This is a genomic window from Mycobacteroides salmoniphilum, from assembly GCF_004924335.1.
Lineage (GTDB): Bacteria > Actinomycetota > Actinomycetes > Mycobacteriales > Mycobacteriaceae > Mycobacterium > Mycobacterium salmoniphilum.
Map to the genome: position 1 here is coordinate 2,848,384 of NZ_CP024633.1, position 922,746 is coordinate 3,771,129.

At 64.3% G+C, this 922,746-nt stretch carries 918 protein-coding genes, 8 tRNA genes, 1 other RNA gene, 13 pseudogenes and 1 riboswitch (2 of these 941 cut by a window edge); of the genes and pseudogenes, 345 read left to right on the forward strand and 595 right to left on the reverse strand.

Going from position 1 to position 922,746, the window contains the following annotated elements; all coding sequences use genetic code 11:
* The 4 genes from sthA to DSM43276_RS14115 form a co-directional block, all read left to right on the forward strand.
* Positions 1–117, forward strand: the final stretch of a protein-coding gene (gene sthA / locus DSM43276_RS14100) for a Si-specific NAD(P)(+) transhydrogenase (RefSeq protein WP_078330187.1). 1,332 nt of this gene lie to the left of the window's left edge; 117 of the gene's 1,449 nt are visible here — the last part of the coding sequence; its start codon lies beyond the left edge, outside the window; it ends in the stop codon at positions 115–117.
* A 146-nt stretch (positions 118–263) separates the two neighbouring features.
* On the forward strand, positions 264–1,247 hold the full coding sequence (locus DSM43276_RS14105) for a proteasome assembly chaperone family protein (protein ID WP_078330092.1): 984 nt from the start codon (positions 264–266) through the stop codon (positions 1,245–1,247).
* Positions 1,248–1,301: 54 nt separating this feature from the next.
* Complete coding sequence (locus DSM43276_RS14110; RefSeq protein ID WP_078330093.1) at positions 1,302–2,375, forward strand: alpha/beta fold hydrolase; 1,074 nt, start codon at positions 1,302–1,304, stop codon at positions 2,373–2,375.
* An 85-nt stretch (positions 2,376–2,460) separates the two neighbouring features.
* Positions 2,461–3,144 (forward strand): PhzF family phenazine biosynthesis protein, encoded by a 684-nt coding sequence (locus DSM43276_RS14115; protein WP_078330094.1) that lies wholly within the window; start codon positions 2,461–2,463, stop codon positions 3,142–3,144.
* A gap of 24 nt (positions 3,145–3,168) precedes the next feature.
* On the opposite strand, the gene nrdR is transcribed toward DSM43276_RS14115, so the two are convergent.
* Both nrdR and DSM43276_RS14125 read right to left on the reverse strand, forming a co-directional pair.
* Positions 3,169–3,633, reverse strand: a complete 465-nt coding sequence (nrdR, locus tag DSM43276_RS14120) for a transcriptional regulator NrdR (protein WP_078310959.1) — start codon at positions 3,631–3,633, stop codon at positions 3,169–3,171.
* Positions 3,634–3,763: 130 nt separating this feature from the next.
* The gene (locus DSM43276_RS14125) at positions 3,764–4,273 is read right to left on the reverse strand and encodes a LysM peptidoglycan-binding domain-containing protein (RefSeq protein WP_078330095.1); all 510 of its coding nucleotides are present in this window, start codon (positions 4,271–4,273) and stop codon (positions 3,764–3,766) included.
* A gap of 229 nt (positions 4,274–4,502) precedes the next feature.
* Here DSM43276_RS14125 and lexA point away from each other — a divergent pair, with 229 nt between their 5' ends.
* Positions 4,503–5,177, forward strand: coding sequence for a transcriptional repressor LexA (lexA, locus tag DSM43276_RS14130; protein ID WP_078326669.1), 675 nt, complete (start codon positions 4,503–4,505; stop codon positions 5,175–5,177).
* Here lexA and DSM43276_RS14135 read toward each other — a convergent pair.
* Together DSM43276_RS14135 and DSM43276_RS14140 are read right to left on the reverse strand one after the other, a co-directional pair.
* Complete coding sequence (locus tag DSM43276_RS14135) at positions 5,174–5,719, reverse strand: GNAT family N-acetyltransferase (protein WP_078330096.1); 546 nt, start codon at positions 5,717–5,719, stop codon at positions 5,174–5,176. The two genes, lexA and DSM43276_RS14135, sit on opposite strands and share 4 nt — an antisense overlap.
* Before the next feature lie 6 nt (positions 5,720–5,725).
* On the reverse strand, positions 5,726–6,880 hold the full coding sequence (locus tag DSM43276_RS14140; protein WP_078330188.1) for an acyl-CoA dehydrogenase family protein: 1,155 nt from the start codon (positions 6,878–6,880) through the stop codon (positions 5,726–5,728).
* A 110-nt stretch (positions 6,881–6,990) separates the two neighbouring features.
* Between DSM43276_RS14140 and DSM43276_RS14145 the strand changes: the two genes are divergently transcribed.
* Positions 6,991–9,282 carry a molybdopterin-dependent oxidoreductase gene (locus DSM43276_RS14145; RefSeq protein WP_412458672.1) on the forward strand — a complete coding sequence of 764 codons (2,292 nt, stop codon included), beginning with the start codon at positions 6,991–6,993 and terminating at the stop codon, positions 9,280–9,282.
* On the opposite strand, the gene hflX is transcribed toward DSM43276_RS14145, so the two are convergent.
* The 5 genes from hflX to DSM43276_RS23945 form a co-directional block, all read right to left on the reverse strand.
* Positions 9,279–10,676, reverse strand: coding sequence for a GTPase HflX (hflX, locus tag DSM43276_RS14150; protein ID WP_078330097.1), 1,398 nt, complete (start codon positions 10,674–10,676; stop codon positions 9,279–9,281). The two genes, DSM43276_RS14145 and hflX, sit on opposite strands and share 4 nt — an antisense overlap.
* A gap of 79 nt (positions 10,677–10,755) precedes the next feature.
* Positions 10,756–11,652, reverse strand: coding sequence for a diaminopimelate epimerase (gene dapF / locus DSM43276_RS14155; RefSeq protein ID WP_078330098.1), 897 nt, complete (start codon positions 11,650–11,652; stop codon positions 10,756–10,758).
* A complete protein-coding gene (gene miaA / locus DSM43276_RS14160) occupies positions 11,649–12,581 on the reverse strand; it encodes a tRNA (adenosine(37)-N6)-dimethylallyltransferase MiaA (protein WP_078330099.1) in 933 nt (310 codons plus the stop codon). Before miaA ends, dapF begins: the two co-directional genes overlap by 4 nt.
* Positions 12,578–13,249, reverse strand: a complete 672-nt coding sequence (locus DSM43276_RS14165; protein WP_078330100.1) for a class III extradiol ring-cleavage dioxygenase family protein — start codon at positions 13,247–13,249, stop codon at positions 12,578–12,580. Before DSM43276_RS14165 ends, miaA begins: the two co-directional genes overlap by 4 nt.
* A gap of 4 nt (positions 13,250–13,253) precedes the next feature.
* Entirely contained in the window at positions 13,254–13,388 is a 135-nt protein-coding gene (locus DSM43276_RS23945; RefSeq protein WP_267899826.1) for a hypothetical protein, read from the reverse strand.
* A 218-nt stretch (positions 13,389–13,606) separates the two neighbouring features.
* Here DSM43276_RS23945 and DSM43276_RS14170 point away from each other — a divergent pair, with 218 nt between their 5' ends.
* Positions 13,607–14,869, forward strand: a complete 1,263-nt coding sequence (locus tag DSM43276_RS14170) for a DUF349 domain-containing protein (protein WP_211196731.1) — start codon at positions 13,607–13,609, stop codon at positions 14,867–14,869.
* On the opposite strand, the gene DSM43276_RS14175 is transcribed toward DSM43276_RS14170, so the two are convergent.
* The 3 genes from DSM43276_RS14175 to DSM43276_RS24015 all read right to left on the reverse strand — a co-directional run bounded on the left by DSM43276_RS14175 (position 14,870) and on the right by DSM43276_RS24015 (position 17,557).
* Positions 14,870–15,484 (reverse strand): Rv2732c family membrane protein, encoded by a 615-nt coding sequence (locus DSM43276_RS14175; protein ID WP_078330101.1) that lies wholly within the window; start codon positions 15,482–15,484, stop codon positions 14,870–14,872. It lies immediately after the preceding gene.
* Complete coding sequence (miaB, locus tag DSM43276_RS14180; RefSeq protein ID WP_078330191.1) at positions 15,481–17,007, reverse strand: tRNA (N6-isopentenyl adenosine(37)-C2)-methylthiotransferase MiaB; 1,527 nt, start codon at positions 17,005–17,007, stop codon at positions 15,481–15,483. Before miaB ends, DSM43276_RS14175 begins: the two co-directional genes overlap by 4 nt.
* Before the next feature lie 79 nt (positions 17,008–17,086).
* Positions 17,087–17,557 carry a hypothetical protein gene (locus DSM43276_RS24015; RefSeq protein WP_078330102.1) on the reverse strand — a complete coding sequence of 157 codons (471 nt, stop codon included), beginning with the start codon at positions 17,555–17,557 and terminating at the stop codon, positions 17,087–17,089.
* Between the two features lie 182 nt (positions 17,558–17,739).
* On the opposite strand from DSM43276_RS24015, the gene gluA reads away from it, so the two are divergent.
* From gluA to DSM43276_RS14205, 4 genes are read left to right on the forward strand one after another with little or no spacing between them, the layout of a single operon-like run.
* Entirely contained in the window at positions 17,740–18,468 is a 729-nt protein-coding gene (gluA, locus tag DSM43276_RS14190; RefSeq protein ID WP_169053059.1) for a glutamate ABC transporter ATP-binding protein GluA, read from the forward strand.
* A complete protein-coding gene (locus tag DSM43276_RS14195; protein WP_078330104.1) occupies positions 18,468–19,487 on the forward strand; it encodes a glutamate ABC transporter substrate-binding protein in 1,020 nt (339 codons plus the stop codon). The genes gluA and DSM43276_RS14195 overlap by 1 nt, the downstream gene beginning before the upstream one ends.
* Positions 19,484–20,167, forward strand: a complete 684-nt coding sequence (locus DSM43276_RS14200; protein ID WP_078287692.1) for an amino acid ABC transporter permease — start codon at positions 19,484–19,486, stop codon at positions 20,165–20,167. Before DSM43276_RS14195 ends, DSM43276_RS14200 begins: the two co-directional genes overlap by 4 nt.
* Positions 20,164–21,105 (forward strand): amino acid ABC transporter permease, encoded by a 942-nt coding sequence (locus DSM43276_RS14205; RefSeq protein ID WP_078330105.1) that lies wholly within the window; start codon positions 20,164–20,166, stop codon positions 21,103–21,105. Before DSM43276_RS14200 ends, DSM43276_RS14205 begins: the two co-directional genes overlap by 4 nt.
* Here the strand turns inward: DSM43276_RS14205 and DSM43276_RS14210 are convergent, their stop codons facing one another.
* Genes DSM43276_RS14210 through DSM43276_RS14220 form a run of 3 tightly spaced genes read right to left on the reverse strand, consistent with a single transcriptional unit; the run spans position 21,106 to position 22,922 of the window.
* Positions 21,106–21,558: a nuclear transport factor 2 family protein gene (locus DSM43276_RS14210; protein WP_078330192.1), complete on the reverse strand. Its 453-nt coding sequence runs from the start codon at positions 21,556–21,558 to the stop codon at positions 21,106–21,108.
* A 13-nt stretch (positions 21,559–21,571) separates the two neighbouring features.
* The gene (locus tag DSM43276_RS14215) at positions 21,572–22,459 is read right to left on the reverse strand and encodes a pyridoxamine 5'-phosphate oxidase family protein (protein WP_078330106.1); all 888 of its coding nucleotides are present in this window, start codon (positions 22,457–22,459) and stop codon (positions 21,572–21,574) included.
* 1 nt (position 22,460) lies between these two features.
* Entirely contained in the window at positions 22,461–22,922 is a 462-nt protein-coding gene (locus DSM43276_RS14220; protein WP_078330107.1) for a VOC family protein, read from the reverse strand.
* A gap of 144 nt (positions 22,923–23,066) precedes the next feature.
* Between DSM43276_RS14220 and DSM43276_RS14225 the strand changes: the two genes are divergently transcribed.
* Entirely contained in the window at positions 23,067–23,585 is a 519-nt protein-coding gene (locus tag DSM43276_RS14225) for a CGNR zinc finger domain-containing protein (protein WP_078330108.1), read from the forward strand.
* A gap of 94 nt (positions 23,586–23,679) precedes the next feature.
* Positions 23,680–24,063, forward strand: coding sequence for a hypothetical protein (locus DSM43276_RS14230; protein ID WP_078330109.1), 384 nt, complete (start codon positions 23,680–23,682; stop codon positions 24,061–24,063).
* Between the two features lie 12 nt (positions 24,064–24,075).
* Here DSM43276_RS14230 and recX read toward each other — a convergent pair whose 3' ends face one another.
* From recX to DSM43276_RS14250, 4 genes are all read right to left on the reverse strand, one after another.
* Complete coding sequence (recX, locus tag DSM43276_RS14235) at positions 24,076–24,678, reverse strand: recombination regulator RecX (RefSeq protein WP_078330110.1); 603 nt, start codon at positions 24,676–24,678, stop codon at positions 24,076–24,078.
* Complete coding sequence (gene recA, locus DSM43276_RS14240) at positions 24,644–25,684, reverse strand: recombinase RecA (RefSeq protein WP_078326687.1); 1,041 nt, start codon at positions 25,682–25,684, stop codon at positions 24,644–24,646. The genes recX and recA overlap by 35 nt, the downstream gene beginning before the upstream one ends.
* 181 nt (positions 25,685–25,865) lie before the next feature.
* Complete coding sequence (locus DSM43276_RS14245) at positions 25,866–26,060, reverse strand: DUF3046 domain-containing protein (RefSeq protein ID WP_070940115.1); 195 nt, start codon at positions 26,058–26,060, stop codon at positions 25,866–25,868.
* A 4-nt stretch (positions 26,061–26,064) separates the two neighbouring features.
* Positions 26,065–27,222, reverse strand: a complete 1,158-nt coding sequence (locus DSM43276_RS14250; protein ID WP_078330111.1) for a glycosyltransferase — start codon at positions 27,220–27,222, stop codon at positions 26,065–26,067.
* Positions 27,223–27,263: 41 nt separating this feature from the next.
* On the opposite strand from DSM43276_RS14250, the gene DSM43276_RS14255 reads away from it, so the two are divergent.
* Together DSM43276_RS14255 and DSM43276_RS14260 are read left to right on the forward strand one after the other, a co-directional pair.
* Positions 27,264–27,707: a limonene-1,2-epoxide hydrolase family protein gene (locus DSM43276_RS14255; protein ID WP_078330112.1), complete on the forward strand. Its 444-nt coding sequence runs from the start codon at positions 27,264–27,266 to the stop codon at positions 27,705–27,707.
* 101 nt (positions 27,708–27,808) lie between these two features.
* Positions 27,809–28,243, forward strand: a complete 435-nt coding sequence (locus DSM43276_RS14260; RefSeq protein WP_078330113.1) for a limonene-1,2-epoxide hydrolase family protein — start codon at positions 27,809–27,811, stop codon at positions 28,241–28,243.
* 3 nt (positions 28,244–28,246) lie between these two features.
* Here the strand turns inward: DSM43276_RS14260 and DSM43276_RS14265 are convergent, their stop codons facing one another.
* From DSM43276_RS14265 to clgR, 4 genes are all read right to left on the reverse strand, one after another.
* Positions 28,247–28,414, reverse strand: coding sequence for a hypothetical protein (locus DSM43276_RS14265; protein WP_169053019.1), 168 nt, complete (start codon positions 28,412–28,414; stop codon positions 28,247–28,249).
* A gap of 102 nt (positions 28,415–28,516) precedes the next feature.
* Positions 28,517–29,344, reverse strand: coding sequence for a phage shock envelope stress response protein PspM (pspM, locus tag DSM43276_RS14270; protein ID WP_109556159.1), 828 nt, complete (start codon positions 29,342–29,344; stop codon positions 28,517–28,519).
* A gap of 110 nt (positions 29,345–29,454) precedes the next feature.
* Positions 29,455–30,264 (reverse strand): phage shock protein PspA, encoded by an 810-nt coding sequence (gene pspA, locus DSM43276_RS14275; RefSeq protein WP_078326692.1) that lies wholly within the window; start codon positions 30,262–30,264, stop codon positions 29,455–29,457.
* A 123-nt stretch (positions 30,265–30,387) separates the two neighbouring features.
* A complete protein-coding gene (gene clgR / locus DSM43276_RS14280) occupies positions 30,388–30,738 on the reverse strand; it encodes a transcriptional regulator ClgR (RefSeq protein ID WP_078330193.1) in 351 nt (116 codons plus the stop codon).
* A 224-nt stretch (positions 30,739–30,962) separates the two neighbouring features.
* On the opposite strand from clgR, the gene DSM43276_RS14285 reads away from it, so the two are divergent.
* Positions 30,963–31,391 carry a hypothetical protein gene (locus tag DSM43276_RS14285; protein WP_136629088.1) on the forward strand — a complete coding sequence of 143 codons (429 nt, stop codon included), beginning with the start codon at positions 30,963–30,965 and terminating at the stop codon, positions 31,389–31,391.
* Positions 31,392–31,404: 13 nt separating this feature from the next.
* On the forward strand, positions 31,405–31,677 hold the full coding sequence (locus DSM43276_RS14290; protein ID WP_078330116.1) for an FAD-dependent monooxygenase family protein: 273 nt from the start codon (positions 31,405–31,407) through the stop codon (positions 31,675–31,677).
* 357 nt (positions 31,678–32,034) lie between these two features.
* On the opposite strand, the gene pgsA is transcribed toward DSM43276_RS14290, so the two are convergent.
* Entirely contained in the window at positions 32,035–32,634 is a 600-nt protein-coding gene (pgsA, locus tag DSM43276_RS14295) for a CDP-diacylglycerol--glycerol-3-phosphate 3-phosphatidyltransferase (RefSeq protein ID WP_109556143.1), read from the reverse strand.
* 42 nt (positions 32,635–32,676) lie between these two features.
* Here pgsA and DSM43276_RS14300 point away from each other — a divergent pair, with 42 nt between their 5' ends.
* Together DSM43276_RS14300 and DSM43276_RS14305 are read left to right on the forward strand one after the other, a co-directional pair.
* Complete coding sequence (locus tag DSM43276_RS14300; RefSeq protein WP_109556144.1) at positions 32,677–33,222, forward strand: amino-acid N-acetyltransferase; 546 nt, start codon at positions 32,677–32,679, stop codon at positions 33,220–33,222.
* A 49-nt stretch (positions 33,223–33,271) separates the two neighbouring features.
* Positions 33,272–33,922 carry a carboxymuconolactone decarboxylase family protein gene (locus DSM43276_RS14305; protein ID WP_078330118.1) on the forward strand — a complete coding sequence of 217 codons (651 nt, stop codon included), beginning with the start codon at positions 33,272–33,274 and terminating at the stop codon, positions 33,920–33,922.
* A gap of 4 nt (positions 33,923–33,926) precedes the next feature.
* Here the strand turns inward: DSM43276_RS14305 and folE are convergent, their stop codons facing one another.
* The 8 genes from folE to DSM43276_RS14350 all read right to left on the reverse strand — a co-directional run bounded on the left by folE (position 33,927) and on the right by DSM43276_RS14350 (position 43,946).
* Positions 33,927–34,499 (reverse strand): GTP cyclohydrolase I, encoded by a 573-nt coding sequence (gene folE, locus DSM43276_RS14310; RefSeq protein ID WP_078330119.1) that lies wholly within the window; start codon positions 34,497–34,499, stop codon positions 33,927–33,929.
* Between the two features lie 22 nt (positions 34,500–34,521).
* Entirely contained in the window at positions 34,522–35,559 is a 1,038-nt protein-coding gene (idi, locus tag DSM43276_RS23870) for an isopentenyl-diphosphate Delta-isomerase (RefSeq protein ID WP_234803055.1), read from the reverse strand.
* On the reverse strand, positions 35,552–36,766 hold the full coding sequence (locus DSM43276_RS14325; RefSeq protein ID WP_078330120.1) for a cytochrome P450: 1,215 nt from the start codon (positions 36,764–36,766) through the stop codon (positions 35,552–35,554). Before DSM43276_RS14325 ends, idi begins: the two co-directional genes overlap by 8 nt.
* Positions 36,767–36,783: 17 nt before the next feature.
* Positions 36,784–37,737 carry a prenyltransferase gene (locus DSM43276_RS14330; protein ID WP_078330121.1) on the reverse strand — a complete coding sequence of 318 codons (954 nt, stop codon included), beginning with the start codon at positions 37,735–37,737 and terminating at the stop codon, positions 36,784–36,786.
* A 37-nt stretch (positions 37,738–37,774) separates the two neighbouring features.
* Complete coding sequence (locus tag DSM43276_RS14335; RefSeq protein ID WP_327084863.1) at positions 37,775–38,761, reverse strand: polyprenyl synthetase family protein; 987 nt, start codon at positions 38,759–38,761, stop codon at positions 37,775–37,777.
* Between the two features lie 13 nt (positions 38,762–38,774).
* On the reverse strand, positions 38,775–40,214 hold the full coding sequence (locus tag DSM43276_RS14340) for a cytochrome P450 (RefSeq protein ID WP_078330123.1): 1,440 nt from the start codon (positions 40,212–40,214) through the stop codon (positions 38,775–38,777).
* A gap of 571 nt (positions 40,215–40,785) precedes the next feature.
* Positions 40,786–43,275, reverse strand: a complete 2,490-nt coding sequence (locus DSM43276_RS14345; RefSeq protein ID WP_078330124.1) for an FtsK/SpoIIIE family DNA translocase — start codon at positions 43,273–43,275, stop codon at positions 40,786–40,788.
* Positions 43,276–43,403: 128 nt separating this feature from the next.
* A complete protein-coding gene (locus tag DSM43276_RS14350) occupies positions 43,404–43,946 on the reverse strand; it encodes a hypothetical protein (protein WP_078330125.1) in 543 nt (180 codons plus the stop codon).
* A gap of 147 nt (positions 43,947–44,093) precedes the next feature.
* On the opposite strand from DSM43276_RS14350, the gene DSM43276_RS14355 reads away from it, so the two are divergent.
* Positions 44,094–45,458: an oxygenase MpaB family protein gene (locus DSM43276_RS14355; protein WP_078330126.1), complete on the forward strand. Its 1,365-nt coding sequence runs from the start codon at positions 44,094–44,096 to the stop codon at positions 45,456–45,458.
* Here DSM43276_RS14355 and DSM43276_RS14360 read toward each other — a convergent pair.
* Positions 45,455–45,958 (reverse strand): hypothetical protein, encoded by a 504-nt coding sequence (locus DSM43276_RS14360; RefSeq protein WP_078330127.1) that lies wholly within the window; start codon positions 45,956–45,958, stop codon positions 45,455–45,457. The two genes, DSM43276_RS14355 and DSM43276_RS14360, sit on opposite strands and share 4 nt — an antisense overlap.
* Before the next feature lie 168 nt (positions 45,959–46,126).
* On the opposite strand from DSM43276_RS14360, the gene DSM43276_RS14365 reads away from it, so the two are divergent.
* Positions 46,127–46,693 (forward strand): TetR/AcrR family transcriptional regulator, encoded by a 567-nt coding sequence (locus tag DSM43276_RS14365; RefSeq protein ID WP_078330196.1) that lies wholly within the window; start codon positions 46,127–46,129, stop codon positions 46,691–46,693.
* Here the strand turns inward: DSM43276_RS14365 and DSM43276_RS14370 are convergent.
* Complete coding sequence (locus DSM43276_RS14370) at positions 46,653–47,234, reverse strand: hypothetical protein (RefSeq protein WP_078330128.1); 582 nt, start codon at positions 47,232–47,234, stop codon at positions 46,653–46,655. The two genes, DSM43276_RS14365 and DSM43276_RS14370, sit on opposite strands and share 41 nt — an antisense overlap.
* A 100-nt stretch (positions 47,235–47,334) precedes the next feature.
* On the opposite strand from DSM43276_RS14370, the gene DSM43276_RS14375 reads away from it, so the two are divergent.
* From DSM43276_RS14375 to DSM43276_RS14385, 3 genes are read left to right on the forward strand one after another with little or no spacing between them, the layout of a single operon-like run.
* Positions 47,335–47,646 carry a putative quinol monooxygenase gene (locus tag DSM43276_RS14375; protein WP_078330129.1) on the forward strand — a complete coding sequence of 104 codons (312 nt, stop codon included), beginning with the start codon at positions 47,335–47,337 and terminating at the stop codon, positions 47,644–47,646.
* A 1-nt stretch (position 47,647) separates the two neighbouring features.
* A complete protein-coding gene (locus DSM43276_RS14380; protein ID WP_078330130.1) occupies positions 47,648–48,466 on the forward strand; it encodes a mycofactocin-coupled SDR family oxidoreductase in 819 nt (272 codons plus the stop codon).
* Positions 48,467–48,468: 2 nt separating this feature from the next.
* Positions 48,469–49,344, forward strand: coding sequence for an SAM-dependent methyltransferase (locus tag DSM43276_RS14385; RefSeq protein ID WP_078330131.1), 876 nt, complete (start codon positions 48,469–48,471; stop codon positions 49,342–49,344).
* Here DSM43276_RS14385 and DSM43276_RS14390 read toward each other — a convergent pair.
* From DSM43276_RS14390 to thyX, 3 genes are all read right to left on the reverse strand, one after another.
* A complete protein-coding gene (locus tag DSM43276_RS14390) occupies positions 49,341–51,032 on the reverse strand; it encodes a ribonuclease J (RefSeq protein WP_078330132.1) in 1,692 nt (563 codons plus the stop codon). The genes DSM43276_RS14385 and DSM43276_RS14390 overlap by 4 nt on opposite strands.
* Positions 51,033–51,908 carry a 4-hydroxy-tetrahydrodipicolinate synthase gene (dapA, locus tag DSM43276_RS14395; RefSeq protein WP_078330133.1) on the reverse strand — a complete coding sequence of 292 codons (876 nt, stop codon included), beginning with the start codon at positions 51,906–51,908 and terminating at the stop codon, positions 51,033–51,035.
* Between the two features lie 69 nt (positions 51,909–51,977).
* On the reverse strand, positions 51,978–52,730 hold the full coding sequence (thyX, locus tag DSM43276_RS14400) for an FAD-dependent thymidylate synthase (protein ID WP_078330197.1): 753 nt from the start codon (positions 52,728–52,730) through the stop codon (positions 51,978–51,980).
* 100 nt (positions 52,731–52,830) lie between these two features.
* On the opposite strand from thyX, the gene DSM43276_RS14405 reads away from it, so the two are divergent.
* Positions 52,831–53,514 carry a DUF6891 domain-containing protein gene (locus tag DSM43276_RS14405; protein ID WP_078330134.1) on the forward strand — a complete coding sequence of 228 codons (684 nt, stop codon included), beginning with the start codon at positions 52,831–52,833 and terminating at the stop codon, positions 53,512–53,514.
* Between the two features lie 22 nt (positions 53,515–53,536).
* Entirely contained in the window at positions 53,537–54,079 is a 543-nt protein-coding gene (locus DSM43276_RS14410; RefSeq protein ID WP_078330135.1) for a YceI family protein, read from the forward strand.
* Here DSM43276_RS14410 and DSM43276_RS14415 read toward each other — a convergent pair.
* The 9 genes from DSM43276_RS14415 to dapB all read right to left on the reverse strand — a co-directional run bounded on the left by DSM43276_RS14415 (position 54,042) and on the right by dapB (position 60,863).
* Positions 54,042–55,265, reverse strand: a complete 1,224-nt coding sequence (locus tag DSM43276_RS14415; protein ID WP_109556145.1) for a winged helix-turn-helix domain-containing protein — start codon at positions 55,263–55,265, stop codon at positions 54,042–54,044. The genes DSM43276_RS14410 and DSM43276_RS14415 overlap by 38 nt on opposite strands.
* Positions 55,262–55,897, reverse strand: a complete 636-nt coding sequence (locus DSM43276_RS14420; RefSeq protein ID WP_078330198.1) for a DsbA family protein — start codon at positions 55,895–55,897, stop codon at positions 55,262–55,264. Before DSM43276_RS14420 ends, DSM43276_RS14415 begins: the two co-directional genes overlap by 4 nt.
* Before the next feature lie 26 nt (positions 55,898–55,923).
* Complete coding sequence (locus tag DSM43276_RS14425; RefSeq protein WP_078330137.1) at positions 55,924–56,415, reverse strand: dihydrofolate reductase; 492 nt, start codon at positions 56,413–56,415, stop codon at positions 55,924–55,926.
* Positions 56,412–57,212, reverse strand: coding sequence for a thymidylate synthase (locus tag DSM43276_RS14430; RefSeq protein WP_078326712.1), 801 nt, complete (start codon positions 57,210–57,212; stop codon positions 56,412–56,414). The genes DSM43276_RS14425 and DSM43276_RS14430 overlap by 4 nt, the downstream gene beginning before the upstream one ends.
* Before the next feature lie 74 nt (positions 57,213–57,286).
* Complete coding sequence (locus DSM43276_RS14435) at positions 57,287–58,582, reverse strand: phthiocerol/phthiodiolone dimycocerosyl transferase family protein (protein WP_412458673.1); 1,296 nt, start codon at positions 58,580–58,582, stop codon at positions 57,287–57,289.
* A 161-nt stretch (positions 58,583–58,743) separates the two neighbouring features.
* Positions 58,744–59,214, reverse strand: a complete 471-nt coding sequence (locus tag DSM43276_RS14440; RefSeq protein ID WP_078330138.1) for a hypothetical protein — start codon at positions 59,212–59,214, stop codon at positions 58,744–58,746.
* A gap of 10 nt (positions 59,215–59,224) precedes the next feature.
* Complete coding sequence (locus DSM43276_RS14445; RefSeq protein ID WP_078330139.1) at positions 59,225–59,677, reverse strand: flavodoxin family protein; 453 nt, start codon at positions 59,675–59,677, stop codon at positions 59,225–59,227.
* Entirely contained in the window at positions 59,674–60,135 is a 462-nt protein-coding gene (locus DSM43276_RS14450; protein WP_078330140.1) for a hypothetical protein, read from the reverse strand. Before DSM43276_RS14450 ends, DSM43276_RS14445 begins: the two co-directional genes overlap by 4 nt.
* Entirely contained in the window at positions 60,135–60,863 is a 729-nt protein-coding gene (gene dapB, locus DSM43276_RS14455) for a 4-hydroxy-tetrahydrodipicolinate reductase (RefSeq protein ID WP_169053112.1), read from the reverse strand. The genes DSM43276_RS14450 and dapB overlap by 1 nt, the downstream gene beginning before the upstream one ends.
* Positions 60,864–61,390: 527 nt before the next feature.
* Here dapB and DSM43276_RS23875 point away from each other — a divergent pair.
* Entirely contained in the window at positions 61,391–61,615 is a 225-nt protein-coding gene (locus DSM43276_RS23875) for a hypothetical protein (RefSeq protein ID WP_078330201.1), read from the forward strand.
* A 121-nt stretch (positions 61,616–61,736) separates the two neighbouring features.
* Positions 61,737–63,986, forward strand: a complete 2,250-nt coding sequence (locus DSM43276_RS14465; RefSeq protein WP_136629090.1) for a SulP family inorganic anion transporter — start codon at positions 61,737–61,739, stop codon at positions 63,984–63,986.
* 10 nt (positions 63,987–63,996) lie between these two features.
* Here the strand turns inward: DSM43276_RS14465 and aldR are convergent, their stop codons facing one another.
* Positions 63,997–64,512, reverse strand: coding sequence for an HTH-type transcriptional regulator AldR (gene aldR, locus DSM43276_RS14470; RefSeq protein ID WP_078330142.1), 516 nt, complete (start codon positions 64,510–64,512; stop codon positions 63,997–63,999).
* A gap of 97 nt (positions 64,513–64,609) precedes the next feature.
* On the opposite strand from aldR, the gene ald reads away from it, so the two are divergent.
* Positions 64,610–65,737, forward strand: coding sequence for an alanine dehydrogenase (gene ald / locus DSM43276_RS14475; protein WP_078330202.1), 1,128 nt, complete (start codon positions 64,610–64,612; stop codon positions 65,735–65,737).
* Positions 65,738–65,816: 79 nt separating this feature from the next.
* Here ald and DSM43276_RS14480 read toward each other — a convergent pair whose 3' ends face one another.
* The 6 genes from DSM43276_RS14480 to DSM43276_RS14505 all read right to left on the reverse strand — a co-directional run bounded on the left by DSM43276_RS14480 (position 65,817) and on the right by DSM43276_RS14505 (position 73,694).
* The gene (locus DSM43276_RS14480) at positions 65,817–66,842 is read right to left on the reverse strand and encodes a hypothetical protein (protein ID WP_078330143.1); all 1,026 of its coding nucleotides are present in this window, start codon (positions 66,840–66,842) and stop codon (positions 65,817–65,819) included.
* The gene (locus tag DSM43276_RS14485; protein WP_078330203.1) at positions 66,839–68,359 is read right to left on the reverse strand and encodes a flavin-containing monooxygenase; all 1,521 of its coding nucleotides are present in this window, start codon (positions 68,357–68,359) and stop codon (positions 66,839–66,841) included. Before DSM43276_RS14485 ends, DSM43276_RS14480 begins: the two co-directional genes overlap by 4 nt.
* Before the next feature lie 132 nt (positions 68,360–68,491).
* Positions 68,492–69,313 carry an SDR family oxidoreductase gene (locus DSM43276_RS14490; RefSeq protein ID WP_078330144.1) on the reverse strand — a complete coding sequence of 274 codons (822 nt, stop codon included), beginning with the start codon at positions 69,311–69,313 and terminating at the stop codon, positions 68,492–68,494.
* 10 nt (positions 69,314–69,323) lie between these two features.
* On the reverse strand, positions 69,324–70,100 hold the full coding sequence (locus DSM43276_RS14495; RefSeq protein ID WP_078330145.1) for a DUF2182 domain-containing protein: 777 nt from the start codon (positions 70,098–70,100) through the stop codon (positions 69,324–69,326).
* 29 nt (positions 70,101–70,129) lie between these two features.
* Positions 70,130–71,443, reverse strand: a complete 1,314-nt coding sequence (locus DSM43276_RS14500) for a M16 family metallopeptidase (RefSeq protein WP_169053060.1) — start codon at positions 71,441–71,443, stop codon at positions 70,130–70,132.
* Positions 71,427–73,694 carry a polyribonucleotide nucleotidyltransferase gene (locus tag DSM43276_RS14505; RefSeq protein WP_078330146.1) on the reverse strand — a complete coding sequence of 756 codons (2,268 nt, stop codon included), beginning with the start codon at positions 73,692–73,694 and terminating at the stop codon, positions 71,427–71,429. The genes DSM43276_RS14500 and DSM43276_RS14505 overlap by 17 nt, the downstream gene beginning before the upstream one ends.
* Before the next feature lie 58 nt (positions 73,695–73,752).
* On the opposite strand from DSM43276_RS14505, the gene DSM43276_RS24020 reads away from it, so the two are divergent.
* The gene (locus DSM43276_RS24020) at positions 73,753–73,932 is read left to right on the forward strand and encodes a hypothetical protein (protein ID WP_078326722.1); all 180 of its coding nucleotides are present in this window, start codon (positions 73,753–73,755) and stop codon (positions 73,930–73,932) included.
* Between the two features lie 48 nt (positions 73,933–73,980).
* On the opposite strand, the gene lppU is transcribed toward DSM43276_RS24020, so the two are convergent.
* The 3 genes from lppU to DSM43276_RS14525 all read right to left on the reverse strand — a co-directional run bounded on the left by lppU (position 73,981) and on the right by DSM43276_RS14525 (position 75,830).
* Entirely contained in the window at positions 73,981–74,487 is a 507-nt protein-coding gene (gene lppU / locus DSM43276_RS14515) for an LppU family putative lipoprotein (protein WP_078330205.1), read from the reverse strand.
* A 17-nt stretch (positions 74,488–74,504) separates the two neighbouring features.
* On the reverse strand, positions 74,505–74,774 hold the full coding sequence (gene rpsO, locus DSM43276_RS14520) for a 30S ribosomal protein S15 (protein ID WP_078287840.1): 270 nt from the start codon (positions 74,772–74,774) through the stop codon (positions 74,505–74,507).
* Between the two features lie 93 nt (positions 74,775–74,867).
* Complete coding sequence (locus tag DSM43276_RS14525) at positions 74,868–75,830, reverse strand: bifunctional riboflavin kinase/FAD synthetase (protein WP_078287642.1); 963 nt, start codon at positions 75,828–75,830, stop codon at positions 74,868–74,870.
* 77 nt (positions 75,831–75,907) lie between these two features.
* Here DSM43276_RS14525 and DSM43276_RS14530 point away from each other — a divergent pair, with 77 nt between their 5' ends.
* Positions 75,908–76,630, forward strand: coding sequence for a metal-dependent transcriptional regulator (locus DSM43276_RS14530; RefSeq protein WP_078326723.1), 723 nt, complete (start codon positions 75,908–75,910; stop codon positions 76,628–76,630).
* A gap of 1 nt (position 76,631) precedes the next feature.
* Positions 76,632–77,204, forward strand: a complete 573-nt coding sequence (locus tag DSM43276_RS14535; protein WP_078330147.1) for a DUF4262 domain-containing protein — start codon at positions 76,632–76,634, stop codon at positions 77,202–77,204.
* Between the two features lie 3 nt (positions 77,205–77,207).
* Here the strand turns inward: DSM43276_RS14535 and truB are convergent, their stop codons facing one another.
* From truB to DSM43276_RS14555, 4 genes are read right to left on the reverse strand one after another with little or no spacing between them, the layout of a single operon-like run.
* Positions 77,208–78,104: a tRNA pseudouridine(55) synthase TruB gene (truB, locus tag DSM43276_RS14540; protein WP_078330148.1), complete on the reverse strand. Its 897-nt coding sequence runs from the start codon at positions 78,102–78,104 to the stop codon at positions 77,208–77,210.
* A complete protein-coding gene (gene pptT, locus DSM43276_RS14545) occupies positions 78,101–78,742 on the reverse strand; it encodes a 4'-phosphopantetheinyl transferase PptT (protein ID WP_078330206.1) in 642 nt (213 codons plus the stop codon). Before pptT ends, truB begins: the two co-directional genes overlap by 4 nt.
* Positions 78,743–78,779: 37 nt before the next feature.
* A complete protein-coding gene (locus DSM43276_RS14550; protein WP_078330149.1) occupies positions 78,780–79,733 on the reverse strand; it encodes a metallophosphoesterase family protein in 954 nt (317 codons plus the stop codon).
* A 13-nt stretch (positions 79,734–79,746) separates the two neighbouring features.
* On the reverse strand, positions 79,747–80,223 hold the full coding sequence (locus tag DSM43276_RS14555) for a carboxymuconolactone decarboxylase family protein (RefSeq protein WP_078330150.1): 477 nt from the start codon (positions 80,221–80,223) through the stop codon (positions 79,747–79,749).
* 152 nt (positions 80,224–80,375) lie between these two features.
* Between DSM43276_RS14555 and DSM43276_RS14560 the strand changes: the two genes are divergently transcribed.
* On the forward strand, positions 80,376–80,933 hold the full coding sequence (locus DSM43276_RS14560) for a DUF3558 domain-containing protein (RefSeq protein ID WP_412458676.1): 558 nt from the start codon (positions 80,376–80,378) through the stop codon (positions 80,931–80,933).
* Between the two features lie 11 nt (positions 80,934–80,944).
* Here the strand turns inward: DSM43276_RS14560 and DSM43276_RS14565 are convergent, their stop codons facing one another.
* Positions 80,945–81,214 carry a DUF2277 domain-containing protein gene (locus tag DSM43276_RS14565; protein WP_078330152.1) on the reverse strand — a complete coding sequence of 90 codons (270 nt, stop codon included), beginning with the start codon at positions 81,212–81,214 and terminating at the stop codon, positions 80,945–80,947.
* 81 nt (positions 81,215–81,295) lie between these two features.
* On the opposite strand from DSM43276_RS14565, the gene DSM43276_RS14570 reads away from it, so the two are divergent.
* From DSM43276_RS14570 to DSM43276_RS14580, 3 genes are read left to right on the forward strand one after another with little or no spacing between them, the layout of a single operon-like run.
* Positions 81,296–82,537, forward strand: coding sequence for an acyl-CoA dehydrogenase family protein (locus DSM43276_RS14570; protein ID WP_109556147.1), 1,242 nt, complete (start codon positions 81,296–81,298; stop codon positions 82,535–82,537).
* The gene (locus tag DSM43276_RS14575; RefSeq protein ID WP_412458675.1) at positions 82,534–83,646 is read left to right on the forward strand and encodes an acyl-CoA dehydrogenase family protein; all 1,113 of its coding nucleotides are present in this window, start codon (positions 82,534–82,536) and stop codon (positions 83,644–83,646) included. Before DSM43276_RS14570 ends, DSM43276_RS14575 begins: the two co-directional genes overlap by 4 nt.
* Positions 83,643–84,401, forward strand: coding sequence for an enoyl-CoA hydratase (locus DSM43276_RS14580; protein WP_078330154.1), 759 nt, complete (start codon positions 83,643–83,645; stop codon positions 84,399–84,401). Before DSM43276_RS14575 ends, DSM43276_RS14580 begins: the two co-directional genes overlap by 4 nt.
* Before the next feature lie 41 nt (positions 84,402–84,442).
* On the opposite strand, the gene DSM43276_RS14585 is transcribed toward DSM43276_RS14580, so the two are convergent.
* The gene (locus DSM43276_RS14585) at positions 84,443–84,664 is read right to left on the reverse strand and encodes a hypothetical protein (protein WP_078287627.1); all 222 of its coding nucleotides are present in this window, start codon (positions 84,662–84,664) and stop codon (positions 84,443–84,445) included.
* A 120-nt stretch (positions 84,665–84,784) separates the two neighbouring features.
* On the opposite strand from DSM43276_RS14585, the gene DSM43276_RS14590 reads away from it, so the two are divergent.
* Entirely contained in the window at positions 84,785–85,135 is a 351-nt protein-coding gene (locus DSM43276_RS14590; RefSeq protein ID WP_078330155.1) for a hypothetical protein, read from the forward strand.
* Here the strand turns inward: DSM43276_RS14590 and DSM43276_RS14595 are convergent, their stop codons facing one another.
* The 10 genes and pseudogenes from DSM43276_RS14595 to rimP form a co-directional block, all read right to left on the reverse strand.
* Positions 85,136–86,443, reverse strand: coding sequence for an MATE family efflux transporter (locus DSM43276_RS14595; protein ID WP_078330156.1), 1,308 nt, complete (start codon positions 86,441–86,443; stop codon positions 85,136–85,138). It abuts the gene before it with no gap.
* Positions 86,444–86,462: 19 nt separating this feature from the next.
* Positions 86,463–87,459, reverse strand: a pseudogene (locus DSM43276_RS14600) (DHH family phosphoesterase).
* Positions 87,440–87,916 (reverse strand): 30S ribosome-binding factor RbfA, encoded by a 477-nt coding sequence (rbfA, locus tag DSM43276_RS14605; protein ID WP_078330158.1) that lies wholly within the window; start codon positions 87,914–87,916, stop codon positions 87,440–87,442. Before rbfA ends, DSM43276_RS14600 begins: the two are co-directional and overlap by 20 nt.
* A 1-nt stretch (position 87,917) precedes the next feature.
* A complete protein-coding gene (infB, locus tag DSM43276_RS14610) occupies positions 87,918–90,698 on the reverse strand; it encodes a translation initiation factor IF-2 (RefSeq protein ID WP_078330159.1) in 2,781 nt (926 codons plus the stop codon).
* A 214-nt stretch (positions 90,699–90,912) separates the two neighbouring features.
* Positions 90,913–91,104 (reverse strand): annotated as a pseudogene (locus DSM43276_RS24095) (DUF448 domain-containing protein); the annotation flags it as partial.
* Between the two features lie 76 nt (positions 91,105–91,180).
* The gene (locus tag DSM43276_RS14620) at positions 91,181–91,612 is read right to left on the reverse strand and encodes a hypothetical protein (protein ID WP_078330160.1); all 432 of its coding nucleotides are present in this window, start codon (positions 91,610–91,612) and stop codon (positions 91,181–91,183) included.
* Positions 91,609–92,799, reverse strand: coding sequence for a globin domain-containing protein (locus tag DSM43276_RS14625; RefSeq protein WP_078330161.1), 1,191 nt, complete (start codon positions 92,797–92,799; stop codon positions 91,609–91,611). Before DSM43276_RS14625 ends, DSM43276_RS14620 begins: the two co-directional genes overlap by 4 nt.
* Before the next feature lie 4 nt (positions 92,800–92,803).
* Positions 92,804–93,217 (reverse strand): RrF2 family transcriptional regulator, encoded by a 414-nt coding sequence (locus tag DSM43276_RS14630; protein WP_078330162.1) that lies wholly within the window; start codon positions 93,215–93,217, stop codon positions 92,804–92,806.
* Positions 93,218–93,286: 69 nt separating this feature from the next.
* Positions 93,287–94,282 (reverse strand): transcription termination factor NusA, encoded by a 996-nt coding sequence (gene nusA / locus DSM43276_RS14635; RefSeq protein WP_078326742.1) that lies wholly within the window; start codon positions 94,280–94,282, stop codon positions 93,287–93,289.
* Positions 94,279–94,806, reverse strand: coding sequence for a ribosome maturation factor RimP (rimP, locus tag DSM43276_RS14640; protein ID WP_078330163.1), 528 nt, complete (start codon positions 94,804–94,806; stop codon positions 94,279–94,281). The genes nusA and rimP overlap by 4 nt, the downstream gene beginning before the upstream one ends.
* 140 nt (positions 94,807–94,946) lie before the next feature.
* Between rimP and DSM43276_RS14645 the strand changes: the two genes are divergently transcribed.
* Together DSM43276_RS14645 and DSM43276_RS14650 are read left to right on the forward strand one after the other, a co-directional pair.
* Entirely contained in the window at positions 94,947–95,417 is a 471-nt protein-coding gene (locus tag DSM43276_RS14645) for a hypothetical protein (protein WP_078330164.1), read from the forward strand.
* Positions 95,414–95,884 (forward strand): ferritin-like domain-containing protein, encoded by a 471-nt coding sequence (locus DSM43276_RS14650; RefSeq protein WP_078330165.1) that lies wholly within the window; start codon positions 95,414–95,416, stop codon positions 95,882–95,884. Before DSM43276_RS14645 ends, DSM43276_RS14650 begins: the two co-directional genes overlap by 4 nt.
* Here DSM43276_RS14650 and DSM43276_RS14655 read toward each other — a convergent pair.
* Entirely contained in the window at positions 95,881–96,369 is a 489-nt protein-coding gene (locus DSM43276_RS14655; RefSeq protein WP_078330166.1) for an SRPBCC family protein, read from the reverse strand. The two genes, DSM43276_RS14650 and DSM43276_RS14655, sit on opposite strands and share 4 nt — an antisense overlap.
* A complete protein-coding gene (locus DSM43276_RS14660) occupies positions 96,366–98,123 on the reverse strand; it encodes a proline--tRNA ligase (protein ID WP_078330209.1) in 1,758 nt (585 codons plus the stop codon). The genes DSM43276_RS14655 and DSM43276_RS14660 overlap by 4 nt, the downstream gene beginning before the upstream one ends.
* Before the next feature lie 52 nt (positions 98,124–98,175).
* Here DSM43276_RS14660 and DSM43276_RS14665 point away from each other — a divergent pair, with 52 nt between their 5' ends.
* Entirely contained in the window at positions 98,176–98,535 is a 360-nt protein-coding gene (locus DSM43276_RS14665) for a hypothetical protein (RefSeq protein WP_078330167.1), read from the forward strand.
* On the opposite strand, the gene DSM43276_RS14670 is transcribed toward DSM43276_RS14665, so the two are convergent.
* Both DSM43276_RS14670 and cobA read right to left on the reverse strand, forming a co-directional pair.
* The gene (locus DSM43276_RS14670; protein ID WP_078330210.1) at positions 98,532–100,049 is read right to left on the reverse strand and encodes an MFS transporter; all 1,518 of its coding nucleotides are present in this window, start codon (positions 100,047–100,049) and stop codon (positions 98,532–98,534) included. The genes DSM43276_RS14665 and DSM43276_RS14670 overlap by 4 nt on opposite strands.
* Before the next feature lie 37 nt (positions 100,050–100,086).
* Complete coding sequence (gene cobA, locus DSM43276_RS14675; protein WP_078330168.1) at positions 100,087–101,286, reverse strand: uroporphyrinogen-III C-methyltransferase; 1,200 nt, start codon at positions 101,284–101,286, stop codon at positions 100,087–100,089.
* Between the two features lie 76 nt (positions 101,287–101,362).
* On the opposite strand from cobA, the gene DSM43276_RS14680 reads away from it, so the two are divergent.
* The 3 genes from DSM43276_RS14680 to DSM43276_RS14690 all read left to right on the forward strand — a co-directional run bounded on the left by DSM43276_RS14680 (position 101,363) and on the right by DSM43276_RS14690 (position 105,578).
* Positions 101,363–103,330 (forward strand): ABC transporter ATP-binding protein, encoded by a 1,968-nt coding sequence (locus tag DSM43276_RS14680; protein WP_078330169.1) that lies wholly within the window; start codon positions 101,363–101,365, stop codon positions 103,328–103,330.
* Positions 103,327–104,103, forward strand: coding sequence for an energy-coupling factor transporter transmembrane component T family protein (locus tag DSM43276_RS14685; RefSeq protein ID WP_078330170.1), 777 nt, complete (start codon positions 103,327–103,329; stop codon positions 104,101–104,103). Before DSM43276_RS14680 ends, DSM43276_RS14685 begins: the two co-directional genes overlap by 4 nt.
* A gap of 89 nt (positions 104,104–104,192) precedes the next feature.
* On the forward strand, positions 104,193–105,578 hold the full coding sequence (locus tag DSM43276_RS14690; RefSeq protein ID WP_136629092.1) for an HNH endonuclease signature motif containing protein: 1,386 nt from the start codon (positions 104,193–104,195) through the stop codon (positions 105,576–105,578).
* Here the strand turns inward: DSM43276_RS14690 and DSM43276_RS14695 are convergent.
* Genes DSM43276_RS14695 through pks2 form a run of 3 tightly spaced genes read right to left on the reverse strand, consistent with a single transcriptional unit; the run spans position 105,471 to position 113,868 of the window.
* Positions 105,471–106,157, reverse strand: coding sequence for a GAP family protein (locus tag DSM43276_RS14695; RefSeq protein WP_078331388.1), 687 nt, complete (start codon positions 106,155–106,157; stop codon positions 105,471–105,473). The two genes, DSM43276_RS14690 and DSM43276_RS14695, sit on opposite strands and share 108 nt — an antisense overlap.
* Positions 106,158–106,159: 2 nt before the next feature.
* On the reverse strand, positions 106,160–107,575 hold the full coding sequence (locus tag DSM43276_RS14700; protein WP_078331389.1) for a condensation domain-containing protein: 1,416 nt from the start codon (positions 107,573–107,575) through the stop codon (positions 106,160–106,162).
* 11 nt (positions 107,576–107,586) lie between these two features.
* The gene (pks2, locus tag DSM43276_RS14705; RefSeq protein WP_078331390.1) at positions 107,587–113,868 is read right to left on the reverse strand and encodes a sulfolipid-1 biosynthesis phthioceranic/hydroxyphthioceranic acid synthase; all 6,282 of its coding nucleotides are present in this window, start codon (positions 113,866–113,868) and stop codon (positions 107,587–107,589) included.
* An 847-nt stretch (positions 113,869–114,715) separates the two neighbouring features.
* On the opposite strand from pks2, the gene DSM43276_RS14710 reads away from it, so the two are divergent.
* From DSM43276_RS14710 to DSM43276_RS14720, 3 genes are read left to right on the forward strand one after another with little or no spacing between them, the layout of a single operon-like run.
* Complete coding sequence (locus DSM43276_RS14710; RefSeq protein ID WP_078331391.1) at positions 114,716–115,147, forward strand: MmpS family transport accessory protein; 432 nt, start codon at positions 114,716–114,718, stop codon at positions 115,145–115,147.
* The gene (locus tag DSM43276_RS14715) at positions 115,144–117,972 is read left to right on the forward strand and encodes an MMPL/RND family transporter (RefSeq protein WP_109556297.1); all 2,829 of its coding nucleotides are present in this window, start codon (positions 115,144–115,146) and stop codon (positions 117,970–117,972) included. Before DSM43276_RS14710 ends, DSM43276_RS14715 begins: the two co-directional genes overlap by 4 nt.
* Positions 117,969–118,607, forward strand: a complete 639-nt coding sequence (locus DSM43276_RS14720; protein WP_078331392.1) for a TetR/AcrR family transcriptional regulator — start codon at positions 117,969–117,971, stop codon at positions 118,605–118,607. Before DSM43276_RS14715 ends, DSM43276_RS14720 begins: the two co-directional genes overlap by 4 nt.
* Here the strand turns inward: DSM43276_RS14720 and DSM43276_RS14725 are convergent.
* Both DSM43276_RS14725 and DSM43276_RS14730 read right to left on the reverse strand, forming a co-directional pair.
* Entirely contained in the window at positions 118,587–120,785 is a 2,199-nt protein-coding gene (locus tag DSM43276_RS14725; RefSeq protein WP_078331393.1) for a heavy metal translocating P-type ATPase, read from the reverse strand. The two genes, DSM43276_RS14720 and DSM43276_RS14725, sit on opposite strands and share 21 nt — an antisense overlap.
* Positions 120,786–120,792: 7 nt before the next feature.
* Positions 120,793–121,077 (reverse strand): DUF1490 family protein, encoded by a 285-nt coding sequence (locus DSM43276_RS14730; protein ID WP_078287836.1) that lies wholly within the window; start codon positions 121,075–121,077, stop codon positions 120,793–120,795.
* Between the two features lie 1,050 nt (positions 121,078–122,127).
* Here DSM43276_RS14730 and DSM43276_RS14740 point away from each other — a divergent pair.
* From DSM43276_RS14740 to DSM43276_RS14750, 3 genes are all read left to right on the forward strand, one after another.
* On the forward strand, positions 122,128–122,874 hold the full coding sequence (locus tag DSM43276_RS14740) for a VC0807 family protein (protein ID WP_078331395.1): 747 nt from the start codon (positions 122,128–122,130) through the stop codon (positions 122,872–122,874).
* A gap of 352 nt (positions 122,875–123,226) precedes the next feature.
* Positions 123,227–123,931, forward strand: coding sequence for a response regulator transcription factor (locus DSM43276_RS14745; RefSeq protein WP_078331413.1), 705 nt, complete (start codon positions 123,227–123,229; stop codon positions 123,929–123,931).
* Between the two features lies 1 nt (position 123,932).
* Positions 123,933–125,456, forward strand: coding sequence for a sensor histidine kinase (locus DSM43276_RS14750; RefSeq protein WP_078331396.1), 1,524 nt, complete (start codon positions 123,933–123,935; stop codon positions 125,454–125,456).
* 245 nt (positions 125,457–125,701) lie between these two features.
* Here DSM43276_RS14750 and DSM43276_RS14755 read toward each other — a convergent pair whose 3' ends face one another.
* From DSM43276_RS14755 to mqo, 9 genes are all read right to left on the reverse strand, one after another.
* Positions 125,702–125,995, reverse strand: a complete 294-nt coding sequence (locus DSM43276_RS14755) for a hypothetical protein (protein ID WP_078331397.1) — start codon at positions 125,993–125,995, stop codon at positions 125,702–125,704.
* Positions 125,992–126,291, reverse strand: coding sequence for a hypothetical protein (locus tag DSM43276_RS14760; protein ID WP_078331415.1), 300 nt, complete (start codon positions 126,289–126,291; stop codon positions 125,992–125,994). The genes DSM43276_RS14755 and DSM43276_RS14760 overlap by 4 nt, the downstream gene beginning before the upstream one ends.
* A gap of 2 nt (positions 126,292–126,293) precedes the next feature.
* Entirely contained in the window at positions 126,294–126,932 is a 639-nt protein-coding gene (locus DSM43276_RS14765; RefSeq protein ID WP_078331414.1) for an MspA family porin, read from the reverse strand.
* A 236-nt stretch (positions 126,933–127,168) separates the two neighbouring features.
* On the reverse strand, positions 127,169–127,456 hold the full coding sequence (locus DSM43276_RS14770; protein ID WP_078331416.1) for a hypothetical protein: 288 nt from the start codon (positions 127,454–127,456) through the stop codon (positions 127,169–127,171).
* 201 nt (positions 127,457–127,657) lie between these two features.
* On the reverse strand, positions 127,658–128,989 hold the full coding sequence (locus DSM43276_RS14775) for a cobyrinic acid a,c-diamide synthase CobB (RefSeq protein ID WP_078331417.1): 1,332 nt from the start codon (positions 128,987–128,989) through the stop codon (positions 127,658–127,660).
* 38 nt (positions 128,990–129,027) lie between these two features.
* On the reverse strand, positions 129,028–129,642 hold the full coding sequence (gene cobO, locus DSM43276_RS14780) for a cob(I)yrinic acid a,c-diamide adenosyltransferase (protein WP_078311060.1): 615 nt from the start codon (positions 129,640–129,642) through the stop codon (positions 129,028–129,030).
* 18 nt (positions 129,643–129,660) lie between these two features.
* Positions 129,661–131,538 carry a magnesium chelatase subunit D family protein gene (locus DSM43276_RS14785; RefSeq protein WP_136629096.1) on the reverse strand — a complete coding sequence of 626 codons (1,878 nt, stop codon included), beginning with the start codon at positions 131,536–131,538 and terminating at the stop codon, positions 129,661–129,663.
* On the reverse strand, positions 131,535–131,978 hold the full coding sequence (locus tag DSM43276_RS14790; RefSeq protein ID WP_078331398.1) for a GNAT family N-acetyltransferase: 444 nt from the start codon (positions 131,976–131,978) through the stop codon (positions 131,535–131,537). The genes DSM43276_RS14785 and DSM43276_RS14790 overlap by 4 nt, the downstream gene beginning before the upstream one ends.
* Positions 131,975–133,459 (reverse strand): malate dehydrogenase (quinone), encoded by a 1,485-nt coding sequence (gene mqo, locus DSM43276_RS14795; protein WP_078331418.1) that lies wholly within the window; start codon positions 133,457–133,459, stop codon positions 131,975–131,977. The genes DSM43276_RS14790 and mqo overlap by 4 nt, the downstream gene beginning before the upstream one ends.
* A gap of 113 nt (positions 133,460–133,572) precedes the next feature.
* Here mqo and DSM43276_RS14800 point away from each other — a divergent pair, with 113 nt between their 5' ends.
* Positions 133,573–134,559 (forward strand): alpha/beta hydrolase, encoded by a 987-nt coding sequence (locus tag DSM43276_RS14800; protein WP_078331399.1) that lies wholly within the window; start codon positions 133,573–133,575, stop codon positions 134,557–134,559.
* A gap of 1 nt (position 134,560) precedes the next feature.
* Here the strand turns inward: DSM43276_RS14800 and DSM43276_RS14805 are convergent, their stop codons facing one another.
* The 5 genes from DSM43276_RS14805 to DSM43276_RS14825 form a co-directional block, all read right to left on the reverse strand.
* On the reverse strand, positions 134,561–135,187 hold the full coding sequence (locus DSM43276_RS14805) for an alpha/beta fold hydrolase (protein WP_078331400.1): 627 nt from the start codon (positions 135,185–135,187) through the stop codon (positions 134,561–134,563).
* Positions 135,188–135,296: 109 nt separating this feature from the next.
* Positions 135,297–135,926: a hypothetical protein gene (locus DSM43276_RS14810; protein WP_078331419.1), complete on the reverse strand. Its 630-nt coding sequence runs from the start codon at positions 135,924–135,926 to the stop codon at positions 135,297–135,299.
* Between the two features lie 54 nt (positions 135,927–135,980).
* On the reverse strand, positions 135,981–137,492 hold the full coding sequence (locus DSM43276_RS14815) for a cobyric acid synthase (protein ID WP_078331401.1): 1,512 nt from the start codon (positions 137,490–137,492) through the stop codon (positions 135,981–135,983).
* Positions 137,489–138,349, reverse strand: a complete 861-nt coding sequence (gene map / locus DSM43276_RS14820; RefSeq protein ID WP_078331402.1) for a type I methionyl aminopeptidase — start codon at positions 138,347–138,349, stop codon at positions 137,489–137,491. The genes DSM43276_RS14815 and map (DSM43276_RS14820) overlap by 4 nt, the downstream gene beginning before the upstream one ends.
* 31 nt (positions 138,350–138,380) lie before the next feature.
* A complete protein-coding gene (locus DSM43276_RS14825; protein ID WP_078331420.1) occupies positions 138,381–139,121 on the reverse strand; it encodes a L,D-transpeptidase in 741 nt (246 codons plus the stop codon).
* Positions 139,122–139,237: 116 nt separating this feature from the next.
* Here DSM43276_RS14825 and DSM43276_RS14830 point away from each other — a divergent pair, with 116 nt between their 5' ends.
* The gene (locus DSM43276_RS14830; protein WP_078331403.1) at positions 139,238–139,603 is read left to right on the forward strand and encodes a VOC family protein; all 366 of its coding nucleotides are present in this window, start codon (positions 139,238–139,240) and stop codon (positions 139,601–139,603) included.
* On the opposite strand, the gene DSM43276_RS14835 is transcribed toward DSM43276_RS14830, so the two are convergent.
* The 7 genes from DSM43276_RS14835 to DSM43276_RS14865 all read right to left on the reverse strand — a co-directional run bounded on the left by DSM43276_RS14835 (position 139,600) and on the right by DSM43276_RS14865 (position 147,247).
* Positions 139,600–141,417 carry a penicillin-binding transpeptidase domain-containing protein gene (locus tag DSM43276_RS14835; protein ID WP_078331404.1) on the reverse strand — a complete coding sequence of 606 codons (1,818 nt, stop codon included), beginning with the start codon at positions 141,415–141,417 and terminating at the stop codon, positions 139,600–139,602. The two genes, DSM43276_RS14830 and DSM43276_RS14835, sit on opposite strands and share 4 nt — an antisense overlap.
* Positions 141,418–141,477: 60 nt before the next feature.
* Positions 141,478–142,290: a GNAT family N-acetyltransferase gene (locus tag DSM43276_RS14840; RefSeq protein ID WP_078326780.1), complete on the reverse strand. Its 813-nt coding sequence runs from the start codon at positions 142,288–142,290 to the stop codon at positions 141,478–141,480.
* Positions 142,291–142,390: 100 nt separating this feature from the next.
* The gene (gene ispG / locus DSM43276_RS14845; RefSeq protein ID WP_078326781.1) at positions 142,391–143,554 is read right to left on the reverse strand and encodes a flavodoxin-dependent (E)-4-hydroxy-3-methylbut-2-enyl-diphosphate synthase; all 1,164 of its coding nucleotides are present in this window, start codon (positions 143,552–143,554) and stop codon (positions 142,391–142,393) included.
* A gap of 20 nt (positions 143,555–143,574) precedes the next feature.
* Positions 143,575–144,810, reverse strand: a complete 1,236-nt coding sequence (locus DSM43276_RS14850) for a M50 family metallopeptidase (protein ID WP_078331405.1) — start codon at positions 144,808–144,810, stop codon at positions 143,575–143,577.
* Positions 144,810–145,985, reverse strand: a complete 1,176-nt coding sequence (gene dxr, locus DSM43276_RS14855) for a 1-deoxy-D-xylulose-5-phosphate reductoisomerase (RefSeq protein ID WP_078331406.1) — start codon at positions 145,983–145,985, stop codon at positions 144,810–144,812. Before dxr ends, DSM43276_RS14850 begins: the two co-directional genes overlap by 1 nt.
* Before the next feature lie 21 nt (positions 145,986–146,006).
* Entirely contained in the window at positions 146,007–146,759 is a 753-nt protein-coding gene (locus tag DSM43276_RS14860; RefSeq protein ID WP_078331407.1) for a DUF4097 family beta strand repeat-containing protein, read from the reverse strand.
* Positions 146,760–146,776: 17 nt separating this feature from the next.
* Positions 146,777–147,247, reverse strand: coding sequence for a toxin-antitoxin system HicB family antitoxin (locus DSM43276_RS14865; RefSeq protein ID WP_078331408.1), 471 nt, complete (start codon positions 147,245–147,247; stop codon positions 146,777–146,779).
* 145 nt (positions 147,248–147,392) lie between these two features.
* Here DSM43276_RS14865 and DSM43276_RS14870 point away from each other — a divergent pair, with 145 nt between their 5' ends.
* The gene (locus DSM43276_RS14870; RefSeq protein ID WP_078287828.1) at positions 147,393–147,653 is read left to right on the forward strand and encodes a DUF2631 domain-containing protein; all 261 of its coding nucleotides are present in this window, start codon (positions 147,393–147,395) and stop codon (positions 147,651–147,653) included.
* Here DSM43276_RS14870 and rlmN read toward each other — a convergent pair whose 3' ends face one another.
* Both rlmN and DSM43276_RS14880 read right to left on the reverse strand, forming a co-directional pair.
* Positions 147,654–148,775 carry a dual-specificity RNA methyltransferase RlmN gene (gene rlmN, locus DSM43276_RS14875; protein ID WP_078331409.1) on the reverse strand — a complete coding sequence of 374 codons (1,122 nt, stop codon included), beginning with the start codon at positions 148,773–148,775 and terminating at the stop codon, positions 147,654–147,656.
* Between the two features lie 26 nt (positions 148,776–148,801).
* Positions 148,802–149,377, reverse strand: coding sequence for a helix-turn-helix domain-containing protein (locus DSM43276_RS14880; protein ID WP_176134248.1), 576 nt, complete (start codon positions 149,375–149,377; stop codon positions 148,802–148,804).
* A gap of 100 nt (positions 149,378–149,477) precedes the next feature.
* Between DSM43276_RS14880 and DSM43276_RS14885 the strand changes: the two genes are divergently transcribed.
* The gene (locus DSM43276_RS14885) at positions 149,478–150,428 is read left to right on the forward strand and encodes an NAD(P)/FAD-dependent oxidoreductase (protein ID WP_078331410.1); all 951 of its coding nucleotides are present in this window, start codon (positions 149,478–149,480) and stop codon (positions 150,426–150,428) included.
* Positions 150,421–151,074 (forward strand): class I SAM-dependent methyltransferase, encoded by a 654-nt coding sequence (locus tag DSM43276_RS14890; RefSeq protein ID WP_078326788.1) that lies wholly within the window; start codon positions 150,421–150,423, stop codon positions 151,072–151,074. The genes DSM43276_RS14885 and DSM43276_RS14890 overlap by 8 nt, the downstream gene beginning before the upstream one ends.
* On the opposite strand, the gene DSM43276_RS14895 is transcribed toward DSM43276_RS14890, so the two are convergent.
* The gene (locus DSM43276_RS14895; RefSeq protein WP_078331411.1) at positions 151,071–151,937 is read right to left on the reverse strand and encodes a LysR family transcriptional regulator; all 867 of its coding nucleotides are present in this window, start codon (positions 151,935–151,937) and stop codon (positions 151,071–151,073) included. The genes DSM43276_RS14890 and DSM43276_RS14895 overlap by 4 nt on opposite strands.
* 157 nt (positions 151,938–152,094) lie before the next feature.
* Between DSM43276_RS14895 and DSM43276_RS14900 the strand changes: the two genes are divergently transcribed.
* On the forward strand, positions 152,095–153,039 hold the full coding sequence (locus DSM43276_RS14900) for a DMT family transporter (protein WP_420359331.1): 945 nt from the start codon (positions 152,095–152,097) through the stop codon (positions 153,037–153,039).
* A gap of 9 nt (positions 153,040–153,048) precedes the next feature.
* Complete coding sequence (locus DSM43276_RS14905) at positions 153,049–153,753, forward strand: hypothetical protein (RefSeq protein WP_078331441.1); 705 nt, start codon at positions 153,049–153,051, stop codon at positions 153,751–153,753.
* Here DSM43276_RS14905 and DSM43276_RS14910 read toward each other — a convergent pair.
* Together DSM43276_RS14910 and DSM43276_RS14915 are read right to left on the reverse strand one after the other, a co-directional pair.
* The gene (locus tag DSM43276_RS14910) at positions 153,750–154,364 is read right to left on the reverse strand and encodes an ASCH domain-containing protein (RefSeq protein ID WP_078331422.1); all 615 of its coding nucleotides are present in this window, start codon (positions 154,362–154,364) and stop codon (positions 153,750–153,752) included. The two genes, DSM43276_RS14905 and DSM43276_RS14910, sit on opposite strands and share 4 nt — an antisense overlap.
* Positions 154,364–155,101, reverse strand: a complete 738-nt coding sequence (locus DSM43276_RS14915) for a dienelactone hydrolase family protein (RefSeq protein WP_078331423.1) — start codon at positions 155,099–155,101, stop codon at positions 154,364–154,366. The genes DSM43276_RS14910 and DSM43276_RS14915 overlap by 1 nt, the downstream gene beginning before the upstream one ends.
* Positions 155,102–155,172: 71 nt before the next feature.
* Between DSM43276_RS14915 and DSM43276_RS14920 the strand changes: the two genes are divergently transcribed.
* Complete coding sequence (locus tag DSM43276_RS14920; RefSeq protein ID WP_078331424.1) at positions 155,173–156,009, forward strand: DUF6159 family protein; 837 nt, start codon at positions 155,173–155,175, stop codon at positions 156,007–156,009.
* A 46-nt stretch (positions 156,010–156,055) separates the two neighbouring features.
* Here DSM43276_RS14920 and DSM43276_RS14925 read toward each other — a convergent pair whose 3' ends face one another.
* The 5 genes from DSM43276_RS14925 to pnuC all read right to left on the reverse strand — a co-directional run bounded on the left by DSM43276_RS14925 (position 156,056) and on the right by pnuC (position 161,325).
* Complete coding sequence (locus DSM43276_RS14925; RefSeq protein WP_078331425.1) at positions 156,056–156,925, reverse strand: phosphatidate cytidylyltransferase; 870 nt, start codon at positions 156,923–156,925, stop codon at positions 156,056–156,058.
* A gap of 20 nt (positions 156,926–156,945) precedes the next feature.
* The gene (frr, locus tag DSM43276_RS14930; RefSeq protein ID WP_078311086.1) at positions 156,946–157,503 is read right to left on the reverse strand and encodes a ribosome recycling factor; all 558 of its coding nucleotides are present in this window, start codon (positions 157,501–157,503) and stop codon (positions 156,946–156,948) included.
* Between the two features lie 13 nt (positions 157,504–157,516).
* Positions 157,517–158,242: a UMP kinase gene (gene pyrH, locus DSM43276_RS14935; protein ID WP_030094003.1), complete on the reverse strand. Its 726-nt coding sequence runs from the start codon at positions 158,240–158,242 to the stop codon at positions 157,517–157,519.
* A 121-nt stretch (positions 158,243–158,363) separates the two neighbouring features.
* Entirely contained in the window at positions 158,364–160,610 is a 2,247-nt protein-coding gene (gene helR, locus DSM43276_RS14940) for an RNA polymerase recycling motor ATPase HelR (RefSeq protein WP_078331426.1), read from the reverse strand.
* A gap of 136 nt (positions 160,611–160,746) precedes the next feature.
* Positions 160,747–161,325: a nicotinamide riboside transporter PnuC gene (gene pnuC / locus DSM43276_RS14945; RefSeq protein ID WP_078326796.1), complete on the reverse strand. Its 579-nt coding sequence runs from the start codon at positions 161,323–161,325 to the stop codon at positions 160,747–160,749.
* 36 nt (positions 161,326–161,361) lie between these two features.
* Between pnuC and DSM43276_RS14950 the strand changes: the two genes are divergently transcribed.
* Positions 161,362–161,976, forward strand: a complete 615-nt coding sequence (locus tag DSM43276_RS14950; protein ID WP_078331427.1) for a uridine kinase family protein — start codon at positions 161,362–161,364, stop codon at positions 161,974–161,976.
* On the opposite strand, the gene DSM43276_RS14955 is transcribed toward DSM43276_RS14950, so the two are convergent.
* The 4 genes from DSM43276_RS14955 to rpsB form a co-directional block, all read right to left on the reverse strand.
* A complete protein-coding gene (locus DSM43276_RS14955; RefSeq protein ID WP_078331428.1) occupies positions 161,973–163,358 on the reverse strand; it encodes a glycoside hydrolase family 1 protein in 1,386 nt (461 codons plus the stop codon). The genes DSM43276_RS14950 and DSM43276_RS14955 overlap by 4 nt on opposite strands.
* Before the next feature lie 24 nt (positions 163,359–163,382).
* Positions 163,383–163,964: a TetR/AcrR family transcriptional regulator gene (locus DSM43276_RS14960; protein ID WP_078331429.1), complete on the reverse strand. Its 582-nt coding sequence runs from the start codon at positions 163,962–163,964 to the stop codon at positions 163,383–163,385.
* Positions 163,965–164,040: 76 nt separating this feature from the next.
* On the reverse strand, positions 164,041–164,859 hold the full coding sequence (gene tsf, locus DSM43276_RS14965; RefSeq protein WP_078287566.1) for a translation elongation factor Ts: 819 nt from the start codon (positions 164,857–164,859) through the stop codon (positions 164,041–164,043).
* Positions 164,860–165,741 carry a 30S ribosomal protein S2 gene (gene rpsB, locus DSM43276_RS14970; RefSeq protein WP_078331430.1) on the reverse strand — a complete coding sequence of 294 codons (882 nt, stop codon included), beginning with the start codon at positions 165,739–165,741 and terminating at the stop codon, positions 164,860–164,862.
* Between the two features lie 337 nt (positions 165,742–166,078).
* On the opposite strand from rpsB, the gene DSM43276_RS14975 reads away from it, so the two are divergent.
* Positions 166,079–166,552: a M23 family metallopeptidase gene (locus DSM43276_RS14975; RefSeq protein ID WP_234803122.1), complete on the forward strand. Its 474-nt coding sequence runs from the start codon at positions 166,079–166,081 to the stop codon at positions 166,550–166,552.
* Here the strand turns inward: DSM43276_RS14975 and DSM43276_RS14980 are convergent.
* The gene (locus tag DSM43276_RS14980) at positions 166,540–166,785 is read right to left on the reverse strand and encodes a hypothetical protein (protein ID WP_078331432.1); all 246 of its coding nucleotides are present in this window, start codon (positions 166,783–166,785) and stop codon (positions 166,540–166,542) included. The two genes, DSM43276_RS14975 and DSM43276_RS14980, sit on opposite strands and share 13 nt — an antisense overlap.
* 14 nt (positions 166,786–166,799) lie before the next feature.
* On the reverse strand, positions 166,800–167,765 hold the full coding sequence (locus tag DSM43276_RS14985) for a TetR family transcriptional regulator (RefSeq protein WP_078331433.1): 966 nt from the start codon (positions 167,763–167,765) through the stop codon (positions 166,800–166,802).
* Between the two features lie 157 nt (positions 167,766–167,922).
* On the opposite strand from DSM43276_RS14985, the gene DSM43276_RS14990 reads away from it, so the two are divergent.
* The 3 genes from DSM43276_RS14990 (at position 167,923) to DSM43276_RS15000 (ending at position 171,623) form a co-directional block, all read left to right on the forward strand.
* Positions 167,923–168,330 carry an MmpS family transport accessory protein gene (locus DSM43276_RS14990; RefSeq protein WP_078331434.1) on the forward strand — a complete coding sequence of 136 codons (408 nt, stop codon included), beginning with the start codon at positions 167,923–167,925 and terminating at the stop codon, positions 168,328–168,330.
* Positions 168,331–168,368: 38 nt separating this feature from the next.
* The gene (locus tag DSM43276_RS14995) at positions 168,369–171,209 is read left to right on the forward strand and encodes an MMPL/RND family transporter (RefSeq protein WP_234803123.1); all 2,841 of its coding nucleotides are present in this window, start codon (positions 168,369–168,371) and stop codon (positions 171,207–171,209) included.
* Positions 171,210–171,374: 165 nt separating this feature from the next.
* Positions 171,375–171,623, forward strand: a complete 249-nt coding sequence (locus DSM43276_RS15000) for a hypothetical protein (RefSeq protein ID WP_078331436.1) — start codon at positions 171,375–171,377, stop codon at positions 171,621–171,623.
* 5 nt (positions 171,624–171,628) lie between these two features.
* Here the strand turns inward: DSM43276_RS15000 and DSM43276_RS15005 are convergent, their stop codons facing one another.
* The 3 genes from DSM43276_RS15005 to DSM43276_RS15015 form a co-directional block, all read right to left on the reverse strand.
* On the reverse strand, positions 171,629–172,543 hold the full coding sequence (locus DSM43276_RS15005; RefSeq protein WP_078331437.1) for a tyrosine recombinase XerC: 915 nt from the start codon (positions 172,541–172,543) through the stop codon (positions 171,629–171,631).
* Entirely contained in the window at positions 172,540–173,370 is an 831-nt protein-coding gene (locus DSM43276_RS15010) for a siderophore-interacting protein (RefSeq protein WP_078331438.1), read from the reverse strand. Before DSM43276_RS15010 ends, DSM43276_RS15005 begins: the two co-directional genes overlap by 4 nt.
* Before the next feature lie 75 nt (positions 173,371–173,445).
* A complete protein-coding gene (locus tag DSM43276_RS15015) occupies positions 173,446–174,033 on the reverse strand; it encodes a TetR/AcrR family transcriptional regulator (protein WP_078331442.1) in 588 nt (195 codons plus the stop codon).
* Between the two features lie 198 nt (positions 174,034–174,231).
* On the opposite strand from DSM43276_RS15015, the gene DSM43276_RS15020 reads away from it, so the two are divergent.
* Positions 174,232–174,597, forward strand: a complete 366-nt coding sequence (locus DSM43276_RS15020; protein WP_078331439.1) for a DoxX family protein — start codon at positions 174,232–174,234, stop codon at positions 174,595–174,597.
* Positions 174,598–174,656: 59 nt separating this feature from the next.
* Here the strand turns inward: DSM43276_RS15020 and DSM43276_RS23605 are convergent, their stop codons facing one another.
* The 3 genes from DSM43276_RS23605 to DSM43276_RS15030 form a co-directional block, all read right to left on the reverse strand.
* Positions 174,657–174,812 carry a hypothetical protein gene (locus tag DSM43276_RS23605; RefSeq protein ID WP_169053061.1) on the reverse strand — a complete coding sequence of 52 codons (156 nt, stop codon included), beginning with the start codon at positions 174,810–174,812 and terminating at the stop codon, positions 174,657–174,659.
* An 80-nt stretch (positions 174,813–174,892) separates the two neighbouring features.
* Positions 174,893–175,717 (reverse strand): YoaK family protein, encoded by an 825-nt coding sequence (locus tag DSM43276_RS15025; protein ID WP_078331440.1) that lies wholly within the window; start codon positions 175,715–175,717, stop codon positions 174,893–174,895.
* Between the two features lie 10 nt (positions 175,718–175,727).
* A complete protein-coding gene (locus tag DSM43276_RS15030; RefSeq protein WP_136629098.1) occupies positions 175,728–176,345 on the reverse strand; it encodes a carbonic anhydrase in 618 nt (205 codons plus the stop codon).
* Positions 176,346–177,099: 754 nt separating this feature from the next.
* Here DSM43276_RS15030 and DSM43276_RS15035 point away from each other — a divergent pair.
* A complete protein-coding gene (locus DSM43276_RS15035; RefSeq protein ID WP_078331599.1) occupies positions 177,100–178,515 on the forward strand; it encodes a cytochrome P450 in 1,416 nt (471 codons plus the stop codon).
* On the opposite strand, the gene dprA is transcribed toward DSM43276_RS15035, so the two are convergent.
* The 5 genes from dprA to DSM43276_RS15060 form a co-directional block, all read right to left on the reverse strand.
* Entirely contained in the window at positions 178,512–179,660 is a 1,149-nt protein-coding gene (dprA, locus tag DSM43276_RS15040) for a DNA-processing protein DprA (protein ID WP_078331598.1), read from the reverse strand. The two genes, DSM43276_RS15035 and dprA, sit on opposite strands and share 4 nt — an antisense overlap.
* Entirely contained in the window at positions 179,657–181,156 is a 1,500-nt protein-coding gene (locus DSM43276_RS15045) for a YifB family Mg chelatase-like AAA ATPase (protein WP_078331597.1), read from the reverse strand. The genes dprA and DSM43276_RS15045 overlap by 4 nt, the downstream gene beginning before the upstream one ends.
* Before the next feature lies 1 nt (position 181,157).
* Entirely contained in the window at positions 181,158–181,517 is a 360-nt protein-coding gene (locus DSM43276_RS15050) for a YraN family protein (protein WP_078331596.1), read from the reverse strand.
* A gap of 167 nt (positions 181,518–181,684) precedes the next feature.
* Complete coding sequence (locus DSM43276_RS15055) at positions 181,685–183,067, reverse strand: cytochrome P450 (RefSeq protein WP_078331595.1); 1,383 nt, start codon at positions 183,065–183,067, stop codon at positions 181,685–181,687.
* Entirely contained in the window at positions 183,064–183,945 is an 882-nt protein-coding gene (locus tag DSM43276_RS15060) for a hypothetical protein (protein ID WP_078331594.1), read from the reverse strand. Before DSM43276_RS15060 ends, DSM43276_RS15055 begins: the two co-directional genes overlap by 4 nt.
* An 83-nt stretch (positions 183,946–184,028) precedes the next feature.
* Between DSM43276_RS15060 and DSM43276_RS15065 the strand changes: the two genes are divergently transcribed.
* A complete protein-coding gene (locus tag DSM43276_RS15065; protein ID WP_078331593.1) occupies positions 184,029–184,664 on the forward strand; it encodes a TetR/AcrR family transcriptional regulator in 636 nt (211 codons plus the stop codon).
* A gap of 13 nt (positions 184,665–184,677) precedes the next feature.
* Here the strand turns inward: DSM43276_RS15065 and DSM43276_RS15070 are convergent, their stop codons facing one another.
* Complete coding sequence (locus DSM43276_RS15070) at positions 184,678–184,935, reverse strand: hypothetical protein (RefSeq protein ID WP_234803133.1); 258 nt, start codon at positions 184,933–184,935, stop codon at positions 184,678–184,680.
* A 128-nt stretch (positions 184,936–185,063) separates the two neighbouring features.
* Positions 185,064–185,816 carry a TetR/AcrR family transcriptional regulator gene (locus tag DSM43276_RS15075; RefSeq protein WP_078331592.1) on the reverse strand — a complete coding sequence of 251 codons (753 nt, stop codon included), beginning with the start codon at positions 185,814–185,816 and terminating at the stop codon, positions 185,064–185,066.
* Positions 185,817–186,003: 187 nt separating this feature from the next.
* Between DSM43276_RS15075 and mbp1 (DSM43276_RS15080) the strand changes: the two genes are divergently transcribed.
* The 4 genes from mbp1 (DSM43276_RS15080) to DSM43276_RS15095 are packed head-to-tail and all read left to right on the forward strand — an operon-like array spanning position 186,004 to position 187,368.
* Positions 186,004–186,246 carry a microaggregate-binding protein 1 gene (mbp1, locus tag DSM43276_RS15080; protein WP_078331591.1) on the forward strand — a complete coding sequence of 81 codons (243 nt, stop codon included), beginning with the start codon at positions 186,004–186,006 and terminating at the stop codon, positions 186,244–186,246.
* Between the two features lie 53 nt (positions 186,247–186,299).
* Entirely contained in the window at positions 186,300–186,605 is a 306-nt protein-coding gene (locus tag DSM43276_RS15085; protein WP_078331590.1) for a GlsB/YeaQ/YmgE family stress response membrane protein, read from the forward strand.
* Between the two features lie 41 nt (positions 186,606–186,646).
* A complete protein-coding gene (locus tag DSM43276_RS15090; protein ID WP_078331601.1) occupies positions 186,647–186,934 on the forward strand; it encodes a hypothetical protein in 288 nt (95 codons plus the stop codon).
* Positions 186,935–186,948: 14 nt separating this feature from the next.
* On the forward strand, positions 186,949–187,368 hold the full coding sequence (locus DSM43276_RS15095) for a hypothetical protein (protein WP_078331589.1): 420 nt from the start codon (positions 186,949–186,951) through the stop codon (positions 187,366–187,368).
* 33 nt (positions 187,369–187,401) lie between these two features.
* Here the strand turns inward: DSM43276_RS15095 and DSM43276_RS15100 are convergent, their stop codons facing one another.
* The 4 genes from DSM43276_RS15100 to rplS are packed head-to-tail and all read right to left on the reverse strand — an operon-like array spanning position 187,402 to position 189,636.
* Complete coding sequence (locus tag DSM43276_RS15100; RefSeq protein WP_005056986.1) at positions 187,402–187,707, reverse strand: DUF2469 domain-containing protein; 306 nt, start codon at positions 187,705–187,707, stop codon at positions 187,402–187,404.
* A 10-nt stretch (positions 187,708–187,717) separates the two neighbouring features.
* Positions 187,718–188,389 (reverse strand): ribonuclease HII, encoded by a 672-nt coding sequence (locus DSM43276_RS15105; RefSeq protein ID WP_078331588.1) that lies wholly within the window; start codon positions 188,387–188,389, stop codon positions 187,718–187,720.
* Between the two features lie 10 nt (positions 188,390–188,399).
* Positions 188,400–189,278 carry a signal peptidase I gene (lepB, locus tag DSM43276_RS15110; RefSeq protein WP_078331587.1) on the reverse strand — a complete coding sequence of 293 codons (879 nt, stop codon included), beginning with the start codon at positions 189,276–189,278 and terminating at the stop codon, positions 188,400–188,402.
* 16 nt (positions 189,279–189,294) lie between these two features.
* Positions 189,295–189,636, reverse strand: a complete 342-nt coding sequence (gene rplS, locus DSM43276_RS15115; RefSeq protein WP_078302788.1) for a 50S ribosomal protein L19 — start codon at positions 189,634–189,636, stop codon at positions 189,295–189,297.
* Between the two features lie 283 nt (positions 189,637–189,919).
* Between rplS and DSM43276_RS15120 the strand changes: the two genes are divergently transcribed.
* The gene (locus DSM43276_RS15120) at positions 189,920–190,825 is read left to right on the forward strand and encodes a serine hydrolase (protein ID WP_078331586.1); all 906 of its coding nucleotides are present in this window, start codon (positions 189,920–189,922) and stop codon (positions 190,823–190,825) included.
* On the opposite strand, the gene trmD is transcribed toward DSM43276_RS15120, so the two are convergent.
* From trmD to DSM43276_RS15145, 5 genes are all read right to left on the reverse strand, one after another.
* The gene (trmD, locus tag DSM43276_RS15125) at positions 190,772–191,491 is read right to left on the reverse strand and encodes a tRNA (guanosine(37)-N1)-methyltransferase TrmD (protein WP_078331585.1); all 720 of its coding nucleotides are present in this window, start codon (positions 191,489–191,491) and stop codon (positions 190,772–190,774) included. The genes DSM43276_RS15120 and trmD overlap by 54 nt on opposite strands.
* Positions 191,492–191,501: 10 nt before the next feature.
* Positions 191,502–192,032 carry a ribosome maturation factor RimM gene (gene rimM, locus DSM43276_RS15130; protein WP_078331584.1) on the reverse strand — a complete coding sequence of 177 codons (531 nt, stop codon included), beginning with the start codon at positions 192,030–192,032 and terminating at the stop codon, positions 191,502–191,504.
* A 5-nt stretch (positions 192,033–192,037) separates the two neighbouring features.
* Positions 192,038–192,280 (reverse strand): RNA-binding protein, encoded by a 243-nt coding sequence (locus DSM43276_RS15135; RefSeq protein ID WP_005081564.1) that lies wholly within the window; start codon positions 192,278–192,280, stop codon positions 192,038–192,040.
* Positions 192,281–192,288: 8 nt separating this feature from the next.
* Entirely contained in the window at positions 192,289–192,777 is a 489-nt protein-coding gene (gene rpsP, locus DSM43276_RS15140; RefSeq protein WP_078326824.1) for a 30S ribosomal protein S16, read from the reverse strand.
* Between the two features lie 199 nt (positions 192,778–192,976).
* Positions 192,977–193,423, reverse strand: a complete 447-nt coding sequence (locus DSM43276_RS15145) for a nuclear transport factor 2 family protein (RefSeq protein ID WP_078331583.1) — start codon at positions 193,421–193,423, stop codon at positions 192,977–192,979.
* 11 nt (positions 193,424–193,434) lie between these two features.
* Here DSM43276_RS15145 and DSM43276_RS15150 point away from each other — a divergent pair, with 11 nt between their 5' ends.
* Positions 193,435–193,842: a PaaI family thioesterase gene (locus DSM43276_RS15150; protein WP_078331582.1), complete on the forward strand. Its 408-nt coding sequence runs from the start codon at positions 193,435–193,437 to the stop codon at positions 193,840–193,842.
* On the opposite strand, the gene DSM43276_RS15155 is transcribed toward DSM43276_RS15150, so the two are convergent.
* Positions 193,839–194,858 (reverse strand): LLM class flavin-dependent oxidoreductase, encoded by a 1,020-nt coding sequence (locus DSM43276_RS15155; RefSeq protein ID WP_078331600.1) that lies wholly within the window; start codon positions 194,856–194,858, stop codon positions 193,839–193,841. The genes DSM43276_RS15150 and DSM43276_RS15155 overlap by 4 nt on opposite strands.
* 64 nt (positions 194,859–194,922) lie before the next feature.
* Here DSM43276_RS15155 and DSM43276_RS15160 point away from each other — a divergent pair, with 64 nt between their 5' ends.
* Positions 194,923–195,798 (forward strand): serine hydrolase, encoded by an 876-nt coding sequence (locus DSM43276_RS15160; RefSeq protein WP_134080614.1) that lies wholly within the window; start codon positions 194,923–194,925, stop codon positions 195,796–195,798.
* Here DSM43276_RS15160 and DSM43276_RS15165 read toward each other — a convergent pair.
* The 7 genes from DSM43276_RS15165 to ftsY all read right to left on the reverse strand — a co-directional run bounded on the left by DSM43276_RS15165 (position 195,795) and on the right by ftsY (position 204,376).
* A complete protein-coding gene (locus DSM43276_RS15165; protein ID WP_136629099.1) occupies positions 195,795–196,052 on the reverse strand; it encodes a hypothetical protein in 258 nt (85 codons plus the stop codon). The two genes, DSM43276_RS15160 and DSM43276_RS15165, sit on opposite strands and share 4 nt — an antisense overlap.
* 9 nt (positions 196,053–196,061) lie before the next feature.
* Positions 196,062–197,129, reverse strand: coding sequence for an amidohydrolase family protein (locus DSM43276_RS15170; RefSeq protein ID WP_136629100.1), 1,068 nt, complete (start codon positions 197,127–197,129; stop codon positions 196,062–196,064).
* Positions 197,130–197,133: 4 nt separating this feature from the next.
* Entirely contained in the window at positions 197,134–198,696 is a 1,563-nt protein-coding gene (gene ffh, locus DSM43276_RS15175) for a signal recognition particle protein (protein ID WP_078331579.1), read from the reverse strand.
* Between the two features lie 78 nt (positions 198,697–198,774).
* Positions 198,775–201,153 carry a [protein-PII] uridylyltransferase gene (locus DSM43276_RS15180; RefSeq protein ID WP_078331578.1) on the reverse strand — a complete coding sequence of 793 codons (2,379 nt, stop codon included), beginning with the start codon at positions 201,151–201,153 and terminating at the stop codon, positions 198,775–198,777.
* Positions 201,154–201,189: 36 nt separating this feature from the next.
* Positions 201,190–201,528: a P-II family nitrogen regulator gene (locus DSM43276_RS15185; RefSeq protein WP_078287524.1), complete on the reverse strand. Its 339-nt coding sequence runs from the start codon at positions 201,526–201,528 to the stop codon at positions 201,190–201,192.
* Between the two features lie 5 nt (positions 201,529–201,533).
* Positions 201,534–202,901: an ammonium transporter gene (locus DSM43276_RS15190; RefSeq protein WP_136629101.1), complete on the reverse strand. Its 1,368-nt coding sequence runs from the start codon at positions 202,899–202,901 to the stop codon at positions 201,534–201,536.
* Positions 202,902–203,065: 164 nt separating this feature from the next.
* Positions 203,066–204,376 (reverse strand): signal recognition particle-docking protein FtsY, encoded by a 1,311-nt coding sequence (gene ftsY, locus DSM43276_RS15195; RefSeq protein WP_078329797.1) that lies wholly within the window; start codon positions 204,374–204,376, stop codon positions 203,066–203,068.
* 70 nt (positions 204,377–204,446) lie between these two features.
* Between ftsY and fni the strand changes: the two genes are divergently transcribed.
* The 4 genes from fni (at position 204,447) to DSM43276_RS15215 (ending at position 207,843) form a co-directional block, all read left to right on the forward strand.
* Positions 204,447–205,415, forward strand: coding sequence for a type 2 isopentenyl-diphosphate Delta-isomerase (gene fni, locus DSM43276_RS15200; RefSeq protein WP_234803039.1), 969 nt, complete (start codon positions 204,447–204,449; stop codon positions 205,413–205,415).
* Positions 205,416–205,473: 58 nt separating this feature from the next.
* Complete coding sequence (locus DSM43276_RS15205) at positions 205,474–205,995, forward strand: protein disulfide oxidoreductase (RefSeq protein ID WP_078329795.1); 522 nt, start codon at positions 205,474–205,476, stop codon at positions 205,993–205,995.
* Positions 205,992–206,828: a cytochrome c biogenesis CcdA family protein gene (locus tag DSM43276_RS15210; RefSeq protein ID WP_211196774.1), complete on the forward strand. Its 837-nt coding sequence runs from the start codon at positions 205,992–205,994 to the stop codon at positions 206,826–206,828. Before DSM43276_RS15205 ends, DSM43276_RS15210 begins: the two co-directional genes overlap by 4 nt.
* Positions 206,829–207,006: 178 nt before the next feature.
* Entirely contained in the window at positions 207,007–207,843 is an 837-nt protein-coding gene (locus DSM43276_RS15215) for a TIGR03620 family F420-dependent LLM class oxidoreductase (RefSeq protein WP_109556111.1), read from the forward strand.
* On the opposite strand, the gene smc is transcribed toward DSM43276_RS15215, so the two are convergent.
* From smc to DSM43276_RS15230, 3 genes are read right to left on the reverse strand one after another with little or no spacing between them, the layout of a single operon-like run.
* The gene (gene smc, locus DSM43276_RS15220) at positions 207,811–211,410 is read right to left on the reverse strand and encodes a chromosome segregation protein SMC (RefSeq protein ID WP_078329793.1); all 3,600 of its coding nucleotides are present in this window, start codon (positions 211,408–211,410) and stop codon (positions 207,811–207,813) included. The genes DSM43276_RS15215 and smc overlap by 33 nt on opposite strands.
* Before the next feature lie 26 nt (positions 211,411–211,436).
* Complete coding sequence (locus DSM43276_RS15225; protein ID WP_078329792.1) at positions 211,437–211,712, reverse strand: acylphosphatase; 276 nt, start codon at positions 211,710–211,712, stop codon at positions 211,437–211,439.
* 3 nt (positions 211,713–211,715) lie between these two features.
* The gene (locus tag DSM43276_RS15230; protein ID WP_078329791.1) at positions 211,716–212,138 is read right to left on the reverse strand and encodes an OsmC family protein; all 423 of its coding nucleotides are present in this window, start codon (positions 212,136–212,138) and stop codon (positions 211,716–211,718) included.
* On the opposite strand from DSM43276_RS15230, the gene DSM43276_RS15235 reads away from it, so the two are divergent.
* Positions 212,129–212,560, forward strand: coding sequence for a hypothetical protein (locus DSM43276_RS15235; protein ID WP_078295868.1), 432 nt, complete (start codon positions 212,129–212,131; stop codon positions 212,558–212,560). The two genes, DSM43276_RS15230 and DSM43276_RS15235, sit on opposite strands and share 10 nt — an antisense overlap.
* Before the next feature lie 13 nt (positions 212,561–212,573).
* On the opposite strand, the gene DSM43276_RS15240 is transcribed toward DSM43276_RS15235, so the two are convergent.
* The 15 genes from DSM43276_RS15240 to DSM43276_RS15310 all read right to left on the reverse strand — a co-directional run bounded on the left by DSM43276_RS15240 (position 212,574) and on the right by DSM43276_RS15310 (position 227,114).
* Positions 212,574–213,248, reverse strand: a complete 675-nt coding sequence (locus DSM43276_RS15240) for a response regulator (RefSeq protein WP_078295869.1) — start codon at positions 213,246–213,248, stop codon at positions 212,574–212,576.
* Complete coding sequence (locus DSM43276_RS15245) at positions 213,245–215,740, reverse strand: sensor histidine kinase (RefSeq protein ID WP_078329790.1); 2,496 nt, start codon at positions 215,738–215,740, stop codon at positions 213,245–213,247. Before DSM43276_RS15245 ends, DSM43276_RS15240 begins: the two co-directional genes overlap by 4 nt.
* Before the next feature lie 10 nt (positions 215,741–215,750).
* Positions 215,751–216,347: a potassium-transporting ATPase subunit C gene (locus tag DSM43276_RS15250; RefSeq protein WP_078329800.1), complete on the reverse strand. Its 597-nt coding sequence runs from the start codon at positions 216,345–216,347 to the stop codon at positions 215,751–215,753.
* Positions 216,348–216,351: 4 nt separating this feature from the next.
* Positions 216,352–218,427, reverse strand: a complete 2,076-nt coding sequence (kdpB, locus tag DSM43276_RS15255) for a potassium-transporting ATPase subunit KdpB (protein WP_078329789.1) — start codon at positions 218,425–218,427, stop codon at positions 216,352–216,354.
* A complete protein-coding gene (kdpA, locus tag DSM43276_RS15260; protein ID WP_078329788.1) occupies positions 218,424–220,142 on the reverse strand; it encodes a potassium-transporting ATPase subunit KdpA in 1,719 nt (572 codons plus the stop codon). Before kdpA ends, kdpB begins: the two co-directional genes overlap by 4 nt.
* A gap of 2 nt (positions 220,143–220,144) precedes the next feature.
* Entirely contained in the window at positions 220,145–220,243 is a 99-nt protein-coding gene (gene kdpF, locus DSM43276_RS15265) for a K(+)-transporting ATPase subunit F (protein WP_078308960.1), read from the reverse strand.
* Positions 220,244–220,403: 160 nt separating this feature from the next.
* On the reverse strand, positions 220,404–221,258 hold the full coding sequence (mutM, locus tag DSM43276_RS15270; RefSeq protein WP_078329787.1) for a bifunctional DNA-formamidopyrimidine glycosylase/DNA-(apurinic or apyrimidinic site) lyase: 855 nt from the start codon (positions 221,256–221,258) through the stop codon (positions 220,404–220,406).
* Entirely contained in the window at positions 221,251–221,994 is a 744-nt protein-coding gene (rnc, locus tag DSM43276_RS15275) for a ribonuclease III (protein WP_078329786.1), read from the reverse strand. Before rnc ends, mutM begins: the two co-directional genes overlap by 8 nt.
* Positions 221,991–222,527 (reverse strand): YceD family protein, encoded by a 537-nt coding sequence (locus DSM43276_RS15280; RefSeq protein ID WP_109556110.1) that lies wholly within the window; start codon positions 222,525–222,527, stop codon positions 221,991–221,993. Before DSM43276_RS15280 ends, rnc begins: the two co-directional genes overlap by 4 nt.
* Before the next feature lie 10 nt (positions 222,528–222,537).
* Positions 222,538–223,275 (reverse strand): cell division protein SepIVA, encoded by a 738-nt coding sequence (sepIVA, locus tag DSM43276_RS15285; RefSeq protein WP_078329799.1) that lies wholly within the window; start codon positions 223,273–223,275, stop codon positions 222,538–222,540.
* Between the two features lie 106 nt (positions 223,276–223,381).
* Entirely contained in the window at positions 223,382–223,867 is a 486-nt protein-coding gene (gene coaD / locus DSM43276_RS15290; protein WP_136629102.1) for a pantetheine-phosphate adenylyltransferase, read from the reverse strand.
* Positions 223,864–224,424: an HdeD family acid-resistance protein gene (locus tag DSM43276_RS15295; protein WP_078329773.1), complete on the reverse strand. Its 561-nt coding sequence runs from the start codon at positions 224,422–224,424 to the stop codon at positions 223,864–223,866. Before DSM43276_RS15295 ends, coaD begins: the two co-directional genes overlap by 4 nt.
* A gap of 85 nt (positions 224,425–224,509) precedes the next feature.
* Complete coding sequence (locus DSM43276_RS15300; RefSeq protein WP_078329772.1) at positions 224,510–224,968, reverse strand: lipoprotein LpqH; 459 nt, start codon at positions 224,966–224,968, stop codon at positions 224,510–224,512.
* Between the two features lie 58 nt (positions 224,969–225,026).
* Complete coding sequence (locus DSM43276_RS15305; RefSeq protein ID WP_078329784.1) at positions 225,027–225,932, reverse strand: DUF4253 domain-containing protein; 906 nt, start codon at positions 225,930–225,932, stop codon at positions 225,027–225,029.
* A 108-nt stretch (positions 225,933–226,040) separates the two neighbouring features.
* Positions 226,041–227,114, reverse strand: a complete 1,074-nt coding sequence (locus DSM43276_RS15310) for an oxygenase MpaB family protein (RefSeq protein ID WP_078329783.1) — start codon at positions 227,112–227,114, stop codon at positions 226,041–226,043.
* Positions 227,115–227,336: 222 nt separating this feature from the next.
* Here DSM43276_RS15310 and DSM43276_RS23705 point away from each other — a divergent pair, with 222 nt between their 5' ends.
* Positions 227,337–227,489, forward strand: coding sequence for a hypothetical protein (locus tag DSM43276_RS23705; protein WP_157896039.1), 153 nt, complete (start codon positions 227,337–227,339; stop codon positions 227,487–227,489).
* A gap of 8 nt (positions 227,490–227,497) precedes the next feature.
* On the opposite strand, the gene DSM43276_RS15315 is transcribed toward DSM43276_RS23705, so the two are convergent.
* The 7 genes from DSM43276_RS15315 to DSM43276_RS15345 form a co-directional block, all read right to left on the reverse strand.
* On the reverse strand, positions 227,498–228,019 hold the full coding sequence (locus DSM43276_RS15315; RefSeq protein ID WP_078329782.1) for a hypothetical protein: 522 nt from the start codon (positions 228,017–228,019) through the stop codon (positions 227,498–227,500).
* A gap of 39 nt (positions 228,020–228,058) precedes the next feature.
* Positions 228,059–228,949: a dienelactone hydrolase family protein gene (locus tag DSM43276_RS15320; protein ID WP_078329771.1), complete on the reverse strand. Its 891-nt coding sequence runs from the start codon at positions 228,947–228,949 to the stop codon at positions 228,059–228,061.
* A gap of 53 nt (positions 228,950–229,002) precedes the next feature.
* Entirely contained in the window at positions 229,003–229,548 is a 546-nt protein-coding gene (rsmD, locus tag DSM43276_RS15325) for a 16S rRNA (guanine(966)-N(2))-methyltransferase RsmD (protein ID WP_078323997.1), read from the reverse strand.
* Entirely contained in the window at positions 229,545–232,931 is a 3,387-nt protein-coding gene (locus DSM43276_RS15330; RefSeq protein WP_078329770.1) for a pyruvate carboxylase, read from the reverse strand. Before DSM43276_RS15330 ends, rsmD begins: the two co-directional genes overlap by 4 nt.
* Positions 232,932–232,992: 61 nt before the next feature.
* Positions 232,993–233,562 carry a vitamin K epoxide reductase family protein gene (locus DSM43276_RS15335; RefSeq protein WP_078329769.1) on the reverse strand — a complete coding sequence of 190 codons (570 nt, stop codon included), beginning with the start codon at positions 233,560–233,562 and terminating at the stop codon, positions 232,993–232,995.
* Positions 233,559–234,332 carry a DsbA family protein gene (locus tag DSM43276_RS15340; RefSeq protein ID WP_078329781.1) on the reverse strand — a complete coding sequence of 258 codons (774 nt, stop codon included), beginning with the start codon at positions 234,330–234,332 and terminating at the stop codon, positions 233,559–233,561. Before DSM43276_RS15340 ends, DSM43276_RS15335 begins: the two co-directional genes overlap by 4 nt.
* A 23-nt stretch (positions 234,333–234,355) precedes the next feature.
* Entirely contained in the window at positions 234,356–235,402 is a 1,047-nt protein-coding gene (locus DSM43276_RS15345) for an alpha/beta hydrolase (RefSeq protein WP_078329768.1), read from the reverse strand.
* Positions 235,403–235,437: 35 nt separating this feature from the next.
* Here DSM43276_RS15345 and DSM43276_RS15350 point away from each other — a divergent pair, with 35 nt between their 5' ends.
* Positions 235,438–236,322 carry an LLM class flavin-dependent oxidoreductase gene (locus DSM43276_RS15350; protein WP_078329767.1) on the forward strand — a complete coding sequence of 295 codons (885 nt, stop codon included), beginning with the start codon at positions 235,438–235,440 and terminating at the stop codon, positions 236,320–236,322.
* 265 nt (positions 236,323–236,587) lie between these two features.
* Positions 236,588–237,823 (forward strand): alpha/beta hydrolase family protein, encoded by a 1,236-nt coding sequence (locus tag DSM43276_RS15355; protein WP_234803037.1) that lies wholly within the window; start codon positions 236,588–236,590, stop codon positions 237,821–237,823.
* 91 nt (positions 237,824–237,914) lie between these two features.
* Here the strand turns inward: DSM43276_RS15355 and DSM43276_RS15360 are convergent, their stop codons facing one another.
* From DSM43276_RS15360 to DSM43276_RS15370, 3 genes are all read right to left on the reverse strand, one after another.
* Positions 237,915–238,457, reverse strand: a complete 543-nt coding sequence (locus DSM43276_RS15360) for a TetR/AcrR family transcriptional regulator (protein ID WP_078329765.1) — start codon at positions 238,455–238,457, stop codon at positions 237,915–237,917.
* 197 nt (positions 238,458–238,654) lie between these two features.
* Positions 238,655–239,368: a cutinase family protein gene (locus DSM43276_RS15365; protein WP_078329764.1), complete on the reverse strand. Its 714-nt coding sequence runs from the start codon at positions 239,366–239,368 to the stop codon at positions 238,655–238,657.
* 289 nt (positions 239,369–239,657) lie between these two features.
* Entirely contained in the window at positions 239,658–240,284 is a 627-nt protein-coding gene (locus DSM43276_RS15370) for a TetR/AcrR family transcriptional regulator (RefSeq protein WP_078329763.1), read from the reverse strand.
* Between the two features lie 58 nt (positions 240,285–240,342).
* Here DSM43276_RS15370 and DSM43276_RS15375 point away from each other — a divergent pair, with 58 nt between their 5' ends.
* From DSM43276_RS15375 to DSM43276_RS15385, 3 genes are all read left to right on the forward strand, one after another.
* Positions 240,343–240,555 carry a ferredoxin gene (locus DSM43276_RS15375; protein WP_078329762.1) on the forward strand — a complete coding sequence of 71 codons (213 nt, stop codon included), beginning with the start codon at positions 240,343–240,345 and terminating at the stop codon, positions 240,553–240,555.
* A 227-nt stretch (positions 240,556–240,782) separates the two neighbouring features.
* Entirely contained in the window at positions 240,783–242,114 is a 1,332-nt protein-coding gene (locus DSM43276_RS15380) for a cytochrome P450 (RefSeq protein ID WP_268807873.1), read from the forward strand.
* Between the two features lie 36 nt (positions 242,115–242,150).
* The gene (locus tag DSM43276_RS15385; protein ID WP_078329761.1) at positions 242,151–242,906 is read left to right on the forward strand and encodes a nuclear transport factor 2 family protein; all 756 of its coding nucleotides are present in this window, start codon (positions 242,151–242,153) and stop codon (positions 242,904–242,906) included.
* 22 nt (positions 242,907–242,928) lie between these two features.
* On the opposite strand, the gene DSM43276_RS15390 is transcribed toward DSM43276_RS15385, so the two are convergent.
* From DSM43276_RS15390 to DSM43276_RS15400, 3 genes are read right to left on the reverse strand one after another with little or no spacing between them, the layout of a single operon-like run.
* On the reverse strand, positions 242,929–243,639 hold the full coding sequence (locus DSM43276_RS15390; RefSeq protein ID WP_078329760.1) for an HNH endonuclease family protein: 711 nt from the start codon (positions 243,637–243,639) through the stop codon (positions 242,929–242,931).
* On the reverse strand, positions 243,636–245,876 hold the full coding sequence (gene recG / locus DSM43276_RS15395) for an ATP-dependent DNA helicase RecG (RefSeq protein WP_078329759.1): 2,241 nt from the start codon (positions 245,874–245,876) through the stop codon (positions 243,636–243,638). Before recG ends, DSM43276_RS15390 begins: the two co-directional genes overlap by 4 nt.
* A gap of 20 nt (positions 245,877–245,896) precedes the next feature.
* A complete protein-coding gene (locus tag DSM43276_RS15400; RefSeq protein WP_078329758.1) occupies positions 245,897–247,558 on the reverse strand; it encodes a DAK2 domain-containing protein in 1,662 nt (553 codons plus the stop codon).
* Positions 247,559–247,777: 219 nt separating this feature from the next.
* Between DSM43276_RS15400 and rpmB the strand changes: the two genes are divergently transcribed.
* Entirely contained in the window at positions 247,778–247,975 is a 198-nt protein-coding gene (gene rpmB, locus DSM43276_RS15405) for a 50S ribosomal protein L28 (RefSeq protein ID WP_005056915.1), read from the forward strand.
* 15 nt (positions 247,976–247,990) lie between these two features.
* Positions 247,991–248,767 carry an enoyl-CoA hydratase/isomerase family protein gene (locus DSM43276_RS15410; RefSeq protein ID WP_078329757.1) on the forward strand — a complete coding sequence of 259 codons (777 nt, stop codon included), beginning with the start codon at positions 247,991–247,993 and terminating at the stop codon, positions 248,765–248,767.
* A gap of 26 nt (positions 248,768–248,793) precedes the next feature.
* On the opposite strand, the gene DSM43276_RS15415 is transcribed toward DSM43276_RS15410, so the two are convergent.
* From DSM43276_RS15415 to DSM43276_RS15425, 3 genes are read right to left on the reverse strand one after another with little or no spacing between them, the layout of a single operon-like run.
* Positions 248,794–250,044, reverse strand: a complete 1,251-nt coding sequence (locus DSM43276_RS15415; RefSeq protein ID WP_078329756.1) for a lipase family protein — start codon at positions 250,042–250,044, stop codon at positions 248,794–248,796.
* The gene (locus tag DSM43276_RS15420) at positions 250,044–250,724 is read right to left on the reverse strand and encodes a uracil-DNA glycosylase (protein ID WP_078329755.1); all 681 of its coding nucleotides are present in this window, start codon (positions 250,722–250,724) and stop codon (positions 250,044–250,046) included. The genes DSM43276_RS15415 and DSM43276_RS15420 overlap by 1 nt, the downstream gene beginning before the upstream one ends.
* A gap of 44 nt (positions 250,725–250,768) precedes the next feature.
* Positions 250,769–251,710, reverse strand: a complete 942-nt coding sequence (locus DSM43276_RS15425) for a thiamine-phosphate kinase (protein ID WP_078329754.1) — start codon at positions 251,708–251,710, stop codon at positions 250,769–250,771.
* A gap of 17 nt (positions 251,711–251,727) precedes the next feature.
* On the opposite strand from DSM43276_RS15425, the gene DSM43276_RS15430 reads away from it, so the two are divergent.
* Positions 251,728–252,270 carry a DUF3515 domain-containing protein gene (locus DSM43276_RS15430; RefSeq protein WP_078329753.1) on the forward strand — a complete coding sequence of 181 codons (543 nt, stop codon included), beginning with the start codon at positions 251,728–251,730 and terminating at the stop codon, positions 252,268–252,270.
* A 32-nt stretch (positions 252,271–252,302) separates the two neighbouring features.
* Here the strand turns inward: DSM43276_RS15430 and DSM43276_RS15435 are convergent, their stop codons facing one another.
* The 3 genes from DSM43276_RS15435 to DSM43276_RS15445 are packed head-to-tail and all read right to left on the reverse strand — an operon-like array spanning position 252,303 to position 255,514.
* The gene (locus DSM43276_RS15435; protein WP_078329752.1) at positions 252,303–253,412 is read right to left on the reverse strand and encodes a D-alanine--D-alanine ligase family protein; all 1,110 of its coding nucleotides are present in this window, start codon (positions 253,410–253,412) and stop codon (positions 252,303–252,305) included.
* Positions 253,413–253,416: 4 nt separating this feature from the next.
* Entirely contained in the window at positions 253,417–254,529 is a 1,113-nt protein-coding gene (locus DSM43276_RS15440; RefSeq protein ID WP_078329751.1) for a cystathionine gamma-lyase, read from the reverse strand.
* 4 nt (positions 254,530–254,533) lie between these two features.
* The gene (locus DSM43276_RS15445; protein ID WP_234802582.1) at positions 254,534–255,514 is read right to left on the reverse strand and encodes an NAD(P)H-dependent glycerol-3-phosphate dehydrogenase; all 981 of its coding nucleotides are present in this window, start codon (positions 255,512–255,514) and stop codon (positions 254,534–254,536) included.
* Positions 255,515–255,560: 46 nt separating this feature from the next.
* Between DSM43276_RS15445 and cofC the strand changes: the two genes are divergently transcribed.
* The 3 genes and pseudogenes from cofC to mutT1 all read left to right on the forward strand — a co-directional run bounded on the left by cofC (position 255,561) and on the right by mutT1 (position 259,307).
* The gene (cofC, locus tag DSM43276_RS15450) at positions 255,561–256,184 is read left to right on the forward strand and encodes a 2-phospho-L-lactate guanylyltransferase (RefSeq protein WP_078329779.1); all 624 of its coding nucleotides are present in this window, start codon (positions 255,561–255,563) and stop codon (positions 256,182–256,184) included.
* Positions 256,185–256,213: 29 nt separating this feature from the next.
* Positions 256,214–258,337, forward strand: a pseudogene (locus DSM43276_RS15455) (RNA degradosome polyphosphate kinase); the annotation flags it as partial.
* A 49-nt stretch (positions 258,338–258,386) separates the two neighbouring features.
* Positions 258,387–259,307 (forward strand): 8-oxo-(d)GTP phosphatase MutT1, encoded by a 921-nt coding sequence (gene mutT1 / locus DSM43276_RS15460; protein ID WP_078329749.1) that lies wholly within the window; start codon positions 258,387–258,389, stop codon positions 259,305–259,307.
* A gap of 159 nt (positions 259,308–259,466) precedes the next feature.
* On the opposite strand, the gene DSM43276_RS15465 is transcribed toward mutT1, so the two are convergent.
* The 3 genes from DSM43276_RS15465 to leuC all read right to left on the reverse strand — a co-directional run bounded on the left by DSM43276_RS15465 (position 259,467) and on the right by leuC (position 262,334).
* On the reverse strand, positions 259,467–260,099 hold the full coding sequence (locus tag DSM43276_RS15465; RefSeq protein WP_078309025.1) for an HU family DNA-binding protein: 633 nt from the start codon (positions 260,097–260,099) through the stop codon (positions 259,467–259,469).
* 172 nt (positions 260,100–260,271) lie between these two features.
* The gene (gene leuD, locus DSM43276_RS15470) at positions 260,272–260,871 is read right to left on the reverse strand and encodes a 3-isopropylmalate dehydratase small subunit (protein WP_078329748.1); all 600 of its coding nucleotides are present in this window, start codon (positions 260,869–260,871) and stop codon (positions 260,272–260,274) included.
* Between the two features lie 20 nt (positions 260,872–260,891).
* Positions 260,892–262,334, reverse strand: a complete 1,443-nt coding sequence (leuC, locus tag DSM43276_RS15475; RefSeq protein ID WP_078324137.1) for a 3-isopropylmalate dehydratase large subunit — start codon at positions 262,332–262,334, stop codon at positions 260,892–260,894.
* 52 nt (positions 262,335–262,386) lie between these two features.
* Here leuC and DSM43276_RS15480 point away from each other — a divergent pair, with 52 nt between their 5' ends.
* From DSM43276_RS15480 to DSM43276_RS15490, 3 genes are read left to right on the forward strand one after another with little or no spacing between them, the layout of a single operon-like run.
* On the forward strand, positions 262,387–263,088 hold the full coding sequence (locus DSM43276_RS15480; protein WP_078329747.1) for an IclR family transcriptional regulator: 702 nt from the start codon (positions 262,387–262,389) through the stop codon (positions 263,086–263,088).
* A gap of 9 nt (positions 263,089–263,097) precedes the next feature.
* On the forward strand, positions 263,098–263,595 hold the full coding sequence (locus DSM43276_RS15485) for a pyridoxamine 5'-phosphate oxidase family protein (RefSeq protein ID WP_078329746.1): 498 nt from the start codon (positions 263,098–263,100) through the stop codon (positions 263,593–263,595).
* Positions 263,596–263,603: 8 nt separating this feature from the next.
* On the forward strand, positions 263,604–263,906 hold the full coding sequence (locus DSM43276_RS15490; protein ID WP_078329745.1) for a hypothetical protein: 303 nt from the start codon (positions 263,604–263,606) through the stop codon (positions 263,904–263,906).
* 16 nt (positions 263,907–263,922) lie between these two features.
* On the opposite strand, the gene DSM43276_RS15495 is transcribed toward DSM43276_RS15490, so the two are convergent.
* The 5 genes from DSM43276_RS15495 to DSM43276_RS15515 form a co-directional block, all read right to left on the reverse strand.
* A tRNA-Glu gene (locus tag DSM43276_RS15495) sits at positions 263,923–263,998 on the reverse strand.
* Between the two features lie 96 nt (positions 263,999–264,094).
* A tRNA-Gln gene (locus DSM43276_RS15500) sits at positions 264,095–264,166 on the reverse strand.
* 78 nt (positions 264,167–264,244) lie between these two features.
* Entirely contained in the window at positions 264,245–265,747 is a 1,503-nt protein-coding gene (gene gltX / locus DSM43276_RS15505; protein WP_078329744.1) for a glutamate--tRNA ligase, read from the reverse strand.
* Positions 265,748–265,749: 2 nt separating this feature from the next.
* Positions 265,750–266,526 carry a fumarylacetoacetate hydrolase family protein gene (locus tag DSM43276_RS15510; RefSeq protein WP_078295909.1) on the reverse strand — a complete coding sequence of 259 codons (777 nt, stop codon included), beginning with the start codon at positions 266,524–266,526 and terminating at the stop codon, positions 265,750–265,752.
* 10 nt (positions 266,527–266,536) lie between these two features.
* Entirely contained in the window at positions 266,537–267,196 is a 660-nt protein-coding gene (locus tag DSM43276_RS15515; RefSeq protein ID WP_078329743.1) for a TetR/AcrR family transcriptional regulator, read from the reverse strand.
* Positions 267,197–267,311: 115 nt separating this feature from the next.
* Here DSM43276_RS15515 and DSM43276_RS15520 point away from each other — a divergent pair, with 115 nt between their 5' ends.
* Positions 267,312–268,529: an oxygenase MpaB family protein gene (locus DSM43276_RS15520; RefSeq protein WP_412458665.1), complete on the forward strand. Its 1,218-nt coding sequence runs from the start codon at positions 267,312–267,314 to the stop codon at positions 268,527–268,529.
* Positions 268,530–268,582: 53 nt separating this feature from the next.
* Positions 268,583–269,785 carry an MFS transporter gene (locus DSM43276_RS15525; protein WP_078329742.1) on the forward strand — a complete coding sequence of 401 codons (1,203 nt, stop codon included), beginning with the start codon at positions 268,583–268,585 and terminating at the stop codon, positions 269,783–269,785.
* Between the two features lie 66 nt (positions 269,786–269,851).
* On the opposite strand, the gene DSM43276_RS15530 is transcribed toward DSM43276_RS15525, so the two are convergent.
* Positions 269,852–270,865 (reverse strand): 3-isopropylmalate dehydrogenase, encoded by a 1,014-nt coding sequence (locus tag DSM43276_RS15530; protein WP_078329741.1) that lies wholly within the window; start codon positions 270,863–270,865, stop codon positions 269,852–269,854.
* Positions 270,862–272,433: a phosphoglycerate dehydrogenase gene (gene serA, locus DSM43276_RS15535; protein WP_234879384.1), complete on the reverse strand. Its 1,572-nt coding sequence runs from the start codon at positions 272,431–272,433 to the stop codon at positions 270,862–270,864. The genes DSM43276_RS15530 and serA overlap by 4 nt, the downstream gene beginning before the upstream one ends.
* A 141-nt stretch (positions 272,434–272,574) precedes the next feature.
* On the opposite strand from serA, the gene DSM43276_RS15540 reads away from it, so the two are divergent.
* Positions 272,575–273,264 carry a LysM peptidoglycan-binding domain-containing protein gene (locus DSM43276_RS15540; RefSeq protein ID WP_078329740.1) on the forward strand — a complete coding sequence of 230 codons (690 nt, stop codon included), beginning with the start codon at positions 272,575–272,577 and terminating at the stop codon, positions 273,262–273,264.
* Here the strand turns inward: DSM43276_RS15540 and DSM43276_RS15545 are convergent, their stop codons facing one another.
* Positions 273,265–274,617, reverse strand: a complete 1,353-nt coding sequence (locus tag DSM43276_RS15545) for an MFS transporter (protein ID WP_078329778.1) — start codon at positions 274,615–274,617, stop codon at positions 273,265–273,267.
* A 15-nt stretch (positions 274,618–274,632) separates the two neighbouring features.
* A complete protein-coding gene (locus DSM43276_RS15550; RefSeq protein WP_078329739.1) occupies positions 274,633–275,229 on the reverse strand; it encodes a TetR/AcrR family transcriptional regulator in 597 nt (198 codons plus the stop codon).
* 79 nt (positions 275,230–275,308) lie between these two features.
* On the opposite strand from DSM43276_RS15550, the gene DSM43276_RS15555 reads away from it, so the two are divergent.
* From DSM43276_RS15555 to DSM43276_RS15575, 5 genes are all read left to right on the forward strand, one after another.
* Positions 275,309–276,739, forward strand: coding sequence for an ABC1 kinase family protein (locus DSM43276_RS15555; protein ID WP_078329738.1), 1,431 nt, complete (start codon positions 275,309–275,311; stop codon positions 276,737–276,739).
* Entirely contained in the window at positions 276,736–278,169 is a 1,434-nt protein-coding gene (locus tag DSM43276_RS15560; protein ID WP_109556102.1) for an ABC1 kinase family protein, read from the forward strand. Before DSM43276_RS15555 ends, DSM43276_RS15560 begins: the two co-directional genes overlap by 4 nt.
* Positions 278,156–279,340 carry a cytochrome P450 gene (locus DSM43276_RS15565; RefSeq protein WP_078329736.1) on the forward strand — a complete coding sequence of 395 codons (1,185 nt, stop codon included), beginning with the start codon at positions 278,156–278,158 and terminating at the stop codon, positions 279,338–279,340. The genes DSM43276_RS15560 and DSM43276_RS15565 overlap by 14 nt, the downstream gene beginning before the upstream one ends.
* A gap of 113 nt (positions 279,341–279,453) precedes the next feature.
* The gene (locus DSM43276_RS15570; RefSeq protein ID WP_078329735.1) at positions 279,454–280,419 is read left to right on the forward strand and encodes an ArsR/SmtB family transcription factor; all 966 of its coding nucleotides are present in this window, start codon (positions 279,454–279,456) and stop codon (positions 280,417–280,419) included.
* A gap of 116 nt (positions 280,420–280,535) precedes the next feature.
* Entirely contained in the window at positions 280,536–281,582 is a 1,047-nt protein-coding gene (locus DSM43276_RS15575) for an oxygenase MpaB family protein (RefSeq protein WP_078329734.1), read from the forward strand.
* Positions 281,583–281,586: 4 nt separating this feature from the next.
* Here DSM43276_RS15575 and DSM43276_RS15580 read toward each other — a convergent pair whose 3' ends face one another.
* From DSM43276_RS15580 to DSM43276_RS15600, 5 genes are all read right to left on the reverse strand, one after another.
* Positions 281,587–282,018, reverse strand: a complete 432-nt coding sequence (locus tag DSM43276_RS15580) for a DUF2752 domain-containing protein (RefSeq protein ID WP_078329733.1) — start codon at positions 282,016–282,018, stop codon at positions 281,587–281,589.
* Positions 282,019–282,044: 26 nt separating this feature from the next.
* Positions 282,045–282,494, reverse strand: coding sequence for a hypothetical protein (locus DSM43276_RS15585; protein ID WP_078329732.1), 450 nt, complete (start codon positions 282,492–282,494; stop codon positions 282,045–282,047).
* Between the two features lie 132 nt (positions 282,495–282,626).
* The gene (gene ilvC / locus DSM43276_RS15590; protein WP_170914906.1) at positions 282,627–283,628 is read right to left on the reverse strand and encodes a ketol-acid reductoisomerase; all 1,002 of its coding nucleotides are present in this window, start codon (positions 283,626–283,628) and stop codon (positions 282,627–282,629) included.
* 57 nt (positions 283,629–283,685) lie between these two features.
* Positions 283,686–284,189, reverse strand: coding sequence for an acetolactate synthase small subunit (gene ilvN, locus DSM43276_RS15595; RefSeq protein ID WP_078323958.1), 504 nt, complete (start codon positions 284,187–284,189; stop codon positions 283,686–283,688).
* On the reverse strand, positions 284,186–286,015 hold the full coding sequence (locus DSM43276_RS15600; RefSeq protein WP_078329731.1) for an acetolactate synthase large subunit: 1,830 nt from the start codon (positions 286,013–286,015) through the stop codon (positions 284,186–284,188). The genes ilvN and DSM43276_RS15600 overlap by 4 nt, the downstream gene beginning before the upstream one ends.
* Positions 286,016–286,314: 299 nt before the next feature.
* On the opposite strand from DSM43276_RS15600, the gene DSM43276_RS15605 reads away from it, so the two are divergent.
* Positions 286,315–286,707, forward strand: a complete 393-nt coding sequence (locus DSM43276_RS15605; RefSeq protein ID WP_078323956.1) for a PH domain-containing protein — start codon at positions 286,315–286,317, stop codon at positions 286,705–286,707.
* Here the strand turns inward: DSM43276_RS15605 and DSM43276_RS15610 are convergent.
* From DSM43276_RS15610 to DSM43276_RS15620, 3 genes are read right to left on the reverse strand one after another with little or no spacing between them, the layout of a single operon-like run.
* Positions 286,704–287,930 (reverse strand): saccharopine dehydrogenase family protein, encoded by a 1,227-nt coding sequence (locus tag DSM43276_RS15610; protein ID WP_078329730.1) that lies wholly within the window; start codon positions 287,928–287,930, stop codon positions 286,704–286,706. The genes DSM43276_RS15605 and DSM43276_RS15610 overlap by 4 nt on opposite strands.
* A 2-nt stretch (positions 287,931–287,932) precedes the next feature.
* Positions 287,933–289,318 (reverse strand): aspartate aminotransferase family protein, encoded by a 1,386-nt coding sequence (locus tag DSM43276_RS15615; protein WP_078329729.1) that lies wholly within the window; start codon positions 289,316–289,318, stop codon positions 287,933–287,935.
* A complete protein-coding gene (locus DSM43276_RS15620; protein ID WP_078323953.1) occupies positions 289,315–289,821 on the reverse strand; it encodes an Lrp/AsnC family transcriptional regulator in 507 nt (168 codons plus the stop codon). Before DSM43276_RS15620 ends, DSM43276_RS15615 begins: the two co-directional genes overlap by 4 nt.
* A gap of 122 nt (positions 289,822–289,943) precedes the next feature.
* Between DSM43276_RS15620 and DSM43276_RS15625 the strand changes: the two genes are divergently transcribed.
* Complete coding sequence (locus tag DSM43276_RS15625; protein WP_109556106.1) at positions 289,944–291,419, forward strand: gamma-aminobutyraldehyde dehydrogenase; 1,476 nt, start codon at positions 289,944–289,946, stop codon at positions 291,417–291,419.
* Here DSM43276_RS15625 and DSM43276_RS15630 read toward each other — a convergent pair.
* Positions 291,416–291,886, reverse strand: a complete 471-nt coding sequence (locus tag DSM43276_RS15630; RefSeq protein ID WP_078323951.1) for a MarR family winged helix-turn-helix transcriptional regulator — start codon at positions 291,884–291,886, stop codon at positions 291,416–291,418. The genes DSM43276_RS15625 and DSM43276_RS15630 overlap by 4 nt on opposite strands.
* Before the next feature lie 78 nt (positions 291,887–291,964).
* On the opposite strand from DSM43276_RS15630, the gene DSM43276_RS15635 reads away from it, so the two are divergent.
* On the forward strand, positions 291,965–293,149 hold the full coding sequence (locus DSM43276_RS15635) for an FAD-dependent monooxygenase (protein WP_078329727.1): 1,185 nt from the start codon (positions 291,965–291,967) through the stop codon (positions 293,147–293,149).
* Here the strand turns inward: DSM43276_RS15635 and DSM43276_RS15640 are convergent.
* Both DSM43276_RS15640 and DSM43276_RS15645 read right to left on the reverse strand, forming a co-directional pair.
* A complete protein-coding gene (locus tag DSM43276_RS15640) occupies positions 293,136–294,830 on the reverse strand; it encodes an APC family permease (RefSeq protein ID WP_078329726.1) in 1,695 nt (564 codons plus the stop codon). The two genes, DSM43276_RS15635 and DSM43276_RS15640, sit on opposite strands and share 14 nt — an antisense overlap.
* A 221-nt stretch (positions 294,831–295,051) precedes the next feature.
* The gene (locus tag DSM43276_RS15645) at positions 295,052–295,858 is read right to left on the reverse strand and encodes a DoxX family membrane protein (RefSeq protein ID WP_078329725.1); all 807 of its coding nucleotides are present in this window, start codon (positions 295,856–295,858) and stop codon (positions 295,052–295,054) included.
* Positions 295,859–295,928: 70 nt separating this feature from the next.
* Between DSM43276_RS15645 and DSM43276_RS15650 the strand changes: the two genes are divergently transcribed.
* On the forward strand, positions 295,929–297,092 hold the full coding sequence (locus tag DSM43276_RS15650) for a PQQ-dependent sugar dehydrogenase (protein ID WP_078329724.1): 1,164 nt from the start codon (positions 295,929–295,931) through the stop codon (positions 297,090–297,092).
* On the opposite strand, the gene gatB is transcribed toward DSM43276_RS15650, so the two are convergent.
* Positions 297,093–298,592 (reverse strand): Asp-tRNA(Asn)/Glu-tRNA(Gln) amidotransferase subunit GatB, encoded by a 1,500-nt coding sequence (gatB, locus tag DSM43276_RS15655; RefSeq protein WP_078329723.1) that lies wholly within the window; start codon positions 298,590–298,592, stop codon positions 297,093–297,095.
* 106 nt (positions 298,593–298,698) lie between these two features.
* Between gatB and DSM43276_RS15660 the strand changes: the two genes are divergently transcribed.
* Positions 298,699–299,082 (forward strand): hypothetical protein, encoded by a 384-nt coding sequence (locus DSM43276_RS15660; protein ID WP_078329722.1) that lies wholly within the window; start codon positions 298,699–298,701, stop codon positions 299,080–299,082.
* Between the two features lie 31 nt (positions 299,083–299,113).
* Here DSM43276_RS15660 and DSM43276_RS15665 read toward each other — a convergent pair whose 3' ends face one another.
* The 5 genes from DSM43276_RS15665 to gatC all read right to left on the reverse strand — a co-directional run bounded on the left by DSM43276_RS15665 (position 299,114) and on the right by gatC (position 304,023).
* Positions 299,114–300,145, reverse strand: a complete 1,032-nt coding sequence (locus DSM43276_RS15665; RefSeq protein WP_078329721.1) for an ATP-dependent 6-phosphofructokinase — start codon at positions 300,143–300,145, stop codon at positions 299,114–299,116.
* Between the two features lie 37 nt (positions 300,146–300,182).
* Entirely contained in the window at positions 300,183–301,679 is a 1,497-nt protein-coding gene (locus DSM43276_RS15670; protein WP_078329720.1) for a carboxylesterase/lipase family protein, read from the reverse strand.
* A gap of 30 nt (positions 301,680–301,709) precedes the next feature.
* Complete coding sequence (locus tag DSM43276_RS15675; RefSeq protein WP_157896038.1) at positions 301,710–302,120, reverse strand: hypothetical protein; 411 nt, start codon at positions 302,118–302,120, stop codon at positions 301,710–301,712.
* Positions 302,121–302,239: 119 nt separating this feature from the next.
* Positions 302,240–303,718 carry an Asp-tRNA(Asn)/Glu-tRNA(Gln) amidotransferase subunit GatA gene (gatA, locus tag DSM43276_RS15685; protein ID WP_078323942.1) on the reverse strand — a complete coding sequence of 493 codons (1,479 nt, stop codon included), beginning with the start codon at positions 303,716–303,718 and terminating at the stop codon, positions 302,240–302,242.
* Positions 303,715–304,023, reverse strand: a complete 309-nt coding sequence (gene gatC / locus DSM43276_RS15690; RefSeq protein WP_078329718.1) for an Asp-tRNA(Asn)/Glu-tRNA(Gln) amidotransferase subunit GatC — start codon at positions 304,021–304,023, stop codon at positions 303,715–303,717. The genes gatA and gatC overlap by 4 nt, the downstream gene beginning before the upstream one ends.
* 52 nt (positions 304,024–304,075) lie before the next feature.
* Here gatC and DSM43276_RS15695 point away from each other — a divergent pair, with 52 nt between their 5' ends.
* On the forward strand, positions 304,076–304,732 hold the full coding sequence (locus DSM43276_RS15695) for an ACT domain-containing protein (RefSeq protein WP_099051404.1): 657 nt from the start codon (positions 304,076–304,078) through the stop codon (positions 304,730–304,732).
* 80 nt (positions 304,733–304,812) lie between these two features.
* Positions 304,813–306,681: an ArnT family glycosyltransferase gene (locus tag DSM43276_RS15700; protein ID WP_078329717.1), complete on the forward strand. Its 1,869-nt coding sequence runs from the start codon at positions 304,813–304,815 to the stop codon at positions 306,679–306,681.
* A gap of 96 nt (positions 306,682–306,777) precedes the next feature.
* Here DSM43276_RS15700 and ligA read toward each other — a convergent pair whose 3' ends face one another.
* Positions 306,778–308,835: an NAD-dependent DNA ligase LigA gene (gene ligA / locus DSM43276_RS15705; protein ID WP_078329716.1), complete on the reverse strand. Its 2,058-nt coding sequence runs from the start codon at positions 308,833–308,835 to the stop codon at positions 306,778–306,780.
* Between the two features lie 52 nt (positions 308,836–308,887).
* Here ligA and DSM43276_RS15710 point away from each other — a divergent pair, with 52 nt between their 5' ends.
* The 5 genes from DSM43276_RS15710 (at position 308,888) to DSM43276_RS15730 (ending at position 312,607) form a co-directional block, all read left to right on the forward strand.
* On the forward strand, positions 308,888–309,295 hold the full coding sequence (locus tag DSM43276_RS15710; RefSeq protein WP_078329715.1) for an MmcQ/YjbR family DNA-binding protein: 408 nt from the start codon (positions 308,888–308,890) through the stop codon (positions 309,293–309,295).
* Positions 309,296–309,364: 69 nt separating this feature from the next.
* Positions 309,365–310,117, forward strand: coding sequence for an Rv1815 family serine proteinase (locus tag DSM43276_RS15715; protein WP_078329777.1), 753 nt, complete (start codon positions 309,365–309,367; stop codon positions 310,115–310,117).
* Between the two features lie 91 nt (positions 310,118–310,208).
* Complete coding sequence (locus tag DSM43276_RS15720; RefSeq protein WP_078329714.1) at positions 310,209–311,048, forward strand: Rv1815 family serine proteinase; 840 nt, start codon at positions 310,209–310,211, stop codon at positions 311,046–311,048.
* A 5-nt stretch (positions 311,049–311,053) separates the two neighbouring features.
* Positions 311,054–311,734 (forward strand): Rv1815 family serine proteinase, encoded by a 681-nt coding sequence (locus DSM43276_RS15725; RefSeq protein WP_078323935.1) that lies wholly within the window; start codon positions 311,054–311,056, stop codon positions 311,732–311,734.
* 18 nt (positions 311,735–311,752) lie between these two features.
* The gene (locus DSM43276_RS15730; protein WP_078329713.1) at positions 311,753–312,607 is read left to right on the forward strand and encodes a crotonase/enoyl-CoA hydratase family protein; all 855 of its coding nucleotides are present in this window, start codon (positions 311,753–311,755) and stop codon (positions 312,605–312,607) included.
* Here the strand turns inward: DSM43276_RS15730 and bluB are convergent.
* Genes bluB through DSM43276_RS15745 form a run of 3 tightly spaced genes read right to left on the reverse strand, consistent with a single transcriptional unit; the run spans position 312,604 to position 315,696 of the window.
* A complete protein-coding gene (gene bluB / locus DSM43276_RS15735) occupies positions 312,604–313,227 on the reverse strand; it encodes a 5,6-dimethylbenzimidazole synthase (protein ID WP_078323933.1) in 624 nt (207 codons plus the stop codon). The genes DSM43276_RS15730 and bluB overlap by 4 nt on opposite strands.
* A complete protein-coding gene (locus tag DSM43276_RS15740; protein WP_078329712.1) occupies positions 313,227–314,237 on the reverse strand; it encodes a uroporphyrinogen decarboxylase/cobalamine-independent methonine synthase family protein in 1,011 nt (336 codons plus the stop codon). Before DSM43276_RS15740 ends, bluB begins: the two co-directional genes overlap by 1 nt.
* A 10-nt stretch (positions 314,238–314,247) precedes the next feature.
* Positions 314,248–315,696 (reverse strand): NCS2 family permease, encoded by a 1,449-nt coding sequence (locus DSM43276_RS15745; protein WP_078329711.1) that lies wholly within the window; start codon positions 315,694–315,696, stop codon positions 314,248–314,250.
* A 168-nt stretch (positions 315,697–315,864) separates the two neighbouring features.
* Here DSM43276_RS15745 and DSM43276_RS15750 point away from each other — a divergent pair, with 168 nt between their 5' ends.
* Together DSM43276_RS15750 and DSM43276_RS15755 are read left to right on the forward strand one after the other, a co-directional pair.
* A complete protein-coding gene (locus tag DSM43276_RS15750; protein ID WP_078329710.1) occupies positions 315,865–316,851 on the forward strand; it encodes an acyl-ACP desaturase in 987 nt (328 codons plus the stop codon).
* Between the two features lie 92 nt (positions 316,852–316,943).
* Positions 316,944–317,795, forward strand: a complete 852-nt coding sequence (locus DSM43276_RS15755; RefSeq protein WP_078329709.1) for an SGNH/GDSL hydrolase family protein — start codon at positions 316,944–316,946, stop codon at positions 317,793–317,795.
* Between the two features lie 5 nt (positions 317,796–317,800).
* Here DSM43276_RS15755 and mnmA read toward each other — a convergent pair whose 3' ends face one another.
* The 6 genes from mnmA to DSM43276_RS15785 all read right to left on the reverse strand — a co-directional run bounded on the left by mnmA (position 317,801) and on the right by DSM43276_RS15785 (position 323,156).
* A complete protein-coding gene (gene mnmA, locus DSM43276_RS15760; protein ID WP_078329708.1) occupies positions 317,801–318,871 on the reverse strand; it encodes a tRNA 2-thiouridine(34) synthase MnmA in 1,071 nt (356 codons plus the stop codon).
* Complete coding sequence (locus tag DSM43276_RS15765) at positions 318,868–320,091, reverse strand: cysteine desulfurase family protein (protein ID WP_078329707.1); 1,224 nt, start codon at positions 320,089–320,091, stop codon at positions 318,868–318,870. The genes mnmA and DSM43276_RS15765 overlap by 4 nt, the downstream gene beginning before the upstream one ends.
* Positions 320,092–320,137: 46 nt before the next feature.
* Positions 320,138–320,992, reverse strand: a complete 855-nt coding sequence (locus DSM43276_RS15770; RefSeq protein ID WP_078329706.1) for a lysophospholipid acyltransferase family protein — start codon at positions 320,990–320,992, stop codon at positions 320,138–320,140.
* A gap of 2 nt (positions 320,993–320,994) precedes the next feature.
* Positions 320,995–321,870 (reverse strand): GNAT family N-acetyltransferase, encoded by an 876-nt coding sequence (locus DSM43276_RS15775; protein ID WP_078329705.1) that lies wholly within the window; start codon positions 321,868–321,870, stop codon positions 320,995–320,997.
* 144 nt (positions 321,871–322,014) lie between these two features.
* Entirely contained in the window at positions 322,015–322,395 is a 381-nt protein-coding gene (locus tag DSM43276_RS15780) for a cupin domain-containing protein (protein WP_234803030.1), read from the reverse strand.
* A gap of 17 nt (positions 322,396–322,412) precedes the next feature.
* Complete coding sequence (locus DSM43276_RS15785; RefSeq protein WP_078329704.1) at positions 322,413–323,156, reverse strand: SDR family oxidoreductase; 744 nt, start codon at positions 323,154–323,156, stop codon at positions 322,413–322,415.
* Positions 323,157–323,362: 206 nt separating this feature from the next.
* On the opposite strand from DSM43276_RS15785, the gene DSM43276_RS15790 reads away from it, so the two are divergent.
* Positions 323,363–326,080, forward strand: coding sequence for an ATP-binding protein (locus DSM43276_RS15790; protein WP_234803035.1), 2,718 nt, complete (start codon positions 323,363–323,365; stop codon positions 326,078–326,080).
* Here DSM43276_RS15790 and DSM43276_RS15795 read toward each other — a convergent pair.
* From DSM43276_RS15795 to DSM43276_RS15805, 3 genes are read right to left on the reverse strand one after another with little or no spacing between them, the layout of a single operon-like run.
* Positions 326,077–326,853, reverse strand: a complete 777-nt coding sequence (locus tag DSM43276_RS15795) for a hypothetical protein (protein ID WP_136629104.1) — start codon at positions 326,851–326,853, stop codon at positions 326,077–326,079. The genes DSM43276_RS15790 and DSM43276_RS15795 overlap by 4 nt on opposite strands.
* Before the next feature lie 8 nt (positions 326,854–326,861).
* Positions 326,862–327,818: an electron transfer flavoprotein subunit alpha/FixB family protein gene (locus DSM43276_RS15800; protein WP_078287425.1), complete on the reverse strand. Its 957-nt coding sequence runs from the start codon at positions 327,816–327,818 to the stop codon at positions 326,862–326,864.
* A 47-nt stretch (positions 327,819–327,865) separates the two neighbouring features.
* Positions 327,866–328,657 (reverse strand): electron transfer flavoprotein subunit beta/FixA family protein, encoded by a 792-nt coding sequence (locus DSM43276_RS15805; RefSeq protein ID WP_078323923.1) that lies wholly within the window; start codon positions 328,655–328,657, stop codon positions 327,866–327,868.
* 237 nt (positions 328,658–328,894) lie between these two features.
* Between DSM43276_RS15805 and DSM43276_RS15810 the strand changes: the two genes are divergently transcribed.
* The 4 genes from DSM43276_RS15810 (at position 328,895) to car (ending at position 336,163) form a co-directional block, all read left to right on the forward strand.
* Positions 328,895–329,716: a class I SAM-dependent methyltransferase gene (locus tag DSM43276_RS15810; RefSeq protein WP_078329702.1), complete on the forward strand. Its 822-nt coding sequence runs from the start codon at positions 328,895–328,897 to the stop codon at positions 329,714–329,716.
* Between the two features lie 4 nt (positions 329,717–329,720).
* Positions 329,721–331,274: a 1,4-alpha-glucan branching protein domain-containing protein gene (locus DSM43276_RS15815; RefSeq protein ID WP_078329701.1), complete on the forward strand. Its 1,554-nt coding sequence runs from the start codon at positions 329,721–329,723 to the stop codon at positions 331,272–331,274.
* 55 nt (positions 331,275–331,329) lie between these two features.
* Positions 331,330–332,574: a glycosyltransferase family 4 protein gene (locus tag DSM43276_RS15820; protein ID WP_078329700.1), complete on the forward strand. Its 1,245-nt coding sequence runs from the start codon at positions 331,330–331,332 to the stop codon at positions 332,572–332,574.
* Between the two features lie 91 nt (positions 332,575–332,665).
* Positions 332,666–336,163, forward strand: a complete 3,498-nt coding sequence (gene car, locus DSM43276_RS15825) for a carboxylic acid reductase (protein WP_078329699.1) — start codon at positions 332,666–332,668, stop codon at positions 336,161–336,163.
* A 37-nt stretch (positions 336,164–336,200) separates the two neighbouring features.
* On the opposite strand, the pseudogene DSM43276_RS15830 reads toward car, so the two are convergent.
* The 3 genes and pseudogenes from DSM43276_RS15830 to DSM43276_RS15840 form a co-directional block, all read right to left on the reverse strand.
* Positions 336,201–336,437: pseudogene (locus DSM43276_RS15830) on the reverse strand (hypothetical protein); the annotation flags it as partial.
* Positions 336,438–336,467: 30 nt separating this feature from the next.
* Positions 336,468–336,788 (reverse strand): hypothetical protein, encoded by a 321-nt coding sequence (locus DSM43276_RS15835; RefSeq protein WP_078329698.1) that lies wholly within the window; start codon positions 336,786–336,788, stop codon positions 336,468–336,470.
* Positions 336,789–337,650: 862 nt separating this feature from the next.
* Positions 337,651–338,424, reverse strand: a complete 774-nt coding sequence (locus DSM43276_RS15840) for an MspA family porin (protein WP_234803029.1) — start codon at positions 338,422–338,424, stop codon at positions 337,651–337,653.
* 449 nt (positions 338,425–338,873) lie between these two features.
* Here DSM43276_RS15840 and DSM43276_RS15845 point away from each other — a divergent pair, with 449 nt between their 5' ends.
* Entirely contained in the window at positions 338,874–339,806 is a 933-nt protein-coding gene (locus tag DSM43276_RS15845; RefSeq protein WP_136629105.1) for a LysR family transcriptional regulator, read from the forward strand.
* Positions 339,807–339,847: 41 nt separating this feature from the next.
* Here the strand turns inward: DSM43276_RS15845 and DSM43276_RS15850 are convergent, their stop codons facing one another.
* Both DSM43276_RS15850 and DSM43276_RS15855 read right to left on the reverse strand, forming a co-directional pair.
* Positions 339,848–340,684 carry a metal-dependent hydrolase gene (locus DSM43276_RS15850; protein ID WP_078329774.1) on the reverse strand — a complete coding sequence of 279 codons (837 nt, stop codon included), beginning with the start codon at positions 340,682–340,684 and terminating at the stop codon, positions 339,848–339,850.
* A gap of 67 nt (positions 340,685–340,751) precedes the next feature.
* Positions 340,752–341,588, reverse strand: a complete 837-nt coding sequence (locus tag DSM43276_RS15855) for a metal-dependent hydrolase (RefSeq protein ID WP_078329696.1) — start codon at positions 341,586–341,588, stop codon at positions 340,752–340,754.
* 130 nt (positions 341,589–341,718) lie between these two features.
* Here DSM43276_RS15855 and DSM43276_RS15860 point away from each other — a divergent pair, with 130 nt between their 5' ends.
* From DSM43276_RS15860 to DSM43276_RS15870, 3 genes are read left to right on the forward strand one after another with little or no spacing between them, the layout of a single operon-like run.
* Positions 341,719–342,057 (forward strand): ArsR/SmtB family transcription factor, encoded by a 339-nt coding sequence (locus tag DSM43276_RS15860; RefSeq protein WP_078296023.1) that lies wholly within the window; start codon positions 341,719–341,721, stop codon positions 342,055–342,057.
* Positions 342,054–342,554, forward strand: a complete 501-nt coding sequence (locus tag DSM43276_RS15865; protein WP_078329695.1) for an SRPBCC family protein — start codon at positions 342,054–342,056, stop codon at positions 342,552–342,554. The genes DSM43276_RS15860 and DSM43276_RS15865 overlap by 4 nt, the downstream gene beginning before the upstream one ends.
* A gap of 33 nt (positions 342,555–342,587) precedes the next feature.
* On the forward strand, positions 342,588–343,034 hold the full coding sequence (locus DSM43276_RS15870) for a nitroreductase family deazaflavin-dependent oxidoreductase (protein WP_078329694.1): 447 nt from the start codon (positions 342,588–342,590) through the stop codon (positions 343,032–343,034).
* Here DSM43276_RS15870 and DSM43276_RS15875 read toward each other — a convergent pair.
* The gene (locus DSM43276_RS15875) at positions 343,018–343,767 is read right to left on the reverse strand and encodes an acyltransferase (protein ID WP_078294627.1); all 750 of its coding nucleotides are present in this window, start codon (positions 343,765–343,767) and stop codon (positions 343,018–343,020) included. The two genes, DSM43276_RS15870 and DSM43276_RS15875, sit on opposite strands and share 17 nt — an antisense overlap.
* Before the next feature lie 85 nt (positions 343,768–343,852).
* On the opposite strand from DSM43276_RS15875, the gene DSM43276_RS15880 reads away from it, so the two are divergent.
* Positions 343,853–345,145 (forward strand): outer membrane protein assembly factor BamB family protein, encoded by a 1,293-nt coding sequence (locus tag DSM43276_RS15880; protein WP_078329693.1) that lies wholly within the window; start codon positions 343,853–343,855, stop codon positions 345,143–345,145.
* Here the strand turns inward: DSM43276_RS15880 and DSM43276_RS15885 are convergent.
* From DSM43276_RS15885 to DSM43276_RS15905, 5 genes are read right to left on the reverse strand one after another with little or no spacing between them, the layout of a single operon-like run.
* On the reverse strand, positions 345,099–346,292 hold the full coding sequence (locus DSM43276_RS15885; protein ID WP_078329692.1) for a THUMP-like domain-containing protein: 1,194 nt from the start codon (positions 346,290–346,292) through the stop codon (positions 345,099–345,101). The genes DSM43276_RS15880 and DSM43276_RS15885 overlap by 47 nt on opposite strands.
* Before the next feature lie 18 nt (positions 346,293–346,310).
* Complete coding sequence (locus DSM43276_RS15890; RefSeq protein WP_078329691.1) at positions 346,311–347,276, reverse strand: class I SAM-dependent methyltransferase; 966 nt, start codon at positions 347,274–347,276, stop codon at positions 346,311–346,313.
* Positions 347,277–347,297: 21 nt separating this feature from the next.
* Positions 347,298–348,092 (reverse strand): enoyl-CoA hydratase, encoded by a 795-nt coding sequence (locus DSM43276_RS15895; protein ID WP_078329690.1) that lies wholly within the window; start codon positions 348,090–348,092, stop codon positions 347,298–347,300.
* Positions 348,089–348,922, reverse strand: coding sequence for an NUDIX hydrolase (locus tag DSM43276_RS15900; protein WP_078329689.1), 834 nt, complete (start codon positions 348,920–348,922; stop codon positions 348,089–348,091). The genes DSM43276_RS15895 and DSM43276_RS15900 overlap by 4 nt, the downstream gene beginning before the upstream one ends.
* Before the next feature lie 27 nt (positions 348,923–348,949).
* Positions 348,950–349,792 carry an ABC transporter ATP-binding protein gene (locus DSM43276_RS15905; protein ID WP_078324130.1) on the reverse strand — a complete coding sequence of 281 codons (843 nt, stop codon included), beginning with the start codon at positions 349,790–349,792 and terminating at the stop codon, positions 348,950–348,952.
* Between the two features lie 120 nt (positions 349,793–349,912).
* Between DSM43276_RS15905 and DSM43276_RS15910 the strand changes: the two genes are divergently transcribed.
* Positions 349,913–350,659 (forward strand): helix-turn-helix transcriptional regulator, encoded by a 747-nt coding sequence (locus DSM43276_RS15910; RefSeq protein WP_078329688.1) that lies wholly within the window; start codon positions 349,913–349,915, stop codon positions 350,657–350,659.
* Here DSM43276_RS15910 and yczE read toward each other — a convergent pair.
* Positions 350,641–351,330, reverse strand: a complete 690-nt coding sequence (gene yczE, locus DSM43276_RS15915) for a membrane protein YczE (protein ID WP_078329687.1) — start codon at positions 351,328–351,330, stop codon at positions 350,641–350,643. The two genes, DSM43276_RS15910 and yczE, sit on opposite strands and share 19 nt — an antisense overlap.
* Before the next feature lie 62 nt (positions 351,331–351,392).
* Here yczE and yczR point away from each other — a divergent pair, with 62 nt between their 5' ends.
* Positions 351,393–352,841, forward strand: a complete 1,449-nt coding sequence (gene yczR / locus DSM43276_RS15920) for a MocR-like transcription factor YczR (protein WP_078329686.1) — start codon at positions 351,393–351,395, stop codon at positions 352,839–352,841.
* Between the two features lie 12 nt (positions 352,842–352,853).
* Here yczR and serB read toward each other — a convergent pair whose 3' ends face one another.
* Entirely contained in the window at positions 352,854–354,113 is a 1,260-nt protein-coding gene (gene serB, locus DSM43276_RS15925; RefSeq protein ID WP_078329685.1) for a phosphoserine phosphatase SerB, read from the reverse strand.
* A gap of 3 nt (positions 354,114–354,116) precedes the next feature.
* Positions 354,117–355,814 carry an aa3-type cytochrome oxidase subunit I gene (gene ctaD / locus DSM43276_RS15930; protein ID WP_078293961.1) on the reverse strand — a complete coding sequence of 566 codons (1,698 nt, stop codon included), beginning with the start codon at positions 355,812–355,814 and terminating at the stop codon, positions 354,117–354,119.
* Between the two features lie 225 nt (positions 355,815–356,039).
* Between ctaD and DSM43276_RS15935 the strand changes: the two genes are divergently transcribed.
* From DSM43276_RS15935 to DSM43276_RS15950, 4 genes are all read left to right on the forward strand, one after another.
* The gene (locus DSM43276_RS15935) at positions 356,040–357,047 is read left to right on the forward strand and encodes an ABC transporter substrate-binding protein (RefSeq protein WP_234803033.1); all 1,008 of its coding nucleotides are present in this window, start codon (positions 356,040–356,042) and stop codon (positions 357,045–357,047) included.
* Positions 357,048–357,099: 52 nt separating this feature from the next.
* Entirely contained in the window at positions 357,100–357,378 is a 279-nt protein-coding gene (locus tag DSM43276_RS15940; protein ID WP_078329683.1) for a YciI family protein, read from the forward strand.
* Positions 357,375–357,887, forward strand: coding sequence for a nitroreductase/quinone reductase family protein (locus DSM43276_RS15945; protein ID WP_078329682.1), 513 nt, complete (start codon positions 357,375–357,377; stop codon positions 357,885–357,887). The genes DSM43276_RS15940 and DSM43276_RS15945 overlap by 4 nt, the downstream gene beginning before the upstream one ends.
* Before the next feature lie 135 nt (positions 357,888–358,022).
* Entirely contained in the window at positions 358,023–358,496 is a 474-nt protein-coding gene (locus DSM43276_RS15950; RefSeq protein ID WP_078329681.1) for an SRPBCC family protein, read from the forward strand.
* Positions 358,497–358,506: 10 nt separating this feature from the next.
* On the opposite strand, the gene DSM43276_RS15955 is transcribed toward DSM43276_RS15950, so the two are convergent.
* Positions 358,507–358,923 carry a hypothetical protein gene (locus tag DSM43276_RS15955; RefSeq protein WP_078329680.1) on the reverse strand — a complete coding sequence of 139 codons (417 nt, stop codon included), beginning with the start codon at positions 358,921–358,923 and terminating at the stop codon, positions 358,507–358,509.
* Positions 358,924–358,959: 36 nt separating this feature from the next.
* On the opposite strand from DSM43276_RS15955, the gene DSM43276_RS15960 reads away from it, so the two are divergent.
* The 6 genes from DSM43276_RS15960 (at position 358,960) to DSM43276_RS15985 (ending at position 365,560) form a co-directional block, all read left to right on the forward strand.
* Complete coding sequence (locus DSM43276_RS15960) at positions 358,960–359,532, forward strand: TetR/AcrR family transcriptional regulator (protein WP_078329679.1); 573 nt, start codon at positions 358,960–358,962, stop codon at positions 359,530–359,532.
* Positions 359,529–360,401 carry an EamA family transporter gene (locus tag DSM43276_RS15965; protein WP_078329678.1) on the forward strand — a complete coding sequence of 291 codons (873 nt, stop codon included), beginning with the start codon at positions 359,529–359,531 and terminating at the stop codon, positions 360,399–360,401. Before DSM43276_RS15960 ends, DSM43276_RS15965 begins: the two co-directional genes overlap by 4 nt.
* 131 nt (positions 360,402–360,532) lie before the next feature.
* Positions 360,533–362,404, forward strand: coding sequence for an ABC transporter ATP-binding protein/permease (locus tag DSM43276_RS15970; RefSeq protein WP_136629106.1), 1,872 nt, complete (start codon positions 360,533–360,535; stop codon positions 362,402–362,404).
* 70 nt (positions 362,405–362,474) lie between these two features.
* Entirely contained in the window at positions 362,475–363,518 is a 1,044-nt protein-coding gene (locus tag DSM43276_RS15975; RefSeq protein WP_078329663.1) for an NAD(P)-dependent alcohol dehydrogenase, read from the forward strand.
* 56 nt (positions 363,519–363,574) lie between these two features.
* Positions 363,575–365,026, forward strand: coding sequence for an LLM class flavin-dependent oxidoreductase (locus DSM43276_RS15980; RefSeq protein ID WP_078329662.1), 1,452 nt, complete (start codon positions 363,575–363,577; stop codon positions 365,024–365,026).
* 9 nt (positions 365,027–365,035) lie between these two features.
* Complete coding sequence (locus DSM43276_RS15985; protein ID WP_078329661.1) at positions 365,036–365,560, forward strand: hypothetical protein; 525 nt, start codon at positions 365,036–365,038, stop codon at positions 365,558–365,560.
* On the opposite strand, the gene DSM43276_RS15990 is transcribed toward DSM43276_RS15985, so the two are convergent.
* Both DSM43276_RS15990 and nrdF read right to left on the reverse strand, forming a co-directional pair.
* Positions 365,561–365,890, reverse strand: coding sequence for a DUF3349 domain-containing protein (locus tag DSM43276_RS15990; protein WP_078329660.1), 330 nt, complete (start codon positions 365,888–365,890; stop codon positions 365,561–365,563).
* Between the two features lie 157 nt (positions 365,891–366,047).
* On the reverse strand, positions 366,048–367,022 hold the full coding sequence (nrdF, locus tag DSM43276_RS15995; protein WP_078329659.1) for a class 1b ribonucleoside-diphosphate reductase subunit beta: 975 nt from the start codon (positions 367,020–367,022) through the stop codon (positions 366,048–366,050).
* Between the two features lie 174 nt (positions 367,023–367,196).
* Here nrdF and DSM43276_RS16000 point away from each other — a divergent pair, with 174 nt between their 5' ends.
* Genes DSM43276_RS16000 through DSM43276_RS16010 form a run of 3 tightly spaced genes read left to right on the forward strand, consistent with a single transcriptional unit; the run spans position 367,197 to position 369,961 of the window.
* Entirely contained in the window at positions 367,197–368,063 is an 867-nt protein-coding gene (locus DSM43276_RS16000) for an SDR family oxidoreductase (protein WP_078329658.1), read from the forward strand.
* Between the two features lie 29 nt (positions 368,064–368,092).
* Entirely contained in the window at positions 368,093–369,286 is a 1,194-nt protein-coding gene (locus tag DSM43276_RS16005) for an NAD(P)/FAD-dependent oxidoreductase (RefSeq protein ID WP_078329657.1), read from the forward strand.
* A 30-nt stretch (positions 369,287–369,316) separates the two neighbouring features.
* The gene (locus tag DSM43276_RS16010) at positions 369,317–369,961 is read left to right on the forward strand and encodes a YoaK family protein (RefSeq protein ID WP_078329677.1); all 645 of its coding nucleotides are present in this window, start codon (positions 369,317–369,319) and stop codon (positions 369,959–369,961) included.
* Here the strand turns inward: DSM43276_RS16010 and DSM43276_RS16015 are convergent.
* Positions 369,947–370,684 carry a maleylpyruvate isomerase family mycothiol-dependent enzyme gene (locus tag DSM43276_RS16015; RefSeq protein ID WP_078329656.1) on the reverse strand — a complete coding sequence of 246 codons (738 nt, stop codon included), beginning with the start codon at positions 370,682–370,684 and terminating at the stop codon, positions 369,947–369,949. The genes DSM43276_RS16010 and DSM43276_RS16015 overlap by 15 nt on opposite strands.
* A 160-nt stretch (positions 370,685–370,844) precedes the next feature.
* Positions 370,845–371,558: a LysR family substrate-binding domain-containing protein gene (locus DSM43276_RS16020; protein WP_078329655.1), complete on the reverse strand. Its 714-nt coding sequence runs from the start codon at positions 371,556–371,558 to the stop codon at positions 370,845–370,847.
* Positions 371,559–371,586: 28 nt separating this feature from the next.
* On the opposite strand from DSM43276_RS16020, the gene DSM43276_RS16025 reads away from it, so the two are divergent.
* The gene (locus DSM43276_RS16025; protein ID WP_078329654.1) at positions 371,587–371,967 is read left to right on the forward strand and encodes a DUF5997 family protein; all 381 of its coding nucleotides are present in this window, start codon (positions 371,587–371,589) and stop codon (positions 371,965–371,967) included.
* 46 nt (positions 371,968–372,013) lie between these two features.
* Here DSM43276_RS16025 and DSM43276_RS16030 read toward each other — a convergent pair whose 3' ends face one another.
* Genes DSM43276_RS16030 through DSM43276_RS16055 form a run of 6 tightly spaced genes read right to left on the reverse strand, consistent with a single transcriptional unit; the run spans position 372,014 to position 377,402 of the window.
* A complete protein-coding gene (locus DSM43276_RS16030; protein ID WP_109556098.1) occupies positions 372,014–372,721 on the reverse strand; it encodes an anti-sigma factor in 708 nt (235 codons plus the stop codon).
* Positions 372,718–373,299, reverse strand: coding sequence for a sigma-70 family RNA polymerase sigma factor (locus tag DSM43276_RS16035; RefSeq protein ID WP_211196732.1), 582 nt, complete (start codon positions 373,297–373,299; stop codon positions 372,718–372,720). The genes DSM43276_RS16030 and DSM43276_RS16035 overlap by 4 nt, the downstream gene beginning before the upstream one ends.
* Complete coding sequence (locus tag DSM43276_RS16040; protein WP_211196775.1) at positions 373,296–374,069, reverse strand: DUF1295 domain-containing protein; 774 nt, start codon at positions 374,067–374,069, stop codon at positions 373,296–373,298. The genes DSM43276_RS16035 and DSM43276_RS16040 overlap by 4 nt, the downstream gene beginning before the upstream one ends.
* Positions 374,070–374,077: 8 nt before the next feature.
* Positions 374,078–375,352 carry a class I SAM-dependent methyltransferase gene (locus DSM43276_RS16045; RefSeq protein ID WP_078329651.1) on the reverse strand — a complete coding sequence of 425 codons (1,275 nt, stop codon included), beginning with the start codon at positions 375,350–375,352 and terminating at the stop codon, positions 374,078–374,080.
* Positions 375,349–376,086, reverse strand: coding sequence for a DUF1365 domain-containing protein (locus tag DSM43276_RS16050; RefSeq protein ID WP_078329650.1), 738 nt, complete (start codon positions 376,084–376,086; stop codon positions 375,349–375,351). The genes DSM43276_RS16045 and DSM43276_RS16050 overlap by 4 nt, the downstream gene beginning before the upstream one ends.
* Complete coding sequence (locus DSM43276_RS16055; RefSeq protein ID WP_211196733.1) at positions 376,083–377,402, reverse strand: NAD(P)/FAD-dependent oxidoreductase; 1,320 nt, start codon at positions 377,400–377,402, stop codon at positions 376,083–376,085. Before DSM43276_RS16055 ends, DSM43276_RS16050 begins: the two co-directional genes overlap by 4 nt.
* A 228-nt stretch (positions 377,403–377,630) precedes the next feature.
* Here DSM43276_RS16055 and DSM43276_RS16060 point away from each other — a divergent pair, with 228 nt between their 5' ends.
* The 4 genes from DSM43276_RS16060 (at position 377,631) to DSM43276_RS16075 (ending at position 381,968) form a co-directional block, all read left to right on the forward strand.
* Positions 377,631–378,524 (forward strand): cyclopropane mycolic acid synthase family methyltransferase, encoded by an 894-nt coding sequence (locus tag DSM43276_RS16060; protein ID WP_078329675.1) that lies wholly within the window; start codon positions 377,631–377,633, stop codon positions 378,522–378,524.
* Between the two features lie 22 nt (positions 378,525–378,546).
* Positions 378,547–379,182 (forward strand): SOUL family heme-binding protein, encoded by a 636-nt coding sequence (locus DSM43276_RS16065; protein WP_078329648.1) that lies wholly within the window; start codon positions 378,547–378,549, stop codon positions 379,180–379,182.
* Positions 379,183–379,245: 63 nt separating this feature from the next.
* Complete coding sequence (locus DSM43276_RS16070; protein WP_078329647.1) at positions 379,246–380,604, forward strand: TIGR01777 family oxidoreductase; 1,359 nt, start codon at positions 379,246–379,248, stop codon at positions 380,602–380,604.
* Positions 380,601–381,968, forward strand: a complete 1,368-nt coding sequence (locus DSM43276_RS16075) for a cryptochrome/photolyase family protein (RefSeq protein WP_078329646.1) — start codon at positions 380,601–380,603, stop codon at positions 381,966–381,968. The genes DSM43276_RS16070 and DSM43276_RS16075 overlap by 4 nt, the downstream gene beginning before the upstream one ends.
* Here DSM43276_RS16075 and DSM43276_RS16080 read toward each other — a convergent pair.
* Positions 381,965–382,459, reverse strand: coding sequence for a TspO/MBR family protein (locus DSM43276_RS16080; protein ID WP_078329645.1), 495 nt, complete (start codon positions 382,457–382,459; stop codon positions 381,965–381,967). The two genes, DSM43276_RS16075 and DSM43276_RS16080, sit on opposite strands and share 4 nt — an antisense overlap.
* Positions 382,460–382,614: 155 nt before the next feature.
* On the opposite strand from DSM43276_RS16080, the gene DSM43276_RS23610 reads away from it, so the two are divergent.
* Positions 382,615–382,767, forward strand: a complete 153-nt coding sequence (locus DSM43276_RS23610) for a hypothetical protein (RefSeq protein ID WP_157896034.1) — start codon at positions 382,615–382,617, stop codon at positions 382,765–382,767.
* Between the two features lie 180 nt (positions 382,768–382,947).
* Here the strand turns inward: DSM43276_RS23610 and DSM43276_RS16085 are convergent, their stop codons facing one another.
* From DSM43276_RS16085 to DSM43276_RS16115, 7 genes are all read right to left on the reverse strand, one after another.
* Positions 382,948–383,193, reverse strand: coding sequence for a hypothetical protein (locus DSM43276_RS16085; RefSeq protein ID WP_136629107.1), 246 nt, complete (start codon positions 383,191–383,193; stop codon positions 382,948–382,950).
* Positions 383,194–383,401: 208 nt separating this feature from the next.
* Entirely contained in the window at positions 383,402–384,439 is a 1,038-nt protein-coding gene (locus tag DSM43276_RS16090) for a hypothetical protein (protein WP_078329644.1), read from the reverse strand.
* Between the two features lie 15 nt (positions 384,440–384,454).
* Positions 384,455–387,700 (reverse strand): hypothetical protein, encoded by a 3,246-nt coding sequence (locus DSM43276_RS16095; RefSeq protein WP_078329643.1) that lies wholly within the window; start codon positions 387,698–387,700, stop codon positions 384,455–384,457.
* A gap of 216 nt (positions 387,701–387,916) precedes the next feature.
* Positions 387,917–389,998, reverse strand: coding sequence for a class 1b ribonucleoside-diphosphate reductase subunit alpha (gene nrdE, locus DSM43276_RS16100; protein ID WP_234803028.1), 2,082 nt, complete (start codon positions 389,996–389,998; stop codon positions 387,917–387,919).
* A gap of 53 nt (positions 389,999–390,051) precedes the next feature.
* Positions 390,052–390,492, reverse strand: coding sequence for a class Ib ribonucleoside-diphosphate reductase assembly flavoprotein NrdI (gene nrdI / locus DSM43276_RS16105; protein ID WP_078329641.1), 441 nt, complete (start codon positions 390,490–390,492; stop codon positions 390,052–390,054).
* A gap of 28 nt (positions 390,493–390,520) precedes the next feature.
* On the reverse strand, positions 390,521–390,763 hold the full coding sequence (locus DSM43276_RS16110; RefSeq protein ID WP_078329640.1) for a redoxin NrdH: 243 nt from the start codon (positions 390,761–390,763) through the stop codon (positions 390,521–390,523).
* Between the two features lie 447 nt (positions 390,764–391,210).
* Entirely contained in the window at positions 391,211–392,011 is an 801-nt protein-coding gene (locus DSM43276_RS16115; RefSeq protein ID WP_169053064.1) for an NAD(P)H-binding protein, read from the reverse strand.
* 141 nt (positions 392,012–392,152) lie between these two features.
* On the opposite strand from DSM43276_RS16115, the gene DSM43276_RS16120 reads away from it, so the two are divergent.
* Positions 392,153–393,469 carry an MFS transporter gene (locus tag DSM43276_RS16120; protein WP_078329639.1) on the forward strand — a complete coding sequence of 439 codons (1,317 nt, stop codon included), beginning with the start codon at positions 392,153–392,155 and terminating at the stop codon, positions 393,467–393,469.
* Positions 393,470–393,525: 56 nt separating this feature from the next.
* Here the strand turns inward: DSM43276_RS16120 and DSM43276_RS16125 are convergent, their stop codons facing one another.
* Positions 393,526–394,086, reverse strand: a complete 561-nt coding sequence (locus DSM43276_RS16125; protein ID WP_078323876.1) for an NAD(P)H-dependent oxidoreductase — start codon at positions 394,084–394,086, stop codon at positions 393,526–393,528.
* A 116-nt stretch (positions 394,087–394,202) separates the two neighbouring features.
* Here DSM43276_RS16125 and DSM43276_RS16130 point away from each other — a divergent pair, with 116 nt between their 5' ends.
* Both DSM43276_RS16130 and nadE read left to right on the forward strand, forming a co-directional pair.
* Positions 394,203–394,817, forward strand: coding sequence for a TetR/AcrR family transcriptional regulator (locus DSM43276_RS16130; RefSeq protein ID WP_078329638.1), 615 nt, complete (start codon positions 394,203–394,205; stop codon positions 394,815–394,817).
* A 22-nt stretch (positions 394,818–394,839) separates the two neighbouring features.
* On the forward strand, positions 394,840–395,661 hold the full coding sequence (gene nadE, locus DSM43276_RS16135; protein WP_078329637.1) for an ammonia-dependent NAD(+) synthetase: 822 nt from the start codon (positions 394,840–394,842) through the stop codon (positions 395,659–395,661).
* Here the strand turns inward: nadE and DSM43276_RS16140 are convergent.
* Positions 395,658–396,542, reverse strand: a complete 885-nt coding sequence (locus DSM43276_RS16140) for an SDR family oxidoreductase (RefSeq protein ID WP_078329636.1) — start codon at positions 396,540–396,542, stop codon at positions 395,658–395,660. The two genes, nadE and DSM43276_RS16140, sit on opposite strands and share 4 nt — an antisense overlap.
* 137 nt (positions 396,543–396,679) lie before the next feature.
* On the opposite strand from DSM43276_RS16140, the gene DSM43276_RS16145 reads away from it, so the two are divergent.
* Positions 396,680–397,567: a DUF4349 domain-containing protein gene (locus DSM43276_RS16145; RefSeq protein ID WP_078329674.1), complete on the forward strand. Its 888-nt coding sequence runs from the start codon at positions 396,680–396,682 to the stop codon at positions 397,565–397,567.
* Here DSM43276_RS16145 and DSM43276_RS16150 read toward each other — a convergent pair.
* Positions 397,538–398,161 (reverse strand): TetR/AcrR family transcriptional regulator, encoded by a 624-nt coding sequence (locus tag DSM43276_RS16150; protein WP_078329673.1) that lies wholly within the window; start codon positions 398,159–398,161, stop codon positions 397,538–397,540. The genes DSM43276_RS16145 and DSM43276_RS16150 overlap by 30 nt on opposite strands.
* 116 nt (positions 398,162–398,277) lie before the next feature.
* On the opposite strand from DSM43276_RS16150, the gene DSM43276_RS16155 reads away from it, so the two are divergent.
* Positions 398,278–399,756: a cytochrome P450 gene (locus DSM43276_RS16155; RefSeq protein ID WP_078329635.1), complete on the forward strand. Its 1,479-nt coding sequence runs from the start codon at positions 398,278–398,280 to the stop codon at positions 399,754–399,756.
* 11 nt (positions 399,757–399,767) lie between these two features.
* On the opposite strand, the gene DSM43276_RS16160 is transcribed toward DSM43276_RS16155, so the two are convergent.
* Positions 399,768–400,235, reverse strand: a complete 468-nt coding sequence (locus DSM43276_RS16160; protein ID WP_078329672.1) for a 2-isopropylmalate synthase — start codon at positions 400,233–400,235, stop codon at positions 399,768–399,770.
* Between the two features lie 154 nt (positions 400,236–400,389).
* Positions 400,390–401,382, reverse strand: coding sequence for a CobW family GTP-binding protein (locus tag DSM43276_RS16165; protein ID WP_078329634.1), 993 nt, complete (start codon positions 401,380–401,382; stop codon positions 400,390–400,392).
* 140 nt (positions 401,383–401,522) lie between these two features.
* Here DSM43276_RS16165 and DSM43276_RS16170 point away from each other — a divergent pair, with 140 nt between their 5' ends.
* On the forward strand, positions 401,523–402,185 hold the full coding sequence (locus DSM43276_RS16170) for an SDR family oxidoreductase (RefSeq protein ID WP_078329633.1): 663 nt from the start codon (positions 401,523–401,525) through the stop codon (positions 402,183–402,185).
* On the opposite strand, the gene DSM43276_RS16175 is transcribed toward DSM43276_RS16170, so the two are convergent.
* Positions 402,182–403,198 carry an LLM class flavin-dependent oxidoreductase gene (locus DSM43276_RS16175; protein ID WP_078329671.1) on the reverse strand — a complete coding sequence of 339 codons (1,017 nt, stop codon included), beginning with the start codon at positions 403,196–403,198 and terminating at the stop codon, positions 402,182–402,184. The two genes, DSM43276_RS16170 and DSM43276_RS16175, sit on opposite strands and share 4 nt — an antisense overlap.
* Before the next feature lie 32 nt (positions 403,199–403,230).
* Between DSM43276_RS16175 and DSM43276_RS16180 the strand changes: the two genes are divergently transcribed.
* Positions 403,231–403,722 carry an SRPBCC family protein gene (locus DSM43276_RS16180; RefSeq protein WP_078329632.1) on the forward strand — a complete coding sequence of 164 codons (492 nt, stop codon included), beginning with the start codon at positions 403,231–403,233 and terminating at the stop codon, positions 403,720–403,722.
* Here DSM43276_RS16180 and sigC read toward each other — a convergent pair.
* A complete protein-coding gene (gene sigC / locus DSM43276_RS16185; protein WP_078329631.1) occupies positions 403,719–404,270 on the reverse strand; it encodes an RNA polymerase sigma factor SigC in 552 nt (183 codons plus the stop codon). The genes DSM43276_RS16180 and sigC overlap by 4 nt on opposite strands.
* A gap of 76 nt (positions 404,271–404,346) precedes the next feature.
* Here sigC and DSM43276_RS16190 point away from each other — a divergent pair, with 76 nt between their 5' ends.
* Positions 404,347–405,747: a PepSY-associated TM helix domain-containing protein gene (locus DSM43276_RS16190; protein WP_078329630.1), complete on the forward strand. Its 1,401-nt coding sequence runs from the start codon at positions 404,347–404,349 to the stop codon at positions 405,745–405,747.
* On the opposite strand, the gene DSM43276_RS16195 is transcribed toward DSM43276_RS16190, so the two are convergent.
* The 4 genes and pseudogenes from DSM43276_RS16195 to DSM43276_RS16210 form a co-directional block, all read right to left on the reverse strand.
* Complete coding sequence (locus tag DSM43276_RS16195; RefSeq protein WP_078329629.1) at positions 405,736–406,455, reverse strand: DUF2275 domain-containing protein; 720 nt, start codon at positions 406,453–406,455, stop codon at positions 405,736–405,738. The two genes, DSM43276_RS16190 and DSM43276_RS16195, sit on opposite strands and share 12 nt — an antisense overlap.
* Positions 406,456–406,514: 59 nt before the next feature.
* Positions 406,515–406,951, reverse strand: a pseudogene (locus DSM43276_RS16200) (cysteine hydrolase family protein); the annotation flags it as partial.
* Between the two features lie 2 nt (positions 406,952–406,953).
* Entirely contained in the window at positions 406,954–408,084 is a 1,131-nt protein-coding gene (locus DSM43276_RS16205; RefSeq protein WP_078329628.1) for a YeiH family protein, read from the reverse strand.
* A 4-nt stretch (positions 408,085–408,088) separates the two neighbouring features.
* Positions 408,089–408,244: a hypothetical protein gene (locus DSM43276_RS16210; protein ID WP_109556095.1), complete on the reverse strand. Its 156-nt coding sequence runs from the start codon at positions 408,242–408,244 to the stop codon at positions 408,089–408,091.
* 143 nt (positions 408,245–408,387) lie between these two features.
* Here DSM43276_RS16210 and DSM43276_RS16215 point away from each other — a divergent pair, with 143 nt between their 5' ends.
* The 4 genes and pseudogenes from DSM43276_RS16215 (at position 408,388) to DSM43276_RS16230 (ending at position 411,816) form a co-directional block, all read left to right on the forward strand.
* A complete protein-coding gene (locus DSM43276_RS16215) occupies positions 408,388–409,926 on the forward strand; it encodes an acyl-CoA synthetase (protein ID WP_078329627.1) in 1,539 nt (512 codons plus the stop codon).
* Between the two features lie 110 nt (positions 409,927–410,036).
* On the forward strand, positions 410,037–410,228 hold the full coding sequence (locus DSM43276_RS23615) for a PASTA domain-containing protein (protein ID WP_078329670.1): 192 nt from the start codon (positions 410,037–410,039) through the stop codon (positions 410,226–410,228).
* Positions 410,229–410,500: 272 nt separating this feature from the next.
* Positions 410,501–411,388, forward strand: coding sequence for an SDR family NAD(P)-dependent oxidoreductase (locus tag DSM43276_RS16225; RefSeq protein WP_078329626.1), 888 nt, complete (start codon positions 410,501–410,503; stop codon positions 411,386–411,388).
* Positions 411,389–411,412: 24 nt separating this feature from the next.
* A pseudogene (locus DSM43276_RS16230) lies at positions 411,413–411,816 on the forward strand (pyrimidine dimer DNA glycosylase/endonuclease V).
* Between the two features lie 24 nt (positions 411,817–411,840).
* Here the strand turns inward: DSM43276_RS16230 and DSM43276_RS16235 are convergent.
* The 5 genes from DSM43276_RS16235 to DSM43276_RS16255 form a co-directional block, all read right to left on the reverse strand.
* A complete protein-coding gene (locus tag DSM43276_RS16235) occupies positions 411,841–413,562 on the reverse strand; it encodes a glycoside hydrolase (protein WP_157896033.1) in 1,722 nt (573 codons plus the stop codon).
* Between the two features lie 187 nt (positions 413,563–413,749).
* Positions 413,750–416,401 (reverse strand): LuxR C-terminal-related transcriptional regulator, encoded by a 2,652-nt coding sequence (locus DSM43276_RS16240; protein WP_157896032.1) that lies wholly within the window; start codon positions 416,399–416,401, stop codon positions 413,750–413,752.
* A gap of 322 nt (positions 416,402–416,723) precedes the next feature.
* The gene (locus tag DSM43276_RS16245) at positions 416,724–422,489 is read right to left on the reverse strand and encodes a non-ribosomal peptide synthetase (RefSeq protein ID WP_078329623.1); all 5,766 of its coding nucleotides are present in this window, start codon (positions 422,487–422,489) and stop codon (positions 416,724–416,726) included.
* Positions 422,489–425,740, reverse strand: a complete 3,252-nt coding sequence (locus DSM43276_RS16250; protein WP_078329622.1) for a ferritin-like domain-containing protein — start codon at positions 425,738–425,740, stop codon at positions 422,489–422,491. Before DSM43276_RS16250 ends, DSM43276_RS16245 begins: the two co-directional genes overlap by 1 nt.
* Before the next feature lie 24 nt (positions 425,741–425,764).
* Positions 425,765–426,484, reverse strand: coding sequence for a class I SAM-dependent methyltransferase (locus DSM43276_RS16255; protein WP_078329621.1), 720 nt, complete (start codon positions 426,482–426,484; stop codon positions 425,765–425,767).
* A 184-nt stretch (positions 426,485–426,668) separates the two neighbouring features.
* On the opposite strand from DSM43276_RS16255, the gene DSM43276_RS16260 reads away from it, so the two are divergent.
* The gene (locus DSM43276_RS16260) at positions 426,669–428,315 is read left to right on the forward strand and encodes an FAD-dependent oxidoreductase (RefSeq protein WP_078329620.1); all 1,647 of its coding nucleotides are present in this window, start codon (positions 426,669–426,671) and stop codon (positions 428,313–428,315) included.
* Here DSM43276_RS16260 and DSM43276_RS23710 read toward each other — a convergent pair.
* From DSM43276_RS23710 to DSM43276_RS16305, 9 genes are all read right to left on the reverse strand, one after another.
* Complete coding sequence (locus DSM43276_RS23710) at positions 428,312–428,797, reverse strand: cytochrome P450 (protein WP_211196734.1); 486 nt, start codon at positions 428,795–428,797, stop codon at positions 428,312–428,314. The two genes, DSM43276_RS16260 and DSM43276_RS23710, sit on opposite strands and share 4 nt — an antisense overlap.
* Before the next feature lie 734 nt (positions 428,798–429,531).
* Positions 429,532–431,166, reverse strand: a complete 1,635-nt coding sequence (locus DSM43276_RS16270; RefSeq protein ID WP_078329619.1) for an FAD-dependent monooxygenase — start codon at positions 431,164–431,166, stop codon at positions 429,532–429,534.
* On the reverse strand, positions 431,163–432,749 hold the full coding sequence (locus DSM43276_RS16275) for a flavin monoamine oxidase family protein (protein ID WP_157896031.1): 1,587 nt from the start codon (positions 432,747–432,749) through the stop codon (positions 431,163–431,165). The genes DSM43276_RS16270 and DSM43276_RS16275 overlap by 4 nt, the downstream gene beginning before the upstream one ends.
* A gap of 116 nt (positions 432,750–432,865) precedes the next feature.
* Positions 432,866–434,404 carry a tryptophan halogenase family protein gene (locus DSM43276_RS16280; protein ID WP_211196735.1) on the reverse strand — a complete coding sequence of 513 codons (1,539 nt, stop codon included), beginning with the start codon at positions 434,402–434,404 and terminating at the stop codon, positions 432,866–432,868.
* An 11-nt stretch (positions 434,405–434,415) separates the two neighbouring features.
* A complete protein-coding gene (locus DSM43276_RS16285) occupies positions 434,416–435,651 on the reverse strand; it encodes an FAD-dependent oxidoreductase (RefSeq protein WP_078329617.1) in 1,236 nt (411 codons plus the stop codon).
* Between the two features lie 208 nt (positions 435,652–435,859).
* The gene (locus DSM43276_RS16290; RefSeq protein ID WP_078329616.1) at positions 435,860–436,777 is read right to left on the reverse strand and encodes an SDR family NAD(P)-dependent oxidoreductase; all 918 of its coding nucleotides are present in this window, start codon (positions 436,775–436,777) and stop codon (positions 435,860–435,862) included.
* Positions 436,778–436,818: 41 nt separating this feature from the next.
* Positions 436,819–437,007 (reverse strand): hypothetical protein, encoded by a 189-nt coding sequence (locus DSM43276_RS16295; RefSeq protein WP_136629108.1) that lies wholly within the window; start codon positions 437,005–437,007, stop codon positions 436,819–436,821.
* 148 nt (positions 437,008–437,155) lie between these two features.
* Positions 437,156–438,028 (reverse strand): P1 family peptidase, encoded by an 873-nt coding sequence (locus DSM43276_RS16300; protein ID WP_078329615.1) that lies wholly within the window; start codon positions 438,026–438,028, stop codon positions 437,156–437,158.
* A gap of 27 nt (positions 438,029–438,055) precedes the next feature.
* Positions 438,056–438,805: an SIR2 family NAD-dependent protein deacylase gene (locus DSM43276_RS16305; RefSeq protein WP_078329614.1), complete on the reverse strand. Its 750-nt coding sequence runs from the start codon at positions 438,803–438,805 to the stop codon at positions 438,056–438,058.
* 179 nt (positions 438,806–438,984) lie between these two features.
* Between DSM43276_RS16305 and DSM43276_RS16310 the strand changes: the two genes are divergently transcribed.
* The 3 genes from DSM43276_RS16310 to DSM43276_RS16320 all read left to right on the forward strand — a co-directional run bounded on the left by DSM43276_RS16310 (position 438,985) and on the right by DSM43276_RS16320 (position 441,066).
* On the forward strand, positions 438,985–439,899 hold the full coding sequence (locus tag DSM43276_RS16310) for an MBL fold metallo-hydrolase (RefSeq protein ID WP_078329613.1): 915 nt from the start codon (positions 438,985–438,987) through the stop codon (positions 439,897–439,899).
* Between the two features lie 115 nt (positions 439,900–440,014).
* A complete protein-coding gene (locus DSM43276_RS16315; protein ID WP_078329612.1) occupies positions 440,015–440,383 on the forward strand; it encodes a SpoIIAA family protein in 369 nt (122 codons plus the stop codon).
* Between the two features lie 158 nt (positions 440,384–440,541).
* The gene (locus tag DSM43276_RS16320) at positions 440,542–441,066 is read left to right on the forward strand and encodes a hypothetical protein (protein WP_078294309.1); all 525 of its coding nucleotides are present in this window, start codon (positions 440,542–440,544) and stop codon (positions 441,064–441,066) included.
* On the opposite strand, the gene DSM43276_RS16325 is transcribed toward DSM43276_RS16320, so the two are convergent.
* A complete protein-coding gene (locus DSM43276_RS16325; protein ID WP_234803026.1) occupies positions 441,067–441,537 on the reverse strand; it encodes a MarR family winged helix-turn-helix transcriptional regulator in 471 nt (156 codons plus the stop codon). It abuts the gene before it with no gap.
* Positions 441,538–441,620: 83 nt separating this feature from the next.
* Here DSM43276_RS16325 and DSM43276_RS16330 point away from each other — a divergent pair, with 83 nt between their 5' ends.
* Both DSM43276_RS16330 and DSM43276_RS16335 read left to right on the forward strand, forming a co-directional pair.
* Positions 441,621–442,277: an MspA family porin gene (locus DSM43276_RS16330; protein WP_234803025.1), complete on the forward strand. Its 657-nt coding sequence runs from the start codon at positions 441,621–441,623 to the stop codon at positions 442,275–442,277.
* A gap of 9 nt (positions 442,278–442,286) precedes the next feature.
* Positions 442,287–442,607: a hypothetical protein gene (locus tag DSM43276_RS16335; protein WP_136629109.1), complete on the forward strand. Its 321-nt coding sequence runs from the start codon at positions 442,287–442,289 to the stop codon at positions 442,605–442,607.
* A gap of 25 nt (positions 442,608–442,632) precedes the next feature.
* Here the strand turns inward: DSM43276_RS16335 and DSM43276_RS16340 are convergent, their stop codons facing one another.
* The 3 genes from DSM43276_RS16340 to DSM43276_RS16350 form a co-directional block, all read right to left on the reverse strand.
* Positions 442,633–443,457, reverse strand: coding sequence for an N-acetylmuramoyl-L-alanine amidase-like domain-containing protein (locus DSM43276_RS16340; protein ID WP_412458664.1), 825 nt, complete (start codon positions 443,455–443,457; stop codon positions 442,633–442,635).
* A gap of 168 nt (positions 443,458–443,625) precedes the next feature.
* Complete coding sequence (locus DSM43276_RS16345; RefSeq protein WP_078329609.1) at positions 443,626–444,672, reverse strand: hypothetical protein; 1,047 nt, start codon at positions 444,670–444,672, stop codon at positions 443,626–443,628.
* A 72-nt stretch (positions 444,673–444,744) separates the two neighbouring features.
* Positions 444,745–445,026, reverse strand: coding sequence for a hypothetical protein (locus DSM43276_RS16350; protein ID WP_136629110.1), 282 nt, complete (start codon positions 445,024–445,026; stop codon positions 444,745–444,747).
* A 322-nt stretch (positions 445,027–445,348) separates the two neighbouring features.
* Between DSM43276_RS16350 and DSM43276_RS16355 the strand changes: the two genes are divergently transcribed.
* Positions 445,349–445,810, forward strand: a complete 462-nt coding sequence (locus tag DSM43276_RS16355; protein WP_136629111.1) for a hypothetical protein — start codon at positions 445,349–445,351, stop codon at positions 445,808–445,810.
* A 252-nt stretch (positions 445,811–446,062) separates the two neighbouring features.
* Here the strand turns inward: DSM43276_RS16355 and DSM43276_RS16360 are convergent, their stop codons facing one another.
* From DSM43276_RS16360 to DSM43276_RS16390, 7 genes are all read right to left on the reverse strand, one after another.
* Entirely contained in the window at positions 446,063–446,380 is a 318-nt protein-coding gene (locus tag DSM43276_RS16360) for an anticodon-binding domain-containing protein (protein ID WP_234803024.1), read from the reverse strand.
* A gap of 359 nt (positions 446,381–446,739) precedes the next feature.
* Positions 446,740–446,812 (reverse strand) — tRNA-Ala (locus DSM43276_RS16365).
* A gap of 55 nt (positions 446,813–446,867) precedes the next feature.
* On the reverse strand, positions 446,868–448,133 hold the full coding sequence (locus DSM43276_RS16370; RefSeq protein WP_078329607.1) for an MFS transporter: 1,266 nt from the start codon (positions 448,131–448,133) through the stop codon (positions 446,868–446,870).
* Positions 448,130–449,761: a phosphoglucomutase (alpha-D-glucose-1,6-bisphosphate-dependent) gene (gene pgm, locus DSM43276_RS16375; protein WP_078329665.1), complete on the reverse strand. Its 1,632-nt coding sequence runs from the start codon at positions 449,759–449,761 to the stop codon at positions 448,130–448,132. The genes DSM43276_RS16370 and pgm overlap by 4 nt, the downstream gene beginning before the upstream one ends.
* 49 nt (positions 449,762–449,810) lie before the next feature.
* On the reverse strand, positions 449,811–450,134 hold the full coding sequence (locus DSM43276_RS16380) for a YbjQ family protein (RefSeq protein WP_030097012.1): 324 nt from the start codon (positions 450,132–450,134) through the stop codon (positions 449,811–449,813).
* Between the two features lie 26 nt (positions 450,135–450,160).
* Positions 450,161–451,666 (reverse strand): carboxylesterase/lipase family protein, encoded by a 1,506-nt coding sequence (locus DSM43276_RS16385; protein WP_078329606.1) that lies wholly within the window; start codon positions 451,664–451,666, stop codon positions 450,161–450,163.
* 44 nt (positions 451,667–451,710) lie between these two features.
* The gene (locus DSM43276_RS16390) at positions 451,711–453,231 is read right to left on the reverse strand and encodes a carboxylesterase/lipase family protein (protein WP_078329605.1); all 1,521 of its coding nucleotides are present in this window, start codon (positions 453,229–453,231) and stop codon (positions 451,711–451,713) included.
* Positions 453,232–453,492: 261 nt separating this feature from the next.
* Between DSM43276_RS16390 and DSM43276_RS16395 the strand changes: the two genes are divergently transcribed.
* Positions 453,493–454,956, forward strand: a complete 1,464-nt coding sequence (locus DSM43276_RS16395) for a DUF4185 domain-containing protein (RefSeq protein WP_136629112.1) — start codon at positions 453,493–453,495, stop codon at positions 454,954–454,956.
* A gap of 5 nt (positions 454,957–454,961) precedes the next feature.
* Here DSM43276_RS16395 and DSM43276_RS16400 read toward each other — a convergent pair whose 3' ends face one another.
* A complete protein-coding gene (locus DSM43276_RS16400) occupies positions 454,962–456,155 on the reverse strand; it encodes a thiolase family protein (RefSeq protein WP_078330960.1) in 1,194 nt (397 codons plus the stop codon).
* Between the two features lie 117 nt (positions 456,156–456,272).
* On the opposite strand from DSM43276_RS16400, the gene DSM43276_RS16405 reads away from it, so the two are divergent.
* Complete coding sequence (locus DSM43276_RS16405; protein ID WP_078330959.1) at positions 456,273–456,698, forward strand: winged helix-turn-helix transcriptional regulator; 426 nt, start codon at positions 456,273–456,275, stop codon at positions 456,696–456,698.
* On the forward strand, positions 456,695–457,210 hold the full coding sequence (locus tag DSM43276_RS16410; protein WP_078330958.1) for a DUF1990 family protein: 516 nt from the start codon (positions 456,695–456,697) through the stop codon (positions 457,208–457,210). The genes DSM43276_RS16405 and DSM43276_RS16410 overlap by 4 nt, the downstream gene beginning before the upstream one ends.
* Here the strand turns inward: DSM43276_RS16410 and DSM43276_RS16415 are convergent.
* Complete coding sequence (locus DSM43276_RS16415) at positions 457,207–458,115, reverse strand: LysR family transcriptional regulator (protein ID WP_078330957.1); 909 nt, start codon at positions 458,113–458,115, stop codon at positions 457,207–457,209. The genes DSM43276_RS16410 and DSM43276_RS16415 overlap by 4 nt on opposite strands.
* A gap of 64 nt (positions 458,116–458,179) precedes the next feature.
* On the opposite strand from DSM43276_RS16415, the gene DSM43276_RS16420 reads away from it, so the two are divergent.
* The gene (locus tag DSM43276_RS16420; protein ID WP_136629113.1) at positions 458,180–458,656 is read left to right on the forward strand and encodes a nucleoside deaminase; all 477 of its coding nucleotides are present in this window, start codon (positions 458,180–458,182) and stop codon (positions 458,654–458,656) included.
* A 5-nt stretch (positions 458,657–458,661) separates the two neighbouring features.
* Here DSM43276_RS16420 and DSM43276_RS16425 read toward each other — a convergent pair whose 3' ends face one another.
* From DSM43276_RS16425 to DSM43276_RS16435, 3 genes are all read right to left on the reverse strand, one after another.
* A complete protein-coding gene (locus DSM43276_RS16425; RefSeq protein WP_078330937.1) occupies positions 458,662–460,242 on the reverse strand; it encodes an LCP family protein in 1,581 nt (526 codons plus the stop codon).
* A 120-nt stretch (positions 460,243–460,362) separates the two neighbouring features.
* Positions 460,363–460,791: a nitroreductase family deazaflavin-dependent oxidoreductase gene (locus tag DSM43276_RS16430; protein ID WP_078330936.1), complete on the reverse strand. Its 429-nt coding sequence runs from the start codon at positions 460,789–460,791 to the stop codon at positions 460,363–460,365.
* 28 nt (positions 460,792–460,819) lie between these two features.
* Positions 460,820–461,437: a TetR/AcrR family transcriptional regulator gene (locus DSM43276_RS16435; protein WP_078330956.1), complete on the reverse strand. Its 618-nt coding sequence runs from the start codon at positions 461,435–461,437 to the stop codon at positions 460,820–460,822.
* A gap of 58 nt (positions 461,438–461,495) precedes the next feature.
* Between DSM43276_RS16435 and DSM43276_RS16440 the strand changes: the two genes are divergently transcribed.
* The 3 genes from DSM43276_RS16440 (at position 461,496) to DSM43276_RS16450 (ending at position 463,172) form a co-directional block, all read left to right on the forward strand.
* Positions 461,496–462,137: an O-methyltransferase gene (locus tag DSM43276_RS16440; protein WP_078330935.1), complete on the forward strand. Its 642-nt coding sequence runs from the start codon at positions 461,496–461,498 to the stop codon at positions 462,135–462,137.
* Positions 462,138–462,398: 261 nt separating this feature from the next.
* Positions 462,399–462,584, forward strand: a complete 186-nt coding sequence (locus DSM43276_RS23880; RefSeq protein ID WP_078330955.1) for a hypothetical protein — start codon at positions 462,399–462,401, stop codon at positions 462,582–462,584.
* 162 nt (positions 462,585–462,746) lie between these two features.
* Positions 462,747–463,172, forward strand: coding sequence for an NUDIX hydrolase (locus tag DSM43276_RS16450; protein ID WP_078330934.1), 426 nt, complete (start codon positions 462,747–462,749; stop codon positions 463,170–463,172).
* Between the two features lie 50 nt (positions 463,173–463,222).
* Here DSM43276_RS16450 and DSM43276_RS16455 read toward each other — a convergent pair whose 3' ends face one another.
* Positions 463,223–464,866 carry an acetolactate synthase large subunit gene (locus tag DSM43276_RS16455; protein ID WP_078330933.1) on the reverse strand — a complete coding sequence of 548 codons (1,644 nt, stop codon included), beginning with the start codon at positions 464,864–464,866 and terminating at the stop codon, positions 463,223–463,225.
* Positions 464,867–464,895: 29 nt separating this feature from the next.
* On the opposite strand from DSM43276_RS16455, the gene DSM43276_RS16460 reads away from it, so the two are divergent.
* Positions 464,896–466,269 (forward strand): NADP-dependent succinic semialdehyde dehydrogenase, encoded by a 1,374-nt coding sequence (locus DSM43276_RS16460; RefSeq protein WP_078330932.1) that lies wholly within the window; start codon positions 464,896–464,898, stop codon positions 466,267–466,269.
* A 62-nt stretch (positions 466,270–466,331) separates the two neighbouring features.
* Here the strand turns inward: DSM43276_RS16460 and ssrA are convergent.
* Positions 466,332–466,700, reverse strand: a transfer-messenger RNA (tmRNA) gene (gene ssrA, locus DSM43276_RS16465).
* A 123-nt stretch (positions 466,701–466,823) separates the two neighbouring features.
* Between ssrA and DSM43276_RS16470 the strand changes: the two genes are divergently transcribed.
* Positions 466,824–467,393 carry a hypothetical protein gene (locus DSM43276_RS16470; RefSeq protein WP_078330954.1) on the forward strand — a complete coding sequence of 190 codons (570 nt, stop codon included), beginning with the start codon at positions 466,824–466,826 and terminating at the stop codon, positions 467,391–467,393.
* 87 nt (positions 467,394–467,480) lie between these two features.
* Here the strand turns inward: DSM43276_RS16470 and DSM43276_RS16475 are convergent, their stop codons facing one another.
* Both DSM43276_RS16475 and DSM43276_RS23885 read right to left on the reverse strand, forming a co-directional pair.
* Entirely contained in the window at positions 467,481–469,043 is a 1,563-nt protein-coding gene (locus tag DSM43276_RS16475; RefSeq protein ID WP_078330931.1) for a phytoene desaturase family protein, read from the reverse strand.
* A 54-nt stretch (positions 469,044–469,097) separates the two neighbouring features.
* Entirely contained in the window at positions 469,098–469,703 is a 606-nt protein-coding gene (locus DSM43276_RS23885; RefSeq protein WP_078330930.1) for a TetR/AcrR family transcriptional regulator, read from the reverse strand.
* Positions 469,704–469,784: 81 nt separating this feature from the next.
* Here DSM43276_RS23885 and DSM43276_RS16485 point away from each other — a divergent pair, with 81 nt between their 5' ends.
* Positions 469,785–470,252, forward strand: a complete 468-nt coding sequence (locus DSM43276_RS16485; protein ID WP_078330929.1) for a DUF2834 domain-containing protein — start codon at positions 469,785–469,787, stop codon at positions 470,250–470,252.
* Between the two features lies 1 nt (position 470,253).
* Here the strand turns inward: DSM43276_RS16485 and smpB are convergent, their stop codons facing one another.
* From smpB to DSM43276_RS16520, 7 genes are read right to left on the reverse strand one after another with little or no spacing between them, the layout of a single operon-like run.
* Complete coding sequence (smpB, locus tag DSM43276_RS16490; protein WP_078296445.1) at positions 470,254–470,733, reverse strand: SsrA-binding protein SmpB; 480 nt, start codon at positions 470,731–470,733, stop codon at positions 470,254–470,256.
* A gap of 9 nt (positions 470,734–470,742) precedes the next feature.
* Positions 470,743–471,645, reverse strand: coding sequence for a permease-like cell division protein FtsX (ftsX, locus tag DSM43276_RS16495; RefSeq protein WP_078323822.1), 903 nt, complete (start codon positions 471,643–471,645; stop codon positions 470,743–470,745).
* Between the two features lie 12 nt (positions 471,646–471,657).
* On the reverse strand, positions 471,658–472,347 hold the full coding sequence (ftsE, locus tag DSM43276_RS16500) for a cell division ATP-binding protein FtsE (protein ID WP_046254400.1): 690 nt from the start codon (positions 472,345–472,347) through the stop codon (positions 471,658–471,660).
* Between the two features lie 46 nt (positions 472,348–472,393).
* Positions 472,394–472,858 (reverse strand): Rv3103c transmembrane domain-containing protein, encoded by a 465-nt coding sequence (locus tag DSM43276_RS23890; protein ID WP_099051393.1) that lies wholly within the window; start codon positions 472,856–472,858, stop codon positions 472,394–472,396.
* Complete coding sequence (locus tag DSM43276_RS16510; RefSeq protein ID WP_078330928.1) at positions 472,855–473,886, reverse strand: mechanosensitive ion channel family protein; 1,032 nt, start codon at positions 473,884–473,886, stop codon at positions 472,855–472,857. Before DSM43276_RS16510 ends, DSM43276_RS23890 begins: the two co-directional genes overlap by 4 nt.
* Positions 473,879–474,982 carry a peptide chain release factor 2 gene (gene prfB / locus DSM43276_RS16515; protein WP_078330927.1) on the reverse strand — a complete coding sequence of 368 codons (1,104 nt, stop codon included), beginning with the start codon at positions 474,980–474,982 and terminating at the stop codon, positions 473,879–473,881. Before prfB ends, DSM43276_RS16510 begins: the two co-directional genes overlap by 8 nt.
* Positions 474,983–475,038: 56 nt before the next feature.
* Positions 475,039–475,896 (reverse strand): IclR family transcriptional regulator, encoded by an 858-nt coding sequence (locus DSM43276_RS16520; RefSeq protein WP_078330926.1) that lies wholly within the window; start codon positions 475,894–475,896, stop codon positions 475,039–475,041.
* Between the two features lie 109 nt (positions 475,897–476,005).
* On the opposite strand from DSM43276_RS16520, the gene DSM43276_RS16525 reads away from it, so the two are divergent.
* From DSM43276_RS16525 to DSM43276_RS16540, 4 genes and pseudogenes are all read left to right on the forward strand, one after another.
* Positions 476,006–476,671, forward strand: coding sequence for an SDR family oxidoreductase (locus DSM43276_RS16525; protein WP_078330925.1), 666 nt, complete (start codon positions 476,006–476,008; stop codon positions 476,669–476,671).
* Positions 476,672–476,749: 78 nt separating this feature from the next.
* Positions 476,750–478,489 (forward strand): acyl-CoA dehydrogenase family protein, encoded by a 1,740-nt coding sequence (locus DSM43276_RS16530; RefSeq protein WP_078330924.1) that lies wholly within the window; start codon positions 476,750–476,752, stop codon positions 478,487–478,489.
* A 147-nt stretch (positions 478,490–478,636) separates the two neighbouring features.
* On the forward strand, positions 478,637–479,986 hold the full coding sequence (locus DSM43276_RS16535) for an FAD-dependent oxidoreductase (protein WP_078330923.1): 1,350 nt from the start codon (positions 478,637–478,639) through the stop codon (positions 479,984–479,986).
* A gap of 177 nt (positions 479,987–480,163) precedes the next feature.
* Positions 480,164–481,636, forward strand: a pseudogene (locus DSM43276_RS16540) (FAD-dependent monooxygenase).
* Here DSM43276_RS16540 and DSM43276_RS16545 read toward each other — a convergent pair.
* Complete coding sequence (locus DSM43276_RS16545) at positions 481,615–482,130, reverse strand: DUF3592 domain-containing protein (protein ID WP_109556249.1); 516 nt, start codon at positions 482,128–482,130, stop codon at positions 481,615–481,617. The pseudogene DSM43276_RS16540 and the gene DSM43276_RS16545 sit on opposite strands and share 22 nt — an antisense overlap.
* 23 nt (positions 482,131–482,153) lie before the next feature.
* Here DSM43276_RS16545 and hisN point away from each other — a divergent pair, with 23 nt between their 5' ends.
* The 5 genes from hisN to DSM43276_RS16570 all read left to right on the forward strand — a co-directional run bounded on the left by hisN (position 482,154) and on the right by DSM43276_RS16570 (position 486,963).
* Positions 482,154–482,945, forward strand: a complete 792-nt coding sequence (hisN, locus tag DSM43276_RS16550; protein WP_078330922.1) for a histidinol-phosphatase — start codon at positions 482,154–482,156, stop codon at positions 482,943–482,945.
* 232 nt (positions 482,946–483,177) lie between these two features.
* Positions 483,178–484,581 (forward strand): acyl-CoA dehydrogenase family protein, encoded by a 1,404-nt coding sequence (locus tag DSM43276_RS16555; RefSeq protein ID WP_078323811.1) that lies wholly within the window; start codon positions 483,178–483,180, stop codon positions 484,579–484,581.
* Between the two features lie 32 nt (positions 484,582–484,613).
* Positions 484,614–485,825 (forward strand): acyl-CoA dehydrogenase family protein, encoded by a 1,212-nt coding sequence (locus tag DSM43276_RS16560; protein WP_078292206.1) that lies wholly within the window; start codon positions 484,614–484,616, stop codon positions 485,823–485,825.
* A gap of 212 nt (positions 485,826–486,037) precedes the next feature.
* The gene (locus tag DSM43276_RS16565; protein ID WP_078330921.1) at positions 486,038–486,538 is read left to right on the forward strand and encodes a hypothetical protein; all 501 of its coding nucleotides are present in this window, start codon (positions 486,038–486,040) and stop codon (positions 486,536–486,538) included.
* 2 nt (positions 486,539–486,540) lie between these two features.
* Positions 486,541–486,963, forward strand: a complete 423-nt coding sequence (locus DSM43276_RS16570; protein WP_078330920.1) for a TIGR03668 family PPOX class F420-dependent oxidoreductase — start codon at positions 486,541–486,543, stop codon at positions 486,961–486,963.
* Here DSM43276_RS16570 and DSM43276_RS16575 read toward each other — a convergent pair whose 3' ends face one another.
* Together DSM43276_RS16575 and DSM43276_RS16580 are read right to left on the reverse strand one after the other, a co-directional pair.
* Positions 486,964–489,036, reverse strand: a complete 2,073-nt coding sequence (locus tag DSM43276_RS16575) for an AMP-binding protein (RefSeq protein ID WP_078330919.1) — start codon at positions 489,034–489,036, stop codon at positions 486,964–486,966.
* A 180-nt stretch (positions 489,037–489,216) separates the two neighbouring features.
* Entirely contained in the window at positions 489,217–489,513 is a 297-nt protein-coding gene (locus tag DSM43276_RS16580; protein WP_078330952.1) for a hypothetical protein, read from the reverse strand.
* 52 nt (positions 489,514–489,565) lie between these two features.
* Between DSM43276_RS16580 and DSM43276_RS16585 the strand changes: the two genes are divergently transcribed.
* Positions 489,566–490,012 carry a Clp protease N-terminal domain-containing protein gene (locus DSM43276_RS16585; protein WP_109556248.1) on the forward strand — a complete coding sequence of 149 codons (447 nt, stop codon included), beginning with the start codon at positions 489,566–489,568 and terminating at the stop codon, positions 490,010–490,012.
* Here the strand turns inward: DSM43276_RS16585 and DSM43276_RS16590 are convergent.
* Complete coding sequence (locus DSM43276_RS16590) at positions 490,009–490,788, reverse strand: hypothetical protein (protein WP_078330917.1); 780 nt, start codon at positions 490,786–490,788, stop codon at positions 490,009–490,011. The genes DSM43276_RS16585 and DSM43276_RS16590 overlap by 4 nt on opposite strands.
* 169 nt (positions 490,789–490,957) lie before the next feature.
* On the opposite strand from DSM43276_RS16590, the gene DSM43276_RS16595 reads away from it, so the two are divergent.
* Positions 490,958–491,317, forward strand: a complete 360-nt coding sequence (locus DSM43276_RS16595) for an MmpS family transport accessory protein (protein WP_078330916.1) — start codon at positions 490,958–490,960, stop codon at positions 491,315–491,317.
* A 23-nt stretch (positions 491,318–491,340) separates the two neighbouring features.
* Here DSM43276_RS16595 and DSM43276_RS16600 read toward each other — a convergent pair whose 3' ends face one another.
* Both DSM43276_RS16600 and DSM43276_RS24100 read right to left on the reverse strand, forming a co-directional pair.
* Positions 491,341–491,667 carry a cupin domain-containing protein gene (locus DSM43276_RS16600; RefSeq protein ID WP_078330951.1) on the reverse strand — a complete coding sequence of 109 codons (327 nt, stop codon included), beginning with the start codon at positions 491,665–491,667 and terminating at the stop codon, positions 491,341–491,343.
* A gap of 129 nt (positions 491,668–491,796) precedes the next feature.
* A pseudogene (locus tag DSM43276_RS24100) lies at positions 491,797–491,910 on the reverse strand (hypothetical protein); the annotation flags it as partial.
* A gap of 106 nt (positions 491,911–492,016) precedes the next feature.
* Between DSM43276_RS24100 and DSM43276_RS16610 the strand changes: the two are divergent.
* Positions 492,017–492,134 (forward strand): annotated as a pseudogene (locus DSM43276_RS16610) (TetR family transcriptional regulator); the annotation flags it as partial.
* Between the two features lie 84 nt (positions 492,135–492,218).
* Here the strand turns inward: DSM43276_RS16610 and DSM43276_RS16615 are convergent.
* Complete coding sequence (locus DSM43276_RS16615; protein WP_078330915.1) at positions 492,219–492,590, reverse strand: hypothetical protein; 372 nt, start codon at positions 492,588–492,590, stop codon at positions 492,219–492,221.
* 543 nt (positions 492,591–493,133) lie between these two features.
* On the opposite strand from DSM43276_RS16615, the gene DSM43276_RS16620 reads away from it, so the two are divergent.
* Positions 493,134–493,430 (forward strand): helix-turn-helix domain-containing protein, encoded by a 297-nt coding sequence (locus DSM43276_RS16620; protein ID WP_109556246.1) that lies wholly within the window; start codon positions 493,134–493,136, stop codon positions 493,428–493,430.
* Positions 493,431–493,531: 101 nt separating this feature from the next.
* On the opposite strand, the gene DSM43276_RS16625 is transcribed toward DSM43276_RS16620, so the two are convergent.
* The 4 genes from DSM43276_RS16625 to DSM43276_RS16640 form a co-directional block, all read right to left on the reverse strand.
* Complete coding sequence (locus tag DSM43276_RS16625; protein ID WP_078330913.1) at positions 493,532–493,948, reverse strand: STAS domain-containing protein; 417 nt, start codon at positions 493,946–493,948, stop codon at positions 493,532–493,534.
* 695 nt (positions 493,949–494,643) lie between these two features.
* Positions 494,644–494,717 (reverse strand) — tRNA-Met (locus tag DSM43276_RS16630).
* A 131-nt stretch (positions 494,718–494,848) separates the two neighbouring features.
* Positions 494,849–497,815 carry a UPF0182 family protein gene (locus DSM43276_RS16635; RefSeq protein ID WP_078330912.1) on the reverse strand — a complete coding sequence of 989 codons (2,967 nt, stop codon included), beginning with the start codon at positions 497,813–497,815 and terminating at the stop codon, positions 494,849–494,851.
* 117 nt (positions 497,816–497,932) lie between these two features.
* Positions 497,933–498,955 carry a YlbL family protein gene (locus DSM43276_RS16640; RefSeq protein ID WP_078330911.1) on the reverse strand — a complete coding sequence of 341 codons (1,023 nt, stop codon included), beginning with the start codon at positions 498,953–498,955 and terminating at the stop codon, positions 497,933–497,935.
* 61 nt (positions 498,956–499,016) lie between these two features.
* Here DSM43276_RS16640 and DSM43276_RS16645 point away from each other — a divergent pair, with 61 nt between their 5' ends.
* From DSM43276_RS16645 to DSM43276_RS16670, 6 genes are all read left to right on the forward strand, one after another.
* Complete coding sequence (locus DSM43276_RS16645; protein WP_078330910.1) at positions 499,017–499,433, forward strand: thiol-disulfide oxidoreductase DCC family protein; 417 nt, start codon at positions 499,017–499,019, stop codon at positions 499,431–499,433.
* A 70-nt stretch (positions 499,434–499,503) separates the two neighbouring features.
* A complete protein-coding gene (locus tag DSM43276_RS16650) occupies positions 499,504–500,880 on the forward strand; it encodes a zinc-dependent metalloprotease (RefSeq protein WP_078330909.1) in 1,377 nt (458 codons plus the stop codon).
* A gap of 90 nt (positions 500,881–500,970) precedes the next feature.
* Positions 500,971–501,849 carry a hypothetical protein gene (locus DSM43276_RS16655; RefSeq protein ID WP_078330908.1) on the forward strand — a complete coding sequence of 293 codons (879 nt, stop codon included), beginning with the start codon at positions 500,971–500,973 and terminating at the stop codon, positions 501,847–501,849.
* 49 nt (positions 501,850–501,898) lie between these two features.
* Positions 501,899–503,248, forward strand: a complete 1,350-nt coding sequence (locus tag DSM43276_RS16660; RefSeq protein WP_078330907.1) for an ABC1 kinase family protein — start codon at positions 501,899–501,901, stop codon at positions 503,246–503,248.
* 57 nt (positions 503,249–503,305) lie between these two features.
* Positions 503,306–504,637, forward strand: coding sequence for an ABC1 kinase family protein (locus DSM43276_RS16665; protein WP_078330906.1), 1,332 nt, complete (start codon positions 503,306–503,308; stop codon positions 504,635–504,637).
* A 63-nt stretch (positions 504,638–504,700) separates the two neighbouring features.
* Positions 504,701–506,050 (forward strand): ABC1 kinase family protein, encoded by a 1,350-nt coding sequence (locus tag DSM43276_RS16670; RefSeq protein ID WP_078330905.1) that lies wholly within the window; start codon positions 504,701–504,703, stop codon positions 506,048–506,050.
* A 75-nt stretch (positions 506,051–506,125) separates the two neighbouring features.
* Here DSM43276_RS16670 and DSM43276_RS16675 read toward each other — a convergent pair whose 3' ends face one another.
* From DSM43276_RS16675 to DSM43276_RS16690, 4 genes are all read right to left on the reverse strand, one after another.
* On the reverse strand, positions 506,126–506,410 hold the full coding sequence (locus DSM43276_RS16675) for a WhiB family transcriptional regulator (RefSeq protein WP_109556244.1): 285 nt from the start codon (positions 506,408–506,410) through the stop codon (positions 506,126–506,128).
* A gap of 168 nt (positions 506,411–506,578) precedes the next feature.
* Entirely contained in the window at positions 506,579–506,785 is a 207-nt protein-coding gene (locus DSM43276_RS16680) for a hypothetical protein (RefSeq protein WP_078330904.1), read from the reverse strand.
* A gap of 193 nt (positions 506,786–506,978) precedes the next feature.
* Positions 506,979–507,803 (reverse strand): dienelactone hydrolase family protein, encoded by an 825-nt coding sequence (locus tag DSM43276_RS16685; protein WP_078330903.1) that lies wholly within the window; start codon positions 507,801–507,803, stop codon positions 506,979–506,981.
* Between the two features lie 55 nt (positions 507,804–507,858).
* A complete protein-coding gene (locus DSM43276_RS16690; RefSeq protein ID WP_078330902.1) occupies positions 507,859–509,928 on the reverse strand; it encodes an ATP-dependent DNA helicase UvrD2 in 2,070 nt (689 codons plus the stop codon).
* Between the two features lie 98 nt (positions 509,929–510,026).
* Here DSM43276_RS16690 and DSM43276_RS16695 point away from each other — a divergent pair, with 98 nt between their 5' ends.
* Positions 510,027–510,299, forward strand: coding sequence for a mycoredoxin (locus DSM43276_RS16695; protein WP_078330901.1), 273 nt, complete (start codon positions 510,027–510,029; stop codon positions 510,297–510,299).
* 15 nt (positions 510,300–510,314) lie between these two features.
* Here DSM43276_RS16695 and nudC read toward each other — a convergent pair whose 3' ends face one another.
* The 4 genes from nudC to DSM43276_RS16715 form a co-directional block, all read right to left on the reverse strand.
* Positions 510,315–511,220, reverse strand: a complete 906-nt coding sequence (gene nudC / locus DSM43276_RS16700) for an NAD(+) diphosphatase (RefSeq protein ID WP_078330900.1) — start codon at positions 511,218–511,220, stop codon at positions 510,315–510,317.
* Position 511,221: 1 nt separating this feature from the next.
* On the reverse strand, positions 511,222–512,307 hold the full coding sequence (locus DSM43276_RS16705; RefSeq protein ID WP_078330899.1) for a potassium channel family protein: 1,086 nt from the start codon (positions 512,305–512,307) through the stop codon (positions 511,222–511,224).
* 104 nt (positions 512,308–512,411) lie between these two features.
* Complete coding sequence (locus DSM43276_RS16710) at positions 512,412–515,630, reverse strand: ATP-dependent helicase (RefSeq protein ID WP_078330949.1); 3,219 nt, start codon at positions 515,628–515,630, stop codon at positions 512,412–512,414.
* Positions 515,627–518,800: an ATP-dependent helicase gene (locus tag DSM43276_RS16715; protein ID WP_078330898.1), complete on the reverse strand. Its 3,174-nt coding sequence runs from the start codon at positions 518,798–518,800 to the stop codon at positions 515,627–515,629. Before DSM43276_RS16715 ends, DSM43276_RS16710 begins: the two co-directional genes overlap by 4 nt.
* A gap of 90 nt (positions 518,801–518,890) precedes the next feature.
* Between DSM43276_RS16715 and DSM43276_RS16720 the strand changes: the two genes are divergently transcribed.
* Both DSM43276_RS16720 and DSM43276_RS16725 read left to right on the forward strand, forming a co-directional pair.
* Entirely contained in the window at positions 518,891–519,673 is a 783-nt protein-coding gene (locus DSM43276_RS16720) for an alpha/beta fold hydrolase (RefSeq protein WP_078330897.1), read from the forward strand.
* Positions 519,674–519,675: 2 nt separating this feature from the next.
* Entirely contained in the window at positions 519,676–519,972 is a 297-nt protein-coding gene (locus DSM43276_RS16725; RefSeq protein ID WP_070938746.1) for an MGMT family protein, read from the forward strand.
* Here DSM43276_RS16725 and DSM43276_RS16730 read toward each other — a convergent pair.
* The 8 genes from DSM43276_RS16730 to DSM43276_RS16765 all read right to left on the reverse strand — a co-directional run bounded on the left by DSM43276_RS16730 (position 519,946) and on the right by DSM43276_RS16765 (position 529,649).
* The gene (locus tag DSM43276_RS16730) at positions 519,946–520,677 is read right to left on the reverse strand and encodes a sirohydrochlorin chelatase (RefSeq protein WP_078330948.1); all 732 of its coding nucleotides are present in this window, start codon (positions 520,675–520,677) and stop codon (positions 519,946–519,948) included. The two genes, DSM43276_RS16725 and DSM43276_RS16730, sit on opposite strands and share 27 nt — an antisense overlap.
* A complete protein-coding gene (locus tag DSM43276_RS16735; protein ID WP_078330896.1) occupies positions 520,670–521,824 on the reverse strand; it encodes a uroporphyrinogen-III synthase in 1,155 nt (384 codons plus the stop codon). Before DSM43276_RS16735 ends, DSM43276_RS16730 begins: the two co-directional genes overlap by 8 nt.
* Positions 521,814–522,167 (reverse strand): nitrite reductase small subunit NirD, encoded by a 354-nt coding sequence (gene nirD, locus DSM43276_RS16740; protein WP_070942004.1) that lies wholly within the window; start codon positions 522,165–522,167, stop codon positions 521,814–521,816. Before nirD ends, DSM43276_RS16735 begins: the two co-directional genes overlap by 11 nt.
* A 121-nt stretch (positions 522,168–522,288) precedes the next feature.
* Entirely contained in the window at positions 522,289–524,802 is a 2,514-nt protein-coding gene (nirB, locus tag DSM43276_RS16745) for a nitrite reductase large subunit NirB (protein WP_078330947.1), read from the reverse strand.
* A 5-nt stretch (positions 524,803–524,807) separates the two neighbouring features.
* Positions 524,808–526,253 (reverse strand): nitrate/nitrite transporter, encoded by a 1,446-nt coding sequence (locus DSM43276_RS16750; RefSeq protein ID WP_078330895.1) that lies wholly within the window; start codon positions 526,251–526,253, stop codon positions 524,808–524,810.
* A 136-nt stretch (positions 526,254–526,389) separates the two neighbouring features.
* Positions 526,390–527,244, reverse strand: a complete 855-nt coding sequence (locus DSM43276_RS16755) for a TIGR02569 family protein (RefSeq protein WP_078323782.1) — start codon at positions 527,242–527,244, stop codon at positions 526,390–526,392.
* Between the two features lie 110 nt (positions 527,245–527,354).
* Positions 527,355–528,521: an adenylyltransferase/sulfurtransferase MoeZ gene (gene moeZ / locus DSM43276_RS16760; RefSeq protein WP_191986699.1), complete on the reverse strand. Its 1,167-nt coding sequence runs from the start codon at positions 528,519–528,521 to the stop codon at positions 527,355–527,357.
* Positions 528,522–528,629: 108 nt separating this feature from the next.
* Positions 528,630–529,649: a DUF3152 domain-containing protein gene (locus DSM43276_RS16765; protein ID WP_078330894.1), complete on the reverse strand. Its 1,020-nt coding sequence runs from the start codon at positions 529,647–529,649 to the stop codon at positions 528,630–528,632.
* Positions 529,650–529,847: 198 nt separating this feature from the next.
* Here DSM43276_RS16765 and DSM43276_RS16770 point away from each other — a divergent pair, with 198 nt between their 5' ends.
* On the forward strand, positions 529,848–530,534 hold the full coding sequence (locus DSM43276_RS16770; RefSeq protein ID WP_078330946.1) for an HTH-type transcriptional activator FasR: 687 nt from the start codon (positions 529,848–529,850) through the stop codon (positions 530,532–530,534).
* Here DSM43276_RS16770 and DSM43276_RS16775 read toward each other — a convergent pair.
* Positions 530,531–530,755 carry a DUF3107 domain-containing protein gene (locus DSM43276_RS16775; RefSeq protein WP_078323778.1) on the reverse strand — a complete coding sequence of 75 codons (225 nt, stop codon included), beginning with the start codon at positions 530,753–530,755 and terminating at the stop codon, positions 530,531–530,533. The genes DSM43276_RS16770 and DSM43276_RS16775 overlap by 4 nt on opposite strands.
* 143 nt (positions 530,756–530,898) lie before the next feature.
* On the opposite strand from DSM43276_RS16775, the gene DSM43276_RS16780 reads away from it, so the two are divergent.
* The gene (locus DSM43276_RS16780) at positions 530,899–531,627 is read left to right on the forward strand and encodes an MmpS family transport accessory protein (protein ID WP_078330893.1); all 729 of its coding nucleotides are present in this window, start codon (positions 530,899–530,901) and stop codon (positions 531,625–531,627) included.
* Positions 531,628–531,647: 20 nt separating this feature from the next.
* On the opposite strand, the gene DSM43276_RS16785 is transcribed toward DSM43276_RS16780, so the two are convergent.
* Positions 531,648–532,301: a ferritin-like fold-containing protein gene (locus DSM43276_RS16785; RefSeq protein ID WP_078323776.1), complete on the reverse strand. Its 654-nt coding sequence runs from the start codon at positions 532,299–532,301 to the stop codon at positions 531,648–531,650.
* Between the two features lie 257 nt (positions 532,302–532,558).
* On the opposite strand from DSM43276_RS16785, the gene DSM43276_RS16790 reads away from it, so the two are divergent.
* Positions 532,559–534,016, forward strand: a complete 1,458-nt coding sequence (locus DSM43276_RS16790) for a DEAD/DEAH box helicase (protein WP_078330892.1) — start codon at positions 532,559–532,561, stop codon at positions 534,014–534,016.
* The gene (locus DSM43276_RS16795) at positions 534,013–535,233 is read left to right on the forward strand and encodes an Rv3212 family protein (protein WP_078330891.1); all 1,221 of its coding nucleotides are present in this window, start codon (positions 534,013–534,015) and stop codon (positions 535,231–535,233) included. Before DSM43276_RS16790 ends, DSM43276_RS16795 begins: the two co-directional genes overlap by 4 nt.
* An 82-nt stretch (positions 535,234–535,315) precedes the next feature.
* On the opposite strand, the gene DSM43276_RS16800 is transcribed toward DSM43276_RS16795, so the two are convergent.
* Entirely contained in the window at positions 535,316–536,113 is a 798-nt protein-coding gene (locus tag DSM43276_RS16800; protein ID WP_078330945.1) for a ParA family protein, read from the reverse strand.
* A 60-nt stretch (positions 536,114–536,173) separates the two neighbouring features.
* Here DSM43276_RS16800 and DSM43276_RS16805 point away from each other — a divergent pair, with 60 nt between their 5' ends.
* Genes DSM43276_RS16805 through DSM43276_RS16815 form a run of 3 tightly spaced genes read left to right on the forward strand, consistent with a single transcriptional unit; the run spans position 536,174 to position 538,374 of the window.
* On the forward strand, positions 536,174–536,785 hold the full coding sequence (locus DSM43276_RS16805) for an acid phosphatase (RefSeq protein ID WP_078330890.1): 612 nt from the start codon (positions 536,174–536,176) through the stop codon (positions 536,783–536,785).
* A 1-nt stretch (position 536,786) separates the two neighbouring features.
* On the forward strand, positions 536,787–537,896 hold the full coding sequence (locus DSM43276_RS16810) for an isochorismate synthase (protein ID WP_078330889.1): 1,110 nt from the start codon (positions 536,787–536,789) through the stop codon (positions 537,894–537,896).
* Positions 537,889–538,374, forward strand: a complete 486-nt coding sequence (locus DSM43276_RS16815) for a GNAT family N-acetyltransferase (RefSeq protein ID WP_078330888.1) — start codon at positions 537,889–537,891, stop codon at positions 538,372–538,374. Before DSM43276_RS16810 ends, DSM43276_RS16815 begins: the two co-directional genes overlap by 8 nt.
* Before the next feature lie 2 nt (positions 538,375–538,376).
* Here the strand turns inward: DSM43276_RS16815 and DSM43276_RS16820 are convergent, their stop codons facing one another.
* Positions 538,377–538,784 (reverse strand): hypothetical protein, encoded by a 408-nt coding sequence (locus tag DSM43276_RS16820; RefSeq protein ID WP_078323770.1) that lies wholly within the window; start codon positions 538,782–538,784, stop codon positions 538,377–538,379.
* A gap of 76 nt (positions 538,785–538,860) precedes the next feature.
* Between DSM43276_RS16820 and DSM43276_RS16825 the strand changes: the two genes are divergently transcribed.
* Positions 538,861–539,838, forward strand: a complete 978-nt coding sequence (locus tag DSM43276_RS16825) for a diacylglycerol/lipid kinase family protein (protein WP_078330887.1) — start codon at positions 538,861–538,863, stop codon at positions 539,836–539,838.
* A gap of 416 nt (positions 539,839–540,254) precedes the next feature.
* Complete coding sequence (locus DSM43276_RS16830) at positions 540,255–540,509, forward strand: WhiB family transcriptional regulator (protein ID WP_005056343.1); 255 nt, start codon at positions 540,255–540,257, stop codon at positions 540,507–540,509.
* Between the two features lie 82 nt (positions 540,510–540,591).
* Here the strand turns inward: DSM43276_RS16830 and DSM43276_RS16835 are convergent, their stop codons facing one another.
* On the reverse strand, positions 540,592–542,082 hold the full coding sequence (locus DSM43276_RS16835; RefSeq protein WP_078323768.1) for a sensor histidine kinase: 1,491 nt from the start codon (positions 542,080–542,082) through the stop codon (positions 540,592–540,594).
* 11 nt (positions 542,083–542,093) lie between these two features.
* Positions 542,094–542,312 carry a biotin/lipoyl-binding carrier protein gene (locus DSM43276_RS16840; RefSeq protein WP_005056341.1) on the reverse strand — a complete coding sequence of 73 codons (219 nt, stop codon included), beginning with the start codon at positions 542,310–542,312 and terminating at the stop codon, positions 542,094–542,096.
* A gap of 191 nt (positions 542,313–542,503) precedes the next feature.
* Here DSM43276_RS16840 and DSM43276_RS24105 point away from each other — a divergent pair, with 191 nt between their 5' ends.
* On the forward strand, positions 542,504–542,578 hold the full coding sequence (locus DSM43276_RS24105) for a 50S ribosomal protein bL37 (RefSeq protein WP_085988129.1): 75 nt from the start codon (positions 542,504–542,506) through the stop codon (positions 542,576–542,578).
* A gap of 2 nt (positions 542,579–542,580) precedes the next feature.
* On the opposite strand, the gene rsrA is transcribed toward DSM43276_RS24105, so the two are convergent.
* Both rsrA and DSM43276_RS16860 read right to left on the reverse strand, forming a co-directional pair.
* Positions 542,581–542,889, reverse strand: coding sequence for a mycothiol system anti-sigma-R factor (gene rsrA, locus DSM43276_RS16855; protein WP_078330885.1), 309 nt, complete (start codon positions 542,887–542,889; stop codon positions 542,581–542,583).
* Entirely contained in the window at positions 542,886–543,587 is a 702-nt protein-coding gene (locus tag DSM43276_RS16860) for a sigma-70 family RNA polymerase sigma factor (protein ID WP_078324113.1), read from the reverse strand. Before DSM43276_RS16860 ends, rsrA begins: the two co-directional genes overlap by 4 nt.
* Positions 543,588–543,769: 182 nt before the next feature.
* Here DSM43276_RS16860 and DSM43276_RS16865 point away from each other — a divergent pair, with 182 nt between their 5' ends.
* Positions 543,770–544,276: an aminoacyl-tRNA deacylase gene (locus DSM43276_RS16865; protein WP_078323765.1), complete on the forward strand. Its 507-nt coding sequence runs from the start codon at positions 543,770–543,772 to the stop codon at positions 544,274–544,276.
* Here DSM43276_RS16865 and DSM43276_RS16870 read toward each other — a convergent pair.
* Positions 544,263–545,033, reverse strand: coding sequence for an SOS response-associated peptidase (locus DSM43276_RS16870; protein ID WP_078330944.1), 771 nt, complete (start codon positions 545,031–545,033; stop codon positions 544,263–544,265). The genes DSM43276_RS16865 and DSM43276_RS16870 overlap by 14 nt on opposite strands.
* Before the next feature lie 58 nt (positions 545,034–545,091).
* On the opposite strand from DSM43276_RS16870, the gene aroA reads away from it, so the two are divergent.
* Positions 545,092–546,423: a 3-phosphoshikimate 1-carboxyvinyltransferase gene (gene aroA, locus DSM43276_RS16875; RefSeq protein ID WP_078330884.1), complete on the forward strand. Its 1,332-nt coding sequence runs from the start codon at positions 545,092–545,094 to the stop codon at positions 546,421–546,423.
* Positions 546,420–547,412: a ribosome small subunit-dependent GTPase A gene (rsgA, locus tag DSM43276_RS16880; RefSeq protein ID WP_078330883.1), complete on the forward strand. Its 993-nt coding sequence runs from the start codon at positions 546,420–546,422 to the stop codon at positions 547,410–547,412. Before aroA ends, rsgA begins: the two co-directional genes overlap by 4 nt.
* Positions 547,413–547,687: 275 nt before the next feature.
* Here rsgA and DSM43276_RS16885 read toward each other — a convergent pair whose 3' ends face one another.
* The 4 genes from DSM43276_RS16885 to DSM43276_RS16900 form a co-directional block, all read right to left on the reverse strand.
* On the reverse strand, positions 547,688–548,917 hold the full coding sequence (locus DSM43276_RS16885) for a fatty acid desaturase family protein (RefSeq protein WP_078330882.1): 1,230 nt from the start codon (positions 548,915–548,917) through the stop codon (positions 547,688–547,690).
* Positions 548,918–548,991: 74 nt separating this feature from the next.
* The gene (locus DSM43276_RS16890) at positions 548,992–550,131 is read right to left on the reverse strand and encodes a ferredoxin reductase (protein WP_078330881.1); all 1,140 of its coding nucleotides are present in this window, start codon (positions 550,129–550,131) and stop codon (positions 548,992–548,994) included.
* A gap of 102 nt (positions 550,132–550,233) precedes the next feature.
* Entirely contained in the window at positions 550,234–550,734 is a 501-nt protein-coding gene (locus tag DSM43276_RS16895; protein ID WP_078324111.1) for a DUF6912 family protein, read from the reverse strand.
* Between the two features lie 5 nt (positions 550,735–550,739).
* A complete protein-coding gene (locus DSM43276_RS16900; RefSeq protein WP_078330880.1) occupies positions 550,740–552,149 on the reverse strand; it encodes a WS/DGAT/MGAT family O-acyltransferase in 1,410 nt (469 codons plus the stop codon).
* Positions 552,150–552,323: 174 nt separating this feature from the next.
* Here DSM43276_RS16900 and DSM43276_RS16905 point away from each other — a divergent pair, with 174 nt between their 5' ends.
* On the forward strand, positions 552,324–552,794 hold the full coding sequence (locus DSM43276_RS16905; protein ID WP_078330879.1) for an Rv3235 family protein: 471 nt from the start codon (positions 552,324–552,326) through the stop codon (positions 552,792–552,794).
* A gap of 12 nt (positions 552,795–552,806) precedes the next feature.
* Here DSM43276_RS16905 and secA read toward each other — a convergent pair whose 3' ends face one another.
* The 4 genes from secA to DSM43276_RS16925 form a co-directional block, all read right to left on the reverse strand.
* On the reverse strand, positions 552,807–555,608 hold the full coding sequence (gene secA, locus DSM43276_RS16910) for a preprotein translocase subunit SecA (RefSeq protein WP_078330878.1): 2,802 nt from the start codon (positions 555,606–555,608) through the stop codon (positions 552,807–552,809).
* A gap of 85 nt (positions 555,609–555,693) precedes the next feature.
* Positions 555,694–556,053: a DUF2834 domain-containing protein gene (locus DSM43276_RS16915; RefSeq protein WP_078330877.1), complete on the reverse strand. Its 360-nt coding sequence runs from the start codon at positions 556,051–556,053 to the stop codon at positions 555,694–555,696.
* A gap of 80 nt (positions 556,054–556,133) precedes the next feature.
* Positions 556,134–556,805 (reverse strand): ribosome hibernation-promoting factor, HPF/YfiA family, encoded by a 672-nt coding sequence (gene hpf, locus DSM43276_RS16920; RefSeq protein WP_078330876.1) that lies wholly within the window; start codon positions 556,803–556,805, stop codon positions 556,134–556,136.
* Between the two features lie 306 nt (positions 556,806–557,111).
* A complete protein-coding gene (locus tag DSM43276_RS16925; RefSeq protein WP_078330875.1) occupies positions 557,112–557,735 on the reverse strand; it encodes a ComF family protein in 624 nt (207 codons plus the stop codon).
* Between the two features lie 86 nt (positions 557,736–557,821).
* On the opposite strand from DSM43276_RS16925, the gene DSM43276_RS16930 reads away from it, so the two are divergent.
* The gene (locus DSM43276_RS16930; protein ID WP_136629115.1) at positions 557,822–558,451 is read left to right on the forward strand and encodes a hypothetical protein; all 630 of its coding nucleotides are present in this window, start codon (positions 557,822–557,824) and stop codon (positions 558,449–558,451) included.
* Here the strand turns inward: DSM43276_RS16930 and DSM43276_RS16935 are convergent.
* On the reverse strand, positions 558,448–559,152 hold the full coding sequence (locus tag DSM43276_RS16935) for a TetR/AcrR family transcriptional regulator (protein ID WP_078330873.1): 705 nt from the start codon (positions 559,150–559,152) through the stop codon (positions 558,448–558,450). The genes DSM43276_RS16930 and DSM43276_RS16935 overlap by 4 nt on opposite strands.
* Before the next feature lie 3 nt (positions 559,153–559,155).
* Complete coding sequence (locus tag DSM43276_RS16940; protein WP_078330872.1) at positions 559,156–559,578, reverse strand: hypothetical protein; 423 nt, start codon at positions 559,576–559,578, stop codon at positions 559,156–559,158.
* Between the two features lie 127 nt (positions 559,579–559,705).
* Between DSM43276_RS16940 and DSM43276_RS16945 the strand changes: the two genes are divergently transcribed.
* Positions 559,706–561,655, forward strand: coding sequence for an acyl-CoA dehydrogenase family protein (locus DSM43276_RS16945; RefSeq protein ID WP_078330871.1), 1,950 nt, complete (start codon positions 559,706–559,708; stop codon positions 561,653–561,655).
* Here the strand turns inward: DSM43276_RS16945 and lpqB are convergent.
* From lpqB to DSM43276_RS16965, 4 genes are read right to left on the reverse strand one after another with little or no spacing between them, the layout of a single operon-like run.
* Positions 561,652–563,403, reverse strand: a complete 1,752-nt coding sequence (lpqB, locus tag DSM43276_RS16950; protein WP_078330870.1) for an MtrAB system accessory lipoprotein LpqB — start codon at positions 563,401–563,403, stop codon at positions 561,652–561,654. The genes DSM43276_RS16945 and lpqB overlap by 4 nt on opposite strands.
* Positions 563,403–565,130, reverse strand: coding sequence for an MtrAB system histidine kinase MtrB (mtrB, locus tag DSM43276_RS16955; protein WP_078330869.1), 1,728 nt, complete (start codon positions 565,128–565,130; stop codon positions 563,403–563,405). The genes lpqB and mtrB overlap by 1 nt, the downstream gene beginning before the upstream one ends.
* Positions 565,127–565,813, reverse strand: coding sequence for a two-component system response regulator MtrA (mtrA, locus tag DSM43276_RS16960; protein WP_078323749.1), 687 nt, complete (start codon positions 565,811–565,813; stop codon positions 565,127–565,129). Before mtrA ends, mtrB begins: the two co-directional genes overlap by 4 nt.
* Before the next feature lie 51 nt (positions 565,814–565,864).
* The gene (locus DSM43276_RS16965; RefSeq protein WP_078330943.1) at positions 565,865–567,412 is read right to left on the reverse strand and encodes an AMP-binding protein; all 1,548 of its coding nucleotides are present in this window, start codon (positions 567,410–567,412) and stop codon (positions 565,865–565,867) included.
* Positions 567,413–567,698: 286 nt separating this feature from the next.
* Here DSM43276_RS16965 and DSM43276_RS16970 point away from each other — a divergent pair, with 286 nt between their 5' ends.
* Positions 567,699–568,421, forward strand: a complete 723-nt coding sequence (locus DSM43276_RS16970; RefSeq protein ID WP_078323748.1) for an MgtC/SapB family protein — start codon at positions 567,699–567,701, stop codon at positions 568,419–568,421.
* A 57-nt stretch (positions 568,422–568,478) separates the two neighbouring features.
* Here DSM43276_RS16970 and DSM43276_RS16975 read toward each other — a convergent pair whose 3' ends face one another.
* The 12 genes from DSM43276_RS16975 to DSM43276_RS17030 form a co-directional block, all read right to left on the reverse strand.
* Entirely contained in the window at positions 568,479–569,117 is a 639-nt protein-coding gene (locus DSM43276_RS16975) for a dTMP kinase (protein ID WP_078330868.1), read from the reverse strand.
* A gap of 68 nt (positions 569,118–569,185) precedes the next feature.
* On the reverse strand, positions 569,186–570,646 hold the full coding sequence (gene ahcY / locus DSM43276_RS16980) for an adenosylhomocysteinase (protein WP_078330867.1): 1,461 nt from the start codon (positions 570,644–570,646) through the stop codon (positions 569,186–569,188).
* Between the two features lie 131 nt (positions 570,647–570,777).
* The gene (locus DSM43276_RS16985; protein ID WP_078330942.1) at positions 570,778–571,398 is read right to left on the reverse strand and encodes a TetR/AcrR family transcriptional regulator; all 621 of its coding nucleotides are present in this window, start codon (positions 571,396–571,398) and stop codon (positions 570,778–570,780) included.
* Positions 571,399–571,505: 107 nt separating this feature from the next.
* On the reverse strand, positions 571,506–571,694 hold the full coding sequence (locus DSM43276_RS16990; RefSeq protein WP_078292346.1) for a rubredoxin: 189 nt from the start codon (positions 571,692–571,694) through the stop codon (positions 571,506–571,508).
* Complete coding sequence (locus DSM43276_RS16995; protein ID WP_078296646.1) at positions 571,691–571,867, reverse strand: rubredoxin; 177 nt, start codon at positions 571,865–571,867, stop codon at positions 571,691–571,693. The genes DSM43276_RS16990 and DSM43276_RS16995 overlap by 4 nt, the downstream gene beginning before the upstream one ends.
* A gap of 13 nt (positions 571,868–571,880) precedes the next feature.
* A complete protein-coding gene (locus tag DSM43276_RS17000; RefSeq protein WP_078330866.1) occupies positions 571,881–573,110 on the reverse strand; it encodes an alkane 1-monooxygenase in 1,230 nt (409 codons plus the stop codon).
* 157 nt (positions 573,111–573,267) lie between these two features.
* Positions 573,268–574,743: an amino acid permease gene (locus tag DSM43276_RS17005; protein WP_078330865.1), complete on the reverse strand. Its 1,476-nt coding sequence runs from the start codon at positions 574,741–574,743 to the stop codon at positions 573,268–573,270.
* A 53-nt stretch (positions 574,744–574,796) separates the two neighbouring features.
* A complete protein-coding gene (locus DSM43276_RS17010; RefSeq protein WP_078330864.1) occupies positions 574,797–575,720 on the reverse strand; it encodes a cation diffusion facilitator family transporter in 924 nt (307 codons plus the stop codon).
* 40 nt (positions 575,721–575,760) lie between these two features.
* Positions 575,761–576,978 (reverse strand): mannose-6-phosphate isomerase, class I, encoded by a 1,218-nt coding sequence (gene manA, locus DSM43276_RS17015; protein ID WP_078330863.1) that lies wholly within the window; start codon positions 576,976–576,978, stop codon positions 575,761–575,763.
* A complete protein-coding gene (locus DSM43276_RS17020; RefSeq protein ID WP_078330862.1) occupies positions 576,975–578,042 on the reverse strand; it encodes a TobH protein in 1,068 nt (355 codons plus the stop codon). Before DSM43276_RS17020 ends, manA begins: the two co-directional genes overlap by 4 nt.
* The gene (locus DSM43276_RS17025) at positions 578,042–579,442 is read right to left on the reverse strand and encodes a phosphomannomutase/phosphoglucomutase (protein WP_078330861.1); all 1,401 of its coding nucleotides are present in this window, start codon (positions 579,440–579,442) and stop codon (positions 578,042–578,044) included. The genes DSM43276_RS17020 and DSM43276_RS17025 overlap by 1 nt, the downstream gene beginning before the upstream one ends.
* A 143-nt stretch (positions 579,443–579,585) precedes the next feature.
* Positions 579,586–579,996 (reverse strand): DUF3499 domain-containing protein, encoded by a 411-nt coding sequence (locus tag DSM43276_RS17030; RefSeq protein ID WP_078330860.1) that lies wholly within the window; start codon positions 579,994–579,996, stop codon positions 579,586–579,588.
* 151 nt (positions 579,997–580,147) lie between these two features.
* Between DSM43276_RS17030 and DSM43276_RS17035 the strand changes: the two genes are divergently transcribed.
* On the forward strand, positions 580,148–580,648 hold the full coding sequence (locus DSM43276_RS17035; protein ID WP_078323740.1) for a metallopeptidase family protein: 501 nt from the start codon (positions 580,148–580,150) through the stop codon (positions 580,646–580,648).
* Between the two features lie 28 nt (positions 580,649–580,676).
* Here DSM43276_RS17035 and DSM43276_RS17040 read toward each other — a convergent pair whose 3' ends face one another.
* On the reverse strand, positions 580,677–580,931 hold the full coding sequence (locus DSM43276_RS17040; protein WP_078324106.1) for a WhiB family transcriptional regulator: 255 nt from the start codon (positions 580,929–580,931) through the stop codon (positions 580,677–580,679).
* Between the two features lie 390 nt (positions 580,932–581,321).
* Here DSM43276_RS17040 and cofD point away from each other — a divergent pair, with 390 nt between their 5' ends.
* From cofD to DSM43276_RS17055, 3 genes are read left to right on the forward strand one after another with little or no spacing between them, the layout of a single operon-like run.
* On the forward strand, positions 581,322–582,290 hold the full coding sequence (gene cofD / locus DSM43276_RS17045; protein ID WP_078330941.1) for a 2-phospho-L-lactate transferase: 969 nt from the start codon (positions 581,322–581,324) through the stop codon (positions 582,288–582,290).
* Positions 582,287–583,663: a coenzyme F420-0:L-glutamate ligase gene (locus DSM43276_RS17050; protein WP_078330858.1), complete on the forward strand. Its 1,377-nt coding sequence runs from the start codon at positions 582,287–582,289 to the stop codon at positions 583,661–583,663. Before cofD ends, DSM43276_RS17050 begins: the two co-directional genes overlap by 4 nt.
* Positions 583,660–584,202 carry an NUDIX hydrolase gene (locus tag DSM43276_RS17055; RefSeq protein ID WP_234803089.1) on the forward strand — a complete coding sequence of 181 codons (543 nt, stop codon included), beginning with the start codon at positions 583,660–583,662 and terminating at the stop codon, positions 584,200–584,202. Before DSM43276_RS17050 ends, DSM43276_RS17055 begins: the two co-directional genes overlap by 4 nt.
* Positions 584,203–584,224: 22 nt before the next feature.
* Here the strand turns inward: DSM43276_RS17055 and manB are convergent, their stop codons facing one another.
* From manB to rfbD, 3 genes are all read right to left on the reverse strand, one after another.
* Positions 584,225–585,352, reverse strand: coding sequence for a mannose-1-phosphate guanylyltransferase (gene manB / locus DSM43276_RS17060; protein WP_078330856.1), 1,128 nt, complete (start codon positions 585,350–585,352; stop codon positions 584,225–584,227).
* Positions 585,345–586,217 carry a glycosyltransferase family 2 protein gene (locus DSM43276_RS17065; protein ID WP_078330855.1) on the reverse strand — a complete coding sequence of 291 codons (873 nt, stop codon included), beginning with the start codon at positions 586,215–586,217 and terminating at the stop codon, positions 585,345–585,347. The genes manB and DSM43276_RS17065 overlap by 8 nt, the downstream gene beginning before the upstream one ends.
* A gap of 75 nt (positions 586,218–586,292) precedes the next feature.
* Positions 586,293–587,141 (reverse strand): dTDP-4-dehydrorhamnose reductase, encoded by an 849-nt coding sequence (rfbD, locus tag DSM43276_RS17070; protein ID WP_078330854.1) that lies wholly within the window; start codon positions 587,139–587,141, stop codon positions 586,293–586,295.
* A 119-nt stretch (positions 587,142–587,260) separates the two neighbouring features.
* On the opposite strand from rfbD, the gene DSM43276_RS17075 reads away from it, so the two are divergent.
* Together DSM43276_RS17075 and DSM43276_RS17080 are read left to right on the forward strand one after the other, a co-directional pair.
* A complete protein-coding gene (locus DSM43276_RS17075; RefSeq protein ID WP_078330853.1) occupies positions 587,261–588,769 on the forward strand; it encodes an LCP family protein in 1,509 nt (502 codons plus the stop codon).
* Positions 588,770–589,453 (forward strand): TIGR03089 family protein, encoded by a 684-nt coding sequence (locus tag DSM43276_RS17080; protein ID WP_078330852.1) that lies wholly within the window; start codon positions 588,770–588,772, stop codon positions 589,451–589,453. It begins immediately after the preceding gene.
* Positions 589,454–589,459: 6 nt separating this feature from the next.
* Here the strand turns inward: DSM43276_RS17080 and DSM43276_RS17085 are convergent, their stop codons facing one another.
* Genes DSM43276_RS17085 through DSM43276_RS17095 form a run of 3 tightly spaced genes read right to left on the reverse strand, consistent with a single transcriptional unit; the run spans position 589,460 to position 592,392 of the window.
* Positions 589,460–590,623, reverse strand: a complete 1,164-nt coding sequence (locus DSM43276_RS17085) for an acyl-CoA dehydrogenase (protein ID WP_078330851.1) — start codon at positions 590,621–590,623, stop codon at positions 589,460–589,462.
* Between the two features lie 54 nt (positions 590,624–590,677).
* Positions 590,678–591,178: a 5-(carboxyamino)imidazole ribonucleotide mutase gene (gene purE, locus DSM43276_RS17090; RefSeq protein WP_099051438.1), complete on the reverse strand. Its 501-nt coding sequence runs from the start codon at positions 591,176–591,178 to the stop codon at positions 590,678–590,680.
* Positions 591,179–591,183: 5 nt separating this feature from the next.
* Entirely contained in the window at positions 591,184–592,392 is a 1,209-nt protein-coding gene (locus DSM43276_RS17095) for a 5-(carboxyamino)imidazole ribonucleotide synthase (protein ID WP_109556251.1), read from the reverse strand.
* 157 nt (positions 592,393–592,549) lie between these two features.
* Here DSM43276_RS17095 and DSM43276_RS17100 point away from each other — a divergent pair, with 157 nt between their 5' ends.
* On the forward strand, positions 592,550–593,290 hold the full coding sequence (locus DSM43276_RS17100; RefSeq protein WP_078330940.1) for a GtrA family protein: 741 nt from the start codon (positions 592,550–592,552) through the stop codon (positions 593,288–593,290).
* On the opposite strand, the gene DSM43276_RS17105 is transcribed toward DSM43276_RS17100, so the two are convergent.
* Genes DSM43276_RS17105 through DSM43276_RS17125 form a run of 5 tightly spaced genes read right to left on the reverse strand, consistent with a single transcriptional unit; the run spans position 593,206 to position 597,609 of the window.
* A complete protein-coding gene (locus DSM43276_RS17105; RefSeq protein ID WP_078330849.1) occupies positions 593,206–593,763 on the reverse strand; it encodes a PH domain-containing protein in 558 nt (185 codons plus the stop codon). The two genes, DSM43276_RS17100 and DSM43276_RS17105, sit on opposite strands and share 85 nt — an antisense overlap.
* Before the next feature lie 11 nt (positions 593,764–593,774).
* The gene (locus tag DSM43276_RS17110) at positions 593,775–594,569 is read right to left on the reverse strand and encodes a biotin--[acetyl-CoA-carboxylase] ligase (protein WP_078330848.1); all 795 of its coding nucleotides are present in this window, start codon (positions 594,567–594,569) and stop codon (positions 593,775–593,777) included.
* A 9-nt stretch (positions 594,570–594,578) separates the two neighbouring features.
* Complete coding sequence (locus DSM43276_RS17115) at positions 594,579–595,733, reverse strand: 3-ketosteroid-9-alpha-monooxygenase, oxygenase component (RefSeq protein ID WP_078330847.1); 1,155 nt, start codon at positions 595,731–595,733, stop codon at positions 594,579–594,581.
* Positions 595,734–595,774: 41 nt separating this feature from the next.
* Positions 595,775–597,457 carry a steroid-22-oyl-CoA synthetase gene (gene casI / locus DSM43276_RS17120; protein ID WP_078330846.1) on the reverse strand — a complete coding sequence of 561 codons (1,683 nt, stop codon included), beginning with the start codon at positions 597,455–597,457 and terminating at the stop codon, positions 595,775–595,777.
* Positions 597,454–597,609 carry a hypothetical protein gene (locus tag DSM43276_RS17125; protein ID WP_412458692.1) on the reverse strand — a complete coding sequence of 52 codons (156 nt, stop codon included), beginning with the start codon at positions 597,607–597,609 and terminating at the stop codon, positions 597,454–597,456. The genes casI and DSM43276_RS17125 overlap by 4 nt, the downstream gene beginning before the upstream one ends.
* A gap of 107 nt (positions 597,610–597,716) precedes the next feature.
* Between DSM43276_RS17125 and DSM43276_RS17130 the strand changes: the two genes are divergently transcribed.
* The 3 genes from DSM43276_RS17130 to DSM43276_RS17140 all read left to right on the forward strand — a co-directional run bounded on the left by DSM43276_RS17130 (position 597,717) and on the right by DSM43276_RS17140 (position 601,389).
* On the forward strand, positions 597,717–599,327 hold the full coding sequence (locus tag DSM43276_RS17130) for an acyl-CoA carboxylase subunit beta (protein WP_078330844.1): 1,611 nt from the start codon (positions 597,717–597,719) through the stop codon (positions 599,325–599,327).
* A gap of 64 nt (positions 599,328–599,391) precedes the next feature.
* Complete coding sequence (locus DSM43276_RS17135; RefSeq protein ID WP_078330939.1) at positions 599,392–599,673, forward strand: acyl-CoA carboxylase epsilon subunit; 282 nt, start codon at positions 599,392–599,394, stop codon at positions 599,671–599,673.
* 18 nt (positions 599,674–599,691) lie between these two features.
* Positions 599,692–601,389, forward strand: a complete 1,698-nt coding sequence (locus DSM43276_RS17140) for a Maf family protein (RefSeq protein WP_078330843.1) — start codon at positions 599,692–599,694, stop codon at positions 601,387–601,389.
* Here DSM43276_RS17140 and DSM43276_RS17145 read toward each other — a convergent pair.
* Positions 601,386–602,042, reverse strand: coding sequence for a TetR/AcrR family transcriptional regulator (locus DSM43276_RS17145; protein ID WP_078330842.1), 657 nt, complete (start codon positions 602,040–602,042; stop codon positions 601,386–601,388). The two genes, DSM43276_RS17140 and DSM43276_RS17145, sit on opposite strands and share 4 nt — an antisense overlap.
* Positions 602,043–602,114: 72 nt before the next feature.
* Here DSM43276_RS17145 and DSM43276_RS17150 point away from each other — a divergent pair, with 72 nt between their 5' ends.
* Both DSM43276_RS17150 and DSM43276_RS17155 read left to right on the forward strand, forming a co-directional pair.
* A complete protein-coding gene (locus tag DSM43276_RS17150; RefSeq protein ID WP_078330841.1) occupies positions 602,115–602,825 on the forward strand; it encodes a dienelactone hydrolase family protein in 711 nt (236 codons plus the stop codon).
* Entirely contained in the window at positions 602,822–603,574 is a 753-nt protein-coding gene (locus tag DSM43276_RS17155; RefSeq protein WP_078330840.1) for a class I SAM-dependent methyltransferase, read from the forward strand. Before DSM43276_RS17150 ends, DSM43276_RS17155 begins: the two co-directional genes overlap by 4 nt.
* Here the strand turns inward: DSM43276_RS17155 and DSM43276_RS17160 are convergent.
* Genes DSM43276_RS17160 through DSM43276_RS17180 form a run of 5 tightly spaced genes read right to left on the reverse strand, consistent with a single transcriptional unit; the run spans position 603,571 to position 608,033 of the window.
* Positions 603,571–604,959: a GntP family permease gene (locus DSM43276_RS17160; protein WP_078330839.1), complete on the reverse strand. Its 1,389-nt coding sequence runs from the start codon at positions 604,957–604,959 to the stop codon at positions 603,571–603,573. The genes DSM43276_RS17155 and DSM43276_RS17160 overlap by 4 nt on opposite strands.
* A complete protein-coding gene (locus DSM43276_RS17165; RefSeq protein WP_078330838.1) occupies positions 604,956–605,468 on the reverse strand; it encodes a gluconokinase in 513 nt (170 codons plus the stop codon). The genes DSM43276_RS17160 and DSM43276_RS17165 overlap by 4 nt, the downstream gene beginning before the upstream one ends.
* Entirely contained in the window at positions 605,468–606,730 is a 1,263-nt protein-coding gene (locus DSM43276_RS17170) for an acyl-CoA dehydrogenase family protein (RefSeq protein WP_078330837.1), read from the reverse strand. Before DSM43276_RS17170 ends, DSM43276_RS17165 begins: the two co-directional genes overlap by 1 nt.
* Before the next feature lie 17 nt (positions 606,731–606,747).
* The gene (locus tag DSM43276_RS17175; protein WP_078330836.1) at positions 606,748–607,779 is read right to left on the reverse strand and encodes a phosphotransferase family protein; all 1,032 of its coding nucleotides are present in this window, start codon (positions 607,777–607,779) and stop codon (positions 606,748–606,750) included.
* Positions 607,779–608,033, reverse strand: coding sequence for a hypothetical protein (locus DSM43276_RS17180; RefSeq protein ID WP_078330835.1), 255 nt, complete (start codon positions 608,031–608,033; stop codon positions 607,779–607,781). Before DSM43276_RS17180 ends, DSM43276_RS17175 begins: the two co-directional genes overlap by 1 nt.
* A 95-nt stretch (positions 608,034–608,128) precedes the next feature.
* Between DSM43276_RS17180 and DSM43276_RS17185 the strand changes: the two genes are divergently transcribed.
* Positions 608,129–609,136, forward strand: a complete 1,008-nt coding sequence (locus DSM43276_RS17185; RefSeq protein ID WP_078330938.1) for an LLM class flavin-dependent oxidoreductase — start codon at positions 608,129–608,131, stop codon at positions 609,134–609,136.
* Between the two features lie 66 nt (positions 609,137–609,202).
* On the forward strand, positions 609,203–610,477 hold the full coding sequence (locus DSM43276_RS17190; protein WP_136629116.1) for an HNH endonuclease signature motif containing protein: 1,275 nt from the start codon (positions 609,203–609,205) through the stop codon (positions 610,475–610,477).
* Positions 610,478–610,578: 101 nt separating this feature from the next.
* Here the strand turns inward: DSM43276_RS17190 and DSM43276_RS17195 are convergent, their stop codons facing one another.
* Positions 610,579–612,096: a hypothetical protein gene (locus DSM43276_RS17195; RefSeq protein ID WP_078327756.1), complete on the reverse strand. Its 1,518-nt coding sequence runs from the start codon at positions 612,094–612,096 to the stop codon at positions 610,579–610,581.
* Between the two features lie 99 nt (positions 612,097–612,195).
* Between DSM43276_RS17195 and DSM43276_RS17200 the strand changes: the two genes are divergently transcribed.
* The 5 genes from DSM43276_RS17200 to DSM43276_RS17220 all read left to right on the forward strand — a co-directional run bounded on the left by DSM43276_RS17200 (position 612,196) and on the right by DSM43276_RS17220 (position 616,472).
* Complete coding sequence (locus DSM43276_RS17200) at positions 612,196–613,092, forward strand: sulfurtransferase (protein ID WP_078327643.1); 897 nt, start codon at positions 612,196–612,198, stop codon at positions 613,090–613,092.
* Entirely contained in the window at positions 613,089–613,499 is a 411-nt protein-coding gene (locus tag DSM43276_RS17205; protein ID WP_078327644.1) for a SufE family protein, read from the forward strand. The genes DSM43276_RS17200 and DSM43276_RS17205 overlap by 4 nt, the downstream gene beginning before the upstream one ends.
* A 121-nt stretch (positions 613,500–613,620) precedes the next feature.
* Complete coding sequence (locus tag DSM43276_RS17210) at positions 613,621–615,420, forward strand: acetyl/propionyl/methylcrotonyl-CoA carboxylase subunit alpha (protein ID WP_078327645.1); 1,800 nt, start codon at positions 613,621–613,623, stop codon at positions 615,418–615,420.
* An 83-nt stretch (positions 615,421–615,503) separates the two neighbouring features.
* On the forward strand, positions 615,504–615,830 hold the full coding sequence (locus tag DSM43276_RS17215; protein WP_078327646.1) for a hypothetical protein: 327 nt from the start codon (positions 615,504–615,506) through the stop codon (positions 615,828–615,830).
* 51 nt (positions 615,831–615,881) lie between these two features.
* Positions 615,882–616,472 (forward strand): NADPH-dependent FMN reductase, encoded by a 591-nt coding sequence (locus DSM43276_RS17220; RefSeq protein ID WP_030096859.1) that lies wholly within the window; start codon positions 615,882–615,884, stop codon positions 616,470–616,472.
* Positions 616,473–616,482: 10 nt separating this feature from the next.
* Here the strand turns inward: DSM43276_RS17220 and lat are convergent, their stop codons facing one another.
* Entirely contained in the window at positions 616,483–617,787 is a 1,305-nt protein-coding gene (gene lat / locus DSM43276_RS17225; protein WP_211196776.1) for an L-lysine 6-transaminase, read from the reverse strand.
* A 124-nt stretch (positions 617,788–617,911) separates the two neighbouring features.
* Positions 617,912–618,388: an Lrp/AsnC family transcriptional regulator gene (locus DSM43276_RS17230; RefSeq protein ID WP_078327648.1), complete on the reverse strand. Its 477-nt coding sequence runs from the start codon at positions 618,386–618,388 to the stop codon at positions 617,912–617,914.
* Between the two features lie 78 nt (positions 618,389–618,466).
* Here DSM43276_RS17230 and hglS point away from each other — a divergent pair, with 78 nt between their 5' ends.
* Both hglS and amaB read left to right on the forward strand, forming a co-directional pair.
* Positions 618,467–619,774, forward strand: coding sequence for a 2-oxoadipate dioxygenase/decarboxylase (gene hglS / locus DSM43276_RS17235; RefSeq protein ID WP_078327649.1), 1,308 nt, complete (start codon positions 618,467–618,469; stop codon positions 619,772–619,774).
* Entirely contained in the window at positions 619,771–621,330 is a 1,560-nt protein-coding gene (gene amaB, locus DSM43276_RS17240) for an L-piperidine-6-carboxylate dehydrogenase (RefSeq protein ID WP_078327650.1), read from the forward strand. Before hglS ends, amaB begins: the two co-directional genes overlap by 4 nt.
* A gap of 35 nt (positions 621,331–621,365) precedes the next feature.
* Here the strand turns inward: amaB and DSM43276_RS17245 are convergent, their stop codons facing one another.
* The gene (locus DSM43276_RS17245; RefSeq protein ID WP_078327651.1) at positions 621,366–622,757 is read right to left on the reverse strand and encodes an SDR family NAD(P)-dependent oxidoreductase; all 1,392 of its coding nucleotides are present in this window, start codon (positions 622,755–622,757) and stop codon (positions 621,366–621,368) included.
* Between the two features lie 151 nt (positions 622,758–622,908).
* Between DSM43276_RS17245 and DSM43276_RS17250 the strand changes: the two genes are divergently transcribed.
* From DSM43276_RS17250 to DSM43276_RS17265, 4 genes are read left to right on the forward strand one after another with little or no spacing between them, the layout of a single operon-like run.
* On the forward strand, positions 622,909–623,589 hold the full coding sequence (locus DSM43276_RS17250; RefSeq protein WP_078288269.1) for a TetR/AcrR family transcriptional regulator: 681 nt from the start codon (positions 622,909–622,911) through the stop codon (positions 623,587–623,589).
* A 29-nt stretch (positions 623,590–623,618) separates the two neighbouring features.
* The gene (locus DSM43276_RS17255; protein WP_078327652.1) at positions 623,619–628,208 is read left to right on the forward strand and encodes an ATP-dependent helicase; all 4,590 of its coding nucleotides are present in this window, start codon (positions 623,619–623,621) and stop codon (positions 628,206–628,208) included.
* A gap of 36 nt (positions 628,209–628,244) precedes the next feature.
* Positions 628,245–628,658 carry a VOC family protein gene (locus DSM43276_RS17260; protein ID WP_109555838.1) on the forward strand — a complete coding sequence of 138 codons (414 nt, stop codon included), beginning with the start codon at positions 628,245–628,247 and terminating at the stop codon, positions 628,656–628,658.
* Positions 628,655–629,257 carry a pyridoxamine 5'-phosphate oxidase family protein gene (locus tag DSM43276_RS17265; RefSeq protein WP_078327653.1) on the forward strand — a complete coding sequence of 201 codons (603 nt, stop codon included), beginning with the start codon at positions 628,655–628,657 and terminating at the stop codon, positions 629,255–629,257. Before DSM43276_RS17260 ends, DSM43276_RS17265 begins: the two co-directional genes overlap by 4 nt.
* Positions 629,258–629,426: 169 nt before the next feature.
* Here DSM43276_RS17265 and DSM43276_RS17270 read toward each other — a convergent pair whose 3' ends face one another.
* The 3 genes from DSM43276_RS17270 to DSM43276_RS17280 all read right to left on the reverse strand — a co-directional run bounded on the left by DSM43276_RS17270 (position 629,427) and on the right by DSM43276_RS17280 (position 633,643).
* Positions 629,427–630,320: a pseudouridine synthase gene (locus DSM43276_RS17270; RefSeq protein WP_078327654.1), complete on the reverse strand. Its 894-nt coding sequence runs from the start codon at positions 630,318–630,320 to the stop codon at positions 629,427–629,429.
* 22 nt (positions 630,321–630,342) lie between these two features.
* Positions 630,343–632,112 carry a glycerol-3-phosphate dehydrogenase/oxidase gene (locus tag DSM43276_RS17275; RefSeq protein ID WP_078327655.1) on the reverse strand — a complete coding sequence of 590 codons (1,770 nt, stop codon included), beginning with the start codon at positions 632,110–632,112 and terminating at the stop codon, positions 630,343–630,345.
* Between the two features lie 115 nt (positions 632,113–632,227).
* Positions 632,228–633,643, reverse strand: a complete 1,416-nt coding sequence (locus DSM43276_RS17280) for an NAD(P)H-quinone dehydrogenase (protein ID WP_078327656.1) — start codon at positions 633,641–633,643, stop codon at positions 632,228–632,230.
* A 93-nt stretch (positions 633,644–633,736) separates the two neighbouring features.
* Between DSM43276_RS17280 and DSM43276_RS17285 the strand changes: the two genes are divergently transcribed.
* On the forward strand, positions 633,737–634,213 hold the full coding sequence (locus tag DSM43276_RS17285) for a gamma-glutamylcyclotransferase family protein (RefSeq protein WP_078323696.1): 477 nt from the start codon (positions 633,737–633,739) through the stop codon (positions 634,211–634,213).
* On the opposite strand, the gene DSM43276_RS17290 is transcribed toward DSM43276_RS17285, so the two are convergent.
* Positions 634,210–635,421, reverse strand: a complete 1,212-nt coding sequence (locus DSM43276_RS17290; protein WP_078327657.1) for a M20 family metallopeptidase — start codon at positions 635,419–635,421, stop codon at positions 634,210–634,212. The genes DSM43276_RS17285 and DSM43276_RS17290 overlap by 4 nt on opposite strands.
* Entirely contained in the window at positions 635,418–636,623 is a 1,206-nt protein-coding gene (locus DSM43276_RS17295) for a M20 family metallopeptidase (RefSeq protein ID WP_078327658.1), read from the reverse strand. Before DSM43276_RS17295 ends, DSM43276_RS17290 begins: the two co-directional genes overlap by 4 nt.
* A gap of 36 nt (positions 636,624–636,659) precedes the next feature.
* On the opposite strand from DSM43276_RS17295, the gene DSM43276_RS17300 reads away from it, so the two are divergent.
* Positions 636,660–637,499, forward strand: coding sequence for a purine-nucleoside phosphorylase (locus tag DSM43276_RS17300; RefSeq protein WP_078327659.1), 840 nt, complete (start codon positions 636,660–636,662; stop codon positions 637,497–637,499).
* The gene (locus tag DSM43276_RS17305; protein WP_078327660.1) at positions 637,496–639,118 is read left to right on the forward strand and encodes a phospho-sugar mutase; all 1,623 of its coding nucleotides are present in this window, start codon (positions 637,496–637,498) and stop codon (positions 639,116–639,118) included. The genes DSM43276_RS17300 and DSM43276_RS17305 overlap by 4 nt, the downstream gene beginning before the upstream one ends.
* Before the next feature lie 10 nt (positions 639,119–639,128).
* Here DSM43276_RS17305 and upp read toward each other — a convergent pair whose 3' ends face one another.
* On the reverse strand, positions 639,129–639,779 hold the full coding sequence (gene upp / locus DSM43276_RS17310) for a uracil phosphoribosyltransferase (protein ID WP_078323691.1): 651 nt from the start codon (positions 639,777–639,779) through the stop codon (positions 639,129–639,131).
* Between the two features lie 293 nt (positions 639,780–640,072).
* On the opposite strand from upp, the gene DSM43276_RS17315 reads away from it, so the two are divergent.
* From DSM43276_RS17315 to DSM43276_RS17330, 4 genes are read left to right on the forward strand one after another with little or no spacing between them, the layout of a single operon-like run.
* Complete coding sequence (locus DSM43276_RS17315) at positions 640,073–640,399, forward strand: hypothetical protein (protein WP_078327661.1); 327 nt, start codon at positions 640,073–640,075, stop codon at positions 640,397–640,399.
* Positions 640,400–640,401: 2 nt separating this feature from the next.
* Positions 640,402–641,751 carry a C40 family peptidase gene (locus DSM43276_RS17320; RefSeq protein ID WP_078327662.1) on the forward strand — a complete coding sequence of 450 codons (1,350 nt, stop codon included), beginning with the start codon at positions 640,402–640,404 and terminating at the stop codon, positions 641,749–641,751.
* A 7-nt stretch (positions 641,752–641,758) separates the two neighbouring features.
* On the forward strand, positions 641,759–642,079 hold the full coding sequence (locus tag DSM43276_RS17325) for a hypothetical protein (RefSeq protein ID WP_078323688.1): 321 nt from the start codon (positions 641,759–641,761) through the stop codon (positions 642,077–642,079).
* Positions 642,079–642,420: a YbaB/EbfC family nucleoid-associated protein gene (locus tag DSM43276_RS17330; RefSeq protein ID WP_078327663.1), complete on the forward strand. Its 342-nt coding sequence runs from the start codon at positions 642,079–642,081 to the stop codon at positions 642,418–642,420. The genes DSM43276_RS17325 and DSM43276_RS17330 overlap by 1 nt, the downstream gene beginning before the upstream one ends.
* A gap of 12 nt (positions 642,421–642,432) precedes the next feature.
* On the opposite strand, the gene DSM43276_RS17335 is transcribed toward DSM43276_RS17330, so the two are convergent.
* Entirely contained in the window at positions 642,433–643,176 is a 744-nt protein-coding gene (locus DSM43276_RS17335) for an FkbM family methyltransferase (RefSeq protein WP_078327664.1), read from the reverse strand.
* A 377-nt stretch (positions 643,177–643,553) separates the two neighbouring features.
* On the opposite strand from DSM43276_RS17335, the gene DSM43276_RS17340 reads away from it, so the two are divergent.
* The 3 genes from DSM43276_RS17340 to DSM43276_RS17350 all read left to right on the forward strand — a co-directional run bounded on the left by DSM43276_RS17340 (position 643,554) and on the right by DSM43276_RS17350 (position 647,004).
* Complete coding sequence (locus tag DSM43276_RS17340) at positions 643,554–644,543, forward strand: GAF domain-containing protein (RefSeq protein ID WP_078327665.1); 990 nt, start codon at positions 643,554–643,556, stop codon at positions 644,541–644,543.
* Between the two features lie 62 nt (positions 644,544–644,605).
* A complete protein-coding gene (locus DSM43276_RS17345; protein WP_078327666.1) occupies positions 644,606–645,604 on the forward strand; it encodes a GAF domain-containing protein in 999 nt (332 codons plus the stop codon).
* Positions 645,605–645,699: 95 nt separating this feature from the next.
* Positions 645,700–647,004: a primosomal protein gene (locus DSM43276_RS17350; RefSeq protein WP_078327667.1), complete on the forward strand. Its 1,305-nt coding sequence runs from the start codon at positions 645,700–645,702 to the stop codon at positions 647,002–647,004.
* A gap of 27 nt (positions 647,005–647,031) precedes the next feature.
* Here the strand turns inward: DSM43276_RS17350 and DSM43276_RS17355 are convergent, their stop codons facing one another.
* The 3 genes from DSM43276_RS17355 to DSM43276_RS17365 are packed head-to-tail and all read right to left on the reverse strand — an operon-like array spanning position 647,032 to position 649,816.
* Positions 647,032–648,120, reverse strand: a complete 1,089-nt coding sequence (locus DSM43276_RS17355; RefSeq protein WP_078288291.1) for an adenosine deaminase — start codon at positions 648,118–648,120, stop codon at positions 647,032–647,034.
* A complete protein-coding gene (locus DSM43276_RS17360) occupies positions 648,117–649,418 on the reverse strand; it encodes a thymidine phosphorylase (RefSeq protein WP_078327668.1) in 1,302 nt (433 codons plus the stop codon). Before DSM43276_RS17360 ends, DSM43276_RS17355 begins: the two co-directional genes overlap by 4 nt.
* Entirely contained in the window at positions 649,418–649,816 is a 399-nt protein-coding gene (locus tag DSM43276_RS17365) for a cytidine deaminase (RefSeq protein WP_078314356.1), read from the reverse strand. Before DSM43276_RS17365 ends, DSM43276_RS17360 begins: the two co-directional genes overlap by 1 nt.
* A gap of 343 nt (positions 649,817–650,159) precedes the next feature.
* Here DSM43276_RS17365 and sdhC point away from each other — a divergent pair, with 343 nt between their 5' ends.
* From sdhC to DSM43276_RS17390, 5 genes are read left to right on the forward strand one after another with little or no spacing between them, the layout of a single operon-like run.
* Positions 650,160–650,498 (forward strand): succinate dehydrogenase, cytochrome b556 subunit, encoded by a 339-nt coding sequence (sdhC, locus tag DSM43276_RS17370; protein WP_233146583.1) that lies wholly within the window; start codon positions 650,160–650,162, stop codon positions 650,496–650,498.
* 56 nt (positions 650,499–650,554) lie between these two features.
* The gene (locus DSM43276_RS17375; RefSeq protein WP_078288712.1) at positions 650,555–650,977 is read left to right on the forward strand and encodes a succinate dehydrogenase hydrophobic membrane anchor subunit; all 423 of its coding nucleotides are present in this window, start codon (positions 650,555–650,557) and stop codon (positions 650,975–650,977) included.
* A gap of 25 nt (positions 650,978–651,002) precedes the next feature.
* On the forward strand, positions 651,003–652,757 hold the full coding sequence (gene sdhA, locus DSM43276_RS17380; RefSeq protein WP_078327758.1) for a succinate dehydrogenase flavoprotein subunit: 1,755 nt from the start codon (positions 651,003–651,005) through the stop codon (positions 652,755–652,757).
* 1 nt (position 652,758) lies between these two features.
* A complete protein-coding gene (locus DSM43276_RS17385; protein ID WP_078288294.1) occupies positions 652,759–653,541 on the forward strand; it encodes a succinate dehydrogenase iron-sulfur subunit in 783 nt (260 codons plus the stop codon).
* Between the two features lie 60 nt (positions 653,542–653,601).
* Positions 653,602–654,213 carry a carboxymuconolactone decarboxylase family protein gene (locus DSM43276_RS17390; RefSeq protein ID WP_078327759.1) on the forward strand — a complete coding sequence of 204 codons (612 nt, stop codon included), beginning with the start codon at positions 653,602–653,604 and terminating at the stop codon, positions 654,211–654,213.
* On the opposite strand, the gene DSM43276_RS17395 is transcribed toward DSM43276_RS17390, so the two are convergent.
* Positions 654,210–655,118 carry a sigma-70 family RNA polymerase sigma factor gene (locus tag DSM43276_RS17395; RefSeq protein WP_078327669.1) on the reverse strand — a complete coding sequence of 303 codons (909 nt, stop codon included), beginning with the start codon at positions 655,116–655,118 and terminating at the stop codon, positions 654,210–654,212. The genes DSM43276_RS17390 and DSM43276_RS17395 overlap by 4 nt on opposite strands.
* Positions 655,119–655,151: 33 nt before the next feature.
* Here DSM43276_RS17395 and DSM43276_RS17400 point away from each other — a divergent pair, with 33 nt between their 5' ends.
* Both DSM43276_RS17400 and DSM43276_RS17405 read left to right on the forward strand, forming a co-directional pair.
* Positions 655,152–656,162 carry an SMP-30/gluconolactonase/LRE family protein gene (locus DSM43276_RS17400; RefSeq protein WP_078327670.1) on the forward strand — a complete coding sequence of 337 codons (1,011 nt, stop codon included), beginning with the start codon at positions 655,152–655,154 and terminating at the stop codon, positions 656,160–656,162.
* A 77-nt stretch (positions 656,163–656,239) separates the two neighbouring features.
* Positions 656,240–657,526 carry a D-alanyl-D-alanine carboxypeptidase family protein gene (locus DSM43276_RS17405; protein ID WP_078327760.1) on the forward strand — a complete coding sequence of 429 codons (1,287 nt, stop codon included), beginning with the start codon at positions 656,240–656,242 and terminating at the stop codon, positions 657,524–657,526.
* A 16-nt stretch (positions 657,527–657,542) separates the two neighbouring features.
* On the opposite strand, the gene yhjD is transcribed toward DSM43276_RS17405, so the two are convergent.
* The 3 genes from yhjD to DSM43276_RS17420 all read right to left on the reverse strand — a co-directional run bounded on the left by yhjD (position 657,543) and on the right by DSM43276_RS17420 (position 660,498).
* On the reverse strand, positions 657,543–658,571 hold the full coding sequence (yhjD, locus tag DSM43276_RS17410; protein WP_078327671.1) for an inner membrane protein YhjD: 1,029 nt from the start codon (positions 658,569–658,571) through the stop codon (positions 657,543–657,545).
* Positions 658,572–658,590: 19 nt separating this feature from the next.
* Positions 658,591–659,625 (reverse strand): tryptophan--tRNA ligase, encoded by a 1,035-nt coding sequence (gene trpS / locus DSM43276_RS17415; RefSeq protein ID WP_078327672.1) that lies wholly within the window; start codon positions 659,623–659,625, stop codon positions 658,591–658,593.
* Between the two features lie 63 nt (positions 659,626–659,688).
* Entirely contained in the window at positions 659,689–660,498 is an 810-nt protein-coding gene (locus tag DSM43276_RS17420) for an exodeoxyribonuclease III (RefSeq protein WP_078327673.1), read from the reverse strand.
* 145 nt (positions 660,499–660,643) lie between these two features.
* On the opposite strand from DSM43276_RS17420, the gene DSM43276_RS17425 reads away from it, so the two are divergent.
* Complete coding sequence (locus tag DSM43276_RS17425) at positions 660,644–661,522, forward strand: alpha/beta fold hydrolase (RefSeq protein WP_078327674.1); 879 nt, start codon at positions 660,644–660,646, stop codon at positions 661,520–661,522.
* Between the two features lie 75 nt (positions 661,523–661,597).
* Here the strand turns inward: DSM43276_RS17425 and DSM43276_RS17430 are convergent, their stop codons facing one another.
* Positions 661,598–663,835, reverse strand: a complete 2,238-nt coding sequence (locus DSM43276_RS17430) for an NADP-dependent isocitrate dehydrogenase (RefSeq protein WP_078327675.1) — start codon at positions 663,833–663,835, stop codon at positions 661,598–661,600.
* A 203-nt stretch (positions 663,836–664,038) separates the two neighbouring features.
* A riboswitch (SAM riboswitch) is annotated at positions 664,039–664,175 on the forward strand.
* Between the two features lie 142 nt (positions 664,176–664,317).
* On the opposite strand from DSM43276_RS17430, the gene DSM43276_RS17435 reads away from it, so the two are divergent.
* The 4 genes from DSM43276_RS17435 to DSM43276_RS17450 all read left to right on the forward strand — a co-directional run bounded on the left by DSM43276_RS17435 (position 664,318) and on the right by DSM43276_RS17450 (position 668,331).
* Positions 664,318–665,646 (forward strand): bifunctional o-acetylhomoserine/o-acetylserine sulfhydrylase, encoded by a 1,329-nt coding sequence (locus DSM43276_RS17435; protein ID WP_078327676.1) that lies wholly within the window; start codon positions 664,318–664,320, stop codon positions 665,644–665,646.
* Positions 665,643–666,830, forward strand: coding sequence for a homoserine O-acetyltransferase MetX (metX, locus tag DSM43276_RS17440; RefSeq protein ID WP_109555840.1), 1,188 nt, complete (start codon positions 665,643–665,645; stop codon positions 666,828–666,830). Before DSM43276_RS17435 ends, metX begins: the two co-directional genes overlap by 4 nt.
* 20 nt (positions 666,831–666,850) lie before the next feature.
* Positions 666,851–667,585, forward strand: a complete 735-nt coding sequence (locus DSM43276_RS17445) for a class I SAM-dependent methyltransferase (RefSeq protein ID WP_078297616.1) — start codon at positions 666,851–666,853, stop codon at positions 667,583–667,585.
* Between the two features lie 68 nt (positions 667,586–667,653).
* Positions 667,654–668,331 carry a hypothetical protein gene (locus DSM43276_RS17450; RefSeq protein ID WP_078327677.1) on the forward strand — a complete coding sequence of 226 codons (678 nt, stop codon included), beginning with the start codon at positions 667,654–667,656 and terminating at the stop codon, positions 668,329–668,331.
* Positions 668,332–668,335: 4 nt separating this feature from the next.
* On the opposite strand, the gene DSM43276_RS17455 is transcribed toward DSM43276_RS17450, so the two are convergent.
* The 3 genes from DSM43276_RS17455 to DSM43276_RS17465 are packed head-to-tail and all read right to left on the reverse strand — an operon-like array spanning position 668,336 to position 670,177.
* Positions 668,336–668,665 (reverse strand): DUF3017 domain-containing protein, encoded by a 330-nt coding sequence (locus tag DSM43276_RS17455; protein ID WP_078327678.1) that lies wholly within the window; start codon positions 668,663–668,665, stop codon positions 668,336–668,338.
* Entirely contained in the window at positions 668,662–669,507 is an 846-nt protein-coding gene (locus DSM43276_RS17460) for a bifunctional methylenetetrahydrofolate dehydrogenase/methenyltetrahydrofolate cyclohydrolase (RefSeq protein WP_078327679.1), read from the reverse strand. Before DSM43276_RS17460 ends, DSM43276_RS17455 begins: the two co-directional genes overlap by 4 nt.
* 19 nt (positions 669,508–669,526) lie before the next feature.
* A complete protein-coding gene (locus DSM43276_RS17465; RefSeq protein ID WP_078327680.1) occupies positions 669,527–670,177 on the reverse strand; it encodes a nitroreductase family protein in 651 nt (216 codons plus the stop codon).
* An 89-nt stretch (positions 670,178–670,266) separates the two neighbouring features.
* Here DSM43276_RS17465 and DSM43276_RS17470 point away from each other — a divergent pair, with 89 nt between their 5' ends.
* Both DSM43276_RS17470 and DSM43276_RS17475 read left to right on the forward strand, forming a co-directional pair.
* Positions 670,267–671,445, forward strand: a complete 1,179-nt coding sequence (locus tag DSM43276_RS17470; protein ID WP_078327681.1) for an NADH:flavin oxidoreductase — start codon at positions 670,267–670,269, stop codon at positions 671,443–671,445.
* A gap of 160 nt (positions 671,446–671,605) precedes the next feature.
* Positions 671,606–674,167 carry an ATP-binding cassette domain-containing protein gene (locus DSM43276_RS17475; RefSeq protein WP_078327682.1) on the forward strand — a complete coding sequence of 854 codons (2,562 nt, stop codon included), beginning with the start codon at positions 671,606–671,608 and terminating at the stop codon, positions 674,165–674,167.
* 5 nt (positions 674,168–674,172) lie between these two features.
* Here DSM43276_RS17475 and DSM43276_RS17480 read toward each other — a convergent pair whose 3' ends face one another.
* From DSM43276_RS17480 to DSM43276_RS17495, 4 genes are read right to left on the reverse strand one after another with little or no spacing between them, the layout of a single operon-like run.
* Complete coding sequence (locus DSM43276_RS17480; RefSeq protein ID WP_078327762.1) at positions 674,173–674,727, reverse strand: pentapeptide repeat-containing protein; 555 nt, start codon at positions 674,725–674,727, stop codon at positions 674,173–674,175.
* Positions 674,728–674,753: 26 nt separating this feature from the next.
* Positions 674,754–675,149, reverse strand: a complete 396-nt coding sequence (locus DSM43276_RS17485; protein ID WP_078327763.1) for a tautomerase family protein — start codon at positions 675,147–675,149, stop codon at positions 674,754–674,756.
* A 53-nt stretch (positions 675,150–675,202) separates the two neighbouring features.
* Complete coding sequence (locus DSM43276_RS17490) at positions 675,203–675,553, reverse strand: VOC family protein (protein ID WP_078327683.1); 351 nt, start codon at positions 675,551–675,553, stop codon at positions 675,203–675,205.
* Between the two features lie 25 nt (positions 675,554–675,578).
* Positions 675,579–676,553, reverse strand: coding sequence for an AraC family transcriptional regulator (locus DSM43276_RS17495; RefSeq protein WP_234802924.1), 975 nt, complete (start codon positions 676,551–676,553; stop codon positions 675,579–675,581).
* Positions 676,554–676,605: 52 nt separating this feature from the next.
* Here DSM43276_RS17495 and DSM43276_RS17500 point away from each other — a divergent pair, with 52 nt between their 5' ends.
* Positions 676,606–676,842, forward strand: coding sequence for a hypothetical protein (locus DSM43276_RS17500; protein ID WP_078327684.1), 237 nt, complete (start codon positions 676,606–676,608; stop codon positions 676,840–676,842).
* Positions 676,843–676,940: 98 nt separating this feature from the next.
* Positions 676,941–677,327, forward strand: a complete 387-nt coding sequence (locus DSM43276_RS17505) for a hypothetical protein (protein WP_078327685.1) — start codon at positions 676,941–676,943, stop codon at positions 677,325–677,327.
* Positions 677,328–677,418: 91 nt separating this feature from the next.
* On the opposite strand, the gene DSM43276_RS17510 is transcribed toward DSM43276_RS17505, so the two are convergent.
* On the reverse strand, positions 677,419–677,808 hold the full coding sequence (locus DSM43276_RS17510) for a GNAT family N-acetyltransferase (protein ID WP_234802927.1): 390 nt from the start codon (positions 677,806–677,808) through the stop codon (positions 677,419–677,421).
* Positions 677,809–677,943: 135 nt separating this feature from the next.
* Between DSM43276_RS17510 and DSM43276_RS17515 the strand changes: the two genes are divergently transcribed.
* A complete protein-coding gene (locus DSM43276_RS17515) occupies positions 677,944–678,405 on the forward strand; it encodes a tRNA (cytidine(34)-2'-O)-methyltransferase (protein ID WP_078327687.1) in 462 nt (153 codons plus the stop codon).
* Here the strand turns inward: DSM43276_RS17515 and DSM43276_RS17520 are convergent.
* Together DSM43276_RS17520 and DSM43276_RS17525 are read right to left on the reverse strand one after the other, a co-directional pair.
* Positions 678,402–681,683 carry an error-prone DNA polymerase gene (locus DSM43276_RS17520; protein WP_078327688.1) on the reverse strand — a complete coding sequence of 1,094 codons (3,282 nt, stop codon included), beginning with the start codon at positions 681,681–681,683 and terminating at the stop codon, positions 678,402–678,404. The genes DSM43276_RS17515 and DSM43276_RS17520 overlap by 4 nt on opposite strands.
* An 85-nt stretch (positions 681,684–681,768) precedes the next feature.
* Positions 681,769–682,779 (reverse strand): alcohol dehydrogenase catalytic domain-containing protein, encoded by a 1,011-nt coding sequence (locus DSM43276_RS17525; protein ID WP_078327765.1) that lies wholly within the window; start codon positions 682,777–682,779, stop codon positions 681,769–681,771.
* A gap of 281 nt (positions 682,780–683,060) precedes the next feature.
* On the opposite strand from DSM43276_RS17525, the gene DSM43276_RS17530 reads away from it, so the two are divergent.
* Positions 683,061–683,642 (forward strand): TetR/AcrR family transcriptional regulator, encoded by a 582-nt coding sequence (locus DSM43276_RS17530; RefSeq protein ID WP_078327689.1) that lies wholly within the window; start codon positions 683,061–683,063, stop codon positions 683,640–683,642.
* 6 nt (positions 683,643–683,648) lie between these two features.
* The gene (locus DSM43276_RS17535) at positions 683,649–684,398 is read left to right on the forward strand and encodes a nucleotidyltransferase domain-containing protein (protein WP_078327690.1); all 750 of its coding nucleotides are present in this window, start codon (positions 683,649–683,651) and stop codon (positions 684,396–684,398) included.
* 76 nt (positions 684,399–684,474) lie between these two features.
* Here the strand turns inward: DSM43276_RS17535 and DSM43276_RS17540 are convergent, their stop codons facing one another.
* Positions 684,475–684,993 carry a PH domain-containing protein gene (locus tag DSM43276_RS17540; protein ID WP_412458613.1) on the reverse strand — a complete coding sequence of 173 codons (519 nt, stop codon included), beginning with the start codon at positions 684,991–684,993 and terminating at the stop codon, positions 684,475–684,477.
* Between the two features lie 8 nt (positions 684,994–685,001).
* Positions 685,002–685,463: a hypothetical protein gene (locus tag DSM43276_RS17545; RefSeq protein WP_078327692.1), complete on the reverse strand. Its 462-nt coding sequence runs from the start codon at positions 685,461–685,463 to the stop codon at positions 685,002–685,004.
* 129 nt (positions 685,464–685,592) lie between these two features.
* On the opposite strand from DSM43276_RS17545, the gene DSM43276_RS17550 reads away from it, so the two are divergent.
* Both DSM43276_RS17550 and DSM43276_RS17555 read left to right on the forward strand, forming a co-directional pair.
* Positions 685,593–687,605, forward strand: coding sequence for an SDR family oxidoreductase (locus tag DSM43276_RS17550; protein ID WP_078327693.1), 2,013 nt, complete (start codon positions 685,593–685,595; stop codon positions 687,603–687,605).
* 68 nt (positions 687,606–687,673) lie between these two features.
* Entirely contained in the window at positions 687,674–688,705 is a 1,032-nt protein-coding gene (locus DSM43276_RS17555; protein WP_078327694.1) for a nucleoside hydrolase, read from the forward strand.
* A 14-nt stretch (positions 688,706–688,719) separates the two neighbouring features.
* Here DSM43276_RS17555 and DSM43276_RS17560 read toward each other — a convergent pair whose 3' ends face one another.
* The 4 genes from DSM43276_RS17560 to DSM43276_RS17575 all read right to left on the reverse strand — a co-directional run bounded on the left by DSM43276_RS17560 (position 688,720) and on the right by DSM43276_RS17575 (position 693,052).
* Positions 688,720–690,240: a DNA polymerase Y family protein gene (locus DSM43276_RS17560; RefSeq protein WP_234802925.1), complete on the reverse strand. Its 1,521-nt coding sequence runs from the start codon at positions 690,238–690,240 to the stop codon at positions 688,720–688,722.
* 70 nt (positions 690,241–690,310) lie between these two features.
* Positions 690,311–691,015 carry a hypothetical protein gene (locus DSM43276_RS17565; protein ID WP_078327766.1) on the reverse strand — a complete coding sequence of 235 codons (705 nt, stop codon included), beginning with the start codon at positions 691,013–691,015 and terminating at the stop codon, positions 690,311–690,313.
* A gap of 190 nt (positions 691,016–691,205) precedes the next feature.
* Complete coding sequence (locus DSM43276_RS17570; RefSeq protein ID WP_078327696.1) at positions 691,206–691,847, reverse strand: LuxR C-terminal-related transcriptional regulator; 642 nt, start codon at positions 691,845–691,847, stop codon at positions 691,206–691,208.
* A complete protein-coding gene (locus DSM43276_RS17575; protein ID WP_268807837.1) occupies positions 691,847–693,052 on the reverse strand; it encodes an ATP-binding protein in 1,206 nt (401 codons plus the stop codon). Before DSM43276_RS17575 ends, DSM43276_RS17570 begins: the two co-directional genes overlap by 1 nt.
* Before the next feature lie 163 nt (positions 693,053–693,215).
* On the opposite strand from DSM43276_RS17575, the gene DSM43276_RS17580 reads away from it, so the two are divergent.
* Positions 693,216–694,373 carry a PspC domain-containing protein gene (locus tag DSM43276_RS17580; RefSeq protein WP_078327698.1) on the forward strand — a complete coding sequence of 386 codons (1,158 nt, stop codon included), beginning with the start codon at positions 693,216–693,218 and terminating at the stop codon, positions 694,371–694,373.
* Positions 694,366–694,650 (forward strand): tetraspanin family protein, encoded by a 285-nt coding sequence (locus tag DSM43276_RS17585; protein WP_078327699.1) that lies wholly within the window; start codon positions 694,366–694,368, stop codon positions 694,648–694,650. The genes DSM43276_RS17580 and DSM43276_RS17585 overlap by 8 nt, the downstream gene beginning before the upstream one ends.
* 87 nt (positions 694,651–694,737) lie before the next feature.
* Here the strand turns inward: DSM43276_RS17585 and guaA are convergent, their stop codons facing one another.
* The 4 genes from guaA to guaB form a co-directional block, all read right to left on the reverse strand.
* On the reverse strand, positions 694,738–696,306 hold the full coding sequence (gene guaA / locus DSM43276_RS17590; protein WP_078327700.1) for a glutamine-hydrolyzing GMP synthase: 1,569 nt from the start codon (positions 696,304–696,306) through the stop codon (positions 694,738–694,740).
* Between the two features lie 80 nt (positions 696,307–696,386).
* Positions 696,387–698,132, reverse strand: a complete 1,746-nt coding sequence (locus DSM43276_RS17595; protein ID WP_078327701.1) for an FAD-dependent oxidoreductase — start codon at positions 698,130–698,132, stop codon at positions 696,387–696,389.
* A 93-nt stretch (positions 698,133–698,225) separates the two neighbouring features.
* Entirely contained in the window at positions 698,226–699,362 is a 1,137-nt protein-coding gene (locus DSM43276_RS17600) for a GuaB3 family IMP dehydrogenase-related protein (RefSeq protein ID WP_078323570.1), read from the reverse strand.
* Positions 699,363–699,388: 26 nt separating this feature from the next.
* Positions 699,389–700,924, reverse strand: a complete 1,536-nt coding sequence (gene guaB, locus DSM43276_RS17605) for an IMP dehydrogenase (protein WP_078327702.1) — start codon at positions 700,922–700,924, stop codon at positions 699,389–699,391.
* A gap of 163 nt (positions 700,925–701,087) precedes the next feature.
* Here guaB and DSM43276_RS17610 point away from each other — a divergent pair, with 163 nt between their 5' ends.
* A complete protein-coding gene (locus tag DSM43276_RS17610) occupies positions 701,088–701,492 on the forward strand; it encodes a DUF5319 domain-containing protein (protein ID WP_005056069.1) in 405 nt (134 codons plus the stop codon).
* Positions 701,493–701,509: 17 nt separating this feature from the next.
* On the opposite strand, the gene DSM43276_RS17615 is transcribed toward DSM43276_RS17610, so the two are convergent.
* The 3 genes from DSM43276_RS17615 to DSM43276_RS17625 all read right to left on the reverse strand — a co-directional run bounded on the left by DSM43276_RS17615 (position 701,510) and on the right by DSM43276_RS17625 (position 704,362).
* Positions 701,510–702,868, reverse strand: a complete 1,359-nt coding sequence (locus DSM43276_RS17615; RefSeq protein WP_078327767.1) for an anti-sigma-D factor RsdA — start codon at positions 702,866–702,868, stop codon at positions 701,510–701,512.
* Positions 702,861–703,439 carry a sigma-70 family RNA polymerase sigma factor gene (locus tag DSM43276_RS17620; RefSeq protein ID WP_078323568.1) on the reverse strand — a complete coding sequence of 193 codons (579 nt, stop codon included), beginning with the start codon at positions 703,437–703,439 and terminating at the stop codon, positions 702,861–702,863. The genes DSM43276_RS17615 and DSM43276_RS17620 overlap by 8 nt, the downstream gene beginning before the upstream one ends.
* Before the next feature lie 89 nt (positions 703,440–703,528).
* The gene (locus DSM43276_RS17625; protein WP_078327703.1) at positions 703,529–704,362 is read right to left on the reverse strand and encodes a hypothetical protein; all 834 of its coding nucleotides are present in this window, start codon (positions 704,360–704,362) and stop codon (positions 703,529–703,531) included.
* Positions 704,363–704,722: 360 nt separating this feature from the next.
* Between DSM43276_RS17625 and DSM43276_RS17630 the strand changes: the two genes are divergently transcribed.
* Positions 704,723–705,013, forward strand: coding sequence for a WhiB family transcriptional regulator (locus tag DSM43276_RS17630; RefSeq protein ID WP_030096777.1), 291 nt, complete (start codon positions 704,723–704,725; stop codon positions 705,011–705,013).
* 72 nt (positions 705,014–705,085) lie between these two features.
* Here DSM43276_RS17630 and DSM43276_RS17635 read toward each other — a convergent pair whose 3' ends face one another.
* From DSM43276_RS17635 to glmS, 14 genes are all read right to left on the reverse strand, one after another.
* On the reverse strand, positions 705,086–705,415 hold the full coding sequence (locus DSM43276_RS17635) for a DUF4333 domain-containing protein (RefSeq protein ID WP_078327768.1): 330 nt from the start codon (positions 705,413–705,415) through the stop codon (positions 705,086–705,088).
* Positions 705,416–705,505: 90 nt separating this feature from the next.
* A complete protein-coding gene (gene groL, locus DSM43276_RS17640; protein WP_078323566.1) occupies positions 705,506–707,125 on the reverse strand; it encodes a chaperonin GroEL in 1,620 nt (539 codons plus the stop codon).
* A 108-nt stretch (positions 707,126–707,233) separates the two neighbouring features.
* Positions 707,234–707,533 (reverse strand): co-chaperone GroES, encoded by a 300-nt coding sequence (gene groES / locus DSM43276_RS17645; protein ID WP_070952100.1) that lies wholly within the window; start codon positions 707,531–707,533, stop codon positions 707,234–707,236.
* 183 nt (positions 707,534–707,716) lie between these two features.
* A complete protein-coding gene (locus tag DSM43276_RS17650) occupies positions 707,717–708,172 on the reverse strand; it encodes a nuclear transport factor 2 family protein (protein WP_078327704.1) in 456 nt (151 codons plus the stop codon).
* Positions 708,172–709,206, reverse strand: coding sequence for a tRNA (adenosine(37)-N6)-threonylcarbamoyltransferase complex transferase subunit TsaD (tsaD, locus tag DSM43276_RS17655; RefSeq protein WP_078327705.1), 1,035 nt, complete (start codon positions 709,204–709,206; stop codon positions 708,172–708,174). Before tsaD ends, DSM43276_RS17650 begins: the two co-directional genes overlap by 1 nt.
* A gap of 12 nt (positions 709,207–709,218) precedes the next feature.
* On the reverse strand, positions 709,219–709,686 hold the full coding sequence (gene rimI / locus DSM43276_RS17660) for a ribosomal protein S18-alanine N-acetyltransferase (protein ID WP_078327706.1): 468 nt from the start codon (positions 709,684–709,686) through the stop codon (positions 709,219–709,221).
* Positions 709,683–710,306, reverse strand: coding sequence for a tRNA (adenosine(37)-N6)-threonylcarbamoyltransferase complex dimerization subunit type 1 TsaB (gene tsaB / locus DSM43276_RS17665; RefSeq protein WP_078327707.1), 624 nt, complete (start codon positions 710,304–710,306; stop codon positions 709,683–709,685). The genes rimI and tsaB overlap by 4 nt, the downstream gene beginning before the upstream one ends.
* Complete coding sequence (gene tsaE, locus DSM43276_RS17670; RefSeq protein ID WP_078327708.1) at positions 710,303–710,770, reverse strand: tRNA (adenosine(37)-N6)-threonylcarbamoyltransferase complex ATPase subunit type 1 TsaE; 468 nt, start codon at positions 710,768–710,770, stop codon at positions 710,303–710,305. The genes tsaB and tsaE overlap by 4 nt, the downstream gene beginning before the upstream one ends.
* Complete coding sequence (locus DSM43276_RS17675; RefSeq protein ID WP_078327709.1) at positions 710,767–711,858, reverse strand: alpha/beta fold hydrolase; 1,092 nt, start codon at positions 711,856–711,858, stop codon at positions 710,767–710,769. The genes tsaE and DSM43276_RS17675 overlap by 4 nt, the downstream gene beginning before the upstream one ends.
* Positions 711,848–713,062, reverse strand: a complete 1,215-nt coding sequence (gene alr, locus DSM43276_RS17680; RefSeq protein WP_234802926.1) for an alanine racemase — start codon at positions 713,060–713,062, stop codon at positions 711,848–711,850. Before alr ends, DSM43276_RS17675 begins: the two co-directional genes overlap by 11 nt.
* A gap of 60 nt (positions 713,063–713,122) precedes the next feature.
* Positions 713,123–714,553: a glutamate decarboxylase gene (gene gad, locus DSM43276_RS17685; protein WP_078327711.1), complete on the reverse strand. Its 1,431-nt coding sequence runs from the start codon at positions 714,551–714,553 to the stop codon at positions 713,123–713,125.
* A gap of 10 nt (positions 714,554–714,563) precedes the next feature.
* Positions 714,564–715,997: an NAD(P)H-hydrate dehydratase gene (locus DSM43276_RS17690; protein ID WP_078327712.1), complete on the reverse strand. Its 1,434-nt coding sequence runs from the start codon at positions 715,995–715,997 to the stop codon at positions 714,564–714,566.
* Complete coding sequence (locus DSM43276_RS17695) at positions 715,994–716,947, reverse strand: alpha/beta fold hydrolase (RefSeq protein ID WP_078327713.1); 954 nt, start codon at positions 716,945–716,947, stop codon at positions 715,994–715,996. Before DSM43276_RS17695 ends, DSM43276_RS17690 begins: the two co-directional genes overlap by 4 nt.
* A gap of 21 nt (positions 716,948–716,968) precedes the next feature.
* Positions 716,969–718,834 (reverse strand): glutamine--fructose-6-phosphate transaminase (isomerizing), encoded by a 1,866-nt coding sequence (gene glmS / locus DSM43276_RS17700; RefSeq protein WP_078323555.1) that lies wholly within the window; start codon positions 718,832–718,834, stop codon positions 716,969–716,971.
* A gap of 65 nt (positions 718,835–718,899) precedes the next feature.
* Between glmS and DSM43276_RS17705 the strand changes: the two genes are divergently transcribed.
* On the forward strand, positions 718,900–719,766 hold the full coding sequence (locus tag DSM43276_RS17705) for a dienelactone hydrolase family protein (protein ID WP_078327714.1): 867 nt from the start codon (positions 718,900–718,902) through the stop codon (positions 719,764–719,766).
* On the opposite strand, the gene DSM43276_RS17710 is transcribed toward DSM43276_RS17705, so the two are convergent.
* From DSM43276_RS17710 to DSM43276_RS17720, 3 genes are read right to left on the reverse strand one after another with little or no spacing between them, the layout of a single operon-like run.
* Positions 719,767–719,997: a hypothetical protein gene (locus tag DSM43276_RS17710; RefSeq protein ID WP_078327715.1), complete on the reverse strand. Its 231-nt coding sequence runs from the start codon at positions 719,995–719,997 to the stop codon at positions 719,767–719,769.
* Positions 719,994–721,556, reverse strand: coding sequence for a globin family protein (locus tag DSM43276_RS17715; RefSeq protein WP_078327716.1), 1,563 nt, complete (start codon positions 721,554–721,556; stop codon positions 719,994–719,996). The genes DSM43276_RS17710 and DSM43276_RS17715 overlap by 4 nt, the downstream gene beginning before the upstream one ends.
* Entirely contained in the window at positions 721,546–721,854 is a 309-nt protein-coding gene (locus tag DSM43276_RS17720; RefSeq protein ID WP_078327717.1) for a type VII secretion target, read from the reverse strand. Before DSM43276_RS17720 ends, DSM43276_RS17715 begins: the two co-directional genes overlap by 11 nt.
* A 103-nt stretch (positions 721,855–721,957) precedes the next feature.
* On the opposite strand from DSM43276_RS17720, the gene DSM43276_RS17725 reads away from it, so the two are divergent.
* Together DSM43276_RS17725 and DSM43276_RS17730 are read left to right on the forward strand one after the other, a co-directional pair.
* Positions 721,958–722,995 carry an LLM class F420-dependent oxidoreductase gene (locus DSM43276_RS17725; RefSeq protein WP_078327718.1) on the forward strand — a complete coding sequence of 346 codons (1,038 nt, stop codon included), beginning with the start codon at positions 721,958–721,960 and terminating at the stop codon, positions 722,993–722,995.
* A gap of 60 nt (positions 722,996–723,055) precedes the next feature.
* Positions 723,056–724,570 carry an alkaline phosphatase D family protein gene (locus DSM43276_RS17730; RefSeq protein ID WP_078327719.1) on the forward strand — a complete coding sequence of 505 codons (1,515 nt, stop codon included), beginning with the start codon at positions 723,056–723,058 and terminating at the stop codon, positions 724,568–724,570.
* Here the strand turns inward: DSM43276_RS17730 and glmM are convergent.
* From glmM to eccCa, 7 genes are all read right to left on the reverse strand, one after another.
* Positions 724,567–725,886 (reverse strand): phosphoglucosamine mutase, encoded by a 1,320-nt coding sequence (gene glmM / locus DSM43276_RS17735; protein WP_078327720.1) that lies wholly within the window; start codon positions 725,884–725,886, stop codon positions 724,567–724,569. The genes DSM43276_RS17730 and glmM overlap by 4 nt on opposite strands.
* A 102-nt stretch (positions 725,887–725,988) precedes the next feature.
* Positions 725,989–726,510 carry a 30S ribosomal protein S9 gene (gene rpsI, locus DSM43276_RS17740; protein ID WP_078327721.1) on the reverse strand — a complete coding sequence of 174 codons (522 nt, stop codon included), beginning with the start codon at positions 726,508–726,510 and terminating at the stop codon, positions 725,989–725,991.
* The gene (gene rplM / locus DSM43276_RS17745) at positions 726,507–726,950 is read right to left on the reverse strand and encodes a 50S ribosomal protein L13 (protein ID WP_078323547.1); all 444 of its coding nucleotides are present in this window, start codon (positions 726,948–726,950) and stop codon (positions 726,507–726,509) included. The genes rpsI and rplM overlap by 4 nt, the downstream gene beginning before the upstream one ends.
* Positions 726,951–727,239: 289 nt before the next feature.
* The gene (locus tag DSM43276_RS17750; RefSeq protein ID WP_078308596.1) at positions 727,240–727,527 is read right to left on the reverse strand and encodes a WXG100 family type VII secretion target; all 288 of its coding nucleotides are present in this window, start codon (positions 727,525–727,527) and stop codon (positions 727,240–727,242) included.
* Between the two features lie 49 nt (positions 727,528–727,576).
* Complete coding sequence (locus DSM43276_RS17755) at positions 727,577–727,855, reverse strand: WXG100 family type VII secretion target (RefSeq protein WP_078327722.1); 279 nt, start codon at positions 727,853–727,855, stop codon at positions 727,577–727,579.
* A gap of 141 nt (positions 727,856–727,996) precedes the next feature.
* Positions 727,997–729,379 carry a type VII secretion-associated protein gene (locus DSM43276_RS17760; protein ID WP_078327723.1) on the reverse strand — a complete coding sequence of 461 codons (1,383 nt, stop codon included), beginning with the start codon at positions 729,377–729,379 and terminating at the stop codon, positions 727,997–727,999.
* Positions 729,376–733,362, reverse strand: a complete 3,987-nt coding sequence (gene eccCa, locus DSM43276_RS17765; RefSeq protein ID WP_078327724.1) for a type VII secretion protein EccCa — start codon at positions 733,360–733,362, stop codon at positions 729,376–729,378. The genes DSM43276_RS17760 and eccCa overlap by 4 nt, the downstream gene beginning before the upstream one ends.
* Before the next feature lie 264 nt (positions 733,363–733,626).
* Here eccCa and eccD point away from each other — a divergent pair, with 264 nt between their 5' ends.
* Complete coding sequence (eccD, locus tag DSM43276_RS17770) at positions 733,627–735,162, forward strand: type VII secretion integral membrane protein EccD (protein WP_078327725.1); 1,536 nt, start codon at positions 733,627–733,629, stop codon at positions 735,160–735,162.
* Complete coding sequence (mycP, locus tag DSM43276_RS17775; RefSeq protein ID WP_078327726.1) at positions 735,159–736,601, forward strand: type VII secretion-associated serine protease mycosin; 1,443 nt, start codon at positions 735,159–735,161, stop codon at positions 736,599–736,601. Before eccD ends, mycP begins: the two co-directional genes overlap by 4 nt.
* Positions 736,602–736,617: 16 nt before the next feature.
* Here the strand turns inward: mycP and eccB are convergent, their stop codons facing one another.
* Positions 736,618–738,096: a type VII secretion protein EccB gene (gene eccB, locus DSM43276_RS17780; RefSeq protein WP_078327727.1), complete on the reverse strand. Its 1,479-nt coding sequence runs from the start codon at positions 738,094–738,096 to the stop codon at positions 736,618–736,620.
* A gap of 207 nt (positions 738,097–738,303) precedes the next feature.
* Here eccB and eccE point away from each other — a divergent pair, with 207 nt between their 5' ends.
* On the forward strand, positions 738,304–739,938 hold the full coding sequence (eccE, locus tag DSM43276_RS17785; RefSeq protein ID WP_078327728.1) for a type VII secretion protein EccE: 1,635 nt from the start codon (positions 738,304–738,306) through the stop codon (positions 739,936–739,938).
* Between the two features lie 13 nt (positions 739,939–739,951).
* Here the strand turns inward: eccE and DSM43276_RS17790 are convergent, their stop codons facing one another.
* Complete coding sequence (locus DSM43276_RS17790) at positions 739,952–740,506, reverse strand: CGNR zinc finger domain-containing protein (protein ID WP_078327729.1); 555 nt, start codon at positions 740,504–740,506, stop codon at positions 739,952–739,954.
* A gap of 72 nt (positions 740,507–740,578) precedes the next feature.
* Between DSM43276_RS17790 and DSM43276_RS17795 the strand changes: the two genes are divergently transcribed.
* The 5 genes from DSM43276_RS17795 (at position 740,579) to DSM43276_RS17815 (ending at position 744,742) form a co-directional block, all read left to right on the forward strand.
* Positions 740,579–741,631 carry an EamA family transporter gene (locus DSM43276_RS17795; protein WP_078327730.1) on the forward strand — a complete coding sequence of 351 codons (1,053 nt, stop codon included), beginning with the start codon at positions 740,579–740,581 and terminating at the stop codon, positions 741,629–741,631.
* A 1-nt stretch (position 741,632) separates the two neighbouring features.
* Positions 741,633–742,283, forward strand: a complete 651-nt coding sequence (locus DSM43276_RS17800) for a cutinase family protein (RefSeq protein ID WP_078323529.1) — start codon at positions 741,633–741,635, stop codon at positions 742,281–742,283.
* A 10-nt stretch (positions 742,284–742,293) separates the two neighbouring features.
* Positions 742,294–743,283: an alpha/beta fold hydrolase gene (locus tag DSM43276_RS17805; RefSeq protein WP_078327731.1), complete on the forward strand. Its 990-nt coding sequence runs from the start codon at positions 742,294–742,296 to the stop codon at positions 743,281–743,283.
* A gap of 132 nt (positions 743,284–743,415) precedes the next feature.
* Positions 743,416–743,967 (forward strand): cutinase family protein, encoded by a 552-nt coding sequence (locus DSM43276_RS17810; protein ID WP_078327732.1) that lies wholly within the window; start codon positions 743,416–743,418, stop codon positions 743,965–743,967.
* A gap of 58 nt (positions 743,968–744,025) precedes the next feature.
* Entirely contained in the window at positions 744,026–744,742 is a 717-nt protein-coding gene (locus tag DSM43276_RS17815; protein ID WP_078327733.1) for a cutinase family protein, read from the forward strand.
* Here the strand turns inward: DSM43276_RS17815 and truA are convergent, their stop codons facing one another.
* From truA to DSM43276_RS17860, 9 genes are all read right to left on the reverse strand, one after another.
* Positions 744,743–745,627 (reverse strand): tRNA pseudouridine(38-40) synthase TruA, encoded by an 885-nt coding sequence (gene truA / locus DSM43276_RS17820; protein WP_078327734.1) that lies wholly within the window; start codon positions 745,625–745,627, stop codon positions 744,743–744,745.
* A 4-nt stretch (positions 745,628–745,631) separates the two neighbouring features.
* Positions 745,632–746,207: a 50S ribosomal protein L17 gene (gene rplQ, locus DSM43276_RS17825; protein WP_078323524.1), complete on the reverse strand. Its 576-nt coding sequence runs from the start codon at positions 746,205–746,207 to the stop codon at positions 745,632–745,634.
* Between the two features lie 57 nt (positions 746,208–746,264).
* Complete coding sequence (locus DSM43276_RS17830; protein ID WP_070909418.1) at positions 746,265–747,317, reverse strand: DNA-directed RNA polymerase subunit alpha; 1,053 nt, start codon at positions 747,315–747,317, stop codon at positions 746,265–746,267.
* Between the two features lie 76 nt (positions 747,318–747,393).
* On the reverse strand, positions 747,394–747,999 hold the full coding sequence (gene rpsD, locus DSM43276_RS17835) for a 30S ribosomal protein S4 (protein WP_078297681.1): 606 nt from the start codon (positions 747,997–747,999) through the stop codon (positions 747,394–747,396).
* A gap of 16 nt (positions 748,000–748,015) precedes the next feature.
* On the reverse strand, positions 748,016–748,432 hold the full coding sequence (gene rpsK / locus DSM43276_RS17840; protein WP_078308581.1) for a 30S ribosomal protein S11: 417 nt from the start codon (positions 748,430–748,432) through the stop codon (positions 748,016–748,018).
* A gap of 4 nt (positions 748,433–748,436) precedes the next feature.
* Positions 748,437–748,811: a 30S ribosomal protein S13 gene (gene rpsM, locus DSM43276_RS17845; protein ID WP_030096736.1), complete on the reverse strand. Its 375-nt coding sequence runs from the start codon at positions 748,809–748,811 to the stop codon at positions 748,437–748,439.
* A 169-nt stretch (positions 748,812–748,980) separates the two neighbouring features.
* A complete protein-coding gene (rpmJ, locus tag DSM43276_RS17850) occupies positions 748,981–749,094 on the reverse strand; it encodes a 50S ribosomal protein L36 (protein WP_003886927.1) in 114 nt (37 codons plus the stop codon).
* 28 nt (positions 749,095–749,122) lie between these two features.
* On the reverse strand, positions 749,123–749,344 hold the full coding sequence (infA, locus tag DSM43276_RS17855) for a translation initiation factor IF-1 (RefSeq protein WP_003418601.1): 222 nt from the start codon (positions 749,342–749,344) through the stop codon (positions 749,123–749,125).
* A gap of 205 nt (positions 749,345–749,549) precedes the next feature.
* Entirely contained in the window at positions 749,550–750,833 is a 1,284-nt protein-coding gene (locus DSM43276_RS17860; protein WP_078327769.1) for an FAD-dependent oxidoreductase, read from the reverse strand.
* 130 nt (positions 750,834–750,963) lie between these two features.
* Between DSM43276_RS17860 and DSM43276_RS17865 the strand changes: the two genes are divergently transcribed.
* The 6 genes from DSM43276_RS17865 to DSM43276_RS17890 all read left to right on the forward strand — a co-directional run bounded on the left by DSM43276_RS17865 (position 750,964) and on the right by DSM43276_RS17890 (position 756,492).
* Positions 750,964–751,476 (forward strand): hypothetical protein, encoded by a 513-nt coding sequence (locus DSM43276_RS17865; protein ID WP_078327770.1) that lies wholly within the window; start codon positions 750,964–750,966, stop codon positions 751,474–751,476.
* A gap of 61 nt (positions 751,477–751,537) precedes the next feature.
* Positions 751,538–753,082, forward strand: coding sequence for a flotillin family protein (locus DSM43276_RS17870; protein ID WP_078327735.1), 1,545 nt, complete (start codon positions 751,538–751,540; stop codon positions 753,080–753,082).
* 29 nt (positions 753,083–753,111) lie between these two features.
* Positions 753,112–753,936, forward strand: coding sequence for an LLM class F420-dependent oxidoreductase (locus DSM43276_RS17875; RefSeq protein ID WP_078327736.1), 825 nt, complete (start codon positions 753,112–753,114; stop codon positions 753,934–753,936).
* A gap of 20 nt (positions 753,937–753,956) precedes the next feature.
* Positions 753,957–754,952, forward strand: a complete 996-nt coding sequence (gene rfbB, locus DSM43276_RS17880) for a dTDP-glucose 4,6-dehydratase (RefSeq protein ID WP_078327737.1) — start codon at positions 753,957–753,959, stop codon at positions 754,950–754,952.
* Position 754,953: 1 nt separating this feature from the next.
* Positions 754,954–755,571, forward strand: a complete 618-nt coding sequence (locus tag DSM43276_RS17885) for a dTDP-4-dehydrorhamnose 3,5-epimerase family protein (RefSeq protein WP_078327738.1) — start codon at positions 754,954–754,956, stop codon at positions 755,569–755,571.
* Between the two features lie 45 nt (positions 755,572–755,616).
* Entirely contained in the window at positions 755,617–756,492 is an 876-nt protein-coding gene (locus tag DSM43276_RS17890; RefSeq protein ID WP_136629117.1) for a DUF4190 domain-containing protein, read from the forward strand.
* A gap of 20 nt (positions 756,493–756,512) precedes the next feature.
* On the opposite strand, the gene map (DSM43276_RS17895) is transcribed toward DSM43276_RS17890, so the two are convergent.
* From map (DSM43276_RS17895) to DSM43276_RS17915, 5 genes are all read right to left on the reverse strand, one after another.
* Positions 756,513–757,307, reverse strand: a complete 795-nt coding sequence (gene map, locus DSM43276_RS17895) for a type I methionyl aminopeptidase (protein WP_078327740.1) — start codon at positions 757,305–757,307, stop codon at positions 756,513–756,515.
* A 14-nt stretch (positions 757,308–757,321) separates the two neighbouring features.
* Complete coding sequence (locus tag DSM43276_RS17900) at positions 757,322–757,867, reverse strand: adenylate kinase (protein ID WP_078327741.1); 546 nt, start codon at positions 757,865–757,867, stop codon at positions 757,322–757,324.
* Positions 757,864–759,192 (reverse strand): preprotein translocase subunit SecY, encoded by a 1,329-nt coding sequence (secY, locus tag DSM43276_RS17905; RefSeq protein WP_078323515.1) that lies wholly within the window; start codon positions 759,190–759,192, stop codon positions 757,864–757,866. Before secY ends, DSM43276_RS17900 begins: the two co-directional genes overlap by 4 nt.
* A gap of 129 nt (positions 759,193–759,321) precedes the next feature.
* On the reverse strand, positions 759,322–760,587 hold the full coding sequence (locus DSM43276_RS17910; RefSeq protein ID WP_078327742.1) for an HAD family hydrolase: 1,266 nt from the start codon (positions 760,585–760,587) through the stop codon (positions 759,322–759,324).
* Positions 760,584–761,450 (reverse strand): hypothetical protein, encoded by an 867-nt coding sequence (locus tag DSM43276_RS17915; RefSeq protein ID WP_078327771.1) that lies wholly within the window; start codon positions 761,448–761,450, stop codon positions 760,584–760,586. Before DSM43276_RS17915 ends, DSM43276_RS17910 begins: the two co-directional genes overlap by 4 nt.
* Before the next feature lie 164 nt (positions 761,451–761,614).
* Between DSM43276_RS17915 and DSM43276_RS17920 the strand changes: the two genes are divergently transcribed.
* Positions 761,615–762,532, forward strand: a complete 918-nt coding sequence (locus DSM43276_RS17920; RefSeq protein ID WP_078327743.1) for a class I SAM-dependent methyltransferase — start codon at positions 761,615–761,617, stop codon at positions 762,530–762,532.
* Here DSM43276_RS17920 and DSM43276_RS17925 read toward each other — a convergent pair.
* Together DSM43276_RS17925 and sppA are read right to left on the reverse strand one after the other, a co-directional pair.
* Positions 762,529–763,668 carry an AI-2E family transporter gene (locus tag DSM43276_RS17925; protein ID WP_078327772.1) on the reverse strand — a complete coding sequence of 380 codons (1,140 nt, stop codon included), beginning with the start codon at positions 763,666–763,668 and terminating at the stop codon, positions 762,529–762,531. The genes DSM43276_RS17920 and DSM43276_RS17925 overlap by 4 nt on opposite strands.
* A gap of 84 nt (positions 763,669–763,752) precedes the next feature.
* Positions 763,753–765,504 (reverse strand): signal peptide peptidase SppA, encoded by a 1,752-nt coding sequence (sppA, locus tag DSM43276_RS17930; RefSeq protein ID WP_078327744.1) that lies wholly within the window; start codon positions 765,502–765,504, stop codon positions 763,753–763,755.
* Positions 765,505–765,609: 105 nt separating this feature from the next.
* On the opposite strand from sppA, the gene DSM43276_RS17935 reads away from it, so the two are divergent.
* Genes DSM43276_RS17935 through DSM43276_RS17945 form a run of 3 tightly spaced genes read left to right on the forward strand, consistent with a single transcriptional unit; the run spans position 765,610 to position 768,953 of the window.
* Positions 765,610–767,196, forward strand: a complete 1,587-nt coding sequence (locus tag DSM43276_RS17935; protein ID WP_078327745.1) for a sensor domain-containing protein — start codon at positions 765,610–765,612, stop codon at positions 767,194–767,196.
* A 7-nt stretch (positions 767,197–767,203) separates the two neighbouring features.
* Positions 767,204–768,007: a hypothetical protein gene (locus DSM43276_RS17940; protein ID WP_078327746.1), complete on the forward strand. Its 804-nt coding sequence runs from the start codon at positions 767,204–767,206 to the stop codon at positions 768,005–768,007.
* Between the two features lie 19 nt (positions 768,008–768,026).
* Positions 768,027–768,953, forward strand: coding sequence for an LLM class flavin-dependent oxidoreductase (locus tag DSM43276_RS17945; protein ID WP_078327747.1), 927 nt, complete (start codon positions 768,027–768,029; stop codon positions 768,951–768,953).
* A gap of 114 nt (positions 768,954–769,067) precedes the next feature.
* Here the strand turns inward: DSM43276_RS17945 and rplO are convergent, their stop codons facing one another.
* From rplO to DSM43276_RS18035, 17 genes are all read right to left on the reverse strand, one after another.
* Entirely contained in the window at positions 769,068–769,508 is a 441-nt protein-coding gene (rplO, locus tag DSM43276_RS17950; RefSeq protein ID WP_078288379.1) for a 50S ribosomal protein L15, read from the reverse strand.
* Positions 769,509–769,691, reverse strand: coding sequence for a 50S ribosomal protein L30 (gene rpmD / locus DSM43276_RS17955; protein WP_078297698.1), 183 nt, complete (start codon positions 769,689–769,691; stop codon positions 769,509–769,511).
* Positions 769,684–770,349: a 30S ribosomal protein S5 gene (rpsE, locus tag DSM43276_RS17960; RefSeq protein ID WP_078323508.1), complete on the reverse strand. Its 666-nt coding sequence runs from the start codon at positions 770,347–770,349 to the stop codon at positions 769,684–769,686. The genes rpmD and rpsE overlap by 8 nt, the downstream gene beginning before the upstream one ends.
* Before the next feature lie 28 nt (positions 770,350–770,377).
* The gene (gene rplR / locus DSM43276_RS17965; protein ID WP_078323507.1) at positions 770,378–770,785 is read right to left on the reverse strand and encodes a 50S ribosomal protein L18; all 408 of its coding nucleotides are present in this window, start codon (positions 770,783–770,785) and stop codon (positions 770,378–770,380) included.
* 2 nt (positions 770,786–770,787) lie between these two features.
* A complete protein-coding gene (gene rplF, locus DSM43276_RS17970; RefSeq protein ID WP_078288381.1) occupies positions 770,788–771,327 on the reverse strand; it encodes a 50S ribosomal protein L6 in 540 nt (179 codons plus the stop codon).
* Positions 771,328–771,342: 15 nt separating this feature from the next.
* The gene (rpsH, locus tag DSM43276_RS17975) at positions 771,343–771,741 is read right to left on the reverse strand and encodes a 30S ribosomal protein S8 (protein ID WP_078288382.1); all 399 of its coding nucleotides are present in this window, start codon (positions 771,739–771,741) and stop codon (positions 771,343–771,345) included.
* Positions 771,742–772,005: 264 nt separating this feature from the next.
* Positions 772,006–772,497 (reverse strand): MBOE_33420 family protein, encoded by a 492-nt coding sequence (locus DSM43276_RS17985; RefSeq protein ID WP_078327773.1) that lies wholly within the window; start codon positions 772,495–772,497, stop codon positions 772,006–772,008.
* 56 nt (positions 772,498–772,553) lie between these two features.
* On the reverse strand, positions 772,554–773,906 hold the full coding sequence (gene gdhA / locus DSM43276_RS17990) for an NADP-specific glutamate dehydrogenase (RefSeq protein WP_078327748.1): 1,353 nt from the start codon (positions 773,904–773,906) through the stop codon (positions 772,554–772,556).
* A gap of 57 nt (positions 773,907–773,963) precedes the next feature.
* Complete coding sequence (locus tag DSM43276_RS17995; RefSeq protein ID WP_078327774.1) at positions 773,964–774,491, reverse strand: hypothetical protein; 528 nt, start codon at positions 774,489–774,491, stop codon at positions 773,964–773,966.
* A 412-nt stretch (positions 774,492–774,903) separates the two neighbouring features.
* Positions 774,904–776,922: an acyltransferase family protein gene (locus DSM43276_RS18000; protein WP_078327749.1), complete on the reverse strand. Its 2,019-nt coding sequence runs from the start codon at positions 776,920–776,922 to the stop codon at positions 774,904–774,906.
* A 48-nt stretch (positions 776,923–776,970) separates the two neighbouring features.
* Positions 776,971–778,503: a carboxylesterase/lipase family protein gene (locus tag DSM43276_RS18005; RefSeq protein WP_412458615.1), complete on the reverse strand. Its 1,533-nt coding sequence runs from the start codon at positions 778,501–778,503 to the stop codon at positions 776,971–776,973.
* A gap of 106 nt (positions 778,504–778,609) precedes the next feature.
* The gene (locus tag DSM43276_RS18010) at positions 778,610–778,795 is read right to left on the reverse strand and encodes a type Z 30S ribosomal protein S14 (RefSeq protein ID WP_078297704.1); all 186 of its coding nucleotides are present in this window, start codon (positions 778,793–778,795) and stop codon (positions 778,610–778,612) included.
* The gene (rplE, locus tag DSM43276_RS18015) at positions 778,796–779,377 is read right to left on the reverse strand and encodes a 50S ribosomal protein L5 (protein WP_078323502.1); all 582 of its coding nucleotides are present in this window, start codon (positions 779,375–779,377) and stop codon (positions 778,796–778,798) included.
* Entirely contained in the window at positions 779,377–779,694 is a 318-nt protein-coding gene (gene rplX, locus DSM43276_RS18020; protein WP_078323501.1) for a 50S ribosomal protein L24, read from the reverse strand. Before rplX ends, rplE begins: the two co-directional genes overlap by 1 nt.
* Positions 779,695–780,063 carry a 50S ribosomal protein L14 gene (gene rplN, locus DSM43276_RS18025; protein WP_078288388.1) on the reverse strand — a complete coding sequence of 123 codons (369 nt, stop codon included), beginning with the start codon at positions 780,061–780,063 and terminating at the stop codon, positions 779,695–779,697.
* 226 nt (positions 780,064–780,289) lie between these two features.
* A complete protein-coding gene (locus tag DSM43276_RS18030) occupies positions 780,290–781,636 on the reverse strand; it encodes an MFS transporter (protein WP_078327750.1) in 1,347 nt (448 codons plus the stop codon).
* Positions 781,637–781,642: 6 nt separating this feature from the next.
* The gene (locus DSM43276_RS18035; RefSeq protein ID WP_078327751.1) at positions 781,643–782,647 is read right to left on the reverse strand and encodes a cutinase family protein; all 1,005 of its coding nucleotides are present in this window, start codon (positions 782,645–782,647) and stop codon (positions 781,643–781,645) included.
* A 173-nt stretch (positions 782,648–782,820) separates the two neighbouring features.
* Between DSM43276_RS18035 and DSM43276_RS18040 the strand changes: the two genes are divergently transcribed.
* Positions 782,821–783,681: an alpha/beta fold hydrolase gene (locus tag DSM43276_RS18040; RefSeq protein ID WP_078327752.1), complete on the forward strand. Its 861-nt coding sequence runs from the start codon at positions 782,821–782,823 to the stop codon at positions 783,679–783,681.
* Between the two features lie 83 nt (positions 783,682–783,764).
* Here the strand turns inward: DSM43276_RS18040 and rpsQ are convergent, their stop codons facing one another.
* From rpsQ to rpsJ, 11 genes are read right to left on the reverse strand one after another with little or no spacing between them, the layout of a single operon-like run.
* Positions 783,765–784,070: a 30S ribosomal protein S17 gene (gene rpsQ, locus DSM43276_RS18045; protein ID WP_078288393.1), complete on the reverse strand. Its 306-nt coding sequence runs from the start codon at positions 784,068–784,070 to the stop codon at positions 783,765–783,767.
* On the reverse strand, positions 784,067–784,303 hold the full coding sequence (gene rpmC, locus DSM43276_RS18050; RefSeq protein ID WP_030096700.1) for a 50S ribosomal protein L29: 237 nt from the start codon (positions 784,301–784,303) through the stop codon (positions 784,067–784,069). Before rpmC ends, rpsQ begins: the two co-directional genes overlap by 4 nt.
* Complete coding sequence (gene rplP / locus DSM43276_RS18055; protein ID WP_030096699.1) at positions 784,303–784,719, reverse strand: 50S ribosomal protein L16; 417 nt, start codon at positions 784,717–784,719, stop codon at positions 784,303–784,305. The genes rpmC and rplP overlap by 1 nt, the downstream gene beginning before the upstream one ends.
* Before the next feature lie 2 nt (positions 784,720–784,721).
* On the reverse strand, positions 784,722–785,546 hold the full coding sequence (gene rpsC / locus DSM43276_RS18060; RefSeq protein ID WP_078323497.1) for a 30S ribosomal protein S3: 825 nt from the start codon (positions 785,544–785,546) through the stop codon (positions 784,722–784,724).
* Positions 785,546–786,019 (reverse strand): 50S ribosomal protein L22, encoded by a 474-nt coding sequence (gene rplV / locus DSM43276_RS18065; protein WP_078323496.1) that lies wholly within the window; start codon positions 786,017–786,019, stop codon positions 785,546–785,548. Before rplV ends, rpsC begins: the two co-directional genes overlap by 1 nt.
* Positions 786,019–786,300 carry a 30S ribosomal protein S19 gene (rpsS, locus tag DSM43276_RS18070; protein WP_030096696.1) on the reverse strand — a complete coding sequence of 94 codons (282 nt, stop codon included), beginning with the start codon at positions 786,298–786,300 and terminating at the stop codon, positions 786,019–786,021. The genes rplV and rpsS overlap by 1 nt, the downstream gene beginning before the upstream one ends.
* Before the next feature lie 9 nt (positions 786,301–786,309).
* Entirely contained in the window at positions 786,310–787,146 is an 837-nt protein-coding gene (gene rplB, locus DSM43276_RS18075) for a 50S ribosomal protein L2 (RefSeq protein ID WP_078327753.1), read from the reverse strand.
* 26 nt (positions 787,147–787,172) lie between these two features.
* A complete protein-coding gene (gene rplW / locus DSM43276_RS18080) occupies positions 787,173–787,475 on the reverse strand; it encodes a 50S ribosomal protein L23 (RefSeq protein WP_078297713.1) in 303 nt (100 codons plus the stop codon).
* Complete coding sequence (gene rplD / locus DSM43276_RS18085) at positions 787,475–788,116, reverse strand: 50S ribosomal protein L4 (protein WP_078324077.1); 642 nt, start codon at positions 788,114–788,116, stop codon at positions 787,475–787,477. The genes rplW and rplD overlap by 1 nt, the downstream gene beginning before the upstream one ends.
* 14 nt (positions 788,117–788,130) lie before the next feature.
* Entirely contained in the window at positions 788,131–788,784 is a 654-nt protein-coding gene (gene rplC, locus DSM43276_RS18090; protein WP_078288398.1) for a 50S ribosomal protein L3, read from the reverse strand.
* 14 nt (positions 788,785–788,798) lie between these two features.
* Positions 788,799–789,104 carry a 30S ribosomal protein S10 gene (rpsJ, locus tag DSM43276_RS18095; RefSeq protein WP_003883485.1) on the reverse strand — a complete coding sequence of 102 codons (306 nt, stop codon included), beginning with the start codon at positions 789,102–789,104 and terminating at the stop codon, positions 788,799–788,801.
* Positions 789,105–789,476: 372 nt separating this feature from the next.
* Between rpsJ and DSM43276_RS18100 the strand changes: the two genes are divergently transcribed.
* From DSM43276_RS18100 to DSM43276_RS18110, 3 genes are all read left to right on the forward strand, one after another.
* Positions 789,477–790,145 (forward strand): pyridoxine/pyridoxamine 5'-phosphate oxidase, encoded by a 669-nt coding sequence (locus tag DSM43276_RS18100; RefSeq protein ID WP_078327754.1) that lies wholly within the window; start codon positions 789,477–789,479, stop codon positions 790,143–790,145.
* A gap of 60 nt (positions 790,146–790,205) precedes the next feature.
* On the forward strand, positions 790,206–790,676 hold the full coding sequence (locus DSM43276_RS18105) for a hotdog fold domain-containing protein (protein ID WP_078288748.1): 471 nt from the start codon (positions 790,206–790,208) through the stop codon (positions 790,674–790,676).
* Between the two features lie 70 nt (positions 790,677–790,746).
* Positions 790,747–792,003 (forward strand): cytochrome P450, encoded by a 1,257-nt coding sequence (locus DSM43276_RS18110; RefSeq protein ID WP_136629118.1) that lies wholly within the window; start codon positions 790,747–790,749, stop codon positions 792,001–792,003.
* A 9-nt stretch (positions 792,004–792,012) separates the two neighbouring features.
* On the opposite strand, the gene DSM43276_RS18115 is transcribed toward DSM43276_RS18110, so the two are convergent.
* From DSM43276_RS18115 to mftA, 11 genes are all read right to left on the reverse strand, one after another.
* Positions 792,013–793,515 carry an acetyl-CoA acetyltransferase gene (locus tag DSM43276_RS18115; RefSeq protein WP_136629119.1) on the reverse strand — a complete coding sequence of 501 codons (1,503 nt, stop codon included), beginning with the start codon at positions 793,513–793,515 and terminating at the stop codon, positions 792,013–792,015.
* 47 nt (positions 793,516–793,562) lie between these two features.
* On the reverse strand, positions 793,563–794,348 hold the full coding sequence (eutC, locus tag DSM43276_RS18120) for an ethanolamine ammonia-lyase subunit EutC (protein WP_136629120.1): 786 nt from the start codon (positions 794,346–794,348) through the stop codon (positions 793,563–793,565).
* Positions 794,345–795,748 (reverse strand): ethanolamine ammonia-lyase subunit EutB, encoded by a 1,404-nt coding sequence (locus tag DSM43276_RS18125; protein WP_078327776.1) that lies wholly within the window; start codon positions 795,746–795,748, stop codon positions 794,345–794,347. Before DSM43276_RS18125 ends, eutC begins: the two co-directional genes overlap by 4 nt.
* A gap of 7 nt (positions 795,749–795,755) precedes the next feature.
* Positions 795,756–797,219, reverse strand: coding sequence for an ethanolamine permease (gene eat, locus DSM43276_RS18130; RefSeq protein ID WP_078327777.1), 1,464 nt, complete (start codon positions 797,217–797,219; stop codon positions 795,756–795,758).
* Positions 797,220–797,280: 61 nt separating this feature from the next.
* Positions 797,281–798,696: a mycofactocin dehydrogenase MftG gene (gene mftG / locus DSM43276_RS18135; RefSeq protein WP_459543347.1), complete on the reverse strand. Its 1,416-nt coding sequence runs from the start codon at positions 798,694–798,696 to the stop codon at positions 797,281–797,283.
* 8 nt (positions 798,697–798,704) lie between these two features.
* Positions 798,705–800,153 carry a mycofactocin biosynthesis glycosyltransferase MftF gene (gene mftF, locus DSM43276_RS18140; protein WP_078323488.1) on the reverse strand — a complete coding sequence of 483 codons (1,449 nt, stop codon included), beginning with the start codon at positions 800,151–800,153 and terminating at the stop codon, positions 798,705–798,707.
* Positions 800,150–800,896 (reverse strand): mycofactocin biosynthesis peptidyl-dipeptidase MftE, encoded by a 747-nt coding sequence (gene mftE, locus DSM43276_RS18145; RefSeq protein WP_078327779.1) that lies wholly within the window; start codon positions 800,894–800,896, stop codon positions 800,150–800,152. Before mftE ends, mftF begins: the two co-directional genes overlap by 4 nt.
* A gap of 157 nt (positions 800,897–801,053) precedes the next feature.
* Entirely contained in the window at positions 801,054–802,232 is a 1,179-nt protein-coding gene (mftD, locus tag DSM43276_RS18150) for a pre-mycofactocin synthase MftD (protein ID WP_078327780.1), read from the reverse strand.
* The gene (mftC, locus tag DSM43276_RS18155; protein ID WP_078327781.1) at positions 802,233–803,507 is read right to left on the reverse strand and encodes a mycofactocin radical SAM maturase; all 1,275 of its coding nucleotides are present in this window, start codon (positions 803,505–803,507) and stop codon (positions 802,233–802,235) included.
* Positions 803,507–803,809: a mycofactocin biosynthesis chaperone MftB gene (gene mftB / locus DSM43276_RS18160; protein WP_078327782.1), complete on the reverse strand. Its 303-nt coding sequence runs from the start codon at positions 803,807–803,809 to the stop codon at positions 803,507–803,509. Before mftB ends, mftC begins: the two co-directional genes overlap by 1 nt.
* A 14-nt stretch (positions 803,810–803,823) precedes the next feature.
* Entirely contained in the window at positions 803,824–803,928 is a 105-nt protein-coding gene (mftA, locus tag DSM43276_RS18165) for a mycofactocin precursor MftA (RefSeq protein WP_030096679.1), read from the reverse strand.
* Between the two features lie 103 nt (positions 803,929–804,031).
* Between mftA and mftR the strand changes: the two genes are divergently transcribed.
* Positions 804,032–804,628 carry a mycofactocin system transcriptional regulator gene (gene mftR, locus DSM43276_RS18170; RefSeq protein WP_078327783.1) on the forward strand — a complete coding sequence of 199 codons (597 nt, stop codon included), beginning with the start codon at positions 804,032–804,034 and terminating at the stop codon, positions 804,626–804,628.
* Positions 804,629–804,634: 6 nt separating this feature from the next.
* Here the strand turns inward: mftR and DSM43276_RS18175 are convergent, their stop codons facing one another.
* Together DSM43276_RS18175 and DSM43276_RS18180 are read right to left on the reverse strand one after the other, a co-directional pair.
* The gene (locus DSM43276_RS18175) at positions 804,635–805,840 is read right to left on the reverse strand and encodes an NAD(P)/FAD-dependent oxidoreductase (protein ID WP_078327784.1); all 1,206 of its coding nucleotides are present in this window, start codon (positions 805,838–805,840) and stop codon (positions 804,635–804,637) included.
* Positions 805,841–805,896: 56 nt separating this feature from the next.
* Positions 805,897–806,349, reverse strand: a complete 453-nt coding sequence (locus DSM43276_RS18180; protein WP_030096676.1) for an Rv2324 family transcriptional regulator — start codon at positions 806,347–806,349, stop codon at positions 805,897–805,899.
* Between the two features lie 135 nt (positions 806,350–806,484).
* Here DSM43276_RS18180 and ddaH point away from each other — a divergent pair, with 135 nt between their 5' ends.
* The 4 genes from ddaH to DSM43276_RS18200 are packed head-to-tail and all read left to right on the forward strand — an operon-like array spanning position 806,485 to position 811,051.
* Entirely contained in the window at positions 806,485–807,342 is an 858-nt protein-coding gene (ddaH, locus tag DSM43276_RS18185; RefSeq protein WP_109555851.1) for a dimethylargininase, read from the forward strand.
* A 56-nt stretch (positions 807,343–807,398) separates the two neighbouring features.
* Positions 807,399–808,619, forward strand: coding sequence for an ornithine--oxo-acid transaminase (gene rocD / locus DSM43276_RS18190; RefSeq protein ID WP_078327785.1), 1,221 nt, complete (start codon positions 807,399–807,401; stop codon positions 808,617–808,619).
* Positions 808,620–808,644: 25 nt separating this feature from the next.
* Positions 808,645–810,120: an APC family permease gene (locus DSM43276_RS18195; protein ID WP_078327786.1), complete on the forward strand. Its 1,476-nt coding sequence runs from the start codon at positions 808,645–808,647 to the stop codon at positions 810,118–810,120.
* 49 nt (positions 810,121–810,169) lie between these two features.
* Positions 810,170–811,051: a universal stress protein gene (locus DSM43276_RS18200; protein WP_078327787.1), complete on the forward strand. Its 882-nt coding sequence runs from the start codon at positions 810,170–810,172 to the stop codon at positions 811,049–811,051.
* Here DSM43276_RS18200 and DSM43276_RS18205 read toward each other — a convergent pair.
* Positions 811,048–811,881, reverse strand: coding sequence for a mycofactocin-coupled SDR family oxidoreductase (locus tag DSM43276_RS18205; RefSeq protein ID WP_078327788.1), 834 nt, complete (start codon positions 811,879–811,881; stop codon positions 811,048–811,050). The two genes, DSM43276_RS18200 and DSM43276_RS18205, sit on opposite strands and share 4 nt — an antisense overlap.
* 91 nt (positions 811,882–811,972) lie before the next feature.
* Entirely contained in the window at positions 811,973–812,773 is an 801-nt protein-coding gene (locus DSM43276_RS18210; RefSeq protein ID WP_109555869.1) for a hypothetical protein, read from the reverse strand.
* A 112-nt stretch (positions 812,774–812,885) separates the two neighbouring features.
* Between DSM43276_RS18210 and DSM43276_RS18215 the strand changes: the two genes are divergently transcribed.
* Positions 812,886–814,268 carry an oxygenase MpaB family protein gene (locus DSM43276_RS18215; RefSeq protein WP_078327789.1) on the forward strand — a complete coding sequence of 461 codons (1,383 nt, stop codon included), beginning with the start codon at positions 812,886–812,888 and terminating at the stop codon, positions 814,266–814,268.
* Positions 814,269–814,365: 97 nt separating this feature from the next.
* Positions 814,366–815,715, forward strand: a complete 1,350-nt coding sequence (locus DSM43276_RS18220) for an oxygenase MpaB family protein (RefSeq protein ID WP_078327790.1) — start codon at positions 814,366–814,368, stop codon at positions 815,713–815,715.
* 102 nt (positions 815,716–815,817) lie between these two features.
* Here the strand turns inward: DSM43276_RS18220 and tuf are convergent, their stop codons facing one another.
* The 5 genes from tuf to DSM43276_RS18245 all read right to left on the reverse strand — a co-directional run bounded on the left by tuf (position 815,818) and on the right by DSM43276_RS18245 (position 821,196).
* Positions 815,818–817,011, reverse strand: a complete 1,194-nt coding sequence (gene tuf / locus DSM43276_RS18225) for an elongation factor Tu (protein WP_078288431.1) — start codon at positions 817,009–817,011, stop codon at positions 815,818–815,820.
* Between the two features lie 110 nt (positions 817,012–817,121).
* Complete coding sequence (gene fusA, locus DSM43276_RS18230; protein ID WP_078297734.1) at positions 817,122–819,227, reverse strand: elongation factor G; 2,106 nt, start codon at positions 819,225–819,227, stop codon at positions 817,122–817,124.
* Positions 819,228–819,304: 77 nt separating this feature from the next.
* Positions 819,305–819,775 (reverse strand): 30S ribosomal protein S7, encoded by a 471-nt coding sequence (gene rpsG, locus DSM43276_RS18235; RefSeq protein ID WP_078297735.1) that lies wholly within the window; start codon positions 819,773–819,775, stop codon positions 819,305–819,307.
* On the reverse strand, positions 819,775–820,149 hold the full coding sequence (gene rpsL, locus DSM43276_RS18240; RefSeq protein WP_078323474.1) for a 30S ribosomal protein S12: 375 nt from the start codon (positions 820,147–820,149) through the stop codon (positions 819,775–819,777). Before rpsL ends, rpsG begins: the two co-directional genes overlap by 1 nt.
* 438 nt (positions 820,150–820,587) lie before the next feature.
* On the reverse strand, positions 820,588–821,196 hold the full coding sequence (locus DSM43276_RS18245; protein ID WP_078323473.1) for a TetR/AcrR family transcriptional regulator: 609 nt from the start codon (positions 821,194–821,196) through the stop codon (positions 820,588–820,590).
* 208 nt (positions 821,197–821,404) lie between these two features.
* Between DSM43276_RS18245 and DSM43276_RS18250 the strand changes: the two genes are divergently transcribed.
* Both DSM43276_RS18250 and DSM43276_RS18255 read left to right on the forward strand, forming a co-directional pair.
* Entirely contained in the window at positions 821,405–821,785 is a 381-nt protein-coding gene (locus DSM43276_RS18250; protein WP_078327996.1) for a DUF3060 domain-containing protein, read from the forward strand.
* 38 nt (positions 821,786–821,823) lie between these two features.
* The gene (locus DSM43276_RS18255) at positions 821,824–822,264 is read left to right on the forward strand and encodes a DUF3060 domain-containing protein (RefSeq protein WP_078327791.1); all 441 of its coding nucleotides are present in this window, start codon (positions 821,824–821,826) and stop codon (positions 822,262–822,264) included.
* A gap of 19 nt (positions 822,265–822,283) precedes the next feature.
* Here the strand turns inward: DSM43276_RS18255 and DSM43276_RS18260 are convergent, their stop codons facing one another.
* From DSM43276_RS18260 to DSM43276_RS18285, 6 genes are all read right to left on the reverse strand, one after another.
* Complete coding sequence (locus DSM43276_RS18260) at positions 822,284–822,829, reverse strand: DUF3558 domain-containing protein (RefSeq protein WP_078327792.1); 546 nt, start codon at positions 822,827–822,829, stop codon at positions 822,284–822,286.
* Positions 822,826–823,389 carry a DUF3558 family protein gene (locus DSM43276_RS18265; protein ID WP_078327793.1) on the reverse strand — a complete coding sequence of 188 codons (564 nt, stop codon included), beginning with the start codon at positions 823,387–823,389 and terminating at the stop codon, positions 822,826–822,828. The genes DSM43276_RS18260 and DSM43276_RS18265 overlap by 4 nt, the downstream gene beginning before the upstream one ends.
* Before the next feature lie 65 nt (positions 823,390–823,454).
* Entirely contained in the window at positions 823,455–824,222 is a 768-nt protein-coding gene (locus DSM43276_RS18270; RefSeq protein WP_078327997.1) for a crotonase/enoyl-CoA hydratase family protein, read from the reverse strand.
* Positions 824,223–824,230: 8 nt separating this feature from the next.
* On the reverse strand, positions 824,231–824,974 hold the full coding sequence (locus DSM43276_RS18275) for a PaaX family transcriptional regulator C-terminal domain-containing protein (RefSeq protein ID WP_078327794.1): 744 nt from the start codon (positions 824,972–824,974) through the stop codon (positions 824,231–824,233).
* Positions 824,975–824,976: 2 nt separating this feature from the next.
* A complete protein-coding gene (locus tag DSM43276_RS18280) occupies positions 824,977–825,864 on the reverse strand; it encodes a crotonase/enoyl-CoA hydratase family protein (RefSeq protein ID WP_078327998.1) in 888 nt (295 codons plus the stop codon).
* A gap of 21 nt (positions 825,865–825,885) precedes the next feature.
* On the reverse strand, positions 825,886–827,520 hold the full coding sequence (locus DSM43276_RS18285) for an acyl-CoA dehydrogenase family protein (RefSeq protein ID WP_078327795.1): 1,635 nt from the start codon (positions 827,518–827,520) through the stop codon (positions 825,886–825,888).
* A gap of 85 nt (positions 827,521–827,605) precedes the next feature.
* On the opposite strand from DSM43276_RS18285, the gene DSM43276_RS18290 reads away from it, so the two are divergent.
* The 4 genes from DSM43276_RS18290 to DSM43276_RS18305 all read left to right on the forward strand — a co-directional run bounded on the left by DSM43276_RS18290 (position 827,606) and on the right by DSM43276_RS18305 (position 829,569).
* Positions 827,606–828,310, forward strand: a complete 705-nt coding sequence (locus DSM43276_RS18290; RefSeq protein WP_078327999.1) for a hypothetical protein — start codon at positions 827,606–827,608, stop codon at positions 828,308–828,310.
* A 66-nt stretch (positions 828,311–828,376) separates the two neighbouring features.
* Positions 828,377–828,733 carry an ArsR/SmtB family transcription factor gene (locus DSM43276_RS18295; protein WP_078327796.1) on the forward strand — a complete coding sequence of 119 codons (357 nt, stop codon included), beginning with the start codon at positions 828,377–828,379 and terminating at the stop codon, positions 828,731–828,733.
* Between the two features lie 3 nt (positions 828,734–828,736).
* A complete protein-coding gene (locus DSM43276_RS18300; RefSeq protein ID WP_078327797.1) occupies positions 828,737–829,222 on the forward strand; it encodes an SRPBCC family protein in 486 nt (161 codons plus the stop codon).
* Positions 829,223–829,278: 56 nt separating this feature from the next.
* Entirely contained in the window at positions 829,279–829,569 is a 291-nt protein-coding gene (locus DSM43276_RS18305; protein WP_078328000.1) for a DUF1905 domain-containing protein, read from the forward strand.
* Here the strand turns inward: DSM43276_RS18305 and DSM43276_RS18310 are convergent.
* Positions 829,566–830,969 carry an amino acid permease gene (locus DSM43276_RS18310; RefSeq protein ID WP_078327798.1) on the reverse strand — a complete coding sequence of 468 codons (1,404 nt, stop codon included), beginning with the start codon at positions 830,967–830,969 and terminating at the stop codon, positions 829,566–829,568. The two genes, DSM43276_RS18305 and DSM43276_RS18310, sit on opposite strands and share 4 nt — an antisense overlap.
* Positions 830,970–831,123: 154 nt before the next feature.
* Here DSM43276_RS18310 and DSM43276_RS18315 point away from each other — a divergent pair, with 154 nt between their 5' ends.
* Complete coding sequence (locus DSM43276_RS18315; protein ID WP_234802930.1) at positions 831,124–831,600, forward strand: hypothetical protein; 477 nt, start codon at positions 831,124–831,126, stop codon at positions 831,598–831,600.
* A 121-nt stretch (positions 831,601–831,721) separates the two neighbouring features.
* On the opposite strand, the gene DSM43276_RS18320 is transcribed toward DSM43276_RS18315, so the two are convergent.
* From DSM43276_RS18320 to DSM43276_RS18355, 8 genes are all read right to left on the reverse strand, one after another.
* Positions 831,722–835,669 (reverse strand): DNA-directed RNA polymerase subunit beta', encoded by a 3,948-nt coding sequence (locus DSM43276_RS18320; protein ID WP_078327799.1) that lies wholly within the window; start codon positions 835,667–835,669, stop codon positions 831,722–831,724.
* Positions 835,670–835,704: 35 nt separating this feature from the next.
* The gene (gene rpoB, locus DSM43276_RS18325; protein ID WP_099051372.1) at positions 835,705–839,220 is read right to left on the reverse strand and encodes a DNA-directed RNA polymerase subunit beta; all 3,516 of its coding nucleotides are present in this window, start codon (positions 839,218–839,220) and stop codon (positions 835,705–835,707) included.
* A 537-nt stretch (positions 839,221–839,757) separates the two neighbouring features.
* Positions 839,758–841,938 carry a molybdopterin-dependent oxidoreductase gene (locus DSM43276_RS18330; protein WP_078327800.1) on the reverse strand — a complete coding sequence of 727 codons (2,181 nt, stop codon included), beginning with the start codon at positions 841,936–841,938 and terminating at the stop codon, positions 839,758–839,760.
* Positions 841,939–842,030: 92 nt separating this feature from the next.
* Complete coding sequence (locus DSM43276_RS18335) at positions 842,031–843,161, reverse strand: ABC transporter ATP-binding protein (RefSeq protein WP_078324070.1); 1,131 nt, start codon at positions 843,159–843,161, stop codon at positions 842,031–842,033.
* A gap of 203 nt (positions 843,162–843,364) precedes the next feature.
* Entirely contained in the window at positions 843,365–844,735 is a 1,371-nt protein-coding gene (locus DSM43276_RS18340) for an MFS transporter (protein ID WP_078327801.1), read from the reverse strand.
* A gap of 81 nt (positions 844,736–844,816) precedes the next feature.
* Positions 844,817–845,413 carry a DUF4126 domain-containing protein gene (locus DSM43276_RS18345; protein WP_078327802.1) on the reverse strand — a complete coding sequence of 199 codons (597 nt, stop codon included), beginning with the start codon at positions 845,411–845,413 and terminating at the stop codon, positions 844,817–844,819.
* Positions 845,414–845,464: 51 nt separating this feature from the next.
* On the reverse strand, positions 845,465–846,043 hold the full coding sequence (locus DSM43276_RS18350; protein WP_078323459.1) for a nitroreductase family deazaflavin-dependent oxidoreductase: 579 nt from the start codon (positions 846,041–846,043) through the stop codon (positions 845,465–845,467).
* Complete coding sequence (locus tag DSM43276_RS18355; protein ID WP_078328001.1) at positions 846,021–847,514, reverse strand: carotenoid oxygenase family protein; 1,494 nt, start codon at positions 847,512–847,514, stop codon at positions 846,021–846,023. Before DSM43276_RS18355 ends, DSM43276_RS18350 begins: the two co-directional genes overlap by 23 nt.
* Before the next feature lie 50 nt (positions 847,515–847,564).
* Between DSM43276_RS18355 and DSM43276_RS18360 the strand changes: the two genes are divergently transcribed.
* A complete protein-coding gene (locus DSM43276_RS18360; RefSeq protein WP_078323458.1) occupies positions 847,565–848,320 on the forward strand; it encodes a TetR/AcrR family transcriptional regulator in 756 nt (251 codons plus the stop codon).
* Positions 848,321–848,335: 15 nt separating this feature from the next.
* On the opposite strand, the gene DSM43276_RS18365 is transcribed toward DSM43276_RS18360, so the two are convergent.
* The 3 genes from DSM43276_RS18365 to rplJ all read right to left on the reverse strand — a co-directional run bounded on the left by DSM43276_RS18365 (position 848,336) and on the right by rplJ (position 849,696).
* A complete protein-coding gene (locus DSM43276_RS18365; protein ID WP_078327803.1) occupies positions 848,336–848,632 on the reverse strand; it encodes a hypothetical protein in 297 nt (98 codons plus the stop codon).
* Between the two features lie 85 nt (positions 848,633–848,717).
* Positions 848,718–849,104 (reverse strand): 50S ribosomal protein L7/L12, encoded by a 387-nt coding sequence (gene rplL / locus DSM43276_RS18370; RefSeq protein ID WP_070952067.1) that lies wholly within the window; start codon positions 849,102–849,104, stop codon positions 848,718–848,720.
* A gap of 64 nt (positions 849,105–849,168) precedes the next feature.
* Entirely contained in the window at positions 849,169–849,696 is a 528-nt protein-coding gene (rplJ, locus tag DSM43276_RS18375; RefSeq protein WP_078323456.1) for a 50S ribosomal protein L10, read from the reverse strand.
* A gap of 270 nt (positions 849,697–849,966) precedes the next feature.
* On the opposite strand from rplJ, the gene DSM43276_RS18385 reads away from it, so the two are divergent.
* From DSM43276_RS18385 to DSM43276_RS18400, 4 genes are all read left to right on the forward strand, one after another.
* The gene (locus tag DSM43276_RS18385) at positions 849,967–850,926 is read left to right on the forward strand and encodes an alpha/beta fold hydrolase (protein WP_078327804.1); all 960 of its coding nucleotides are present in this window, start codon (positions 849,967–849,969) and stop codon (positions 850,924–850,926) included.
* Positions 850,927–851,033: 107 nt separating this feature from the next.
* The gene (locus DSM43276_RS18390; protein ID WP_078327805.1) at positions 851,034–852,338 is read left to right on the forward strand and encodes an ABC1 kinase family protein; all 1,305 of its coding nucleotides are present in this window, start codon (positions 851,034–851,036) and stop codon (positions 852,336–852,338) included.
* Position 852,339: 1 nt separating this feature from the next.
* The gene (locus DSM43276_RS18395) at positions 852,340–853,284 is read left to right on the forward strand and encodes an alpha/beta fold hydrolase (protein WP_078327806.1); all 945 of its coding nucleotides are present in this window, start codon (positions 852,340–852,342) and stop codon (positions 853,282–853,284) included.
* A 179-nt stretch (positions 853,285–853,463) separates the two neighbouring features.
* The gene (locus DSM43276_RS18400; protein WP_078327807.1) at positions 853,464–854,324 is read left to right on the forward strand and encodes a cyclopropane mycolic acid synthase family methyltransferase; all 861 of its coding nucleotides are present in this window, start codon (positions 853,464–853,466) and stop codon (positions 854,322–854,324) included.
* On the opposite strand, the gene DSM43276_RS18405 is transcribed toward DSM43276_RS18400, so the two are convergent.
* Both DSM43276_RS18405 and DSM43276_RS18410 read right to left on the reverse strand, forming a co-directional pair.
* Positions 854,303–855,748 carry a glycerol-3-phosphate dehydrogenase/oxidase gene (locus DSM43276_RS18405; RefSeq protein WP_078327808.1) on the reverse strand — a complete coding sequence of 482 codons (1,446 nt, stop codon included), beginning with the start codon at positions 855,746–855,748 and terminating at the stop codon, positions 854,303–854,305. The genes DSM43276_RS18400 and DSM43276_RS18405 overlap by 22 nt on opposite strands.
* Before the next feature lie 20 nt (positions 855,749–855,768).
* Positions 855,769–856,368: a TetR/AcrR family transcriptional regulator gene (locus DSM43276_RS18410; protein ID WP_078327809.1), complete on the reverse strand. Its 600-nt coding sequence runs from the start codon at positions 856,366–856,368 to the stop codon at positions 855,769–855,771.
* 63 nt (positions 856,369–856,431) lie between these two features.
* Here DSM43276_RS18410 and DSM43276_RS18415 point away from each other — a divergent pair, with 63 nt between their 5' ends.
* Together DSM43276_RS18415 and DSM43276_RS18420 are read left to right on the forward strand one after the other, a co-directional pair.
* The gene (locus tag DSM43276_RS18415; RefSeq protein ID WP_078327810.1) at positions 856,432–858,024 is read left to right on the forward strand and encodes an FAD-binding oxidoreductase; all 1,593 of its coding nucleotides are present in this window, start codon (positions 856,432–856,434) and stop codon (positions 858,022–858,024) included.
* A 5-nt stretch (positions 858,025–858,029) separates the two neighbouring features.
* The gene (locus DSM43276_RS18420; protein ID WP_078327811.1) at positions 858,030–858,908 is read left to right on the forward strand and encodes a diacylglycerol kinase; all 879 of its coding nucleotides are present in this window, start codon (positions 858,030–858,032) and stop codon (positions 858,906–858,908) included.
* Here the strand turns inward: DSM43276_RS18420 and DSM43276_RS18425 are convergent.
* On the reverse strand, positions 858,905–859,849 hold the full coding sequence (locus tag DSM43276_RS18425) for a class I SAM-dependent methyltransferase (protein ID WP_078327812.1): 945 nt from the start codon (positions 859,847–859,849) through the stop codon (positions 858,905–858,907). The genes DSM43276_RS18420 and DSM43276_RS18425 overlap by 4 nt on opposite strands.
* Positions 859,850–859,977: 128 nt before the next feature.
* On the opposite strand from DSM43276_RS18425, the gene DSM43276_RS18430 reads away from it, so the two are divergent.
* The gene (locus tag DSM43276_RS18430) at positions 859,978–860,676 is read left to right on the forward strand and encodes a YciI family protein (protein WP_078327813.1); all 699 of its coding nucleotides are present in this window, start codon (positions 859,978–859,980) and stop codon (positions 860,674–860,676) included.
* 38 nt (positions 860,677–860,714) lie between these two features.
* Positions 860,715–861,932, forward strand: a complete 1,218-nt coding sequence (locus DSM43276_RS18435) for an RNA polymerase sigma factor (RefSeq protein ID WP_078327814.1) — start codon at positions 860,715–860,717, stop codon at positions 861,930–861,932.
* On the opposite strand, the gene DSM43276_RS18440 is transcribed toward DSM43276_RS18435, so the two are convergent.
* From DSM43276_RS18440 to DSM43276_RS18505, 14 genes are all read right to left on the reverse strand, one after another.
* Positions 861,929–863,632: a sensor histidine kinase gene (locus tag DSM43276_RS18440; protein ID WP_078327815.1), complete on the reverse strand. Its 1,704-nt coding sequence runs from the start codon at positions 863,630–863,632 to the stop codon at positions 861,929–861,931. The genes DSM43276_RS18435 and DSM43276_RS18440 overlap by 4 nt on opposite strands.
* A gap of 45 nt (positions 863,633–863,677) precedes the next feature.
* On the reverse strand, positions 863,678–864,328 hold the full coding sequence (locus tag DSM43276_RS18445) for a response regulator transcription factor (RefSeq protein ID WP_078324067.1): 651 nt from the start codon (positions 864,326–864,328) through the stop codon (positions 863,678–863,680).
* A gap of 65 nt (positions 864,329–864,393) precedes the next feature.
* Positions 864,394–864,591, reverse strand: a complete 198-nt coding sequence (locus DSM43276_RS18450; RefSeq protein ID WP_078327816.1) for a hypothetical protein — start codon at positions 864,589–864,591, stop codon at positions 864,394–864,396.
* Between the two features lie 152 nt (positions 864,592–864,743).
* On the reverse strand, positions 864,744–865,454 hold the full coding sequence (gene rplA / locus DSM43276_RS18455; RefSeq protein WP_078327817.1) for a 50S ribosomal protein L1: 711 nt from the start codon (positions 865,452–865,454) through the stop codon (positions 864,744–864,746).
* Between the two features lie 105 nt (positions 865,455–865,559).
* Entirely contained in the window at positions 865,560–865,991 is a 432-nt protein-coding gene (rplK, locus tag DSM43276_RS18460) for a 50S ribosomal protein L11 (protein WP_078323442.1), read from the reverse strand.
* A gap of 83 nt (positions 865,992–866,074) precedes the next feature.
* On the reverse strand, positions 866,075–866,860 hold the full coding sequence (gene nusG / locus DSM43276_RS18465; protein ID WP_078327818.1) for a transcription termination/antitermination protein NusG: 786 nt from the start codon (positions 866,858–866,860) through the stop codon (positions 866,075–866,077).
* 24 nt (positions 866,861–866,884) lie between these two features.
* Positions 866,885–867,283 (reverse strand): preprotein translocase subunit SecE, encoded by a 399-nt coding sequence (gene secE, locus DSM43276_RS18470; RefSeq protein ID WP_078327819.1) that lies wholly within the window; start codon positions 867,281–867,283, stop codon positions 866,885–866,887.
* A gap of 70 nt (positions 867,284–867,353) precedes the next feature.
* Positions 867,354–867,426, reverse strand: a tRNA-Trp gene (locus DSM43276_RS18475).
* A 167-nt stretch (positions 867,427–867,593) separates the two neighbouring features.
* Positions 867,594–868,064 (reverse strand): FAS1-like dehydratase domain-containing protein, encoded by a 471-nt coding sequence (locus tag DSM43276_RS18480; protein WP_078327820.1) that lies wholly within the window; start codon positions 868,062–868,064, stop codon positions 867,594–867,596.
* Positions 868,065–868,067: 3 nt separating this feature from the next.
* A complete protein-coding gene (gene hadB / locus DSM43276_RS18485) occupies positions 868,068–868,499 on the reverse strand; it encodes a (3R)-hydroxyacyl-ACP dehydratase subunit HadB (RefSeq protein ID WP_078323439.1) in 432 nt (143 codons plus the stop codon).
* Positions 868,499–868,969, reverse strand: coding sequence for a (3R)-hydroxyacyl-ACP dehydratase subunit HadA (hadA, locus tag DSM43276_RS18490; protein ID WP_078327821.1), 471 nt, complete (start codon positions 868,967–868,969; stop codon positions 868,499–868,501). Before hadA ends, hadB begins: the two co-directional genes overlap by 1 nt.
* A 97-nt stretch (positions 868,970–869,066) precedes the next feature.
* Positions 869,067–869,234 (reverse strand): 50S ribosomal protein L33, encoded by a 168-nt coding sequence (rpmG, locus tag DSM43276_RS18495; RefSeq protein ID WP_030096611.1) that lies wholly within the window; start codon positions 869,232–869,234, stop codon positions 869,067–869,069.
* 37 nt (positions 869,235–869,271) lie between these two features.
* Positions 869,272–869,348: transfer RNA gene (locus DSM43276_RS18500), tRNA-Met, on the reverse strand.
* A gap of 38 nt (positions 869,349–869,386) precedes the next feature.
* Positions 869,387–869,459, reverse strand: a tRNA-Thr gene (locus DSM43276_RS18505).
* A 127-nt stretch (positions 869,460–869,586) separates the two neighbouring features.
* Between DSM43276_RS18505 and DSM43276_RS23950 the strand changes: the two genes are divergently transcribed.
* A complete protein-coding gene (locus DSM43276_RS23950; protein ID WP_268807838.1) occupies positions 869,587–869,709 on the forward strand; it encodes a hypothetical protein in 123 nt (40 codons plus the stop codon).
* Positions 869,710–869,835: 126 nt separating this feature from the next.
* Here DSM43276_RS23950 and DSM43276_RS18510 read toward each other — a convergent pair whose 3' ends face one another.
* From DSM43276_RS18510 to DSM43276_RS23955, 9 genes are all read right to left on the reverse strand, one after another.
* Positions 869,836–870,093, reverse strand: a complete 258-nt coding sequence (locus DSM43276_RS18510; RefSeq protein WP_078328002.1) for a DUF7218 family protein — start codon at positions 870,091–870,093, stop codon at positions 869,836–869,838.
* Between the two features lie 182 nt (positions 870,094–870,275).
* A complete protein-coding gene (gene mbp1 / locus DSM43276_RS18515; RefSeq protein ID WP_078327822.1) occupies positions 870,276–870,521 on the reverse strand; it encodes a microaggregate-binding protein 1 in 246 nt (81 codons plus the stop codon).
* A gap of 152 nt (positions 870,522–870,673) precedes the next feature.
* Positions 870,674–871,231 (reverse strand): Dps family protein, encoded by a 558-nt coding sequence (locus tag DSM43276_RS18520; protein WP_078328003.1) that lies wholly within the window; start codon positions 871,229–871,231, stop codon positions 870,674–870,676.
* A gap of 81 nt (positions 871,232–871,312) precedes the next feature.
* Positions 871,313–871,948, reverse strand: a complete 636-nt coding sequence (locus DSM43276_RS18525) for an SAM-dependent methyltransferase (RefSeq protein ID WP_078327823.1) — start codon at positions 871,946–871,948, stop codon at positions 871,313–871,315.
* Positions 871,948–872,715 carry a PIG-L deacetylase family protein gene (locus DSM43276_RS18530; protein ID WP_078327824.1) on the reverse strand — a complete coding sequence of 256 codons (768 nt, stop codon included), beginning with the start codon at positions 872,713–872,715 and terminating at the stop codon, positions 871,948–871,950. Before DSM43276_RS18530 ends, DSM43276_RS18525 begins: the two co-directional genes overlap by 1 nt.
* Positions 872,712–873,653 carry an acyl-CoA dehydrogenase family protein gene (locus DSM43276_RS18535; protein WP_078327825.1) on the reverse strand — a complete coding sequence of 314 codons (942 nt, stop codon included), beginning with the start codon at positions 873,651–873,653 and terminating at the stop codon, positions 872,712–872,714. Before DSM43276_RS18535 ends, DSM43276_RS18530 begins: the two co-directional genes overlap by 4 nt.
* On the reverse strand, positions 873,650–874,414 hold the full coding sequence (locus DSM43276_RS18540) for a glycosyltransferase family 2 protein (protein WP_078327826.1): 765 nt from the start codon (positions 874,412–874,414) through the stop codon (positions 873,650–873,652). Before DSM43276_RS18540 ends, DSM43276_RS18535 begins: the two co-directional genes overlap by 4 nt.
* A gap of 245 nt (positions 874,415–874,659) precedes the next feature.
* On the reverse strand, positions 874,660–876,177 hold the full coding sequence (locus tag DSM43276_RS18545) for a bifunctional aminoglycoside phosphotransferase/ATP-binding protein (protein ID WP_211196737.1): 1,518 nt from the start codon (positions 876,175–876,177) through the stop codon (positions 874,660–874,662).
* 225 nt (positions 876,178–876,402) lie between these two features.
* The gene (locus tag DSM43276_RS23955) at positions 876,403–876,576 is read right to left on the reverse strand and encodes a hypothetical protein (protein WP_157896003.1); all 174 of its coding nucleotides are present in this window, start codon (positions 876,574–876,576) and stop codon (positions 876,403–876,405) included.
* Positions 876,577–876,599: 23 nt separating this feature from the next.
* Here DSM43276_RS23955 and DSM43276_RS24110 point away from each other — a divergent pair.
* From DSM43276_RS24110 to DSM43276_RS18555, 3 genes and pseudogenes are all read left to right on the forward strand, one after another.
* A pseudogene (locus tag DSM43276_RS24110) lies at positions 876,600–876,699 on the forward strand (universal stress protein); the annotation flags it as partial.
* Positions 876,700–876,852: 153 nt separating this feature from the next.
* Complete coding sequence (locus DSM43276_RS18550; RefSeq protein ID WP_412458619.1) at positions 876,853–877,284, forward strand: hypothetical protein; 432 nt, start codon at positions 876,853–876,855, stop codon at positions 877,282–877,284.
* A gap of 190 nt (positions 877,285–877,474) precedes the next feature.
* Complete coding sequence (locus tag DSM43276_RS18555; protein ID WP_136629121.1) at positions 877,475–877,720, forward strand: hypothetical protein; 246 nt, start codon at positions 877,475–877,477, stop codon at positions 877,718–877,720.
* 26 nt (positions 877,721–877,746) lie between these two features.
* Here the strand turns inward: DSM43276_RS18555 and DSM43276_RS18560 are convergent, their stop codons facing one another.
* The gene (locus DSM43276_RS18560) at positions 877,747–880,356 is read right to left on the reverse strand and encodes a LuxR C-terminal-related transcriptional regulator (RefSeq protein ID WP_078328004.1); all 2,610 of its coding nucleotides are present in this window, start codon (positions 880,354–880,356) and stop codon (positions 877,747–877,749) included.
* A 103-nt stretch (positions 880,357–880,459) separates the two neighbouring features.
* Entirely contained in the window at positions 880,460–881,584 is a 1,125-nt protein-coding gene (locus DSM43276_RS18565) for a catalase family protein (RefSeq protein WP_078328005.1), read from the reverse strand.
* Positions 881,585–881,831: 247 nt separating this feature from the next.
* Here DSM43276_RS18565 and DSM43276_RS18570 point away from each other — a divergent pair, with 247 nt between their 5' ends.
* The 5 genes from DSM43276_RS18570 to DSM43276_RS18590 all read left to right on the forward strand — a co-directional run bounded on the left by DSM43276_RS18570 (position 881,832) and on the right by DSM43276_RS18590 (position 887,894).
* Positions 881,832–883,637 (forward strand): peroxidase family protein, encoded by a 1,806-nt coding sequence (locus tag DSM43276_RS18570; protein WP_078327830.1) that lies wholly within the window; start codon positions 881,832–881,834, stop codon positions 883,635–883,637.
* A 131-nt stretch (positions 883,638–883,768) separates the two neighbouring features.
* Positions 883,769–885,244: a S8 family peptidase gene (locus tag DSM43276_RS18575; RefSeq protein WP_109555871.1), complete on the forward strand. Its 1,476-nt coding sequence runs from the start codon at positions 883,769–883,771 to the stop codon at positions 885,242–885,244.
* A 17-nt stretch (positions 885,245–885,261) separates the two neighbouring features.
* Positions 885,262–886,536: an alpha/beta hydrolase family protein gene (locus tag DSM43276_RS18580; protein WP_078327832.1), complete on the forward strand. Its 1,275-nt coding sequence runs from the start codon at positions 885,262–885,264 to the stop codon at positions 886,534–886,536.
* A 125-nt stretch (positions 886,537–886,661) separates the two neighbouring features.
* Positions 886,662–887,606, forward strand: coding sequence for a trypsin-like serine peptidase (locus tag DSM43276_RS18585; RefSeq protein WP_078327833.1), 945 nt, complete (start codon positions 886,662–886,664; stop codon positions 887,604–887,606).
* Between the two features lie 45 nt (positions 887,607–887,651).
* Positions 887,652–887,894: a peptidase associated/transthyretin-like domain-containing protein gene (locus tag DSM43276_RS18590; protein ID WP_078327834.1), complete on the forward strand. Its 243-nt coding sequence runs from the start codon at positions 887,652–887,654 to the stop codon at positions 887,892–887,894.
* A 15-nt stretch (positions 887,895–887,909) separates the two neighbouring features.
* On the opposite strand, the gene DSM43276_RS18595 is transcribed toward DSM43276_RS18590, so the two are convergent.
* The gene (locus DSM43276_RS18595; protein WP_078327835.1) at positions 887,910–888,158 is read right to left on the reverse strand and encodes a hypothetical protein; all 249 of its coding nucleotides are present in this window, start codon (positions 888,156–888,158) and stop codon (positions 887,910–887,912) included.
* A gap of 175 nt (positions 888,159–888,333) precedes the next feature.
* Here DSM43276_RS18595 and DSM43276_RS18600 point away from each other — a divergent pair, with 175 nt between their 5' ends.
* From DSM43276_RS18600 to DSM43276_RS18610, 3 genes and pseudogenes are all read left to right on the forward strand, one after another.
* On the forward strand, positions 888,334–888,798 hold the full coding sequence (locus DSM43276_RS18600) for a PadR family transcriptional regulator (protein WP_078327836.1): 465 nt from the start codon (positions 888,334–888,336) through the stop codon (positions 888,796–888,798).
* Positions 888,798–889,140 (forward strand): annotated as a pseudogene (locus DSM43276_RS18605) (2TM domain-containing protein); the annotation flags it as partial. The gene DSM43276_RS18600 and the pseudogene DSM43276_RS18605, both read left to right, overlap by 1 nt.
* Positions 889,141–889,171: 31 nt before the next feature.
* Positions 889,172–890,029: a metal-dependent hydrolase gene (locus tag DSM43276_RS18610; RefSeq protein ID WP_078327838.1), complete on the forward strand. Its 858-nt coding sequence runs from the start codon at positions 889,172–889,174 to the stop codon at positions 890,027–890,029.
* Between the two features lie 112 nt (positions 890,030–890,141).
* Here the strand turns inward: DSM43276_RS18610 and DSM43276_RS18615 are convergent.
* Positions 890,142–890,224: transfer RNA gene (locus DSM43276_RS18615), tRNA-Tyr, on the reverse strand.
* Positions 890,225–890,315: 91 nt separating this feature from the next.
* Here DSM43276_RS18615 and DSM43276_RS18620 point away from each other — a divergent pair.
* A complete protein-coding gene (locus DSM43276_RS18620; RefSeq protein ID WP_078327839.1) occupies positions 890,316–890,807 on the forward strand; it encodes a YajQ family cyclic di-GMP-binding protein in 492 nt (163 codons plus the stop codon).
* A 12-nt stretch (positions 890,808–890,819) separates the two neighbouring features.
* Entirely contained in the window at positions 890,820–891,458 is a 639-nt protein-coding gene (locus DSM43276_RS18625; protein WP_078327840.1) for a LysE family translocator, read from the forward strand.
* Here the strand turns inward: DSM43276_RS18625 and DSM43276_RS18630 are convergent.
* Positions 891,455–892,504, reverse strand: a complete 1,050-nt coding sequence (locus DSM43276_RS18630; RefSeq protein ID WP_078327841.1) for a TIGR03617 family F420-dependent LLM class oxidoreductase — start codon at positions 892,502–892,504, stop codon at positions 891,455–891,457. The genes DSM43276_RS18625 and DSM43276_RS18630 overlap by 4 nt on opposite strands.
* A gap of 34 nt (positions 892,505–892,538) precedes the next feature.
* Here DSM43276_RS18630 and DSM43276_RS18635 point away from each other — a divergent pair, with 34 nt between their 5' ends.
* On the forward strand, positions 892,539–893,561 hold the full coding sequence (locus DSM43276_RS18635; protein WP_078327842.1) for an NAD(P)H-dependent glycerol-3-phosphate dehydrogenase: 1,023 nt from the start codon (positions 892,539–892,541) through the stop codon (positions 893,559–893,561).
* Here DSM43276_RS18635 and DSM43276_RS18640 read toward each other — a convergent pair whose 3' ends face one another.
* From DSM43276_RS18640 to DSM43276_RS18670, 7 genes are all read right to left on the reverse strand, one after another.
* A complete protein-coding gene (locus tag DSM43276_RS18640) occupies positions 893,562–894,374 on the reverse strand; it encodes an RsiV family protein (RefSeq protein WP_078327843.1) in 813 nt (270 codons plus the stop codon).
* A gap of 20 nt (positions 894,375–894,394) precedes the next feature.
* Positions 894,395–894,886, reverse strand: coding sequence for a hypothetical protein (locus tag DSM43276_RS18645; protein WP_078288616.1), 492 nt, complete (start codon positions 894,884–894,886; stop codon positions 894,395–894,397).
* A 37-nt stretch (positions 894,887–894,923) separates the two neighbouring features.
* Positions 894,924–895,994, reverse strand: a complete 1,071-nt coding sequence (locus tag DSM43276_RS18650; RefSeq protein WP_078327844.1) for a ferredoxin--NADP reductase — start codon at positions 895,992–895,994, stop codon at positions 894,924–894,926.
* 10 nt (positions 895,995–896,004) lie between these two features.
* Positions 896,005–896,868, reverse strand: coding sequence for an SDR family NAD(P)-dependent oxidoreductase (locus tag DSM43276_RS18655; RefSeq protein WP_078327845.1), 864 nt, complete (start codon positions 896,866–896,868; stop codon positions 896,005–896,007).
* Positions 896,869–896,897: 29 nt separating this feature from the next.
* Positions 896,898–898,502 carry a flavin-containing monooxygenase gene (locus DSM43276_RS18660; RefSeq protein WP_078327846.1) on the reverse strand — a complete coding sequence of 535 codons (1,605 nt, stop codon included), beginning with the start codon at positions 898,500–898,502 and terminating at the stop codon, positions 896,898–896,900.
* A gap of 91 nt (positions 898,503–898,593) precedes the next feature.
* Complete coding sequence (locus tag DSM43276_RS18665) at positions 898,594–899,577, reverse strand: AurF N-oxygenase family protein (RefSeq protein ID WP_078327847.1); 984 nt, start codon at positions 899,575–899,577, stop codon at positions 898,594–898,596.
* 91 nt (positions 899,578–899,668) lie between these two features.
* Positions 899,669–900,652 carry a diiron oxygenase gene (locus DSM43276_RS18670; protein WP_078327848.1) on the reverse strand — a complete coding sequence of 328 codons (984 nt, stop codon included), beginning with the start codon at positions 900,650–900,652 and terminating at the stop codon, positions 899,669–899,671.
* Between the two features lie 136 nt (positions 900,653–900,788).
* On the opposite strand from DSM43276_RS18670, the gene DSM43276_RS18675 reads away from it, so the two are divergent.
* Positions 900,789–901,154, forward strand: a complete 366-nt coding sequence (locus DSM43276_RS18675) for a DUF4873 domain-containing protein (RefSeq protein ID WP_078327849.1) — start codon at positions 900,789–900,791, stop codon at positions 901,152–901,154.
* 12 nt (positions 901,155–901,166) lie between these two features.
* Here DSM43276_RS18675 and DSM43276_RS18680 read toward each other — a convergent pair.
* Positions 901,167–901,767: pseudogene (locus tag DSM43276_RS18680) on the reverse strand (TetR/AcrR family transcriptional regulator).
* 49 nt (positions 901,768–901,816) lie between these two features.
* On the opposite strand from DSM43276_RS18680, the gene DSM43276_RS18685 reads away from it, so the two are divergent.
* The gene (locus DSM43276_RS18685) at positions 901,817–902,257 is read left to right on the forward strand and encodes a PaaI family thioesterase (protein WP_078327850.1); all 441 of its coding nucleotides are present in this window, start codon (positions 901,817–901,819) and stop codon (positions 902,255–902,257) included.
* Entirely contained in the window at positions 902,257–902,790 is a 534-nt protein-coding gene (locus DSM43276_RS18690; protein ID WP_078327851.1) for a TIGR03086 family metal-binding protein, read from the forward strand. Before DSM43276_RS18685 ends, DSM43276_RS18690 begins: the two co-directional genes overlap by 1 nt.
* A 14-nt stretch (positions 902,791–902,804) precedes the next feature.
* On the opposite strand, the gene htpX is transcribed toward DSM43276_RS18690, so the two are convergent.
* Both htpX and DSM43276_RS18700 read right to left on the reverse strand, forming a co-directional pair.
* Positions 902,805–903,665 (reverse strand): zinc metalloprotease HtpX, encoded by an 861-nt coding sequence (htpX, locus tag DSM43276_RS18695; RefSeq protein WP_078323402.1) that lies wholly within the window; start codon positions 903,663–903,665, stop codon positions 902,805–902,807.
* A 77-nt stretch (positions 903,666–903,742) separates the two neighbouring features.
* A complete protein-coding gene (locus tag DSM43276_RS18700; RefSeq protein WP_078328008.1) occupies positions 903,743–904,729 on the reverse strand; it encodes a polyprenyl synthetase family protein in 987 nt (328 codons plus the stop codon).
* Positions 904,730–904,767: 38 nt separating this feature from the next.
* Between DSM43276_RS18700 and menJ the strand changes: the two genes are divergently transcribed.
* A complete protein-coding gene (menJ, locus tag DSM43276_RS18705; RefSeq protein ID WP_078328007.1) occupies positions 904,768–905,997 on the forward strand; it encodes a menaquinone reductase in 1,230 nt (409 codons plus the stop codon).
* 13 nt (positions 905,998–906,010) lie between these two features.
* On the opposite strand, the gene DSM43276_RS18710 is transcribed toward menJ, so the two are convergent.
* The 10 genes and pseudogenes from DSM43276_RS18710 to DSM43276_RS23905 all read right to left on the reverse strand — a co-directional run.
* Positions 906,011–906,694 carry a demethylmenaquinone methyltransferase gene (locus DSM43276_RS18710; RefSeq protein ID WP_078323401.1) on the reverse strand — a complete coding sequence of 228 codons (684 nt, stop codon included), beginning with the start codon at positions 906,692–906,694 and terminating at the stop codon, positions 906,011–906,013.
* 52 nt (positions 906,695–906,746) lie between these two features.
* On the reverse strand, positions 906,747–907,853 hold the full coding sequence (locus DSM43276_RS18715; RefSeq protein ID WP_412458621.1) for a sensor domain-containing diguanylate cyclase: 1,107 nt from the start codon (positions 907,851–907,853) through the stop codon (positions 906,747–906,749).
* A 602-nt stretch (positions 907,854–908,455) separates the two neighbouring features.
* Complete coding sequence (locus DSM43276_RS18720) at positions 908,456–909,598, reverse strand: glycosyltransferase family 4 protein (RefSeq protein ID WP_078327853.1); 1,143 nt, start codon at positions 909,596–909,598, stop codon at positions 908,456–908,458.
* Positions 909,599–909,659: 61 nt separating this feature from the next.
* A complete protein-coding gene (locus DSM43276_RS18725; RefSeq protein ID WP_078327854.1) occupies positions 909,660–910,100 on the reverse strand; it encodes a DUF3592 domain-containing protein in 441 nt (146 codons plus the stop codon).
* Positions 910,097–911,719, reverse strand: a complete 1,623-nt coding sequence (gene menD / locus DSM43276_RS18730; RefSeq protein WP_078327855.1) for a 2-succinyl-5-enolpyruvyl-6-hydroxy-3-cyclohexene-1-carboxylic-acid synthase — start codon at positions 911,717–911,719, stop codon at positions 910,097–910,099. The genes DSM43276_RS18725 and menD overlap by 4 nt, the downstream gene beginning before the upstream one ends.
* Before the next feature lie 12 nt (positions 911,720–911,731).
* A complete protein-coding gene (locus DSM43276_RS18735; protein ID WP_078327856.1) occupies positions 911,732–912,568 on the reverse strand; it encodes an alpha/beta fold hydrolase in 837 nt (278 codons plus the stop codon).
* An 11-nt stretch (positions 912,569–912,579) separates the two neighbouring features.
* Positions 912,580–913,548 carry an o-succinylbenzoate synthase gene (locus DSM43276_RS18740; RefSeq protein WP_078327857.1) on the reverse strand — a complete coding sequence of 323 codons (969 nt, stop codon included), beginning with the start codon at positions 913,546–913,548 and terminating at the stop codon, positions 912,580–912,582.
* Positions 913,549–914,669: 1,121 nt separating this feature from the next.
* Positions 914,670–917,492: an MMPL/RND family transporter gene (locus tag DSM43276_RS18745; protein WP_078327858.1), complete on the reverse strand. Its 2,823-nt coding sequence runs from the start codon at positions 917,490–917,492 to the stop codon at positions 914,670–914,672.
* Positions 917,493–917,504: 12 nt separating this feature from the next.
* Complete coding sequence (locus DSM43276_RS18750) at positions 917,505–917,954, reverse strand: MmpS family transport accessory protein (RefSeq protein WP_234802931.1); 450 nt, start codon at positions 917,952–917,954, stop codon at positions 917,505–917,507.
* A gap of 25 nt (positions 917,955–917,979) precedes the next feature.
* Positions 917,980–918,123 (reverse strand): annotated as a pseudogene (locus DSM43276_RS23905) (mammalian cell entry protein); the annotation flags it as partial.
* 300 nt (positions 918,124–918,423) lie between these two features.
* Here DSM43276_RS23905 and DSM43276_RS18755 point away from each other — a divergent pair.
* Both DSM43276_RS18755 and DSM43276_RS18760 read left to right on the forward strand, forming a co-directional pair.
* Positions 918,424–919,023: a TetR/AcrR family transcriptional regulator gene (locus DSM43276_RS18755; protein ID WP_157896005.1), complete on the forward strand. Its 600-nt coding sequence runs from the start codon at positions 918,424–918,426 to the stop codon at positions 919,021–919,023.
* The gene (locus tag DSM43276_RS18760) at positions 919,020–919,367 is read left to right on the forward strand and encodes a deazaflavin-dependent nitroreductase (RefSeq protein WP_078327862.1); all 348 of its coding nucleotides are present in this window, start codon (positions 919,020–919,022) and stop codon (positions 919,365–919,367) included. The genes DSM43276_RS18755 and DSM43276_RS18760 overlap by 4 nt, the downstream gene beginning before the upstream one ends.
* 13 nt (positions 919,368–919,380) lie before the next feature.
* On the opposite strand, the gene DSM43276_RS18765 is transcribed toward DSM43276_RS18760, so the two are convergent.
* Together DSM43276_RS18765 and DSM43276_RS18770 are read right to left on the reverse strand one after the other, a co-directional pair.
* Positions 919,381–920,553, reverse strand: coding sequence for a GGDEF domain-containing protein (locus DSM43276_RS18765; RefSeq protein ID WP_109555853.1), 1,173 nt, complete (start codon positions 920,551–920,553; stop codon positions 919,381–919,383).
* The gene (locus DSM43276_RS18770; protein WP_078328010.1) at positions 920,554–921,561 is read right to left on the reverse strand and encodes a pirin family protein; all 1,008 of its coding nucleotides are present in this window, start codon (positions 921,559–921,561) and stop codon (positions 920,554–920,556) included. It lies immediately after the preceding gene.
* 49 nt (positions 921,562–921,610) lie between these two features.
* Between DSM43276_RS18770 and DSM43276_RS18775 the strand changes: the two genes are divergently transcribed.
* The 3 genes from DSM43276_RS18775 to DSM43276_RS18785 form a co-directional block, all read left to right on the forward strand.
* Positions 921,611–921,961, forward strand: a complete 351-nt coding sequence (locus tag DSM43276_RS18775) for a GNAT family N-acetyltransferase (RefSeq protein ID WP_078327863.1) — start codon at positions 921,611–921,613, stop codon at positions 921,959–921,961.
* Entirely contained in the window at positions 921,958–922,416 is a 459-nt protein-coding gene (locus tag DSM43276_RS18780) for a carboxymuconolactone decarboxylase family protein (RefSeq protein WP_078327864.1), read from the forward strand. The genes DSM43276_RS18775 and DSM43276_RS18780 overlap by 4 nt, the downstream gene beginning before the upstream one ends.
* Positions 922,417–922,524: 108 nt before the next feature.
* On the forward strand, positions 922,525–922,746 hold the start of the coding sequence (locus DSM43276_RS18785) for a hypothetical protein (protein WP_078327865.1). It continues 477 nt past the right edge of the window; only the first 222 of its 699 coding nucleotides appear in the window; the start codon lies at positions 922,525–922,527; the stop codon falls past the right edge of the window.

Consider the following 922,746-nt stretch of genomic DNA (forward strand, 5'->3'; position numbering starts at 1 on the left):
ACCGTCGAGTACCTGGTCGACGCGGTTTTCAACTACCCCACGTTCTCCGAGGCGTACAAGGTCGCCGCGCTCGATGTGATGAACAAGATTCGCGCACTCAACCAGTTCAAGGCCTAAGAGATTTCGCGTTGGGCGAATACCGTCCGCCCTCCTGAAGAAACAGGAATTCGCATCCCGCCTGGGCCGTTGAGGCAGTAGGTACATTCGCCGTTTGCCTGCTGGTAAGGGACACTGGTGGGACGAGGGCGCGAAGGGAGGCGAACATGGCAAGCAGTAGTGACGGAGAGCCGCAGCCGTACAGACCGGATCAGAGCGGCATGTACGAGTTGGAATTTCCGGGGCCCCAGCTGGCGTCCGCCGACGGGCGCGGCCCGATTCTGGTGCACGCGTTGCAGGGCTTCTCCGACTCCGGCCATGCCGTGAAGCTGGCCGCGGCGCATCTGCGCGACACACTGGAGAGCGAGCTGGTTGCGTCGTTCGCCATCGACGATCTGCTCGACTACCGGTCGCGCCGGCCGGTGATGACGTTCAAGAGCGATCATTTCACGGAGTACGCCACCCCCGAGCTCAACCTGTACGCACTCAAGGACACCAAAGGCACGCCGTTTCTGTTACTGGCCGGCCTGGAGCCGGATCTGAAGTGGGAACGGTTCGTCACGGCGATCCGACTGCTGGCCGAGCAGCTCGGTGTACGCAAGACCATTGGGCTGGGCGCAATTCCGATGGCGGTTCCGCACACTCGCCCCATCACCCTCACCGCCCACGGCAACGACCGCAAGACGCTCGATGAGCATCCCGGCTGGATCGATGAGGTTCAGGTGCCGGGCAGTGCATCGAACCTGTTGGAGTACCGGCTGGCCCAACATGGCCACGAGGTCATCGGGTTCGCCGTCCACGTTCCGCATTACCTGGCACAGACCGACTACCCGGAGGCCTCACAACGCCTGCTGGAGGAAGTGGCCAGGACCGGCGAGCTGGATCTTCCGCTGCAGGAGCTCACCGAGGCTGCAGGCAAGGTGCGAAACCAGATCAACGAGCAGGTGGAAGGCAGCGAGGAAGTGGCCCAGGTGGTCCATGCGCTGGAACGCCAATACGACGCCTTTGTCTCGGCGCAGGAGAACCGCTCGTTGCTGGCACGAGACGAGGACTTGCCGAGCGGCGACGAGCTTGCCGGAGAATTCGAGAGATTCCTCGCCGAACAGGCCAAGTTCGGTGAGGATCCGTCCGCCGACGGCCCGATTCTCTAGTCCGGTTATGCGCTCGCCGCGCCAAATTTGCCGCGACGGGTCAAGATACTTCACATGAATCCACCACCGAGGCTCCTGCGTCCGGTGCCGGATACCGAGCACGCCGACGGTGACGACACGGTCCAACCCACTTCCGATACGACAACGCGACCCCGGATGGCGTTCCGCACCATCCACGGTTATCGGCGCGCCTTCAGAATTGCGGGATCGGGACCTGCGCTGCTGCTGATCCACGGGATCGGCGACAACTCGGCCACCTGGGACAGCGTGCATGCACAGCTCGCCGAGCATTTCACCGTGATCGCCCCGGACCTGCTGGGCCACGGGCAGTCCGACAAGCCGCGCGCCGACTACTCGGTGGCGGCCTACGCCAACGGGATGCGGGACCTGCTGGCCGTACTGGATATCGACAAGGTCACCGTGGTCGGGCATTCGCTGGGCGGCGGCGTCGCGATGCAATTCACCTACCAGTTCCCCCATCTGGTCGAGCGACTCATTCTGGTCTCGCCGGGCGGGGTGACCAAGGACGTCAACATCGTATTGCGTTGCGCATCATTGCCCTTCGTCGGAGATGCGCTCGGGCTACTCAGGCTACCGCTGGCGATGCCGATGATCCGGCTCAGCGGAGCGGTGGCCCGCGCGACGCTGGGGCGGGCGGGAATGGCCCGCGACATCCCCGATGTGCTGCGCGTTCTCGCAGATCTGCCCGAACCCCGGGCCTCGGCCGCCTTCACCCGGACACTGCGCGCCGTGGTTGATTGGCGCGGCCAGGTAGTAACCATGCTGGACCGATGTTATTTGACTGAATCTGTTCCTGTGCAGCTCATTTGGGGCAGCGATGATCTGGTAATCCCCGTCAGCCATGGCCATCTGGCCCACGCCGCGATGCCCGGCGCAACACTGGAGATCTTCGACCGCTCCGGACATTTCCCGTTCCACGACGACCCCGAGCGATTCATCGCCGTCGTTCGCCAATTCATCGCCTCCACCGAGCCCGCCGAATACGACGAGGATGAATTGCGCCGATTGTTGCGCACCGGGGTCACCGAAGGCACGATCAGCGGGGCCGCGCGTACCCGGATGGCGGTGCTCGATGCCATGGGCACAGACGAACGCAGCGCCACCTAGCCACGAGAGCTCAAGCGCTACCAGAGGTTTGCGCAATTCGCGGGGTACTTGAGTGCGCGGCGCGCGGGAGACGTAGAGTCGAAGAATGAGCGTTGATGTCGCGGTTGTTCGCGTATTCACCGACCAGACAGGCAACTTCGGCAATCCTCTGGGGATCGTCAACGGCACCGACGTCGCCGCGGCGGACCGCCAGGAGATCGCCACCCGGTTGGGTTTCAGTGAGACGGTTTTCGTCGATCTTCCCGCCGAGGGGTCCAACACCGCGCATCTGCGGATTTTCACCCCGGCGGCCGAACTGCCCTTCGCCGGACATCCGACGGTGGGATTGGCGTGGTGGCTGCGCGAACGCGGAACACCGGTCAACACCCTTCAAGTTCCCGCGGGCGTGCTCCAGGTCAACTACGACGACCGCACCTGGATCCGAGCCCGGTCCGAATGGGCCCCGGAGACCGATTTCCACGAGCTGGGCTCCCCCAGTGACGTGGATGCCGCCGATCCCGCCGACTACGCGGACGAACTGCTGCATTGCGTATGGGCGTGGCAGGACCGCACCGCGAATCTGGTGCGATCACGGGTGTTCGCCTTTGACCTGGGCGTCAACGAGGACGAAGCGACCGGATCTGTTGCGGCACGGATGACCGACTTGTTGAGCCGTGACCTGATCGTCCATCAGGGCAAGGGCTCGCAGATTCTTACGCAGTGGAGCCCAGAGGGCTGGGTGACGATCGGTGGCCATGTCGTTGCCGATCAGTCCTTGACCTTGAACTAGCAGCGCATCGACCTCGGCCGGGCGTCAGGATCCTGTCGGTGCGTCCCGGTGCGCGCGCAATGCGGCGATCTCACGTTCGAAGTCATCGGCGGAACTGAATCCGCGATACACCGAGGCGAAGCGCAGATATGCGACCTCGTCCAGATCGCGTAGCGGGCCGAGGATGGCCAGGCCCACCTCGTTACTGGGAATCTCCGGGGACCCGGCGGCTCGGACGGCATCTTCGACCTGCTGGGCAAGCAGATTCAGCGCATCATCGTCGACATCGCGGCCCTGACAGGCCCGGCGCACGCCCTTGATGACCTTGTCGCGACTGAACGGCTCGGTGACACCGCTGCGCTTCACAACGGCCAGCACCGCGGTCTCGACGGTGGTGAAACGACGGCCGCACTCCGGGCACGATCGCCGTCGACGTATTGCCTGACCCTCATCCGCTTCACGGGAATCGACAACACGCGAGTCTGGATGACGGCAGAACGGACAGTGCATTACTGCTCCTTCGCCGGTTCTGGACTCCAAGTCACTGGGCTGGGTGGGCTGACACACAGCGCAGCGCGCCCAGACCGGTCTCGAGGATACCCGTGCTCCCACACGTTCGAAGGTCACGCCCGTTCGCCGATCAGCCGACCGGAGAAACCAGCGTCTGACCGGCTTGTACTGTCGCCGAGCCGAGTTCATTGAGTTCACGGATCTTGGACACCACCGCCGAGCGCGGGGCATCCGGCGCGACACGCGAGGCCACGTCGGCCAGGGTCTCTCCGGGAGCCACCTGGACGACCGCCACGCGCTCCGGCACACCAACTCCCCCGACCCCGGCCGCACTGACCTGGCCGAGCATCAGCAGCCACATCGTCGCCACCGCAGCACCCACCGAGACAACAATCGTCGCCTTGAGACTCACCGGGCGACGACCATGCGCCCGATGCGGCACTGTCGAGACCCGGATCCCGGTGCCCCGGTACGCCGCCGGCCGGCCGGCGGGCCGGCGATAGGCGACGGTGCGCACCGGCAGCGCCCGACGCTGAGTCAGCGGATACTCCGCGCTGTAGGCACGTGCCTGCGGGGCGCCATCGCGTGACGCGTACTCGGCAGCGCGAGTACGCGGTGTGGTGAGAACGTTTGTGCTCATCTGTATGCCCTTCCTGTCCTGTCGATCGGGAGGCCCGTTCGCTCTTATGTTCGAATGTACTCGATCATGTGTTCGATGTCCGAACATGTGATCGATTTGTAGCATCCGTCACCGACAAGTGGTCTTGAGCTGCATAAACGCCACCCGCAACCGCCGCATCCGGCGCTATTCGCGACACGCATCGAACACATGTTTGATAAATACCGTCGACAGGTCTAGATTCGGGCCCATGAGCGACACACCCAGCAAGGGACCCGCCACCGGTTCACTGACCGAGCGCCAGCGGACCATCCTGGAGGTCATCCGCGCATCGGTGAATGAGCGGGGTTACCCCCCGAGCATCCGCGAAATCGGAGATGCCGTGGGACTTACCTCGACATCGTCGGTCGCCCATCAACTACGCACCCTCGAACAGAAGGGCTTCCTGCGGCGTGATCCGAATCGTCCACGCGCCGTTGACGTTCGAGGAATCGATGATTTCCGCAGTCCCTCGGCGACCACCGATGTGGCCGGTTCCGGCGACCTGCCCGAGCCGACTTTCGTGCCCGTCCTGGGCCGTATCGCCGCCGGTGGTCCCATCCTGGCCGAGGAGGCCGTAGAGGATGTGTTCCCGCTCCCCCGCGAGCTGGTGGGCGAGGGATCGCTGTTCCTGCTCAAGGTGGTCGGCGAATCAATGATTGACGCCGCGATATGCGATGGCGACTGGGTGGTGGTCCGCCAGCAGAATGTCGCCGACAACGGCGATATCGTGGCGGCGATGATCGACGGTGAGGCGACCGTCAAGACATTCAAGCGGACAACGGGTCAGGTCTGGCTGATGCCGCACAACCCACTGTTCGAGCCGATCCCCGGAAATGACGCCGCCATCCTCGGCAAGGTCGTCACTGTCCTGCGCAAGCTCTAGCCGTCACCCGGCGGCGGCCCGGGTGCGGAATCATCGTCTACACGGCCATCGAGGGATGGCAAAAACAGCTGGAAGTGCGCCACGTCGTGCCAGCTGCCCAACTTATAGCCGATCCGCCGGTAGCATGCGACCTGCTCGAATCCCATTGCCCCGTGCAGCTTTTCACTCGCCGCATTGGGTACCACGACAACGGCCAGCACTGTGCGATAGCCGAGGCAGCGCAGCCGGTCGAGCAGTGCCGTGTACAACTGGCGGCCCGTCCCGCGCTGCTGCCGGGTGCCGTCCACATACACACTGACCTCGCACGCCCACTGATAGGCGGTCCGTGATTTCCACGGCACCGCGTAGGCGTAGCCGACGATCTCACCGCCATCTTCGGCGACAAGCCAGGCATGCCGGTGGGCCGCCGTGCGGATACGTTCGGCAAGAACAGCATCCGACGGCGGCACCTCCTCGAACGAGATAGGCGTATCCGTGACATACGGCGCATAGATCGCCGCACAGGCGGCCGCGTCATCGGCAGCCGCGTCGCGAATGATCATGAGGCGCTAGAGCGAGCGCCCGATGATCTCCTTCATGATCTCGGTGGTTCCGCCGTAGATCGTCTGGATACGCGAGTCCATGTACGCCCGGGCAACCGGGTACTCGCGCATGAAGCCATATCCACCGTGCAGCTGCAGGCAGCGGTCGATCAGGTGGACCTGCTTTTCGGTGCTGTACCACTTGGCCATCGCGGCCTGCTCGACGCTCAGTTCCTTCTTGTTGAGCAGCGTGATGAACTCGTCGACCATGATCCGGATCATCGTGGCATCGGTGGCAAGCTCGGCCAGCACAAAGCGGCTGTTCTGGAAGCTCTTGATGGGCTTGCCGAACGCCTTACGCTCGGATGTGTACTGGATAGTCGCCTCAAGCATGGTTTCCATCGCCGCGGCCGCTACGACGGCAATGGACATGCGTTCCTGGGGCAGGTTCTGCATGAGGTAGATGAAGCCCTGGCCCTCGTCACCCAGCAGGTTGGCGGCGGGCACCCGGACATCGGTGAAGGACAGCTCGGCGGTGTCCTGTGCATCAAGGCCCATCTTGTCGAGCTTGCGGCCGCGCTCAAAGCCCTCCATGCCGCGTTCCACGACGATGAGGCTGAAGCCCAGCGCACCCTTCTCGGGATCGGTCTGTGCGACCACGATGACCAGGTCGGCGTTAATGCCGTTGGTGATGAAGGTCTTGGACCCATTGAGAATGTAATGATCGCCGTCCTTGACCGCGCGGGTCTTGATGCCCTGCAGGTCGCTTCCGGTGCCCGGCTCGGTCATGGCGATGGCGGTAATCAGCTCACCGGAACAGAAGCCCGGGAACCAGCGGGCCTTCTGCTCGTCGTTAGCCAGATCCCGGAAGTACGGACCCGCGACATCGTTGTGCAAAGTGAAACCAATACCCGACTGGCGAGCCTTGGTGATCTCTTCGCCGATGATGCCGTTGTAGCGGAAATCGACGAGTCCACCGCCGCCGAACTCCTCGGGCATGTCAGTGCCCAGGAAGCCCTGTTTGCCCGCCTCGACCCAGAGAGAGCGATCGACGATCTTGTTCTCGTCCCACTCCTCCCGGTACGGCTCGGCATGCCGTTCCAGGAAGGTCTTGAACGACTCGCGGAACAGTTCGTGCTCGGGTTCGAAAATGGTGCGTTTGAACTTGACGGCGCCGGCCATGATCACCTTCCGGTTTGGGTTTACGTACTCGGCAGAATGTATACCAACCCACTGGTCGGTTGGTACTCGCCTACCTGGTTTCGACGGACAGAAAGCCTAGGCTGACTGGGGTGACCAAGCTGGCACTTTCACATACTCACTGGGGTGCGTTTACCCCCGAGGTCCGCGACGGAGAAGTGATCGGGGTCACACCCATCCCGACTGATCTGGACCCCTCCCCGCTGCTGCAGAACATTCCCGGTTCAATCCGCCACCAGGCCCGAGTGACCGCGCCATCCGTACGCCGTGGCTGGCTGCGCGACGGGCCGGGCCCCAGCGCAGCGCGTGGCTCCGACGAGTACGTCGAGGTGTCCTGGGAGGAGCTCACCGAACTGCTGGCCGACGAACTGCGGCGGATCGTCGATACCCACGGCAATGAAGCCATTTACGGCGGCTCATACGGCTGGGCCAGCGCGGGACGGTTCCATCACGCTCAGAGCCAGGTACACCGGTTCTTGAAACTGCTTGGTGGGTACACCTTTTCACGTCATTCGTACAGTCTGGGCGCAACCGGCGTCATCATGCCGCACGTCGTAGGCACCCACGACGGGCTGTTCAAGAGGTCGACGTCGTGGGATGTCATCGTCGAGAACACCGATCTCCTGGTCTCATTCGGCGGTATCGCCCTGAAGAACACCGGCGTCAACCATGGCGGCACCACCGCGCATCCGGCTCGTGACGCCCTCGACAGGTTCCGCGCCCGCGGCGGGCGCATCGTCTCGTTCAGTCCGCTGCGCGACGACATAGACGGCGAATGCGAGTGGCACGCACCTGTTCCCGGGACGGACGTCGCGGTCATGCTCGCCCTGGCCCATGTGTTGGCCGTGGAAGGTCTGGCGAATCTGACCTTCCTTCGCACCTACTGCACCGGTTACGAACGATTCGAGCGCTACCTCCTGGGCATCGACGACGGTGTGCCCAAAAGTCCGGAATGGGCGGCGAGCATCAGCGCTCTGAACGCTGACGAGCTGCGCACACTGGCGCGGCGCATGGCGGCCGGGCGCACCCTGGTGACGGTCAGCTGGTCGCTGCAACGGGTGCGCCACGGCGAACAGGCCCCGTGGATGGGGCTCACCCTGGCCGCGATGCTCGGTCAGATCGGTCTTCCCGGAGGCGGTTTCGGCCACGGCTATGGCTCGATGAACGAGGCGGGACTGGCCCCGGTCAGCTGCCCACTGCCAACCTTCCCCCAGGGGCCCAACCCGGTGGAGACGTTCATCCCGGTGGCGGCCATCAGTGAGCTGCTGCTGCGGCCCGGCGAGACGCTGGCCTACAACGGCCAGACACTCACGCTGCCGGACATCAAATGCGTCTACTGGGCGGGCGGAAATCCGTTCCACCACCATCAGAACCTGCCGCGACTGCGCCGCGCGCTGGCATGCGTCGACACCGTCGTGGTGCACGATCCGGTGTGGACGGCGATGGCCAAGCACGCCGATATCGTGGTGCCCTCTACCACCAGCCTGGAGCGCGACGACTTTTCCGGAAGCCGCAACGACCCACTGCTGGTGGCGATGAAGGCCGCGGCACCGCCGTATGCCAACTCGCGCGATGACTACACGACATTCTCGGCGCTCGCCCAAAGGCTGGGGTTCGGCGAGCAGTTCTCCGAGGGGCGCACCGCCGCGCAGTGGCTCCGCCACATCTACACCGAATGGGCCGGGGCCCGCGATTTCGCGGTGCCAGACTTCGACGACTTCTGGGAGCAGGGCTACCTGCAGTTGCCGACCGATCCCGGTCTGACTCTGCTGTCGGACTTCCGCGACAACCCAGACGCGCACCCGCTGCACACTCCGAGCGGGCGCATCGAGATCTTCTCGGAAATCATCGACGGTTTCGGATACGCCGACTGCGGCGGCCACCCACAGTGGTACGAGCCCGCAGAGTGGCTGAACGGCGAACGTGCCCAAAGCTTCCCACTGCACCTGATTGCCAATCAGCCGCGGACCCGACTACACAGCCAGCTCGATTTCGGCGGCACCAGCCAGGCCTCGAAGGTTCAGGGACGCGAACCCATCCGCATGCATCCTGCCGACGCCGCCGAACGTGGCATCGCGGACGGCGACGTGGTGCGCGTGTTCAACGACCGCGGCGCCTGCCTGGCCGGGGCGGTTCTCGACGAAGGACTGCGGCGCCAGGTGGTGCAGCTGGCCACCGGTGCGTGGTACGACCCGATCGATCCGTCCGATCCAGATTCGCTCTGCGCACACGGCAATCCCAATGTCTTCACCGACGACTCGGGAACCTCGTCCTTGGCACAGGGTTGCACCGGTCAGCACGTACTAGTGCAGATCGAGCGGTTCGAGGGACCACTGCCTCCGGTGCGGGCGCACATCCCGCCGCGGCTCGTTCCGCGCGATTAGAGCCCGGCGAGGAGGGCGGCCAGCGCCCGCGGCACCCTGCCCACCACGCGCGTGCCCTCTGCCAGATGTTCGGTGGAGTGCACCTGACCCTCGGTATGGATTCGGGCCACCAGTTCACCGCGGTCGTAAGGGATGACCACGTCGACGGGCACATCTGCGCGGGGCACCGTCTCGGCGATGGCCGCGCGAAGCTTGGCGACCCCGTCACCGGTGTGCGCCGACACGAACAGCGCATGGGGCAGTGCGCGACGCAGCTGCGCCAAGGCAAGATCACCCGCTGCGTCGATCTTGTTGATCACCAACAGCTCCGGTGCCGCCGATGAGTCGTGGTCGGCGACGACGTCGCTGATCACCGCGCGCACCGCCTCGATCTGGGCCAGCGGCGCCAGATCGGAGCCATCCACCACGTGGACGAGCAGGTCCGCGTCGGCCACCTCTTCCAGGGTGGACCGGAAGGCCTCCACCAATTGGGTGGGCAGGTGCCGCACGAAACCGACGGTGTCGGTGATGACGAATTCGCGTCCGTCGTCAAATGTTCCACGTCGCGTTGTCGGTTCGAGTGTGGCGAACAACGCATCCTGAACCAGCACTCCGGCACCGGTGATCGCATTCAGCAGGCTCGACTTACCGGCGTTGGTGTAGCCGACGATGGCGATCGACGGAGCATCACTCTCGAGTCGACGGCTGCGCTTGGTGTCACGAACCGTCTTCATTTCACGGATCTCGCGACGCAGCTTGGACATGCGTTCGCGGATCCGGCGCCGGTCGGTCTCGATCTTCGTCTCACCGGGGCCACGGGTACCCACGCCGCCACCGGCGCCGCCAGCACGGCCACCGGCCTGGCGGGACATGGATTCACCCCAGCCACGCAGCCGCGGCAGCATGTACTCCATCTGCGCCAGGGACACCTGTGCCTTGCCTTCGCGGCTGGTGGCGTGTTGGGCGAAGATATCCAGAATCAGCGCGGTGCGGTCGATGACCTTGACCTTCACCGCCTTCTCCAGCGCTACCAGCTGTGCCGGGCTGAGTTCACCGTCGCAGATCACGGTGTCGGCACCAGTGGCCAACACGATCTCACGCAGCTCGATCGCCTTGCCAGATCCGATATATGTTGCCGGATCGGGTTTTTGACGGCGTTGAATCAACGCTTCGAGCACCTCGGACCCGGCGGTCTCGGCGAGCGCCGCGAGTTCAGCCATGCTGACGTCGGCCTCATGCGAGGTCCCGTCGGTCCAGACGCCTACCAGCACAACCCGTTCCAGGCGCAGCTGCCGGTACTCGACCTCGGTGACGTCCGCGAGTTCGGTGGAGAGCCCCGCCACACGTTTGAGTGCGGCGCGGTCTTCGAGGGCAAGTTCACCGTCTGTGGGTGTCGGAAAGGATGTCGAATTCATGTCTCTGCTGTCTGCTCTTCGCGCACGTCGCTCATCGCGCACCGATGCTCCCACCTGTGGCTCATCGATCGCATCCCAATTATCCGCAGGAACCAATGCCGCCCCACCATTCATCGGAGATTTCGCCGTCGGCCAACAGCATCGAAGGCCCGCGCAGGAAGCTGGACTCACCGGTGATCGTCACCCGGACCTGCCCACCGGGGATGTTGACCACAATCTCGCCGGCCGACCGTCCAAGGTGCCGCAGTGCCGCATAGGCGGCCGCCACGGTTCCTGTTCCGCAGGAACGCGTCTCACCAACACCGCGTTCATGGACCCGCATTTGCACCGCGCCGACGGCACCGTCGGGGCCGTTCACGGGGGCCGTCAGCACCTCGATGTTGACCCCGTCGGGAAATAGCGCTTGGCTAAATTCCACGTGAGCACCGACGTCGAGCATGCGCAGATCCTCGGCGGTCAGATCGGCGTCCACACAGGCCAGATGCGGATTTCCCACATCGATGGCCAGCCCGGAGAATCGCCGGCCGCCGACACTCGCCTCGCCGGCCCCGAACTCCTTAACCGGCCCCATGTCAACGGTCACGTCGGCCGCGAGCTGGCTCCAGGAATTGATAATCACCGGCCGCGGTCCGGCCAGTGATGCGACAACGAACTCGTCGCGGTGTTCCAGCCCCACCGACCGCAGATAGTGCGCGAACACCCGGACACCGTTCCCGCACATTTCGGCGATCGAACCGTCGGCGTTGCGGTAGTCCATGAACCAATCTTCACTGCTCACACCGGCCGGCTTCTCGGCCAGCACCTCGCCCTCGAGGGCAGCGCCCACGGTGGTCACGCGCAGCACACCGTCGGCACCAAGACCGCGTTGCCGGTCACACAACGCCTGGACGGCGGGAACCGTCAGATCCCGTTTGATGTGGATGTCCGGCAGCACCACGAAGTCGTTCTGGGTGCCGTGGCCCTTGGTGAACTTCACGTATTCGAGGATAGGCGCCACCGCGACTCGATTTCGCCGCAGAGTCCGGCTGCGTCGCCGTCGCTGCCTGCCAGCCACATGATGCGGTGATCGCGACCAAACCACGATCGCTGACGGCGTACATAGCGCCGGGTGCCGATGAAGGTCAGTTCACGCGCCTGCGCCAGCTCACCGGCGCCTCCCCCGGCATCCAGCGCCGCAATCACCTGGGCATATCCGATGGCCCTCGACGCGGTAACACCGTCACGCAGGCCGGCACCCAGCAGCTGCTCGACCTCCGTGACAAATCCTTGCTCGAACATCAGATCTGTGCGCCGCGCGATCCGTTCATCGAGTTTCTCCGTCTCCCAGTCCAATCCCACGATCAATGTGTCCCACCGTGGAGAGCCGATAGTCGGCGCCGACGCGGCGAACGGCTGCCCGGTAAGTTCGATCACCTCCAGCGCCCGCACCGTGCGACGCCCGTCGGTAGGCAGGATGACCGCGGCCGCCGCCGGGTCGCGCGTGGCGAGTTCGGCGTGTAACGCGGCGACTCCAATCTCCGCCAGCCGCTGCTCCCAGCGCGCCCGCACCTGCGCATCCGTCGCGGGAAACGTCCAATCATCAAGCAAGGATTGGATATACATCATCGATCCGCCGACGATCACGGGCACATGTCCTCGCGCCCGGAGGTCATCGATGGCCGCAACGGCCTCCTGTTGATAGGTCGCGACGGTGGCGGTCTCGGTCACCTCGAGCACATCGAGCATGTGGTGTGGAATGCCCCGGCGTTCAGCCTTCGGCACCTTGGCTGTGCCGATATCCATACCGCGGTACAGCTGCATCGCGTCGGCGTTGACGATCTCGCCATCCAGTCGCTCGGCGAGCTCCAAGGCGAGGGCCGATTTGCCGGTGGCGGTGGGGCCGATGACGGCGATGGGTCGCATCACGACACCTGCCAGGTGCCCGCGAAGTACCCAACCCCGTACGGAGATCCTTGGTAAAGGCACCGAGCCTGGACGGCGTCCGAACCCACCAATCCGGCAAGTGCCCGGTAGACGGCACCCCCGGTGATGACGTCGGACAGGCCGCGCAGTGACGCCACATCTCCCCGCGCGAGCGCGTCGACAAGTCTCTGCTGTGCGGCCGCGGCCTCGGGCCGATAACCCCCGGGCGCCTTGTCGGTGAGGGTGTTGGCACCGTCGGCGATGACGAGTACACCCGGGGGCATCGGCAACGCCTCGATCTCCTCACGCAATGCCCGCCCACAGGCGGCACCGTCTGCGCCGGAGACACCGACAAGTCGCACCTGTACCTCCGCGGCCGCCACACGTGCGCGTAACCAGCCGGCGATGAGCGCCGGCAGCGGCAGTTCGACGGCGCCGGCGGGCATCGGCGAGAGCGAAACACGCACGTCAACCCCGTACCCGGCGAATGTGCCCGACGCGTCGCTGCCATACCGGCCATCCCCCGCTCCGATCGCGATCCATCGGGTGGGCAGGCTTCGCACCGCCGTGATCGCGGCCTCACGCAGGTCAGCGGTTTCGTAGGCAACCTCACCGCCCAGCTCGGGCACCAGCAGCGGGGTCGACGGGCAGATCGCTATCGAAAGATCCACGACGCTAGGTCACCTTTGGGCTGGAGGGCGCAGTGTCCAGCGAGCCCAGCCCCAGCGCAGCGGCCTGGATGACGTCGCCAGATGCGACGCACCCGGCAGCTCCGACGGCGAGGGCCGACGCGATATCCGCCTTGGACATCGCGGCCTCCTCGCGGAATCATCTGGCATATGTTCGCCCGTGCGGCGATGACACCTGTTTGAATGAACGGTGTAGTGAGCTTAGGGCGCCGTGTTGCGCGGCAACAATTGTAGGAAGAGGTTTCGATGCCGGATCAGTCATCACAGCAAGAGAACGTTGCTCCCGCCCACCAGTCCGGAGCTGCCCCCGTCCCCCGGCCGGGGCCGAAACCTCATCCGATGCCGCGGCGTCCCGCGGCATCGGCGCCCGCTCCTGCGGCCCATCATGTTGATCCGCACAAGTTCGGCCGCGTGGATGACGACGGCAGCGTCTGGCTGATCACGTCCGCCGGTGAGCGTCAGATCGGGTCGTGGCAGGCCGGAGATGCCGACGCGGCGTACACGCATTTCGGCCGCCGATTCGAAGACCTCGAGACGGAGATCCAGCTGCTGGAATTGCGGCTCGGCTCTGGTTCCGGCGACGCGCGCAAGATCAAGACCGCCGCGGAGCATCTCGCGGAGACGCTGCCCACCGCGTCCGTCCTCGGCGATGTGGACTCGCTCTCGGCGCGGCTGACGGCACTCCTGGAGTCCGCGGACGCCCAGGCCGCCGCCGCGCGCGTACAGCGCGATGAGGCCCGTTCAGCGAGTATCTCCCGCAAGGAAGAACTCGCCGCCGAGGCCGAGGAGATCGCGAACAATTCCACACAGTGGAAAGCTGCCGGTGATCGGATCCGGGTCATTCTGGACGAGTGGAAATCCATCCATGGCGTCGACCGCAAGACCGACGATGCCCTGTGGAAGCGGTATTCGGCGGCGCGCGAGACGTTCAATCGCAGGCGCGGCGCGCATTTCGCCGAACTGGATCGCGAACGCGCCGGGGCACGGGAGAAGAAGGAAGACCTGTGCAAGCAGGCCGAGGCACTCTCCGATTCCACCGACTGGGGTGCAACCGCAGGGGCATTCCGGAATCTGCTGAACGACTGGAAGGCCGCCGGTCGGGCTCCCCGGGAGACCGACGACAATCTGTGGCACCGCTTCAAGGCCGCTCAGGACAAGTTCTTCGCGGCCCGCAACGCCGAATCCGCCTCCCGCGATGCCGAATTCGTGGCCAACGCGGACGCCAAGCGTGCATTGCTGGTCGAGGCCGAGAAGATCGATCCGGAGACCGATGTGGATGGCGCCCGGGCTGCGCTGCGGGCCATCGGCGACAAGTGGGATGCCATCGGGAAGGTGCCGCGTGAACAGCAGCCCGATCTGGAACGGCGACTGCGCGCGATAGAGAAGAAGGTGCGCGACGCCGGCGAATCCGGCTGGGGCGACCCCGAGGCGGAGGCACGCGCCGAGCAGTTCCGCGTCCGCGCACGCCAGTTCGAAGAGCAGGCCGCCAAGGCAGAGGCCGCGGGCAAGACCAAGGATGCCGAAAAAGCTCGTGCCAGCGCCAAGCAGTGGCAGGAATGGGCCGATGCCGCGGTGGCCGCGGTCAAGAGCCGATCGCGCTAGTTACTGCGCGTCCCCGTCTTCCTCGAAGGCGTCGTCGAGGAAGGTGCGCTGATCGCGCTTGGCGGCCTCACGCCGCTCCTGTTCGGCCGCCAGCTGCACCGAGGTACGTGACCACACGACACGTGCCCAGTGAAAGGTCAACAGAATGACGGCGATCCAGGCGACCACCAAACCGATCCCCGGTCCGGGATGTCCGGCTCCGGCGGTCTGACGGGTCCAAATCGCGAGCATGCCAATCACACTGGCGACGAACGAACCCGCCAGCGCGATCCAGGACAGCACCCATCGGCGAGTCAGTAACGCCAGCATGGAAAACCCGACACCGAAGACCATCGCGAGCCATACGAAGATCCGGGACGGCACCCGCACCGATTCCTGGTCCGCTATCGCTCCGTTGAGCAGAACATCGAATCCCCGGGCATGTCCGGTGTGCGGCAGTACGAATGTGAGAAGCAGCGCGAAGACAAGGACGGCCACCACGAGGGCGCGGGCACCCGGATCGATCTCTCCGGCGACCTTCTTCTCGGCCGCGTCGATATCCCTGCGGAACTCCTCGAAATCCCTGCGGAACTCCTCGAACTCGGCGTCTTCTTTTCCGGATTCCGCGTCACTCATAGCCCGCACCCTGCAACCTCAATCTGCTCTGCCGCCTTCGGGACTCCAATGGCCGGCATACCCAGGCCGATTCCCGATGTAGACGGCTTCTTGCCGGTTTCGTGTGCATCACCGGCCCGGGTGCGCCGATGGCTGAGCACTCCCCCGTCGGCGATCAGGTGATGCGGCGCCGCGCCGGTGACGTCGACGGTGATGACATCGCCGGGACGCAACTCGCCGTCCAGCTGTCCTTGCGGCCGGAAGTGCACCAACCGGCCGTCACGGGCACGTCCGCTCATGCGCGCGGTCTCGCCGTCTTTACGGCCTTCGCCGGTGGCGATCAGCACCTCGATCTGTCGACCGATCTGCTTCTGATTCTCTTCCAGCGTGATGGATTCCTGCAGCACGATGAGCCGGTCATAGCGTTCCTGCACAACGGCTTTCGGCAGCTGATCAGGAAGCTCGGCCGCCGGTGTCCCCGGCCGGATCGAGTACTGGAAGGTGAACGCGCTGCAGAAGCGTGCGCGACGCACAACCTCAAGTGTCTGCTCGAAGTCCTCTTCGGTCTCGCCGGGGAATCCGACAATGATGTCGGTGGTGATGGCGGCGTCCGGCATGACCGCACGTACCTTGTCGATGATCGATAGGAAGCGCTCGGACCGGTATGACCGGCGCATCGCCTTGAGGACGCGATCAGAACCGGATTGCAGCGGCATATGCAGCTGGGGGCACACGTTCGGGGTCTGTGCCATGGCCTCGATGACGTCATCGGTGAATTCAGCGGGATGTGGAGAGGTGAATCGCACCCGCTCCAGCCCCTCGATGCGGCCGCAGGCGCGCAGCAGATCGGCGAAAGCGCCGCGATCGCGGGCAATGTCAGGATCGGCGAAGTTGATGCCGTAGGCGTTGACGTTCTGACCGAGCAGCGTCACCTCCAGCACACCCTGCTCCACCAGCGCCTGCACCTCGGCGAGGATGTCGCCGGGACGCCGATCGATCTCTTTGCCCCGCAAAGAGGGAACGATACAAAAGGTGCAGGTGTTGTTGCAGCCCACCGAAATCGACACCCAGGCCGCGTAGGCCGATTCGCGAGTCGCGGGCAGTGCCGACGGAAAGTGTTCGAGGGCCTCGACGATCTCGACCTGGGCCTCGTTGTTGTGACGCGCACGTTCCAGCAGCGTGGGCAGCGATCCGATGTTGTGAGTGCCGAAGACGACGTCGACCCACGGCGCCTTCTTGAGCATGCCCTCGCGGTCCTTCTGAGCGAGACAGCCGCCGACGGCGATCTGCATGTTCGGGTTGGCGGCCTTGCGCGGCGCGAGGTGGCTGATATTTCCGTACAGCTTGTTATCGGCGTTCTCACGCACCGCGCAGGTATTGAAGATGACGATGTCGGCGTCGGTGCCGTCGGGGGCCTTGACATATCCGGCCGCATCCAGGAGGCCCGACACCCGCTCGGAGTCGTGCACATTCATCTGGCAGCCGTAGGTGCGGACCTGGTACGTCCGGACCGCCGATGCATCGGAAGTCACGGTACTGGTCACCGGCTTATGGTACGTGCCCCCGCTCAGGTGGTTTCCGTCGCCGATGGGCGAGGTTTCCACCACCGTTCTTTCATCTCTTTCATCGCGCCTCGCGCTCCGGCACATGCCAGCCCCGCCACCAGTCGTCGATGCTGCAGACGGCGTTCACGCCTATCCAGATCCACCAGCCGGCCCACAACCACGATTCGGGGAGTCCAGGCTCGGCCAATGCTTCGAGAACACAGAGCACCACGACACTCGCGATGAGCACGTTGACGACCGCGAACGAGGTATCTCGCCTGGGCCGGGGCCGCTCGAGAATCTCGTTGTCGCGTAGATGCCGCCCTGCATCGACCGTCACCTGCCTCGATGGGGTGACTAAACGCATTAGCGAGCTGGGCAGAATAAACAACCCGCAAACCAGCCCAAAACTTGCCATAACCCAGACACCTGTAGTTGCCCCGTTGATCACCGCAGCCACGAAAGATGCGATGAACAGAACAGATGTGAGGACTCTTGCAAACGCCTTGATTCGCGGGCCTTCAACGGAAGGCCGCCGTCGCGTCCGCATGACCCCAGTATTACAGGTGTTTGCTGCGCCATGCCATCCGGTCCACCGGATCACATGCCGTCGAATGAGCGGACCCATGCGTTCCACGCTGCGAAAGTGTGGGGAACCCGTATTGTCTGACCATGCCGGTGAGCACCGACACTTCAACGAGCGGGGAAAACGCCCCCGCAACAAGCATCCCGATGATCTCCCTTGAGCATGTCGATAAGCATTTCGGCGACCTGCACGTTCTCAGGGACATCACCCTCGAAATCCCCCGCGGCCAGGTTGTCGTCATCCTCGGCCCCTCGGGCTCGGGCAAGTCGACACTGTGTCGCACCATCAACCGTCTGGAACCCATCGACACCGGCACCATCCGGATCGACGGCAAGGCACTCCCCGAAGAGGGGCGCGCGCTGGCCAACCTGCGCGCGGAGGTGGGGATGGTTTTTCAGTCCTTCAACCTCTTCTCACACAAGACAATTCTCGACAATGTGACGCTCGCACCGATGAAGGTGCGCAAGAAAGACAAGGAGTCCGCGCGCAAGCATGCGATCGAACTGCTTGAGCGCGTCGGAATCGCCAGTCAGAAGGACAAATACCCGGCGCAACTATCCGGCGGGCAGCAACAGCGCGTCGCGATCGCGCGATCCTTGGCCATGGGCCCGAAGGTCATGCTCTTCGACGAACCCACCTCCGCGCTGGACCCCGAAATGGTCAATGAGGTTCTCGACGTCATGGTGTCGCTGGCCAAAGAGGGCATGACCATGCTGGTGGTCACTCATGAGATGGGGTTCGCCCGTAAGGCCGCCGACCGGATCATCTTCATGGCCGACGGTGCCATCATCGAGGACACGGACCCGGAGAGCTTCTTCACCAACCCGAAGTCCGAACGCGCCAAGGACTTCCTCGGCAAGATCCTCGGGCATTGATGAGTCGCTTGCGCGAAGAAGCTCAAGCACCGATGCGACGACGCACCGCACTGATGGCGGCTGTGGCCTTGGTTGCGACTCTGATCAGTTCCTGCGGCAGTACCGAACCCCGTCAACTACTCGGATCGATCCGCAGCGGCACCGTCATCCTCGGCACCAAATTCGATCAGCCCGGGGTGGGCCTGCAGCACCCCGACAAGAAGATGAGTGGATTCGACGTCAAGATCTCGGAGTACGTCGTCAATGCCATCGCCGACGAACTTGGTGTCGCACACCCGGCCATTCGTTGGTACGAGACGCCGTCGGCGCAGCGCGAACAACTCATCGACAACGGCACCGTGGACATGATCGCCGGGAGCTACTCGGTCAACTACAGCCGCGCCCAGAAGGTGTCCTTCGCCGGCCCGTACCTCATTACCTACCAAGGGCTTCTGGTGCGCAAGGCGGATAACTCACTGACCACGCTGGATGACCTGAACCGGGGCAAGAAGCTGTGTTCGGTATCCGGCTCGACGCCCGCGCAGAACGTGAAGAACCTGCTGGCCGGCACCCAGTTGCAGGAGTTCGACTCCTATTCTTCCTGCGTGGAGGCGCTGCGGCGGGGCAAGGTCGACGCCCTCACCACCGACGAGACGATCCTGGCGGGATACGCCAAGCGTTACGAGGGCGAGTTCAAGCTGATTCAGATGAACTACGAGCTGAGCAAGCCGTTGTGCATCGGAAAACCCAAGAAGCAGAAGAAGAACGGCGACCCGTTCTCCCGGGAGGTTTACGGGATCGGCCTCGCGAAGGGTGATACCGCCGCCATCGAGGCCATCGACCGCGCCCTCGACAAGATGATCGCCAGCGGAACCTGGGATGCCGATCTGCGGGACGCACTCGGTAACAGCACGATCGATGATTGGGAGAAGCGCGCCACGAGCGGCACCTACGGCCTGCTGCCCGACCCGTCACCCGCCGCGATCGAGAAGATCACCGGCATCAAGCCCGTCGCCGACAAGGCCTGTGAGGCCGCATGAACGCGCTATGGGCGAACATGGGGCCGCAGCTGTGGCCGGCGTTCTGGACCACCCTCAAGCTGACATTCTTCTCTGCCGTGGGCGCACTGGTGTGGGGCACGCTCCTGGCGGAATGCCGGGTCTCGCCAGTGCCGATCATGCGGATCTTCGGCACCTGGTACGTCAACCTGATCCGGAACACCCCACTGACCCTGATCATTCTGTTCTGTTCGGTGGGGCTCTACCAGAATCTCGGTATCGCACTGGCGCCCGAGAACTCAAACTTCATCAGAAACAACAACTTCTGGTTATCGGTTCTCGGGTTCTCTTTGTATACAGCGACTTTCGTGTGCGAGACATTGCGCTCCGGGTTCAACACCGTCCCGCTAGGCCAGGCCGAGGCAGCCCGGTCCCTCGGAATGCCGTTCTGGAGGGTCCTGACGCTCATCGTGTTACCGCAGGCCATGCGTGCGGTGCTGGCCCCCATGGGCAGCGTGCTGATCGCGCTGGTGAAGAACACCTCGATCGCCTCGGCGATCGGCGTGGCCGAGGCCGCCCTGCTGATGCGATCGGAGATCGAGCTGTTCGCCGACCAGATTGTCTGGATCTTTCTCATCATTGCGGCGGGCTACATGGTGATCACGCTGACGATCGGGTTGACCTTCGGATACTTCGCGAAGCGGTTGGCGGTGAAGCGATGACCGGCAGTGCCACCGTCATGTACGACGCGCCCGGTCCAAAGGCCCGCGCGGTCAATCGGATCATCGCCGTCGCGTTCATGGCCCTCGTGGGCGCGGCCGCGGCCTGGGTGATCTGGACTCTCGTCGCCAATGAACAGCTCACCGCCGAAAAATGGTCACCCTTCCTGCGCCTGGACACGTGGACGACGTACATCCTGCCGGGGCTGTTGGGAACCATCACCGCGGCGGCGTTGTCGATCGTCTTCGCGCTGATTCTCGGTGCGGTGCTCGGCATCGGCCGGCTCTCCGAACACCGCGCGGTGCGCTGGATTTCGAGTGCCCTCGTCGAATTCTTCCGCGCGATCCCCGTACTGATCTTGATGGTGTTCTCGTACTACCTGTACGGGCAACAGGCCATTTTCCCGTCCGAGTATCTGGCATTCGCCGCCGTGGTGACGGGACTGTCGCTGTACAACGGTTCAGTCATCGCCGAGATCCTGCGTTCGGGCATCCAGTCGCTACCCTCGGGACAGTCCGAGGCCGCCGTGGCGCTGGGCATGCGCAAGTCACAGATGATGCGGCTGATCCTGCTCCCCCAATCGATTGCGGCGATGCTGCCCGCTCTCATCTCTCAGATGGTCATCGCACTGAAGGACTCTGCGCTGGGCTACGCATTCGGCTACATCGAGGTGGTGCGTTCGGGCATCCGCTCGGCGTCGTACTACGGAAACTATCTGCCCGCGCTCGTCGTGGTCGCAGTCATCATGATCCTCATCAACTTCGCCCTGTCGTCGCTGGCCACCAACATCGAGCGTCAGCTGCGGGAAGGTCGCAAGAAGAAGAGCCTCTTGGAGGTTCCGCACGCACAGCCCGAACCGGGGTTGGTCACCAAAGATCTCCTCGAGACACGTGGCGTGGATCCCGCGCACAAGGACTTACGCCGGGACTACGGCGAGTAGTCACCGGATGGCCAGTGGCGACTCGTCACCGGCCGGGCGGGGACCGAAGATGCTGCGTTCTTCTTCGGCGATCTGCGTGTCATTGATGCTGGCTTCGCGCCGCGACATCAGCCCTTCCGCGGTGAACTCCCACAATTCGTTGCCGTAGCTGCGCCACCACTGGCCGGCCTCGTCATGCCATTCGTATTGAAAGCGCACCGCCATCCGGTTTTCCCGGAACCCCCACAGCTCCTTGCGCAGCGCGTACCCGTTCTCCTTGGCCCACTTACGGGTCAAGAAGTCAACGATTTCGGCGCGTCCGGTAATGAACTCGTCGCGATTTCGCCACACCGAATCTTCGGTATAGGCAGCGGCGACGCGCTCGGGATCGCGCGTGTTCCAGGCATTCTCGGCGGCCCTGACCTTCTCGCGGGCGGAATCGATGTCGAACGGTGGCAGCGGTGGGCGCATGATGTGTCTTTTCTTGTCAGAGAGGCGGATTGGCGGGCGAAGGTTCAGCTTCACCCCACCGTAGGCGGCTGGCATTCACGATCTCGACGACCTCGTCGATGGTGAAGTCGACGGAACACTGCGCACCCGGGGCGAAAGTACCCTCGTCCCAATTGAGGCGCGCGATGCCCGAGAGCTGCAGAGTCGATCCGGTATGCCAATTCGGGATCAGCAGACCACACCGGGGATCGACATGCAGATTCCCCAGTGTCATGAACATCGAGTTGCCCAGGTAGTCGGGCCACCGTAGTTCGTTCGGTGAGAGCACCCGCAGGAAACCGGAACTGCCGCCGCGATGCGATGCGTCGGCGTTGCCTTCGCTGTCGGCGGTACCGATGATGAAGGTGTCCGTTGCCGCGACCGTCCGCTGCTGCTCCTCGTTCAGGGCGGTCGCGCGGCGCGGTGTCCCGGGCAGTCCGGGCCCGATCCCGGAGACGTCGCGCCGCGCAATGTACTTGGGGCAGTTGGAATACACCTGATCGGTGGTGAGAATCAGGCCCTGCCCCGACGGCACCGCGGTGCCATTGACGCGCATCCGGCGCCGTCGTTGCGGCTGCAACGCGATCATGCCGATCTTGCGCTCCGATTGCAGTGGCTCCGCCAGTGGGTCGCCCGGAACCGGCACACCGTCAATCGCGATAGTTCGGGCGTCAGTGGCATGCGCGAACCCCGGCGGACCGACGATCTGGCTCGCCCACATCCGGCCATCGTCATCCCGGGCCGATACGAACACCAGCGGTTGGGCGGCAAGAAAGGCGGCCGCAACCTCAGGTATCTGTGCCGAGATGATCCGCCCGACACGAATGGCACTGTCGGACTGTCCCATTCGATGCTGAACGGCGAGCTCGCCGGGGTGGTAAGTCATCTCAGAAGAATCCGCATGTCGGCGCGTCGCCCGCCGGCGCCTCGTGCTGCTCGACGCCCGTTCCCGCGAACACCTCGAGACGGATCCCGTCGGGATCGGTGAAGAAGATCCCGCCCGAGGACGCCCCTTCCCGGTGCGCGACCACTCCGTCGTACGCGAACACGGTCGATAGTTCCTTGAGGACTGCCTCCACTTCCTGCACCTCCTGCACGGAATCCACCTGGAAGGACAAATGGTGCAAGCCTGGTGTGGCCGCCGAGAATTCCCCACGACTCTGCTCCCAGAGGGTGAGCACGGGAACGCCGTCGAATCCGAGGAACGCGAAGCGCTGTGCGCCGTCGGCGCTCACCACGAGCTGGTCGAATGCGAACGCTCGCTGGTAAAACGCCACCGATCGCTCCAGATCGCTGACATTGAGTCCGACATGACCGGTGATGACGCGGGGGGTGATGGCAGTGCCCATGAATAATCCTTCCTAACCTGTAAATCCTTCTTGATGGTTAGACGGTAATCAGGGCGGGGCCCACTGTCAACCGTCTATTTTACTTTTATCGGTTAGGATTCATGTGACACGCTCCCCCGGAAAGGAGGCGGCTAACCTCAGGCCATGTCCGATCCACGTCCCCATCTCGGCGAACCGCTCGCACTGGATCTGCTGAACACCCGGTGGATGAGTGGCGATGGACCGCAGGATCTGTTCACCGCTCCCGGTGGCGTGCAAATTTGGTTGCGCACCAACAATCTTCAGGATCGATGCGCAGCCGATGACAAGACCCGAGAGGCATTGCTCCTCGCGCGTGACGCCATCTACCGCGCGGTGAAAGATTCCGATATCGACGAGATCAACGCCGTGCTGTCCCACGGCGCAATCCGCCGCTCTCTGACTGCCGACGGGCCGGTCGACATCGCCGAGGTTCCCGAACCACACTGGCTTCCCGGCTGGCTCGCCGCCGACAGCCTGCTGGCCCTGCTGGCAGAGTCTCCCGATCGGATCAAACAATGCGCCCACCCGCAGTGCGTGTTGTTCTTCTACGACACGTCCAAGAATGGGGCCCGTCGCTGGCATTCGATGGCGACCTGCGGAAACAGGGCAAAGGCCGCGCGGCACTACGCCAAAAGCGTGTGATCAACCTTCACAGCTGCATCACAGGACCGATTCTTACTCAACTATCACAATCGAGGTATTACGTAACAGGTATCACTTCGTTACCATAACTCCCATGCGCAACATCGTATTGGCCGTTGGCGTGTCCGCCGTTTTTGGGGTGGCGTGCGCGGGAGCAGCACTCACGGGTGCACCGGTGGCCTACGGAGCTCCGTTGAACTTCGATTGCCTGCAGGTCGCGACGCCGGTTGGAATGAATCTCACCTGCGTGAACCCGACTCCCTTCACCATGGACGCACACTTCAAGGGGAATTGCGGGCCGCTCCCCATGCTCAACGAAGACACGGAGATCGGGCCGTTCAAAACGATCTCCCGCCAGGTACCGTGCCTGCCGGGCGTGCAGTCGCCGACGGCCGAAGCGTCGATGAGCATGAGATCCAACGCGCCGGACGAGGGCGGCCCGCCACCCAATCCGCCGGCTCGCCCTTTCGGTCTCTAGGACCGGCTTCAGTCACCCGACGTTGCGACGTTCTGTCTCTGACGCCAGGGCATTCTTCACGACGTCATAAGCCATGGACTGGCTGTATCCGCGACGCGCGAGCATGGCCACCAATCGACGTGCGGCCTTGATACCCCCATCATCGAGACTTTCTGACCGGAGTTTCTTGGCGACAAGCTGTGCCGCACGGGAACGCTCGGCATCTCCGTCGATCTGCGCGAGCGCCGCGGCCGCATTCTCGGCCGACACTCCCTTGGTCCGAAGCTCTGCAGCCAAGGCACGCTTGCCTTTTCCGGCGTAGGTATGCCGGGACTGCACCCATTGCGTTGCAAAGTCGGCGTCATTGATCAGTCCGGCGGCGGCCAGCCGTTCCATGACTCGATCAGAAACCTCATCGGGGTACCCGCGCCGAGTTAGCCTTTCGGTCAGCTCGGCGCGGGTACGCGCCCGACTTGTCAACAGGCGAAGGCAATATGACCACGCCTGCTCGTCCCGCGAGTCAACCGGTTCACGCGTCGGGGCTTCGGGTACCGACGCGACCCGGGATCGCAGTTCGTCTAGGGATTCCCGAGAGGGGGAATCAGAAGTCGACTGGGGCCGGGACAACTTCGTCATCGGTCAGCACCGCTCCGATACCGAGCTTCTCCTTGATCTTCTTCTCGATCTCGTTGGCGACATCGGCGTTCTCCAACAGGAAGTTGCGGGCGTTCTCCTTGCCCTGACCCAATTGCTCACCCTCATAGGTGAACCAGGAACCGGACTTGCGGATGAAGCCCTGCTCCACGCCCATATCGATGAGCGACCCCTCCTTGGAGATGCCCTTGCCGTAGAGGATGTCGAACTCTGCCTGCTTGAACGGCGGCGACACCTTGTTCTTAACCACCTTGACGCGAGTGCGGTTACCCACTGCATCGGTGCCGTCCTTGAGGGTCTCGATACGACGCACATCAAGGCGAACCGACGAGTAGAACTTCAAAGCCTTACCACCCGTGGTGGTTTCGGGCGAGCCGAACATCACACCGATCTTCTCACGGAGCTGGTTGATGAAGATCGCGGTGGTGCCCGAGTTGCTGAGGGCACCGGTCATCTTGCGCAGGGCCTGGCTCATCAGGCGGGCCTGCAGACCGACATGGCTGTCGCCCATCTCGCCCTCGATTTCGGCGCGCGGTACCAGCGCGGCCACCGAGTCGATGACGACGAGGGAGATGGCGCCGGAACGCACCAGCATGTCGGCAATTTCCAGAGCCTGCTCACCGGTATCCGGCTGGGATACCAGCAGCGAGTCGGTGTCGACACCGAGGTTCTTGGCGTATTCCGGGTCGAGCGCATGCTCGGCATCGATGAATGCGGCGATACCGCCGGCGGCTTGCGCGTTGGCGACCGCGTGCAGCGCGACGGTGGTCTTACCGGAGGATTCCGGCCCGTAAATCTCGACCACACGGCCACGGGGCAGGCCGCCAATACCGAGCGCCACGTCCAGCGCGATGGATCCGGTTGGGATCACGGAGATGGGCTGACGCACCTCGTCGCCGAGCCGCATGACCGAGCCCTTACCGAAGTTCTTGTCGATTTGTGCGAGCGCGAGCTCGAGAGCCTTCTCGCGATCCGGTGCCTGCGCCATGGTGTTCTCCATTTCGTCTTGGTGTTCGAAGATCGGGTTCCCGATCGGTTGAGGTGGACGCTAACCGAGCCCACCGACAAGCGATCTACCTGCGCGGACCGTTCATTCGACTGAGATTAGAGTAAGGCGAACATCTGTTCGAATCAAGCAGGCGCGCCGGTGCGGCGTGTCACCCGAACCATCACCATTGATCGCGCGGAACGTCGAAATCGGCGCATAGCGCCCGCCACACGTCACGGGGTTCTGCCCCATCCTCGACGGCCTGCGCCGCGGTGCGTCCGCCCATCGCGGTCAGTACGTGGTCAACCAGCACGGACGAGCCGTAGACCGCACCGAACCGACCGGTGACAAGCTCATGAAATTCCGTCAGACGCACACGGTCACTTTAGGGCCGCCATCGCGTCCTGGCACACCCGTACCGGATCCTGCACGTCGACGGCACCGGCGGCAGCCCGGCGAGCGGCCTCCGTATAGCGCCGCGCCCCCAGGACACGACCGATGGCCGCGGTCAGTGAATCTCGGTTAAGCGGCCGGACCAACTCGGCACTACCTTGCCGTACAACACGATTCGCCAGCTCCCACTGATCGCCGCCACCGGGAACCACCACCACCGGCACCCCAGCCAGCAGCGCTTTACTTAAAAACCCATGTCCCCCACCACAAATGGCGAGATCCGCCCCAGCCAGCAACAAGTCCTGACGCGCCAGCCCCGCAACCGCCCACGGCGGCAACCCGGATGCGGCCGGATCCAGCGCAGAGACAACCACGCGCGCGCCCGCCGATTCCAAGGCCTGTAGTGCCAGTTCGGTCATACCCTCAGCCCCGGTGAAAGCCGTCGACGGTGCGATCACGACCACCGGGCCCGAACCCGAGGGTGGCTGCAGCACAACGTCTGTGGGCTCCCAGTGCAGCGGCCCCACCAGCACTGCCTCATCCGGCCAGTCAGGTCTCGGTACCTCCAGCGCCGGCAGTGTCGCGATCAACCGTCGGACAGGCCCTGGATCTTTGGCGGACAAGCCAATGCCAACCCGCGCCTGGGAACGCTGACTCAGCCCCTCGTTGATCGACTTCTGGGTCAGCTTGCGCATCAGCACATCGCGCAGCCGGCCACGCAACCCCACCCCGGGAGCCAGTCCACTTCCCAATGGTGGCAAAGCTTTTGACGGAAGATATAGCGGATGCGGATTGAGCTCCACCCACGGCACGCCGAGCAGTTCGGCAGCCATGCCGCCGCAGGCGGTGATGACATCGGAGACGATCAGGTCCGGTGATAGTTCGCGCAGCTGATCGACATTGGCGGCCGCCATGTATGCGGCGCGCTGATGGATCTTGGTGCCGGAGTCCAGGTCGTCGTCCTCGGCACGCGGCTGCAACCCGAGAAGCTCGATCGATTCCACACCAGCCGAACGGGCCTGGTCGAGCCAGCGCGTGCCCGTCAGAAGCACCGGATCGTGGCCGGCGGCGGCGAATTTGAGGCACAACGCGATCGCGGGAAAGGCGTGCCCGGGATCGGGACCGGCGACCACAGCGACACGCACCGCCCTACCCTGCCACAGCGATTCGGACTACCGTGAAATGCATGACCTACAGCACGCTGGAACTGGCCGCGCTCACCCCGGCACAGACCGTCACCCGCTTCCTGGAAGCCGCTCAGAACGGTGACACCGATTTCGCAGAAAGTGTCCTGGACGAGAATCTCGTCTACCAAAACGTGGGCCTGCCGACGATCCATGGACGTCGCGCAGCGCTGAAGGTGTTCGAGCCGCTCAAGCGCCCGGGGTTCGGTTTCGAGGTGCAGATCCATCGCACCACCACCAATGGGAACACCGTGATGAATGAACGTCACGATGCCATCGTGCTCGGTCCGCTGCGCCTGCAGTTCTGGGTCTGCGGGGTCTTCGAGGTCTCCGACCAGGGCACCATCACCCTGTGGCGCGACTACTTCGACATGTTCGACATGTTCAAGGCCACGCTCCGGGGATTGGTGGGCATCCCGTTGCCCGCACTGCGGCCAAGTTTCTGACCGCTAAGCGGCCTACGAATCGGTCCACCCTGTCTTGGGCTGCACCCCGATATCTGGCCGCACCCCTTCTCTGATCCGCGACGCGTGTCTACCGTTGCCCCATGACGGACACGCTCGCCACCACCGCCCCCATCGAGATCGTCGAGGGATTCTGGGACGCCCTGCGCCGCAGCGACCTGGCAGCCCTCGATGTACTACTCGATGACGCCGTGCGCTGGGAAAACGTGGGCCTGCCCACGGTCCGTGGGCGCACCACGGTGCTGCGGGCCCTGTCCTCGCTGAATCTGCCGGGCGCCGGTTTCGACGTCAAGATCCACCGGATCACCTCCGAGGGCAACACCGTGATGACCGAGCGCACCGATGTCATCATCGTGGGTCCGCTGCACATCGCGTTCTGGGTGTGCGGTGTCACCGAGCTTTCCAACGATGGCAAGGTCGCGCTCTGGCGTGACTACGCCGACATCTGGAACCTCACCAAGGGCCTCGCCCGAGGCATCCTCGGGATCGTGGTCCCCGCCTTGCGCCCGACACTCTGAACCTCATGGCAGCGGAGTCTTGTCCGCATCCGTCACCGCGCGGTACAGCATCACGCCGCCGAGAATCAGCACACCGACCACCAGCATCGGCACCAAGAGCTTGAAGATGGCGCCCACCACAAGGAATGCCAGCCATACAACCAGCAGCACGCCAATGATCTTCCACACCACAGGTACCCACCGTTCTCTCGACTTGCTGCGATAGAGCAAGCCTGGCAGGGCAACGAGCACCTGAGGAACCCCGGAATTCGAAGATCAGGGAAAGATCGGGGATTACCCTGACAGCTGGCCGAGCTCTTCGAGCGCACCCGCCCACCCAGTGAGACGATCGGTGGCCGATACCAGGTCATCGAAGAGCGGCCCGCGCGACATCGGCGATGCCATGACCGCCCCGCCGTTTGCGGCAGACACCAATTGCGCTGCCGCAGTGACCAACTCGTTGTATTGCCGCACACCCGTGTCGAGCTGCGCGGTGAACGCCTTGATGGTCGGCTGCAGATACTCCCGGGTGTGCGGTGCCTCGACCGCGGCCCGCTCCATGGACACCACTTCTTTGGCAGTCGCGGCCATCACATACGCAGCCTGGTTGGCTGCGGCAAGGATCTGGCGCCCCTCGCTGTGCGGAATCATGTTGCCGCGCTCCACCACTCCGAGGAGAGAGAACAGCCCACGCTCGGCGGCGTCCAGGGCGGCCATGGGCGGACGAGCGGCCGAACTCAACGGCGGCAGCCGCCGCTCCACCCCGGGGCGCGGCGGCGGCAACGGCTCAGCCTTGAGGAAGCGATACCGCACCAACAGATACGTCGCCGGAATCGCACAGCCGGCGGTGAGTAGCGCCGGAATGATCAGCAGCCAGGGCGGCGCACCGGTGGTCGCGAGCACCGTGGTGACAAGCAGGCCGGCCGCACAGGCCAGCGCCCAGCGGATACTCCAGCGCTTGGCCCGCAGCCGCTTCCGCAGCAGCTTCTCGCGTTTGTCGGACATCGCGTGCATGCGGTGGGCGAGTTCCTCACCAAGATCATTGACGTTGGTGAGCACGCGGCGCAGCAGCTGGTCCCAGCCTCCTTGGACCGCGGTGCGGCGGGGCGGCTGGGGGGTCATGTTCACATTGTGCCCGAAAATTTCGCGGCCGCCGAGTACGAATGTTCGCGCGACAAATCCGCCGAGTGCGAGCGATAGCGCTCACACTCGGCGGATTGAAGGGAAGAAAGCTACTGCTGGCCCAGCGGATTGGCCGGGTTGACCTGCTCGGGCGCCGTCGCGGGCGCCGGCGTCGCGGTGCCACCGGCGGGAAGGGCCTCACCCTTCATGGAGGCGCGAATCTGCTCCAGGCGCGAATGCCCGGCCATCTGCACGCTGGCCTGCTGTACCTCAATCATGCGGCCCTGCACCGAGTTCTGCGCCAGCTCCGCCGAGCCCAGAGCATTGGCATAGCGACGCTCGATCTTGTCGCGCACCTCGTCCAGGCTCGGGGTGTTACCGGGAGCCGCCAGCTCACTCATCGACCGCAGCGAGGCGGACACCTGCTCCTGCATCTTGGCCTGCTCCAGTTGGCTCAGCAGCTTGGTGCGCTCGGCGATGCGCTGCTGCAGCATCATCGCGTTCTGCTCGACGGCCTTCTTGGCCTGGGCCGCGGCGGCGAGCGCCTGGTCGTGCAGCGCCTTGAGATCCTCGACGCTCTGCTCGGCGGTGACCAGCTGGGCGGCGAACGCCTCGGCGGCGTTGTTGTATTCGGTTGCCTTCGCGGCATCACCCGAGCCGGTGGCCTGGTCGGCCAGGGTCAGCGCCTGACGAACGTTGACCTGAAGTTTCTCGACGTCAGCGAGCTGACGGTTGAGTCGCATCTCGAGCTGGCGCTGATTCCCGATCACCGAGGCAGCCTGCTGCGAGAGCGCCTGGTGGTTCCGCTGGGCCTCCTCGATGGCCTGCTGAATCTGCACCTTCGGGTCTGCGTTTTCGTCGATCTTCGCGTTGAACAGTGCCATCAGGTACTTCCACGCCTTGACGAACGGGTTAGCCATGAGATCGATCCGCTTTCTGTCGCAGTCGTCACTATCTAGGAGTGCGTGGGTCCCAACTTATCGGTTGCACGTCGATTCCCCCACCCCCTACCGGGGCGCAAAACAATGCGACCGCCACAGTAGTTAGGCGGCCGCCATTGCGCGAACCTGCGGAATGACCACCTTGGTGGCGACATCGATCCCGCTGAGCGAGCGCGATGCCGACGTCACCGCGGGCTGCGGAGCCGCGACGGGCGCCTCACGACGGGCCATCCGCTCGCTGACCTCTGATAACACCGCCGAAAGCGGGACCTCGAGCGCGCCGCAGATCGCGGCCAGCAGCTCGCTGGAGGCTTCCTTGCGACCGCGTTCCACCTCGGACAGATATCCGAGGCTGACGCGGGCGGAGTCCGACACCTCACGCAAGGTCCTTCCCTGCCCGGATCGAGCGCTCCGCAGGGTGTCGCCGATGGCCTCTCGAAGCAACAGCGCCATGTCCTTCTCCTTTGCGTCCTGAACGTCGGCGTCCATACCGCGTAGTAGTTGAGTCTGCCTTGCTCAACGTTGCCGCGCACGCGGAGGTTCCCGGAAGTTTGGGTGACAGACACCTCAGTCCGGACCGCTTCCGGCGGAATCATCGTTTCGGTCGATAGACAGTTCAGCCGTTCGGGTGTTGTAGTGATGCACTTCGGCTTGCCCCGGTTGATGAAAGGACTTACGTGGCAGAAATCGTCTGGCATTTTGAGCACCCGCGGATGGCCGTATGGGAAGCGACACTCAACGCCGATCGGTGGCCACTGCGCGTAGATAGTTTCAGTCCAGTCGAGGGCGCCACATTCACCAGTGGTCCTTTTCCGGCGCTTGGCGGCGAGTACCTCGGGAGGCTCAACTGCAGTGTGTCAACGCTGCGTCCCCATGAGCTCTGCGTGTTCGACGTTTCAGTACCCAAGCACGCTGGATCGCCGTCGCAGTGGGAAATCCGCACCGAATGGTCCGATCACGCAGGGGGCACGCAGGCTGTCACCACGATCTGCGGAGCCCGCCCCGGTAGCCACAGCGACCGTCTACTCATGGACATGCTCGGCTCGGTGATTCGCTGGATGTACGGCCACGTCGACGAGGATCTCAAGGAGCCGACGGGCCGATGACGTCGATGCGGAGTTGATCGAGCCGGTCGCGGTGCGACTGCGCAAGGTGTTTGGATCGCGCCCCCGGGGCCGCATACTCGGCGAAGTACTCGATGCGATGGGACTCGGCCAATCAGTATCTCTTCGATTCGGTCGGACAGGTCCCAGGGACCGCTGGCACAACGACCGTGTGGCGCTCGTCGGCGACGCGGCCTGGTGCGAAACGATGTACTCCGGGCTCGGAGTGTCGTCGGCGCTGGCCGGCCCCGATCTGCTGGGCACCATGCTCGACCGCTACCCCCGATGATCTGAATTCGGCTCTCGCCGAGTGGGAGCGCGCTGCGGCCGTTCATCGACGCCTATCAGAACTTCGGGCTCACCCAGCGTTTCTTCTTCACACCCGAAAATCGCAAGGAATTGCTCTTACGTCGAGGGCTTGCCCGGCTAGTCCACACGCCGTTCACCCGAACACTGCTCGCCCGCCTGACTCAGGGCAGCAGGACCGCACGCCTCAAAGATCAGGATATCGCCGGGGACGTTGAGAACCAGTCGCTCTAGCGCTGGGGAAAAGCCGTACCGGTGAGGTGCTCGGAGGCGGCCCACAGCTGCTCAGCGACTTCGAGATCGCTGGCAGCTGCCGAGCGGCCGCGCCCGTTTGGCGGATTTATGCGGATGTGGGACGAGGACGCAACGCCTGCACCAGATAGTCGATGCCGGTGAGGACGGTGAGGACCACCGCCAGCCCCATGAGGACCACCGCCGCGGTGTGCCAGTACCCCGTCAACGGCAGCAGATAGCCGGCGATCGCCAACGACTGGACCATGGTCTTAAGCTTGCCGCCCCGGTTTGCCGGGATCACACCATGGCGGAGCACCGAGAAGCGCAGCACCGTGATCCCGACCTCACGCACCAAGATGACCACGGTCACCCACCACGGAAGATCTCCGAGGACACTGAGCCCCACCAGTGCCGCGCCGATGAGCGCCTTATCGGCGATCGGGTCGGCGAGCTGGCCGAATGGGGTGACCAGCCCATAGCGGCGGGCGAGCACGCCGTCGTATCGGTCGGTAGCGATGGCCAGCGCGAATACCCCGAAAGCGGCAATGCGCCAGGAGGATTGGTGCCCGCCCTCGGTGAACAGGACGACGATGAACACCGGTATCAGCACGATGCGCAGCACCGTGAGGATGTTGGCAATGTTCAGCAGAGGCACCGGCGCAGCCGAAGCCTCGGAATCAGGCTGGGTTTCCGGTGGCATCGGCACGTCAAACAGCCTATCTGTTCTGGAGCTGGCTACTGTTCACGCATGAGCGCTGAAGGTACATCCGGCATCTCAGGGAATCCGGGGCACACGACCCCCACGGTGACCGTTCGCCGGTCCCGTACCTCCGATGTGCCCGCTATCAAGGCGCTTGTCGACGTCTACGCCGGACGGATCCTGCTGGAGAAGAACCTGGTGACGCTGTACGAGGCGGTCCAGGAGTTCTGGGTGGCCGAACTCGGCGGAGAGATCGTCGGCTGTGGCGCCCTGCACGTGCTGTGGTCGGACCTCGGCGAGGTGCGCACCATCGCGGTGCACCCCAGGCTCAAGGGGGCCGGAGTCGGGCACGCGATTGTCAGCCGCCTGCTCGATGTCGCCAGAGATCTGGAACTCAAAAGGGTGTTCGTGCTGACTTTCGAGGTCGACTTCTTCACCAAACACGGATTCAGCGAGATCGAGGGCACCCCGGTGACCGCCGAGGTGTACGAGGAAATGTGCCGGTCCTACGACACCGGTGTGGCCGAGTTCCTCGACCTGAGCTACGTGAAGCCGAACACGCTGGGCAATACCCGGATGCTCGTCCACCTCTGATTCCGCGCATCGGGACCTTTTCAGCACGATCGTCGGCCAAGATCGAGGCATGCCACGACTGCGCCAGGTGTCCCGCGCCGAAACCGACGACCGACTTGTCCATCGCATGTATGACCAGATTTTCGGCGACCGCGATCCGGTCACCGCTCCGGGAACCACGACCGGCACCCCGGGTGACTGGTGGACGGTCTTTGCGCTCGTACCCGACGCCCTGAAGCACTCGGTCCAGGGTTTCGCGTTCTACCGCAGCCCCGATCGCAAGCTGGACCCGGTTCTGCGTGAGCTTGGACAGACCCGGGCCGGCTGGGCACGCCGCAGCCAGTTCGTCTTCTCCCAGCACTGCAAGTCGTGCCGCATTGTCGGCATCTCGGAGGAGATGATCGCCGCGATCCCGTCGTGGAGTACGGCCGAGTGCTTCACCCCTGTACAGCGCGCCGTGCTGGCCTACACGGACTGCTTGGTGCTCGACGGCGGCCGGGTACCCGATGGCGTGTTCACCGCACTGAAGGCCCACCTCTCCGATGAGGAAATCCTGGAGCTCACCTACATCACGGCCATGTACGAGATGCACGCGGTGATGAGCACGGCGCTGCGTTTGGAGTGGGACAACCGCGACGAGCCGATCGTAGAAATCGCGGCTCCCGAGGGGTTCACATCCTTCGATGTGGGCGACGCCATCGCACTGCGGCGCGACGAGTAGTGACTCAGCGCCGTATCTGTGCGTGCTCGGCGAGCACTGCCACAACATCGGGATGGCCAGGTACCCACTGACCCGACATCGCGTGTGTCGTCGTTACGCTGGCTGGCTCCTTGACTCCTCGAATCTCCATGCAGCCGTGGGCCGCGGTGATGAAGCAGGCAGCACCAACCGGTGAAAGTTCTTCTTGCACTGCGGTTGTCACCTGGTATCCGATACGCTCCTGCACCTGCAGGCGCCGCGCATAACCGTGGACCACCCGAGCCAGCTTCGAGAGGCCGACAACCTCGCTACCTGCACCCGGCCGGTAGGCAACAGTCGCGACCCCGGTGATGGGCAGCAGATGATGTGCGCACGTGGAGACGAGCCGTATCCCAGCCACGATCACCAGACCGGGATCGCTCGGCGCCGGAAACCGCCGGCGCAGGTGGACGGCGGGGTCCTCGTCGTATCCGGCAAGCGATTCCGCCCACGCCCTGGCCACCCGCCCTGGAGTGTCCTCCGTGTGCTCGTCATTGCCGACTCCAGTCGCCAGCAGTAGATCGGTCACGGCGGACTTCACCTTCTCCACATCGATCATCGAACGGTGCTCCCCTCTCTGTTCATGCGCTCCACGACGGCGACTCGGTCAATTCCGCGGCATTGACATGTGTTTCCGTCACCTTGACGCGGTGGACCGTGACATTGGACCAACCGGCCTCGGCAATGAATCCCGCGGTGACCCGGGCCAGCAGTTCGGAAACGTTCTCGACCGTGGGCCACTCCAAACCGTGCGAGGGGGCGTCGAGGCCAAATCGAAAGAGCTTCGATCGCTCTGCCCGGAGAGCCGGCACAAGCGGGTCCGCGTGTCCGAGCATCGCGCCGTGATCAAGATTGGCGTCGATCCAGTCCCGCAGCCGTGCCTTGAGTATCCCGAAGTCGACGAGGATCCCTTGCTCGTTCAATGCCCCAGCCACCGTAATCTCTGTCCACCAGGAATGCCCGTGCAGGTTGACGCACTTTCCGCCGAGGATGGGCAGCCGATGCGCGGTCTCGAAATTATGGCGCACCGTAACGGTCCGCGTCGTGGTGCGCCCGCTAGCCTGGAACGGCACCAATTCCCTTGAACCAGAAGGCAAGTTTCGTATTTGCGCAAGCTTGGCGACCTGCAACTTGCACCATGGCGACACCGGACGGGTACCGGCGAGCACTTCGTCGCACAGCTGCGTCCACGGCAGCCATCGGTAACCCGCCACTTCGTCCGGGTTCAGAGTCGGGACCTCTGCGATCGTGCCCACATAGACCGGGCAGACTTCGTTCTCAACCACGCCGTTCTCCATGGCTGCCCGATAACGAAAGTCTGGCAGTGCCAGCTGCGGTGATGACATCTGGACACCGAGCTCGTAATGCACCCGTTCGATGATCGCCTCGGCGATATCCACGCCCGGAGGTGGATGTCCGCAGCAGCTGTTGGACCAGGCCCCCGGCCAGGTCCGCTTACTCCAAGCGCGCTGGGTAAGGAGCACGAACCGATAGGACGGATCGAACAGGTAACAAGAAAAGGCAAGGTGCAGTGGAGTGTTGTCGTCATGCACGGTCGCCTTGGGTGCGATGCCGCACGCCCGACCGGCGTCATCCAGGAGCACCACGTCATCAGTCATGGCTGCGCCGTTCCCATCGAATCGGTAAGGCATCGCGAATGTTGACCATCGGCAGAGCCGCCCGCCACGTGGCCGGGTCAGGCAGCACGGGGCAGGTAAATCGTTGCATCAATGCCACCAATGCTTCTTCCAATTCGATTCGGGCCAAGCCGGAGCCGAGGCAGCGGAATATCCCACCACCGAAAATCAGTTGGCGCTTCTGGTGTTTGGCCAGAATGTCGAAGGTGCCCGCACTGTCATACGCTCTCGGATCTCGCGTTGCACTCGGCGGACAGAACATCACGAACTGGCCCGGTTCGAGGGTGAGGTCACGGTAGTCGATCCGCTCGGTGGCGAAGCGGAAAATCGCACGGATCTGCGGCGCAAAACGCAGCACCTCATCGACCGCCTGGCCGATCAGCTCCGGATTTCGATGAACCAGTTCCCACTGCCGCGGGTGGCCGTGAAAAGCGATCAGCGCCCGACCCAACTGACGGGCCACCGATTCCTGACTGGCCCAGGCGATATCCAGGACAAGCCCCTCTGCTTCTGCCCTGCTCAGCAGGTTCGTTCCGGAAACCTCTGCGGCAAGGAAAGATACGAAGTCCTCACCAGGCTCCCGCAGACGAAACTCAAAGAGACCATGGACGTACTTCTTGAGCTGCTCAATACCCTGATCAATGATCGGCAACACCGCAGGCAGGTCACTCCATACGAACACCAGACCGGCATCCTTCGACACCAATCGGAACATCTCATGATCGCCATCCGGAACACCCAGCAAGCGCGCGATTGCCCCGCTGGCATAGGGGGATCCGAATCGCTCCGCGAAGTCGACGATCTCGTCGGCCGGCATATCTTGAGCCAGGTTCTGTGCCAATGTCCGCAATGCTGGGCGCAGCGCCTCAACTCGCTTGGGGCTCAAGCCCGGAGCCGCCACGGACCGTAGGCGCAGGTGGTCTTCCTGTGGGGTGTTGCGCACCGTCGTGATCCACCAGTCATACATCGGACCTGACGTGACCCCGTTCATACGCAGGAACCGGCGACCGTCTAGACCCAGGCGGGGATCTTTGAGAAGCTCGGCGCATTCTTCATAGCGCAGAACAACCGGACCCTGTGGACTCTGCGCGAACCAATACTGCTCGCGGGCCCGATCAACCTCGTCCGAGGCGAGATCGAAGTCCCGACTCAAGAGATCGAGAAATGGCACCGACGGCGCTGTAAGCATTGCGTTCTCCTGCGTAACTATCTGCTGATGAGGACGTAGGCGGCGGGTATCACGGTCGACCAGGCCAGGATTGGCGCGTAGTAAGGCAAATACTTCGTGTATGAGCGCACCACGTCGACACCGTCGGCGACCGGCTTACCGATCACGCGCCGCAAGATGCTGGCGTTGACCGCCAACGCGATACCGACACCGAGTCCATACGGCAGCAGCGCCCACGAGAATCCGCCAAGCTCGAGCACCGCCCACGTGACCAGACCGGCGCCAAGACCTACCAGAACGGTTCCCAGCATAAACGCACGTGTAAGACCAAGAGCGCGAACCGAAGTGAGCACACCAAACTGCTCATCCTCGGGAATGTCCTCGGCTGTTTTAGCCACCATCACGCCGTTGAGAGTCAGACCCATTCCGAAAATCGCCACGAGCGTGAACCATTCGATTGGGTACGGCAATGAACGAATGATGATCAGCCCAGGCACGATCGTGAGGGTGATGTTCAGCACGGGAATCTGCCAGATCCCCCGGCCTTTCAGCCGTAGCGGCGGCAACGAGTACTGGGTTCCAAAGAACAATGCCGCCAGGCCAATACCAACCAGATCCCAGTGCCGGGTGGTGAACATCAGGTACAAACCGAGCACTACGCAGAGCACAATAGTGGCGTTGATCTCACGCCGTACGCGCGTTTCACCCAAACCGAACACCGCAGTGGCCTGCCGCGACTTGTGCGCGAGGTCTTGGTCACGATCAGCCAGGCAGTTCACCATATTGCATATCTGTTCGCCCTGAATGACCAGCACCGCAGCAGCCAAGAATGGCAGGGACACTAGGTCCGTCCACGAATGTGCGCTGAGAAACGCGGCAACCAGAATGGTTGCTACGGTGCTGGAGAGGAACTCTGGACGACGGATGTGTACGGAGTACCGCAGATGTGTACGCCATGATGTCGGCGTCTCTGCGTGGGCAAGTTGATCCATTGTGTGATCACTCTCCTGGCGTGGGCATCCGTTGCGGTTATGCGACACGAGTCGCCATATGCTGGATGAGATTCGAAAATGCCTGGCGTGCGGGATTTTCCGGAAGCTGTAACAAGTCGCTCTGCGCCTGGCCGCCCAGTTCAACAAGCTTTTGTGCAGCGAGTTTCACTCCTTGCGCCTCATTGATGAGAAACAGTGCCTCATCGACGAGACGCGGGTCGTCGATCGGCCCGTGGAGTAGCTCGCGCAGCCGCTGGCCGGCAGGGCTGTCATCGCGCATGGCATAGAGCATCGGCAGGGTGATAATCCCTTCCCGTAAATCAGTACCGATGGCTTTGCCTGACTGCGAGAAATCAGAAGAGACGTCGATGATGTCGTCGGAGATCTGAAACATCGTTCCGAGCAGATCGCCAAATCGGTACAGACAGTCGACATGTTCCTTACGGGCACCGGCAAGCTGCGCCCCCAACTGACCTGCGGCCGCAATGAGCACGCTTGTCTTGCGCCGAATGGTGATCCAGTAATGGGACTCTGGATCGGTCTCCGCAGGAGCCCCCATCGTCTCCTGCATCTGCCCCGCCACCAGCTCGGTGAAGGTCACACCGATGATGTCCATCGCGTGCTCCCCCAATGTGGCCGCGATCCGCAGCACACGGCCAATCAGATAGTCGCCCGCGAGAACAGCGATTTTGTTGTCCCACATCGCATTCGCGGAATGCACACCGCGGCGCACCAGCGCGCCATCCATCACATCATCGTGATAGAGCGTTGCCAAATGAGCGATCTCGATCATCGCCGCCGCGAGCACCACCTGAGGATCGTCGGCACCGGGTCCGAACTGTGCCGCCAGTAACGTGAACAGAGAGCGGAAGCGCTTCCCGCCGGCCCGCGAGAGATGTGACACCGCGTCCAGGACACGCTCGTCGTAGTCGTCCAGCTCAATGGCGAACTGCCGCTCCACATCCTGGAGTCCTTGCCGCGCGATCTGCGTAAGCACCGGATCACCCAGATCAATGCCGCCCACCAAGACTCCGCCGCTAACCGACATGGACGGCCCCCTTCAACGACCTTCTCGGGGATAGCGCGAGGCGCATCCCATGTTTGGGACGAAGCGTTATCTTCGACAACATCTCCACTCGGTGCCCGGGGTCGTGTTCGAACCGATAGTTTTGAATCAGCGCAGCCAACACCAGCTGGCCTTCCATCAATGCGAAATGCTTACCTATGCAGACATGCGGTCCACCGCCAAACGGCACATACGCGCGGTGATGAACACCTGCCGGTTTGTCTCCAACGAATCGAGCAGGTTCGAACTGTCCCGGGTCCCGCCACTGCTCGGGATCACGCCCGATATTGAAGACGCTGATAAGCAGCCGCGCGCCCTTGGGTATCCGATAGCCCCCGAGTACGGTGTCCTCACTGACCAGCCGCGGCAGGATTGGTGCAGAGGGATAGAGCCGCAACGCCTCGCTCACCACCTGCTGCGTGTAGGGCAGGTGCGCCAGGTCATCCAGCGCGGGAAGGCGCCCACCCAGCACGCTATCCACTTCCGCCTCCAACACTTTGCGCGCATTATCGTTCTGCGAGAGCAGATATAGCGCCCAGGTGAGGGTTTGTGCCATCGTCTCGTGGCCCGCGGCAAAGGTCGTGATCACCTCGTCCCGGATTTCGGTATCGCTGAGCCCCTCCCCGGTGTCTGCATCCCGCGCACTGAGGAGCATGTCAAGTAAGTCCCCTCCAGTGCCGGGGTTTCTCCGCCGCGACCGAATCAGCTCATACACAAAATCGTCGAAAGAACCCATCAACTCCCGAAATCGCCGATTGGCCGGAGTCGGCACGATCAACGGGGGACTGAAAGGATTCTGCTGCCGGTTAAATGCGTAGGTCAGGATCTCCTCGACCGATTCCGGTGTGACGATAATGTCAGCATCGGCCGCCCTCATGCCAAACATGCAGCGCGACACAATATCCAGGGTCGCCCGGATGATGACTGGATGGACGTCCACGACAGCGCTGCTTCGGGAAACCTCCGCCAGATCGGCAAGCATGGCCTGCGCGCACTCCACCATCGTGGAGTACATCCCCGCGATGCTGGGCCGCGAGTAAAGGGGTTGCATCATCCGGCGATTGCGTTTCCAGTGCTCATGGTCTGCGGTCGTCAGCAACCCCTGCCCCAGCACCAAACGCAGCGGGCTGGTGTTGCCGAGCTTGCCGTAAACAGCCGTGTTGGCAAGTACTTCGGCGGCAAGCTGGTGGTCCGAGACGCAGTAAACCTGCAATGGGCCAAGACGGTAGCGGACCACTCCCCCATAGCGTTCCCACCCGATCCGGGTCGCTTCGAGAATGTCCCGGCGAAACGCAGGGATGCTCCCCAACAGGGGGGATCCGGGGACCAGCGGCGCCAGCGGGCTATCCGCCCATCCGCTGTCAGCTGCATTAGCTGCAGATTTATCCAGACGCGATCTCGAGAGCCTCATACAAGCAGCCTTCCGCTATGGCGAGAACCACATGTCGACATCCGTGCGATCTAAATCACACGCCACCTGGGGAGGAACACTCCCACAATGCCAGCCGGCATCCAAGGGGATTTAATTTGCTGAATGGTGTGTCAATCGTCACCCTGCCGAGACCTTGACAGCGGGATTTATCCATACTACAAGCGCAGTGATCGTCTCACTGCGCCGACAGTGCAATAACACACGACCTAACTTATGCCTATTTACCTGCGTAGATGGGACACGCCTCATCGCAGGCGTGTGTCGCCGGGTGACGCGGAATTCTCCAGGCGGCGGAGATGGTCCATTGGTCAGAAGATGTCGAGAACTCAGTAAAAGAGTTACTGCGAACGTGTCGACGACTGCAATTCTGGCTAATGCGTGTATCCACTCTTGCGGGATGAGAACCCAACGGGCCCCTCGTCTAGCGGAACCCGCCGAGCACACTCAGGGAAGTACCAACCAAGATCTGCTTCGTTGCTGTAGCAATGAAGCGGCCTGCCGTCGTCAAGCCAGGGCTCCACCATCGACACCCGGAAACGCACCCCGAGATTTAGAAGTCCTCGGGCACTCCGCCGTCGTCTTCGTCCTCCTCGTCGGCTCCCCCACCGCCGCGGATCGAGGCCATCACACTGCCGAGATCCTCGGGTTTGACCATGACCTCGCGCGCCTTGGATCCCTCACTGGGGCCGACGATTCCGCGCGTCTCCATCAGGTCCATGAGACGGCCCGCCTTGGCGAAGCCGACCCGCAGCTTGCGCTGCAGCATCGAGGTCGAGCCGAATTGACTCGACACCACGAGCTCGACGGCCTGCAAGAAGGCGTCCATATCGTCACCGATGTCGGGATCGACGTCGTCCTTACCGGGGCCGCCGCCGACCTTGGCGGCAGTCACGCCCTCGGTGTAGTCGGGCTCGGCCTGTTCCTTGGCGGCGTTGACGACGGCGGAGATCTCCTCGTCGGTGATGAACGCACCCTGCATGCGGACGGGCCGCCCCGCCCCCATCGGCAGGAACAATCCGTCGCCCATGCCGATGAGCTTTTCGGCGCCGGGCTGGTCCAGGATGACGCGGCTGTCCGTCAGCGACGATGTCGCAAAGGCAAGGCGCGAAGGCACATTCGTCTTGATGAGGCCGGTGACGACGTCCACCGACGGGCGCTGGGTTGCCAGCACAAGGTGAATACCCGCGGCGCGGGCCTTCTGGGTGATGCGCACGATGGCGTCCTCGACATCACGGGGCGCAGTCATCATCAGGTCGGCGAGCTCGTCGACCACCGCGAGAATGAAGGGGTACGGGCGGTACTCGCGCTGGCTGCCCAACGGTGTGGTGATCTCGCCGGAACGCACCTTGGCATTGAAGTCGTTGATATGCCGAACGCGGCTCGCCTGCATGTCCTGGTAGCGCTGTTCCATCTCCTCCACCAGCCACGCCAGTGCGGCCGCCGCCTTCTTGGGCGAGGTGATGATCGGCGTGATCAGGTGCGGAATGCCTTCGTAGGGCGTCAGTTCCACCATCTTCGGGTCGATCAGGATCATCCTGACCTCCTCCGGGGTGGCGCGTGCCAGCAGCGAGACGAGCATCGAGTTGACGAAGCTCGACTTACCCGAACCGGTGGAACCGGCGACCAGCAAGTGCGGCATCTTGGCCAGGTTGGCGGAAATGAAGTCGCCCTCGATGTCCTTGCCCAAGCCGATCAACAGCGGATGGTGATCCCTGCGGGTCTCGGGCGCGGTCAGCACATCGGCCAGCCGCACCGTCTCCCGGTCGGTATTCGGCACCTCGATGCCGACCGCGGACTTACCGGGTATCGGCGCGAGCAGACGCACACTGTCGGTGGCCACCGCATAGGCAATATTGCGTTGCAGCGCAGTGATCTTCTCCACCTTGACGCCGGGGCCGAGTTCGACCTCGTAGCGGGTGACGGTGGGGCCACGGTTGAAGCCGGTGACGGCCGCATCGACCTTGAACTGCTCCAGCACCCCGGTGATCGCCGCAATCATCTCGTCGTTCGCCGCGCTGCTCTCTTTCGGCGGGTCTCCCGCGATGAGCAGATCCAGCGAGGGCAGCACGTATGGGCCCTCGACCACCCGATCGACAACGGGCATTTGCGCTTTGGGCTTGGCCTTCTTGGTCGGTTTGACCACCGGCGCCGGCTTGGGTGCGGCGGGAGGCTCGGGGGCCGCGACTCCCTCTTCCTCGAGCGGGTAGTTCTCCATCGGCGTTGTCCCGCGCTTGAATTCGCGAGTCGCCTCGTAGTCGTCTTCCGGCTCGAGATCCTCTTCGTCCCACTCCGAGTCCAGGTCCTCGTCGTCCCACTCGTCATACTCCTGGGGCGAGAACATGTTCCGTAGGGTGTCCGGGATGTCGCGGATCGTGGTGCCGGTCAGCAGCAGTACGCCGAAAACGATCGCCATCACGAGTAGCGGCGCGGCGATCCACGCGGTGAGGCCTTGCGCGAGCGGTCCGCCGATCACGAAGCCGACGAATCCGCCTGCGGCCGAGCGCCCCTCCGGGGAATCGGGGGAACCCGCGAACAGATGCCACAGGCCGAGGATCGGCAGCGCAACCATGGCGAAGCCGAGTAGCAGGCGCGGACGCTCCTCCGGATTCGGCTCGGTGCGCATCAACAACACGGCGATGACAAGAGCGATAACCGGAACCAGCGCCACACCGGAGCCCACCACCGCACGGAAGACATCGTCGATCCAGCCGCCAACCGGCTTGGCAGCGTGGAACCATGAGCTCGCGCCCACCACGAAAGCCAGGCCCAGCAACGCCAGGGCGATACCGTCGCGGCGGTGTCCGTGCTCAATGTCGTGAGCGCGGCCCACGGACCGGAACAACGACCCGACGCCATGGGCGCAGGCATGCCACCCGGTGCGCGCCCCGCGGCCCAACGCCACCAGCGGCGTCGTCCAGTGCTGGCTACGACGCTGAGTGCGACGGCGCGGTGCCGGACGACGGGTCGGCGCGGTGTTACGCGACCGGGGTCCCGATTTGGTGTTCCGGCCGCGTGAACGGCTGACAGTCTTACTCGCCATGGGCGACAGCCTAGTCGCAATAGTCACATCCGCACCATCTGCAACACGGGTAAAACCGCTAGTAAGCAAATGTTTTGTCACCTGCGCGAGGCCGCGCTGAGACCGTCTCGTGACCTGAAAAACCCGGCCTAGCGGTCCGGACGGGGCTTGGTCTCGCCCAGCCACGACTGATTCGCCGCGATGTAGAACTGGTCGCCGTTGTAACTGCTGGCTGAATGACCGCGGAAGCAGTAGACGCCCTCATCTTTCGTGACGGCACATTTGACGGCACGGTAGTTGAAGTAGTTACCCGGCGTGAGCACCGGTGGACGCGTCGCGGAAGTGAACTGCGGCTCGCTGGTGCTGTCGAAATGGGCACGCCAATCGCCCGGGAACCACGCCACCTGGTTCGTGCCTGCGGGCGCCCCGGGGAACGCACCGTTGCAGCCAAAGCTCCCGTCGATCCAGATGGCACAGATCAACCCACGAGGAGTCGCGAACCAGGCCCCGTCGGTGTCATCACGGAGGAACTGCTCAAAATCGGCCTGCTTGAACTTGGTGATGTTGTTGACGTCGGGATACGGATTCGGGTCTCCCGAGATGTCCGGATCCGCCACCGCGGAGGCCACCGATCCGACGAAAAGTCCCAGTGTCAGCGCGATGATGCCCGCCAACCGAGTCAACAGCCGCATCCCAACCCCTCCCGAAATTCGTGGTTACCGAGTCAGCAAAATAGCGAGGCCGATTCTATTGACCCCGCCGACCCCGCGAGGGAAAATCAGCCAGACACTTGACAATGAGTGTTGCCAACATGGCCCGGTGCTCGCTAGCCTGTCCCCATGAGTGGCAATGGCGCCCTATCGACGGTCAGCACCCATCCCAACGACTACTACTGGCGGGCGGGCATGGACCTACGCCCCGCACCTGCCCGGTTGCGATTCGATGCGATGTGGACTCAGTCCCGCAGGGACATCCTGGCGCCGTGGATGGACTTCCACGAGATCCCCAGGGAGACGCCGCGCACCCGGCTGCTGGTCGATCACCTCTGGCAGGGCGACGAACTGATGGACGCGGTCGTGGACCGCATCCGCAAGATGCCCGCACGCCAGGGTCGGGCGATGCTCACCCGAGCCCTCGATCACGGCATCGAGTCGATAGAGAATCCGCCGGCGGAGTTCGTCGCGCTGTTCGAGCAGCTCGACAATCCACCCGCGTGGTATGACCCCGCGCTCTGGGAACGCGGGCGACAGCTGTGGAACAACTCCTCGTTGGCGGCCAAGTTCGGTATGGGATTTGGCGACACCTTCGGCACGTTTGTGGGCGATGAGGTCGCCTACGCCACCGGCGCGACCGGACGATTCGTCAACGACACCCTGCGCCGCAACCTGGAAACCACCGCGTGGTTTCGCAAGATGACTTATCGCGGTGCTCTGGAACGCTCTTCGCAGCCATTCAAGGACACCGTCCTGGTACGTCTGATGCATGCACAGGTGCGTGCCGGACTCCGGCGCTCCTGGGGCGACGAACAGTTCGCCCACCACGGCAACCCGATTTCCAATTCCATGATGATGGGTGCCGCGATGACCTTCGGGCTCATCCCGCCGCTGATCGACCATCAGCACGGGCGCACTCGCAGCACCGCCGATCTTGAAGCCGCCGTGATGTATTGGGCGTACATCGCCTACGTGTTCGGTGTGGCCGAGGAACTGATTCCCAAATCCGTGGCCGAGGGGATGGAGACCATGGACTACATGGTCGCCTACGCCGGCGGCCCCTCCGAATGGACCGACGTCATGATGACTGCGGCATTCGGCTTTGTCGACAAGGGGATGGCGGGACGCATTGGCCGGCTCGTGTTCACTCCGGTTCTCGGTGTCGCCGCGTACTACGGCGGTGAGGATCTGGTGCGGGCACTCGTGCGCGCCACTCCCCTGCGCGACGCCCGGCTGCAGCCGTGGACGTGGCTGACGGGTATCGCGGTACACGCCAACGTCCAGTTGCGCCGCCTGACCGACAGCCTGCCCGGCGCCAAACGCCGTGCACAACAACGCAATGGCGAGCTGCTGTGGTGGTCGGCGACGGTCATCAATCAGGCGCTGGCCAAGCTCGGCGGCATGCACGACACCTCATACACCCACCACGACGCGACGGCGGCGACACCGGCAGGATGCCCGGTGCCGCACGCCCCACGCGTCAGCGCCTAATTCTGGGCACCCAGCCACGTCTTGCCGGGTGACACCATGAACTGGTTCGAGTAACTCGCATAGTTGCCGCCACCGGTGCAGTACACGTTGTTCTCCGGCGTCGTGGCGCAGCGGGTGCTGCCGAGTTCGATGTAGTTGTTGGCCGGCAACACACGCTGTGCCTGCCCCGAGGAGAACCGCGGCTGCCCAGTGTTATCGAAGTGCGCCGCCGACTCTCCCCTGAACCAGCCAACCTGGTTGGCGCCGCCGGGAGCGCCCGCTATGGCACCGGTGCACCCGAAGCTGCTGTCCTCCCAGATCCCGCAGTCCAGGCCGAACGGCGTGGAGAACCATAGGCCGGGCTTGTCGGCGATACGGAACCCCTCGAAATCCAGCTTGGCGTACTTGCTGGTATCCGGGTACGGATTCTTCGGCGGGTCCGCCGCGGCGGGCAGCGCCGCCCCCACCGACATCGCCAAACCTGCTACCGCGCCCACCATCGCAAACAATTTACGCGACATTAATTGCCTCTCCCCTATTTCCCAGTATCGCTACACTACGCAGTCCGCGTGCAGTACCACGTGATAAATCATACACAAGTAGTTAACTGAAAAACCCATCCAAATAGATGCAGCTACCTTTGTGCTTTCGCCTTCCCCTCGCACGTAGATTCATCTATGGTCGGATACATGACCGAGAAGGTCTCCCGTCATGACTACTTCACCGCCGCGTTCGAACTACTGGCCGCGGGCGGGAAACCCGCGCTCACCACGACGGCGGTATGCCGAAGAATCGGCGTGACAACAGGCTCGCTGTACCACCACTTCGGCAGCGGCGCCGGCTTCTACCGGGCCGTCATCGACTACTGGGAGAACGACGTCACTACCGCGCAGCGCCGACGCGTAGACGAGGTGGCCAACCCGCGGGAACGGCTGGTCGTACTGGAACAAGCCGCGCGCGAAGGAGATCACGAGGTCGAGAAGGCCATTCGCGCCTGGGCGATGGCGGACCGCTATGTCGCTGCGGCACAGCACCGCGTGGACCAGGTACGGCACAAACATCTCACCAAGCACTACATCGAGGCCGGGTTCGAACCCGGCCGGGCGGACACCCTGGCCCGCATCGGATTCAGCGTCCTGGTCGGGGCCCAACAGATCGGCACGCGCGTTGATCGCGAGCGTCTCAATGCCGCACTCGACGAGTACTCCGTCTGGATCAATTCGTCGGTGCCGGTGGAGGCGACCACTTCCCGATGACCTTGGTGTAGCGGGACATCAGTCCCAGAGCTTGGTCGGGGAATAGTTCACGAGGGAAGGCTTCACGTGTCCCCGGCCGAGCCGAGAACAGGATTCCCACGGCATCGCCGTTCACCACAACGTTCTTGATCTCAGCGTAGTCACGCAGGACCATGAGCCGAGTGGTCAGAAACGATTGCCCAAGCAAAGCATTCGTCGTTGGACGCAGCACCCAGTACGTAAAGTCTGACGCTCCGAACTCGGCGCGCTGCACCGTCCCAGCCGGGATCGCTTGCATGGACAGCCGAGTACGAGATCGAATTCTCGACGCGATCAGGGCTGCCGCCGCGACCACGACGATCAGGATCACCACACCCGCGAAAACATCAACAAACACGAAGAAGAACGCGACGTACAGCACGGCCCCAACAATCAGAATCCAGACGCCCCATGATCGTGCCACTGTACGGAGCGCGCCCTTGGTAAGTTTGCCTCGTCCATCCTCGGTGAGGACAACCTCGGTGCGGATCGGTAGCCCTGTCACAGGGTGTTGATCGGTCATATCCCTCCCTTGATACCCGCACAGCCTATCGACCGATGGTCACTCGACACCGTTTCGGTACGGTGGAATTCGATCGACTCCCAACGACGAGAGGTGTTCCATGCCCACTGTGGTGGCGTTCCTGTATCCCCAGCCGGACAAGCGCGACGAGGTCCGTGCCGCGCTTCTCGAGACCATCCCCCAGGTGCACGACGAGCCTGGCTGCAATCTCTACTCCCTGCATGAGGCACATGATCGCTTCGTCTTCGTGGAGTCCTGGGCAAGCAACGAGGCCCTGGCGGAACACGGGAAGGCGCCCGCCGTCACCGCGATGTTCGGCAAGGTAGGCCCGCTGCTCAGCCAAGCTCCGGAAATCGTTGTCGCCGAAGCACTTCCAGCAGGCGATCCCGCCAAGGGCGATCTGACCCACTGATATGGGCAAGCTAGACGGCAAGGTCGCCTTTATCACCGGCGCGGCCCGCGGACAGGGCCGCGCCCACGCGATCAAGCTGGCTTCGGAGGGAGCCAACATCATCGCGGTCGATATCTGCGCACAGATCCCCTCGGTCGAGTACCCGATGGCCACCACGGAGGACCTGAACCTGACCGTCAAGGAGGTCGACGCCCTGGGGCGCGTCATCTCGGCACACGAGACCGATGTACGTGACCGGGATGCGCTGCAGGCAGCCTTTGATGCCGGCGTCGAGGCCCTCGGGCCGGTCGACATCGTGATCGCGAACGCCGGCATCGCCACCCTCACTCCCGAAAGCGGCGAGCAGGGCTGGACCGATGTGCTCGACGTCAACCTCACCGGCGTCTATCACACCATCGAGGTGGCCCGGCCGTCGATGGTGGAGCGCGGTGCCGGCGGTTCGATCGTGCTGACCAGCTCGGTAGCCGGACTGACCGGCATGGTGATGAACACCCCGGGCGGGCTGGCCTACACCGCCGCCAAACACGGGTTGGTCGGGCTCATGCGGTCCTATGCCAACATGCTTGCGCCACACAATATTCGGGTAAACACGATTCATCCGGGTGGTGTCGCGACGCCCATGCTGGTGAATCCGGTGACCGAGGAGTTGTTCGCCAACGGCGCGCCCGAAGGCATGTCCGATACCGGGCATGCCTTGCCGGTGGTTCTCATGCCGCCCGAGGATATGGCCAACGCGGTGGCCTGGCTGGTATCGGAGGACGCCCGGTACGTCACCGGTGTCGCGCTCCCGGTCGACGCCGGTTTCACCAACAGGCGCTAGAGGTGGCACGGACAAATCCCGCGGCACAGACCGCATACGGCCCGATGGTCATTGTGGCGATCGAGCAGCACGAGCCGCGCGGGTCCCGGATCGTCGATGACGACCTGGCGGTACGGATCCTGCCCGCCGGATTGCGGTGGTTTGTTCGTGCCACGGCCTGGACGAAGCTGCGGAAACTGTTGATCAGGCTGGGTGAGCGCAGCGGCCAGGGCGCCTGGTCGATCTTCGTGTGCCGTAAGCGCTACATCGATGACCAACTCGCCTCGTGGGCAGGCACAGTGGAATCGGTTGTCAATTTGGGCGCCGGAATGGACACCCGGGGATGCCGACTGGCCCGAAGCTCACCGATACCGGTGTTCGAGGTCGATCAACCGGTGAACATCGCGGCCAAACGGCGCGCGATCCAGAAGGCGGTCGGCGTAGTGCCGCCGTCGGTGCACCTTGTTCCTGTCGAATTCCAGCACGACAACCTGGCCGACGCGCTACGCCGGGCCGGGCACGACGTCACCGCACGTACCTTCTTCATCTGGGAGGGCGTCACGCAATACATTCCCGAACCGGCGGTCCGGTCGACACTCGACTACCTGAGCAGGGCTGCACCGGGCAGCCGTCTGGCCTTCACCTACGTGCAACGCGATTTCATCGATGGTTCGAACCTCTACGGGAACACGATTCTGTACAAAAGGTTTCGGATACGCAGCCAGGTATGGATGTTCGGCCTCGCCCCCGGTGCGGTGACACCCCTGCTCGCCGAGTACGGCTGGCGGGTAGTCGAAGATGTCAGCGGTCCCGATTTCCAGGAGCGCTATCTGACACCCGTTGGACGCGACCTCTCGACCACCGAACTGGAACGGACCGTGCTCGCCGAAAAGATCTAGCCCACCGTCAGCACAGTGGGCACGATCATCGGCTGACGGCGGTACTTCTCGCCAACCCACTTGCCCACCACGCGCCGCACAGCCTGCGCGATGCGGCCGGTATCGGTAACCGACTGTTCGGCAAGAGAATTCAACTCCGCAATAACGAGTTCGGTGACCGGATCGAGCGCCTTGGCATCATCGGAGAAGCCGCGTGAGAACAGCTGCGGCCTGCCGACGGCACGCCCGTCACTGCGCACCGCGACGGTGATCGCGATGAATCCCCCGCCACCCAGGGCCAGGCGCTCTCCCACAGTGACATCAGATACGTCACCGTCGACCAGGCCGTCGACAAACATCTTGCCCACCGGCACACGACCGGAGATGCGCACGCGCTCGTTGTGCAGGTCGACACTCACACCGTTCTCCGCCAGCACGATTCGGTTGTCGTCCACACCGGTCTTGACGGCGAGCCCCGCATTGGCACGCAGGTGCCGCCAGGTGCCGTGCACCGGCATCACATTGCGTGGCCGCACCGCGTTGTACAGGTACAGCAACTCCCCCGCGTAGGCGTGGCCCGAAACATGGACCCGTGCATGGGTATTCGTGACCACCCGGGTGCCCACCTTCGCGAGAGCGTCGATGATGCCGTAAACCGCCTCCTCGTTTCCGGGCACCAACGACGAGGACAGGATGACCAAATCGTCGGTGGTGAGTGTGATCTGGCGGTGGTCGCCACGTGCCATCCGCGACAGCGCCGCCATCGGCTCACCCTGTGTACCGGTGGTGACCATCACAACCCGTTGCGGCGCAAGCTCGTTCGCGGCTTCCACGTTGATAAGATTGCGATCATCGATATCGAGGAAGCCCAGATCGCGCGCAATGCCCATGTTGCGCACCATCGATCGGCCTACCAGTGCGACGCGCCGGCCGTGCGCCACCGAGGCGTCGATGATCTGTTGCACCCGGGCCACATTGCTGGCGAAACACGCGATGATCACCCGTCCGCGGGCGGTCTCGATGAGCCGGTTGAGCGTCGGGGCGATCTCACTCTCCGACGGGCCCACACCCGGAATCTCGGAGTTGGTGGAGTCGACGAGGAACAGGTCGACTCCCCGGTCGCCCAGCCCGGACAGTCCCGGCAAGTCGGTCGGGCGGCGGTCCGGGGGCAGCGGATCAAGCTTGATATCGCCGGTGTGCAGGACCGTCCCGGCCTCGGTGTGCACGGCAATGGCAAGGGCGTCCGGAATGGAATGGTTGACCGCGAAGTACTCGCATTCAAAGGCGCCGTGGGTGGACCGCTCCCCCTCGGCGACCTTGACGAATCGCGGGGTGATGCGGTGTTCGCGGCACTTGGCCTCCACCAGCGCCAGCGTGAACGCCGAACCGACGACGGGGATATCGGGGCGCATCTTGAGCAGGAACGGGATGGCCCCGATGTGATCCTCGTGCGCATGCGTGAGGACCAGCGCCTCGACATCGTCGAGGCGATCTTCGATAAGGCGGATGTCCGGGAGAATCAGGTCCACGCCGGGCTCTTCATGACCCGGGAAGAGCACTCCACAGTCGATGATGAGCAGACGGCCACGCAGCTCGAAAACCGTCATGTTGCGGCCGATTTCGCTGATACCGCCCAGTGCAGTGACACGCAGCGCGCCCTCGGCGAGCGGTCCGGGCGCACGCAGGTTATCGGGTGGGGTGAGAGCCACCTACAGCACCCCGGCAGCGCGCATATCCACGGCCAATCCCTCGATCTGCTCCGGGCTCGGCGGAACATTCGGCAGGCGGGGATCGCCCACCTCGATGCCCTGCAACCGAAGCCCGGCCTTCACGGCCCCCACGGCACCCAGACGCCTGCAGGCCTCGGTCACCGGCGCGACCTGCGCATTGAGCTTGCGGGCCGTCTCTACATCGCCGGCGTTGTAGGCGGCCAGCAACTCACGCAGCGGCCCCGCGACGAAATGCGATATGACGCTGACGAATCCGACCGCGCCCACCGACAGCCAGGGCAGGTTCAGCGGGTCGTCACCCGAGTAGTAGACGAGGTCGGTACCGGCGATGACCTGAGCACCGCCATGTAGATCACCCTTGGCATCCTTGACCGCCACGATGTTCGGGTGTGCGGCGAGCTCACGGATGACGTGGAAGTCGATCGGGATGACCGAGCGCGGCGGAATGTCGTACAAGATAACGGGCACATTCACCGCGTCGGCGACTGCGGTGAAATGTGCCAGCAGCCCGGCCTGTGAGGGTCGCGAGTAGTACGGGGTGACGACCAGCAACCCATCGGCCCCCGCGGCCTCGCACTCACGGGAGAGCTTGATGCTGTGCGCGGTGTCGTAGGTGCCAGACCCGGCGATGACACGCGCGCGGTCGCCCACGGCGGCCACCACCTCGCGCAGCAGGGTCAGCTTCTCGGCGTCGGAAGTAACGGGGGACTCGCCGGTGGTGCCGGAGAGCACCAGCCCGTCACACCCGGCGTCGACCAAATGCGCGGCCAACCGGACCGCGGTATCGACGTCAAGGGCGCCATCGGCATCAAAAGGAGTCACCATCGCGGTGAGCACGGTGCCGAGCCGCGCCACTGTTTCGCCTGCTGTCACGGCATGAGAATACCCGCCGCGACCAAGTGAATATGCCGTGACCCGTGTGTCTTATCCCTCGTAAACCAACGGGGAGATCGCGACCTCGGTGCCGTCGGCCAAGGTTGCGATGTCGAAGTCGCCAAAGATCGACGGCGCCAGGTCGGCGAGCTGACGCAGGCAGGCTATCGCCAGCCGGCGAATCTCCACGTCGGCGTGCTCGCTGGCGCGCATGGCGATGAAGTGCCGCCAGGCCCGGTAGTTCCCGGTGACGACGATGCGGGTCTCGGTGGCATTGGGCAGCACCGACCGGGCCGCCTGTCGCGCCTGCTTACGCCGCAACACGGCATTGGGGACGTCGGCGAGCTTGGATTCCAGCTTCTCCAGGAGCTCGACGTAGGCCGCACGGCTGGCATCGGTGGCCGTGCGCAGCAGCTCCACCAGCTCGGGATCATCCTCGACGGCAGGCGGTAGCACCACGTTGGAGTCCGCCTCGGGGACAAATCGCTGCGACAGCTGCGAGTAGGAGAAGTGGCGGTGGCGGATCAGCTCGTGCGTGCACGACCGGGAGATTCCGGTGATGTAGAAGGTGACCGAGGCGTGCTCGAGCAGCGAGAGATGTCCCACCTCGATGACGTGGCGCAGATAGCTCTCGTTGGTGGCGGTGCGCGGGTTGGGCTTGGACCAGCTTTGATAGCAGGCCCGGCCGGCGAATTCGACGAGCGCCGAGCCGCCATCGGCATCGGTACTCCAGTCGATATCCGGAGGTGCGATGAAGTCGGTCTTCGCTATCAGCTGCACGCGCAGCGGCACGATCTCTGCCACGCGCCACACCCTATCGGCGGTCGTGGCCGACCGATCACCGGCACAAGCCCGCCGACGGTCTCGATATGCATTCCGCAACTCCCCCAGCTAGCTTTGACGTGTGCGCATCCTCGAATGGCAAACCGGCGATCGCGATGAGCTGCGAGGCTTCATCCGCCAGTATCTCGTCGCCGGCTTCTGGTCACGGGACGAGGTAGCAGAGTCTGTCGCCGAGTGGGTGGACGATTCCGGCCAGGTCGATCCCGATGAGGCCGCGGCCCTGGTGCAGCAGATGTGGAACGAGCGTCTCGCCGAACAGGCGACGTGGGCCGACACCGGCGACTACGGCCGGCTCCAGTACACGTTCGCCCACCTGGAATCCGAGGGCATCCTCGCGCGCATGTGCTTCGCCTGCTGCAGAACCTGCGGCACCTCCGAGATCGACTTCGAGCGCACCATCAATCCGGATCCGCCCGATTGGTACCGCTACCACCAGTGGGCTTTCCACGAGCAAGATGCACTGCGCCTTGCCGACGACAATCCAATTCTTTACTTGGGGTACAGCGCGTTTCGCGCCCACCCTGGGTTGCCGACAGACCTGCTGGAGGCGTATCAGCGCAACGAGCCGGATGCCGAGGCCCAGGTTCACGAACGAACCGACGCCATCGTGGGCCGCCGCATTGTGCAACTGGCGCAGCACTTCGGCCTGGACACGTCGTGGTCCGGGTCGGGGAAGGCCAGGATCGAAGTGCACGCCGATCAGTGGCGCAAACCGCTGCCGGTCGGCTCCCCGCCGACGCGATAGGCCCCACCTTTACGATCGGCCGGTGAGCTCCTGGACGCTCGGACCCGAGCACGGCACGCTAACCCTGCGCACCGGCGTCACCGGACGCGCGGCCCGGATAGGCCACCGTCTCACGATCGTCATGGACTCCTGGACCATCTCGGTGGAGGAAGCCGATGGCCAACCAGCGTCCGCCACCCTTGTTGTCGATGTGAACTCCCTGCGAGTCGACAGTGGCGAGGGCGGCCTGACACCCCTGAGCACACCGGAGAAGGCAGTCGTGCGGGCCAACGCGCTGAAGACACTGGATGCCAAGCGATTTCCCACTATCGAATTCCGTGCCGAGACGATCACCGAGGCGGTCGCGGGCTATCGCATGCATGGCTCCCTGACCATTCACGGGACAACCCAGATGGTCGATATCGACCTTGCCGCCACCGACGACGGTGAAGGCAAGCAGCTGAGCCTGACCACGGAGGTGTCACAGCGGGCCTATCGGGTGAAGCCGTTTTCGATGGCGATGGGATCACTGAAGGTCGCCGACCTGGTCACCGTGTCGTTCGAAGGACGCCGCCCAGGGGCTTGACCACGTCACCGCGCTTCCCGACGGCGACGCCCTCAAGACCGAGCCACGACGCCATGGTGCGGAGCTGTTCGGCCAACGGCCCGGCGATGCGCGAGGGATCCTGCCCCTGTTCCGCGAACGCCCCGATGGCGTTGAGGGTCCCGGCCGCACGATCGGCCTTGAGGTCGACCCTGCCGACAAGATGCCCGTCGAGCAGAAACGGCCAGACGTAATAGCCGTACTGCCGCTTGGGTGCCGGGGTGTAGATCTCGATGCGATAGTGAAAGTCGAAGAGGCGCTCGACCCTGGGACGGAAGAAGATCAGCGGATCAAAGGGGCACAGCAGCGCGGTGCCACGATCCACGCGTGGAATCGTCTGCCCGGGGTCCAGATAAGCCGGCGCGTTCCACCCGTCGACGGCCACCTTCTCCACTTCCCCCGCATCGGCGAGCGCGGCCAGCGCCGGTTTGATCTGTCCCGCCGCGAGCCGGAAGTAGTCGCGGATGTCAGCTTCAGTTCCCAGGCCCAGCGCACGCACCGCCCGGCGGGTGAGTTCCAGCACCGCCTCCTCATCGGAGACCTCGCGTCGGTAGATGTCCGCGGGAATCACCTTGTGCGCCAGCTGGTAATGCCGCGAGAACCCGACGCGTTTATCGGTGGTCAGCTCACCCGAGGAGAACAGGGCTTCGGCAATCCACTTGGTCTCGCTGCGGTCCCACCACGGGCCCTTGCGTCCCGGTGCTTCCCGCTCCAGGTGGGCCTCGATCTGTCCGGCCGTGCACGGCCCGAGCTCGGCGACGGCGGCGAGAACCTCCTCGACCAGGCGCGGATTCTCCTCAACGAACTTTCGCGCCCATCGCCCATGCTGGTACTCGCGCATACGCCATCGCATCAGCGGCCAGTCCTGGATGGACATCAGCGCCGCCTCGTGCGCCCAGTACTCGATGAGTAGCCGTGGCGTGCGCGCGCTGTGACTCCAGGCGGCGTCGTCGAGAAGCGTGCGATCGTAGGGCCCGAGCCTGCTGAACACCGGCGCATAGTGGGCACGCACCGCGACCGATACCGAATCCAGCTGCAGCACCTGGATTCTTGAGATGAGCTTGCGCACGTGCGCACGGGTCACCGAAGTCGCGGACGGACCGGTGAAGCCCTGCGCCGCGATCGCGATGCGGCGCGCCTGCGCGACGTTCAATGTCGAGCGGCTCAACGCGTTCCCACAAGGCGGGCCAGCCAGTCGGCGTCGGACGGGTCCACCATCTCCCCCGAGCTGTCGATGACGGCGGGGACGCCGCCCAGGCCGTGATCCGTCAGCTGCTGCTCATTACCCGCTGTTCGTTGGCGATCGGCATCGCTGACCTGAAGAGATGAAATATCGTGCAGCACATCGCCCGTCACTCCGACCCCGGCGGCAATGTCGCTGATCTGGAGATTGGTGAGGTTGCCCACGCCTTCGGCCGGTTGCCTCCGGAACATCTCACCGATGAAACCCTGGATCACAGGGTCCGCGGCACCCGACCTGTCGATCAGGAACAGGGCGGCCGCGGCCCGCGACGAATAGTCGCCACTGGCCGAGATCGGGTCCAGAAAGCTCACCGGTCGATAGGTCACCTGCAGTCGTCCCTCGGTGACGTACTTCGTGATCTCCTCGCCGTATTCGGCTTCGAATCGCTGGCAGAACGGGCATTGAAAATCGACGAACACGGTGATCCCGGTGGCGACGTCACCGGCGCCGCCCACCGTCACACCGGCGCCCTGGCTACTCCCCCAGCCCGCCGCCTCCGCGGGTGCCGACGCGGTTCCGTCAATGACGCGACTGCAGCCGGTGAGCACCCACACCATGACGGTCACGAGAAGCAGGGCACGCTTCACCCATCGACCTTCCGGTAGCTCAGGAACTGGTACCTCAATCCGGATGCGCTTGTCTGCCAATCATTTCCCTCGACCACCCAACTCTCGTCGAGCTCCGGCGCGAGGGCATCGCCCGGCACATCGGCGTCCACCACGGTCACCTCGCATCGCTGCGCCAACGGCAGGAACAGCCGGTAGATTTCCCCGCCTCCGATGACCCAGGGGGCCTCATCGGAGGCAGCCAACGCGGCGTCCAAGCATCCGACGGCCAATGCGCCGTCCGGTTCGAACAACGCATCCCGGGTGAGCACGATATTGGGCCGCCCCGGCAGCGGCCGAACACTGGAGGGCAGCGACTCCCAGGTCTTGCGCCCCATGATCACCGTGTGCCCCATAGTGATTGCCTTGAAGCGCGTCTGATCTTCCGGTAGCCGCCACGGGATGGCGCCATCCGCACCGATGACGCCGTCGCGGGATTGTGCCCAGATCAGCCCGATCGTTCCCGTCATACCGCGACAGGCGCCTTGATGGCCGGATGATGCTGATAGTTCTCGACCGTGATGTCCTCGTATTCGTAGTCGAAAATCGAATCACGCTGCGCCAGAACCAGCCTGGGATACGGATAGGGATCGCGGCTGAGCTGCTCGGTGACCTGCTCGACGTGGTTGTCGTAGATATGGCAGTCACCGCCGGTCCACACGAAGTCGCCCACTCCGAGCCCCGCCTGTGCTGCCATCATGTGGGTGAGCAGCGCATAGCTGGCGATGTTGAACGGAACTCCGAGGAACAGGTCGGCGCTGCGCTGATACAGCTGGCAGCTCAGCTTGCCGTCGGCGACATAGAACTGAAAAAAGGCGTGACAGGGTGGCAGCGCCATCTGCGGGATCTCGCCGACGTTCCAGGCCGAGACAATGTTGCGGCGTGAATCGGGGTCGGCGCGCAGCAGGTCGAGCGCAGCACTGATCTGGTCGATGTGCTCCCCCGACGGGGTGGGCCAGGATCGCCATTGCACCCCGTACACCGGACCCAACTCGCCTGCCTCCGATGCCCACTCGTCCCAGATGGTGACCCCGCGCTCCTGGAGCCAGCGGACATTGGATTCGCCGCGCAGGAACCACAGCAGCTCGTAGATCACCGACTTCAGGTGAACCCTCTTGGTGGTGATCAGCGGGAAGCCGTCGTCCAGGCGATAGCGCAGCTGGTGACCGAAGACGCTGCGCGTGCCGGTGCCGGTGCGATCCGACTTGGGCGTGCCCTGGTCGAGCACGAGACGCAACAGATCCTCGTAAGGAGTGGGAACGGGCACGCGGCTAGCTTACTTCCCGGCTCCGACGATGCCGGGTCCCCGACGCACCGAGAGCGCCCTGCACAGAGCGCCTTCTATCGTTTCGCAAGTGTGTGAACCCGCGCGACGATGTCCGCGCGCAGCACGCGCAGCTGTGTATCGGTCAGCGATTCGGCGGGGAATTTGCACACGATGGTGAACTCGTCGCCGATGGAGTAGACCTCGTAGCGGGATGCCTGCGGCACGGATGCACCGTCCGTGATCGTGGTTCGCGGCGTGCTGAGCTGGGCGTCGAAGTCCTCCAGGAACAGCTCCGCCGGCAAGGGCGGGATGGGCAGAATTCCAGGATTGGTGATCCGGATGAATGGCCCGAAATCACCCGCCAAGAACCCGTCACCGATGTGGTGCACGCTCTGCAGGAGAAATCCGCTGTCGATGTCCTCGTGGATTTGACGTGCCACTTCGGCGCCGATCTGCACAGGGTCATCGTTTACGCGGACCATCACTTGACTTCGCGCGATCATGATTCCGTTGGCGATCTCGCCGAGTTCGGCGGGAGGTGTCAGGTGCTTGCGATAGTCCACGAGTGACTCGAAGCCCAGGTTCACCGGCGCATCGTCGTCGACCGGGATCAGCGCACGTTCCGCCAGTGCGATGACACCGGTGATGAGCGTGTTCACGGTCGTGTGGCGTTGCCGCGCCGCGGCGCGCAACGCGGCGGACACCTCCGAGTCGAAGCGTTGCTTCCACCCCAGCACGGTTCGCGGTGCGGTGGGGTTTTCCTGCGGCTGACCGCCCCAGGCCGTGTCGCCGAACCAGTGTTTGACCGGAAGCGTGGTTCGCAGCAGGCCCCGGCTCTCCATCGCGGACTCCGGGGCCACTGGAATCGGCTGGCGTTGCGCCTGAGGAGCTTCGCCCGTCATCACGATATGGGTGTAGAGCTCCCACAATTCGTGGAAGTAGACGTAACTCAGGCGCGCGTCCGCGATCGAATGATCTACCCCCACCGCGACCGCGCTACCGGCTTCCCGTGGATGGACCAGGACCGCGAACGTTCCAGCATCGAGCGAAAGCACCGGCAGCGTTGCGACATCGTCGAGCGGCTCAGCCCGCATGGATACCGCGGAGGCTCGTACGGGCTCGGTGGTGACCCGAAAGCGACGGCCGACGGGATCGACGCGTGCCGCGAGGAAAGGGTGCTTGCGTTGCAGAACCGTCGCTGCGGCACTCAATGCGGCGACGTCCAGGTCACCCCGCAGCCAGGCCACGTACCAGATGGTTGTGTACTTGCGCAGATGGTTCAATTCCGACTCTGCCACCGAGAGCATCCGCTGAATATCGACGGTTTCGGCCGTGCGTAGTGTGACGTTCAAGGCGAATTCCGATTTCATATGGACTGAATAGATGAGCGTTATTCTATGTCCGTGATATGGATACTCCGCATATCCAGAGATTCATCTCTATTAATATTTCGTAATCTCCGGAGCCCGATTTAACAGACTATTCCGAATATGACAGATTCGAATGTGCCACCGAATTGCCAACCCTGCGGCTACGAGGTTTCCGAGGATCGATGTCGCAGTCTTCCACCCAGGCTGTGTAGCCCGCGCAGCGTCGTGCGCAGCGCATAGAACCCCGCGACCAGCGTCAATGCCAACATCACCAGGAACATGACCAGCCAGTTGGTCCGGGTGTGCTCGATGTTCCACCAGATCACGGTGAACAGAACGGCCCCGACGAACACCAGGATGTCGCGCCAGCTGCCCCCGTAGGAGAAAGCGGCCTCGCGCAACGAACGGCTGCGATCGGTGCTGGCGATCAGATCGTCGATCCGCTGATCGATGGTGCGCTGGAACGCGGCGCGACGTTCGGTCTGCTCCACGGGGATGCGATCGAGCAGATCGAGGTCTTTGGCGATCAACGCCCGGAAGTCCGGGGGCTTGAGATTGCCCGCCACCGCTCCCAGCAGGGCACCCCCGGCGATGGGCGCGGCCCCCAGGGCAAGTTCGGCAAGTCCGGGCATGCCAGTCTCCTCAATGCATCAAGATCGCGGCGAGCGTGCCGCCAAGGTTATAGGCCTGCTCGCGCACGGATGCGTCGATCGGCCCAACCACCTCGAGCACGTCAGCCGCCTTCTCCAGCGCCAGTCCGGTCACGATCTTGTCCACCGCGGATGCCGCGCCCACCGTGTCGTTGTTGCCGTGCACCCACACGCCATAGGGGCGTGCGGCGACATGGTCCAGGCTCGGGTAGTAGACGGTGTCGAAGAAGTGTTTGAGGGCACCGGACATGTACCCAAAATTCGCGGTGGTGCCAAACAAGTAGCCGTCGGCGTCCAGCATGTCGGGGATCGTCGCGGCAAGAGCGGGCCGGGCGACCACCTCGACTCCGGAGATGTCGGGGTCCCTCGCGCCCGCCAGCACCGCCTCCAACAGTTCTCGGGTCGCCGGCGACGGGGTGTGGTGCACCACCAGCAGCCGCATCATCGGGCCGCGTCCTGCTGCATCTCTACGGCGGTGCGCATGGTCTCGCGCGCACGGCCCCGGTCCCCCGCATAGTCATACGCGCGCGCCAGCCGGTACCACCCCACCCAATCGTCGGGTTCTGCCTCGACCTCTGCCTTCACCGCCACAAAGAGCGCGTCGGCGTCCTCACGATTGACGCGCCCCGACGGCGTCCTACGCAGAGCGCTCACATCCAGATCACGCCCCAACTCGATGGCCAGACCCGCGAGCCGCTGATGCGCGAAACCCGCACGCAACGTGGCGATCATCGCCCACACACCGATGAACGGAAGGATCAGCACGCCAATACCCATACCGATCGCCGCGGGCTTCCCGCTCTCGATCAATGCGACACCCATTCGACCCAGGATCAGGAAGTAGACGACCATCGCCGCACACATGAATGCGATGAGGATCTTGATCCGGGCTGCGGCGGACACTACAGCTCCAGCAGGGGCTCGATGCCGATCGTGAGGCCGGGCCGGGCCGCGACGTTACGCACCGCCAGCAGCACACCCGGCGCGAAGGACGACCGGTCGATGCTGTCGTGGCGGATGGTCAAGGTCTCACCGGTCGTACCGAACAGCACCTCCTGATGGGCAACGAGTCCGGCCACACGCACCGCGTGCACCCGCACCCCATCGACATCGGCGCCACGAGCTCCCTCGATCCCGGTGCTGGTCGCATCGGGGCTTGGCGGCAATCCCTGACGCGCCTCGGCGATCAAGCGTGCCGTTCGCGTCGCTGTCCCGGAGGGAGCGTCCGCCTTGTTGGGGTGGTGCAGCTCAATGACCTCCACAGATTCGAAGAATCGGGCGGCCTGCTGGGCGAATTTCATCGACAGCACGGCGCCGATCGCGAAGTTCGGGGCGATCAGCACAGCCGTTCCCGGGCTGTCCGCCAACCAGGCCCGCACTTGGTCCAGCCGCTCGTCGGTAAAGCCGGTGGTGCCGACCACGGCATGAATACCGTTGCCTATCAGGAACTTCAAATTGTCCATGACGACGTCGGGATGGGTGAAGTCGATGACGACGCGGGCGGCGGTGAGCGCCTCCAGCGAGTCGTCCTTGTCGACGGCGGCCACCAGGTCAAGATCGTCCGCCGCCTCCACGGCCTGACACATGGCCTGGCCAACCTTGCCCTGCGCTCCAAGCACTCCGGTCGCGATGTTAGTCACGCCGGTCACCCTAATCCTCGACGCCAAGACGGCGGATGCGACGCCCGACTACGAGCGCCAAAACCACGCACATCAAGAGGGTGGTGTTGCCGCACCGAGGGAAGTTCACCAGGACGCCACACGGCATTCACTCGAGCTACGCAGTGTCTATCACTCGATCGATTTGCCAGGCGCGGATGTCAACTCCTGGTTGAGCCCCTTTTTTGGTCCCACAATCGGGTGTAATCCTCGTCGGCCGAGCAACCGGCTGTGACGGTAATCACGACTCTGGCAACCATTTGCCGGGGCCACGCGATGCTCTCAGGTTCCTCTCAGAAACATATCCCTAGCTGCGATACGACCAGTTTGAAGCCCACACTGGTACTCTGGAACCCATGTCGGGCCGCAAGCGATACGCGCGTGTGGGTGGCGTCGCGATTGCCCTCCTTGCGACCCTGTGTTTCCTCGGACCGGCCACACACGGGCAGACGTTCGGCTGGCGAACAGCGATCGTGGGAACTTCGCCAGCATCGAACCTGCTGCCCGAAGAGGTCCATGAGCACGTCAAGAGCCCGCTGAGCGCGACCGCTACGCGCATCCGCCAGCAACCCACCTCGATACCGGTTCCGGCCGCAATCGTGATGACGGCGCTCTTGGGCGCCACCTTGTTGGCGCTCCTGGTCTCACGAGGCTTCATGTTCTCGCGAGCCCCCGACAACTTGGGACGACAACGCCTTATCACCCTCGGGATAGATCGACGCTGAGTCGTCGCCGTGACGGCAACGACGCCGTCAGACGCGTCTCATCCACTGATCTATCCACTTCGTCGCGCACGCGTTTAGCCGCAGCTGCCGCGACCCTTCATCCCGATAGGGCTTACCGATCATGACGACTTCCGTCACCGAGCAGGCTTCGAAGCCGTCGTTACTGCAGAATCTGCGGCACGACCTCCCGGCCTCCCTCGTCGTATTCCTCGTCGCACTGCCGCTTTCGCTCGGCATCGCGATCGCCTCCGGTGCCCCGCTGATGGCGGGTCTCATCGCGGCCGTGGTCGGTGGCATCGTCGCCGGCGCCATCGGCGGATCACCGCTGCAGGTCAGCGGCCCGGCCGCCGGCCTGACCGTCGTAGTGGCCGAGCTCATCAACAAGTTCGGCTGGCAGATGACCTGCCTGATCACCATTGGTGCGGGCCTGCTGCAGATCCTGTTCGGGCTGAGCCGGATCGCCCGCGCCGCACTCGCCATCGCACCGGTGGTGGTGCACGCCATGCTCGGCGGTATCGGCGTGACCATCGCGCTACAGCAGATCCACGTCCTCATGGGCGGCACATCGCAGAGCTCCGCCTGGCAGAACCTCAAGGCGTTGCCTCAGGGCGTCCTCAACCACCATCTGCCCGACGTCATCATCGGTGTGATGGTGATCGCGATCCTGCTGCTGTGGCCCAAGCTGCCGCCCAAGATTCGCATGATCCCCGGTGCCCTGATCGCGATCGTGGTCGCGACCGCCTTCGCGGCGCTCACCAACTCCCCAGCGGAGCGGATCTCCCTGTCGGGTAACTTCTTTGACGCTCTCAGCCTGCCGACCCTGACCGGACCTGTCGATGGCGACTGGGCCGGAGTGCTCTTGGGTGTGCTGACCATCGCCCTCATCGCGAGTGTCGAGTCACTGCTGTCCGCGGTCGCCGTCGACAAGCTGCACACCGGTCCCCGGACCAACTTCGATCGCGAAATGATCGGCCAGGGCAGCGCCAACATGGTGTCCGGCTTCCTCGGCGGCCTGCCCATCACCGGCGTGATCGTCCGCAGCTCGACCAACGTGGCGGCGGGCGCGAAGACTCGCGCTTCGGCCATCCTGCACGGTGCCTGGGTACTGCTGTTCGCCTCGCTGTTCAGCAGCGTGGTGCAGCTCATCCCCAAAGCCGCACTGGCCGGCCTGCTGATCGTCATCGGTGTCCAGCTGGTCAAGTTGGCTCACATGAAGCTCGCTTGGCGCACAGGCGATTTGGCTGTCTATGCCATCACCATGATCAGTGTCGTGTTCCTCAACCTGCTCGAAGGTGTCGGCATCGGGCTCGTGGTGGCCATTGGCATTCTGGTGGGCTGGGTCATGCGGGCGCACATGGACGCCAGGCCATTCGGCACTGAGGGATCGCGGCAGTGGCATGTCGAGCTCGACGGCACGCTGAGCTTCCTGTCGCTCCCCCGACTGACCAAGACGCTCAGCACGGTTCCCCCGGGCGCACATGTCACGCTGGCGATCAACGCCGACTACGTCGACCATGCCATCTCGGAGGCCATCTCCGACTGGAAGCGCGCCCACGAGGCCGCAGGCGGCACGGTGATGATCGTCGAGTCCTCACACGCCAAGCTGCACCACGCCCACACCACCCGGCCCCAGCGGCATTTCGTTTCACGCGCTGTTGGTTTGGTGCCGTGGCGGTCGTGGCGTCGCAGCGAGAACGACGGCGCGGGTGCGTCGATCATCGACGGCATCAACGAGTACAACAACCGCGGTTCCGGTGCCCTGCGACCCCATGTCAGCGAGCTGGCCGACTACCAGGATCCCGACGCGCTGTTCCTCACCTGCGGCGACTCGCGCATCCTGCCCAATGTCATCACGGCCAGTGGGCCGGGCGACCTGTTCACGATTCGCAATGTGGGAAATGTGGTGCCCACCGATCCCGCCGATGGTTCGGTGGACGCGTCGCTCGACTTCGCGATCAACCAATTGAATGTGAGTTCGGTTGTGGTGTGCGGGCATTCGTCATGCGGAGCGATGAAGGCGCTGCTGACCGAGTCGACCGATACGCCGACCACCCCGGTGGGACGCTGGCTCGACTACGCCCGCGACAGCCTCATCGCATTCCAGGAACACCACCCGGCACGATCCAGCGCGGAGGCACACGGCTTCAACGAAGTCGATCAGCTCGGCGTCGTGAATGTGGCAATCCAGGTGGAACGCCTTATTCACCACCCGATCCTGGCCGGCGCCGTGGTATCCGGGCGGGTGCGCGTGGTCGGCACCTTCTTCAACATCGCCGAAGCGCACGTGTACGAGGTGGACGAGAACGGGATCGTGGGCCAGGAAGGTACGGCCGATGACGTCGTGGAGGACCCGGCGCCGGCCACCAGCTGATCGGCGATATCTACAGGGGGGCTCCCCCGCGGAGATGCTCGAAGATCAATGACGTCTGCGTGCCCGCGACATCGGGCTGTGCGTTGAGTTTCTCAACCACGAAGGATCTCAGGTCCTCGGTGTCGCGGGCCGCCACGTGCAAGATGTAGTCGTCGGCACCAGCCAGGAAATACACGTCGATGACCTGTGGCAGCTCACGGATATCCCGGATGAAGGTGCGGATCTTTCCTCGCGCGTTGGCTTGCAGGCTGACCGAAATCATGGCCTGCAGCGGTCGGCCGATGGCGGCCGGGTCGACGTCGGTGAAGAATCCACGGATCACCCCGGTTTCCTGAAGACGTCGGACCCGTCCATGACAGGTGGACGCCGCGATCCCCACTGCGTCCGCGAGTGCACTGTTGGGTATACGTGCGTCATCGTGCAGTTCCATCAAAATGCGGCGGTCCACCTCGTCGAGATCCACGCGCCGAACATCATTCGGCGTGGGTGGCATGTCGTACCGAGATTCCGGTGATTTTGCGGCCATTTTTGCAATGTACCGAATCTTCCACACAAATATTGCGCCTTTATCGACGCTTCTTCACACTTGAACATGAGACTTAGTTCTGAACAGGAGAAGAATGATGCGCGTAGGGATCCCGACCGAGATCAAGAACAACGAGTACCGCGTGGCCACCACCCCGGCAGGTGTGGCCGAGCTAACCCGACGCGGCCACGAGGTGATCATCCAGTCCGGCGCGGGCGAAGGCTCCTCGATATCCGATGTGGACTTCAAAGCCGCTGGCGCACAGGTCATCAACGGCGCCGAACAGATCTGGGCCGAGGCCGACCTCCTACTCAAGGTCAAGGAACCGATCGAGCCCGAGTACGCGCTGATGCGTCGCGGACAGACTCTCTTCACCTACCTGCACCTGGCCGCATCACTGCCATGCACGGAGGCGCTACTGAAGTCGGAAACCACCTCGATCGCCTATGAGACCGTGCAGACCGTCAGTCCAGATGGATCGGCCGCACTCCCCCTGCTGGCCCCGATGAGTGAAGTGGCCGGACGGCTCTCCGCGCAGGTCGGCGCCTACCACCTGATGACTCCGGTGGGCGGCCGTGGCCTGGTGATGGGCGGCGTCCCGGGTGTCGGCCCCGCCGACGTGGTCGTCATCGGCGGGGGCGTCGCCGGATACAACGCCGCGCGGATCGCCGCCGGAATGGGTGCTCACGTCACGGTTTTCGACGTCAACCTCAACAAACTGCGTGAACTGGACGCCGAATTCGGGGGCACCATCCGGACCCGGTACTCGTCCACGCTGGACTTGGAGGGCGCCGTGAAACGAGCCGACCTGGTGATCGGCGCCGTGCTCATCCCGGGTGCCAAGGCACCCAAACTCGTATCGAATTCACTGGTAGCCCAGATGAAACCGGGCTCGGTACTGGTGGACATCGCGATCGACCAGGGCGGCTGCTTCGCCGACTCACGTCCCACCACCCACGACGAGCCGACCTATTCGGTGCACGACAGCGTGTTCTACTGCGTGGCCAACATGCCCGGCGCCGTGCCGCGGACGTCCACCTTCGCCTTGACCAATGCCACCATGCCGTATGTGCTGGCACTGGCGGACAAGGGCTGGCGGCAGGCCTGCCGACAAGATGCCGCACTGGCCAAGGGACTCTCGACACATGAGGGTGCGCTGCTGAACGCCCATGTCGCCGAGGATCTTGAGCTGCCCTTCACCGATCCCGCGGAACTGCTGGTCTAGAGAACATGTTCCGAGGCGCCCGCCTCTGAGCGACACACCCGGTCAATCCGGGGAACTGTCGCTCGAAGGCCGGCACCACCTACACCGCGGTCTCGGCGGTGAGGTCGTTGGTCCACGTCGGCGTCTTGATCTTCTTGCGATACGGCACCTTGTCGTTGAACCTGTTCACCGCGCGCCCCACCTTGTGCAGCGGATGATCGAAGTCAGTGAAGTAGGTGCTGTTGACGATCGGGTACCTCAGCACCCGGAAGATCGGCAACCGGCTGGCATTGCTGCTCTTGCGGCCTCCTGATTCGGCATAACGATCGAACGCACGCTGAATCAGAATCGTGTCGATACCCATGTTCCGCATCGCATCACCCACCCGGGTCAGGAAGCCCGCGAACCGGATGACGTGAGGATTTGCCAACCCGACGGCACGGACAATAGTCACCGGCTTGAGCAGCGGCGCCACATCCTCCACCAGCATCCTGGAGAACTTGCGGGTACCCAGCATGTCCATGACCGCGAAACCGATTGCCAGGTGCCGTGATTCGTCGGAGTTGATCTTGGCGAACACCTCGTGGAACAGCGGATCCTCGACCTCGCCGGACAGGAACTTCAGCACGGCGCCATCGAGCCCCACCTCGAAGAACGGAATGACGGTGGCCATGTAGACGAACGGGAGACGCCGGTCGCCGAGGTTGTCGAACCCGCGTAGCGCCTGCAGCAGGGCCTTGATGTCCCCGGACTGCGGCGGAATTTCGCCCTCCTCCAACATGCCCCACCGGCGCATCAGTGCGATCTCGGCGTTGGCATGCCGCTGTTCCTCGGCGTGGAAATAGCTGTAGATCTCCCGCAGTGTGTCGTTCGGGGCAGTGATACCCAGTGTGCCCATCATGCGGCCGCCGATGTGCTCAATCCACACCAGATCCGACATGAACTGTTTGAGATCGTCAAACTGCTCGGGGTTGATGGTCTCGGCCCCTGGCTTGCCCCAGTCGAAGTCCGCCAGTGTCCACTGCCTGGCCTTGATCTTGACGAGGACATTCTCAAAGAACTCGTCGTTCTTCGAGATGTCCTTGGTGTTCTCTCTGGTCAGCTCGTCTGGCAGTACGGCGGTCATTGGGCTACCCCTAACTTCGCGGAATTGACGGAATCGAGTTCCTGCTGGGTGAGGATCTTGTAGTCGGCGGCATCGACATCGGCTAACGCACGCCGGAATTCACTTGTCGTGCCTGGGAAGAGCTCGCTGGCGACTGTTTCCGCAGTCTTGTACCAGCGGAACGCACCATCGCGCCAGGTGGTTCGATCGAATCGCCGAACGGCACGCGCCTGCTCACGTTCGAGAGACTCTCGACGCACCTCGATGGAGACAAACGCCAACGAGTCAACTAAAGCCAAAGAAGCCGCCACATACTCGATTTGCGCCTCAATATGCGATAGGCCCGCCAACGCGTTCGACCCGGAACCAGGGCCGGTGAGCAAGAACAGATTGGGGAATCCCGGCACGTTCACACCGCGGAAGGCCTTCGGCCGAGAGCCCCAATGCTCGTCGAGTGTGGAGCCGTCCGCCCCCTTGATGGCAAAGGGCGCTTCGATAAGCACCTCCGGGGCATCGAGCGCGAAGACCAGACAGTCGGCCTTGTGAGTCATGGCATCGGCCGACCGCACACCGATGGCGCTCACTCCCGTGACGGGCCACGGCACCAGCTTGCAATTGTCTTGCTGCACCGCAGAATAGAAGTCATCGGAGAAAAGGACCCGGCGGCTGCCCACACGGTAGGCCGGTAGCAGGTTACGACGCAGCCAGGGGTCCTTCACATTGCGGTTGAGGTGGTTCTCGGCCACCGCCTCGACAAACCGGGTGCCCACTCCGCGCCACACCAGACCGCGGCGCAGCGCGTCATGCGAGCGGCTAGCCAACCGTCCCGCAATGGATCCCGACGCACGGGAGAGCAGCCGTCCGACCATGCTCGACGATTCGGCACCCCAGCGTGGCAGCACCCAATCTGGGGTGCGCTGAAACACCCGCACGCGCGCTGCCGTCTTGACCAGTTCGGGCACCACGTGCACCGCGCTGGCCCCCGCGGCGATCACCGCGACATTACGGCCGGTGAAATCGAAGTCCGGATCCCAGTCCGCGGTGCTCAGGATCGGTCCATCGAACTGCTCGATACCGTCGAGTTCCGGTGGCAACGGCGATGTTCCGGCACCAACCGCCAGGACGACTCGTCGCGCGTAGATCGACTTCTTACCCGCCACCGTGATCCGCCAGGTGGCCTTCGCGGGTTCGAAGGCAAGCGCCGTCACGCGATGCCGCAGTCGCAGCACCGGCTCGAGATCATGTCGCTCGATGAGATCGCGGTGATACGTCAGGACGCCGTCACGGGTGGCCCACACCGAACGGGAAGACGTGTTGGGCGAAAACGCATACGACTGCTGGACGGCCAACTCGTCGCCAGTCACGGGAGCAAATGTGCTGCGTCGCCAGTAACCGCCAACCTCGGGACCTTGTTCGAGAATCAGCAGGCTTTCCACCCGGGCCTGGCGCAATCTGGCGGCCATGCCCAGCCCCGCCATGCCGGCTCCGATGACGACAACGTCAACGGGGTTATTGACTGCCATGTGTGCGGATACCACCCTCATCTTCGTTGACGAATTGCCGATTTACGTCAACGCTAGCAGGCCGAGGGCCTGACACGACAAGAGCCGAGTTAGTCACACCCCTTGCAAATATGTGATCTGCATCACAGACTGTATTTCGCGCCTGGGCTACTGGGGCTTGAGCTGTTCTTCAAGTAGACGCTGGTAGCGGCGCATACCGGCGATCCACCGGCCGTAGTCGGCGCCCTTCTGCCGGTACATGTCGAGCACCTGCGGGTGCGGCAGAACCAGGAACGTGCCCTCGCGGATCGCGTCGAGTGTCATCGCCGCAACGGCCGCCGGCTCGAGCACCTCGCCTGCGGCAGTGATCGACGTTCCCGCCACTTGCACGTCGGGGTCATCGGAATCGGTGAGGCCGTCCAGCAGCGCGGTCTTGACCCCCATCGGGCACAGACAGCTCACCCCGATCCCCTTGTCGCCATAGGTAATCGACAACCATTCCGCGAATCCGAGGGCCGCGTGTTTGGTCACCGAATAGGCGGGCGAACCGATCTGCGTCAGCAGGCCGGCCGCCGATGCGACCGACAGAAAGTATCCGCGCCCGCGTTCCAGCCAACCCGGAACCAATGCGGTAGCGGCCCTGATGTGCGCGCGCAGGTTTACGTCGATGGTGAGGTCCCACGCGGCTTCCCCGATATCCAGACCGAGCCCACCGGCGATGCCGGCGTTGGCGGCGTAAAGATCGACAGGGCCGAATTCCTTCTCGGCCAGGGCAATGAGGTTCTCGATATCGGCGACAGAACTCGCATCGGCCTGCTGCCCGAGGATGGTCGATGGGTCTGATGCCGCTGCGGCGGTACGCAGGGCGGCGTCTCCGTCGATATCGGAGGCGACGACCTTTGCGCCCGCATTCGCCAGACCCCAAGCGAGCGCTTGCCCGATTCCCGAACCGGCTCCGGTGACAATGGCGACGCTGCCGTTGATATCCATGCCCGAAACCCTATGGGACGGTCACGAAAATCCCGACCGCGGCAGCCGTGACGACAAAAAGGACCGCAAGAACCCGTGCTGTTCGGCGGGGATACCGAGTGAATCGCTCCCACGTGACGGCAACCGTCAACGGCACCATCCAGAGGAGGTGCGCAGAGGGCGCCACGGCCATCGTCAGCATCATGGCCCAACAGGATCGGATACACGCCCACCCACTGACGGCACCGAAGCGTATGAGGCCCTTGGCCGCCGGCCATCCGCCCGACGGCAGCGGGATCGACTGGTGACACTCACCGAGCGCCCGACATTTCCAGGGGGTGAGCTGCCAGGTTGCTGCCAGCAGGAGCACACCCGCGAACATCCACCAACGGTTGACGTTGGCGGCCATGGGCAGCGCGAGGGTGATGAGGAGGCCAACCGCCGTCCACAGCGCAAGCCACACCGCGGCATAGAGCACCAGCGCGCGCCCACGGCCCCGTGGGGTGTTCTGCTCGACGTACTGGACCGCGGGCAAAGTAGCCGGCCCCATCATCGCGATGGTCATGACAATCCAGGAGAAGATCGCGATCCATAGCACCGGCTGATGTACCACCGGCGTGTCCATCGGCGCCATGTTCGCATGGTCCATGCCGTGCATATGCTCGGTAGCGGGGGCTTTCGTATGGCTAGCCGCATGTTGCGGGAGGAACGCGAAACCCAACCACGACAACAGAATTATCGCGGTCGCGATCCCCGTGTATTTGCCAGCCGCCAGTTCCTTGACGCGCTGGATCGCGTTGGCGACCATCAGCTAGAGAGTATCTTGCCGACGGTCACCTAGCGCGCGGATTCAATCATCGCTCGCAGTGCGCGCGGCAACGTTCGCTTGGATCGGTACGGACCCACGACCGCCGCCCCGGCGGGACTGCTGAGCAACTGGCGCGCGATGCCATTGACTTCGTCTGTCGTCACGGCGGCAATTTTGTCCAGAGTCGCAGAAATCGTGCGGTGCTTGCCGTTGTTCAGCTCACTGCGGCCCATTCTGTTCATACGGGATGCTGAATCCTCAAGCCCCAGAACAAGTCCACCGGCCAAGGCGCCCTTGGCCCGGTCGATCTCCACCGCGGTGAACCCGCCCTCGACCACCGACGCCAGCACCTGCGAGGTCACCTTAGCCACCTCGTCGAACCGCTCCGGCGAGCAGCCCGCGTACACCGACAACGCACCGGTGTCGGAGAAGGTATCCACCGTCGAGTAGACCGCATAGACCAATCCACGCTGCTCGCGAATCTCTTGGAACAAGCGGGAACTGAGACCACCGCCCAGTGCGCTGTTAAGCACCGACAGCGCCCAGCGATATTGCCAGCCACGTCCCGGGGTGCGCACACCCAGCGAGAGATGTACCTGTTCACCGTCGCGCGGTACCAATTCCAGTCCCGGCTTGGCCGTGACGCGACCACTCCCCTTGCGTGGCGCCACCGTCGTCACCGATGAGTCCAGATGCGACTTGAAGTACTTGCGCGCCAACCGCACTACGCGATCGTGCTGAACGTTCCCGGCCACGGCCAGCACCATGCGCTCGGGCCGGTACCTCCGTACGTGAAACGATTGCAGCTGCGCCCGCGTCATCGTCGATATCGATTCCGAGCTGCCGAGCACACTGCGCCCTATCGGATGGTCACCGAAAAGGGCTCCGAGGAAAGCCTCCCCCAGCAGGTCCTCAGGGTCGTCGTCGCGCATCGCGATTTCTTCGAGCACGACGTCGCGTTCGACCTCGACGTCCTCACTGGCGCATCGCCCGCGCAGCACCACGTCGGCGACCAGATCGATCGCCAGCTCCAGATCGGAGTCCAGCACATGCGCGTAGTAACACGTCTGTTCGCGTGCGGTGAAAGCGTTCAGCTCACCGCCGACGGCGTCAATCGACTGTGCGATATCGGCCGCCGACCGTGTGGGCGTGGACTTGAACAGCAGGTGTTCGAGGAAGTGCGCCGCACCAGCGACGCTGCGCCCCTCATCGCGGGACCCGACGTCGACCCATACCCCGACGGACGCCGAGCGCACCGAGGGCATCGCCTCGGTGACCACTCGGAGACCACCAGGAAGGACCGTGCGGCGTACCGCGTTGGGAACGCTACTCGGCGACGGCATCTGCCGGCTTGGCCTCGGCCGCACCGTTATTGTCGGCGGAAGCGTCCGCGGCGTCATCATCGCCGACCGGAACCAGCGAGATCTTGCCGCGGTTGTCGATATCGGCGATCTCGACCTGAATCTTGTCGCCGACCTTGACCACGTCCTCAACCTTGGCGATCCGCTTGCCCTTACCGAGCTTGCTGATGTGCACCAGCCCGTCGCGGCCCGGCAATAAGGAAACGAAAGCTCCAAAGTCAGTGGTCTTCACCACCGTTCCGAGGAAGCGCTCACCGATCTTGGGCAGCTGCGGGTTGGCGATCGCGTTGATCATGTCGATCGCGGCCTGCGCCGCCTCGCCGTTGGAGGCGCCCACGAACACGGTGCCATCATCCTCAATGGAGATGCTGGCACCCGTCTGCTCGGTGATCGAGTTGATCATCTTGCCCTTGGGCCCGATCACCTCACCGATCTTGTCGACCGGCACCTTGATCGTCGTGATGCGCGGTGCGAACGGGCTCATCTCGTCGGGAGCGTCGATGGCCTCGGCCATCACCTCGAGAATGGTGGCGCGGGCATCCTTGGCCTGCGACAGCGCGGCGGCCAGCACCTGCGACGGGATGCCGTCGAGCTTGGTGTCCAGCTGCAGAGCCGTGACGAAGTCCTTGGTACCGGCGACCTTGAAATCCATGTCGCCGAAGGCATCCTCGGCGCCCAGGATGTCGGTGAGCGCAACAAAGCGGCGCTCGGTGGTGCCGTCGGCGAGCTCGATGTCATCGGACACCAGGCCCATGGCGATACCGGCGACGGGAGCCTTCAGCGGCACACCGGCATTCAGCAGTGACAGGGTCGAGGCGCAGACCGAACCCATCGAGGTGGATCCGTTGGAGCTCAACGCCTCCGACACCTGGCGGATGGCGTACGGGAACTCCTCGACGCTCGGCAGCACCGGCATGAGCGCACGCTCGGCGAGGGCTCCGTGCCCGATCTCGCGACGCTTCGGCGAGCCGACGCGTCCGGTTTCACCGGTGGAGAACGGCGGGAAGTTGTAGTGATGCATGTAGCGCTTCGAGGTCTCCGGCCCCAGCGAGTCGATCTGCTGGGCCATCTTGACCATGTCAAGGGTGGTGACGCCCATGATCTGGGTCTCGCCACGCTCGAACAGCGCGCTGCCGTGCGCCCGCGGGATCACGGCGACCTCGGCCGACAAGGCGCGGATATCGGTGACACCGCGGCCGTCGATGCGGAACTGGTCCTTCAAGATGCGCTGACGCACGAGCTTCTTGGTGAGCGAACGGAATGCCGCGCCGATCTCCTTCTCGCGGCCGTCGAAGCCCTCCTGCAGACGACCGAGAACCTCGACCTTGACCTCGTCGGTCTTCGCGTCGCGCTCGGCCTTGCCCGCGATGGACAGGGCCTGCGACAGCGGCTCGGTGGCCACTGCCGCGACGGCGGCGAAAGCGTCGTCCTGGTAGTCGGGGAACAAGGGGTACTCGCCGACGGGCTTGGCGGCCTTCTCGGCGAGTTCCTGTTGCGCAGTGCACAGTGCGGCGATGAACGGCTTGGCGGCCTCAAGGCCCTCGGCGACCACGCTCTCGGTCGGCGCGCCGGCGCCACCGTCGATGAGCGCGATGACGTTGTCGGTGGCCTCGGCCTCGACCATCATGATGGCGACGTCGTCAGCCGTCTTACGGCCGGCGACCACCATGTCGAAGACGGCCGTCTCCAGCTGTTCGACAGTCGGGAACGCGACCCACTGGCCGTCGATCAGGGCCACCCGGACACCGCCGACGGGGCCGGTGAACGGCAGCCCGGCGATCTGGGTGGACGCCGATGCGGCGTTGATCGCCAGTACGTCGTACAGATCGGCAGGGTTCAGGCTCAGCACCGTCACCACGACCTGGATTTCGTTGCGCAGCCCGCTGACGAAGGTCGGGCGCAGCGGCCGGTCGATAAGACGACAGGTCAAGATGGCGTCGGTGGAGGGACGTCCCTCGCGACGGAAGAACGAGCCGGGGATGCGACCCGCGGCGTACATGCGCTCCTCGACGTCAATGGTCAGCGGGAAGAAGTCGAAATGGTCCTTGGGGCTCTTGCTGGCGGTCGTGGCCGACAGCAGCATGGTCTCGTCATCCAGGTACGCGACGACGGAGCCGGCGGCCTGCTGGGCCAGCCGCCCGGTCTCAAACCGGATGGTGCGGGTGCCGAAGGTCCCGTTGTCGATGGTCGCGGTGGACTCGAAGACGCCTTCTTCAATTTCTGTTGCAGACATGGGTTCTGGAATACCTCTCATACGTTCTCAGTTGGCAGCACGTGGCTGTATTGGGCATATGTGCCATCACGCGGTCAGCGCGCGGACGTACCAGCGCGAAGTGGACCCGGAAGGTGATCGGCCACGGCCGTTCGATCGAAGCGGCCGGGGATCGATGATCCGCATGCGCGAAGAGCGCAAGCGCCGAACCCGGCAGCCACTACCGAAGACCGCCCGTTACCCGGCGGGACCAGCATGACAACGCACACACCCTATCACCTGCGGCGTTTGCGGCCATGCACCTTGATCAGGGCAGTTCCTCCACACACACGGTGAAGTTGCGGTCGACATAGGGGTAGCCAAGTCCGGTGATGCAATCGTCGGCTGTCGAGACTTCCTGCAGAACTTGGGTGACGCGTTTCTTGTTCTGAGCCTTGCCGTCATTGCAGTCCACACGCACGGGGTCACCGTCCCACTTGTCCGGGACACTCATGCAGCTGCCGACCACCCAGTCGATGTCCAGACACAGAGCCTGGCTCGTGCGACCGAAGCTGCGCTTGGCGTAGTAGGAGGAGTCGGCATCGCGTGGACAGTCCGCATCCGTCGCGGTCTTGGCGAAGACCTTGAAATTGGACTTGGGACTGCCGCACGGCTCCTTGATCATCTTGGCGTGCTGATCGGAACCGCTGAGGTTGACGCAGTCACCGACGGCCAGGCCATCGGTGGCGGCCGATATCGAACATGCCGACAACACGGCCGCACCGACAGCGACAAGAGCGATGGATATCGCACCTGAGATTCCAGAGCGACCCAGTCGAGGGGAAGCCAAAGTCAGCGGCGCAGGCCCAGGCGCTCGATCAGCGAGCGGTAGCGCGCGACGTCGACCTTTGCGATGTACTTGAGCAGGCGGCGACGACGGCCGACCAGCAGCAGCAGACCACGACGGCTGTGGTGGTCATGCTTGTGAGTCTTGAGGTGCTCGGTCAGGTCGACGATGCGCTTGGTCAGCATCGCGACCTGGGCCTCGGGAGAACCGGTGTCGGTCTCGTGCACCCCGTACTGGGTGAGAATTTCTTTCTTCTGCTCGGTAGTCAATGCCACGGCAAGCTTCTCCATCACTGGGGTTCGCGTCGAATGTTTCTGGTGGGCCACCGCGAACTGCAGCTCACACCGGTGTTGAAGTGTACCGGCGAGCTAGCCTCGCGCCAAAATCGTGCGGGCCTTCTGGGCATCGCGCCCCATCTCGTCCACGAGTTCATCCACCGAAGCGAACTTCTCCATGCTGCGCACCCGTGCCACGAAATCGACGGCCACATGCTGGCCGTACAGGTCTGCCGCAGTGTCCATGATGAACGCCTCGACGGTGCGGGCCTTACCGGAGAACGTCGGGTTGCTGCCCACCGAGACCGCCGCCTGATAGCGCTCACCGGGGACAACGGTACCCATGGTGGGACCATGCCCTAACAGCGTGAACCAGGCCGCGTACACGCCGTCGGCGGGAATGGCGGCGAACATCGGCGGCGCCACATTGGCGGTCGGAAACCCCAGTTCCCGGCCGCGCCCGTCGCCGCGGACCACGACGCCTTCGACCCGGTGGGGACGGCCGAGGGCTTCGGTGGCCGCCACCATGTCGCCCGCGTCGACACAGGACCGGATGTATGTCGAGGAGAACGTGACCGCGTGTTCGGTCACGAGAGAGACGGCGTCGATCTTGAAGCCGAATCGCTCGCCCGCCTTCTTGAGCATGTGGACGTTACCGGCGGCCTTCTTGCCGAAGGTGAAGTTCTCCCCGACCACCACCTCGGCCACGTGCAGACGCTCGACCAGCAGCTCGTGCACGTATCGCTCGGGTGAGAGCTTCATGAATTCGGGAGTGAAGGGCACCACGAGGAAGACGTCGACACCCAGTTCCTCTGCCAGCTCAGCGCGCCGGGTCAAGGTCGTGAGCTGGGCCGGATGGGTCCCGGGAAACACCACTTCCATCGGGTGTGGGTCGAACGTCATGAGGACGCTCTTGAGGTTGAGCTCGCGTGCGGCTTTCACCGCGCGCCCGATGAGTTCCGCGTGGCCTCGGTGTACGCCATCGAATACGCCGATAGTCAGGACGCACCGACCCCAGTCGGACGGAATTTCATCTTGCCCGCGCCAGCGTTGCACGGCCTAAAGCCTACTTCGGAAGATGCGGGAAGGCCGACTTGGCTTTCGGCCGTCGCTGCCTGGTTAGGCTGAGCAGCGTGAGCCCCACTCGATCCGACCGGCCCGCCGGATCCACCGATATCGACCTGACGACGGTGGCCCAGGACTACCTCAAGGTGATTTGGACCGCCCAGGAGTGGTCACACGAGAAGGTGAGCACCAAGATGCTCGCCGAACGCATGGGCGTGTCGGCAAGCACAGCATCCGAATCGATCCGCAAGCTGGCCGACCAAGGTCTGGTGGATCACGAGAAGTACGGCGCCGTGACCTTGACAAGCCAGGGCCGCAAGGCGGCGGTACTCATGGTGCGCCGGCACCGGCTGCTGGAGACGTATCTGGTCAACGAGCTCGGCTACGGCTGGGACGAGGTGCACGACGAGGCCGAGGTGCTCGAGCACGCGGTCTCGGATCTGCTGCTGACCAAGATCGACGCGAAGCTCGGTCACCCCACGCGCGATCCCCATGGAGACCCGATTCCCGGCCCTGACGGGCAGGTGCCCACTCCCCCGGCCCGCCAGCTGTCGGACTGCGCCAACGGCGATACCGGCGTGGTGGCCCGGATCTCCGATTCAGATCCGGAAATGCTGCGCTACTTCGACACCGTCGGCGTGGCACTGGATGCCCGTGTGACGGTCGACGAGCGGCGAGACTTCGCCGGAACCATCTCGGTGTCCATTGATAGCGACAGATCGGGCAGCGGGGAGAAAAAGCTAGAGCTGGGGAACCCCGCAGCGCAATCAATTTGGGTCGTACTCGACTGAAATGACCGACCACGTCGCGTGTGAGTGCCTGCTGTGCATCGACTACGGCGACCGCCATGACTACAACGACAGTGATCGCGACATCATCGGCAGTGTCACCGAATACGGTTGGAGCGCACTGGGAATCGGACCCACATCGTCGGAGGAAGGTCCGCCGTTCGCCTACACCGTAGGGCTGTGGCACACCATGCGCCTGCCCGAGTTGGCGATCTACGGAGTCAACGACATCACGATGATGCAGCGCGCCCTCAATGCGGTTGCCAAACAGGCGCAGGAAGGTCGGGTGCTGCAGGTCGGCGAGACGTTCGAGGATGTCCTCGCGCTACCTGCTGTGGAGGACTACCAGGTCAAGCTCTCCCCCATCGATCCGAGTTGGTATCACAACGAATTCGGGTTCGGACTGTGGTTCAACCGGACCAACCATGTGCGGTACCTGCAGGTCCTCTGGCCCGATGGCGAGGGTCGCTTCCCGGGGAACCCCGAGCTCGATCCGCATTTTGCCGACCGGCAGCCGCTGATGTGGATGCCCAGGGATTTGCACCCGCCGAGCCGCTGGGTCCGTCCGATCGACTGACCGCTACAGATTCGCCGGGCGTAGAACCACAACCGATGTGGTGCGAGAACCCTTGTCCGCCAACAGTGCAATGACCCGATTGTCGGAATCCACCGCGGCGTAGGTGCCCCCGATACCGGCGGCCGACAACGGCCGCCCATTACGCACCGAGTCGACCTCTGCCGCATCCAGATCGCGCCGGCGGAATCCCTCTCGGCACGCGGTGTCCAGGTCCAGGGTCAACGTCGCGTCCTCGGCCAGCTCCTCGAGTGTGCGCGCGCGCTCCAACGTGAAATCGCCAACCCTGGTACGGCGCAATGCCGTCAGATGCCCACCCACGCCCAGCGTGGCGCCCACATCACGGGCCAGCGCCCGGATGTACGTCCCCGACGAGCAATCGACTTTCACGTCCACATCGACATGCCCATCGCCCGGCCGGCGCACCGCCAGCACGTCGAACCTCGAGATGGTCACCGGCCGAGCTGCCAGCTCAACCGACTGCCCCTCCCGAGCCAGCTTGTAGGCACGCTGTCCGTCGACCTTGATCGCGCTCACCGAGGACGGCACCTGTTCGATATCCCCACGCAGCGGGGCCACGGCCGCCTCAATATCTTGATCGGTCACGTGGGATGCCGAAACCGTGTGCAAAACCTCACCTTCGGCGTCATCGGTGCTGGTGCTCTGCCCGAGACGGATGGTGGCCGCGTACGACTTGGTCGTCAGCGTCAGCAGTCCCATGATCTTGGTGGCACGTTCGATGCCGATCACCAGCACCCCGGTGGCCATCGGGTCGAGAGTGCCGGCATGCCCCACCTTGCGGGTGGAAAACAGCCTCCGGCAACGCGATACCACGTCGTGGCTCGTCATCCCGGCGGGCTTGTCCACGATCACAAGGCCCGCACGGCCCAAGGGATCGGTCACGGCACCACGATCGCGGTCAAGATCAGGCCCTTGTCGATGATCCAGCGCCCGTCGAACACCGACAGCACGCTGCCGTCATTGGCCTTGCCGTCTATCAGGATTCGCGATGTGAAAGTCCCGTCCGGATCGAGCGTGATGTGGGCGTCCTCAAAGCCCAGCCAGCGAGTTGTCAGCGGGAACCACGCCTTGTACGTCGTCTCTTTGGCGCAGAACAGCAATCGGTCCCAGTGCGTACCGCCGGGTAGCGCCGCGAGTTCATCACGCTCGACCGGCAGGGTGATCGACTTGAGTACACCGTTGGGCAGTACGTCGTGCGGTTCGGCGTCGATCCCCACCGAACGGACCTCCCCCGCGCGTCCCACGACCGCGCCGCGGAATCCCTCCGTGTGTGTCATGCTGCCCACCACGCCATCAGGCCACAGCGGCTGCCCCTTGTCCCCCTTGAGGATCGGGACTTCGGGCACGCCAAGAACGGAGAGGGCCTGCCGCGCGCAGTGCCGCACGGTGATGAATTCATTGCGCCGCTTGGCCACCGATTTAGCGATCAGCGGTTCCTCTTCGGGCAGCGGCGCCAGCCCGGGCGGATCCTCATACAGTTCGGCCGAGGGCAGCACATCGGGAACTACCGAGGCGATCAACTGGTCAGTGTTATCGCCTCTTCGCGCGAGACGCTCATCAGTCACCGGCACGCTCCTTGGCAAGCCGTTCACGGAATCGCTTGGCCGTCACCCTCATCTGTTCGGTGATCTCGAAGTGACCGCCGAACTCGTTGAGATAGCCGTCCGGATAGTGCGGGACCGGAAGGATCTGCCGAAGCCATGAATACGGTTTGCGCTGTGCCCATTCCCGCGGATAGCCAACCGAGACCTCCTCAAAGCGCACCTCGTCATACCAGGTGGTCCGTGGGATGTGCAGATGGCCATACACCGAGCACACCGCGTTGTAGCGGGTGTGCCAGTCGGCGGTCTCGGTGGTACCGCACCACAGCGAGAATTCGGGATAGAACAACGCATCACAGGGCTCCCGCACCAGCGGGAAATGGTTCACCAGAATCGTGGGCGTCATCCAGTCCAGGTCCTCCAGCCGCTTCTTGGTGTACCGCAACCGATCCCGGCACCAGGCATCACGTGTCGCGAAAGGTTCACTGGAGAGCAGGAACTCGTCGGTTGCCACCACACTGCGGTCGCGGGCAATCTTCAGACCCTCGGCCTTGGTATTGGCCCCCTCTGGCAGAAAGGTGTAGTCGTACAACACGAACATCGGCACGATGGTCGCTGGACCACCTTGTTCTATCCACACCGGATAGGGATGCTCGGGCGTGACGATGCCCATCTCATCGCACATGTTGACCAGATAGTCGTAGCGGGACTGCCCGAAGATCTGCATGGGATCGCGCGCCGTTGTCCATAACTCATGGTTCCCCGGCACCCAGATCACCTTGGCGAACCTGCGCCGCAACAAATCCAGCGCCGCCCGGATCTCATCAGTGCGTTCGGCCACATCACCGGCGACGATCAACCAGTCCTCGGGCGAGGCCGGATGAAGTTCTTCGAGAACGGACTTGTTGGCCGACTGCCCGACATGCAGGTCGCTGATAGCCCAGAGCCTGGGCTCCCGTTCCTGCGTCATCCGGCCAATGTACCTACAGGTTTATCTTGCAACTCTGTCCCACGTCGAGAACCCGGAGCGCACGTCCGCTTCCCACCCAGAACGCGCAGGACAGTGCCAGGTCGGTCAACAGCCCGTCATCGAACTGCGAGCGCGCCCGTTCCCAGAACTCGTCGTCCTCACGCAACCCCACGTGATCAGTGGCAAAGCGGTGCGCGAACTCGGCGGCAGTCCGCTCGGCCTCGCTGTACCGCGGCGAGGTGCGCCACTGGTCGGCGTCCGCATAAAAGTCGCCATCCAACTCCCCGCTCTGCACAAAGCGGGTGTTCTGACAGACGGAGCATTCATTCGCGAAGGCCACGGTCATACGTGCGAGCTCTCGCACCCCGATCGGAAGCCGGCTGCGGTTGTACACAGCGTCCGAAAATCCGGCAAAGCCGGGCGTCATCTCGGGCGAACCCATCAGCCAGCCGGCCACATCATCGTCCGCGTAATTCCCAATTCGTGCCATGGCGTCACGATACTCCGAGACTAGAACGTGTTCTAGTGTTTTCGGTGTTCCGTATGAGACAGCGAAGCACGCGGCTAGACTTCGGCGCACCGCGGCCGATCAGATTGAGGTGGATTCGCATGGCCCGAAGGGCTGGACTGGTCATAGTGCTGATGGCGCTGACGCTGAGCGGTCTTGTTGTCTGGCGCACCGCCCCAGCCGAACACTCGACCAGCGCACCGGTTCAGCTGCGTTTCTCCACGGCGCCCATGACAGGGGCCACCACCACGATCAAGTGGCCGGTCGTCCCGGTCACAGATCCTCGGCCTTTCGATCCCTGCTACGACATTCCCGGTTCGGTCATCGCCGCGGCGGGTCTCGATCAGACCCCGCCCGCTCCCGAAGAGGGCCTGCGCTGCCGGTACGACTCACGCAACAACTACCAGTTGGCCGTCGAGGCGGTCGTGTGGCGCACCTATGAAGACTCGCTACCGGCCGACGGCGTGGAAACGACCATCCAGGGTCATCGCGCGGCCGAGTACAACATCATGAAACCGACAGACTGGAACAACCAGTGGTGGGTGTCTTGCATGATCACCTTCAAGACGAGTTACGGCGTGGTCCAGCAGTCGCTGTACTACGCATCCCAGAAGTACTCCCCCGACGGCCCCGGCTGTCTCGTGGAGAACCGCCGGGTCGCAAACATTCTCGCGCCCGCCTACAAGTTCTGAGACCTGGCGCGTTAGCCGCGTGCCGCGATGCGGGCCTGCACCTCGGGACGCCGCAGCGGGGGCACCGACTTGGGTGGCTGCCGACGCGGCGGCAATGACTCCAGCAGACGCATCGTCGTGGCCGTCACCTCCGCCACCGCGTGCTCAAACGCTTCCCGGTTGGCATCGGACGTCTTCTGAATCCCGCTGATCTTGCGGATGTATTGCCGCGCCGCCGCCTCGATCTCCTGGTCGGTCGCGGCAGGCTCCAGCCCACGTAGTTCGGTGATGTTCCTGCACATACCTACGACAGTAGGAAGACATTCCGGAAGACGCCATGCCCCACCCACCGGTTAGTTTGCATGCGCGTGTATACGTAAGTCATGCCAGTGACGTCATCGGAGCCGTCTAGCGCGGGATCCAACGCTCTTCACGCGAGCGGTTCCTCGCCACGCGACCGGCTCGCCGCCGCCGCACACGAGGTTCTGTCCACACACCCCCCTGCCTCCACCCCGGTCACCGAACTGCTCGGCGCCGTCTACGACGCCGGCCTGGCCTGGGTCCACTTCCCGATTGGCCTCGGCGGTCTCAACGCACCACCCGCACTGCAGGCCGTCTCCGACACCATCCTGCGCGCAGCCGGCATGCCAGATCCGTTGTTTATCAACGTGATCGGGTACGGCATGGCGGCTCCCACGGTGCTCGCACACGGACAACCCGAACTGACCCAGCGGATTCTGCGCCCGCTGTTCACCGGCGAGGAACTCTGGTGTCAGCTGTTCAGTGAGCCCGGAGCCGGTTCCGATCTCGCGGGTCTGGCCACCCGCGCGGTGCGTGACGGCGACGACTGGATCATCAACGGCCAGAAGGTATGGACCTCGGGCGCCCATCAGGCGCGCTGGGCGCTGCTGGTGGCGCGAAGCAATACCGAGGTGCCCAAGCATCGCGGCCTGACCTACTTCGTGGTCGATATGACCGATCCCGGCGTCGAGGTCCGTCCACTGCGCCAGATGACCGGTGACGCCGAGTTCAACGAGGTGTACCTCACCGATGTCCGCATCCCGGACGCGCAGCGCCTGGGCAATGAAGGCGATGGCTGGCGCGTCTCGATGACGACGCTGATGAACGAGCGCAGCGCGCTGGGCGGGGCGTTCGACCACGGCCGTGGCGGCGGATCGATCGGCAGCGCTCTGAATCTCTGGAAACAGCGACCTGACCTGCATACCCCCGAGCTACGGGCCAAGCTGACAAATCTGTTCGTGCGCTCGGAGGGAAATCGTTACGGCACACAGATGCGCATCGCCGCCCAGGGCGATGCACCCATGGGGCCGGAGGGGTCGATCGGCAAGCTGATGGGCGCCGAGCTCAACCAGCAGATCTACGACTTCTGCGTCGAACTGCTGGGCATTGAGGCGACCCTGTACGCCTCCTACGACATGCGGCGCGTCGTCGAGGATGACCGGCGTGCCGACACCATGTGGGCGTTCCTACGATCCAAGGCCAACACCATCGAGGGCGGCACCTCCGACGTGATGCGCAACATCATCGGAGAACGCGTTCTCGGACTGCCCGGCGATATCCGGGTTGATACCGACAAAGCATGGAAGGACGTGCCCCGCGGATGAGTGAATTCGAGTTCACCGAAGAGCACGGCGACCTGCGCTCGCTCGTACGTAGTTGGTGCGAACGCGTCTGGACACTCGAGCATGTGCGCCAGATCGCCGATGCCGGCACCGTCGACCTGGACGCCTGGCGGACCCTAGCCTCCGAGCTGGGTGTGGTGGGGCTGAGCCTGCCCGAAGAACATGGCGGTGGCGGCCTGGGCGTGATCGAATTGTCCATTGTGGCAGAGGAACTGGGACGCACACTGGCGTGTCTACCGTGGATATCGAGCGCGGCACTGGGCGCTGCCGCGCTGACGGCCAGCGGCGACACCGAAGCCCTTGCCGCATGGGTACCCGCGCTGGCCGGCGGTGACACGACGATCACGCTGGCCGGTGGCCGCACCCGGTTGGCCGACGCCATCACCGTGTCGGCCGAATCCGACACCGACGGATGGAAGCTCACCGGGGACACCGAGCACGTTCCGGACGGCGCCACCGCCGACGTGATTCTGGTGCTCGCCGATAGCGACTCGGGTCCAACCCTTTTCGCGGTCGACGGGAACGCGCCGGGGGTCGACCGGCACGCGCTGGCCACTCTCGATCTGACCCGGTGCCAGGCCAACATCCACTTCGACTCCGCTCCCGCGCGCGTCATCGGCGCGCAGGGTCAAGGCGCGGATATCGTGGCCAAGGCACTCGATGTCGCCGCCACCGTATTAGCGGCCGAACAAGCCGGTATCGCCGCCCACATGCTGGATCTGACAACCGAATACGCCAAGTCCCGAATTCAGTTCGGGCGGATCATCGGGTCGTTCCAGGCCGTCAAACACCGCCTCGCCGATATGGCCGCAGCGACCGGGAACGTGCGTGGCGCCGCCTATCACGCGGCCTGGTCGCATGACGACCCGAGCCTGGACGATCCCGCGCTGGCCAGCAGCATCGCCCAGCAGGTGGCATCGGCCGGTGCGGTAGAGGTAACCGCCAAGGCCATCCAGAGCCACGGCGGCATCGGATTTACCTGGGAACACCCGGCCCACCTGTACTACAAGCGGGCCGTTAGTAATTCGGCACTCTTCGGAGGCCGTGCCGTCCACGCCGAACGTATCGCCAAGGAGGTTATCGACGCATGACCGAACAGATTCTCTTGACGCAGACCGAAGACCGGATCTGCACCATCACGCTGAACCGGCCGCAGTCCCGCAACGCGCTGAGCAAGGCCCTCGGTGAGGAGATCGTCAAGGCCGTCACCGCGGCCGACGCAGACGCCGACGTTGACGTGATGATCCTGACCGCCGCCGACCCGGTGTTCTGCGCGGGTGTCGACCTCAAGGAGCTGGGCAGCGGTGACCGTGCCGACACCCTTGACCCGTGGTGGCCAGAGCTGTCCAAGCCCGTCATCGGCGCCATCAACGGCGCGGCCGTCACCGGTGGTCTGGAGCTGGCGCTGGCCTGCGACATCTTGATCGCCTCGGAGAAGGCACGTTTCGCCGATACCCATGCACGTGTTGGCATCCTGCCCACCTGGGGGCTGACCACCCTGCTGCCGCTCTCGGTGGGACGCGGCCTGGCGCGGCGTATGAGCCTCACCGGCGACTACCTGTCAGCCGACGACGCGCTACGCGCCGGCCTGGTCACCGAGGTGGTTGCCCATGAGGAGCTGCTGCCGGCGGCCAAGCGGCTCGCGGCGACCATCGCCGGGAACAACCAGCCCGCAGTGCGCGAACTCCTGGCCTCCTACCGCCGCATCGAGTCCGAGCTCGTCGGCAATGGTCTACAGGTCGCCCTCGACGACGCCCATCGGTGGATCGAGCAGAACTCCATCGCCGAGGGTGTTGAGGCGCGGCGCGCGGCCATCATGGAGCGCGGACGCACCCAGAACGCCTAACGGTCCATCCGGTAATGAGCGATCCGGCGGCTCATCAACCTCTACATCAGGTGCGGCGTCTCCTTGTGGACCTTGTGGTCGTGATGCACCGTGCCGCCCACCACCGCGAATCCGAGCCCCGCGGTGACCAGTAACGTGATGGCCGCGACCATTCCCCAGCCGTGATGACCGGAGGCCAACGCCGCCAGCCCCAACGCGGTGATCGTGACCGACACCAGTCCAAGGAAGTAGCCGGTCCACACGGCAAATCGATCAAGGTTCATTTCGAAACACCTCCTCATCCAGCGTTTCCCAGAATACTCCGTAAGTGATCTGGATCACATAGCCAAGCGCTGGCAAACCCCCGATATCATCGAGCGAGCTACACGATCAGGGGGAGGAACATGTCATATCCACAGCAATACCCGGTCACCACGCCCCGGTACTTTCAAGTACGGCTGACCAAGCACACCGGGATGCTCATCATGTTCAGCACCCGGTCGTACACGATCACCGGGACACGTGAGCAGTGCGAGGCCGCCTATCGCGACGCGCAGACGCACAATCTAGCCGCCGGGTGGTGGAGCTTCCTGTCCATCCTCGTCATGAACTGGGTCGCAATCTTCGGAAATATGGGACAGATCAGGCAGATTCGGCGTTTGGCAGCGCAGCCCCCGACATACCAGGGCTACCCGCCGGCCGGATACCCGCAGCCGCAGTATCCGCAGTATCCGCAGTACCCCCCGGTGCACTGATCACGAGCCGGTTCCCGGCACCGCCCAACGACCCGACGCTGTGCGCCATCCGACCAACAGCAACCGCAGCACCAGGAAAAGGGTGAGCCCGGACCAGATTCCGGCGAGCCCCCACCCGAAGACCAACGACAACCACACCAGCGGCAGGAACCCGCACAGCGCGCTGATCATGGTGGCGTTGCGCATGAACCGGGCGTCGGCGGCGCCCAGCAGCACCCCATCCAGCGCGAACACGAGACCCGAAATCGGCAACTGGCACACCAGGAACCACCATGGCACGTGCATTTGATGCAACACCGTGGCATCGGAAGTGAACAGCCCCGGCACTACCGGAGCACCGAGGGCAAGAAGGGCCGCCAGCACCACCGCGAAGCCCAGCGAGAACGCCGTCACTCTCCACGCCACCGACTTGGCCTCCGGTACCCGGCCCGCGCCCAGCGCGCCACCGACGAGGGTTTGCGCCGCAATGGCAAGCGAATCAAGAACCAGCGCAAGAAAACTCCACATCTGCAGGACCACCTGATGCGCTGCCAGCGCTGCCGCCCCACACCGTGCGGCCACCGCCGCGGCACTGATGAAGCAGGCCTGGAACGCCAGACTGCGCACCAGCAGATCGCGCGCCAGCACCAGCTGTGCGCGCAGCACCGGAGGATCCATCCCGATCCGAACACGCTCGGCGTACAGGGCGCGCAAGAAGAGGATCGCGGCAAGCCACTGCCCCACCAGATTGGCGACGGCAGACCCCGCCACTCCCATCCGGGGCGCCCCGAGTAATCCGTAAATCAGCACCGGGCACAGCACTGCCGAAACCGCAAAGCCGACAATCACATACCGCAACGGCCTGACCGTGTTCTGCACTCCCCGCATCCACCCGTTACCGGCGAGCGAGACCAGGATTGCGGGCGCCGCGAAGATGGCGATACGCACCCACGTCAGGCCCTGAGCTGCCACATCGGGTGCCGCAGCGATGGCTCGGACCACCGGTGCGGCCACCATATTCACAATGAGCACCAGGGCGGCCCCGATAAGGAGCGCCAACCAGGTCGCCTGCACGCCCTCATGGACCGCACCCGGGCGATTACCGGAGCCGAACAATCGTGCCGCGCGGGCGGTGGTGCCGTACGAGAGGAACGTCAACTGCGTCGCGACGAGCGAAAGCACCAGTCCCCCGACGGCCAAACCCGCCAAAGACACCGCGCCCAGGCGCCCCACCATGGCGATATCGAAAAGCAAATACAGCGGCTCGGCCGCCAACACGCCCAGCGCGGGCACGGCCAAAGCGATGATTCGGCGGGCCAGCCCAGACATCCCGGCCGTGCCGGTGGCGTCAGTCAAGGGCGCGAACCAGCGCCGCCACCACCTCGTCGACCGGGCCGGTCGCCGAGAACCCGGCGGCCAGCCGATGTCCACCGCCACCAAAGGTGCCCGCTACCGCGGACAGGTCCACCGCGGAACGGGCCCGCATCGATATCGACCAATGCTCGGGCTCGATCTCCTTGAACACCACCGCGACCTCAGCCTCGGTGGTGGTGCGGACGATATCGACGATCGACTCGACTTCCTCGGTGCGCGCGCAGGACCACACATCATGGGTGACAACGGCATACACGAGTCCCGCACCGCCGACGGCATCGGGAATCAGCTGCGCGGTGCCCAGCACGCGCGACAAGATCGGCAGCCAGACGAATGGGTGTGAATCCATGAAGGTACGGGTGATGTTCACACCATCAGCGCCCAAGTCCAACAGCCGGGCCGCCAGCCGGTGCCCCTGCGCGGTGGCCCAGCGGAACGACCCGCTGTCGGTGACCAGACCGGCGTACAAACAGTGCGCCATCTCGGGGGTGATGTTCACCCCCCCAGGCGTCGAGCAACCGAGCCACCATCATCGTCGTCGAATCAGCTTCGATATCAACGTAATTCGCCGTACCAAAGAGCTCATTGGACACGTGGTGGTCGATCACCAGCACCGGTGCCGGTCCCTCAACCAGTTCGCCCAGTTGACCAAGCCGCCGCACGCTCGGGCTGTCGACCGTGACCACCAGATCCGGGTCTCTGCGCAGCTCGTGCGGCGGGACCAACAGTTCTGCACCCGGCAGGGTTCCCACTGACTCCGGAGGCGCCGCCGGCGCCCCGAAACTCACCTGGACGTCAACGCCCTTGGCTACCAACACCTGCCCGAGCGTCAACCCGCTACCCACAGTGTCGGCGTCGGGATGCACATGACAGATGATCACTACCCTCCTGGCCTTGGCCAGGAGCGCCACAGCGCCCTCTACGTCTACGCGTGCCCCCACGGCACCCGCCTCAATCGGGACGGCGCTCATCGTCCTCGTCGGGTGCGGGCTCCTCTGCCGGGGACGCCTTATAGGGATCGGCGTCACCGGCATGCACGGCTCCCTGCCGGACATCGGCGAGCGCGGCATCGGCCACACGCGTCCGGTCCAGCAGTTCCTCCATATGCCGCGCGGTATCGGCGATGGTGTCGAGCACGAAGGTCAAGGTGGGCGTGAACCTCACCCCTGTCCCGGCACCCACTTTGGTTCGGAGCACACCCTTTGCCTTTTCTAGCGCGGCCGCCGCGCCGGGATAATCCGGCTCGTCGGACAGAGTCTGCCCCATCACGGTGTAGTACACGGTCGCATCGTGCAGATCGTTGGTCACCCGAGTATCGGTGACCGTGACCATCGTCAGCCTCGGGTCTTTGATCTCGTACTCGATCGCCGAGGCGACGATGGCCCCGATCCGCTTCGCCAGTCGCCGCGCGCGAGCCGGATCGGCCACCTTAGACCCGTTCCTTCTCGCGGAGTTCGTACGCCTCGATGACGTCGCCCTCCTTGATGTCGTTGTAGGTCAGCGTCAGACCGCACTCGTAACCATCGCGAACCTCAGTGACGTCATCCTTCTCCCGCTTGAGCGATGAGATGGTGACCGTCTCGGCGACCACGATGTTGTCGCGCAGCAGGCGGGCCTTGGCGTTGCGCCGGAGGATGCCCGAGGTGACCAGGCAGCCGGCGATGTTGCCGACCTTGGACGACCGGAACAATGCCCGGATCTCGGCGCGGCCCAGCTCGACCTCTTCGTAGACCGGCTTGAGCATGCCCTTGAGCGCACTCTCGATCTCGTCGATGGCCTGGTAGATCACCGAGTAGTACCGAATGTCGACGCCCTCGCGGTTGGCCAGCTCGGTCGCCTTGCCCTCGGCCCGCACATTGAAGCCGATGATGATGGCGTCCGAGGCCGAGGCCAAGTTGACGTTGGTTTCGGTGACACCACCGACACCGCGGTCAATGACCCGCAGCTGCACCTCGTCGTCGATCGCGATACCGAGCAGCGCCTCTTCCAAGGCTTCGACCGTACCGGCGTTGTCGCCCTTGAGGATCAGGTTCAGCTGGCTGGTTTCCTTCAGTGCGGCATCCAGGTCGTCCAGGCTGATCCGCTTGCGGCTACGGGCGGCCAGCGCATTGCGCTTGCGCGCACTGCGACGATCGGCGATCTGCCGGGCAATCCGGTCCTCGTCGACGACAAGCAGGTTGTCACCCGCACCGGGCACCGAGGTGAATCCGATGACCTGGACCGGACGCGATGGCAGCGCCTCCTCGACGTCCTCGCCGTGCTCGTCCACCATCCGACGCACGCGGCCGTACGCATCTCCGGCGACGATCGAGTCGCCGACCCGCAGCGTTCCGCGCTGGATGAGCACCGTGGCCACGGGACCGCGACCGCGGTCCAGATGCGCCTCGATCGCCACACCCTGGGCCTCCATATCGGGGTTGGCACGCAGATCCAGTGCCGCGTCCGCGGTCAACAGGACTGCCTCCAGCAGGGCGTCGATATTGGTGCCCTGCTTGGCCGAGATGTCGACGAACATGGTGTCGCCACCGAAGTCCTCGGCAACCAGGTTGTACTCGGTGAGCTGCGCCCGGATCTTGCCCGGGTCGGCACCTTCCTTGTCGATCTTGTTGACCGCGACCACGATCGGCACGTCGGCCGCCTGGGCGTGGTTGATGGCTTCCACCGTCTGCGGCATGACGCCGTCATCGGCGGCAACCACCAGGATCGCGATATCGGTGGCCTTGGCACCACGCGCACGCATGGCGGTGAACGCCTCGTGACCCGGGGTGTCGATGAAGGTGACGAGCCGCTCGTTGCCGTCCAGCTGGGTCAAGACCTGGTAGGCACCGATGTGCTGGGTGATGCCACCGGCCTCGCCCTCGCGGACGTTGGCCTGCCGGATGGTGTCCAGCAGTCGGGTCTTGCCGTGGTCGACGTGACCCATGACGGTGACAACCGGCGGTCGGATCTCCAGATCCTCTTCACCGCCCTCATCCTCGCCGTAGGTGAGGTCGAAGGACTGCAGCAGCTCGCGGTCCTCGTCCTCGGGGCTCACGACCTGGACGACGTAGTTCATCTCGCCGCCCAGTAGCTCCAGGGTCTCGTCGCCTACCGACTGCGTGGCAGTCACCATCTCGCCGAGGTTGAACAGCGCCTGTACCAGCGAAGCCGGGTTGGCGTCGATCTTCTCCGCGAAATCGCTCAGCGAAGCACCACGCGCGAGCCGGATGACCTCTCCGTTGCCGTGCGGCAACCGCACACCACCGACGACGGGCGCCTGCATGTTCTCGTACTCGGCGCGTTTTGCCCGCTTCGACTTGCGACCACGCTTGGGCGCACCACCGGGACGTCCGAAGGCACCGGCCGCACCACCGCGCTGACCGGGACGGCCACCACCGCCGCCACCGCCGGGGCGACCACGGAAGCCACCGGCGCCAGCGGCGCCGGGAGGACCACCAGCGGGAGCACCGCTACCCGCACCGCCGCCGCGGTAGTTACCGCCGCCGCCACCACCGGGACCACCCGGGCGACCACCACCGGGACCACCGGGACGGCCACCACCGGGACCACCTGGGCGACCACCACCGGGACGCGGCGGGCGGGGGCCCATGGATCCGGGCGACGGGCGCGGGGGCATGTTGCTCGGGGAGGCTCCACCGGGACGAGGAGCTCCGGGACGCGGCGCCTGAGGACGCGGCGCAACAGGACGTTCGACCGGCTGCGCCGAGGAGAACGGGTTGTTGCCGACGCGCGGCACCCGGGGAGCTCCAGGCTTGGGACCCGGCGTCGCACCCGGACGGGGTGACGGCGCGGGTGCTGCCGGTGCTGCAGCGGACGCATCCGCCGCGGGCGACGCCGCAGCGCTCGGCGTGGGAGCGGCCGGTGCGACGGGCGCAGCGGCTGCAGGCGTGGACACAACCGGAGGTTCCGGCGCAGGGGGGGCCTCGACAACCGGCTCAGCGACCTTCTTCGGTGCCGGCTTGGGGGCGCCGGGCTTGGGACCGGCCTTCTTCGGGGCTGCCGCTGTCTCGGCGGGTGCGCCATTGGATCCGGCGGCAGCGGGCTTATCGCCACCACCGAATGCCTCACGAAGACGCCGCGCGACGGGGGCTTCCACCGTCGAAGATGCGGACTTAACGAATTCGCCCTGATCGCTCAGTCGGGCGAGAACTTCTTTACTGGTCACACCGAGTTCTTTAGCTAACTCGTGTACCCGGGCCTTGCCTGCCACTGCTCTCCTGTCTGCGAGGCAGCGGCTTCAGGCGCCGTGCCTCGTGTTAGCTGTGATGGACGATCATCATCGACGCTTCACGGTGTGCTCATTGTTTGTCGTTGCCAATCTCTTGGTATTGCTCAACAAGTTCGAAGACCGCGGAGGTATCCGGGTTTCCGCTGATCCGAAGCGCTCGCGCGAACGCTCGCCGCTTTACCGCCAGGTGGCAACACTGCGCCGACCGATGCAACCACGCACCTCGGCCGGGCAGTCTGCGACGGGTATCGACAACAACGCGTCGATCATCCGTAGCAACCACACGAAACAGATCTGCAGCCAACTCTCGCCCCCGGCAGCCGACACATGTCCGTACCGGTTTTCCGGTTTGAGCATGTGCGAACACCGAAGTCTCGCGCTGGATCACGGCTTAGTCTACCGTCCGCGACACCTTATTTATGAATCGGCCCACAGCCTCGAATGACAAGGCTGTATTCCGGTTGTCAAACCGCCGCCACGATGAACGTCACCACACCGACCAAAGCCAGTGCCTTGACGCACTCGACCGCGACATACGCCAGATGTACACGGCCGCGCCCGGCATATTCCGCTCCATCCCGGATCGCGTTGGACCGTCTCATCATGGCTGGTCGCACAGCTGCCAGCTGGATTGCCAGACACACACATGCCGCGATCACCGGGGCGATCTCACCGGTGGAGCGATTGCCCAGCACCATCAGCAACAGCAGAGCCGAAGCCAGTACACACTCCACCGCGTTGAGCGCACGGAACACCACGCGACCTATCGCGAGCCCCACGGGGATCGTCACGCCCGGCGCCCGGAACTTCAGCGGCGCCTCGATGAACGAGATCGCCACCACCAGGCCCAACCAGAATGCGGCCAGCGCCGCCACACCTACATCTATGCGCGTCATGCCATAGATGAAGCCAACGGCCCGAACAGCTCGTGATTGATCTGCTCCTGCGGGATTCCGAGAGACACTAGATCTTCGTTGACGGCCGACATGAACGGCCGCGGACCGCAGACGAACACGGTCGATAGCCGGTTGAGCGGCAGGCGGTGCAGGCTCATGCGGCCGACACCGTGCGCGGGAAGCTCCACATGGGCCCGTTCGTACCACGTGTGCAGCCGACCGGCGGGCAGCCGGCCCACGAGATCTGCCAACTCGTGTCGGTAGGCGTGCGCGGCAGCCGACTGATCGGCGTGCAGCACCACGACCTCGCGCGACGACTGCGTGGCTACGAGCTCTTGCAGCATCCCCATGATCGGCGTACAGCCGATGCCTGCGGATACCAGAACCAACGGATCCGTCGAATCGTCGAGCGTGAACTCGCCCATAGGTACCGAGACTCGCAACTGTTGTCCCTCGAAGACGTTGTCGTAGAGGAAGTTCGACACCTCACCCGCGGGAGTACCACCACCACTGATCCGCTTGACGGCGATACGCCAGCCACCCTGATGGGCGCCACGCGACAAACTGTATTGACGAATCTGCCTGGCCCCGTCCGGCAACGTGACTTGTACCGATACATACTGTCCCGGAAGGAAACTCGGCAACTCACCGGATACCCCGCGTAACTCAAATCCGGCCACATCCGCCGATTCCAATTGGCGGCGCACCACCGTGACCTGCTGCCACACATCGCCCGGCGCAACCCCCGCAGCGCCGTACAGCGCCTTCTCCCGTGCGATCAATTCATTGGCCATGAGCCAGTAGAATTCGCTCCACGCCTTCGCGACCTCGTCGGTCACCGCGGAGCCCAGCACCTCCGCGATCGCGGCGAAGAGATGCTCGTAGACGATCGGATACTGCTCGGCGACAATTCCCAACGAGGCATGTTTGTGGGCAATCCTGTCGAGCACCGAATCATATTGGGCACCATTGCCTTCCAGCACAAGCCCGGCGAACGACGCGATGGATGCGGCAAGCGCCTTCGGCTGCTCCCCCGCGGCCTGGTTGCCCCGGTTGAACAGATCACGAAGTAGTTCGGGGTGCGCCGCGAACAGCTTGGAGTAGAACAGCGGTGTGATTTCGTCGATCGCCCCCGCCACCGCGGGGAGGGTTTGACGGATGACTGCCAGTGACTCTGCTGATAGCACGTGACTACTTCCTTTCCATTGTTGGACGCGCGATTTCGGCCACCGTCCACTGATCGAGGTCGGCGAAGAATGCCTCCTGCGCCGAGCGAAGCGCATCGCGTAGGCGACAGGCGCGCCGGAGGGGGCAGGGCACGGCTCCCTCGCAGTCGATGACCTCGCCGTCGCGCTCCAATTTCCGAACCAGCGATCCCACCCGACGGTCGAGCCCGCCTTGTGTGATGCACACTCCCCCGTGGCGTCCGCGGGTGGACTCAATCGCACCCATTTCCGAAAGCCGGGCAACGACTTTCGTGGCATGCGTGTAGGGCACGCAAAGTTGGATGGCAAGATCACCGGTGTGCAGTTGAACGCCCGGCCCTTCGGTGGCCAGCCGCATGACAATGCGCAGACCCAGGTCGGTGAATCGCGTTAGTTGCACATAACTTGTATATGAGATGCAAGTTATGTGGCGATAGGGACTTTGGTCAGTACCTACCGCTACTCGGCGCTAGCTTTCGGGGTCCGCGTCACTTCTGATGTCGATGCGCCATCCGGTGAGACGAGCCGCCAGGCGGGCGTTCTGCCCCTCCTTGCCGATCGCCAGGGACAGCTGGAAATCGGGGACGATGACGCGGGCAGCCTTACCCGCCTCATCGATGACCGATACCGATACCACCTTGGCGGGTGAGAGCGCATTCGCGACGAACCGCGCGGGGTCCGGGTCGTAATCGATGATGTCGATCTTTTCGCCGGCGAGCTCGCTCATCACATTGCGTACCCGCTGCCCCATCGGCCCGATGCAGGCTCCTTTGGCGTTGAGCCCGGAAACCTTCGAGGCCACCGCAATCTTGGACCGGTGCCCCGCCTCGCGGGCAACCGCGACGATCTCCACGGAGCCGTCATGGATCTCCGGCACCTCCAGTGAAAACAGCTTGCGCACCAGATTCGGGTGCGTCCGCGACAGGGTGATCAACGGCTCGCGTGCACCGCGGGATACACCAACGACATAGCAGCGCAACCGATCTCCGTGACGGTAGTCCTCGCCCGGCACCTGCTCGGCCGCTGGGATGACCCCCTCGGATCCCTTTGTCTCGCTACCCATGCGGACCACGACAAGCCCCCGCGCGTTGGCCCGAGCGTCGCGCTGGATCACTCCGCCGACGATCTCGCCCTCGCGAGTGGAGAACTCACCGAACTTGTGCTCGTTCTCCGCGTCACGCACGCCCTGCTGGAACACCTGCCGCGCGGTGGTGGCGGCGATACGGCCGAATCCCTCAGGCGTGGCATCCCATTCGGTGATGAGATTGCCGTCCTCGTCGGTCTCGCGGGCCAACACACGCACCACACCCGTCTTGCGATCGAGTTCGATACGCGCGTTGGGCTCATGCCCGTCGGTATGCCGGTAGGCCGTCAGCAGCGCCGATTTGATGATGTCAATCGCCTCGTCGACGGTGATGCCCTTATCGGCGGCCATCAGGTTTACCGCTGCGGGATCGATATTCATGCGCCACCTCCAGTTTCGGCTGCTCCAGCCAGATTTAGTTCCTGTGGGTTGGGCGTTGTGAACTCCACCTGCACGACCGCGCTCTCGATATCGGAGAACGCGAGATCACGGACGGTCCAGCCGGTGCCCTTGACCGGTTTACGCACCACCACTTGTATTCCGTCATCGTTCGCGATGCCGATGCGACCGAGCAGATCCTCACCATCGGCGAGGTGAATCTGCGCCAGCCGGCCGTGGGCACGTCGAAAATGCACAGGAGTGGTGAGCGGACGATCGACTCCGGGGGTGGTGATTTCCAGCTCGTAGGCCACCCAACCGGTGTCCGCCTCGTCCAAGAACGCCGATGCGGTGTGACTCAGCGCGGCGACCGCGTCCAAGTTCACCGGAGAGTCCGAGTCGACCACGACCGTGATGCGGGCAGGAACCGTGTCGTCGTTAACGACGACACTCTCGATCTCGACGCCTGACCGGGAGAACTCGGGAGCGAGCAGCTCGATCACCTGGTCATCGGATGGCAGCCCCATGGCGTTTGTGGCTCCTCATCTTGAGTTGTCGGGCGGTTCAGCTTGCACACACTAGCCGGACTCTCGTCCTGACCAGCACTCCACCTTACGCCCGGCGAGGGCTGTCATGCGCCAACCGCGCACACTGGCAGGATGGGCGAATGCCCAAAAGCCTGTCGCGCCGCGACCTGTTGATCGGCGGCGCCGCACTCGGCGTCGCCGTCGTGGCCGCCGCGTGCCAGCAGACTCCCGATGCCAAACCCGAGGTGGACGACCTACTCACCCAGATCGACCTTGCTCAGCGCGATGCCACATCGGCGACCGCAGCGGCCACCGCCAACGCCGAACTGGCACCCGCGCTGACGGCCGTCGCAGCAATCCGCCGCGCACACGGCGTTGCCCTGGCCAAGGAGCTCGCCCGCATCCCGGGCGCGACCACGACCACGCCGCCGTCCAGCACCACCACATCGCCGACGTCACCACCACCACAGCTCGAACAGATCAAGACCCAACTCAAGGACTCATCGAGATCAGCGATGGACCTGGCAACCAAACAGAGCGGATACCGCGCCGGACTGCTGGCCTCGATCAGCGCAGCCTGTGCCTCAGCAGCCGAAGTTGACCTGCCATGACAACGACCGAACCCACACCGCAGCCGGCCTCCTCGGCCGACGACACGGCATTGGCCGATGCCCTGGCCAACGAGCACGCCGCCATCTACGCGTATGGACTGGTGTCGGCACACTCGGTCCCCGACAACAACTGGCTGGTCACCGAGTGCCTCATCGAACACCGGCTGTGCCGCGAGGAGTGCATCGCCAAGCTGCGTGGCCGTTCGGTGACCGCGCCGGTGGCCGCTGCCGGCTACACGACTCCGTTCCCGGTCAACACCCCCGCCGACGCCACCAAGCTGGCGCTGCAGGTCGAGGCGGACACCGCGGCGCGCTGGCGCGCTGTCGCCGAACTGGCCGACAACGGTGACGATCGTGGATTCGCGGTACGGATGCTCACCGAGAGCGCGATCCGCGCGGCGCGGTGGCGGGTGGCCGCCGACATCACGCCCGCCAGTATCGCGTTCCCGGGAGGGACCGAAACCTAGGCGAAGTGTTTCTGGGTGTCGGTGATCAGACCGGACAGCCCGCGACGGATCACCGGCTTGAGATGGCGGGCGAAGCCCAGGGACGGCTCGATGAAAAAGCTCCAGGTGAACAGCGAACCCGTCGCGGTGCCCACCACCTCGTAGAGCTCACCGAACCGTTTGGTGCCCGGGAAGGTTGCCGTCTCGACGGTGAACGCGTTGCGGTATCGCTCGGGGCTCTCCTCCCACACAATGAACCGCTCGTTGACGGCGGCACCGGGAAGTGCGAGCTTGGCGGTGCGGGTGGAGCCCACACCTCGCGGCTCCGGCGAAGTCCAACCGATCTTGTTGATGGCCTTGCACCAGTGCAGCGGGCTTTCACCATTGAGTTCGGCCCACACCGTCGCCGCGTCCTTGGGCAGCGGGGTCGAGAAGGTATACACGAAATCGCTTGTGTCAAAATCGCTTTCGACCAATGAGGCAAGCTTAAAAGACGGCATGTCTATACCTTATCGCCTACCGAAATCGCCTCCGTGACGGACGTCACCGCGTCGGCCACCGCAATGGACTGCGCCTCGCCCGTGAACCGGTTGCGCAGCTCGAGGGTCCCATCGGCCCAACCGCGGCCGATCACCACGATCCAGGGCACACCGAGCAGCTCGGCGTCCTTGAACTTGACACCCGGAGAGGCGGTGCGGTCATCGAGCAGCACCTCATGCCCCAACCGATCGAGGTCGGCGGCCAGCGCCTCGGCCCCGGCCCGCGCGGCCTCGTCCTTGTTGGCGATGACGACGTGCACATCGAACGGCGATACCGCGGCGGGCCAGCGCAGCCCGAGCTCGTCGTGCTGCTGCTCGGCGACGACGGCCACTAGCCGCGAGACGCCGACACCGTACGAGCCCTGGGTGAGCCGCACCGGCTTGCCGTTCTCGCCGAGCACGTCGACGGTGAATGCGTCGGTGTACTTGCGGCCCAACTGGAAGATGTGGCCGATCTCGATCCCGCGTGCCGACACCAGCTGCCCCGCACCGTCGGGCGAGGGGTCACCGTCGCGCACCTCGGCGGCCTCGATGGTGCCGTCGGGGATGAAGTCGCGCCCGGCGACGAGGTTGACCACGTGCTTTCCGGGTTCATCGGCGCCGGTGATCCAGCTGGTGCCCTCCACGATCCGCGGATCGACCAGGTACCGCACGCCGTTGGCGATCAATCCCTTCGGCCCGATGTAGCCGCGCACCAGGAACGGATGCTTGGCGAAGTCCGCGTCACCGATCAGCTCGTACTCGGCGGGCTCCAGTGCGGCGCCGAGGCGCTTGTCGTCAATCTCACGATCCCCGGGGACTCCGACGGCCAGCAGTTCCCACTCGCCACCGGGCTGGCGCACCTTCAGCAGAATGTTCTTGAGAGTGTCGGCCGCCGTCACGGGCCTGCCGAGATCGGCCGAATTCGCCCAGTCCACCAGAGTCGCGATGGTCGGAGTGTCACCCGTCTCATGCACGACGGCTTCGGGAAGTCCCTCGACGGGCCGCGCCGGCGGTGCCGGTGTGATGACCGCCTCGACGTTGGCGGCGTATCCGGATTCCACGCATCGCACGAAAGTGTCTTCCCCGGTGGGGCTTTCGGCGAGGAATTCCTCGGACGCACTACCGCCCATGGCTCCCGAGGTGGCAGCGACGATCACATAGTCCAGACCCAGCCGGCCGAATATCCGTTGATATGCCTCGCGGTGCGCGTGATAGGCCGTCTTGAGCCCGTCATCGGAGGTATCGAAGGAATACGAGTCCTTCATGACGAATTCGCGCCCACGCAGAATGCCCGCACGCGGACGCGCCTCGTCCCGGTACTTCGTCTGGACCTGGTAGAGGATGACCGGGAAATCCTTGTAGGAGCTGTACTCCCCCTTCACGGTGAGCGCGAACAGCTCCTCGTGGGTGGGGCCCAGCATCATGTCGACACCGCGCCGATCCTTGAGCCGGAACAGCGAATCGCCGTACTCGGTCCACCGGTTTGTGGTCTCATACGGCGCGCGCGGAAGCAGAGCGGGCAGCAGGATCTCTTGGCCGCCAATGGCATTCATCTCTTCACGGACGATGTTCTCGATCTTGCGGAGGACCCGAAGGCCGAGCGGTAGCCAGCTGTACACACCCGGCGCAATGGGGCGCACATAGCCCGCGCGGATGAGCAGCTTGTGGCTGGGAACCTCGGCATCGGCCGGGTCGTCGCGCAGCGTGCGTACAAAAAGCTCGGAAAGTCGGGTGATCACGGTTGCACAGCATATCGGCGCGCCGCCCGGGCCTCCGGCTAGCATCGAGCGCATGCGTGCGTGGGCGATCATTCCGGCGGTGGCGATGTTCGGCCTGGGAGTCGCGGCACCGGCCGACGCGGCCCCGGCCACAGTCAAGTACTCGTTGTCGGCCATCGGAATCGGCAATGCCGACTTCACCGTGTCCTACCAAGACGGGAATCAGCTCCGGGAGGAGTCGGGACACACGTTCGCCGGGTATTACTGGGAGCGCACGGTGAAACTCACCGGAGCCCCGCCGGTACTTCGAGTGACCGCGGCCGGACCTGCGAGTGTGTTCCGGATGTCCTGCCACATCACCGTCAATGACGGCATCCCCGTCACCAACGGACTGCTATTCCGCGCCGGGGACTACTCCCCGCAGGACTGCTAGGCGGGCTGCTCTTCGTCCAGGCCCTGGTCGTGCGCGGACTGCGCCTTCTGCGCATGGGCGACGTCGGCAGCGCTGTAGCTGATGAACAACGCTGCCACCCCTACCAGCACGGCCGTTCCGGCAATCCACAGCAGGCCGTACGTGTAGCCGTGGTCGAGGGCGTGCAGCTGCGCTTGGTTCATGTTCTGCACCGGCCCCTTGGCGCCGCCCAGGTACAGCGTGCGCGAGGTGATGATCGCCTGGATGATCACCAGAACGATGGGGCCACCCAGGTTTTGCAGCATGAGAGAGATGGCGGACAGCGGCCCGATGCGGTCGGCGTCCACACCGGTGATGGCCGACAAGATCACCGGCACCACGATGGTGCCGATCCCGAGTCCACCGACGAAAATAAGCGTCGCGAAATCCGGGAAGTAATCGATGGCCCGGTCAACCGTCGAGCCGTACAACATCGCCGCGAACACCACGACACCGCCGCACAGGATCAGCACCCGAGGCGCCATGCGCGTGACGAGTTGCGAAGACAGCGCCAGGCCAATGCCCATGCCGACGACGAATGGAATGGCTGAGACTCCGGTTCGCAGCGGGCTGTATTTCATCAGGTCCTGCATGTACAGGCCGATGGTGATAGTCAGGGTGAAGAGCACCCCGCCGGCCATGAAAATCGCCGCGAAGGTGGCAACCCGATTGCGGTCCTTGAACAGGCTAAGCGGCAACACCGGGTTCTCCGCGGTGCGTTCGACGAGCAGGAATGCGATCAGGAGCACGGCGGCGACGACCAGCGACACGATCGTGTAGGGGGAATCCCAGCCGCGGTCGGGACCCTGGGTGAAGCCGAACACCGCGGCGGTACAGCCGAGTGTGGCCAGCACCGATCCCGTGACGTCCAGCTTCATCGGTTCACGTTCGGTCTCGGACAGTGACCGCACGGCGAGGTAGATCATCAGCGCACCGGCGGGCACATTGATAAGGAAGGCCAGACGCCAGGACACCTCGGCCAGTGCACCGCCGACAATCAGTCCGGCGATGGAGCCCACGCCCGTCATGGCACCGAACACCGCGACGGCAGCGGTACGCAGCGGCCCCTTGGGGAAGGTGGTCGCCACCAATGCCAGCGCCGTGGGAGATGCGATGGCCGCACCGACACCCTGGATGAGACGGAAAACGGCCAGTCCGATGTCCTCCTGCGCGAGGCCCACCCCGATCGAAGCGAGAGTGAACAACGCGATGCCACCGATGAAGACCCGCTTACGGCCGAAGGTGTCACCGAGGCGTCCGCCGAGCAACATCAGCCCGCCGAAGGACAGCATGTACGCGGTGATGACCCAGCTTCGGGTGGCATCGTTGAGGTGCAGCTCGGCCTGAATCTTGGGCAGCGTGACGACCGCGATGGTGCCGTCCATGGTTGCCAGGAACTGCATACCGGCGATCGCGATGACGGCGTACAGGTAGTGCCGGGACGGCAGAAGTTCTCGCGCCTTTTGAGTGAGCTGCTCGACGCTGAGGGCAGGCATGGAGGACACCTTACCGTCCTCTTAACGTGCCCTTAGGTCACAAAGAGGCGCCGTACGCAGCAACGGGGCCAATGACGATGATTGCCGGCGGCCTAATACCCTGCGAGCGAATGCGCTCTGGCGCACTGGCAAGGTCCGCGCGCAGCACGCGTTGGTCATCAGTAGTGCCGTGTTGCACCACTAACACCGGGGTATCCGCAGGTCGGCCCCCATCGATGAGTACCTTCGCGAACTGCTCGATGCGCTCGACGGCCATCAGCAACACGATGGTCCCCTTCAAGGCAGCAAGCGCATCCCAATTGACTAACGATTCCGGATGTCCCGGAGCGACGTGTCCGCTGACCACCACGAACTCGTGGTTGACCGCACGATGGGTGACGGGCACCCCGGCCGCCGCGGGAACGGAGATTGCGCTGGTCACACCCGGTACGACGGTCACCGGGACACCGGCCTCGGCGCAGGCCAGCACCTCCTCGTAGCCGCGGGCGAAGACGAACGGGTCCCCGCCCTTGAGACGGACGACGAACTTGCCTTCCTGTGCCCGTTCAATGAGCACCCGGTTGATCTCCTGCTGGGCCATCGCGCGGCCGTAGGGGATCTTCGCGGCGTCGATGACCTCGACGTGGGGGCCCAGATCGGCGAGAAGTTCGGCGGGGGCAAGCCGGTCGGCGACAACCACATCGGCCTGAGCCAGGAGCCTGCGTCCGCGGACGGTAATGAGATCAGGATCACCGGGTCCCCCGCCGACGAGTGCCACGCCCTCTGGCCGTGTTTCGGCGATTTCGGTGATGAGCCCGCGCTGCAGCGCCTCGTGGATGGCCGAACGCAGGGCGGCTGACCGCCTGTGCTGACCACCGGTCAAGACACCGACCGCGATGCCGTCGTGATTAAAGGACGCCGGGGTGACGGCGGTGCCGTCCCGGGCGGAATCGGCCCGGACACAGAAGATGTGACGTCGGTCCGCTTCGGACACCACCGCGGCATTGACAGCCGGGTCGTCGGTGCAGGCAATGGCGTACCAAGCCCCATCGAGATCGCCGTCTTGATACGGCCTGAGGTTGAGGGTGATCGAGGCCATACCTTCGACAGCCGGGGTGGCGCTGGGGGCGATCACGTGGACATCGGCGCCGCTGGCGATCAGCAGCCCGAGACGCCGCTGCGCCACCGATCCGGCGCCGACAACTACGACCTTGCGTCCGGTGAGGCGCAGGCCCACGAGGTAGGCGTCATGAGTCACCGCGCGAGTTTACGTGGACGTGGATCACGGGGCTGGGCTAGCCATGCTCTAATCGGTCCCAGTGCAACCGAATCGTATGCAACCAGCAGAGTTGGCTCAGGCCGCGATGACTGCTGCCCTCATGGGCGCGATCGCTGTGGTCTCCATCGTGCTGCCGGGCGCCGTGGTGTTCGCCTGGCTAGGGGCCGTCCCGATGGGAGTGCTCTGTTACCGGCATCGCATCCGGGTGGCGTTGGCCGCATGTGTCGCCGCCGGCCTCATCAGCTTCCTGATCGCGGGATTCGGCGGGCTGGTTTCGGCTCTGACGTGCGCGTACATGGGTGCGATCGCCGGCCAGGTGAGGCGCCGAAATCGCGGCGCGGCAACAATGTTGGCCGTCGCGGCACTGTGGGGCGTGCTGGTCTCCTCCTTCTGCGTCGGCGTGTTCGCAGCCTTGAGCAATCTGCGTGAGGTTGTTCTGGGTGCGGTGGCCGCCAATGTTGGCGGGTTCGCCACGCTGTTGAGTGGCGTGCCGCTTCTCGGCCGCGCCGCGACGGGGTTGGATCATGCCGTGCAGGGTTGGATCGTGCACTGGCCCTGGTTTTTTGGGGTATCGGTATGGCTCATCGTCATCTTCGGAACGTCATTCGGATGGCGGGTCCTGACGCCGGTCCTACGACGGCTGGAGGAAGTCACCGACCTCGCGTCGGTGGGCACGCTGCCCGCTTCGCACGAGGACGTTCCGCCCGGCCCGCTGCCGACCGTGCTCACCGACGCCGGCTATCGATACGCCGGTGCCGACCGGGATGCGCTGGCCCCGGTGACCATGAGCGTCGACGTCGGGGAACACATCGCGGTGACCGGCGCCAACGGCTCCGGCAAGTCCACCCTGATGCGCATCTTGGCGGGCGTCACACCCACGACCGGGACCATCGAACGCCCCGCCGGAGTGGGTCTGGGCCAGGTGGGCGGGACCGCGTTGGTCCTACAGCACCCGGAGAGCCAGGTGCTGGGACTACGTGTGGGCGACGACATCGTGTGGGGGCTGCCGCATGACCGCGAGATCGACATCGAAAGCCTGCTCGGTGAGGTGGGTCTGAGCGGGATGAGCGATCGGGACACCGCAGGTCTCTCGGGTGGAGAGCTCCAGCGCCTCGCGGTCGCCTCCGCACTCGCCCGGGAACCCGCTCTCCTGATCGCCGATGAGGTGACCACCATGGTCGACGACGCCGGCAGGCAAACACTCATCAACGTGCTCGACGGACTCACCGCCCACCACAGTCTGGGGCTCGTGCACATCACGCATTACCCGCAGGAGGCGAATGCCGCCGATCGGGTGGTGTCACTTGGCGGCAGGGGCACCGCGGGTGCCCGTGAACCTGCGGAACGCCCATCCTCCATCGAATCCATCAGTGGTGAAACGATTCTCGACGTACGGGGAGTCTCTTTCGACTACGCGGTCGGGACCCCATGGTCACAATCCGTCCTGCGAGACATCTCTTTTCAGGTTCGTTCCGGCGACGGGATACTGCTCTGTGGCGGCAACGGCTCCGGCAAGTCCACCCTGGCCTGGATCATGGCGGGCCTGCTGGATCCCTCGGCGGGGCAATGCCTGCTCGATGGCCGTCCCGCCGCGGAACAGGTTGGTGCGGTGGCGTTGTGCTTCCAGGCCGCCAGACTGCAACTGCTGCGCGGGCACGCCGGTGCGGCGGTGGCTGCACTGGCCGGGTACTCGGCCTCCGACACCGACAGCATCGCTCGCGCCTTGGCCTCGGTCAGCCTGGATCCGAATATCGCCGGGGTGCTTATCGATCGCCTCAGCGGTGGCCAGCTGCGACGAGTCGCCCTGGCCGGGCTGCTGGCCCGCTCGCCACGCCTGCTGATTCTCGACGAGCCATTGGCGGGTCTGGATGTCGACGCACAGGCCGATCTCATAGATCTGTTGGTGCGCATCCGCAACCAGGGGCAGGCCGTCATCGTGATATCCCACGACACCGACAGTCTGTCCCCTCTGTGTCCTCGCACCATTCGTCTCGAACAAGGTGAGTTGGTGACCGTCGGATGAGCCAGCGACGCCCGTTGATGCTGATGCGGCCGGTGCCCGGACCGTCTCCCGTCCACGCGTTGTGGGCGGGAACCAAACTCATTGCCGTGTTGGCGATATCGGTACTACTGACCGTCATGCCGTCCTGGACGGCGATCGGGCTTGTCGCCCTGCTCATTCTCGTCACCGCCGGGCTGGCCAGGATCTCTCCCACCTGCATCCCATCGGTTCCGCGGTGGGTCTTGCTGCTCGTCGTGGCGGGCAGCTTGTTCACGATCGTCAACGGGGGCGCTCCCGAGCTGAGGCTCGGACCGGCCACTATCGGGGTCGGCGGATTCCTGGATTTTCTGCGTGTCACGTCGCTGGGTCTAGTTCTGATCGGCCTAGGAGCGGTCATCTCGTGGACCACCCAAGTCGCCGATATCGCCCCGGCAGTAGCGCTCTTGTGTCGGCCGCTGCGCATCCTGCGCGTGCCTGTCGACGATTGGGCGGTCACCATTTCCCTGGCATTCCGGATGTTCCCCATGCTGTCCGAGGAGTTCCGGCTGTTAGCGGCCGCCCGCAGACTGCAGCCGCCACAACCGGAGAAGCCCTCGCGGCGTGCGGAAGTCATTGATCTGTGCACCGCAGCGATGGTCGTCTCACTTCGTCGGGCCACCGAGATGGGCGACGCCATCACGGCACGGGGCGGCGCGGGACGAATCTCGGCCCACCCGATCTATCCGGGATGGCGGGATGTTCTTGCCGCGGCGGTGCTTGTCGGGGTCTTCGTACTCGCGTTGATGCTGAGCTGAACATGGGGTCGAAAACCCTTTTGTCACAGTAGTTTCTAGTGTCGCATCGGGTGCGGCTACGTGTCGGTGGGCACGGTTAGTATTCGAACATGAGTTCGATCGCAGCGTTGGAGGCGGCGGTTGATGCCTTCTGCGTTGAGTCGGTTCATAAGCTGACTGCCGCTGATGCGTTGACGGTGCTGGCCCGTGTGGAGGTGGTGCAGCGTCGGTTGTCCGCCCATGGGTTGGGGCTGGTGCCGAGGGTGACGTCGCAGGCCTCGCCGGTCGAGCTCGGTGGCACTTCTTATGCGGATGTGATTGCGCGGCGGTTGCATATCGGTAAGGGTGCGGCCCGGCGCCGGATCGCCGATGCCGAGCAGTTGGCGCCGCGGCGGGCGTTGACCGGCGAAGTGCTGGCACCGCAGCTGCCAAATGTCGCCGCCGCGCTATCTCGCGGCGATGTCGGGGACGAGCATGTGCGGATCATCCGGCAGTTCTTTGATCGACTACCGGTGGTGGTGGATGCACCGACCCGCCAAGCCGCCGAACAACAACTAGCCCAGATGGCCGTCCGGTTTGGGCCCGAGGCACTGCGTATCGGTGCCGACCGCATGATGGCCCTGTTGAACCCGGATGGTGAGTTCGCCGATGTGGATCGGGCACGGCGGCGCGGAGTCACGATCGGGCAGCAGGGCTTTGACGGCATGTCACCCATCACGGGATTGTTGGATCCGGAGACGCGCGCCTATCTGGATGCAGTATTCGCCAAACTAGCCGCACCCGGCATGTGCAACCCTGCCGATCAATCACCGATGCTCCACGGGGGGCCCGACCCGGAAGCCGCCGAACACGACCACCGCTCGGGTGCCCAACGCCACCATGACGCGCTGCGCACCTGCCTGCGATCGACTCTGGCCTCCGGTGATCTGGGTTCGCACCATGGACTGCCGGTCACCGTCGTGGTCACCACCACCCTGGCCGAGCTCGAACACGCCGCCGGCATAGCGGTCACCGGCGCCGGCACCAGGCTGCCCCTGCGTGATGTGATCCGCATGGCCACCCACGCCCACCACTACCTGACGATTTTCGATGATGACGGCCGACCGCTGTATCTGGGACGTTCTAAACGCATCGCCACCACCGATCAGCGGATTGTGCTGCACGCCCAAGACCGCGGCTGCACCCACCCCGACTGCCACGTGCCCGGATACCTGTGCGAAGTCCACCACATCACCGAATGGGCCGATGGTGGCCCCACCGACATCGACAACCTCACCTTCGCCTGCGGCCCCCACCACCGCCTCCTCAACCACGGCTGGACCACCCAAAAACACCAAGACGGCACCACCGAATGGATACCCCCACCACAGCTATTAGCAGTTGCGGCGTTACGCGCGAAGAATGCCGATCGCTCCCAGCGTGAGGATGATCAGACCGAGGAATGCCACAATCGCGGCGACGTCGATCCGTCGACGCGTCCGGATCCAGGTGTGTAGCGCCGACACCATCTCGTAAGTCCGCGCCGGCATGGCCGCATAACTCAGCAGCGGCAGCGCGACCATCGAGAAGGCCACCGCGTTGAAGAAGAGCAGCGCCATGGACTGTACGGGCTGCGTGGCACCCGAAGCATGGATGAGCGCGATCACCGCCAGAAAGTCCGCCGACGGCAAGGCAATTCCCAATCCACTGACCCCGGCCACCCACAACGAATTGTTCCGCAAGAAACCGCGGACTCGCGTCGTCAGCTTTTCCGCCAGGCCCGACCGCGGTGCACGTGGCGCCGCGGCAGGCCGACGGATCGACGCCGTAATGGCCAACACCGCCGCCACCAACAACGCGAGCACACCAAGCCCGACTTGGATGTAAGGCCCGGACACGTCCGCGTTCCCCATCGGGGACACCCGCAGGACAAACAGCAATGTGAGGCCCAGACTTAACCCCATCACAAAGGCACCGCAGAGGAAGACGAACAGCTGTAACAGCGGTCTCGGCCTGTTCAGCATCACGACCGTCAATCCCAGCCGGGTCGGTTCAACGCTCACTCCAAGTGCCATCAACAAAACGATGGTCCACATGACTACCGCGCGGGCACAACGTCATTCTGCTGGCAGACCCGCGTGAATATGGACTTCACGAGATCCACGTAGCGGGTGATCGATTCCCGGGCGATGGGGTTTTCCGGGTACGCGATCATCAGCGTCGTCTCCGTCGGGAACCGCGAGATAAAGATCGTCAGCTGGTACACCGACTTGCTCTCCGCATAGAGCCCGATGGGATTGCTGACCAGCAGCGGGTTAGTGAACAACTGCGAAAGTGGCGGAGCGCCACCGTCAAAGAAGTTGATCATCGGGTGATACGGCCGCGGCCAGTTCAGCTCCGGCACCAATTCCAGCACCCGGTAGAACGGCACATTCACCAGCTGCCTGCCGCGGTCAAAGGATTCCTGTGCCGCCACGGCGGCAGCACCGAAACTCCCGTCAACGGGCACCGATATCGGGACGAGCCCCGTGAACCATCCCGTCGTGAACATATCGGCTTCCGCTCGGGCATCACTCGGCGTAATCCCGTAATACGTATCGGTACCGGTTAATTCACGCTCGGCGAATCCGAGCGCCGCCATCACACCACCGATGAACCGGGCACCCGCATCCACACAGATTGACTCGAACGTCAGTGCCTGCTGCTCATCCAACAGCTGTTCGGTGATGATCGAAGTCCCGGATGGCACCGAGTGATCCCCCAGTGGCAAAGGGAAATCCGGGAGACTGCCACGGTTGTTCTCGGCGAACCGAACCCAATCGCGCACGGGCTCCGAGTCGGGGGTCAATCCGGACAGGAATTCGTGCTGGCGGATGCAGTAATCGTCATAGCTGCCCGCGGGGGGAAGCTCGATGGGGGCACCGCCCTGGACCAGCGCCTTGTATCCCATCAGGATCTCCATGATCAGCAGACGTGCGAAGGTCGCGTCCAGGTGCAGATGGTCGACGCTGAAATAGAAGGTGAAATGGCCTGAGCTCTGGACGATTCCGAAACGGAAGCAGTCCCACCGGAACGGGTCCGGGGTCTCCGAGACCACCAGCTCCCGCACCTCGTCGGAGGTCATCTCGCCCAGTTTGACCTGAACGAACTCCACGTCTGCCGGATCGGCAATCGTGCGCCGGACAATGTTCTGCTCGTCGTCGAGCGAGAACCAGCTCCGGTACGTATCGTGCCGCCGCAGGTGGGCGTTGATCACATGGCCCATCGCGCGCTTGTCACACCGGCCCGGCATATCCAGCGTGAAAACGAGCACCCGTGAGAAATCGAGTCCCTTCGCCGCCTGCCGCAGATACGTGCGCAAATGCTGCACCTGCATGAAGCTCGGCGGTATCTCGCTGACCGGCGCTTCGAGTGCCTTCGCGTACGACGCCGGCGAGGGCTGCCAGGTAATCACTGATCCTGAGGAGGGCTCCCACTTGTCGGTCAGCGACACCGTTACTGGTCCACCACGCATTTTCAATCCCCTTATGACGATGCGACTTCGGATTCCTGCTCGGCCAACTTGTCGTACAGGTGCGACGCCAAGGAACGCACTGTCGACACATCGGCCGGGCCGATACGGACGCCGGTGTCCGCCTGGATACGGGTACGAATTTCCAGATTGCCCAACGAGTCCAGGCCGTAATCCGGGAGGGACCGGTCCGGGTCGATGGAGCGACGCAGCACCAGGCCAACCTGCTCGGCGACCAACTTCCGCAGCCGAGTCGGCCACTCCTCACGAGGCAGGGCGTTGAGCTCGTCGAGGAACTTGTTTGTCTCCGTTTGAGTTTGACTCACATCCCGGAACGCCTGCGCAAACGGACTGCGCTCGACGAAGTCGGACAGCCACGAGATCCCGGCCATCGGCGCATAGGCGGTGTAAGCCCGGTTGTGCCGAAGCACAGTGTCGAAGGCGTAGGCACCCTCATCCGGGAGGATGGCCGCATCCGCGTTCTGGGCCAGGTGGGTGCCCTGCCCGATCTCCGACCAGGCACCCCAGGCGATGACGGTCGCCGGTAGGCCCTGTGCACGTCGCCAGTGTGTGAATCCGTCGAGCCAGCTGTTGGCCGCGGCGTAGGCACCCTGTCCGGGGGAGCCCACCAGCGCCGCGATCGACGAGAAGGAGCAGAACCAGTCCAGAGGCTGATCGGCGGTGGCCTCGTGCAGGTTCCAGGCACCATGCACCTTGGGCCGCCAGTCACCACGGTCGATCAGCTCGTCGGTGATGTTGGCGAGCGTGGCATCGTGCACCAACGCCGCGGCGTGCAGCACGCCGCGCACGGGCTTTCCGGTCTCCGTGGCAGCAGCCACCAGAAGCTGTGCCGTCTCCGGCTCCGCGATATCGCCGAGCACCACATCGATCTCGATGCCGCTGTGCCGGATCTGCTCGATAACTTCCAGCGCTTCGGGCTTCGGGGCGCTGCGACCGTTGAGGATGATCCGCCCGCACCCGGCCGCCGCCAGCTTCCTCGCCAGGAACAGGCCCAGCCCGCCGAGGCCACCGGTGATCACGTACGCACCCTCCCGACGGAACGCCGGCGCATGCGACGCGGGGATCACCGCGTTGACCTCTCCCGCCTGCGGCAGGTCCAGAACGAGCTTTCCGGTATGTCCCGCAGCACCCATCACGCGGATCGACTCGGCGGCGTCCTGCAAGGGAGATGACGAGATCTCCGGCAAGGGAAGCACTCCGTCCGCCATCTGCTGATACAGAGCGGTGAGCGTCCGGTAGATCGCTTCCGGCCGCGTCTTCGCCACGAGGACGAGATCGACGGCATGGAACGACAGGTTGCGGCGGAATGGGAACAGACCCAGCCGGGTGTCACCGTAGATATCGCGCTTGCCGATCTCGATGAAGCGGCCGCCGAAGCTCAGCAGTTCCACACCTGCCCGCTGCGCGGCACCGGTGAGCGAGTTGAGCACGATGTCGACCCCGTAACCGTCGGTATCGCGGCGGATCAGCTCGGCGAACTCCGAGCTGCGGGAATCGTAGACGTGCTTGATTCCCCAGCTGCGCAATAGTTCCCGTCGTTCCGTGCTGCCCGCAGTGGCGTAGATCTCTGCCCCGGCGGCGCGCGCGATGGCAATGGCTGCCTGCCCGACACCACCGGTGCCGGAATGGATCAGCACCTTGTCGCGCGCGGAGATCCTGGCCAGCTCGTGCAGCCCGTACCACGCGGTGACGTGCGCACCCGGGACAGCGGCCGCCTCCCTATCGGGCACCTCCGCCGGAAGGGTCGCGGCAAGGTTCGCATCGACCACGACGAAGCTTCTCCAGGCACCGGTGGTCGTCATACCGCCGACCCGGTCACCAACGAGATGCTGGGTGACTCCCGCCCCGACGGCAGTCACCACACCCGCGAAGTCGACGCCCAGCTCCTGCCGGCCTTCGAAACTCGAGTATCGGCCGTACACATTCAGCACGTCGGCGAAGTTGATGCTGGTGGCCGTGACGGATACCTCGATCTCTCCCGGCCCAGGCGCGACTCGGTCGAAAGCGACAAATCCGAGCGACTGCAGATCGCCGGGCGTGCGAACCTCGAACCGCACGCCCTCGTTGTTTGGTGTCGCAACGGTGCTGCGCCAATCGTCGGGGCCGAGCGGACCCAGGTTCAGACGCGCCCGGTACCAGTGGTCGCCACGCCACGCGGTCTCGTCCTCTTCCGAGCCGGAGACCAGCTCGCCCGCCACGTTCTGGGCTGCGGTCTGGCCGTCGACATCGATGTGCGTGACGCGCAAGTGCGGATACTCGGCACCGATGACACGCACCAGGCCCCGCAATCCGGCCTGCTCCAAGTTGGTCACATCGCCGGGCGCGACCGTCTGTGCGTTGCGAGTCAGGACATATAGCCGTGGCGGCTCGCCCGGCAGGTCCACCAATTCTCGGGTTATCCGCACCAGATGCCGAACCTGGTCCGCACCTTGCACGGCGACCCGATCCGCACCGCCGTCGGCCCCCGGGGCCGTCACGACGAGCACGCCGTCGAATCCACCGAACTCCAGCTGGTCATACAGAAGTTTCAGCGCCGCAACACGATCGGTGTTCGGGCGCCACTGGATCAGCGCCACCTCACTGTCGCGGAGCTTGAGTGAATCGATCAGCTCCGTCGCCCACGGGTCCACGGTCTCACCCGTGCTGACCAGCAGCCACCGGCGCGGGGCGTCCGATACCGCCTCGGGTAACCGCTGCTGCTGCCACTCGATCGCCAGCAGCCGGTTGTTGAGCAGCTGATCACGCTGCTCGTCAACGGAGGCTCCGGTACCAAAGCGGAAGCCCCGCACAGCAACCAGGACGGTGCCGTGCTCGTCCAGCAGATCGATATCGGCTTCCACCTCGGTCGCACTCACCGTGGTCACCCTGGTGTAGCAGTACTGGGTGGAACGCGCGGATTCGTATGCGTGCAGACTGCGCACACCCTTGGGAAGCGGTAGCGCATTCTTGCTGGCTTCCTGGACATCCGGGAGCGCGATCACCGATTGGAAGCACGCGTCCAGAAGTGCGGGATGAACGATGTAGCTGCCCTGTTGCGCCCGAACCGTCCGGGGCAGCGAGACTTCCGCCAGCACCGACCTGACGGACTCGTCGCCGCGGTATGCCGCGGCCAGGCCCTGGAAGGCCGGTCCGTACTGGACTCCCCTCTCGTCGAACGACTCTCGTAGCTCGTCCCCCGCCGCGCGATGAGGGTGCTCCGCGCGCAAGACAGCCAGGTCGTACGTCACGGGCGTGTCGGACGCGCCGCCACTGCCCAAGACCGCCGTGGCGCGTTTGGCGGTATCGCCGTCGTCATGGGTTTCCACCACGAACTCGATCACGTCCGGGGACTTCACCGTGCCCGTCGCCGAGATCGGTGTCGCCTCCCCCAGCGTCAGCAGTTGCTCAAACGAAACATCCTCTACCACAGCGCCTTCACCGAACACGGCGACGGAGGCCGAGAGCGCCATCTCGCAGTAGGCGGCACCTGGGTACACCGCGACATGACGGACCTGATGGTCGGCGATCCACGGCTGCGCCGCCGTGCCGACATCGGCCTGCCAGATGTAGCGCTCCGGTTCCTCGGTCAACCGCACATGTGCGCCGAGTAGCGGGTGAACGGCCACGGTGTGACCGCCCTGGCCCGACTGCGTCTGCGCGGACAGATCCAACAGATATGACTGGCGAGTCCAGCTGGGCAGCGGCACGTCCACCAGTTGCCCGGATGGATACAGCACCGAGAAGTCCACGGCGCCGCCCGCCGTATATAGATCTCCCACAAAGTCTCGGAGCCCATGCGGCAGCTCTTGCTCGCGGCGCATAGCAGCCAGCGCGACCATCGGGATTTCCACGCTGCGCGCGGTTTGTTCCGCCGGATAGACCAGCAGCGGGTGCGGTGCCAGCTCACCGAAAACGCGATACCCGTCGTCCAGCGCCGCCTGCACCGCAGCTGCGAAGCGGACGGTGTGGCGCAGGTTGTCCACCCAATAATCGGCATCCATGATTGGCTTTTCGCGCGGGTCGAACGCGACCGAAGAGTACAGCGGCACAACGGGTGCCCGCGGCGTGAGATCTTCGAGGGCATCGGCGAGGTCATCAAGGATGGGGTCCACCTGTGGTGAATGCGAAGCGACGTCAACCGCCACCTCGCGGGCCATCAAACCGCGATCCGACCATTCGGCGATCAGCCGGCGAACCGTTTCCGTGGCTCCACCGACAACTGTGGACTGCGGCGAGGCGACCACGGCCAGCACGACATCGTGAATCTCTCGGTCGGCCAGCTCGGTCACGACCTGCTGAGCCGGCAGGTCGACGGACGCCATGGCACCGGCGCCCGAGATCCTCAGCATCAATTGGGAACGACGGCAGATGACCTTGACGCCGTCTTCCAGTGACAACGCCTCGGACACGACAGCCGCGGCGACCTCGCCCATCGAATGCCCGATCACCGCGCCCGGGGTGACCCCGTAGGACACCATCGTGGCGGCCAGCGACACCTGCATGGCGAACAACGTCGGCTGGACACGATCGATACCCGTAACCGTCTCCGGCGCCGAGACCGCCTCGGTCACCGAGAACCCGGATTCCGCAGCGATCAGGGGTTCGAGGCGCGCGATAGTCGCGGCGAATACCGGTTCCTTGCTGAGTAGTTCGGCACCCATGCCGGCCCATTGCGAGCCCTGACCCGAGAACAACCACACCGGGCCCCGATCATCCTGCGCCACAGCGGCCGGGTAGGGAGCCTCGCCCTCGGCAATGGTGCGCAACGCATCAATCAGCTCTTCAGCTCCGCTGGCCACCACCGAGGTACGCACCGACCGGTGCGCCCTTCGACGCGCCAGGGTGTACCCGACATCGCCGAGAGCCAGGTCAGGCCGCTCGGCCACCCACTCGGCCAAACTGCCTGCAGTTCGTCGTAACTCCTCGGCGGACGTCGACGACACCGGGAAGATGAGCTGCGATCCGAGCGGTGACTCTGTCGCGGGGGCTTCGGGCGAGTCCACGGGCGGAGCCTGCTCCACCACCGCGTGCACATTGGAGCCCGACATTCCGTATGCCGATACCCCGGCCCGCCGCGGGCCCTCAATGTTCCCAGGCCAGGGAATAACCGATTGCGGCACAAAAAGGTTCGTTGCGACACCGGCGAGCTTGTCGGGGATCCCGGTGAAATGCAGGTTCGGCGGAATCACGCCATGCTCCACCGCAAGAATGATCTTCATCAGCCCCAGCGCACCTGCCGCCGACATGGTGTGTCCAAAGTTGGTCTTCACCGACCCCACCGCACAGGGCCCATCGACTCCATACACCTGCGCCAGGCCCGTGTATTCGATGGGATCACCGACAGGTGTACCAGTGCCGTGCGCTTCGATCAGCCCGACGGTGTTGGCGTCCACACCCGCGGCCGCCAGCGCGGTGCGGCATGCGGCAGCCTGCGCGTCCGAGGACGGGGTCGACTGATTCACGGTGCGCCCATCCTGATTCGATGCCGTACCCCGCACCACCGCCAAGATCCGGTCCCCGTCGCGCACCGCATCGTCCAGCCGCTTCAGCAGGATCATGACGCAGCCCTCGGACATCACGAAACCGTCTGCCTCCCCCGTGAAGGTGTGGCAGGCTCCGGTCGGAGAGAGCATGCGCTGCTGCGAGGCACCGACATACCTACGCGGCTCCAAGACCAGGTTGACGCCGCCGGCCAGTACCAGATCACTTTCGCCTGCCGCCAGGCTCTGGCACCCCATATGCACCGTCGCCAACCCCGCGGCGCACCCGGCATCGACCGTCAATGACGGTCCATGCACACCCAGGGCGTACGAGATACGCCCCGATGCCATGCAGAAGTTTGTACCGGCGAATCCGTAGGGACCGCCGAGATCCGCCGCATCCGCAGCCACCAGCTGATAGTCATTGTGCGTTACCCCCACGAATACCCCGGTCTGTGAGCCGGCAAGGTTCCGCGGATCTAGGCCCGCATGTTCTACTGCCTGCCAAGATGTTTCGAGCAACACGCGATGTTGAGGATCGATCGAGACGGCCTCACGCTCGTTGATGCTGAAGAAGTCCGCATCGAAGCCGCCGACGTCCTCCAGGAAGGCCCCCCATTTAGAAGGAGACTTGCCCGGTACACCGGATTCGGGGTCGTAGTACTCACTCAAGTCCCAGCGCGCGGGGGGCACCTCGGTAATGAAGTCCTCGCCGCGCAACAGCGCCTGCCAGAAATGTTCGGGTGACTCGATCCCACCCGGGAGCCGGCACCCCATTCCGATAACTGCAACTGGGGTCACAGACGCGTTTTTCATCTTGCTACGTCCTCCTCGCACACGACAATCTGCCTGGTAGTAGAACCGGAGACAACTAGCAGTAGAACCCGACAGACCTAAAGATAAGGTGCGCGAAAGGAATTCGCGACTCGGGAGATCAGGATCACAGTGCCCCCCGTTGAGCCGTCTCGCGACATCGCACAATGGCCTCTTTCACATCCCTACCCCCGTCCCGCATTAACAGCCCATTGATAGCCGGGAAACAAGGAATTCACAATTACATCGACACTTCTAACTATTAGCTCTCTGAACGCATAAGAGCCCATTTGGCCACCTGCGTAGCGTTTCAATGGTCAGGTATTTACCTATTTTCCAAGCTATTTCGCGCAGCAAAGACTCGGATGCACAGATCATTCACAGCAATTTCCATGGTTTGCTATGAGCGTATATTAAGAGAATATTCAACCCGGCGACCTCTATGAAATATTTATGCAATTTACTCACCGTGAGCCCAAATTTCCCACGTCTTACGCCGATCAAGATCCAATCCGGCTCCGGATCAACATCTCTGCATACTTATTCATTAGTTTTGTGACTGGTGAGGCGACCAGGCGCGCCAGGACCCCGGCGACAATCGCCTCGTGACGGGTGCGGCACCGCTCCCCTAGACGAGCCGCCGGGACTCGACAGATCACGGCGCCCCACGCAGCCCCATAGTTAGCTCGCTCGTGTCGCGCGCGGAGTCGAAGTGGGGTACCGTCCGGACCATCATGCGGAACTTCAGTTCCGTGTGGGGCAATGACGCCCATCTCGACCAGCTGCGGCAGTTCCAAGACGTAAGACCGTCAGTGCTGTGCCAATCATATTGAGCGCAAAGGGGTTTGGGATGCTTAGTGTGATAAGACGGATCTGGATGCCGCTGCTGATCGCCGTGATACTGGCAGTCGGCGGATTCGCGGTACTCCGGGTTCGCGGAATTTTCGGCTCGGACTCCTTCATCTCCTCTGCCGATAACAACGCGAAGGACGCCGTTCCGTACAACCCAAAGACACTCGTATACGAGGTATTTGGAGAACCCGGCGCCATGGCTGATGTGAACTATTTCAACGAGGATGCGCAGCCGACTCGCGTCGACGCCGTGCAGCTGCCATGGTCATTCAAGATCGTGTCGATCTTGCCGTCATTGAGCGGAAACATCGTCGCCCAAGGTGACGGCAACCGCATTGGCTGCCGAATCATCGTCAACGGCGAGGTCAAGGTGGAGCGAGTGTCCAACGAGCACAACGCCTACATCTACTGCCTGGTGAAGTCCGCATGAGGCACAGCGGCGGCGATCGCGCCGCGCGGCCTCCACGGATCGCGCGGGCTATCCGGGCCTTGTCCATCCCGATCATCCTGTTCTGGCTGGGCATCGCCATCATCCTCAATGTCGTCACGCCCTCCCTTGATGAAGTGGGCAAGGCACATTCGGTATCCATGTCCCCCAAGGACGCTCCCTCGATGATCGCGATGATGCACACGGGCAAGGTGTTCGGAGAGTTCGACTCCGACAGCTCCGTCATGATCGTGCTCGAGGGCAAGCAGGACCTGGCAGATGAGGCACACCGCTTCTACGACGAGATCATCAAGAAGCTGAAGGCCGATCCGACCCACGTGCAGCACATCTCCGACTACTGGGGAGACCCGCTCACCGCCTCCGGCGCCCAGAGTGCCGACGGGAAATCCGCCTACGTTCAGGTGAACCTGGCCGGTGACCAGGGCACAACCTTGGCGAACGAATCCGTCGATGCCGTCCGCAAGATCATCGCCGAGACGCCCGGCCCCGATGGTGTGCAGGCGTATGTCACCGGCGGAACAGCCGCGAGCGCCGACACGGGAACGGCCGGCAACAAGAGCATGCAGAAGACCACGCTCATCGCGGTAGGCGTCGTCGTCGTGATGCTGCTCTTCGTATACCGCTCGGTGATAACCATGTTTCTGGCGCTGGTGGTCGTCGGGGTGGAACTGATGGCGGGCCAGGGAGTGGTCGCGACATTGGGCAATCTCAATGTGATCGGGCTGTCGACCTACGCCGTCAGCATGGTCACGATGCTGGGCATCGCCGCAGGCACCGACTACGTGATCTTCCTGCTGGGCCGATATCACGAAGCACGCCAGTCCGGAGAAGACCGCGAGGAGGCCTTCTATACCGCGTATTCCGGTGTGTCACACGTGATCTTGGGATCTGGGTTGACCATCGTCGGCGCGACGCTGTGCCTGAGCTTGACGCGCCTGCCACTCTTCCGGTCCATGGGTGTGCCCTGTGCGCTGGTCATTTTCGTCATTGTCGCGGCGGCACTCACCCTGGCTCCCGCGGTGCTGGCGATCGGTAGCCGCTTCGGTCTGTTCGAGCCCAAACGCAAGCACGACGAGCGCAGCTGGCGGCGTATCGGCGCCGCGGTGGTGCGCTGGCCGGGGCCGATTCTCATTGTGACCATTGGGATTGCACTCATCGGGCTACTCACCCTGCCGGGATACACCCCGGGTTATGACGACCGTCAGTACATGCCGGACAACGTGCCCTCGAAAGTCGGCTATGCGGCTGCGGAACGGCACTTCTCCCCGGCCAGGATGAACCCCGAAATGCTGATGATCGAAGCGGATCACGACATGCGCAACCCCGCAGACATGTTGGTCATCGACAGAATCGCCAAGACGGCGTTCCATGCTCGTGGCGTGGGCCGAGTGCAGGCGATCACCCGGCCGCTCGGTACACCGATCGAACACAGCTCGATACCGTTCCAGATCGGCCTGCAGGGCGCCGGCCAGATCCAGAACATGAAATACATGAAGGACCGCATGGCCGACATGCTGACCATGGCCGATCAAATGGGAACCTTGATCGGCACCATGGAACGTGTGTACGACATGATGCGCGAGCTCACCGACATCATGCACGACATGACCGGCCAGATGAAGGTCATGCAAGGCAAGATGCACGACATGCGCGACCTGATGGCCACTTTCGACGACTTCTTCAGGCCGATTCGCAACTACTTCTACTGGGAAAAGCATTGCGCCGATATCCCGATCTGCTGGGCAAGCCGGACGGTGTTCGATGCACTCGACGGCGTGGACGCGATGGTCGAAGACATGGACGGCATGCTGGTGAACATGGACAAGGTCGATGTCCTGATGCCGCGCATGCTCGCCGAGTTTCCTCCCATGATCGCGATCATGAAGTCCATGCACGGCACGCTGCTGACTATGCACAGCACCATGTCCGGGATCATGAATCAGATGGATGAGAGCACCAAGAACTCCACCCTGATCGGCAAGTACTTCGACCAAGCCAAGAACGACGACTCGTTCTATCTGCCACCCGAGGTGTTCGAGAACGCCGACTTCAAACGCGGGTTGAAGATGTTCTTGTCCCCCGACGGGAAGGCCGTCCGGATGACCGTCTCCCATCAAGGGAATCCGGCCTCTGTGGAGGGAATCGCGACCGTCGGCAATATCAAAGAGGCAGTGGCGGATTCGATCAAGGGCACCCCGCTGGAGAACGCGAAGGTCTACTTGGGAGGAACCGCCGCCGCGAACAAGGACCTGCAGGAAGGAGCGAAGTACGACCTCATCCTCGCGGGCATCGCGTCACTGTGCCTGATCTTCATCATCATGCTGCTGGTCACCGGCAGCGTGGTCGCGGCTCTCGTCATTGTCGGCACGGTGGCGGTGTCACTGGGCGCATCCATCGGGGTGTCGGTGCTGATTTGGCAGGACCTGTTGGGCATGGACTTGCATTGGTTCGTGGTGCCGTTGTCGGTCATCATCCTTTTGGCCGTGGGCTCGGACTACAACCTGCTGCTCATCGCACGTTTCAAGGAGGAGCTGCATGGCGGGCTCAAGACCGGATTCATCCGGGCCATGGGTGGCAGTGGCAAGGTGGTGACCAACGCGGGCCTCGTGTTCGCATTCACCATGTGCGCCATGGTGGTCAGTGATCTGCGCATCGTGGGGCAGCTCGGCACGACGATCGGCCTCGGGCTGCTCTTCGACACACTGATCGTGCGGTCCTTCATGACCCCGGCCATCGCTGCATTGCTTGGCCGCTGGTTCTGGTGGCCGCTCAACCTCCGCAAATACACCACTGCGCGGACAACATGACGAAAAACACTGCGATTCAACGACAAAGAACACCCGGGCGACTGAACAGGTCGTTGGACCTCGCGATCCTGGAGGCGGCATTCATCGTGCTCGCCGAGCAGGGCTACGACGCGATGAGCATGGATGTGATCGCCGCTCGTGCCGGTGTGGGCAAGGCAGCCATCTACCGGCGTTGGTCTTCGAAGGCCGCACTCACCGCGGATGCGATCCTGCACGGGCGCCCATCACTCGGGAAGCTCGACGATGTTCCGGACACCGGGAGCTTGCGCGGCGACTTGCATGCTCTTTACGAGGCAAGGGATTTCGGTGACAACGACATCCTCACTGGCAACCTGCTGGCGGGGATCATCGCGGAGGCCGTCAACGACTCCACACTGGCGGCGGCGTTGGATGACCTGCTCCTGTCACAAACCCGGAAGCGGATGGAAGTCGTGTTCGCCCGCGCCATCCAGCGGGGCGAGATAGCCCGCGACCGCGACCTGTCGCTGGTCTACGACATACCGCTGGGCCTCAGCCTCACTGCCGCCCTCAAAAGAACGGTTATCGACGAGACGTACATGCGCCGCATGGTCGACGAGGTGATTCTGCCCCTGGTTCAGAGGCCCGTCAGTCCGTCAGGGCACTGCGGGAGCTGAATCCACCGACTGCTGCCGGTGTTGTGTCGACGAGAGCGAAGGTCGTCCGTCGAGTTCGTGGCCGATAAGGCGCGAGCTGTTGGTGACGACCGCGACCGAAGACGCGTTGTGCAGTATTGCCGCGAGAACCGGCGAGAGCGCACCTCCGGCGCCCACCACCAGCCCGATCGCATTGACCGCGATCGACATCGCGTAATTCTGTCGAATAACGGTCACGGCCCGGCCGCCCAGGCCCCGCACATCGAGCAGCTTACGCAGGTCATCACTGGACAGCGCCACGTCAGCTGTTTCCACCGCCACATCAGTTCCGTTGATTCCCATGGCAATTCCAATGTCTGCCGCCGCCAGCGCGGGCGCGTCATTGACGCCGTCACCGACCATCGCGACAACATGCCCTTCACTGCGCAGTTGACTCACGGTCTGGAGCTTGTCCTCGGGCAACACCTCGGCCTGCCACTCTTCGATTCCCAACTCCTCTGCCACGGCCCGTGCTGTCTCCGTGTGATCGCCGGTGAGCATGACCACCCGCTTGACACCCGATGACCGCAGTGCCGCCAGCACCTCGGCGGCCTCCGGGCGGATCTCGTCGCGCAGACTGATGAGTCCGACGAGTACGCCGTCCACTGCCAGTAGAAGCGGAGTCTCAGCGCGGCGCCGCAGCTTGGCCACCCACTCGTCGGCCTCCGGGGTCACCCGGACGCTCTCCTTGCTCAGCAGTGCCGGGCTGCCCAACAGCAGGGTGCGCCCGTCGGCACGAGTCCGCATCCCGAGGCCGACCAACACCTCACACTCCTCGTGCGGCGGGATGGCGATGTGGCGTTCCTCGGTTGAGCGGATGACCGCCTCCCCCAAGGGATGACGGGCGTGGATCTCGGAGCTCGCCGCGTACGCGAGCACTTGTTCCGGTTCCCAACCCTCTTTGAAGGCGACGATATTCGTGACCACCGGCCGTCCGATGGTCAACGTTCCGGTCTTGTCGAACACGAACGCGTCCACTCGGCCGGCCAATTCCAGATGCGAACCGCCCTTGACCAGGATTCCCCTGCGGGCCCCGTTACCGATGGCCGCGCTGATGGCAGTAGGGGTAGACAAGCCCACCGCACAGGGGCAGGCCACCAAAAGCATTGTCATCGCACGCCGCACATCCCGCGTCACCACGAGGGTGCCGAGCGACAGTAGGAACGAGGCCGGAACGAATCGTCGTGAGAAGTTCTCGCCGACAGTCTGAATCGGGGCGCGGTCACGCTGCGCCTGCTCCACCCGGGTGATGATCCGGCCGATGATCGTCTGCCCACCAACGGCCGCGGCACGCACGACGATGCGGCCGCGCATGACGACCGAACCCGCGTGTACCTGTCCCCCGGCCACGACGCTGACCGGCAGGGTTTCGCCCGTGATCGCCGACTGGTCGACGATGGCGTCACCGTCCATTATCTCGCCGTCGACGGGAATGGCCACCTGCTCGTGCACGACCACCTCGTCGCCGATCACCAGCGATGCCGTGGCGACCTGAACCTCGGTGCCATCGCGCAGACGGACCCATGAGGTGTCCTGGCTGCCCGACAGCAGATCGGCAATAGCGCGCCGGGTGCGACGGAGCGTGAGGTCCTGCAGATACTCGCCGATGTTGAGCAGCCACAACACGGTCAGTGCAACCACATTCTCGCGCAGCACCAGGCTGGCCACGGTGGCCGCCGACACCAACAGATCCGTGCCGGCCGATCTGCCGCTGCGTAGTGCGGCAAGTGCACCCCGCAGGAACGGGTAGCCACTGAAAATCGTTACTGCCGTTGCCAATACCCGACCTGTGGGCCCCAGCAGCGGCGGCCGACGCAGCGGATACCGGCGCACTCCCAGCACCACCAGGGCCGCACCGCCCACCGCCATGCGCAGCACGTCGCCGTTGCGCACATCGGATGAATGCGGTTCTCGGGTCAACGATTCCGGTAACGGGGCATCGAGGGCGCCGGCCAGTGCGGCGAGGATATCGTCGGCCGAGCCGCTGGCCTTCGAGTACCACACCACCACCGCGGCCGTGCGCGGGTATGCATGTACCGCACGGACTCCCTGCACATGCTGCAGCGTGTCCTCGATCAGCACGGCCCGCCGCACATCGCCGCTGAACTCACTCGCGACAGCACGTAAACGTCCGGCCGCGTCAGATACGACAGTGACCATGTGCGGCTCAGTGCTCGTGATCGTGACCGGCTTCTCCCACCACGGGCGGCGGGGCCTCTTCCCCAATGCGCTCGCGCGCCTCCGCCACGACATCTCCGATCGCCAACCGTGCGCGCTCGGCGCCCTCCTCGGCCTTACGTACACCTCGCAGACCCCAGGCGGTGACGACGACGCTGGCGTCGCGGACGGGAACCTTGGCCGCGGCCTTGCGCACGACTTCGTAGGCGGCGACTCCCACTGCACCGGTTGCCACCGTTGATGCGGCCTTCACTAACAGTCCGTGCCATACCATCAGCCAATCACCTTTCCGCTCAATGTATTTGAGTCGCGCTTCATCGCGCGCCGCGGCTCTTTGACAAAAGCTACTCTCGATCACGGCCCGAGGTGACCGGTTGAGTCATAATGATAACGGTTGTCATTATCGGCCAGTATGGCAGACGCTCGACCGATAGGCGCGCCGACGCAGTCACAACACGCTCCTACCGAGAAGACCAGCTACAGAGCAGAGGGCTCGCACGCGCGGGGCTCGTGTCCGCCAAGCCCACGGCACTCGGCATGTGCAACCCCGCTACCCACGGTGATGAACGTCGACACCTTGCGTCCAAGCCCCGGATCGGTTCACTGAATGGACAGATGCCGAAAATCGACACCGATTGGAACCCGGGTCATAGCCAACTCTGACTAACGGCATGGCTAATTCATAGCAGCGAGTCTCACTCTGGGAAGAGCGGCTTGGTCCGCATAGCAATGCGATTCGCGGTTCCCATGCGATTAGTCCCCACAAGGAGATATCTATGCAGATGGTTTCGAGCATATTCGGCACAGGCGCGGCAGCGCTGGGCGGGCTGGCGTTGGTAGTAGCAATGGCAGGGTATTCCGCACCAGCCGCCGCCGAAACACCGAGCACTCTGCGGCAGGGCGCCGCGCAGAGCGCACCTCTGCTTCCCTGCCCACCCGACTGTCGCGGCCCTGGTCCTGGCGGCCCCGGCCCTGGCCGTCCTGGTCCCGGCGGTCCTGGCCCCGGCCGCCCCGCCCCCTGCCCACCCGACTGCCGCGGCCCGGGGCGTTGAGGTAGCAATTGTCTGCGATGACAATCGACATTCGCATTCCAGCTAGTTTCAGCTAACCAAATGCGCCGGTGGTCGCGGGCCCCACGTCGCGACCGCCGGTGCTCCACCGAATTATGTTTGACAGCAACTCGATTCAGCGCTCAAGCTCTGAGCTGCGCGCAGAGAATTCAGCGAAAACCCCTCCATACCTCCACAATCCACCGAGGCATCGCGGTCTGCGCACTGTGGAAATGGCACTTCGGGAAAGTGACGGCCAAGTTTCATGTACAGCAATGCAGTCGGCAATCTCCGGCGAATCTATTCAATGCCAAGTGGCCGACACGATTCCCACCAGCATCCCCAGTTGCCGCACAAGCCATATCGCTCCGGCCGCCCTGGTGAGTAAACCGCCGGCCGGGACAACGAAGTCGCGCATTCGGCATGCCCTGGTCAGCGCCGGATTGGGACTGGGCACCTACTACGGCACGCGTCTGGCCGGAGCATCCGAACTCCACGCCCTCATCGCTGCCGCGGCGGTTTCCGCAGTGCGGGTTATCTATACGATCGCAAAGGATCGCCGCTTCGATCTTATCGCGGGTTTCATCATGCTTACGCATGGTGCGACGCTAATCGTCGCGCTATATACCGGATCGCCGGAGCTGGCCCAGCTCACTCGGGTGGCGCCATTGGCAGTGGCCGGACTGTTCTTCATCGCCAGTGGCTTGCTTGGTCGACCACTCACACAGATAGTCGTCGCGAAGATACTGCCTCTTTGGATCCAGCAACGTCTCGGTACACGAGAATGGGAACAGTCCGACCATACCGCTTACCGCCGTATGCACATCTGGCTGTGTCTGGCCGTCGGTGTGATCTATCTTGCCCAGGCACTACTCATGACGACCGTGATTCACAACAATTCAGCCGATGTCGCCCAGTTGGTTAACAAGGCAGTGAGCACGGTATCCGAATTTATCCGCCTTGCGTTCGCGATCGGCACGATCTGGTTGTTCAGACAGAGTCGACAAAAGACACCGACATAGCCGCTTGACTTGTCCTTATTCTGTTGAAGCGGCTTGATGGCCGTCAGATAGGGTCTGGCGATTCAGCCGTTCCGGCCGGCAGGGGATGAAGCAGCGCGCACACCAGGTGCAATTGTGCTGGAGCACAATATCATTCACGTCAGCATCTCCCACAGTGGTCGCTGCCACGACTGCCGCACCCAAGGCCGTGGAACAACCGCCGCAGCCATGCTCCAGGTCACCTCGGCCCGATAATCGACGCGTTTTCATAGCAGAGACATAGGTTCTACATGGGACGTGCGTGGTTCACGCTGCGATAATCGGCGAGATGACAGCAAGCGAGGCTCCCAAACATGGCGCCGGCCGCACCGTCATGTCTCGCGGAGGCGGCAGGGCGCTTAACGTCCTAGTTGTCGACGATGAACCTACGTTGGCCGAGCTAGTGTCCATGGCACTTCGCTACGAAGGTTGGGATACCAATGTCGCGCACGATGGTGCCACCGCGGTTAGCCTCGCGCGGCTGACACCGCCAGACGCCGTCGTACTAGATGTGATGTTGCCCGACACCTGCGGCATGGACGTGTTATCGCGTTTACGGGACGCCCATCCTCGTCTGCCCATTTTACTGCTGACAGCTAAAGACGCCGTTGAGGACCGCATCCTTGGCCTAAGCGCAGGGGCGGATGACTATGTGACAAAACCGTTTAGCCTGGAAGAGGTTGTGCTAGGGGTACGAGCGTTGCTGCGCCGGGCGGGCGCGACCACGGATGCCGACGAACCCCAAATCGCCGTGGGCGATCTTGTTCTCAATGAAAGCAGCCGTGAAGTCACGCGGGGCGGAAATCTCATCGCCTTGACGACAACGGAGTTTGAACTGCTGCGCTATCTGATGCAGAACGCCAAACGAGTCCTAAGCAAGCACCAGATCCTGGAGCGGGTGTGGCGCTACGACTTCGGTGGGCGGTCCAGCATCGTCGAACTGTATATTTCATATCTGCGCAAGAAGATTGATGTGAATCACGAGCCCATGATCCATACCGTACGGGGCGCGGGCTACGTCCTCCGTCCTGCATACTGATATGCCAGCGGCTCGCCTGCGGCAACCATTCCGGGCAATCCATGTACTGCGAGCGCCGCGAGTGTGGTCGTTGCGGACTCGGCTGCTATTTGCTCAAGTGGTATTGCTGGCGGTGATTTGCGCGCTGATCGGAGTCGGCACGTCGGCGGCACTGCATCGTTTTCTGCTCAATCAGCTTGACGGTGAAGTCGTCATCACGGGGCTGCGGTCGGCGGCGCTGTTCGAAGTCGGTCCGCCACCACTACCGCGCTCCATATCGCGGCCGGGCGAACCGGCACCGGTATCTCTCAACGTGCCGGGGCAGTCAACCGGAGTTCTCGGGGCGGTCATCGAAGACGGTCATGCACACGACGCCGTGGTCATCACCGCCGACGGGTCTCGAATGAAGCTCTCCGATGCTGTCAGTGCCCAATTGGCGACTGTCCCTGAAACCGGCATCGTCACAATGAAACTCGACGGGCTCGGCAGCTATCGGCTGGTCAATACTCCCACCCGTCACGAGGCACGGATTGTTGTTGGACAGCCCACTGCGGGCATTGACCGAATCCTGTTCGCGGTGGTGGCGATGTTCTGTGCGGTTGGCGCCATTGCGCTGATTGTCGGTGCGATCGCTAGTCTCCTCATCATCCGGCACCAATTGGGCCCGATATCGGAAGTCGCCGCTGCGGCCCGCGACGTTGCCGAACTCGACCTCGCGCGAGGCGATGTGAACCTGCCCAGGTCCATTGCAGAAGTCGATGCTGCCAATACCGGCACAGAAGTGGGCCAACTCAGTACCGCACTGAACCGGATGCTGCACCGCATCGCAGATGCGCTCGCAGCTCGGCAGGCTAGCGAAGCCCGGGTCCGCCAGTTTGTCGCCGACGCCAGCCATGAGCTGAGAACACCCCTCGCCGCGATCCGCGGATACGCTGAATTCGCGCGCCGCGAAGAGAACCGGGCTAGCGCTGAAATCGCCCACGCCATGGGCCGTGTTGATTCTGAAGCCAGGCGTATGAGCGTGCTCGTCGAAGACATGCTTCTCCTGGCCCGACTCGATGCGGGCCGCTCCCTAGAGCAGGAATCTGTCGATCTCTCCCGGCTGGCGATCGACGCTGTCAGCGATGCACATGTCTCAGCGCCAGAACATCATTGGTTACTTGACCTGCCCGAAGAGCCCATAGTCGTCACCGGCGATAACGCCAGACTGCACCAGGTCCTGCTCAACTTACTGTCCAACTGCCGGCTGCACACCCCAGCAGGGACCACCACGACCGTCACATTGCGCCCCGCCGTCAGCGGCGCCGCCCAATTGGACGTCATCGATAACGGCCCGGGAATTCCGCACGCCTTGCAGCCGGAAATATTCGAACGCTTCGCTCGCGGCGACACCTCACGCTCCCGCCGCGGCGGCAGTAGCGGTCTCGGGCTGGCAATCGCTGCCGCCATTGTCCATGCACATCACGGCACCATGACCGTAGTGAGCCGCCCAGGCCATACGGCCTTCACGATCACGCTGCCAGAAGCCCCACGCTCCCCGGCCTGAGCCGATCCCATCCGCACGATGCTTAGAACCCGAACACGTTCGGTGCAGCATTAATCCCTATTACCTAAACTCCCACGGCAACAAAGGGTTCAACGCAGCCCCGGGGCCACGCGGCGACGGTCACCGGGTTTGCGGTGTATCGGTTGAACGGCATAGTTGGTTCGAACCCACAACCCAGTTCGGGACCTCCGCAAACCCAAACCGAACAACCCCAACTAAGCGTCATCCATAGCAGCATCGTCGTGTCACGGGATCGCAGCTGAGCTGCCCAGCTTCCCGTCTCCGAACCCAGCGCTCGCCTTGACACCGCCGGATGCTCCGGCCCCGGCCACCCCACCGGATATCTGCGGCCCACGCGATCCCGACATCGAAACCGGCAGCCGGGTCCCACGCGACATGTTTAACGCAGGCAACTGCCCGGGGGCGTCAACCGGGCCGTAGGGAGCAGGATGAGGCGACGGCAGCTCCGCCGATGCAGGTACGGTGAGCACCACGGCGAGCCCGATCGAAACTATTGCGACACATAATGATCGAATCATGGGGCCGTTCCTTTCCTTGTCCCACGTGGGTCCTCCAACTGCCCGGACGTCATTCCGGCACCGATTCGAGCGGTAGATCCCGCGCCGAGCCCAGCCGTTATTTGGGTACCGCGCCGCGGCGGAGGCAATAGCCCAAAGGATGGTTGCGAGGGGAGCGCCGCATGATTATTGGGCGCTCCCCCGGGCACTGCTACCGGCACTGCGGGCATCGGTTTTATTGGCAGCGGGTCTGCGGCGGCCACCGGCGCACCGCACAAGGAACATATCAAGACCGTTGCGGCACAGAAGAATTTCATCATTAGATCTTGATCGGTTCGCCATAGATGGCGAATTCGGTGTGGCCGGCCTCGGTGGACACACGCAGCGAGGCGAAGGACCGGACGGTGACGTCCCCTCCGCAGGCATCCGCCTTCACATGGACGTTGTCCAGATCCAACGCTCCCGTATTGCCCCGCGACAGGACCATATTGCCCAGCGGAAGGTTCACAATGACGCCCGGTTGCACCACGGTTTGCACAAATCCGCTGACTCCAGCGCTGCCTCCAACGCCCAGCGTTTGCAGGGGAAGCACACCGACGTTCACTGACGGTGCGATACCTGCGGATCCGCCGAGCTGCAATCCCGACGACACATCGGACTGGCAGCCGAGCTGGTAGCCGATAAGGAAGAGGCTATCGGTAATGGGGTTGGTGCCACCGGTCGCGGTTGCCGTGCCCGAGAGTGTAATGAACGCCTCGCGTGAGTTCGTGGCCGCCGCCAGGTTGGGCACGGAGTTCACACGCTCGTTGTCCAACCGAATCTCCAGATGCCATCCATCCCGGGTAGTCCTCGAATATTGCTGCGGGGCCATATCTTTTGGCTCTGCGATGGCCGTGGCCGCATCTGTGAGCCCATACGCAGCCATAAAGAAGCCTGCGCTTATGAGACGGGCAATCACGAAATCCGCCATTCCATGCGCAGGCGGGATGCCACAAGGAGAGGAGAAGGAGACGCCAACACATCGCGGCGCACGTTCACAAACAACGAAGGTCTATAGACAGAGGCAGAAGTCGCCACAAGAACCGGTCCAATCAACAGATACGGAGCCACCCAGGCACGCCGATAACGGGCGCTGCACGGCTAGTGAAGGTTTGATACACGAAAGACGGCAGCAATTGCCGACTCAGCGGTCCCTCAGCGCCGATTGATCCCCAAATACAGAAGTCGTTGCCAGCCAGCATTATCCGGAGCATGTGAAAGTAACGCGCTACGCCGTGACATCAACAGAACCAGCAGTGCCGCGCCACCAAGCGCAAAGACCGACACGCTGAGCGGCAGCCAGACTGGCTGCACAGCGAGTCCGAGCCGAGCGCGGGCGACGGCCATGCCGTGCTGCACCGGTTCCCAATGATGAACCTCGACAGTGTCATACAACGATACCGGGGTCGCAGCATGTGCTAAATGCGAACTCTCGACAGGCAACAAGCAAGCGCCTCCGACGAACAAGCACAGAATTGCCAGCACGACCGCGGAGTACAGCCGGTACTTGGGCACCCCGCGACCTGACATGTCAACGATGGTACCAGGCAAATTTTCGCAACTGTGGGCTCAAGACTGGTTGTTCTCGAAAGAACCTCTGCCATAGTTATTCTGCTGCGCAACCAGATTGAGCAGTCTAGGCCGCTACGTCGTCGCCCGTGACACAAATCTGGCAACCGCCTGAGGATGCGCTGCCGGATGCGTATGCAGGTACGAGGCGTGGATGCGGCCCTCCCCCGCCACCACGCCCTCACGACGGACACCGTCGGAGGTGCCCCAGGCCCAGGCGCGATACCCAGCGTCATCGCGATAGTCGACCGTGGTGCGATGAAACTCGTGTCCGCTCAACCGTTCCCCCTCATCGAACAACGCAGAGCCGGTGATCGCCACGGCGTCCCGGTACCCGAGGGTGAGCGAATCGGTGAAGCGGGCATGCGCGTTAATCACCCCACACATCGGCGCGCCGTCGAGGTCGTGACACAGGTACGTGAGCCCCGCGCATTCGGCATGGATCGGTCCCGACATGTCACGAACCTGTTGGCGTAGTGATTCATTGGACGACAGGTCGGCGGTGAACTGTTCTGGAAATCCGCCGGGCAGTACCAAGGCAGCGGTCTCGTCGGGCAATGCGTCCCGGCGCGGGTCGAATTCGGCCACCACCGCACCCGCGGCGGCCAACAACTCGCGATGTTCGGCGTAGCCGAAGGTAAACGCCGAACCAGCCGCCAGCGCCACCACGGGCTCCCCGACCACCGGGGCGCCGATGGCGTCCGCCGGATCCCACGGGGGGGCCGTCACCTCACTGCGGGCGGCGGCGACAATCGCGGGTATGTCCACATGCGCGCCGACCAGCTGGGTCATCGCCTCGATCGCATCGAGTGCTGCCTGGCCATGCTCGATAGCCGTCACCAGTCCCAAATGTCTTGATGGGACCGATATCTCCTCGATACGAGGCAACGCCCCGAGCACGGAAAGTCCGGCACGGTCGGCTGCTGCCGTGAGGATCTCGCGGTGCCGCGCCGACCCGACCCGGTTCAGAATCACGCCGGCGATCCTGATCCCCTCCTCGGCGGCATGTACCACAAAACCATGCAGGAGCGCAGCCATGCTCTGGCTGTATCCCTTGGCGTCGACCACCAGCACCACCGGTGCCCCGAGCAAGGCTGCGATCTGGGCCGTGGAACCCTCCGCATCACCGATCCGGCCGTCGAAGAGCCCCATCACTCCTTCGATTACGGCGATATCGGCGCCGCGGCAGCCGTGCCCGAACAGGGGTCCGATCAGATCGCTGCCCACGAGCACGCTGTCGAGATTGCGGCCCGGCCTGCCGGTCACCAGGCTGTGATATCCGGGATCGATGTAATCCGGCCCTACCTTGAACGGCGCCACGCGGTGACCCGCACGCCGCAGCGCGCCCATCAAGCCCGTGGCCACCGTGGTCTTTCCGCTGCCCGACGCGGGCGCGGCGATCACGATCGCGGGAACGCTAACGGACACCACGCGCTACCGTCCGATCACCATTCGATACCGCGTTGGCCCTTGCGGCCCTGGTCCATCGGATGTTTGACCTTAGTCATCTCGGTCACCAAGTCGGCAGCGTCCAAAAGCTGCTGTGGCGCATCGCGTCCGGTGATCACGACATGCTGCATGCCGGGGCGATTCCGCAGCACCGAGACCACCTCGTCGACGTCGACCCACCCCCACTTGAGCGGGTAGGTGAATTCATCGAGCACATAGAAACCGTGTTCCTCCGCGGCCAGTCGCCGGGCAATCTCGGCCCAACCGGCGGCAGCATCGGCGGCGTGGTCGGTTTCGGTACCTGCCCGACGCGACCAGGACCAGCCCGACCCCATCTTGTGCCACTGCACCGAGCCGCCGATCCCGTGCTCATCATGCAGCTTGGCGAGCTCACCGAAGACCGATTCTTCCCCCACTCGCCACTTTGCACTCTTGACGAACTGGAACACCGCGACATCCGCACCGTGATGCCAGGCACGCAGTGCCATGCCAAAGGCGGCGGTGGACTTGCCTTTTCCCGCGCCGGTGTGCACCGCGAGCACCGGGGCATTACGACGCGCCTTCGTGGTGAGCCCGTCCTCTGGCACCACCAGCGGTTGTCCCTGTGGCATTGAGCCTCCTCCGCTATCTCACGCGGCGGTGGCACCGCGGACCACACCGGCAAGCCGGTCGGCATTAAGGTGGTCGAGCTGGATCACCGGTGCATCAAGCTGTTGAGCCAGCGTGACCGCCAGATCCATTCTCACGAAAGATGTCTCGCAATCGACCACCACGCAAGCGACCTGCTCGGCACGCAGCATTCCCGCAGCGCGACGAGTCCGCCCCAAGGGGTCAGGACCGCCGGTAGCGCGTCCGTCGGTGAGCACCACCACGAGGGCGCGGCGATGCGGATCACGGCCATGCTCGCGGGAGACGAGATCGCGTGCCGCCAAAAGCCCTTGTGCCAGCGGCGTTTTACCACCGGTATCGAACTGTTGCAGCTTGCGTCCCGCGATATGGGTAGAACTTGTCGGTGCCAATAGCATCGCCGCTTCCTGACCGCGGAAGGTGATAACCGCAACCTTGTCGCGTCGCTGATAAGCATCTCGCAGCAGCGACAAGGTGGCTCCGCTGACCGCCGACATCTTCTGGCGGGCCGCCATCGACCCCGAGGCGTCGACCACGAAAATCACCAGATTGCCTTCGCGCCCTTCCCTGATTGCCCACTGCACATCGGAGAGCACCGGTTTGGGTAGCCTGCCGGGTTCAGTCACCCGGCTCGCTGCGGACATCAGCGTGCCGATCACGTGCACCCCGAATCCCTCATCGGGGTGCGGCGCGATCACCTTGCCGGTGCGGTTGCGCGCCGCGGAACGTCGTCCCGGGGCGCCCATGCCAACACCCGGCACCCGGAACGTCTTGGCGCGAAAAGTCGCCGAGGGCGCCGGGCTGGGCCGAGACGGCGCCGGCGTAGACGCTGAATCCTTCTCCGAATCATCGGCTTTGGCTGGATCCGAAGAAGGCTCGGGTGCGCCACCACCGGGACCATCCGGATCGGGGTCTGGGTCATCCCCGCTGGGATCCTGATCCTGCGGCGGCGCGCTATCGCGCATCGCCTGGTCGAGCTGCTCCGGATCCAGGCCCGGCTCGTCGAACGGGTCTCGGCGCCGCCGGTGCGGCAGCGCCAACTCGGCGGCCACCCGGATATCGGGCTCGCCGACCACCTCGGCACCACGCCATGCCGCATGGGCGATCGCGGCGCGTGCCACCACCAGATCGGCGCGCATACCATCCACATCGAAGGTCGCGCACAGGGCCGCAATACGCTGTAACTCCGCGTCGGGCAAGGTGACCCGGGGTAACAACTGCCGGGCATCGGCAATCCGTTCCGCCAGCTCAGCCTCCTCAGAGGCGTAACGCGAGACAAACCCGGCGGGATCTGCCTCATAAGCAAGTCGCCTACGGATGACCTCGGCCCGTACCGGCACCTCCCGGGAAGCGTGTACATCCACCGCGAATCCGAAGCGGTCCAGCAGCTGTGGCCGCAGCTCCCCCTCCTCGGGATTCATCGTGCCGATCAGCACGAATCGCGCGTCGTAGGAATGGGATACACCGTCACGCTCGACATGCACGCGACCCATCGCGGCCGCATCGAGGATCACGTCGACCAGATGGTCGTGCAGCAGGTTGACCTCGTCCACGTACAGCACGCCGCCGTTGGCCCGCGCCAAAAGCCCCGGGGAAAAAGCATGTTCACCGTCGCGCAGCACCTTCTGCAGGTCGAGGGAACCAACGACCCGATCTTCGGTGGCGCCGATCGGGAGTTCCACCAGACGTGCGCCGTCGACGGAACCCAGTACGGAGGTCAGAGCACGCACCGCCGTCGACTTGGCAGTGCCCTTCTCTCCGCGGATGAGCACTCCCCCGATATCGGGGCGCACCGCCGAGAGCACGAGCGCCAACCGCAGCTGGTCGTGCCCGACGATCGCACTGAGCGGGTATCCGGGAACGCCTGTGGTGCTGGTCATTTCCCGGCCATCCAGGTCATGGGCACGTGCGGTATCCCGTCCTCGAGAAATTCGTCACCGGAGACCACGAATCCCAGCTTGCCATACATGTCCCTCAGGTGAGCCTGCGCATTCAGTCGACACCGCGCACCGCCGAGCTCGGCCAGCACGGCGCGGACCAATCGCGCCGCGTGCCCGCGGCCACGTTCACCCGCCGCCGTACATACCCGGCCGATCCAGAAACCCGAGCCCTGCGGATCCGTGAGCACCCGCAGACCACTGACAACATCGTCGTTCTCGTTCTTGATCCAAAAGTGCCGGGTCTCTGGCTCGAGATCGCGGCCGTCGAGATCTTGGTAGGCGCAGTTCTGATCGACGATGAACGCCTCGGCGCGTAACCGCAGTAGTCCGTAGAGCGTCGCGGTGTCCAGGTCAGCGGACCGGGACCACCCGGCGGTCACTGCTCCAGGCCGAGAACCTGTGTGCCCCAGTCCCATACCTCACCGAACAGTGTGGGCTCATCCGACAGACTGATACCCAGCGACGGGATCATTTCCTTGAGTTTGGGCATCCAGTTGGCGAACCGGTCAGGGAAGCACCGCTGCATGACGTCGAGCATGGCCGGCACCGCGGTGGACGCACCCGGCGAGGCGCCGAGCAGGCCGGCAATGCTGCCGTCGGCCGAATTGAGCACCATGGTGCCGAATTCGAGCGCACCACCCTTGCCCTTGGCCGGCCGAATGACCTGCACGCGCTGGCCGGCGGTGATCAGCTCCCAATCGGAACGCTGTGCCTTGGGCGCGAATTCGCGCAGCATGTCGATCCGGTCATCCGGAGTGAGACGCAGCTGGCTCAATAGGAAAGTCGCGAGCTTGAACTCGGTGAGACCAACGCCGACCATCGATGCAAGGTTGTTGGGCTTCACCGACGCGGGCAGGTCGGTGACCTTGCCCATCTTGAGGAATTTGGGCGACCATCCGGCGAACGGCCCGAACAACAGCCATTCCTTTCCGTTGATCACCCGGGTGTCCAAGTGCGGCGCCGACATCGGCGGTGCACCGAGTGGCGGGAAGCCGTAGACCTTGGCCTTGTGGCCCTCGGTGAGGTCGATGTTGTTGGTGCGCAGGAAGGCGCCGCTCACCGGGAACCCGCCGAAGCCCTTGGCTTCCGGGATTCCGGCCTTCTGCAGCAGACCCAGTGCCCCGCCACCGGCGCCGACGAACACAAACTTGGCTTTGAGCTTGCGCTTCTCGCCCGTGCGTCCGTTGACCAGCTTGAGGATCCATCCGCCGTCGCTTTCACGGCTGATGTTGCGGACCTCGGTGCCGAAGATCGCGCTGGTGCCGCTGCGAACGCCGAAGCCGACCAACTGCTTTGACAGCTCACCGAAGTCGACGTCGGTACCGTCCTGGCTCCAGTTCAACCCCACCGGATCGGAGAAGTCGCGTCCGGCCGCCATCAACGGCAGGCGACGCGCGAACTCATCGTCGTCGTTGATGAACTCCATCTTCGCGAACAGCGGGTTACCGGCCAGGGCATCGTGGCGCTTGCGCAGATACTCAACCTTGTCGGCTCCGTGCACGTAGCTCACATGTGGGATGGGGTTGAGGAACCCGCGGACGTCGGGCAGCACACCGTTCTCCACGGCGTACGCCCAGAACTGGCGCGATACCTGGAACTGCTCGTTGACCGTGACGGCCTTGGTGATGTCAATCGAGCCGTCAGCCTTCTGCGGCGTGTAGTTGAGCTCGCAGAGTGCCGAGTGACCGGTACCCGCGTTGTTCCACGGGTCGCTGCTTTCGCTCGCGGCCGCATCGAGGCGTTCGATCAAGGTGATCGACAGGTCCGGTTCGACCAATCGCAGCAAGGCGCTGAGCGTCGCGCTCATGATCCCTGACCCAATCAGGGCAACGTCTGTCTGCTCCACCTGCGCTTTTGACACCGGTTCACTGTCCTTTTCGAATCTGATGTAGTGGCAACGCTTCGCCACTACTGGGAAGTACACACAGGTTATCGCGCGGGTAATTCAGTCATTCCTTCAACTAGGCTAAGCCAGTGACATGGGAATCCGATGTCCTCGATGGCTACCTTCGTCAGACCATTGAACTGGGCATTGACCCTGACGGCGAAGGTGTAATTACCGCCACACTGGTGCGCCCTGAAATTCAGCCGGAGACCGGACGCGCGGTGCTCATGGTGCACGGATATACCGACTACTTCTTCCACACCGAGCTTGCCGAACATTTCCTGGCCCGCGGCTATCGCTTCTTCGCGCTCGACTTGCGCAAATGCGGGCGTTCCCGGCGCGTTCACCAGACGCCGCACTACATCAGCGATCTGTCGCTCTACGACGCCGAACTCAACGCCGCGGTGAACATCATCACCGGGGAGGCCAGCGGGCAGAACACGGCCGCATCGCTGCTCATCTACGGACACTCCGCCGGCGGTCTGATCGTCTCGCTGTGGCTCAACCGCCTACGGGTGGCGGACGGCCTGGGCAATATCGCGGGACTCATCCTCAACAGCCCCTGGCTGGATCTTCAGGGCCGACCCTTTCTCCGCAGCGGCGGCACCACCGCGGCCGTCAAGGCGATTTCGCGATTCCGCGCCAAACAAGCGATTCCGCTACCGCACGAGGGCGCCTACGGTGCAAGCCTGCACAAGGACTTCCACGGAGAGTTCGACTACAACCTGGAGTGGAAGCCGGTCGGCGGGTTCCCGGTGCGGTTCGGGTGGATCAGTGCCATCCGGCATGGACATGCCGAGTTACACCGCGGCCTGGATGTCGGCGCGCCCAACCTGATCCTGCGCTCGGATCGCAGCCTCCCCGGAGACGTCGACCCCGCGGCGGCGCTACACGGCGATGCGGTCCTGGATGTTCAGCAGATTGCGCGCTGGGCGGGGTGCATCGGCAACTATCAACGCATCATCCCGATCCCCGATGCCAAACACGATGTGTTCCTGTCGGTGACGGAGCCACGCGAACGGGCGTACCAGGAACTGAATTCCTGGCTGGACTGGTACGAGGCGGGCGGCAGCTAACTCACCATGAGCTGCTGCGCAGCACCACCTCGGCGGCCAGCTCCGGGGTGAGGTCGCGAGTCGCCGACCGACGTCCCATCAGTTCGACAATCCGGTAGTCGCCGTACACGAAGCGCTGGCTGGCACGGGCGATGGCCCGGGTGGCATCCGAGGTCACCAATACCGTGGTGTTGATCTCCACCGGCGGGCAGTGCTTGTCGCGGATCAGCCCGGCACGGTCGGCCACGCGCGGGTGTCCACGGTCGATCGCCACCAGTCCGATAAACCTGTCAAGTTTGCTGGCTGCCAGATCCCAGGCCAGCTCACCGCCAGCACGGTCCCCCACCAAGAGCGCCACCTTGACGCCGATGTCGTCGAGCACTCCGGTGATGGCCTTGGCATGGAGATGCGGATCGTGTCCGATCACCGCGGTCCGTAGCCCCGCGGTGTGCAGCCGCTCGCACACCGAGCGATAACTGAGCGCGAAGTGCCCGGCCGCGGCCAGCATGACGACGGTGGTTCCCTTATCGGGCCCCGACACATTGACCTGCACCGTTCGGCCGTCAATCGTGACGACCTGATGCAACTCACCGTCGCGCGCAGGCAGGGGCCCCGGGCGCGGGCGGCGAAGCTCAGGCGTCGGACTCATGGATGAGCCGCTTGCGCGAAGACCTTGGGCATGGGCGCACGGTACCTGAGTACGGCCGATCCGGTTGGGCTTTTAACCAGCCCTTTCAGGAAACTTTCGCCCGGACCCGTTACGTGCGTTCGATCTTGTCGACCTGTTTCGCCACGATATCCAGGAATGTCTGGGGCATGGTGGCCGTGGCCTTGACCGACGGATCACGCAGGTCGAAGGATGTCGCCACCATGGCCACCCCCTGGACATTCGCGAACGCCATGTACCGGGACGTGCTGCCCTTGGGCATGATCATTGTTTGCTTGTAGGTGAGGACGCCGACCGGCCCGCCCTGTACCGGCTCGGTGACCATCCGCGTTCCGGGCGAATTCTTGTCGAAGAACACCTCGTATGTCGCGCAGCGGGTCGCGACGTCCTTGACGTTGGCCAGGTCGATGGTGTCGCGCAACAGGCTGACGATGATGTTCGCACCGTTGAACCGGGCGATGTACCGCGCGGTGTTCTCGGGACCCGCTCGTCCCGCGTTGGCCAACCGGGGCGACAAGCCGTCCGCGCACCCCTGCGGATTCGAGGGCATCGCACCGACGACCCGCTGGTTGTTGACGGTCACCGGACCCAGATCGGCGACAACCCTGTCGTACTTGGCGCCCTGCGGCAACTCATCGGCGGTGAGCAACGATTGCGCGATGCGCGCCCCCGGCCACGTGGCAGTACCCGGCACCGTCTGGGTGCACGCCGCAAGCGCCAGTGCGGATGCTGCGATAGCTGTGATGTTCCTGAGGGCCCGACGCACCCGCACAGGCTATTCGACCCGCGCCGCAATTACCGGGTATGACGGGCCAGAATGCGGCCGACCGGATTCTTCCCACACGGCCTGCAGGGCATCGACGTCGACATGGGTGTCGATGAGATCGGCCAGTCTGTCCAGTTGAGCCGCACGGCAGTCTCCGACATTGGTGCCGGTAGCGACGATGAATCCCGAACGTCCAGCCGCGGCCGCCGCCTCGGTGAGCCATGCGCGCCGGAACTCGTCGTTGTCCAGTACCCCATGCCAATGGGTGCCCCGGACCGCGCCCTCGGCGGCACCCTCGTGGTAGTCGGTGAGCCACGGCGCCACTGCCGAGCGGGTAACGGTGCCATGGTGAATCTCGTATCCGGTCAGGCCCGGTGGCTGCCAGCGGCGCAGAGTCTTGATCGGTTCGAACGCGATATCGACATCGAGCAGGCCCAGCCCCTCGACGGTTCCGGCCCCGGACTCGACGCGATCCTCGATTGTGGTGGCCAGCATCTGGAATCCGCCACAAATACCCAGCACCGGCGACCCCGAACGGGCGTGTGCGACAACCGCATCGGCAATGCCGTTGCTCCGCATCCAGGCAAGATCGGCGACAGTGGCCTTAGTGCCCGGGACCACCACCACATCGGCGTCGGCGATATCAGCGGGATGCGCCGCCCACCGGACTATCACTCCCGGCTCGCAGGCGATGGCCTCGATATCGGTCGAATTCGAGATTCGGGGCAGGCGCACCGCGGCCACCCGGAGCCATTCCCGCCCGACCGGCGTGGCCGGGCGCCCCACCTGAGCCGAGGCCACTACAGACACTGAATCCTCTGCATCGAGCCATAATTGGTCGTCGTAGGGCAGCACACCGTAGGTGGTTCTGCCGGTCAGTACGGCGAGCTGCTCCAGCCCCGGCTCCAACAGCGTGGGATCACCGCGGAACTTGTTGACGATGAATCCGGCGACGAGTCGTTGATCCGCGGGCTCGAGCACGGCCACCGACCCGAACAGGTGCGCCAGCACACCACCTCGGTCGATATCACCGACCAGCACCACCGGCAGACCCGCAGTCTGTGCCAGACCCATGTTGGCGATGTCGGTGGCTCGTAGGTTGATCTCGGCGACCGAGCCGGCGCCCTCGCAGATCACGACGTCGAATTCCGCACGCAGCGCGCGCAACTCCTCGGCGACCACCTGCCGCAATTCCTCGCGATGCTCGATATAGGAACGAGCACTGACGTTTCCTGTGGCCTGCCCGCGTACCACCAGCTGTGAGGTGCGGTCGCTGCCGGGCTTGAGGAGTACCGGATTGAACCGGACCGATGGTTCCAGCCCGCACGCGCGGGCCTGCAATGCCTGCGCGCGACCGATCTCTCCGCCGTCCATCGTCACCACGGAGTTGTTGGACATGTTCTGCGCCTTGAACGGCGCGACGCGAATCCCCTTGCGAGCCAGTAACCGGCACAGACCGGTAACAACCAGACTCTTACCGGCGTCGGAGCTGACGCCCCCCACCAGCAGCGCCCCGGTCATGGCACGGTCAGGATCTCTACTCCGTCGTCGGTGACCACCATGGTGTGCTCGAACTGCGCGGTCCATTGCTTGTCGGTGGTCGCCACTGTCCAGGTGTCATCCCAGATCTCGTAGTCCAGCGATCCGAGGTTGATCATCGGCTCGATGGTGAAGGTCATGCCCGGCTCGATGACGATGTCCAGGTTGGGGTCGTCATAATGCGGCACGATGAGCCCGTTGTGGAACGTCGGGCCCACGCCGTGTCCGGTGAAGGAGCGAACCACGTTGTAACCGAACCGCTTTGCGTAGGCCTCGATCACCCGGCCAACGACACTCAGGGCCCGGCCCGGCTTGACGGCATTGATGGCCCGCATCGTGGCCTCCCGGGTTCGCTCCACCAGGAGTCGGTGTTCCTCGGAGACATCCCCGGCCAGGAACGTGGCGTTGGTATCGCCGTGCACACCGTCGATATAGGCGGTGACATCGATGTTGACGATGTCTCCGTCCTCGATCACGGTCGAATCCGGTATCCCATGGCAGATGATCTCGTTGAGCGATGTGCAGCACGACTTGGGAAATCCCTTGTACCCCAGCGTCGACGGGTAGGCACCCTGGGAAACCATGTAATCGTGCGCAATTCGGTCCAGTTCGTCGGTGGTGACGCCGGGCGCGACGGCCTCACCGGCGAGCGCCAGTGCCCGCGCCGCGATCCTGCCCGCGACGCGCATCTTCTCGATCACCTCGGGTGTCTGGACATACGGCTCCCCGATGGCTTCCGCGACCTTGGACTTGCCCACGTACTCGGGGCGGCCGATCGACACGGGAACCTGGCGCTCGGGGGACAGTGTTCCCGGACGCAGTGCGGCACGAACAGTCATGAAGGCAGCGTAGCCGGGCCCGTCGAGACCACTATCCGTTGATGACGATGGGGTCGCCGATGCCGACGGTGTTGTAGTACCAGGCCGCGTTGTCGGGGCTCAGGTTGATGCACCCATGGCTGACGTTGGAATTACCCTGCGCTCCCGTCGACCACGGGGCGCTGTGCACGTAGACGCCACCCCAGGTGACCCGGACCGCGTAGTAGACGGTCAGCTTGTATCCCTCTGGATCGTTCAGCGGAATGCCGATGGTCCGGGAATCCATGACCACAGGACTCTGCTTCTCCAAGGCGGTAAACGAGCCGATCGGCGTGGGGTGTTTGGGCTTTCCCATCGATGCGGGCATCTCGCGCATAACCGTGCCGTCGATCTTGACCGTAAAGGTATGGGCGCTGATGCTGGCGATGCCCAGCACCTCCGAGCCGGTCTGGAACTTGTACTTCATGCCACTGACACCGTTCACGGACACGGCGATGGTGGAGTGCGCGGGCCAGTATTCGCTGGGGGTGAAACGGACCGTCGCATCGTCGACCCAGCTGAACACCCCTGCGGGAACCTTCGACGCGGAGAAATTGATGGTTCGCTCGGCCGATGGCCGATCGGTGACAGGGGAAGCGAAATGAATCGTCACGGGCATGGCCACCCCGACCGTCTGCCCCGGCGTGGGCGAGACGGACGCCACCCCGCTGGAGGAGGCGGCCGCTGCGTGGCCGAGGGTCGCTGGTGCGGTGATGGCCATGTTCATCAGGAGGCCGGCGAGCCCGGTCACCACAAGCACACTCCGAAATGCTCTGCGCAAGCTCTCGATCCTCCCTGGATGCTGTTTTACTACATGGTAGTTCGTAATCTTCTGGCCGAACGTTAGCGACAGCGCGCACAATCGGCTTCATGGGCATGTCCGCCGGACTCACACTAGAAGCGATTGTGATCGACTGCCATGATGCAGCCACATTGGGCCGCTGGTGGGCCGACGCGCTGGAATGGCCGTACTCCATCGATCACGACGGAGACGTCGAGGTCTTCCAGCCCGACCGCCACCCACCCTCATTGTTCTTCCTGGCCAACCCCGATCCGAAGGTGGCCAAGAACCGATTGCACCTGGACTTTCGGGGTGACGACCAGCACGCCGTAGTGGATCGGTTTCTCGCGCACGGCGCTACCACGGTTGATATCGGTCAGGGCGATTCGAGCTGGATCGTGCTCGCCGATCCCGAGGGCAACGAGTTCTGCGTGCTGGCGTCGAGTCCCGGCTAGGCCAGGTAATCCGGCGGTAGCGACTGGAACATGACCCGGGTGGCGCGCACCGCGGCTTCTGAGCCGCCGCCCCCGACGATCAGTGTGGCGAACGCCATATCACCGCGATATCCGGCAAACCAGGCGTGTGATCCGCCCGGGAACTCGGCCTCACCGGTCTTTCCATAGACCGAGCCCTCGCCCTTGAGATCCATCGCGGTACCGCTGAGCACGGTCTCGCGCATCATCCCGCGCAGCCCGTCGATCATTGTCGGGGTCACCGCCGGCCGCTCACCGGTTATTCCCGTGGTCTGACCCGAAATCAGCTGCGGTACAGGCGTTTTACCGTTGGCCACAGTGGCCGCGGCCAGCGCCATACCGAACGGCGTGACCAGCACCTTGCCCTGACCGAAACCGTCCTCGGTGCGTTCAGCCAGATTGACCGTGGGCGGGACATCTCCGGAGATGGTGGGGATGCCCGCAACGTCATAGTCGGGGCCGATGCCGAATTGCGAAGCGGCAACGGTCAAACCGTCCAATGGCATCTCGCTGGCGAGTTTGGCGAAGGTGGTGTTACACGAGTTCGCGAAGGCGCGCCACATGGGCACCGTGCCGAGATCGAACTCGTTGTAGTTGGGGATGCTGCGATCTCCGATGGTGACTCGCTTCGGGCAGCCCAGCATGGTGTCGGGGGTCGCCATCCCGCGCTCGAGTGCGGCACCCGCGGTGATGATCTTGAATGTCGATCCGGGCGGGAACAGCCCCGTGGTGGCCAGCGGTCCATCTGCGTTGGCGGCGGCGTTCTGCGCGACCGCCAAGATCTCCCCCGTCGACGGCTTGATCACCACCATCATGGCCTTCTGGCCGCGCGTGTTGACAGCGTTCTGCGCGGCGTTCTGCACGGCACGGTCCAAGCTGATCGTCTTCGACGGCGCCGGAGTGGGTTTCACCTCATTGAGCACCGCGGTGTCAACACCGTTCTGATTGACACTGACCACTCGCCAGCCGGCCTCGCCGTCCAACTCGTCGAGCACTGCCTTCTTGACTTGCGCGACGATGTCGGGCGCAAAGGTGTCATCGGTGGGCAGAATGTCGGCGATCGGTGTCATCACAACGCCCGGTCGCAATGCTCCCGGCCGGGTCTCCAGCGCGATGGACACTTTGTCCCAATCGTCCTTGCGCAACGTGATGATGTTCATCGGCGAGGTTTGCGCGCTCGCCTGCTCGGCGAGGGACGCGGCGTTCATCTGGTCGTCGTAGGGCCGAATGGCATCGGCCAGCGCGGTGGCGGTGCTCATCAGCGATTTACCGGCCTGCGACGCGTCAAAGGAAATCTTGTACAGGTTGGCCGGTGCCAGTACGGTCGTACCGCCCGCCTCGTTGACTGTTGCCCGCTTGGCCGGATCGGTGCGCAACGAGAGCGATTGGCGTTCACCAAGTTTGGGATGCAGATCACTCGGGGCCCACCGGACCTGCCAGCTGCCGCCGGTGCGCAGCATTTCCAGGCGCCCGCTATAGGTCCAGGTGCGCTTCTTGGGCAGTTGCCAGACATACGTCGCGTCGGCGCTGCCGGTGTCCTGGGTGTATTGAGATCCGTTCACGGCGGCCTTGAACGACGCCGCCTGCAGGCCCGAGAACGCTTGATCCAGACCCACTTTCGCGCCATCGGGGTCGTCGGTGAGCTTCGCGGCAGTGGCGGTGTCGCCGCTGGCCAGTGCCTCGAAAAACTTCTCTGCCACCGGCGCCGGCCCATCGGGGCGCGGAGTGCACGCAACCGCCCCGGCCACCAGCAGCGCGGTGCCGAACAAGGGCAGGGACCAAACACGTCTGAACATCGGCTCGATGCTAAGACCGTGAGCCCGCAAAACCCGGCAGGCACACGGGCGTACCGGGGACTAGCTAACGAGAACCGTCGCGAATGTGCCGATACGGGTGAATCCCGCCCTGGCATAGGACGCGCGGGCCACCTCGTTGAAGCCGTTCACGTACAGGCTGGGGATGCGCCCGCTGCGATGAACCGCCGCCGCCACAGCGGCCACGCCCGCGGTGCCGAGCCCGCGGCCACGGAACTCTGGGTCAACCCACACACCCTGAATCTGGCTGACGGACAGCGATTGCGATCCGATCTCGGCCTTGAAGATGACCCGCCCATCCTCGAAACGTGCCCACGCCCTGCCTGCTTCGATGAGACCGGCCACCCGCCGTCGGTATCCGCGGCCTCCGTCACCGTTACGCGGGTCGACGCCCATCTCACCGATGAACATCTGGATCGACGCGTTCAAATACTGGTCGAGCTCCTCGGCACGCACCTGCCGCACCGCGGGGTCAACGGCACATGTGGGCGCATCAAGCATCGCCAGCAGCGGCTGGCAGGCGCGAACCTCGCGCGCGGGGCCCCAGACCGGATCGAGATGGCACCACATGTCGAGAACCACATCAGCCGGACCGACCAGGGAAGGGCAGATCCGGTGCTGCTCGATCGCACGTTCGGCGAACAGCCGAGTGGCCTCGGGCCCGCCCGCCAACGGAATGATCGTGGTCCCGACGAAGCACAGGGAGTCGGCCAACGCTCCCGCCGACCAGATCTCGCCGCCGATGGCCGTGGGATCGGCACCGCGGGCCTCCACGCGAGCGGCGAGCATGCAGGATGCCACCGGGTCTACGTCCAGGACAGCGCGTACCGCCTCGGTATCCGATAACCCGAGCACACGAACGGCGTCAGACGACGATGCTCCGGGCGCTCCAGGCGCCGGCAGTGTTGTCGTCATCGGCAATCGCTCCCGTGTGTCCCGTTACGCCGAGCTTCGTTCAGCTTACGGTGACGACCGGCTGGCCTGTAGGAGTTCCGTCGGTTCCGATCTCCGTGCCCATCTCTTCAGCCAACCGCATGGCCTCGTCGATGAGCGTCTCCACGATCAGCGCCTCCGGCACGGTCTTGATGACCTCGCCCTTCACGAAGATCTGCCCCTTGCCGTTGCCGGATGCCACGCCCAGGTCGGCCTCACGGGCCTCCCCCGGCCCATTGACGACGCAGCCCATGACCGCGACACGCAGCGGTACGTCCAGGCCCTCCAAGCCTGCACTGACCGCGTTGGCCAGGGTGTAGACGTCTACCTGCGCACGACCGCAGGACGGGCAGGACACGATTTCCAGCCCACGAGGCCGCAGGTTGAGGGACTCCAGAATCTGGTTGCCGACCTTGACCTCCTCAACCGGCGGCGCAGAAAGGGATACCCGGATGGTGTCGCCTATGCCCTTGGACAACAGCGCCCCGAACGCCACGGCCGACTTGATGGTGCCCTGGAATGCTGGGCCCGCCTCGGTAACACCCAGGTGCAGCGGGTAATCACACTGCGAGGCCAGCAGTTCATAGGCGGCGACCATGATCACCGGGTCGTTGTGCTTGACGCTGATCTTGATGTCACCGAAGCCATGCTCCTCGAACAGGCCGGCCTCCCACAGCGCCGATTCGACGAGCGCTTCCGGCGTGGCCTTGCCGTACTTGCCCAGAATGCGCGGATCGAGCGAACCCGCGTTCACGCCGATGCGGATCGGTATCCCGGCCTCACCGGCGGCCTTGGCGACCTCCTTGACGCGGCCGTCGAACTCCTTGATGTTCCCCGGATTCACGCGCACCGCGGCGCAACCGGCGTCAATCGCGGCGAAGATGTACTTGGGCTGAAAATGGATATCGGCGATCACCGGGATCTTGCTCTTGCGGGCGATCTCGGCGAGCGCGTCGGCGTCCTCCTGTCGCGGGCAGGCGACACGCACCATGTCACAGCCGGAGGTGGTCAGCTCGGCGATCTGCTGCAGGGTCGAGTTCACGTCGTGGGTCTTGGTGGTGCACATCGACTGCACCGAGACCAGCGAGTCGCTGCCCACCCCGACGTCTCCGACCATGAGCTGACGTGTCTTGCGCCGCGGCGACAGGGTCGGCGGCGGTGCACTCGGAATGCCCAGGCTGGTCATGTGATCCTCCGTTTGGATCGCTATTGAAAAAGTCTGATCGGATTGACGATGTCGGCGGTGATCGTCAGCAGCATGTAACCGACAACCACCACCAGGACGAGGTAGGTCGCCGGCATCAACTTCATGTAGTTGACGGGCGCGCCCGCTGTGAGGCCGCGCGCCGACCGGATCATGTTGCGGATCTTCTCGTAGGTAGCCACCGCGATGTGTCCACCATCAAAAGGCAACAGCGGCAGCAGGTTGATAGCGCCGAGCGCAAAGTTGAGCTGCGCCAACAGTATCCAGAACATGATCCACATGTCGTGCTCTACTGTCTCGCCACCCATGCGGCTCGCGCCGACGATGCTCATCGGAGTGTCCATCGCCCGCTCGCTGCCGGTGATTGAGTCCCACAGGGCACCGACCTTGGTGGGGATCTTCCCGATGGCCTTGACGGTTTCGACGGCGACGGTCCCGATGAGGTTCCCGGTGGCGGGGACCGCGGTCAGCGGGTTGTAGTGCTTCTGCGGCACATAGGTACCCAGTGAGGCACCGACGGCACCCACCGAAATGAGCTTGCCTGCCTTCTCATCCCAGCGCTGGGTCTCGGTGACGGTCACGAGCAGCGATTGCTGCTTACCGTCACGGACGATCTCGAACACCTGCGGACCGCGCAGCTCTCGAATGGCGGTAACCATGTCGCTGGATGTGCTGAGCGGCTTGCCTGCGACGGCGAGCACTTGGTCGCCCTCGCGCAGGCCCCCGAGCGCCGCCGGCCCCTCCCCGGTGCACAGCGCCATGTCCTTGGGATCCGCACTCTTTTGCGGTGCCACACAGCTCGTTTGCTTGATCTCCGGATGTGTAGGCGCGTTGTTGTCGGGCAGGCCCCAGAACAGGACGACGCCGTAGAAGACCACCATGCCGAGGAGGAAGTTCATGGCCGGTCCGGCGAACAGCACCGCGACACGCTTCCAGACCTTCTGCTTGTACATGGCGCGGTCGGATTCCTCGGGAGTGAGCGGTTCCACCGAGGTCATGCCCGCGATATCACAGAAGCCGCCCAACGGGACCGCCTTGAAGCCGTACTCGATGACGTCGTTTGCGCCGCGGTTGCTCTTACGTTTGGTCGACCACAGCGTCGGACCGAATCCCACGAAGTAGCGGCGCACCTTCATGCCGGTGGCCTGCGCCACCCACATGTGCCCGCACTCGTGCAACGCCACCGACACCAAGATCGCCAGCGCGAAGAGCGCGATTCCGATCACGTACGCAACCATCAGGTTCGATTTTCCTCCGCGGAGATGAATTGCGCAGCCTGCTGGTCAGCCCAGTTCTGCGCATCAAGTACATCGTCAACGGTAGCGGGTTCCGCAGAGGTTCCCTCCCATTGGCTTGCGGCATCGAGCACATCGGCAATTGTTCGCACGATGGACCTGAATCCGATACGTCCGTCCAGGAAGGCGGCGGCCGCGGTTTCGTTGGCGGCGTTGTAGACGGCGGTCATGCATCCCCCCGCTTCTCCGGCACTCCGGGCCAGGTCGACGGCGGGAAAAACCTGGGCATCCAGCGGCTCGAATTCCCAGGTAGAGGCGGTACTGAAGTCACAGGCCACGGCCGCGGCGGGCACCCGGTCCGGCCATCCCAGCGCCAGGGCGATGGGCAGTTTCATATCGGGTGGGCTGGCCTGTGCCAGCGTCGACCCATCGGTGAATGTCACCATCGAGTGCACGATCGACTGCGGGTGCACCACCACACCGATCTGCCGGTACGGCACATCGAACAGCAGGTGCGTCTCGATGAGTTCGAGCCCCTTGTTGACCAGGGAGGCCGAATTGAGGGTGTTCATCGGTCCCATCGACCAGGTCGGATGCGCACCGGCCTGGTCAGGGGTGACGTCCTGGAGCTGTTGTGCGGTCCAGCCCCGAAACGGCCCGCCCGACGCGGTCAGGATCAGTTGTGCCACCTCGCCGCGGGTCCCGCCCCGCAGACATTGCGCGAGCGCGGAATGTTCGGAGTCGACGGGGACGATCTGGCCGGGGGCGGCGGCCTTGGTGACCAGCGGTCCTCCGGCCACCAGGGACTCCTTGTTGGCCAGCGCCAGTCGTGCCCCTGTCTTCAGCGCGGCCAGGGTGGGACGCAGACCCAGGGCACCGACAAGCGCATTGAGCACCACGTCGGCCTCGGTGTTCTCCACCAGCTCGGTGACGGCACCTGGCCCGCTCAGTACGGGTATGCCGAGCCGTTGGGCGGCACTCACATCCGCCACCGCGACGTTGGTGACTCCGGTGTCGGCGATCTGCTGCCTCAGCAGGTCGATGTTCCCGCCGCCGGCCGCCAGGCCCACCACCTCAAAGCGATCGGGGTTGGCGGCGATGACCTCGAGCGCCTGGGTCCCGATGGACCCGGTGCTGCCCAGTAGCAGCACCCGACAGACCTCTGAACTACGTGTCACCTAGATATTGTGCGGCCTACGCTAGCCAGAGACTCCCACCGGACGGTGCAGTTCGACATCACCGGAGGCTGAGCGCACCTTCACGAGGAACTTCTCGTCCCCAGCCAACGGTCCTTCCACCGAGTCCAGCGAGTTGGTGACGACACCGCTGGCGGTGTCGATCTGTAGCCGGGCGGCGGTGCCCGCCGCGATACCGATGGAGGTATCACCGCTGGCGGTGTCAAAGATCAGTCCGCCAACGACCGCGGATCCTATGGTCACCGATCCCGAGGACGACGCGGCCTTGATGTTGCCGCGCAGTTCCTTCACGGCGAGCTCCCCGCGAGCGGTGTTGAAGCCGGCATCGCCGGCGAGCTCACGGATCGATACCCCACCCGAGGCGGTGTTCATCCGGGCATCCCCGGTAATGGTGTCGATCAACAAATCACCGCTTGCCGATTGGAACTGCACATCGCCGAACGCGCCGTCGGCGCGCACGTCGGCCGAGGCCACCGCGATGTCCAGGATCGACTGGGTGGGCAGCTCGATGACGATGTCGATGGTGCCGGTACGGAAGGTCAGCCCTTGCGAAGACAACACCGACAGCACGCCCTTGGAGAAGGTGACCTTGGCACGCTCGGCGGTCTTGACGTCCAACGCTTTGGCGGCATCACGTGGCCGGACATCCACGACGGTGTTGGTGCGCTGGCTCGCAACGATCTGAAGGGTGCCGCGGGCGAGTTCAACCTTGGCGGCGATGGGGTCGAGAGTTTCGAATTCCGGCAGAGCAGTCATAGTGTTCCCTTTCCTTGTTAGCGGACCCAGCCGCTGATGGTGCGACCTGTACTGAATGTTGTTGAACTGGAGGGCTTTGCGGCGGCAGAGGCCGCGGCGCGCACCAACCAGGCGTTGAGCGAGATCCCCTCGCTTCCGGCCGCGGCCTCGACGATGGCACGCAGGCTTTCCGGGAGTCGCAGTGTCACTCGCCAGGTGCCGGCACTCTCGTCGAACGCCACGGCGGGTTCGGCCTGCTGCTGATCCATCGGCCGGCTCACCACGAATTCCGGCTCGCGGCCACGCAGCCGCAGATCGACGGAAGCGGGTGCGAGCTCTCGGGTGATCTGCTCGGCCGCCGCCGACAGCGCGTCAAGCAGGGCGAGTCGGAACGCCGATTCCAACGGGGCAGTCAACCGATCGGCGAGCTCCTCGGCGTCCGGCCCTCCGGCGCGAGCGGCCACCACGAGTTCCTGACGCACCGCGTCGACATAGGGTTGCAAATCCATGGTGTCATGGTGACACCATTTCAGTGTCATAGCAAGTGTCATTTCCCGAGACTCCCCGCCGGGCGGGGGTGCCGCCTTCACCCAAGAGCGGGTGGGCGTGGCACACTATGGGCTGTAGTAGACGTCTGAGATTGGAGGGCTGGCGGTGGCCACGACTGAGGTTGTCAAGCACGACGGAGTCGACGTCGAGGACGTGCCGTCCGCAGCGTTCGGGCGCGGGCTCTCGGGCCAGAACCCCCGCATCTTCCACATCCTGGGCCTCGCCATCGCTGCCTTCTTGCTGCTGCTGCTCAAGGGCAATCACGCCGGCAAGGTTGAGGACATCTTCTGCGTCGGTTTCGCCGTCATCGTGCTGGCTTTCACCGTGAACGACTACCTCGGCCGCCGCTCGGGCCGCATCCGCTAGCTAGCGCTCGGACGCCGCCAATTGGCCGCATGCGGCGGCAATCTCCCGACCACGGGTATCACGCACCGTGCAGGAGACTCCCTGCTCGCGCACGCGACGCACAAACTCCCGCTCGACGGGCTTCGGGCTGGCATCCCATTGACTGCCCGGCGTCGGGTTCAGTGGAATCAGATTGACATGAACCAACTGGCCCAACGCTTTTCGCAGTTTCTTGGCCAGCAGGTCGGCACGCCACGGCTGGTCGTTCACATCGCGGATAAGCGCGTACTCAATGGACACCCGCCGTCCGGTGACATCGGCGAAGTAGCGCGCGGCATCGAGCACCTCGCCGATCGACCACCGGGTGTTGACCGGCACCAGGGTGTCGCGCAGCTCGTCATCCGGGCAGTGCAGCGACACCGCGAGCGTGACCCCCAACCCCTCGTCGGCAAGTTTGCGAATGGCCGGTGCCAGTCCCACGGTCGACACCGTGACACCGCGCTGCGATATGCCGAAACCGTCGGGGGGCGGCGCGGTGATCTTGCGCAGCACCGTGAGCACCCGGCTGTAGTTGGCCAGGGGCTCACCCATACCCATAAAGACGATGTTCGACAACCGGCCGGGCCCGCCCGGCAGCTCGCCGTCGCGCAATGATGCCGCGGCGTCACGGACCTGTTCCAAAATCTCGGCGGCCGACAGGTTGCGCGTGAGTCCGCCCTGACCGGTGGCGCAGAACGGGCAGGCCATACCGCACCCGGCCTGAGAAGAGATGCACAGTGTGTTGCGGTCCGAATAGCGCATGAGCACAGACTCGACGGTGCTGCCGTCATGTAAGCGCCACAAGGTCTTTCGAGTGTCGCCGGAATCACAGGCCACCTGGCGCAGCGGGTTGAGCAGTGGGGGAAACAGCTCCGCACCGACACCCTCGCGCGCACCCGCCGGCAGGTCCGTCATCGCCGCCGGGTCGCCCACCAGCCGTCCGTAGTACTGGTTCGCGATCTGCTTGGCACGAAACGCCGGAAGCCCCAGGGCCAACACAGCGTCACGACAATCGGCAGCGGTCATATCGGCCAGGTGGCGCGGCGGCATGGCCCGACGCGGAGCGTCGAACACCAGCGGTAGGGACCCTTTGTCAGCAGACATAACCCACTCAGTATCCCAGGCCCGCGCTAGTTCCCCGAACCAGAACGTGCCCGCACATGCATCCGCTCCCCTTGCGGGCCGAAAATATGCAACACCTCGACGGGCTTATCGGTCGGATTTCCGAACCAATGCGGGATATGCGTATCGAACTCGGCGGCCTCGCCGGCGGGCAGGATCAGGTCCAGCTCGCCGAGCAGCAAACGGACTTTCCCGGAAAGCACATACATCCACTCATAGCCGTCATGGACCTTCAGGTTCGGTTCCCCCTTCGGCGAATGCGGCGGGATGATCTGCTTGTAGCACTGCACTCCGCCGGGTCGCCGTGACAGCGGCAGGTACACCGATCCGTGCCGCGTGAACGGTTTGGGATGGATGCGCGGGTCCCCCGTGGCGGGCGCATTCACCAGCTCGTCGAGCGGCACCTGGTGTGCCTCGGCCAGAAGCAGAAGAAGCTCCAGGGTGGGTCGGCGCTGACCGGATTCCAGGCGAGACAACGTGCTTTCGGAAATACCCGTCGTCTCGGACAACTGCGCCAGGGTGACCTGACGATGCAGGCGCAAGGCCCGTAGCCGCGGCCCCAGGGCATCGAGCACGGCCTCCAACCGCTGATTCTGATCGTCCATACCGACCATAGTGACAACCAAATTGCTACTTTGGCAAGAAAGCTTGCGCTTTTCGCAGGGTCGCCCCAATAGTGGTGTCATGAACAAACTCTGGGATGTAGCCATCATCGGTGGCGGTGCCGCGGGCCTATCGGCGGCGATCACCCTCTCTCGATCTCGGCGGTCGGTCGTCGTCATAGACGATCACCACCCGCGTAACGCGCCGGCGGATCGGGTTCACAACTACCTCGGGCGCGAGTCGACGCCTCCGGCCGAGCTGTTCGGCATCGGGCGCGGTGAAGCCGCGCACTACGGCGCGACCTTCCGTGACGCGCGTGTCACGTCGGTAACTCACGCGGACAAGCATTTCGACGTGGCGGTCGATGTGCCAGACAGCACGACCTCGACGATTCATGCCCGCCGGGTCCTGGTGGCCACGGGAGCAGTGGATGAACTACCCGACGTCGAGGGACTGGCGGAGCGCTGGGGCCGTGACGTGCTGCACTGTGCCTACTGCCACGGTTGGGAAGTGCGCGATCGCACCATTGTGGTGCTAGGCACCGGCCCCCTGGCTGTGCACCATGCCCTCATCTTCCGTCAGCTCAGCGATAACGTCACCCTGGTGCGACACAACGATTTTCCGCTTTCACCCGATGATGCGGCACAGCTGGTCCGCCGGGACATCGGCGTCGTCGACGGACCGGTGACACGACTGCAGATCACCAAGGACGCACTGACCGGGGTGGAGCTGGAAACCGGCGCCACGGTGCCGTGTGATGCGTTGGTCGTCGCGACGGTGGTGTCGGCGCGCATCGACATGCTTGCGCCGTCGCGACTGACGGCGCAGGAGATGCGGCTCGGGGACCACCTACTGGGGACGTACCTGCCGGTCACCAGGGGTGCCACCGCAGTGCCGGGGATCTACGCCGCAGGGAACGTCACCGATATCAAGGCGCAGGTCATCACCGCGGCGGCGGCCGGAACCGAGGTCGCCGCCATCATCAACGCCGACCTCGCGGTCGCCGACGCTCAGGAGCTACAACATGTGTGATCACCACAACCCGCCCTCCGACGAGAAATCGTGGGATGAGTTCTACCGGTCGCACGACGCGCTATGGAGTGGCAATGCTAATCCGCAACTGGTGAAAGAGATTTCGACATTGCCGCCACGCACCGCACTCGATGCCGGTTGCGGCGAGGGCGGTGACGCGATTTGGCTGGCCCAGAAGGGTTGGCAGGTCACCGGAATGGATTTCGCGGAGACCGCCCTGCGCCGTGCCGCTGACAATGCCACCCGGGCAGACCCCGAGCTCGCCACCAGGATCACCTGGATGCAAGCCGACCTAACCGCCTGGCAGCCGAGTCGTCGATTCGATTTGGTGACATCACATTTCATGCATCTGCCGACAAAGCTTCGCGAGCCCGTGTTCACGGCACTGGCCGCAGCGGTGGCCCCGGGGGGCACCTTGCTGATCGTCGGGCACCATCCCTCGGACATGCAAGCGGCGATCGGGCGGCCGGACCTGCCCGACTGGTACTTCACCGCCGAGGATATCGCCGATGCCCTCGACCCGAACCAGTGGAACGTCGTCGTCGCCGAGTCGCGCAATCGCACCTTCACGCGGGACGACGAAGAGTTCGATATCGCCGATACGGTGCTGCGTGCCGAGCGCAAGCCAGCCGGGGAATCTACCTAGGCGATAGCCGCGGATTCTCCCGAAAGAGATTCGCGCGCAGCCCCTTCCACGGCCGCATACACAGCGGGGTCGAGCCCGCGGCGACCGACGACCGATAGCGTCGCCAGGTTCGCCGCGGGCATGGACTCCACCGGAGCGATGCCGTCGGGCAGCCACCCGATGATGGGCAGCAGCGCCATTCCCAGACCCGATCGCAAGCCCGCGTACAGCCCCGACAAATCCGGCGATTCACCGACAATCTGGTACTGACGGCCCAGTGTGTGCAGCGCGCTGAACATGGGTGAGCGCAAGGTACACGGTTCGGTGAAGGTCATGACCTGCAGAGGCTCAGCGGAACTCGCCTTGTAGCCACGGGCCGCCACCCACTGCAGGCGAACCGTGCCCACCGCGTTGGCACGATCCAGGCCCGACCCGTCGAGAATGACGGCCAGGTCCATGCTCCCCCGATCGACGGATTCGGCGAGATAGACATTGCGATCGAACCGCACCCGTACCGACCAATCCGGGAGATGACTACGCAGTGCCGTGGTGATGCTCGGCAGTATCAAGTCCGCGCCATGCTCGGTGACCCCGAGAATCACCATGCGCTCCTGGCCGGCCACCAGATCGTCTACCGCGTCATCATGCGCGGCGAGGATGCGCCGGGCATGCGCCAGCAGCTGCGCACCCTTATCGGTGAACACCACGCCGCGCCCCGCACGCCGGACCACCGGCTCCCCGATCGCGACCTCGAGCTTGCGCACATGTTGACTCACCGCGGATTGGGTCAGATGCAGCACGGCCGCGGCCCGATGGAATCCCCCGCAGTCCGCGACCGCGACCAGTGACCGCAGCGGCGCGATATCGAGCGTCGAACTCGCCATATCGCCACCGTAGTCCGATCACAATATTTGATCAATATTTCCTCAGGTGCGCGTGAGGCACTGTGCTGGCACGCACTTTGAACATCAATCGATCACGATTACTGATTGATTCTGATCAGTAATTATCGTTGGACATCAACTGCCCGGACCGGCAACGATGGCTGTCATGCAGAAGATGCCGGCGTCGTATGCGGTCGCACTGACATTTCTGTACGCACTCGGGTACCCGATTGGCGCGCTCTCGGTATCGGCCATGACACCCATGCTGGTCCTGGTCGCCCGGTTCACCCTCGCCGGAGCAATCCTTGCCATCTGGGCGCTCTTCGCGAAGGCCGCCTGGCCGACGGGCCGCAAGCTCGGCCACGTCATCGTTACCGGGCTGCTGATGCAGGCCGTGCAGTTCTGCGCGCTGTACGAGGCGCTCGAACACGGGGCTCCTGCCGTCCTGGGCGCCGTCGTCATCTCCATGAATCCCGTGGTCACTGCCGTGTTGGCTGCCCTGTTCCTGAATGAACGCCTCAATGGTTGGCGGATTGTCGCCCTTGGCCTGGGAGTGCTGGCGGTGTTGGCCGCATGCGCCAATCGACTGCTCGCCACGGGCGGTATTGACACCGTGCTGGTGCTGCTTCTGGTCGCGTTGTTGGGCCTGGCCGCGGGCGGGGTGTATCAGCAGCGCTTCTGTGCCGATGTCGACTTCCGGGTCAACAGCGCCATCCAGAATCTCGCCGGGCTGCTGCCCGCCGGGGCGTTGGCGTTACTGACGCCCAGTGCCGTGCACGACCCCTGGAAGGCCGCGGGAGCCGTCGCGGCGGTGGTGCTGTTCAACGCCACCCTGTGCACCTCGCTCTATGTTCGGTCGGTCAGCACGTTCGGCGCGGCAGCAGTGGCCATGCTGTTCTGCGTCATCCCCGCGGTGGCGGGGCTGTTGTCCTGGATCCTGCTGGGCCAGCGCGTGGATATCGGCATGGGAATCGGCTTGGTGATCGGCGCGCTGGCCTGCTGGCTCAACGCGCGGGCAAGCCGACCCGCTCAGGCTCGCGAGAAGTCCGCAATCGAGGTGGTGGCCGCCGCGCCTACCCATCAGCCGGTGGCGGCCAGCTAGCCTGGCTGCATGCGTGCCCTGTTGCTCGGTGGTCTGACCATGCTGGGAGCGCTGCTCCTGGTCACCGGATGCTCGAAGGGAGCATCGGTCTCTCCGACCACTCCCTCATCGAGTACTCCGCCATCAAGCAGCACCACAAGCAAGGCTCCCGCCTCGACCACCACCAAGACTCCCATCGAACTGCCAGAGCCCGCCGCCGGTGCGCCATACGACGCTGTGGCGCAGTGGATTTCCCAGGGAGCCCCGGTGGACGCCGCCAACTTTCACTCGGCCACCAGCCAGGACGGACAGAAGACCGACCTCGGTGGCAATGTCGCGTTCAAGACTCCGTCGGGCAAGACGCGATGCATGACGAGCAATATCGAGCCGGATACGCTGTCTTGCCTGGTCAACCTCGCAAATCCGCCGAAACGGCCCGCCGATACCGAGGGCAACTGGGTCGGCGGATGGACCGATTTCACTGGCCACCAGGTCACGGTGGGCGGATTGCACGGCGACCCGGGCCCGTTCCAGAGCGGTGACGGAAACCCGCTGGACTACGGCGGCCGCCTGACGTTCGGAGATTTCGGTTGCCGCAGTGAGACGTCCGGATTGTTCTGCGAGAACACCAAGACACGATCCGCCATTCGGATCAGCGACGCCGGGATTGAACCATTCGGTTGCCTGAAAGAGGTCACCCCGACCGACGGCAGTGGTCGGGAATTCAGCTGCTAGTCCAGTACACGGGCTAGATACTCCGCACCGCGTGGCGAGAGCCGGTAGCCCACCGGCAGGCTCAGGGTCAGACCCAAGTTCTTGAGCTTGCGCACGTGCACCTTGAACGTCGCCACATCGGCCCAACACGAACAGGATTCGAGGTCTTTGGCCCGCACCTCCGGGCGCCGGGCTATCTCCCGCAGCACCTCACGGGTCCAGGGGCCCGCCGTGGCGCTGCGGTCCATCCGATCCAGTCGCGCGTCGATATCGGCAAGGTCGTCGGCCGAGAGCACCGCCGACGAGGCCAGCGCCGCACGTGGATCGGCCATCGCGATCTTGCGAAATACCAAGCGGTACAACGGGTCGGCTCCGCTCGCACCGACATCGCTTCGCGCCGCCGCAGCCGAGGGATACCCGGCCAATAGGGCGTCGGCATCGTCGATATCCCGTGCGGTGATCTCGTCGATGGCATCAACCTCGATGAAATCGAATTCGGTCATGGAACGAATGCGGTCCGAGCCGACACGGTAGCGGCCACCCACCTTCACCTGCGGGCGCTTCCAGCGCCGGTAGGCCACCGAGATGGTGCCGTCGTGGATTCCGGCCCGCAGCCTCGGCTCGAAGAGCATTAGATGCCCAGGTGCGAACCGTAGAGCTCTTCGAGGGCTCGCCAGTGGCGCTCGGCCGCCGCCTTCTCGTAGGTGGCGTTGTCGGTGACTGCGAACCCGTGCTTGGCGGGATATGTCTCGATGGTGTGCCGCACCCCGGCATCGGTCAGCACCTGCGCCAGCAGCTGCTCCTGCGCGGGCGGGAAGGATGCGTCCTCTTCCGCGGCGGCGACCAGCACGACGCCGGTGATCATGTCGGCGATGTGGTGTGGACTGTTGGGATCGTCGGCGTTGGCGAGATTGCCGCCGTGAAATGACGCCACCGCACCCACTCTGGGCGCGCGAGTCGCCGCTACCCGTAACGAGATCCGCCCTCCCATGCAATAGCCGGTCAGGCCCACCGTGTCGCCCGTCACCTCGGGCTGTTGGGCGAGGAACTCCAGGAAGGCACTCGCATCGGCATCGATCCGGGCAGGGGTAAGCGTCCCCATCGTCGCGAAGAGACGGCCGCGCTCTTCCGGGTCTGCAAATGCTGTCGCCAGATCGAATGGCTGCCAATCACCTTCGCGGTAGTAGACATCGGGCACCAGGGCCACGTATCCCAACGCCGCGAGCCGGTCCCCCATCTCCCGCATGACCTCACGGGCACCGCCGGCGTCGGGGTAGACAATGACGGCGGATCCGGGCTTGTCCGGAACGTGCAGGGTTGCGGGGCATTGCCCGTCGGGCGTGGGGATCTGAACATCGCGGCGAGACATGTTTCCATCAAACCAGCCACCAGGCTGAGCAACTAGCGCACTGATATCTTGGGCCTCACTATCATCCGTCAATGACCAGGGGGAATCTGATGGCCTTCGCCAGCACGCTGTCCACATCGTGGCAAATCTTCAAGACGTCCGCAAAGGTGCTCAGCTCCCGCAAGGAACTCGTCGTTTTCCCGATCCTGTCCGGGCTTACCGCATTGCTCGTGCTGATCGGGATGATCACCCTCGGAGTCCTGCTCCTGCCCGCGACGACCGGAGATTCGGTACCGCCGCTCTTTTACCCTGTCTTCACCCTCGGGTACTTCGTGCTGATGTACATCACGACCTTCTGGCAGGCGGCGCTCATTTCGCAGGCGAACATCGCGTTGGAGGGTGGAGATCCGAGCGTGGCCGCGGGCATCTCGACGGCGGCCCAGCACGGCGGTCGTCTCCTGCCCTGGGTTCTCATCACCGGCGTCGTCTCCTGGATCATCAGCGCCATCGAGGAGCGGGTGCCGTTCGTCGGGCGATTGCTCGACGTCGCGTGGCGTGTGGTCTCTTTCCAGGTGCTGCCCACGATCGTGCTGGAGAACCTCGGTGCCATCGACGCCATCAAGAAGACCAAGGAAACACTCAAGAACGCCTGGGGCCAGAACGTCGTCGGCGTTGTGGGGCTGAGCTTCTTCACCGCAATGTTGACGCTGCCCGGAGTCGGATTGGTCTACCTGGGGATCGCGGCGAATGTGAGCGCTGTGACGGGTGTGTTCGCGGCGCTCGGTGTGCTGTGGATCCTGGCGGCGTCCATCATCGGGGCCGCGCTGACCGGGATTTTCCAGACCGCCCTGTATCGGTTCACGGTTGACGGCCAGGTGCCGGGACCGTTCGCCGGAGTGGACCTGCGTCAGGCACTCAAGACTCGCTAAACGTCGTCTTCACCCTCGTGCTGGTACCGACGTGCCAGCGCGCGGCCTAGATAAACAGGGTCAACACAATCCAGGTGGCGACGGCCGAGGGCAGCAGGGAATCGAGCCGGTCCATGATGCCGCCGTGTCCCGGCAGCAGAGTGCCCATGTCCTTGATACCCAAGTCGCGCTTGACCTGGGACTCGACCAAGTCGCCGAGCGTTCCGGTGAGGACAAGCATGATGCCCAGGGCAACACCGACGAATGGGTGATGCCCGAGCAGGAATGTCACCGCAAGGGTCGACGCGGTCGTCCCCACCAGTAGGGAGCCTGCCAAGCCCTCCCAGGATTTCTTGGGACTGATCGCGGGCGCCATCGGATGCTTGCCGAACAAGACGCCCGCCGCGTAACCGCCGATATCGGAGAATGTGACACCGAGCATCAGACAGAACACCTGCTCCGCACCGTTTTCCGGGTAGACCAGCAGCGCGCCGAACGACGCGAACAGCGGGATCCACGCGGCAACGAACACCGTGATGGCGACATCGCGCAAATAGTTCACCGGCTGCTCGTTCAAGCCGTGCCCAACCAGACGCCAGATCATGCAGACCACGACGGTGGCGCCAAACGCACCAAGCGCACCGGCGGTGCCCCACGGCCACGTCAGCCAGATCATCGCCTGCCCGCCCAAGAACAGCGGGATGAACGGCACCGAGATATCGGCCTGGCGCAGCCGCTTGGTCACCTCCCACATCGCGATCCCGAGGAAGACCGAGATGATCCCGACCCAGATCTCCTTCTGGTACAGCAGCGCGAAAATGATCATGGCGGCGAGGACAACGCCGACGCCGATGGCGGCAGGCAGGTTGCGTCCGGCTCGGGACTTCGCCCCCGAAGGGGGCGCGTCGGGCGCCGGAGCGGCGTCGGTATCTCCCATGGTCGTCATTACCGGGGCCCCTAGACCTCCAGTAACTCGCCTTCTTTGTGCTTCACCAACTCGTCGATCTGGGTCACGTACTGGGACGTGGTCTTGTCCAGATCCTTTTCCGCGCGGCCCACTTCGTCCTCACCGGCCTCGCCGTCCTTCTTGATCCGGTTGAGCTCGTCATTGGCTTTACGACGGATGCTGCGCAAGGTCACCTTGGCGTCCTCGCCCTTGCCCTTGGCCTGCTTGACGAGCTCACGGCGACGTTCCTCGGTGAGCTGCGGGACGGCGACGCGAATGATGCTGCCGTCATTGCTCGGGTTCAACCCCAGGTCCGAATTGCGAATCGCCTCCTCGATGGCCTTGAGCTGATTGGCCTCGTAGGGCTTGATGACCACCAGGCGGGCCTCGGGCACGTTGATGCCGGCAACCTGCGTGATGGGCGTGATTGTGCCGTAGTAGTCGATGACTACCCGCTGGAACATGCTCGGATTGGCACGCCCGGTGCGAATCGTCGCGAAGTCATCGCGGGCAACCGCCACGGCCTTTTCCATTTTCTCCTCGGCATCGAGAAGAACCTCGTCGATCACGATTGATCTCCCATCATGGTGTTACCAGCGTTCCGATCTTCTCACCTGCGACCGCCCTGGCGATATTGCCTTCGGTAAGCAGGTTGAACACCAGGATCGGCATCCGGTTGTCCATACACAGACTGAATGCGGTGGCATCGGCGACCTGCAAGCCACGGTCGATGACCTCGCGATGGGTAATCTCCGGCAGGAACTCGGCGTCGGGATTGGCGCGCGGATCATCGGTGAAGATGCCGTCGACCGCCTTGGCCATCAGCACCACCTCGGCGCCGATCTCCAGGGCCCGCTGCGCAGCGGTGGTGTCGGTGGAGAAGTACGGCAGTCCCATGCCGGCGCCAAAGATGACGACGCGCCCCTTCTCAAGATGCCTTCTGGCCCGCAACGGAATGTACGGCTCGGCCACCTGCCCCATGGTGATGGCGGTCTGCACGCGCGTGACAATGCCTTCCTTTTCCAGGAAGTCTTGGAGCGCAAGGCTGTTCATGACGGTGCCCAGCATGCCCATGTAGTCCGAGCGCGTCCGCTCCATGCCGCGCTGCTGCAGCTGCGCGCCGCGGAAGAAGTTGCCGCCGCCAATCACGACCGCGACCTCGGCACCGCTGCGGACCACCTCAGCAATCTGGCTGGCCACCCTGTGGACCACATCGGGGTCAAGACCGACAGCTCCCCCGCCGAACATCTCGCCGCCGAGCTTGAGCAGCACCCGCTTATATCCGGTGCGGCTCACATCGCGAGTCATCACGCCTCCTCGGTACGGGTTCGACAAAGCCGGTGCGCAAAACACAGCCATCGGGCCCACTGCTTCCGCTCTTCACGCAAGCGGCTCATCGTAAGGCCGCGACGGCGGTGTCTATCCTGCCCTATTGGGCGACGCTCGTTGGCACGACCCGGCGAACCGAGCCTGGGTCGGCTGTGGTTTCGGTGAGGCCGACGAGCGCGTGCGGCAAGGGCGCCACGTGCAGCACCCCGAGACGTTGGGTGGCTCGAGTGAGCGCCACATAGAGCTCGGCCGCACCTCGTGGGCCGTCGGCCAGGATCCGTTCCGGTGCCACCACCAGGACGGCGTCGAACTCCAGGCCCTTGGTCTCCGAAGCGGGCACCGTGCCCGGCACACCCGGCGGCCCGATCACCACACTCGTACCCTCCCGGGACTCCTCATCATGTGTGAATTCCTCAATGGCTTTGGGCAATTCGTCCTCGGCGAGATGCCTGGACCAGGGTAAGACGCCACATGAACGAACGGATTCGGGCGGCTGGGTACCCGGCGCGAACTCGGCCAGCAGCGCCGAGGCGACTGCCATGATCTCGGCGGGAGTGCGATAGTTCACCGACAACGGCCGGTACAGCCAGCGTCCGGGTACGTACTGCGACAGGATCGCGTCCCAGGAGGTGGCGCCGGCCACCGATCGGCGCTGAGCCAGATCCCCGACCACGGTGAACGAACGACTCGGGCAGCGGCGCATCAACACCCGCCAGTCCATTTCGGACAGTTCCTGCGCCTCGTCGATCACGATGTGCCCGTATGTCCAGTCCCGGTCGGCTGACGCACGTTCGACGAGGTCGCGGGTGTCGCGTTCGGTGAAGCGTTCCGCCAGGTCTTCAGCACCGAGTAGATCGGTGGCGAAGAGGTGGTCCTCGTCGTCCATCATGTCTTCGCGACCGGTCATCATGTCGAGTACACCGGAGGCGTACTCGGCCTCGGCCCTGCGTTCACGCTCGGCGGCGTCTTCCGCCGCCTTGTCGCGGCCCACCAGATCGATCAGCTCATCGAGCAGAGGTACGTCTGAGATCGTCCACGCGTCACCGGCGGCGCGTGCCAGCGCCGGATCCGCACCGGCAGCACGTAGCCGCTCTGGTGAGGTGTACAGCTCCGACAACAGCGTCTCCGGTGTCAGTGTCGGCCACAGGTCGTCGAGCGCGGCGGCGAATCCCTCGTGATCCCCGAGTTCGTCCAGCAGCTCCGCACGCAGGTGCTCCCAGGCCTTGCGGTCCTCACGCGTGAGCCACCCCTTGCCGATGCGCGGGATCGCCCGCTCGGTGAGCGCCCATGTCAGAACGTCGGTGAAGACAGTCCGCGCGTCGTTGTGCGGGAGTCTGCTCGCACGCGCCTCGTCGATCGCCCATTGCGCGATATCGGCATCGATGCGCACCGAGACATCGGTGAGCTGGATCCGTATTGGCTCCGCGGGGGTCCGCTGCCGATCGGCGACCGCCGCTGCGAGCACGTCGAGAATCTGCAACGAGCCCTTAAGCCGCGCCGCATCTGCGCCATCCTCTGCCGTGGCCTTCAGACCCGGCAACAGATCTCCCGCCGTCGTGAACACCACATTGGTCTCGCCCAGCGATGGCAGCACCCGCGAAATATGGCTCAGGAAGGCCGCATTCGGGCCGACAACCAACACGCCGTGGCGTTCCATGCGCTGGCGCTGGGTGTACAGCAGGTAAGCGACGCGGTGCAATGCCACAACGGTTTTGCCCGTACCAGGCCCGCCCTCGATGACTAGCACACCGGGATGATCGAGCCGAATGATCCGGTCTTGTTCGGCCTGGATGGTCGCCACGATGTCGCGCATTCCGTTGCCGCGCGGTGCGTTGACGGCCGCGAGTAGCGCCGCGTCACTCATGCTCCCGCGTTCACCGTCGTGGTCGTCGCTGTCCGGACGTCCGAGAAGCTCGTCGGCGAAGGCATCGACATGACGTCCCCGAGTCCGGAATTGACGTCGCCGTCGGGTGTTTTCCGGATTGGCCCCCGTCGCGGTGTAGAAAGCCTGCGCCACCGGAGCCCGCCAATCGATCAGCAGTGGCTCGTAGTCGTTCGTCTTGTCGAGCAGGCCAATGCGCCCGACGTAGCAGTGCTCACCCGTGAGGGCGTCCAACCGGCCGAAGCACAGCCCGTCATCGGCGACATCCAAGCGCTGTGCCTGCCGGGCCAACGCGCGCACCTCGTCATCTCGCTCGACCATCGCCGCGCCGTTCTGCTGATCGACCGGGCCGCGCAGGGCGCTGCGGTATCGCCCCTTGACGCGTGCACGTTCGGCGTCCAGCAGCTCGTAAAGTCCGGCGATGTACTCCCGCTCGGATTCCAGTTCTTCTTCATATGTCGTCAACCGGATGTTCCCCGTTTTCGTTCTAGTTCATGGCATCTGACATTCAGCCTGTGATATTCAGCCTGCGATTGTGCGGTATGACCGGGGTCTTGCCGCAAGCCCCCCTGTCCGATATATGTTGAAAGGGGCGGGTTATTCATATCGAGTGGGCGGCTGCCACCGTGCGCAGCTCTTTTCTCCAGCTCCACAGGCCGACAGCGGCCATGACGGTGAGGAACACGTAGAAGCCCGCCGTGAGATTGAGTCCCTTGAACAGGTAAACACCCACAGAAAACGCGTCGGTGACGATCCACAGGGCCCAATTCTCGATCCATTTCCGGTTCATCATGAATTGGGATACGACGCTGAACCCAGTGATTACCGAATCAAGCTGAGGGGCATTGGAATCGGTGAAGGTGACCAGGAATGCATAGAGCCCTGCCACCAGGACGGCCAAAGACACTGCCAACGGCAGCCACGCCCACGACGGCGTCCGCCGCACCGCGACGCCGTGCCGACTCTGACTCCCCCAGCGCCACAGATACCAACCCTGCACGGCCAGCGCGATAAACATGATCTGCAGGGCAGCATCGGCGTACAGGGTCTGCCGGGCGAAAACCACGATGTAGAACAGGGAGCTGACGATCGCTACCGGGAAGGTCCAAATATTCTGGCGGACAGCCAGGACGACGAACAGCACACCGGCCATGCTGCCGATTAGCTCAGTCCAGTCCACCGGAACAGGTTAGCCGAGCACCAGTAAGCTCGCGCCATGGCGACACCGGCCCGACTGCGGAGCTTCTCGTGGCTGGCCGGGCTCATCAACGAGAGCCGGCCACAGTGCGGTGACGTGCGCGTCGTCGCCATCGACGGCAGGGGCGCCGCTGGCAAGAGCACCTTTGCTGCGCGATTACACACCGCACTGTCGGCGACAACCCCGGCGGTGGTCCTGCACACCGATGACTTCGCATCCTGGGACACGTTCTTCGGTTGGTGGCCCCGGTTCGAGGAACAGGTACTGACGCCCTGGGCGCACGGCAAGCCGGCCCAGTATCGACGTTACGACTGGGAGACCCGTGAGTTCGGCCCGCAGGAGCAATGCCCACCACCATCGGTGCTGATCCTCGAGGGCGTCGGGTCCGGCCGCTCGGCCGCCGCCGGCCAGTTGAGTTCGCTGATCTGGGTACAGACCGACCAGGCAACCCGCCGTCACCGCGCCGAGGTTCGCGATGGCGCGGAGCTGCGCGACTTCTGGCGCCTGTGGATTGACGCCGAAGACGAGCACTTCCGCCAGGATCCCACCGCGGAACGCGCCGACATCACCGTCGACGGTAACCCCGAGGTGGTCCTGGACGACCCGGACCGCTACTTCCTGCTCAGCGGTTAACGCAGCGGAACCGTCGGCCCCTTCGGATCCAGTGGCGCACAGCTGTCCTGCCCCACCGTCGTGGAGCATTTCGCCACCGGGATCACCGGGCGATAGCCGGGTGCGGTGCCCGCGTCCCGGGTGATCTGCGTATAGGCCTGGACGGCATCGGTGGGCACGCGCTTCAGCGCCGGATCACCCAGCGCGTCGACGGTGTACAGACCGAAACGTGGCCGGTAGCTTCCCCATTCGTAGTTGTCGACCAAGGACCAGTAGTTGTACCCGATGATCGGAATACCGTCGGCCTTGGCCCGCTGCAGCCAGAAGACGGTGTCGCTGAGGTACTGCGACCGGGTCACGCCATCTGACCGCGGTTTTCCGTTATCGGTGACCATGCCGTTCTCGACGACGTAGATCGGCAGCCCGGGATATCGCTGCGCGTAGTGCCGCGATACGTAGTAGATGTCTTCGGGCTGCAGTTTGATGTTCCAGCGCGCAGCCATGCTTTGCCCCGATGCGGGGTTATCCGCCGCGGTGCCGGTGTAATAGTCGAACCCCAGGTAATCCAGACTGCCGGCGACCCGGTCGAAGAACGATCCCTCGATCCCCTTCACCCCGAAACCTGCGAACTGCGCCAACACATCCGGCGGGATGTAGGCCTCGTTGGTCGTCACTTTCGCCTTGGGGTCGGCCTCGTGTGCGGCCCGGTACACGGCGCGGTGGGCCTCGGCGACCCTGTCCAGAAACCCCTCGAACTGGTCGGGCTTGATCGCGCCGGTACGTACCTCCATCGCCCCGAAGGCCAGCGGTTCGTTGATGCTGACCCACAGCACCCCTTGCCCGGCATAGCGTTTGGTGATCGCCTTGGCGAAGTCTTCGAATGCCGCGACGTTGTTCATAAACCCGCCGCTGTCGGCAACCCAGCCCGGGTACACCCAGTGCATGAGCGTGATCATCGGCGTCATGCCGTTCTCGCGCAGCGTGGCGACGATGGAGTCGTAGTACGCAAGTTCCTTCTCGTCCCACTTGCCCGGCTCGGGCATGACCCGCGACCACTCCAGTCCGAACCGAAATGTATTGACGCCCATGGCATGTGCATTGGCGATGTCCTCGGCGTATCGGTGGCGAAAGTCGTCTGCCTGCCGGTACGGATCGACGGGCCCGTCCCCGAGGGGGTTGGATTGATCAGCCACCGCGGGCATGCCCGCGGCGCGGTCGACGTAGCGGCGCCAGTTGCTGTCCGGGGCACTCCCCTCCACCTGGTAGCCCGCGGTGGCAGTGCCCCAATAGAACCCACGGTCCCACGCCGAATCGTCCCCTGCGCCCTCCTGCCGGGGGCTGCAGGCGGTCAACCCCACCGCGAACACGACTGCCGATGCCATGACGGCGCTCATCCACTTCATGCTAAAACCATACACTGTATGGTTTTAGCGGAGCAGCTGCTCCCACACCCGGCGCATGTGCTCACCCATATCAATGGACGGGTCCGACATCCATTGGATCTGAATGCCGTCGGCGGCGGCTATCAACGCGGTGGCGGCAAAATCGGCATCGACATGCGCGGGCACCCTGCCGTCGGCCTGACGTCCCCGCACATAATCGGCGACGCGGGCACGCATCCTTTCGTACCGGTCACGCAAATACGCCCCGGCGGGATGCCCCGGATCGACCGCCGCGGCGGCGGCCAACGACAGATAGACCGTCCCCGAGCCGGGCTTACTCGCCTTGTCCAGCATGGCCTGCGCCAGCACCTCACCCGGATCGATCTCTGCGGTCGAGTTCCGATACCGCTCTTCGAATGTGGCATCGGCGCCGCGTTGGATCTCGGTGAGAATCACGTCCCGCGCCGGGAAGTAGTGCATGAGTCCGGCCAAACTGATGTTGGCCTCCTTGGCGATGACGCGCATCGAAGCGCCCGCCTCCCCGTCGCGCTCCAACACCGTCAACGCGGCGGCGAGGATTTCCCGGCGCTTGGCCTCCCCTTTGGCGTATCGCCCGACAGCTGGCATGGCCGAAGGCTAGCGCACAAACAACTCGGCCCCGCACAGGAACGAATCCTGGCGGGGCCGAGTTATTTTAAGCGAGTTAGGCCTGTCCAACCTCGAACCGCGCGAAGCGGGTCACGGTGACACCGGCCTCGTCGAGAAGGGCCTTGACGGTCTTCTTGCTATCGGACACCGACGCCTGATCCAGCAGCACGACATCCTTGTAGTAACCGTTGACGCGACCCTCGACAATCTTGGGCAGCGCCTGCTCGGGCTTGCCTTCCGACTTCGCGGTCTCCTCGGCGATGCGACGCTCGTTCTCGACCACATCGGCCGGAACGTCCTCACGCGTCAGGTACTTGGCCTTGAGCGCGGCGATCTGCAGTGCGACCGAGTGCGCGGCCTCGGTGCCAGATCCCGTGTACTCGACCAGCACGCCTACCGCGGGCGGCAGGTCAGCAGCACGCTTGTGCAGGTAGGTCTCCACGGTGCCGTCGAAGTACGCCACCCGGCGCAGCTCCAGCTTCTCGCCGATCTTGGCGGAAAGGTCGGCGATGGCCTGCTCGACCGTCCGGCCGTCCTCGACCTTGGCGGCCTTGAGGGCGTCCAGATCACCGATCTTGCCGGCCGCGGCCGCACCGACGATGATGTCGGCGAGCCCCTGGAACTCGGCGTTCTTGGCGACGAAGTCGGTCTCTGCGTTCAGCTCGACCAGCACACCGTCACGCGCGGCAACGAGGCCCTCGGCGGTCGCACGCTCAGCGCGCTTGCCAACGTCCTTGGCACCCTTGATGCGCAGCACCTCGACGGCCTTGTCGAAATCACCATCGGACTCGGCCAGGGCGTTCTTGCAGTCGAGCATTCCGGCACCGGTCAGTTCCCGGAGCCGCTTCACATCGGCAGCAGTGAAATTCGCCATTTAGCCTTCCTCGGTTGTGGTTTCGGTAGCAGCAGCTTCGGCGGCCGGAGCCTCTGCAGCCTCAGCGGCCGGAGCCTCTGTGGCATCGGCAGCCTCAGCGGCCGGAGCCTCTGCGACGGCGGAGGCAAGCAATTCCTGCTCCCACTCGGCGAGCGGCTCGGCGGCCTCTGGCTTCTCGTCGCCACCGGCCAGACCGGAGCGGGCCTGGAGGCCCTCGGCGATCGCGGAAGCAACGACCTTGGTGAGCAGCGCAGCGCTGCGGATCGCATCGTCGTTGCCCGGGATCGGGTAGTCGACGACATCGGGATCGCAGTTGGTGTCCAGGATCGCAATGATCGGGATGTTCAGCTTGCGGGCCTCGGCAACAGCGAGGTGCTCCTTGTTGGTATCCACCACGAAGATCGCCGAAGGCACCTTCTGCATATCCCGGATACCGCCGAGGCTGCGCTCAAGCTTGTTCTTCTCACGCGTGAGCATGAGGATTTCCTTCTTGGTGCGTCCCTCGAAGCCACCGGTCTGCTCCATGGCCTCCAGCTCCTTGAGGCGCTGCAGACGCTTGTGGACGGTGGAGAAGTTGGTGAGCATGCCGCCCAGCCAGCGCTGGTTCACGTAGGGCATGCCGACGCGGGTCGCCTCTTCGGCGATCGGCTCCTGAGCCTGCTTCTTGGTGCCGACGAACATGACCGAACCACCGTGGGCGACGGTCTCTTTGACGAACTCGTACGCCTTGTCGATGTAGGTCAGCGTCTGCTGCAAGTCGATGATGTAAATGCCGTTGCGGTCGGTGAAGATGAACCGCTTCATCTTGGGGTTCCAACGACGGGTCTGATGCCCGAAGTGCGCGCCGCTGTCAAGCAGCTGCTTCATTGTTACGACGGCCATGGTGAGCCATTCCTTTATGTTGTCGGTTGCCGCCCGGGATCGGGTGATCCTGGGCCCTAGCGTCTGCTGATGCCGGGACCCACCTGGATGGGACCGCCCGGCATGCTGGTCACGAGCTCGTGGGCAGACGCGCGAAGTCAACCCGCTAGGCGAGTTGCGCTGATGAGTTTACATGCCGCGACGAGTGCTTTTCGCCACGTCTCGAAGGATTGCGCCAGAGCTCCGGCAGTTATCCACAGCGCCCTCATGGCTCTTTCCCGCACCGCCCTCGTCCGGTCACCATGACGTCGTGTGGTTCAGGGCGTATGGGTGTCCCGTACTGATTCTCGTCCTGGTGCTGGCCTTCTCCCCCACGACAGCCGCCGCCCCCGGGGATGCGGAGGACCGTTTCGACTGGCCGCTACGTCCCCGAGCTGCGATAACTCGATATTTCGACGCGCCGCGGGAACGCTGGAACCGGGGTCATCGCGGGGTAGATATGGCCGGCACCCCTGGTCAGCGTGTGGTCGCGGCCGGGGCGGGAATTGTGGTGTACGCCGGATCGCTCGCGGGTAGGCCGCTGATCTCGATCGAGCACGCGGGCGGCCTGCGTACCAGCTACGAACCGGTCACACCGCTGGTCAAACCGGGTCAACGGGTGTCGGAAGGATCGGTCATCGGGACATTGCTCACGGGGCATCCGGGATGCCCCGCCGCGGCCTGCCTGCACTGGGGCGCCCTGCGCGGGCCCGCGTCGGCCGCGGATTACCTGGATCCGCTGGGACTATTGGCCTCGACGCCGCTGCGACTGAAGCCGCTTCAGGCGGGCTGACATATATCGACGTGCGCGGGTTTTCCGGTGGACTGCGACAGCCTGGACACCGCGTCATGAAAACGGTCGAGCGCGTCCTGTTCGGTCACCACTTGGTAGAAGGCGCGCATCTCACCGCCGTTGGCCATGCACACCCACCACGGCGGATACACATCGGCGAGGGCCGTTCCCGGTGCCACGATTCCGAGGCTCAACACAGCGGCCGTGGCCGCCACCAGAATTCCGGCGCGCATGCTTGGCACTGTAGTCATCGGACCGATACCGACCAGGCTCTTGCCCACAATTCCAGCGGGGCCAGCGCGACGAGTAGCGCCTTGCCCACCGCCGTCAGCGAGTACTCCCCATCCCGGCTCCGCACGATATGCGCGGCGGTCAACTCGTCCAGACGTGTGGTGAGCACGCCACTCGACACCTCCCCCGTTCCGCCCATGGCCCGCCGCAGCTCCGAGAAAGTCTTTGTTCCGGAGCGCAATTCCCACAGTGCCAGGATTGCCCAACGTCGACCGAACAGGTCGAATGCCGCGTTGAGTGGCTGCCCGGAACCGGACCCTCGCACGGGCCTGCCGGGCCGTGGCGTGGCAGCCCCGTCGGGCGACTCCGCCTCGGATATCCCGGCACTGGCGATGATGGTGATCAGCCGACTCGCGCGCTCGGCCATCTGCTCCGCGCTCTGCTCGGGGTGCCGGATCCACCAGGTGATCATGGCGCCGACCATCCCCATCCAGCCCTGGGTAAGCACACCGATGTCCTGCGGATCGCGCAGCTGCGTGGCCGCGCTCCCGACCGCGGCCACGCCCTGACCGGCCAGGGCGGCGAGCCGCATTCTGGCGACCCGGGCCGCGGCAAGTGCTTCGCTGTCCTCGGGCAGGGTCTGATCCCAGATGACCAGCCAGTCCGACGGACGCGGCGCGAGGGCCTGAAAGACAGCCTGCAGCACAGCTCGCGGCAACGCGAGTGTGGGCGGGGCGGCCTCCATTGCCGCCTCGATGTGATCGCCCACGATTGCTCCCGCGCGCTGTACACACGCGACATAGAGCTGCTCCTTGGACCCGAAATACGCCAGCACCATGGGCTTGGACACTCCGACGGCCGACGCCACCGCGGCCAGGGACATGCCCGCATACCCACTGCGGCCGAACTCCTGACATGCGGCATCCAGGATCTGTTGCTCCCGCTCGGCGCGGGGCATGCCCTTGGTACCTGCCCGTGTCACCAGTCCCTTCTACCAGTTTCGAGCCACCCAGGGCCAAGTATGAGTGTGCCCCGCATCATAGTAGACCGATCGGTGTGATGTTGATATGACCGACTGTTAAATTAACGATCGGCCAGTTAACGTCAACGCTCACCAACCGGATCAATGAGGAGCTGGAATGCGTGGCGCGTGGGTGTATCTGGTATCTATTGCGATCCTCTGTATCGCCGGGGGCTACATAGCCCATCTACGGCTCAGCGACATCCCAGACCCTGCGATCGGCCATTCGTTCAAGCCGCCGTCGATCGGCAAGCCACGCGAAAAGGTTGTCGAGTACCGACTTAACGGACCGATCGGTGCCACCGTCGCCGCGTCCTATCTCGATACCGACGGCACCGTGCGCGAGGTATCGGGCACCCTCCCCTGGCAAACCACCCTGCGCACGGGGCAGCTCACCATCCCCACCGGCGTGGTCGCCCAGGCCACCGCTGGCCAGATGTCCTGCAGCATCACGATCAACGGCGAGGTCCGTGACGAAAAGTCTTCCGACTCATCGGCCGTCTCCTGCCAGGTGGTAGTGGCGTGAACATCCACAACAACCGGCGCCCCCTGCTCGCCCGCCTGATGTACAGGTTCTCCCTGCCCGTCATCGTGCTGTGGCTCGCCGCAGCCGGAGCACTCAACCTCGCTGTCCCCCAGCTGGAGACGGTGATCAAGGGGCACGCCCGCTCGTTCCTACCCGATGATGCCGCCTCCGTTCAGGCGATCGTCAAGATGGGCAACTACTTCGGCGGAGCCGGCACCAACAACTTCGTCTACCTGCTCCTCGAGGGCGATGCCCCGTTGGGAACCGAAGCGCACCAGTATTACTCGTCGATCCTGAGCCGGATCAACCAAGACAAGAAGCACGTCAACTCCTCCATGGACCTGTGGTCCAACCCGCAGTTCGCCCCGGCCAACGAGAGCGCGGACGGCAAGGCCGCCTATGTCCTGATTAACCTGTCCGGCAACATGGGGACGGCGCTGGCCATGGAATCCACCCAGGCCATTCGCGACATCATCGCCGAATATCCTCCACCCAAAGGAATTACCGCACACCTCACCGGGCCGTCCGCGGTAGTCAACGACGAGCTGGTCTCGATCAACGATTCGATCCTGCTGTTGCTGATCTCGTGCGGCTTGTTGGTTGGCGCCATCTTGCTCCTGGTGTACCGCAACCCGATAACCATCGCCATGCCGCTGCTGGTCGCGGGCGCGGGGCTCGGCGTCGGACGGCCCATCGTCGCGTTCCTCGGCGAACACCAAGTCATCGGGGTGTCGATCTTCGCCTCCGCACTCCTGGCGGTGATCGTGCTGGGGGCCGGAATCGATTACGGCATATTTCTGCTCGGCAGATATCAGGAAGCTCGCCGCGCCGGAGAAGATCCGGAATCGGCCTACTACACGGCCCTGGCCGGGGTCCAGCACATCATCATTGCCTCGGGGCTCACCGTTGCCGGCGCCACCGCGTGCATGGTCTTCACCCGCCTGGCGATCTTCAGCACCTCGGGACTGCCGTGCACCATCGCGGTCATTGTCACGCTGGCCGCCGCGCTGACCCTCGGCCCCGCACTCCTTGGCCTGGGCAGCCGGCTCGGTTACTTCGAGCCGCGCCAAGAGAAGTCACAGCGCCGGTGGCGACGCATCGCCACCTACGTGGTGCGCTGGCCGGGCCCGGTGCTCGCGGGCAGCTTGGCCGTGCTCGCGCTGGCACTGTTGGTCATTCCAGGATTTCGGCCTAGCTTTAACGAGCAGGCCGCACAGCCCAGTGACTCTCCCGCGAATCTGGGCTTCGCCGCGTCGGACCGCCACCTGCCGCCAAACATCATGGCCCCCAGTCTTTTCCTGATCGAGTCTGACCATGACATGCGCAATTCAGGGGACATGATCGCGCTGGCGAAGCTGTCCAATGCGGTGCTGAACATCCCTGGTATCAACAATGTGCAGGGCATCACGCGCCCGCTCGGCGCCCCGTTGGACCAAGGGGCACTTACCTCGCAGGCCGGATACATCGGTGGGCGGCTGACCCAGATGACCAATCTACTCAGCCAGCGCATCACCGATCTCACTGCACTCAGTGGCCGGGTCGGGCAGCTTTCGCTCACCGTCAAGGGCCTGGAGCAGGCGCTGCAGAACGGGACCCGCGGTGCGACCCAGATCCAGGCGGGCGCGACCGAATTGCGCACCAGCCTGGCCGCCGTGGTCCAGAAGGTGGACACGCTGCGCGAGACCGCCAGACCCGCCGAGGACTTCGTGGGCTCGATTCCGAACTGCCGGGACAACGAGTATTGCCAGGCCGCACTCACCGGGTTCTCGCTGTTCGATGACTTGCACCGTTTTGACAGCCTCGTTGGCAATCTCGTGAACGGAACCGGGGCCCTGGCGCAGACGTTGCCTCAACTCGGCGCTCAGCTTTCGGGATTGAAGGCGTTCATCGCTCAGGTCAATGCGGTTACCGTCCCGCTGCAGAGCACATTGCAGGTCCTGGTCCCTCAGGTCACCGAAATCACACAATTCACCGACGAGCTCAGCAAGAGCTTCGCGGCGGGTGACCCGGGGTCGTCGTTCTTCCTGCCCAGTCAGGCATTCGACAACCCGCTCTTCAAGAACGCGATGCCGTTCTTCTTCTCCACCGACGGCAAGGTGACCCGGATGATCGTCACACCGGATATGGAGGGATTCAGCCGCGAGGCAATGGACCTGAGCGCCAAGATCATTCCGACCGCACTACAGGCGATGAAGAACACCTCCCTGGCTGGCAGCACGGTGAGTATCGGGGGCCCGGGCGGCACCCTGCTCAACATCGAGGCATTCACGCGAGAGGACTTCATCACCAGCGTGGTGGCGGCATTCGCGTTCGTGTTCTGCGTGGTGCTGATCCTGCTGCGCAGCCTCGTTGCCGCGATCGCGGTCATCGGCACGGTGGCGCTGTCCTACCTGTCCGCGTTGGGCCTAGCCATATTCGTCTGGCAGGACATCATCGGCAATCCGCTGCACTGGTCAGTGGCTCCGCTGTCGTTTGTCTTCCTTGTCGCGGTGGGTGCCGACTACAACATGCTGTTGGTGGCCAGGTTCCGCGAGGAGATGTACGCCGGTATCAAGACAGGCATCATCCGCTCGATGGCCAACACCGGAGGTGTGGTCACCATCGCGGGATTGGTGTTCGGATTCACCATGTTCGCGATGATCGCCGGCTATGCGCACAACATCGCCCAGCTCGGCACGACCGTCGGTCTGGGTCTGCTGCTGGATACATTGATCGTGCGATCGTTCGTAATCCCCTCCATCGCAACACTGCTGGGTCGCTGGTTCTGGTGGCCCGTGGTGGTGCACGACAGAGCCACCTGTCGCGACGCGATCCCACACAGCGCTCACTCCGCGGACGCGCCTGATCGTGGTCGGCTCGTGACCACCGGAGGCAGGTAAGCCATAAATGTGCAGCTGCGACATATCGACAACCGTTGGGCCTCATACATCACTGGAGATGCACCTCGGCACAGGACGTCTCATACGTGGCAGATATGAGCTGAACCTTGGCCCCCTGAGGGTTCGCGTCGTCACACCGCACGCTTCGAATCACGGATAAGTGCCATGCACACGGGAGCCGGGTTCGCCGCAGTGCTTCTGTTATTGGTGGTGGTAGCGCTGTGGGCGACGGGTGGTGGCGGATCGATGAGCTACTACCAGCGCGAAGTGGACCGCATGATGCGCAAGCAATCACGACAAGAGAAGGCGGATAGGGCAGCCAGGACCCACCGTACGCGGTTGCGTCGCTGGGCAGGGCGCGTCAATCCCACCCGGATGTGCCGGTGGAGAAAGAAGCCACGCGATACCGCGTGACGCCGTCACGCCCGCGGGTGTGCCTGATCGTGGACGGCCCGGAGGCGCGCCACGGTGACATGGGTGTATAGCTGAGTGGTGGCCAGTGTGGAGTGCCCGAGCAGCTCCTGAACCACACGCAGGTCCGCGCCGCCCTCGAGTAGATGCGTTGCGGCGCTGTGCCGTAACCCGTGCGGGCCGATATCGGGGGCACCGGGCACGGCGGACATGGTCTGATGCACCACGGTGCGGACCTGGCGCGGATCGATGCGCCGCCCACGCGCGCCGAGGAGCACCGCCGCACCAGAACCAGCGTTGACAAGATGTGGTCGACCGCGGTCCAGCCAGGCGGTCAGAGCATCAGCGGCAGGACCGCCGAATGGCACAGTGCGCTCCTTGTCGCCCTTACCCAAGACGCGCAATACTTTTCGCGACCTGTCGATATCGTCGATATCCAGCCCGCACAGCTCGCTGACGCGGATCCCGGTGGCGTAGAGCATCTCGACGATCAACTGATCCCTCAATGCCATCGGATCGTCTTGTTCCGCACCCGAATGCGCTGCTTCCATCGCCGCGACGGCCTGGTCTTGTCGCAGCACCGCGGGCAACGTACGGCGAGACTTAGGCTGTTGCAGGCGAATCGCGGGATCTGTTTTCAGCAGCCCGCGGCGGGTCGCCCATGCGGTGAAGATTTTCACCGCCGAGGTACGCCGCGCGACGGTGGAACGTGCCGCACCCTGCCGGGCCTGAGCGCCAAGCCATGACCGCAACACCGGAAGCGACAGGTCAGCCAGGGTGGCGTCCGGATTGGCCGCCGAGAGGTGATCGAACAGCGAGGTGAGATCGCCGCGATAGGCGCGCTGCGTGTGCGCCGACCGCCCGCGCTCTAGCGCCAGATGCTCGGCGAACTCGTCGAGAATCGCGGTCAGCTGCGGTGTCACTCCCTCACGGTAGCTTCGGCGGACGCCAGCTCCTGTTTCCACACGCGAAAAGACTCCTCCGTGCGGCCGCGACGCCAATACCCCGAAATCGAGGCGGCCCATTGTGGTGCGACCCCACGCTCCTTCCGGATGTATGGCCGCAGACTGTGCATGACGGTCTGTGCCTCGCCGTGGATGAACACATGCACCTGCCCGGGCAGCCACTCCGCGGAGCGCACCGCCTCGACCAACGGAGCGTTATCTCCCGCCAGGTTGTCGTCGACCTCATCGGCACCGGCGCCGCGGTGGACCCAGATGACCTCGACATCGCCGCGGGTATCGAAGGCGATCTCGTCCTGCGGACCGGCCACCTCGATGAACACCTTGGCGCGGGCACCCTTCGCAAGTGCTTGCAGCGCGACGGTAATCGCCGGGATGGCCGACTCGTCACCTGCCAGCAGGTGCCAGTCGGCAGCGGGATCGGGTGAGTACGCGCCGTGCGAGTCGGTGACGTACAGCCTGTCTCCGGGCCTGGCGCGCGCTGCCCACGGACCGGCCACACCGGTGTCACCGTGCACGACGAAGTCGATGGCGATCTCGCGACGGTCGGCATCCACGGAGCGGATCGTGTAGGTGCGGACGGTGGCCTGCATATCGCGCGCCTGGTCGATATCCCGTGGACCTGGTCCTTCGTGGCCCTCCGGAAGGAATATCAGCTTGGCATAACTGTCGGTGTCTGGGGTGGCCTCGAAACCGTCAAATCCGTTACCGCCAAGCACCACCCGGGTGATATGCGGAGTCACCTGCTCGGTCCGAACTACCTGCAACTCATGTAGCGGGCGTGCCATATCGCCTCCTGCGTCGAATCCTCTATGTCAATTCCCTTGACTATACGGAGGAACAACCGCGAATGGGCGCCCCCGTCACGGCAGGATGCCCCTGACGATCAGCTCGGCAGCGGCCTCAGCGTGAGCCTGAACTTGCTCCGGATCGAACACGGCGTCCCCGAACACGGTCCGTGCCAGCGCTTCGCTGCTGAACAGGGCGGCGGTGCCGGACGTGATGAGGAAGAAGGTGGTCTGGAGCGGTACATCACGCAGCTCTCCTGCCTTGACCGCCTCCTCGTAGACCGGGCCAAGCCGTTCTTGCATAGGGATGACGTAGGCCTGACAGATGTGCTGCAGCCGGTCGCTGCCCTGGCCCGCCTCGATGTCCATGATGCGGATCAACTCGGGGTGTTCAGCGGCGAAGATGACAAACATCTTGATGAATCGTTTGATCCGCTCGGAGGAACTCAAGCTCTCGTCGTCGTCTGCCAGAACCTTGTCGACGATCGCCTGGAATCCCCAGTCTATGGCGGCGTACCAGAGCTGTTCCTTGGACGAAAACCGTTGATGCAGCAGGTTGTGGCTCACTCCCAGCTCGCGATTGAGAGTCCGCATCGACATGCCCTGATAGCCATGAGTGGCGAAGGCCCGCAGCGCCGCGGTGAAGATAGCGTCGGCCGACACTCCTTCCCCGCCCTTGCGCGGCCTGCCACGAGGGCGCCGCGTCAGCTCACCGGCATCAGTCACGAAATCCGCCACATCCTTCCTCCACAACCATCATCCCCCCACCCACCGGCAATCGCGTTGAGGACCTCCGCACAGCGGTCATGATCTTTATCGGGATGGCCGAACACCTCCGTTACGGCCGGGCATACTGACGCGATGGATACCTGGTTGTGGATCTGTGCCGGCGTGCTCGCCGTGGTGCACCTCGGCGCGGGTGTGTTCAAACTGATCACCCCGTACGAGAAGATCACGGCAAATCCCAACCTCGCCTGGGCGACCGACTTCACCCCCAACGTCGTCAAGGCGATCGGCGGACTGGAAATGCTCGGCGCGATCGGCATAGTGCTCCCCCACGCGACGGGAATCGCCCCGGTGCTGAGCCCGCTTGCCGCGGCCGGACTAGCTGTGTTGCAGGCCGGGGCCTTCGGTGTTCATGTCCGCCGCAACGAATGGAAGCTGGCCCCCGTCAACGTGATCCTAATTGTGCTTGCAGTATTCGTCGCGTTCGAGTGGTACGGCTGATCCACCGCAGAGGAGCCACTGGGCGTGCTCACGAGACGAAAATTGTGTCCTTGCGACAGTCAGTAGTTGATGAGCCAGAGGGGTCCGAATTTGGCCATCCCCAGAGCGATGAACAGGACCGCAATGATCATCGCCGTCGCGAGGTCGTTCATGCGCTCGATGGGGCTGTCCGGCTGAGCTTTCCGGACTTCGTATATCTGAAATCCAGGCTCCATGACGTGCATCCTTTCTCTAACTTGATGGAAGAACCGTTCCGGCTATCGCCAGACCGAACTGGCAAGAATCGCCGCACCACTCAACCGAGAATGGTTTTTCGGTCGGAGTGAAAAAAGGTGATCAGAGTTGTTGCACCGCATATCAATCCGACGGTGAGTATCACCTTGGACCCGCTATAGAGCGAGGCTATGCCGCCGCCTATGGCGGCGCCCAGAATGAAGGACAGGTAAAGCATGGCGTACCCGAGCCATTCAAAGACAGAACCCTTGCCAAAGAGATGCCGCTCGATACCTTGTCCCAGTTTGACGACCGTCCCCGTGACATAGCTCAACGGAATGGCCGTTTCACCCTTCTTGACGAACGATGTGTTCAAGGCCCCGATCGCAAAGGCCAACAAGAGAATTGGCGTAAAATGCACGTCAACATTCGCGTTGAAGCCCCGGTCCTGGAAGAAGTCGACGGCAGCTGCCGCGAGAAGACCGAAGGTGGTGAGAACAGTTGCCCCGTGAGGGTGATTCTTCCAGAATTTTCGCCGGCAATAGGACGCCACGATGACCCCGAATAGGAAGGCACCGATCATCGAGATGGCGGCAATCGGACCCGCACCCGCCACTTGCTGTTTATCCGTGACCTTGAACCACGTCAGCACGGCACGCTCAGTGTTACCGGTCATAAACGTCACGAAGTAGCCCGCGCTATGCAAGAAGGCCACTGCCCCAACCATTCCGGCCAGCCCGGAAAGCAGCCAGGAAAGCCGGGCCTCGCCACCGATGGCAGCCTCACGGGTAATGACCGCGTCGGCAGATGTGGACGCCGCGGCATCACCGTTGCGATTGTCGAGTTCGATGTCGTCCTGGGATCTGTTCTGTACAGCTGCGGAACCGCTCCCGCTCTTCTTGTTCATGACGGCCAACTCAGGACTTACCGATGTCGCCGACGTGGCCGTGCAAAACGACGCGTCCGTCGGCGAGTTTGTAGGTCAGATACACCAGCGCGAGCTTTTTGGCCTTGACCGCATCGGCCACCACCTGCGAGCGCTGCAGCAGCTTGATGCCGGTCTCCTCGACATGGCGGGCCTCGAACTCATCAATGCGGGTCAGCCCGTCCTTGCGGCCACCCAGAATGGACGGCATCACCCGCACCACCAGATCCCGGATATGCCCGCCCGGCACCTCACCGGTGTCCAGGGACTGCACTGTCGCGCCCACCGCGCCACAGGAGTCATGCCCCAGGATCGCGATCAGCGGCACGCCCAACACCGCCACCGCGTACTCGATCGAACCCAGCACCGCCGAGTCGATCACCTGCCCCGCGGTGCGCACGATGAACATGTCGCCCAGGCCCTGATCAAAAATGATCTCCGCAGCCACCCGGCTATCCGAGCAGCCGAACAACATCACCTGCGGGTTCTGACCGTTAGCCAGCTCGGCGCGACGCGTCACGCTCTGACTCGGATGCTCCGGACAACCGCCGACAAAACGCTGGTTACCCTCTTCGAGCGCCTTCCAGGCGGACTTCGGATCAGATCTCATATTTCCTTCATACCCTACCGGGGTATAGCATGCATGTGATCTTCAACACGTAGTTGAATTAATTCAACCAAAGGTTGACTCCCGAAAAGATCGGAGCACTTCCCCACGGCGCATCGGGATACACACTGCTGGAAGCGAATTCGTCGGCTTGCAGACCCTACCGCCGACAGTGACAGCCCTGGCAGATCTCTCCGATGGGCGTCGCAGCCATTGAAAGCACCCGGATCCAATATGCCTGGAATCTATGGATACCGCAACGCCAATCCGTAATCAGTTGGCAATCATCCACCGCCACAACAAACTCGAACACCCCCACCTCGTCGAAATGCCAGTACTGCCCATTGCCGAAAGCTAGAGCAGGGGAAGATATTTCGCCTGCTGGGCGATGCGTCTGCGTACGTGACCCCGCATGCCCTGCTATTCACAGGAACTATTCAGGTTGCGCCGCTTCATAATAAATCGTGCGCAACTAGTCAGACCTGTACACCTGCGCTGCCGAGCAGTACCTCAACTCCGACATCGTCTGCTCCATGGATCGTGCGCGGGATACCACCGCCAATGCGCACACTCTCTTTGCCCGCCATCCGGCCAGCCCAGCGTGGACACGGACGACCAACCGATTGAGGCGATTGTCGTGGCGGGGGTAGTTCAGGGCAGACTGGCGCGTAGTCGCAGACATGCGTGAAGCGCGAGGATGTGCCGTACGGAGGGCCTCCGGCCTTGATGCGACTCCTGAATGCGAAAGCGGACAACGATGACTGAAACTCGTACAGGCACACGGCCCGCTCGACCGTTGCCTCACGCGAAGGGCAGGCTTTGGGGCGTAGGGGATCTACTCAGTGTTGACTTCACCAGACCTGTGCAGGGTCTCACCCATGAGGGGCGCCGCCACAACGGCATTTTCGAGCAGCGTATCGGCGACTTCCCTGTGGTGGTGGTCTCCAGCCCGGAATTAATCGAGGAGATCAACAACGAGCAGCACTGGGAGAAGAACGTTGGCCCAACACTGCACAAGCTACGCAGCCTTGCCGGCGACGGGATGTTCACGGCCTACAACACCGAGGAGAACTGGCGCAAAGCCCACGACATCCTCGTCCCCGCCTTCACCAAAGAGGCGATGACCAACTACCACGCCAGTATCGTCGACACCGTTCACGAACTCGTCACCGCATGGGGCACCCACGCCGACAACAACACCTGGATCAATATCCCCGCCGACACCAACCGGCTCACCATCGAAATCATCAGCCGCGCCGGATTCGGCTACACGTTCAACAACCTGAGCGACTCCAGCGAAAACCCCTTTATCACAGCGGTTCTGCGCGAGTTGCAGTACGCCAACCGGCGTACCGACTCCATCCCCTTCTACGAACAGCTCTTCGGCGGTCGACGCCGCCGGGTGCACGACGTCGACAAGAAGTTCATCCGTGCAGAAGTCGACAAGATCATCGACGCACGCCGCGACCAGCCAAGCACAGGCCAAACTCCCGACATGCTCGACATCATGCTCACCTCCGTCGAGCCTGTCAGCGGTCAGACACTCGACAACAACAACATCGGCAACCAGATCATCACCTTCCTAGTGGCCGGTAGCGAAACCTCAGCCAACGCAATCGCATTCGCATTGCACTTCCTGTCCGTCCACCCCGACATTGCCGACAAGGTCCGCACTGAGGTCGACCAGGAGTGGTCCGGGCGCGCGTTTCCTGACTTCCAGTTCGACCAGATCGCCAAGCTGCGATACCTGCGTCTAGTCGTCGACGAGACTCTGCGCCTGTGGCCGGTCGCCCCGGGGTACTTCCGGCAGGCTAAGCAGGACACCACCATCGGCGGCGGTCAGTACGCCTTCAAGAAGGAAGGATGGGTGTTCGTAAATCTGGTGGCCGCACACACTGATCCGTCGTGGGGACCCGATGCTGACCAGTTCGACCCCGACCGAATGACCACCGAGAACCGCCGCAAGCTGGGTGCGCATATCTATCGGCCATTCGGGGTCGGAGTGCGTCAATGCATCGGACGCCAATTCGCCCAGCACGAGATCGTGACCACGCTCGCCGCGATCCTGCATCAGTTCGATCTTGAACCACGCCCCGGCTACAAGCTGCAGGTCGATGAAACGCTCACCCTAAAGCCCTCGGATCTGCAGCTACGCCTCACCAAACGCAACTAATCAGTGATGGCCCGCGCCCGGCCGCGGCGATTGACCTTCCAATCACCGTCAGCGTCGGCCACCAGCTGCTCAAGTTCCAGGATCGCCAACGCACCCTGTACTCGACTGGTGCCCAACCCCGATTCGACTACCAGCTGTTGGACTGAGGCGCTGCCCCTGCCGGGCAGCGCTTCGTAGACCCGCTTCTCGTCCGCCCCGAGCCCGTCGACGACGTTGGTAGGCCTTTCCGGATCTGGCGCGAACTCGCCCAATCGACCTGCCAACTCGATCACATCCTGGGCGCAGCCAATGAGCCGCGCGCCACGCTCGGCTATCTCAACATGGGCACCCGCCGACGCAACTGAGGTGATCGGGCCGGGTACCGCACCAACAGGCCGGCCGAGCCCGCGCGCCCAGGCGGCGGTGTTGGCGGCTCCGCTGCGTATGCCGGCCTCCACTACCACGGTCGCGCCGGAGAGTGCTGCCACCAACCGATTTCGGGTGAGAAAGCGGTATCGTGCGGGCCGAACACCCGGCGGATACTCACTGATCACCAGTCCGTGGCGGGCGATTCGGTAGAGCAGTCCGGAGTGAGCCGCTGGGTAGGGTACGTCCACGCCTCCCGCGAGCACCGCGATCGTGATGCCCTCGCACGCAAGTGCCGCCCGATGCGCGACACCGTCGATCCCGTACGCGCCACCGGAGACCACTGCCACGTCACGGGCCACCAGACCCGTTGCGAGCTCGGCCGTGACATGTTCGCCATAGCCCGTACAGGCGCGCGTACCGACGAGTGCCGCCGCCCGGGACGTGACCTCTGACAGGGAGTGCTCACCAACCACCCAGAGTGCGAGCGGTGCTCGCCCACTCGGCATCCGCTTCGTGTCGACCATCGCGAAACTCTGAAACTGCCACCCCGGCCATTCCGGATCATCCGGGGTCACCAGACGCCCACCAAGGCGACGCAATATCTGCAGATCCTCGCGACTGCGGTCAATATCGTGCCGGGACCGCACGATGGCGCTCACGCGGTCCGGCACATCCAAACGCCGGACGCGTTCGGCGGTCTCATGCGCGCCGAACACCGACACCATGGCCGCAAGTTCCGCACTGGGTGCCTCAGTCACGCGTGACAAGTAGGCCCAGTCGGCCGGTTCGCCGCTCATCGTTTGTCGCGAAAGGTCAACGCGAGCTTCACATCCTCAACGCCTGGAAGATCACGCCCTGCGAGGTCTGCGAGAGTCCACGCGACACGTAGACAACGATCCAAAGCCCGAACACTAATGAGTCCGCGCTCCATGGCGTTACGCAGCGGCTCCATGACCGTCCTCGACGGCCGGAACTCCTTGCGCAACAGCGGACCCGGAGCATCGGCGTTGACCCGAAATCCGTGCTCCGACCATCGGCTCGCTGCCCGTTCGCGCGCCAGCACCACACGCTCACGCACCAGCGCCGTGCACTCGGCGGCCTCGTTGAGGGCGGTTTGGCTGACCGGGTGCATCCTTACCCGAAGATCCACCCGATCAAGAAGAGGCCCCGACAACTTGCCCAGGTACCGGCGACGCACCGACGACGGACACGTGCAATCCCGTGGATTCGCAGGTGCACACGGGCACGGATTAGCCGCCAGTACCAGCTGAAATCGGGCCGGGTAGGCCACGACACCGTCACGCCGCGCCAACCGAATCTCCCCATCCTCCAACGGCGTACGCAACGCCTCCAGTGCAGGAGTCGAGAGTTCGGCACATTCGTCGAGGAACAGCACCCCGCGATGGGCTCGGCTTACCGCGCCAGGTTTGGCCGTGCCGGAGCCGCCGCCGACGAGCGCGGCGACACTCGACGTGTGGTGCGGCGCGACGAATGGTGGTTGAGTGATCAACGGCTGCTCCGTCGTCAACAGCCCCGCCACCGAGTGGATGGCCGTCACTTCAAGCGCCTCGCCATCGGTCAGCGGTGGCAGCAGGCCCGGCAGACGTTGCGCCAGCATCGTTTTCCCGATTCCGGGTGGTCCGGTCAGCATGAGGTGATGTGCACCCGCCGCCGCCACCTCGACCGCGAATCGCGCATCGGCATGTCCGACCACATCCGCCATGTCCGGAAAATCGTCCTCGCATTGCACGTCCAACCGCACTACCGGGTCCAGCTCACCGTCGGCACACAGCCAAGCCGTCAGTTGCCGCAAGGTCCGGGCACCCAGCACCTCAATACCGTCGACCAGCCCCGCCTCCCCCAGATTCGCCTCGGGTACCACCACGGTCGGCCACCCGTCGCGTTTGGCCGTCAGCACCGCCGGGAGTACACCGCGGATCGGGCGCACCCGCCCATCAAGCGCCAACTCCCCCAGTAGCAAGCTCTTTTCCAGCCTCGCCGGTGGGATCGCCTTGCTGGCCGACAACACGGCGGTGGCGAGAGCTAGGTCGTACACCGAGCCCATCTTCGGCAATGTCGCCGGCGACAGGGCCAAGGTCAGACGCGATGCCGGCCAGGTGAACCCACAGTTGGTGATTGCCGCACGTACACGATCGCGGGACTCCTGTAGTGCGGCGTCGGGTAGCCCGACCAGGTGCACTCCGGGAAGCCCGGCGCTGATATCGGCCTCGATCTCCACCGTCTGGCCGGTTACCGCCTTGGCCGCAACGGAATACGCTCTCCCCAGTGCCATCTCAGCCGACCCCGTGAATGTGGGTGATCTCGGGAACGGAGCCACTCAAGCGGATTTCGATGACATCGATACGCACGGCCGGCCACGAACCATCCTGGGCGGCCAGCCAGATGCCCGCAAGCCGTCGCAGCCTCCTCAACTTGGTGTGCGTCACCGCCTCCGCGGGCGTTCCGAACGCGCGGCCGGTGCGGGTCTTCACCTCGACAAAGACCAACACCTCACCGTCAGCCGCGACGATGTCGAGCTCTCCGTACCGGCACCGCCAATTGCGATCGAGGATCGTGAACCCGTCCCCCCTCAGGTAGTCAGCGGCGAGATCCTCTCCGCGGCTACCGATCTGTGCGCGTGTGGTGGTTGTCATGTCGTCACCATCCGCACGGGTACCGACACAGTCTGAGCCGAGATACCTCACGGATGAGGGTTATCCACATCCCGGCATTCATCCACAGCACCCGGGCGTGACCGTTCCTACCGAGGTCCGGGCAGGCGCTTAAACACTGAGAAGGGCGAGCGGCCTGCGGGAGCCCACTATCGCCGGCTGATTCTTGCGGGCAGCCCACCTTTCACACCCATGGACATTCGGTACTGGCGCCGAGGTTCATACCCTGCCGGGAGTTCGAATCGGTAGCGCTGGTACGCCGTTGCGATGGTCAGAACGGCCTCGATGTAGGCCATCCGCATCCCCAGACACAGGCGCTGTCCACGCCCGAAGGGTACGAACGCACGCAAGTCGGCTTCGTTGTTCAGGAACCTGTCCGGGTTGTACCGGTTGGGCTCTGGCCAGAACCGCGGATCTCGCTGCATCGCGAGCGAGGAATACAAAATCGTCGTCCCGGCCGCGATGCGATAGCCGCCCATCTCGTCATCGACCAATGCGGTCTTGGGATTGATGACCAATCCCCCTTGCAGGCGTTGAGCCTCGTCGAAGCACGCACGAACCAAGGGCAACTTGGCCATATCCCCGACCGTCACGGGGTTTCCACCCAGGGCATCCACTTCGTCGATAAGTCGTCGTTCGATCTCCGGATGGCCGGACACAAGGGCAAATGTCCACGCCAGCGCGGCCGCCGTCGTCTCGTGTCCGCCGACAATCATTCCGGCGATTTCTACGGCGATCTTGTCGTTCTCCAACGGACGGCCGTCGTCGTATATGGCGTTGATGAGCAGATTCAGAATGTCGGTGCGCTCGGTGGGGTGGCGTCGCCTCATCTCGATGAGCTGGTCGGCGCCGCCCATGATCATGTCGAGCATGCCGTCCATGCGCCGCTGAAACGGCCGGGGAATCCATGCCGGGAATGAGTACATCGCGACGCGCACCGTGGTCGCCAACATCCCGAAGCTGATCGCGTTCTTGGTCACGGATGCCTCGAGCATTCGCGGCGACAGGTACTCGTCGAACATGGCATTGAACAACACGATCAGCGCGAGCTTTCGAGTCTTCTCCTCGATATCGACGTAACCATCGGCGTCACCGGAAGATTCTGCCCAGCTGTCAACCTGTTCCGTCACCGCCTTGGTGAACAGATCTCCCAGCTCGGCAAGATTCTTCTGGGTGAAACTCGGGCGGTAGAGGGAGCGTCCCCGTCTCCACTCCTGATCATCGGCAAATGCGAAGAAGTTGTGCCCGAGTTTGGGCGGCACCATCTGCTGGGCAACCATGTCCGAACGCCGGTAGCGATCCGGATGCTGCACCAGCACGTGGTCAACCCAGTCCGGATGACCAAGATAGACGGTCTTCACGAATGGCGTTGGGACCGAAACGATATCCCCGTACTTCCTCGTCAGCTCCAGCGGGTAGAGCCATGGATCACGGGCCAGGCGCGCCAGCACACTCGCCCGTCCGCTTCCGGCAGGGCCGGGCGGAGTGGGCAGACCAGCCACCCCGGCGGGACCCAGAGTCTGTGAACTCATGCCGTCACCACCGGGTGCTGTGTCCGCTGTCCACCCGAGGTCGCCGCAGCTGCCTCGTCGCGAATCTGGCGTAGTTCCGGTATCTGCAGCAGCAGATACGTCGACAGAATCGACGTGGCGATCACCGCGCTGGCGGCCAACCAGGTCACGAGAGTCGGCGCCGTGGACTGAACCGCTTGGTAGGCCGGCCAACTCACGCCCACGATGTAGCCGATGGTCGTCGCCGGGATCAAGAGAACCAACAGCCAGATCCGAGAGCCCTTGAGATACTTCACCGCATAGAAAATCACGATGCCGTACACCGGCAGGAGCGTGGTGTTCTGCACAATCGAATACAGCGGAATCCCCCCGATCCGTGTCGGGTTGTCCCCGTAGTACGCGATGACTCCCGTGAAATGCCAGACCATTTCGATGATGATTTCCGGAATACCAACATAGATCGCGGACAACAGGAAGATATCGCGCAGGGATTTTCCTTGAGATATGTACCGGTAGGCGATGTATCCGCCGATCGCCACATAGGACGACGCCCCAACCAGAATCCACGCCGGCATTCGTCGGCCCATCACCGTGTAGCCGAACCACGGGGTGTCGTTGGCGTAGACGATGGAACCCACCAGATCACCCAACGGCTCGATGTTGGCCGCGACGAGTCCCGCGATAAAGAGCACCAGCGGAAGCACCTGCCGCTGTTTCGCCAGCTTCCACAGCACCCATGCCAACGCGACCGCCGCGCCCCCGTACGCCAGTGCAATCGATACCCACGCGACCAACTGGTTCGCATGAAGTTCCGGAGCAACCGGTACGCCGCCCTCGCCGGGGAGCAGCACGCCCGAACCGTTATAAGCCCAGGTTGAGGCCTGATCGAATACTGTCATGTTACTATAGTTATCATATTAGTCACATTAGTCAATACCCGACATGCGGCGGCTCAGCGAAGCGAGGTGGGATCATCGAATCCATGCCAGGCACCGGTGCGATCAACTGGCCGGATGTCGTCGCCACCGCGACCGCGGAAGACCCGGCCAACCTTCCTGCTTCTGACATCCGGATCCTCGATGCGACAGTCGAGGTCCTCGGGATATGTGGAGAGCAGCGGCTGACCGTCGACATGGTTGCCGATCGCGCGCACATGTCACGGATGACGGTCTTTCGCCGCTTCGGCTCCAAGCAGAACCTGATCGACACCGCATACCGCCGTGAAATCAGCAGAGCCCTCCGCGATATCACCGACTACGCCGGCAGGACGGACACCGCTGCGCGGCGTGCGATCGCGGTAGCGACACGGATGGTGGAGAACGCCGCGCGAATTCCCGCCTTGCAGTGGATTATTCGAACTCAATCGGACGAAATTGTCAGGATGTGGCGCGATCTGGAGCCACCCGGACAAGAGCTCGGCCGCGCATACATATCCACGCAGCTTCAGGATCCACAGCTGCAAGATCCACTACCGACTTCGGACGCGGACTTTGTCGCAGATGTCCTGATACGAACCGTGATGTCACTCGTCCTCGTGCCTGATCCGGCCTATCACAAAGCCAATCTCGCCGAGCTGGAGCAATACGTCCAGCGCGTCGTGGAGCGCCTACTGCGTTAGCGCGGCCAGCGCACTAGTTCCACATCTTGACCGGATGAACCACCGGCGCAACCTTGCCTATCGCACCCGACGCGGGCCCCGGCAGGTCCTTCGAGTTGGGAGCTGACTTGATCTCGACATCGTCCCTCGCGGTGCAGACAGCGCCACTCGACTTCGACGGCGCACAGTGCGCCTGCGGCTCGGCCACGGCTGCAGCTGGCGAGTCCACTGGCAGGGCAACGACAATCACCGGCGCGATCATCGCCACCGCCCTCATCAGCAAAATACCCATCGGCCGAGAATGGGGCACTCACACGTGATCCGCAACTCGAACGGCGTTCCACTGAACAGTAATTCCCATCACAGTGGCAACAATCTGTCAGGTTCAGACAGGCAGCAGCAAGGAAATGCCTCCACTGCCTAGCGCGGTGCGTTGCCCTCAAGCCGATCGAGCAGCGATTCGAGTGCCTCTTCGAACTCTGTCGCGCCGTGGTCCTCGCTGAGCTGCTTCTGCATACGTTGCAGATTCGGATAGTTCGACAAACTCCGCAGAGTCTTCTCTGGCAGCTCGTCCTCCACCGGGCTCAACGAGACTCCGCGCGCTGACACCTCCAGCAGGAGCTGGCCCAGCAGGAATGTGGTGTACGCGCGATAGGCGGTCACCGCACTGCGATCATCAAAACCGTAGGAGATCAGTGTGTCCAAGAAGGTCTCCATCCACTTCATGCTCCGCAGTGGCGGCCGGACCCACGGAGCTTCCGGTGGCCGTGTCGCCAACGTCGGGAACAGATGCGGATGCTCGATCGCAATCGCCCGCACTCCGTGCGCAAGTCTGACGAGATAGTCCTGCCAACCATCTTCCTGCCGACGCGCGGCGAGTTGGTCGTCGTAGAGCTTCTCGACCAAATGATCGACAATTCCGCCGAGCAGGTCCTGGCGACCGTGGACGTGGCGGTACAAGGCCATCGCCTCGACACCACAGGCGGAACCTAGCCGCCTCATGGTCAGCTGATCCAACCCGTCGCGGTCCACCAGCCCGATCGCGGTATCGAGGATCTCAGCACGAGTCAGCGATCGCGGCCGGCGGCCCTCGGGGTTACCTGCACTTGTTTGGTTTTCCGTCTCTTCCACTGCGTCCGTCACTCCCACTGTGCATTTCTGGGCTCGGGCCATGACGACGTCCCCGTGGCGGCTTCGCCGTCCACACGACGGTACCTCTGCCAGCTAAACACCTGGCCAGCACCTGTTTGTTTACGAGGTAGTTTACGTAGTACACAACCCTTGCTACGGTGGATTCATCGCCTCACCACGAGGTGACATCGAGCGGTTGCACCGCACACGCACTGATAAGGAGCGACACATGAGCGATGACAACAGGGACAGCGGTATCGAGGCCGGAATCAAGGGCGTCGTCGAGGACGTCAAGGGCAAGGCCAAGGAGGCCTTCGGCAAGCTCACCGACGATGAGTCGCTAGAGCGCGAAGGCCAGGCGCAGCAGGACAAGGCCGAAGCTCAGCGCGAGGTAGCCACCAAGGAAGCCGAGGCAGAAAAGGCTCGCGCCGAGGCTGCCGTGCACCAGGCTCGCGAAGACGCCGAGAAGTAGCGCGGACCGTCGCAGCAGCCCACCCCACTCCAACGAGAATCAGGAAACCACAAATGATTTCACCTATGGCCGCCGATGTTGCGGCATCCCACCTTGGCTTTGGCATCGGCTGGATCGGATGGATCGTCATCGGCGGGATCGCCGGATGGGTGGCCAGCAAGATCATGGGCACCGACGGCCAGCAAGGGCTCCTGCTCAATATCGTGGTCGGGATCGTGGGTGGGCTGCTGGGCGGATTCCTCCTGAACCTGCTCGACGTCGGCACCTATGGCTTCGGCTGGGTTCTGACATTCGTCACCGCGCTGGCGGGCGCATGCATTCTCTTGTTCCTCGTGCGCCTCGTCAGCGGCCGACGATGAGTAACAACAGATTCCAGCAGTTCGCAACAGAAGGGGCCCCAGTGATTCCGTCCATATCGAAGAAGCTCGCAGTAGCCGTCGGCATGGCCGCGGCCATCTCGTTGGCGGGCTGTTCCAGCGTGATCAATCAAGGTGGCGACACCACGTGCAAGGAGTACCTCACCCAGGACGAGGGCACTCAGAACGAGGCCGTCATCAAGATGCTGAAGGACGAGAACCAACAAGACCCCAGCGGGCTGCAGACCATGGCAGCGCGTAACTCCGCCGCGGCCTATTGCAAGACGCTCGGCAACGAGAACAGCAAGATCAAAGAGGCCCCCCACATCTAGATCGGAAGCATCAGATGAAAACACGAATAGTTAAGCCCACCAAGGTCATTGCCGGATGTGCCATCGTGCTCGGCACAGCACTCGCCGGATGCGGCACCAGCACCGACAACGGTCCGACAACCACCAGTACGACCACCACCACGACAACAACCACCACGACGACCGTCCCCGCGCCCAGCGGTGCACCGGAAGGAACCCCGGCACCCGGCCCGACCGGTAGCGGCGGTCCCGAGGGCGGATCCGGCGCGATCCCCGGCGGCCCGACCGGAGGCGGCGGACCCGGCGGCGGGAGCGGCAGCATCCCGGGCGGTCCCACCGGCGGTGGCGGACCCGAGGGCGGCGGAGGCAACATCCCCGGCGTCGGCGGCGGTCACGGCGGCCCGGGTGGCGGCAGTGGGTGCGTCGACAACGTCGGTTGCGTCAGCATCCCGTAAACCACGTTCGGCCGAGCTGCGTCTACCGGAGATCTACTCCGGTAGACGCAGCTCTGGCTTGTCGACCTCTTCGATATTGACGTCCTTGAAGGTGATCACGCGCACGTGTTTGACGAAGCGCGCCGGCCGGAACAAGTCCCACACCCAGGCATCGGAAAGCCGCAGCTCGAAGTACACCTCGGAGTCGGTGTTCCGCGGAATCACCTCGACGCTATTGGCCAGGTAAAACCGTCGCTCGGTCTCCACCACGTAGCTGAACTGCCCGACGATGTCCTTGTACTCGCGATACAGCGAGAGTTCCATCTCGGTTTCGTACTTTTCGAGGTCTTCAGCGCTCATAGACTTTCCATTATCCCCCCTGTGAACTTCCTTGCGCCGCATTGCGCACGTTCACAAACGACTGTCGATGCTGAACTGACGGTCCCAGACGCCGCAACGCCTCGGTATGGACGGCCGTGCTGTATCCCTTGTGCACCGCGAATCCGTACCCGGGGTGATCGGAGTCCATGGCCACCATCACCCGGTCCCGGCTCACCTTCGCCAACACACTGGCCGCCGCGATGCACGCCGCCGAGGCATCACCGCCGATGACGGGCAGAGAGGGCACCGGCAATCCCGGCACCCGGAATCCGTCGGTCAGCACGTATCCCGGCTTGCGGCCCAGACCCGCGACCGCGCGGCGCATTCCCTCAATGTTGGCCACATGCACACCGATGCGGTCCACCTCTTCTGCGGGCACCGACACCACGTGATACGCCTCGGCATACCGGCAGATGAGGGGAAACAACGTCTCGCGCATCTTCTCGCTGAGTTTCTTCGAGTCATTGAGCGCGGCAAGGCTTTTTCGTTGGTTTGAGCCCAGCACGCAGGCGGCGATCACCAACGGTCCCGCACAGGCCCCGCGTCCTGCCTCGTCGACACCGGCGACCGGCCCCAAACCCACTCTGTCGAGCGTCAATTCGAGGGTGCGCAATCCGGATGCCTTGCGAATCACCGTGCGTGGCGGCCAGCTGGTAGTCATACCGCTAGGGCTACGTCTGGGGATTCACCGATGTGACGCCGCCCCACCGTCCGGGCGGCCAGGCGATGAATCGCGCCTTGCCGATGACGTTATCCACGGGCACGGTGCCGATGTTCGGGTCTCCGGTGCAGTAGACCCGCTGACGCTCATCCATCCCTGGCCTGGCATCGCGTTCGAGGCTCTGGCAGTGCGCGCGCGAGTCGCCACTGTGCGTCCGGTTGTCCCCCATCATCCACAGCTTGCCTTCCGGCACCTTGACGGGGCCGAACTGGAAACTCCAGCAGGCGTTGGTGGGGTCGATGTCGCTCCCGGGACCAATGGTCTCCGGATCCAGATACGGCTCGCTGAGCTTCTTGCCATCGACCGTCAGGCCCGTGTCCCAGCGGCATTCCACGGTCTGCCCACCGGTAGCGATGACCCGTTTCACCAGGTCGTTCTCGTCGGGGGGGACCACGCCGACGAAGGACAGGGCGTTCTGCAGGTATCGGACGGCGGTGTTGTCTGACCGGATCGAACGGTAATTGCCGTTCCACTCGGACGGGCCCTTGAACACCACAACGTCACCGGGCTCTGGATCCGAGAATCGGAAAACCACCTTGTCGACCATGATCCGGTCGCCGGTGCAACCACGGCAGCCGTGCAAGGTCGGCTCCATCGACTCCGACGGAATGAGGTACGGACGGGCGATGAAGTTCTGCGTGATGCAGTAGAGCACCAGGGCGATCAGCAGCAGAACGCCGACCTCTTTGAGCATGCCCGAACCGCTGTCTTCGTCCTTCGACGATGCTGCGGATGACGCCTCAACGGCTGATTCGGCTTCGGGAGTGTCGGCGGTGGTCTGCGCGGACGATTCGGACGAGCCTGATTCCCCTGACACCGGTGCTGTCACGAAAGCGCCGACTCGGTCAGCGCTTCTCCTTGATCTTGGCCTTCTTGCCGCGCAGCTCACGCAGGTAGTACAGCTTGGCGCGACGAACCGCACCACGGGTGACGATCTCGACGTGGTCGATGTTCGGGGAGTGCACCGGGAAGGTGCGCTCGACGCCGACGCCGTAGCTCTCCTTGCGGACAGTGAAGGTGGCACCCACGCCACCACCGGTGCGGCGGAGCACGGCACCCTTGAAGACCTGGATGCGCTCCTTGGAGCCCTCGATCACCTTGACGTGCACGTTGACGGTGTCACCGGGACGGAAGTCAGGCACATCCTGGCGCAGCGACGCCTGATCGACAAAGTCCAACGTGTTCATCGGTGTACTTCCCTCTTGGTCTCTCGACTCAATCGCGCGGCCGGGTCGCATACGGGGTATGCACCTCGGCCGATCAGTAGTTGCTTGGTTCTGTCTGGTTTGTGGCCAAGCGCCAGCAGACAGCTAGTCAATTGTGCCAGACAGGGGCCCTTCCAGTGAAATCGCCCACCCGGGCACCCCTTGGGCAGCGACTACCCAGACACTACTAGTAAGCTACCGAGACCGGAACACCTGCCACATAGGTAACAAAAATCAGAGTCTGACCGCAGAGGGGGTCTATGTGATGCGCGGCCAGCACCTGTTCATGGGTTTGACACTCACTGCGGTGACCACGCTGACCTCGGGGTGTGTGGCATCGGTGCGCAGCGATCCAGCAACCCCAGTGCTGGCAGTCGTGAGCGCCCCCGCCGAACCAGCACCGGTCTTCGAGGTGGAAAGCCCCCCCTCCTTCGAGACCCTGCCCGAGCGCACCACCGCGGCAACCGCCCAGGCCAAGAGTGCCGGCGCCGTGCTCACCGCGGTGATCAAGGACCGCGCTTCCGGCGCCGTGGTCTCCAACGGCAATAACAGCACCATTGCCATCGCCTCGGTGGCCAAGCTGTTCATCGCCGACGACCTGCTGATGAGGGAATCGACCGGCGACGTCACCCTGACACCCGCAGATCGCATCTCCTTTGACCGGATGCTGCAGTCCTCTGATGACAGCGCCGCCGAGATCTTCTGGCAACGCGGCGGCGGCAACTCGATCATCACCCGCGTTGCCGCGCGATACGGGCTCACCTCCACCAACGTGCCCTCCGACGGCATGTGGTGGAACACCATCAGCACCGCCAACGACCTGGTCCAGTACTACGACATGCTGCTCTCCGGCGCGGGGGGCTTGCCTCCCGAGCGCGCGAACATCATCATGGACGACCTTGCCCGCTCAACGCCCAACGGAATCGACGGCTATCCCCAGCGTTTCGGGATTCCGGACGGCATCCCCGGCGAGCCCGTCGCGGTGAAGCAGGGCTGGATGTGCTGTGTCGGGTCCGCATGGATGCACCTTTCGACAGGGGTGGTGGGCCCCGATCGGCGATTCATCGTGGTGGTGTCATCCCTGCAGACCGCCAACGATGCGACGGCGCGCAACACGCTAACTCAGGCCGTCGCCGCCATGTTCCCCGGCGGACGAATCGAAGCCGAGTAGGTCAGGGCGGCGCTGCGCCGTCCGCTGACGTGACTGTTCAGCCCGCCAGGCCGCAATCTTGGCGTGGTCACCAGAGAGCAGCACCTGCGGTACATCGATCCCCCGCCAACTCGGCGGCCGGGTGTATGACGGCCCTTCCAAAAGCCCGTCTGAGTGTGAATCTTCTTGCGCGGAAAGCGCATTGCCCAGCACACCGGGAACCAGCCGCAGTACCGCCTCGATGATCACCAGTGCCGCGGACTCCCCGCCATTGAGCACGTAATCCCCGATCGACACCTCGCGCACCCGCATCCGGGTTGCGGCGTCGTCGGCAACCCGCTGATCGATTCCCTCGTAGCGTCCACACGCGATCACCAGATGCTCTTCGGTGGACCAGTGCCGGGCTATCTCCTGCGTGAAGGGATATCCGGCCGGCGTCGGCACCACCAGAAGCGTTTCCGGGGTGCAGATTTCATCCAGGGCATCACCCCAGACCGTCGGCTTCATCACCATGCCGGGTCCACCGCCGTAGGGCGAATCATCGACCGACTTGTGCACGTCGTGTGTCCAGCGCCGCAGATCGTGCACGGCGACATCAACCAGGCCTGCGTCAATGGCCCTGCCCGGCAAGGACTGCCGCACTGGCTGCAGATAGTCCGGGAAGATCGTGATGACGTCTATCTTCATGCCGGGGCTCTCACGACAGGTCCAACAGGCCTTCTGGCGGATCGATCTCGATCACTTTGTCCGCCAGGGAGATCGACGTCACGATGGCGGAGACAAACGGCACGAGAATCTCGGCCTGCTGGTCACTACTCGGGGGCTTTACCGAAAGGAGCTCACCACCAGGGGTGTGCAATACCTCAGAAACCGTCCCTATGGCCGTACCGTCCTGAGTCCGCACCGTAAGCCCCTCGAGCTGGTGGTCGTAGAACTCGTCGGGATCCTCGATCGTCGGCAGATCGGCGGTATTCACCGTGAAAAGGGTGCCGCGTAGCGCATCTGCTGCGTCACGATCGGATATCCCGGTACATCTGATCAGCAGCCGCCCGCTGTGCTCACGCACCGATTCGACGACGAACTCACGGCTGCCACCACCACGCGGCAGCCGACCATTCAGCACCGAACCGGCGGCGAAACGTTCGTCCGGATCATCGGTGCGGATCTCTACCGCTAATTCGCCGGTAACGCCGTGCGCCTTGGCAATACGCCCGACCACAAGCTCCATCGGAGCTACCGGTCTGTATCCACCACGTCGACCCGGATACCGCGGCCACCAACACCCGCGACCAGGGTGCGCAGCGCGGTGGCGGTACGCCCGCCCCGACCGATCACCTTTCCGAGATCGTCGGGGTGGACGTGAACCTCTACCGTGCGGCCGCGACGATTCGTCACCAGGTCAACGCGGACATCATCGGGGTTATCGACGATTCCTCGTACCAGATGCTCGACGGCGTCGACCACGACAGAACTCATCCGAGGTCCTATTCGCTTGCGGCGTCAGCAGATTCGGCAGGAGCCTCGGCGGCTTCCGCGGCCGGAGCCTCGGCAGACGCGGCGGACTCGTCCTGCTCCGCCTTCTTCGTGGCCTTCTTCTTTTTCTGCTGAATGGCCTCACCCGTGGGGGCGCCGTCGGCCTCGGCCAGGGCGGCGTTGAACAGCTCCAGCTTGCTGGGCTTGGGCTCCTTGACCTTCAGGGTGCCCTCGGCGCCGGGGAGGCCCTTGAACTTCTGCCAGTCACCGGTGATCTTCAGCAGCGCCAACACCGGGTCGGTCGGCTGCGCGCCGACGGACAGCCAGTGCTGCGCACGCTCGGAGTCGATCTCGATGAAGCTGGGCTCTTCCTTCGGGTGGTACCGGCCGATCACCTCGATGGCGCGGCCTTCACGGCGGGTGCGCGCATCGGCGACCTGGATGCGGTACTGCGGGTTACGGATCTTCCCGAGGCGGGCGAGCTTGATCTTGACAGCCATGACTACAACTTCTCCTTGAGGTATCACGCGGCAATTCGGCGACACGTGCGGACATGCACGATCCGGTTTTGCCTCGCGTGGGTCTGACCGCCGACGGCTGCCGATGAGCTCTTACGCGAAGAGCATCAACACTGCCGTGCAACGGACGGTTTGCCATTCTGCCAGAGCATGGCCTACCTGCCCAAATCTCACCGGCGGCCTAGACCAACCTGGTGAAGCACTTCGTCTCGACGCGCCGCGTCAGCCGCCAGCCGTGCCGTGTCCGCACCACCGCGTCGTCGTACCAAAGTCCAAGAAAAAGCACCTGTTCGGTGTCCCCGCCCGGAACCATCGGGTTGAAGCACAAGCTGCGTACCACCGCGGAGGACCGCTCCGCGCCGCCTTCGGAGTCGAAACGGATCGAGATGTTTCCCAGCATGTGTGCGTACATCGGGAACGCGGGCAGCACCTGCGCCAACCACGCCTTGACGTCCGGATACTCCCCATCGATGCCACCCATCGCTCGGTAGTCGATGTATGCGTCGTTCGTGAACACCTCGTCCAGATCGTCGAACTGGCGGGTGTCGATCGCGGTCGCGTAGTCGACCAAGAGCTGCTGGATCTGCAGGCGGTCGGAAACTTCATCGAGGGTCCAAGCGGATGTCATAGCTTGTGAGCATGCCCACTCGGACCGAAATCATCACGCAATTCGTCCCGAACTCCCCACTGTGTCAGCATCTCGGCATTGCCCTGACCGAAGTCGGTAACGATCGCGCGGTGCTGAACATGCCCTTCGCACCCCAGCTGGCAACCATGGGCCACACCGTGCACGGCGGCGCGATCGCGACCCTCGCCGACACCGCGGCCATGGCGGCGGCGTGGGCCGACGACGTGGTGCCCGAAAAGTTCGGCGGCTCAACGGCTTCGCTAACCATCAATTACGTCGCCGCCGCCGACGCCGCCGACCTCACCGCGGTGGGCCAGGTGCTCCGCCGCGGTAAACGGCTTTCCCATATCGAGGTCACCGTGTCCGATGCCACCGGCCGGGTGGTGGCATCGGCCTTGGCCACCTACAACTTCGCTTAGGCGGCTCCAACCTCGGCGGTGGCCAGCAGCTCTCGAACACGCGGGATGACCTCGGTGCCGTACAACTCGACGTTCTGCATGCCCAGCCCTGGCTGCGAGGCCTGGTACACCAGGCTGAATCGGTCGGCACCGAGACCGCGAATGGTCTTGACCATCTTGGCCGCCACGGTGTCGGGCGAACCGACATAGAGCGAGCCAGACTTCACCTCAGCCAGATACTCCTCGTACCGCGGGGGCGGCCAGCCACGCTCACGCCCGATGGTGGTGCGCAATTCCCGGAAGCCCGGCCAGTACTGCGCGATCGCCTCCTCATCGGATTCGGCGATATGCCCGGGACTGTGAACGCCCAACGGCATGGGCTCGGTGACGCCAAGCTGATCCTGCGCACGCCGGTAGAGGTCCACATAGGGCTCGAACCGCATGGGGTCGCCGCCGATGATCGCCAGGATCATCGGTATGCGATACCGCACGCTGCGAACGACCGACTCCGGCGATCCGCCCACCCCCACCCACGCCCGCAGACCATCGGCTGTTTTCGGGAACACATTCACGCCGTCCAACGACGATCGCAGCTTCCCTGACCAGGTCACCGGATCCCCCGGCAGCAGCTTGGCCAAGAGATCAAACTTCTCCTCGAAGAGTTCGTCATAGTCGGCCAGGTCGTATCCGAACAGCGGAAAGGAATCCGTGAACGATCCCCGACCGAGCACGACCTCCGCACGGCCATTCGAGATGCCGTCGAGGGTCGCGAACCGCTGATACACCCGCACCGGGTCATCGGTGCTGAGCACCGTGACGGCGGTCGCAAGGGTGATCCGCTCGGTACGGGCGGCAATCGCGGCCAGCATCATCTCCGGGGACTCCCCCACGAATTCAGTGCGGTGGTGCTCCCCGATGGCGAAGATGTCGACGCCAACCTCGTCGGCACGCACCCCTTCCTCCACCACGGCGCGGATCGCTTCCGGATTGGTCATCCCCGCGGGGACGTCGGCGAAGGTGTCCAAACCTAACTGCACTTCACTCGTCATGACGATATAAACGGACCGCAGTCCGGTTATGTTCCCGATACCCACCGCGCTAGTGTCGGAGCCGATGTCTTCCTTGCCGCCATCCCTTGGTTATCGCGTATTCGCGGTGCTCAGCGCCCTGTTTCTCGCCCTCACGGCCCCCGGACTGGCCCACGCGGATACGGCTGCGCCGCCGCCTGAGGGTCCGGCGCAGGCGTGGTTGGTGGCAGATCTGGACTCCGGCCAGATCCTCGCCGCCCGCGATCCGTACGCGACCCATGCACCCGCGAGCACCATCAAGGTCCTCCTGGCCCTGGTGGCACTCGACGAGTTGCCCCTGGACGCCACCGTGGTCGCCGATGCCGCCGACTCCCATGCTGAATGCAACTGTGTCGGCATCAAGGCGGGACAGGTCTACACCACCCATGATCTGCTCGCAGGCGCGCTGCTGGAATCCGGTAACGACGCCGCCAACACGCTCGCCCACATGCTGGGCGGCCGCGAGGTGGCCGTCGAGAAGATGAATGCGAAAGCGGCGGCGCTCGGCGCGACCGGGACACACACCGCCTCCCCCTCCGGGCTCGACGCACCGGGCATGGACATGCGCTCTACCCCGCACGATCTGGCCGTGATTTTCCGTGCGGCACTGGCAAATCCGGTGTTCGCGGAGATCACCCGCCAGCCGGCCGCCGACTTCCCCGGTCGCGTCCTGCACAACCAGAACGAGCTGATGTATCGCTATCCGGGAGTGATCGGCGGTAAGACGGGCTTCACCGATATCGCCCGCAAGACCTACGTGGCGGCCGCCGAGCGCGACGGCAAGCGGCTCGTCGTGGTGATGATGTACGGCCTCGTGCACGAGGGCGGCCCGACGTACTGGGATCAGGCCGCCAGCCTGTTCGACTGGGGCTTCGCCAACGACGGCCAGGTCACCGTCGGTTCACTTTAAGCCTTGGAATTGAGCACCTGAAGCACTGTTTCGCCCACACGCACCCGGCACATGGCAATCGCCATCGAGACGGCGTCCTTGGGTGAGATCTGGGCCACCGCGTTGCCGGCTGCAGCCGCCTCCTGAACCGCCGCCATTTTGGCGCCCTCGTCCATCCCCATGAACTCCGAACACAACACGTCGGCGTGCGCCGGCGCAGCGGGCATCACCATCGGCAGGCCCAGGCCCATCATCAATGCCACAGCAAAACGCATGACGCGACCCTATCTGACCTGACCGCGTAGCACGATGAGGTCCGGCCGCGACAGCACATGTGGACCGGTGCGCGGGTCTTCGTGAAATCCGACGAGATCGGCGGGTGCGCCGTGCTCCAGACGCGGCCGCCCCAGCCATTCCCGGGCCCGCCACGACGCGGCACCCAGCGCATCGGTGGGGTTCATGCCAATGCGCGTGAGCGCGGCGACCTCGTCGGAGATGCGCCCGTGTGCAATACCGCCGCCGGCATCGGTGCCCGCATAGATCGGAACTCCGGCGTCATAGGCGTTCCCGAAGGTCGTGTGCAGACCCGCGTACAGGTCGCGCATGTGTTGGGCGTAGACCGGGTACTTCGCGGCGGAGTCGGCGATTCCGGGAAAGTTCTCCATGTTGATGACGGTCGGAACGAGCGCGGTGCCGTGCTCGACCATCAGGGCGATGGTGTCATCGGTGAGGCCGGTGCCGTGCTCGATGCAGTCGATCCCGGCGCGAATCAAACCGGGCAGCGCGTCCTCGCCGAAGACATGCGCGGTGACACGCGCGCCATGGGCATGCGCGGCCTCAATGGCCTGTTCGAGAATCTGGTCCGACCACAGTGGCGCCAGGTCGCCCACGGAGCGATCGATCCAGTCCCCCACCAACTTCACCCAGCCATCGCCCCAACGCGCTTGTAGGGCCACGGCTTCCGGAAGCTGCGATTCGTCCTCGATATCGATGGGCAATCCGGGGATGTAGCGCTTGGGCTTGGCCAGGTGCCTGCCCGCGCGGATGATGCGCGGCAGGTCTTCTCGCTCGTCGAAACCGCGGGTATCCACCGGGGATCCGGCGTCACGCAACAACAGTGCGCCCACGTCACGCTCGGCTTCGGCCTGCGCGACCGCCTCTTCCAGCGAGGTAGGACCGTGCGGCCCGACACCGACGTGACAGTGCGCGTCGACAAGTCCGGGCAGCAGCCACCCGGCGTCGAAGACGGTGTCGGCCCCCGCGATCGGTTCGCGGCTTATGACGCCGTCATGCACCCACAGATCGATCTGCTCTTCGGACGGAAGAGTGCGGCCCCGCAGGTGCAAGCGCATCGGCTCAGTTCTTGGGGAACTTCAGCTTCGAGATGTCGATATCGGCCAGACCGGGTGGCAATTCACCGAGCCCCTCCGGCATCCCGGAGAGATCAGGGAATCCGGCCGGCATGCCCGGAGGCATCCCCGGGAATCCGCCCCGAATCTTCGGCTGTGTAGGACCCCGTGAGCCCTTCTTGCCCTTCTTGGTGTTCTTGCCGCCCTTGCGGTTGCTCTTGCGATTGATGGCGCCCATGCCCATGCGGCCCGCCATCGACGACATCATCTTGCGCGCCTCGAAGAAGCGGTCCACGAGCTGATTGACCTCCGAGACCGCGACCCCTGACCCGTTGGCGATCCGCAGTCGCCGCGAGGCGTTGATGATCTTCGGGTCGGTTCGTTCGGCGGGTGTCATCCCGCGAATGATGGCCTGCACCCTGTCCAACTGCTTGTCGTCGACGGCGGCCAACGCATCCTTCATCTGGCCGGCGCCGGGCAGCATGCCCAACAAGTTGCCGATGGGGCCCATCTTGCGGATCGCGAGCATCTGCTCCAGGAAGTCCTCGAGCGTCAGTTCTCCCGAGGTGATCTTCTCGGCGGCGGCCAGGGACTGTTCGGCATCGAAATGCTGTTCGGCCTGCTCAATGAGGGACAGCAGGTCGCCCATGCCCAGGATGCGGCTCGCCATCCGATCGGGGTGGAAGACGTCGAAGTCCTCAAGCTTTTCCCCGGTGGACGCGAACAAGATCGGGGTGCCGGTGATCTCACGCACCGAGAGCGCGGCACCACCGCGGGCGTCACCGTCGAGCTTGGTCAGGACCACACCGGTAAATCCGACACCCGCGCGGAAGGCCTCGGCAGTGCTCACCGCGTCCTGACCGATCATGGCGTCGAGGACGAACAGCACCTCGTCGGGGTCGACGGCGTCACGGATGCGAGCCGCCTGATCCATCAGTTCGGCATCGATACCGAGACGGCCCGCGGTGTCGACGAGCACCACATCGAAGTGCTGGGCCTTGGCGTGGGCGAGACCATCGCGGGCCACCGCGACCGGATCGCCGACAAGTGAGCCCACCTCCAGCCCGCCGGGCGCGGCACCCGGATGCGGCGCGTAGACGGCAACTCCGGCTCGCTCACCAACCACCTGCAGCTGGTTCACCGCGCCGGGGCGCTGCAGGTCACAGGCCACGAGAAGCGGTGTATGCCCTTGTCCCTTAAGCCATTTCGCGAGCTTGCCGGCAAGGGTCGTCTTACCGGCACCTTGCAGACCGGCGAGCATGACAACGGTCGGCGGGGTCTTGGCGAAGGCCAGCTGACGAGTTTCCCCGCCGAGAATGCCGACCAGCTCCTCGTTGACGATCTTGACGACCTGCTGCGCCGGGTTCAGCGCACCGGAAACCTCGGCTCCCTTGGCGCGTTCCTTGATGCGCCCGATGAAGGTGCGCACGACGGGCAGCGCGACATCGGCTTCCAGCAGCGCCAGCCGAATGGTCCGGCACGTCGCATCGATATCGGCTTCGGACAGACGTCCCTTGCCCCGTAGGCCAGCAAGGGCATCGGTCAACCGGTCAGACAGCGATTCAAACACGTCGACCAGCCTATCTTGGCCGTGCTGGGACGATGAGTCGGTGATCGGTCTACGAGGTGTTGTCCACGCGTTGTGCTTCTAGCTGGCCGCCCTCTTCGGCTCGGGTGCCGCCGCCGGCAGCACCGAGGCGATGGCCGCCTCCAGTACCGCCTGCTCCGGCCCGGTGCTCAGACAGAAGGTGTCGACCACCGAGGAACCAAGCGTGTTGACCCTGGCCCACGCGATATCCACGCCGTGCCGCTCCAGGGTCGCGGTGATGCGCGCCAGCAGCCCCGGTGCGTCCGAGGTGCGGATCTCCACGATCTGCTGGTCGGCGTTCCCCGCGGGCTCGAACCAGCGGATGCGCGGCGGCGCGGGCGCGTAATTGGTGGGGACCGCGGGTGTCGCATCCCCGACGAGGCCGCTTCCGAACTGCGCGGACTCGCGTTCGCGCTCGTCGAGTGCCGCGATGATGTCGGTATCGCCGTCCAGAGCCGAGATCAGCTGCTGACGCAGCAGACCGGCCGCCGGAGGCGAACCGAACCGCGGCGACACCTCGAAAGTGTTGATCGCCGATCCGGCATGGCTGGCCACCGAGGCCGAGAACACCCGCAATGAGTTCAGTGACAGCACCCCGGCTGCCTTGGAGAGTAACCCGCGCTGATCGGGCGCGATCATGCTCACGGTATACATATGGGGCGATCCCGCGGGCACCAGCCGTACCTGCACTCCCCCGTCGGTTGCCAACGAAAGCAGTTCCGGGTCAATGGGATCGGGTTCGGGAAGCTGTTCACCACGCATCACCATCCGGCATTTGCGCACCAACTCCCCGATCAGCGAGGACTTCCAATCGCCCCACACCCCGGGGCCGGTGGCCAGCGAGTCCGCCTCGGCGAGCTGTTGCAGCAGCTCCAGGAGCAGTAGATCGCCGCCGAGCGTGTTGACGACGGTCTCAATGGTTTCCGGGTCGGCGAGGTCACGCCGCGTCGCGGTGTTGGGCAGCAGCAAGTGATAGCGCACGATCTTGGACAGCAGCTCCACGTCGGAGGGCCACAGACCCAGCCGGGTACCGATCTGCACGGCCAGCTCCGCGCCGACGACGCTGTGATCACCGCCGCGGCCCTTGCCGATGTCGTGCACCAGAGCACCGAGAATCAGTAGGTCTGGACGAGAGACCCTGGTGGTGAAGGCGCTCGCCTGCGCGACCGTCTCGACCAGATGCCTATCGACGGTCCAGATATGCACGATATCGCGCGGCGGCAGGTCTCGTACCGGGCCCCATTCAGGAAAAAGCCTGCCCCACAATCCGGTTCGATCCAGCGCCTCGATGGTGGCCACCGCATGACGACCGGCCTCCAGAAGCACCAGCAGATCCTTGAGCGCCTCTCGAGGCCAGGGTGCACGAAGTTCGGGGGCGGATTCGGCAAGACGACCCAAGGTCGACGCGGAGATCGGCAGGCCGGTGGTCGCCGATGCCGCTGCCACACGCAAGATCAGCGACGGGTCGCGTTCCGGGCGGGCGTCACGGGCAAGCACCACCTCCCCGGCATGCTCCACCACCCCTTCGTCGATCGGACGTCGAACCGTGCGCCGGAGCACCGAAATACCCCGTCGCGGAATCGCATTGGCGGCCGCCCGCAGTCCGACATCCACCGAGTAACTGATGGTGCGGGCAGCGTCGGACAGCATCCTGGCCAGGTCGAACCGATCGCCAACGCGCAGCGCCGCACCGATTTCGTCGGCGAACTGAGCCAGCAGCTGATCGCGCTCTCGCCCGGCGACTCGATGCAATTCGGTGCGGACATCCAGGATGACCGAATGTGCGCCGTCGAACGACTTCGCCAGACCGCTGTCGGTGAGCTGAGCAATGGCCAACGCGCGCAATAACTGAACATCACGCAGACCGCCGCGGCCGGACTTCAGATCGGGTTCGGCGCGGTGTGCGATCTCACCGCTGCGCCGCCATCGCGCTCGTGTGTATTCGATCAGTTCGTCGAGTCGTGTCCGGATCTGCGAACGCCATTGCTGACGCACCCCGCCGATCATCAGGCTGGACAACTGCGCATCCCCGGCGATGTGCCTGGCATCCAGCAGCGACAGCGCCGCCGACATCTCTTGCCCGGCGACATGCAAGGTGTCGGCGACCGTGCGGACGCTGTGATCAAGCCGAATATTGGCGTCCCACAACGGATACCACAGGCCGTCGGCAACCTCACTGAGGGTCTCCGGCGCAATGTTCTCGTCGTGCAGGAGTACCAGATCCAGATCCGAGTGCGGCAGCATCTCGCGTCGGCCCAGGCCGCCGAGTGCCACGATGGCGAATCCACTGGAGTCGGTGATGCCGACCTCGGCGGCCTTGGCTGTCAGCCACAGCTCGTTGAGGTCGGTCATCGCCTCACGAATCGCACCGGCGTTGAGCCGACCGCTCTCACCGAGCAGCTGCGCCCTGGCGGCCACGAGGTCCGTTGCGGCGCCCATGTGATTACCGTCCTAAGCGGTTAGAGGGCCCAAGCCCTACAGAGCGTCGGTCCCCCGCTCGCCGGTGCGTACTCGCACCACCGAGTCAACCGGGCTGACCCATACCTTGCCGTCGCCGATCTTGCCGGTGCGTGCGGCGGTCACGATGACCTCAACGACCTTGTCGACGGCGCTGTCGTCCACCACCACCTCGACACGAACCTTCGGTACGAAGTCCACCGAGTATTCAGCGCCGCGGTACACCTCGGTGTGGCCCTTCTGCCGGCCGTAGCCCTGCACCTCGCTGACCGTCATGCCGAGGATGCCGGCCTGCTCCAGACCAGTCTTGACATCTTCCAGCGTGAACGGTTTGACGATCGCGGTGACCAGCTTCATGTCCCTCATTCCTCCCTGCCGCTGCTGTGGCGGCCGATGACCGAACCACTTCCCAGTGCGACAAAGTCGTATGCGCCTTCAGCGTGTTGGGATTCGTCGGCGCCTGCCGCTTCTCCCTCGTCGCTGATGCGCAGGCCAATGGTGTACTTCACGATGAGAGCAACGATAGTCGTGCCTATCGCCGAATAGAGCAGAACCGCCCCGGCGCCAACGGCTTGGCGCCACAGCTGTTCTAGTCCGCCGCCGTAGAACAGACCGGCTACGGCCGCACCGGTTTGGGGTGCTGCGAACAAACCGATGAGCAAGGTACCGACGATACCGCCGACCAGGTGCACACCGACCACATCGAGTGAGTCGTCGAATCCGAGCTTGTACTTCAGGCCCACTGCCAGTGCGCACAAAATGCCGGCGATGACGCCAATGGCAAGAGCACCAACGACATTCACCGATGAACACGACGGGGTGATGGCCACCAGGCCGGCCACGATTCCCGAGGCCGCACCCAGCGAGGTGGCGTGCCCGTCACGGATGCGTTCGGTGAGCAGCCAGCCCAGCATCGCCGCGGCGGTAGCCACGGTGGTCGTCACGAAGGTTGATCCGGCCAAACCATTGGAGCTCGTTGCCGACCCGGCGTTGAACCCGTACCAGCCGAACCACAGCAGACCGGCACCAAGCATCACGAACGGCAGATTATGTGGCCGCATCGGGGTACCGGGCCAACCCTTGCGTTTACCCAACAGCAGCGCCAGCACCAAACCCGCGGTACCGGCATTGATATGCACCGCGGTACCACCGGCGAAGTCGATTGCCTTGAGCTGGTTAGCGATCCAGCCGCCCTTCTCAGCGGCCGCGCCATCGAACGCGAAAACCCAATGCGCCACCGGGAAGTACACGACGGTGACCCACAGACCCGAGAACAACAGCCAGGACCCGAACTTCAACCGATCCGCCACCGCACCGGAGATCAGCGCCACGGTGATGATCGCGAACATCAACTGGAACGCCACGAACACCGTGGCCGGGATAGTGCCCACCAAAGGGATGTTGACCGCAGCGACCGCATCAACGGCATTGGCCGGGTCCGCGGCCACCGCATCGGCCCCATTACCGCCGATCAAACCCTTGAGCCCAAAAAACTGTGCCGGGTTACCGAACAGACCCGACACATCGTTTCCGAACGCCAACGAGTATCCGTAAAGCACCCAGAGCACCGTCACCAGGCCCATCGCACTGATGCTCATCATGATCATGTTGAGCACGTTCTTCGCGCGGACCATGCCGCCATAGAAGAAGGCCAGACCAGGTGTCATCAATAACACCAGCGCGGCGCTGGCCAGCATCCACGCGGTATCCCCAGTATTCGGGACACCCATTGTTGGGAAACCATCCACTAGCGGCATTCCTCTCGGGGATCTTGAAGCTTGAACTCTGCCCATGCAGAGTGCGCAGCGGATGTTTCCGAGAGGGCGCGCGTGTGTTTCGCGTCTGTTACCGGTTTGGGCGGGTGAGCGCGAGGCGATTCGGGGTGAATAACGAGTTATCCCAGCAGGGCATCGACGAAGGCCGGCGGCTCGAACGGAGCGAGGTCGTCCGGCCCCTCCCCGAGGCCAACAAGCTTCACCGGGACGCCAAGTTCGCGCTGTACGTGAAAAACGATGCCGCCCTTGGCTGTTCCGTCAAGTTTGGTGAGCACCACACCGGTGATGTCCACCACGTCAGCGAACACGCGCGCCTGCGCCAAACCGTTCTGCCCGATGGTGGAGTCGAGCACCAGCAGCACCTCGTCGACCTCGGCGCGGCGTTCCACGACACGTTTGATCTTCCCGAGCTCGTCCATGAGACCGGTCTTCGTGTGCAGTCGCCCGGCGGTATCGATCACCACGACGTCGGCGCCCTCCCGGATCCCGGCGTCGACGGCGTCGAAGGCAACCGACGCGGGATCGGCACCCTCGGCACCGCGCACCACCTGGGCACCCACTCGCTGTCCCCAGGCCTGCAGCTGATCGGCCGCAGCGGCGCGGAAGGTGTCGGCAGCCCCGAGCACGACCCGGCGTCCATCGGCGACCAGCACGCGGGCCAACTTGCCGACAGTGGTGGTCTTACCCGTGCCGTTCACCCCGACGATGAGCAGCACTGACGGTTTGTCGTCGTGCGGCAGCGCCTTGATCGACCGGTCGAGGTCGGGCCGCAGCTCGTCGATGAGCACCTCGCGCAGCAATGTCCGTGCCTGCGACTCGGTGCGCACGCTGCGCGCCGCCATCTCGCTGCGCAGCCTGTCCACGATCGAGGTGGTGACGGCGGTGCCGAGGTCGGCGATGAGCAGGGTGTCCTCGACCTCCTCCCACGATTCCTCGTCGAGGTCTCCGGCACCCAGCAGCCCGAGTAGGCCCCGGCCCACGGCGTTCTGCGAGCTGGCCAGCCGTCCCCGCAAACGATCGAGTCGTCCCGCCACCGGCGCGATCTCATCGAGTACCGGAGCGGGTTCGGGTTCGGGCTCCGGAGCGGGTTCGGGCTCAGTGACCGGTTCCGGTTCGGGTGCCACGACGGGCTCGGGCTCCGGTTCCGGGGCCGGCTCCGGTAGCTCGACATTGGAAATAGTGCGCCGGGGCGCGTCCCGCGGAACCTCGGCGTCATCGCCCACGCTGGGCACGGGGGTTGCTTGCGCACCCCCCTCGCTGAAGGTGATGGTGGAGCCGGCGCTGTACCCGCCGGAGCGGTCGGCCGGTGTGCCGCCCTCGGTGATCTCAGGGGAGCGTGTCAGGCTGATACGACGGGAGCGGTAACGCACCAGTCCGAAAACCAATGCGGCAACAACCACGACGGCGACGATCGCTACGGCGATCCACACTTCAAGAGGCACCAGGGCATTGTTACAGGAACGCAAGAAGCGCCACATTGACGCCTGCCTGAGCGATCCAGTGCAGTACGTCACCCGAACCACCGGCCTGGAACGACTCGACCTGCCTTATATGGCGTTGCCGAACTCCAACCTCGCCCGGGTTGACCTGTCCACCGAGTTTCTGGGCAAGCGATTGGCCGCTCCGGTCCTCATCGGGGCCATGACGGGCGGCGCGAAGCTTTCGGCCACCATCAATCGCAACCTCGCGGCCGCCGCCCAAGAACTGGGCATCGGGATGATGCTCGGTTCTCAACGGGTGATGCTGGTCGATCCCGAGAGCGCCAGCACCTTCGCGGTGCGCGAGGTAGCACCCGACATCTTGCTCATCGGCAACATCGGGCTCGCACAGCTCGGCAACATTGCCGCCGCCGCACAGCTCAGCGGCTTGGTGCAGCGGGTCGGAGCGGACGCCCTGGCGGTGCACACCAATCCGTTGCAGGAGGCCGTGCAACCCGACGGCGATACCGATTTCACCGGTCAGGTGTACCGGCTCGCAGAGCTGACCCATGCGGTCGATTTCCCCGTGCTGCTCAAGGAGGTCGGTCACGGAATCAGTGGGGCCGCGGCGCGCCGCCTCGGTGGATGCCGACTCGCGGCCATCGACGTCGCGGGTGCTGGCGGCACGTCATGGGCCCGGGTCGAACAGTTCGTACGGTTCGGCACCATCACCTCACCCGAGCTCGCCGAATGGGGCATCCCGACGGCCGAAGCCCTCGTCGAAGTGCATGCCGAGCTTCCGCATCTGCCCCTGATCGGGTCGGGCGGAATACGCACCGGCATGGACGCCGCCAAGGCGATCGCGCTGGGAGCGAGCGTGGTGTCCGTCGCACTCCCCCTGCTGGCACCCGCGGTGCAATCGCCCCAGGCGGTGATCGGCTGGCTCGAACAGTTCCTCGATGAGCTGCGCATCGCCATGCACTGTGCCGACGTCAACACGATTGCGGGTCTGAGTCGAATTTCACTGCGTCCGCGCCCAAGCCCCCGCTAAACCGAAGACACCCGTCATACACTGCGGGAGTCACATCTCGTCCCAGGAGGTTCTTGGCATGAATATCCAATTCGGGGGACGTTATAAGTTTCGGGCCGTGGCGAGGACCCTTGCGGTCGCCGTCGCTGTGTTGTTGATATCGACAGGCATCGTCCGGGCGCCCGCGGCGCGCGCCGATTCCCTGCTCGATTTCACCGGTACCACCGTTTCGGGCGCGCCCTTCAACGGGGCCAGCCTCAAAGGCAAGCCGGTCGTGCTGTGGTTCTGGGCTGCGTATTGCCCGTTCTGCAATGGCGAGGGTCCGCATGTGAGTGCGGTATCGGCGGCTAACCCCCGCGTCACCTTCGTCGGCATCTCCGGCCGCGGTTCCGTGGGAGACATGGAGGGATTCATCTCGCGCTACAACCTCCACTTCACCAATCTCAACGATGCCGACGGATCGTTGTGGCGGCAGTTCGGAGTGCCCTGGCAGCCGGCGTACTTGTTCATCAATTCCAACGGCACCTCGGACTTTGTGAACAACCCGACGTCATCGATGTCCGAGCAGGAGCTCAGCGACCGGGTGAAGGCACTCACCTGACATCTCTGGCCTTCGCAGCCGGGCTGATCGCCGCGCTCAACCCGTGCGGTTTTGCCTTGCTCCCGGTCTATCTCGCGCTCGTGGTGCGCGGACCCGGTGCCGAGATCGGGAAGTCGCGGGCGCTTGGCCGCGCCGTCATCGCCACCGTGGTGATGGCGGCCGGGTTCGTCGCGGTCTTTACCGTCTTCGGGTTGTTGACGGTGTCGGTAGCGTCCGTGGTGCAGCGTTATCTGCCTTTTGTGACAGTAGTTTTCGGAATCGGCCTGGTGATTCTCGGGCTGTGGCTACTCTCGGGCCGCGACATCATCGCACTCATGCCCAAGGTGCTCGATGCGAACGCTCCCACCACCCGACTGGGCTCTATGTTCGGCTATGGCGTGGGATACGCGGTGGCCTCGCTGTCCTGCACCATCGGCCCCTTCCTCGCGGTGACCAGCACTACCTTCGAGAGCGGCTCCTTGTTCGACGGTGTCATGGTCTACCTGGCGTACGCCTCCGGTATCATCCTCGTGGTGGGCACGCTGGCCGTATCCACCGCACTGGCAAGCACGGTGCTGCTGAACGCGATGCGCCGCGCGCTGCCCTACTTGAACCGGATCAGCGGTGCCATCCTCCTGGTGGTTGGTGCTTACGTGGGCTACTACGGCAGCTACGAGGTCAGGTTGTTCCACGCCAATGGCAACCCGGATGACCCGATCGTCAACGCGGCCGGGAAGATTCAGCGTGCGATCTCTGGCTGGGTGTACCTGCACGGCGCCTGGCCGTGGTTGTTCATCCTCGGCTTGGCGGCGGTCGGCGCGGCCATTTGGTGGCGCAATACCGCCAAGGAATAGCCCCCGGCGTACGATATATGCATGACTAGCAATGAGACCGTCGCACCCGAGAAGGCAGGGGCTTGCGACAACCCGAACTGCACCTGCACCGACTGTCAGTGTGGATCCAGCTGCTCCTGCGGTTCCGACAAGTAGCCTCCGGGGAATATCGGCGCCGGGTGAGTGCGTTCGCCGTGAGGTGACCACACCGGAGTTCGCCCCGTACGGATTCTTCACTCATTACGCGACGGTGGACGCAGATCTTTTGCGGGCCGTCGAAGACCTCGGTTTCGATACCGCATGGCTGGGCGGTTCGCCTCCGGCCGATCTGCCATGGGTTGAGCCGCTCCTTGCCGCCACCGAGCGCATCCGGATCGTGACTGCGATCGTCAACATCTGGTCCGCGCCCGCACGGGAAGCCGGTCAATCGTGGCGGCGCATCGAGACGGCCTACCCCGGGCGTTTCATTCTCGGTATCGGTGCCGGCCACCCCGAAATCGACAGCGACGTTCCCTACAAGCCCTACTCCGGGCTGGTCGAGTATCTCGACGTGCTCGACGAGGTGGGAGTTCCCAGAGAAGGCCGGGGTCTGGCCGCGCTGGCGGAGAAATCGCTCAAGCTCGCCACGGAGCGCTCAGCGCTCGCGCACCCGTACCTCACACCGCCATCGCATACCCGTTGGGCCCGCGAGCTCCTGGGACCCGGCGCGATCATCGTCCCCGAGCAGAAGGTGGTACTCACCACCGATGCCGATGAGGCGCGCGCAATCGGTCGCCAGGCACTGGACATGTACCTGGGCCTGACCAACTACCTGACCATGCTGGAGCGGTTCGCGGGCACCACAGAAGATCTGGCAAGGCCCGGCAGCGACAAACTGGTGGATTCCCTTGTTGCTTATGGCACTCCGGAACAGATCGCCACCCGGCTGCAGGAGCATCGAGATGCGGGCGCCACCCAGGTCGCCATCCAGGTACTCGGTGATCCCGCCAAACGCGCTGAGGCGCTAAGTGTTTTGAGCCGCGAGCTGGGTCTCTAGCCCACGCATGCGCTGCGAGACAACCTGCGTGATGCCATCATCACGCATGCTGACGCCGTAGAGCGCGTCGGCGACCTCCATGGTCGGCTTCTGGTGGGTGATGACGATGAGCTGCGACTTCTCCCGCAGCTGCTCGAACAGGCCGATCAGGCGCTGCAGGTTGACATCGTCGAGTGCCGCTTCCACCTCGTCCATCACGTAGAAGGGTGAGGGCCGCGCCCGGAATATCGCCACCAGCATGGCGACCGCGGTCAGCGACTTCTCTCCACCGGAGAGCAGTGACAAGCGCTTGACCTTCTTGCCCGGCGGGCGCGCCTCCACCTCGATACCCGTGGTGAGCATGTCATTGGGGTCGGTGAGCACCAACCGGCCTTCACCACCGGGGAACAGCGATGAAAACACGCCCCTGAACTCGCGCTCCACATCCGCGTAGGCCTCGGTAAACACCTGCAGAATGCGCTCGTCTACGTCGGCAACCACATCAAGCAGATCCTTACGTGCGGCCTTAACGTCCTCTAGCTGTGTGGACAGGAAGTTGTAGCGCTCCTCCAGGGCCGCGAACTCCTCCAGGGCAAGGGGATTCACCTTGCCCAGCTCGCGCAGGTCCTTCTCGGCACGCTTGGCGCGGCGCTCCTGGGTATCCCTGTCAAACGGCATGGGCTGCGGCGCGCTCACCTGCTCCCCACGCTCACGAGCCTGCTCGTATTCGTCCATCTCCTGCTGGGTGGGCGGCAGCTCGACATGCGGGCCGTACTCGGCGATGAGGTCGTCGGCGGCCATACCGAACTGCTCGAGCACCTGTTCCGAAAGCTGCTCGATACGCAACACCGCTTGGGCTTTGGCGACCTCGTCACGATGCAGCGCATCGGTGAGACGAGCCTGGGCGGCAGTGAATTCGCGGACCTGGTCGCGCACGGCACCGAGCGCCGATGTGTGCTGCGCGCGGGTCGCACCGAGTCGGTCCCGACGCGCGGACGCCGCGGCCACCACATGTTCAAGACGGGCGGCAACCAACCGTCCCGACTCGGCCACGGCTGCCGCGACCGCTGCTGCCCGCATCCGGGCGGCGGCCGCCCGCTCGGACCGTGCTCGCGCCTCACGCTCGGCCGTCGCGGCGCGGCGCAATGAATCAGCTTTACCGCGAACCGAATTCACCCGCTCTTCGGAAGTGCGTACCGTCAGCCGCGCCTCGATCTCGACCGAACGCGCCTCTTCCAGCTCGATGGCCATGTCGTCGCGATCAATGGGCTCGTCGTCGAACAGGTTGGGCGCCTCTTCGGCATTGCGCAGCCGGGACTCGACCTCGGCCAGCTCCTCCATGGTCTTGGCGCGACCGAGCTCAAGCTGATCACGTTGCAGGGTAAGTTTTCTCACCTCATCCGCGGCAAGACGGGCGTCTTGCCCAACACGGCCCAGCTGCTCGTACACCGCGGAGATGGACGCATCGGATTCATTGAGGGCGGCCAGGGTCTGCTCGGCGGCGTCCTGACGCGCGGTCTGCTCGGCAAGCGCGCCGGCCAACGCGGCAGAGATCTCACCGACCTGAATCTCGGTGGCCCGCAGCCCTTCTCCCGCGGCCTCGATGGCGGCCTGGACCTCCAGGGTGCTCTGCTTCTTGTCGGATCCGCCGGCAACCCATCCAGCACCCACCCGGTCACCGTCGATGGTCACGGCACGCAGCAGCGGGTTGGCCAGCACCACCTCGATCGCGGCGCCGAGCTCATCGACCACCACCACGGAGGCCAGCATCGCCGACACGGCCGTGGCCAGGCGCTCGGGCACCTCGACCAAGTCGGCAGCCCAGTGCGCGCCGGGGGGCAGGCTGACCACGGGGCGCACATGCGTGTGCGCGGGCCACTCGCCGAACACGATCGCCGCTCGCCCGCCGTCGGAGGCCTTCAGGGCGGCCACTGCCGCCTGCGCCGCGGCGGGATTCTCCGCGGCCACCGCGTCGGCGGCCGGTCCCATCGCTGTCGCGATGGCGCCCTGGTAGCCGGGCCGCACCTTGACCAGCTGTGCAATCGATCCGAAAATTCCAGCACCACTGCGGTTCTCGGCGAGCCAAGCCGAGCCGTCCTTGCGTTCCAGACCAATGGCCAGCGCGTCGATACGCGCCTTGAGCGAGGCGATCTGCCGTTCCGCCTGGCGTTCGGCCGACAGCAATTCAGCGACGCGTTCATTGGCGATCGACAACGCCGAGACTGAGCGCTCGTGGTGTTCGTCCAACCCGATCTCGCCCTGATCCAGCTCGGCCACACGCGCCTTGACAGTGTCGAACTCGGTCTGCGCGGCCTCCCCGCGCACCGTCGCCTCCACGATCGACTCGGTGAGCCGCTGCGCCTGTCCGTCAATCGACTCCAGTCTGGTGCGCATGGTGTCGACCTGGCCGGTGAGCCGGGCCAGGCCCTCGCGGCGATCCGCCTCGGCGGCTACCGCGGCCAGATGTTGCCGCTGCGCCTGGGCGACCGCGGCCTCCTTGGCGGCGAGCTCTGCCTTCGCCAAGGTCAGCTGCTCGGTGACCGTTTCCAACTGTGCGATCAGTAGTCGCTCCTGCTCGGCGACGCGCTCCGCCTGTGCCTCAAGCTCCTCCGGGTCCGGTCCTGTCGGCGCGGCCACCACCTCATCGAGGTGGCTGGCCCGCTCGCCGGCGATCCGGACCGTGGCGCTGACGCGTTCGGCAAGCGCCGAGAGCCGGAACCAGGTCTGCTGAGCCAGCTCGGCCTGCGGCATCAGCTCGCCCAGCGCCGTCTCATGCTCGGTCAGCAGCGCGGTCGCGACGTCGAGTTTCTCGGTGATCTCCGAGTGTTGCTTACGCAGCGCCGTCTCGGCATCGTTGGTTCCGTCGAAATCCGCACGGCGAGTAACCAGGTCATCGGCGGCCAGGCGCAGTCGCGAGTCTCGCAGATCGGCCTGCACGGTGGCGGCGCGGCGCGCGACTTCCGCTTGGCGGCCAAGAGGTTTGAGCTGGCGGCGCAATTCGGTGGTGAGGTCGGTGAGCCGGGCCAGATTGGCGGCCATCGACTCGAGCTTGCGGACAGCCTTTTCCTTGCGCTTGCGGTGCTTGAGCACACCGGCAGCCTCTTCGATGAAGGCGCGGCGATCCTCCGGCCGAGATTCCAGGATCTGCGACAGGCGCCCCTGCCCCACGATGACGTGCATTTCCCGGCCGATGCCCGAATCGGACAGCAGCTCCTGGACGTCCATCAGCCGGCAGCTCTGTCCGTTGATCTCGTACTCGCCCGCGCCGTCCCGGAACATCCGACGGGTGATCGAGACCTCGGAGTACTCGATCGGCAGTGCGTGGTCGGAGTTGTCGATCGTCAGAGTGACTTCGGCGCGGCCCAACGGCGCGCGCGTCGACGTACCCGCGAAGATGACGTCTTCCATCTTGCCGCCGCGCAGGGCCTTGGCACCCTGCTCGCCCATCACCCAGGACAGGGCGTCCACGACATTGGACTTACCCGAACCGTTGGGGCCCACGACACAGGTGATACCCGGTTCCAGGCGCAGAGTCGTCGGCGAAGCAAAGGACTTGAAGCCCTTCAGCGTCAGACTCTTGAGGTGCACAGCGGGCCAGAATACCGGTCTTGGCGCTAACGCTCGGTAAACCCGGAGATGGGCTCGCCGGACTCCGGCCAGCTATCCACCACAAGATCTACGCGACCTGGCGTTTCACCGCTGTTCAACCTGGCAAGCAGCTGTTCACACGCGGCCTTGTCCCCCTGCGCGACGACATGCACCCGCCCGTCGCGCGTGTTGGCCGCATATCCGGTCAGACCGAGTTCAAGGGCGCGGGATCGCACCCACCAACGGAACCCGACCCCTTGGACATGGCCATGCACCCACGCGGACAGGCGGATGTCCGACATCTGTTATCGGTCTTCGTGTGAGCGCGCGTCCACCGTGAAGTTCACCTCGGCTCCCGCCTTCAGGGTCCGTCCGACCGTGCATACCTGGTCGACGGCGCGCTCCACCACGGTGAGCACCCGTGCGCGCTCCTCGGGAGTCAGTGCACTCAGGTCGATGACCATCTTCTCGTCGAGTACCGGGTAGCGCTCTTGCTCCCGATCGGCGGGGCCGCTGACGTCGATACGCACCTGGTAGTCCTCACCGAGGCGGCGTGCGAGAGGCTGGTCGCTGGACATTCCGCTACAGGCCGCGAGCGCGATTTTGAGAAGCTCTCCGGGGGTGAATACCCCGTCAACGGTCTCCGACCCAATCAGTACGTGCGCACCCCGGGAGCTGTGTCCCGTGTAGCGGCGATTGCCCGTACGCTCTACCCATAATGACGTCACGCCCGCAATGTTATGTAATCGCCGCCGCCATGCTGGCCGCGGCGACTTTTTGGGCGCCAACCGCTGCGGCAGAGCCCGTAGTGACGCTAGAGTCGCTTCTGCTGCGTCCGTACAGCGAGGTACGGGCGCAGTTGTTGTCCGGTTCCTGGGCTCCTCGTATCGAGGAGCTGGTGTATATCCCGCCCGGTGAGCCCAAGATCGTGCCGACATCGGCGATGCGGCAGACCTATACGGTCGTGGACACCTGTTTCACCAAGCGGATCACACCGATGGGTATCTACCTGCTGCTCGCCAAGCCCGAAACCGTCGAGCAGATCGGCGCGGATCAATTCAAGGCGAGCTACGGCAAGCTGGTCCCCAACTACCGGCCGGGGTGCGACCCGGACGTCCAGCAGATCGACCTCGGCCGACCACCCTTCTAGCCGTCTCGCAACGTCACTCCTGGAAGCGGTATCCCATCCCCGCCTCGGTGAGCAGATGCTTGGGATGAGCCGGATCGATCTCCAGCTTGCGGCGTAGCTGTGCCAGATACACACGCAGATAATGAGTTTCGGAACTGTACGCAGGGCCCCAAACCTCGTGTAATAACTCCTTCTGCCCCACCAGCTTTCCGCGATTGCGCACCAGCACCGCAAGCATCGACCATTCGGTGGGCGTCAGGTGCACCTCCCTACCGTCGCGAATCACCTTGTGCGAGGACAGATCCACGTCGAAGGTCTCGGTATGCACCACCGGTTCGGCGCTGTCCGGTGTGCCACGGCGCACCGCGGCCCGCAGTCGTGCCAGAAACTCATCCATACCAAAGGGTTTGGTCACGTAATCGTCGGCACCCGCATCGAGTGCTTCGACCTTATCCGCCGAATCGGTGCGCGCCGAGAGCACGATCACCGGAACCTCGGTCCAGCCGCGCAGCCCGGCCAGCACCTCGGTGCCGTCCATATCCGGCAACCCGAGATCCAAGATCACCACCTCGGGCTGCGTCTCGGCGGCCGCACGCAGGGCGCCCGCCCCTGAAGAAGCCGTCACCACCTCGTAACCGCGCGCCGACAGGTTGATCCGCAGGGCACGCAGGATCTGTGGCTCGTCGTCTACCACCAGCACGCGCGTCACAGGATCCCCCCGGTAGGGAAGAAACCAGCGCTGGGTAGATCGACGATCATGGTCAGACCGCCGCCAGCCGTATCGGTCGCGTTCACCGTGCCCTCCATTGCTTCCACGAAACCCCTTACCACCGAAAGACCAAGCCCCACACCGACTGTGTTATCGCGATCGCCGAGACGTTGGAAGGCATCGAAGGCCGCACCGCGTTTTGATGCTTCCAGTCCCTTCCCGTGGTCGGCGACGATCACCAGTGTGCGGTCGTCCACCTCCTCGTAGTTGACCCGCACGTCTGCCTGTGAGTATCTCAGCGCATTGTCGACAAGGTTGGCCAATACGCGTTCCAGCAGGCCCGGATCTGCCCGAACCACCGCACCCGTCAAGTCCAGATGCACCCGCTTGCGGTCGTTCTCGGTGGTACCCAACAAGGCCCGGTGCGCGATTTCCTCGACGTACACCGGCACGGCACGGGGTTTGACGACCCCCGCTGCCAGCCGCGACGAGTCCAGCAGGTTGCCCACCAGAGCGGTGAGTTGGTCGGTCGACTCCTCCACGGTGGCAAGCAGTTCGGCAGTGTCCTCGGGCGAGAACTCGATATCGGGACTACGCAGGCTCGACACGGCGGCCTTGACCGCGGCGAGCGGTGTACGCAGGTCATGGCTCACCGCCGACAACAGCGCCCGGCGCAACCGATCGGCCTCGGCGAGGGCCGTGGCCTGCGACGCCTCCTCGGCCAGACGTGCCGAACGAACCAGACCCACCGCCGTTCCGGCGACCACCTGCAGCACCCGCGCGTCGGTGGACGGCACCGGTGGCCCATTGAGCGCCAATGCGTACGCACCGTCGTCGACACGGAACACCGAGTCGGCCTCCGATTCCCGCGTGGGCGGCTGCTCCCCCACGCTGGCGATAGCCGGCCCCTCCGCGCACAGCAGACTCACCGCCGTCTGGTTGTAGGTGGCGCACACCCTTTCCAGAAGGGCCGACAGATCCGAATTCACCAGGACACCACCGGCGAAGAGCGCCAGCAGTTCCGCTTCACGGGCGGCCCGCCGAGCCTGCCGTGCCCGGGTGGCGGCCGCATCGACCAACGCCGCCACGGCGACGGCGGTCACCATGATCATCAGGATGGTCAGTGCGTTATCGGTCTCACCGATGGTGAAGCTGTATCGGGGTGAGACGAACAGATAGTTGAGCAGCAGGCCGGAGATGATCGCGGATACCAACGCGGTCGACACACCACCGAGCAATGAAACACCCAGTACCGCAATGAGAAACAGTGCGCTCTTGCTACCTACCCCGAGCGCGGCATCGAAGAAGTGAATGAACAATGCGGTGGCCGCGGGCACCAGGATCGCCGCGAGCCAGTTGATCACCAGCCGCTTTCGCCCCTCAGCCGGTACCGACCAGCTGCCTATCGGAGCCGACCGGGTCTGCCCGTGCGTCACCATGTGCACATCTATCGCACCGGAATCGCGAATGACGGCCGCGGCCACCCCTTCGTCGAAGATCCGGGCCCACCGTGAGCGCCGGGAGGTGCCCATGACCAACTGCGTGGCGTTGACGCCGCGGGCGAAGTCCAGCAGCGTCTGCGGCACGTCGTCCCCGGTGACGGTTTGCACTGAGGCGCCAATGTCGTTGGCCAGCCGACGCACCTTCCCCATGACGGCCGTCGAAGCACCCACCAGACCGTCACCGCGCACCACGTGGACAACCAGCAGTTCGGCACTCGACTTGGCGGCAATGCGGCTTGCCCGGCGTACCAGAGTCTCCGACTCAGGACCACCGGTAACCGCGACAACCACGCGTTCGCGAGCCTCCCAGGTCTTGGTGATCCTGTTGTCCGAGCGGTATTTGGCGAGTGCGGCGTCCACCTGGTCGGCGAGCCACAGCAACGCGAGTTCACGCAGCGCCGTGAGATTGCCGGTACGAAAGTAGTTGCTCAGTGCCGAACCGACCTTCTCCGGTGCGTAGACATTGCCATGAACCATTCTGCGCCGCAACGCCTCCGGCGTGATATCGACAAGCTCCACCTGCTCGGCACGGCGCACCACCGCATCAGGCACGGTCTCGCGCTGCACAATCCCGGTGATCTGCTCAACGACATCGTTCAGACTCTCCAGGTGCTGCACGTTGATGGTGGTGAGCACATCGATCCCCGCATCGAGAATCTCGTCGATATCCTGCCAACGCTTGGGATTCCGGCTACCCGGCACATTGGTGTGCGCCATCTCGTCGATGAGCACCAGGGCCGGCTGGCGCTCGATCACCGCGTCCACGTCCAGCTCGTACATGGCGGTTCCGCGGTAGGTCATCTCCTTGGGTGGGATGAGCTCCAAACCATCGAGCAACTGGGCGGTCTTGCTGCGGCCGTGGGTCTCCACGGTCGCGGCGACCACATCAGTGCCGCGACTGGCCCGGCGGTGCGCCTCGTTGAGCATGGCGTAGGTCTTGCCTACTCCTGGCGCGGCCCCCAGATAGATCCGCAGTGTCCCGCGCGGCAATGTCTCTCCTTCATCGGCAAGGCGGGCCAGTGAGGCCCAATGCCACGTTCAGCGTGGGCACGTTGACCCGCGGCCCTCCCAGAATGCCCCATTGCCGTGATGACGTGTGCGCATCCACGAGCTCTTTCACCCGGGCCTGGCTCAGTCCGGTCGCCGCCGCGACCCGCGGTATCTGCAGCGCGGCGTACTCCGGACTGATGTCGGGGTCCAGGCTCGAACCCGATCCGGTCACCGCGTCGGCGGGAATCCGTGCGGGATCGACGCTCTCCCGTGATGCGATGGTGGCGCGACGCGCCTCGATATCCGTCTTCAGCTTCTCGCTGTTGGGCCCCTGGTTCGAGGGCAACCCCGCGGCGGGATCGCCGCTGGTACGGGTGTGGAAATAGGGGTCCGAACCAGTGGCTTGCGGATCCACTCCGATGAGCGATGATCCCACGATGCAGCCGTTACGGTCCGTGAGCGGCGAGCCCTCGGCGGCCGCGGAGTCGATGCGCCCGAACACCCATACCGCAGCCGGGTAGGCGACACCGAGCACCACAGTCAGGCCCAGCAGCACCACCAAGCCGGCCACGCTCTGACGCAGCCACGCGATCACAACCTTGTTCACGAGATCACCCAATTCCCGGTAGGAAACGCACGACCAGATCGATCAGCCAGATCCCGACAAAGGGGACGATCACGCCACCGAGGCCGTAGATCAACAGGTTTCGCCGCAGCAGCTCCCCGGCGCCCACCGGCCGATAGCGGACGCCCTTGAGCGCCAAAGGAACCAACGCGATGATCACGAGGGCGTTGAAGATGACCGCCGACAGAATCGCCGATTGCGGAGTGGCCAGTCGCATGATGTTGAGCGAGTTCAGTTGCGGGTAGATGCCACTGAACAGCGCGGGCAGGATCGCGAAGTACTTCGCGAGATCGTTGGCCAGCGAGAAGGTGGTCAACGCACCCCGGGTTATCAGCAGCTGCTTACCAATGGCCACCACGTCGATGAGTTTGGTGGGGTCAGAATCCAGGTCCACCATGTTCCCGGCTTCCTTGGCAGCCGATGTTCCCGTGTTCATCGCCACGCCCACATCCGCTTGTGCCAGCGCCGGAGCGTCGTTGGTACCGTCGCCGGTCATCGCGACCAGGCGCCCGGCCTTCTGCTCCTTACGCAGCAGCTCCAGCTTGTCCTCCGGGGTGGCCTCTGCGACGAAGTCGTCGACACCGGCTTCGGAGGCGATCTGTTTGGCGGTCAAGGGATTGTCGCCGGTCACCATGATGGTGCGGATACCCATGGCCCGCATCTGAGCGAACCGTTCGGCCATCCCGGGTTTCACCACATCGGAGAGTCGGATCACTCCCAGTAATCGGGTGCCTGTGCTGTCATGGTCGGCGACCACCAGCGGCGTGCCGCCCTCGCCGGCCACGTGGTCGGCGGACTTTCGGACCGCGACCACCACCGGGTCGTCTTCCTGGACGCCGGAAAGGCTGGCCACCCAGGTGAACACCGCATCGGAGGCACCCTTGCGGATCTGCCTGCCCTCGACGGTATCCAACCCACTCATCCTGGTGGCGGCGGTGAAGGCCACGAAATCGCCCTCAATCGAACCCTCGCCGCTTCTTTCCCCCGTTGCCTCGCTCGCCCCGGCCGCCAGTTCCACGATGCTGCGACCCTCGGGGGTTTCGTCGGCGAGACTGGACGCCCGAGCTGCCTGGGCGAGGGTGTCATGCGAAATACCCGGCGCAACAATGAATTCAGTAGCCTGCCGATTGCCGAAGGTGATGGTGCCCGTCTTGTCCATCAGCAGAACGTCGATATCGCCGGCCGCTTCCACCGCGCGCCCCGACTTGGCCAGGACGTTGTGTTGCACCAGCCGGTCCATGCCCGCGATGCCGATCGCCGACATCAGGGCCCCGATGGTCGTAGGGATCAAACAGACGAGCAATGCGATGAGCTTGACCGGATCCTGTTGTTCGCCACCGTAGTTGCCCATCGGGCCCAGTGCGACGACAGCCAACAGGAAGATGATGGTCAACGATGCCAGCAGGATGTTGAGCGCGATCTCGTTCGGAGTCTTCTGGCGCGAGGCACCCTCGACGAGCGCGATCATCCGGTCGACAAAGGACTCACCCGGCGCCGCGGTGATCTGCACGATGATCCGGTCCGACAGCACGGTGGTGCCGCCGGTGACGGCACACCGGTCGCCACCTGATTCCCGCACCACGGGTGCTGATTCACCGGTGATGGCCGACTCGTCGACGGTGGCGATGCCTTCCACCACGTCGCCGTCACCGGGGATGACCTGTCCCGCCTCGACCACAACCCGGTCCCCCGGTCGCAGCGAGCTGCCGGGCACCTCTTCCTCGGCCTCGTGACCGTTGCCGTCTCCCACCAACCTGCGGGCTACGGTGTCGCGCTTGACCTCTCGCAGACTCGCCGCCTGCGCCTTCCCACGCCCCTCCGCGACGGCCTCGGCCAGGTTCGCGAACACCACCGTGAACCACAGCCAGGCGGTAATGGCCCACGCGAAAATCGACGGATGCAGCACCGCGAGCACGGTGGTGGCCACCGACCCGACGGTCACCACGAACATCACCGGATTGCGGGCCATGTGCCGGGGATCGAGCTTGCGCACGGCAAGCGGTAGCGCCTTGACCAACTGGGTGGGGTCGAAGACTCCGGTACTGACTACGGTCTTACTCACAGGACTGCCTCGGCGATCGGTCCCAGCGCCAGCGCCGGGAAGAAGGTGAGTGCGGCCACCAAGAGGACTGTGCCGGTGTGCAATCCGGCGAACATGGGGCCGTGGGTGTGCAGGGTTCCGGCCGATTCCGGCGTCCTCTGCTGAGTCGCAAGCGATCCGGCCAGCGCCAGCGTGAAGATGATGGGCAGGAAGCGGCCCAACAACATCGCCACACCGAGCGAAGCCTGGAACCAGTGGCTGGTTACCGTGAGGCCACCGAAGGCGCTGCCATTGTTGTTGGCGGCCGAGGCGTAGGCGTACAACACCTCGGAGAAGCCGTGAATAGACTGTGGGGTGCCCGGATCACCGCTGTTGCCTTGGTATCCGGGCGTCGTCGAGAGGGCCACCGAGATACCCGTGCCGATGAGCACGAGCGCCGGCATGACGAGCACCGACAGTGCGGCCATAGTGATCTGGCGACGGCCGATCTTCTTGCCGAGGAACTCCGGTGTGCGGCCCACCAACAGGCCACCGACGAACACCGCGATGATGGCCAGTACCAGGATGCCGTACAGGCCGGTTCCGACACCACCGGGTGCGATCTCGCCGAATAGCATGTTCAGGATGAGCGCGCCACCTCCGGCGGCGGTGAAGCTGTCATGTGCGGCATCGACTGCACCCGTGGAGGTTCCGGTGGTCGCCACCGCGAACAAGCTGCTGGTAGGGATGCCGAATCTGACTTCCTTGCCCTCCATCATGGCGCCGGCTGCCTGCGCGGCAACGCCACGCGGGCTTGACTCCGCCCAGGTGACGACTGCCAGCATGCCGCCGAAGAGCGTGGCCATTACCGAGAGGATGGTCAGACCCTGACGCTTGTCACCCACCATCGTCGAGTAGGTGCGGGTCAGGCAGACCGGGACAATGAGGATGGCGAGGATCTCGACGATATTGCTCAGCGGTGTCGGGTTCTCGAAGGGGTGTGCGGAGTTGGCGGCCAGAATGCCACCACCATTGGTGCCGACCTCCTTGATGGCCTCCTGCGAGGCGACCGGGGCCAGGGCGATGTGCTGCGCGGTACCGTCCAGCCCGGTGGCGGTGAAGTGTGTGTACAGGGACTGAATGGTGCCCTGCGACAACAAGATCAGCGCGACGATGAACGAAATCGGCAGCAGGATCCGCAGGCTTGCCCGCACCAGGTCGACCCAGAAATTGCCAAGCTCGCCCCCGGATGTCGTCCGCACGATGCCGCGGATCAGTGCGACCGCGACCGCGAGCCCCACTGCGGCCGAGACGAAGTTCTGCACGGCCAACCCGATCATCTGAGTCAGGTTGGTCATGGTGGTCTCGGGTGTGTACGACTGCCAGTTGGTGTTCGTGACGAACGAAACGGCGGTATTGAAGGCCACGGCTGGACTCACCGCGCCCAGGTCACCCGAGAGGGGCAAGACGCCCTGGATGCGTTGCAGCAGATAGAGGAACATCACGCTCGCGAACGAGAACCCCAGCAGTGACAGGGTGTAGCCCACCCACGTCTGCTCGGTGTCCGGATCCACCCGTCCCGTGCGGTAGATAAGACGCTCGACGAGCGAATGCTTGATGGTCGATGATCCGCTTGCGCGAAGCGAATGAGGACCCGTGAAGACGCGCGCCATGTAGTCCCCCAACGGGACGTAAGCGATGGCGAGCACCAAGACGACGAAGCCGATCTGAAGACCGGCCGCCAGAGCGGAATTCACCGTTAGAACCTTTCCGGGTCGAGCAGCGCGACCACCAGATACACGACGAGTGCGGCCGACAAGACAATCAGCACAATGTTGGTGATGACATCGACGGTCATCGCGCCTGCAATCCACGTACGACGGCTACGCACAAAGCGAAGCCCACGACCGTCAGGACCAGGTACCAGAAATCAACCACGCAGGAATCATGATCCCCGCTAAGGGCACTACCTGCGTTCTTTACGCGTCCCTGACGGCCCCGTCGGGGCTCTTGACGCGCTATTTACGGGCTTCAACCAGCCGTTGACAGCTCGGGCAGAAGTACGACGACCGGTTCATAAATGCCTCCCGGAGCATGGCGCGACCGCAGCGGCGACACGGCTCACCCTCGCGTCCGTACGCCTCCAAAGAGCGCTCGAAGTAACCGGATTCGCCGTTCACATTCACGTACAGATCGTCGAACGAGGTGCCCCCCTGCGCGAGCGCCAAACGCATGACGCCCGCCGCGCTGTCGAGCACCTCGGTGAGCTTGGCGCGGGTCATGGCGTCGGTGAGTCGGCGTCCATGTACGCGCGCCTGCCAGAGTGCCTCGTCGGCGTAAATGTTCCCGACACCGGACACCACGGTCTGATCGAGCAGCGCGCGCTTGATCTCGGTGTGCTTACCGCGTAGCCGGGTAACCACGGCCGATACGTCGAACCGTTCGTCGAGCGGGTCACGCGCGATATGCGCGACCGGCTCAGGGAGTTCACTCCCGTCGACGGTGACGACATCGGTCACCATCCAGCCGCCGAAGGTGCGCTGATCGACGAAGCTCAGCACCGATCCGTCGTCGAGCGTCGCGGCAATACGTAAATGCTGTGGCCTGGAGATGGGTCCGATGAGCATTTGGCCGCTCATTCCCAGGTGGACCACCAGTGCCTGTCCCTCGCCCAGCATGAGCCACAGATACTTGCCCCGGCGGCCCGTACCGCTGATCTGCTGTCCGGCAAGCAGTCCCGTCAGTTCGACGGCGCCTCCGGGCTGCCTGCGCACGGCCCGGTCGTGGTGCACAGATGCCGATGCGATGGTCTTGCCGACAAGGTGATGGTGCAGTCCGCGGCGGACCACCTCCACCTCGGGAAGCTCAGGCACTCTCCGCGCCCTCGGCTCTTCCCTCGAGGGGTTCATCGCTATTGATGCCGTTCCACGCCTCCGAGGCGGCCTTTTGTTCGGCCTCCTTCTTGGACCGGCCGACGCCCACGCCGTGCGCGGTGTCATTGACCATCACGGTCGCGGTGAATTCCTTGTCATGATCGGGCCCGGTTGAGGTGACTACATACGATGGTGCGCCCCAACCCTTTTCCGCGGTCAGTTCCTGCAGGCTGGTCTTCCAGTCCAGGCCGGCGCCAAGTGTGGGTGCGGTCTCCAGGAGCTGGCCGAACAACTGCAGTACGACCGCGCGGGCGATCTCCAACCCGTACTCCACATAGACCGCGCCGAGAATCGACTCCATACCGTCGGCGAGAATGCTGGACTTGTCGCGGCCGCCGGTGTTCTCCTCGCCCTTGCCGAGAAACAGATGTGCGCCCAGCCCGTCGTCGGTCAGGCCACGCGCCACTCCGGCGAGCGCCTGGGTGTTGACGATGCTGGCACGCAGCTTCGCCAAATCGCCCTCCGGGCGGTCGGGGTGGCTGTGGTACAGCGTCTCGGTGATCGTCAGTCCAAGAACGGCATCCCCGAGGAACTCCAGCCTCTCGTTGGTGGGCAGGCCACCGTTCTCGTAGGCATAGCTGCGATGCGTGAGTGCCAGAGTGAGTAGATCGTCACCGACCCGAACACCAATCGCGGCACGCAGATCGTCGTACCGATCTCCTGGGGCAGGACTCACTCGTCGTCACCGAAGTTGGCCAGCTTTGCCCAACGCGGGTCAATCTTGTCGTGGTGATGGTCGGCTTCGGCTGACGCCAAAGCGATTCCGCAATCGGGGCATAGCCCTGGGCAATCCGGCCGGCACACCGGCGTCAGCTCCAGGTCGGGCACGATGGCATCGACGATGGTCTGTTCGAGGTCGACGAGACCGTCGACAACCCGGTGTATGTCTTCTTCCTCGGTGGTCGCCTCGGTCCGACTGTCCGGGTACGCGAACAATTCGGTGAGGTACGCATCCGCATGGCCGGTGACAGGCCCCAGGCAGCGTGCGCATTCTCCAGCGAGATCGCCGGCGATCGTTCCGGTGACGAGAACGCCCTCCGAAACGGACTCCACCCGCAGATCCATATCCACGTCCGCGCCCTCGGGAATCGCGATCAGGTCGTTGCCTATGCGCACCGGGCTCGCAACGGTGCGCTCAATCTCCTGCATCGACCCGGGACGCCGCCCAAGCCCAAGGGCCAGGACATCAAGAACAAAAGGTCCCGGCATGAACCTAATATTAACGCTGCACGTAGTCGTGCGTGCCAGCGCCGGTACGCAGCTGGTGACGCCCACGGCCTACCGAGCGCAGCGTGCCGTTCAGGTAGTCCTCGAACTCGGCCAGCTTGTTGTCGACGTAGATATCGCATTCACCACGCAGCCGGTCGGCTTCGGCATGGGCCGCGTCGACCAGTCGGGTGGACTCGGCATTGGCTGCCTGCACGACCTCGGTCTGAGCCACCAGGCGCTGCTGCTCCTTGATGCCCTCCTGCACGGCCTTGTCATAGGACGCATTACCGGAATCGACCAGGCGGTCCGCCTCCGCCTTGGCACGGGCGATGGTGCTCTCCTGTTCGCGCTTGGCGTTGGCCACCGTGTGGGCCGCCTCTTCACGTGCCTCGACGACTGTCTGCTCGGCGTGGTTGCGCGCCTCGGCGACCATGCGGTCGGCCTGCGACTTGGCATCCGCCAGCAGTCTGTCGGCCTCGTTGCGGGCATGGCTGAGTGTCTGCTCGGCGTCGGCGTTCGACTTGCCGATCACCGTCTCGTGATGCTCCTTGGCCTCACGCAGCAATGAATCGCGCGCGTCGAGGACATCCTGCGCGTCATCGAGCTCGCCGGGAATGGCGTCCTTGATGTCGTCGATGAGCTCCAGGACGTCACCGCGGGGCACGACGCATCCGGCGGTCATCGGAACGCCGCGCGCTTCTTCCACAATGGCGCCCAGTTCGTCGAGCGCTTCAAATACTCGGTACACGGCTACACCCTTCACGCGAGTTTCTACTGTTACCAGTGTGCCTGGTGTGACTGCTGTGACCGTGCTAGCTGACCGGTGTGTCGGCTATTTCTGCGCGGCCTCTTTTCTATTGTGCCTGGCCATGCAATTTCCCGAGAAGTCGTTGATGAACAGCAGGGGGCAGCAACGCTGAGACATCTCCCCCGTAGGTCGCCACCTCCTTCGCAAGCGAGGACGAGACGAACGAATATGCGGGGGCGGTAGCGACAAAGAAGGTGTCCACCCCCGCGATGTGCTTGTTCATCTGGGCCATCTGGAGTTCGTATTCGAAGTCGGTGCCGGTACGCAGCCCCTTGACGATCGCATTGAACCCGCGCTCTCTGACGAAGTCCACCAGCAGACCCTGCCCCGATTCGACGCGCAGATTGGGCAGGTCGGCGGCGACCTCGCGGATCATCTCGATGCGCTCGTCGGTGGTGAACATGCCCGCTTTGTTGGGATTGACCAGCACCGCGACGATGACCTCGTCGAACTGCGCCGCGGCTCGTTCGAAGACATCCAGATGCCCGAGGGTTACCGGATCGAACGAGCCGGGGCAGACGGCTCCCGTCATGCGGATGATTTAGTGGCCGAGCGAATGCCGATGCCGCTTCCGATTTGCAGCACACCGATCACGATGAGCCAGATGCCGACGACGAGGGTGAGGGTGACGATCGAGCTGATCGGGTAGACGATGAGCACGATGCCCGCGATCGTCGAGATGATGCCGCTGAAGATCTGCCAGCCACGCCCTGGGAGGTCCTTGTCACCGATGGCGGTGATAGTGCCCGCGATGCCTTGGGCAATCCAGCCGACGCCGATCCAGATGGCCAGCAGCAGAATCGAATTCAGCTCGTCTTTGAAGCACAGCACACCGAGGACGAACGAAATCGCACCAGTGAGGAACAACAGCACCCGCATGCCGGCCGATGACACCGGCAGCGTGAAGGCGAAGACGACCTGAGCGATACCGGATATCAATAGATACGCGCCGAACGCGTATGCGGCGACGAGCACGGTGACTTGAGGCCATATCAGGACCACGGCCCCCACGATTACCGCCAAAACTCCTGATACCACCGCTGTTTTCCAGAGGTGCTTGACGAGGTCCTGCCCGACATTTGTAGTCATACCCCAAGGGTATTTCCTCGGGAACGGCCGCGGGGACTTATCAGCGGCGATTCGCGCAGTGCGTTACCGACTCACCATGATTCTGTTATCTCCTGGCTGGGCAGGTGAACTCAAGTTCGAATGTGGCGGGTGTGCTCAGGCCTGCGGTTGCGGTGCCGGCAATCTTGTAGGACTGCCCAGACTTGGTCACCGTCGGCTCGGTCGCACCATGCCCCGAGTTGTACATCACCGGGTGACCATCGATAACGCCGAGGGTCAGACTCTGAAGTGTTGGATTGTCACCCGCCGCCAGCGTGGCGGCAATCGCCTCACTATCGCTACCGATATTCACGAAGGTCATATCGGCCGCGGTAACACATTCGACCCGATTCTCCACCGATCTCACGACACCATCGACCACAACACGTGGACCGGCCGCCTGGACGCCACTTGCTGTGGTCGACACCGGCGAGTCGTGCCGCAAGCCTCCGCCCGAGGAACAGCCGACAAGAAACACAACGGCCGACAAGGCGCCACCCACCATCACTATGCCGCCGTCACGCATGTGCGCTCTCCCGTCCACCCCGGTCCATGGTCCGATCCAGACTAGTTCGGCCGCTGCACTAATCCCACCAGAAACTCCACGTTCGCGCGCCGGTGATTCCCCGCGCGTAGGCACTCAACGTGCCCACGCCCTGATCGATGTTGTCGGAGCAGAACCCGTAGTGTTCATAGCCAACCGGCACCGACAGATCGGCACCTGGCGGACGCGTCACCTCCACGTCGATGGCATCGAAGTCCACCGTCGTCAGCACCGCCCCAAACCGGTCCTCCCACGATCGAAGAACGGCCGACAGCTCCGCCTCGGAAATGTCGTAATTCACACCGTGAGTCCAACCCAGGGCATTGAGCGCATCGGCCGGACGCGCCGTAGGTACCAGAATCAGCAGCGAGCCCTGCTCCAGTCGATCGGCGGTCACCGGGAGCGCACGCTGGGGCGGCTGAGTGCGCTGCTCCAGCGTGATAGGCGCCACCGGTACGTCGACGGCCGCAGGGTCGGAGTCGGCCGATGAGACCTTTTTGGCAAGAAAGGATTTGGCGTCGACCGCGCCGACGTCGGCGGGATCAGTGAAGTACCGGAGGTCCTCGGGGTCCGACCATGGCCGACGCAGATCCCCACTCAACCCACGGGATGCCAAGGGCCACAGCCCTGTTCGGTCGAATCGGCCCGCCAACCGCAACCAGAGTGACTGGATGTCAACCACCGTGGCATTGCTCACCCAGGCGAGCGAACGGCCTGTCGGACTGACAATCAGGTGCCCTTCGGGCAGCTTGATGCCGTCCACGCTCCACTGAGCGGCATTCTCGGGACGAGGCAGCTGACCCGTGCGCTCGGCATGCACCGGCACCAGAAGTTCGGCGTAAGCGGGCAGATCATGCGCGGGTTCGGGATTTCCCACAATCGCGCGCGTACTCCAGTAGGCCTGTCCGAACAGGTACGACAGGCCGAGCACGAGGACGGCGACGATTGCGCTCAGTGATATCCACCCTTTTGACCCCACCCACGCAGATTAGCTGAGTGACCAGCTTCGCGATTGATCAGCGGCCGGGTTGAAGCCTGCGGCCCGGCAACCTGATTAGCTGGAAGCCACCATCCCGTTCGTCTCATCTATGGGCGCATTTTCTCGCGTGGCGCGACGGGCCCGGTTTTCCCGGAGTGCCTGCTGTGCGGACTCCAGGGTGATGTTGCGTGGATCGATCCCTTCCCGCTCAAAGCCTCTCACCGCAATCGGTAAGTAGAAAAACTTCAGCGGGAGGAGACGCTCGAGAACCGCGTAGCACCGCCGATGCATATCCATAAAGCGGCGCAACATCTCCTCGTCCTCGGGGGTCCACTCTAAATTGAACAGCTCCCGCACATGAGGCGGATAACTGCTGACAACGACCTGTCGTCGCCCCACCAGCCAGGGCCACACAAATTTCTTCATGACCGACGGCCACCACCGCGGCGCCAGGCGGCGCTCCAGAAATTGGTCCAGCATGACCTGAGTTACCTGCGAGTTCACCAAATGGTTATGCTCGATGTTGTCCAGATACCGCTCGAAATCATCGTATGTATCCGGCTGAGGACTATCGTCCACTCCCCATATGCTGTACCACTCCTTGGACTCCTCAAATATCTGCTCCTTCATTGCCCGTGGCATGGACCCGGCAAAGTACAGCTGCTCGATCATTATTATCAAGTGGTAATAGAAGAAGGTGACGTGCGCGAAATAGAAGGTTTCCGCATTCAAAGCATGAAACGTGCCTTCCTGCAGTGCGCCTTTGACGGACTTATGCATATTCCGAGTCTTCAGTCCGTATTTCTTCGCATCTTCCGGAGCGTCGTATACCGAGCCATAAATGTACTCACGGGATCTCTGACGCCGTATCTTGTATATCTTGGCACGTGCGCCGAAAGAACTGTCACCATTGAAAAGAACAGAACCCGCAGTCGCTCTCCCCATCTGCGGCCACGCCCCCGCAATGGGACCCAACACCCCGCTACCGAAATACATCACATCAAGGCGGCCCCAATACTTCCATATCAGGGAACCAGCAGGAATCGGATGCTGACAAAGGTCTTTCCGTGACAAACTGTTGTCGCCGGTAAATTCTTTCACCCTGACGTCTTCCGGAATCACCAGCTCTGGATCATATGTTGTCTGCATGATCTTCTTGAATGCCTTGATACCCCGGACCACCACGTCAAACTCCTTGCGTTGCCGACACCCACTACTTGGTTAACCTCAGCGCCCGGCCGTTCACACACCCAGCCTCGGATAGCTGCTCGGCTACCCCCATCACATGACCACCGCCATCTTGACTGTGACTCACTTCGCATGGGAAAGCGATGATGCTCCCGGCGGCACCCAAAATCAAGGGAGGTACGGATGGTTTCGGAGCAGGCCGAATCAAAGAGCGTACGAATGGTTGTTAAACGGCTCGATGGGGGAATCAGAATGGTCGGCGATGACGCGGATCGCGCCGCTGCTGGAATTGCGCTCAGCGATACCCGCGCTTTTGACGCCGCCCCCGCAGATTAGCTGAGCGACTAATTCCCGGGTTGATCGACGGCCGGGGCCTGATCGTCCGCAGGCGGAGTAGCGGGGCACTTGCCGGTGCCGACGGGGTGCTGGTTCTGCATCGACGCCAGCGTGCTGTCCGGGATGACCCCGGCGAACCTGTCCGTCACGGACTTCAGCAGCCCGCCGGACCCACACATCTCGTTGAGCGGTGATACCGGGCTGGTAGGTGACAACACGGGACCATCCGTCGACAGCGGACCACCCGCCGCCGTCAAAGGGCCGTTAGCCGATAACGGGCCATTGGGAGAGAGCAACGGCCCGTCCGCGGAAAGCGGACCACCCGCCGCTCCCAGGCCGGCGACCGGCGCTGGCAGCCCAGCCGAGAGCGCGTCGCTGGCCACCGATGGGCCCACCGCAGTCTTCGCACCTCCCGGCAGCAGGCTTGCCACGGGCGACGACGGCGCGGGCGGTGCCGGCGCATCCCCATCATCGGCCAGAGCGAGACCGGCAGCAGCAACCGATACCGCGCCAGAAGTCACGGCCACCACTACCGCTTTACACCACATGACCAGCAGCCTAAGCGCCATTTAGCCGATGTGCTGGCTGAGCCAGATGGTGAGGCGCTGCCAGGCATCCGCTGCCGCGCCAGGGTTGTAGCGCGGGCCACTGTCGTTGAAGAAGGCATGGTCGGCGCCGGGTTCCACGACGATCTCGTGAACCAAGCCCGCCCGCTGTAACGCCGCGGCCGCCTGGTCCCTCGACGAGGTGACCCGCTTGTCGAGCTCACCGTAGAAGGCGAGAACGGCCGCCTTCGACCGCGAAAAGTCCGGAGCATCAGGAAGCGGACCATAGAACGGGACAACCGCTCCGAGCCTCGGCTCCCCCGATGCTAAGAGCTGCCAGATCAGGCCACCACCGAAGCAGAATCCCACCGCGCCGGCGGGCTTGTCGGGCACGCGGCGCAGAATTTCGTCCACGCCGGACTTCAGATCCGCGACGAAACGTTCCGGCGCGATCTCGCCCAGTGCTCCTGTCGCCTCGGCCGGGTCCTTGAACGTCGAGGTGCCGCCCTCCTCCGACAGCAGGTCAATGGCCAGCGACGAATATCCGACGCCCGCAAGCCGTCCCGCGACGGAACCAACCCAATCATTGAGGCCCTTGTTCTCATGGATAACCAGCACCGAGCCGCGCGCCCGCGCCGCCGGTGCCCATGCCCCCTGGAGCGTGCCGTGGGGTCCGCTCCAGGTAATCGGCTCCGTCGCGACCGCCTTGTCCTTACCCGGAGGCGACGGTGTGGACGCTGACGTCGGAGCGGCGACAGGTTTGTCGTCGCTGCCGCAGGCCGCGATGAGTGCGCTGGCGGCGGCGGTGCCGACGCCCAGGAGTGCCAGCCGGCGTATGGCCTCACGGCGCGTCAGCAGTCCCTCGACATGGTCAGTGGCGATCTCTTCGACGATGTACCGCTGCAGCGGGGTCATGACCAGAAGTGTGCGCCCGATAGGTAAACGCGCGCTGTGGATTACCTGGACGGTTACAGAGATCCCAGCTCTAACCGCGTTCCCCCGTACTTACGGGAGGACACCTCCCAACCATCCGGCCACACCGCCTCCGGGCCCGACGCGTCACGCTCGAGCACCACAAGAGCCTCGTCGTTGACCCAATGATCGGTCAGGCGTGACAACAGAGCCGAAACCTCCTCGGCAGAAACCGAATACGGTGGATCAGCAAGGACCAGATCGTAGGCACGGTTGGGCGATGTCGACAGGAACGCCGATACCGCAGACTGCCGCAGCTCAGTACCGGGCAGGCCCACCGTCGCGATATTGGCCGAGATCACCTTCGATGCGGCGGCGTTCGACTCCACGAACGTCACGTGTTCCGCACCGCGTGAGAGCGCCTCAAGGCCCAGCGCACCGGAGCCTGCGAACAGATCAAGGACCGCGATCCCGTCGAAGTCCAAGCGCGCCTGCAGCATGCTGAACAGCGCCTCCCGCACCCGATCCGTGGTGGGCCGGGTTCCCTTAGGCGGCACCGCGATCCGGCGTCCGCCCGCGGCACCGGCAATGATCCGGGTCAGCTGATCACCACCAGCAGATCCCCACCCTCGACCTGAGAGGTCTCGGTCAACGCCACCCGCGCCACGGTTCCCGCCTTGGGCGCGGTGATGGAGGCCTCCATCTTCATGGCCTCGATGGTGCCAATGGTCTCCCCCGCAGTAACCTCCTGGCCCGACACCACATTGAGCGTCACCACGCCCGCGAAGGGCGCGGGCACATGATCGGCATTGGTCCGGTCGGCCTTCTCCGCACTGGCCACTGCGCTGTCGATGCTCCGGTCACGCACCTGCACGGGGCGTAGCTGACCATTGAGGATGCACATGACGGTCCGCATACCGCGCTCGTCGGCATCCGAGATCGCCTCGATCCCGATGAGCAGCTCGACGCCCTTCTCCAGCTTGACGCGGTGCTCCTCCCCGTACCGCAGGCCGTAGAAGAATTGGTTGGCCGAAAGCCGTGACGTGTCGCCGTACTGCTCGCGGTGGGCCAGGAATTCCTTGGTCGGACCGGGGAACAGCAGGCGGTTCAACGCTGCCCGCCGCGTCGCGCTGTCGCCATCGAGCTGTGCCGCGTCATCGGGCGTGAGCTCGACCTCCGCACGCGCGGGACCGCGACCTTCGAGTGCGCGCGTTCGGAACGGCTCGGGCCAGCCGCCGGGCGGGTCACCCAGCTCCCCGCGCAGGAATCCGATCACCGACTCCGGGATATCGAAACGACCAGGATCCGAGGAAAATTCGTCGGCACTCACACCCGTACCCACCAACGCCAGGGCCAGGTCGCCGACCACCTTCGAGGACGGGGTCACCTTGACCAGACGTCCGAGCATCCGATCGGCGGCGGCATAACGTGCCTCGATCTCCTCGAACTGGTCCCCCAGGCCCAACGCGATCGCCTGCTGGCGCAGGTTCGACAGCTGCCCACCGGGGATCTCGTGTGTGTACACCCGGCCCGTCGGTGACGGGAGCCCTGATTCGAAGGGGGCGTATACCTTTCGCAGCGCTTCCCAGTACGGCTCCAGATCGCACACCGCGGTCAGTGACACTCCGGTGTCGTACTCGCTGTGCGCGGCCGCTGCCACGATCGCCGACAACGACGGCTGGCTGGTGGTTCCGGCCATGGGTGCCGCAGCGCCGTCCACCGCGTCGGCCCCGGCCTGCCAGGCCGCCAGGTAGGTCGCCAGCTGCCCACCCGCGGTGTCATGGGTGTGCACATGCACCGGCAGGTCGAACCGGGAGCGCAGTGCCGTCACCAGAGTCGCCGCCGCGGGCGGACGCAACAGGCCCGCCATGTCCTTGATCGCGAGCACATGTGCACCCGCGTCGACAATCTGCTCGGCAAGCTTGAGGTAGTAGTCCAACGTGTACAGGTTCTCGCCGGGGCTGGACAGATCGCCGGTGTAACACATGGCGACCTCGGCGACCGAGCCGCCGACCTCACGCACGGCGTCAATTGCGGGGCGCATCGCCTCGATATTGTTGAGCGCGTCGAAGATTCGGTAGATGTCTACCCCGGTCGCGGTCGCCTCGCGAATGAACGCCTTGGTCACCGTCTCCGGATACGGCGTGTATCCCACAGTGTTTCGGCCACGCAGCAACATCTGCAGGCAGATGTTCGGGACGGCTTCACGCAGCTCGGCAAGCCGCTCCCACGGATCTTCCTTCAGAAAACGAAGCGCCACATCGTAAGTCGCGCCACCCCAGGCCTCGATCGAGAGCAACTCGGGAGTAAGCCGCGCCACGTACGGCGCGACCGCGAGCAGGCCGGTAGTGCGCACTCGAGTGGCCAACAGCGACTGGTGCGCGTCACGGAAGGTGGTGTCGGTCAGACCGACCGCCTTCTGCTCCCGCAGCGCCTTCGCGAATCCCTCGGGCCCCAGCGCCAATAGCCGCTGGCGCGAACCATCCGGCGCCGGTGCCGACAGATCCACCGCCGGCAACTTGTCATGCGGGTACACCTTCGAGGGCTTGGCCCCGTGAGGTTTGTTGACCGTGACATCGGCCAGGTAGTTCAGGATCTTCGTGCCGCGGTCGGCCGAGGATCGCGCCGTCAGCAGCTGCGGGCGCTCCTCGATGAATGAGGTCGTGACATGTCCCGACCGAAAGTCCGGGTCGTCCAGAACCGCCTGGAGGAACGGGATATTCGTGGCGACACCACGGATACGGAACTCGGCGACGGCGCGGCGGGCTCGCGCCACCGCGGTCTGGAAGTCCCGCCCGCGGCAGGTCAGCTTCACCAGCATGGAATCGAAATGCGCGCCCACCTCGGCACCCAGCGTCGTCCCACCATCCAGGCGGATACCCGCACCGCCCGGGCTGCGGTAGGCGGTGATGCGGCCGGTGTCTGGGCGGAACCCGTTGGCCGGATCCTCGGTGGTGATCCGGCATTGCAAGGCGAACCCGCGTGGCGGCGCCAACGTATCCTGATGCAGACCAAGGTCGTCCAGCGTCTCGCCGGAGGCGATGCGCAGCTGACTCGCCACCAGGTCCACGTCGGTGATCTCCTCGGTCACCGTGTGCTCCACCTGAATCCGGGGATTCATCTCGATGAAGACGTGACGACCGCGCTCATCAAGCAGGAATTCGACGGTGCCCGCGCAGCTATACCCGATGTGACGCGCGAAAGCGACAGCGTCCGAACAGATCTGCTCGCGCAGCTCGGCAGGCAGGTTGGGCGCAGGGGCTAGCTCGATGACTTTCTGGTGGCGCCGCTGCACGCTACAGTCACGCTCGTAGAGGTGGATGACGTTGCCCGCGGTGTCCGCGAGGATCTGCACCTCAATGTGCCGAGGATTGATGACGGCCTGTTCCAGAAAGACCGTCGGGTCCCCGAATGCCGACTCCGCTTCCCGGCTGGCCGCCTCGATCGCCTCGCGCAGCTGCTCGCGCTCGGCGACCCGGCGCATGCCGCGGCCACCACCACCGGCGACCGCCTTGACGAATACCGGAAACTCCATCGCCTCGGAGGCCGTCAGCAGCTCCTCGACCGAAGCCGAGGGCTCCGAGGACGCCAGCACCGGCAGCCCGGCCTCACGCGCGGCCGCGATCGCGCGGGCCTTATTACCCGTCAGCTCCAGGACGTCAGCGGGCGGTCCCACAAAGGTGATGCCCGCGCTGGCGCATGCCGCCGCCAGTTCGGGATTCTCCGACAGGAATCCATAACCGGGGTAGATGGCGTCGGCGCCGGCGTTCTTGGCCGCTTTGACCACCTCGGAGACCGACAGGTAGGCGCGGACCGGATGCCCCTTTTCGCCAATCTGGTACGCCTCATCGGCCTTCAGCCGATGACCCGAGTTGCGATCTTCGTAGGGGTAGACAGCGACGGTCGCGGCACCTAGTTCGTAGGCGGCACGAAATGCCCGGATCGCGATCTCACCGCGATTGGCGACAAGAACCTTCGAGAACATAGTCACAGACCGTACCGTGAGGATTCAGCGAACGCGCGTCCGCTGAACTTCACAATTCGGTTCAGACGAGTGTGATCCAGTAATCCCAGAATCGCTCGACAATTGCCAGGATCACCGCGACGTACCAGAAAGCCACCAGCGACCATCGCCATTGGTAGAGGACCCTCGCCCAGCGATGAGATCCCAATGGCCGCAAGGCAATCGATGTACTGACCACCAACAGCGGAATCGTGACCGTCCACACAACCATGCAGTACGGGCACAGCGCACCGATCCGGTACAGACTCTGGAATATCAACCAGTGGACGAAGGCCGCGCCCAGCAGGCTTCCGATGGCCAGACCACCCCAGTACCAGCGTGGCAGCTCCACCTTGGCGACCGCCAGCACGCCCGTCACCAGCACCACCGTGAACGCCACGATGCCGATGAGCGAGTTGGGGAATCCGAAGGCCGAGGCCTGCTCGGTCGTCATCACGGAGCCGCAGGAGATGATCGGGTTCAGGCTGCAGGACGGGACGTACGTCGGGTCGAGCAGGATCTCGATCTTCTCGATGGTCAGAGCCAGCGCGGCGGCCAGCCCGGCGACCCCGGCGGCCAGGACGTACCAGGCGGTCGCGGGGCGGATCGTCACGTCAGGCCCGGAACAGGTCCGGTGATGTCCGTAACGGCCTTGATCAGGTCTGCCGGGGTGGCGTCCCGCCCGAGCTCCCAGTCCTTGCCGTTGATCCGGATGGTCGGTGTGGCCTGGATGTTGAGCTTCGGGCCGAGCTCCTTGACCATGTTGATGTACTTCTTGTCCTTGATGCACTTGGATACCGCATCGGACGCGCCCACCGCCTTGGCCTGATCGATCAACCACTTGTCGTCGTGCCAGGTCTTGGCGTTGACCTCATCGGGCTGCTTGTTCGGGTCATAGAGCACGGAGTGGAACTTGAGGAACAGCTCGTCGGACTGGTCGGCCACACAGTAGGCCGCCGCCGAAGCCCGCGACGAATAGTCGCGTTTGAGCCGGGGCACATCCAGGATCCCCACCATGTTGTAGTCGGCACGCACCGCGCCGGTATCAATGAGCTTCTTGACGGTGGGCCCGAATTCCTGTTCGAACATGGCGCACGCCGGGCAGATCGGATCCTCGATCAGAGTCAGGACGACCTTGGGGTCGGTGGTTCCCTCTTTGGTGATGAGTTTGGCCGGCCCCGGTGTGACCACCTCGACCGCCTTGACCTCACCCGCGGGCGGAGCGGGCGGCCCCGGGTCCTTCTTGTTCTTGATGACGATGAAACCCACCAGCCCCGCGGCGAACAACACGACGATCGCCGTGAGCGCGATTTGGATCAGCTGGCTTCGGCGCTGCTCCGACTTCTTGAGGTCGTAGCTGGGGGGTTGCTTCGGTTTGGCCACGCGCACAGCCTACCGGGCAGAAATTAGCGAGACAGGTGTGCGCGCAGCGCCGAGGTCAGCTCGTCCACGGCCGCCGCCGGAGCGCCGCGCAGCCGGGCCATGTTGTAGAAGCCGTGAATCAGCGACCCCTGTACCCGCAGGTCCACCGGCACTCCGGCGGCCCGCAGCTTCTCCGCATACTCGTTGCCTTCATCGCGCAGCGGGTCGAAGCCCGCGGTCGTGATGAGTGCCGGGGGCAATCCCGCCAGGTCCGCGGCCAGAATCGGTGACACTTGGGGGTCGGACTTGTCGACATCGGACCCGTCGAAGTAGTGACCTTCGAACATGTCCATGGCCGCCTTGGTAAGGAAGAAGCCCTCGGCGAAGAGATCGCGCGACGGCCGCCGCACGGTGAAGTCGACGGCCGGATAGATCAGGAACTGCAGCAGCGGCAGTTGTGCACCGGTGTCGCGCGCCTGCTGCGACACAACGGCGGCGAGGTTGCCGCCCGCACTGTCACCGCCCACCGCAACCCTGTCGGGTGTGGCGCCGAGTTCACCGGCATGCTCAACGGCCCAGAGATAGGCGGCCAGGCAATCCTCGATCGCGGCAGGTGCCGGATGTTCGGGGGCCAGCCGATAGTCCACCGACAGCACCGGGACGCCGGCATCACGACAGGTCTGTCGACAGGCCTGGTCGTGTGTCTCCAGATCGCCGATCACCCAGCCGCCGCCGTGGAAGAACACCAGCACCGCACCGGTGTTCTCGACCACCGGCCGGTAGTGCCGGACCGGGATGGGGCCGGCAGGCCCGGGAATGGAGAAATTGCGTACCTGCCCGACGGGGGTGCTGAACGACAGCAGCGCCGACTGCTTCCGGATGTTGGCGCGACTCTCCTCAACGTCCTCGCCCTTGGTGATCTCGCCCTCTCCCATCAGTTCCATTCCGCGCAGCAACAGCTGAGTAGACGGATCGAGGATGTTGCCGTCGATGATCACCTGGCGACCGGCCATCGCTCGTCGAATCGCGAGGGGAATGTGCGGTGTCGCGGCGGTGCTGACACGCAGGGCGAGGTCGCGTAAAGGGCTCACGACGTAACCGTAGCGAGTACTCCTAGGCTGCCGGTATGGATATCGGCATTGCCCTGCCCTTCATGTGCCGGCAGTACACCCGCGAGTCGACCATCACCTGGGCCCGCCGCGCCGAGGAGGGAGGGTTCTCCACGATCTCCTCCGGTGAGCGGATCTCGTATCACAACCAGGAGATGTGGGTGACGCTCGCGGCAGCGGCGGCGGTCACCGAACGCATCCGGATACTCGCGAATGTCTCTGTGCTGCCGGCGCATCCGGTGCCGCTGGTCGCGAAACAAGCCGCGACGCTGGATGTGCTGTCCGAGGGCCGGTTCACCCTGGGGGTGGGTGTTGGCGGCCGCGAACACGACTACCGATCGTTGGACGCGTCCTTCGACCGACGCCACCAGCGCCTCGATGACCAAGTCGCCGAGCTGCGGCGGCTCTGGCGGGGTGAGCCTCCGTTCGAAGGTGCCGACCCAGTGGGCCCCGCACCTGTTCAGGCCGGCGGCCCTCCCATCGTCGCCGCCGCGATCGGTCCGAAATCGCTGGCCCGCGCGGCACAATGGGCTGACGGCATCACCGGCTTCAGCGTTTCCGGGGCACCCTCCGAGCTTGCCTACTCCGCCGGGGCCGCACGCGCGGCATGGCAGCAGGCTGGGCATGCCGAACCGCCGCTGCTGTCGAGCGGGTGTTTCTACACGCTGGGGATTCCCGACGCCCAGTCCGAACTCAAACAGTTCACCAGCGACTACCTCGCCATCTTCGGACCGCAGATAGCCGAGAATGTTCCGAAGACGTTGACCAACTTCGATGCCGACGCGCTGAACCGCACCCTCGACGGAGCCGAGGAGGCCGGGCTCGATGAATTCATCCTCGTGCCGGGGGCGTCCGATATCGCGGTGATCGAGGCGACCGTCGAACTCATCCAGACGCGCTGACCCCGGGTGAGTTGATCGCCCACGCCGCGGGCATTTCCCTCTGCCCGGCAATCGGTGGCAAGCCGGGACGTAGCAGCGAAAGGTCCTCGAACAGTGTGTGATTCAGATGCCGCCCGAGGAACTTGTCCGCGAGGAAATGACTTCTCCTCTGAAGTTCGCGGTGCAGCGAGGACCCCGCACCAATGAGACAATGGTGTATCATTTGAGCCGACTATGGCGCATGCATGGGCGGGTCACGCCCGTTTAAGGAGTTGTTGTGGTGTCCATGAATTTTGACCGGAGATGGGGCGCAGTTGCCGGAGTGCTGATGTTGGCCGGAGCACTGGCGGGGTGTTCCTCGCCTCAATCATCACCGGAGCGGGCACACATGAATTTCCAGGTGAGTACGGATTCTCAGGGCACTTACGAAGTACCGTCCCCCTTACCCGAAGGCAATCGTGGCGATCTGATTGCCTCGGCCGACCAGGGATCGGACGTGGGCTTAAGGGCGTCGAGTCGGGTAACCCTTCTCTATCGCTCAGTGAATTCACGGGGACAGGATGTAGTTGTCAGCGGCGTTTTACTGATTCCACACGGAGAAGTACCCGCCGGCGGCTGGCCACTGATTTCCTGGGCGCACGGAACAGTGGGTATCGCGGACCGTTGCGCCCCCTCCCACTCCCCCACGATGGGTGGCGAATTTAACGGGGAGTACGTGAAGTCACTATTGAATGCCGGCTACGCAGTCGCGGCCACCGACTATATCGGCTTAGGCACCCCCGGCGATCACACCTACATGGGTGCCATCGACCAAGGTAATGCCGTGGCCGATATCGTCCCGGCCGTCCGCCAAATCAACCCCCATTTGTCCGAGAATTGGTTCGTCATCGGACACTCGCAAGGTGGGGCGGCAGCACTGTCCGCCACACGTGCAGGCGTCAAGGGTCAGCAGCCCAGCGGCCTTAAGGCCGTGATTGCGATCGGTCCAGGCAACTCGGCGGAGAGTGCGCTTCAGGCGGTGATCGACGGGACGGACACAGACCCATTCGCTCCCGCCCTGGACCTCTTTGTTTTGATCGGGGCCGCCGCCGCCGATCAAAACATACATCTGGAAGAGATTTTGTCTCCACAAGGACAGAAAATCATGGACGAGGTGCGAAACAATACGTGTCTAGCTGACCTACTGAATAACACAAGAAATCTGCCCGGAGCCGATATCTTTCTTCATGATTCTCAAACCATTGCAGAGTTAAGCCAACGCCTAAAAATATATGGAAATCCGGACAACGGACCTACTAATGGTCCTGTATTAATCATTACCGGAGATGCCGACACTATCGTCCCCACGGCCGGCACACTCAAACTTATCGATAGTCTCCGCCAACAAGGGTCGGAAATTGAGGACCTTGTCTTACCCGGACAGGGCCACATAGAACCCCTCTACGATTCCTTCTGTGAACAACAACAGTTTCTAGCAGCCCATGGCGGTCCGCCGGCACCACCAACCTGCCCAAAACGCTAAACAGGCCTGAGGCTATGTGGACGTGCTCAGAGTGGTTGCCAGTGGTAAGCGAAATCGATAGGCGGCACAGCCAGTATCGCCCACTGACGCCTCAGGGAGTGTTCACCCCATGCAGCATCAGACTGGCGATCATGTGGGAGAAATCTCGGCGGGCGACCCTTCCAGTCTGGATGGCCCAGGCCGCGCCGGTGACCAGGCTGAAGAAGACTTCGGTAAGCCACACCGCCGTCAAATCGGTACGGAACTGGCCGGTTTTTTGCCCTCGCGCAAACAGCGCGGTGATCTGACCCTCAACACCTGAAAAGCCTTCAAGAGTCTCGGGAAGGTCCAGATTCTGATACTGGGCATATATGAGAACCAGTTGGTCTGCTATCGGCTCACAGGCCCCGACCAGCCGCTCCAAGGCGTCGGTCGCCGAGTCCTCGGTCAACCGCGCTCCGGCCAACGCCGACTCCATACTGGTCACCGCCAGCACGGTCAATGCTTCTATCAATGCGGCTCGGCCCACAAAATGTCGATGAAGCGTCGCGCGGCTCACTCCCACCGCCGCCGCGATCTCATCCATGGTCGCCGCCGGCTGTCTACCCAAGAAGACAGCCGCCGCATGCAACAAGCTGTCACGGCTCACAGCCATTTGCCCTCCCGGTTGCTCCGCGAATAGCGGTATCTCATATGCGACATAATCGTCTCATATTCGGCAGGGTTGACTTGGCGTGCTGACACTGGACCCGACCGAACGACGACGGACCCGAAGCAGTACAGGCTCGACGCGTTAATTGATCCTCGCGCCAGGGGCGTCCGATATCGCAGTGATCGAGGAGACGATCGAACTCATCGAGAAGCGCTAGCCAACTCCGCCGTCGAGGCGATCTGCCGGGCTGCGAAGTCAGCGGCCTGGTTGGTCATCCCGTTGTCTCCGTAGGAGCCGTGCGCGGTGTTGTCGTTGCCGTCCGGGGAGCAAATCGGATCCTCGGGGTTGCACATGTCGACAGTCTTGTCCGCGTAGAGGTGCCCAATGTTGATGGGAGGGGCCGTGTTGTCGATACGCTGCAGGAATCCGGTGGACGGCTTGCCGAACAGCGCCACCGCCGCGACGTGGTCGGCCACCTCGGGTGGCATCGGCCCGGTGATCCCCTCTGGCAGCTCGAAGCCCGGGGGCACCGCGTCCGCCGTGGTGTAGGCCACCACTGCCGCACCCTGCGAGAAGCCACCCAGCACGATCTTGGTGTTGGGGCACCGCGCCGCAACATCCTTAACCCGGTTGCTGGCGTCGATGACACCGTCAGCCGCGGTCGCAAAGGCCAGGGACGCGGGGTACTCGACGGGATAGACCTCCACCGACTTGCCCTTGGTGCGCGCACGCAGCGCGCTGACGAATGCCTCTCCGGTGCCGCCGACGCCCGGAGGCTCGAAAGTGCCTCTCGCAAAGACAATCTCAACATCGGGACATGCCGCAGCAGCGGCTGACGGTATGCCAACGGGCGAACTAAACAGGGCGCACATGACCACAATGGCAAGTAACCAGCCCCACCGAACTCTCTTCATCAATGACCACCACCTGTTCGGGCTTCCGTTCCTGTCTATCACAGATTCAACGGTTGTGGACAGGTCTGCGCCGCCTCGCGGATGGTTTAGGCCGATCGCTCGTCGATCGAAAGATGGTATCCACGAACCACTTCCGCGAGACCCGACCCAGTCAGACCATATTCAGTGAAAATGATGTTGAGCGTCCTTTGCCCGGCGCCAATAGGCTTTCACCAGGGCCACCATAAGCGTTGAACGCCTGTCGAAACTAGGGATAGCGGCGTGAGCAACATGCCGGCAACGGCGCGCATTACTCCGTAACGGCGCGCGCTGCCCTCAACACTGGGACGAAGTAGGTGACGGCGAAATTCCTTGCCTCGTCATCCGTCTCCGCGCGAAGAACCTTCGACGGAGCCAGCAAAAGAGTCGCGGTAATCCGCATGATGAGTTCGGCAGCCTGCTTAGCGCCCGCTTCGGAATACCCGTCCCCCATCAACCGCATGGCGAGAACGGAAAGTGCCACCTGGTAGTTGCCGTGTTCGGTCTCAAACAGTCTCAGCGACATTGATTCGGCCTCATATTCCTTGAGAGCCGCAACCACCGGATTCACCCGACACTCGCGCATTCCAGTAACGAACACCTCGACAACCTGGTCCTCGACCTTGTCCCCCAGATCCAGTAATGGCGCCAATTGGAGAAAGAACTGAAGCACCTCACGACCGACGACAGACGACACCATGTCGTCTTTGTCGCCACACCGGCGGTTCAGAGTCTGTCGAGAAACCTTGGCCCGCTTAGCAATATCCGCCACAGCTGCCCGACGGAAACCGTGCGCGACGAACTCAGCACGCGCGGCATCAAGAAGCCGCTCTCGCTCGTCATCCTCCGGGGCTACTTGCCCAGAAGACCACTGCGACCACATCGCGCCTAGATCCACAGTCGACAATGTTACCTCTTGACGTAGAGACATTGTTACATCTAAAGTCCAATGTCTCATGCTAGAACAACTCTTCTCCGTCACCGTCGACGACGGCGTCTGCATGGGAGCCGGCTATTGCTACCGCTCCTATCCGCAACTGTTTATGGAGAACGCCGACGGCACGAGCGTCGCGACCGGGACGACCAGTGACGAATTACTTGACGACGCAACTAAAGCCAGCCAGATCTGCCCCTCGGGGGCCATTGAGATCCACCGCGGAAAGGACTGATGTTGACCACTGCTGCGACCCATTGCCCGCCACACCGCCGCAACGACGATGCTGGAACGGTCGACCACGCACCTCGGGCGGTGACGTCACCTCGGTGGACCGCTGGCCGTCGCGCGGTGATCGCATCCTTGAAAGACGATCCGTTCTGGCCCACCCGCAAGCCACTCCGTGCATCCTTCAGCTTGCTCACCGGTCGCGGCCGCGACCGACCAATTCCACCAGGTCCCATCGGATTGCCCTTCATAGGCTCCGCGATTCCTATGGCGCGCAACCCGTACAAATTCCTACAGGACTGCCATCGCAGATATGGGGACATCTATCGGGTGCCGCTACCCATACATCCTTTGATCCTGGCCAACCACCCCGACCTGGTGAGCGAGTTTATGGAGGACACCGAACTCAAATACAGCATGTCCGCTCCACTCCAAGGCCAGCGAATTCACAAGGCAGTAACGAGCGTGGGCTGTCCAGTCCAGGTCCTCGAGGGCCAGGCACTTCGCGACAGACGGAAAAAACTCATGCCCATGTTCGGCAAGAAACACCTCGCGGTGGTGTCGGACAAGTTCGTCGAGGTGTTCTCCGACCGCATCGACCGATGGCTCGCACTCGCTGGTACCGACCAGGAGGTGAACCTTCAAGCTGAGTTGCCGAAGGTCGTGCTCCCGGCATTCATGTACGCCATGTTCTCGACGAGACTGTCCGATGAAGAAGTCCTGCATGCCGATACCGCGACCCGATCGGTGATGCGCGCCATCGCCTCTGGATTGTTTCTGGCGACGCCGCCGAACATCTTCCCGCTACGCGGCAAGGAAAATCTGACGGTCTCCGGGGTTCATCTCGTGCGAACCATCCGCAAGATGATCCGGGACCGACGTGCCAATCCCACCGATGATGCGGACCTGCTCAACATATTGCTCGCCGGACGCAACGACCCCAGCAACCCGCTTACCGAAGTCGACGTGTACTCGGAGATCATGTCGGCGATCGGTGGCGGTTACGAAACGATCGTCGCATCGATGTCATGGACGCTGGCACTGCTGCTGCAGCATCCGGAACATCTGGAGCGTCTCTATGACGAGATCGCGGTTCTTGGCGGCAGCGTGCCGACGCCCGACGATCTACCCAGGTTGCCCTGGGCACGCGCATGTTTCGACGAGGGACAACGGCTCCAGGGCGCCCCGATCAACCCGAGATACGCGATGGAGGACACCGAGCTCGGGGGCTACCCCATCCCCAAATACACCTTGGTAGCAAGCTCGTTATACGTGGTTCACCGCGATCCGCGGTGGTGGGGCGAGAACGCCGAAGTGTATGACCCGATGCAATTCTTCGATCAAGACCGGGTCAATGCGCGTCCACGTCTGGCATTCCAGGCCTTCGGCGCCGGACCACACCACTGTATGGGCACTGGTATGGCCTACATGATGGCTCAGTATTTGTTGGCGATCATCTTCCAGCGCTATCGCTTGCACTTGCGGCCAGGGTGGCAACCCCAACAATTCTTCAGCTTATCGACGCTAGTCAAAGGTGGCGTGCCCGCCACCATCACCAAAGCGTAAACACCTCACACACAAGCCATCACAGGAAGGAACGCCGTGACCAACACCGAGTTGAGGAACCAGGATTCGTACCGTTCGGACTGGGGCATAAAGGCTCCCCCCGGCCGGGTTCACGCGCCGGTCGCCGAATCCGAAGCACTCGTCGAGCCATTCCTGCGTCGTTGCAAAGAGCAGGAAGACATGTACGTCGCCGCCGGCTTCCCGCTGGAAGGGATTGCAGAGTTCTGGTGCAAGTGGTTCGCAGCCTGGAACGACGACTCCCCCGAAGCACTCGAGGACTGCTGGGCCGAGGACCTGGTGTGGACCATGTCCAACACAGGCCAACTGGAATTTCACGGCCGCAGCTACACCGGAGACTTCGCGCGATTCGGGTATCTGTTCACACGAGAACTCGGCTTTTATCCGTGGGACGGAACAGACACTCACCTGCCCTATTACGACTTCTTCAACGGTCAGGTACGGGCGGCTTTTCCGTACTCAGGATCTACACGGTTCTTCTGGAGCAGCACAATCCCGTGGCCGCGCAAGCCGGTTCGCGGCTGTGGTGTCGACAGGTACATCCTCCGCAAGGAGGACGGAGAATGGCGGATCGCGCGGATCGATACCGATCAGGACTTCCTGGCCGCCCTCATGCAGATGCTGCCATTCGCCACCGGAACCACAAAGCTCATAGCGTGGCTTACCCGCACTCTCCCGGTCGTGGGACGCAGGTTGGGGATTTACGACAGGGAATCTCTCTACAGCCGGGAATACGCGGCAAGCCGAGCGGCGCGAGTGCTGCCCAAGGGGTGATCACGACGGCGTCCCACATTCGTCAATGCGGACAGGTGTGCGCCGCCTCACGGATGGTTCTGGCCGATCGCTCATCGAGTGAAAGATGATATCCACGAACCACTTCCGCGAACTGCATGGAGTATTGACACCAGAACACCTTGTTCGGCGGCATCCATCCCGAAGGCCCCGCATCGCCCTTGTCCTTGTTCGCTTGCCCTTGCACAGCGATGAGATTGGCGGGATCATTGGCAAAGCGCCAGCGCATCGAAGGTTGCCACTCGCGTGCGCCCATGTCCCACGCGTACGCCAACGGAACGATGTGATCGATCTGGACTGCTTCGCCGCTTTTCGGCCCGCGAGCAAAGGCCACCAACGCTCCCGTGTAGGGATCGTGCAGCATCCCGGCACCCACCGCACTGGGACATCTGTGCGTGAACACGAAGCTCTTATCGGTCAGGTCGCGGTTCAGGATGTCGTTGCGCGTGTCGCAACCATTGCGTCCACCGGGAGCGTCGGTGTCATCGGACCAGGCATCGCCGAACTCGGCACGCTGATAGTCCTTGCCTCGCACCCGCTTGGGTATCACCATCACCCCGGCTAGCGGATCTTGGCCGGGAGCCAGAGTCGGAATGTTCGATTGCCCAGCAACGACATTGGCACGTTGCAGCCGGTACCGGGCCGAAACCTGGTATGCCACCACCACCGCGATCGCCGCAGCGATCGCGACAATGAGCACGGTGCGGTTCCTCACGATTTGTCCAGGTACTCGATCTGATCGGCGATCAGGAAGCGTCGCGCCATACCTGCCAGCGCCGGTTGTCGCGTCAGCGCGGGATCCTCGGCGCAAGCCCGTACCGCCATGTCTCTGGCGGTCTCGATCATGTCGCGGTGATCCATCAGCGAAAGCAGCCGTAGATTCACCGCGCGGCCGGACTGGTCGCGACCCAGGACATCGCCCTCGCGTCGCTCCTCCAGGTCCAGCTCGGCCAGGGTGAACCCGTCCAGGGTGTCCTGCACCGCACGTAATCGCCGTCCTGCCGAACCCGCAGGGCTGCTAGGACTTACCAAGAGGCATAAACCCTTGTTGCCACCGCGGCCCACGCGACCACGCAGCTGATGCAGCTGGCTGATGCCGAATCGATCCGCATCCATGATCAGCATCACAGTGGCATTGGGAACGTCCACGCCCACTTCGATCACGGTGGTACACACCAGAACATCGATCTCACCCGCGTTTAACGCCGTCATCACGGCATCCTTCTGCTCCGACGGCAGCCGACCGTGCAGCAGTCCAATGCGCAGCCCCGGCAGCAGTGAACCGCGGATGGTTTCGTACAAGTCGGTGACGGGCACCGGCGGCGGGCGCTTCTCTTCTGCATCCTCAGGGCCGGAATCTTTGTCGTCCGGGTCGATCCGCGAGGCCACCACGTAGGCCTGCCTGCCCGCGGCCACCTCCTCGGCAATTCGCTCCCAACCGCGCGCTAGCCAGCCCGGCTTCTCGCGGGTGAACACCGCGGTAGTGGTGATGGGCTGGCGCCCACGCGGCAACTCCCGCAATGTCGAGGTCTCCAGATCGCCGAACACCGTGAGCGCCACCGTGCGCGGGATCGGAGTCGCCGTCATCACCAGCAAGTGCGGCACGATGCCGTCGGGGGCCTTGGCCCGCAACCGATCCCGCTGCTCAACGCCGAACCGGTGCTGCTCGTCGACCACCACCAGACCCAGATTGTGGAAATCCACCGAGTCCTGCAACAACGCATGGGTCCCGATGACGATGCCGGCAAGTCCGGTCGCGACATCGGCCTTGACCTGTTTCTTGAGCGCCGGCGACATCGATCCGGTGAGCAGCGCGATGCTGGTCGCGTCGTCGGGAGCTCCCAGTTCGCCTGCGGTGGCTAAAGATCCGAGCATCGCGCGCAACGACCGGGCGTGCTGAACGGCCAGCACCTCGGTGGGAGCCAAGAGTGCGCACTGATAACCGGCATCGATGGCCTGCATCATCGCGAGCAGCGCGACGACGGTCTTACCGGAACCCACCTCTCCTTGCAGCAGCCGGTTCATCGGCTTGACCCCGGCAAGGTCCTCCCCGATTTCGGCGACAACCTGCTGCTGTCCCTCGGTGAGCTCGAAGGGCAGCTGGCGCTGTAGATCCTCACGTAGCTTCCCTGCGGTGAGCGGCATGGACGGACCCGCCGATCCGATGTCACTGCCGCGCCGTATGGCCAGCGCGAGTTGCAGACCCAGCGCCTCATCGAACGCCAGGCGCCTGCGCGCCTGCTTTTGTTCTGAGGAGTCCTCCGACATGTGGATCTTGCGCAGGGCTTCGTCCAGGGACATCAGGTTGTGCTCTGCCAGCACGGCTTCCGGCAGCGCCTCGGGCACCGGATCAAGCTGGGCAAGCACCTGGTCGATGCACCGGTAGATGTCCCAGCTTTCCAGGTTCTTGGTTGCGGGATAGATCGGAAACACGTTGCGCTCGAACGCCGAGATGGCCGTAGACGCATCGCGCGCCGTTCCGGCGATACCGCGCAGCGCGGTACTCCCCCGCGTTTCGGTGCTCTCACCGAGCGCGGTTTCCAGCACCAGATAGTCGGGGTGGGTCAGTTGAGGCTTACCCCGGAATTCTCCGACCGCACCCGAGAGCATCACCCGGTTGCCCACCTGCAGATCACGTTTCACCTTGTGCGGATGGAAGAACGTGGCCTGCACGGCATGCGGGGCGCTTCCCAGCATGACCGAGAGAAACTGCCCCTTGCGGTTGCGCATGCTCTTCAGTTCCGCCGAGGTGATGAACCCCACCAGCGTGGTGTGCTCACCGGGTTTGGCGCGTTCACCGTCCTGCTCGTCGCGCAGACTGAAATCGGTGCTGTACCGGCGCGGGTAATGATGAAGCAGGTCTTCGACGGTCAGCAGACCGAACTCAGCGTCGAGAACGTCGGATGCCTTGTGCCCCAAAATATGATCGAGACGATCGGAAAGTTGCGCCATCTATCCCCTGCTATGACCTCTCACTCCACGCCGATGTGCACGACGTCGGTGTGTTGCCCGGTGCGGTAAATCATCACCTCGACACCGCCGTGGTGCGATCGGGTGTGCTCGATCAATGCGTCGGCAAGGGACTCATCCGCCTTGTCCGACAGCAGCACCGTCACGAGCTCTCCACCGGAGGACAGCATGATGCTCACCAAAGCCTTTGTGGCATTGGCGACATCGTGGTTCAGCACGAGCACCTCATCGCCGATGATGCCCATCGCGTCTCCCGGCTCGCAGGTACCGGACCAGGTGAGAGCACGCTCGGTGGCCACCCTGACCAACCCGAACCGGGTAGCGCCCGCTGCCCGCGCCATGGTGTAGCTGTCGTCGACTGCCATGCGCTCCGGGTCATGCACGGCCAGCGCCGCCAGTCCCTGCGCCATGGACGCCGAGGGCAGCGGAATGACCGTAATCCCCCATCCGCGCGCCGCGGCACAGACCGCCACCAGTTCCTCCGGCGACATCAATCCATTAGGCAGCACCATGATCTGGTGCGCGCCGCTGTCGACTACCGCATCCAGGAGACGTTTCGCACTCGCGGGAGGTTCGTCAACGCGCAACACCTGGGCACCCTCGCTGGAGAACAGCGTGGCCGCACCGTCGCCCTCCGCCAGCGCTAACACCCGGCGGTGCCGGTGACGCCCATCGTGATGTCCCCCACCCACATCGCCGCGCAGTGACGAGATCTGGATCGATTGCGGAATACCGAACTTCATCCCGGCCTCGATGGCCGCCCCGGCGTCGTTCACGTGTGCATGTACGGAATACCCCATGTCGCCATCTCCGGCGATGGCGATGGAATCGCCCATCCCGTCGAGTTGCGTTCGTAGATCCGCGATCTGTAGCTCATCACACCCGCACAACAGGTACATCACCTCGAACTCCGGCGGCAGTTCCCGTGGCGGATCCAGATTCAGCCCGCTCGAACCGCGCCCGGGCCCTGCCACCCACACCTGTGACGGCGCGTTCTTGGGTGGCGACGGGCTGTACTCACGGCGCGCGGGCAGCTCCCCTGCCACCACCAACACCAAGGCGTCGAGGATGACGACGAGACCGCGGGCCCCGGCATCGACCACACCGTTATCGGCGAGGACGTCGAGCTGCTTGGGTGTCTTCTCCAGCGCGGCCACTGCGGCATCGGCGGCGGTGATGATGAGGCCGGCGAGATCGTCGGCGTGCACGCCGTCGGTGGCGGCTCGGTCAGCGGCCTCGGCGGCAGCGGCCAACACCGACACGATGGTCCCCTCGACCGGCGTACTCATCGAAGCGATCACGAACTGCGAGGCCTGTCGAAGCGCCCGGCGCACCACCTCGGCCCCGATGGCGTCCTGGTCGGCGGCCGCATCGGCGATCCCTCGCACGATCTGCGACAGGATGACCCCCGAGTTCCCACGGGCGCCATGGACTGCGCCCCGGGCCAGCGCCGCCGCGACCTGTGCGACCGTGGCGCTTTCCCCCAGTGCCTCGGCAGCGTTCACCGCCGAACGCATGGTGAACAGCATGTTGGTACCGGTATCGGCGTCGGCGACCGGGAACACATTCAGCCGATTGATCTCGTCGCTGCGAGCGATCAGGCCGTCGACTGACGCCCGCGCCCAATGGAGCAGCGCAGCGCTGTCCAACACCGAGAGCTGCATGTGAGAAAGCCTATCTATCGGAGCTGACAGAGTTGAAGGGTCTCGCCGAAGCTGGGGATCCCCTGCTGGCGGGGGCCACATTGACGCCTATTTTGGTGTTCACAGGCCGGTCAGGCTATTCTTGCAGGGTTGTGGGCCGCCCCGGCTCTGGCTTCGTGATGAGTACGTGCGCGAAGAGCTGAGAAGGCGGCCGTAATCGCGAACTTGAGGAGTTTCACTATGGCTGCCGTCTGCGACGTGTGCGGCAAGGGACCCGGCTTCGGCAAGTCGGTTTCGCACTCGCACCGGCGTACCAACCGTCGCTGGAACCCGAACATCCAGACGGTGCACGCCGTCACCTCCCCCGGTGGCAACAAGCAGCGCGTTAACGCCTGCACTTCCTGCATCAAGGCCGGCAAGGTAGTCCGCGGCGCCTGACGGGTCGTAACCACTGTGTCTTCGCAGTCTTCTGAGTACGTCGCCGTGCGCAACGGCGTTCTGCACATCACCATCGCCACTGCGGCGGCCGGTACCTCACTGGACTTCGCGGGCATCGACGCTGCGGTTCCTGTGCTGCAGGACTTACCCGCCGAGGTCGGCGCGATCCTGCTGACCAGTAGCGGGGCCAATTTCTGCGCGGGTGGCAATGTGCGCGACTTCGCCGCCGCCGAGGACCGCTCGGCCAAGCTCACCGACCTCGCCGGGCGCCTGCATGAGTTCGTGCGGGCGGTGAACGGCGCAGATCGTCCGGTGGTGGCCTCGGTACACGGATGGGCTGCCGGTGGTGGCCTCAGCCTGGTGCTGCTGGCCGACATCGCGATCGGTGGCCAGTCGACCAAGCTGCGCGCCGCCTACCCGGGAATCGGGTACTCCTCGGACGGTGGCATGTCCTGGGCACTGCCCCGCGTGGTCGGCAAGGCCCGCGCTGCGGACATCCTGCTGACGGATCGCGTCGTCGAGGCGCCCGAGGCGCTTTCCATGGGACTGCTGAGCCGCGTGGTGTCCGACGACGAGGTACAGGCAACCGCTGTGGCCGCCGCCGAGAAGCTCGCGGCCGGTCCGCGTGAGGCGCAGAACCGCATCCGTCGTCTGCTGCGCCTGAGCGCGAACAACACCCTGGACGCACAGCTGGACCTGGAGCAGGCCAGCATCGCGGAGGCCTCGGTCAGCCCCACGGGTATCGAGGGTGTCGATGCCTTCGTCGGCAAGCGCAAGCCTGTCTGGCCGTAGATCTGGCCGAGTTCGACGGTCTTCGCTCAGCCCTGCAGCTTCTTGCGGATCCAGTTCATGACCCACGGGATCGCGACCATATCCGCGGTGATGTGTTCACCGGGCAAAGCCCAGTAGTCCACGTCGGCACCGTTGGCGCGCCAGGTATCGCGCAGCGCCAGGGCGCCTTTTTCGGGAATGAAGAGATCGCCGATCGCCTTGCTGCGCGAGCCGTGATACAGCAGCACCGGCATCGTCGGCGTGAGGTCACCGGGGCGGTTGGCGCGGATAACGTGTTGTCCCAGCTCCGATTCGAACGGTGCTTCGATCGATGAGAGCAGGTCCAAGTCGAACCGCAGCAGACCGGCTGCGGCCAGCGGGGGCTGGGGAAAGTCCTTGGCCCGGATCGCGCCGTAGAGCGCGAATTCACCGAAAATCGTCGCCAACTCCGGGAACTCGCGAGCCTGACCAATGACGGCGGCAGAGAACAGCCCCGCCCCAAGACCGCGATTCATGCTGCCGTGCAGTAGGGCGTAATCGGTGGGGGTGCCTCCCGCAGCCGCGGCCGCGATGCGCAGCTCCGGCGCGTATGTCGGTTGCAGCTGCGCGGCCCACACGGTGGCAATGGCACCACCGCTATATCCGTGCATGACAATCGGCGAATCAGCGAGATCCGGCCTCTCCGAAATCATTCCGCGCACCGAGTCCAGTACCGCATGTCCCGCCATCTTGCCGGCCGCATACGACATCCGGGGCCCTTCATGATCCGGAAACAGCACGGCGTAGTTCTGGGCGGACAGGAACGGGAACATCGGCGGGTTGTCCCGATACCAGAGGTGCGCCAGACGATACGACGGCGTGAACTTGAGCCCCAGGGAGTTGATCGCCTGATTACGCACCACCACCGGACGCGCACCGGGGCCATGCCACGGACGATCCGGTTCGATCAACGCGGCCGTCACGGGGACGGCATTGCCCGCGGTATCGGTGGAACGCACCATGATCCGCTGCATGGTCGCCTTGCGTAATGGAAGCCGCGGCGACACCTGATCGGCACGAATGACCTCGCCCGGCGCCAGCAGGCTCAGATCACCAGGGTCGCTGTAGAAGTCGTCGCCGCTGATGGGCGTCGGAAGGATCGCCGAGTACGGGTCGGCCCACTGTTCCTCCGTGAGCCGGCGGGCCGCCCAGCCGTTGAGCCGCTCGACCACGGCCGGGGTACGCAGCGCAGTACCACCGGTCGCCAAGGCCGCGGCCAGTCCACCCGCGGCGGTCAATGCGCCCGTCGACCAACGCATTACGGCAGCCGCCAATCGATCGGCCGGCCGCCCAATCCGCCCAGCAATTCGTTGGCACGGCTAAATGGTTTGGAGCCGAAGAATCCGCGTGAGGCGGACAATGGTGACGGATGCACCGATTCGACGGTGGGCACGCCGGGCCCCAGCATCGGCTTGAGCGTCGCCGCGTCACGTCCCCACAGAATGGCCACCAAGGGTGTGTCCCGCGCGATCAGCGCCCGGATCGCACATTCGGTCACCGCCTCCCAGCCCTTTCCTCGATGCGAGGCCGGGTTGCCCGGCTGTACCGTCAGCACCCTGTTCAAAAGCATGACTCCCTGCTGCGACCAGGGCGTGAGATCGCCGTTGGCAGGCTTGGGCAGGCCGAGGTCGCTCTGATACTCGTCGAAGATATTGGCCAGGCTGCGCGGCACCGGCCTCACCTCGGCGGCCACCGAGAAGCTCAGACCCATGGCGTGCCCGGGCGTCGGATATGGGTCCTGCCCGACAATGAGCACCCGCACATCGGCCAACGGATAGGTGAAGGCGCGCAGCACATTTGCCCCAGTGGGCAAGTATCCGCGACCCGAGGAGTTCTCCTCGCGCAGGAACTCCCCCATCTTGGTCACCTGATCGGCAACGGGTCCCAGCGCGTCGGCCCAGCCGGGATCAATCAGCTCGGTGAGAGGTCGGGCAGTCACGATGAGTCAACTTAGCTCACGGATGAGCCGCTTGCGCGAAGACATCAGGCGAACGAATCCCACCCCTTCTGCCGTGTCCACGCGTCGCCGTCGACCGTTACCCCGGGGTCTCCCGTCCTCACCTCGCCAATCGCGACCCAGCCCGCCGGGAGTGTCCCGGGAAACGTCGCAACCAGGGCGTGGTCCTCTCCGCCGGTCAAGATCCATTCCCAGGGATCGGCCCCGAGCAGCCCCGAGGCGCCCGCCACCGGCACCAGAAACGGCTCCAGACTCGGCGAGCTCAGGTCGATGTGGACCGCACTCGACTCCGCGATGTGCCCCAGATCGGCCAGCAGTCCGTCGGAGACATCCGTCATGGCGGTCGCTCCAGCCAACGCGGCGACGCGCCCCTGTCCGTAGGGCGGCGACGGCACCAGGTGTACCTGACGCAATTCGGGAAACTGATCAATCTCTTCCTGCCACAACCGGAGGCCCGCTGCCGAGGTGCCGAGCGCACCGCAGACGGCGACCGTGTTCCCCGCGATGGCTCCGTCGCGAGTCACCGGCGCACGCCCCTGCAGGTCACCGAGCGCCGTCACCGAGACCACCAGTTCACGCGCGGCCACCAGATCTCCGCCGGCGATCGACGCCTGGACCCGCGCGGCTTCGGCCCAGATTCCCTCGTTGAGCTGCTCCAGGAATGCGATATTGGTTTCGGCGGGCGCGCCCACCGCGACCACAAAGGCCGTGACCCGTCCACCCATGGCCTCAATATCTGCGGTGTTCTGCGCCACCGCTTTTCGGCCGATATCCGATGGCGAGGACCATTCGAGTCGAAAATGTCTGTCCTGCACCAACATATCCGTCGACACCAGAACTCGACTGTCCGGCGCACGCACCACTGCGGCGTCGTCACCCGGGCCGAGTTGGACGTCGGCGCCGAGCACACGGCCCGCTGTGAGCCGGTTGATCACGCCGAACTCGCCGGTATCGCCCAGATTTGGCACTCGGTTAGTCTAGGCCCGTGCAATCCGACGACGGCCCGCCACGCAAGCTCCTCATCGGTATCGCGGTTTTCGGCGCGGTCGCAGCCCTCGCCGTGCTCTTCGGCGTCCTGAAGTTCGCACAGTTCCAGGACGACAAAAAGCCGATGGCCGTCACTAATATCCCTGCACCACAGGCCAATTCACCGCTCTGCATAGATATGACCAAGGCATACCCGGTCAATATGGCGGGCGATTGGAAGCGAGCGCAGATCGTCGAGCCCACGCCGCCCGCCACGGCCGCGTGGCGCCGGGGCAAGGATTCGGTGGTCGCTCGCTGCGGTGTCGACCGACCGGCCGAGTTCGCCGTCGGCACCTCGGTAGAGCAGATCAACTCAGTGCAGTGGTTCCGGGTCACGGACGCCGCGATCGCGACCACCACCTGGTTCGCCGTGGACCGCGGTGTCTATATCGCGCTGACCATGCCCGATGGTTCAGGTTCGGAGCCATTGATCGAGATGTCCGACGCCATCACCAAGGCGTTGCCCGCCGTGAAACCCGACCCGGTGCCGCTACCCCGCTGAACTACCTCGCTAGACGATCTTCGGGTGAGCGCTCATCGAAGCCCGGTGCCCCGTGCTAGCGCGGTGCGCACCATCGCGTCCAGCAGCGCCGGATAGTCCACGCCAGTGGCCGCCCACATTCGCGGATACATCGAAATCGTGGTGAATCCGGGCATGGTGTTGATCTCGTTGATCAGCGGGCCCTCATCGGTGAGAAAGAAGTCCACCCGGGCCAAACCCTGGCCATCGATCGCCCGGAACGCCGCCACCGCCAGCTCACGGATCTGATCACTGACGTCATCGTCAACCTTGGCCGGCACGTCCAGTTCGGCGGTGTCGTCCAAGTACTTGGTCTCGAAGTCGTAAAAGCCGTCCTCGCGGCCACGCACACCCTCGACCCGAATCTCGCCGAGCACGCTGGCCTGAATGTCCCCGTCGGGGAATTCCAGTACACCGCACTCCAGTTCCCGGCCGATGATGGCGGCCTCGACGATCACCTTCGGGTCGAACTGGCGCGCATGCGCAATGGCAGCCGGCAGTTCCTGCCAAGCGGTTACCCGGGACACGCCGAACGACGAGCCCGCCCGAGCGGGCTTGACGAACACCGGCAGCCCCAGGTCCTCCCGCTGATTCAGGGTCAACGTGGTGTCGCGCGGGCGGAGCACCACGTACTTGCCGATCGGGAGCCCCTCGGCGGCCAGCAGTTTCTTGGTGAACTCCTTGTCCATACCGGCCGCACTCGCGAGTACACCGGCGCCCACATAGGGCACCCCGGCCAGCTCCAGCAGCCCCTGGATGGTGCCGTCCTCGCCGTACGGTCCGTGCAGCACGGGGAACACCACATCCACCGAGGCCAGCACCTGACCGGCGGCGCTCGAATCAACATTCACCAATTGACCCGCGCGACGCGGATCGGTGGCGAGCACCAGCTCGGTACCAGATGCGTCGGTGACCTGCGGCAATGTGCGGTCGCTGATCGCCAGTTGCGCGGGGTCGCCATCGGTGAGCACCCAGCCGCCCTCGGGGGTGACGCCGACCGCGACCACCTCGTACGTGTCCTGGTCGAGATTGCGCAGAATGCTGCCGGCGGACACGCAGGAGATCGCGTGCTCACTACTCCGTCCACCGAAGACGAGCGCGACCTTGATCCGGGAGTCATTCACAGTGTCAGACCGTACCGGCTGCGAGCGCCGTCTCGATGTCGGCCAGCAGATCGTCGGTGTCCTCGATGCCCAGGGAGATCCGCGCGAACCCCTCTGGAACTGCGTCTCCCCAGCGGGCCCGGCGATCCACCGAGGTGTGCACACCGCCAAAACTCGTCGCGGCCGCCAACAACTCGCTGTCGTGCACCAGCGCGTGCACCGCCTCGGCATTGGCCAGTTCAATCGACACCAGTGAACCGAACCGGCTCATCTGGGCGGACGCCACGGGATAGGACGGATCACTCGCGAGCCCCGGGTACCGCACGGACGTCACCGCGGGGTGCTCGCGCAGCATCGTCGCCAGCGCGATCGCGTTGTGACATTGGCGCTCGAATCGCAAGCCGGCGGTGGCCAGGCTGCGGGCCCCCAGCCAGGCTTCGAACGGACCCAAGATCGCCCCGGCCCGCGACCGTTCTTGCGCAACGACTGACATGAGGTCCTCACGCGACCCCGCGACATATCCAGCGATCAGGTCGCTGTGGCCCGAGAGCGCCTTCGTCGCGCTGGCAACCACCAGGTCGGCGCCCAGTTCCAGAGGCAGCTGACCCATCGGGGTGGCCGTGGTGTTGTCCACCACCAGCACACCGCCGCGCGCGTGCGTCTCACGGGCCAGCAGAGCCAGGTCGACGACGTCGAGCCGCGGATTCGAGGGGGTCTCCGCCACCACCACATCGGCCTGCGCAGCAGCGGCCATGATCTGGTCCGACCTGGCAGCGATCACGTTGATGCCGAGTGCTGCAAGGTTTTCCGTGGCGTAGCGCCGTGTCTGGTAGTACCCGTCCTCCGGGACCACCAGAGTCTGCCCGGGGCGGACCAATGCACGTAGCGTCGAGGTGATCGCGCCCATACCCGAGCCGAACACCAGCACATTGTCGGCGCGCTCGAGTGCTGCCAAACCCGATTCCCATTGCCTCCAACTGGGATTGGACGCGCGCCCGTAGGTGTCCAGCGAGTCATCCTCGGGTGCCGGTAGATGATAGGCGGAGGCGAACACCGGCCCCGCCAGAAAGGGTTGCCCGGCAACCGGTTCAGCGGTGGCGGCCACAACGGCCCGGGTCGATATCCCTGGCTCTGGCATGTGCTTACTCCGGTTTGGTACTGCGCCCCAACAACTGGGCGACGGCATCGGTGACGCTCAGTCCGCGATGACAGACGCCATGAACAGCCTCCGTGAGCGGCATCTCGACGTCATAGCTCGATGCCAGCGCCAGGATGGACTCACAGGAGGTGACTCCCTCCGCGACCCTACCGCCGGCGGCGTTACGCGCCTCCTGCAGCGTCTCACCGCTGCCCAACCGCATGCCGAAGGTCCGGTTTCGCGAATGCGTCGAGGTGCAGGTGGCCACCAGGTCACCCACCCCCGCCAAACCCGCAAGCGTGGTGTGGCTGGCGCCCAGGGCCAGCCCCAGCCGGGTGATCTCGGCCAGGCCGCGGGTGATGATGGTGGCGATCGTGTTCTCCCCCAATCCGACTCCGGCGGCCATACCGCAACTCAGGGCGATCACGTTCTTACACGCTCCCCCCACCTCGCAGCCCACGACATCGGCGTTGGTGTAGGGGCGGAAGTAGCGCGTGGAGAACGCGCGCTGCAGGGCGACGGCCCTGGTCGAGTCGGTGCACCCGATGACGGTGGCGGCCGGCTGGCCCGCGGCGATCTCGCTGGCCAGATTCGGACCGGTGAGCACCGCGACCCGGCTGGGATCGGTGCCCAGCACCTGAGTAACGACCTGGCTCATCCGCATGAGCGTGCCCACTTCGATGCCCTTGGCCAGGCTCACCACCGAGGACCCGGGTTCGATGAGGTCGGCCCAGGGGGTCAGATTGCTGCGCAGAGACTGTGACGGCACCGCCAACAGCACCAGCTCGGCGCCCTGCAGGGCCTCTTCGGCCACCCCGGTGGCAACTATCGAGGCGGGCAGATCCACATCACTGAGGTACACCGAGTTCCGATGCGTCGCATTGATCTCATCGGCCAATTCGGATCGGCGTGCCCACAACCGGACATCGTGGCCTGCATCCGCAAGCACCTTGCCCAACGCGGTCCCCCAGGAACCAGCACCCATCACCGCAGCCGTGGCCATGGCAGACACCCTAGCCGGGGCTGGCACCATGGAGAATGTGGGCAGACAGGCTGACGCGGACTTCGGCGTGATCATCGCGGTCAAAAACTTGGCGACCGCCAAGAGCCGCTTGGCGCCCTCACTCTCCGCACCCGAGCGGGAACGGCTGGTACTGGGCATGCTGACGCACGCCATCTCCGTGGCCTTCACCGCTGCCCGAACCGTCGCGGTGATCAGTCCCGATCCGGCGGCCAAGGCGGCGGCGGGACAGCTCGGGGCGCGGTTCATCTTCGATGACACCCCCGCAGGCCACCCCGATCCACTGAACAACGCATTACGCAGCGCCGCCACGCAGCTGCGCGCATCGTCACCGAATCTTGTTGTGTTGCAGGCCGACCTTCCCGCGGTGACGGCCGAGGAATTCGCGGCCGCGATGCACGCTGCGCGAAATCATTCACGCAGTTTCGTCGCGGATCGGCACGGCACCGGCACCGCGGCACTATTCAGCACCGACGGCGATTTGGACCCCTTGTTCGGAATCGATTCGGCACGGCGACACCAGGATTCAGGAGCTGTGGAGCTCACCGGGGATTGGCCCGGATTGCGCTGCGACGTGGATACCCTCGAAGATCTGGCCGCGGCCCGCGAGCTGGGGGCCGCACTACCGCTCTGAGCCTGTCCGATAACTCTATGATCACAAGGGTGACCACACCCAGCGTTCCCCCGGCCGCAACCACGATCGCGTCGGCTGAGGAGCTGCCCGAAGACCGGTACCTCAACCGGGAGCTCTCGTGGCTGGATTTCAACACGCGCGTGCTGGCTCTGGCCGCCGATGAATCCCTGCCCATCCTGGAGCGCGCCAAGTTCCTGGCGATCTTCGCGTCCAACCTGGACGAGTTCTACATGGTCCGCGTCGCCGGTCTGAAACGCCGCGACGAGACGGGATTGTCGGTGCGTTCGGCCGACGGCCTGTCGCCACGCGAGCAGTTGAAACTAATTGGTGAGCGCACACAGGAGATCTCGATCCAGCACGCCCGGGTGTTCAGCGACTCGGTACGGCCCGAGCTCGCCAAGAACGGCATCTTCGTCGTCACCTGGGCCGACCTATCGGAGAACGAGCGGAGTTATCTCTCCTCCTATTTCACCGACCAGGTCTTCCCGGTACTGACCCCGCTGGCCGTCGACCCGGCACATCCTTTCCCCTATATATCCGGCTTGAGCCTGAACTTGGCGATCACCATCCAGGTTCCCGAGACGGGCGGCCAGCACTTCGCCCGAATCAAGGTGCCTGACAACGTGGATCGATTCGTGCGGCTGCGGAGCCCCGACGGCGCCGAATCCGCTCAGGTGGCCCACACCTCACGCTTCCTGCCCATGGAAGAACTCATCGCCGCACACCTGTCGGCGCTGTTCCCGGGCCTGGAAGTCGTCGAGCATCATGCGTTCCGCATCACTCGGAACGCGGATTTCGAGGTCGAGGAAGACCGGGACGAGGATCTTCTGCAGGCACTCGAAAGGGAATTGGCCCGACGGCGCTTCGGTTCTCCGGTGCGGCTCGAGGTCGCCGACGATATGACCGAGCACATGCTCGAACTGCTGTTGCGCGAGCTGGACGTCCATCCCGGTGATGTGGTGCAGGTGCCAGGGCTGCTCGATCTGTCCTGCTTGTGGCAGGTCTATGGCGTGGATCGCCCCGCTCTCAAGGACCCGACGTTCGTACCGGCAACACATCCCGCGTTCGGGCAGGGCGAGACGCCGAAGAGCATCTTTTCCACCTTGCGGGATGGTGACGTGCTCGTGCACCACCCCTACGACTCGTTTTCCACCAGCGTGCAACGGTTTATCGAGCAGGCCGCCGCCGACCCGCAGGTGCTGGCCATCAAGCAGACTCTGTACCGCACCTCCGGCGACTCCCCCATCGTCAATTCGCTCATCGACGCCGCAGAGGCCGGCAAGCAGGTAGTGGCGCTGGTCGAGATCAAGGCGCGCTTCGATGAGCAGGCCAACATCAAGTGGGCCCGCGCATTAGAAGATGCGGGTGTGCACGTGGTCTACGGCCTGATCGGCCTGAAGACCCATTGCAAGACGGCGCTGGTGGTGCGCCGTGAGGGCTCCGCCATCCGCCGGTACTGCCATATCGGCACGGGAAACTACAACCCGAAGACCGCCCGGGTCTACGAGGATGTCGGCTTGCTGACCAGCGCGCCCGAGATCGGTGCGGATCTCACCGACCTGTTCAACTCCCTCACCGGATATTCGCGGAAGGTCTCTTATCGCAACCTGTTAGTAGCGCCGCACGGAATTCGCGCCGGGATCATCGACCGCATAGACCGTGAGATCTCGGCGCATCGGGCAGGACAAGACGCCCGCATCCGGCTGAAGATGAACGCGTTGGTCGATGAGCAGGTCATCGACGCGCTGTACCGAGCCTCCCAGGCCGGAGTCCCCGTCGAGGTGGTCGTTCGTGGGATCTGCGCGCTGCGGCCCGGAGTTCCCGAGTACTCCGGCACCGTCACGGTGCGATCCATTCTCGGCCGGTTCCTTGAACATTCGCGCATCATTCACTTCAACGCCATCGATGAATTCTGGATCGGCAGCGCGGACATGATGCATCGTAATCTGGACAGACGGGTCGAGGTCCTTGCACGCGTCACCGATCCGAAGCTCACCGCACAGCTCGACGACATGTTCACCTCCGCGTTGGACTCCCGGACGCGCTGCTGGGAACTACAGTCCGACGGCCAGTGGTTGGCTTCGCCCGCGGACGGCGAGGAGGTGCGCGACCATCAGGTCGAAATGATGAAACGGCACCGCTCGCATACGTGAGCTAGCCCAGGTTCTTCCGGCTGAACAACTCTCCCCCGAAGGAGCTTTCGTGCCCGATCCGACCACCCGGACCGGTGCGGCGGTCCTTGCCGCCGGAGCCGCGCTCTGGCGGTACCAGGACGACACCGCCGGCGCCATTGAAGTAGCACTGGTGCATCGGCCACGGTACGACGATTGGTCACTACCCAAGGGGAAACTGGACCCTGGCGAGACGGCGGCGATCGCCGCGGTCCGTGAAATCGCCGAAGAGACCGGATTCACCGCGCGGCTCGGCAGACGATTGCCATCGGTGAGTTATCCCGTGGCACAGGGAACCAAACGCGTCAGATACTGGGCGGCACAAGCTTTGGATGGCAAGTTCGAGGCCAACCATGAAGTCGATGAGATTCAATGGCTCCCGATAACGCGGGCGATCAAGACGGTCAGCTACGACATTGACCGGAAAGTACTGCGGAACTTCGCAAAGCATGAAATTGACACTCGAACATTGATCATTGTGCGCCACGGAAAAGCGGGGCGAAAGGAACGCTATTCCGGGGATGACACCCTCCGGCCACTGGACAAGAAAGGTCGCGCCCAGGCCGAGGCGCTCACCAGTCAATTACTCGCATTCGGCGCCAGCGCCATTCACGCTGCTGATCGATTGCGCTGTCGTCAGACTGTGGAACCGCTTGCCGAGGAACTGAACACGGTGATCTACAGCGAGCCCGCACTCAGTGAAGAGGCCTACTGGGCCGACCGAAAGCGCGCACATCGCAGAATTCTCGAAATCGCGGGATCCGACGGTGTCCAGGTGGTATGCACGCAGGGACGGGTCATCCCGGATCTCATCGATTGGTGGGCCGCTCGCGACGGTATCCGCCCCGATAAGTCACGTAACCGCAAGGGCAGCATGTGGGTGCTGTCGATGCACGGCCAGAAGCTGCTGGCCGCAGATCATCTGGACAGCCCGCTGCCCGCCGGGAGCTGACGCGCGCGCTACTCCCTGATGTGCAACAGCTGACTGCCGCACTGCTCCCTGAAATGCTTATGGGGACTCCCCCCTGATGTGCAACAGCTGACCGCCGCACTACCCCCTGAAATGCAACATCGGGTCCCACCCTGAGGTGGGACCCGATGTCAGCTGAAACTACTTGCGGCCCTTCTTGGCGGGAGCCTTCTTGGCCGGAGCCTTCTTGGCGGGAGCCTTGGTCGCGGCCTTCTTGGCGGGAGCCTTGGTCACGGCCTTCTTCACGGGAGCGGCCTTCTTGACCACTGCCTTCTTCACGGGAGCCTTCTTGGCGGGAGCGGCCTTCTTGACCACTGCCTTCTTGACCGGCGCCTTCTTGGCGGGAGCGGCAACCTTCTTGACCACTGCCTTCTTGACCGGAGCGGCCTTCTTGGCAGGAGCCTTCTTGGCCGGGGCGGCCTTCTTGGCGGCGGCACGCTTGGCCGGGGCGGCGGTGGAGCCACGCTTCACAGCGGGACCGTCAGCCGGAAGCTTCTGCGAGCCAGAGACAACCGCCTTGAACTGTGCACCGGGACGGAACGTCGGGACCGACGTCGGCTTCACCTTGACAGTCTCACCGGTGCGCGGGTTACGGGCGACGCGCGCGGCACGGCGACGCTGCTCGAAAACACCAAATCCGGTGATGGTCACGCTCTCACCCTTGTGCACGGTGCGAACGATGGTGTCGACGACGTGCTCCACCGCGGCGGTGGCTTGCCGGCGATCCGAGCCCAATTTCTGTGTCAGAACGTCGATGAGCTCTGCTTTGTTCATGTAAAACCCTCCGAAGCCAGTGGTCCACTTTGAACCGACTTCGAACACGGTAAACCCAACTGCACCTGATTTCCAAGTGCCACGCGTAATTTCGGCAAAATTCTCTGAGCTTTTTGTCGGGCCATATGCCGACCAAAAGCAATGCCCTTGCCCCCCAAGGGCGCCCAATCAGCTACTCAGAAGGCTCCAAAGTACGGGGTTTGAACTTCGGCCGTGTCTCCTCAAAAGCCGCAATTTCATCGACTTTTCGCAGCGTAAGGCCTATATCGTCCAATCCTTCGAGCAGCCGCCACCGGGTGTAGTCGTCAATCTCAAACGGCACCACCACCGTTCCGGCGGTCACTGTCCGATCCTCAAGATTCACAGTGAGTTCCAAACCTGGATTCTGCTCGATCAATTTCCACAGCAGCTCGATGTTGGACTGATCAACCAGTCCCGCAACCAGACCGGCCTTACCGGCGTTGCCCCGGAAGATGTCTCCGAAACGGGACGACAGTACTACTCGAAATCCGTAGTCCATCAACGCCCACACCGCGTGCTCGCGGGATGATCCGGTGCCGAAATCGGGCCCGGTGACAAGCACACTGCCCCGATTGAACGGTTCCAGATTGAGGATGAACGAGGGATCATTACGCCAGGCGGCGAAGAGCCCGTCCTCGAAACCCGTTCGGGTGACACGCTTGAGGTACACCGCCGGGATGATCTGATCGGTATCGACGTTGGAACGACGCAGCGGCACACCAATTCCGGTGTGAGTGTCGAATGCCTCCACTATTTCCTCTCCCTGCTGCTCTAGAGCGCGGATTTTGCCAAATCAGCTGGCGATGAGAGCTTTCCCCGCACCGCGGTGGCCGCGGCGACGGCCGGTGACACCAAGTGAGTACGGCCGCCCTTGCCCTGGCGTCCCTCGAAGTTTCGGTTCGACGTCGAGGCGCACCGCTGCCCCGGAGACAGCTGATCGGGATTCATGCCCAGACACATCGAGCAGCCCGCCTGACGCCATTGAGCGCCCGCGGCGGTGAATATCTCGCCCAGCCCCTCGGATTCGGCCTGCGCACGCACCCGCATCGAGCCGGGAACGATGAGCATGGTGACCCCCTGCGCCACCTTGCGCTCTCGCAGCACTTCGGCAACCGCCCGCAGATCCTCGATCCGCCCGTTGGTGCAGGACCCGACGAACACGGTGTCCACCGGGATCTCACGCATCGGGGTACCCGGCGTGAGATCCATATAGGTCAGCGCCTTCTCGGCCGCCAGCCGCTCTTCCTCGTCGGCCATCAGCTCCGGATCGGGAACGTGGGCGCTCAAGGGCACCCCCTGGCCCGGATTGGTGCCCCAGGTGACAAAAGGCGCCAAAGTACTGGCATCGATGTGCACTTCGGCGTCGAACTGAGCGCCGTCGTCGGTGCGCAGCGAGTCCCATTCGGCCACAGCGGCATCCCACAGCTCACCGGTGGGAGCGTGCGACCGGCCCTTCAGGTAGGCATATGTCGTCTCGTCGGGAGCGACCATTCCCGCCCGCGCGCCCGCCTCAATAGACATATTGCACATAGTCATTCGGGCCTCCATCGACATCTCCTCGACGGCCTGCCCCCGGTACTCGAGGACGTACCCCTGACCGCCACCGGTGCCAATCTTGGCGATCACCGCCAAAATGACATCCTTGCTGGTAACGCCGGTCGGGAGGGGGCCATCGATGTTGATGGACATGGTCCGAAAGGGCCTCAGCGGCAAGGTCTGCGTGGCCATCACGTGCTCGACCTCGGAAGTCCCGATGCCCATGGCCAGCGCTCCGAATGCTCCGTGCGTGGAAGTGTGACTGTCACCGCACACGACCGTGGTGCCCGGCTGGGTCAAACCCAGCTGCGGACCGACCACGTGCACGATGCCCTGTTCGACGTCGCCCATCGGGTGTAGGCGGATGCCGAATTCTTCGCAGTTGCGTCGCAGCGTCTCTACCTGAGTACGTGACACCGGATCGGCGATCGGCTTGTCGATATCAATCGTCGGGACATTGTGGTCCTCGGTCGCGATCGTCAGATCCGGCCGACGCACCGGGCGCCCTGCGAGCCGCAGACCATCGAAGGCCTGAGGGCTGGTCACCTCATGGACCAAATGGAGGTCGATATAGATGAGGTCGGGCTCACGCGCCTCACCCTCACCGGTTCCGCGTACCACTACGTGGGAGTCCCAGACCTTCTCTGCCAGGGTCCGGGGCTGTTGGACACTAGTCATCATTGGCTCCGTGCTCATTGCGTCTCATTATCTGGAACGCTAGTATCGTTCCGTGAGACAGCATAGCGGTATCGGCGTTCTCGACAAAGCGGTGCAGGTCCTGACCGCCATCGGCGACTCCCCCTGCGGACTCGCCGAATTGTGCGAGCGCACGGGACTCCCCCGTGCCACCGCACATCGGTTGGCAGCGGGGCTGGAGGTGCACCGATTCCTGTCCCGTGACGGCGCCGGGCAGTGGCAGCTCGGTGCCGGGCTGACCGAACTCGCCACGCACGTCAACGATCCGCTGCTGAGCGCCAGCGCCCAGGTGCTGCCAAAACTGCGTGAGATCACCGGAGAGAGCGTGCAGCTCTACCGCCGAGAAGGCACGGTACGCATATGCGTGGCGGCGCTCGAACCACCAGCGGGGCTTCGCGATACCGTGCCGGTCGGTTCACGCCTGCCCATGTCTGCCGGATCCGGCGCCAAAGTTCTGCTTGCCCACAGCGATACGGCCATTCAGGCGGCGGTACTGCCCGGCGCGACGTTCACCGACCGCGCCCTGGCCGACGTGCGCAAGCGGGGCTGGGCGCAGAGCGCGGCCGAACGCGAGGCCGGGGTCGCCAGCGTATCGGCGCCCGTTCGCGATAGGCACGGCAATGTCGTTGCGGCGATATCGGTTTCCGGCCCGATCGATCGGATGGGCCGACGGCCGGGAGCACGCTGGGCCGCCGATCTCGTTGCCGCCTCCGAGGCCATAACTGCCCGGCTTTAAGCTCCGATTATGGGAAGCAATCAGCGCTCGCAAATCGTCATGTCCGACGAAGAGATCACCGAGTTCATAAACAACTCACGCACCACGACCATGGCGACCGTCGGCGCCGATGGCCAGCCGCATCTGGTGGCCATGTGGTACGCCGTGATCGATGGCGAGCTGTGGTTCGAGACCAAGGCCAAGTCACAGAAGGTGGTGAACCTCAAACGCGATCCGAGAATCACCTGCCTGATCGAAGACGGACTCACCTACGACACACTGCGCGGGGTATCGATCGAGGGCCAGGCCGAGATCATCGAGGACGCCGACAAACTCTTCGAGGTGGGTATCAGCGTCTTCGAGCGCTACACAGCGCCGTACACCGAGGAGATGAAACCCATCGTCGAGGCGATGCTCAACAAGCGCATCGCCGTCCGGGTGCGAACTGCCCGTATCCGGTCCTGGGACCACCGCAAGCTCGGCCTGCCTGCCATGCCCCTTGGCGGGTCGACGGCACCACAGCAGTAGGTACGGCGGTGGGCCAGCTCGTACGCGATGCGTTCGACTCCTTTCGCGAGGGTCTGCGGCATAAGAAGATCAAGCGGCCATTGAGCGACGCGCTGGTCCACCACCTCGACACCGGCGAAACGGCCGGAGAGCACAGCGATCGGATCCGTGAGCTGTGCGCAGAAACCCTCGATATCGAGGTGAACGTCAAGAGGGCCGGCACGCATCAAGCGCGCAAATTCGTGATCTGGACCTTGCGGGGGCGCCATCCCGAACTGACCGAGGAAGCGTTGCGCATGTTGGGCGACTACCGCGCCGAAGGCTGGCTATAGATTTCACATTGAGAGCTGGTACCCCCGATGGGATTCGAACCCACGCTACCGCCGTGAGAGGGCGGCGTCCTAGGCCGCTAGACGACGGGGGCTAGAACATTCCGTGCAACGCGCGAGGCGCGCAGACTTGACAGTCTAGCTCACCGGCGTGCATCACACCAAATCACTTGTTGTGCAAATGATTTGCGCTGGGGTACCAGGACTCGAACCTAGAATGGCGGTACCAGAAACCGCTGTGTTGCCAATTACACCATACCCCATTGGCCTCGCAGAACCGCAGGTCAGCGCGCTGACTGCGGACTTTGGAGCCGACGAGCAGACTACCAAACCAACCGCGATTAACCCGAATCGGTTTGGCTCTCCACCTCATTTTCCCAGGTCCGCGCGTTTCGCAGCCGCTGCAGGGTGCGATCGGAGCCCAGTAGTTCCATCGATTCGAACAGTGGCGGGCTCACGGTCGCGCCGGTGACCGCCACGCGCAGCGGCCCGAATGCCTTCCGGGGTTTGAGTTCGAGGCCCTCGATAAGCGCGCTTTTGAGCGCCTCCTCGATGGCCGGGGTGGTCCAGGCGTCGAGGGACTCCAGCGCACCGATCGCGGCGTTCAGCACCGGCAGCGAGGTCTCCCCCAATTCCTTGCGGGCCGACCCCGGGTCGATCGCGTACACATCGTCGTTGAGGAACTTCAGCAGGCCCCAGGCATCCCCCAGCACCACGACCCGCGTCTGCACCAGGTCTGCGGCCACCGCGAAGGCGCTGTCGTCGACACCGAGCTCGTACCCGTGCGCGCCGAAGAAGGCTCGCAGCCGTGCCACGAACTCCTCAGGAGCCAATAGCCGGATGTGCTCGGCATTGATGGCGTCGGCCTTCTTCTGGTCGAACCGCGCCGGATTCGAGTTGACGTCGGCGACATCGAAGGCGGCCACCATCTCCTGCAGGCTGAAGATGTCGTGATCGTCGGCGATCGACCATCCCAGCAGTGCAAGGTAATTCAGCAGCCCCTCGGGAATGAACCCCCGGTCGCGATGCAGGAACAGATTGGACTGCGGATCGCGCTTGGACAGCTTCTTGGTGCCCTCGCCGAGCACCGACGGCAGATGGGCGAACACAGGTATCGAATCGGCCACCCCGACCCGGATCATCGCCTCGTACAAGGCGATCTGACGCGGCGTCGACGGCAGCAGATCCTCGCCGCGCAACACGTGGGTGATCTTCATCAAGGCGTCGTCGACGGGGTTCACCAAGGTGTACAACGGATCTCCGTTGCCGCGGGTCAGTGCGAAGTCGGGCACGACACCCGCCGCGAAGGTGGTTTCCCCGCGCACCAGGTCGTTCCAGGTGATGTCGTGATCGGGCATCCGCAGGCGGACAACGGGGCTCCGCCCCTCTGCCCGAAATGCCGCACGCTGCTCATCGGTGAGTTCACGGTCGTAGTTGTCGTACCCCAGTTTGGGGTTGCGTCCCGCGGCCAGGTGACGGGCCTCGACCTCTTCGGGCGTGGAGAACGCCTCGTAGGCATCCCCGGACTCGAGCAGCTTGCGCACCACATCGAGGTGCAGCTCCTTGCGCTCCGACTGTCGGTAGGGCACATACGGCCCGCCCACCTCGGGCCCCTCATCCCAATCCAGGCCAAGCCACCGCAGCGCGTCCAGCAGCGCCAGATAGCTCTCCTCGCTGTCGCGGCCGGCATCGGTGTCCTCGATGCGGAACACAAAGTCGCCTCCGCAGTGTCGCGCGTACGCCCAGTTGAACAACGCGGTCCGAATCAAGCCGACATGCGGGGTGCCCGTCGGTGACGGGCAGAATCGAACCCGGACCCTGTCAGATCCAGTGCTGTCACTCATTGTTACTTCGCCTTCCGCACAACAGGATTGGACAACGTGCCGATTCCTTCGATGGTGACACTGACGGTATCGCCGTCGACGATGGGTCCGACGCCCTCGGGCGTTCCGGTAAGAATCACGTCACCCGGCAGCAGGGTCATGACGGCGGACACCCACTCCACGATCGCTCCGACATCGTGCAGCAGTAGAGAGGTGCGGCTGCTCTGCCTGACTTCGCCGTTGACCTCGGTACGGATGGCCAGGTCCGACGGATCCAGATCGGTGACGATCCACGGCCCCAGCGGGCAGAACGTGTCGTGCCCCTTGGCGCGGGTCCACTGGCCGTCGGCACGCTGGTGATCGCGCGCCGACACGTCGTTGCCGATCGTGTATCCCAGGATGACCTCGGCCGCCCGGGAGGCGGGGACGTCCTTGCACGGCCGGCCGATGACAATGGCCAACTCGCCCTCATGGTGTACCTCGGATGCGCTGGGCGGCAGCTGGATCGGTAGACCCGGTCCGATGATGGAGGTGTTGGGCTTGATGAAGATCACCGGGGATTCCGGCGGGGCACTGCCCATTTCGGCAGCGTGGGCGGCGTAGTTCTTGCCCATCGCCACTACCTTGCTGGCCAGGATCGGCGCCAGCAGCCTGACGTCGGCGAGCGGCCACTGTCGCCCCGTGAAGGTGGGCGTACCAAAGGGATGCTCGGCGATCTCACGGGCGGTCTCGGAGCCGTCTTCTCCCTCGATACTGACGAAGGCGACACCGTCTGGGCTGGCAATACGTCCTAGGCGCATTCATATGAGCCTAGTTGCCGGGCTTTGCGGCTTCCTCGGCGTCCTCATGTTGGTCCTCCCGGATGTTGGCGCGAGTGACCAACGCCACCAGGAAATCCTCCAACCGGCTGTGGGTGATGTCGAGCTCGCCGCGAAACCAGGTGGTGACCAAGTCCAGCCCGCCGGACACCAACGTGAACGTGGCCAGGTCCAGATCAGGGTCCAGCGCATCATCGGCAGGCAGCAGCACGCGCCCCTGATCGGCCATCACCTGCGCCAGCGTCTTGACCAGATCGCGTCGGCGCGCGGCCAGCCCCTCGGTGGCCTGCGATTCGACCAGGAGCCTGCCCCGGCGTGGATCGGCAGTGAGGAACCGCAGGCCGCTGCCGACGGCGGCACGCGTGCGTACCACCGGATCGTTGGACGTCGAACTCTTCGCGATGGCCTCGATAATGACGGCCGAGCCCGCGAGCATCTGTTCGTCCAGCATCGCGAGGACCAACTCGTCGGTGCTGCGGAAGCTTTCGTAGAAGTACCGATCGTTGAGCCGGGCCTCGGCGCATACCCCGCGCACCGTCAACCCCTTCACACCGTTACTAGCGACCAGGTCCAGTGCGGCGTCCAGGAGCACCGCGCGTCGGCGTGCGCGTCGTTCACCGGTTGTCGCACCGCCATAGGTCCGGGATGGCATCTGCCGATTGTCGCACTGTGGTCCTTGACCTCACGGCATTTTCTGGTGATGATTCTCACCAGATGGTGAGACGTGTCACCAGATGGTTGCTTTCAACGACGAAAGGATGCCCTCGATGGGTACGAACTGGCAGAAGCTCCCCAACCCGCCGCAGCTTCGCGAGTTCCCGTTCAACGTGTTCACCCGCTTCCTGGCCGGACGGGACATCCGCGCGACCGCCGAGCAGCGGGACACCTTCCGCCAGTACGCGCACGTCGGCGATCCGCTCGCCGATGCGGTGGTCGCGATGTTCGCGCGTTTCCCAGCAGGTCAGGGGCGCCGGATGTTCGAGATGGCCCTGGAGTCTGGCATCGAATCGGTCGACAATCCCCCCGAGGAACTCGTTGCGTTCTTCACACAGGTCGATGCCCGGCCGTACTGGCTCGACGACGCGAAGCTTGAGCTGGCTGCGCGGGTCAGCATGCGCACCGGAGTCGTCGGCCTGGGCTTGGCACTGCCCGGCCTTGCCCTTACCGGGGGCTATCTCTCGTCCCGTGCAGATAAGCCCCTGGTCGGTACCGGCAACCTGAATCTGCAAGCCGCGGCTCCGCGTCGACTGCACGAGACGGCGCAATGGCTCATCGACGTCACCTCGCCCGGTGGACTCGAGCGATTCGCCACCGGCTTCAAGGGCATCTCTCGCGTCCGTCTGATGCATGCGCTGGTTCGCGGCGCCATGAACCGGCGCGATGACTGGGACTACCAGAACTGGGACACCCCGATCAACCAGATCCAGTTGGCGGGGACGTTGATGCTCTTCTCGCTGGCCAATCTGGCAGGGTGCCAAGCGATGGGCATGAGTTTCTCGGATAGTGAGCGCGAGGCCGTCTTCCATTTCTGGCGATACGTGGGGCAGCTCATGGGAATTCAGCCCGAACTCGTACCCACCAGCGAGGATGACACCTGGCGGTTGTTCTGGCTGGAGGCCGATACCGAGTTCCTACCCGACGCGGATTCGTACTCGCTGACGCAGGCGCTGCACGGGTCCGCACAGGACGAGCCGGCGTTCATGCGGCTTTCCCGCGCATACCTTTCCTCCTACAGCCGCCTCATCCTCGGGAAGACGCATGCCGATCATCTGGGGCTCATCGACAGCAAGTCCATGCAGGCCGCAGTCCTCGGCACGTCGGTGGTCAACTGGTTCTTCGAGCGCCGCAATGTCTTGCCCGGAATGACCCGCATCAGTGAGGAATTCGGTCACTTTGCACGTCGTCAGATCGTCTCGCGCGGCATGGCGCAGACCGGTGGCGATCGCACGTACCGGCAGCACGACAAGCTCGCGACGGCCAGTTAGACGATCTCATATAATGAGACGATAGTTCAACAATATGAGATGGATGTGGAACCATGACTGTCATGGTTCGTGTCGATGAGATTGGGACAACACGCCGTTGGGCCATGCTGGCCATTGCCTTGGGGTCCACGGCGGGTGCGAATGTCTTCATCAACGGTGTGGCATTCCTCATACCGGCCCTGCACACCGAGCGCGGTCTCGACCTCGCCAACGCGGGGCTGCTGTCGGCGATGCCCAGTTTCGGGATGGTGCTGACGCTCATCGCGTGGGGCGCGCTCATCGACAGGTTCGGCGAACGGATCGCGTTGGTGAGCGGTTTGGCACTGACGGCGTTGGCCGCATTCGCCGCGGCCGAGGCACCGTCGCTGGCGATCACAGGAGTCTTCCTCCTCCTCGGTGGAGCTGCTGCCGCGGCATGTAACTCGGCCAGCGGGCGCGTGGTGGTGGGGTGGTTCCCGCCGAACCAGCGGGGCACGGTGATGGGCATCCGTCAGATGGCCCAACCGCTGGGGGTTGCCCTGGGCGCCCTGGTCATTCCCCGTATTGCCGAAGGCCACGGCGTGGCAACGGCATTGGTCTTCCCGGCGGTCGTATGCGCGGTGTCCTCGGCGGTGTGCCTGGTGGGCATCATCGACCCACCCCGCCCTCCGCGCGCAGAGGCTCCCGAGGAACACCTGGCGAATCCCTATCGCGGGTCCCGGGTGCTGTGGTTCATCCACGGCGTATCGGTACTACTGGTGGTCCCCCAGGTGGTGGTGTGGACATTCACCCTGGTGTGGCTGGTGACCGATAGGGGCTGGAGCATCGGCGCCGCAAGCATCATGGTCACCGTCGCACAGGTCGTCGGCGCGCTCGGCAGGGTCGTGGCCGGAATGTGGTCCGATCGTTGGGGTTCGCGCATGCGACCGATCCGTCTCATCGCCCTTGCCGCGTCGGCGACCATGGCGTTACTGGCCGTCACCAATCAGCTGGATTGGTCGATCAGCGTCGTCGTCATGCTGGTGGCTTCGGTGATCACCGTGTCGGATAACGGCCTGGCCTACACGTCGATCGCGGAGATCGCCGGACCGTTCTGGAGTGGCCGCGCCCTGGGTGCGCAGAACACCGGTCAGCTGCTGGCCGCCGCGGTGTCACCGCCGGTGTTCGGGGCGATCGCCACGGCGGCGGGATTCTCTGCGGCCTTCGCCGTGTGTGCGCTGTTCCCCTTGGCGGCAGTCGGTTTGGTGCCGGTGAAGCTGGAGAAACCCGCCCAATAACGCCGAATGCGAGCCTGACGCGATTTTCCGGCTGGATTTCCGCGTGAGGCTCGCACTCGATCAGGACTACAGGAAGCTGGCGATCCGATCGCCTGTGGCCGAGGTGGACAGCTTCTCTTGCCCGCGGGTGGCCAGATGCTGCTCGACGGCCTTCTCTACGCGCGCCGCGGCCTCGATCTCGCCGAGGTGATCCAGCAGCAGCGAGACCGATACGACCGCGGCCGTAGGATCGGCGATCCCCTGGCCCGCGATATCGGGCGCGCTGCCGTGCACGGGCTCGAACATCGACGGGTTCTTACCCGATCCATCGATGTTTCCGCTTGCGGCCAAACCGATTCCACCGGTGACCGCGGCCGTCAGGTCGGTGATGATGTCACCGAAGAGGTTGTCGGTGACGATGACGTCGAACCGACCCGGGTCGGTCACCATGTGGATGGTGGCGGCGTCGATGTGCTGGTAGGACACCTGCACATCCGGATGCTCGGCGGCTACCTCGTTGACCGTCCGCGTCCACAGCGAGCCGGCGTATTTGAGCACGTTGTTCTTGTGCACCAGCGTCAGGTTCTTGCTGCGGGCCTCGGCACGCTGGAACGCGTTGCGCACCACGCGCTCCACCCCGAAACGGGTGTTGAGGCTGACCTCGGTGGCCACCTCGTGCGGGGTCTCGACCCGAATGGCACCGCCGTTGCCGGTGTACGGCCCTTCAGTTCCCTCGCGCACCACAACGAGGTCGATGGCCGGGTTGCCCGCCAACGGTCCCGTCACACCCGGGTACAGCTTGGCCGGGCGCAGGTTGATGTGGTGATCGAGTGCGAATCTGGTGTGCAGCAGCAGACCACGCTCCAGCACCCCACTCTGCACTGAGGGATCGCCAATGGCGCCCAGCAGAATGGCGTCATGGCCACGAAGCTCCTCGAGCACCGAATCCGGCATCAGCTCACCGGTGGCCAGGTATCTGCGGGCACCCAGGTCGTACTCGGTCTTGTCGACACCGGGCAGCACCGCATCGAGAATCTTGACGGCCTCGCCAATGACCTCGGGTCCGATGCCGTCGCCAGCGATGATCGCGAGTTTGGTCATGAAAGGTCAACCAGCTCAAGGGTTGTCGCACCGACGGCGGTGCGGATCTCGTCGAGCACGGCGTCCGGGGCGCTGCGGTCGATACGCAGGATGATGGTGGCCGCTTCTCCGGAGGCATCCTGGCTCAGCTGCGCAGCCTGGATGTTGACATCAGCGGCGCCCAGCACGGTGCCGATCTTGCCGAGGGCGCCGGGTACGTCGGCGTAGTTGATGACGAGGTTCTCGCCCGCGGCACGCAGATCGAAGTTGCGGCCGTTGATCTGGACGATCTTCTGCACCTGCTGCGGGCCGGACAGGGTGCCGGCGACGTTGATCACAGAGCCGTCCGCGTACACGGCGCGCACGTCCACCACGCTGCGGTGGTTGGGACTCTCGGTGGCCGTGGTGATTTCGGCGCTCACGCCGCGCTCCTCAGCGATCGACGGAGCATTCACGAAGGTCACCTGGTCCTCGATCACCGAGGAGAAGAGTCCGCGCAGCGCCGAAAGCTTGAGCACCGCAACATCTTCGGAGGCCAGCTCACCGCGCACGTCCACCGACAGCGAGGTGGGCAGCTGCTCGGAGACAGCCCCGATGAGTACACCGAGCTTGCGCACGACCTCCAGCCACGGCGCGACCTCTTCGCTGACCACTCCCCCGCCGACGTTGACGGCGTCCGGCACGAACTCGCCGGCCAGGGCCAGCTTCACGCTCGCGGCGACATCGGTGCCCGCGCGGTCCTGTGCCTCGCTGGTCGAGGCACCCAGGTGCGGGGTCACCACTACCTGCTCGAGCTCGAAAAGCGGGCTGTCGGTGCACGGCTCGGTGGCGAATACGTCAAGCCCGGCGCCACGGACATGGCCGCTACGGATCGCGTCGGCCAGCGCCGCCTCGTCGATGAGCCCACCGCGCGCGGCGTTGACGATGATGACGCCCGGCTTGGTCTTGGCCAGTGCGTCCTTACCGATGAGCCCGGCGGTTTCCGGGGTCTTGGGCAGGTGCACCGAGATGAAATCTGCACGACCCAAAAGTTCGTCGAGGGTCAGCAGCTCGATGCCGAGCTGGGCGGCACGGGCCGCGGAGACATAGGGGTCGTAGGCGACGATGTGCGTGCCGAACGCGGCAAGCCGCTGCGCGACGAGCTGGCCGATGCGGCCAAGCCCCACGACACCGACCGTCTTGCCGAACACCTCGACGCCATTGAACGACGAGCGCTTCCAGGTGTGCGCCTTGAGTGAGGCGTCCGCGGGCGGGATCTGCCGCGCGGTGGCCAGCAGCAGGGTGACGGCATGCTCGGCGGCACTGTGGATGTTCGAGGTGGGTGCGTTGACCACCAGGACCCCGCGGGCGGTGGCGGCCTTGACGTCGACATTGTCGAGTCCGACGCCGGCGCGCGCGACGATCTTGAGCTTGGTTCCCGCGGCCAGCACCTCGGCATCCACCGTGGTGGCCGAGCGCACCAACAGCGCATCGGCGTCGGGTACCGCGGCCAGCAGCGCGGGACGGTCGGGGCCGTCGACCCAGCGCACCTCCACACCATCACCAAGTGCTTCGACGGTCGACTGGGCAAGTTTGTCGGCAATCAGCACGACTGGACGTTCGCTCACGTCGTCATAGCCTAGTGTGCCGCCCGAAGCGGCGGACATCACAGTCGCCGACAGCCGGGGTCCTGCCCCGCCACATCGAGTAGCGCACTACTCGCGACCCAGGACGCTCGTCCGGATGACGCTATGCGCATGACTGAAACACATGTACTACCGATCAGTGGCCAATACACGGTCCGCAGCGGTGACACGCTGTGGAAACTGTCTGAAATGTTCTATGGCGATGGACGTCGCTACCGGGTGATCGCGGTGATCAACGGCTTGTCCGATCCGGATCTCATCGAGGTCGGGCAGGAACTTCAAATCCCCTATGTCACGTACCGCCACCAGGTCAAAGCAGGTGACACCAAGGGGAAGATCGCAGAACACTTCTATGGCAGCTTCTCGATGAGCGGGGTGTTCGAGAGCCCCAGTGGCGTGTCGCAGCGCGACCTCATCGTCGGCGAATGGCTGCTGATGCCCGATCTCGCCAACGTGGGACATCACACCGTGGTGTCGGGTGAGACGCTGCAGGTGCTCGCGGACCGGTGGTACGGCGACTGGACACTATGGGTAGTGATCGCGATCGCGAACCAGCTGAGCGGAGATGACCCGGAACCCGGCACGGTGCTGATCCAGCCCCGGCTCAACCGACGCCACACAGTTGTCGCCGGCGACACGCTCTGGACGCTGGCGGGCCAGAACTACGGCGACTACGGCGACGAGCGGACGCTGGTGGCGGTGGAGATGGTCGCCGCGGCCAACCTGATCGAGGACCCCGACCGCATCGCAGTGGGACAGGTCATCTACTTCCCGTCGATCGACCTGGGTGGCTGATCACACGCTCGAGAGGTCGACCCCGCGAGTCTCACGGACGGCCAGCAGCGCCAGAAAACTCAGCACCCCGGCGACGGATAGGTACACGCCCACCCAGCCGACGCCGAAGTCGTGCACCAGCCACGTGGCTATGAACGGCGCGACGGCCGCGCCGATGATGGAGGCGAAGTTGTAGGCGATCCCCGACCCCGTGTAGCGCACATTCGTCGGAAACAGCTCGGGCAGCAGGGCGCTCATCGGCCCAAAGGACAAGCCCATCAACGTCATACCCAGGCTCAGGAACACCAGCATCGTGGTCTTGTCCACGGTCGCCGGGTCCAGGAACCAGCCGAACGAGAGTCCGAACGCGATGATTCCGGCAGTGAACGTCAGCAGCACCGGCCTGCGCCCATACTTGTCCGCCAGCCGACCGGATATCGGCACACACGCGGCCAGGAACAGCACCGAAATCAGCTGCATCTGCAGGAAGTCGACATAACTGATCGCCAGTTTGACCCCGGATTTGTCGACCACCTTCCCGGTTCCGTACGACGCCGCCCAGGTCGTGGCGACGTAGAAGATCGTGTACGTGGCCAGCATGACGAAGGTGCCGATCACCAGCTGCCGCCATGAGGTCCTGACCACCTCGGCCAGCGGCGCACGCACCTTCTTGCCCTCGGCAACCGCCTGGGTGAACACGGGTGTCTCGGTGAGCTTGAGCCGCACGTACAGCCCGACGACCACGATGACCGCGCTGGCCAGGAACGGAACCCGCCAACCCCAGGACAAGAACGCATGATTGGCCGCAACACTCTTGGCGTCGAAGCCCATGACGAGCATCAACAACAGGAAGGTGCCGTTGGCGAAGAAAAAGCCGATCGGTGCGCCGAGCTGTGGCCACATCGCCGCCCAGCCCCGCTTGCCCGCCTCGGCGGTTTCGGTCGCCAGCAGCGCCGCACCCGACCATTCCCCACCCAATCCCAGCCCCTGACAAAAGCGCAGCATCGCCAGCATGGCCGGAGCCCAGTAGCCCACGGCCTCGAAGGTGGGCAGCAGCCCGATCGCGAAGGTCGCCACTCCCATCGTCATCAGCGATCCGACAAGCGTGGCCTTGCGTCCGATCCGATCGCCGAAGTGTCCGAACAGCATGGACCCGACCGGACGGGCAACGAAGGCCAATCCGAACGTCGCGAATGAGGACAGCAGCGCGGCCGTGTCATTTCCCTTGGGAAAGAACAACGTTGGGAACACCAGCACCGCCGCGGTGGCATAGATATAGAAGTCGAAGAATTCGATGCTCGTGCCCACCATGGAGGCAACGACGATCCGGCTGCGCGGGACCACGCGCGCGGCGGGCACGGTATCCGGTGTCAAGGCCACCGGCGGAGACTAACGCAGCGACTCGATCCTCGTGGCCAGCATGGCCGTCCACTCCGCGATGTAGTCCTCGTCGGCGATATCAAGACCGGGCCTTCGGAACACCGTGTTGGTCGCACGCTTGCCCAGAAGCGCATTGACGCCAAGCACCCCAATCGATTCCGCGTCCTGCTTATCGATACCGGGCGCCCAGCCATGGACCCAATCGGTCAGTTCTCCGTACAGGCTGTCGAACAGCGCCGCGTAGGCGTCATCGAGCCGCGCGGGGCGGCCAGACGGCACGCTGGAGACGATCTGCAACAGCTGCGATTCCTCGTCGAGTATCGCCAAGATGTAGCGCCCCATCATGGTCAGTTCATTACGCAGATCTCCGAGGCCGCCGAAGAGCGCGCGGATGTCGCGCATTGCGCTGCGACGGTCGAGCTGGCGGTCGATACCGGCCTCAAGCAGCGCCTCCTTCGATTTGAAGTGGTGATACAGCCCGCCCGAGCCTGGCGTGAGACCGGCGGCCTTCTCGATCTGCGCCACGCTGGTGGCCTTGTACCCCTGCTCACCGAATAACCGCATGGCCTCGGTGACCAGGCGCTCCTTGGTAGAAATCTCACCCATTGACGCCTCCAAAGTAATCACTTAGTGTGACTCAGTGAGTACTTTAACAGCTGGGACGGCTCAGCGGTAGGAGGCAGCCATGGCAGAGGAGCTAGTGCCTAGGGGCAGGATCCGGCGCACCATGCCGCTGGTCGGCTTCACCGCCCGTGCCGCGGGCGGACGGCTCGTCGCGGGATTGCGTGAGAAGGCTGGTGACGCCGGCGCCGTCGACTGCTTTCACGAGAAGACCGCCGAGCGCTACGCCGAACTCCTCGGGCACTCGAAGGGCGTCCTCATGAAGGCCGGCCAGATCTTCTCGAGCATCGACAGCAGCGCCCTCGGCGATGGCCGCGCCGCCCCCTACGAGCGGGCGATGACCCGACTCCAGACCCAGTCGCCTCCGATGGCCCCCGCGTTGGCACGCAGCATCCTCGAGTCGGAGCTGGGACTGACAACGGACCAGGCGTTCGCGAAGTTCACCGACGAGCCTATCTCGTCGGCGTCCATCGGCCAGGTCCACCGTGCGGTCCTTCACGACGGTCGCGAGGTCGCGGTCAAAATCCAATATCCCGGTGTGGCACAAGCTATTCGGGAGGACCTCGCCAATACCGAACTCGTCACGACCTTCCTTCGAACCTTCTTGTCACTACTCGGTCGCAGTGTCGCGATAGATCTGCGCGCCACCGCGCGAGACATCTCGGAACGGATCGCCGAGGAACTCGACTATCGCCGTGAGGCCGCCAACATCACCACGTTCCACGAGCTGTTCGGAGGGCATCCGTTCATCCGCGTCCCGCAGGCCGTGCCGGAGCTCTCCAGCGTCCGGGTGCTCACCATGACCTACGTTGACGGGATCGACTGGGCTCAGGCTCAGGAATCCAGCCAGGACCTCAAAGACACGTGGGGAGAGGCACTGTGGAGATTCAGCCTGTCACCTCTGCAGCACGCGTCGGCCTTCTACACGGACCTGCACACGGGGAACTACCGGTTCGGCATGGATGGCTCCATCGGGATTGTCGACTTTGGCTCCGTGAAGATCATTCCTGAGCGCCTTCGTCTCGCATGGCTGCAGATGATCGTCGCCAACCTGCAGAAGCGCACAGCAGACCTTCACGCAGTCATGACGGAAGCCGGATTCATCGCCACCGGAACCACCATGACGACGGAGGAAGCACATCAATGGATGGATCAGAACAACCCGGATGTTGTTGGGCCGCAGCCGGTTACCTATACCCCACAGCTGATCAACCGAAACCTGGCCACGCTGGACACCAGCGGCCCAGATTCGCTTTCAGCCCGTATTGCGCTGCCGCCCGACCTCATCTACTTCGTCCGGGTACCGCTCGGTGTGCGGTCGACGCTGTCGAAGCTAGGAGCCACGGTGAACGCGCGCGCCGTCGTCGAGGACATGACGGGTATCGCTGAACCCAGCACGCCCCTGGGCATTCAGCATGTGGCCTGGGTCCGTCAACGTGGACTGCCCTTCGGACTAGAACCGCGGGAACAACCAAAGGTCGGTGCCCAGCTATGAGCGACAACCCCGGAGCCGCGAAGCCTGCGACATCCAGCCCGATCCCCCACGGCCGCATCCGGCGCACTATGCCGCTGGCCGGCTTCACCGCCCGCGCCGCAGGCGGACGACTCGTCGCGGGCCTACGCGAAAAAGCCGGAGACACGGGAGCCGTCGACCGGTTCCACGAGAAGACCGCCGAGCGCTACACCGAACTACTCGGGCACTCCAAAGGCGTCCTCATGAAGGCCGGCCAAATCTTCTCGGTCGCCGATATCGCGTCCCACGGATACAGCCAGCTCTCGCCGTATCAGAACGCACTGACGCGACTGCAGGCCGACGCACCGCCCATGCATCCGTTATTGGCACGCCAGGCCCTCGAAGAGGATCTCGGGCGATCGATCGAGAAACTGTTCTCCGAATTCAGCGATGATCCGATGGCCGCGGCATCGATCGGCCAGGTCCATCGGGCAACCCTTCACGACGGCCGTCCGGTAGCGGTCAAGATCCAGTATCCGGGTGTGGCACATGCCATTAGGCATGATCTGTCGAACGCGGAGCTGATGGCCACCTTTCTGCGGTTCGCGACGGGGATCGCCGGACCGAGGCCACAGCTGGACCATCGCCTGATGGCGGACGAGGTGTCCGCACGCATTTCCGAGGAGTTGGACTATCGGCACGAGGCCGACAACATTCAAACCTTCGCGGAGCTATACCGGGACCATCCGTTCATCCGGATACCCGAGGTGATTTCCGAAGCGTCCGGCAATCGGGTACTCACCATGACATACCTGGACGGACTGGATTGGACAGCGGCCCAGCAGGCCGATCAGGATCTCAAAGACGCTTGGGTGGAGACGATCTGGCGTTTCAGCACCGGGTCATTTCGGCATGCCAACCTGTTTCACGCCGATCCGCATCCGGGCAACTATCGATTCGGCATGGACGGGTCCGTCGGTTTCGTCGATTTCGGCTGCATCAAAGTGGTGCCCGAGACCTTGCGCTACCGGCTCGTGCAGATGATTCGCGCGGCCGCCGAGGAACGCCGGAAAGACTTGCGTCAGCTCATGGTCGACGCCGGCTACTTCGCGATCGATTCGCCGCTTTCGGAACAGGACATCTTTGACTGGCTCGGGTCGACCGTGCAAGACATCCGCGCCACTCAACCCGTGACATTCACGCATGAGGTATCGAACGGTGGCACCCGATCCCTGCTCAATTTCCAAACGTTGCATCAGATGTCGATCCCCAGCGACCTGATTTTCCTGGCCAGGATCAATCTGAACATCAGCGCCTTGTCCGCAACGCTGAACGCGACGCTACACACCCGCGCGCTACTCGACGACCTCGATGGCGTCGCCGAACCCGTTTCCCCACTAGGTAAACAGCACGTCGCCTGGGTCCGTGACCGCGGCCTGCCCTTCGGATTGGATCACCATGACCACTGCTAAGCCCATCGCACCGCGGATCCCCTGGGACTCACGGGACCCCTACCTCTACTACGAAAACCTCCGAGCTCGCGGTGACGTGGTGTGGGACGAGAAGGCCGGCACCTGGGTGGTTCTCGGCTATCACCCGGCCCGCGAAGTACTGGGCGGCGCCGGCTGGTCGAGTGATCCGCTAGCCAGCCCTCAGATGCGAGCCTCGGCCCCCGAGTACCTCGATCTGTCCAACTTCGGCAGAAACATTCTCTTCGCCGACGGACCAGACCACACCGAGCTCAGGGGCGCTGTCCGAGACGTGTTCACCCCCGGATTCATTGCCGGCCTACGCGAGGGCGTGCAGTCCATCACCGCTCAGGTCATCGAATACCACGCGGCAGGAGAGTCTTTCGATTTCATGACCGATATCGCGTTGCCGCTGCCGATCGCCATCATTGGTGAATGGCTGGGCCTGGATGACTCATCGTCAGCCGTCCTGCGCGAGGAATCTCCGATCATCATTCAGATGCTGGGTGCCTTCGCCGACGTCGAGACCGTCATGGCAGGCACCGCGGCCGGGGCGACCCTCGCTACCGAGTTGCTACCCCTGGCCGCGGATCGACGCGCGCATCCCGGTGACGACCTCCTCAGCCTGATCGCATCCGATACCGGCCTGTCGTTAGAAGACGTGGTCACCATGACATTCACGATCGCGATAGCGGGCCATGAGACGACGGCAAATCTCTTGGGGGCAAGCATGCTTCGGCTGCTCGCGGCGCGCGCCGACGGAACCAGGCTGGCCGATCACATCGACCCCGATGACCCGGCGGTCATCACCGAACTGCTGCGACTCGACGGCCCGGTGCAGGGCACCGCGCGCGTGGCGACGCAGGACCATAGCCTCGCCGGGAACACAATCCTGGAGGGCCAGACGGTACTCATCGCGATCGCGGCCGCAAACCGCGATCCGCAGGTATTCGCCGATCCCGCAGAATTCCGGTTCGACCGCAAGAACACCCCGCCGTTGGCCTTCGGATATGGCGCGCACCATTGCCTGGGCTCGGCGCTCGCGAGGCTGGAGGCCACGGTGGCCATTCGTGAGATCCTGGCACGCCAACCTGTGGTCACCGGTCCCGTCACCTGGCGAGACACCCCCGCCATTCGGGGACCGCTGAGTATCCCCATGCGGTTCCAGACTTAGTTTGAGCTCCCAACGTTTCCACGCAGCACGATGTTTCGCGGGTGTACCGAAAGATAAGGGCATATTGTGTTGAGATGCTCGTCAAAGCGGTCTGCAGCGGGTTGTAGGTCAGCGTGTTGCAACTCATGTTCACCGCGAATGACCTTGCTTTGACGCGGTTTCTGCCGATGCCTGCCCCCTTGTTAGAGATGAAGTTCGCGGCACGAGCGCTGCGGCACGGTATTCGTACACCGTGGGGCGAGCGGTGGCGTTGTCGCGCACTGGCGGCATTCCCCATCGCGGTGGCCCCGGGACGGGCTGTGGTAAGCCACTTTTCATGGTCGTTGTCACCCACCGTGCTGGGCGACAATTTCGATGAGGGTATGCGGTCCATCGAAGAGCTGAGTCAGCAACAGGCGCGGGCGGAGTTGGCGGTTTTCGGGCGCGGCCCCACCGAAGGTGCTGGTGCACCACATTATCTTCGGCACGCCATCGCAGGGGATCGCGCGGCCAACGTGGCCTTAGGGCGCACGACAAAGAACGCCTATAGAGCGGTGCTGGAACCCTACTGGCCCGATATCCAGGCGAACCATCAGATTGAACTTGTCAGGCAGGGCCGCATGATGGCGCGCCACGGCGTGCGGGCCACGCTCGGCAAAATCGTCCCCGGCGCACGATGGAATGGCGATTGTCTGGAGATCGACAGCCCACAGCGCCAGACCATCGCCTTACGCGGCCGCGGCCTCGTGTTGACACCTAGCGTTTTCTGGGCGGGGCCACCGCTAGTCGGCGAGCTTGGCGACCATCCAGTCGTCCTGGCTTACCCCGCACCAATCGACCTAACCCTTTGTGTGGGAACAGAATCTGACCCCCTGGCAACGATACTCGGGTCGACTCGAGCGGCCGTACTGCGCGTGCTGACCGAGGAGCACACCACCGGCGACATCGCCCGCGATCTCGGTATCAGCCCCGCGTCGGCGTCCGAACACACCTCGGCGTTGCGGCAGGCGCGGTTGGTTCACAGCCGCCGCGACGGCAAAGCGGTTATTCATCAGGCCACCGCACTGGGCCTGGACCTGATCGACGCCAACCGCCGGTAGCCGGCGGAGATTGCACAGCGGGAGCCACTTCCATAACTGTTGCGCCACTACTGTTGACAACTGGCGTTGTTAACGTCTCCAATAGGGGGAAGCGAACCGCTCCCTGGGAGGCAACGATGCCAAGCGCAGCTACACACGCCACGACTCCACGCTCTTCAGGTATGCCGCCACGAGGCGATGCCAAGGCCCGGATTTGGCGCCGCGGAGACGGCCCCACCCCCGCCGGACAACGCACTGGCCCCGACGGACACCCCGATTACGGCTACTTCGGCCCCGGCTCGGTGACGTGGAAGGTGTTTCTACATCCCTCCGTGGCACCGATGATCGTCCTGGTGACCGCGCTCCTGGAGGGCAGCCACGAGGGGCTGCAGGCCGTCGAGATCAACCACGATCCGGTGTTCACCAAGAGCAAGCGCAACCAGATCGACTTCGATGACACCGTCAAACGCATTCAACGCACGGCCGGGGTGCCGATACCGATCATCTTCGGCGACACCGCGAGCGCTGACGCCCTCTCCGCGCACCTACGCCACTACCACCGCAACATGAAGGGTGTCATTCCCGGCACCGACCGGCCCTACGACGCGCAGGGGCCAGCGCTGATCCTCTTCGCCCACGTGACGATCATGCATGCGGCACTGCGGATCTACGAGAACACACCCGCACCCGGACGTCTCATCCCACGGCGCCTCCCCCAAGCCCAACGCGACCAATTCTTTTCAGAGGTCAAGGCGTTCGCCGAACTCATGGGGGCCGATCCGGACACGGTGCCGGTAACCTCCGAGGAGGTGGAGGCCTACTACGCCTCGATCGAGTCCGAGTACCGGATGGTGAAAGGTTTTGTGCCGGGCGGCATGCGATTCGCCCTGTCAGTGATCAGAAACGCGCGTGGCTTCGGCGGACTGACGGCGGCCGCGGTTGCCGCGATCACCCTCGTCACCGCCGTCCCCTCCGTTGCGGTGGTGCCACCAAAGGTACGGCGCCATTTGGGAATTCCCCGGATCGCCGACCCGGTGCTGGCGATGCTCCTGCGACTTGCGCAGCCCGCCTTCGTACCGTTCACACTCGAGCCGCTGGCCCGCGAGATCTCCCGCCTGTTCATCGGCGATGACGGTATTACGTTGGGAGAGAACGCTCGCGAGCTCATGGAGCAGTCCGCGTAGGGAGTCACACCCGCAGCGCGGTAAACGGCGCGATCGGAATCAGCCTGATGGCGAACCAGGCCACAAACACCACCACGATGATCGCCGGCACCCATCCGCGCAGCCATGGCGGATTCCAGTCGGCCTCGCCCCGCCAGCGGCTGCGCGTCCATGCGACGAAGCACACCGTGAGAAATCCCAAGGCCACCAACGCAACCGCGTTATAGCGCAACGCACCGAGCACGTCGCCATGCATCACCGAATAGACCATGCGCAGACCGCCGCACGCGGGACAGTCAAGGCCGGTGAGTGCCTTGAACGGGCAAACCGGGAGCACTCCCCCAGGCGTTGTCGGGTCACCGAACCACACGGCCACACAACCCGCTGCCGTCACGCCCGCGACAGCGGCGGGGGCGACGAGTCGGGAAGCGACGGAGGTCGAACGGGAGGTGGTCATCGAGTTCCAGTATCCACCTGCCCACGCTACTCACACGGCGGCACAGGCGGGGGCTTGGTAGGTGTGCCGACCATCCCGTCGTTGATGTAGGCAATTCCGTTGTTGTACTTGATCCTGGCCCAGTTGGAAGTCTGGCCGAGAACCGAACCGGGACTGACAGGTCCCTGGGCAATGCAGACAATCTCTACCTGTTGACCACCAAAAATTTCACCCAAGGGCGCGACGGAGTATGGGTCGGAAAATACAACCGTGGTCTTGTAAGGCGGTGGCACGACTATGGTTCCGAATACGACGCCGGTGTTGATGGGAATCTTGACCTTTTTCTCGGCGGGCGCCGCTGAGGCCGTGTCCCGGGGTGGCGGGTCCGACTTATCCTCGTTCGCCGACTTCACACCCAGGTAGGCGAAGAACGCGGCGACAATGGTCGCGACCCCACCAATGAGCGCTACCCATAAGCCCGTCTTGGATTCGGCCATGTCACCACTCCCACATTCGTGAATTCGCGACGAAGCCAGGCTAATCGATCCATGAAATACGGGAGACGGTTTCGCCGCACGCAAAAGCCCCCGGCACGCGTTGGCATGCCGGGGGCTTTTGACAGCGAGAAACTAAGCGGTCTCGGTGATCGGCCGATCGACCCAGCTCATCAGGTCGCGCAGCTTCTTGCCGGTGACCTCGATCGGGTGCTCGGCGTTCTCCTTGCGCAGACCCTCGAGCTCCTTGTTGCCGCCCTCGACGTTGGCGACGAGGCGCTTGACGAAGGTGCCGTCCTGGATGTCCTTGAGGATGTCCTTCATCCGCTGCTTGGTGCCTGCGTCGATGACGCGCGGACCCGACAGGTATCCACCGAACTCCGCGGTGTCGGACACCGAGTAGTTCATGCGCGCGATGCCGCCCTCGTACATGAGGTCGACGATCAGCTTGAGCTCGTGCAGCACCTCGAAGTACGCCATCTCGGGGGCGTACCCGGCCTCGACCATGACATCGAACCCGGTCTTGACCAGTTCCTCGGTGCCACCGCAGAGCACGGCCTGCTCACCGAACAGGTCGGTCTCGGTCTCTTCCTTGAAGTCGGTCTTGATGACGCCAGCGCGGGTGCCACCAATGCCCTTGGCATAGGACAGCGCGAGGGCCTGGCCCTCGCCCTTGGGGTCCTGGTGCACGGCGATGAGCGCCGGAACACCCTTGCCATCGACGAACTGGCGACGCACCAGGTGACCGGGTCCCTTGGGGGCGACCATGGCAACCGTGACGTTGGCCGGGGGCTTGATCAGACCGAAGTGGATGTTCAGGCCGTGACCGAAGAACAGCGCGTCGCCGTCCTTGAGGTGCGGCTCGATCTCATTCGTGAAGATCTGGGCCTGCGCGGTGTCGGGCGCCAGGATCATGATGACGTCGGCCCACTTGGCGACCGCTTCGGGGGTGTCGACCTCGAGGCCCTGCTCGGTGACCTTCTCGCGCGACTTGGAGTCCTCGCGCAGACCGACCTTCACCTGAACGCCGGAGTCGCGCAGGCTCAGCGAGTGCGCGTGTCCCTGACTGCCGTACCCGATAACGCCGACCTTGCGTCCCTGAATCAGGGTCAGGTCCGCATCATCGTCGTAGAACATCTCAACTGCCACAGTGCTGTTCCCTTCTTACTTCTTCTTTTGACGTCTTTATGACTTCTACTTCGCGGCGGCGATGGACCGCGGGCCACGCGATAGCGCGACCACACCGGATTGCACGATCTCCCGAATACCGTACGGGTCGAGCATCCGCATCAGTGCATCCAGCTTGGACTGGGTGCCCGTCGCCTCGATGGTCACCGACTCCGGCGACACATCCACCACCTTGGCACGGAACAGGTTCACCACTTCGATCACCTGTGCGCGCACCGTCGCATCGGCGCGCACCTTGACGAGCACCAGCTCGCGGGCCACCGAATTGGCTTCGTCCTGTTCGACGATCTTGATCACGTTGATGAGCTTGTTGAGCTGCTTGGTGACCTGTTCCAGCGGAAAATCGTCGACGGTGACGACAATGGTCATGCGCGAAATACCTTTGAGTTCCGTCGGCCCCACCGCCAGCGAGGCGATGTTGAACCCACGACGGGAAAACAACGCGGAGACACGGGCGAGCACACCGGGACGGTCCTCGACCAGAACGCTCAGGGTGTGAGTACTTGTCATTCGTCAGCCACCAAATCATCGTCGTCGAACAGCGGCCGGATGCCCCGGGCCGCCTGGATCTCGTCATTGCTGGTGCCGGCCGCGACCATCGGCCACACCTGGGCGTCGGCACCGACGATGAAGTCGATGACCACCGGGCGATCATTGATGGCGCGGGCCTCTTCGATCACCTTGGCCACGTCCTCTTCACGCTCGCAACGTAATCCGACGCAGCCAAGCGCCTCAGCCAGCTTCACGAAATCGGGGATGCGACGCGAGTGTGTCGCCAAATCGGTCTGCGAGTAGCGCTTGTCGTAGAACAGGGTCTGCCACTGACGCACCATGCCCAGGTTGCCGTTGTTGATGAGCGCCACCTTGATGGGCACGCCCTCGATAGCGCAGGTGGCCAACTCCTGGTTGGTCATCTGGAAGCAGCCATCACCGTCGATGGCCCACACCTCGGCCTCGGGCCGCGCCATCTTGGCACCCATGGCAGCGGGCACCGCGAAGCCCATCGTGCCCAGGCCACCGGAGTTGAGCCAGGTACGCGGGTTCTCGTACTTGATGAACTGAGCGGCCCACATCTGGTGCTGCCCAACGCCCGCCACGTAGACGGCGTCGGGACCGGCGATCTTGCCCAGGGTTTCGATGACGAACTCCGGGCCCAGGCTGCCGTCGTGCTGTGCGTCGTATCCCAGCGGGTAGGTCGAGCGGATACCCGAGAGGTACGCCCACCACTCGGACAGGTCGGTGGTCGCGCCGGTCGCGCGATCATTCCGGATGGCCTCGGTCAGCTCGGCGATGACGTTCTTCACGTCCCCGACGATCGGCACATCGGCGTGGCGGTTCTTACCGATCTCGGCGGGGTCGATATCGGCATGAATCACCTTGGCGTCCGGCGCGAACGAGTCCAGCTGCCCGGTGACGCGGTCGTCGAAACGCGCGCCCAGGGTGATCAGCAGATCGCTGCGCTGCAGTGCAGCCACCGCGCCGACGGTGCCGTGCATCCCGGGCATACCCATGTGCAGCTCGTGGCTGTCGGGGAATGCACCACGCGCCATAAGGGTGGTGACGACGGGGATGCCGGTCAATTCGGCCAATTCCTTGAGTTCCGGGGACGCGTCCGCACGGATGACACCGCCACCGACGTACAGCACCGGACGCTTGGCGGCGGCGATCAGCCGGACCGCCTCACGCACCTGCTTGCCATGCGGCTTGGTGACGGGCTTGTAGCCGGGCAGGTAGATCTGCGGCGGCCAGCTGAATGTCGTCTGCGCTTGCAGGACGTCCTTGGGGATATCCACGAGGACCGCACCGGGACGACCGCTCAGGGCGATGTAGAAGGCCTCGGCCATGACCCGTGGGATCTCCTCGGCATTGTTCACCAGGAAGTTGTGCTTGGTGATCGGCATGGTGATGCCGGAGATATCGGCTTCCTGGAAGGCGTCGGTGCCGATGAGGCCCCGCCCCACCTGCCCGGTGATCGCAACCACCGGGATGGAGTCCATCTGCGCATCGGCCAATGGGGTGACCAGGTTGGTGGCACCCGGGCCGGAGGTGGCCATCATGACGCCGACCTTGCCGCTGGCGTGTGCGTACCCACTGGCGGCGTGGCCGCCACCCTGCTCATGCCGCACCAGGACATGCCGGACCTTGACCGAGTCATAGAGCGGGTCGTACACGGGCAGCACCGCACCGCCGGGAATGCCGAAGATGACCTCGACGCCGAGCTCCTCAAGCGACCGCACTACCGACTGCGCGCCGGTGACGCGCTGGGGTGCGACGATGTTCGATTCCGGAGCCGGCCCCGGGGCCGAAGCCGGCTTGGGCTTTGCAGGTGCGCTCATGGTGGTCTGTCCTCTTGTTGTGTCCGTACTGAAAACCTATGGCAACAAAAAACCCCCGCCAGCGGTCTGCTGTACGAGGGTTGCGCGTCGAGTGTGCGCGAGTTGCCTTGGACTCGGGCTACGCGTCGACGCGCATACCGATTACTACGAGCAAGGCGGGGTTGTTCACACCGCGTACGGTAGCCGTTTCTGGAGGTCCGAGTCAAATCCCTGCTAGGAGCGGCTTCGCCGAGCGTGAAGCCACTGCGAGTTCTGGGCCGGATTCTCGCCATGGCTTCACTGTCGGCGACAATGGGTGGATGACCGAGGAGAAACGCACAGTGATCAGGACGTCGCCGATGGCGCATTTCATGTCCGGGTTTCTGGCGCTCGGCATCCTGACCTTTGTCCTGTATCTCCCGATCCTCGCGCCACTGCTGGTTATCCCCGTCGTCTTCTCCTACGCGGTTTTCCGGTATCAGACCGCGGTCGACACCCAATCGGTGCGGGTACGAACACTGACGGCTACCCGCGAGCTGCCGTGGACGCAGGTCAAGGGGATCGGATTCGACAAGCACGCCTGGGCACGGGCAGAGCTGGTGGACGGCACCTCGCTGCGCCTGCCGGCGGTCACCTTCTCGACGCTGCCCATCCTGTCGGCGGCCAGCAATGGCCGGGTACCGAATCCCTATCAGGGGCTCGAGCGGGGTTAAGCGGCCGCACGCTCCTGCATGCCCCACGGCGCGCCGAAGGTATTGAGTCGGTCCAGGAACGGCAGGCTGTCGAAGGCCTCCGGCCCCAACACACCCGTGCCGCTCCACGCACCCTCGGCGAGCAGCTCCAGAGCCACAATCGGGTTCACAGCGGTCTGCCACACCACACATTGCGCGCCGTCGCGGGCCATCGTCCATTCGTTGTCGACGACGTGGTGCAGATAGACCTCGCGTGGTCTGCCGTCCTTGCCGGTGCCGGTGACCCACAGACCCGCACACGTGGCCCCGCGCATCAGATGCCCCAACCCCGCCGGATCAGGTAGGCACGCCGCCACCACATCGCGTGGACTGACGGCGGCATCACCGCCCTCGGCGTGAACGCTCACCGGGTCGGTGCTGTCCAGCCCGACCAGACGCAGAGTGCGCAGCACATTGATGAACTCGGCACCGAGGCCGTACTTGAACGTCACCCGCCGGGCGTTCACCCAGCGCGGCATGAGCACCACTTCCTCGTGCTCGACGTTGACGCATTCGACAGGGCCGATGCCTCCCGGGAAGTCGAAAACCTCGGGTTCACTGAAGGGTTCGGTGGTGAAGAACCCCCTATCGCGTTCCCAGATCAACGGCGGATTGAGACATTCCTCGATGGTCGTCCAGATGGAGAACGACGGGGCGAACCGGTGACCCTGTACCTCCAGGTTGGAGCCGTCCCGGGTGCCCAGCTCGTCGATCTCAGAGAACAGGTGGTCGGCGGCGTACCGCGCGAACACATCGCTAAGACCTGGCTCCACTCCTATGCCCACCAACGCCAACAACCCCGCGGACTCCCACTTTTGGGCCGCGGCGAACTGTTCGTCACCGAGCATCACCCCGGGCAGTTCGTAGGGCCTGTCCGGATGGCGATGCGACAGGCTCATCGCCATATCGAGGTAGGTGACCCCTGCGGCGAAACATCCCCCGAAGACGCTCATGACGAATCGAGGATCAACCGCGTTGAGCGCATGGGTGATTCGATGCTCGCGGCACAGCGCCGCGACATCATCGGCCGAGGAGGCATCGATGCGGGCCGCCGCGAACCGTGGATCGCCGAGACGATCCACCACCGCCTGCGCCCGTGCCATGTCGTAGTCCGCGATCACCAGCGTCTCGAAGAACTCTCGACGGGCCGCGATGAATGCGGCCGCGCTGCCCACTCCCCCGGCACCCACAATGAGAACCCTCATACTTATAACCGGGCCCAAGCCTCGGTGAGCACGCCACGCAGGATCTCCTCGATCGCATCGAACTCCGGTTTTCCGGAAATCAGCGGTGGCGCAAGCTGAATCACGGGGTCGCCACGGTCGTCGGCGCGGCAGTACAGGCCCGCATCCCACAGCGCCGTGGACAGGAAGCCGCGGAGCAATCTTTCGCTTTCTTCGTTACTGAAGGTCGCCTTGCTCTGTTTGTCCTTGACCAGCTCGATCCCGTAGAAGTACCCCTCGCCGCGCACATCACCGACGATCGGCAGGTCGTGAAGTTTCTCCAGGGTGGCCCGGAACACCGGCGCGTTCTCACGCACCCGGTCGTTGAGTCCCTCACGTTCGAAGATGTCGAGATTGGCAAGCGCCACCGCCGCCGAAACAGGATGTCCGCCAAAGGTATATCCGTGCGGGAAGGTGGTCTTGCCGTCGTTGAACGGCTCGAACAGACGATCCGTGGCAATCATCGCCCCGATCGGCGAGTACCCGGATGTCATGCCCTTGGCGCAGGTGATGATGTCCGGCTGGTATCCGAAATCCTCGCAGGCGAACATCGATCCGATGCGACCGAAGGCGCAGATCACCTCGTCGGACACCAACAGCACGTCGTACTCGTCGCAGATTTCGCGCACCCGCTCGAAGTAACCCGGCGGCGGCGGGAAACAACCGCCCGCGTTCTGCACGGGTTCGAGGAACACCGCCGCCACGGTATCGGGTCCCTCGAATTCGATCGCCTCGGCAATCCGGTCGGCGCAGTAACGCCCGAATGCCTTGGCATCGTGCGCATATGGCTCCGGCGCCCGATAAAAGTTCGTGTTCGGTGCACGGAATCCGCCCGGGGTCAGCGGTTCGAAGGGCGCCTTGAACGCCGGCAGGCCGGTGATGGCCAGTGCGCCCTGTGGGGTTCCGTGATAAGCGATGGCGCGCGAAACCACCTTGTGTTTACCGGGTTTCCCGGTCAGCTTGAAGAACTGCTTAGCCAGCTTCCACGCACTCTCCACCGCTTCTCCTCCGCCGGTGGTGAAGAAGACACGGTTCAGGTCGCCCGGGGCGTACCCGGCGATGCGGTCGGCCAGCTCGATCGCGGTCGGGGTGGCGTAGGACCACAGCGGGAAGAAGGCAAGCTTCTCGGCTTGCCGGGCCGCGGCCTGCGCCAATTCTGCGCGGCCATGCCCGGCCTGTACGACGAACAATCCAGAAAGGCCGTCGAGGTAACTCTTGCCACGATCATCCCAGATCCTCACTCCCTCACCACGAGTGATGATGGGCACGGAGATGCCCTCACCGTGCCGGGCGAAGTGACCCCAGAGATGGCGGGACGCCTTCTGCTGCAGGTCGCCGGAAATATCATGTGCTACATCGACGGTTGTCACCGAGTACCCCAATTATATTGCTGTTTCACTAATTTCAGATAGACCAGGGTTTCCGTGGAGGTCACCCCCGGCACCGCACGGATCTGCTTGTTCAGCAGATCTAGCAGGTCGTCATCGTCCTCGCAGACCACCTCGACGATCGCGTCGAAGGTTCCGGCCGTCAGCACCACGTAGTCGACGGCATCGAGCTCCGCCAGACGATCGGCCACCTCGGTGGTGTCGCCGGAGCATTTGATCCCGATCATGGCCTGGCGCGCGAACCCCAGCTGCATCGGGTCGGTCACCGCCACGATTTGCATGACACCGGCGTCGATCATGCGCTGTACGCGTTGCCGCACAGCCGCCTCCGAGAGCCCCACCGACTTGCCGATGGTCGCGTAGGGACGCCGACCGTCCTGCTGAAGCTCCTCGACAATCGCCTTGGACGCATCGTCGAGCTGGAATGCCGCAGAGCTGTTACCCGGATCGGCGACCCGCAACAAGCGTCGTTTCGTGTTGGCCACGAGCTCGATTGTGCACGGATTCCATCGTTTTATGCAATGTTTTACGACGAATTGCCGCAATGAGTGGACTATTGACGATGGAATCCGTGGATTCAGGCGGTGATTTTCGATACCGTGGCCAGGTGATCGTTCCCAGCAGCTGGATCAATGGCCGCCCCGTCACCACCCACGGCGAAGCGCACCGTGTCATCAACCCGGCGACCGGTGCGACCGTCGCGGAACTGAGCCTCGCCACCCCCGCCGATGTGGACGCCGCGGTCGCGGCGGCCAGGGCCGCGGGACCCGGCTGGGCCTCCGCTACACCCGTCGACCGCGCGCATGTCCTGGCCACACTCGCCGCCGTGATGGCTGCCAGTGCCGACACACTGGTGGCCGAAGAGGTGGCCCAGACCGGTAAACCCGTGCGGCTGGCCTCCGAGTTCGATGTGCCCGGAAGCATCGACAATGTCGAGTTCTTCGCTGGCGCCGCAAGGCATCTGGAGGGTAAGGCGACGGCTGAATACTCGGCCGACCACACCTCCAGCATCCGCAGGCAGGCCGCCGGGGTGGTCGCCACCATCACCCCCTGGAACTACCCGCTGCAGATGGCGGTGTGGAAAGTGTTGCCCGCACTGGCGGCGGGATGCACGGTGGTGATCAAACCGAGCGAGCTGACACCCCTGACCACGCTGACCCTGGCACGCCTGGCTGCCGAGGCCGGACTACCCCCGGGCGTGCTCAACGTCGTCACCGGGCGCGGCGATGACGCCGGTAGTGCACTCGCCGGTCATCCCGACGTGGATTTGGTGACCTTCACCGGGTCCACCGGCGTCGGCCGAAAGGTGATGGCGGCAGCGGCAGTTCATGGCCATCGAACGCAATTGGAGCTCGGCGGCAAGGCCCCCTTCGTGGTGTTCGACGATGCCGACCTGGATGCCGCGATCCAGGGCGCGGTTGCCGGAACGATCATCAACTCCGGTCAAGACTGCACGGCCGCAACGCGGGCCATCGTCGCCCGCGATCTATACGACGACTTCGTCGCCGGGGTCGGCGAGGTGATGAGCAGGGTCGTCGTCGGTGACCCAATGGACCCCAATACCGATATCGGACCGCTGATCTCGACCGCGCACCGCGCCAAGGTATCGAGCATCGTGGATCGATCGCCCGACCAAGGCGGCCGAATCGTCACCGGCGCAAGCTCTCCTGATCTGCCGGGATCCTTCTACCGCCCCACGTTGATCGCCGATGTCACGGAGACCTCCGAGGCCTATCGCGACGAGATCTTCGGCCCGGTGCTCGCCGTGCGCTCATTCACCGATGATGACGACGCGCTGCGGCAGGCCAACGACACCGCTTACGGTCTTGCCGCCTCAGCGTGGACACGTGACGTCTACCGCGCACAGCGGGCATCGCGGGAGATCAAGGCGGGTTGCGTATGGATCAACGATCACATCCCCATCGTCAGCGAGATGCCGCACGGCGGATTCGGCGCGTCCGGGTTCGGCAAGGACATGTCCGACTACTCCCTCGAGGAGTACCTCACCATCAAGCACGTCATGAGCGATATCACCGGAACCGCCGAAAAGGACTGGCACCGAATTATTTTCGCGAAACGCTAGGCCCGCGCGTCCACATTGTCGTTGATCAGCGCCGCGAGCCGGGTGAGGCTGGCGGTCATGGCCCGGCGGTCGGCAGCGGTCAGCTCCGCGAAGACCCCATGCTGCCGCGCCCGAAAGGCCGCTTGCGCCTTAATGACCTGTGCACGCCCGGCCGAGGTCAACCCCACCAGGACCAGTCGATCATCCGATGACGAGCGAGCACGCTCGACCACACCGCGCTCTTCCAGCTGCTTGAGCGCACGGGTGGCCGTCGGCACCGCCACTCCCGCCGTCCCGGCGAGCTGGCTCACAGACATCGACTCCCGGTCGAGCAGCGGCGCCATCAGCTCAAGCTGAGAGCGACTCATACCCGCCTGAGTGCCCGAGGGCGACGTTCGCCCCCGGCGCATTGCGAAGTACAGCGCATCCGTGGCCGCGACAAGCTCTTCGATCTCGCGCGCACTGTTTCCACTCGGTTGTCCTGGCACCCCGACAGTCTAAGGGTTAGCATGACAATAGTTAGCATGCTAACGTTATATATCGAAGGCAAGGGAAAGGACGAACTCATGCGGGTAGCGATTATCGGCGCCGGAATTGGTGGGCTGACGGCAGCAGCTGCATTGCGCGCCAACGATATCGACGACGTCGTCGTCTACGAGAAGGCACACGAACTGCGCGAGGTGGGCGCGGGCGTGGTCATCGCGAGCAACGGCCTGCGCGCCCTCGACGCGGTGGGCCTTGGCGATCGAGTGCGTGCGGTGGGCACCCCGATCGAGCGCACCCTCTGGCACACGTGGCAAGGAGAAGGCGTGCCGGTACCCCCGGCGTGGCCATCGGTGAGCCCGGATCGCCCGGTGACCTCCCTACCCGTACACCGTGGCGAACTGCAACAAGCCTTGTTGAGTGCACTACCTGAGGGAACCGTTCACCTCGGACGCCCGTGCCAGGACATCGTCGAGACGGCCAACGAGGTGCGCATCGTTTTCGCCGACGGGTCCGAGGAACATGCCGACATCGCGGTGGGAGCCGACGGCATCCACTCGGCAGTGCAGCGCGTGGTGGCCGACCCGGTTGAGCTGTCCAGTGACGGCATCATGGCCTATCGCGGCCTAATCCCGGTGGAACCCCTCGGTGGCGCGGTCGATCTGGACAGCATGCAGATGTGGCTCGGCCCCGGACGCAGTTTCCTGATCTACCCGGTCTCCCAACGCCGGCTGCTTAACGTGGTCGCCTTCACCGCGAACAATCTCGACGCCGAGGAATCCTGGACCGCGCCCGGCGACGTCGCGGAGCTCGCCGTCGAGTTCGCGGGGTGGGATCGGCCGGTGCAGCGCGTCGTCGAGGCGATGACGGAAACCTTCCGCTGGGGTCTGTACGACCGAAAGCCCTTGAGCCGATGGACCACCGATCGCATCGCGCTGCTGGGTGACGCGGTGCATCCCATGACACCCCACCTCGGCCAGGGTGCGAACATGTCGATCGAGGACGCCGTCGTACTGGCCACCGTGTTGGCAGGCGCCTCGGCCGCTGACATCCCCCGGCGCCTGGGCCTGTACGAGTCACTGCGGCGTGATCGCACCACCCGGGTTCAACGGAACGCCCGCCAGACAGGGCACGTCTATCGCTCTGTCGACCTGACTCCGCAGCAGCAAGCAGCACAGCTCATCGAGATCCTCACCGGCAACTGGATTCCCGACTACGACGCCGCTGCTGCTGCCGGCGCGGCGCTCGCTCGCTCTAATCCCTGCTGAATTCCTCACCTGTCTGCGGATTCACCGCGACCTCCCCTTCCGGGAGATTGGACAGATCGCCGGCGATAACGGTCTGCTGCGCCTCAACCGCATCGGGCAGTCCGAAATGGGTGGTGGCCCCGGCAGGAGCCAGCACCAGGTCCGCACTGCGCCGTGGCAGCGTCTCTCCCTGGAAGAACGGCGGCGCCGCCACTCGCCACAACAGCATCAGCACGACGCCGAGCACCAGCGCGCCGATACCGACCACCGCCACGGCCCCGACTCCGAAGACGGTGACGTTGTTACCGGCGTCATCGATGAGCCAGCTGGGCTTGGCGTACTGGATCAGCCCGTAGGCGAAGATGACCGTCAGCGCGATTCCACCAAGCAAGGGGATCGCACCACGCATCATGAAATTGCGCGCACTCTGCGTGAGTGTCCGGCGGTAAAACCACACACACGCGAAGCCGGTGAGCCCGTAGTAGAAGGCGATCATCAGACCTACCGACCCGATCAGGGCGGTGAGCAGATTGGTGCTGATGATCGTAAAGAGCACGTAGCACACGATCGAGACCGCACCCATCGCCACGGTGGAGGTGGTGGGCGTCAGATACCTGCGGTGGATCGATGCGAACGAATCCGGCAGCGCCTTGTAGACACCCATCGACAAAGTGGTGCGGGCAGTCGGCAGGATCGTGGTCTGGGTGCAGGCCGAGGCCGACGTCAGGATAGAGGCGGAGAGCAAGAGCATCCCCACATGCCCGAGGAAGCTATCGCCGAACAGTTCAGGACCGATGGCCTTGAACACGTCGGCGGCATTCTCCTGATTGCCCAGGCCTATCCCCTCGGTGCCGACTCCCGCGAACGCCACCGCTGCCACACTGACCAGCGCATAGGTGGCCAGCAGCAGGAAGGTAGACAGCACCGCGGCGCGCCCGGGCGTGCGTCCCGGGTCATCGGACTCCTCGTTACAGGCCACTGCGGTATCCCACCCCCAGTAGATGAAGATCGTCGTCAGCACGGCGGGCGCGATGACGGTGCCGAAGTCCATACCCCCAGGCCAGAACCAGGACAACGAGGGCAGTAGTGAGTACGCCTCGGCGTTATGGGTGTAGACCTTGATCAACGCGATGATCGACACAGCCACCAGAACAACCATCTCGACCAGCAAGAGTGCGTACTGCAGCCGCACCGAGACTTCGATACCGCGGTAGCAGATGTAGGTCATGATCACGATCCACAGAACGCCCGCCACGGTCGACCACAGGGTGCTGTCGGCCAGACTCGCCGCCGCGGTCCACCCCAGATCACCGACAAACGTGAACGAATAGGCGCCCGCGATCTGAGCCAGGTTGGCCATCACGATGACATCGGCGGCGATGATGCCCCAGCCGCCGAGCCATCCGACAATCGGCCCGAAGGTGCGGGACGCCCAGGTAAAGGTGGTGCCGCAGTCCGGCTCGGCCTTGTTCAGCTCCTGATAGGCCACCGCGATGAGATAAATCGGGATGAACGAGATCAGCACAATGGCAGGCGCCTTGACCCCGGCGAGCAAGGCGCCGCCGCTCGCGACGATCAAACCCAGGGTGGCGGCCAGGCTGTAGGCCGGTGCCGTAGAGGCGAGCCCGACGACGACGCTGGAAAGCAGCCCCATCGCGCCGCCCTTGAGCCCCTTGCTCTCGACGGGGGTATCTGAACTCATACGCGTCTCCCTGCTCGGCGGAATGCGAGCAGAATACGGTTTCCGTTGAGATTTCGCCCAACATGAGCGGAATCCGTTGGGATAACACCCTCAGGCTCCGGATTCAGCAACTAGGCCGCCATCGTGGCGGTACACCGAACCGGCAGCGAAACTACGGTTTACGACGCATTTCTCGAGTCGCCGACGCACAATGCGGCGTGTCGGCGCGGGAGAGGTGCGGACTAGGCCAGCGGATTAACTCCGTTGAGGAACACCCAGATGGCGGCCGCGGCACCCAGGCCCAGCAGCACTGCGGCGAAGGACCCCACGAACGGCCTACGGGCCCAGCCACGTCCGGCGTCAAACCCGTACCGACCAGGACCGACGAGGATCACCGCGATGATCGCGACGATCATCAACAGCTCGAACTCGTGCCCGTCGGGCCAAAAGATCGCATACCGGTTCGCCTTGTCGGACACCATGTCGGACAGCAGCACGTTGGCCATGAAGGCCAGCGCGGCCGCGCCGGCCAGTGGTGTGAGCAGGCCGAGCACCAGCAGCACCCCGGCGCCCAGCTCCGCCGTGACGCCGATATAGGTAAGGATGTCGGCGTATTTGAAGCCCCGGTCACTCAGGGTTGCTTCGAAACCGTTAAGTCCGGTCCCGCCCCACCAGCCGAAAACCTTGCGCAGCCCGTGCGCGATGAGCACCGCACCCACGCCGACACGCAGCAACAACAGTCCGAGATCTTGAGTGCCACGACGATCGCCCGTCGGGTCCTGGGTGCCCCACGGCGCGGCATGTCGCGCCTGCACCGCCTCGGAGGATATTTGCGTGGTGGCAGGTTCGGCATAGGGCAGCGGCGCTGGATCGTACAACGGTCCAACCTCTTTCACATCGTGGGAGCTCGTCAGCTTCTCCGCCTGGTAATGCGGGATTGCCGTGGTCTCGAAATCGCCGCCATAGGTGGCCGACGGCACATCATCTTCAGGGTCGACCAGCTCGGGCGGCTTACGCCACGCCTGCGGATCGTCCGAATGACCGGTCACGGGCCCAGCGTAAGTCCATTGGAGGCCCGAATGTGGCGAGCAACGCCGTAAGGTCCGTAATCTTGCGGGCATGCTCATGCGCTCCAGCCCTTCGACGGGACCGACCAATGAGCCATCGGGGAAAAGACTGCTTGTCGGTTCGGTGGCGGCGTTGGCCGGGACGGTGACGCTGTTATCGGGATGTGTGCGGTTCGATCCGACTCAGGATCAGCCGTTCACCGAGGTTCCCCGGCGCGGGGTCGCCCAGACCACTACCACCCCGCCGCCGCCATTGCCGGGTAAACCGTTTCCCAAACAGTGCCCCGCCGACGGCGTGATGCAGGGATGCCTGGAGGCCACCAGCGGGCTCATCATGGGCAGCGACGGCAAGACCGCGCTGGTCGCCGAGCGCGCGACGGGTGTCATCAAAGAAATCGCGACGAGCGCCGAGCCGAAGGTGAAGACCACCATCCCCGTCGACCCGTCCGGGGACGGCGGACTGTCCGACATCGTGCTCTCCCCCTCCTACCAGCAGGACCGGCTGATGTACGCCTACGTCAGCACACCCACCGACAACCGGGTGATACGTGTCGCCGACGGAGACGTACCCAAGGACATCCTGACCGGAATCCCCAAGGGACCCAATGGCAATGCGGGATCGCTGGCGTTCATCAGCCCCACCACGCTGGTGGTACAGACCGGCACCGGCGGCAACCCGGCAGCAGCCAATGATCCGAACTCTTTGGCTGGCAAGGTGATCCGCATCGAACAGCCCACCACCATCGACCAGGCCGCGCCGACGACCGCGATAAGCGGCCTCGGAGACGGCGGCGCCATGTGCGTGGACGCCGCGAACGGCGCGCTGTATGTCACCGACCGCGCACCCGCAGGCGATCGGCTGCAAAAGCTCACCAAGGACGGCAAGATCTCCACCGTGTGGACCTGGCCGGACAAGCCCGGGGTGGCCGGTTGCGCCGCGCTGGACAGCTCGGTGATGGTGAATCTGGTGTTCAACCAGACCACCGTGGTGGTGCGCCAGAACCCCGAGACCGGTGCGGTCACCGGCGATCCCGAGGTGCTCCGCCAGAAGGAGCAGCATGGTCACGTGCGGGCGCTGAAGCTCTCTGCCGACGGAAACGTCTGGGGCGGTTCCATCAACAAGGACTTCGGCACCGCCACCCCCACCGAGGACGTGGTGTTCCCACTGTTCCCGAAGGGCGGCGGATTCCCCCGTGCCAACGACGACCTGGACTAGCTAGCCCTGGCCGCAGGCCTTCAACACCAGATCCTTGACCAGCGCGGCGTCGGCCTGACCCTTGGTCGCCTTCATCACCGCACCGACGATGGCACCCGCGGCTGCCACCTTGCCATCACGGATCTTCTGCGCGACATCGGGATTGGCGGCCAGCGCCTCATCGACCGCAGCCTGGATCAACGAATCGTCGCGCATAACCACCAACCCGCGAGCGGTCATCACCTGCTCGGGCTCACCCTCACCGGCGAGCACCCCGTCGACCACCTGTCGCGCCAACTTGTTGGACAGCTTGCCGTCGTTGATCAATGAGACAACGGCGGCCACCTGAGTCGGCGTGATGGGAAGCTCCGACAGCTCGACCTCACGCGAATTGGCCTGCTGCACCAAGTAGTTACCCCACCACGAGCGTGCTTCTTCGCTGCTGGCTCCCTCCGCGACGGTGGCCTGCACGAGTTCGACGGCACCGTTGTTCACCAGGTCGCGCATCACCTCATCGGAGACGCCCCAATCCTGCTGAATGCGCCCCAGCCGCAGCCAGGGCAGCTCAGGAAGCGTGCCGCGCAGCCCCTCGATCAGCTCGACACTCGGCGCGACGGGCTCCAGATCGGGCTCCGGGAAGTACCGGTAGTCCTCGGCGGTCTCCTTACGACGCCCCGCACTGGTGGAGCCGTCCTGCTCCAGGAAGTGCCGCGTCTCCTGGATGACCTCCTGGCCCGCATCCAGAACAGCTGCCTGACGGCGCATCTCGTAGCGGACCGCCACCTCGACACTCTTGAGCGAGTTGACGTTCTTGGTCTCGGTACGGGTGCCGAACTCGTCGGCACCGGTGGGCATCAGCGACACATTCGCGTCGCAGCGCATGGACCCATGATCCATGCGCACATCGGAAACATCCAAGGCGCGCAACAGGTCCCGCAGCGCTGTCACGTAGGCGCGGGCGATCTCCGGGGCCCGTTCCCCGGTGCCCTCAATGGGCTTGGTAACGATCTCGACGAGCGGCACACCGGCGCGGTTGTAGTCGAGCAGAGACTCGGTGGCCCCGGAGATGCGACCGGTCTCACCGCCGATATGCGTCAGCTTGCCGGTGTCCTCTTCCATGTGGGCACGCTCGATCTGTATCCGCCAGGTAGTGCCGTCGTCCAGCGGAACGTCGAGGTAACCGTTGAACGCGATCGGCTCGTCGTATTGAGAGATCTGGTAGTTCTTCGGCTGGTCCGGGTAGAAGTAGTTCTTGCGGGCGAACCGTCCCCACGGCGCGATCTCACAGTTCAGTGCCAGTCCGATACGGATGGCCGATTCGACCGCCTTCTCATTGACAACCGGCAGCGAGCCCGGCAGACCCAGGCACACCGGGCAGATCTGCGTGTTTGGCTCCGCGCCGAACGCGGTCGGGCAGCCACAGAACATCTTGGTGGCCGTGGACAGTTCGACGTGGACTTCCATGCCGAGCACCGGCTCGTATCGGGTCAGTACGTCGTCGTAGTCCAGCAGTTCTGTCATGCTGCGATCCTAATGGGTCGGCTTTGCCGGCCGAGCAGACGCTTGTTGCGGAGAAAACGCAGGTGATGCACGCATTATCTGTCCGCTCGCGGGTACGGTCGCCGTTATGAGCGGCAGCGTGGTGGTCATCGGCATTGATCCGTACCTGATCGATTTCAGCATGCCCGACTTCGCCCGTACGGGCCTGACCGCCGACGTCATCCAGGAGGGTTTGGACCAGTCCGCCGCGATCCTCAATGCCGAGGGCTACACGGCAGAACTGTGCCTGATCAGCCTGACGCCCGACGAGGTCACCGCACAGCTGACGAGGGCACTTGACGCCCGGCGCTGGGACTGCGTGGTCATCGGCGCAGGCATACGCGCCATGCCCTCGAACCTCGAACTCTTCGAGATCGTGCTCAACGTGGTCCACGCACACGCACCGCACGCGAAGATCTGCTTCAACACCGTGCCCACCGATACCGTGGCCGCCGTCGAGCGGTGGATCTGAGCTCTCGATCTCTGCGCCGGATGACGACGCCTCAGCCGAAGAAGGCGGCCGCGTCGTCGTAGCGATTCTTCGGGACCAGCTTGAGATGACGGGTCGCTTCCGACAACGGCACTCGCCCGATGTCCTGGCCGCGCAGCGACACCATCACCCCGTACTCGCCGGCGTGGGCGGCGTCGGCGGCGTTCACGCCGAACCGGGTAGCCAGCACCCTGTCGAACGGTGTCGGGGTACCGCCGCGCTGCACATGGCCCAGCACGGTGGTGCGGACCTCCTTGTTGATGCGCTTCTCGATTTCGGCGCCCAGCTGCTGGGCCACGCCGGTGAACCGCTGATGCCCAAACTCGTCAATTCCCCCGTCGCGTAACTCCATTGATCCCTCTGCCGGCTTGGCGCCCTCGGCCACCACACAGATGAAATGCGAATCCCCGCGCTGGAAGCGGCCTCTGATCAGGCGGCACACCTCTTCCACGTCGTACGGTACTTCGGGAATCAACGTCATGTGGGCACCGGAGGCCAACCCGGCGTGCAGAGCGATCCACCCCGCATGCCTGCCCATTACCTCCACCAGCATGACGCGCTGGTGTGATTCGGCCGTGCTGTGCAGCCGGTCGATGGCGTCGGTAGCGATGGTCAGCGCCGTATCGAACCCGAAAGTGACATCGGTGCAATCGATATCGTTATCGATTGTCTTGGGCACCCCCACCACCGGCACATTCTCGTCGGCGAGCCAGCTCGCCGCCGTAAGCGTGCCCTCCCCGCCGATCGGGATGAGCACATCGATCCCGTTGTCATCGAGGGTTTGCTTGATCTGGTCCAGCCCGGCACGCAGCTTGTCAGGGTTGGTGCGCGCGGTGCCGAGCACCGTGCCGCCCTTGGTCAGCAGCCGGTCGTTGCGGTCGTCGTTGGCCAGCTGGATACGCCGGTTCTCCAACAGGCCACGCCAGCCGTCCTGAAATCCGACCACCTGCGAGTCGTAGCGGTTGGCGCAGGTTCGGACCACCGCGCGGATGACGGCGTTGAGCCCTGGGCAGTCTCCTCCACCGGTAAGCACTCCGATACGCATAGCCCCATCATGCCTGTGAGCCGGTGAGACGGCAGCGCTACGGAGCCTTCGGCAGGCGACTCGGAACACTCAGCCTGAACCCGGCCCATACCTCGCGACGGTCGGCGCCCAGATTCTGCTCGACATGTGTTGCACGGTCGAAGACCATCAGCGGCCAGTCCGGTCCGCGATATAGCGGCCAGTCCTGACTGGGAACGCCGTTGCGCGCGAAAGCTACCCAGCGTTGTTGCATGTCGTCCACCACACGTGAGGCATCGCGATGTGTAAGGCTGCCGGCCAATAGCGGCCCGGCAGGACCGCGATAATTGCCGAAGACCGCCAGCAGCTCGGTAGCGTGCGACCCCTTCAAACCGGCGGCCCGCACTGTCCAGGGCGCATAGTCGAATTGGTAGGCGTACACCGGCGCGAACTGTTGATGCGCCCCGGCAATCCGCCACACCGAGGACGTGAAGAACATGTCGCCCGCGAGCCGCAACCGCGCGTCCTTCGACGGATATCCCGGATAGGCCGCCAGGATCCGTTCCCGATAACCGGGGCCGCCGCCCGCGAGAATCTCCTGTTGCTCGGGCTCGGACAGCGGCATCGCCTTGATCACCTTCGTGAAGAGCCTGGCCTCATCGGCGTTACTGCCAATGATCAACGGAACACGTTGCGCTTCACCATGTTCCATCGCTTCCACGGGAGACTTGGGCAGATAGTCACCGTCGACCGAAGGACCGAACGGGAAGCTGCCCTCCGCGATCAATCTGCGCTGCGCGCGCAGCAGCCGCCGTGGTGAGGCATTCATCACGGTCGCCGCCGCGTTATCGGGTGCGGCGCCGAGCAGTTGGGCGAAACGCCGGGCGTCATGCGCGATGGCGTCAGCATGGGCGGCGAGGCCACTGGCGGTGCTTTGGATAATCGCGCGATGGAACAGCCCCGCAGCTGCCGGGGTGGCCATCAACGTCTCGACAGCACTGCCGCCCGCGCTCTCACCGAAGATGGTCACGTTGTCCGGGTCGCCCCCGAAGGCGCGAATGTTGTCACGGACCCAGTGCAGGGCCAGCACGAGATCACGCAGGTACACGTTGCTTTCTATGACGTGCTCGGCGTCGGACAGCGAGGACAGATCGAAGGCGCCCAGCGCGCCCACCCGATAGTTCGCCGACACATAGACGCATCCGCGGCGCGCCAGTATCGAACCCTCATAAGGCGGCGAGGCGCTGGCGCCGAGAAAGTACCCACCGCCGTAGATGTAGAACATGACCGGCAGCGGACCATCCGGCAATTCCTCCGGCGTCACCACATTGAGCGACAGACAGTCCTCGCTGCGCCATTTTTGCGGCGTGAACACCTTGGGCTGGTACGGCACCGCGCCAAATCTTGTGCAGCGCCGGACGCCCTCCCAGGGCTGCACGGGACGCGGCGCCCGCAGCCGCAGCGGCCCCACCGGCGGTTCGGCGTAGGGAATCCCCCGGAAACGGCGCATCCCGCGCCGGACAAAGCCTTCAACGACGCCACTGTTGACTCTTACTCGCTTCGGCGCCGCTGCCACGGATGCCAACCTAGCCCCCGAGGCGCGTCGTCATCGCCCGGGGCGCACCGTCGTGGGGCCCGGCCTGGTCGTCACGATGGTCGCGGACGGCGGAGCATTCCCGGGGTCGGGCGTCGACGACAGGTGACGTTCACCGGCAGGAAGACAGTCACGTTCCACCGATCCCCCGCAATCCACCGGTTTCACCTGGACCACCGCCTCGGGAGCCTCGGTGTGGCTCGTCCACACCGCACCGGCGAGAACCGTCGCGCATGCTGCGGCCGCAGCCACCCGACGTATCGACGCTCCATGGCTGCTCGTCACGATCGCGGCACGACGGTACTGGGGCGTGTTTTCGTCTGCGGGACGGTCGCCCGCGGCACCATGTTGCCCGGGTTCGGTCGCGCGGTCAGGTGCGGATCGCCGGAATAATCGCAGGTGGTGTCCGTCTGTACTGAGCATCGGACCGGCACCTGCTGCGTTGCCGCCCTCCCACACCGAACTCTCATATGCATATATGCAAATATGACAGCTCTTTCGGCTAGCACGCCGACAGAAGGCTAATAGTTACCTGTGAATCTCTACAGCGCCGAGGGCAGTGGGCCGCGGGCCGTTTCGTAGGCCGCCCCCACCCGGTACAGCCGGTCGTCGGCGAGTGCGGGAGCCATGATCTGCAGTCCCACCGGGAGCCCGTCATCGGCCGACAGTCCGGACGGCACCGACATTCCGCAGTGTCCGGCCAGGTTCAGCGGCAGCGTGCACAGATCGAACTGGTACATGGCCAATGGGTCATCGACCTTCTCCCCCAGCCGGAATGCGGTGGTGGGCGTCGCCGGGGTCACCAACACGTCCACCTGCTCGTAGGCCTGTTCCAGGTCGCGCTTGATCAGGGTGCGCACCTTCTGCGCCCGGCCGTAGTAGGCGTCGTAGTACCCGGCGGACAACGCATACGTGCCGATCATGATGCGCCGCTTGACCTCTGGGCCAAAGCCCGCGGCCCGGGTGAGCGCCATGACTTCCTCGGCGCTGTGCGTTCCGTCATCGCCAACGCGCATGCCGTACCGCATGGCATCAAACCGAGCCAGATTGGACGACACTTCGGACGGCAGGATCAAGTAGTACGCCGGAAGTGCGTATTCGAAGTGAGGACAGGACACCTCCACCACATCGGCGCCCAGCGCGGTGAGCTGTTCGACGGCCGCGTCGAACGATGCCATCACGCCCGGCTGATACCCGTCACCACGCAACTGCGAGACCACCCCGACGCGAACGCCTTTGAGATCACCGGTGGCACCGGCCCGAGCGGCGGCCACGACATCGGGTACCGGCTCGTCGACCGAGGTGGAGTCGCGCGGATCATGCCCCGCGATCACCTGGTGCAGCAGTGCGGTATCCAGCACGGTGCGCGCGCAGGGCCCGCCCTGATCCAGGGATGACGCGCAGGCCACCAGGCCGTAACGCGAAACCGTTCCGTACGTGGGCTTGACCCCGACTGTCGCGGTCAGCGCCGCGGGCTGACGGATCGAGCCGCCGGTGTCAGTACCGATGGCCAGGGGCGCCTGGAATGCGGCCAGCGCGGCCGCGCTACCGCCGCCCGAACCACCCGGCACCCGCTCGACGTCCCATGGGTTACGGGTGGGCCCGTATGCGGAATTCTCGGTGGAGGAACCCATCGCGAACTCGTCCATGTTCGTCTTGCCCAGGATCGGAATCCCGGCCGCGCGCAGTCTCGCGGTGACCGTCGCGTCGTAGGGCGGAACCCAGTTTTCCAGGATCTTGGACCCACAGGTGGTCGGCATGTCCCTGGTGGTGAAAACGTCTTTGAGTGCCAGCGGAACGCCGGCGAGCGGAGACGGCACCGAGCCGGCCGAAATCGCGTCGTCGGCGTCCTTGGCGGCGGCAAGTGCCTGCTCTCCCGCCACATGCAGGAAGGCTCGATAGGTCTCGTCGGTGCTGGCGATCTGATCCAGATGCGCACGCGTCACCTCAACGGATGACACCTCGCCCGCATGAATCAGCGCGGCCAGAGAGGCGGCGTCTTGCCTGATCAGATCGGTCACTGTTCTTCCCCCAAGATCTGCGGCACCGCGAAACGCCCCTCCGCCACCCGCGGAGCCTGCGCCAGCGCCTGATCGGGGGTCAGGCAGTCGGCAATCACATCGGGCCGTGTGACATTGACCGCATCGAGCGGAGAGCTGGTCGCGTCCACCTCATCGAGCTCTTCGGTGGAAACGGCACTGATCTGGCTGACATGGCCGAGGATCGCGTCGAGTTGCCCCGCGTATCCGTCCAGCTCAGCGTCAGTCAGCGCAAGCCTGGCCAGTCTGGCCAGGTGCGCGACCTCGTCACGGGATATGGCGCTCACGGCTAGACAGCCTAGAGGGCGGCAGTGCCTGACCTGTGCCACAGTGTTGGACGTGCCGTCTTATCTGCTGCGCCTGCAGCTCGCTGACCGTCCGGGCAGTCTCGGATCGGTCGCCGTCGCGCTCGGCACGGTGGGCGCAGACATCCTGTCCCTCGACGTCGTCGAGCGCGGCCCGGGCTACGCCATCGACGATCTGGTCATCGACCTGCCGCCGGGGGCCATGCCCGATTCGTTGCTCACCGCCGCGGAGGCGCTGAACGGGGTGCATGTGCACTCCATCCGCCCGCACACGGGCCTGCTGGAGGCGCATCGCGAGCTGGAACTCATCGACAGGGTGGCCGCCGCCGCGGCATCCGCCCGTCTCGAGGTGCTCGCCCAGGAAGCCCCCCATGTGCTGCGCGCGAATTGGTGCACCGTGGTGCGGCAGGACGGCAGCGGCTTCATTCGGGTGGCCGGAAGTTCCGGGGCTCCGGAAACCCAGGCCACCTCGGCCCCTTGGTTACCGCTGGAGCGAGCGCAGGTCCTCGACACCGCTGCCGACTGGGTGCCGCAACTGTGGAAGGACATGGACACCACCCTGGCGGCCGCACCGCTGGGGTCGGGTGACACCGCCGTAGTGCTGGGTCGTCCCGGCGGCCCGGCGTTCCGGCCCTCGGAGGTCGCCCGCCTGGGCTATCTGGCGGGCATCGTCGCCACCTTGGTGCGGTAGCGGCCGGTTCACAGGAACGGTACAGCCGTCTCTCGGAATCGCCCGGCACACTCACTGGCGTGACTGATATCGACGCGTCCATGAGCAGGACTCGTGAACGACTCATCTTCGCCGCCATTCTGCTGACGATCACCGTGGTGTACCTCTGGGACATCAGCCATAACGGTTGGTCCAACGCCTTCTACGCGGCGGCCGTCCAATCCGGCAGCGAAAGCTGGAAGGCCTGGTTCTTCGGCAGCTTCGATCCGCAGAACTACGTGACGGTCGACAAGCCCGCCGGTGGTCTCTGGCTGATGGGTTTGTCCGCCAGAACCTTTGGCTTCTCCAGCGCCAGCATGCTGATTCCGCAGGCCGTGCTGGCGATTGTGAGCGCCGCCCTGATTCGCGCCACGGTCCGGCGCCAGGCCGGTCCGGGCGCGGGCCTGCTCGCGGCGGCTCTGTTCGCCCTGATCCCCGTGGTCTCGGTGATGTTCCGGCACTCCAACCCCGACGCACCGATGGTGTTCGGCATGGTGGTGGCCGCGTACTTCACCACGCGCGCAATCGACTCCGAGCGTTCTCGAAACGCGGCCGGGTGGCTGGCGCTGGCCGGCATGGGTATCGGGTTCGCGTTCCTGTGCAAGACACTGGAAGGGCTGCTGGTGGCTCCCGCGCTGCTCCTGGCCTATCTGGTGTCCGCAAAATGGCCCTGGAAGACGACGCTCGTACATCTGCTCGGCGCCGGCGCCGCTCTGCTGGTCGCGTCGGGATGGTGGATGGCCGCGGTCGCGCTGACTCCGGCGGCCAGCCGTCCGTACGTCGACAACTCCACCGACAACAGCGAATGGACCCTGGCAGTCGGCTACAACGGACTGGACCGCCTGCTCGGCGACGATTCGAATGGAATGGGCGAAGGCGGCCACGGAAGCGGACCCTCATTCTCCGGCACCCCAGGCATATTCCGACTCTTCCAGGACACCCAGGCCGACCACATCGCTTGGCTGTTACCCACGGCGTTCATCGCACTGATCCTCGGACTCGCCATCGTCAGCAGGACGCCGCAGACTGAGGGCTGGATGGGCCGCCTACGCGCGATCACCACCAATCCCGCAGGGGCAGGGCTCGTTCTGTGGGGCACCTGGATGGTGTCCAACTACGTGATCCTGAGCTACATGGCCAAGCAGTTCCATCCCTACTACACCTCGGCCATGGCCCCCGCCATCGCCGGTTCCCTGGCCATCGGCACGGTTCTGCTCTGGCGGCATCGATCCGAGCGAATCGGCAAGCTGGGGTTGAGTGCACTCACGCTCAGCGCCACCATCATGGCGTTCGTCCTGCTTCGGCGCATACCGGCCTGGCTACCGTGGCTACGCTGGGTCCTGCTGATCGGCGGCATCGCCGCGGCCATTGCCCTCGCGCTTGGCGCGCTCGAGCGCAACGCCCGGTTGCGCTATGCCATTGCCACACTGGCCCTTGCGGTTTCGTTGGGCGGGTCGATCGCCTTCACCATCGCCAACGTCACCACGCCCAAGGTAGGTGGGCTGTCGACCTCCGGCCCGACAATGCCCGACGATGACAAGTTCGGCGGGCGGGAGCCCAAGCCGCTCGATCCCGCACTGGCGGCGTTGATCAGGGATTCCGATGCCAGGTGGCCGGTGGCGACCACCAATACCCGCACGGCCGCTCCCATCCAGTTGGAGACCAACGCGCCTGTGATGGCGATCGGCGGGTTCTCCGGACGCGACAACCCCATCACCCTGCAGCAGTTCATCGGCTACACGCAGGACGGCACGGTCGAGTTCTACGCCGAATCCGTCAAGGACAAAGACAAGCAAGAGGATCAACCACAGAAGGACGGCGATACCAAGCGGGTGGCCGACGAGGTCCAGAAGTGGGTCGAAACCCACTTCTCCTCAAAGGATTACGGAGATCTTCGGGTGTTCGATCTGGCGGTGCCGCCGAAACCCTAGAACCACGGGCCGGGCCGCCTCACACTCCGCCGAGTGTGAAGCTACGGCGAGATTCCGAGGGATTTCTCGCCATAGCGTCACACTCGGCGGCTGGCGTCACGACGCTGGTGGCTCAGGCGGCCCGTCGGCCAGCAGCGCCCGGAAGCCGTCCTCGTCGAGGATCGTCACTCCCAGCTCGACGGCCTTGTCGTACTTGGATCCCGGCGCGTCGCCCACGACAACGAAGGCCGTCTTCTTGGACACCGAGCTCGCGGACTTGCCACCGCGGGCGATGATGGCCTCCTTGGCCTCGTCACGCGAAAACCCTGGGAGTGAACCGGTTACGACGATCGACAAGCCTTCCAGATTGCGCGGTATGGACTCATCGCGCTCATCGGCCATCCGCACTCCCGCGGCGCGCCACTTGTCGACGATGGCACGATGCCAGTCGACGGTGAACCAATCCACCACGGCCGCGGCGATCGTGGTTCCCACGCCCTCCACGGCGGCCAGTTGTTCGACGGACGCACCCTCGATGGCCTCCAATTCACCGAACTCGGTGGCCAGGGCGCGCGCCGCGGTCGGGCCTACATGGCGAATCGACAGCGCCACCAACACACGCCACAGCTGCTGCTGTTTCGCCTTATCCAGGTTGTCCAGCAGTCGGCTTCCGTTGGCGGACAACGACCCATTCTTGGTCGTGAACAGATCGGTGCGCAGCAGGTCATCGGCATTGAGGCTGAACAGGTCGCCCTCGTCCTCGATGACCCCGGCCGACAGCAGCGCGATCGCCGCCTCATAACCGAGCGCCTCGATATCGAAGGCGCCACGCCCCGCCACATGGAAGACCCGCTCACGCAGCTGCGCCGGGCAGCTACGCGAGTTGGGGCAGCGGATGTCGGCATCGCCTTCCTTCTCGTGGGCCAACGTGGTGCCACACTCCGGACACGTTGTGGGCATGACGAATTCGCGTTCGGATCCGTTGCGCAGATCGGCAACCGGCCCCAGCACCTCGGGGATGACGTCCCCGGCCTTGCGGATCACCACGGTGTCGCCGATCAGCACGCCCTTGCGTTTAACCTCGGAGGCGTTGTGCAGGGTCGCCAGGGACACGGTGGACCCGGCCACCTTGACCGGGGTCATGTACGCGAAGGGCGTGACCCGACCGGTACGGCCCACGCTCACCCGGATGTCGAGCAGTTCGGTCGTCGCTTCTTCAGGCGGATACTTGTACGCGATGGCCCAGCGCGGCGCACGCGAGGTGCTACCGAGACGACGCTGCAACGCCACCGTGTCAACTTTCACGACAAGGCCGTCGATCTCGTGTTCCACATCGTGACGATGCTCGGCCCAGTAGTTGACGCGCTCCTGAACCTTCGCGATGCCCCGCACCTTGGTGGTATGAGTGGATACGGGTAATCCCCACTGCCCCAAAGCCAAATAGGCATCATGCAGGCTCGTCGGCGTGAAGCCCTCGACACGGCCAAGCCCGTGACAGATCATCCGCAGCCGACGTCGGGCGGTGATGGCCGGGTTCTTCTGTCGCAAGCTGCCCGCGGCGCTGTTGCGCGGGTTGGCGAACGGCGGCTTACCCTCCTCCACCAGCGAGGCATTGAGCACCCCGAAGTCCTCCAGCCGGAAAAACACCTCGCCACGCACCTCCAAGAGCGCAGGTATCGGGTATTCCTTTGACCCCGTAAGCCTTTCCGGCACATCCTCAATGGTCCTGGCATTCAGGGTGACGTCCTCACCGCTACGTCCATCCCCACGAGTTGCCCCGCGCACCAGCACGCCGTTCTCGTAGACCAACGCGAGTGCCACACCGTCGATCTTCAGCTCACACAGGTACTCGGGTTCTTCACCGATATCTCCGCGAACCCGCGCGTCCCAGGCCGCCAGCTCCTCGGAACTGAATGCGTTGTCCAGGCTCAGCATTCGCTCCAGGTGATCGACCGATCTGAACTCGGTGACGAAACCCGCCCCACCCACGAGCTGCGTCGGCGAATCCGCAGTGCGCAGCTCCGGGTACTGCTCTTCCAGCGCCGTCAGCCTCTTCAGCAGCTCGTCGAACTGGCCATCAGAAATGACGGGGGCGTCCTTGACGTAGTAGCGGAACTGGTGGCCGCGCACCTCTTCGGCCAGCTCACCCCATTGGCGCTGGATGTCGGGATCCATACCGGCAGGCTAACGGACCCGCCCGACAGCACCCGAACTCTACGATGTGCCCATGGGCACACACCCGATTATGTTCACCGAGGACGATCCGGGTCTGGCCGAGCTACGCGAGCTGGCTCTCGCACTGCCCGAGGCCGCCGAACAGATCTCCTGGGGCAGACCTGTCTTCAAGGCCGGAAAGATGTTCGCGATGTTCGGCGGGAACGCCAAGGGCGCAACGCGGGGCGAGATGATCGCCTACCCCTACTCGGTGCTGGTCAAGGTGGACGATTCGGAGCGCCCCGCCCTCGTGCAGGACGAACGCTTCTATTACCCGGCGTACATGGGCCCCTTCGGCTGGCTCGGACTGGATGTCAGCACCACCGACGTGGACTGGGACGAGGTTGCCGAACTTCTCGATGCCTCCTATCGATCGATCGCAACCAAGAGGCTGATCAAGCTGCTCGATCAGCGCGACTGATCCTCTGACAATCCCTACACTCAGTTCACGCTTTGCCTACCACTCAGAGAAGACGGGATGGGATGCAGATTGTCTGTTGCTAACAGATTGTGCGCTGCACTCGGTGCTGCCGCGCTGACCGCAGTCACCATGGCGCCCCAGGCCCTCGCCGATGGCCCCCTCGTGTTTCCGGGGATGGAGATCATTCAGGGAACGCAGAGCTGCACGCTCGGTTTCGTCGATCCCGACGTGCGCTTCGGCCTCACCGCGGGGCATTGCGCCATGGATACCGATGGACCGGTATACGACGCGACGGGCCAACTCATCGGTGTCCTCGTCATCGCCGGTTCCAATCTGCGCGACGGCGAGCGGATCGACGGCGCCAAGTACCTGATCGACTACGAGGCCATCAAGTTCCGCGATGACGTTGCGATCAACGACGTACTCCCCAACGGGATTCGGCTTGAACGCGGCGGCGGAGTCCAGCCGCATACCGGGCTGCCCGTCTGCCGTAATGGTGTCACCACCGGGGAGGCCTGCGGCGCCGTCACCACGGTCAACAACGGCTGGTTCGAAATCGACGGCCTACCCGCCGACCATGGGGACTCGGGCAGTCCGGTGTACTCGATCGCCTCACCCGGGCACGGCTCCATCGTCGGCATTGCGCGGGGAACCACGCGCAGCGTGGACACCGGCGTGGTGCAAACCACTGCGATTTCCTGGTCAACCGTCCTCAATCAACTGCGGGAAGACCTCGAAAAATCACCCGCCACTCCCCCTCCACCTGGGGATTCACCACCCTCGACGCCACTTCCTGCACCACAAGACACCCAATTCGCATAGGCTCGTAGCGACACGGAGAGTCGTGCCGCGTGCTCTCCTCACACTGGTCGGGCTTTGTTGACGGTGAACGTGGCAGACAGAGAGCTATCGCGTGACCAGTGTCGGCGAGAACGGTCGACGGACCGACCCGTGGGGACGGTGGACGGTGTGGGTGGCGGCCCTGGCTGTGCTAGGCGGTCTTGGTCTCACGAACCCGGCTGCGGCACATGCGGATCCGCTGATTTATCCGGGCATGGAGATCATTCAACGCCCACCCGGTAAGGAATCGCTGAGCTGCACCCTCGGATTCGTGGATCCCACCGCGCGCGTCGGCGTCACCGCAGGTCACTGTGGCGGAAATGGGCCGGTGTTCACCAACGACGGCGTGCGTATCGGACAGCTCGCGGTGGCCCAGTCCAACATCAAGCCCGAAGGGCCACTGTCCCGCGACGACTACCGAATCGACTACGAGGGCATCGCCTTCGACGAGGGCGTGCCGATCAACAACGTGCTGCCCAACGGACTACGGCTCGGAGTCGACCCCGCCGTCGTCCCCCGGGACGGCCTGGCGGTGTGCCGAATCGGGATCACCACGGGTGAGGCGTGCGGCGCCATCGCCGGATTCGGCAACGGCTGGTTCCTCGTGGACGGCCTGCCTGCCGACCACGGCGACTCCGGTAGCGCCGTGTACACGGTGACCTCACCCGGCAATGCCGCCATCGTCGGCATCGTGAGTGCGCGATTCACGGCCAACCAGACCCGCCGGGAGTCCACTGTGGCGTTGTCCTGGCCGACGGTGCAACAGCAGATCCGCGAGGACATCGCGGCAGCCGCGCGCCCCCCCGAGTCCGCCAGTCCCGTGGCCATCAATCCGCAGGCGCCGCCCATGGTCCTGCCTCCGGTTCCCTCCGATGACCGCCCGTCCGGTCCCGCGAGAATGGTTGTCCCTTAGCCGCCATGCGCCCGTTCTTGTGGATAACGACCATCGTCGCAGTGCTGTGCGCGCTTCCCGCCGCGAACCCCGCACCTGCACATGCCGACCCGCCGCTGGTGTATCCCGGCATGCTCATTTACCAGGGCTCGCTGAGCTGCACGCTCGGTTACGTCGATCCCGGGCTTCGCGTGGGCATCACGGCTGGGCATTGCTTCAACGGTGACGGCATCGTTCGCAATGGAGACTTCGCGGCGGTGGGACACAAGATCCTGGCGCACGACAACCGTCCCCCCGAGGGCCCGGTGTACGAGAACGAGTACACCATCGACTACGAGGCCATCTCGATCGATGACGGATTGCCCGTTAACGACGTGATGGCCAACGGTCAACGGCTCGAACGTGATGACACGGTCACTCCCGATGTCGGAATGCCGGTCTGCCGCACCGGCTTTACCACGGGCGATGCGTGCGGATCGGTGACCCGACTTGGCAACGGCTGGTTCAGGTTTAACGGCCCCGTGATCGCCAAGGGCGATTCCGGGGGCCCGGTGTACACCCATGTCGGTGACCGCACCGTGCTCGTCGGCATCATTCGCGGTTTCATGACCAGCCAATCCGGCGATGACGTGCAGTCCTGGGCGATGTCCTGGCCATCGGTGGTCAAGCAACTCCGCGAGGACCGCAAGGGCCTGCTGCCCGCCTGAACCCGTAGGCTCACGCCCATGTCTGATTCTCTTCGCGCAAGCGGCTCATCGGCGAGCGACTGGAAAGCCTTCACCGTTGAGACCACCGGGCACATCGCCCAGGTCACCCTCATCGGGCCCGGCAAGGGCAATGCGATGGGACCCGATTTCTGGCGGGAATTGCCGCTGATCTTCACCGAGCTCGACGCGGACCCGGAAGTGCGAGCGATTGTTCTTGCCGCCGCGGGTGCCAATTTCAGCTACGGATTGGATCTGCCCGCGATGGCAGGCACCTTCATGCCGCTGATGGCCGAGAAGGCATTGGCGAAACCGCGCACCGACTTCCTCGACGAGATACGCCGGCTGCAAGCCTCGGTGACCACCGTCGCAGACTGCCGCAAGCCGGTGATCGCCGCGGTGCAGGGCTGGTGCATCGGCGGTGGCGTTGACCTCATCGCGGCCGCCGACATCCGGTACGCGAGTGCCGGGGCGAAGTTCAGCGTGCGCGAGGCCAAGGTCGCGATTGTGGCGGATATTGGCTCACTGCACCGCCTTCCGCCGATCATCGGCGATGGCCACCTGCGCGAACTCGCGTTCACCGGCAAGGACATCGACGCGGCACGGGCCGAGAAGATCGGACTCGTCAACGATGTGTTCGACACTGCAGAGGCAACGCTGGCGGCCGCACACGCCACCGCCGCGGAGATCGCGTCCAATCCACCGCTGGTGGTGCAGGGCGTCAAGGACGTGCTGGGCCGCGAGCGCGAGAGTGTCGTCGCTGACGGCCTCAAGTACGTCTCGACGTGGAACGCCGCGTTCCTGCCGTCGGAAGACCTGCAGGAAGCCATCGGCGCGGTCTTCGAGAAGCGCGATCCCGACTTCAAGGGACGCTAGATCTCCCGGTAGCGGCCCCAGTGCACCGCGTCCTCCAGGGGGCGCCCGTTACGCCAGCCGAAGCGCTCCAGGTCGGGGCGCTCGGCGAACTCACGTACCGGTCCGACGCACAGCCAGGCGATCGGCCTGATATGCGTTGGTGCGTCTATTAATTGGGCCAGGAACTGTTCCTCGTAGAAGGACACCCAGCCGACGCCGATCCCTTCGGCGACCGCGGCGAGCCAGAGGTTCTGGATGGCGAGCACCGCCGAGAACAGCCCGGCGTCCGCAATGGTGTGCCTACCCAGGACGTGCGGACCGCCACGGCCATGGTCGTAGGTGACCACCACCCCGGTGCCGCTTTCGCAGATGCCTTCAATCTTGATGGGGTCAAAGGTGGTTCGCCGTTCCTCCGGCAGGCTGTCGGCGAATCTCTGGCGCTGTTCGGCGACATGCGCCGCGAACTTCTCCAGCGTCTGCGACTCGCGCATCACCACGAAATCCCAGGGCTGGCTGTTCCCGACGCTGGGCGCACGATGCGCAGCCTGGAGCAGCTTCATCAACGTCGCGTCGTCGACAACCTGTCCGGTGAACTCGGCACGGACGTCCCGGCGGGTAGCGATGGCCTGATAGACGTCCATCACAGTGCATCCGGGTCGGCATCGATCAGATCGCTGACCTTGCGCGTCAATTCGGTTGCGGTACGTGCCCATGGGAGGTCCGCACCGGCAAGCCCGCATCCGGCGCTGATGCAGATGCGATCACGCAGCACGGCACGCCCGAAGCCCAGTTTGTCCGCGAGCGCCGCGGTACGGGTTGCGAGTAGTTCGGACGATATCGGCACCGACGGTGGGGCGGAGGGGACCACGCCGAGGATCGCGATCTTCCCGGTGTCCAGCACCGAGGCCAGACCATCGAGCGCCCGCGCATCCGTCAGATATTCGGAATCCACCGCGATCCCACGAATATTGGCCCCGCGCAACAGCTCCCAGGGAGGATCTGCGGCGCAGCAATGCACCACCAGCTCACCGCCCACCGCGGCGGCACACAGGTTCAACAGCGAGATCGCCGTCGGTACGTCGACCGGATGTACCGGTGAGAACATGCTGGTTCCGGACAGCCTGCCGTCCAGCGCGGCGGGCAGGGACGGTTCATCGAGCTGCACCACCACGGGAACACCGAGCCTGCGAGACAGCGTGGCTTGATGCAGCGCCAGTCCCTCTGCCAAGGAGGCCGCAAGGTCCCGCACCGCACCGGGATCGGTGATCGCGCGATGGCCGTTGGGAAGCTCCAATTGCGCGGCCAGCGTTATCGGCCCGGGGCCCTGTACTTTCACCGCGCGTTCGCTATCCCGATGCCCGCCGCGCTCCCACTCCTCTTCGAGTGCATCCATGTCCTCGTCAAGAAATCCGCGTGCCCGTCGGACCACCGCACCGGGCCGGGCGGTGGTCCGGTAGCCGGTGGGTACCACATCGACGGCGATATCGACCAGCAGTGCGGCGGCCCGTCCGATCAGATCGGCACCGACCCCGCGCGCGGGCAGCTCCACGATATGGGGCAGCGGCAGCTCGGCCACCACGATCTCGGTCGCGGCACGCGCCTCTTGACCCGGCCAGGAGCCGACGCCAGTTCCGTTCGCCCATACATTCACATGCTGAACGTTAGGTGATGAGCGACTCGATCGGTCCCTTGGCGAAATAGACGACAAACAATCCGGCCACCACGTACAGCAGCGGATGCACAGCACGACGTCGAGTCCCGCGCTCCGCGGACACGACGGCGAGCACCACCCAGCTGATGAACCCGACACCGATGCCGTTGGCGATCGAATAGGTGAATGGCATGGTCACCACGGTCAGGAAGCAGGGCAGTGCGTAGTCGAACCGGGTGAGGTCGATGCTGCGGAGCTGGCCGATCATCATGGCACCGACCACCACCAGCGCCGGTGCCGCGGCCTCCAGCGGTACCACCGAATACAGCGGGGTGAAGAACATGGCCGCCAGAAACAGCAGCCCGGTGACCACATTGGCCAGCCCGGTCCTGGCGCCCTCCGCGATGCCCGAAGCGGACTCCACGAACACGGTGTTGGAGGACGAGGACGAGATACCACCAACAACCGCTCCCACGCCCTCCACCGACAGTGCCCGTCCGATACCCGGCAGGGTGCCGTGCTCGTCGGCCAGTCCGGCCTCTTTACCTAGACCGGTCATGGTTCCCATCGCGTCGAAGAAGTTTGAGAGCACCAACGCGAACACCAGGACCGTGGCCGACAGCACGCCCACCCGAGTGAACGCACCGAACACGTCCACCTGGCCGAGCAGACTCAGATCCGGGATGCCGCCCGCGGAGGACGGCCAATCGGGCACAGTGAGATTCCATCCCCTGGCATCGACGGGCTGCGCACCGCGTTCGGTCAACGCCTGCGCGATCATGGAAATCCCCGTCATCACCACAATTCCGATGAGCAGTCCGCCACGAACCTTGCGCACCACCAGGATTCCCATCAGCAGCACACCCGCGGCGAAGATCAGGGTCGGGACGGTGGCCACCGAGTTGTCGATTCCCAAACCGACCGGCACCGTGGTGTTCGCAGCGTCAGGGATCCGCCGCACGAAACCCGCGTCCACGAAACCGATGAACGCGATGAAGCACCCGATTCCCGCAGCGATCGCCGCCTTCAGCTCGTCGGGAATGGCATGAAATACCGCGGTCCGGAAACCCGAGATGCCCAGGGCCACAATGACGAGGCCGTCGACGATGACCAATCCCATGGCCTCGGGCCAGCTCATCTGCGACGCGAACGACACCGCGAGCAGACTGTTGATGCCCAGCCCCGCGGCAAGTGCAAACGGGTACTTGGCGATGACACCGAACAGGATCGACATCACTCCGGCGGCCAGGGCGGTGACCGCGGCTACCTGCCCCACCGGCAGCACGTGGCCCAGCACATCGGCGTTATGTGCGTGTCCCGGCTCCCCACCGATGATGAGCGGGTTGAGCACCACGATGTAGGCCATCGCGAAGAAGGTGACGATCCCGCCGCGAACCTCCCGCCCCAACGTCGACTGCCGCTCGGAGATCCGGAAGTACCGGTCCAGGAGGCCATTCATAGCCGTTGAAAGTACAGGCCCCGGTTGCCGGTCGCCCATCGGAATCAACCCGGGCGAGGGACTTTCCACCCCAGATCGAGGACCTTTGTCACTAGAGGCGCGTGCGGCCACCCGATCAAATATAAGTGTCACTTTTAGACACAGATAACTAACCCGAGGACCGCTTTCATGCCGCAGAAGGAATTCACCGACCTCGAGCTCCTCCACGAACTCGAGCCCGTGGTCGAGGAGAACACCCACCGCCACCTCGGCGTGTTCAAAGAGTGGAGCCCGCATGACTACATCCCGTGGTCCGAGGGCAAGAACTACAAGGCATTGGGTGGGCAGGACTGGGATCCGGAGCAGTGCAAGCTCTCCGAGCTGGCCAAGGTCGCGATGATCACCAACCTGCTGACCGAGGACAACCTGCCCGCCTACCACCGCGAGATCGCGATGAACTTCACCATGGACGGGCCGTGGGGCACCTGGGTCAACCGGTGGACCGCCGAAGAGAACCGCCACAGCATTGCCATCCGCGACTACCTCGTCGTCACCCGCGCGGTCGATCCGGTGGAACTCGAGAAGCTGCGCATGGAGCAGATGACCCGCGGCTTCTCCCCCGGTCAGAACCGCCAGGGCGGGGATCACATGTTCGCCGACAGCTTGTTCGACTCGGTGGTGTACGTGTCATTCCAGGAGCTGGCCACCCGTGTCTCGCACCGCAATACCGGCGTCGCGTGTGCCGAGCCCATCGCCCAGGAACTCCTCAAACACATCTCCAATGACGAGAACCTGCACATGATCTTCTACCGCAACATGGTCGAGGCCGGTCTCCAGATCGCGCCCAACCAGGCCGTGAAGTCAATCCACAAAGTTCTCGACAACTTCACGATGCCCGGATACACGATCCCCGGATTTCGCCGCAACGCCGTCACCATCGCCACCGGCGGCGTCTACGACCCGCAGTCGCACCTTGCCGAAGTGGTCCTGCCCGTGCTGCGCAAGTGGCGCATCTTCGAGCGCGATGACATCACCGGCGAGGGCGAGTGGTATCGCGAAGACCTCGATCGCCTCATCACCGACCTCAAGAAGACCGCCACCGACTTCGAGGAAGTCAAGGCAAAGTACCTCGATCGCCAGGCCAGGCGCGCCGAGCGCAATGCCGCCAAGGTGTAGCCCTCCGTAACGCCGACGTGGGCAAACGGCGATATGCCGTTCAGTACCATGGTTCGGGGCCGCCTGCCGGCCAGCCGGGAGGAGAGGGACACATGCGCGCGTTCAGGACGCTCTCGACGGTGATCGGCATCGCCACGGTGTTCGCGGCGACAGTGGCCGGCGCCTCGATCGCGTCGGCCGAACCTGTCGCGGGTGCCCAGCTGGTTGCGATCGGGGATTCGTTCATGGCGGCGGGTTCGAATGCCGCGGGTATCACCGGCCCTGTCGGCACCGCCTGTAACCAGGCGACCGACAATGTCGCGCACCTGGTGGCCACCTCGTTCCCGCAGATGACATTCGCCGACTACTCCTGCGTGGGCGCACTCTCCACCGACGTCTACACGCCCTCCACGCGCGGCCCGCAGAACACGGGGCTGTCCCCCGCAACCAAGGTGGCGGTCGTATCCGTCGGTGGCAACGATGCCGGCTTTGAGCAGATCGCCACCGATTGTCTGTTCGCGTTGAGCTGCCCCCCGGAGAAGAAGGCGCAATTCAGTGCCAACGTGGCCTCGGTCGGCCCGAAACTGACGGGTGCATACGCGGCCATACGCCAGGCCGCTCCGAACGCGCGCGTCTTCACGGTGGGCTACCTGCCGATCCTTCCCCCGGACGCCAAGGGGTGCCTGGTCGGCCTGATCAATACCCAAGAGACCATCACCTTCCTCAATGGTCTGCAGCGTCAGCTCAACGACACGATCATCACCGAATCCTCGAAGGCGGGGTTCACCCCCGTCATTCCGGCGACCAGCAGCGACCACAGTGTGTGCGCAGCCGATTTTCAGCGCTACGTGTCGATGACGGGTACCGGCGCCGGCGATGAGGGAATTCCGATGCATCCGACGGCGCCGGGACGGCAGTACGTCGCCGAGCGGGTAGCCATCGCCATGCGCTCGGCAGGGGTCTAGCGGGCCTAGTCGCGCGTGATGATGGCGCTGCCGAGCACCTCGTCACCCTCGGCATCGGGCTGATACAGCACCACCGTCTGCCCAGGCGCCACACCCCGCAGGGCGGTACGTAGCCGGACCTGAATCCGCGCGGCCGCCGGATCGACCACCGCGTCCACGACCGATCCGTGCGCGCGGACCTGCACCTGACACTCGATGGGTCCGGCCGGAACCCGACCGGAGGTCCACACCACCGGTTCTCCCCCGAACTCCCAAATCTCAAGGTCCTCAACGGTGCCCACCCGAACGGTGGAGGTCTCGGCGTCGATCGAGGTGACGTAGCGGGGACGGCCATCCGCCGCAGGACCGACCAGCCCGAGCCCCTTGCGCTGACCGATGGTGAACTCGTGCACCCCCGCATGGGTGGCCAGCACGCTGCCGTCGGAGTCCACGACGTTTCCGCGGCGCACGCCAATGCGTGCACCCAGGAACGCCTGGGTGTCTCCGGACGGGATGAAGCAGATGTCGTGGCTGTCGGGCTTATTCGCGACGAGCAGACCGCGCTGCTCGGCCTCGGCCCGGATATCGGGCTTGGAACTGTCGCCGATCGGGAACAGCGCACGGCTCAGCTGCTGCGGTGTCAGCACCCCCAGTACGTAGGACTGGTCCTTGTCCTCGTCGACCGCACGGCGCAACCTGCCGTCCTGCAGCCGCGCATAGTGGCCGGTGGCGACGGCATCGAAGCCCAACGCGATGGCACGATCGGCCAGCGCCGCGAACTTGATCTTCTCGTTGCACTTCACACAGGGATTGGGAGTGCGCCCCTCGGCGTACGCCTCGACGAAGTCATCGATGACGTCTTCCTTGAAACGATCGGCGAAATCCCATACATAGAAAGGGATTCCAAGCATATCGGCGACCCGCCGGGCATCGGCGGCGTCCTCTTTCGAACAGCACCCCCGGGAGCCCGTGCGCAATGTGCCGGGTGCCGCCGACAGTGCCAGGTGCACACCGACCACATCGTGTCCGGCATCCACCATGCGCGCGGCCGCAACCGAGGAGTCCACTCCGCCACTCATGGCGGCAAGCACTCTCATGACCGGCCGCCTGCGCTGGCGAGGGCGGCGGCCCGCGCACGCGGAACGGCGAGCTGCAACGCCTCGACCGCACGCGCCACATCCGAGGCCACGGAGGTGTGGCCGAACGTGAATCGCAGCGATCCACGCGCCACGTCGGGGTCGATACCCATTTCGATGAGCACATGCGAGGGGCGTGCGACGCCTGCCGTGCACGCCGACCCGGTAGAACACTCGATGCCGTTGGCGTCCAACAACATCAGCAGGGAATCGCCCTCGCATCCGGCAAAGGTGAAGTGCGCATTTCCGGGCAATCTGCCGCTGCCGACCGCACCGTTGAGGACGGAACCCTCGATCCCGGTCAACACCTGATCGATCAGCTCATCGCGCAGTGCTTTCATCGTGGCTACACCCTCGCACCGTTCCGCGACGGCATCCACGAGCGCGGTCGACATCGCCACGATGGCCGCGGTGTCGGGGGTTCCCGAACGGATATCACGTTCGTGGCCGCCGCCGTGGAGCAAGGGAACACAAGCGGTTTCACGTCGCAACAGCAGAGCGCCGACGCCCATGGGGCCGCCGAACTTGTGCGCGGCCACGCTCACCGCCGACAGGCCGCTGACGGCGAAATCGATATCGAGCTGGCCCACCGCTCCGATGGCATCGCTATGCATCGGAATATCGAATTCCGCGGCGATGGAAGCCAATTCACAGATGGGGTTGATAGTGCCGACCTCGTTGTTGGCCCACATCACCGTGATGAGGGCAACGTCGTCATGGTCGGTAAGGGCCGCGCGCAGTGCCGCGGGAGTGACGGTGCCGGCGCTGTCCACCGGCAGCCACGTCACCTCGGCGCCCTCGTGGTCGGCGAGCCACTGCACGGCATCGAGCACGGCATGGTGCTCAACGGCGCTGGCGATGACGCGCGTCCGGCGCGCGTCCGCGTCTCGGCGTGCCCAGTAGATGCCCTTGATGGCGAGGTTGTCACTCTCGGTGCCGCCTGCGGTGAAGATCACCTCCGACGGTCGGGCGCCCAGGGCCGCGGCGATCGACTCCCGCGATTCCTCCACCCGACGCCGCGCATCACGCCCGGATCCGTGCAATGACGCGGCGTTCCCGGTCCGTGCCATGACCGCTGCCATCGCCTCGATGGCAGCGGGGCGCATCGGGGTGGTGGCGGCGTGGTCCAGGTACACCGCGGATGAGCCATCCGGGCGAGCTGGGGTTCGAGCAGCAGACATAACGCATCCAGGATAAGTCCCACCCCGGTGGGCTCGTGCAATCGCGTCAGGCTGCGATCGGCTCCGGGTGCTCCGGGTGGCTGTGGATCTGGGGGGTTCGGTCACCGGCCCGCACGGCGGCCTCACAGCGGTTGGCCAGATCACGGCGGCTCTCACCGGGCAATTGCAGCCCCGCCACCTGGATATGCGCCACAGTCATCCGCGTCGCGGTGATCCGGCGGATAGAGGCCATCAGGGTGTCCTCGCCGACATAGGCCGGAACGGTCGACAGGTCGCCGCCCGGGTCGTGGTAGGTCAGCCGCAGCGGCTGTACCGGCCGCTGCGCGTCGATCGCGGCCTGAAACATAGCGGGGCGGAATGATCCGTACGCACGACCACACCAGGTGGTGCCCTCTGGGAATGCCACCACGGTCTGACCAGCCTGGAGCCGCGCCGCGACGGTGTCGACCACCCGCGGCAGGGTACGTAGGTTTCCCCGCTCGATCGGGATGACCCGCATCATCCGGGCGATGATGCCCAGACCTGGCCAATCGATCAGGTCCGCCCGGGCGACGAACGACCCCGGGAGCACCGCACCGATGGCGAAGACATCGACCCAGGACACATGACCCGCCACCACGAGGGAACCCCGGATATCGCGGATCGGACCACCGGAGACCGAGATGCGTACGCCGAGGCAACGCAGCATCAACCGGCAGTAGCCGCGCTGCCAGCGCACCCGTCCGGGAATCGGTATCCCCAGCAGCGGCGCAAGGGTCAACAATGTGATCGCCATGCCGATCCGCGTCATGGTCCGCAGGGTTCGCGTCAGCCGCCCTGGCTCGTCGATGTGGGTGGCCCGCATGCAGCTGTCGTCACAGGTTGCCTTCGGCAGCCAGGCGTGCGCGAATTCGGGTGCCATCGCTACTCCTGGCCAGCCGCCGCCGCACCGATTTCCGACGCCGCCCCGACGGACCTCAGCCGTTTGAGATAGCGCACGTCGGCTTCGTCCTTGTTGAGCAGTGCCATGAAGTCGGCCACGCCGAAGTCAGGATCGTGCGCGGGTTCGCCGAGAACCTTCGCGCCCAGCCGCAGATATCCACGCATCAGCGCGGGAACCTGCACCTTGGCGGGCGGAGCGATGTCATCGAGACCCATCCCGTCGACAACGACCGGGTTGTAGGGGCGCACCGTGTACTCCGGCGCCGCGGCGTGCCGCTTCATGACGAAGTCGCGCACGGCACGCACCTGACTGCCGGGCGCCTGTTCGGGGTTGTCTCGCATGGGAACCGATACGCATCCGGTGACGTAGGTGTAATCGCAGCGGTCCAGGTAGGCCAGAATTCCCGCCCACATCAGCAGCACCACCGCGCCATTGCGGTGATCGCCCCGTACCACCGCCCGACCCATTTCGACAAGCTGTGGACGCAGCGCATCAAGCCCACTGATGTCGAATTCTGTTGCGCTGTAAAGTCCTCCAGCGGCAATGGCACCGGGCGGGGGCAACATCCGGTAGCAGCCCACCACATCACCCGAGGTATCCTCGCGCACCAGTAGGTGATCGCAGTGCTCGTCGAAGCGGTCGGCGTCGCGTCCCTCGAACGCTGCCGGGGTGCTCGCGAGCTGGAATCCCGGCTCGCTGCTGAACACGTCGTATCGAAGCCGTTGCACGGCATCGATATCGGCGGGATCGTTCGACAGCAGCAGGGTGTACCGAGGACCTAGTGGAGCGTCCCCAGCCTCCCCCGCTACGTCTGAGATGGATTGATCTGCGGCGATGAGAACTGAAGCGGTACTCATGACTGCGAGATTCGCGGAGTTATGCGGCGGAACGGCATCGGAAGCGTGTCGTGTCCATGCACGATCCGTTAATTGCAGCGTTCAGTACACCCAATGCATGCTTGCGTCAGTGAATCCCTAAGGCAAACACGGAGCTAACGGACGCTACGCGGGCACTCGCGCATCGGCGCGCTGCCGAAGTTCCTCCTCCTCGACCAGCACTAACATCGGCGCACCGGGTGTGCACATCATGGTCACCACGAAGCGCAGCGCCGCGTCCGCACGGTTGTTGGCGTCCGAGTAATGGATGACATCACCGCCCGGCTCCCAGAACGCTTCACCGGCTTTGACCACCCGCGGTGCCTGTCCTTCGAGTTCGAAGAGCATCTCTCCCTCGACCACATATCCGAACGCCGGACCACCTGGATGACGATGCGGTGGCGTACCGGAACTGCCGGCCGGCCACTCGATCTCCACCGTCATCACGTGGGCATCGGACGGGATCACCGGCGGCGTCACGGTCTGCAGCACCGTAAGTGCACTCATCAGGTCGTCGTTCGCCATCATCGGCGGGCCATCCAGTCGGCGAATCGCGTTTGGGTCAGCACGCCGTCATCACCGGTGACCAGACTGAAGTCGTCCACGGGAGTCCCGAAGTAGGTGGCGGCGGAGTCGACCACCACCGGCTTGTCGTCGCCGCGCGCGTCAAGCACCGCCTGTGCCATCTCGGCGAACGAAAACTTCTCTGGCCCACCGATGTTGATGATGCCATTACGAGGCTCGGCCTCCGCGGCATGGGCCACCTGTGCGGACACATCATCGACGGCGATCAGCTGAATTCTCGCATCGGGTACGCGAACCTCATCTCCGACAACGAGCGTGTCGGTGATGGCCTCGGCGAATTCCTGGAACTGGGTGGCCCGCACGATCGTGTAGGGCAATCCGGATTCGGTAATGATGTTCTCCTGCGCCACTTTCGCCCTCATGTATCCGCTGTCCGGCAGACCATCCGCGCCGACGATGGAGAGCGCGACGTAGTGACCGACGCCCGTCTGGTTCGCCGCGTCAACGAGATTGCGCGCCGAGGCGGTGAAGAAATCCATGACCGCCCCGTCCTCGAACGAGGGAGAATTGACAACATCGATAACCACATTCGATCCGGTGAGCGCGTTCACCAGCCCCTCGCCGGTCAACACATTCGCGCCAGAGCACAACGATGCCGCGACCACGTCATGACCATCGGCGGTGAGCAAAGAAACCACCCGGGAACCGATTTGGCCGGTGGCACCAACAACTGTGATTTTCATTCTGCGATTACCTTTCTCGTCACCCATGCAACGTTCGCAGCTCGGCGCGGGATTCGAACCCTGGAAAGCACGTAGTCGTTGGGGTGAATCGGCAGCTCGGTAAACTTCCACCCTATTCATCGAATTCGGCGGAGCACTTGGTCAACAGTTACCCGGGATCGCGTTTGCGCGGTCGAGCGCCCGAGTGCGCGTCACTCGGGCGGCTCATCGCGGCCGCACGATCGGGCCCCAGTCAGATACTCGTCCTACGGGGTGAAGCCGGAATAGGCAAGACCGCGCTCCTCGGGTACGCACTCGAAGAAGCGCAAGGATTTCGCGTCGCGCGCACCGCAGGCGTCGAATCCGAGATGGAACTCGCGTTCGCCGGTTTACAACATTTCTGTGGGCCGCTGTCGAACCACCTCGAGGCATTGCCCAGTCCACAACGCGAGGCGCTCGACATCGCCTTCGGGATACGCAGCGGACCTGCGCCCGACCGGTTTCTGATCGGGCTTGCCGTGTTGAGTCTGCTGGCCGCGGCAGCCGAACATCAGCCCGTGCTGTGTGTGGTCGATGACGCCCAGTGGCTCGACCGAGTCTCGTTGCAGACACTGGCCTTTGCCACGCGGCGTTTGGCCAGTGAACCGGTCGCCGCGCTCTTCGCGGTGCGCGGTAGTTCCGACGACGAGCTGACCGGACTGCCAGAGCTCACGGTGGGTGGCCTGCGGGCGGCCGACGCCGGCGCGCTGCTGGACTCCGCGATTCCGGGGCTCCTCGATGATCGGGTTCGTGACCGCATCGTCGCCGAGACGCACGGCAATCCGCTGGCCCTGTTAGAACTCCCGCGGGATCTGACCACCGAGGAACTCGCGGGCGGATTCGGATGGCCCGACGGCGGTCGCCTGACCGGACATATCGAGCAAGCGTTCCTGCGGCGGGTCCGGCAGCTGCCCACCGAGACGCAGACGTTGCTCCTCACCGCGGCGACCGATCCGCTGGGCGATGCGGCGTTACTGGCGCGGGCGTCCGAACGGCTCGGAATCTCGATGGATGCGCTCGCACCCGCCGAGGGCGCCGATCTCATCGAGTTGGGCACCCGGGTCCGCTTTCGCCATCCATTGGTGCGGTCCGCCATCTACAGAAGCGCAGAACCGTTGGAACGCAGAAGAATTCATGGCGCGCTGGCGGAGGCCACAGATCCGGTAACCGATCCGGATCGGCGAGCATGGCACCGCGCGCACGCCGCGGCGGGCACCAATGAGGCGATCGCCGCCGAACTTGAGCAGTCGGCCGACCGCGCACAGGCCAGGGGCGGCATCCTGGCGGCTGCGGCCTTTTTGCAACGGGCCACCGAGCTCACCTCGGATCCGGCACAACGCGGGTTACGGGCGCTGGCCGCGGCCCAGTCAAAACACGATGCGGCGGCCTACGACGCCGCCCGCGAACTGCTCGCCATCGCAGACATGGCTCCGCTGAATCCGCTGGCGCGGGCACGAGCAGCCCGCCTGCGCGCGAAGATCGCCTTCGCGGAAAGCCGGGTGGGCACGGATGGCTCCACGACGGTGTCCAGCGCCGCGATCGGCCTGCTGGAGGCCGCCAAGGACTTGGAGAACCTGGACGACGACCTGGCCCGGGAGACCTACCTGGACGCGGTGGGGGCGGCCATGTACGGCGGCCGGCTCTGTCCGCGCGGTGGCGCCGTCGAGGTGGCCGAACCCGCACGGCTGGCGCCGGCCGGGTCGCAGCCCCCACGGCCGACCGACCTTCTGCTCGATGGCCTGGCGATGCGAATCACCCATGGGGCCGCGGCAAGCGCCCAGACGCTGCGCGACGCCCTCGATCTGATCCGCCGTGAAGCCGACCGTCCCGGCAACACCAGCTGGATGTGGCAAGCGTTTCCCATTGCCCTCGAATCAGCCACACATGAGGTGTGGGACGACCAGATGTGGCATCACCTCGCAACCCGCGCGGTACAAATCGCCCGTGATATCGGTGCGCTGTCGGTTCTCCCCTCGGCACTGATCTACCGCGCTGGAGTGCATGTGCACGCCGGCGAACTTGATGCCGCGGCAGAGCTTGTCCAGGAGGCCGACGCCATCTCCGCGGCGACAGGTCACGCTCCGATCAGATATCACTCGTTGATCTTGGCGGCCTGGCGCGGTACGGAACCCGAGGCGATCCCACTGATCGATGCCGCCATGCGCGACGGCGCGGCCAGGGGCGAGGGCCGACTGCTCGGCGCGATGGGTTACGCGGCCGGTGTGCTCAACAACGGCCTCGGCCGCTACGAGCTCGCGTTCCACGCGGCGCGAAGGGCTTGCGAGCACGAGGATCTCGGGTTGTACAGCTGGTGTCTTACCGAACTGATCGAGGCGGCCGTGCGCTGCGGCGAGCATGACACCGCCACGAAGGCACTCGACCAACTGGAGGAGCGGGCAGTGGCCGGCGACAGCGATTGGGCGAGGGGCATGGTCGCGCGCTCCCGGGCACTGCTCGCCGTCGACGACGACGCAGAGGCCTGTTACCGCGAGGCGATCGAACGGCTATCCAGCACAAGGATTTCCGTCCATCTGGCCCGGGCACACCTCATCTACGGAGAGTGGCTACGCCGTTGCCATCGACGAGCCGACGCCCGCACCGTACTCGCAGTGGCACACGAAAGTTTCGCCGGTATGGGCGCCGAGGCCTTCGCCGGGAGGGCGCAGCGCGAGCTTCTCGCGACGGGCGCGAAAGTGCGGAAACGTTCCGCCAGTTCATCCGCCGCCTCTGCTCAAACACTGACGGCTCAAGAGGCACAGATCGCCCGGATGGCCGGTCAGGGTCTGACCAATCAGGAAATCGCCGCCCAGCTGTTCATCAGCGCACACACCGTGGAATGGCATCTGCGGAAGGTCTTCGCCAAGCGCGGCATCACCTCACGCAGGCAGCTGCGCAACGGCGTCTAAGCCGGAACTCGCGACCGCAATTCGTTCACGATCTTCTGCAGGGTGTCCTCGGTCTCGGGCGGGCCGGTGAGCATGGCCACCGCCAGGGTGTCGCGCGATCCGCCGGAAGTCGATGCGAAGGCACATGTCATCGCGATGCGAACCACGCGCATACCGTTTCCGAGGGTGCCCGTCATCCGCGCGTACGACGTGACATCGTCGATCGGCTTCCAGGATTGCGCGTCCACCGGCAGTTTCGCACGCACCTTGACCTGCGTGGATTGCGCGCAGCCGTCCGCACACCGACTCGACCCGATCCAGCCGGCCGCCCCGCCCTTGTTGGCCTCGTCCATACACGTGATGCGCTTATCCAGCGGTTTGTTCTCGGTGTGCATGCACCCCCACCCCGCGGGCAGGTTGAAATTGAACGCCACGTAGGTGGGCATCGAGATGGGCTGGAGTTTCTCGCCCGGCCCATATGTCGCGCCTCCGAGCGGCCCCTGTGACCCGTTCGGCGGAGGGATCACCCCTGGGGTCGAGCCGGGCGGCGTCGACGTCCGACTCTGCGTCACCGGGGATTCTCCCGGCGCCATGATCGCCATGCCCGCAATGCTGCGCTGCGAGCCAACGGTCACGACGGCGGCCACCAGCCCCACCACCAGGATGCCCAGAAACGCCGAAAGGACTATCCAGGGCGCTCGACGCGGTGGTCGAGGCTCTGGATAGTCCAGTGGCGTACCGTCAGCCGCCCCTTGAGGTTGGATGTCGCCGGCGGGGCGGCTCCAGGGCTCCATGGGGTGGTTTAGCCCTTACGAGCCTTCACGGCCTCGGTGAGCTGCGGTGCGACGTTGAACAGGTCGCCCACCACACCGAAGTCGGCGATCTCGAAGATCGGGGCTTCCTCGTCCTTGTTGACCGCGACAATGGTCTTCGAGGTCTGCATCCCGGCGCGGTGCTGGATAGCACCCGAGATGCCCAGCGCGACGTACAGCTGCGGCGACACGGTCTTGCCGGTCTGGCCCACCTGGAACTGGCCCGGGTAGTAGCCGGAGTCGACCGCAGCACGCGAGGCACCGACAGCGGCACCCAGCGAATCGGCGAGCTCCTCGACCACGCTGAACTTGTCCGCACTACCGACACCACGACCGCCGGACACAACGATGTTGGCCTCGGTGAGCTCCGGACGATCTCCACCGACCACAGGCTGGCGCGAGGTGACCTTGGTGGCGTTCTCGGCGGGCGCGGGCACCTCGACGGCTACCTGCTCACCCGCACCGGCGGCCGGTGCGGCCTCGACGGCACCCGGACGCACGGTGATGACCGGGGCGTCGCCGTTGGCCTGGGCCTCGACGGAGAACGCGCCACCGAAGATCGAGTGCAGGGCCTTGCCGCCCTCGCGCACCTCGATGACATCGGTCAGCAGGCCCGAGCCCAGGCGTGCGGCCAGCCGACCGGCCACCTCCTTGCCCTCGGTAGTCGCGGCGATCAGGATGCCGGCGGGGCTAGCGGTCTCGGCCAGGCTGGCCAGCAGGTCGACCTTGGGGGTCACCAGGTAGTTGTCGACGACGTCGGACTCGGCGACGTAGATCTTGGCGGCGCCGGCCTCCTTGAGACCGTCGATCAGCGGCGCGGCGGTGCCGGCCGGACCAGCCACCACGGCCGAGGGCTCACCCAGGACGCGGGCAGCGGTGATGAGCTCGGCGCTCACCTTCTTCAGTGCACCCTCTGAATGCTCAACGAGCACAAGTACTTCAGCCATATTGCGTATGCCTTCTCTTAATCAGGTTCTATTCGGAATGATCTGCTCTAGATAATCTTTTGCGCAACCAGGAACTCGGCGACCTTGGTGCCGCCCTCGCCCTCGTCGGTGATCTTCTCGCCCGCGGTCTTGGCGGCCTTGGGGGTCGAGGACAGCACGGTCGAACCAGCGTTCGCAACACCCACCTCGTCGGCCTCAACCCCGATCTCAGCGAGGGTCAGTACGGCGACTTCCTTCTTCTTGGCGGCCATGATGCCCTTGAAGGAGGGGAAGCGCGGCTCGTTGATCTTCTCGGTGACGCTGACGATGGCCGGCAGAGTCGCCTCGACCTCGAAGACGCCCTCATCTGTCTCGCGCTCGCCCTTGACGACGCCGCCCTCGACGGTCAGCTTGCGCAGGTGCGTCAGCTGCGGAAGACCCAGGTACTCGGCGATGATCGCGGGGATGGCCCCCGAACGGCCGTCGGTGGCCTCGTTACCGGCGATGACCAGCTCGACGCCCTCGACCTGCCCCAGCGCGCGGGCCAGTGCCCAGCCGGTCTGGATGGCATCGGACCCGTGCAGGCTCGGGTCCAGCAGATGAACTGCCTTGTCGGCACCCATGGACAGAGCCTTGCGGATGGCCTCGGCGGCCTTTTCCGGACCTGCCGAGACGACGGTCACGACCGAGTCGCCACCCTCGCGCTCCTTGATGAGCAGCGCTTCCTCGACGGCACGCTCGTTGATCTCGTCGAGTACCGCGTCGGCGGCTTCCCGGTCGAGCGTGAAGTCACCGTCGGTGAGCTTTCGCTCCGACCAGGTGTCTGGGACCTGCTTGATCAGGACCGCGATGTTCGTCATAAGTCTCCGATCGTCCTTCCTCTTCGCTGTCTGCTAGCTATTGCGTGGTAGTTCCGTGCGCGCCCGTACTACGCCAGTCGCACTGTCACGTTTCGTGACTAATCCGGCGAACAAAGTTACTCACGGGTAATATACGGAGTTCGCCCGTACACCATAACCGGTTCACTCCTGGTTTCCGGCCTGTGATCTGGGCCACCAGTATTAAGACACGGTGTTCACCCGATAGCCTGCCAAACGATGAACTCGCACCTGACCGACCCGCACCCGGCTGACCCTCTTCGCGCAAGCGGCTCATCAGCCGATGACCCGGACGCCCTGGCGCTGACCGGGGAGCGGACCGTGCCCGGGATCGCCGAGGAGAACTACTGGTTCCGCCGCCACGAAGTGGTGTACGAGCGGCTCAGCAGACTCTGTGCGGACCGCAAGGTGTTGGAGGCAGGCAGCGGTGAGGGCTACGGCGCCAACATGCTGGCCGGAGTGGCCGAGCACGTCATCGGCCTGGACTACGACGAGTCCGCGATCGCGCATGTGAAGGCCCGCTATCCCCGCGTGGACATGCGCGCCGGAAACCTGGCAGACCTGCCGCTCGCCGACGGCGCTGTGGATGTTGTGGTGAACTTCCAGGTCATCGAGCACCTATGGGATCAAGGCCAGTTCATCCGTGAGTGCGCGCGTGTACTCAGCCCCGGTGGCTCGCTGCTGATCAGCACCCCGAATCGCATCACCTTCTCCCCTGGGCGCGATACCCCGCTGAATCCGTTCCACACCCGTGAGCTGAATGCCGCCGAGCTCACCGAGCTCCTTGTAGAGAACGGCTTTTCGGTGCAGTCGATGAATGGCGTGTTTCACGGACCACGACTTCGCGAGCTCGACGCCAAGTACGGCGGCTCGATCATCGACGCGCAGATCGAGCGCGCGGTCGCCGGCGCGCCGTGGCCGCAGGATCTGCTCGCCGACATCACAGGTTTGACCACCGAGGATTTCGAAATTGTCGACGCGGGGGAACGCGACATTGACCAGAGTCTGGATCTGGTTTCCATAGCGGTGATAGACCGGTGATCGCGTGACGGAGAAGGTTCCTGGGCTATTCACGCTGGTGCTGCACACGCACCTGCCGTGGCTTGCCAATCACGGTCGCTGGCCGGTCGGCGAGGAATGGCTATACCAATCCTGGTCGGCCTCGTATCTGCCGTTGTTCAAGGTGCTGCGGACACTGGCAGCTGAGGGCCGGGAGAGCCTGATCACCCTCGGTATCACCCCAGTGGTAGCCGCGCAGCTCGACGACCCACACTGCCTGACCGGGCTGCACAGCTGGCTGGCCAACTGGCAGTTGCGCGCCTTCGAGGCGGCCACCATCACCAGCACCGACGCGGAGCCTGGCACTGCTTCGAACCCGGAGATGTTGCGGGCCTTTGGCGTTCGCGAATACCGCAGCGCCACGGACGCCCTTGACGAATTCGACCGGTGCTGGCGCCACGGTGGCAGCGGCCAGCTGCGCGGCCTCATCGATGCGAAAGCCATTGAACTGCTGGGCGGCCCGCTCGCACATCCGTTCCAGCCGCTGCTGCACCCCCGGCTGCGCGAATTCGCGCTGCGCGAGGGGTTGGCCGATGCCGCACAGCGTTTCGGCCATGCACCCTCCGGCATCTGGGCACCCGAATGCGCCTACGCCCCGGGCATGGAGGAGGGCTACGCGGCCGCCGGGGTCAACCACTTCATGGTGGATGGTCCGTCCCTTCAGGGTGATACCTCACTGGGCCGCCCCGTGGGCGACTCCGATGTGGTCGCGTTCGGCCGCGATCTGACGGTGAGTTACCGCGTGTGGTCACCCAAGTCCGGATATCCCGGCCATGCCGCGTACCGCGACTTCCACACCTACGACCACGACACCGGCCTCAAGCCCGCCCGGGTCACCGGACGCAACGTGGCTCCGGAAGCCAAGGCGCCGTATGACCCTGAGCGTGCGGATGCCGCGATTGACGTCCACGTCCGCGACTTCGTGGACACCGTGCGCCAGCGCCTCATCGCCGAGTCCGGCCGCATCGGGCGGCCCGCGCATGTCATCGCCGCCTTCGACACCGAACTGTTCGGCCATTGGTGGTACGAGGGGCCGATGTGGCTCGAACGTGTGCTGCGTGCCCTGCCCGAAGCCGGTATCCATGTAGGCACCCTGGAGCAGGCCCGTGAACGGGGCTACGTGGGCAAGCCCTTCGACTTACCTGCCAGCTCATGGGGTTCGGGTAAGGACTGGCATGTGTGGAACGGCGAGAAGGTGGCCGACCTCGTGCAGCTGAACAACGAGGTGGTCGACACCGCACTCACCGCAGTAGACAAGGCCCTGAGTGAACAACCCGCGCCGCATACCCGGAATCGGGTCGCCGATCAGATCCTGCGCGAGGCACTGCTGACGGTGTCCAGCGACTGGCCGTTCATGGTCAGTAAGGATTCGGCCGCCGATTACGCGCGTTACCGCGCGCATCTGCACGCACACGCCACCCGTGAGATTGCCGACGCGCTGGCCGGCGGACGGCACGATGCGGCAATCCGGCTGGCGGACGGTTGGAACCGCGCGGACGGGCTGTTCGGCGCGCTTGATGCGCGGAGGCTGCCACGATGAACACGATCTTCGCCCGCTCATCAATGAACACGGTCTTCGCCCGAGAGGCTCATCAATGAGAATCCTGATGGTCTCGTGGGAGTACCCACCCGTGGTTATCGGCGGGTTAGGCCGGCATGTACATCACCTGTCGACCGAGCTGGCCGCTGCCGGGCATGAGGTGGTGGTGCTCACCCGTCGCCCGTCAGGCACGGACCCGGCGAGCCACCCGACATCCGACGAGATTTCTGAAGGTGTCCGGGTGGTCGCGGCTGCCGAGGATCCACACGATTTCGACTTCGGCACCGACATGATGGCCTGGACGCTGGCCATGGGGCATGCGATGGTCCGCGCCGGACTGGCCTTGGGCTTCAAAGGGTCCGGCGATTGGCGCCCCGACGTGGTCCATGCGCACGACTGGCTGGTGGCCCACCCGGCGATCACCCTGGCCGAGCACTTCGACGTGCCGCTGGTGTCGACGCTGCACGCCACCGAGGCAGGCCGACACGGCGGCTGGGTATCCGGACGCATCAGCCGGCAGGTGCATTCGGTGGAATGGTGGTTGGCCCGCGAATCGGACTCGCTGATCACGTGCTCGGCCTCGATGCTCGATGAGGTAACTCAGCTGTTCGGGCCGGAACTGCCGCAGGTTCACGTCATCCGCAACGGAATCGATGTCACCCGTTGGGTGTTCGCTCCCCGACTGCCCTCTGATGGGTCCGCGCCGGTGCTGCTTTTCGTCGGACGGCTCGAGTACGAGAAGGGCATCCACGACGCCATCGCGGCGCTGCCGAAAATTCGCCGCTCGCACCCGGGAACGGTGTTGGCGGTCGCGGGTGATGGCACGCAGCAGGATTGGCTCCTCGAACAGGCGCGCAAGCACAAGGTCGTCAAGTCCGTTCAGTTCCTGGGCAACCTGGACCACGAGGGTCTGTTGCAGTGGCTGCATCGCGCGGACGCCATCTTGTTGCCCAGCCATTACGAGCCGTTCGGCATCGTGGCGCTGGAGGCCGCGGCCGCGGGTACTCCCCTAGTGACCTCGACCGTCGGCGGGCTGGGCGAAGCAGTCATCGACGGCGAGACCGGATTGTCCTTCACCCCACGCGATGTGGCAGGCATCGCGGATGCGGTCAAACGCACCCTCGATGACCCGGCCGCTGCCGCCGAGCGGGCCGTGGCGGCACGGGCCCGGCTCACCGCGGACTTCGACTGGGCCACCGTCGCCGACGAAACAGCGCAGGTGTACTTGGCCGCCAAACGCCGCGAACGGGAGCCGTTGGGCCGCAGCGTTATCGTCGAGCGTCCGCTGCCGGACCGCTAACCTCGATTCCGCGAGCAGACAACTGTTGCACGCAAAATCCCGAGATACCTGCGCGATACATGTCTGTTCGGCGAGAGAAGGGACTCACACCATGACCGATGCCGCGGCCCTGGCGGCGAAGCTGGTCGAGTCCGACCCCCAGTTTCAGGCGGCCATTCCCGACCCTGAGGTGATGGATTCCCTGCTGGTGCCCGGACTGCGGTTGTCGCAGGTACTGCACGCTCTCCTGACCGGCTACGCCAACCGGCCCGTCATGGGTTTCCGATCCCGCGAATCGGTCGTCGACCCCGCCACCGGCCGCACGGTCGATCGGCTGCTCCCCGCCTTCGAGACGATCACCTACGGCGAGCTCCGCGAGAACATCTCGGCCATTCTCGCCGAATGGCAGCACGGCCCGAACGCCATGGGTGCCGACGACTTCGTTGCCACCATCGGCTTCTCCAGCCCCGACTACGTCACCCTTGACCTTGCCACGCTCATGAACGGGTCGGTATCGATTCCTCTGCAACACAACGCATCAGCGGCCCAGCTGCGCATGATGCTGGAGGAAACAAGTCCGCGGCTGGTGGCGGCGAGCGCGGACAGTCTCGATCTCGCGGTGGAGGCAGCACTGGGGCTTACAGATCTGCGGCGGGTGGTGGTATTCGACTACCGGCCTGACACTGATGATCATCGCGAAAAGCTCGCCGCGGCAAGGAGCCGCCTACAGGAAGCCGGCATGAAGGTCGTCGTCGAGTCACTCGCGGACGTCATCGCGAAGGGACGGCAACTGCCCGAGCCCGTGCTCTACACGGCCGGCGACGATCAGCGCACGGCACTGATCATGTACACCTCGGGCAGTACCGGCGCACCCAAAGGCGCGACGTTCACCGAGTGGACGGTGACCCGTTTCTGGTCCTCGGGTGCGGCACCCAACCGGGACACCCCCATCATCAACGTCAACTTCCTGCCGCTCAACCACCTCGCCGGTCGAGTTGGGCTCCTCACCGCCTTCATTCCCGGCGGCACATGCTATTTCGTTCCGGAGAGCGATCTATCCACACTCTTCGAGGACTGGCAGCTAGTGCGCCCCACCCACATGGGCGTGGTACCGCGAGTGGTCGACATGCTCTTCCAGCACTACCAAACCCGTGTCGACGCACTCATCGCCGAGGGAGCCAACGCCACCTCTGCCGACCGCACGGCCAAAACCGAACTGCGCGAGGATGTTCTCGGTGGGCGTGTGGTCGCGGGCATGCTCGCCACGGCGCCGCTGTCCCCCGAAATGAAGACGTTCCTGGAATCCTCCCTCAACTTCCACCTACTCGATCTGTATGGCTTGACTGAGGTGGGCGGCGTGTTCCGGGATGGCAAAATCTCCCGTCCGCCGGTACTCGACTACAAACTCGTCGACGTCCCCGAGCTGGGGTACTACACCACCGATAAGCCCTATCCGCGTGGCGAATTGCTGGTCAAGAGTGCCACCGCGACACCCGGGTACTACAAACGTCCCGATGTCACTGCCGAGGTGTTCGACGCCGACGGTTATTACCGAACCGGCGATGTCATGGCGGAGATCGCGCCCGACGAGCTCGTGTACGTAGACAGGCGCAACAACGTCATCAAGCTCGCCCAGGGTGAGTTCGTCGCGGTGGCGAACCTTGAGACGGTGTACGTCGGCGCACCGCTGGTTCGCCAGATCTTCGTCTACGGCAACAGTGAACGCGCGTACCTGTTGGCAGTCATCGTGCCCACCGAAGAGACACTGCAGCGTTACACCAATTCGCCCATCGACATGAAGAACTCAATCCGGGAGTCGCTACAGCGGACCGCCCGCGCCAACCATCTGCACTCGTACGAACTTCCGGCCGACTTCATCATCGAAACCACCCCGTTCACGATCGAGAGCGGCATGCTCGCGGCGGTGGGTAAGCCGATACGCCCCAAGATGATCGAGCACTACGGCAGTCGACTTGAACAGCTATATGCCGACCTCGCCGAGGCCCGCGTCCAAGAGCTACGCCTGCTACGCGATACCGCACAGCAGCGACCGATCATCGAGACCGTCACCGAGGCCGCCCAGGCACTGCTCGGCATGTCCTCGGACGCGGTGCGTCCCGACCACCATTTCATCGATCTCGGCGGAGACTCGCTGTCGGCGTTGACCTTTTCCAACCTGCTGCGCGATTTGTTCGACGTCGACGTGCCGGTCGGTGTGATCACCGGTCCCGCGGCCGATCTGCGTAAGCTCGCCGCCTATATCGAGACCGCCCGCGAGAGCAACGTGGCCACCGCGACCAGTGTGCACGGACCGGACGCGGCCGTCATCAACGCGGATCAGCTCACTCTCGACAAATTCATCGACGCCGAGACGCTCGGCAATGCCTCCACACTTCCCGCCCCCTCCAGCGCCGTGCACACGGTTCTCCTCACCGGGGCCAACGGGTATCTCGGCAGATTCCTCTGCCTGGAGTGGCTGCAGCGGTTGGCACAGTCCGATGGACAACTGATCTGTCTGGTTCGCGGCGATGACAACGACGACGCCCTCGCCCGTCTTGAGGCTGCATACGGCGACACCGATCAGACACTGCTCGACGAATTCCGCGCGCTGGCTCGGCGACATCTGCGGGTAGTCGCCGCCGATATCGCGCAGCCCCGCCTCGGGTTAGATGACGCGACCTGGGAGCAATTGGCTCGCGAGGTCGACAAGATCGTCCATCCGGCCGCACTGGTGAACCACGTGCTCCCCTACAGCCAGCTGTTCGGTCCCAATGTCTTTGGCACAGCAGAGGTTATCCGCTTGGCATTGACGACGAGAATGAAGCCGGTGACCTACCTGTCAACGATGGCAGTCGCCATGGCGGTGCCCAATTTCGACGAGGACGGCGATATCCGCACGGTGAGCCCGACTCGCCATATCGGCGCGGGTTACGCCAACGGCTATGCCAATAGCAAGTGGGCCGGCGAGGTGCTACTGCGGGAGGCGCACGATCTATGCGGCCTACCGGCCAGCGTCTTCCGCTCCGACATGATCCTCACCCACCGTCTGTACAGCGGTCAGCTCAACGTCACCGATGCCTTTACCCGCATGCTGCTGAGCCTCGTTCTCACCGGAATCGCACCGCGCAGCTTCTACCAAGGCGGCTCCGACGGAGACCGTCCGCGAGCGCATTACGAAGGGCTGCCGGTGGATTTCGTCACCGAGGCGATCACCACCCTGGGGCTGGCCAACTCCGAGGGATTCCGCTCGTACGACGTCATGAACCCGCACGACGACGGCATATCCGTAGACACCTTCGTCGACTGGCTTATCGAAGACGGTCACACCATCGACATCATCGACGACTATGACGAATGGCTGTCCCGCTTCGAGACGGCGCTACGGGGCCTGCCGGACGAACTGCGGCGCAGCTCGGTGCTTCCCCTCCTGGACGCCTATCGCGCGCCGGGCCACCCGCGGCGTGGTGCCGATACCCCTACCGACATGTTCCGGAAGGCAGTGCAGGACTACAAGATCGGGAGCGACGGGGACAGCGCCGACATTCCACATATCGACCGCGCGCTCATCTCCAAGTACATATCGGATCTGCGCGCGCACGGGTTGCTGTAAACGCGTCCGCGCGAAGATCAGCTGAACGCCGAGCGCTTCAGATTCCGACGATTCCGGTGAAGTTCCCGTCAACCTTGGCCAACGTGCGCTCACCACTACCGTCGAGGTTGACTGCACGAATCTCGCCTGCCATATCGCTGACGTAGGCGCCTGACTGTCTCTGGGCGGGGATCTGGGCGCGGTTCAACGTATTTCCCAACGGGGGAGCTCCACGGTCGGTCCAGTAGATCACTCCGCCGTCAAGGTCCAGTTCGATGTCAATCGGCTCGGGCAGCCGCATCGTGATGAAGAGCCACCAACCACATCAGATATAACAGCTGTTCAAGATCAGAGCGTAGGCCTTGGACCAAGAATCCAGAAGCTGCGCCAGACGAGCCGCCCATTCCGCGGTGGCTGGCTTCGTGAGGTCCTGACTGCGGCGTTCGGTGTACAGCGTGCTCATCGCGATTACCGCGTTTTTGAACACTTCAAACTTGTTCTTCTCGCGAGCATTCTCGAGGTTCACGCTAGCGCTCACCGCCAAGCTGACGATGCTATTGAACAACCGAAGATCGCTGTCGACAACCAATTCCCCCGATTCCTTCGTGGGAAAAGGATCCGAGACGGCAGCGATCCTGATCGCCAATGCGTCGATTCTCCCGGACGCCGATCGAATGATCTGGCAATCCTGCGGCGAAGCCGGCTCATCGGGTCGAGTGTCAGCCGGTGCCGGCGACGCACCAGGATCATCAACTGGCGCCGGCGATACAGGCGCCCGTAGCTGCCCCGGAGCATCTTCAGCGCGTGGCGTTGCCGCGCCTCCCGGAGGAGACAGTCCGGGACCAGGGTCCGGTAGAGGATCGATCGGCGGATCAGCCAACCGGCCAGACACGTCGCGGAGGGTTGGAGACGACGCTTTGGCCACGTTGCCTCCAACCCCTGCCTGAACACCGCCTAAGGCAAGACAGACCACACACACCACCATGCAACGGACGGTGTGGGCCAATATCTGACTCAACCGGCCTCCGTGCCGCATATTAGTTGCCCGGGAGCTTTAACGGCGGTCCCTGAATGTGATTCGCGGGGAAGTCCGGGACAGGAAGACCTGTCATGTATCCGGGAAGAATTGCATTCGTCCCCGGACGATATCCGCTTGACCCCGTGCTGATTTCGCTGGCCAGCGGACCCAAACCACCGGGCACGTACCCCGGCACGATGCCGGGCTGCGGCGAGCTAACGCCTGGAGCCTGTCCCCCCGCATATGGGCTCATCTCGCCATAAATCGCCGCCCCAGGCGCGCTGGAACTGTGCGGATTGAGATACGGATTGGGCGCTGGTGCCGGTGCAGGCGCTGGTATTGGGTCCGCGTGAGCGAGCGCCGAACCAACACCTAATCCAACCAAGCTCACCGACATAACCGCGAACGCCGACCTCACTACTAGCTTGTGCATAGTGCTCCTAATCGCTTTACAGGAATTGAACTTCTGGCGACCAAAGTCTTGCCCACACTAGATCTGAATGGGCTCGCCATAAGTTGCCAACGAGGAGTGCGTGAAATCGGTCGTGATACTCAGCAGCGTGAAAGACCGAACCGTAACCGGGCCTCCGCATGCGTCGATCTTGATATGCATGTTCCGCACCCGCAACCGCGCCTCACTGCCTCTGAGAGCCATGCTGTCCATGGGAATCGCGACAATTCCGCCGGGCCGCAATGTGAACTGCAACCCTCCATTGATGCCTGCACCCGCGCCCACTGCGCCGAAGCCCGCACCAAACGGCCCCGGCCCACCGAAGATCCCGCCAACTCCACCGCCCACGCCAGCACCTACGCTGCCACCCAAAGTGATGCCCTGACTTAGATCGATCTGGCATCCCATCTGGTAGCCGATGGTCAGCGATGCTGAGGTCACAGGGTTGCTTCCCTGACCGTTGATCTTTCCAACGCCCGTGAACTGCACGAACGCTTCCCTCGAAAATGCCGTCGCAGCCAGATTCGGAACTGGGTTAACTTCCTCGTCGAGCGTGTCTACTTCAATGCCCCAGCCATCTTCGGTCCGATCAAGCAAATTTGAGTCAGGCAGACCTTGCGCATTCGCAGTCACAGCGCTCGTGGCGAGCATCGCCAATACAGCGAAGAGACCCGAGACCACCCGGATAACCGCGCGCGCCGACCCCCGTCGCCGAGTTGAAATCTTTAGCGGATTCATCGTCACCTTTCCGAAATTCTCGACTAGAAAAACTCTTCGCATAACCGAATAAATGGCAACTAAAAATGAGAACATGATCGTTGCCCACCTAGCAGCATCTGCAAGATATCTGCGGCGTGCAGTATTACTTCTTGCACCTTGCGGTTCACCTGTAAGGCAACTGGCGAGGACAGTATCTAGCGAATAAAGCAACCGCAAACTAATGGCATGTGACAAGGATCATAGATACTCTATTTATCATTGAATCGAGCTAGTTAAAAAGCAGCATTTTTAGAGGTCAATGACGTTTTTGATCGATCACCACGCAGCAACAGACCCAGTAAGATGACTATTGCTTTCTGAGCAATAACTATTGCTCAGCAAACAACAGTGATTCTGATTCAGTTCGGAAATGCCAAGCAGTCGCTGGATCATGCCCGACGCTCCAATATTGACGCATGTAATCAATCGATCCGTGCCCTCATCGATACTCGCGGACGCGCCCGCAAAATTTGTTCATCCCTTACTTGGATATAATCGGGAACGTGGATGTAAGAGGCCTCGAGATACACGACTTGCGTTGCTTCGTCGCGGTGGCAGCGAGGCTAAACTTCACTCGTGCTGCGGCCGACCTTCATATGTCCGTTCCCCCGCTTAGCCGGCGGATCCGCGCCATGGAAGGGACACTCAAAACAAAGCTATTTATTCGCGATACGCGCCGGGTAGTTCTCACTCCCTCAGGCGTCAACCTACTCCCGCTCGCCGAGAAGATACTCCACCAATTCGATACCTTGCCGGATGCTGTGTCACCTGATCTCGCCTCTGGCAGTCAAACAATTAGCTACGGCGTACCGCCCTGGCTCCACCCAGAACTGTCCTCCAAGCTCGAGCGCCTGGAGGAGCTCTACGCCGAGCGCCTGACGCTGATCAAGCGGCGGCGAAGAAGCCAGGAAGCCATCAGTGCGATAGTGCGGAAAGACTTGGTGTTCGGCTTCGCGCGGTCAGCACCAACCAACACCACATTGAGCAGCGTCGTTGTTCGGCAAGAGAGTGTAGGAGCAGTGCTATCGAGAGCTGAGTACGGAGCGCGTAGCTCAATCTCCCTCGAAGAACTCATCAAGCTCGACTACGTCACCGATCGGCGTGACAGCGACACCGAATACCGACGACAGGTCGATGGACTGCTAAGGGCCACTAGCCTTCTCAAGCGATCACGACACAACCCCGCCGATCATTCTTCAGCCGCTGAAGCCATCAGCACCGGCAGAGCATTCGCGATAGCACCTATCTCGGAGGGCGCCAGAGAGACCTCTGACCTCTACCACTCTGCAGAGACGGTGTGCCTGCCTGTAGACGGTCTCGACTTCGTCCTGCCAACCTGTCTGGTGTGGAGCACAGAGCTGGCTCAGAACGACAGAAATTCGCGGGACGTGATCGACACGGCTGTAGGTTTGTGCCAAGGGGGCGCCCCCCTTTGATTCGACGTAGCCGGGCTAGCTCGGACCTGACGAACTGAGAATCAGTGCACGTGGTCGGCGATCTGCCCCTGCTCACCAAACAACACGGCATTCCACGTCGCGATGAGTTCGGTGTTGTCCACGTCGTCGGGGTGAAAGTCTTTGCGGCTGTAAGACACTAGCCGCCTAAACACCTCGCGCGAGAAGAAAGGCGAGCGGAACAATCGGATGGCGCTGCGAAAGGAGATCCTGGGGTTGTAGAAGTCCCGGTCCCGAAACAACGATATGAACGACGCACACGCGGCAAGCGTGAAGAATCCACATGTGGTGAACCACATGACAAATACCCGCATGCGGTTGGTGCCGCCGACGGCCTGGTAGACATCGAAGGCCACCGTACGATGCTCGGATTCCTCCAACGCGTGCCACAGCAGCATGGATCGCACCTCACCCTGCCCCAACATCTGTTGGGCGCGTTCGTCGGTCAGGAGCGTCTCGGCCAGGATCGCGGTGTAATGCTCCAGCGCCGCGGTCATCGCGAGGCAGTACTTCGCCGAGGAGTAGCGCGTGCGCGCTTCCAGCCCCCGGCGCGTCGCTCGATCGATGAACGCGGTCGGATAGCCCATTTCCTGCAGGCGCTCGTTGAGCTCGCGGTGCTCACGGCTGTGTGTCGCCTCCTGGCCGATGAACCCGGCCACCTGCTTCTTGAGCTCAGGATCGGTGATCTGGTCGGCGACCGCGCGCACCGAGCGGATCATGAACGCCTCGCCCTCGGGGAAAGCCCCCGAGAGCACCGACACCACGTGACTCATCCCCAAGTCGTCCTGCACGTAGTGACGCCGCATGGAACCAGCCGGATAGCGAAACTTGATCCGCCTGGTCTTGATTTCCCGTTCCACGATCACCTCACCCGCTGTCCGTCTCCCCACCAGTATCACCAGCGTGCCGACGCGCGTGAGCCCGGCCCTAGTGCAGGTGTCCGGCCAGCTGCCCGTTCTCCCCGAAAAGTTCGGCATGCCATTTCTCGATGAGTTCGGTGTTGTCGGAATCGTTGGGGTGGAATCCCGGACGGTTGTACTCACCGATGCGGCGTCGCACCTCGCGGCTCAGGAACGGCAAGTGCCGTAACGCCACAATGCTTTTCACCAGCCGGATGGGGTTGTAGGCGGCCTTGTCACGCAGCAGCGAGATCACCGTCTCAAAGAATGTGGTGTAGATGAACGCGATGGTGGTGCGCCGCATCACCCAGATGCGCAGCCGCTCACTACCACCGACCGCTCGGTAGACGTCGAACGTGACGCAACGGTGCTCGGCCTCCTCGAAGGCATGCCACAGCAGCATGGAACGCACCTCGCCCTCGCCGAGCATGTCCAGGGCACGTTGATCGGTCAGCAGGGTCTCCGCGAGAACCGCGGTGTAATGCTCCAACGCGGCCGTGACGGCCAACGTGTAGATCGGCGGGTAGTTCCGGGTCTGGAAGTTGAATATCCGGCGAGCCAACCGTTCCACGAACGCAGTGGGATATCCCATTTCCTGCAGGCGCTCGTTGAGTTCACGATGCTCACGCCCGTGGGTCATCTCCTGGCCGATGAACCCGGACACCTGCTTCTTGAGTTCGGGATCGGTGATCTGGTCCGAGTAGCGCCGAACCGACCGGATGAAGAACTCCTCACCCTCAGGAAACACCGCCGACAGCATCGCCATCATGTGGCTCGACACCAGGTCACCCTGCACAAAATGGCGATCCAGCGAACCCGGCTGGTAGCGAAACTTGATACGGCGGGTCTTGATCGGCCTGTCCATACTCAGCTTCCCACTACCCCGCAATGACTGATTTCGGTCGGCATCGCCAACGGGCTCAGGGTACCGCAGTTCGCTGAGATTCCGATGACCCAGGCCTTGACATATACCTATATCGGTATATGTTTCATTCATGGCGCGCACCCCCACCACCGCTGACGCGTTCAACGCGATCGCCGAGGCGGGCCGCCGTGACCTGCTCAGCGCCATCGGCGCCGGTGAGGTCACCGTGAACGAACTGGTGACGCGGACCCGGATGGGTCAACCGCAGGTGTCCAAGCATCTGGGCGTGCTCCGTGCTGTGGATCTGGTGCGGGTGCGCTCACACGGACGACAACGCTTCTATCGCGTCAACGGTGCGGCCCTGCGGCCCGTCCATGACTGGGTGGGCGCGTTCGAACGCACCTGGAACCAGCGCCTCGACCGACTCGACGATCTACTCACCGAACTCAAGAAAGAGGAAATGGAATGACCGTTAGCAACCGTTATGGCAGCGCCACCGTCCAACTTCCCTCGGACACAACAATTCTCATCACCCGATCGTTCGACGCGCCCGCCGCGCTGGTCTTCCGGACACTCACCGAACCCGAGCTGGTCAAGCGCTGGTGGGGATTCGAGACCGCACAATGGCAGGTCTGCGAGATCGATCTGCGGGTCGGCGGCACGTGGCGGTACGTGGTCAGCCAACCGTGCGAGTCCGAGCCCGACATGAAGGTCGCCTTCCATGGCGAGTACCGCGAGATCGACGCACCGCACCGGCTGGTCAGCACCGAGGTGTTCGAAGGTGTGCCCGACGGCGAGGCGCTCGTCTCCACCACCCTGGATGAGGCCGATGGCGTGACGACTATGCGGGTGCTGGTGCAGCACAGCTGCAAGGAGCACCGCGACGGGCACATCAACTCCGGCATGGAGGGTGGCATGCAGGTCAGTTACAACCGCATCGAGGACCTGCTGCGCGACCTGGGGTGAAATAGGGCGCCCACCGCGTGTGTTGCAGCGACCGTGAGCAACCACTTCACCTCCGAGTACATCGCCACCAACCCGCAGTGGGTCGACGAGCAGATCGAGATCTACGAATCCAGCGGCGGGGCCGAAGGCACCACATTCGACGGCATCCCCGTCGTGGTGCTGTACACCGTCGGGGCGAAATCGGGACAGATCCGCAAGGCGCCACTCATGCGCGTCGAGCGCGCGGGCATATACCTGGCGGTCGGCTCAATCGGTGGAGCCCCGAAGAACCCGGCCTGGGTCGCCAACCTGCGGGCCAATCCGGTGATCGAACTGCGCGACGGCGAGAACGTGCAGACCGTACGCGCCGACGAGGTCACCGACGAGGCCGAGCGTGACACATGGTGGGACCGTGCCGTGGCGGCCTTCCCTCCCTACGCGGAGTACACGACACGCACCGCGCGGGTCTTTCCACTGTTCACCCTCACTCCGGTGAGCTAGCGGCCGCCTTCTTGCGTTCAATATCGGCCAGCGCCTCGGCAAGTTGCGCACGCTGCGCGGCCGAGGCGTCCCAGGCCACCTTCCGGTTCTTGACGACCCTGGCCGGCGCCCCGACGGCGATCGAATAGTCCGGGATCACACCCTTGACCACGGCGTGGGCACCGAGCACGCAGCCGCGGCCAACGATCGTGTCCCGAAGGACCGTCACCTTGGTGGCGATCCAGGTGTCCGGCCCGATGCGCACCGGAGATTTAGCGATGCCCTGGTCCTTGATCGGGTAGGTGATGTCGTCCATGCGATGGTCGAAATCACACACGTAGCACCAGTCGGCCATGAGGGCGGAGTCGCCGAACTCGATGTCGATGTAGGCGTTGACGACGTTGTCCTTACCGAACACCACCTTGTCGCCCAGACGTAGGGACCCCTCATGGGCACGCAGCGAGTTTCCGTCGCCGATATGCACCCATCTGCCGATCTCCATCCGGGCCAGCTCGGGTGTGCAGTGAATCTCGACGTTCTTGCCGAGGAACAGCATGCCGCGCGTGACGATGTGCGGGTTGGAAAGCTTGAACTTGAGCAGGCGCCAGTACCGCACCAGGTACCACGGCGTGTATGCCTTGTTCGCGATCACCCATCGCAATGAGGCCTTGGTCAGGAATTTAGCCTGTGCTGGGTCGCGTAGGCGCTGTCCGCGCCACCGCTTGTGCAGGGGAGCGCCCCACATCGTCGTCATGGCCGCACAGCCTACGGGACGGGGCAGGACGCGCACGCTACCCTGCGATGGGCCGGACCGCCCCCTATGGAAGGAGTGCCTCACCGTGCTTTCCCGGGCACGAGTACTCGCGAGCATTGCTTTCGCGACACTCCTCACCGTCACCGGATGTTCCGGGGATGATTCCTGGATCAACATCAAGGCGGCGCCCGGCTGGTCCGCCACCTACGCCGATGCGCACAACAGCAGCTACACGCCCACCGAGGGCGCTCGCGAGCTGACCCTGGAGTGGAGCCGGAACACCAAGGGCCAGATACGCAGTGCCGCGGCCATCGGTATCGACAACTTCGTCGCCGTCAGCGCCGACACCCAGTCCGGTTGCACGCTCATGGAGTGGGAGAACGATAAGGCTGCCCGCCAGCGCTGGTGTACCCGGATGGTCACCGGAAGCCCGTGGTCAGGACCGCTCTCCGACGGCTACAACAACATTTACATGGGTCAGCCCGGCGCCGTGGTGTCGTTCCCGCCCACCCAGTGGATTCGGTGGCGCAAGCCCGTCATCGGCGCACCGACCACGCCCAAGATCGTCGAGCCCGGACGGCTTCTCGTTGTCACGCACCTCGGCCAGATACTGATCTTCGACGCCCAGCGCGGCGAGGTCGTGGGTACCCCCATGGATCTGCTCGAAGGGGTCGACCCTGCCGATCCACGACGCGGCCTGGATGATTGCGAGGCGGCGAGGCCCCAATGCCCGATATCCGCCTCCCCCGCCTACGATCCGGAGACCGGCACGATTGTCACCACGCTGTGGCAGCCGGGCAAACCGGTACCGGTGCTGCTGGGAATCACCTACGACGCCGACGGCAAGATCACTTTGAAACACAAGTGGGCCAACAAGATCATCGATGAAGGCGTGATCGGCTCCCCCGTGATGTCCCACGATGGCGAGACGGTCTACATCAACGACCGCAAGGGTTCGCTACACGCGATGCACACGTTCGATGGCAGCCAGAAATGGTCGGTGCCCTTGGGATTCAACGCCACGACGCCACCCTCTGTTGCACCGGACGGGACCATCATCGCCGGAACCGGCGACAAGGCCACCCTGGTGGGGATCAAGGACTCCGGCACCAAGGGTGAAATCGCCTGGCGTCGCGATGATCTCGCTCCGCTCTCGACATCGAGTCAGGCCGCAGGAAACGTGGGCTATGCCGTTGTTAGAGACGGAGACAAGGGGCTGGCTCTGGTGGTGTTCAACACCCCGGACGGAGCCACCATCAACCGGTACCCGCTGCCCGATGCCACAGGCTTCCCGGTCGGCATCTCGATCGGACCCGATCAGCGGGTGATCGTCACGTTGAGCGAGGGTCTGGTGTACGGGTTCCGCCCGGGGACCTAGCCTCACAAACGAATGCTGTTGCACCACTACCTACCCGGGTGATGACGACCGATAGCGCCACACCGCCGCGCAACTTCAGCCGGGTGCGCAGCACCGCCGGGTCGAGATCGACCCCGCGCACGGTGATCTCCACGGACCCACAATCGCGAGCGGCGAGCGCCTGACGCAGCCGCTTCTCGCTGTACGCGAGCACATCGAGCACCCGATAGCCCTGCACACCGGCAGGCACCGAATCCCCCGACAGGTAGGCGATACGGGGATCCAACTGCCACAACCCATGCCGCGCAGCGTATTGCCGCACCAGACCGGCGCGCACGACTGCGCCGTCGGGGTCGATGATCCACTCGCCCGCGTCGGCGACCGCACAGTCATCGGGGTCGGCATCGGTCAGCTGATAGCCGGCACCGGCCGTGGTGAGCACGGTGGCGCGCCGGTGTGCCCGAGCCAACCCCACCGACCACAGACATGCCTCGCGGACGCCCCCGTCGAGCGACACAACCTCGACCTCACCGGCAAACCCGGTCTGTTCCCGCAGATCGGTGAAGTCCAGTCCCGGAGCGCATTTGACGACCAGATCGCGATCGGCGTATGTGCGCAGCACCGCGTCCAGGGGCGGTGAGTAGGCCGACGGATCGAACCGTCGGCGCCCGCCGGCGCGGCGCCCCGGATCGGCGATCACCACCTCGGCACGGCTGGATGGTGCCAGCGCATCCGCCCGACACACCAGAACCTGGTTGCCGATGTTGTGGCGCGCCATTGCCGTTCGCACCGGATCGAGATCGCTGCCGATGACCGTGGCGGCAACGCCGTCGAGGGCCGCGAGCTCGGTCCCCACCGAGCACGTCACATCATGAACCACCCGCCCGGTCAATCGCCCGGCCCGGTGTCGCGCCACCGCGGCGGGCGTCGCCTGCTGTAGCGCGTCATCGGTGAACAGCCAGTCACGCACATCGCCCAGCTTGGCCATCGCCTTACGGCGCAGCTGCACGGTCTGCGCCAAGACAGCGGCGCGGTCGCCGAATTCGGTGCGCAGGGCCGTCGTATCGGCCACCAGAGTGCCCGTCGCGAAGGTGTACGCGGAGGCCCGCGCCAGGTCCGCACTGCCCGCCTCCGACGACAGATATGCGACGTCGGGAAGCTCGAACACCGGCAGGAATTCGAGGGATTACGAGGACTTGAGCCCGGTGATCATCACGTTGTAGTACCAGCCCTTCGGCACCACATGACGCCACACGTTCTCGTCGACCCAGCTGAGCGCCTTCCAACCACCGAACGCGAACTTCGCCCAGCCCCAGCCCAACTTGCCCGGCGGCACCGTCGACTCGAACGTGCGCACCGGCCAGCCCAGCATGGCGGCGGTGAATTCCTCGCTGGCCGTCCGCACCGCAACGGCACCGGCGTTGGTGGCCATCTTCTCGAGGTCGGCAGGATCAAACGTGTGCAGGTCAACGACCCATTCCAGGGCCGCGGCACGCGAATTCTCGTCGAGTTCCTCCTGCGGACGCCGCCAGCTCTCCAATCCCGGCAGCTTCATCGCCTGGACCGTGGCCTTCCACGTCAGATTCGCGAGCGCGCGCGCGTACAGGTTCCCGACCGTGGTGGGCTCGCCGGCGAAGATGAACCGTCCACCGGGCTTGAGCACCCGCAGCACCTCACGCAGCGACAGCTCGACATCGGGAATGTGGTGCAACACGGCATGGCCCACCACCAGATCGAAGGTGTTGTCGTCGTAAGGAATCCGCTCGGCATCGGCGACCCGGCCGTCGACGTCCAGGCCCAGCTCCTTGCCGGTGCGGGTGGCGACCTTGACCATGCCTGGCGACAGGTCGGTGACCGAACCACGGCGCGCGACGCCCGACTGCATCAGGTTCAGCAGGAAGAAACCGGTGCCACACCCGAGCTCCAGGGCACGGTCATACGGCAGCTCGCGCTGGTCCTCGGCGGGCACGATGGCGTCGAACCGTCCGCGGGCGTAATCGATGCAGCGCTGGTCGTACGAGATGGACCACTTCTCGTCGTAGGTCTCCGCTTCCCAGTCGTGATAGAGGATCTGGGCGAGTTTGTTGTCCTCAAAAGCGGCAGCGACCTGCTCCGCAGTGGCCTTGGTCGTCGGCTCGGAAATCTCCGTCATGGCCGTCAGCCTAACGCCTGGTTAGGCTCCCCTGAACCGGGCCGTCCCCGGGCCGATCTCCAGCTGAGCGGCCACCCCGTCCGCACGATCCTGTGTCGCGAACACCTGGCAAAACAGCTCGCGTTCCCTGTCCAGTCCCCCGGCCAGCGGACTGTCGAAGCCGTGGTCGATTGCGGCCTTGGCGGCGGCGAGCGCCAGGGGTGGCCCGTCGACAAAGCGCCGGGCCCAGGCCGCGGCCTCGGTGTAGACATCGTCGGGTGCCACCATCTGATCCAGAAGCCCCATCCGCAGGGCCTCCTTGGCGGCGACCAGTCGGCCGCTGAACACCATTTCCTTGGCCCGACTCAAACCCACAACGCGCGCCAGACGCACCGTCCCGCCACCGCCCGGGATCATGCCCGCCAGGATCTCTGGCGAACCCACCTTGGCGTTGTCCCCCGCGATCCGCCAATCGGCAGCCAGCGCCAACTCCAGACCACTGCCCAACGCGTATCCCGTGATCGCGGCGATCGTGGGTTTGGCCAGCTCTGCCACCGCGGTCAGCGCGGCCTGGCGGTCACCGGCGCTGCGCGACATCTCATCAGGGGTCAACTCCGATAGTTCAGCCAAATCATCACCAGTGCAAAAGATTTCGTGCCCGCCGTAGACGATGACGACGCGGATGTCCGCGCGCGCGTTTGCCTCGGCGGCGGCGAGGGCCAGCTCGCGGTACATCTGGCGGGTGAGGGCGTTGGTGGGCGGACGCGACAGCGCGATGGTGCCAATGCCGGGATGCTCGGGCGCGGTACGTACCGAGACGAATTCGGGTTCGGTCATGACAGCTCCGGCCCGGCCACCTCGGGGATCTCCACGGCGCCCTGCCGGGCGGCCTCGTAGCGGTCCACATCGTCGAATTGGACGAACCATCGACCGTCCTGCTCCGTCAGGATCGGCATGATCGGAGCGATCTGTCGCGCCGATGCCAGCACCTCCGAGACCGTCGCTCCGGACGAGGACACGGCGTCGAGCTGCGACCAGGTGGGAGGAAGCAGGAAGCTGCGTCGCTCGGTAAAGGCCGATATCGCGGCCTCGGGAGTCTGCCAACCCGAGGCGACGGCCTCCGTGTTATCGCCGTCGGCGTCCTGCCCCGACGGCAACGCCGCGACGAAGAAGAACGTGTCGTACCGACGCGGCTCTGCCTCCGGTGTGATCCAGTTGGCCCACGGTCGTAGCAGGTCTGCCCGCAGAAAAAGCCCCTCACGCTGCAGGAACTCTCCGAAGGACAGCGTCTTGTCGGAGAGGTCGTGACGTGCCTGACGATAAACGGCCGCGTCCCCCACGATCTCGGCCTCCGAGGTGCCCGCGAACAGCACTCCACACTCTTCGAAGGTCTCGCGAGCGGCGGCACACACCAATGCCGACGCCAGCTCGGGCGACACACCGAACCGCTGCGCCCACCAGTCGACATCCGGGCCCACCCATGGCAGGTCGGCGCGCAGGTCGCGGGAGTCCACGCCGCCACCCGGAAACACCGTCATCCCGCCGGCAAAGGCCATGGCGTTATCGCGGCGCATCAGAAACGCCTCGACGCCGACAGCGCCGTCGCGGATGAGTACGACGGTGGCCGCGGGTTTCGGCTGCGCTGGATCGCTGGGGGTAGGTGTCATCGACGAGGGCTCCTTAAACTTTGCGCGCTACTGCGCCCGGTGGGCTGCCCGGGCCCGGGCACGTCGCGCGAAGTAGCGCCCGTCGATCATCTCAACCACGATCGACTGGCCGAACGCGCGGGACAGGTTCTCGCTGGTCATCACGTCCGCCAGCAGGCCCTGAGCGACAACCTCTCCCTCGGACAGCAACAAGGCGTGGCTGAAACCGGGCGGGATCTCCTCGACGTGGTGGGTCACCAAAACCATCGCGGGCGCATCCGGATCGGCGGCAAGCTCACCCAGCCGCGCCACAAGTTCCTCACGCCCGCCCAGATCCAGCCCGGCGGCCGGCTCGTCGAGGAGCAGCAGCTCGGGATCGGTCATCAGTGCACGAGCGATGAGCACCCGTTTGCGCTCACCCTCGGATAGCGTCCCGTACGTGCGATCGGCCAGATGCTCGGCGCCAAGGGTCTCCAGCATGTCCACCGCGCGCGCGGTATCGATCTCCTCGTACTCCTCGCGCCACCGCCCCAGCACCGCGTATCCGGCGGAAACCACCAGATCACGGACCACTTCGTTATCCGGTATCCGCTGCGCCAGCGCGGCCGAACTCAGGCCGATCCGTGCCTTGAGCTCCGAGACATCGACACGGCCCAACCGCTCGCCCAGGATGGCCGCGTGACCCGAGGTGGGGTGCTCCATGGCGGCCGCGATCCGCAGCAATGACGTCTTCCCGGCTCCGTTGGGACCGACGACCACCCACCGCTCGTCGAGCTCGACCGACCAGGTGACCGGGCCCACCAACACCTTGCGATTGCGGCGCAAGAGGACATCGCGGAAATCGAGCAGAAGGTCCGGATCAATTTCGGCCACGGGGCCATCGTGCCGCATCGAGCGCGGCGAGCGGCGAGCGGGAGCCATCTCGCGAACCGTCCAGACCATGCGTCCGAGCCGCCATCGCGTATCCTCGTGCATACGTCAGCAAGCTCGGAAGGAATTCTAGGCAACGATATGACAAACGATCTTGATCCGGATCCCTACCTGGACACGGTGCACAATATCGGGCTTGCTAACCATCGACTCATCTCTCAGCTCGATGCCGAAGCGAGTCGAATCCAGCAACGCGCAGCTCATGGCGAGGATCGTTCATGGGTATGGGATGACCTCAAGGCGTGGCGTCGCCGGGTCGACGCCTTCCAGTCTCAGCTGCGCCGTGACACGACGGCACTCGGACGCTTGATCGACGCCAACCGGCGAATCCAAGGATCAGATAGTGTGGAAGATAGTCGCACATCAAAACTTGATTCCTCGGCCGATAGCAACCGCAGCACCCTCTACCCGTTCAAAGATCCCCGAGCGCAAGAGGAATTCGTCGCCAGACTTAACCGAGTGTTCGCGGTGCTGCACACGCCCGGCCGCGGGCCGTATTCCAACAGCGAATTCCTAGTGTTCATGCGGACCGGGGGTACCGTAGTCTCCGCACCTTATCTGTCACAGTTGCGGAACGGGCAGCGCGGACGGCCTTCCCTGCAGGCACTGGAGAGTATCGCCCATGCCTTTCGCATCGATGTCCGTTACTTCACCGATAGTGGCTACGCGGACGAGTTGGACGCGGATTTGACCACACTCGAGCTCGCCCAGGACCCAGCGGTCATCGAGCTGACATCCACACTGATCGACCTTCCGGAAGCCCTTTGCGAGCAGTTCCTGATCGACGCCGAGTCGTTCGACCAACGCAATCAGGCCGGGACGTCCTGAGGTGATTCCGCCGCCACGACAGACGCGGAGTTGTCGCGCTGCGTGCTCAACACCGCACCCCAGCCACTGACGGCCAGCAGTCGCCGGGGCATCAGCCATAGCACCACCTGAATGAGGGGTCCGATCCCCAGCGCGTAGAGCAGGGTCCCCACGCCCACGTTCCCGCCGAGCAGCCAACCCGTCGCCACCACGATGACCTCGATGGTGGTCCTGATCAGCCGCACCGATCGGCCGGTGCGATGCACCAGTCCAGTTGTCAGTCCATCACGAGGACCCGGCCCCAGCCCCGCGCCGACGTACAGCACCGTCGCAATCGCGTTCAGCAATACGCCGCCGACCAAAAACCCCACCCGCGCGGCCATCGCCGACGGCGCGGGCAGCCAGGCCAGCGTGGAATCGACGGCAACGGCGATGACGACGATGTTCGCGATCGTCCCCACACCCGGCCTGTTACGCAAGGGAATCCACGCGAGAAGTACGACGACACCGGTCACCGCCGAGGCCAGTCCGATGCTCATCCCGGTACGCATGGAGAGCCCTTGATGGAACACGTCCCACGGGTCCAATCCGAGCCCCGCGCGCACCATGAGCGCCATCGAGAACCCGTACAGGTACAGACCCACCAGCAGGGCAGTGCCGCGCGCACTCCAACCAATCCATTTCCCGGTCACCCTTCGAGTTTCTCGGCCAACTGGCTTGTCTTTCAATAGCCAGTTGAGTCACACTGGCTTTTATGTCTGATCGCGTCGTCCTTGCCGACACCCTGGCCCGTCACCTCGGCCAATGGCGCACCGCGGGCTCTGCGGGCCCCGCGTACGGAGCGCTGGCGGACGCTATCCGGCTACTCGTCATCGACGGGCGGCTACCCCTTGGCGCCCGCATCCCCAGCGAACGAGCATTGGCGAGTGCCCTGCATGTCAGCCGCACCACTGTGACCGCCGCGTACGCGGAACTGCGCGAGAACGGATACCTGCGCGGCCGCCAGGGAGCGCGCAGCACCACTGCTCTGCCCGGCCCCGACCGATCACATTCGGCCACAACGGGATTGGCGAGCGCGATGATCGACCTGCAAAATGCCGCCACCGCCGCACCGGCCGCCGCGGTACTGGAGGCGTATCAGCTGGCCCTGATCAAACTGCCGACCCACCTTCGGGGAATCGGTCATGAACTGGTGGGCATTCCGGAGCTGCGCCCCCGCATCGCCGAGCACTTCTCTCGGCGCGGCCTGCCCACCGCAGAGGACCAGATCATGGTGACGTGCGGCGCCCAGCAGGCCATCGCGCTACTCCTCGGCGCTTTCGTGGAGCCCGGCGACAGAGTCCTGGTGGAGCAGCCGAGTTACCACGGTGCGCTCGATGCGATCACCCAACGTGGTGCACGCCCTGTTCCGGTACCGATGCACACCCACGAAGGCGAGTCGGGCTGGGATATGACCGGCATGGAGACCACCATCCGTCAAACGGCTCCAAACCTGGCCTACCTGGTGCTGGACAATCACAACCCCACCGGCCTCACCATGCCACTTGCACAACGAAAAATATTGGCGGACATCATCTCTCAGACTAGAACCCGCACGATCGTCGACGAGTCACTCGTTGGATCCTGGCATGTGGCACCCACGCCCGCGCCGATGGCCTCGCTGGTGGCGCGTCCCGATCTGGTGGTCACCATCGGGTCCATGTCGAAATCGTTCTGGGGCGGCATGCGCGTCGGCTGGATTCGCGCCGACCGCACCACCATCGCCCGGCTCGCCGCGGTGCGCGCGGCCATGGACACCGGAACACCGATCCTCGAACAGCTGGCCGCCGCCGAGCTGCTGGAACGTGCGGACGAGGTGGAAGCCACGCAGCGAGAGACCCTTCGCGCACGGCGCGCCCTGGTGGTGGCCGAGCTGCACCGGCGACTCCCCGATTGGGAGCTACAGGAAGCCGAAGGCGGACTGTGCATCTGGGCCCGGCTACCCGCTCCGATGAGTACCGCGCTCGCGGCCGCCGCCGCGCGCCTCGGGGTCCGCATTGCTGCCGGCCCACGGTTCGGGGTCGGCGGTTCACTGGAACGTTTTGTGCGGGTTCCCTTCACTCAGCACGACGATCAGTTGTTACGCGGTGTGGAGCTACTTGCCCAGGCCTGGCACACCGTGACCGGTGCTGCACCGCTTGCCGATTCGGCGATGGTGGGCTGACCCGCACGCCTCTTAATCGTCGAGAATCTCGACGCGGCGCACTCCGCCGTCGACGGCGTCGGCAGCCTCGATCTCGGCGCGGGTCACCCCGAGAATGAACAACACCACATCCAGATACGGCTGACTCACCGACGCGTCGGCAACCTCGCGCAGTGCGGGCTTGGCGTTGAAGGCCACACCGAGCCCGGCCGCCGACAACATGTCGATATCGTTCGCGCCATCACCGACCGCCACCGTCTGCGCCAGCGGCACCCCCGCCTCATAGGCGAACTGCCGCAACGCTTTGGCCTTCCCCGGGCGATCCACGACCTCCCCGATGACACGGCCGGTGAGCTTGCCATCCACGATCTCCAGGACATTGGCGGCCACGAAATCGAGGGCCAGGTCGTGGGCAAGCGGATCGATCACCTGCCGGAATCCGCCCGACACCACACCGCACGAGTACCCCAGGCGGCGCAGGGTCCGGATGGTGGTACGTGCGCCCGGGGTGAGCACCAGCTCCTCGGCCACCTCTTCGAGGACTGATTCGGGCAGCCCGGCCAGCGTGGCCACCCGCTGGTGCAGCGACTCGGCGAAGTCCAGTTCCCCCCGCATCGCCGCCTCGGTGATGGCCGCGACCTGTTCACGGGCTCCGGCACGATCGGCGAGCATCTCGATGACCTCGCCCTGAATCAGGGTCGAATCGACATCGAAGACGATGAGCCGCTTGGCCCGCCGGTCCAGGCTGCTGTGTTCTACGGCGATGTCCACCGGCTCGTCGACGGTCACCTGAGCCATGGCGGTGTGCAGGTCGAGATCGGTCAGCCGCTGTCCCCCGCGAGCGGGGGGTGCCCCCAGCGGCACCGTGACCCGCAGCTCCAGGCCCGTCACGGGATAGTCGGCGATACCCCGGATGAGGTCGATGTTGACCCCTAGTTCGGCAAGTGCGCGCGCTACCGCCCCGAAGGCCCTTGCGGTGACGGGCCGACCCAGCACCACGATGGTGTGGGTCGACGGGTCCCTGATGACCGAGCTATCGCGGCCGAGTTCGACGTCAACATTGAACCCGAGGGTGTGCATGGCCTCTTCGAGCTCGTCCTGCAAGGCCTCCACGGCTTGGTTGCCGCCGTGCGCCTTGACGAGGACGCCGAGCGTGAGCTTCCCGCGGATGACAACCTGCTCAACGTTCAGCAGCTCGACACCGTGGCGGGACAGCACCCCCATGAGCACCGAGGTGACACCAGGCTTGTCCGCCCCGGTGACGGTGACAAGGACCGTGAAGTTACGGGCCACCGGTTACTTGTGGCCGCCACCCACGTGCGCCTCAGCGCGCATGCGTTCGGACATGTGCGGGTAGTGCAGCTCGAATGCCGGACGCTCCGAACGGATTCGGGGCAGCTCGGAGAAGTTGTGCCGCGGCGGCGGGCAGCTGGTGGCCCACTCCAGGGAGTTGCCGTAGCCCCACGGATCGTCGACCGTGACAACCTCGCCGTAGCGGTAGCTCTTGAACACGTTCCACAGGAACGGCAGCGTCGAGGCGCCCAGGATGAAGGCACCCACCGTCGAGAACGAGTTCAGGAAGGTGAAGCCGTCGGTGGGCAGGTAGTCGGCGTACCGGCGTGGCATGCCCTGGTTACCTAGCCAGTGCTGCACCAGGAAGGTGGAGTGGAAGCCGATGAACGTCAACCAGAAGTGGAACTTACCGAGACGCTCGTCGAGCAGGCGGCCCGTCATCTTCGGGAACCAGAAGTAGATACCGGCGTAAGTCGCGAACACGATGGTGCCGAAGAGCACGTAGTGGAAGTGCGCGATCACGAAGTACGAGTCGGTGACGTGGAAGTCGACCGGAGGCATGGCCAGCAGCACACCGGTCAGACCACCGAAGAGGAAGGTGACCAGGAAGCCCACCGAGAAGATCATCGGGGTCTCGAAGGTCAACTGCCCCTTCCACATCGTGCCGATCCAGTTGAAGAACTTGATACCGGTCGGAACCGCGATCAGGAACGTCATGAAGGAGAAGAAGGGCAGCAGCACGGCGCCGGTGGCGTACATGTGGTGCGCCCACACCGCGATGGACAGCGCCGCAATACCGAGCGTCGCGTAGATCAGTGTGGTGTATCCGAAGATGGGCTTGCGGCTGAACACCGGGAAGATCTCCGAGACAATGCCGAAGAACGGCAGCGCGATGATGTACACCTCGGGGTGTCCGAAGAACCAGAACAGGTGCTGCCACAGCAGAACACCACCGTTGGCGGGGTCAAAGATGTGGGCTCCGAGGTGCCGGTCAGCGGCCAGACCGAAGAGCGCGGCGGTCAGCAGCGGGAAGGCCAGCAGCACGAGCACGCTGGTCACCAGGATGTTCCAGGTGAAGATCGGCATCCGGAACATCGTCATACCGGGGGCACGCATGCACACGACCGTGGTGATCATGTTGACCGCGCCAAGAATGGTGCCCAGACCACCGACGGCCAGACCCATGATCCACAGGTCGGCTCCGGCACCAGGGGAGTGGATGGCGTCGGTCAACGGGGTGTAGGCGGTCCAGCCGAAGTCGGCGGCGCCACCGGGAGTGATGAATCCGGCGATACCGATCATGGCGCCGAAGAGGAATAGCCAGAACGAGAAGGCGTTCAGACGCGGGAAGGCGACGTCAGGCGCGCCAATCTGCAACGGCAGCACCACGTTCGCGAAGCCGAACACGATGGGCGTCGCGTAGAACAGCAGCATCACGGTGCCGTGCATGGTGAACAGCTGGTTGAACTGCTCGTTGGACAGGAACTGCAGTCCCGGCACCGCCAGCTCGGCGCGCATGAACAGCGCCATCAAGCCACCGATGAGGAAGAACGCGAAGCACACGACCAGGTACATGATGCCGATCAGCTTGTGATCGGTGGTCGTGATCAATCGGTAGATCAGAGTGCCCCGCGCACCCGTGCGGGGCGGGAACGGGCGGCTGGCCTGCAATCCACCAATGGGGGGTGCTTCGGCGGTCACGGCTCCTCCGATTCCTTGTAGCGCGCAGTCGTTCCAGTGACTGCATGTCTGGGGTGAATCCTAGCCCGCGCCACCCCCGATCGTGGAGCGGGTCCTACAGAGAGTCGTACTTGGGGTTGACTAGCATCCGCGCGGCCGTGGTCGAAGCGTCCTACCCGTGTGTTCGCGACCCCGCGCGGTAAGTTCAACCGGGTGCAGACAGCGAGGTTCTGGGGCGCTGCCGTGATGTCGGCAGCACTGGTGACGGCGACGGTATCCGGCTGTACCGAGAAACCCACCCATGAGACCCCGAGCACCCTGGCCACCAGCACCACGAAGATCGCCGGCGCGGGTGTGCTGGGCAATGCGCGCAAGCCCGACGAGTCCTGCGCCAAGGATCCGGCGGCCCTCGACTCGGCCGCACCGCGCGAGGTGCGGCACGCCCAAGGCGAGACCGAGGTACCCGAGGACGCCAAACGCATCGTGGTCCTGGACGCCGGCGCCATCGACACACTGTGTGCGCTGGGCCTGCAGGATCGCATCGTCGGAGTCGCACTGGCGGACCGCGCGACCTCTCCCCCGTCGTACCTGGGCACGACCGTCCACGACCTGCCGTCAATCGGTCCGATGGCATCTCCGGACTTGGCCAAGATCGGTGCGGCCAAACCCGATCTCATCCTGAGCTCCAACGGCGAGCAGAATTCCTACCTCGACCTGAGCGCTATCGCTCCCACCGTGATCGTGTCCGGACATGATCTGGCCGAGCACGTCCGGCTGGTGGGTAAGGCGACCAGACGGACCGCCGAGACCGACAAGCTGTGGTCGGGTTTTGTCGACGCCGCCAAGAAGGTGGGCCGCGAGAACGACGCCACCCATTTCCAGGTCTCGATCGTTCAGTTCACCGACCAGACGGTACGGGTGTACGGCGCCAATAACTTCCCGGCGTCGGTGCTTGCCACTGTGGGACTGGATCGTCCTGCCACCCAACGGTTTACCGACACCCCGTTCGTCGAGATCGACACCGACGACTTCTCGGCCGCCGAGGGCGACATCGTCTACGTCTCGTTCACCAGCCCGTCGGCCAAGGATCGCGCCGCCCGGATTTTCGGCACCAAGCCATGGATGGCACTCGGCGCCACACGCGATCACCGGGTGTTCGCGGTCAACAACGAGGTCTGGCAGACCGGGGAGGGAATTGTCGCGGCACGCGGGATCCTCGACGACTTGCAGTGGGTCAACGCACCCATCAACTAGATCCCCTGGTCGCTCCGCTCACACCCACCGCGCCACGCGTTACGCTCCCGGCATGTACCACGTACTGCAGCTGACCTATACCCAACCGCTCGACGTCGTCGACGGCGTCCGCCCCGCGCACCTGGAGTGGCTCGACGGTGAGATCGCGGCGGGCAATCTGCTGATCAGCGGCCGCAACGAGGCGGGCACCGGCGGCGTGCTGGTCACCGGCGACATCAGCGCACAGGACGCCGAGGCCCTGATCGCCGCCGATCCGTACACCACGGCCGGGGTTGCCGAGTACACCCGGCTTGGGTTCAACGCGGGACGCAAAGCTGAGATAATCCCGTGAGCAACAAGGGTTTTCCCGAAAATCGCTGGGGCAATCCCGATAGCGCGCTGTCCCGGGTCGCAGCCAAGTTCGCGGCCACCAAACCGGGTTCGTGGACCATCCGGAAGCTGACCCCGCTGGACCGGGCCGTCATGGAGCGCACCGGCAGCCGGTACACCGTGCTGGGCCCCTTGGGGTTGTCGACGCTGCTGCTCACCACGACAGGCCGCAAGTCTGGCCAGCCTCGGGTCTCTCCCCTGCTGTATCTCCACGATGGCGATCGGATCGCATTGGTGGGCAGCAATTTCGGCCAGGAGAAACACCCGGCGTGGACCGCCAACCTGCTCGCCGATCCGCATGCCAAGGTGACCTTGGCCGGCCAGACCATCGATGTGGTCGCGACCCTCGCGCAGGGCGCCGAGCGCGACGACTATTACCGGCGCTTCGAGGCAATGCTCGAGGTCTACTCCGCCTACAAGGGCCGCACCGGACGCGAGATCAGGGTCTTCATCCTGGAGCGTGTCACCTAAAGCTATCCGTAACGGACAGTACCCGTACCTTCAGTACCGGTTCTGATCAGGGACTTTATGATCAATTTGCCGCAAAGGTCCCCATTTTGGCTCCAATTGGGCTAACGTTCCCCGCAGTCTGCGGAAGGATGGAACGTGATCCAGGAACGCATCGACATTGCTGTCGCCGCTAGGCCCGAGACCGTCCTCGAGGTGCTCAAGGACGTGGAGTCGGTCGATGGTTGGCTGCGGCCACATCTGCCCACGTGGCCACCGGTTACCAGCACTATGACCGTCGTCGAATCATTTGATGACGGCTCGCCACGGCTGGTACGAACGGTGAGTACCACGCTCGGAATCTCGGATGATTCCCTGACCGAGTACGAGTGGTACCCCGACGGCTGCCGGCTCACCCTGCTGGAAAGCAAAACCCTCCGCCATAACATCAGCCGATTCACCGTAATCCCCGACGACCCCGAATCCCGCCTGACCGCCGATATTTCCCTGGATCTGAAGATCCGACTGCCCGGCCTATTGGAGCGCCAGCTCAAGAAGACCCAGGTGGGATTTGTCCGCAGCTTCCAGCGGGCGCTTGCCGCCGAATCGGCCCGGCGCGAACTGAGTTCGTAGCAATCTGGGTTCAGTGCGAACCCACGCCGACGGTACGTCGCTTCACCGAACGCAGGAGATGATTGGTCACCAACACGTGGCCGCGCGTTCCGATGACCAGCGCACGGTAGATCCGGCCGCGTAGCCCAGGAAAATCCGCATACGTCTGCGCGCGCAGCTGAGTGCCACCGTCGCGGGTCTCGTCGAGTTCGAACACCAGCTCGTAGCGCGAAAAACGGTGTTTCCCGGCCAGACTCAGCCGTTGTTCGGCGTCGACACCGTCGACAGCGAAGCCCGCACGCGGACTGGTGCCCAACACGGTGCCGAGTGGGTTGCGTTCGGCGGATCGCAACACGGCGTCAACGTAGTGCCGCAGGCTCTCCCACACCCGGTCACGCGGCGCGTCGATACGGATCGCATGCTCGTCAATATAGGATAGATGTTCCATATCTCAGGTGTATCAGAATTAGGACGAATATTCCAGATGGCCCCCGAGCGCAAGCACACCAGCGATGCCATCCTCGACGCAGTGCGATCGCTGCTGCTCGACGGCGGCCCCCGGGCCGCAACCATCGCGGCCATCTCGAGCGTCTCCGGCGCCCCGGCCGGAACCCTGAATCATCGCTTCGGTAACCGCGAGGCCATCATGTCGGCGACATGGCTGCGTGCGGTGAAACACTTCCACGAGCACGCGTTCAGCGCGCTCCATTCCTCCGCAGAACCTGTTGACATTGCTGTGGCGCTCGCACTTTCGGTACCAGCGTTTGCGCGCGCCCATCCCGATGACGCCCGGCTGCTGCTCTCCTTACGTAGCGCCGACGTCCTTGGAGCCGACGCGGCGGCGACCCTGCACACGATGAACGAACCGTTGTTCACCGCCATGCGGGATCTGACGCGGGCCATCTATCGCCGTACCGACGCGCGATGCCGCGACCGGCTCATGCGCGCCGTGGTCGACTTGCCGTACGCCGCGGTCCGCCGCCACATGCCCGGCCTGCCCGGGTGGCTCGAAGAAGATCTAGCGGAGGCTGTGCGCACATTGTTGGCATCACGGTGACCGAACCCGAGCGCCACCGGCTCGCCGCGCCCGCCCTCATGCTTGTCAGCGGTACCTCGCTGTACATCGGTGCGGCCGCCGGAGTCAGCCTGTTCCGGTGGCTCGACCCGGCCAGCGTGGCCTGGCTGCGGATATGCGGTGCGGCGCTGGTGTTTCTCGCCATCGCCCGCCCCGGACGTGCGGCCTGGCAAGGCCGGGGACTGTGGTGGGCAGGCGGCTTTGGGCTGGTCACCGCCCTGATGAACATGTCGTTCTACCTGGCGATCGACCGGCTGCCGCTGGGCACCGCGGTGGCGATCGAATTCCTGGGACCGATCGGTGTCGCGGCCATCGGATCGAGATCGCTCCGCGAAGGATTCTCGGTCCTGGCCGCTCTCGTCGGCGTCATCCTGATCGCCGACGTGCAGCTCTCTGCCGAACCCGCAGGCATGGCATTCGCGCTGCTCGCGGCGCTGTTCTGGGCCGGATATATCGTTCTCGGAAAACACGTTGCGTTGCAGGGCAATCCGGCAGACTCACTGGCTGTCGGATTCACCGTCGCCATGATCGCGACCGCACCGGTCTTGGCTTTCGGCATCGCCGGCGCTCATCACGAGATACCCGTCGGCCATGTCCTGGTGCTGGGACTGCTGATGGGCGTGCTCTCCAATGTCATCCCCTACGGGCTTGACCAGGTGATCCTGCGACGAGCCGGGCGGAGCCACTTCGCAGTGCTCCTAGCCCTTCTTCCGGTCTCCGCAACCGTGATCGGCGTGCTCGTCATGCACCAGATTCCCAGCACACCAGAGCTCTTCGGCATCCTCGCGATCGTGATCGCGGTCGCTTCACGCCGAAACCGCGACCCGAATGGCACACCGACCGCATTGTGATCCCCCTGCCGGCGGCACCGCACAAGACTCTCGCAACCTCGCCGCTCTTAGCGCTTGCCAGGACGTGCTCAGGGGAGGCCCGTACACTCCGCGGACAACTGGATAGTGACGGACTCGGAAGGCATTGATCGATGAAGACTGCGACCGACTGGGGCACCGAGGTATGGCGATCGCTGGTATGGATCGGCTGGGTGTTGCCGGTAACCATCGCGGCTTTTCTTACCGTCGCATTCTTGATTGTTCGGTTCACGCAGTGGGGTCGGCAATTCTGGCGCATCACCGGCCAGTACTTCACCACGCGCGAGGGGCGGGTGGGCTGGGCCCTGTTGGCACTGGTGCTGCTCTCGGTAGTCGTCAACGTCCGCCTGTCGGTGGTGTTCACCTACTACTACAACGACATGTCGGCATCGATTCAGTACATCGTCCAGGCGCTGGCGCGCGATGGCCAGGGCATGCCGGAGGCCAAGGCATTCTTCTGGCTGAACATCCGACGGTTCTGCCTGTTGGCGGGTATCAACATCGCAGTGGTGGTCACCGACCTGTATCTGTTGCAGGCGTTCATCATTCGGTGGCGCGTGTGGCTCACCGACCGCATCACCACCGACTGGCTCTCGAAGCGCGCCTTCTACCGGTCACGTTTCATCGACAACACCATCGACAACCCAGATCAGCGAATTCAGGCTGATATCAACAACTTTGTCGCCATGTCGAGCGCGCCGGAGCAGCTGCAGAGTTCCTCGCTCCACCTGGCATTCGGTGCCGTGAACGCATGCATCTCACTGCCCTCGTTCACCATCATCCTGTGGAATCTGTCGGGTCCGCTGAACATTTTCGGATATGAAATGCCCAGAGCTCTGGTGTTTCTCACCTACATCTACGTGATCGTGACAACCTTGATCGCCTTCCGGATCGGGCGCCCACTGATCCGCAGATACTTCCTCAACGAACGCCTCAACGCCATGTTCCGTTACGCACTGGTGCGCCTGCGCGACACCTCAGAAAGCGTGGCCTTCTATCGCGGCGAGAAGGCCGAGGCCAAGCAGCTCAAGGGCCGCTTCGATGGAATCATCGACAACTTCTGGCAGCTGGTCTATCGGAGCATGGGCTTCACGGGCTGGAACTTCGCGGTGTCGCAAACCGCGGCGGTCTTCAATTCCGTTCTGCAGGTTCCGCGGCTGATCGCGGGGCAGATTACCTATGGCGATGTAAGCCAAAGCGCCAGCGCCGCCGGCCAGCTGCAAACCTCCCTGTCCTTCTTCCGGAATGCCTACGACAACTTCGCCGCCTACCGCGCCACCGTCATGCGTCTGGACGGCCTGCTACAGGCCAACGCGCAGTCACGCGAGCTGCCGATGCTCGAGCCCGGCGATCAGGCGGACGGTGTCACGCTGCACAACATCTACGTCCGTAAGCCCAACGGCGACACTCTGATCGACGACCTCAACCTCAGCCTCACCGCGGGGGACGCACTGCTGATCAAGGGACGGTCGGGGGGTGGCAAGACCACCCTGCTGCGCTCGCTGGCGGGACTGTGGCCGTACACCGATGGCGACTGGACCCGACCCGGCGGCGAACACGAGACATTGTTCCTGTCGCAGATGCCCTACCTCCCGCTGGGCGATCTGCGCGCCGCCGTGAGTTACCCGGCACCGCCGGACACCTTTACCGACGAGGAATTGCGCAACACCCTCGACAAGGTGGCACTTGGTCATTTGTCCGACCGGCTCGACGAAGAGTCCGACTGGATCAAGGTGCTCTCCCCCGGCGAGCAGCAGCGCGTCGCGTTCGCGCGGATACTGCTTCTCAAACCCAAGGCCATCTTCATGGATGAGTCGACGTCCTCACTCGATGAGGGGCTGGAATTCGCGCTCTACCGGCTCCTGCGCACCGAAGTCCCCGACTGCACACTCGTCAGCGTCGGCCATCGCAGCACGATCGATCAGCACCACGACCAGAAGCTGCAGCTGGAGGCCGATGGACGGTGGTCGCTGTCCCCCGTCTAAGCGCGCGCCATGTGCGGGGCGAGTAGTCTGAGATCGGTAGCTTCGTTAACTATCGCAAAAGGACGCATATATGGTCACCGTCTCTGCCTACGCCGCGACATCCGGCAAGGAACCGCTGGTCCCCATCACGATCGAGCGCCGTGAGCTCGGTCCGCACGACGTCTTCATCGACATCAAGTTCGCCGGCATCTGCCACTCCGACATCCACACCGTCCGCGACGAATGGGGACGTGCCAACTACCCGATCGTGCCCGGCCACGAGATCGCCGGCGTCATCAGCGCGGTCGGTTCGGAAGTCACCAAATTCAAGCCAGGCGATCATGCGGGTGTCGGCTGCATGGTCGAGTCGTGCCGCACCTGTCCGCAGTGCCTGGCCGGGCTGCAGCAGTACTGCAGTGGCGGCGGCATGGTCGGCACCTACGGCGCCAAGGACCGCGACGGAACCCAGACGCAGGGCGGATACAGCCAGGCCGTCGTCGTCAATGAGGACTTCGTGCTGCGCATCCCCGACAGCCTGCCGTTGGACAAGGCAGCACCGCTGCTGTGCGCGGGCATCACCACCTATTCACCGCTACGGCACTGGGGTGCCGGTCCGGGCAAGCGCGTTGCGGTCATCGGACTCGGCGGACTTGGGCACATGGCCGTCAAGCTGGGCGCCGCGATGGGCGCCGAGATCACGGTGCTGAGCCAGTCGCTGAAGAAGCTCGAAGACGGACTGAGCCTGGGTGCCAGCCACTACTACGCCACCTCGGACCCGGACACCTTCAAGAATCTGCGCTACGGCTTCGACCTCATCCTCAACACCGTCTCCGCCAATCTCGACATGGGCAAGTACCTCGGTCTGCTCAATGTGGACGGGACACTGGTCGAGCTCGGCGCACCGGAGAACCCCATCGAGGTTCCGGCCTTCCCGCTGCTCTTCGGCCGCCGTAGCCTGTCCGGTTCTGGCATCGGCGGTATTCCGGAAACCCAAGAGATGCTTGACTTCTGCGCCGAGCACAACATCGGCTCCGAGATCGAGGTCATTGATGCCAACTACATCAACGAGGCGTACGAGCGGGTGATCGCGAGCGATGTGCGGTACCGGTTCGTCATCGACACCGCCACTTTGTAAGTTTCATCCCGAGTACAACCGGTGACTGATGTCGTCGGGGTGCCGATGCTGAGGGGATGACCCGCGTCATCCGTTTCAACGCGTTCGATATGAATTGCGTTGCGCACCAATCCCCCGGCTTATGGCGGCACCCCGACGACCAGTCCTGGCGGTACAAGGATCTGTCCTACTGGACAAATCTGGCCAAGCTCCTCGAACGTGGCCGCTTCGACGGACTGTTCATCGCCGATGTGCTTGGTACCTATGACATCTATGACGCCAGCGACGAGGCGGCCATCCGCCAGGCCGCACAGATTCCGGTCGCCGATCCCCTGCTCTTGGTCTCGGCGATGGCGCTGGTCACTGAACACCTCGGCTTCGGGGTCACCACGGGCACCGGATTCGAACACCCATATCCGTTCGCGCGCAGGCTATCCACACTCGATCACCTGACCGGAGGCCGAGTCGGATGGAACGTCGTCACCGGGTACCTGCCTGCCGCGGCACGCAACATGGGACAAACTGACCAGCCGGCACACGATGCCCGGTACGACCACGCCGACGAGTACCTGGAGGTGCTCTACAAGCTGTGGGAAGGATCCTGGGAGGATGACGCCGTCGTCCGCGATGCCGCCCGCGGGGTCTTCACCGATCCCGACAAGGTGCACCACATCGGCCATGCGGGAACGCATTTCACCGTTCCCGGCGTCCATCTCGTCGAACCGTCGCCGCAGCGGACTCCGGTGATCTATCAAGCGGGATCCTCGCCGCGCGGGGTGCGCTTCGCCGCGGAGAACGCCGAGGCTGTCTTCACCGCGGCCCCCACCAAAGACCTGTTGCGCCAGACGGTCACCACCATCCGCCGCGAGCTGGAACTCGCCGGACGCGATCCTTACTCCGCCAAAATCTTCAACCTCACCACCGTGGTCACCGGCGAGAATTCCGACGCGGCGCACGCCAAGCACCGCGAGCTGCTGAGCTATGGCAGTGCCGAGGGCGCACTGGTCTTCATGTCCGGCTGGATGGGCGTCGACCTGGCCCGCTACGGCCTGGACGAACCGATCGGAAATGTGGACTCCAACGCGATCCTGTCGGCGGTCGCGGCGTTTCAGGCCGCCACCGACGACGGTCGGGAATGGAAGGTACGCGATATCGCCGAGTGGGGCGAGATCGGCGGTATGGGACCCCTTGTCGTCGGCTCCGGCACCGAGGTGGCCGACACCCTGCAGGAGTGGGTGGAGGAAACCGATGTCGATGGCTTCAACCTGGCCTACGCGATCACTCCGGGCACCTTCGAGGACTTCATCGAGCATGTCGTCCCGGTATTGACCGAACGCGGCGCATACCAAAATGACTACACCCCAGGAACATTGCGCCACAAGCTGCTGGGCAATGGCGACCGGTTGCCCGAGGAGCACCGGGGCGCCAGGTACCGGATCGGCGGACCACTCTCGACCATCATCGATCGACCATCCACCGTGCCGTCATCATCGGGGTCCACCGCACCGGCCCCTACCCGGGGGCGATAGATTGCGTCCATGGACAACCGGGGCGTCAGAGCCCTGCTGATCACAGGTGTTGCGGCGCTGTACCTGACGCCTCTCGGCGCCTGCCGCGCCTCCGCCGAGCCGCCACCGGATTTCCCTGACCTGAGCGCGCTCCCTACCGTCGATTCCCGGCAGTACTTCAGCGTCAAGGTCTATCGTTTCGTGACACCCGATGGCGTCGTGTGCGAAAGCGCCGGGTGGAACCCGTACTTCCAGTGGACCTGCGCTGGACCGAAAGGCAGCGGGTCGGCCCAATTGGACCTGGGAGCCTACGCACGGACCAACGGCGTACCCGCGACGGTGGGCGAATCGCAGGGCACCACCGAGATGTCCGGCATTCCGGTGCTACCCAGCCAACACCAGGTGCGGATAGCCGCACCCGTGCACAAGAACGACGGCAGCCAGACCACATTGGTGTGCGCCACCCCGGCGCCCAAGACCACAGCGTGTGTGGTCGATGATGTCCGCGGTAGGCACGGATTTGTGCTGAGCCCAGAACGCAACTGGGCGTTCTAGTTACGCGTTGAGTGCGGTGGCGTCCACACCGGCCAGGGGCCACCCACCAGCGGCCAGGCGTGAGGCAACACGTGAAATGTCTTGAGCGGTCGGCTCATCCTTGGTGACATCCGAGATGAACTTCTCGATCTCGTCCTTGCTCACCACACCGTCCAGCTGTGCAACCGACGCGGGGTCGGTCAGCTTGGCGACCACTTCCTTGACCTGCTCTTCGGTCAGCGTGCGGCGCAACAGCGCCAACAGCGGGAACCGATCCGTGGGAGGTACCCCTTCTGGGTATCCGGCGGACAGCCAGGACAGGATCGAACCGATAATCGATGTGCTCGTCACGGTAATAGTGTCCCCGCAGCAGGTTCACAGCGCGAGGTGACATCAGTACAGTTCACCGGCCGTTCATGTGTGAATCCGCCACTACCCGCGACCTGACAGGAAAGCCCCCGAACACTTGGCGTGTCGGGGGCTTTCATGTTTAGCGACGTCGAGAAACCTAGAAGTCCCAGTCCTCGTCTTCGGTGTTCACGGCCTTGCCGATGACATACGACGAGCCCGACCCGGAGAAGAAGTCGTGGTTCTCGTCGGCGTTCGGTGAGAGCGCCGACAGGATCGCCGGGTTCACGTCGGTCTCGTCCCGCGGGAACATGGCCTCGTATCCGAGGTTCATCAGGGCCTTGTTGGCGTTATAACGCAGGAACTTCTTGACGTCCTCGGTGAGCCCCACCTCGTCATAGAGGTCCTGGGTGTACTCAACCTCGTTGTCGTACAACTCGAATAACAGCTCATAGGTGTAGTCCTTGAGCTCGGTGCGCGTGGCCTCGTCGACGCGCTCCAGACCCTTCTGGAACTTGTAGCCGATGTAGTACCCGTGCACCGCCTCGTCGCGGATGATGAGCCGGATGACGTCGGCGGTGTTGGTGAGCTTGGCGCGGCTCGACCAGTACATCGGAAGGTAGAAGCCCGAGTAGAACAGGAAGCTCTCCAGCAAGGTCGAGGCAACCTTGCGCTTGAGCGGCTCATCACCCCGGTAGTACTCCATGACGATCTCGGCCTTGCGTTGCAGGTTCGGGTTCTCCTCCGACCAGCGGAACGCGTCGTCGATGTCGCGCGTGGAGCACAGCGTGGAGAAGATCGAGCTGTAGCTCTTGGCGTGCACGGACTCCATGAACGCGATGTTGGTGTACACCGCCTCCTCGTGCGGAGTGATCGCATCGGGGATCAAACTGACCGCGCCGACAGTGCCCTGAATGGTGTCCAGCAGCGTCAGGCCCGTGAAAACCCGCATGGTCAACTGCTTTTCGAGATCCGTGAGGGTGTTCCACGACGGGATGTCATTGGATACCGGCACCTTTTCGGGCAGCCAGAAGTTACCGGTGAGCCTGTCCCAGACCTCGGCATCCTTCTCATCGGGAACCCGGTTCCAGTTGATCGCCGAGACGCGGCTGACCAGCTTAAGTTTTTCACTCACGAGACCACTCCTGGAGAACGTCAAACAGATTCGCGGGATTCGCTGACTGTGCCACAGACACTACCCCTGGGGTGAGACATCACGGCGCAACACAACGTGTTGTGGTTAAGCGTGTCGAGCCCAATCGCAAGAATCTCTAGTGACGCAAACTTGACACGTGTAAAGTCCGTGGTCATGGGCTCATCCAGGGACAAGATCTACGGGAAAACGATCGCCATCACCGGTGCCGCACGCGGGATCGGATATGCCACCGCCACCGCGCTGCTGCGCCGGGGCGCCCGGGTGGTGATCGGCGACCGTGATGTTGAGGCGCTCGGAGCAGCGGTCGAGGGCCTCAAGGAAGAAGGAAACGTCGACGCCCATCCCGTGGACGTGACCGACCCCGCCTCGTTCAAGCGTTTTCTGGAGGCTGCCGGCGCCGCCGGACCGGTCGATGTGCTCGTCAACAATGCGGGCGTCATGCCGATCGGGCCGTTCCTGTCCACGAGCGACGGCGCAATCAGGTCGATGCTGGAGGTCAACCTGTACGGCGTCATCAATGGGTGTCGTCTGGCGCTTCCCGAGATGGTGGCACGCCGCGGCGGTCAGATCGTCAACATCGCATCCGTGGCCGGCCTCATGGCGGCACCCGGTATGGCCGTGTACAACGCTTCCAAGTTCGGCGTTGTCGGCCTGTCCCGCGCGCTGAGCGACGAGTTCGAGCCGCAAGGGGTCCAGGTCAGCGCTGTACTACCGACCTTCACCAACACCGAACTGATCGCGGGCACTGATTCGACCGGCGCGCAGAAACCCGTCGAACCCGAAGACATCGCGGCGGCCGTGGTGCGGATCATCGAAAAGCCGCGCGTCCAGGTCACTGTCCCGAAGCCACTCGGCGCGGTGACCACAATCGTCAATTCGCTGCCCACCAAGGTCCGCCGATTCATGAGCAAGAAGACCGGAACCGACCGCGTGTTCCTCGAGATCGACACGAAAGCACGCAGTGCGTACGAGAACCGTGCGGGTTCGAGCCTGGGTGTGACCAAACCCGAGGGCGAATAGACGCACTCGCGGCCCTTACTATTTGATACGTGACCGAGAAGCACTACGACATTGCGGTAGTCGGCGGGGGCCCGGCCGGGTCATCCGCGGCCTGGCAGGCCGCTCGCACGGGCGCCAGCGTGGTTCTCGTCGATAAGGCCGAGTTCCCGCGGGATAAGCCATGCGGCGACGGGCTGACCGCCCGCGCGGTGAGCTACCTGCAGAAGATGGGCCTGGCCCATGAGGTCGCCCAGTTCCACCGGGTCGATGGTGTGCGCGTCGACAGCGGCAGTGTCTGGGAGCTCACCTTCCCCCAGCGTCCCGGGATGCCCAATCACGGGCATGTGGTGCGCCGGCCCGAGCTGGACACGCTGCTGCTCAAGCACGCCGAGTCCGCGGGCGTCGAAGTGCGCCAGTCCACCGAGGCGGTGGGCCCGATCGGCGATGGCAATCTGGTCAAGGGCATTGAGGTCAAGACCGCGAATGGATCTCGCGAGACCATCTCGGCCGACGCGGTGATCGTGGCCGACGGCGCCTACTCCCCCATCAAGCGCGCGATGAACCTCGACTCGGAGGTCAAGGGGTACACCGCGATTGCGATCCGCGCCGAGATGGAAGCCAACCGCGAAGACTCGAACATGCTCGACATCGACCTGCGGTTGCACCATAAGAATGACGCGCTGATCGGATACGGCTGGGTATTCCCGCTCGGTGCCGGGCGGATCAATATCGGCATCGGGTACGTCAACAGCTACAAGAAGTGGCAGGACGTCAACGCGGCGCAGGTGCTGGACACTTACATGAAGAAGCTGCCCCGGGAGTGGGAGCTGCCCGATCTGGCCGAGCTGCGCAAGAACAAGGGCGTGCGGGCCTGGCGCCTCCCGATGGGATTCACCGCATGGCCGCCCTGGCGCCCCGGCGTGCTGTTCGCCGGTGACGCGCTGGGCGCGGGCAAGCCGGTCAGTGGTGCCGGCATCTCGAAGGCACTCGAATCCGGTTTGGCGGCAGGTGAATGCGCGGTGGCGGCGTTGCAGAACGCCGGTCCGCAAGACTTCACCAACTACCAGCAGCGGATGAATGACGCCTGGGGCCGGGAGTACCAGCGGGGACGGATCATGCACCGGGCGTTGGGCAATCCGTGGCTGTGCGACAAGGGCATCAAGCTGATGGACAACTCGATGTTCCGCGACAATCTGCTGAAGGTCTTGTACAAGCGGGCCCAGGGCCCCGGCCACAAGCACTGATCTGCCGTGTGGTCGATCCGGCGGCGCGAGATGATACTCGCCACCGGACTGTCAAGTGTGGCAGGTTTTCTCGACGCGATCGGGTTCGTACATCTGGGCGGGTACTTCCTGTCCTTCATGAGCGGTAACACGACCAGGATGGCCGCCTCGACGGCCGCACAACAGTGGGAATCCGCCTACAAGGCAGCCGGTTTGATCGCCATGTTCTTCATCGGCGTGATGATCGGCGCCATCGCGTCACGCGTCAGCGGCGATCACGAGCGGGTCGCCGTGCTGGCGGTCGCCTCGACAACCGTGGCCGCGGCGGCGATCACACAGGAATTCGGAGCGGGTGTCGCGGCGCTGCTCCTCACGGCGCTGGCCATGGGTGCGATGAACTCGGTTTTCCAGCGCTCCGGCGAGGTCCAGGTTGGCCTCACCTACATCACCGGCACCGTCGTGAAGGCCGGACAGCGGCTCGTCGACGCGTTCTTCGGCGGACCCCGATGGGTGTGGCTGCGCTACATCACGCTGTGGGCGGGCCTGACCGCCGGCGCCGTGTCGGGCGCCGCGACCTACCACCGCATCGGGCTCGATGCGCTGTGGATCGGATGGGCACTCCTGCTCATCGCCACGGCCACCACGTGGCTGGTACGCCGATCGAGCCCCGCCCGGCCGGTACTAGATCCGGATTAGATCCAGCACCTGCTCCACGCGGGCGCCATCTCCGTCGACTGCCAGGCGTGACAACGGAACCCGGTGCCACAGCGCAAGCAGCAGATCGGACGTGGACGCCGTGATCGTGGCGTCCGGTACGGCGTCTTCGTCCACGATGCCAATGGCATCGGCATCCACACGCAGCAGCCACGAACCGTCCGCGTCGCTGGCGGTCAAGAGGATTCGTGCTCCCCGAAGGCCTTCCGGGGTCCCGCCTTCACGTCCGATACGGCGGGGCGTGAACAGCTCCGACCACTCGCCGATGCCGTCAGCCGCCAGGGCAGCGTCGATGGGTTCGGCGTCCCATCCGCGATAGGCGTGCTCAATGTCCCAGCGGTGCACCGCCACCTCGTTTGCCTGCCTGCGATACCAGAACCGCACCGGCCGCTCACCGAAGGGCGATTTCGTCGGCGCATCAAGGTCTTTCGACGTCAAAGCGGCGACGAGATTGTCCGCACGGTCGGCGTACCAACCGATGACGGCCTCCCCTGTCGGGGCGTCCGGGTCGACGTCGGTGTATGGAATCTTTTGACCGACAATGACTCCCACTGCCCAGTGGTGCACTCCCCCGAGATGGGCAACGACGTCGCGCGCCGTCCATCCCGGACAGGACGGTGCCTTATGGTCCAGGTACTCGGACGACGTCGCCGCGACCGCCGATATCCCGTTACGCAGCGCTTCCAGCCACTGTTCAGGCGTCACGCGCCCATTAGATCACTGACGAGTCTGAATCTCGCGCCGGTTTCGGGACGATAAGCGTCGCGAGACTCAGACTCGGCGCTGCGGCTATCCACGAGCCCACCGCCAACGCCGAGATTCCCGCCCCCTCCCACCCCGAAAGAGCCGACACCAGGACGCGGCGTCAGCGCCGCCCGCGCTTGGCCGGGGTCGTCTTGCTGGCGCGCTTGCCCGCTGCCGCTCGGGCGGCCTGCTTCGCGATGGTCTTCTCCCGTGCGGTGCGCTTCTGCGCGGGCGGATCCTGCCCTCGCGATGACCCGGGTTTGCGACCCCGCACAATGCCGATGAACTCCTCGACCAGGTCCGTCTGCGGCCCTTCCGGAAAAGCGAGTGCCACCGGGCAGGCGGGCGCGTCGGCGATCGGCCGGTACGTGAGGTCCTTGCGGTGATACAGCCGCGCCAGTGACTGCGGAACGATGAGCGCGCCGATTCCTGCGGCGACGAGTTCTATTGCTTCCTCGGTGGTTTCGGGCCGGTGATCGACCGGGTTACCGGGAGCACCGGCCCAGGCAATGACGTCATCGAGTGGGAGCAGCATCGGCTCACCGTCGAGGTCTGCGGCGGTGATCGTGTCGAAGGCACTGAGAACGTGATCGGTCGGCGCCACGATCACCGTTGCCTCGTCGTAGAGGGGAATGATGGCCAGCCCCGAGGTGTCGGCCGGCGGCCGCAGCAGCGCCACATCGACGGTCCCCTCCCGCACCGCAGCGGGCGCGTCGGCTGCCGCAACGACGCGCAACTGCAGCGGGACCTCGGGGTGACGCTGCGCCCAGACCCGAGCCCACTTCGCGGGCGTCCCGCCGGGGACGTACCCGAGGGTGAGGGAGCGCGAGGTCACTGCCTCAGGCTACCGATAGGCTGGTCCTATGAGCAGGCCGAACGCGCAGTCCATGAAACCCGCTACCGCGGCGAAAAAGCTGGACGTGTACCTGCAAGCGACACCCGCGGAGTTCCAGGAGAACCCGATTACCCGTGCCGAGCTCGCGGCCCTGCAGGCGGACCCGCCGCAGTGGCTCAAGGACCTCCGCAAGAACGGACCGCACCCGAAGAACCTTGTGGCAGCCAAGCTGGGCGTCTCGATCTCCGGTCTCTCGCGCGGCGGCGTCGAGGGTGCGCTCACCACCGAGCAGATCAACCAGTTGCTCGAGGAGAAGCCAGAGTGGCTGGTCGCGGAACGCGAGAGCTATCAGAACGTGCTGCGTGAAGAGCGACGCCTGAAGGCCCAGCATGCGGAGAAGGCTCGCTAGAACCGCGAGAACTGAGCCCATACGCAGTACCGCAGTGCACGGCCCCCTACTGGTTCAGCGCCAGTTGCGCGATGACTGGGCCTGTTGGCGTGGTCGAACCTCGGCCGTTCTCGACAGTGAATGCCAGTGCGGTGGAGTCGTTGAGACGAGGTATGACCGCCGTAGTCGAGGGTGAGACTGCCTGAGCATCCATCGTTCCCGCGGACTGCGGCCCGCGGTCGCCGATCAGCCACATTTGGTAAACGGTGCCGGGTTGTGGTGGTGCGACATTGTTCATCACCAACACTGCGGTGTTCTTCTGCCGCGAGTAGACGACGGTCGCGGTACCACCGGTGGGAATGGCGCCAGTAACGGTCCGCACGTCGGTTGCGGTGAAGACTTGCTGCGCACTCGGAGGCGGAGGCCACAGGATGGTGCCGATTCCGGCGGCGGCCAACCCGATAGCGGTGGCGGCCGCCACGGCAACCACGGGCGCCCGCCAGCGGTTGATATCTGTTGTTCTGGAAACTCTTTCGGCGTCCCGGGCCACTATCTTGAGTAGTCGTGGGCGAAGCCGGGCCGGGGGTTCGACCGCGGTGCTTGCCGCCAAGGCCGCCATGGTTTCCCGTGTGGCACGCACTTCCTCGGTAAAGGAGAGCGTTTGTTCGGTCGCGCCCGTCGACAGCCAGTGGTCGATCTGATCTCGTTCATCGTCGGGCAACGCGTGCAATGCGTAGGGGGCGGCGGCGGTGACGAGGTCGTTGGGTTCGGTCATGGTGTCCCCAGGCATCGGCGCAGCGCCTTGATTGCGTCACGCATCCGAGATTTGATGGTTGCCAGATTCGCGGCAAGCCGTTGCGAGACTTGGTTATAAGTCAAACCGTCGTAGTAGGCCAGATGCAGGCATTGACGTTGGGTATCCGTCAGCGTTTCGAGGCATACGGTGACTTGCCGCTGCTCTTCGTTGCGAATCACCGATTCAGTGACCTCGTCGACAGCTCTCTCGATCGTGGCGGCGCCATAGCGTGACTCGCGGTCGGCCGCAGATTGCTCTGAGCGCACGCGGTCGATGGCGCGACGATGAGCCAAGGTCATGATCCAGGCAAGGGGCGAGCCGGCGGTCGGGTCATAGCTTTGGGCCGAACGCCAGATCTGTAGGTAGATCTCTTGCGTTGTCTCCTCGCTGTAGCCGGGGTCGCGTAATACCCGCAACACCAGACCGTAGACGCGTGCGCGGGTGTGATCGTAGAGAGCGGCAAACGCCTCGGTATCGCGGTCGGCGACGCGGCGCAAAAGGACATCCAGGTCGCCGGTCACGCCCGTGAGCCTAAACGCATCGCGGAGAATGTTCATGATGATCCGCGTTTCGGGCGACGCGGCACGAAAAACGACACCCGCCGTTGGTAGTCAGTGAATCCGGGCCGCCCGGCCATTGCCTTCTCGGTGCGGCGACCGCCGGTGGCGTAGACCAGGAAGTAGGTCATCAGCACGGGGTACGGCACTGTTGCCAACGATTGCCAACCGGTGATGGTGACCAACCACAGCCCCCACCACACGCAGGCATCGCCGAAATAGTTCGGGTGCCGAGTCCACGCCCATAGGCCCTGGTCCATGATCTTGCCCTTGTTGGCAGAGTCCTGCTTGAAACGGCGCAGCTGATAGTCGCCCGCCGCTTCGAAAAGCATTCCGAGCAGCCATAACCCGATACCGGCGGCCAAGACGGGGCGCAGCGACTCGGGGGTGGGCCCTTCGACTGCTGAGCGTTGAATGGGTAGGGATACCAGCCAGGTGGCGGCGGCCTGGATGGCGAAGATCTTGCGTAGTACATGGGGCACAGAGAAGTCGCCGCCGAGCAGGTCACGATACCGTGGGTCTTCACCTTTCCCAGCCGATTTCACCAGCATGTGCCAGGACAGCCGGGCTCCCCATACCCCAATCAGCACCAGCAACAGAATGCGCCGCCAAAGGTCACCGCCGCCGAGCGCGGTGCAGACCGCGGCGACGGCGATGAACCCAATACCCCAAGCGACGTCGACCACGTTGTAGCGCCCAATGCGGTAGCCGATAAGGAAAGTAACACCGTGCACAACTGCCACGGCACCCAGCGAGCACGCCATCACGATCAGAAAGTTCATTGTTGGCCTCGCTGGAAAATCCATTGGTGGACATCGAGATACCCGGAACGAAATCCAGCTTCCGAGTAGGCCAAGTAGAGCTCCCACATGCGGTAGAACGCGTCGTCGAAGCCCAACGCCGACACGGCCTCGCGCTGAGCCGCGAGCTGCTGGCCCCATAACCGCAGCGTTTCGGCGTAGTGGGGTCGCAGGGACATTGTCTCGATGGTCCGCAGGTGCGTGGCATCAGTGGTCGTTTCGGTGATTGCCCGCACCGAGGGAAGCAGACCGCCGGGGAAAATGTACTTCTGTATCCAGGTGTGGGTGTTGCGACTGGCCAGCATCCGCTCATGGGGCATGGTGATGGCTTGAAGGGCCAGCCGGCCGCCCGGCCTCAGCAATCGGTCGATGGTTTGGAAGTACGTTGTCCAGAAATCGAATCCAACCGCTTCGATCATCTCTACCGACACGATGGCGTCGTATTGTCCCTGCACGTCTCGATAGTCGCGCAGCTCTATCTGCACTCGGTCGGACAGCCCGGCAGCTTGTACCCGCTGCTGCGCCAGTTTCTGTTGCTCGCTCGATAAGGTGACCGACCGTACATGCGCTCCGCGAGCGGCTGCCGACAAGCACACCTGCCCCCAGCCCGTACCGATCTCGAGAACCCGGGTGCCGAGGCCTACCTGTGCGTGGTCCAGCAGGCGGTCGATCTTGTGACGCTGGGCATCCGCCAGTATCTCCGCTGAGCCCGGGATGTGGTCGAACAGTGCGCACGAGTAGGTCATCGTCTCGTCCAGGAACAGGGCGAAGAACTCATTCGACAGGTCGTAGTGATGCGCAACATTGCGTTGGGCCTGCGTTGGCTCGTTACGCTGGGTCCGAGGGACACTCGGCACCGCGATACGTCGGAAGCGCTGCAGCACAGCAGGAACCAGCTCCCCCATCGACGCTGCCCACTGGGTGAGAAAGTCGCCCAGATCGTCGCAGTCCCAGTCTCCAGCCATGTATGCCTCACCGAACCCGATCAAGCCGTAGCGGCCCAGGCGTCGTGCCAGCGCCGCGGGCCGCCGGATCCTCATGGTGGGCAGGGACGCATCTGCTGCGCCCACAACGGATCCATCGGGGTACATCAATCGCACCGGGAGCCGCGCGGCCGCACGACGCAGCAGCTTGTCGGCTACCACCGCTCGTGCCGCCGTCAGCGGCCCAGAGGGAACCGGCGTGATATCCGGCCCGCGGTGCGCTCTGATATCGCGCACATCGGTTGTGGCGCTGTCGAGATGCCCGTTCACGCTGCCCTCGCCCTCTCGTGTGTGGGTGTGCGCTCCACCACCGGTAGCCCTTTCAGCCACAGCCTGATCCCTTCTATACGGATGGCCAGCGCACCCATCAGCGGCGCCAAGGGCGCAACGGCCTGCAACCACAACAGTTCACCGACCCGGGCCCGGCGCCGGGTGCCGCGGACCGCGGCGAAGAACGGCCGCTGGCCGCTGCGCTGCAGCGAGATACTGATATTCAACGTCTTGCCGGGGCGGGCAGCACGAACTCGATATCGCCCGTCGACGCCGTTGAAAGGAGACACGTAAAGCTGTTTGTCCACTTCAGAATCGGCAGTCGGCGGCAGCAGATATGCGTGTCGCCCGCCGTAGGTGTTGTGGACCTCGGCGATTATGTGCGCAAGATTGCCATCGCGGTCGTGGCACCAGTACAGACTCAGCGGGTTGAAGACATGCCCCAACACCCGTGCCTGTAACAGCGCGGTGATCGTACCGCCGCCCAGGTCTACCCCGTGCGAGGCTAAGAATCGGTCCACACGCTGGCGCAGCGTGTCATCGTCATCGCCCCGGAAATGGTCCCGTGCTTGGAAACTGGCGAAGGCACCCAGGCCGAGAGGCAGGCGCGGCGGCTTGTCGATATCGATGTACCAGCAGTAGCCGCGATAGGTGAACCGGTGCGTCACCGGCGAACGCCGCACATGCAAGATCCGGGTGCGGTACAGGCAGGGAACCATCGTCGCCGAATTCATCGTGCTCCCACCCGGTGCTCGCGCCTACCGGCCGCACCGGCCGGCCAGTCCCGGCCCAGTGCTTGTGCTGCGCGTAGGCCCGAGGCCGCGCCGTCCTCATGGAATCCCCACCCGTGGTACGCACCGGCGAACGCGATGCGGCCGTCGTTGAGACTTGGCAGTCTGCGTTGGGCGGCAACAGATTGCGACGTGTAGACCGGGTGACGGTAGGTCATTTCGGCAAGCAGCGCCCCGGCGTCTACCAGGTGTTCACCGCCCAGGGTGACCAGAAACCTGTGCGGGCCAGGCAATCTCATCAACCGGGTGATGTCATACGTCACCACGACGCCGTGGGTGCCACCCATGCTCAGGTAGTTCCACGACGCACGGGCATGTGCATGGCGCGGCAGCAGCGACTCATCGGTGTGTAGTTGCGCGGAATTGCTCACGTATCCCATGGCTCCCAGGACCGCACGCTCGGCAGCGGTCGACTGCGCCAGCAGGTCCAGTGCCTGATCGGGATGCGTCGCGATCACGGCGGCATCGAAAACCGTCGGCGGGTGTCCCGCAGCCGTTACCGCTACGCCCTCGGGGATCCGCTCGATCTGGGTGACCGGGGCATCGGTGAACGCCTCGTGCAGACCGCGCACCACAGCGTCGACATACGTGTGCGAGCCCCCTGTGACTGTTTTCCACTGCGGCGACCCGAACACCGACAGCATGCCGTGATGGTCCAGGAATCTGAACAAGTACTGCGCGGGGTACGCCATGGCCTGCCCGGGCGGGCAGGACCACACGGCGGCCACCAGTGGTGTCAGGAAGCGGTCAAGGAAGAACTGCGAGAAACCGGACTGCTGAACAAAATCCCCGAGACTCAGGGCTTTGTCGTCTGCGTCGGGGTCAGCGAGCAGTCGGCGCGCGCGGCGGTGAAACCGCTTGATCTCTGCCAGCATCCACAGATAGCGAGGACTCGCTGCGGCGGGTGAGGCGAAAAGGCCGCGCACACCCCGTGCACCGGCGTACTCCAGGCCAATGCAGTCGTCGCGTACCGACATCGACATATCCGTGTCGGCCGTCTCGATACCGAGTTCGTCGAACAATCGGCACAGTGTGGGGTAGGTCCGGTCGTTGTGCACCAAGAACGCGGTGTCGACCGCGGTCAGTGCACCTTGGCCGGCATCGACGAACTGCGTATGAGCGTGGCCCCCGAACCGCCCATCGGCCTCGTACAAAGTGACCCGGTCGTAGGCAGAAAGCACGTACGCTGCGGTCAGTCCGGCCACGCCACTCCCGATGACGGCGATGGACCGTGTGCCGGGGCCAGATATTGCACTCACACCCCGTATTCGGAGTAAACCGGCCCACGGATGGGTATTGCCTGTTATCAGGCGGCGTCCGGCACGGGCCCGGCTTTTTACACAACAGACCCATCCGGATGACGTTCGGCACCGAATGACAACAGAGCTGCGCACACATGCCCCCCGAAGTACGGCCGCCCCCGTACACCGCAGAGAAAAGACCGCCAGGTCGACGTCCCCGTACCGCCTATGAAAGGTTTCGCCCAGATGTCAGAATCACCGCGCCTGCGCCCGCATTTTGCCGATGTTCAGGCCCATTACGACCTGTCGGATGACTTCTTCCGGCTCTTCCTGGACCCGACCCAGACATATAGCTGTGCCTACTTCGAGCGCGACGATATGAGCCTCGAGGAGGCGCAGATCGCCAAGATCGACTTGGCGCTGGGCAAGTTGCACCTGGAGCCCGGGATGACGCTGCTGGATGTGGGGTGTGGTTGGGGTGCCACCATCAATCGCGCATTGGAGAAGTACGACGTCAACGTCATCGGTTTGACGTTGAGTAAGAACCAGAAGGCGCACGTCGAGGAGCTTTTGGCGGCATCGTCGAGCACCCGGTCAAAGACCGTCCAACTACACGGCTGGGAAGAGTTCGACGGCAAGGTTGACCGGATCGTCTCGATTGGTGCGTTCGAGCATTTTGGCTTCGACCGCTACGACGACTTCTTCAGGTTCGCCTATAACGCGCTACCCGATGACGGCGTGATGCTGCTGCACACCATCACCGGACTGCACCCGAAGGAGATCGTGGCCAATGGCCTGCCGCTGAGCTTCGAGCTGGCGCGCTTCATCAAATTCATGGTCACCGAGATCTTCCCCGGCGGGCGAGTGCCCTCCATCGACATGGTGCGAGAGCACGCCGAGCGGGCGGGTTTCAGCTGCACGCGCATACACCAACTGCAGCCGCACTATGCCAAGACCCTGGACCTGTGGGCGGCGGCGCTCGAGGAACACAAGGATCAGGCCATCGCCATCCAGGACGAGGTTGTGTATGAGCGGTACATGAAGTACCTCACCGGATGTGCGAAGTATTTCCGCGTCGGCTACATCGACGTCGCCCAGTTCACCCTCCCCAAGCTGCACCTCCCATATCTCGAGAAGTAGCGACTGTCGAAAGGAGCAAGAAATGAGCGCCATCGTGCCGCTCTGGACCCTGGGTGTCGAACTGCTCAAAGCCGCGGGCAATATCTTCGGGGTCCGTACGGGCACCGAAGAACCGCAATACTCGTCACGGCCACTGACCGGTTCGGTGCAGATCAGGCAGTACGGCAGCCGAATCGCGGCAGAAACGATCGTCTTGGCCGATGATGACCGGGCACGCAGCGAAGGCTTTCGCCGCCTTGCGGGTTATATATTCGGCAAGAACCACCGGCAGGCCACGATCGCCATGACCGCACCGGTAGCCCAACAAAACGACACCATCGCCATGACGGCACCTGTTGGCCAATTATCAAGCGGTACTGGCGGTTCAATCATCCGGTTTTACATGCCGGCGACATGGACACTGGCAAGCCTGCCCACTCCCGGCGATGACAGCATCCGGCTTACCGAAGTGCCCGCCGAAACGCTCGCAGTGCTGCGCTTCAGCGGTGACCGATCGGCGGCTACCGTCACCAAACGCACCAATGAATTGCTCAATACCCTGCGCGACAACGGCATAAAGATCTCGGGCGATCCCCAAGCCTGGTTCTACGACCCGCCGTGGACACTGTCGTGCGCTCGACGCAACGAGGTCGCAGTTCCGATCCAGGCTAAGGGTTGACGACGCCTTCTGAAGGGCCACGTAGAGGGCAGTGGAACCAGCCTTCCCGATGATCGGAGACTTATGGGTATCAGTGGTTCGGTGATTGTCGACGCGCCCATCGAGGATGTGTTCGCCTGGTATTCCAGACCGGGCGCGTTCAGTCGCTTGGCTGCACCGTGGGCGCCACTCGAGCTGCGTACCGAAGCGGCCTCGCTGTGCGACGGGACTGCCGTCCTGGACTTGCCGGCAGGCCTGCGCTGGGTCTCCCGCCACGATCAGGATGCTTTCCTGCCCGGCAGACGATTCGTCGACGAAGGCGTCACGACGGGACTGCGGTCGGCGGTAAGCGGTTTGTTGCCGTGGCGGCATGTCCACGAGTTCGAGCCACTCGGCGCCGGCAGCACCCGGGTACGCGACACGATCGAAACCCCTATTCCCGGAAGGTTTCTGGCCGAGCTCATCGCATACCGTCACCGGCAGCTCACCGGGGATCTGGCCGCACACCGCAGGGCCGCCGACCATGGAATGCATGCCTCGACAGTGGCAATCACCGGCGCATCCGGCCTGGTCGGTACCGCGCTTGCCGCCTTCCTGAGCACGGGTGGGCACCGGGTGATCCGCCTGATCCGCGGAGAGCCAATGCACCGTACCGAGCGGAATTGGGAACCGGACGATCCGGACCCGGCCGCACTGGAAGGCGTCGATGCCGTCATCCATCTGGCGGGTGCCACCATCGCCGGACGCTTCACCCAGCGGCACAAAGAGCTCATCGCCTCCAGCCGAATCGAGCCCACTCGCCTGCTTTCCCGAGCTGCCGCATCCGCAGGTGTAAGCACCTTTGTCAGCGCCTCAGCGGTGGGGTACTACGGAAAGAGACGAGACGACGAAACCCTCACCGAGACAAGCCCACCCCCGCAAACGGCAGACTTTCTTTCCAATGTGGTCGCTCGCTGGGAGCAGGCAGCATTAGCAGGCGAGAGCGCCGGGACCCGGGTTGTCACTGTCCGAACCGGCATTGTGCAGTCACCACGCGGCGGAACCCTCAAGCTCCTGCTCCCGCTTTTTCGGGCGGGCCTGGGCGGGCGACTGGGCTCCGGTACCCAGTGGCTGCCCTGGATCGGAATCGACGACTTGGTAGACATCTATCACCGCTGCCTGTGGGACCTTTCACTATCGGGCCCCCTTAACGCCGTGGCACCCGGCGTGGTTCGCAACGTCGAATACACGCGCGCGCTGGCCCAGGCGGTCCACCGCCCCGCGGTCATACCCGTGCCTGCCTTCGGCCCCGCACTGCTGCTCGGACGCGAGGGAGCCGAAGAGCTCGCGATGGCAAGTCAGCGTGTCTCTCCCGCAACACTATTGGACCGCAAACACGTGTTCCGGACTCCCAGCATCGGTCCGGCCTTGGGTCATCTCTTGGGAAGTCATATCCGCTCGTGACCGTTATCTGGTGGGCCCGCCGCGACTTGCGGTTGGCCGACAATCCCGCGCTCCAAGCCGCGGCCGCGCGCAGCGACGTACTTGCCGTGTTCGTCCTGGACCCGCAGTTGCTTAGCGGCGCACCGCGTCCACGGGATGCGTGGCTTGCCGCCAACGTTCTTGACCTTGATAACCAACTCGACGGGCGGCTCTGCCTCCATTCCGGTGCACCGGAACAGGTCCTTACAGAGCTCGCCCAACGTGTCGGCGCAACTGAGGTGCACGTAAGCCGGGAGACGACCCCCTTCGGTAGGCGCCGCGATACTTCGGTATCGGCCGCGTTGGCCGAGATCGGCGTGGACTGGATCGAGACGGGCTCACCCTACGCAGTGACGCCGGGAAGAATCCTCAAATCCGACGGGTCCCCGTACCGGGTATTCACCGCATTCGAACGCGCCTGGCGCGAGCACCACTGGCCGCGCCCCGCCCACCTGAAAACCAGGCCTTCCTGGACCAAGCCTCCCGAGCCCGCGCAATCAGACTCCGCCAGGTCGTTACTCACCGAACTGACCCAAAGATGCGGCATCACCATGCCGCCCGCGGGCGAGGTAGCGGCCCGCATGTTGTGGGAACACTTCCTCACACACGACCTCACCGGGTATGCCGTACGTCGCGACCGCGCCGATCTGGACGCCACATCCAGGATCTCGCCCTATCTGAAAGTCGGGGCGATCCATCCCCGCACCCTCCTCGCCGACCTGGCGGCCATCGCAGGCCAAGACGGCGCCAAGTTCGTTTCGGAGCTGGCCTGGCGAGACTTCTACGCCGACGTGCTCTACCACCAACCACACTCCGCGCACGCCGACTTAACCGACGCCCTAGCACATTTGGCCTATACCGAACCCGGCGAAGGCTTTACAGCCTGGCAACGCGGAGAAACCGGATACCCATTGGTTGATGCAGGTATGCGGCAACTACTTGCCGAAGGCTGGATGCATAACCGAGTGCGGATGGTCACCGCGAGCTTCCTTACTAAGGATCTCCACGTCTGGTGGCCGCACGGAGCCAAGCACTTCATGAACCACCTCATCGATGCCGACAGTGCCTCCAACACACACGGCTGGCAATGGGTCGCAGGAACGGGCACCGATGCCGCCCCGTACTTTCGAGTCTTCAACCCCACGGCTCAGGCACAAAAGTTTGACCCCAACGGCGATTACATCCGCAAATACATCCCGGAACTACAGCACCTGCCCGGTGCCTCAGCCCTCACACCCTGGAAGCACTCCGACGGCCACAGTCGCGGATACCCGGCTACCATCATCGATCACGCAGAGGAAAGAAACATCGCGCTGCACCGTTACCGGGCAAGGCAAGACCACTAGCTATTCAGCTGCCACACCGAGAAATTCAGCACCGCCGCGAATGTCGTCCATGCCACGTAGGGAAGCAACAAGATTGCGGCCCAACGGCTTCTGTGCCAGAACAGCGCCACCGTTGCGGCAATGAACCCCCACAGCACGAGGATCTCGATGAATGCTATTCCCCGCCAGCCAAGCCCGAAGAACAGCGGTGTCCAGGCCATGTTCAGGACGAGTTGTACGCCGTACACCGCCAGAGGCAGTCGGTTCTCCCGCGAGGGGTGTGATCGCCATACCAGCCATGCAGATACCGCCATCAACGCGTACAGCACCGTCCACATGGGGCCAAATAGTGCGGCCGGTGGGGCCCAACCGGGCTGCTGCAGACGCCCATAGCTTTCCGCAGCACTGGCTGCGGCCGCCCCGCCGACTCCAGCGGCGATCGTCACCGCAATGGCAGAGACGGCAAGCCCGGCCCATTCTCTGGGCCACCGGCGCGAAATCCCTTGAGTCATATCGACATAGTAGTCAAAATCGCACGTCAGTCATACGGTCATGGCCAAATTGCGACACCGACAATGTCGTTGAATCCAGACGGGCAGGACGTGATCCCCTGGCATGCTTGTTTGTCCGGAATACGCCCCTACCGCATGCAAGAGACGCGGCCCTCGTGACGGGGATTCGGTTGCCGCACGGCGCTGAATATGTCAGCTACCCCGAGGTTTTCAACTCCGAAGAAGCCGCTGACATCTTCATCTACCATTACGCGACAGGGCATATCCCCGGTGGCTACATGCTTCGTCCGATCGAGGGCTACACGTGAGACCAACGGTCACTAGTCCGATCATGTTCCTCGTTTGAACGCCCCTCGTCAGTTGGAACGCAGGACCAGAGTCGTACCCCGAACGAGAGTACGCGCGATCAGCACTCAGTTATCGAGTGCAGCAAGCCCGAACTGCTCCACTGCCGCGAGACACGACTTGGATATCTCCAGGGCTGGAGGTCACCATCCAGGCGGACGTTCATAGCCCACCAAGGTGCCATCTTTCAGAACTTTGATAGGAAGATTCCCCGCCAATGCCGCTGAAATATTACCATTCACAAGATAGTCCGTACCATCATACGGAAAATACCAGGCGTCGCCAGCTTCTACGACAGCGTCATCCACGATCGTGACATCGCCAAGGCCTTCTAGATTGATAAATTCGACAGCAATTCTGTGCGCGTCTGCCCTCTGAATCAAGTTCATCGCTACCCCATAGATTGAAAGGTCTTGTGCCCATCAGAACGGGCACCTCGTTGGGCGGTGTCGCCGAAGAACTCTTCAGAGGTTTTGGTAACGAGCTGGGCAGGGCCAGTACCGTGCTCGTAGACCGAGTCCAATGCCATGCCACCACATGTGTCCCGGCTGCCTGCCCCGGAAGGCGGCCTGCACAGGCCGCGCAGACGAGCCTTGCTCAGACTTCTTCTTCTTCTACTTGACTTAGTGCTTCACGTAATTCCGCGGATGGCTCAAATTTCGGTGCAGGCTCGTCCTTCTTGTTGATCAGATCGGAAAGGAGTGTCTTTCTCCGGGCCGATACATCTGGCCGCGCGTTGCCCGTACCTGGGGTTATGTCCAATTCTGTGGCACCCCCTATGAACGCGACCGCAGTGAACACGTCAAAGGTTGGAGAGAGGGTTTTGGTGAATCCTCCGATAACGGTGCCTTGGTAGTTCTCGACGGTGCGTCGCGAACCTTTAGCAACGAAAGTCCATTTCAGGTAGGGAATCCGTTGGATGAGGGATTTTCCAACGAAGATCGCTACGTCATAGAGCACCGATTGCCAGTAGGCACGCAGCTCGCCATGACCTGCATCTTCGATGCTGCCGATAACCCAGTTGGTGAGTTGTTCGATGTGTGCCGGGCTGTTGACGAGCTCAAATCCGTGTGTGCGGGTGAGTTTTCCGAGTTCGTTAATGCGTTCGTCAATGCTGCTGGCGACCTGCTCAAACCGCGCCTGGGCGTCTTCCTTGGAGAGGTCTTCACTCGGTATGAGGCCGCCGATGCGCCCGAAGGGGATGTAGCCGTCCCAATTGACTGGCCACGGCACTCGGTCGGTATCCACCGGGCCCAGTACGTCAGGAACCGGGGATTTGGATTTCTCGATTTGGGTGGCGAATTCGCGGGTGGGGGCATCCAGGCCAGCGGTGTCGCTGACTGGGGTGCCCAGTTCGCGGTCGAAGCCGTGCATGCCGAGGCTGTCAAGGTCACGGGCCAATAGATACAGCCGCTCGATGGCAACGTCAGGATCGGCCTCTGGGCGCGTCGGGATGGACAGGTGGACTTGCCAGTCCACATCGAGGGTGATGTCCCACGGCTCGATCCGGTAGCGGCCTACCCGTTCCTCGAACGCGGGAATCACCTGCGCGCCCGCATCAGTCACCGTCGACATCAATTCCGCGACCATGGCCTCCTCGTCGGGGGCTTTGTCGAAATCAATCCGATACACCATAAGAATCCCTCACTCTTACCGGTAGAGAACGCTGATACCGGCTTTGGTCAACGCGTTCAACAGATTCGCGGTCGGCCCGCCGTTGGCAGCCGAGGCCACCTTCGTCGGATCGGCCAGCTTGAACACCCACGTCACACTCGTGAGCTGGCCGTTGCCGAGTAGCTCGGCGTCTTTGGCTACTTGGGCCTGGATTCTACTGCCGAACGACGTGCGGCCCACTTTGGTCTCGAACGCTGCCAAAGTTCTGGGATTCAGTACGTCGATGTAGCGGGCGCCGAGGCTGGTCGGGCGGAACGCTTCAGTCGCGATCCCTCGTGTTGCTCCTCCGAGGCTTTGGGCGAAAGCGTCGCGGAAGGCGTTGCCGGCGGCTTGGTTGGCCGCGAGCCGAGTGGCCGCGCTGGAGGCTTGAGCGCCTGCTTGGGTGCCAGCACGGGTGAGCACGTTTTCGGCGGTGATGGTGGCGATCTCGGCGGCGCCCTCACGTGCCAGCAGTGCCCCGATACCTCTGATGAGGCCAGGAGCGCCGGTGATACCAGTGATCGCCGACAGCAGGGGCTCGGCCACAGCCTGAACCTGCCCCGGATCAAGATAGTTAATGCTGGTCAGGGCACCGTCGGTGAATCTGTACTCGAACATGTTCGACGGGTCGAACACCCTGCCCGCCCCATCGACCACACCGCCTTGCAGGGTGTTTACTGAATCGGCGGACTGCGACAACGCACCAATGTCCCCGTAGAGCTGGGCGAGCTGGCTGCGCAGCTGCTCGGCGCGGGCATTGGCCGACACGAAGCCGCTGCCCGAGCGCTCTACATACGCCTGCGCGGCGGCTTTATCCAGCGCCTGTTGTAGCGGTGCGGCCTGTTGCTGCCTATCAACAATGGCCCGATCCAGCGCATCCTGCGTCTCATTCAGGCTGCCCAAATCGTCAGCGTCATCACCAGGGACCGGCCCGTTTTGCAGCTCGTACGGGAGTTTGTCTCCGCCATCAGTGGGCCCGTCCACGGCCGTCGCCGTGCCATCGGGTACTTCCCCAGATTGCAGGTCCACCGGCTGTGCATCGGACGGCAGCCCGCCCGAGCCCATGCTGCTCACCGAATTCACCACGCCGGACAGCTGGGAGACACCGGCGGCGACCTGGCCGACACCGTCTGTGCCCTTCGACACGGTGTCGTTGAGTTGGGTGAACTGCTCGGTTTGCGGTTTCAGTTGTGGGTTGGCGTCCCCGACCGCCTGGGCGGCCTGATCGGCTTCTTTCTGACCTGTTTTCACGATCTGCGAGCCCGCGTTGACGGCATCTGCGGTGCCTTGGATGCCTTGCGAGACACCCTGCACCAGCGTGATGGCGTCCTGCGGATTCACCGCACCAGATTGCGCCGACGACGCCAGCGAGGCACCGGCCTGGGCGGCGGAGCCGAAGCCTTGCGCGGCCTGACCCGACGACTGTCCGATCTGTTGGCCGGACTGCACATATGTCTGCACATCACCCGGAAGACCTTGCACCGCTTGGGATGCATCCTGCCCAAGGGCTTGCGTATCCGGGCCTTGTGGTTCTTGTTCGTCTTGCTTACGGCGCCGCGTCGAGGCCGCACCCATCAACAGCGCCGCCAAATCGTTGTCACCGGACTGCTTATCGCGGTCGTCCTGCTCGTCCTTATCGTCCTTCTTCTTGTCCTTCGACGGGAACTTCGGCAACTGCTGCTGCTTCTGGTTCTGCTTGTTCTGCTGCAACTGCTTAGTCAGATCATCAGCACGCTGACGATCCTGAACGGACTGCTGCTGTTTCTCCTGCAACTGCCGCGTCAAATCATCGATCTTCTGCTGATCCGACGACTGGTTCGGCTGCTGATTAGGCTCCTGCCCGGTGTTCTGCTGTGGCGGCTGATTCTGGGGCGCCTGTTGTGGCTGTTGCGCCGGCTGCTGCACACCCTGATTCGGTTGACCCCCTTGCGATCCCGGATTTGCTTGTCCGCCGTTGAAATCTGGATTGGGCCTGCCTGGTCCTTGGGTATACGGCGTCGCGTTCTGATAGTCCGGGGGTTGGGTGCCGTGTGCGGGCTGATCCCACCCTTGCTGAGGCCCCTGCTGCGCGCCTTGGGAGCCAGTGCTGTTACCCGCCGAGGGTGCCTGAGTGTTATAGATCGATACCGAGCCGTTTTGATCCATCGGCGGCTGATTAATACCGCCCTGATAATCGGGCATCTGCGGCCCACCTTGACTCGGCGGCTGAAATATCTGCCCGCCCCCGGGAGGACCGTCACTACCGCCCGGACCACCACAATCCGGCGGGCACGCCGCCCGCGCCACCGGCACCGTGGCCGGAGTGAACCAGCCCAAACCCAGTCCCCCAGCCGAAAACATCAGCACCCCCACCACACCCGCGGTCGCGGTAGCTTTCTGCGAGGCGTCGGTGGCCCATTTCCACAGACCGGCAAGGCCTTTCCACCAGCCCAGATTGGACCCGATCGCCCACACCAGGACTGCGGCGATAGAGGCGATAGCGGGCAGCACGTCGGGGCCGGTGATCCACACATACAACCGCGGAGTAATCCCGGCGGTCAGCAGCACCAACCCCAAACCACCAGCGATCAAGGCCGCCACCAGGCCGGGATGCCACAGCCCTTCCTGCGCACGGCGCTTGCCGGTCGCCCGCTCACGCTCAATGAGCAGACCCGAGTCAGTGAGCACTTCCTTGGCCAATCCAGTGAGGTACTTGCCACCGGTGAACAGTGCAGCGCCTGCCAGCACCGCGACCAGCATCTGGCCGACTCCAAGCGATAGCGTCCACTGGCCCTCACCGGTGACCGACCGCCACCAGATGGCGTACCCACCGCGGAACGTCCACCACATGCCCAGTGCCCCGGCGATCACCGCGGCGGCCGCAACAACCGCCAACACAGGTTCAGGCAGGCGTGTCTTCACTTCGTCGAACAACGCCGTGGTTACCGGCCGGGCAGCCCACATCGCGAGCTTCACACCGCCACTAAGCGCAGTCAGTGCAAGCAGCAACAACCCAGCCCAACCAACCAACTCGGACGCGCTATCGCCGCTGCGGTACAGATTATGCAACGCGGCCACCGCACCAACCACCAGGACACCCCCAGCAGCGAAAGCAGCCAACCGACGACCGGCATCGACTTCGACACCGCGTCGCTGTTCAGGATCACATGCAGGCAACTCTTGCGTAGCCGCAGCAGAATGCGCCATATCGCGGCAGTCCGATACAGCTGTCAGCTGTTTAGTCGATCGATCGTTCCCCGCCACGCCGCCTCCGTTGAATCCCGCAAAGCCCTCAGGGACCTGACACTACGCCCATCTTGGGACAGCTGTCCATGCGGGTAGCAAACATTCATGCGCCGCCTATAGACAAAGGAACTCATCCGCGCGCCGCTCTGGTGAGTTGTCAGTGAACGCACTGGAAGGCATAAAGAAGCGGGCCAGGGAAAATTCTCCCTGGCCCGCTTCTCGTCTAGAACACTCCTACAGCATGCAGGAGACGCAGCCCTCGACCTCGGTGCCTTCCAGCGCCATCTGCCGTAGCCGGATGTAGTACAGCGTCTTGATTCCCTTGCGCCAGGCGTAGATCTGCGCCTTGTTCACGTCGCGCGTGCTGGCGGTGTCCTTGAAGAACAGCGTCAGCGACAGGCCCTGGTCCACGTGCTGCGTGGCCGCGGCATAGGTGTCGATGATCTTCTCGTACCCGATCTCGTACGCATCCTGGTAGTACTCCAGGTTGTCGTTCGTCAGGTACGGCGCCGGGTAGTACGCGCGCCCGATCTTGCCTTCCTTGCGGATCTCGATCTTCGAGGCCACCGGGTGGATCGATGACGTGGAGTGGTTGATGTAAGAGATCGAACCGGTCGGCGGCACCGCCTGCAGGTTCTGGTTGTAGATGCCGTGCTGCTGCACCGACTCCTTCAACCGCTGCCAATCATCCTGTGTCGGAATGCGAATCCCGGCATCGGCGAAGAGCTGGCGGACCTTCTCGGTCGCCGGTTCCCACACCTGCTCGGTGTACTTGTCAAAGAACTCGCCGCTGGCGTACTTCGACTTCTCGAAGCCACCGAAGCTCTTGCCGCGCTCGATGGCAATACGATTCGACGCCTTCAGCGCGTGGTACAGCACCGTGTAGAAGTAGATGTTGGTGAAGTCCACACCCTCTTCGGAGCCGTAGTAGATCCGCTCGCGAGCCAGGTAGCCGTGCAGGTTCATCTGCCCCAGCCCAATGGCGTGAGAGTCGTTGTTGCCCTGCTCGATTGAGGGCACCGACCAGATGTGCGTCTGATCCGATACCGCGGTCAGCGCGCGAATCGACACCTCGATGGTCTGCGCGAAATCCGGGGAGTCCATCGTCTTGGCGATGTTCAGCGAGCCCAGGTTGCACGAAATGTCCTTGCCCACCTTGGCGTACGACAGGTCATCGTTGAACAGCGAGGGCGTCGACACCTGCAGGATCTCCGAGCACAGGTTCGAGTGGGTGATCTTGCCCTCGATGGGGTTGGCCCGGTTCACGGTGTCCTCGTACATGATGTACGGGTAACCCGACTCGAACTGCAGCTCGGCGAGGGTCTGGAAGAATTCGCGCGCCTTGATCTTCGTCTTGCGGATCTGGCCGTTATCGACCATCTCGTAATACTTTTCGGTGACGTTGATGTCGGCGAACGGCACCCCGTAGGTGCGCTCGACGTCGTACGGCGAGAACAGGTACATGTCCTCGTTCTTCTTCGCCAGCTCGAAGGTGATGTCCGGAATCACCACGCCCAGCGACAGCGTCTTGATGCGGATCTTCTCATCGGCGTTCTCCCGCTTGGTATCCAGGAAACGGAAGATGTCCGGGTGATGCGCGTGCAGGTACACGGCCCCGGCACCCTGACGAGCACCCAGCTGGTTGGCGTAAGAGAACGAGTCTTCGAGCAGTTTCATGATCGGGATGACACCCGAACTCTGGTTCTCGATGTTCTTGATCGGCGCGCCGTGCTCACGAATGTTGGTGAGCAGCAGGGCCACACCGCCACCGCGCTTGGACAGCTGCAGCGCCGAGTTGATGGAGCGCCCGATGGACTCCATGTTGTCCTCGATGCGCAACAGGAAGCAGGACACCGGCTCGCCGCGCTGCTTCTTGCCCGAGTTGAGGAAGGTGGGGGTAGCCGGCTGGAAACGTCCGTCGATAATCTCGTCGACGAGTTTCTCGGCCAGCGTGGTGTCACCCGAGGCCAGGGTCAGCGCCACCATGACCACACGGTCTTCGAAGCGCTCCAGGTAACGCTTTCCGTCAAAGGTCTTCAGCGTGTAAGAGGTGTAGTACTTGAAGGCGCCCAAGAACGTCGGGAACCGGAACTTCTTGGCGAAGGCCCGGTCCAGCAGCGACTTCACGAAGTTGCGCGAGTACTGATCGAGTACCTCGCGCTCGTAGTACTCCTTCTCGATCAGGTAGTCGAGCTTCTCGTCCTGATTGTGGAAGAAGACCGTGTTCTGGTTGACGTGCTGCAGGAAGTACTGCCGCGCCGCCGCGGCATCCATGTCGAACTGGATCTTGCCGTCTGCGTCATACAGATTGAGCATCGCGTTGAGGGCGTGATAGTCCAGCTCGCCGTGAGCCGAGCCGTGCGCAGAGGTCACAGGTTCTGCAGTTGTCGCGGTTGGCGCCACGGTGTGTCCTTCCAAAATTCGTCGAGTCCAGCGAGCACCTGCTGCACGTCTTCTACGGTGCCCATAAGTTCAAAGCGGTACAGATATGGCACGTCGCACTTGGCCGCGATGACCTTGCCGGCGTAGCAGTACTCCGCACCGAAATTGGTGTTCCCGGCCGCGATGACCCCGCGGATCAGGGACCGGTTGTGTTCATTGTTGAGAAACTTCACGACCTGCTTGGGGACGTATCCCCCGGCCTGACCGGGAACCGGATGCCCACCGCCGTACGTCGGCACGACCAAGACATAGGGGGCGTCAACCTCGATGTCGCCGCGCAGCGGGATCCGGGTGGCGGGAACATCCAGCTTCTGAACGAAGCGGTGGGTGTTCTCCGACACGCTGGAGAAATAGACCAGATGGGCCATGCCCGGCTCCCGTACTACTTACTACTTATTAGGCAGAGACTGCGACTGCGCCCGCGAGCGCCTTGATGCGGTCCGGACGGAAACCCGACCAGTGATCGTCACCGGCCACGACCACGGGCGCCTGCAGGTAGCCGAGCGCCATCACGTAATCGCGCGCCTCGGGAACCTCACTGATGTCCACGATGCTGTACTCGATGCCCTGCTTGTCGAGGGCCTTGTACGTCGCGTTGCACTGTACGCAAGCGGGCTTGGTGTAGACGGTGACGCTCATGCGTAGCTCCTCAGCGAATCGATCGTGTACATCTCAACAAAGTTTTCAGCAGTCAAGCACCCCGGAAAATTCCGTGTCGCCCGTGGTGGCTGAGCGCCAGAATCGGCCAGAAGATCTGGCGAGAATCCGGGCCGTTCGGCCCGGATTGGTTCCCGGCCTTTCGGTGTTCCAGACACTACACCTAGTGTCCGACAATCGGAACCTATACAAGATGTTCTGAACAACATTCATGAAATTCCCTGGTCGTGAGACCTGACACCCGTGAAATTCGGGCGTGTCGTATGCGCGGCGTGTCCAGGCGTCCGGCGGTGGCTAGACCACATCTGGTGTCCACCACCGGGCACCCACACCGGCTAGCAGATCACCCACCGCCGGGCAAACCCTGTAGCCCGGCGAGTCTGTGGAAACTGTGGAGTTCTGTGGACGAATCTGGGGACAGATTCCGATCTAACGGAAGAGTCCCACGTTGTCGGCCACCCACTGCGCGAAAGTGGTACCCGGGTACCCGGTCAGATCTGCCACCAAAGTGTTCGCCGGCTGCTCGAAAGCAGGGTCGGTCAGGGTATCGACGTACCACTGGGCCCGATCTCCCATCGTCGGCCTCAGCTCCCGCACCGCCTCTTCGGGTGAGCTGATCACATAGCGCACCTCCACGCCCGCCACATCGGCGATGGTCTGCACCAGCTGCTGCCGGGTCACCGCCTCCGGACCGGTAATCGGATACCTCTTACCCAGGTGCTCATCGCCCGAACCAAGAACCACCGCGGCCACCCGCGCGATGTCATCCATGGCGATGGGCGATTGGGCCGCGTGGCGCTCCGGTTCGTGGACCGCGCCGGTGCGGTTGATCTGTTCGGCCCACATCGCGTAGTTCTCCATGAACTCCCCGGGACCCAGCTGCGTCCAGCCGACGCCGCTGTTCTCGACCGCCGCGGCCTGCTCGGCCCACCACGACGCATCCCCTGCCAGCGCCACCACATACCCCACCCCAGCGGCGCGCGCCAACTCCAGCACGTCCACGGCCGTGGACGGCAGCGGCGCCAAATACATCCGTTCGACGCCGTCGAACACCCCCTCGAGGCTCTCGGGCTTGCCCAGATATCCGAGGACCGGCGTCACCCCATCCGGCAGTGCCGCCTTCTCCGGCGAGGTGGTCAAGGCTCGAATATCGCCGACACCCAAAGCAACGAGATGATCCACGACCTTCCGGCCGATGTTTCCGGTGGCGCCAGTGACGAGAACGGTCATGCCCGGCAAGCTACCGGGCATGACCGACAGTTCCGCGCTCGTGAGACTCACCATTGGCCGCAGTCAGGATCCGTAGGTTCAGGGCACAACGGCGCTGCACCCTAAGCTGCCACGCATGGAACTGAGCCGGATCGCTCCGCGATGACGTCATCAGCCGCGGAGCCGCAGCAGCACATGACGGGCGCAGATGTCAGCCCCCGCAGAGTGTTTATGGCCAGCGCGGTCGGCTCGGCCATCGAGTTCTACGACTTCTATATCTATGGCACGGCGGCCGCACTCGTCTTCCCGGCCGTCTTCTTCCCGAATCTCAGCCACTCTCTGGCGTTCTTCGCCTCCATAGCCACCTTCAGCACCGCGTTTCTAGCGCGGCCGATTGGCGCCGCCCTGTTCGGCCACTACGGAGATCGCTTCAGCCGTAAAGGCACTCTGGTGGTCACCCTCATCACCATGGGGCTCGCCACCATGGCGGTCGGCTTGGTTCCCGGCGCCGCCTCGATCGGGGCGGCCGCCCCGACAGCCATCGTCTTGCTGCGACTCGTGCAAGGCATTGCAGTCGGCGGTGAATGGAGTGGGGCGGCACTGCTCTCCTCCGAGTACTCGCCAAGCGGCGTCCGCGGTCGTGCCGCGACCGCCGTGCCGATCGGGAGTTCAACCGGGCTACTGCTCAGCAGCCTGGTCTTCCTCATCGTCAGCGTCACGGTCGGGGAAGACAGCCCGGCATTCCTGTCGTGGGGATGGCGAGTGCCCTTCATCGCCAGCGGGCTCCTGGTGGCGGTCGGTCTGTACATCCGGCTCCACATCGCCGAGACGCCAGAGTTCGCCCAGGCGAAAGCTCAGGACAAGCTGGTGAAATCACCTCTGCGGCATGTGATGACGGAGAGCCCGCGCACCCTGGTACTGACCTGCGGGACGATGCTGATCATCTTCACGCTGTCCTTCATGACCAACACCTACTTCCCCGGATTCGCGAGATCGGAGTTGCACTTCTCCCGCGCGGCCATACTCACCGCCGGTGTGCTCGGGGCCGTGGTCCTCATGGTGTCCGCCGCTGTGGGCGGAATCCTCAGCGACCGGCTGGGCCGGCGCCGGGTGATCTTGACCAGCATGGCGCTCATACTGCCGTGGACGCTCCTGGTCACTCCCCTGCTGGCCAGCGGTCCGTTCTGGGCCTATCTGGCTGCCATGGTGCTCACCTATGTACTGTTCGGGCTCGCATTCGGACCGATGGCGAGCTTCCTTCCAGAGTCCTATCCCGTGGGCACCCGCTACAGCGGCACCGGCGTGGCGTTCAACGTGGCCGGCGTGTTCGGCGGCGCCATCCCGCCGTTGATCGCCGGCCCGCTGCAGAGCACTCTGGGCAGCTGGGCCGTCGGACTGATGCTGCTGGCGATATGCGCCATCAGCGTCGCCTCGGTCTCCGCCATGAAGGAAACATGGGCCGGATCAACACAGCAGTAACGAGAACGGTCATGCCCGGCAAGTACCGGGCATGACCGTCAATCGACCGCGACAAATCAGCTGTCAGAATCGGCCGTCAACGCGTCCAACGCCTTGGTCAGCTCGGCAACCGTCTCGGCGTGCTCACGCGGGTGCTTACCGTCGAAGGCCGAGGAGGCCACCGCGAGCTTGACGTCCTCAATCACATTCGCGGTCGCAATCCCGGCCGCCTTGCGGGTCTCGTCGATCGCCCAGATGCCGCCGTAGCGGCCCGCCGAGGTCCCGATCACGATGGTCGGCTTGCCCTTGAAGACGCTAGAACCGAAGGGGCGCGACAACCAGTCGATCGCGTTCTTCAGCGAGCTCGAGATGGTCCCGTTGTTCTCCGGGCTGACCAACAGCACCGCATCGGCGCCAGCGACAGCCACCCGCAGGGCCTCGGCGGCCGCAGGTGCACCACCCTCACCGTCGATGTCCTCGTTGTAGTGCGGGAGATCGCCCAACCCCTCGTAAATGCTCACACTCACACCGGCCGGTGCGTTCTCAGCAGCGGCCTCGGCGAGCTGCCGATTGAGCGATGCCTTACGCAGGCTTCCGACAATTGCCAGCACGTTCTTCTCTGCCACTTTCTCGGCCATGGGGAACACCTTTCATCAGAACGGCACGTTTGTCGCACCTACATCCTGTGTCTCTGTCACGTTCTACAATACGGACTGCGGTCCGTATATTTCCCCGGCGCTATTATCGAGGTGTTATGCCTGGTCAAGAAATACCCCTGCTTTCTGTCGACCTTGCGCAGAATCCCACCCGGGAACGTGCCGTTGCCACGCGCAACCGCGTTCGCCTCCTGGATGCCGCACGACAGATCCTCGATGAAGTCGGTCCGGACAACATGTCCATGGATGCCGTCGCCAACGCGGCCGGCGTGGGCAAGGGGACCCTCTTCCGCCGATTCGGCAGCCGCACCGGACTACTGCTGGCACTGCTGGACCACGAAGAGCACATCGAGCAGCAGGCATTCATGTTCGGTCCACCGCCCCTGGGTCCCGATGCACCTCCGCTGACCCGGCTCATCGCATTCGGGCGAGCCCGCCTGGCCTTCCTGGAACGGCACCTCGACCTCGCACGCGCCACCACCGCCAATGCCGACGCCTGGCACAACGCACCGCCCACCCTGCTGGTCCGCGCACACATCCGGATGCTGCTGAGCCAGCTCGAATGCACCGGAGACCTCGACGCACAGACCCATGCCCTGATGTCGATCATCGATCCCGGCTACGTGCACTTCGCCACCAACGCCAACGGCCAGACGCTGACAGGGCTCGGCGACGCGTGGGAGGACCTGGTGTGCAAGGTGTGCGCACGCTGACCGAGCGTTCTACAGTCGGGCAATGAGCACCCTTCGCGAAGAGATCCGGTCCGCCCTCGACGTCTCCCCCACGATCGATCCGGCCGCCGAGGTCTCGCGACGGGTGGGGTTCCTCAAGGACTATCTAAGAGTCAGCGGGACAGCGGGATTCGTGCTCGGTATCTCCGGCGGACAGGACAGCGCCCTGGCCGGGCGCCTGTGCCAGCTGGCAGCACAGGAGTCACGACTCGAAGGAACAGAGGCCGAGTTCATCGCCGTGCGGTTGCCCTACGGCGTACAGGCCGACGAGAACGATGCCCAGGTGGCCCTTCGGTTTATCGACCCTGACCGCTCTATCGTCATCAACGTCAAAGACGCCTCCGACACCGCGGTGGACGCGGTCGCCGACGCACTCGGCGAGACACCGTCCGACTTCGTGCGCGGCAACATCAAGGCCAGGGAACGCATGGTCGTCCAATACGCCGTGGCCGGTCAGCACCGGCTACTCGTGGTCGGCACCGACCACGCCGCCGAGGCCGTGACGGGATTCTTCACCAAGTTCGGCGATGGTGGCGTCGATGTCACCCCACTCACTGGACTCACCAAACGCCAAGGCGCACAGATTCTTTCCCACCTCGGCGCCCCGGAGAGCATCTCACACAAGGTGCCCACCGCCGATCTTGAAGATGACCGGCCCGCGCTCCCTGACGAGGTCGCACTCGGCGTCACGTACGCGCAGATCGACGATTACCTGGAGGGCAAGGCGGTCACCGTCGAGGCCGCCGAACGTATCGAACGGTGGTACCTGCAGACCCGGCACAAGCGGACCGTGCCCGTCACCCCGTTCGACGGCTGGTGGCGCTAGGAATCCGTCGACGGCGGATTCGACCCCGACTTCTGAAAGCCGGGACGCAGCGCATTGGTGAAGGCGTGATTGACGAGCCGCATCGCGACGCTATAGGGCCACCACAGCGTGCGCTTGAACAGATAGAGCGCGCGGATATCCACCCCCGTGTAGACGAGATAGCGGTTGCGGCGGATGCCGTGCAGGATCCGGTCGGCCACCTTCTCGGGCGAGGTCGCGTGCCCCACGAACCGGTTTACCCACTTACTGACGTCAGGGTTCTCACGGTCCACTCCGGCGATATCGACGGTGCGCACCAGCGGAGTGTTGACGGCGCCCGGCACCACCACGGTGACGCCGATCTTGTAGCGAGCCAGATCGAAGCGCAGCACCTCCGAGACGCCACGCAGCCCGTACTTGCTGGCGCTGTACGCGGCATGCCACGGCAGGGCCACCAGCCCCGCCGCCGACGACACATTCACGATCTGGCCACCGCCGCGCGCCTTGATCATCGCGGGCACAAAACTCTCGATGACGTGGATGGGTCCCATCAGGTTGATATCGACCACCGAGCGCCACTGCTCATGGGAGAGCCTGTCCACGGATCCCCACACGGATATGCCCGCGATATTGAGCAGGACGTCCATGCTCGGATGCGTCTCCAAGATGTCGGCCGCGAAGGCGGCCACCGCGTCATAGTCGGAGATATCGAGCGCCCGGTAGGCACTGACCTTCCCTCCGGCGGCCTTGATCTCCTCGACCACGGACTCGAGTCCGTCCGCGGCCCGATCGGTCAAAAACAGCTCGGCGCCCTCGCGCCCCAGACGCAGCGCGGTGGCCCGTCCGATCCCGCTGGCGGCCCCGGTGACGAAGCATCGCTTACCGGTGAAGTCGTATGCCATCACTGAACCGTACCGGCCGTCATTCTTGAATTTCTGCGCGGTCCAATAGCAAACGGTACCTTCGGAATATGACGATTGAGGGCACGCAATCTCGCTGCGGTTGGTTACCTTGGGCAACTACAATTGCAGTAGTGCTGATAGCCACCACGGCATGCGCGGGCGGAACCTCCTCCCACCTTTCACAAGGTGCAGACGACGCCCCCGCCGCCACCGGAACCCCTATCGGGGCGCCCACCTACACCCAGCCCCCTGCGGCCCCCATGCGCGAGTCGATGCAACAGGCCCCGCAGTACGGCCCGCCGCCGGAGGCCAAACGAGACATCATCAAGACCGGGACCATGACGATCACCGTGTCCAACCCGTCCGAAGCCGCGGACAAGGCGGCCGGGTTCGCCGAATCGGCCAATGGCCGGGTGGAGAGCCGCTCGGAGGATGCCGGATCCGGATCAGGCCGTGCGCATACCGCCATCGTGCTGCGGGTACCGGCAGCCAAGCTTGACGGCGTTCTTCGCGATCTCAAGGAGCTGGGCAAGGTCAAATCCGCCGACACCAAGAGCGATGACGTGACCGCGCAGCGGGTCGATCTGGATGCCAGGATCGCCGCGCTGCAGACCTCCGTCGACCGACTCCTGGGGATCATGCGCGATTCCAAGGACACCGAGGCCTTGATCCAGGCCGAGACCGAGTTGTCCAAGCGCCAGGCCGACCTCGACAGTCTGCGGGCACAGCGCAACGAGCTCGGCGAACAAGTCGCCTACAGCTCGGTCACCGTCACATTCCTCGCCGAACAAGCGGGCCTGCCGCCGACACCGCCCAAGTACCAGGGGTTCTTCGGACAGATCGAGCGTGGTTGGGATGGACTCGTCGCGGCGGGCAACAACGTGCTGCTGCTGTTCGGCCTGCTACTCCCCTGGCTCGGCGCGTTCGCGGTCCTCGGCGGAATCGGTTACGGCGTTCGCCGAGTGGTGCGGCAGCGTCGATCCGAGGCGTCGCAGCTATCGACCCAAAAGGCTGACACGCCATAGGGTCTCGATAACCCCAAGCGCCCGCGCGGGATCGGTTTCACGCCCGACGAATGAGCTGTCGCCGGACACGGTGGACGCGGTGAGCGCCACCAGTGATCGCACCAAGGCCGGCAGATCATTCGAGATCGGTTGGGCGCCTCGTTCATTCACCTCAATCTCGGCGATCTTGATGATCTTCTCGATCACGACGTCGGTGAGGTCGTCGAGCAGACCAGCGATTGTCGGATCGGTGATCCGCGCCTCCTGGCACGCCTTCATCAACGGGTCGTTGTGCGCGAAGGAGGCCGCGGCACTGCCCACCATGCGGTTGGCGAACTGTTCGGGAGTCTCTTCCTCACCCCGCGGCGCGAAGTAGTGCGTGAGCTCGTCGAGTTCCGCGAAGGCGTCGCCAACCATCTGCGCGAGCACCGAGTACTTGCTGTCGAAGTAGAAGTAGAACCCCGATCGGCCGACGCCGGCCCGCTCACTGATCGCGCTCACCGACAGCTCGGCGAAACTGTGGTTTTCCGCGATCAGCCCGGCAACAGCCGTCATGATCGCGTCGCGCTGACGATCACCACGGGTCTGCGTGCCACTGCGCGCTGGACTGACCACCTGCACAGTTTGCACTGAAACACCGTACGAACAGAACTTGACACCCGTCAAGTTCTGCGGCGAAGATGATCTAGAGCACACCGAAGTGCTAGTCGCGAGCGAAGGAGCCACGCCCAATGGCGACGATCAGCAGCACCGATTACCTCATAGACCAGGCCAAACGACGTCTTCCCACCATGAACACCCTTCCGGGTATGGCCTACGTCGAGAACTACCTCAACAATCGCGAGTGGCCACTGACCGAATTAGCGCCGCCGCCACCCGGAAGCGGTTTGAAGCCCGTGATGGGTGACCAGGGCCTGCCGATGCTCGGGCACATGATCGAGATGTTCCGCGGCGGAATCGACTGGGTGCTCAACATGTATCAGGAGCGCGGCCCGGTGAGCTGGTCACAGACTCCCATCGGCAAGATTGTCGCCGCGCTGGGCCCCGACGCGACCCAGGCGGTGTTCAGCAACGCGAACAAGGACTTCTCGCAGCAGGGCTGGGTTCCCGTCATCGGCCCCTTCTTCAGCCGGGGGCTGATGCTGCTGGACTTCCAGGAGCACCGCGAGCACCGACTGATCATGCAGCAGGCGTTCCTGCGCAGCCGCCTGGCCGGCTACGTGGAGCAGATCGATTCGGTGGCAACCGAGATCGTCGCCCAGTGGCCGACCAACGACAGACGGTTCCTGTTCTACCCGGCCATCAAGGAGCTGACCCTGGACGTGGCCTCGGTGGTGTTCATGGGCAATGAGCCGCATTCTCAACATGAGCGGCTGGAGAAGGTCAACAAGGCGTTCGTCGCGACCACCCGCGCCGGTGGCGCCATCTTCCGCTTCGGCGTGCCTCCCTTCAAATGGTGGCAGGGATTGCAGGGGCGCAAGCTGCTCGAGGAGTACTTCGCCGAACGGGTCGGCATTGCGCGCCACAAGGAATCAGGTGCCGACATGTTGACGGCGCTGTGTCACGCTGAGACCGACGAGGGCGACGCCTTCACGGATACCGACATCGTCAACCACATGATCTTCTTGATGATGGCCGCGCACGACACCACCACGTCGACCACCACGACGATGGCTTACTACCTGGCCGCGAATCCCGAATGGCAAGAACGGGTTCGGGACGAGTCAGACCGTCTCGGTGACGGCCCGCTGGACATCGACGCGCTCGAGAAGTTGGAAAGCCTCGATCTGGTGATGAACGAAGCGCTGCGCCTCGTCACGCCACTGCCCTTCAATATCCGCTCCGCGGTGCGGGATACCGATCTGCTCGGGTTCCACATCCCGGCCGGGACGATGATCAATCTTTGGCCCGGCATGAACCACCGGCTGCCCGAATTGTGGACGGACCCGGACAAGTTCGACCCCGACCGCTTCGCCGAACCGCGAAACGAGCACAAACGCCATCGATATGCGTTCTCGCCGTTCGGCGGGGGTGCGCACAAGTGCATCGGCATGGTGTTCGGCCAGCTGGAGATCAAGGCCGTCATGCACCGACTGTTGCGGCAGTACCGCTTTGAGCTGGCCCATCCCAGCTACGAGGCCAAGTGGGACTACGCCGGCATGCCGCTGCCGATCGACGGCATGCCCATCGTCCTGCGCCCCTTGCGCTGAGCACGCGGAAGCTAGCCGCCAAGTCGGTTGGCGCAGGCAGTCACCGCCTTGAGCGATGACGTCGTGGCATCGTGCGCACGGCCCATCGCCCAGGCGGTGCCGGTGCCGTTGGTGCCGCGCACAAAGGTGCACGTCTGGTCGCCGTCCTGCAGCTGATGGAAGCTGAGTGTTTCCATCCGTATCCCCCGCTCGGACAGCATCGCGGTGAGCGCCGCCATGGGCCCGCACGCGGCGGCCGTCGACGATTCGGTGCGCTCACCGATCGCGAGCGTGGCCTGGTAGATCCCGCCGGCCTCGGACCACTGGCCCAGCCGCAGCGAACCCCCGCTGCGCTCGTACGTCTGACAGAACGAGGCCCAGGACATATCGCCGGCCTCTTCGCGCAGACCGCGCGGCAGCGGGACGCCAAAGCGGTCCATGAACGGATCAGGAGCCGCTGACGGAGCCATCTGCGGGGAAATTCTTGTTGAGGAGTGCATGTGCCGGTCTTTCATCCGAAAGGGAAGGTGACCGACAGGTAGTAGCTTCGACCCACAGCGAGGGGTCGGTCTGGATCAGACCCCGCTGCGGGTTGCTACTACGAGTGGACCGGAGAAGTACTGCACGAGAACAAACACTAGACGCGGCGTCTGATTAGCGCAAATACTTTCCGAGGACCAGTATCGATCGTTCGTGATCGGGATCCGGTGAATCGTCGACGAGAGCGTGCAGACGCTCGGTGATGGTGTCGCCGTCCAAGTGGGTGCCGATGAGTACGAAACTCGCCCCCGCCGCCAGCCCTGTCCGCCTGGGCGCCTTGTCGATGGTGATGTGATCCCCCACGGTGTGCACGGCGAGTGTCTTGTCGCCGAGCCGAACGACACCCTTGATGCGGTACACACCGGCGGGCTGACTGTCGAGGAACTCGATGAGGCGCCGGGGATGTAGGGCTTGCTCGGTCGCGAACTCGACCGTCTCGTAATGGTGATGTGCGTGCTGATGGTGGCTGTGATCCTCGCGAATGAGGTCCTCCAGCGAGAGCTGACCGATCGGTGTCGGGCGTTCCTTCTTGTCGAACAGCAACCGGGGGTCGACGTCGGCGCCGGTGGTCTCCACGATCGACGCGCGCGGGTTGCGTTCCTTGACGACGGCGCGCAGGTGGGTGCGATCTGCGGCGTCGGCCAGGTCGATCTTGTTGAGGACCACCAGATCCGCCAGGGACAGGTGCTGGACGATCTCCGGGTGCCGGGCCGCGACGTCCTCGTACTGGGCGGTGTCGACGACGGTGACGAGCCCCCCGTAACCGATCCGGCTATCCCCGGCCGACGCCGCCAGCACCATGCGCACCAGCGGCAAGGGCTCAGCGAGCCCGCTCGCCTCGATGACGATGGCGTCGATATCGCGGCCCGCGAGAGCGGTCAGCATGCCACCGAGTTCATCGTCGTCGGCGGTACAACACAGGCATCCGTTGGACATCGTCATGGTCGAGTCAACCTGACCGGCGACCAGCATGGCGTCGATGTTGATGGCCCCGAAGTCGTTGACTACTACACCGATTCGCACACCCAAGGTGTTGCGCAACAGGTTGTTCAGCAGCGTCGTCTTACCGGCGCCCAGGAAACCGGAGACGATGGTGACCGGGATCAAGCTGGGTCCTCGACACTTCTCCGCACGCCACCAGTGTAGGTAAGACCGGCGACTCGTTGATGGTGGAGATGATCCCCGGAGCGGGAATGCCCGCACTACCGTCGGGGTTATCGGTCGTGGACTTACGAGAGGAACCCACCATGCCGCAGAAAGTCGTCATCGCCGGTGGCCACGGGCAGATCGCCGCGCACCTGATCCGTCTGCTCGCGGCGCGTGGCGATGCCGCCGTCGCCCTGATTCGCAATCCCGACCATGCGGCCGATGTTCAGGCATGGGGCGGGCAACCACTGGTTCTCGACCTGGAATCGGCCGACGTGAGAACGGTCGCCGACGCCCTGACAGGGTCCGATGCCGCTGTCTTCGCGGCCGGAGCGGGACCGGGCAGCGGTCCGGCACGCAAGGACACCGTGGACCGTGCCGCCGCCGTTCTACTGGCCGACGCCGCGGAGCATGCGCAGGTGCGCCGGTTCATTCAGATCAGTGCTTTCGGCGCCGGTGAAGCCGCACCGGCCGAGGGCGACGAGTCGTGGATCGCCTACGTGATCGCCAAGACTGCCGCCGAGGAGGACCTGCGCGCTCGCGACGGCCTGGATTGGACCATCCTGCGCCCCGGTCTGCTCACCGATCAGGAACCGACCGGTTCGGTCACCTTGTCGGCCAGCAGGATTGAACGCGGATCAGTTACCCGTGCCGATGTCGCGGCAGTGACTGCCGAACTACTCACCGCCCCCAACACGGTGCACGACATCCTGTTCCTCACCGAGGGCGCCATCCCGATCACCCGTGCGGTGCACGCGCTCTAGAGCAGTGCGAAGAGGCGATCAAGCGCGCACAGCTGCTCATCGAACGGGGTGTCGAGCTTGACCAGCAGCGTCGAGATCCCGGCGGCGCGATAGCGTTCCAGCCGTTCACCGATCATCTCGTCGGTTCCGACGAGGTTGGTGAGGCGCCCCAGATCGTCGGGCACGGCCTCGCGGGCGGCGTCGCGATCGCCCGCGCGCCACAAGGATTCGACCGCGCGGACACCATCGCCGTAGCCAAGCCGGGCGAATGCTTCGTTGTAGAAGTTTCGCCCAGAGGCACCCATGGCGCCGATGGTGAATGCGTATCCGGCCGCATGGCGCCTGATGGCGGCAGCGGCATCGGTTGCGGTGTCCGCGAATTCGAGCGCGACCGGTGCCACCAGATCGATATCCCCCAACTCCCGCCCGGCGGCTACCGCCGCGTCACGAATGGGCCCGAGAAACACTTCGGCGAGCTCGGGAATGAAGGAGTTGCCAAGCCAGCCGTCGGCGAGCTCACCGGTGAGCGCCAGGTTCGCCGGGCCCATGGCCGCGACGTAAATGGGCACATTCCGCGGTGCCACCATGGGCCGCAAGGGTTTTCCTGTGCTCCCCGGCAGCGGCAGCGTGTATACCTCGCCCTCGTACTGGAGCCGCTCACCACGTGCCACCATCCGGACGATGTCGATGGTCTCCCGCGTGGTCTGCACCGGCTTACTGAAGCGCACACCATGCCACCCCTCCATCACCTGTGGTCCGGAGGCTCCCACACCCAGGATGAAGCGTCCGCCGGAGAGCTGTTGAATGCTCAGCGAGGATGTCGCCAGCATGGCCGGCGATCGCGACCCCAGCTGAACCACGAAGGTTCCCAGCCCAATGGTGTCGGTGCATGCGGCCAGGTAGGCAAGGCCCGTGAGGGCGTCATACCCCCACACCTCGGGCACCCACAGCGAGGCGACACCCAGCCGCTCCGCACGCCGTGCGAAGTCGGCGGCGCCCGGCAACCTCGGCTCGATCGTCACACCAATACGCATCCGGTCCTCCATCGCATAAGTAGGATCAGCGTATGCGATACCGCGACTGTCCGACTATCGAAGTGTCCCAACGGATGTCGGGGACCGTGGCGCAGGCCTGGGCTCTTGTCACCGATATTGCCTTCCCCACCTACTGCACGGGTGAGCTCATCGATGTCCAGTGGCTGGACGGGGCCGACAAGGTTGCGGTCGGCGCACGGTTCAAGGGCACCAACGGCGGAGACGGCAAGCAGTGGGACACCGTATCGGTGATCACCGAGGTCGAGCCCGAGTCCCGCTGGGTGTGGAATGTGCTCTCCGAGGGCGGCACCTACGCGGCGAGTTGGGGTTTTGAAGTGGAACCGGCGAGCGACGGAGTGATCGTCCGGCAATGGGGCCGGCTCGGCCCTGGCCCGTCGGGACTGACACCGGCCATCGAGGCCATGCCCGACAAGGAAGCGCGCATCGTGTCCCGCCGCCTGCAGGACTGGCGCGTGGGAATGGAGGCCAACCTCCAGGAGATCGTCGAGCGCTTGTCGCGCTAGCCGGTCAGATTCTCGGGCTCGGCCCAGCTGATGAGCTCGTCGCGGGCACGGGCCACGCGGGACCGGATGGTGCCGATCGCGCAGCCGCATACGTCGGCCGCTTCCGCATAGGACAACCCGACAACCTGGGTCAGCACCAATGCCTCACGCCGATCATCGTCGAGCGCGGCCAGAAGTGCCTTGAGCTCCACCAACTCCTCGAACCGGTGTGTCGGGCGGCGCAGCGAGGCTTCTTCCAGATCGGCCCCGTGCGCGATACGCGGCCGGGACTTCAAGTGGCGAATGTGGTCGGCCACCACGCGGCGCGCGATCGACAGCAGCCACGTGCGCACTGTCGAGCGCCCGGCAAAACGTGGGAGAGCACCGAGTGCCCTCAGGTACGTCTCCTGGGTGAGGTCATCGGCGACACCGGTATCGGCCAGGTAGGCGACGAATCGCCACACGTCGGACTGGGTCGCCTTCACCATAGATTCGAGGGCGGATTTGTCACCACGACCGGCGGACAGCGCAAGCTCAAGCAGCTGATCGTCGTCGGTGCCGGTGGCCACGAGTCCTACTCTATGTCGTAGACCTTCCGGGGTGAACAGCGGGAACTCTTTAGCCGGTTCATCCGACCAATATTTCGTGACATATACCGAGGATCGGCCGGAGGCTCGCGAGTCCCAACCTGACACCGTGTGGGGACGATTCGCACCGATCGTACTGCGTCTGCACTTCTATGCGGGGCTTCTCGTCGGACCTTTCCTCTTGGTCGCGGCGCTGACCGGACTTGCCTATGCGCTGGTGGGACAGGTCGACGCCGCCGTATACCGACACGAACTCACGGTCGATTCCGTCGGATCCCAGCAGCTGCCACTCTCACAACAAGTGGCGGCGGCGACCGCGGCACAACCGGCCGGCACCGTGACGTCCATCCGCCCGCCCGCGCGCCCTGACGACACCACGCGGATCGTCTTCGCGACCGAGGACGTTCCCGCCGACTACTCGCGCACCGTATTCGTCGACCCCTACAACGGCGAGATCCGCGGAACGTTGACCACCTACGGTGAGTGGCTGCCGGTGCGCGCCTGGTTCGACGAACTTCACCGGAATCTGCATCTGGGCGCGTTCGGGCGCAACTACAGCGAACTCGCCGCCAGCTGGCTGTGGGTGGTGGCTCTCGGTGGCATGTTCCTGTGGATCGGCTATCGCCAGCGCACCGCACGGCTGGGCAGGATCGCGCTCCCCGATCGCGACGCCACCCCACGCCGCCGCAGATTGACCTGGCATGGCGCCGTCGGGGTCTGGATAGTCGTTGGGCTGCTGGCGCTTTCGGTGACCGGGCTCACCTGGTCGCGGTATGCCGGAACCAACATCGGCAACATCACCCAGGCCATCCGGCCGGCACTGTCCACCGAACTCGATCCGGCCGCCGCCACCCCGATGACCGGGCATGAACATCACAGCGCCGCCCCGACATCGTCGGGAGAGCCGTTGGCGGGCGTCGACACGGTGCTGCGGACGGTGCGCGACGCCGGGCTGCGCAGCCCGCTGTGGATGACCCCACCGCCGGAGGCCAATACGGCGTGGCTGGTGTCGGAGCGCAAGCGCGATCTCCCGACGTATCTGGACACCATCACGGTGAACCCGTCCAATGGGCAGATCACCGGGCGCAGTGACTTCTCCGACTGGTCGCTGCTGCAGAAGTCGACCGAATGGGCGATCGACGGCCATATGGGCATCCTGTTCGGAATCCCGAATCAGATACTGGTGGCGCTCATCGTGATTGGGCTCATCACCGTCATCACACGCGGCTACCTGATGTGGTGGCGCAGGCGTCCGACCAGGAGCGGGCGCCTGCCGGTGCCGCCGAGGAGGGGTGGTCTGCTGGCCCTCAAGCCGCTGGAGCTGTTGGCACTTGCCGTGGTGGTCGTCGGGATCGGTTGGTTCACACCGCTGCTGGGAATCTCGCTGGGGGTGTTCCTGGCCATCGACCTCACGTGGGGGCTCGTGGCCGACCGCCGGGCCGGGGTATCAGGCGGCTGAGTTATCCGCGGAGCGCAGATGCCGCTCCCCCGGAGCCACTTCGTCAAGGAACACGGCACGATGCTGATTGGGCGGTGTGCGTCCGGCACGGTAGTCGCGCAGGACCAGCAGCGCGAAGATCAATCCGAGTAGCACCGGTAAGTGACTGACGATGCGCGCCAACGTGACCTGATCATTGACGGCGTCGTTGATGACGTATCCGGTGAGTACGAACGCGAATGCGCCCAGCACCGTCGCCATACCGGCCGCTGCGGCGGGACGGACGCCGGCGATCACCATGGCCACCCCAAGGGCCACCACCCAGGCGGTGGATTCATTCATCAGGTGCGCGCCGGTCATCGCACCGTGGTGATGCGAGGACACCATTCCGAAGTCGATTCCGGCAACCTGCATGCCGGCCACGCCCAGCTGGAGCAGCCCGATGAGCACCAACGCACACCGGTTGATGTTGTGACGGGCCCAGTGCGCGTAGCGGGCCGTACGAGTGAGGGGTTCGACGGCCGCGGCAGCCAGGATCTGTCCGGTCAGGTCGTGGGTCGGAGCCGAACGCGCGTAGGCGAACTGACGGTCCAGCCCCCGCGCCCGCCCCAGCCATTCCCGGCAGGACGCGCAGGAGAGCACATGCTCATCCAGACGCTTGCGTGCGACGCTCGCCTGCTCACCGTCGACCCACGCCGACAGCTGCTCGCGCACTTCCTGACAGTTCACCCCTCCATCGTCGCCTATCGCGCAAAGTTGAGTGTAAAGACCCCCAGATCTGCGGGCACCTAAAGCGCCGCGAGCAGCTGATTCGAGTCTGCAACCGCACCGAACACCCCACCTTGCATGGTCACCATCTTCAGCGCGGCCGCGTGGTTTCCGGGGTCGGTCGCACCGGTGCAGTCGGACAGGATGAGGCATTCGAAGCCCCGGTCGTTCGCCTCGCGCATGGTGGTGTGCACGCAGACATCTGTCGTGATGCCCGTCAGCACGATGTACCGAATACCGCGGGTACGTAACACCACATCGAGGTCGGTCGCGTAGAAGGCACCCTTGCCGGGCTTGTCGATAATGGGTTCGCCCGGCAACGGGGCGACCTCCTGCACAATCTGCCAGCCCGGTTCCCCTGTACCAGGATCCGCCCACAGGGCCCCGCCCCACCTATCTCGGCACCGATCCGGGCGGACCGCCACCGTTTGTTGGCCGGGAGGTCCGACACCCCCGGATCTATACGTGCGCTCCCCACCCGAACACCCGCGAGGTCAACAGAACCAGGCCCAGAGACACCGCCGCCACGACCACGAGACCGATCACCGCGACCACAAGCGGACGCCAGCCGCTGCGGGCGATCTCCCGAATGTTGGTGTTCAGTCCCACCCCGGCGAAGGTCAGCAGGAATGCCCACTTGGAGACGTTCACGAGGTTGTTGACTTGGCCCTTGGTCAGCCATCCGAGAGTGACGACGGTGGACACCGCCAGGAAGCCCAGCACGAACTTCGGGAACTTGTCCCATACGAACGCGGCCTTGGCCTTGATCCCCGGCGCGAGGGTGTCCGCCTCGCCCCGGGCCGCCCAATACAGCGCGAACCCGAGCACCACGAATCCGATGAGCGCGTTGCGCGTGGATTTGACCACCGTCGCGATGTCACCGGCATGCTCGGAGTAGAGACGTCCGGTGGCGACGGTCTCGGCGGTGTTGTCGACGGCCAGGCCGGCCCACAGACCGAACTCGTAGTCGGTCAGGCCGAGCCCGTGCCCGATCGCAGGCAGAGTGAACAGCGCCACCGCCCCGAGCGCGAGGATAGAGGCGATGGCGTAGCTGACATCCGAATTGCGCGCTCGGATAGCACCTTTGGCCGCAATGATGGCCGACACCCCGCAGATCGAGGTTCCGATGGCCAGCAGAGAGCCGAGTTTGCCACTCAGACCAAACCACTTGGCCGCCAGCAGAATGATGGTGCCCGCGACCGTCATGTCGATCAGGATCTGCACCAGACTGGTACCACCCAATTTGAGGACATCACCCAGGACAAACCGTGCACCCAGCGCGACGATGCCGATCTTGAGCCAGAACTCATACGTCTGCACACCAGGCCGGAAGATGCGATGCAGCCCGATGGTGTTGGTGATCAGCAGGCCGATCACGATGGCCCACAACACGTATTCGATGTCGGGGACGGTCCAATGCTGCGCCTTGGCCAGGTCCTTCCACCAGATCTGCGCGTACTTGCCCAGCAGGCCCACACCGATGAGCAGCAGGATGCCGGGTACGTAGTCGAGAGGACGGGTGGAGGTGAAGCTCGCCTCGGGGTTGTCGTAGGCCTCATCGGCGGTCTGTGTCTCGGTCTGTGAAGTCATCGGGTCACCACGGAATCTTGGGCAGCACGTTGGCCACCGCGAGTAGGGCGATCGCACCGGCGATGATGGTTGCCCACCAGTCGACGCCGATGCGCGCGATGAGAGAGGTCGGGGGCTGGCCGTCGGCGGGTGCCGCGGCGCCGGGCTGTTCGTCGGTCACGGACCAGAATCTTCGTGGGGCGCCACCAGGCTCACAAGACATCCGCTCGTATTGAGTCGAGGCGGGGTGCGGCATCAAACTTGACACCCTGTCAAGTACAGTCAACGACGCCCGCAGACAACGCCGTCGGAAGGTCTTCGTCCGTGTATCCAGGTACCCACGCTGCCCAGTTCCCCGACAAACCCGCCGTCGTGATGGCGGGCTCCGGGACCACGCTCACCTACGGAGAATTGGACGAGCAGTCCCTACGGCTGGCCCGGCATTGGTACGACAGCGGCCTGCGCACGGGCGATCATGTTGCCCTGCTCAGCGACAACGTCCCCGAGGTGTTTGTCGTGTACTGGGCCGCCCTGCGATCAGGCCTCTACATCACCGCGGTAAATCATCATCTGGCTCCCGCGGAAATCAGCTACATCATCAACGACTCGGGATCCAGCGCACTCGTCGCCGCCGCCGGTGTGCGTGAACAGGCCGCGGCGATTCTCGGGGATATCCCGGCGGTAACGCTGCGCCTCGTTTTCGGCGGCGAGGTGACCGGCTACGACTCATACGAAGCCGCCCTCGCCGGCGCCGCACACGAACCGCTGCCCTCCCAGCCCGCGGGATCGGACATGCTGTATTCCTCGGGAACCACTGGGCGCCCCAAGGGAATCAAGGTGCCGCTGACGGACCGGCAGGTCGACGAACCCAACCCGCTGTCCATGCTCTTCGCGCACCTCTACGGCTTCGACGCCGACACGGTGTACCTGTCCCCCGCTCCCGCGTATCACGCGGCCCCGCTGCGCTTCTCCGGTTTTGTGCAATCGATGGGCGGTACCGTGGTGGTGATGGAACGTTTCGATCCCGAAGCGGCCCTGGCCGCGATCGAGCGGCATCGCATTACCCACAGCCAATGGGTGCCCACGATGTTCGTGCGGATGCTCAAGTTGCCCAAGGTAATCCGTGACCAGCACGATGTCTCCACTCTGAAGGTCGCAATCCATGCCGCCGCGCCCTGCCCGGTCGAGGTGAAGCATTCGATGATCGACTGGTGGGGGCCGATCCTCTACGAGTACTACTCGTCGACCGAAGGCAATGGCGTCACCTTCATCGACTGCGAGAACTGGCTCAAACGCCCGGGCTCGGTCGGCAGCCCCGCGCTCGGAGTGCTGCATATCTGCGACGAAGAAGGTGCCGACCTGCCGACCGGCGAGGCCGGGCTGGTGTACTTCGAACGCGACGAGCTGCCGTTCGCGTACCACAATGACGACGAAAAGACCCGTAGTGCTTGCCATCCCACGCACAGCACGTGGACGACGACGGGCGATATCGGGTACATCGATGACGACGGATTCCTGTTTCTCACCGACCGCAAGGCGTTCATGATCATCTCCGGGGGTGTCAACATCTATCCCCAGGAGATCGAGAATTCCCTGGCGCTACACCCTGAGGTGTTAGATGTCGCCGTCATCGGGGTGCCCGACGTCGAGATGGGCGAATCGGTCAAGGCCGTGGTGCAGCCCGCCGACTCGTCTGCAGATCAGGAGGCGCTCGCCGCCGAGCTCACCGAGTTCCTGCGCGAGCGCATTGCCCGATACAAGGTGCCTCGCAGCTTCGACTTCACCGATACCCTTCCACGCACCCCCACCGGTAAGCTGGCCAAAGGACTGTTGCGCCAGAAGTATTGGGAAGGGGCTCGATGAGAATAGTGGCCGCGATCTGCATCGCCGGGGGGCTGCTCGCAGGATGCTCGACACCCGCCACTCAGGAAGGACCATCGAGTACCACCGCCCCGTCGATTCAACCGGGTGTCATGCCTCAGCTGGTCGGGTTGCAGTGGACCGACGTGAACCCGATTTTGCGCAAATTGGGCCGAGTGAGCGTCGCGACCAAAGAGATTCCCGTCGACGACGCCAATCAGAAATCCCGGATCGTCACCCAAGATCCCGCGGCCGGCGCTCACCTTGAGCCGGGCGCCAAGATCACCCTGACCTTCGGGATCTAGTGCGCGGCAACACTATTTAGGCGTTGCCGCACTCGCCGCGCCTTGGCGGGCGCGGGATGACATACATTGCCCGGTGGTCTGTTGCCTGACCATTCGGTCCCTCGTGGCTAGCTGCCGAGGGAGCCTCAGACTGACGGCCCGCCGTCCAACGCGAGCAGCGCCCTGTGGCTCCATCAGCGCGCTCTTGACACGGCAGCCACCAGTTGGAATGCTCACAGCATTCACATGCTCTCTGCATTTGAATGCAAGGCGTTCACTCAACGAGGAGGGTCATGAGCACATATCCAGATCGCCCCATCGCCGGCTCGCGGATCGTCATCACCGGTGCGACCAATGGGATCGGGAAAGAGATTGCCCGTGCGCTGGTGCGGCGCGGGGCACTGCTGACGTTGCTGGCCAGGGACCCCGACAAGGCGGCCCACACCGTCCGCGAGCTGGCGGCCGAGAATGGCGCCATCACGGCACCTGAGTACATCCAGGCCGACCTTGCCGACCTCGATTCGGTGCGGACGGCTGCCCGCGAGATCGCCGCGACGCACCCCCGGATCAACACACTGGTGAACAACGCCGGCATCCACTCGCTATCGAGCAAGCCCAGCGTGGACGGCTTTGACCTGATGACCGCGACCAATCACCTTGGGCCGTTTCTGTTGACCAACCTGCTGCTCGAGCCAATCATCGCCGCAGGCCAGGCGCGGATTGTCATCACCGCGTCCGAGGCCCACCGATCGTGGCCACGCATTGACCTGGACCGATTCGCAGAGCCACGTCCCTACAACGCGATCGGCTCCGAGGTCCGGTACGGACAGTCCAAGCTGATGAACATCTTGTTCACCCAGGAACTCGCGCGGCGGCTGGAGGGCACCGGTGTGACGGCCAATTGCTTTTGCCCGGGCATGGTCTCGAGCGGCCTGGTTCGGGACAGCCGCATCCTTACCACCGCAGCAGGTCTGGCCTCACGCACACCGTTCGTGCGCCGTCCCGATCAGGGAGCCCGGATGGGCATCCGGTTGGTGCTCGATGATGACCTCGCGACGGTCAGCGGACAGTTCTTCACGTCGACCCCGGGCCTCGGTGTGTTGCCCGCCGTCCGGATCCGTGCGAACCAGCAGGCACAAGAAGAGCTGTGGCAGCGGTCGCGTGAGATGGTGAATCTGTAGGACCGCCACCTCGATGCCAAGGGGCTGGTCGCGTGCTGGCGGGAAACACTCCTGGCTCAAAGGTGCTGCAAGGTCGAACGCGCGGATACCGTAACCATCCGCAGCTGCACAGGTTCACATCGTTGGAACAGCCACTTGACGGGATCGGCGCGTACCTGGTGGGCCTGGCCGATGAGGCCGACCGGCGCGGTCATCGGTTCAACCGCGAACTGATCGGCGTGCCCACCGCCGCACTCGAACCGTTAACCAATGTTCATCGCGGACAGCTCTCCTACGAACGATGACTTCTGGATGCCACACTGAGACAACGTGATCCGGCGCTTCTCGCGGCCGATAACCCGTCGAAGCTACGCCCGCATCCCATCTTCCGGCCGGCACGTGGCGAGATCGAGAGTTGGGAGAAGATCCTGCCCTCCTACCCCGCCTGAGGCATCGCCGGCATGCCAAGGAATTCACGTGCAGAAGACACCACCCGGCTCTGCCGCTACACAACCCGCTGCAACACCGGCGTAGGGCACATCACCAAAATTGGCGGTCACAGTGAGCTTCTTGTCGCCGAAGACTGTCCGCTGGACTAGTCGATCTGGAGTGAGCCATTCGAACGTGGACATGGGCTCAGTCCCCGCGATGTCGCTCAGCGTGGAATAGAACGCCTGCAGGGCCGCCAAATCCGGCCCTTCACGGTCGAGTGTGTCCGTATTCAGCGCGTACATCATCGGAGTCACATTGAGCAGCGTGAGAAGGGCCCGACTTCGCTTCTCGGCGGGAAGTTTGTTGAAAGGTAGCTCCCACCTATCAGTACTGATCAATGAGTCGTGAAACACGCTCTCATATAGCGGAATTCGATACTTCGGATTGAACATGGTGTCGTGCAGTACCGGTGGGAGCTGAACTTGCTTGAAGAAGAACTGAGGTCCGTCTTCCCCCCAATACTCTCCCCAGGTTCCTTTGTCTCGCTCGAGAGGCCACAAGGCGGAAATGATGGGTGTGCTGGATCCGTGACTGAACGCGACGGCGCTCGCGGCCCAGGAACCGACCGTTTCGGAACCCAGCACATACTGTTTGCCAATCTCATCGAGCCGTTTCAGGCGGTTCTGCCGGTCCTGGGCCTGTGTCATCGGGTGGCCCGGCGTGTAGTCATCGAATGTCGTACCGGTCGCGTCGACGTCCACAAAGACACTGTTCACACCGTTGGCCGTGCGTGACCGAACTCGCGCTGGCACGAGGTCGGGTATCTGGGCTAAGGCTTGCGAGCTGAGGTAGCAGCCGCGGGCTTGAAAACCGTTGACGGTCTTTCCTTCTGCGGTGTGGACGCAGGCATCGGGGTAGATACCCGCCGACCAGCGCGACCCGGGATTATCGATCTCCCCGGCTGGGTCTTGGGCATTGTCAAAGGACACATATGGCCCTACCAGATACCCGGCGTCCTTCGCGGCCTGGACCGCCGCGGAGTTCGCTGGCGGGTCCCCGTCGTCGTCATATCCGAGCCACATTCGCCGGACCCCCAACGCATGCAGTCGCAGCACTGTTTCAGCTCGACGCCCGCCCGCCCACGTGTATGCGTGAAAAGCGCCGATGAGCTTTTGTACGTCCGGATTCGCCTTAATCTTGTCGGCCAGGGTGACGAACTTGTTCTCCGCTTGGAGCAACGTACGGTAGTTCCGTGCCGCGGCTGTCGGCGATCCATCGGTTATCGCCATAGACACGGAGTAGTTCTGAGTACCCCGGCTCTTGCTGAATGTGTGAGACACCGTGCCCACGAGATTCGAGTCCAGCGTCAGCGTCGAGCCCAGGTCCGTGGGTACTACATAGCTAGCCCCGGTACCCACGTAGGAGTAGCCCAAGATTGGCATGGCCAATTCCTGCATGGAATGGTCGCCCACGACACCCACCTCGGGGCTGGTCCAGATGTGATCATGAACTGGGATGCTCACGCCCTCCCCAAGAGGCAATTGCAGTTCAGTGGCATCGGCACCCGCAATGGGCCATGCCAAGTTCTGCTCGCGGTCACTCGTCACATCGATAACGAGCCCCGCACCGCGGGCAGCCGCGGTAAACGTGAATCCGCTTTCTGGATAGCTCCAGTTCACGGAACCTCGATCGTCTATCTGAACTGCGCCCGGCACACCGATACGTGTCGCGGTCGGGCGTGAAAGCTCCGCCGCTCCGTTCACGCGGAGGTCCCTGAGGTCCAACTGCAAAACGCCTTCCGCGACAGGGAAAGTAACCACCGATCCATCACCGGTAATGGTCGGTTTTCTCGAACGCGGGCCCGGAGAGACACACGCTACGGCCGCAATCAGCACGACAATTGCGACAACAAGTGCGCCATCCCGCGCCGCCGCACCACGTGCGCGTGGATCAGAGATCATCGTTCACCCGTTCGCCACCTAACACGTCGCATACATCGGGTGGCGCGATTCTTGCCAGATCCACCCGCGACCGAATCTCCAGCTTGCGGTATATCTGGCGTAGATGGAACCCCACAGTGTGGGCAGAGATGAAGAGCTCTCGCGCAACCTGGCGATTGGTGAGACCTCCGGCAGCCAGGCGCGCCACTTTCTCCTCTGCAATGGTCAGACTCGCCCAACCCGTGGATGCACGCGTCGTATGACTCCAATGCCGCCGTCGAACACCGAGATCACGCAGCTGATGCCGAACCCGGGCAGCGTCCCAGTCCGCGCCCAGCTCCACATAACCTGCCATCGCAGCACTGAGTTCAGATACCGCGGTCGCGCGATCCACTTCTGCCAGCAACACACCGAGGTCCTCTGTTGCCGAAGCGTGCAACCAGGGGTCTATGTATTGTCCCGCAAGTGATTTGACAGCATTGGCATCACACTCCATCAGGGCCCGGCAATGGTCCGCAACTACCGCCAAAAATGGTTGATCCGGGTTCATATCGCTGAGCGTCCGGGAGGTCCGCACGACATCCCGAGCGAAGGACTCGTGCCCGACACTCCGCGCTAGCCGCACGCACCACACGGCAGACGCAGGGTCTGCGATCATCAGTTCCAGGCTGTCGGCAGCGTCGAGCAGAGCTCTCAGCGCCGTCCCAGGCTCACCACCGGCCGCATTGACCTGAGCACGGATCAGGCAGCGCAGCCCCCACAATGGATGTTGTTGATTGTGCGGGAGACATTCGTCGAGGCGTTGCACGCACTCTGATGCCGACCCTAGCTCGCCACGGCGCAGCGCGGCCCATGCCAACAACGCGTGCAGCCATGGCACGGGCAATTGCATCCGGTAGCGATAACACAAACTCAACGCATCGGAACCGTCCACTTCCGCTCCGGCCATATCACCCCTGGCAAGTCGATACCATCCACGCAGCGACAAATACACCGGGACCAACACTTCAGTCTTGCTGGACTCGATGACCCGGCCAAGGGCCTCGATCGCGCTGACGGCGGCGTCCAATTCCTGCATCCTCAACAGCATCCAGGCCTTCTGCCATAGCGGGTAGGAATCAAAGGAATCCCCAGATTGGCGTTGCCACATGCCAACCGATTCCTCGATAGCACATAACGCATCGGAAACCTTGCCCCGACGCCAGGACGACGTTGCACGTATTGACATCGCCGCCATCGTCATAGAGGCAGGGCACGACGTCGAATCGGAGAGGATCCCCTCCGCGGTTGCCTCGACGGTCTCGATGTGCGAAAAGAAGGAAAGCGCAAGACGCACCAGCTGGGTACGGCGTTCGGCCCGCCCCTCAACAGGACCTCGCGAATTCGATGCCAGCACAAACGCTCCATCCGTCTCGCCGCGCAGCGCCATCGCCGTAATCAGCCCAGCCCGAACCCGGTCAACCATGACGCCAGCTCCCTCCCACGGGTGGCGCATGACTTGCTCAGCGATTTCGGCCGCTCGAGCTAGGCTCCCGGACCGGAGCAATCCAACCACCGCAATGCCCGCCATCCTTAGGTGCACACGACTGCCCTTCGGCGCCTGCTCCATTCCTCGTAGCGCCAAGGCTGCGGCCGACTCCGGCGCAGACGACATCAATCGTTCAGCGATCCGGGCGATAATCCCAACCGCCTCCGCATCGTTCGCGTGTCCGTGTAACAAATGGACAGCGGACCTCTCTGTATGCCCACCGTTTCGCTCGACCAGCATGGCCGCCGCCTGACGATGCAGTAGCGGGACCAAAGGAGCCGGCACGCTTCCTAGCACCGCGCGCCGGATCAGATCATGCGGAAAGGCGAAGTTCACCGCTTGAGCGACGAGCGAACCTGCGGCCACGGCCTCCGACAGCGGTGCCACCAACTCCGCGGGAGAACATCGGAGCATCTCCGACAAGTCCTCCGGGCAGAAAACCCGGCCCAGAACGGCAGCCACCTGCAACGCCTCCCGACTTACTCCCCGCAGCCTGGAAAGGCGATCTGACACCAGAGATGCCAAACATGCTGGTGCCATGATGGTTTCACCCGCAAAGGGGTCAGGCTTCTCGGGTATCAGCTGCGCAACACCATGATTGACCTCGATCGCGCCGTCCTCTTTCAAGCCCTGAATCAGTTGCACCGTGACCTGCGGAGTGGCATCAAAACACTCGCACAACCTGACAAGATCCTGACTGGGCTCCGCCCCGAGCAGATCACCGATGACTTCGGCAATCGCCGACTCGGATAGCGCACCCAGTGGCTGGAGCCACTCGGCCCGCCCATCTCGGCTCATGGCTTTGAAGAAGTACCCGCCTAGATCATCCAAACCGCCTGGCCTCAGCGCAAATTCCCACACCAACGGGACACCGGCAAACCTATCAACCAAACCTAGTAGCGCTTCCACGCTCGGGGTGTCGACCCATTGGAGATCATCGACGGCCACCAAAACCGGTCCCCGCCTCAGTAGATCCTTGATTTGAGACTCGAGCTGACAGGCTCGCGTCATCGACGACGTCATAACCCGGGGCCGTTCCGGGAGCCCATCGACCACGGCGAAACCGCGGCGGTCGGCTAGCACCATTGACTCGAGCAGTAGCCGACTCTTGCCGCTGCCGACCGGCGACTCCAAGAGAAGTATTTTGCAGCGCCGTGTCTTTGCCGCAGCATCGAGTATGTCGACGATGCGCCTTACGTGATCATTGCGACCGCGCAGCGGCCGTAACGACTGTGAACTCCATCTAACCGTCTCCATCGCAACCTCTTGTCATGATCAACGTGAAGCAAGTAGAACAAGGCTGCAATCCGCCCTACCCTACAGAAAGAGGCCATGATCAACCGTAATCGCAAAATCGGGGGCCTGGCTTACAGCAAGTTAAGAAGGTCACCAGACCGCGCAATTCAACCCAGCTGTGCACCTTGTCAACTCATCGAACAAGGGCTCGTGCCCTTCGTTACCTACTACTCACTGTTACGACGAAACTGGACACCACATCGGCCCACAATTCGGCCAACTCTTGCACCTCCCTCACCTCAAACAGCAACGCGGGGAATCCGAAATCACCAATCATTCGACCGTTGATCACAACCACGGTGATGTCCAAGGCCGCGGCAGCGGGTAGCGCTGGGTCCGGCATGGATTCATACAGTCCCTCGACAATTGGCTTCCACGCGCCGGCATCCTTTGTGTCGGTCTGTATTTGACCGAGATAGTTAAAGCAGATCCGGCCCGGCATTTCATCGGGCAACTCCTGTGCGGTGTCTCGGTTCATATACCGAAGTAGCCCATACCCAACACCGCCGTCCGGGACCCTTTGCACCCGCTGGGCGACGGCCGATACCACGGCGGCGAGGTCGGCACCATCCACTGAAATGTCCTCTAAACCGCTGTCGGATAAGGTAACCCGCAACGGATATATCGAGTTGAACCAGCCGACAGTCCGCGATAAGTCGGCCCCGGCGAGTTCCTCTCGGCCATGGCCTATCAGCCGCAGAAGTACCGAGGGCAGTACCACACCTCTGCGGCCCTGCCATCGCGCCACAGCGACCGCCAATGCGGCTATCAAAATCTCGCCAATTTGAGTCTTCGACACCATCGGCACATAGCCAAGAACTGCCGAAGTCGTATCGACATCAATGAAGCTTTGCACCCGCTGGATTTTCGAGGTGGTGTCGGCCGTCGGATCGAGCGCCCGAACCCCCGGCAGCGGGTCCGGTCCCTCAATCATCGACTTCCACATCGCAAGTTCCGCCACTCGAGACGCGGAGTTCGCCTCAGCATGCAAGGCGTGCAACCAGGTTCGCATCGAGGTACTGCCGGGCGCCGGGGCCGCCGGTCGTCCCGCCTCGACATCCACCCATGCCGCCGCCAGGTCCTCCATCACGATCCGTGATGACACTCCATCGAAAATCAGATGGTGCGCCACCAGCAACAGACTGCCCGCGCAATCAGATCCGAAGTCAAGCCACACCGCTCGAATAACCTCGCCCGTAAAAGGATTCAACTCGCTTACAGCCGCTTCCCATGCGTCCTTCGGGATGCCTTGATCACTCTCGACGTGGACCCGGCTCAGCAATGCGTCAACATCTATCGAGTCTGCCGCCTCGGCAATCATGCGCCATTCCTGATGAGACCCAACCTCTATGCGGCACAACCGCGCCCGCAGCATATCGTGCCGCTCGATGACCGCCGCGAGCACTGACACGAGCGAGCGCCGATCGATACCTTTGGGCAATCTGATGAGCGTGGATAGATGGAAACGGCTACAGCCGTTGCCGCCCAACTCCATTAACCATCCGGCCGCGGGCGACAACTCCATCTCACCCACACCCCCGCCAGAGACTTCTTGCAGAGCCGGGACTGTTGCTTCACTCGTGATGAACTGAACCAATCGCTTTACTGTGCGTTTCTCGATCACGTCGCGAGAAGTGAACACCATGGAGAGCTTGCGTGCCCGCGCCACGATCTGAGTCGAGAGAATGCTGTCTCCGCCAAGTGCGAAGAAGTCATCGTCGATACCGACCCGATCCACTCCGAGCACTTCGGCAAATACACCGCCCAGAACCCGCTCGGCTTCGGATGTGGGAGCACGATATGTCTTCTGCACCATCGACGGAGCGGGCAGTCCGGCTCTGTCCAGCTTTCCAGACGCGGTCAACGGCCACTCATCGAGCACCACAATCACCGACGGCGCCATGTACTCGGGCAGCCGCGCCCGGGCGAACTCGCGAACCGCGTCAGCTAAGACGCCAGCCATCGGCTTGTTCGACGACGGTGTGACAGAGCGACCGGACGCGCCGGGGACGTAGGCGTCGACGATGCATCGTGCACTCAGCGCAGACTTCTGCACGAAAACGGCCTCCATGCATCCCCGTCGCGCAGACCACGTGACCGCGCAGGAGTAGCCGCTGTCGGCCGCCACGGTATGGAGATCGTCCGGCAGCATCCCTTCAGCACGTCCGTACGCGAGGCCGTCCTTGCGATCTGGCAGTCCCGCTACCCCTTTCGCGTTCTTCGCGAGCTCCTCGACCGCGCGGACCTCGGTCAACAGCCCCCGATGCGGAATGCCTGCCACTCGGACGCATTCCATACTTCGCCCGAGGAGTAGCGCTCGGATGGTATCCACGTCGACATACTCGACGTTCGTCGCCTTCCTCACGGACACAGTAGGTTTAGGTAACTTATGCAGGACCACGTCGTATCTGTAACGCGTCAGTTCGTTGATCGAGCTGCCCCGTTTGAGTTGGATGTCGTGCTCGATAACGCCGGGGAACTCATGGGCAATGTCGGAGAAGAAGTGCGGTTCCACCAACAGTTCGCGCTGGTTCGACAATCGCCTCCGCACGCGCCGACGTACATCGCCGAAATCACCATCATTTCCCCGCGTCAGTTCCACTCCGGTCTCGAGCTCCTCTAGGTATCTCAGACTTCGCACGTCACCGAGGAATAGCGCACCTCCTGGCGCGAGGAGCCGAAGAGCCTCATCGATGACACGCCGGAGGTAACACGCACTGGGGAAATACTGCACTACTGAATTGAGTATGACCGTGTCAAAGGATCCGGTGGCGTAGTCACCCAATTCGTCTGCCGCACCGACAATGAGATGGACATGTCTCGCCCAACCCTCGTTCACATCGCGCAGCCACTCCTCAAGGCGGGCAACGGTTACGGGAGAGAGATCCGAGCCACAGTAGACCTCACACAGGGGGGCAATCTTCGACAAAATCAGTCCCGAGCCAACGCCGATCTCCAGTACTCGCCGCGGGCTGAGCTCGCGAATGCGGTCCACCGTTAGGTCGCGCCATTCACGCATCTGATCCAACGGGATCGGAGCTCCCGTGTAGCTGCTGGTCCAGCCCGTGAAATCGTCGTCGGCCGCTGAGCCGAATCGTGGCGACTGATGTTGTGTCCCATTGCCATACAACTCGTCGTAGACGTCACGCCAACGATGCACCGTATCGCGCTCATGCGTCGCGCCGAAGTCGCCTGATGCCGAGACGTATCCCACCAGCCTGGAATCTTTCGCCGGGCCCTCCGCATGCGCTATCACTACGGCACGGTCGACAGCAGGATGATCAGTCAGTACGGCTTCTATCTCACCCGGCTCAATGCGTACACCGTGGACTTTCATCTGAAAATCCTTGCGGCCCAGATATTCCAGGTACCCCGATGCATTCCACCGCACTACATCACCAGTACGGTACATGCGTTCCCCTGCCGCGGTCGGGCAGGCTACAAAGCGCTGTGCGGTCAGTCCCGGGCGGTTGACGTAACCACGAGCCAGTTGGATTCCGGCGATATACAGTTCACCCGCCACTCCCGGTGGCACCGGCCGCAGCCATCCATCCAGAACGAAGAGCCGGGTACCCGCAACCGGCACGCCGATCGGTACCGTGTCCGTATCCGTCTCTGAAACTTGGTGCGAAGTAACATCAATGGCTGTTTCCGTGGGCCCGTATAGGTTGTGTATCTCGACACCAGCTGCACGTACACGGACGGCCAGATCGGCAGGCAGTACTTCACCCGACGAGATGATCATCCTCAAGCCCCGGCATGCCGATAGATCGGCTTCGGCCGCGAACACCTCCAACACCGAAGGAACGAAGTGGGCAATCGTAATCTGCTCGGTGCGTATGAGAGTCTCCAGATAAGCATGATCGGTATGCCTGTCTGGAGAGGCGATGACCAATCGCGCTCCACATAGAATGGGCCACAACATCTCCCACATCGAGACATCAAAAGTAGCAGGAGTCTTGTGCAGCACCACATCGCTGGAACCCATGTGGTATCGCGCTTGCATCCATCCCAGATGGGCGGTAATGGCCGCGTGATCGACCATCACCCCCTTGGGCCGTCCGGTTGAACCAGAAGTGAAGATTATGTAGGCAATGTGGGCTGGCTGAAGTAGACACGTACGGTCGGCGTCACTGACTGGACTCCCAGAGAACCCCGACAAGTCAATCTTGTCGATCGCGATGACGGGGACAGACGCCGGCAGCCCTTGGATATGCGGGTCACCACTCCTCGTAAGAACAAGACGCGGTGTGGTCACCTCTGCGATATGTGCGTTGCGGTGTTCCGGCGACGCCGGATCGATAGGCAGGTAGGCGCCGCCCGCGACAATCACCGCGTACATACTCACCAACATGTCCACCGACCGCACCATCGCGACCCCTACGACGGTCTCGGGCCCGACACCCAGTTCAATCAACTGTCGCGCCAGCCGATTGACCCCGCGTGCGAATTCTCGGTACGTCCACGAAATGCCGTCACTGCGGACAGCCACTTCGCCTCCGTGATTCGCCATCCGCTCTGCGAAGATCTGCGCGAGTGAGATCTTCTCGGGAACAACGGGCGGCTCTGCGAGCTCATTACCATCACCCCACGCAAGTACCTGGCGCCGTTCCTCATCATCGAGCGTGTTGATCTTGCCCAGTGGGGTATCCCCCGACGCACTCAAGAACTCGTGAAGGTATCTCATACATCGATCGAGCCGTTGCCGGATATCCGCCGCGGTGAAGAAGGCGCCATTCCCCATCAGGTTGATGCGGATGAGACCCTCAGGCCCAGATCGGTAGACGTCGACATGCAGGTACTCGGTATTTCCTGAGGTGAGAATCTCGTACTTGCCCACGGCCGCACCCAGCCGCATCATGTTGTCGGCCAAAAGAATATTGACAGTTGGCCCGAACGCATTCCGCCCCTGTCCCACCGCACCGGCGTCACGTCTTATGTCCTCGAACCGGTACCGCGCATGCCGCAGGCCGGTAGACACCTCGGTGATGGCGGCTCCAATCAGGCCGTCTCGCGTCACCGGGTATCCGCACGGGAGCCCGATCGGTATCGCGTTAGAGATCATTCCGCCGGAAAGTTTCAGCGCCGTGGACCGCCGACCTGCAACGGCAAGCGCCACCATGCCCGTCTCCTGGCCCGCCAGCACTGATTCGAATCCGCAGAGCGCTGCTGTCAGAACCCTGGCGACGCTTGTGCCCGCCGCCCCGGCAACAGCATCCAGCCGCGCGCTTAAGTCCCCGCTAATCCCATCCTGTGCGCGGTGCTCCGATATCCCGCGAGCTCCGGCTTCGCGATTATGTACAGCGACTTCCAGCTCGGCTGTCCGCTCGGCCCAGTAGCGCCGGTCCAGCTCGAAAGCTTCAGAATTCGTGTATTCCTGTTCCAGCGCGATGAGTTCTGACACCGAGAGACCGCGATAGGGAGCTGGCTCGTTCCCTTGAATCCTCGCCGAGTAGTAGTCGGCGATCCGGGCAGTGATTCCGAGACCGCCATAGCCGTCCACCACGGCATGGTGCGACCGCACGTACCAGAAGTAGTGGTCCGGTCCCACCTTGATCAGCGCCCACAGCGTGAGCGGACTACACATCATGCGGAGCGGCCCGGTGTAGTCGCCACGCATCCACGAATACGCAGCAGCGACCGGGTCCGCCTCGTCGCTAAGGTCCACCCACAGTAAGTCTCTGCCTAGGCTCGGAGATAACCATTGGTACGGACGGCCATCGCGTTCAGAGAATCTGATCACGCCGGCACCGGACGCCGCGAGCTCGTAATTGCACGCTTGCGCTAGCAGTGGAAAGTCCACAGAGCCCGTGAGTTCTACGCAGTGCGCCACATTGCCTGCGGCCCCATCGGCAGGATCCACCGCCATCCACTGCTCGGATTGTGCGCGGGTGAGCTCCAGTCTCTGGAGATGCTGCGCATCCATCAGTGTTGCTCCTTGGCGAAGGCCCGGAACTGTTCCCCCAAGAAGGTCAGAACGTCCGGCACCGCAACAGTTGATCCAGGGCAGCGGCGGGCTAGCGTGGCGATCTCGTCTGCTTCACGGGCCATGCACTCCATCGCAATTTCGGGACGCGGAATGTACCGCGGCTCTCTTTCCAGCTCGAACGAAGGCCCTGCGGTCCTTCCCGCCAGCCCGGACGGCAGGGTGACGATCAGCTCGCCCAATGGGCGCAGCACGGTAACCATGATGTCTAAAGCCCAATTCATCAAGGGAGATCGCCGCAAGTTGCCCGCAGGACAGTAGCCAAAATGCTGCACCATAAGCTGCGCGGCCAACTGATAGGAACGGTTGAACGCCGTCATGGCGTCCCGTGCAGGTGCATTGGTGACATGGCACCTTGCGGCGTCAGCAGTATGCAGCGTTGGGTTGCGCAGAACCGGATACGCCGGGTCCCAGGGAATACGCTCTCCTCGTGAGGTATTCACGCGTTCGTCGACCAAGGATCCAGAAATCCTCAGGAAGGTCTCGAAGTGCGATTCTTCGTCTGTATTCGGCAACGCGATCTTTCCGCCCTCTCCGTGTTCGGTAACGAAATCGATCGCAAAAATCGCACTAGCGACATCGTCTACTTCCAACTGGTAATCAGGGTGGATAGCATTGACGGACTCGCGCATGAACAGGTGATGCCCTCCCCCGCCTTGATACTTCTTGGCCACCAACGCATCCGGGACTCGCTGAATCCCGGCTCGAATCGCGGCGTAGAGCTCACTCAAGGAGCCATATCGATACGGCCTTTGCGATGTGGGTCGATCATCCACCAGGCCGGGCACCAGCTCGTGAGGTCGTTCGAGTTCCACGAACCGCTCTACGGCAGCAAGTCCAAATGGTTCAAGGGAGAATTCGAGTGGAGTCCAGAGTCTGCCGTTGAGCCGCCCGAAGTCCAACCGCGGTACCTGAAACGGTAGCCCCAATGCCATTCGGATGTTGTTTATGGCGAGGAAGTGAATCATCTCCTCTCTTGCCACATTCATGAGGAGTCCTCGGTATCCATTGTCCAGTGTCTCCGGCCCGGAGCCACACGCCAGAGAGGACTGCCGCTCTGTCCAAATCCCATTTTTTACATAGCATTTCGCAGCGTCGTGAGTCGGGATCGAGTAGGCCGCGTAGAGGTACTGGATCATCACTGCCAGTTCGATCGACAGCGCCTGATCCAGGGCGACATGCAGCTCGCTACGTGTAGTGATCGCCTCGAGCGGCGGGCGGTGCCGAGTAGGCATGGGCGGGACCTGTCGCCGTGCTTCACATGCGAGGAAATACCTGTGCAACAAACGGAGTTGGGGCGCACTTATGTCGCGAGTCGACGGCATGAAGTACGTTCTGTCGCGGTGCACCGGATCGCTGACATGCCAGATCAGCCGTGCGTACGGCTCCACCTTGAACTCATCGGCAAGGCTCAATACGTCCGTCCGCATGAACGAGTACAACAGCTCGTAATAGGCGAACACCTCTTGGTACAGGAGGTCAAAACTGATGGCGCTATCGTGCAATTCGTCGAGGTACCACCGATCCGGGAGTACCCGTAATGAAATACTTCCCGCGGCGGGCCAATACCGCAGTTGGTCATCGTTATCGTATGCACCGCAAGCACTCTCCGCCTCAGGCGATGGCGATCCTTCGGGCTGCAGCAGCACCCGGGTGGTGCCGGCGCGCATGCCTTTCACCGTGATAACCCCGTGCCCGCGGGCATCTGTGCTCATGATGGCATCCGTCGCGTACTCGGCCGTGTCTGCCCCACGTAGGGCCACGATCATCACGTCTTCAGGAAGTGCTCCCGGCGCTTGCGCGACCGTATCCAGTGGCAATGCTCGTGGGTTGAAGAATTGGCGGATGCGTATCCCCCGGACGGCAGCAGGCTCCCCCCTGAAATACGAACGCACAGAGACGTCGACGGCGAAGTCCTCACCAGTTCGTGAGTTCGGATGTTCGAGGAACAAGCTCGCCTCATCAGACTGCACCACCGTTTCAGTCTCTTCCAGCAGGACCCGGCCTGATGCGATGAGGCGCAAAGCAGCGGCCGGATTCCCCTGGCGCTTATCAAGCCTCGGTACTGTGAGAATGCCAGAAGTCAGGTGATAGCTGTTGTCGAGATACGCGCTTCGTGGCACCACGGCGATGACTTCACCTGTGGTCGTCTGTAGTTCCAAATCCCCCATATCGGTCATTTGGTCCACGCAGCCGGCGGGCGTGTGACCGTCTTGCACCCCTCGCCGTACAGCGGGAATCGCGGTAACCAAGTTCATCGCTACCTCTGAGTCCGCCACCTGCACGCTCGCCATATGTGGCAAAGCATCTTCGCCGACAGTATTTTTCGATCGTGGAGTGAGCAATCGGCCAGCAGGGTAGGTGCGCAATTCCGTCGTCCGCCAGGGACCTATTGTTCCGCGCAGCCCCCACCGATCGGGGGAGTCGGCGGCGACCGGGGCCGCCATTCCCGTCAACGCGAACTGGACCACGAGTCCATCTGCCGCATCAGAATCGATCAGGTCACGCAGCGCCGCAAGGCCCGGCGAGGCCCCAGCGCCTTGCAGCCATTGCAGACCGTCGTCTCGGCCTATCGCGAACTGGAACAACGTCGAGCGTCGGAACCACTGCGCGAGTGGATGATCTCCGACTTCATTGACATGATGGGAGTTTTGCCAGCGCGGAGGGCAGTACCCATTGACATCACCGGTCAACAGGTAACCAACATCATGGGAGCGGCCCATGCGCCCAAGGGCCAACTGGCCAATCATCAGTGTTGTGGTCCAGTTTGACGAAGGGTCTACATCAAAAACCCTTGCGCGATTGGCAGTGCTCGCCGTGTACTCACAGTAGTGCCCCCAGAAGTCCACGGCTCGTCCGACGAGCAAGTCATCCGTATCGACCACTCCCGCCACTGACTCGCAAGAGACCACCTTTGCGTCGATCCAAAAGTGCCCATTCCCACCGAAATTCCATCCCTTCACGGTGTGGAAAGGACCACCGGCCGTCAACGCGCCCGACTGATCGAAACGACTCCCAGCGGCTTCCAGCAATTCATCGTATTCTCGAGCTGGCCGGTCAAGCGGAAAAGGACCGTCAACGGTGAGCGGTCGGTTGGTAGCGAGGTCCAGCAGCCCGCTACGCGGCCCGGTCGGCAGGCGCGTTACTGCGACACCTGCGAAATGTACTCTCGGCACGTTCAGCACGCTCATTCTCAGTACGGTCCGTTCCGGATCTCAGGCCGCATCCCAGGCAGCCGCAATCAGAGTGGGTATCAAGTCATGAGTGATGCGCACACCGGGTAGCGCAGCGGTGTAGTCGCGGAGAAACTCCGAAACGGTTTGCGGCGTAATGACTGATCTCATTTCCAGCCACCGCGGTTGAAGCATCATACGCAGGGCAGAGGCCGCCAGTTCTGCGCTGGCGGATGCCTCGTAGATGATGCGAGCATTGTCGAAGGCATAGGCGTATCCGGCGCCGGTGTCCGCCTCGCCATCGGGACGTGTGACATCGACAATCAACAATCGTCCACCGGGCGCGACGAGTTCGCGCAATCGCGGTAGCACCGTAGCCGCCGACCCCATGTGGAACACCGTGTTCACCGACATCACTAGATCGAACAGGCCATCAACATCTGGGGACAGCTCGAGTGCGCTGCGGCATTCGTACCGGATCGGCACCCGGCTCTCTTTGACGGCCGCCAAATCGAGCATGCGCTGGGCGACATCCACACCCACCACATCGTCGTAATGTTCAGCCAGCATGACGCAGTTATTGCCGGTACCGCAACCAACGTCGAGCGCGCGGCTGCCTACGGGCAGATGCTCGACAAGCCATGCACGAATCGGACTGGTACGTGCGTCCCTTACTGCCGTGAAACTCTCGTACATCTCGGCGAGATCATCGAAGTATGGCGTTTCGTCGGGCATCAAGTCCTTGGGATTACCAGCGGTCATACCGCGAAGGTACGTCCGGCTTCATCCGATGGCACTGAGCTGAGCCCCATCGCGATAGAAACTATGCGTATGCGTGGTGTGTATCGCTCTATACGCAGGATGAGCGCCTGGGCAACCGTGGGAATACTGGCAGTACCGCAGGAATCCCCTTACTACACAACAGGTTCAATGGGTGAAATGGGCTATGGAAACTGGCTATGATTGTGACGTTCTCGTCGTGGGGGCGGGTCCGAGTGGGCTATGCACCGCCTTGCTGCTCGCGCAGCACGGAGTGCGCGTGCGGGTCATTGATCGAAAGCCCGGGCCCGTGCAGCAATCTCGTGCGACCATTGTGCACGCCCGGACACTTGAGTACTTCGACCGTCTCGGAGTCGCCGAACACGCCGTTACCTGTGGCCTGCCGATAACTCATGTAGCCATTCACGAGAACGGCCGGCATGTGGGCGAGTTGCCGCTGGCCGGTAGAGGAACAGCGGCTCGGACCAGGTTTCCCTATGCACTCGCCCTAGAACAGTTCGCGACCGAGAGGCTTCTCGTCGCCGCGCTCGCTAGGCATGGCACAGACGTTGAATGGTGCTGTGCCGTAGAAGATATCGCCGAGATGGCTAACGGCGTGCATGTGGGCATTCAGGGCCCCACGGGTGTCGGCAGTATTTCTGCTCGCTGGCTCGTTGGCGCAGACGGGGCCAGCAGCACAATCCGGCGTCTTACCGGTCAGGAATTTCACGGCGAAACATACACACAGAAGGGGCTTCTCGCCGATGTCGACATGGAGGTTGACCTTGGTATCAAGAAGATGCGCCTGAACCTCACGCGTGGCGGATTCGTGGGGGTGCTTCCACTCGCGAGTGGGCACTACCGGCTTTTCGGTGTGGTACCGCCAGACTTTCACCGCGGGCCAGAAGCGGAGATCCTGTCACACGATGCCTATGCGCGACTCGACGACAGCGACCTGCGACACTGGTTCGAGTCCTACTTCTCGGTCGAAGCGAAGTTGCAGACTATCGTGTGGGCGGCCATGTTTCGATTTCACAGTCGCATCAGCAAGCGTTTCCGTGTCGACCACTCCTTTCTCGTTGGCGACGCCGCCCACATTCACAACCCTGCTGGAGGGCAAGGGCTCAATCTCGCAGTCGGCGACGCGGTGAACCTCGGATGGAAGCTCGCACAGGTTGTCAAGGGCGAGGCGCCGGCGTCGCTGCTGGAAACCTATGAAACCGAACGTCGTCCGATCGCCGCCGCCGTGTTGGCTCGCACTGATATCGGATTCAAGCTAGAGACATCAACCAGCCCCATGGCGTTGTGGATGCGAACGCACGTGGCAACTCGTGCAATCGGCCTTGCCTGCCGCCTGCCGCCGGTACGCAAGTTGTTCTTTGACATGTTCTCTCAGTTATGGATCAATTACCGGACTAGTACTGCCATCGATCGCTCGGACTCCCCCGGCCGTGGCCCTCACCCCGGCGATCGGGCACCCTATGCGACTCTCATCAGTCCCCGCGGCTCGGCCCGCAGCGTCATGGCGCTTACGCATCCACCGAACTATCACGCTCTCTTGATCGGAGCCATCGATCCATGCCAAGCTGCCCACCTGAGGAACCTCTTGACGGCTCGATACACCGCCGAAGTCGCGACGCATGTACTTACCGAAAACGAAACCGAGGTCTGCCGCGCATATCGGGTTACCAAGAACCCCAAGCTGGTCCTGGTGCGTCCAGACGGACATATCGCCGCCATCGTCCATCCATTCAACTGGGACACGCTCACGTATGTGCTACGGCATCTCGACGAGGCGCTGCTCCGCGTCGATCAAGACCGCGGCGAACACTAGTAACGGCAGAGCATTAGCGACGACGGGCCATGAAAGACCATGTCGCCTGGGTACTCCACCGTGTCGACGGCAAACTCGCCGAGTACGTCAAGCAACAGACCGAGGCCGATCTCAATCTCGGCGCGAGCAAGTGCTGCACCGAGGCAATAGTGAATTCCGTGCCCAAACCCAACACCGCACCCCGCGCCGCGATCGAGGCGCAGGGCATCCGGATCAGGAAAACGTGCGGGATCGCGATTGGCCGCACCCAGTACCGCCACCACCCGAGTGCCGCGGGGAATGTCGTTCCCTGCCAAGGACACGTCGCGGTACGCCCAACGAGTCACCGACTGCACCGGTCCATCGAATCGAACCAGCTCCTCGACCGCTGAGGTCGGAACACCCTCCGAAGCCCGCAGCAGGCTCAGCGCCTCCCGATCTTCGCCGAGAGCCAGGACCGCCTTGCCGAGTAGATTCGTCGTCGTTTCGTGTCCTGCCGACATGAGATGTACACAGCTAGAGGAGATTTCATCGGCAGAAAGCGCGCCATCCGACGCCATCAACGACACCAGGTCGTCTTTGGGGGCTCTCCGCCGCTGTCTCGCCTGCGAGGCAAAGTACTCAGTAAGTTCCGCCGCCGCGGTGTCAGCGAGCCAGAACACTTCAGCGCCACTCGCGAACCTCCGACTACTGCTTACAGCCTGAATAGCTATTACTCTGTCTCGTAACCACTTCCAGTCCGATGTTGGCACACCTAACAACTCTGAGATCACCAAAATCGGCAACGGTGCCGAAAAAGCCTCTACCAGATCGAATTCCGATTCATCGGCGCAGCGTGAAAGCAGCGCGACAGCAATCTCAGTAATTCGTTGCCGTAACCCCGCAACTACCGCAGGAGAGAATCGCCCAGCGAGTACAGACCTTAGTTCGGTGTGCCGGGGCGGGTCGAGAAACACCAGCCAGCTCTCCACCATATTCCGCAGGGCGACACACTCCGCCGGGACCAGGCCGGCGGCCCCGGAATGACCCGCCGTGGCCGCGCGGCGCCCAAAACTCCTACTAGAGAGAGCCTTCGCCACCTCGTCGTAGCCGAGTAAATAGTGCGTCCCGTCTGCGCCGCGATGGATCGTTGCCACATCACGGTAGCGCCGGTACACCGGATAGGGGTTCGCGACTTCGGCGGCCGACCAGCCGGTTAAGGCAAATGGCGGCAGCGTGTCACGGTTCACGATTCCGGTCACCTCGAGTAGACGCCTCGTACTCGTTCGACAAGCTCCTCCGGATTCACCGGAGGCCGCTCGCCGCGCCAGGCGACGTGACCGTCTGGTCGGACTAGAACGAACCGCTGCGCATAAAGTTCGGCAATATCCCGCTGCCTCTCAGCGACCACCGTCAACGGGACACGCTTATCTGCGAAAGCCCTTTCCAGCCGCCGAATTCGACCAGATGGCGCAAAACACAGCAATACGAATCCCTTGCCAAACAGATCCAGCGTCGAGGCTCCCGTCGCCAGCCAGGCGTGTGGAGCGCGTGATCCGGGTCGCGTGCTGGGCCGCATGTCGTCTACGCCGGAAGATGAATGCACCGCAGGGCACACCTCCGAGTCTGGAATCACCAACGGAGAGTTCTCATATCTGAAACCAAGATGGATATCGGGGGCGTCAAATTCCCTGGCCAGCCCACTGTCAGCGAGTGCGTCCCGGGCACGCGCACGCAACCACTCACCGTGTGCGGAGTCATCCCCGAGCCCGTCCGGAACCGTGCGTTTCATTGCCCGGACAAGATTGTGGTTGGCCTCCTCCACTCCCCTGAGCGCGACCGGCCTACGCTCAACGGCGTAGCTATCGAGTAGGTGGGGCCCGGCCCATCCATCCAATGTGGCGGCTATTTTCCAACCAAGGTCGGCGGCGCCACAGATTCCGGTGTTCATGCCGAAACCACCAGACGGCGAGAGTGTGTGTGCAGCATCACCGACCAAGAACACTCTGCCGTGACGGAATCTCTCGGCCACGCGATGCACCAAATGCCACTCGTTGTCCGACAACACCTCGACCGGAGTGCTAAACGCAATTGCTCTCCTTACCAACGCGTCAGCGTCGTCCATCGCCTCCCGGTCACCCTGGAGCCCAACGGTCAACCGATAGAGCTCCCGACCGTCAAGCGCTCTCACAGGGAATCTCAGTGCGGAGGACATCATCAGGTAGTAGAAACCCGCAGCAGACTCCCCCAGCTGCATGCCTAGCTTGGGCGCACGGAACAGAATGTTGCGAAAAGTCTGTGTGCGGTGCAACGGCGGCGCCGAGATACCACACGCATGCCTGACGTATGAAGAAGTGCCGTCACACGCGACCATGTATCGCGCATGGATTGTCGATTGCACACCCGTCACGAGGTCAGTGACCCGGCCGAATACACCTTCGTCGTCCTGATCAAAGCTATCGAGCCGAGTACGTGTCAATATAGGACCCGCGGGAGCGATGCCGAGGTCGGCGTAAAGCAATGGCGCCAGCCAATGCTGCGGACAGATCGCATCCGGTTCTGGCGTGTGTTGGTAGTCCGGTCGCGTGTCCATGGTGAATCTACGAACCCGGAACAACTCATGGCCGCCGATCTTGGTGACCCACGCGCAATCCAGTGAATGGTCGCCGGGCCAACCGGACTTGCGGATCTTCTCCGCGACCCCCCAGCGGCGGAACAACTCCATCGACCGCGGACCAATGCCACTCACTCTCGGATGAGTGACCGTACCGTCGCCAGACTCAACGATCACGAAGTCCACACCGCGCGAGCGTAATTCCATCCCCATGGCCAGTCCTGTAGGCCCACCACCGACGATCAACACATCGACAGAACGTTCCGCATCCGCAGTCACGCCGCACCCCCCTCGCGGCCGCCGCCACGAGCCACGGCTCCCACGCCGATCGACTGCAGGTAGGCGTCTATCTGGTTCACGGCTTCCAAGCCCGACTCCACCGCACCCTCGATCCAGGCCGGGACAGACGAGCAGTGCTCACCGGCGAAGAACAACGCACCCTGGGACGCTGCCGCCAGCACGCGCTCCTCCTCCGCCGTATCTGAATCCTTGCCCCACCTGACCGAAGCCGCGCCCATGCTGAGCGGATCCTCACCCCATGCCCGCATTACCCTGCCGCACACCATGCTTGGTTGACTGAGCTCTGGATGGATCTTGCAGAGTTCCGCACGGACCATTGCCAAGCGTTGCTCCCTCGGAATTTGCGCCAGCAAGTCTGCGTCCGGGCCAATGGTGTAGCTGGCCAGTAATGTCGCACCCAGACGAGGATCGCTCTCGACAGGTGGGTAGTAGGTCTGGCGTACCAGGCCGCCGGTAAACGAACCGCCGCCGCTAATCCCGTCGCGCTCCCAGAAGGCCTCACGGCAATGCAGAGCGATCTTGGTCGCTGCCCAGTAACGCATATCTCTGATCACCGCCATCTTGTCTGCGGTCATGCCGGACAACCGAATTCTGCGTAGAACCGAGAAGGGCACCGTGCACAGGACGCAGTGACGTCTGATCAACTCGGTCGCCGTGCCGCGATGTGTCTCTACAAGCACTCCATCGCGCACCACATGCAGGCCGGTGACCCGGCTCCCCCGGTGGATGGGACCGCGTAACTGCGCCGACAAGCGGAGGGCGATCTGATCGATTCCACCTTCCAGGCGGAACAATGCCGATGATGTTTCGGTGACGACGTCGGCGAAGAAAAGCTGGAGCCTGGTTCCACATGCGAAGTTCGGATGGTTGGCGAAGAATCGGTTGAGATCAACACGTTCTACGCCACCTCGTGTGACGATGAACGGCGCCAGATCGATGCGGCGCAGTAGATCGAGCAGCTCGACATTGAGATCCGAGCCAAGACCACGGCGGAACCTATCAGGCGCAATGGCGTTGACACTTGCGGCCAGCCAAGACGCGCACAACACCGCATCATCTGGATAACGCTGTCTTAGAGAGCTTTCCGCAAGAAATTTAGCTACCAGTATTGGTGATGCGTCTCGCACTCGTGCGTGACCATCGGGCGTCGCGAGGTACGTGGAATCATCGGAGAACAGGGTCCGGAATTGCCGTACCCGATCGGACAGCCCAAGCTGATCGACCAATTTCATTGTTCGGCAGTGCCGGGCCGGGATCCGCATCGCACCAAGTTCGGCGATTGGCCCCTTTCGATCCGACGAGAAACTATGCGTGTGTAAGCGCCCGCCCACAGTCGGACGCGCCTCGAGAAGCTCGACATGATGGCCACGCTGTTCCAGCTCATACGCCGCGACAAGTCCGGCGACACCAGCGCCAATAACAGTGACACCCTGTGACCGGACGATTCCCTTCTTCCCATGTGTTTCACTCGGCGCCAATGTCATCCGCGCATACTCCTCGGGGTTTGGTTTCTTATCCACTTCCCATCCTCTGTCCAGGCCGGCAGTCTCCACATCACTCATCTGCCCAAACATCCGAGTGGTAGTCGACCGCAATGTGAGCGGTGTCTGGACCTTGAACCCACACGTATGGAGTGAATCGCTCTCTCACAGCGAGCAGGTGCGTCGGCTCATGTTGTTCAGTACATCTGAGCGAGATACTCATGGTGAGTGGGTAATGAATCCCGCAGACGTGATGCCTGTTGTGCAAGCAGGTCAAACTCGCGCTGTGCGCGCGTCGCATCGAGATGCCGCATGGCCGTCGACGCCCGCCCCGGAATTCCACCAAGCCCGAGGAACATGCATACGTACGAGTAGGGCTCGAATCCGTGATAATGAGGGTAGACAGATCCAGCGTCAGGCAGCTTGCTCCGCCATTGCTCGATCCGCTCCGAGAGAGCAGCGGGAAGCTCGACGCACTTCGTGTCGCGCCAGTACTGGGTGTCCGTACGCGCGGCCAAATAGTAATGAAGAACAAGGAATTCGCGAACACCATCCATACATCGATTGATCACGCGGTTGTAGGAATCTCGCAGGCTCTCCTCCCAGTTCTCGTCAGGGAAGTGCTTCACCAACTGCTCTATGCCATGCTGAATAAAGAAGATCCCGGTTGATTCGAGAGGTTCAACGAACCCACTGGCCAGCCCAATTGCCACACAGTTCCGCGCCCAGCTTCTTCGGCTACGCCCGATGCGCATCCGAATGTGATCGGCCTCCAACCCTTCTGCTGCCGGACCGACGAAGTCACGCAGAGCACGCTCCGCGTCCTCGGGACTGCAGTAATCCGCGGCGTACACATAGCCGGAACCGATCCGACCAAACAGGGGGATGCTCCAGATCCATCCCGCGTCTCGAGCCGTCGCGGTGGTGTATGGCGGCAGATGCCTGCGGTCCTGGTCGGTTGGGACGCGCAAGGCAACCGCCCGATCATTGAGGAGACTCCCCTGATACGACTCAAATGGCTCCCCCATGGCACGACCGAGCAGCAGGCCGGCAAATCCTGTGCAGTCGATGAAGAGATCACCCCCGATGCCGCCATGCGCGCGCGTACGCACGTGACTGATCCAGCCACGATCGTCCTGTAGGACATCCACGACGTCATCGACTACATGGCGGACACCACGCCGAACCGCAAAGTCTCGCAAGAAATCTGCAAGCAGCGATGCATCAAAGTGATACGCGTACGGAAACTGCTCCTCCTGTTCGGACAGTGTCGTTCGATATGCGGCGCCCTCCCCGCCAGTGGCCATGTACAACGAGCCATCGAGGCGACGCGGCGATTTCTCGTTGTCGCACAAGGTACCTGTCAAAAAGCAATCGCGATCGAAGCTATCGGACCTCGGATTGTTCAGCCACCAGTCGGTGAGACTGAATCCGTCGACGACACGCTGTCGTTCGAAGGGGTGATAGAAATGATGACCCGGCTGGCGCCAGTCCTGAAACCGGATACCCAGTTTATATGTGGCGCAGCATGATGGCATCCACTCGTGCTCCTCCAGGCCGAGATATTCGAAGAAGTGTCGTATCGTGCTAAATGTTGCTTCGCCGACTCCGATTGCCCCGATCCGCCCCGACTCCACCACTGTCACCGTGATCCTGTCGCCGAACGCGACCTTCAGATACGACGCAGTCATCCAACCCGCAGTGCCACCACCGACAATCACAACGTCTTCCAGCACAACCATTCTCCTCATCTAGCGCAGGCATACAGTGGAGAGCGAACGTGCTCGGGCCCAAACCCGACACCAATCACGTGGCTCATGGACTTTTGCAGTATTTCGAATCGATCGAGGACTTCCGGGAACCGCGGCTGATGGCTTCCGTTCAAGGCACCATCGATACCGAACCGTTGAACCATGCGTTGCAGCCCTTGGGACAGCACCGTCGGCGCCCAGCGTCTGTGCTGAACCTTCGCCAAGGCGGCACAGTCAATTTCGATACCAGTAGCCTGCGCCAGCCGTATCGGCTGCCACAGAATATTTGCGGTCGCTACCGCGTCCTGTATGGCCAGGTTGACGCCGAGTCCGGCCACTGGCGACATTGCGTGCGCTGCGTCACCGATGAAAAGCAGCCCCGGGACATGCCAGCGTCGGAGCCGGTCGATACGGCATTGCAACACGCTGACATCTTGAATCCCACGAATATCGTCAACTCGGTCAGCCATGAACGGCACCAACCGCGCCAAGTCCGCACGCAATGCGTCTACCCCTTGACGCCGCAGCACGTCGAAACCACCGCGACTGGTCTCATACGACATCTGCCAGTACGTACCGCGATCGGTAGCTCCGAAGATCTTTCCCCGCCCTAGACGTACGCAAATGCCCTCTGCGGGGTCTGTCTCCAGCCGGCGGATCCTGAAGAAGACAACATCGAGAGCACACCCGAGATCCTTGGGTGAGAAGGCAATATCGCGACGCAGCACCGAATGACGACCGTCGGCTGCCACTGTAAGCGCCGCCTCAATGCGAAATTCCCCCGTGCGGTCACGTACCCTGACTCCCGTAATACGTCCGCGATCGCGGGTCACACCCACCGCCTGAGTCGACATGAGAAGCCGAAAATTGTCGTATCGCTTTGCCTCCCGCGCCAGGAGCGAAAGAAAATCCCACTGCGGCACCAATGCGATGTAAGGAAAGCGCACGTTCAGCTTATTGAAATCGGCGATGTTGAAACGCTTCCCATTCTGAACCACACCAACGGTCGAGACCTTCTGGTGTGATAGTCGTTCAAATTCTTCGGAGAGACCAAGCTCCGCGATGACTTCCAAAGTAGAGGGATGCACCGTATCGCCGCGAAAGTCCCGAATGAAGTCTGAATGTTGCTCCAGTACAACTACTTCTATCTCGGCACGGGCCAGCAGTAAGCCCAGCAACATCCCGGCGGGCCCTGCTCCCACTATGCACACCGTTGTCCGAAAATCGGCCATCGTTCACCACCTCACCCATGCGACTTCTCAGGTTCCTTGGTAACGATCTTGCGCGCCGCGTCGTGCGCTCCACATCACGAACATGGTCAGTGGCGTTCCGCTTTTCGCGTCTGTCAATCGCCCAGCACAGTCCTCAAGCCCACGCGATCCGGTAGTAACCGCAGCGAGTAACCAAACCGATACCAGGTCAGCCGCTCAGCGCCGCGACTCACATCGCGGAAAGCTGTGCCGCGTAGAGCGCGAGTTCGTCTCCAACATTGGCGATGGCGCCAGCGCCGTCCGTTTCCATCGCCGCTTCGAAGGTGTCGCGCACCCCCTCGATGGTGAGCTGCGCCGAGGTCACTCCCTGCGTCTCGCCGAGGAAGACCCGCGCGAATCGTCCGCCGCCGGCGCTGAAGCTGACACCGGAACACGGCACATCTTCGGACACCAGGAAGGCCGCGACCGGTGCGACGGCTGCGGCGGGAAAGGTGTTGCGAAGCCAGCTGAGTGCCGGTTCGGGCATGTTCTCCACCATCCTCGTGAACCCGACCGGAAGCAGCGCGTTCACCTTGATGCCGTAGGCCGGACCAGCGAGCCCCAGGTTCGTTGTCATACCGATCATTGCGGCCTTGGCGGTCGGGTAGGTGCACGCCTCACCCTGCCCGAACATGCTGCTCGAGGAGATGTTCAGTATTCGTCCGTATCCCTGGTCGACCATCGCCTTCCATGCCGGGCGCAACACGTTGAACGGCCCAAGCAGTTGAACGCCGAGCACGGTGTCGACGTCCTCATCAGTGAGTTCGGCGAATGCCTTGATGGGCCCAATGATTCCCGCGTTGTTAATGACGATGTCGACCCGGCCCCACGCGTCCAGCGCGGCACCGACGATGGCGCGTCCACCATCTCCCGTAGCGACGGTGTTCGTGTCCGCGATCGCTTCACCGCCGAGGGCCCGGATCTCGGCGACCACCGAATGCGCGGGAGCATCGGAGCTACCTGTGCCGAGAAGCTCATCGGGCGATCCGATGTCGTTGACCACGACCTTGGCGCCTCGGCCTGCGAGCAGCAGCGCGTATTCGCGCCCGAGCCCGCCGCCCGCACCGGTGACGATCGCCACCTGCCCATCGAATCGGATCTTGTCCATTGACTGCTCCCATCGGCTCGATGACTTCATGTGCGAATCGCTCAAGGAGCGAGGCGATATGCGCTGCCAAGAGATTCGTCTCCCGGCCGCAACCCACGGGCCCGTGCCATCCATTCCGGGGTGACATCCCGGCCGTTCTTCGGCATCGAGCGGGCGGGATGCGTGCGGTCCACGACGTACCGGACAGACTGGTCGACCAGTGATACCGCAGCACGGACGGCCTCAAACACGCACGCCTCCATCCGAATTCATCTCGACGTTGAGCGGAATCCTCGCCTCGACAGATACGTTATCTGAAATAACGCAACTGGTGCAAGGGTGCGCTTGGCCTAGCGGGCTGGAGTCGTCGCTGGCAGCCGGGCGACCCGACGTGCGTGCTCAGCCCGAACGAATCGCGCGCGCCACCGCGTCGAGGGCCATCAACCGCACCACATCGACATGCGCGGGCACCTGCCCGGTTGCGGCGGCAACGAAGGCGTCGCCGTCAAATCGCGTGTGCGGCGGTGTGATTGCGCGCGATAGTCCGTCGTGCGCGCCCTGACTGACAATATGGCAGCCCACCTTGTCGAGCTGAGCGTTGGTGATGACCACACCAATCGTGGTGTGTTGACGTGAATCGCCAAACCCGAAAACCTCGGACAGGGCCGCCACCGGATCCAGCGATACTTCCTGCCCACCCGGGTCGATGTCGCCGTAGGCGTTCACGGCCACCAGTGCGCCGACGATCACCCCCTGGGCGGCAACCTCCGCGTACCGGATACCGCCATGCCGGCGTCCTTCCGCACCACGCCAGTGCGAGGTGTAGGCACCGGTACCCGCGCCCACTCGCCCGACCTGGAAGTGCTGCCCGTCAGCCGAGTCTCGCGCCGCCGCGTATCCGTCGTCCGCGGTCGGCCGAACCGATGCTTGCCCCACCGCCAGATCGAAGAGCGCGAGCGTCGGGATCACCGGGACGAGCCCGCCGGGTGTCGGCACCCCCCTGCCCGACTCCTCGAAGAACCGCATGGCGCCGTCGGCGGCCGCGAGCCCGAAGGCCGAACCGCCCGTCAGTACCACCGCGTCGATCGCGACAACCGACTTGTCCGGGGCCAACGCGGCGAGCTCGCGGGAAGCGGGTGCACCACCGCGCACCTCACAGGACGCGCACGTGCCCGGCGGCAGGGAAACGACGGTACAGCCGGTCTGCACCGCCTCATTGGTCCAGTGACCCACACCTACCCGCGGGATGCCGATGCTTCGCGTGTTTCCCATACGGGCCAACGGTACTCAGTTCGTCCTCTACAGCGAAAGCGCCTCCACCAGCGCCGGCAGCGCGGTGGCGGCGGTGGCCCGCCAGACGAGATCCGCCCGGTCAGACAGGTCGGTCTCATGCGGGTTGATCTCGACGACCGTCGCCCCGCGGCTCAGTGCCAGCTGCGGAAGCCCCGCCGCCGGATACACGATGCCTGAGGTCCCGATGAGCAGCATCAACTCGCAGTTTTGCGCGTGCGCGACGGCATGACCGAACTCGACCTCGGGCAACATCTCCCCGAACCACACGATGCTCGGCCGGACTTTTCCGCCACAGTCGCACTCGGGGGGCGCGACCCGCTCGGATTCGGGGGCAGCGACGCTCACGTCGAAACCGGTCTGGCAGGTGTCGCAATGCGATTTGAGCAAGCTGCCGTGAACGTGCGTGACCTCTGCGCTGCCCGCGCGCTCGTGAAGGTCATCGACGTTCTGGGTGACGATCCGGACGTCGCGATGAGACCCCCACTGCGCCAACGCACGATGCCCGGCGTTGGGCTGCACGGCCATCAGCTGGATGCGCCGATTCTGATACCACGCCCACACCAGCCCGGCGTCCTCGTTCCAGGCTTCCGGTGTCGCCAGAGTCATCGGGTCGTACTTCGACCACAGTCCCGTCTGGGCATCGCGGAAGGTGGGCAGCCCGCTCTCGGCGGACATGCCCGCGCCGGTGAGCACCGTGACGGTGCGCGCCTTCGTCGCGGCGGCCAACAGCTCGTCGGGTACCTGTGCCTGTTTCATCGAACAAATTCTCACCCATAGGGACTGTTTGGATCGGAACCACGCCCGTACCCGGACGAAGCGGCTGAGACTCAGGATCACTGACTACGGACTACGGACTTCCAAGGGTTCGCATCGCTGTTCGGGCCGCCAGGCTGATCTTGATCGGAAACCAGCCCATACAGCCAGCAGGAGAAATCATGACCTTGGACAACGCAACACACCTTGGGAGCCTCGGGGTGGACGAGTTGGTTCCCTCGCGTTACGCGGTAGACGTCGGCGATATCGAGGTGCTGGTGATCAGCGATGGGGTGCTGCCGATTACCGCCTCGACATTGGCCACCAACGCCGACCCGGCCGAGCTGGCGGGCTGGCTCGACGGCATGTTCCTACCGCCCGAGGTGGTGGACTGGCCACTCAATGTCGTCGTGGTGCGCAGCGGCGATCAGACCATTCTCGTCGACGCCGGGCTGGGGCTGGAGTTCCCGGACTTCCCGAGAGCGGGGCAGACGGTCGCGCGATTGGAGGCCGCAGGCGTCGATCTGGCATCCGTGACTGACGTGGTGCTCACCCATATGCACATGGACCACGTCGGCGGGCTACTCACGGAGGGGCTTAAGGAACGGCTGCGTCCGAATCTGCGGGTCCACGCGGCAACCGCGGAAGCCGAGTTCTGGGTAGCACCCGATTTCTCCCACGTCACCATGCCGGAGCCAATTCCGGACGTGCTGCGCAGGGTCGCCACGCAATTCTTGGACCAGTATCACGGCCAGCTGCAGACGTTTGAGACGGAGTACGAGGTCGCACCGGGAGTCCTCATCTCCCGCACTGGTGGTCACACCCCCGGGCACAGCGTGGTCCGCCTTGAGTCACGCGAACAGAAGCTGACCTTCGCCGGCGATGCGGTGTTCGCACCGGGGTTTGATAACCCCGAGTGGCACAATGGCTTTGAGCATGACCCCGAGGAAGCCGCCCGTGTGCGAGTGCGTCTCCTGCAAGAGCTGGCATCGACCGGCGAGCCGATGGTGGCCACCCACCTGCCCTTCCCGTCCGTCTGCCACGTGGCAACCGCGGGCGACGCGTTCCGCTGCATACCGGCCACCTGGGATTACTAACCGCTCTTCAGTGTTGGATTGGACGACAGCCACGTGACGGTGACTGTCGTCCAATTCGTCATCTGAGACGTTCGACGGCCCTTGCGTGATTCTCAGGGATTGGCACGATGGAACAATGATCGAAACATTGACTGATATGCCCGAGGGCGTAGTCGGATTCCGCGTCTCCGGCAGGGTGGCCGGTGACGAGCTACGTAAGTTCACACCGACTATCGAACAATCGCTGACATCCGATGAACTACGGATTGTTGAGGTCATCGCGAGCGACTACGAGGGCTTTGGCCCCGGCGGGCTAGCCGAAGACCTGAAGCTGGGCTTCGGGATGCTCTTCCAGCATCATTCGGCCTTCAAGAAAATCGCAGTAGTGACCGATAAGGAATGGGTAGCGCACACCTTGCACGCGCTCGCGTGGATGGTTCCCGGTGAGATCGCGTTGTTCGGCCTGGACGAGCTGGATCGTGCGAAAACGTGGGCCGCACGCTGACGCCACAGGCCGAAATCGGGTAGTGCACTACCCGAGCCCACAGCCTCCCTGAGTCCATATCGTCGCATCACCAACGTTCGGCCGGACAAGAGAACCGATCTGTAGCAATGGCCCTGCGCTGGAAGGACATTCATCCAGTGACGGAAGGCGCGTGCACCATGGTCCTCATTCCGAACTTCGAAAGTCAGTCGCACTTCTTTACTCCCGCCGCATTGGCGGTCAACGAACAACAGCCGGCCTCGATCGCCGATCAGCGCTTCGTCTTCCAGACAAACGGCGTGGCCATCGTCAATATGCCCGGACAGAGCAGCGTCGACTGGTCACGGAACCAAGCATTGATCTCCCCGAACATGAGCGATGCGTTCAAGGCGATCACGACGCGGCACAACATCCCGATTCCGGCCGGGGCCTTCCCGTGGTTTCAGGTGGACAGCGCCATTCCCTTCGCCACCCTGAGTTCGATCTTCGATCGGCATCAGGCGATTGACGCGGGATTCGCCGTCGACCGTTGGCGTTTCCGGACACGCACCGGCATCGGACTGCAACCCGGGCAGACACTCCAAAGTCTGTTCGACGGTCTACTCGTAGATTTGGCCGTTCGTGACAGCGACGCGGTGATCCACCGAATCAGCTACCACATCACGGTGCAGGGCAGAATCCGGTTCGTCACCGGTCTTACGTGATCAATCCCCGTTAATCCTGGTATCCCCGGACCCCGCCAGGAAAGCCTTTTCGAGTAGTACAAACAGTTCACATCGCTGCGTTGCACTCAAGGCGGATAGCACCCGGGCCTCTGCCCCCCTGAGCCCGTCGACTATCTCGGCGTACCGGCGCTTTCCGAGCGCAGTCATCACCACATCGTGACGGCGGCGGTCCTCCGGGGACCGCTGCCGCTCTATGAAGCCAATGGCTTCCAGATCGTTCAGAAGCCCAACCATGGTGGTCTTGTCCACCCGCAAGGCTTCGGCGAGATCCGCCTGCGACTGCTTGCCGGCCGCATCCAAGACGTTGAGCACGCCTATATGCAGTAGCCGCAGTGCGTGCTCACCCAGTACGGCAGCCACTTCGACATGCATGCGACGCAGAAGGATCTCGAACAGGGGTCCGAACAACCCCGCTGGCCTGGGGTGATCCTCCGGCGGGAACTCGGTCATGCCCCAACAGTACATCAATCTTGATCATCTGCTTTAATCAAATCGTTAGTCTTAATCAAACGATTTGATTGGAGGAACCCACTGTGGGCAGATCCACGCGATCCGGCGTGATCGCCGGGGCGACCGCGATGGCAATAGGGTGGGCCCTCGTAACGTCGGCGACCAGCTGGGCCGCCCCCGTCGAGATGGCTCCGCAATCGAGCCAACGCACGACCATCGATGGCTGGCACCTGTCAGTTGCCCTCTCGGGCGAGGTCATCAACGCGGTCCCGAATCTGGCCGGTGCGCAGAACTCTCGCGAGGCGTTCATGACACTGTCCGCGCAGGCGAATATCGGTGGCAGTGGCGGCAATCCCATCACCGCAGCCAACTTTGTCGCGGGCTACCAAGTCGGCTGCCAGATCGACGTATCGCAGGGTCTTCAGATTGGCGGCACTGGCCAGTTGGCGGGATCGGTCGGGGCGACCATCAGCGGCCAGCCGGGAGTACAGGTGGGCGGAACGGGGGCGATCGGCGGCTTCGTGCAGACCGACCTGCAGCCTGGCGTGATCACCACCGTCGCAATGGGCACTATGCCGGTGACGGCAGGCCTTGGACGACTGGACATGCAAGACGTCCACTTGAAAGTGGATGCCTGCGGCGGGCCAGTGACAGTGCGCTCCTATGCGACATTCGCGGTCGCCAGTGCAGTTCAACAAACACAATTGTCCGTGTACGGCGACCCCTACGTCCTGAACTAGGAGCGATAGATGTTTCTGTTCAACACAATTCCCCGGCATGGCAGTGCCACCTTGCTCGTAGTCACCGCATCGGTGTTGTTCGCGGGTTCGGGTACCGCACACGCCGACCCCGGCCCGATAACGCCCCCACCCCCGCCAGTGATCGGGGCGTTGCAGTACGGGCCACCGGGATACCCTGCGGCGATCGGAGTTCCGCTGCTGCCTCCAGGACGCTCGGGTGTGTCTGTATCAGCCGACACCCTGAGCCCCGCAGCTCCGGCGCCGGCCAACGCCTCACGCGGGATCTCTGGAGTACAGACGTCGGCCGATTCCCTGAGCCCCACTCCTTAGTCAGGGGCCAGCGCCGGTGCACACCTCATCGAGTCGGCCGCAGCACAACAATTCCCGGGACCGTACCCAGATACTCCCGCAGCGGCGTATCGACGACTTGGTTGTTGGCCCGCAAAGACGAGGCGTTGCGCAATACCGGCCCACCCGGTGTGTGCAGGAAGATTCCTACATGCGTGACGTCGAGCCCGCCGGCCCTCGCGTAGGCACCGAGGTAGTCACCGTCGTGAAGATTCGCGATAACACCATCGGAGACACGGGCACTCGGTAAATAGACGACCGTGCGCGACCGAGGCGGAAGCCCCGGTAGATAGCTGCCGCCGGAATCCTTCAGGTTGAGCATCTTGGCGGCCTGCTCCGAGGGTGCCCCCAGACTTGCTGTCACATCGGTGGCGTTAACAGGCGCATCGGCGGCCCAATCGGTGAAGAAATGGCGGCGTTGCGTGAAGCTGATATCGCCCCCGCGATAACGGATCTGGGTCAGTTGGGCGATGAAATCGGCGCTGTTACTGGACCGCTTCAGCGCTTCGACATAGTCCGCATAGGTGAAGCAGTCCACGCGGGTGAGTTCTACGACCAACTGCTCGGGGACGGAGGCGGATCCGATCAGGGTGTCGGCACCGTACGGCACATGCAGAAAAAGGGCCGATACCGCGGCGCTCAATTGGGCGGGACTCTCAGCCGCGAGGCGGTTGCGCTCAGTGAGCAGCTCTTGGAGCCGGCGTTCGTTCGCCGGGCTGATATGCGCGGCGTCGGCCGAGGCAGCAGGTGCGCACAGCGCACATATCAGTGCGAGCAATACGAACAAGCTGTAACCACGTCGTAGTGGGGTTCGTCGCATTGTCGAGGTCACGACCTGATGCCTTTCATCTCCAAGTCCGGATAATCCAGCTAACACATCACAGTGCAGAGCCGAACCAGGCTGGTCGCCGACCTCACCTGACGCACTTTACGCAATGCGCGTGCACTTTTGGGCTCCTACGAGGCGAATGGACACTGGGTGTCCGCTGCTGCTGCGTGCCTAGAAGCGCAGGGACCGGAGCATTAGTTGGTCGAGTTCGGTGCCGAGGTCTGCGATGTCGATATCGTTTTCGAAGAGCACCGCCACCTGACCGATTTCTAGATCCGGTGAGGTACAGAGGGCGGTGTCGCCCCCGTTGGTGGTCAGCCACAGCATGTCGGTGGAGGCGATGACATCGGGACGGTCCCAGTCCGGGATGCCGGTGGGCCAGCCCGCCCAGGCCGCGAAAGTGGACATGTACGAGGGTTGGGCCAGGCCAAACGATTCCCCATCGAGGACGGTAAACCCGGGATGCACATCACGGAGAAACTCACGCGCCGGCATCGGCAAGGTCTGCCACAACGGCGGCGGCGACCCGGTGAAGGTTCGTGGATCCCAGCCAACCCAAATCACTACGTCACCGTCGGCGGCCTCAACGAAGTAGAGCAGCGCCGGGCCTTCCTCGAGCCAATAGCACACCTGCACATCGCGGAGGCGGCTCTGGAGTGCGTCGGCAAACCGCGGGAGCATCTCCAGAAAGCCCGGATTCCACCGCGCCAATGCCAGCTGTACACGCTGCTCAGGATCAGCCGATGCCGCCACCTCAGCAAACGGTCCAGCCATATCGGCAACCGGTGAATCCAGCACCGCGACAGGACCTCGGCCGCCGCCACACAGCTCATCGAGTTTGGCTAAGCCCGAAGCCGGTGACGGCGCCCCAAACTTCAGTTCGTTAAGCAACCGATCGTCGCCAGCGGCAGCTGCAGCGATGACATGACGCAACTTGACGCGCACCCTGTCCTCTAACTGCACCTGCCCGGTCTGGTACTCGCCACTGACCCCCCGCAGCGTTGCGGCGCTGCGGCCCCGCTGCATCCAATACACAGGCCGAGAGACCCACTGAAGATTCATCGGTGTGAACGCCACCCGCGGGGTCTGCTCCATCGTGAGATCGGCGAACCCGGGCATCATCACAATCTCAGCCAACGGAATGATCCTCGCAGCCACCACAGCCGCCTCGAACTTGCCTCGACCAATCGTCGCGGGAATCACAGGCTCATCATGCATCGAGACATTCTCCAATCCGGCGGCATGTCAGGGTGCGCGCTCGATCACGTGTGGCTGAATGCTGCAGAGCGGCTAGCGGTCTTCGACGGGGTCTTGCAGGCGTTTGAGTTCATGATGCAGTGTCGCCTCCAGCGCGGTGGACCCAGGATCAGGTGCGCCGCGGCTGGCGAGCACCTCCCGCACCGTTCTCAACAGAGATAGCTCGGACTCGATGTCATCAGCGCCGCGGTGGCCCGTCTGCACGTACCCCTCGTACGCGCAGCAGCCGTCGCACTCATGCGCCGCGAACCTCTCCCAACCCCGGGCAACCCACAACGCGAATTGATCTTGGTCAGGATGGGACTGTCCGTGCACACAAATACGGTCCAGAACACCGTTTGACCGCCACCGTTGCGGCCAGTCGAGCATGTGATGGCCGCTGGGGTTATGGATAACGCAAACCATGCCGACGCAATCATCGGGCGGATGCCCAGCAGCAAACCCATTCACGCAGCCATGATGAACGCACTCACCTAGACGCAGCAAGTGCAGACACATGCGTAACCAAAATATGCCACTACACCTGTCGTGGCCCAGCCGCAGACCTGCGACACAGTCGACAACAACGCTTGTCCTGTTAGCTGTAGGAGTTGTACGCTGCCGTCACGGTTGGGGGCAACCACCATGTAAGGGAAACATGAGCGACAACCGTGCCGCCAAATCGCCGTTCACCGGCTGGATCATCGTTGCCGGTGGCATCTTCCTAATACTCGCGGTCGCCAACTCCACCAGCTGGGGCGCAGAGGAAGAACGCCCCCGGCCTACACCTGCGGTAACCGAATCAGCGAACCCTGCAGGGGCAGAAGCAAGCTCACTGCACTGCCAGCAGCAACAGCTGGAACCCCAGTGCGACGGCACCTTCCGTGTAGCCGGTGACAATTCCCCCACCGGCATCCCCCCTGGCTGGATCCACACCGAAGGTCCACACCCCGGGAGTCACCAGCACTGCTTATGGATACGACTGTCCGGTCAGGAAATGACGATGGAAAACACCCTCGCCACCGGCAAGGTGACAGAAGGCCCCGCCACGGTGCAGATCAAGCCGAGCGACTACGCCTTCGCAACCTACGGCTGCCAATCGTGGCAGAAAGTCGGATAGTCGATAATCGAGGTCTGTTCCTCGAACTGATGCGGTCGGTAGCCGGTCGTCGGCAGCTTCCCATGCACATCAACCGTGTCCTTGTGTTGACGCGGAAAGGATCGAAGTGCTGTGGCTGCGTTTGATGAGTTGGTCGCTTTGGTTCGGCCGCCGGATCTGTAGCGGTTCGCGATCGATTGGGAAGCAATCGAATCGTCGATTGGTGCACGATTACCGGACGACTACAGATCGATTGTGGGTCACTACGGGTGGTCACATTCCCTGTTGAGTGGCGCAAAAGAGTTGGTGCAGCAATGGACCATGTTCAATGACAAACCCGACAAAAGAGATTTCGAGACCGACCAACGCCAAACGGATATCACTCAACTTGATCAAGTTATCGTCGTTGACCAGTTTGGCCAGCGCAGTATCGATCGCGCTGTCTACCTGACTGACCGCGTCATCGATTCGCTTTACAGTTTTCTCGGCTTTCTTAACCCGGCTACGCAAGCGTTCCGACTCTTCCTCGAGCCGTTTGAGTCGCCTTTCCAGGCTGTCTGGCTCAACCGTTATCTCCGGCGAGTGCCCCACAACAGTTATGACGGTCCCCTTCGGGGGTGATCACGTTGTCGCCACCGCCCTTCTTGGAGCTCCTAAGCGGCCCGCCAAGAAATTCACCAATCCCCTTGCGCCACTGAATCGACCGATCCGATATCCGATTCCAAGCCACCGTGAGCCCCACCGCTGCAAACAGGGCGCCAAACACCTGTATCAGGAAACCTGCTAGCTCCATGAACGTCCCCTTACCCGTCCCAGTCGGTTGACAGTCTGCGCGTCGACTGCCAGCTGACCCGCAACGTCACCATCAGTACCGACGGAGAGACCGAGACCCGGGTTGCCATTTGGGCTCTGAGTACAAAAAATCCCAGGTCATTGACCTGGGATTATTGTGGAGCTAAGGGGATTCGAACCCCTGACCCCCACACTGCCAGTGTGGTGCGCTACCAGCTGCGCCATAGCCCCATGTTTAGTTGCGTGCTCGGACGAAGTTACACCACGGCGACGGGCTCTCAAAATCTCAGCGCTCCGGCCCACCAACATCCTCTGCTACTTCCTGCATACTCCTAACCTGCGGTGACGCAAGTCTCCCCAGCGTCTCGGGCGCAAAGATCCATGCCACCGCCGCGATCAGCGGCATCGCGCCCCCCACCACGAACGCCCATCCATAGGACGCGTGCTCGACGATCACCCCAGCGACCACGGGCCCGATCACCAGCCCGATATCGGACGTCATCTGGAAGGTGGCCAGCGCCGTCCCCGCCCTGCCCCTGCTGCCCACCACATCGGCCACGGCGGCCTGCTGCGGGGAGGCGTACAGCCCCGCACCGATCCCCCCGATGAGCGAGAGCACGATGAGCAGGGGCAGCGATGACACAAAGCCCATCGCCACCACGGTCGACCCGCACACCACCAGCCCCCCGACCACAAGCGGCTTACGCCCGATGTCGTCGGACCACGACCCCGCCAGGAACGCCGTCGACACGTCCCCCGCCGCGAACGCCGCGAACACCAACCCGGCAGCACCCGGTCGCTGATGCAGCGCCTCGATCACAAACAGTGGCAACAATGCACCGCGGATCCCAAAGATCGCCCAGCCCGCGCTGAAATTCGACATCAGGGCGGCCAGGAACGTCCGATGGTGCAGCGCGGATGTCAACGTCACCGGGGCGCCGTGATGTTCGTCGGCGACCTCCAACAGTGTGGAGCGCCGCAGCCCGAAATAGACCAGCACGACGACAATCACCAGCGCCGCCGCATAAATGATGAAGGGCGCCGAAAGACTCAGGCCCACAACGGCACTACCCAAGGCCGGTCCGGCCACCATGCCGAGCAGAAAGCTCGACCCGTACAGCCCCTGCGCACGTCCGCGAATCTCTTCGGGCGCTATGCGCACCAGCAGCGCGGCCGCCGACACGGTGAACATCGTGGAGCCGACACCGCCGAGTGATCGGAACACCAAGAGCTGCCAATAGCTATGCACGAAGGCGCAGATGCCGGTGGATACCGCAACGATCAGCAGTCCGGTCATGTAGACCCAGCGCTCCCCCAGCCGCTGGACCAACGCCCCCGCGGCAGGTGCGAACACCAACCGGAATGCGGCGAACGAGCTCACCACCGCGGTCGCCGCGGTTACGCTCACCCCGAAGCTACGGGCATACTGCGGCAGCGCGGGCGCCACCACACCGAACCCGAGCGCGATCACCAGGCTCGCGACAACCAGAACCCATATCTCCCATGGCAGACGCGGTTTTACCGTTGCGACATCGTCGGTACAGCCACTCAACCGATGACCGCCGAGACAACCTCCCGTGCGGCATCTTGTACCTGGCTCAAGTGCTCGGCACCCTTAAACGATTCTGCATAGATCTTGTATACATCCTCGGTGCCCGATGGCCGCGCCGCGAACCAGGCGTTTTCGGTGACAACCTTGAGCCCGCCGATCGGTGCCCCATTGCCGGGCGCGTTCGTCAGCTTGGCGACGATGGGCTCACCGGCCAGCTCGGTGGCGCTCACCTGCTCGGGCGAGAGCTTGCTCAGTATCGACTTCTGTTCGCGACTCGCTGGCGCATCAACGCGGGCATACGTTGGGGCGCCGTACTTCTCGGTCAGCGCGGCGTACCGCTGCGATGGCGTGGCTCCGGTGACCGCCAGTATCTCCGAGGCCAGTAATGCGGCGATGATGCCGTCCTTGTCGGTGGTCCACACCGACCCGTCGCGGCGCAAGAAGGACGCCCCGGCGCTCTCCTCACCGCCGAAACCGATTGTTCCGCCTATCAACCCGTCCACAAACCACTTGAATCCGACCGGAACCTCGAGCAACGTCCGGCCCAATCCCGCCACCACCCGATCGATGATCGACGAGCTCACCAGGGTCTTGCCCACCGCAGTCTCGGCGGCCCAGCCATCACGGTGACTGAACAGGTAGTCGATGGCCACCGCCAGGTAGTGATTGGGATTCATCAGGCCCGCATCGGGAGTCACGATGCCGTGGCGATCCGAATCGGCGTCGTTCCCCGTCGCGATCTGGTACTTGTCCCGCGAGGCCACCAGCGAGGCCATCGCGTCCGGCGACGAGCAGTCCATCCGGATCTTGCCGTCGTGGTCCAGGGTCATGAACCTCCAGGTGGCGTCCACCAGCGGATTCACCACGGTCAGCTCGAGCGACCACCGGTCGGCGATCGCGGCCCAATAGTCGACGCTGGCCCCGCCGAGCGGGTCGGCGCCAATCCGGATTCCGGCATCCTTGATGACGCCGAGGTCGACGACATTGATCAGGTCGTCCACATAGGTCTGCTGAAAGTCGTACCGCTGCGCCGATTTCAGCGCCTGCGCCAACGAAACCCGCGTCACCGAGCGCCATCCCGAGCGCAGAATCTCGTTGGCGCGAGCAGCGATCACGCCGGTGGCATCGGCGTCGGCAGGCCCACCGTGCGGCGGGTTGTATTTGAATCCACCATCCCGAGGCGGGTTATGCGATGGAGTGACCACAATCCCGTCGGCCAACCCCGTCGTCCTACCGTGGTTGTACCGCAAGATGGCATGACTCACCGCCGGCGTCGGCGTGTATCGGTCTCTTGAATCCACAGCCACCACAACGTCATTGGCATGCAACACCTCGAGTGCGCTCGTCCATGCCGGCTCGGAGAGCGCATGGGTATCGCGGCCGATGAACAGCGGCCCGGTGATGCCCTGCGACGCCCGGTACTCGACTATCGCGGCGGTGGTGGCCACGATATGCGCCTCGTTGAAGGCGCCGTCAAGGCTGGACCCGCGGTGCCCCGAGGTCCCGAAGGCGACCTGCTGTGCGACGTTCGCCGGGTCGGGCTCTATCGCGTAGTACGCGGTCACCACGTGGGCGATGTCGATGAGGTCTTCCGGCTGGGCCGGCTGTCCGGCGCGCGCATTGCTCACCCGCACGATTCTGCCCGGATCAGGTGAACCGTGTCTTACCGAACGGCCGCTATTGGAGGGGCTGAATGCCGACGGCGGTGCCATATGCGCACACCTCGACACCCGTGTTGGCGTATTCGGTCGTCTCGAATCGGAACGCGACCACGGCATTGGCGCCGCGCGACTCCGCCTCGGCGGCCAGCCGCGACAGTGCCTCGCGACGGCTCTCGTGCAGCAATTGAGTGATGCCCTTGAGCTCACCACCGGCGATGGATTTGAAGGAGGCGGCAAGGTTCGAACCGATGTGCCGCGACCGCACCGTCAGGCCGAAGACCTCGCCAAACACCGCGGCGATCTTGTATCCGGGGATGTCATTGCTCGTCACGATGATCATGGGCCCAACGTACCGCCGTGCGTGCGCTAGGCGATGGAGGCGACGTCCTGCCAGAGCGGGCGCCGATCACCATCGGGGTCGCTCTCCACCCGTGAGGGGCTGTCGATGATCAGCACCTGGCGGTCCGGCACCGCGTACATCGGCCAGCCCTCACCGGGCGCCCCGGTACGCGCGAAGGTGAGCCAACGCCTTTGCATCTCGTCGCTAACGGCGCGCGCCTGGGCGCGATCCCCGCGTCCCGACAGGAACGGCGCGGCCACGGTTCGATAGGTACCGAAGACCGCGAGCAGCTCGATGGCATGGGTAGGTCCCAGCCCGTAGCGACGCAGTGCCCGCGTGGCGTAGTCGTACCGGTAGAAGTAGACCGGCGCATGCCGACCGTGTGCATCGGCCACCCGCCAGGCCGCTGATCCGAAGGCCAGGTCACCCGCGAGCTGCAGGAGCGCCTTCTCCGACGGGTAACCGTCATAGCCGCCGATGATCCGCTGCACATACTCGGGACCGCCCTTGGATAGGGAATGCTCAAGCGCCTCCGGCGTGATCGGCAGAATCTTGAGTATCTTCGTGAAGAGGGTGGCCTCCTCGGCGTTGTACCCAATGATAAGCGGAACACGATGTGCCTCACCGCGTTCCAGCGCCTCGTTCGGATCGACAGGGAGCACATCACCGTCGATACTCGGCCCGAACCGCAACGATAGCCCCGGCACATGCTTGGCCGTCCCCATCAACCGGAAGAAGGCCTTAACCAGCTGACGCGGCTTGGCTGTCAACACCGTTTCGGCGGCATTGGAGTCCGTTGCGCCCAGGTAGTTCACGAACTGGCGCGCGTTGATGGCGGCGTCCTCGGGACGGATGACGAGACCGGAGGCGGTGCTCTGACAGATGGCACGGTGGAAAAGCCCCGCCGCCGAGGGCACCGCGAGCAGGGTGTTCACCGCATGCGACCCGGCGCTCTCCCCGAAGATCGTCACATTGTTCGGATCGCCTCCGAACGCCCCGATGTTGTCGTGCACCCACCGCAACGCCAGTACCAAATCACGCAGATACAGATTGCTGTCAATCGTGTGCGTCTCATCGGACAGCGACGAAAGATCCAGCGCGCCAAGAGCACCCAGCCGATAGTTGACCGAGACGTAGACACATCCCTGCCGCGCCAGGCTCGCACCGTCGTAGAGCGGTGTAGCCGAGCTACCCAAGAAGTACCCGCCCCCGTGAATGAAGAACATGACCGGCAGCGGCCCGGTGACCGGCCCTTCCGGGGCTACCACGTTGAGGGTCAGGCAATCCTCGCTGAGCTTCTGGGGCTTGCCGGGCAGGATGATGGCGTAGCGATGCTGCTGGATGGAGGCGGCGCCCCAGGTACGGCACTTACGCACCCCGACCCACGGCTGGGCCGGGCGCGGCGCACGCAGGCGCAGCGGCCCCACGGGCGGTTCCGCATAGGGAATCCCGCGGAAGCGGTGCACGCCGCCCCGGGTGAATCCTTCGACAGTGCCGTTGACCGTGTTGATGCGGATGGGCTTCTTTGCCATCGGCACATCCTAGGCAACCAACCGGTTGGCCCACAATGCCCGATTCAGAGAGTGAGACTGAAGCCCTCCCATGCCGAGCGCCGGGTGGCCTCCGGGTCCAGCTCCACCCGGGTGGCGTGGTCGAACACCATCACCGCGCGATCCGGGGGCTCATAGGTGGGCCAGCCATCTCCGGGAATTCCACTGCGTGCGAACGCAAGCCAGCGGCGCTGCACATCATTGCTGACCCGCACGGCATCCCGGCGCCCGATGGCCCCGGCCATCACGGTACCCATCGCGCCGCGGTAACTATCGAACACGGCGAGCAATTCTGTGGCATGTGTGGCGCCCATGCCGGCCATCCGCAGCGCTCCGGGTGCGTAGTCGTACCGGTAGAAATACACCGGCGCGTACCGATGGTGGGCCTCGGCCATTTGCCAGGCCGCCGTGGAGAAGTTCATGTCCCCGGCAAGCTTGACGCATGCGGAACGCGCCGGGTACCCCGGATACGCCGCCACGATGCGGTCACGATGGACGGGTCCGCCGCGCATCAGCATTCCCTCCAGCGCGGGCTCCGACAGCGGCATCATCTTGAGGACCCGGGTGAAGAGTTTGGCCTCGTCGGCGTTGTGGCCGACGATCAGCGGAACACGATGTGCCTCACCGTGTTCCATTGCCTCAACGGGATGGCGGGGCAGGTAGTGGCCGTCGATGCACGGACCGATCGCGAACGATCCGCCCGGCATGTTCGCCACGATGTCGGCAATGAGGGTATTGAGCGCCGCTCCGAGCTGAGCGGGCGTCGCCCGTAACACGGTCTGCGCGGCTGTTTCCGGTGTGGCACCGAGGATGTGTGCGAACTTCTGCGCATACAGCGCGGCCGACTCGGCGGGCACTGCCATGCCGCTGGCGGTGCTCTGGCAGATCGCGCGGTGAAACAGGCCCCCAGCTGCGGGGGTCGCCATCAGCGTCTCCACGCAGTGCGCGCCCGCGCTTTCCCCGAAGATCGTCACATTGTTCGGATCGCCTCCGAATGCGGTGATGTTGTCGCGCACCCACTGCAGCGCCAGCACGACATCGCGCAGGAACAAGTTCCCGTCAATGGTGTGGGTGGTGTTCGACAACGAAGACAGATCGAGGGCACCCAGTGCTCCCACCCGGTAGTTCACCGACACGTAGACACACCCACGCCGGGTCAGCGAGCCGCCGTCGTACAGCGGGGTCGCCGAGCTGCCCAACAGATAGCCGCCGCCGTAGATGAAGAACATGACCGGCAGCGGCTCGTTGGACGGGCGGTCGGGGGTGACGACGTTGACCGTCAAGCAGTCCTCGCTGGCCCGCTGGACGCGTCCGGGTCCCAGCACCCGGTAGCGCCGCTGCTGCGGGGCCGCCGCACCGAATTCGGTGCAGTCGCGCACTCCGTCCCACGGCAGTGCCGGTTGCGGTGCGCGCAGGCGCAGCAATCCGATCGGGGGGCGGGCGTACGGAATGGACCGGAAACGCCGCACACCTCCCCGCACGAAGCCTTCGACGATTCCGTGGGGGGTGCGCACGCGGACAGTGGGCGTCTTCGACCCTGAAGCCATGGCAGTCAAGATAGCTGTCCGCGACCTCAATCGCGCTGTTGGTGGGGGAAATCCAGGTAATTCACCAGCAGCGACACCACCCACAACAGATAACTGATCACGGCCTTCAGAAATCGGGCGGCGCCGACTCGATGGATTTCGGACCGGTCACGGGAACGTACCTATCGATGCACCAATAGCAACATTGGCCCCACCTGCCACTATCGTCACGAGGGTCGATTACTGACGTCGAAACGGCGTCCTGCCCCGGGAAGGTCTGACATGTCGAGGCGTCGCCGAATCTCCGTGGTCTTGTTGACCTCGGCCGTAATCGGAACAAGCGTCGCGATCGATGTCGCGCCCTTGGCCGTCGCCGACCCGTGCACCGGCCCCGCCGCAGGGCTCCAGCCGCCGACCCCCGTCCCCGACGACGGCATACCCGGCCAGGCTCCGCCCATCGGTCGCCGGCCCGCCGGCGCCAATGACAAGGCGCCACTGCCGGAGCTGGGCAAGTTGCCCCTGGCCATCCTCAAGCAGGTGCTCCCCCAACAGAGCGCCAAGAAGAAGCCGGGATGGGCCCAAGAGATGGCACGCCCCGCCCTGCCCAACCCGCCCGAGCCCGGCTCACCGAACAATCTGCAGGACCAGCAGGCCGCTGCCGTCGCACCCGCCCCGGCGCCCGCGATCGGCCCTGCCCCCGAAGCCGCCGTCTCCCCCTCCACCTCCGTCGTCGGCTGGGTCACCGGTGTGGATACCGGCGCCAACACACTTCAGAAATTCAGCATCTCCGGAACCGACCTCGGAATCATGTGGGACAACGGCGATACCGCCGGCCGCCAGGTTCTGATGGCCTTTGGCGACACCTACGGATACTGCGGAATGAGGAGCCAGCAGTGGCGGTACAACACCCTGCTGCGCACCCAGGACAAGTCGCTCTCGCGCGGCCTCGCGGTGGCCGAGGGATCGACCTCCAACCCGTATGCCGGTTCCCCGCAGTCACGCCCGGGTTACTCCAAGCAGATCATCCCGCCCATCAAGTGGGCCGCCCAGGAACGGGGCATCATTCCCACGGCCGCCATCTCCGTCGGGCGCACCCAGTACATGAACTACATGTCCATCAAGAGCTGGGACAGTGCCGGCGAATGGACCACCAATTACTCCGCGACCGCGGTGTCCAACGACAACGGACAGAACTGGAAAACGTTCCCGCAGAGCGTCCGTCCCGCCTCCCCCGACGCCATCAGCCAGGTCCCGTTCACCCCGGGAAATGAGAACTTTCAGCAGGCCGCCTACGTCAAGGGCAACGACGGATACATCTACATCTTCGGAACCCCTTCCGGGCGAAGCGGATCCGGTTTCGTGTCACGCGCGTTGCCCGGGAACCTGCCCGACGCCGGCAAGCATGAGTTCTGGAACACCGACCGGGGCTCCTGGGTACCGGGTGATCCCAACGCAGCGACTCCCATCATCTCGGGCCCGGTCGGTGAGATGTCGGCCCAATACAACACCTACCTCAAGAAATACCTGGTGATGTATGGCGACAAGTCCGGCGATGTCCTGCTCTCCACCTCCCCCGCGCCGCAGGGCCCGTGGAGCCCACCGCAGATCCTCGTCACCGAGTCACAGATGCCGGGCGGACCCTACGCGCCGTACCTGCATCCGTGGACAACCGGCAAGGAGCTGTATTTCAACCTGTCTCTGTGGTCGGCGTACAACGTGATGTTGATGCGCACGACCCTTCCGTAACAGCCCTACAACCGCTCGATGATGGTCGCATTAGCCAAACCGCCTGCCTCGCACATCGTTTGCAATCCGTAGCGCCCACCGGTCTGCTCCAACACCGACACCAGCGTGGTCATGAGCCGCCCACCACTGGCACCGAGGGGGTGTCCGATGGCGGTGGCCCCGCCGTTGATATTGACCTTGGACACATCGGCACCGGTCTCGGCTTGCCAGGCCAGCACCACCGACGCGAAGGCCTCGTTGACCTCGAACGCATCGATATCCGCCAACGATAATCCCGCACGGTCAAGGACTTTCGCGGTCGCGGGGATGACACCGGTAAGCATGTACAACGGATCGTCACCCACCACCGCGACCGAATGCACGCGTGCCCGCGGGGTCAGTCCGAGCCGGCGGGCGGTCTCACCGGAAGTGATCAGCACCGCCGATGCGCCATCGTTGATCGGCGAAGAGTTGCCCGCGGTGACTTTCCAGTCGATCTGCGGGAAGCGCTGCTCCCACAATTCATGACGGAAAGCCGGTTTGAGCCCGGCCAAGATGTCCGCGGTGGTCGATGGTCGTATCGATTCATCGGCGTTCACCTCGACCAATTCGCCGCCGACAGTCGGCGCCTTGATCGGCACCACATCGCGCGCGAATCTGCCCTCGGACCAGGCCTGCGCGGCACGGCGATGACTCTCGGCAGCGAAGGTATCCAGTTGCTCGCGCGACAGGCTCCATCTCGTCGCGATCAGCTCAGCACTGATGCCTTGCGGGACAAGCCCTTCCGGATAGCGGTTGGCGATCTCGGGGCCGAAGAAGTCCTTACCCAGGCTTTGGCTGCCCATGGGCACCCGGCTCATCGACTCGATACCCGAAGCAATCACCACGTCATAGGCCCCGGCGATGACCCCTTGCGCGGCAAAGTGGATGGCCTGCTGACTGCTGCCACATTGCCGGTCGACGGTCACCGCGGGGACGGTCTCGGGCAACCCGGCGGCCAGTGCCGCCCATCGTGCCGTGTTGGAGCTCTGCTCCCCCACCTGCCCCACCGCGCCGCTGATGACGTCGTCGACGAGGGTCGGGTCTATCCCGGTGCGCTCGACGAGCGCGCGGATGGCATGTGCGTGCAGATCGACCGGATGCACACCCGAGAGCGACCCACCCGGCTTCCCCTTGCCCACGGGTGTCCGCACCGCGTCGACGATCACTGCATCTCTCATGGCAATGCCTCCTGAATTCATCGTTGAACTCCTCTTCTGCCGGTATACGCCCAGTAAGTTGGAATTCACAACTAAGTGTGACCAAGTGCATAACGTGCTAAGTTGGATTTCACGACTATGAGAGACTGTTCGATAGCCAATGCCCTCGACGTGATCGGGGAACGCTGGACCCTGGTGGCCCTGCGCGAGATCATGCTGGGCAATCGACGCTTCGACGCGATCGTCCGCAACACCGGCGCCAGCCGCGACATCCTGGCCACCCGGCTGCGCAAACTCGTGGATGCGGGCGTCCTGGAAAAGCGCCAGTATGAAGAGCGCCCTCCCCGTTACGAATACCTGCTGACCGAATCGGGGCGAGCCCTTCGGCCGGTGCTGTTCGCCTTGATGGACTGGGGTGACGCGTTTGTCACACAGGGCCCCCCGCCGAGCGTCTGGGAACACGAATGCGGCTCGGTGCTGCATGTCCAGCCGACCTGTGAGAATTGCGGAGAGGCAGTGACGTTCGACGATCTCACGCCGCGCCGGCTAGGGAGGGTGCGATGAACTCCGACGCCCTGACCTACGGGCCGGCGGGCGCCACGTGTCCGGGCGAAGGCACCTGGGCCCCAACGCTGTCCGGGCTACGACGATTCGAGCAGACCGTCCCCATCGGACGCGGAGACGAAGCATGGCGCAACGCTTCGCAGGCCGTGCTGACGTGGGGTGTCAAGCGGCGCAGCGGCTTCCGGGTTAACCCCGAGGTGACCGTGAGCGAAGGCGCGGAGTTCCGGATCAGCTTCGGATGGGGCCGGATCAGCGTTCACGAACCGGTGCGCATCGTGGCCGTGACCAACACCCACGACCGCTGCGGGTTTGCGTACGGCACGCTACCGGGCCATCCCGTATCGGGCGAGGAGGCGTTCATCGTGCACCAGAACGGCGACGGCACAGTGTTTCTGACACTGCGCTCACTGACGCGAGCCGCCCCATCAGGCCTCTGGCGGCCAGTGTTCCCAGTACTCCTGGTGGCACAGCGGGTCTTCCGCCGTCGCTACCTGCGGGCATTGGCGTCCTAATCGACGGAGGACGCCAAGTCCACCAGTGCCCGCGCCGGTCCCGTCGGCGGAGACCCCGGCATCCATACCGCCCGGAACTGACGCGTGAACACCATCTCGTCGGCGAGGGCGACCTCACAGAGAGTGCCCGCGGACAGTTCGGGGGCAGCGATGAGACGGCTGATCACCGCCGGCGCCAAACCCGTTGCCGCCGCGGCCTTGATTGCCGCTGCCGAGCCCAGTTCTGCCGCCGGCGTCGCGGGCTGGCACACCTGACTCAGCACTTCCCAGACGGTGTCGCGGGTACCGGAGCCCGGCTCGCGCATGAGAAGCGGCGTGGTGGCAAGTTCGCGCAGCGTCACGGGTTTACGCCGCCGAGCCCACTTGTGTCCCGGCCCCACCACGACGACCAGTTCGTCGGCGCCCAGCACTTCCCCACCCAATCCGGCTGGGGCGTGCGGCCCCTCGATGAAACCCAGGGTCGCGCCACCGGCCCGCACCAACTCACAGACCTGTTGGGTGTTACCGACTTCCAGCGATACCGCGACATCCGCATACCGAGAGCGAAGGACGGTAAGCCACAATGGAATCCGATGATCGGCGATGGTGCGCGAAGCGGCGACCACCAGCCGCGGCGCCTGGCCGGAATGTAGCGCGGCCACACCGGTGACAAACTCTCGCGCCGCCGCGAGCACCGGCGTCGCATACCCGATGACGGCCAGTCCGGCATCGGTGAGCCGCGACCCGGTGGGGCCACGCTCCAGCAGTACCAACCGAAGGCGCCGTTCCAGAGCCCGGATACGCATGCTGGCCGCGGGTTGTGAAATGCCGTGCTGGCGCGCCGCCGCTCCGAGACTGCCCGTCTCGGCAACGGACATCAGCAGGTCCAGCACGTCGAGGTCGGGCGTGCCCGGAGGAAGAGGCATAAGTACAGTTTATGGGGTTCGGTCAAAACGCCTGGTAGTTGCCCCTGGTTAGGATGGGATGACCATGGACGACAACGACATCCGACACCTGCGCCGCTGCGTCGAACTCGCCACCGAGGCGCTCGATGCCGGTGACGAGCCCTTTGGATCACTGCTCACCGGACCCGATGGCACCGTGCTCGTCGAGGACCGCAATCGCGTCGGTGGAGGCGATTCGACACGCCATCCCGAGTTCGAGCTGGCCCGGTGGTCCGCCGAGAATCAGCCGCCGGCCGACCGCGCGTCCTCAACGGTGTACACCTCGGGAGAGCACTGCCCGATGTGCTCGGCCGCGCATGCATGGGTTGGGCTGGGCCGAATCGTGTACGCCAGCTCCTCGGCCCAGCTGACGCGGTGGCTCACCGACCTGGGCGTGCCCCCGGGGCCTGTCGCGGCGTTGCCCATCAACGAGGTAGCGCCCGGCATCGAGACCGATGGTCCGGCACCGGATCTCGCCGAGAATGTGCATGCATTGCACATTCGGTTCCGCGCGGGCGGGTGATCAGCTCACTTGACGCACGCGACGCCGTCCGCGCCCATCTGACTCAGGTCGGTTGGCGCCGGGGCCTGGACACCCGTTCCCGTGGCGGCAACCGCAGTCAGGACATCGGTGGAATTTGCATCCGCTGACGTATCGCCCTTGTTAGCGGCGCTGTGATGTGCGATGTAGTCGTCCGCGGGGAACTGCGAGCCCACCGTCAACTGGACAGTCCCAGGTGCAACCGCCCCGGATTCCGTCATGGGCAGGTGTAGTTGATCGGCGAGTGCCTGCGCGCCCTCCTGTGCGTCTGAGCCATAGACAATCGAGCTCTCGGTCGACATGGCCTCTGCCGTCGTTGCACGACCACGCGTGAATCCCCGAGCCGTAAAGGCATCTTCGATTGCCGCACCCAGCCCGTCGCGCTCTGTCGCGTTGACGACGTTGAGCACTACGGGCGCCGAGAGCGGGACCACGGGAACCACCGCAGCCGCAGTGGGCGGCGCGGGGGCGATATCGGCGGAGAAGCGATCGTGGACGATCTGCCGGATCGTCGGAAGGTCCACGATGTTGACGTCCGAACCGTTCGAGTCCTGGCCAAAGTCAGAGATGGGCAGCGTGTAGAGAGACATCGGCCTTTTGGTCAATGTCGAGGCGCGCGCGGCGAAGTCGACGATGTTGAGCCCGGAGTCGATCGCGACGTTCTCGTGCGCGACATTCAGGATGTTGCGCACCGCGGCGGGATTCGACATCGCCCCGCCCTTGCGCACCGCGGTCAACAACGACACCAGGAAGGCCTGCTGGCGCCGGGTGCGGTCCATATCCGTGAACGATCCGTCGTTTTCGTCGCGCCGTTGCCGGACGAAGGCCATCGCCTGGGATGCGTCGATCTGCTGCACGCCTTCGTGGAAGTTGGCGCCGGAAAACTCGTCCACCGTGTCGTGGTTCAGGCACACGGTGATGGGCTGCACCGCCTTGGCGATCTGGAAGAACGCGGCGAGGGTCACTTCCACGAAGTGATCGATCGGCACGCCGAGGAAGTCACGTACCGTGTCGATCTGGGCCTTGCGCCCCGCCTCACGAGCGGCCTGCTCACGCGCGGTCAGATCATTGGCGCCCGCAGAATCCGAGCCACCCCTAGCCTGCGTGTCCAACGCCTGCTGGTAGGCAAATCCGTAGGCCTGCTTGACCTTGCCCTTACACACCGACCCGGGGCAGCCCGCCAGGTCAACATAGTCGTCACGTGGGATCGAGACCGCGGTGATGGGGCCGTCATTGCCCGGGATGTGCACCACAATCAGCACATTCGCGTTGTACCCACCGGATGTCTCGTCGCCGGCATGCAGCGCGTCGTACATGTCCTGTGGCAGCGGCTGCCCGTTTTGGTCGAGCCGACTATCCAGGCCCATGAGCAGGATGTTCTGGTCCTGGCCGACAGGAGTCAGGACCCCGGGTAGCACGTGCGAGGTGATGATCTGCCCTACCGCCGTGTTGTATCCGGCCCAGCCAAAACCCGTGATGGCCATGACGAATGCCGCAGCGATACCGACGACCAGACGGCCCTTTTCCAGCACCCAGCGCTGCGCCTGACCAGAATCCTGCTCGCCCATAACAGTTGACCATTGTTGTGGACAATCGGTCCAAAACGCGGCAAGCACGCCTCGGACTCTCCGGCGAGTCCCTTATCGACGCCCACTGTGAAGTGCGTGTGAATTTGCCAGGGCCGCTCGCTAATCCGCGCGCGTGAGCCCCAACACCGGGATGATCCGGGTGGTCTTGCGTTCGTACTCGGCGAAGTTCTCGAAGCGCTCCGCCTGGCGCGCGTAGATCCGGTCACGCTCCTGGCCCACCACATCGCGCACCGTCACGGGGTAGTGGTCATCACCGATTTCGACGGACACCTTCTCGGGATGTTCCAGCGCGTTGTAGTACCACGCGGAGCTATTGTCCCGCCCGTTATTGGAGGCGAACACGTAGAACTCGCTGCCCTCTTCGCCCGGTTGGTAGGCCATCGGGTTTTCACGCGGTTCGCCCGACTTCGCGCCGACGGTGTGCAGGATCAACATGTCGAACTGCGCCAGAAAGCCATCAACGGCGCCGTTCTCGCGAATCTGGCTCATCACGCTGGCATGAAAGTCGTTGGGGTTCGTTTCGGTCATGACCTGTGCAATGTCAATCTAACTGACACTATTCCCGACGACGAGTGAAATCCTCGACAAGTCCCTCGACAAACCCGTCGTCAACCGCCTCCCCCGTCACGATCACGCGGTAGTACAGGGGCGCCACCAACAGTTCGGCCAGACGAGCGACATGCACGCCGTCGGACAGCTCCCCTCGCCGCACCGCACGAGCGATCGGAATCTGGTCGCGCGCCTGCTGTTCGCGCAGATAGCGAGCCCGGAACGCATCCGCGAGCTGCGGATCATGCTGCGACTGGCCAATGAGGGCCCGGAACACCGCACCCGCGTCATCGGTCGTCAGGAACCGCGCGGTGGCACCCAGGTGGTGCCGCAGGTCGGCCTCGAGGCTGCCCAGATCGGGCGGATCCAACTGCGAAGCGGCATCTTCCAGGAAGACGTCCATCAGCACCTCCGCCTTGGAACTCCACCATCGATAGACGGTCTGCTTGGCCACACCCGCGGCCTTGGCAATGCCTTCCATGGTCACTCCGGCATAGCCCTTGGCGACCAGCAGATCGTCGGCAGCGTGAATAACGGCCTCACGCGCGGTCTCGCTGCGGCCATGCCGGTTTCCGAAATGACGGCGCGCGTCGTCAGCCTCGCGGGGCTTCGCCGTCTCACTCACAGTGACCATCGAATCATCACCCTAGACTAGACGAGACGTTGCGTCTATTCTAAATGGCATGACAACGACACTCCATGAACCCGAATTCGCCACGATTGTGGGCCGCCTCTTCGAGAACGCCTCGCACGATGCACCCCCCGTCGACCGGGACACCTTCCACAAGAAGTCCGTCGAGGAGCGCGTCGAGCTGTTCCAGAACACCTACGTGCCCGTCGCACCCGATGCCGGGCGGCTCCTCTACAGCCTGGTCCGTGCCACCAAGCCGAACACCATCGTCGAGTACGGGCTGTCGTACGGAATCTCGACCCTGCATTCGGCCGCCGCGGTTCGCGACAACGGTTTCGGCCGCATCATCACCACCGAAATGAACACCACGAAGATTGCCGCCTCACGCGCGACCTTCGCCGAGGCCGGGGTGTCCGACCTCATCACCATCCTGGAGGGTGATGCCCGCGAGACGCTGAAGACGATTGATGGACCGATCGAGTTCCTGCTGCTAGACGGCTGGCCCGACCTCGACCTGCCAATTCTCAAGATCCTCGAGGACAAGCTGGCGCCGGGCGCACTGGTCATCGCGGACAACGTCGGATTCGAAAGCAGCAAGCCGTATTTGGAATACATCCGTACCCCGGAGAACGGCTACGTGAGCGTGGCTTCACCCATCGGGGAATGCATGGAGCTCAGCTGCCGTTGTGCGTAACGGCGCAATCTCACAGAAGCGTTGGCGGCGGTCGTCTCGCCAAAGTCTCCCGCCGCCAACGCCTTCAGAACCACTCCAGGAAGGTGTGGCATGTCCAAATCTACTCTCGGCCTGACGGCCGCGGCGTGCACTTCGTTCGCATTGCTGTGTGCGGCGCCCGCATCCGCGGGACCCAAATCACCTCAGACACCCAGCGAACTCGGCGCCGAGCTCCAATCACAGGGCTATAAAGTTCAGTACGAGCGAATCGGCAACTGTGCCTTGGATGCCGGATCGGTTGTCGGCACCCGGATCGGCCCGGCGGTCTGGGCGGATACCACCACGCAGACCAAGGCCGGTGGCGGCGTCGGCGACGGTGCCGGCACCCGCGGAGGTGTCACCTGGAGCCATGACGTGGACCACCAGATCGCCTACATCACGGTGGCGTGCAAACGCGCGGCCAAATGATCCACGCCGTGCACGAGATCCGGTCGCGATGGCAGCGGCATGGTTGGCAAATAATCAGGTGCGCCAGCGGCCCCGGGGAATTAGCATGCCTGAAATCGTCAGTGCCACAGGGTAGCTGGGGACGCCCGGAGCGGAGGACTTCGCAGCTTCTATGCTAGCGACGTGCGCACGACCGAGACCAGGCCCACCATTCGGGTCAGTGCTGTCGTACTACGGAACGACCGCGGCGCGGTCCTGACTGTCCGCAAGCGCGGCAGCACCCGCTTCATGCTGCCCGGAGGTAAGCCCGACGCGGGTGAGAGCGCCGCGCAGACCGCGGTGCGCGAGGTCCGTGAAGAGCTCTCGGTGCATCTGGAACCGGCGGCCCTGCAACCGGTCGGAGTCTTCAGAGCCGCGGCCGCGAACGAACCCGGATTCGATGTCGAGTCGACAGTCTTCGAGCATCCACCGGTATCGGTCAGCCAACCCGCCGCCGAGATCGAAGAACTGCGTTGGCAGTCACTCGATGAGCCCTACCCCACAGACCTGGCGCCGCTGCTCGCGGAGCACGTGCTCCCCACCCTGTCCGGGAAGCGACCGCGGCCATAGCGCCCCGGGGCGACCGCGGCCATAGCGCCCAGGGGCGCCCGCCGCAGGTACTACAGGGTTGCGTCCAGTTGCCCTAGCCGGTCGGTAAGCCTCAAATTCTCCGAGTAGTCAACCGGGCAGGCGATCAGTGAGACGCCATCATCGTCAAGGGCGGCTTGCAGCGTCGGCTGTAATTGGTCGGCGGCGGTGATGCGATAGCCCTTGGCTCCAAAGCTCTCCGCGTAGGAAACGATATCGGGGTTGGTGAACGAGACGTGATGGTGTTCGCCAAGTTCTAGGTCCATCTTCCACTCAATGAGCCCGTAGCCACCGTCCTCCCAGATCAGCACCACCAGCGGGATCTGCTCGCGTACGGCAGTCTCGATCTCCTGCGAGTTCATCAGGAACGCCCCGTCACCCGCGACGGCCAGCACCTTCACACCGGGGCGGGCGAGCTTGACGCCAATTGCTCCGGGCAGTGCGAAACCCATGGTGGACAGACCGTTAGAGACAAGACAGGTATTGGGCTCGTACGTCGGGTAAAGGCGCGCCATCCACATCTTGGTGGCGCCGGTATCGACTAGCACGATGTCACTGCGGCCCAACGTGGCCCTGATGTCAGCCACAATCCGCTGCGGGGCCATGGGGAAACGCGAATCCTGCTGTCCTCGAGAAAATTCCTCTACAAGCAGGGCGGATCCAGGAGCGGAGGCACAGTCGAACCGATGCCCGGCCAGTGCGTCGGTAAGCGCGTTTACCGACGCACTGATATCACCGATGATTCCCACCGACACCGAGTAGTGTGCGTCGACCTCGGCCGGGAACCTGTGGATGTGGATGATCTCCTTGTCGCCGAGTGGGTTGATCCGTACGGGGTCGAACTCTTGCAGCTCATACCCCACCGCAACGATCACATCGGCCTGCTCAAAGCCGAAATTGGCGTAGTCGCGCCGCATAAAGCCGACCGTCCCCATGCTATTGGGGTGATCATCGGGCATCGCACCCTTACCGTGGAAGGTATTGGCTACTGGCACGCCAAGCCCCTCGGAGAACCTCATGAGTGCGGCGGTCGCCCCACCACGGGCGGCGCCGTGACCGGCCAGCACCACCGGCCGATGCGCTCGCCGCAGGATGTCGACCGCCCGTTGCACCTGGCCGGCCATCGGCGCTTCTGCATGTACCACATTGCGCGGCAACGGATTCAGTTCATATTCGGCGCTATCGGCGTCGATGTTTTCGGGCACCGCCAGAAAGACGGCCGCCGGCCGTTCGGTCTCCGCGAGTTTGAATGCCTTACGGAACATTTCTGGGATCGCCCGGGCCGTGGGAACGCCGTCCGCCCAGCGGGTAATCGGACGGAACATCGCCACAAGGTCTACGTACTGATGGGATTCCTTGTAGGCCCGGTCCTGCCCCACCTGCGCAGAGATAGCGACCAGGGGCGTGCTGTTGGTCGATGCGTCGGCGACCCCCAGCTGCAGGTTGATCGCACCGGGACCCAACGTGGCAGAAACCACCCCGGCCCGCCCCGTGACCCTGCCGTACATCTCCGCCATGAATGCCGCGCCCTGCTCATGGCGAGTGAGGATGTAGCGGATATCCGACGCCGCGAGCGCCTGGATGAACCGGATGTTCTCCTCCCCCGGTATCCCGAAGACCACGGAAACGCCCTCATTCTCCAAACACTTCACCATTAATTGGGCAGCTGTGCTCATCTTCCCTACGGTAGTGGCACGCTAGAGACATGCCTATCGCAACGATCAACCCGGCCAGCGGAGAGACGATCAAGACCTTCGTACCGGCGTCCGATGAGGAAATCGACGCCGCCATCGGACGTGCACACGACCGGTTCAAGCAGTACCGCACAACGAGTTTCGCCGACCGAACCGCCTGGGCATTAGCTACAGCCGACCTCCTCGAGGCCGAGGCCGATGAGGTCGCCGCCCTGATGACGCTGGAAATGGGCAAGACTTTAGCCTCGGCAAGGGCCGAGGTGCTCAAGTGCGCCAAGGGATTCCGATTTTATGCCGAGAATGCCCCAGCCATGCTCGCCCCGGAATCGGCCGATGCGTCTGCCATCAACGCATCACGCGCCTACGCCCAGTACCAGCCCCTGGGGGTGATACTGGCCGTGATGCCGTGGAACTTCCCCCTTTGGCAGGCGGTGAGATTCGCGGCGCCCGCACTCATGGCAGGCAACGTGGGCCTGCTCAAACATGCGTCGAACGTGCCACAGTCCGCGCTGTATCTCGCCGATGTGATCGCTCGCGGCGGATTCCCCGACGGCTGCTTCCAGACACTGCTGGTGCCATCGGGTGCGGTCGAACGGATTCTTCGTGACCCGCGAGTGGCTGCCGCCACGCTCACCGGAAGCGAACCGGCGGGGCGCTCGGTGGCCGCGATTGCCGGCGATGAAGTGAAACCCACTGTTCTCGAGCTCGGCGGCAGCGACCCGTTTATCGTAATGCCGTCGGCGGACCTTGAGCGGGCCGTCTCGACCGCGGTCACGGCCAGAGTCCAGAACAATGGCCAATCCTGTATCGCCGCGAAGAGATTCATCGCCCATCGCGATATCTACGACGACTTCCTGTCCAGGTTTGTCGACAAAATGGCTGCCTTACGCGTCGGCGACCCGACGGATCCGGCCACCGAGGTCGGACCGTTGGCTACCGAGCAGGGCCGTGACGAGGTCGACAAGCAGGTCCAGCAGGCCCTCGCGGCCGGCGCCACCGTCCGCTGCGGCGGCGTACGCCCAGATGGCCCAGGGTGGTACTACCCGCCTACCGTCATCACCGATATCACCAAGGACATGCCGATATTTGGCGAGGAGGTGTTCGGTCCGGTCGCCTCGGTCTACCGCGCAACCGACATCGAGGAAGCAATCGAGATCGCCAACGCCACATCGTTCGGCCTCGGCGCCAACGCCTGGACTGGCGAAGAAGCCGAGCAACAACGCTTCATCAACGACCTCGACGCCGGACAGGTCTTCATCAACGGTATGACGGTGTCCTACCCGGAGGTTCCATTCGGCGGCATCAAACGCTCGGGGTACGGCCGCGAACTCTCGGCCCATGGCATCCGCGAGTTCTGCAATATCAAGACGGTCTGGATCGCCTGAGCGGGCAGCACTGGTCCCTGAAAGGCAGAAGGCCCCCCGAACATTCGGGGGGTCTTCTCTTCTTGTGGAGCTGCCGGGAATTGAACCCGGGTCCAACGGCCGTTCATTAAGGCTTCTCCGTGCGCAGTTCGCTATGCCTCTACTTGGATCTCTCGGTCTCGCGAACAAGCCGAGATGACGATCCCAGTCGCTGTTTGATTTCCCTACGGGTCCCGCGACCGAACCCGTAGGTTTGTCCCTCTAGCTGATGCCAGGGTCCGGGCCGAGGGCGCTCCCGGTCTGACAGACACGCAGTCGCTTAGGCAGCGAGTGCGTAGTCGCGCTGATGAGAATCGGCGCTTAATTGGTTGCAATGACGCTTACGGTGGTCTCTTGCCTGCACCGGCACGCTTCCCTTAAGTCGAGACTCGCTGTCGAAACCTTTCAGCCCCGTCACCCCGCCGACCTTCGGTGGGACACTCCATCCTACCGCCGCATATCCACGAAGCCACCGAATTACCCGCCCGCGCCACGGTAGCGTGCTGGAAATCGCCAAACCTGGGGAGTCCACCATCATGCGCATGCTGCTGAGTGCTTACGCCGCCGTTATGGCCGGCGCCACCGTATTCGCTGCTCAGGCGTCTGCCGACCCGTCGGTACCCAACCTCGACGGCTACGCACCGGTCGAGCCCACCGCCTATGAGACGTACTCCGCATACGCCACGACGGGTGTGCAGTTCCTCACCCCCGACGGCCTGCGCTGCCGCATCACCTCAAACTCCCGGGCCACCGGCCTCGAGGGCACGTGCTGGGGCAAGCTGCCCGGCGTCGCGGGCGACGAGAACATCGCCACGGTGTCGCTCAACACCCCGGCCGCGAGCCTGACCCACATGCCCGATCTAGGCCAGCAGGAGATTGTCGCGCGGCCCGACGCGTCACCGGCCGGCCCGGCGCCCGTTGACCCCAGCGCCTACCACCCGCTGGCCTCTGGACAGAAGATCACCTACGGCCTCAGGGCCACCGACAAGATGATCACGTGCGCCGTAAGCGATCAACGCGAGACGATCTGCGTACTGCCCAACAATTTCACCGGCGACAGTCCGCACGGATTCGTGCTGTCCCCCGCCGGCAGCCGGGCCTTCTAGCCGTCGCCGAGACCGAGGTTGTGGCGAAAAGATGCGAGACGAATCAGCCACAACCTCGGTCTCGGCACAAGCGGGGAGCGGAGCCTTCTAGCGCGCGTCCTCGAGCACCTGCAAGGCGGCGTTGTATCCGGGGATGAAAGAAATCGCTGGTCCACCATGACATCCCGCACTCCCGAGGTATAGACCCTCGACGGGCAACGGATGATCGCGGTATCCGCGTGGCCCCGGCCTGTTGACTCCGATTTGGTCGGCGTGAACTAACCCGAAGCAATAGTCGCCACCCGGCGCTCCGAACATGGTGCCCATGTGCCGGGGCGTGAATGTGGTGTGCCGCAGCACGATGTCCTCGAAATTGGGAGCCAGCCGGGAAATCTTGTCGATGACCCGCTGCCCCATCTCCGCCTTCATCTCGCCATACCGGGCATGCTCTGTCTCGACCGGAAACCACAGGGCGAACGCCGAGGCCGCGTACTTGCCCTCCGGCGCCAGCTGCCGATCGTGCAGGGACGGGATCTGGAACACCACAGCGGGATCGGCGGGCACGATCCCCCGCCGACAGTCTTCCCACTGCGCCTGCAGCTCTTCGGGCGTGCTGTACATCCCGACGGTCGATTGCATTTGCGGATCATTCAGACTCTCGTACGGCGCGACGAACTCCGGCAGCGCCGCAAGAGCGAAATGCATCTGCAGATAGCTGCCACGGTGATCCACCCGCGCGAACCGGTCACGCTGATCCGGCGGAACCGCCGAGGAATCCAACATCTCCACCACGGTGAGATCGGGTGCGATACACGAAACGACCACCGGCGCGGTGATTGTCGATCCATCGTCCAAGGCGACTCCGGTCACCCGGCCATCCGCGGTGCGGATTTCGGTGACCTTGCTACGCAGTCGCACCTCTCCACCGTGTCCGACGAAGAGGTCATGCAGATGCGATGTCAACGCTCCAATGCCGCCGCGGAGCTTCTTCATCTGCAACGCGGTGGCATCCGGCATCGCCAACCCGAAGGCCAGTGCGGCTGCGCTACCAGGAGTTTCCGGACCTCGATAGGTCATGTTGAGCGCCAGGAATGCCAACATCCCGCGCAGCGCACCGTGTTTCTCCTTGTCGGGAAAATACCGGTCCAGCACGTCGGTCACCGACCCGAAGAGCATCTCGTTGATGCTGGCACGCTCGAATTCATTTGTCGCGCAGCCGTACATCTCGTCAAATGTCTTCGGCGGCAGTCCTACCTCGAATCGCCCCAATGCCCTCGTCGGCGCTTGACTCCACGCCATGATCCCCGCCATGCCGTTGACAGCCTCGGCTCCGTGCGCCTCGTTGAGATGGGTCAACAGCTTCATCGGATCGCTGTAGTAGATAACCGGATCGTCGCCGATTCCCCTGAGCGCCACAGAAACAACGTCCAGGTCGACCGACGGCAAGGTGTCGAGGCCAAGGTCGCGGCTCAGGACGGCGGATGTCGGAAACTGGACCGATCCGGCGATCTCGAATCGGTACCCGTCAAACAGCTCTACCGTCGAGGCCATGCCGCCGGAGTAGAGCTTGGCGTCCAGGCAGACCGTACGCAGCCCCGACTGCTGAAGTTTCGCCGCGGCGGTAAGCCCGTTATGCCCGGCGCCGATCACGATCGCTTCGAAGTCCGCCATCACGCCACGCTGACACGGCTCACCAAGTTTTGTCAATAGTGACAAAACTTGGTTTCAGGGCATATCGCCGATTCCCGCCTTCAAGAAATCCAGCGCGGTGCGACTCCGCCGCGTGAGCTCCTCGGGCGAATGGTCCTCGCCGAGCATCCACGCATCCATGGCACCGAAGACCGCCGCGGCAATACAGCGCGCCGTCACGGTATTGCGCAGGCGCACATCGGGATTGGCATCGCCGCCACCATCACGTATGAGATGCTCCTCGATCACCTCGGCGAATTCGGCCTCCACCTGCCGGATATGCCGCACGATGCGCGCCCGATCGAGCTCCTGGTTGCGCAACGTCGCGATCTTGACCACCGCGTCGACGTCGTAGGGGGCGCTGAAGATCGCCGACTCCACCGATTCCAGGATGGGTTCGCCCGCAGTTCTCGCATCCAGAGCGCTGCGAAACCATTCCAGACCGAGGTCGTAGTCCAGAAAGAGCAGATCATGTTTGGACTCGAAATGGCGATAGAAGGTTCGCAGCGAGACACCGGCATCCGCCGCAATCTGCTCGACGGAAGTGTCCTCTACGCCCTGCCCAAGAAAGCGCACTATCGCCGCCTGCCGAAGCGCCGCGCGCGTCCGCTCACTGCGCACAGTCTGGGCAGGTCTGACCATCCTGGAAAGGTACCCCACCGGCAGCCGGAGACAAGTTATGTCACTATTGACAAAATTTGCGCACGCTGCCAGGCTCCCGACATGGTGTCGCTCGTCGTCCACGCGATCCTCGGAATCACCGTCATCGCGCTCATCGTCGCCTCGAATCGGCCGATATTCGCCCGGACCGCAACGGGTCCCGCGTTATCGCTGCTCGAAATCGTGTACTACGTCGTTGGTATCGCCTCGATCGCACTGGGCTGGTACTTCAACATCCGGTACGTCGCCGAGTACCACGTGTCCAACCCGCTCACCGGCTGGATCGACTACATCAAGCTGATGTTCGTCAATCCCGCGGCGGGCTCGGCCAGCCAGGACTACACGATCGGCAATGTCATTCTGCTGCCGCTGATGACGATCATCGACGGGTACCGCCGCGGCATCCGGCGCCCGTGGCTCTACTTCGTATCGAGCCTCTTCACGAGTTTTGCGTTCGCGTGGGCCTTCTACCTGGTCACCGTCGAACGCCAGCGCAGACATCAACCAGCCACGGTCCTCGAATCCGTGTGAGCTACATGCCTTTTGCGCGACGCCCCAGTTCACGGGTGATCTCGCGGGTGGCGTCCCGCTTGGCCAGGTCCTGACGCTTGTCGTGCGCCTGCTTGCCACGGGCCAAGGCCAATTCGACCTTGACCTTGCCGTCCAGGAAATACAGCGACAACGGCACCAGCGTCAGGTTGCCATCGCGGATCTTTCCGACCAGCTGATCAATCTGTGCTCTGTGCAGCAACAGCTTCCGGTTCCGCAGCGGCGCATGGTTGGTCCAGGTGCCGTGGTCGTACTGCGGGATATGTAACGCGCGCAGCCAGACCTCGCCGTCATCGACGGTAGCGAAGGCGTCCACCAACGAGGCCTTGCCCTCGCGCAGGCTCTTGACCTCTGTGCCCACCAGCTGCACCCCGGCCTCGTACACATCGAGAATCGAATAGTTGTGCCGCGCCTTGCGATTGGACGCGATGATCTGGCGCCCGTCGGTCGGTTTCTTACTCATCGCCAGGACCTATCTACGCACGTACAGACGCAAAGTCACGTACGCGGTCACCCCGGCCAGCAGAATGCCCAGCGCCGCCATCTGAATCGACGCGAGGAAGACATCGCCGTAGGTGATCGGGGCAATCAGGTTGGCCTGAATGAACTGTTCCAGAGCCCCGTTCAGGATGGTCACCCGCGCCACGATCAGACCGATCACCGCCAGCAATACACCGGCAAGCGCAGCGATCACCGCCTCCAACAGGAACGGCAATTGCGTGTACCAACGGGTGGCACCCACCAACCGCATGATGCCCACTTCGGTGCGCCGCGTGTATGCGGCGACCTGAACCATGTTGGCGATCAACAGAACCGCACCAACGGCCTGGATCAGCGCGATCATGAACGCCGCATCACGCAGGCTGTTCAGGACCGCGAACAAGCGGTCGATCAGATCCTTCTGATTGAGCACGCCCTTCACACCGGGCTTGCCGACGAAAGACTCATCGAAATCTGCGTGTGTCTCCGGTTCCTTGAGCTTGACGATGAAGGAGGCCGGGAACGCATCCTTGCTCACATCCTTCATCAAGTCCCGGAACTGCGGCAGTCGCTTCTCGGCGTCCGCGTACGCGTCCTCACGGTTCACGAAACGCACCGACTTGATGTCGGAACGCTTCTCGATCTCGTCGCGCAGGCTTTTGCAGATATCGCTGCTGCAGTTGGTGTCGCTGGCCGACAGGTCCTCGGTGAGGAAGATCTGCGTCTCCACGCGGTCCAGGTAGATGGCCTTCGAGTTCTTGGCAAGCGATATCACCAGCAGACCACCACCGAACAACCCGATCGCGATGGCGGTCGTGATGATCATCGCCACGGTCATCGTCACATTGCGGCGCAGGCCGGTGAGTACCTCGTTGAACAGGAATCCAAAACGCATGTTCTATTCCACTTACCTATCTACCCCGTAGACACCGCGCTGCTCGTCGCGGATCAGCTTGCCCAGTTCCAGCTCGATCACGCGCTGGCGCATCGAGTCGACGATGTGATGGTCGTGGGTCGCCATCAGCACGGTAGTGCCGGTGCGGTTGATCCGCTCCAGCAGCGCCATGATGTCCTCACTCGTCTCGGGATCCAGGTTCCCGGTCGGCTCGTCGGCCAGCAGCACCAGCGGGCGGTTGACGAACGCGCGCGCGATACCGACGCGCTGCTGCTCGCCACCGGACAGCTCCGAGGGCAGCCTGCTGGCCTTGCCGGTCAGGTTCACCATCTCCAGCACCTCGGGAACGATGCGGTTGATGATGTCCGTCTGCTTGCCGATCACCTCGAGTGCGAAGGCCACATTCTCATACACCGTCTTTTGCTGGAGCAGCCGGAAGTCCTGGAACACACAGCCGATCGTCTGCCGAAGGTGCGGGATCTCGCGGCCGCGCAGCTTGTTGACGTGGAACTTGGAAACCTGGATTTCGCCCTTGGTGGGCAGCTCTTCACCCAGCAGCAGTCGCATGAATGTCGACTTACCCGAACCCGAAGGACCGATGAGGAACACAAACTCGCCCTTGTCGATCTCGAGGCTCACGTTGTCCAACGCGGGCCGAGCCGACGATTTGTAGAGCTTGGTTACCTTGTCGAGGCTGATCACGGCACGCCAGTGTAGCCGGGAAACCCGTGATGACCGTGAGGGCGCACTAGGGCGCCGGGGTCGCGGGAGCCGGAGGCGGCGCACCCGGCAGGGGCGGAAGCTGCGGCGGGACCACCCAGGGAGGCAACCATCCGGGCGGCTGAGGTGCGGTCGTCGTCGGGGGTGTCGGCGGTGTTCCGCTGGGCGTCGACGTCGGGAATGTGGTGACGATGGTGTTCGTCGGCTCCGCCGTCGTGGTCGTGGTGGGCGCAGTCGTGGTCACCGGACGCCTCGTGGTGCTCGGCACAGGCCGCGGCGCGGTCGTGGTGACGCTGGGCGTGGGCACCCAGGTGTATCCGGGAGGCGGCTGCGGCGGCGCGGGCTCCGGCTTGTTGATCTCGTAGAGCCAGCTTGCCGCGACGAACGCAAGAATGAGCACGGCGGTCGAGGTACGGATCCTGACCTTTGCCCTGATCTTGGTTCCCCAGGACAGGAGCTTTTCCCATAAAGGTTCCTGGCGAGGTTCACTCATTTGAGATCCTCGTCCTTCACGATCGGTTGCGGCTTGGTGTCAACACCCTCGTCGCGCCCCTCGTCGCGTTTGTTGTCGCGTTTGAGCTCTCCGGAGCTCGACGACGACATGGTGCGCACCACCGGGCGACTGTCCCCCACCAGCGCGACGCCCGCCTTGGCCAGCGCCGCGATCACCTTGGCGCGCAGCCGCCGTCCCACCTCGAACTGCTTACCGGGCAGCGACCGCGCCACCATACGCACGTTGACCCGGTCCACCTCGATGCTCTCCACACCCATCAGCGACGGGGCGTCGAGCAGTAGCTGAGACAGATCGCGGTCCACCAGCGCCTGCTGACAGACGTCATACAACACATCGTTGACCCGGGCCAGGTCCACGCTCGTCGGCACCGGAATATCGACGACCGCGCGGGCCCAATCCTTGGAAAGGTTGACCGCCTTGACGATCAACCCGTTCGGAATGGTGATGACCTCGCCCTCGCTCGACCGCAACTTGGTAACCCGCAGAGTGACCTCCTCGACAGTCCCCCGGGACTCGGTGGTCTGCCCCTGCACGTACAGCTCCACCAGATCGCCGAAGCCGTACTGCTTCTCGGTGATGAGAAAGAACCCGCTCAGCAAGTCCTGGACGACGCGCTGAGCGCCGAAACCGAGCGCACCGCCCAGCACGGCGGCCGGACCCGCGAGCCCGCCTATCGAAATGCCCAGCACCCCAACGACGTGCACGGTGGTCACCACGACAATCAGCACCACGACGATCCACGAGACAACGGAGGCGAGCGCCTGCCGGTGCTTACTGGCTTCGGAGCGCACCAATGCGTCGCTCTGGGTGAACGAACGGTCCAGTCGGCGGGTGATCTTGTGCGCGCCCCAGTTGATGAAGCGGACGAGGATCATCGCGCCGAGGACGGCGATGACGATCTGCAGACCGTTGTTGAGTAGCCAGCGGCCAACCTCGCTGGACCACAGAGTGTCCCAGCGCTCTGCGAGGCGAAGGCTCGCCGCGTTGAACTCGGCGGCGCTAGTCATCTCGCCTATTGCGCCACCGGATCCCCGCCTCCAGGAATCCATCGATGTCGCCGTCGAGCACCGCCGCGGGATTGCCTACCTCGTACTCGGTACGCAGGTCCTTGACCATCTGATAGGGCTGCAGCACATAGGAGCGCATCTGGGTGCCCCATGAGCTGCCGCCATCGCCCTTGAGCGCATCCATCTCGGCACGCTCCTCGAGCCGCTTACGCTCCAGCAGCCTGGCCTGGAGCACGCGCATCGCCGCGACTTTGTTCTGCAGCTGCGACTTCTCGTTCTGGCAGGTGACGACGATTCCCGTCGGGATGTGCGTCAGTCGCACGGCCGAGTCGGTGGTGTTCACCGACTGGCCACCCGGTCCGCTGGATCGGTAAACGTCAACGCGCAGGTCACCTTCGGGGATATCGATGTGATCGGTCGTCTCCACCACCGGGAGCACCTCGACATCGGCGAACGAGGTCTGGCGCCGACTCTGGTTGTCGAATGGGCTGATTCGCACCAGCCGGTGTGTGCCCTGTTCCACCGACAGCGTGCCGTAGGCGAAGGGGGCGTGCACGGCGAAGGTCGTGCTCTTGATACCCGCCTCTTCGGCGTAGGAGGTGTCGAAGACCTCGACCGGGTACTTATGCGCCTCTGCCCAGCGGATGTACATGCGCATGAGCATCTCGGCCCAGTCCGCGGCATCCACGCCGCCGGCGCCGGACCGAATGGTGACCACGGCCTCGCGCTCGTCGTACTCGCCGGACAGCAGTGTCCGGACCTCCATGGCCTCGATGTCCTCGCGCAGCTTGGCGCGGTCGGCATCGGCCTCCGCCACCACCGAGGCGTCCTCACCTTCCTCCGCGAGCTCGTAGAGCACCGGCAGATCATCGAGCCGCTGCCGGAGTGCTTCGACCCGCCGCAGCTCACCCTGCGCGTGTGAGAGCTGGCTCGTCACCTGCTGGGCACGCGCCTGGTCATCCCACAGGTTCGGGTCGGCGGCGGCTTCTTCGAGCGTCTCGATCCGGGCACGCAGGCCGTCGACGTCGAGCACCCGCTCCACCGTGGTGAGAGTCGTGTCGAGGTCAGCGATGTCGGCTTGGCAGTCCAGATCCACAACAGTTCAGGCTACCGGGCTGACGGACCACAACATTCCGACCCGACGGATCACCCCTAGCCGTGGGTCACCGCGCGGATGTGATCGGCGGAATGGCCCAGCCGGATCGCGGCCTCCGCCACCGCCTGGTGATCCATCAATTCCGGTGGCCCCAGCGCGCCGAGAACCGCCACCACCTCGCCGTCATCGCCGAAGACGGGCACGCCCAAGAACCCGATCCGGCATGGCGCGGCCAAGTCAACTGGTTCGCTCATCATGTCCACCATGAGGTCGAGAGTTCGCTGGTCGGCGTCGCGGCGCCCTCCCGCCAGCGCGCCAGCCAGTGAGTAGAACTGATCCACGTACATGCTCTGGCGCGCGACGTAGAACCCGTCGGCACGCACCCGCGCCAACATGGCGCAGACGCGCTCCCACCGCGAGTCAGACACCGCCGCCCCGGCGTTCTCCAGCCACCGACGAACCACGGAATCCTCGGCCCATGCCATGAAAATGATCCCCGCCGGGGCCGCCAAACGGACACGGCTACCGACGGGATAGCCGACTCCCGTCGCCGAACGTCCCGATGACGAGATGACCGCGACATCGTCGCCGATGACCATCGCCATCGTGGCCAGCGCGGCGAAGTGGTGTGCAAGCTCCGCGACCTCGCGATCCGCCGCCGCGGCGATACCGAAGCGCGCACGCGCCGCGTGACCGCCGATGAGCAACGCCGGGCCTATCGAGTACGTCTTGTGCCGGGGATGGCGTTCCAGATAGCCAGCGTCCGTCAGCGCCTGGAGTATCGCGAGAGTGGATGCGGCGTTGACACCCACCGCTTCGGCGATCTCGGTCATCGACCTGGGCTGGGTGGGGCGTGCCGCCAAGTGATCCAAGATCTGCGTGGCCCGCACGACAGCGGGCGCGGGCTTCGTCATTCGCGTCCCAATCTGGTAGCAGACTGCTACGATTTGCTGTCGGATTTGATATATCAAATCCGACAAAGACATACAATAATCAACTACTAGCTACCCGGTGGATTGATCCATGCATTCCTTTGGAAAACAGCTAGCCGCGCTACCAAGATCACGGTACGGCCCGTGGGCCGTTATCGCGGCCGGAGAGACAGAAACGGCGACCGCATTCGCGCGCCATATCGCGGCCAACGGGATCAACATCGTCCTGGCGACGCATGGCGGAAGGGCCGACGCCTACACACTGGCCGTGACCACCGGGGTGAGTGTCCGCACCACATCGCCCGACGTCTTCACCGGCGAGCTCGCCGCGGCCACCGACGATATCGACGTGGGCTTGTTGGTGTGCGTCACCGACGAGGACACCGGCAGCAGCCGCTTCGGCGAATCGGACCTGAATCGCATGCGGACGCTCTACCTGTCCCATCGATTTGGGCACAGAATCGCCGACCGCGGGCAGGGTGGCGTCATCATGGTGAGATCGTTGGCAGCACGAGGAATCGCGCACCACACTCAACCTCGCGGAGCCGATTCGACGTTCACGACGGGCATCCGCGATGACCTACACAGGCAGGGCGTCGAGGTAACGCTGTTCGACGATTACGTGCCACATCGGCCCGCGATGGACGCGGACGATCTCGCGTTGATGGCCTTGGCCCGGCTCGGACGCCGGCGGCACCGTCAATGTCGTCACGAACTTGATCAGCCGGATTGCCGCACCGTCCGCGGCGTCAACTGACGATCCGACAGTTGTGCATCGGGCGTTCAGTTTCCCGTCCCTCCCTATCCAAACTGACGCACTGGTAAGTTCCTGACCGTGAGTCAGGAAACGAAAACTGCGCCCAAGACCGAACTGCTTCACCCCACCCAGGACGACTTCGCCGAATTCGACGGCGAGACACGTCGACTCCTGAAGGCGACCGTCGATTGGTTCGAAGAACGCGGGAAGACCCGCCTTCTCAAGGACTACGTCGACAAGGTCTTCTACCAGGACTTCCTGGACTTCGCGGCGCGCGAGAAGCTGTTCGCAACCTTCCTCACCCCGGCTGCAGACGGCGCCGGGAACGCCGACAAGCGCTGGGACACCGCCCGCGTGGCCAAGCTCTCGGAGATCCTCGGCTTCTACGGCCTGAACTACTGGTACCCGTGGCAGGTGACCGTGCTCGGGCTCGGGCCGGTCTGGCAGAGCACCAACACCGACCCCCGCAAGCGCGCCGCCGATCTGCTTGACGGCGGTGCCGTCGCGGCCTTCGGCCTGTCCGAGCAGGCCCACGGCGCCGACATTTACTCCACCGACCTGGTACTCACTCCCGTCGAAGGTGGCGGATACACGGCCTCCGGCAGCAAGTACTACATCGGCAACGGCAATTGCGCCCGCATCGTCTCGGTGTTCGGCCGCGTTCAGGGCCGCGACGGTCTGGACCAGTACGTCTTCTTCCTCGCCGACAGCGAGCACCCCAACTACACGGTGATCAAGAACGTCGTGCCGTCCCAGATGTACGTCGCCGAGTTCGAGCTCAACGACTACCCGGTGAGCGAAGACGACATCCTGCACGTCGGCGCGGACGCCTTCAGCGCGGCGCTCAACACCGTCAACATCGGCAAGTTCAACCTGTGCTTCGGCGGCATCGGCCTCTCGACACACGCCCTGTACGAGTCCGTCACCCACGCGCACAACCGCATTCTGTACGGCAGCCCGGTCACCAAGTTCGACCATGTGCGCCGCGAGTTCGTGGACGCCTATGCCCGGTTGATGGGCATGAAGCTGTTCAGTGAGCGTGCCGTGGACTACTTCCGCACCGCCAGCCCCGAGGATCGGCGCTACCTGCTGTTCAACCCTGTCACCAAGATGAAGGCCACCACCGAGGCCGAGAAGGTACTGGCGTTGCTGGGGGACGTCATGTCGGCCAAGGCATTCGAGGCCGAGACCTACACCACCGCGGCACGTATCGACGTGGCGGGGCTGCCCAAGCTTGAGGGCACGGTGGCCGTCAACCTGGCACTGATCCTCAAGTTCATGCCCGCCTACCTGCACCATTCGCAGGACCTCCCGGTTCCCGGAGTGCAGCTGGAAGCGCGCGACGATGAGTTCCTCTTCAACCAGGGTCCGGCCAGCGGTCTGGGCAAGGTCCAGTTCCACGATTGGCGCAAGCCGTTCGCGGAGAACGCAGGCATTCCCAATGTCGCGGCCTTCACCGAGCGCGCCGAGGCACTGGCCACCCTGGTGGCCGCGGAGAAGGACGCCATCAAGACCGCCGGACTGGATCTGCAGTTGAGCATCGGCGAGCTGTTCACCCTCGTGGTCTACGGCGGTCTGATCCTGGAGCAGGCCAAGCTGCGGGGTGCCGACGAGCAGCTCATCGACCAGATCTTCGAGATCCTCAACCGGGACTTCTCGCAGTACGCGGTCGATCTGATCGGCAAGCGCGAGGCCACCGCGACGCAACGGCAGTGGGCCAAGGACGTTATTTCAGAACCGGTATTCAATTCCGAACGCTTCGATGCGATTTGGAATCGAGTCGAGGCGCTGTCCGGCGTGTACGAAATGCGGGCCTAGTCCGCAGGTCTACCCGCGCGCCCTCGGAACCGTCGCTAGCATCGGTGGGGTAACCCGTCCGCACAGGACCGCGGCCAGCCCCCTGTCGGCCAGCCCATAGCCGACGACAGCCGCTGCCCCCTGTCGGGCAGATAAGGACGTACGAGGGTGCGCGCCGTTCACGTCGCCATCGTCGGTGCGGGGCCCTCGGGCTTCTTTGCCGCCGGATCGCTGCTCAAACACTCCGATTTCGACGTGCATGTCGACATGCTCGAAATGCTCCCGACTCCTTGGGGTTTGGTTCGGTCCGGGGTGGCTCCGGACCACCCCAAGATCAAGTCGGTCAGCGCGGTGTTCGAGAAGACGGCGACGCATCCGCGTTTCCGATTCTTCGGCAACATCGAAGTGGGAGAGCAGATCACCGCCGAGGAGTTGGCGTCACGCTACGACGCGGTGATCTACGCGGTCGGAGCCCAGTCCGACAAGCCCCTGGGCATCCCGGGCGACCAACTGCCCGGCTGCATCGCCGCCGTCGACGTGGTGGGTTGGTACAACGCCAATCCCACGCATCAGAAGGTGTCGGTCGACCTCTCCGGCAAGCGCGCCGTGGTCGTCGGGAACGGCAACGTGGCACTGGACGTCGCACGCATCCTGGGCATGGATCCGGAGTCGCTGCACACCACCGACATCGCCGACCGCGCGCTGGACTCCCTGGACCACAACGCGATCCGTGAGGTTGTGATCATCGGACGACGCGGACCACTGCAGGCCACCTTCACCCCGCTGGAGCTGCGCGAGATGGGTGAACTGCCGGGCGTCGACGTCGTGGTGGATCCCGAAGACCTGGCCGGCATCACCGATGAACAATTGGCGGCCGCACCCAAGCCCACCCGCACCAACATCGGCACCCTGCGCAAGTTCTCGGAGCGACCGCAGACCGAGGGCCATCGCCGGGTGGTGTTCCAGTTCCGCACCTCCCCCATCGAGCTGCATGGCGACGGCGAGGTGGAATCAATCACGCTGGGCCGCAACGAACTCGTCGACGACGACGGATACATCGTCGCCCGTGACACGGGTGAACGCGAGACGCTGCCCACTCACCTGGTCGTACGTGCCATTGGATATCGCGGAGTTCAGGTGCCCGGACTGCCCTTCGATTCCCGGCGCGGTGTCATCCTCAACAACGCCGGACGCATCGAGGGCCGCGAGAACGAGTACGTGGTCGGCTGGATCAAACGCGGTCCGGTCGGCGTCATCGGAACCAACAAGAGCGACTCACAGGAGACGGTAGACACCTTGCTCGCCGACTTGGTGACCGCCGACTTGGGAGCCGCGCCCGATACCGCCGCACTGGGAGAATGGCTGTTGGGCCACGAACCGCACATCGTGTCGCAATCCGATTGGCTGACCATTGATTCGCATGAGCGCGCCACCGGTGAACCGCAGGGCCGCCCCCGCGTGAAGCTGGAGACGGTGCCCGATCTGCTGGCCGCAACCGGACGACACGGCGAACCGTGACGTTGGCCTTCGCCCAACGGCTCATCCGTGACCGTCCACATCGTGGTGTCACAGGCCGAGTGAGCGTCCAGGCAGACATTTCGCCTGTTTTCCTGCGTGAGCACACCCGGCACATTCATTCTTAACATTTCCTTAGATTTTTCTTATTTTACTTATTTTCCGGGTAGCTTCGTCCTTATGACAGAGCATGCGGTGGTGGTTGTCGGCGGCGGGCCGACCGGACTGATGTTGGCCGGCGAGCTGGCGTTGGCCGGTGTAGACGTGGCCATAGTCGAGCGGCGCACCACACACGAACTCGACGGGTCGCGCGCCGGCGGCATGACGTCACGCACCCTCGAAGTACTCGATCAACGCGGGATCGTCGACCGATTTCTACCCCAAGGGTTTACCGCACCTATCGCGCATTTCTCCGCGCTCCTTCTGGATATGACCGACCTGCCGACCAGACACACATTCGGTTTGGCGTTGCTGCAATACCGCGTTGAGCGCACCTTGTCCGAATGGGTTGGCGAACATGAGGTGCCGATCTATCGGGGGCGTTCGGTCACTGGATTCACCCCATCCGACGACGCCGTCGATGTCGAGCTCTCCGACGGCTCGAGGCTGCGAGCGCAGTATCTGGTTGGCTGCGACGGCGGACGCAGCCTGATCCGAAAGATCGCCGGAATCGGGTTCCCGGGTTGGGATCCATCGACAAGCTGCCTGGTCGCAGATGTTCAGGTAGCCCAGGAACCCGAGTGGGGCATCCATCGCGAGGGCGCCCTGCATTCTTTCTTCAGATTCGAAGAAGGTGGACCCGTTCGGGTCTTGGTCACCGAACCACAAATCGGCCGAACGGATGAACCAACCCTAGGCGATCTCAGCGAAGCATTAGTGGCCGCCCGCGGCACTGACTACGGAATGCACAGTCCCACATGGATTTCCCGATTCTCCGATGTGACCCGACAGGCCGCCACATACCGCGAGGGACGGGTGCTGCTTGCCGGTGACGCGGCCCATGTGCACTTCCCCATCGGCGGACAGGGCCTCAACACCGGAGTCCAGGACGCGGTCAACCTCGGTTGGAAGCTGGCCCAAGTCGTCAATGGGACATCGCACGAAAGCTTGCTGGACACGTATCACGCAGAACGGCACCCGGTGGCGGCGCGAGTACTCCACAACACCATGGCACAAACCGCACTCAGCCGCTCCGGCGACCGGGTCGATGCCCTGCGCGACATCGTCTCGGAGCTACTGACTTCGACACGCCACGACGCCACATCGCGGCAATGATGAGCGGCCTGGACATCCACTACGACCTGGGCGATGGGCACCCTCTCCTCGGACGGCGCATGCCGGATCTTGATGTGCTCACCAACGATGGCATGGTGCGGGTGTTCACGCTGCTACACGATGCGCGCGGCGTCCTTCTCAACCTGGGTGCACCCATCACCGGCACCTCGGGATGGTCGCATCGGGTCGATGCCATCGATGCCGAATACGTTGGTGTCTTGGATCTTCCGGCCATAGGTGTGGTCGATGCCCCCCCAGGCGATTCTGATCAGGCCGGATGGCTACGTCGCCTGGGTCGGCGACGGTACGGCGGCCGGGCTCAACGACGCGCTGCACACGTGGTTCGGGCCACCGCGTTACAGCGGCGGGGGCTCGTAGTACCGCGGCGGCGGCTCGTGTTTTTTGGCCGGATCCTCGGCTGATGACGGCCCCTCAATAGGTCCGGGGGGTGGCGGCGGCGTTGATGGCGGGGGCGGTGGCGGCACCGGATCGATGTTTTCGATCGATGGTGGCCCACTCGGATACTGCTGCGGCGTTGGCCCACCTGACGGAGCCAGCAGCACATCCCAACGCTCGGGATTCTTCGGCGAATACAACACCGGAATCAGATCGCCAATGCGCGGCCAGTTGTTGACGTCACGGACAATCTGCCGGTAGGTGATGTATTCGGCGACCGTCGGACCATTGATGGCACCGGTGATAGTGACCAGCTGGCCGCCCGTCACCCCCTCAGGACGGGGGCTGACCCCGGTCACCAACAGGGTTCCTTCCGCCGCGTTCACACCGGGTTGAGCCTGCCGACCGCGTCGCATCTGCATGATGACGAAAACGAGCGATCCGCCGATCAGCAGTAGCACCAGGAATTCCCACACACGTCCATGGTAGGACTGCAGGCATGACGCCCACCGTGTCCTTGCGCGAAGACCGTCGGCTGGCACTCGAATTGGCCGATGCCGCCGATGAAATCACCACGTCGCGGTTCGGCGCGCTCGATCTTCGGGTGGACACCAAACCCGACCTGACCCCGGTGACCGACGCGGACACCGGGGTGGAATCCGTCCTGCGCTCGCTGCTGCATCGATCGCGCCCGGCGGATTCGGTACTCGGCGAGGAGTACGGCGGCGAGGCCGTATTCACGGGTAGGCAATGGGTGATCGATCCCATCGACGGCACCAAGAACTTTGCGCGCGGGGTCCCCATCTGGGCCACGCTCATCGCGTTACTTGAGGACGGCGTACCCGTCGTCGGTGTGATCAGCGCTCCGGCACTGTCCCGCCGGTGGTGGGCGGCCGCCGGGCTCGGCGCCCACAGCCGTGTCGGGTCGGGTGACGATCGACCGATCCACGTCTCCGGAGTCGACCAACTGGCGTCGGCAAGCCTGTCGTTCTCCAGCCTGTCGGGCTGGGCGGATCGCGGGAAGCGCGATCGATTCATCGACCTGACCGACGAGGTGTGGCGGGTCCGGGGATACGGCGACTTCTTCTCATATTGCCTGGTGGCCGAGGGCGCGGTCGATATCGCTGCCGAGCCCGAGGTCTCGTTGTGGGACCTGGCCCCGCTGGACATCTTGGTCCGCGAGGCCGGCGGCCAGTTCACGAGCCTGGCCGGCGAGCCCGGCCCGCATGGCGGCAGCGCGGTAGCGACCAACGGGTTGCTGCACGACAAGGTGCTGAGCGCCCTGTCCTAAGCCCCGGCTCCCCGCGAGCAGACGCTTGTTGCCTCTGCGTCATGGGCTTCTCCGCGATGCGGGTTCCCGCAAGCGGGTGTTGCCGCCTGCTCACGCACAGGAACCTGGTGTGATCTGGGCCTCGTTTTGTAAGGATCTTACCGCTTAGTAAGATACGGTTCTTACTTCGGAGTAAGGTACCGATCAGATACTCCGGCAGAACCCCACTTTGACCCCAGAAACGGCTGGTGACATGACCAACACGTTGACCCCGCGCGACGAGAAGAAGGCCGCCAAGAGCAAGAGCCTGGCGAAGCACGAGACGGGCGTAGGCCTCCAGAAGCACAAGCGCGGCGCCATCGACATCCTGATCGCGGTGCTGACCCCGATCGCGGGTTCAGAGCTGCTGGACAAGTACAACCTGCGCGGAGCCTTCAACAAGGGCATCTTCGAGACCACGAAGGGCCTGTTCACCACCCTTGGCGTTGCCAACCGCACCTTCAAGAAGGTGTCCGGCAGCAAGGGCGCACCTAAGCGCCTCGACAAGGCGAACGCCGACTTCTTCGACCTCAACCCCGAGGACGAGCAGAAGATGATCGCCGACACGGTGAAGGAATTCGCCGTCGAGGTCATCCGCCCCGCCGCCTACGAGTCGGACAAGAACAAGGCGTACCCCGCCGACCTGCTGAGCAAGGTCGCCGAGCTGGGTGTCACCGCCATCAACATCCCCGAGGACTTCGACGGCATCGCCTCGCAGCGCTCGACGGTCACCAACTCCCTTGTTGCCGAGGCACTTTCGTACGGCGACCTGGGTCTGGCACTACCGATCCTGGCACCCTCGGGTGTCGCTTCCGCGCTGACCAACTGGGGCAGCGCCGATCAGCAGGCCACCTACCTCAAGGAGTTCGCGGGCGAGAGCGTGCCGCAGGCCTCGGTTGTCATCGCCGAGCCGCAGGCGCTGTTCGATCCCTTCAGCCTCAAGACCACGGCCACCCGCACCCCCAGCGGTTTCCGGCTCAACGGCGTCAAGTCACTAGTACCGGCCGCCGCACAGGCCGAGCTGTTCATCGTGGCCGCCAACTACAACGGCCGCCCGTCGCTGTTCATCGTCGAGTCCGGCACCGAGGGCATCACCGTCGAGGAAGACCCGAGTATGGGTATCCGCGGTGCCGCGCTGGGACGGCTGAACCTGAACAACGTCGCGGTTCCCGCCTCCGGCCTGCTCGGTGAGGACGCAGCCGGAGAGTCCGATTACTCCGAGGCCGTCGCACTGGCCCGCCTCGGTTGGGCGTCGCTCGCGGTCGGCACCGGCCAGGCCGTGCTCGACTACGTAATCCCCTACGTCAAGCAGCGCGAGGCATTCGGCGAGCCCATCGCCCGTCGCCAGGCCGTTGCCTTCATGTGTGCCAACATCGCCATCGAGCTCGACGGCCTGCGGCTGGTCACGCTGCGCGGTGCCTCTCGTGCCGAGCAGGGCCTGCCGTTCATCCGCGAGGCCGCACTGGCCCGCAAGCTCGCCACCGACAAGGGCATGCAGATCGGCCTCGACGGGGTGCAGCTACTCGGCGGCCACGGCTTCACCAAGGAGCACCCGGTGGAGCGCTGGTACCGCAACCTGCGTGCCATCGGTGTCGCCGAAGGCGTCGTAGTCCTCTAAGCCCAGAACCTCTACTAAACGAAAGTCTTTCCATGGCAATCAATTTGGAACTCCCCAAGAAGTTGCAGGCGGTTCAGGAGAAGGGGCACCAGGGCGCTGCCGAGCTGGTACGGCCGATCTCCCGCAAGTACGACCTGGCCGAGCACACCTACCCCGTCGAGCTGGACACCCTGGAGACGTTGTTCGCCGGCGTCACCGCTGCGGGCACGTTCGCCTTCGCCGGTGCCGAGGCCTTCCGCGCCGAGGAGAACACCGAGAAGCAGAACGTCAACGGCGCCAACATGTCCGCGCTGCTGAACGCCCTCGAGATGAGCTGGGGCGACTGTGGTCTGCTGCTGACCATCCCCTTCCAGGGCCTGGGCAACGCCGCGGTGTCGAGCGTGACTACCAAGGAGGACGCCGACAAGTTCGGCAAGGTGTGGGCCGCCATGGCCATCACCGAACCGGGCTTCGGGTCGGACTCGGCGGCGGTCACCACCACCGCCAAGCTCGACGGCGACGAGTACGTCATCAACGGCGAGAAGATCTTCGTCACCGCCGGTTCACGCGCCACCCACATCGTGGTGTGGGCGACCCTGGACAAGACCAAGGGCCGCCCCGCCATCAAGTCCTTCCTGGTGCCGCGTGAGCACCCCGGTGTGACCATCGAGCGTCTCGAAGAGAAGCTCGGCATCAAGGCCTCCGACACCGCGGTCATCCGCTTCGACAACGCGCGGATCCCGAAGGACTACATCCTGTCCGATCCGGAGATCAACACCGAAAAGGGCTTCGGCGGTGTGATGAGCACCTTCGACAACACCCGCCCAATCGTGGCGGCGATGGCCGTGGGTGTCTCGCGGGCCTCGCTCGAGGAACTGCGCAAGATCCTCGAGGACGCCGGCATCGACATCTCCTACGACAAGCCGGCGCACGCTCAGCACGCGGCCGCCGCGGAGTTTATCCGGATGGAGGCCGACTGGGAGGCGTCGTACCTGCTGACGCTGCGCAGCGCCTGGCAGGCTGACAACAACATTCCCAACTCGATGGAAGCCTCGATGGCCAAGGCCAAGGCCGGCCGCGTCGGCAGCGACATCACCCTCAAGGCCGTCGAAATGGCCGGCACCACCGGCTATTCCGAGCGCACCCTGTTGGAGAAGTGGGGCCGCGACTCGAAGATCCTGGACATCTTCGAGGGCACTCAGCAGATCCAGCAGCTGGTGGTCGCCCGCCGTCTGCTGGGGCTGAGCTCCGCAGAGCTCAAGTGACGCACTAATCAAGATCCATTGCGGCCCTTCCGGGATTTCACCCCGGAGGGGCCGCATCATTTCGATGAGCGCTTGCGCGAAGAGCAACCACCTGCTCGATGAGCGCTTGCGCGAAGAGCAACAACAAACCTATGAGCCACGTCAGCGAAGTCTGGCAAAGACAGCTAAGCTGCCGTTTCTATCGACGCGACACATCATCTTGTGGAGGACATATGAGGGTTCGGTCAGGTCTGCTTACCGCGGTGAGCTGTGCACTCGTTTCGTTCGGCGCCGGCGCTCCGGTTGCTAGCGCGGAGGAGTCGACCTGCGCTGCAATCGACCAGATGTCGAAGGCAGTCGACGACCCGGCCAACAACGGTCCGATCGTCACCGAGGCCCTGATGTACATCCGCGGCGACAATCCCGCCTACTCCGGGCTGGACCGTCAGGTCGAGGCGATCGGGCAGGCCCGCGACATGTGGGGGCGAGCCAACGATGGCGTGCGGGCCAATCTGGACGGTGTCACCGAGCCCGGCGCTCGCCAGCAGCTCACGGCATACGCCGACGGCCTGAGCGGTGCCTACGACCTGGCGGGGGCATGGCTGGCCGCCACCCCGGAGGTGCGCTCCTCCCCCGAGATCATCGATCGCGGAGCCGCGGTCGGCGGCCTGCTGTTCGACGGCGTCAACAACTTCCACGTCCTGGCCAACATCTGCAACGGTGGCCGTCACTAAGCGTGCGACTCAGCCCAGCCGACGCACGCCACCGCTTCCAGACGGCGGCGGTCGCGAGGCTGGCAACGGTCAACGAATCCGGTGTGCCGCATGTGGTTCCGGTGACCTTCGCCATGGCTGACGACACCATCTGCTGGGCGGTTGATCACAAGCCGAAGTCAGGCAACGATTTACAGCGCTTGCGCAACATCGCTGCGAACCCTGCGGTCAGCTTCCTGGCAGATCACTATGACGAGGATTGGTCGGCGCTGTGGTGGGCACGCGCCGATGGCATCGCGCGGACGCTCGATACGCCCGATTCCTCCTGGATCGACTTGCTGGCCAACAAATATCGGCAATACCGAGAGACGCCACCGACCGGCCCCATGGTGCTGACCGATGTATCCCGGTGGAGCGGGTGGGCCGCCTCCCCCGTGTCGGCGTGATTACTCCGGCCTGATCCCGTCACGTTCGCAGTCCGCGAGCAGTAGTCGCTTGATGACCTTGCCGGTCGACGTACGCGGCAGTGCCGTGACGAAGTACACGTCACGGGGCACATGGAACTTGCTGAGCCGGTTCTTGATGAAGGCGCGCACCATGTCGCCGTCAAGGCCGGCGTCCTTGTGTAGCACGACGAATGCCGACAGCCGCTGGCCGAAGCTGTCATCGGACGTCCCGACGACAGCCACATCGGCAACCTGTGGCAGGAAGGCCAACGCGTCCTCCACCGGCCTGGGGAAAACGTTTTCACCGCCGGAGATGATCATCTCGTCATCGCGACCGTCGATGTACAGACGGCCATCAGCGTCCAGGTGGCCCAGATCGCCGGTGTCCAGCAGACCGTTGACCGACGCCGGTGACGGGTCGGCCACGTACCCGTCGAACAACATCTCATTGCCGACGAAGATCCTGCCCGTCACACCGCGCGGCACCGGACGCCGGTCGGCGTCGAGAATCGCAACGGTGGTGCCCAGCGGCGGCCGGCCTACCGTGGTGGGGGCGATCGCAAGATCCTCGGGGTCGGCGATGGTGGCCCAGGACACCTCTGTGGATCCGTAGAAGTTGTAGAGCACTTCACCGAATGCCTCGGTAAATCGTTGTACCAGTGAGGCATTCAGCGGCGACCCACTGCAGGCGACCAGCCGCAGGCTCGATGTGTCGTACTTCTGGCGCACCTTGGCGGGCAGATCGACGATGCGCTGCAGCATGATCGGGACGGCGATCAGCGTGGTCACCTTGCGGGTCGCGATGGCGCGCAGGCACTCCTCCGGATCAAACTTCTCCTGCAGGATCACCGTCGCCCTCAATGGTGTGCTGATCTGCAGGCAACCCAGCCCCCAGGCATGGAAGACGGGGGCCGAAATGAGCATGGTCTCGTTCATCTTCATCGGCATCCGCGACAGCATCGCGGCGATGACGGCGAACCCACGCGGGGTGGGCCGCAACGCTCCCTTGGGAGTTCCCGAGGTTCCGGAGGTTTGCACCACCTGGTGACCGGGCCGGGTAGGGGGCAACACTCCCGGCTTGTCGGCTACCACGAAATCATCCAGCCCGCGGCGCCCGTTGATGGCACTGCGGCGGCCGGTGCTGATGAGCTCGACCTCCCAGGGCACGTACCTGACGAGTTCGTCCAGATCATCGTCAACGAACACCTTGGTGAGATTGTTGCGTGCCACAGCAATCTGGATCTGAGTTGCTGCCAACGCGTTGTTGAGCAGCATGACGTCCACCCCGAGCATGCCGAAGGCAATGAGGCACTCCACCATGGCAATGTTGTTGCGAGCCAGCAGGCCAATCTTGGAGGTTTCGTTGATGCCGTCGCGCATCAGACCGGTGGCCATTGCCTCGGCGCGCCGGTCAAGTTGCTCGAAGGTCAGCTGCCCGGCGTCGTCGGCAATCGCGAGCTGCTTGGGGGCGCGCGCCGCGGCGGCCGCGTAGCCGCCCTGAAGGGTGAATCCCCACCGCGCCAGTGAACCCAATTGACGAAGGCCGCGATCGGGGCGCGGGATACGCACCACACCCACCCCGATCATCAGCCGGGCGATGCTGACGTGAATATTTCCGTTTTCACCCATGTTGGACACGTTGGAAGTTGACGCGCCGGACAGATAGTCATCAATTCTGTCCAGCCCGTCCATCAACCATTGGTTGACGGCCACGCTTGGCTTCTTGATACCGGCGGGCAGGACCGAAGCCGCCCGCAACACTGTGATGCGAACCCGGGTCTGCGCGGACCGCTCCTCGAACAACCGCACGGAGATCAGCCCGTCGTTGTCGACCCCCTCGATCGCGAGGCTCTCCTTGGTGTTGCTGAGAATCAGGCGCACGCGGGCCTTGGTCTTGGCGGACAGCACCAGGTATTCGGGGTCAGGTCCCGCCTCGGTGCTCTCGATCAAGGTCTCGCAGGAACCGACCCCGGTAAAGAACATGGGGTACATGTCGGGTGAGCTGATCAGCTCCCACACCAGCCCGCGTGGGTGCTTGAGCAACTTGTCGCAACTAATTACATCAGCGACCATAATGGTGGTCCTACCTGGGGTTTTCGGTCATGCACCGCGCGAGCGTACCCGATGACGCGCATCACTGCCCAGGAACTGTTGTGGTTCATGTCACTGACGTGACCAGATTGCCGAGCGCCGGGCCGGGCGAACCGCCGGCAACGTCGACAGGACATCTCTGATCGGCAAATCGGCCACCGCCTAGATGTGCGGGGCCTCGCGGATCTTGCTGCCGTCGTTCCCGAGCGTCTTGCAGTACATCGTGACCGAGGTGCGGGTCGCGGAGATCTCCAGGTTCGACGCGTCACGCCCGCTCTGGTCCTTGAGCATCTTGCTCACCGCGTCATTCTGCTTCTGTTCCTCGGCGGCGATGAAGTTCTTGCACGTGGTGTCGCCACCCTGATTGATGACACCCGAGCACCCCGTCACGAGGGCGACTGCCACGAAACCGGTTCCAGCCAAAACCTTCACAGCGCTCATGCGGTGACAGTAACTCATCGCCGAACCCAGCTCCGGCAAGATGTACGTTGAGCCGGAGATAGGGAGGGTCATGTTCCAGCTGTTCAACGAGCGCTCACGGCAGGTCATCGTGATCGCACAAGAGGAAGCACGCGAACGGCAGCACAACTACCTCGGAGCAGAACACCTCCTGCTGGGTCTGGTCGGCGAAGGAACCGGGCTGGGGGCTCGGCTGCTCGCGACGGCCGGAGTCCGTTTTGAGAACGCGACTCGGGTGATTCAGCTGATCGTCCCGTTGGGCCAGGAGCCACCGACGGAGAAGATGCCGTTCACTCCGGGGGCCCAGCGGACCCTCGAGCTGGCGATGACCGCGTCGACAAGCAGGCGGCAGACGGAGATCTGCACCGGACACCTGCTGCTGGGCCTCGTCGACGCCGCAGATCCCGTCATCATCCAGATATGGGAGAAACTCAGCGTGGATGTTCTCGACCTCTGGGACAACGTCCGGGCGCACCTGGACGAGAACCTCGGCGACTAAGCGCGCACGGGCTGTGACTGCGCGGCGATGCTCTGCTCACCTGCGCGCGCGGTCCGCCGCAGAGCCCCGTACTCGCCGATGTATCCGGCCACGCTGCCTATCGCGGGCAGCATTCCGAGATAACGGAAGATCGGTTTGGGTTGCGGCCGCTTCTCCAGCTCGCCGGCAATGGCGCGCAGGATGCCCGCAAGGTGCCACAGGGTGCGGGCCAGGGCGAACGGCGACCAGCTTCGGGGCGTCTCGGGTTCCTGATCGTCAGCGCCGACCAGCACCTCGTCACCGAGGGTGCGATCGCACAGCACCTTCGCAAGCAGCCGGACCTGCTCCTGGTGGTCGTCGATCCCGAACTCGCGGGCAATGGCGACCAGCACGATGGCCTGGTTGGAGAATCCGAGGAGGTCCTGCACAGGAAGCCGAGCAGCCAGTGCGCCGAAAATCCCTGGGAAGGCGACGAATACGGTGTTGACGGCACCGACGCGCTGCACCCACCAGTGCGCCTTCCCGCGGGTGTCTAGCTGCTCCCATGCCTTCGTGCCGGGGGTGGTCGCAGTGTTCAAGGCACAGGCCAGCGCATCCAGCGCCTTGTCGACGACTCCCTCGCCGTCGCCCAGCTCATAGGTGCGCTCCTTGAGACCGAACGGATCGGACTGCGCCAGGACGGTGAGCACGGGGTTGATCACCCGGACCGCGCGGCTCAATGCGTCGGCGATATCGGCATCGGTGAGCACGGCATTAGGTAGCGCAATGAGACCCATGCACCCATCATCTCGCGCCAGACACCGACGCGCGCGGCCGGGACCAACTCCCCCGAATTCAGATCGTCAATTCGCCACGGCGTGAACGTGTTCGGGCGTACTGTGCCCTCAGCACGACAAGATCACAACAAGATAAGGATGGGCAATGAAGCTCATGGCCCCGATCCCTCAGAATCGCGAGGGATGACTCGTGGCACTCGCAGCAACTCTGATCACCGCCTGCACCACCGCGGTCGGCGCGACAGCATTTGGCGCCTCGCTCGCCATCACCCCGCAGCCGCCGGACACCATCCTCTACGTGATCAGTTCAGATCGCCCGATATCGGCGATCACGTGGAGAGACAGCCTTGGGCATATGCGCGAACAGCCCGTCGATGGCACTCAGCACACCTGGTCCTGGACCTTCACCAGTGATATCAGCGATCCGCCGTACTTCGTCAGCGCCCAATCCGCCGGGGCGCCCGTCACCTGCCGCTTGATCATCAACGGCAAGGTCAAGGTCGAGGACACCGCCGCGGGCCAGGATTCAACCGCCACCTGCCACGGATAACCCTGGCGCGATAGCGGCGCGGCTCAGCGGTGCTTGGCGACGGTGAGCAGGACCGCCGAATCCGCCAGCGCCTGCAACGAATGCCGGGCATCGGGGATCTCGATCAGATCTCCGGCACGGCCGTCCCAATGTTCGTCGCCGACCACCAGCCGAACCGAACCCTGAATGACGTAGATCGTGGCCTCACCCGGGTTCTCATGCTCGCCGAGCGCGGAACCCTCGCGCAGTGCGATGACGGTTTGACGCAACACTCGCTCATGGCCACCCACGACGGTGTCCGCGGCATTGTGGCCGTCGGCGGCGCGCTCGAACAACTGCCGTATCAATGCGTCGATCGAGTGCTTCTGCATACCTGCCATTCCATTCCTCGGCGGCAGGCCCGTCAACCCTTGATATAGGGAAACGAAGTTGGAGACAGGAGGCCTTCGACCGCCAGTGTGGATGACATGCTGGCCGTTGTTGGCGCCAACGCATTCCCGGATCGCAGGCATCAGTGTGCCCAGGAGGTTGCGGCTACTCATGACGAAGCGAAGCTGCTCGTCGGGGTGAAATGCGGGACCGACTGGCAGCAGGTCGATTTCGACGTCGACGATCTCGCCAGCAGAAAGCTTCTCCGTCCGGTCGAAGTGTGAGCGGGGATGTCGTCGGTGGACAGCTTCTCATCGAGACGACGGGCAGAAACAAGCAACCGGCCGTCAGATCCCTTGTACCGGTGTCACCCAAGAAGGCGTGGCCCGGCGCACACACGAGCAAACCCGTGCTCTACCGGCGCTATCCGTCGCGGGCGCATATGGTCGTCGACGCCCTTCCAAACCTCTAGTGGCGGTCCGACAACGATCTGATGGCTACGCAGTCATTGCGGGCCGGGTCGGATCGGCCTGGCGGCGGGGCGGGGGTGTGTTTACGGGAGTGGGTCCGGTTGAGTTGATGGTTCTTTGATGCCGGTCACTGTCCACGCGGACACATCAGATAAGCGGATGCGCAGCGAGTCATGCTCGACTGTGGTGCCCGCGACGTAGCAACGAGCTTTGCGAAGGTGAACAAAGACGCTGCCCTGCTCGGCTTCGAGCGCCGCGATACGGCCGGCGACATCCTGGGCGTCGTTCCTGCCGAAGAAGTTCGCGATGTAGTGCCCGAAGTATGTGCTGGTCACGGTGATTCCTGTGGCCACTCCCCAGGGGAGGTAGAGCGTCACTTCGATGCTGACAGAACCGGCTTCGGTGTCGATGTGGCGAAGGATCGCATCCACCCCGGCGGGGTCACGTAAGGCCATACCCGGAGCCTAGAACATTTCCTTCAACCTGCGCTATCCAAAATCTATAGTGGCTGGGGTAGACATTCGCCATCGATGCGGTTAGAGTATCGGATGTACACAGAGCAGAAGGTGATGGCACGGGAGATGATGAACTGCCCGTGATGTCAGGATCGGAGGCGGCCAGATACTCCAGATTCGTTAGCAGTACAACGGTTTTGGGGCCGTCCAGCAGTACCCGCAAGTCAAGCAGTACCGGTTAGATGCAGTACCCGCATGAAAATGAGGAAGGAGGCAGTTACCGTCGGATCGCCCGTGATTGTTCACTATCGGGCCGATGCCGCAGTTCTACAGCAGTATCGAGAGATGGTAGTTATCTCCTCAGGGCCGGTGGCCCCGGCGTGATGGTGTACCCGGGGCTACCGGCCTTCTTAATAGCCAGTCAGTGATGGGCCCGCGGGCCTTCTCGCTGGTCCGAAAGGTTTTGCAATACAAGCAAAGAACGGTTCTGCCGACAGCAACCCGAACGATAAATTCGAAGACGAGGACTACCCCGCTTACAGCATGGGTAGCGCGGCGCAGATTCTGGGAACTACCCCAGCCTTCCTGCGCAGCCTCGATGAAGCCAAACTACTGACCCCGCAACGCTCCGAGGGCGGTCACCGCCGCTACTCGCGTTATCAGCTTCGGATCGCGGCAAGAGTCCGTGAACTGGTTGAGCGCGGTACCGCACTGGATGCGGCATGCCGCATCATTATCCTTGAAGACCAACTTGCCGAAGCCCACGATATCAACGCCCAGCTCCACCGCAGCCTCGATGACCGGTACAACGCGACCTCCGGCGAAAACCCCCAGCCCTGAACGCCTATCCCGGATGCCTCCTCGCAACGCCCGATAAGCCGTAACGACGCTGGCTGCCCAGGAATCCTGGGCAGCCAGTTCTCGTGCGCGTATGTACGGGGCTAGACCGCCGCAGTCAGCTGTGAGCTGTTTTCCAGCGCATCAATGAGTGGAATGGCATCCAGAAGCCAGCTGTCTGGGTCGCCGATTTCGAGGATTCGGTCGACAGCCTCGCCGGATAGCAGTGACCAGCGCACCTCGTGATACTTGCAGCAGCAACGGATCTTGAGCACGGCAAGAAAGCCCTCGCTGCCACAGAAGTCCAGTTCGCGTAGGTCCAGGACGAGCGCGTGGCGTTCATGAAGATGACGTACGGCGTAGTAGACCAAGCAGTCGGCATTGGTTGCGTCGAGGGCGCCTGTGGCGGCCACGACGACCACGCCGTCGCGATGCGGTGTGGCGGTGAACTGAAATCCCTGTCCGCTATAAGGTGCAGCGGATGAGAGCGGGCGCGGATATGAAATCGATTGAATAGACATAACTTTGACTTCCGCCAGTGTCTGGTACTTCGAACTTCAGGAGCGCCTGCGCGGGGATGAGGGGAGCGAGTTCTGCTCTGCACCGGGAGCTGGTGCCCTGCGTGGCTGTGAACTCAACCAATACAAACGTAGCCCTGTTACCGTCGATGCGCAGTGCAACAGTACGAACGGTCGAAATAGATTTCCGGTGCGGCCCAATGGTCGCCGGGATGAGGTATGGCATCCGATTTCTGTATACCGGCTCTCGCGCAATACAGCGCCTGGCACTGATCGCGAACTCCCGATTGGGATTGTGCCCAGCGGGTATGCCTGTGCTCGGGTCCGAACAGATCTCGCGCGCTACCGACACGCCCTCCTGCCCCGAGCGTCTCAGCAGCGTAAGGCCACTCGGATCCCGACGGGCTCTCACTCCCCGGCCCGGCCGCATCGCCTTCAGCCCCTGACATAGCCGAAATCGTAAGCAGATATCCAGCGATGCGTAGCCCGTTGCCGTGGCCGTGGCCGTGGCCGTGGCCAGGTGGAATACCAGAGGTGGGAGGCCCGAATGCTCATCAGCGCACACAATCCACGTAGGGCATCCCATCGGACGCTGGGGCACCCCGCAATTAGTGGGACTTAAACGGAGACCCAAGGCCATTCAGGGCAAGAAAAAACCCCAGGCCAGAGGAAATGAATCCTCTGGCCTGGGGACCTAGTAGCGGGGACAGGATTTGAACCTGCGACCTCTGGGTTATGAGCCCAGCGAGCTACCGAGCTGCTCCACCCCGCGGTGGTGAACACAAGGTTACCGGTCGCACTGCGTGGCGCCAAATCGTTAACCTGGCCTGCACGTTCTCGGCACCACGTAGTGGTTTCGTCCCTGCCACTTGCGCTTTCACGCAGTGGCAGGGACGAGCCGTTTTACTTGGCCTGTGTGAACTTGGTCATCGCGTCATCGAGGCTCTTGAGGGCCTGTCCGTACCGTGCGAAGTCCCCACTCTTCTGGGCGTCCTTCACCTCTCCGATGGCTCGCTGAACCTCCTGCAGGGCGGCAGCCTTCGCCGAGGACAGATCCGAGGACCCTACGGGCGGCGGTGCCACCGGAGGGACGATCGGAACACTCTGACCGCTCGGCGGCGGCGCGCTGACGCTTCCGGGCTCGGCCGCCGGAGCGGTAGCCGTCGCGCCGGCACCCGGCCCGAACACCATGTCGAGCGCGTCCCTGACCGTGGTCGCGTAGCCGACCTTGCCGTTGTAGAACATGCCCACACGGATCAGACGCGGATACGACGACTGATCACCCTGACCCGGCGAGGCATACAGCGGTTCGACAAACAACAGTCCCCCGTTGGCCACCGGCAGCGTGAGCAGGTTGCCCCATTTGAGGATGTTCTGGTTCTTGATGATGCCGACGTGTGAGGACACCAGGTTGTCCGTGGTGATGGCATTGTTCACCAACTTGGGGCCCTGCACGGTTCCGGGGACCGTCAAAACCGTTATCTTCCCGTAGGTTTCGGGATCGGAGCTCGCGCTGACGTAGGCCGCCAGGAAATCACGCTGGAAACGGTTCAGCGCACTCGTCAATTGGAACGACGCCGAATTGTCATTCTTGTTAATGTCTTTCGCCACAATGTAATACGGCGGCTGCGACCCGGTAGGTGCGTTCGGATCATCGGGCACCTGCCAGAAATCACTGGTGGAGAAGAACGTCACCGGGTCATTGACGTGGTAGCGCGCCAACAGGGTCCGCTGCACCTTGAACAGATCCTCCGGGTAGCGCAGATGCCGCGCGAGATCCGAGGAGATGTCGCTCTTCGGCTTCACCGTTCCCGGGAAGACCTTCATCCATGCCTTAAGCACGGGATCCTTCTCGTCCTGCTGGTACAGGGTCACCGTGCCGTCGTAGGCATCCACCGTCGCCTTCACCGAGTTCCGGATGTACGAAACCTGCTGGTTGGGCAGCGCTCCCCCGGTCCTGCCTACCTGGCTGTCAAAGGTGGCCTCCGACAACGACGTCTGCTGCGAGTACGGGTAGTTGTCCAGCGTGGTGTAGCCGTCCACGACCCAGACCATGCGCTTGTCGACGATCGCGGGGTAGGTACCACTGTCGACGGTCAACCACGGCGCCACCGCTTCCACGCGCCGGCTCGGATCGCGGTTGAACAGGATCTTGCTGTTGTCGCCAATCACATTGGAGAACAGGAAGTTCCGCTCGGCATATTTCAGACCGAACACTGTCCGCGCCAGCGCGCCACCGACGGGAACGCCGCCGCCGCCGGTGTAGGTGCTGTTCTTGGTGCCCGCATTGTTCTCGTAGTCGTACTCTCGGTCGTTGCCGTTCTTCCCGACGATCGCGTAGTCGTTGGTATCGCTGGCGATGATCGGGCCGTAGTACACGCGCGGCTGAGCCAACTGCGCCGGGCCGTCGGACAGAACCTTGCCGCCGTCGTCAACGGCATTCACCAGGAACTCCGGGTACCCACCGTTCTCGTCCGGCTTGTCTGCCACTCCCCGCACGGTGTTGGCCGGTGCCGCGATGAACCCGTTGCCGTGCGTGTACACGGTGTGCCGGTTGATCCAGTCGCGCTGGTTATCACGAAGTTTGGCCGGATCGAGCTCGCGGGCGGCGACCACATAGTCGCGCAGCGAGCCGCTCTTGTCCTGGTATCGATCGATGGACAACGAATCAGGGAAAGCATAGAAGTTCTTGCCCTGCTGCAATTGAGTGAAGGCCGGGCTCACGATGTTCGGGTCCAACACGCGAATGTTGGCCATCGTCGCGCGATCGGCGGCAACCTGCTTAGCCAGCGTTTCGCTCCCCGTTGGTGCCGATGCCGTACCGCTGTAGTCGCGGTACGTCACGACGTCATCTGTCAGGCCATAGGCATCGCGTGTCGCCTTGATGCTGCGCGCGATGTAATCGCTCTCCTTCTGCGCCGCATTGGGTTTAACGCTGAATTGCTCGACGATGAGCGGCCACCCGGCACCGACCACCAACGAGGACAGCAGGAGCAGCGCCAGCCCGATGGCAGGGATCCGCAGATCCTTGAGCACCAGGGCCGAGAACACCGCGACCGCACAGATCACCGCGATGGCCAACAGGATCAGCTTGGCCGGCAGCACCGCATTGATATCGGTGTAACCGGCGCCGGTGAACGGCTTGCCGGCGCGCGTGTGTGAGAGCAGCTCGTACCGATCGAGCCAGTACGCGGCGACCTTGAGCAGCACCAGAACTCCGGCGAGAGTCACCAACTGGATACGGGCCGGACGTGACAGCGTGCCGGCACGACCGGACAGCCGAATGCCGCCAAAAATGTAGTGCACCAAGGCGTTGACGACCAGCGCGACGAACACGGCAATGAACAGGTAGGTCAGCACGAATCGGTAGAACGGCAGCTCAAAGGCGAAGAAGCCGAGATCCAAACCGAACTGCGGATCCTTGATGCCGAAGTCCCCGCCCTCCAGGAACAGCTGCACGGGCATCCAATAGCTTTGAGCCACAATGCCTGCCAGCACTCCGATGAGCACGGGAACACCGATGACGAAGAGCCGCACCCGCGACAAGATCAGAGCCCGGTATTGCGCCAGCGCATCGCCGGGTCCCTTGGTGGGCACGAATACGGGCCGCGCGCGGTACGCCAGCCCGATGCCCGTGAAAACCACGGCACCGACCACGATTCCCACAATCAGGAACAAGGTGAGCCGGGTCAGTAGCACCGTGGTGAACACACCGCGGAATCCGAGCTCACCGAACCACAGCCAGTTGATGTAGGTGTCGACCAGGCGTGGGCCGATCAACAACAACACCACGATCACCAACGCAGCGGCGACCAGTCGCCGGCTCCGTCGGGTCAGTCGTGGCAGAGCCCCATTTGGCCGCATACCCACGTCGCTACGCTCCTCGTCGAGTGTTCAAGCACGGCTCAGTTTTCGCGCTTCGATTCTCAGCCCCACTGTAGCCGCAGAACAGCGGGCATCGTCCTGCATCGATAGTGGTGAGGTTGGCTAACAACCAGGCGGCTGATCACCGCGATTGAGGGCATTGAGTCCATCAACCGCCTCGGTCAATGTGCCGACCTTGACCAGGGTCAGCCCCTGCCCGCCGTCCGTCTTCGCCTCGGCGCAGTTGGCCGCGGGCACCAAGAACACCGTCGCTCCAGCGTCTTTGGCAGCCTGCATCTTGTGCGTGATCCCACCGATGGGCCCCACCTTGCCCTCGGCATCGATGGTTCCTGTTCCGGCGACGAACTTTCCGCCGTCGAGCTCATCGGGGGTCAGCTTGTCGATCACCGCGAGGCTGAACATCAACCCGGCCGACGGCCCACCGATGTTGGCCAGATTGAAATCAATGGTGAACGGCGCCCACGGAGCCTGCACCACGCCGACCCCCAGGAACCCGTAGTCGCGATCTGCGTTCTTGCCGAGGGTGATCTTCACCGTGCCGCTGGGGGCATTCTTGCGCTTGTAATCGAGCGTCACCTCGTCACCCGGCTTGGTCGCCTTGAGCAGTCCCGTGAATTCCTCGAGCGTTGCGACCGGGCGCCCATTGACGGCGGTGATCGCATCGTTCTCCTGCAGCTTGCCCTTGGACGGCCCGTCCTCGCTGATGGTCAGAACGGTCACGGCCGTCGGGTATTTGAGATACCCGAGCGCCGCGAACTCAGCGCTCTCCTCGGACTTCTTGAACTCGAGGTCGTTCTCCTTATCCACCTGGTCCTTGGACCGATTGGGCGGATACACCACATCGCGCGGCACCAACTGCTCACTACCGCTTGCCCACAACCGCAGCGCGTCGGCCAGGGTCAGCCCGTCACGCTGGGAAACGGTCGTCATGTTGAGGTGACCGGAGACCGGATCCACCTTGGTGCCCTTGATGTCGACGACCTCCTTACCCTCGACCTGCCCGAGGGTATTGAAGGTCGGGCCCGGGCCCAGGGATACGAACGGCACGGTGATCACCGACATCAACAACCCGAAGGCGATGATCGGGATGAGCGCGACCAGCAGCGTCGCTACGCGGCGATTCATGCCTGCACCCTATGGCAAGGCCTGATCAGCACCCCGCCGGTAGTCTCGTGGTGGAGGTTCGATGAACGAGCATGCCCCCGTCCTGCTGTACGACGGCGTCTGCGCACTGTGCAACGGCGCGGTGAAGAAGATCCTGCGCGACGACAAGGTCGGGACTATGCGGTTCGCCGCGCTCGACAGCGAGTATGGCGATCAAGTGATCGCGCGGCACCCCGAACTCGTGGGCGTGGATTCCTTCGTGGTCATCGACAATCCGGGCGAGCCCGTCGAACGAATTCATATCCGGTCCGACGGAGTGCTCCGCATCATGGACTATTTGGGCAACACCCGCCGAGCCGCCCTCATCGCGCGTCTCGTCCCCCGTCCGATCCGCGATGCGCTGTACCGGCTGGTGGCACGCACCCGGTACCGGGTGTTCGGCCAGTACGACACCTGCCCGGTACCGCCGCCCGAGGTTCGCGCACGCTTCCTGGCCTGATCCCGCGCCACAAGCAGCGCGTTCACTGACAGCGTGATCCGGCCACCTCTACCAGCGGTACCGTGGAGATATGGCCGACCTCCCCTTTGGATTCGCTGCTGGCGACGACCCCGACCGTGAGCGGGGCGACGACGCGCGACCGGGGCCCGGCTCGGGTTCGTCGGGTTCAGACCCGTTCGGCTTCGGATCTGGTGGATTCAATCCCGCCGATCTCGGCCAGATCTTCACCCAGCTGGGCCAGATGTTCAGCGGCGCTGCCGCGGGCGCGGCCAGCGGTCAGCCCGCGGGCCCGGTCAACTACGACGTAGCCCGGCAACTGGCCTCGAGCTCAATCGGTTTCGTTGCCCCCATCACCGAGAGCACGACATCGGCCATCGCCGATGCGGTGCACCTGGCCGATACCTGGCTCGACGGGGCCACCGCCTTGCCCGCCGGCACCACCCGGACAGCCGCCTGGACCGCGACGGACTGGGTGGACAACACCCTGGAAAACTGGAAGCGGCTCGTCGATCCTGTCGCCGAACAGATTTCGGGTATGTGGGCGGCAAACCTGCCGGAAGAGGCCCAGGGCATGGCGGGTCCGCTGCTGGGCATGATGACCCAGATGGGCGGCATGGCCTTCGGATCGCAGCTCGGCCAGGCCCTCGGACAACTGTCCCGAGAGGTGTTGACGTCCACGGATATCGGATTGCCGTTGGGCCCCAAAGGCACCGCGGCGCTCCTTCCGGCCGCCATCGAAGCGTTCTCGGAGGGCCTCGAGCAGTCCAAGAGCGAAATCATGACCTTCCTGGCCGCTCGGGAAGCCGCGCATCACCGCTTGTTCAGTGGTGTCGGCTGGCTGACCATCCGGCTGATGGACACCCTCGAGCAATATGCCAAGGGCATCTCGATCGACATGAGCGCCATCGAGGAGGCCGCACGCGGCTTCAACCCCGCCTCGCTGGGCGATCCGTCCGATATGGAACAGCTTCTTTCCCAGGGCATTTTCGAGCCGAAGACCACACCGCAACAGGAGCAGGCCCTGGAACGCCTGGAAACCCTGCTCGCTCTGGTGGAGGGCTGGGTGCAAACCGTGGTGACCGACGCGCTCGGCGAGCGCATCCCGGCGACCGCGGCCCTCAGCGAGACATTGCGACGCCGCCGCGCGACGGGCGGCCCGGCCGAGCAGACCTTCAGCACCCTGGTGGGCCTGGAGCTACGACCGCGCAAGCTGCGCGAGGCGGCGGACCTGTGGCGCAGACTCACCGATGCCGTCGGCACGGACACGCGCGACGCGATCTGGGCACACCCCGATCTGATCCCCGATGCGGGCGATCTGGACAACCCGGCAGCATTTATCGATCGCATCATCGGCGGCGACACGGACGCCGCCGATGACCCCATCGCACAGATCGAGAAGCTCGATCCGGGCAACCCCGAAGAAAACCGAGAGAACCGCGAGGACTGAGAAATCTGACGCGCACCCATTCGGTGCTGGTCAGCGAATGAATCGGGCTGTGGATAAACGGCTTTCGCCCGCCTACAGTGGGCGCCGGATATGCCACAGTGGGTCATGTCCAGCGAGCCGACGTTCACCCTCGATCCGGCGCGTCCCGTACTGCCGCGACCGGACGACGGGGTTCAGATCGGGTGGATGCCACGTCACGCCGTGATCGTGCGCCCCTCGGCGGCCACGCCGGCCGTCGCGGTACGGCAGCTGCTGAGCTCCCTGACGGACGAGCTCACCTGGGGACAGATTCTTAACCTTCAGTGCGTCAAGGACTTTCACGATGCAAAGGACATTCGTTCGCTGCTGGACGAGCTGGTCGACGCCGGCGCCGTCATCTGCCGAACCCGTTCGGTCGCGGTCGCCTCGCCGGTAATCCGGCTCGTCGGCCGCGGTCCGCTTTCCGATGCCCTCGCCGAGGCGCTCCGCCATACCTCGGCACGCATCCAGCGCTCAACCCAGTCGGCGCACGAAAAATCTTGGCAACATGTGGATTTGGCGATACTCGCCGACGATCTGATCGCCGATACCCGGCTACTGCGGATCCTCGCCGACGCCGAGGTGCCGCACCTGTCCGTCCGCGCACGCGACGGCAGGGGCCTCATCGGGCCCATGGTTCTGCCCGGTATCACCAGTTGCCTGGAATGCGCCGACCGCCATCGGCGTGACCGTGACGAACAGTGGCCCGCGGTCGCCGCCCAACTCACCGGAGCCGTCGGCGTCGCCGCGCCCGCCACGGTGCTGGGCACCGTGGCGGTGGCGCTGGCACAGATCGATCGAGTGCTGTCGGCCATCCGCGGGCAGGCACCGGGACCGTTGGTAACGCTCAACGCGACACTCGAACTCGACTTGTCCACGCACGCGTTGACCGCCCGACACTGGACCGCACACCCTCTGTGTCGATGTGGCGCCTACTTCGCCGGAAATTGACGAAGACCCACTTTTTGTTAACTTCATCACGACCGGGCATGATGTGCGCATGGCAGAGATCCGTCGTGGCCGCGCCGCACGCGCCGCAAAACTCGCATCGCTTCCGGCCGGGATCGCGGGCCGCGCCGCACTCGGTGTGGGGAAACGGATCGCCGGGAAATCCAAAGACGAAGTAAACGCCGAACTCGTGGAGAAGGCCGCCGAACAGCTGTTCCAGGTGCTCGGCGAGCTCAAGGGCGCGGCCATGAAGATCGGCCAGATGCTCTCGGTGATGGAGGCCGCGATACCCCCCGAGTTCGGGGAGCCCTACCGGGAAGCGCTGACCAAGTTGCAGAGCGACGCGCCGCCGCTGCCTGCCGACAAGGTCCATCGGGTCCTCGACGCCCAGCTCGGCACGAAGTGGCGTGAGCGCTTCCAGTCCTTCGACGACAAGCCCGTCGCCTCGGCCAGCATCGGCCAGGTACACAAGGCCATCTGGAAGGATGGCCGCGAGGTGGCCGTCAAGGTGCAGTACCCGGGCGCTGACGAGGCTGTCCGCTCAGACCTCAAGACCATTCAGCGGCTCTCGTCATTGTTCAAACAGGTGGCCCCGGGCGCCGATATCAAGGCCATCGTCGACGAACTCATCGAGCGCACCGAGGAAGAACTCGATTACCGCATCGAGGCCACCAACCAGCGCACCTTCGCCAAGGCCTTCAAGGACGACCCCGAGTTCTACGTGCCATCGGTCGTGGCCTCCTCCCCCAAGGTGATCATCACCGAGTGGATGCAGGGCCGGAAGCTCTCGGAGATCATCGCCCAGGGCACCGAGGAAGAGCGCAGCAATTGCGCACATTTTCTCCTCGAGTTCAGCATCAGCTCGCCGTACCGGTGCGGGCTGCTGCACGCCGACACCCACCCCGGAAACTTCATGCTGTTGGAGGACGGCCGGTTCGGCATCATGGACTTCGGCGCCTGTGCCGCCCACGAGGGTGGCCTCCCGGCTGGTTTCGGACCGATCCTGCGTCTGGCCCGCGATGAAAAGTGGGAAGAGTTGACCGAGGTGCTGCGTTCGGAGGGCTTCATCCCACCGAGTGCGACTTCCGTCTCTCATGAGGAGGTCAACTCCTACCTTGAGCCCTACATCGAGCCGCTCAACCACGAGACATTCCACTTCAGCCGTAAATGGCTGCAACGGATCACCGCCAAGGCCACCGATTTCCGCAGCGAAGAGTTCCTCGAGTCGTTCAAGACCAGCCGGCAGATGAACCTGCCGCCCAACTACCTGATGTTCTTCCGGGTCCTGGGCGGCCTCATCGGCATCGCCGCACAGCTTGATGCCCCGGTGGACTACGCGGCCATCATCGACAAGTGGGTGCCGGGCTTCCACGAGGACAGCAAGGCGCCCGCCGCCACGTAGGCGAAAAAGAAAACCTGCGTTGTCAGACCCACCGCGCCCTCCGGCATGATGTAACGCATGGCTGAGATTCGTCGTGGCCGCGCCGCACGCGCCGCAAAACTCGCATCCCTGCCGGCAGGCATTGCCGGTCGCGCCGCCCTGGGCGTCGGGAAACGTCTGACCGGCAAGTCCAAGGACGAAGTCAACGCCGAGATGATGGAGAAGGCGGCCGAACAGCTGTTCCAGGTACTCGGCGAGCTCAAGGGCGCCGCGATGAAACTCGGACAGGCCCTGTCGGTGTTCGAAGCCGCGATTCCGCCGGCCTTCGCCGAACCCTTCCGCGACGCCCTGACGAAGTTACAGAGCGACGCGCCGCCGTTGCCTGCCGACAAGGTCCATCGGGTCCTCGACGCACAGCTCGGCACGAAGTGGCGTGAGCGCTTCCAGTCCTTCGACGACAAGCCCGTCGCCTCGGCGAGCATCGGCCAGGTGCACAAGGCCATCTGGAGCGATGGGCGCATCGTCGCGGTCAAGGTGCAGTACCCGGGCGCCGACGACGCCGTCCGTTCCGATCTCAAGACCATGCAGCGGCTGGCATCGTTGTTCAAACAGATCGTCCCCGGAGCGGACGTCAAAAGCATCATCGACGAACTGATCGAGCGCACCGAGGAAGAGCTCGATTACCGCATCGAGGCCACCAACCAACGGGCCTTCGCTAAGGCCTTCAAGGACGACCCCGAGTTCTACGTGTCGCCGGTGGTTGCCTCTGCCCCCAAGGTCGTCATCAGCGAGTGGATGGAAGGCCGCAAACTCTCCGAAATCATCAGCAGCGGAACAGAAGACGAGCGCAACGAATGCGGACGCCTGCTATTGAAGTTCACCGTCAGCTCCCCCTACCGGTGCGGACTGCTGCACGCCGACACCCACCCCGGAAACTTCATGCTGCTGCCCGACGGGCGCCTCGGCGTCATGGACTTCGGCGCCGTCGCCACCCACGAGGGCGGGTTTCCGCCCAACCTGGGGCCCATCTGGCGTCTGGAGCGGGACGGCATCTGGGATGAGCTCATTCCCCTCATGCGCGCGGAGGGGTTCATCCCGCCGCGTACCGACGTGTCACCGAAAGACATCGACGAGTACCTCAAGCCATTTATCGACCCGCTGAAGTCCGACGAGTTCCACTTCACCCGGAAATGGATGCAGCGGGTAGCCGCCAAATCCAGCGACGTGCGCGGTGCCCAGTTCCAGACCGGCCGCCATCTGGACCTGCCGCCCGTCTACCTGATGATGTTTCGGGTGCTCGGCAGCCTGTCCGGCATTCTGGCCCAGCTCGATGCGACGGTCCCCTACGCGCGGATCATTGGCGACTGGGTTCCCGGCTTTCGTGAAGACGAGCCCGTCGCCGCCAGCTAGCAACAGCTAGCATTCCGTGAAGACGTGAGGGCAACGACGCCACACTGAACGATATGAGGTGACATGGCAGATATTCGCCGCGGCGGACTCAGCCGAATGACCAAACTGGCAAGCCTGCCCGCAGGTATGGCCGGTCGTGCAGTCCTCGGGGTTGGCAAACGGCTGACCGGAACCTCCGCGGATGAGGTCAACGCCGAACTCCTGGAGAAGGCGGCCGACGAGCTGTTCAATGTGCTCGGCGAGCTCAAGGGCGGCGCCATGAAGGTGGGCCAGGCCCTGTCGGTGATGGAAGCGGCGATACCGCCGCAGTTCGCCGACCCGTTCCGTGAGGCCCTGGTCAAACTGCAGAGCGAGGCCCCACCCCTGCCCGCGGCAAAGGTACATCGCGTGCTCGACGCGCAGCTCGGCACCAAATGGCGCGAACGCTTCCAGTCCTTCGACGACACACCCGTGGCCTCCGCGAGCATCGGCCAGGTGCACAAGGGGATCTGGAAGGACGGCCGTGAGGTGGCCGTCAAAATCCAGTACCCCGGCGCCGACGATGCGCTGCGCGCAGATCTCAAGCTGATCCAGCGGATGACGCCGCTGGCCAAACAGATTGCACCCAAAGCGGATATCGACAGGTTGGTGGCCGAGATCAGCGACCGCATCGAGGCCGAACTGGACTACCGCCAGGAGGCGTCGAACCAGCGCGCCTTCGCCAAGGTCTTCGTCGATGATCCGAAGTTCTTTGTGCCCGCGGTGGTCGCCAGCGCACCCAAGGTGATCATCTCCGAGTGGATGGAGGGGCGGCGACTCTCGAAGATCATCTCCGAGGGCACCCGTGAAGAACGAGACTCCGCAGGCGCCCTGATGCTCGAATTCACGGTGAAGTCCCCAGAAAAGGTGGGTCTGGTGCACGCCGACCCGCATCCGGGCAATTTCATGCTGCTGCCCGACGGACGTTTCGGCATCATCGATTTCGGCGCGGTCTCCGAGCACCCCGGCGGCATTCCGCCGGAGTTCGGTGAGGTGTTGTGCTGGGCTCGAGATGAGCAGTGGGAGCACGTGATCCGGCTTATCAAGCAGCTCGGATTCATGCCGCCGGAGGTCCAACTGTCCGGGGACCAAGTGATGGACTACATCAGGCCGCTATGGCCCTATGTCGATCCGCTGCGCTCGGGCGAATTCCATTTCACCCGTGAGTGGTTCCAGCAGGCCGCGGTGGCGTCGACCGATCTTCTGGACGAGGGATTCACCGAACGATTCAAGCTGGCGCGCCAAATGACGGTGCCGCCGGGCTACGTCATGCTGCTGCGCACGCTCGGCGGAATGATCGGGGTTCTCGTGCAGCTCGGTGCGCACGTGAACTACGCGGCGATCGCCGAAGAATGGATGCCGGGGTTCTTCGAACCCCACGCGAAATCCTCCTGATAACAATGCTCCCCACCGCTAATGGCGATGGGGAGCATTGCTTGGCGGGCCCGACGGCATTGGCGACATGCCGGGTCATGCCGCGGCGGGATCTGCTGCGGGCAGCGAGTTCTTGCGGGGACGACCACGCGGACGCTTACGCGCCACGACGGCACCCTGCTCGAAAATCTCGCCACCCCACACACCCCAGGGCTCCGCGCGGTCCAGCGCAGCGGCCAGGCACTGCGACCGGATCGGGCAGTCCGCGCATAGCGTCTTGGCCCGCTCCAGATCAGCGGGGCTTTCCGCGAACCACAGGTCCGCATCCGCTGCATGGCACGGCAGGACACGCCTTCGGGCCTCCGTTTCGACGGTCATCATGTGTCCGTTCACCTGCTTCCTCTTCGGTTCCTGGTAAAACTGCTGGTCTCGTATCGGTGTCTTGTCGATCGAGATCCGGAACCACGTCTGAGGTTGAGGCTCAAACAAAAGTGGCCACGGATCCCGGTGGTGTCGGGTCCGTGGCCTGGGAGGCGGTTGTGGGGCTACCTAGATGTATCCCCTATTCACGGACGCGACATTCGCGGCTGCGGCGACGACGGCGCGGTGCTTAATGCCGACGGCCGACATGCTCTGGGCCGCCGGCTTGGCAGCGGCGACATGCGTCAGGAGCGACGGCGGAGCGATCGGCAATACGACAAACGCACCATGGGCATCACGCCACAAGGTGTCGCCGTAATTGGTGGGTGTATTCATCGCTCCTCCTTCCGTCTACTCGCACATGAACAGGTCTGCTTAGGAATTCTCACGAATTCCTGACGCCCAGAGTAAAAGGTCATCTATCGGTTGACAAGTTATTTTTGACCTGCGGCGATACTTCAAGACCAGTTTTGTCGAACTGGCATCTTTCCCCGGGATCGGCGGGACCACCCGGGGGCGGACAGATGCCCTATACGCCAGTGAGCAATCGGGATCGAAACAGCTCCAACACCTGATCGAGAGCCGCGCGCGTGGGCTGACCGGGCTCGTCGATGAGATGCTCGGTGACCACCGAATGCGGCGGCATCAGCGAATCGGGGTTCGCGGCCTCGCCCGGCAGTTCGATGGCGATGAATCCATCGCCCAGCTCTTCCCTGAGGAACTCAAACCGTTCGGCCGGAACCAATTTGTCGGTGGTGAAGCGCATACCGAGCACCTTGAGCCCGTCGTGCTGGCAGCGATGCTTGACCTTGTCCAGATCGGCGGGCGAGATATCAATGTTGTGCCGGGCCTTCTTGCTCAGCCCGAACGGCAGCGAGGGCTGTGACAGCACGGGTGCCAGCAGACGGTCGTCCGCGGCCATGGCGAGCGCGTATCCCCCGGTGAAACACATACCGATCGCACCCACACCGGGACCGCCATTGCGCTCATGCTCGTTCTGGGCCAGTGCGCGCAGCCACGTCACCACCGGTGAGCTCTTCCCCGTCGCCAGCACCGTGAACTCACGGCTCACACAGCCGCGGAACATTGACGACAAACCGTAGGTGGCGGTGCGCAACCAGCCATCGGCCTTCGGGTCCACGCTCTGGCCGGGATTGCCGAACAGATGCGGCATGACCGCAGTGCAACCGATATCGGCCACCTTGCGCGCGAAGTTCGCGACCTTGGGGCTGATTCCGGGCATCTCGGCGATCACGATCACCGCCGGTCCACTGCCCTTTCTCAACACGATCTTGGTCTCACCTTCATGAGTGAAGGTGCCTGCTTCGAAATCGCGGAGGTCATCGTCGGCCATGGGGCGAGCCTAGGACGAGATCGCTATCCGCGCTAGACACGTGTTGAACAAGGGATTACGAGGACCTGGCACGTACCAAGCGCAGCACGTCAGGACCGTATTGCTCCAATTTGCGCGCGCCGATCCCGGGAATGGCGACGAGCGCGGCGTCGTCACCGGGAAGCAGTTCGGCGATGGCGATCAAGGTGTTGTCGGTGAAGACAACGAATGCCGGTACCTTCATTTCCTTGGCCGTCTTGAGTCGCCAATCCTTCAGTGCAACAAGGAGTTCCTCGTCAATATCGGACGGACAGCTCTCACAGCGCCGCAGCAGCACCGCCGCCGGCGTGTTCAGTGCCGCATTGCAGATTCGGCAGCGCGCGCCACTACCCCGGCGCCGCGGTGCCACCGTGGCGGAGACTTGCGCGGTGGGAGCGACCCCATTGAGGAACCGCGAATGCTTACGCGTCTTGCGGCCGCCCGCAGCCCGCGCGAGCGCCCAGCTCAGGTTCACATGCACGCGCGCGCGGGTGATTCCGACGTAGAGCAGGCGCCGCTCCTCCTCAACCGGTTCAATATCCCCGGCACGTGACAAGGCATGGGAAATGGGTAGGGTGCCGTCGGCCAGCCCCACCAGGAACACCGCATCCCATTCAAGCCCCTTCGCCGCATGCAGCGAGGCCAGTGTCACGCCCTGCACCGTCGGTGGATGCCGCGCCTCGGCCCGCACCCGGAGCTCACGAACCAGCCCCGGCAGATCCAGCTCCGGCAGGCGCGCGCATTCCTCCTCGGCGAGCGCGACGAGGGCCCGCAGCGATTCCCACCGCTCGCGGGCCTGGGTGCCGTGTGGTTCCTCGGCAGACAATCCCAGTGGTTCCAGAACATCCCGAACTTGTTGTGGTACAGGGATATCTGCGCTTTCGCGGTCCGCCGCACGTTGCAGGGCCACCAGCGCCTGACGCACCTCTTGCCGGGTGAAGAACCCCTCGCCACCGCGCACCTGGAACGGCACGCCCGCCTCGGTAAGCGCCTCCTCGTACACCTCCGACTGCGCATTGATCCGGTACAGCACCGCAATCTCCGATGCCAGAGTTCCGGATTCGATCAGCGCAGCAATGGATTTCGCGACCGATTTGGCCTCCGCCGCCTCGTCGTCATGCTCGGAGAACCTCGGAGCAGGACCCTCCGGTCGTTGACCGATAAGTTGCAGCTTGCTGCCCGCCACCCTTCCTTGCGCGGCCGCAATCACACGGTTGGCGAGCGAAACCACCTGCGGGGTCGAGCGATAGTCACGTTCGAGACGAACCACGGCCGCTTCGGGGAATCGACGGGAGAAGCCAAGCAGATACTGCGGGGTGGCCCCGGTGAAGGAATAGATGGTCTGGTTGGCATCGCCCACGACGGTCAGGTCGTCGCGGGGACCGAGCCACGCATCGAGCACGCGCTGCTGCAGCGGCGTGACGTCCTGGTACTCGTCGACCACGAAACAGCGGTAGCGGTCCCGGAATTCCTCGGCGACGGACTCGGAGTTCTCGATGGCGGCCGCGGTGTGCAGCAGCAGGTCATCGAAATCGAGCAGGGTGGACCCATCGGGCCGGGCCTTGAGTTTCTCGTAACCCGCGTAGACCTTGGCGACCTGTTCGGCCGGGACCGGCGTATCTCGCGTGAATTTCGCGGCGGCGGCCGGATAGGCCTCGGGGCTGATCAAAGAGGCCTTGGCCCACTCGATTTCACCGGCGAGGTCGCGCACGGTATCGGTACTGGTGCTCAGCTTGGCACGGTTCGCGGCTTGGGCGACGATGGTGAACTTGCTGTCGATCAGCTCCCAGCGCGTATCCCCGACCAGCTGCGGCCAGAAGTATCGCAGCTGCCGCAGTCCCGCGGCGTGGAACGTGACGGCCTGCGCGGATCCGACACCGAGATCACGCAGCCGTCCACGCATCTCACCTGCTGCTCGCTGGGTGAAGGTGACCGCGAGGATCTGACCGGGAGCGACATGGCCGGATTCGACCAGGTGCGCGATGCGATGGGTGATGGTGCGGGTCTTGCCGGTCCCCGCGCCGGCGAGCACGCAGACGGGGCCCCGCGGCGCGGTGACAGCGGCGCGCTGCTCGTCGTCAAGACCATCGAGGAGAGAACGCGCCACCGGGCCATCTTCGCAGCAACCGCCGACAACACCGGCCGCTGGCCCCGCTCTCGGCATTGAGACATCTCACATACCCCGACGGAACACCCCAGCGGGGTATGACGTTGAATGCCGATGTGACTACAGCGAGCGACTCCAGTCTCATCATGTACAGCACCACCTGGTGCGGCTATTGCCGTCGACTCGAGACGCAGCTCAAGGCCGCGGGCATCGATTACACCAAGGTGGACATCGAACAGGACCCGGCCGCGGCCGACTACGTCGCGAACGTCAACGGCGGAAACCAGACCGTGCCGACCGTGAAGTTCCCTGACGGCAGCGCGCTGACCAATCCGTCGCTGGCACAGGTCAAGGCCAAGCTCGGGGTCTAGTTCCGCCCGCCAAAGTCAGGCATAGGCCCAGGACTCGACGATCTCCCGGGCGATGGAAATCGACCCGGGCAGCATGAGCCGGGAGTCGGAGGCCGTGGTCCAGTCCCCCGCCTCCAGTGCGGCCCGGATCTCGTCGCGCGTGAACCACTCGGCCTCGGCGATTTCGCCGTCGTTGAACGAGAAGGGCTGCGAGGGGTCGCCCACGGCGTGAAAGCCCAGCATGATCGATCGCGGGAATGGCCAGGGCTGGCTGCCCAGGTATTGCACATCGGTGACGGTGAGGCCCACCTCCTCGGCGATCTCACGGGCCACGCATGCCTCCAGCGATTCGCCCGCCTCGACAAATCCGGCCAGCAGCGAGAACATCCGCTCGGGCCAGAACTTCTGACGGCCGAGCACCGCACGATCACCACCGTCGTGCACCAGGCAGATGACGGCCGGATCGGTGCGCGGAAATTCTTCCTGCCCGGTGGTGGAGTTCACCCGAACCCAACCGCCCTTGGCGGGGGTGGTGGGCGATCCGTCGACGGGGCTGTAGCCGGCGCTGTCATGCCAGGCAAGCATCGCCATTGCCGTGGCCAACAGGGCCGCACTGGTGTCGTCGAACAACTCACCGGAGCGACGCAAGTCCAGCAGCGGTGCGCTGCCATCATCCAGTTCTGCGCGCACGGCCCACACATGGCGACCACCCGGGATGCGTCCCAGGAACACGGCATGCTCCGGCGGCCCGTCGCCGACACGTGCCGCGTCTTCGAGCACCACCTGTCCATCGACAATGTTCACGCGCCCACGGATATCCAGCGTGATCAGTCCCGCCCCGGCCCAACCCTTGGCCAATTCCTCAGGATTGGAACGCAGTTCGTCGGCGCGATCCAGGCCAACGCGCGAGAGCAGGGGGATGTTGCGAAGGCGGAAGGTCATATCAGGCTCCGGCGTTGCGGACGTACAACAGGCGGTCGGATGCCTCAAGGGAATCGACCTCGGGCGCATCCACCCGGTGCAGAGTGCCGTCGCGCACCACACCGAGGACGATGTCCGAGAGATGACGCGGTGAGCCGCCGACCTCGCTGCGCTCCACCTCGCGTTCGGCGATCGCGAACCCCGCCTCGGGGGTCAATAGGTCCTCGATCATCTCGACGACGCGCGGCGTCGAGGTGGCGATGCCCAACAGCCGTCCCGCCGTTTCCGAGGACACCACCACCGAGTTGGCGCCCGACTGGCGCAGCAGGTGGACGTTCTCGGCCTCGCGGATCGCGGCGACAATCTTGGCGTTGGGAGCCAGTTCCCGTGCGGTCAGCGTGACCAGCACCGAGGTGTCGTCCCGGTTGGCGGCCACGATGATCGACTTGGCATGTTGCACACCCGCAAGCCGCAGCACGTCCGATTTGGTGGCGCTGCCGCGCACGGTCACCAGATCCGAGGCGGCCGCGGCATCCAGGGCCATCTGGTCTTCGTCGACGATCACGATCTCGGCCGGGGTAGCGCCGTCGGAGAGCATCGCCTGAACGGCGGTCTTCCCCTTGGTGCCGTATCCGACGACAACGGTGTGGTTGCGCACGCGGGCCCTCCATCGCTGGATCTTCAGTGCTTGACGCGAACGTTCGGTGAGCGCTTCCACCGTGGTGCCAACCAGAACGATCAGGAACAGCAGGCGCAGCGGTGTGATCACGAGGATGTTCACCAGCCGCGCGCCCTCGGTGTACGGGGTGATATCGCCGTAGCCCGTAGTGGAGAGCGAGACGGTGGCGTAGTAGAAGCAATCCAGGAAGCTGAGCGGATCGCTCTCCTCCGGGGTGGCTGCGACGTCGCGGTAACCGCTGCGATCCGCGTACACCACCAGCACGGCGGCGAAGAGCGTACCCACCGCGATGAGGATGCGTTTTCCGATGGCTCGCCACGGGCTGGCCGCATTTTCGGGGATACGCAGCACACCGACGAGAGCGTGGTCTGGCTGTGCGGTCAGCGCCTGGTCGATGCCACGAAACCGCTGGCGGAACTTACCGGCCATATGCCGATCGCGTCCGAGTCAGCGGTTGCACGGGTGTCAATCTACTCACAAGGCGCCCGTGATTCGCGTTGGCTAGCGAGTTGGCGCTGAAGTTTGGTCGGATCTCAATCCCCAGTCAGCTCCGCGAACTCTGTTGCCTGCGGCAGCTCGGGTAGTTCGGCGGGGGCGACCGTGCGCCCCGTGCGCACGTAGTGGAATGCCGCGCTCACCTGTGCGGGATCGATGCCTTGCAACGCCGCCCATGCCTGCCGGTACACGGCCAGCTGCAGGGCTGCGGCCTCCATCTCAACACCCGAAGGCTCGTGACCGGTCTTCCAGTCCACGACGGTCCAGGTGCCGTCGCGAGATCCGAACACCGCGTCGATCCGACCACGGACAATGGTCCCGGCAACGGAAATCTCGAACGGCACCTCGGTCTCGGCGGGAGTTCGGTCCGCCCACTGCGAGGCAAGGAACGCCGACTGCAGCGCCGCCAGATCCTCGGCGTCCTCGAACTCCCCGTAGCCGTCACCCGGAAGATCGTCGAAATCGATCAGGCGTACCGACCCGAAGTGACGTTGCACCCAGGAGTGGAATGCGGTGCCACGGCGCGCTTCGAGGTCCGGACGTGTGGGGCGCGGACGCATCAGCCTGCGTGCCAACGCCTGCGGATCCTTGCGCAGCTCGACGAGGCTTGTCACCGAAAGATGTTGAGGAAGTGTAATTTCCGGACGACGATGGGCTTGCTCACGCTCACGCAGCAGCGCGTCGACATCGGCGGCCCATCCATCGAGATCCTCGTCTTCGTCCTCGGCCAGAGGTGCTGTACCGGCGCGCGCTTCCCGTACCATCTGCGCTCCCGCTTCGATCTCGCTGCGCCGGCCGGCGAGTGGGTCGGCGGGCCATGGTGCTTGGACAGTCTGGTCGAGCATGGGATTGCGCTCACCCGCTGCGGGTGCGGTGACCCACTCTTCGACAGTCCCACAGGGAATACCTTCGGCGGCAGCGTTTTCGATGACATCACGCAACTCGACCAGAAAATCGGACGGTCCCTTGGGCTTGAGTCCGGTCTGGCCCCAATGATGTCCCGAGACAAAGAGCTGCTCGGCTGATCGGGTAACTGCCACATACAACAGCCGGCGCTCCTCATCGATCCGGCGAGTGGCGAGGCTGTCCTTATGCCGCGCGATGGCATCGGAGAGTTGCTTACGGTTCGTGATGCCCTCGGTGTCCAGCTGCGGGACGCCGAAACGATCCCCCAAGGTGGCGCGATCTCCGCGCACCAACGGCGGTAGCTCGGTGGCGCTCGTCAGCCAGGTCGACGCGGCCACACCCGACGGGAACACTCCGGCACTCAGATGCGGGACAGCGACCACATCCCATTCCAGCCCCTTGGCCGAATGCACAGTCAGAATCTGCACCCGCCCCGGGCTGGTTGCGACTTCCACCGGCGTGAAACCCTTTTCGACCTCCCACGCCGCGTCCAGGTATTGCAGAAACGCGGCGATCACCCCAACCGGGTCGCTCTGATCGGCAGCCTCCGCGAAATCGGCGGCGACATTGGTGAACGCGCGCAGCTGTTCCAAGCCACCCGTGCGGCGACCGGCGACGAGCTCGACATCGAGCGCCAACACGCGTTGCACTTCGGAGATCAGGTCGGTGAGCGGCATTCCCAGCCGGGCACGTAACGCGGACAGTTCGCGCCGCAGCGCGCTCAGGCGGGTCCAACCATCCGGCGAATACTGCTCGGGCGCACCGGGATCGCTGATGGCGTCGGCCAGGCACGGAATGTCCGCGTGCTCCCCCACCACGTCGGTGCCGGACCGACCGAATCCCGTCGCGCGTCGCCACAGCACCGCCAGGTCGTGTGCTCCAAGACGCCATCTCGGACCAGTCAACACGCGCAGCGCGGCCGGACCCGCGGTCGGGTCTGCGACGAGACGCAGCATCGCCACGGTATCGGCGACCTCGGGAAGACCGAGCAGACCCGTCAAACCCACCACTTCGACCGGAACACCATGCGCGGCAAGGACCTCTGCCATGGGGGCGGCATCGCTGTTGCGCCTGACCAGCACCGCCGACGACGGCGGACGGTTCCCGCTACGATGCGCCTCCTCGTACACCGAGGCCAGTTTTGTTGCGACCCATTCTCGTTCGGCGACGACATCGCCGAACAGCGCGCAAGCAATCTTGCCGGAGGTAGCGTCCGGCCGGGGACGCAACGGCCGGACCGCCACCGAACGCCGCCTCGCTTCCTCGGACACGGCATTGGCCAGGTGCAAAGCCTCCGGTGGATTGCGCCAGCTGGTGCGCAGTTCCCTTGTCGGCGCGGGCGATCCGTCCGGCAGCGGGAAATCTGTGGTGAATCGGGGCAAATTCGTCGCCGACGCGCCGCGCCAGCCATAGATGGACTGGATCGGATCACCCACTGCGGTCAACGCCAGCTCGGGATCGACGCCCCGACCGAACAAGGACGACAGCAAGATGCGTTGAGCATGCCCGGTGTCCTGGTACTCGTCGAGCAGCACCACGCGGTACCGATCCCGCTGAGTTTGTCCCACGACGGCGTGGTCGGCCGCCAGACGAGCCGACAGCGACATTTGCACTCCGAAATCGAGAACACCGCGGGCACGCATCTGCGTCATCAGCTGTTCTACGATCGCGACGAGCTGCGCTCGTTCACGCTGCGTCTCCACCAGACGCAACAACCACGCACTCGGCCGGCCCTCCCGCTGATAGGGGCCGGGCGGCAGGGTATGAATCAGCTGTTCCAGCTCGTCATGCGAGGACAGCAGATCGCTGGTGTCCACCAGATGCTCAGACAGCTGACCAGCCAACGCGAGCACCTGGGCGGTGACCGCACCGGGCGTCTTCTCCGTATCCAGATCCCCGTCGAAATCGCAGACCAACCGGAACGCCAACTGCCACAACTGCGTTTCGGTCAGCAGGCGCGCACTCGGCTCCATGGGCAGCAGCAACCCGTGCTCGCGCAGCAAGGTTCCGGCATAGGCGTGGTAGGTGGCTATCACCGGATCGGGTTCATCGGCCGTGACGGGCGCCATGATCCCGCTTCCCGCCAGCCGAGCCAGGCGCGATCTGACCCGGCGCAACAACTGGCCCGCGGCCTTGCGGGTAAACGTCAACCCGAGCACCTGGCCAGGGGTGGCGTAACCGTTGGCCACCAGCCACACCACCCGGGCGGCCATCGTCTCCGTCTTACCCGCACCGGCACCCGCGATCACCACCATCGGACCGGGTGGAGCCCCTATCACGGCGGCCTGCTCATCCGTGGGCTCGAAAAGCCCAAGCGCCCTGGATAGTTCGGATGGGGAGTATGCGCTCATGACTGGCACACCGCCTGCCCATCGGCCTGCGCGGGGCAGCACGCCCGCAGCGGGCAGTGCCCGCATCCATCGTTGACCCGGGCAATGAAGATCGGGCCCTGCGTGTTGGCCGCGGCGGTGTGAATGGTCTCGCGCCAGGTGTCCTGGGCGGCGGGGGTCAACGGATCCTGGTGACGTTGCGTGGCACCGTCATCGAGATTCGGTTTCGCGACGTACACGAGCCGGCCGCCGCCCGGCTCACCCGCGGGTTGGCCGGCGATGAGCCCCTCAGCAGCGGCGACCTGGTACGTCGCGAGCTGAGCGTGCTGTTGCGCATCGTCTTTGGTGGCGGGGCTCTTCCCGGTCTTGATATCGATGACGACGGCGCGCCCCTCAGCATCCCGTTCCAGTCGGTCAATGCGGCCGACCAGCCGCACCTGCGGATAGTCCGCGTGCGTGAGCACTCCGTCGACACCGATCTCCCGACCTACCTCAGTGAGTTCACCGCGCGTCGCTACGCGCCACGCACTGAATGCCTCCAGCAGCTCATGATGCCTGTGCAGTTCGTTACGCGCATACCACTGTGACTCGAACGGCATTGATTCCCACGCCTTGTCGAGTTCCCGGCGCATCGTGTCGGCATCTGCGGAATGCTCACCCACGAGCGCATGCACCAATGTTCCGAGCGCCCGGCGCGGGTCCGTGAGGTCAGTTCCGCCGTGCCGTTCCAGCAGCCAGCGCAGCGGGCACGCCATGAGCGTCTCGACGTTGGACGGCGACAAGCGGACCGGACCATCCTCGGCATGCCACAGCGGTGCATCACTACTGATATCGGCCAGCCCATACCAGTATTCGGGATCCGCACCGGCGACACCGGCGTCGGCGAGCCGGGCAAGTTGTCGGGCGGCAGCGCGGCGGCGGGCCTCACTCACCGTGCCGGTGTCCGCGGTGACGACGGCCCGCAGTTCGCCAACGAGGTTCGCAACGGTCAATGCCCGAGACTCCGGTGTTCCCGGACGACGATCCGGCATCACCCACTCCGGATGCGCCGCCATGAGCTCAGCCAGGAAGCGCGAAGCCATCGCGGGACCGCCACCCACATCGGCGTTCTCGTTGTCGACGGCGGTGACGAGAACGCGGCGAGTGGCCCTGCCCACGGCGAGCAACAGCAGCCGGCGTTCCTCGGCCAGCGCCACCGCCGACCCGTCGACATGGGCTACGTGGTCGATGCCTGCCAATACATCCATCAGCTCCTGGGTGCGCAGAACCCCGCCCCGCACCGCCGTGTTGGGCCACAGCCCTTCCTGCACACCGGGGATGGCCACCACATCCCACTGGCGGCCCACGGCAGCGTGCGCACTGACGATGGAAACCGCATCAGGCTCACCGGTCGCGCGCTGACCGGGGAGCGCCAGCGACCGGATGTGGTCGATCAATCCCGTCACACCGATACCCGGTGTGCGCGCCACATGTTCAGATGCCAGGTCGAACAGCGCGGACATCGCGTCGAGGTCCCGATCCGCTTGAGCGCCCAGCGGACCTCCGCGTTGAGACAACCCGTCCCAACGTCGCAGCAGGCCCGACCGGGTCCACGCGGCCCACAGCACGTCGAGGACGCTGGCGCCGGAAGTGACGGCACCATGTGCCGAGGCGATCACTGCTCGCACGCGCCGCAGCGGCGCGGCCTGGATGTCGGTGAGCGCGGCGAGCTGCGTGTCATCGGCATCGACAAGAACTGCACGCAACAGCTCGGCGCTGTTTCCTTCCGCGCCCCGGGCTTCCTGCGCACGCAGCAATTGGCGTCGTAACCGTCTGAGCGCCACCGGATCCACTCGCCCGATCGGACCCGTCACCAGCGTCACCGCGTCCTCGTCGTTCAGTCTGCCTTGTGCGGCGCAGACCGCCAGCAACAGCGCGTGTACGGCGGGAACGGCGGCGATAGGACCGTCATACGACTCCGCGTGCACGGGGACGCCCGCCGACTGCAGCGCACGCCGAAGAGCCGCACCACTGCGCGGTACCGATCTGACGATGACTGCCATCTGAGACCACGGCACACCGTCGATCAGGTGCGACCGCCGCAGCAGGTCGACAACCAGCGACGCCTCTGCGGTTTCTGTGGGCACGGCGGCAAGACGGACGGCGGCCAACGTGTCCTCCGCCCCAGAGATCGTGCGCACCGGCGAACTTCCGGGCAGCCGCCCCGCCACCGCGTTCGCAAGTTCGGCGACCGGTGCGGCGCACCGGTACGAACTGTCGAGCGCGATCGTCATGGCCCCACTGTCAGTACCGGTCTGCAACAGCTGGGCGTCGGCACCACGGAACCCGAACACGGCTTGGTTGGGATCACCCGTAAACACCGACAGCGAGGCTCCCCCCGCCAGCAGCCGCACCAACAGCGCCGCCTGCGGATCAAGATGCTGGGAATCGTCGACGAGCAGAAGGTCGATGCGATCACGTTCCGCGGCAAGAATTGCCGGCTCGACAGCGAAGGTTTCCAGCGCCGATCCGACCAGCTCGGCGGCGCCGAGTGCCGGCACCGTGGCCTGCGGAGCCGCCATGCCCACCGCCGACCGCAGCAGCATGACCTCCTCGTATTGCCGGGCGAGATCGGCGACCGCGACCCACTCCGGCCGATTGTGCCGTCGCCCGATCGCACGAAGCTCCTTGGCGTCCACACCACGTTCGGTGCAACGCGCCATGAGATCTCGAACACCGGTCGCGAAACCGGCCGTCGTCAACGCGGGCCGCAGCGAAGCGGGCCAGCAGCCACCGTTATCTTCAGCATTGCCACACAACAACTCCCGCACAATGCTGTCCTGCTCGGCAGCGGTGATCAAACGCGGCGGCGGATTCCCCTGGCGAGCCGCGTGGGCGGCGAGCACGGCGAAGGCATACGAATGCACGGTGCGGACCATGGGTTCACGGATAGCGATGGACCCTCTGCGGTCGAACACCGCGGCCGAAATCCGGCTGCGCAGGTCGACGCTCGCGCGGGAGGAACCGGTGAGCACGAGAACGGATTCCGGGCGCGCACCCGCGGCAATTCGCGCCGCCACAATGTCGACCAGCAGACTGGTCTTTCCGGTTCCACTACCGCCGACCACCACGAACCGGCCCTGCCGGTCAGGGTCCAGCAGATCCGCTGCGGCGCCGTCCCAGGATCGGGTCGAAGCGGTCGGCGTCGGCATATGCAGATCACAGCACGAGGGTCTGACAAGCGGATCTGACCTGGGTATCCGTTCACGGACAACGGGGAGAACCGTGGCAGGATTCCATGGGTGACACCGACGCTGAACACTCACCGATACGGCCCCGAGGAACCGCCGCGTCTCTTGGCGTTGCACGGACTCACCGGACATAGCAAGCGCTGGGCGCCGCTTTTCGATGAGCACCTCCCCGATGTGGCCACCCTGGCACCGGATCTGCTGGGCCACGGACGCTCCCCCGCGCCCGCGCCATGGTCGCTGGAAGCCCATGCCGACGCGGTCGCCGCCGTGCTCGACAAGACGCAGACCAGGCCCATCGTGGTGGTGGCGCACTCGTTTGGCGGCGCCACCGCACTACACCTGGCGGCACGCAGACCCGATCTGGTGAAATCGCTCGTGCTCCTGGATCCGGCGATCGGGCTCGACGGTGACTGGATGCGTCAGATCGCCGAACAGATGGTGGCCTACCCGGATTACACCGACCGCGCCGAGGCGAAATCGGACAAGGTCGCGGGAGCTTGGTCGGACGTGCCGGATCACGTCATCGAAGCAGAACTCGATGAACACCTGATCCAGCTGGCAAACGGCCGGTGGGGCTGGCGCATGAATCTGCCTGCCGTGGTCACCGCATGGAGTGAACTGGCACGCGATATCACCTTACCCACCAGCATCATTCGCGTCACGTTGTTGCGGGCCACCCGGACCGCGCCGCCCTACGTGACCCCCGGGCTCCTGGACGGACTTACGGCCGCGCTTGGCGATCGGTTCGAACTGGTGGACGTCGACTGCGATCACATGGTGTCCCAATCGCGGCCCGCCGAGACCGCCGCCGCGATACGGTCACACCTGGAGTAATCATGGCGACAGTTACCGAGGAACAAGTCGAGCTGGTGCGCTCGCTGGTTGCGTCCATACCGGCCGGACGGGTGGCCACATATGGCGATATCGCCGACGCGGCAGGCCTTTCCAGCGCACGAATCGTGGGGTGGATCATGCGCACCGACTCCGCGGATCTGCCCTGGCATCGCGTCATCGGGGCTAGCGGTCGCCCCGCCCCCCACATCCGGACCCGTCAGCTCGAATTGCTCAGGGCCGAGGGCGTACTCGCCGTGGACGGTCGAATCGCGTTACGCGACGTCCGCCACGGCTTCTAGAGCACCCGAATCCACCGTGGCCGACGCGAACCGTCGCACCAAGAGATCCACAATCTCGGGATGCACGCCCAACGGCTGTGCGACACCATCGGCGCCACACTCGGCCAAGCGCTCCTGAAAAAGCCCCTGCGCCAACAGGTATGACGCGATGAAGACGCGTTTGCCGCTCGCGCGCGCCGCCGCGACCATGTCGGGCACCCGCGGTTCACCTGTCGCGACATAGCCCACGCTCACGGGCCCGGTGTGACGCTCCAACATGCTCGCCGCGGTGTGAACCTCATGGCGGGCACGCGGATCGGAGGATCCTGCTGCGGCGAGGACCACCGCATCGCCGCGGCGCCACCCCGCCTCGCGCAGCCGCTCGGTCATGACTCTGGCCAACACGGGATCGGGCCCCAACGCCGCGGTGACGGCCACATCAGGATGTCCACTCAGCTCGACGTGCTGCGGAATATCGTGGTGCACATGGTATCCCGATGCCAGAAACGCCGGAAGCAGAACCGCGGGTCCTTCGATCGTCGACAGTACCTCTGCCGGGGTCGGACCCAGCACGTCGACGAACGCAGTGCGCACCGCACCGACACGCAGCGATACCGCCTCGGCGAGCGCCGCGATGTTCTCCACCCCGGCGGCCGAGCGCGTTCCATGGGCGACCAGAACGAATTCAACCGCGGATGAGCCGCTTACGCAAAGACCGTCATCCACCACATTCCCCAATCATGGTCGGATCGATGGCCAGCCGGTAACCGCGCTTGACCACTGTCTGAATCACTTTCGGTGCACCAAGCGCCGCCCGCAGACGCGTCATAGCCGTCTCGACGGCATGGGTATCGTCTCCACCGCCGGGCAGGACACCCAACAGATCCTCACGGGATACCACCTGACCGGGGCGCACCATCAGCCGCTTCATCAACGCCATTCCCGCCGGCGAGATCTGCCGTGTGTCACCGTCGATGGCGATCCCACAGCTGCGCACACTCACCACGTGTCCACCGGCCTGGAAACGCGGTGCCCGCCTGATCAGTTCGTCGGCCATGTGCCGGGCCAACGCCCCCAGCCGCGCACGTTCGGGCTGCGTCGTCGGTACACCCAGCACTTCCAGCGGCGCAGCGGTCACCGGCCCGACGCACAACGGCGCCACCCGTCCCCGCAACGCCATCAGCAGCTCATCCAATCGACCGGTTGCCTTGGCACGACCAAGCATTGACGCCACCGCAGGGGCGCTTGTGAAACTTATCCCGTCCAGCTCGGCGTTGATGGCCATGGAGATCATGCGATCCATCGGCCGTTGGTCCTCCGGCGGCTCCCAGCGGTACACCGGAACCCGGATCACCTGTGCACCAGCGATTGTCAATGCCTCGCAGAGATCGGCGATGGGTTCCCATTCGGTGGCGGCACCATGAAGTTGCACCGCGACGCGCCGACCCTCGACACCCTCTTCGAGTAGACGATCGAGCACCTCCGCCGACGACTCCGACGCGGGCGACCACTCTTCACGCAGCCCCGCCTGACGAATCGCCCCGGTAGCCTTGGGTCCGCGGGCGACCAGGCGCCCGGACTCCAATGCCGACTTGAGACTGTCGGCCACGCCCCATTCATCGGCTGCCTCGATCCAACCGCGGAACCCGATTCCCGTGGTAGCCACCGTGACATCGGGCGGGTTGGCGATGACGAGTTCGGTGGCGAGCTGCAGCTCGGCATCGTCGGCCAACGGGATGATCCTGATCGCCGCGGCGTGCACGGTGGCAGCCCCGCGGCGCTCCAAGAGCGCGATCAATTCCTCTGACCGCCGCGCAGCCGTGACACCGATGGTGAACCCGTCGAGCCGACGATCCTGCTCGTTAGGCGGCAACCGAGTCCCGGTGTCGACTCCTGAGCATTCCGATTTCGACATTTCCATTGCTCACCCGCACCTCGAAGACTGGTAACCGGCGCGACGCATCATCGAGGCAACGCCCGTCTATAAGCGAGAAGACCTGCTTGAGCAGCGGCGATGCCACCGTAGGCTCGCCGCCACGGTCACCGGTCAAACCGCGCGACATCACCGCGGCCTGGCCGTATGGATCGATGTTACCGACCGCGTACAGCTCCCCATCGGGCAGCAGGAACAGCGCGGCCTGCACATCGTCCGGAAGGAGCACCGCCGCACCCCGGCCAGGGGTGAGCGAATCCACCGCACAGACCGTCGACCACACGTACTGGTACCGCCTCAAACGGGGGCGAGCGTCCAGAATTGTCATCTCCGGCCTTTCTTCTCGTTGTGTTCTGTCATGTCTACCTGGGTTGTGTTACCCAGGTATTACCGCCGCTGACGCCTTAGGTTGCCGACTCGGTGGCCGACCTGAATCCCGGCGTACCCAACAGCACCGGCACCTTTCGCGGTCCACTCTCATCGAACGCGATGGTCGAGTCGAGCTCATCGGGCGCGTTCACGAACGACACGAAACGGCGCAGTTTGTCCTCGTCAGCCAGGACGGCCGCCCACTCATCGGCGTAGCCCTCAACGTGGCGGGCCATCGCGGCTTCCAGCTCATCGGCGATACCGAGCGAGTCCTCGCACACCACTGCCCGAATGTGATCCAGACCGCCCTCGATCGCCTCCTGCCAGGGCGCCGTGCGCTGAAGCCGGTCCGCCGTGCGGATGTAGAACATCAGATAACGGTCGATGTACTTGATCAGCGTCTCGGAATCCAGGTCACCGGCAAGCAGTTTGGCGTGCACAGGGGTTGCGCCACCGTTGCCTCCGACATACAGGTTCCAGCCGTTCTCGGTAGCGATGACACCGACGTCCTTGCCCCGAGCCTCGGCGCACTCGCGCGCACACCCGGACACCCCCATCTTGAGCTTGTGTGGGGAACGTAGCCCGCGGTAACGCAATTCGAGTTCGACGGCCATCGCCACCGAATCCTGAACCCCATACCGGCACCACGTCGAACCCACACAGCTCTTCACGGTGCGCAACGACTTGCCATAGGCCTGTCCGGATTCCATGCCGGCATCGATGAGCCGTTTCCAGATCAGCGGGAGCTGCTCGACGCGAGCACCGAACAGATCGATGCGCTGACCACCGGTGATCTTGGTGTACAGCCCGAACTCCTGGGCCACTTCGCCGATCACGATGAGCTTCTCCGGAGTCACCTCGCCACCCGGGAGCCGCGGCACCACCGAATACGTGCCGTTCTTCTGCATGTTGGCCAGGAAGTGGTCATTGGTGTCCTGCAGTGCGGCCTGCTCCCCTTCCAGGATGTGATCGCTGGACGTCGAGGCCAGGATGGATGCGACGGTGGGCTTGCAGATGTCGCAGCCGGTTCCGCTGCCGTGCTTGGCGATCAGCTCGGAGAAGGTTCGGATGCCGGTCACCTGTACCACCTGGAACAGCTCGGCACGCGATTGGGTGAAATGCTCGCACAGCGCCTTGGACTGCTCGACGCCCTGCGCGGCGAGGATCTGCTTGAGCATGGGAATGCAGCTACCGCAGGATGTTCCGGCGCAGGTGGCCGCCTTGAGGGCGGGCACATCGGTGGCGCCATCACAGATGGCGCTGCAGATTGCGCCCTTGGTGACCGCGTTGCACGAACAGATCTGCGCGTCATCGGGCAGCGCACCCACACCGATCTCCGCGCCTGCCGGAGTGATCAGCGAGGCCGGATCTGCCGGCAGCTCCCGGCCGAGCATGGGCCGCAGGGTGCCGTATGTGCTGGCATCACCGACGAGGATGCCACCCAACAGGGTTCGCGCGTCATCGGAGACCACGAGCTTGGCGTAGGTGCCCTTGGTGGCGTCGTTGAAGACCACCTCAAGGGCACCCTCGGCAGTGGCGTGGGCGTCACCGAAGCTGGCGACATCCACCCCCAGCAGCTTGAGCTTGGTGGAAAGATCGGCTCCCGGAAATTCAGAGCTTCCGCCGAGGAGTCGGTCGGCGACGATCTCGGCGGTGGTGTACCCCGGTGCCACCAGTCCATAGCAGCGGCCCTCGATGGCGGCCACCTCACCGATCGCATAGATGTGCAGATCGCTTGTCTGGCAGCCGACGTCGGTGAAGATGCCACCGCGTTCGGCCAGCTCCAACCCGCACTCCCGAGCCAGCTCGTCGCGCGGCCGGATGCCCGCGGAAAACACCAGTACCGAGGCATCGATCGAGGATCCGTCAGACAGCTGCACGGAGAGCGATCCGTCGGCTGCCGTCTCGATGGACTTCGTGGAGACACTGGTGTGCACCGTCAGCCCGAGCTCGGTCACCAGTCTGGTGAGCAGGGCACCGCCGCCCTCGTCGACCTGCAGATGCATGAGACGGGGATTGAGCTCCACCACATGCGGGGCCAACCCCATGAGACGCAACGCATTCGCGGCCTCAAGCCCGAGCAGCCCGCCACCGATGACGACACCCGCGGAGCCCGGCGACTTGTCGGCGGTGGCCTTGATGGCATCCAAGTCATCCATGGTGCGGTAGACGAAGCAGCCTTCGGCGTCGCCACCCGGCACCGGCGGCACGAACGGGTAAGACCCCGTGGCCATGACGAGCGCGTCATAGTTCAGCACGGTGCCGGCCTCGGTGGTGACCGTCTGGCCCACCCGGTCGATGCCGACCACCCTATCGCCAAGATGCAGGGTCACCATGGGATCGTCTACGTAGTCGTTTCCGGTGAGCGCCAGTGTGTCCCGGTCCCAGCTGTCGATGTACGAGGACAGCGCCACCCGGTCGTACGCGGCGTCGGCTTCCTCGCCGAGGACGGTGATCTGCCACTGGTCGGTGGCGTCGCGCTCGCGGAGCACCTGGACAAATCGGTGGCCGACCATTCCGTGGCCGATGACGACGACATTCTTGTTCATGAGTTTCACACCGTCACTTCGTCTTTGGAGCTAGACATCACCGGAACGGGGGTGCCCACAGGGCGTCGCACGTAGGCATACCAGGTGACCACGGCGCAGACGACGTAGAAGGCGAGGAACACCCAGAACGCCATGGTGGCCGACTTGGCGGCGCTGAGGTAGGAGGCGCGGAGCACCAGGTTGATGGCGACACCGCCGAGCGCTCCGATGGCACCGGCCACACCGATCAATGCGCCCGACATGGTTCTCGACCAGGTTTCGTCGAGTCCAGCACTGTGCGCCTTGGCGGCGAAGATCGACGGAATCATCTTGTAGACCGAGCCATTACCGATTCCGGAGACAACGAACAGGACAATGAATCCGGTGACGTAGGAGGTCAGGATGGCTCCGGAGGGTGCACCGGCCGCGCGATCGTCGATGGTTCCCGCGGCCACCAGGATGCCCGCGCCGAAGATCATCGCGATAAAAGCGTAAAGCGAGATCTTGCCGCCGCCCGTGCGGTCCGACAGCCAGCCGCCGAACGGACGGGCCAGCGAACCGAGCAGCGGCCCAATGAACGCGATCTGTGCGGCATGCAGCGATGCCTGTGCCGCGGCCTGCGCCGGGGTCAAGCCGCTGTGTGCGAGCCCGGCAAGGAAGTTCAGCTGCAGCACCTGCCCGAACGCGAAACTGAACCCGATGAAGGAACCGAAAGTGCCGATGTACAAGAAGGCGATGATCCACGAATCCCGGTATTTCATCACGTTGATCAGCGAGCGGCCATCGGTCTTCTGGTTGGCCAGGTTATCCATGAACAGTGCGGCGCCCACGGCCGCGAAGGCAATCAGCACGAGGTAGATACCCGCCACCCAGTGCGGTGAGCGGTTACCTGCGGTGGCGATGACCAGCAGGCCGAGCACCTGGATTACCGGAACCCCGATGTTCCCGCCACCCGCGTTAAGGCCGAGCGCCCAGCCCTTGAAGCGTTGCGGGTAAAAGGCATTGATGTTGGTCATCGAGGAGGCGAAGTTTCCGCCACCGAAGCCCGCGACCGCCGCCACGATCATGAAGGTGGTGTACGAGGTCTCGGGGTGCGCCATGAAGTACAACGTGAGCGCGGTCGGGACTGCCAGTACCAAGGCACTGAAGATGGTCCAGTTGCGCCCGCCGAACCATGCGGTGGCGAAGGTGTACGGCAGCCGCAGCACCGCCCCGACCAGGGTCGGCATGGCCACCAGGAAGAACTTTCCGGCCGCGTCGATGTGATACACGTTCTGCGGCATGAACAGAACCATCACTGACCAGATGGACCACACAGAGAATCCGACGTGTTCGGCAACCACCGACCAGATCAGGTTGCGGCGTGCGACTTTCGCACCACCGTTGTCCCAGGCGACGACGTCCTCTGGATCCCAGTTCTCAATCCAGCGTCCGCGCCGTGCAATTGGGGCTGTTGCCGTGTTGTTCGCCATGACAGAACGGTAGAAAAATCTTGTTGCGGCGGCGCTGCTGGCGATGACCGAGCCATCACATCTCGCTCACATGAGTCTGTCATGTGACGGTGAGCTACTCGCCTGGGTCGCTGTCAGGACTCAAATGTGACGTGCGTTACAGCGTGAGCCGCACCAGAGCCGCAGATCGCGCCAGCCCCGGGAAGGACTGTGCCGACGAACGGGGGTGCAGGGCGTGCACGGCTAGCCGGAAAATCAAGGCCCGCAACAACATCTGCGGCCACTCCGGCAAGGTCGCCCAGCGTTCGATGAGACCGTCGTCCGCGTCGCCCCAGGACAGCGCATCCACCACCGCGACGCCGGCCGCCCATGAGGCCGGGCGCCAGTACGGCGTGATGTCGGTGATGCCGGGCGCAGCCGCACCCGCGAAAAGCACGGTGCCGTAGAGGTCGCCGTGCACCAGCTGCGGCGGGCTCTTGGTGGGCCGACGCAGGCTCGCCAACTGGTTGATCAGGTCGATAGAGCGCTCGCCGTCCGGCGAGCCGGGCGAGACCCGGGCCGCGGAGGGCCAGGATTGCAGCGGCCGGTCTTCCCAGGCCGCGCGGTCGGCCGCGATGAACACGTCGACATCGGCCCATGGCGCCACCGGAGGCTGGGTAAGAAACCGGGGACGTTCCAGCTTGGACGTGGCCTCGTGGAGGCGCACCGACAGCGACACCACCTCGTCATGCCGGGGTTCGGGCGCACCGGCTACGAATGTGTCCGCGCGCCAACCCGATACGACGTACCGTCCGTCCGTGGACCGAACTGGCCGGGCCAGCCGCACCCCGTCGATGAACAGCGTGTCGCGCACCTTGGCGGACCACGCAGCACGCGCATGGTCTGCTACCAGTGACAACACCACTTCACCGCAGCGCCAGCCGCCCTCCCATGTCGGGCCGAGCTGGACTGGCTTGACGCCGCTGAGCCCGTAAGTCGCGAGCACGTGCTCGGGCGGGCGGTCCACAGTCACGCGGGATACGTTACCGCCTGCAATGAACTGGATTGTGTTCGCTCGGAGTTCGTGTCGGCGGTCACAGATGGGGCGTCCCGCAATATGGGGCTGTTGCTGGTTCCCACCGATCAGTACATGACCATGTCGGGGTCCACCTGCTTGGCCCAGGCGGCGATACCTCCCTGCAGGTGCACCGCGTCGGAGAAACCCGCCTTCTTCACGGCCACAAGCGCCTCTGCCGACCGAATGCCCGTCTTGCAGTACAGCACCGCCTGACGGTCCTGCGGCAGCTTGGCGAGGCCAGCTCCGGACTCCAGAGTCGACTTGGGCACCAGCTCGGCACCGTCGATGTGGACGATGTCCCATTCGACGGGTTCGCGCACGTCGATCAGCGCCACCTTCTTGTCGGCGTCAAGCAATTCGCGCAGCTCACGCGGGGTAATGGTGGAATCGGCGACCGCGGCGGAGGCCTCATCGCTGATCACCCCGCAGAACGCGTCGTAGTCGATGAGCTCGGTGATCTTCGCCGTGGCCGGATCCTTACGGATCTTGATGGTGCGGTACGTCATGTCCAGCGCGTCGTAGACCATGAGCCGGCCGAGCAGCGAGTCACCGATTCCGGTGATCAGCTTGATCGCCTCGGTACCCATCACCGAGGCGATGGAGGCGCACAGGATGCCCAATACGCCGCCCTCCGCGCAGGACGGCACCATGCCCGGAGGGGGCGGCTCGGGGTACAGATCGCGGTAATTCAGGCCGAGTCCGTCGGGCGCGTCCTCCCAGAAGACGGACACCTGACCCTCGAAGCGGTAGATGGAGCCCCACACATACGGCTTGTGCGCGAGGACCGCGGCGTCGTTGACCAGATAGCGAGTCGCGAAGTTGTCGGTGCCATCCAGGATCAGGTCGTACTGCTGGAACAGGTTGACCGCGTTGTCCGGGTCCAAACGCACCTCATGCAGCCGCACCTCGACCAGCGGGTTGATCTCCAGCACCGAGTCACGCGCGCTCTGCGCTTTGGACCTGCCGATATCGGACTGGCCGTGAATGATCTGGCGCTGCAGGTTGGACTCGTCGACCACGTCGAACTCGACGATGCCGATGGTGCCGACACCGGCGGCGGCCAAGTAGAGCAGTGTCGGAGATCCGAGGCCACCGGCGCCGATCACCAGCACCTTGGCGTTCTTGAGACGTTTCTGCCCGTCCACGCCCAGGTCGGGGATGATCAGATGCCGGCTGTACCGGGCGACTTCCTCGCGGGTCAGATCTGCGGCGGGGCTTACCAACGGCGGCAATGTGGGCACCGTGACTCCTGTGATTCGGGTTCCTCAGGGCTGTCTGAGAGGGCTACAGCTGCATCAACAGTATCGGGATGCCAACCCTTCCCGAGCCCGGGACTGCCGCTACGGAATCGGATACGGCCAGGGATTGGTGCGGCAGGTCTTGCCGTCGGGCTTGATCGAATCCGCGTCGAACTTGGCCGCGTCGTTGTTGTTGGTACTGAACGTCTGCTGCATCATCACCGGCGCCAGCTGCTGGTCCTGCTCACACGGTTCGTGCACCCGATAACCGATGGCATGCCCGACTTCATGGTTGATGACGTACTGGCGGTACGACGTGATGTCCCCCTGGAACGGGACGGCGCCGCGTACCCACCGCGCTTCGTTGATGAACACGCGCCGGTCACCGTTCTCGCCGTAACGCGGGTTGTAGCAGGAGGCTTCGAGCTGAATCTCATAACCACAGCCCTCACGCACCGTGGCCGGGGAGGTCAGCGAGATCCGGAAATCAGGTGTGCCGGAGTCGATCCGGACAAATCCAAACTGAGGGTTGTGCGTCCAGCTCTTCTGACTGGCCAGCGTCTCGGTCACCATGCGCGCAAAGAGGTCGTCACCGCCAAAACCCATCGTGTCGATGCCATCCTCAACCTCGATGGTGTACGCGAACACCTTCGCGGCACCCGTTCCGATCTGGGGTGTCGTACCCGGTACGACATGCCAGGACTTGGCGCCCGCCTCGGTGAACGGCTCCCCCTCGGGCAAGACACCAGTGGGCAGGGTTGCGTCGAATTGCGTGAGGCCCTTGGGCGGGGCGCCGATGATCGCGTCACCCAGCGCGCCGATGGACGGAGGATCGGCAACGGGCTCATTGGGGCCGGTGCCCGCGTATGCGGGTTCGCGCTGCGTCACGGTCTGGTACCCGACGAAGACGGTCAACGCGACCAGCAGCGGAATGGCATACGCGCGCCATCCATAGGTGGAGATGAAACGGCCGAGCCAGGTCTGCTTGCGCCAGCGGTCGCGATCACGCCGGTCGGATCGGACGCGTCCGCTTCCTTCGGCGAGCGGATCGCGCTGGGCGCGCAGCGGCTCGTAGCGTTCGGAGGACTCCTGCACGGGGAGTCGACTCATGGTTTCTGGCATGGACCTACGATTATGCGCCCATTGGTGCCGGTCGTAGGTCACCGGGCAAGGATGGCATAGCGACAGGCCATCACGCCTCGGGCACGCCGCCAGATGCCAGGAGTACTGTCTGTAGTTCGGGTTCAAGCGGATTGAATAGCCGCCTGACTGAAATGGCGTAGGCGACCATTAAGTCGTGTGCGCACAGAGGATAAGGACATGCGTGATCTTGCGAATCTGGCCGGGCGTCGAGGCACGGTGAACTCGGCGGTGGCAACGCAGGATTCGACTCCGGGAAATACACGTCGTGGCGCACGACTGCCTCGCGATGAGCGTCGCGGTCAGCTGGTCGGTTCTGCCAGTGAGATATTCGTCGACCGCGGCTACCACGCCGCGGGCATGGATGAAATCGCCGAACGCGCAGGGGTGAGTAAACCCGTTCTCTACCAACATTTTCCGAGCAAGCTAGAGCTGTACCTCGAGGTACTGCACAAGCATGCCGACAACCTGGTCTCCAGCGTGCGGCAGGCGTTGCGCACCACCACCGACAACCGTCAGCGGCTGCGTGCGGCCGTCATGGCGTTCTTCGATTTCGTCGAGCACGACAGCCAGGGATACCGGCTGATCTTCGAAAACGACTTGGTGGGCGTCCCACAGGTCTCCGAACGCGTCGAGGGCGCCATCAGCGCCTGCACCGATGCAGTATTCGACCTGGTCAGCCATGATTCCGGACTGGACCCCCACCATGCGCGCATGGTTGCCGTCGGCCTGGTCGGAATCAGCCAGGTCAGCGCGCGCTACTGGCTGGACAACGAGAAGCCCATCTCCAAGGACGACGCGGTCAACGCCACCGTCGGATTCGCCTGGGGCGGGCTCTCACACGTTCCGCTTCAGCCGCTGGACTAGCCGCTGAAGCCGACCCGACGTGCGTCGGAAACACCGATCTCTACGTAGGCGATCCGGGCTGCGGCGATCAGGTACTTGCGGCCCTTCTGATCGGTGAGGTTCAGCACATCCGAGTCCTTGGACAGCGCCGCGGACACGACCTTTTCGACGTCAGCCGGGGTCTGGTCGCTAGAAATGACCAGCTCGCGCGGGCTATCTGTGACACCGATCTTGATCTCCACGAAGGCACCTTCCAGGTCATTAAGCGTGTACTGCAGAGGTTAGCCGACGCCAGTCGGCCGACACACCTCGCATGATCGTGCCAGTCCTTTAGTCACAGCAGTAACATCAGTACCAGGTTTCACATTGAGAAGAGGCGCTGATCATGGTCGGTTATCGCGGAGATTCTCGGTCCTCCAGCGGCTACGAGCCCTACGACGACCCGTATGAATCCGAGACGACCCCGCAGTACGGCGGGTACTCGGGTCTGGACGAGGACTTCGAGTACAGGCCACCGGGCTCCAACGAGAACTGGAAATGGGTCGCGTCCATTGCCGGGGCGGTGCTGGCGATTGCCGTCATCGCGACGGCGGTCGTGCTCAGCGGTGGCGACGACAAGCTGCCGGCCGCTGCCGTCACCACACCGGTGCCGTCGCTGACGCCGGTGACCACCACTCCCCCTGCGCCCTCGCCCTCGGCGACATCGGCACAACCGTCGACAACGACCGTGACAACCACCCCCGTGCAAGAGACGCCGAGTACGGCACCGTCCACCGAGGCGCCCGCACCCGAGCCGCCGCCGTCCAACCCGATGCTGCCGCCGGAAGGCCAGCGACCGATCACCCCCGCGGCGTTCGCGTACTACGTGACCGGTAACCAGACACCGGGCGATCTGCTCACGATCACCTACACCGACGGCAACGGCGTGACTCGGACCGTGCTCGGCGCCTCGCTGCCCTGGACGATGATCGTGACACCGAGCCCCGGAATCGTCGGCGGGTCGATCACCGCGACGAGCTTCGCGAGTCAGATCAACTGCTCGATCACCAACAGCCAGGACCAGATGCTGGCGGTGCAGAGCAACAACAGCATCATCGCCCGCTGCGCCAAGTAGAGCTCTAGCGGCTCGCCCCGCTAACCGCCCAGCCCGAGAACCGCCATCCGCTCGGCATGTGCCCCCTGCAGCCGCTCGAAGAATTCGTTCAGGTTCCCCAGACCCGCACCGCCGGACATCACCAGCTCGGCGAGCTCGTCGTGCCCGGCGAGCACATGCTGCGCCTGCGTGACGGCCTCACCGAGCAGCCGTCGTCCCCACAAGGTGAGCCGGTTGCGCTGCTGCGGGTTGTCCTTGACGGCCTCCCGCACCTGGGCGATGACGAACTCCGAGTGCCCTGTGGTCCCCAGTACCGACTTGAGAACTGTCGCCGATTCACCCGGCAGCGAGGCGACCACCTCGCCATAAAAATCGGCCGCCAACGAGTCGCCGATGTAGGCCTTCACCATGGCCTCCAACCACGTACGCGGCAGAGTCAGCGAGTGGTAATTCTCCAGCGTCTTGACGTACGGTTCCATGGCCGTCAGGACGTCGGCTCCCTTAGCCTCCATCGCATCTCGCAGCACCTCGTAGTGGCGCATCTGTGAGGCCGCCATGCTGGCGATGGCGATCTTGCTGGCCAGGTCGGGCGCCATCTTGGACTCGTCGGTCAACCGGTAGAACGCCGCGATCTCGCCGTACGCGATCACCGCGAACAGCTGATTGACACCGGGAGGATCGAGGTCCGCAGTCATGTCTGGAACTCTAGCCGGGCACCCGCAGGAGAACACCGAACCGCGGGGCAAACGACGGCGAATCGGAAAATCGCAGCTCACCCGCTATCATAAGTGCGGGACGAACGCCCTGACTGTGAAGCACCCAGAGAGTTCTCCCACAGGAAATGTGCGTGCACGTGCTGCCCTCGCCGCTAGACGCGAGCCCGGCCCCGTCGAAATCCGACCTACCGATCGTGCGCGCTGAGCGAAAACACGAAAGGTACGTACACCCACCCATGAGTCATATCGAACACACTTTTGCCCAACTCGGCGTCCGCGACGAGATCGTCCGGGCCCTGAGCGAGGCCGGGATTGAACATCCGTTCGCCATCCAAGAGCTCACTCTTCCCCTTGCCCTCGCCGGCTCGGACCTCATCGGCCAGGCCCGCACCGGCATGGGCAAGACCTACGCATTCGGCGTCCCGTTGCTGCATCGCATCGCCACCGGCGTCGAGGACCGACCGCTCAACGGCACCCCCCGCGCCCTCGTCGTGGTACCGACTCGCGAGCTGTGCATCCAGGTCTATGAAGACCTCACCAGAGCGTCCAAGTACCTGTCAGCCGGTGACCGCGACTTCAGCGTTGTCGCCATCTACGGCGGGCGCCCGTACGAGGCGCAGATCGAGTCGCTCCGCGCCGGCGCCGACGTCGTAGTGGGGACGCCCGGTCGACTCCTGGACCTCGCAAAGCAGGGTCACCTGCAGCTGGGCGGACTGGCCATGTTGGTGCTCGACGAGGCCGACGAGATGCTGGACCTGGGCTTCCTGCCCGATATCGAGCGGATCCTGGCACTGGCCCCGTCCGCCGAATCGGGGCGGCAGTCGATGCTGTTCTCGGCGACGATGCCCGACGCGATCATCACCCTGGCCCGCACCTTCATGAATCGTCCGACCCACATCCGGGCCGAAGCTCCCCATTCGTCGTCGGTGCACGACACGACCGAGCAGTTCGTCTACCGGGCGCACGCCCTGGACAAGATCGAGCTGGTCAGCCGCATCCTGCAGGCCGAGGGCCGCGGTGCCACCATGATCTTCACCCGCACCAAGCGGACCGCTCAGAAGGTGTCCGATGAACTGGCCGAGCGCGGTTTCATCGTCGGCGCGGTACACGGCGACCTCGGTCAGATCGCTCGCGAAAAGGCGTTGTCCGCCTTCCGCTCCGGTGAGATCACCGTGCTGGTCGCCACCGACGTGGCCGCCCGCGGTATCGACATCGACGATGTCACCCACGTCATCAACTACCAGTGCCCTGAGGACGACAAGACCTACGTGCACCGCATCGGACGCACCGGCCGTGCCGGACGCACCGGTATCGCGGTCACCCTCGTGGACTGGGACGACATAGCGCGCTGGCAGCTGATCGATAAGGCGCTCGGCCTCGGTGTGCCCGATCCCGACGAAACCTATTCGACCTCAGAGCATTTGTTCACCGAGATGAACATCCCCGCCGGCGTCGCAGGCTCGGTCGGAGCCAAGTTCACCGGCGGACCGAAGCGCCGCGAGCCCCGCGCTGAGCGCACTGAAAGCGACAAGCCCAAGCGCACCCGCACCCGTCGACGCACTCGCGCAGGCGAGGCCGCCGACAATTCGGTCGCCGAAGCGCCTGCGGCGGTGGCCACCGCGGAAGGTGACCAGCCCGCTCCCGCGCGCCGTCGTCGGCGCCGTCGTCCGGCTGCGACCACCGCCACGGCGTGATCGCACCGGAGCGGCGCACCCGGGCCGACATCATTGCCGCGGCGGTGATCGCCGTCGTGGTCGCCGTTACCGGTGCCACGATCTGGTGGACCAGCGATGCTCGCGCCACCGTCAGCCGGCCCGCCGCCGGGGACATCAAACGCCCGATGAGCGCTACCCGGGTTCCCGACTCGGTGCGCGAGCTGTGGTCGGCCGCGAGTGCAGCCACGAAGGGCCCGGTCATCGCGAGCGGCGCGATCGTCAGCGCCGATGGGCACGACGTGGTGGGCCATGACCCGATTACCGGCGCACAGCTGTGGTCCTATGCACGCCGCAATCTCGATCTATGCGGCGTGATCGGCTTCATCGACGACGCGGTGGCGGTCTACCGAGATGCACGCGGATGCGGCCAGGTCACCATGATCGACGGGCAGACCGGCCGTCGGGGCCCGTTACGCAGCAGTGCGAATGACCCGAAGGTGTCACTATCGACCGACGGCACCTACGTGCTGGCACTTGGCAGCACCCGGCTCGAGCTGTGGCGTTCGGACATGGTGCGCACCCTGGAGTACGGACGAACCGTCGCTCCCCTGAATCCCAACAGCCAGCCCCGGGTGGACTGCACGCTGAAGTCGGGTGCCGTCGGCTCCAGTGTGCTCGCCGTGCTGGAGACATGCCCCCAGGACTCCACCGTGCGGCTGACGCTGCAGAAGCCGACACCGAAGGACAACGACAAACCCGAGGAGCTCTACTCGGCGGCGCTACCAGGGGTTGAACGCGGCTCCGCCGCCAAGGTGCTCGCTGTCGCGGACACCCGGTCGGCCGTATACCTGCCCGGCACCCACAATGAGCTGGTGGTGTTCGACGACCATGGAATGCGCGTCGGCGCGACGGCGCTGCCGGGTGAGGTGGTCCAGTCCAACACCGCCGCGCAAGCCGGCGACGTTGTCACCTGGTGGACGGGCAATCAGGTGCTGGTGCTGGGCGCCTTCGATCTCTCCTACCGATTCGTGCTGCCCACCACCAAGAAGCCCTTGGGGCCGGGCACCGCCATGGCCGGTGAGCTGCTAATCCCCGTCGAAGGCGGGATCGACGTGTTCAACATGACCACCGGAGAATTACGTAAATCCATTGCAGTGCAACGCGATCCGGCCGACGAGAAGATTCCCGTCATCAGTGCCGTCGTCGGCAACACCGTGGTGGAGCAGCGCGGGTCACGAGTCTTCGCGCTGGGGTAACTCACCCGTGCCGAGTCTGCGGCTCACGACATTTCTAGGGCGGAAACCGTCGTGAAATGCCGACTCGACGGGAGAACGGAAATCAGTCCACGGGCGGCGCGAAGGTCGGCATCGCCTTGCCGCTCTTCCAGTGCTTCACCAGGCTCTGCGCCAGTTCTTGGTAGGCCAGCGCGCCCTTGTTCTTACGGCCCGCGAGCACCGACGCGCCCGAGGCGCTTGCCTCGGCGAACCGCACGGTCCGCGGAATCGGCGGCGCAAGCACCGGCAGCTCGTAACGATCCGCCACATCCAGCAGCACATCGCGGCTGTGCGTGGTTCGCGAGTCGTACAGGGTGGGCAGCGCACCGAGCAGTGTCAGCCCCGGGTTGGTGATCTGCTGGACATCGGTCACCGTCCGCAGGAACTGGCCGACGCCCCGGTGCGCCAGCGTCTCGCATTGCAGCGGCACCATCACCGAGTCGGCTGCCGTCAAGCCATTCAGAGTCAGCACGCCCAACGACGGCGGGCAGTCGATGATCACCACATCGAACTCGTCCCCCAGCGATTCGAGTGCCCGCTTCAGCGCGTACTCGCGGCCGGCCCGCATCAGCAGCATCGCCTCGGCACCGGCCAGGTCGATGTTCGCGGGCAGCAGCGTCAGACCCTCAGCGGTGGTGACCAGCGCTTCTTTGATATCTGCTTGCCCCAGCAGCACCTCGTGCACCGAGACCCCAAGCCGGTCCGGGTCCTGTCCCAACGAGAACGTCAGGCAGCCCTGCGGGTCAAGATCAACCAGCAGAACCTTCTTGCCTGCCTGGGCCAACGCCGCGCCGAGGGACGCGACCGTCGTGGTTTTGGCCACCCCGCCCTTTTGATTGGCTACCGCCAGCACCCGAGTCACGCCCACATACTGGCATGCCGAACGCGATCACGACGGAAGTCGGTACGGCACAATCATCCTGTGTCTGCCCCCCAAAACCGAATGTTGTTGCTACGTCACGGCGAAACCGAATGGTCAAAGATCGGCAGGCATACCGGTCGCACCGACCTGGATCTCACGGAAATCGGTCGCGCCCAGGCCGTGGCGGCACGTGAGGTGCTGGCCAATCTCGATCTGAATGATCCGGTGGTTCTGAGCAGTCCGCGCCGACGCGCGATCCAGACCGCGGAGCTGGCCGGTCTGACCATCACCGCCACCGACGAGGACCTCGCCGAATGGGACTACGGCGACTATGAGGGCCTGACCACGCCCCAGATCCGCGAGAACGACCCGGGTTGGTTGGTGTGGACGCACGGCTGCCCCGGCGGCGAATCAGTGGCTCAGGTACAGGCCCGAGCCGACCGGGTGATCGCCAAGATCTCCGCTGACCTCACCCAACGCGACGTGCTGCTGGTGGGTCACGGCCATTTCTCGCGCGCGCTGATGACCCGGTGGATCGACCTGCCGCTGGAAGAGGGCACTCGCCTCGGGATGGCTACGGCCTCGATCGCGGTGGGCGGGCATGAGCACGGCCAGCGTCAGGTAGCCGCACTTGGGCTGACCGGGTATCGGCACCCGGTACCGTCAAGCTGACATGACGGCCACAGACTCGCCCGTGCACCCACATTTCGTGATGTCGCGGGCCGCCGAGGCGCTGTACGCGTACGGCCGTGAGACCGCGTACGACGACATCGCGAGCGCCGCAGACGCCCTGCGTACCGGTCGGCACCACATGCTGGTCGGTGCGCTGCCGTTTGACACCTCCAAGCCCGCAGCGCTGACAGTCCCGGTGACGGTTGAGCGCGGGCGACCACAAGAGTTCTATGGCACCATGCCGAATATCCGTGTCACGCAACAAATACCGGAGCCCTTCGAGCATCTGCGGCGCGTCTCCGAGGCCGTCGAGGTGCTTCGCGACTCCGCCAGTGGACTGTCCAAGGTCGTCCTTGCGCGCGTGCTGGAAATGCAGGCCGATACGCCCCTAGATGCGTTGGTGCTGACGCATCGGCTGATCCGAAACGACCCCGACGCCAACAGTTTTTGCGTGGACCTCTCCCCCGCCGGCGACCGATTCCGCGGCCACGCCATGGTGGGTTGCAGTCCGGAGCTGTTGGTGGAGCGCCGCGGAGACATGGTGATCTGTCACCCGTTCGCCGGTTCCGCCCCTCGGTCCAGCGATCCATCACTGGATCGGCGCACGGGTGAAGACCTCGCGGGCTCGCACAAGAACCGCCACGAACACTCCGTGGTGATCGATCAGCTGCGTGAGGATCTCGCGTCGCTGTGCGTCGATGTCCAGGTTCCACCAGAGCCGACGCTCAGTCGTACCGCCGCGCTCTGGCATCTCAGCACTTCGATCAGCGCCCGGCTGCGCCAAAGTTCCACCACTGCACTTGATTTGGCAGTGGCACTGCACCCCACCCCGGCGGTGTGCGGCACCCCCACCGCGGCGGCCGCCAACCTGATTGCACGCATCGAGGGTGATCGCGGGTTCTATGCGGGCGCGGTCGGCTGGTGTGACAGCAGCGGGGACGGTCGCTGGGCCGTCTCGATCCGCTGCGCCGAACTGTCGGCCGACCGCACCGCAATCCGTGCTTACGCAGGCGGTGGCCTCGTCGCCGAATCGGACCCCCAGGACGAATTATCCGAGACAACGGTCAAATTCCGGACCGTGTTGGCAGGGCTAGGAGCCGAGATTGAGTAACACCCAGATTCGCCGCGCCACCGAAGCCGACGTTCCGGCCATCGTCGGCCTGATCGAGGATCTCGCGGAATACGAGAAGGCGCGCGATGAGTGCCATATCAGCCAGGAACAGCTCCACAAGGCGCTATTCGGTTCGACTCCTGCCCTTTTCGCCCATGTCGCGGAGGCAGACGGCGTGGTCTGTGGCACCGCCGTGTGGTTCCTGAACTTCTCCACCTGGACCGGTCAACATGGCATCTACCTTGAAGACCTGTACGTCAAGCCCGAGCAGCGCGGTTGCGGCCTCGGGAAGGCGCTGTTGTCGGCACTGGCCGCAGAATGCGTCGCCAATGGCTATACCCGGCTGGATTGGGCTGTACTGGACTGGAATACACCGTCTATCAACTTCTACGACTCGCTGGGGGCCAATCCGCAATCGGATTGGATCACCTACCGGCTGCAGGGCCCCGCATTGGCGGAGCTGGCCTCAGAACGCTGACGCTAGTCGGATTCGTCAGCGCCGACCTCGTCACCGGTGGCCCACATCTGCGCGGTAGGACTGAACAGCAGCACAAGTGCGACCACCGCGACGATCGCGATAGGTACACCCAGTGCGGGTTGGTGCGACCCCACGGCCGCGTACCACGCGACGGGCAGCAGCAGCAGCTGCATCATCACCGCGATCCCTCTGCCCCAACGTTTCCCTGTGGCGAGCGCCAGCCCCGCGGCAAGTACTGCGGTGCCGAATGTCGCGAACCAGGCGGCGGTGCCGTACCCGTTCACCAGATGCTGGTCGGCGCCGCCGGCCGCGCGCACCACAAGAACAACCGCGATCACCAATCCGACGGCGCCTTCACCGGCAACGATCATCCCGGCGCGGCGAACGGTGTTCGGAACGGCTGTGGTCACCCGACAAGCCTATGTGGACCCAGCACCACTGTGATGAGCAGCTTGCGCGAGGAACATCCGACTAGGCTCATGCCCCGTGCGTGCGGTCCTCATCGTGAATCCCAATGCCACCTCGACGACGGCGGCAGGGCGTGACCTGCTGGCTCACGCACTCGAAAGCCGTGTGCACCTGGAGGTTCTGCACACCGACCACCGCGGCCACGCCAGCGAGCTGGCCCGCCGCGCAGCCGACGACGGGGCGGCCGTCATCGTCGTACACGGCGGCGACGGCACGGTCAGCGAGGTGGTGAACGGGCTGCTCGGTCGGCCGGGACACCCGGCGCCCGGTCCGTTGCCCGCCATCGCGGTGGTTCCGGGCGGTTCGGCCAACGTGTTCGCCCGGACGCTGGGTATATCGGCCGACCCTGTCCAGGCCACCAATCAAGTCGTCGATCTGCTGGACGAACACCGTCGCGACCAGCGACGATGGCGCCGCATCGGCCTTGGGCACTGCGGCGAGCGCTGGTTCATCTTCAACGCGGGTATGGGCCTGGACGGCGAGGTGGTTGCCGCAATGGAGGCTCACCGCAACAAGGGCAAGCAGGTCACGGCCGGGCGCTATGTCACCCGCGCGGTACTGAGCTTCTTCCGTGCCGCCCGGCGCCAGCCGACCCTCACCGTCGAGCTGCCCGGCCAGGAGCCGCAGGCGGGTGTCCATTTCGCGTTTATCAGCAATTCCAACCCGTGGACGTACGCCAACGAGCGTGCCATCTGGACAAATCCCGGCACCGGTTTCGAGAGCGGTTTGGGCGTGTTCGCGTCGAAGAGCATGAATGTGACGGCGAATCTTCGTCTGGTCCGCCACATGGTGGGTGCGCCTCGCCCCGATCGTCCGGCAGCCAATCACCTGGTGCGTGAAGACGACGTCCCGTGGGTGCGGATACGCGCGTCAGCACCGATCGCCACCCAGGTCGACGGTGATTTCCTCGGGATGCGCAGCGACCTGACCTTCACCGCGGAGCGCGACGTTCTCGACGTGGTCGCGCCGGCAAAACCCTCCGACGCACCTTTCTGAGCCGCGCTCGAAGCGCAATAGTGTTGAGCGACAGTCCGTTCCGGGCACAGCCGATTCACAGGCGCAACGCGGTCCACGTCACACCTGTGCTGGATTTGATGTACTACTTCACGTAGTCGAGCCCCGATGGGCCGTGATGTTACTCACCAGTAGCACCAGGCCACCTGGGAAAATGAGGGAATCTCGCCAGATTCAAGGCGCAGATCGGCTTAGTGTAGTACAAACGAATGTGGAGTCCGCAGACACCACCCCCGAGTGAGATTGACCACGTGTTAACTCACGCTATTGACTTCTGCTGAGCTTGTGAAACGATCGGAAGCAACAGTGCAGAAACATTTGGTACGCACGCGTTAACAGCCGAAAAACATTGATCTCGTGCGCTTGTGGCGCGCGCGATGAAAAAGGAGTGCACAACTATGGATTGGCGCCATAAGGCGGTCTGTCGCGACGAGGATCCTGAACTGTTCTTCCCCGTAGGGAACAGCGGACCGGCCCTCGCCCAGATCGCTGACGCAAAGCTCGTCTGTAACCGCTGTCCGGTGACGACCGAGTGCCTTACCTGGGCGCTGGAGTCGGGCCAGGACGCAGGTGTGTGGGGTGGCCTCAGCGAAGATGAGCGCCGCGCCCTCAAGCGTCGCAACGCTCGCGCTCGCGCCCGCAGCGCCGTCTAACGTCGCAGCAATCAGAACCCGGCACAATTTGGTGCCGGGTTCTTTGCTGCTCTCAGCCGGATCGCGCGCCGCGCAGGGACTTTCAGGCCATCAAGCGAGCACGCCGGCCCAAAGGCACCCGAAGCACCGCGTTTGTTCCACCCTCCGGGTCGCTGCGCATATCCAGCGAACCGTCGATCTCCGCCGACACCAGCGTCCTGACGATCTGCAAACCCAGCCGATCTGATGTCTCCACGCTGAATCCGTCGGGTAGTCCCCGCCCGTCGTCGTGCACGACAACATCGAGCCAGCGCGCCGACCGCTCAGCCCTGATGATCACCTGGCCCTGCGCACCCTCTTCGAATGCGTGCTCAATGGCGTTCTGGACCAGCTCGGTGATCACCATGATCAACGGTGTCGCCCGGTCGGAGTCGAGCACTCCCAGCGCGCCCTCACGGGAGACACGCACCTTGGTGTCGACGGTCGCCACATCGGTCATGATCGGCATGATCCGGTCGATCACCTCGTCGAGGTTGACCTCCTCGTCCACCGACATGGACAACGCATCGTGGACCAACGCAATGGACGACACCCGCCGGACCGATTCGAAAAGCGCTTCGCGGGCTTCCTCGTTCTGGGTACGCCGAGCCTGCAGCCGCAGCAACGCGGCCACGGTCTGCAAGTTGTTCTTCACCCGGTGGTGGATCTCGCGGATGGTCGCGTCCTTGGACAGCAGCGCCCGATCGCGACGCTTGACCTCCGTCACATCACGGGTCAGCAGCAGCGCCCCCACCGATGAGCCGCGCACAATGAGCGGCAGCGTGCGAATGAGCACCGCGGCACCGCGTGCGTCGACCTCCATACGCATACTCGGGCCGCCGGCAAGCACGTCGCGGAGGTGCGCTGCCAGCTCCTGACCCTCGAACGGATCAGAGATCAGCGGCTTGGTGACCTCCATGAGGTCATGCCCCTGCAGATCGCTGGCCAAACCCATGCGGTGATACGCCGACAACGCGTTGGGGCTGGCATATCGGACCTCACCGGAGACATCGAGTCTGATGAATCCGTCGCCCACCCGGGGGCTGGAGCGCGACATCGCCTGATCGGCCACATTCGGGAACGTTCCCTCGGTGAGCATCACCAGCAGATCGCCCGCACACTCCAGATACGCGCGTTCCAGTACGCCCTTCTTGAGCCGGGAGGCCAACGCGGTCTGGTGGGTCAACACCGCCACCGTGCGGTCCCCACAGCGCACCGGGACCGCCTCCACGTTGAGCTCGGAGGCGTGCTCGGTCAGGTCCGAGTCACTCTCGCGCTCGATGGAACCGGAGGTGAATGCCGCTTCGACCAACGGAACGTCTGAGGTCTTGGCGACGGTGCCCACGGCATCGCTGTCGATGATGGTCGGCGCGGTATTGGGTCGGCACTGGGCGACGCAGACGAAGGCGTCGTCGTCGCGGTGCACCCACATCAGGTAATCGGCGAAGGAGAGGTCGGCCAGTAGCTGCCATTCGGCGACCACGGCGTGCAGGTGATCGACCGCTTCACCCGGCAGCATGGTGTGCTCGGCAAGCAGGTCACCGAGAGTGGACATGTGGTGGCGATCTAGTCGTCGATGACGGCGATCAAGTCGCCGGCCTGGATCACGTCGCCCACGGAAACGCTCACGTCACCGATAGTTCCCGCCACCTCGGCGAGCACCGGGATCTCCATCTTCATGGATTCCAGCAGGACAATGGTGTCGCCTTCAGCGATCGCGTCACCCTTCTTGACGAGTACTTCCAGCACGCTGGCCACGATCTCGGCGTGTACTTCCTCGGCCACCTGCGCGCCACCTCGCTCTCGTCAACATCCGATTACTGGTCCTCAGTATCGAACCACACGTACGGGATCCACGCGTTCAACCACCCTCACCGGCATGAGAGAATGGATACACACACCGGCGCGCGTTATGCGCAGCCGGCCTGTCAGCCGGGCTCACCCCCGGAACCCATTTGATCGGTAAGGAGATTCCCATGGCCAAGCGTGGTCGCAAGAAGCGCAGCCGCAAGCACAACGCCGCCAACCACGGCAAGCGTCCCAACAGCTAGCGCTAGGAGTTCTCAGCCCGCCGCTCGATGACGGTGGTCTGAGTGATCTTCAACTTAAGACGCTCACGTAGCCCGTCAGGTGCCTTTTCTCCACCGCACTTGCGGGCTACGAGTGTTTTGATCTGCTCTTCGATGCCGTAATGCTGCAGGCAGCCCGGGCACTCTTCGAGATGATGCCGCAGCCGTGCGCTGCTCTCCGCGCTGCATTCACCGTCGAGGAGGGTCCACACCTCCGCGATCACCTCGGCGCAACCCGATACCTCGCAGTTGCCACCCTTGTCGGCACTGTTCTTCAGCTCACCGTCGGTCATGCCCGGCCCTCCGCCAACTCATTGTTGCGCAGGAAGCCACGCTCCTTGGCCACTTCGGCCAGCAATTCGCGAAGCTGGCGACGGCCGCGGTGCAACCGCGACATAACCGTGCCAATCGGGGTGTCCATGATCTCGGCGATCTCCTTGTAGGGGAAGCCTTCGACGTCCGCGTAGTACACGGCCATCCGGAATTCTTCCGGCAGCTTATTCAACGCTTCTTTGATTTCGTCGTCAGGCAGCACGTCGAGCGCTTCGATCTCCGCCGACCGCAGCCCCGTCGAGGTGTGCTCAGCATTCGCGGCCAGCTGCCAGTCGGTGATCTCCTCAGTCGGATACTCCGCGGGCTGACGCTGCTTCTTGCGATAGATATTGATGTAGGTATTGGTCAGAATCCGGTACAGCCACGCCTTGAGGTTGGTGCCTTCCTTAAAGGTCCCGAACCCGGCGTACGCCTTGACCATCGTCTCCTGCACCAGGTCCTCCGCGTCCGCGGGATTTCTGGTCATCCGCAGCGCAGCACCGTAGAGCTGATCCAGCAGCGGTAACGCGTCACGCTCGAAGCGTGCGGCCCGCTCAGCCTCCGTCTCGACGTGAATCGCCTGATTAGAGGGATCTGCGGTGTCTGTCACGGCGGTCCTTTCGGTAGCGACACCGACCATACGGATCGGCACCGACATCGGACGTTCGAGGCACGCCATTGTCACCTGCAATACCCCTTCCGTGTTGAGGACCATAGTCCGCTCGTTGCGGACACACTGCTCAACACCGACTCGTGCCGGGGTATTTCCCAAAGTATCTCGACTGTCAACTCAAAATTCACTGGACCCGGCCTGATGCTCCTCGCGCCAGCGGCGCATTGCCGGGCACTACTGTCCAGATCGTGGGTTCCAAGGCCGTCAAAGCTGCCACTCCGGCCGTCGCCGCGTTGATCGCTGCCGGGGTCGACTATGAACTGTTGCCCTACGAACACCGTCCCGGAGAGAACGCGTTCGGCGACGAGGCGGTGCGCGCGCTGGCGGGCTCCGGATTGGTTCCCGAGCAGATCTTCAAGACACTGTTGATCTCGCTGGACCGCGGGGCGGATCTGGCGGTCGCGGTCATCCCGGTGCCCGCGACCCTCTCACTCAAGGCCGCGGCGGCGGCTCTCGGTCGTGGGAAGGCCACCATGGCCGACCCGGCGGCGGCCGAACGCAGCTCCGGCTACGTGGTCGGCGGGATCTCTCCGCTCGGACAACGAAAACCATTGCCCACCGTGATCGATTCGTCGGCCCTGACGTGGGGTCGCATCCTGTGCAGTGCCGGAAAACGCGGGCTGCAGATGGCACTGGCGCCCACCGACCTGGTCCGACTCACCTCTGCGGTCACGGCGTCCGTCACAGCAGGGTGATCTGCTCCCCCACTGCCTGGGCTCCGTCATCCGGTGCGAGCAGCTCCGGCCCATTGTTCGCGACACTGTTCACCAGCGATGACACCTGACGCGTGTCGATGCCGGCTACCTGGCCGGCGGGCTGCAGCAGGCGCTGATCCAGATCCTGGTCCGGGTCCAGCCACCGGTCCCACGATTCGGCACCCAACATCAACGGCATCCGGTCGTGAATCTCCAGCAGTGGGCCGACGGCATCGGTGGTAACGATCGTGCAGCTCAGCAGGGGTGCCGCTTCCTTACTGGGCTTCCACACCGACCACAATCCCGCCGCGAACAATCGCTTCCCGTCGCCCGCATTCATATAGAACGCCGTCTTGGCGCCATCCTGCTTGCGCCACTCGTACCAGCCGTCCATCGGGACGAGGCACCGCTTGGACTGCGCGGCGACACGGAAGGTTGCGGCCGTGGTGAGACTTTCCGCGCGTGCATTGATCAGCGGCGCGCCCTTGGCCTGCGGTCGGCCGTCTTCGCGCGCTTTGGCCCATGTCGGCACCAAACCCCAGCGCATGGCGCGGACGCGACGAGTGGGAACGTCGCCGGGTTCGCGATGTCGTGCCACCACGGTGAGTACCGGATCAGTCGGCGCAACGTTGTAGTTCGGGATGGTGGGAAGCTGCTGCGGCCCGGTCGACTGACTCACTGTGTCTATCTCGTCCACCGCATCGATCTCGACGGCGAGCAGCGCCGGGTCGATCGTCACCGCGTACCGTCCGCACATATCGCCATCGTGCCACCCGGGGCCGACACCGCAGGTATGCGTCCGGGACAATAGGGCGGTGACAAGCGGACTCTGGCAGGCACCAACGATCGACAGTTCCGTCAACGCGACCATCACCATGCCCGGCTCGAAATCTCAGACCAATCGAGCATTCGTCCTCGCCGCGCTGGCCGCACGTGAGGGCGGCACCTCCACGGTGGGCGGCGCATTGCGCAGCCGTGACACCGACCTCATGATCGGAGCGCTACGCGCGTTGGGGTGCGACATCACAGGTGACGGCACCGACCTGACCATCTCTCCCGGATCCGGCGACGGTGACACCTCGACGGTCGACTGCGGGCTTGCCGGAACGGTCCTTCGATTCCTGCCACCGGTGGCCGCACTTCGCCACGCCCCCAGCGTCTTCGACGGTGACGATCAGGCACGTGCCCGACCTATCGCTCCCCTGTTGGACGCACTGCGTGCGATCGGGGTCGGCATCGAGGGGCAGCACCTGCCCTTCACGGTGGCCGGCACCGGGCAGGTACGTGGCGGCGAGGTCGGCGTCGACGCCTCGGGATCGTCCCAATTCGTTTCCGGCCTTCTCCTTTCCGGTGCCGCATTCACCGAGGGCCTGACGGCCGTGAACACCGCGGACGTGCTGCCCTCGGGGCCGCATGTGGTCATGACGGTCACGATGTTGCGCGAGGCGGGCATCGCGGTGGACGACTCCACCCCCGGCCGCTGGCATATCGACCCGCAACCAATTCCCGCGCACCACTGGGTGATCGAGCCGGACTTGTCGAACGCGCTGGCTTTCATCGCGCCGGCGCTGGCCACCGGCGGCATCGTGCGCATCATCGACTGGCCGCGAAAGTCCACTCAGCCCGCGCGTCAGATCGAGGACGTGGTGCGCCGGTTCGCGCACAATGTCTCACTGACGGATTCGCATCTGGAGGTCACCGGCCAGACCGGTTATGGCGGTGTCGATCTGGACCTTGGCGAGGTCGGCGAGCTGACCCCAACGGTGGCAGCGCTGGCCGCTCTGGCCGAGCCCGGGAGCGTCTCCACACTGCGCGGCGTCTCCCATCTGCGAGGGCACGAAACCGACCGGCTCAAGGCGCTCGCCCACGAAATCAACACCCTCGGTGGGCAATGCGAGGAGACTGAGGACGGCCTTCGGATCGTCGCCACTGATCTGCACGGCGGGGTCTGGGGCTCATACGCGGATCACCGGATGGCCACGGCCGGAGCCCTTGTCGGCCTGAAAGTGCCGGGAGTGTCCGTCGACGACATCGCCACCACCAGTAAGACGCTGCCCGACTTCCCCGGAATGTGGGCCGACATGCTCGCCCAATCTGAAGCTCTTCGCGTAAGCGGCTCATCGGGACCGGGCGGTCGCACCTCTTGAGTCCGCGCGAGTACGACGAGTCCGACGCCCGCATCCGGCCGGGCCGACGCTCGCGGCCTCGCACCAAGAATCGTCCCGAGCATGCCGACGCGGTGCCCGCGATGGTCATCACCGTGGACCGCGGCCGCTGGGGCTGTGTGTTGCAGGATGGTTCAGCACCTGACCCCACCCGTCAAGTCACCGCGATGCGGGCACGAGAACTCGGCCGTACCCCGATTGTGGTGGGCGATACCGTAAGCCTGGTCGGTGATCTGTCCGGGCGCCCCGACGCACTGGCCCGCATCGTGCGGCTCGAGGAACGGCGAACGGTGTTGCGCCGCACCGCCGATGACACCGACCCCTTCGAGCGCATCTTCGTGGCCAACGCCGACCAATTGCTGATCGTGGTGGCGGTCGCCGATCCCCCACCGCGCACCGGCCTGGTGGAGCGCACGCTCATCGCCGCCTATGCCGGGGGCCTCATCCCAATCCTCGGACTCACCAAAACCGATCTCGCAGACCCTGATGCGTTCGCCGCGCAGTTCGCCGATCTCGATCTACAGGTCATCAACGTGGGACGCGATGCGCCGCTGGAACCCATCATGGACACACTGTCCGGCCGTCTCACCGCGCTACTCGGCCATTCCGGGGTGGGCAAGTCCACGTTGGTGAACCGCCTTGTCCCCGAGGCTCACCGAGCCACAGGTGAGGTGACCGGAGTCGGCAAGGGGCGCCACACCTCGACTCAATCGATAGCGCTCCCGCTGCATCCGTCGGGCTGGGTCATCGACACCCCGGGTATCAGGTCGTTCGGTTTGGCCCATATCCAGCCGTCCGATGTGGTGGGCGCGTTCAGCGACCTGTCCGGGGCAATCAACGACTGCCCGCGCGGCTGCCAGCACCTTGGCCCGCCAGCAGATCCCGAATGCATGCTCGACGAGTTGACGGGAGCCTCGGCGAAACGGGTAATAGCGGTTCGCCAGCTGCTTTCTGTGTTAACAACGTCCTAACTCTTGGTTGCGAGGCCCTTCTCAGATCGCGGGAACAGCACACGCCGATTAGCGTTGCCATCAGTGGCTGCAACGGAGACAGCCAATGAGGGTCAGGGGCTGACAGATGACGAGTTACTTCCGCAGAATCGCTAGCGTGGCAGCCATTTCCGCATGTGGTGTCGCTGCCTGGGCAACCATGTGGCTATCCGTCTCCGGTTTGGGATAGCCATACCGCAACCCAACGTAAAAGCCCCCGACGCACCTAAGCGTTCGGGGGCTTTTGCGTACTCTCGTCAGACCTTGACGCTGCGGCGGGTCTTTCTGCGTTCGCGCACGGCGGCAAAGGCAGACTTCAGCCCACGACGCTCACGTGGCTCCAGATCGTCAAACATCTTGACACTGCGGGTTTCCGGAGCGTTGTCGGCAGTGTATTTCAGGTACTTGTCCGGCAATGACAGCTTGGCGATGGTCCGCCAAGCCTTGGCGTATTGCACCAGGAACGGGCCGGAGGTGTACGGCAGGTCGTACTTGTCGCACAGTTCACGCACTCGCACCGCCACCGTGGACAACCGATTACTCGGCAGATCCGGGAACAGGTGGTGCTCGATCTGATGGCACAGGTTGCCGCTCATGAAGGCCATCCCCGGGCCGGCGTCAAAGTTGGCGCTGCCCAACATCTGTCGCAGATACCACTGACCCTGCGTCTCGTTCGCCAGGTCTTGCTTGGTGAACTTCTCGGCACCATCCGGGAAGTGTCCGCAGAAAATGACGGCGTTGGACCAGATGTTCCGGATCACATTGGCCAGCGCGTTGGCGGTGGCGGTCTTACGGAAACTGCCCGACGGTGAGAGCGCGCTGGCCGCGGGGTACAGGACATAATCCTTGGCCACCTGCTTGCCTATCTTGGCCAGCACCTCTTCACGTTTGGCCGCGAACTCTTCCTTGTCGGCGCGCCCCTGCGCCACCTTGCCCAGCTCCAAATGCTGTGCCCCAACACCCCATTCAAACAGGAGCATCAGCAACGTGTTGTACGCAAGGTTGCCAAGATTGAATGGCGTCCACTTCTTGTCACGGGTGATGCGCAGCAGGCCGTAGCCCACATCGTCGTCCATGCCAAGCACATTCGTGTACTTGTGGTGAATGTAGTTGTGGGTCTGCTTCCAGTGTGAGGACGGGTCTACCATGTCCCATTCCCAATTGGAGGAATGGATTTCGGGATCGTTCATCCAGTCCCACTGGCCGTGCATGACGTTGTGACCGATCTCCATGTTCTCGACGATCTTGGCCACGCCGAGAGTCACTGCTCCCGCCCACCAGGCTGACCGCTTCTTACTCGCCGCCAGCAGCACGCGCCCGCCCACTTCCAGGGTTCGCTGTGCCGCGATGGTGCGGCGAATATAGCGGCGGTCGGCAGCTCCGAGCGATTCCTCGACATCCCGACGGATCGCGTCCAGCTCATGTCCGAGGGCCTCAACATCAGCCTCGGTGAGGTGCGCGAATTCTTGGATATCCGCAATCGCCATCGGTGAGCTCCCTTCGCCGGTTCGTGCCTACGATAGCGTAACCTACGGCACCGTAGGTTACTAGGCCGTTAACCTCACACGTCGAGTACGCAATCCCCTGACGCTGCGGAAACACAGGTTTGGATCCGTGTTCCGGGCTCATGCTCGGTGCCGTTGCGCAGGTCGCGTGCGTGCCCTTCCAGCAGCGGCACCACACAGGTCTGGCAGATCCCCATCCGGCACCCGAAGGGCATCTGCACCCCGGCTTCCTCCCCCGCCTCCATCAGCGAGGTGGCAGCATCGGCCGCCCGCTGCTTGCCACTACGCGCGAAGGTGACCAGACCGCCCTGTCCATGCGGCGCGGCCCGCGACACCGCGAATCTCTCCAGGTGCAGCAGTTCGACGACACCGGCATCGGCCCACACCCGCTGCGCATCGTCGAGCATGCCTTCTGGGCCGCACGCCCACGTCTGGCGTTGCGCCCAGTCGGGCACCTCGGAGGCCAGCGAGGACAGATCCAAACGCCCCTGCGTTTTCGTCGTCCGGAGCCGGTAGTGGTACGACGGGTGCGCTTCGGACAGCTCCGCAAGCTCCCCGGCGAACATCACGTCACTCTCAGTGGGCGCCGAATGCAGGTGCACCACGTCGGGCAGCGGCAGGTCCGCGGCGGCCGAGCGCCGCACCAAGGTACGCAGCATCGACATCACCGGGGTGACGCCACTGCCCGCAGTGAGGAACAGGATCGCGGGTGGCGCGGGGTCGTCCAGCACGAAATTGCCCTGAGGGGCGGCAAGCCGCACGATGGTGCCCGGCTCCAGGCCGTTGACCAGGTGTGTAGAGAGGAACCCCTCGGGCATCGCCTTGACGGTGATGGTGATGGTGCGCCCCGAACCGCCGGCGTGCACGGGTGCCGATGTCAGCGAGTACGACCGCCAGCGCCAACGACCGTCGATGAGCACGCCGATGCCGACGTACTGACCGGGGTGATAGTCGAAGCGGAAGCCCCAGCCCGGCTTGATTTCCAGGGTCGCGGAGTCACTCGTTTCCTTGCGCACGCTGACCACGCGGCCCCGCAATTCACGCGCGGACCACAGCGGGTTGGCCAGGCTCAGATAGTCATCCGGCAGCAGTGGCGTGGTGATGCGAGAAGCCAAGCCACGCAAGACGTTTACCGCAGCATGGCGTGACTTGGGCCCACCCGGAGCCGATGCGTCGAGCCAGGAAGCCAGTTTCACAGCCGATGACCTTCCATTGACGAAGGGGATGCCCAGCGAGGCGTAACCTACGCTACCGTAGGTTACCGGTCGGGAACAGGCCAATCGGCCTGGTCATGCTGCCTACAGCAGGTCGAGCAGGAACGGCAGTTCTTGGGTCGCGTACCAGGCCAGATCATGGTCTTGCGCATCCCCGACCACCAGCTCGGCATCCTCGTCGCCCAGGTCCGCGGCGTCGATCACCTCGGCCGCACGCACCACGTCCGGTTCGGCCTGCGCCAGGTCGACGTGTGCGGCCACCACCGCAGATATCGGCACCGCGGCCGCCAACCGCACCACGGCATCGTCCAGATCCGGACGCAGCTTGGCCTCCTCGGCGGTCGCCACCAGCACCGCCCGTCGGGCCGGTAACTCGTCGTCGCCGTCGTGGTTGGCCAGCAGCCGCAGCGAGGCCAGCGCCGCCTCACGCATCGCCACCTCCGACAGCTCATCCTCGTCGCCCGCGGAATAGGCCTCGCGCAGCGCCGGCGTCACCGCGAAAGCGGTGCCGTTCACCGGCCACAACTCACCTTCGGCCACCAATTCGCGCAGCATCGCGAGTGTCACCGGGATATAGACCTGCATGGGCATTACTGCGCCGCCTCCAACAATTCGTCGAGCGCCTCGGTGATCAGCACCGGAAGCATGTCCGCGTCCGGCATCGCATCACGATCAGCGTTGATTCCGTAATACACGACGCCGTTGTACGAAGTCAGCCCAATCGACAACACCTGATTGCGCAACAGCGGGGGCACCGGGTAGATCTCCGCCAAGCGCGCGCCCCCGATGTACATCGGGGCCTGCGGCCCAGGCACATTCGTGACCAGCAGATTGAACAAACGGTTCGGCAGTGTGCTGGCGACGCGGGCGGCCAACGCATGCAAGGTCGGCGGGACGAATCCAGAGAGGGCCGCCATGTTCGGCACATCCACCAAACTGAATGCCGCTGAATGCGATTCGGTGGCGTGCGCTATCTGCGACAACCTCACCACGGTGTTGCCCTCACCGACCGGGAGGTCGACAAGGAACGGCGACACCTCCGTGGTGGCGGCGCCCTCGGCGAGAACATCCAGGTCGCCATCCCGGTACACCGACATCGGCACCATCGCCCGAATCATCGAGGTAGTGGTGACCGGCTCTCCCCTGCTCATCAACCAATTGCGCAGCGCCCCAGCGATTACCGCCAATACCACATCGTTGACATCGCAATCGTATTTGGCACGCACCCGCCGATAGTCGGCCAGCTTGGTGGTCACCACGCTGAATCGCCTACTGCGCGAAACGCGTTGGTTAAGTGGCCCGCGCGGGGCGGCGCCGCGGGCCGCGGTTCGCACCACCTTGGCCATGCGCTCCCCCAACTCGCCGATCTCGCCCGTCAGCGACGCGGCATCGGCGACCGCGCTGCGCACAGCCTCCAGCCGGGCGCCGGGGCGCGCCAACCATTCCGCGACCGCACCGGCAACCAGCTCACTGTTGCTCGGTTCATGCTCAGGAACCCAGATATCCTCACCAAAGTCCGGGGTGCGGGCTGTCCGGTCGAACATGACCTGTCCCAGTTCGAGCGCGGATTGGCCGTCCACCAGAGCCTGATGCGTCTTGGTATAAATGGCCAGCCGGTTCTTGGATAACCCCTCAACCAGGTACATCTCCCACAGCGGCCGCGACCGATCCAGCGGGCGAGATGTCAAGCGTGCCACCAGATCCTGCAGCTGACCGTCACTGCCCGGGGACGGCAACGCCGAGCGGCGAATGTGGTAGGTGATGTCGAAATCTACGTCGTCCAGCCAGACCGGCCGGGCCAGCCCGAACCCGATCTCCTTGACCCTCTGCCGATAGCGCGGAGCCTGCGGGAGCCTGCGCTCCACCAACGCAAGAAGCTCCTCGTATGTGAAGCCGCCCCGGGGCTTGCGGATGATCGCCAACGAGCCGACGTGCATCGGGGTTGAGCTGTCCTCGCTGGAGAAGAACGATGCGTCAAGCGCGGACAACCTGCTGACCACGATCCGCGCCGCCTTCCCCTAAGAACCTCGCCACTTGTACCCAGCGGCGCCGCCGTGCCGAACGTCCCGCCAACCGTACCCTGGCGCCCTGGACCCCGGCTGTGCGATCATGATCGCCAACGTTCTGCGCCTCTCCAGCAGAGCGAATGAGGGGGCTCATTCACTGGAGGGGAAATGTCTCATCGCTATGTCACCCGGGTTGCCGACTACGAACCGGAGCCGGTGCTGGCCAGCTTGCCACCGGCCTGTCAGTCACCACGTCCGGCGAGGTTGCGCCAATCGCGGGCCCGGCCAGCAGGTATCAAGCGCCAGGCACATCTGCGCGAACAGTCCCCGCCGCCTGAGGCGGTTGCGTTCGCGGATGCCGCGATGCGCCGGGTCCTGGAAGTGATGGACCGGCGCCGACCGATAGTCCAGCTGCGCCCGCTGCTGGCCGACGGGCCACTGAGTGCGGTCATGGCACGTTCCTCGCGCACCCCCACCACCACTGCAGCCCGGCTCTGCAAGATTCGGGTGCGCCGTTGCGCGGACGACACCGCCGAAATCTTCGGAACCTTCGAGCGCGGCGGACGCGTCAGGGCATTCGCCGGACGTATCCGATCCGTGCGGGGAAACTGGCTCGTGGTCGCGTTGCAGCTCGGCTGACGCAGACCGCCGCTAGCGCTTGCGGCGTGACCGCGGCGGCTTGGAGGTGCGGCCCGCATTGCGTGCCGCTTCCCGACGCTCACGACGCGTGCCACCGCCCGAGGCCGAGTCAGCGCCGCCGGCTTCATGCCGGGATTGCGCTGAACCGTCTTCCGCCGGCCCCGAGTACGTCAGCTCCGGCGTGGACTCCTCGAGCCCCTTCGCCCGCAGCTCACCCTGCGCGGCTTGCGCGGCGGCGGAAGCAAACTCGGCCAACCCTTCGGGCGCGGCCTGGGGGGCAACGGTTCCGGCCGCGTCTTCCGCGGGCGACGTTACCTCGACGTTGATATTGAACAGGAAGCCGACCGACTCCTCCTTGAGGCCGTCGAGCATGGCGGTGAACATGTCGTAGCCCTCGCGCTGGTACTCCACCAGCGGATCGCGCTGCGCCATCGCCCGCAGGCCGATGCCCTCCTTGAGGTAGTCCATCTCGTAGAGGTGCTCGCGCCACTTGCGGTCGATCACGCTGAGCAGGATGTTGCGCTCCAGCTGGCGCATCGAGCCCTCGCCTGCCAGCCCGTCGATCTCGGCTTCCCTTGCCGTGTAAGCCTTCTTGGCGTCGTCGAGCAGGGCCAACTTGAGGTCGGCGGGGCTCAGCTCATCGGCCTCACCATAGGTGTCGGATGCGATGAGTTCCTCGGGATTCAGGCTCACGGGGTACAGCGTCTTGAGCGCGGTCCACAACGCTTCGAAGTCCCAGTCCTCGTGGTAGCCGTCGGCAGTGGCACCGTCGACGTAGGCGGCGATGGTGTCGGTGATCATCTCTTCGATCTGCGGCTGCAGATCCTCGCCGTCGAGGATGCGACGACGCTCGGCGTAGATGACCTTGCGCTGCAGGTTCATCACCTCGTCGTACTTGAGGACGTTCTTGCGGACCTCGAAGTTCTGCTGCTCCACCTGGGTCTGCGCGCTCTTGATGGCGCTGGTGACCATCTTGGCCTCGATCGGCACGTCGTCGGGGACGTTCATGCGCGTCAAAATCGTTTCCAGCGCAGCGCCATTGAAGCGTCGCATCAACTCGTCGCCCAGCGACAGGTAGAAGCGAGACTCACCCGGGTCGCCCTGACGTCCGGAACGACCGCGCAGCTGGTTGTCGATACGACGCGACTCGTGCCGTTCGGTGCCCAGCACGTACAGGCCTCCGGCCTCCTGGACCTCCTTGGCCTCGGTCTCGGCGGCATCCTTGAACTTCTGCAGCGTCGCGTCCCAGGCGTCTTGGTACTCGTCCGGGGTCTCCACCGGGTCCAGGCCCTGTTCGCGAAGATGCGTGTCCGCCAAGAAGTCCGGGTTACCGCCCAGCACGATGTCGGTACCGCGGCCGGCCATGTTGGTGGCCACCGTGATGGCCCCCCGGCGCCCGGCCTCGGCGATGATGCGGGCTTCCTGCTCGTGATACTTGGCGTTGAGCACATTGTGCGGAACGCGGCGCTTGGTGAACTGCCGCGAAAGGTACTCGGAGCGCTCAACACTCGTGGTACCGATCAGGACGGGCTGGCCGGCCTCGTACCGCTCCACCACATCGTCGACGACCGCGATGTACTTGGCTTCCTCGGTCTTGTAGATGAGATCGGATTGGTCCTTGCGCACCATCGGCCGGTTGGTGGGGATCGACACGACACCGAGCTTGTAGATCTCGTGCAGCTCGGCCGCCTCGGTCTGGGCGGTACCGGTCATACCGGCGAGCTTGTCGTAGAGACGGAAGTAGTTCTGCAGGGTGATGGTGGCCAGCGTCTGGTTCTCGGCCTTGATCTCCACGCGCTCCTTGGCCTCGATGGCCTGGTGCATACCCTCGTTGTAGCGCCGGCCCAGCAGCACGCGACCGGTGAACTCATCGACGATCAGCACCTCGCCGTCGCGGACGATGTAGTCCTTATCCCGGTTGAACAGCTCCTTGGCCTTGATGGCGTTGTTGAGGTAGCTCACCAGCGGCGAGTTGGCCGCCTCATACAGGTTGTCGATACCGAGTTGGTCCTCGACGAACTCCACCCCGACCTCGTGGATACCGATGGTGCGCTTGCGGATGTCCACCTCGTAATGGGTGTCCTTCTCCATCAGCGGGACAATCCGTGCGAACTCGGGGTACCAGTTCGATGCCCCGTCCGCCGGGCCGGAGATGATGAGCGGGGTACGGGCCTCGTCGATGAGGATCGAGTCGACCTCGTCGACGATGGCGTAGGCATGTCCGCGCTGCACCAGCTCGTCGAGCGAGTGGGTCATGTTGTCGCGCAGGTAGTCGAAGCCGAACTCGTTGTTGGTGCCGTAGGTGATGTCGGCGTTGTAGGCCGCGCGCCGCTCCTGCGGGTTCATCTGCGACAAGATCACGTCGACTTCCAGGCCGAGGAAGCGGTGCACGCGGCCCATCCACTCCGAGTCACGCTTGGCCAGGTAGTCGTTGACGGTCACGACATGCGTGCCCTTCCCGGCCAGCGCATTGAGGTATGCCGGCAGCACACAGGTAAGGGTCTTGCCCTCACCGGTCTTCATCTCGGCGACATTCCCGGCATGCAGCGCGGCGCCACCCATCACCTGGACATCGAAGTGGCGCTGGCTCAGCACCCGCCAGGAGGCCTCGCGCGCGACGGCGAAGGCCTCGGGCATCAGGTCATCGAGGGTCTCGCCCTTCTCCAGGCGTGCCTTGAACTCGCCGGTCTTGCCCCGCAGCTCGGCATCGGAGAGCTTCTCGACGTCATCGGACAGGGTATTGACGTAATCGGCCACGCCCTTGAGACGCTTGACCATGCGACCTTCACCAAGGCGCAGCAACTTCGACAGCACGTCAATATCCCCTGTACTCGTTAGGACTTGTCAGACTTCAGCGAGTCCCATCGTAGGCGTCGCCCGCACCAGCTTCCCCGAGCAGTCACTCTTGGGCGGCGGTCGTGCCATCCGCCAGCGCCGCCAGGCGCCGCTCGCGGGCGATGAGGAACAACGGAAACGCGACGCTGATGGCGACAAGGAAGCAGAGCGCGACGTACACCCAGATGTGCGGGATACCCAACCGTCGGGTCTCGACAACCATGAGGACGAGGGCGGCGATCGTGAGCAGCATCAGGTCATTCGTGAGTGAGCCGGCGACGTGATTTGCATACGCACTGGTCACGACATCAACCAGCTTCCCGCCGGACGAGATGTACGCGATGTTGTGCCACCAGGTGGCAACCAAGGCGATCAGTGCGATCGCGCCGTATAAAGCACAGAGGTTTCGCCGGGCGGTACTCACGGAGGAAGTATGCGACGTGAAAGGGCCCCCGCACCAGACCTGAGTGCGGGGGCCCTTTGCGCGGCTGACCGCGCGCCCTACTACTCCCCGAGGCGTATCAGGCCGTAGTCGTACGCGTGTCTCCGATACACCACGGACGGGCAACCGGAGGATTCGTCATGGAACAGGAAAAAGTCGTGACCAACCAGTTCCATCTCGTAGAGCGCGTCGTCAACCGTCATCGGTTTGGCGGGGTGTTCCTTGGTCCGCACGATCTGACCCGGGCCGTGTCCGTCATCGATCTCGGCACCGTTGTGACTGTGTGCACCATTCACCGCGGCGGGAGGCGTGAAAGCATCAGCGGGCAGAACCTTGGTGGCCTCGGCGAGCGATACCGGCGTCTTATCTCCGTAGTGAACCTTGCGGCGGTCACGGCCTCGGCGCAATCGGCTCTCCAGCTTGGCAACGGCCGCTTCGAGCGCACTGTGGAACGTGTCGGCACACGCCTCGCCCCGGACGACCGGTCCCCGGCCCCGCGCGGTGATCTCCACGCGCTGACAGACCTTCTTCTGGCGACGGTTCTTTTCGTGTTCGAGTTCTACATCAAAGAGGTAAACGGTTTTGTCGTACCGTTCCAGACGGGACAGTTTGTCGTTCACAAAAATTCGGAAATGATCGGGGATATCTACGTTTCGACCCTTGACCACGATATCGGCTTGGGCCGTCCGCTCCCCGTCCTCGATAGCAACGGATGCCTTTGATGTGCTTGACAACTCATACCTCCGGTACTGAGAGTGCGCCTGCGCTCAACCCATCCGCTAGGGACTAAAGACGTTGGCGACGCGCATGTTTGATGTTTGAAGTACGCCGGAGTCGCCTGAAACTCTGAGACGGCAGCCCGCCGGCGCTGGTGTTGGTAACCACCTCCTCCGCCGAATGGGACGCAGGCGTTCCGTGTTGGCGAGCGGTTCAACCGCCCACACGCGGAACGTTCATAGCTTGTTGGCCCCGACGGTAGTCCGTGTTCACTCGCCTTGCCACCAATTCGGGAGAGTCGTTTCGAGATCGTCATACGATCTTTAGGCGTACGTCAGCGTGAGCACGGCAGCGACCCGAAATCCTGCGAATTTCAACACTCTCACCGATTCGGCAACGGTGGCCCCGGTGGTCACGACATCGTCGACCAGCACCAATTCGGTGCCCGGCCGCGGGACCCGGCGCAGTGCGACACGTCCGGCCACGTTGTGCTGCCGGGCGGAAATGGACAGTCCGACGGAATCTCGCGCACCCATCTTCATCCGCAGCAGTGACGCGACGTGCACGCCCGGAATCCGGGTGGCGGCCATCGCTACGGCCGTCACCGGGTCTCCGCCGCGTCCGCGCGCCGCAATCCACCGAGTGGGCGCCGGAACCAAAGTCACCGGCCGCTCGACAAGGTGCCAGCGCAGCAGCTGATCCACTCCCCGTGCCAGCGCCGCCCCCAGCGGAGCCGTGAGGTCGCGGCGACCGCGGTCCTTCATTGTCACGATGGCCTGTCGCCGAGCACCCGCGTACCGCCCGAGGGACAGGACGGGTACACCCGGATCGACCCGCGTCGTCACCACCACGGGCTCCGCGGTGAACGCACACGCGCAGGCGTCACACCAGCGGGTGGACGGGGCCCCGCAACCGCCACAGGCCAGCGGCAGCATCAGATCGAGCATGCGATAACTGTGCGCGCAGGGTCCGACATCTCACCTTCACGCAATTTCCACGTTCCGCACCTGCGCCGTGGTGGTATCAACTCCTCATGTCGACAGACCCCGCCGATACCGAAAGCATCCCGTCACGAGCCTTGGGATTGATGACGGGACCGCTGGCACTTCTCGTCATTGGTTTCAGTTTCTTACCGTGGTGGGGCATCTCCGCGGATATCGGAACTTCGGGACCGGTCACCGTCACCGGCATCGGCCGGATGACCGGCGATCCCTCGTTTGCATCACTGTCCAGCGAGGCCGGACAACCAGGGGTCGCGACCGCCGTCGCGGGCATTCTCATCCTGGCAATCGCAGTCATGTGGACTCGCGGCCGTTTCGGTTGCGTGCGTTCACGTCTGGTGGCGTGCGCGCTGGCCACCTCGGCTGCCGCACTGGCCGGTCTCGTGCCGGTGTGGCAGGCGTACGTGGCGGAGAACGTTCTGGATGCCATCGGTCTGGCGTCACTGCTCAGGCTCCGGAGCCACTACGGGGATGTTCTCTTCACGTCGTACGGCGCCGTGGTTACCGGCATCGCCGCAGTGGTGATCGCGACGCTCACCGCGGTAAGCGCGGCACGCGCGCACGCGACTTGGCGCGTGCCGATCGCCGTTGCCTTTGGCCTCGCCGTCGGCACGGACCTCGCATTCGCCATCCATGCGGGCATCCCGCTGCGCCCGAGCTAGTAACTGCGAGGCAGTGCCGCGACGAGCCTCTCGATCTGACTGCGATCCAGCACCTCGATCGTCCCATCGGGCAGGCCGAGAATCCGGTCGGTGGCAACGCCATAGAGCCGCTGACGCTGAACCGCGGCGTCGATCGCCTCGGCGCGCGCACGCGCATCGGGCGCAGCGACGATCCGTTGCACGGTGGCACCCATAGCGGCGGCGAAGCCCTGGATCATGTCACCGACGCCTTCCGGATCGAATGTCTCGAATACTCCCTCGGTAACCCCTCGCGCGATCACCTCGGTGAGCACCGGCCGAAACTTGTCCTCCCAGATCCCCGAGATCCTCCGCAGCAGCGACTGATTCTCCGGCCGCAACATCGACACCATCGCCGCGATGCTCTCCGGTGCGCCGAGAGCCATCTTGACCTCGTAGCCGGCGCGCAGGCCTGAGTTCAGCCGCTCCAGCGCACCCATTCCCCGATCGGTGAACACCGGGCTCAACGCCTCGAAGGCCTGGTCCGCACTGCGCTCCGCCAGCGCCGACACCAAGGCCTCCTTGGAGGAAAAGTAGTGGTAGAAGGCACCTTTCGAAATCCCGGAGGTGGCGATGAGATCGTTGAGACTCACCTTCTCGTAGCCGCGCTCCAGAAACAGGGACATCGCCAGCTCGAGCAATTCGATCCGGCGCACCTCCGGATGTTTCACCACACGCGGCATGGGTCAGGGCTTCCTCATCCAGCCCACGTACGTCAGGTACAGACCGATGATCGCCAGGACCACGAAGAAGGCACGGACCGGGCCGACCGCGGGCACCGAGGCGTCAACGCCCCTGTGCATCAGCTGAGGAAATGCCAACAGCACAAATCCGCGCAGTGCCAGAAACCAGCCGAACAGCGAGATGATCACCGGCGCGAGGCCTCTCCAGAACTGGTGGAAGGCGATGATCATCAGTCCACAGAAGAGCAGCAGGGCGCCGAAGAGCCACGCCCACATGGGGTCTTTGAAGAAGCTGTCGCTGAGGAAGCCGGGCCCGCCCACGCGAATCGCGATGACGGTGGTGACGGTGGCGACGAATGGGCCGATCACCCGCGCAAATGCGCGCGTGCGCTGGGCGGGATCCCCCGTGGTGAACGCGATAGTCATGTCGTGAACTCCTTCCGAACGCCGTGATTAGACCACTGGTCGGTATGTTAGACCACCGGTCGGTAAACGCACGCGGTGTGCCGCAGAACGCCGCTGCCGCCGATCTGATCTGACTAGGCTCGGATACATGGAGACCCGGACAGCACCCGCCGATGCCGACATCCTCACCTCGAACCTGCGCGTCGCACTCGACGGCCGTTTCGGTCCGATACGCGACGCCGCGCGCGAATACCTGAACCGTGCGGACCTGCTACCCAACCCGTCGCTGACGCTCGAGGAGGCGCGCGCGCGATCACTGCAGATCATGCGCGAGCTGGTTCCCCATGGCTTACCGCAGGCGGGATTCCGCAAGGAACACGGCGGCACCGGAGATGTCGGGGCAGCGATTGTCGGCATCGAGATGCTCGGCTACGCGGACCTGTCGCTCATGGTCAAGGCCGGTGTGCAATGGGGCCTGTTCGGCGGCGCGATCGAAAACCTGGGCACCGCAACCCATCACGAGCAGTACGTGGTCCCGCTGATCAACCTCGATGTGCTCGGCTGTTTCGCCATGACCGAGACCGGCCATGGCTCCAACGTCCAGGCCTTGCAGACCATCGCCACCTATGACAGCCAGACCGGCGACTTCGTCATCAACTCCGAGGGCTCGCTGGCGCGCAAGGACTACATCGGCGGCGCCGCCGAGCATGCCAGCGTGGCAGCGGTTTTCGCGCAGCTCGTCACCGGCGGGCCCGGCGAGGAGGCCACCGGCCGCGGAGTGCACTGTTTTGTGGTGCCGATCAGGAACGCAGACGGCAACGACCTGCCCGGCGTCACCACCAGCGACTGCGGATACAAGGGCGGTCTCGCCGGGGTCGACAACGGGCGCATCGTGTTCGACAACGTGCGGGTGCCACGCGCCAACTTGCTCAACAAATATGCGGACGTCGCCGCCGATGGCTCGTACAGCTCGCCCATCGAGAACGAGAACAAGCGGTTCTTCACCATGCTGGGCACACTCATCCGCGGACGGGTCAGCGTCGCCGCCACCTCGGGTGCGGCGGCCCGCAAGGCCCTGACCATCGCGTCGCGATATGCCCTGGTACGTAAGCAGTTCGACACTCCGGACAGCGACGACGAAGTGATCATCGCCGATTACCTCGTGCATCAACGCAAGCTTCTGCCCTTGATCGCACGGTCGTACGCGCTCGCGTTCGCACAGAACGAACTCACCGAAGAGCTGCATGAAGTACAGACCGCAGATGAGGTGGACGGCGACCGACAGCGTCAGCTGGAAAGCACCGCAGCGGGTTTGAAGGCCACGACCAGCTGGCATGCCCAGAACACCATCACCGTATGCCGCGAAGCGTGCGGCGGCGCCGGGTACCTCGATGCCAACCAGCTCACCATTCTGCGGCGCGACATCGACGTATTCACCACCTTCGAGGGCGATAACACCGTGCTCACCCAGCTGGTGGCCAAGGAACTCCTATCGTCCTACGGCGAGGACGTGCGTGGCCTCAACGCCGTGGGCTGGACGCGGTTTATCGCAGGCATGGCCCGCGACGTGATCCTGGAACGCTCCGCGGCACGGCAGGTCATCCAGACCATCCTGGACTCCTCCGATGAGGACGTCGAGGAATCCGAGCTGAGCAACCGCGGCACCCAGCTACGCCTGCTGCGCAACCGCGAAGATCATCTGCTGCGCACCGCGGCCACCCGGATGCAACGCGCACAATCCGACGACGAGGATCCGTTCGAGGTCTTCAACTCGGCGCAAGACCACATCCTCAAGGTCGGCTCCGCCCACACCGAGCGGGTGGTGCTGGAGGCGTTCATCGAGGCAATCGACAGCTGCGACAGCAAATCAGCACAAGAGCTGCTGGAAAAGCTGTGCGATCTGTATGTCTACAGCGTGCTCGAAACCGACCTGTCGTGGTTCCTCATGCACCGGCATGTTTCGACCGAACGGGCGAAGGCCATCAGGCGCGGTGTCAACCAGCTGTGCGAGGAGCTGCGCCCGCATCTGCGCACTCTGGTCGACGCTTTCGGAATTCCTGAGGCATTGCTCGCCACGGAGATGATCGCCGAGAACTAGCCCGTCAGCACGGGTATCGCCTGCGGCGTCATCAGCGGACGCACCTCGATCCACCGCTCCTCCGGGGTGCCCAGTCCCGTCAGCTGCAGCACGCCACGCGCATCGGCGATGTAGATGATGGCCGGCGAGGCGACAATCGTCGATACCGGAGTCAGCAGATTGCGGTCGTCCAGATCGGAATTCACTCCGTCGAGATTCACGTTGGCCACCAGGTGCGACCCGTCGTTACGCGCCACCACGATGTCGTCACCGGTGCGCCAGGCCAGCGACACCGCGGAGTTTCCGAGGCCGAAACCGAGACGGCGCGGGTGCACCAGTGCGTAATCGCCGTTGTCGGTCTGTACAACCGTCGCCATGATCACCTGGCCGTCGATGATCATGGCGGCACGTGTGCCATCGCGTGACAACGCCAGCTCGGTGATCTGCCCCTTGTAATTCTGTGCCACCGCCGATGATTCGACAGGCAACACCGCCACCATGGCCGTGGTGGCTTCCTGGATGACCCTGACCACCCGGCCACCATCGATGACCACCCATACCGCGTCGTCAAGGGCCCAGGTCGGGCGGGTCAACGTCTTACCGCCGACTGCCTCGCTGCCGTTCGCACCGTTGGCGCCCACCCACATCGACATCAGCGGATCTTCTCCGGCCTGCACCCGGATCACCGACGCCACCTGACGCCCACTACGCGATAGTGCTGCCGAAACTTGGCTTCCCACTTGACCAAACGATCCACGCACCGGCACTGCCGTGTCACGGTCGACCGTCACCAGCGACCCATTCAGCAGTCCGTAGAGGCCCACTCCCGCACCCTCGGAAGCACCGGGGTCGGTTGACGCGACATTCTGCGTGCTCCAGCCCTGCGCCAATTGCTCATCCAGCGGAGCACCATTGACCTGCAGGACGTACGGCCCGGCGATACCGGCGCGCGACAGTGTCCAAATCACCTGCGCGGCAAGGAACTGCCTGGTCCGCTGATCGGGTGTCAGCTCGCCTTCCAGATCGACCCGCACGCCGCCGTAGCCACGCCCCACGTCCACCCTGCTGCCATCGGCGCGTGTCACGGGCCCACGCAACCGCAGGCCGTTCAGGTGATTACGCACCGCCCCGGCCAGTTCCGGGCGCGGACCGGACAGGAGTTTGTAGACCAGCTCGGTGGCCAGCGAATCGGGGTCGTTCACCGCCACATAGCGCGGATCGGGCACCACGGTGCGACCGGCGGGATCCGCGAAGTACACGGTGTATCGCCGATAGGTGGCCTGAAACTGCGCCCAGTCCAGGAAGACTCCGTTGGGTAGCGTGTCGATTCGCCACTCACCGTTGACCTTCACCAAGGTGAACTGGGGATCTTGGGTATCCCCCTGAGCGGTCTCGAACACCCCGATATCGGACAAGGTGCCCAACTTGTTGGCACGCACGTTGATCGTCCACCGGTCGACACCGCGTTGGTCGGCGAATATCGGCGACTCGATGAGCACCGCATCGCCCGCGTCATCCCATGTCCGCGAGCCGGATTCGGTGAGGAACTGCCGGGCTGCCCGGTGCCTGTTCGACGGTTCGGCGGTGGCCTTCAAGAACTCGCGCAAAACCGTCTCGGGTTCCATTCCCGGCGTGGGTGCCGGAACCCCCGGCGGCAGCGGCCGCTGCACCGTTCCGATGGCCTGCGGAGAAGAGGAGGACGGCACCCCGGCACAGCCGGTGATCCCGAGTGCCACCGCGGTCAGGATCGCGGTCACCCTGCGCCGCATCAGGACGACTCTCGCACGTGTTCGGCCTTGGCCCCCGAGGTCCGCATCGGCGTGGTCTCCTGCTCCCCCGGTTGGGTGCCCCGCTCCGCCGGTTGCGTTCCCCGCGAAACCGGCCGGCGCACACCAGCACTCGGACGGCTCACGGGGTTCAACGGAAGGGGGCTGGTCGTCACTTTATGCCCGCGGACCAAGGGCACCGTCAGTCGGAACAGCGCCCCTTTACCCGGTTCGCCCCACGCCTCCAGCCGTCCCTGATGCAACCGGGCGTCCTCGACGCTGATCGCCAGCCCCAGTCCGGTACCGCCGGAATGACGCTTGCGCGACGGGTCGGCACGCCAGAACCTGTTGAACACCAGTTTTTCCTCACCGGGACGCAGACCCACCCCGTGATCTCGCACGGTGACGGCAACGCTGTCGATATCGGCGGCCATTCGGATGGTGACGGGCTTGTGCTCGCTGTGGTCGATCGCGTTGGCGACCAGGTTACGTAGAATCCGTTCCACGCGGCGGGGATCCACCTCCGCGATGATCTCGCTGTCGGGCATGTCCAGCTCTACCACGGTGTCCAGCTCGTCGGCCAGGTGCTTGACCGAGGCCACCACCGTCTTGACGGTGTCGCGCAGATCCACCTGCTCCACGGCGAGCTCGGCCACACCGGCATCGTGCCGCGAGATTTCCAGGAGATCGGCCAGCAGCGTTTCAAACCGGTCCAGCTCATTAGTCATCAGCTCGGCGGAACGCTGCAGCGCCGGGTCGAGCTCCTCACGGTTGTCGTAGATGAGATCGGCCGCCATCCGCACCGTCGTCAGTGGGGTACGCAGTTCATGGCTGACGTCGGAGGTGAAGCGGCGCTGCAGATTTCCGAACTCTTCTAGCTGGGTGATCTCGCGCGAGAGGCTTTCCGCCATATCGTTGAACGACACCGCGAGCCGCGCCATATCGTCGACACCGCGCACCGGCATGCGTTCTGACAGATGTCCTTCGGCGAACCGCTCCGCAATGCGGGAGGCCGACCGCACCGGCAGCACCACCTGACGTGCGACCAGCAGTGCGGCGGCGGCCAGGAGCACCAGCAGCACCACACCGCCGGTGACGATGGTTCCGCGCACCAGCGAAATGGTGCTTTCCTCGCTCGACAGCGGGAAGACCAGGTACAGCTCGAGCGCGGTGACCTTGGACGTCGTCGGCGAACCGATGACAAGGGCCTTCCCCGAGAAGCTCTCGGTATGCACGGTCGAGTACTGATAACTGACCTGGCCGGCCTTCACGAATTCGCGCAGCGGGCCCGGGATCTGGGTGGCCGGCCCCGACGATGTCGCCTCGCGGGGCCCGTCACCGGGAACCAGCAGGACCGCGTCGAACGCCCCGGCGCCCCCGCCTTCGGAACCCTTGCTGCCGTTCAGCAGCTGGTTACGGGCCAGCTCCAGGCTGCTTTGTAGTGAACGGGTTTCCTCGCCGCCGACGTCATCGCTGACGATGACCCGCGCACGTTCCATCTCCTCTGTCGCGACCCGAATCTTCGATTCCAGGATGCGATCGGTCACCTGGCTCGTGAGCACAAATCCCAGGATCAGGATGACCAGGGAGGACAGCGCCAAATTGGACACCACCACCCGCACCTGCAGGGAACGGCGCCAGGTGAACCCGACCGCTCGACTCAGCGCCTTCAGTCCGCGTATCAGTGGTGCCGATCGCCGCTGAATGCGCCGCTTCGAGCTGAAGATCACGGGGGTCCGGCCTTATATCCCACTCCTCGAACGGTCAACACCACGGTCGGATTCTCCGGGTCCTTCTCGACCTTCGCCCGCAGCCGCTGCACGTGGACGTTCACCAGCCGGGTATCGGCCGGGTGACGGTAACCCCACACCTGTTCGAGCAGCACATCACGAGTAAACACCTGGCGCGGTTTACGTGCCAGCGCCACCAGAAGGTCGAACTCCAGCGGCGTCAGGGAGATCTGCTCGCCCTCGCGCGTCACCTTGTGCGCGGGCACATCGATCTCGATACCCGCGATGTTCAGCATCTCGGCCGGCTCATCGTCGTTACGCCGCAACCGGGCACGGATGCGGGCGACCAGTTCCTTGGGTTTGAAGGGCTTCATGATGTAGTCGTCGGCGCCGGACTCCAGACCGAGCACCACGTCAACGGTGTCGGTCTTGGCGGTGAGCATGACGATCGGAACACCGGAATCGGAACGCAGCACCCGGCATACGTCAATGCCATTCATGCCGGGCAGCATGAGGTCCAACAGAACCAGATCAGGGCGCAGCTCGCGAACGGCGGTGAGCGCCTGGGTACCGTCGCTCACCACTGCCGTCTCGAAGCCCTCCCCGCGCAACACGATGGTGAGCATCTCTGCCAATGACGCGTCATCGTCGACAACAAGGATCCTTTGCCTCATAGATCCCATCGTGTCACTAGATCGTGACAAAACCGGGGTACCAAGGGGGCGAGTTGCGAACTAGTCTCCGGCGAGCTGCGCACGGACCTTGAACTTCTGAATCTTGCCGGTGGCGGTTCTGGGTAGAGCGTCGACGAACTCGACACGCTTGGGGCACTTGTACCCGGCCAGATTCTCCCGGCAGTGTGCGACGAGGTCGGGCCCCGTTGGCGGATCGGCCCCCGGGGCCGCCTCAGCGATCACCACGACCGCCGTGACGAGCTCGCCCCATTTCTCGTCGGGCACGCCGACGACCGCTGCCTCCCGAACCCCGGGATGAGATATCAGCGCGTCTTCCACTTCAATGGAGGACACGTTCTCGCCACCAGTGATGATGATGTCCTTCTTGCGGTCCGAGATGTTGAGGTAACCATCGGACATCGATCCGCGGTCACCGGTGTGAAACCAATTGCCTGCCAACGCCTCCGTGGTGGCCTCCGGCTGGTCCCAGTAGCCGTCCAGATTCGTGTTCGACTGGGTGAGCACCTCGCCATCCTCGGCGATCGACACCCGCACCCCGATCGCCGGAGCGCCCGCGCGGCCCAGCATGCGCGCCTGCTGATGGTCGTCGAGGTCTGCCCATTCGGACCGAAACCGATTCATCGTGATGAGCGGTGCGGTTTCGGTAAGTCCATAGATCTGAATGAACTCCCAGCCGAGTTCGGCGCGCACTCGCGCGATCGTGCGCGTCGGGGGCGGCGCTCCCGCCACGATGATCCGTACCCGGTCCCGTCCGGGAATGGGTCCTTGCCAACGCGCGGCGGCATCCAGCACGGAATCGACGACCGTTGGCGCCGCACACATCACGGTGACGCCGTGTTCCTCGACGCGCCGCAGGATCTCATCGCCGTCGACCTTGCGCAGCACGATGTGCCGACCACCCATTCCGGTCGCCGCGTACGGCCAACCCCAGCCGTTGCAGTGGAACATCGGCAAGGTGTGCAGCAGAACATCGTCATCACGCAGGGTGGCGTGCAAGCCGAAGACAACGGCGTTGAGCCAGATGTTGCGATGGGTCAGCTGCACACCCTTGGGCCGGCTCGTGGTACCCGAGGTGTAATTTATTGTGGCAGTAGATGATTCAGCACCCGACCACGGCCGAGGGCTAGCCGGGTTGGGCGGCTCCTTCTCTCCGGTTACCCCGAAAATCGCGGCATCATCCTCACCCAGCACGAAATTGTGAGGGGCGCGCACGGTGTCCAGCAGGCCGCGCACCTCCGGATCCACGATCAGCACCGAGGCACGCGAATGCTCGACGATGTACTCGATCTCGGCGGGTGCCAAGCGAAAGTTGATGGGCACCAGGATCCGTCCCCACCCGGACACCCCGAAGAACGAGGTGAGTAGTCGCGCGCTGTTCTGCGAGACGATCGCCACGCGCTCCCCCGGTCCGATGCCGAGATCGTCGAGCGCCGCGGCCTGCCCTCGCGCCCGCTCGGCGAGCTGTCGATAGCTCAACGCTCCCCAGGAGGGCGCCGGTTGCGTCGGCTCGTCCACCACCCCGATGCGGTCGGGGTACACCAACTCGGCACGGTCCAGGAAATCTCGCACACTCAGGTCGAAGAACACGCACCAATCCTGCCGTCCCGCTCGCCATGTGGCGTGGATATCCACGAAGCGAGGGTGCATCTTGCCGGTCACCGGCAGACAGGTGTTTAATGATGGCGCTTTGTTCAGCAGTGGTTCATGTGCGCTTTGCGCCAACGCCTAGGAGGTGACGCGACTATGTCTGATAGTCAACCTCCGAGTATCCCCAGCGCCTTCTAACGCAGACCCGGGTCGCGCTCGAAGGCGCTCTTGTTGCACCACACATGTGTGTGCACCTCGAAGCCACTGCGAGAGAACAGGACCCTTCATGAGTCATTGGGATGTCATCATCCGCGTAGCCCTGGGATTTGGCCTGGGTTGCGTCATCGGGATCGAACGGCAATGGCGCGCCAAGAACGCCGGCCTACGAACCAACGCGCTGGTGTGTCTGGGCGCGACGCTCTTCGTCATCATGGGTGGCTACAGCTTCCATGGCCCCGGCGCTGATCCAACTCGCGTTGCGGCACAGATTGTTTCGGGTATCGGCTTCCTCGGCGCCGGTGTGATCATGAAACAGGGCGCCACCATCACCGGGCTGAACACCGCCGCCACCATGTGGGCCACCGCCGCCGTGGGCGCGCTGGCCGGCGGCGGGATGTACGACGTCGCGGTCGTCGGCACCGTGGCCATCGTGCTGGCCAATGTGCTGTTGCGGCCGCTCGGACATCTGCTGGATCGCCAACCGGCCATCGGCCGCGAGTCCGCACCCGCGGCGTACCTCTTCGAGGTCACCACCACCGACGAAACCGAGGCGCATATCCGGGCACTCACCGTACAGGCCGTCAGCAGGCCGGAATTCGCGCTGCAATCGGTGCGGTCCTATGACGTCGAAGACGGCAAGCATGTGCGCGTCGTGGCGAAACTGAGCGCCGAAGAGCGCAACGACTCGCTGCTGGAGTCCGCGGTGAGCCGCCTGTCCATGGAACCCGCGGTCTCATCGGTGCGCTGGCATGTCGATCGCGAGGAAGAGGCCGAAGCCAGTGAGTGGTAAGCACATCCGTCGAGTGTGAAGATAGGGCGGCATTTCGGCCGAATACCCGCCGCATTTTCACACCCGGTGCAGGAGCTTTTCCGCAAGCGCATCCGGATCGCCGCCGTCGGTGACGACCCACGGCCCGCCCCAATTACGTTGCGCCAGATCGGCATATGCCGCGGACACCCGTGACTGCAGATCCGAATCACGCTCATAGGTGTCGCGGGTGCGGTCGCTGTCCTGCTGCTCGCGCTGCCGCGCACGCTGCTGGGCGAGCTCCGGGGAAACGTTCAGGAACACTTGCCAATCGGGGTGCGGCAGGCCGAAGCGCTCGTATTCGAGCTCATACACCCAGCGGGCCATCTCACCGTCGCCATCCTGATGCAGTCGCGCCGCACCATAGGCGGCGTTAGAGGCGACCCAACGATCCAGGATCACCAGGTCGTTGGCGCGCGCCAGCTCCGTCAACGCTTCAAGGGCATCGCGCCGATCCAGCGCGAACAGCAGTCCCATCGCATACGCGGAGGACACCACATCACCGTGCCCGCCTGTGAGCGACTCGGCGGCCAGGTCCGCATGCACCGAGCGTCCATAGCGCGGAAAGTCCAGCGTCGCAACGGATAACCCCTGGGCATTCGAACGCGCTATCAACTTCTCGGTAAGCGTGCGCTTGCCCGCGCCGTCGACACCCTCGATCGCAATCAGCTGGCCCACGGCTGGTCAGCCTACGCAAAGGCCCCCGGCACCGGAGTGCAAGGGGCCTTTACGCGCGTCAGCGGAGATCAGTAACGGTAGTGCTCCGGCTTGTACGGGCCTTCCACATCCACACCGATGTACTCGGCCTGATCCTTGGTGAGCTTGGTCAGCGTGCCGCCGAGAGCCTCGACGTGAATGCGCGCCACCTTCTCGTCCAGGTGCTTGGCCAGTCGGTAGACCTCGTTGTCGTACTCGTCGTTCTTGGTCCACAGCTCGATCTGCGCGATCACCTGGTTGGAGAAGCTGTTGCTCATCACGAACGACGGGTGGCCCGTGGCGTTACCCAGGTTGAGCAGACGGCCCTCGGACAGCACGATGATCGACTTGCCCGAGTCTCCGAAGGTCCACAGGTCCACCTGCGGCTTGATGTTGAGCCGGGTGGCACCCGACTTTTCGAGGGCAGCCATATCGATCTCGTTGTCGAAGTGACCGATATTGCCCAGGATGGCCTGGTCCTTCATGGCCTTCATGTGGTCCAGCAGGATGATGTCGTAGTTACCGGTGGCGGTCACCACGATGTCGGCATTGCCGATGGCCTCCTCGACGGTCACGACGTCGAACCCGTCCATGAGCGCCTGCAGCGCGTTGATCGGATCGATCTCGGTGACCTGCACGCGAGCGCCCTGACCCGCGAGGGACTCCGCGCAGCCCTTGCCGACATCGCCGTAGCCACAGATGAGGACCTTCTTGCCGCCGATGAGCACGTCGGTGCCGCGGTTGATGCCGTCGACCAGCGAGTGGCGGGTGCCGTACTTGTTGTCGAACTTGCTCTTGGTCACCGAGTCGTTGACGTTGATGGCCGGGAACGCCAGCTCGCCGGCCGCGGCGAACTGGTACAGGCGCAGCACGCCGGTGGTGGTCTCCTCGGTGACGCCCTGGACCGATGCGGCGATCTTGGTCCACTTGTCCTTGTCGGTCTCGAACCGCTCACGCAGCAGGTTCAGGAAGACCTTGTACTCGGCCGAGTCGTTCTCGTCCGCGGGCGGCACGACGCCAGCCTGCTCGAACTGCGCACCGCGCAGCACCAGCATGGTGGCGTCGCCGCCATCGTCGAGGATCATGTTGGCCGGCTCGCCGGGCCAGGTGAGCATCTGCTCGGCGGCCCACCAGTACTCCTCCAGTGTCTCGCCCTTCCAGGCGAAGACCGGGGTGCCCTGGGGCTCTTCCGGGGTGCCATGGGGGCCGACCACGATGGCCGCCGCCGCATGGTCCTGGGTGGAGAAGATGTTGCAGGACGCCCAGCGCACCTCGGCCCCGAGCGCGACAAGCGTCTCGATGAGCACCGCGGTCTGGATCGTCATATGCAGCGAGCCGGAGATGCGGGCGCCCTTGAGCGGCAACACTTCCGCATACTCCCGACGCAGCGTCATCAGGCCAGGCATCTCATGCTCGGCGAGACGGATCTCCTTACGGCCGAACTCGGCCTCGGAAAGATCGGCCACCTTGTAATCAATGCCGTTGCGTACGTCGGCTACCAGCTCGGTCATCGCTACCTCAATCGCGTCTCGTGAATGTTTCTTGCATGTCAATTCAACTGACACACACGGGTCCGTCACCAGGTTAGCGCGTGCGAGCGATCGATAGTTAGATCAGGTAGCGAGATTTATGGACGTGCAGGTCACTGGGGGCCACTCCCGCTTGCGGGGGCCTTGTCGGCGAGTGCGTTGGCCTCGACGAACGGGGACAACAGGCGCGCCATATCGAGCGCCACATCATGATCCGATTCCGGCGGCATCGACACGTAACTAATCGCCAGCCGCACAATCGACCTCGCGAGGATCGCGGCGTCCTCCGCACTGGCGGACACCCAGCTGTTCGCGAACGACTCGGTGAGCCGGGCCGACGCCGGTAACACGATCACGGCACTGTCCACCGTCACCAGGCGCATCAGCTCAGGCTTGGCCTCGCCCGTCAGCAGCGCGATGACCATGGGATCTGCGGCGCTCTCGGCGAAGAAGGCGGCGAATCCCTGATGCAGCGCGCCATGGATATCACCGACATTGGCGTATATCGCGTTGTTGACGGAGTCGGCCAGACGCAGCGCCAACCGCAGGGCATACCCCTGGGCCAGGCCCTGCCGGGAGCCGAACTCGTTGTACAGCGTCTGCCGACTGACACCGGCCCGACGAGCCACCGCGGACATCGTCACCGCCGACCAGTCCTGCTGCCGCAGCAGATCCCCGAGAGCATCGAGAACCGATTCACGAAGCAACGCCCTCGCGGCCTCGGCGTACGGCACTCGTGGCGTCACACCGGGGAGCCTGACAGGGGCGCTCGCTGTCGTCAATGCGCCCCTCGCCGGCAGTGCGTCCGTCGCGGATGAGCCGCTTGCGCGAAGACCTGCCGTCATGGCCGCGCGATCTCCACCATCACGAAGTCGGCCTTCGCGGCGCCGCAGTCCGGGCAGCTCCAGTCCTCGGGAATGTCATCCCAGCGCGTACCCGCCTCGATACCGTCCTCCGGCCAACCCACGGCCTCGTCGTACTGAAATCCGCACTGCATGCATTCGTACAACTTGTAGTCGTTCTCGCTCATGAGTCCGCTCCTACTACTTCCTCAAAATCGATCTTCTCGCGCACTCCGCAGTCGGGGCAGCACCAGTCGTCGGGAACCTCCGACCACGCCGTCCCGGCCGGGAACCCCTCGCGAGGGGCCCCCGCGCTCTCGTCGTACACGTACTGACATACCGGGCAACGGTACTGGGACATTTTCGCGGACATATCAGGCCGCCTGTTCCGTCACGCCGTACTTGGCCAGAATCTTCGCGCGCTTGCCCGGCTGGACGTTCACCTTGGTGATATCGCCGTTGTAGTGATCCAGCACCCGTTGATCCATGACCTTGCGCCACAGTGGCGGGAAGTACGCCAGCGTCAGCATCGTCGCGTATCCGCTGGGCAGGTTCGGAGCGCCGTCCATGCTGCGCAGGGTCTGATAGCGCCGCGTGGGGTTGGCGTGGTGATCGCTGTGCCGCTGCAGGTGGTACAGGAAGATGTTGGTCACCAGGTGATCCGAGTTCCAGCTGTGCTTGGGGGTGCAGCGCTCGTACCGTCCGCCGGCGACCTTCTGCCGCAGCAGCCCGTAATGCTCCAGGTAGTTCACCGTCTCGAGGAAGGTGAATCCATAGATCGCCTGAATGATCAGGTACGGGATGACCGCGGTACCGAAGATGGCGATGGTGACCCCGAACAGCACCACCGTCATCAGCCAGGCATTCACCACGTCGTTGCTCGGGTGCAGCACAAAGCGATTCAGCCGCTTCATGCGCGTGGCCTCAAGGTTCCAGGAGGACTTCAGGCTCCCCCAGACGCTGCGCGGCCAGAAGCCCCAGAACGTCTCGCCGAATCGCGAGCTGGCCGGGTCCTCTGGTGTCGCGACGCGCACGTGGTGTCCACGGTTGTGCTCGATGTAGAAGTGGCCGTAGAACGTCTGCGCCAGCGTGATCTTCGAGAGCCAGCGCTCCAGTTCGTCCTTCTTGTGTCCCATTTCGTGGGCAGTGTTGATGCCGACTCCGCCGAGCACACCGATCGATAGTGCGATGCCCAGCTTGGAGATCCAGCTGATGCCGTTATCGAACCCGATCCAACTCAGGTCGGTGGCGGTGAAGTAGTAGGCCCCCAGGAAGAAGCTCGCGTACTGGAACGGGATGAAGATGTAGGTGCAGTACCGGTAGTACTTGTCATTCTCCAGCGCCTCCATCACCTCATCGGGCGCGTTCTCGCCGTCGGCGCCAAAGCGCAGATCCAGCAGCGGCAGGAGCACGTACACCAGCAGTGGGCCGATCCAGAAGAAGAATGGCGAGAACTGCTGCCACCCGAGCTGGTTCATCGCATAGACAAGAGCCGTCGCGATGAAGATCGCGGTGGGCGGGATCATGCCGTACAGCCACATGTGGCGCTTGCGGTCGCGCCATGCGGCGGGCAGGTCGTGGGCTGCGTCAAGGTTTGACGTCATCGTCACTTCTCCTCGGTTCAAATCTTCGTGAGGTGCGTCACCGAACAGATTTGACGATAGGACATGATTCGTCGCTTGTCTAGACAAATAAGTATGTTTTGTAAAGTGCCTGGTGGTGCGCGTCACCCAGAAAGGGGCCAACGGAGACGGAGGCGGCCTACTGCTCGACGGCCACGCGGAGCCCGAGCACCGAGTGCCGGCGACTGTAGGCGAAGTAGACGATCACGCCGATGAACATCCAGGCCAACGCGAACATCCAGGTGCGCACGGCAAGGTTGAGCATCAGCCATCCGCACGCCAGGATCGCGACGATCGGCAGCCACGGCACACCCGGGGCCCGGAAGGCACGCGGTAGGTCGGGACGGGACCGCCGCAGCACGATGACGCCGGCCGAGACGAGCACAAAGGCGAACAGCGTGCCGACATTGACGATCTCCTCCAGACCCTCGATCGGGGTGAAGGCTGCGGCCAGCGCGACAAGGAAGCCGACGATCAGGGTGATCCGTATCGGCGTACCGTGCGATCCGGTTCTCGCCAGTTCACGCGGCAACAGTCCGTCGCGGCACATCGCGAAGATGACCCGGATCTGTCCGAGCATCAGCACCATGACGACCGTGGTCAGCCCGGCCAGCGCGCCGATCGCGATGACCTTGGCCGCCCAGTCGACACCGTTGAGGTGGAAAGCCGTGGACAGGTTCGGATGCGAATCAGCTGCTCGCAGATCGCTGTACTTGACCATCCCGGAGAGCACCACTGTGACCGCGACGTACAGGACGGTGACGATGACGAGCGAGGCGATGATGCCGCGCGGCACATCCTTTTGCGGGTTCCGTGTTTCCTCCGCCGTGGTGGCGACGACATCGAAGCCGATGAACGCGAAGAACACGATCGACGCGCCCGCTAACACCCCGAACCAGCCGTACTGGCTTCCGGAACCGCCGGCGACGAACGAGAACAGGGACTGATCCAGTCCGGTCCTGCTGGAACTCCCCGCCTCCGCCGGTGGGATGAACGGGGCGTAGTTGGACGCCTTGATGAAGAAGGCCCCGACGATGATCACCAGCAGCACCACCAGAACCTTGACCGTGGTGATGACGAGAGACACCCGCGAGGACAGCTTGGTGCCGACAGCGAGCAGCACCGTCAACACCGAGACAATGAGCAATGCACCCCAGTCGACCTTGAGCGCTCCGAGATGCACTGCGCCACTGGAGAACCCAAACACCGTGCTCAGATAGCTCGACCAGCCTTTGGCGACGGTGGCCGCGCCGACCGAGAACTCCAGAATGAGGTCCCATCCCAGGATCCAGGCGGCGAACTCGCCGAACGTCGCATAGGAGAACGTATAGGCGCTGCCGGCAACAGGAATGGTCGATGCGAACTCGGCGTAGCACATGGCGGCCAGACCGCACCCGATCGCGGCCATGATGAAGGAGAGCGAGATCGCCGGACCGGTGACATTGGCCGCAGTCGACGCCGTGACGGTGAAGATACCGGCTCCGATGACCACCGAGACCCCGAAAACGGTGAGGTCCCACCACGTTAGGTCCCTACGGAGCTTTGTTTCCGGCTCATCGGTGTCTGCGATCGACTGTTCGACAGACTTCGTTCGCCACAATCCGCTACCTGGCATTACGGCAGTCTCGCACAAGCCCCATGCTCACGATGGTTGATCACACCGGCTAGCTAAGAATTGACGGTCGAACGATCCAGATCGGGCTCGAGGTAGATCACCTGCGCGATCGGCACCGCCTCGCGCACCCGCCGTTCTGCGGCGTCAATCGTGGCAGCGACCAGCGGCAGATCCGCGTGAGGAGCGATCGCGATCTTGGCCGCGACCAGCAGCTCCTCCGGGCCCAGATATTGGGTACGGCAATGAATTACCCGTTCGACGTGATCGGTTCCGGTCAGCGCATCCAGGATCGCCTGCTCCTGCGCCGCGGTCGCACCTTCGCCGATCAGCAGGCTCTTCATCTCAACCATCAGCACAATCGCGATGATGCCCAGCAGTACACCGATCGCCATGGTGCCGATCCCGTCCCAGACCGGGTCGCCCGTCAGGATCGTCATGCCCACGCCAAACAGTGCGAAGGCCAGCCCCAGTAGGGCACCGGTGTCTTCGAGCAGCACGACGGGAAGCTCGGGGTTGCGTGAGTTACGGATGAACTGCCACCAGCTGGCCTTGCCCTTAAGCGGTTTGGACTCCACGAACGCGGTACGAAAGCTGTAGCCCTCCAGCCCTATCGCCAACACCAGGATCACGACCGCAACAATGGGCGACTGAAGATGCTCGGGTGCGTGGATCTTGTGATAGCCCTCGTACAGCGCGAAGACCGAACCAAGGGTGAACAGCACCAGGGCGACCACAAACGAGTAGAAGAATCGGCTACGCCCATATCCGAACGGGTGCAGGCGATCTGCTTCCTTACTTGCCGCGCGCTGTCCGTAAAGCAGCAGGCCCTGGTTAGAGGTATCCGCCACCGAGTGCACGGACTCGGCGAGCATCGACGAACTCCCGGTGATCAGGAAGCCGACGAACTTGGCCGCAGCAATGCCGGCATTGGCCGCCAGCGCCGCGATGATCGCCTTCTTACTGCCGCCTGCAGACATCGACTCTCCTTCTGTTCCCTACGCCTTGCGCCGTGGATCGCTATGCGTCCGCGTCGACTGTTGCCATGAACACGCGGGCATCGGACTGCCCGATCAGCGTGACACTTCCACCGTCGGCAGGCACCCACACCGACTGTCCCGCGTGCACCGCGAGGTCCGGACCCGAACCGTCCAACCGCACGCCGCCTTGGGTACACAGCAGTATCCGCGGTCCCTTGATCCCTATCGGTATGCGCTCGCCATCCACCAGATCGAAACGCGACAACGCGAATTCCCTGGCGGGCGTCAGATACCGAGTCTGGGCACCGTCGGTGACGGTCTCGACGTGCAGGTGCTTCTCGGCCGCAGGCGAGAAATCCAGCACCCGAAGCAATTCGGGTACGTCGACGTGTTTGGGGGTGAGCCCGCCCCGCAGCACGTTATCGGAGTTGGCCATGATCTCAACCGCCAGGCCGCGCAAGTACGCATGCAGGTTTCCGGCGGGCAGATAGATCCCCTCCCCCGGTTCCAGGGTGAGCCGGTTCAACAACAGCGAGGCAAGCACGCCCGCATCGGCGGGATACCGCTCACCCAACTCCAAGAGTGTGCGCGCCTCGCCGACGAAGCGCTCATCCCCGGAGGACAAATAACGCACCGCGCCGTCGAGCACCGACGGCACCAACAGATCCAGGCTCGGCTGAGGCAGGGTTATCCAGGTGGTGAACAGGGCTCGCAGCCCGTCGGCATCGGACTGACCGGCCAGCAGATTCACATACGGCGTCAACGCATCGACATCCAAAGCGCGAAAGAGTTCGACGGTATCGCCGGGATCACGGAAGCCCGCCAGCGCCTCGAAACGGTCCAGCGCCACAACCAGTTCCGGCTTGTGATTGCGATCGCGATAATTGCGCACCGGAGAGTTGAGCGGCACCCCCGCCGCCTCTTCGTGTGCGTACCCGTCGGACGCCTGCCGCGCACTGGGGTGGGCCTGCAAGGACAGCGGCTCATCAGCCGCCAGCACCTTGAGCAGGAACGGCAGCTGATCACCGAACTCGGCCACCGACGCCGGTCCCAACTGGCCTGCCGGATCCGCTGCCACCACATCGAGCAATGAGTGTGCGCCACTGTCGGTTTCCAGGTAGGCCGGGTCGGCCGGGTGCGCACCCAGCCACAGTTCGGCCTCGGGGTGCGGTGTAGGCGTGGGGCGTCCGGTGAACTCGGCGATCGCCGTCCGCGAACCCCAGGCGTACGTCCTGATCGCCCCCCTGAGCAGATTCACAGCCCGGATCTCCCCCCGCCAAGCCGGGCGTACACCGAGGCCATTTCGAGCCGCGTCGCGAGCATCATCAGCTGCGCGAGCTCCGACGGCTGAGCCCCCAGGTCGCCGAGGTCGGTGGTGCTCACCAGCTCGGTCTCGTCGACGCCATCGATCCTCGAGGCAACCGATTGGAAGTCGCTATCGGTCGCAAGAGCAAGGATCCGCGGTCGACCACCACTACGGGGACCATCGATGAACTCATCATGAAACAGCGAGCTCTCACCAGAGCTCCTGCTCGACAACGTGTCCCGCATCGCGGCCAACGCCTGCGGGAGACCGCATGCGGTCGCGGTGCGCTGCGTCAGCCTCAGCAGCGTCGCCGCCGCGTGTTGAGCCAGCGCCACGGTGGCCGATCGATCCCCGCAGAACACCACGGGACCACCGGTCAAGCGCGTGGCAATCACCTTGGCGGCGTTGGTGAAGACCTCCCGCCCCACGGTGTTTCGGGATACCTCACCATCCACCTCGTCGGCGATGGTCATGACGTCAGGTGCGACGGCCTTATCGAGCGCTCCCAGCACTGCCACGCCGACGGCCAGATTGTGGGCGAGGCTGAAAGTGTCCGGCACCCGCAAACGGGGTGCCAGCGAAATCGTCCGCCCGGCACCGGCATATGCCAAAGGACCCTCATCGGGTGCGGCAATGACAACCCGGGCACCACGGCGAGTACCCACCGACACCGCAGCACCGAGGGCCGGGTCACCGGCATCGTCGCCGGCGACCACCATGACATCGAGCGGGCCTACCCATACCGGTGCGCGGGTGGCAGTCAGGAACGGAAGGCTCACCGTATCCGACAGTGCCCCAGCCAAAACCGCTCCGGCCGTGGCGGCGGTGCCGCGACCCGCCACCCAGACGACGGCGCGCGACCGGTCCTCCGACTGAAGCGACTCCAGGGCGCCCTCGGCAACGGCGGTGCCGACAGCACGCACCTGCGAGCCAGCCATCGACGCGGCCTGCAGCGAGCCATCGCGGTCTGCCGCCAAGAGCGCCTCGGCGTCGTCGAGATCGATGGTGGCGTTCATCAGGTCGCGGCCTCGGTGCGGTCGACCAACGCGGTGACTCGTGCGACCACGGCCGCCACATCTTCGTCGGTGCGCGCCTCCACATTGAGGCGCAGCAATGGCTCGGTGTTCGAGGTGCGCAGGTTGAACCACGTCCCGGTGCCGATGTCGACGGTGACACCATCGAGGTGGTCGATCGAAACTATCTGTGTACCAAATGACTTCAGTACTTCATCGATACATGCCTTGGCATTCGACACGCGGAAGTTAATCTCGCCGGAGGACGCGTACCGCTCGTAATCAGACATGAGATCCGACAGCGGCCGGTCTTGCTCACCGAGAGCCGCCAGCACATGCAGCGCCGCCAGCATGCCGGAGTCGGCACCCCAGAAGTCGCGGAAGTAGTAGTGCGCGGAGTGCTCACCGCCGAAGATCGCCCCCGTCTCGGCCATCAACGCCTTGATGAACGAGTGACCGACTCGCGACCGCACCGGCGTTCCCCCGTGCTCGACGACGAGCTCGGGGACGGCACGAGAGGTGATCAGGTTGTGGATGACGGTGCCACCGATTTCCCGCTCCAGCTCTCGGCGCGCCACCAAAGCGGTTACCGCGGAAGGAGATACGGCCCGTCCACGCTCGTCAACCACAAAGCACCGGTCGGCATCACCATCGAAGGCCAGACCGATGTCGGCGCCTTCCGAAAGGACAAAGGCCTGTAGATCGCGCAGGTTCTCAGGATCGAGCGGATTGGCTTCGTGGTTGGGAAAATTACCATCCAACTCGAAGTACAACGGCGCGAGCGCGATCGACGCAATCGCACCCAGCACCGCCGGTGTCGTGTGCCCGGCCATGCCGTTTCCCGCATCCACTGCCACCCGAAGCGGGCGCGCGCCATTCAACTGAACCAGTGACCGCAGGAACTCGCCATACTCGGCGAGGACATCACGCTCGGAGACGGTGCCCGCCGGACCGTCAAACACCGGCACGCCGTTGATCAGCTCATCGCTGATGATGGACAGTCCGGTGTCCTTGCCCACGGGCTTGGCACCCGCGCGGCACAGCTTGATTCCGTTGTAGGCGGCCGGATTGTGACTGGCGGTGAACATGGCCCCCGGGCATTCCAATATCCCCGAAGCGAAATACAGCTGGTCGGTGGATGCGAGCCCGATCAGCACGACGTCAACACCCTGTGCGGTAACACCCGCGGTGAACGCCTGCGCCAGACCGGGCGACGAGTCCCGCATGTCGCGACCCACCACGATCCGCAGCGGTGCATCGGCGTCCGCCCGCTCGGCTTTGACCAGCCGCGCGAACGAGGAACCCACGTCGAAGACAAAGGACTCGTCGATCTGCTCACCCAGAAGGCCACGAACGTCGTACGCCTTGATGACTGCGTGGACAGCGTCGGCGGACCGGGCCATGACGAGAGTGCTCCTATTGATCTATCGAGAGAGAGGACGTTAGGTGTCGCTGGCCAGCCTAGTGGTCGGCGAGTATCCAACGTGAACGTCCGGCGAGAGGCTACAGAATGTCATCAGGCCGAGCCGAAAGTACCTGATCAGAGTTACTCGGCTGGATCAGGCAGAACCCGCAGGTGCCCACGACGCCGCCCGACCGGAGCCGGATGCACGGGCCTGGGGGCAGCCGAGGTGGCGGGCAATCCCATATCGAGGGCCGGCTCGCTGAATCCGGCCGCGGCCACCCGGACACCGGCAGGTTCCCGCACCGCGTCCGCCAGGGCAACCAGGTCGTCATCCTCGGGATTCGATGGCAAGGGACCGTTGTACCGGACGAGCTCCCACCCACGGGGCGCGGTGATCCGGCTCGCGTGCTGCGCGCACAGATCCCACGAATGCGGCTCGCTGGACGTGGCCAGCGGCCCGACCACGGCCGTCGAGTCCGCGTAGACGAACGTCAACGTCGCCACAGCGGGACTCGGGCACCCGGGCCGACAGCAACGACGGGGGGCTCTCACAAACGTTGAGGCTAGCGTGCGCAAACACGTTCCGACCCGCAGACACGCGCTGTGAACCGACCGAGACCCTCCGGTGATCGGGCAGAGACCCCGGGGTGACCGGCTCGTTGTATTCGTCAGCCACAGGCGCCACACCGTTACCATTTCCCGTATGTCACGTGATGGACGGCGCGGCGGCTCGCCGAGCGGGTCGAGCTCGCAGGGCTCTCGAAGGGGGCGCGATTTCCGTGGCCCACTCCTACCGCCGACCGTTCCCGGCTGGCGCTCACGCGCCGAGCGTTTCGATATGGCGGTCCTGGAGGCCTATGAGCCGATCGAACGGGCGTGGCAGTCACGACTGGAGGGTCTGGATGTGGCGGTCGATGAAATTCCACGCATCCAGCCGAAGGATCCCGAGTCGGTGCAGTGGCCGCCGGAGGTCATCGCGGACGGACCGATCCCGCTGGCAAGGCTGATTCCTGCTGGTGTGGACACCCGGGGAAACACCACCCGGGCACGAATTGTCCTATTCCGCAAGCCGATTGAATTACGCGCGAAGAAATCTGGGGATTTGTCGGATCTCCTGCACGATCTACTGGTCGCGCAGGTTGCCACCCACTTGGGGGTGGAACCGTCGGTGATCGACCCATCCATCACCGACGAGGGCGATTAACCCGCCCAGTCGAGCACAGAACGCGGAGCTAGATGATGCCCCGCTTCAGGCGACGGCGCTCACGCTCGGACAGCCCACCCCAGATGCCGAACCGCTCGTCGTTGGCCAGCGCGGACTCAAGGCACTCGTCCTTGACCTCGCAGCCCTGGCAGATGCGCTTGGCCTCGCGAGTCGACCCACCCTTCTCAGGGAAGAACGCCTCGGGATCGGTCTGTGCGCACAGTGCCTTCTCTTGCCACTGATCGTCAGCGACACCGATCAGTGCATCAACATCGTTCTGCACCAACGTCAGATGCGGACGTGCGGGCGGCAAGCCCGTCGCACCCGTGCCAACGCCGGAACTCAGCTCGTCGTGTACGCCAAATTCATTGCGCCCAAACAGCATCGTCCCGCCTCCTCACTGTTCCTCTTGCATCCCAATACAGCTCGTAATGCCCGGTTTCGTGCCACATCTTAGTTTTCTCGGCCATTCCCATTCGAACATCTGATCGAATCCCAGTCTGCGCCTGTAACTTCCAAACTCAGCCCGAGGAATGACACTGGTGTGATTACACACGTGTTCGCTGCCGGGGTCAAGCGAAGGACGAAAATTCATACCATCTGCGACCGACAAAATCGGCGTGGCGCCCTCGTGGCGTGTCGCATCATTGCCGGCGCACTAGTCTGGGTCAGCGTGAAACTCACCGTCCTCGTCGGCGGCGTCGGCGGAGCGCGCTTCCTGCTCGGCGTCCAGCGCTTGCTCGGATCAGACTCCAGCAAGCATCAGATAAACGCCATCGTGAACATTGGCGACGACGCCTGGATGCACGGCGTCAGGATCTGCCCTGACCTGGACACCTGCATGTACACCCTGGGCGGAGGGGTCGACCCCGAGCGGGGCTGGGGACACCGCGACGAGACCTGGAACGCCATGGAGGAGCTGGCGGCCTATGGCGCCCAGCCCGACTGGTTCTCGCTCGGCGACAGGGACCTGGCCACTCACCTGATACGCAGTCAAATGCTGCGAGCCGGTTACCCGCTATCAGCGGTCACCGAAGCGTTATGCAATCGATGGCAGCCCGGAGTCCGGCTGTTACCCGCCAGCGACGACCGCTGTGAGACCCATGTGGTGATCACCGACCCTGCCGACGGAGAGCGGCGCGCCATCCACTTCCAACAGTGGTGGGTACAGCACCGCGCGCAGGTCCCCACGCACAGCTTCGCGTTCGTCGGCGCGGACGAAGCAAAGGCCGGCCCGGGTGTTGCCGAGGCCATTGGCGAGGCCGATGTCGTCTTGCTGGCCCCGTCCAATCCGGTGGTGAGCATCGGGGCGGTCCTGGCGGTCGGCGGAGTTCGCGGGGCGCTCCGCACAACCCCCGCTCCGGTCATCGGGTACTCGCCGATCGTGTCCGGCAGGCCGCTCCGCGGAATGGCCGACGAATGTTTGCGCGTGATCGGTGTTGAGGTGAGCTCGCAAGGTGTCGGGGAACACTTCGGCGCCCGCTCACAGACCGGCATCCTCGACGGCTGGCTGGTCGACGAGGGTGACGCCGCTCACATTGCGGGAGTTCAGGTACGGTCGGTTCCGCTGCTCATGACCGACCCGGACGCGACGGCGGCGATGGTGCGTGCGGGACTTGACCTGGCCGGAGTTACTCTATGACCTCACCTGCGGATTCCCCTGCACCCGAACATGGTTCAGCGGCTCCGGTAGAGATCCTACCCGTTCCGGGCCTGCCGGAATTCCGCCCCGGCGACGATGTCGCCGGGGCCATCGCCGCGGTGGCGCCGTGGGTCCGCGACGGCGATGTGATCGTGATCACTAGCAAGATCGTTTCCAAGGCCGAGGGTCGAATCGTGGCCGCGCCCACCGATCCCGAGGCGCGAGACAACTTACGGCGCAGGCTGATCGACTCCGAATCTGTCCGTGTGCTGGCCCGCAAGGGCAAGACACTGATTACCGAGAACATCATCGGCATCGTGCAGGCCGCCGCCGGAATCGACGCATCCAATGTGGACACGGCGGAACTCGTACTACTGCCCGTTGACCCCGATGCCAGCGCTGCGGCAGTGCGGGCCGCGCTGTCACGCCAACTGGGCGTGAACGTAGCGGTGGTGATCACCGACACCATGGGCCGGGCCTGGCGCAACGGCCAGACCGATGCGGCCATCGGCTCTTCCGGTATCTCCGTCCTCTACGGCTACGCCGGTGCAAAAGATAAGCACGGCAACGAGCTTCAGGTGACAGAGGTGGCTATCGCCGATGAAATCGCCGCGGCTGCCGACCTTGTCAAGGGCAAGCTCACCGACGTGCCGGTCGCGGTGGTGCGCGGCCTGTCGGTGTCCGATGACGGCAGTGTGGCCCGCGATCTCCAGCGCTCGGGCCCGGACGACTTGTTCTGGCTCGGCACCGCAGAGGCCTTGGAGCAGGGGCGCCGCGATGCGGTACTGGTGCGCCGCTCCATCCGGCAATTCGCCGACATGGCAGTCGATCCCGACCTGTTACGCGAAGCCATTGGCGAGGCGCTGACGGCCCCCGCGCCGCATCACACCCATCCGGTGCGATTCGTGTGGGTACGGGATCTGACGAGACGACGCGCGCTGCTGGACGCCATGAAGCAGGCGTGGACCGTCGACCTCAACGGGGACGGCCGCAGCCCCGAGTCCGTGCAGAAGCGGGTGGCACGCGGACAGATCCTCTATGACGCACCGGAGGTCGTGATTCCGTTCCTGGTACCCGACGGCGCACATGACTATCCCGACGAGCGCCGGAATGCGGCGGAACGCACCATGTTCACCGTTGCGGTCGGCGCCGCAGTGCAGGCACTCCTGGTGGCGTTGGCCGCGCGGGGTGTGGGGAGCTGCTGGATCGGGTCCACCATCTTCACAGGAGACGTAGTACGCAGGCAGCTCGCATTGGACACTTCATGGGAACCGATGGGCGCCATCGCGATTGGGTATCCCCACGGTTACCCCGACGAGGGATTGACGCCGCGCGCTCCCCTGCCCGCCGGCCAGATGCTGGTGGAACTGTGACCGGGCTGCGCGAGTCGGCCGTCGAGCTGCTCTCCTTGTGGGAGGCGCCGGACCCAGAGCAGGACAGTCTCCGGCATGCCGTGCTGGCGTTCCTCGACGCCAATCCGGACGCCTGCCGTCGCCGCAGCGCCGCCGGCCATATCACCGCCTCGGCACTGGTGGTCAATCACGACGGATCGCAGGCGCTGCTGACCCTGCACCCCCGCGTCGGTAAATGGCTGCAACTGGGCGGCCACTGCGAGGAAGAGGACTCCACCATCAGGGCCGCCGCGCTGCGCGAGGCCACCGAGGAGTCGGGGATCCCGAATCTCAACCTGGCATCGAATCTTCTTGGAATACACGTACATCCGATCACGTGCTCACTGGGCGTGCCGACGCGCCATCTCGACTTGCAGTTCTTGGCGCACGCACCCGAGGGCGCACAGATCACCGTCAGCGACGAATCACTCGACCTGCGCTGGTGGCCCATCGATGAGATTCCGGATGAAGACCCCTCGGTCGTCATGTTGGCCCAGCGGGCACAGGCACGTCTGCGCTGAGCGCCAGCCTGAGCCCGGGCGCCTAGACGTCCGACGAGTACCTGATGCCGCCGTCGGGAATGGTGATTCCGGGCCACACCCGGGCTCCGCGCAGCAGCTCGCACCGCGCGCCGATGTCGGCACCGTCACCGATCACGCCGTCGCGCACCAGTGCCCGCGGACCGATGCGAGCGCCAAACCCGATGATGGAGCGTTCCACCACAGCACCCGCTTCGATGCGCGCACCGTCGAAGATGACCGCACCGTCGAGCCGTGCCCCCGGGCCGATTTCGGCTCCCCGACCCACCACGGTGCCACCGATCACCAGCGCACCCGGTGCCACCGAAGCGCCGTCGTGCACCAGGGCCTCACCCGGATGTTCGGGGATCGCCGGTGACGGCGCGATGCCGCGCACCAGGTCCGCCGAGCCACGCACGAAGTCCTCGGGAGTTCCCATATCGCGCCAATAGCTGGTGTCCACGTATCCGCACACTTTGGCGCCACTGCTCAGCAGTCCCGGAAAGACCTCTCGTTCAACCGATACCGGCCGACCAGAGGGGATCTGTTCGATCAGCTCACGCCGGAACACGTAGCACCCGGCGTTGATCTGATCGGTGGGCGGATCCTCGGTCTTCTCCAGAAACGCAGTGACACGACCGTCGGAATCGGTAGGCACACAGCCGAACGCACGCGGGTCGCCGACGCGTACCAGGTGCAACGTCAGGTCGGCCTGAGTCTGCTCATGATGCGCGAGAAGATCTTTCAGATCCAGACCGGACAACACATCGCCATTGAAGACGAGGGCGGTGTCGTGGCGTAGATGCTCCAGCACATTCCGGATGGCCCCGCCTGTGCCCAGCGGCTCAGTTTCTGTGACATACGTGATCGACAGGCCCAGCTTGGATCCGTCGCCGAATTCCGACTCGAAGACCTCGGCCTTGTAGGACGTCCCCAGCACCACATGATCGATCCCGGCCGCCGCTACCCGCGACAAGACATGTGTCAGGAAGGGGAAGCCGGCGATCGGCAGCATCGGCTTGGGCGCCGAGAGGGTCAGTGGGCGCAGCCGGGTGCCCTGCCCTCCCACCAAGATGACGGCATCGGCTTTCACGGTGCCCGATTCAACCACGGCGCCCGGTTCAACACTGCCAGATACAACACTCTCAGGCATTCCCATCTCCTTGCTTGTCCCGGCGCCGATTCGCGCGGATCGCCGCACGCACCACGATCGCAGATCGAGCCGCCAGTGCGCTCCGAATGCTCCAGCGCAACGGCGCCTGCCACCAGTGCGGGTGCCGGTCGGATTGATAGATATAGACGCTGTCGTGATGAGCGGTGAGGCTGCGTGCGGGATCACGTCCGGCCGCATGGCCTTTCGCGTGCACAACCTCCGCGCTGGGCGCGTACACGTTCTGCCAGCCCGCACGCGCAAGCCGGTCCCCTAGATCGACGTCTTCCATGTACATGAAGTAGCGCGTGTCGAACCCGCCGATGGCATCGAAGGCTTTACGCCGAAGCAGCAGGCACGACCCCGACAGCCATCCGACGACACGCTCGGACGGTTCCATCCGGTCCTGGCGGTATGCCGCGGTCCACGGATTGGTGGGCCATACCGATCCCAGCAGCGCATGAAGCGCGCCCCCGGAGAGGCTCGGCACCACCCGCGCCGAGGGATACACCGAGCCGTCGGGTTCACGAATCAGCGGACCCAGCGCACCCGCCGCGGGCCAGCGCTGTGCAACCTCAAGCAGCGCATCGATGCTTCCCGGACCCCACTGCACATCGGGGTTCGCGATCACAATCCACTCGGCGTCGGGATCGACCTGCGCTACTCCGAGGTTGGCGGCCTTCCCATAGCCGACATTGCCCCCGGTGCGAAGCAGCTCCACCTCGGGCTCCTCAGCGGCTGCTTCGGGCACTCCATCGGTGGAGCCGTTATCGGCCAGGATCACCCGCAGGGGGCGAGCGGTGGCATGGCGCAGCGTGCGCAGGAAGCGGTCGAGGTGCTCGCCGGGCGAGTACGTCACCGTCACCACGGCGAGCTGCTCGGGCAATACCGACGAGCCACTCGGGCGAAGGGGATCAGGCACGGTGCTTGAGGGTACCCACCCCTAGTGTGTGGCCAGCGCCTCAGCCAACGCGTCGCGCCATGGGCGCAGCGGCGCCAGACCCGCGTCGGCCCAATGATCGCCGTCCAGCGCCGTGTACACCGGCCGGGGCGCGGCGCTCGGAAAATCAACAGAACGGCAGGGCTGTAATCGTGAGGCATCCGCCCCGACCAGCTCGAACACGGCCTTGGCCCAGTCGAACCGATTGACCACACCGCCGCCGGCCGCATGCAGGATCGGAGCCTGGACATCGGAGGCCGCCAGGTCCAACAGCGCCTCGGCGAGGTCTGCGGCGTACGTCGGGGACCCGGTCTGATCCGTCACCACCCGCACCGGTCCGTCCCCGGCCGCCAATCGCCTCATGACGCCCACGAAATCGCCGGTGATTCCGGTGTAGACCCAGGCCGTACGCACCACGTGGGCCGTCGGTAAGACATCGTGAACGGCCTGTTCCCCGGCGAGCTTGGTGCGCGCGTAGACACCCGTCGGAGCTGTCGCGTCACCCGGGCGGTAGGGGCGCGGGCCGGCCACACCGAATTCACCGCTGAACACGTAGTCGGTAGAGACATGTATCAATCTGGCGCCAACCTCACGACATGCCTGGGCCACCCTCTTCGCCCCGTCGGCATTGACCGCGTATGCCCTGGCCTCGTCGCTTTCCGCGGCATCCACGGCGGTGTAGGCGGCGCAATTGATGACGGTATCCCCCGCAGCAACCACTCCGTCGGGCACACTGTCGCGGGTAATATCCCAGTCAGCCGAGTTCAGAGCGCGGATGGGGAGGTTGTGGAGCGCGGCGCGGGCAATGAGGTGGGTGCCGAGCTGGCCGCCCGCTCCGGTGATAACAAGCACACCGAGAGTCTGGCACGCCGACTTCGCTTCCGAGGGATGGGCGCCGCCCCGACGTAGCCTTGACGAGGCCTGAAACTTGTTGCCCGGCGAACGCCCGGCCCGGAAAGAGACGGATCACCGTGACCGACCCTCACGCTCTTCGCGCGAGCGGCTCACCGCAGACGGAGACACCACGCCCCCTGTGGCGGGGTATCGCGACGCTGGCCGCGGTCGCGGTCATGGTGGTCACCGGGGCCGCCTGGGGAAAGATCGGCAACATCGATCCGAACATCGCCCGATTCGATCTGCCGGGCCTGTTCGGCAATGCCGGGAAACCCAATGACGGCGCGACGGACATTCTGATGGTGGGCGTCGACAGCCGCAGCGACGCGCACGGCAACCCGCTCTCGCAGGACGAGCTATCGATGCTGCGAGCCGGCGACGAGACGGCCACCAACACCGACACCATCATCCTCATCCGGATCCCCAACAACGGAAAGTCGGCAACGGCTATCTCCATCCCCCGCGACTCGTATGTCAGCGTCCCGGACGGCACCAAGGGCAAGATCAACGGCGTCTACGGCGAAGCCAAAGAGAACGACCGGCAGAAGCGCGTCGAATCCGGTGAGACCCTCGAGGCGGCCGAGCGCGAGTCCGTAGATGCCGGGCGCGCGGCGCTGACCCAGACGGTCGCAAAGCTGACCGGTGTCACCGTCGACCGCTACGCCGAGGTCAGCATGCTCGGATTCGTGCTGATGACCAACGCGTTGGGTGGCGTCAACGTGTGCCTCAACGAAGCCGTCTACGAGCCGATGTCGGGAGCCGACTTCCCCGCCGGTCCTCAGACGCTCGATGGCCCGAACGCGTTGAGCTTCGTGCGGCAACGCCACGACCTGCCGCGCGGTGACCTCGATCGCGTGGTCCGCCAGCAGGTGGTGATGTCCTCCTTGGCACATTCGGCGCTCTCCGGAGGAACGCTGACCAACGGAACGACCCTGAGCAAGCTTCGGGACGCGATCACGCGCACCGTGGTGCTCAGCGAGGGCTGGGACGTCATGGACTTCATCCAGCAGTTGCAGAAGCTGTCCGGGGGCAACGTGGCGTTCGCGACCATTCCCATCCTGCGCGAGGACGGCTGGACCGAGGACGGCGCGCAGAGCGTCGTGAAGGTTGATCCCGATCAGGTGCGCAGCTGGGTGTCCGGCCTGCTGGACCAGCAGGCCGAAGGTAAGACCGAAGAGGCCACCTACTCCAAGGACCAGACGACCGCCGACGTCGTCAACGAGACTGAGATCAACGGCCTGGCCGCTGCGGTGTCGGAACTGTTGGTGGGCAAGGGATTCACCGCAGGCAAGATCGGCAACAATGATGCCGACCACACCGGCAGCAGCCAGGTCCAGGCCGCAAAACTGGACGACGTAGGTGCCAAGGCGGTCGCCGACGCGTTGGGGTTGCAGGTGGTAGAGAAGCAGGGCCTGCCCGAGCGCACCGTCCGCGTGGTGCTGTCCAGCGACTACCACGGCCCCGGGTCCGGCCGGGACACCACACCGGCGTCCGCGGAGAGCGGTTCCGCCACCGAAGAAGCCGCACCCCCGCCGCCACCGTCGCCGATCTTCACCGCGGCCACCGGCCCACGCTGCGTCAACTAGATGAACCTCACCCCTCTGCTACTCGGCGATGCGAGCAGTCCCACGCCGCGGATCACCTACTACGACGACGGTACCGGTGAACGCATCGAGCTCTCGACGGTGACGCTGGCCAACTGGGCAGCCAAGACCGCCAATATGCTGCGCGACGAGTTCGGTGCGGGCCCCGGGTCCACGGTCGCGGTGCGACTGCCCGCGCATTGGCAAACCGCGGGCGTGCTCCTCGGAATCTGGTGGGCCGGTGCGGAAGTAGTGCTCAGCGGTGAGGACAGCTCCGATGTCGCGTTCTGCGCGCCCGGTGACGAACCGGACGCCGACGAGGTGTGCGTGCTCTCGCTTGATGCTTTCGGGCGCCCAGTGCCCCACCTGCCGCTCGGACTGACGGACTACTCGACAGCGGTCCGGGTGCACGGAGACCGGTTCTCACCCGCGGGTGCCGGGCCCGCGTTGAATGGCCGCAGCGTCGACGAGGTTGCCGCCGCCGCACGGGAAAGCGCTGCAGCACAGGGCATCACGGCCGATGACCGGGTGCTGAGCTCGGGCTCCTGGGATAACCCGGACACGCTGACCGCCAATCTTCTGGCGGTGCTCATCACCGGAGCCTCATTGGTGCAGGTGGCCAATCCGGACCCCGCCGCACAAGAACGGCGGGTTGTCTCCGAGAAGGTCACCCACACCCTCTCCTAGCGCGAGTTAGGAACCAAGCAGTGCGCGAGACATCACGACGCGCTGAATCTGGTTGGTGCCCTCGTAGATCTGGGTGATCTTGGCATCGCGCATCATGCGCTCCACGGGGAAGTCGGTGGTGTATCCGGCACCGCCGAACAGCTGCACGGCATCGGTGGTGACCTCCATGGCCACATCGGAGGCGAAGCACTTTGACGCCGAGGAGATGAACCCCAGGTTCTTCTCGCCGCGCTCGGCACGGGCCGCGGCGGTGTACACCATCAGGCGCGCGGCCTCCACCTTCATCGCCATGTCGGCGAGCATGAACTGCACGCCCTGGAAATCGCTGATGGACTTGCCAAACTGCTTGCGGTCCTTGGTGTATGCGATCGCCTGATCCAGCGCGCCCTGAGCGATACCGAGGGCCTGCGCACCGATAGTGGGGCGGGTGTGATCCAGCGTCTCCAGCGCGGTCTTGAAACCGGTGCCCGGTTCACCGATGATCCGATCGCCCGGAATCCGGCAGTTCTCGAAGTACAGCTCTGCCGTCGGCGAGCCCTTGATGCCGAGCTTGTGCTCCAGCGGGCCGACAGTAAACCCCTCGTCGTCCTTGTGCACCATGAACGCCGAGATGCCGCCGGCCTTCTTGTCGGGATCCGTCACCGCCATGACGGTGTACCAAGACGACTTGCCGCCGTTGGTGATCCAGCACTTGGACCCGTTGATCACCCAGTCGTCGCCGTCGGCCTTCGCACGGGTACGCATGCTGGCCGCGTCGCTGCCGGCCTCGCGCTCGGACAGCGCGTAGGACGCCATCGCCTCACCGCTGGCGATCGAGGGCAGCACCTGCTTCTTGAGCTCGTCTGAGCCATTGAGGATCAGACCCATAGTGCCGAGCTTGTTGACCGCCGGAATCAGGGACGACGACGCACAGACGCGCGCCACCTCTTCGATGACAATGCAGGCGGCCACGCTGTCTGCGCCCTGACCGTCGTACTCCTCGGGCACGTGCACGGCATTGAAGCCCGAGGCAACCAGCGCGTCGAGAGCCTCTTGAGGGAAACGCGCCTTCTCGTCGACATCCTTGGCGTGAGGAGCGATCTCCTTCTCGGCCAGACCACGGATCGCCGCACGCAACTCGTCGTGCTCCTCAGCCAGCTTGAACAGGTCGAACGACGGGTTTCCAGCCATCACAGCCTCCAGGATCGAACAGTTAGTCGCCGTTAACTGTACGTCACGGTCAATTTAGTCGCCTAATAGTCTGCGCTGCAGCGCCGCATCCTTCTCGAGAACCGTTGCTTCCATGCTCGCCTGGAAGGCGACAACCTTCTCGCGCAGCACGTGATCGGATACCCCGAGGATCCGTGCGGCCAACAGTCCCGCATTGCGGGCCCCGCCGATGGACACTGTCGCCACCGGCACGCCCGCGGGCATCTGCACGATGGACAGCAGGGAATCCAGGCCGTCCAACCGCGCGAGCGGTACCGGAACGCCGATGACCGGCAACGGGGTGGCCGATGCCACCATGCCGGGCAGATGCGCGGCCCCGCCGGCTCCGGCGATGATCACCTGAATGCCCCGGTCCGCGGCTGTTTGTGCGTACTCCAGCATGCGCGCCGGCGTCCGATGCGCCGAGACAACCCCCACTTCGAACGGAATCTCGAACTCCGCCAAAGCATTCGCGGCATCCGACATCACCGACCAGTCACTGTCGCTGCCCATGATCAGGCCGACCCGTGCACTCACCATCCCTAGTGCCCTTCCGTCCATCCGTCGGTCCATACCGCGTGCGATAACCAGTGCGCGGCCCGCTCGGCGCGCTCCCGCACCTCGGCCACGTACTGCGGATCGGCCGCCGAACCATCAGAGCGGCCTTGAATATTCACATGCCCGAGCTTGCGGCCCGCGCGCTCGCCCTTGCCGTACAGGTGCACCTTCGCCTCCGGGATGCGGCCCATCAAGTGGTGCATCCGTTCGTCCAGGGACATCGCGGGCGTCTCGTGTGCACCCAGCACGTTGGCCATGACGGTCACGGGGGCCAGCTGTTCGGTGGAGCCCAGCGGGTAGTCGAGTACCGCACGCAGGTGCTGTTCGAATTGCCCGGTCCGCGCACCGTCCATGCTCCAATGCCCGGAGTTGTGCGGGCGCATCGCCAACTCGTTGACCAGCAGCCTGCCGTCATCGGTTTCAAACAGCTCCACCGCCAGACACCCGGTCACGCCCAGCTCGGTAGCGATGCGCAGTGCGAGCTGCTCGGCCTCCATCGCCCGTTCCTCCGGCAGCTCCGGGGCCGGCGCGATCACCACGGCACAAACTCCATCCCGCTGAACGGTTTCCACCACGGGCCAGGCCGCGCCCTGTCCAAACGGGGAACGGGCCACCATCGCCGACAGTTCACGGCGCATATCGACGCGCTCCTCGGCGAGCAGCTCCACTCCGGCGGCCAGCTGCTCGGCGGCCACCGTGCGCGCCTCGTCCAGATCGTCGGTGATCCACACACCGCGCCCGTCGTATCCGCCCCGTACCGCCTTCAGCACAACCCGGCTACCCGTCTCGGCCGCGAACTTGTCGACATCGGCGACGGTCCTGATGTCGGCGAAGCCCGGTACCGGAGCGCCGATGCTCTTCAATTTCCGCCGCATGAACGTCTTGTCCTGCGCATAGATGAGCGCCGACGGCGGCGGCTGCACGTTGACGCCCTCGGCCTGCAGCGCCTCCAGAAACGCGGTGGGGACGTGTTCGTGATCGAAGGTCAGCACGGTCGCACCCTTGGCCGCCCGGCGCAGATCGTCCAGATCTGTATGCGAACCCAGCACGACGTCGGGGGTGACTTGAGCCGCCGGCTCATCGGCAGCGTGAGCCAGCACCCGCAGTGTCTGACCGAGCGCGATCGACGCCTGGTGGGTCATCCGGGCCAGCTGACCACCACCGATCATGGTGACGACGGGAGTTTCGGACACAGACATATGTTGTCATGCTGGCCACACGGCCCGGCCAGAACGGTCCGTCTCAGCCGTCGTCAGCAGCCGAAACACGGCGGTCACGCACACGTCCGTACCCAATGAAGTCGGCGGACCGCTTCGCGCTGCCATGCCAACTTCCGTACACTCGCCATTTGTGTCTTTCGCCGATGCCACCATCGCCCGGCTTCCCCGGTTCATCCGGCCTGTCGCCGAGCAGCACCACGAGCTGATCAAGTTCGCGATCGTCGGTGGAACCACGTTCATCATCGACTCGGGCATCTTCTACGCGCTCAAGCTAACGATCCTGGAGCCCAAGCCCCTCACCGCGAAGATCATCTCCGGCATCATCGCCGTTATCGCCTCCTACATCCTCAACAGGGAGTGGAGTTTCCGAGACCGCGGTGGCCGCGAACGGCACCACGAGGCGCTGCTGTTCTTCGCGGTCAGCGGCATCGGCGTGCTCATCGCCATGTTCCCGTTGTGGGTGTCGAGTTACATCCTCGAGCTGCGCGTGCCGAATGTGAGCCTGACGGTCGAGAACATCGCCGACTTCATCAGTGCCTACCTCATCGGCAATCTGCTGCAGATGGCGTTCCGGTTCTGGGCCTTCCGCCGATGGGTGTTTCCCGACGAGTTCGGTCGCCATGACCAGGCCCCCGTCACTCTGATGACCAGCGAGACCGAGCAGGACGGCGCATCGGACACAGAAACGGACGACGCCACCCTCTTGTCCCCGCACACAGGGCTGCCCAACAGCACCACCGTGCATCACGGCACCGAGGTCGGCCGTGGCCTCTACGGCTCAGCGCATCACGTGGCAGGGGGCCGTTCGCGGCCTCGCCCGGTGGAGCGGCTGTCGCCCTCCTCAGAACCGAGGGTGTCGAAGACCTCGTGATACAGCAGCGAGTGAACGTATTCCACTCGCGGTATCTCATGAAATTCCAGCGGATCCTGTGACGCCGATTCGATGATCAGCGTGCCGGTGCGCAAGATTCTGTCCACCAGGCCATGCCGGAACTCGACGCTGTTGATCCGTGCCAGCGGGATGTCGATTCCCGAACGGCTCAACAATCCGTGACGGAACATCACGCGCCGATCGGTGATGACGAAATGTGTGGTCAGCCAGTTCAGGAATGGCCATACGCTCAGCCAGCTGACCAGCACCAGCCAGACAACACCGATCGCGATCATCACCACGTTCTTCGCGGTGGCCTGCCAGTCGGTGTTATCGACCATCGCGGCGACAAAGGCTGCCGCGCCGGTGGAAAGAATCAGCACCAACGCCGGGCCGATCAGTCGCTTCCAGTGCGGATGGTGGTGCAACACCACCTGCTCATCGTCGGCGAGCACGTTCTCCGGATACCCCACGTGCAGCGACTTTACTGCTCGCCATGCGGGCGCAGATGCGTTATGTCGCCCGCCGTGACCGCGGTGACAGTGCCATCGGCACTCTCGATACGGAGCTGTCCATCATTGCCGAGCCCGACGGCGACGCCGATCAGTTCACGTTCGCCCGGCAGCTCGGCGCGCACCGTCGACCCCAAGGTGATGCTGCGCGCGCGGTAGTCCTCCAACAGCTGATTGTCGACACCCCTCGCGGTGCGCCAATGCTCGACGCGGCCGCCGAGCTCACGCAGCACCGCACGGGCCAGCTCGTTGCGATCGGGATTGGTCCAGCCGAGGATCGTCAGCGAGGTGGCGTTGGGGTCTGGCAACTCGTGTTCGGTGAAGGTCGCGTTGAGTCCGAGACCGAGCACGATGGCCGACTGGGGCGTGGCAACCTCAGCCAGGATCCCGCACAGCTTGCGTCCCTCCACGAGCACATCGTTGGGCCATTTGAGCCCGGCCTGGATTCCACTGACCTCCGCGACCGCGTCGACGATGGCCACCCCGGCCAGCAGCGGCACCAGACCCCACCGGTCCGGCGGCACCTCACCCACTGCGATACCCACTGACATGGACAGCTGTGTGCGCGCGGGGGCGCCCCAGTTGCGGCCGTGACGCCCGCGACCGGCGGTCTGGTGTTCGGCAAGCAACACGACGCCGTCAATGTCCTCCCCCGCCGCGGCGCGCGCGACCAGATCGGCGTTGGTGGATCCGGTTTCGTCGACGACGTCGATACGGCGCCACTGTCCGCCGGGGCTGTCGGTGAGGGTGAGTTTGTCCGCGGTCACACGTCCAGCCTAGGGCGATAACTGAGATGCCATGGCGGCCGCCCGCTCGGCGAGATTCTCTTCGACCTCGTGCACCCACACCCCGTGGGCGTGCGTGGTGTCCACCTCGATCTCAAAGCGTTCCGTCATGTCCGGGGTGATATCCGCCAGGTCCACGTAGAACTGCTCATACCAGCGGCGGTGCTGGTAGACCGCGCCATCCTCCTGCGTCAACAGCGGATTGTCTATGCGCGTCTTGTTCTTCCAGATCTCGACGTCCTCCAGGAACCCGTCGCCGAATGACGTGGCCATCGCGGCGGCGAGCTTGCGCGCGTTGTCTGCGGGCAGATCGGGCATCTCCTGGATGGCCACACCCCACTGCAGCACGAAGGAATTGTGCGTTACCGGGTAGTGACAGTTGATGAGCGCCACCTCGACGGTGAATCCGGGTCCAAGGTCGTTGTGGATCCAGTCAATCATGTACGCCGGGCCGAAGTATGTGGCCTCCGACCGCACACCCGTTCCTTCCCAAAGCTTTTCGGGGTTGGGAACATAGTCTGGCCGCGGCTTGGACTCCATGAACTGGCTGGCGGTCTGCCCCTCGATGACGTTCTTGAAGTACGTCGGATAGGCGTGGTGAATGTAGAAGAAGTGTGCCATGTCGACATTGTTGTCAACGATCTCACGGCAGTGCGATCCCTCGATCAGGATCGAATTCCATTGCCACGAGGACCATTTGCCCTCTTCGTACCCTTCGATTGTCGGCGGTGCGAGCTCGGCGGGCGGCGTGGACCCTTCCGGGTCGTGCCACACGAGGAGTTGTCCGTTCACCTCAACACTGGGCCAGCTACGCGTGCGCGCGAGCTTCGGGGTGCGCTTGGCGTAGGGCACCAGCGTGCACTTGCCGTCACCGCCCCAACGCCAATCATGGAATGGACACGCGATGCTGTCATCCTTGACGCTGCCCTGCGACAGATCGCCACCCATGTGGCGGCAGTATCCGTCCAGCACCTTGATATCGCCGTGAGAGTCGGCGAACACCACCAGCTTGGTGCCGAATGCCTCGATGCCGTGCGGCTGCCCATCGTGGAACGACTCGGCCAATCCCAGGCAATGCCACCCCCGGGCAAACCGGGTCATCACTGTGCCACCATCGATTTCGCGGATAATGTCGTCACGGCTCATCGCGGGGGCCTTCCCTTCCTACCTGTCGTCAATATTGCGCTCTACAGCAGCCGTTGTCGTCCATATACCGTGAATTGAGCATCGAGTGCGGTTTTGTCCCGTGGTTCCATCCGCTGAAAAACCGGGGTGCCCCTTCCCTCCCAACGAAACACGGGCTCCTCGGTATGCCAGCGCTGCTCCTGCAGCTCGCGTTTGAGAACCTTGTTGGAGCCCGTCACCGGCAGGTTGGCCGACACCCGGAGGAAGCGTGGAATTCCCTTGCTGCCCAGATCCTCCTGCCGTGACAGGTACTCGGTGAAACCGTCCACATCGAATGCGTCCGGGTCGGCCACCTCGATGGATGCCATCACCTGATCACCGGAGCGCGGGTCAGGTACCGCATAGGCCCCGGCCGCGATCACGGCGGGGTGGCGCCGCAGCACCCGCTCGATGGTCAGCGCCGAGGTGTTCTCCCCATCGACCCGGATCCAGTCGCCGCGCCGGCCCGCGAAATAGATGAACCCGGCCGCGTCGAGATAGCCGAGATCACCGGTCCAGTACCACCCGTTGCGGATGCGGTCGGCGTCGGCATCGTCATTCTTGTAGTAGCCCTCAAAGCCGCGCCTGCCCTGTTTGTCGACGATCTCGCCCACGGCCTCATCGACGTTGAGCACACGGCCGTGCTCATCGATAATGGCTGCGACACAATCGTTGAGCGTTCCCGGGTCGACGATCGACACACCGTCATGTGCCGGACGCCCCAGCGCGCCAGTCGGCGCATCCGGATCCAGCGCGACCGCGCCCCCTCCCTCGCTGGACCCATAGCCCTCAAACAGTTCCGCACCGAACCGTCGTCGGAACACCGCTTGATCCTCCGGTGATGCCTCGGTGCCGAATCCCCGCACCAGCTGGTTATCGGCATCGTCGGACTGCTCCGGGGTGGCCAACAGGTATCCGAGTGCCTTGCCGACATAGGTGAAGAATGTCGCGCCGAAGTAGCGCACATCGGGCAGGAAGCGCGATGCCGAGAAAGCAGGTGTCAAACACATCGTGGCACCGTTGGCGAGCGCGGGAGCCCACAGCGCCATCAACGCATTCCCGTGGAACAGCGGCATGCAGCAGTAGTCGACATCGCGGCGGTTGTGCCCGAATTTTTCGGTCGCCAGGTAGGCAATCTGCGCAAGCCGTCCCTGGCTACATTTCACCGCCTTGGAGGCCCCGGTCGTGCCGGAGGTAAAGAGCAGCAGGAGCAGCGAATCGGTACCCACATCCTCGGAAGCCGCTGCCACGGTGCGGTTCTCGTCGATCAGTGCGGGGTATCCGGGGCTGTCGATCACCAGAAACCGGTCCGCCGTCACACCGAGATCCAGACCCTGCAGCCGGCCGAGGTGCTCGGTGTCAGTGACGATCAGCTGACAGTCCGTATGACGGATCTCGGCGGCCATGTCCGCCGGCCCACGGGCGGGGTTGATGCCCACGATGGTGGCCCCGGTCAGTGCGGCGGCGCCGAGCCAGAAGACGAAATCGGGGACGTTCTGCAAGAGGACCCCGATATGAAAAGGCCCGCCGACCCTCAGTTTCCGCGCGAGTGCGCCCCGCGCGGCGGACTCACCGACCACGTCATGCCACGTCCAGTCACGATCACGGGTACGCAGCCCTGGATGACTGTCGCCCACGCGATCGAGGAGCATGGCCGCGATATCGGCCCGGGGCACACCAGCGTGGGGGGTGGACGCAGCGGTCATATCGCCGATGTTGCACCCATCAGGTCCCGGTACTCCGGCGGCAACTCCCCCGCCGAACGCACCGCGGCCTCGACGTCGGCGACGTCGAGCTGGTCGAAATGGGACACGATCGAGAACACCAGGTCGGCGTCCAGCGCAGGCTGTTGGTCCATCACCTTCTATCTACCGCCATCGGTGAACATCCATTCGAGAAAATTTCTGAGAACTCTCTAAGGCCCATGCGTGTTCTGCCGGGTGAGGCGCGATAACATCGGGACCCATGACGACCACCGAGCCGGATATCCACACCACCGCGGGCAAGCTCGCCGATCTGCGTCGGCGCAGCGAGGAGACACTGCACCCGGTCGGTGAGGCCGCCGTCGACAAGATCCACGCCAAGGGCAAGCTGACCGCCCGTGAGCGCATCTACGCGTTGCTCGACGAGGGCTCGTTCGTGGAATTGGACGCGTTGGCCAAGCACCGCAGCTCAAACTTCGGTCTGGGCGACAAGCGCCCACTCGGCGACGGCGTGGTGACCGGTTTCGGCACCATCGACGGCCGCGATGTGTGCATCTTCAGCCAGGACGTCTCGGTGTTCGGCGGCAGCCTCGGTGAGGTGTACGGCGAGAAGATCGTCAAGGTGCAGCAGCTGGCCCTCAAGACCGGCCGCCCGCTCGTCGGCATCAACGAGGGCGCGGGCGCCCGCATCCAGGAGGGTGTGGTCTCCCTCGGCCTGTACAGCCAGATCTTCCACAACAACATCATCGCCTCGGGCGTCATCCCGCAGATCTCGCTCATCATGGGCCCGGCCGCCGGTGGCCACGTCTACTCGCCCGCACTGACCGACTTCATCGTCATGGTCGACCAGACCAGCCAGATGTTCATCACCGGCCCCGACGTCATCAAGACCGTCACCGGTGAGGACGTCACCATGGAGGAGCTGGGTGGTGCGCACACCCATGAAGCGAAATCCGGCACCACGCACTATGTCGCCTCCGGCGAGCAGGACGCCTTCGACTATGTCCGCGACATCCTGAGCTACCTGCCCTCGAACAACGCCTCGGAGCCACCGCGCCATCCGGGACCGGAGCCCACCGACGGCGCCATTGAAGACCACCTCACCGACGAGGACATCGAGCTCGACACGCTGATCCCGGACTCCCCGAACCAGCCGTATGACATGCACGAGGTCATCACCCGCATCCTCGACGATGACGAGTTCCTCGAGGTGCAGTCCGGATACGCACAGAACATCATCGTCGGATTCGGCCGCGTGGACGGCCGCAGCGTCGGCATCGTCGCCAACCAACCCACCCAGTTCGCGGGCTGCCTGGACATCAACGCCTCCGAGAAGGCAGCGCGGTTCATCCGCACCTGTGACTGCTTCGGTGTCCCGATCATCACCCTGGTGGATGTGCCCGGCTTCCTGCCCGGCACCGAGCAGGAGTTCAACGGCATCATCCGGCGCGGCGCCAAGCTGCTGTACGCGTACGGCGAGGCCACCGTTCCGAAGATCACGGTCATCACCCGGAAGGCCTACGGCGGCGCGTACTGCGTCATGGGCTCGAAGGACATGGGCGCCGACGTCAACGTCGCCTGGCCCACCGCACAGATCGCGGTCATGGGCGCCTCCGGCGCGGTCGGGTTCGTGTACCGCTCGCAGCTGGCCGAGGCATCCAAGAACGGCGACGACGTGGACGCCCTGCGCCTTCAGCTGCAGGCGGAGTACGAAGACACCCTGGTGAACCCGTACATGGCTGCCGAGCGCGGATACGTCGACGCGGTCATCCCGCCGTCGCACACCCGCGGCTACATCGCCACCTCGCTGCGCTTGCTCGATCGCAAGATCGTGCGGCTCCCACCGAAGAAGCACGGAAACATCCCACTGTGAGTCGAGTGAACTGGGTGAACGAGCGAACGATCCAACCGCTGTGACGAACGAAGAAGGTGCGGCCGTGACTGAAGAAGGCACCGAGACCGCCGAGGCGAACTCTGTCGGGGAAGGCCGCGTGAAGGCTGCCGACGTACAGGTGCTCAGCGGCAACCCGACCGACGCGGAGATCGCGGCTCTGGTCGCGGCGTTGAGCGCATTGGCCTCGAAGGCGGAGACCGAGAGCCTCAAGCCCCGCAACCTCTGGGCCGAACCGATCGACATGCTGCGCTACAGCCCGCACAGCTGGCAGCGGGTCACGCTGTTCGAGCGCGCGAAGCTGGCGCGTCCGCAGGGCACGTTCTAGACAGCCGTCACAGGCCCCGTGACCGCATTTGTCCTCGCGTCCGCGTCCCCCGCACGCGAACGGATCCTCGAGCAGGCCGGCCTCAATCCGGTCGTCATCGTGTCGCACGTCGACGAACATCTCGTCATGGCGACGCAGCCTTCGGGCACCGCACCAACGCGCGCCGTGGAGGTTCTGGCCTGCGCCAAGGCGTTTGACGTCGCGACGGCGTTGGCCGGCGAGGTAGCGGCCGATGCAGTAGTGCTGGGCTGCGATTCGATGCTCTTCCTCGATGGCACATTGCAGGGCAAGCCGGGCACCGTCGAGGAAGCGCGCCGCCGTTGGGGGCTGATGGCCGGACGCTCCGCCGAGCTGCTGACCGGACACTGCCTGGTGCGGGTAGTCGACGGCAAACCCGTCGCACGTGTCAGCGAAACACGCTCGACCACAGTGCATTTCGGCACGCCATCGGCGGAAGACCTCGAGGCGTACCTGGCAACCGGCGAGCCCCTCCAGGTAGCGGGCGCATTCACGCTCGACGGCTTGGGCAGCTGGTTCGTCGAAGGCATCGATGGCGACCCATCGAATGTGATCGGTGTCAGCGTGCCGCTGCTCGGGCGGCTGCTGGACAAGCTCGGCGTACCCGCCTCGTCATTGTGGGTCGGCCACGTTAAGCACGTGCCGCCAAAGCCCTTCCACCCGGACACGCCCTCGGTCGCCCCGTTGCCGCCTCGCATGGTGCCGATGTTCGACTCGCTCGTGATGATCGGGCCGACCCAACAGCAAGAATTCAGGGACACCCACGGCAACCCGATTCCCCACATGCCATCGATCAACACCAGCTTCCAAACCGCCTGTCGCGACGATTCGTTCGACCTCGGTGTGCACACCAACCGCGGGGCCTGCCTGTGGACCGGCGACTACCTGAATACCGGCGATGGCATCCAGTTGATTGCCGTCGACCCCGCCAGTCCCTCGGTCGCGCTGGGTGGGCGCTCCAAACCCCTTGTGCTGCCCGCGGATGCGCAGGACGGTGCCCGGCTGCTGCCTACCGGATCGGCGGAGTTGGCGCACCGCTCGCTGTTGTTCGCCTCATGTATTCCGTCGCCGGGATGCAGCACCTTCGTATCGGCCGACACCACCGTGTACGACGTGAGCGAGCCGGGCAAGTCGTCATACCGGCCGTTGGGGGTCATGGTCGGCATCTCGCAACCGAGCGGGGTTTCGGTGCCCGGTCGCCGGATGCTGGTGGCGGGCAATATCGGAACCGGCCCCTGGGCGCCGCGGATCGCCTGGCTCACACCGCCGATCGACGATCCGGCCTTCCTGGACTCGTCGGCGTGGGAGAAGGTCGGTCAGATCACCGGTGGCGGGGACCGCGAAAATCAGTTGTTCGCCCTGCCCGCAGGCGGTTTCGGGCTGCTGGATTCCAATGGCTCCGGCGACGCGCACATCGGGCTCAAGCTGTTCCGGACCCCACAGGAGTTGGTCAGCGAGCCCATGACGGTGCTGATCCGCAACGATCCGTCCGATCCGCGGCCGGATGACCCGTTCATGTCCCGGGATCCACACAGGCTGTTGCAGCCGTACGGGCCTCAGGTCGTCAGCATCACCATGAACGCCGACGGCACACAGACGCTGTATTTCCTGGTAAGCCAATGGGTTACCGATCCGACGCGCGCTTACCGAACCATCCTGTATTCCATCGTCTTGGCACCCCAGTACCTGAGCATCTAGCCCTCGCCGAACAGCTCTGGACGCTCGGCGGCCTGGCGCCAGTCCTGCGGCGTGCCCAACAGCGCGAGCGCACTGCGCAGCATCGCAGCACGCACCGCCCGCCTGCCGTCGCTGGGCGTGGATAGATACCGATAGCAGCCTGCCTGCATGCTCGACAGCAGCACACCTAACGTCTCCGCCGTGGGTGCGGGCCTGCCACTCGCGATCAGCGCGTGCTGAATGACCTCGATGAGCCGGCTCTCGTAGGTGGCCCGTAGCAGGCGAGCGGGCGACGATGGATCGTGTTGTTCGATATGAAAAACAAGCCATGAGTCGCGGCCGCGCACGGCCGTATCGAGATACACGTCCAGGCCCGCACTGAGCTGTTCCATCAGGGCGCCGCCGGCATTCACCACCGGCGCCCACTGCGCCAGCATCTGCTGCTGGCTCTCCGTCACCAACGCCGTAATCACCTCTGCCACACCGTCGAAGAACGCATAGAAGGTGGGTTTCGATAGCTCGGCACGCTCGGCGATGCGCGCGACCGTAGTGCCCCGGTAGCCATGCTCGGCGTAGACCGCGGCGGCTGCGATCAGGATTCGAGCGCGCGTCGTGGCGCGCTGCTCGTCGGTCTGGGGCGGGCGCCCCCTGGACCTCCGGGGATTGACAGACATCGCGCCGCAGCCTACCTTTTCATTTAATTTGACGTCAGCGTTAAACAATTATGTCACGGAGGCCCGCCCGGCATGACCGACATCCGCATTCCGACCCCGAATGGCGAGATCAGCGCCATCCTGGAGACACCCGACGGCGACGGACCCTGGCCGTCGATCATCGTGCTCCACGACATCAACGGCTCGACTCCAGACCTGCGCCGCATCACCAAGAATGTCGCCTCGAACGGCTACGTGGCGCTGGCACCCGATCTGTACTCGCGCGGCCGGATCCGTTGTATCACTAGGGTCTTGACCAATCTCGCCGCTCGTCGCGGGCGGGCCGTCGAGGAGGTGCTGGCCGCCCGTGACTACGCCCAAACGTTGCCGTACACCACCTCTTCGGTGGGAGTGGCCGGCTTCTGCATGGGCGGCGGATTCGCGATGATCACCGCGACCGAGGGATTCGATGCCGCCGCACCCTTCTACGGTGCGATGCCCGGTCCCTACGGAGACCACTTCGAGGGATCGTGCCCCATCGTCGCGAGCCTGGGCACGCGGGACCCGTTCGTCATCCGGGGTGAGCCCCGGTTGCGCAAGGCGCTGGAAGCTCACGGTATTGAGCACGACATCAAGAAGTACGACGCGGGCCACAGTTTCGCCAACCAACTGCCCATGCAACCGCTGATGCGGATCGCCGGATTCGGATACTCCCCCGAAGCCGAAGCAGACGCATGGCAACGGGTCTACACGTTCTTCGCTCAGCACCTTCGCGAGGACGACCGGCTACAGGAGGCTCGATGACGACCACGACGACACCGGACCGAATTCGCGAGCTGATCCGGCCCGACGCGCTCGGCGGTGATGCGCACTCGTCGGCCGGATACCTGGATCTACTCCCGCCGCCCTCGGACCAGCCCCAGCGCGGCGCACAGCGCGCCATGAACAATCCCGTGGTCGCCGCGGTCTATGAAGGGCCGTGGCGCTGGGGGCAGACGGTGCTCTACACCGGCATCACCCCGGCCGCCGAACGACGCCGCGCGGCAGAGTCGCTGCGGCTCAACGGGGCCCACAAGCTGCTCGATGTTGCCTGCGGGCCCGGAAACTTCACCAAGTATCTGGGACAGCACCTGGATCCCGACGCAGTGGCGGTCGGGCTGGATTTCTCTGAGCCCATGCTACGGCGCGCGGTCCGGACCAATGCGGCCGACGGTGTTGGCTACCTGCGTGCGGACGCGCGCACTCTGCCGTTCGATGACGGGAGCTTTGATGCGGTGTGCTGTTTTGCCGCACTATATTTGGTACCTGAACCGTTCAAGGTTCTCGACGAGATGGTTCGGGTACTGGCACCGGGCGGCCGTATCGCGGTCATGACCAGCTGCACGCGCGGCCCCGCGCTGGTCCGGTCGACATCCGTCAAACTGGCGGCCCTCGGCGGACTGCACGGATTCGACCGGTCCGACATCACGTCCGTGTTGCGGGACGCGGGATTTCGGGACATCGAGCAGGAAGTCCGGGGCTTATCACAATTCGTGAGTGCGACAAAGAGTTAGACAAAGGCGCTCAGCAGCAGCACCATCGCGAATCCGACGACCGAAATCACCGTTTCCATCACCGACCACGATTTCAGGGTCTGACCCACCGTCATCCCGAAATACTCTTTCACCAACCAGAATCCGGCATCATTCACGTGGGAGAAGAACAGCGACCCAGCGCCTATCGCGAGCACCAACAACGCTACGTGTGCGGTAGACATGTCCGCCGCGAGCGGGGAGACAATGCCGGCGGCGGTGATGGTTGCCACCGTGGCGGATCCGGTGGCCAACCGGATCAGCACCGCGATAAGCCATCCCAGCACCAGCGCGGGGATCTGCCATTTCTCTGACCAGGTGCTCACGGCGTCCCCGACACCCACATCAATGAGGGTCTGTTTGAATCCCCCTCCGGCACCGACAATGAAGACGATCCCCGCGATGGGGCCGAGTGACTTCTCGATGACTCCCGAGACACCCATGCGGTCGAGACCCGAAGCCCTCCCCAAGGTCACCATCGCCACCAGGGTCGCCGCCAACAGCGCCATCAGTGGCGTGCCGGCGGTGTCGAAAATCCTCTGCACCAATGATTTCGGATTGTCGATCACCACATCGGAGAGTGCCTTCGCCAACATCAGCGCCACCGGAAGCAAGATTGTGGCCACCACCGCGACAACACTCGGAGCGGGCCCCTTGCGTTCGACCTCGGGCGCCGTCGCGGTGGGGATCTTCAATGGCCCCACCCAGCGTTCCGCGACCCGCGCATAGAGAGGCCCCGCAACAATCAAGGTGGGCACCGCCGCCAGCAGACCAAACGCCAGGGTGACACCCAAATCCGCCTTCAGCGCGTCCACCGCCACCAAGGGACCCGGGTGCGGCGGAACCAGTCCGTGTAAGACGGAAAGGCCCGCCAGCGCGGGAATACCCACCCGGAGCAGTGGCACATTTCCCCGGCGTGCCACCAAAAGCACGATCGGAATCAGCAGCACCACACCCACTTCGAAGAACAACGGCAGCCCCAGCACTGCCGCGATCAGGGCCACCGCCCAGGGCAGCATGCGCGGGCTGGACCGCGCGAGCACAGCATCGGCGACGATATTGGCACCACCGGAATCGGCTAGCAGCCGACCGAGCATCGCCCCCAAACCGATGAGTAATCCCACACCGGCAATGGTCGAGCCGAATCCTGTGACAAAGGATCCCAGCAGTTTGTCGAACGGAACGCTCGCAACGGCGGCCAGGGTCCCCGATCCCAGCAGCAGCGCCAGGAACGGATGCAGCTTGAGCCGGGTGATGAGCAGGATGATCACGCCGATGCTCAGCATCACCGCAGCGAGTAGCCGAACGTCGCTCGTGGTGTGCGGGACCTTCGCCGGCTCGGCCAGCAGAAGCAGGTTGGCGTTCATGCGCCGAGCTGCCTCAACGCTTCCGCTACCAGTTCCTCTGGCCCGATCCCCACATCCAGTACGACGCCCTTCTCATCGGGCTGCAATGGTTCGAGAATCTCGAACTGCGAATCCAGCAACGACGTCGGCATGAAATGCCCTGCACGATGTGACATTCGGTCACCGATGAGCGCCCGGTCGCCGGACAGGTGCACGAAGAAGGCATCCGGATATCCGGCACGGAGAACATCGCGGTATCGGCGTTTGAGCGCAGAGCAGGTCACCACCCCGCCGGACTCCTCCCGTCCGCGCTCCGACAACCATTCGGCGATCCGCTGCAGCCACGGCCATCGATCGGAGTCGTCCAGCGGGATGCCGGCCGACATCTTGGCGATGTTCGCTTCCGGATGGAAGTCATCCCCCTCTGCGCAGGGCGCACCGAGGTGCTGTGCCAAGGCCTGCGCCACGGTCGATTTGCCAACTCCTGCCACACCCATGACCACCACAACGGGTGGAGACGTTTCGGCCACTAGACCCCCTTGGGCGCCTTCTGATTCATGAAGCCGAACATATACCCGGCCACCCGGCGCATCTGAATCTCCTCGGCGCCCTCGGTGATCCGGTACCGCCGGTGATGGCGGTAGATGTGTTCGAACGGCATATGGCGCGAGTACCCCATCCCGCCATGGACCTGCATGGCGCGATCAGCGGCCTCGCAACACAACCGGTTTGCGACGTAATTGCACATCGAGACCTGCTCGGAAACCGAGAACGGACCATAGGTGTCCATGGACCAGGCCGTCTTGTGGATCAACGCGCGCAACATCTCACACTGAGTCTGCAGCTCGACCAGGGGGAACTGGATCGCTTGGTTCGATGCCAGCGGTTTTCCAAAGGGCTTGCGCTCCTTGGCATATTCGACAGATCGGTCGATGCAGAATTGCGCCGCACCCAGGCTGGAGGCGGCCTGCCGGATCCGATTCTCGTTGAAGAAGTGCTGCACCACACCCAGACCGCGTCCCTCTCCGCCGAAGATCGCCGAGTCGGGAACCCGTACCTCGGTCAGCGAGATGCGGGCGTGATCGGTCGGCATGTTGAAGGTCCAGAGGTACTCCTCGACCTTGAAGCCGGGCGCGTCCGCGGGCACCAGGAATGCGGTGATACCCCGTCCGTCACCGGGATCACCTGAGGTACGGGCGAATATCAGGTCGGCATCGGCGATGTGCACACCGGTGTTCCACGTCTTTTCGCCATTGATAACCCAGCTGTCGCCATCGCGCACCGCTCGGGTTTCCATATGGGTGGCATCGGAGCCGTGTTCGGGCTCGGTGATACCGAACGCGAAAAACTTGGTGCCGCTGGCGAGTCCCTCCACCCATTCGGCCTTCTGGTCCGCCGAGCCGTACTCCAGCATGAGTAGCAGCCCCACATTGTTGCCGACGATGGCGTGCTCGTTCTGCAGGTCACAGTGCAGTCCGAGGCCGCGTCGTGCCAGGTGCTCGCGAATGACCGCCATACCCAGGTTGGACCCGTCACGTCCGCCGAACTCCGCGGGGAACGGGTACCGAAGGTGACCCGCGGCATCGGCACGCCGACGTGCCTCACCGAGCAGTGCTTCCCACTGTCCGTTGGGCAGACCGCCACGGTCCCAATCGGTCCGGGAGTCTTCCCGCCGGTGATCGAAGAACCGGATGTTGTCATCGGACTCTTCGAGCGGCACTATCTCGCGGCCGATGAACTCGTCGAGTTCGGCGAGATAGTCGACGAGCTCGGGCGGCAGTTCGAAATTCATCTGGTTCCTTCCGGTGCCTATGGCTCTATCGATGGCTTCGTCAACATCAGCAAGTCCCACTCGATCTCGGGTATCCGGCGGCCGCTGGCGGCCATCACGATGTCCCGCACGCTCCCGTCTAGATACGACTTCGCTTGCGCGGCAAGACCCACGCCCCACCACAGGGTGCCCAGCACCTTCCACCACTGGAATCGGTCGACGTGGAATATTCCACCGGTGTTCTCGTACGCGCGCACAAACACGTCACGGCCCGCGAACCCGCCGAACTCACGCTCGTCCTCACCGAACCGCCACATCCGCAGGGCTGTCCAGGCCACATCCCGCATGGGATCCCCGAAGCGCGTGGTGCCCTCCCAGTCCAGCACGGCACGCAACCCGTCCTCGCCGACGATGACATTGCCGTTGCGAATATCTGTGTGTACCAGACACCGCTGCGCCGGAGGACCGGGCATGCGCTCGGTCAACCAGGACAGCGTGCGCTGAAACACCGGGCGATCTGGGAGTAACGCCGCCACCCCCTCGCGCATCTGCTCCAACAGGACAACCGCGGGCTCGGCCTCCGGGTTGCCGGGTAGGTCGGGCGGGGCCATCGCCGGATCGATCCCGTGCAGCCGTCCCATGGCCGCACCGAGTTGGTCCGCCACCAGATTGCCGATCCCCGCCGATTGCACCAGCCGAAGCACCTTGCGCGGTACCGTCTCCCCCTCGATGCGTTCGGAGATCATGAAGGGCGAACCGAGATACGAGGATTCGGAACAGACACCGCGAACCCGGGGCACCGGAACGCCGTGGCTGCGCGCCAGCTCACGCACCCCGGCCTCACTGCTCACCGGAACCTGCTGCACGACCGCGGGCACAATCGTCGCCACCAGTTCGAGGGTTTCCCCCCCGGAAGTGGCGTCCAGCAGCACATTTCGCCGCCGTGCACCAGCGGATACGCCGACCACACCGGACACTTCAAATTTCTTGCCGAACTCGTCCTCTAGATAGCGGGTCAGCCCGTCGCTCAGATCGGTCCCCGCCCGATGCTCATCCCCCGGAGACCTCATCACTGCCCCTCCCAAGCGTCGTACCCGGGTTTGACGACCGCGAGGTCTGCGCGTACCGCCTCGACCAGATCGTCCCACGAAGGGTCCTCGGCAGGCGGTGCCGCAGGCACGGTCAGTTCTCGCTGCAGAATCCTGGCGATGTTGGCACCAACGCGGGCGCGATGCACCGAAGATGAGGGCAGCTCGGATTGGAGATCGTCGAACAGTTCGGCGAGCGCACCCGCCAGTTCCGCTGCGGTCGGAATGTAGGGCACCAACCGTTTGTACCTTCTATGGTGCGTCCCTCGCGGGAATAGCGGAGAACCACCAGGAGTTGCTGTAGATCGTGGATGAGCCGCTCGCGCGAAGACTGTCAGACACAGCGAGACAGGTATCGATTCTGGACCTGGCGCGTGTGGCGCCGGACGAGACCGTGGCCGAGAGCTTCGCCGCTAGCGTCGAGATCGCACGGCACGCCGAAGCGCTGGGGTTTCACCGCGTCTGGTACGCCGAGCACCACAACATGCGGTCCATTGCCTCATCGGCGACGAGCGTGCTGATCGGGCACGTGGCCACCCAAACGTCGACCATCCGACTGGGCGCCGGCGGCATCATGCTGCCCAACCACTCGCCGTTGCAGATCGCCGAGCAGTTCGGCACCCTGGAGACCCTGCACCCGGGACGCATCGACCTCGGCCTCGGCCGAGCCCCCGGGACGGACCAAGTGACTCTCCGCGCGTTGCGGCACTCCCCCGCCGACGCCGAGCACTTCCCACAGGACGTCATCGAGCTGCAGGCATATCTGGGCGAGCAGAGTCGGGTCCCGGGTGTCACCGCAACGCCGGGACGCGGCACGCATGTGCCGCTCTACATCCTCGGCTCCTCGCTGTTCGGCGCGAAGCTGGCGGCGGTATTGGGCCTGCCCTATGGTTTCGCTTCGCATTTCGCGCCGCCGGCGCTGCAGGATGCAGTCGCGCTCTACCGGCGGGAGTTCCAGCCGTCTGAGCAGTTGCAGGAGTCGTATGTCATCGCGGGGGTCAATGTGATTGCCGCGGACGACGAAGCCACCGCGCAGGAGCAGCATCGCGCGGCACTGATCGAACGCGCCAAGCTTTTCCTGCATCGCAGCGGCGGCCCCCGCCTCACCGACGACGAGGCCCTCGCCGCGCTCGAGTCCCCTGCTGGACAACAGATTCAGGCGATGACGAAGTACTTCGCCGTCGGGACACCTGACCATGTGGGCGCATACCTGGACGACTTTGCGCAGCTGGCCGACGCCGACGAGCTCATCGTGGTGCCCAACGCGCCCGACCGGAAACTGCAGCTGAGGTCGTTGGAGATCGTGGCCGAGGTCAGCGGGCTGACACCGCGCGACTGAATTCACTTCTGTCACAGCTGTTTCAGGGTGCGGCTACGTGTCGGTGGGCACGGTTAGTATTCGAACATGAGTTCGATCGCAGTGTTGGAGGCGGCAGTTGATGCCTTCTGCGTTGAGTCGATTCGGGAGCTGACTGCCGCTGAGGCGTTGACGGTGCTGGCCCGTGTGGAGGTGGTGCAGCGTCGGTTGTCCGCCCATGGGTTGGGGCTGGTGCCGAGGGTGACGTCGCAGGCCTCGCCGGTCGAGCTCGGTGGCACTTCTTATGCGGATGTGATTGCGCGGCGGTTGCATATCGGTAAGGGGGCGGCCCGGCGCCGGATCGCCGATGCCGAGCAGTTGGCGCCGCGGCGGGCGTTGACCAGTGAGGTGCTGGCACCGCAGCTGCCGAATGTCGCCGCCGCGCTATCTCGCGGCGATATCGGGGACGAGCATGTGCGGATCATCCGCACATTCTTTGATCGGCTGCCGGTGGTGGTGGATGCACCGACCCGCCAGGGCGCCGAACAACAACTAGCCCAGATGGCCGTCCGGTTTGGGCCCGAGGCACTGCGTATCGGTGCCGACCGCATGATGGCCCTGTTGAACCCGGATGGTGAGTTCTGCGATGTGGATCGGGCGCGGCGGCGCGGAGTCACGATCGGGCAGCAGGGCTTTGACGGCATGTCACCCATCAGCGGCCTACTGGATCCGGAGACGCGCGCCTATCTGGATGCAGTGTTCGCCAAACTAGCTGCACCCGGCATGTGCAACCCGGTCGACCAGAGCCCTCTCGTGGACGGGGAGCCCAACCCGGAAGCCGCCGAACACGACCACCGCTCGGGTGCCCAACGCCACCACGACGCACTACGTACCTGCCTGCGCGCCACCCTGGCCTCCGGGCAGCTCGGCTCACACCACGGTTTACCGGTCACCGTCGTGGTCACCACCACCCTGGCCGAGCTCGAAGGCGCCGCGGGCATAGCGGTCACCGGCGCCGGCACCAGGCTGCCGGTGCGTGATGTGATCCGCATGGCCGCCCACGCCCACCACTACCTGACGATTTTCGATGATGACGGCCGACCGTTGTATCTGGGACGTTCTAAACGCATCGCATCGGCAGATCAGCGGATTGTGTTGCACGCCCAAGACCGCGGCTGCACCCACCCCGACTGCCACGTGCCCGGATACCTGTGCGAAGTCCACCACATCACCGAATGGGCCGACGGTGGCCCCACCAACATCGACAACCTCACCTTCGCCTGCGGCCCCCACCACCGCCTCCTCAACCACGGCTGGACCACCCAAAAACACCAAGACGGCACCACCCAATGGATACCCCCACCACAACTGGTTCGGGCGTAGCGTCCGACCAGCTCCGCCCGGTTCCGGTCGACCCACTTCTCTAGTGGCTCCAGGGCGGCGCTCATCGACGCCAGCGACGCACGCGCCGAGACCGTCACCAGTTACCGGCTGATACGCGGTGACTGATCGGGCCGCGCCGTGAGATACGCCCTCGACAACGCGAGGGCGGCCACCACCACGACGACCAATACGTACACCGGTAGCAGGTGCTCGACATGCGTGTACCCGATGGCGAAATGAATGCCCAAGACCGGCACGGTGCCGAACGCACATCCGATCAGCAATGACCACCACACCCAGCGCTCGCCGCGGCGCCAGCCCCACAGGCTGATCAGGAGCACCGCTAGCCCGGCGCCCATCAACGCACCACCGAAACCCGCACGGTCGTGCGCGATGAAGGACGGCAAATGCTGGTTGGCGGTATGCAGCGCCTCAGAGCTGGTACCCAGGAAATCGAGATCGGTGGGGACGAAAACCGATGTCAGCCCGACTGTCGAAATCACCGCTCCGGCAACGAACAACCCACCGCCCACACCGATCATGAGTAGCTGTCCCCACAGCGCGCGCCGCCGCTCCGATTCGGGCCCTTCCACGATGGGCGGCCAACACGGGGCCGCGGGCGCACGCCACACGGCGAGCAGCAGCAGGGGGAACAACCCGACAACGACGAGCGTGTGCAGTGGCTCGAGAAAACCCGTCACCAGGAAATAGAAGTACGTCAGGAACGCGACCAGCCCGGACATCAACAGCGCGTTACGGGCCCAGCGGTGCCCTTCCCTGATCCCACCCCAGGCCAACCCCAGATACAGAACACCGATACCAATCATGTTGCCCGCCATGGTGAGCCGGTCATGCTGCAGAAACCCGACCAGATGATGGTTCACGCCGTGCAGGCCGTCCACCGAAAGTCCGAGGTAGTCGCGGTCGTACCACAGCAGCACGGGACCCAAAGAGATGGCGGCCGCCCCGATACCCGCGACAATCAGACCGAGCCCAACCAGCGCACCCCATATCCACGCGGGCCATCCGCGCGGATCGAACCCGATATCGCGCAATGCCTTTGGAGGTGCGGTCGGCGTGGCGGCCTCGATCACCCGGCTGAACCAGCCCGGCCCGGCGGCGATCAAGACCGCCGGTGTGGCGAGCACCGTCACCGCGGGGTCCTCCAACACGCGCACCGCGGCGTCCATCGAGGGTTCGGTCAGTCGCACCGTCCCGGCCTCCCCGGGCCAGGACACCGCGTCGACGAAGGGCGCCACCGCATCGGCCACCTCGGTAGTAGTCACGAGCGCGATGACCCGGCACCTGCGATCTGCGGCCGCGCGCCGCACCGTGTCCACGTCGGCGGCACTCATCGGTCCGATCTCAACGACACCGGCTCCCTGTACGGGCAACACCGCGACGGCCTCGCGGGCGATCGAGGGCGGCACCGTCGCCCCGAACCGGCCCTGCCACTGCGACGGAACGGCCGGGTGGTCGAACACCCAGGGAATCCAGCGCCGCCCTCCCATACGCGTCACGACCGCCGCCAGGACCTTCATCGCCCAGATTCGTGTCCTGCGTTCACCGAGAACGGACGACGCGATGGGGCTCAGCGGGTGGTATGTCCAGTCCGGCATGGGCGAATTCTCGCACCGCGACCAGCAACGCACCGCGGATCTGAACTCGGTATACAACTCGATGAGCCGACCACCCTCGAACGCGACTAGGCTCACAACGTGACCCTCCCGGCCGACCCCGCACCTGAATTCGCCGCCTACGCCCACCCCGAACGCCTCGTCTCCGCCGACTGGCTTTCCGGGCACCTAGGCACCCCCGGACTGTCCATCGTGGAGTCCGACGAGGACGTTCTGCTCTACGACATTGGGCACGTCCCCGGCGCGGTGAAGATCGACTGGCACGTCGACCTGAACGACGGCACGGTCCGCGACTACATCGACGGCGTGCAGTTCGCAGAGCTCATGAACCGCAAGGGGATCCGCCGCGAGGACACGGTTGTCATCTACGGCGACAAGTCCAACTGGTGGGCCGCCTACGCACTCTGGGTGTTCACGCTGTTCGGTCACCCCGACGTCCGGCTTCTGGACGGCGGGCGTGATCTGTGGATCTCCGAGGGACGCGACACCACGCTCGATGTTCCGGCGAAGTACACCGAGGGCTACCCCGTGGTGGAGCGCGACGACGCCCCGATTCGCGCGTACGCCGACGACGTACTGGTCCACCTCGGACAGGGACCGCTGGTCGATGTGCGTTCTCCTGCCGAATACACCGGCGAACGCACCCACATGCCCGATTACCCGGAAGAGGGCGCGCTACGCGGAGGGCACATCCCCACTGCCGTCTCGATCCCCTGGGCCAAAGCCGCAGCGGACGACAGCAGGTTCCGGCGCCGCGCCGAACTCGACGCCATCTACGGCGATGTCATCGCCGCTGACGGTGACATCGTCGCCTACTGCCGCATCGGCGAACGTTCCAGCCACACCTGGTTCGTCCTCACCTACCTGCTCGGCGTCGAGGGTGTGCGCAACTACGACGGATCGTGGACCGAATGGGGCAACCGGGTCCGCACGCCGATCGTCAAGGGCGACAAACCAGGCGCACCCCCTGCAGCATGAGCCTCCCCGCCGAACTCGCCGAGATCGTCGCCGATTTCAAGGCCGTCGACGGACAGGACAAGCTGCGGTTGTTGTTGGAGTTCTCCGCCGAATTACCTGAGTTGCCATCGCATTTGGAGCAGGCGGCGATGGAGCCGGTGCCGGAATGCCAGTCACCGCTGTTCCTGGACGTCGACGCCACTGACCGCGGCGGCGTGCGGCTCTACTTCAGCGCGCCCGCCGAGGCCCCGACGACGCGCGGGTTCGCCTCGATCCTGCATCAGGGTCTGGATGGCCAGTCCGCGGAAGCAATCCTGGCGGTCCCCGACGACTTCTATGCGGATCTCGGATTGGCGGCGCTGATCAGCCCGCTGCGGCTGCGGGGAATGTCGGCGATGCTGGCGCGTATCAAACGACGACTGTCCTGAACCTACTCATCAGTAGGTAAAAACTTGGGGCGGCACACCCCATCCCGGATGTGTGTTTGATGCCACGGATGCATAAACTCACTGCCGAGACTCTAAGAAAGCACTAAAACCAGGAGGCCAGGTGCCCAATCACGCCAGCTCGAAGATCAGCAAGGTACTCGTCGCCAACCGCGGTGAGATTGCGGTCCGGGTTATCCGCGCGGCGAAGGATGCTGGACTGGGCAGCGTCGCGATCTACGCCGAGCCCGACGCCGACGCACCCCACGTTCACCTGGCCGACGAGGCCTTCGGTATCGGCGGTAACACCGCCGCCGAGTCCTACCTGGACTTCGGCAAGATCCTGGAGGCCGCCGAGAAGTCCGGCGCCAACGCCATCCACCCCGGTTACGGCTTCCTCTCCGAGAACGCCGACTTCGCCCAGGCCGTCATCGACGCCGGGCTGATCTGGATCGGGCCCAGCCCGCAGTCCATTCGTGACCTCGGCGACAAGGTGACCGCCCGCCACATCGCGGCCCGGGCGCAGGCCCCGCTGGTCCCCGGTACCGCGGACCCCGTCAAGGACGCCGGCGAGGTCGTCGCCTTCGCCAAGGAGCACGGTCTACCGATCGCCATCAAGGCGGCATTCGGTGGCGGTGGCCGCGGCATGAAGGTGGCCCGCACCCTTGAAGAGGTACCCGAGCTGTTCGAGTCCGCCACCCGTGAGGCCGTCGCCGCCTTCGGTCGTGGTGAGTGCTTCGTGGAGCGCTACCTGGACAAGCCGCGCCACGTCGAGGCCCAGGTCATCGCCGACCAGCACGGCAACGTCATCGTCGCCGGTACCCGCGACTGCTCGCTGCAACGCCGCTTCCAGAAGCTGGTCGAGGAGGCGCCCGCGCCGTTCCTCACCGACGCGCAGCGCAAGGAGATCCACGAGTCCGCCAAGCGCATCTGCAAGGAGGCCGGTTACTACGGTGCCGGCACCGTCGAATACCTGGTGGGCCAGGACGGCCTGATCTCGTTCCTCGAGGTCAACACCCGCCTTCAGGTGGAACACCCGGTCACCGAGGAGACCGCCGGCGTCGATCTGGTGCTCGAGCAGTTCAAGATCGCCAACGGTGAGGCCCTTGAGTTCACCGAGGACCCCGCGCCGCGCGGCCACTCGATCGAGTTCCGCATCAACGGCGAGGACGCCGGTCGCAACTTCCTGCCGGCTCCCGGCCCGGTCAAGGTCTACGACACCCCCACCGGCCCCGGCGTGCGCCTGGACTCGGGCGTGCAGGCCGGTTCGGTGATCGGCGGACAGTTCGACTCGATGCTCGCCAAGCTGATCGTCACCGGTCGCGACCGCAATGAGGCGCTGGCACGCTCGCGTCGCGCCCTGGCCGAGTTCAACGTCGAGGGCCTGGCCACCGTCATCCCGTTCCACCGCGCAGTGGTGTCCGATCCCGCCTTCATCGGCGACGAAGACGGCTTCACGGTGCACACCCGCTGGATCGAGACCGAGTGGGATAACACCGTCGAGCCGTTCACTGCCGACGCCGCCGACGACGAAGCGGACGAGGCTCTGCCCCGCCAGAAGCTGGTCGTGGAGGTTGGCGGCCGTCGTCTCGAGGTATCGCTGCCCGGCGACATTTCGCTCGGTGGTGGAGGCGGTGGCGCCGCGAACGGTGTCATCCGCAAGAAGCCCAAGGCCCGCAAGCGTGGTGGCCACGGCTCCGGCGCCGCCACCGGCGACTCGGTGACGGCTCCGATGCAGGGCACCGTCGTGAAGGTCGCCGTGGAAGAGGGCCAGGAGGTCGAGGCCGGCGAGCTGATCGTGGTGCTGGAGGCCATGAAGATGGAAAACCCCGTCACCGCACACAAGGCCGGCACCATCACCGGATTGAGCGTCGAGGCCGGTGCCGCCATCACCCAGGGCACGGTCATCGCAGAGATCAAGTAGGACTTTGTCGCCGAGCGTGAAGCTGTGGCGGGATTCTCACCGAATTGCCGCCATGGTTTCACGCTCGACGCATTTCTAGACTCATGGAACCCATCGAGATCAACGCGGGCGCGTGGTACTTGCGCGCCCTGCGCGCCGACGAACGCTTGGACGACCGTCCGGCACTGACATCGCTCGGTGTCGACGACGCCGAATACGTGACCGCACGCACCGCCGACTGGGACTCCGATCGCCTCTACAGCTGGGCCGTCTGCGAACCCACCACCGCCGAGATGGTCGCCGAGGTGCGGCTTGATCCGGACACCGGAACCATTGAGTCGCGGGCGCGCACCGACTACCCCGGCGCACCGAGCGCTGAGCAGGAAGCCGTCGCGGCGGTACGGCGTTTCGCTGACGCGATGCTCGCGTGACGGAAAGAATCCCCTTGACCTCGAGTGCACTTTAGGTACGACGATGGGCGCGTGAACACGTCAACCACCCCGCTGCGTCTCGCCGTGATCTGCGCCAGTACGCGTGACGGTCGGTTCGGCCCCACCGTGGCGAATTGGATCGCAGAAAAGGCCCGGCATCATCCGTCGTTCCAGGCCGGCTACATCGACCTCGCGGAGTACCCACTGCCCCTTCACCTTTCCCGGAGAGAGGGGGCGGAAGGCACCGCCCAGCTCGCCAAGGTGACGGCTCGGCTGCGTATCGCCGACGCCTTCCTCGTGGTCACTCCGGAGTACAACCACAGCTTTCCTGCCCCGCTGAAGAACCTGATCGATTGGCATCACAGCGAATGGCAGGCCAAGCCGGTCGGATTCACCTCATACGGCGGTATGTCTGGCGGATTGCGCGCCATCGAGCAGCTGCGGCTGGTGTTCGCAGAGCTGCACGCCGTAACCACCCGGGATGTGGTGAGTTTCCATGGCGTGTGGAGCCAGTTCGACGATGCCGGCCGGCTTGTCGATAGCCGCGACGCCGAAACAGCCGCCAAGACGATGCTCGACGAGCTGGCGTGGTGGGGTTCCGCGCTGCGGACAGCGCGTGAGCACTCCCCCTACGCGTGGTGAGACCCGATGCCTAGTGAGACTGTGCGAGCACCCTCGATACCGCGGCCACCGCAGCGTCGATCTCCTCGGCGCTGATAATCAGCGGTGGACGGAACCGCACGCTGTTCTCGCCGCTGGGCAACAGGATCACGTGCTCCTGCGACCATAGGCGCTGCACCAGGCGATCGCGCTCCTCGGAGCTCGGCAGACTGAACGCACACATCAACCCGCGGCCCCGCACATCGCTGACCTCATCGTGCCGCAGCGCGAGGGTCTGCAGGCGGTCGAGCAGATACTCGCCCATCCGCGCCGCGTTGCCGAAAAGCCGCTGCGACTCAATCAATTCCAGAATGCGGCGGGAGCGCACCATGTCGACCAGGTTTCCACCCCAGGTGGAGTTGATACGCGAGCTGACGGCGAAGACATTGTCGGCCACCTCGTCAACGCGACCACCCGCCATGACCCCACACACCTGCGTCTTCTTCCCAAAGGCGATGACGTCGGGGATCACGCCCAGCTGTTGGAAGGCCCAGGCCGTTCCGGTAAGTCCGCACCCGGTTTGCACCTCGTCGAAGACGAACAGGGCGTCATTTTCGTGACACAGGGCACGCATGGCGTGGAAGAACTCCGGACGGAAATGGTGATCTCCGCCCTCTCCCTGGATCGGCTCGGCGATGAAACATGCGATGTCGTGCGGATTTTCGGCGAACGCGCGACGCGCCTGCGCCAGTGCCGCAGCCTCCAGCTCATCGATATCGGCATCGGCATCGGGGCGCAAGTACGGTGCATCGATTCGCGGCCAGTCGAACTTGGGGAAGCGCGCCACCTTGTTGGGGTCGGTGTTCGTCAGTGACATGGTGTATCCGCTGCGACCGTGGAAGGCCTCCCGCAGATGTAACACCTTGGTACCCAAGGCCGGATCGATTCCGTGTGCCTCGTTCCAGCGGCTCTTCCAGTCGAAGGCGACCTTCAACGCGTTCTCGACGGCCAGTGCGCCGCCGTCGACGAAGAACAGGTGCGGAAGCGCCGGATCACCGAGCACGCGCGCGAATGTCTCCACGAACCGGGCCATCTCGACGGTGTAGATATCCGAATTGCTCGGCTTGTTGATGGCGGCCCGGGTCAGTTCGGCACGGAATTCGGCATCCTCGGCAAGCATCGGGTGATTCATGCCCAGCGCCGACGAGGCGAAGAATGTGAACATGTCGAGATAGGTGGTCCCGTCACGCGCATCCACCAGGTGCGCCCCACGCGAACGCTCCAGGTCGAGTACGAGGTCCATTCCGTCGGCCAGAATGCTGCGCCGCAGCACCTCATGCACCCGGTCCGGTGTCACCGATTCCGGACGCGTTACCTCGTCATCGACCGTGGAACCAGCCTGGGACCCCGGAAACATTAGTGCGGTCATGAGGCCAGACTAACGCAGTATTTACGACTTCTCTACATCAAGACAAGAATATTTACGGCACAAGCTGGCGACCGTCGTAAAAAGTTTGTAAGATGATGGTGCTTCGCGTTCGGACGTTGGCTGTGGTGCGGATCAACTGCAGCAGCTCTTCGAGCGCACGCGGCGAGGGCACCCGCACTAGGAGGACGTAACTTTCCTCGCCCGCCACCGAGTGGCACGACTCAATGGCGGCGATGTGCTCAAGCCGTGCCGGAGCATCATCGGGCTGTGAAGGATCGAGAGGGGTGATTGCCACGAACGCCGACAGCATCTGGCCCACCGATTCGGGATTGACCCGGGCCGCGTATCCGGTGAGTACACCGCGAGATTCCAGCCGTCGCACGCGAGTCTGTACCGCCGAGATCGACAGCCCGGCTTTGGCCGCCAAATGCGCAAGGGTCGCCCGGCCATCGCGAGCCAACTCGCGCACCAGAATTCGATCGACGTCGTCGAGCGGACGCTCGGGTGCTCTCTCGGAATCCGCAGTCACGGGGGCAGAGTACCGCGACCAGCGACCACAAGGAACGGACTTGCGCAGGCCAATCACCTCAACTCTGAGACGAATACGATGACAGCACTCATCCCATGTTGGGAACTCCGGGCAGGTTTCGCGGCGGCACTCTCGCGGATGTATGGGACTGAGGTTCCCGCATACAACACGTTGGTGGATGTCAGCACCGAGGTGAACCAGACTTATGCCACAACACATCCGGACGCCGAACGGCTCGGATCCGTCGAGCGCGTGACCGCCGAACGCCATGGTGCGATCCGCGTGGGCGGCCCGCGGGAACTCGCCGCCGTTGCCGACCTGTTCGAGGCATTCGGGATGTATCCCGTCGACTTCTACGACCTGCGTGACGCCGTGTCCCCGGTGCCCGTGGTCTCCACGGCATTCCGGCCGATCGATGAAAAAGAGTTGGCGCTCAATCCCTTCCGCGTGTTCACCTCGATGCTGGCGACGGCCGACCGCCGGTTCTTCGACGCGGGCCTGCGCACCCGCGTGGAGAACTTCGTCAGGCAGCGAGAGCTATTCGATCCCGCGCTGCTGGCGCGCGCACGCATGATCAGCGCTGCCGGAGGCGCCACCCCGGCACAGGCCGGGAACTTCATTGACGAGGCCGTCAAGTCCTTCGCGCTGTCCGACGCCCCCATCGACCGTGCCTGGTATGACGAACTTTCTGCGGTCTCGCCCGTTGCGGCCGATATCGCCGGCGTGGGGGGCACCCATATCAACCATCTGACACCGCGTGTGCTCGATATCGACGACCTGTACCGGCGGATGACGGCACGCGGTATCGCCATGATCGACGCGATTCAGGGGCCACCCCGGTGGCATGGGCCCGATGTTCTCCTGCGGCAGACCTCATTCCGGGCGCTGGCCGAGCCGCGTCGCTTCCGCATGAGTGATGGTTCCGTGGCCCGCGACACGCTGCGGGTCCGGTTCGGCGAAGTCGAGGCCAGAGGCATGGCCCTGACCCCGGCCGGTCGCACCCGCTACGACGACGCCATGGCCGCCATCGATACCGCGCACGCAGATCCCGAACGGGCCGCCTCCATATGGGCCGATCACTTTCCCGATACCGAAGCCGGGCTGGCCGAACAGGAACTGGCGTACTTCCGCACGGACACCGGCCCCGGAGGTGAGATCGTGCGCAGCCCCATCGTGTATGAGGACTTCCTGCCGCGCTCGGCCGCCGGGATCTTCCGATCCAATCTTGACGACGACGGTTCCTACGGGGACGGCGCAGATCGTTGCACCGCCGACTATTCGAAGGATTGGATGTCCGGCGCCATCGGCCGGGACATCCACGATCCATACGCGCTCTACGCCACCATCGCCGCACAATCTGACCTCACGATAGGAGCCGATCGATGACCACCACCCTGCCTACCTCATCCCCCGAGGTGCTGCCGTCCGCCGAGGAGTTGCGCGCGCGGGCCCAGAACGCACTGCGCTGGATCGGCGCTGATCTAGAACTGAGCACGGAGTCGGGCGAGCATGGCGGCGTTGCGGTCCGCACCCCCATTACCGGTGACACGCTCTTCACGCTCGCGGCGAGCTCCACGGAGGATGTCGACAACGCCATCGCCGAAGCTGCCCAAGCATTTTCACAATGGCGCACCACCCCCGCACCCGTCCGCGGGGCGTTGGTGGCCCGTCTCGGCGAGCTGCTGACGGAGCACAAGAAAGATCTGGCCGAGTTGGTGACCATCGAGGCCGGAAAGATTGTCTCCGAGGCCCTCGGCGAGGTCCAGGAGATGATCGACATATGCCAATTCGCGGTCGGACTGTCCCGGCAGCTGTACGGCAAGACGATGGCGTCCGAGCGCGCGGGGCATCGCCTGATGGAATCCTGGCATCCGCTCGGCGTAGTCGGGGTCATCTCGGCGTTCAACTTTCCGGTCGCCGTGTGGTCGTGGAACACCGCGATCGCCCTGGTCTGCGGTGACACCGTGGTGTGGAAGCCGTCCGAGCTGACGCCATTGACTGCCGTTGCCTGCCAGGCACTTCTGGACCGAGCAGCCGCCGACGTCGGGGCACCCCCGGAAGTCAGCCGATTGATCCAGGGCGGCCGCGAGGTCGGCGAACAACTCGTCGACGATCCCCGCGTCGCGTTGGTGAGTGCGACCGGATCGGTGCGGATGGGCCAGCAGGTCGGCCCGCGGGTCGCCGCGCGCTTCGGCAGATCACTGCTCGAACTGGGCGGAAACAACGCGGCGATCGTGACTCCCTCGGCAGACCTGGATCTGGCGGTGCGCGGCATCGTGTTCTCTGCCGCGGGTACCGCCGGTCAGCGCTGTACCACCTTGCGGCGGTTGATTGTTCACCACTCTGTCGCCGATGCACTGGTCGAACGCATCGTCAACGCCTACGGCCAGCTTCCGGTGGGCGATCCATTCGACGAGCGCACGTTGATCGGCCCACTGATCAACGAGAAATCGTTCCGCGATATGCAGGACGCCCTGGAAACTGCTCGCGCGCAAGGCGGGACCGTCATCGGCGGTGAACATCGGGAGCTGGGTGATGGTGCCTACTACGTCACCCCCGCCGTGGTGCGGATGCCCGAACAGGGCGACGTCGTGCACCGGGAGACCTTCGCCCCGATCCTGTACGTACTGGGCTACGACACCCTCGACGAGGCGATCGCACTGAACAACGCGGTACCTCAGGGCCTTTCCTCCGCGATCTTCACCCTGGACATGCGCGAGGCGGAACGCTTTCTGGCCGCCGACGGATCCGACTGCGGAATCGCGAACGTCAACATCGGTACCTCAGGGGCCGAGATCGGCGGAGCATTCGGCGGAGAGAAGGAGACCGGTGGCGGCCGCGAGTCGGGGTCCGACTCGTGGAAGGCCTACATGCGACGCGCCACAAACACCGTCAACTACTCCACGGAACTGCCGTTGGCCCAGGGCGTTCACTTTGGCTAATCGGACGGGCTAATCGGACGGGCCAATCGGACGCGCTACCAGGGGTGCGGCTGGAAGTCCTTCAGGAAGCAGCCGTACAGATCGATGCCGCGCTCACCCTGAACTATGGGGTCATACACCCGGGCGGCACCGTCCACGAGATCCAACGGCGCCCGGAATCCCTCTTGTGCCAAACGCACCTTGCTGCTGTGCGGACGCTCATCGGTGATCCAGCCGGTATCGACGGCGGTCATCAGGATGCCCTCGGAAAACAGTTCGCCCGCACTGGTTCTGGTCAGCATGTTCAACGCGGCCTTGGCCATGTTCGTGTGCGGATGCCCCGGCCCCTTATAGCCGCGCGAGAAATTGCCCTCCATCGCAGATACGTTCACCACATACTTGCGCTTGGCGGTGGAGGCACGCAGCGCCGGACGCAGCCGCGATAACAGAATGAAGGGCGCGACGCTGTTACACAGTTGCACCTCAAGCAGTTCCAGCGGGTCAATCTGATCGACCGTCTGCACCCAGCTGTTGGTATCGACGAGATCGGGTAGCAGCCCACCGGCATCGACAGCCGTGCCGTCGGCGACCCGGTCCGGCGTGGCCGAGCCTGCGGTCAGGGCCAACGACACCAGCGAGTGTGCGGCGGCCTCGGATCCCTCCCCGAGCGCCAAGGTGTGCGGATGCAACTCACTGGAATCGCCCATCGCCGTGATCGGGACCCGCGCGGCGGCCCCGCTGAGCGGCGCCTGTTCTGCGTCAACCAAGGACGTGTAAGAGCCCGGGCTGCGGCGGACCGTCTGGGCGGCATTGTTGATCAGGATGTCCAACGGACCCTGCGCGGCAACTTCATCGGCGAAACGCGCCACCTGCGCCGGGTCGCGCAGGTCGATGCCGACGATGCTCAGCCGGTCGAGCCAGCCCGCCGCATCAGGCAGCTGGGCGAATCTGCGGGCCGCATCCCGCGGGAACCGGGTGGTAATGGTGAGACTGGCCCCGTCGCGCAACAACATCAAGGCGATGTACATCCCGATCTTGGCGCGACCACCGGTTAACACGGCCCGTCGCCCGGTCAGGTCGGTACGCTGATCGCGCCGGGACCTGTTGGCGGGCGCGCAATCCGGGCACAGTTGATGGTGGAACGCATCGATCTCGGTGTATCTGACCTTGCAGATGTAGCAATGCTGCGGGCGCCGCAGCGTCCCCAGGGCGTCACCACCACGCAGCGGCAGCCCGGCCGTCTCGTCGTCGATCCGATCCGCCGATCCCGTGGCGGTCGCACCGATTACCGCGCGGTCGGCATCCAGCTCCGCCTGGCGCGCCTGGCGACGGCGCTGTCTCTTGAGAATCTTGAAAAGTTTCGCGACCCCGCGCTGCACAGCAATCGACTCGGGATGATCCGGCGCAAGCTCGGCGGCCTGATCCAGAACACGCCCAAAGATGGCCATGTCCTCGGGGTCGATGTGCTTAGCCACCGAAGCAGTGTAATGAGGCGGCCAGTACCTCTCGTAATCGCAGATCTGGCGAAACCGGTCTGAACCTGACGAGTGCTCACCGATCGCGCCAAGTGAAGACCTACTGCCTAGTAAAATCTGCTGGATGACCGACGACTCCGATGCAGTTCGCCCGAGCGGCTCATCGCCTCGCCGTCGGCTCACCCCCGAAGATCGGCGCGCCGAGCTCCTCGAGTTTGGAACTCAACTATTTGGCGAACGTCACTATGACGACGTCCGCATGGATGAGGTAGCTGAGCAGGCGGGTGTCTCCCGGGCGCTCCTGTACCGCTACTTTCCCGATAAGCGCTCGTTCTACACCGCGGTGATGCAGGCCGAGTACGACAGGCTCTACGACGCCACGATCTCGCTGGACATGGACCCAACGCTCACGGGTTTCGAGCGCCTGCGGCGCACGCTCCTGGTGTATCTGCACTACCAGGAGGAGCATCCCTATGCGCCGGTGACCGTCTTCCGCATGATCGATTCGGCCGATCCCACCGTGGCCGCCATCGAGCAACAGGAATACGACAAGCAGACCGACCGCATCATGGCTGTCGTCGAACATGTCGCCGGCGACGAATTGACGCCGGCTCTTGTCACCATCCTGCGGGTGGTCATCCGAGCATGGCTGACGTTCAACCAGGAACTGGCTCGCCAACGAGCGATCAACCCGGATCTCGATGTCGACTGGCTCGCCGATACCTCCGCACACGCCATGATCGACGCGGTGCGGCGGGTGCCGAATATCCCGAAGGCTGTCGTCGATCTCATGGGCGCCGATTAATTGTCGGTCCTTGTTGGCACGATGGTCTGATGAGCAGCGAGTCCGGCCCACTCGCCCGGTTCTCGGCACCCACTCGGGAATGGTTCGCCGAATCATTCCCGGCTCCCACGCAGGCCCAGTCCGGCGCTTGGCAGTCCATCGCTAACGGCGACAACACCCTCGTCGTCGCCCCCACCGGATCCGGTAAGACTCTCGCGGCGTTTCTGTGGGCCATCGACACCCTGGCCAGTGCCGACCCCGATCGGCGCGGGCCGGATGTCGCCGGCAGTGCGGCTCCGGGCCTGGATGTCGCCGGCAGTGCGGCTCCGGGAACCCGGGTCCTGTACATCTCGCCACTCAAGGCACTCGCCGTCGATGTCGAGCGAAATCTGCGTGCTCCTCTTGCCGGAATCGCTCGGACCGCACAGCGGATGGGCCTGCCCGAGCCCTCGATCACCATCGGGGTGCGCTCGGGCGACACGCCAGCGCAGCGCCGCCGCGCGTTGATCTCCTCTCCCCCGGACATTCTCATCACCACGCCCGAATCGCTGTTCCTGATGCTGACCTCGGCCGCGCGCGAAACATTGGGAACGGTCACCACCGTCATCGTGGACGAGGTGCACGCGGTGGCCGGAACCAAACGCGGCGCACATCTCGCGCTCTCCCTTGAACGGCTGGACAGCAGGCTTTCCACGCCGGCACAGCGAATTGGCCTGTCTGCGACGGTGAAACCCGCAGCCGAGGTCGCCCGCTTCCTGTCCGGTCGCGCTCCGGCCGCCATCGTCGCTCCCGCCAGTCCCAAGACCTTCGACCTGTCGGTGGTGGTGCCTGTTCCGGATATGAGCGCCCCTGACACCTATCCGAATCCGGAATCCGGCGCCGATTCGCCCCGGACGGGCGGAAACACGATGTGGCCGCATGTGGAGCAGCGCATCGTCGACCTCATCGAGGCACACCACTCGAGCATTGTCTTTGCCAATTCACGTCGCCTCGCCGAGCGGCTCACCGCCAGGTTCAACGAGATTCACGCCGAACGCCTCGGCGTGGACCTCACTCCGGCACCCAATCCCGGTGTACCCGGAGGACCCCCGGCGCACATCATGGGCAGCGGGCAGACCTATGGCGCCGCACCGCTGCTGGCCCGAGCGCATCACGGCTCGGTGAGCAAGGAACAGCGCGCGAACATCGAGGACGACCTCAAGACCGGCCGGCTCAGATGCGTGGTGGCCACCAGCAGCCTGGAGCTCGGAATCGACATGGGCGCCGTGGATCTGGTGGTTCAGGTGGAGGCGCCGCCGTCGGTGGCCAGTGGACTGCAACGCATCGGTAGGGCCGGCCACCAAGTGGGCGAGGTCTCCAGAGGCGTGCTCTTCCCGAAGCACCGCACCGATCTGTTGGGCTGCGCGGTCACGGTGCGGCGCATGCTCGACGGCGATATCGAGACCCTGCACGTGCCCGCTAATCCGCTGGACATCCTGGCCCAACACACGGTGGCCGCGTGCGCCTTGGATCCGCTGGACGTTGAGACCTGGTTCGACGTCGTCAGGCGTAGCGCCCCCTTCAGCTCCTTGCCGCGCAGCGCGTTTGACGCGGTACTTGACCTGCTCAGCGGCAAATACCCCTCCACCGACTTCGCCGAGCTGCGTCCGCGTGTCGTCTACGACAGAGACGAAGGAACGCTCACCGGACGGCCCGGAGCGCAGCGGCTGGCGGTGACGTCCGGTGGCGCCATTCCCGATCGCGGCCTGTTCACGGTGTACATGTATGGCGGCGCCGAAGGCGAGAAGCCCTCACGGGTGGGGGAACTCGATGAGGAAATGGTGTACGAATCACGGCCGGGCGACGTGATTTCATTGGGTGCCACCAGCTGGCGCATTACCGAGATCACCCATGAGCGGGTCGTGGTGGTCCCGGCCTTCGGGCAACCGGGCAGGTTGCCGTTCTGGCGCGGCGACGCCGTGGGGCGGCCCGCCGAGCTGGGCATGGCACTGGGACACCTCACCGGCGAACTGGCCGCCGCACGCAATGCAGAATTCGAAACACGTTGTGCTGCTATGGGATTCGATGACTTTGCAATGGGGAATCTGCGCACGCTGCTCACCGACCAGCTGCAGTCGACGGGCGCCGTCCCCACCGATACGACGCTGATCGTCGAGAGATTCCGTGACGAGCTCGGCGACTGGCGCATCGTGCTGCATTCACCGTACGGACTACGGGTCAACGGCCCGCTGGCACTCGCCGTCTCCGATCGGCTCCAGCAGCGCTACGGCCTCAGCGAGTCACCCACCGCCACCGACGACGGCATCGTGGTGCGGCTCCCCGATACCGACGACAACCCGCCCGGAGCAAGTCTTTTCGTCTTCGATGCCGCGGAAATCGAGGCCATCGTGACGCGAGAGGTGGGCGGGTCCGCACTGTTCGCGGCGCGGTTCCGTGAGTGCGCGGCGCGCGCCCTGCTGCTGCCCCGCCGAACTCCCGGCCGCCGATCGCCGCTATGGCAGCAGCGCCAGCGCGCCGCGCAGCTGCTGGACGTCGCACGCAAGCATTCCGATTTCCCGATGGTGCTGGAGGCGCTGCGCGAATGCCTGCAGGACGTTTACGACATCGATACCTTGGTGCGGTTGATGTCCGGTATCGAGCAGCGCCGGATCCGGATCGTCGAGGTGCAGACCGACACGCCCTCCCCCTTCGCGGCCGCTCAACTGTTCAGCTATGTCGGCGGATTCATGTACGACGAGGATCGCCCACTGGCCGAGCGACGGGCCGCGGCGCTCTCCCTGGACACCGGTCTGCTCGCCGAGCTCATGGGCCGTGTGGAGCTGCGAGAGCTGCTCGACCCGGCCGTCATCGAGACCACCGAAAGACAACTGCAGCATCTTGCCGACGAGCGCAAGGCCCGTGACCACGAGGGCCTTGCCGACCTGTTCCGTCTCCTCGGTCCCCTCACCACCGACGAGGTCAGCGCGCGCTGCACCGGTACCGGGACAGACTGGCTGCACGAGCTCGTCGCGGCCCGCCGCGTGGTCGAGACCCACTACGGGCAGTGTGCCTGGTGGGCAGCCGTCGAAGATGTGGCCCGATTGCGTGACGCACTCGGGGTGCCCGTACCGCCGGGTGTGCCCGCGGCCTTCACCGACGCGACGGCAGACCCGCTCGGAGAGCTGCTGGGCCGATACGCACGCACACACGGCCCATTCACCACCGGGCAGGCGGCCGAACGCTTCGGCATCGGAGTCCGCGTTGCCGCCGACGCCCTGGCGGCGATGGCCACCCGCGGCCAGTTGGTGCGCGGTGAATTCACCTCCGATGCCACAGATTCTGAGCAGTGGTGCGATGCGGAGGTCCTGCGGATTCTGCGTCGACGGTCCCTCGCGGCACTGCGCGCACAGGTGGAACCCGTCAGCACGGCGGCGTTCGCACGGTTTCTGCCCGATTGGCAGTACCTCGATTCCAGCCTGCGCGGGGTCGAGGGGGTGGCCACCGTCATCGACCAACTCGCCGGGGTACCGATACCCGCATCCGCGTGGGAGCCACTGATTCTGGCGCGCCGGGTTCGCGACTACTCCCCCCAGATGCTCGATGAACTACTGGCCTCCGGGGAGGCGGTCTGGTCCGGGCATGGCTCGATCACCGCACAGGATGGCTGGATCGCATTGCACCCGAGTGGGGTCGCGCCGGCCACACTCGCCGCCACCGATCCTGTTGTACTTGACGAGGCGCACCGGGCGATCCTCGACGGCCTTGCCGCCGGTGGCGGATTCTTCTTCCGCCAATTCGGCGAGGGTGCGACCAGGGCGGCGTTGTGGGATCTGGTCTGGGCGGGGCAGGTGACGGGAGACACCTTCGCACCCGTACGAGCGCTCCTGGGCACCAGCACGACATCACGCACCGCGCACCGAAACCGGCGAGCTCCCCGACTGCGCGCCTACACGCCAATACCCACCGCGGCACCGGTCGATCCGGCGGTCGCCGGCCGGTGGTCATTACTCCCGGAGAGGCTGGCCGACGGTACCGAGCGCTCGCACATGCAGGCCGAATTGCTGCTCGGACGGTATGGCGTGGTGACCAAGGGCAGCGTCGCCGCCGAGGGTGTCGCGGGCGGATTCGCGTGGCTGTACAAGGTGTTGTCGACGTTCGAGGACAACGGACGCTGCCGCCGAGGCTATTTCGTCGAATCGCTCGGGGGTGCGCAGTTCGCCTCTCCCACGACCGTGGACAGGCTGCGTGAGTATCTCGACGCCGTCGACGACGAGCGCGCACCGTGCCGGGCCACGGTGCTGGCGGCGACCGATCCGGCCAATCCATATGGTGCGGCGCTGGCGTGGCCGCGGGCGGCGTCCGACTCCGGTCATCGACCGGGCCGTAAGGCCGGGGCACTCGTGGCGCTCGTTGACGGCCATCTGGTTCTCTACATCGAAAGGGGCGGCAAGTCGCTGCTCAGCTTCGTGACCGACCCCACGATGCTGCACGCCGCCGCATTGGGCACGATGGAATTGGTCCGCGAGGGCGGGCTCGCTGGGCTGGTGATCGAAAGAGCCGATGGCAGATCGGTCTTCGACATCGGGGAGTCGGCCGTCATCGCAGCCTTGCTGGAGGCCGGTTTCGCGCGGACGCCGAAAGGATTGCGGGTACGCCGATGAGCGCCTGCGCGAAGAGGAAAAAGTACCGATGAGCCCTTGGGCGAAGAGGAGACGGTGCACGTGAAGGTAACCCGGTTCGACCACATCGTGATCAACTGCACCGACGTGGCGACGACCGCGGCCTGGTATCAGCGCGTCCTCGGCATGACTCGGGAAACATTCGGCCCCGCGCGCCGTACGGCCCTGATATTCGGCGACCAGAAGATCAACCTGCGCCCTGTCACGGCGACCCAGGACGAGTGGTTCACCGGCCGGGCGGCGGCCGCCGGATCGGATGACCTGTGTTTCGTCACCGATTCCTCGCCGTCCGAGGTTCGCGAGCACCTCGGCGCATGCGGTGTGGACATCGAGCAGGGCCCGGTGACCAAGGTCGGGGCACTGGGTGAGATGACATCGCACTACTGCCGCGACCCGGACGGAAACCTCATCGAGATCGCGGTGTACCCGTGACCAACAACCACTACCACCACCTCGCCTTCGGCGCGGACGCGCTCGAGCGGCAGCGGGCCAACGGCAGCTATGTCGCCTACGGCACACATCTGGAACGCCCCGATGACGGCCCCGACGGCCTCGGGTCACGGGAGCTACGGATGATCGCCGAGGCGACCCAGTTCTGCCTGGGCACTGTCACCCCGACAGGATGGCCATACCTGCAATATCGCAGCGGCCCTGCGGGATTCGTCCGTAACCTCGGCGGCAACACACTGCGGTTCATCGATCTTCCGGGCAACAATCAGTTCGTGACGCTGGGGAACCTCGCGGCCGACGATCGATTGGCGATGTTCTTCGTCGACTACCCACGCAAGCAGCGCCTCAAGCTGTTCGGGCGCGGCACCGTGCATGACGGCGAACGCCGCGAGATCGATATCGCGGTAGAGGCATTCGACTGGAACTGCTCGCGCAGCATCATTCCCCGCTATGACCAGCAGTACCTTTCCGATCTCGGCAGGGCCTATCAAGAAAGAGCACAGGCCCGGGAGGCCGAGCTGACGGCCGAAATCGATAAGCTCCGCGCCCGCATTGCCGAACTCGAAGCCACGCGACCATGAATCCCCTCGCCGGCAATCGGGTGCTACGCACCCACGCAGCACGGTTCAGGGACTGGCTAGAGGAATATCCCGGCAACGAAATCGGGTACCCGGAGTGGAAGCACGTCGAAGACCACTTCTCGGAGCTACTCACCACCGGCGGCATCTGTCGGCTCGATCAGGACGGGCGTCACTGCCGTAGCGCCCTCGTCGATGCGTACCGGACCTCCGTCCCGGTGAACGGGTCCCGGAATGCCAGCGAGCGCGCCACGAGTTGCAGCGGCCGGGTGAAGTCAGTCGATGCCACCGCCACAACCTCGGGATAGAGCGAGTCGTTGACAATCGGGATTCCCAGGCTGTTCATGTGCACCCGCAGCTGATGGGTCTGCCCGGTGCTCGGAGTCAGGCGGTACCTGCCTGTCGAACCATCGTGATCGAGCAGCTCGATATGCGTCTCGGCGTTCACCGGCCCCGGCTCCTCGTTCGCCTGAAGGATGCTGCGCCGCTTGATAATCCTGCTCCGCAGCGTGACCGGCAGGGCGACCTCCGGGTCGACGGGCGCCAACGCCTCGTAGATCTTGACGACCTGGCGGTGCGCGAACAGCGATTGATACGCGCTCCGGACCTCGCGGCGCACCGTGAACAGCAGCACACCCGCGGTCAGCCGGTCGAGGCGGTGCGCGGGCGCCAGTTCCGGCAGATCCAATGTCTTACGCAACCGCACCAGCGCCGTCTCGGTGACATGGCCACCGCGCGGCATCGTGGAGAGGAAGTGTGGCTTGTCGACCACCAAAACGTCATCGTCCCAGTGCAATACGTCAATAGCGAAGGGAACAGGAATCTCCGCGGCCACGTCGCGATACGTGTACACCGACGATCCCGCACGCAGATGTGTCTCCGCGGTGACGGGCGCACCTGCGGCGTCGACAACCTCACCACGGCTCACCTTCTCGGCGGCGGCCGGGCCGAATCGGGACACCAACTCATCAAGAACACAGCCATCCGCCCGAATCCGAATTCGGACCGGCCCCAGGCCGTCCCGGACCGGCAGCGGTGGCTCGGGAGCCCTTCTTCTGGGGCTCATCGGCCGGGCCTACTGCCGGGTCTTACTTGGATGGGGACAGTACGTCGGTCACCGGTTCGACGATGAACGAGCGTGCCTCGGGTGCGGCGACCCGCAACGCATCCGCCGACGCATCGTCGGGCTGCCGCTGCGAGCGCACCTCGGCGTCAACCCGCGCACGATAGGTATCTACCTCGCGCACAATGTCTTCCGCGGACCATCCGAGCACCGGAGCCACCAGCTCGGCGACCTCCTGGGCGCAGTCGACACCACGATGCGGGTATTCGATGGCAATACGCATGCGCCGGGCGAGAATATCCTCCAAGTGCAAGGCACCTTCGGCGACCACCGCGTAGAGCGCCTCCACCTTCAAATACATCGGCGCCTTGGCGAGCGGTTGCAGCAGGGTGTGATCCGAGCCGGCACAGGCCAGCACCTCGCCGATCAGCGAACCGTACCGGTCCAGCAGATGCCGCACCCGATACGGATGCAGGCCGTAGGTCTCCCCCACATGCTCGGTCTGGTTGATCAGCGCGAAATACCCATCGGCCCCTAGCAGCGGCACCTTCTCGGTGATTGAGGGCGCCACCCGTGCCGGCACGAATTCGCTTGCCATATCGATGGCATCAGAGGCCATGACGCGGTAGGTCGTGTACTTACCGCCCGCGATGGCCACCAGACCCGGGGCCGCCACCGCGACGGCGTGCTCGCGGGACAGTTTGGACGTGTCGTCGTCCTCACCGGCCAGCAGGGGGCGCAGTCCCGCGTACACCCCATCGATATCGTTGTGCGTCAACGGCGTTGCCAGCACCGTGTTCACCTTGTTCAGGATGTAGTCGATATCCACCTTGGTGGCTGCCGGGTGCGCCAGGTCGAGATTCCATTCGGTGTCGGTGGTCCCGATGATCCAGTGGTTGCCCCACGGGATGACGAACAGCACCGACTTTTCCGTCCGCAGGATGATCGCCACTTCGCTCACGACTCTGTCCCGTGGCACCACGATGTGAACGCCCTTGGAGGCGGTTACCCGGAAGCGGCCGCGGGTACGCGAAAGCGCCTGGATCTCATCGGTCCACACCCCAGTGGCATTGACGACGACATGCCCGCGCACCTCGGTTTCGGCACCATTCTCGGTGTCGCGCACCACCACACCGGTGACGCGATCGCCCTCACGCAACAGCGAGACCACCTGCGTTGATGTTCTGACGACGGCCCCGTAGTGCGCCGCCGTGCGGGCCACATTCATGGTGTGCCGAGCGTCGTCGACCACGGTGTCGTAGTAGCGGATACCGCCGATGAGCGAGTTGCGCTTCAGTCCCGGCGCCAGCCGCAGTGCACCGGCGCGGGTGAGATGTTTCTGGGCGGGAACAGATTTCGCGCCACCCATCTGGTCATACAAAAAGATGCCGGCGGCAATGTAGGGACGCTCCCACCACCGATTGGTCAGCGGGAACAAGAACGGCAGCGGCTTGACCAGATGGGGCGCCAACGTCGAGAGCGACAGCTCCCGTTCACGCAAAGCCTCCTGAACCAGGCCGAATTCGAGCTGTTCCAGGTAACGCAGACCGCCGTGGAACATCTTCGAGGAGCGGCTCGACGTCCCGGCGGCGAAGTCACGCGCCTCGACCAATGCGACCTTCAGCCCGCGTGTGGCGGCGTCGAGAGCAGATCCGGCACCGACCACACCACCGCCGATCACGATGACATCGAACTGCTCGGATCCCAGGCGCTCCCAGTTCAGCGCACGGGCCTGCGGTCCCAGGAACGTGTAGGTCGGTCCACCCGATACCGATGGGCTGGTTGCGTCACTCACGACTGCTCCCTTCCACGCCCACTACCGGGCCCCGGAGTCCTTCCAGAAAGCCACGTTACCGGCCGGTAGCGCTCTCGTCTGTGATGCACGCCGCTGTAGCGCATGTCGTCCGAGGTCAGTCCAGGTCATCGTGGGCAATCAGCTGGCGCGCCGCCTCCGTCACCGAACCGGACAGAGACGGGTACACCGACAGCGTCTGCGCCAGATCGTTCACCGAGAGCAGGTTCTGTACCGCAAGGGCGATGGGCAAAATCAGCTCGGAGGCATTCGCGGCCACTACGACGCCACCGATCACCACACCGGTGGCCGGGCGACAGAAGATCTTGACGAAACCACGCTTGAGGCCCGACATCTTGGCCCGGGGGTTCGTATGCAGGGGCAGCGTGACCGTCCGCGCCGGCACCTCACCGTTGTCGATGGCCGCCTGGGACACCCCCACGGCCGCGATCTCCGGGCGAGTGAACACGGCGGCGGCAACGGTTTTCAACTTGATGGGATGCACCGCGTCACCGAGTGCGTGATACATGGCAATGCGGCCCTGCATGGCCGCCACCGAGGCCAGCGGCAGCAGGCCCGTGCAGTCGCCCGCGGCATAAATGCCGGCCACCGAGGTGCGCGACACCCGGTCGACGGTGAGATAGCCGCCGGGACCGAGCGTGATGCCGACCCGTTCCAGGCCCAGGCCCGCGGTGTTGGGAATCGAGCCCACCGTCATCAGCACATGGCTGCCGTCGACCATCCGGCCGTCGGCCATCGCGACGCGGACGCCGGTATCGGTTCTTGTCACCGAATCGGCTCTGGCGTTCTTGACGAGCGTCACACCGCGTTCGGCCAGCGTGTCCTCCAGGACCAGGGCCGCATCCTCGTCCTCGTGCGGCAGCACGCGGTCCCGGCTGGCGACCACGGTCACCTGAACGCCCAGCTCCGTGTACGCGTGGACGAATTCGGCACCCGTCACACCCGATCCGACCACGATGAGGTGTTCGGGCAGCTCCTCGAGGTCATAGAGCTGGCGCCACGTGAGGATCCGTTCGCCGTCGGGGCGGGCATGAGACAGCACGCGCGGGCTGGCGCCGGTGGCAATGAGCACCACATCGGCTTCCAGGATGGTGCTTGTCCCGTCCGCGGCAGTGGCTTTGACCCGGTGAAATGCCATACCGACCACATGATCGACCAACTCGGCACGTCCGGAGATCAGACGTACCCCGGCACTGCGCAGCCGCTCGGCGATATCGGCCGATTGCTCGGAGGCAAGGCGCTTGACGCGGTTGTGGATCTGCGGAAGCGAGATCTTGGCATGCTCCACGTCGATGTCAAAGCCCAGGTTGGGCGCGCGCCGCAGGTCGGTGCGCACACCGGTGGACGCGATGAACGTCTTGGACGGCACGCAATCGAAGAGCACGCACGCGCCACCGATTCCGTCCGAGTCGATCACCGTGACCTCGGTGGCGCTTCGCTCATGGGCCGCGGCCACGAGCGCCGCCTCGTATCCCGCGGGTCCTCCACCAATGATCACGATGCGCGTTGCCACGGCATCAAACCTACAAGTACGGACCCGACCCGGCTTGCCATCGTGGGGCAACCTTGCCGTCATCTCCACCACAGGACCACTAGGCTTGCCCCCGTGCCGCTCTACGCCGCCTATGGCTCCAACATGCATCCCGAACAGATGTTGCAGAGGGCGCCGCACTCGCCCATGGCCGGCACCGGCTGGCTACACGGCTGGCGGCTGACCTTCGGCGGTGAGGACATCGGCTGGGAGGGAGCCCTGGCCACCGTCGTGCAGGACCCCCACTCGAGGGTCTTCGTCGTGCTCTACGACATGACCGGGGCCGACGAGAGGAACCTCGATCGCTGGGAAGGTTCGGAGCTCGGCATCCACACCAAGATCCGTTGCCGGATCGACCGGGAATCCTCCGACACGACCATTGACCCGGTGCTGGCCTGGCTCTATGTCGTCAACGCCTACGAGGGTGGACTACCGTCTGCGCGGTATCTGGGCGTGATGGCCGATGCCGCGGAAATCGCCGGTGCACCAGAGGATTACGTACACGGCTTGCGCACCCGGGCGTCACGCAACATCGGCCCCGGAACGAGCTAGACGGAGCCCTGCGCGGCGCTTTGCTCCACGAGATTGACCAGCGTCCGCACACCCACGCCAAGCGCCCGCTCGTCGATATCGAAGTTCGGTTGGTGGATATCGAGCTGCGGGCCCGATCCCGACCACACGCCCAGCCTTGCCATGGCGCCGGGCACCTCCTCCAAGTACCAGGAGAAGTCCTCGCCGCCACCGGACTGGGTGGTCTCTGCGAGCGCGTCCAACCCGATGTCCTCGATCGCCCGCACGAAGATGTGCGTGGACTCGGGCTCATTGATGACGGGCGGGACACCACGCCGGTAGTTGAGGGTGTAATCGATGCGCAGCGGAGCCAATAGCCCCGCAATCACATCGCGGACGGTGTTCTCCAGCGTGATCCAGACATCCCGGCTGCCGGTGCGCACCGTGCCGGCCAATGAGCCGATCTGTGGAATGGCATTGGCCGCCTGGCCCGCGTTGACGGCCCCCCACACCATGACGGTGCCGGCGCGCGGGTCGATGCGACGACTCAACATCCCCGGCAATCCGGTGATGACAGTACCGAGCCCATACACCAGATCGGCCGTCAGATGCGGCCGTGAGGTGTGCCCGCCCGGGGAGTGCAGCGTGACTTCGACAGTGTCCGCGGCCGAGGTGATCGCCCCCGCGCGGACGGCCACCTTGCCCACCTCCAGACGCGGATCACAGTGCAGTGCAAAGATTCTTGTCACCCCGGCCATCGCCCCGGTGGCCACCACGTCGATGGCGCCGCCCGGCATGACCTCCTCGGCGGGCTGGAAGATGAGGCGTACACCCGAGGGCAGCGAGGGAGCCGAGTTGAGGGCCATGGCCGCGCCCAGCAGGATCGCGGTGTGTGCGTCGTGCCCGCAGGCGTGCGCGACGTTTGGCACCGTCGAGGAGTAGGACGCCCCGGTGCGCTCCTGCATCGGGAGCGCATCCATGTCCGCGCGCAGCGCCACCCGCGGGCCATCCTCGGGCCCGAAGTCGCAGGTGATTCCCGTACCTCCGGGCAGCACCTTGGGATTGAGCCCGGCTTCGGCCAACCGTGCGGCCACGTATTCGGTGGTGGCGTGCTCCTGGCGCGCCAACTCAGGATGTGCGTGGATGTGGCGGCGCCACCGGATCAGCGTCTCGGAGTTCTCCGCGAGCCAATGCTCCGCGATGGCGGACAGGGATGTGTCGCTTGCGCGAAGACCATCATGTTCGCTCATACCGCCACCGTCCTGCGCGCCAGTCGATCAAGCACTCGGGAGCGCTCGGTCTCGTTCTCGGCCAGTCGTACCACGGTGCGCGCCAACATCTTCGCGCCTTCGACCACTGCCCGATCAGCACCTGGTTCCCTGGCGGCCTTCTCGAAATCGGGCTGGTGGATGACCGCTCCACCCGAATCGATGCCAATGACCGGGTGAATACCGGGCAGCACCTGCGTCACGTTGCCCATATCGGTGCTACCCAGGGGCACGTTGGCCTCGAACTCCGCGGGCACCGGTGTGCGGCCGAGGGACTCCATTTGCTCGCGAAACACCTCGACCAGCCATGGATCCGGCGTCAGCTCCAGGTAGGGCGGCGAAGATTCGACCAGTTCGTGACTGCATCCCGTGGCCATCGCACCCGCAGCGAAGCATGCGTAAACCTTCTCCTCCAGCTCGCGCAGAGACGCCGATTCCACAGCACGCATCGTGTACTGCATCGCGGCGCGAGCAGGGATGATGTTGGCCGCCTCCCCACCCTCGGTGACGATGCCGTGGATCAGCTGCCCTGGTGAAAGATGCTGACGCAGCAGGCCGATCGAGACCTGTGCGACGGTGACCGCGTCGGCAGCGTTGATGCCGAGGTGCGGCGCGACCGCGGCATGCGATTCCTTGCCGTGGTAGGTGACCATCACATCGGTCAGCGCGAGGGAGCGCGCGCCCGCGATATCGATCGGCCCGGGGTGCAGCATCACCGCCGCCGCGATGTCGTCGAAGACACCCGCCTTGAGCAGAAGTGCCTTACCGCCCCCGTACTCCTCGGCCGGCGTGCCGATAACCACCACGGTGAGTCCGAGGGCGTCGGCGACCTCAGCCAGCCCCAGGCCGGTGCCGACGGCGGACGCGGCGATGATGTTGTGCCCGCACGCGTGGCCGATCCCGGGCAGCGCGTCGTACTCGGCGCAAACACCGATGACCAGCGGGCCATCCCCATAAGTGGCACGGAACGCCGTATCCATACCGCCCTGACCGGTGACGATCTCAAATCCGCGCTCGGCAAGCAGCCGCTGCGTTTTCAGGGCGCTGCGAACCTCGTGGAATGCCAGCTCAGGTTCGGCGTGAATGTCGTGCGACAGCGCCACCAGATCCGTCGCCGCGGCATCCACGACCGTGCTGACGGTCTGGGTATGCGCGGAGGACGACGCTCCGGTGGTCAAGGGCATTAGATCAGTATCCCATCATGGTTAGGCTCCGTAGCTGTGACCGATGAGCGTCCCGCGCGACGAGGCGACAGCACCGATGAGGCTCCGGATAACACGGCATCTCGCGCGGCCGCGGAAATCGCGGCGCGCACGGGCGTCGCGTCCCACCCCGTCGCGGTGGTTCTCGGATCGGGCTGGGCTCCAGCAGCAGCGGAGCTGGGCACCCCCGCCACCAGCATTGCGATGGCCGACCTCCCCGGATTCAGCCCGCCGAGCGCGGCCGGACACGGCGGCTCGGTGCTGTCGGTGCCCATTGGCGACACGGGTGACCGGATGCTCGTACTACTCGGCAGGATCCACGCCTACGAGGGTCACGACCTGCGTCACGTCGTCCATCCCGTGCGTACCGCCTGCGCCGCGGGTGCCCGGACCATCGTGCTCACCAACGCCGCCGGAGGACTACACGAGGACTATGCGGTAGGTCAGCCGGTACTGATCAGCGACCATCTGAACCTGACGGCCCGCTCGCCGTTGGTGGGTGCGCAGTTCGTCGATCTTGTCGACGCATACGCGCCGCGATTACGGGCACTGGCGCGGGAGATCGACGACAGCCTCACCGAGGGGGTGTACGCGGGTCTGCCCGGCCCGCACTACGAGACCCCCGCGGAGATCCGCATGCTGCGCACGCTGGGCGCGGACCTGGTGGGCATGTCGACCGTGCACGAGACCATCGCGGCACGTGCGGCTGGGGCCGAGGTGCTGGGCGTGTCCCTGGTGACGAACCTCGCGGCCGGAATGACCGGAGAGTCCCTCAACCATGAGGAGGTGCTGGCCGCCGGGCGCGCGTCGGCCACTCGCATGGGCCAACTTCTCAGTTCGGTGATTGGCCGGTTATGACTGAGTCCCCGCCGACAGCGCACACGATCCAAGAGTGGATCGACCATGACCCCGACCCCGAAACCGCCGCCGAGCTGCGAGCCTGCTCCGAAGAGGAACTCGCGCAGCGATTCTCCGAGTCACTGATATTCGGCACGGCGGGCCTGCGCGGCATCGTCCGCGGCGGCCCCAACGGCATGAACCTGGCCGTAGTGCTACGCACCACCTACGCGCTGGCCAAGGTGCTCAAGGATCGGTGCCTCGGCGGCTCGACGGTGGTGGTGGGTCGCGATGCGCGGCACGGATCGGAGAAGTTCACGCAGGGCGCGGCGGAAGTTCTTGCCGCCGAGGGGTTCAAGGTAGTGCTCCTCCCCCGTCCACTGCCCACACCGGTGCTGGCGTTCGCGGTACGGCACGTGGATGCGGCAGCGGGCATCCAGATCACCGCATCGCACAACCCTCCCGTCGATAACGGCTACAAGGTGTACTGGTCGGGGGGAGCCCAGATCATCTCCCCTACCGATCGTGATATCGAATCGATGACGGCCGCTGCACCTTTCGCCGATCAGATTCCGCGCACCCCCGTTACTCCCGCCGACGACACTTTGGTGGATGCCTACATCCAACGTGCCGCCACGGTGCGCCGAGGATCCGGCGGTGTCCGCGTCGCGCTCACCGCACTGCACGGAGTCGGCGGGGTTACCGCCCTGGCGACGTTGAATGCCGCAGGTATCAGCGACATCCACGTGGTGGACAGCCAGTTCCAGCCGGATCCGGACTTTCCTACGGTCGCGTTTCCGAATCCCGAGGAACCGGGTGTCTCTGATGCGGTGCTGACCCGGGCCGCCGAGGTCGAGGCGGATCTGGCCATCGCGCTGGACCCGGACGCCGACAGGTGCGCCATCGGAATCCCCACCACGACGGGTTGGCGCATGCTGTCCGGAGATGAAACCGGTTGGCTACTCGGTGATTACATACTCTCCACGCAGCCACATTCATCTACTCCACCGGTGGTGGCCAGTACGGTGGTGTCCTCTCGTATGCTCGCGCGCATCGCGGCATCACTGGGCGCCCGGCATGTGGAAACCCTTACCGGATTCAAATGGCTTGTTCGGGCAGCAGATTTCGATCTTGTCTACGCGTATGAGGAAGCCATCGGGCATTGCGTAGATCCGGCGGCGGTGCGCGACAAGGACGGCATCTCCGCGGCGGTGCTCGCATGTGACCTGGTGACGCATCTGCGTGAGCTCGGCACGAGCGTGGAAGAGAAGCTAGAGAATCTGGCGATCAGGCACGGCATTCACGTGACCTCGCAGGTGTCGTTGCGCATGGACTCACTCGATGACATCACCGCAATGATGACTCGCCTGCGGGCGAACCTGCCCGCCGCCTTGTCCGGGTTTCCCATCACCGCAGAGGACCTCCTGGAACGGCGAGGCCAACAGCGCACCGACGCGGTGATCCTCGCCGGTGAAATCGGGGGGTCGTCCATCCGGCTGGTGATCCGCCCCTCGGGAACCGAACCAAAGGTCAAGTGCTACATCGAGGTCCGCGAGCCCGTCATCACCGATCCGACCGTCGCGCGGATCTGGGCAGGCGTGGTGGTCTCCGAGCTGGAGGCTTACGCCCGCCACATTTAGTTCGGCCCGATTATCTGGGACCGAACTGACGATCGCCCGCATCGCCCAAGCCGGGAACGATGTACGCGGCTTCGTTGAGACCCTCGTCGATCGCGGCCGTGAAAAGTCGCGCGGACGTGATTCCCCCTGATGGGCCGTAGCGCGCAACGCCCTGCTGAACCGCCTCAACCCCCTGCGGTGCCGCGACCACGCACAGCATCGTCACGTCGGTAGCACCCCGGGAATGCAACAGATCCAGCGTATGGACCATCGACCCGCCGGTCGCGAGCATTGGGTCCAGGACGAACACCGGCTGCGTCGACAAATCGGCCGGAAGAGACTCCAGGTACGGGGTGGGCTGCAGGGTCTCCTCGTCGCGTGCCATACCGACGAATCCGACCCGCGCCTCAGGGATGAGGGCATGTGCCTGGTCCACCATGCCCAGCCCCGCCCGCAGAACCGGGACCAGCAACGGAGGATTGGCCAAACGGAAACCGGTCGTCACAGCCACCGGTGTGCGCACGGCGGCGGATTCCACCGGTGCCGTGCGGGTCGCTTCATAGACGAGCATCAGGGTCAGATCCCGCAGCGCGGCACGGAAAGCCGCATTATCGGTGCCTGCGTCGCGCAGGGTGGTCAGCCGGGCCGCGGCAAGTGGGTGCTCGACTACGTGCACATGCATGCTCCAGACCCTAGAACAGCAAGCTTCGATCCCGCCGATCTCGAACGCCGCGAAAATGTGATGGGCATCACTTTCAGCGTGGTACGACCCTGCATCTCGATATCGTTCCTAGCAAAGCCGAGCCAGCCCTGCTGAGCAGGTAATACAACGGGGTGGCCACGTTGCCAAAAAATCTTTGAAAAAAGTTTCAGAAAGATGGAACCGAATCGCGACTACCCCCGTCGTATCCAATTACAAGGCAGAAACTGCCCGAAACCAGGCGGGTAGCCGACCACCGAAAAGATGGAGGGGACATGGCAGACGGATTAGCAGCCGACACAGACATTCTGCGTGGCGTTGGCGGAGCTCAGTTGGGGATGGGCGGAACGCTCGCGGCGGTAGGCACCGCAGTCAGCATCTTTCCGGTCGCCGCACTGGCGCCGATCTTCGGTCCGATTGGCGCGCACTACCTGGGCGCATTCGCCATGACCTCCGCCAAGCAAGGGATGGACGTCGGTCAGCTCGCGATGGGCGTCACCGAGTCCGGTGTGACCACCAACGTGGCGAGCAAGGGCTACGACGACGATGACGACAACATCGGCCAAAACATCAGCGCCACGGTCGACGGAATCGGGGCGTAACCATGGTTGAGACACGGCCAATCCCGTCCGAGCGTCTCGCGGAGGCGACGAACACCAACTACCCGAGCTTTGAGAACAACCCCTTCTCGGCGAACCTGATCAGCAACGCCATGGACATGGCAGGAACCGTCGGTAACGGCCAGTTCAAGGAGGGTCAGGACCCCAGCAAGATGCTGGAGGGTGGCATGCAGGTCATGCAACAGGTGATGCAACAGGGCATGCAAGCGGGAAGCCAGCTCATCGGTTCCTTCGCCGGTGCGGCAGCTCAGGCTCTGGGGCAGTTCGCCGGCATGGCCGGCCAGGCGCTGAGCAGCATGGCCACCCGCAGCGGCGCCATGGGCGCCAATGTGGGACAGGCATCCGATTCGACCGCGCGGGCCAGCACCCTGATCACCGAGGCCCTCCAGGAGTTTCAGCACACGTCCGAGATCCTGACACCGCTGATCGCCCTCTTCCCTCCCGCTGCCGCGGAACTCGCCGAGGCCGCGAGCAGGGCCACCGCCAGGGTCGCGGAGCACACGGCACAGCTTGAAGGAGAGCTAGGCGCGCAGGCCGGTGAACTGGGAGGTATGGCGAGTGCCGACATGGGCAATCCCTCGACACCCGCATCCGGCAGCGTCCAGCCCGCCATGTCGGCCATGCAGGGTGGCCTCCAGGCCGGGACTCAGGCGCTGTCCGGCGTCGCAAGCGGCGTCACCCAGACCATGAGCTCGATGGGTCAGGGCCTCGGCCAGATTCCGCAGGCTCTTACCGGCTTGCTCGGCGGCGCCGGAGGCAGCGGTGCCGGGAGCGCGCTGGGCGGCGCCAACATGAGCGGTATCGCCGCCGGTGCACTGGCCAACCCGTTCGGTGCCGGCGCCGGCCATGCGTCGTCCACCGCCGGCGGCACCAGCAGTGGATTGGGTGGCGCCAACGCCAACGCGGCCAAGATGCTGCTTGACCCGCGCAGCATGGGCAAGGGTGCACAGCTGTTCCTCCCCGACGGCAGCACCAGCCAGGCTCCGAACGCCGCCGCGGCAGAGGCCGTGCGCAAGGCGCTCAGCCAGGTGGGTGTGCCCTACGAGTGGGGCGGCACCAAGCCCGGCGTCGGCCTGGACTGCAGTGGCCTGACCCAGTGGGCCTATGGAGAGTCCGGCGTCGACATCCCCCGGCTCGCTCAGGAGCAGGGTGTCGGTATCCGGATCGACCAAGGATCGGTCATGCCCGGCGATCTGGCGGTGTGGGATGGCCACGTCGCCATGGTGATCGGCAACGGCATGATGGTCGAGGCCGGTGACCCGGTACAGATCTCCCCGATCCGTACCACCAACGCCGGGCAGGGATTCCATGGATTCTACCGACCAACCTCCTAGTTCAGGAGTGCCGCGGCCCGAGCCGCGTGCGAGCATCGATATGACCAATCGTGCTCGCACGCTGCGGGTCAAGGTGTCCGAATTCGGCCTGCCGCTTGAGGTTCAGGTCGAACCCGACCTGCTCAATCGCGGCGCGTCGGCACTGGCACGGGAGATCTTGAACCTGTGCGAACTCGGTGCCGCGCGCTGCGGAGCGGCCCGCCGCGAAGAGCTTGCCGAAACCGGTATCCCGGATTACATCCTGGACAAGCTCGGTCTCGCGACACCCGCCCAGGTCGCCGACCTCGAACTGCGCCAATCCGACGATCAGATGGAACGGAGATCCTGATGACGGAGCCAGACCTCAACTTCTTCAAGGCGCTCGAACAGCAGTACCAGGAGACCATGACGAAGGCTCGCGCCGGCGGCCATCTGCTGAACAGTGCGGTCGAGGAGCTCAAAGACCTTCGCGGATGGGCACGTTCGGCGCAGGGCCATGTGGAGGCGGAAGCCAACGGCAACGGCGCGCTGACCAATCTGAGACTCGATGACTCGGTCACCAAACTGTCTCCCAACATCGTCGGGCAGATCGTGGTGGCCACCGCCGCCGCGGCCGCGGGCCAGGCCTTCGATCACCGTGAGCGGGTGTTCGCTCAGCTGATGGTCGACCTGAAGAACCCGCAGCCGTAGCCGGCTTCGGGCCTACAGCCCCGCGCGGTCTCGGTGTGAATCGGTCAGAAAGACCGTGTTTTTGGCGTCTCGCCAGTTTTGGCTGAGTCGGCCGTCTCGATAGGCGTACGGTCGCAGCCCTGTCGGCTGCAGCAGGGCCGCCACTTCGTCCGAGGGTGTCTCGATGATCATCACCGGGCGTGAAGCGGCGATAGTGACGAGCCCGCCACGAATGACCGCGGCCTCCATCCCCTGTACGTCGATCTTGATCACCTGAGGGGCCAGGCCGAAATCATCCAGTCGGCGCACCTGTACGGGATGGCGTTCGATCGTCAGTTTTGATTCGTCGAATCCCGCCATGGTCTCGGAGTTGAGCCAACCGCGCGCCTCACCCTCGTCGAGAGAGGCCAGACCGTCGTAGACGAAGTTGCGGTATCGAGGAACGAACAGATCAAAGGTACCGTCCGCGTCGGAGAGTCCGCAGGCATGTACGCGCACGGTACTGCTTTCATATCGCCGTCTAAGCCGCTGAGCAAGAACGGCGTTGGGCTCGAAACTCACGATCCTTTCCGGCGAGGCCGTGCGCTGCAGCGCACAAATGCTCTGACCCCAGTTGCCTCCGATGTCGACTGCCTCCGATAGGGGGCCCAGTCTGCCCAGCAGGTGGAATTCAGGATCGATGCGCCACCCAAGTAGTCGAGTGCCCATGTTGTAAGCGCCGAACTTGAGTGGCCGGAGAAACGGCAAATAGGTTTGCGCCAATCTCAGCGCTGGCATGCCCACGTGGGCAGACTAGTCGACCGACCAGGCTCCGCCGGGTCGGTGGCCGGGCGCCCGGTTCAGCGCCGTGACATGGCCCGTGGATCTCTAGGGTCGCCGTCACACCTACCGACCCCTCGTATCTGCACCGGTAGGTGCTCGCGGCGACCAAGATGATGAGCTTGTTTGCGGCCGAACAGCCGCCAGACATAGCGCATCCACGCTGCGGGCACGGCCCGAAGGAACAGGGACCGTACTTAGCCCGCCGATCGCGGGAGCCAGCAGAAAATATCGCGTCTGACCTGCTCCGCGCAACCTTTTCGGAATTCTCGCCGCAATGCTCCCCACGGGGCGCTGATCGATTGCCACGGTTGCTCCGCTGATAACATCCGGATGTGGCACGCGAGTGGCTTCTCTTGGAAACACTCGGCGACGAGCCAACTGTCATCGCCTCCGGCAATCAGCCGCGGAACATGGTTCCGCTCAGCGCATTTCTACGACGTAATCGAAATCTTGGACTGATTCGCCGCATCATCACCGCGGCAACAAAGGCAAATAGGCCGGCCAGCATCGGCCCGCCCGATTCGGATTCGGTCATCGATATCCGACCGATCGCCATGCCCGACGATCGGGTACACGGAGTGTGGCTGTGGACGGGATCGACCCCCCCGCCTGCCCCTCCCCCTGCAGAAGGCGGAGCGGTAGTCCTCAATGCCGATACCGGCGTCCTGCACATAAGCGACGGTGCGGCCCTGGCCATGGGAATGGCCGCCACCGAACCGCACGCCGAAATCAGCATGCCCGAGCTCTACCGCTACCTGGCGCCGAATCCCGGCGAGACGGACGTTCTGGGGCTCATCGTGACCGCGACCGAAGGCATGACCTACAGCGCCACCTGGCCCGGCGTGGATAGCGTCGGCAATCCCACGCTGTGCCACTTCGCCAGCCGACTGGTCGTGGAGCCCAACAACGAGGGTGTCCCCGAGCGTCTGGGACGCGCCATCAACCTGCGAGTCGGCCGGCCGGCACCACCGGTTCCACTGCTTGAACAGCAGGTCCTCGAGGCCACCGCCGAGTCCGGCGCGTATCGCGCGCTGGTCATGATCGCTTCGCGGAAACTGATCAAATGGATTGATCCGCCTGCGCCGGAATGGCATTGGGAGTTCGACCCGCTGGGCCGCCCCAAGATTCACCCGGACGACGAAGCGAATCTGAACTTTATGATCGACAATGCCGTATTCGGTGCGACCGAGGCGGTAATCAGGTTCCGCTGCCACGATGACAGCTGGGAGTCGCTGCACTGTTCGACCCACGTGGTCAAGTTGAGCGAAGATGCGACCGTCGCACTCATCACCCACCGACGCCGGCCGACGAAGCCTCTCTAGTCGCCTCATCTGGAGACAGATCCGGCGTCCGCCAGTTCGCCCAAAATTGCTAACATCCGGGCATGTCGCGCGATTGGATGCTGCTAGAGACCCTGAGTGAGGAACCCACGGTCATAGCCATCGGATTGCAGGCCCGAAACATGACGCCGCTCGAGTCGGTGCTGGGCCGCAACCGGCACCGCCCATTGATCGAGGCGACGATCACCGAATGCCTGCGCACGGGCGAACCGTCGGTGGCTGCCACTGCGGCACGGGACCGCGTAGTGCGCGTACATCCGATATCCATGGGGCAGGGAGGTATCCACGGCGTCCAGGTGTGGTTCGGGCCGGCAGACCTCGAGCCGCCACGACGGCCCCTTGCCGGAGCGTGCCTGGGCGATTTGGACACATCGGTCACCACGCTCACCGCGGAGTATTTCGATGTCATGGGTTTCGACCGGCGCCACCGGGCCGAGAAACAGGCCATCGCCGAAGGTCTTGCACCTGTACTACCGAGTCCACACAACGCCGAATTGATGGCGAACGCCGTGAACCCCGAACTCGATGCGACCTTCTGCGGAACATGTCTGGCCGCCGACTACCAAGGAAACATCGTCCAAGTCCACTACGCCGGGCGGGCATCCAAGGAAATCAATGCGGCAGGCGCCGTGGAGCGCATCAACAGGATCGTCTGCACACGGGTGGAGAACAGCCCCGCAGAACCTCGGGTGGGGCTGGCACAGCAGATACTGGACGCGGTCGCAACCCCCGGAGCGCATCGGCTGCTGATCAATGTCGACACCTTCGCCGTCCTCAAGTGGATCGATGAGCCATTCCCCGACCTGGCATGGCGCTATGACCCCGATCGGCCCGAGAGCATCCATCCCGAGGACGCGGCCGTGGCGCGAAACATGCGGGAGGAGCTTCGGGCGGGATCGACGGCCGGGGTGCTCCGAATGCGAGCCGTCTCCGGCGGATGGCTGCGACTGAATGCCTCCGCCACGAAGTTTGCGTTGCGCGACAACGCGTTTGCGGCCCTGGTCACCCTGACGACCGCGCCGTCGGCAGATGCCGAATCGTGAATCGCCGGGATGTGGGCGGCCGTCACCGCCGCGCGTGCGCCGGTTCTCGCGGTGGGTCTTTCGCTCAACTCAGCCGTTCTGGCTAGGCTTGCCGCATGGCTGCTGACATCGTTCCCATCGAACTCGGGCTCACAGAAGGTGACGTGGTCACCCTGTGGGCCCCGCGGTGGCGCGACGCCGGGGACGAGTGGGAGGCGTTTCTCGGCAAGGACGACGATCTGTACGTGTTCGAGTCGGTGGCCGATCTGGTGGCCTTCGTGCGGACCGACAACGACAACGATCTGGTCGATCACCCGGCGTGGTCGACGCTGGGTGCGCTGTCGGCCGACGAGCTTGAGCCCGACGACGACAATCGCTTCGACCTGATCGGCGTACCGGAGCTGGTAGCCGACAAGCCGAGCGAGGATGCGGTCGACACACTGCGCGCCACGCTCGCGATCGTGGCCTCTATCGGTGCGGTCTGCGAGCTGGCACCCATCAACAAGCTCATCAACGGCAATCCAGTCCTGAGCACGCTGTCGGGTGGAGCCGAAAGCTTTACGGGCAAGGACGGATTGAAGCGGTGGAACCAGATCGGTGCCATCGTCGGCAAGTCCTGGGACTCGGTGGTCGACGCCATCGACGAGATCGCCGCGACGCCGGATGTGGACGAGGAGCTCTCCGCCGCCGCGGATGCCGAGCTGCTCGCTGCCGCGGAGAATGCCGTCGACAACGAGGACGACCTCGAGGAACTGGATCTGCTCGAGGAGGAGTCCGACACCGAGAGCTCTGACGACGCCGAGGACGAGGACGAGTCCGCCGACGAGGATGAAGACGAGGACGCCGCGGAGGACGACCAGGTTCTCGGCGGCGACGAGGATTTCTGGCTGGCAGTCGGTATCGACCCGATCCAGATGATCACCAACTCAGGAACGTTCTACACGCTGCGCTGCTACCTCGACGACGAACCGATCTTCTTGGGACGCAACGGAAGAATCAGCGTGTTCGGTTCCGAGCGGGCATTGGCCCGGTACCTCGCCGACGAGCACGATCACGATCTGGCCGACCTGAGCACCTACGACGACATTCGCACCGCCGCCACCGATGGCTCGCTGCGAATCGACATCACCGACGACAACATCTACGTGTTCACCGGGCTCGCCGATGACCTGGAAGACGGCATCGACGAGGTGGACCGGGATCAGCTCGACCTGGCGGTGGAGCTGCTGACCGATGTCGCCGAGTACTCCGAGGATGACAGCGTCGACGCGGAGCTGGACAGCGATACCCCCCTGGGCAAGCTGGTCGGGCATCTGCTCGAACCGGATAAGCACGACGAGCCCAAGGGCGCATTCGCGGACGCGGCCGAGAGCTGGCGGACGCTGGAGCGTGCGATGGAAGCGCGACTGCGCCGCGAGTGATGCGCGCCTAGCCGGTCACCGTGACGGCTAGCCGATCAGGACCGCGTACCCGGGTTTGATCACGTCATCGATGATCGCCAACCGTTCGTCGAACGGGATAAAGGCTGATTTCATCGCGTTGATGGTGAATCTCTGCAGGTCACTCCAGCCGTATCCGAACGTCTCGACGAGTCGCAGCATCTCGCGGCTCATCGAGGTATCGCTCATCAGCCGGTTGTCGGTGTTCACGGTCACCCGGAATCGCAGCCGCGCCAGCAGGTCGAAGGGGTGGTCGGCGATGCTGTCGACCGCTCCCGTCTGCACATTCGAGCTCGGGCACAGTTCCAGGGGCACCCGCTTGTCGCGCAGCAGCGAGGACAAGCGGCCGAGGTGGGCCGTGCCGTCGGGGTCGATATCGATATCGTCGACGATGCGCACCCCATGACCCAGCCGATCGGCACCGCAGAAGGCGATCGCCTCGTGGATCGAGGGCAATCCGAATCCCTCACCAGCATGGATGGTGAACCGGGAGTTGGCATTCCGCATGTATTCGAAGGCGTCCAGGTGGCGACTCGGCGGATAACCGGCCTCGGCCCCGGCGATATCGAAACCGACGGCACCCCGGTCACGGAACTTCACGGCCAGCTCGGCGATCTCCCGAGACCGTGCGGCATGCCGCATCGCGGTGACCAGGGTGCGCACCTTGATGCGCTTACCGGCCGCGCTCGCCTGCCGCTCCCCGTCGGCGAATCCGGCCAACACGGCGTCCATCACGTCATCGAGAGTCAGACCCGCGTCGATGTGAAGTTCCGGCGCGAAACGCACCTCCGCGTACACCACGCCATCGGCCGCGAGGTCCTCGACGCACTCGGCGGCGACGCGGTGCAGCGACGCCGCCGTCTGCATCACACCCACGGTGTGCGCGAAGGTCTCCAGGTACTGCTCCAGGGAGCCGCTGTCGGCGGCGGTGCGGAACCACGAGGCCAGGGCACTCTCGTCCTCGGCCGGCAGGTTCTCGTACCCGGATTCCCGGGCCAGATCGAGGACGGTGCCGGGCCGCAGCCCGCCGTCCAGATGATCATGCAAAAGCGCCTTGGGAGCCTGGGTGATTGACACCAAATCAAGTTCGGCTGTCACACCGAAAGTCTATCGATGATGAGTGCGGTAGCGGCGGGCGCCGCACCGATGCCCCATCCACCGTCCAGGGCATGGAGGGCGGCCGGCAGACGTTCGGGGGTCTCGGTGTAGAGCGTGAACAGCGGTTCACCTGCGACAACCGTGTCTCCCGGACGTCGGTGAATACGCACCCCGGCGCCGTACTGCACGGTCTCCCCCGGACGGCTGCGTCCGGCTCCGAGCCGCCACGCGGCGAGCCCGACCGGCATCGCATCGATATGGTGCATGACCCCGCTGGACGGAGCGAGCACGGTCTCCTGACACTGCCCGACCGGCAGCGGCACCGAGAGATCACCACCTTGTGCGCGGATCATCGCCCGAAACACGTCCATCGCGGTGCCGTCGATCAATGTCGCGGCCGGGTCTTTGCCGTCGATACCTGCCGCGGCAAGCATCTCGCGGGCCAGAGCCACGGTGAGTGCGACAACGTCATCGGGTCCTCCCCCGGCCAGCACGTCGAGTGATTCCTGCACCTCGACAGCGTTTCCGGCGGTGAGCCCGAGCGGTGTATCCATCGCGGTCAGCAGAGCGCTGGTCGCCACCCCGTGTGCGGTGCCCAGATCAACCATCGCCGAAGCCAATTCACGCGCCTGCCGCTCGGTCTTCATGAACGCACCCGCACCCACCTTGACATCCAGGACCAGCGCCGCGGTTCCCTCGGCCAGCTTCTTGCTCATGATCGACCCGGCGATCAGCGGTATCGATTCCACGGTGCCGGTGATATCGCGCAGCGCGTACAGCTTTCGGTCGGCGGGCGCCAATGACGCCCCTGCGGCGCAGATCACCGCCCCGACATCGGAAAGCTGGTGACGTATCTCCTCGTTGGTGAGATCGACACGGATTCCCGCGATGGACTCGAGCTTGTCCAGGGTGCCGCCGGTGTGCCCGAGACCGCGCCCGGACAGCTGGGGCACCGCCGCTCCACAGGCGGCCACGACCGCGACCAGCGGCAGGCTGATCTTGTCGCCCACTCCTCCGGTGGAGTGCTTGTCGACGGTCGGCCGGGACAAACCCGACAGATCCAGCCGCTCACCGGAGGCCAATATCGCCGCGGTCCACGCCGTCGTCTCGGTGGTGTCCATACCGCGCAGATAGATCGCCATGAGCAGCGCCGCGACCTGCTCCTCGCCGATGCCGCCGCGGGTGTACTCGCCGATCAGCCAGTCGATGGCCCCGGAACTCAGTTCCCCGCCGTCGCGCTTGGCCGCGATGATCGACGGCATATCGAACGCGTACTCGGCTGGCCCCGAAGTGCTCATCAGATCCGGCCCCGGTCCAGGTCATCGGGGCCGAAGGCCTCCGGGAGTAGCTCCGCGAGTCGTCGCGGCGCATCCGCGTGATCGATCAACAGGTCGGGGCCGCCGTGTTCGAGAAGCAGCTGACGGCACCGGCCGCAGGGCATCAGCGGCTCACCGCGCGAATCGACACAGGACAGCGCCCGTAGCCGTCCTCCCCCGGTGGAGAACAGGGCGCAGACCACAGAACACTCCGCACAGAGACCCAGGCCATATGAGACATTCTCCACATTGCAGCCGACGATCACCCGACCATCGTCGACAAGCGCGGCGGCCCCCACCGGGTACTTCGAATACGGCGCATATGAATGCTTGGTTACCGCATATGCCTTGTCCCGCAGTTCTTTCCAGTCGATCAACATGATCGGGAAACCTCCCTGTCGACCCCATGAGAGTCGCGTCGGCTCATCATTTGCTCGTGCAAGGTTTACCTAACTTACTTTGGAGTACGGTGCTTTTCGGCGCTTTTCGGCGCTCAGGCGATTTCGGCGCCACCTCGGAATGGGTTTAGAGTTCGGGAGACGGTTCGCCGACCACCGTTGGGCCATCGGTTGCGCGTCATGGACGCCCCCATTGACCGCGCCATTTGGCCCCAGTCCACCATTGGTGTTGGAGGCCCACGTGACGACTGCGACACCCGATACGGCCACATCTGGCCGCGAAGGTAATCGCCTCAAGCGATCGCTATACCGGGGTGATCCAGGAATGTGGTCCTGGGTCCTGCATCGCATTACCGGTGCCACAATTTTCTTCTTCCTCTTTGTTCACGTCCTGGATACTGCCCTCGTACGGGTAAGCCCCGAGGTGTACAACTCGGTGATCGAGACCTACAAGACCCCGATCGTCGGGCTGATGGAACTCGGCCTGGTAGCGGCGGTCCTGTACCACGCGCTCAATGGCGTCCGAGTCATTCTCGTCGATTTCTGGTCGAAGGGCCCGCGTTATCAGCGGCTCATGCTGTGGATCATCGGCGCCACCTGGTTTGTGGTGATGGTTCCCGCGGTAACCCGGATTCTCATGCACATGGCGGAGCGATTCCTGTGACGACACCTCAGACCGGCTCCCATGCGAGCACTCGCGCCAGCGGTCGCCCCGCTCCCGTGATGGAGCGCAACTACGACCGCCCTGCCGCGCTGGACAATCCACGCGCACCCCGGCGCGGGTCGGGCATGCCCAACTTCGAGAAGTACGCGTGGATCTTCATGCGTCTGTCGGGTGTCGTCCTGATCTTCCTGGCACTCGGCCACCTCTTCATCATGCTGATGTGGGACAACGGCGTGTACCGCCTGGACTTCAACTTCGTGGCGCAGCGCTGGGCGAGCCCGTTCTGGCAGACCTGGGACCTGACGATGCTGTGGCTCGCGCAGCTGCACGGCGGTAATGGCATGCGCACGATCATCGCCGACTACACCCGCAAGGATTCGACCCGGTTCTGGCTCAATTGCCTGCTGGCACTGTCGATCATCTTCACGGTTGTGCTCGGCACCTACGTCCTGCTGACCTTCAACCCGAACATCGGTTAGGGGCTTTTTCACTATGGGTTCCCCCATCATTCAGGAACATCGGTACGACGTCGTCATCGTCGGCGCGGGCGGTGCGGGTATGCGCGCCGCTGTGGAGGCCGGACCTCGCGTTCGTACGGCGGTATTGACCAAGCTGTACCCGACACGTAGTCACACCGGTGCCGCCCAGGGCGGTATGTGCGCCGCGCTGGCCAATGTCGAGGAAGACAACTGGGAGTGGCACACCTTCGACACCGTCAAGGGCGGCGACTATCTCGCCGACCAGGACGCCGTGGAGATCATGTGCAAGGAGGCCATCGACGCCGTCCTCGACCTCGAGAAGATGGGTATGCCGTTCAACCGGACGCCCCAGGGTCGAATCGACCAGCGCCGCTTCGGTGGTCACACTCGCGACCACGGTAAGGCGCCGGTGCGCCGGGCCTGCTACGCCGCGGACCGTACCGGGCACATGATCCTGCAGACGCTGTACCAAAACTGCGTCAAGCACGATGTCGAGTTCTTCAACGAGTTCTACGCGCTGGATGTCGTGCTCACCGAGACGGCCAACGGCCCGGTAGCCACCGGCATCGTGGCCTACGAACTCGCGACCGGCGACATCCATGTATTCCACGCCAAGGCAATCGTTTTCGCCACCGGCGGTTCGGGTCGCATGTACAAGACCACCTCCAACGCGCACACCCTGACCGGCGACGGCCTGGGCATCGTGTTCCGCAAGGGACTTCCGCTGGAGGACATGGAGTTCCATCAGTTCCACCCGACCGGCCTTGCGGGTCTGGGCATTCTGATCTCCGAGGCCGTGCGCGGTGAGGGCGGTCGTCTACTCAACGCCGACGGTGAACGATTCATGGAGCGCTACGCCCCCACCATCGTCGACCTGGCACCTCGCGACATCGTCGCGCGGTCAATGGTTCTCGAGGTGCTCGAGGGCCGCGGCGCCGGACCGAACAAGGACTACGTCTACATCGACGTGCGTCACCTCGGCGCCGACGTGCTGGAAGCGAAACTGCCGGACATCACCGAATTCGCCCGCACGTACCTGGGCGTCGACCCGGTCACCGAACTGGTTCCGGTGTATCCCACCTGTCACTACGTGATGGGCGGCATCCCGACCAACATCCAGGGACAGGTGCTGCGCGACAACGACAACGTTGTCCCCGGTCTGTACGCGGCCGGCGAGTGCGCCTGCGTCTCGGTGCACGGCGCCAACCGGCTGGGCACCAACTCGCTGCTGGACATCAACGTGTTCGGTCGCCGCGCGGGCATTGCCGCGGCCGAGTACGCCGAAGCCCACGACTTCGTCGAACTGCCGGAGAGCCCGGCCACGATGGTCACCGAGTGGGTGGCCGACGTGCTGTCCGAGCACGGCGACGAGCGGGTGGCTGACATCCGCACCGAGCTGCAGCAGTCGATGGACAACAACGCCGCGGTGTTCCGCACCGAAGAAACGCTCAAGCAGGCGTTGCAGGACATCCACCGCCTCAAGGAGCGGTACAGCCGAATCACGGTGCACGACAAGGGCAAGCGCTACAACAGCGATCTACTCGAGGCCATCGAGCTGGGCTTCCTGCTCGAACTCGCCGAGGTGACCGTGGTCGGTGCGCTCAACCGCAAGGAATCCCGTGGCGGCCACGCCCGCGAGGACTACCCGAACCGCGACGACACCAACTACATGCGACACACCATGGCGTACAAGCAGGGTGCCGAGCTGCTGTCCGATATCCGGCTGGACTACAAGCCCGTCGTCCAGACCCGGTACGAGCCGATGGAACGGAAGTACTGAGATGACTGCGGTTATCGAGAAAGCCGAAGCCGGCGACCCGCCGCTGCCGCCGATCCCCGAGGGCGCGGTCATGGTGGAGCTCAAGATTCAGCGCTTCAACCCCGAGGATCCGGACGCCGCCGGGTGGCAGAGCTTCCGCGTGCCCTGCCTGCCGACGGACCGGCTGCTGAACCTGCTGCTGTACGTGAAGGGCTACCTGGACGGCACGCTGACCTTCCGCCGCTCCTGCGCGCACGGTGTGTGCGGCTCGGATGCCATGCGGATCAACGGTGTCAACCGGCTGGCCTGCAAGGTCCTGATGCGGGATCTGCTACCCAAGAAACCCAAGAAGATGCTCACCATCACCATCGAGCCGATCCGCGGTCTGCCCGTGGAAAAGGACCTCGTGGTCAACATGGAGCCCTTCTTCGATGCGTTCCGCGCCGTGAAGCCGTACATGATCACCAGCGGCAATCAGCCGACGCGCGAATACATCCAGAGCCAGACCGACCGCGCGCGCTTCGATGACACCACCAAGTGCATCCTGTGCGCTTGCTGCACCACCAGCTGCCCGGTGTTCTGGAGCGACGGAAGCTACTTCGGTCCCGCCGCGATCGTGAACGCGCACCGGTTCATCTTCGACAGCCGCGACGAGGCTGCCGCCGAACGTCTGGACATCCTCAATGACGTCGACGGAGTGTGGCGCTGCCGCACCACGTTCAACTGCACGGACGCCTGCCCGCGCGGTATCGAGGTCACCAAGGCGATCCAGGAGGTCAAGCGCGCACTGATGTTCGCGCGCTAGCCGATCGACCTGTCCGCACGGCGCCTGTCACACATCTGCGGGCTGTCTCGTCATATGGGTATGACTGAGACACCACGCACAACAACACGTATCGAGCCCGTTGCCCCGCGGCACGCTTCACTGCTCACCCGCATCATGTACCGGGTTGCCAGACGGCGATATGGCCAAGTGCCCGAGCCGTTTACGGTGATCGCCCACCATCGCAAGCTGATGGTCGCGGCCGCGATGCACGAGCAGATGCTGAGCAGCGCGTCGCAGGTATTGCCGGTGAACGTCCGTGAGCTCGCAGTGTTCTGGACCGCCCGCACGGTGGGCTGCTCCTGGTGCGTCGACTTCGGCTCCATGCTGCAGCGGCTCGACGGCTTGGACGTCGAGCGCCTCAAGGCCGTAGAGGGATATGCGAGTTCTCCTCTATTCACCGACGACGAGCGTGCCGCCATCGCCTATGCCGACGCGATGACCGGCAATCCGCACGACATCACCGACCAACAGGTCGAGGACCTGCGGCGGCGGTTCGGCGACGCCGGAGTGATCGAGCTGACCTATCAGATCGGCGTCGAGAATATGCGTGCCCGCACCTACGCGGCGCTCGGAATCACCGAGCAGGGCTTCAATTCCGGTGATGCCTGCCGGGTTCCGTGGGCGAGTCCCCAAGACTCCCTGGACGCCTAGCCGGTCCGCAGCGGCGTGCCGGTGAACTTGTCGGGATTGCTGACATCCCAGACTGCCAGCACCTTGCCGTCCCGCACCGTGTAGCCACTGACACGGGGCAGCACCGGCCTGAAGTCCGGGTCGGTGTCTGTCTCGGTCAGATACATGCCGAACTGTCCATTCACCAACGCCGGATTGATGGCCTGCATCATCTGCGGGCCGTAACGGTCCAGCAACCCAAGCAGGAAACGGGCCACCTTGTCGGGGCCATGGATGACCCGGACCGCAGTCGGCGCCTTGCCGTTGGAATCTCCCGTCATCGTCACGTCCGGATGCAGCAGTCGGACAACGGCTTCCACGCTGCCCGACATGAGCGCCTCAAGCAACTTGCCAACCACCTCGTTGTGCTCGGCATCGGACACCGGTTCCGGGGCTGCCGTCACCGCCCGGCGCGCACGCGTGGCGAGTTGACGCGCGGCCGCATCGCTCATGCCGAGAATCTCGGCAATCTGCTTGAACGGCAACGAGAAGCCGTCGTGCAAGACAAACGCGACGCGCTGATCGGGCGCCAGGCGGTCCAGCACCACCATGGCCGCAAAGCGCGCGTCCTCACTGGCCACCAGTGCGGTCAGCGGATCATTGCCGTCCAGGCCTGTGACCACCGGCTCCGGAAGCCACTCCCCCACATAGGTTTCCCTGCGATAGACGGCAGATCGCAACCGGTCCAGCCCGAGCCGGGAGACCACGGTGGTCAGCCACGCCGGCAGGTCTTCGATCTCGACGGCCGTGGCGTGCAGACGCAGCCAAGCGTCCTGGACGATGTCCTCGGCGTCGGCAACGCTACCGGTGAGCCGATAAGCCACCGCCTGCAATCGCGGGCGCAGCGCCTCGAATTCGTCGGTGCGATCACGTACCGGAACTGCCACCGCTTCAGCCTAGGCCTGCAATAGGGTGAGCCCATGGCCAAGCCGTCAATCGATCCCGTTCGCTGGCAGCCGCCCGGAGTACGGGCGCTATCCCTGAATCCACAGCCCCTGCCCTCCCTGACGGTGGTGCCGGTCCCTGGTCACGGCCCCGAGGACGTCGTGGCCGACGCCGCGGGAAACATCTGGGCGGGTGTGGTGGATGGAAAGATTCTCCGTATCTCTCCCGATGGTGCCGAGATCACGCATATCGCGACCACCGAGCACCCGCCCCTGGGCCTGCATATCGCACGCGATGGACGCGTGTTGATCTGCAGTCGCGACAAGCTGCTGGCACTCGATCCGGCGTCCGGAGATATCGAGCCACTTGTCTCCAAGGTCGACGGACCGCCGCTGATCTTCTGCTCGAATGTCACCGAAGCATCCGATGGGACAATCTATTTCAGCGAATCGACGGCGCGTTTTCCGTTTGAGCAGTTCATGGCGGCCATCCTGGAGGGTCGCCCCACCGGGCGGGTATTTCGCCGCGATCCTGACGGCACCGTGACGACCATCGCCACGGGACTGGCCTTCACCAACGGGGTCACGCTCACCGCCGACGAGTCCGCCTTGATCGTCGCCGAGACCGTCGGCCGCCGGGTGAGCAGGTACTCACTGACCGGTGCGGACGCCGGCGCCCTGACGCCCATCCTCGAAGAGATCCCGGGCATGCCCGACAACATCAGCACCGGCGCGGACGGTCGCATCTGGGTCACCCTGGCCAGCCCGCGCAACGCACTCGCCGAATGGCTACTCCCGCGCGCTCCCGCAATGCGGAAGGTCCTGTGGCAGCTGCCCGACGCACTGCTTCCGGGCACGGACACCGATCCGTGGGTTATCGCGGTGAACCCGGACACCGGCGATGTGGTGGCCAACATCAGCGGCAAGTCGCGGGATCTGCGCACCATCACCGGTGTCGTCGAATCCGGCGGTCGACTCTGGTTGGGCTGCATCGGATCGTCCGCTGTCGGTCACCTCAACCTGGCCGATATCGCACCGCCCACCTAGTCGGCCCGATAAGTCACATCCGACACAGGCGTAACATCCCCCAGTTCAGGGTGGTGTTCACTTACTGTGGCAAGGCGATGACCACCTGGATTCCTGCGCCCGATCGCCGCCCGTCGCTGCGGACCGCCGCGACGCGCCTCGCCGCGGCCACCGCCGCCGGACTGATCGTCGCCACCTTTCCCTTGAGCACGCCGCTCGCCGCCGCCGAACCCGGATTTACCCCGCCGGATACCAGCGGGTGCCCCTACAAGGTCGTCACGCCTCCGGCAGTCGACACCTCCGAGGTACCCAGGGCCGGTGGAGATCCGCCCGCACCGCTCCCGGTGCCCGCCAAGCCGATCGGCGGCGAGATGCTCGGGCGCTGCGATGTGATCACCCCGGACGGGGCAGGGCCCATCCCCAACGATGTTTCCGCGGAATCCTGGCTTATCGCCGACCTGAACACCGGAAATGTGGTGGCCGCCAAGGACCCCCACGCCCGGCACCGGCCCGCCAGTGTGATCAAGGTGCTGGTCGCGATGGATGCCATCAACAACCTGAACCTCAACCAGGCGGTCGTGGGAACCCAGGACGACGCGAACAGCGAGGGCACCAGGGTCGGCGTCGACGTCGGCGGCACCTACACCGTCCGGCAACTGCTCACCGGCCTGCTCATGAACTCGGGCAACGACGCCGCACACGCGCTGTCCGTCCAGCTCGGCGGAATGAATGAGACCGTCACCAAGCTCAACGACATGGCGCAGAAACTCGGCGCACGCGATACCCGGGTGGCCACCCCCTCAGGTCTGGACGGTCCCGGTATGAGTACCTCGGCCTACGACCTGGGCTTGTTCTACAAGTACGCGTTCGCCGACCCCACCTTCGCCGATCTGGTGTCGGCGCCGAAGGCGACGTTCCCGGGCCACCCCGCCAAACCCGGTGAACACGATGACCATCCGCCCTACGAGATGACCAACGACAACCGGCTGCTCTACAACTACCCCGGTGCGCTCGGCGGGAAGACCGGATACACCGACGACGCGCAACAAACCTTCGTCGGCGCCGCCGAACGCGACGGCCGCCGGTTGGTCGTCACCATGCTGCGCGGTACGCGTCTTCCGATTGCACCGTGGGAGCAGGCGGCCCATCTGCTCGACTACGGGTTCTCGACCCCGCCCGACGCCTCGATCGGCAAGCTCGTCGACCCCGACCCCTCGCTGCTGACCAAACCGCACGCTGACAACGCGGCCACTCCCCAGGCGGCCGGCCTCAGCGCCGACGCGGTGAACAGCGTCCCCGTCCGGGTGGGCGTGACCATCATCGGCGCGATGATCGTCTTCGGGCTCATTCTCGCGGCGAGATCACTCAACCGCCGCCAGGCCTAGCTCTTAGCCGCAGGCCTCAGTCGCCGCCGCGGCCTAGCCACGAAATACCTAGCGCGCCAACAGCTCCAGCTCCGAACGCGGCGAGAACCCCCAGTTTGGAGGACCGCTCGACGGTCTCGACGCGCGTGGTGATGACCACGGGCTCGGGCGGCGGCACATACACAAATGATCGGTTCGCATCGGACGTGGCCGCCCACGCGGTGGCATACAACAACAGGCGGGCCGTGATGTAGGCGAACACCATGATGCCGAGCACCGGACCAAACGTGGAGCCCGCCGGGCCATGCATGATCACGCTCAGATAGATCGAAGCGACCTGTTTGAACAGCTCGAAACCGATCGCCGCGATGAGCCCGGCCCGCACCGCACTCGAGAACGGCAGCCGCTCCCTCGGGAGCCGCGCGATCATCCAGGTGAACAACGCCCACGACAACACGGTCGCTATCGCGATCGTGACGACCTTGAGCAGGACCGCTGGTATGGAGACGTCATGTAGCCCCACCCAGCCGAGTATTCGCAGGATGGTCTTCTCGTTACCGACGACGGTGACCGCGATGGTGAGAGCCAGCGCCACGAACGTTGAGCCCAATGCCACCAAGTCCGACAGCTTGCCTCGCACGAAGCCGTCCGAGTCGTTGGGCTGCTCCCACATGGCGCTGAGCGCCGCGCGCACGTTGGCCATCCACCCCAGCCCGGCCCACGCCGCGGTCGCAAGACCCGCGATACCCAGGCTCGTACGCGAGGCAATGGCCGTATCCATCAGATTGATTAGCTGATTGCCCACCTCACCGGAGATAGCCCCGCTGATGCGGCCACGTAGCTCCGCAATGGTGTCCGGCCGCCTGGACAACACGAAGCCCATCGCCGCGAACCCGACCATCATGAGGGGGAACAGCGCAAAAACCGTGAAATACGTGATTCCCGCGGCGTAGAAGTTGCCGTTTACCTTCTGATAGCGCTCCTGCATGCGCATGATGTGGTCAAACCAGGGAAACCGTGCACGATAGCGGTCGAGAATCCCGGGCTTATCGTCTTCGGCCACCATTCACCGCCTCTGCTGTTCGCTACCTCGCGGGCCGGACAAACCCTATCCGGTCATAGACCTCAGTGAGCGTCTTCTCCGCCAGCTCCCGGGCGCGCGCCGCGCCTGCCGCCAAGATGTCGTCAAGCGCCGCGGTATCGGTGAGCAGCTCATTCGTCCGGTCACGCACCGGCGTGACGAACTCGACGAGCGCCTCGGCCGTGTCTTTTTTCAGATCGCCGTAACCGCGCCCGGCGTACCCGTCGACGAGCGTGTCGATATCGGCGCCGGTGAGTGCGGACTGGATGCTCAGCAGGTTCGAGACACCTGGCTTGGCCTCCCTGTCGAAACGGATCTCCCGGTCGCTGTCGGTCTGTGCCGACTTGATCTTCTTGGCCGACACCGCCGGATCGTCCAGCAGGTTGATCAACCCGGCGGGCGTCGAGGCCGACTTGCTCATCTTCACCGTCGGGTCTTGCAGATCGTAGATCCGCGCCGCGTTCTTTGGCACGAATGTCTCCGGCAGCACGAACGTCTCGCCGTAGCGGCCGTTGAACCGCTGCGCTACGTCACGCGTCAGTTCGAGGTGCTGACGCTGATCATCGCCCACCGGAACCACATTCGTTTGGTACAGCAGGATGTCGGCGGCCATCAACACCGGATAGGTGAACAGGCCGACGGTGGTGGCGTCATTGCCCTGCTTGGCGGACTTGTCCTTGAACTGCGTCATTCGCGACGCCTCGCCGTAGCCGGTCAAACATCCCAGCACCCAAGCCAATTCGGTGTGCGCCGGGACATGGCTTTGCACGAAGATGGCACTCTCCGCGGGGTCGACACCAAGCGCTACGTACTGGGCCACCACCCCGCGGGTACGCCGTCGCAGTTCTTCGGGATCCTGCGCCACCGTGATGGCGTGCAGGTCCACGACGCAGAAAAGCGCTTCGTACTCATGCTGCAACCGCACCCACTGCTGCACCGCGCCCAACACATTTCCGAGGTGCAGAGAATCGGCGGTGGGTTGGATTCCGGAGAACAGGCGTCCCCGGAAGGCGGCATCAGCAGTCCTGTCGGCAGTCATAGTGCATCCATCCTGGCATGACCGGTCAACGCGATTGTGGCAGCCGCTCTCCGCGCGAAGTGCTCAGCGGTACTCGACCGTCACCGGCGCGTGATCGGACCAGCGCAGTGCGTAGGCATCCGCGCGCTCGACCCGTGCCGAGTGCGCTCGCCGGCCAAGATCGGCAGTGGCGAGGTGATAGTCGATGCGCCAGCCGGCGTCATTGTCGAAGGCCTTACCCCGCCACGACCACCAGCTGTACGGTCCGTCGACATCGGGATGCAGCAGCCGGAAACTGTCGACCCATCCAGCCTCCAACAGCGCGGCAACCCAGGCCCGCTCCTGCGGCAGGAAGCCCGCCTTCTTCTGGTTTGCCTTCCACGCCTTGATGTCTCGCTCGGTGTGCCCGATGTTCCAATCGCCGCAGATCACCACGTCGCGCCCGCTGCCCGCCAGCGTCGCCATCCTGGTACCCACCGCCGCCATGAAGCGCTCTTTCTCCTCCTGGCGCGTGGTACCGGCTTCTCCGGTGGGCAGGTAGATGCTTGCCACCGTGAGATCGCCGATCTGGGCCTCCAGGTACCGGCCGGACTCGTCGAACTCGCCGCCGTCGGCGTCCAGCGTCGCCTTGGTGGAGACGGCCGGGACCCGGCTGAGGATGCCCACGCCGTTGCGTCCCTTCACGCTCGACGAGGCGTTCACCACGTGCCAGCCCGCGGCAAGCGCCGGGGCAAGCGCCTCGTGGAGCTGCTCGTCCTCCGCACGCACCTCCTGCAGACACACGATGTCGGCGGTCGTCTGCTCCAGCCAGGGCAGCAGCCCCCGGTTCTCCGCGGATCGCTCCTTGACTGCGGCACGAATGCCATTGACGTTGATGGTGGTGACGGTGATCATCGGTCGCCGACGATAGTCGAGTGGTGTGACAGTGATGAGCCGCCGGGGCGAAGAACAGCCAACAGTGATCGGCGCCACGGGGCACGGTAAGTTGACGCAACAGACAGTAATGTCAACGCAGACGTTGGCACACTAGGAGGACCCCATGCTGGAAGCCATTTTGTCGAAGTCGTCGAACAGGCGGGCACCCATCGAGATGGGCGAGGGCGAGCCGGTCCTCCTGCTGCATCCGTTCATGCTGTCGCAGTCCGTGTGGGAGACCGTGGCCGAGCAACTCGCCGATGCCGGGTATGAGGTGTTCGCACCCACCTATCCCGGACACAACGGCGGTGGACCGATGCCCCCGCTGCCTCCGTTGTCGCAGCGCTCGGTCGACGTCTACCTGGACCAGGTAGAAGCGATCATGGACGAGAAGGGCTGGGAGACAGCGCATCTGGTAGGTAACTCGTTGGGTGGCTGGATCGCCCTGGGTCTGGCACTGCGTGGCCGGGCCCGCAGCGTGACGGCGATCGCCCCCGCGGGCGGCTGGACCAAGTACTCGCCGCTGAAGGCGGAGATCGTGGTGAAGTTCGCGGCCATGCTCCCCTGGCTGGCGTTCTCCCGGCTGTTGGGCCGCCGCGCGGCAGGCCTGCCGTTCGTCAAATTCGCCACCGCTCGCACCCTGTGCGGAGAGACCGAGGCGCTGAGCCTTCCGGACTTCCACAGCATCTTCGAGGACATCACGCACTGCCCGGCCTACTTCGCGTCGCTGACGTCGATTCTGCCGGCGCCGGGTCTGCAGAACCTCAACACCATCTCGGTACCGGCCCAGCTGGTGCTGTGCGAGAAGGACGAAATCGTGCCCCCGGGTCGTTTCGGGAAGCTCATCTCCCAGGGCCTGCCCGCCGATGCACGACGGATCACGCTGGCCGGCATGGGCCACGTGCCCATGTTCGAGGCGCCCGGTCAGATCACCGAGGTCATCACCGACCTGATCGACCCGCTGGTTGCCGCCAAGCGCAGCGCGGCCTCCGACGTCGGCTAGGCGTGCCGCCGAGTGTGAACCTGTGGCGGAGTTTCGGATCATTCACCGCCCAGGTTTCACACTCGACGCCTAGAGCTACACCTCGACGGATGCCAGAGCGGCGTTGAAGGTCTGGCTCGGCCGCATCACCGCGTTGGTCTTCTCGGAATCCAGCTGGTAGTAACCACCGATATCGGCAGGGCTGCCCTGCACCGAGGCAAGTTCGGCCACGATCGCGTCCTCATTCTCGACCAGCCGCTTGGCCAGCGGCGCGAACAGCTCGGCCAGCTCCGCATCCTCGGTCTGCGCGGCGAGCTCAGACGCCCAGTACAGGGCCAGGTAAAACTGGCTGCCGCGGTTATCGAGCTCGCCGGCCTTACGCGACGGGCCCTTGTCGTTCTCCAGCAGCTTCCCGGTCGCGGCATCCAGCGTGGTGGCCAGGATCTTGGCCCGCGGGTTCCCGGTCTTGATACCCAGGTCCTCCAGGCTCACGGCCAGCGCGAGGAACTCGCCGAGCGAATCCCACCGCAGGTGGTTCTCCTCGACCAGCTGGCTGACGTGCTTGGGCGCCGAACCACCAGCACCGGTCTCGTACAACCCGCCACCGGCCATCAGCGGCACGATGGAGAGCATCTTGGCGCTGGTGCCCAGCTCCAGAATCGGGAACAGGTCGGTGAGGTAGTCGCGCAAGATGTTGCCGGTTGCCGAGACGGTGTCCAGCCCACGGATCACCCGCTCCATGGTGTACCGAATGGCCCATACCTGCGGCATGATCTGGATCTCGAGGCCCTCGGTGTCGTGATCCTTGAGGTAGGTCTTGACCTTCTTGCGCAGCTCGTTCTCGTGCGGACGCTCGGTGTCCAGCCAGAACACCACGGTCATACCGGATTCCCGCGCGCGAGTGACGGCCAGCTTCACCCAGTCCTGGATCGCGGCATCGGTGACGACCGGCATGCGCCAGATGTCTCCGGCCTCCACGTTCTGGCTCAGCAACACCTCGCCGGTGTCGATGTCGACGATGTCGGCGACACCGGCCTCCGTGATCTCGAACGTCTTGTCGTGACTGCCGTACTCCTCGGCCTTCTGCGCCATGAGACCGACGTTGGGCACGGTGCCCATGGTGGTCGGGTCGAACTGACCGTGGGTCTTGCAGAAGTTGATCATCTCCTGGTAGATCCGGGAGAAGGTCGACTCGGGGTTGACGGCCTTGGTGTCCTTGAGCTTGCCGTCTGCGCCGTACATCTTCCCGCCGGCCCGGATCATGGCGGGCATCGACGCGTCCACGATCACGTCGCTGGGCGAGTGGAAGTTCGAGATTCCCTTGGCCGAATCCACCATGGCCAGCTCGGGGCGGTGCTCGTGGCAGGCATGCAGGTCGCGGATGATCTCCTCATGCTGTGAAGCCGGCAGCGCCTCGATCTTGCTGTAGAGGTCGGACATGCCGTTGTTGACGTTCACGCCCAGCTCGTCGAACAGCTCCTGGTGCTTGGCGAAGGCCTCCTTGTAGAAGATCTTCACCGCGTGTCCGAAGACGATGGGGTGGCTGACCCGCATCATGGTGGCCTTGACGTGCAGAGAGAGCATCACGCCGGTCTTGTATGCATCCTCGATCTGCTCCTCGTAGAAGTCGCACAGCGCCTTCTTGCTCATGAACATGCTGTCGATGATGTCGCCCTCACCCAGCTTCACCTCGGCCTTGAGCACTGTGGCCTCGCCCGTGGCGGTCGTGAGCACCATCTTCACCTTGCGAGCACGATCCAGGGTCAGCGACTTCTCACCGTGGTAGAAGTCCCCTTCCTTCATGGTCGCCACGTGGGTGCGCGAAGCCTGCGACCACTGACCCATGCTGTGCGGGTGCTTGCGCGCGTACTCCTTCACCGCACGCGGCGCCCGACGGTCCGAGTTGCCTTCGCGCAGAACCGGGTTCACCGCGCTGCCGAGACACTTGGTGTACCGCGCCACGATGTCCTTCTCTTCGTCGCTCTTCGCGTCCCCGGGGTAGTCGGGCAGCTTGTAGCCCTTGCCCTGCAGTTCCTTGATGGCGGCCAAAAGCTGAGGCACCGACGCGCTGATGTTCGGCAGCTTGATGATGTTCGTCTCCGGCAACTGCGTCAGACGGCCCAGCTCGGCCAGATTGTCCGGAACCCGCTGGTCTTCGGGAAGGTAGTCGGCGAACTCGGAGAGGATGCGCGAGGCAACGGAGATATCGCTGGTTTGGACGTCGATACCGGCGGGTCCGGCGAAGGCCCGGATGATCGGCAAGAAGGAGTACGTCGCGAGCAGCGGCGCCTCGTCTGTCAGCGTGTAGATGATGGTCGGCTGCTGCGCACTCATGGTCGCTCCCGGCGTCGTTGGTCGGTCAGAATCTGAGGTAGTCCGCGGGTCGCGCGGATGCCCTATTCAGTATCACGTCGCCTCCGAGCCTAGGCGGGCGGACGGCATGTGATCACGCTCCCATCGCGACACCCAGACACCTTCGCGCGGCGCCCTGCATACCTGGTGGCAACCATTCGGTGCATTGAGATAGGCTTCTCAGTGGTCATGAGCACCAGCGTCAAGCCCCGGCTCGCTGGTCGGCAACCCTCCAACCGCGGTGGGGTGCCCCGGGTGATGACCAGGTTGAGTAGCCGACTGGGTTATGAAAGGACAGTCGGCCACACGGCAAGCGCGGGTCCGATGGCGGGCCCCGAGAAGACAGGTTGGCCCGATGAATTATTCGTCACCCGGGGGTGAATCCCTGCATTCCTGTTGTCGCTGTTGTCGCTGTCGCATGCCCTAAACCGCCAGCCCCGCACCGACCACCCAGGAGGTTCTCCATGACCGATATCGATCCCACCGCCCAGTGGGCATTTGAGACCAAGCAGATCCACGCGGGCCAGTCCCCCGATGCGGCAACCAACGCCCGCGCTCTGCCGATCTACCAGACCACGTCCTACGTCTTCAACGACACCGCACACGCGGCGGCGCTGTTCGGTCTGTCCGAAGAGGGCAACATCTACACGCGCATCGGCAACCCGACCCAGGATGTCGTGGAGCAGCGCATCGCCACCCTCGAAGGCGGAGTGGCGGCGCTACTGCTGGCTTCCGGGCAGGCGGCCGCGACGTTGGCCATCCTGAACATCGCGCAAGCCGGCGACAACATCGTGTCCAGCCCGCGCCTGTACGGCGGCACCTACAACCTGCTGCACTACACGTTGCCGCGCCTGGGCGTATCGACCACCTTCGTCGACGATCCCGACGATCTCGAGTCCTGGCGCCGCGCCATCACCCCGCAGACCAAGGCGCTCTTCGCCGAGTCGATCTCCAACCCGCAGAACGACATTCTCGATATTCCCGGCATTTCGGAGATCGCACACGCGGCAGGCATCCCCCTCATCGTCGACAACACCGTCGCCACTCCGTATTTGATTCAGCCGCTGGCGCACGGCGCCGACATCGTGGTGCACTCGGCTACCAAATACCTTGGTGGCCATGGCAATGCGATCGGCGGCGTGATCATCGACGGTGGCACCTTCGATTGGACGCAGGGACGCCACCCCGGATTCACCACGCCCGACCCCAGCTACCACGGCGTGGTGTTCGCCGACCTGGGTGCACCCGCTTACGCACTCAAGGCGCGCGTGCAGCTGCTGCGCGATCTGGGCCCCGCCATCTCGCCGTTCAACGCGTTCCTCATCGCTCAGGGACTGGAGACGTTGAGCCTGCGCGTGCAACGCCATGTAGAAAATGCGGAACGCGTCGCTCATCACCTCATCTCCCAGCCGGGGGTCACCCACGTCAACTACGCCGGGCTGCCTACCTCACCTTGGCACGAACGCGCAAAAGCGCTGGCCCCCAAGGGTGCCGGTGCCGTGCTCGCCTTCGAGCTGGACGGCGGAGCCGAGGCGGCGACGACCTTCATCGATGCGCTGACCTTACACAGCCAGGTCGCCAACATCGGTGACGTGCGATCTCTCGTGATCCACCCCGCGACGACGACGCACGCACAACTCTCGTCCGCCGAACAGGTGGCCTCCGGCGTGACGCCGGGACTGGTCCGTTTGTCGGTCGGCATCGAGGGCATCGACGACATCCTGGCCGATTTGGACACCGGATTCGCCGCGGTGCGGCGACTCAAACAGCCCGCGGCGGTGGCATCATCGTGACCTTAACCGACGATCTTCGCGCCAGCGGCTCCTCCGCCGACCAGCGACCTCCCTCGCCCCGCATCACCCTCCCCCAGGGTGATGAGATCGCCTATGCACCAATAGGTTCGATCACACTGGAGAGCGGCGCTGTGATCGACGACGTGACCGTCGCGGTACAGAGCTGGGGAAAGCTCTCACCGCGCCGCGATAACGTCGTCTTCGTCTGCCACGCGCTCACCGCCGACTCACACGTGGTCGGGGCCGCCGGTCCCGACCACATCACCGGCGGCTGGTGGGAAGGAATCATCGGGCCGGGTGCAGCGATCGACACCGACCAATGGTGTGCGGTCGCCACCAACGTACTGGGCGGCTGCCGAGGCACAACCGGCCCGACTTCCCTTGACGCAGAGGGAAAGCCCTGGGGCTCACGGTTCCCCGAGGTGTCGGTGCGCGATCAGGTGAATGCCGACATCGCCGCACTCGCACAATTCGGCATCACCGAGGTCGCCGCCGTCGTCGGCGGTTCGATGGGCGGTGCGCGCGCATTGGAATGGGCTGTCATGCGACCGGATTCGGTGCGCGCGGCGCTGGTGCTGGCGGTCGGTGCACGCGCCACCGGCGATCAGATCGGCACCCAGAACACGCAGATCGCCGCCATCCGGGCGGACCCGGACTGGCAGGGCGGCGACTACTACGGCAGCGGACGCGGCCCCGAAAAGGGGCTGAACCTCGCCCGTCGCATCGCACATCTGACCTACCGCGGCGAGGTCGAGCTGGACACCCGATTCGGCAACGATCCCCAGGTCGGCCCGGACGGGCCCGAAGATCCGTGGGCCGGTGGCCGATACGCGGTGCAGAGCTACCTCGAGCATCAGGGCAATAAGTTCGTTCGGCGCTTCGATGCCGGCAGCTACGCCATCCTGACCGAGGCACTCAACCGGCACGACGTCGGCCGGAGCCGTGGCGGTGTGGAGAAGGCGCTACGCGGCTGCCCTGTCCCCGTCGTCGTCGGCGGCATCACGTCCGACCGGCTATACCCGCTACGGCTGCAGGAGGAATTAGCGGACCTGCTGCCCGGTTGTACCGGCTTGCGGGTGGTCGAATCGGTGCACGGCCACGATGCGTTCCTCATCGAGTTCGACGCGGTGAGCGAGCTGGTGCGGGAAACACTCGCCCTGGCCAAGTCAACACAGGCTTCGTAAACAGAACCCGAGGAGCGCGAATGCCGGACGCACAAGCAGAGCCGTCGCTTTCGTTCGGTTCCCAGGCCGCGGCCTACGAGCGGGGGCGCCCCTCCTACCCGCCCGAGGCCATCGACTGGCTACTGCCGGCCGGAGCACACGACGTCCTGGATCTGGGTGCTGGCACCGGGAAGCTGACCACCCGCCTGGTGGAGCGCGGACTCAACGTGGTCGCGGTGGATCCGCTCGCCGAAATGCTTGAGGTGCTGAGTAACTCGCTCCCCGATACCCCAGCGCTACTGGGTTCCGCCGAGGAGATTCCGCTGCCGGACAACAGCGTGGATGCGGTACTGGTGGCGCAGGCCTGGCACTGGGTGGATCCCGAACGCGCCATTCCCGAGGTCGCTCGCGTGCTGCGCCCCGGCGGCCGGCTGGGGCTGGTGTGGAACACCCGCGATGAACGGCTGGGCTGGGTCGCCGATCTTGGCAAAATCATCGGCAGCGAGGACGATCCGTTCAACCACGCCGTCAGCCTGCCCGCACCGTTCACCGGGCAAGAGCGGCACCAGGTTGAGTGGACGAGTTACCTTACCCCACAAGCACTTCTGGACATGGTGGCCTCGCGCAGCTACTGCATCACCGCCCCCGAGGCCGCCCGGAAGAAGACACTGCAACAGGTCCGGGAGCTACTGGCCACCCACCCTGCGCTGGCACAGTCGACGGGCCTGGCACTGCCCTATGTCACCGTGAGCATCCGCGCGAACCTGAACCAATAGGAAGCTACCCCGGATCGGGTGCCCCAGTTCACAGAGACGAACCCGCTCGGTGCCGCTACGGTGTACCCGTGCGTACGGATCGCCGCCTGCTGGCAGCCCTCTTTGTCACCACCACACTGCTGATCCCGGCACTTGCCGGGTGTGGCTCCAACGGGTCGTCTTCTGATGCCAAGGATGAGTCCGCATCCACCACCAGTAGCACCCCCACCGAACGGCACACCCGCCAGTTCATCCCCGAGCTGGGTATCTACGTCACCGTCCCGAACGATTGGGTGGCCTTCTCCGACGGGGTGCACGACAACAAGGGACTGGTGACCTACCAGGTGCGGCCCAAGTGGGAGTCGTCGGAGTTCGCGCAGTACGTGCGCATCCGTAAGTTGGTGGCTTCCGACGAGAACACAGCTGCCCCCGAAGTGAAGGACTGGCTGGCATCGTCGAACGCCGACGCGGTGAGCGCCTTCGTCAAGACCCGCAAGTCAAAAGTCACTGCGGATAAACGAGATTCATGGGACGGCCCCAGCCTGCCCGGAGCCTCGGCCAGCCTGGAACTGGAGAAGCCCCCTGCCGCCGAGGGCAAGCCGCCGGTCGCCACTACGCCGAAGATCTACGTGGCGTTTGTCGGACAGGGCGATCAGCGTTGGCAGATCGCCACGAGCAATACCGGCAGCCCCAGCGGAGAGCCGTCCGAACAGTTCTTCGGCGAGCAGGCCGACTCCATCGCGCGCTCGGTACAGCTGCTCAAGTAGGCGCCTATCCGGTGCCCAGCGGGTCGATCGTCAGCGCCAGATAGACCATCACCGCCGCCACGGCGCCGAGGGCACCGACGTCAAAGGTCTTGCCGCGCACCGCCAAGAGCCCCGCGGTCTCGTCGGTAAGCACCAGCCGCAGCGCTGCGGCCACACTCACGGCGATTCCCACCACCAGCGCGCCGCGCCGCCAACGGTCGGCGACCACCAATCCCAGCGCCACCAGGAACACCGCAGACACCACCAGGATCGGCCACTGCTCACGGGCGAAGCGGCGGATGGCCTCCAGTGCCGTCGCGAGAAGACCACGCGACTCGGGTTGCAGGGCTGTCACGAACGTTCCGCCCGCTCGATCACGTTGGTGAGCAAGAAGGCTCGGGTCAACGGCCCGACTCCACCGGGATTGGGCGAAACGTATCCGGCGACGTTCCAGACGTCCGGCGCCACGTCACCGGTCAGCTTGTCGTCGACGCGACTCACGCCCACGTCCATCACCGCAGCGCCCGGCTTGATCATGTCGGCGGTCACCATATGCGGCACCCCCGCGGCGGCGATGACGATGTCGGCCTGCCGGGTCAACGCGGCCAGATCGCGAGTCCCGGTGTGGCATAGCGTGACCGTCGCATTTTCCGAACGCCGGGTGAGCAGCAGCCCGAGCGGACGGCCCACCGTGACGCCACGGCCGATCACCACAACATGCGCACCGTCGAGCGTGACGTCGTAGCGGCGCAGCAGGTACACGATTCCGCGCGGCGTGCAGGGCAGCGGTGCTTCCTTGCCCAGCACCAGCCGGCCCAGGTTCGTCGGATGCAGGCCATCGGCGTCCTTGTCGGGATCGATGCGCTCCAGCGCCTCGTTCTCGTCGAGGTGCTTGGGCAGCGGCAACTGCACGATGTATCCGGTGCAGTCCGGGTTGGCGTTCAGCTCGTCGATGGTCGCGCACAGCGTGGCCTGATCGATATCGGCCGGCAGGTCCCGGCGGATCGAGTTGATGCCCACCTTGGCGCAGTCGTTGTGCTTGCCGCGGACATAGGCCTGCGAGCCCGGGTCATCCCCGACGAGGATGGTGCCCAAGCCCGGTTTCTTGCCTGCCGCCGTCAGCGCCGCGGCGCGGGTGGCCAGCTCTACAAAGATTTCGTCGCGGGTGGCCTTGCCATCAAGTCGAGTCGCCGTCACACGCCCAGTATTCCAGCCGTCACCAGCTGTCCCAGTGCAGGACGTCCGAGAGCGGCTGACGCTTGGCCAGCCGGAAGTCGGTACCGACGGTGTAGGCGATCGGGAACAGGCCGCCCTGGGTGACCTTGTCGAACGGGATGCCCAGGATGTCGGCAGTGCGCTTCTCACCATCATCCATCAGGTGCAACGTCGTCCAGGCCGATCCCACACCGCGGTTACGCGCGGCGAGCATGAAGCTCCACACCGCGGGCAGCAGCGATCCCCAGGTGGACGCCGCCCCGACCACGGGCAGGTTGTCGAGGCGCCCCGAGATGCAGGGAATCAGGAACAGCGGTGACCGCTCGAAGTTCTCGGCGAGGTAGCCGGCCGAGTCCACCACCTTGTCGCGTCGCTCACCCCGGGTGTCGCCCTCGGCATACTCGGGGCCCTGACCGGTGGCGTACTTGTTCCAGCCCTCGCGGTAGATGTCGGCGATGGCCTTCTTCTTGTCGGCGTCCTCGACGATGACAAAGTGCCAGCCCTGATGGTTGGAGCCGGTCGGCGCCTGCATCGCGATGTTCAGACATTCCTCGATGACCGAACGTTCGACGGGCCTGTCGAAATCGAGGCGCTTGCGCACCGAACGGGTGGTGGTCAGAACTTCATCGGCGGACAGATTCAGGGAGGTCATCACACGAACGTACAACGCGTGGCCGAACCGAAAAGTAGGAGTGCGCCTCCAGAATTCGCCAGCCCCTTCCGCGGCGTAATCTCCGGAACGTGGCCACCGACGTTCGCAATATCCCCGACGTGCTGGCACCCGCGCGGCTTGGCCCCATCACGCTGCGCAATCGGACGATCAAGGCCGCCACATTCGAGGCCGCTTCCCCGGACGCACTGGTCACCGACGATCTCATCGAATATCACCGCAGGCCCGCACTGGGCGGTGTCGGCATGACCACAGTCGCCTACTGCGCCGTCGCCCCCGAAGGCCGCACCGAATACGGCCAAGTCTGGATGCGCGAGGACGCGCTGCCCGGGCTGCGGCGCCTCACCGACGCCATCCACGACACCGGCGCCGCCGTCTCGGCGCAGATCGGCCATGCCGGCCCGGTGGCCAACGCACGATCGAATGGGTCGCGCGCCCTCTCCCCGATCCGGTTCTTCAACCCATTGGGCATGAAGTTCGCCCGGCGGGCCAGCGCCTCCGATATCGAGGGTGTGGTTGCCGCGCATGCGAACGCGGCCCGCCTGGCCATCGAGGCCGGTTTCGATGCCGTCGAAATCCATTTGGGCCACGGATATTTCGTGAGCTCCTTCCTGAGCCCGCTGTTCAATCGGCGGGGGGACGAGTACGGCGGATCGCTGGCAAACCGCGCCAAGGTGGCGCGCGCGGTGGTGCACGCGGTGCGCAAGGCGGTCGGCAACCAGCTGGCCGTGACCGCGAAACTCACGATGACCGACGGCATCCGCGGGGGCATCCCCCTTGAGGAATCACTACAGACCGCACGATGGCTGCAGGAAGACGGCGGGCTCGATGCCCTCGAACTCACCGCGGGCAGCTCCCTGGTCAACCCCATGTACCTGTTCCGCGGCGAGGTGCCGATTCGCGAGCTCGCCAAGGGCTTCCCTAAACCCCTCGGGTGGGGCGTGCGCGTCACGGGAAAGAAGTTCTTCCGGTCCTACCCCTACCGCGACGCGTTCCTGCTCGATGACGCCCGCCAGTTCCGTGCCGAACTGGACATGCCACTGATTCTGTTGGGCGGTATCGCCGGCGGCGACACCATGGACCTGGCGATGGCGGAAGGCTTTGAGTTCGTGGCCATGGGCCGGGCGCTGCTGGCCGATCCGGATCTGGTGAATCGGGTGGCGGCCGACCGGGCCACTCATTCGCGGTGCACACACTGCAATCAGTGCATGGCCACGATTTTCAGCCGAACCCACTGCGTCCTCACCTGACGTTTGCCGCTGCACTCACGTCCGTAGATCCAGCGCCGCAGATGCGCCGGTTGCACGTTGCTAGAGACATTTGTCCGGACGCCGTTTCCTGGGCAGAGCCTGTGAACCACCCGGCGCGGGAAGGACGGTCCCACGCCGCGACCCGATACAGTCGGTGGCGATGACTGGTCGGGAAGCACCCACTCTCACCGTGGTATTCGATGGTGACGAACGAAAGTTCGCACCCGGGCACGACATTCATATCGGCCGCGATATCCACGCCGATGTACGCATCACGCACCCGTTGGTGTCGCGTATTCACCTGATAATCAGGTTTGTCGACGGCAAATGGATCGCCGAGGACCAACGCAGCCTCAACGGCATCTTCGTCAACGGTCGTCAGGTCGGTTGGGTCGAAGTGCGCGATGACACCGTGATCAACCTCGGCGACCCGGGTGGACCGCGGATGACGTTCGCCCTCGGCGGTCTCGGCAGCGAGACGCAGCTGGGGATCGCTCCCCCCACCATGCGCGGTCCTGCGTCGGGTCTGCAGCCGGCCTCCCATACCGGCACCCAGCAGCAGCACCACCCCACCGGCGGATACCCGTCCGGTCCGCAGACCTACGGGCAGCCAGGTCCGCAAACCTATGGCCAGCAGCACCCCTACGGTGCACCGCCGTCGGCGCCGCAGACCTACGGAACCTCGGGGCCCACTCGCCCGCGCCAGCAATACCCGTCGGCCCCCACGCCGATACCCGCCGAGCACTCCGGTGAGCCGGTAGAGCCGTTCGGCACCCGGGCGATGCGGGCGCTGGGCATCGGCGGCGGTGCGCCGAAACCATCACCCGGCGCCGTCACCGTCGGCCGTGCCCCCGACAACACCATCGTCGTCAACGACGTGCTGGCCTCACGGCACCACGCCCTGTTGCTTCCGACCGCCGGCGGACTGGAAATCCAGGACCTGCACACCATCAATGGCACCTTCGTCAACGGTGTCCAGGTCGAGCAGGCAACGGTGCGCGAGGGTGACACCGTCACCATCGGTAACGTCGACCTCGTCGTCCAAAACGGCACCCTCGTCAAACCGACGATGGCCACCCGCGTCGGCGGTCTTGAGGTTCAGGGCATCGACTTCACCGTCGAGGGCGGCAAGAAGCTGCTCGACAACATCAGCTTCTCGGCCGGGCCCGGCTCGCTCACCGCGGTCATCGGCCCTTCGGGTGCCGGCAAGTCCACCCTGGCCCGGCTGATCGTCGGCAACACCCAACCGTCGGCGGGCAAGGTGTCCTTCGAGGGCCACGGGGTGCACGCCGAATACGCCGTGATGCGCAACCGCATCGGCATGGTGCCGCAGGACGACGTGGTGCATCCGCAGCTGACCGTCAGCCAGGCACTGCATTACGCCGCCGAGCTGCGGCTACCGCCGGACACCAGCAAGGAAGACCGCGAACAGGTGGTGTCGCGGGTTCTCGAGGAACTCGAGATGACCAAGCACGCCGAGACCCGCGTCGACAAGCTCTCGGGTGGGCAGCGCAAGCGCGCTTCGGTGGCCATGGAGCTGCTGACCGGTCCGTCGCTGCTGATCCTGGACGAGCCCACCTCCGGTCTGGATCCGGCGCTGGACCGTCAGGTGATGAGCCTGATGCGCCAGCTCGCCGATGCCGGCCGCGTGGTCGTGGTGGTCACGCACTCGCTGACCTATCTGAGCTACTGCGACCAGGTGCTGCTGCTGGCACCCGGCGGCAAGACCGCCTACTGCGGACCTCCGCGCACCATCAACCAGGAGATGGGCACCACCGACTGGGCGGATATCTTCGCCAACGCCGCGGCCGATCCGGACGGTGTGCACCAGGCCTATCTGACGCGGCACCCCGCCGCGAACAAACCCGTCACCGCCCCGGTGACACCCGGCGACCTCGGAAAGCCACCCAAGACCAGTCTGCTGCGGCAGGTCTCCACGGTGGCGCGCCGTCAGGGACGGCTGATCCTGGCCGACCGCGGCTACTTCATCTTCCTGGCCCTGCTGCCGTTCGTCCTTGCCGGACTGGTGCTGTCGGTACCCGGCAGTGCCGGTTTCAACGTGGCCCTACCCGACAACCCGAACGAACCGGGACTACTACTGGCGCTGACCAACCTCGGTGCCAGCTTCCTGGGCCTGGCGCTGACCATCCGCGACTTGATCGGTGAACGGGTGATCTTCCGGCGTGAACAGGCGGTAGGCCTGTCGGCCACGGCGTATCTGCTGGCCAAGATCATCACCTACTGCGGTGCCGCCATCGTGCAGTCCGCGATCATGACGGCAGTCATCGTGATCGTCCGCGGTGGACCGACGCAGGGTGCGGTGCTGCTCGGAAACGCGAACTTCGAGCTGTGGGTCGCCGTTGCCGCGACCGCGTGCGCGGCCACGGTGCTGGGCCTGGTGTTGTCCTCGCTGGCCACCTCCGCCGAACAGGTGATGCCGATGCTGGTGATCGCCACCATGACGCAGATCGTCTTCAGCGGCGGCCTCATCCCGGTGACGGGACGTGCGGGGCTGGAACAGTTCTCCTTCCTGTTCCCGTCTCGCTGGGGATTCGCGGCAACGGCCTCGACCACCGACCTGCGCAAGCTGGTACCGGTGGGGCCGCAGGACGAGTTGTGGAATCACGATGCCGGAACATGGCTGTTCGACATGGGCATCCTGGCGCTACTGGCGCTGGTGATGGCGGGATTCGTGCGCTGGCGCATCCGCCTCAAGGGCTAGATTCGCTAGCCGCCGTGCACATCCAGTCCGTGCCCTGCGGCATACGCGACAGCCTGCGGCAGATCGACTTTCGCGGTGACCAGGCTTGCGGTGGTCCACAGCGTCGGGTCGATGCGGGCACCCCGCAGGTCGGCGCCGTCGAGCTTGAGGTTCTGCGTGCGGGCGCCGGTGAAGTCGGCGCCGTGCAGATTGGCCTTGCGCATATCGGTGCCCACCAGGTTGGCCTCCCGGAAGCGGCAGTCCGACAGATCCATCTCGCGCAGATCGAGCCCGCCGAGCGAGGACAGGGTGAAATCGGTCTCGATGAACTTCGACGGACGCACCCGGCAGTCGGTGAGGGTGGAGCCCAGCAGGCTGCACTGGCGGAACTCCGAATGCCATAGGGAGGTGCGGCGGAAGGTGCAGTTACGGAAGGCCGTGCCGATATGCAGCGACTCGGTGAGATTGGCTCCGCTGAAATCGCATTCGGTAAAGACCACACGCTCGGTGCGCAGTTCGCGAAAGTCTTCGTCGTAGAAGGTCTCCGCGGTGATCTCACGGTCAACCCAGTGCTCGGCCATGACTGACATCATGCCCGGAGGGTCCGTCAGACGTTCACATCGAAACCCAGGTCGATATCGCAGGCGGCCTGACCGCCACGGATTCCCCAGTTCTCTGTCACGCTCTCGCGCAGCACAATGGTGACGTGATCCGGCGGTATGCCCAGTAAGGAAAGCTGTTTCACAATCTTGGCATAGAGGTTTCGTTTCGCTCCTATCGATCGGCCCGCGAAGCAGTCGATGGAGACGAAGGTGTACAGCTCTGGCCGGGCCAGATTTGGCGCGTGCGAAAACCTATGGGGTTCATGCACAACAAGGCGCACATGCTTGTCCTCTTCCGGTATCTGAAAGGCAGTGACGAGCGCACCGTGAACCGCATCGATGATCGCCACCTCTTCGGCCTCGGTGTAGACCCGGCGGACCTCGACCACTGAACTGGGCATGCCGTGGATCATCACACGAAGGGGCTACACAGCCAACGAATTTATCGTCCGGATCATGCGGTGCGGTGGGCGGGCTGATGCAGGCCGAACCGTACGCCCTGGTCGTCCCTGCAGAATGCGAACCTGCCGAAATCAGGCTCCTCGGGTCCGGGGTCTTCGGCTTCACCACCGAGTTCGCGGACGGATGAGACTGCGGCCTCAATATCCGGGACCCCGAAAAATACGTCGATCCGGCGGTCTTCGTCATCGTTGTGCAACCCGCCTCGCACGCCTCCCGTTTCAAGCCACGCCTGCCCAGTCTCACCCATTGCGTGCGGCGTCCAGCCGAAGAGCCGCTGGTAGAACTTCTGAGCGCGTACCGCATCGGGCACACCGATCTCGAAGTACGTCGGTTCACCAGTCATCGTGGGGGTTCCTCCTCGATTGGATTTATCTGATGGAGCCGACGCTAAGCCCGCAATCTGCCCCCGTCTTGTACAAATGTTCACCGGCCACGGGGATCCCACATCCCAGCAGGTCGTCGTACCGTAATCCGGCCCATTCCCTCGGCGAACACCCAGCGAGCATCCGAAAGTCTCTGTTGAAATGCGCCTGGTCGAAATAACCGCAAGCCAATGCGATCGAGGAGAGCGATCGATGGCCCGGTGCGGCCGACAACGTCATTGCACGCCGGAAACGAAGCACCCGAGCGGCCGCCTTGGGCGTCAGGCCGACTTGACTGCGGAAACGTTTCGCCAATCGAGCACGACTCCAACCGATCTCGGCCAGTATCTCCCCGATGATCACGGTTCCACCGGTGCGATTTAGCCAATGCCAGGCGAATTCGACCTCGGCGTCAGGCTCGGGTCCATCGGCTGCGGCGCGCATGAACATCGAATCCAGCAGATCGAATCGGCGTGCCCAATCAGGCTCAGCAGCAAGGCGTTCAGGTAAATGCCGGCCGCACTGCCCGAACAGGTCTTCAAGACTCACCACGCGATTGCTCACTTCGTCCATCGCCACGCCGGACATTCGATACAGTCCGAGCGGCGCCAGCCGCACCTCAACGCAGTGCTGCGCATCCGAATGCAAGGTGGAGGTCGGCCCCTGGCTCACGCCCGCACCGAATGATTGCCACATCCGCGGTGTCGCATGATCCGCAACATCGGCTACGAGCAGTGGGGCATCGAGTTCGACGATGAGCACCGGCTCGACACTGGCAACCTCGCTACGGCCGACGGGCCGGGAGGACCACTCGCGAAGTTCGGTATATCCGTGCGCGATACCGGAGAGCGCGGCATCGGCGGATGATGTCACTGCCTGCCAGGCAGCCTCGGCTGTGGTCCCGCGTTCGTACCTTGCCGGGCCGCGCATGGTTCCATCGTGCACCCCACCGGACAGATGCGGGAATCGGGGTATGGTCACCCTCTGTTCGCCATCCCGATCGGCAGAAACCCGGAGGATGAACACATAGAAAATGAGAGCGCCAGATCCAGCCGTCTACGTGGCATTGATGGCAGCGGTGAGCGGCGGCATCTGCATACTTGCTGAGCCGCGCGAAAGCACCGTCCAGAAGTGGCTTTACTGGGCCGTCGCCCCTCTGGTCGCCGTTGTTTGTATCTCACTGGCCCTCAAGAGCGTGCTTGCCGGTTTGGGGATCGGCGCCTTTGTGGTCTTGTTTCTCGCCCTGACGCACCTCCGATACAAGCTCTAGCACCCGACAGGTGGAGTACCGATCTTCGACATTGAACGAAGACTCCGAGGCTCTTCGGCGTACAGTGCGCTCATTGGGTAGGAATTGGGGAGGGAACCATGAGAGCTGTCCTGATTGTGCTGGCCACGCTAATAAGCTGCGCCCCAGTCAGTTATGCCGACCCCATCAAATTCTTCAACAACACCGACCTCGGTACGTGGCTGGCATCAAACGGATTCAACTGCGTGCCCGCACTCGATTTTCTGCTGTGCTCTTACCAAGAACGGGCACATTCATGGCAATTTCAGGTAGTCAATGGCGATACCACCGCCAAGCGAAAGGCAAGCTGTGACGCGGGAACTGCGTTGAGCCAAAGCCACCTACAAGGCGACACATGGGCCCTCTTCTCCGGGAAGGGAGATGCGGCCTTATCCGGGATGCTCGAAACGATGAGTACGAAGGGCTTGACGGACGGGAAGATCGTTACTTCATGCCCCTACAACTAGGCTGAACTATGTTCAGAGTTCTGTTTCATGAGCCGACAACCGCCTTCTGCTGAACACGCCACGACTCCTTATCGCTCCGGGCGATTCTGAACTACTGGATGGCTAGCGTCATGAAGATGCTGTGCGGATCTTCGACATAATTACCGAAGGGGCCACACGCAACAAACCCGTGTTTACGGTAGAACTCCCGCGCGGGGGCGAAGAAGCCCATACTCCCGGTCTCCAACGAAATCCTATACACACCACGATGTTTCGCGTCATCGAGGGCATGTGCGAGGAGCATCGAGGCGACACCCAAACCTCGGTGCCGCGGATCAGTGCGCATGCTCTTGAGTTCTTCATGACATGCCGAGATCCGCACCAGTGCAACAGTTCCGACGAGATTTTGTCCGTCGGAAGCGACCCACATTCTGATTCCGGGTTTCTGGAGACCTACAGCGTCTAGGGCATGCCGACTCCCCGGAGGCGCTGTCGGCGCCATATCGTCGAGGTGAGCCTGCAAGAACGCCAGTAGCGTGGCGTTCTTGAAATCTGCCGCAGTGACTAAAAACGCCACAACCTGCTCTCCATCACTTCCGCCGATGAGACTTCATCGCCTCTAAACCATAATGGTTGGGTGTTCCGCATCCTCTTCCATGAGCCCCGTATCGCCCCGAATACCGGCAATGCGATCCGGATGGTGGCGGGCACCGGATGCGAGCTGCATCTGGTGCAGCCGCTGTTCGATCTGTCGGAGGCCAAGGTGCGGCGGGCCGGCCTGGACTATCACGACATGGCGTCGGTGACGGTCCACGAGAGTCTTTCCGCCGCTTGGAAATCACTGCAGCCGCAACGGGTGTACGCCTTCACCGCCCACGCGAGTGTCACGTATACCGATATCGCCTATCAGGCGGGCGATGTGCTGCTGTTCGGCCCCGAACCCACCGGACTGGATCCCGAGGTACTGGCCGATCCACACATCACTGAGAAAGTACGCATCCCGCTGCTCCCCGGCCGCAGATCGCTCAACCTGTCCAATGCCGCGGCCATCGCCGCATACGAGGCCTGGCGCCAACACGGGTTCGAGGGCAGCGTCTAACGAAAATCCCGCGAGGTGGACCTGACACGCAGGTCCAGCGGTCGCAGCTGATCGGCCACCACGGTGATGGCGCCGCTGGCATTTTGCACCTGGCCACGAATGATCAACGCCTGGGCGGTCACCGCCAGCTTGCGGTACCTCGCCCACAGGCCCACCGAGCACACCACGTTCACCATGCCCGTCTCGTCCTCAAGATTGATGAACGTCACCCCGCCCGCGGTAGCGGGCCGTTGACGATGTGTGACGGCTCCCGCCACCAACACCCGCGCCCCGTCCGGAACATCAAAAAGTCCCTTGGCCGGAACGACACCCAGCTCATCAAGCTGTTCCCGCAGGAACTGGGTGGGATATGCATCGGGGGTGACTCCGGTGGCCCACACATCAGCGGCGGCGCGGGTCACCTCCCCCATCGGCGGTAGCTCCGGAATCCGGGAAGACACCCCGACTCCGGGCAACCGGTCGGGCCGCTGCGCGGCGGCCGCACCCGCGACCCACAGCGCCTCGCGCCGGGACATACCGAAGCAACTCAGCACGCCCCCCGTGGCCAGGGCCTCGACCTGCGCCGTGGTCAGCTGGATGCGACTGGTCAGATCGAGCAGAGAAGCGAACGCGCCGTGCGCTTTTCGCTCCTGGACAATCGCCTGAGCTAAGTCGTCTCCAATGTGACGGACGGCACCCAGGCCCATCCGGACCTCCAGGCCCGCATTCTCCAACGTCGCATACGACAGGCTGGCATTGACATCGGGGCCGTGCACGGTGACACCGTGACGACGGGCATCGGCCACCAAGGACTGCGGCGAATAAAAACCCATGGGCTGCGCGCGTAGCAGCGCCGCGCAGAACGCGGCCGGATGATGCAGCTTGAACCACGACGAATAGAACACCAATGAGGCAAAACTCTGTGCGTGACTTTCCGGGAAACCGAAATTGGCAAAGGCATAAAGCTTTTCGTAGATCCGGTCGGCGTCACTGCCGGTGATTCCATGTAAGCGCGCCATGCCTTCGTAGAACCTGGCGCGCAGCCGTTCCATCCGCTCGGGCGAGCGCTTGGAGCCCATCGCCCGGCGCAGCTGATCGGATTCGGCGGGGCTGAACCCGGCCACATCGACCGCCAGCTGCATCAATTGTTCCTGGAACAGCGGCACCCCAAGGGTCTTGTCCAACGCGGCCGCCATAGAGGGATGGTCGTGCTTCCAATCTTTGTCAATACCGTTGTACCGCCGAATATATGGGTGTACCGAGCCGCCCTGGATGGGGCCGGGCCGGATAAGCGCCACCTCGACCACCAAGTCATAGAAACACTTGGGCTTCAGTCGGGGCAGCGTCGCCATCTGCGCGCGCGACTCCACCTGAAACACCCCCACCGAATCGGCCCGGGCCAGCATCTCGTAGACCGCCTGCTCTTTTAGATCTATATGAGCGAGGTCAACCTTGATTCCCTTATGTTCCGCCACCAGATCGATGCAATAGTGCAGCGCCGAGAGCATGCCCAGGCCCAGCAGGTCGAACTTCACCAAACCCACTGCCGCGCAATCATCTTTGTCCCACTGCAGCACGCTGCGGTTCTCCATACGCGCCCATTCGACGGGCACCACATCCGCCAGCGGACGATCACAGATGACCATGCCACCCGAATGGATGCCCATATGCCGGGGAAAATTCTTGATCTGCCCCGCCAGGTTGCTCACCCGTGCCGGGATGCCGTCGACTTCCGCAGCATCGGCCAACCCGCCCCAGTGCCCGAGCTGCTTGCTCCACGCATCCTGTTGCCCCTGCGAAAATCCGAGAGCTTTAGCCATGTCCCGCACAGCCATTCGACCGCGATAGGTGATGACATTGGCCACCTGGGCCGCGTACTCACGGCCGTACTTGTTGTAGACGTACTGGATGGCTTGTTCCCGCTCGTCCGATTCAATATCGACGTCGATATCCGGCGGCCCATCACGGGCCGGTGACAGGAACCGTTCGAAGAGCAGGCCGTTGGCCACCGGGTCGACATTGGTGACCCCGAGTGCGTAGCAGACTGCCGAGTTGGCGGCGGAACCACGGCCCTGACACAGGATGTCCCTGCGACGGCAGAACTGGGTGATGTCATGCACCACCAGGAAGTAGCCCGGAAAATTCAGCTGGGCAATGACATCCAGCTCACGCTCGATTTGGGCATAGGCCTTCTCCGCACCCGCCCTGGGACCATATCGCCGTGCGGCACCATCGAGAGTCAGGTGCCGCAACCAGCTGTTCTCGGTGTGGCCGGACGGGACGTCGAACGGCGGCAACTGTGGAGCAATGAGCCGCAGATCGAAGGCGCACGACTCCCCCAACTCGGCAGCCGCCGTCACCACCTCCGGACAGTGGGAAAACAGCCGCGCCATCTCGTCTCCGGAACGCAAATGTGCCCCGCCCACCGGATCCAGCCATCCCGCCGCATCATCAAGGCTCTTACGCGCCCGCACCGCCGCCATCGCCATCGCCAGCCGTCCATTGTCCGGCCTCGCGAAATGTGCTGCCGTGGTAGCTATTACACCCACACCAAATCTCGGGGCGAGCGCGGCGAGCATCGCATTGCGGTCATCCTCATCCGGATGCCCATGCCTGCTGAGCTCGATGCTGACACGGCCGGCACCGAACCGGTCGACCAAATCGGCCAGCGCCGCCCCGGCCGCATCGGGGCCGCCACCGGCAAGCGCCCGCCGCACATGGCCCTTACGGCAGCCGGTCAGGATGTGCCAGTGCCCTTCGGCTGCCTCGGTAAGGGCATCAAGGTCGTAGCGCGGCTGACCCTTTCGATCTTTGGGTGTTCCCCCCGACAAGTGCGCGGTGGCCATCTGCCGCGACAACCTCCGGTACCCCTCCTGTCCACGAGCCAGCACCAGGAGGTGTATCGAGTCTTCCGTATTGCCCTGCCCACCAAGGGATAGTTCCGCACCAAACACGGTAGGCAGGCCGAGCTCCTTGGCGGCTTCCGCGAAACGCACAACCCCGTAGAAGCCGTCGTGGTCGGTGATGGCCAGCGCTTTGAGATCAAGGCGCGACGCCTCCTGCGCCATCTCCTCCGGCAGGCTGGCGCCGTCGAGAAAGCTGAACGCCGAATGTGCGTGCAGCTCTGCGTAGGGCACCGCCGACCGTCCGCGCTCGCGGGTGGGCGGCTCATAGGGTGGGCGCTTTCGGCTCCACGCCGGACCATCCCCGCCATCCCCCGGAGGCGCGTAACGATTAGGGCGCCCATCAAGCACCCGCTCCATTTCCGCCCAGCTCGGAGGACCTTGTGACCAGCCCATTGCACCAGTTTATCGAACATATGTTCGCATGTATATCCGGGGCTGTCCCCGGGCGGGCGCCGTCAGCGCCCGCCCGGGGAGTGAATCAGCTGAACGCGGACGGCGTGAAGACGCCGCGGAAGCGGACTTTCCCGGAGACAAGCCGGTCGTATGCCTCGGTGGCCTGATCCAGAGAGAAGGTCTCGATGATGGGTTTGACCTTGCCCCTGGCGGCGTAGTCGAGGATTTCACCAAGTCGCTGCTGGCCGCCATGTGTAGACCCGACGACCTTCTGGCGCATCATATGGAAGGGCACGGCCCCCGATGCGATCTCGAACGGGTGGTTGAAATCCAGACCACTTAAAGCGACCCGGCCGTCCGGGCGCACGCCGGTCATCGCGTCCTGCGCTGCGGCGAACGCGTTCGTGGTCACCATCAACACATCGGCCCCGCCGATATCGAACAGTTCCTTGCCGTTGGCCACCACATGATCAGCCCCTAACTGCAGGGCAAGGTCGCGCTTGTCCGGGGAATGAGTGATCGCGATCGTCTCGAACCCACTGGCCTTGGAAAGCTGCAGTGCGACATGGCCAAGACCACCAATACCCACGACTGCCACCCGCTCATGCGGTTGCGGCTCAACATCCCGGAAGCTGCTCCACGTGGTGTAACCGGCACACATGATCGGCGCGGCCAGCTCATAGGGCAGCCCGTCGGGCAGCAGCACCGTGCCTTCAGCGGACAGCGCCACATACTCGGCGTGACCACCCTGGGCGGCAAAACCCGAGGTCCGCGGATTGACACATTGCACCGCGGTCTGGCCTGTCAGCGGACGGTTCTGGCGGCAATAGGCGCACCGCCCGCACGCCGACTGCACCCAGGTGGCCCCGACCCGGTCACCGATCTCGCGGGTATGCACACCGGCACCCACCTCGATGACCTCGCCGACGATTTCATGGCCCGGAGTCTGGGGGTAAATATCACCGCCATAACCCTGCGTGGCCCACGCGTCGGTGTAACACATGCCCGAGGCATGCACCTTGACCAGCACCTGCCCCGGCTCTGCCGTCGGCGTAGGTACCTCCTGAACCTCCCACGGCCGATTCGCACCCGTCATCACGATTGCCTTCACAAAGATCGCCTCCTCAACTCGTCATCAAAAATGCCCCGCCCCGGCGCCGCAATCCGCGGTAACACGCCCACAGTGGCTAACTGTCCGGGTATTCCGAACACTAGCTCAGCCGTTCCCGCAAATCAATAACTAGATAGTTACCTAGGTAGTGCCGTTCTGGAATCACACAACCGGCGCAACCCACTCACTAGACGCCGTCAGATGACGCACCGATGCCACCGCGCCGAAGAATTGGTAACTGAATAGTTACCTTTACGCTCAGAAACATGCCCCCGGACGCTTCTGCCACCAAGAAGCGCCTGCTCGACGCCGCTTACGCCGAGTTTGCCGAGTTTGGGCTCGCGGGGGCTCGAGTCGACCGGATAGGTGCCGCGGCCGAAGCCAACAAGCGGCTGCTCTACGTCTACTTCACCAACAAGGAAACGCTCTTCGACATTGTTGTCGCGCACTCCATCGAGCAGATGTCCGAGGCGGTTCCGTTCACCCCCGAAGACTTGCCGGGGTACGCGGGCGCGTTGTTCGACCACCTGGTCGAAAACCCTCAACACCTCCGCCTGGCGACATGGGCTCAGCTCGAACGTCTCGATGCTGGCCCCTCAGAGACCAACGCCTACGCGACCAAGATCAAAGCCATCGCCGATACCTGCCCGCCGGACGGCGATCTGGAACCGGCCGACATTCTGGCGCTCACTCTCGGATTGACCACCGCCTGGCTGGGTGCCTCGTCGGCACTGCGTGCACAGTCGGCGGCCGAACCCTTCTCCCCCGAACGTCTGGCCCGCCATCGCGCCGCACTGGTGGCGGCCGTCGAAGCGCTCCTCTCAACACGGGCCAATCCACAGCCCTGACCCCCGATGACCGACACCGACTTCCTCGACTCCGTCGCCGACAGACTGGCGGCACTTCCCGCTGTCGAGGCGGTTACCCTCGGCGGTTCCCGCGCACAGGGCACGCACCGCCCGGACAGCGACTGGGACCTGGCGATCTACTACCGCGGCGATTTCGACCCTGACGAACTGCGCCAGATCGGTTGGGATGGAGAGGTCTCCGAGATCGGCGCTTGGGGCGGCGGGATATTCAACGGCGGCGCCTGGCTGCACATCGATGGCCGGGATATCGACGTGCATTACCGCGATCTGGCAGACGTCCAGAAGCAACTGGTACGCGCGGAGCGGGGCGAGTTCCACATCGAACCGCTGATGTTCCACCTTGCGGGAATCCCCAGCTACCTGGTGGCGGGTGAGCTCGCCCTCAACAAGGTGCTGCACGGCATCCTGCCGTGCCCGGATTACCCTGCGGCGCTTCGTGAGTCAGCGCCCGAAGTATGGGCCGCGCGGGCCGCGCTGAATGTGCGCTATGCCGAGAAAAATCATGCACCGCAGGGCCGGGTGACTCAGTGCGCGGGACTACTGGCCGTCGCCGCGATGGAGTACGCCCACGCGGCCCGGGCCGCCCGCGGCGCGTGGGTGACCAACGAAAAGCAGCTGATCGACGCGGCCGGGCTTTCGGCCGTACACACGATTCTCGCCGGGTTGTCGCCCGATCCGGCGGCGCTCACCAACGCCGTCGAGGAGATCCGCTCGCTCGGCGAAAGTGTGAGCTAACGCGAGATCTTCGCGCGGAGCGGGCCGCAGCGATGCAAACACTCACGACCTCGCGGCGGCCGGGAACAACGTCACTTCATTGATATACCGAAGCCTCATCCACCAACCCGAACAGCTTCTCGACGACCTCACGCGCGGTCTCGACATCCAGGCCCACGATTCGCAGCTCTCCCTGATCCGCCCGCACCACCACCATCGCCAACCCCAAGGATCGCGACAGTGGGTCTTGTCGCAGTTCCACGGTCCGCACCAAGGCAAACGGAATGACCCAGAAAGATCTGAGCCACAACGTCTTCGACGCGATATACACCAGGTTGTCGTCGAGGACTCCCCAACGATATGCGCGATAGCGCTGCAGGGGCCGAAGGATCACCCACGCCACCGCACCTGCGATGCACAGCAGCCCCAACACGCCCACCGCATGCTGCAACGGGGTGCTCGCGTGCGCGGGCGGCGCCGTCACGGCCCATACCGCCGCGACCACGGCAACCAGAGGGATGCACGCCAACGCGTATTGGATGGCCCAGAGCACGGGCGCCGATCTACTGGCACCGAGTCCGACCGGCACAATCGGCGTCACAGGCGTCGTGGACACCGTATCGATCACCGTTCATCCCCCATCGTCGGAGCGAACCGACGCATCCACACCTGCCGTATCGCCACGGCCGCAAGGACGAATACCAGAATCGCAGTCGGCGACCAGATGACCGTACTGTCGATGCCACCGAACGCGTAGCCAATCACCCCCATCGAGATGAATGGGATAACAACTGTCACCGCGGCCCGCCACTGTCGGATGATCGCCATCTCGACGACGGCCGAGACCACCACGATCGAAAACGCGGCGAACACGACCACGCCCACCAGCTGCACGGTGGGGTCGAACGACGTGACGTAGTCGGCGTAGCGGTGCGGCGCACCATCGGTCAGCGGCGTGTACGCGGTCCAACCGAAATCCCAGCCCCGAGGGTCGAGCCCCCGGTTCACCAGCACGGCTACCACGCACGACCACCAGGCAGCATTGCCCGTGGTCCGGGCAGCACTGAACACCTGGATGCGCGACATTCCTGGAGTATCCCCCATGGCTAACTCCCCAATGACGAACTTGTCACACAACGTTGACGAAACACCCCAAAACGGCAACGATGACTCCAACCGGGCCGATAAGCGGCCCAACAGTCTCAGAGGTAGCACGTGAAATACATCGTTACCGGCGGCACCGGCTTCATCGGACGACGGATCGTGTCCCGAATTCTCGAGACCCAGCCGGGCGCCGAGGTCGCCGTCCTGGTGCGGCGTGAATCCCTCTCGCGGTTCGAGAAGCTCGCCGAACAATGGGACGACCGCGTGCAGCCGCTGGTGGGTGACCTCACTCAAGCCGATCTCGGCCTGCCCGCCGACGGGGATCCGGTCACCGCCGATCACATCGTGCACTGTGCCGCGATCTATGACATCACCGTGGACGACCAGGCACAGCGCACCGCGAACGTGGAGGGCACGCGATCTGTCATCGCGCTGGCCAAACGCACCGGTGCCACCCTGCACCACATCTCCTCCATCGCGGTCGCGGGCAGTTACGAGGGCGAATTCACCGAGGAAGACTTCGACGTCAACCAGGATCTGCCGACGCCCTATCACCAGACCAAGTTCGAGGCCGAGTTACTGGTGCGCTCGGAGCCCGGCCTGCACTTCCGGATTTACCGGCCTGCCGTCGTCGTCGGCGATTCCAAGACCGGCGAGATGGACAAGATCGACGGCCCGTACTACTTCTTCGGGGTGTTCGCCAAGCTTGCGCGCCTGCCCCGGTTCACACCGATGATGCTGCCAAAGGCCGGGCGCTCCAACATCGTTCCGGTCGATTACGTCGTCGACGCGACCGTCGAGCTGATGCACCAGGAGGGCCGTGATGGGCAGGCCTTCCACCTGACCAATCCTGAGGTGACCTACCTGCGCGATATCTACTCCGGCATTGCGCCCGCTGCCGGTCTGCCACCCGTGCGTGGCTCGCTTCCCCATGCCATGGCCACCCCGTTTCTGCGGGCACGCGGAACGCTCAAGGTCTGGCGCAACATGGTGGTCACCCAGCTCGGCATCCCGCCCGAGGTCATCGACATCACCGAGATCATGCCCACCTTCGTCTCCGAGGCGACGCAAAAAGCCTTGCGTCCCAGTGGTATTACGGTGCCCCCGTTTAGCAGCTACGCGGGCAAGCTGTATCAGTACTGGCGCAAGAATCTGGACCCGGAGCGGTACCGCCGTGACGACCCCGCCGGACCGCTGGTCGGCCGGCACGTCATCATCACCGGCGCATCCAGCGGTATCGGACGTGCGGCAGCCATCGCGGTCGCCCAGCGCGGTGGCACCGTCTTCGCCGTAGCGCGCGACGCCGAGGCGCTCGACAACCTTGTCGCGGAGATCCGCGAGGACGGCGGTAAGGCGCATGCGTTTCCCTGCGATCTGACCGACTATTCGGCCGTCGACGACACCGTGAAGAGCATCCTCGGCCAGTTCGGGCATGTGGACTATCTGGTCAACAATGCCGGTCGCTCGATTCGCCGTTCGGTGGTGAACACCGTCGACCGATTCCATGACTACGAACGGGTCATGGCGATCAACTACTTTGGCGCCGTGCGCCTGGTGCTGGCGCTTCTCCCTCATTGGCGGGAAAGGAAATTCGGCCATGTCGTCAATGTGTCGACGGCCGGTGTGCAGACCCGCAACCCCAAGTACGCGTCGTACATCCCCACCAAGGCGGCACTGGATGCCTTCTCCGATGTGGTCGCGACCGAGACGGTGTCGGATCACATCACCTTCACCAATATCCATATGCCGCTGGTGAAGACGCCGATGATCCAGCCTTCCAACAAGCTGAACGTGGTACGCGGGCTCACGCCGGAACATGCCGCCGCCATGGTGGTTCGCGGACTGATCGAGAAGCCGACCCGGATCGACCATCCGATGGGCACCTACGCCGATATCGGCCGGTATATGACACCGAAGCTGACCCGGCGGATCATGCACCAGATGTATCTGGCATATCCGGATTCCCGGGCCGCCCGGGGCTTGGAGCCCGTCGACGATCGCCAGGACCTGTCGACCTCGCGACGTCGCCCCAAGGCGGCCAAGCGCGTTGCGACCGTCCCGAAGTTACGTGTTCCAGGTCCGGTGATGAAGGTGGTACGCCTCATCCCCGGAGTGCATTGGTGAGCTAGAAACGGGCCGCAAGACACGCCGGTGCCCGGATTAGCGAGCTAACTGACGGTAGGTTGACGTCCATGGTTTCCGTTTTTGCCGACGTTGATACCGGAGTCGACGACGCACTGGGATTGATCCTTCTCCTCGCTAGCGAGGACGTGGAGATCGTCGGTATCGCCTCTACGGCGGGCAATGTCTCAGTGGATCATGTCTGCGCGAACAATCTGGGGCTGCTAGAGCTGTGCAAGGCCCCGCAGATCCCCGTATCCAAGGGCGTCGCCGAGCCGTTGAGCGCGGCGCTACGCACCGCAGAAGACACGCATGGACCCACCGGGCTCGGGTATGCCGTGCTGCCGAACTCCACGCGCACGCTCACCGATTACGACGCGGCCGAGGCCTGGGTGAGGGCCGCGCACGCACACCCCGGCGAGTTGGTGGGCCTGGCGACCGGCCCGCTCACCAATTTGGCGCTGGCCCTGCGCACCGAGCCCGAGTTGCCCAAACTCATCAAACGGCTGGTCATCATGGGCGGCTCCTTCGACTACCCGGGCAACACCACGCCGGTGGCGGAATGGAATGTCGTGGTGGATCCGGGCGCGACGGCGGAGGTGTACGCCGCGTGGGGAGCCGCTGGCGTACAAGAACTTCCGATCGTGTGCGGCCTGAATCTCACCGAGACGATCGCCATGACACCAGAGCATCTGGTCAGACTGGCCGAGGCCACGGGTGCCACCACCACGCCGCTGTCGGTGCTCGACCTTCCGTCGAGCCGTTCGGCGGCGACCAACTCGCTGCTGCGATTTATCGAAGACGCGGTGCGTTTCTATTTCGAGTTCCATATGAAGCAGGACGAGGGCTTCTTGGCGCATATGCACGATCCGTTCGCCGCTGCGGTGGCGCTGGATCCATCATTGGTCCAAACCCGCTCCGCAACCGTGGATGTCGAGCTGACTGGCGACCTGACCCGTGCGATGACCATCGCGGACTGGAAGGGCCAGTGGGGCCAGAAGCCCAATGCGCAGATCGCGGTGGAAACCGACCCCGAGGCGTTCTTCGCGCGATTCATCGAGCGAGTGAGCGTATTCGCGCGAAAGGTTGACGGCGCTCGCTGATTCCGGCGAGACCGTCATTCATAAACACCCTCCACGTACCATCGCTGCCTGCGGAAATGCAGGAGCAGCGCCTGACCGCCACCCGTGTCTTCCAGCAGCACTTGGGCCCTGGCGGCCACGGATACCGGAGCGGGAGTCGGCTCTTGCTCCTCCCACCATCGCTCATCGATCGGCCATGGTCCCGCCCACCAACTCAGCTCCCAGCGTCCATTGCCCCGCCGGACCCTGGCCGGTTCCCCGGAGAACATTCCCCGTCCGGTCACCGTCACCGGCGCTCCATCGATATCTAACAGCTCCACCGGTTCGCCGTCCTCGCCGAGCAGCACCGTCGGAGCCGGATCGGGCAGCCTCCCGGGCCACGGCGCATCGGGATCGGCCCGTGGTCTCAACTCATCTCCTAAGGGCACCAATGTAATTCGTTCGGCCGGGCCACGCCCGCCGCTGACCACTCCCACTTGTACCGACTCCTCTCCCAATAAATCCTGAACTCGTGTCAATGCGCGACGAGCACGCTGGCGTTCCTCAGCGCCCACCGCCCCCCACAACGTCAGCTGCAATGCCTCGGCAGCCACCACCTCGACCGGCTCCAACCGCAACATCGCCACCGGTCCGTCCAGAGACCGGCGCCGGGCAAGCCAGCCGTCAAGCTGCCAGCGCACCCGATCGGCGGTCGCCTCCTCGGTCAGCGGTTCGGCACACCGCCACACCCGCGACAACTCCTGGCCGTCCACCGTCACCGCGTGAATGGCCAACCGGGAGCAGGCCACTCCGGCCGAGGCCAGCGCCTCGTGCAGGCTCACCGCCAGCGTTCGCCCCGCGAAAGCCGCCGCATCCACCCGCTCGATCGGCGGATCACACGGCAGCTCGACCCCCAGCTCGGCCGGGACCGCATGGCCCGAGGGAGAGCGCTGCGGTTCGGCACGCGCATGGCGGTGGGCCTGCACCGCGTCATCGTCGAACCGCGAGGCGACATCCGACCGCGCCAGCTCCGCGAAAGCTCCTATGGTGCGGATTCCCATACGCCACAACAGATCCACCAAGTCTTCGCGCTGCGGGTGACACAGGCTGGGTTCGGCGGCCATCTCCTTGATCGACAGTGGAGCCAGGAACTCCGCATCCCCACCGGGGGACACCAATGCCGCATGCCGCGCGGCGTACACCGCCGTGGACATCTGATCGGCAATGCCCACCTGGCATTCGGCCCCGGCCACCGAGACCGCATCGGCCAGCCGTTCCGCCGCGGTCTGCTCACTGCCGAAGTACCGGGCGGCACCGGTCACCGGCAGCGCCATCAGCCCGGGGCGCAGGATCTCGGCCCCCGGCACCAGATCATCCACCGCGGCGATCATCGGCTCGAAGAACCGCGCATCGCGATCGACATCGGCCGCCACGATATGCAGTTGTGGACAACGGGCTTGAGACTCGCGCCGCCGCATACCCCGTCGCACCCCCAGTGCCCGTGCGGCGGCAGTGCATGCCGTCACCCTGTTGGCCAGGGTCACCGCCACGGGCCGGGTAGCAGGAAGATCAGCCATCGCCGCAGCCGCCACCGCTGGCCAGTCCGGGCACCAAATCGCCAGCACCCGAGGAGCTTTACGCTGCCGTCTATGCGGACCTGATCGAGCCACGGCTGCCACACACCTCCCCGGCAGCTCTGGACACCCCGCGCCCCGTCGCCCGTACCACTGTCCGCACCCCACGAATCCGCCCCAGCCCACAGGCAGCCACCCCGTCATAGCCGGTTACCCGGGCCTGCAACCGCACCGCGGCGCCTTCCCAATCTCCCTCGACGGCCAACAGCGTGCATCCGTTGCTGTGTGCCCGGGCCACTATCGCGCGTGCCGATGTCGAGGTCACTCTTCGGCCACCCAGACCCAGCACCACCAGATCCATCCCGTCCATGAGCACCGAGGCCACCTCCACCGCACTCAGGCCCGGGTGGGGAATCAACGCCAGCCGGCTCAGATCCGCCCCCCGCTCCACTGCCGCCAACACGCTCACCTCCGGCATGCCCACAATCGCGGCGTATCCGCCCGCGGCGGTCACCGAAGCCACCACATCCAGGGGCAGTGAACGGGCTCCGCTGGCCACCGCGACCGTGCCGCGCCGCAACACGTGACCTATCGATCTGGCCAGCACATCGGACCCCGGCAGCAAAGATTGAGCGTCCGGCAGCGCCTCCTGGAACCGGCCAGCCGACGACCTGTCCCCACCGACCTTTCCCGATATCGACGCCATCTGCTGCCGGAGCTTTTGTAGCTGGTCAGCGCGGTTGACCAGCACCTCATCGGCGGCCGCCACTGCCGTCACAACCGCACCTCCAGACACACTCGACTAGAACATATGTTCGATGTCTGGAGTAAACACCTAGCCACCGACAACCGTCAAGACGGGAGGTACGGGCTGGGCCCCATGCTGGCCCCATCTGCCGACACGCCGCGTTGCGGCGGATTCCTGTCGCGCACGTCCGCCACGAGGCCCAGTGTCGGCGGGCCTGGTCCTAGTCGAGCTGGCGGGTATGCGCCCAACGGGTCAACGCGTTGCGATTGGACTGCTGCGTCTTACGCAGCACATTGGAGGCATGCGTCTCCACCGTCTTGACGGAGATCACCAGATCCTCGGCGATCTCCCGGTAGGTGTATCCGCGGGCGAGGAGCCGCAGCACCTCAAGCTCGCGTGGAGTCAACGAGTCCAGCTCCGGATCCAGTGCCGGCTCCGGAGCATTCGAGCGTCCGGTGAACGAATCGAGCACGAATCCGGCAAGGCGCGGACTGAACACCGCATCCCCTCCGGCCACCCGGCGCACCGCATCGGCGAGTTCACTCCCCGAGATCGTCTTGGTGACATAGCCTCTGGCTCCCGCGCGAATTACCGCAATGACGTCCTCGGCCGCATCCGACACACTGAGCGCTAGAAACACCGGTCCGGAACCGCCGACCCCGTTGATGACGGCGACCCCACCACCGGAGGGCATGTGCACATCAAGCAACACCACATCCGGTGCGCTGACCCGTATTCCGGTGACCGCCTCGACAACCGAACCGGCCTCCCCCACGATCTCGATATCCGATTCGCCCGCCAGCTCAGCCCGCACCCCGGACCGGAACACCCCGTGATCGTCGACCAGGAATACCCGCAGCATTACGCACCCTTCTGCGCGTCGTCATGATTGGCATCGTTGTACGGCATGGTAATTCGCACCTCGGTACCCTTGCCGATCTCCGATTTGATCTGTACCTGTCCACCGCGGCGCATCACCCTGGCCTTGATGGAGCGCACGATGCCCTGCCGGTCCTGTGGCACCGCCTCGAGATCAAACCCCTTGCCCCGGTCTCTGACGAAAACGCTGATCTGCCCGGGTTCCACCTCGGCATAAAGGTTGATATCCGATTGCCCGGAATGCTTGGCGGCGTTGACGAGTGCCTCGCGGATGGCCCCGATCAGCGCTCGTCTGGTCTCGGGTTCCGCAGACAGATCGGCATCGCCAACGATCACCGAACTGACCACCACGGTGTGCGCATCCTCCACCTCCCCGGCCACGGTGCGCAGCTCCTGTGCCAGCGATGAGTCCGAGGAGACCCCCGCGGAGAACAACCAGCTGCGCAGTTCCCGCTCCTGGCTGCGAGCCAGCCGCAGCACCTCACCGGGGTTATCTGTCCGCTTCTGGATCAGCGCCAGCGTCTGGAGCACCGAATCGTGCAGATGCGAGGCGATTTCTTCACGCTCCTCGGTACGGATGCGTGCGGCACGCTCGGCACCGAGAGCACGCCACAATCGCAGCCACAACGGCACTGTCAACAGCACCGCGCCCACCAAGGTGGCGGCGATCGCCACCAGCGAGTCACGCAGCGAGGACAAATCCACATTGCGCAAGACCACCACCGCGATCCCACCGAAGACCAGTGCCGCACCGGCGATCACCCGGACCAAGGTCAACAGCGACGATTTGCCCGACTCGCCCAGCACCGCCGAACTTGGCCCCTGCGTATCGAATTCACGCCACACCACGGCGAGCCCGACCAGCGCCAGCACAATGGGGAAGACCAATGCTGCCGTCGAACCACTGATCGTGGACATCAAGATGATCAGCGCGGCAAGACTCAACAGCAAGAGCCCTGTCGCCCGCCTGCGGTCCGTCGCGCTGACAGCGGCGACGTCGTCGCCCGGCGGCATCAGCATCCACAGCAGCCCGTAGGCCGCGATGCCCATTCCGCTGGCCGCACCGAGCACCGCAAAGGCCAATCGCACCCGAAACACCGGAACGTCGAGATGATCGGCGAGCCCCCCGGCGACACCGGCGATCACCCGTCCACCGGTACGCCGACGCAACGGCGGGGCGGCAGTCAGCCGATTCCCGCCGGCGAACGCATTCCGGAACGTGGGACTCACCTCTGCGATACTGCCATGGCAAAGCTCCCTACGGCATCGGGCTTATCCCTGAACCCCGCCTTGCAAAGATCAGGGTGAATCCTGATGGCGTACATGCCCGCGACTGGGCAACATAGCTGTCATGGATACGGATACCACCACCAAACGGACGCCGTCCTCCACCCTCGGAGACATGTGGCGGACGCGGCCGTTGCGACTGCCGGGACATGGCAAGCTCGCCGGTGTTGCCGCGGGAATCGGCTACCGCTACAACGTGGATCCGCTGTTGGTACGCGTAATTTTCGTGGTGACAACAATTTTCGGCGGCGCGGGCGCCATCATGTATGTGGCGTGCTGGTTGCTGATGCCCACCGCCCGCTACACCACCCCGTACCACGAGTCCAAGGTGAAGATGGTCTTCTGGATCATCGTCTTGCTGCTTGTCGGCGGACCGTTCATCGATCCCGACCGCGACCCGTGGGGATTGGTCAGTGCCGTCGTCCTGCTCGGGGGCTGGTATCTGCTCTATCAGCGCCAGACCGAAACTCCCGCGCCTCCGGCGAGTTCGACGGCGCAGTCCAGCACCGGTGAGCCTCTCACCACTGAAGATGGCGAATCGAACAGCAATACCGCGGCCACCGAGCCGCTCTTGCCGCCTCCCCCGCCCACGTGGGATCCACTACGGGCGGCCCCTTTCGCCTGGGACGTACCCGATCAGGTTCCGTTGCCCGCACCGCCTGCCAAACCCAGGTCTCGCGTGGTCTCGGTGACCATCGGGGCGGCGCTCATCATCAGCGCGGTGCTCGTGGCCATCGGGCTACTCGGCGGCAGCTGGGTAACACCCGTAGTGGTGGCAGCGGCGGCACTGGTTGTCCTGGGAGTGGGCATGTTGGTCGGGGCATGGCTCCGCAGCGGTTACTCACTGCTCTTCCTGGCGGTACCGCTGGCCGTATTCGTCATCGTGGCATCCTCCATCGGCCCACTCGAGGTGTCACCCAACGTCGGCGACCAAAGTTACCGTGTCACAGAGGCTTCCGATATCGAGGACTATTACGAGATCGGTATCGGCACCATCACCCTCGACCTCACGCAGGTCACACTCACCCACGATAAGACGGTAAATCTCGACGTCGGGATGGGCGATATCCAGGTACTGGTTCCTCCCTCGATGAATGTGCACACCTCATGCGAGGTGAGCATCGGCAGCTTCGATTGCCTGCCCTCGCCCAACGGCACCGGTCCGGTACTGACGATCAACGCAACGGTAAATGTAGGAAGTATTGAGGTGCAACGTGTCTGAGAACATCGACGAACCAGTATCCGGCGCCGACCATGAGCTCACAGCCGAGAATCGAGCGGGATCCTCGCCGGAGGCCACCGCCGAGGAGAAGGGCAGACCGTCCATCCTGTTGGTCCTGTCCGGGCTGGTCGCCTTGGTCGTCGGGGGCTGGGCCCTGACCGGCCAAGACTTCGGAGCATTGGTGCACAGCAATCTGCTCGGCTGGGTCGCGATTGCCGTGGCGATCGCCATAGGCGTTGCGCTGGTAGCGATTCCGACCCGCCGTAACCGGACCTGAGTAACCCCTAGTCGGCCCCCGCACGCGGGTGGGGGCACCTCCCACTCGTGGGGGCGTACCCCAACGCTCTCGCCCGCCGGACGAAGCTCACTCCCATTCGATGGTGCCGGGCGGCTTGCTGGTGATGTCCAGCACCACCCGGTTCACCTCGGGAACCTCGTTGGTGATTCGGGTCGAGATGCGCTCCAGCACCTCGTACGGCAGACGCGTCCAATCGGCGGTCATCGCGTCCTCACTGGACACCGGCCGCAACACAATCGGATGCCCATAGGTACGGCCGTCACCCTGCACCCCGACCGAGCGCACATCGGCCAACAGCACCACCGGGCACTGCCAGATGTTGCGGTCCTGGCCGGCGGCGGTGAGCTCCTCGCGCGCAATGGCATCGGCGCGGCGCAGAGTGTCCAGCCGGTCCGCGGTGACCTCACCGACGATTCTGATGGCCAGACCCGGCCCCGGGAAGGGCTGGCGGCCAACGATTTCCTCAGGCAAGCCCAGCTCGCGGCCGACCGCCCGGACCTCGTCCTTGAACAGCAGCCGCAGCGGCTCCACAAGGGCGAAGCTCAGGTCCTCGGGCAGCCCACCCACATTGTGGTGACTCTTGATATTGGCGGTGCCGCTGCCGCCCCCGGACTCGACGACGTCCGGGTACAGCGTGCCCTGCACCAAAAACTCGATCCCGTCCTCGGAGTTGCCGATCGCATCGGAGACGGCTCCCTCGAACGCCCGGATGAATTCACGGCCGATGATTTTGCGTTTGGCCTCCGGGTCGCTGACACCGGCGAGCTCACCAAGGAACTTCTCCGCGACATCGACAGTCACCAGCTTGGCGCCGGTGGCCGCCACAAAGTCGTGTTCCACTTGCGCGCGCTCTCCGCTGCGCAGCAGACCGTGGTCGACGAACACACAGGTCAGCCTGTCCCCGATGGCGCGCTGCACCAGGGCTGCCGCCACGGCGGAATCCACCCCACCAGAGAGCCCGCACAATGCGCGGCCGTCACCGATCTGCGCGCGCACCTGCTCGACCAGCGATTCGGCGATATTGGCTGCCGTCCACGCGGATTCGATGCCCGCGAACTCATGCAGGAACCGGCTCAGTACCTGCTGTCCGTGGGGCGAATGCAGCACCTCGGGGTGGTACTGCACACCGGCCAGGCGGCGAGAGCGGTCCTCGAATGCCGCGACAGGAGCACCCTCACTGCTGGCGACCACGGTAAAGCCTTGGGGTGCTTCGGTTACAGCATCGCCGTGGCTCATCCACACGGGCTGGACGTCGGGCAGACCTTCATGCAGGTCTCCGCCCACCACGTTCAGCTCGGTGCGGCCGTACTCGCTGGTGCCGGTGTGCGCGACGGTGCCGCCGAGCACCTGCGCCATGGCCTGAAAGCCGTAGCAGATACCGAAAACGGGAACATCCAAATCGAATACACCGGGGTCGAGCTGGGGTGCGCCCTCTTCATAGACACTCGACGGGCCACCCGACAGGACGATCGCCCGGGGGTTGCGTTCCTTGATCTCGTCGATGCTCGCCGAGTGCGGGATGACCTCGGAGAACACCCGCGCCTCACGCACACGCCGTGCGATCAGCTGCGCGTACTGTGCCCCGAAGTCGATGACCAGAACCGGTCGGTCGCCATGCTGCTCCGTTTGCGCCACTGACTTAGCTTAGTGGCGCTGGGGGCACGCCCCCACGAGTGGGAGGTGCCCCCACCCGCTTGCGGGGGATTACCCCGGATCTAACTGACCGACCGCACCGGTTCGATCGGCAGATTCCGCAAAGCGCCGGGAGCACCCGCCGGAACAACGGGGTGCGCCGGGGGCACCGTCGCCATCCGCTGATACGGCAGCCCCTGCTCCGGACGCAGGTCCATCTCGCCCTTGTTGGGCCACAACGACGCCGCGCGCTCGGCCTGCGCGGTGATACTCAGCGACGGGTTGACGCCCAGGTTCGCCGAGATCGCGGCACCGTCCACGACGTACATGGTCGGGTAGCCGTACACCCGGTGATAGGGGTCGATGACGCCGTCCTCCGGGCTCGTCCCGATCACCGCACCGCCCAGGAAGTGGGCGGTGAGCGGGATGTTGAACAGCTCACCCCAGGTGCCACCCGCCACGCCATCGATCTTGGCGGCAAGCCGCCGCGTGGCCTCGTTGCCCGCGGGAATCCAGGTGGGGTTGGGTTCGCCGTGGCCCTGCTTGCTGTCGAGGCGCCGCCAGAACAGCGTCTTCTTGGTGAACGTGGTGATCGAGTTGTCCAGGTGCTGCATGACCAGGGCGATGACCGTCCGCTCACTCCACTGCGTCACGTTGAGCATGCGCAACGTACCCCGCGGATCGGCACGGGCGGCCTCGACGAGCTGACGCCACCGCGACTTCTCGCCATCGCCGTCGGTCATCAGGGTCTGCAGCAGGCCCATCGCGTTGGAGCCCTTGCCGTACCGCACCGGCTCGATATGCGTGTCGCTGGTCGGGTGGAACGAGGAGGTGATGGCCACACCGTGGGTGAGGTCCAGATCGTCCTTGTACTCCAATCGGCCTGCACCGACGATGGATTCGGAGTTGGTCCGCGTCAACACACCCAGACGCTGCGACAGCTTGGGCAGCAGACCCTTGTCCTTCATCTTGAACAACAGGTTCTGCGTGCCCCAGGTCCCGGCGGCCAGCACCACGTACTTGGCCGTGTAGGTCTTGCGCTGCTTGCGCATCCAGCGGCCCGTCGCCTTGGTGGAAACCCGCCATACACCGTCAGCACCCTGTTCGACCGCGGTGACAGTGGTGAGCGGAATGACCTGGGCACCAGAGGATTCAGCCAGCCCCAGATAGTTCTTGACGAGGGTGTTCTTGGCGCCGACTCGGCAACCGGTCATGCAGGAACCACACTCGGTGCAGCCCACCCGGTCGGGTCCGGCACCACCGAAGTAGGGATCGGCCACCTTGACTCCGGGAGCCTTGGCGCCGTCGGGCCCGAAGTAGACACCCACCGGTGTGGCGACGAAGGTGTCGCCGGCACCCATGTCGTCGGCGACCTCCTTGATGAGCCGATCCGCATCGGTGAAGGTGGGGTTCTTCACCACGCCAAGCATCCGCTGCGCCTGCTCGTAATGCGGCGAGAGCTCGGAACGCCAGTCGGTGATGCCCTTCCACTGCGGGTCGCTGAAGAACGGCTCCGGCGGTACGTACAGCGTGTTGGCGTAGTTCAGCGAGCCACCGCCCACCCCGGCACCCGCCAGGATCATGCAGTTACTCAGCAGATGGATCCGCTGAATCCCGAAGCACTTGAACATCGGCGCCCACAGGAACTTGCGCAGATCCCACGATGTCTCGGCGAATTCCTCGTCCGAGAACCGGCGACCGGCCTCCAGGACCCCTACGCGGTAACCCTTTTCGGTCAACCGCATGGCGGTGACGCTCCCGCCGAATCCGGATCCGACGATGAGGACGTCAAAGTCAGGTTCTGACTGGACTGCTACCGGTGATGACATCGTTGGCCTACCTCCGCGTGGTCACGTTACCGACCAGTATGGAATACAACGAGGGGGGTTATGTAAATTAGGTCACCCTAAGTAGACACATGTCTAAGAGTTGACGGTCAGCCCGACCTTCTGAAATTCCTTGAGATCGCAGTATCCGGACTTCGCCATCGAACGACGGAGCCCACCAACAAGATTCAACGTGCCGAACGGGTCGTCGGCCGGCCCGGCGAGCACCTCGCTCAGCGGCGGCCGCTCACCCACAGCCACCTGCAACAGTGCGCCACGGGGCAGCGACGGGTGTGCGGCAGCATTCGGCCAGAACCACCCGTCACCCGCGGACTCCTGCGCGGCGGCCAGCGGTGTACCCAGTACGACGGCGTCGGCACCACAGGCGATGGACTTCGCGAGGTCTCCCGAGGTGCGGATGTCGCCGTCGGCCAGCACATGCACATACCGGCCGCCGGTCTCGTCAAGATATTCACGGCGGGCGGCGGCGGCGTCGGCGATGGCGGTGGCCATCGCGACACTGATACCGAGCACCTCGCCGCTGGTCGTCGCGCCCGCGGTCTGCCCGTACCCGACGATGACACCCGCGGCCCCGGTCCGCATCAGGTGCAGGGCCGTGCGGTGATCGATCACACCACCGGCGACCACGGGGATATCCAGTTCGGAGATAAAGGTTTTCAGGTTGAGCGGCTCACCGTCGCGGGCCACCCGCTCGGCCGAGACGATGGTGCCGTGGATGACCAACAGGTCGATACCGGCGGAGATCAGATGGGGGGTGAGCAGCTGCGCGTTCTGCGGGCTCACCCGCACCGCAGTCGTCACCCCGGCCCCGCGCACCTCGGCGATGGCCGCCGCCAACAGCTCAGGATCGATTGGTGCCGAATGCAATTGCTGTAACAAGCGAATCGCGGCGGACGGCTCCGGCTCCTTCTGGGCAACCTCGACCACCTCGGCGATGCGGGCCTCCACATCGGCGTGCCGGCCCCACAGTCCCTCACCGTTGATGACGCCGAGCCCGCCGGCCCGGCCGAGTTCGATGGCGAAGCGCGGAGAAACCAGCGCATCGGTCGGGTGCGCCACCACCGGAATCTCGAAACGGTAAGCATCGAGCTGCCATGCCGTCGACACGTCCTGTGAGGAACGGGTGCGACGCGACGGGACGATGTTCACATCATCGAGTTCGTAGGTACGGCGGGCGCTTCTGCCCATGCCGATTTCGACGAGGTCACGCATGTTGAGTTCCTTTGCGGTGCCGACTGTTAACGCACGTAGTAGTTCGGCGCTTCGGCCGTCATGGTGATGTCATGCGGATGGCTCTCCTTGAGCCCCGCCGCGGTGATCTGTACGAACTGGGCGTGTTGCAGCTCTTCGATGCTCGACGCCCCGGTGTACCCCATGGCAGCGCGCAGGCCGCCCGTCAATTGGTGCATGACTGTCGACAAAGGACCACGGAACGGAACCCGGCCCTCGATGCCCTCAGGCACCAGCTTGTCCTCCGACAGCACGTCGTCCTGGAAGTAGCGGTCCTTCGAATAGCTTCGCCCGGTGTTCCCGGCCGCACCGCGGCCCTGCATGGCACCCATGGACCCCATGCCGCGGTAGCTCTTGAACTGCTTGCCATTGACGAAGATCAGCTCACCGGGCGACTCCGCGGTACCAGCCAGCAGCGACCCCAGCATGGTGGTCGACGCACCCGCCGCAAGCGCTTTGGCGATATCGCCCGAGTACTGCATGCCGCCGTCGGCGATCAGGGGAACACCGGCAGAGTGGCAGACCGACGCCGCCTCGAGGATCGCGGTGATCTGCGGTGCACCGACACCGGCCACCACGCGGGTGGTGCAGATGGAACCGGGGCCCACCCCGACCTTCACCGCGTCGGCGCCCGCCTCGATGAGCGCCGCGGCGCCCGACCGGGTGGCGACGTTCCCACCGACCACGTCGACCCGCTCGCCCACCTCGGCCTTGAGCTTGCCGACCATGTCCAGCACCTTGCGGTTATGCGCGTGCGCGGTGTCCACGATCAGCACGTCGACACCGGCGTCCACGAGCGCCATGGCCCGCGTCCAGGCATCATCGCCCACACCGACGGCCGCGCCGACCAGAAGCCGTCCGTCGCTGTCCTTGGTGGCATTGGGGTGCTGTTCGGTCTTCGCGAAATCCTTGACCGTGATGAGGCCGGTCAGACGACCCTCCCCATCGACGATGGGCAGCTTCTCGATCTTGTTGCGCCGCAGCAGACCCAGCGCGGCGTCGGCGGTCACTCCCTGGCGCGCGGTGATCAGCGGCGGCTTGGTCATCACCTCCGCGACCGATTTGGACAGGTCCGCCTCGAACCGCATATCGCGGTTGGTGATGATGCCGACGAGCGAACCTGCCTTGTCGACGACCGGCAGACCCGAGATGCGGAACCGAGCACACAGTGCGTCGACCTCGGCGAGGGTGTTGTCGGGCGAGCAGGTCACCGGGTTGGTCACCATGCCGGCCTCGGACCGCTTGACGGTCTCGACCTGACCGGCCTGGTCCTCCAGGGAGAGGTTGCGATGCAACACCCCCATACCTCCCGCACGGGCCATCGCGATGGCCATTCGGGCCTCGGTCACCGTGTCCATCGCCGAGCTGACGAGCGGGACGTTCAGCCTGATCCGCTTCGTCAGCTGCGAGGACGTGTCGGCGCCGTTGGGCAACACGTCCGAGGCTGCGGGCAGCAACAGCACATCATCAAAGGTCAACCCGAGCATGGCGACCTTGTGCGGATCGTCGCCGCCGGTGTGGACGGACCCTGCCGCAATGGTCATTCAAGCCTCCATGCCAGATAGCCGTCGTATACATCCCAGGAGTGGAATGGAAAGGAGTAGATCCATCCTATCGGCTCGCCGCGGCCGCAATCTCCCGGACGTGTGCTTGGACATGCCCCACGTGAGCTGGCGCGCGAACCCGCGAACTGCGTACTCTAGGAGTGTGCGCGACCACTTTCCGCCGGGATTGCCACCAGATCCGTTCGCCGACGATCCCCATGATCCGTCGGCCGCACTCGACGCGATCGAGCCGGGTCAGCCGCTCGATCCGCAGGAGCGGATCGCGGTCGAGGAAGATCTCGCCGACCTCGCGGTCTATGAGGCGTTGCTCGCGCATAAGGGAATTCGCGGGTTGGTCGTTTGCTGTGACGAATGCCAGCAGGACCACTATCACGACTGGGACATGCTCCGCGCGAACCTGCTGCAGCTGCTCGTGGACGGGACCGTGCGACCACACGAGCCCGCCTTCGATCCGGAGCCGGAAGCTTATGTGACCTGGGATTATTGCCGCGGATACGCGGATGCCTCACTCAACGAGGCCGCGACGGATCGCGACGGATTCCGCTGATTTAGCCGCTCTGGAGCTTATTCGCCGGAGCTCGAACCCGACCCGCTGCCGTGGCTCGACGATCCACCCCCGGGATTGGCCGGCGCCACCGGCACCGAGGTCATCACCGGCATGTGCCGTGACGGACCGTCGGAGTCAGAGCCCGCACTCCCGCCACTGCCCGGGAAACCATGGATGTTCCCGGAGCCTGGACTGTTGACGGGTGCCTGATAGACCGGCACCGGGTTATCAGGGGTGCGCGTAATCGGGGACGGAGCCTGGATCGTCGTCGGCGCGGTGATGACGGGGGTGTCCACCGCTCCCCGCTGGGTGGTGACGATGGTCACCCCGTCGGGAGTGGTGGGGACAGTCACAACGGGGGCCGTCGAGGGCGCCGTGGTGCTGACCGTCGACCCCGCCACGGATGTGGACGGCGTGGGCACCGTCGTCGTCACCGGCGCACTGGAGGTGGCGGAGGTGGCCGTCGATGTCGCGCTCGGCGGCGTCGATGTGGCCGACACGGAGGTCGAAGTCGATGTCGACGTGGAGCTCGGCGATGCGGAGCCGGAGGTGCTCGTTGACGTCGAACTGGTCGTCTCTGTCGGCGACGAGGCTGTGGTGGTCGTCTCCGTCGGCGACGAGGGCGTCGTCGTCGGGGTCGTCGTCGTAGCCGTGGATTCCGATGACGTCGAAGTCACCGAGGTCGTCGTGCTCGTGACGGTCGCAATCACCGGAGGCGACAGCATGATTCGCGGTGTCTCGGTCACCATCTCCGGCGGCACCGTCGCCACGGGGTCCTTGGCGTCGATTCTGACCTCCGCCTGCTGCACCCGGCTGGCCAGTTCGGCCTTCTGCTGGGCGTCGCCGACCTCGTTGACGCGCGCGGCGGCCACCCCGAGCTGCTGCTGCGCACCCTCCCAATCACCTTGGGAAATAAGCTTTTCCACCTGAGCGAGCTCAGTCTGCGCCGACAACACCACGGGATCGGTGCGCACCGTCGGGCCCGCACCGAACAACGAAGTACGCAGTCCGTACAACGCGTCACCGGGATGCGATTGGTGTACCGCCGCCCCGAATCCGCCGAACAGCAACGTCACGGCGGCAGCCGAACCCACCGTGGTGGCCAGCAGCCGCGAACGACCACCGCGATCACGCAAGGCGTTACGCGCCTGCCCAAGCGTGGGTTTGGCCGGCATCGGCTCGCGCCCGACATCCTCGCGCCACGCCGCCAACATCATCGCCACGGCGTACTCGTCGGAATCGGAGGTGGCCACCGGCAGATCCGCCGCGATGGCATCGATCATCCGGTTGGTGCGCCGCAGTGCCGCCAGGTCCTCGGGCCCCTCGTCGCCCTGCCTGCCCGGCCCGCCGGGGAACCATCCGCGTCCATCAGCCACGGTGATCACCCGCCCGGGTCATCTCGGTCTTGAGTCTCTGCAATGCCCGGTGCTGCGCCACGCGTACCGCGCCCGCGCTGCTGCCCACCGCGTCGGCGGTCTCCTCCGCCGACAGGCCGACAACGACCCGCAGGATCAGGATCTCGCGCTGCTTCTCGGGCAGCACTTCCAGCAGGGCCTGCATCCGTCGTGACGACTCGGAGTTCAACGCCTCCTGCTCGGGCCCCGCGTGGCGATCGAACTGCTCGGGAAGGCTCTCGGCCGGATCGGACTTGTCCCGAGCCATCGCACGATGCGCATCAGCCACCTTGTGTGCGGCGATGCCGTACACAAACGCCAGGAACGGGCGTCCCTGATCCTGATAGCGAGGCAGCGCTGCGATCACCGCGAGACACACCTCCTGCGCTACGTCGTCTGCGGAGAGACCACTTCTTTCCGCCGTTCCGACACGCGCGCGGCAATATCGCACCACGACGGGCCGGATGGCACTAAGTACCTCGGAAAGCGCGTCGCGATCGCCCTTGACGGCAGCAGCAACGACGTCGTCGAGCCCGCTCTCCGTACTTGTCATCGACTGCGCATTCCCCAGTGTTACGTGTGGTGCACCGTGGTGGTGCTGTCACCTAGGACAATAGCGTTGGACGCCGAGGGGTAACGCATTTAGTCCACCACCTCGAGGCGCCACCGGCCGCCCGCGTGGGCTATCCATGCGGCACAGTCGCGGCGAATAGCAACGAGGTCTTCATGGCTTTGCCCCAGCTCCTCAGAGGCGGGCAGACTCGCCAGCATCGCCGCCAGCGCCCAGCGCAGCGGTACCAGCCCATGGGCCGTCGCGGCCTGCAGACCCCGTGCCGCAACGACCGCCGATTCTGCGACATCGCCCACGCTACTGAGCGCAGCCGCGAGCACCATCGCCGTCTTGACCTGGTGTCTTACCGACGGCACGTCCAGTGCGAGCCGTTCGGCGGTACGGGCATACCGCAGCGATCGCGCGCCGTCACCGGACACCATGGCCAGCTCGGCATGCACCCAGGCCAGCCGCAGGGGCAGGCGCCATGGCCAACGAACATCGCCGTGCGCGGATAGCCGCTCCGCCTGTTCCAGTAGCGCGTGAGCAAGCGGGAATCGCCCCAGCCCCAGCGCATCCGCCGCCAACCCGACGAGCGCGTCAGACCGAGCCTCCGCGTCCGCACGGGCCATCGCCAACGCTCGGCCGTCGAACCCACGGGCCAGCGCATGCCACCCGAGCTGACGCAGGAGCGACGCACGTGTGCTCAGCGCCAGCGAGGCCAGCCGATCCGCGCGACCCCTCGGCACCTCCAAGGCGTTCAAGTCGGCGTGCGCGGCGGCATAGCGTCCCGCTCCCCCCAGCGCCACGGCGCGCAGCCAGGCATCCTCAGGTGCCGAGGCGGGCGGAAATGGCCAGATTGCTGGATGCGGTCCGAAGGCGGCGCCGATGAACTCGGCGGCTGTGGACGTTCGGAAAGTCACCATGGGAGCGGTCACGGTACCAATTCCCTCGAAAATGGAGTTAACAGTTGATGCAGCGGACGTTAAATCCACGTCAACGGGTGTCGTAAACAGTTGCCCAACGCAGCGTTACGGAAACGGAAAACCCACGGCCAAAACACGCTGACCACGCAGGTGAGCGAGCGTTACGTACCAACGAAGAGCAAAGACGATGAACGTGATGTTAATTCTGGACCTAATGGTGTGATGTTGCCATGATCATCGCCTATTGACTGTATTTCGACCGCGCACCTACTTTGTGTACACCGCTTGTCATCGGCGACACGTCTGGTGCACTTCACTCACGCGCAGGTCGACTGCGCGCGCAGCGAGAGGGTTAACCACATGCCGCAGCCACAGCAATTGCCTGGGCCCAACGCAGATATTTGGGATTGGCAGATGAAAGGCCTTTGCCGAGGGGTCGATTCGTCCGTGTTCTTCCATCCCGACGGTGAACGCGGCCGTGCCCGCGCACAACGCGAGATGAAGGCCAAGGAGATGTGCCGGGCATGCCCGGTGCTGGTGCAGTGCCGCGCACACGCGCTGGCAGTCGCCGAACCGTATGGAATTTGGGGTGGACTCTCCGAGTCCGAGCGCGAACTGATTCTGCGCCGCGGGATACGCCGCAGCGCCTAACACGTGCAGCATGCGTTGGGCCCCCGCAACCATCCATCGGGTTGCGGGGGCCCAACGTTTGCGGAGACCGATCTAGGTGACCGAGCCCGCCGGCCGGTCGTCGACCTTCCAGTTGAAGGAGATCTGCGATCCCTGAACGTCGGTTGCCGTCACGGTGACACCGATCGCCTTCCCCTCGCCATCGACGACCTCGCACCGTTGCGTGGCGCCCTTCTCCCCCTTCAACGGCCCGTCGCACGTGGCGCTGCTGAGCGTGACCCCGGTCCTGTCCCTGATTCCGTCCTTGAGCCCCTGCTCCAGCTTCGCCTTGACGAGCTCAGGGGACGATGATCCCAAGCTGAAGTTCGCCTCGCAGCCCGAGAGCAGTAGCCCGGCCAGGACAAGCGCCGTCAGTCGCGACAGGTGAGTGGCCATCTGTCCAGTAAACCTCCGCACAGCACAGACGAAAACACCCCCGGCTTCATGGGCCGGGGGTGTTTCTCGTAGCGCTATCTAGTGAGCGTGACCGTGGTGTCCGTGCCCGTGGTCGGCCTGTTCCGCCGGCTTCTCCACGATGGCGGTCTCCGTGGTCAGGATCATCCGGGCGGCCGACGCGGCGTTGATGACCGCCGAACGGGTCACCTTCACGGGGTCGATGACACCGTCGGCGATCAGATCGCCGTACTCCAACGTCGCGGCGTTGAAGCCGTGCCCGGCGTCCAGCTCGGCCACCTTGCTGACCACGACGGCTCCGTCCAGCCCCGCATTGGTGGCGATCCAGAACAGTGGCGCGGACAACGCGGCTTCGAATACGTCGACGCCCTTGGCCTCGTCACCCTTGAGCTCGACACGCAAGCCGTCCAGCGCCGAACGGGCCTGCACCAGGGCGCTACCGCCACCGGCGACGATGCCCTCCTCCACGGCCGCCTTAGCGGCCGAGACGGCGTCCTCCACGCGGTGCTTGCGCTCCTTGAGCGCGGTGTCGGTGGCAGCGCCCACCTTGATCACCGCGACGCCGCCGGCCAGCTTGGCGAGGCGCTCCTGCAGCTTCTCGCGGTCCCAGTCCGAGTCGGTGGTTTCGATCTCCGCCTTCAGCTGGGCAACGCGCGCCTTGATGGCGTCCTCGGTGCCGCCGCCTTCGACGATGACCGTCTCGTCCTTGCTCACCACGATGCGGCGGGCGGTGCCGAGCACCTCGATGCCTGCCTCGCGCAGCGACAGACCCACATCGGGGTTGACCACCTGGGCGTTGGTGACGATGGCCAGGTCCTCCAGGAACGCCTTGCGGCGGTCACCGAAGAACGGCGCCTTGACCGCGACGGCCTTGAGGGTCTTGCGTATTGCGTTGACGACCAGGGTGGACAGCGGCTCGCCCTCGACGTCCTCGGCCACGATCAGCAGCGGCTTGCCCTCCTTGGCCACCAGCTCCAGCAGCGGCAGCAGATCGGGCAGCGAGCTGATCTTGTCGCGGTGCAGCAGCACCAGCGCGTCTTCCAGGATCGCCTTCTGCTCGTCGAAGTCGGTCACGAAGTACTGCGACAGGTAGCCCTTGTCGAACTGCACACCGTCGGTGATGACCAGCTCGGTGTTGATGGTCGACGATTCCTCGACACTGACCACACCGTCCCGGCCGACCTTGGTCATGGCCTGGCCAACCAACTCGCCGATCTCGGCGTCACGCGAGGAGACCGTGGCCACCTGGGCGATGGCGTGCTCGCCGGATACCGGGGCGGCCACCGTCAGCAGACGCTCGGACACCGCATCCGCGGCGCGGGCGATACCGGTGCCGAGTGCGATCGGGTTGGCACCGGCGGCCACATTGCGCAGGCCGGCCTTGACCAGCGCCTGGGCCAGCACCGTGGCGGTGGTGGTGCCATCACCGGCGACGTCATTGGTCTTGGTCGCCACCGACTTGACGAGCTGGGCGCCCAAGTTCTCGAACGGGTCCTCCAGGTCGATATCGCGGGCGATGGTGACGCCGTCGTTGGTCACGGCGGGACCGCCGAATGCCTTGGCCAGCACCACGTGCCGTCCACGGGGACCGAGCGTGACCTTGACCACGTCGGCCAGCTTGTTGACCCCAGCTTCCAGGGCGCGGCGCGCGGTCTCATTGAATTCGATCAGCTTGCTCATGAGTTCTCTCTATTCGGCTGATTCAGTACCGGACAGGAATGTGTGAAAACGCGTGCCGCCCCGGAAATCGCCTGCGATGCAGGCCGATTCCGGGGCGGTCACACGGTGTTACTTGCTAACGACAGCCAGCACGTCGCGAGCCGACAGGATCAGGTACTCCTCGCCGTTGTACTTGATCTCGGTGCCGCCGTACTTGCTGTAGATGACGACGTCGCCTTCGGACACGTCCAGGGGGATCCGCTTGTCGCCATCCTCATCCCAGCGGCCGGGGCCAACTGCGACGACGGTGCCTTCTTGCGGCTTCTCCTTGGCGGTGTCCGGGATGACCAGACCGGAAGCAGTCGTGGTCTCGGCCTCATTGGCCTGAACGAGGATCTTGTCCTCGAGTGGCTTGATGTTCACGGCCACAGTGATCCCTTTCCCTCTCAGGGTGGCTCGGTGGGCCTGATGCCCATGAGCCTGGATTGTCAACAGATGTTTCGGCGGCCGGATGAGTGTCGCGCCGTCGTCGCGGGAGCCGACACGACGTCCAACCGATCGCCATCTAGCACTCTATACATGAGAGTGCTAGCGCTCAAGGCTGGGTTCTTGTTACCCGCTCAGAGTCCCGGGATCGATGAGCAGATGCGCCGACACATCGCCGACCATCTCGACATCCACCCGGCGCGAGCTGAAGTACCAACCCCACTCGTCCCGGGCGAACGTGTCCCGGTATCGGCCCACGACGATCGGCTGCAGCGGCAGCTGCTCGGTGGCCTGCACCACGCAAAACGTCGACCGAGCCGAGGCTGCGCCGTCGCCGGTGACCTCGACGATCGGGTTGAGCACCAGATGCCTGGTGCGTGGCGTGCCGCCGGTCTCGCGGTAGCGGCGGGTGGTGGTGAAGAAGAGTTTGGTGATGGCCGAGGCGCCGGAGACGCTCCCCTGCTGCCCACCGAAGGAGCCGCGGCCAAGGAGCTCGCCGACCCCGTCGAAATCCCCTGCGTCCATCAGCTCGGCGTACAGGTACAGCAGATCCGTGACGGCAAGCCGGTCGGCCACGCTCATCACCGCACCTGACCCTTCACGACCGGCAGCCCCGGATCCGTGGCGGCCTGCAGCGAGGACGGCTGCGCCCCCGCGGCCACCAGGTGCGCTGCGAAGGAGGCGATCATGGCGCCGTTGTCGGTGCACAACCGCAGCGGCGGCACGCGAAGCGTCAGGCCTGCCTCGGCGCACCGCTGCTCAGCGAGTTCACGCACCCGCGAGTTGGCGGCCACACCACCGGCGATCAACAGCGTCGACACTCCCAGATCCGTCGCCGCACGCACCGCCTTCATGGTCAGTACATCGGCCACCGCCTCCTGAAATCCCGCAGCCACAGCCGCCGGCGAGAAATCGGGTGCTTCACGGTGTTTTTCGACGTAGCGTGCGACGGCCGTCTTGAGCCCCGAGAAGCTGAAGCTATGCCTGTCGTCGCGCGGCCCCGTCATCCCGCGCGGAAACGGAACCGCGGACGAATTGCCTTGCTGTGCAAGCTCATCAAGTGCCTTGCCGCCCGGGTACCCCAGACCGAGTAGCCGGGCCACCTTGTCGTAGGCCTCACCGGCAGCATCGTCGACCGTGGCACCGAGCTCCTCGATGGGCTCGGCAAGCGACCGCACGTGCAACAGGCTGGTGTGTCCACCCGAGACCAACAGCGCCACGCATTCGGGTAGCGGCCCGTTCTCGTAGACGTCGGCGGCGATGTGCCCGCCCAGATGATTGACGCCGTAGAAGGGGATCCCCCAGGCCAACGCCAGGCCCTTGGCCGCCGAGACCCCGACAAGCAGCGCCCCCGCCAATCCGGGCCCGATGGTCGCGGCGATCACGTCAGGCTTCTGCACCCCCGCGATGTCCAGCGCACGCCGGGCGGTGACACCGAGCGCCTCCAGATGTGCGCGGGACGCGATCTCGGGTACCACTCCGCCGAAACGTGCGTGCTCGTCGACACTGGAGGCCACCTCGTCGGCCAACAGCACCACCGACCCGTCCGGGGTCAGCTCGGCGATACCCACTCCGGTTTCATCGCAGGAGCTTTCAATGGCGAGGATGACTGTCATGGCCGCATCAGCCTATTTCACGGCGCCGTGCGCAGGGCGTTTCATGGTGAAGGCATCGGCCCCACTGCCCGGGTAGTACCGCTTGCGCACGCCGACCGTCTCGAATCCGGTGCCCTGATACAGCGCGATCGCCGCCTCGTTGTCGGTGCGCACCTCCAGGAACACCGGCCCCGGGTCCCGATCCGCATACGCGAGCAACGCATCCAGCAAGCGCTGTCCGATCCCCTGCTTCTGATAGGCGGGATCCACACCGATGGTGTGGATCTCGTACTCCGGTTCCTGATTCCCCAACCGCGAGATGCCGCCGTATCCCACCACCGTGTACCCGTCCCTGGCCGCCAGGTAATAGATGTGGGTAGAGGCGAGTTCGGCACGGAATGCCGACTCCGGCCACGGGTCATCGCCGGCGAACAGAACCGACTCGAGTTCGGCGCACCGACCAGCGTCGCGCCGGCGAAGCGGCTTGAGCACGATCGTCATCGACGCGGTTCTTTGGCATCGGGGCGCCGCAGATACAGCGGAGTCAGGGCACCCGGGGGCTGGCTCCAGTCCACCGCCTGCACCAGCCGGGATGGCGACGGGTACTGGCGGTCGAGCACCGGGAGGTCGAAAAGCGCTGTGTGGTCCGGCGATCCGGCCACCCAGGTGAATCCCTCTAACGACACGTCTGTGGGCGCGTCGACGGCTGGGCCGCTGATGCGTGTGCCGTCCCGATAACCGGCCCAGTACACCTCACGCCGGCGCGCGTCGGTGACGACGAGAACGCTGCCGGTGGTCCCGTAACCGATGGCGTCGAGCGTGCACACCGGGTACACCGGAATATCCAGCGCCAGGCCCATGGCCGATGCGGTCGCCATGCCTACGCGCAGTCCCGTGAACGGACCCGGGCCGCAACCCACCACGATCGCGTCGAGCTCGCCGACCGGTACGCCGGCGTCCGCGCAGGCAGCTCCGATGTTAGGAGTGAGGGCCTCGGCATGCCCCTTGGCGCCCATGGTGATTCGTTCAGAAAGGGTCTGCGCCGATCCATCTGGGGCGCGCCTGACAAGCCCCGCCGTGATGGCAGGGGTGGCCGTATCCACGGCGAGTATCACGCTCATGACTCGCGGCTCCAATGCCAGGTTGCGGTGCGCTCATCGGAGTCGGCTGCACGTTCCAGCCGGATGTCCAGATGGTGTTCCGAGAGCCGTTCGGCAAGCCCCTCTCCCCATTCGACGACGACCACCGAATCGTCCAGGTCGGTATCGAGGTCCAATGAGTCGAGTTCGCCAATCAGGTCGGCACTTTGATGTTCCAGCAATCGGTAGACGTCCACGTGCACCAGCGCCGGGGCCCCGGGGCGGCGCGCCTCATGAACCCGCGCGAGCACGTACGACGGCGAGGTCACCGGGCCGTCGACATCCATGCCCTGCGCAATCCCCTTGGTCAATGCCGTCTTTCCGGCCCCGAGGGGCCCGCTGAGAACCACGACATCGCCCGCGGCCAGGTCGCGTCCGATCCGCGCTCCGAAGTCCAGCGTGTCCTGCGGCGTCGGCAAGGCGACGCTTCCCGACTCATCGATCACAGCCCGGTCCGATCGCGCAGGCGCTGTTTGATGGCGGCGAAAAGTGTTGGGGTTGAACGCCTGACTAGCCGATCGATGCCGTCGTTGACGATTCCCGGATGCTCCAGTTGCACCAGATGTCCCGATTCGCGCACCAGGATCAGCTCACTGAGCCCACTCGTTCCCCATTGCGCTGCCATGGACTCCGATTGGACTTGCGGAGTCAGCATGTCCGTATCACCACACACCACCAGACTGGGCAGCGGCGCGATCGTCGGCAGTGCCGCGGTCTCATCGTGTTCCTCCAATGCCCGCAGGAAATCCACGATGGTCGTGACGGGTGTCTGATGGATCATCCGCTCGCTGAACTTCACCAGCGTGGGGCTCACCCGCTGGCCACCGTACGAGGCGGCCTGCAGCACCGGACCCACGAGTGACTTGACCGCGCCGCGGCCGTGGTGGGCAGGACGCGGCGCGTAATGCACGGCCGTCCGCAGAACGCGCAGCGCCGGATTGCGCAACCCCTCGCCAATCGCCGTGTGCGAAAGACCTTCGGCCGCACTGGCGATCAACCCGACTCCGACAATCCTGCGGCCATACTGCTCGGGATGGCGGCCTGCGTGCGCGAGGATGGTCATACCGCCCATCGAATGCCCCACCAGAACCGCATTGCCCCGGGGCACCAACACCCGTAGCACCGATTCGAGGTCATCGCCGAGCTGTCTGATGGTGCACGACTTCGGGGCAGGAAGACCCGAGCGCCCGTGTCCGCGTTGGTCATAGAAGACCATCCGAACCTGGTCGCCCCAGCGGCCAGCAAGCTCGCGGCGCTGGAAATGAAAGGACGCCATCTGCAGACAGAATCCGTGTACGAACACGACCGTCAGCGGCGCATTCGAGGGACCCACCTCGCGAACCGCGAGCGGCACACCGTCATCGGTCATCACAATGCTGCCGCGATCGGTCTCCAGCAGGTCGAAGTCCTCATCGCGGTAAGGATCGTCGAACCTGCGTCTACCGATCGAGCGCGCGGTGCCGACACCGGCCACCGTGACCACGGCACCAAGCCCTGCCACGCCGGCCAGCCAGGCGTTCGACTTACTGCTCAACGGACCTGGAATCCCGGTACGTCCGCACGACCCTGCCCCGGGGGCAGGTGACCACTTCGTAGGCGATGGTGTCGAGCAGCTCTGCCCAGTCCTGCGCGGTCGGTTCTCCGTCCACGCCCGGCCCGAAAAGCGTCGCGACATCGCCCGACTTCACCCCGGCCTCGTTGTCGCCCAGATCGACCACGAACTGGTCCATGCAGACCCGTCCGATGTTGGGGTAGCGGCGCCCACCGATCGCCACCTCGAAGCGGTTGCCCAGTCCGCGGATCACACCGTCGGCGTAACCGATGCCCACGAGCGCCGCGTTGGTGTCGTGCGAGGCCGTCCACACGTGCCCGTAGGACACCCCCTCACCGGCCCGCACCGGCTTCACCGAGGACACCGCACAGGTCAGGGACATCGCCGGAATCAGACCAAAGGATCGATCTCCCGGACCGGACGTCGCCGACTCAGCGGCTCCGGGCATCGGACTGATGCCGTACAGCGCGATACCCGTACGCACCATGTCATAGCGGGCATCGGGTCGGGTCAACGTGGCCGCCGAATTCGACAGGTGCGCCACCTCGTAACGTAATCCCAGGCCACGCGCCAATTCGAGTGCCTCGTTGAACCGGCCGATCTGCATATCGATGGTGGGATTACCGGGCTGATCGGCATATGCGAAATGAGACATGATGCCGCGCAACCGGATTGACTGTTCGGCCTGCGCCTTCGCCACGGCCTCGAAGAGGTCACGGGTGTACTCGGCCGGTACTCCATTGCGATTGAGCCCCGTGTCCACCTTGACGGTCGTGATCGCCTGACACCCGGTCGATCGCGCCGCCTCGAGCAGCTCACCGAGCTGATCGAGTGAGGACACGGCGACCTCGACATCGGCCATCAGCGCGGCGGCGTAGTCGGCGCCCGGCGCGTGCAGCCAGGCGAGCAACGGCGCGCCGATCCCGCCCGCGCGAACCCGCAGCGCCTCGCTGATGGTGGCGACACCCAGCTCGTCGGCTCCCGCGGCGAGCGCGGCACGTGCCACCTGCACAGCTCCGTGCCCATACCCATCGGCCTTGACGACCACCATGAGCCGTGCCGGACCGGCGTACTCGCGCAGCAACCCAACGTTATGCGCGATGGCGCCGAGGTCGATGACGGCCTGAGCCGTGGTCTCTCCCCTGTTCGGCGGGAGACCGGCTGCTGTCTGCGGAATTTTCGTCACCGCCCGTATTGTCCCATCACCCCGCCAAATCCCCGAGTCGCTCCGCTTCTGCCCGCCGCATCAGTGGGCGAACGGCTGCACCGCATCGAAGTGCCCGTTCGGTTTCAGCTCGTCAAGCCCCTTCAGCACGGTGACGAGGTCATCGCGCAGCGCCCGGGCAAGATCACCCGAGAATCCCTCGCGCACCACCACCCGCAGCACCGCGATATCGGTGACATCCTCGGGCATGGTGTAGGCCGGTACCTGCCAGCCGAAGGCCCGCAGCGAATGCGAGATATCGAACTCGGTGTATGGGCGTTTGCCCGTCAGCCGGAACGACACCACCGGGATTGCCGAGCCATCGGTGATCACCTCGAAGTGCTCGCTCTTGCGCAGCTCATCACCGAGCCAGCGGGCGGTCCCGGACAAGGAGCGCATCACCTGTGCGTATCCGGCCCGGCCCAGTCGCAGGAAGTTGTAGTACTGCCCCACCACCTGATTGCCCGGCCGGGAGAAGTTCAGGGTGAAGGTCGGCATGTCACCGCCGAGGTAATTGACCCGAAACACCAGCTCTTCAGGCAGGTGTTCCTTGCTGCGCCACACCACGAAACCGATTCCGGGATAGGTCAGGCCGTACTTGTGCCCGCTGACGTTGATCGACACCACCCGCGGCAGCCGGAAGTCCCAGTGCACTTCGGGGTGCAGGAACGGCACCACGAAACCGCCGCTGGCGGCATCGACGTGCACCGGCACATCGGGCTTGCCGGGCGTGGCAGCCAATGTGTCCAGCGCCGCACAAATTTCGGCGATGGGCTCCAGCTCGCCGGTAAAGGTGGTGCCGAGAATGCCCACCACGCCGATGGTGTCGTCGTCCACCGCACCAAGTACCTGCTCGGGGGTAATGACATACCGGTCCTTCGCCATCGGCAGGTATCGCGGCTCGACATCGAAGTACCGGCAGAACTTCTCCCACACCACCTGCACGTTGGAACCCATCACCAGGTTCGGCGTGCGCCCCTTCCAGCCAGAGCCGTCGGCGCCGCCCACCTTGGCGCGCCAGCGCCACTTGAGCGCCAGCCCGGCCAGCATCACCGCCTCACTCGATCCGATCGTCGACACCCCGGTCGCCGACGACGGATCCTCGGCCGACAGGTCCTCGGCGTGGAACAGATCGGCCACCATGGCCACACATCGCGACTCGATCGCGGCGGTCGCCGGATACTCGTCCTTGTCGATCATGTTCTTGTCGAATGTCTCGGCCATCAGCTTCTCGGCCTCGGGATCCATCCACGTCGTCACAAAGGTGGCCAGATTCAGCCGGGAACTGCCATCGAGCATCAGCTCGTCGTGAATGAACCGGTACGCGGCCTGCGGGTCCATCGGCTCGTCGGGGAGGCGCAGCGCCGGGATGGGCGCCATCGACAGCCGGCCGGTGTAGGCGGGGCTAAAGGACGAGGCGTTGATCTTGCCGGCGTGGGCCGAGAGACTGAACTGATCGCGGGGATTCGACATAAGCCGATTCTCACCCTATTTCGGCGATCGCCCACCGCAGATGTCCAAGAAGACGAGAAGCCGAGATAGGGGCCATGCCCGGACCCGGATCCGCCGCGGCGGCAGCGGCCGCGCGCGCGTGCACATAGGCGCCCATCGCCGCGGCCTTGCCCGCGGGAACTCCAGCGGCCAGCAGGGCACCGATCACACCCGAGAGCACGTCACCCGAACCCGCCGTCGCGGCCCATGATCCGTGTGACCGATTCACGTATGCGGTCCCGTCCGGCTGAGCGATGACGGTGACGTTCCCCTTGAGGAGCACCGTGGCGCCCAACCGCACCGCCAGCGACCGCGCGGCCCCGACCCGGTCGGGGCCGGGCGGCTCACCCGCGAGCCTCCGGTATTCACCGGCGTGCGGGGTCAGGATCGTCGCCGCGTCGCGCGATGCCACCACATCGGCCAGCTCGGGGTGCTCGGCAAGGATCGTCAGGGCATCGGCGTCGACGAGCACGGGCAGGCCGCCCGACAGCACCCGCCGCAAAGTTCGCGTCTGGCGCTCGCCGGTGCCGTATCCGGGACCGATCACCCAGGCCTGTACCCGGCCGGCGGCCTCTTCCGTCTGGGTGGCAATCACCTCCGGCCAATGCGAAACTACCTCGGCGGCAGCAGATCCGGCGTACCGAACCATTCCGGCCGTCGCGGCGACGGCGGCACCCGTGCACAAGATGGCCGCCCCGGGGTAGGTATGCGATCCGGCCAGCACCCCCGTGACGCCCTGGGTGTACTTGTCGTCGGCCGGTCCGGGAACGGGCCAGGCGACCGCCACGTCCTCGGCATCGAGTTCCCGGATCATCGTCGCGGGAAGATCAAGCCCGATGTCGATCAACCTGACGTCACCGCAATCGCCAAGGGCATGAACGGGTTTGCAGCCACCGAACGTCACGGTGACCGCGGCCCGGAAGGCGGGGCCGTCCACCGTCCCGGTGTGTACGTCGACGCCACTGGGAACGTCCACCGCGATCACCGGAATGCCCTCGGCGTTGGTCTGCTCGGCGATCTCGGCGGCTCCCGGCCGCAGCGGACCGGTTCCCGAGATGCCCACCACACCGTCGACAATCAGATCGGTCTCGCTGGGCACCTCGGGCACCACCCGACCGCCGGCCTTACGGAAGGCGGCCAGTCCGCCGCGGTGGGCCCGATCCGGATTCAGCAGCACCGCGCTGACGGCGACCCCACGTCGACGCAGGAAGGTCAACGCCCACAAGGCATCTCCGCCATTGTCGCCGGAACCCACGATCGCACACACCCGTCGCCCGGCCACCACTCCCGCCCGGCGTGACAACTCGTCCGCGACAACCGTGGCCAATCCGTACGCCGCGCGCCGCATCAACGCGCCCTCGGGCAGGGAGGCAAGCAGCGGCGCCTCGGCCTCCCGAATCTGCTCGGCGCTGTAGTAGTACCTCATGAACTGTGGGCTCCCCTCGCTCCTCCGTCGATGTCGTCGAGGAACTGGTGGGTGGCCTCGGAAATCCGCTCCGGGAATTCGCCGTTGAGTGCATGCGAGGCCTCGCTCCATCGCTGGACCCGCGCGTGCGGCAGCAGCAGTTGCGCCCGGTCCGCGGCCCGCTGGGGGCGATGGACGATGCTGCGCCCCGCGATCACCACCAGCACAGGCAACTGCAAACCTCGGAGCTGCTCGTCGGTGAACGGGCGCGGCGTGGGGAGATACATCGCGAAATCTCGCATCCCGGAGGAAATCAGCGCGGCCTCGGGCACCGAATCATCGACCGGTACCCCGCCCGAAATCCAGCTCAACAGTCGGTTTCGGAGCCACTGTGGCATACCGGGGATGACCGCGCTGAGGGATACTACGAGCATCTTCCACGTGACCGGCGCGAATGTCATCGCCGGATCCAGCAGGGTCAGCGAGGCGAGCCGCTTCGGGTATCGCACTGCGTGGTTGACGGCATTCCAACCGCCGATCGACAGGCCCAGCATGTGTACGCGGTCGAGTTCGAGCCCGGCGAGCGCGTCCTCCAGCCAAGCGGCCTGATCCTCGGCACCGGCGATCGCCTTGTGCTGCACGCTCATACCGGCCTCCCCAAGCAGATCCAGGGTGTAAACGGTACGCCGCGTGATCAGCGATGCCAGGTTGGCGCGCCACAGGGGCGTAGAGGCGTTCCGGCCGGGAAGTAACACCAGCGGAGTCCCCAGCGCTGACCCAAATCTGTACGCCCGCACAGTCCCTAACCGAGTGCCAATGTCCACACTGGAGATCACCGCAGGCAGGTCATCCATTCCGCGAAGATATGCCCGCACGAACCTGTCAAACGCCGCTTCGTCGGTGAAATGACCCACCTTCTCTGCGGCCCAATGTTTTCCGATGCGATGCACAGGTACCGCAACGGAATTCATGCAGAGGGCCTACGGCTGCCGCTATTCGACGGTTACCGACTTGGCCAGGTTGCGCGGCTTATCCACGTCATACCCACGGGCCTGCGCGACCGCCGCGGCGAACACCTGCATCGGAATCGTGGACAGCAGCGGTTGATACAGCGTCGACACCGCCGGAATCTCGATGAGATGGTCCGCGTACGGCCGAATCGTCTCATCGCCCTCCTCGGCGATGACGATCGTCCGCGCCCCGCGGGCCTGAATCTCACGAATGTTGCTGAGCAGCTTCGAATGCAACAACCCCATGCCCTTGGGCGAGGGCATCACCACGATGACCGGCAGCCCCTCTTCGATCAGCGCGATCGGCCCATGCTTGAGCTCCCCGGCCGCGAAGCCCTCCGCATGCATGTACGCCAATTCCTTGAGCTTGAGCGCACCTTCGAGTGCCACCGGGTACCCGACATGGCGCCCCAGGAACAGGATGCTGGAGGACTGCGCATACTGGCGCGCAAGCTCGGCGACCGGGTCCATCGCATCGATAACGCGCTGGATCAATTCCGGCATGGCCTCCAGCTCGTGGTACTCACGCGCCACCTCGTCTGGGTACTTGGTCCCGCGGGCCTGCGCCAAGGCAAGGCCCACAATGTAATTGGCGGTTACCTGCGCAAGGAACGTCTTTGTCGCGGCGACACCGATCTCCGGCCCGGCGCGCGTGTACAGCACCGCATCGCACTCACGGGGAATCTGCGAACCGTTGGTATTGCAGACGGCCAGCACCTTGGCCTTCTGCTCCTTGGCGTGTCGCACCGCTTCCAGGGTGTCCGCGGTCTCACCCGACTGCGAGATGGCGACGACGAGGGTGCTGCGATCCAAAACCGGGTCGCGGTAGCGGAATTCGCTCGCGAGCTCGATCTCCACAGGCAGCCGTGTCCAGTGCTCGATGGCGTACTTGGCCAACAGACCCGAGTGGAATGCCGTACCGCAGGCGACCACGAACACCTTGTCGATATCGCGCAGTTCCTGATCGGAGAGCCGCTGTTCGTCGAGCACTATCCGGCCGAGGTCGAAGTGCCCCAACAAGGTGTCGGACACCGCCGCCGGCTGCTCGGCGATCTCCTTGAGCATGAAGTACTCGTAACCGCCCTTTTCCGCGGCCGACAGGTCCCAGTCGATCGTGAACACCCGGGCGTTGTCGGTGTCGTCGTTACCCGCGAAGTCGGTGATGCGGTAGCCGTCCGCGGTGATGACCACAACCTGGTCCTGCCCCAATTCGACGGCTTCCCGGGTGTATTCGATGAAGGCGGCCACATCGGACCCGAGGAACATCTCGCCGTCGCCGATGCCGACAACCAGCGGGGTAGACCGGCGTGCGGCCACGATCGTGCCCGGGTCGTCGGCGTGGGAGAAGACGAGGGTGAAGTGCCCCTCCAGCCGTCGCACGACGGCCTGCACCGAGGCCACGAAGTCGCCGGCAGTGTCTCCGGATTCGTACTGGCGAGCCACCAGATGCACGGCCACCTCGGAATCGGTGTCACTGGCGAACTCGACGCCAGCAGCCTCCAGCTCGGCGCGCAGCACCGGGAAGTTCTCGATGATCCCGTTGTGGACCACCGCCACCTTGCCGCTCGCATCCCGATGCGGGTGAGCGTTGCGGTCGGTGGGAGCGCCGTGGGTGGCCCAACGGGTGTGTCCCATACCCGTCGTCGCGGCGAAGGATTCACCGGATTCCGCGATCGCGGACTCCAGGTTGGCCAGCCGACCCGCCTTCCGCTGCACCAGGAGACCGCCGCTACCGTCCGCCAGCGCCACTCCCGCAGAGTCGTAGCCCCGGTACTCGAGCCGCCGCAGCGCCTCAAGGACGACACCAAGGGCGTCCCGGTGGCCGACGTACCCGACGATTCCGCACATAGCCCACCAGGGTAGTTCAGTTCCCGCTGCAGTCCGCAACGGCAACGATCCGCTACGGTCATGCCATGGCGAGTACCCGCACGCTATTCAAAGCCCTGACCCGCCGTGGTCCGCATAAGGTTCTGCGCGGCGACCTGGCCTTCGCGGGGGTAACCGGCGTCGTCTACACACCGGATTCCGGCTTTAATCTGCCTGCGGTGGCGTTTGGACACGACTGGCTGACCGGTACGGACAAGTATCGAGCGACCCTGGAACACCTCGCATCCTGGGGAATCGTCGCGGCCGCCCCCGATACCGAGAAGGGGTTGATCCCGTCACACCTGAACCTGGCTGCCGACTTGGCCACAACGCTCGAAATCGTGACCCGGGTGCGACTTGGCGACGGCAAGATCAGCGTGCATCCGACCAAGCTCGCGCTCGCCGGTCACGGGCTGGGAGCTTCGGCGGCGGTCTTCGCGGCGACCCGGTCTCCGGCATCGGCGGACAAGAAGAATCGTCCGGCAGGAGCTAAGGCCGTCGTCGCACTGTTTCCCAGCCAGACTCAGCCGCCCGTGGAGAAAAGCGCGTCCGCGCTGACCATCCCCGGACTGGTACTCACGAGCACCGAGGACACGCAATCGCTGCGCTCGAATGCCCTGGCTCTCTCGCGAGCATGGCCAGGTGCAGATCTGCGGAATGTCGCCAAGGCGAAGTCCAGTGGGCTACCGGAACACAGCTGGCTGCGTAGGTTTGTCGGGCTCGGCGGATCGAACCGGGCAACCCAGCGCAACACTCGTGCCCTGCTGACCGGATATCTGCTGTTCCAGCTCGCGGGCGACAAGCGCTACCGCGACTTCGCGGATGCCACGGCGGAACTGCCGAATACCTCCCTGCCCGACGTAGCCGAGCTGGAGATCAGCGAGCTCGATCGCGTGCAATCGCTGCTGAGGTAATCAGCGCCTCCACCGCTGCCAGCGGTACACATCGTCCTCATCGAAATCGGACTCGTTCACGTGGATCTGCGTCGGCATCTGAAATTCATGGACGGATTTCGGGGTCGTCGCGGGCACCTGTTCGCCGGGCGGTATCGCGTCGCGAGCCGCATCGGCCTCGTCGCGCAGCTGGTCAAGTGTGCTCTCGAAATCCGAGACGATTCCCGCAAGCGCGTCGGTGATATCGATCATCGTCCGGCCTTGGGCAGTTCGTCGGCCGCGATCTCACACGGCGTCTCCCCGGCATCGGTCCCTGCGGCGTGAGGTCGCGCCGGCGGGCTGGCGGGCCCCACCGATGGCAAGGGTGACGGCTGCTGCCCATGGACCGGTGGTGGACTCATCGGCGCCATCGAGCCCGCGGGTTGCGCCCCCGAGAAGCCGCCGCTAGACGGAGGAACCGCACCCCCAGGCGGCGTCGTACCCAGCGGTGCACCCGGTGTGGTCTGGCCCGAGGGGGCCGGTGTGGCTTCCGGGCCGTTGGCACCCGCCAACTGAACGCCCGGCCCCTGGATCGGCTTGCCATCCGTGGCGAAGGTTGCCCCGGCATCGGTGCGGGCCTCCTGGATCGCAGCGTCCTTGGCTGCCGCCATCTTGGCGTCCGGGTCCTTCTTGTCGGCAGACTCGTCGGCCTTCCCGTCGATCTTGTCGTCGGGCTTCCCGTCGCCCGGTCCGGGCTCTCCGCCCTGTCCCATCTGGTCGAACGGGATGTTGGAGAGGCCCTCGGCAATCGCGCTGACGATTCCGCTCGCCGCCTGGCTGATCGATCCCAGGGCGCCCGTCATGGCGCCGGTCAGGCCACTGACGATCTGGCTCGGGTCCATGCCCTGCTGTCCTTGCCCCTGCCCAGCACCCTGCTGCCCACCGCCGGACATCTGGCCGCCCTGATTACCCATCGCGGATGCCGGCGTGGCCGAGCCCTGCATTCCACCGCCTGCGGCGCCACTGGCGGAACCACTGGCGCCCGGCTCCTGCTCCCCGCCTTTGCCTTTACCTCTGTCCGCGGGGTTCTGCGGGGACTCGGTATCCGAGTCGTACTCGGGCCCGAGCTGGCCGGGTGGGTTCTTGAACTCCGGAGGCAGCTCCTGCTTCAGCGCGTTGATCAAGGTGTCGTACGCCTCGCCGCCTTTACCCCAGGCAAGCTTCATCGCGGGCAGCCATTTGCCCTCGATGTTCTGCTGAACATGCGGCCCGATCTTCGTCGCGTTGGTCTCGTCGGCGACAGACTTGTCTCCGGTGCCGGTCTTGTAGGTCGTGACGGCACTGTCGAAGGACGCACGGTCTGTCACCAAGCCGTCGACCAAGGTCGACGCCTGCTTCTTCAGATCGACGATGGTCCACAGTGCTTCGCGCAACCCGTCCAGGCCGATGGATACCTGTCCGAATTCCTTGGTCACCGCATCGGCAGTGGAGTTGTGCGTCCTGAGGAACTGGTTGGCCGCCTCCGAGCCTTGGCCTTCCCACATCCCCATGAGCTGCTGCAGCTGTCCGTGCTGACGCTCGGCCGCGGCCTTCATCGTGGTTACCGCGCCCCTGAACAACTCGAGGTCCGCACCGAGCTTGTTCAGATCCATGCCGGCATCCATGTCGTACCAATCGAACAGCTGGCGCTCGTTGGCGGTGAGGTCCGGGTTGGTAATCGTGACCGGAGACTTGCCGTTCCCCCGGATCGCGGTGGTCGTGTAGTTCTGCGAGTTCGCGATCGCCTGGATCCCCTCACTGCGCAGCGACTCGATGTCGTATTTACCGGCCATTGGCTGCAGCCAACCTTGCCTTGTTCTTGGCATCGCGATCGGCATACCGTTGCGCGGTCGCACGGAGCTGCTCGGCGATGGCGGTGTTGGTGCGATGCCAGTTCTCCAGATGAGTTACCACCTCGTGCAGGCCGTTCCTGACGTCATCCCCCTTGGCGGTGTGCCACTGACCGGCCGAAGCCCCGCCGAAGGACAAGCCGCGCAGCTGCGCAATTGCTTTCTGCAGCTCGTCGGCCACGCTGTCGAACTCCCCAGCGACCCCCCGGACACCAGCGACATTGATCGAGGTTTCTCCCATATTGACTACGACGGGTACATAGCCATTCCGGTTCCATCTTTTTTCACCAATCTGCGGGTCATGCGTCTTCCCGTTCAACCGCTTGGTCGGGTAGGGTCGCCGCATGCGCATTGGAACCACGTTGAGCTACGCCGGAGGATTCACCGAGGTCGTCGACGAACTCGCTGAGCTGGAGAAAGTCGGGCTCGACATCGCGTTCGTCGCCGAAGCTTACTCGTACGACGCCGCAAGCCAGCTCGGGTATCTCGCCGCCAAGACGTCCACCGTAAAGCTCGCGTCGGGCATCTTCCAGCTCTACACCCGCACCCCCACCCTGCTCGCGATGACGGCGGCCGGTCTGGACTACGTCTCCAACGGCCGGTTCGTCCTCGGCATCGGCGCCTCGGGCCCTCAGGTCATCGAGGGATTCCACGGCGTGAAGTACGACGCCCCTCTGGGCCGCACTCGCGAGACCATCGAAATCTGCCGCAAGGTGTGGCGCCGTGAACGCCTGGAGTTCGAGGGCAAATACTTCACCGTGCCGCTGCCGCCCGAGCAGGGCACCGGCCTGGGCAAGGCACTGAAGCTGATCAATCACCCTGTACGCGAGCGTATTCCGGTGCTCATTGCCGCTCTTGGCCCCAAGAACGTGGCACTGACCGCGGAGATCGCGGAGGGCTGGCAGCCCATCTTCTTCCTCCCCGAGAAGGCCAATGACGTGTGGGGCGCCTCCCTGGCCGAGGGCAAGGCCAAGCGCGACCCGTCGCTCGGCGACCTTGAGGTCTACGCCGGCCCAGCTCTTGCGATCGGTGATGATGTCGAGGCGCTGTACGGGTTCGTCAAGCCGAGCCTGGCGCTGTACATCGGCGGTATGGGCGCCAAGGGCAAGAACTTCTACCACAACCTCGCGACCGCTTACGGGTTCGGCAAGGAAGCCGACCGCATCCAGGAGCTCTACCTGGCCGGCAAGAAGGCCGAGGCAACCGATGCGGTGCCCGACGAGCTGGTCAGAAACGTCTCCCTCATCGGACCGAAGAGCTTTGTCGCCGAACGAGTGGCGGCCTTCAAAGAGGCGGGTGTGACGACCCTCAATGTCGCACCGCTCGCCGCCGACGCGGCAGGCCGGATCAAGCATGTCGAGGCACTGCGCGAGCTGCTCTGATTCGCCCGCCGTTCGCGTAGCGTTCGGCGTGTGTTCGCGCGGCACCCTGAAAGTGGTGGGATGACAGCCATCCCGCGCCGCACCGTCTTACGGGCCGCCCTAGTGGGGCTCGCGGTTGCCCCGGCCGTCGCGTGCGGACCGGCGTTGGTGACAGCGCGGCCGAGGCTTACTCACGGAGTGGCCAGCGGATTCCCCCGCGCTGACGGCGCGGTGATCTGGGCCCGCTCGGATCGTCCCGCCAACATGATCGTCGAAACGGCTGCCACCGAAAGCTTTTCAGATGCACGACGTTTCACCGGGCCGGTCCTCACGCCGGAATCGGACGGGACCGGCCGACTGCGCCTCACTGGCCTTCCCGCGGACACCGAGGTGCATTACCGGGTGACACTCGACTCAGAGGGAACACTGAGTGAGCCTGTCACCGGCGTCTTTCGGACTGCGCCAACGACCGCAGGAAATGTGCGGCTGATCTGGTCGGGCGATGTCGCCGGACAGGGGTTCGGCATCAATCCGGATGTCGGCGGAATGAGAATCTTCCGCACCATGGCTGACCGAAATCCGCAGTTCTTCATCCACAGCGGCGACACGGTGTACGCCGACGTGCCGATTCCCGAGACACTGACGTTGCCCGACGGAAGGGTCTGGCGAAATCAGGTGTCGGAGGCGAAAAGCGCTGTCGCACAGACTCTCGAACAGTATCGCGGTCAACACGCCTACAACCTCACCGATGCCAACTACCGGTACTTCAACGCACACGTGCCGCAACTTGTGCAGTGGGATGACCACGAGGTGATCAACAACTGGTATCCCGGGGAGATTGTCGAGAACGACAAGTACACCGAAAAGAGAGTGGACGTACTCGCGCGGTACGGACACCGGGCATTCCACGAATGGCAACCGACCGAACCCCGCGAGGCCGTAGATGGCCTTGTATACCAACGGGTCTCATACGGTCCACTGTTGGACGTATTCATTCTCGACATGCGCAGCTATAAGGACCCCAACTCCCCCAACCGACAGCAGCACGGCGCCATCTTCGGCGCCCGCCAGACTGAATGGCTGATCAACGCCATGGCGTCATCGAAGGCCGTATGGAAGATCGTCGCCAACGACCTGCCGCTCGCGCTGGTAGTACCCGACGGCAAGACGAACTTCGAGGCCGTCGCCAATGGCGACAATGGCCCACCGCTCGGACGGGAAACCGAACTGGCGCATATTCTCTCGCAGCTCAAGGCGCGGCAGGTTCGCAACGTGGTATGGCTGACAGCCGATGTGCACTACACCGCGGCGCACGAATACGCACCCGCGCGTGCCGCCTTCACGGACTTCGACCCGTTCTGGGAATTCGTGTCGGGACCACTCAACGCCGGTGCAGGCCAGGAGAAACCGCTCGATCGAACCTTCGGCCCGCGGGCCGATTTCGTCCATGCGGCACAGCCCGATCAACAGTCACCGCTGGACGGTTACCAGCATTTCGGACAAATCGACATCGACGGCGGAAGCGGCGATCTGACCGTCACCCTGTGCGATGCCACGGGCTCCGCGCTGTACACACGCAGCCTGGCGCGCGCTTAGACCGCGCCGACCACGTCAGCCACCCGCTCCGCCAGCCGTTGGGCGGTCGACTGCTCATCCGCCTCGACCATGACGCGGACGAGCTGCTCGGTTCCAGAGGGACGCAATAGAATTCGCCCGTTACCTGCGAGTTCGGATTCCACCGCGGCAACGGCGGCAAGCACCTCGGGCGCCTGCGCCACCGTGTGCTTGTCCGAGACCGGCACGTTGATCAGCGTTTGAGGCAGGCTACGCATCGCGGACGCGAGGGCGGCCAAAGACTTACCTGTTTGCGCCATCCGGGACATGAGTCGCAAGCCCGTCACTATGCCGTCTCCCGTGGTGGCCAGGGAAGGCAGCACGATATGACCGGATTGTTCACCGCCTAGGGCGAATCGGCCCGCGCGCAGCTCCTCGAGCACGTAACGGTCGCCGACGGCAGTCACCTTGACGTCGATGCCCGCGGCGCGCATGGCGATATGTAGTCCCTGATTGCTCATCACCGTGGTGACCAGCGTGTTATCGGTGAGCTCACCGTCTTCCGCCATCGCCGCGGCGAGCACCACCATGATGGCGTCACCATCGATGACGTTCCCGTCCGCATCCACCGCAAGACATCGGTCGGCGTCACCGTCGTGCGCAAGCCCCAGGTGCGCATCGTGCGCCTTCACCGCGGCCTGCAGCGGACCGAGATGCGTTGACCCGCAACCGTCGTTGATATTGAGCCCATCCGGGTCGGCGTTGATGTCTATCACGTGAGCACCTGCGGCCCGGTAGGCCAACGGGGCCGCGTCGGAGGCCGCCCCGTGCGCGCAGTCGACCACCACGGTGACTCCGCTGAGGGGGTGGGTCGCGGCATTGGCGACATGATGCAAATACCGGTCCAATGCGTCCACAGCATCGCGCACACGGCCGATTCCCGCTCCGGTCGGACGTGCCGCCGGAGTGTCCAGCTGCGCCTCGATGGCGTTCTCGGCGGAATCGTCGAGCTTGTGACCGCCGGCGCCGAAAATCTTGATGCCGTTGTCGGGCATGGGGTTATGCGAGGCCGAGATCATGACGCCGAAAGCCGCGCCATACGCGCCCGTCAGATACGCCACCGCCGGGGTGGGGAGCACGCCCGCCCGGAGCACGTCGACACCTTCTGCCGCGATACCCGCGACAACCGCTGCCTCCAACATCTCGCCGCTCGCGCGCGGGTCACGGCCCACGACCGCGGTGGCGCGTCCCTTCGCCAGCGACCGGGCCGCGGCCGATCCCAAGGCGACCGCCAGTTCGGCCGTCAGCTCGGCATTCGCGACTCCGCGGACGCCGTCAGTGCCGAATAGAGAGCCCATGCACTAAACCTTCCATAGCCAGTCACACCAAACTGGCCCAATAACGCGATTGCGCCGACACACAGGTGTGTGCCGGCGCAATACGCGGACGAACAGAATCGATCAGCGCTTTGAGTACTGAGGCGCCTTACGGGCCTTCTTGAGACCGTACTTCTTACGCTCGATCGCACGCGGGTCACGAGTGAGGAAGCCGGCCTTCTTCAGCACCGGACGGTCCTCGGGCTCCACGATGATGAGTGCACGCGCGATGGCAAGACGCAGTGCGCCTGCCTGACCCGAAGGGCCGCCACCGGTCAGGTGAGCAAAGATGTCCACGCTGTCCACACGGTTGACGGAAACCAGCGGCGCCTTGATGAGCTGCTGGTGCACCTTGTTCGGGAAGTACTCCTCCAGGGTGCGACCGTCCAGGTGGAACTTGCCTGTGCCGGGAACGAGACGCACCCGGACCACGGCTTCCTTGCGGCGGCCAACGGTCTGAATGGGCTTGTCAATCACAATGGGGCTACGAGGAGCGGCCTTGACGGCTGTCTCGTCGGCAGTTTCCTCGACGACGACCTCGACGACCGCCTCCACTGTGGTTTCCGCGTTGTCTTCTGGGGTCTGCTCTTCAGCGATATCGGTCACTGAGCCACCTGCTTAATCTCGAACGGGATCGGCTGCTGCGCACCGTGCGGGTGCTCCGGGCCGGCGTACACCTTGAGCTTGCGCTCGATCTGGTGGCCCAGCTTGGTCTTGGGCAGCATGCCGATAATTGCCTTCTCCACCGTGCGGGTGGGGAACTTCTGCAGCTGCTCGCCGATGCTGCGCTTGCGCAGGCCGCCCGGGTAACCCGAGTGACGGTAGGCGAACTTGTCGGTGAGCTTCTTGCCGCTCAGGGCAATCTTCTCGGCATTGATGATGACGACGAAATCGCCACCATCGGCATGGGGGGCGTAGGTCGGCTTGTGCTTGCCGCGCAGCAGGGTAGCTGCTTGAACGGCAAGACGGCCGAGTACTACATCCGTGGCATCGATGACATACCAGCTAGTGGTGATGTCACCCGCCTTCGGCGTGTAGGTAGGCACAGTCTTTCCTTGTCTACTCGGGTGAATCCCCGGACGGTTTGTGCCGTTCGGAGCGCTGGTCGTGGCGAACGGTGGAGGTTGATCTCGGCGACCAGTGGTGACCCGAGCCTCCTGTGCGATGACATACCGCACGCCAGCGGTGAAGCTTACCGGGCCACGTCACCGCAGGTCAAAACGCGGTCGGCCCCGCCCTATCGTCAAACCTTCGTGCACTCGTACAAAAACTGTGGGGCCTTGGTGGCTCTCCTCCACCAAGGCCCCACAGGGTCTTGAAAAAACCGTCGGCGATTTAGCCGTGCCAGGCGCCCGCAGCGCTCTGATCGGTGTGCTGCGCATCCTGGTTACCCTGGTCAACCTTGGAGTTGAGCTGGGTCAGGATCTGGTTCAGGTCCTGGGCGGACTGGTGCCAGGCCTTCTGGTACTCCTGGTACGCAGTCGCTTCCTGGCCCTCGGCCTGCTGGACGAGGGGCTGAATGTCGTGCTGCAGCTCCTCAAGGCCGGCCTGGAACTTGTTGATGATGCCCTTGACATCGGCAACCAGCGCATCGATCTCGCCGTGGTTGTAAGTAATCTGCATGGTCAATCCCCTTTGCTATGTGATGTCTTCGATGACTGTTACGAGACGCCTAGAAGGTCTGGCTCTCATCCATCTCCTGGATGCGGCGCTTGTTCGAATCCATGGTGTCGTGGATCTGCAAGAGCACCTTCTGGATGTCGCCCATCTCCTGATCGAAACGAGCCATCGCCTCATCAAAGGCATGCCGCGCCTGACCCTGCCACGTGCTGGTACCCACCGCTACGCGATCCCGCAGCTGGGACTGCATCGCAGTGAATTCCTGGTACTTGCCGTCGATCTTCTTGCCCGTGGAATCGAGCAACGCCAGGTCATTCTGAAAAACAGCCACTTCATGTCCTCCCTTGTCCCCAGGCCCGGCCAGTCACGGGTGTGACTTCCGGTTTCTGGCCGGTTTGTCCTTACAACTAGATACGATGGCCCTATCGTCAGATCGGTTCCATCTTTTTCAAAGTTTTTTTCAGCAATCTTGTCAGCTACCTGATTTCACCGCATGAGCAGTTCGAATAGCCATTTCGCAGGCCTGCTGGACAGTCGCATAGTTATTCTTCTTGAACTGACAGCCAACACCTATCCGCAGGTCGCCGTCCAGAAGGACGGTCCACGCGACGTCATGGCCCTCGCGCACCTCGGTGTAGGTGACCGCCGGCCGCTCCATCGTGCGATCGTCGGCCGTGAAGTCCGTGAATACCCCCGGCGATTCCTTGTCCATGGCGGCTCGGAGCGTCTCGGCCGTTGATGCCAAGGTCTCGGTCGACTTCACCCGCACCTGGGTCACATGCACGACCACCTCGGGATCCTTGGGCGAGATCACCTCCACCCGAGCCGAACCAGCACCGCCCGCGGGGATGCGCCGTACCGCCCAGTCGGCGGGCACCATGAACTGCACCCGCCCCTCCACCAGCAGTGCTGTCGCCACCGCGGGAGTCGTCGGTGACGGTTGTCGTTCCCGGGTGAAGGCCACCGTCAACACCACACCCGCCACGACGATCGCGGCCGCCAGACCAATCGCGGCGACCGGCCACCATGCCGGAAGTCGTGGAACCGATCTGGAGGATGATGAGGCGGGTGTCCATTCGGGCCGTCTGGCCACGGCGGGCTCGTCAGCGGGCCCCTCGATGAACGCCGAGACGCGGGGAGCCTGGCCCACATCGCGGAAGACCGCATCGTCGGCGACCTGCGACACCCCGGGGGTCAGGCCGATCCGATCGACCGCATCGACAATCGCCTCGCCCATTTCGCCTTCGGCCGAGTCGACAAGGATCGCCGCGACTCCGGGCCGTTCGCCGCGGACCACCTCCTCGACGGCTCGCGCCACCGCGCGCGCGACATCTGCTGCCGACTTGCTCTCCCAGGACCGCTCTTCGAGATGACGAACCGTCGAGGCCGGCTCACCGGCGGAGCCCTGTCCCACCACCGTGACGGCGACCTCGCCCGGCGACACCTCGACCACCACGAACGAGCGTCCCGACAAATCGGTGCGCACACCGCGTTCGGCAAGTGCGAAAGCGCGCGAGCGCACGGTCAGCGTCGCCGCCATCATTCGCGCGGCATTCGACAACAACGTGCGCCGACCGGCACTCCACGTCGTTGGGTAGATCAGCAGCATGGAATCGAGGCGGACCGGCGCGTTCCGATCGGTAAGCAACGACTCGAACAGGGCGGCCCAGAGTGCGCGGGACGGGACGACACGACCCGGAAGCAGGGCCGCCTCGTCGTCGAGTGCGGCAACCGCCGACCGAACATCGGAACGCCCGGCCTCACGGATGCCGTCGTCGGTTCGTACCCGGACGGCGGTCTCGGTCACTTCGATCGCTACCCGCGTCCCTGTCTGCGGGTCGCGATCCAGAATCACTGCGGATCGCTCCAGGCAACCTGGATCAGTTGTTGGCCGCCCGAGCGCATGACCAGAGTGCCGCGACCCGGCGGCTGCTCGCTCGGTCGAACCGTGCCGATCAGGACACCCTCGTCCCTATTTCCGCTCATCTGCAAACCGATGCAGGAGAGGTCTTTCATGCGCGCCATCATCGGCTCGAACATGGCCCTCGAGGCACCGCTGGTGCGGCGCGCGATGACGACATGCAGCCCGATGTCCTTCGAGTGCGGCAGGTACTCCGCGAGCGGCAGCAGTGGATTTCCACTCGCCAGGGCCACCAGGTCATAGTCGTCGACCAAGATGTAGATCTCCGGGCCGGACCACCAGGACCTGTCACGCAACTCTTGCTGCGTGATATCGGGTCCCGGCATCCGCGATTTGAGGAGCTCGATCAGGGCCGGCACCTCATCCACCAAGGTGTTGCTCGACATCGCGTACTTGGCCAGGTGTTCCGTCTCGACGACACCGAGCAGGGTACGGCGGAAGTCCACGATGAACAGCTGCGCCTGCTGTGGAGTCGTGGTGCGAACAATCTCGCGGCAGATGGTGCGCAGCAGACCGGTCTTGCCACACTCGCTGTCGCCGAAAATCATCATGTGCGGCTGCTCGCCGAATTCCAGGAACGTCGGGGCCAACTCGGTCTCGTTGATGCCGACGAGGATGCGCAGGTTTGGCAGATCGTTCTGCGGCGCCCGCGCCACCAACGCGGCGTAATCGATCTTGTGTGGCAGCATGCGAACCTGCGGAGCTTCCGCCGAGCTGCGCTGCCGCATGCTCGCGGCGGCAGCACCGATTGCCTCACCGAGATCCTGATTGGACGAGACGCTGTCGACGCGCGGCAGGCCGATGAGCATGTGCCGGCGGTCGCGGGTGATACCCCGGCCCGGCCTGCCATCCGGAACAAGCTGTGCCAGCTTGCGGTCGAAGTCCGAGTCCAGCGGATCGCCGAGGCGAAGCTCGACGCGCGTGCCGATCTGGTCCTTCAGGGCCGGCCGGATCTCGGCCCAGCGCGATGCCGTCACCACCGTGTGCACACCGAAACCGAGCCCCTGTGCCGCCAGTGCGGTGACCTGCGGCTCCAGCGCCTCGAACTCCTGACGGACCGTGGACCAGCCATCGATGATGAAGAACACGTCACCGAATGGATCGCTCGCCAGCTGGGGGTCACCGGCACCCTTGCGCCGCCGGTACTCGGCCATCGAGTCAATCCCGTAGGCGCGGAAGGCATTCTCGCGCGACCTAACAATCGTCAGCATTTCGGCGAACGTGCGCCGGATCAGATCTGACTCCAGTCGGCTGGCCACCGAACCGACATGCGGTAGTTGCGCCAGCGAGGTGAGCGTGCCACCACCGAAGTCCAGGCAATAGAACTGCACCTGCGCGGGACTGTGCGTCACCGCAAGCGACGTCACCAGGGTGCGCACCGCCATCGACTTTCCGGACTGGGGTGCGCCGACGATGGCGACGTTGCCCGCAGCGGCGGACAGATCGACGATGTACGGGTCGCGCCGTTGCTCATAGGGCCGGTCCACGATTCCGATCGGGACGGTCAAACTGCCCACCGCGTCGAAACCGGCACGGCCATGCCGGGGAATCAGATCTCCGAGAGTCGGCGAATCATCCAACGGCGGCAGCCACACCTCGTGTGCCGGATTGCCATGTCCTTCAACGCGATCAAGGATCGTGTCGATGACCGACCGTCCGAGAGGCCCGTCAGGCGCGGCGGAAGTGTCGTCTTCCACGATCTCCGTGGGTCGCATTTGCAGCGCCACCGGTGCCGCGGTGAACAGCCGCGGCGCGGCACCCGTGCCCCCGGAGGAGACGGCACGGCGTGCCGGCCCATACGGCACGTACGCACCGGACACGTAAGAGGTCTGGAATCGTGTCAGCTCCCCCGAGTCATCCTTGAGGTAGCACGAACCTGGGGTGTTGGGCAGGTGGTAGGCGTCCGGAACACCAATTGCGGCGCGGGACTCGTTGGCCGAGAACGTCTTCAGACACAGCCGATAGGACAGGTGCGATTCCAGCCCGCGCAGGCGGCCCTCGTCCAGTCGCTGCGAAGCAAGCAACAAGTGCACGTGCAGCGACCGGCCCAGGCGGCCGATGGCCACGAACAGCTCGGCGAAATCCGGATGCTGGCTCAACAGTTCGGAGAACTCGTCGACGATGATGAAGAGTGCCGGCAGCGGGGCGAGAGACGCACCGGCGGCGCGGGCACGCTCGTACTCGGTGACATTGGCGAAGTTGCCCGCGGCGCGCAGCAGCTCCTGACGCCGGTTCATCTCACCGGCCAGCGCGTCCTTCATACGGGACACCAGATTTGCCTCTTCGGCGAGGTTGGTGATGATCGCCGCGACATGCTGCGCCCGGTCGAGTCCCAGGAAGGTCGCACCACCCTTGAAGTCGACGAGCACAAGATTCAAGGCATCCGGCGAGTGCGTGGCGATCATGCCCAACGTCAGGGTGCGCAGGAACTCCGATTTGCCCGAACCGGTAGCGCCGATGCACAGTCCGTGCGGTCCCATGCCGTTCTCGGCGGCTTCCTTGATATCCAGTTCCATGGGAGTGCCATCGACGGCGATCCCGATGGGCACACGCAGCCGGTCGCGACCAACCCGGTTGCGCCACACCACTTCCGGGTTAAGCAGCCCAGGATCGCCGATTCCCACGATGTCCGACCAGCGCGTGCTGACCTCAGTTTGGATCTGGACCTCGTCACTACCCCCGGTGAGTACCCGATAGGGCGCCATGCGGCGGGCGCACGCCATCGCCTCGGTGATGGTGAGGTGGTCGGGGTGAGCGAAGACCTCGGACCCCACATTGCCTTTGGCACCGAGGCCGCGTTCGGTCAGCTCCAATTGCATACCGCGGCGAGCCGCGAGCGGGTCCACCCGGGTGCCGATCTCGACGAGGGTCACCGAATCGATGCCGTGATCGATGATGAGGCGTTCGGAACCGATCAGCGTGCCGCTGTCCACAATGATGAGGATCTGCGGTCGGTCGGGAGACGGCTGCGCGGTCCGCGAGAACCGTTCACGCTCAGTGATGAGCGATGCCAACGACTCCTCGACCTCACCCAGCGAGTGGTAGACCAGCCGGCTGGCGCCGACACCGTCGAACGCGGTCGGATGCTGGGCGTGCGGAAGCCATTTGAGCCAGTCCCAGTGCGGCGCCGCGTGCCGATTGACCACTGCCGCGACCAGGAATTGGTCGGGCCCATGGAACATCGCCAGCTGACAAATCATGGCGCGCAACATGCCTCGCGCCACCTCGGGTGAGCCGTCAATGGTGACGGCCGCAAAACCTCTCAGGTTCAACGCGATCGGCAGCTCAGGCACCAGCGAGTGTGTCCGCACGAACCGGCGCAGCGCCACCGAGGCCACCGGCTCCAATTCTTCGACCGGACCGATCTCGGGCGCCACCAGCTGCGCGGCCAGACGCTGATCCCCTACCCCAACGCGCACATGGCAGTAGTCACTGTCACCGGGACGCCGCTCCCACATCCGGCGGCCGCCGGCGAGCGTCCACAGCGCAGACGGGTCCGGGTTGTTCCACAGCAGTGCCTTGCGCTGAGCCCCGCCGGTATCGGTGACGTTCTTGCGCACCACTTCCAGGTACCGCAGGTAATCCTTGCGGTCCTCGTTGATTTCGCTGGTCTTGGCTCCCTTGCCGCCGCTGTTGGAGACCATGCTGACCATCGAGACCATCATCATGATCGGGAACAGCATGAACATCGGGCTGCGCATCATCCCGCCACCCGCGCCGCCGCCCAGACTGCCCGACGTGACGAAAAAGGCGATCATGCCGACCATTGCCACCACCATGACCAGCGGCATGATCTTGGCGATGATCGGCGACGGCACCGGCCGTGGAATCTCCGGCGGTGGCTGCACATTGACCTCGCCACCAGGTACCCGAGGCACAGCAAGCCGAGGCCGACGAATGAATATTGTGGTGTTCACCCCGTGCTCACCTAGCCCTCCGATTGCCCCCGCGCTACATCTCGTGGCTATTTCGCATCCACGCTACCGCCCAGCCCACGGCGGGCTACAGGATAGGGCCGTTATATCCGGTGCCGCAACGAATTCGCTCACAAGACGCCGGAGCCGCTGGTTGCGCGGTTGACGTTCGCCCGGATGCACCGAACCGCTGGCGGCGCTCAGCCGCGTTCGGCTAGTGTGCATGCGCAAAGATCAATGACCGTGGGGGCAGGTAGGGGGCACAGCATGACACATGCGCAGTCGGGCGCCGAGCAACGTTCGGCGGTTCTCGAACTGTGCCGCGTTTCCATTCAGGCCGACCGCACTCAGGTCGACCTGGCGCTGCCGACGAGTGTCCCGCTCGCCCTCTTGGTCGGCTCGGTCGTCGACATCATCAACCAACATGTCGGTGTCCCCGAGCTGACCAGCCCGGAGGACGCCGTGGAAACGCACTGGCGTTTGTCCCGGCCTGGTCAGCCACCGCTTCAGATGTCCAGCACCCTTGGGGAGTTGGAGGTTCGGGACGGCGATCAGCTCGTCCTCACCGCGTCCGATGTCACCGCACCGGACCCACTGTTCGACGATGTCTTTCTCGCCGTGTCCACATTCCGGACCGTGTCGGCACATCCGTGGAGCCGCACCGCCGCTCGAATACTCGGCGCTTCCGCGTGCGGACTGGCCGCGGTACTCGGCGCGACGGCGCTGTTACGCGCCGGTGCGATAAATCCCGGCCTGCTCCTTCCGATCATTGCCGTCGCGATCGCCGTGGTGGCCATGACTGCCGCGGTCTTCGCGAACAGGGTCTACGACGATCCGCTCGCCTCCGTGATGCTGAGCCATTGCGCCGTCGGCTTCTCCGCGGTGGCGGGAGCGCTGTTCGTGCCGGGAAAGTACGGCGCCCCCCACGCGATGCTGGCACTCATGGTGGCGATGGTCGTCTCCATCCTCGCCATGCGCGCGACCGGCACCGGAACGATGTCGCTCGTCGCGGTCGCGTCGGCATCATTACTCGGGTTCGCAGCGGCGCTGGGTTACGTGCTTTTCGACCCGCCGATCTACAGCCTTGGGGCCGTGCTCGGCGCGGTCGGAATCTGCTCGGTGGCCCTTTCACCGCGTGTGGCAATGGCTCTCGCCCGACTACCCCTTCCCCCGGTGCCCACGCAGGGCGCACCATCTCGTCCCGAACATTCAACGGCACCGATAGAAGCCATCGAGGGCCTGGACGGACTGGATACCGAGGGTGACGACGTCGAGGACGCCACGGCGCTGCCGCCGCTCCCCGACCTTCGCGAGAAGGCCCTGCGCGCGCACGCCGTGCTGACCGGGCTGGTGTGCGGAACATCCGCCGTCACCGCGGGGGGCGCCATGCTTGCGGCGCTGACCTTCCCCGGTGCGGGCGACCATCACCCCACCGGTGCACACCGATTCAGTGGTGTGGTGCTCGCCGGATTGATCGCGCTGGCGATGATGCTGCGAGCCCGCTCGCATGCCGACCTCGCACAAACAGTGGCGATCAACCTGGGCGGCTTGGCCATTCCCGTAGCGGGATTCGCGTTCATCGCCATCGCGTACCCGACGGCCGCCGTGTTCACCACCGCGTTGATGGCGATCGCGGCCGGTTCGGCCATCGCTCTCGGCTTCCTGGTGTCGGCGCGCAAGTACTCTCCTGTCGCGCGTCGCACGGTAGAGATCATCGAATACATCGCGCTGTCGCTGATCGTTCCGGTGGCCGTCTGGGTATGTGGCGTGTACAGCGCCGTGCGGGGATTGAACCTGCCATGAACCTCGGCGTGGGCAGCCGTGTCGCCACCGCCGCAGCCGTTGCGATGTTGGCGATGTCCTCACAGCTGGCGACCGGTTCGATGCACCTGCTCGCGACGGCACACGCGTTCGCTCCGCTTCCGGTCGATCCGGGCATGCTCCCCGGCCCGCGTCCTCCCGCTCCCATCGAACCCACGGAGCAGAAAGAACTGTGCCGATTCCCGGGCATCGATCCCAAGCGCGACCTCAACAAGGTGCCCACGCAGCAGCGCGGACTGGATCTGCCGTTGGTCTGGCAGCTGTCGCGTGGTGGTGGCCAGACGGTCGCGGTGATCGACACCGGCGTGGCACGCAGTCCACGGCTGCCACCCCTCATCCCCGGCGGAGACTACGTCTTCGAGGGCGGCAACGGGACTCAGGACTGTGACGCGCACGGCACCATCGTCGCCGGAATCATCGCGGCCGCACCGGATCCCACCGGGGCAAGCGCGTTCAGTGGTATCGCACCCGATGTCAGCCTCATCACCATTCGGCAATCCAGCGCGAAATTCGCGGTGAAGAACAAGGGTGGCGGGAACGACAGAGACGACCCCTCCAAGATTAGCGGAGTCGGAAACGTCGACACCCTGGCGATGGCGGTGCGCACCGCCGCGGACCTCGGCGCGACAGTCATCAACATTTCCGAGGTGGCGTGCGCCTCGGCCAAACAATTCCTGGACGATCGACCGTTGGGCGCCGCACTGCAGTACGCCGTGGACGTCAAAAACGTCGTGGTGGTGGTCGCCGCGGGCAATGTCGGCGACGGGCAGTGCAAGAACCAGAATCCACCCCCGGACCCGGCTCGACCCAACACCCCGGACTGGGATGCGGTCCTGGAGACGGTAAGTCCCGCTTGGTACAACGACCTCGTCCTCACGGTGGGCTCGATCGGCCCGGACGGCCAACCCTCCAAGTTCAGCCTCGGCGGTCCGTGGGTCGATGTCTCCGCTCCCGGTGAAGACATTGTCTCCCTGGACCCCAACCGCGATGCGCTGACCAACGCCTACATGGGCGAGCAGGGTCCGGTACCCATTCAGGGCACCAGCTTCTCTGCGCCGGTTGTCAGCGGCGTTGTCGCGCTGGTGCGTTCACGTTTCCCTCAGCTGAGCGCGCGTGAGGTGATGGACCGCATCAAGAACACCGCGCACCGCCCGCCGGGCGGTTGGGACCCCTATCTGGGCTACGGCGTGGTGGACGCACTCGCCGCGGTCAGCGACGACCTCGGCACCACGAGTGATCTCGCCCGGGCCAACGCGGCCAAAAAACTGCAGCTGCCGCCCGCACCGCCACCCGCCGACCCGCGGCCGCGACGCGTCGCGCTGATCGGAATAGCAGTCTGCGCGGCATTTCTCGCCGCGGCGCTGGCGATGCTGGCGCCGGTGCGCAAGCTGCGACAAGGCCGGGACAACTCCACCGAGTAACGCCGACAGCGCACTGTTACGCGGGCGCGGTGCTCGATGTTGACGGATTGATCGCCAAACCTGTCTTGTCAGGCGGCATTCCGTCGTGCACGACAAGTGCGTCTTCCTTGCTCAGCCGCGGCCCCGGCGGGAGCAGCCCAACGACCGGCCACGGTGCGGGAACGGGTTCAACCGTGAGCCCCAGGGATTTCGCGGCCTCCAGGTTCCCGATGCCGAAGCGCACGCCGGTATCGAGGATGAGGTAGAGAGACTCGGCGCGTCCGGTATCCCCGCCCAGGCCGGTGGACCGGATGAAGGCGCTACGCGCGGGCGGAATGTAGGCGGTGTCGACGTTGGGGCCTTCCTTGTCGGCCTGCGCCAGCACCACCGGCACCTGATCGGTCTTCAACGGCAGCGAGTTTCCCATCAACAGCTTGGTCGTGGCGTGCTCCTGCGTCTTCTCCTGACCGGGCTTCCAGCTGCTGCACAGCACCGACTTCTCCGGGACGTCCACGATCTTGCCCGCGCGATCCGGAAATGTCTGCACCGCAAGCGGGTTGAGGCTGGGATGCCCCGAAATCACATCGGGAGCGACGGCGACAATGTCCTGCGCACCCTGGGAATCGGAAAATCTGATCAGATCCGCGGTGACCTCATTGACGCGTTGTACTCCACCGGAGAGCACGACGTAGTACTCGGCAGAGTCCGCCCGACTCATCTTGATGACCGACCCCACCCGAACACCCGCGGTGGTAATGGGTGAGGGCCCTCCGGCGTCCGGGATGGGCGGCGGAGCGATGGCCGGCACCTCGGGAATGGCGTTGAGCACGGACATCGAGATCGGCCGCGGTGTCACACCTTCGAGACGCAGCGCGCGGGTCACCGCGGGGTTCGCCAGGTCGACTGCCGCGCGCTTGCCGTCATAGAGCAGATACATCTGGCTGTTCACCGTCACCAGGGCATACCTGTCCTTCGGCATCTCCTGATTGCCGTTCTCCAGGGTCACCTTGCCCGCGATCACCGTGGAGGTGACCGTGGAGCTCGGCGGGGGCGTCGCGATATCGCACACCGTCCAGATCGTGTCGTCACCCGTCAGCGGGGCCGGAATGGACGCCGGCGCACCGGGAATCCCGACCAACGGACCGCGGCGCGCCTTGGCCAGCTCCGAGTCCTTGACCGGCTTGGGATTCTCGTTGTTTCCGGAGATCAACCGCGCGGACGCCAAATTGAGTGCGGGATGAAGTGTGTCCTGGATCCGGACATAGACGGCACCGGTGTCCTTGGCCATGACAATGGGCTGATCGCCCAGCGGCATGTTGGGCCGAAAGAACGCCAAGATCGCACAGCCGGCAACGACCACGGTGGCCAGCACGATGCCGACCATGAGCGAACTGGACTGCGCCCGCATCGGGTCGTGGATCATTCGGACGTCACGGCGAACCAGTGCGTGCTCCATACGCCGCACGAGGAACCGGTACCCGCTGACCTGCAACCGGGTTGTCGGTTGTCGCGCCATCGTCCCCCCTCCGGGAAATCTGCGAAACTCGGATCTACGACCTCGTGATGCCACCAGGCCGGCCCCCAGATCTTGTTAGATCCTACGTACGGGCCACACGGCCACGCAGCCTATTGCAATACTGGGCAACCACGATAGGTTGCGGGTGGCAGCCGCGGTGCCCCAATCGGGTTGGCGCGGCGCAACGGCGGGACAGAAGGGGGAAAGGTGACCTCGAGCGGGGCGGCTCCGGAACAGGTACGTCGGGCCACGATGCCGATCCAGATCATGGTGATCTCGCAGCTGCTGATTCTCGCCGCGGTCCTGGTCTCCTTGCTGTTCGGCTGGCCGTGGTGGGCCGCACTGCTGATCGCGATCGTGTCGTTGGCACTGGTCCTCGGCCGATGGGGAGGTCAGACCGTCAGGCATTGGGCGGTTACCGGATTCAAGTATCTGACGGGCCGCACCTACCGAAGCTCGGGCAGCATTGCCGACACCCCCAGCAGCCAGGACAGCTGGACCGGAACCCGCTGGGAGAACGGCAAACTCATCACAGTGCTGGAAGTCAGTGCCACCCAGCGCCATCCCGCGGTCATCACCCCGGATCACTGCGCCACCGACTCCCTGGTGCCGCTGCGCGTGCTGCGGGAGTGCATGCATCAAAACGATATTGAGCTCGAAAGCATCGATGTCATCAGCAACGGCCAGCGCACCGCACAAGGGACGGTCCTGCGCGGTGGATACGACCGACTGGTGGGCCCACTGCCTGCCGTCGCCATCCGCACCGTCTGGGTGGTACTGAGGTTCGATCCCGGCGTGAACGTCGACGCGGTATTCCGGCGCGGGGGCGGCCGCCGCGGCGCGGAGAGATGCGCCGTCATCGCCACGGCACGAGTCCGGCGAGCACTGGCGGCGGCCCACTGCGCCAGCACCATCCTGCAGGCCGGACAGATTCACCGGATCAGCGCCGAAATGCTTCGCCAGTACGCGGGCGCGCCCATGCACGAGGAGTGGAGTGGGCTGATGCTGATCGACTCCTACAACGTCGCCATGGGAATTGATCCGTGGTACATCACCGATGCCACCCTGACGGGACTGTGGGCCCGGCCAACGCTGGAAACTACGGTGACCGTTCGGCTGCGCCCTGCCGCGAAGGGCCGCACATCGGTTGGCGCACTGGTCCGCTGGGCAACCGACGAACAACTCCCGGTGCGCCACTCCACCGGAATGACCTCGCTCAACGGCAGCCAACGCGACGCATTCTTCGCCGGACTTCCCGTGGGCGCCATCGGGTTGGAGTATCTGACCCGCAGCATCGAGATGAGCAACGAGGAGCTCGACGGCATTCATCTGCCGACATCGGGCTGCGGGCAGCTGATCGGATCGGATATGTCGGGCCGCGCGATCGCGGCAAGGCTCTCCGGGCTGGGCGTTCATACCGTGGTGGTGCGCGCCGAACTCTACGTATGCCAGCAGGTGGTGCTGAGGTCGGTGGCAATCGGCGCGCTCGTGGTGGTCTACACCGACCGTCCCCACATGTGGGATGTCATGGTGACCTCGATTGGCGACGCCAATCGCATCCAATTCGCCAGTGGCCCGGGCTTTATCGATCCCCGATGCACGCTGGCGGTGGTGGACGGGATGCAGCCGACCGCTTTGCCCAGCAACTGCACGGCCGTGCACATCATCAGCAGCGAGTACGACGCGCTTCCGGCCCGGCCGGATGTCATCATCGACCAGCCCAACGGCTATGGCGACCACATCCTCCTGACCGCCGGCGCTGAAACCATCCAGGTCCGCCTGGTGACGGTCAGCGATGAGCTCGCATACCTGGGCCGGCCGATACAAGCCTTCGCGCAGTAGCGCTTTCGCGCCACTAGGGCTCGTCGCGCATACGCCCCCGATAGGCGGCCACGTGCTGCCGATTGCCGCAGTTCCCGGTGTCACAGAACATCCGGGACCTGTTGCGCGACAAGTCAACCAAGACGGCATCGCAGTCCGGGGCGGCGCAGGTCTTCAGGCGCCGCTGCTCGCCGGTGCGCACCAGATCCGCGAACACCATGGCGGTCTCGGCACCGAGACGGTCCGCCAGCGGCGCATCACTGGCGGCCATGTGCAGATGCCAATCCGGCTCCTCGACATGTCGGGTGAGCCACGGCGAGGCGTGGGTATCGGCGAGCAACGCGTTGACCTGCCGGACCACATACTCCTCGTCGTTGATGTGCCCCCAGATATCGCCCAACCGAGTCCGTAGCGCCTTCACGGCCCGCAATTCGGCCTCGTCTCCGTCCCGTCTGCCCGTCCAGCCGTACCGATCCAGAAGCGGCGGCAGTGCGCCCGGATCCGGGAGTAGCTCCCGGTCGTTGCGCGCGGTGTTGATCAGCTCAGCGGCCGACTTCAGCCCTTGCTCCGTGTCATGAGTGAAAAGCATTTGACACCTGACATCCTTCACTTATACGGTCATGACCGTATTCGATTTTACTCATGACATGCGGGAGGTGCGGTGAACGACAAGGCCAATTTCCGGGCCGGTGTAGCCCTCGCCCTCGCCTCGGCCGCCACATTCGGCTTTTCCGGCCCCTTCGCCAAGTCGCTCATGGCGGCCGGCTGGTCATTGACCGCGGTCGTCACCGCACGCCTGGCCACCGGCGCCGCTGTCATGGTCGTGGCGGCCTGCATCGCGGCCCCCGGGTGGTTCTCCGAGGCCCGGCGCCACGCCAAAGTCGTTGTGCTCTACGGAATCATTCCCGTCGCCGGCGCCCAATTCTGCTATTTCGGCGCGGTCAGGCACATGTCGGTCGGTGTGGCGATGCTCCTGGAGTTCCTGAGCCCCATCCTGGTGATCGCCTGGATCTGGTTGTCCACACGACAACGCCCACACGCCCGTGTACTCGCTGGCGCGGCACTAGCACTAGTAGGAATGCTGCTGGTACTCAACATCTTCAGCGGATCCCGCGTAGAGCCGGTGGGGGTGCTGTGGGGTCTGGGAGCGGCGGTCTGCGCCGCGTACTACTTCATCTCGTCACACCGCGCGGGCGGCAAGGCACAAGGGCTGCAACCCATCACCCTGACTACCAGCGGGCTGCTCGTCGGAACCATCGCGGTGGGCGGCTTCGGGCTGACCGGCATCATGCCGATGGCCTTCTCTACCCAGGCTGTGCAGGTCGCGGGCTGGCATGCGCCGGTTTACGTGCCCATCCTCATCCTCGGGGTAGTCACCACCGCGATCGCCTATCTCACCGGTATCGCCGCCATTGCCCGACTCAGGCCGAGCTACGCGTCCTTGATCGCGCTCACCGAGGTGCTGTGCGCGGTGATCGCGGGATGGGTGCTCCTCGGGGAAACTATCGCACCCATCCAGTACGCGGGAGCTGCGGTCATTCTCGCGGGACTGGTTCTGGCACACCGGGGTGCGGATACTCCGGCAGACCCCGAATCCAGCACGGCCGGGCACACAGCTTCTTTACCTGCGGGATTGAAATCACATGGCAGTGACAGCGAATTATCCGTAACCTCAGTGTGTGACGCTACAGCCGAATCCACGCCCAGCCAGTAAGTTGCTTACCGCCGCCGCTCGTGCGGCGGTTGTTTCGGTTGCGGCAATCATGTTGACTACGGGTCTCGCGGTCATTCTCCCCGCTACCGCTTCGGCGGCTTGTCCCAATGTCGAGGTGTCGTTCGCCCGCGGCCGCAGCCAGCCGCCCGGACTGGGCAACATCGGCGAGGCATTCGTCAGCGCGCTGCGCAATCGTGTCAAGAACCTCAATGTCTACGCGGTGCGCTACGACGCCAATACCGACGTGGGCGGTGGGGCCAACGACCTGAGCGCCCATCTGCAGCAGACGGCCAACAACTGCCCCGACACCAAGCTCGTCGTCGGCGGCTACTCGCTGGGTGCGGGCGTGGTCGACACCGCTCTCGGAGTGCCCGGCCCGGTGCAGATCGGCAACCTCTTCTCCTTCGACAACCCCGTGCCACCGGAGGTCGGCGACCACATCCGCGCGATCGTGACATTCGGCAACATCGTCAACCGCTTCGCCCCCATCCAGAATCTGGCCGGCGCGTACGGCGACAGAGTGCTGGATCTGTGCAACGACGGCGACCCGGTCTGCATGGACGGAAACCAGGACACCTGGAAGTCCCACACCTCCTACCCTGCCGCACTGATCAACCAGGCTGCGGACTTCGCGGCCGCCAGGGTGAACTAGCGTCGCCTGGGTGACTGTTTCCCAGATCACCCACCGTCAGCTGCATGTCAATGGGATCGACATGCATGTCGCCGAGCAGGGTGAAGGTCCGGCGGTTGTTCTGTGTCACGGCTTTCCTGGGCTCTGGTACACCTGGCGCCACCAACTGGCCGCACTTGCCGCGGCCGGATATCGGGCCATCGCACCCGATATGCGCGGATACGGACGCACAACGGCGCCTCGGGACCCTACGGCCTATGACCGCGACACCACCGTCAACGACCTCGTGGGACTTTTGGACGCCCTCGATCTGCGAGATGCGGTGTTCTGCGGGCACGATTTCGGGGCACATCTGGTGTGGGACATGCCCGCCCGGGCCGGGGACCGAGTCCGCGCACTGATGCAGCTGTCGGTGCCGCGTACCCGACGACTCCCGGTCAAGCCGAGCGTCGGCTTCAACTACCTTGCCTCTCAGCACTTCACGCACCTGGAGTATTTCCAGGAGCCGGGCGTGGCAGAGTCCGAGTTGGACCCGAAGCCAAAAGCTTTCCTGACCAAGCTGTTCCACGCCCTCAGCGGCGCGAACCGCTATCTGGATTGCTGGGACCACCCGGCGCAGGTGGATGGCAAGCGCAATGGCTACCTGGACGTACTTCCGACTCCCCCTCCCCTCCCGTGGAATTGGCTGTCCGAGCAAGATCTCGACTATTACGCGGCCGAATTCGCGCGCACGGGATTCACCGGCGGCCTCAACTGGTATCGGGCCGAGGATCTGGTGTGGGCCCAGAACGAGCACCTGCACGACACACCCATCGACGTACCGGTGGCCTTCATGGCGGGATCGGCCGATCCGGTCCTGGAAATGCTCGGTCGCGACCCGATGACGGCGATGGCCGATCTCGTTCCCGGTCTGAGGTCAGTTCTGATCGTCGAGGGAGCCGGGCACTTCGTGCAAATGGAGCGGCCGGACGCGATCAACTCGGCGATGGTCGAGTTCCTGGCGTCGCTTCCGCCCAGGTGATGCGGCCCATACCGCACCGACATGACAACCAGGTTGACTTACCCGTAGCATTCGCGTGTGACGACGCACAGTGCTGTTTCACCTGCAATCTCGCACGTCCGGAGGCCCGGATATGTCCTCGCTGCCCTGCTCATGTTCATCAGCCTGGTGACCATTTCGCAGCCGGCGCCCGCGAGCGCCGATCCATGCGCCGCCGTGGACGTCTCGTTCGCCCGCGGCCGTGACGAGCCAGACGGTCTGGGCCGTGTGGGTCAGGCGTTCGTCGATGCTCTGGGCCCCAAGGTCGGCAGCATGAACGTCTATCCCGTGAACTACAGCGCCGGACTGCTCTCCACTGGGGAAGGCGCCGACGACCTGCGCGGCCACCTCAGTGACGTCGCGGCGTCGTGCCCCAATACCAAGCTGGTGATCGGCGGGTATTCGATGGGCGCAACCGTCGTAGATGACGTCGCCAACAACCCGCCGCCGGACGTCGGCGGCCGGATCAGGGGGATCGCGACATTCGGGAACATCGATCGTCGTGGTGGCGGGATGACCGGCCCCCTCGCCGGACGGTGGATCGACCAGTGCAATCCCGGCGACCCCGTCTGCCAGGAAGGCGGCCGCTCATGGACCGCACATCAGACCTACGAGCAGACCAATCTGCCCTCGCAGGCCGCATCGTTCGTGGCGGGCAAGCTCTAGCGCCGAGCACACTCCACGAAACGGCGCGCGGGAACTTGCTGACCCGTAGCATCGTGCTGTGACCACGCATCAGCGGGGCACGAGGGTCGGCGTTGTCCTGAGTTATCTTGTCGCCCTGACGGTGTTCGCGCTGTCAGCGGTGAATGTTGTCGGACTTGTCTATGCGGTACCTCAAGCATCGGCAGATCCGTGTTCGGATGTCGACGTCTCGTTTGCACGGGGACGTAAGGAGCCCGTCGGGTTGGGCCGGGTCGGCGACGAGTTCGTGGACTCCCTGACCCCCCGCATCCAGGCCACCGGGGCCAGTCTGAACGTCTACCCCGTCAACTACGACGCAGGAATTTTCTCGGCTGGCGGCGGAGCCAATGATCTCAGCAACCACCTGCAATCGGTGGCCGCCAACTGTCCGCGGACCAAGTTCGTCATTGGTGGGTACTCGATGGGTGCCGAGGTGATCGACACGATCATCGGCGTTCCCAACGTGGGGATCGGGTTCAACCGCCCCCTGCCTGCCGCGGTGGGCGACCGCGTCGTCGCCATCGCGACATTCGGCAATGCCACCCACCGAACCGGTGGCCCGCTCAGCGGCATCGCTGGCGTATTTGGTTCACGTGCAATCGATCTGTGCAATCAAGGAGATCCGATCTGCATGGCCGGGCCCAACAACAGCTGGGATGCCCACACCTCCTACGAACGCACCGGGCTACCCGCTGAGGCCGCAGCCTTCGTCGCCTCGAAACTCAACCGGCACGGCGAAGCCGAGTCCGCCGAGTAGTCAGTCCTGCCGGACTCGAATGTCGCGGGTGATCAACACGCGTGCCGCCATCTCGTCGTCCGGCGGATAGTCGACACCGACCAGCGTCAGTCCACGCGCCGGTGCGGCCGCGAAATCGCTTGAACGCCTTTCCTTTTTAAGCAAGTCGGCACACCACTGCACCGGCCGCCTGCCCTCTCCGACGACCAGCACCGCGCCCACCAGCGAACGCACCATCGACCAGCAGAACGCGTCGGCACTCACGTGCGCGACCAGTTGATGCCCGTCGACCGCCCAGTCGAACCGCTGCAATTCACGGATCGTTGTGGCACCGTCACGATGACGGCAGAATGCGGCAAAATCGTTCAGCCCCAGCAATTTCCGCGAAGCCTCGGCTATAGCGTCGACGTCCAGTGGACGGTGCCATCCGACAACCTCATGCCGCGCAAGAGGCAGCACCCCGAACGGTGCCGTCGATATCCGGTACTCGTAGTGCCGTCGCAAGGCGGAGAACCGCGCGTCGAAATGCGCCGGGGCGCGGCAGATGTCAAGCACGCGCACATCTTTGGGCAGGAAGCGCGATAGCCGCCGGATCAGCCTGCCGAATTCGGGCGCATCCGCAGAGCGAGATCTACCGAGAATCTCAGGGAGCCGGGCGTGTGGGATGTCCAGATGCGCCACCTGGCCTGTCGCATGCACACCCGAGTCCGTGCGTCCGGCGGCATAGAGCGACACCGGCTCGCCCACGATGGTCGTGAACGCCTCGCCCAGCACCCCCGCGACCGTGCGCTGGCCGACTTGAGTCGCCCAGCCCGCGAAATTAGTTCCGTCGTAGGCGATGTCGAGCCGTAAACGAACCAGCCCGCCACCGTCTCCGGTAGCGGGCTGGTTGTCAGAGGTGACCAAAGGGTCACTCCTTCTTGTCTGCGTCCTCGGCTTCGGGAGCCTCGGCAGTGTCAGTTGCGGCGTCCGCCGCACCTTCGTCCTCGGCGGCCGCGTCATCGGCAGTGTCGGTCTCGACCTCGACGGCTTCCTCGGCGGGAGTCTCGTCAGCCTCAGCAGCGGCCGGAGCCTCAGCCTGCTTGGTCGAAGCGACCCGGCGAGCCCGGTCAGCCTCGGAGGTGACCGTCTTCTCCTTCACCAGCTCGATGATCGCCATGGGCGCGTTATCGCCCTTGCGGTTCTCGACCTTGATGATGCGGGTGTAGCCACCGTTGCGATCGGAGTAGAACGGACCGATCTCGTCGAAGAGGGCGTGGACGACGTCCTTGTCGCGGATCTTCTTGAGCACCTCGCGCCGGTTGTGCAGATCACCCTTCTTGGCGTGGGTGATCAGCTTCTCGGCGTACGGCCGCAGCACACGGGCCTTGGTCTCGGTGGTCTTGATCCGGCCGTGCTCGAACAGCGCGGTGGCAAGGTTGGCCAGGATCGCCTTCTGGTGTGACGACGACCCACCGAGCCGCTGACCCTTCTTGGGCTTGGGCATTGACTATCTCCTATTCGGGGCCGGCCCCCGTATCAGGTAGGGCCGGGACGGATTGTGTTAGAGCTGTTCGGTTTCGGCGAAGTCTTGATCGCCATCGAAGTCGTACGAACCGGTGTCGGACCACGTGCCGGTGGCAACGTCGTATCCGGCGACCTCGGACGGATCGAAGCTGGTCGGGCTGTCCTTGAGCGACAGGCCGAGCTGATGCAGCTTGATCTTCACCTCGTCGATGGACTTCTGACCGAAGTTGCGGATGTCCAGCAGATCCGACTCGGTACGGGCAACCAGCTCGCCGACGGTGTGCACACCCTCGCGCTTGAGGCAGTTGTACGACCGGACGGTCAGGTCCAGGTCCTCGATGGGCAGCGCGAACGAGGCGATGTGGTCTGCCTCGGCCGGTGACGGCCCGATCTCGATGCCCTCGGCCTCGACGTTGAGCTCACGCGCCAGTCCGAACAGCTCAACCAGCGTCTTGCCGGCAGAGGCCAGCGCGTCACGCGGGGTGATCGAGTTCTTGGTCTCCACGTCGAGCACCAGCTTGTCGAAGTCGGTGCGCTGCTCGACGCGGGTGGCCTCGACGTTGTACGTGACCTTGAGCACCGGCGAGTAGATGGAATCGACGGGGATACGGCCGATCTCAGCACCCGAGGCCTTGTTCTGCACGGCCGGGACGTAACCGCGACCGCGCTCGACGACGAGCTCGATCTCCAGCTTGCCCTTGTCGTTCAGGGTCGCGATGTGCATATCGGGGTTGTGCACGGTCACGCCGGCGGGCGGCACGATGTCACCGGCGGTGACGGCGCCCGGTCCCTGCTTGCGCAGGTACATCGTGACGGGCTCGTCCTCTTCCGAAGACACCACGAGGCTCTTGAGGTTCAGGATGATGTCGGTGACGTCTTCCTTCACCCCGGGAACGGTGGTGAACTCGTGCAGCACACCGTCGATCCGGATGCTGGTGACCGCCGCGCCCGGGATGGACGACAGCAGGGTGCGCCGCAGCGAGTTGCCCAGGGTGTAGCCGAATCCCGGCTCCAGGGGCTCGATGACGAAGCGCGACCGGTTCTCGGCCAGCGTCTCCTCGGACAGGGTGGGTCGCTGAGAAATCAGCATTCTTTTTCTATCTCCTTCTCGGCACCCGCTATTTGATGCCGGTCAAGTGGGTCTGCAGCAGAATCGCTACAGACGATTACTTCGAGTAGAACTCGACGATCAGCTGTTCGGTGAGCGGCACATCGATCTGCGCGCGCTCGGGGAGCTGGTGCACGAGGATGCGCTGGCGCTCCCCAACGACCTGCAGCCAGCCCGGGATGGGCCGGTCGCCTGCGGTCTCGCGTGCGACCTCGAACGGCAAGGTGTTCAGCGACTTTTCCTTGACATCGATGATGTCGTACTGCGACACCCGGTAGCTGGGCACGTCCACCTTCACGTTGTTGACGGTGAAGTGACCGTGGCTCACCAGCTGGCGGGCCATCCGGCGGGTACGGGCCAGGCCGGCCCGGTACACGACGTTGTCGAGGCGGGTCTCCAGGATCTGCAGCAGCTGCTCACCGGTCTTGCCGGAGTGCCGGTTGGCCTCGGCGTAGTAGCGACGGAACTGCTTCTCCATGACGCCGTAGGTGAAGCGAGCCTTCTGCTTCTCCTGCAGCTGCGTGCGGTATTCGCTCTCCTTGACCCGCGCGCGGCCATGCTGGCCGGGAGGGTAAGGACGCTTCTCGTACGCGCTGGAGCCACCGACGAGGTCGACGCCCAGACGACGGGACTTGCGAGTGACGGGTCCGGTATAACGAGCCATTTAGTTCAAACCTCCCTTAGACCCGGCGCCGCTTGGGCGGACGGCAACCGTTGTGCGGCTGTGGAGTGACATCGGAAATCGCGCCCACTTCGAGGCCTGCGGCCTGCAGCGAACGGATGGCGGTCTCACGGCCGGAGCCGGGACCCTTGACGAACACGTCGACCTTCTTGACGCCGTGTTCCTGAGCCTTGCGAGCCGCGTTCTCGGCAGCCAGCTGCGCGGCGAACGGGGTCGACTTGCGCGAGCCCTTGAAGCCGACGTGACCGGACGACGCCCAGGCGATCACGTTGCCCTGCGGGTCGGTGATCGAAACGATCGTGTTGTTGAACGTGCTCTTGATATGAGCGGCGCCGAGCGGGATGTTCTTCTTTTCCCGGCGACGGGTCTTCTGCGCCTTCTTGGGGCCCGCAGCGCCCTTCTTTGCTGGTGGCATGGTTTTACCTGGCCTTCTTCTTGCCGGCGATGGTGCGCTTCGGGCCCTTGCGGGTACGCGCATTGGTCTTGGTCCGCTGACCGCGCACCGGCAGGCCGCGACGGTGGCGCAGGCCCTGGTAGCAGCCGATCTCAATCTTGCGGCGGATGTCGGCCTGGACCTCGCGGCGCAGGTCACCCTCCACCTTGAGAGAGGCTTCGATGTATTCACGCAGCTGAGTCACCTGATCATCGGTCAGGTCCTTGCTGCGCTGCTCGGGGCTGATGCCCGTGGCGGCCAGGATCTCCTTGGAACGGGTCCGGCCAATGCCATAGATATAGGTGAGCGCGATTTCCATACGCTTATCGCGCGGTAGGTCGACGCCTACGAGACGTGCCATGCGGCAGTTCCTCTTTCATTCAACGAAGGTCTGTTCCCAGTCCGCCCCCTCTAGGTTGGGGCCCCGGCCTCCGTTCCGGGGGTGTCTGGCCGGCATACCCGGTCAGTGGTTCTGGGAGGTCATCATTCAGTTTTGTAGCTAGTCAGCCAGGTCCTTACGGAAGTCCTGACTAACCCTGCCGCTGCTTGTGGCGTGGGTCCTGGCAGATCACCATGACCCGCCCATGCCGGCGAATAACGCGGCACTTGTCGCAGATCGGCTTGACGCTCGGGTTAACCTTCACGTTCTTCGATCCTGTCTTGCGGTTGTAGTTACTTGTACCGGTAAACGATCCGACCGCGGGACAGGTCATAGGGAGACAACTCCACCACCACTCTGTCCTCGGGCAGGATGCGGATGTAGTGCTGCCGCATCTTGCCGCTGATGTGGGCGAGCACCTTGTGTCCGTTCTCCAGCTCAATGCGAAACATCGCATTGGGCAGGGGTTCGACCACCCGACCCTCGACCTCGATGGCTCCGTCTTTCTTAGCCATATCCTCCGCGATTCTGATTGCCTGCTCCGGCTGTCGCCGGCATGACACGGCAAACTTTACCGACCCTCGAACGTGAGCCGGTAACAGGAAAGTCCAGGACTGGGCACGCAGATAGTCGGCACGTAAGCCGCACCGTTGGTCAAGGATACCCGCGTAACGCCCCCAAACCAAACCGGCGAAGGGGGCCGCCACTCCCCCGGGCACCTCAGGACCAGGTGACTCCCGACCTGCTGATATGCGGAATCGCCGTGGGTCGCACCAGACCCGCTGTCAGCCAGGCACCCGCGATCCAGATATGAGGCGCCGACTTGGCGGCCATCGTGCGCCTGGCCCGCATCGATACGTCCGAACCGTCGAGGACTCGCTGCGCCCGCACCGACAGCATCCGGTTACGCACCCCCGACCGGCGCCGCTCGCGAGCACTGCGGTTGATCGCCAACCAGGCCGCGGCGAGATCGCTGGACTCGCCCAGCGCCTCGGTGATGGCCTCCGCAGCCGCGACCGCGTCGGACACACCCGAGTTGAGGCTGCGGCCGCCCAGTGGGGCGAACTGATGGGCGGCCTCACCCGCGAGCAGCACCCGGCGGTTCACGTCGGTGTAGCTCGCAGCTACTCCCTGAACGGTCTGATGCACCTCGACCGACCTGATGTGGTCCGCATACCAGGCATCACCGGTGAGCGCCGTCACCCACGAGCGCACCTGCTCGGTCGTCGGTGTCTCCGCATCGTTGGACAGGAGCTGAACATCGAGGCGCAGGCCGCCCGGGTACGGCAAGCGAATGGCGTGGCGCCCGCCGAGGTCGGGGTGGTGGTACTGGATCTGCACAGGCAGATCCACCGTGACACCGTCCGGATGCGGTTCGACGTCGATCACCACAGACGGCGGCGACGGCGGCCGCTCCGACATACCGATGCCCAGCGCCTGACGAATGGCCGACTTGGAGCCGTCGGCAGCGATGACGTAGCTCGCGCGCAGCCGGTCACCGCTGGCGAGGGTGAGCCGCGCGCCGGTGTGGTCGGTGCTGATGTCAGTGACGGCGATCCCGGAGTGGTACTCCACGCCCAGATTCAGCGCCTCGGCAAGCGTCTCATCTTCAATAGTGCGCTGCGACAGGCTCATTCCCCATGCCGCGGGGTTCCACGGACCAGGAATTCGCGACGGAGCGTACGAGGACATGACGAACACCGGACGGCCCTGATAGAAGGTTTGGACGCCATGGACCGCGAGCGCCGATTGACGCAACCGCGCGCCCAGGTCGGGTGCCACCCGGTCATATCGCCGTAACGTCGAGTGCCCGACGAAGGTCGCGCAGTTCCGGTGCCGCTGACGTTCTTTCGAACCGGCGGCCTCCAGCACAACCACGTGAATTCCCTGGCGTGCCAACAATGTGGCAGCGAGCAACCCGACAGGACCGCCGCCGACGATCACCACGGCATCGTCGGTGATGTCCCGACGCGCGTCCGCGGATACTGCCGCTAGGTGAGGCACCTCATGACGGTACCGCGCGCGGCCAATCAGGCGCCTGGTCAGCCCGGCAGCACGTAGCCAGCAGGACCGATTCATGGTACCTATGTCGGTAGTGGCGAACATCGCCGTCGGCAACGGGGAGGGGGGTCGAGTGGACGGTCTGACGATCGGGTACCTGGCAGCCTTCGCGGTCGGCGGAATAGCGGTGCTTTCGGCACTGCTGCTCACCGATATCGGCCATGGCGACGGGATGCCATTTATCAGCCTGACCTCGGTCTCTGCCGCATTGACGGGCGCGGGCGCCGGCGGATTCGTCGGCTCGGCCCTGGGCATCGCCGTGCTGCCGACAGCAATCATCGCCGGCGTGTGCGCTGTTGCGCTGGTGTCGATCCTGCAACTTTTCTTGACGTATCTGCGACGCCAGCAGGCGAACTCGCACTCGGGGCGCACGTCCTATGTCGGCCGACTTGGCACGGTGACCCTGGAGGTGCCCGCGGGCGGCGGCTGGGGCGAAATCGCGTTCACCGACGCCGACGGCAACCGGGTGCGTTCGCGGGCGATCACCGATGAGCCCCAGGGGCTGGCCAAGAACGCCGCGGTCTACATCGCCGACGTGGATTCCGAGTACCTGCACGTGGTCAGCATTCCCGAGGCAAGCCTCTGATGAACCCTCCACTTCACACCACTAGTTCACACCACTAGTTCTCACCACTAAGGAAACCTGCATGAGTTTGCTTCTCATCATCGTCACCATCGCCGTCGCGGCCCTGGTGATCTTCGTGGCGCTGCCGCTGGTCTACGTACGCAACTACATCAAGGTGCCGCCAAACGAGGTCGCGGTCTTCACGGGGCGCGGCCAGCCGAAGGTGGTGCGCGGTGGTGCCCGCTTCAAGATGCCCGGCATCGAGCGGGTGGACATCATGTCGCTCGAACCGTTCAACGTGAATATCAATCTGCAGAACGCGTTGTCCAACAACGGCGTCCCGGTCAACGTCGAGGCCGTAGGGCTGGTGCGCATCGGATCGAACGACGAGGCGGTGCAGACCGCCGTCCAGCGCTTCCTCACCGCCGATCTCAGCGAATTGCAGCGGCAGATCAACGAGATCCTGGCGGGCAGCCTGCGCGGCATCACCGCCACGATGACCGTCGAGGACCTGAACTCCAATCGCGACTCCCTGGCGCGCAGCGTCGTCGAGGAGGCCGGCGGCGATCTCGCCCGCATCGGTATGGAGGTCGATGTCCTCAAGATCGCGGGCATCTCCGACCGCAACGGATACCTGGAGTCGCTCGGCCAGCGCCGTATCGCCGAAGTGCGCCGCGACGCGACGGTCGGCACGGCCCAGGCCGAGCGGGACGCACAGATCCAGTCGGCTCAAGCCCGGCAGGCCGGCTCCATCGCGCAGGCCGAGGCCGATACCGCGATCGCCTCCGCCAACCAGAAGCGCGACGTGGAACTGGCCCGTCTGCGCGCGCAGACGGAGGCGGAGAACGCTCAGGCCGACCAGGCCGGGCCACTCGCCCAGGCGCGTGCCGAAAAGGACGTCGGTATCGCCCGTGAGCAGGCGGAGGCCGCGCGCATGCAGGCCCGCACCGAGGTGGAGCAACGCCGTACCGAGCAGGCCCAGGCCGCGTTGCAGGCCGATGTCATAGCCCCTGCCGAGGCGCGTCGTCAGGCCGACATCGCGATCGCGGAGGGCAGTCGGCAGGCCGCGATCCTGAAGGCGCAGGCAGATGCCGAGGCCGAGCGGCAGAAGGGTTCCGCGGAAGCCGACGCGCGCAAGGCAGCCGCGGATGCCTTCCGGATCGAGCAACAGGCCGCCGCCGACGGCACCAAGGCCAAGCTGATCGCCGAGGCGGAGGGCACCAAGGCCACGCTGATCGCCGAGGCAGACGGCATCAAGGCCAAGCTGCTGGCCGAGGCCGACGGTAAGAAGGAAGTCGCCGCGGCACTCAATGCCTACACGCCGGAGGCCGCCCGACTGCTCACGCTGCCGGACATCCTGGCGTCGGTGGTGCAGGCAACCGAGGCCGCATCGAAACCGATCGGCGAGATTGAAAGGCTGTCCATCATCGGTGGCTCCGGCGATGCCCAGGACGCGTTGGGCACCCTTTTAGGAGTGGGCCCGCAAGCAGTAGCGAAAGTGATTGAGAGCCTCAAGGTTTCAGGAATCGATGTGGCCGACTTACTGAACCGCACCCAGCAGGTCAAGGAATCCACGTCCCCTGCCCCCGCGCCCGCGGCACATCCGGAAGAATCGGTGCAGGAATAGCGACACCTCCTGCGAAGTTGGGACGCGACATGGGCGAATCGAACCTCAACCGGTACGGAGTATGGAACGGCGGTCCGGTCACACCGGAGCAGGCCAAGGCCATCGAGGATCTCGGCTACGGCTCGGTGTGGATCGGGGGTGTGTTCACCTCAGATCTTGCGTATGTAGAGCCGCTGCTCGAAGCGACCGAGAATCTCACGGTCGCGAGCGGCATCGTGAACATCTGGACCTCCCCCGTCGACGAGATAGCCGCCGCTTTCCATCGCATCGAGGCGAGTTATCCCGGGCGGTTCCTGCTCGGCGTGGGCGCCGGGCATCCCGAAGCATCGGCCGAGTATCGCAAGCCGTACGACGCCCTTGTCGAATACTTGGATGGGCTGGATGCCGCGGGCGTGCCGAGGGAACGCCGGGCGCTGGCCGCACTGGGACCCAAGGTGCTGAGGCTGTCCGCGGATCGCACCGCCGGTGCGCACCCCTATCTGACGACACCCGAGCACACCCGGGAGGCTCGAGCGATCATCGGTCCGGACGCCCTGCTCGTTCCCGAGCACAAGGTGGTGCTCAGCACCGACCCGGAGAGCGCACGGGCGATCGGCCGACGCACCGTCGACTTCTATCTTCAGTTGAGCAACTACGTAAACAACTGGAAGAGAATCGGTTTCAGTGACGAGGACGTCACGTCGCCGGGAAGTGACGCATTCATCGATGCCGTGGTGGCGCACGGAACCGCCGAGGAAATCGCCGCGCGTTTGCACGAACACCTAGACGCCGGCGCAGACCAGGTACTCATCCAAGTCCTGGGCGACAAGGGTTTGGTCGACACGTTGACCTCGTTGGCGGACACGCTTCGGTAATCCCCTACTAGGGTGAGTGCATGCGAATCTTGGTGACCGGCGGCGCCGGTTTCATCGGAGCCAACTTCGTACACGCGACCGTCCGGGAGCGGCCTGACGTCTCGGTGACGGTCCTCGACGCGCTGACCTACGCCGGCACCCGTGAATCGTTGGCCCCGGTCGCCGCGTCGGTCGAGCTGGTGCAGGGTGATATCTGCGATGCCGAGACGGTGGATCGGCTGGTCGCCGGCAATGACGTCGTGGTGCATTTCGCCGCAGAAACGCACAATGACAACTCGCTGGCCGACCCGTCACCGTTCCTGCGTAGCAACATCATTGGCACCTACACACTGCTAGAGGCGGTGCGCCGCCATGACGTGCGGCTGCACCACATTTCCACCGACGAGGTATTCGGCGACCTTGAACTCGATGACCCGAACCGGTTCACCGAGACCACGCCGTACAACCCGTCGAGCCCGTACTCGGCAACCAAGGCCTCGGCGGATCTGCTGGTACGTGCCTGGATGAGATCGTTCGGCATCCGCGCGACGATCTCCAACTGCTCCAATAACTACGGGCCGTACCAGCATGTGGAGAAGTTCATTCCGCGACAGATCACCAACATCCTCACAGATCGCAGGCCACGCCTTTACGGGGCCGGCGCCAATGTCCGGGACTGGATTCACGTCGATGACCACAACAGCGCGGTATGGCGCATCATCGAGGCGGGCACCATCGGACGTACGTATCTCATTGGCGCGGATGGAGAACGAGACAACCTGTCGGTGCTGCGGACCATTCTCGAACTCATGGGCAAGTCGCCGGATGACTTCGACCACGTCACCGATCGGGCCGGCCATGACCTGCGTTATGCCATCGACCCGACACCGCTGCGTGATGAATTGGGTTGGAAGCCAACGCATGGCGACTTCACCGGCGGCCTGGCCGCCACCATTGAGTGGTATCGGGACAACGCGGATTGGTGGCGCCCCATCAAGGATGCCGTGGAATCGCAATACGCCGCGAGGGGGCAGTGACGTGAAGATCCGAGAACTATCGGTGCCCGGCGCCTTCGAGATCACCCCGGTGCAACATCACGACAGCCGGGGCGTGTTCCTCGAATTGTTCAAAGGCACAGCACTTACCGAGGCCATTGGCCACCCGTTCGACCTGCAACAAGCCAATTGCTCGGTATCGGCGGCCGGGTCACTGCGCGGAATACACTTCGCCGACGTGCCGCCCGGACAAGCCAAGTACGTCACCTGCCTGACGGGGTCCGTGTATGACGTCGTGGTCGACATCCGCGTGGGGTCACCGACGTTCGGCGCTTGGGACGCAGTACTTCTCGATCCCCAAGACCGCCGCGCCGTGTATGTACCGGAGGGGGTCGGCCACGGGTTTCTGGCACTCGATGATGACTCGACGGTGGTCTACCTATGCTCCGCCGGATACGCCCCGGGCCGCGAGCACGGCGTCAATCCGCTGGATCCCACCGTCGGGATCGCATGGCCGACCAGCCGGCCCGACGGCACCGAGTTGCCACTGGTTGTTTCCGAAAAAGACAGTGCTGCACCATCATTGCTCGATGCCAGGGAGTCCGGCCTACTCCCGGCCGCCAGCGACGTTGCGGCATTCCTGGAGAGCCTCTCTCACTGATCGACGAATCTATCCACGCCACCGCGTGTTTGCTAAAGTCCCTACATGACGCAACCGCCTGCCGGGCCGCCGCCCTCGGATCCCGGGCCGCCGGAGTACCCGCCGTACCCGACGCCGACTGGCCCCGGATACCCACCGGTCGGGCCGCCGCCAGCGGGCGGATATCCACCCGTTACCCCGGCCGGGCCCGCGGGCGCCGAGCCGTATCCGCCGTACCCCCAGGCTGACCCGGCGGGATACCCACCACCCCCTCCGGGCTACCCCGTTGCGCCATACGGTTATCCCGCGCCGGGCTCCTATCCGCCCGTCGAAAGTGCGCGAAGCACCAACGGATTCGCCATTACGGCGCTGATCTTCGGCATCGTCCCCTGCCTGGGCGGCATCCTGGGCATCATCTTCGGCTTCCTGGGCCTGAACCAGATCAAACGAACCGGTCAGAGCGGCCGCGGAATGGCCATCGCGGGCATCGTGCTCGGCTCCCTGTGGGTCGTCGCATCGATTGTCGTCATCGCGGTGGGCGTCAGTAACCAGCCCAAACGCGACGAATCCGGCCACGTCACCCAGTCCGGCGATATGGACGTCACCAAGTTGCGCGTGGGTGACTGCGTCGCCGATCTCGGCGACAAGGACTACTACACGACCACCAAGGCCATCCCGTGCGCACAGCCGCATAAGGCAGAGGTCTACGCACTGCTACCGCTGTACGGATCTTCGGTGCCCGCGCAGTCCGAGCTGGACGCAAAGGGCAATGAGGGCTGCAGCACCGCACTGGAAAGCTACTCTCCCGGCGCATTCGAGGATGACGGGGTCGAGATCACCTACCTGTACCCCACCAAACGTTCCTGGACGCAGGGTGATCGTGCGATCGCCTGCGTGGCCGTCTTCGCCACCGACCGCACCCAATCCATCAAGGGACACTAGGTAGCCGATCGAGGCTGGGCCTACGGGCGCGGTGTCAGGATGCGGGGGCCGTCCTCGGTGACGGCCACCGTGTGCTCCCAATGCGCGGCCCGGGATCCGTCGGTTGTCACCACGGTCCAATCGTCGGCCAGCACCCGGGTCTGCGTCGTACCCAGCGTGAGCATCGGCTCGATGGCGAGCACCGACCCCACCCCGAGAAGCGGACCCTTGCCGGGGGCCCCCTCGTTGGGCAGGAACGGGTCCAGGTGCATCGAGCGGCCGATGCCGTGGCCGCCATAGCCGTCCACGATTCCGAATGCCCGGTCGAACTGCTTCTCCGCCGCCCGGGTGCCCAGCTCGATCGCGTGGGACACATCGGTGAGCCGGTTCCCCGGGATCATGGCCGCGATACCGGCCTCCATCGACAACCGAGTGGCTTCCGACAGCGCCTCGTCGACGGGAATGACTGTCCCGACAGCGAAGGTCCACGCGGAATCCCCGTGCCACCCGTCCAGGATCGCACCGCAGTCTATGGACACCAGGTCGCCCTCAGCCAAGATCGCTGTCGCCGAAGGTATTCCATGAACCACTTGGTCATTGACCGAGGAGCAGATGGACGCCGGGAAACCGTGGTAGCCCAGGAACGAGGGCACCGCGCCGGCATCCCGGATTACGGCCTCGGCGACCTGATCCAATTCCAGCGTCGAGACACCGACCCTCGCGGCATCACGCACGGCGACCAATGCGGCGCCCACGATGGCGCCCGCAGCAGCCATCGCATCGAGCTCTCCGGTGGTGCGCTGCTCCACCGTCTTCTTGCGGCCGAACAGCCCCACTGCTACCTCGCCTACTACCGGCCCAGAGCCTGCGATGTCCGCGCGAACACTTCGTCCACCGTGCCGACGGCATCGATGGTCTGCAGCACGCTCTGGTAGTACTCCAGCAGCGGTGCGGTCTCGTCGCGGTACACGTTGAGCCGATTGCGAATGATGTCCTCGGTGTCGTCGGCGCGGCCACGGCCCAGCAGTCGCTGCACGAGCTCTTCTAACGGCACCCGGAATTCCAGCACGGCGTCGATCTTGACTCCGCGAGCCTCTTCCATCGCGGCCAGCGCATCCGCCTGGTCCACGGTGCGCGGGAAACCGTCGAGAATGAAACCGTCCGCGGCGTCCGCCTCGTCGAGGCGCGCCTCGACCATCTTGTTGGTGACCTCGCTGGGCACCAGATCGCCGGCGTCCAGGTACTGCTTGGCCTGAATTCCCAGCTCGGTGCCCTCACTGATGTTCGACCGGAACAGGTCACCCGTGGAGATCTGCGGAATGCCGAACTTTTCCGAAATCAGTTGTGCCTGCGTACCTTTGCCTGCCCCTGGCGGGCCGAGTAACACCACTCTCACTTCAGGAACCCTTCGTAGTTACGCTGCATCAACTGGCTTTCGATCTGCTTCACAGTATCGAGGCCGACGCCGATCATGATCAGCACCGCAGTTCCGCCGAATGGCAGGTTCTGCGTACCGCCGGAGTTCCCGATCTGCAGGAACAGGTTCGGCAAGATCGCGATGATACCCAGGTAGATCGAGCCTGGCCACGTGATGCGGTTGAGCACGTAACGCAGGTAGTCGGCGGTGGCCCGTCCGGGACGGATACCGGGGATGAAGCCACCGAACTTGTTCATCTCGTCGGCGCGCTCATCGGGGTTGAAGGTGATCGACACGTAGAAGAACGTGAAGAACACGATGAGCGTGAAGTAGATCGCGACGTACCAGTAGTTGCTGGGGTCGGTCAGGTACGTGCTGACGAATCGATCCCACCAGCCGGTCTTGTCCTTCCCGCCACTGCGCACGAGCTGCGTGATGAGACCAGGGATGTACAACAGCGAGGAGGCGAAAATGACCGGGATAACACCGGCCTGGTTGACCTTCAGCGGCAAGTAGGTGGAGGTGCCGCCGTACATGCGCCGTCCCACCATGCGTTTGGCGTACTGGACGGGGATGCGGCGCTGGCCCTGTTCGACGAACACGACACCGATCACGATGAGAAGCGCAGCCACACATACCGCGGCAAAGGTGACACCGCCACGGCTGTCGAGGATGGTCTTGCCCTCGGCGGGGATCCGGGCCGCGATACCGGCGAAGATCAGCAGCGACATGCCGTTACCGACTCCGCGTTCGGTGACCATCTCACCGAGCCACATCACCAAGGTGGATCCGGCGGTCATGACCAGAACCATCACGGTCAGCGAGAAAATCGACTGGTCCGAGACAATCTCGTCCTTGCGGTCACAGCCCTGCAGCAGGTTTCCGCTGGCACCGAGCGCGACGATCGAGGTGGACTGCAGCAGTGCCAGCGCGACCGACAGGTAGCGGGTGTACTGCGTCATCTTGGCCTGGCCCGACTGGCCTTCCTTGCGCAGCTGCTCGAACCGGGGAATGACCACGGTGAGCAGCTGAACGATGATGCTGGCGGTGATGTACGGCATGACGCCGACCGCGAAAACCGACAGCTGCAGCAGCGCGCCACCCGAGAACAGGTTGATCAGCGAGTAGAGCTGCGCCGAATCTCCACTGCTGACCTGCTCAACGCAGTACTTCACGTTGGCGTAGTTCACCCCGGGAGACGGCAGCGTCGCACCAAGCCGATAAATGAACACGATCCCGATCGTGAAGAGGATCTTCCGCCTCAGGTCAGCTGTCCTGAGAGCAGAGACAAAAGCGGAAAGCACACATCCTCCTGCGCATCCTGCAGCTCGCCATGTGATCTGCTAGATGAATCAGCTGGTGATCCCAGCGTTGGGTAACCGTTTCGGCGGCCATCAGGGCACGCCTGGGCCGGACACGAGACTAACAGTTCGCTACGAACCGGTGGAGAAGACGGTGTCCTTCTGGTCGGGGACGACGGTGCCGTCGGAACGGAGCAGCGGCCCTGCGCTGCCGTCCGGGTTGGTCCGGCCGTCGGTTGCGCACAGGTACGGGTCCAGATGCTGCGGATACGGGTCGATAAACATCGGGTTGATCAACCATTTGCTGTCGGCGTTGTCGTAGGCCCGGCACATGAGCTCGGTCTTGTTCCGATTGATGACGAGGTGAGCGGCGGTGGCGTCGTCGACAAAGGTGACGTCGGTGGTCGAGTCCCCGGCGGCGAGAATCTGCCGTTTGTTGACGTCGTAGGGCTCGAAGGCGGCGGGTCCCTGCACGCCGAACACCACCTGGTTGGCCCAGCAGCGTTTGCCGTCGACATAGGTGATGACAGTGTCGGCACCGTCAGGTTGTCCGCCGCAGCCCTTGACGTGCGGGGTCTGCCTTCCGTTGGCGTCGTAGACGCTGCGCACGCCGATCACCTGGTGTGTCGGAATCCCGATTTCCGGCGACCACACCTTGGCGACCACCTCCGAGGACGCCGAAATCACCCAGGTGCTGACACCGTGGGCCTGCAGGGTGGCAATGAGGTCCTTGATCTGCGGGTACACCCGCAGGTACCCCGGGACGGTGGTGGTGCCGATCGTCTGAGTGGCTCCGATCGGCGCGTCCAGGTTCTCGCGCTTGGCCGCCAGCGCGAATTGAGCGACCTCGTCGGCGGTGTACCCGGCGGTCAGTGCGACCGTCCATACGTAGGCGCCATTGCTCCAGCGCTGGTTGTATCCGGTGAAGGCTTCTTGTTCGTCATGGGTCTTGCCTTCGCGGACGGCCAGGATCTCGTCGGCGCAGGCCGCGTTGGTCGAGGTGGCCAGCGGCTGCCCAGCGGGGGTTGCGGTGCCACACGCCGCACGCAGCGCGGTGGCCGCCACCTCGGTGATGTGCCGGCTAGTGGCGTGCCAGTCGCCGGGCTGGCGGATCTTGTTGTGCCGCAGCATCCACGCGAGGGTGGCATCGGAGATGTCGTTCTTGACCTCGGTGTTGTCCCAGTCGAAAAGCGCGACTGCCTTGGTGGAACGTTTCCAGGTGCCGGTGCACGTGCTGTTGGTGTCGATCGCGGCCTGCAGCCGCTCCCTGACATCGCCGTACCAGGGCAACGCGGGATCCAGCTGGCGGCATCCGGGTGCGGCCTGCGCGACGGGAGCGCTCGCGTTCCAGGCCGCGACGGACAAAACGGCAACAGCAATCCACGTCATCGCCTTCACCGGCCGAAATTACCACCGCGCGTCCGTGATTCGGGGCCAGTCACCGAGCGTTCATCGGCATTTCCTGTTTGTTGAGCCCGGATCTGCGCGGCCCGCAGCCAAATGTGTTCTCGCAGTTGCGAGATATCGGCGGGATGCGGCGCGGACAAGATATCGGCTCGCGCGTGTTTCGCGATGGCGACCTCGCGGCGGTAGTTCAGGAATATCTGAATCTCGCCTTCGCGATCAGCCAGGTATTCGTAGTCCGTATCCCACGGCGCGACGATGCGCATCAGTTCGGCGTAGGTAGCCCATTGCCGCAGGGTCTGCGGGCCGCCCGCCAAAACCAGTACCCCGCCGATCCGTTCAGCGGTCTCCCACCCGGCTGGTTCGGGTGTGTACGGATATCGCCGTTGGCCATCGGGCATGTCCCGCCATTCACGGTGTTCGGCGGCTCGGGTATCCAGGCCATGGGTGCGCCAGCGCACGGTTCCGTCGGGTTTGGTCGGCGGCTGCCCCCGCAATGCCTTCGCCGCCTGCCGGGTGAGCACCGTCAGATGCGATGGCAGCAGCACGATCGGGTCCGCCGGCTCCGCGTCGAACGGATTCGGTGCGAGGTGCGCACGGTCGATGAGCACGAACGTGCCGGGATGCCGCTGGTATGCCAGACCCCACAGCAGCCGTGCCAGCGTTCGGGCGCCGGCCTCATCGGAGATCACGTGCCAGGTCTCGTGAAACCGGTTGGTGGAGAATCGCACATCGGCATCGGCGCGCAGCGTGATGACCGTGTACGACCGTCCGTCGAGCATCACGGAATGCCGATGCAGCTTCATCACGCTGTCTCCGGTGGCGGCCGTACGCGGCCGCACTTCTGTTTCGGCCACGTTCACCTCCTGATATCTCGGCCACCCTCAGCGCCCGAACAGCAAACACCTCGGTCCGGGTTGCGCGCAACTGAATTTGCGCAGGCCACGGGCCCGGGGGTGCGCAATCTCAGACCGCGGCGCACTATGGTCGGGGCACCCCGACAACCTCTCAAGGAGCCTCGATGACTCGGACCGATGACGACAGCTGGGACTTGGCCTCAAGCGTCGGAGCGACGGCGACGATGGTGGCCGCGCAGCGTGCCTTGGCCAGCCATGTGCCCAATGCCTTGATCAACGATCCCTACGCGGAGCCCCTGGTGCGTGCGGTCGGCATCGAGTACTTCACCAAACTGGCCTCGGGCGATTTCGACCCCGAGCAGATGGCAGGTCTGGTGCAGTTGGGCTTCACCGCCGACGGCATGGCCAATGGGATGGCAAGCCGCACCTGGTACTACGACACCGCCTTCGAGGCCGCCACTGCTGCGGGGGTACGCCAGGTCGTCATCCTCGCGTCGGGACTCGACACCCGGGCCTACCGCCTGAATTGGCCGGCCGGCACCACTGTGTACGAGCTCGACCAGCCGGATGTGATCGCGTTCAAGACCGACACCCTGGCCGGGCTGGGAGCCTCGCCGAGCGCCGACCGGCGGACCGTGGCGATCGACTTACGCGATGACTGGCCAACCGCCTTGAAAGCGGCCGGTTTCGACCCTGGACAACCGACGGTGTGGTCCGCCGAGGGACTGCTGATCTATCTGCCCGCGGAGGCACAGGATCGGTTGTTCGCATCGGTCACCGAGCTCAGCGCACCGGGCAGTCGCCTCGTATGTGAGCAGGTTCCCGGCCTGGAGACTGCCGACTTTTCCAAGGTGCGCGAACTCACCCGTCAATTCGCTGGGGACACACTGGATTTGGACATGGAGTCGCTCGTCTACGCCGAAGAGCGCCAAATGGCCGCGGACTGGCTGTCCGAACACGGCTGGTCAGTGGTCACCGAAGAAAACGACGCACTCTACGCACGGCTCAATCTTGAGCCACCGAACCCATTGCTGCGCACGATATTCCCCAACATCGTGTACGTCGACGCGACGCTGGGTTAGCTCGCCACGCGCGAACGTCCCCATTTCCACCAGGGCGGCCTCGGCACCTGGGGCTCGTCGGTATCGGAGTCCCCAAACGGAACCCCTTTATAGACAGCGAGATACATATCGATCGTGGTCACGATGACGATCATCAACACCGGACCCAGCACGATTCCCCAGAATCCGAAGGCCGCGATCCCCGAGAAGACCGCCAGGAGCATCAACGCAGGGTCCAGGCGTGCGCCGCGCGGTACGAGGAAGGGGCGCAGCACATTGTCGATATTGGACACCACCAGGAGGTGCCATCCGATGACAAACAGTCCACCGACGGGGTGGCCGAAGAGGATCATGCCGATGCCGAACGGAATCGTCACGATGCCGCCCCCCAGCGGGATGATCGACAACGCGGTCAGCACTATCGCAAAGAAGAAGAAACCCTGCTGGAAGCCTGCGACGTAGATCGACGCGGCGCCCGCGACACCCTGCGCCATCGCAATCACGAACTGCCCCTTGACCGTTCCACGCACCATTGCACCAATCTTGTCGAGATACAGATCGGTGATCTCCTCCCCCAGCGGATTGAGCTGTCGCAGCAGGGTGAGCACCTTGTCCTGTTTGACCAGGAGTGAGACAAACACGTACAGGAAGATGATGCACGCCGCGACCGCCGCGGCAACACTGCCGACGGCACTCTGTAGCACCTGCAGAAGCCCCTGCCCAACGTTCTCTGCCAACGACGCGATCGACTGCCGCAAGGTGTCCGGCGTCAACTGGACATGCACGAATGGGATCCGGGCCAAGACGTCGTTGACCACCGCGAACGCCCGCTGGCCGAGTGTGGTCATATCGGTGTCCCCCACCCAGGTCGAGACACTGTCGACCATGCGGGTGATCTGAACCGTCGCAACGTAAACCAGCGCACCGACCGGAACCACCACCGATCCCAGCGCGCACAGCAACGTCAGCGTCGCGGCCATACCCGATCCGAATCGCCGTCCCAGACGCCGATACAGCGGCGTGAACAGATACGCGGCCACCGCCGCGACGACGATCAGGATGAAGTAGCCGCGCAGAAAATAGATGCCGACGGCGATGCCCACACCGGTGAGGACGGCGAGCACACGTTTCTGAAATACGGTCAGTTCGGTGTTCACGCCACGCCCTTCCGCCGGCAGCTGCACCCCATACGTTAGTCGGTGTCAGCCCCGGTCCCGGCGAAACATGCTGGTGCCGAGCGACTAGAAGCGGTAGTCGCCCATCATCATGGTCTGCGCGCTGCCGATCGACCGCTGGGCGCGCTGCACCGTCTCCATGGCCAGCTGCGCCACCCGCCCCAGCACCGCATCGGTCACGGCCGCGGCGGCGGGCTGCGACGACGCGCGCTGCCGCAGCATCGAGCTGAGCGGTGAGCTCGGGAAGCTCGCGATCCGAACGTCGTCGTCGGCATCGATGTCCGCGAGCTCCTTCGCTTTGGCCACCGCGTCACGGAATCCGCCGAGCTCATCGACGAGGCCGTGCTCCAGCGCATCCCTGCCCGACCAGATCCTGCCCTGCGCAACCGCTTTCACGGCATCGACGGTGAGGTTTCGCCCGTCGGCGACCCGCTGCACGAAATCGTTGTAATGCATGTCTATCTCGGCCTCGACGAGATCGACCTGCTCGTCGGTGAAGGGCTCATTACTCGACCACGCATCGGCGTTTGCGTTGGTGCGCAGCGTCGCCGACGCGACACCGAGCTTCTCCTTGAGTCCCCGAGTGATGAACTTTCCGGTGATCACCCCGATGGACCCGGTGATGGTTCCCGGATTGGCGATGATCGCGTCCGCACCCATAGCGACGTAGTAGCCACCCGACCCCGCGACAGCACCCATGGACGCCACCACTGGCTTACCCGCCTCACGCGCCCGGATCACTTCTCGCCAAATGGTTTCCGAACCATTGACCGAGCCGCCGGGACTGTCTACGCGCAACACGATGGCGGCCACCGAATCGTCAGCGACGGCATCGCGCAGTGCCTCGGCGATCACGTCGCCTCCGCTGGCCGGCCCCGGCGGAAAGAGCCGGGGCCCGCTGCGGCCGCTCACGATCGGTCCGGCCAGGGTGACCACGCCGATGGTCCGTCGCGACGGACGGCCGGGCAGGGCAGGCAGGCCCGGCACCTGTGGCCGGGTGGCCCGGGCGTAGCGCGCCAGATACAGCAGCGGGGGCTCCTTACCGGCCTGTACGCCGGTCACTTCGGCGATGCGGGCATACGCCTCGTCGCGATATCCGATGCGATCCACCAATCCGGCGTCCACCGCATCGGTGCGCCGCAGTGGCGCCCGGTCTGTCAAGGCGTCCACATCCGCCGGTTCGAGCTTGCGCGATGCGGCCACGCCGTCGCGAACCTGTTCGGACAGGCTCTCCAGCAGTCGCCCATCGGCTTCCCGCTGGGCCTCGGTATAGCCGTCCTCCGTGAAAAGGTTTGCCGCCGACTTATATTGACCTCGAGCGAGGAACTGCGCCTCCACCCCGGCCTTGTCGAGAGCACCGCGCAGGAAGGTCCCGTTGGCCGCGAATCCGATGAGTCCCACTGTGCCGGAGGGCTGCATCCACACCTCACCGAAGGCCGATGCCAGGTAGTACGCGAGGGTGCCCGGGTAGGTCTCGGCCCACGCCACGCTCGGCTTGACGGCGCTGAACGCCTCGATGGCGGCCCGCAGCTCTTGGACGGCTCCGGCGGCGGCAGGCGGGATCTGCACACGGGCGATGAGACCGGCCACCCGCGGATCGTCAATCGCCCGGTGGATGGCTGCGATGGTGTGCCGCAGTGACAGCGGCCTACTCGCCCCGGAGAACACGAGACCCAGCGGATCGAAGCTGACGGTTTCCGGCGGGACGTCCAGCAGGTCGAGCTCCAGGATGCTGTCCCGCGGCACACCTCGGTGACGCGCGGTGTCGACCTTGGTCAGCAGATCGTGGACGTCCGTGGGCGTGGTGAAAGCGAACATGCCTTGAGCGTACCGACGAATGCGGCAATGCTCCCGGCCACAAATCCGTGCTGCCGTTCTGCTCGGCGCGTAGGGTCGAATCCATTCGCTGGCGGAGGGGCAACGATGACACGTGCGCGGAAGACGACGGCCAAAAAGGTATTGGCCCAGGTCGCTGCGCTACTCGCGGTGACCGTGGCACCTGGGGTATCCGGGTGTATCGATACATCCGGGTCACGCGACCTCACACCGTCGCCATCGACGTCACCGACAGCGGCAGCACCCACCCGCAGCTACCCCGGTTTGTTTCCCGAATACCGCGGTAAATTCCATCCCAACCACACCGATCTGGGTGGGCGGAGCAACGCTGAGCTCGCCAGCCTGCTGCCGGTAGAGGCCGACTTCCCCGCGCAGGGAGCGACCCGACCGCCCGATATCGCCGCCGACGACGGTTCCGGGCTGGGCGTGCACGGCCAAACTGACGGTGAAACTCGTCCGCCCGAATGTCTGTACACGCCCTTCGGGAAGTCCTTTTCCAGGACACCCGACGGCTCGGACTGGAACTTGTACTACGTGGCCTCGACATTCCACGAGGCGGACCCGGACGGTAACCACATCATCGTCACGGTGAATCGTGAACGCGACAACGCCGACGTCTTCGCGTTGACCAGCACCTGGATCAAGAAATGTGGCCAGTACGACAAGGCGTTTCCGACATTCGCCCAGCCGGAGGTGCGTAACCGGCACGTCACCGACACCTTCGCACCCGGTCCGACTGTCGACGGCGTGCAAACCTACGTGTACACCAGTGCGAGCACCGACCTGGATGACACATCTGCCAGTAAACAGCCGTCGGGAGTACGTGGACAGCGCATTCTGCTCGCCAGGGTGCGCTCGGTCGTGGTCGAGGTGGAAGGAACCGACCAGGTGGACGCCGGCCTGCTGGATCAGCTGATGGCCACCACCATCGCCAACGCCAAGCACGCCCCGCCACCCCCCGACCAGAACGCCGGGCGATTGGCCGCACTTCCCACCTGCGACACCGCCCCGACCCAGCCCGGAAATCCGCAAGCGGATCCGGCGCTCGACTGCACGATCCGTACCTCGGACGGCAGCGGTGTCATCTTCGAAGTACTGGGCACCCCCGCCGGGACCGTCCGCGTGTTCAATGGCAATGGCACACAGTCGCAGTCCATTCGCGTACCTCACCCGATCTTCCAGCAGCGCCTTCCCTTTCTGCAGGATTTGGATCAGGACAAGCGTGAAGAGCTGTTGGTGGTCACGGCGACCGGAGACCCTGCCGGGGACCTCATGGACGTGTGGCGCTCACGGCCGAACTCCGATCAATTCGACATGACCGGAACGATTTTCGGGGTCCCAAGATTCTGGATGACCTCCGATCGATTCATCGGAATCTTCTCGCGCAACGGCGCCGACGCCGGGGTGGCAGCGCTGTTCCGGTTCGTCGACAATAAGTTGGCGGTGCTGGCACTGCTGGATACTGAAAGACGTATCGACAACAAGCCTCTCGATCCGAAGTGGCGCCTCAACGCCAATGTCAAATGCGCGCTGAACACCTCCGATGATCCGCCGGGAGCACTTGGGGCACGGACGGACGCGTTGCGTGCCGCCGGTGTCGACCCGGCCACGGCCGAAGAGCATTTCTGTCTGCAGCCCTGGGTAGCGACGTTGTACCGGCAGGGCGCACGGTGAGGCCCGCATGACAAAGTGGCGTGCCATTGCACTTTTCGTCACGGGGATGACTCTGGCGGCATGCGGTCACGGCGGTATTCATCGCGCCGGAACGCCGACGACCTCGGCGCCCAGCCGCCTCGACGGGCTGCCGCTGTGCTCGTCGATCAAGCCGCAAGCGATCGAACCGGATCCAGACCCGGCCCTGGACTGCGTGTTGCGGTCCAAGGATTCGGCGAAGCTGACGTTCGAGGTGCTGGGCACACCCCCCGTCACCATCAAGGTGTACGAGCCCAATGGGACTGAGCGGCAGACCTTTACCGTTCCCGTCAACAAACCCGAACGAACGCCGCCGCTTCTCGCCGACTTGGATCGTGACGGCCGCGATGAGCTGGTAGTGGTGAACACCGTCGGCTCCGACGGCGATGTTCTGGATGCGTGGCGGGTCAACAAGGACTCGGGGAAGTTCTCTTCGGCGGGACAGGTAGTCGGCTATCCGGATTTTCGGACTACCGAGGAACACTTCACCGCGTTCTACGCCAGTACCGGCGCCGGATCGGGACGGGTTTCCCTCTACCGATTCGTCAACGACAAGGTAGTGGGGCTCGGTTCCCTCTTCGTGCAGGCGGCAGACTGGCCGGATCCCCCGGATCCCGCCCGCACCTGGTACACCAACGGAAACACGTTGTGCTCCTTCAACTACGACGACGTTCCCCCGGGGCAAGCCGAGAAGACAAACCAGGCCTTGACGGAAGCGGGCGTGGACCCACCCTCCGCACAGGACCGATTCTGCAAGCAGGCCTGGGTCGCCGATATCTACCGGAAGCGCTAGCCGGACGTACCGTGGTGGGATGCGGTTCTCGATCTCCATTCCCCAGTTCGACACCGACAGCTTCGATGCCGAGGGCGTCCGGGCCTATCTGAGACGCGCCGAGGAGCTTGGCTTCGAGGGCGGCTGGACCCTGGAACAGACCATCGGCTCTTCACCGATCATCGCTCCGCTGGAGCTACTGGCGTACGCGGCCGCGTGCACCACGCGCTTGCGCCTTGGCGTCGCGGTGCTCGTTGCCTCACAACACGATCCGCTACAGCTGGCCTCCGCCATCACCGCGGTGGACCGTCTCAGTCACGGGCGTCTGGACATCGGAGTCGCTCCGGGCGGCGGTTTCCGCAACTTCGCGGCGTTCGGTGTGGACAAGGCGACCTTCATCGCGAGCTTCACCGAGGGACTCGATCTAATGAAGCTGGCGTGGTCGGACCACGAGCGCATCACCTTTCATGGGCGCTTCCGAAATGTCGACGATCTGGCAATCCAGCCCAAGCCCGTACAACGTCCGCATCCGCCCATCTGGTTCGGCGGGCATGCGCCCGCCGCACTCGCCCGCGCGGTGCGCCACGGCGATGCGTTCCTCGGCGCAGGTTCCTCTACCACGGCCGCCTTCGCCGAGGAGGTCACGCAGCTCCACACTGCGTTGCAGAGCCAGGGGAAAGACGCGGCCGGATTCCCGATCGGCAAGCGCGTCTACCTGATGATCGACGACGATCGGGACCTCGCCCACACGCGCGTCCAGGCGGGGCTGCGCCGAATCTATGGCGAGATGAACGGCATTGACGCCGTGCCGGTGTGGGGCACTCCCGACGAGGTCGTCGCCGGTCTGCGTGAGGTGGCCGACGCGGGTGCAGAGATGATCCTGCTCAATCCCGTCGGCGACAATGTAGCGGCCGATCGCGAGCAGATGGAGCGTCTTGCCGCCGAGGTTATCCCGCGGCTGACCTGACGCCGAGTGTGAAGCCAGGGCGGAAAATCGGCCGCATTGTCGCCTTGGCTTCACGCTCGGCGAAACAGAAAGGGCGCCCACCCGAAGGTGGACGCCCTCTGCAGAAAACGGTTACTACGCCTCGTTGACCGATCCGCCTGCGGCGGTGATCTTCTCGCGAGCCGCATCGCTGAACTTGTTGGCAGTCACCGACACCTTGACCTTGAGGTCGCCGTTGCCGAGCACCTTCACCAGCTCGTTCTTGCGCACCGCACCCTTGGCAACCAGGGCCTCGATGGTGACGTCGCCACCCTCGGGGAACAGCCGCTCGATGTCGGCCACGTTCACCACCTGGTACTCAGTGCGGAAGCGGTTCTTGAAGCCCTTGAGCTTCGGGAGCCGCATGTGGATGGGCATCTGCCCACCCTCGAAGGTCACCGGCACGTTCTTGCGTGCCTTGGTGCCCTTGGTACCGCGACCCGCGGTCTTACCCTTGGACCCCTCACCACGACCGACGCGGGTGCGCTCGGTCTTGGAGCCCGGGGCCGGGCGTAGATGATGCAATTTGATGGTCATTTACTTCACGTCCTCGACGGTGACCAGGTGGCGAACCACCTGGAGCAGGCCGCGGGTCTGCGCGTTGTCCTCACGGACAACGGTCTGGCGAATCTTGCGCAGACCCAGTGTCTTCAACGATTCGCGCTGCTTCCACCGGGATCCGATGGTGCTGCGCACCTGGGTGATCAACAGATCAGCCATGGCTGCCTCCCTGTGCTGCCGCAGCTGCGAACTCTGCACGTGCCCGGAGCATGCCGGCCGGTGCCACATCTTCGATGGGCAGACCGCGGCGAGCCGCAACCTCTTCGGGGCGCTGCAGCTGCTTGAGCGCCGCGACGGTTGCATGGACCACGTTGATGGCGTTGTCGCTACCCAGCGACTTGGCCAGGATGTCGTGCACACCGGCGCATTCGAGCACCGCGCGGGCAGCGCCACCGGCGATCACACCGGTACCGGCCGAGGCCGGACGCAGCATGACGACACCGGCGGAATCCTCGCCCTGAACGGGGTGAACGATGGTGCCGCCGATGAGCGGAACGCGGAAGAAGTTCTTGCGAGCCTCGTCCACACCCTTGGCAATGGCAGCCGGAACTTCCTTGGCCTTGCCGTAGCCAACGCCCACCAGGCCGTTGCCGTCGCCGACGATCACCAGCGCGGTGAAGCTGAACCGGCGACCACCCTTGACGACCTTGGAGACGCGGTTGATGGTGACAACGCGCTCCAGGTAGTTGCTCTTCTCGGCGTTGTCACGCCCACCACGACGGTCGTCGCGGTTGTCACGGCGTCCACGACCGCCATCGCGACCCTCGTTGGCGCCGCCCGCATTGTCGGGAGCGCCAGTATTGCGCTGCGCCATCATGCATTCCTTCCGTTGAAAGTCACGAACATCAGAACACCAGCCCGTTCTCGCGGGCGGCGTCGGCGAGTGCGGCAATCCGGCCACCGTAGGTGTAGCCACCGCGGTCGAACACCACGGTGTCCACGCCGGCAGCCTTCGCACGCTCGGCGATCAGCTGACCGACCCGAGCACTGCGTGCCTTCTTGTCGCCGTCCACTGCCTGCACGTCGGGCTCGATGGACGAGGCCGCCGCCAGGGTGGTGCCGGTGAGATCGTTGACCAGCTGCACGTGGATGTGGCGGGCCGAACGGTTGACGACCAAACGCGGCCGCGCATCCGTACCGGACACCTTCTTGCGCAGACGTGCGTGGCGGCGCAGACGCGAGATGCGACGCGCCTCCGAAACACTCTTGCCGACGGGCTCGTGCTGCTTCGCTTCTGTCTTCGTTTGAGCCATGGTCACTTACCTGTCTTTCCGACCTTGCGGCGGATCTGCTCACCCTCGTAGCGAATGCCCTTGCCCTTATAGGGGTCGGGGCGACGCAGGCGGCGGATGTTGGCCGAGATCTGGCCAACCTTCTGCTTGTCGATTCCGCTGACCGAGAACTTGGTGGGGGTCTCGACCGCGAACGTGATGCCCTCGGGCGCCTCGATCAGCACGGGGTGGCTGTAACCGAGCGCGAACTCCAGGTTCGAGCCCTTGGCGACGACGCGGTAACCCACGCCGAAGATCTCCATCTTGGTGGTGTAACCCTGCGTCACACCGGTCACCAGGTTGGCGATCAGGGTGCGAGACAGTCCGTGGAGCGAGCGGTTGCGCCGCTCGTCATCGGGACGGGTGACCACGATGGCGCCATCGTCGTTGCGCGACACCGAAATCGGCTCGCTCACTGTCAGTTCGAGTGTGCCCTTGGAACCCTTGACCGAAACGTTCTGGCCGTCGATGTTGACGTCCACTCCGGCGGGAACCAGCACTGGCTGCTTTCCAATACGCGACATGTTTGTTGTCCTCCCCTACCAGACGTACGCGAGGACTTCGCCGCCCACGCCCTGTCGGGACGCCTGACGGTCGGTGAGCAGGCCAGTGGACGTGGAGATGATCGCCACGCCGAGGCCACCGAGAACCTTGGGCAGATTGGTGGATTTTGCGTACACACGCAGGCCGGGCTTCGACACGCGTCGCAGGCCGGCGATGCTGCGCTCACGGCTGGGGCCGTACTTGAGCGAGACAACCAGGCTCTTGCCCACGCGGGCGTCCTCGGTGCGGTAATCGGTGATGTAGCCCTCGCGCTTGAGGATCTCGGCGATATTGGCCTTGATCTTCGAATGCGGCAGGGTCACCTCATCGTGGTATGCCGAGTTGGCATTGCGCAGACGTGTCAGAAAGTCTGCGATCGGATCAGTCATAGTCATGACAGAGTCCATCAACCTTTCTCGCTGCGGTTCCCATACAGCACGCTCGTACTGGTTCCCGTGAGGGCCTGGTACATCCCGTGGTGGGCCTACTGCGAAGTGATCTTCCGTATCTGACCGGGTTCGGTCAGGGGTCGTGCATCGGTAGTGCTATCCATAGAACCCGAAAGCACATGCCGACCGGCCATGGGCGAGACACAGCCCAGGCAACCGGTCAAGTGTAGGTGGCCTGGGCGTACGGACCAAATCGGTGCCGCCGGCCGGTCAATCGGTGGGTGTCAGCGTGAACGGCAGCCAGTAGGTGCCCGGTCCATCGTCCGGACATCCCGGTGCGCTGACCGTGAATGTGCGCTCCCCCGCAAAGCTGCCGTCGCCGTTCGGCACCAGGAAGTCGGACCTGGCCGCGATCACCGCGCTGCCGTCGCTGCAGTGAAACGGATAGTCCGCGGCCGATTCCCACCGGTCACCGTTCCACCGGTAGTCGAACAGCGCGGGTGCGTCGGGATTGTCGGCAAGCTCGGCCAGTCGCAACCAATGCGCCACGCATCCCTGCGTGCCGCAGGTGGTGGTGAAGCTTGCCGCCTGCGTTGAGGGTTCCGAGGCGTCCGGCCTGCCCTCGAAGGTCTGCCGTGAATGATCCAGGTAGGTGTCGTAGGTGCCGTACAGCGGCACCGGCTCTGGCCGGTCGGCGCGGGCCGCCCCGGCACCAGACAATGCCGTGATGACCGCGAGCGCCAACCCGCTGTACCTGCGCATATGCCACTGATAACACAGCACGCACACGACCGGAGCCGAACGATCGAACACGATCCTCAGATGACGCCCAGGGCAACCATCGCGTCGGCGACACGCGTATATCCGGCGAGGTTGGCGCCCGTCACGTAGTTCCCCGGGTCGCCGTAGTGATCCGCGGTTTCGACGCAGGTGGTGTGGATGGATCGCATGATCGCTTGCAGGCGGCTTTCGGTCTGCTCGAACGACCATGAGTCGCGGCTGGCGTTCTGCTGCATTTCGAGCGCACTCGTCGCCACGCCACCGGCGTTCGACGCCTTGCCGGGCGCGTACAGCACCCCCGCGTCCTGGAGGTTCTTCACCGCCTCCGGAGTGCAGGGCATGTTGGCGCCCTCGGCGACGAGCTGCACACCGTTGTCGATGAGCCTGCGGGCATCCTTGCCGTCGAGTTCGTTCTGCGTGGCACAGGGCAAGGCGACCTGGCAGGGCACCTCCCAGAGGGTGCCGTCGGTGATCTGGCGCGCTCCCCCGCCGTGCTCCTCGACGTACTCGGAGAGTCGTCCCCGCCGGACCTCCTTGATCTCCTTGAGGAGTTCGAGATTCAGGCCCCGTTCGTCGACGATGTAGCCGTCGCTATCCGAGCAGGCGATGACCTTCGCGCCCAGCTGTTGAGCCTTCTCCACGGCGTAGATTGCGACGTTCCCCGCGCCGGACACCACCATTGTCTTCCCGGCCAGCGATTGTGCGCGGGTTGCGAGCATCTCCTCGGCGAAAAGCACGACACCGTAGCCGGTGGCTTCGGTGCGCACCTGAGATCCGCCCCAGGGCAACCCCTTACCCGTCAGCACGCCAGATTCGTAGCGATTGGTGATGCGCTTGTACTGCCCGAAGAGGTACCCGATCTCGCGCTGGCCCACGCCGATATCGCCGGCGGGCACATCCGTGTATTCGCCGATGTGCCGGTAGAGCTCGGTCATGAAGGACTGACAGAAGCGCATGATTTCGGCGTCGGAGCGCCCCTTAGGGTCGAAATCGGATCCGCCCTTGCCGCCGCCGATGGGGAGCCCGGTGAGCGCGTTCTTGAACATCTGCTCGAAGCCAAGGAATTTCACGATCGACAGGTTCACGCTCGGATGGAAGCGCAGGCCACCCTTGTACGGGCCCAGCGCGGAGTTGAACTCCACCCGATAGCCACGGTTGATCTCGACAGCGCCATCGTCCCTGATCCACGGGACGCGAAAGATGATCTGCCGCTCCGGTTCACAGATCCGTTCCAAAATGGACCAACGGTCGTAGTTCGGTGTCTTGCCCACCAAAGGAGTCAGACTGGCCATCACCTCGAAAACAGCCTGCTGAAATTCCGCCTCTCCCGGGTTACGGGAGAGAACGGTCTCGAAACGCGGCTGAAAGACGGGGTGCAAAGCCTCTGGCATACCTAACAGAGTGCACCACAGCACATTTGGCTAACGACGCGGTATCAGACCCCGAGGCTACGCGGCGGGCGCGGGCGCGATGGCCAGTGCGTTGCCCTTGATGGTGTAGAAGAACGTGCCCTGCTCGGTATCCGTCTTGATCAGGCCGGGTCCGGCAGGCTCCGGATGCCCGTCGACGACGCCGACGCGGGACAGTTTGGGGTTGCTGCCCGCGGCATGCCAGATCGCCCATTTCCCGTCCTTGACGCGCGCGTCCACCTGAACGAGCAGATCGTCACGGCCGTCCTGATCGATGTCGCGCAACTCGACCTCCGCGCCGTTGAGCCAGCCCTTGAAGGGTTCGGAGATCGTCTGCACAACCTTGCCGTCGCCGGCGCGCACCGTGATGGTGGTGGTTGCCCCCTCCGGCTGAGGTGTGCTGGTCTTCTCGAACCGCAGGCCGAGCTGATCAGTGGACTGCAGTACGTCGGGGTCTGCGCTGGCCACACCGGGAAGTGCCACAAGGGCGAGCGCTGTGAGCGCTGCCACGCCGGTTGTGCGCAACCGCACCTTGGTGATTTCTCGTCGACCCTGCGAGACCTGCATCGGTGTGTCCATTCGTCATAATTTGCTCAGACATGATTTCTTCGACCCCTGTCGCTGCACGACCCTCCAGATCAGCGAGTTTGTCGAGCCACTGCCGGACTATCAGCAATGCGGCATCACAAAGGTATACCAGCCGGACCACCGTCGCTAACTCAGCGGTTCGTTGCGAGATGCACAACACTGCGCAGAGAACTCCAGCCCAGGCCACAGCCCCAGAACGTTCCCCACCTGAGAACACACGCACCGCGCCGAGTCAACAGCAAAGTGTCCGATCACACGAGCCGGAATTGATGCGGGCGTCGGCCTCGGTCCGCGGGAACGCTCCGGCACAGCAGAGAAGGTTGCTGACTCGGGATCGGGCGGACCGGCGAGGTGGTGCCGGAATACCGCGTGTGATGCCATGCTCGTCGACTCACGCGCGGGCGCGTTCAGCGATGAGACGCGTGAATTCCGGCTGGAGCCGTTGAGCTTCGCCCACGGTGATGTGCCCACCGTCGCGCGCCACCCATCGCGAACCGATATTGGTGCGGCATACGCCGTCCGGACACATCCCTGGACCCAGATCAACGGTGGACACCCCGGGCAGGCCAGCGGCGGCACGCTGCTCGGCCGCCATGGCGATGTCCTGCTGCCGCTGAACGTCAGCCAACGCGATGATGCGGCCGCAGCGGGAAGGCGATGCCCAGACCTCGTAACCCGGGCATTTGTACAGATCCCAGTTCACGAAATGCGGCAAGGTATGCACGACGACCACGGGGACGCGTGCCGCCGACAGCTTCTGCAGCACCGCAGCCATCCCCTGTTGCCACAACCGGCCCTTGGCGGCATCGTCGTCGTCGACCCATTCCTGCGCGTACGGGAGCCGGAAGCGGACATGTTGATCGGCCAGGAAGTAATCGCTTGATGCGGAAGCGATCACTACCAATCCCGGCCGGGCGGTCGCCAGCGCGCTCGTCCAGCGCCGCACGAAGTCGATGCAGCCAGGCGGTGACGGGTCGAGGACGAGTTCGACGAAGGGGCACGCGGCGTTTGTCGCGAGGATCATCGTCCGGTTTTGCTGTGTCGCCGCCGGAATGAGCGCCTCGGCGAACTGTCCGGCATTGGAATCGCCGACAAGAACGACCGACCGCGAATCGACGTCTCCCCCTCCGGGCCATAGGCAGTCCCGACGGGTCTTCTCGTCATCCGGCATGTTGCCGATGCATCCTCTGACGACATCCATATGGGCCGCTCGCTGCGCACGCGCATCGCGAATCGCGGGTGTGGCTATCTGTGCGGCACCGAATGTCACGGCCGAAACGAGCACCGCCAATCCGACAGAGGTCGCCGCGAGCCGTGGCGCGCGAAGATCGGCCAGTTTTCGCCCCGTCCGAATCGGGTCTTCGACGTAGCGCTTCGACAACCAGGCCGGAAGCAGCGAGAGCACTCCGATGCAGGGCACCACCCACTGATACTCGGCACTCAGCAGATTGTTGGCGAAAACGATGAGCGGCCAATGCCACAGATACCAGCTATAGGACAGGTCCCCGATCCACTGCATCGGTGCCGACGACAGCACCCAGCCAACGGGCTGCTGTGTCGATACGGTCCCCGCGATGATCAGTAGGCCCGAGCCCAGCACCGGGACCAGGGCATTGATTCCCGGAAAGGGATCTGTCGCGGATATCGCAACGGCGCCCCAGACGACTCCGGCCACACCCAGAACCGCGATCGGCAACGCCGCCCCACCGCTCCATCGGCGTATCCGGCCCTCCCCCAGCGCGATCAACGCACCGACACCGAATTCCCATGCGCGCGTGGGCGAGCTGTAAAACGAGAAGGCCGCATTGTGCGCATGAAAAGGGAGACCATCGCTGGTCGTCAGGTAGATCGCGAGCAGCAGCGATGCGACCGACAGCACGAGAAGCAGCCAGAACGTGACGACGAGCCGACTGGCCCGCCGCCGGGTCGCCACATAGGCGGCCAGCACCATCAGGCCCGGGAACATCAGATAGAACTGCTCCTCGACTGCCAGCGACCAGGTGTGCAAGAACGGATTCATCGCCGCCGGCGCGGCGAAGTAACCCGAGGGCTCCAGGAAAAGCACCGCGTTCGAGACGAACAGTGCCGCGGCGGCGGCGGTTCGCGCCGCCACCTGCATTGACCCCAGCGGACTTTGAATGACGGCGGTCACCGGGAGCACCACGACAATCAGGAGGGCGAGCGCGGGCAGCAGACGCCGCACCCGGCGCGCATAGAAGCGACGCACGTTGATGCGCCCCGCCCGGTCGGTTTCACGCAGCAGTAGTCGGGTGATCACGAATCCGGAGATGACGAAGAAGACGTCGACACCGATGAATCCGCCGGAGACGGGCAGACCGCTGTGATAGGCGACTACCAGCAGAACGGCTACCGCCCGCAACCCTTGAATGTCGCGACGGCGGTCAACCACCGGCTGATTCTAGATGACGAGCGTTTCCAGATTTTCCTGGAACGGCGGCTAGTGCCAGTAGCCGCACTGATGGGTGTTCGCGAAGCCTTCCACTGGCTGTGGCGTCGGCGGCGCCAGGCGCAGGAACGCTCCTCCGGGTAGATATTTGGGCCATTCTGGTTGGCCGTCGCCGTTCGGATTTCCGGTCTTCACGAACTGTGTCCAGTACTGGATCATTCGCGTGGACAGGGCAGCGGATTCCTGACTCAACGACCTGGACAGATCAAACAGATATCCCAGTTCCGAACCGTGCGAGGCTCCCAAGGGCAACGGCGCGTCCCGATACTGCTGCTCTACCGGCGCGGCAGGGTCGGCGAATTCATACGCATACACCGGCGTCTTTCTGACCAACGCCTCCGCCAGACCGAGGGTGGGGCACGCGTAGCTGGTATCGGTGTCGATCGCCGCGAGCGCGGCGAGCACATTTCCACCGAACGCGGATAGGGGATATCGCCGACCGAGTTCGGTGGCCCTGTCCGCGTACTTGCTTTCGAGCACGCCCTGATATTCCTCGGCGGTGCTCGGCACGGGCTTGTGCTGGTACTGCTGGGCCTCAAACACCGTGGCCTCGTTGGCATTGCTGCCGATCAGGACAGGGACGGGCGAGGCCAAGCCGCTGGTGAACGCATCCACTGGCGGCGCCGGAAGCTCTGGCGTACCGGTCACCGGGCTCACCGGTAGCCCGATGCCGGTGAACTGCGGCGAATCGCGCAGCGCGTCGACCGACAATGCCCGCAAGCAGCCGGCGACTTCGGGGCCGGCCGGGCAACCCACCTCGGCCGCATAGGCCGCGCTATCGCGGACGGCAGAGGAGACGGGGGCCTGCGCCTGGCACGGAGCGCTCTCCATGATGGCGGACCGGAACAGCCCGGAGGCGCTCGGCGCCACCATCAGGTCGCACACCGATACACCGCCCGCCGACTGACCGCCGATGGTGACCTGCCCGGGATCGCCACCGAAGGCGGCGATGTTGTCGCGCACCCACCGCAACGCCGCCTCCTGATCCAGTAGCCCGTAGTTGCCGATCACCTCGGACAGGCCCGGTGTGGCCAAGAACCCCAGCGTCCCCAATCGGTAGTTGATGGTGACGACGGCGATTCCACCCTGGGCGGCAAGCTTTCGCGCGTTGTAGCCGACACCATTGCCGGAGATGAAGGCGCCGCCGTGAATCCACACCAACACCGGCACTTTCCCCTGGGTATGCCGCGGCATGGTGACGTTGAGGACCAGACAGTCCTCGTTCTGGGTGAGATCGCTCTCGGCTCCCGGCTGCGGGCATTCGACGCCGGGGCCCGTCGCATCACGGGTATCCGACCACGGCGCGACAGGCTCCGGCTCGGTGAATCGTCGCGGGCCGACCGGCGGCGCGGCATAAGGAATGGCGGTGAAGACACGCACCTCGTCGTCGATGTTCCCACGCACCGCGCCCGCGCGGGTGTTCACGATCGTTGGGTCCGCGGCCGTGGTGGGGCTGCACGACGCCACAGCGGCCACGAGAACAACCAGCGCAACCAACAACCGCCGCGTCACATCACGCTTCACTGGCACGGCCGCAAGCGTAATGGCCGTGGAACCTGACAGGGCTCCACGACAGCGGAGAGACGCCAATAGGCCGGGACTCGAAAGTCCCGGCCTATTGTGCAGAGGTTTACCAGCTGCTCTTGCGGATGCCGGGCAGCTCGCCGGCGTGTGCCATCTCCCGCAAGCAGATTCGGCACAGGCCGAACTTGCGGAACACGGCGTGCGGGCGTCCACACCGGTTGCACCGGGTGTACCCGCGCACCGCGAACTTAGGCTTCTTGTTGGCCTTATTGACCAGCGCAGTCTTCGCCATCTACTTCTTCGCTCCCTGCTCAAGTTCTTTGAAGGGGAAGCCGAGTTGCCGCAGCAGTGCCCGCCCCTCGTCGTCGGTGGTCGCCGAGGTGACCACGGTGATATCCATGCCCCGCGGGCGGTCGATGGAGTCCACGTCGATCTCGTGGAACATCGACTGCTCGGTGAGACCGAAGGTGTAGTTGCCCTTGCCGTCGAACTGCTTGGGCGACAGGCCGCGGAAGTCGCGGATACGCGGCAGTGCGATGGACACGAGGCGGTCCAGGAACTCCCACATGCGGTCTCCGCGCAGCGTCACGCGGGCACCGATCGGCATGCCTTCACGCAGCTTGAACTGCGCGATGGACTTGCGAGCCTTGCGGATCTCCGGCTTCTGGCCCGTGATCGCGGCCAGGTCGGTGACGGCGCCGTTGATGAGCTTGGCGTCACGCGCGGCGTCGCCCACACCCATGTTGACGACGACCTTCACGACGCCCGGGATCTGCATCACGTTGGCGTACTTGAACTCTTCGTTCAGCGCGGTCTTGATCTCTTCGCGGTAGCGAGTCTTCAGACGGGGCTGAGCATTCTCGGTGGTGGTCATCAGATGTCCTTCCCGTTGCGGCGGGAGATACGGACCTTCTTGCCGGTCTCTTCGTCGATGCGGTAGCCGATGCGGGTCGGCGTGCCGTCGGAGTCGATCACCATCACGTTCGACACGTGGATGGCGGCCTCCTGGGTAACGATCCCGCCGGACTGCGCGCCGCGCTCATTGGCCGACTGCGCGGTGTGCTTCTTGATACGGTTCACGCCCTCGACGAGGACACGGTTGCGCTCCGGGTAGGCCGCGATGACCTTGCCCTTGGCGCCCTTGTCCTTGCCTGCGATGACGAGAACGGTGTCGCCCTTGTGCACCTTCATTTACAGCACCTCCGGTGCGAGCGAAACGATCTTCATGAACTTCTTGTCGCGAAGCTCGCGGCCAACGGGCCCGAAGATGCGGGTACCACGCGGGTCATTGTCGGCCTTGATGATGACGGCGGCGTTCTCATCGAACTTGATGTAGCTGCCGTCCGGGCGGCGACGCTCTTTGACGGTACGGACTATGACGGCCTTGACGACGTCACCACGCTTGACGGTGCCTCCGGGGACGGCGTCCTTGACGGTCGCCACAATGATGTCCCCGATCCCGGCGTAGCGTCGCGACGAGCCACCGAGCACGCGGATGCACAAGATTTCCTTGGCACCGGTGTTGTCGGCGACCTTCAGCCGTGACTCCTGCTGAATCACTGGTCTCTCCTACGTGACCTGGAAGTGGATGTGTGGCGGATTCCGACCCGACACACGTGGTCATGTTGTCTCCAGGGCACGCGTCACCCCCGGTTTTCACCTGGTGGGAATGCCTACCTGCCCCCGGGCGCCAAGCACCCACAAGACAACCGCCCTAGTGTAGGCGAAACCGCAGGTCGGATACAAATCCACGCCGCCGCGCCCACTCTCTTCGCCGAACACTCCGCTATCGGTGAAACGCCGAGCCCTGCTCGCGGTCCAGATAGGTCTCTGACTTGTTGGTGAGGAAGAACAGGTAGACCACGAGGGAAATCGCGATGCACACCGTGACGTACCCGATGAACAGCGGCACCTGACCGTGCTCCTTGAGTGTCTGGTAGATCAGCGGCGCCGTCCCGCCGAACACCGAGTTCGCCAGCGCGTAGCCCACACCTACACCGAGCGCCCGCACATGCGACGGAAACAGCTCGGACTTAACCAGCGCATTGATCGAGGTGTATCCGGTCAAGATCACGTAGGCGCCCGCGACCAACAGAAAGGATGCGATCGGCGACCGCGTCTGGGGCAGATACGTGACGAGGACATACGTGTAGACCAGTCCCCCGAAGCCGAACCACAGCAGCAGCGGCCTGCGCCCCACCTTGTCGCTGATGATCCCGCCGATGGGTTGCAGCAGCATCAGGAAGATGAGCCCCGCCAGGTTGATCCAGGTGGCGGTCATGGCCTGGTCCTTGTAGGCGGTCTTGACCATCGCCGGTGCATTGACACTGTAGGTGTAGAACGCGAGGGTGCCACCCATCGTGATGAGGAAGCACAGCACCAGCGGTCTCCAGTACCGAGTGAGCAGCTCGCGCATCGACCCGGCGCTGGTGTCTTCACCGGCCTTAATGGCCGCCAGCTGTTCCTCGCTGAGCGATTCGTCCATGGTGCGCCGCAACCAGTACACGACGATCGCGGCCACGCCTCCGACGGCAAAGGCTATGCGCCAACCGAATTCGTGAACCTGCTCCTTGTCGAAGACCGTCAGAATGATCAGCAGCGTGAACTGGGCGAGCACATGGCCGCCGACCAGCGTCACGTACTGGAACGACGAGAAGAAGCCCCGCCGCTCACGGGTGGCGGCCTCGGACATGTAGGTGGCCGAGGTGCCGTACTCGCCACCGGTCGCGAAACCCTGAACGAGTCTGCACAGGATCAGCACGATGGGTGCGGCCATCCCGATGCTGGTGCGCGAGGGCACCAGGGCGATCACCATGGAGCAGGCCGCCATCAACGAGACGCTGATGGTCAGCGCGGCACGGCGACCGTGCCGGTCGGCGAACCTGCCGAAGAACCACGATCCCACGGGCCGGGTGATGAACGTGACCGCGAAGATCGCGTACACGTAGACCGTCGAGTTCTGGTCGGCCTCATCGAAGAATTGCTTCTCGAAGTACATGGCGAAGACGGTGTAGACGTAGACGTCGTACCACTCGACGAGGTTGCCGGACGACCCTCTGATCGTGTTCCAGATGGCGCGGCGAGTGTCGGCACGGCCCGCAGGAGTTGGCGTGTCAGCAGTCGAAATGGTCATACAGGCTTACTGACCGCCGGATGCCGGACCCGGCGGTGGGCCGTGCCGGCCCGGATCGGGCGCAGTGATGCTGCTGGTCGATGCCACTGCCGCAGGAGCATCGGGTGCCGCACCCTCGGTCGCCGGCATCATCCACGCCGGCGCCTTTCGCGTCGGTGTCGCCGCCGCGGGCTTTGGTGTGGACGACGAGGGTTGCGGTGCTGCGGACGAGGTGGGCGGCGTCGCCGTTCCGCTCAACGGCTGGGCACTCTTGGACTTTGAGGCTGGGGTGCCGGAAGTGCTCGTGGAACTGCTGCTGGAGGCGGCCGCCGCGCTACTGCTGGCAGCGACGGCGGTCAGGCGGTTGGCGACGAAGTCGGCGGCACGATCGGCCGATCCGTCCGACTTGTACTGCATGTGCGGGCCCAGGCCGCCACCTGCGGGATCGCAGATCCCGTCACCGGGGTTGCAAATGTCGACGACCTTGCCGCGCTGGTCATCCCTGATCTCCAGGTCCAGGTTCATGCCGGCAACCTGCCAGTTCTTGGGATTCCCGATCAATACGATTGCGGCGACCCGCTTTTCAAGATCGGCCGGAAGCGGGTTATTGAAGGTGAGCCCTGTCCCGTTCTTGCCGAACAGCACATCCACGACTGCCGCACCCTGGGAAAAGCCCCCGAGTACGAACTGGGTGTTCGGGCAGTTCCGCGCCACTTCCTGGACGTGGAAGCTCATGTCATTGGCTCCGTCGCCGGCCCGAACCCAGTCGAAACTGGCCGGATAGTTGACCGCGTAGATCTCGACGTTCTTGCCGGGGAGTCGATCGACGATTTCGTCGGTGACCGCCTTCCCGACGTCGCCGAGCCCGGGTGTGTCGTTGGTCCCGCGCGCGAAGGACACATCCACATCGGGACAGCCCGCCGCATGGGCAGTTGGAGAGCTTTCCGTGTGTGTGGCGAGCACCGCGGCCGCCGCCGCGGACACCGCCAAAATCGAAACCCCGACCGATCCACGCTTCACGTATCGGTTCATTCATCCAGCGTAGACAGGTCTGCCCGCACATTGACAGAGGTTGGCAGCATCCGAAAACGACTCTTACCGGGCCCTTACTCACACCTAATCCGCATACCGGCGCCCGCGTGCGTCCTACCCACTCAGCGGACACCGCCGTCACCCGAAACTGAAACACGTTCTACTCTTATCTGGTGGACGTGACATACGAGGGCACCAAGAAAGAACTGGCCACCGATCAGGGGACGCTGCGCTACCACGAAGCGGGCACGGCCGGTGAGGGCGTGCCGCTGATCTTGCTGCACGGCTCCGGCCCCGGCGTGACGGGATGGCGTAACTACCGCGGGAACCTCGAGGTCTTCGCCAAGCACTTCCATACCTACGTCCTGGAGTTTCCCGGATTCGGCGTCAGCGACGCCGTGCAGGGACACCCCGTCCTGACGGCCGGCGCCTCGGTGATCCGGTTCATGGACGGCCTCGGCATCGAGTCCGCCGCCATCGTCGGGAATTCGATGGGCGGGGTCGTCGGCATCAATCTGGCGATCAAGCACCCCGACCGCATCACCAAGCTGGTGACCATCGGCGGTGTCGGGCCGAACATCTTCAGCCCGAGCCCCAGCGAGGGCCTGCGCCTGCTACAGGAGTTCACCGACAACCCCGACCGCGACAAGCTGGTCCGCTGGCTCAACTCGATGGTGTGGAATCCCGCCGTCGTCACCGAGGAGCTCATCGAGGAGCGTTGGGAAGCAGCGATCAACCCGGACGCGCACAAGACCGCGCAGCTGATGTACGGCTCCAAAGCCTTTGCGATGCAACAGCAGTTCCTGGCGAACGCCGATATCGCGCCGTACTGGGCGATGATGCACAAGATCAAGTGCCCGACCCTGCTCACCTGGGGTCGCGACGACAGGGTCAGCCCGCCCGACATGGCGATCGTGCCGATGCGTCTCATCCCCAACGCCGAACTGCACATCTTCCCCAATAGCGGCCACTGGGTGATGATCGAAGCCAAGCAGGCCTTCGAGCAGACCGTCGTGGACTTCCTGCGGCGCTAGCCACCGCACACTCCCCCACAACGCAAAAGCGCGCCGCCCCTTTCGGGAACGGCGCGCTTTTTGGGCTTGACGTGAAGCAGCCTTTACTTGGCCTTCTCGAGGACCTCGACCAGGCGCCACCGCTTGGTGGCCGACGTCGGACGAGTCTCCATCAGCGAGACGCGGTCGCCGACACCGGCGTCACCGTTCTCGTCGTGGGCCTTGACCTTCGACGTAGTGCGGATGATCTTGCCGTACAGCGCGTGCCGTGCACGGGACTCGAGCTCGACCACGATGGTCTTCTGCATCTTGTCCGAGACGACATAACCGATGGCGGTCTTACGACGCCCACGCGGCTGCTCGGTGGCCGGGGTGTGCTTAGGCCCGGCGGCCTTCTTGGTCTCACTCACTTGCTGTCCTCGCTATCGGGTCCTGCGGCCAATCCGAGCTCGCGCTCACGCATCACCGTGTAGATGCGCGCGATCTCCTGGCGCACCGCACGCAGCCGACGGTTGTTGGCGAGCTGACCGGTGGCCATCTGGAAGCGCAGATTGAACAGCTCTTCCTTGGACTCACGCAGCTTGGTGATCAGCTCGTCTTCGGTGCTTTCCCGCAGTTCGCCAGCGGAAATTCCCACTGCCATCAGAACTGCTCCTCTCGTGTGATGATGCGCGCCTTGATCGGCAGCTTGTGGATCGCGCGCGTCAATGCTTCGCGCGCGGTCTCCTCGTTCGGGTAGCTCAACTCGAACAGCACGCGACCGGGCTTGACGTTCGCAACCCACCACTCCGGCGAACCCTTACCGGAACCCATGCGGGTTTCGGCGGGCTTCTTGGTCAGCGGGCGGTCCGGGAAGATGTTGATCCAGACCTTGCCGCCACGCTTGATGTGCCGGTTGATGGCGATACGAGCGGACTCGATCTGCCGGTTCGTGATGTATGCATGGCCCAGCGCCTGGATGCCGTAGTCACCGAAGGCAACGGTGGTACCGCCCGAGGCGGTGCCCTTCTTCTTCGGGTGATGCTGCTTGCGGTGCTTGACCTTACGGGGAATCAGCATGTTTAGCTCTCCGTGGTTTCTGCGGACGGCGCGCTAGCGCCGTCCGAGGCAGGGGTCTCTGCGGCGGCACGGCCGGCCTCGGTGCTCGTCGCGGTGGTACCCGAGGCGCCGCTACGACGCGGACGGGCACCGGCCGGACGCTCACGGCGCGGACGGTCACCGGCAGGCGGGGCCACCGCAGCGGCGAGCTCGCGCTTGCCACCGACGATGTCGCCCTTGTAGATCCAGACCTTCACACCGATCCGGCCGAAGGTGGTCTTGGCTTCGTACAAGCCGTAGTCGATATCGGCACGCAGCGTGTGCAGCGGCACCCGACCCTCGCGGTAGAACTCCGAGCGGCTCATCTCAGCACCGCCGAGGCGGCCCGAGCACTGCACCCGGATGCCCTTGACGTTCGGCTGACGCATGGCCGACTGGATGGCCTTACGCATCGCGCGACGGAACGCCACACGATTCGAGAGCTGCTCGGCGACACCCTGGGCAACCAGCTGCGCCTCGGCCTCGGGGTTCTTCACCTCGAGGATGTTCAGCTGCACCTGCTTCTTGGTCAGCTTCTCCAGGTCGGTGCGGATGCGGTCGGCCTCGGTGCCACGACGGCCGATGACGATGCCGGGACGTGCAGTGTGGATGTCGACGCGAACCCGGTCACGGGTGCGCTCGATCTCCACCTTGGCGATGCCGGCGCGCTCCAGGCCAGTGGCCAGCAGACGGCGGATCGCCACGTCTTCCTTGACATAGTCCGCGTACTGCTTGTCGGCGTACCAGCGGGACTTCCAGTCGGTGGTGATACCGAGCCGGAAACCGTGCGGATTGATCTTCTGGCCCACTAGCGCGAGCCTCCCTTCGCCTCAGCGGTGGTCTTGTTGGCGGCAGCCTTCGAGCCCTCGGCCCGGCGGGCACGAGCAGCGGCCTGTGAAGTTCCGGCCTTACCGCCCTGCTCGGACTTGGGACGGCTCTCCACCACCACGGTGATGTGGCTGGTGCGCTTGCGGATCCGGAACGCACGACCCTGCGCGCGGGGACGGATGCGCTTGGCGGTCGGGCCCTCGTCAGCGAAGATCTCCGACACCACCAGGGTGGAGGGATCCAGGCCGTCATTGTTCTGCGCGTTGGCGGCAGCGCTGGCGATGACCTTGGAAACCGGCTCGCTGGCTGCCTGCGGCGCCCACCGCAGGATGTCAATGGCGTCGGTCACCGACTTGCCGCGCACCAGGTCAATGACCCGGCGTGCCTTGGTCGGCGAGACCCGCACGAACCGTGCAACGGCCTTGGCCGATGGGTATTCAGTCGTTGTAGTCATTAGCGCCGCTTGCTCTTTCGGTCGTCCTTGATATGACCCTTGAAGGTCCGCGTCGGGGCGAACTCGCCCAGCTTGTGACCGACCATCGCTTCGGTGACGAAGACGGGAACGTGCTTGCGCCCGTCATGCACCGCGAAGGTGTGGCCGATGAAGTCGGGGATGATGGTCGACCGACGCGACCAGGTCTTGATGACCTGCTTGGTGTTCTTCTCGTTCTGAACGTCGACCTTCTTGAGCAGATGGTCGTCGATGAACGGGCCCTTCTTGAGGCTGCGTGGCATCGCTTACTCCTAGCGCTTCTTGCCGGTGCGCCGGCGACGGACGATGAGCTTGTCGCTCGCCTTGTTGGGCTTGCGGGTACGGCCTTCGGGCTTGCCCCACGGGCTCACCGGGTGACGACCACCAGAGGTCTTACCTTCACCACCACCGTGCGGGTGGTCGACCGGGTTCATCACGACACCACGGACGGTGGGGCGCTTGCCCTTCCACCGCATACGGCCGGCCTTACCCCAGTTGATGTTGCCCTGCTCGGCGTTGCCGACCTCGCCGACGGTGGCGCGGCAGCGCACGTCGACACGGCGGATCTCACCGCTGGGCATACGCAGGGAGGCGTAAGCGCCCTCCTTGCCCAGCAGCTGGATACCGGCACCGGCAGAGCGGGCCATCTTGGCTCCACCACCGGGACGCAGCTCGACGGCGTGCACGGTGGTACCCGTCGGGATGTTGCGCAACGGCAGGTTGTTACCCGGCTTGATGTCGGCGTTGGCGCCCGACTCCACCACGTCACCCTGCGAAAGCCCGACCGGCGCGATGATGTAACGCTTCTCGCCATCCAGGAAGTGCAGCAGCGCGATGCGCGCGGTGCGGTTGGGGTCGTACTCGATGTGCGCGACCTTGGCGTTGACGCCGTCCTTGTCGTGGCGACGGAAATCAATCAGCCGGTAGGCACGCTTGTGGCCACCACCCTTGTGACGAGTGGTGATGCGGCCGTGGGCGTTACGACCACCGGTGCCGTGCAGCGGGCGAATCAGCGACTTCTCGGGAGTCGAGCGAGTGATCTCCGAGAAATCGGCGACGCTCGAGCCGCGGCGACCGGGGGTCGTCGGCTTGTACTTGCGAATAGCCATGTCTTCTCTAGTCCTCTACTCCCCGACTACGCGGGGGCTCCAAACAGGTCGATCGGCTTGCTACCCGGTGCCAAGGTGACGATGGCGCGCTTGGTGCTCTTGCGCTGTCCGAAACCGGTGCGGGTGCGCTTGCGCTTGCCCTGCCGGTTGGCGGTGTTCACCGAGGTGACCTTGACGCTGAAGATCTGCTCGATGGCGATCTTGATCTGCGTCTTGTTCGAGTCCGGGTGGACGACGAAGGTGTACACGTTGTCTTCGATCAACGAGTACGACTTCTCCGAGATCACCGGGGCCAGGATGATGTCGCGGGGGTCAGCGATAGTTGCCATCAGGCCGACACCTCCTCTTTCTTCTTGGCGTTGATGAAGCCGTTGAGGGCCTCGACGCTGAACACCAGGTCATCGGCCTTCAGCACGTCATAGGTGTTGAGCTGGTCGTAGGCCAGCACATGCACATTCGGCAGGTTCCGGACGCTCTTCACCGCGGCCAGATCGTCGCGGCCCAGCACCAGTAGCAGTTGCTTGCGGTCGCTGATCTCAGCCAGGAACGCCTTGGCGCTCTTGGTCGAGGGCTCCTGCCCGGCAACCAGTTCGGTGACGGCGTGGATGCGGCCGTTGCGGGCCCGGTCCGACAGCGCACCGCGCAGCGCAGCGGCGATCATCTTCTTGGGCGTCCGCTGGCTGTAGTCACGCGGCTGCGGGCCGTGTACGACGCCACCACCGGTGAACTGCGGGGCACGGGTCGAGCCCTGACGAGCGCGGCCGGTTCCCTTCTGCCGGTACGGCTTCCTGCCACCACCGGACACCTCGCCACGACGCTTCGTGGAGTGCGTGCCCTGGCGGCCGGCCGCCAACTGAGCGGTCACCACCTGGTGCAGCAGCGAGATATTGGCTGGGGCGTCGAACAACTCGGCGGGCAGCTCGATGGAGCCGTCCGTCTTGCCACCCGGAGCCTTGACCGTGATTGTCAAAAGATTCTCAGACACTACTTCTCACCTCGCTTGACAGCGGTGCGGACCACAACCAGGCCACCCTTACGTCCGGGGATGGCACCCTTGATCAGCAGCACGCCATTTTCGGCATCCACCTTGTGCACCACCAGGTTCTGGGTGGTGACGCGGTCACTACCCATGCGTCCCGACATCCGGGTGCCCTTGAAGACACGGCCCGGGGTGGCACAGCCACCGATCGAGCCGGGACGACGGTGCACGGCCTGTGCACCGTGGCTCGCGCCCTGACCGCTGAAGCCGTGACGCTTCATGGTTCCGGCGAAGCCCTTGCCCTTCGAGGTTCCGGTGACGTCGACGTAGGCGCCGTCACTGAAGATCTCCGCGGTCAGCTCTTGGCCGACCTCGTACTCGGCGGCAGCAGCCTCGTCGTCCAGACGCAGCTCGGCCAGGTGTCGACGCGGGTTGATACCCGCAGCACTGAACTGACCGGTGACCGGCTTGGTCACCTTGCGCGGGCTGATCTCACCGAATGCGAGCTGGATGGCGCTGTAGCCGTCCTGCTCCTGGGTGCGGATGCGGGTCACCACATTGGGTCCGGCCTTGACGACGGTCACCGGGACAACCCGGTTGTTGTCGTCGAACACCTGTGTCATACCCAGCTTGGTGCCCAGAATTCCTTTTCTTGCCATGGTTTCTGGTTCTCCTACTGGATGTTCACGTCGACGCTGGCCGGCAGGTCGATGCGCATGAGCGCGTCAACCGTCTTGGGCGTCGGGTCGAGGATGTCGATGAGCCGCTTGTGGGTACGCATCTCGAAATGCTCGCGCGAATCCTTGTACTTGTGCGGCGACCGAATAACGCAATACACGTTCTTCTCGGTTGGCAGCGGCACAGGTCCAACGACACTCGCGCCGGTACGGGTCACCGTCTCAACAATCTTGCGCGCAGAGGCATCAATGGCCTCATGGTCGTAGGCCTTGAGCCTGATGCGGATCTTCTGTCCCGCCACGCTTCCTACCTCTACTATCACTGGTCCGGAGCACGCCGAAGCGCACAAACCGATACCGCCGCTGTTTACCTGTCGTAGTTCACCGACCCCCGCGGTCGGGCGTGTCGCCCTCACGCGCAGTCGTCCGCGTCGAAAATTCTCGTCGCTTGGACTGGGCCGACGCGCCCGTAAGGGCGCTGTAGTTCGCCGTCCCCGTTCGCGCGCCACAAAGAGCGTCGCAACCGGTTCACGGCAACCCGAACAGTATGCCTTATCCCGCGGCTGCGGCCAAATCCCTGGTGTACCCACCCCGCGGCGACAACGGGGAGCCCCTGACCTGTGAAACCGAGGACCTCTGGAACGCTAGTACAAGGGCCGTCGAGGAGGTTGCACGTGCGCTGGTCGGAAGCCGACGGAGGGCGTTCATTTCTGCGGGCACTGCCCGTCCTGTCCGGCAGTGCTCCACCCTTTGACATCGGCGATGCTCCCGCCGAACCGCTCCCCTTGTTCGTCGAATGGATCGAGCAGGCTGCGCGGGCCGGCGTACCGGAGCCGCATGCCATGACGATCTCGACGGTCGATGCCCAGGGTGCACCGCGCGCACGAGTGCTGATTTTGAAGGCCATCGACGAGACTGGTTGGCATTTCGCGGCGAGCTCGGTGAGCCAGAAGGGGCGGGACCTCTCCGCTCACCCCGTTGCCGCGCTGACTTTCCATTGGCCGGCGGTCGTCCGGCAGGTACGGGTGGTGGGCCCGGTCGTCGACGACGGTGCGCAGGCGAGCGCGGAGGACTTCCTGGGCAGGCCCATCGGATCCCGGGCGATGGCACTGACGCTGCGGCAGAGCCAGCCGCTGGTGGATGCCGCGGAAATCGACGCCGAGATCGAGAAGGCGCACCGGAAGCTCAGGGACGATCCCGACCTCGTACCCGATGAGTGGGTGTCGTATGCGGTGCAGCCGGCGCAGATCGAGTTCTGGCAGGGCTCCCCCGACCGCAAGCACCTGCGTCTCGGCTATCAGCGGGTCGAGGAGGGGTGGGAGCGTACGCAGCTCTGGCCATGATCGGGGAACTGCTTGGCATGTGCGTTCGACGTCATCTTACTTTCGAGTAAGGTACGTGACGTGAGTGCATCTCCGACCTACAAGATCTGGCAGCGTCTGCAGAACAAGCCCGGCGGCTCCGCCCTGTTCTCCGCCGCCATGATGGCCCGCGTCCCCTACTTCGCCTCGGTGGTGCCGCACGTGCACCGGATGGAACCGGGCTATTGCGAGGTAACCGCCCCCAAGTGGTACTTCGTCTACAACCACCTCAAGACCTTCCACGCGATCGCCGCGTGCAACCTGGCCGAGGTCGCGATGGGGATGCTGATGGAGGCCACCACCCCGTCCTCGCATCGCTGGATCCCCAAGGCGATGAATGTTCAGTACCTCGGCAAGGCCACCACCTCACTACGCGCGGTCGCCAAGCTGGAGGGCCTCGACTTCGCCTCGATCACCGAGGGCACCGATGTCGTGGTGCCGATCAGCATCACCGACCGTGACGGCAAGGAAGTGGTGAAGGCAGAGATCACCACCTGGGTGACCCCCGCCTAGCGCCCGCGACCGGCGGTCAAATTCAGCCGTTACGGTCAAATCTATGGTGCGCCACGCGCACACTCCGGCTATGGCGACTGCACTATCCGAAATCGAAGACGCCGGCCGACTATTGGCCGATCCGTCCGCGTACGCAGACGAGCCCCGTCTGCACGATGCGCTGACCCTGCTACGGCGTGAACAGCCCGTGACGAAGGTCGTTACTGACAACTACCGACCGTTCTGGGCGATCACCAAGCACGACGACATCATGGACGTTGAGCGCGACAACGCACTCTGGATCAACGAACCGCGTCCGCTGCTGATGAACCTCGAGCAGGAGGCCGAGCTGGACCGGCAGGCGGCGATGGGCATCGAGCTCAAAACCCTTGTCCATATCGACGACCCCAAACACCGCGTGCTGCGCGCCATCGGAGCCGACTGGTTCCGGCCAAAGGCCATGCGGGACATGAAAATCCGCACCGACGAGCTGGCCGCCAGATACGTGAACAAGTTGATGGAGGCCGGCGGAACCTGCGACTTCGCCCAGGACGTGGCCGTGCACTTTCCCCTGTACGTCATCATGTCGCTGCTCGGCATTCCCGAGTCGGATTTCGACCGCATGCTCAAGCTCACCCAGGAACTCTTCGGCGGCGACGACACCGAATTCCAGCGCGGCGCGACTCCGGAGGAGCAGCTGCTGGCGCTGCTGGACTTCTTCGGATACTTCAGCGGGCTCACCGCATCCCGGCGCGAAAACCCCACCCGCGACCTGGCATCGACCATCGCGAATGCCAAGGTCGATGGCGAGCCACTCTCCGATGTCGACATCGCGTCGTACTACACGATCATCGCCACCGCCGGACACGACACCACCAGCGCCACGATTGCCGGTGGCCTGGAAGCACTTCTGGAGCACCCGCACCAGCTCGCGCGACTACGCAAAAACCCCGACCTCATGCCCTTGGCGGTCGACGAGATGATCCGCTGGGTGACACCGGTCAAGGAATTCATGCGAACAGCGACCGCGGACACCGAGATTCGCGGAGTACCCATCGCCGAAGGCGAATCGGTTCTGCTGTCCTACCCGTCGGGTAACCGCGACGAAGACACCTTCGCCAATCCGTTCACCTTCGATGTGGGACGAGACCCCAATAAACACTTGGCATTCGGGTTCGGTGTGCACTTCTGTTTAGGAGCGGCACTGGCACGAATGGAGGTCAACAGCTTCTTCTCGGCACTACTCCCCCGGCTGGAGTCCATCGAGATCGACGGGAATGTCGAGCGGACGTCGACCATATTCGTCGGCGGTATCAAACACCTGCCGATCCGCTACGCCCTGCGGTGACGGCGGCGATCAGGTGAGCCGCGCGGAACCATCCGCCGCGACTTCGATTGACGCACCGGCGATATCGGTGTCCGCGATCTGCGCCGCCGCAGCGCGGTCGTCGATCTTGGCGAAGGTACGCGCCCCGGTGGGGGTACGCACGCTCACGAATGTCTGGAATGGCGATCCGTCTCGTCCATAGTTGACGGTCCAGGCCTCGACGGTTGCCGCGCCCGAATACCCATCGGCCGCCGCGGTTCTGGGCTCCCGATCGACGTCGGACTGCACGTCCTCGTACCTGAAGCCGGATGTGGGCGGCTCGGTTCCGTAGATTCCGAATGCGTGCTTGGTGAGGTATCCGCCATTGGCTGTGATCAGCCCCTTAGCACCGGGACGCTCACGCAGCCGCTCGGCCATGGTGGCAATGGAATGGGTCACGTAGTTGCACCAGGGGCCACCGGCGAACGTGAGTCCACCGGTGACCGTGAGCGGCCGCGCCGGGTCATCGAGCGCCACTCCCAGCTCGGTGGCCGCGACCTGCACCGCCGAGGGGAAACACGAATAGATGTCGATCAGGTCCACGTCATCGGTTCCCAGACCGGCGATATCGAATGCGCGCTTGCCCGCAAGGCGGATGGCCGGAGACCGATGCAGCTCGTCGCGTTCACTGAGCGCGAAGGTGTCGTTGGCCTGGCTGCCAGCGAGCGGAAATATCCAGCGGTCCTTAGGAATTCGGAGCCGTCGCGCTGTCTCTAGTGAGGTGAGCAGCAGCACCGCCCCCTGCTCGACCATGTTGTTGGAGTTCATCAGCTTGGTGTACGGCGAGCTGATCCACCGATTGTCGGGACCGGGTGTGGCGATCTGCTCGGCGGTGTACGCATCGTTGGACCAGGCATGCACGTTGTTCACGGCCACGGCGTTGAAGCGCTGCCACAGCTGAGAAATCGCGGCGCGATGGTCGGCGACGGACACACCGTTGGCGACCCGAATCGCCTGCTCGAACAGCGGATACACATGGCCGGGAGAGATCAGGCCAATGGTGGTCTCGGCACCGCCCACCTGATCCATGCGGCCGCCGAGAATGGCTGGTTCGGCAATGGATTCGTCTTGCGTGGTCCACGTGGGCTGGACACCGGTGGCCATCATCTTGTTGCGCGACCGCCACATCTCCGCCCCGCCGATGAGAACCACCTCGGCATCCCCGGCGAGAATGTCCGCGGCCGCATGGTTGACCAACAGCTGCGGCGAGTTGCCGCTGGGCCCGGTGTAGAACGTGCGCTTGGGCGCCGAACCCAGGCGTTCACCGAGCAGCACGCCGGGGTCGCGATACTTCCACGAGAAGATGTTCGCCACGGACACCGTGTCGATCGCGGTGAGCAACTCGGCCGCCCCCGCATCCTCGGCCGCCAGCCGGGCCGCTCGCTCCATAAGATCGAGGGGTTCGGGGATCTCGGAGAACGGACAATCGGCATCCGTCCGCTGGTTGACCTGTCCGGTACCGACGAGGACCGGCGTGCGAGGGTCGAGGGCCATGAGCCGATGGTAACCAACCACCCGGTTGGTCCCGGAGGGCCATCCCGCTACGTGGTGAGAGCGGGCCCGGACCCCTCGATCTGACTACCCGCGCCCGTCATGTCCTTGAGGGCGACGCCTGATCGACCGATCTCACGTGCGCCCGCCACCAGGGCGGCAACGACCTGCGCCGCCTGGTCGTAGCCCAACCCTTCCGGCGGATGGATGTTGGACACGCAATTACGTTGTGCATCACTGCATCCGACAACAGGATTGTGTGTGAGGTATATCCCGACGCTGTCGGCGACGGACAGGCCGGGACGTTCCCCGATGAGTACCAGGACAGTGTCGACGCCAAGTGCGACGCCGATGTGGTCACCCAGGGCCACCCGCGCCTGTGTCGCGATGACGAGCGGCGCGATCGAATATCCGTGAAGCCGCTGGTGTAGCGCCTGTAATAGCGGGACCCCGTGGTCGTCGAGGGCGCGCGGAGACAAACCGTCAGCCAGCACGATGCCGATATCGGCGGCGGAATCCGACAGCACATCCAGCGCGCCATCGGCGGGAGCCCGACCCAGGTCCGGGCGGCGTAAATACTCGGATCGATCGCCCGCCCGGCTGGTCACCCGCAGCGGCGTACCCAATCCGAGACCGTCGATACGGCCGGCCAGGGCGCGTGCGTCCAGCGGCGTGTGCACCGCGTCGCGAGCGGCAGCGTGTGCGGTCCCGAACTCCAGCACTCGACTGGTGGGCAACGCATCCCCACTGCGCCCCAACCCGATTCGTGACTGCGTGGAACGGCGTAACGTATCCCAGATATCCTCCGCCGCTCCGTTGTTCGCGACATCACTCATAACAGCGCCCGCAACGGCGAGTCGTTGACCGCAATTTCACGCAGCCCCCCATCGCGGTCCAGCATGCCCATGCGCTCAAGCCAGTCGTTGAACTCCGGGGCCGGCCGCAAGCCGAAGGTGCGACGCGCGAACAGCGCATCGTGGAAGGACAGACTCTGGTATCCGAGCATGACGTCGTCGGCCCCGGGCACCGCGATGACAAACGCAACCCCCGCGGCCGTGAGCACGGTGAGCAGGACGTCCATATCATCCGAATCAGCCTCGGCATGATTGGTGTAGCAGACATCCACCCCCATCGGGAGCCCCAGAAGCTTGCCGCAGAAGTGATCCTCCAGGCCAGCCCTGATGATCTGCTTCCCGTCGTAAAGGTATTCCGGCCCAATGAATCCCACAACGGTATTGACCAGGAGTGGTTCCACCTCCCGCGCGACCGCATAGGCCCGGGCCTCTAGCGTCTGCTGATCTACCGCGACGCCACCCACCCCGAGATGCGCCCCAGCCGAGAGCGCCGATCCCTGGCCCGTCTCCAGGTACATGACGTTATTACCCACGGTGCCCCGCGCCAGCGAACGCCCGGCCTCATTCGCCTCACGCAGGAGCGCCAGGTTGACCCCAAAGCTCTCGTTGGCACCCTCGGTACCGGCGATCGACTGAAAAACCAAGTCCACCGGTAGATTTCGCTCGATGAGCTCCATGGTGGTGGTGACGTGCGCGAGCACGCACGACTGTGTGGGGATGTCGAATCTCAGGCGAATGTCGTCGATGAGACGCAGCAGGTCGGCCGCGGCATGTGGGGAATCGGTCGCCGGATTGATGCCGATGACGGCGTCGCCGCAACCCAGTAGCAGACCGTCGAGGGTGGCAGCGGCGATACCGCGCGCGTCGTCGGTGGGATGGTTGGGCTGCAATCGGGTCGCCAACGTGCCCGGCAGTCCGATGGTCGTACGAAAAGCACTATGGTTGCGCACCGCGGCACCGACGGCAATGAGGTCCTGATTGCGCATCAGCTTGCTGACAGCAGCCACCATCTCCGGAGTCAATCCGAGCGAAATATCCCTGAGCGACTGCGCCCCATGGGGTTTGGTGATGGTCTCCAGTAACCAGTCGCGGAAATCGCCGACGGTGAGATGCGAGATCACCGCGAAGGCCTCCGCATCATGGCTGTCAATGATCAGCCGGGTGACCTCGTCGGTGTCGTACGGGACGATCTCCTCGGACAGGAAGTCCGCGAGCGGTACCTCGGCGAGTACCCACCGTGCGGCGGCCCGCTCGGCGTCCGACTGCGCCGCGCAGCCCGCGAGCTCGTCACCGGACCGAGGCGGCGAGGCCTTCGCGAGAACTTCGGCGAGCGACCTGAACTGGTACGTGACCGGCCCGACAATGTGGCGAAAAGTGCTCATAATGTGCCTATTTCAGTTCGTTCTCGGCTTCTGCAAGCGCCGCGAACTCCTCGTCCGGGGAGTTCGCGACCAAACGGTGACGGCTATACAACCCAAAATACGCCATAAACAGGATGAATACGCCGAACGTGGCGAAAGCCGCGGTGGTATCGACGATGAATGTCGCCACCACCGCAGCACAGGCGATCACGAGCGCGAACCCGCTGGTGGCGATGCCACCCGGGGTGCGGTACGGCCGCGGCATCTCCGGCTCGCGAATGCGCAGCACAATGTGGCTCACCATCATCAGCACATAGCTCAGTGCCGCACCGAACACCGCCATGTTGAGCAGCATCGCCCCTTTACCGCTGAGCGACAACAGGAATCCGATGATTCCGGGCACGATCAGCGCCAGCACGGGAGCCTTCCTACTGTTGGTGACCGACAACCCGGTCGGTAGGTAGCCTGCCCGGGACAACGCGAAGGTCTGCCGACTGTAGGCGTAGACAATGGAGAAGAAGCTAGCGATGAGTCCGGCCAGCCCGATGTAATTGACCGCCTTGGCCACCGTGGTGGTGCCCAGCGCCTCTACCAAGGGATTCCCGGACTGCCCCATCGCTTCGGCGCCGCCCGCTCCGGGCACCAGGATCAGCACGGCCGTACCGGTGACGACAAGCACCAGCATCGCCATCACAATGCCGCGCGGGATGTTCTTGGCGGGATCGCGGGCTTCCTCGGCGGCCAGCGGCACGCCCTCGATCGCCAGGAACAACCAGATCGCAAACGGCACCGCTGCCCAGATTCCCAAATATCCGTTGGGTAGGAATGCCGATGCACCCGTTGCCGTTTCATCGACGGGAATGTTGGTGAGGTTCTTCGCGTCGAATCGGCCGACGGCTCCGATGGCGAAGGTGATGAGGCCGACGAGCGCGATCCCCGTGATGATGAACATCGTCCTGAGTGCCTCACCCGCACCGCTGAGGTGGATGCCGATGAAGATCGCGTACACCGCCAGATAGATCCACCACCCGTCCTTGAGGCCGAACAGGTGCAGTGATTCGACATAACTTCCGATGAAGGTGGCGATGGCGGCCGGCGCGATCGCGTACTCAATGAGAATTGCGGTCCCCGTGGCGAATCCGCCCCAGGGGCCCATCGCGCGCCGGGCAAAGGTGTACCCGCCGCCCGCGGTGGGTAATGCCGACGACATCTCCGCCATGCTGAGCACCATGGACAGATACATCGCGGCGATGACGACGGCCGCGATGGCCATCCCGCCGAAACCGCCCTTGCTCAGGCCGGTGTTCCAGCCGGCGTAGTCTCCGGAAATCACGTAGCTCACGCCGAGCCCCGCCAGCAGCACCCAGCCCGCGGTACCCGATCTCAGCTGCCGCCGGGCGAGGTAGTCGGCACCTTCGAGGTGCGATTGGACGCCGGCATGATCAAGCGGCGCCTCGGCACGTGAACTGACGGCGTCATCGGGAGTCGACATCGTCCAATTGTGCGACCGATGGCGTGCGCGCGTGCGGTAGACGCCAAGATTCGCACTCCTGTTACGACCACGCAACAAACTGGGCCGCACGATGCCCGATCATCGCGATCGTGGCCGCTGGTCCCCGGCTCGGAATGGTCGGCATGATCGACCCGTCGATCACGAACAGCCCATCGATTCCCCTGACACGACAGTACTTGTCGACGACCGCATGCTTGTCCTCGTCATTGCCCATCGGGGCGGTCGCGCACAGATGCTGCGAGGTGGACCACCGCGGACCACCGAACCGTCGTCCATACAGTTCGGTCACCAGACGCACTCCGTCGCGCAAGCGATCCATGTCTGCCGTCTCGCTGTCGTACCGCAAGTCGATGTATACGGGCGCCGCGGGATCGGTCGAACGCAGTTCAAGCCGGCCGCGACACCTCGGCGTCATCAACGCGACACCGATCTGCCGCGGATCCGCACCGCTCACCGCCACCCCCGCCATGGCTGCGAATCCGGTTGTATACGGCCGTATCTCGATACCCATCTGACGATCGGTGTGCAACACAGTGTCCAGAACGGGATAGCCCTGCTGCCCCTCGTCGCCCGTGTCCAACACCCATTCCGCGTGGTCCATCACCCGGGTACCGACACCGGGCAGGTCGACAACGGGCTCAACGCCCACCGCGCGTAAGTCATCCGCGGGCCCTATCCCGGACAGCAACAGCAGCTTCGCCGTCTCAATCGCTCCCGCACTCAAAATGATTCGATCGGCGGTCAGCGTACGCACCGAGTTCCCCACCGCCACCTGCACACCGGTCGCACGCCCGCCGCCGCAGAGCACCCGCAGCACACGGGTACCTGAGTACACCGCGAGATTTGGGCGCCAACCCGCCCCCTCCAGATATGCGCGCGCGGGCCCAACTCGCATCCCGCTGTCGATATTGAGCGGCACCAGTCCCACCCCGACACCGGCCTTGCCATTGAGATCCGCCACCACCGAATACCCGCCTTTGACTGCGAGCTCGGCCAATTCCTTTCCAGCGCTACTCTGTTCGTGCTTTCGGCCGATCGGTATGGGCCCCGACGACCCATGTAACGGGTCATCCCGAAAGTCACGGTCCGTCTCCATCGCCCGGAAGTGATCGCGAACATCTGCCCAGGCCCATCCCGGCACCGACCATCCGTCAAAATCCGCGGGCCGGCCACGCACGAAGTAGCCGCCGTTGATTGCGCCGGAGCCGCCCACCACCGATCCTCGCACCAACTCTGCCTGATCGCCCGTGGACGTCAGCGTCGCCCAGTAGTACGTGGCTATCTGGCTGTCCGGCCCAATCGGCAGTCGGTACCCGTCGCGTACGCCGTCCTCGTCCGCGGAGGATGCCGGGCCGGCCTCGACAAGCACCACCCGGAACGATGGGTCCCCGGAAAGGCGCCCTGCCAGAATCGATCCCGCGCTGCCCGCGCCCACGATGAGCGCATCCGCATGGATCGGCCTGCTCAGGGCCGTAGTTCCGGTCGGAGCGCACCGAGATCGCGCTCCTGCACAATCCCGGACCACAGGCCAATCCCATAGGCGATGTCGTCGAGGCGCTTCAGCAGTACGTACTCGAGCAGACCGATGCGATCATCGGGAGAGGCCGAATTGTCGTTGCGCTTCATCCAATCCACCACGCCGTCGACAATCGCGGCCACAACGAGCACCTGGCGGCTGCGCCGGGACAGCGCGGCCGCCACCAACGCCAACGGCCAGTAGTGGCGGCAGAGCGCGGACGCGATCTGCAACGCCGCACCGCCCACACCTTGGGCGGCTACCCGAACGACGTCCCGTGGCGGGGTATCGACTCCCCGGAGTGTCCTCGCGACGCGCCCCGCCGCGAGCGCGGCCATGCCTGCCGCGGCCAGATAGCCCATCCCCGAACCCACCGCTACGAGAATCCACACCAGCAGCGTCCACCGCGAGATGACCATCGGCGCCACCTTGTCGGGATGACGCGTCGACAGCGGCGCCGCACTCTTTCCATAGAATGTCTTGCGCGCGAACCATTCTCGAAGAGTAAGCCTGTGGTCATGGGCCACCTGGGACACCGGCTCGTACCGAAGCCGCGACCCCGCCTCGATGAGCCGCCAGCACAGATCCACGTCCTCGCCGCACTGCAGTGACTCGTCGAAGCCGCCAATCTCGTCGATGGCGACCCGCCTCACCACGATGGCGGCACTGGGGACGTACGACACCGGGCCGTACGGTACGACCGGCGCCTCACGAAGGCCGAGATCCAACGAGGACCTGACTGCTTCATACCGAGCAATCGCATTGTCGCTCAACACTAATCCAACAATCCGCGGAGCAACCAGAGCCACCGCGGGATCGCTGAAGTGCCCCAGCAGTCCCTCCAGCCAACCGCGCCTGGGCACCACATCCGAATCAAGGAACGCGACGAAGTCCGTGGTCGCCAGCTTCAGCCCGGTGTTGCGGGCCGCCGCCGGACCCTGACTGTCGGTGTGCCGCACCACCCGCACGTCACAGTGCATACCCTCCAGCTCGCACTCCACGATCGGAATGGTGGAACCGTCGTCGATAACGATCACGCGCATTCCGCGCAGTGCCCGCAGCAGTCGACGTAATCCAAAACCATTGTTACGGCATGGAATAACGACAGTCACGTCCCGATAGCCCGGACCACTCGTGGGGCGCGGGTGGGCGACGGTCGCATCGAGCAGCGTCCGGGCCAGCTGAGCGCTCGTCGCATCGCGTACCTCAAGCCGCCCGCCGGAAAGCAGCGTCCGCGCGGCAGGCGCCAGTCGCAGGAGCCGAGTCGGCGACCCACCCAGCAGCGCCGACCCCTCGTCGAGCACGCGAACCCGTCGATCCACCTGAACCGCGAATCCATCGGGTAGCCGTCCGTGTGATGCGGACATGCCCTGCACCGCGTCGTCGCTCGTCGTCATACCAGCCGCCCGTCGGCATCAGGTAACCAACGGCGCACCGCGTTGGCGCATCGTCGGGTCATCGTCGCGAGCATCCGCGCGCCGTCCTGGCTGCTGGCGGTCGTCGGATCTCCGAGCACACCGATCGCGCTGACCGCCGCTACGCCGCCCGCACGCATCGGCGCCATCAGCTCGTGCAGCGGTGCCGAGTTTCCGGCGAGCACTTCCTCGTGGCGCACTGCATCCGGTGAAATATGTAGCAGCAGAGATGTTTCCGCATGTCCAGCGTGCGCGTCACCGCCTTCGACCGCGCACGCCCACCACGCGATATCGCGGCCCTCCGAACGCAGGAGCCGCACCGCGGAGACCGTCGCCTCGATGTTGCCGCCGTGACCGTTCACGAACACGATGCGTCGGCACCACTGCGTGGCCGACCTGCCGTACTCCACGAGGACCTGGGTCAGCGCCGCGGTACCGATCGAGATCGTTCCAGCGAAGGATTGATGTTCTCCGCTGGATCCGTACGCGAGGGCAGGGGCGAGAGCCGTCCGGCCGGCGCCCGCATCGGAGGCCAGCATCTCGGCCGCAGCGGTAGCCACAGCATCGGCAATCCGGGTGTCGGTATCCAACGGCAAGTGCGGCCCGTGTTGCTCGGTTGAGCCGAGCGGGGTGAACAGCGTGATGGCCTCGTCTGCGAGCTCCGGAGAGATGGCGGTGCTCAAGACAGTCGGTACAGCCACCCGCCGATGGTAGGCCGAATTCACGCCAAATGCATCCAAAGTTGGCCCACCCAATTGAGGTCTTTACATCCTTGCTGGCCGTCGGCTTAGGTGCTGGGCGCTATTTCGCACCGATTGTCACGCCAGCCCCTGCCGCCACATCGACCCTGCCGACACCGTGTTCAATTCCCGATGCGCTGAACTAGTGCCGTCCGAGGCCCCGGGCAAATCCGTCAGGGACGAGAAGATCATCTGGGGATAGTTCGTGCACAGATTTCTTGCCGAGCCCCATCAGTGCCGAATCGATGCCGCCGCGCATGATGTCCAGAACATTTTCGACGCCGGCCTGACCCGAGGCCGCCAGGCCCCAGAGATACGCCCGTCCGATCATCACCGCACGCGCTCCAAGTGCCAATGCCTTGACGACATCGCTACCCCGCCGAATGCCGCCATCCAGCAGCACCTCGACGTCACCACCGACAGCCTGTGCGATGCCCGGCAACGCACGGATCGACGCGGGCGTTCCATCGAGATTGTTACCGCCGTGATTCGACACCGAAATCGCCGAAACTCCGCAATCTACAGCCCTTTTGGCATCATCAATGCGCATGACGCCCTTGAGCATGAATGGACCGTCCCATTGCTCACGCATCCATTGAACGTCATCCCATGTCGGCGCCGGAGTTCCCATCCACTGCCCGTAGGCATCGAAGAAGGGCGGCCCGGCCTCGCCGCGAGCAGCCTGGTTGGGCACCCGCAAATCCGGAATGTTCATCTTCTTCCCGAACGACCACAGCCAGCCGGGCTTGGTGACCACTTCCGGCGCCAGCCGGATCATCGACCGCAAGTTCATCTTCTCGGGTATGGAAGGGCTGCCCCAATCACGACCGTGCGAAAAGCTCCAGTCAAGCGTGGCGATAAGACCCACTGCACCAGCATCTTTCGCACGCTGAATGCGCTGGGCAACATCGTCACGCCCGCCTAGCCAGTAAATCTGGAAGTGCGTCTTCGGATTCGCGGCCACCACATCCTCGATGGGCTTACTCGCGAAGGAGGACAATCCCATGGCGGTTCCACGTGCGGCGGCGGCCCGGGCCACCGCCACCTCACCGTCGGGATCAACGGCCTGAACCCCGGTCGGAGAGATCATCACCGGTAACGAGATCTCTTGCCCTAGAACAGTTGTCGACAGTTCACGGTCCGGCTGAATGCCGACGACGTGAGGCTCGAATCCGAGCTCTGCGAACGCCTCGACATTGTCACTGACGGTCAGCCCCTTTTCACTGGCGGAGATCAGCGAGCTGTAGACGGACCTCGGCAGTCGCTTCTTGGCCCGTTGCTGGGCAATCGCGACCGTCTCGAACCATGTGTTGCGGGCCATCTACCGTCCTGCTCGTACATTGGAAATGGGGTTCTCATCGCATGCGCGCGAGGGTGGCCGACGCGTCAGAGTCAGGGCAACGGGGCCCCCGGACGGTCCGCGCTTGCCCTTCGAATGCGAGTGGTCGCCACTGGGTTTGGGCACCACTCGATCGGCGGCCAGGGCCGCCTCGCCATAGCCCTGCACGCACTCCGGGTCGGGCCCGTCCATCGGCAACCCGGTGAAGAACTTGGCCGCCATGCAGCCGCCCCGGCAGCTGTCGTAATGCCCGCAACTGCCGCATGCACCCGCGGACTGCGGCTCACGTAACTCGGTGAACAGCTGCGAGTGCTTCCAGACCGTGTCAAATCCACCGTCGGACAACACATTTCCGGCACGGAATCGGTCATGGATGGCAAACGGGCAGGCATAGACATCGCCCACCGGATCGATCAGGCACACCACCCGCCCGGCGCCGCACATGTTCAGGCCCGGCAAACCCCCGGACCCGTCGCCGTAGGCCGATAGGTGGAAGAAGGAATCGCCCGTGAGTACCCGCTCGCCATTGGGCACCAGCCAGTCGTACAGCTGACGCTGCTGGGCGGGGGTGGGATGGAGCTCGTCCCACACATCGGCGCCACGACCGGAGGGACGCAGTCGCGTAATCCGCAGTGTGGCACCGTATTTTGCGGCCAGATCCGCGAACTCATCGAGCTGGTCCACATTGTGGCGGGTAACCACCACCGAGATCTTGGCGTCCTTGAATCCGGCGGCGGCCAGGTTCTCCAGCGCGCGCACCGCCATGGCGAACGATCCCACACCGCGCACGGCGTCGTTGACCTCCGCGGTCGCGCCATCCAGTGAGATCTGTACATCGACGTAGTCGCTCGCGGCCAGTCGCGCCGCCACCTCCTCGGTGATACGCACGCCGTTGGTCGAGAATTTGACCCCTACGTGATGCTCGGTCGCGTAATCAACGAGCTCCCAAAAGTCTGATCGCACAGTGGGTTCGCCGCCGCCGATGTTCACGTAGAACACCTGCATGCGTTCGAGCTCGTCGATGATGTCCTTGCACTGCCTGGTGGACAGCTCACGTGGATCGCGCTTGCCCGATGACGAGAGGCAATGCACACAGGACAGATTGCAGGCGTAGGTCAGCTCCCAGGTAAGGCAGATGGGAGCATCCAGCCCCTGCTCGAACTGATCCACGAGTCTCGGAGCCGCGACGCCGGCGACATCCAGTCTCGGAGCCGCGACGCCGGCGACATTCGGGCGGGGTACTGCGGGAGCGCTCATCAGGCGTCCTCTCGGGTCACGATCATCTTTGAATCTGCCAGTACCGCCAGGGCCCGCTGGTACGCGGCAACCTGACCGTCCTCGACACCAGCGGCCCGCCAAGCATTCTCGGCACTGCTGTGGTCGGTAAGGGATTGCACGATCTGCAACAGGGTGCGGTTCTTCAGGAAGGACAGCTTGCGGGTGCCGAAGTGGTAGAGCAGCGCCCCGAACGGCTCCGGACGCAACGACACCTGGGGGTGTAACTGCCAGGGCCGGGTCCAGTCGAAACCGGCGGGCGCCTCGTCAATCATGGCGCTCATCGAGACCGGGCGTCTCAGTAGACGCCGCACATCCCGTCGATCGATACCTCTTCGACCAGCGATTCCTGCACCAGTTCGGTGTCGGTGGTCTGTCCGGCGACAGTGGTGGGCTCGGCCATCTGTTCACTCCTTTGTGAGTCTGGACTGTGGCAACGATCACGATAATAATGGCATCGAGTGCAGAAAGGGAAGAGGGTGTCAGGAAATGGTGGAGTTCTCGACATGAATGCGCAGCCGACGCGCGTAGGACGACGCCCTTCCACAACCCGGGACGAGATCACCGCGGTTGCCATGGCGCTGTTCACGCAGCGCAGCTTCGACGACGTCAGCGTCGATGACATCGCCGCGGCAGCCGGCATCGCCCGGCGCACGGTGTTTCGGTACTACAGCTCTAAGAACGCAATCGTGTGGGGCGACTTCGATTCTCACCTGGAGGTGATGCGTGCGCTGTTGGATGAGACTCCGGACACCGTGGACATCAGCACCGCACTGCGCCAGGCGCTGTTGACATTCAACAACTTTCCGGTCGACGAAGCCCCGCGACACCGCATGCGGATGAGACTGATCCTGGAGATCCCGGCGCTACAGGCATATTCGATGCTGATGTACACCGGCTGGCGTGACGTCATCGCACAGTTCGTGGCCAAACGCAGCGGGGCGGATCCCACTGCCCTCTTGCCGCAGACCGTCGGCTGGACACTGCTCGGCGTGGCGCTCGCCGCCTACGAACAATGGCTCGCCGACGAATCGTCGGCGCTTACCGCGCTACTCGGCAAGGGCTTCGACGCCGCCGAGGCGGGGCTGCGAGCCCTCGGCTAAATCTCGCTACTCCAGTACCTCGGCGATGGGCGTCCCCGCTGCGATCTTGGCCCGCATCTTCATCACCGGGCCGGCCATCCCGCAGCCGACGACTCCGGTCAGCACACCATCGCGCTCCAGGTAGGCCAGGAACCTACGACCGTCATCGGAGACGAGATGCACGGTGTCCGAGCCTCCCAGATGGCCGAGCGACTGAATCTTCACGTCGTACTGATCACTCCAAAAGTACGGCACGGCAGCAGCACTGGCGGAAGGCTCCTGCCCAAGCAACGCTGGTACAAGCGCACGAACCTGCTCGGCGACATTGCTCCAGTGCTCCACACGGCTGGGAAGCCCGGCGGCATCTGCCCATGCGGCAACATCACCCAGCGCCCAGACATGCGGGGTGCCGGTGCGGCCGACGGCATCGCACACCACGCCGTTGTCCACCTCGACGCCGGATCCGACCAGCCAGTCCGTCGCGGGCCGGCTCCCAATCCCCAGCACGACGAGATCGGCGTCCAGCCTCGTGCCATCCGACAGCGTGACGGACCGGACTCGCCCCTCGCCTTCCACGGCGTCCACTCCGACACCCACGCGAACATCGACACCCTCGTTGCGGTGCAGACGGGCGACCAGGTCACCGAGCTGCTGACCGATTGCAGCCAGCAGCGGGGCCGGTTGCGGTTCGACCAGAACCACATCAACCCCGTTGGCCCGCAATGTTGATGCGACCTCGCATCCAATGAATCCGGCTCCCACAATCACCGCGCGGCGCGCATTCGCGGCGTCTCCCCGCAAGGCGAAGCTATCGTCGGCGGTCCGCAGCACGTGGATGCCGTCCAGGTTGGGGAATGCGGAAATACGCCGGGGAACGAGGCCGGTCGCGATGATGACCTCCCCGTACTGCACCGTGCTTCCGTCATCCAGAGCGACCGTGCGGCCGGCGGGGTCCAATGCCACTACCCTCGCGCCGAGTCGCAGCTCAATCTGCTTCTCGTCATAGAACTCTCGCGGCTTGAGCACGACCGCGTCGATGGTCTTCTCCGCGTCACGCAGCACATCCTTGGACAGCGGCGGGCGATCGTAGGGCAGATGAGCCTCGCCACTCACAATGGTGATCGGCCCGGTGAACTCCGCGCGGCGCAGCTGCTCGGCGGTTCGCACCGCGCCCAGCCCACCACCGATGATCAGGACACCCTGCTCCGCGTCGCTCCCAGTCGCATCACTCACGGTCTACTTCATACACGACTGGACATGCGCGGTGTCACGCCTATCGCCCGAGCCTCCTACCCCTGGACCTGCGCTCGGTCCACCAGGTTGGAGAGCACCACAATGCTCTCGGTGCGGTCGATGTCCCCACTGGCACGGATGCGTTCCAGCGCGCGCTCGAGGTGCTGAATATCGCGAGCCAGCACACGCAACATCGCGTCGGAGGTTCCGGTCACCGTCGCGGCGCTCACCACCTCGGGAATATCGATCCACGCCCGCCGCAGGGCTTCCGGGGTGATGGTGCCCTGGCAGTAGACCTGAACGTAGGCCTCGGTGTTCCATCCGACCGCGGCGCGATCCACCACGGTGGTGAAGCCCTTGATCACCCCCGTCGCGACCAGGCGATCGACACGACGCTTGACCGCGGGGGCCGACAGGTTCACCTCCTCGCCGATCTCGGCGAACGTCGCTCGAGCATTACGCATCAACAGCGTCACGATCCGCTCATCGGTGGCATCGAGCTCGGCCATTCACGATCCTCCTCCGGCAATCCCATCCATTCCTGCAACAGAATGCCAAATTTGCCGTCTAGACGCAATGAATCATGATCGACCAGACAACGTATGGAGATTGATTGCAGTAATCACCTCTCATACGCTCACCACATGACCGTTGTGCACGAGGGTGGACACCCGGCCGGCTCCCCCATCCAGCAACCAGACAGAACACCGACGACGCGTCACTACGTGATGGTGCCGCCGACGTACTACACAGTCGAATACGCGATCAATCCCTGGATGGACGTATCCAATCCCGTCGACCCGACACTCGCCGTCGCGCAATGGGATGCATTGCGCGACACCTACGAACGTCTCGGGCACACGGTGGACATCCTGCCCCCCGTGGCCGGACTGCCGGACATGGTCTACGCCGCAAACGGCGGAATCGTGTTGCGGGGAAAGGCTGTTGTCGCGCGATTCACGCATGCCGAGCGCGCGGGTGAATCTGCCGCACACGCCGGATGGATGCGTGCGCATGGATTGCGCCCCATGCACTCGCGCTACACCAACGAGGGGCAGGGTGACTTTCTGCTAGCGGGCAACATCATGTTGGCGGGCACGGGTTTTCGCACCGATGTCAGGTCGCACGTCGAGGTGGCACAGATGCTCGACATTCCCGTCGTCACGCTGGAGCTCGTCGATCCGCGTTTCTACCATCTGGATACGGCGCTGGCCGTGCTGGATCCGCAGACCGTGGCGTACTACCCGCAGGCGTTCAGTGAGGCCTCACAAGCCAGGCTGCGGCTCATGTACCCCAACGCGATCATTGCCAGCTCCAAAGACGCCTACGTACTTGGGATGAATGCGGTCTCCGACGGTCGCCACGTCATGCTGCCCGCAGCGGCGACCGGATTCGCCGAACAGCTCCGTGCCGCCGGGTTCGAACCGGTCGGCATCGACCTTTCCGAACTACTCAAGGGTGGCGGATCGGTGAAATGCTGCACACTGGAGCTGCACTCGTGACTGCGATGAGCCACGTGGGCGAAGAGAGTCACGCACTGACGGAACAGGCTCCCCGTATGTCACCCGATTCCTACAAGAGTTCTGAATACATCGAGTTGGCCGAGCTGTACGGCGCACACAACTATGCGCCGTTACCGGTCGTCGCTCACCGCGCCGAGGGTGCCTGGATCGAGGATGTGGACGGCAAGCGGTATCTCGATTGCCTGGCTGCCTACTCGGCGGTGAACTTCGGCCACGGGAACCCCGAGATCCTCGCGGCCGCACACGCACAGCTCGACACGGTGACCCTGGTGAGCAGGGCGTTTCATTCCGATCGTCTCGGCAGGTTCTGCCGCGATCTCGCCCGCCTCTGCGGCAAGGGCATGGTGCTGCCGATGAACACCGGGGCCGAGGCCGTGGAGAGCGGCATCAAGGTCGCGCGCAAGTGGGGTACCGATGTCAAGGGAGTGCCTGCGGGACAAGCCAATATCGTGGTAGCACATAACAATTTCCACGGACGCACCATCAGCATCGTCAGCTTCTCCTCCGACGAGACGGCGCGCGGCGGGTTCGGCCCGTTCACTCCCGGGTTCCGCGTCGTGCCGTTCGGCGATATCGCCGCCCTGGCACGGGCGATCGACGACAACACCGTCGCAGTCCTGCTCGAGCCTATTCAGGGTGAGGCCGGCATCGTCATCCCCCCCGACGATTACCTGCCCGCGGTCCGCACAATGTGCACCGAGAACAATGTCCTGTTCATCGCCGATGAGATTCAGGCCGGGCTCGCGCGTACCGGCAGGATCTTTGCGTGCGACCACTGGAACGTGGTCCCGGATGTGTACCTGCTGGGCAAGGCACTCGGTGGCGGCGTGGTCCCGGTCTCGGCCGTGGTCGCCGATACCGATGTGCTCGGCGTGCTGCATCCGGGCGAGCACGGTTCCACCTTCGGCGGTAATCCATTGGCCGCGGCTATCGGATCCACCGTCGTGGCAATCCTGGAGCGCGGTGAGTTCCAGCGCCGGGCAGCCGTTCTGGGCAGACACCTGCGAAGCCGTCTCGACGCCCTGATCGGCCATGGCGTCACCGAGGTGCGTTCGCTGGGGCTGTGGGCCGGGGTCGACATCGATCCGAATGTGGCAACCGGAAGACAAATCAGTCTGCGCATGGCAGAGTGTGGCGTCTTAGTGAAGGACACGCATGGCGCGACTCTCCGATTTGCACCACCCCTTGTCATCACCGAGGACGAAATCGATTGGGCGATAGACCAGTTCGCTGATGCGCTGGCCAATAGCCGATAGGTTTCGCCCGGTCACAGGAGGCACTATGGCACCCTCGTCACCCAGTCTTGCCCAGCAGCTGCTGCGCCGCCGTCCCACGTCCGGGGCGCCCACCGCGCACGGCGCCGGTGGGCATCTGAGGCAGTCGATGGGAACATTCCAGCTGACCATGATCGGCGTCGGCGCCACGGTGGGCACCGGCATCTTCTTCATCCTGGCCGAATCCGTGCCCAAAGCGGGCCCCGCGGTGATGGTCTCATTCCTTGTCGCGGGTCTCGCCGCAGGACTCGCCGCACTCTGTTACGCCGAGTTGGCCTCCGCGGTACCGGTATCGGGATCCTCGTTCTCCTACGCGTACACCACCTTGGGCGAGCTGGCGGCGATGGTGGTGGCCGCCTGTCTGCTGCTGGAGTACGGCGTGTCAGCGGCCGCGGTAGCGGTGGGCTGGAGCCAGTATCTCGACAAGCTTTTGGTCAACGTCTTCGGAACACATCTGCCGCATGCGATCAGCGCCGCCCCCTGGGATAACGCCGATCCGGGGATGCCGCATGCCTGGCTCAACCTGCCCGCGGTGGTCCTCATCGTCATGTGCGCAATCCTTCTCATCCGCGGGACAAGTGAGTCCGCACTGGTGAACACGGTCATGGTGCTGCTCAAACTCGCCGTACTGACGGTGTTCGCGATCATCGCGTTCACCGCGTTTCAGGCGGGTAACTTCTCCGACTTCGCGCCGTTCGGCGTCAGCGGCATCGGCGCCGCGGCCGGGACAATCTTCTTCACCTATGTCGGGTTGGACACCGTGTCCACCGCCGGCGAGGAAGTGAAAGACCCGCAGCGGACCATGCCGCGCGCGCTCATCGCCGCGCTCCTGATTGTCACTGTCTTCTACCTCGTGGTGGCCCTGGCCGCATTGGGCGCACAGCCGTGGAGGGAGTTCGAGGGTCAGTCCGCGGGCCTTGCCCTGATTCTGGATAAGGTCACCGGAAGCACCTCCGCCAGTACGTTCCTCGCGTTGGGGGCGGTCATTTCAATCTTCTCGATCACCCTCGTGTCGATGTACGGTCAAACCCGCATTCTCTTCGCCATCGGCCGCGACGGCCTGCTGCCTTCGGTCTTCGCGCAGGTCAACCCCCGCACGCTCACTCCGGTGAACAACACGATCATCGTCGCGATCGTCGTGGGCCTCATGGCCGCCTTCGTCCCCTTGAACAGCCTGGCGAACATGGTGTCGATCGGCACTCTCACGGCATTCATCGTGGTGTCCATCGGCGTCATCATTTTGCGGGTGCGAGAGCCCGAACTGCCGCGAGCCTTTCGTGTTCCCGGCTACCCGGTTACACCGGTCCTGTCCGTCATCGCCTGCGGCTACATTCTGTTCAGCCTGCCCTGGATCACCTGGATCGCATTCGGATCCTGGGTGGTCGTGGTGCTGGCGTTCTACCTGGTGTGGGGCCGACACCACAGCGCGCTGAACGACTCACCCAGCGACCCAGCCGAATTGATTGAGGAGCCGGTGCGATGAGGCCCCCACGTGTGGGTGGTACCCCCCGCTTGCGCGAAGAGCGTCAGATATGACCGTCGTCGTCGGATATCTCTCGGGCAAGGGCGGTAAGGGTGCCCTGCACCTGGCTGTCGAATCTGCCCGCGTTCTGGAAACCTCGCTGACTGTCACCACGGTGGTGCCCAAGCCCTGGACCACTCTGTCGAAAGCCAAGATCGACGCCGAGTACGCCCAATGGGCACAGAAGCTATCCGAAGATTCGAAGTCCGAAGCCGCCGCATATCTCGAAAAGATCAGCGCTGGAATAGATGTCACGTTCCACAACGTGGCGCATCGCTCGGTGTCCGGCGGGCTGCTGGAAGCCGTCGAGGCATCTGACGCGGAGGTACTCGTCGTTGGCTCTGCCTCGGAGGGAAGTCTCGGACAGGTGGTGCTGGGCTCGACCGGCGACCGGCTGTTGCACTCCTCCCCCGTCCCGCTGGCCATCAGCCCCCGCGGCTATCGCGGCTCGAAGGCAGGCACGGTCAGCCGGGTCACCTGCGGGTACCCCGGCACCGAGGATGCGGTTGATGTTGTGCAACAAGCAGTTCGACTGACCCAGCGCCTGCACGCACCATTGCGTGTCGTTACCTTCGCGGTGCGCGGACGCACGATGCTGACCGCCGGTGTTGGCCCCGAGGCCGAGGACGCGGTGCTCGCCAGCTGGGTCTCCCAGTCCGAGGACGCTCTGGCCACGCTGCGCCACGAGGGGATACTCGACTCCGATGTGGAGCTGAAGGTCGTCACCGGCGACAGCTGGGATGACGCGCTGGACAACGCCGAATGGCTCGACGGCGAGCTACTGGTTCTCGGCAGTCGCCCGCATAGCACCGTCGCCCGCGTCTTCCTCGGCTCACGCGCAACCAAGATCGTCAGGCACAGCCCGGTGCCCGTCGTTGTGATGCCGGGCTAATACGTCAGGTGCCCCTTGTCCACCGGCACCTGCGCACCGGCCAGCGTGCCCGACGCATCGCCCGCTAGCCACAGCACCACGTCGGAGATCTCGTCGGGCTCAAGCATCTTGGTGGGTGACAAAGGCATTGGAGCAATGCTCGGCAGGTAGTTGGGGTGCTCGGCCAGTAGCTTCATCATGGCGTCGCCGGTGATCATCGGGGTTGTCACTCCATAGGGATGGATCGAGTTGACCCGGATCCCGTATTCGGCGAGTTCGATCGTCAACGACTTCGTGAGTCCGGTCAGGCCGAATTTCGAGGCAACGTAGGCGCCGTTACCCGGGGTGCCCTTGAGTCCGGATACCGAGCTCACGATCACGATCGAACCACCGTTGCCGGCCGCGATCATCGTCGGCACAACGGCTTTCACGGTCTTCCAGGTGCCGGTGAGGTTGGTGTCGATGATGTCTTCCCACTGCTGATCGGGCATCTCCCACAACCGGCCCCAGCTGAGCACTCCGGCATTGGCGATCAGGATGTCGATGTGCCCGAACTGGGCGACAGCCCCCTCGACCACGCTCTGCAGCGCCGCACCGTTGCGGACATCTGCCTGCTCGGCGATGATCTCGCGCCCGGCGGCCTCGACGAGCCGCGCGGTCTCCTTGAGGTCTTCGGGGGTGGCGGGGTCATACCCCGCGTACTCCGACACGGGGGCACAGGCGTCGATCGCGACAATGTCCGCGCCGGCTTGGGCCAGCCGCACCGCATGCTGGCGTCCCTGGCCACGAGCCGCACCGGTTACGAAGGCCACTTTTCCGGACAAGGTCTGATGGGCCGGCTGATCCGCCATGTCTGCTCCTTTGCAATCGACACCAGGCTAGCAGCCGTTCTAGAACGTGTTCCAGATTGAGGACCCGCTCAGTGGGCAGGAAGAAGCGGGCCTAGAGGTCGCTGAGGATCTCCGCACGTTTGGTGTTGTACTCCGCCTCCGATACCAGTGATGCGAGCTTCAACCGATCGAGCTCGGCAAGCCGATCGGCCACCGAACCTGAGGGTGTGGGGTCGGCAGAGGGTGCCCGCTCGGCCCCCTCCGTCTTGCGTAGGATCGCATCGATCTGTTGGCGAACAACCGGATTCGAGCGGATATCCACCACGCCGTCGGTGCCTATGCCATTGGCCTTGAGAACCTTCATGATCTCGAAGAGCGGGCCGGCCTGCCCGGTGAGGTCATACTCGCGGCCTTGCGACGAGCTGGTGAACTTGGCCGGTACCTGACCGTTGAGCAATGCACTACGCTGCCAGTCGATCTGAAACTGCTCGGTGCCTGGCGCGACGAGCACGACGAGCTTGCCCCGCGAGAGAGCCGGCACCTGCAGCACGGACACTCGCGTTCTCGTCTCGGCGCGGAACGGACTGATCCCGTCTCCGTGTATCTGCAGCGTCAGCTTGATCACCGGCTGATCATTGACCCGCATCCCGGTCTCATTGGCCGCCACCACATCGGCAAGCGCGAGAATACCGTTGGCCTCCAACGACTTGCGCGCCTCGTCGGTCCTGGTAAATATCAGTGTCAACACGAATGCCAACACCACGATTCCGATGGTGATACCGACACCGCTGTACAGCATCCAACTCGTCGCGGGTTCGTCGATCACGTAATACATCACGATGAATATCGGCCCGACGATCCCGCAGAGCAGCGAGAAGGCCAGGATTTTCAGAAAGCGTGCGACCACGTTCATGGCGTTCATCATCCACCACCTGCGCGGCATCTTGTGTGGGATCTGACCAGGCCCTAATATTGGCAATAGATGTTGTCAACGATGCCGACATCGCCCGACAGGAGGCACTCGCATGCCCAAGCTCACCGCCGCGGATCGCTCGTCAGCGCGTGATCCCCACCCCTACGACTACTACCACCGGCCAGGCATGGACCTACGCCCGATCCCCGGGGGCAAGAACGATTTCGGCTGGATCTGGCGCCACTGCCGACACACATTGTTCGACAACTGGTTCGACGTCGAAGACGAAGTCACCCCGACACCGCTGACTCGCCTGTTCGATGACCACATGTGGCAGGGCGACGAGCTGATGGACGCCGTGGTGGCCGTGTTCGACCGGATGGGCTCCCAACAGGCCCGCCCGTTGTTCGAACAGGCCATCACCGAAGGCATCGATGCGCTGGACGACCCACCCGACGAGCTGCGTGCACTCCTGGAGGATGCGTATCGGGTTCCAGAATGGTGGGACCCGGCCAAAGCGGAGCGGGGAAGAGTCCGCCTGAACCAGATGGCGGCACCCACGGTGCTCCTGATGGCGTCATTCGGGGTCTTCGACACCGTCATGAACTCCGACGTGTCGGCCACCACCGGCGCCTCCGGCCGGTTCCGTGACCAAGGCCAACAACGACTCCTCGAAACAGCGCGCTTTTTCGCGGCTCTGCGCGACCGTGATGCGATGCGACCCGGATCGCCACAGGTACAGATGACGCTGCGCGTACGCCTCGTACATTCGTTGGCCCGCAAGGGGCTTCGCGCCGCGTGGGGAACGGAGAACTTCTCCGACTTTGGTGTGCCCATCTCCAACTCGTCGATGTGCGGATTCATCGAAGCCGAATCACTCGGGCAGATGCTCATTGAGCATCGGTTCGGCCGGCCCTGCACCCGCGACGAGCTGGATGACGCGTGGCATTACATGACGCGATGGGCACTGCTCTTCGGCATTAGCGAGGAGCTATGCCCCAAGACCGGGACCGACGCCATGCACAATCTCGACTACCTGTTGGCGCGCTCCGGTGATGCCTCACGCTGGCGAGTTGAACTCGTCGAGGTCCTCTCGGCACTCCCCTCGGCAGTCATTGCCCCACTACCCGTTCCCCGCCTGCGTAAGTTACTCAGCGACCTGATGTTCGTGGCGGGCATAGGCGCGCCGGGCTGGGTCCTCATGGGGCCCGAGGCGATGGACGAATTCGTCCGTGGCACAAGCTATGAACGGCTCCCCCGCCAGCTCCCCGGACGGGCACTACAGGCCGCGATGTCGGTGAGCGCGCGAGTGGCGGCGATCCGTGACCGGGTACCCGGCACACAGGTGGCACGCAGGATTGTCTACGGGACTCTGCTCCCGAACCCCAGCGCGGTGCTGAATCCAGCGTTCGGCATTCTCGAGAAGCTCAACAAGGTCAGCTCCACGTACACGATGCACGACACCAATACCTCCGGGGATGCCTTCGCCCGCTAGGTCGCAATGTCAGCACTTGTAAGCCTCCGCCCGGCGACCTAATATTGACAATGCGCGTTGTCAATGATGTCGACGTCAACACCCCAGGAGGCGCCGGATGCCCGAGCTCACCGTGGTCGACAAACCACCGTCAGACGGTTCGCACCCGTTTGACTACTACTTGCGCCCCGGAATGGATCTACGCCCAATTCCGGAGGGCAAGAATGAATTCGGCTGGATCTGGCGGCACTGCCGGCACTACTTGTTCGACCCTTGGTTCGATGTCGAGGACGAGGTGACCCCGACACCAGCGACCCGCCTGTTCGACGATCACATGTGGCAGGGCGACGAGCCGATGGACGCCGTGGTGGAGCTGTTTCACGAGCTGGGGTCCGCTCAGGCCCGAGCATTGTTCGAGCAGGCCGTCGAGCACGGCATCGACAGCCTCGACGATCCTCCCGAGGCACTGCGGGCTCTGTTCGCGGATGCCTACCGCGTGCCGCAGTGGTGGGATCCGGCCAAGGCGGAACGCGGTCGACTGCGGGCACGCCAGGTGACCACCGCGACCACCGCGGTCATGGCGACCTTCGCGGTGTTCGACACCGTCATGAACTCGGATGTATCGGCGGCCACCGGAGCAACCGGCCGGTTCCGCTATCAGAGTGCCCAACGGCTGGCCGAGACCAATCGGTTCTTCTCCATGATCTTCGACCGCGACGGATTGGTACCCGGCTCCGAGCAGATCAAGCTCACCATGCGCGTTCGATTGGTGCACTCACTGGCCCGACGGGGTCTGCGGAGCGCCTGGGGCGAAGACAATTTCGCCCAGTACGGTGCTCCCATTTCCAACGCGTCCATGTGTGGATTCATCGAGGCCATGCTCGGGGCGCTCCTCGTCGACTATCGACTCGGAAGATCTTGCACGCTCAGGGAAATCGACGATGTGTGGCACTACTTGCTGCGCTGGGCGCTGATGTTCGGCGTCACCGAAGACCTGCTGCCGCGGACGGGCATCGACGCCATGCGCAATCTCGACTACCTGCTGGCCCGTTCCGGAGATGCCTCACGCTGGCGCGTCGAGTTGATCGAAGCGCTGGCCACGGGCATGTCCGGCGCGCGTACCGGCCCCGTCCGGCGCCTCTTCGCTGAAGTACTCGCCGGCCCCGGCTCCATGCTGATGGGACCCGAGGCGATGGACGAATTCTTCCAGGGCACAACCTTCGACGGCATCAACCACCGTCTCTCGGGCTGGCTGTTCCGTCGAGCGGCCACCGTCAACGCCAACGCGTCCGCGGTTCTCGATCGGCTGCCTGGCATCGGCCTGGTGCGCCACCGGCTGGATGCCTTCAACCCCAATCCCAGTGCGGTGAACAATCTTTTGTCCGAGTTGATCGAGAAACGCGCCAAGGTGGCATCGACATACACAATGCACGACAACAACACTTCCGGGCACGCCTTCGCCCGCTAGGGATCGCTTCCTACCGCCCGCCCTTGTGAGTTGGTCGAGGTCACAACGAAAACGGCGCCCACCCTTGGAAGGGTGAGCGCCGTTTTCTTGGCGTCTTTTAGATCACTTGTGGATCTTGGTCACGCGACCGGCGCCGACGGTACGGCCACCTTCACGAATCGCGAAACGCAGACCCTCGTCCATGGCCACCGGCTGGATCAGCTTGACGGAGATGTCGGTGTTGTCACCGGGCATAACCATCTCGGTGCCCTCGGGCAGTGTCACCACGCCGGTCACGTCCGTGGTACGGAAGTAGAACTGCGGGCGGTAGTTGTTGAAGAACGGCGTGTGACGGCCGCCTTCGTCCTTGGACAGGATGTAGACGCTGCCGTCGAACTCGGTGTGCGGAGTGGTGGTGCCGGGCTTGACCACAACCTGGCCACGCTCGACGTCCTCACGCTTCACACCACGGACCAGCAGACCAACGTTGTCGCCGGCCTGGCCCTGATCGAGCAGCTTGCGGAACATCTCGACACCGGTGACCGTGGTCTTGGTGACGGTGTCCTTGATGCCGACGATCTCGACGTCCTCGTTCACGTTGATCACGCCACGCTCGACGCGACCGGTCACCACGGTGCCACGACCGGTGATGGTGAACACGTCCTCGACGGGCATCAGGAACGGCTTGTCGGTCTCGCGAACCGGGTCCGGGATCGACTCGTCAACGGCGTCCATCAGATCGCCAACGGTCTTGGCCCACTCGGCGTCGCCCTCGAGCGCCTTGAGCGCGGAGACGCGAACCACGGGAGCGTTGTCACCGTCGAAGTCCTGGCTGCTCAGCAGCTCCCGGACCTCCAGCTCGACGAGCTCGAGCAGTTCCTCGTCATCCACCATGTCGGACTTGTTCAGCGCGACGAGGATGTAGGGCACACCCACCTGACGGGCGAGCAGCACGTGCTCACGCGTCTGCGGCATCGGGCCGTCGGTCGCGGCGACTACCAGGATCGCGCCGTCCATCTGGGCGGCACCGGTGATCATGTTCTTGATGTAGTCGGCGTGGCCGGGGGCGTCGACGTGCGCGTAGTGACGCTTCTCGGTCTGGTACTCCACGTGCGAGATGTTGATCGTGATACCACGAGCCTTCTCTTCGGGAGCGTTGTCGATCTGGTCGAAGGCTGATGCCTCGTTCAGAGTGGGGTACTTGTCGTGCAGCACCTTGGTGATTGCCGCAGTGAGAGTGGTCTTGCCGTGGTCAACGTGACCGATGGTCCCGATGTTGACGTGCGGCTTCGTCCGCTCGAACTTCGCCTTCGCCACTGTTGTGTCCTCCTGGACTTTCTGTTGTCTCTGAGACTTTCTCAGAGGCAAGGGTTTTCATTTGCCTAGCGGACTCACTCGCGCAAGTCCGAATGGGTTGTGAGCTTTCGCTACTCCCCAGTCGCCTTCGCGATGATCTCCTTCGACACGTTCGCCGGAACTTCGGCGTACGAGTCGAACACCATGGAGTAGTTAGCCCGGCCCTGGGTCTTCGACCGAAGGTCGCCGACGTAGCCGAACATCTCCGACAGCGGAACCTGCGCCTTGACGACACGTGCACCGCTGCGCTCCTCCATAGCCTGGATCTGGCCACGGCGGGAGTTCAGGTCGCCGATCACGTCACCCATGTAGTCCTCGGGTGTGGTGACCTCGACAGCCATGATGGGCTCCAGGATGACCGGCTGTGCTTGCCCGGCAGCCTTTTTGAATGCCTGGGAACCCGCGATCTTGAAGGCCATTTCCGACGAGTCAACATCGTGGTACGCGCCGTCGAGCAGCGTGACCTTGACGTTCACCAGCGGATAACCGGCCAAGATGCCGTACTGCATGGCGTCCTGCGCACCGGCATCCACCGACGGGATGTACTCACGCGGAACGCGGCCACCGGTGACCTTGTTCGCGAACTCGTAGGTGGCGCCGTCCTCGGCATCCACCAGCGGTTCGACGGAGATGATCACCTTCGCGAACTGACCCGAGCCACCCGTCTGCTTCTTGTGGGTGAACTCGACCTTCTCCACCGCGCGGCGGATGGTCTCGCGGTAGGCCACCTGCGGCTTACCGACATTCGCCTCGACCTTGAATTCGCGACGCATGCGGTCCACCAGGATGTCCAGGTGCAACTCGCCCATGCCACCGATGATGGTCTGGCCGGTCTCGTCGTCCTGCTTGACCTTGAAGGTGGGGTCTTCCTCGGCGAGCTTCTGGATCGCGGTGCCCAGCTTTTCCTGGTCGCTCTTGGTCTTGGGCTCGATGGCCACCTGGATCACCGGATCCGGGAAGGTCATGGACTCCAGCACGATCTGGTTGCTCGGGTCGCACAGGGTGTCACCGGTAGTGGTGTCCTTGAGACCGATCGCGGCATAGATGTGGCCGGCGGATGCGGACTCGACCGGGTTTTCCTTGTTGGAGTGCATCTGGAACAGCTTGCCCAGACGCTCCTTCTTGCCCTTGGTGGAGTTGACCACCTGGGTGCCGGAATCGACCTTGCCCGAGTACACGCGGATGTAGATCAGCTTGCCGAAGAACGGGTGGGTGGCGACCTTGAATGCCAACGCACTGAACGGCTCGTCAGTAGACGGCCTGCGCTGAATCAGCTCGTCTTCCTTGCCGGGCACGTGGCCGGTGACCGACTCGACGTCCAGCGGCGACGGCAGGTAGTCGATGACGGCGTCAAGCATGGGCTGCACGCCCTTGTTCTTGAACGCACTACCACACAGCACCGGGTAGGCCTCGGAACTGATTACCAGCTTGCGGATCGCACCCTTGATCTCGTCAATGGTCAGCTCTTCGCCGCCAAAGTACTTCTCCAGCAGCGTCTCATCGGTTTCAGCGACGGCTTCGAGGAGCTTCGCGCGGTACTCCGCGGCCTTCTCCGCCAGCTCGGCGGGAATCTCGACAACCTCGTACTGCTCGCCGAGCTTGGTCTCGCCACGCCACACCTTGGCGTTCATCTCGACCAGGTCGATGATGCCCTCGAAGTCGTTTTCGGCACCGATCGGCAGCTGGATGGGCAGCGCGCGCGCACCGAGGCGATCCTCGATGGTCTTCACCGTGTAGTAGAAGTCGGCGCCCAGCTTGTCCATCTTGTTGACGAAACAGATACGCGGCACGTCGTAGCGGTCGGCCTGACGCCACACCTGCTCGGACTGCGGCTCCACGCCCTCTTTGCCATCAAAAACGGCCACCGCGCCGTCGAGCACACGCAGGTTGCGCTCCACCTCGACGGTGAAGTCGACGTGCCCCGGGGTGTCGATGATGTTGAGCTGGTTTTCTTTCCAGTAAGCGGTCGTCGCGGCGGACGTGATGGTGATGCCGCGCTCCTGCTCCTGCTCCATCCAGTCCATGGTGGCTGCGCCGTCGTGGACCTCACCGATCTTGTACGTGATACCGGTGTAGAAGAGGATGCGCTCGGTTGTGGTGGTCTTGCCGGCATCGATGTGCGCCATGATGCCGAAGTTGCGGACCTTGTTCAGGTCGGTCAGCACTTCCTGTGCCACAGAAGTTTCCGCTCTTTCGCTTCGAATTGGGGATGGACGAACTGGTCGCGCCTCGCCGTGAGATGAGGCCCGTCAGATCACCAGCGGTAGTGCGCGAACGCCCGGTTGGCCTCGGCCATCTTGTGAACATCCTCGCGACGCTTCACCGAGGCACCCAGGCCATTGCTGGCGTCCAGGATCTCGTTCGCCAGACGCTCAATCATGGTCTTTTCGCGGCGCGCCCGCGAGAAGCTCACCAACCAGCGCAGGGCAAGGGTGGTGGAACGATCGGGACGAACCTCGACCGGCACCTGGTAGGTGGCGCCACCGACGCGGCGGCTGCGCACCTCAAGGGCAGGCTTGACGTTGTCCATGGCGCGCTTGAGGGTGACAACCGGATCGGTGCCAGTCTTGTCGCGGGCCTGCTCCAGTGCGCCGTACACGATGCGCTCGGCGATGGACTTCTTGCCATCGAGCAGCACCTTGTTGACCAGCTGGGTCACCAGCTGGGAACTGTAAACAGGGTCGTTGACCAGGGGGCGCGCCGGCGCGGGTCCCTTACGTGGCATTAGCTCTTCTCCTTCTTGGCGCCGTACTTGCTCCGGGCCTGCTTGCGACTCTTGACGCCCTGGGTGTCCAGGGACCCGCGGATGATCTTGTAGCGCACACCGGGGAGGTCCTTCACACGACCACCGCGCACGAGCACCATCGAGTGCTCCTGCAGGTTGTGACCCTCACCTGGGATGTAGGCGGTGACCTCCACCGCGCTGGTCAGCCGCACACGGGCCACCTTCCGCAGCGCCGAGTTCGGCTTCTTCGGGGTGGTGGTGTAGACGCGGGTGCAGACGCCACGGCGCTGCGGGCTGCCCTTGAGGGCCGCAGTCTTCACCTTGGCGATCTTGTCCCGGCGACCCTTACGGACCAGCTGGTTGATGGTTGGCATGTACCGGCTTTCTCTTCCTTCGAGCTACTTCTAACTACGTACGTGGGGCTCTAGCGTCGCGAGCCCGTCAAAAGGCCCTGTTGTCCTGCAGTTCTCGCCCATATCGGTATCCCGAGGCCGGGCGTGTCGCACACACCGCGGACGCGAAGAAAAACTCCTTCACCCTCTGGGCATGCGAATTGACCTGGCGCCCTATCTGACCCCCACCGAATACCCCAGCGGTGGCCATTGGCCAGGCACAGCGCCCTACCATACCAGGGCTGATCACAGTGAGACAAACTCGCCTACCAGCGACAAAGCGCAGGTCATCGACAACTCACCAATGCGCGGGCAACATACCTGACTAAGCGGCCTGCTCTTCGCGCCGAGCGCTCATCGGTGAGGTCTACTCTTCGCGCCGAGCGCTCATCGGTGAGGTCTACTCTTCGCGCCGAGCGCTCATCGCCGCTCGGCCAGACCCGACGCAAAGCGGTGCACCATCTCCGTAAACGCGATGTCGGGATCCATCTCGATGCCCGCCATGAAGCCTGTCATCTCCAGCATGACGAACCCGTGCATCGCGGCCCACAGCTCAACGCCCGCGTGAAAGGCGGTGTCTTCGTCGAGCCCGTACACACCAATGGCCTCGGTCGCGGGCTTGGCCAATTCACGTGCGTCGATCGTCGGACGGTTCACATCATCCAGGAACGGCATCCGGGTCAGGGCGGCATATCTTCCCGGATGGTGGTGCGCGTAGCTGCGATATGCACCCGCCATGGCCAGGATTGCGTCCTCGCTGGTACGACCCGAGCTCACGGTGTGCAGCATGCCGACAATCTCGACCAGCACCCGGCCGCGCACCTCGTGGCGCAGATCATCGAGGCTGTCCACATGGTTATAGAGCGATGGCCCCTTGGTACCCAGCTCGACAGCCAGCGCGTTGATGGTCAGCGCGTCCCAGCCGGCCCGGTCGAGAAATGACAGCGCGGCATTGACAACGGTGTCGCGGTTGAGCCGTGTTGCCCGCGCAGGATTTCTGCGGTGCGCGGTTGCGGGCTCGGTCGTCACGTCTGGCCGCCTTCGGGGGTGAGTCGTTCTAGTTCGGTGCTCTTTGGTGCGGCCTCCTCGGCAGATGGCCTGGTATGACCCTATCTCTCCCCACCGTCACCTTTGTGTTTGTCAGCCTACCGAGCCTGTCGTGGCGCGCCGTGGCTTATTCTCATCAGGTGATCTGGACGCTGAAATGACACACGTTCTAGTTTCGGCTGGGCGACGCCTGCTGGTCGCCGTCCTGGTGACCGGCGGCATCGTCACATTGACGGGCTCACCCGAGGGCCGTTCGGGCCTCGGCGACAACATTCGCCTGGCCAAGAACGGCGACACTCACATCACCCAGTACGGGCTCGTCACCACCATCGATTGCAGTGACGCCACGGTCTTTGTGAACGGATCGCAGAACGTCATCACCGCTCTCGGCAGCTGCTATGCGATCTCGGTACAGGGATCGTCCAACACGATCATCGCCGACAACGTGGTCAATGACATCACCGTGTACGGCTTCAACCAGAAGGTGCTCTACAAGTCCGGCGAGCCCGCGGTCATCGATCGCGGGCGTGAACTGGGCATGATGAACTTCATCGACCGCGTTCCCGGCTGATCCCCTCCGGTCAACCAAATCTCGGGATAATCAACTCCATGCCCCGCAGTCACGTGGTCCTTGCCCTCGCCGTCACCACCCTCGGACTTGCCGGCTGCGGCGTCATCAAGCCGGGTTCGAGCAACCCGACACCCGGCACCTGGACTCCCCCATCCACCTCGGCCTCCTCCAGCCCCTCCACGCCTACCTCCGCCAAGGTCGACATCGGGGACGAGACGGTGATCGGGTACTTCGGCCAGACCACGACCGCCGCGTGCCAAGCGGGCAAGCGCCTGAACATCACCGGCGCCAACAACACACTCACCATCACCGGCGCCTGCGACACGGTCACCGTCTCGGGCTTCTCGAACACCATTGCGTTCGACGAGCTGAAGACCGAGGTGACGGTCACCGGCTATGGCAACAAACTCACCTACAAGGCAGGCGAGCCCAAGGTCAACAACTACGGAAGCAACAACACGATCGTGAAGGCTTCCTAACCCTTACCCAACGGTCCGCTCAGAGCACCGTCTGCACAATGTGTTCGACCAGCTGACGGGCCGCGCCGCAGCTGTCACCGCCCTTGCGGTACTGGACCCACCAGGTCAAGGAGCCGGTTCCCGCCGGAACGGTGACGCCACATCCCGACCCACCGGGCCCGGTGCTGGTGAATCCCTTGCGGCCGTTGATCGTAATATCGGCGGTCTTCTGCCCCATCCCGCCGGCAGACGTGCGATCGCGATCGACATCACCACCCTCGTAGTACGCGTACAAGAGGTCGATGAGATTTCCCGCGTCATCGGCGGCGACCCAATAGCACAGTGCCCCAAAGAAATTCTGGTAGATCTGGGCGGCCTTGACGGTCTCGACAATCGTCTTCTCATCGAGCGGACCGCACTGGCCGTTGGCGAAGCCGTACGGGTCCAGCTTGTCGTTCTCGCCCCGCTCGCTGGAGTTCAGCGTCTCGCCCGGGGCGACAGCGGTGCCGTCCACGCTGCGCGCACACCCGGTCGGTCCTGCGAGAAGTAACGCCGCAGCGGCAAGCGCGCCGACAATCCTTTTCATTGCTTGCCCACCTTGCTGAGCAGCGAGTCCATCAGGGTCTCGACGGCCTTACACGGGTCGTTTTTGACGTTCCCCGATTGCAGGGACCAATGCAGGAAGTCCGGCCCCGATCCCGCGGACAGCTCACACAGCCCGACATTGCTCACGCGGTAACCGGGATAGGACTTGGTGGTCACCGTTTCCACCGTATGCCCGAGGTTTCGCGCGACTGACGCCTCTTTCTGCGCCGAACTACCCCGGTACCAGTACAGCGACAGGGACGTGTCCCCACTGCCCGGGCCAGTGGACCACCGGCAGCCCAGCAGGCTGTCCACGTCGCGCTTGAGTGCCGGATTGCCTACCGCCGCAGTGACTTCCGCGTCAGTCATGCCGCCGCAGTCGCCAAGTTTGAAACCCTTACCGGGCCCGTTGTTCACCTCCGGCACCGTGGTCACCTGCACGTCGGGCGATCCGCCACCGTCGTCGTCACGGGAAGAGGACCGGGGCGAACATCCGGCCAGCACCACGGCGACAACCACCAGGGCCGATACCGGAACAATCCGCACACTCACGGTGTCCACAGTACGTCCGCATCCCGCAGGTCTCCCCTATGTCCGAGTGTGTCGGCACCACCGAACCCGGTGTATCAGACCCCAGCGCCGTGGCGACCCGCACCCGCGGCGAACCTGCCGGCGCCCTCCAGCGCTTCGGCCGCGACCCGCTCGATGCTGCCAAATTCGTTGTCCAACGCCGCTTCCTCGGCCATTCCCCACTGCGCGATGGCGGAATCGCGGTCTGCCCGCACGCATTGTTGCGGGAACGCGGCGATCTCCGCGGCCAGGGTCTCCGCTGCCGCACGAGCCTGCCCACGCGGGACCACTCGATTGGCGAGCCCGATGTCCAGCGCCTCATGCGCCGCGACGGAACGTCCGGTGAGGATGAGGTCCATGGCGCGCGAGTGTCCGATCAGCCGCGGCAACCTGATCGTCCCGCCATCGATGAGCGGCACACCCCAGCGCCGGCAGAACACACCCAGTATGGCGTCCTCCTCGACCACCCGAAGATCGCACCACAACGCCAGTTCGATACCGCCCGCCACGGCATGCCCCGAGATCGCCGCGATCACCGGTTTCGACAGCCGCAGCCGAGACGGGCCCATCGGGCCGGGGCCGTGCGGATGCAGCTCATTTCCCCGGTCGGTTCCCATGGCCTTGAGATCTGCTCCCGCACAGAATGTTCCGTTGTCGCCCCACAGCACCGCCACGGATGCCTCGGGGTCCGCGTCGAATTCGGTGAAGGCTGCGAGCAGTGCCGCGGCGGTCGGGCCGTCGACGGCGTTGCGGGCGTGGGGCCGGTTGAGAATGACCGTCGTCACCGGCCCTGTCTTCTCGACGCGAACTGCGTTCTCACTCATGGGCTCGATCACAGGGAAGCGTCCTCCATCTCAGCGTTGTCGCGCAGCGTCACCAATTCATCCTTGAATTCCCGGTATCGGGAACGTATTTCGTCAGCAGGCCAATCCTTGGGCAACAACTCGTCCGGCAGTACGGGGTCGGCGAGCAGATGGCGCACCATCGCGGCTGCCAGCACAAACCGCGCGGGAATCGCCTCGGCCTGATCCCACCACTGCAGCAGGGCCGTCGCATACAGAGTCCACCCGGGCAGATCCCACAGCTGGGCGGACAGCGCCTCGGAGTCTGTGGTTCGGGTGCGCAGGACCCAGACGTGGTCGGTAACCGACAACGGAAGATCCATCTCCAGATTGTCCGGACGCAGCCACACACCCTCGCGCAGTTCTCCGAAACGCCTCTGCCGCAAAGTAGTTCGCAGGTCGTTACGGTCACGTGCGTCACGACCCACGCTGGTGATCACCAGCTGCGTCCAATTGCCATCCCAGGAGCGTCGATGCGGATCACAGGCCTCGTCCTGCCGAAGCTGACGGGCCTGCAGACGCTCGGCGAGCCGGTATCCCGATTCGGTTCTCGCAAGATCTCCCGCGGAGACCATTCGGGTGAGCGCCACCCGCACCGTGGTGTCACTGATTCCGAACAAGACGGTCAGCGCGCGGATTTCCCGCACTGACAGCTCGGCGGGGTGCGCACCCAGCAGCAGGCTCAGGATGACCGAGCGAGCGGTCATCGGGTGATGATCGACCGGGTTGTCCATCACTACAGATCGGTGGGCTTACGGCCGTAATCGCCGAAGGGCTCATCGCGATGCCGGACCGCTTGCCGGTAGCCGTTCCCGATGGCATCGGCGGTGAACGCGTGGGCCTCCGCGGTATGGCGGGATATGCCGTCGAAGACGGTTCCCACCATGGCGCTGTTGGCGATCCCTTGATTGATGAGCACCGAGTTGCACGCGAGCTTGACCATCATCAACTGGTTCAGTGGCATCGCCGCGATCCGTGCCACCAGCCGCTCGGTGCGCTCGTCCAGGTCTTCGGGTTCCGGCGCCTCGACCGCCAGTCCCCACTCGTAGGCTTGTGCACCCGAGAGACAATCTCCCGTCAGCAGAAGACGTTTCGCACGCTGATCGCCGAGCTTGTGCGCCCACAGCCCGGTGGCCGGTACGCCCCACACCCGGGTTGGCGGGTATCCGATCTTGGCGTCCGCGGCCACGATCAACTGGTCGGCGTGCAGGGCGATATCGGTGCCACCGGCCACGCAATACCCGTGCGCCTTCACCACGGTTGGCTTGTTGGCATGCAGTAACGAGGAGAAGCCGCGGGTGAACCGGCTCATCATCTGGTAATCGAGCATGGGGTCCCAGTTGATGTTCGGCAGATGGTTGCGCAGCTGCACCTGACCGTCCAGCGCGGTACCCGAATACTGTGCCGAGCCTTCATCGTTCGCCTCGGCGTAGGCACTGAGGTCGAAACCGCCGCAAAACCCATCTCCCCGGCCCGACACCAGAATGACGTGAACCTGCGGGTCCAGGTCGGCACGCTCCACGAGGGCAGCGAGCTCCAGCGGGGTCTCGGCGATGATCGCGTTGCCTTGCTCCGGGCGGTTGAAGGTAATACGCGCGATGCGATCGGTGACCTCATAGGTCATCGTCTTCAAGGTGTCCACAGGCTAGCTACCCGACTTGACGGTCGCCCGCTCCAGAATCGGCGACAGGTCCAATCCCGTGGGGAGCGTGCCAAATGCACCACCCCAGTCGCCGGCCAATCGCGTGGCCAGGAATGCCTGTGCGACCGCCGGATGACCATGTCGGACCAGCAGCGCGCCCTGCAGGGCGAGGCAGATGTCCTCGGCGACCTTGCGGGCACGGTAGGTGACGGAGTCCAGATCGGTGAGCTGCGTATGCAATCCGTTGATATGACGGTCCAGACGCTCATCCTGCCCCTGGGCCAGGGCAAGCTCCTTGAACAACACCTCGACGCATTCGGGCTTGGTGGCCATGGCGCGCAAGGTGTCCAAGGCGCTGACGTTTCCGGACCCCTCCCAGATTCCCATCAGCGGCGCCTCGCGATAGAGACGTGGCAGGCCCGAGTCCTCGACGTACCCGTTGCCACCCAAACACTCCATGGCCTCGCCGGCATGCGGGGTGGCGCGCTTGCACACCCAATACTTGCTGGCTGCCAGCCCGATACGACGCAGCAAGGACTCGGTCTCGTCGCCACGAGTGGCACGGTCCGTGGCACCCGCCATCCGCATCGCCACCATGGTGGCGGCCTCAGCCTCGATCGCCAGGTCCGCGAGCACGTTGCGCATGAGCGGCTGATCGATGAGGTACTCGCCGAAGGCCTTGCGGTGCTGAGCATGATGCATGGCCAGCGCCACGCCCGCGCGCATGCTGGTGGCCGATCCGAGCGTGCAGTCCAGCCTCGTCATGTTCACCATCTCGATGATGGTCTTGACGCCCCTTCCTTCCTCGCCGACCAGCCACGCCGTGGCCCCGTCGTACTCGACCTCCGAGGATGCGTTGGAATGGTTACCGAGCTTGTCCTTCAAGCGCTGCAACCGCATCCGGTTGCGGGTGCCGTCCGGCAATATCCGCGGCAGGAAGAAGCACGACAAGCCGCCGGGCGCCTGCGCAAGCACCAGGAACACGTCGCACATCGGCGCTGAGGTGAACCACTTGTGACCCACCAGCGTGTAGCTGCCATCGGCATTAGGCGTGGCGATCGTGGTGCCCGCGCGTACGTCCGAGCCGCCCTGCTTCTCCGTCATGGACATACCCGCCGTCAGCCCCGCCTTGGTGGCGGGCACCGCGAGCACCGGGTCATACACGCGACTGGACAGCAGCGGCTCATAGATCGCCGCCAGCTCGGGGTTGGCACGCAGTGCCGGCACTACCGCGTAGGTCATCGAGATGGGACACATGTGGCCGGGGTCCGCGGTCCACACGCCGGTCTTCGCGGCGCGGACGACATGGGCGCCCGGGCGCTCATCGGCCCACGGTGCGCCGTGTAGCCCGTGCGCAACAGCCTCGTGCATCAGCTCGTGATAGGCCGGGTCGAACTCGATTTCGTCGATGCGATGCCCCCAACGGTCGTGGGTGTGCAGCACGGGCCCGTTCCGGTTCGCCAGCTCCCCGGCGCGTTGCATGCGATCGGTGCCATTGAGCGCACCAACCTCGACAACCTCGTCGACGCCCCACTGCCCGCCCTCGCGGATGAGGGCTTCCATCAGCACGGGACTGGTCGCGGCGTTGTAGTCGTGCAGCGCAGGGACCTGATTGGTGACGACATGCGTATCGGCCATGCAATCAGTGTTACATTTCTACGACAACCGCACAAGATCTGTTCACATGGCCGTGGGCGCGCTACTCCTGCGCTACAAAGAGAGCGTGGAGAAGGTCGTCTTCGTATTGCGCCAATCGTCCGATGCCGCTACAGACGATTGGTCCGTGCAGCTGCACACAACCGTCGTCGACAAGATCCGGGCAACAGGTGTGCACGGCCTGACCGTGTGCGTGCACGACGCCGCGGTGCGTGCCGCCAGCCTGCGCTTGGTGACCCTGGACCCACCATTGGCCGCCGTCGCGAGCGTGTGGGTTCAGCAGTCGTACGGCCCGGCAATACGCGAGATCGAGGCAATTCTGGCCGCCACGTCGGACCATGTGCACGGATATCTCGTTACGGAGTCGGTGCCGCTGCCCCCTCCTGAGTCCGAACCCATCTCGCGGTCAACGGGTTTCACCAACATCGCACTGCTGCGCAGGCCCGCCGACATGCCCTTCGAGGCGTGGCGACAGCAGTGGCAGGGCGTGCACACCCAGAACGCACTCGACCTGCAATCGACTATCGGCTACGAACAGAACCTGGTAGTCCGCACCGTTACCGATGATGCGCCCGCGATCTCGGCCATCGTCCTCGAACAGTTTCCCGAGTCGGCCCTCACCGATCCGTTGGCCTGGTACGGCGCCCTGGATCAACACCAGCTGGGCCAGCGCGCGATGGCCATGCTGGAGAGCGTCAAAGCCTTTGGTGCTCATACCAATATCGACACCGTCGCCACGAGTAGGTACGACGTGATACACCCATTCGGGTGATCACTCTCGCCGCCTCGCACGTTACGCGATATTGACATACAACCAAATGGTTGTACATTGGGATGCGTGACCGAGACGGATGAGGACAGGGCGGACGCCATGTTCCATGCGCTCTCCGACCGCACCCGACGCGACATCCTGCGGCGAGTACTGGCCGGTGAGCACTCGGTCTCAACGCTTGCGGAGAACTACGACATGAGTTTCGCCGCAGTGCAAAAGCACGTCGCCGTCCTGGAAAGGGCCGGGCTGCTGACAAAACGGCGTAACGGTCGAGAGCAGTTGGCCAGCGGCGATGTGGACGCGGTTCGCTCGGTCGGCGCCATGCTCACCGAGCTGGAGCAGTTCTGGCGCGGCCGAATCGCCCGCATCGATGAACTCATCGCATTCGAATCACCGACGCTCAAATCACCACGGAAGGACTGAATCATGCCCGTCACCAACGTCACTCACGATGCCGAGACCCGAACCATCACCATTGATGCCGAATTCGAGGCCCCGCTCAGCCGGATCTGGCAGATCTACGCCGACCCGCGCCAGCTCGAAAAGGTGTGGGGCCCACCGAGTTGCCCGGCAACGTTTGTCGATCACAACTTCACGCCGGGCGGCCGAGTGAACTACTACATGACAGGGCCGCAGGGCGAACGGTATGCGGGCTGGTGGGAGATCACGGCAGTCGATGAACCGAACAGCTTCGCGTTCCGGGACGGCTTCTCCGACGAGAACCTGAATCCGGTTGACAACATGCCGGTCTCGGAGAACCTGTACACATTCATCGAGAAGGATGGCCGCACCCTGGCAACCTACGTCAGCACATTTGAGACTGCCGAGGCGTTGCAGAAGGTACTGGACATGGGCGTCATCGAGGGCGCATCGTCGGCGATCAACCAGATCGACGACCTCGTCCGCTTGTGAGCGTTGGGACGCCCGCCACCCCTGCTGCCGGTGCGGGCGTCCTCTACGCTCACGTCATGGTGGAGTATCGCAACCCCGGCACCATCACCTTCGAGGCGACAATTGAGAAGCCCGAGGGCCCCGGCGCATTCGTCGAGTTCCCGTTCTCCGTGATCGATACCTTCGGAGTCAAGGCCCGCGTACCGGTGCGGGCCCTGTTCGACGACTCGGTGACGTACACGGGATCCTTGGCGCCGTACGGCGGCAAGCACCTGCTCGGGGTGCGCAAGGACATCCAGGAACAGTTGGGCAAGGGGCCCGGGGAACGAGTGACCGTGGAGGTCAGGCTCGACACCGAGCGCACCTAGGCGTCTTGCCTTTCCTGCCGCGCAGGTTCGCCGTGGTGCACAAAGTAGCCAAGCACCACAATCACGAACCACACCAGGCCCACGAAGATCGCGGTACGGCCGTCCTCCGTAAAGAACAGAAGCACCACCACGAGCGCCAGGAAGGCCAGCGCCAACACATTTGTCACCGGCGCACCGGGTAGCCTGTAATCCGAGGCGGGCAGCTCCCCGGCAGCGACCCGCTTCCGATAAATCAAGTGGGACACCAGGATCGAACCCCACACAAAAATGATGCCAATAGTGGATACCGACGTGATGTAGGCGAATGCCTTGTCCGGCGACAGCCAGTTGACGAACACGCCAATACCCATGGCGAGCGCCGAGAAGCAGATGGCCAACATCGGGACGTGACGGGAGCTCAACGACTGCAGACCCACCGGGGCATCGCCGCGTTGCGCCAGGCTGCGCACCATCCGGCCGGTCGAATAGATGCCCGAGTTACAGGAGGAAAGTGCGGCCGTCAGCAAGATGAAGTTCACGATGTTCGCCGCCTGCGGAATATTGAGGTACTCGAACACCGCGACGAAGGGACTCTCACCCTTGTGGTAGTTCCGCCAGCCCTGGATCGACAGAATGACGATCAGCGCACCCACGTAGAACAACCCGATACGGAATGGCAACGTGTTAATCGCCTTGCGCAGGGTCACTTTCGGGTTCTCGGCCTCCCCTGCCGTGACACCGACGAGCTCAACGCCGACGTAGGCGAACACCACGATTTGCAGGCTCAGCAGGGCCTGACTGAATCCCGTCGGGAAGAACCCGCCGTCGTTCCAGAGATTGGCGACGGTGGGGCCCGATTCCGGCCCGAGTCCCGAAATAGGAAGTAGTACACCGATACCGATGATGATCATGCCGACGATCGCCGTCACCTTGATCATCGAGAACCAGAACTCCGCCTCACCGAAGATCTTCACCGATATCAGGTTGGCCCCAAACAGGAGGAGAAGGACGGCCAAGGCAGTGACCCACTGCGGCACACCAGGCCACCACCGTTGGATATACACGCCGGCGACGGTTATCTCCGCCATACATGTTGTGGCCCACACCGCCCAGTAGGTCCAGCCGTTGGCGAATCCGGCGAAACGCCCCATGAATTCCTCGGCATACTCGGAGATGCTGCCCGAGACTGGTCGATAGACCAGTAACTCACCGAGTGCGCGCATGATCACGAAGATGGCCAGACCCGCGACCAGATAGGCCAAGATGAGCGCCGGACCAGCCTTCTCAATCGCACCACCGGCGCCATAGAAGAGGCCAGTGCCGATGGCACCGCCGATCGCGATCATCTGCACGGTGCGGGCAGAGAGCCCACGTGAATATCCGGCGTCGGGCGTCTCGGACTCGGAATTGGCAACGGTCATCGGAACATCATTGCGTGAGCAGACACTTATTGCAGAGGAAACCTCGGACAGCCGTGCACAGTGGCGAGACAAACTGGCGCGTACGTGGAATTGCGGGCCGAAGATGAGTAATTGTGTGCTGAGTCAACTTCGCTGACCTGCATAGGCTTCTAGGGTGATCAAAGCATCAGTCTTCGAACGCATGATGTTGCCAGCGCTTACTGCGGTCTTCCCGTTCGCGATCATCGCCGGTCAACTCGGTCTCGATCTGTGTCGTTGGTGGATGGTCTACGACATCGCGGCTTCTGTGGCAATCGTGACCGGCATCGTCACCTTCGGCATGCGCAAGACCGCCGGTCCTATGCTGACGGTGAGCTACCCCTGGGCGATCTACTGGGTTGGATTAGCCGCACTGACAGCCCTGCAGGGTTTCTTCTACGCGGAGCTCCGCAATCAGTGCCCCGTGTCCGGTCCGATCATCCCGATCGACATGCTGCTTGAGTGGCTTATTGCACCGACAGTACTCACGGTTGTGGCCGCCAGTGCGTTCCGATACACACGCACTGCCACGGCCAGAAGAATGACGCGCGAGCACAAGGACACTGACGCAGATCGTCGACAGCGCGGACGGCGTGGAACCACGTGCGGGTGAGGACCGGTGTCGTCCGGCACCGGACTGCTCCTGACGGGGCTCGTGCGACGCTGACGCGGGAGAGCGGGAGAAACGAAAAAGGCCCCCGGAATTACCCGGGGGCCCTTCTCGTGCTTACGACTTAGCGGTAGTCGCTGTATCCGTAGTCGTCCAGCGGCACCGCAGCACCGGTGTTGGAACCGAAATCGGGGCTGTAGTAGGCATCCTCGTACGACGGGATCGTGTACGCGGCAGCCCGAGCCTCTTCGGTCGGTTGCACCGAGATGTTGCGGTAGCGGTTGATACCGGTACCGGCCGGGATCAACTTACCGATGATGACGTTCTCCTTCAGACCATTGAGCCTGTCGCTGCGGCAGTTGATGGCCGCATCGGTCAGCACGCGAGTGGTCTCCTGGAAGGACGCTGCCGACAGCCACGAGTCGGTGGCCAGCGATGCCTTGGTGATACCCATCAGCACCGGACGGCCGGCCGCGGGCTCGTTGCCCTCGGCCACCACGCGACGGTTCGCGGTCTCGAACTCGCCACGCTCGGTGAGCGAGCCGGGCAGGAATTCCGTTGCGCCCGAATCGATGATCGTCACGCGACGCAGCATCTGGCGCACGATGACCTCGATGTGCTTGTCGTGGATCGACACACCCTGGCTGCGGTACACCTCCTGGACTTCGTTGACCAGGTGCACCTGCACCTGACGCGGGCCCATGACACGGAGCACCTCGTGCGGGTCAGCCGCACCCTCCATGAGCTGCTGTCCGACCTCGACGTGGTCACCGTCGGCCAGCGGACGCTCGGAGCCGTCCTCGTGCTTGAAGACGCGCAGACGCTGACGCTTGGAGAGCTTGTCGTAGACGACTTCCTCGCCACCGTCATCCGGGATGATGGTGATCTTGTAGAAGCGCTCGCCCTCTTCGAGGCGAACCCGTCCGGAGACATCGGCAATGGGTGCCTTGCCCTTGGGAACTCGCGCCTCGAACAGCTCGGTGACACGTGGCAGACCACCGGTGATGTCGTCACCGACGCCACCCTGGTGGAAGGTACGCATGGTCAGCTGGGTACCGGGCTCACCGATCGACTGTGCGGCCACGATGCCCGCGGCCTCACCGATGTCGACGAGCTTGCCGGTCGCCATCGAGCGGCCGTAGCACATCGCGCAGACCCCGGTACCGGTGGTGCAGGTGAGCACCGACCGCACCTTGACCGTGGTGACACCCGCGGCGAGAAGCTTCTCGATCGCCGGGTCGCCTAGATCGTGTCCGCGCTCCACCAGCACGTTGCCATCGGCATCCACCGCATCAGCGGCGAGAGTCCGTGCGTAGGCGGAGGTTTCGATGTGCGCGTCGCGGATCATCGAGCCATCGTCCAGCTTCTCGGCGATGGTCACGTTGATACCACGCTCGGTACCGCAGTCGTGCTCGCGGACGATGACGTCCTGCGAGACGTCCACCAGACGACGGGTCAGGTAACCCGAGTCGGCGGTGCGAAGCGCGGTGTCCGCCAGACCCTTACGGGCGCCGTGCGTGTTGATGAAGTACTCCAGAACGGTCAGGCCCTCACGGAACGAGGACTTGATCGGACGCGGGATGTACTCACCCTTCGGGTTTGTCACCAGACCCTTCATGCCCGCCAGGTTTCGCACCTGGGTCATGTTGCCGGTCGCGCCGGACTTGGGCAGCAAGGTAATCGGGTTGTCCTCGGGGTAGTGCTCCTCCAGCGCCTTACCGACCTCGTCGGTGGCTTCCTGCCAGATCTTGACCAGTGCGTCACGACGCTCCTGGTGGTTCAAAGCACCACGCTGGTACTGCTTTTCGATCCGCTCCGCTTCCTTCTCGTAGCGGTCGAGGATCTCCGCCTTCTGCGGCGGCACCAGCACGTCGGCCATCGACACCGTGACACCCGAGCGCGTGGCCCAGTGGAAACCGGCGTCCTTGAGCTTGTCGACGGTCTGAGCGACCACGATCATCGGGAACCGCTCGGCGAGGTCGTTGATGATCGCCGACTGCACCTTCTTGTGCATCTGCTTGTTCACGAACGGGTACCCGTGGGGCAGCAACTCGTTGAACAGCACGCGACCCAGAGTGGTCTGGGCAACCCAGGCATCGCCTGGCCGCCAACCGTTTTCGAACAGCTCGGCCTCAACCTCGGCCGGCGGACGCTGCTGGGTCAGCCGCACCCGGATCGGTGCACGGACGCTCAGCGCGCCACGGTCGAGGGCCATGATGGCCTCGGCGGGCGAGCTGTACACACCGGTCTCCGGCTGGTCCTTGGCGGCCGGCGTGTGCGCACCGGTATCGCCGGGGACCTCGGTCGTCAGGAAGTACAGACCGGTCACCATGTCCAGACGTGGCATGGCCAGCGGGCGGCCCGACGCGGGCGACAGGATGTTGTTCGAGGACAGCATCAGGATGCGCGCCTCGGCCTGCGCCTCCGCGGACAGCGGAAGGTGCACGGCCATCTGGTCACCGTCGAAGTCGGCGTTGAACGCCTCACACACCAGCGGGTGCAGCTGAATTGCCTTGCCTTCCACCAGCTGCGGCTCGAAGGCCTGGATACCCAGGCGGTGCAGCGTTGGTGCACGGTTCAGCAGCACCGGGTGCTCGGCGATGACCTCTTCGAGGACATCCCACACCTGTGCGCGCTGACGCTCCACCATGCGCTTGGCGCTCTTGATGTTCTGCGCGTGGTTCAGGTCGACCAGGCGCTTCATCACGAACGGCTTGAACAGCTCGAGGGCCATCAGCTTGGGCAGACCGCACTGGTGCAGCTTGAGCTGCGGGCCGACCACGATGACCGAACGGCCCGAGTAGTCGACACGCTTACCGAGCAGGTTCTGACGGAACCGACCCTGCTTGCCCTTGAGCAGATCCGACAGCGACTTCAGCGGACGGTTACCCGGTCCGGTGACCGGACGTCCACGACGGCCGTTGTCGAACAGCGCGTCCACGGACTCCTGCAGCATCCGCTTCTCGTTGTTGACGATGATCTCGGGCGCACCCAGATCGATCAGTCGCTTGAGGCGGTTGTTGCGGTTGATGACGCGGCGGTACAGGTCGTTCAGGTCGGAGGTCGCGAAGCGGCCGCCGTCGAGCTGAACCATCGGGCGCAGCTCCGGTGGGATCACCGGCACCGCGTCGAGCACCATGCCACCGGGGCTGTTGGTGGAGTTCTGGAATGCTGCCACCACCTTCAGGCGCTTGAGCGCACGAAGCTTCTTCTGCCCCTTGCCACTGCGGATGGTCTCGCGCAGGTTCTCGGCCTCGGCATCGAGATCGAAGTTCTGGATGAGCTTCTGCACGGCCTCGGCACCCATGGCACCGGTGAAGTACTCGCCATAGCGGTCCACGATCTCGCGGTAGAGCAGCTCGTCGACGATCAGCTGCTGGACGGAGAGCTTGGTGAAGGTGGTCCAGATCTCGTCGAGCCGGTCCAGCTCACGCTGGGACCGATCACGGAGCTGACGCATCTCACGCTCGCCACCGTCGCGCACCTTGCGGCGCACGTCGGACTTGGCACCCTCGGCCTCGAGCTCGGCCAGGTCGGCCTCGAGCTTCTGGGCGCGGGCCTCCAGGTCGGCATCGCGCTGATCTGCGACGGCCTTCTTCTCGACCTCCATCTCGGCCTCGAGCGTCGAGAGCTCGTTGTGACGCAGCTCGTCGTCGACGGCGGTGATGACATAGGCGGCGAAGTAGATGATCTTTTCCAGATCCTTCGGCGCCAGGTCGAGCAGGTACCCGAGACGTGACGGAACACCCTTGAAGTACCAGATGTGCGTGACCGGGGCGGCCAGTTCGATGTGGCCCATCCGCTCACGGCGCACCTTGGCGCGAGTTACCTCGACACCGCAGCGCTCACAGATGATGCCCTTGAAGCGCACGCGCTTGTACTTGCCGCAGTAGCACTCCCAGTCGCGAGTAGGTCCGAAGATCTTCTCGCAGAACAGGCCGTCCTTCTCAGGCTTGAGCGTGCGGTAGTTGATGGTCTCCGGCTTCTTGACTTCGCCAAAGGACCAGTTACGGATGTCATCCGCCGACGCGAGGCCGATACGGAGTTCATCGAAGAAGTTGACGTCGAGCACGTAAACTCCCTTTCCCCTTGCGGGATAGAATTCGGTTAGGCGAAGTCCTCAATGGACGCAGATTCGTTGCGGGACAAGTTGATTCCCAGGTTCGCGGCAGCGCGCTCCAGGTCCTCGTCATCGCCGTCGCGCATTTCGATGGTGGTGCCCTCCTTGGAAAGCACCTCCACGTTCAGGCACAGCGACTGGAGTTCCTTGAGCAGAACCTTGAACGACTCCGGGATCCCCGGCTCGGGGATGTTCTCGCCCTTGACGATCGCCTCGTAGACCTTCACTCGACCGACGGTGTCGTCGGACTTGATGGTCAATAGCTCCTGCAGCGTGTATGCCGCACCGTAGGCCTGCATGGCCCAGCACTCCATCTCACCGAATCGCTGACCACCGAACTGCGCCTTACCACCGAGCGGCTGCTGGGTGATCATCGAGTACGGGCCGGTCGAACGCGCGTGAATCTTGTCGTCGACCAAGTGGTGCAGCTTCAGGATGTACATGTATCCGACGGTCACCGGGTACGGGAACGGCTCGCCGCTACGGCCGTCGAACAGCCGCGCCTTGCCGTCACCGTCCACCATGACCTCGCCGTCCCGGTTGGGCAGCGTCGAGGACAGCAGTCCGGTCAGCTCCTCCTCGCGGGCACCGTCGAACACCGGGGTGGCCGTGCGGGTGTCGGCCGGGGCCGACTGCAGATCCTCGGGGAGGTTCTGCGCCCACTCGGGGTTGCCCTCGATGTTCCAGCCGGTCTTGGCCACCCACCCAAGGTGGGTCTCCAGGATCTGGCCGATGTTCATACGACGCGGCACACCGTGCGTGTTCAAGATGACGTCCACCGGGGTGCCATCGGGCAGGAACGGCATGTCCTCCGCAGGCAGGATCTTGCCGATGACGCCCTTGTTGCCGTGGCGTCCGGCCAGCTTGTCACCGTCGGAGATCTTGCGCTTCTGCGCGACGTAGACCCGGACCAGCTCGTTGACACCGGCGGGCAGATCGTCGTCGTCATCGCGCGAGAAGACGCGGATGCCGATGACCTTGCCGGACTCACCGTGCGGCACCTTCAGAGAGGTGTCGCGGACCTCGCGGGCCTTCTCGCCGAAGATGGCACGCAGCAGGCGCTCCTCGGGGGTCAGCTCAGTCTCACCCTTCGGGGTGACCTTGCCGACGAGGATGTCGCCGTCGCGGACCTCGGCGCCGATGCGGATGATGCCGCGCTCGTCGAGATCGGCCAGCACCTCATCGGAGACGTTCGGGATATCCCGGGTGATCTCCTCGGCGCCCAGCTTGGTGTCGCGCGCATCGATCTCGTGCTCTTCGATGTGAATCGAGGTAAGCACATCCTCTTCCACCAGGCGGTTGGACAGGATGATGGCGTCCTCGTAGTTGTGGCCTTCCCACGGCATGATCGCCACGAGCAGGTTCTTACCGAGGGCCATCTCGCCGTTTTCGGTGCAAGGACCGTCGGCCAGAACCTGGCCGACCTCGACACGCTGACTTTCGTCCACGATCGGACGCTGGTTGGCGCAGGTGCCGTGGTTCGACCGCGCGAACTTGCGCAGCCGGTAGCTCTGGCGGCTGCCGTCGTCGGCCATCACGGTGATGTAGTCGGCGGACACCTCTTCGATGACACCGGCCTTCTCCGCGATAACAACGTCACCGGCGTCGATGGCAGCACGCAGCTCCATACCGGTACCGACCAGCGGGGCCTCACTACGCACCAGCGGGACCGCCTGGCGCTGCATGTTGGCACCCATCAGTGCGCGGTTGGCGTCGTCGTGCTCGAGGAACGGGATCATGGCCGTCGCGACCGACACCATCTGGCGCGGCGAGACGTCCATGTAGTCGACGTTGGTCGACGGCACGAACTCGACCTCGCCGCCCTTACGGCGCACGAGGACGCGCTCCTCGGTGAAGCGGCCCTTCTCGTCGGTCGGCGAATTGGCCTGCGCCACCACGTGGCGGTCCTCTTCGTCGGCGGTCAGGTAGCGGATCTCATCGGTGACGACACCCTCGACCACCTTGCGGTACGGCGTCTCGATGAAGCCGAACGGATTAACCCGCGCATATACCGACAGCGAGCCGATCAGGCCGATGTTCGGGCCTTCCGGGGTCTCGATCGGGCACATGCGGCCGTAGTGCGAGGGGTGCACGTCGCGGACCTCAAGGCCGGCACGGTCACGGGTCAGACCACCCGGGCCCAGCGCCGACAGACGACGCTTGTGGGTCAGCCCCGAGAGCGGGTTGTTCTGGTCCATGAACTGCGACAGCTGGCTGGTTCCGAAGAACTCCTTGATCGCCGCCACGACGGGACGGATGTTGATCAGGGTCTGCGGGGTGATCGCCTCGACGTCCTGAGTGGTCATGCGCTCACGCACGACGCGCTCCATGCGGGACAGGCCCACCCGGATCTGGTTCTGGATCAGCTCGCCGACGGTACGCAGACGGCGGTTACCGAAGTGGTCGATGTCGTCGACCTCTACGGGAACCTCGAGACCACCGGGGGCGGTCATCGTGGTCTGGCCCTCGTGCAGACGCACCAGGTACTCGATGGTGGCGACGACATCTTCCTCGGTGAGCGTGGTGGCAGTCACCAGAGCAGGGTTAGCACCACCCAGACCCAGCTTCTTGTTCACCTTGTACCGGCCCACGCGGGCCAGGTCGTAGCGCTTCTCCTTGAAGAACAGGTTCTCCAGCAGGGCCTGCGCGGACTCCTTGGTCGGCGGCTCGCCCGGACGCAGCTTGCGGTAGATATCCAGCAGCGCCTCGTCGGGACCGGCGATGTTGTCCTTCTCCAGGGTCCCCATCATGATCTCGGAGAACCCGAAACGCTCAACGATCTGCTCGTTGGTCCAACCGAGCGCCTTCAGCAGCACGGTGACCGGCTGACGACGCTTGCGGTCGATGCGGACACCGACGGTGTCTCGCTTGTCGACATCGAACTCGAGCCACGCACCGCGGCCGGGGATGACCTTGACGCTGTGCAGGGTCTTCTCGGTCGACTTGTCGATGTTCTCGTCGAAGTAGACGCCGGGCGAACGGACCAGCTGCGACACGACCACACGCTCGGTGCCGTTGATGATGAAGGTGCCCATGTCGGTCATCATCGGGAAGTCACCCATGAAGACCGTCTGGCTCTTGATCTCGCCGGTGTTGTTGTTGATGAACTCGGCCGTGACGAACAGCGGAGCCGCGTACGTCATGTCCTTGTCTTTGCACTCGTCAACGGGTGCCTTGACCTCGTCGAAGCGCGGGTCGCTGAATGACAGCGACATCGAGCCCGAGAAGTCCTCGATCGGCGAGAGCTCCGTGAGGATTTCCTCAAGGCCGCCGGTCGGGTTCACCTCACCGCGAGCAGTCGCAACCTCACGCCATCGGGGTGAGCCAACCAGCCATTCAAAAGAATCCGTCTGCACATCGAGCAGGCCGGGAACCGCAAGCGGTTCACGCAGCTTGGCGAAAGACAGTCGGCTAGGCGCCCCAGGTACGGAGTTAGTGGTTGCGTTATCGGTCTTAGTCTGGCGAGAGACTGCCAAGATCGGTCCTCCAGTGTTGCCGCGCATCTGCGTTGTTTTGCGCAAGCAACGACCAAACACACACCCGATCGATCACAACATGAACCAACACCGTCGTGGCGAGGGAAGGTGGGCAGGAGGCAGCCAGCGCAACGTCTAACAATAGCGTACTATCGCGCAGCCTTCAACTGCCCGGTCAATTCTGCGGATCAGTGCTGGCTGGCGGCCTCACTGCATTCGCAAACGTCCGTGCTGCCAAACAGAGTGACTCGTCGCACGCCGCCCGTCAAGAGATAGCGCCAGTATTTTCGGCGTTTCTTTTTCGCTATTTCGGCCGCCTTGGCCGGGCGTGGCCGCGCCGAGCGTCTGACTGAGCCCGGAGAAGTACCGCCGACGCTCGGCCGGCCCGCGGCGGATGGGCAGACGGGGGTAATGAGCACGATGGGCTGCCGTCGGGAAACGGCGACCGCGGGCCGTCGGCACGCAGGAATCCACGCCGTCCCGCCTCGCCCGGCGGGCAGGAGCGGCGACTGCCTCGGCCAGTACGCTCCCGCAGGATCCAGCCCGACGACCACTCCGCACCCGTCACACGCGCGCCACCCTGACGGGCACCCCGTTGAGCCGCGCCATCCCGGCCAGCGCCTCCAGGTCCTCCGGCTCGCTGGACATCAGCACGTTGACGTTGGCGCCGGGGTTCGCATTGGCGGTCTGCCACGCACCGCCGCGGTTATGGCCCCATCCGTGCGGTACGGCGATAACGCCGGGAACGATGTCCTTGGTCGCCGCGGCGGGTAGCTCGATCTGTCCGTGCGGCGAGCTGATCCGGATCCGGTCATTGGTGGCGATTCCCAGGCGGTCGGCATCGTCGACGTGAAGCTGAGCGCGCTGCATCCTCGCGCCGCGCATGAGCATCGGCGAGTTGTGCATCCACGAGTTCTCTGAGCGCGCCTCCCGCATCCCGATCAGCCGCATGGGGTAGTCCGGATCGCTGCGCCGCCCGGCCAGCGAGGCAATCTCCCGCTCTATGTCGTTGTGCTGCAGTCGCACTCGGCCACCGCGGTGCACTACGGCCCGCCGCAGGCCGCCCTCGGGCACCATCGGCGCCACCACCTTGCCGTGGGGATGCTGCTCCACCAGGTTGCGGAAACTGACACCGCCCCGCCGCAGCCCAAACCAGTCACCGCCCTCGCCGAGGCGAATCACCATGTCGATCATCGGGCGCGGAGTGAGACGGCTACCGAACAGCGACATCAGCCTGCGAACGCCCTGAACCGCGCCCAATAGCGGGGTCATCCGCCACAGCCGCGCCGTCAGATCGTCGATGATCTCCCATTCCTGCCGAGCCAGGCCCGCCGGTGGGACGACGGCCTCACTGGCCTGACGGAACGGAGTGGGCTGCATCGACGGAAAGGCGACCGGAAAATCGTCGCGCTCATACATGGTGGTGGCCGGCAGGATGTAGTCGGCGTGGGCATTCGTCTCGTTGACGTAGAGGTCGATCGCAACCATGAGATCGAGCTGTTTCAGTGCACCTTCGAGCTCGTCGCCGTTGGGCACCGAGAGCGCCGGGTTTCCGGCACTTACAAACAACCCGCGCACCTGCCCCTTGCCCGGCGTGGTGATCTCCTTGGCCATCAGGGCCGCGGGTTCGGACCCGAGTACCGAAGGGAAACCGCCGATGCGTGAGCGGCGGCGCCGGTAGATCGCGCCGAGCGCCCGGCCCGCGACCTTCATGGCGTACCGCTCCCCCGGCATCCCGTACCCACCGAAGACCTGACCACCGGGGATGTCGGCGTTACCGGCGACGATGTTCACGACATTGAGCAGATAGCTCGTCAACGTCCCGTTCTCGCCGAGACAGATCCCGACGCGTCCATACACGGCCGCGCGGGGCGTGCCGGCAAGATCCCGCGCCAACCGGCGCACCGTCACCGGCTCGATCCCCGTCTTCGCATGAGTGGATTCGGGCGTGAAGTCCCGAGAGACGGCCTCGATCCAATCTATTCCGTTGGCTTGCTTAGTAATTCGCGCACGGTCAACCAGCCCCTCGGCGAACATCACCTGAATGAGCGATAGCATCAGGAAGGCGTCTCCGTCGGGGGTGATACCCATCCACTCGAACTCCGAGGCCGTCTCGGTACGGCGTGGATCGATGACGAGGACTCGCCCACCACGCTTGACTACCTCGCGCATCCGGTCCTTGATCCGTGGCATCGATAGCGCACTTCCATGTGACACCACGGGATTCGCGCCGATCACGACCAGCAGGTCGGTACGCGGGATGTCGGGGATGGGAAACACCAGCGGCGACCCGTACAGCAGCTGACTGGCGACAAACTGATTGTTGATGTCTTGCGAACCGGCCGTGAACAGGTGGAACCCGGCACCTATCCCGCTGGTCATCAGCTGAAGCCACATGACGTGCGAGTAGCTAAATGCCCCGGGGTTTCCGAAGTACCAGGCCAGGCCGCCCGATCCGTGCGCGCGGTGGATATCTCGCACCCGGGCCGCGATATCGGCCATCGCGGTCTCCCAGTCCACCGGCTCGAACTCACCAGATGCGGTGCGCCGCAAGGGGACGGTTACCCGGTCCGGGTCGTTGTGTATCTCGGCGAAGGCAATGCCCTTCTGACAGGCAAAGCCCGCCGAGAGCGGATTCTCCTTGTCGGGACGCAGCGAGAGCAGCTTGCCGTCCTCGACCGTGGCGACCATCCCGCACAACGGCTCACAGATACGACAGAATGTCGCCTTCGTCTCGACTGTCATAGTCGGCACCGCTTTCACACGTCACACAGGGCTGACCCCTATTTGATAACGCGTGTTTGCAAATATCAACCCCGGATTCACCGAGGCCGCTACTACCCCCGTACGGGCGGGATCTGGCCCGTGGGAGCGTCGTCGTCATCGACCGTATGAATGGTCTGCGTGGGCTGCTCGGTGTGCGGCGGCGCCAACGTGGCGGTTGCCGCGGTACCGGGCTCATCGGCGAAGGTATGCACGGGGAACTGGTGAGTGCCCGCAAGGCTGTCCTGGATGGCGGCCTGCGCACTCGGCGGCAGCGAGTGCATCAGCTCACGCACCCGCGCCTGACGACGACCAACCGCCGCCCGCTCCGGCATACCGGGAGTGGCGATGATCTGCGGCGGCACACCCTCGATCTCCTCGACGCCACCATCGTGGTGGCCGGCGTCGACGAGGGCCTGCTCCTCGGCCATGGTGGCCTCGTCCTTTTCCTCGGACATACCGATCGGCCCGATGCGGCGACCGTTGAGGAACTGCCTGATCACCGGCTCGTCACTGGTTAACAGCACCTCACGGGGGCCGAACATGACGAGCTGGCGGCGGTACAGCATGCCCATGTTGTCCGGGACAGTACGGGCGATGTTGATGTTGTGCGTCACGATCAGGATCGTGGCGTCGATCTGCGCGTTGATGTCGATGAGGAGCTGGCTCAGGTAGGCGGTACGCACCGGGTCCAGACCGGAGTCCGGCTCGTCGCAGAGGATGATCTGCGGGTCCAGCACCAGCGAGCGGGCCAGGCCGGCGCGCTTGCGCATACCGCCGGAGATCTCACCGGGGAACTTGGTCTCGTGGCCGGTCAGACCCACGACGTCAAGCTTCTGCATGACGATGTCGCGGATCTCGGATTCCTTCTTCTTGGTGTGCTCACGCAAGGGGAAGGCGGTGTTGTCGTACAGGTTCATCGAGCCGAACAGCGCGCCGTCCTGGAACATCACGCCGAACAGCTTGCGGATCTCGTACAGCTCCTTGGAGGAGCACTCCATGATGTTGGTGCCGTCGACGTAGATGGCACCCTGCTCCGGACGCAGCAGTCCGATCAGCGACTTCAGGAAGACGGACTTACCGGTACCGGACGGCCCCAGTAGCACGCTGACTTCACCCGGCGGCAGAGACAGGGTGACATTCTCCCAGATTCGTTGTGAACCAAAGGACTTGGTCAAACCCTCAACGGAGACTTCTGCACCCACCAGGCGATCCTTCCGCGACACGCACACGTCACCACCAACCCGGCCAGGCTGTGGTTCGGATCACTTTAGCGCATGCCCAGGAGCTGCATCGCGTTTGTGCCCAGACCAGCCCGTCGACTGGCTAACTGTGATAACCAGGCACTACGCGTTTAGTGCACGCTGTCGCCGGTCTTCGGCCAACTCGCCCTCCCACGCGCCGACGACTACTTGTCGGCGGGCTCGCTGTCCGCAGAATCATGCCGTCGGCGCTCCACGATGAGCAGTGCCCCGGCCAGCAGCGCGATGAGCACGACGATCAACCCGACGACATCGGCGAAGACACTCGGATGTGTCAGGCCATATCCGGTCAGCAGATCCACCTCAGCACGCTGCCGAACGAACTGACCGAGGACAACACCCAGCGCAGAAGCGGTGACCGCCAGGCCCCCGACCACCGTCAGCTGCACCGGCGAAACCCCGTGGAACACCGCGTAGAAAAGGTAGACGGCCAGCGTCCCGATACCGGCCCCGGAGAACAGCAGACCCAGTATCAATCCCCCCTCAGTCGTCGCGGCGTCCAGTTCGATGACGGTCGCCACCACTCCGGCCACCAGCAACACCACACCCAGCACCGCGACGAGCGTCCGCTTGCCCGCGTCGATGAGGTACCCGGCGACCGGAGACAAGACGAGTCCGGCGACAAAGAGAGCCAACGCGGGGGTGTCTGACGGCGCCTGCTCACGATCGATCGACCACCACATGGCGGCATGGTCGAAGTCGGCGAAACGCACGAGGAATGTGAGCACGGTGATGGCCAGCAGTGCCGCCAGCACGACGGGACGGGTCAGCACGTCCGCGGCGATCAGTGCCGCCGAGCCCCTGCGCCGCGTCTGCGCGAAGAGCGCACCGAAGGACGCCACCACGATGATCCCGAGGATCACCGCGCGCACCGGCGAGGATTCGTCGATCAGGAGCCAGGCCAGCGCGGACACCCCAACCAGCCACAGCAGCGCGCCAACGAGGTCGAAGGTGTCGAAGGTGCCAACGAATTCGCGGTGTGGCTGAGTGAGAACCACGACCAGCACCACGACGGTCGCCGCAAGGATCCCGTAGGTGATCGGGCGCCAGTTCTGCGGCGAGTTGATGTCCAAAACCTGACCCGCCAGCATGGCCAACGGGTACATCGCCACCCAGAATCCCAAGGACAGACCGCGGCCCTGCCGAGGCGTCGAATGCAGGACGATCAGCATCGAGGCCACCATGGTCAGCCCAGCGCCCAGTGCCGAAACCAGCATCACCCAGGCAAGCAACGTCGCCGATCCCGGTATCAACGAACCGGCCGTCGACAGGCCCAGGATCACCAGGCCGGCGGCCAGGAAGGTTGTCGGCCGAATGTGATTTCCCAACCGGGCGAACACAAGCAATGTCACCACTGCCACCACGTCACCCGCGACGGTCGCCCACTCCACGGTGCCGAGGGCGTCATCACCCCGGTCCACTCCCCACACCGCCGCCAGACCGTGGTCCAGCATGGTCACCCTCGCCACCAGTAGCGCGGCGCAAGCGATAAAGACGTGCCGTACGGCCAGATTCATGTCACCTTCATTCTCTCGTCGTGATCACTCTATGAGCCCCATCCACATTCGTCCTGCGATAGCCGTTATCGCCAGAGCTACCTATGGACCGGCCGAGTCGGTTCTGCGCCTGCCCCGCGCCCATCGGATGGCCCGGAAGGCCACCCATCCCAGCGCGACCATCAGCATCAGCACCACGACAAACGCAAGGATCGGCAACGCCAAGGCGAGAATCGTCAGGACCAGCGAAGTGCCATCTTCGGCAGTCGAGACCACCGGATTCCCCACGCCGGCAGTGGTGCCCGTCACAAAGGGACGTGCGACCGTTCGGCCGGCATGCACACTGCCGGCGGTGATGGCCCCGAGGATCGCCGCTACCGCCGGGGGCAGATTCGAGGAAAGGCTCGTTTCTGCCGTGAACAGAATGGCTCCCGAGGCCGGCGCGATGAATGTGCCGACCGCATGCAGGACCGAGTCCAGGGCCGGAATCTTGTCGCCGACGAGGTCGAGCACGAAGATGACCGCAAGAACGACGAGCGCCGGCGTAGAGGACAGCCAGCCATACGACGATCCGAGCTCGATCCACCCGAATCGATCGGCGGCACCCACCGCGAGCAGCGGCAGCCAGGCATTCAGTCCGGCGGCACCGGAAAGCCCGAATGCCCCGAGGATGGCGCTGATGGCCGCGGTGATCTCCATGTCACGAGTGTGACGCGGTCACGCGGTTTCAGCGGCGATTTCCCGACGGCGTCACGCGTGTGTGTCGAGTTCGACGACCAGCGGTGTCCCGCCCTCGAACCAGGCGCGATGCAGTTCGACAATCTTGCGTCGGGATGGCAACCCCTTGCGGTGGAACATGTTTTCGACGTAGTCGAAGGGATGTATGACGCCGCAGAACCGCTCGCGGGCCGCGCCGTACACCGGGTCGCCGGTGGCGATCGGCCGAGCCGCCCCGGAGTACGTTCCGTCGGTGAGCCTCAGGCTCACCTGCGGGTTGGCCTGAATATTCTTGACCCACAGGGTGTGCCGGCCGGTGATCGCGGCCAGATATGCCCTGTCCCCATCGCGCACCGCCTTGACGTACGTGATGCGCGGACTCCCGGATTTTCTTCCGATGGTGGTCAGTACGCCGACACCGCGCGGCACCCGGATCGCGAACCATGGCCGATGTATCGCATGCAGCGCTCCGGCGAAACGACGGCGCTCTGCCAGCGGCGCCGCCGTCGTATCCAGCCCCGGCCTTCGTTCAAAGACGTACCGTCCGTCCGTGTAGCGCAACGACTCCGGCAGGGGGCCGTCCATCGTCTTAGCGGGGGTCCCAGTTGCCATGGAAACCTGCCGGAACTCGCTGCGGCAGATCGACCGTCGCGGCAAGCTCCAGGGTCTGCGCGTCCAGCACCACGAACTTGCCCTCGGACGTCCCGGCGCTGAGACCGAACCCGACGAGCACACCGTCGTCTTCGGCCGTTCCCGAAGGATTCGGCACAAACGACATCTCGCCGACCGCAAGCGAATCAAGCGCAGTCCGGCAGTCGGTGCCTGTCTGGTAGTCAAACTTGACCAGGCTGCCGTCTACCTTGCCGTCGGACTCGAATGCCCCGGCGATGCAGGGCAGGTAGCCGTACCGGTGCTTCTTGCCAGTCAGCTTCTCGTTGATACGGGGGAACTCGAGGTGGCGATCATCGCGACGCTCCATGGTGACGGTGCCCTTGGCCAGGTTGATGACCCAACGGTCGAGCAGGCCACGCGCATCACTGGGCCCGAGTACATCGGCGGAGAACATGGAGTCATAACGGACCAAATCGATCACCACGACTTCCTGGCCGTCGCGCATCTCGGAGTATCCGTTGAGCGGGTGGAACACGTAGCACGGCTCGATCTCGAACCAGCGCACATCGGATTTGCCTCCCTCGCGCGGCATCACACCAATTCTGGCCGGGTACTTGGGATTCCATGAGTATGGAATCGAGGGAGACTTCCCCGAGAGTTGACTCGCCCTGGCGGCGATCGGGCCGGGGATCTTGATCTTGCCAATCAGGGATTGCATGACCAGCTGGGCGGGCTTACGCAGAATCGCGGGCATCGGCACCGATTTGGTGATCATCGAGGTATCCAGGGTGACGGGCAGGTCGTAGAAGACGACGTACTTCTCGGTGAGGGTGAAGTCGTGCATCATCGGAGACCCATGGACCTTGATGTCAACCGTACGGCGGGCCCTGCCCGAGATATCGATGACCGAATACTGGACGGTGTTACCGCGCGCGAAAGAGTATGAGACGGCATGCATTTCGCCGGTATCGGGATCAATTTTCGGGTGGGCGGTGTATCCACCCGGCAGGGTCCCCTGGAAATCGCAGGCCCCGACGGTATCCAGCTCCTCGGTGAGCTCGTAATTGGCGATACCTCCCTCCACCAACGCCAGGGTGCGACCGGCATGACTGAGCGCATTGGTGTTGGGTCCGATCAGCGATGTACCCGCCGAGGTACCGACCGCGACCACCGGCTCACCCAGTGCCTTGCGCACTGCCGCGGTACGCACCCAGCGATTGCGGTACCACTGCGCCTTCCCATCGCGTAGCGACAGGCCGTGCACCATCGCGTCTCCGCTGAACAGGTGGTAGGTCGCGGGGTCCACCTCGGCGGCGGGGTTGGGACCGTTACGCAGGTAGCGCCCGTCCAGGTAGTCCGGAATGGTGCCGGTGACCTTCAGGTCCGTACTTGTCACTTCCTGCTGAACCGGCTCCCAGACTCCGGTCAGATACAGACTCTCCGTGGCGGTGGGTTGGACTGCGGCGGTCATCGTGTCCTCCAGGGGCTGACTGGCCGGCATAACATCGTTATTACGCCGTTATGGTGAACCTACTCCCGTTGTGCGAACATGGCAAGACCATGAGCTCATCCATACCGCGGAACAGTCAGGGAAACGACCGGACCGTCGCCCGCAATCCCCGGGTCGACCTGGTGTCCGCGGCCGTACAGCTGCTGAACGAGCAGGGCCCCGACGCACTGCAGACGCGCAAGATCGCCGCCGCCGCCGGCACCTCCACCATGGCGGTCTACACCTATTTCGGTGGCATGAGCGAGCTCATCGCCGAGGTGGCCGAGGAAGGCCTGCGCCAGTTCGCCGCAGCACAGTCCGACGTGCCTCAGACCGACGACCCCATCGCCGATTTCATGGTGACGGGCATGGTCTATCGCCAGTTCGCCATCGACCACCCGCACATGTACCGATTGATGTTCGGGGTCACGAGCGCGCACGGCATCAACGCCCCCAGCCGCAACATGTTCAACACCGTGCACCTGACGCCGCAGCACGCCAGCGCCACGCAGCTCTATCGCAGCGTGCAGCGCGCCATGGCCGCTGACCGGATCGACGGCTCTCCCGACGATGCCGCGAAGGTCGCCGCGACCGCCGCCAAGTTCTGGACCATCATGCACGGTTTTGTCATGCTGGAACTGGCCGGCTTCTGGGGCGAAAACGGCGCCGCGGTGGGCCCGGTACTGGGCTCCATGACCACGGATCTACTTATCGCGCTGGGCGATAGCCCCGAACAGGTAAGCAGCTCGGCCGCTACCGCCGCCACCCGAATCGCCGCGCTCATCTAGCGGAGTCGCGCCGAGCTAAAGGGGCGCCCAGGACAATTCGTCGGGATCTTCGTGGCGAATCGGCACCGCGCTCGGTGATGGTGCCAACACCGCCGTATCCCGCAGGGCTGCCACCGCACGGACGGCCGTTGCGGCGGGAGCTCGCATATCCCGGGCAAGACGCGCCAGCAGGTGCTTGCGCAACTCGTCATCGGTGCACGTCTTCGTTCGCGGAGTGGGTGCGGCCGTCTCGGGAACGCGACGACGCCGGGTGCGAAGCACCACGAGGAGCAGCAGGAGACAGCCCACGACGATGAGCAGAAAGACGATCACAGAATCGAGTGTGCGGGTTGCACACGAAACCGGCCCCCGGAAGTCCGAAGACTCCCAGGGGCCGGGTTTCGAAAGGTACTGCGAACTACTTGACGGTGATCGTCGCGCCAGCGGCCTCGAGCTTGGCCTTGGCGTCCTCGGCGGCCTCCTTGGCGACCTTCTCCAGCAGCGGCTTGGGGGCCGCGTCGACCAGGTCCTTGGCTTCCTTCAGACCCAGGCCGGAGACGATCTCGCGCACAACCTTGATAACGCCGATCTTCTTGTCGCCGGCGCTCTCCAGGATGACGTCGAACTCGCTCTGCTCCTCGGCGGCCTCGGCGGCCGGGGCGGCGCCACCGGCGGCGGCGACGGCGACCGGAGCGGCAGCGGTGACCTCGAAGACCTCTTCGAAGGTCTTGACGAACTCGGACAGCTCAAGCAGCGTCAGCTCCTTGAAAGCATCGATCAGTTCCTCGGTGCTCAGCTTTGCCATGATGTTGGTTCCTTCCTTGATTTACAACAGGTTTGGTTGGTACTGGCGGATCGAAGGGGCGCTTCTACGCCGCCTCTTCGCTGGCCTTCTTTTCCTGCAGGGCGGCGGCCAGGCGTGCAACCTGGGACGCCGGGGCGTTGAACAGCCCGGCGGCCTTGGCCAGGTTGCCCTTCATCGCGCCGGCCAGCTTGGCCAGCAGCACCTCGCGCGATTCCAGATCGGCGATGCGCTCAACCTCGGCAACTGACAGAGCGCGGCCATCCATGTAGCCGCCCTTGATGATCAGAGCCTTGTTATCTTTTGCGAAGGTCTTGATGGCCTTCGCAGCGTCCACGGGCTCACCCTTGATGAACGCGATTGCCGTTGGGCCACTGAACAGTTCGTCCAGGCCCTCCACACCGGCCTCCGCAGCCGCACGCTTGACCAGCGTGTTCTTGGCGACGGAGTAGGTGGCGGAAGCTCCGAGGGAGCGACGCAGGGTGCCCAGAGCAGACACCGACAGGCCGCGGTACTCGGTGATCACGGTCGCAGTCGAATCCTTGAACTGCTCGGTGATCTCGGCAACGGCGGTGACCTTTTCAGTCTTGGCCATGTATTGCCTCCTCATCTCGTTTCGGTCGTTCCACCGTTAACCCAAGATCGAGAAGGAGTCTGAAATGACGAACGCCCCGACGCAGACAGGTCGGGGCGTGAAAATCCGCGGACTTGTGATCCGCGATTCTAAACCTCGTCCTCCTGCGTGGGCCGTCAGGACAAGTCCTGAACCTTCAACCTCGCGAGAGGTGACCGACGGTCTTCGGTGGAGCTCCGAGGAGATTACCGCAGATGGGGGCAATCATCCAAAACGGCGTGGTATCCAGGAATGGTGCCGCTGTCCTCCGAAGTTCCGACCCGATCAGGCATTGCACGTAACGGCGATATCGAGCTCTTCTACGAAGACCTCGGCAATCCCCGCGATCCGGCCGTCATCCTCGTCATGGGAGTGGCGGCGCAGCTCCCGATGTGGCCGGACGGGTTCTGCCAGCAGCTCCTCGATCGCGGCTATCGCGTGATCCGCTTCGACAACCGCGATTGCGGGCTGTCGACGAAACTGGACGGGCACAAGGCCCCGGGATCGGTGCAGCGCCGGGTGGTCCGCTACGCATTCGGCGTGGGCAGTGAGGTCCCGTACACGCTCATCGACATGGCCGAGGACGTCCGCACCCTCATCGACCACCTCGAGCTGGACACGGTGCATATCGCGGGTGCCTCGATGGGCGGGATGATCGTGCAGGTCTTCGCGGGCACCTACCCGGAGCGCGTGAACTCCGTCGGCATCATCTACTCGGCGACCGGCCGCCCGTTCTCACGGTTGCCGTCCTGGGAACTGATCAAGACCACCATGACGGCCCCCGGTAAGAACGCAACGCCCGAGGAATGGCTCGAGTTCGAGGTGAACACCGGCATCGTCTACAACGGGCCCGACAACCTGCCCTCCCGCGAGGCCCTGCGACAGCGCATCCTGGAACACCGGGCCCGCAGCGACTACAAGGTGGGCACCGTGCGCCAATTTGATGCCATCCTGGGCACCGGCAGCCTGCTGCGCTTCACCCGCGCCATCACCGCCCCGACGGTCGTGATCCACGGCCGTAATGACCCGCTGGTGCCGTACCAGAACGGGCGGGTGGTGGCCAAGAACATCCGGAACTCACGGTTCGCGCTCATCGAAGGCATGGGCCACGATCTGCCCGAGCCCGTGTGGGAGCCCGTGACCACGGAGTTGTTGGCAACTTTTGACAGGGGCACCTCCCGCTCGCGGGAGACTGTGTGCAGGACTGACTAGGGCCGCACGGCCATGATGCGGCACACTTGCATTTCATGACTGCCCAAGAACGTTCCGGCCGGAGCGTAGGTGAAGGCCGTGGACGTCAGGTTGCACCGCTCGGGCGCGTGGCGTTGCTCTCTGAGGCCGCGCGGCTGGGCACCACAGGCTGGCAGGTCGCCCGCACCGCGGGCCGAGTGCTGGGCAAGATCACCAAGAAGGGCAGCTTCGAGCAGAAGGTTATCGCCGAGCTTCCCCAGACCTTCTCCGATCTGGGTCCCACGTACGTCAAGCTCGGCCAGATCATCGCGTCCAGTCCGGGCGCGTTCGGCGAGCCGCTGTCCCGTGAATTCCGTGGTCTGCTCGATCGCGTCCCCCCCGCTGATTCAGCCCAGGTTCGCGAACTCATCATCTCCGAGCTCGGCGATGAACCCGAAAAGCTCTTCGCCAGCTTTGACTCCGAGCCGTTCGCATCCGCATCGATCGCCCAGGTGCATTACGCGACACTGCATTCCGGCGAGGACGTGGTGGTCAAGATCCAACGTCCGGGGATCCGCCGTCGGGTCGCCGCCGACCTGCAGATCATGAAGCGCGGAGCGGCGCTACTGGAACTAGGCAAGGTGGGCCGGATGCTCTCCGCCCGCGATGTTGTGGACGATTTCTCCGGAAACCTTTCCGAGGAACTGGATTTCCTTGCCGAAGGCCAGGCCATGCAGACCTGGGTGGAGCACCTGCACACCTCGTCGCTCGGCAAGAACATCCGGGTGCCGGATGTGCACTGGCACTACACGACATCCAAGGTGCTCACCATGGAGCGGGTGCACGGCATCCGGATCGACGATGCACCGGCCATTCGCAAGGCGGGATTCGACGGCACCGAGCTGGTGAAGTCGTTGTTATTCTCGGTGTTCGAATCCGGTCTGCGCCAGGGCTTGTTTCACGGCGACCTGCATGCGGGAAACCTTCTGGTGGACCACGAGGGCCGGATCGTGTTCCTGGACTTCGGCATCGTCGGCTTCATCGACCCGCGGACCCGCTGGCTGCTGCGCGAGCTGATTCACGCGCTACTGGTCAAGAAGGATCATCGCGCCGCGGGCAAGATCGTTGTTCTCCTGGGCGCCGTCGGCAACCCCGGCGACGCCGACAAGGGCACCCGGGACATGCAATCCTTCGCCACTCCCCTCACTATGAAATCCCTTGAGGACATGTCATATTCGGAGATCGGCAAGCAGCTGTCCACACTCGCCGAGCAATACGACGTCAAGCTGCCGCGCGAGTTGGTGCTTATCGGCAAGCAATTCCTGTACGTCGAGCGGTACATGAAGCTGCTGGCGCCGCGCTGGCAGATGATGGAAGACCCCGAACTCAAGGGCTACTTCGGCAACTTCATTGTCGACATCAGCCGCGAGCACAACCGCGAGGGAGATATCTGACATGACGGCCAGCACCGCAAAGGTCGGCGATATCGAGCTGTGCTACGAGGAGTTCGGCAACACGGCCGACCCTGCGGTGCTGCTCATCATGGGCATCGGTGCGCAGATGGTGTTCTGGCGCACCGAGTTCTGCCAGCAGATCGCGGACCGGGGCTACCGTGTCATCCGCTTCGACAACCGGGACTGTGGCCTGTCGACCAAACTGAACGGGGTGCGCGCCGGCGGCGGCTCACTCCTTCCCACTATGGCGAAATTCCTTGCCGGAGTGAAAATTGCCGACACCGCTTACACCCTGGTGGACATGGCGGCCGACGCGGCCGGCCTACTCGACCATCTCGGCATCGAGCAGGCACATATCGTGGGGGCTTCGATGGGCGGCATGATCGCGCAGGTTTTCGCCGCCGAGCATCCCAACCGGACCGAGACGGTCAGCATCGTCATGTCGAGCAACAACCAGCCGTTCCTACCGCCGCCCGGACCCCGTCAACTGATGGCGCTGCTGAAGCCTCCGCCCGCCGACGCCACGCGTGAGCAGATCATCGCCAATAGCGTGCAGGTGGGCCGGACCATCGGCAGTCCGAAATACCGCCAGTCCGAGGCGAAGTCATATCTACACGCTGCCGAGTATTACGACCGTAGCTACTACCCCAAGGGGTTCGCCCGGCAATTCGCCGCGATCATGGGGACCGGCAGCCTGGTGCCATTCGACAACCGAATCACTTCGCCCGCACTCGTTTTGCACGGCAGGGCCGACAAGCTGATGCGTCCTTCGGGTGCGCGCGCCATCGCGCGCGCCACTCCCGGCGCACGGTTGGCACTGATCGACGGAATGGGCCACGATCTGCCCGAACCGCTGTGGAACCGGGTCATTGCCAAGCTCACCGAGAACTTCGCTCGATCAGAGCCCGCAGAGGACGCAACGGAATCCGAGGCCGCGGACCGCTAATTAGGTCCCGTAGGGAACGATTTCGTCGGGATCAAGCTGGCTGTTAATTCTGCGTGGAATCCTTGTACCTGCTGCGATCATGCTTTAGCCTCGGCACGGGGTAGCAGCCACCCCGAGATCCCATCAATCGCACGCGCGCCGTCCGGGGCACAGCGCCATCTCTCGCGAGAGGCCTTTGCATGTCCAGATTGACCCCCAAGTTCTCTGATGTACAAGCACATTACGACCTGTCTGACGACTTCTTCGCACTGTTTCTCGACCCCAGTAGGACCTACAGCTGCGCATACTTCGAACCCGAGAGCCTGACACTCGCGCAGGCACAGCAGGCCAAGATCGACCTCGCGCTCGGAAAACTGGGCCTAGAGCCCGGGATGACCCTGCTCGATGTCGGTTGCGGTTGGGGTTCCACCCTGAAACGTGCCCTTGAGCACTACGACGTCAATGTCATCGGCCTGACCCTCAGCAAAAACCAATTCACGCACGTCACCAAGCTTCTCGACTCCACCGAAAGTTCGCGTACGCATGAGGTTCGGTTGGCCGGGTGGGAGGAGTTCGACGGCACCGTCGACCGAATCGTCAGCATCGGCGCCTTCGAACATTTCGGCCACGAGCGGTACGCCAGCTTCTTCGAGATGGCCCATCGGATACTTCCTGACGATGGAAAGATGTTGCTGCACACCATTGTCAGCTTTCACCCGGAGGAATTGAAGCGCAGGGGAGTTCCGCTACTGATGTCGCGGGTTCGATTCATGCACTTTATGCTCACCGAGATATTCCCTGGTGGCCGTTTACCTTCCGTGCCGATGGTGGACCAGCATGCCGCGCAAGCGGGCTTCCGCGTTACCCGCCACCAAGCGCTGCAACTCCACTATGCACGCACCCTGGACTGCTGGGCCGAGAACCTCGTCGCCCACAAGGATGAAGCGATTTCCCTTCAATCCCAAGAGGTTTACGACAGGTACATCAAGTACCTGACAGGTTGCGCCGATGCCTTCCGGGAGGGCTGGATCGACGTGGTTCAGTTCACCTGCGAGAAGTAGGATTCGACGAGTCCCTGAACCGCGCCGGCAGCCAGTTCCTTGTCGGCGGGCACCAGCCCGATACGGGTACGACGATCGAGAACATCATCGGTGTCGAGCGCACCCTCATGAGTGAGCGCGAATTCGACTTGTTCACAGGTGATATCGACATCTTCGACCAGCCGGGTACCGACGGCACCCGGCCAGTCGTCCACCACCGTCAGGTTCTGTGTCACACACTCCGAGGCCGCCAGCGGCCGGCGTTCCAGACCCGCGTCAAGGGCGTCCTCGGCCATCTTGCGATAGGTGGTCAGCTTGCCACCCACCACGCTGACGACGCCCGAATCCGATACCCGGACCGCGTGCTTGCGGGACAGGTCCGCGGTCGCGGAGTCATCACCGTCGAGCAGGGGTCGCAGCCCCGCAAAACGTCCCGCCACATCCGATTCGGACAGCGAGGTCTGCAGCACGGTGTTCACGGTGTCGAGGAGGAACCGCTCCTCCGCCGCAGAGGGTTCGGCCACATCCGGTACCGGGCCGGGCGCCGGCTCGTCGGTGAGCCCGAGGTACACCCGATCGTGGATGGCGGGCAGCGCGAACACGAAACGGTTGATTGTGCCGGGCACCGGAACGGTCAGGGCTGCGGTAAGTCCGCCGAAGCTGGCCGCGCGGAACACCAGGTGCGTCCCGCGGCTAGGACGCAGCTTGATGTCATGATCGACTTGGCCGGCCCACACCCCGGCGGCGTTGATGACCAAACCCGCCTGTACCGCAATGGTATTGCCGGTCAGCTCGTCGCGGAGCACCGCGCCGTCGCCGGTGACCTGTTCGGCGGACACTCTGGTGAGGATGCGGGCGCCCAGCCCGGCCGCGGTCCGCGCGATCGACACCACCAACCGTGCATCATCGACGAGTTGCCCGTCGAAGGCCATCAGCCCACCGCGAAGTCCGTTGCGCCGCACGGTCGGGGCCCGGCGGATCACTTCACCCGCGTCGATCGCGCGTGAGCGGGGCAGCACATCGGCCGAGGTGTGTGCGAGCTTGCGCAACCCATCCCCCGCGACGAATCCCACCCGCACCAGGGTCCGGCTGAACATGCTCACCGCCGGATGCAGCGGAACCACCTGCGCGAGCGGGTGAATGAGGTGCGGCGCGGTACGCGTCATGAGAATGTGTCGCTCGATCGCACTTTCCCTGGCAATACCCACCTGACCCGAAGCGAGATAGCGCAATCCGCCGTGCACCAGCTTGGAACTGAATCTGCTTGTGCCGAAAGCAAGGTCGTGCTTCTCGACCAGTGTGACACGCAGGCCGCGGCTCGCCGCATCGAGTGCTACCCCGACACCGGTGATACCACCGCCGATGACGAGGACGTCAACCGGAGCGCCACCGGCCAGCGCGGCAAGATCGCCACTGCGTCGTGTGCTGTTGAGCTGGGTTGTCATGAACTCTCCTAAGGGGCAGATCAAGCCGTGAGATATCCGTCGATGGCAGTGGCCAATTCATTCACCAGCTCATCCGGCGAGAGAATGTCGGCGACGATGCGCGCCGACTGGAGAACCGATTGGCCGATCAGCAGCACCATCGCCGCCATCTGCTCGGGGCCACCGTGGCGAATCGATCCGTCGGCCTGGCCCTCGGCGATGAGCAGCGCGGTCCAGCCGACGAGTGCGCGCTGGCTGGTGCCCAACCGCCGCACGATGTAAGTCAGCAGGAGTTCGGGATCGGAACGCAGGATTGCCGCGAAAATCGAGTGCTCACGCACCTGGGTGACTAGACCTGTCACCGACTGGACCAGGCGATCGCGCGCGTGCCCCTGTCCGGTCGCGGGCAGGATCGAGGCCATTTCCCGCGTCAACAGATCGGCGACCAGGGAGCGCACATCGGGCCAGCGCCGATACACCGACGGACGGCTGACACCGGCACGCTTGGCGACCTCCACCAGTGTGGTGCGACGCACCCCGAACTCGGTGACGCAGGACAGCGCGGCATCGAGGATGCGTTCGGTGACGGGATCCGCCGGGATCTCCGCGACCCCAGCGACGTCTGTCGTCTCGACCGTCATGTCACCTCACCTTCACCAGAAGATCTGCGTTACAACTTGCCATCGTATGTAATACTGTAACGCATGATGGAGTGGGACGCCTGGGGCGTGGCCGAAAAACGACAGACTCTCTCACCTCAGGTGAAGACGCTCCTGGCATCTGCGCTGGGCATTCCCGAACGGGATCCGGTCAGCCGCGACGAATCCACCGTCACCCTGTCCCCCAGCTCTCTCACCCAAGAGCAGTTGACCGCCCTGTCGGATCTGCTCGGCACCGAGCATGTGCGCACCGATCACGGCGCCCGGCTGCGGCATTCGGGCGGCAAGAGCACACCGGACCTGCTGCGCCGGCGCTCCACCGGCGTCCAAGAGGCGCCCGACGCCATCGTCTACCCGGCATCGCACGACGAGGTGTCCACGCTCCTGGAGCTCTGCGGTGAGCAGGCCATCGCGGTCGTACCGTTCGGCGGCGGCACCAGCGTGGTCGGCGGGCTGGACCCCGAGCGCGGCGGATTCACCGCAGTCATCGCGGTGGACCTACGACGGATGTCCGGTCTGGTCTCCCTTGACGAGGAATCCGGAACGGCGGTGCTGCTGCCCGGAACGACAGGGCCCGAGGCCGAAGAGCTGCTTGGCGCCCAGGGCTTTTCGCTCGGACACTTTCCGCAGAGCTACCGGTTCGCGAGCATCGGCGGTTTCGCCGCCACTCGCTCTTCCGGGCAGGCCTCCAGCGGATACGGGCGCTTCGACGCGATGGTGGATGCGGTCCGGATCGCCACACCGCGCGGAGATCTCAATCTGGGCAGGGCGCCCGCCTCGGCGGCCGGCCCGGACCTGCGGCAGCTCTTCCTGGGATCCGAGGGCGCACTCGGCATCATCACCGAGGTGACCGTGCGCGTGCACCGACTCCCCGAGGACACCTGGTACCAGGGTTGGTCCTTCCCCTCCTTCGACGCCGGTGCGCGGGCGCTGCGCACACTCGTGCAGGCCGATGCGGCGCCCACCGTGCTGCGGCTGTCCGACGAAGCCGAAAGCGGGCTGAATCTCGCTCTGGCCAAAGACATCGGCGGCAAGAACCCGGCTCCGGGCGTACTAGCGATCACGACAGTCGAGGGCACGCGCGGGCACGTCGAGGCCCGGTCGGCCGAAGTGGCCGCCGTTCTCACCGCTGCGGGCGGAACCGCGCTCGGCGACGAACCCGCCAAGGCCTGGGATCACGGCCGTTTCGATGCGCCGTATCTGCGCGATGCCCTCATCGATGCGGGCGCTGTGGTGGAGACGTTGGAGACCGCGACCTCGTGGCAAAACCTCGCCACCCTGCGCACGGCGGTCACCTCAGCACTCGCCGAAGCGCTTGGGGCCCAGGGCACCCCGCCGCTGGTGTTGTGCCATATCTCGCATACCTATCGCACGGGCGCCTCACTGTACTTCACCGTGGTGTGCGCGGCCGCCGAGGATCCGATGACCCAGTGGAGCACGGCGAAGAAGGCGGCAGGTGATGCCATCGTCGCCGCGGGTGGCACCATCACGCACCATCACGCCGTCGGACGCGATCATCAACCGTGGCTGGCCGACGAGGTCGGTGAACTCGGCATCGAGATCCTGCAGGCGGTGAAGCGAACCGTCGACCCGCGGGGAATTCTCAACCCCGGCAAGCTGATTCCCGTTAGCGAGTAACGCCGATGACCCACCTCACCGTCCTGACGAATCCGGCCGCAGGCCACACCGCAGCGCAAGCAGCCGAGGCTGCCATCGCACATCTGCGCACGCGCGGGCTGACGGTGACGCACCACGCGGCGTCGTCCGCATCGGAATCGCATGCCCTCGCACAGGAAGCCGCCCGCACCGGCGCCCGCGGAATCGTCGCCGCGGGCGGGGACGGTCTGGTCAGCATCGCGCTACAGGCGGTCGCATCCACCCCGGTGGCGCTCGGCGTGATCCCGATCGGCACCGGAAACGACTGTGCCCGCATGCTGAACATCCCGCTGGGCGACCCCGTTGCCGCCGCCGACGTGATCGCCACCGGCAATACCCAGGTGATCGACGCCGGACGCATTCAATACAACGGAAACACCACGTGGTTCGCCACCGTCGTGGCATCCGGATTCGACTCCTTGGTCAACGATCGCGCCAACCGGATGCGTTGGCCTCGGGGCCGTCGCCGCTATGACATCGCCATGGCGTTGGAGGCCGCGAGGCTGCGGCCACTGCCGTTCCGCATCGAATTGGACGATCAGGTCATCGAGACCGATGTCACCCTGGTCGCGGTCGGCAACGGAACCTCATACGGCGGCGGAATGCGCATCTGCCCCAACGCCATTCTGGACGATGGGCTACTCGACGTGACGGTGGTGGCGGCCGGTGGGCGGCTGCGCCTGCTGCGGCTCTCCCCCACCGTCTACCAGGGCACCCACGTCGACCTGCCCGAGGTGAGCACCTTCCGGTCACGGCGAGTCCGGCTGTCCGCCGACAACATCACCGCGTATGCCGATGGGGATCCGGTGGCACCACTGCCGATCGATATCGATGTGGTTCCCGGCGCCCTGACCGTCTTCGCCTAGCTGGTCTTCTCCGCGATCAGGAATGCGGAGTTCGGGGTCGCGTCGGGCAGATCGGCGGGGATACCCCGACCGTGACGCTCCAACAGGGCGATCGTGGTCTCGCTGGTCACCTGCCATCCGCGGCCGGCCAGGAACTCCCCCGCGTCGGTACGTTCCTCCAGATACCACAGCTCCGCCACATCGGGAATGTCCTGGTCTTGGATATTCTCGGCGGCACGCCGGAACACCTGCCCCCGTTCCCTTTGCCGTGCAAGTGTTTCCGGATCAAAGAAGCCTTCACCGAAGTTCTCCACCGCGACACGACTGCCCGACACACTGAGTGAATCAATCCGCTCGAACAGCAAGTCCTGGGCCGCGGGCGGCAGATACGGCAGCAGGCCCTCAGCGATCCAGGCCACCGGCTCGCCGGCATCCAACCCGCTGGCCGCCAACGCGGCGGGCCAATCGTCGCGCAGGTCCACCGCGACCGGGACATGGCGAACGCGCGCCGTCGCGCCCTGCGCATCCAGGGTGTCGGCCTTGAAGGCGAGCACCGTGGAAAGGTCTAGCTCGAACACCACCGCATCGGCGGGCCAGTCGAGTCGCCACGCGCGTGCGTCGAGACCGGCCGCCAGGATCACCGACTGACGAATACCGGCTCCGGACGCTTCGCGGAAGAAGTCGTCAAAGAACTTGGTGCGGCACGCGACATAGGACCGCATGGCGGCAATGCGCTCGGCCAATCGGGGCTCGGCCTCCAGCAGCGCGGCGGGGGGTTCCCCGTCGAAGCGGTACATGCTCCACACTCCTTCGCCGGCGGCCGCGAGAAAGTGCCCGGCGTAAGGATCACTGATCAACGGGTTCTCGCTGTGTGTCTCCGCGTCACGGGCACTGGCCACCCCCAACGCGGTGCTGCCCACACTCTCCGTGATTTCCCAGCTGTCTCCATCGCTTCGTGCCATGCGTTCCTTTGTACGCCGTATCGCGAAATTTTCGGCGGAAGGTGTCTGATGGGTGGTGCACGGTTCGTCAGACAGGTAGAGAGTGGATCGCAGAGTTCCGCTCACTGATACCGACGGAGGGCTCCACCATGCATTACCTCGCACTGCTTATAGGTCCCCAGCAGGAACGCACACCCGACGAGGCTGCTCAGGAACTGACGGACTACCTGAACTTTCAAGCCAAGGCGGCATCAGCTATCCGCGCAGGCGACGCGCTGTATCCCGAAGCCGACAGCGTCCGAATCACCGGCGGACCCGATGCCCCTGTCATCACCGACGGTCCGTTCGCCGAGGGCGCCGAGGTCGCGAACGGCTACTACGTATTGGAGGCGGACAACCTCGATGACGCCCTTGCCTTGGCACGGGATATCCCGGAGGCCAAGCGCGGCGCCGTAGAAGTGTGGCCGCTGGTCGACTGCTCCCAAGACTTCGGGGGGCAGGGGTCCACGAGTTGGCTCGCACTGCTGCTGGAGCCCGGAGAACGCGCATATGTGCCGGGCAGCCCCGAATGGCAAGCGGTGGCGGCTCAGCATGGGGTATTCGGCGAGAAGGCAAGCGGGCATATCAAGATCGCGGGACCGTTGCATCCCCCGTCCACGGCCACCACGGTCCGAGTGCGCGACGGAGAGACCGTTCTCACCGACGGCCCGTACGTCGAGGGAACCGAGATCGCGAACGGTTTCTACGTACTCGCCACCGATGGCCGCGACCAAGCCATCGAGCTCGCCTCTCTGCTGCCGGCATCCGCGGTGCAACTGCGGCAGCTCACCGGCGTCTCGGGTTTCTAGGCGAACCACATGGTCTTCGCGCACGCGTCACATCCACGATGACCAATCTGGACGGCGTCTTTCGGCGGCAGTGGGGGCCAACGGTCGCTGCCATCGCACGGTGGTCAGGGGACCTCACCGTCGCCGAGGACGCCGTCCAGGAGGCGTGCACCGACGCTGTGCGCACCTGGCCGCGCGACGGCGTACCCGATAATCCGGGCGGGTGGTTGTTGACGGCCGCGCGGAATCGGGCGCGTGATCGGCTACGGCGCGAGACGCTGCGTCCGGGAAAGGAACTGGCCGCCGTGCTCGACGACATCACCGCCCGCACCGACGTCTCCGATCCGCACTCCGTGCCGGACGACGAGCTACGGATGATGTTCACCTGCGCCCATCCTGCCCTGGAGCGAGTGTCGCAGCTGGCCCTCACGCTGCGGCTGGTATCGGGCCTGACGGTGGCCGAGATCGCCCGGGCGCTGCTGCACAGTGAGGCCGCCATAGGTCAGCGGATCACCCGCGCCAAGGCCAAGATTCGTACGGCCAACATTCCGTTGCGGGTGCCGCCCGCCGTGCTATTGCCCGAACGCACTCCGCACGTGCTCAGCTGCATCTATTCGGTGTTCACCGAGGGCTACTGGTCGACGGGCGGACCATCGGCCATTCGCGACGAGTTGTGCGATGAGGGCGTGCGTCTGGCCGGTGAGCTGTGCAAGCTCATGCCACAGGAGCGGGAAGCCAATGCGCTGGCTGCGCTTGTGCTGCTGCATGATTCGCGGCGCCTGCAGCGCATGGATCGCGACGGCGCACTAGTACCCCTCGATGAGCAGGACCGTGCCCGGTGGGATCGCGATCGCATTGCCCGCGGGCTGAGTCAGTTGCGACAAGCTGCGGGATCGACCGGCCCCTACCTGCCGCAGGCGGTGATCGCCGCGCTGCATGCCACGGCTCCAACCTGGGAGGAGACCGATTGGCACGCCATCTGTCAGGCCTACGACCGGCTCGCGATCATGACGCATTCCCCTGTGGTGCTAGTGAATCGGGCGTTGGCGATCGGCCTGCGCGACACCCCCGACGCGGGACTGGCGGCGCTGGAGAAGGTGGCCCACGATCCACGCCTAGCGCGATCGAATCTGGCGGCTACCGTCCGCGCCGATCTGCTTCGGCGTGCCGGCCGACATGCTGAGGCCGCCGACTGGTACCGGACGGCCTTGTCCACCAACGGATCCGATCCGGGACGCGAGTTTCTGCGGCGCCGCATCACCGAATGCGGCGGCTAAGGCAGCGGTGCCGACCACACCAGCCGGGTGCCGCCGGTGTCCATCGCCGACACACTGAACGTGCCCCCCGACTCCGCGGCCCGGTTCGCCAGCCCGCTCAGGCCGCTGCGTGCGACCACGTCCGGCACCCCGATGCCATCGTCCACCACGTCGATCACCAACTCGTCGTCCACGGACACCGTCACCGACAACTCCCGGGCGCGGGCGTGCCTCACCACGTTGCTCACGGCTTCGCGCACCACGGCCTCGGCGTCACCGGACGTGCTGGCGGGTATCACATCCAACGGCCCGCTCATGCGCACAGATACCCGCAGCCCGGTGTCGGCCGTGAGCTCGTTGATGGTGGAACGCAATGTGGCACGCAGGGATTCGTCATTGGTGTGCAGATCAAAGATCGCGGTCCGGATCTCTTGGATCACGTCGTGCAGCTGATCGATGTGGTCGGCGAGGCGAGCCGCCACCGTCGGATCCACGGACCGGCGATGAGTGCTCTGCATCGCCAGGCCGACGGCGAACAGCCGCTGAATGACGTGATCGTGCAGGTCACGGGCGATGCGATCACGATCGGCCAGCACATCCAGTTCATGTTTGGCCAGACGGACCTCGGCTTGCTCCAGCGCCAGCGCCGCCTGCCCCGCGAAGGAGGCCGCCATATCGAGCTGCTCTTCGTCGAAGGCCACCGATCCCACCGTGCGCAGCAGGATCAACACCCCCGCCGTCGCACCCCCTCCTCCGAGCGGAAGTACCAAGGCGGGCCCGAACGCTAAGTCCGTGCCCTCGGCCAGGTTAACCTCGAGCCGGCCCACGTTCCGCGGCTCATGATCGACAAAGGTGCTCCCGGAGGTTGACCCGTCGACGGGGATCACCTTCTCGCACAGTACTTCTGAACCATCACCTTCGCAGACTGCCACCACCAGCTCGGCAGTGTCCTGCTCGTCACCGACGGGCAGCGCGATGAACGCGAAATCTGCCTCCGCGAGCAGTGCCGCACTGGAAGCCACCAGGTGCAGTGCCTTGCCCGGGTCCACCCCACCGAGCAGCTCAGCGGTGATATCCGCGGTGGCACGCTGCCATTGCTCACGACGCCGGGCATGCTGATAGAGGCGGGCGTTCTCGATCGCGATACCGGCCGCCCCCGCCAGCGCCCGCACCACCACCTCATCGTCCTCGGTGAACTCCTGTCCATCGAGCTTCTCGGTGAGATACAGCCGTCCAAATACCTCGCCGCGCACCTGCACGGGCACACCCAGGAAGGTCCGCATGGGCGGGTGATTCGCGGGGAACCCGACCGAGGCCGGGTGTGCCGCGATATCCCGCAGCCGCAGGGGCTTGGCTTCGTCGATCACGACGCCAAGCACACCGTGTCCCGTGGGCAGCGGGCCTATTAGCGCGCGGGTCGCCTCGTCGATACCCTCGTAGACGAACTCCGCCAACTTCTCATCCGATCCCACGACACCGAGTGCACCGTACCGGGCACTAACCAGCTCCGATGCCGCACAGACAATTTCCCGCAGGGTCGCGTCCAGTTCCAGCCCCGAGCTGACAGCCATGACGGCGTCAAGGAGGGCGTCCATACGCCCCCGCGTGCCATCGACAATCTGCTCGATCCGGCCCTGCACCTCCGCGAGCAATTCACGCAGTTGCAAATGGGCCAGCTCCGCCGTCACCCGATTGGGTTGCGCACCAACGTCCTCCACCACAAATCAACTCTCGCACACCCTGACCTGGAGTGACCACGAACCCCGTCAGCCCTGCGGTCCCTGATTCTCACGCGAGAGTTTGGTAGCCAGTACGGCAACCTGTGTCCGACGTTCGAGGTCCAGTTTGGTGAGCAGACGCGAGACATAGTTCTTGACCGTCTTCTCCGCCAAGAACATTCGTTCCGCAATCTGGCGGTTTGTGAGCCCCTCCCCGATCAGTTCCAACAGCGTCCGCTCCTGGGCGGTGAGCCCCGCCAGCGGCGACGGGTTGTCGGCCGCCGCGCGCAACTTGTTCATCAATGCGGCAGCGGCCCGGTTGTCCAGCAGCGAGCGTCCTGCCCCAACGGTGCGGACCGCGGAGATCAGCTCCATTCCCTTGATGTCCTTAATGACGTAGCCTCCGGCACCCGCCATGATCGCGTCGAGCATGGCGTGTTCATCGGTGAACGAGGTGAGCATCAGGCAGTTGAGATTCGGCAACCTGGACCGCAATTCGCGGCACAGCTCAACCCCGTTACCGTCGGGAAGCCGGATGTCCAGCACCGCGATGTCCGGTTGTAGCGCGGGGATACGCGCCATTGCCTCGGCCACCGAGGATGCCTGGCCGATCACCGAGAAGTCTTCTTCCTCCTCCAGCAGATCCGCCAGACCGCGGCGCACCACCTCGTGATCATCCACCAGGAACACAGTGATCATGTCCGTCACCCTTCCGCTTGCCACACCCAGTGTGGCACCCGCGACGGAATCCAGCACCGGCATCACTACAGCCCAACCACGTATTGATCACCGATGTTCTTGTCGCTGTGCGATATCGCGGCCAGCAAGTGACGGGCCGACACGATATCCGGGATGTGCTGCGAATCGTCAGACGCGAGCAACCTGCTGTCGATCAGTGCCGACGCCTGGACCAGCGTTCCGGCGGTCACGCTGCCCTGGAGTGGAATAGAACGTGCCACCATGGCATTCCTTCCCTTCGTACCCCGTTGTTCCACGGTAGGACGGGAAGGATCCGGGCCGCTACGGTCTTTGGTCCCTACTCATGACAAAGCCCCCATTCCTCCCTCGATATGAAGGGGAAATGGGGGCTTGTGCAGATAATGTGCGCGGGAGGCTACTGAGCCTCGATGAAGTTCCGGGTCACGCTCGGGTCGACCTGAATACCCGGGCCCGTCGTGGTGGTGACGACAACCTTCTTCAGGTAGCGCCCCTTCGCCGACGACGGCTTGGCACGCAGGATCTCGTCCAGCACGGCACCGTAGTTCTCCGCCAGCTTCTCGGCATCGAACGAGGCCTTGCCGATGATCAGGTGAAGGTTGGAGTGCTTGTCGACGCGGAAGTTGATCTTGCCGCCCTTGATATCGGTCACGGCCTTGGCCACATCGGGGGTCACCGTGCCGGTCTTGGGGTTCGGCATCAGACCACGCGGTCCCAGGACACGGGCGATACGACCAACCTTGGCCATCTGATCCGGGGTCGCGATGGCGGCGTCGAACTCCAGCCAGCCGCCCTGGATCTTCTCGATCAGGTCGTCGCTGCCGACAACATCGGCACCGGCGGCCGTGGCCGCTTCGGCCTTGTCGCCCACCGCGAAGACGATGACGCGAGCGGTCTTACCGGTACCGTGCGGAAGGTTCACGGTGCCGCGGACCATCTGGTCAGCCTTGCGGGGGTCGACGCCGAGGCGCATCGCGACCTCGACAGTGGCGTCGTACTTCTTGGACGCGGTCTCCTTGGCCAGCTTTGCGGCCTCAAGAGGGGTGTACAGCTTCTCGCGGTCCACCTTCTCGGCGGCCTCGCGATATGCCTTGCTGTTCTTGCTCATTGGTATCCAATCAATCGTTGGGTTGTGGTGTGCGATGAGTCTCTTGGGTGAAGAGCATCAAACGCTGCAGGCCGAAGCGGGCCTTACCACTGGGCGTTTCGTGTCTTATTCGACGGTGATGCCCATCGAGCGCGCGGTGCCGGCAATGATCTTGGCGGCGGCGTCGATGTCGTTGGCGTTGAGGTCTTCCTTCTTCGTCTCGGCGATCTCGCGCACCTGATCCCAGGTCACCTTGGCGACCTTGGTCTTGTGCGGCTCACCGGAACCCTTGGGCACGCCGGCGGCCTTCAACAGCAGCTTGGCGGCGGGAGGGGTCTTGAGCGCGAAGGTGAAGCTGCGATCCTCGTAGACACTGATCTCCACGGGGATGACGTTGCCGCGCTGCGAATCGGTCGCGGCGTTGTACGCCTTGCAGAACTCCATGATGTTGACGCCGTGCTGACCGAGCGCGGGACCGACCGGCGGCGCAGGGTTGGCCTCGCCGGCCTTGATCTGAAGCTTGATCAGCCCGACGACCTTTTTCTTCTTCGGGGCCATGGGGTGTTTCCTTACTTTCCTTCCGTGTTCCGGCCGTTATTCGACCGGAGGTTCTGCGGACCGTCACGCGGTCCGAAGTCTTGTTAGAGCTTCTCCACCTGGGTGAAGTTGAGCTCGACCGGGGTCTCGCGGCCGAAGATGGACACCAGCACCTTGAGGCGCTGCTGTTCGGCGTTGACCTCGCTGATACTGGCCGGCAGCGTCGCGAACGGACCATCGGTAACGGTGACCGACTCGCCGACCTCGAAGTCGACCTCGATGAGCTGACGCTCCAGGCCACCGGTCTCGGCCGCCGCACCTGCGGCCTCGGCCGCTGAACCCTTGGCGGGCTTCTTGGCCGGAGTCTGCGGCAGCAGGAACTTCACCACGTCATCGAGGGACAGCGGCGACGGACGCGACGTCGCGCCGACAAATCCGGTGACACCGGGGGTGTTACGGACCGCGCCCCACGACTCGTCGTTCAGCTCCATCCGGACCAGGATGTAACCGGGCAACACCTTACGGTTGACCTGCTTACGCTGGCCGTTCTTGATCTCGGTGACCTCTTCGGTGGGCACCTCGATCTGGAAGATGTAATCGCCGACGTCCAAGTTCTGCACGCGGGTCTGCAGGTTCGCCTTGACCTTGTTCTCGTATCCGGCGTACGAGTGAACGACGTACCACTCGCCCGGCTCACGACGCAGCTGAGCCTTCAACGTGACGGCCGGGTCGGCATCCTCGTCGGCCTCCGCCTCGGCAGCCGGCACATCCGCGGTCGGCTCCTGCGCCGTCTCCTCGGTCTCGGTGCTCTCATCCACCACGTCAACCGATACAGCGGTATCCGCGGTGTCTTCTGGCTCGCTCGTAGCGTCGCCGTCGAAGGTCGTCACCGTTCGTCCTCTCTCGTCTCTCTACTACCCGAACACCAGCATGACCAGCCGGGCCAGGCCCAGGTCGATCACACCGATCAGGGTCACCATGAACACCAGGAAGACCAGCACCACCGAGGTGTAACTGACCATCTGCTTGCGGTTCGGCCAGATGACCTTGCGCAGCTCGGCAACCACCTGCTTGAGGAACACCCACAGCTGGACGATCGGATTGCGCGACGGCCCCGTCTTGTCCTTCTTGGCGGCCGGCTTTTTGGCCTTCTTCTTCACCTCACCGGTCTCGGAGGCACCTGAATCGGTGAGCTCCGTAGCCGCGATCGAGGCGTCAGCACGGCGGGTCCGCTTACCCGTCGGACGAAGCGGCTTGGTCGAGGTGACGGCCCGGTCGCTGTCGACTCCGGACTCGTCTAGCTCGTCGCTCATGCCCTTCCGTACCTCTCTTACCTTTCGGCGAGTGATCTCGTCGTTCCCTAGTGCATACCCCAGGATGTTGCAGGGGTGACAGGACTTGAACCTGCAACCTGCGGTTTTGGAGACCGCTGCTCTGCCAGTTGAGCTACACCCCTATGGCTGGCATGCCAACCCGGTTGGCCGGGGCCTCACACAACACACGCGCCTCCCGAGTACCCGACAGGCGCGTTGTGGTGGGAAAACCCCGAATCTTGAGTGTACCCCGACGCTATCCCCAGACTGAAATTGCCCGCCGATCAGCACAGACTGGCAACCATGATCTTCAGATGAGCTTGATGTCGGCCATCCGCTCCGAGTCACGACCCATCAGCGTGGTGAACGCCTCCATGACCAGCTCGCCGGCCTGGTTGCGGACGATGTTGCGGGTGGTCACGATGTCCACGCCGAAGGCTTCCTTGTGGGAGTCCACCTGGAAATCGCAGGACAGCTCGTCGCCCTCGGCGATGGGCTTGTGGTAGACGAATTTCTGTTCGGAATGCACGATCTGCATGGTTTCCATGCCGACGTCATAGGTGCGGAAGAATTCCTTCTGCACCAACAGCGCCATCACCGCCGGAAAGGCCAAGGGCGCGATAAGACCGTGATGCCCGAGTTCGGCCGCTGCCTTCGGATCGAGACTGGCCGGGTCTACCGCTTTGACCGACTGCGCGAACTCGCGGATCTTCTCGCGGCCCACCACGTAGGTCCTCGAGTACTTGTGCGTCATTCCGACGATTTCGAAACTGAGCGCCATGATTTACGCCAGCGTCGCAGTCGCGATGGCGCGTCCGAAGATCTTCTTGCCGTTGGTGGTGGCGGTCAGCGCGATGGTCACCGACTTGGTGTCCTGATCGACCGATTTCACACGACCGTTGAAGACGATCTCCGCGCCGACACCGTCATTGGGCACAGTGACGAAACTGGTGAAGCGCACGTTGTATTCGGTAACAGCCGCCGGGTCGCCGATCCACTCGGTGACATAGCCACCACCGAGGCCCATGGTCAGCATGCCGTGCGCGATGGCGCCGTCCTCGAGCCCCACCAGCTTGGCGGTCTCGTCGTCCCAGTGGATCGGGTTGAGGTCGCCGGAGACTCCGGCGTAGTTCACAAGATCCTGCCGGGTCAGCGGAATCATCTTCTCCGGCAGCTGGTCTCCCACGTTGACCGAACCGAACTCACGCAGTGCCATCAGTTGAACCCGCCTTCTTCTCCGTCTTCTGCAGTGCGCCCGGCAAGAGTCGTGATCAGCTCCTGCACCAGCTCACCCTTGTCATTGGTGATGAGGCTCTTGGTGACGATGATGTCGGCACCAAACGAGCGTCGGATCGAGTCGAGGTACACATCGCAATACAGCTTGTCGCCAGCCGTGATCGGACGCAGGAGTTTGAGTTCCTGGTCAACCTGGACGATCTTCTCGTCCTTGATCCCGATGTTTGCGTTCTCAAAAAAGGCTGCCTGAGCGGTGTATCCGAAGATGCAGAGGAAGGTCGGCGGAGCGACCAGTGAACCGTAGCCGAGAGACGCAGCACTGGCCTCTTCGTGATGGGCGAGGTGCTCGCTCTTCACAGCTTCGGCGTGCTCGCGAATCTTCTCCCGCTCGACCACGTAGTGGTCGGGGTATCGGTAGTGCGTTCCGACGAGATCTTGCGATAAAGCCACGGGGCGGAACCTACCTACTGATGTTGACCGATACCAAGTAAGGCTTGCCTATTCGTGTCGCGTTCAGACGACACGGGAAGGCCAAGGAGAAGCGCGATCAGCGCGACTCTTTGTGAGGCTGATGCGATCCGCAGTTCGGGCAGAACTTCTTCAGTTCCAGCCGGTCAGGGTCGTTGCGCCGGTTCTTCTTGGTGATGTAGTTACGGTGCTTGCACGTCTCACAAGCCAAGGTGACCTTGGGCCGGACGTCTGTGCTGGAGGCCACTGCAGTTGCCCTCTTTCGTTCGTTGACTATGTACGGGTGGTAGCGGTGGGGAGGCTCGATCTCCCGACCTCACGATTATGAGTCGTGCGCTCTAACCAGCTGAGCTACACCGCCCCGCAGACAGAGCCGGCGTTTCCGCCTTCCGTCCACCGAGCCCCCTAACGGAATCGAACCGTTGACCTTTTCCTTACCATGGAAACGCTCTACCGACTGAGCTAAGGGGGCATAAAGCCCTCACGAGGGTACCCGGTGACGTCGGCGGATCCAAAACCGCTCTACCGGGAGGCAGACCCCTCCGCTTTCAGTCACGTATCACCCCTGCGGAAGACGCTCATGCGGGTATCCGGTGGTCATGAGTGAACCAGGTCTGATCATCGCGGGCGGCGGCCCGGCAGGTGCGGCGGCGGAAGCATTCCGTGAGCACCATGAGGGCGCATCGGTACGGACTCACGTGTCGTCACGGGCTCCGCGATGAGCACCTCCGCGAGCGGTGTCTACGCCGCCGGTGATATCGCCCGGCATGGCAGTTGCATGGTTTTCCGCCGCGGTCACCGGGCGAAATAAGATGTGGCATCAGGCTTTTGAGTGGGTGCCCCGGCACTCAATGGTTTCGCAGCATGTCAATCAGCCCACTCTTGGCCAGCCGTGAGTACCCCGACATGCCAAGCTCCTTGGCACGCTTGCGGAGTTCAGCCACCGTCCAGTCATCGTAGGAACCCGACTTGCCGCCCTCACGTCCCACCGCGGAGCTCCCGCGGGCGGCGACCGCATTGGAGATCCGTGCCGCCTTCTCCTGGGAATCGCCCTGTTTACGCAGATCCTTGTACATCTTCTCGTTCTTGATCGACGAGTTCGGCACGACAATCACCTCCGTAGTAGAACGATGTCCAGTAGGAATTCCCACTGGCGTGACGCCTCAAACATCCGCCTACCTGCACTCCTCCGATTCGCGGAGAAGACAAAAGGCCCTCAGGGGCTCGCCCGAGGTGCCAAGCCAGCGGCCCGCCCCCTCTCCGGGGACGGGCCGCTGTCGATCGGTAGCTACCGTTGCGCTTGCGCTTGCGCTTCTTGGCGCGCCTCATTGACGTCCGCGGCCTTACGCGCGGCTTCGGCCTCGGCTTCCTTCTTCGCAGCCTCACGCTGCGAATCGGCCTTGTCCTGCTGCGCCTGGCCTTCACGCTTGAGGTCGTCACGGCCCGTTACCGCGCCAGCGACTTCCTTGAACTTGCCCTTTACGCCCTCAACGACGCCCTCGATACCTTCTTCGGGACCACTCTTGTCAGACATACGTTTCCTTTCCTCTTTGCAACCACGTATGCACGCGGCAGACGGTGTTCACCGTCCCTACCTACGGACTTCCCGTACCCAGTGCCCTTAAACCGCAAGGGAAGTAACCTTCAACACATGCGGCGAGCGCCTGCCACACAGACCACACCCCATCAGGTGACGAGAGCCTTCTTCTTGGCCTGAGCCGCGGCCTTCTTCTCCGTGCTCGCATCCCCACCGGCCAGCTGACCGCCGGAATTCTCCAGGTGCGCACGAACGAACCACTGGAATTTCTCGAGTTCGCCGGCGTGGCCGATCAGCAAGTCCTGAGATACAAGGTCGAGATCGTCGAGTGTCTCGATCGCCTTGCGGGTGTCCTCGATCACGCCGTCGTACACCAAGTTCAGCGCCGCCAAATGAGCCTGCACCGTGTCACGGCTGACCGAATAGTCGTCCCACGTACGGTCTTTCAGGATGGCGCCGGGGGTTCCTTGCGGCGACCGGCCCAATGCGGCGATACGCTCGGCGACTTCGTCGGCGTAACCACGTACCAACTCAACCTGTGGGTCGAGCATCTCGTGCACTCCAATAAAGTTGGGGCCTACGACATTCCAGTGCACATGTTTCAGGGTGAGGTGCAGGTCGTTGTAGGTACTGAGCTGTGTTTGCAGCAGATCGGCGATCTTTCTGCCCTGCGCATCGGAGAGCCCAGGGATAGTGAACGTGGTCATCATCAGCTCCTTCGCTATGTAGCGTCAGAACAGGACTACCCACCGGATGCCCGAGCCAAACAGGTCTTCTTCCGAGCTTTCTTATCGATCACCGTGATCCGCGCCCGGCACCCCGGTGGCCACGGCGACCGACGGCAGGAGACCAACGACGAACACGTCGATGGCGACATCGTCGTCACGGTAACGCGCGGCCTGATGCAATCCGGCCGTCGCACCAATCAGCCGGTTCGCCTCATCGCCCGTCAACGGATAATCGTCCACCGGATGACGCCAATGCGCGGCGAGGATCGTCGTTCCTTCGCGCATCCGCCCAAGCTCACGGTCCAGCACGTCGCGCAACAGGACGGCGTCAAGATAGTAGGCCACCTCCGACAGCACTACTAGATCGAAATCTTCTGCAGGCCAATCCGAATCCAACGACTGCCGATGAAAACTCACCCGGGCCGAGTGTCCACACCGAGCGATGCGCGCATGCGCGGAATCGAGCGCCGAGCCCACAAGATCGATGGCAGTGACCCGTTCGCAGCGCGCCGCCAACTGCTCGGTGAGTATCCCCACGGAGCAGCCGGGCTCGAAGACATGGCGATAGCGCGGCTTGGGCAGCATCGCCATCGTGATGGCGTACTTCCTCTGTTCATACCAGCGCTGTGCGAGTTGCCACGGATCGTCAGATATGGCGTACATCTCGTGGAAGAAGTCGTCCGGTACACGCCCCATCAGCGGAACACCGCCTCGCCAAGGACCAGGAGCCGGTTCACTACGTGCGGCGGCAGTATCGCCTCCGCATCCGGTCCCCGAGGGCATAGCTGCGTCTGGAACGCATCGGTGGCCTGCTGTTTTAGACCGAACGAGGCGTGGTCGCGGGGTACCGTGCACATCCGGTGCCAGGGCACCTCGTTGTCGTCCGGCACGGCCCAATGCCACATCCACACCGGGTACTCCAGCAGCACCGCACCGGTGCGAGTTGCCGCGGCGGCGGACGCGCGGCCAACAGCCTCGTGGTCCGGGTGTCCGTCGCCACGCCACGTCGCCGCACACCACACCCCGGGCCGTGCGGCATCGAGAATCTCGACGAGACGGCCGCTCATTTCCTCTTCACACTCGGCGAGCGCTCCGTCGGCCAGACCGAGCCTGACAGGCGGATCGAGCCCAAGAATATCTGTAGCACAGAGTAATTCAGCATGACGATCTCGCTCCAGCCAGCGGCGCTCCCTCGACGACAAGCCCGGGTACGCGCCCCCACCATCGCTCACTGACACGACGACGACATCGACTCCCCGTGCGTGCAGCCGCGATGCCGCAGAACCGAACCCCAACGTCTCGTCGTCGGGATGCGGCGCGACCAGGACCAGGGACGGGCACTCGTCGAGATCTAGGCGCGGAAATTCACGCGGCCACGCCAGCCACTCGTCAATAGACGTACCGCCGGCCGAAATTGGGCGTTCGGCGAGTCGCCCGCAGTTTCCGGCGCTGGCGACACTCATCCGGCCGCGGCTCTCCCCAAGGCCGCGAGATCACGCTCGGCATGGCTCTGCCGCACGTACATGGTCAGATCGGCGACGTGCTGGGCGTGTCTGGCGTCGAGTGCCAGTGGCCCGGGCCCCAACGCCCGGCCGGTGCGCACGATCGCCTCGTCTACAGCGTGCTCCACTACAGCTCTGACACGGCGCGCCAGGAGTTCGGTGTGGTCGCTACGAGGTTCGGCGTCTACATAGGCGGCGGCCGTCAGGAGAATGGACTCGGCCGCGGCAAGCGCCGCATCCACCGCACCGAGGTGAGCGTGTGCGTGGGGGTCACCGGAAGAGCCTTGATGATCCTCGGCGACGGCTCGATAGAGGGGCTCGGCCGCGCCGCGGGCCCCGCCAAGCCAGCAGGCCGCCACGCCCATGGCGCCGTGCCAGAAGCCCGGCCGGTCCAGGTACTGCCCAGGGCCCCCAACGGGTACGCCGATTGCGCCACTCAATTGCACGGAGCGCGTGTCACTTTCTCGCATTCCGGCGTTCTGCCAAATCTGCGGTAGCGCGGTCGCCTCCGGCTGGCTCATGTCAACGGCGTAGAGCCCCCGCGTGTTGTCCTCTCCTCTGGCAGTGATGAGCGCATGGGTGCAAGAACCGGCACCCGAACACCATGCCTTCGTCCCATCCAGCACGCCGACACCGTCCCTCTGCACGACGGTGACCATCGTGTTCGGCGCTTCTGCCGCCCACACGCCCCACAGCTGTGCCGGGCCGGGAGCAGGGCCGTCGAGTTCGCACAGAATCGCCACGGCATCGCAGTGCGCTTCGGCAAGCCGTCCCGCGGTCACGTCGTGTTGCGTCAGCGCGGCAAGCTTCCACCATCGCGCGGCGGTATGTCCCGCTCCCGGCATCGGAAGTGCCAGCTCACCGGCGTGCAGCCACCGTCGCACGAGATCGGCCGTCATCCCACACCCTCGCGGCGTGAGAAGGACCTCAGATACGCCGCAAATCCCTCGGGGGCTCTTCCGACGCGACGGGCCGACGTCTCGACCGATAGCCCGTCATCGCGATGGATTCGGTAGCTCCGTTGTTCGAACCGCTGGGCGAGATCGACATCCTCTCCGCTGCCGATCGCAGCGAATCCGCCTTCTTTCCAGTACTTGTCGGCACGAAATCCCATGTTCGCACCATGAACATGGCCATGCCCGTCGGGCTTGCGCTTCGCGCGGTATCTACTGAGGTAGCGGCGTACCGCACCTGCCGGGGTCTGCTGCCAGTTCTCCACGCGAACCACGCCAAGCACCATGTCGGCTCCCGAATCTGTCTGGCGTACCAGCCAATCGGCGTCAACCCGGCTGTCTGCGTCGGTGGTGGCGTACCACACACGATGCTGTGCCGAGGCCGCCACTGCGCACACCGTCTGCGAATAGGCAAACCCGGCCGCTCTGGCCGCACCGACATTGCGGGCTTCGACCTCGATAAAGTGCACATCGGAGCCGAACTTCCCCGCCAATCGAATGCTTTCGTCATCGCAGTCGTCCAGAACGACGACGATCAGGGTCGGCGCTGCGAAGCATGCGGCCGCAGTCACCAGCGCGTTGAGGCTTCGCGGCAGATTGGCGGCTTCATTGTGTGCAGGCACCACCACGACCGCCCGGTCGTATGCGATGGCGCGGTACGGCTCGTCACCGAGATCCCGGCGACCCAGCGGAACGGTTACCGACATGGCCGGCTTTGAAATGCAATGACGGACATCACTTCTCCTCGCAAGCTGAATCGGCCAGCGCATTCTGGGCCTCACCGTTCCGGACGTCTCATCGCGGGTGTACCCGTTCTGACGCGGTTCATGCATGGCAGCGCCGCGCGCCTGCCCACACAACGAAATACCCGGTCAGTGCATAAACAAGCGCAAATCCGGTTATCTCACGCCGAGGTACCGTCGAACGAGGGAGCAGTGATGGCCCGCCAGCTCTACCGGGGGTGGCAGGGCACCGGAGCGTACAGCGCCCGCCTGCACAATTCCTCAGCCTCGGCGGTCGACCGGTCCAGCGGCAGCCGTGTATCGATGACGTGCGCCTCGCCCCACCCGTTGTCCAATCCTACGAATTCGGCACCCAACGCGGCCGCGATATCGCCGCCGGCGTCCGACGCTCCGTCGTGACGGGTCGCCACCCGATGTTGTGCGGTGACCAGCGGCGCCGCGCACAGGAACTCCACCATCGGCGCCCCCGCCTCATAGGCCAGCTGATGTGCGCGCAGCCGATGCCGTGGATTACGCCATGTTCCGTCCAGGATGACGGTGTGGCCGCCCGCCAGGCACAGTCGCGCACGGCGCAGGACGGCGTCGTACACCACGCCCACGTTCTCCGGTGAGTACAACCCGGCGTCGAGCACGCCTTTCCCTCCGGATATCACCCCCAGCCGATGCAGCTGGTGACGCACATCGTCCGTTGAAATTATCTGAGCACCAATATCTTCCGATATCCGGCGAGCCAACGTGCTCTTTCCCGCACCTGGCCCACCGCCGACCAGCACGAGCCGCACGGTCGCGGCCCCCAGGTGGTGCAGCGCCATCGCCACATGCTTGGTGGCCCGGGAAGAGGCGGCCCGCTGCCCCTGGGTGAACCGAATGCAGTCCACCTTGGCGCGCGCCAATGCGCGGTAGGCGATGTAGAAGTGCCGCAGCGGTTCCGGCGCTGGATCCGCCGACAACTCTACGTAGCGATTCATGAAGTAGTGGCCGAGATCCCGCCGCCCCAGGAACTCCAGATCCATGGCCAGGAACGCCGCGTCGTCGAGTCCGTCCACGTGTCGCAGCCGGTCGTCGAATTCCAGGCAGTCCAGCAGCACCGGCCCGTCGGGCAGGCAGAAGATGTCGCTCGCCATGAGATCTCCATGCCCGTCGACGATCCTCCTGTCGACGACGCGCTGGGCGAACAGCACCGCCCGACCGGAAATGAACTGCGTCGCAAGTGTCCGGACCAGGCGCACATCATCTGTGGGGAGCACCGTCCCCGCGTACTTCTCCAAGGATGCCAAGGTGTCGTCCCACCGATCGACGACGGCGTCAAGAGAGCCGGCCTCGTCGATCGACGGACTGCGATCCGCCCGCGTATGGAATGCCGCCAGCACCTCCGCGATCGCGTCCAGATGCGCCGTGGTGACCCGGCCGCTCTTGGACAGCGCCGACAGCCGCGCAGAGTCCGGATAACGCCGCATCACCACGACGGGCTCACCGGGTCCGCCGTCGGGATCGGCGAGATGCGAGACGCCGATGTAGCTGTCGCCAGAGATGCGGCTGTTGAGTGCGACTTCTCGGGCACAAGCCCTTTCGCGAAGTTCCGGGGTGCTGAAGTCCAGGAAGTTGGTGGTGACGGGCTTTTTGAGCTTGTATGCCCGGCCTCCGACCAAAATGACAATTCCGGTGTGGGTTTCCCGGATCTCCGCACCGACGGACGTGGGACTGACGGTTGATCGTGATGCGCGCATGGGTCCATCGTCGCCGCGCGTGCGATCCGGATATCCAGCCATGGGCCCTCGATCCGTGGGGTCGGAAGTCACCAGTTCCTCCGTCGACAGGCTCGCTGAGTCTTCGGCACGTCAGGTACTTCGGGCTCAGTCCCGGTGACCAAGTGCCCTGTCCGCGTCCGGGTACCTCACCAAGAGTCGAGACCACCACCAGCCGGGTGGAGCCGATATGCCCAAGACCATGGTTCACGTCGACGTCAACCAGACCGCGATCCAGTCCCGCCGGGCTGCCGCAGCGCACGCCCCCTCCGCGAGATCGGTACGACCCGAAAGCCGGTGATGGTCCAGGTCGACATCCCGCTGGTAGTGGCGGTCGACGAGTCCCACGAGTCCGTCGCCCCGCTGGAGCTGGCCGCGCACGGGGCACCGTTGCGCGAAGCGCCCACGCGGCGCATGTGCAGGAATTGGTCGGCCAGAATGGGTACGGCGTGCCGGGCAGGACGCATTTCGGTACTCGTTGCCGCGCGGCAGCGGCTGCAGTAGGCACCACCCCCGCGTGGCGCCCACCGCGCGCATCACTCCCCGTTTGGGGTACCTCGCTACTCGCGTCATCGAGACCGCGCCAGATCAGGATTCTGTGTATCGCTTTTACACAACGGAACCGAAACTGCACGGCCCTTGCCGGGAGGAGTAGAAATGATTGCGCTAACGGCCCCACACAGCGTCTCGCCCGACGTCAACCTGCTCATCCTGGTTGAGGCCGGTCCTGCTCATGACCTTCGTGACCATCCAGGTGGAATCAATTCAGCTACACCGATTTTCGAGGCTGTTCGAGTCGCCGGGCACACCGTTGCACCCCTTCACGCCAATGCGGCGGGCGTGCCACCCGAGCTTCGTTCCATCTTCGTCGTCACGGCACCCGCCGGCCCCGAATTCGATCAGCTCGCCGAGCACCTGCGGACGCTCCCCGGTGTTGCGGCCACCTACCTGGAATCCATCGACGTTCGCCCTCAGCCTGCCCGCGTCAGCCCCATCCCGGTGACGAACAGCGGTCGGCGTCGGGCCGCAATCCACCGCGTCAACCGTGCCGGCCTCGAAGCTCTGCACGCGCGCAGGCTAGCCGGTTAGTACCGACAGGGAAGGGGCCGCGCGATGTGCGTCCGCCCCTCCGGCTCCACGACCATGACTCCGGGGATATCCACCAGTGCAGCGGCATTCGCGATATCGCCCCCAACGAACGAAGTAGCCCGCTACTCGTGTGGGTGACCGCCCTCCGGGCCTACGGTTCGAGAAGACCCATCACCCGAAGGAGCCGATCATGACAACGCTTGAACGACAAGCAATCCGGCAGCCGTCACCCACACCCACGACCAAGGTCGCCGCCAGCGGCACCGCCGGCGCGATCTCGGTTGTCCTGGTCTTCATCCTCGGCAAGTTCAATGTCGAGATACCCGGAGACGTCGGATCGGCCATCACCGTCCTCTTCTCCGTCGCATCCGGCTACTTGGTGCATGAGCGCATCGTTCTTCGGCAACCAGCATCAGAAGGCACCGCGGACGATTGACACGCAGCGGATCGCGTGCGGATCGCCTATTCGTGCGGGTTGGCTAGATCGCTCCACACAATCTTGGCGAGCTGATCGCGATCTGCCACATCGAGTTTGATACATGCACGGTAGATGTGGCCTTCGATGGTCCGCACCGACAGCGTGAGACGCTCGGCGATCTCCCGGTTGCACAGTCCCTCCCCGATGAGCGCCGCGATTTCACGCTCACGCGCTGTGACAGGCAGCGGACGGGCGGCGGCCCGGATCGCGGGTGTGGCCGCACCACCGCATTGGCCTGCGATCCGCAGTGCGCGCGCGGCAGACTCGGCGCTCTTGCTCCTATCCCCATCACGACCGCGCAACGCCACCGCCTGTGCCGCGGCATCTGCCGCCGAAAGCAACAGGCCCGCATTCTCGAACTCTTCACTCACCGCATCCAATGCCGTGGCATCCGAATTACCCACCGCGACCGCATGCCGGGCATATAGCCCCACCAATGGGCCATGAACCCGCGGTACCAGTGATCCGAGGCGGCGCCCCACAGTCCGGTCACCGAAACGTGCCGCATGGTGCAGGGCCTCGGCCTCCACCGCGTACTGACCGGCGGTGTGTGCGGCGTCGGCCGCGCGCCGGGCGGCGTCCACCGCCGAGCGATCCGCACCACGCGCTGCGGCGAGCCATGATTTCGCGATCAACAGCTGGGGGTCGTGCAACGCGACGAACTGCCCCGAGTGTTCCCCCGACTCGGTCAACACGCGCTCGGCATCTTCGACCTTTCCGAGTGCTGCGTAGGCTCGGGCGAGCAGAAGCCGCGCGGGCAGCTGCCACGGCAGCGGCCTTTCGGCATTGAGCGCGGCCAGAGCCTGCTCGATCGACGATATCGCCGTCGGGAAGGCGCCCCGGTGCACGGCCACCAGCCCGGCCATGATGCGCGCTATCGCCCATGCGAGAAACTGTCCAGCAGAGGAGAATTCGGTGTACTCGGCAACACGGCGGTCGGCCAGCCGGAGCTGCCCGGTGTAGACGAGGGCCAGCACGTCGCAGTAACGGACCATCACCGCGATCATGCCGTCGGTAGACCGTTTCTGGGCGCGGCACCTCGCCGCGATCGGCTCGAACTCGTCACCGCGCCCAGCGACGGGCAGCGCGAGCCCAATACCGAATGCCGCGAATTCCACTGCCTGCCGGGGAGCCTCCGGATCCGACAGCACCAGGGTCGCAGCCGCGAGCCCCTCATCGAACTGGTTCTCGTGCACGGCCAAGGCCGCCCCCGTCGCGTCGACGACCAGTTTCAGGGCGGGATGCCGCACCCGTTCACGGAGCAGTGCCATCAGCTCGTGCGCACGCTGGACATCGCCCATCGACCAGAACGCGATGGACACCAGCGGAAGACCCCAGAGGACCAGCGAGAGCTCGTCGAGCTGGTCCGGATCAAACTCCGCCAGCGCCTGCTCGGCTTCCTCGGGCCGGCCCTGCCACAGCAGCGCGCGGGAAAGAACCTCGGCCGCACGTAGTCCTCCGTCACGTTCCACCGCGCACCGCGCCAGGTGCTCCCCGACGGGCAGGTTGGACAGATACACCGCGTCTTTCGCGGCGGAGACCAAGAGGGCGGGGTCGGTGGCCTCGTCGCTGTCGACCGAGAGCTGCGCCAGCCGGATGCGCTTGGCGGCCGAGCCGATATCGCGCTCCCGCAGCGCCCGCACGAGCTGGCCTCGCAGACGTCGGGCCGACGCGGTTCCCACTCGGCGCCGGACCACCTCACCCAACATCGGATGGCTGAACCGCACATTGATCCGCCGGCCGTCGGCCTCGACCCGGACAAAGCCGGTGAGCTCCGCGCCGTCCAGGGCGTCGCCCCCGGCGATCTCACACAGCGTGTCGAGATCAAGCGGTTCACACAAGGACAGCAGCTTCAGCACGTTGAGCACATCGCCGTCCAACTGCTCGAGCCGATCTCCGAGCAGTGCGGCCAACCCCGACGGAACCACCGTGTTACCGCGCAGCTGCCACACCCCGTGCACAGCGGTCAGGGATCCAGCCTCGACAGCCCCTTCCACCAGATGCCGAAGGAACAGCGGATTACCACCGGAGGACTCCCACATCACGTCGGCGCTGAGCCCTTCGAGCGCGCCGCCGAGCACCGACTCGACGAGGCCGACGCTCTGCTCCTTGGTGAACGCCTCGAGCTCGAACCGGCGCAAGTAGTCGTCTTTCCACAATGCGGTGACCGCATCCGGAACGGGCTCGCCGCTACGCACGGTAGCCACCAGCCGGCACGCATGGCCGACGGCGATCTGATGTAGCAATGTCGCCGAGAGATCGTCCAGCAGATGAGCGTCGTCGATTCCGATAATCGGATGTGGCGTTGCGACAATAGATTCCCGCGCCGCCGCGATGAGTGCGGCCGGATCACGCGATCCGGTCGTCTGGATCCAGTGAGCGAACACGCCCAGCGGAATGCTCCGCGACGACTCGGTGCACGCCACCCAGCGAACCTGGCATTCCAACGAGTCGGTGACCGTGCGCGCGAGGGTCGTCTTGCCGACCCCGGCGGAGCCGACCAACACCACCCCACACGACACATCGTCCGCCAGCGTTGAGCGGACGGCCTCGAATTCGGTTGGGCGGTCGAGCAACTGCCAGCTCCCCGACATGGAAACTGAGTCTAGATCGCGATACCGGTTTGCGTGGGCCAGTCCGCCGGACGACTTCTCCTGCGCGGCGGGTTTGGTGATCGTAGGTGTCATCGCAACCCTCTCAGTCCGGCAGATCCTCGACCCCGGCCGGCTCCATCCGCGACACCCCGTTCTTCTCATGCCGAAAGTTGCTGGATGCCTCGTAGACTCGGAGTTTCAGCCGATTGATCGACCCCAGTGGGCGATGCGCCGCCAGGGCGCGCCAGGAGTTGAAGGACAGCACATCGTCGCCAAATACCTGCCGCTCGGCACTGTATGAATCTTGCACGGGGAAGACGATTTTGGCGATTGCCCGGTGTGGCGAGTCCGCCTCCGGCCACGCGACAGTGGCGTCCTCGAGTGGCATGGTCTTGGCATCGGTGCACAGCTGCGCTCGCAGTTCGTACTCAGCGCTGTTGTGCCGGAAGAACTCTGCGACCAAATGGCGGAGCTCGTCGTCGGCGATAGGCTCCGGCAGGAGCACCCCCTCAAGGTCCCGTACCGACGATGACAGGGGTACATAGCTGAGCTTGGCCACATACTCTCCGTACCGTAGCGGCGCCGAGGAATAGAAGGTGTCACCAAGGATGTGCGTGTTGGGGCGCACGAACACGGCCACCGATTCCGGTAGTGAGAGTCCCACGCGTGGAAGAAATTTCGCTACGCCACCGAGAAGGTTGCTACCCAGCCTGAGCGCGGTGTCCGGCAGGCGCGCTAGCAACCATGCGGTCGGCATTCCCCGCCGAAGATATGCCTTGGCGCCCGCGAAGAGGAACTCGCGATGGGTGACCAGGACGAAATCCTGGGTGGTGGCCTCGTCATCCGGGAGAGTACGTGCACCGGCGACGCCCAGGACCTTGATACCCAGGCCCCGCACGCCCCGGATCCGGTCGCTGCGCAGCAGGCCGGAGGTCGTAGACAACCTTGAGATGACCGGGTATCTACCGGGAGTCGCGAACATGCCCTGGCGCAGGTGCGGCGGTAAGTCGGGATAGACGGTCAGCTCGCCGCGCAAGATGCCGTGACTCTTCGCGTGTGCGTCGCGGACGGCATGCCGATACTTCCGGAAGGCCCGTTCGTTGTTCGTGTGCAATACCTTGATGATCTTGTCGATGGCCTCCTCCTCGCCGGGCGGAGCCACATTCATGTCCTCGTCGTACCGAAGGTAGGTATGCGTCGCATCGAGTGGTCGCTCCGTTGTGCCCATTGCGGTCCAGTCCTCCCGTATTAGTGGTCCGAGACTGTCGATATCCGTCGGACACGGTGACTTGGTCAGTGTCGTGAAGGCCGGCGGGGAGCGCACGAGTACACGACTACTCAATCCTGCGCCGCGACCGGGATCGATGCGGGTGAAATGACGAGGTATTCCCGGCGCTATCGCAAATCCGAATTTCATGGGACCGAGTAGTTCAATACTCACGCTCCAGACCACCGGATTTGTCAGCATTAGCGGTATGCCGAAAAAGGACAGACCCGCCACTTCGGCCACCACTCTGGCGTCGTGGCTCGCGACACGAATCGATCGATCGATCGGATGGTCCCGGCTGCCGCCGACGTTCGGTATCGCAGTACTCATCGGGCTACGCAACGCATTACGGGCCGACAATCTGTTCGACACGGGACGAGCACCCGGCGGATCACCGCCGCCGGAGAATGCCGGCTACCGCACCGCCCGAACATTGGATGGCACCTACAACAATCTCGATCACCCGCTCATGGGTTCGGTGGGAAGCCGATTCGGACGCAACGCACCACTGGCACAGACCTTCCCGGAACCTCCCGGGCAACTCCTGGACCCGAATCCCCGGCTGATCAGCCGCAGACTGCTGACCCGTGACCAGTTCATCCCGGCGACAACGCTGAACGTGCTGGCGGCGGCGTGGATCCAGTTCGAGGTCCACGACTGGTTCAGTCATAACACCGCCGAGTCCGAGCCCTGGGCCTTGCCGCTCGATGAGGACGATCCGTGGCCGCAGCGCCCGATGCAGATACGCCGTACCGCACCCGATCCCTGTCCCGACGCCTCAGGTCCCCCGACATTCGTCACCCAGGACACCCATTGGTGGGACGGATCGCAGGTCTACGGTGGCACCCGGGCCATCGCCGATGCGCTGCGCTCCCGGACCGGGGGCACGCTGCGGCTCGACCGGCTCGGTCTGCCGCCGGCCGATGTCGAAGAGCTGGCCAGCGCATCGGAGACAACCGCCAACTTCTGGGTTGGTCTGGCCGTCCTGCATTCGCTGTTCATGCGGGAGCACAATGCGATCTGCGCGCATCTGGCCGCCAGCCATCCGGGAATGTCGGATCAAGAGCTGTACGACAAGGCCCGCCTGGTCAACACCGCACTGATGGCGAAAATCCATACGATCGACTGGACCCCCGCGATCATTGGGCACCCCACCACAGTGTTCGCGATGCACACAAACTGGTCCGGCATTCTCGGTGAACGCTTGAGCAAGCTGTTTCGCCGTCAGCCCCACAATGCTCTGCTGCGCGGCATTCCGGGCTCACCGACGAGTTTGCATCACGTGCCCTATTCGCTGACCGAAGAGTTTGTCGCGGTGTACCGGATGCACCCGCTCATCCCCGATCATTTCGTGCTCCGGTCGGCATCCGACGACTCCGTGATCGCCGAGCAGGAGTTGCCCGATCTCGCCGTTCAACATGTCCGGACCCGGTTCAGTGAGACCTCGATAGAGAACATCATCTATTCGTTCGGCCGTGCCAATCCGGGCGCACTGACCCTGCATAACTTCCCGCGCCATCTGCAGCGTCTGGAGCGACCGGACGGGTCGATTCTGGACCTCGCGGCCATCGACGTGCTTCGGGTCCGTGAGCGGGGCGTCCCCCGCTATAACCAGTTCCGGCGGATGTTGCGGCTGCGGCCGGTGTCGTCCTTCGCGGAACTCACCGACGACCCGGTGGTCGCCCGGGAACTCGCGGCAATCTATGGCGACGTGGATCGGGTAGACCTGATGGTCGGTCTGTACGCAGAGCCCAAACCGAAAGGATTTGGGTTCAGCGACACAGCTTTTCGGATATTTGTGCTGATGGCATCCCGACGGTTGGAGAGCGACAGATTCTTCACATCCGATTTCCGGCCCGAGATCTACACCCCGGAAGGCATTGCGTGGGTCAGGGATAACTCGATGCGCTCGGTCCTGCTCCGGCACTTCCCGTCCCTGCAGTCCGCGCTGACCGGTGTCGCCAACCCCTTTGCACCGTGGACGCCCGTGTGGGCCAACGAGCCGACCGAGTAGTCGAATACTCATGACCGGCAAGGGCCTTTGGGTCCACAATCATCAGATGAGCCCTACTGGATTCATGCCTGCGGTGTGCGGTGACTAGCGCAGTGCCGCGCGGTCCCAAGCGGCCCTCGGTCATCAGCCCGATGGTGCTCGCCGATCCGCAGACGGCACCGCCCGGCGAGGCCAAGGCATTGGTCACCGACAATGACGACCGCAGGATGATGCTGATCGAGCTTCTCGTCGGCGCCGGTGTCGACCCCGACGATGTGCGGGATCAATTCCTGCACATGTTCCACCGGGTCCTGCGCGACGAGCCGCCCGCGCCAACGCCTGTCGGCCGCCACTATGTGCGGTGCATGCTCACCCCCGACGAGATCCAGCGCCTGGTCCGTGGGGGCGCCAAGTCCTCAAGCGCTAAAAGCGCCCAACAAGCACTGCAGCTGATCCGGCGGGTGTGGCCCGACCTGGTGGTCGAGGCGCATCTGGACCGCTCGCTCACGACGATAAAGGCAGACGCGGCGATCCGTACCTATGGCTCCGGGGGCACCGGCGTCGTATGGGCGGTGCTGGATTCGGGAATCGATGCCGAGCACCCGCATTTCGCCGCCAACGGCACCCTCACCGCAGACTCCGTGAGGCCTCTACACAAGGACTTCACGCTTTCTCCCGAAGCGTCCAAGGGCCCACTCGTCGATGTGTATGGACACGGCACCCACGTGGCCGGCATCATCGCGGGCGAATCACCCACCGACCCAAAACTCATCCGGATCGCCTCTACCCAGCCGACCGCCGAGGGACTGCCGGAATGGGTTCCGCGGATGCTGGCACAGGGGTCGCGGCTGTCCGGGGTGGCGCCGCACGCCAACCTGGTGAGCCTCAAGGTCCTCGACGACGATGGCAAGACTCTGTCGAGCGTGCTCATCGACGCCCTCAACTACGTACGGGAGATCAACAGCTACGGCAACGACCTACAGATCCACGGTGTGAATCTGTCTTTGGGATGCGGCTGGATGCCAAGGGATTACGCGGCAGGTCAAAGTCCGCTGTGTCGTGAACTCGATCTGCTCACCGGCTCCGGGGTGGTGTGCGTCGTGAGCGCGGGAAACCTGGGCGCCGGCACCGCCGCGGCCGGTGTGGGTGCCGCGATTCTCGGAACGACGGCCGACGTCTACGGACAGCTGTCCACCATCACCGACCCCGGTAATGCTGCCACCGCCATCACCGTCGGTTCGGTCCACCGGTACCGGCCTCACACCAGCGGTGTCACCTTCGACTCGTCCAAGGGGCCGACCCTGGATGGCCGTCGCAAACCCGACCTGGTGGCGCCGGGCGAGCGGATCACCTCTGCGGCAACCGGTCTCATGGCCAAAGGCATTGACCCGTTGAAGGACGACGATACCGAAGGCGCCGCCAACTACATCGAGGACAGCGGGACCTCGATGGCCGCCGCCCACGTCTCGGGTGCGATCGCCGCCTTCTTGTCGGCCCGCACGGAGTTCGTGGGTAAACCACAGGAGGTCAAGGAGATCTTCCTGAAGTCGGCCGTCGACCTGGGGCGCCACGAGTTCTTCCAGGGCGCCGGGCTGGTCGACCTGATGCGCGCACTATCCAACACGTAGAGACAAGCGAGAACATCATGACAACGACGGTAACGATTAACGGACTGCCTTACTACGAACCGGATTTCAATGCCGACGGCTCACTCAATGACGCCACCGGCGACGGTGACGGCGGTCTGCCGGCGGCCGTGGCGGCGGGGGGCATCACCGATCTGTTCGTGATGTCGCACGGATGGAACAACAGTGTGACTTCGGCGCGCCAGCTCTACACCGCGATGTTCTCGCTGATCGCCGACCAGCTCGGCGGCCACACAGAGGGTGTGGCCGTCGCGGGGATCAACTGGCCGTCGGTGTTACTGCCCGACGACGATCCGGACAGCGCGCCGCCGGTCCCTTCGACGGGTGCGCAGCTCGCGGCGGCGCTGGCCCCACGCTTCCCAGGCCAGGCAGAGCAGCTCAAGACGATGGGCGAGCTGCTCGACGAGAAACCGCAGCAGTCCGCCAAGCTCATCGAGTTCCACAGCTTGGCCGCCGGACTCGTCACCACCAAGCCCCAGTCGGAAGAGGACAGCGGAGAGTCGAGCATTGTGAACAGCGATCCGCTCGCGGTGTTCGGGCAAGCCGCGGCCATGGCACCAAAGTCCACGAGCTCCGCCCAGGGGCTGGGCAATCCCTTCGCCGGGCTGTGGTCAGGGGCGCGCGAGATCCTGCGCACGATGAGCTATTACGAGATGAAGAACCGGGCCGGAGTCATCGGCGAGCGCGGGCTTGGCCCACTGCTGGCCTCATTGTCGGGTCCTGACGGCGCGCCCCGCATTCACCTCATCGGGCACAGTTTCGGTGCGCGACTGGTGTCTTATGCGCTGGCGGGGCTACCGAAGACCGGCACCAGCCCGGTCAAGTCGCTCACCCTGATCCAGGGCGCCTTCTCGCACTTCACCTTCAACCGCAAGCTGCTCTTCGAACCGGGCCGTGGCCCCGGCGGCCTGGCCGGGCTCGAAGAGCGGGTGGACGGGCCGCTGCTCACGACGTATTCCGCCGCCGACCGCGCGGTCGGCTGGTGGTACCCGGCGGCCAGCATGCTCGCGCGGCAGGACAGTCAGGCCGGGCAGGACTTGTGGTTCCGCTGGGGGGCAATGGGTCACGACGGATACCAGCAGGACCCGGCCGCCACGGCACTTGAGCTGTCCGAGGCCGGCAAGCCCTACGACTTCCAGCGCGGGCATTTCTACCGACTTGACGCCAACAAGGTTATCGACGACGCCAGCCAGTCCGAATTCAGTGGTGCGCATAGCGATATCAAGCACCCCGAGGTGGCGTGGGCGATCGTCTCTGCCGCCCGCGCCACCTGATCGAACACGAAAATCATTCCTGCACTGTGAGATCGAGTACCTGACTACGCGCGAACCAGACCGCATATCGGAACACGATGAGCAGGTCCTAGCTCGAACCTCACGCACTATGCAAGGAGTCCACCATGGCCACCGCAGTCAAGTCAACGAATCACAAACCGTCCGAGACCGAGTACGAAATCTCAGGGGCCGCCGGTGCGGCCGCTGTCACCGAACACGAATTGCCCTCGGGGCAAGCGGGTAACGCCGACACCGAGACCACCAACGCCGCCACGCAAGCCCAGGGTGAATCGGCGGTCAGTGAACTGGGTTCGGTCGACGGGCTGGCTACCGATGAGTCCGAGCTCGCGCCGCTGGACGCCATCCTCGGTAGTTATCCCGAGTTGGCCAATAGCGCCGAAATCATTATCGGTACCGATGATCGCGTTCGAGTCGGCAACACCACGACGTTCCCGTGGCGCGCTATCTGCCACCTGATCATCACCTCCGCCAACAACCGCACCTATGTCGGGACGGGCTGGCTGATCGCGCCTCGCACCGTCATGACGGCCGGACACTGCGTCTACATGCATGCCGACGGTGGATGGGTGCGCTCGATCCAGGTGATTCCCGGCCGCAATTCCGGTGTCCGTCCGTTCGGGACCCATGTGGGTACCACCTTCCGCAGTGTCACCGGGTGGACCCAGAACCAGAACCGCGACAACGATTACGGCGCGATCATCCTGCCGCCGTCGTCGCGGCCGGGCGATCAGACAGGCTACTTCGGTTTCGCGACCCGCAATGACGACTTCCTGAAGGCCGCGGCGCTGAACCTGTCCGGGTATCCCGGCGAGAAGAATGGCGAGCAGTGGTTCATGGCGCAAAGCGCCAAGGCGGTCTCCGATCGCGTCATCACCTACAACATCGACACCACGGGCGGGCAGAGCGGTTCACCGGTGTGGGTGCTGCAGAACGGGAACCGTTACGGCGTCGGCGTTCACACCAATGGCGCTAACTCGGGCAACTCGGCCACCCGCATCAACAGCGCCGTCTTCAACAACATGTCAACCTGGAAGAGCAACGGTATGTGACAAGGCATTTCAGGCATCGCGAGAAATCCGGACACTGGAGGATACGTGGTCGGTATCTCATTCCGTGACCCCGCCGGGCGTCCCATGGCCGGTGCTGTGATCAGCATCGCCGCGGCGCCCGGCGAGGTCCACGATATTGCGATGGTCGCCGACGACTGGGGCGAGATAGTGATCTCCGCCCCCCTGGCCGGTGACTATCGATTTCTTGTGTCGCACACGGGAAAGACCTTTCACGCCACGGCCCATATCGCCGAGGGACAAGATCAACTCACGTTGACCGCCAGCTAGGCGTGTGGGCACGGATCAGGGCGTCGCCCGGCCCGGGATATCGCGCGCGGCCGGATAACATCCGTGCAGGCCTCGGATGAGGCGATGCGCCTCATCAAGATCCTTCTGCATTACCCTCAGCCGCTTACGATGCCGCGGCATCACATCGCCGGTGCGGCAGATCTGCCGTTCGGTCTTGGCGATTTGTTGAGACACGTGGTCCACATGCTCATACAGCGACCGCAGCAGCACCCGAGCCTGCGCTACCGCCGCGTCTTCCGCCATGCGGGCATAGTCGCACCATTTCCCCGGCTGTTCGCGACGGCACAGTCCTCGTCGGGAAATGAACCACGACAGGCGTAGTGCCTTGTCGGCACCATCGCTTGCCAGCCGTTGACTTCGTAATAGTTTCGATATAGCTTTCGTAATACTTTCGTAGGAGAAGAGAGGGGGCTCTGATATGGCACGTTTCTTCCGTCATGGTGAGCTGCCGCTCGTACTTCTGGCACTGCTGGCGCAGCGGCCGATGCATGGCTACGAGCTGATGTCCGAACTGTCGAGGCTCTTCGGGCCCGGCGGGTACCAACCCTCGCCCGGCACGGTCTATCCCGCGGTCGAGGCACTGGCCGTGGAAGGCCTGCTGACGGGTCAGACACGCGAGGGCCGGACGGTCTATCGGGCGTCCGAGGAGGGCGAGCAAGCGCTGACCGGCCGCGCCGACGTGCTGGCGGCGGTGGAGTTGCGCACCGGCGCACGGTTCGGCCGCGGGGATTCGTTCGAGAAGATCCTCGCCCGGTTCTCCGCGCGGGTCATGCCGTCCGCAGGGCGCGTGGATCCGGTCGCGGTGGAGGCGATCCTCGATCGGGCCGCCACCGAGATCACAGGGCTTGCCCGAGTTGAAGACCGCAGGAGAGGAGCCAAGTAGTGAGCGGTGACGCCTTTGAACGAGCGGTGGAACGCGCCGAACGCCGGGCCGAGGAGGAACAGCGCAGGCTCGAGCGAAAACGCCGGGCATGGATCGGGCAGGTGAATCGAGCGGCCTTCCAGATCCACGCCGCCACCTATGTCGCCGTGCAGATCCTCCTGGTCGCGATCTGGGCGCTGACCTGGCAATTCGACCACGGGACCGCGTACCCCTGGTTCATCTATCCCTTGCTGGGCTGGGGCATCGCCCTCATCGCGCATTACGTCGTCGCCAGGTCCATCTGGCGTCACGCCGAGGACGAGCCCGCCCTCGAGTCCTGGCCCGCCGAGGGCACCAACCGAGCTACGCACGAAACACCCACTCAGGAGTTGCCATGACCACCCCTACGGACGAGAGCACCAGGCCCATCAAGACCAGGCGGATCACATTCCGCTATCCGACAGGCTCACTGAATCGCCATTACGTGCAGGGCGATCTGGTGATGAGCCACATCATCGCCATGCTCTCCGCAGTGTTCCCCGAGGGGGAGGACTATTTCATTCGCTCGGTCAAGCACTTCTCCGACCAGATCACCGATCCCGTGCTGAAGAAGCAGGTGGCCGGGTTCATCGGCCAGGAGGTGACGCACGGGCGCGAACACCGCGAGCTCAACGAGCGGTTGCAGCAGATGGGCTACCCGACGCGCATCGTCGACCGGGTGACCTTACGAGGGATGAATCTCTACACGCGCTACCTGCCGCCTCGCTTCAACCTCGCCATGACGGCGGCCCTGGAGCATTACACCGCGACGCTCGCCGAGACTCTGCTGACCGACCAGCGCGCGCAAGATCTACTGGGCGAGGGCGAGGTCCGCGCGATGCTTCTCTGGCATGCGCTGGAGGAGTCCGAGCACCGTGCCGTCGCATTCGATGTCTATCGAACAGTCGGGGGCACCGAACGGATGCGCAGGTGGGCCATGCGGCTGATCACCACGGTGTTCCTCTGCGGGACGGTCCTCGACACCCTGATGTCCCTGATTCTGGACAGGGCGACGTACAACCCGGTCAGGTTGTTCAAAAGCGTTGCCGAGCTGCGGCATTCACCGTTTGTGACCCGGGACGTACTCAACCGCGTCAGGGCCTACAACCGCCCCGGTTTCCACCCGGACGAATTCGACAACACCGACCTCGTGGATCGCTGGAACACCGAGCTCTTCGGTGAGCAAGGACAGCTGGCCGGCCATCTGCGCTGAGCGGAGCCGCCGTGCACGGAGCCGCCGTCGCGCGGAGGGGTTCCTGCCCGGTGTCGACGATCCAGACGCCTAAAACGACCTCAGGCCCCCTCGAGAGGGGGCCTGAGTGCTGTGGCGGGTGCAGGATTCGAACCTGCGTAGGCGTAAGCCGACGGATTTACAGTCCGCTCCCATTGGCCGCTCGGGCAACCCGCCTTATCAGACGATGCAGGATACAACGATAGGGTCGGGCTAACGCAAACCGACTGGATACGGAACATACGAGGACCAGAAAGAGGGAGCAGTCATGGCGGATTCATCATTCGACATCGTGAGCAAGATCGACCGTCAGGAGGTCGACAATGCGCTGAACCAGGCCGCCAAGGAACTGGCCACCCGATTCGACTTCCGTGGGACCGACACCACTATCGCCTGGAAAGGTGACGAGGCCATCGAGCTGGTGAGCTCCACCGAGGAGCGCCTGAAGGCGGCCGTCGACGTCTTCAAGGAGAAGCTGATCCGCCGGGACATCAGCATGAAGGCCTTCGATGCGGGCGACCCCGCCCCCAGTGGCAAGACCTACCGGCTCACCGGAACCCTCAAGCAGGGCATCGACGCCGAGAACGCCAAGAAGATCAACAAGATCATCCGCGACGAGGGCCCCAAGGGCGTCAAGTCGCAGGTACAGGGCGAGGAAATCCGGGTGTCGAGCAAGAAGCGCGACGACCTGCAGGCCCTTCAGGCCCTGTTGAAGGGCTCCGATCTCGATATTGCGTTGCAGTTCGTCAACTACCGGTAAGACGATGGTCCGGTGATCTCTCCAACGCATCTGATCGGTTTCGCGATCGCGGCCTACGCCATCATCGTGATCCCCGGGCCCAGCGTGCTGTTCGCGGTCGGCCGCTCGTTGAGCCTGGGACGCACGTCGGGTCTGGTCACCGTCCTCGGCAACACCACGGGCACGATGGTGCCGCTGGTGCTGACAACGGCCGGGCTGGGCGCAATCCTGGCCGCGTCCGCCTGGGCACTGACAGTGGTGAAGCTCGTCGGCGCCGCCTACCTGATCTACCTTGGCGTGCAGGCGATCCGGAACCGCAAATCGCTCATCGGCGCATTGAGCGCGCAGCATCCCGTGGTCGGTAAGCAGCGTGTGTTCCGTCAGGGCTTCATCGTCGGTATGACCAATCCCAAGACGGCACTGTTCTTCGCGGCGGTGCTCCCCCAGTTCGCCGATCCCGCGGCGGGATCGGTACCGGTGCAAATCGCGGTGTTCGGCGCCATCTTCGTACTGATCGCGCTCATCTCGGACAGCCTATGGGCGGTGCTGGCGAGCACCGCACGCAACTGGTTCGCGCGCTCCCCCAAGCGTCTGGAGGCGGTCGGGGCCACCGGCGGGTTGATGATCGTTGGGCTCGGCGCCGGTGTGGCGATCTCCGGTACCCACGCCTAGCGGGCCTGCGCGCACTCCCGCAGCAGCTCGGCCAGCAGTGCACGGTCGGGTCGGTACGGGGTGTTGAAACCCAACCGGTGCACCAGATCGCCGTAGCAGGCCTGCAATTCGCGGGCGCCCTGCACGACGTCAGTCACGGTGACCGCCGCGGTATCGACAAACTCGTCGTCGATCAGGCTGGTCATCGCATCCCATTCGCCTTGTTTGGACAGCTCTTTCAGTTTCGGGCCCACCTCCGTCCGGCCGTGCAATTCCAGGATCGGCCAGTAGGCGGGCGTGGATCCGTAAAAAGCGAGCTGCTTGCGCACCGCGGCGCGGGCGCTCGCCAGCTCGGCGTCGTCACGCCCGATGATGATCATCGGCGAATGATGGATGCCAATGTCGGCGAGCGTCTTTCCGGATTTCTCCGCGCCCCGCGCGAGCATCGGAAGGGTGACCTGCGCGAGGTACTCGGGCGTGCAGAACGGGTGCGACAAGAATCCGTCCGCCACCTCACCGGCCACCTCGGTCATCCCGGTCCCGACACCGGCCAGCCAGATAGGTGGCGGGCCAAAGGCGCTTACCTCGGCCGGATCAGGCATGAACATCGGCGTCATGAGGGTGTTCTGGTAGAACTCGCCGCGATAATCCAGGCGGCCACGTTCCTGCCACGACTGCCAGATGGCGCGCACAGCCAGCACCATGTCCCGCATCCTCGCCGCGGGACTGCTCCACGGCATGCCGAACCGGCGGGTGATGTGCGGTTTGATCTGCGTGCCGAGCCCAAGAATGAATCGCCCGCCCGAGTACGCCTGCAGGTCCCAGCCAATATTGGCCAGCAGCATCGGGTTTCGTGCGAACGCTACCGCGATCGAGGTTCCCAGGGTGACCTCCTTGGTGTGCTCGGCGGCCAGCAGCAGCGGCAGGAAGGGGTCGTGCGCTCCCTCGAACGTCCAGATACCGGAGTACCCGGCACCCTCGGCCTCGGCAGCGTCGGCAGCCATGGCGGTCAACCCGGTCGTGAGCGTCACATCGATCAGCACCGCACTCATATTGCCGAAGTCCATATTCGAGGCGCACCGGGCCCATACCCTGGCGGGCATGGCAGCACTTCGTGAACCACAAGTCGTCGTCCTCGGGGGCGGATCCTGGGGCACCACTGTGGCGTCGATTGTGGCGCGTCGCAGTCCCACCCTGCAGTGGGCCCGCTCGCCGGAGACGGTGGCGGATATCAATGAACGGCACCGCAATTCGCGATATCTCACCGACGAGGTAGAGCTCACCGAAAGCCTGCGCGCCACCTCGGACCTGCACGAGGCCATCGAGCAGGCCGACGTGGTGATCATGGGGGTTCCCTCACACAGCTTTCGCGAGGTGCTCACCGAAATCGGGCAATCGCTGCGCCCCTGGGTGCCGATCGTCTCACTGGTCAAGGGCCTCGAACAGGGTTCGCGGATGCGGATGTCGCAGATCATCGAGGAAGTGCTGCCCGGGCACCCGGCGGGCATCCTGGCGGGGCCCAACATCGCCAAGGAGGTGGCCCGCGGGTATGCGGCCGCCGGTGTTGTCGCGATGCCCGATCAGCACCAGGCAGCGCGTCTCGGAGAGCTTTTCCGCACCTCGCGTTTTCGCGTGTACAGCACCAACGACGTGGTGGGTGTGGAGATGGCGGGCGCGCTCAAGAACGTCTTCGCCATCGCGAGCGGCATGGGTTACGCGATCGGAATCGGTGAGAATACCCGCGCCATGGTGATCGCGCGGGCTCTACGGGAGATGACCAAACTCGGTGTGGCCATGGGCGGTAACCCCGAGACGTTCCCGGGCCTGGCGGGCCTGGGCGACCTCATCGTCACCTGCACCAGCCCCAGCAGCCGCAACCGGCACGTGGGTGAGGAGATCGGCAAGGGCAAGACCATCGACGAGATCATCCAGGCGATGAACCAGGTGGCCGAGGGCGTGAAGGCGTCGTCGGTGGTGATGACGCTGGCCGACGAGTACGGCATCCAGATGCCGATCGCCCGCGAGGTCGACGGCGTGATCAACCACGGCTCCACGGTGGAGCAGGCCTACCGTGGGCTCATGGCGGCGACGCCCGGCCATGAGGTGCACGGCACCGGATTCTGATCAGGCCGGCAAGTACTCGGGCTTGACCACATCGCGCAGCGCGGACAGCGCCACCCGGCTCTGCATCGGCCCCTCGGCATACGCTGCCACCTGGTAGGGCTCGAAGGAGAACAGCAGCGCATCGCCGTCGAGTGAGAGGTTCTTGAAGTTCCCGGCCTCCGGGACCGTCCCCGTATCGACGAATTCGGTTCCCACACCGCCGAGTTGCGCGCGCAGATCGCTGCGGACCAGCGCGGAGATCTTGGGCAGCGCCGCCGCGAGATCGATCAGCAGCGACCCCAGGGTGATGGCCTGCTTGGTGGTGCGGTCGAAGGTGACGGTGCGAAACGCGAATCCCGGGTGATAGCCGCCGAGCGACTCGCTGATGGAGAACCGGACCCCATCGGACGGATGCACGCCCTTGCCCTGATACGCGTCAAAGGTGACGTTGAGCGCCCATGGCCTGCCTTCGGGCGGGGCGCCGGCACGCTCGACGGACGTGCGGAACTTGGCGCGGATATCCGCCACCAGCTCGTCGACCGCCTTCTGCAGCTCGGGGAACGACGAATCCCACTGGACGGGGATGAGCAGGTGTTGCGTGGCCTGCGGCGTGACCTCGTCAATGACGCAGCCTTGGGTGGCATCCCAGCGACCGCCATGTTGGGGGCACGCGGACTCCGCGGCTGGATCGATCGCCGCGGTGGGGGTGGTCGAGGCCGGCTCTGACGCGCTGCTGGATTCTTGAACAGGGGTGTCTCTGGGTGCTTCTCCCCTATCGCAACCGACGAGGACGATGCCGCACACGGCGGCGATCAGCAGGTTCCCAAAGCGCATGCCACCAATCTAACCGGCCGCTAGGTGGTGTAGCTGCCGCCCGGACCGACCACGAAGCCGTTCTGCCAGCGGTTGTTGACACAGGTCAGCGTGCCTGCACCGTCCAGGCCGCAGCTGACCTCGCGGTAACTCAGGCGATGCCCCGGCGGCAAGGGCTTGAAGGATTCACCACCGATGCCGTAGATGGGCCGATCGGTGCTGGCGAAACCGGGAGCGGTACTGCCGCTGACCAGGTTCGCCCCGTTCGGCGCCCCCGGCAGCGGGCCACTGCAGCCGTAGCTGGCGTCGGCGCGCTTGATCAGACATGAGATCCCGCCGGGGATGGTGAAACCGTAGGCCGTGTCCGCCATGATGCTGTACTCCAACGGCGATACCGCGGTGAACCCGTTGACATTCGGAAGCCCGGACGGGTCAAGCGGATTCGGGGTGTCCGGGTCGGCGGACGCCACACCCGCCAGCATGACGGCGGCGACCGCGCTGGTCATAGCGCCAAGGATGGGCAGGGTACGCATCCCGTGACCATATCCAAGATCGCGCGCAATCTCGCGCCTACTGGTCAAAGACGATATCGACGCTGTCGGTGACCGGAACGGCCTGGCAGGCCAGGGTCAGGCCCATGGCGAGGTCGGCGTCGACCAGGGTGTCGTTACGGAGCATCCGCACCTCGCCGCGGCGCACCGTGCAGGCACAGGCGCTGCAGGCGCCTTCGCGGCATGAGTACGGCGCGTCGATCCCCCGGGCGAGCAGCACGTCGAGTAGCGGAGTGTCCCTGGGCCACTCGACGGTGATCTGTGTGCCGTCAAGTTCCACGTTCGCCTCCGCGGCGTCCCCGTCACCGGCCCTCGGGACCACAATGTCGGCAAATGGGTCGCCGGTCAGCGACTGGTAGAGCTCGACATGAATGTGATGGGCGGGCATCCCGACGGCCGACAATGCGGCACGAGCGCCGTCCATGAAGGGCGCCGGGCCACAGATGTACGTGCTGTACCGCCGATAGGCGGCAAACAGCTCGGCCATGGCTTCGCCGGTGGGCAGTCCACGTTCGGCTTCGAGCCAGTGCACCACCCGCAGCCGATCCGGGAATTCCACCATGATCTCTTCGATCTCGGCGCCGAAGATGACGCTCCGCTCATCCCTGTTCGCGTAGAAGAGGTAGACCGTTCCGGCGCCGCCGAGCAGAACCGACTTGGCTATGGACAGCATGGGGGTGATGCCGCTGCCCGCCGCGATGAGTAAGAAGTCACCGTCCAGTGAACGCGGCACGAAGACCCCGGAGGGGGTGAGCACGGTGATGCGGTCCCCGACAACGACGTTGTCGCACAGCCAGTTCGACGCATACCCGCCGTCTGTGCGTTTGACGGTGACGACGAGGTCGTCATCGAGATGGGGCGAGCTGGACAGCGAATAGCAGCGGGCCACCGAGCCCGTCTGCTCACTGGGGATTTTCAGCGTGAGGAACTGGCCCGGGCGGTAGCGGAAAGCAGACGCAAGCGCGTCCGGCACTTCGAACACCAGGGAGACCGCATCGCCTGTTTCCCTGATGATTTCGACGACCTCCAGCGAGTGAACGTGGGGGTTTCCGGTCACTGTGCGCGTATCGGGCGCGACGGTGTCTGTCATCGACGGCCGCCTACAGTTCGATACCGAAGCGGCTCGCGACCTTCTTGCCGATTCCGTACTTGCCGATTCCGTAGAAGGGCGCCATCAGGTCCCCGTAGCGCGGTCCGATGATGCGCGGTATTGCGTCGAACACCCGGGCATCGGGACCGATCAGCACACGGGGCCGATTCTTCTCGACTCCCCGCAGAATGATCCGAGCCGCCGAATCCGGCCGGGTGATCGCTGCGAGCTGGAAACCCTTTCGGACGGTCTCCCGGTCTACGCCTTCCGGAATGCCGCGCGCGCTTGAGGCGATGTTGGTCTTGATCCCGCCGGGGTGCACACAGGTGACGCCGACGGGATACTTTGCCGCCCGGATCTCCTGCCGCAGCGCCTCGGTGAAGCCACGGACAGCGAATTTCGCTGCGTTGTAGGCACTCTGCGAGGGTATGCCCATAAATCCGAACACCGATGACACGTTGACGATGTGGCCGTCACCCGATTCGATGAGGTGCGGCAGGAACGCCTTGGTGCCGTGCGCGACACCCCAGAAGTTGATGTTCATCAACCAGTCGAAGTCATCCCATTCCATGTCCGTGACATCGGCCGAAAGCGCCACCCCGGCGTTGTTGAACACCAGATTGACCTGACCGAACTCGTTCTTGACGTCGGCGGCGTGGGCATACACGGCAGCCCGGTCGGCAACGTCGAGTTCGAATGGGATGGCGGTCGCACCCGCCTTCTCGCAGCGCCCGGCGGTATCGGCCACCCCGGCGGTGTCGATGTCCGAGAGCGCCAGCCGCGCACCACGCTGCGCCAGTGCCAAGGCCAGGCTGCGGCCGATACCCGAACCGGCACCGGTGATTACGGCGACCTTGTTATCGAAGTCTTTCATCGTTTTCTCGCTTCTGTTGGGCGGGTGGCCTAGTTCGCGGCCATACTCGGCGAGGTCTGCCGAGGGCCGTCCGCGAGCGGGACGGTCTTGCGTACGGCCGGACGCACCGCACCCTCGAACTCGTACTCGGTGGGGTCCACTTTTCTTGTCTGCGACCAGTATTCGAAGGTGAATCCCGACCACAGCGTCCGATTCTTGCCATGCTCGTCCAAGTACCAGCTCTGGCAGCCACCGTTGTTCCAGACCGAGCCCTGCAGCTTGCGCTGCACTTCGGCGTTGAACCGGTCCTGGGCTTCGCGGGTGGGCACGATCGCCTGGGCATAGGCCGCATCGATGTGTTTGATCGCCTCGGTGACGTAGTGGATCTGCGACTCGATCATGAACACGATCGAGTTGTGACCCAACCCGGTGTTGGGACCCAAGAGGAAGAAGAGGTTGGGCATACCGGCGATGGTGATTCCGCGGTGGGCGGTGACGCCCTCCCGTGACCAACGATCGCCGAGGTCCTCCCCGTTCTGCCCCTTCAGATCCAGGTACTTGTACGAGTCGGTGACGTGAAAGCCGGTGCCGAAGATGATCGCGTCGACTTTGCGCTCAATCCCGTCGCTGGTGACGATGCCGTCGGCAGTCACCCGCGTGATGGACTCGGTGACCAGTTCCGTCTTCGCGTTCTCGATGGCCTTGTAGTACGTCGCCGACCCCAGGAGCCGCTTGCATCCGGCGCGGTAATCGGGAGTCACCTTGCGGCGCACTTCCGGATCCGAGATCTGGCTCTTGATGTACGCACGGCCCAGCAGCTCAACACCTTTGAGTAAGGCGGGGCGCCGGTTCATCGCGTACGCGCCGGCCTCTGCGCCGAAGTACATGCCACTGCGGAACAGCGCACGCAAACCCGGGATGTTCGCAAACGCACGCTTGGCCACCGAACCGAACTCGACATTGGAGCGTGGCAATACCCACGGCGCGGTGCGCTGGAACAGCTTCAGTTCGCTAACCTGGCCGACGATCTCAGGGACGAACTGAATAGCACTGGCGCCCGTACCGATGACGGCAACCTTCTTGCCGGCCAGGCCGAAATCGTGGTTCCACTGCGCGGAATGAAAGACCGGCCCCTCGAAGCCATCCAGACCCTCGATCTCCGGGATGCTCGGGATGTGCAGGGCACCGACCCCCGAGATGAGGAACTGGCAGATGTATTCCTGCCCGCTCTCGGTGAACACATGCCAGCGGTACTCGCTGTCATCCCAATACCCGCGGGTGACGCGCGTATTGAAAGTGACGTGCCGGTACAGACCATATTTGGCGGCGACTTCCTTGAGGTAGTCGAAGATCTCGGGCTGCCGGGAGAAGAGCTGTTCCCAGTTCGAGCGCGGCTCGAAGGAGAACGAATACAGGTGGGTGGGCACATCGCACGCCGCACCGGGATAGGTGTTGTCGCGCCAGGTGCCGCCCATTTCACCGGCCTTTTCCAGGATGAGGAAGGGCACCCCCATCTTCTGCAGCGCGATCGCCGCGCCGATACCCGAAAAGCCGGTGCCGACAATCAGCGCACGAACACGGATGGGCTCCGACGGGCCGCTGTCGACCACACTGTCTGGCTGCCGCTCTTCGGACGGTGTATCGGTAACAGTCATGTGGCGCAATCGCTTTCTCTTTCGAAGGTGGACCCTGGACACGGCAGAACTGGCTCATTGCCACCGGCAACGAGCCAGTTCCTTGCGGCGCTTACCGCGCCTTGATCTCGGCCAGGATGTCGTCCGGCATCGCCCGCGACATCCGCAACAGTCGGCCGGTGAATTTGCCGTCCAGAAAACCGATCTCGTGCATGAAGCGCATCAGCGGCTCCGATACCCACGTCGCATTCTCGCGATAGTTCGGCGAGGTGAGGAACGTGAACATACCGCGCAGGGGATGAATACCCACCAACCGGTAAGCCTTGGGGTTGAAGAGCACTGGGTAGATGCCGATCACCGAGAGGGCGAAGACTGCTCGGTGGAACGCATTGGAGACCGGTCCCCGCTCGGCGATCTGCCGTACCAGTTCCTCACGCGCATAAGTGATATGCCGCGCTTCTTCCAGCACGTGAATCTTCATGAGCTGACGAGCATGCGGCTGCACCGTCTCATCCATCATCGTTTCCCGTTGCGCCCGGTCCAGCACCTCCTCGACCAGCAGCAGGGTGCCAAGCCCTGAGGGGCCCAGCGGCACCAAACCGAGGAGCCGGATGACGCGCGTCGCAAACTTGGGATAGGTGTACGGCTCGATGCCGAGCTTGTTCACCAGGCGGCCAAACATGGTGGAGTGCCGCGCTTCCTCGCTGATCTCGGTCAACGCGTAACGGCCGTGATCGGTCGCTCCGCCATTCTGCTCGACGACCTGCCGCCACAGCATGGCGCTGAGACCGGTCTCGACGTAGATGCCGAAACTCAACACGGAGCCGAGCTCATGGCGCGTGAGTTCGATGCGCTGATCCTGAGTCAGCTTGTCCCACAGCTTGGTGCCGTACAGCGACGTCCGGCGCGGCGTGGCCCAGTACAAACCGGGCACCACCGGGGCGTCCCAGTCGATGTCAACCTCGCCGTCGTAGGCACGCTCCGCTGCCGAGCGCAGCAGTCGTTGCGCCGTCTTTTGCCGGTCGCCCACGGTCTTACCCCGTACCGACGAGGCTCCCGCCTCGTGTAGGGCCGTCGGTTGGTCGATGGTCGTCATTGATCCCGCCCTCCAAGTTTATGCATTACTTTCAGTACCCGTTACTTTCAGTTTCGTGCTCGCGCTGCCGTTTGTCAATCCCTCGGCGAGGTCACAGGAGCCCGCGACCTCTGAGAATCGCCCGCGCGGCACTGGTTCTGAACATCCCCGCGTCCTGGGCGACGTCGAAATATCGCCGCAGCAACACCCCGTTCCGGTGGTGGGCATTCTCGCTCTGTGCGGCGGCCCTGCGGCCGGCCCGCTCGGTCAACCCCACGCTGCGGTACACCGGCGCACGCACGATCAACGACGTCGCCAACACCGTCAGCAGCGCAAGCGACGTGTCTGCCCACGCCGCCGGGAGATATCTGCGGGTGTCCACGGCGCGGTAGAGCTCGTCCTCGGCGAACTCAAGCTGGCGACGGCTGACCAGAACACAGATCTTCGCGACCTGCCGGACCACGGGCTGGGCCTGTTCGTCAGCCTCGAGCTCGTGCATCAGCTGATGGATCAGCTTGTGCAGCAGGAGGATGAAACCGCGGCCGAGTGGTCCGTGCGGAATGAGCGGCACCAAGAACCGCTGAAGGCGCTGCACCGCCATCGGGGCGGGCTGGAGCTCCAGCCCCGTCTTGTTGATCAGCCGGCCGACCATGGTGGCGTTACGGCTGATGTCGCGGACGCTGGCGAGGAGGAAACGGGTGTAATCGTCGGTCAGGGTGTTGCCTTCGATAACGTCGCGGAACATCAGCGACGCCAGCGCGCCCTGGGCATCCATGACGAAGCTCAGCAGGCTGACCAGCTCCTGGCGCGCTAATTCACCGCGCTGCTCAGCTGACAGCGCATCCCACTGCGGGGTGCCGTAGAGCGATACCCGCCGGGCAGCCAGCCAATGCATTCCCGAATCCAGGGGTGCATCCCAGTCAATATCCAGCTCGGGGTCGTAGCTGAGCTCCGTTGCCTCGAAGAGCAGTCGCCGGGCCGTCTTGAGCCGATCACCAACCCGGCGCCGGCGCGTAGGAATCCCGCCGTCGACCGTGGTGGCCGGACTGAAGTCGTAGTCGGTGTAGTTGATGTCTTTGTAACTGCTGGACGTCACGTCATCGCCTTCTGGTCAGCCAAGATTTGAATATCCGTATCCAAAAGTATGGGGTACTCTTTGTTACGCATATGTCAGCGAGTTTGTCGGGACGGCGTCCCGATTGTCAAGAGGCAACCCAGCCGGACGGAGAATCATGAGCCTTCCCCGACACGACGACACCAACAGCGTCTTCACGCACAGCCCGCACGACGATTCGGACTACATCGGCGAGGCGACGGTGACCGTTCGTGGTGTCGACATCCCGGTCGAGCTGGAGCTCAAGGGGTACAGCGAGCCGATCGACGGCATTTTCCGCTGGATCGGCCGCATTAGGCCAAACGAACAGCTGACCGCCATCGTCGGTGACGAGGCACGGGTGAAAGCCACGATTCGCACCTCCCACAGTGCCCGGGATGCCTTCATCGGCGACCCGGACCCATGGAATCGGTACCGAGTGATCGGGAAGAGCACTCCCCCGTTCCACGTCGCTACCGATCTCACGGAAGTCGAAGCAGAATAAGGACTTTCGCCCTCAATGCCGCCGAGCACGGAGGAGCGAAATCAGTTCATGCTCGACATCGCGCAACGGTTGCACCGAGTGCGCGGCCTGCGCCTGCAGTAGCGCTCCCTCGATCGCACTGACCGCCAGCGAGGCGAGAGTCTCGACGCCGTCGGTCACCCCCGAGTCCCGGAAGGATTCCACCAGCCGAGCGCGCATCCCGACGAAGGCGTCGTTGGCCGCCGCACGGATTTGCGCCTCCCCCGGACCGGCGAGCGCGGCTGCGGCATGCGGGCAGCCGGTGTCGAAATCATGAGTCTCGAGCTGATTGACCCACCACGCGATGAACCTGGTGATCAGGTATTCGGCGTCTCCGCGGGCCCGCAGCGCGTCGAGGAATCCGTTGGCGAGCTCCGCCGCCGCCAACTCGGCCGCGGCAAGGAGTTCCGCCTTACCCTCCGGGAAGTGCTGATAGATGGAGTTGCGCGCGGTGCCGCTGCGTTTGAGCAGGTCAGCAAGGCCCGTGGCGTGCACCCCGCGTTCGCGCATCATGACGATCGCGTTGTCGATCAGACGCTGCCGTGGACCCGGTGTCACCTCGGCCTCCTCATTCGATATGGACCAGTCGGTCCATGCCCTGCTACCGTCGACATGGACCAATCAGTCTACGCGAAAGGGTGGTCATGACCACGGAAATCGAGAATCTGACCGGGCTCGAGCTGCTGCGCAGCATGGGAGGGACGTCCGACGGGATGCCGCCCATCGGACGTCTACTCGGGATGCAGATGGAGGAGATCGAATTCGGCTCGGTCTCCTTCAGCGTGGTGACCCGCCCCGAGTTCGCCAATCCGCTCGGCACCCTGCACGGCGGGATCTGTGCGACGCTGCTCGACTCTGTGTTGGGCTGCGCCGTGCACTCCACGCTCGAGCCCGGAATCGGCTACGGGACACTCGAACTCAAGGTCAACTATGTCCGGACTGTGGCCACAGATGGTGAGCGGCTGATCGCGACGGGCAACGTCCTGCATCCCGGCCGCCGGGTGGCGACGGCTGAGGGCAAGGTGGTCGACTCCCAGGGCAGGCTGGTGGCGCATGGCACTACCACGGTCATGGTGTACCGCTGATGAGCACGAGCGAAGACTTCCTGCGAGCCTCGGCAGCCATCGAGGCAATGATCGCATCCGTGCGTTCAGACCAGTGGGATGCCCCGACGCCCTGTACCGAGTGGAATCTGCGCCAGTTGGTGAACCACCTCGTCGAGGTGAACTACTCGCTGGCCGCGCGTTTCGGCGGGCTCAGCGGCGGCACTGGCGATGATCCCGTGACGGCATACCAGCAGTCGGCGCAGGCGTTGAGTGACGCGCTGGCGCTTCCGGGTGTGCTCGAGCAGACCTACCCCGGCCCGTTCGCCCACACGACCGGCGACAAGCAGCTACAGGTCCGCATGGCCGATCTGTTGACCCACGGCTGGGACCTGGCGCAGTCCAGCGGTGTTCCCGCGAATCTGCCCGCCGACCTCGTCGAGAACGCAGTGGGCTTCGTCGAGAAACGTGCCGAGGCATTCGCGCGGTCCGGAAAGTTCGGTCCCCCACAGCCCGTCGCCGCGACCGCGCCGGTACTCGAGAGGCTGGCCGCGCTCTGTGGGCGGCCCGTCTAGCAGTGTCGCCGAGGTTAGAAGCGGGCCATATCCTCAAGGCGCGCAATGCGATCAGCCATCGGCGGGTGTGTCGAGAACAGTGATGTCACCCGGTCGCCCGCCCGGAACGGGTTGGCGATCATCAGGTGCGACTGGCTGGCCAGCTGCGGTTCCGGTGGCAGTGGAGCGGCCTGCACTCCGCCGGAAATCTTGCGCAGCGCGGAGGCCAATGCCAGCGGGTCTCCGGTCAGTTCGGCACCGGACTGGTCGGCCTGATACTCCCGCGAGCGGGACACCGCCATCTTCACCACCGTGGCAGCGATCGGGCCCAGCATCGAAACCAGGAACAACGCAAAGGGATTCGGACGGTTCTCGCCCCCACCACCGAAGAAGTTCATGAGCATCGCCATATTGGCCAGCCCCGAGATGACGGCGGCCAGTGCGCCGGCCACACTCGAGATCAGGATGTCGCGGTTGTAGACGTGCGAGAGCTCGTGCCCCAGCACCGCGCGTAGCTCACGCTCGGAGAGCAGATCGAGAATGCCGCTCGTGCAGCAGACCGCCGCATTTCTCGGATTACGTCCCGTGGCAAAGGCATTGGGCGCATTGGTGTCGCTGATATACAACCGCGGCATCGGCTGGCGCGCGACGGTCGCGAGCTCCCGCACGATCCGGTACATCGCGGGCTGCTGCAACTCCGTCACCGGCTGGGCGTGCATCGCACGCAGCGCCAAGGTGTCGCTCTTGAAGTACATGAACGCGTTCATGCCGACGGCGAACAAAATGGCCAGCAGCAGGATGCTCGTGCTGTGGAACAGCGAGCCGATGAACACAATCATCGCCGACATGCCGCCGAGCAGCAGCACCGTCTTGAGTCCATTGGCGTGGCCGTGCATGATGTTCCTTCCTTCTAGCTGGTTCACCACGCTAACGAAGGACAGTGCTCCTGGGTTCCGGACGGGTTGCCAGGTACCTAGCCGTGCCGCAGGACTGTGTACTCGATCAGCACGCCCAGCGCGTCGCGGGCAGCGCCCGGGGGCAGCTCCACCAGCTCGGCCTTGGCACGGTCGGCATATTCGATGACGACGGACTTGGCTGCCACGAGTCCATGGGAGGCCCGCAGCAGCGTCAATGCCTCGTCCACCTCGGCATCGTCGGCGATGGGCGCGGCCAGCAAGGTACGCAGCCGGTCGGCGTCGGGGCCGGTATCGCGCAGGGCGTACAGCATGGGCAGGGTGTGCACCCCCTCGCGCAGATCTGTGCCGGGTGTCTTGCCCGACTCGTCCGTGAGGCTCTCGATATCGATGATGTCGTCGGAGATCTGGAAGGCGGTCCCGACGATGGCGCCCAGGCGGCTCAGCCGTTCGATCTGCTCGTCATCGCACCGGGAGGTCATCGCACCGAACCGCCCCGCCGCCGCGATCAAGGACCCGGTCTTCTCGTGGATCACCTTGAGATAGTGCTCGGTCTCATCGCCGCCCTCGGGTACCCCGACGGTTTCCCGCATCTGGCCGGTGACGAGTTCGGCGAAGGTCTCGGCGACGATCCGCACGGCCGTGGGACCGAGCCGCGACACCAGCCGCGAGGCTGTAGCCAGCAGATAGTCCCCGGCGAGGATCGCCACATTATTACCCCACCGCGCGTTGGCGCTGGGCACGCCACGACGCTTCTGCGCCTCGTCCATGACGTCGTCGTGGTACAGCGTGGCCAGGTGAATGAGCTCGCACACTGCTCCCGCGAGAATCACCTCGTCGTTGTCTGGATCCGGTCCGGTCTGGGCGGCTAGCACCGTGAACAGCGGGCGGAAGCGCTTACCGCCGGCGTGGAAAAGATGCAGCACAGACTCCGTCAACAGCGGGTCGGACTGCCCCAGCTCGGACACGATGAGGGCTTCGATGGCGGCCAAATGGTCGCGCACCTTCGCGGCGAATACGGGATCGCCAAGATCAACTCCGGCCACCGTGGTCGAGTTACTCACCGGTCCAACATACTGTGAAGGTGCAGACCTCAGCGGACCTGGTCGTCGTCGGTGCCGGACCAGCCGGATCGGCGGCCGCGGCGTGGGCGGCGCGATCCGGGCGTGAGGTGGTCCTGGTCGACTCGGCGGTGTTCCCCCGCGACAAGACCTGCGGCGACGGGCTGACCCCTCGCGCCGTCGAACAACTTGAGCTACTCGGTCTCGGACCATGGCTCGACGAACACATCCGATACCAGGGTCTGCGCCTGCACGGGTTCGGCGGCAATCTCGAAGTTCCTTGGCCAGGGCCATCTTTCGGCGGTACCGGCAGCGCGGTGCGCCGCACCGAGCTGGACGACAAGATCCGGCAGGTGGCGGTGGACTCCGGGGCCACCATGGCCGAGTCCACCAAGGCCGTTGACGTGGAACGTGACTCGGCGGGCCGAGTCACCTCCGTCCGGGTGCTCGACAACAGCGGACCCGGTGAGATTGGCTGTAAGGCCGTGATCGTCGCCGACGGGGTGCGCTCCCCCCTCGGGAAAGTCCTTGGGCGTGAGTGGCATAAGGACACCGTGTATGCCGTCGCGGGGCGCGCGTACATCGGGTCGGCGCGCGGCGACGAGGAATGGATGACCTCACATCTGGAGCTGCGTTCCCCCGAGGGCGATGTGCTACCCGGATACGGCTGGATTTTCCCGTTGGGTGGCGGGCAGATCAACATCGGTGTCGGCGCACTCGCCACCTCGAAACGCCCCGCCGATGCGGCGTTGCGTCCGCTCATCGAGTACTACACGGAGCTGCGGCGCGAGGACTTCGGGCTCAGTGGACGCCTGCACTCCATCGCCTCGGCGCTGCTGCCGATGGGCGGGGCGGTGTCCGGCGTCGCGGGTCCCAACTGGATGCTCATCGGCGACGCCGCGGCTTGCGTCAATCCGCTCAATGGCGAGGGCATCGACTACGGGCTGGAGACCGGGCATCTGGCCGCCGACGTGCTCGACGCCGACGACTACTCACAGCTGTGGCCGGAGCTGCTACGGGACCGTTACGGCCGGTCGTTCTCGATTGCGCGACGCCTCGCAGCGCTGCTGACCCTGCCGCGCTTCCTGCCCCTCATGGGCCCGGTCGGCATGCGTTCTCAGGTACTGATGCGAATTGCCGTACGGCTCATGGGAAATCTCGTAACCGACGAAGACCATGACGCGATTGCGCGCGCTTGGCGAGTGGCGGGCGGCGGCTCACGACGTCTCGATGCGCGTCCGCCGTTCAGCTGATAGCCGCTCGCGGTTAGAGCGCCGCTACATGCAGGGCGACGATACCGCCAGTGAGGTTGCGCCACCGCACATTCGACCAGCCCGCCGAGATAATCTGCTGAGCCAGCGCCTCCTGATCGGGCCATGCCCGGATCGATTCGGCCAGGTACACGTACGCGTCCGGATTGCTGCTGACGGCGCGCGCCACCGACGGCAGCGCCTTCATCAGGTACTCCATGTACAGCGTGCGGAAAGGCCGGTTGACCGGTGTCGAGAATTCGCACACTGCAAGGCGGCCACCGGGTTTGGTGACGCGAGCCATCTCGCGCAGACCTTCCACGTGATCGACCACATTGCGCAGACCGAAGCTGATGGTCACCGCGTCAAACGAGTGATCCGCGAACGGCAGCCGTGTCGCATCCCCGGCGACCTTGGGTACATCGCGATGCGCACCGGCCTTGAGCATGCCGACAGAGAAATCCGCCGCCACACACCAGGCACCGGACTGGGTGAGCTCTGCCGTCGAGACCGCGGTCCCCGCGGCGATGTCGAGCACCCTGTCCCCGGGCTTCAGTTTCAGCGATTCGCGAGTGGCGCGGCGCCAGGCGCGGTCCCGGCCAAAGGACAACACCGTATTGGTGATGTCGTATCGCTTGGCCACCGCGTCAAACATGGACGCGACCTCGTGCGGGTCCTTTTCCAGGGTGGCGCGGTTCATACCGTGACGGTACAGGGCAGCCCGTTGTGACGCCGATGCGCAGTCGGCGAGGTCACCGGTGCGCCATCGTCGCGGTGGGAACGTGCATATTGGTGTTGCACGGCCCCTGTGCCGCGGGGTAGCTCGGATAACACGTACACGACCGAGCGACGTTGTGCTTCTTGCGGGTGCGCTTGGCCTCATAAAGACTGAAATCAGCTTCTCGCGAGAGTGATTCGAAGGTGACGTCTTCCTCGTGTGTGTACTGCCAGGCCGAACCGACGCTGATCGAAACCGTAACGTCAGGGGTGTTCGACGAGGAGTGACAGATCCGTGCACGTACGGTGTCCACGTCTTCGGAACGGTCCAGGAACGCCACGATCATGAACTCATCCCCTCCGATGCGGGCAGCGATATCGCGGTTGTGGATGCCGGCGGCGAGCGTGTCAGCGACCCTTTTCAAGGTGGAGTCGCCCACATCGTGGCCGTAGGTGTCATTGATTTCCTTGAAGCAATCGATGTCGACGACGAACACCGCCACGACCGCGGGTCGCGGTTCCCTGCGCAGCCGGGCCTTCATGGCTGATTGCACGCCCCTACGGTTGAGCAGACCAGTGAGCGGATCACGATGTGCGGCAATGGCGTTCCTGTGGATGGACTTGCGTGCTCCTTCAATAACCGCCTGAATGACGATGGGCAAGAACACCACGTTCGAGTACGCCGGGGCGTTGTAAACGTAGAGCTCGGACAGCGTGGCGGCACCGGTATGAAGGTTCCACAGTGTGAGCGTCGTGATCACCGCGGTCGCGAAGAGGCAGTGCGCGGCCAGCACCCGCCACCCCAGCAGAAAGGCCGCGAAGATCCCGATCAGGGCCAGGTGGTTGGTGGCCCCGAGCTGTGAGACAGGTTGAGAGGACATGCTGCCGCCGATAGCAGTTGCTGCATCAGCCCAGAAGACGAACGCAATGGCCCAAGGCCGCGTGGGCCAAGGCCGCACAATCCACGCCAACCCCACCAGCAACGCCGATCCGGCCGCAATGCCATGCACGATGCGCGGCCATAGACCCTGCGGGCCCAGCGGATTGAACTGCATGATCACTGCCAGCACGGTCATCGACATGCACAGCACCCCGATGGCGATCTTTAACCGTACGGCGTTTCTTGTCGTTTCCAGCGCCATTATGAGGAATCGATATGCCACCCCATACCGTCGACCCTGACGGTCAATGGATATGGGCCGTGATTCGATTACGAGATTGTTGGTCTCGCAACGCGTTGGGGAGCCCAACTCCGCCACATTCATTATTTGCCGCCCACAAGGCGTGATTGATTATCAAATGCCCTTAACTCAGGCCAACTCGTCAGAGCAATCTCTTTACGCAGGACCCATGGAATCGCGAGCGGACGTGAGGGACAGACCTCGTCCGCTCGCTGATTCACCAGGCCCCACCGCACAATATCGGCCCGCGCGCGATCCGATTCCGCCAAGACACAATCTGCGCAGCGACCGCTGATTGATAGCCCAACACTCCATGATTCATCATTGATCCACCTCAGTAGTTGCCGTCACCAACTCACAAGGAAGGCATTGCCCGACCGTGGCAGAAACGCCTGCACGATCAATTCTTTCAACATTCTCGTAGCGGCCACCGTACCAGTGTGGACACGAACGTTACCAGTTTGAGAATCGCACAGCAGCCATTGTTCGGCCGCGCCCTAGCTGCCGCTCAGAACCATTCGTTCCATCCTTGGGCAGGTTCCCAGGCGTATCAAAAGCAAAGGTCAAGCCGTCATGATGCCGCGGCCCAGCGTGGTGCCCGCCGCGGCGGCGTAGTGCTCGAGCAGCTCGTCACAGATGGCGGGCCATGTGCGCGACAGCACACCCCGGCGCGCGGCCGCCGAGAATCGGCTGCGCGTTGCCGGTTGCACCAGGTGATCAACCGCCATGCCGAGGCGTGCCTCGAAGTCGGTCACCGGCAGCAGCATTCCGTTGCGACCCGGGATCACCAGGTCGCGTGGGCCGCCGGCATCCGGCGCGATGGCCGGAACACCGCTGGCCAGCGCCTCCTGCACGGCCTGGCAGAACGTCTCATGCTCGCCCGGGTGGATGAAGACGTCAAGGCTGGCGTATGCCCGTGACAGCGCCGATCCGGTCAGCTCACCGGTGAAAATTGCTGTGGGCATTAGCTTTTCGAGAGCATCCCGCTCCACGCCACCGCCCACGATGACGAGCCGCATGTCGTCGCGTTCGGCCAGCACGGCCAGACGCTCCACATGCTTCTCGGGAGCGAGCCGCCCGACGAACCCGATGATCGGCTTGCCCTCGGGCGACCAGGATCGACGCAGCTCCTCGTCGCGCGCCGAGGGTGCGAAGCGTTCGATGTCCACACCGCGTGACCACCGGAACACCCGCGGGATTCCATGTGCGGCAAGACCTTCCATAGCGGACGAGGATGGCGCCAACGTGCGGTCGGCACGGCCGTGCAAGTGCTTGGTCCAGCGCCAGGCAGCGCGAGCGGCGAACCCGGCGCCATAGCTGTCGGCGAACCCGGCCACATCGGTCTGGTAGACGGCGACGGTGGGGATGTCGAGATGCTGCGCGGCGCGCAGTCCCCCGTACCCCAGGACGAACGGCGAGGCCAGGTGCACCACATCGGGCGCGAAATCACGAAGGATTCGCACCATGCGCGGCTGCGGCACACCTAACGGCAGGGTGCTCACCTTGGGAAACATGATGGCCGGCACTCGGTGCACGGGCACGCCGTCGTGTTCGGTACCGGCGGGGGCCTGTCCGCGGGGGGTATCCGGTGCGATGACGACGGCCTCATGCCCGGTGCGGCGGAGGTGCTCCAGCACCCGCAGCACCGAGTTGGAGACTCCGTTGACGTTCGGCAAGAACGACTCGGCGACGATCGCGATGCGCACACTGAGAGCATCTCAGCGTCACTTAGCAGTTAGGTTGCCCCCAGGCATACGTCACGCAAACTTAAGCGTGAACGGGCGCCGGACTTCGGCGCTGCATCCAGGCAAGCCCCAGCAGTATCGTCCCGGCGACCAACCACACCACGACAATGATGGACCCGGCGGGGATAATCGATAGTGATGCGTTACGTCCTTGCACGCGAACCAAATCCGGGTTGGATGTGTCGTACTCGACGTAGATGCGCATGCCCGGGCTGAGCTCAGAGGGGTAGAGAACGCCCAATTCCGGCCGATACGTGACTCGTTCGGGTGTGACGAACTCGATGGTGGATCGCCGTGGCCCGGCGCTGAGTACCTCGGCCAGCGCGACACCCATATCCCGCTCGATGGCCTTGTCGTTTCGCCAGGCCCCGGCGACCAGCAGCAGCGACTGCAGCGTCATCAGTCCCGCCAGCACCAGCACCGCGATCCGGACTCGCTTGATGACGCGGGAGCGCCGCTTCATAGAGCGGCCCTGATGGCCGCATGCAGCTCGCGCAGGGTGGAGCGGTCGGCCTTGACCTCCAAAACCCTGATGCCACCGGCTGGTTCGTCCAGCGCAGGGCCGAGTTCCTCGACCGAGATGGATCTCGAATCCACGTGGTAGGCCCGGCACAGCGCCGCGATATCGACGTCATGCGGGGTGCCGAAGACGCGGGAGGAAACGTCGCGAAATCGTGGGTCGCCCTGCTCCAGTAGTTCGAAGATGCCGCCGCCGTTGTCATTTGAGACCACAATGGTCAGGTTCTCGGGGCGCGGCTCGGTCGGACCGATCAGCAGACCCGAGCTGTCGTGCACGAAGGTGAGATCGCCGATCAAGGCCACGGTGCGGCCCCCTTTGTGCGCCAGCGCCGCACCGATCGCGGTCGATACCGTGCCGTCGATGCCGGCGACCCCCCGATTGGAGCGCACGCGAACGTCTTTGGCCCCCCACGGAACGAGCGCGGCATCGCGTACGGCGTTGGAGGCGCCAAGCACCAGCTGGTCACCATCGCGCAAGGACCCACACACCGTGGCCGCCACGTGCAGACCCGTGGTCAGCGGGTGAGTACCCAACTGTCCGCGCACCGCATCGAGCGCCTTCTGGTGCGCGTGCGCGCACCGTTGCAGCCATGTGGCATCCGGCTCACCGGATATGACGGCCCGGGTTCCGGTGGCCTGCGAGTTGCCGGACACATCGGGCCAACGCGGGCCGGTGGTCAACGCGTACACCGGAATCCGGTTGTCCGCCAACAGCGATGACACCTGCCGATGCAGGGTCGGCCGGCCCAACATGATCACCTGTTGCGGATGCAGCAGGGCGAGCGCCAGCGGATGCACCGGGTTGTCGGGTTGAGGCGCCGTCGGTTCGGCCACCGTGGGCAATATCGCCAGGTTGGCGTGCGCGGGCGCACCATGGCCCGCGATCACCACGGTGTCAGGACTCAGATCGATCTCGACAGGTTCGTCGAACGTCACATCCGGGGTGTATGTCCAGGGCACCCCGCCGGGGCGGCCCGCGGGTATCGGCCCTCCATCGCGATCGGGCACAAGCGGTTCCCGCAGTGGGATGTCGAACTGCACGGGGCCTGCGTTGGCGGTACGGGACCCCTTGGCCGCGGCCAGGACTCGGCAGGTCGCGGAACGCCAATGGGGGTTCTGCGCCTCGATCTTGTCCGAGCCGTCTTCCGCAAGACCGAGACTGATCGCAGCGCGAACCTGGGTACCGAAGTAGCCGAGCTGCTCCATCGTCTGGTTGGCGCCGGTGCCGAGCAGTTCGTAGGGGCGGTTCGCAGACAACACAATCAGCGGAACCCGCGCGTAATTGGCCTCCACCACCGCGGGGCCCAGATTGGCTACCGCCGTCCCGGACGTCATCGCCACCGGAACCGGGGCGCCGCTGGCCGCGGCCAGCCCGACGGCCAGGAAGCCCGCGGTGCGTTCGTCGATGCGCACGTGCAGCCGCAACCGCCCGGCCTTGTCCGCATCGTGCAACGCAAAGGCCAGCGGGGCATTGCGCGACCCGGGACACAGCACCACATCGCGGACTCCGCCGCGGATGAGCTCGTCGACGACGGCATGGGCCTGAGCGGTCGACGGGTTCATGCCATCAGGGTGTCATACCACCTGAGGGGCGCTCGCAAAGAACTCCAGGATCGCGCGGTTGACCTCATCAGGGCGTTCGATGAAGCCCAGATGCCCGGCGTCGGCAATCTCGACGTACTTGCCGCCGGGGATGGCATCGGCCACCTCCCTACCAAGGTAGGGAGGCAGGGTCATATCGTCACTGAACCCGATGACCAGCGACGGGACGGTGATCCCCGCGTAGGCACCGGGCCGGTCGGGGGCGGGTATGGCGCTGCGCTGGTGATCGATGCCACCCGAGGCCGGCTCGGGCCACAGCGTGAACATGTCGATCCAGTCCTTGATCGCGGCATCGTTGTTGAGAGTCTTCGGCGAGAAGTTCAACAACAGGCGCATGGCGGCCTGGTAGGACGCGGGCACCTCGGCGCCCGACGCGGACAGCTCGAGCTCGGCCTTACGGAAGAACGACCGCGTGGAATCCTCGCGCCCCCGAGTGCCCATGAACACCGCGGCGGTCACGAGATCCGGGCGGGTGAGCGCGAGCTCCTGGGCGATGAGCGCCCCCATGGAGAACCCGACCAGCCGGGCCGGGGCCGCACCGAGATCCTCGATGAGCGCCGCGGCATCGGCCACCATGTCCTGCAGGGTGAAACCATCGGCGCACTCGGTGGTCGGCGGTATCCCCCGGTTGTTGAAAGTGATCGTGCGATATCCCGCGGCGCGGAATGCCGGTACCTGATGCAGGTGCCAGCTGCGCCCCGCGCCACCGCGCCCGGAAATAAAGACGACGGGATCACCGGACGCGCCGAGCGCCAGGGGCCCACGATCGTCGTAACTGATCTGGATGCCGTTGATGTTCGCGAGAGGCACGGTGACTGAACCTACCGGTTCAACAGTGGATAGCAGTCGGCCACTCTGCGCCGCCACCAATCGCGCCGGTCAGCAGACGCGGCAAGCGCCGCCAGCCGGGCCGGGTCGGGAGTGAACGACGCCACCGGCAGGTAACCGTCTTCGGGGGCCGGGGACGCGGCCACGTCCTCGACAAAGAACCCTCCGGTTCCCAATCCACAGGCATGCTCCAGCACCGGCAGCGCCGCGGCCGCACGCAGACCGATGCCGATGCCCACCGCGCTGTCCAGGGCACTGGAGATCACCACGGGCATACCGATGCGCTCCGCGATATCCAACAGCGCCGCCACACCACCGAGCGGGGCCACCTTGAGCACCGCGATATCGGCCGCCCCGGCTCGTGCGACGCGCAGCGGATCGCTTGCCCGCCTGATACTTTCGTCAGCGGCGATCGGCACATCCGGGAGGCGTCGGCGCACTTCCGCCAGCTCCTCGACGGTGACGCAGGGCTGTTCGGCGTACTCAAGAACACCGTCGCGGGTCAACGCGGTCAACGCCTGGATGGCCTGCTCGACGGTCCACCCTCCGTTGGCATCGACCCGCACGGTGGGGATCTGCGCGCGGACCGCTTCGACGCGGGCGATGTCGTCGTCGAGGGTCTGCCCGGGCTCGGCCACCTTGACCTTGGCGGTGCGGGCTCCGGGAAAGCGGGCCAGCACCTCGGGCACGTCCGCGGCGGACACCGCGGGCACCGTCGCGTTGACGGGTATGCGGGTGCGCCGGGCCGCGGGAAGCTCGGTGTACGCGGCCTCGATGGCGGCCCCCAGCCAGGCAGAGGCCTCGGGCGGGTCGTACTCGGGGAAGGCACCGAACTCGCCCCAACCGGCCGGACCTTCGATCAGTGCGAGCTCACGGGTGGTGATGCCGCGGAATCGCACGCGCATGGGCAATGCGACGACATGCAGCCGGTCGAGCACATCGTTTATCGCGGGCAGCTCCACATCAGCGATCGTCGCACGCCCCTGGGCCTCACCGGCTTGAGCCGCATCAACCGGTCAACCTTTAGTTGACACGATCCAGATCGTCAACCATTGCGATTAGCGACGGGCATACAGCTTTCTCATTTTCACTCCAAGAAATCAGCAACGCGTCCGCAACGATGCAGCCAAGGAACAACACTGAGAAAGAGCGGCGCCATTACCGCCGTCTACCGGACCGTCTGACTTCCAGACCAGGCTGTCACCTTGAGCCCACGGGTCCATGAAGAGGCACTCCTTGTCAAGGAGATATGCGTGCGGCCCAGATATGGCTACCGATGCGCGCGGCGCCAACGACCATTTCTGGCATGACGCCGGGGCCGGCATGATCGGCGCCAACGCCAATTGACCCGACATATCCGAGACTCGCGACTTCGCGTCGAGGAGACTCGACGCCGCCCACCATCGAGACGAGCCGCGATAGCAGTCAATTCGTAGATCCGCTACGCCATCGGTCCTGAGCGTCAAGGTAAACACCCTTGGGTCAGGCACCGGCGTCACGCTTCCACCGTCGGGCGGCACGATCGCCAGCAACTGCCAGTTAGTGCCGACGAGATAGCCAGCTAAATCAGATGACGAGCAGCCCATCAGAAGCAGCACCACCGCCACGGTCAGCACGCATTTCACCGGTAGTCGATCCCGCCCACGGGCGGCACGTCCAGCCCCTGAACGAACAGATCTGCCGATCGATGGCGTCCTCAAGCCCATCTGCTCTCATCGGGGCCAGCGCGGCCTGACGAAACTGAAAATTGCGTGCGTAGCGCCCTGACTGTTCTATACATTGCCGAGCTAGTCGCCGACAAGGGTGCTGCCGCGGTCTCGCCGGCCGCGACCACGCGTTCGGCCGGGCCAATGATGCGGTCAATACTCTGCAGCGTTTTGTTGGCGTGTGACAGAGTTTCATCAACCTCGTCCAACGAATTGTTCAACCTGGCAAGAACGCTACTCACAGCGGCCAACACGCTGAGCACGTTCGCTAGTAGGATATCAATCTGGTCAATGACTTTATTAATATGGAGAAATGTGTCTGCGATCCATCGTAACCGCTTCCGGTTGCGTGGTTTCTGATTCTCCATTGTTGGCCTCTATCCAGCTTCCGAGTGGTGTATCCGGGTAAGTGCCGAGAATGGAAGCGGCCACCAGAAACTTCTTCCGAGAATTACCGCAATGGTGGGGACGGTGAAAGTCCGCACGATGAAGGTATCGATTACCAGGCCAATGCCGATGGTCGAGCCAACCTGAGCGACATTGATCAGGCTGGAACCGAGCATCGCGAACATCGTCATCGCGAACACCATGCCGGCAGTGGTGACAACACCGCCGGTACCGGCGACTGATCTGATCACCCCGGTCTTAATTCCAGCGCCCATTTCTTCCCTAAACCTGGAGGCGATCAGGAGATTGTAGTCTGCGCCCACCGACACCAGAATTGCGAAGACCGCAACGGGAATTGACCAGTGGAGCTGGACCCCAAGGACATGTTGCCATATGACCAAGCTGATCCCCATCGTAGAGCCGAAGGACAAGAGCACCGACCCGATGACAACGAATGTGGCGACCACGCTGCGCAACAATAGAATGACCACCGTCAATATCACAGTCAGTGCGCCGACGAGAACGATTTTCTCGTCGCGGTTGAGGATAGTATGCATATCCCCCATCAGCGCACCAGGACCAGCAACGCTGACGACACTGCCCTCCAAGGGAGTTCCCTTGAGAGCTATTTTCATTTGCACAGCGAGCTCACGCGCGCGTTTCTGCCCTTCCGTGCTGTAGCTACTACTCTTCCCGGCGACGATCATCCGGGTGGTAGTCCCATCCTTGGAGAACAGCAAGTGCAGATATGGAGTGAACCGAGGATCGGAAAGTAACCGAGCCGGAAAATAGAAATAGTCACCGGTTCCTGCACTGCTTCTACCGATGTCTTGCATAACTGCAGTGACGGTATCGACTTGAGAAGCTAGCTGCGACAGTACGGCGTTGGTAGAAGTCGCCATTTCGTGCATCTGCGTCATAGATTCCAGCATCACAGGAAGCGCCTGAGCGGACTTGACCACACTGCCACTGAGCGAGTTCGAGGTGCGCAAAAGCTGCTGGACGTTGGATGCGAGACTACTGATGCTGTCAAAATTCGACAGGGCGCTGCGCGCTCCCGCACATAAGACATCGTCGGCGCAATTCTGCTGGGAATCGACCGACGTCCGCACGGGCTCGATAACTGGGCCTAATGCTCGCATGCCGTCCTTTAGCTGCTTCAACCCATTTTGAATTGGCACCGATATGGCGGCTAAACGTTGTGCTCCCTGCTGGGCAGCTTGGAGTTGCTCCCGCAGGCCGTCGATGGTGGCGATCGTGGATGCGAGATTGTCGGTGAGGTGCCGGAGCTGCCGTGACCGTTCTGTAAGAAGGACCGAATTCTGGGCCGCGAGAGAGCCCGCAAGGCCGACACTATATGTCAGCGACGCCTGATCCAGCGGGACACCCAGAGGGCGAGTAAGCCACTGCACTGACGTCACATCAGGCATTTGATTCAGGCGCTGAGCGGATTTTTCGAGCACGGCGATATCAGCTGAATTCCGCAGGTCATGTGGCGCCTGGATAAGCACCATATCTGGGTACATCTGACCCAAGGGAAAATGCTTTTCCGCTGCCATCAAGCCTGCGGCACTCGGCATGTTCTTGGGCACGAACTGTAACTCATCGTAGTTATAGGACGCCGTGGGAATGACGAGCATGAAGAGGATCAGCAAGACGAAGGTGCCTGCAAAGATGGGTTTGGGCCACCGGGCGATCCGCACACCCATGCGGCGCCAGAATTTCGCGCTCGATGCAGTCTTCTTCGGCTCGAATAGACCGAAGCGCCGCGCCCCGATCAACAAAACCGCTGGTGTCACCGTTACCGCAGACGCGACCGTGAACAATATTCCGACTGCGCACGGCAACCCCAAGGATCGCAGCATTTCCAGCTGCGTCAGGTTCATACAGCTTAGTGCGCCCGCGACTGTGGCACCCGAAGCAAGGACTACTGGAGCCACACCCCGATAACTCGCACGGAATGCTTCGTCGACGCTCAACCCGTTACGGCGGCCCTCCTGGTAGCGCCCGATAAAGAAAATTGAATAGTCGGTCCCGGCTCCGAGCATCAGCGCGAGCATTACCGCGTTTGTGAGCATTGACGTCGGCAATAGGTCCGCCTCAGTGAGCAGACCCACTACCGCAGAGGCAACACCAACTGCGGCACCGACTGAGAGGAAGGGCAAGATCGCTACCAATAATGACCGGTAGACGAGGAGAAGAAGGGCGCCAACGAGAAATACCGATACCACACCGACTACCAGGACGTCGTGTAATAGTGAGCCCACTTGGTCGACGGCGGCCTGACTGAGGCCAGTCGCATAAACCGTAATGCCAGCCGGTTTAGGTATCGCGTCGAGCAGTGTCTGGACAGCCTTGACAGACTCAAATGCCATGGGGCTTCCAACATCTCCCTCCAGCTGCACCTGGGCCAAAGCCACCTGCTTGTCCGGGCTTTCGCTGAGCTGGGAAAGTTGGGGGTCTGACCACATATCAAGTGCTGATTGGACGTGTCTGGCGTCAGATCTCAGCCGCTGCATGAGTTGGGCACGGAAGGCGCGATCAGCGTCGCTAAACGGCGTGCCCTTCTCGACGATGATCACGGTGGTGTTGTTAGAGGAAGATTCGTCGAAGGCTTCCCCCATCCGCTTGAGGGCCTGTCCAGACTGCGTGCTGGTAGGGATTATCGGACTGCTGTGAGTCAGGATGAGTTGCTCGACTGACGGCGCAGCAGCAAAGAGGCCGACTGCACCGAACATCCAAATCCCCACGATGGGGATCGCGAACCGATCAATGAGGGTCGCGATTCTTGCAAACACAGGGCTGTCATGCACGGTTGTCCACCTCTATGGCGTGAGCTTCTGGAATGCCAGCAGGTTGCAGCTGACGGACGGGTTGGCACCTGAATCGGATTTCTCGTCAGCCACCTGGCCGTCGACCCTGATGCGGCAGGTGACCGTGTCAGCGAGCGATAACGCGGTCACTCCCGCAGCGAATGCAAGATCATCGGTGGTGAGCCCAGTGCGCCAGGGAGCAGCGCCGGAATACAGGCGGGACTGCCCGCCCCCGTCCAAATAGGAGACGGTGACGGGGTGGCCGGCGGTCGTGCCGACCTCGTATGTCACCTTTTTAGGTGTTGACAGGGTCAAAGCCGCTCTTGCCGGTTCCACGGGCGTCTCGAGCACGGGTAAAGCCACCTGCTTGGCCGTGAGCACATAGGTGACCGCTGCGATCCAGACAGCTACCAGCAGCGGATAGACACACAATTCGCGTCTTAGGGCGCTACGTGTTAGCACGTCCCTGCCGCTGACCTGTCCTTCAGCCACAAACATCGGTGAATACCGCCGTATACGTCGTAGCATCGCCAGCAACTTCACGACGCAATGTCGCATCCACCAGCCACGTCACTGCCAACGCAACAACCGCGAAAACGACCGATCCAATCAACGGCCCGGTGACCTTCATGAGTTGCCCGACCGGTTCGGCATTGTCCTTGCAACGCAGTATCTTCGCTCGTTTGTGTGCGGCTCGCTTCGCTCCACTCGGTTCCGTCGCCAGGGCCGTGAATACTGCCTCGTTTCTGCTGACGACCGCGAAGCCACACGAGACCACCACGGACTACCCCACTGCCGCTACCAATGAACATCCGGACTCCGCTACAGATCGACGGGCGCGATGGCTAACAGTCTGCACACTAACGTGAAGACGTTAATAAGTCTATAAATCATTAACATTCTACGTTATCGCATGTGGCAGACTGTTTACGTGGCGATAGGGCCGAACGATGAGACAGGCGAGAAGATCCTCGACGCCGTCATAAGGGTGTGGCAATCATTCGGCGTGAAGCGCATCTCGATCGACATGATCGCCCGCGAGGCGGGTGTCTCTCACATGAGTTTGTACCGCCGCTGGGCAGGCAAGAACGACCTGATCATGGCGGCAGGAATCCGTGAAGTCGAACGCATCATGGAACAGTGCGATGAACGCGTCGCGGCAGTGGATAGTGACGAGGAGGCGGTCGTAGAGTCCTTCACCACCGTGTATTGCCTGGTGCGCAGCCATCCGCTCTACATACGTGAGATGAGCACCGAACCCGAAGGAATCCTTCCGTACGTCACCATTCTGGCGGATCCGGCCATCCAGATGGGCGTGGAATACGGTGTATGCCTGCGTGATTGGAGTGATCCTCCGGAGAATCTTCCCGAGGTGGTCGAACTCGGCGTACGCGTCGTGCAGTCTCTACTATTGACGCCGCCAACCCAAGTATCGCTAGATACCGAAGAAGAAGTTCGCGCCTACGCGCGCCGTGTACTGGTTCCGTTGTACAGACGGATCACCGACCCGGCACACACCCCAGTTGGCTGAGCTTCCGAGGCGCAGCGCGGAACAAGCGAACAGTCCCTAGCACCCCATTCACACGTGACGGGCGGCGCTATGCCGTCGGCGGAGTACCCGGATCGGCCTGGATCGCCAACGCACGCAAGGCCAAAGAGGGCACCCTGACACAGGGGCGCCACACCCAACGGATACGCATTGTCGAGCTGTCACCCGAGGACTCCCGCCCGGTGCTACGCGCGTTTCCGATCGAGGTACCCACGGGAGTCGGCTTCATCCGAAACGCCGGGCTGGTCAAGGAGGGCACCCCGGATGAGTTCGAGGCGCTCGCCGGGATCGCCGCCGTATTCCGGTTGGATCCGCTGGACGGCTAGACCCTCGTCACAGCTAATCATCAACGAGGGCGTGGCCCGGATGCAGAATCCGGGATTGGTTACCGCCGTTGCGCTTTGCCTCATACATGGCCTGGTCGGCACAGGCGGTCAGCACATCGATCGCCTGCTGTGAAGTCGCTGACGCGACGCTCGCGACCGCCTGCGCCGCCACACCAACACTCGCGGTCACGGCGATGCCCGCCGGCTCGGAAGTCCTCACGGCCTCCCTGAGCCTGGCGGCGAAATCCGCGACAGACTCCGCCGGACACACCGTCGCCACGAGGAATTCCTCACCGCCTGAGCGGCCCACCAGGTTCCCCCGAATCGTCTCCGCAGCAAGCGCCTTGGCCAGCTCGACGAGTACTCGATCGCCCGTCCCGTGGCCGTGCCGGTCATTGATCGACTTGAACCGATCGATATCGATGATGGCGACGGCGATGACTAGGTCGCCTTCCAACCTGTACTTGCGCGTCAACCCGCTGTGCAAGCGCTTCCACTCGCCGAAGATGCCCCGGCGATTGAGGAGACCCGTGAGCGGATCACGCTGCGCGGCAAGCGCGTCCAGGCGCACCACCGCGATCCCGAACTGAATGACCACGGGTATCAACACCACCACCAGCAGCATGCTCGTCACCTTGACCAACGCAGTCATCGCCGCGCCTACCGTGCCCTCGGCGAACAGGCGCGACGACAGCGCCAGGATCATCGGGCCGCACCACGCGACATGCGCCACCAGCAGCCGGTTTCCCAGGAAGAAGCTGACGTACGCCCCGACCGGGGTAAACAGCACCGTTCCCACCAGACCTGCCAGTGGATCGGAGTCCTGCCAGCAGGCAATCGCGATCCCGACGTCCGCGAAGGCGACGAATGCCACCGCCTCGCGCAGGGACGGCCACGGCCCCACCGCCCAGCGCACCGCCCAACCCAACGCCCCCACGGCACACACGCCGACAATGACGCGGCCCGCTGTGCTCCGGGGCCCGGTGTCGCTGAACTGCAACGCGACGCAGATCGCCGCGAAGATCAACGCATATCCGCCGATGAGGTTGCGGACGGTCCGGTCAAGCTTTCGATCGCGTAGGAAGGACCGCAACCAGCCCGTGGGAACCGGCTCGGTCCACCACTGGAGCAGAAAAATCATCCAGGCGGTGGAACGGACGTACGCGACAACTTTCTTCAGCGGCATCTAAATCCCCGGATTGGCGGTCGGTGCATTGCGCCTCGGAACCATCCGGACGGTCGGCAGCGGCGGTGCGGGCAGGCGAGCCACCGCACCCACGTAGCCCTCCACGTGGCCAAAGCGTTCCGACTCGGCTTGCCACTCCTTCCGGAATTCCGCGATCTCGTCGTGGTCGCGGCCAACGAAGTTCCACCACATGACGATCTGCTCACCGAACGGCTCGCCACCTAACAGAATCGCCCGCGCCAGCGAATCTGTCGGGTTGAGCACGGCGAGTTGTTCGACTCCGGTGCCGACATAGCCCAGCTCGCCTCGCGACAACCTGGAGCCGGACAACTCGACGGCCTCGGTATCCACCAGCAGCCCATGCTCAAATTCGGGATCGATATCGAGTCGCACCATGCTCCGCGGCGCCAGCAGCAGTTCGGCGCCGAGCAGGGGAGTCGCGCTACGCACCGGCGACACTTGTCCCGCCAAGGTTCCCAGGAACACTCGCAAGGTCACCCCGCCGGCCTCGACGGCCGCTGGTGCGTAATGTTGGAAATCGCTTGCCACATCACGGTATTCGTCGGGTAAGGCCACCCACAGCTGCACACCGTGCAGCGTGGTGGTCTGGGCGGTCGACACCTCGGAATGGCAAATACCACGACCACCGGTCATCAGATTCAGCTCGCCAGGGCGCACCATCGCGTGCACCCCGTTACTGTCGCGATGCTCTATCTCCCCGCTGAACAACCAGCTCACCGTCTGCAGACCGGTATGCGGATGAGGTGCCACGTCCATCCCGCCGGTGGATGTGATGTCGTCAGGACCGTAATGATCGGCAAAGCACCAGGCGCCGATCAGCGATCGCCCCGCCTGGGGCAGGGTCCGCAGCACCGTCATCGCGCGCGGTCCACCGAGCGGAACCTCTCGCGGAGTAAGTATTTCGACCACCGGGCGCCCGGACCCGTCGCGAGGACACGGGCCAACCTCGCATCGGGTTTCCGATGGCGTGATCTCGGTATTGCTCATGTGGTTCATCATCGACTGTGTGCACTGCGCGTGCGGCATAGTTGGTCACATGGACGGATCCGAACCAGCGCCCACGGTCGCCGACGCACCCGACGCACACCGCTTCGAAATCACAGCCGATGGCGAACTCGCCGGATTCACTGAATACCTCGATAAGTCCCTAGCGGGCACGGCCGTGCGAATTTTCTATCACACCGAAATCGATGAAAAATTCGGCGGACGCGGTCTCGCCGGAACACTGGTGCAGTCCGCGCTGACGTCGACGCGGGTGACTGGGCGCAGGGTCATCCCCGTATGCCCGTACGTCCGAAAATTTGTCGGTAAGCATCACGAATTCGACGACATCGTCGGGCCAGTCACTGCGCAAGCGCTGGAAGCCGTCCAGGCCCACCAGCCATGACGGAGCATCGTGTCTACATCGACAAGCAAACTCCGTCCGTCTACCAGGGGCTGACCAAGACCGCTGCCGAGCTGCGCACCCGGGCCACTGAGGCCGGACTCTCGCGAACAACGTTGGAATTGGTCAACATTCGAGTCTCTCAGCTCAACCGTTGCCTGTTCTGCCTCGATCTACACACCCGCGTCGCGCTGGAGGAGGGCGAGTCCACTCAGCGAATCGCCGTGCTGCCGGTGTGGCAGGAGGCCGAGCTGTTCAGCGATGTGGAGCGTTCGGCGCTGACAATCGCCGAAGCAGTGACGGAGGTAGCCGATCGCCACCTCACCGACGAGCAGTACGCCGCCGCGCGTGAACACCTCTCCGATGATCAGATATCGGTGCTGGTGTGGTCGGCCATCATGATCAACACCTTCAACCGGATCTCGATTCTGAGTCGCCACCCGATCACGAGGCGCTGACACCCGATCGCATGGGGCGGGAATACAACGGAAGCACCATGGGTTAGATTTCATGAGCCAGAGTAATGAACTGGTTACACAGTTATCTCACGGGGAAGGTATTCGACGATGCCACAGCTGCGTGCCACATACGTCCGCAAGACAGCGCGCTCAGCGGTACTCGCGGTGACGCTCGCCACCGCATTATCCGGGTGCACCGTCTACCAAACGCTCACGAAGCCCCCAGAGACTCCCCCGCCGTCGGCCGCTACCGCGGCGGCCAGTGACCAAGACCAGATCCGGCACGTGACCGCCCAGATGGGCAAGGTGATCGGAAGCCTCGATTTGGAC

Coding starts and splice junctions, on each gene's coding strand:
- tsaD (WP_078327705.1), bottom strand. CDS start 709,206: ATGACAGTCATCCTCGCCATTGAAAGCTCCTGCGATGAAACCGGAGTG.
- DSM43276_RS15800 (WP_078287425.1), bottom strand. CDS start 327,818: ATGGCTGAAGTACTTGTGCTCGTTGAGCATTCAGAGGGTGCACTGAAG.
- DSM43276_RS15635 (WP_078329727.1), top strand. CDS start 291,965: ATGCGGGTAGCGATTATCGGCGCCGGAATTGGTGGGCTGACGGCAGCA.
- DSM43276_RS18565 (WP_078328005.1), bottom strand. CDS start 881,584: ATGGGCACAACGGAGCGACCACTCGATGCGACGCATACCTACCTTCGG.
- DSM43276_RS15000 (WP_078331436.1), top strand. CDS start 171,375: ATGCACACGGGAGCCGGGTTCGCCGCAGTGCTTCTGTTATTGGTGGTG.
- DSM43276_RS14585 (WP_078287627.1), bottom strand. CDS start 84,664: ATGAACCTTGATCGATTTGCCGTGTGGACCGGCTACTTCCTTGGACTG.
- rplE (WP_078323502.1), bottom strand. CDS start 779,377: ATGACCACCACCGAGAATGCTCAGCCCCGTCTGAAGACTCGCTACCGC.
- DSM43276_RS18640 (WP_078327843.1), bottom strand. CDS start 894,374: ATGCGCTTTGGGAACCTGCTGATCGCCGCCGTGTGCGGCATCGTCCTC.
- DSM43276_RS17005 (WP_078330865.1), bottom strand. CDS start 574,743: ATGCCAGGTAGCGGATTGTGGCGAACGAAGTCTGTCGAACAGTCGATC.
- DSM43276_RS18270 (WP_078327997.1), bottom strand. CDS start 824,222: ATGAGTGAGAACGCAGTTCGCGTCGAGAAGACAGGGCCGGTGACGACG.
- DSM43276_RS16060 (WP_078329675.1), top strand. CDS start 377,631: ATGTCAGAATCACCGCGCCTGCGCCCGCATTTTGCCGATGTTCAGGCC.
- kdpF (WP_078308960.1), bottom strand. CDS start 220,243: ATGACCGTCGATGTCATCACCAACATTGTGCTGATTGTCTTGTCGGCC.
- DSM43276_RS17490 (WP_078327683.1), bottom strand. CDS start 675,553: ATGACTGGTGAACCGACGTACTTCGAGATCGGTGTGCCCGATGCGGTA.
- DSM43276_RS16675 (WP_109556244.1), bottom strand. CDS start 506,410: ATGATGACCGTCGAAACGGAGGCCCGAAGGCGTGTCCTGCCGTGCCAT.
- DSM43276_RS17810 (WP_078327732.1), top strand. CDS start 743,416: ATGTTCATCAGCCTGGTGACCATTTCGCAGCCGGCGCCCGCGAGCGCC.
- DSM43276_RS16125 (WP_078323876.1), bottom strand. CDS start 394,086: ATGGCCGAGAAAGTGGCAGAGAAGAACGTGCTGGCAATTGTCGGAAGC.
- DSM43276_RS14200 (WP_078287692.1), top strand. CDS start 19,484: ATGAACGCGCTATGGGCGAACATGGGGCCGCAGCTGTGGCCGGCGTTC.
- DSM43276_RS23605 (WP_169053061.1), bottom strand. CDS start 174,812: ATGGAGCCTGGATTTCAGATATACGAAGTCCGGAAAGCTCAGCCGGAC.
- DSM43276_RS18715 (WP_412458621.1), bottom strand. CDS start 907,853: ATGGCGCTGGAAACGACAAGAAACGCCGTACGGTTAAAGATCGCCATC.
- DSM43276_RS16560 (WP_078292206.1), top strand. CDS start 484,614: ATGGCAATCAATTTGGAACTCCCCAAGAAGTTGCAGGCGGTTCAGGAG.
- DSM43276_RS18530 (WP_078327824.1), bottom strand. CDS start 872,715: ATGAGTGTCGCCAGCGCCGGAAACTGCGGGCGACTCGCCGAACGCCCA.
- DSM43276_RS17830 (WP_070909418.1), bottom strand. CDS start 747,317: ATGCTGATTTCTCAGCGACCCACCCTGTCCGAGGAGACGCTGGCCGAG.
- DSM43276_RS18350 (WP_078323459.1), bottom strand. CDS start 846,043: ATGGCAACTGGGACCCCCGCTAAGACGATGGACGGCCCCCTGCCGGAG.
- DSM43276_RS18675 (WP_078327849.1), top strand. CDS start 900,789: ATGAGCCTTCCCCGACACGACGACACCAACAGCGTCTTCACGCACAGC.
- DSM43276_RS16255 (WP_078329621.1), bottom strand. CDS start 426,484: ATGACCGCTGGTAATCCCAAGGACTTGATGCCCGACGAAACGCCATAC.
- DSM43276_RS16425 (WP_078330937.1), bottom strand. CDS start 460,242: ATGGGCGAGCAGGATTCTGGTCAGGCGCAGCGCTGGGTGCTGGAAAAG.
- DSM43276_RS16110 (WP_078329640.1), bottom strand. CDS start 390,763: ATGAGCGTCACCGTCTACACCAAGCCCGCTTGCGTACAGTGCAACGCG.
- DSM43276_RS14575 (WP_412458675.1), top strand. CDS start 82,534: ATGAGTGAATTCGAGTTCACCGAAGAGCACGGCGACCTGCGCTCGCTC.
- DSM43276_RS18690 (WP_078327851.1), top strand. CDS start 902,257: ATGAGCACGAGCGAAGACTTCCTGCGAGCCTCGGCAGCCATCGAGGCA.
- DSM43276_RS16905 (WP_078330879.1), top strand. CDS start 552,324: ATGTCTCATCGCTATGTCACCCGGGTTGCCGACTACGAACCGGAGCCG.
- amaB (WP_078327650.1), top strand. CDS start 619,771: ATGACCACCACCCTGCCTACCTCATCCCCCGAGGTGCTGCCGTCCGCC.
- hflX (WP_078330097.1), bottom strand. CDS start 10,676: ATGAATTCGACATCCTTTCCGACACCCACAGACGGTGAACTTGCCCTC.
- DSM43276_RS14710 (WP_078331391.1), top strand. CDS start 114,716: ATGCTTAGTGTGATAAGACGGATCTGGATGCCGCTGCTGATCGCCGTG.
- DSM43276_RS14115 (WP_078330094.1), top strand. CDS start 2,461: ATGAGCGTTGATGTCGCGGTTGTTCGCGTATTCACCGACCAGACAGGC.
- DSM43276_RS15765 (WP_078329707.1), bottom strand. CDS start 320,091: ATGTCTGCTGCTCGAACCCCAGCTCGCCCGGATGGCTCATCCGCGGTG.
- nirB (WP_078330947.1), bottom strand. CDS start 524,802: ATGAACAAGAATGTCGTCGTCATCGGCCACGGAATGGTCGGCCACCGA.
- DSM43276_RS16645 (WP_078330910.1), top strand. CDS start 499,017: ATGAACGAGCATGCCCCCGTCCTGCTGTACGACGGCGTCTGCGCACTG.
- pspA (WP_078326692.1), bottom strand. CDS start 30,264: ATGGCTAACCCGTTCGTCAAGGCGTGGAAGTACCTGATGGCACTGTTC.
- DSM43276_RS18450 (WP_078327816.1), bottom strand. CDS start 864,591: ATGGTGGCACGTTCTATTCCACTCCAGGGCAGCGTGACCGCCGGAACG.
- DSM43276_RS14360 (WP_078330127.1), bottom strand. CDS start 45,958: ATGTCGCGTAAATTGTTTGCGATGGTGGGCGCGGTAGCAGGTTTGGCG.
- gluA (WP_169053059.1), top strand. CDS start 17,740: ATGATCTCCCTTGAGCATGTCGATAAGCATTTCGGCGACCTGCACGTT.
- DSM43276_RS16705 (WP_078330899.1), bottom strand. CDS start 512,307: ATGGCCGGTAAGTTCCGCCAGCGGTTTCGTGGCATCGACCAGGCGCTG.
- DSM43276_RS18210 (WP_109555869.1), bottom strand. CDS start 812,773: ATGAACGTGGTCGCACGCTTTCTGAAAATCCTGGCCTTCTCGCTGCTC.
- DSM43276_RS16725 (WP_070938746.1), top strand. CDS start 519,676: ATGGCGACAGTTACCGAGGAACAAGTCGAGCTGGTGCGCTCGCTGGTT.
- DSM43276_RS14695 (WP_078331388.1), bottom strand. CDS start 106,157: ATGTGGACCATCGTTTTGTTGATGGCACTTGGAGTGAGCGTTGAACCG.
- DSM43276_RS18770 (WP_078328010.1), bottom strand. CDS start 921,561: ATGAGCAATACCGAGATCACGCCATCGGAAACCCGATGCGAGGTTGGC.
- DSM43276_RS14580 (WP_078330154.1), top strand. CDS start 83,643: ATGACCGAACAGATTCTCTTGACGCAGACCGAAGACCGGATCTGCACC.
- DSM43276_RS14560 (WP_412458676.1), top strand. CDS start 80,376: ATGGCGCTGACGCTGAGCGGTCTTGTTGTCTGGCGCACCGCCCCAGCC.
- DSM43276_RS15955 (WP_078329680.1), bottom strand. CDS start 358,923: ATGGAACATCTATCCTATATTGACGAGCATGCGATCCGTATCGACGCG.
- DSM43276_RS15070 (WP_234803133.1), bottom strand. CDS start 184,935: ATGGGTATTTTGCTGATGAGGGCGGTGGCGATGATCGCGCCGGTGATT.
- DSM43276_RS16555 (WP_078323811.1), top strand. CDS start 483,178: ATGACCAACACGTTGACCCCGCGCGACGAGAAGAAGGCCGCCAAGAGC.
- DSM43276_RS18525 (WP_078327823.1), bottom strand. CDS start 871,948: ATGGGGCGTGTACCGGACGACTTCTTCCACGAGATGTACGCCATATCT.
- DSM43276_RS17725 (WP_078327718.1), top strand. CDS start 721,958: ATGCGCATTGGAACCACGTTGAGCTACGCCGGAGGATTCACCGAGGTC.
- DSM43276_RS14725 (WP_078331393.1), bottom strand. CDS start 120,785: ATGGTCACTGTCGTATCTGACGCGGCCGGACGTTTACGTGCTGTCGCG.
- DSM43276_RS14730 (WP_078287836.1), bottom strand. CDS start 121,077: ATGGTATGGCACGGACTGTTAGTGAAGGCCGCATCAACGGTGGCAACC.
- DSM43276_RS16260 (WP_078329620.1), top strand. CDS start 426,669: ATGGAAACTGGCTATGATTGTGACGTTCTCGTCGTGGGGGCGGGTCCG.
- DSM43276_RS17085 (WP_078330851.1), bottom strand. CDS start 590,623: ATGGCTGGAAACCCGTCGTTCGACCTGTTCAAGCTGGCTGAGGAGCAC.
- DSM43276_RS15550 (WP_078329739.1), bottom strand. CDS start 275,229: ATGGGTGAGATTTCTACCAAGGAGCGCCTGGTCACCGAGGCCATGCGG.
- DSM43276_RS18310 (WP_078327798.1), bottom strand. CDS start 830,969: ATGACCGTTGCCAATTCCGAGTCCGAGACGCCCGACGCCGGATATTCA.
- DSM43276_RS15560 (WP_109556102.1), top strand. CDS start 276,736: ATGAGCGACAACCCCGGAGCCGCGAAGCCTGCGACATCCAGCCCGATC.
- DSM43276_RS23885 (WP_078330930.1), bottom strand. CDS start 469,703: ATGGTCAGACCTGCCCAGACTGTGCGCAGTGAGCGGACGCGCGCGGCG.
- DSM43276_RS14620 (WP_078330160.1), bottom strand. CDS start 91,612: ATGACGCGCATAGATGTAGGTGTGGCGGCGCTGGCCGCATTCTGGTTG.
- DSM43276_RS17695 (WP_078327713.1), bottom strand. CDS start 716,947: ATGAATTCCGTTGCGGTACCTGTGCATCGCATCGGAAAACATTGGGCC.
- DSM43276_RS18405 (WP_078327808.1), bottom strand. CDS start 855,748: ATGACAACCCAGCTCAACAGCACACGACGCAGTGGCGATCTTGCCGCG.
- DSM43276_RS14170 (WP_211196731.1), top strand. CDS start 13,607: ATGCCGCGGCGTCCCGCGGCATCGGCGCCCGCTCCTGCGGCCCATCAT.
- DSM43276_RS16790 (WP_078330892.1), top strand. CDS start 532,559: ATGAGTCATATCGAACACACTTTTGCCCAACTCGGCGTCCGCGACGAG.
- DSM43276_RS16580 (WP_078330952.1), bottom strand. CDS start 489,513: ATGAGTTACTGTCACCGCATGAGCGCTGTGAAGGTTTTGGCTGGAACC.
- DSM43276_RS14755 (WP_078331397.1), bottom strand. CDS start 125,995: ATGATTCGATCATTATGTGTCGCAATAGTTTCGATCGGGCTCGCCGTG.
- DSM43276_RS15905 (WP_078324130.1), bottom strand. CDS start 349,792: ATGCGGCACGATGGCCCCGTGGCCGAAATTGATCCGGACCTTCTGCTC.
- DSM43276_RS18355 (WP_078328001.1), bottom strand. CDS start 847,514: ATGACCGCCGCAGTCCAACCCACCGCCACGGAGAGTCTGTATCTGACC.
- DSM43276_RS15780 (WP_234803030.1), bottom strand. CDS start 322,395: ATGAGTGCACTTACGGTGCTGCAGACCGTGACGCCGCCGGTGATCCCG.
- rpmD (WP_078297698.1), bottom strand. CDS start 769,691: ATGGCTGATCTGTTGATCACCCAGGTGCGCAGCACCATCGGATCCCGG.
- DSM43276_RS16030 (WP_109556098.1), bottom strand. CDS start 372,721: ATGACCGAACCCAACGACCTCGTCACCGCCGCCGCCCCCTACGCATTG.
- DSM43276_RS17445 (WP_078297616.1), top strand. CDS start 666,851: ATGCCGGACGCACAAGCAGAGCCGTCGCTTTCGTTCGGTTCCCAGGCC.
- DSM43276_RS23890 (WP_099051393.1), bottom strand. CDS start 472,858: ATGAGTGAACCTCGCCAGGAACCTTTATGGGAAAAGCTCCTGTCCTGG.
- DSM43276_RS16225 (WP_078329626.1), top strand. CDS start 410,501: ATGAGCACATATCCAGATCGCCCCATCGCCGGCTCGCGGATCGTCATC.
- mftD (WP_078327780.1), bottom strand. CDS start 802,232: ATGGCCCGCAACACATGGTTCGAGACGGTCGCGATTGCCCAGCAACGG.
- ftsX (WP_078323822.1), bottom strand. CDS start 471,645: ATGCGTTTTGGATTCCTGTTCAACGAGGTACTCACCGGCCTGCGCCGC.
- tsf (WP_078287566.1), bottom strand. CDS start 164,859: ATGGCGAATTTCACTGCTGCCGATGTGAAGCGGCTCCGGGAACTGACC.
- DSM43276_RS15050 (WP_078331596.1), bottom strand. CDS start 181,517: ATGACAACCACCACACGCGCACAGATCGGTAGCCGCGGAGAGGATCTC.
- manB (WP_078330856.1), bottom strand. CDS start 585,352: ATGCCTGAGAGTGTTGTATCTGGCAGTGTTGAACCGGGCGCCGTGGTT.
- DSM43276_RS14370 (WP_078330128.1), bottom strand. CDS start 47,234: ATGACCGATCAACACCCTGTGACAGGGCTACCGATCCGCACCGAGGTT.
- DSM43276_RS15665 (WP_078329721.1), bottom strand. CDS start 300,145: ATGCGTATCGGAGTGCTTACCGGTGGAGGAGACTGCCCAGGGCTCAAC.
- rplX (WP_078323501.1), bottom strand. CDS start 779,694: ATGAAGGTGCACAAGGGCGACACCGTTCTCGTCATCGCAGGCAAGGAC.
- rplJ (WP_078323456.1), bottom strand. CDS start 849,696: ATGGCCAAGACTGAAAAGGTCACCGCCGTTGCCGAGATCACCGAGCAG.
- DSM43276_RS14910 (WP_078331422.1), bottom strand. CDS start 154,364: ATGCTCTTCGAGCCGAGGCTGCGGGCCGGAATCCACGACGGCACCATC.
- DSM43276_RS16085 (WP_136629107.1), bottom strand. CDS start 383,193: ATGAACTTGATTCAGAGGGCAGACGCGCACAGAATTGCTGTCGAATTT.
- DSM43276_RS18620 (WP_078327839.1), top strand. CDS start 890,316: ATGGCGGATTCATCATTCGACATCGTGAGCAAGATCGACCGTCAGGAG.
- DSM43276_RS16625 (WP_078330913.1), bottom strand. CDS start 493,948: ATGTCTATTCAATCGATTTCATATCCGCGCCCGCTCTCATCCGCTGCA.
- DSM43276_RS14740 (WP_078331395.1), top strand. CDS start 122,128: ATGCAGTCGGCAATCTCCGGCGAATCTATTCAATGCCAAGTGGCCGAC.
- DSM43276_RS16765 (WP_078330894.1), bottom strand. CDS start 529,649: ATGCCAGAAACCATGAGTCGACTCCCCGTGCAGGAGTCCTCCGAACGC.
- DSM43276_RS14590 (WP_078330155.1), top strand. CDS start 84,785: ATGTCATATCCACAGCAATACCCGGTCACCACGCCCCGGTACTTTCAA.
- DSM43276_RS15660 (WP_078329722.1), top strand. CDS start 298,699: ATGAGCGGCAGCGTGGTGGTCATCGGCATTGATCCGTACCTGATCGAT.
- DSM43276_RS16025 (WP_078329654.1), top strand. CDS start 371,587: ATGAGCAGGCCGAACGCGCAGTCCATGAAACCCGCTACCGCGGCGAAA.
- DSM43276_RS15975 (WP_078329663.1), top strand. CDS start 362,475: ATGGTCACCGTCTCTGCCTACGCCGCGACATCCGGCAAGGAACCGCTG.
- DSM43276_RS16140 (WP_078329636.1), bottom strand. CDS start 396,542: ATGGCATACGACTTCACCGGTAAGCGATGCTTCGTCACCGGGGCCGCC.
- mftC (WP_078327781.1), bottom strand. CDS start 803,507: ATGAGCGCTCCCGCAGTACCCCGCCCGAATGTCGCCGGCGTCGCGGCT.
- leuC (WP_078324137.1), bottom strand. CDS start 262,334: ATGACTAGTGTCCAACAGCCCCGGACCCTGGCAGAGAAGGTCTGGGAC.
- DSM43276_RS17350 (WP_078327667.1), top strand. CDS start 645,700: ATGGCTGCTGACATCGTTCCCATCGAACTCGGGCTCACAGAAGGTGAC.
- DSM43276_RS17630 (WP_030096777.1), top strand. CDS start 704,723: ATGCCGCAGCCACAGCAATTGCCTGGGCCCAACGCAGATATTTGGGAT.
- DSM43276_RS16000 (WP_078329658.1), top strand. CDS start 367,197: ATGGGCTCATCCAGGGACAAGATCTACGGGAAAACGATCGCCATCACC.
- bluB (WP_078323933.1), bottom strand. CDS start 313,227: ATGGACGTCTATCAGGCCATCGCTACCCGCCGGGACGTCCGTGCCGAG.
- DSM43276_RS16010 (WP_078329677.1), top strand. CDS start 369,317: ATGATACTCGCCACCGGACTGTCAAGTGTGGCAGGTTTTCTCGACGCG.
- DSM43276_RS17535 (WP_078327690.1), top strand. CDS start 683,649: ATGACCGACACCGACTTCCTCGACTCCGTCGCCGACAGACTGGCGGCA.
- yczR (WP_078329686.1), top strand. CDS start 351,393: ATGTCTGATCGCGTCGTCCTTGCCGACACCCTGGCCCGTCACCTCGGC.
- DSM43276_RS16050 (WP_078329650.1), bottom strand. CDS start 376,086: ATGAATTCGGCGACGATGGTTCCCTGCCTGTACCGCACCCGGATCTTG.
- mftB (WP_078327782.1), bottom strand. CDS start 803,809: ATGAGCGCCATGATTGACGAGGCGCCCGCCGGTTTCGACTGGACCCGG.
- DSM43276_RS14195 (WP_078330104.1), top strand. CDS start 18,468: ATGAGTCGCTTGCGCGAAGAAGCTCAAGCACCGATGCGACGACGCACC.
- secE (WP_078327819.1), bottom strand. CDS start 867,283: ATGAGCGACGAGCTAGACGAGTCCGGAGTCGACAGCGACCGGGCCGTC.
- upp (WP_078323691.1), bottom strand. CDS start 639,779: ATGCATGTGCACGTAGTCGAGCACCCACTTGCCGCGGCCCGGCTGACC.
- DSM43276_RS17730 (WP_078327719.1), top strand. CDS start 723,056: ATGACAGCCATCCCGCGCCGCACCGTCTTACGGGCCGCCCTAGTGGGG.
- DSM43276_RS17050 (WP_078330858.1), top strand. CDS start 582,287: ATGACCTCACCTGCGGATTCCCCTGCACCCGAACATGGTTCAGCGGCT.
- glmM (WP_078327720.1), bottom strand. CDS start 725,886: ATGGGCTCTCTATTCGGCACTGACGGCGTCCGCGGAGTCGCGAATGCC.
- DSM43276_RS16565 (WP_078330921.1), top strand. CDS start 486,038: ATGAGGGTTCGGTCAGGTCTGCTTACCGCGGTGAGCTGTGCACTCGTT.
- DSM43276_RS15960 (WP_078329679.1), top strand. CDS start 358,960: ATGGCCCCCGAGCGCAAGCACACCAGCGATGCCATCCTCGACGCAGTG.
- DSM43276_RS14215 (WP_078330106.1), bottom strand. CDS start 22,459: ATGACTTACCACCCCGGCGAGCTCGCCGTTCAGCATCGAATGGGACAG.
- DSM43276_RS16660 (WP_078330907.1), top strand. CDS start 501,899: ATGGCAGAGATCCGTCGTGGCCGCGCCGCACGCGCCGCAAAACTCGCA.
- DSM43276_RS18220 (WP_078327790.1), top strand. CDS start 814,366: ATGCCCGAGCTCACCGTGGTCGACAAACCACCGTCAGACGGTTCGCAC.
- DSM43276_RS15865 (WP_078329695.1), top strand. CDS start 342,054: ATGACCGTTAGCAACCGTTATGGCAGCGCCACCGTCCAACTTCCCTCG.
- DSM43276_RS18125 (WP_078327776.1), bottom strand. CDS start 795,748: ATGAGCACTTTTCGCCACATTGTCGGGCCGGTCACGTACCAGTTCAGG.
- rpsG (WP_078297735.1), bottom strand. CDS start 819,775: ATGCCACGTAAGGGACCCGCGCCGGCGCGCCCCCTGGTCAACGACCCT.
- DSM43276_RS15510 (WP_078295909.1), bottom strand. CDS start 266,526: ATGCGCCTAGGACGTATTGCCAGCCCAGACGGTGTCGCCTTCGTCAGT.
- tsaB (WP_078327707.1), bottom strand. CDS start 710,306: ATGAGCGTGATACTCGCCGTGGATACGGCCACCCCTGCCATCACGGCG.
- rpsH (WP_078288382.1), bottom strand. CDS start 771,741: ATGACTATGACTGATCCGATCGCAGACTTTCTGACACGTCTGCGCAAT.
- DSM43276_RS14550 (WP_078330149.1), bottom strand. CDS start 79,733: ATGACGCAGGAACGGGAGCCCAGGCTCTGGGCTATCAGCGACCTGCAT.
- dprA (WP_078331598.1), bottom strand. CDS start 179,660: ATGAGCGGCGAACCGGCCGACTGGGCCTACTTGTCACGCGTGACTGAG.
- DSM43276_RS16035 (WP_211196732.1), bottom strand. CDS start 373,299: ATGAACATTCTCCGCGATGCGTTTAGGCTCACGGGCGTGACCGGCGAC.
- DSM43276_RS16390 (WP_078329605.1), bottom strand. CDS start 453,231: ATGGCTTCAGGGTCGAAGACGCCCACTGTCCGCGTGCGCACCCCCCAC.
- DSM43276_RS16080 (WP_078329645.1), bottom strand. CDS start 382,459: ATGACTCAAGGGATTTCGCGCCGGTGGCCCAGAGAATGGGCCGGGCTT.
- DSM43276_RS15700 (WP_078329717.1), top strand. CDS start 304,813: ATGAGCAGGACTCGTGAACGACTCATCTTCGCCGCCATTCTGCTGACG.
- DSM43276_RS18200 (WP_078327787.1), top strand. CDS start 810,170: ATGACCGTCGTCGTCGGATATCTCTCGGGCAAGGGCGGTAAGGGTGCC.
- DSM43276_RS16180 (WP_078329632.1), top strand. CDS start 403,231: ATGCGATACCGCGACTGTCCGACTATCGAAGTGTCCCAACGGATGTCG.
- DSM43276_RS23705 (WP_157896039.1), top strand. CDS start 227,337: ATGGTTTCGGAGCAGGCCGAATCAAAGAGCGTACGAATGGTTGTTAAA.
- DSM43276_RS18540 (WP_078327826.1), bottom strand. CDS start 874,414: ATGTCGGTAACCGTTCCGCTGGGTCGCCGGGATCTCGGTGACGAGCCG.
- DSM43276_RS14720 (WP_078331392.1), top strand. CDS start 117,969: ATGACGAAAAACACTGCGATTCAACGACAAAGAACACCCGGGCGACTG.
- DSM43276_RS18115 (WP_136629119.1), bottom strand. CDS start 793,515: ATGGCCCTCGACCCTCGCACGCCGGTCCTCGTCGGTACCGGACAGGTC.
- DSM43276_RS16155 (WP_078329635.1), top strand. CDS start 398,278: ATGGCGACGATCAGCAGCACCGATTACCTCATAGACCAGGCCAAACGA.
- DSM43276_RS18110 (WP_136629118.1), top strand. CDS start 790,747: ATGGCGACTGCACTATCCGAAATCGAAGACGCCGGCCGACTATTGGCC.
- rpsM (WP_030096736.1), bottom strand. CDS start 748,811: ATGGCACGTCTCGTAGGCGTCGACCTACCGCGCGATAAGCGTATGGAA.
- DSM43276_RS14435 (WP_412458673.1), bottom strand. CDS start 58,582: ATGAAATCGGAATTCGCCTTGAACGTCACACTACGCACGGCCGAAACC.
- trpS (WP_078327672.1), bottom strand. CDS start 659,625: ATGACTGCCGACAGGACTGCTGATGCCGCCTTCCGGGGACGCCTGTTC.
- DSM43276_RS15585 (WP_078329732.1), bottom strand. CDS start 282,494: ATGGCCGAATCCAAGACGGGCTTATGGGTAGCGCTCATTGGTGGGGTC.
- DSM43276_RS14865 (WP_078331408.1), bottom strand. CDS start 147,247: ATGGATTTGCAACCCTATGTCGACGCGGTGCGTCAGGAACTCGTGGTG.
- DSM43276_RS17035 (WP_078323740.1), top strand. CDS start 580,148: ATGTCACGTGATGGACGGCGCGGCGGCTCGCCGAGCGGGTCGAGCTCG.
- DSM43276_RS14760 (WP_078331415.1), bottom strand. CDS start 126,291: ATGAAATTCTTCTGTGCCGCAACGGTCTTGATATGTTCCTTGTGCGGT.
- car (WP_078329699.1), top strand. CDS start 332,666: ATGACCGATGCCGCGGCCCTGGCGGCGAAGCTGGTCGAGTCCGACCCC.
- DSM43276_RS14135 (WP_078330096.1), bottom strand. CDS start 5,719: ATGATCATTCGCGACGCGGCTGCCGATGACGCGGCCGCCTGTGCGGCG.
- DSM43276_RS17125 (WP_412458692.1), bottom strand. CDS start 597,609: ATGGACCAACAGCCTGCGCTGGACGCCGACCTGGTGTTCTCGATCGTG.
- DSM43276_RS14445 (WP_078330139.1), bottom strand. CDS start 59,677: ATGATGCGGCTGCTGGTGGTGCACCACACCCCGTCGCCGGCGACCCGA.
- DSM43276_RS18445 (WP_078324067.1), bottom strand. CDS start 864,328: ATGATCACTGTGTTCCTGGTGGATGATCACGAGGTGGTGCGCCGCGGT.
- DSM43276_RS14805 (WP_078331400.1), bottom strand. CDS start 135,187: ATGAGTCCGACGCCTGAGCTTCGCCGCCCGCGCCCGGGGCCCCTGCCT.
- DSM43276_RS17320 (WP_078327662.1), top strand. CDS start 640,402: ATGGTTGAGACACGGCCAATCCCGTCCGAGCGTCTCGCGGAGGCGACG.
- DSM43276_RS18710 (WP_078323401.1), bottom strand. CDS start 906,694: ATGAACCGCGCCACCCTGGAAAAGGACCCGCACGAGGTCGCGTCCATG.
- DSM43276_RS18275 (WP_078327794.1), bottom strand. CDS start 824,974: ATGGACAACCCGGTCGATCATCACCCGATGACCGCTCGCTCGGTCATC.
- DSM43276_RS18205 (WP_078327788.1), bottom strand. CDS start 811,881: ATGGCGGATCAGCCGGCCCATCAGACCTTGTCCGGAAAAGTGGCCTTC.
- DSM43276_RS17920 (WP_078327743.1), top strand. CDS start 761,615: ATGACTCGGACCGATGACGACAGCTGGGACTTGGCCTCAAGCGTCGGA.
- DSM43276_RS15100 (WP_005056986.1), bottom strand. CDS start 187,707: ATGAGCGCTGAAGACCTCGAAAAGTACGAAACCGAGATGGAACTCTCG.
- DSM43276_RS16400 (WP_078330960.1), bottom strand. CDS start 456,155: ATGAGAGATGCAGTGATCGTCGACGCGGTGCGGACACCCGTGGGCAAG.
- DSM43276_RS17360 (WP_078327668.1), bottom strand. CDS start 649,418: ATGAGCACTTCGGGGCCAGCCGAGTACGCGTTCGATATGCCGTCGATC.
- DSM43276_RS15840 (WP_234803029.1), bottom strand. CDS start 338,424: ATGTTCTCATTTTTAGTTGCCATTTATTCGGTTATGCGAAGAGTTTTT.
- DSM43276_RS15280 (WP_109556110.1), bottom strand. CDS start 222,527: ATGCCGGGACCTTTTGTTCTTGATGTCCTGGCCCTTGGGCTTGGGCGG.
- DSM43276_RS14125 (WP_078330095.1), bottom strand. CDS start 4,273: ATGAGCACAAACGTTCTCACCACACCGCGTACTCGCGCTGCCGAGTAC.
- infA (WP_003418601.1), bottom strand. CDS start 749,344: ATGGCTAAGAAAGACGGAGCCATCGAGGTCGAGGGTCGGGTGGTCGAA.
- DSM43276_RS16615 (WP_078330915.1), bottom strand. CDS start 492,590: ATGGCCTTACGTGACCCCGCCGGGGTGGATGCGATCCTTCGCCACATC.
- rpsB (WP_078331430.1), bottom strand. CDS start 165,741: ATGGCCGTCGTAACAATGAAGCAGCTGCTTGACAGCGGCGCGCACTTC.
- mnmA (WP_078329708.1), bottom strand. CDS start 318,871: ATGAGAGTGCTTGCCGCCATGAGTGGCGGAGTGGACTCCTCGGTTGCG.
- DSM43276_RS15180 (WP_078331578.1), bottom strand. CDS start 201,153: ATGGGCGCCGCAACGGACCTCGTGGCCGCCAGGGCGCAGCTGCTCGGT.
- DSM43276_RS15970 (WP_136629106.1), top strand. CDS start 360,533: ATGAAGACTGCGACCGACTGGGGCACCGAGGTATGGCGATCGCTGGTA.
- pks2 (WP_078331390.1), bottom strand. CDS start 113,868: ATGAAAAACGCGTCTGTGACCCCAGTTGCAGTTATCGGAATGGGGTGC.
- DSM43276_RS14555 (WP_078330150.1), bottom strand. CDS start 80,223: ATGGCACGAATTGGGAATTACGCGGACGATGATGTGGCCGGCTGGCTG.
- DSM43276_RS18545 (WP_211196737.1), bottom strand. CDS start 876,177: ATGCGCGCATCACGATCAACCGTCAGTCCCACGTCCGTCGGTGCGGAG.
- DSM43276_RS17580 (WP_078327698.1), top strand. CDS start 693,216: ATGGATACGGATACCACCACCAAACGGACGCCGTCCTCCACCCTCGGA.
- DSM43276_RS15065 (WP_078331593.1), top strand. CDS start 184,029: ATGCCAGGCACCGGTGCGATCAACTGGCCGGATGTCGTCGCCACCGCG.
- DSM43276_RS17485 (WP_078327763.1), bottom strand. CDS start 675,149: ATGCCCAGTTCAGTGGTCGAGGTCCGCCGGGTCTACACCGAGGCCGAA.
- DSM43276_RS14380 (WP_078330130.1), top strand. CDS start 47,648: ATGGGCAAGCTAGACGGCAAGGTCGCCTTTATCACCGGCGCGGCCCGC.
- DSM43276_RS16640 (WP_078330911.1), bottom strand. CDS start 498,955: ATGAATCGCCGCGTAGCGACGCTGCTGGTCGCGCTCATCCCGATCATC.
- DSM43276_RS18360 (WP_078323458.1), top strand. CDS start 847,565: ATGGTGAACCTACTCCCGTTGTGCGAACATGGCAAGACCATGAGCTCA.
- DSM43276_RS16830 (WP_005056343.1), top strand. CDS start 540,255: ATGGATTGGCGCCATAAGGCGGTCTGTCGCGACGAGGATCCTGAACTG.
- DSM43276_RS16575 (WP_078330919.1), bottom strand. CDS start 489,036: ATGGTCGCTGATGTAATTAGTTGCGACAAGTTGCTCAAGCACCCACGC.
- DSM43276_RS23950 (WP_268807838.1), top strand. CDS start 869,587: ATGAGTGAACCAGGTCTGATCATCGCGGGCGGCGGCCCGGCAGGTGCG.
- DSM43276_RS14850 (WP_078331405.1), bottom strand. CDS start 144,810: ATGGTTGCGTACGTGATCGGAATCGCGCTCTTCGCGCTGGCGATCTTG.
- DSM43276_RS15600 (WP_078329731.1), bottom strand. CDS start 286,015: ATGAGCGCACCTGCAAAGCCCAAGCCGGCTTCGGCCCCGGGGCCGGCT.
- DSM43276_RS17560 (WP_234802925.1), bottom strand. CDS start 690,240: ATGGCTGATCTTCCTGCTACCCGGCCCGTGGCGGTGACCCTGGCCAAC.
- DSM43276_RS18480 (WP_078327820.1), bottom strand. CDS start 868,064: ATGGCGCTCAGTTTCGAAATCGTCGGAATGACGCACAAGTACTCGAGG.
- DSM43276_RS16300 (WP_078329615.1), bottom strand. CDS start 438,028: ATGGGAAACACGCGAAGCATCGGCATCCCGCGGGTAGGTGTGGGTCAC.
- DSM43276_RS17335 (WP_078327664.1), bottom strand. CDS start 643,176: ATGCCAGCGCTGAGATTGGCGCAAACCTATTTGCCGTTTCTCCGGCCA.
- recG (WP_078329759.1), bottom strand. CDS start 245,876: ATGGCGCAACTTTCCGATCGTCTCGATCATATTTTGGGGCACAAGGCA.
- DSM43276_RS16520 (WP_078330926.1), bottom strand. CDS start 475,896: ATGACGAAGCCCGCGCCCGCTGTCGTGCGGGCCACGCAGATCTTGGAT.
- DSM43276_RS17790 (WP_078327729.1), bottom strand. CDS start 740,506: ATGCTTTTCACTCATGACACGGAGCAAGGGCTGAAGTCGGCCGCTGAG.
- recA (WP_078326687.1), bottom strand. CDS start 25,684: ATGGCGCAGGCACCGGATCGCGAGAAGGCTCTCGAGCTCGCGCTCGCA.
- lexA (WP_078326669.1), top strand. CDS start 4,503: ATGAGCGACACACCCAGCAAGGGACCCGCCACCGGTTCACTGACCGAG.
- DSM43276_RS15755 (WP_078329709.1), top strand. CDS start 316,944: ATGCGCGCGTTCAGGACGCTCTCGACGGTGATCGGCATCGCCACGGTG.
- DSM43276_RS14835 (WP_078331404.1), bottom strand. CDS start 141,417: ATGTTCAGACGTGTTTGGTCCCTGCCCTTGTTCGGCACCGCGCTGCTG.
- DSM43276_RS16410 (WP_078330958.1), top strand. CDS start 456,695: ATGAACTCCGACGCCCTGACCTACGGGCCGGCGGGCGCCACGTGTCCG.
- DSM43276_RS18385 (WP_078327804.1), top strand. CDS start 849,967: ATGGTGCCGCTGTCCTCCGAAGTTCCGACCCGATCAGGCATTGCACGT.
- mftA (WP_030096679.1), bottom strand. CDS start 803,928: ATGGCCGAGCCCACCACTGTCGCCGGACAGACCACCGACACCGAACTG.
- DSM43276_RS16285 (WP_078329617.1), bottom strand. CDS start 435,651: ATGGCCGATTTTCGGACAACGGTGTGCATAGTGGGAGCAGGGCCCGCC.
- DSM43276_RS15365 (WP_078329764.1), bottom strand. CDS start 239,368: ATGAAGAGAGTTCGGTGGGGCTGGTTACTTGCCATTGTGGTCATGTGC.
- DSM43276_RS15525 (WP_078329742.1), top strand. CDS start 268,583: ATGACTGTCATGGTTCGTGTCGATGAGATTGGGACAACACGCCGTTGG.
- DSM43276_RS15025 (WP_078331440.1), bottom strand. CDS start 175,717: ATGAACAAGAAGAGCGGGAGCGGTTCCGCAGCTGTACAGAACAGATCC.
- DSM43276_RS16620 (WP_109556246.1), top strand. CDS start 493,134: ATGGGTAGCGCGGCGCAGATTCTGGGAACTACCCCAGCCTTCCTGCGC.
- DSM43276_RS15185 (WP_078287524.1), bottom strand. CDS start 201,528: ATGAAGCTGGTCACCGCGATCGTCAAACCGTTCACGCTGGAAGATGTC.
- DSM43276_RS15875 (WP_078294627.1), bottom strand. CDS start 343,767: ATGACGACGATGTGGGGCGCTCCCCTGCACAAGCGGTGGCGCGGACAG.
- DSM43276_RS14375 (WP_078330129.1), top strand. CDS start 47,335: ATGCCCACTGTGGTGGCGTTCCTGTATCCCCAGCCGGACAAGCGCGAC.
- DSM43276_RS16205 (WP_078329628.1), bottom strand. CDS start 408,084: ATGACTTCACAGACCGAGACACAGACCGCCGATGAGGCCTACGACAAC.
- DSM43276_RS17510 (WP_234802927.1), bottom strand. CDS start 677,808: ATGGCGCCGACAGCGCCTCCGGGGAGTCGGCATGCCCTAGACGCTGTA.
- DSM43276_RS15120 (WP_078331586.1), top strand. CDS start 189,920: ATGCGCGGCCAGCACCTGTTCATGGGTTTGACACTCACTGCGGTGACC.
- DSM43276_RS18645 (WP_078288616.1), bottom strand. CDS start 894,886: ATGCGTACCCTGCCCATCCTTGGCGCTATGACCAGCGCGGTCGCCGCC.
- DSM43276_RS14205 (WP_078330105.1), top strand. CDS start 20,164: ATGACCGGCAGTGCCACCGTCATGTACGACGCGCCCGGTCCAAAGGCC.
- DSM43276_RS15105 (WP_078331588.1), bottom strand. CDS start 188,389: ATGACTACCAGCTGGCCGCCACGCACGGTGATTCGCAAGGCATCCGGA.
- pyrH (WP_030094003.1), bottom strand. CDS start 158,242: ATGACTCGCGATGTGAGCCGCACCGGATATAAGCGGGTGCTGCTCAAG.
- DSM43276_RS18215 (WP_078327789.1), top strand. CDS start 812,886: ATGCCCAAGCTCACCGCCGCGGATCGCTCGTCAGCGCGTGATCCCCAC.
- DSM43276_RS17710 (WP_078327715.1), bottom strand. CDS start 719,997: ATGATCGATATCACCGACGCGCTTGCGGGAATCGTCTCGGATTTCGAG.
- DSM43276_RS15135 (WP_005081564.1), bottom strand. CDS start 192,280: ATGAGTTCTGTCGTGGTCGACGCCGTCGAGCATCTGGTACGAGGAATC.
- DSM43276_RS15035 (WP_078331599.1), top strand. CDS start 177,100: ATGACTGAAACTCGTACAGGCACACGGCCCGCTCGACCGTTGCCTCAC.
- DSM43276_RS15795 (WP_136629104.1), bottom strand. CDS start 326,853: ATGGAGCCCTGGAGCCGCCCCGCCGGCGACATCCAACCTCAAGGGGCG.
- DSM43276_RS18285 (WP_078327795.1), bottom strand. CDS start 827,520: ATGGCCGATACGCATGTCGTCACCAATCAGGTCCCTGCGCTGCACGAC.
- DSM43276_RS17715 (WP_078327716.1), bottom strand. CDS start 721,556: ATGGCCGGTAAATACGACATCGAGTCGCTGCGCAGTGAGGGGATCCAG.
- DSM43276_RS16385 (WP_078329606.1), bottom strand. CDS start 451,666: ATGGCAAAGAAGCCCATCCGCATCAACACGGTCAACGGCACTGTCGAA.
- hadB (WP_078323439.1), bottom strand. CDS start 868,499: ATGGCACTGCGTGAGTTCGGTTCGGTCAACGTGGGAGACCAGCTGCCG.
- DSM43276_RS14260 (WP_078330113.1), top strand. CDS start 27,809: ATGACGGACACGCTCGCCACCACCGCCCCCATCGAGATCGTCGAGGGA.
- rimM (WP_078331584.1), bottom strand. CDS start 192,032: ATGGAGCTTGTGGTCGGGCGTATTGCCAAGGCGCACGGCGTTACCGGC.
- DSM43276_RS18580 (WP_078327832.1), top strand. CDS start 885,262: ATGACAACGACGGTAACGATTAACGGACTGCCTTACTACGAACCGGAT.
- DSM43276_RS18725 (WP_078327854.1), bottom strand. CDS start 910,100: ATGAAGCGGCGCTCCCGCGTCATCAAGCGAGTCCGGATCGCGGTGCTG.
- gltX (WP_078329744.1), bottom strand. CDS start 265,747: ATGAGTGACAGCACTGGATCTGACAGGGTCCGGGTTCGATTCTGCCCG.
- DSM43276_RS14490 (WP_078330144.1), bottom strand. CDS start 69,313: ATGGATATCAACGGCAGCGTCGCCATTGTCACCGGAGCCGGTTCGGGA.
- DSM43276_RS16290 (WP_078329616.1), bottom strand. CDS start 436,777: ATGGACAAGATCCGATTCGATGGGCAGGTGGCGATCGTCACCGGTGCG.
- ilvC (WP_170914906.1), bottom strand. CDS start 283,628: ATGTTCTACGACGATGATGCGGACCTGACCCTGATTCAGGGACGCAAG.
- DSM43276_RS14355 (WP_078330126.1), top strand. CDS start 44,094: ATGAGTGGCAATGGCGCCCTATCGACGGTCAGCACCCATCCCAACGAC.
- DSM43276_RS17435 (WP_078327676.1), top strand. CDS start 664,318: ATGACCGATATCGATCCCACCGCCCAGTGGGCATTTGAGACCAAGCAG.
- DSM43276_RS18780 (WP_078327864.1), top strand. CDS start 921,958: ATGACGGAGCATCGTGTCTACATCGACAAGCAAACTCCGTCCGTCTAC.
- DSM43276_RS14365 (WP_078330196.1), top strand. CDS start 46,127: ATGACCGAGAAGGTCTCCCGTCATGACTACTTCACCGCCGCGTTCGAA.
- DSM43276_RS17020 (WP_078330862.1), bottom strand. CDS start 578,042: ATGAACGCCACCATCGATCTCGACGACGCCGAGGCGCTCTTGGCGGCA.
- DSM43276_RS15060 (WP_078331594.1), bottom strand. CDS start 183,945: ATGACAGTATTCGATCAGGCCTCAACCTGGGCTTATAACGGTTCGGGC.
- DSM43276_RS17305 (WP_078327660.1), top strand. CDS start 637,496: ATGACTGAGTCCCCGCCGACAGCGCACACGATCCAAGAGTGGATCGAC.
- eat (WP_078327777.1), bottom strand. CDS start 797,219: ATGTCGACTCCCGATGACGCCGTCAGTTCACGTGCCGAGGCGCCGCTT.
- DSM43276_RS15150 (WP_078331582.1), top strand. CDS start 193,435: ATGCCCACTCGGACCGAAATCATCACGCAATTCGTCCCGAACTCCCCA.
- DSM43276_RS14570 (WP_109556147.1), top strand. CDS start 81,296: ATGCCAGTGACGTCATCGGAGCCGTCTAGCGCGGGATCCAACGCTCTT.
- DSM43276_RS23710 (WP_211196734.1), bottom strand. CDS start 428,797: ATGTCGGCAGGACACGAAACGACGACGAATCTACTCGGCAAGGCGGTC.
- DSM43276_RS15485 (WP_078329746.1), top strand. CDS start 263,098: ATGGGAAGCAATCAGCGCTCGCAAATCGTCATGTCCGACGAAGAGATC.
- DSM43276_RS14345 (WP_078330124.1), bottom strand. CDS start 43,275: ATGGCGAGTAAGACTGTCAGCCGTTCACGCGGCCGGAACACCAAATCG.
- DSM43276_RS17245 (WP_078327651.1), bottom strand. CDS start 622,757: ATGGCCATCTTTGGGCGTGTTCTGGATCAGGCCGCCGAGCTTGCGCCG.
- DSM43276_RS15530 (WP_078329741.1), bottom strand. CDS start 270,865: ATGACCAAACTCGCGATCATCGCTGGCGACGGCATCGGACCCGAGGTC.
- DSM43276_RS14595 (WP_078330156.1), bottom strand. CDS start 86,443: ATGTCTGGGCTGGCCCGCCGAATCATCGCTTTGGCCGTGCCCGCGCTG.
- DSM43276_RS18595 (WP_078327835.1), bottom strand. CDS start 888,158: ATGGCGGAAGACGCGGCGGTAGCGCAGGCTCGGGTGCTGCTGCGGTCG.
- DSM43276_RS16310 (WP_078329613.1), top strand. CDS start 438,985: ATGACCTTGGACAACGCAACACACCTTGGGAGCCTCGGGGTGGACGAG.
- rpsS (WP_030096696.1), bottom strand. CDS start 786,300: ATGCCACGCAGCCTCAAGAAGGGCCCGTTCATCGACGACCATCTGCTC.
- DSM43276_RS14745 (WP_078331413.1), top strand. CDS start 123,227: ATGTCTCGCGGAGGCGGCAGGGCGCTTAACGTCCTAGTTGTCGACGAT.
- DSM43276_RS15580 (WP_078329733.1), bottom strand. CDS start 282,018: ATGACCACCTCCCGTTCGACCTCCGTCGCTTCCCGACTCGTCGCCCCC.
- DSM43276_RS15300 (WP_078329772.1), bottom strand. CDS start 224,968: ATGCGTGACGGCGGCATAGTGATGGTGGGTGGCGCCTTGTCGGCCGTT.
- DSM43276_RS16455 (WP_078330933.1), bottom strand. CDS start 464,866: ATGAGCACAGCTGCCCAATTAATGGTGAAGTGTTTGGAGAATGAGGGC.
- map (WP_078331402.1), bottom strand. CDS start 138,349: ATGACTGTTCGTGCCGCACTGCGTCCGGGAACACTGTCCCCCGAGCGC.
- ddaH (WP_109555851.1), top strand. CDS start 806,485: ATGACCGTTGTGCACGAGGGTGGACACCCGGCCGGCTCCCCCATCCAG.
- DSM43276_RS17430 (WP_078327675.1), bottom strand. CDS start 663,835: ATGAGTGCGCAGCAGCCGACCATCATCTACACGCTGACAGACGAGGCG.
- DSM43276_RS14220 (WP_078330107.1), bottom strand. CDS start 22,922: ATGGGCACTGCCATCACCCCCCGCGTCATCACCGGTCATGTCGGACTC.
- DSM43276_RS16940 (WP_078330872.1), bottom strand. CDS start 559,578: ATGACTATCGCGTTCACCACGGGGGATCCCGCCCAGCGCACGCGCGCA.
- DSM43276_RS18425 (WP_078327812.1), bottom strand. CDS start 859,849: ATGGCACGAAGCGATGGAGACAGCTGGGAAATCACGGAGAGTGTGGGC.
- DSM43276_RS14305 (WP_078330118.1), top strand. CDS start 33,272: ATGCCACGACTGCGCCAGGTGTCCCGCGCCGAAACCGACGACCGACTT.
- DSM43276_RS16345 (WP_078329609.1), bottom strand. CDS start 444,672: ATGCATGATGAGCCTGTGATTCCCGCGACGATTGGTCGAGGCAAGTTC.
- DSM43276_RS17295 (WP_078327658.1), bottom strand. CDS start 636,623: ATGCCCTTGACCACCGGAGCGTCGTCCTCCGCGCATACCCAGACCGTC.
- DSM43276_RS18305 (WP_078328000.1), top strand. CDS start 829,279: ATGGTGGAGTATCGCAACCCCGGCACCATCACCTTCGAGGCGACAATT.
- DSM43276_RS18555 (WP_136629121.1), top strand. CDS start 877,475: ATGACAACGCTTGAACGACAAGCAATCCGGCAGCCGTCACCCACACCC.
- DSM43276_RS14665 (WP_078330167.1), top strand. CDS start 98,176: ATGCGTGCGTGGGCGATCATTCCGGCGGTGGCGATGTTCGGCCTGGGA.
- DSM43276_RS15860 (WP_078296023.1), top strand. CDS start 341,719: ATGGCGCGCACCCCCACCACCGCTGACGCGTTCAACGCGATCGCCGAG.
- DSM43276_RS17080 (WP_078330852.1), top strand. CDS start 588,770: ATGAACCTCACCCCTCTGCTACTCGGCGATGCGAGCAGTCCCACGCCG.
- DSM43276_RS14650 (WP_078330165.1), top strand. CDS start 95,414: ATGACAACGACCGAACCCACACCGCAGCCGGCCTCCTCGGCCGACGAC.
- DSM43276_RS14715 (WP_109556297.1), top strand. CDS start 115,144: ATGAGGCACAGCGGCGGCGATCGCGCCGCGCGGCCTCCACGGATCGCG.
- DSM43276_RS16770 (WP_078330946.1), top strand. CDS start 529,848: ATGCGTGATCTTGCGAATCTGGCCGGGCGTCGAGGCACGGTGAACTCG.
- DSM43276_RS17025 (WP_078330861.1), bottom strand. CDS start 579,442: ATGGCCCGGTCCGCCGACGCTGTCCACGCAGTCATCAAGGCGTACGAC.
- DSM43276_RS14500 (WP_169053060.1), bottom strand. CDS start 71,443: ATGCCGTCGCCGAGTAGCGTTCCCAACGCGGTACGCCGCACGGTCCTT.
- rplV (WP_078323496.1), bottom strand. CDS start 786,019: ATGACTACAACGACTGAATACCCATCGGCCAAGGCCGTTGCACGGTTC.
- DSM43276_RS18635 (WP_078327842.1), top strand. CDS start 892,539: ATGGCAGCACTTCGTGAACCACAAGTCGTCGTCCTCGGGGGCGGATCC.
- DSM43276_RS17175 (WP_078330836.1), bottom strand. CDS start 607,779: ATGAGGTCTCCGGGGGATGAGCATCGGGCGGGGACCGATCTGAGCGAC.
- DSM43276_RS14110 (WP_078330093.1), top strand. CDS start 1,302: ATGAATCCACCACCGAGGCTCCTGCGTCCGGTGCCGGATACCGAGCAC.
- DSM43276_RS14815 (WP_078331401.1), bottom strand. CDS start 137,492: ATGACCGGGGCGCTGCTGGTGGGGGGCGTCAGCTCCGACGCCGGTAAG.
- rpsL (WP_078323474.1), bottom strand. CDS start 820,149: ATGCCAACCATCAACCAGCTGGTCCGTAAGGGTCGCCGGGACAAGATC.
- mtrA (WP_078323749.1), bottom strand. CDS start 565,813: ATGGGATCTATGAGGCAAAGGATCCTTGTTGTCGACGATGACGCGTCA.
- DSM43276_RS16440 (WP_078330935.1), top strand. CDS start 461,496: ATGACAACGACACTCCATGAACCCGAATTCGCCACGATTGTGGGCCGC.
- rplB (WP_078327753.1), bottom strand. CDS start 787,146: ATGGCTATTCGCAAGTACAAGCCGACGACCCCCGGTCGCCGCGGCTCG.
- DSM43276_RS14325 (WP_078330120.1), bottom strand. CDS start 36,766: ATGCTTACAGCGCCGTCGGTGCCATTTCTCGATCTCTTGAGTCGGGAC.
- DSM43276_RS15360 (WP_078329765.1), bottom strand. CDS start 238,457: ATGGCTGTGAGCCGTGACAGCTTGTTGCATGCGGCGGCTGTCTTCTTG.
- DSM43276_RS14700 (WP_078331389.1), bottom strand. CDS start 107,575: ATGCGTGGTGGACCAGTAACGGTGTCGCTGACCGACAAGTGGGAGCCC.
- DSM43276_RS17520 (WP_078327688.1), bottom strand. CDS start 681,683: ATGGGCTGGTCACAAGGTCCTCCGAGCTGGGCGGAAATGGAGCGGGTG.
- DSM43276_RS15225 (WP_078329792.1), bottom strand. CDS start 211,712: ATGTCGGACATCCGCCTGTCCGCGTGGGTGCATGGCCATGTCCAAGGG.
- DSM43276_RS15810 (WP_078329702.1), top strand. CDS start 328,895: ATGAACTCGCACCTGACCGACCCGCACCCGGCTGACCCTCTTCGCGCA.
- gatB (WP_078329723.1), bottom strand. CDS start 298,592: ATGACAGAACTGCTGGACTACGACGACGTACTGACCCGATACGAGCCG.
- hisN (WP_078330922.1), top strand. CDS start 482,154: ATGACGCCCACCGTGTCCTTGCGCGAAGACCGTCGGCTGGCACTCGAA.
- DSM43276_RS18600 (WP_078327836.1), top strand. CDS start 888,334: ATGGCACGTTTCTTCCGTCATGGTGAGCTGCCGCTCGTACTTCTGGCA.
- DSM43276_RS14990 (WP_078331434.1), top strand. CDS start 167,923: ATGCGTGGCGCGTGGGTGTATCTGGTATCTATTGCGATCCTCTGTATC.
- DSM43276_RS15555 (WP_078329738.1), top strand. CDS start 275,309: ATGGCAGAGGAGCTAGTGCCTAGGGGCAGGATCCGGCGCACCATGCCG.
- DSM43276_RS24015 (WP_078330102.1), bottom strand. CDS start 17,557: ATGCGGACGCGACGGCGGCCTTCCGTTGAAGGCCCGCGAATCAAGGCG.
- mftF (WP_078323488.1), bottom strand. CDS start 800,153: ATGACGACGAGCGACGACGCGGTGCAGGGCATGTCCGCATCACACGGA.
- lpqB (WP_078330870.1), bottom strand. CDS start 563,403: ATGCGGCGCAGGGTGACCGCGATCCTGACCGCGGTGGCACTCGGGATC.
- rplW (WP_078297713.1), bottom strand. CDS start 787,475: ATGGCAACTATCGCTGACCCCCGCGACATCATCCTGGCCCCGGTGATC.
- DSM43276_RS18630 (WP_078327841.1), bottom strand. CDS start 892,504: ATGGACTTCGGCAATATGAGTGCGGTGCTGATCGATGTGACGCTCACG.
- rpoB (WP_099051372.1), bottom strand. CDS start 839,220: ATGCGCGGCAACACTGGAGGACCGATCTTGGCAGTCTCTCGCCAGACT.
- DSM43276_RS17750 (WP_078308596.1), bottom strand. CDS start 727,527: ATGCAGATTACTTACAACCACGGCGAGATCGATGCGCTGGTTGCCGAT.
- DSM43276_RS16275 (WP_157896031.1), bottom strand. CDS start 432,749: ATGAGTGATGTGGAGACTGCCGGCCTGGACAGAGGATGGGAAGTGGAT.
- htpX (WP_078323402.1), bottom strand. CDS start 903,665: ATGCACGGCCACGCCAATGGACTCAAGACGGTGCTGCTGCTCGGCGGC.
- DSM43276_RS17205 (WP_078327644.1), top strand. CDS start 613,089: ATGAGCCTCCCCGCCGAACTCGCCGAGATCGTCGCCGATTTCAAGGCC.
- DSM43276_RS18430 (WP_078327813.1), top strand. CDS start 859,978: ATGCATTACCTCGCACTGCTTATAGGTCCCCAGCAGGAACGCACACCC.
- aldR (WP_078330142.1), bottom strand. CDS start 64,512: ATGGCCGCAAAATCACCGGAATCTCGGTACGACATGCCACCCACGCCG.
- DSM43276_RS17465 (WP_078327680.1), bottom strand. CDS start 670,177: ATGACCTCCCTGAATCTGTCCGCCGATGAAGTTCTGACCACCACCCGT.
- DSM43276_RS17250 (WP_078288269.1), top strand. CDS start 622,909: ATGACCGACGACTCCGATGCAGTTCGCCCGAGCGGCTCATCGCCTCGC.
- DSM43276_RS15085 (WP_078331590.1), top strand. CDS start 186,300: ATGATTTCACCTATGGCCGCCGATGTTGCGGCATCCCACCTTGGCTTT.
- DSM43276_RS16485 (WP_078330929.1), top strand. CDS start 469,785: ATGGTGTCGCTCGTCGTCCACGCGATCCTCGGAATCACCGTCATCGCG.
- DSM43276_RS17500 (WP_078327684.1), top strand. CDS start 676,606: ATGAGAGCGCCAGATCCAGCCGTCTACGTGGCATTGATGGCAGCGGTG.
- DSM43276_RS18570 (WP_078327830.1), top strand. CDS start 881,832: ATGCCGAAAAAGGACAGACCCGCCACTTCGGCCACCACTCTGGCGTCG.
- DSM43276_RS17720 (WP_078327717.1), bottom strand. CDS start 721,854: ATGGGAGAAACCTCGATCAATGTCGCTGGTGTCCGGGGGGTCGCTGGG.
- DSM43276_RS18255 (WP_078327791.1), top strand. CDS start 821,824: ATGCCCCGCAGTCACGTGGTCCTTGCCCTCGCCGTCACCACCCTCGGA.
- DSM43276_RS18655 (WP_078327845.1), bottom strand. CDS start 896,868: ATGAAAGACTTCGATAACAAGGTCGCCGTAATCACCGGTGCCGGTTCG.
- DSM43276_RS16935 (WP_078330873.1), bottom strand. CDS start 559,152: ATGCCGCGTGTGGTGAAACATCCGGAGGTGCGCCGGATCGAATTGCTC.
- DSM43276_RS14895 (WP_078331411.1), bottom strand. CDS start 151,937: ATGGCGAGTTCGACGCTCGATATCGCGCCGCTGCGGTCACTGGTCGCG.
- DSM43276_RS16750 (WP_078330895.1), bottom strand. CDS start 526,253: ATGGCGAACAACACGGCAACAGCCCCAATTGCACGGCGCGGACGCTGG.
- rpsD (WP_078297681.1), bottom strand. CDS start 747,999: ATGGCTCGTTATACCGGACCCGTCACTCGCAAGTCCCGTCGTCTGGGC.
- DSM43276_RS16670 (WP_078330905.1), top strand. CDS start 504,701: ATGGCAGATATTCGCCGCGGCGGACTCAGCCGAATGACCAAACTGGCA.
- DSM43276_RS18395 (WP_078327806.1), top strand. CDS start 852,340: ATGACGGCCAGCACCGCAAAGGTCGGCGATATCGAGCTGTGCTACGAG.
- DSM43276_RS15540 (WP_078329740.1), top strand. CDS start 272,575: ATGCGCATGACTGAAACACATGTACTACCGATCAGTGGCCAATACACG.
- DSM43276_RS16115 (WP_169053064.1), bottom strand. CDS start 392,011: ATGACCGTTCTCGTCACTGGCGCCACCGGAAACATCGGCCGGAAGGTC.
- DSM43276_RS15895 (WP_078329690.1), bottom strand. CDS start 348,092: ATGACCGAACCCGAATTCGTCTCGGTACGTACCGCGCCCGAGCATCCC.
- DSM43276_RS17690 (WP_078327712.1), bottom strand. CDS start 715,997: ATGAGGTACTACTACAGCGCCGAGCAGATTCGGGAGGCCGAGGCGCCG.
- nudC (WP_078330900.1), bottom strand. CDS start 511,220: ATGACCTTCCGCCTTCGCAACATCCCCCTGCTCTCGCGCGTTGGCCTG.
- guaB (WP_078327702.1), bottom strand. CDS start 700,924: ATGACCATTGCGGCAGGGTCCGTCCACACCGGCGGCGACGATCCGCAC.
- DSM43276_RS17115 (WP_078330847.1), bottom strand. CDS start 595,733: ATGAGCCGTGACGACATTATCCGCGAAATCGATGGTGGCACAGTGATG.
- DSM43276_RS18330 (WP_078327800.1), bottom strand. CDS start 841,938: ATGACAGTCGAGACGAAGGCGACATTCTGTCGTATCTGTGAGCCGTTG.
- DSM43276_RS16995 (WP_078296646.1), bottom strand. CDS start 571,867: ATGTCCCAGTACCGTTGCCCGGTATGTCAGTACGTGTACGACGAGAGC.
- DSM43276_RS14690 (WP_136629092.1), top strand. CDS start 104,193: ATGAGTTCGATCGCAGCGTTGGAGGCGGCGGTTGATGCCTTCTGCGTT.
- DSM43276_RS16065 (WP_078329648.1), top strand. CDS start 378,547: ATGAGCGCCATCGTGCCGCTCTGGACCCTGGGTGTCGAACTGCTCAAA.
- DSM43276_RS15415 (WP_078329756.1), bottom strand. CDS start 250,044: ATGCGTTGGTCGACGGGCGCATTGACCGCCGCGGGTGGACTGGCCGCG.
- DSM43276_RS18030 (WP_078327750.1), bottom strand. CDS start 781,636: ATGACCATTTCGACTGCTGACACGCCAACTCCTGCGGGCCGTGCCGAC.
- DSM43276_RS17170 (WP_078330837.1), bottom strand. CDS start 606,730: ATGAATTTCGAACTGCCGCCCGAGCTCGTCGACTATCTCGCCGAACTC.
- DSM43276_RS14535 (WP_078330147.1), top strand. CDS start 76,632: ATGACCGACCACGTCGCGTGTGAGTGCCTGCTGTGCATCGACTACGGC.
- DSM43276_RS17625 (WP_078327703.1), bottom strand. CDS start 704,362: ATGGTGACTTTCCGAACGTCCACAGCCGCCGAGTTCATCGGCGCCGCC.
- DSM43276_RS16420 (WP_136629113.1), top strand. CDS start 458,180: ATGGACGACAACGACATCCGACACCTGCGCCGCTGCGTCGAACTCGCC.
- DSM43276_RS17315 (WP_078327661.1), top strand. CDS start 640,073: ATGGCAGACGGATTAGCAGCCGACACAGACATTCTGCGTGGCGTTGGC.
- DSM43276_RS23615 (WP_078329670.1), top strand. CDS start 410,037: ATGCCTCAGCTGGTCGGGTTGCAGTGGACCGACGTGAACCCGATTTTG.
- DSM43276_RS14900 (WP_420359331.1), top strand. CDS start 152,095: ATGGCTGTCATGCAGAAGATGCCGGCGTCGTATGCGGTCGCACTGACA.
- DSM43276_RS16650 (WP_078330909.1), top strand. CDS start 499,504: ATGGCCGACCTCCCCTTTGGATTCGCTGCTGGCGACGACCCCGACCGT.
- DSM43276_RS16810 (WP_078330889.1), top strand. CDS start 536,787: ATGACGGCCACAGACTCGCCCGTGCACCCACATTTCGTGATGTCGCGG.
- DSM43276_RS15820 (WP_078329700.1), top strand. CDS start 331,330: ATGAGAATCCTGATGGTCTCGTGGGAGTACCCACCCGTGGTTATCGGC.
- DSM43276_RS16070 (WP_078329647.1), top strand. CDS start 379,246: ATGGGTATCAGTGGTTCGGTGATTGTCGACGCGCCCATCGAGGATGTG.
- DSM43276_RS15725 (WP_078323935.1), top strand. CDS start 311,054: ATGCGCCCGTTCTTGTGGATAACGACCATCGTCGCAGTGCTGTGCGCG.
- DSM43276_RS17475 (WP_078327682.1), top strand. CDS start 671,606: ATGACTGGTCGGGAAGCACCCACTCTCACCGTGGTATTCGATGGTGAC.
- DSM43276_RS16685 (WP_078330903.1), bottom strand. CDS start 507,803: ATGGCCGACGATGACCTCCGCGATTTCGAAGCAGGCACCTTCACTCAT.
- DSM43276_RS17345 (WP_078327666.1), top strand. CDS start 644,606: ATGTCGCGCGATTGGATGCTGCTAGAGACCCTGAGTGAGGAACCCACG.
- DSM43276_RS16090 (WP_078329644.1), bottom strand. CDS start 384,439: ATGGTGTATCGGATTGATTTCGACAAAGCCCCCGACGAGGAGGCCATG.
- DSM43276_RS14425 (WP_078330137.1), bottom strand. CDS start 56,415: ATGACGGGAACGATCGGGCTGATCTGGGCACAATCCCGCGACGGCGTC.
- DSM43276_RS16120 (WP_078329639.1), top strand. CDS start 392,153: ATGACGTCATCAGCCGCGGAGCCGCAGCAGCACATGACGGGCGCAGAT.
- DSM43276_RS16600 (WP_078330951.1), bottom strand. CDS start 491,667: ATGCAGAAGCACTCGATCGACGCATTGATACGGCAGTTGTTCGAGCGC.
- DSM43276_RS18435 (WP_078327814.1), top strand. CDS start 860,715: ATGACCAATCTGGACGGCGTCTTTCGGCGGCAGTGGGGGCCAACGGTC.
- DSM43276_RS14950 (WP_078331427.1), top strand. CDS start 161,362: ATGGCGACACCGGCCCGACTGCGGAGCTTCTCGTGGCTGGCCGGGCTC.
- DSM43276_RS16170 (WP_078329633.1), top strand. CDS start 401,523: ATGCCGCAGAAAGTCGTCATCGCCGGTGGCCACGGGCAGATCGCCGCG.
- DSM43276_RS18010 (WP_078297704.1), bottom strand. CDS start 778,795: ATGGCGAAGACTGCGCTGGTCAATAAGGCCAACAAGAAGCCTAAGTTC.
- smpB (WP_078296445.1), bottom strand. CDS start 470,733: ATGAGTAAGAAACCGACCGACGGGCGCCAGATCATCGCGTCCAATCGC.
- DSM43276_RS14420 (WP_078330198.1), bottom strand. CDS start 55,897: ATGGTGTGGGTGCTCACCGGCTGCAGTCGCGTCATTGACGGAACCGCG.
- DSM43276_RS17000 (WP_078330866.1), bottom strand. CDS start 573,110: ATGACGTCAAACCTTGACGCAGCCCACGACCTGCCCGCCGCATGGCGC.
- DSM43276_RS16245 (WP_078329623.1), bottom strand. CDS start 422,489: ATGGATGCGCAGCATCTCCAGAGACTGGAGCTCACCCGCGCACAATCC.
- DSM43276_RS14300 (WP_109556144.1), top strand. CDS start 32,677: ATGAGCGCTGAAGGTACATCCGGCATCTCAGGGAATCCGGGGCACACG.
- trmD (WP_078331585.1), bottom strand. CDS start 191,491: ATGAAGATAGACGTCATCACGATCTTCCCGGACTATCTGCAGCCAGTG.
- DSM43276_RS14465 (WP_136629090.1), top strand. CDS start 61,737: ATGACGACTTCCGTCACCGAGCAGGCTTCGAAGCCGTCGTTACTGCAG.
- gdhA (WP_078327748.1), bottom strand. CDS start 773,906: ATGCCAGAGGCTTTGCACCCCGTCTTTCAGCCGCGTTTCGAGACCGTT.
- DSM43276_RS17985 (WP_078327773.1), bottom strand. CDS start 772,497: ATGCGCAGGTACAGCGGGTTGGCGCTCGCGGTCATCACGGCATTGTCT.
- DSM43276_RS16585 (WP_109556248.1), top strand. CDS start 489,566: ATGTTCCAGCTGTTCAACGAGCGCTCACGGCAGGTCATCGTGATCGCA.
- DSM43276_RS15855 (WP_078329696.1), bottom strand. CDS start 341,588: ATGGACAGGCCGATCAAGACCCGCCGTATCAAGTTTCGCTACCAGCCG.
- DSM43276_RS15640 (WP_078329726.1), bottom strand. CDS start 294,830: ATGAGTTCAGATACCCCCGTCGAGAGCAAGGGGCTCAAGGGCGGCGCG.
- DSM43276_RS16315 (WP_078329612.1), top strand. CDS start 440,015: ATGATCGAAACATTGACTGATATGCCCGAGGGCGTAGTCGGATTCCGC.
- DSM43276_RS16130 (WP_078329638.1), top strand. CDS start 394,203: ATGCCTGGTCAAGAAATACCCCTGCTTTCTGTCGACCTTGCGCAGAAT.
- DSM43276_RS14905 (WP_078331441.1), top strand. CDS start 153,049: ATGCGTGCCCTGTTGCTCGGTGGTCTGACCATGCTGGGAGCGCTGCTC.
- DSM43276_RS17530 (WP_078327689.1), top strand. CDS start 683,061: ATGCCCCCGGACGCTTCTGCCACCAAGAAGCGCCTGCTCGACGCCGCT.
- DSM43276_RS17010 (WP_078330864.1), bottom strand. CDS start 575,720: ATGTCTGCAGGCGGCAGTAAGAAGGCGATCATCGCGGCGCTGGCGGCC.
- DSM43276_RS14645 (WP_078330164.1), top strand. CDS start 94,947: ATGCCCAAAAGCCTGTCGCGCCGCGACCTGTTGATCGGCGGCGCCGCA.
- DSM43276_RS17890 (WP_136629117.1), top strand. CDS start 755,617: ATGACGCAACCGCCTGCCGGGCCGCCGCCCTCGGATCCCGGGCCGCCG.
- DSM43276_RS15940 (WP_078329683.1), top strand. CDS start 357,100: ATGTACCACGTACTGCAGCTGACCTATACCCAACCGCTCGACGTCGTC.
- DSM43276_RS14885 (WP_078331410.1), top strand. CDS start 149,478: ATGAACAAACTCTGGGATGTAGCCATCATCGGTGGCGGTGCCGCGGGC.
- DSM43276_RS18415 (WP_078327810.1), top strand. CDS start 856,432: ATGATGGAGTGGGACGCCTGGGGCGTGGCCGAAAAACGACAGACTCTC.
- DSM43276_RS16460 (WP_078330932.1), top strand. CDS start 464,896: ATGCCTATCGCAACGATCAACCCGGCCAGCGGAGAGACGATCAAGACC.
- eccD (WP_078327725.1), top strand. CDS start 733,627: ATGACACATGCGCAGTCGGGCGCCGAGCAACGTTCGGCGGTTCTCGAA.
- DSM43276_RS18340 (WP_078327801.1), bottom strand. CDS start 844,735: ATGAATCTGGCCGTACGGCACGTCTTTATCGCTTGCGCCGCGCTACTG.
- DSM43276_RS17875 (WP_078327736.1), top strand. CDS start 753,112: ATGGGCGAATCGAACCTCAACCGGTACGGAGTATGGAACGGCGGTCCG.
- hglS (WP_078327649.1), top strand. CDS start 618,467: ATGACAGCACTCATCCCATGTTGGGAACTCCGGGCAGGTTTCGCGGCG.
- yhjD (WP_078327671.1), bottom strand. CDS start 658,571: ATGGTGGCCGAAGACGATAAGCCCGGGATTCTCGACCGCTATCGTGCA.
- DSM43276_RS16785 (WP_078323776.1), bottom strand. CDS start 532,301: ATGACTGCGGACCTCGATCCTCCCGGTGTCAATCAGCTGTTCGCGGTG.
- DSM43276_RS17505 (WP_078327685.1), top strand. CDS start 676,941: ATGAGAGCTGTCCTGATTGTGCTGGCCACGCTAATAAGCTGCGCCCCA.
- DSM43276_RS18660 (WP_078327846.1), bottom strand. CDS start 898,502: ATGACTGTTACCGATACACCGTCCGAAGAGCGGCAGCCAGACAGTGTG.
- DSM43276_RS18560 (WP_078328004.1), bottom strand. CDS start 880,356: ATGTCGGGGAGCTGGCAGTTGCTCGACCGCCCAACCGAATTCGAGGCC.
- DSM43276_RS17620 (WP_078323568.1), bottom strand. CDS start 703,439: ATGACAAGTACGGAGAGCGGGCTCGACGACGTCGTTGCTGCTGCCGTC.
- DSM43276_RS15030 (WP_136629098.1), bottom strand. CDS start 176,345: ATGAGATCTGATCCGAAGTCCGCCTGGAAGGCGCTCGAAGAGGGTAAC.
- rlmN (WP_078331409.1), bottom strand. CDS start 148,775: ATGTCTGCTGACAAAGGGTCCCTACCGCTGGTGTTCGACGCTCCGCGT.
- cofC (WP_078329779.1), top strand. CDS start 255,561: ATGGAGAATGTGGGCAGACAGGCTGACGCGGACTTCGGCGTGATCATC.
- DSM43276_RS15205 (WP_078329795.1), top strand. CDS start 205,474: ATGAATATCCAATTCGGGGGACGTTATAAGTTTCGGGCCGTGGCGAGG.
- DSM43276_RS17420 (WP_078327673.1), bottom strand. CDS start 660,498: ATGATCACCGTCACCACCATCAACGTCAATGGCATTCGTGCCGCAGTC.
- DSM43276_RS18410 (WP_078327809.1), bottom strand. CDS start 856,368: ATGACGGTCGAGACGACAGACGTCGCTGGGGTCGCGGAGATCCCGGCG.
- nrdR (WP_078310959.1), bottom strand. CDS start 3,633: ATGCACTGTCCGTTCTGCCGTCATCCAGACTCGCGTGTTGTCGATTCC.
- ispG (WP_078326781.1), bottom strand. CDS start 143,554: ATGACCAGCCTGGGCATTCCGAGTGCACCGCCGCCGACCCTGTCGCCG.
- DSM43276_RS14105 (WP_078330092.1), top strand. CDS start 264: ATGGCAAGCAGTAGTGACGGAGAGCCGCAGCCGTACAGACCGGATCAG.
- DSM43276_RS18765 (WP_109555853.1), bottom strand. CDS start 920,553: ATGCCGCTGAAGAAAGTTGTCGCGTACGTCCGTTCCACCGCCTGGATG.
- DSM43276_RS17945 (WP_078327747.1), top strand. CDS start 768,027: ATGCGGTTCTCGATCTCCATTCCCCAGTTCGACACCGACAGCTTCGAT.
- DSM43276_RS16990 (WP_078292346.1), bottom strand. CDS start 571,694: ATGAGCGAGAACGACTACAAGTTGTACGAATGCATGCAGTGCGGATTT.
- DSM43276_RS16710 (WP_078330949.1), bottom strand. CDS start 515,630: ATGAGCGCATACTCCCCATCCGAACTATCCAGGGCGCTTGGGCTTTTC.
- mftR (WP_078327783.1), top strand. CDS start 804,032: ATGAATGCGCAGCCGACGCGCGTAGGACGACGCCCTTCCACAACCCGG.
- DSM43276_RS16655 (WP_078330908.1), top strand. CDS start 500,971: ATGCCACAGTGGGTCATGTCCAGCGAGCCGACGTTCACCCTCGATCCG.
- DSM43276_RS14750 (WP_078331396.1), top strand. CDS start 123,933: ATGCCAGCGGCTCGCCTGCGGCAACCATTCCGGGCAATCCATGTACTG.
- rocD (WP_078327785.1), top strand. CDS start 807,399: ATGTCACCCGATTCCTACAAGAGTTCTGAATACATCGAGTTGGCCGAG.
- casI (WP_078330846.1), bottom strand. CDS start 597,457: ATGACCGCTGCGTCCACCCCCCACGCTGGTGTGCCCCGGGCCGATATC.
- DSM43276_RS17330 (WP_078327663.1), top strand. CDS start 642,079: ATGACGGAGCCAGACCTCAACTTCTTCAAGGCGCTCGAACAGCAGTAC.
- DSM43276_RS15575 (WP_078329734.1), top strand. CDS start 280,536: ATGCCAAGCGCAGCTACACACGCCACGACTCCACGCTCTTCAGGTATG.
- DSM43276_RS17400 (WP_078327670.1), top strand. CDS start 655,152: ATGGCCAAGCCGTCAATCGATCCCGTTCGCTGGCAGCCGCCCGGAGTA.
- DSM43276_RS17190 (WP_136629116.1), top strand. CDS start 609,203: ATGAGTTCGATCGCAGTGTTGGAGGCGGCAGTTGATGCCTTCTGCGTT.
- DSM43276_RS18575 (WP_109555871.1), top strand. CDS start 883,769: ATGGTGCTCGCCGATCCGCAGACGGCACCGCCCGGCGAGGCCAAGGCA.
- DSM43276_RS17195 (WP_078327756.1), bottom strand. CDS start 612,096: ATGCCGGACTGGACATACCACCCGCTGAGCCCCATCGCGTCGTCCGTT.
- rpsP (WP_078326824.1), bottom strand. CDS start 192,777: ATGGCTGTCAAGATCAAGCTCGCCCGCCTCGGGAAGATCCGTAACCCG.
- DSM43276_RS18400 (WP_078327807.1), top strand. CDS start 853,464: ATGTCCAGATTGACCCCCAAGTTCTCTGATGTACAAGCACATTACGAC.
- DSM43276_RS14670 (WP_078330210.1), bottom strand. CDS start 100,049: ATGCCTGCCCTCAGCGTCGAGCAGCTCACTCAAAAGGCGCGAGAACTT.
- DSM43276_RS15750 (WP_078329710.1), top strand. CDS start 315,865: ATGCCGCAGAAGGAATTCACCGACCTCGAGCTCCTCCACGAACTCGAG.
- DSM43276_RS18345 (WP_078327802.1), bottom strand. CDS start 845,413: ATGGAGATCACCGCGGCCATCAGCGCCATCCTCGGGGCATTCGGGCTT.
- DSM43276_RS15980 (WP_078329662.1), top strand. CDS start 363,575: ATGACCCGCGTCATCCGTTTCAACGCGTTCGATATGAATTGCGTTGCG.
- DSM43276_RS14980 (WP_078331432.1), bottom strand. CDS start 166,785: ATGCGCGCCGGAATTCTGGTGGCGGCCACGGCCGCTGTGTTGAGCCTC.
- DSM43276_RS15320 (WP_078329771.1), bottom strand. CDS start 228,949: ATGACCCCGCTGCAGCGGTACATCGTCGAAGAGATCGCCACTGACCAT.
- DSM43276_RS16415 (WP_078330957.1), bottom strand. CDS start 458,115: ATGCCTCTTCCTCCGGGCACGCCCGACCTCGACGTGCTGGACCTGCTG.
- DSM43276_RS14175 (WP_078330101.1), bottom strand. CDS start 15,484: ATGAGTGACGCGGAATCCGGAAAAGAAGACGCCGAGTTCGAGGAGTTC.
- DSM43276_RS14140 (WP_078330188.1), bottom strand. CDS start 6,880: ATGGCCGGCGCCGTCAAGTTCAAACGCACCATTTTCGAACCCGAGCAC.
- rplC (WP_078288398.1), bottom strand. CDS start 788,784: ATGGCAAGAAAAGGAATTCTGGGCACCAAGCTGGGTATGACACAGGTG.
- coaD (WP_136629102.1), bottom strand. CDS start 223,867: ATGACGGGAGCCGTCTGCCCCGGCTCGTTCGATCCGGTAACCCTCGGG.
- DSM43276_RS14860 (WP_078331407.1), bottom strand. CDS start 146,759: ATGACTGCTCTGCCGGAATTCGAAACTCTCGACCCCATCGCCGCCAAG.
- DSM43276_RS17525 (WP_078327765.1), bottom strand. CDS start 682,779: ATGACGGGTGCGAATCGGCCGTGGGAGGTTCAGGAGGTACCTACGCCG.
- DSM43276_RS15610 (WP_078329730.1), bottom strand. CDS start 287,930: ATGAGGGTTCTCATTGTGGGTGCCGGGGGAGTGGGCAGCGCGGCCGCA.
- DSM43276_RS17480 (WP_078327762.1), bottom strand. CDS start 674,727: ATGGCCGAGCACTGGGTTGACCGTGAGATCACCGCGGAGACCTTCTAC.
- DSM43276_RS14685 (WP_078330170.1), top strand. CDS start 103,327: ATGAGCCAGCGACGCCCGTTGATGCTGATGCGGCCGGTGCCCGGACCG.
- DSM43276_RS16680 (WP_078330904.1), bottom strand. CDS start 506,785: ATGAATACACCCACCAATTACGGCGACACCTTGTGGCGTGATGCCCAT.
- DSM43276_RS14340 (WP_078330123.1), bottom strand. CDS start 40,214: ATGAGGCTCTCGAGATCGCGTCTGGATAAATCTGCAGCTAATGCAGCT.
- eutC (WP_136629120.1), bottom strand. CDS start 794,348: ATGAGTGATGTCGCGAACAACGGAGCGGCGGAGGATATCTGGGATACG.
- DSM43276_RS15890 (WP_078329691.1), bottom strand. CDS start 347,276: ATGACGGAGATTTCCGAGCCGACGACCAAGGCCACTGCGGAGCAGGTC.
- DSM43276_RS15910 (WP_078329688.1), top strand. CDS start 349,913: ATGACAAACGATCTTGATCCGGATCCCTACCTGGACACGGTGCACAAT.
- DSM43276_RS14505 (WP_078330146.1), bottom strand. CDS start 73,694: ATGTCTGCAACAGAAATTGAAGAAGGCGTCTTCGAGTCCACCGCGACC.
- DSM43276_RS14920 (WP_078331424.1), top strand. CDS start 155,173: ATGACCAGGGGGAATCTGATGGCCTTCGCCAGCACGCTGTCCACATCG.
- DSM43276_RS15440 (WP_078329751.1), bottom strand. CDS start 254,529: ATGCCAGAGCCAGGGATATCGACCCGGGCCGTTGTGGCCGCCACCGCT.
- mbp1 (WP_078331591.1), top strand. CDS start 186,004: ATGAGCGATGACAACAGGGACAGCGGTATCGAGGCCGGAATCAAGGGC.
- DSM43276_RS15170 (WP_136629100.1), bottom strand. CDS start 197,129: ATGCGCTTGCACCTGCGGGGCCGCACTCTTCCGTCCGAAGAGCAGATC.
- DSM43276_RS18035 (WP_078327751.1), bottom strand. CDS start 782,647: ATGAACCGATACGTGAAGCGTGGATCGGTCGGGGTTTCGATTTTGGCG.
- ilvN (WP_078323958.1), bottom strand. CDS start 284,189: ATGACAAGTACTCACACCCTGAGCGTTCTGGTCGAGGACCGTCCCGGT.
- mycP (WP_078327726.1), top strand. CDS start 735,159: ATGAACCTCGGCGTGGGCAGCCGTGTCGCCACCGCCGCAGCCGTTGCG.
- DSM43276_RS17995 (WP_078327774.1), bottom strand. CDS start 774,491: ATGCAGGTCTCGCAGGGTCGACGAGAAATCACCAAGGTGCGGTTGCGC.
- DSM43276_RS16945 (WP_078330871.1), top strand. CDS start 559,706: ATGGAGACCCGGACAGCACCCGCCGATGCCGACATCCTCACCTCGAAC.
- DSM43276_RS18195 (WP_078327786.1), top strand. CDS start 808,645: ATGGCACCCTCGTCACCCAGTCTTGCCCAGCAGCTGCTGCGCCGCCGT.
- rplF (WP_078288381.1), bottom strand. CDS start 771,327: ATGTCGCGTATTGGAAAGCAGCCAGTGCTGGTTCCCGCCGGAGTGGAC.
- rsrA (WP_078330885.1), bottom strand. CDS start 542,889: ATGACCGACGGTGAGCTGAAGAACAGTGCCGACAAGGGTGGCAACTGC.
- DSM43276_RS15055 (WP_078331595.1), bottom strand. CDS start 183,067: ATGAGTTCACAGACTCTGGGTCCCGCCGGGGTGGCTGGTCTGCCCACT.
- DSM43276_RS16715 (WP_078330898.1), bottom strand. CDS start 518,800: ATGCCGACGCCGACCGCTTCGACCCGATCCTGGGACGGCGCCGCAGCG.
- DSM43276_RS17385 (WP_078288294.1), top strand. CDS start 652,759: ATGACTGCGGTTATCGAGAAAGCCGAAGCCGGCGACCCGCCGCTGCCG.
- DSM43276_RS16925 (WP_078330875.1), bottom strand. CDS start 557,735: ATGCTCGATCTGATGCTGCCGCTGGCCTGTGGCGGTTGCGGGGCCCCG.
- DSM43276_RS23945 (WP_267899826.1), bottom strand. CDS start 13,388: ATGTCCAAGGCGGATATCGCGTCGGCCCTCGCCGTCGGAGCTGCCGGG.
- DSM43276_RS16380 (WP_030097012.1), bottom strand. CDS start 450,134: ATGATCATCGTGACGAGCAATGACATCCCCGGATACAAGATCGCCGCG.
- DSM43276_RS17270 (WP_078327654.1), bottom strand. CDS start 630,320: ATGAGCCCCAGAAGAAGGGCTCCCGAGCCACCGCTGCCGGTCCGGGAC.
- DSM43276_RS17595 (WP_078327701.1), bottom strand. CDS start 698,132: ATGTCATCACCGGTAGCAGTCCAGTCAGAACCTGACTTTGACGTCCTC.
- DSM43276_RS16510 (WP_078330928.1), bottom strand. CDS start 473,886: ATGACTAGCGCCGCCGAGTTCAACGCGGCGAGCCTTCGCCTCGCAGAG.
- DSM43276_RS16665 (WP_078330906.1), top strand. CDS start 503,306: ATGGCTGAGATTCGTCGTGGCCGCGCCGCACGCGCCGCAAAACTCGCA.
- DSM43276_RS24020 (WP_078326722.1), top strand. CDS start 73,753: ATGTGCCATCACGCGGTCAGCGCGCGGACGTACCAGCGCGAAGTGGAC.
- DSM43276_RS14785 (WP_136629096.1), bottom strand. CDS start 131,538: ATGACCAGCACCACAGGCGTTCCCGGATACCCGCTCAGTGCGATCGTC.
- DSM43276_RS18520 (WP_078328003.1), bottom strand. CDS start 871,231: ATGACCACGTTCACTATCCCTGGGCTCTCCGATGCGCAGGGCAGAAAG.
- rplA (WP_078327817.1), bottom strand. CDS start 865,454: ATGAGCAAGAACAGCAAGGCATATCGCGAGGCCGCCGAGAAGGTGGAC.
- clgR (WP_078330193.1), bottom strand. CDS start 30,738: ATGGCGCTGTTGCTTCGAGAGGCCATCGGCGACACCCTGCGGAGCGCT.
- DSM43276_RS15330 (WP_078329770.1), bottom strand. CDS start 232,931: ATGTTCTCGAAGGTTCTTGTCGCCAATCGCGGTGAGATCGCGATCCGG.
- DSM43276_RS18550 (WP_412458619.1), top strand. CDS start 876,853: ATGATTGCGCTAACGGCCCCACACAGCGTCTCGCCCGACGTCAACCTG.
- DSM43276_RS17570 (WP_078327696.1), bottom strand. CDS start 691,847: ATGCTGCGGGTATTCCTGGTCGACGATCACGGGGTGTTCCGGTCCGGG.
- rpmC (WP_030096700.1), bottom strand. CDS start 784,303: ATGGCAGTGGGAATTTCCGCTGGCGAACTGCGGGAAAGCACCGAAGAC.
- DSM43276_RS15295 (WP_078329773.1), bottom strand. CDS start 224,424: ATGACTACAAATGTCGGGCAGGACCTCGTCAAGCACCTCTGGAAAACA.
- nrdI (WP_078329641.1), bottom strand. CDS start 390,492: ATGGCCCATCTGGTCTATTTCTCCAGCGTGTCGGAGAACACCCACCGC.
- DSM43276_RS18610 (WP_078327838.1), top strand. CDS start 889,172: ATGACCACCCCTACGGACGAGAGCACCAGGCCCATCAAGACCAGGCGG.
- DSM43276_RS16320 (WP_078294309.1), top strand. CDS start 440,542: ATGGTCCTCATTCCGAACTTCGAAAGTCAGTCGCACTTCTTTACTCCC.
- DSM43276_RS15785 (WP_078329704.1), bottom strand. CDS start 323,156: ATGAAAATCACAGTTGTTGGTGCCACCGGCCAAATCGGTTCCCGGGTG.
- DSM43276_RS17255 (WP_078327652.1), top strand. CDS start 623,619: ATGAGCAGCGAGTCCGGCCCACTCGCCCGGTTCTCGGCACCCACTCGG.
- rplK (WP_078323442.1), bottom strand. CDS start 865,991: ATGGCCCCGAAGAAGAAAAAGGTCGTCGGGCTGATCAAGCTTCAGATC.
- DSM43276_RS17145 (WP_078330842.1), bottom strand. CDS start 602,042: ATGTCTGTCAATCCCCGGAGGTCCAGGGGGCGCCCGCCCCAGACCGAC.
- DSM43276_RS17405 (WP_078327760.1), top strand. CDS start 656,240: ATGACCACCTGGATTCCTGCGCCCGATCGCCGCCCGTCGCTGCGGACC.
- rplO (WP_078288379.1), bottom strand. CDS start 769,508: ATGACCATCAAATTGCATCATCTACGCCCGGCCCCGGGCTCCAAGACC.
- DSM43276_RS17365 (WP_078314356.1), bottom strand. CDS start 649,816: ATGTTGATCGACTGGAAAGAACTGCGGGACAAGGCATATGCGGTAACC.
- DSM43276_RS16470 (WP_078330954.1), top strand. CDS start 466,824: ATGCGCATGCTGCTGAGTGCTTACGCCGCCGTTATGGCCGGCGCCACC.
- DSM43276_RS15900 (WP_078329689.1), bottom strand. CDS start 348,922: ATGACACCTACCCCCAGCGATCCAGCGCAGCCGAAACCCGCGGCCACC.
- DSM43276_RS14915 (WP_078331423.1), bottom strand. CDS start 155,101: ATGTCTCGCCGCGATGTTCAGATCCCCACGCCCGACGGGCAATGCCCC.
- DSM43276_RS15020 (WP_078331439.1), top strand. CDS start 174,232: ATGGATACCTGGTTGTGGATCTGTGCCGGCGTGCTCGCCGTGGTGCAC.
- DSM43276_RS15710 (WP_078329715.1), top strand. CDS start 308,888: ATGGGCACACACCCGATTATGTTCACCGAGGACGATCCGGGTCTGGCC.
- DSM43276_RS15400 (WP_078329758.1), bottom strand. CDS start 247,558: ATGCAGCTCTCGGTGTTGGACAGCGCTGCGCTGCTCCATTGGGCGCGG.
- rplR (WP_078323507.1), bottom strand. CDS start 770,785: ATGGCTCAAACGAAGACAGAAGCGAAGCAGCACGAGCCCGTCGGCAAG.
- nadE (WP_078329637.1), top strand. CDS start 394,840: ATGAGCACCCTTCGCGAAGAGATCCGGTCCGCCCTCGACGTCTCCCCC.
- DSM43276_RS15650 (WP_078329724.1), top strand. CDS start 295,929: ATGCTCATGCGCTCCAGCCCTTCGACGGGACCGACCAATGAGCCATCG.
- DSM43276_RS15010 (WP_078331438.1), bottom strand. CDS start 173,370: ATGGCACGCCCGCTACATGAGTTGCAGGTAGTTCGGACCGAGCAGGTG.
- DSM43276_RS15985 (WP_078329661.1), top strand. CDS start 365,036: ATGGACAACCGGGGCGTCAGAGCCCTGCTGATCACAGGTGTTGCGGCG.
- DSM43276_RS17600 (WP_078323570.1), bottom strand. CDS start 699,362: ATGCGTGACCTCGTCGAAATCGGCATGGGCAGAAGCGCCCGCCGTACC.
- DSM43276_RS17130 (WP_078330844.1), top strand. CDS start 597,717: ATGACGACCACCGAGCCGGATATCCACACCACCGCGGGCAAGCTCGCC.
- DSM43276_RS16475 (WP_078330931.1), bottom strand. CDS start 469,043: ATGGCGGACTTCGAAGCGATCGTGATCGGCGCCGGGCATAACGGGCTT.
- rplL (WP_070952067.1), bottom strand. CDS start 849,104: ATGGCAAAGCTGAGCACCGAGGAACTGATCGATGCTTTCAAGGAGCTG.
- DSM43276_RS16885 (WP_078330882.1), bottom strand. CDS start 548,917: ATGGCGATTGCGGATATCCAAGAATTCGCGCACCTCACCGAGGCTGAT.
- DSM43276_RS14830 (WP_078331403.1), top strand. CDS start 139,238: ATGGGCATGTCCGCCGGACTCACACTAGAAGCGATTGTGATCGACTGC.
- sdhC (WP_233146583.1), top strand. CDS start 650,160: ATGTGGTCCTGGGTCCTGCATCGCATTACCGGTGCCACAATTTTCTTC.
- gad (WP_078327711.1), bottom strand. CDS start 714,553: ATGTCGAATCCCCGCGATCAGTTCAGTCTCTCGGCCCACGCCGGCAAG.
- DSM43276_RS16870 (WP_078330944.1), bottom strand. CDS start 545,033: ATGTGCGGACGGTACGCGGTGACGATCGACCCGGCGCTGCTCGCCGTC.
- DSM43276_RS16355 (WP_136629111.1), top strand. CDS start 445,349: ATGAGCGACAACCGTGCCGCCAAATCGCCGTTCACCGGCTGGATCATC.
- DSM43276_RS17160 (WP_078330839.1), bottom strand. CDS start 604,959: ATGAACGCCAACCTGCTTCTGCTGGCCGAGCCGGCGAAGGTCCCGCAC.
- DSM43276_RS16325 (WP_234803026.1), bottom strand. CDS start 441,537: ATGACCGAGTTCCCGCCGGAGGATCACCCCAGGCCAGCGGGGTTGTTC.
- DSM43276_RS17155 (WP_078330840.1), top strand. CDS start 602,822: ATGACGACCACGACGACACCGGACCGAATTCGCGAGCTGATCCGGCCC.
- rimP (WP_078330163.1), bottom strand. CDS start 94,806: ATGGGGCTGCCATCCGATGACCAGGTGATCGAGCTGCTCGCTCCCGAG.
- DSM43276_RS16930 (WP_136629115.1), top strand. CDS start 557,822: ATGTCGACAGACCCCGCCGATACCGAAAGCATCCCGTCACGAGCCTTG.
- DSM43276_RS16525 (WP_078330925.1), top strand. CDS start 476,006: ATGCATTCCTTTGGAAAACAGCTAGCCGCGCTACCAAGATCACGGTAC.
- ald (WP_078330202.1), top strand. CDS start 64,610: ATGCGCGTAGGGATCCCGACCGAGATCAAGAACAACGAGTACCGCGTG.
- DSM43276_RS17215 (WP_078327646.1), top strand. CDS start 615,504: ATGGAACCCATCGAGATCAACGCGGGCGCGTGGTACTTGCGCGCCCTG.
- DSM43276_RS18300 (WP_078327797.1), top strand. CDS start 828,737: ATGCCCGTCACCAACGTCACTCACGATGCCGAGACCCGAACCATCACC.
- DSM43276_RS16250 (WP_078329622.1), bottom strand. CDS start 425,740: ATGAGCGTGCTGAACGTGCCGAGAGTACATTTCGCAGGTGTCGCAGTA.
- DSM43276_RS15310 (WP_078329783.1), bottom strand. CDS start 227,114: ATGCAGACAACATATGATCCAGAGCTGGTGATTCCGGAAGACGTCAGG.
- DSM43276_RS15375 (WP_078329762.1), top strand. CDS start 240,343: ATGCTAGAACAACTCTTCTCCGTCACCGTCGACGACGGCGTCTGCATG.
- DSM43276_RS14230 (WP_078330109.1), top strand. CDS start 23,680: ATGCGCAACATCGTATTGGCCGTTGGCGTGTCCGCCGTTTTTGGGGTG.
- DSM43276_RS14925 (WP_078331425.1), bottom strand. CDS start 156,925: ATGGGAGATACCGACGCCGCTCCGGCGCCCGACGCGCCCCCTTCGGGG.
- eccB (WP_078327727.1), bottom strand. CDS start 738,096: ATGGCGCGACAACCGACAACCCGGTTGCAGGTCAGCGGGTACCGGTTC.
- DSM43276_RS16895 (WP_078324111.1), bottom strand. CDS start 550,734: ATGCAGGTCTATATCCCGGTGACACTCGCGATGCTGCGCGAATTGGTG.
- rimI (WP_078327706.1), bottom strand. CDS start 709,686: ATGACGATCGTGCTCAAGCCGCTTCGCCGGCGCGACGCTGGTCGGTGC.
- DSM43276_RS15145 (WP_078331583.1), bottom strand. CDS start 193,423: ATGACATCCGCTTGGACCCTCGATGAAGTTTCCGACCGCCTGCAGATC.
- DSM43276_RS14330 (WP_078330121.1), bottom strand. CDS start 37,737: ATGGATCAACTTGCCCACGCAGAGACGCCGACATCATGGCGTACACAT.
- DSM43276_RS15745 (WP_078329711.1), bottom strand. CDS start 315,696: ATGAATGGCCTCCTGGACCGGTACTTCCGGATCTCCGAGCGGCAGTCG.
- DSM43276_RS15935 (WP_234803033.1), top strand. CDS start 356,040: ATGTCGGCAGCACTGGTGACGGCGACGGTATCCGGCTGTACCGAGAAA.
- folE (WP_078330119.1), bottom strand. CDS start 34,499: ATGATCGATGTGGAGAAGGTGAAGTCCGCCGTGACCGATCTACTGCTG.
- mbp1 (WP_078327822.1), bottom strand. CDS start 870,521: ATGTCTGACAAGAGTGGTCCCGAAGAAGGTATCGAGGGCGTCGTTGAG.
- DSM43276_RS17545 (WP_078327692.1), bottom strand. CDS start 685,463: ATGTCGCGCATCCAGGTGTTCAGTGCTGCCCGGACCACGGGCAATGCT.
- DSM43276_RS14955 (WP_078331428.1), bottom strand. CDS start 163,358: ATGAAGTGGATGAGCGCCGTCATGGCATCGGCAGTCGTGTTCGCGGTG.
- DSM43276_RS15730 (WP_078329713.1), top strand. CDS start 311,753: ATGTCTGATTCTCTTCGCGCAAGCGGCTCATCGGCGAGCGACTGGAAA.
- DSM43276_RS17290 (WP_078327657.1), bottom strand. CDS start 635,421: ATGAGCGAACATGATGGTCTTCGCGCAAGCGACACATCCCTGTCCGCC.
- DSM43276_RS16405 (WP_078330959.1), top strand. CDS start 456,273: ATGAGAGACTGTTCGATAGCCAATGCCCTCGACGTGATCGGGGAACGC.
- glmS (WP_078323555.1), bottom strand. CDS start 718,834: ATGTGCGGAATCGTCGGGTACGTCGGCCACCGGGACGCCCTTGGTGTC.
- DSM43276_RS16860 (WP_078324113.1), bottom strand. CDS start 543,587: ATGGCGTGCCTCGAACGTCCGATGTCGGTGCCGATCCGTATGGTCGGT.
- DSM43276_RS15775 (WP_078329705.1), bottom strand. CDS start 321,870: ATGAGTACCGCTTCAGTTCTCATCGCCGCAGATCAATCCATCTCAGAC.
- DSM43276_RS16395 (WP_136629112.1), top strand. CDS start 453,493: ATGTCGAGGCGTCGCCGAATCTCCGTGGTCTTGTTGACCTCGGCCGTA.
- rplQ (WP_078323524.1), bottom strand. CDS start 746,207: ATGCCCAAGCCCAAGAAGGGTCAGCGGCTCGGTGGGTCGTCGTCACAC.
- DSM43276_RS15465 (WP_078309025.1), bottom strand. CDS start 260,099: ATGAACAAAGCAGAGCTCATCGACGTTCTGACACAGAAATTGGGCTCG.
- DSM43276_RS17425 (WP_078327674.1), top strand. CDS start 660,644: ATGCTGGAAGCCATTTTGTCGAAGTCGTCGAACAGGCGGGCACCCATC.
- rplS (WP_078302788.1), bottom strand. CDS start 189,636: ATGAACACGTTGGACTTTGTCGATCAGGCGTCGCTGCGCCAGGATGTG.
- DSM43276_RS14680 (WP_078330169.1), top strand. CDS start 101,363: ATGCAACCAGCAGAGTTGGCTCAGGCCGCGATGACTGCTGCCCTCATG.
- DSM43276_RS17940 (WP_078327746.1), top strand. CDS start 767,204: ATGACAAAGTGGCGTGCCATTGCACTTTTCGTCACGGGGATGACTCTG.
- DSM43276_RS14255 (WP_078330112.1), top strand. CDS start 27,264: ATGACCTACAGCACGCTGGAACTGGCCGCGCTCACCCCGGCACAGACC.
- DSM43276_RS18535 (WP_078327825.1), bottom strand. CDS start 873,653: ATGACGGCCGATCTCGTGCGACGGTGGCTGCACGCCGGTGAGCTGGCA.
- DSM43276_RS17390 (WP_078327759.1), top strand. CDS start 653,602: ATGACTGAGACACCACGCACAACAACACGTATCGAGCCCGTTGCCCCG.
- pspM (WP_109556159.1), bottom strand. CDS start 29,344: ATGACCCCCCAGCCGCCCCGCCGCACCGCGGTCCAAGGAGGCTGGGAC.
- DSM43276_RS18280 (WP_078327998.1), bottom strand. CDS start 825,864: ATGACCTATGAGGTCACCGATCGCATCGCGCGTATTACCTTCAACCGC.
- DSM43276_RS17150 (WP_078330841.1), top strand. CDS start 602,115: ATGACCGACATCCGCATTCCGACCCCGAATGGCGAGATCAGCGCCATC.
- rpsE (WP_078323508.1), bottom strand. CDS start 770,349: ATGATGGCGCAGCGCAATACTGGCGCTCCCGACAATGCGGGCGGCGCC.
- DSM43276_RS17705 (WP_078327714.1), top strand. CDS start 718,900: ATGGCGAGTACCCGCACGCTATTCAAAGCCCTGACCCGCCGTGGTCCG.
- DSM43276_RS17935 (WP_078327745.1), top strand. CDS start 765,610: ATGACACGTGCGCGGAAGACGACGGCCAAAAAGGTATTGGCCCAGGTC.
- DSM43276_RS17870 (WP_078327735.1), top strand. CDS start 751,538: ATGAGTTTGCTTCTCATCATCGTCACCATCGCCGTCGCGGCCCTGGTG.
- DSM43276_RS14480 (WP_078330143.1), bottom strand. CDS start 66,842: ATGACCGCCGTACTGCCAGACGAGCTGACCAGAGAGAACACCAAGGAC.
- DSM43276_RS18260 (WP_078327792.1), bottom strand. CDS start 822,829: ATGAAAAGGATTGTCGGCGCGCTTGCCGCTGCGGCGTTACTTCTCGCA.
- DSM43276_RS18420 (WP_078327811.1), top strand. CDS start 858,030: ATGACCCACCTCACCGTCCTGACGAATCCGGCCGCAGGCCACACCGCA.
- DSM43276_RS18685 (WP_078327850.1), top strand. CDS start 901,817: ATGACCACGGAAATCGAGAATCTGACCGGGCTCGAGCTGCTGCGCAGC.
- DSM43276_RS17650 (WP_078327704.1), bottom strand. CDS start 708,172: ATGAGCGTGGCCGACCGGCTTGCCGTCACGGATCTGCTGTACCTGTAC.
- menD (WP_078327855.1), bottom strand. CDS start 911,719: ATGAACCCGTCGACCGCTCAGGCCCATGCCGTCGTCGACGAGCTCATC.
- DSM43276_RS16430 (WP_078330936.1), bottom strand. CDS start 460,791: ATGACCGAAACGAACCCCAACGACTTTCATGCCAGCGTGATGAGCCAG.
- DSM43276_RS15515 (WP_078329743.1), bottom strand. CDS start 267,196: ATGCCATCCCGGACCTATGGCGGTGCGACAACCGGTGAACGACGCGCA.
- rplP (WP_030096699.1), bottom strand. CDS start 784,719: ATGCTGATTCCCCGTAAGGTCAAGCACCGCAAGCAGCATCACCCGAAG.
- DSM43276_RS15235 (WP_078295868.1), top strand. CDS start 212,129: ATGACGTCACGCCCGCAATGTTATGTAATCGCCGCCGCCATGCTGGCC.
- DSM43276_RS16175 (WP_078329671.1), bottom strand. CDS start 403,198: ATGCGTATTGGTGTGACGATCGAGCCGAGGTTGCCGGGCGCCGCCGAC.
- sppA (WP_078327744.1), bottom strand. CDS start 765,504: ATGTTCGCTTTCACCACGCCCACGGACGTCCACGATCTGCTGACCAAG.
- DSM43276_RS14495 (WP_078330145.1), bottom strand. CDS start 70,100: ATGGTCGCCAACGCGATCCAGCGCGTCAAGGAACTGGCGGCTGGCAAA.
- DSM43276_RS15770 (WP_078329706.1), bottom strand. CDS start 320,992: ATGGCACCCGAATTCGCGCACGCCTGGCTGCCGAAGGCAACCTGTGAC.
- DSM43276_RS15095 (WP_078331589.1), top strand. CDS start 186,949: ATGAAAACACGAATAGTTAAGCCCACCAAGGTCATTGCCGGATGTGCC.
- idi (WP_234803055.1), bottom strand. CDS start 35,559: ATGACTGATGACGTGGTGCTCCTGGATGACGCCGGTCGGGCGTGCGGC.
- DSM43276_RS15165 (WP_136629099.1), bottom strand. CDS start 196,052: ATGCGTTTTGCTGTGGCATTGATGATGGGCCTGGGCCTGCCGATGGTG.
- DSM43276_RS16305 (WP_078329614.1), bottom strand. CDS start 438,805: ATGAAACAGGCACAGGTACCCGACGAGCTGTTGGCCGCCGCGACGAAG.
- DSM43276_RS14440 (WP_078330138.1), bottom strand. CDS start 59,214: ATGCCCGGACTTGCCGAACTTGCCCTGGGGGCCGCGCCCATCGCCGGG.
- recX (WP_078330110.1), bottom strand. CDS start 24,678: ATGACGAAGTTGTCCCGGCCCCAGTCGACTTCTGATTCCCCCTCTCGG.
- DSM43276_RS15445 (WP_234802582.1), bottom strand. CDS start 255,514: ATGGGTGCTGGTTCCTGGGGGACCGCGTTGGGCAAGGTGCTTGCGGAT.
- DSM43276_RS15045 (WP_078331597.1), bottom strand. CDS start 181,156: ATGGCACTGGGGAGAGCGTATTCCGTTGCGGCCAAGGCGGTAACCGGC.
- DSM43276_RS15355 (WP_234803037.1), top strand. CDS start 236,588: ATGAATTTTGACCGGAGATGGGGCGCAGTTGCCGGAGTGCTGATGTTG.
- DSM43276_RS15075 (WP_078331592.1), bottom strand. CDS start 185,816: ATGGCCCGAGCCCAGAAATGCACAGTGGGAGTGACGGACGCAGTGGAA.
- DSM43276_RS18585 (WP_078327833.1), top strand. CDS start 886,662: ATGGCCACCGCAGTCAAGTCAACGAATCACAAACCGTCCGAGACCGAG.
- nusA (WP_078326742.1), bottom strand. CDS start 94,282: ATGAATATCGATCCCGCAGCGGTAAACCTGATGGCCGCCGATAAGGGC.
- DSM43276_RS18775 (WP_078327863.1), top strand. CDS start 921,611: ATGGACGGATCCGAACCAGCGCCCACGGTCGCCGACGCACCCGACGCA.
- groL (WP_078323566.1), bottom strand. CDS start 707,125: ATGAGCAAGCTGATCGAATTCAATGAGACCGCGCGCCGCGCCCTGGAA.
- DSM43276_RS14565 (WP_078330152.1), bottom strand. CDS start 81,214: ATGTGCAGGAACATCACCGAACTACGTGGGCTGGAGCCTGCCGCGACC.
- DSM43276_RS16695 (WP_078330901.1), top strand. CDS start 510,027: ATGACGTTGAATGCCGATGTGACTACAGCGAGCGACTCCAGTCTCATC.
- rpmB (WP_005056915.1), top strand. CDS start 247,778: ATGGCTGCCGTCTGCGACGTGTGCGGCAAGGGACCCGGCTTCGGCAAG.
- DSM43276_RS15190 (WP_136629101.1), bottom strand. CDS start 202,901: ATGGGTGTCCCGAATACTGGGGATACCGCGTGGATGCTGGCCAGCGCC.
- nrdE (WP_234803028.1), bottom strand. CDS start 389,998: ATGCTCAATCTGTATGACGCAGACGGCAAGATCCAGTTCGACATGGAT.
- DSM43276_RS16835 (WP_078323768.1), bottom strand. CDS start 542,082: ATGTCCACTCTCGGTGACCTGCTTGCCGAGCACACCATGCTGCCGGGT.
- cobO (WP_078311060.1), bottom strand. CDS start 129,642: ATGCCACAGGGACAACCGCTGGTGGTGCCAGAGGACGGGCTCACCACG.
- DSM43276_RS15520 (WP_412458665.1), top strand. CDS start 267,312: ATGGGTACGAACTGGCAGAAGCTCCCCAACCCGCCGCAGCTTCGCGAG.
- DSM43276_RS14960 (WP_078331429.1), bottom strand. CDS start 163,964: ATGCCAGCTGTCGGGCGATACGCCAAAGGGGAGGCCAAGCGCCGGGAA.
- DSM43276_RS15805 (WP_078323923.1), bottom strand. CDS start 328,657: ATGACGAACATCGCGGTCCTGATCAAGCAGGTCCCAGACACCTGGTCG.
- DSM43276_RS16335 (WP_136629109.1), top strand. CDS start 442,287: ATGTTTCTGTTCAACACAATTCCCCGGCATGGCAGTGCCACCTTGCTC.
- ligA (WP_078329716.1), bottom strand. CDS start 308,835: ATGGATCCCGACATCCAGCGCCAATGGGGTGAGCTGGCCGAAGAGGTG.
- ahcY (WP_078330867.1), bottom strand. CDS start 570,646: ATGACCGAGCTGGTAGCCGACGTACGCAACGGCATTGATTACAAGGTG.
- DSM43276_RS16780 (WP_078330893.1), top strand. CDS start 530,899: ATGGTCGGTTATCGCGGAGATTCTCGGTCCTCCAGCGGCTACGAGCCC.
- rpsK (WP_078308581.1), bottom strand. CDS start 748,432: ATGCCACCAGCAAAGAAGGGCGCTGCGGGCCCCAAGAAGGCGCAGAAG.
- DSM43276_RS14350 (WP_078330125.1), bottom strand. CDS start 43,946: ATGCGGCTGTTGACTCGGTTGGCGGGCATCATCGCGCTGACACTGGGA.
- DSM43276_RS14890 (WP_078326788.1), top strand. CDS start 150,421: ATGTGTGATCACCACAACCCGCCCTCCGACGAGAAATCGTGGGATGAG.
- DSM43276_RS15565 (WP_078329736.1), top strand. CDS start 278,156: ATGACCACTGCTAAGCCCATCGCACCGCGGATCCCCTGGGACTCACGG.
- DSM43276_RS14225 (WP_078330108.1), top strand. CDS start 23,067: ATGTCCGATCCACGTCCCCATCTCGGCGAACCGCTCGCACTGGATCTG.
- DSM43276_RS15350 (WP_078329767.1), top strand. CDS start 235,438: ATGGATATCGGCATTGCCCTGCCCTTCATGTGCCGGCAGTACACCCGC.
- DSM43276_RS18650 (WP_078327844.1), bottom strand. CDS start 895,994: ATGACAGACACCGTCGCGCCCGATACGCGCACAGTGACCGGAAACCCC.
- DSM43276_RS17555 (WP_078327694.1), top strand. CDS start 687,674: ATGGTTTCCGTTTTTGCCGACGTTGATACCGGAGTCGACGACGCACTG.
- DSM43276_RS16160 (WP_078329672.1), bottom strand. CDS start 400,235: ATGCACTCCTCAACAAGAATTTCCCCGCAGATGGCTCCGTCAGCGGCT.
- rfbB (WP_078327737.1), top strand. CDS start 753,957: ATGCGAATCTTGGTGACCGGCGGCGCCGGTTTCATCGGAGCCAACTTC.
- DSM43276_RS15675 (WP_157896038.1), bottom strand. CDS start 302,120: ATGCTCAGTACAGACGGACACCACCTGCGATTATTCCGGCGATCCGCA.
- DSM43276_RS18180 (WP_030096676.1), bottom strand. CDS start 806,349: ATGGCCGAGCTCGATGCCACCGATGAGCGGATCGTGACGCTGTTGATG.
- DSM43276_RS16970 (WP_078323748.1), top strand. CDS start 567,699: ATGAGTCATTGGGATGTCATCATCCGCGTAGCCCTGGGATTTGGCCTG.
- DSM43276_RS14995 (WP_234803123.1), top strand. CDS start 168,369: ATGTACAGGTTCTCCCTGCCCGTCATCGTGCTGTGGCTCGCCGCAGCC.
- DSM43276_RS15605 (WP_078323956.1), top strand. CDS start 286,315: ATGACCGAGGAGAAACGCACAGTGATCAGGACGTCGCCGATGGCGCAT.
- DSM43276_RS18665 (WP_078327847.1), bottom strand. CDS start 899,577: ATGACGACCATCGACCAACCGACGGCCCTACACGAGGCGGGAGCCTCG.